This is a genomic window from Levilactobacillus namurensis, from assembly GCF_032197885.1.
Taxonomy (GTDB): domain Bacteria; phylum Bacillota; class Bacilli; order Lactobacillales; family Lactobacillaceae; genus Levilactobacillus; species Levilactobacillus namurensis_A.
The window spans coordinates 1-922,746 of sequence record NZ_CP134159.1 but is presented as its reverse complement, the minus strand read 5'-3'; the positions used below and the strand labels follow the sequence as shown (position 1 = coordinate 922,746).

General features: G+C 51.9%; 821 protein-coding genes, 6 tRNA genes, 3 rRNA genes, 12 pseudogenes and 6 riboswitches (1 of these 848 only partly in view). Of the genes and pseudogenes, 292 read left to right on the top strand and 550 right to left on the bottom strand.

Going from position 1 to position 922,746, the window contains the following annotated elements; translation table 11 throughout:
• The 7 genes and pseudogenes from RIN67_RS04205 to RIN67_RS04175 form a co-directional block, all read right to left on the bottom strand.
• Nucleotides 1-82, bottom strand: the start of a protein-coding gene (locus tag RIN67_RS04205) for an L-ribulose-5-phosphate 4-epimerase (protein WP_024746832.1). Its footprint begins 647 nt before the window's first position; the window shows 82 of its 729 coding nt (coding positions 1-82); the start codon lies at nucleotides 80-82; its stop codon lies off the left edge, out of view.
• Between the two features lie 23 nt (nucleotides 83-105).
• Entirely contained in the window at nucleotides 106-1,710 is a 1,605-nt protein-coding gene (locus RIN67_RS04200) for a xylulokinase (protein WP_264999123.1), read from the bottom strand.
• A 333-nt stretch (nucleotides 1,711-2,043) separates the two neighbouring features.
• Nucleotides 2,044-4,410 (bottom strand): hypothetical protein, encoded by a 2,367-nt coding sequence (locus RIN67_RS04195; protein WP_264999122.1) that lies wholly within the window; start codon nucleotides 4,408-4,410, stop codon nucleotides 2,044-2,046.
• A gap of 16 nt (nucleotides 4,411-4,426) precedes the next feature.
• Nucleotides 4,427-5,326, bottom strand: coding sequence for a helix-turn-helix domain-containing protein (locus RIN67_RS04190; RefSeq protein ID WP_313826005.1), 900 nt, complete (start codon nucleotides 5,324-5,326; stop codon nucleotides 4,427-4,429).
• Nucleotides 5,327-5,357: 31 nt separating this feature from the next.
• Nucleotides 5,358-6,732: pseudogene (locus RIN67_RS04185) on the bottom strand (glycoside-pentoside-hexuronide (GPH):cation symporter).
• Between the two features lie 327 nt (nucleotides 6,733-7,059).
• Nucleotides 7,060-8,142 (bottom strand): GntR family transcriptional regulator, encoded by a 1,083-nt coding sequence (locus RIN67_RS04180; RefSeq protein WP_107738417.1) that lies wholly within the window; start codon nucleotides 8,140-8,142, stop codon nucleotides 7,060-7,062.
• A 95-nt stretch (nucleotides 8,143-8,237) separates the two neighbouring features.
• Nucleotides 8,238-9,128: an ArsR/SmtB family transcription factor gene (locus tag RIN67_RS04175; RefSeq protein ID WP_264999120.1), complete on the bottom strand. Its 891-nt coding sequence runs from the start codon at nucleotides 9,126-9,128 to the stop codon at nucleotides 8,238-8,240.
• Nucleotides 9,129-9,401: 273 nt separating this feature from the next.
• On the opposite strand from RIN67_RS04175, the gene RIN67_RS04170 reads away from it, so the two are divergent.
• From RIN67_RS04170 to arfA, 3 genes are all read left to right on the top strand, one after another.
• On the top strand, nucleotides 9,402-10,382 hold the full coding sequence (locus RIN67_RS04170; RefSeq protein WP_107738413.1) for a glycoside hydrolase family 43 protein: 981 nt from the start codon (nucleotides 9,402-9,404) through the stop codon (nucleotides 10,380-10,382).
• A 17-nt stretch (nucleotides 10,383-10,399) separates the two neighbouring features.
• Nucleotides 10,400-11,677, top strand: coding sequence for an oligosaccharide MFS transporter (locus RIN67_RS04165; protein WP_264999119.1), 1,278 nt, complete (start codon nucleotides 10,400-10,402; stop codon nucleotides 11,675-11,677).
• 105 nt (nucleotides 11,678-11,782) lie between these two features.
• Entirely contained in the window at nucleotides 11,783-13,273 is a 1,491-nt protein-coding gene (gene arfA / locus RIN67_RS04160) for an arabinosylfuranosidase ArfA (RefSeq protein ID WP_264999118.1), read from the top strand.
• 365 nt (nucleotides 13,274-13,638) lie between these two features.
• Here arfA and recQ read toward each other — a convergent pair whose 3' ends face one another.
• Nucleotides 13,639-15,408 carry a DNA helicase RecQ gene (gene recQ / locus RIN67_RS04155; protein ID WP_264999117.1) on the bottom strand — a complete coding sequence of 590 codons (1,770 nt, stop codon included), beginning with the start codon at nucleotides 15,406-15,408 and terminating at the stop codon, nucleotides 13,639-13,641.
• Between the two features lie 218 nt (nucleotides 15,409-15,626).
• Here recQ and RIN67_RS04150 point away from each other — a divergent pair, with 218 nt between their 5' ends.
• On the top strand, nucleotides 15,627-16,415 hold the full coding sequence (locus tag RIN67_RS04150; RefSeq protein WP_264999116.1) for an acetoin reductase: 789 nt from the start codon (nucleotides 15,627-15,629) through the stop codon (nucleotides 16,413-16,415).
• 198 nt (nucleotides 16,416-16,613) lie between these two features.
• The gene (locus tag RIN67_RS04145) at nucleotides 16,614-17,402 is read left to right on the top strand and encodes an acetoin reductase (protein WP_024746820.1); all 789 of its coding nucleotides are present in this window, start codon (nucleotides 16,614-16,616) and stop codon (nucleotides 17,400-17,402) included.
• Nucleotides 17,403-17,467: 65 nt separating this feature from the next.
• Here the strand turns inward: RIN67_RS04145 and RIN67_RS04140 are convergent, their stop codons facing one another.
• The 4 genes from RIN67_RS04140 to RIN67_RS04125 form a co-directional block, all read right to left on the bottom strand.
• Nucleotides 17,468-19,168 (bottom strand): FAD-dependent oxidoreductase, encoded by a 1,701-nt coding sequence (locus RIN67_RS04140; RefSeq protein ID WP_264999115.1) that lies wholly within the window; start codon nucleotides 19,166-19,168, stop codon nucleotides 17,468-17,470.
• 124 nt (nucleotides 19,169-19,292) lie between these two features.
• Nucleotides 19,293-21,269 (bottom strand): glycoside hydrolase family 127 protein, encoded by a 1,977-nt coding sequence (locus RIN67_RS04135; RefSeq protein WP_264999114.1) that lies wholly within the window; start codon nucleotides 21,267-21,269, stop codon nucleotides 19,293-19,295.
• Between the two features lie 81 nt (nucleotides 21,270-21,350).
• On the bottom strand, nucleotides 21,351-22,760 hold the full coding sequence (locus RIN67_RS04130) for an MFS transporter (protein WP_264999113.1): 1,410 nt from the start codon (nucleotides 22,758-22,760) through the stop codon (nucleotides 21,351-21,353).
• A 56-nt stretch (nucleotides 22,761-22,816) separates the two neighbouring features.
• On the bottom strand, nucleotides 22,817-23,017 hold the full coding sequence (locus RIN67_RS04125) for a hypothetical protein (protein ID WP_024746816.1): 201 nt from the start codon (nucleotides 23,015-23,017) through the stop codon (nucleotides 22,817-22,819).
• A 340-nt stretch (nucleotides 23,018-23,357) separates the two neighbouring features.
• Between RIN67_RS04125 and RIN67_RS04120 the strand changes: the two genes are divergently transcribed.
• Together RIN67_RS04120 and RIN67_RS04115 are read left to right on the top strand one after the other, a co-directional pair.
• Nucleotides 23,358-24,338, top strand: a complete 981-nt coding sequence (locus RIN67_RS04120) for an AraC family transcriptional regulator (RefSeq protein ID WP_264999112.1) — start codon at nucleotides 23,358-23,360, stop codon at nucleotides 24,336-24,338.
• 188 nt (nucleotides 24,339-24,526) lie between these two features.
• Nucleotides 24,527-25,933: a C69 family dipeptidase gene (locus RIN67_RS04115; protein ID WP_264999111.1), complete on the top strand. Its 1,407-nt coding sequence runs from the start codon at nucleotides 24,527-24,529 to the stop codon at nucleotides 25,931-25,933.
• 62 nt (nucleotides 25,934-25,995) lie between these two features.
• On the opposite strand, the gene arcD is transcribed toward RIN67_RS04115, so the two are convergent.
• The 3 genes from arcD to RIN67_RS04100 all read right to left on the bottom strand — a co-directional run bounded on the left by arcD (nucleotide 25,996) and on the right by RIN67_RS04100 (nucleotide 29,345).
• A complete protein-coding gene (arcD, locus tag RIN67_RS04110) occupies nucleotides 25,996-27,465 on the bottom strand; it encodes an arginine-ornithine antiporter (RefSeq protein ID WP_390894560.1) in 1,470 nt (489 codons plus the stop codon).
• Nucleotides 27,466-27,960: 495 nt separating this feature from the next.
• The gene (locus tag RIN67_RS04105) at nucleotides 27,961-28,797 is read right to left on the bottom strand and encodes a tyrosine-protein phosphatase (RefSeq protein WP_264999109.1); all 837 of its coding nucleotides are present in this window, start codon (nucleotides 28,795-28,797) and stop codon (nucleotides 27,961-27,963) included.
• An 83-nt stretch (nucleotides 28,798-28,880) separates the two neighbouring features.
• Complete coding sequence (locus RIN67_RS04100; RefSeq protein WP_264999108.1) at nucleotides 28,881-29,345, bottom strand: hypothetical protein; 465 nt, start codon at nucleotides 29,343-29,345, stop codon at nucleotides 28,881-28,883.
• A 175-nt stretch (nucleotides 29,346-29,520) separates the two neighbouring features.
• Between RIN67_RS04100 and RIN67_RS04095 the strand changes: the two genes are divergently transcribed.
• Entirely contained in the window at nucleotides 29,521-29,916 is a 396-nt protein-coding gene (locus RIN67_RS04095) for a MerR family transcriptional regulator (protein ID WP_264999107.1), read from the top strand.
• A 25-nt stretch (nucleotides 29,917-29,941) separates the two neighbouring features.
• Here the strand turns inward: RIN67_RS04095 and RIN67_RS04090 are convergent, their stop codons facing one another.
• From RIN67_RS04090 to dcm, 3 genes are all read right to left on the bottom strand, one after another.
• Nucleotides 29,942-30,448 carry a type 1 glutamine amidotransferase domain-containing protein gene (locus RIN67_RS04090; protein WP_264999106.1) on the bottom strand — a complete coding sequence of 169 codons (507 nt, stop codon included), beginning with the start codon at nucleotides 30,446-30,448 and terminating at the stop codon, nucleotides 29,942-29,944.
• A gap of 136 nt (nucleotides 30,449-30,584) precedes the next feature.
• Nucleotides 30,585-33,119, bottom strand: coding sequence for a M1 family metallopeptidase (locus tag RIN67_RS04085; RefSeq protein ID WP_264999105.1), 2,535 nt, complete (start codon nucleotides 33,117-33,119; stop codon nucleotides 30,585-30,587).
• A 151-nt stretch (nucleotides 33,120-33,270) separates the two neighbouring features.
• Entirely contained in the window at nucleotides 33,271-34,536 is a 1,266-nt protein-coding gene (gene dcm / locus RIN67_RS04080; RefSeq protein WP_264999104.1) for a DNA (cytosine-5-)-methyltransferase, read from the bottom strand.
• Nucleotides 34,537-34,716: 180 nt separating this feature from the next.
• On the opposite strand from dcm, the gene RIN67_RS04075 reads away from it, so the two are divergent.
• Nucleotides 34,717-35,142 carry a very short patch repair endonuclease gene (locus tag RIN67_RS04075; protein ID WP_264999103.1) on the top strand — a complete coding sequence of 142 codons (426 nt, stop codon included), beginning with the start codon at nucleotides 34,717-34,719 and terminating at the stop codon, nucleotides 35,140-35,142.
• A gap of 100 nt (nucleotides 35,143-35,242) precedes the next feature.
• Here the strand turns inward: RIN67_RS04075 and RIN67_RS04070 are convergent, their stop codons facing one another.
• The 4 genes from RIN67_RS04070 to RIN67_RS04055 form a co-directional block, all read right to left on the bottom strand.
• On the bottom strand, nucleotides 35,243-37,831 hold the full coding sequence (locus tag RIN67_RS04070) for an SNF2-related protein (protein ID WP_264999102.1): 2,589 nt from the start codon (nucleotides 37,829-37,831) through the stop codon (nucleotides 35,243-35,245).
• 2 nt (nucleotides 37,832-37,833) lie between these two features.
• Nucleotides 37,834-39,132 carry an RNA polymerase subunit sigma-70 gene (locus tag RIN67_RS04065; RefSeq protein ID WP_264999101.1) on the bottom strand — a complete coding sequence of 433 codons (1,299 nt, stop codon included), beginning with the start codon at nucleotides 39,130-39,132 and terminating at the stop codon, nucleotides 37,834-37,836.
• 14 nt (nucleotides 39,133-39,146) lie between these two features.
• The gene (locus tag RIN67_RS04060; RefSeq protein WP_264999100.1) at nucleotides 39,147-39,857 is read right to left on the bottom strand and encodes a PDDEXK family nuclease; all 711 of its coding nucleotides are present in this window, start codon (nucleotides 39,855-39,857) and stop codon (nucleotides 39,147-39,149) included.
• Nucleotides 39,858-40,361: 504 nt separating this feature from the next.
• The gene (locus tag RIN67_RS04055; protein WP_313826007.1) at nucleotides 40,362-44,000 is read right to left on the bottom strand and encodes a MucBP domain-containing protein; all 3,639 of its coding nucleotides are present in this window, start codon (nucleotides 43,998-44,000) and stop codon (nucleotides 40,362-40,364) included.
• Between the two features lie 451 nt (nucleotides 44,001-44,451).
• On the opposite strand from RIN67_RS04055, the gene RIN67_RS04050 reads away from it, so the two are divergent.
• Nucleotides 44,452-45,054, top strand: a complete 603-nt coding sequence (locus RIN67_RS04050) for a DUF805 domain-containing protein (protein ID WP_264999098.1) — start codon at nucleotides 44,452-44,454, stop codon at nucleotides 45,052-45,054.
• Nucleotides 45,055-45,186: 132 nt separating this feature from the next.
• Here the strand turns inward: RIN67_RS04050 and RIN67_RS04045 are convergent, their stop codons facing one another.
• The 8 genes from RIN67_RS04045 to helD all read right to left on the bottom strand — a co-directional run bounded on the left by RIN67_RS04045 (nucleotide 45,187) and on the right by helD (nucleotide 53,596).
• Entirely contained in the window at nucleotides 45,187-45,735 is a 549-nt protein-coding gene (locus RIN67_RS04045) for a matrixin family metalloprotease (protein ID WP_051413251.1), read from the bottom strand.
• 200 nt (nucleotides 45,736-45,935) lie between these two features.
• On the bottom strand, nucleotides 45,936-46,595 hold the full coding sequence (locus RIN67_RS04040; RefSeq protein ID WP_264999097.1) for a DsbA family oxidoreductase: 660 nt from the start codon (nucleotides 46,593-46,595) through the stop codon (nucleotides 45,936-45,938).
• 35 nt (nucleotides 46,596-46,630) lie between these two features.
• The gene (locus tag RIN67_RS04035; RefSeq protein ID WP_107740314.1) at nucleotides 46,631-47,293 is read right to left on the bottom strand and encodes an ArsR/SmtB family transcription factor; all 663 of its coding nucleotides are present in this window, start codon (nucleotides 47,291-47,293) and stop codon (nucleotides 46,631-46,633) included.
• On the bottom strand, nucleotides 47,280-47,753 hold the full coding sequence (locus RIN67_RS04030; RefSeq protein ID WP_264999096.1) for a thioredoxin family protein: 474 nt from the start codon (nucleotides 47,751-47,753) through the stop codon (nucleotides 47,280-47,282). The genes RIN67_RS04035 and RIN67_RS04030 overlap by 14 nt, the downstream gene beginning before the upstream one ends.
• A gap of 170 nt (nucleotides 47,754-47,923) precedes the next feature.
• On the bottom strand, nucleotides 47,924-49,480 hold the full coding sequence (guaA, locus tag RIN67_RS04025) for a glutamine-hydrolyzing GMP synthase (RefSeq protein ID WP_313826008.1): 1,557 nt from the start codon (nucleotides 49,478-49,480) through the stop codon (nucleotides 47,924-47,926).
• An 80-nt stretch (nucleotides 49,481-49,560) separates the two neighbouring features.
• Nucleotides 49,561-50,139, bottom strand: a complete 579-nt coding sequence (locus tag RIN67_RS04020) for a hypothetical protein (RefSeq protein ID WP_264999095.1) — start codon at nucleotides 50,137-50,139, stop codon at nucleotides 49,561-49,563.
• 69 nt (nucleotides 50,140-50,208) lie between these two features.
• Nucleotides 50,209-51,132: a type I pantothenate kinase gene (coaA, locus tag RIN67_RS04015; protein WP_264999094.1), complete on the bottom strand. Its 924-nt coding sequence runs from the start codon at nucleotides 51,130-51,132 to the stop codon at nucleotides 50,209-50,211.
• A 160-nt stretch (nucleotides 51,133-51,292) separates the two neighbouring features.
• Entirely contained in the window at nucleotides 51,293-53,596 is a 2,304-nt protein-coding gene (helD, locus tag RIN67_RS04010) for an RNA polymerase recycling motor HelD (protein WP_264999093.1), read from the bottom strand.
• A 171-nt stretch (nucleotides 53,597-53,767) separates the two neighbouring features.
• On the opposite strand from helD, the gene RIN67_RS04005 reads away from it, so the two are divergent.
• Together RIN67_RS04005 and RIN67_RS04000 are read left to right on the top strand one after the other, a co-directional pair.
• The gene (locus tag RIN67_RS04005) at nucleotides 53,768-55,624 is read left to right on the top strand and encodes a cation:proton antiporter family protein (RefSeq protein WP_264999092.1); all 1,857 of its coding nucleotides are present in this window, start codon (nucleotides 53,768-53,770) and stop codon (nucleotides 55,622-55,624) included.
• A 252-nt stretch (nucleotides 55,625-55,876) separates the two neighbouring features.
• A complete protein-coding gene (locus tag RIN67_RS04000; protein WP_264999091.1) occupies nucleotides 55,877-56,539 on the top strand; it encodes a histidine phosphatase family protein in 663 nt (220 codons plus the stop codon).
• 89 nt (nucleotides 56,540-56,628) lie between these two features.
• Here RIN67_RS04000 and RIN67_RS03995 read toward each other — a convergent pair whose 3' ends face one another.
• Both RIN67_RS03995 and RIN67_RS03990 read right to left on the bottom strand, forming a co-directional pair.
• Nucleotides 56,629-57,600, bottom strand: coding sequence for an AEC family transporter (locus RIN67_RS03995; RefSeq protein ID WP_264999090.1), 972 nt, complete (start codon nucleotides 57,598-57,600; stop codon nucleotides 56,629-56,631).
• A 53-nt stretch (nucleotides 57,601-57,653) separates the two neighbouring features.
• Complete coding sequence (locus tag RIN67_RS03990; RefSeq protein WP_264999089.1) at nucleotides 57,654-59,288, bottom strand: malolactic enzyme; 1,635 nt, start codon at nucleotides 59,286-59,288, stop codon at nucleotides 57,654-57,656.
• Between the two features lie 138 nt (nucleotides 59,289-59,426).
• On the opposite strand from RIN67_RS03990, the gene RIN67_RS03985 reads away from it, so the two are divergent.
• The 3 genes from RIN67_RS03985 (at nucleotide 59,427) to RIN67_RS03975 (ending at nucleotide 61,540) form a co-directional block, all read left to right on the top strand.
• On the top strand, nucleotides 59,427-60,314 hold the full coding sequence (locus tag RIN67_RS03985) for a LysR family transcriptional regulator (protein WP_056943623.1): 888 nt from the start codon (nucleotides 59,427-59,429) through the stop codon (nucleotides 60,312-60,314).
• Between the two features lie 124 nt (nucleotides 60,315-60,438).
• Nucleotides 60,439-60,897 (top strand): nuclear transport factor 2 family protein, encoded by a 459-nt coding sequence (locus RIN67_RS03980; RefSeq protein WP_264999088.1) that lies wholly within the window; start codon nucleotides 60,439-60,441, stop codon nucleotides 60,895-60,897.
• A 130-nt stretch (nucleotides 60,898-61,027) separates the two neighbouring features.
• A complete protein-coding gene (locus RIN67_RS03975; RefSeq protein ID WP_264999087.1) occupies nucleotides 61,028-61,540 on the top strand; it encodes a DUF2798 domain-containing protein in 513 nt (170 codons plus the stop codon).
• 213 nt (nucleotides 61,541-61,753) lie between these two features.
• Here RIN67_RS03975 and RIN67_RS03970 read toward each other — a convergent pair whose 3' ends face one another.
• The 10 genes from RIN67_RS03970 to RIN67_RS03925 form a co-directional block, all read right to left on the bottom strand.
• On the bottom strand, nucleotides 61,754-63,286 hold the full coding sequence (locus RIN67_RS03970; protein ID WP_264999086.1) for an endonuclease MutS2: 1,533 nt from the start codon (nucleotides 63,284-63,286) through the stop codon (nucleotides 61,754-61,756).
• Nucleotides 63,287-63,457: 171 nt separating this feature from the next.
• On the bottom strand, nucleotides 63,458-63,943 hold the full coding sequence (locus RIN67_RS03965) for a GNAT family N-acetyltransferase (protein ID WP_313826010.1): 486 nt from the start codon (nucleotides 63,941-63,943) through the stop codon (nucleotides 63,458-63,460).
• Between the two features lie 135 nt (nucleotides 63,944-64,078).
• Nucleotides 64,079-66,163 carry a leucine-rich repeat domain-containing protein gene (locus RIN67_RS03960; protein ID WP_264999084.1) on the bottom strand — a complete coding sequence of 695 codons (2,085 nt, stop codon included), beginning with the start codon at nucleotides 66,161-66,163 and terminating at the stop codon, nucleotides 64,079-64,081.
• Between the two features lie 212 nt (nucleotides 66,164-66,375).
• Complete coding sequence (locus RIN67_RS03955; RefSeq protein WP_264999083.1) at nucleotides 66,376-67,332, bottom strand: ABC transporter ATP-binding protein; 957 nt, start codon at nucleotides 67,330-67,332, stop codon at nucleotides 66,376-66,378.
• On the bottom strand, nucleotides 67,332-68,435 hold the full coding sequence (locus RIN67_RS03950) for an ABC transporter ATP-binding protein (protein ID WP_304054939.1): 1,104 nt from the start codon (nucleotides 68,433-68,435) through the stop codon (nucleotides 67,332-67,334). Before RIN67_RS03950 ends, RIN67_RS03955 begins: the two co-directional genes overlap by 1 nt.
• A gap of 13 nt (nucleotides 68,436-68,448) precedes the next feature.
• A complete protein-coding gene (locus tag RIN67_RS03945) occupies nucleotides 68,449-69,477 on the bottom strand; it encodes an ABC transporter permease (RefSeq protein WP_024746782.1) in 1,029 nt (342 codons plus the stop codon).
• Nucleotides 69,478-69,488: 11 nt separating this feature from the next.
• Nucleotides 69,489-70,418, bottom strand: coding sequence for an oligopeptide ABC transporter permease (gene opp3b, locus RIN67_RS03940; RefSeq protein WP_024746781.1), 930 nt, complete (start codon nucleotides 70,416-70,418; stop codon nucleotides 69,489-69,491).
• 157 nt (nucleotides 70,419-70,575) lie between these two features.
• Nucleotides 70,576-72,204 carry a peptide ABC transporter substrate-binding protein gene (locus tag RIN67_RS03935; RefSeq protein WP_024746780.1) on the bottom strand — a complete coding sequence of 543 codons (1,629 nt, stop codon included), beginning with the start codon at nucleotides 72,202-72,204 and terminating at the stop codon, nucleotides 70,576-70,578.
• A gap of 317 nt (nucleotides 72,205-72,521) precedes the next feature.
• On the bottom strand, nucleotides 72,522-74,159 hold the full coding sequence (locus RIN67_RS03930; RefSeq protein ID WP_264999081.1) for a peptide ABC transporter substrate-binding protein: 1,638 nt from the start codon (nucleotides 74,157-74,159) through the stop codon (nucleotides 72,522-72,524).
• A 324-nt stretch (nucleotides 74,160-74,483) separates the two neighbouring features.
• Nucleotides 74,484-76,115, bottom strand: coding sequence for a peptide ABC transporter substrate-binding protein (locus RIN67_RS03925; RefSeq protein ID WP_313826011.1), 1,632 nt, complete (start codon nucleotides 76,113-76,115; stop codon nucleotides 74,484-74,486).
• Between the two features lie 388 nt (nucleotides 76,116-76,503).
• Between RIN67_RS03925 and hflX the strand changes: the two genes are divergently transcribed.
• Nucleotides 76,504-77,790 carry a GTPase HflX gene (gene hflX, locus RIN67_RS03920; protein ID WP_024746777.1) on the top strand — a complete coding sequence of 429 codons (1,287 nt, stop codon included), beginning with the start codon at nucleotides 76,504-76,506 and terminating at the stop codon, nucleotides 77,788-77,790.
• A gap of 131 nt (nucleotides 77,791-77,921) precedes the next feature.
• Here hflX and RIN67_RS03915 read toward each other — a convergent pair whose 3' ends face one another.
• The 9 genes from RIN67_RS03915 to RIN67_RS03875 form a co-directional block, all read right to left on the bottom strand.
• Entirely contained in the window at nucleotides 77,922-78,578 is a 657-nt protein-coding gene (locus tag RIN67_RS03915; RefSeq protein ID WP_024746776.1) for an amino acid ABC transporter permease, read from the bottom strand.
• A 13-nt stretch (nucleotides 78,579-78,591) separates the two neighbouring features.
• Entirely contained in the window at nucleotides 78,592-79,230 is a 639-nt protein-coding gene (locus RIN67_RS03910) for an amino acid ABC transporter permease (protein WP_024746775.1), read from the bottom strand.
• Nucleotides 79,227-80,063 carry a transporter substrate-binding domain-containing protein gene (locus RIN67_RS03905; protein ID WP_264999079.1) on the bottom strand — a complete coding sequence of 279 codons (837 nt, stop codon included), beginning with the start codon at nucleotides 80,061-80,063 and terminating at the stop codon, nucleotides 79,227-79,229. The genes RIN67_RS03910 and RIN67_RS03905 overlap by 4 nt, the downstream gene beginning before the upstream one ends.
• 17 nt (nucleotides 80,064-80,080) lie before the next feature.
• Nucleotides 80,081-80,818, bottom strand: coding sequence for an amino acid ABC transporter ATP-binding protein (locus RIN67_RS03900; protein ID WP_304054961.1), 738 nt, complete (start codon nucleotides 80,816-80,818; stop codon nucleotides 80,081-80,083).
• A gap of 1,058 nt (nucleotides 80,819-81,876) precedes the next feature.
• The gene (locus RIN67_RS03895) at nucleotides 81,877-82,815 is read right to left on the bottom strand and encodes a DUF6681 family protein (protein ID WP_264999078.1); all 939 of its coding nucleotides are present in this window, start codon (nucleotides 82,813-82,815) and stop codon (nucleotides 81,877-81,879) included.
• Nucleotides 82,816-82,835: 20 nt separating this feature from the next.
• Nucleotides 82,836-83,351 (bottom strand): hypothetical protein, encoded by a 516-nt coding sequence (locus RIN67_RS03890; protein ID WP_264999077.1) that lies wholly within the window; start codon nucleotides 83,349-83,351, stop codon nucleotides 82,836-82,838.
• 38 nt (nucleotides 83,352-83,389) lie between these two features.
• Entirely contained in the window at nucleotides 83,390-83,881 is a 492-nt protein-coding gene (locus tag RIN67_RS03885; RefSeq protein WP_264999076.1) for a Fur family transcriptional regulator, read from the bottom strand.
• Between the two features lie 83 nt (nucleotides 83,882-83,964).
• The gene (locus RIN67_RS03880) at nucleotides 83,965-84,525 is read right to left on the bottom strand and encodes a nucleoside/nucleotide kinase family protein (RefSeq protein ID WP_264999075.1); all 561 of its coding nucleotides are present in this window, start codon (nucleotides 84,523-84,525) and stop codon (nucleotides 83,965-83,967) included.
• Nucleotides 84,522-84,941, bottom strand: coding sequence for a bis(5'-nucleosyl)-tetraphosphatase (locus RIN67_RS03875; RefSeq protein WP_056944734.1), 420 nt, complete (start codon nucleotides 84,939-84,941; stop codon nucleotides 84,522-84,524). The genes RIN67_RS03880 and RIN67_RS03875 overlap by 4 nt, the downstream gene beginning before the upstream one ends.
• 251 nt (nucleotides 84,942-85,192) lie before the next feature.
• Here RIN67_RS03875 and RIN67_RS03870 point away from each other — a divergent pair, with 251 nt between their 5' ends.
• From RIN67_RS03870 to RIN67_RS03860, 3 genes are all read left to right on the top strand, one after another.
• The gene (locus RIN67_RS03870) at nucleotides 85,193-86,587 is read left to right on the top strand and encodes an APC family permease (RefSeq protein ID WP_264999074.1); all 1,395 of its coding nucleotides are present in this window, start codon (nucleotides 85,193-85,195) and stop codon (nucleotides 86,585-86,587) included.
• A 51-nt stretch (nucleotides 86,588-86,638) separates the two neighbouring features.
• On the top strand, nucleotides 86,639-89,077 hold the full coding sequence (locus RIN67_RS03865) for a Xaa-Pro dipeptidyl-peptidase (protein ID WP_264999073.1): 2,439 nt from the start codon (nucleotides 86,639-86,641) through the stop codon (nucleotides 89,075-89,077).
• An 82-nt stretch (nucleotides 89,078-89,159) separates the two neighbouring features.
• The gene (locus RIN67_RS03860) at nucleotides 89,160-90,068 is read left to right on the top strand and encodes a proline-specific peptidase family protein (protein ID WP_264999072.1); all 909 of its coding nucleotides are present in this window, start codon (nucleotides 89,160-89,162) and stop codon (nucleotides 90,066-90,068) included.
• A 499-nt stretch (nucleotides 90,069-90,567) separates the two neighbouring features.
• On the opposite strand, the gene RIN67_RS03855 is transcribed toward RIN67_RS03860, so the two are convergent.
• The 3 genes from RIN67_RS03855 to RIN67_RS03845 all read right to left on the bottom strand — a co-directional run bounded on the left by RIN67_RS03855 (nucleotide 90,568) and on the right by RIN67_RS03845 (nucleotide 93,556).
• On the bottom strand, nucleotides 90,568-91,185 hold the full coding sequence (locus RIN67_RS03855; protein ID WP_264999071.1) for a sugar O-acetyltransferase: 618 nt from the start codon (nucleotides 91,183-91,185) through the stop codon (nucleotides 90,568-90,570).
• Between the two features lie 127 nt (nucleotides 91,186-91,312).
• The gene (locus RIN67_RS03850; RefSeq protein ID WP_265000338.1) at nucleotides 91,313-91,906 is read right to left on the bottom strand and encodes a L,D-transpeptidase; all 594 of its coding nucleotides are present in this window, start codon (nucleotides 91,904-91,906) and stop codon (nucleotides 91,313-91,315) included.
• Nucleotides 91,907-92,002: 96 nt separating this feature from the next.
• Nucleotides 92,003-93,556, bottom strand: coding sequence for an ABC-F family ATP-binding cassette domain-containing protein (locus RIN67_RS03845; RefSeq protein WP_265000339.1), 1,554 nt, complete (start codon nucleotides 93,554-93,556; stop codon nucleotides 92,003-92,005).
• Nucleotides 93,557-93,750: 194 nt separating this feature from the next.
• On the opposite strand from RIN67_RS03845, the gene RIN67_RS03840 reads away from it, so the two are divergent.
• Together RIN67_RS03840 and RIN67_RS03835 are read left to right on the top strand one after the other, a co-directional pair.
• Nucleotides 93,751-94,134: a VOC family protein gene (locus RIN67_RS03840; protein ID WP_265000340.1), complete on the top strand. Its 384-nt coding sequence runs from the start codon at nucleotides 93,751-93,753 to the stop codon at nucleotides 94,132-94,134.
• Between the two features lie 19 nt (nucleotides 94,135-94,153).
• The gene (locus RIN67_RS03835) at nucleotides 94,154-94,849 is read left to right on the top strand and encodes a CPBP family intramembrane glutamic endopeptidase (protein WP_265000341.1); all 696 of its coding nucleotides are present in this window, start codon (nucleotides 94,154-94,156) and stop codon (nucleotides 94,847-94,849) included.
• A 704-nt stretch (nucleotides 94,850-95,553) separates the two neighbouring features.
• Here the strand turns inward: RIN67_RS03835 and RIN67_RS03830 are convergent.
• From RIN67_RS03830 to RIN67_RS03810, 5 genes are all read right to left on the bottom strand, one after another.
• Nucleotides 95,554-95,817, bottom strand: a complete 264-nt coding sequence (locus tag RIN67_RS03830; protein WP_107740692.1) for a hypothetical protein — start codon at nucleotides 95,815-95,817, stop codon at nucleotides 95,554-95,556.
• A gap of 121 nt (nucleotides 95,818-95,938) precedes the next feature.
• Nucleotides 95,939-96,706: an ABC transporter ATP-binding protein gene (locus tag RIN67_RS03825; protein ID WP_024746756.1), complete on the bottom strand. Its 768-nt coding sequence runs from the start codon at nucleotides 96,704-96,706 to the stop codon at nucleotides 95,939-95,941.
• The gene (locus tag RIN67_RS03820; RefSeq protein WP_265000342.1) at nucleotides 96,639-97,604 is read right to left on the bottom strand and encodes an ABC transporter permease; all 966 of its coding nucleotides are present in this window, start codon (nucleotides 97,602-97,604) and stop codon (nucleotides 96,639-96,641) included. Before RIN67_RS03820 ends, RIN67_RS03825 begins: the two co-directional genes overlap by 68 nt.
• A gap of 33 nt (nucleotides 97,605-97,637) precedes the next feature.
• Nucleotides 97,638-98,600 carry an ABC transporter substrate-binding protein gene (locus tag RIN67_RS03815; protein ID WP_265000343.1) on the bottom strand — a complete coding sequence of 321 codons (963 nt, stop codon included), beginning with the start codon at nucleotides 98,598-98,600 and terminating at the stop codon, nucleotides 97,638-97,640.
• Nucleotides 98,601-99,005: 405 nt separating this feature from the next.
• Nucleotides 99,006-99,902, bottom strand: a complete 897-nt coding sequence (locus tag RIN67_RS03810; protein ID WP_265000344.1) for a DegV family protein — start codon at nucleotides 99,900-99,902, stop codon at nucleotides 99,006-99,008.
• 408 nt (nucleotides 99,903-100,310) lie between these two features.
• Between RIN67_RS03810 and trpX the strand changes: the two genes are divergently transcribed.
• The 3 genes from trpX to RIN67_RS03795 are packed head-to-tail and all read left to right on the top strand — an operon-like array spanning nucleotide 100,311 to nucleotide 102,965.
• Nucleotides 100,311-101,306, top strand: a complete 996-nt coding sequence (gene trpX / locus RIN67_RS03805) for a tryptophan ABC transporter substrate-binding protein (protein ID WP_265000345.1) — start codon at nucleotides 100,311-100,313, stop codon at nucleotides 101,304-101,306.
• On the top strand, nucleotides 101,303-102,202 hold the full coding sequence (locus tag RIN67_RS03800) for an ABC transporter permease (RefSeq protein WP_024746751.1): 900 nt from the start codon (nucleotides 101,303-101,305) through the stop codon (nucleotides 102,200-102,202). The genes trpX and RIN67_RS03800 overlap by 4 nt, the downstream gene beginning before the upstream one ends.
• Nucleotides 102,195-102,965, top strand: coding sequence for an ABC transporter ATP-binding protein (locus RIN67_RS03795; RefSeq protein WP_024746750.1), 771 nt, complete (start codon nucleotides 102,195-102,197; stop codon nucleotides 102,963-102,965). Before RIN67_RS03800 ends, RIN67_RS03795 begins: the two co-directional genes overlap by 8 nt.
• A 79-nt stretch (nucleotides 102,966-103,044) precedes the next feature.
• Here RIN67_RS03795 and RIN67_RS03790 read toward each other — a convergent pair whose 3' ends face one another.
• Nucleotides 103,045-103,920 (bottom strand): NAD(P)-dependent oxidoreductase, encoded by an 876-nt coding sequence (locus RIN67_RS03790; RefSeq protein ID WP_265000346.1) that lies wholly within the window; start codon nucleotides 103,918-103,920, stop codon nucleotides 103,045-103,047.
• Between the two features lie 105 nt (nucleotides 103,921-104,025).
• Nucleotides 104,026-104,796: a TerC family protein gene (locus tag RIN67_RS03785; RefSeq protein ID WP_265000347.1), complete on the bottom strand. Its 771-nt coding sequence runs from the start codon at nucleotides 104,794-104,796 to the stop codon at nucleotides 104,026-104,028.
• Nucleotides 104,797-104,997: 201 nt separating this feature from the next.
• Between RIN67_RS03785 and RIN67_RS03780 the strand changes: the two genes are divergently transcribed.
• Nucleotides 104,998-106,311 (top strand): class A beta-lactamase-related serine hydrolase, encoded by a 1,314-nt coding sequence (locus RIN67_RS03780; RefSeq protein WP_265000348.1) that lies wholly within the window; start codon nucleotides 104,998-105,000, stop codon nucleotides 106,309-106,311.
• Between the two features lie 519 nt (nucleotides 106,312-106,830).
• On the opposite strand, the gene RIN67_RS03775 is transcribed toward RIN67_RS03780, so the two are convergent.
• Nucleotides 106,831-107,454, bottom strand: a complete 624-nt coding sequence (locus tag RIN67_RS03775; protein WP_265000349.1) for a glycoside hydrolase family 73 protein — start codon at nucleotides 107,452-107,454, stop codon at nucleotides 106,831-106,833.
• 120 nt (nucleotides 107,455-107,574) lie between these two features.
• Here RIN67_RS03775 and RIN67_RS03770 point away from each other — a divergent pair, with 120 nt between their 5' ends.
• Nucleotides 107,575-108,558 carry a YdcF family protein gene (locus tag RIN67_RS03770; protein WP_313826013.1) on the top strand — a complete coding sequence of 328 codons (984 nt, stop codon included), beginning with the start codon at nucleotides 107,575-107,577 and terminating at the stop codon, nucleotides 108,556-108,558.
• On the opposite strand, the gene RIN67_RS03765 is transcribed toward RIN67_RS03770, so the two are convergent.
• Together RIN67_RS03765 and RIN67_RS03760 are read right to left on the bottom strand one after the other, a co-directional pair.
• Nucleotides 108,550-109,527 (bottom strand): choloylglycine hydrolase family protein, encoded by a 978-nt coding sequence (locus tag RIN67_RS03765; protein WP_056944716.1) that lies wholly within the window; start codon nucleotides 109,525-109,527, stop codon nucleotides 108,550-108,552. The two genes, RIN67_RS03770 and RIN67_RS03765, sit on opposite strands and share 9 nt — an antisense overlap.
• 20 nt (nucleotides 109,528-109,547) lie before the next feature.
• Entirely contained in the window at nucleotides 109,548-109,781 is a 234-nt protein-coding gene (locus tag RIN67_RS03760) for a hypothetical protein (RefSeq protein WP_265000419.1), read from the bottom strand.
• A 199-nt stretch (nucleotides 109,782-109,980) separates the two neighbouring features.
• Here RIN67_RS03760 and RIN67_RS03755 point away from each other — a divergent pair, with 199 nt between their 5' ends.
• The gene (locus RIN67_RS03755) at nucleotides 109,981-112,773 is read left to right on the top strand and encodes an MMPL family transporter (protein WP_265000420.1); all 2,793 of its coding nucleotides are present in this window, start codon (nucleotides 109,981-109,983) and stop codon (nucleotides 112,771-112,773) included.
• Between the two features lie 812 nt (nucleotides 112,774-113,585).
• Here the strand turns inward: RIN67_RS03755 and RIN67_RS03750 are convergent.
• On the bottom strand, nucleotides 113,586-114,056 hold the full coding sequence (locus RIN67_RS03750) for a MerR family transcriptional regulator (protein WP_264999404.1): 471 nt from the start codon (nucleotides 114,054-114,056) through the stop codon (nucleotides 113,586-113,588).
• A gap of 203 nt (nucleotides 114,057-114,259) precedes the next feature.
• Between RIN67_RS03750 and RIN67_RS03745 the strand changes: the two genes are divergently transcribed.
• Complete coding sequence (locus tag RIN67_RS03745) at nucleotides 114,260-114,742, top strand: C40 family peptidase (protein ID WP_024746740.1); 483 nt, start codon at nucleotides 114,260-114,262, stop codon at nucleotides 114,740-114,742.
• A 160-nt stretch (nucleotides 114,743-114,902) separates the two neighbouring features.
• On the opposite strand, the gene RIN67_RS03740 is transcribed toward RIN67_RS03745, so the two are convergent.
• Both RIN67_RS03740 and RIN67_RS03735 read right to left on the bottom strand, forming a co-directional pair.
• The gene (locus tag RIN67_RS03740) at nucleotides 114,903-115,340 is read right to left on the bottom strand and encodes a GNAT family N-acetyltransferase (protein ID WP_264999405.1); all 438 of its coding nucleotides are present in this window, start codon (nucleotides 115,338-115,340) and stop codon (nucleotides 114,903-114,905) included.
• Nucleotides 115,341-115,357: 17 nt separating this feature from the next.
• Entirely contained in the window at nucleotides 115,358-116,023 is a 666-nt protein-coding gene (locus RIN67_RS03735) for a histidine phosphatase family protein (RefSeq protein ID WP_264999406.1), read from the bottom strand.
• 273 nt (nucleotides 116,024-116,296) lie between these two features.
• Here RIN67_RS03735 and RIN67_RS03730 point away from each other — a divergent pair, with 273 nt between their 5' ends.
• Nucleotides 116,297-118,387 carry an LTA synthase family protein gene (locus RIN67_RS03730; protein WP_264999483.1) on the top strand — a complete coding sequence of 697 codons (2,091 nt, stop codon included), beginning with the start codon at nucleotides 116,297-116,299 and terminating at the stop codon, nucleotides 118,385-118,387.
• A 675-nt stretch (nucleotides 118,388-119,062) separates the two neighbouring features.
• Here RIN67_RS03730 and RIN67_RS03725 read toward each other — a convergent pair.
• On the bottom strand, nucleotides 119,063-120,067 hold the full coding sequence (locus RIN67_RS03725; RefSeq protein ID WP_264999407.1) for an NAD(P)/FAD-dependent oxidoreductase: 1,005 nt from the start codon (nucleotides 120,065-120,067) through the stop codon (nucleotides 119,063-119,065).
• 41 nt (nucleotides 120,068-120,108) lie between these two features.
• Here RIN67_RS03725 and RIN67_RS03720 point away from each other — a divergent pair, with 41 nt between their 5' ends.
• On the top strand, nucleotides 120,109-120,861 hold the full coding sequence (locus RIN67_RS03720; protein WP_264999408.1) for an alpha/beta fold hydrolase: 753 nt from the start codon (nucleotides 120,109-120,111) through the stop codon (nucleotides 120,859-120,861).
• On the opposite strand, the gene RIN67_RS03715 is transcribed toward RIN67_RS03720, so the two are convergent.
• Nucleotides 120,853-121,893, bottom strand: coding sequence for a PrsW family intramembrane metalloprotease (locus RIN67_RS03715; RefSeq protein WP_024746734.1), 1,041 nt, complete (start codon nucleotides 121,891-121,893; stop codon nucleotides 120,853-120,855). The two genes, RIN67_RS03720 and RIN67_RS03715, sit on opposite strands and share 9 nt — an antisense overlap.
• Before the next feature lie 156 nt (nucleotides 121,894-122,049).
• On the opposite strand from RIN67_RS03715, the gene RIN67_RS03710 reads away from it, so the two are divergent.
• A complete protein-coding gene (locus tag RIN67_RS03710) occupies nucleotides 122,050-123,009 on the top strand; it encodes a nucleoside hydrolase (protein ID WP_264999409.1) in 960 nt (319 codons plus the stop codon).
• 112 nt (nucleotides 123,010-123,121) lie between these two features.
• Here the strand turns inward: RIN67_RS03710 and RIN67_RS03705 are convergent, their stop codons facing one another.
• The 6 genes from RIN67_RS03705 to RIN67_RS03680 all read right to left on the bottom strand — a co-directional run bounded on the left by RIN67_RS03705 (nucleotide 123,122) and on the right by RIN67_RS03680 (nucleotide 129,104).
• Entirely contained in the window at nucleotides 123,122-123,778 is a 657-nt protein-coding gene (locus tag RIN67_RS03705) for a hypothetical protein (protein ID WP_264999410.1), read from the bottom strand.
• A gap of 78 nt (nucleotides 123,779-123,856) precedes the next feature.
• Nucleotides 123,857-124,660, bottom strand: coding sequence for a Cof-type HAD-IIB family hydrolase (locus RIN67_RS03700; RefSeq protein WP_264999411.1), 804 nt, complete (start codon nucleotides 124,658-124,660; stop codon nucleotides 123,857-123,859).
• A 55-nt stretch (nucleotides 124,661-124,715) separates the two neighbouring features.
• The gene (locus RIN67_RS03695) at nucleotides 124,716-125,537 is read right to left on the bottom strand and encodes an alpha/beta hydrolase (RefSeq protein WP_034544976.1); all 822 of its coding nucleotides are present in this window, start codon (nucleotides 125,535-125,537) and stop codon (nucleotides 124,716-124,718) included.
• Nucleotides 125,537-126,826 carry a PTS transporter subunit EIIC gene (locus RIN67_RS03690; protein ID WP_264999412.1) on the bottom strand — a complete coding sequence of 430 codons (1,290 nt, stop codon included), beginning with the start codon at nucleotides 126,824-126,826 and terminating at the stop codon, nucleotides 125,537-125,539. The genes RIN67_RS03695 and RIN67_RS03690 overlap by 1 nt, the downstream gene beginning before the upstream one ends.
• Nucleotides 126,827-126,981: 155 nt before the next feature.
• Nucleotides 126,982-127,803, bottom strand: coding sequence for an HAD-IIB family hydrolase (locus RIN67_RS03685; protein WP_264999413.1), 822 nt, complete (start codon nucleotides 127,801-127,803; stop codon nucleotides 126,982-126,984).
• A 131-nt stretch (nucleotides 127,804-127,934) separates the two neighbouring features.
• On the bottom strand, nucleotides 127,935-129,104 hold the full coding sequence (locus RIN67_RS03680) for a D-alanyl-D-alanine carboxypeptidase family protein (RefSeq protein ID WP_264999414.1): 1,170 nt from the start codon (nucleotides 129,102-129,104) through the stop codon (nucleotides 127,935-127,937).
• A gap of 329 nt (nucleotides 129,105-129,433) precedes the next feature.
• Nucleotides 129,434-129,525, top strand: a riboswitch (TPP riboswitch).
• 86 nt (nucleotides 129,526-129,611) lie between these two features.
• Between RIN67_RS03680 and RIN67_RS03675 the strand changes: the two genes are divergently transcribed.
• From RIN67_RS03675 to RIN67_RS03650, 6 genes are all read left to right on the top strand, one after another.
• Nucleotides 129,612-130,178, top strand: a complete 567-nt coding sequence (locus RIN67_RS03675; RefSeq protein ID WP_024746726.1) for an ECF transporter S component — start codon at nucleotides 129,612-129,614, stop codon at nucleotides 130,176-130,178.
• A gap of 16 nt (nucleotides 130,179-130,194) precedes the next feature.
• Nucleotides 130,195-131,619, top strand: coding sequence for an ABC transporter ATP-binding protein (locus RIN67_RS03670; protein WP_264999415.1), 1,425 nt, complete (start codon nucleotides 130,195-130,197; stop codon nucleotides 131,617-131,619).
• Nucleotides 131,609-132,262, top strand: coding sequence for an energy-coupling factor transporter transmembrane component T family protein (locus tag RIN67_RS03665; protein WP_107738656.1), 654 nt, complete (start codon nucleotides 131,609-131,611; stop codon nucleotides 132,260-132,262). The genes RIN67_RS03670 and RIN67_RS03665 overlap by 11 nt, the downstream gene beginning before the upstream one ends.
• A gap of 17 nt (nucleotides 132,263-132,279) precedes the next feature.
• Nucleotides 132,280-132,924: a thiaminase II gene (gene tenA / locus RIN67_RS03660; protein ID WP_264999417.1), complete on the top strand. Its 645-nt coding sequence runs from the start codon at nucleotides 132,280-132,282 to the stop codon at nucleotides 132,922-132,924.
• A 76-nt stretch (nucleotides 132,925-133,000) separates the two neighbouring features.
• The gene (locus RIN67_RS03655; RefSeq protein WP_264999418.1) at nucleotides 133,001-133,363 is read left to right on the top strand and encodes a hypothetical protein; all 363 of its coding nucleotides are present in this window, start codon (nucleotides 133,001-133,003) and stop codon (nucleotides 133,361-133,363) included.
• 156 nt (nucleotides 133,364-133,519) lie between these two features.
• Complete coding sequence (locus tag RIN67_RS03650; RefSeq protein ID WP_264999419.1) at nucleotides 133,520-134,287, top strand: SDR family NAD(P)-dependent oxidoreductase; 768 nt, start codon at nucleotides 133,520-133,522, stop codon at nucleotides 134,285-134,287.
• 212 nt (nucleotides 134,288-134,499) lie between these two features.
• On the opposite strand, the gene RIN67_RS03645 is transcribed toward RIN67_RS03650, so the two are convergent.
• Nucleotides 134,500-134,691: a hypothetical protein gene (locus tag RIN67_RS03645; protein WP_056944696.1), complete on the bottom strand. Its 192-nt coding sequence runs from the start codon at nucleotides 134,689-134,691 to the stop codon at nucleotides 134,500-134,502.
• 240 nt (nucleotides 134,692-134,931) lie between these two features.
• Between RIN67_RS03645 and RIN67_RS03640 the strand changes: the two genes are divergently transcribed.
• Entirely contained in the window at nucleotides 134,932-135,132 is a 201-nt protein-coding gene (locus tag RIN67_RS03640; protein WP_056944695.1) for an LBP_cg2779 family protein, read from the top strand.
• Between the two features lie 59 nt (nucleotides 135,133-135,191).
• Here the strand turns inward: RIN67_RS03640 and RIN67_RS03635 are convergent, their stop codons facing one another.
• From RIN67_RS03635 to RIN67_RS03615, 5 genes are all read right to left on the bottom strand, one after another.
• On the bottom strand, nucleotides 135,192-135,704 hold the full coding sequence (locus RIN67_RS03635) for an O-acetyl-ADP-ribose deacetylase (protein WP_264999420.1): 513 nt from the start codon (nucleotides 135,702-135,704) through the stop codon (nucleotides 135,192-135,194).
• 5 nt (nucleotides 135,705-135,709) lie between these two features.
• Nucleotides 135,710-135,970 (bottom strand): zinc-ribbon domain-containing protein, encoded by a 261-nt coding sequence (locus RIN67_RS03630; protein ID WP_264999421.1) that lies wholly within the window; start codon nucleotides 135,968-135,970, stop codon nucleotides 135,710-135,712.
• Between the two features lie 14 nt (nucleotides 135,971-135,984).
• Entirely contained in the window at nucleotides 135,985-136,332 is a 348-nt protein-coding gene (locus RIN67_RS03625; RefSeq protein WP_225426505.1) for a hypothetical protein, read from the bottom strand.
• A 50-nt stretch (nucleotides 136,333-136,382) separates the two neighbouring features.
• On the bottom strand, nucleotides 136,383-137,546 hold the full coding sequence (locus tag RIN67_RS03620; protein WP_264999422.1) for a hypothetical protein: 1,164 nt from the start codon (nucleotides 137,544-137,546) through the stop codon (nucleotides 136,383-136,385).
• 80 nt (nucleotides 137,547-137,626) lie between these two features.
• Nucleotides 137,627-138,637: an asparaginase gene (locus tag RIN67_RS03615; protein ID WP_264999423.1), complete on the bottom strand. Its 1,011-nt coding sequence runs from the start codon at nucleotides 138,635-138,637 to the stop codon at nucleotides 137,627-137,629.
• Nucleotides 138,638-138,693: 56 nt separating this feature from the next.
• On the opposite strand from RIN67_RS03615, the gene RIN67_RS03610 reads away from it, so the two are divergent.
• The 10 genes from RIN67_RS03610 (at nucleotide 138,694) to yaaA (RIN67_RS03565) (ending at nucleotide 147,165) form a co-directional block, all read left to right on the top strand.
• Nucleotides 138,694-138,864, top strand: coding sequence for a hypothetical protein (locus tag RIN67_RS03610; protein ID WP_158267204.1), 171 nt, complete (start codon nucleotides 138,694-138,696; stop codon nucleotides 138,862-138,864).
• Nucleotides 138,865-138,949: 85 nt separating this feature from the next.
• A riboswitch (purine riboswitch) is annotated at nucleotides 138,950-139,048 on the top strand.
• A 113-nt stretch (nucleotides 139,049-139,161) separates the two neighbouring features.
• Nucleotides 139,162-140,529, top strand: coding sequence for a nucleobase:cation symporter-2 family protein (locus RIN67_RS03605; protein WP_056944689.1), 1,368 nt, complete (start codon nucleotides 139,162-139,164; stop codon nucleotides 140,527-140,529).
• A gap of 162 nt (nucleotides 140,530-140,691) precedes the next feature.
• Complete coding sequence (locus RIN67_RS03600; protein WP_264999424.1) at nucleotides 140,692-141,588, top strand: ABC transporter ATP-binding protein; 897 nt, start codon at nucleotides 140,692-140,694, stop codon at nucleotides 141,586-141,588.
• Nucleotides 141,581-142,801 (top strand): ABC transporter permease, encoded by a 1,221-nt coding sequence (locus RIN67_RS03595; protein ID WP_024746711.1) that lies wholly within the window; start codon nucleotides 141,581-141,583, stop codon nucleotides 142,799-142,801. Before RIN67_RS03600 ends, RIN67_RS03595 begins: the two co-directional genes overlap by 8 nt.
• Before the next feature lie 17 nt (nucleotides 142,802-142,818).
• Nucleotides 142,819-143,190: a hypothetical protein gene (locus RIN67_RS03590; protein WP_264999425.1), complete on the top strand. Its 372-nt coding sequence runs from the start codon at nucleotides 142,819-142,821 to the stop codon at nucleotides 143,188-143,190.
• A gap of 164 nt (nucleotides 143,191-143,354) precedes the next feature.
• Nucleotides 143,355-143,427: transfer RNA gene (locus RIN67_RS03585), tRNA-Ala, on the top strand.
• A gap of 251 nt (nucleotides 143,428-143,678) precedes the next feature.
• Nucleotides 143,679-144,419, top strand: a complete 741-nt coding sequence (locus tag RIN67_RS03580) for a hypothetical protein (RefSeq protein WP_056944686.1) — start codon at nucleotides 143,679-143,681, stop codon at nucleotides 144,417-144,419.
• A gap of 211 nt (nucleotides 144,420-144,630) precedes the next feature.
• Nucleotides 144,631-145,659 (top strand): hypothetical protein, encoded by a 1,029-nt coding sequence (locus tag RIN67_RS03575; protein WP_264999426.1) that lies wholly within the window; start codon nucleotides 144,631-144,633, stop codon nucleotides 145,657-145,659.
• A gap of 273 nt (nucleotides 145,660-145,932) precedes the next feature.
• Nucleotides 145,933-146,307, top strand: coding sequence for a hypothetical protein (locus RIN67_RS03570; RefSeq protein WP_024746706.1), 375 nt, complete (start codon nucleotides 145,933-145,935; stop codon nucleotides 146,305-146,307).
• Nucleotides 146,308-146,418: 111 nt separating this feature from the next.
• Nucleotides 146,419-147,165 (top strand): peroxide stress protein YaaA, encoded by a 747-nt coding sequence (gene yaaA / locus RIN67_RS03565; RefSeq protein WP_313826015.1) that lies wholly within the window; start codon nucleotides 146,419-146,421, stop codon nucleotides 147,163-147,165.
• Nucleotides 147,166-147,168: 3 nt separating this feature from the next.
• Here the strand turns inward: yaaA (RIN67_RS03565) and RIN67_RS03560 are convergent, their stop codons facing one another.
• The 3 genes from RIN67_RS03560 to RIN67_RS03550 form a co-directional block, all read right to left on the bottom strand.
• Nucleotides 147,169-147,555, bottom strand: a complete 387-nt coding sequence (locus tag RIN67_RS03560) for a hypothetical protein (RefSeq protein ID WP_264999428.1) — start codon at nucleotides 147,553-147,555, stop codon at nucleotides 147,169-147,171.
• 102 nt (nucleotides 147,556-147,657) lie between these two features.
• Nucleotides 147,658-148,248, bottom strand: coding sequence for a pentapeptide repeat-containing protein (locus RIN67_RS03555; protein WP_264999429.1), 591 nt, complete (start codon nucleotides 148,246-148,248; stop codon nucleotides 147,658-147,660).
• Between the two features lie 229 nt (nucleotides 148,249-148,477).
• Nucleotides 148,478-148,999 carry a GNAT family N-acetyltransferase gene (locus tag RIN67_RS03550; protein ID WP_264999430.1) on the bottom strand — a complete coding sequence of 174 codons (522 nt, stop codon included), beginning with the start codon at nucleotides 148,997-148,999 and terminating at the stop codon, nucleotides 148,478-148,480.
• A 278-nt stretch (nucleotides 149,000-149,277) separates the two neighbouring features.
• Between RIN67_RS03550 and RIN67_RS03545 the strand changes: the two genes are divergently transcribed.
• Genes RIN67_RS03545 through RIN67_RS03530 form a run of 4 tightly spaced genes read left to right on the top strand, consistent with a single transcriptional unit; the run spans nucleotide 149,278 to nucleotide 153,056 of the window.
• Nucleotides 149,278-150,390 (top strand): ABC transporter ATP-binding protein, encoded by a 1,113-nt coding sequence (locus RIN67_RS03545; protein WP_264999431.1) that lies wholly within the window; start codon nucleotides 149,278-149,280, stop codon nucleotides 150,388-150,390.
• Nucleotides 150,377-151,192: an ABC transporter permease gene (locus RIN67_RS03540; RefSeq protein WP_264999432.1), complete on the top strand. Its 816-nt coding sequence runs from the start codon at nucleotides 150,377-150,379 to the stop codon at nucleotides 151,190-151,192. Before RIN67_RS03545 ends, RIN67_RS03540 begins: the two co-directional genes overlap by 14 nt.
• Nucleotides 151,189-151,989 carry an ABC transporter permease gene (locus RIN67_RS03535; protein ID WP_107738696.1) on the top strand — a complete coding sequence of 267 codons (801 nt, stop codon included), beginning with the start codon at nucleotides 151,189-151,191 and terminating at the stop codon, nucleotides 151,987-151,989. The genes RIN67_RS03540 and RIN67_RS03535 overlap by 4 nt, the downstream gene beginning before the upstream one ends.
• Nucleotides 151,986-153,056 carry an ABC transporter substrate-binding protein gene (locus RIN67_RS03530; RefSeq protein WP_264999433.1) on the top strand — a complete coding sequence of 357 codons (1,071 nt, stop codon included), beginning with the start codon at nucleotides 151,986-151,988 and terminating at the stop codon, nucleotides 153,054-153,056. Before RIN67_RS03535 ends, RIN67_RS03530 begins: the two co-directional genes overlap by 4 nt.
• A gap of 200 nt (nucleotides 153,057-153,256) precedes the next feature.
• Here the strand turns inward: RIN67_RS03530 and pstB are convergent, their stop codons facing one another.
• The 4 genes from pstB to RIN67_RS03510 all read right to left on the bottom strand — a co-directional run bounded on the left by pstB (nucleotide 153,257) and on the right by RIN67_RS03510 (nucleotide 156,871).
• Entirely contained in the window at nucleotides 153,257-154,060 is an 804-nt protein-coding gene (pstB, locus tag RIN67_RS03525) for a phosphate ABC transporter ATP-binding protein PstB (RefSeq protein ID WP_024746696.1), read from the bottom strand.
• 12 nt (nucleotides 154,061-154,072) lie between these two features.
• A complete protein-coding gene (gene pstA, locus RIN67_RS03520; protein ID WP_264999434.1) occupies nucleotides 154,073-154,960 on the bottom strand; it encodes a phosphate ABC transporter permease PstA in 888 nt (295 codons plus the stop codon).
• On the bottom strand, nucleotides 154,950-155,903 hold the full coding sequence (gene pstC, locus RIN67_RS03515) for a phosphate ABC transporter permease subunit PstC (RefSeq protein WP_264999435.1): 954 nt from the start codon (nucleotides 155,901-155,903) through the stop codon (nucleotides 154,950-154,952). The genes pstA and pstC overlap by 11 nt, the downstream gene beginning before the upstream one ends.
• Before the next feature lie 71 nt (nucleotides 155,904-155,974).
• The gene (locus tag RIN67_RS03510) at nucleotides 155,975-156,871 is read right to left on the bottom strand and encodes a phosphate ABC transporter substrate-binding protein PstS family protein (RefSeq protein ID WP_056944672.1); all 897 of its coding nucleotides are present in this window, start codon (nucleotides 156,869-156,871) and stop codon (nucleotides 155,975-155,977) included.
• 316 nt (nucleotides 156,872-157,187) lie between these two features.
• Between RIN67_RS03510 and RIN67_RS03505 the strand changes: the two genes are divergently transcribed.
• Entirely contained in the window at nucleotides 157,188-157,535 is a 348-nt protein-coding gene (locus RIN67_RS03505; protein WP_024746692.1) for a hypothetical protein, read from the top strand.
• Nucleotides 157,536-157,597: 62 nt separating this feature from the next.
• On the opposite strand, the gene RIN67_RS03500 is transcribed toward RIN67_RS03505, so the two are convergent.
• Both RIN67_RS03500 and RIN67_RS03495 read right to left on the bottom strand, forming a co-directional pair.
• A complete protein-coding gene (locus RIN67_RS03500) occupies nucleotides 157,598-157,801 on the bottom strand; it encodes a hypothetical protein (RefSeq protein WP_024746691.1) in 204 nt (67 codons plus the stop codon).
• 63 nt (nucleotides 157,802-157,864) lie between these two features.
• The gene (locus RIN67_RS03495; RefSeq protein WP_024746690.1) at nucleotides 157,865-158,128 is read right to left on the bottom strand and encodes a PTS sugar transporter; all 264 of its coding nucleotides are present in this window, start codon (nucleotides 158,126-158,128) and stop codon (nucleotides 157,865-157,867) included.
• A gap of 161 nt (nucleotides 158,129-158,289) precedes the next feature.
• Here RIN67_RS03495 and RIN67_RS03490 point away from each other — a divergent pair, with 161 nt between their 5' ends.
• From RIN67_RS03490 to RIN67_RS03480, 3 genes are read left to right on the top strand one after another with little or no spacing between them, the layout of a single operon-like run.
• Nucleotides 158,290-160,653, top strand: coding sequence for an ATP-dependent DNA helicase (locus tag RIN67_RS03490; RefSeq protein WP_264999436.1), 2,364 nt, complete (start codon nucleotides 158,290-158,292; stop codon nucleotides 160,651-160,653).
• The gene (locus tag RIN67_RS03485; RefSeq protein WP_024746688.1) at nucleotides 160,650-161,342 is read left to right on the top strand and encodes a hypothetical protein; all 693 of its coding nucleotides are present in this window, start codon (nucleotides 160,650-160,652) and stop codon (nucleotides 161,340-161,342) included. The genes RIN67_RS03490 and RIN67_RS03485 overlap by 4 nt, the downstream gene beginning before the upstream one ends.
• Nucleotides 161,339-162,268 carry a sce7725 family protein gene (locus RIN67_RS03480; RefSeq protein WP_313826016.1) on the top strand — a complete coding sequence of 310 codons (930 nt, stop codon included), beginning with the start codon at nucleotides 161,339-161,341 and terminating at the stop codon, nucleotides 162,266-162,268. The genes RIN67_RS03485 and RIN67_RS03480 overlap by 4 nt, the downstream gene beginning before the upstream one ends.
• 118 nt (nucleotides 162,269-162,386) lie before the next feature.
• Here RIN67_RS03480 and RIN67_RS03475 read toward each other — a convergent pair whose 3' ends face one another.
• On the bottom strand, nucleotides 162,387-163,430 hold the full coding sequence (locus tag RIN67_RS03475; RefSeq protein ID WP_313826018.1) for a lactonase family protein: 1,044 nt from the start codon (nucleotides 163,428-163,430) through the stop codon (nucleotides 162,387-162,389).
• A 137-nt stretch (nucleotides 163,431-163,567) separates the two neighbouring features.
• On the opposite strand from RIN67_RS03475, the gene RIN67_RS03470 reads away from it, so the two are divergent.
• Nucleotides 163,568-164,014 (top strand): GNAT family N-acetyltransferase, encoded by a 447-nt coding sequence (locus tag RIN67_RS03470; RefSeq protein WP_107738710.1) that lies wholly within the window; start codon nucleotides 163,568-163,570, stop codon nucleotides 164,012-164,014.
• Between the two features lie 113 nt (nucleotides 164,015-164,127).
• Here RIN67_RS03470 and RIN67_RS03465 read toward each other — a convergent pair whose 3' ends face one another.
• The 3 genes from RIN67_RS03465 to RIN67_RS03455 all read right to left on the bottom strand — a co-directional run bounded on the left by RIN67_RS03465 (nucleotide 164,128) and on the right by RIN67_RS03455 (nucleotide 167,440).
• A complete protein-coding gene (locus RIN67_RS03465; protein WP_396442542.1) occupies nucleotides 164,128-165,762 on the bottom strand; it encodes an APC family permease in 1,635 nt (544 codons plus the stop codon).
• Nucleotides 165,763-166,025: 263 nt separating this feature from the next.
• Nucleotides 166,026-166,736, bottom strand: a complete 711-nt coding sequence (locus RIN67_RS03460) for a VIT1/CCC1 transporter family protein (RefSeq protein WP_024746683.1) — start codon at nucleotides 166,734-166,736, stop codon at nucleotides 166,026-166,028.
• A gap of 17 nt (nucleotides 166,737-166,753) precedes the next feature.
• Nucleotides 166,754-167,440, bottom strand: coding sequence for a VIT1/CCC1 transporter family protein (locus RIN67_RS03455; RefSeq protein ID WP_264999439.1), 687 nt, complete (start codon nucleotides 167,438-167,440; stop codon nucleotides 166,754-166,756).
• Between the two features lie 278 nt (nucleotides 167,441-167,718).
• Between RIN67_RS03455 and RIN67_RS03450 the strand changes: the two genes are divergently transcribed.
• The gene (locus RIN67_RS03450; protein ID WP_034544961.1) at nucleotides 167,719-168,240 is read left to right on the top strand and encodes a Fur family transcriptional regulator; all 522 of its coding nucleotides are present in this window, start codon (nucleotides 167,719-167,721) and stop codon (nucleotides 168,238-168,240) included.
• 270 nt (nucleotides 168,241-168,510) lie between these two features.
• Nucleotides 168,511-169,581: a peptidoglycan recognition protein family protein gene (locus RIN67_RS03445; protein ID WP_024746681.1), complete on the top strand. Its 1,071-nt coding sequence runs from the start codon at nucleotides 168,511-168,513 to the stop codon at nucleotides 169,579-169,581.
• A 156-nt stretch (nucleotides 169,582-169,737) separates the two neighbouring features.
• Here RIN67_RS03445 and RIN67_RS03440 read toward each other — a convergent pair whose 3' ends face one another.
• On the bottom strand, nucleotides 169,738-170,532 hold the full coding sequence (locus RIN67_RS03440) for a YibE/F family protein (protein WP_313826020.1): 795 nt from the start codon (nucleotides 170,530-170,532) through the stop codon (nucleotides 169,738-169,740).
• Nucleotides 170,529-171,644 carry a YibE/F family protein gene (locus RIN67_RS03435; protein ID WP_313826021.1) on the bottom strand — a complete coding sequence of 372 codons (1,116 nt, stop codon included), beginning with the start codon at nucleotides 171,642-171,644 and terminating at the stop codon, nucleotides 170,529-170,531. Before RIN67_RS03435 ends, RIN67_RS03440 begins: the two co-directional genes overlap by 4 nt.
• A 217-nt stretch (nucleotides 171,645-171,861) precedes the next feature.
• On the opposite strand from RIN67_RS03435, the gene RIN67_RS03430 reads away from it, so the two are divergent.
• Nucleotides 171,862-171,987, top strand: coding sequence for a hypothetical protein (locus tag RIN67_RS03430; RefSeq protein WP_263862309.1), 126 nt, complete (start codon nucleotides 171,862-171,864; stop codon nucleotides 171,985-171,987).
• A 515-nt stretch (nucleotides 171,988-172,502) separates the two neighbouring features.
• Here RIN67_RS03430 and RIN67_RS03425 read toward each other — a convergent pair.
• Nucleotides 172,503-172,928, bottom strand: coding sequence for a universal stress protein (locus RIN67_RS03425; protein ID WP_024746678.1), 426 nt, complete (start codon nucleotides 172,926-172,928; stop codon nucleotides 172,503-172,505).
• Between the two features lie 218 nt (nucleotides 172,929-173,146).
• On the opposite strand from RIN67_RS03425, the gene RIN67_RS03420 reads away from it, so the two are divergent.
• The 3 genes from RIN67_RS03420 to RIN67_RS03410 all read left to right on the top strand — a co-directional run bounded on the left by RIN67_RS03420 (nucleotide 173,147) and on the right by RIN67_RS03410 (nucleotide 176,919).
• A complete protein-coding gene (locus RIN67_RS03420) occupies nucleotides 173,147-174,028 on the top strand; it encodes a hypothetical protein (RefSeq protein WP_264999442.1) in 882 nt (293 codons plus the stop codon).
• Nucleotides 174,029-174,227: 199 nt separating this feature from the next.
• A complete protein-coding gene (locus RIN67_RS03415; protein ID WP_264999443.1) occupies nucleotides 174,228-174,590 on the top strand; it encodes a MarR family transcriptional regulator in 363 nt (120 codons plus the stop codon).
• 376 nt (nucleotides 174,591-174,966) lie between these two features.
• Nucleotides 174,967-176,919 carry a M13 family metallopeptidase gene (locus tag RIN67_RS03410; protein WP_264999444.1) on the top strand — a complete coding sequence of 651 codons (1,953 nt, stop codon included), beginning with the start codon at nucleotides 174,967-174,969 and terminating at the stop codon, nucleotides 176,917-176,919.
• A gap of 248 nt (nucleotides 176,920-177,167) precedes the next feature.
• On the opposite strand, the gene RIN67_RS03405 is transcribed toward RIN67_RS03410, so the two are convergent.
• The 8 genes from RIN67_RS03405 to RIN67_RS03370 form a co-directional block, all read right to left on the bottom strand.
• Nucleotides 177,168-178,199, bottom strand: a complete 1,032-nt coding sequence (locus RIN67_RS03405; RefSeq protein ID WP_056944961.1) for a LacI family DNA-binding transcriptional regulator — start codon at nucleotides 178,197-178,199, stop codon at nucleotides 177,168-177,170.
• 32 nt (nucleotides 178,200-178,231) lie between these two features.
• Nucleotides 178,232-179,698 carry a UDP-glucose--hexose-1-phosphate uridylyltransferase gene (locus tag RIN67_RS03400; protein ID WP_264999445.1) on the bottom strand — a complete coding sequence of 489 codons (1,467 nt, stop codon included), beginning with the start codon at nucleotides 179,696-179,698 and terminating at the stop codon, nucleotides 178,232-178,234.
• Entirely contained in the window at nucleotides 179,698-180,702 is a 1,005-nt protein-coding gene (galE, locus tag RIN67_RS03395) for a UDP-glucose 4-epimerase GalE (protein WP_024746672.1), read from the bottom strand. Before galE ends, RIN67_RS03400 begins: the two co-directional genes overlap by 1 nt.
• Nucleotides 180,703-180,785: 83 nt before the next feature.
• Nucleotides 180,786-181,955, bottom strand: a complete 1,170-nt coding sequence (locus RIN67_RS03390; RefSeq protein ID WP_024746671.1) for a galactokinase — start codon at nucleotides 181,953-181,955, stop codon at nucleotides 180,786-180,788.
• A 228-nt stretch (nucleotides 181,956-182,183) separates the two neighbouring features.
• Nucleotides 182,184-183,689: a glycoside-pentoside-hexuronide (GPH):cation symporter gene (locus RIN67_RS03385; protein ID WP_264999446.1), complete on the bottom strand. Its 1,506-nt coding sequence runs from the start codon at nucleotides 183,687-183,689 to the stop codon at nucleotides 182,184-182,186.
• Nucleotides 183,690-183,738: 49 nt separating this feature from the next.
• Nucleotides 183,739-183,978, bottom strand: coding sequence for a hypothetical protein (locus tag RIN67_RS03380; RefSeq protein ID WP_024746669.1), 240 nt, complete (start codon nucleotides 183,976-183,978; stop codon nucleotides 183,739-183,741).
• A gap of 320 nt (nucleotides 183,979-184,298) precedes the next feature.
• Nucleotides 184,299-186,032, bottom strand: a complete 1,734-nt coding sequence (locus tag RIN67_RS03375) for a phospho-sugar mutase (protein WP_264999447.1) — start codon at nucleotides 186,030-186,032, stop codon at nucleotides 184,299-184,301.
• A gap of 21 nt (nucleotides 186,033-186,053) precedes the next feature.
• On the bottom strand, nucleotides 186,054-187,082 hold the full coding sequence (locus RIN67_RS03370; protein ID WP_313826022.1) for an aldose epimerase family protein: 1,029 nt from the start codon (nucleotides 187,080-187,082) through the stop codon (nucleotides 186,054-186,056).
• 401 nt (nucleotides 187,083-187,483) lie between these two features.
• Here RIN67_RS03370 and RIN67_RS03365 point away from each other — a divergent pair, with 401 nt between their 5' ends.
• Genes RIN67_RS03365 through RIN67_RS03355 form a run of 3 tightly spaced genes read left to right on the top strand, consistent with a single transcriptional unit; the run spans nucleotide 187,484 to nucleotide 190,385 of the window.
• On the top strand, nucleotides 187,484-188,605 hold the full coding sequence (locus tag RIN67_RS03365) for an acyl-CoA dehydrogenase family protein (protein WP_264999449.1): 1,122 nt from the start codon (nucleotides 187,484-187,486) through the stop codon (nucleotides 188,603-188,605).
• Between the two features lie 12 nt (nucleotides 188,606-188,617).
• Nucleotides 188,618-189,406 carry an electron transfer flavoprotein subunit beta/FixA family protein gene (locus tag RIN67_RS03360; protein WP_024746665.1) on the top strand — a complete coding sequence of 263 codons (789 nt, stop codon included), beginning with the start codon at nucleotides 188,618-188,620 and terminating at the stop codon, nucleotides 189,404-189,406.
• Nucleotides 189,407-189,419: 13 nt separating this feature from the next.
• Nucleotides 189,420-190,385 (top strand): electron transfer flavoprotein subunit alpha/FixB family protein, encoded by a 966-nt coding sequence (locus tag RIN67_RS03355; RefSeq protein WP_264999450.1) that lies wholly within the window; start codon nucleotides 189,420-189,422, stop codon nucleotides 190,383-190,385.
• A gap of 450 nt (nucleotides 190,386-190,835) precedes the next feature.
• Here the strand turns inward: RIN67_RS03355 and RIN67_RS03350 are convergent, their stop codons facing one another.
• From RIN67_RS03350 to RIN67_RS03335, 4 genes are all read right to left on the bottom strand, one after another.
• On the bottom strand, nucleotides 190,836-191,312 hold the full coding sequence (locus RIN67_RS03350; RefSeq protein WP_264999451.1) for a hypothetical protein: 477 nt from the start codon (nucleotides 191,310-191,312) through the stop codon (nucleotides 190,836-190,838).
• Nucleotides 191,313-191,727: 415 nt separating this feature from the next.
• A complete protein-coding gene (locus RIN67_RS03345; protein ID WP_264999452.1) occupies nucleotides 191,728-191,970 on the bottom strand; it encodes a hypothetical protein in 243 nt (80 codons plus the stop codon).
• Nucleotides 191,971-191,988: 18 nt separating this feature from the next.
• Nucleotides 191,989-193,713, bottom strand: a complete 1,725-nt coding sequence (locus RIN67_RS03340) for a phosphoenolpyruvate carboxykinase (RefSeq protein ID WP_264999453.1) — start codon at nucleotides 193,711-193,713, stop codon at nucleotides 191,989-191,991.
• A gap of 71 nt (nucleotides 193,714-193,784) precedes the next feature.
• Complete coding sequence (locus RIN67_RS03335; protein ID WP_313826024.1) at nucleotides 193,785-194,669, bottom strand: LysR family transcriptional regulator; 885 nt, start codon at nucleotides 194,667-194,669, stop codon at nucleotides 193,785-193,787.
• Between the two features lie 165 nt (nucleotides 194,670-194,834).
• On the opposite strand from RIN67_RS03335, the gene RIN67_RS03330 reads away from it, so the two are divergent.
• Genes RIN67_RS03330 through RIN67_RS03320 form a run of 3 tightly spaced genes read left to right on the top strand, consistent with a single transcriptional unit; the run spans nucleotide 194,835 to nucleotide 197,759 of the window.
• Entirely contained in the window at nucleotides 194,835-196,064 is a 1,230-nt protein-coding gene (locus RIN67_RS03330; RefSeq protein ID WP_264999455.1) for an MFS transporter, read from the top strand.
• A 3-nt stretch (nucleotides 196,065-196,067) separates the two neighbouring features.
• Nucleotides 196,068-196,901 (top strand): quinate/shikimate dehydrogenase, encoded by an 834-nt coding sequence (locus RIN67_RS03325; protein WP_264999456.1) that lies wholly within the window; start codon nucleotides 196,068-196,070, stop codon nucleotides 196,899-196,901.
• A gap of 36 nt (nucleotides 196,902-196,937) precedes the next feature.
• Entirely contained in the window at nucleotides 196,938-197,759 is an 822-nt protein-coding gene (locus RIN67_RS03320; protein WP_264999457.1) for an SDR family NAD(P)-dependent oxidoreductase, read from the top strand.
• Between the two features lie 85 nt (nucleotides 197,760-197,844).
• Here RIN67_RS03320 and RIN67_RS03315 read toward each other — a convergent pair whose 3' ends face one another.
• On the bottom strand, nucleotides 197,845-199,260 hold the full coding sequence (locus RIN67_RS03315) for an MFS transporter (protein WP_264999458.1): 1,416 nt from the start codon (nucleotides 199,258-199,260) through the stop codon (nucleotides 197,845-197,847).
• A 198-nt stretch (nucleotides 199,261-199,458) separates the two neighbouring features.
• Here RIN67_RS03315 and RIN67_RS03310 point away from each other — a divergent pair, with 198 nt between their 5' ends.
• From RIN67_RS03310 to RIN67_RS03300, 3 genes are all read left to right on the top strand, one after another.
• Nucleotides 199,459-199,632 carry an ATP-dependent DNA helicase RecQ gene (locus tag RIN67_RS03310; protein ID WP_146155101.1) on the top strand — a complete coding sequence of 58 codons (174 nt, stop codon included), beginning with the start codon at nucleotides 199,459-199,461 and terminating at the stop codon, nucleotides 199,630-199,632.
• A gap of 184 nt (nucleotides 199,633-199,816) precedes the next feature.
• Nucleotides 199,817-200,611, top strand: a complete 795-nt coding sequence (gene map, locus RIN67_RS03305) for a type I methionyl aminopeptidase (RefSeq protein ID WP_024746656.1) — start codon at nucleotides 199,817-199,819, stop codon at nucleotides 200,609-200,611.
• Nucleotides 200,612-200,626: 15 nt separating this feature from the next.
• The gene (locus RIN67_RS03300) at nucleotides 200,627-201,346 is read left to right on the top strand and encodes a demethylmenaquinone methyltransferase (RefSeq protein WP_264999459.1); all 720 of its coding nucleotides are present in this window, start codon (nucleotides 200,627-200,629) and stop codon (nucleotides 201,344-201,346) included.
• Between the two features lie 116 nt (nucleotides 201,347-201,462).
• Here RIN67_RS03300 and RIN67_RS03295 read toward each other — a convergent pair whose 3' ends face one another.
• Nucleotides 201,463-202,092, bottom strand: a complete 630-nt coding sequence (locus RIN67_RS03295) for a DNA-3-methyladenine glycosylase (protein WP_264999460.1) — start codon at nucleotides 202,090-202,092, stop codon at nucleotides 201,463-201,465.
• Between the two features lie 73 nt (nucleotides 202,093-202,165).
• On the opposite strand from RIN67_RS03295, the gene RIN67_RS03290 reads away from it, so the two are divergent.
• Entirely contained in the window at nucleotides 202,166-202,558 is a 393-nt protein-coding gene (locus RIN67_RS03290) for a DUF488 domain-containing protein (RefSeq protein WP_264999461.1), read from the top strand.
• Here the strand turns inward: RIN67_RS03290 and RIN67_RS03285 are convergent.
• The 3 genes from RIN67_RS03285 to RIN67_RS03275 form a co-directional block, all read right to left on the bottom strand.
• Entirely contained in the window at nucleotides 202,497-203,189 is a 693-nt protein-coding gene (locus RIN67_RS03285) for an HAD-IA family hydrolase (protein ID WP_313826025.1), read from the bottom strand. The two genes, RIN67_RS03290 and RIN67_RS03285, sit on opposite strands and share 62 nt — an antisense overlap.
• A gap of 93 nt (nucleotides 203,190-203,282) precedes the next feature.
• Nucleotides 203,283-203,741 carry a universal stress protein gene (locus RIN67_RS03280; RefSeq protein ID WP_024746651.1) on the bottom strand — a complete coding sequence of 153 codons (459 nt, stop codon included), beginning with the start codon at nucleotides 203,739-203,741 and terminating at the stop codon, nucleotides 203,283-203,285.
• Between the two features lie 175 nt (nucleotides 203,742-203,916).
• Nucleotides 203,917-204,429, bottom strand: coding sequence for a TetR/AcrR family transcriptional regulator (locus tag RIN67_RS03275; RefSeq protein ID WP_264999463.1), 513 nt, complete (start codon nucleotides 204,427-204,429; stop codon nucleotides 203,917-203,919).
• Nucleotides 204,430-204,583: 154 nt separating this feature from the next.
• On the opposite strand from RIN67_RS03275, the gene RIN67_RS03270 reads away from it, so the two are divergent.
• Both RIN67_RS03270 and RIN67_RS03265 read left to right on the top strand, forming a co-directional pair.
• Nucleotides 204,584-205,756, top strand: a complete 1,173-nt coding sequence (locus RIN67_RS03270; RefSeq protein ID WP_264999464.1) for an alpha/beta hydrolase family protein — start codon at nucleotides 204,584-204,586, stop codon at nucleotides 205,754-205,756.
• Between the two features lie 15 nt (nucleotides 205,757-205,771).
• A complete protein-coding gene (locus RIN67_RS03265) occupies nucleotides 205,772-206,431 on the top strand; it encodes an NAD(P)-dependent oxidoreductase (RefSeq protein WP_264999465.1) in 660 nt (219 codons plus the stop codon).
• A 156-nt stretch (nucleotides 206,432-206,587) separates the two neighbouring features.
• Here the strand turns inward: RIN67_RS03265 and RIN67_RS03260 are convergent, their stop codons facing one another.
• The 4 genes from RIN67_RS03260 to RIN67_RS03245 all read right to left on the bottom strand — a co-directional run bounded on the left by RIN67_RS03260 (nucleotide 206,588) and on the right by RIN67_RS03245 (nucleotide 210,585).
• Nucleotides 206,588-208,168 carry a BCCT family transporter gene (locus RIN67_RS03260; protein WP_264999466.1) on the bottom strand — a complete coding sequence of 527 codons (1,581 nt, stop codon included), beginning with the start codon at nucleotides 208,166-208,168 and terminating at the stop codon, nucleotides 206,588-206,590.
• A 324-nt stretch (nucleotides 208,169-208,492) separates the two neighbouring features.
• Entirely contained in the window at nucleotides 208,493-209,110 is a 618-nt protein-coding gene (locus RIN67_RS03255) for a sugar O-acetyltransferase (protein ID WP_264999467.1), read from the bottom strand.
• Between the two features lie 109 nt (nucleotides 209,111-209,219).
• Nucleotides 209,220-209,684, bottom strand: a complete 465-nt coding sequence (locus RIN67_RS03250; protein ID WP_024746645.1) for a VOC family protein — start codon at nucleotides 209,682-209,684, stop codon at nucleotides 209,220-209,222.
• Nucleotides 209,685-209,718: 34 nt separating this feature from the next.
• The gene (locus RIN67_RS03245; RefSeq protein WP_264999468.1) at nucleotides 209,719-210,585 is read right to left on the bottom strand and encodes a ribonuclease H family protein; all 867 of its coding nucleotides are present in this window, start codon (nucleotides 210,583-210,585) and stop codon (nucleotides 209,719-209,721) included.
• Between the two features lie 281 nt (nucleotides 210,586-210,866).
• Here RIN67_RS03245 and RIN67_RS03240 point away from each other — a divergent pair, with 281 nt between their 5' ends.
• Together RIN67_RS03240 and RIN67_RS03235 are read left to right on the top strand one after the other, a co-directional pair.
• Nucleotides 210,867-211,355, top strand: coding sequence for a hypothetical protein (locus tag RIN67_RS03240; protein ID WP_056944928.1), 489 nt, complete (start codon nucleotides 210,867-210,869; stop codon nucleotides 211,353-211,355).
• Nucleotides 211,356-211,920: 565 nt separating this feature from the next.
• Nucleotides 211,921-212,559, top strand: a complete 639-nt coding sequence (locus RIN67_RS03235; protein WP_264999469.1) for a LysM peptidoglycan-binding domain-containing protein — start codon at nucleotides 211,921-211,923, stop codon at nucleotides 212,557-212,559.
• A 226-nt stretch (nucleotides 212,560-212,785) separates the two neighbouring features.
• On the opposite strand, the gene codA is transcribed toward RIN67_RS03235, so the two are convergent.
• The gene (gene codA, locus RIN67_RS03230; protein WP_024746641.1) at nucleotides 212,786-214,024 is read right to left on the bottom strand and encodes a cytosine deaminase; all 1,239 of its coding nucleotides are present in this window, start codon (nucleotides 214,022-214,024) and stop codon (nucleotides 212,786-212,788) included.
• A 43-nt stretch (nucleotides 214,025-214,067) separates the two neighbouring features.
• The gene (locus RIN67_RS03225) at nucleotides 214,068-214,364 is read right to left on the bottom strand and encodes a hypothetical protein (protein ID WP_024746640.1); all 297 of its coding nucleotides are present in this window, start codon (nucleotides 214,362-214,364) and stop codon (nucleotides 214,068-214,070) included.
• Between the two features lie 286 nt (nucleotides 214,365-214,650).
• Here RIN67_RS03225 and thiD (RIN67_RS03220) point away from each other — a divergent pair, with 286 nt between their 5' ends.
• The gene (gene thiD, locus RIN67_RS03220; RefSeq protein ID WP_264999470.1) at nucleotides 214,651-215,481 is read left to right on the top strand and encodes a bifunctional hydroxymethylpyrimidine kinase/phosphomethylpyrimidine kinase; all 831 of its coding nucleotides are present in this window, start codon (nucleotides 214,651-214,653) and stop codon (nucleotides 215,479-215,481) included.
• A gap of 612 nt (nucleotides 215,482-216,093) precedes the next feature.
• On the opposite strand, the gene RIN67_RS03215 is transcribed toward thiD (RIN67_RS03220), so the two are convergent.
• From RIN67_RS03215 to RIN67_RS03205, 3 genes are all read right to left on the bottom strand, one after another.
• A complete protein-coding gene (locus tag RIN67_RS03215) occupies nucleotides 216,094-216,270 on the bottom strand; it encodes a hypothetical protein (protein WP_199219546.1) in 177 nt (58 codons plus the stop codon).
• The gene (locus RIN67_RS03210; protein ID WP_264999471.1) at nucleotides 216,263-216,958 is read right to left on the bottom strand and encodes an NAD(P)H-dependent oxidoreductase; all 696 of its coding nucleotides are present in this window, start codon (nucleotides 216,956-216,958) and stop codon (nucleotides 216,263-216,265) included. Before RIN67_RS03210 ends, RIN67_RS03215 begins: the two co-directional genes overlap by 8 nt.
• A gap of 348 nt (nucleotides 216,959-217,306) precedes the next feature.
• A complete protein-coding gene (locus tag RIN67_RS03205) occupies nucleotides 217,307-217,618 on the bottom strand; it encodes a hypothetical protein (protein WP_264999472.1) in 312 nt (103 codons plus the stop codon).
• 124 nt (nucleotides 217,619-217,742) lie between these two features.
• On the opposite strand from RIN67_RS03205, the gene RIN67_RS03200 reads away from it, so the two are divergent.
• Nucleotides 217,743-217,816 (top strand) — tRNA-Arg (locus RIN67_RS03200).
• Between the two features lie 297 nt (nucleotides 217,817-218,113).
• Here the strand turns inward: RIN67_RS03200 and RIN67_RS03195 are convergent.
• The 49 genes from RIN67_RS03195 to RIN67_RS02955 all read right to left on the bottom strand — a co-directional run bounded on the left by RIN67_RS03195 (nucleotide 218,114) and on the right by RIN67_RS02955 (nucleotide 253,345).
• Nucleotides 218,114-219,112, bottom strand: a complete 999-nt coding sequence (locus RIN67_RS03195; protein ID WP_313826026.1) for an IS30 family transposase — start codon at nucleotides 219,110-219,112, stop codon at nucleotides 218,114-218,116.
• A 196-nt stretch (nucleotides 219,113-219,308) separates the two neighbouring features.
• A complete protein-coding gene (locus RIN67_RS03190; RefSeq protein ID WP_024746636.1) occupies nucleotides 219,309-220,064 on the bottom strand; it encodes an N-acetylmuramoyl-L-alanine amidase in 756 nt (251 codons plus the stop codon).
• Nucleotides 220,061-220,357 carry a holin gene (locus tag RIN67_RS03185; protein WP_034544926.1) on the bottom strand — a complete coding sequence of 99 codons (297 nt, stop codon included), beginning with the start codon at nucleotides 220,355-220,357 and terminating at the stop codon, nucleotides 220,061-220,063. Before RIN67_RS03185 ends, RIN67_RS03190 begins: the two co-directional genes overlap by 4 nt.
• A 276-nt stretch (nucleotides 220,358-220,633) precedes the next feature.
• A complete protein-coding gene (locus RIN67_RS03180) occupies nucleotides 220,634-220,936 on the bottom strand; it encodes a hypothetical protein (RefSeq protein WP_313826028.1) in 303 nt (100 codons plus the stop codon).
• Between the two features lie 15 nt (nucleotides 220,937-220,951).
• Nucleotides 220,952-221,107: a hypothetical protein gene (locus tag RIN67_RS03175; protein WP_313826029.1), complete on the bottom strand. Its 156-nt coding sequence runs from the start codon at nucleotides 221,105-221,107 to the stop codon at nucleotides 220,952-220,954.
• A gap of 11 nt (nucleotides 221,108-221,118) precedes the next feature.
• Nucleotides 221,119-221,547 carry a hypothetical protein gene (locus RIN67_RS03170; RefSeq protein WP_313826030.1) on the bottom strand — a complete coding sequence of 143 codons (429 nt, stop codon included), beginning with the start codon at nucleotides 221,545-221,547 and terminating at the stop codon, nucleotides 221,119-221,121.
• A 12-nt stretch (nucleotides 221,548-221,559) separates the two neighbouring features.
• Entirely contained in the window at nucleotides 221,560-221,856 is a 297-nt protein-coding gene (locus tag RIN67_RS03165; RefSeq protein ID WP_313872942.1) for a hypothetical protein, read from the bottom strand.
• A gap of 111 nt (nucleotides 221,857-221,967) precedes the next feature.
• Entirely contained in the window at nucleotides 221,968-222,387 is a 420-nt protein-coding gene (locus RIN67_RS03160; RefSeq protein ID WP_313826032.1) for a hypothetical protein, read from the bottom strand.
• A 9-nt stretch (nucleotides 222,388-222,396) separates the two neighbouring features.
• A complete protein-coding gene (locus RIN67_RS03155) occupies nucleotides 222,397-224,679 on the bottom strand; it encodes a hypothetical protein (protein WP_313826033.1) in 2,283 nt (760 codons plus the stop codon).
• A complete protein-coding gene (locus RIN67_RS03150; protein WP_313826034.1) occupies nucleotides 224,680-225,234 on the bottom strand; it encodes a putative phage tail protein in 555 nt (184 codons plus the stop codon).
• On the bottom strand, nucleotides 225,227-226,372 hold the full coding sequence (locus RIN67_RS03145) for a baseplate J/gp47 family protein (protein WP_313826035.1): 1,146 nt from the start codon (nucleotides 226,370-226,372) through the stop codon (nucleotides 225,227-225,229). The genes RIN67_RS03150 and RIN67_RS03145 overlap by 8 nt, the downstream gene beginning before the upstream one ends.
• On the bottom strand, nucleotides 226,350-226,811 hold the full coding sequence (locus RIN67_RS03140) for a DUF2634 domain-containing protein (protein ID WP_235714821.1): 462 nt from the start codon (nucleotides 226,809-226,811) through the stop codon (nucleotides 226,350-226,352). The genes RIN67_RS03145 and RIN67_RS03140 overlap by 23 nt, the downstream gene beginning before the upstream one ends.
• Entirely contained in the window at nucleotides 226,774-227,094 is a 321-nt protein-coding gene (locus RIN67_RS03135; protein ID WP_024746628.1) for a DUF2577 domain-containing protein, read from the bottom strand. Before RIN67_RS03135 ends, RIN67_RS03140 begins: the two co-directional genes overlap by 38 nt.
• Nucleotides 227,095-227,096: 2 nt before the next feature.
• Entirely contained in the window at nucleotides 227,097-228,119 is a 1,023-nt protein-coding gene (locus RIN67_RS03130) for an XkdQ/YqbQ family protein (protein WP_024746627.1), read from the bottom strand.
• A 2-nt stretch (nucleotides 228,120-228,121) separates the two neighbouring features.
• A complete protein-coding gene (locus RIN67_RS03125) occupies nucleotides 228,122-228,811 on the bottom strand; it encodes a hypothetical protein (protein WP_024746626.1) in 690 nt (229 codons plus the stop codon).
• Between the two features lie 3 nt (nucleotides 228,812-228,814).
• Nucleotides 228,815-231,892 carry a tape measure protein gene (locus RIN67_RS03120; protein ID WP_313826037.1) on the bottom strand — a complete coding sequence of 1,026 codons (3,078 nt, stop codon included), beginning with the start codon at nucleotides 231,890-231,892 and terminating at the stop codon, nucleotides 228,815-228,817.
• Between the two features lie 221 nt (nucleotides 231,893-232,113).
• Nucleotides 232,114-232,521, bottom strand: coding sequence for a phage tail assembly chaperone (locus RIN67_RS03115; RefSeq protein WP_024746624.1), 408 nt, complete (start codon nucleotides 232,519-232,521; stop codon nucleotides 232,114-232,116).
• A 13-nt stretch (nucleotides 232,522-232,534) separates the two neighbouring features.
• The gene (locus RIN67_RS03110) at nucleotides 232,535-233,020 is read right to left on the bottom strand and encodes a phage tail tube protein (protein ID WP_024746623.1); all 486 of its coding nucleotides are present in this window, start codon (nucleotides 233,018-233,020) and stop codon (nucleotides 232,535-232,537) included.
• A 16-nt stretch (nucleotides 233,021-233,036) separates the two neighbouring features.
• Complete coding sequence (locus RIN67_RS03105; RefSeq protein ID WP_024746622.1) at nucleotides 233,037-234,458, bottom strand: phage tail sheath C-terminal domain-containing protein; 1,422 nt, start codon at nucleotides 234,456-234,458, stop codon at nucleotides 233,037-233,039.
• 1 nt (nucleotide 234,459) lies between these two features.
• Nucleotides 234,460-234,612 carry a hypothetical protein gene (locus RIN67_RS03100; RefSeq protein WP_158422966.1) on the bottom strand — a complete coding sequence of 51 codons (153 nt, stop codon included), beginning with the start codon at nucleotides 234,610-234,612 and terminating at the stop codon, nucleotides 234,460-234,462.
• A complete protein-coding gene (locus RIN67_RS03095; RefSeq protein ID WP_034544941.1) occupies nucleotides 234,596-235,012 on the bottom strand; it encodes a phage tail terminator family protein in 417 nt (138 codons plus the stop codon). The genes RIN67_RS03100 and RIN67_RS03095 overlap by 17 nt, the downstream gene beginning before the upstream one ends.
• 2 nt (nucleotides 235,013-235,014) lie before the next feature.
• Complete coding sequence (locus tag RIN67_RS03090; RefSeq protein ID WP_024746620.1) at nucleotides 235,015-235,419, bottom strand: HK97 gp10 family phage protein; 405 nt, start codon at nucleotides 235,417-235,419, stop codon at nucleotides 235,015-235,017.
• On the bottom strand, nucleotides 235,419-235,775 hold the full coding sequence (locus RIN67_RS03085; protein WP_034544939.1) for a hypothetical protein: 357 nt from the start codon (nucleotides 235,773-235,775) through the stop codon (nucleotides 235,419-235,421). Before RIN67_RS03085 ends, RIN67_RS03090 begins: the two co-directional genes overlap by 1 nt.
• A gap of 17 nt (nucleotides 235,776-235,792) precedes the next feature.
• Nucleotides 235,793-236,182, bottom strand: coding sequence for a head-tail connector protein (locus RIN67_RS03080; protein ID WP_024746618.1), 390 nt, complete (start codon nucleotides 236,180-236,182; stop codon nucleotides 235,793-235,795).
• A 13-nt stretch (nucleotides 236,183-236,195) separates the two neighbouring features.
• On the bottom strand, nucleotides 236,196-236,639 hold the full coding sequence (locus RIN67_RS03075; RefSeq protein WP_024746617.1) for an Ig-like domain-containing protein: 444 nt from the start codon (nucleotides 236,637-236,639) through the stop codon (nucleotides 236,196-236,198).
• 76 nt (nucleotides 236,640-236,715) lie between these two features.
• On the bottom strand, nucleotides 236,716-237,627 hold the full coding sequence (locus tag RIN67_RS03070) for a hypothetical protein (RefSeq protein ID WP_024746616.1): 912 nt from the start codon (nucleotides 237,625-237,627) through the stop codon (nucleotides 236,716-236,718).
• Between the two features lie 19 nt (nucleotides 237,628-237,646).
• On the bottom strand, nucleotides 237,647-238,195 hold the full coding sequence (locus RIN67_RS03065; protein WP_024746615.1) for a phage scaffolding protein: 549 nt from the start codon (nucleotides 238,193-238,195) through the stop codon (nucleotides 237,647-237,649).
• A 127-nt stretch (nucleotides 238,196-238,322) separates the two neighbouring features.
• Complete coding sequence (locus RIN67_RS03060; RefSeq protein ID WP_313845681.1) at nucleotides 238,323-238,532, bottom strand: hypothetical protein; 210 nt, start codon at nucleotides 238,530-238,532, stop codon at nucleotides 238,323-238,325.
• Nucleotides 238,522-240,156, bottom strand: a complete 1,635-nt coding sequence (locus RIN67_RS03055; protein ID WP_313826039.1) for a minor capsid protein — start codon at nucleotides 240,154-240,156, stop codon at nucleotides 238,522-238,524. Before RIN67_RS03055 ends, RIN67_RS03060 begins: the two co-directional genes overlap by 11 nt.
• Entirely contained in the window at nucleotides 240,143-241,555 is a 1,413-nt protein-coding gene (locus RIN67_RS03050) for a phage portal protein (protein WP_024746612.1), read from the bottom strand. The genes RIN67_RS03055 and RIN67_RS03050 overlap by 14 nt, the downstream gene beginning before the upstream one ends.
• Entirely contained in the window at nucleotides 241,546-242,799 is a 1,254-nt protein-coding gene (locus tag RIN67_RS03045; protein WP_034544923.1) for a PBSX family phage terminase large subunit, read from the bottom strand. Before RIN67_RS03045 ends, RIN67_RS03050 begins: the two co-directional genes overlap by 10 nt.
• Nucleotides 242,792-243,223, bottom strand: a complete 432-nt coding sequence (locus tag RIN67_RS03040; protein WP_024746610.1) for a terminase small subunit — start codon at nucleotides 243,221-243,223, stop codon at nucleotides 242,792-242,794. Before RIN67_RS03040 ends, RIN67_RS03045 begins: the two co-directional genes overlap by 8 nt.
• A 121-nt stretch (nucleotides 243,224-243,344) precedes the next feature.
• Nucleotides 243,345-243,872: a hypothetical protein gene (locus RIN67_RS03035; RefSeq protein ID WP_024746609.1), complete on the bottom strand. Its 528-nt coding sequence runs from the start codon at nucleotides 243,870-243,872 to the stop codon at nucleotides 243,345-243,347.
• Nucleotides 243,862-244,074: a hypothetical protein gene (locus tag RIN67_RS03030; RefSeq protein ID WP_024746608.1), complete on the bottom strand. Its 213-nt coding sequence runs from the start codon at nucleotides 244,072-244,074 to the stop codon at nucleotides 243,862-243,864. Before RIN67_RS03030 ends, RIN67_RS03035 begins: the two co-directional genes overlap by 11 nt.
• A 7-nt stretch (nucleotides 244,075-244,081) precedes the next feature.
• Nucleotides 244,082-244,567 (bottom strand): DUF3310 domain-containing protein, encoded by a 486-nt coding sequence (locus RIN67_RS03025; protein ID WP_024746607.1) that lies wholly within the window; start codon nucleotides 244,565-244,567, stop codon nucleotides 244,082-244,084.
• Nucleotides 244,568-244,569: 2 nt separating this feature from the next.
• Nucleotides 244,570-244,899, bottom strand: coding sequence for a hypothetical protein (locus RIN67_RS03020; protein ID WP_313826042.1), 330 nt, complete (start codon nucleotides 244,897-244,899; stop codon nucleotides 244,570-244,572).
• Nucleotides 244,900-245,002: 103 nt separating this feature from the next.
• Complete coding sequence (locus tag RIN67_RS03015) at nucleotides 245,003-245,377, bottom strand: hypothetical protein (protein ID WP_024746605.1); 375 nt, start codon at nucleotides 245,375-245,377, stop codon at nucleotides 245,003-245,005.
• 3 nt (nucleotides 245,378-245,380) lie between these two features.
• Nucleotides 245,381-245,581 (bottom strand): VRR-NUC domain-containing protein, encoded by a 201-nt coding sequence (locus tag RIN67_RS03010; protein ID WP_313872941.1) that lies wholly within the window; start codon nucleotides 245,579-245,581, stop codon nucleotides 245,381-245,383.
• A gap of 360 nt (nucleotides 245,582-245,941) precedes the next feature.
• Nucleotides 245,942-248,272, bottom strand: coding sequence for a phage/plasmid primase, P4 family (locus tag RIN67_RS03005; protein WP_313826044.1), 2,331 nt, complete (start codon nucleotides 248,270-248,272; stop codon nucleotides 245,942-245,944).
• Nucleotides 248,273-248,284: 12 nt separating this feature from the next.
• Complete coding sequence (locus tag RIN67_RS03000) at nucleotides 248,285-248,881, bottom strand: DUF669 domain-containing protein (RefSeq protein WP_313826045.1); 597 nt, start codon at nucleotides 248,879-248,881, stop codon at nucleotides 248,285-248,287.
• An 18-nt stretch (nucleotides 248,882-248,899) separates the two neighbouring features.
• Nucleotides 248,900-250,258 (bottom strand): DEAD/DEAH box helicase, encoded by a 1,359-nt coding sequence (locus tag RIN67_RS02995; RefSeq protein WP_024746601.1) that lies wholly within the window; start codon nucleotides 250,256-250,258, stop codon nucleotides 248,900-248,902.
• A complete protein-coding gene (locus RIN67_RS02990) occupies nucleotides 250,191-250,961 on the bottom strand; it encodes an AAA family ATPase (RefSeq protein WP_024746600.1) in 771 nt (256 codons plus the stop codon). Before RIN67_RS02990 ends, RIN67_RS02995 begins: the two co-directional genes overlap by 68 nt.
• A 1-nt stretch (nucleotide 250,962) precedes the next feature.
• Complete coding sequence (locus RIN67_RS02985; RefSeq protein ID WP_024746599.1) at nucleotides 250,963-251,823, bottom strand: DUF1351 domain-containing protein; 861 nt, start codon at nucleotides 251,821-251,823, stop codon at nucleotides 250,963-250,965.
• Nucleotides 251,813-252,046: a hypothetical protein gene (locus tag RIN67_RS02980; RefSeq protein ID WP_313826046.1), complete on the bottom strand. Its 234-nt coding sequence runs from the start codon at nucleotides 252,044-252,046 to the stop codon at nucleotides 251,813-251,815. The genes RIN67_RS02985 and RIN67_RS02980 overlap by 11 nt, the downstream gene beginning before the upstream one ends.
• Nucleotides 252,047-252,220: 174 nt before the next feature.
• Nucleotides 252,221-252,472 carry a hypothetical protein gene (locus tag RIN67_RS02975; RefSeq protein ID WP_024746598.1) on the bottom strand — a complete coding sequence of 84 codons (252 nt, stop codon included), beginning with the start codon at nucleotides 252,470-252,472 and terminating at the stop codon, nucleotides 252,221-252,223.
• Entirely contained in the window at nucleotides 252,462-252,608 is a 147-nt protein-coding gene (locus RIN67_RS02970; RefSeq protein ID WP_162832737.1) for a hypothetical protein, read from the bottom strand. Before RIN67_RS02970 ends, RIN67_RS02975 begins: the two co-directional genes overlap by 11 nt.
• Before the next feature lie 82 nt (nucleotides 252,609-252,690).
• The gene (locus tag RIN67_RS02965; protein ID WP_158422964.1) at nucleotides 252,691-252,846 is read right to left on the bottom strand and encodes a hypothetical protein; all 156 of its coding nucleotides are present in this window, start codon (nucleotides 252,844-252,846) and stop codon (nucleotides 252,691-252,693) included.
• A gap of 29 nt (nucleotides 252,847-252,875) precedes the next feature.
• Nucleotides 252,876-253,133, bottom strand: a complete 258-nt coding sequence (locus RIN67_RS02960) for a hypothetical protein (protein WP_024746597.1) — start codon at nucleotides 253,131-253,133, stop codon at nucleotides 252,876-252,878.
• A gap of 2 nt (nucleotides 253,134-253,135) precedes the next feature.
• Nucleotides 253,136-253,345: a hypothetical protein gene (locus RIN67_RS02955; RefSeq protein ID WP_024746596.1), complete on the bottom strand. Its 210-nt coding sequence runs from the start codon at nucleotides 253,343-253,345 to the stop codon at nucleotides 253,136-253,138.
• 290 nt (nucleotides 253,346-253,635) lie between these two features.
• Here RIN67_RS02955 and RIN67_RS02950 point away from each other — a divergent pair, with 290 nt between their 5' ends.
• The 5 genes from RIN67_RS02950 to RIN67_RS02930 all read left to right on the top strand — a co-directional run bounded on the left by RIN67_RS02950 (nucleotide 253,636) and on the right by RIN67_RS02930 (nucleotide 258,259).
• A complete protein-coding gene (locus RIN67_RS02950) occupies nucleotides 253,636-254,103 on the top strand; it encodes a helix-turn-helix domain-containing protein (RefSeq protein ID WP_024746595.1) in 468 nt (155 codons plus the stop codon).
• 12 nt (nucleotides 254,104-254,115) lie between these two features.
• On the top strand, nucleotides 254,116-254,610 hold the full coding sequence (locus RIN67_RS02945; RefSeq protein ID WP_024746594.1) for an ImmA/IrrE family metallo-endopeptidase: 495 nt from the start codon (nucleotides 254,116-254,118) through the stop codon (nucleotides 254,608-254,610).
• 48 nt (nucleotides 254,611-254,658) lie between these two features.
• Entirely contained in the window at nucleotides 254,659-255,291 is a 633-nt protein-coding gene (locus tag RIN67_RS02940; RefSeq protein ID WP_024746593.1) for a hypothetical protein, read from the top strand.
• Between the two features lie 262 nt (nucleotides 255,292-255,553).
• Nucleotides 255,554-256,780: an IS110 family RNA-guided transposase gene (locus RIN67_RS02935; RefSeq protein ID WP_313872918.1), complete on the top strand. Its 1,227-nt coding sequence runs from the start codon at nucleotides 255,554-255,556 to the stop codon at nucleotides 256,778-256,780.
• 354 nt (nucleotides 256,781-257,134) lie between these two features.
• Nucleotides 257,135-258,259, top strand: coding sequence for a site-specific integrase (locus tag RIN67_RS02930; protein ID WP_024746592.1), 1,125 nt, complete (start codon nucleotides 257,135-257,137; stop codon nucleotides 258,257-258,259).
• A gap of 177 nt (nucleotides 258,260-258,436) precedes the next feature.
• Here RIN67_RS02930 and RIN67_RS02925 read toward each other — a convergent pair whose 3' ends face one another.
• Nucleotides 258,437-259,018, bottom strand: a complete 582-nt coding sequence (locus RIN67_RS02925; protein ID WP_024746591.1) for a TetR/AcrR family transcriptional regulator — start codon at nucleotides 259,016-259,018, stop codon at nucleotides 258,437-258,439.
• 160 nt (nucleotides 259,019-259,178) lie between these two features.
• Here RIN67_RS02925 and RIN67_RS02920 point away from each other — a divergent pair, with 160 nt between their 5' ends.
• Nucleotides 259,179-260,969: a heavy metal translocating P-type ATPase gene (locus RIN67_RS02920; protein ID WP_264999473.1), complete on the top strand. Its 1,791-nt coding sequence runs from the start codon at nucleotides 259,179-259,181 to the stop codon at nucleotides 260,967-260,969.
• 76 nt (nucleotides 260,970-261,045) lie between these two features.
• On the opposite strand, the gene RIN67_RS02915 is transcribed toward RIN67_RS02920, so the two are convergent.
• From RIN67_RS02915 to mutY, 5 genes are all read right to left on the bottom strand, one after another.
• Nucleotides 261,046-262,383 (bottom strand): MATE family efflux transporter, encoded by a 1,338-nt coding sequence (locus tag RIN67_RS02915; protein WP_264999474.1) that lies wholly within the window; start codon nucleotides 262,381-262,383, stop codon nucleotides 261,046-261,048.
• A gap of 156 nt (nucleotides 262,384-262,539) precedes the next feature.
• Complete coding sequence (locus RIN67_RS02910) at nucleotides 262,540-262,743, bottom strand: cold-shock protein (RefSeq protein WP_024746588.1); 204 nt, start codon at nucleotides 262,741-262,743, stop codon at nucleotides 262,540-262,542.
• A 256-nt stretch (nucleotides 262,744-262,999) separates the two neighbouring features.
• A complete protein-coding gene (locus RIN67_RS02905; RefSeq protein WP_264999475.1) occupies nucleotides 263,000-263,620 on the bottom strand; it encodes an alpha/beta hydrolase in 621 nt (206 codons plus the stop codon).
• A gap of 14 nt (nucleotides 263,621-263,634) precedes the next feature.
• Entirely contained in the window at nucleotides 263,635-263,955 is a 321-nt protein-coding gene (locus RIN67_RS02900) for a hypothetical protein (protein ID WP_264999476.1), read from the bottom strand.
• A 13-nt stretch (nucleotides 263,956-263,968) separates the two neighbouring features.
• On the bottom strand, nucleotides 263,969-265,090 hold the full coding sequence (mutY, locus tag RIN67_RS02895; RefSeq protein ID WP_264999477.1) for an A/G-specific adenine glycosylase: 1,122 nt from the start codon (nucleotides 265,088-265,090) through the stop codon (nucleotides 263,969-263,971).
• A 141-nt stretch (nucleotides 265,091-265,231) separates the two neighbouring features.
• Between mutY and RIN67_RS02890 the strand changes: the two genes are divergently transcribed.
• Entirely contained in the window at nucleotides 265,232-266,872 is a 1,641-nt protein-coding gene (locus tag RIN67_RS02890; protein ID WP_264999478.1) for a peptide ABC transporter substrate-binding protein, read from the top strand.
• A gap of 131 nt (nucleotides 266,873-267,003) precedes the next feature.
• On the opposite strand, the gene RIN67_RS02885 is transcribed toward RIN67_RS02890, so the two are convergent.
• A complete protein-coding gene (locus RIN67_RS02885; protein ID WP_264999479.1) occupies nucleotides 267,004-267,318 on the bottom strand; it encodes a DUF7671 family protein in 315 nt (104 codons plus the stop codon).
• Complete coding sequence (locus RIN67_RS02880; RefSeq protein WP_264999480.1) at nucleotides 267,308-268,354, bottom strand: lipoate--protein ligase; 1,047 nt, start codon at nucleotides 268,352-268,354, stop codon at nucleotides 267,308-267,310. The genes RIN67_RS02885 and RIN67_RS02880 overlap by 11 nt, the downstream gene beginning before the upstream one ends.
• A gap of 185 nt (nucleotides 268,355-268,539) precedes the next feature.
• On the opposite strand from RIN67_RS02880, the gene RIN67_RS02875 reads away from it, so the two are divergent.
• Both RIN67_RS02875 and RIN67_RS02870 read left to right on the top strand, forming a co-directional pair.
• Nucleotides 268,540-268,923, top strand: a complete 384-nt coding sequence (locus RIN67_RS02875; RefSeq protein ID WP_264999481.1) for a glycine cleavage system H family protein — start codon at nucleotides 268,540-268,542, stop codon at nucleotides 268,921-268,923.
• 140 nt (nucleotides 268,924-269,063) lie between these two features.
• A complete protein-coding gene (locus RIN67_RS02870) occupies nucleotides 269,064-269,279 on the top strand; it encodes a P8 family protein (protein ID WP_024746581.1) in 216 nt (71 codons plus the stop codon).
• A gap of 140 nt (nucleotides 269,280-269,419) precedes the next feature.
• Here the strand turns inward: RIN67_RS02870 and RIN67_RS02865 are convergent, their stop codons facing one another.
• The 8 genes from RIN67_RS02865 to RIN67_RS02830 all read right to left on the bottom strand — a co-directional run bounded on the left by RIN67_RS02865 (nucleotide 269,420) and on the right by RIN67_RS02830 (nucleotide 278,299).
• Entirely contained in the window at nucleotides 269,420-270,034 is a 615-nt protein-coding gene (locus RIN67_RS02865; RefSeq protein WP_264999482.1) for a histidine phosphatase family protein, read from the bottom strand.
• 14 nt (nucleotides 270,035-270,048) lie between these two features.
• A complete protein-coding gene (locus RIN67_RS02860; protein ID WP_264999485.1) occupies nucleotides 270,049-270,981 on the bottom strand; it encodes a DMT family transporter in 933 nt (310 codons plus the stop codon).
• A 403-nt stretch (nucleotides 270,982-271,384) separates the two neighbouring features.
• A complete protein-coding gene (locus tag RIN67_RS02855; RefSeq protein ID WP_313872918.1) occupies nucleotides 271,385-272,611 on the bottom strand; it encodes an IS110 family RNA-guided transposase in 1,227 nt (408 codons plus the stop codon).
• Nucleotides 272,612-272,950: 339 nt separating this feature from the next.
• Nucleotides 272,951-273,634: a methionine ABC transporter permease gene (locus tag RIN67_RS02850; protein WP_024746578.1), complete on the bottom strand. Its 684-nt coding sequence runs from the start codon at nucleotides 273,632-273,634 to the stop codon at nucleotides 272,951-272,953.
• Nucleotides 273,635-274,684, bottom strand: a complete 1,050-nt coding sequence (locus tag RIN67_RS02845; protein WP_024746577.1) for a methionine ABC transporter ATP-binding protein — start codon at nucleotides 274,682-274,684, stop codon at nucleotides 273,635-273,637. It lies immediately after the preceding gene.
• Between the two features lie 56 nt (nucleotides 274,685-274,740).
• Nucleotides 274,741-275,562, bottom strand: a complete 822-nt coding sequence (locus RIN67_RS02840; RefSeq protein ID WP_264999794.1) for a MetQ/NlpA family ABC transporter substrate-binding protein — start codon at nucleotides 275,560-275,562, stop codon at nucleotides 274,741-274,743.
• Between the two features lie 499 nt (nucleotides 275,563-276,061).
• On the bottom strand, nucleotides 276,062-276,616 hold the full coding sequence (locus RIN67_RS02835; protein ID WP_264999795.1) for a DNA-3-methyladenine glycosylase I: 555 nt from the start codon (nucleotides 276,614-276,616) through the stop codon (nucleotides 276,062-276,064).
• A gap of 42 nt (nucleotides 276,617-276,658) precedes the next feature.
• Complete coding sequence (locus tag RIN67_RS02830) at nucleotides 276,659-278,299, bottom strand: peptide ABC transporter substrate-binding protein (protein WP_264999796.1); 1,641 nt, start codon at nucleotides 278,297-278,299, stop codon at nucleotides 276,659-276,661.
• Nucleotides 278,300-278,835: 536 nt separating this feature from the next.
• Here RIN67_RS02830 and RIN67_RS02825 point away from each other — a divergent pair.
• Complete coding sequence (locus tag RIN67_RS02825; RefSeq protein ID WP_313826048.1) at nucleotides 278,836-281,094, top strand: glycoside hydrolase family 3 C-terminal domain-containing protein; 2,259 nt, start codon at nucleotides 278,836-278,838, stop codon at nucleotides 281,092-281,094.
• Nucleotides 281,095-281,164: 70 nt separating this feature from the next.
• On the opposite strand, the gene RIN67_RS02820 is transcribed toward RIN67_RS02825, so the two are convergent.
• From RIN67_RS02820 to RIN67_RS02805, 4 genes are all read right to left on the bottom strand, one after another.
• Nucleotides 281,165-282,154, bottom strand: a complete 990-nt coding sequence (locus RIN67_RS02820) for a choloylglycine hydrolase family protein (protein WP_264999798.1) — start codon at nucleotides 282,152-282,154, stop codon at nucleotides 281,165-281,167.
• A 171-nt stretch (nucleotides 282,155-282,325) separates the two neighbouring features.
• Nucleotides 282,326-285,493 (bottom strand): AAA family ATPase, encoded by a 3,168-nt coding sequence (locus tag RIN67_RS02815; protein WP_264999799.1) that lies wholly within the window; start codon nucleotides 285,491-285,493, stop codon nucleotides 282,326-282,328.
• Complete coding sequence (locus RIN67_RS02810; protein WP_264999800.1) at nucleotides 285,490-286,623, bottom strand: exonuclease SbcCD subunit D; 1,134 nt, start codon at nucleotides 286,621-286,623, stop codon at nucleotides 285,490-285,492. Before RIN67_RS02810 ends, RIN67_RS02815 begins: the two co-directional genes overlap by 4 nt.
• A complete protein-coding gene (locus RIN67_RS02805; RefSeq protein WP_264999801.1) occupies nucleotides 286,620-287,201 on the bottom strand; it encodes a DNA-3-methyladenine glycosylase I in 582 nt (193 codons plus the stop codon). The genes RIN67_RS02810 and RIN67_RS02805 overlap by 4 nt, the downstream gene beginning before the upstream one ends.
• Nucleotides 287,202-287,424: 223 nt before the next feature.
• Between RIN67_RS02805 and RIN67_RS02800 the strand changes: the two genes are divergently transcribed.
• Nucleotides 287,425-288,366, top strand: a complete 942-nt coding sequence (locus RIN67_RS02800) for a matrixin family metalloprotease (protein WP_264999802.1) — start codon at nucleotides 287,425-287,427, stop codon at nucleotides 288,364-288,366.
• A gap of 144 nt (nucleotides 288,367-288,510) precedes the next feature.
• Entirely contained in the window at nucleotides 288,511-289,449 is a 939-nt protein-coding gene (locus RIN67_RS02795; protein ID WP_024746567.1) for a GH25 family lysozyme, read from the top strand.
• Nucleotides 289,450-289,500: 51 nt separating this feature from the next.
• Here RIN67_RS02795 and RIN67_RS02790 read toward each other — a convergent pair whose 3' ends face one another.
• Complete coding sequence (locus RIN67_RS02790; protein ID WP_264999803.1) at nucleotides 289,501-290,631, bottom strand: glycosyl hydrolase family 8; 1,131 nt, start codon at nucleotides 290,629-290,631, stop codon at nucleotides 289,501-289,503.
• 11 nt (nucleotides 290,632-290,642) lie between these two features.
• Complete coding sequence (locus RIN67_RS02785; RefSeq protein WP_264999804.1) at nucleotides 290,643-291,296, bottom strand: hypothetical protein; 654 nt, start codon at nucleotides 291,294-291,296, stop codon at nucleotides 290,643-290,645.
• Nucleotides 291,297-291,590: 294 nt separating this feature from the next.
• On the opposite strand from RIN67_RS02785, the gene RIN67_RS02780 reads away from it, so the two are divergent.
• From RIN67_RS02780 to RIN67_RS02770, 3 genes are all read left to right on the top strand, one after another.
• Nucleotides 291,591-291,824: a PHP domain-containing protein gene (locus tag RIN67_RS02780; RefSeq protein ID WP_264999805.1), complete on the top strand. Its 234-nt coding sequence runs from the start codon at nucleotides 291,591-291,593 to the stop codon at nucleotides 291,822-291,824.
• A complete protein-coding gene (locus tag RIN67_RS02775) occupies nucleotides 291,814-292,449 on the top strand; it encodes a PHP domain-containing protein (protein WP_264999806.1) in 636 nt (211 codons plus the stop codon). The genes RIN67_RS02780 and RIN67_RS02775 overlap by 11 nt, the downstream gene beginning before the upstream one ends.
• Before the next feature lie 210 nt (nucleotides 292,450-292,659).
• Nucleotides 292,660-294,006 (top strand): NCS2 family permease, encoded by a 1,347-nt coding sequence (locus tag RIN67_RS02770; RefSeq protein ID WP_024746563.1) that lies wholly within the window; start codon nucleotides 292,660-292,662, stop codon nucleotides 294,004-294,006.
• Between the two features lie 66 nt (nucleotides 294,007-294,072).
• On the opposite strand, the gene RIN67_RS02765 is transcribed toward RIN67_RS02770, so the two are convergent.
• Nucleotides 294,073-295,491, bottom strand: coding sequence for a hypothetical protein (locus tag RIN67_RS02765; protein WP_313826049.1), 1,419 nt, complete (start codon nucleotides 295,489-295,491; stop codon nucleotides 294,073-294,075).
• A gap of 478 nt (nucleotides 295,492-295,969) precedes the next feature.
• Between RIN67_RS02765 and RIN67_RS02760 the strand changes: the two genes are divergently transcribed.
• Nucleotides 295,970-296,608, top strand: a complete 639-nt coding sequence (locus RIN67_RS02760; protein WP_264999807.1) for a DNA-3-methyladenine glycosylase family protein — start codon at nucleotides 295,970-295,972, stop codon at nucleotides 296,606-296,608.
• 136 nt (nucleotides 296,609-296,744) lie between these two features.
• Here the strand turns inward: RIN67_RS02760 and RIN67_RS02755 are convergent, their stop codons facing one another.
• From RIN67_RS02755 to RIN67_RS02745, 3 genes are all read right to left on the bottom strand, one after another.
• Complete coding sequence (locus tag RIN67_RS02755; RefSeq protein WP_313826050.1) at nucleotides 296,745-298,493, bottom strand: DUF262 domain-containing protein; 1,749 nt, start codon at nucleotides 298,491-298,493, stop codon at nucleotides 296,745-296,747.
• Between the two features lie 207 nt (nucleotides 298,494-298,700).
• Nucleotides 298,701-299,363 carry a DUF4357 domain-containing protein gene (locus RIN67_RS02750; protein ID WP_264999809.1) on the bottom strand — a complete coding sequence of 221 codons (663 nt, stop codon included), beginning with the start codon at nucleotides 299,361-299,363 and terminating at the stop codon, nucleotides 298,701-298,703.
• 374 nt (nucleotides 299,364-299,737) lie between these two features.
• A complete protein-coding gene (locus tag RIN67_RS02745) occupies nucleotides 299,738-300,310 on the bottom strand; it encodes a TetR/AcrR family transcriptional regulator (RefSeq protein WP_264999810.1) in 573 nt (190 codons plus the stop codon).
• 137 nt (nucleotides 300,311-300,447) lie between these two features.
• Here RIN67_RS02745 and RIN67_RS02740 point away from each other — a divergent pair, with 137 nt between their 5' ends.
• Both RIN67_RS02740 and RIN67_RS02735 read left to right on the top strand, forming a co-directional pair.
• Nucleotides 300,448-301,893, top strand: coding sequence for an MDR family MFS transporter (locus tag RIN67_RS02740; protein WP_264999811.1), 1,446 nt, complete (start codon nucleotides 300,448-300,450; stop codon nucleotides 301,891-301,893).
• Nucleotides 301,890-302,639, top strand: a complete 750-nt coding sequence (locus RIN67_RS02735; protein ID WP_264999812.1) for a DUF4811 domain-containing protein — start codon at nucleotides 301,890-301,892, stop codon at nucleotides 302,637-302,639. Before RIN67_RS02740 ends, RIN67_RS02735 begins: the two co-directional genes overlap by 4 nt.
• A gap of 49 nt (nucleotides 302,640-302,688) precedes the next feature.
• Here RIN67_RS02735 and RIN67_RS02730 read toward each other — a convergent pair whose 3' ends face one another.
• A complete protein-coding gene (locus RIN67_RS02730; RefSeq protein ID WP_264999813.1) occupies nucleotides 302,689-304,044 on the bottom strand; it encodes an APC family permease in 1,356 nt (451 codons plus the stop codon).
• Nucleotides 304,045-304,291: 247 nt separating this feature from the next.
• Between RIN67_RS02730 and RIN67_RS02725 the strand changes: the two genes are divergently transcribed.
• Nucleotides 304,292-305,665 carry a DHA2 family efflux MFS transporter permease subunit gene (locus tag RIN67_RS02725; RefSeq protein ID WP_313826051.1) on the top strand — a complete coding sequence of 458 codons (1,374 nt, stop codon included), beginning with the start codon at nucleotides 304,292-304,294 and terminating at the stop codon, nucleotides 305,663-305,665.
• Nucleotides 305,666-305,720: 55 nt separating this feature from the next.
• On the opposite strand, the gene RIN67_RS02720 is transcribed toward RIN67_RS02725, so the two are convergent.
• The 6 genes from RIN67_RS02720 to RIN67_RS02695 all read right to left on the bottom strand — a co-directional run bounded on the left by RIN67_RS02720 (nucleotide 305,721) and on the right by RIN67_RS02695 (nucleotide 310,448).
• Nucleotides 305,721-307,193, bottom strand: a complete 1,473-nt coding sequence (locus RIN67_RS02720; RefSeq protein WP_264999815.1) for a hypothetical protein — start codon at nucleotides 307,191-307,193, stop codon at nucleotides 305,721-305,723.
• Between the two features lie 116 nt (nucleotides 307,194-307,309).
• Nucleotides 307,310-307,561 (bottom strand): hypothetical protein, encoded by a 252-nt coding sequence (locus tag RIN67_RS02715; RefSeq protein ID WP_024747292.1) that lies wholly within the window; start codon nucleotides 307,559-307,561, stop codon nucleotides 307,310-307,312.
• A gap of 18 nt (nucleotides 307,562-307,579) precedes the next feature.
• Nucleotides 307,580-308,035, bottom strand: coding sequence for a GNAT family N-acetyltransferase (locus RIN67_RS02710; RefSeq protein ID WP_264999816.1), 456 nt, complete (start codon nucleotides 308,033-308,035; stop codon nucleotides 307,580-307,582).
• Between the two features lie 266 nt (nucleotides 308,036-308,301).
• Entirely contained in the window at nucleotides 308,302-309,159 is an 858-nt protein-coding gene (locus tag RIN67_RS02705) for a hypothetical protein (RefSeq protein WP_264999817.1), read from the bottom strand.
• Nucleotides 309,160-309,254: 95 nt separating this feature from the next.
• The gene (locus tag RIN67_RS02700) at nucleotides 309,255-309,725 is read right to left on the bottom strand and encodes a flavodoxin family protein (protein ID WP_264999818.1); all 471 of its coding nucleotides are present in this window, start codon (nucleotides 309,723-309,725) and stop codon (nucleotides 309,255-309,257) included.
• 45 nt (nucleotides 309,726-309,770) lie between these two features.
• Nucleotides 309,771-310,448: a dihydrofolate reductase family protein gene (locus tag RIN67_RS02695; RefSeq protein WP_264999819.1), complete on the bottom strand. Its 678-nt coding sequence runs from the start codon at nucleotides 310,446-310,448 to the stop codon at nucleotides 309,771-309,773.
• Between the two features lie 85 nt (nucleotides 310,449-310,533).
• On the opposite strand from RIN67_RS02695, the gene RIN67_RS02690 reads away from it, so the two are divergent.
• Entirely contained in the window at nucleotides 310,534-310,986 is a 453-nt protein-coding gene (locus RIN67_RS02690; RefSeq protein ID WP_264999820.1) for a MerR family transcriptional regulator, read from the top strand.
• A 48-nt stretch (nucleotides 310,987-311,034) separates the two neighbouring features.
• Here the strand turns inward: RIN67_RS02690 and RIN67_RS02685 are convergent, their stop codons facing one another.
• From RIN67_RS02685 to RIN67_RS02675, 3 genes are all read right to left on the bottom strand, one after another.
• A complete protein-coding gene (locus RIN67_RS02685; RefSeq protein WP_264999821.1) occupies nucleotides 311,035-311,526 on the bottom strand; it encodes a hypothetical protein in 492 nt (163 codons plus the stop codon).
• Between the two features lie 98 nt (nucleotides 311,527-311,624).
• Nucleotides 311,625-312,125 carry a flavodoxin gene (locus tag RIN67_RS02680; RefSeq protein WP_264999822.1) on the bottom strand — a complete coding sequence of 167 codons (501 nt, stop codon included), beginning with the start codon at nucleotides 312,123-312,125 and terminating at the stop codon, nucleotides 311,625-311,627.
• Between the two features lie 20 nt (nucleotides 312,126-312,145).
• Nucleotides 312,146-312,682 carry a flavodoxin family protein gene (locus RIN67_RS02675; protein ID WP_264999823.1) on the bottom strand — a complete coding sequence of 179 codons (537 nt, stop codon included), beginning with the start codon at nucleotides 312,680-312,682 and terminating at the stop codon, nucleotides 312,146-312,148.
• A 115-nt stretch (nucleotides 312,683-312,797) separates the two neighbouring features.
• On the opposite strand from RIN67_RS02675, the gene RIN67_RS02670 reads away from it, so the two are divergent.
• Nucleotides 312,798-313,700, top strand: coding sequence for a LysR family transcriptional regulator (locus tag RIN67_RS02670; RefSeq protein ID WP_264999824.1), 903 nt, complete (start codon nucleotides 312,798-312,800; stop codon nucleotides 313,698-313,700).
• 58 nt (nucleotides 313,701-313,758) lie between these two features.
• On the opposite strand, the gene RIN67_RS02665 is transcribed toward RIN67_RS02670, so the two are convergent.
• From RIN67_RS02665 to RIN67_RS02655, 3 genes are read right to left on the bottom strand one after another with little or no spacing between them, the layout of a single operon-like run.
• Entirely contained in the window at nucleotides 313,759-315,285 is a 1,527-nt protein-coding gene (locus RIN67_RS02665; protein WP_313826052.1) for an ABC transporter permease/substrate-binding protein, read from the bottom strand.
• On the bottom strand, nucleotides 315,260-316,216 hold the full coding sequence (locus RIN67_RS02660) for an ATP-binding cassette domain-containing protein (RefSeq protein ID WP_264999826.1): 957 nt from the start codon (nucleotides 316,214-316,216) through the stop codon (nucleotides 315,260-315,262). Before RIN67_RS02660 ends, RIN67_RS02665 begins: the two co-directional genes overlap by 26 nt.
• A 38-nt stretch (nucleotides 316,217-316,254) precedes the next feature.
• The gene (locus tag RIN67_RS02655) at nucleotides 316,255-317,208 is read right to left on the bottom strand and encodes a zinc-binding dehydrogenase (protein ID WP_264999827.1); all 954 of its coding nucleotides are present in this window, start codon (nucleotides 317,206-317,208) and stop codon (nucleotides 316,255-316,257) included.
• A 65-nt stretch (nucleotides 317,209-317,273) separates the two neighbouring features.
• Between RIN67_RS02655 and RIN67_RS02650 the strand changes: the two genes are divergently transcribed.
• Nucleotides 317,274-317,696, top strand: a complete 423-nt coding sequence (locus RIN67_RS02650; protein ID WP_199219567.1) for an Lrp/AsnC family transcriptional regulator — start codon at nucleotides 317,274-317,276, stop codon at nucleotides 317,694-317,696.
• A gap of 157 nt (nucleotides 317,697-317,853) precedes the next feature.
• Here the strand turns inward: RIN67_RS02650 and RIN67_RS02645 are convergent, their stop codons facing one another.
• The 4 genes and pseudogenes from RIN67_RS02645 to RIN67_RS02630 form a co-directional block, all read right to left on the bottom strand.
• Complete coding sequence (locus tag RIN67_RS02645) at nucleotides 317,854-320,367, bottom strand: excinuclease ABC subunit UvrA (RefSeq protein WP_264999828.1); 2,514 nt, start codon at nucleotides 320,365-320,367, stop codon at nucleotides 317,854-317,856.
• 442 nt (nucleotides 320,368-320,809) lie between these two features.
• A pseudogene (locus tag RIN67_RS02640) lies at nucleotides 320,810-321,037 on the bottom strand (EamA family transporter); the annotation flags it as partial.
• Between the two features lie 251 nt (nucleotides 321,038-321,288).
• Nucleotides 321,289-321,552, bottom strand: coding sequence for a Txe/YoeB family addiction module toxin (locus RIN67_RS02635; RefSeq protein ID WP_264999829.1), 264 nt, complete (start codon nucleotides 321,550-321,552; stop codon nucleotides 321,289-321,291).
• Nucleotides 321,539-321,823 (bottom strand): type II toxin-antitoxin system Phd/YefM family antitoxin, encoded by a 285-nt coding sequence (locus RIN67_RS02630; RefSeq protein ID WP_264999830.1) that lies wholly within the window; start codon nucleotides 321,821-321,823, stop codon nucleotides 321,539-321,541. The genes RIN67_RS02635 and RIN67_RS02630 overlap by 14 nt, the downstream gene beginning before the upstream one ends.
• Nucleotides 321,824-322,513: 690 nt before the next feature.
• Here RIN67_RS02630 and RIN67_RS02625 point away from each other — a divergent pair.
• Complete coding sequence (locus RIN67_RS02625; RefSeq protein WP_264999831.1) at nucleotides 322,514-323,284, top strand: hypothetical protein; 771 nt, start codon at nucleotides 322,514-322,516, stop codon at nucleotides 323,282-323,284.
• Between the two features lie 102 nt (nucleotides 323,285-323,386).
• On the opposite strand, the gene RIN67_RS02620 is transcribed toward RIN67_RS02625, so the two are convergent.
• Both RIN67_RS02620 and RIN67_RS02615 read right to left on the bottom strand, forming a co-directional pair.
• Nucleotides 323,387-324,262, bottom strand: a complete 876-nt coding sequence (locus tag RIN67_RS02620; RefSeq protein WP_264999832.1) for a DMT family transporter — start codon at nucleotides 324,260-324,262, stop codon at nucleotides 323,387-323,389.
• Between the two features lie 261 nt (nucleotides 324,263-324,523).
• Complete coding sequence (locus tag RIN67_RS02615) at nucleotides 324,524-325,249, bottom strand: Fic family protein (protein WP_264999833.1); 726 nt, start codon at nucleotides 325,247-325,249, stop codon at nucleotides 324,524-324,526.
• A gap of 313 nt (nucleotides 325,250-325,562) precedes the next feature.
• Between RIN67_RS02615 and RIN67_RS02610 the strand changes: the two genes are divergently transcribed.
• Nucleotides 325,563-326,426, top strand: coding sequence for an SIR2 family NAD-dependent protein deacylase (locus RIN67_RS02610; RefSeq protein ID WP_264999834.1), 864 nt, complete (start codon nucleotides 325,563-325,565; stop codon nucleotides 326,424-326,426).
• Nucleotides 326,419-327,753, top strand: coding sequence for a cupin domain-containing protein (locus RIN67_RS02605; RefSeq protein WP_264999835.1), 1,335 nt, complete (start codon nucleotides 326,419-326,421; stop codon nucleotides 327,751-327,753). The genes RIN67_RS02610 and RIN67_RS02605 overlap by 8 nt, the downstream gene beginning before the upstream one ends.
• A 91-nt stretch (nucleotides 327,754-327,844) precedes the next feature.
• Here the strand turns inward: RIN67_RS02605 and RIN67_RS02600 are convergent, their stop codons facing one another.
• Nucleotides 327,845-328,441, bottom strand: coding sequence for a TetR/AcrR family transcriptional regulator (locus RIN67_RS02600; protein WP_264999836.1), 597 nt, complete (start codon nucleotides 328,439-328,441; stop codon nucleotides 327,845-327,847).
• Between the two features lie 195 nt (nucleotides 328,442-328,636).
• Between RIN67_RS02600 and RIN67_RS02595 the strand changes: the two genes are divergently transcribed.
• Entirely contained in the window at nucleotides 328,637-329,467 is an 831-nt protein-coding gene (locus RIN67_RS02595; RefSeq protein WP_264999837.1) for a metallophosphoesterase family protein, read from the top strand.
• 161 nt (nucleotides 329,468-329,628) lie between these two features.
• Here the strand turns inward: RIN67_RS02595 and RIN67_RS02590 are convergent, their stop codons facing one another.
• The 8 genes from RIN67_RS02590 to RIN67_RS02555 form a co-directional block, all read right to left on the bottom strand.
• On the bottom strand, nucleotides 329,629-330,045 hold the full coding sequence (locus tag RIN67_RS02590) for an Asp23/Gls24 family envelope stress response protein (RefSeq protein ID WP_264999838.1): 417 nt from the start codon (nucleotides 330,043-330,045) through the stop codon (nucleotides 329,629-329,631).
• 27 nt (nucleotides 330,046-330,072) lie between these two features.
• Nucleotides 330,073-330,492, bottom strand: a complete 420-nt coding sequence (locus tag RIN67_RS02585; protein WP_056944008.1) for an Asp23/Gls24 family envelope stress response protein — start codon at nucleotides 330,490-330,492, stop codon at nucleotides 330,073-330,075.
• A gap of 13 nt (nucleotides 330,493-330,505) precedes the next feature.
• Nucleotides 330,506-330,694: a hypothetical protein gene (locus tag RIN67_RS02580; protein WP_087613046.1), complete on the bottom strand. Its 189-nt coding sequence runs from the start codon at nucleotides 330,692-330,694 to the stop codon at nucleotides 330,506-330,508.
• Between the two features lie 11 nt (nucleotides 330,695-330,705).
• Nucleotides 330,706-331,248, bottom strand: a complete 543-nt coding sequence (gene amaP, locus RIN67_RS02575) for an alkaline shock response membrane anchor protein AmaP (protein WP_264999839.1) — start codon at nucleotides 331,246-331,248, stop codon at nucleotides 330,706-330,708.
• Between the two features lie 12 nt (nucleotides 331,249-331,260).
• Entirely contained in the window at nucleotides 331,261-331,512 is a 252-nt protein-coding gene (locus RIN67_RS02570; protein ID WP_056944005.1) for a GlsB/YeaQ/YmgE family stress response membrane protein, read from the bottom strand.
• A 221-nt stretch (nucleotides 331,513-331,733) separates the two neighbouring features.
• Nucleotides 331,734-332,336, bottom strand: a complete 603-nt coding sequence (locus RIN67_RS02565) for a hypothetical protein (protein WP_264999840.1) — start codon at nucleotides 332,334-332,336, stop codon at nucleotides 331,734-331,736.
• A gap of 4 nt (nucleotides 332,337-332,340) precedes the next feature.
• A complete protein-coding gene (locus RIN67_RS02560; protein ID WP_264999841.1) occupies nucleotides 332,341-332,841 on the bottom strand; it encodes a zinc-ribbon domain-containing protein in 501 nt (166 codons plus the stop codon).
• A gap of 19 nt (nucleotides 332,842-332,860) precedes the next feature.
• Entirely contained in the window at nucleotides 332,861-333,121 is a 261-nt protein-coding gene (locus RIN67_RS02555) for a Mor transcription activator family protein (RefSeq protein WP_056944003.1), read from the bottom strand.
• 436 nt (nucleotides 333,122-333,557) lie between these two features.
• Here RIN67_RS02555 and RIN67_RS02550 point away from each other — a divergent pair, with 436 nt between their 5' ends.
• On the top strand, nucleotides 333,558-334,307 hold the full coding sequence (locus RIN67_RS02550; protein ID WP_313872940.1) for a helix-turn-helix transcriptional regulator: 750 nt from the start codon (nucleotides 333,558-333,560) through the stop codon (nucleotides 334,305-334,307).
• Nucleotides 334,308-334,380: 73 nt separating this feature from the next.
• Nucleotides 334,381-335,145, top strand: coding sequence for a hypothetical protein (locus RIN67_RS02545; RefSeq protein WP_264999843.1), 765 nt, complete (start codon nucleotides 334,381-334,383; stop codon nucleotides 335,143-335,145).
• 179 nt (nucleotides 335,146-335,324) lie between these two features.
• Here RIN67_RS02545 and RIN67_RS02540 read toward each other — a convergent pair whose 3' ends face one another.
• Complete coding sequence (locus tag RIN67_RS02540) at nucleotides 335,325-336,050, bottom strand: lantibiotic ABC transporter permease (protein ID WP_264999844.1); 726 nt, start codon at nucleotides 336,048-336,050, stop codon at nucleotides 335,325-335,327.
• Nucleotides 336,047-336,949, bottom strand: coding sequence for an XRE family transcriptional regulator (locus RIN67_RS02535; protein ID WP_264999845.1), 903 nt, complete (start codon nucleotides 336,947-336,949; stop codon nucleotides 336,047-336,049). The genes RIN67_RS02540 and RIN67_RS02535 overlap by 4 nt, the downstream gene beginning before the upstream one ends.
• Nucleotides 336,950-337,267: 318 nt before the next feature.
• Here RIN67_RS02535 and RIN67_RS02530 point away from each other — a divergent pair, with 318 nt between their 5' ends.
• Entirely contained in the window at nucleotides 337,268-339,553 is a 2,286-nt protein-coding gene (locus RIN67_RS02530) for a DUF5776 domain-containing protein (protein WP_264999846.1), read from the top strand.
• A 105-nt stretch (nucleotides 339,554-339,658) separates the two neighbouring features.
• On the opposite strand, the pseudogene RIN67_RS02525 reads toward RIN67_RS02530, so the two are convergent.
• The 10 genes and pseudogenes from RIN67_RS02525 to RIN67_RS02480 all read right to left on the bottom strand — a co-directional run.
• Nucleotides 339,659-339,874 (bottom strand): annotated as a pseudogene (locus RIN67_RS02525) (2,3-bisphosphoglycerate-dependent phosphoglycerate mutase); the annotation flags it as partial.
• 494 nt (nucleotides 339,875-340,368) lie between these two features.
• Nucleotides 340,369-341,544: an IS256 family transposase gene (locus RIN67_RS02520; RefSeq protein WP_313825884.1), complete on the bottom strand. Its 1,176-nt coding sequence runs from the start codon at nucleotides 341,542-341,544 to the stop codon at nucleotides 340,369-340,371.
• Nucleotides 341,545-341,651: 107 nt separating this feature from the next.
• A complete protein-coding gene (locus RIN67_RS02515; RefSeq protein ID WP_313826054.1) occupies nucleotides 341,652-342,776 on the bottom strand; it encodes a hypothetical protein in 1,125 nt (374 codons plus the stop codon).
• A 331-nt stretch (nucleotides 342,777-343,107) separates the two neighbouring features.
• Nucleotides 343,108-343,800, bottom strand: coding sequence for a 2,3-diphosphoglycerate-dependent phosphoglycerate mutase (locus RIN67_RS02510; protein WP_024747258.1), 693 nt, complete (start codon nucleotides 343,798-343,800; stop codon nucleotides 343,108-343,110).
• 142 nt (nucleotides 343,801-343,942) lie between these two features.
• Nucleotides 343,943-345,916: a SpaA isopeptide-forming pilin-related protein gene (locus RIN67_RS02505; RefSeq protein WP_313872947.1), complete on the bottom strand. Its 1,974-nt coding sequence runs from the start codon at nucleotides 345,914-345,916 to the stop codon at nucleotides 343,943-343,945.
• Nucleotides 345,917-346,480: 564 nt separating this feature from the next.
• The gene (locus RIN67_RS02500) at nucleotides 346,481-348,454 is read right to left on the bottom strand and encodes a collagen binding domain-containing protein (RefSeq protein ID WP_313826055.1); all 1,974 of its coding nucleotides are present in this window, start codon (nucleotides 348,452-348,454) and stop codon (nucleotides 346,481-346,483) included.
• 245 nt (nucleotides 348,455-348,699) lie between these two features.
• Nucleotides 348,700-349,935 carry a solute carrier family 23 protein gene (locus RIN67_RS02495; protein WP_051413276.1) on the bottom strand — a complete coding sequence of 412 codons (1,236 nt, stop codon included), beginning with the start codon at nucleotides 349,933-349,935 and terminating at the stop codon, nucleotides 348,700-348,702.
• Between the two features lie 312 nt (nucleotides 349,936-350,247).
• Nucleotides 350,248-351,372, bottom strand: a complete 1,125-nt coding sequence (locus RIN67_RS02490) for an AI-2E family transporter (RefSeq protein WP_264999979.1) — start codon at nucleotides 351,370-351,372, stop codon at nucleotides 350,248-350,250.
• 181 nt (nucleotides 351,373-351,553) lie between these two features.
• On the bottom strand, nucleotides 351,554-352,756 hold the full coding sequence (locus tag RIN67_RS02485) for an ROK family protein (protein ID WP_264999980.1): 1,203 nt from the start codon (nucleotides 352,754-352,756) through the stop codon (nucleotides 351,554-351,556).
• Between the two features lie 356 nt (nucleotides 352,757-353,112).
• The gene (locus tag RIN67_RS02480) at nucleotides 353,113-354,021 is read right to left on the bottom strand and encodes a hypothetical protein (RefSeq protein ID WP_264999981.1); all 909 of its coding nucleotides are present in this window, start codon (nucleotides 354,019-354,021) and stop codon (nucleotides 353,113-353,115) included.
• Nucleotides 354,022-354,221: 200 nt separating this feature from the next.
• Between RIN67_RS02480 and RIN67_RS02475 the strand changes: the two genes are divergently transcribed.
• Together RIN67_RS02475 and RIN67_RS02470 are read left to right on the top strand one after the other, a co-directional pair.
• Nucleotides 354,222-355,415 (top strand): class I SAM-dependent methyltransferase, encoded by a 1,194-nt coding sequence (locus RIN67_RS02475; RefSeq protein ID WP_107740203.1) that lies wholly within the window; start codon nucleotides 354,222-354,224, stop codon nucleotides 355,413-355,415.
• Between the two features lie 345 nt (nucleotides 355,416-355,760).
• Nucleotides 355,761-356,303 carry a hypothetical protein gene (locus RIN67_RS02470; RefSeq protein WP_024747250.1) on the top strand — a complete coding sequence of 181 codons (543 nt, stop codon included), beginning with the start codon at nucleotides 355,761-355,763 and terminating at the stop codon, nucleotides 356,301-356,303.
• Between the two features lie 190 nt (nucleotides 356,304-356,493).
• Here the strand turns inward: RIN67_RS02470 and RIN67_RS02465 are convergent, their stop codons facing one another.
• The 6 genes from RIN67_RS02465 to croR all read right to left on the bottom strand — a co-directional run bounded on the left by RIN67_RS02465 (nucleotide 356,494) and on the right by croR (nucleotide 364,855).
• Nucleotides 356,494-356,844: an AzlD domain-containing protein gene (locus RIN67_RS02465; protein WP_024747249.1), complete on the bottom strand. Its 351-nt coding sequence runs from the start codon at nucleotides 356,842-356,844 to the stop codon at nucleotides 356,494-356,496.
• An 18-nt stretch (nucleotides 356,845-356,862) separates the two neighbouring features.
• Entirely contained in the window at nucleotides 356,863-357,588 is a 726-nt protein-coding gene (locus tag RIN67_RS02460; protein WP_191980462.1) for an AzlC family ABC transporter permease, read from the bottom strand.
• A gap of 477 nt (nucleotides 357,589-358,065) precedes the next feature.
• Entirely contained in the window at nucleotides 358,066-361,167 is a 3,102-nt protein-coding gene (locus RIN67_RS02455) for a YhgE/Pip domain-containing protein (RefSeq protein ID WP_264999982.1), read from the bottom strand.
• A gap of 404 nt (nucleotides 361,168-361,571) precedes the next feature.
• Complete coding sequence (locus tag RIN67_RS02450) at nucleotides 361,572-362,897, bottom strand: D-alanyl-D-alanine carboxypeptidase family protein (protein ID WP_264999983.1); 1,326 nt, start codon at nucleotides 362,895-362,897, stop codon at nucleotides 361,572-361,574.
• 79 nt (nucleotides 362,898-362,976) lie between these two features.
• Complete coding sequence (locus RIN67_RS02445; RefSeq protein ID WP_024747245.1) at nucleotides 362,977-364,155, bottom strand: sensor histidine kinase; 1,179 nt, start codon at nucleotides 364,153-364,155, stop codon at nucleotides 362,977-362,979.
• Nucleotides 364,156-364,165: 10 nt separating this feature from the next.
• The gene (gene croR / locus RIN67_RS02440) at nucleotides 364,166-364,855 is read right to left on the bottom strand and encodes a response regulator transcription factor CroR (RefSeq protein WP_024747244.1); all 690 of its coding nucleotides are present in this window, start codon (nucleotides 364,853-364,855) and stop codon (nucleotides 364,166-364,168) included.
• Nucleotides 364,856-366,025: 1,170 nt separating this feature from the next.
• Here croR and RIN67_RS02435 point away from each other — a divergent pair.
• Nucleotides 366,026-366,592 (top strand): matrixin family metalloprotease, encoded by a 567-nt coding sequence (locus RIN67_RS02435; protein WP_264999984.1) that lies wholly within the window; start codon nucleotides 366,026-366,028, stop codon nucleotides 366,590-366,592.
• 157 nt (nucleotides 366,593-366,749) lie between these two features.
• Here RIN67_RS02435 and guaB read toward each other — a convergent pair whose 3' ends face one another.
• The 24 genes from guaB to RIN67_RS02315 form a co-directional block, all read right to left on the bottom strand.
• Nucleotides 366,750-367,889, bottom strand: a complete 1,140-nt coding sequence (gene guaB, locus RIN67_RS02430) for an IMP dehydrogenase (protein WP_264999985.1) — start codon at nucleotides 367,887-367,889, stop codon at nucleotides 366,750-366,752.
• A gap of 843 nt (nucleotides 367,890-368,732) precedes the next feature.
• The gene (locus tag RIN67_RS02425) at nucleotides 368,733-370,463 is read right to left on the bottom strand and encodes a 6-pyruvoyl-tetrahydropterin synthase-related protein (protein WP_264999986.1); all 1,731 of its coding nucleotides are present in this window, start codon (nucleotides 370,461-370,463) and stop codon (nucleotides 368,733-368,735) included.
• A gap of 18 nt (nucleotides 370,464-370,481) precedes the next feature.
• A complete protein-coding gene (locus RIN67_RS02420) occupies nucleotides 370,482-372,152 on the bottom strand; it encodes a teichoic acid glycosyl transferase (RefSeq protein WP_264999987.1) in 1,671 nt (556 codons plus the stop codon).
• A gap of 270 nt (nucleotides 372,153-372,422) precedes the next feature.
• The gene (locus RIN67_RS02415; protein ID WP_264999988.1) at nucleotides 372,423-372,857 is read right to left on the bottom strand and encodes a hypothetical protein; all 435 of its coding nucleotides are present in this window, start codon (nucleotides 372,855-372,857) and stop codon (nucleotides 372,423-372,425) included.
• A gap of 197 nt (nucleotides 372,858-373,054) precedes the next feature.
• On the bottom strand, nucleotides 373,055-373,600 hold the full coding sequence (locus RIN67_RS02410; protein ID WP_107740186.1) for a hypothetical protein: 546 nt from the start codon (nucleotides 373,598-373,600) through the stop codon (nucleotides 373,055-373,057).
• Nucleotides 373,601-373,935: 335 nt separating this feature from the next.
• On the bottom strand, nucleotides 373,936-374,661 hold the full coding sequence (locus RIN67_RS02405; RefSeq protein ID WP_264999989.1) for a DUF1129 domain-containing protein: 726 nt from the start codon (nucleotides 374,659-374,661) through the stop codon (nucleotides 373,936-373,938).
• A gap of 14 nt (nucleotides 374,662-374,675) precedes the next feature.
• Nucleotides 374,676-375,776: a redox-regulated ATPase YchF gene (gene ychF / locus RIN67_RS02400; RefSeq protein WP_024747236.1), complete on the bottom strand. Its 1,101-nt coding sequence runs from the start codon at nucleotides 375,774-375,776 to the stop codon at nucleotides 374,676-374,678.
• A gap of 5 nt (nucleotides 375,777-375,781) precedes the next feature.
• On the bottom strand, nucleotides 375,782-375,991 hold the full coding sequence (locus tag RIN67_RS02395; RefSeq protein ID WP_024747235.1) for a DUF951 domain-containing protein: 210 nt from the start codon (nucleotides 375,989-375,991) through the stop codon (nucleotides 375,782-375,784).
• Nucleotides 375,992-376,027: 36 nt separating this feature from the next.
• A complete protein-coding gene (locus tag RIN67_RS02390) occupies nucleotides 376,028-376,912 on the bottom strand; it encodes a ParB/RepB/Spo0J family partition protein (RefSeq protein ID WP_264999990.1) in 885 nt (294 codons plus the stop codon).
• Nucleotides 376,902-377,669, bottom strand: a complete 768-nt coding sequence (locus RIN67_RS02385; RefSeq protein ID WP_313826058.1) for a ParA family protein — start codon at nucleotides 377,667-377,669, stop codon at nucleotides 376,902-376,904. Before RIN67_RS02385 ends, RIN67_RS02390 begins: the two co-directional genes overlap by 11 nt.
• A 14-nt stretch (nucleotides 377,670-377,683) precedes the next feature.
• The gene (gene noc / locus RIN67_RS02380) at nucleotides 377,684-378,517 is read right to left on the bottom strand and encodes a nucleoid occlusion protein (protein ID WP_056944434.1); all 834 of its coding nucleotides are present in this window, start codon (nucleotides 378,515-378,517) and stop codon (nucleotides 377,684-377,686) included.
• Between the two features lie 20 nt (nucleotides 378,518-378,537).
• Entirely contained in the window at nucleotides 378,538-379,266 is a 729-nt protein-coding gene (rsmG, locus tag RIN67_RS02375; RefSeq protein ID WP_107740181.1) for a 16S rRNA (guanine(527)-N(7))-methyltransferase RsmG, read from the bottom strand.
• 533 nt (nucleotides 379,267-379,799) lie between these two features.
• Complete coding sequence (locus RIN67_RS02370) at nucleotides 379,800-381,098, bottom strand: pyrimidine-nucleoside phosphorylase (RefSeq protein WP_264999991.1); 1,299 nt, start codon at nucleotides 381,096-381,098, stop codon at nucleotides 379,800-379,802.
• A gap of 33 nt (nucleotides 381,099-381,131) precedes the next feature.
• Nucleotides 381,132-382,088, bottom strand: coding sequence for a sugar-binding transcriptional regulator (locus tag RIN67_RS02365; protein ID WP_264999992.1), 957 nt, complete (start codon nucleotides 382,086-382,088; stop codon nucleotides 381,132-381,134).
• Nucleotides 382,089-382,131: 43 nt separating this feature from the next.
• Nucleotides 382,132-382,836 (bottom strand): purine-nucleoside phosphorylase, encoded by a 705-nt coding sequence (deoD, locus tag RIN67_RS02360; RefSeq protein WP_024747227.1) that lies wholly within the window; start codon nucleotides 382,834-382,836, stop codon nucleotides 382,132-382,134.
• Between the two features lie 24 nt (nucleotides 382,837-382,860).
• A complete protein-coding gene (locus tag RIN67_RS02355) occupies nucleotides 382,861-384,048 on the bottom strand; it encodes a phosphopentomutase (protein ID WP_264999993.1) in 1,188 nt (395 codons plus the stop codon).
• A gap of 21 nt (nucleotides 384,049-384,069) precedes the next feature.
• A complete protein-coding gene (gene deoC / locus RIN67_RS02350; RefSeq protein WP_264999994.1) occupies nucleotides 384,070-384,759 on the bottom strand; it encodes a deoxyribose-phosphate aldolase in 690 nt (229 codons plus the stop codon).
• Nucleotides 384,760-384,950: 191 nt separating this feature from the next.
• Nucleotides 384,951-385,796 (bottom strand): metallophosphoesterase family protein, encoded by an 846-nt coding sequence (locus RIN67_RS02345; protein ID WP_264999995.1) that lies wholly within the window; start codon nucleotides 385,794-385,796, stop codon nucleotides 384,951-384,953.
• 526 nt (nucleotides 385,797-386,322) lie between these two features.
• Nucleotides 386,323-387,237 carry a ribonucleoside hydrolase RihC gene (gene rihC / locus RIN67_RS02340; RefSeq protein WP_024747223.1) on the bottom strand — a complete coding sequence of 305 codons (915 nt, stop codon included), beginning with the start codon at nucleotides 387,235-387,237 and terminating at the stop codon, nucleotides 386,323-386,325.
• An 81-nt stretch (nucleotides 387,238-387,318) separates the two neighbouring features.
• Nucleotides 387,319-388,653 carry an NCS2 family permease gene (locus RIN67_RS02335; protein WP_024747222.1) on the bottom strand — a complete coding sequence of 445 codons (1,335 nt, stop codon included), beginning with the start codon at nucleotides 388,651-388,653 and terminating at the stop codon, nucleotides 387,319-387,321.
• A 252-nt stretch (nucleotides 388,654-388,905) separates the two neighbouring features.
• A complete protein-coding gene (locus tag RIN67_RS02330; RefSeq protein ID WP_107740759.1) occupies nucleotides 388,906-390,174 on the bottom strand; it encodes a NupC/NupG family nucleoside CNT transporter in 1,269 nt (422 codons plus the stop codon).
• Nucleotides 390,175-390,432: 258 nt separating this feature from the next.
• Nucleotides 390,433-391,257, bottom strand: a complete 825-nt coding sequence (locus RIN67_RS02325) for an alkaline phosphatase family protein (RefSeq protein ID WP_264999996.1) — start codon at nucleotides 391,255-391,257, stop codon at nucleotides 390,433-390,435.
• 1,241 nt (nucleotides 391,258-392,498) lie between these two features.
• Nucleotides 392,499-393,140, bottom strand: coding sequence for an SDR family oxidoreductase (locus tag RIN67_RS02320; protein ID WP_264999997.1), 642 nt, complete (start codon nucleotides 393,138-393,140; stop codon nucleotides 392,499-392,501).
• Between the two features lie 137 nt (nucleotides 393,141-393,277).
• Complete coding sequence (locus tag RIN67_RS02315) at nucleotides 393,278-393,547, bottom strand: hypothetical protein (protein WP_024747218.1); 270 nt, start codon at nucleotides 393,545-393,547, stop codon at nucleotides 393,278-393,280.
• Between the two features lie 342 nt (nucleotides 393,548-393,889).
• On the opposite strand from RIN67_RS02315, the gene RIN67_RS02310 reads away from it, so the two are divergent.
• Nucleotides 393,890-394,510: a hypothetical protein gene (locus RIN67_RS02310; RefSeq protein WP_313826059.1), complete on the top strand. Its 621-nt coding sequence runs from the start codon at nucleotides 393,890-393,892 to the stop codon at nucleotides 394,508-394,510.
• 128 nt (nucleotides 394,511-394,638) lie between these two features.
• The gene (locus RIN67_RS02305) at nucleotides 394,639-394,896 is read left to right on the top strand and encodes a hypothetical protein (protein WP_024747216.1); all 258 of its coding nucleotides are present in this window, start codon (nucleotides 394,639-394,641) and stop codon (nucleotides 394,894-394,896) included.
• Between the two features lie 58 nt (nucleotides 394,897-394,954).
• Here the strand turns inward: RIN67_RS02305 and RIN67_RS02300 are convergent, their stop codons facing one another.
• On the bottom strand, nucleotides 394,955-395,338 hold the full coding sequence (locus RIN67_RS02300; protein WP_024747215.1) for a MarR family winged helix-turn-helix transcriptional regulator: 384 nt from the start codon (nucleotides 395,336-395,338) through the stop codon (nucleotides 394,955-394,957).
• Nucleotides 395,339-395,583: 245 nt separating this feature from the next.
• Nucleotides 395,584-396,324: a hypothetical protein gene (locus RIN67_RS02295; protein WP_264999999.1), complete on the bottom strand. Its 741-nt coding sequence runs from the start codon at nucleotides 396,322-396,324 to the stop codon at nucleotides 395,584-395,586.
• A 403-nt stretch (nucleotides 396,325-396,727) separates the two neighbouring features.
• On the opposite strand from RIN67_RS02295, the gene RIN67_RS02290 reads away from it, so the two are divergent.
• Nucleotides 396,728-397,366 (top strand): hypothetical protein, encoded by a 639-nt coding sequence (locus tag RIN67_RS02290; RefSeq protein ID WP_265000000.1) that lies wholly within the window; start codon nucleotides 396,728-396,730, stop codon nucleotides 397,364-397,366.
• Between the two features lie 222 nt (nucleotides 397,367-397,588).
• Here RIN67_RS02290 and RIN67_RS02285 read toward each other — a convergent pair whose 3' ends face one another.
• The 8 genes from RIN67_RS02285 to RIN67_RS02250 form a co-directional block, all read right to left on the bottom strand.
• Entirely contained in the window at nucleotides 397,589-397,939 is a 351-nt protein-coding gene (locus RIN67_RS02285; RefSeq protein WP_265000001.1) for a Panacea domain-containing protein, read from the bottom strand.
• A gap of 77 nt (nucleotides 397,940-398,016) precedes the next feature.
• Nucleotides 398,017-398,958: a hypothetical protein gene (locus RIN67_RS02280; RefSeq protein ID WP_265000002.1), complete on the bottom strand. Its 942-nt coding sequence runs from the start codon at nucleotides 398,956-398,958 to the stop codon at nucleotides 398,017-398,019.
• Between the two features lie 179 nt (nucleotides 398,959-399,137).
• Nucleotides 399,138-399,299 carry a hypothetical protein gene (locus tag RIN67_RS02275; protein ID WP_265000003.1) on the bottom strand — a complete coding sequence of 54 codons (162 nt, stop codon included), beginning with the start codon at nucleotides 399,297-399,299 and terminating at the stop codon, nucleotides 399,138-399,140.
• 76 nt (nucleotides 399,300-399,375) lie between these two features.
• Nucleotides 399,376-400,305, bottom strand: a complete 930-nt coding sequence (locus tag RIN67_RS02270; RefSeq protein ID WP_313825885.1) for an IS30-like element ISLpl1 family transposase — start codon at nucleotides 400,303-400,305, stop codon at nucleotides 399,376-399,378.
• Nucleotides 400,306-400,346: 41 nt separating this feature from the next.
• Nucleotides 400,347-400,766 carry a hypothetical protein gene (locus RIN67_RS02265; RefSeq protein ID WP_265000447.1) on the bottom strand — a complete coding sequence of 140 codons (420 nt, stop codon included), beginning with the start codon at nucleotides 400,764-400,766 and terminating at the stop codon, nucleotides 400,347-400,349.
• A gap of 426 nt (nucleotides 400,767-401,192) precedes the next feature.
• Nucleotides 401,193-402,569: an S-layer protein gene (locus RIN67_RS02260; protein ID WP_304058222.1), complete on the bottom strand. Its 1,377-nt coding sequence runs from the start codon at nucleotides 402,567-402,569 to the stop codon at nucleotides 401,193-401,195.
• 290 nt (nucleotides 402,570-402,859) lie between these two features.
• Nucleotides 402,860-403,099: a hypothetical protein gene (locus RIN67_RS02255; protein WP_265000446.1), complete on the bottom strand. Its 240-nt coding sequence runs from the start codon at nucleotides 403,097-403,099 to the stop codon at nucleotides 402,860-402,862.
• Nucleotides 403,100-403,201: 102 nt separating this feature from the next.
• Nucleotides 403,202-404,302 carry a hypothetical protein gene (locus RIN67_RS02250; RefSeq protein WP_313872939.1) on the bottom strand — a complete coding sequence of 367 codons (1,101 nt, stop codon included), beginning with the start codon at nucleotides 404,300-404,302 and terminating at the stop codon, nucleotides 403,202-403,204.
• Between the two features lie 596 nt (nucleotides 404,303-404,898).
• On the opposite strand from RIN67_RS02250, the gene RIN67_RS02245 reads away from it, so the two are divergent.
• On the top strand, nucleotides 404,899-405,132 hold the full coding sequence (locus tag RIN67_RS02245; protein WP_024747208.1) for a hypothetical protein: 234 nt from the start codon (nucleotides 404,899-404,901) through the stop codon (nucleotides 405,130-405,132).
• Nucleotides 405,133-405,703: 571 nt separating this feature from the next.
• Nucleotides 405,704-407,437 carry a DUF5776 domain-containing protein gene (locus RIN67_RS02240; RefSeq protein WP_313826064.1) on the top strand — a complete coding sequence of 578 codons (1,734 nt, stop codon included), beginning with the start codon at nucleotides 405,704-405,706 and terminating at the stop codon, nucleotides 407,435-407,437.
• A gap of 63 nt (nucleotides 407,438-407,500) precedes the next feature.
• Here the strand turns inward: RIN67_RS02240 and RIN67_RS02235 are convergent, their stop codons facing one another.
• The 3 genes from RIN67_RS02235 to RIN67_RS02225 all read right to left on the bottom strand — a co-directional run bounded on the left by RIN67_RS02235 (nucleotide 407,501) and on the right by RIN67_RS02225 (nucleotide 410,816).
• On the bottom strand, nucleotides 407,501-408,712 hold the full coding sequence (locus RIN67_RS02235; RefSeq protein WP_265000156.1) for an aminotransferase-like domain-containing protein: 1,212 nt from the start codon (nucleotides 408,710-408,712) through the stop codon (nucleotides 407,501-407,503).
• A gap of 276 nt (nucleotides 408,713-408,988) precedes the next feature.
• Complete coding sequence (locus RIN67_RS02230) at nucleotides 408,989-409,597, bottom strand: RloB family protein (protein WP_265000157.1); 609 nt, start codon at nucleotides 409,595-409,597, stop codon at nucleotides 408,989-408,991.
• Nucleotides 409,590-410,816, bottom strand: coding sequence for an AAA family ATPase (locus RIN67_RS02225; RefSeq protein WP_265000158.1), 1,227 nt, complete (start codon nucleotides 410,814-410,816; stop codon nucleotides 409,590-409,592). Before RIN67_RS02225 ends, RIN67_RS02230 begins: the two co-directional genes overlap by 8 nt.
• Nucleotides 410,817-411,213: 397 nt before the next feature.
• On the opposite strand from RIN67_RS02225, the gene RIN67_RS02220 reads away from it, so the two are divergent.
• Nucleotides 411,214-412,122, top strand: coding sequence for a LysR family transcriptional regulator (locus RIN67_RS02220; protein ID WP_024747205.1), 909 nt, complete (start codon nucleotides 411,214-411,216; stop codon nucleotides 412,120-412,122).
• 96 nt (nucleotides 412,123-412,218) lie between these two features.
• Here the strand turns inward: RIN67_RS02220 and RIN67_RS02215 are convergent, their stop codons facing one another.
• The 3 genes from RIN67_RS02215 to RIN67_RS02205 form a co-directional block, all read right to left on the bottom strand.
• Nucleotides 412,219-412,455, bottom strand: coding sequence for a DUF2922 domain-containing protein (locus RIN67_RS02215; RefSeq protein ID WP_024747204.1), 237 nt, complete (start codon nucleotides 412,453-412,455; stop codon nucleotides 412,219-412,221).
• Nucleotides 412,456-412,477: 22 nt separating this feature from the next.
• Entirely contained in the window at nucleotides 412,478-412,675 is a 198-nt protein-coding gene (locus tag RIN67_RS02210) for a hypothetical protein (protein ID WP_024747203.1), read from the bottom strand.
• 105 nt (nucleotides 412,676-412,780) lie between these two features.
• Nucleotides 412,781-413,332 carry an RNA polymerase sigma factor gene (locus RIN67_RS02205; protein ID WP_265000159.1) on the bottom strand — a complete coding sequence of 184 codons (552 nt, stop codon included), beginning with the start codon at nucleotides 413,330-413,332 and terminating at the stop codon, nucleotides 412,781-412,783.
• A gap of 292 nt (nucleotides 413,333-413,624) precedes the next feature.
• On the opposite strand from RIN67_RS02205, the gene RIN67_RS02200 reads away from it, so the two are divergent.
• The gene (locus tag RIN67_RS02200) at nucleotides 413,625-414,707 is read left to right on the top strand and encodes a YncE family protein (RefSeq protein ID WP_265000160.1); all 1,083 of its coding nucleotides are present in this window, start codon (nucleotides 413,625-413,627) and stop codon (nucleotides 414,705-414,707) included.
• Between the two features lie 794 nt (nucleotides 414,708-415,501).
• Here the strand turns inward: RIN67_RS02200 and RIN67_RS02195 are convergent.
• The 5 genes from RIN67_RS02195 to RIN67_RS02175 all read right to left on the bottom strand — a co-directional run bounded on the left by RIN67_RS02195 (nucleotide 415,502) and on the right by RIN67_RS02175 (nucleotide 420,904).
• On the bottom strand, nucleotides 415,502-417,427 hold the full coding sequence (locus RIN67_RS02195) for an ABC transporter ATP-binding protein/permease (protein WP_265000162.1): 1,926 nt from the start codon (nucleotides 417,425-417,427) through the stop codon (nucleotides 415,502-415,504).
• An 85-nt stretch (nucleotides 417,428-417,512) separates the two neighbouring features.
• Nucleotides 417,513-418,160, bottom strand: coding sequence for a thiamine phosphate synthase (gene thiE / locus RIN67_RS02190; RefSeq protein ID WP_107740853.1), 648 nt, complete (start codon nucleotides 418,158-418,160; stop codon nucleotides 417,513-417,515).
• On the bottom strand, nucleotides 418,160-418,975 hold the full coding sequence (thiD, locus tag RIN67_RS02185; RefSeq protein WP_024747199.1) for a bifunctional hydroxymethylpyrimidine kinase/phosphomethylpyrimidine kinase: 816 nt from the start codon (nucleotides 418,973-418,975) through the stop codon (nucleotides 418,160-418,162). The genes thiE and thiD (RIN67_RS02185) overlap by 1 nt, the downstream gene beginning before the upstream one ends.
• Before the next feature lie 26 nt (nucleotides 418,976-419,001).
• Nucleotides 419,002-419,790, bottom strand: coding sequence for a hydroxyethylthiazole kinase (gene thiM, locus RIN67_RS02180; RefSeq protein WP_265000164.1), 789 nt, complete (start codon nucleotides 419,788-419,790; stop codon nucleotides 419,002-419,004).
• Nucleotides 419,791-419,917: 127 nt separating this feature from the next.
• Nucleotides 419,918-420,020, bottom strand: a riboswitch (TPP riboswitch).
• 47 nt (nucleotides 420,021-420,067) lie between these two features.
• Nucleotides 420,068-420,904 carry an oxidoreductase gene (locus RIN67_RS02175; RefSeq protein WP_265000165.1) on the bottom strand — a complete coding sequence of 279 codons (837 nt, stop codon included), beginning with the start codon at nucleotides 420,902-420,904 and terminating at the stop codon, nucleotides 420,068-420,070.
• A gap of 189 nt (nucleotides 420,905-421,093) precedes the next feature.
• Between RIN67_RS02175 and rlmD the strand changes: the two genes are divergently transcribed.
• From rlmD to RIN67_RS02160, 3 genes are all read left to right on the top strand, one after another.
• Complete coding sequence (rlmD, locus tag RIN67_RS02170) at nucleotides 421,094-422,533, top strand: 23S rRNA (uracil(1939)-C(5))-methyltransferase RlmD (protein WP_265000166.1); 1,440 nt, start codon at nucleotides 421,094-421,096, stop codon at nucleotides 422,531-422,533.
• A gap of 71 nt (nucleotides 422,534-422,604) precedes the next feature.
• On the top strand, nucleotides 422,605-423,036 hold the full coding sequence (locus RIN67_RS02165) for a DUF2628 domain-containing protein (RefSeq protein WP_265000167.1): 432 nt from the start codon (nucleotides 422,605-422,607) through the stop codon (nucleotides 423,034-423,036).
• Nucleotides 423,037-423,707: 671 nt separating this feature from the next.
• Nucleotides 423,708-424,562 (top strand): DUF368 domain-containing protein, encoded by an 855-nt coding sequence (locus RIN67_RS02160; protein WP_265000168.1) that lies wholly within the window; start codon nucleotides 423,708-423,710, stop codon nucleotides 424,560-424,562.
• A gap of 268 nt (nucleotides 424,563-424,830) precedes the next feature.
• On the opposite strand, the gene glpK is transcribed toward RIN67_RS02160, so the two are convergent.
• From glpK to RIN67_RS02145, 3 genes are all read right to left on the bottom strand, one after another.
• The gene (gene glpK, locus RIN67_RS02155; protein WP_265000169.1) at nucleotides 424,831-426,348 is read right to left on the bottom strand and encodes a glycerol kinase GlpK; all 1,518 of its coding nucleotides are present in this window, start codon (nucleotides 426,346-426,348) and stop codon (nucleotides 424,831-424,833) included.
• A gap of 134 nt (nucleotides 426,349-426,482) precedes the next feature.
• Complete coding sequence (locus RIN67_RS02150; protein ID WP_265000170.1) at nucleotides 426,483-427,130, bottom strand: endonuclease III domain-containing protein; 648 nt, start codon at nucleotides 427,128-427,130, stop codon at nucleotides 426,483-426,485.
• A 105-nt stretch (nucleotides 427,131-427,235) separates the two neighbouring features.
• Nucleotides 427,236-427,481, bottom strand: a complete 246-nt coding sequence (locus RIN67_RS02145) for a hypothetical protein (protein WP_056944804.1) — start codon at nucleotides 427,479-427,481, stop codon at nucleotides 427,236-427,238.
• 247 nt (nucleotides 427,482-427,728) lie between these two features.
• On the opposite strand from RIN67_RS02145, the gene RIN67_RS02140 reads away from it, so the two are divergent.
• Nucleotides 427,729-428,385, top strand: coding sequence for a hypothetical protein (locus RIN67_RS02140; RefSeq protein ID WP_056944805.1), 657 nt, complete (start codon nucleotides 427,729-427,731; stop codon nucleotides 428,383-428,385).
• A gap of 84 nt (nucleotides 428,386-428,469) precedes the next feature.
• Here the strand turns inward: RIN67_RS02140 and RIN67_RS02135 are convergent, their stop codons facing one another.
• Nucleotides 428,470-431,691: a mucin-binding protein gene (locus tag RIN67_RS02135; RefSeq protein WP_265000171.1), complete on the bottom strand. Its 3,222-nt coding sequence runs from the start codon at nucleotides 431,689-431,691 to the stop codon at nucleotides 428,470-428,472.
• Between the two features lie 438 nt (nucleotides 431,692-432,129).
• Nucleotides 432,130-433,017: an alpha/beta hydrolase gene (locus tag RIN67_RS02130; protein WP_313872938.1), complete on the bottom strand. Its 888-nt coding sequence runs from the start codon at nucleotides 433,015-433,017 to the stop codon at nucleotides 432,130-432,132.
• A gap of 168 nt (nucleotides 433,018-433,185) precedes the next feature.
• Here RIN67_RS02130 and RIN67_RS02125 point away from each other — a divergent pair, with 168 nt between their 5' ends.
• The 9 genes and pseudogenes from RIN67_RS02125 to RIN67_RS02090 all read left to right on the top strand — a co-directional run bounded on the left by RIN67_RS02125 (nucleotide 433,186) and on the right by RIN67_RS02090 (nucleotide 439,533).
• A complete protein-coding gene (locus RIN67_RS02125; protein ID WP_265000173.1) occupies nucleotides 433,186-433,980 on the top strand; it encodes a tyrosine-protein phosphatase in 795 nt (264 codons plus the stop codon).
• 129 nt (nucleotides 433,981-434,109) lie between these two features.
• Nucleotides 434,110-435,057, top strand: a complete 948-nt coding sequence (locus tag RIN67_RS02120) for an alpha/beta hydrolase (RefSeq protein ID WP_265000174.1) — start codon at nucleotides 434,110-434,112, stop codon at nucleotides 435,055-435,057.
• A gap of 520 nt (nucleotides 435,058-435,577) precedes the next feature.
• A pseudogene (locus RIN67_RS13360) lies at nucleotides 435,578-435,851 on the top strand (IS982 family transposase); the annotation flags it as partial.
• A 50-nt stretch (nucleotides 435,852-435,901) separates the two neighbouring features.
• Nucleotides 435,902-436,177, top strand: a complete 276-nt coding sequence (locus tag RIN67_RS02115; protein WP_265000175.1) for a hypothetical protein — start codon at nucleotides 435,902-435,904, stop codon at nucleotides 436,175-436,177.
• A gap of 119 nt (nucleotides 436,178-436,296) precedes the next feature.
• Nucleotides 436,297-436,587 (top strand): AbrB/MazE/SpoVT family DNA-binding domain-containing protein, encoded by a 291-nt coding sequence (locus tag RIN67_RS02110; RefSeq protein ID WP_265000176.1) that lies wholly within the window; start codon nucleotides 436,297-436,299, stop codon nucleotides 436,585-436,587.
• Between the two features lie 397 nt (nucleotides 436,588-436,984).
• Nucleotides 436,985-437,158 (top strand): hypothetical protein, encoded by a 174-nt coding sequence (locus RIN67_RS02105; RefSeq protein ID WP_313872937.1) that lies wholly within the window; start codon nucleotides 436,985-436,987, stop codon nucleotides 437,156-437,158.
• Between the two features lie 47 nt (nucleotides 437,159-437,205).
• Nucleotides 437,206-437,493, top strand: a complete 288-nt coding sequence (locus RIN67_RS02100; protein WP_003688751.1) for a transposase — start codon at nucleotides 437,206-437,208, stop codon at nucleotides 437,491-437,493.
• 23 nt (nucleotides 437,494-437,516) lie between these two features.
• A complete protein-coding gene (locus tag RIN67_RS02095; RefSeq protein WP_265000484.1) occupies nucleotides 437,517-438,395 on the top strand; it encodes an IS3 family transposase in 879 nt (292 codons plus the stop codon).
• A 22-nt stretch (nucleotides 438,396-438,417) separates the two neighbouring features.
• Complete coding sequence (locus RIN67_RS02090) at nucleotides 438,418-439,533, top strand: IS110 family RNA-guided transposase (protein WP_313826066.1); 1,116 nt, start codon at nucleotides 438,418-438,420, stop codon at nucleotides 439,531-439,533.
• Between the two features lie 615 nt (nucleotides 439,534-440,148).
• On the opposite strand, the gene RIN67_RS02085 is transcribed toward RIN67_RS02090, so the two are convergent.
• Complete coding sequence (locus RIN67_RS02085) at nucleotides 440,149-441,630, bottom strand: SAM-dependent methyltransferase (RefSeq protein WP_264999662.1); 1,482 nt, start codon at nucleotides 441,628-441,630, stop codon at nucleotides 440,149-440,151.
• Nucleotides 441,631-441,763: 133 nt separating this feature from the next.
• A complete protein-coding gene (purB, locus tag RIN67_RS02080; RefSeq protein ID WP_264999661.1) occupies nucleotides 441,764-443,071 on the bottom strand; it encodes an adenylosuccinate lyase in 1,308 nt (435 codons plus the stop codon).
• A 272-nt stretch (nucleotides 443,072-443,343) separates the two neighbouring features.
• On the opposite strand from purB, the gene RIN67_RS02075 reads away from it, so the two are divergent.
• Both RIN67_RS02075 and RIN67_RS02070 read left to right on the top strand, forming a co-directional pair.
• A complete protein-coding gene (locus tag RIN67_RS02075; RefSeq protein ID WP_024747181.1) occupies nucleotides 443,344-444,639 on the top strand; it encodes an adenylosuccinate synthase in 1,296 nt (431 codons plus the stop codon).
• Between the two features lie 18 nt (nucleotides 444,640-444,657).
• The gene (locus RIN67_RS02070) at nucleotides 444,658-445,572 is read left to right on the top strand and encodes a GMP reductase (protein WP_264999660.1); all 915 of its coding nucleotides are present in this window, start codon (nucleotides 444,658-444,660) and stop codon (nucleotides 445,570-445,572) included.
• Nucleotides 445,573-445,689: 117 nt separating this feature from the next.
• On the opposite strand, the gene RIN67_RS02065 is transcribed toward RIN67_RS02070, so the two are convergent.
• From RIN67_RS02065 to RIN67_RS02045, 5 genes are all read right to left on the bottom strand, one after another.
• A complete protein-coding gene (locus tag RIN67_RS02065) occupies nucleotides 445,690-446,304 on the bottom strand; it encodes a cation diffusion facilitator family transporter (protein ID WP_264999659.1) in 615 nt (204 codons plus the stop codon).
• 179 nt (nucleotides 446,305-446,483) lie between these two features.
• Complete coding sequence (locus RIN67_RS02060; protein ID WP_024747178.1) at nucleotides 446,484-446,915, bottom strand: universal stress protein; 432 nt, start codon at nucleotides 446,913-446,915, stop codon at nucleotides 446,484-446,486.
• 29 nt (nucleotides 446,916-446,944) lie between these two features.
• On the bottom strand, nucleotides 446,945-448,564 hold the full coding sequence (locus RIN67_RS02055) for an Nramp family divalent metal transporter (RefSeq protein WP_264999658.1): 1,620 nt from the start codon (nucleotides 448,562-448,564) through the stop codon (nucleotides 446,945-446,947).
• Nucleotides 448,565-448,967: 403 nt separating this feature from the next.
• Complete coding sequence (locus RIN67_RS02050) at nucleotides 448,968-449,399, bottom strand: universal stress protein (RefSeq protein WP_264999657.1); 432 nt, start codon at nucleotides 449,397-449,399, stop codon at nucleotides 448,968-448,970.
• Nucleotides 449,396-451,030, bottom strand: coding sequence for an Nramp family divalent metal transporter (locus RIN67_RS02045; protein ID WP_264999656.1), 1,635 nt, complete (start codon nucleotides 451,028-451,030; stop codon nucleotides 449,396-449,398). Before RIN67_RS02045 ends, RIN67_RS02050 begins: the two co-directional genes overlap by 4 nt.
• 456 nt (nucleotides 451,031-451,486) lie before the next feature.
• Here RIN67_RS02045 and RIN67_RS02040 point away from each other — a divergent pair, with 456 nt between their 5' ends.
• A complete protein-coding gene (locus RIN67_RS02040) occupies nucleotides 451,487-451,831 on the top strand; it encodes a hypothetical protein (protein ID WP_264999655.1) in 345 nt (114 codons plus the stop codon).
• A gap of 166 nt (nucleotides 451,832-451,997) precedes the next feature.
• Nucleotides 451,998-452,480: a GNAT family N-acetyltransferase gene (locus RIN67_RS02035; RefSeq protein WP_264999654.1), complete on the top strand. Its 483-nt coding sequence runs from the start codon at nucleotides 451,998-452,000 to the stop codon at nucleotides 452,478-452,480.
• Between the two features lie 177 nt (nucleotides 452,481-452,657).
• On the opposite strand, the gene nhaC is transcribed toward RIN67_RS02035, so the two are convergent.
• Nucleotides 452,658-454,115: a Na+/H+ antiporter NhaC gene (nhaC, locus tag RIN67_RS02030; protein ID WP_264999653.1), complete on the bottom strand. Its 1,458-nt coding sequence runs from the start codon at nucleotides 454,113-454,115 to the stop codon at nucleotides 452,658-452,660.
• A 347-nt stretch (nucleotides 454,116-454,462) separates the two neighbouring features.
• Nucleotides 454,463-454,999 carry a GNAT family N-acetyltransferase gene (locus tag RIN67_RS02025; protein ID WP_024747171.1) on the bottom strand — a complete coding sequence of 179 codons (537 nt, stop codon included), beginning with the start codon at nucleotides 454,997-454,999 and terminating at the stop codon, nucleotides 454,463-454,465.
• Between the two features lie 251 nt (nucleotides 455,000-455,250).
• Here RIN67_RS02025 and RIN67_RS02020 point away from each other — a divergent pair, with 251 nt between their 5' ends.
• Complete coding sequence (locus RIN67_RS02020; protein WP_264999652.1) at nucleotides 455,251-455,640, top strand: hypothetical protein; 390 nt, start codon at nucleotides 455,251-455,253, stop codon at nucleotides 455,638-455,640.
• A gap of 57 nt (nucleotides 455,641-455,697) precedes the next feature.
• Here the strand turns inward: RIN67_RS02020 and RIN67_RS02015 are convergent, their stop codons facing one another.
• Nucleotides 455,698-456,561, bottom strand: coding sequence for an aldo/keto reductase (locus RIN67_RS02015; protein WP_313826068.1), 864 nt, complete (start codon nucleotides 456,559-456,561; stop codon nucleotides 455,698-455,700).
• A gap of 206 nt (nucleotides 456,562-456,767) precedes the next feature.
• Here RIN67_RS02015 and RIN67_RS02010 point away from each other — a divergent pair, with 206 nt between their 5' ends.
• Nucleotides 456,768-457,394, top strand: a complete 627-nt coding sequence (locus RIN67_RS02010; RefSeq protein ID WP_264999650.1) for a hypothetical protein — start codon at nucleotides 456,768-456,770, stop codon at nucleotides 457,392-457,394.
• 838 nt (nucleotides 457,395-458,232) lie between these two features.
• Here the strand turns inward: RIN67_RS02010 and RIN67_RS02005 are convergent.
• Nucleotides 458,233-460,077 carry a MucBP domain-containing protein gene (locus RIN67_RS02005; protein WP_264999649.1) on the bottom strand — a complete coding sequence of 615 codons (1,845 nt, stop codon included), beginning with the start codon at nucleotides 460,075-460,077 and terminating at the stop codon, nucleotides 458,233-458,235.
• Nucleotides 460,078-460,323: 246 nt separating this feature from the next.
• The gene (locus RIN67_RS02000; protein ID WP_264999648.1) at nucleotides 460,324-461,481 is read right to left on the bottom strand and encodes an ArgE/DapE family deacylase; all 1,158 of its coding nucleotides are present in this window, start codon (nucleotides 461,479-461,481) and stop codon (nucleotides 460,324-460,326) included.
• A 633-nt stretch (nucleotides 461,482-462,114) separates the two neighbouring features.
• Between RIN67_RS02000 and RIN67_RS01995 the strand changes: the two genes are divergently transcribed.
• The 6 genes and pseudogenes from RIN67_RS01995 to RIN67_RS01965 all read left to right on the top strand — a co-directional run bounded on the left by RIN67_RS01995 (nucleotide 462,115) and on the right by RIN67_RS01965 (nucleotide 465,465).
• The gene (locus RIN67_RS01995) at nucleotides 462,115-462,624 is read left to right on the top strand and encodes a YbhB/YbcL family Raf kinase inhibitor-like protein (protein WP_024747164.1); all 510 of its coding nucleotides are present in this window, start codon (nucleotides 462,115-462,117) and stop codon (nucleotides 462,622-462,624) included.
• 9 nt (nucleotides 462,625-462,633) lie between these two features.
• Nucleotides 462,634-463,152, top strand: coding sequence for a universal stress protein (locus tag RIN67_RS01990; protein WP_107739457.1), 519 nt, complete (start codon nucleotides 462,634-462,636; stop codon nucleotides 463,150-463,152).
• A 333-nt stretch (nucleotides 463,153-463,485) separates the two neighbouring features.
• On the top strand, nucleotides 463,486-463,590 hold the full coding sequence (locus tag RIN67_RS01980; RefSeq protein ID WP_390894436.1) for a putative holin-like toxin: 105 nt from the start codon (nucleotides 463,486-463,488) through the stop codon (nucleotides 463,588-463,590).
• A gap of 221 nt (nucleotides 463,591-463,811) precedes the next feature.
• Nucleotides 463,812-463,892 (top strand): annotated as a pseudogene (locus RIN67_RS01975) (putative holin-like toxin); the annotation flags it as partial.
• 256 nt (nucleotides 463,893-464,148) lie between these two features.
• On the top strand, nucleotides 464,149-464,967 hold the full coding sequence (locus tag RIN67_RS01970; RefSeq protein ID WP_264999647.1) for a helix-turn-helix domain-containing protein: 819 nt from the start codon (nucleotides 464,149-464,151) through the stop codon (nucleotides 464,965-464,967).
• Between the two features lie 69 nt (nucleotides 464,968-465,036).
• On the top strand, nucleotides 465,037-465,465 hold the full coding sequence (locus RIN67_RS01965; protein ID WP_264999646.1) for an SRPBCC family protein: 429 nt from the start codon (nucleotides 465,037-465,039) through the stop codon (nucleotides 465,463-465,465).
• Nucleotides 465,466-465,646: 181 nt separating this feature from the next.
• Here the strand turns inward: RIN67_RS01965 and RIN67_RS01960 are convergent, their stop codons facing one another.
• The 11 genes and pseudogenes from RIN67_RS01960 to RIN67_RS01910 form a co-directional block, all read right to left on the bottom strand.
• On the bottom strand, nucleotides 465,647-466,426 hold the full coding sequence (locus tag RIN67_RS01960) for a (S)-acetoin forming diacetyl reductase (protein ID WP_024747161.1): 780 nt from the start codon (nucleotides 466,424-466,426) through the stop codon (nucleotides 465,647-465,649).
• A 186-nt stretch (nucleotides 466,427-466,612) separates the two neighbouring features.
• On the bottom strand, nucleotides 466,613-466,942 hold the full coding sequence (locus tag RIN67_RS01955) for a Fic family protein (RefSeq protein WP_264999666.1): 330 nt from the start codon (nucleotides 466,940-466,942) through the stop codon (nucleotides 466,613-466,615).
• 55 nt (nucleotides 466,943-466,997) lie between these two features.
• Nucleotides 466,998-467,249: an AbrB/MazE/SpoVT family DNA-binding domain-containing protein gene (locus RIN67_RS01950; protein WP_264999645.1), complete on the bottom strand. Its 252-nt coding sequence runs from the start codon at nucleotides 467,247-467,249 to the stop codon at nucleotides 466,998-467,000.
• Between the two features lie 238 nt (nucleotides 467,250-467,487).
• A pseudogene (locus RIN67_RS01945) lies at nucleotides 467,488-467,940 on the bottom strand (beta-xylosidase family glycoside hydrolase); the annotation flags it as partial.
• 157 nt (nucleotides 467,941-468,097) lie between these two features.
• Nucleotides 468,098-469,651, bottom strand: a complete 1,554-nt coding sequence (locus tag RIN67_RS01940; RefSeq protein ID WP_264999644.1) for a sialate O-acetylesterase — start codon at nucleotides 469,649-469,651, stop codon at nucleotides 468,098-468,100.
• 17 nt (nucleotides 469,652-469,668) lie between these two features.
• Nucleotides 469,669-471,219: a glycoside hydrolase family 43 protein gene (locus RIN67_RS01935; protein ID WP_264999643.1), complete on the bottom strand. Its 1,551-nt coding sequence runs from the start codon at nucleotides 471,217-471,219 to the stop codon at nucleotides 469,669-469,671.
• Between the two features lie 32 nt (nucleotides 471,220-471,251).
• Nucleotides 471,252-472,667 (bottom strand): MFS transporter, encoded by a 1,416-nt coding sequence (locus RIN67_RS01930; RefSeq protein WP_313826069.1) that lies wholly within the window; start codon nucleotides 472,665-472,667, stop codon nucleotides 471,252-471,254.
• Between the two features lie 19 nt (nucleotides 472,668-472,686).
• Nucleotides 472,687-474,321, bottom strand: a complete 1,635-nt coding sequence (locus RIN67_RS01925; protein ID WP_264999641.1) for a glycoside hydrolase family 43 protein — start codon at nucleotides 474,319-474,321, stop codon at nucleotides 472,687-472,689.
• Nucleotides 474,322-474,678: 357 nt separating this feature from the next.
• On the bottom strand, nucleotides 474,679-475,410 hold the full coding sequence (locus RIN67_RS01920; RefSeq protein WP_313826070.1) for a helix-turn-helix domain-containing protein: 732 nt from the start codon (nucleotides 475,408-475,410) through the stop codon (nucleotides 474,679-474,681).
• A gap of 73 nt (nucleotides 475,411-475,483) precedes the next feature.
• On the bottom strand, nucleotides 475,484-476,659 hold the full coding sequence (locus RIN67_RS01915; RefSeq protein WP_313825919.1) for an IS256 family transposase: 1,176 nt from the start codon (nucleotides 476,657-476,659) through the stop codon (nucleotides 475,484-475,486).
• 93 nt (nucleotides 476,660-476,752) lie between these two features.
• Nucleotides 476,753-476,944, bottom strand: a complete 192-nt coding sequence (locus tag RIN67_RS01910; protein ID WP_313826071.1) for a hypothetical protein — start codon at nucleotides 476,942-476,944, stop codon at nucleotides 476,753-476,755.
• 182 nt (nucleotides 476,945-477,126) lie between these two features.
• On the opposite strand from RIN67_RS01910, the gene RIN67_RS01905 reads away from it, so the two are divergent.
• On the top strand, nucleotides 477,127-477,735 hold the full coding sequence (locus tag RIN67_RS01905) for a polysaccharide deacetylase family protein (RefSeq protein ID WP_264999639.1): 609 nt from the start codon (nucleotides 477,127-477,129) through the stop codon (nucleotides 477,733-477,735).
• A 154-nt stretch (nucleotides 477,736-477,889) separates the two neighbouring features.
• On the opposite strand, the gene RIN67_RS01900 is transcribed toward RIN67_RS01905, so the two are convergent.
• From RIN67_RS01900 to RIN67_RS01880, 5 genes are all read right to left on the bottom strand, one after another.
• A complete protein-coding gene (locus tag RIN67_RS01900) occupies nucleotides 477,890-479,278 on the bottom strand; it encodes a sugar porter family MFS transporter (protein ID WP_264999638.1) in 1,389 nt (462 codons plus the stop codon).
• A 258-nt stretch (nucleotides 479,279-479,536) separates the two neighbouring features.
• Nucleotides 479,537-480,910: a sugar porter family MFS transporter gene (locus RIN67_RS01895; RefSeq protein ID WP_264999637.1), complete on the bottom strand. Its 1,374-nt coding sequence runs from the start codon at nucleotides 480,908-480,910 to the stop codon at nucleotides 479,537-479,539.
• 431 nt (nucleotides 480,911-481,341) lie between these two features.
• The gene (gene xylB, locus RIN67_RS01890; RefSeq protein ID WP_056944829.1) at nucleotides 481,342-482,850 is read right to left on the bottom strand and encodes a xylulokinase; all 1,509 of its coding nucleotides are present in this window, start codon (nucleotides 482,848-482,850) and stop codon (nucleotides 481,342-481,344) included.
• A gap of 362 nt (nucleotides 482,851-483,212) precedes the next feature.
• Nucleotides 483,213-484,562: a xylose isomerase gene (xylA, locus tag RIN67_RS01885; protein ID WP_264999636.1), complete on the bottom strand. Its 1,350-nt coding sequence runs from the start codon at nucleotides 484,560-484,562 to the stop codon at nucleotides 483,213-483,215.
• 432 nt (nucleotides 484,563-484,994) lie between these two features.
• Nucleotides 484,995-486,194 carry an ROK family protein gene (locus tag RIN67_RS01880; RefSeq protein ID WP_264999635.1) on the bottom strand — a complete coding sequence of 400 codons (1,200 nt, stop codon included), beginning with the start codon at nucleotides 486,192-486,194 and terminating at the stop codon, nucleotides 484,995-484,997.
• Nucleotides 486,195-486,688: 494 nt separating this feature from the next.
• On the opposite strand from RIN67_RS01880, the gene RIN67_RS01875 reads away from it, so the two are divergent.
• On the top strand, nucleotides 486,689-487,522 hold the full coding sequence (locus tag RIN67_RS01875; RefSeq protein ID WP_264999634.1) for an aminoglycoside 6-adenylyltransferase: 834 nt from the start codon (nucleotides 486,689-486,691) through the stop codon (nucleotides 487,520-487,522).
• On the opposite strand, the gene brnQ is transcribed toward RIN67_RS01875, so the two are convergent.
• On the bottom strand, nucleotides 487,519-488,880 hold the full coding sequence (gene brnQ, locus RIN67_RS01870; protein WP_264999633.1) for a branched-chain amino acid transport system II carrier protein: 1,362 nt from the start codon (nucleotides 488,878-488,880) through the stop codon (nucleotides 487,519-487,521). The two genes, RIN67_RS01875 and brnQ, sit on opposite strands and share 4 nt — an antisense overlap.
• Before the next feature lie 497 nt (nucleotides 488,881-489,377).
• On the opposite strand from brnQ, the gene mazE (RIN67_RS13355) reads away from it, so the two are divergent.
• Together mazE (RIN67_RS13355) and RIN67_RS01865 are read left to right on the top strand one after the other, a co-directional pair.
• On the top strand, nucleotides 489,378-489,596 hold the full coding sequence (gene mazE / locus RIN67_RS13355; RefSeq protein WP_390894442.1) for a type II toxin-antitoxin system PemI/MazE family antitoxin: 219 nt from the start codon (nucleotides 489,378-489,380) through the stop codon (nucleotides 489,594-489,596).
• A 65-nt stretch (nucleotides 489,597-489,661) separates the two neighbouring features.
• Entirely contained in the window at nucleotides 489,662-489,943 is a 282-nt protein-coding gene (locus RIN67_RS01865) for a type II toxin-antitoxin system PemK/MazF family toxin (RefSeq protein WP_264999664.1), read from the top strand.
• Between the two features lie 173 nt (nucleotides 489,944-490,116).
• Here RIN67_RS01865 and RIN67_RS01860 read toward each other — a convergent pair whose 3' ends face one another.
• The 5 genes from RIN67_RS01860 to RIN67_RS01840 all read right to left on the bottom strand — a co-directional run bounded on the left by RIN67_RS01860 (nucleotide 490,117) and on the right by RIN67_RS01840 (nucleotide 493,067).
• A complete protein-coding gene (locus RIN67_RS01860) occupies nucleotides 490,117-491,025 on the bottom strand; it encodes an SPFH domain-containing protein (protein WP_024747150.1) in 909 nt (302 codons plus the stop codon).
• A gap of 12 nt (nucleotides 491,026-491,037) precedes the next feature.
• Entirely contained in the window at nucleotides 491,038-491,262 is a 225-nt protein-coding gene (locus RIN67_RS01855) for a hypothetical protein (protein ID WP_264999631.1), read from the bottom strand.
• 75 nt (nucleotides 491,263-491,337) lie between these two features.
• On the bottom strand, nucleotides 491,338-491,880 hold the full coding sequence (locus RIN67_RS01850) for a hypothetical protein (protein WP_024747149.1): 543 nt from the start codon (nucleotides 491,878-491,880) through the stop codon (nucleotides 491,338-491,340).
• Nucleotides 491,881-492,030: 150 nt separating this feature from the next.
• Nucleotides 492,031-492,558, bottom strand: a complete 528-nt coding sequence (locus RIN67_RS01845) for a DUF6933 domain-containing protein (protein ID WP_264999630.1) — start codon at nucleotides 492,556-492,558, stop codon at nucleotides 492,031-492,033.
• A gap of 161 nt (nucleotides 492,559-492,719) precedes the next feature.
• A complete protein-coding gene (locus tag RIN67_RS01840) occupies nucleotides 492,720-493,067 on the bottom strand; it encodes a hypothetical protein (protein WP_264999629.1) in 348 nt (115 codons plus the stop codon).
• Between the two features lie 739 nt (nucleotides 493,068-493,806).
• Between RIN67_RS01840 and RIN67_RS01835 the strand changes: the two are divergent.
• Nucleotides 493,807-495,056, top strand: a pseudogene (locus tag RIN67_RS01835) (DNA/RNA non-specific endonuclease).
• A 1,363-nt stretch (nucleotides 495,057-496,419) separates the two neighbouring features.
• On the top strand, nucleotides 496,420-496,626 hold the full coding sequence (locus RIN67_RS01825) for a helix-turn-helix domain-containing protein (RefSeq protein WP_264999626.1): 207 nt from the start codon (nucleotides 496,420-496,422) through the stop codon (nucleotides 496,624-496,626).
• Nucleotides 496,627-496,675: 49 nt separating this feature from the next.
• Here the strand turns inward: RIN67_RS01825 and RIN67_RS01820 are convergent, their stop codons facing one another.
• The 39 genes from RIN67_RS01820 to RIN67_RS01635 all read right to left on the bottom strand — a co-directional run bounded on the left by RIN67_RS01820 (nucleotide 496,676) and on the right by RIN67_RS01635 (nucleotide 525,411).
• Nucleotides 496,676-497,446 carry an N-acetylmuramoyl-L-alanine amidase gene (locus RIN67_RS01820; RefSeq protein ID WP_264999625.1) on the bottom strand — a complete coding sequence of 257 codons (771 nt, stop codon included), beginning with the start codon at nucleotides 497,444-497,446 and terminating at the stop codon, nucleotides 496,676-496,678.
• Complete coding sequence (locus RIN67_RS01815) at nucleotides 497,443-497,727, bottom strand: holin (protein ID WP_264999624.1); 285 nt, start codon at nucleotides 497,725-497,727, stop codon at nucleotides 497,443-497,445. The genes RIN67_RS01820 and RIN67_RS01815 overlap by 4 nt, the downstream gene beginning before the upstream one ends.
• A 191-nt stretch (nucleotides 497,728-497,918) precedes the next feature.
• A complete protein-coding gene (locus tag RIN67_RS01810; RefSeq protein ID WP_264999623.1) occupies nucleotides 497,919-498,317 on the bottom strand; it encodes a hypothetical protein in 399 nt (132 codons plus the stop codon).
• A 15-nt stretch (nucleotides 498,318-498,332) separates the two neighbouring features.
• Nucleotides 498,333-498,485 (bottom strand): hypothetical protein, encoded by a 153-nt coding sequence (locus tag RIN67_RS01805; RefSeq protein ID WP_264999622.1) that lies wholly within the window; start codon nucleotides 498,483-498,485, stop codon nucleotides 498,333-498,335.
• Nucleotides 498,486-498,487: 2 nt separating this feature from the next.
• Nucleotides 498,488-498,784, bottom strand: coding sequence for a hypothetical protein (locus RIN67_RS01800; protein WP_264999621.1), 297 nt, complete (start codon nucleotides 498,782-498,784; stop codon nucleotides 498,488-498,490).
• 34 nt (nucleotides 498,785-498,818) lie between these two features.
• Entirely contained in the window at nucleotides 498,819-500,144 is a 1,326-nt protein-coding gene (locus RIN67_RS01795) for a hypothetical protein (RefSeq protein ID WP_264999620.1), read from the bottom strand.
• Nucleotides 500,145-500,189: 45 nt separating this feature from the next.
• Nucleotides 500,190-500,870, bottom strand: coding sequence for a phage baseplate upper protein (locus RIN67_RS01790; protein WP_264999619.1), 681 nt, complete (start codon nucleotides 500,868-500,870; stop codon nucleotides 500,190-500,192).
• Nucleotides 500,867-503,266, bottom strand: a complete 2,400-nt coding sequence (locus tag RIN67_RS01785) for a phage tail spike protein (RefSeq protein WP_264999618.1) — start codon at nucleotides 503,264-503,266, stop codon at nucleotides 500,867-500,869. Before RIN67_RS01785 ends, RIN67_RS01790 begins: the two co-directional genes overlap by 4 nt.
• Nucleotides 503,263-503,982, bottom strand: coding sequence for a phage tail domain-containing protein (locus RIN67_RS01780; protein WP_264999617.1), 720 nt, complete (start codon nucleotides 503,980-503,982; stop codon nucleotides 503,263-503,265). The genes RIN67_RS01785 and RIN67_RS01780 overlap by 4 nt, the downstream gene beginning before the upstream one ends.
• On the bottom strand, nucleotides 503,982-507,104 hold the full coding sequence (locus tag RIN67_RS01775; protein ID WP_313826075.1) for a phage tail tape measure protein: 3,123 nt from the start codon (nucleotides 507,102-507,104) through the stop codon (nucleotides 503,982-503,984). Before RIN67_RS01775 ends, RIN67_RS01780 begins: the two co-directional genes overlap by 1 nt.
• Before the next feature lie 236 nt (nucleotides 507,105-507,340).
• Complete coding sequence (locus RIN67_RS01770; protein WP_107740622.1) at nucleotides 507,341-507,706, bottom strand: hypothetical protein; 366 nt, start codon at nucleotides 507,704-507,706, stop codon at nucleotides 507,341-507,343.
• 12 nt (nucleotides 507,707-507,718) lie between these two features.
• Entirely contained in the window at nucleotides 507,719-508,438 is a 720-nt protein-coding gene (locus tag RIN67_RS01765) for a major tail protein (protein ID WP_264999616.1), read from the bottom strand.
• Between the two features lie 2 nt (nucleotides 508,439-508,440).
• On the bottom strand, nucleotides 508,441-508,806 hold the full coding sequence (locus RIN67_RS01760; RefSeq protein ID WP_264999615.1) for an HK97-gp10 family putative phage morphogenesis protein: 366 nt from the start codon (nucleotides 508,804-508,806) through the stop codon (nucleotides 508,441-508,443).
• A gap of 309 nt (nucleotides 508,807-509,115) precedes the next feature.
• The gene (locus tag RIN67_RS01755) at nucleotides 509,116-509,439 is read right to left on the bottom strand and encodes a phage head closure protein (RefSeq protein ID WP_107740615.1); all 324 of its coding nucleotides are present in this window, start codon (nucleotides 509,437-509,439) and stop codon (nucleotides 509,116-509,118) included.
• Nucleotides 509,414-509,686 carry a head-tail connector protein gene (locus RIN67_RS01750; protein ID WP_024748178.1) on the bottom strand — a complete coding sequence of 91 codons (273 nt, stop codon included), beginning with the start codon at nucleotides 509,684-509,686 and terminating at the stop codon, nucleotides 509,414-509,416. The genes RIN67_RS01755 and RIN67_RS01750 overlap by 26 nt, the downstream gene beginning before the upstream one ends.
• Before the next feature lie 13 nt (nucleotides 509,687-509,699).
• Nucleotides 509,700-511,070, bottom strand: a complete 1,371-nt coding sequence (locus RIN67_RS01745; protein WP_264999614.1) for a phage major capsid protein — start codon at nucleotides 511,068-511,070, stop codon at nucleotides 509,700-509,702.
• A complete protein-coding gene (locus RIN67_RS01740) occupies nucleotides 511,063-511,665 on the bottom strand; it encodes an HK97 family phage prohead protease (RefSeq protein WP_024748176.1) in 603 nt (200 codons plus the stop codon). Before RIN67_RS01740 ends, RIN67_RS01745 begins: the two co-directional genes overlap by 8 nt.
• On the bottom strand, nucleotides 511,637-512,836 hold the full coding sequence (locus RIN67_RS01735; protein WP_264999613.1) for a phage portal protein: 1,200 nt from the start codon (nucleotides 512,834-512,836) through the stop codon (nucleotides 511,637-511,639). Before RIN67_RS01735 ends, RIN67_RS01740 begins: the two co-directional genes overlap by 29 nt.
• Before the next feature lie 12 nt (nucleotides 512,837-512,848).
• A complete protein-coding gene (locus RIN67_RS01730; protein ID WP_024748174.1) occupies nucleotides 512,849-514,576 on the bottom strand; it encodes a terminase large subunit in 1,728 nt (575 codons plus the stop codon).
• Nucleotides 514,573-515,025 carry a P27 family phage terminase small subunit gene (locus RIN67_RS01725; RefSeq protein WP_024748173.1) on the bottom strand — a complete coding sequence of 151 codons (453 nt, stop codon included), beginning with the start codon at nucleotides 515,023-515,025 and terminating at the stop codon, nucleotides 514,573-514,575. The genes RIN67_RS01730 and RIN67_RS01725 overlap by 4 nt, the downstream gene beginning before the upstream one ends.
• Nucleotides 515,026-515,134: 109 nt before the next feature.
• Entirely contained in the window at nucleotides 515,135-515,350 is a 216-nt protein-coding gene (locus RIN67_RS01720; protein WP_235714950.1) for an HNH endonuclease, read from the bottom strand.
• A 166-nt stretch (nucleotides 515,351-515,516) separates the two neighbouring features.
• A complete protein-coding gene (locus RIN67_RS01715) occupies nucleotides 515,517-515,765 on the bottom strand; it encodes a hypothetical protein (protein WP_264999612.1) in 249 nt (82 codons plus the stop codon).
• A gap of 136 nt (nucleotides 515,766-515,901) precedes the next feature.
• Nucleotides 515,902-515,975 (bottom strand) — tRNA-Ile (locus RIN67_RS01710).
• A gap of 1,163 nt (nucleotides 515,976-517,138) precedes the next feature.
• Entirely contained in the window at nucleotides 517,139-517,348 is a 210-nt protein-coding gene (locus RIN67_RS13350) for a crAss001_48 related protein (RefSeq protein WP_313826077.1), read from the bottom strand.
• A 5-nt stretch (nucleotides 517,349-517,353) separates the two neighbouring features.
• A complete protein-coding gene (locus tag RIN67_RS01705) occupies nucleotides 517,354-517,680 on the bottom strand; it encodes a hypothetical protein (protein ID WP_264999611.1) in 327 nt (108 codons plus the stop codon).
• A gap of 2 nt (nucleotides 517,681-517,682) precedes the next feature.
• Entirely contained in the window at nucleotides 517,683-517,937 is a 255-nt protein-coding gene (locus RIN67_RS01700; RefSeq protein ID WP_264999610.1) for a hypothetical protein, read from the bottom strand.
• Nucleotides 517,938-518,192 carry a hypothetical protein gene (locus tag RIN67_RS01695; RefSeq protein WP_264999609.1) on the bottom strand — a complete coding sequence of 85 codons (255 nt, stop codon included), beginning with the start codon at nucleotides 518,190-518,192 and terminating at the stop codon, nucleotides 517,938-517,940. It lies immediately after the preceding gene.
• Nucleotides 518,193-518,194: 2 nt separating this feature from the next.
• The gene (locus tag RIN67_RS01690; protein ID WP_264999608.1) at nucleotides 518,195-518,407 is read right to left on the bottom strand and encodes a hypothetical protein; all 213 of its coding nucleotides are present in this window, start codon (nucleotides 518,405-518,407) and stop codon (nucleotides 518,195-518,197) included.
• A 14-nt stretch (nucleotides 518,408-518,421) separates the two neighbouring features.
• Entirely contained in the window at nucleotides 518,422-518,892 is a 471-nt protein-coding gene (locus RIN67_RS01685) for a DUF1064 domain-containing protein (protein WP_264999607.1), read from the bottom strand.
• Nucleotides 518,893-519,085: 193 nt separating this feature from the next.
• The gene (locus RIN67_RS01680; protein ID WP_264999606.1) at nucleotides 519,086-519,526 is read right to left on the bottom strand and encodes a hypothetical protein; all 441 of its coding nucleotides are present in this window, start codon (nucleotides 519,524-519,526) and stop codon (nucleotides 519,086-519,088) included.
• Entirely contained in the window at nucleotides 519,519-520,763 is a 1,245-nt protein-coding gene (locus RIN67_RS01675; RefSeq protein ID WP_264999605.1) for a replicative DNA helicase, read from the bottom strand. Before RIN67_RS01675 ends, RIN67_RS01680 begins: the two co-directional genes overlap by 8 nt.
• Complete coding sequence (locus RIN67_RS01670; RefSeq protein ID WP_264999604.1) at nucleotides 520,753-521,592, bottom strand: conserved phage C-terminal domain-containing protein; 840 nt, start codon at nucleotides 521,590-521,592, stop codon at nucleotides 520,753-520,755. The genes RIN67_RS01675 and RIN67_RS01670 overlap by 11 nt, the downstream gene beginning before the upstream one ends.
• A gap of 16 nt (nucleotides 521,593-521,608) precedes the next feature.
• Nucleotides 521,609-522,178 carry a DUF669 domain-containing protein gene (locus RIN67_RS01665; RefSeq protein WP_024748160.1) on the bottom strand — a complete coding sequence of 190 codons (570 nt, stop codon included), beginning with the start codon at nucleotides 522,176-522,178 and terminating at the stop codon, nucleotides 521,609-521,611.
• Between the two features lie 2 nt (nucleotides 522,179-522,180).
• Nucleotides 522,181-523,149, bottom strand: coding sequence for an AAA family ATPase (locus tag RIN67_RS01660; protein ID WP_024748159.1), 969 nt, complete (start codon nucleotides 523,147-523,149; stop codon nucleotides 522,181-522,183).
• Nucleotides 523,150-524,052: a DUF1351 domain-containing protein gene (locus tag RIN67_RS01655; protein ID WP_264999603.1), complete on the bottom strand. Its 903-nt coding sequence runs from the start codon at nucleotides 524,050-524,052 to the stop codon at nucleotides 523,150-523,152.
• Nucleotides 524,045-524,281 carry a hypothetical protein gene (locus tag RIN67_RS01650; RefSeq protein ID WP_264999602.1) on the bottom strand — a complete coding sequence of 79 codons (237 nt, stop codon included), beginning with the start codon at nucleotides 524,279-524,281 and terminating at the stop codon, nucleotides 524,045-524,047. Before RIN67_RS01650 ends, RIN67_RS01655 begins: the two co-directional genes overlap by 8 nt.
• Nucleotides 524,282-524,455: 174 nt before the next feature.
• Nucleotides 524,456-524,614 (bottom strand): hypothetical protein, encoded by a 159-nt coding sequence (locus tag RIN67_RS01645; protein WP_158422988.1) that lies wholly within the window; start codon nucleotides 524,612-524,614, stop codon nucleotides 524,456-524,458.
• A 254-nt stretch (nucleotides 524,615-524,868) separates the two neighbouring features.
• Nucleotides 524,869-525,138 (bottom strand): hypothetical protein, encoded by a 270-nt coding sequence (locus RIN67_RS01640; RefSeq protein ID WP_024748156.1) that lies wholly within the window; start codon nucleotides 525,136-525,138, stop codon nucleotides 524,869-524,871.
• 30 nt (nucleotides 525,139-525,168) lie between these two features.
• Nucleotides 525,169-525,411 (bottom strand): helix-turn-helix transcriptional regulator, encoded by a 243-nt coding sequence (locus tag RIN67_RS01635; protein WP_390894453.1) that lies wholly within the window; start codon nucleotides 525,409-525,411, stop codon nucleotides 525,169-525,171.
• A 156-nt stretch (nucleotides 525,412-525,567) separates the two neighbouring features.
• On the opposite strand from RIN67_RS01635, the gene RIN67_RS01630 reads away from it, so the two are divergent.
• Both RIN67_RS01630 and RIN67_RS01625 read left to right on the top strand, forming a co-directional pair.
• The gene (locus tag RIN67_RS01630) at nucleotides 525,568-526,068 is read left to right on the top strand and encodes a helix-turn-helix domain-containing protein (protein WP_024748154.1); all 501 of its coding nucleotides are present in this window, start codon (nucleotides 525,568-525,570) and stop codon (nucleotides 526,066-526,068) included.
• Between the two features lie 17 nt (nucleotides 526,069-526,085).
• Nucleotides 526,086-526,313, top strand: coding sequence for a hypothetical protein (locus RIN67_RS01625; RefSeq protein ID WP_264999601.1), 228 nt, complete (start codon nucleotides 526,086-526,088; stop codon nucleotides 526,311-526,313).
• Between the two features lie 35 nt (nucleotides 526,314-526,348).
• Here RIN67_RS01625 and RIN67_RS01620 read toward each other — a convergent pair whose 3' ends face one another.
• Complete coding sequence (locus RIN67_RS01620) at nucleotides 526,349-527,524, bottom strand: IS256 family transposase (protein WP_313825884.1); 1,176 nt, start codon at nucleotides 527,522-527,524, stop codon at nucleotides 526,349-526,351.
• A 14-nt stretch (nucleotides 527,525-527,538) separates the two neighbouring features.
• Here RIN67_RS01620 and RIN67_RS01615 point away from each other — a divergent pair, with 14 nt between their 5' ends.
• From RIN67_RS01615 to RIN67_RS01600, 4 genes are all read left to right on the top strand, one after another.
• On the top strand, nucleotides 527,539-527,943 hold the full coding sequence (locus RIN67_RS01615; RefSeq protein WP_264999698.1) for a hypothetical protein: 405 nt from the start codon (nucleotides 527,539-527,541) through the stop codon (nucleotides 527,941-527,943).
• A 55-nt stretch (nucleotides 527,944-527,998) separates the two neighbouring features.
• On the top strand, nucleotides 527,999-528,532 hold the full coding sequence (locus RIN67_RS01610) for a hypothetical protein (RefSeq protein WP_264999699.1): 534 nt from the start codon (nucleotides 527,999-528,001) through the stop codon (nucleotides 528,530-528,532).
• A gap of 40 nt (nucleotides 528,533-528,572) precedes the next feature.
• Nucleotides 528,573-528,818, top strand: a complete 246-nt coding sequence (locus RIN67_RS01605; protein ID WP_264999700.1) for a hypothetical protein — start codon at nucleotides 528,573-528,575, stop codon at nucleotides 528,816-528,818.
• A gap of 158 nt (nucleotides 528,819-528,976) precedes the next feature.
• A complete protein-coding gene (locus RIN67_RS01600) occupies nucleotides 528,977-530,137 on the top strand; it encodes a tyrosine-type recombinase/integrase (RefSeq protein ID WP_264999701.1) in 1,161 nt (386 codons plus the stop codon).
• A 122-nt stretch (nucleotides 530,138-530,259) separates the two neighbouring features.
• Here the strand turns inward: RIN67_RS01600 and RIN67_RS01595 are convergent.
• The 3 genes from RIN67_RS01595 to RIN67_RS01585 form a co-directional block, all read right to left on the bottom strand.
• Nucleotides 530,260-530,331: transfer RNA gene (locus tag RIN67_RS01595), tRNA-Arg, on the bottom strand.
• Nucleotides 530,332-530,386: 55 nt separating this feature from the next.
• A complete protein-coding gene (locus RIN67_RS01590) occupies nucleotides 530,387-531,733 on the bottom strand; it encodes a replication-associated recombination protein A (protein WP_264999702.1) in 1,347 nt (448 codons plus the stop codon).
• Nucleotides 531,734-531,785: 52 nt separating this feature from the next.
• The gene (locus RIN67_RS01585) at nucleotides 531,786-532,112 is read right to left on the bottom strand and encodes a hypothetical protein (protein WP_024747144.1); all 327 of its coding nucleotides are present in this window, start codon (nucleotides 532,110-532,112) and stop codon (nucleotides 531,786-531,788) included.
• A 136-nt stretch (nucleotides 532,113-532,248) separates the two neighbouring features.
• On the opposite strand from RIN67_RS01585, the gene RIN67_RS01580 reads away from it, so the two are divergent.
• The 4 genes and pseudogenes from RIN67_RS01580 to RIN67_RS01565 all read left to right on the top strand — a co-directional run bounded on the left by RIN67_RS01580 (nucleotide 532,249) and on the right by RIN67_RS01565 (nucleotide 535,089).
• Nucleotides 532,249-532,704 carry a MarR family winged helix-turn-helix transcriptional regulator gene (locus tag RIN67_RS01580; protein ID WP_024747143.1) on the top strand — a complete coding sequence of 152 codons (456 nt, stop codon included), beginning with the start codon at nucleotides 532,249-532,251 and terminating at the stop codon, nucleotides 532,702-532,704.
• 43 nt (nucleotides 532,705-532,747) lie between these two features.
• Entirely contained in the window at nucleotides 532,748-533,395 is a 648-nt protein-coding gene (locus RIN67_RS01575) for an NAD(P)H-hydrate epimerase (protein ID WP_024747142.1), read from the top strand.
• A gap of 109 nt (nucleotides 533,396-533,504) precedes the next feature.
• Nucleotides 533,505-534,056, top strand: a complete 552-nt coding sequence (locus RIN67_RS01570; protein WP_264999703.1) for a M15 family metallopeptidase — start codon at nucleotides 533,505-533,507, stop codon at nucleotides 534,054-534,056.
• 94 nt (nucleotides 534,057-534,150) lie between these two features.
• Nucleotides 534,151-535,089: pseudogene (locus RIN67_RS01565) on the top strand (DMT family transporter).
• Nucleotides 535,090-535,428: 339 nt separating this feature from the next.
• Here the strand turns inward: RIN67_RS01565 and RIN67_RS01560 are convergent.
• Both RIN67_RS01560 and RIN67_RS01555 read right to left on the bottom strand, forming a co-directional pair.
• Nucleotides 535,429-535,929, bottom strand: coding sequence for a cupin domain-containing protein (locus RIN67_RS01560; RefSeq protein ID WP_264999704.1), 501 nt, complete (start codon nucleotides 535,927-535,929; stop codon nucleotides 535,429-535,431).
• Between the two features lie 25 nt (nucleotides 535,930-535,954).
• Nucleotides 535,955-536,581: an LVIS_2131 family protein gene (locus RIN67_RS01555; protein WP_024747138.1), complete on the bottom strand. Its 627-nt coding sequence runs from the start codon at nucleotides 536,579-536,581 to the stop codon at nucleotides 535,955-535,957.
• 227 nt (nucleotides 536,582-536,808) lie between these two features.
• Here RIN67_RS01555 and RIN67_RS01550 point away from each other — a divergent pair, with 227 nt between their 5' ends.
• The 3 genes from RIN67_RS01550 (at nucleotide 536,809) to RIN67_RS01540 (ending at nucleotide 538,801) form a co-directional block, all read left to right on the top strand.
• Nucleotides 536,809-537,765 (top strand): linear amide C-N hydrolase, encoded by a 957-nt coding sequence (locus RIN67_RS01550; protein WP_313826080.1) that lies wholly within the window; start codon nucleotides 536,809-536,811, stop codon nucleotides 537,763-537,765.
• A gap of 159 nt (nucleotides 537,766-537,924) precedes the next feature.
• On the top strand, nucleotides 537,925-538,404 hold the full coding sequence (locus tag RIN67_RS01545; protein ID WP_056944850.1) for a C40 family peptidase: 480 nt from the start codon (nucleotides 537,925-537,927) through the stop codon (nucleotides 538,402-538,404).
• Between the two features lie 247 nt (nucleotides 538,405-538,651).
• Complete coding sequence (locus tag RIN67_RS01540) at nucleotides 538,652-538,801, top strand: hypothetical protein (protein WP_264999706.1); 150 nt, start codon at nucleotides 538,652-538,654, stop codon at nucleotides 538,799-538,801.
• Nucleotides 538,802-539,556: 755 nt separating this feature from the next.
• Here the strand turns inward: RIN67_RS01540 and RIN67_RS01535 are convergent.
• Entirely contained in the window at nucleotides 539,557-541,539 is a 1,983-nt protein-coding gene (locus RIN67_RS01535) for an alpha/beta hydrolase family protein (RefSeq protein WP_264999707.1), read from the bottom strand.
• Between the two features lie 762 nt (nucleotides 541,540-542,301).
• On the opposite strand from RIN67_RS01535, the gene RIN67_RS01530 reads away from it, so the two are divergent.
• Nucleotides 542,302-542,577, top strand: a complete 276-nt coding sequence (locus tag RIN67_RS01530; RefSeq protein WP_024747134.1) for a hypothetical protein — start codon at nucleotides 542,302-542,304, stop codon at nucleotides 542,575-542,577.
• A 227-nt stretch (nucleotides 542,578-542,804) separates the two neighbouring features.
• Here the strand turns inward: RIN67_RS01530 and spx are convergent, their stop codons facing one another.
• Nucleotides 542,805-543,203 (bottom strand): transcriptional regulator Spx, encoded by a 399-nt coding sequence (gene spx / locus RIN67_RS01525; protein WP_024747133.1) that lies wholly within the window; start codon nucleotides 543,201-543,203, stop codon nucleotides 542,805-542,807.
• Nucleotides 543,204-543,765: 562 nt separating this feature from the next.
• Here spx and RIN67_RS01520 point away from each other — a divergent pair.
• Both RIN67_RS01520 and RIN67_RS01515 read left to right on the top strand, forming a co-directional pair.
• Nucleotides 543,766-545,766 (top strand): cation:proton antiporter, encoded by a 2,001-nt coding sequence (locus tag RIN67_RS01520; RefSeq protein ID WP_313826082.1) that lies wholly within the window; start codon nucleotides 543,766-543,768, stop codon nucleotides 545,764-545,766.
• Between the two features lie 563 nt (nucleotides 545,767-546,329).
• Entirely contained in the window at nucleotides 546,330-547,901 is a 1,572-nt protein-coding gene (locus RIN67_RS01515) for a bifunctional metallophosphatase/5'-nucleotidase (protein WP_056944852.1), read from the top strand.
• A gap of 92 nt (nucleotides 547,902-547,993) precedes the next feature.
• Here the strand turns inward: RIN67_RS01515 and RIN67_RS01510 are convergent, their stop codons facing one another.
• The 3 genes from RIN67_RS01510 to RIN67_RS01500 form a co-directional block, all read right to left on the bottom strand.
• Nucleotides 547,994-549,157 carry an MFS transporter gene (locus tag RIN67_RS01510; RefSeq protein WP_264999709.1) on the bottom strand — a complete coding sequence of 388 codons (1,164 nt, stop codon included), beginning with the start codon at nucleotides 549,155-549,157 and terminating at the stop codon, nucleotides 547,994-547,996.
• Nucleotides 549,158-549,231: 74 nt separating this feature from the next.
• Nucleotides 549,232-550,839, bottom strand: coding sequence for a ribonuclease Y (rny, locus tag RIN67_RS01505; RefSeq protein WP_264999710.1), 1,608 nt, complete (start codon nucleotides 550,837-550,839; stop codon nucleotides 549,232-549,234).
• An 814-nt stretch (nucleotides 550,840-551,653) separates the two neighbouring features.
• Nucleotides 551,654-552,601, bottom strand: coding sequence for an alpha/beta hydrolase (locus tag RIN67_RS01500; RefSeq protein ID WP_313826084.1), 948 nt, complete (start codon nucleotides 552,599-552,601; stop codon nucleotides 551,654-551,656).
• 176 nt (nucleotides 552,602-552,777) lie between these two features.
• On the opposite strand from RIN67_RS01500, the gene RIN67_RS01495 reads away from it, so the two are divergent.
• From RIN67_RS01495 to RIN67_RS01485, 3 genes are all read left to right on the top strand, one after another.
• Complete coding sequence (locus tag RIN67_RS01495; protein ID WP_264999712.1) at nucleotides 552,778-554,601, top strand: M3 family oligoendopeptidase; 1,824 nt, start codon at nucleotides 552,778-552,780, stop codon at nucleotides 554,599-554,601.
• Between the two features lie 67 nt (nucleotides 554,602-554,668).
• A complete protein-coding gene (locus RIN67_RS01490) occupies nucleotides 554,669-555,088 on the top strand; it encodes a helix-turn-helix domain-containing protein (RefSeq protein WP_264999713.1) in 420 nt (139 codons plus the stop codon).
• 244 nt (nucleotides 555,089-555,332) lie between these two features.
• A complete protein-coding gene (locus RIN67_RS01485) occupies nucleotides 555,333-556,184 on the top strand; it encodes an SAM-dependent methyltransferase (protein WP_264999714.1) in 852 nt (283 codons plus the stop codon).
• Between the two features lie 531 nt (nucleotides 556,185-556,715).
• Here the strand turns inward: RIN67_RS01485 and RIN67_RS01480 are convergent.
• From RIN67_RS01480 to RIN67_RS01450, 6 genes are all read right to left on the bottom strand, one after another.
• Entirely contained in the window at nucleotides 556,716-556,919 is a 204-nt protein-coding gene (locus tag RIN67_RS01480) for a hypothetical protein (RefSeq protein ID WP_264999715.1), read from the bottom strand.
• 150 nt (nucleotides 556,920-557,069) lie between these two features.
• The gene (locus RIN67_RS01475; protein WP_264999716.1) at nucleotides 557,070-557,231 is read right to left on the bottom strand and encodes a hypothetical protein; all 162 of its coding nucleotides are present in this window, start codon (nucleotides 557,229-557,231) and stop codon (nucleotides 557,070-557,072) included.
• A gap of 470 nt (nucleotides 557,232-557,701) precedes the next feature.
• Entirely contained in the window at nucleotides 557,702-558,343 is a 642-nt protein-coding gene (locus RIN67_RS01470) for a hypothetical protein (RefSeq protein WP_264999717.1), read from the bottom strand.
• A 15-nt stretch (nucleotides 558,344-558,358) separates the two neighbouring features.
• Complete coding sequence (locus RIN67_RS01465; RefSeq protein WP_264999718.1) at nucleotides 558,359-558,769, bottom strand: hypothetical protein; 411 nt, start codon at nucleotides 558,767-558,769, stop codon at nucleotides 558,359-558,361.
• A gap of 114 nt (nucleotides 558,770-558,883) precedes the next feature.
• A complete protein-coding gene (locus RIN67_RS01460; protein ID WP_264999719.1) occupies nucleotides 558,884-559,897 on the bottom strand; it encodes a lipoate--protein ligase in 1,014 nt (337 codons plus the stop codon).
• 869 nt (nucleotides 559,898-560,766) lie between these two features.
• Nucleotides 560,767-561,255 (bottom strand): Rrf2 family transcriptional regulator, encoded by a 489-nt coding sequence (locus RIN67_RS01450; RefSeq protein WP_264999720.1) that lies wholly within the window; start codon nucleotides 561,253-561,255, stop codon nucleotides 560,767-560,769.
• Nucleotides 561,256-561,832: 577 nt separating this feature from the next.
• Between RIN67_RS01450 and RIN67_RS01445 the strand changes: the two genes are divergently transcribed.
• From RIN67_RS01445 to RIN67_RS01375, 15 genes are all read left to right on the top strand, one after another.
• Nucleotides 561,833-562,852: an ABC transporter ATP-binding protein gene (locus RIN67_RS01445; RefSeq protein ID WP_264999721.1), complete on the top strand. Its 1,020-nt coding sequence runs from the start codon at nucleotides 561,833-561,835 to the stop codon at nucleotides 562,850-562,852.
• A complete protein-coding gene (locus RIN67_RS01440) occupies nucleotides 562,849-563,829 on the top strand; it encodes an ATP-binding cassette domain-containing protein (protein WP_264999722.1) in 981 nt (326 codons plus the stop codon). The genes RIN67_RS01445 and RIN67_RS01440 overlap by 4 nt, the downstream gene beginning before the upstream one ends.
• A complete protein-coding gene (locus RIN67_RS01435) occupies nucleotides 563,829-564,788 on the top strand; it encodes an ABC transporter permease (protein ID WP_264999723.1) in 960 nt (319 codons plus the stop codon). The genes RIN67_RS01440 and RIN67_RS01435 overlap by 1 nt, the downstream gene beginning before the upstream one ends.
• 12 nt (nucleotides 564,789-564,800) lie before the next feature.
• Complete coding sequence (locus RIN67_RS01430; RefSeq protein ID WP_264999724.1) at nucleotides 564,801-565,751, top strand: ABC transporter permease; 951 nt, start codon at nucleotides 564,801-564,803, stop codon at nucleotides 565,749-565,751.
• 122 nt (nucleotides 565,752-565,873) lie between these two features.
• Nucleotides 565,874-567,673 carry an oligopeptide ABC transporter substrate-binding protein gene (locus tag RIN67_RS01425; protein ID WP_264999725.1) on the top strand — a complete coding sequence of 600 codons (1,800 nt, stop codon included), beginning with the start codon at nucleotides 565,874-565,876 and terminating at the stop codon, nucleotides 567,671-567,673.
• Nucleotides 567,674-568,494: 821 nt separating this feature from the next.
• Nucleotides 568,495-569,547 (top strand): ABC transporter ATP-binding protein, encoded by a 1,053-nt coding sequence (locus RIN67_RS01420; protein WP_264999726.1) that lies wholly within the window; start codon nucleotides 568,495-568,497, stop codon nucleotides 569,545-569,547.
• Entirely contained in the window at nucleotides 569,544-570,518 is a 975-nt protein-coding gene (locus RIN67_RS01415; RefSeq protein ID WP_264999727.1) for an ATP-binding cassette domain-containing protein, read from the top strand. Before RIN67_RS01420 ends, RIN67_RS01415 begins: the two co-directional genes overlap by 4 nt.
• Nucleotides 570,518-571,477 (top strand): ABC transporter permease, encoded by a 960-nt coding sequence (locus tag RIN67_RS01410; RefSeq protein ID WP_264999728.1) that lies wholly within the window; start codon nucleotides 570,518-570,520, stop codon nucleotides 571,475-571,477. Before RIN67_RS01415 ends, RIN67_RS01410 begins: the two co-directional genes overlap by 1 nt.
• 14 nt (nucleotides 571,478-571,491) lie before the next feature.
• Nucleotides 571,492-572,442, top strand: a complete 951-nt coding sequence (locus tag RIN67_RS01405) for an ABC transporter permease (RefSeq protein WP_264999729.1) — start codon at nucleotides 571,492-571,494, stop codon at nucleotides 572,440-572,442.
• 137 nt (nucleotides 572,443-572,579) lie between these two features.
• The gene (locus RIN67_RS01400) at nucleotides 572,580-574,397 is read left to right on the top strand and encodes an oligopeptide ABC transporter substrate-binding protein (protein WP_313872936.1); all 1,818 of its coding nucleotides are present in this window, start codon (nucleotides 572,580-572,582) and stop codon (nucleotides 574,395-574,397) included.
• A gap of 822 nt (nucleotides 574,398-575,219) precedes the next feature.
• Complete coding sequence (locus RIN67_RS01395; protein ID WP_264999726.1) at nucleotides 575,220-576,272, top strand: ABC transporter ATP-binding protein; 1,053 nt, start codon at nucleotides 575,220-575,222, stop codon at nucleotides 576,270-576,272.
• Nucleotides 576,269-577,243 carry an ATP-binding cassette domain-containing protein gene (locus RIN67_RS01390; protein ID WP_264999727.1) on the top strand — a complete coding sequence of 325 codons (975 nt, stop codon included), beginning with the start codon at nucleotides 576,269-576,271 and terminating at the stop codon, nucleotides 577,241-577,243. The genes RIN67_RS01395 and RIN67_RS01390 overlap by 4 nt, the downstream gene beginning before the upstream one ends.
• Nucleotides 577,243-578,202: an ABC transporter permease gene (locus RIN67_RS01385; protein ID WP_264999728.1), complete on the top strand. Its 960-nt coding sequence runs from the start codon at nucleotides 577,243-577,245 to the stop codon at nucleotides 578,200-578,202. Before RIN67_RS01390 ends, RIN67_RS01385 begins: the two co-directional genes overlap by 1 nt.
• Nucleotides 578,203-578,216: 14 nt before the next feature.
• Nucleotides 578,217-579,167: an ABC transporter permease gene (locus tag RIN67_RS01380; protein ID WP_264999729.1), complete on the top strand. Its 951-nt coding sequence runs from the start codon at nucleotides 578,217-578,219 to the stop codon at nucleotides 579,165-579,167.
• 137 nt (nucleotides 579,168-579,304) lie between these two features.
• Nucleotides 579,305-581,122, top strand: a complete 1,818-nt coding sequence (locus RIN67_RS01375; protein WP_264999730.1) for an oligopeptide ABC transporter substrate-binding protein — start codon at nucleotides 579,305-579,307, stop codon at nucleotides 581,120-581,122.
• Nucleotides 581,123-581,907: 785 nt separating this feature from the next.
• Here RIN67_RS01375 and RIN67_RS01370 read toward each other — a convergent pair.
• The 4 genes from RIN67_RS01370 to RIN67_RS01355 are packed head-to-tail and all read right to left on the bottom strand — an operon-like array spanning nucleotide 581,908 to nucleotide 584,529.
• Nucleotides 581,908-582,657: a hypothetical protein gene (locus RIN67_RS01370; RefSeq protein ID WP_264999731.1), complete on the bottom strand. Its 750-nt coding sequence runs from the start codon at nucleotides 582,655-582,657 to the stop codon at nucleotides 581,908-581,910.
• 18 nt (nucleotides 582,658-582,675) lie between these two features.
• Entirely contained in the window at nucleotides 582,676-583,452 is a 777-nt protein-coding gene (locus RIN67_RS01365; protein ID WP_264999732.1) for a hypothetical protein, read from the bottom strand.
• Complete coding sequence (locus RIN67_RS01360; protein ID WP_024747107.1) at nucleotides 583,439-584,158, bottom strand: ATP-binding cassette domain-containing protein; 720 nt, start codon at nucleotides 584,156-584,158, stop codon at nucleotides 583,439-583,441. The genes RIN67_RS01365 and RIN67_RS01360 overlap by 14 nt, the downstream gene beginning before the upstream one ends.
• Nucleotides 584,155-584,529 carry a GntR family transcriptional regulator gene (locus RIN67_RS01355; protein ID WP_107740106.1) on the bottom strand — a complete coding sequence of 125 codons (375 nt, stop codon included), beginning with the start codon at nucleotides 584,527-584,529 and terminating at the stop codon, nucleotides 584,155-584,157. The genes RIN67_RS01360 and RIN67_RS01355 overlap by 4 nt, the downstream gene beginning before the upstream one ends.
• 314 nt (nucleotides 584,530-584,843) lie before the next feature.
• Between RIN67_RS01355 and RIN67_RS01350 the strand changes: the two genes are divergently transcribed.
• Together RIN67_RS01350 and RIN67_RS01345 are read left to right on the top strand one after the other, a co-directional pair.
• Nucleotides 584,844-585,302, top strand: coding sequence for a universal stress protein (locus tag RIN67_RS01350; RefSeq protein WP_056944873.1), 459 nt, complete (start codon nucleotides 584,844-584,846; stop codon nucleotides 585,300-585,302).
• Nucleotides 585,303-585,389: 87 nt separating this feature from the next.
• The gene (locus RIN67_RS01345; RefSeq protein WP_264999733.1) at nucleotides 585,390-586,271 is read left to right on the top strand and encodes an RluA family pseudouridine synthase; all 882 of its coding nucleotides are present in this window, start codon (nucleotides 585,390-585,392) and stop codon (nucleotides 586,269-586,271) included.
• A 300-nt stretch (nucleotides 586,272-586,571) separates the two neighbouring features.
• Here RIN67_RS01345 and RIN67_RS01340 read toward each other — a convergent pair whose 3' ends face one another.
• From RIN67_RS01340 to RIN67_RS01310, 7 genes are all read right to left on the bottom strand, one after another.
• Complete coding sequence (locus RIN67_RS01340) at nucleotides 586,572-587,813, bottom strand: MFS transporter (protein WP_264999734.1); 1,242 nt, start codon at nucleotides 587,811-587,813, stop codon at nucleotides 586,572-586,574.
• 508 nt (nucleotides 587,814-588,321) lie between these two features.
• Nucleotides 588,322-589,059 (bottom strand): glucose 1-dehydrogenase, encoded by a 738-nt coding sequence (locus RIN67_RS01335; protein ID WP_264999735.1) that lies wholly within the window; start codon nucleotides 589,057-589,059, stop codon nucleotides 588,322-588,324.
• 697 nt (nucleotides 589,060-589,756) lie between these two features.
• Nucleotides 589,757-591,064: a signal transduction protein gene (locus RIN67_RS01330; protein WP_264999736.1), complete on the bottom strand. Its 1,308-nt coding sequence runs from the start codon at nucleotides 591,062-591,064 to the stop codon at nucleotides 589,757-589,759.
• Between the two features lie 35 nt (nucleotides 591,065-591,099).
• Entirely contained in the window at nucleotides 591,100-592,419 is a 1,320-nt protein-coding gene (locus RIN67_RS01325) for a signal transduction protein (protein WP_304058101.1), read from the bottom strand.
• Complete coding sequence (locus tag RIN67_RS01320) at nucleotides 592,416-593,741, bottom strand: sensor histidine kinase (protein WP_264999746.1); 1,326 nt, start codon at nucleotides 593,739-593,741, stop codon at nucleotides 592,416-592,418. The genes RIN67_RS01325 and RIN67_RS01320 overlap by 4 nt, the downstream gene beginning before the upstream one ends.
• The gene (locus tag RIN67_RS01315) at nucleotides 593,741-594,514 is read right to left on the bottom strand and encodes a response regulator transcription factor (protein ID WP_024747099.1); all 774 of its coding nucleotides are present in this window, start codon (nucleotides 594,512-594,514) and stop codon (nucleotides 593,741-593,743) included. The genes RIN67_RS01320 and RIN67_RS01315 overlap by 1 nt, the downstream gene beginning before the upstream one ends.
• A 402-nt stretch (nucleotides 594,515-594,916) precedes the next feature.
• Nucleotides 594,917-595,330: a hypothetical protein gene (locus RIN67_RS01310; protein WP_264999738.1), complete on the bottom strand. Its 414-nt coding sequence runs from the start codon at nucleotides 595,328-595,330 to the stop codon at nucleotides 594,917-594,919.
• Nucleotides 595,331-595,839: 509 nt separating this feature from the next.
• Here RIN67_RS01310 and greA point away from each other — a divergent pair.
• From greA to RIN67_RS01290, 4 genes are all read left to right on the top strand, one after another.
• Nucleotides 595,840-596,322, top strand: coding sequence for a transcription elongation factor GreA (gene greA / locus RIN67_RS01305; RefSeq protein ID WP_264999739.1), 483 nt, complete (start codon nucleotides 595,840-595,842; stop codon nucleotides 596,320-596,322).
• Nucleotides 596,323-596,392: 70 nt separating this feature from the next.
• Nucleotides 596,393-597,352 carry a ferrochelatase gene (hemH, locus tag RIN67_RS01300; protein WP_264999740.1) on the top strand — a complete coding sequence of 320 codons (960 nt, stop codon included), beginning with the start codon at nucleotides 596,393-596,395 and terminating at the stop codon, nucleotides 597,350-597,352.
• Nucleotides 597,342-598,664, top strand: coding sequence for an Nramp family divalent metal transporter (locus RIN67_RS01295; RefSeq protein WP_264999741.1), 1,323 nt, complete (start codon nucleotides 597,342-597,344; stop codon nucleotides 598,662-598,664). The genes hemH and RIN67_RS01295 overlap by 11 nt, the downstream gene beginning before the upstream one ends.
• 185 nt (nucleotides 598,665-598,849) lie before the next feature.
• Nucleotides 598,850-599,041 (top strand): hypothetical protein, encoded by a 192-nt coding sequence (locus tag RIN67_RS01290; protein WP_056944884.1) that lies wholly within the window; start codon nucleotides 598,850-598,852, stop codon nucleotides 599,039-599,041.
• Nucleotides 599,042-599,352: 311 nt separating this feature from the next.
• Here the strand turns inward: RIN67_RS01290 and RIN67_RS01285 are convergent, their stop codons facing one another.
• Together RIN67_RS01285 and RIN67_RS01280 are read right to left on the bottom strand one after the other, a co-directional pair.
• Nucleotides 599,353-601,743, bottom strand: coding sequence for a phosphoketolase family protein (locus RIN67_RS01285; protein WP_107740073.1), 2,391 nt, complete (start codon nucleotides 601,741-601,743; stop codon nucleotides 599,353-599,355).
• Between the two features lie 710 nt (nucleotides 601,744-602,453).
• The gene (locus RIN67_RS01280) at nucleotides 602,454-603,179 is read right to left on the bottom strand and encodes a GntR family transcriptional regulator (RefSeq protein WP_024747092.1); all 726 of its coding nucleotides are present in this window, start codon (nucleotides 603,177-603,179) and stop codon (nucleotides 602,454-602,456) included.
• 150 nt (nucleotides 603,180-603,329) lie between these two features.
• Here RIN67_RS01280 and ybaK point away from each other — a divergent pair, with 150 nt between their 5' ends.
• The 5 genes from ybaK (at nucleotide 603,330) to nadC (ending at nucleotide 607,648) form a co-directional block, all read left to right on the top strand.
• Nucleotides 603,330-603,833, top strand: coding sequence for a Cys-tRNA(Pro) deacylase (ybaK, locus tag RIN67_RS01275; protein WP_264999742.1), 504 nt, complete (start codon nucleotides 603,330-603,332; stop codon nucleotides 603,831-603,833).
• A gap of 3 nt (nucleotides 603,834-603,836) precedes the next feature.
• Nucleotides 603,837-604,640, top strand: coding sequence for a hypothetical protein (locus RIN67_RS01270; RefSeq protein ID WP_264999743.1), 804 nt, complete (start codon nucleotides 603,837-603,839; stop codon nucleotides 604,638-604,640).
• Nucleotides 604,641-604,756: 116 nt separating this feature from the next.
• The gene (locus tag RIN67_RS01265; protein ID WP_264999744.1) at nucleotides 604,757-605,506 is read left to right on the top strand and encodes an NUDIX domain-containing protein; all 750 of its coding nucleotides are present in this window, start codon (nucleotides 604,757-604,759) and stop codon (nucleotides 605,504-605,506) included.
• 116 nt (nucleotides 605,507-605,622) lie between these two features.
• Nucleotides 605,623-606,819, top strand: a complete 1,197-nt coding sequence (locus RIN67_RS01260; RefSeq protein ID WP_024747088.1) for an MFS transporter — start codon at nucleotides 605,623-605,625, stop codon at nucleotides 606,817-606,819.
• Nucleotides 606,803-607,648: a carboxylating nicotinate-nucleotide diphosphorylase gene (gene nadC, locus RIN67_RS01255; protein WP_264999745.1), complete on the top strand. Its 846-nt coding sequence runs from the start codon at nucleotides 606,803-606,805 to the stop codon at nucleotides 607,646-607,648. Before RIN67_RS01260 ends, nadC begins: the two co-directional genes overlap by 17 nt.
• A gap of 99 nt (nucleotides 607,649-607,747) precedes the next feature.
• Here nadC and RIN67_RS01250 read toward each other — a convergent pair whose 3' ends face one another.
• From RIN67_RS01250 to adhE, 12 genes are all read right to left on the bottom strand, one after another.
• On the bottom strand, nucleotides 607,748-609,052 hold the full coding sequence (locus tag RIN67_RS01250) for an MFS transporter (protein ID WP_313826087.1): 1,305 nt from the start codon (nucleotides 609,050-609,052) through the stop codon (nucleotides 607,748-607,750).
• A 295-nt stretch (nucleotides 609,053-609,347) separates the two neighbouring features.
• The gene (locus RIN67_RS01245) at nucleotides 609,348-609,782 is read right to left on the bottom strand and encodes a protein-export chaperone SecB (protein WP_264999486.1); all 435 of its coding nucleotides are present in this window, start codon (nucleotides 609,780-609,782) and stop codon (nucleotides 609,348-609,350) included.
• Complete coding sequence (locus RIN67_RS01240) at nucleotides 609,782-610,345, bottom strand: helix-turn-helix domain-containing protein (RefSeq protein ID WP_264999487.1); 564 nt, start codon at nucleotides 610,343-610,345, stop codon at nucleotides 609,782-609,784. Before RIN67_RS01240 ends, RIN67_RS01245 begins: the two co-directional genes overlap by 1 nt.
• A gap of 221 nt (nucleotides 610,346-610,566) precedes the next feature.
• Nucleotides 610,567-611,226 carry an HD domain-containing protein gene (locus RIN67_RS01235; RefSeq protein WP_264999488.1) on the bottom strand — a complete coding sequence of 220 codons (660 nt, stop codon included), beginning with the start codon at nucleotides 611,224-611,226 and terminating at the stop codon, nucleotides 610,567-610,569.
• Nucleotides 611,223-611,870 (bottom strand): TetR/AcrR family transcriptional regulator, encoded by a 648-nt coding sequence (locus RIN67_RS01230; protein ID WP_264999489.1) that lies wholly within the window; start codon nucleotides 611,868-611,870, stop codon nucleotides 611,223-611,225. Before RIN67_RS01230 ends, RIN67_RS01235 begins: the two co-directional genes overlap by 4 nt.
• Before the next feature lie 240 nt (nucleotides 611,871-612,110).
• The gene (locus RIN67_RS01225) at nucleotides 612,111-613,298 is read right to left on the bottom strand and encodes an acetate/propionate family kinase (protein ID WP_313826088.1); all 1,188 of its coding nucleotides are present in this window, start codon (nucleotides 613,296-613,298) and stop codon (nucleotides 612,111-612,113) included.
• Between the two features lie 228 nt (nucleotides 613,299-613,526).
• On the bottom strand, nucleotides 613,527-613,850 hold the full coding sequence (locus RIN67_RS01220) for a thioredoxin family protein (RefSeq protein WP_024747078.1): 324 nt from the start codon (nucleotides 613,848-613,850) through the stop codon (nucleotides 613,527-613,529).
• 323 nt (nucleotides 613,851-614,173) lie between these two features.
• Nucleotides 614,174-614,533: an aggregation-promoting factor C-terminal-like domain-containing protein gene (locus RIN67_RS01215; protein WP_264999537.1), complete on the bottom strand. Its 360-nt coding sequence runs from the start codon at nucleotides 614,531-614,533 to the stop codon at nucleotides 614,174-614,176.
• A 225-nt stretch (nucleotides 614,534-614,758) separates the two neighbouring features.
• Nucleotides 614,759-615,451 (bottom strand): aggregation-promoting factor, encoded by a 693-nt coding sequence (gene apf / locus RIN67_RS01210; protein WP_264999491.1) that lies wholly within the window; start codon nucleotides 615,449-615,451, stop codon nucleotides 614,759-614,761.
• Nucleotides 615,452-615,698: 247 nt separating this feature from the next.
• Nucleotides 615,699-615,947, bottom strand: coding sequence for a hypothetical protein (locus RIN67_RS01205; RefSeq protein WP_107740049.1), 249 nt, complete (start codon nucleotides 615,945-615,947; stop codon nucleotides 615,699-615,701).
• Between the two features lie 132 nt (nucleotides 615,948-616,079).
• The gene (apf, locus tag RIN67_RS01200; RefSeq protein ID WP_264999492.1) at nucleotides 616,080-616,682 is read right to left on the bottom strand and encodes an aggregation-promoting factor; all 603 of its coding nucleotides are present in this window, start codon (nucleotides 616,680-616,682) and stop codon (nucleotides 616,080-616,082) included.
• A gap of 740 nt (nucleotides 616,683-617,422) precedes the next feature.
• A complete protein-coding gene (gene adhE, locus RIN67_RS01195) occupies nucleotides 617,423-620,035 on the bottom strand; it encodes a bifunctional acetaldehyde-CoA/alcohol dehydrogenase (protein ID WP_056944901.1) in 2,613 nt (870 codons plus the stop codon).
• 341 nt (nucleotides 620,036-620,376) lie between these two features.
• On the opposite strand from adhE, the gene RIN67_RS01190 reads away from it, so the two are divergent.
• Together RIN67_RS01190 and RIN67_RS01185 are read left to right on the top strand one after the other, a co-directional pair.
• On the top strand, nucleotides 620,377-622,170 hold the full coding sequence (locus RIN67_RS01190; RefSeq protein ID WP_313826089.1) for a glycerophosphodiester phosphodiesterase: 1,794 nt from the start codon (nucleotides 620,377-620,379) through the stop codon (nucleotides 622,168-622,170).
• Between the two features lie 252 nt (nucleotides 622,171-622,422).
• Nucleotides 622,423-622,971: a hypothetical protein gene (locus RIN67_RS01185; protein ID WP_264999494.1), complete on the top strand. Its 549-nt coding sequence runs from the start codon at nucleotides 622,423-622,425 to the stop codon at nucleotides 622,969-622,971.
• 54 nt (nucleotides 622,972-623,025) lie between these two features.
• Here RIN67_RS01185 and RIN67_RS01180 read toward each other — a convergent pair whose 3' ends face one another.
• Nucleotides 623,026-623,553 carry a DUF1836 domain-containing protein gene (locus tag RIN67_RS01180; protein WP_024747071.1) on the bottom strand — a complete coding sequence of 176 codons (528 nt, stop codon included), beginning with the start codon at nucleotides 623,551-623,553 and terminating at the stop codon, nucleotides 623,026-623,028.
• 88 nt (nucleotides 623,554-623,641) lie between these two features.
• On the bottom strand, nucleotides 623,642-625,987 hold the full coding sequence (locus RIN67_RS01175) for a cation-translocating P-type ATPase (protein ID WP_264999495.1): 2,346 nt from the start codon (nucleotides 625,985-625,987) through the stop codon (nucleotides 623,642-623,644).
• Nucleotides 625,988-626,194: 207 nt separating this feature from the next.
• Here RIN67_RS01175 and RIN67_RS01170 point away from each other — a divergent pair, with 207 nt between their 5' ends.
• The 3 genes from RIN67_RS01170 to RIN67_RS01160 all read left to right on the top strand — a co-directional run bounded on the left by RIN67_RS01170 (nucleotide 626,195) and on the right by RIN67_RS01160 (nucleotide 629,257).
• Entirely contained in the window at nucleotides 626,195-626,353 is a 159-nt protein-coding gene (locus RIN67_RS01170) for a hypothetical protein (RefSeq protein WP_170206900.1), read from the top strand.
• A 90-nt stretch (nucleotides 626,354-626,443) separates the two neighbouring features.
• Complete coding sequence (locus tag RIN67_RS01165; RefSeq protein ID WP_264999496.1) at nucleotides 626,444-627,292, top strand: aldo/keto reductase; 849 nt, start codon at nucleotides 626,444-626,446, stop codon at nucleotides 627,290-627,292.
• 501 nt (nucleotides 627,293-627,793) lie between these two features.
• Nucleotides 627,794-629,257 (top strand): ATP-binding cassette domain-containing protein, encoded by a 1,464-nt coding sequence (locus RIN67_RS01160; protein WP_264999497.1) that lies wholly within the window; start codon nucleotides 627,794-627,796, stop codon nucleotides 629,255-629,257.
• 80 nt (nucleotides 629,258-629,337) lie between these two features.
• On the opposite strand, the gene RIN67_RS01155 is transcribed toward RIN67_RS01160, so the two are convergent.
• The 4 genes from RIN67_RS01155 to RIN67_RS01140 all read right to left on the bottom strand — a co-directional run bounded on the left by RIN67_RS01155 (nucleotide 629,338) and on the right by RIN67_RS01140 (nucleotide 638,890).
• Nucleotides 629,338-629,766 (bottom strand): Hsp20/alpha crystallin family protein, encoded by a 429-nt coding sequence (locus tag RIN67_RS01155; RefSeq protein ID WP_056943649.1) that lies wholly within the window; start codon nucleotides 629,764-629,766, stop codon nucleotides 629,338-629,340.
• Nucleotides 629,767-630,097: 331 nt separating this feature from the next.
• Entirely contained in the window at nucleotides 630,098-636,949 is a 6,852-nt protein-coding gene (locus RIN67_RS01150) for a DUF5776 domain-containing protein (protein ID WP_264999498.1), read from the bottom strand.
• 239 nt (nucleotides 636,950-637,188) lie between these two features.
• Complete coding sequence (locus tag RIN67_RS01145) at nucleotides 637,189-638,247, bottom strand: hypothetical protein (protein ID WP_313826091.1); 1,059 nt, start codon at nucleotides 638,245-638,247, stop codon at nucleotides 637,189-637,191.
• A gap of 394 nt (nucleotides 638,248-638,641) precedes the next feature.
• Nucleotides 638,642-638,890 (bottom strand): hypothetical protein, encoded by a 249-nt coding sequence (locus RIN67_RS01140; RefSeq protein ID WP_146155107.1) that lies wholly within the window; start codon nucleotides 638,888-638,890, stop codon nucleotides 638,642-638,644.
• On the opposite strand from RIN67_RS01140, the gene secA2 reads away from it, so the two are divergent.
• From secA2 to RIN67_RS01105, 7 genes are read left to right on the top strand one after another with little or no spacing between them, the layout of a single operon-like run.
• Complete coding sequence (secA2, locus tag RIN67_RS01135) at nucleotides 638,869-641,298, top strand: accessory Sec system translocase SecA2 (protein WP_313872935.1); 2,430 nt, start codon at nucleotides 638,869-638,871, stop codon at nucleotides 641,296-641,298. The genes RIN67_RS01140 and secA2 overlap by 22 nt on opposite strands.
• 14 nt (nucleotides 641,299-641,312) lie before the next feature.
• Nucleotides 641,313-642,548, top strand: a complete 1,236-nt coding sequence (locus RIN67_RS01130) for a preprotein translocase subunit SecY (protein WP_264999501.1) — start codon at nucleotides 641,313-641,315, stop codon at nucleotides 642,546-642,548.
• A 12-nt stretch (nucleotides 642,549-642,560) separates the two neighbouring features.
• Nucleotides 642,561-644,099 carry an accessory Sec system protein Asp1 gene (asp1, locus tag RIN67_RS01125; protein ID WP_264999502.1) on the top strand — a complete coding sequence of 513 codons (1,539 nt, stop codon included), beginning with the start codon at nucleotides 642,561-642,563 and terminating at the stop codon, nucleotides 644,097-644,099.
• A complete protein-coding gene (gene asp2, locus RIN67_RS01120) occupies nucleotides 644,089-645,672 on the top strand; it encodes an accessory Sec system protein Asp2 (protein ID WP_313826092.1) in 1,584 nt (527 codons plus the stop codon). Before asp1 ends, asp2 begins: the two co-directional genes overlap by 11 nt.
• Nucleotides 645,669-646,421 (top strand): accessory Sec system protein Asp3, encoded by a 753-nt coding sequence (gene asp3, locus RIN67_RS01115; RefSeq protein WP_264999504.1) that lies wholly within the window; start codon nucleotides 645,669-645,671, stop codon nucleotides 646,419-646,421. Before asp2 ends, asp3 begins: the two co-directional genes overlap by 4 nt.
• Complete coding sequence (locus tag RIN67_RS01110; RefSeq protein ID WP_264999505.1) at nucleotides 646,418-647,866, top strand: glycosyltransferase; 1,449 nt, start codon at nucleotides 646,418-646,420, stop codon at nucleotides 647,864-647,866. Before asp3 ends, RIN67_RS01110 begins: the two co-directional genes overlap by 4 nt.
• Nucleotides 647,856-648,719: a hypothetical protein gene (locus RIN67_RS01105; protein ID WP_313826093.1), complete on the top strand. Its 864-nt coding sequence runs from the start codon at nucleotides 647,856-647,858 to the stop codon at nucleotides 648,717-648,719. The genes RIN67_RS01110 and RIN67_RS01105 overlap by 11 nt, the downstream gene beginning before the upstream one ends.
• A 967-nt stretch (nucleotides 648,720-649,686) precedes the next feature.
• On the opposite strand, the gene RIN67_RS01100 is transcribed toward RIN67_RS01105, so the two are convergent.
• The 5 genes from RIN67_RS01100 to RIN67_RS01080 form a co-directional block, all read right to left on the bottom strand.
• Nucleotides 649,687-667,482: a DUF5776 domain-containing protein gene (locus RIN67_RS01100; protein ID WP_313826095.1), complete on the bottom strand. Its 17,796-nt coding sequence runs from the start codon at nucleotides 667,480-667,482 to the stop codon at nucleotides 649,687-649,689.
• Nucleotides 667,469-668,113: a hypothetical protein gene (locus RIN67_RS01095; protein WP_313872934.1), complete on the bottom strand. Its 645-nt coding sequence runs from the start codon at nucleotides 668,111-668,113 to the stop codon at nucleotides 667,469-667,471. The genes RIN67_RS01100 and RIN67_RS01095 overlap by 14 nt, the downstream gene beginning before the upstream one ends.
• Before the next feature lie 118 nt (nucleotides 668,114-668,231).
• The gene (locus RIN67_RS01090) at nucleotides 668,232-669,551 is read right to left on the bottom strand and encodes a hypothetical protein (protein ID WP_313872933.1); all 1,320 of its coding nucleotides are present in this window, start codon (nucleotides 669,549-669,551) and stop codon (nucleotides 668,232-668,234) included.
• 84 nt (nucleotides 669,552-669,635) lie between these two features.
• Nucleotides 669,636-671,978 carry a KxYKxGKxW signal peptide domain-containing protein gene (locus RIN67_RS01085; protein ID WP_264999511.1) on the bottom strand — a complete coding sequence of 781 codons (2,343 nt, stop codon included), beginning with the start codon at nucleotides 671,976-671,978 and terminating at the stop codon, nucleotides 669,636-669,638.
• Between the two features lie 550 nt (nucleotides 671,979-672,528).
• Entirely contained in the window at nucleotides 672,529-672,891 is a 363-nt protein-coding gene (locus RIN67_RS01080; protein ID WP_034545165.1) for a hypothetical protein, read from the bottom strand.
• Between the two features lie 386 nt (nucleotides 672,892-673,277).
• Here RIN67_RS01080 and RIN67_RS01075 point away from each other — a divergent pair, with 386 nt between their 5' ends.
• Nucleotides 673,278-674,663, top strand: a complete 1,386-nt coding sequence (locus RIN67_RS01075) for a hemolysin family protein (RefSeq protein WP_056943506.1) — start codon at nucleotides 673,278-673,280, stop codon at nucleotides 674,661-674,663.
• Between the two features lie 171 nt (nucleotides 674,664-674,834).
• Here the strand turns inward: RIN67_RS01075 and RIN67_RS01070 are convergent, their stop codons facing one another.
• The 3 genes from RIN67_RS01070 to RIN67_RS01060 form a co-directional block, all read right to left on the bottom strand.
• Complete coding sequence (locus RIN67_RS01070) at nucleotides 674,835-675,104, bottom strand: helix-turn-helix transcriptional regulator (RefSeq protein WP_264999512.1); 270 nt, start codon at nucleotides 675,102-675,104, stop codon at nucleotides 674,835-674,837.
• A gap of 190 nt (nucleotides 675,105-675,294) precedes the next feature.
• Nucleotides 675,295-676,737, bottom strand: coding sequence for a DHA2 family efflux MFS transporter permease subunit (locus RIN67_RS01065; RefSeq protein WP_264999513.1), 1,443 nt, complete (start codon nucleotides 676,735-676,737; stop codon nucleotides 675,295-675,297).
• A gap of 89 nt (nucleotides 676,738-676,826) precedes the next feature.
• On the bottom strand, nucleotides 676,827-678,347 hold the full coding sequence (locus tag RIN67_RS01060; protein ID WP_264999514.1) for an ATP-binding cassette domain-containing protein: 1,521 nt from the start codon (nucleotides 678,345-678,347) through the stop codon (nucleotides 676,827-676,829).
• 335 nt (nucleotides 678,348-678,682) lie between these two features.
• On the opposite strand from RIN67_RS01060, the gene nrdI reads away from it, so the two are divergent.
• Together nrdI and RIN67_RS01050 are read left to right on the top strand one after the other, a co-directional pair.
• A complete protein-coding gene (gene nrdI / locus RIN67_RS01055) occupies nucleotides 678,683-679,144 on the top strand; it encodes a class Ib ribonucleoside-diphosphate reductase assembly flavoprotein NrdI (protein WP_264999515.1) in 462 nt (153 codons plus the stop codon).
• On the top strand, nucleotides 679,137-679,886 hold the full coding sequence (locus RIN67_RS01050) for an NADPH-dependent oxidoreductase (protein ID WP_264999516.1): 750 nt from the start codon (nucleotides 679,137-679,139) through the stop codon (nucleotides 679,884-679,886). The genes nrdI and RIN67_RS01050 overlap by 8 nt, the downstream gene beginning before the upstream one ends.
• Before the next feature lie 630 nt (nucleotides 679,887-680,516).
• On the opposite strand, the gene RIN67_RS01045 is transcribed toward RIN67_RS01050, so the two are convergent.
• Nucleotides 680,517-681,689 (bottom strand): MDR family MFS transporter, encoded by a 1,173-nt coding sequence (locus RIN67_RS01045; RefSeq protein WP_313826097.1) that lies wholly within the window; start codon nucleotides 681,687-681,689, stop codon nucleotides 680,517-680,519.
• A 231-nt stretch (nucleotides 681,690-681,920) separates the two neighbouring features.
• Here RIN67_RS01045 and RIN67_RS01040 point away from each other — a divergent pair, with 231 nt between their 5' ends.
• Together RIN67_RS01040 and RIN67_RS01035 are read left to right on the top strand one after the other, a co-directional pair.
• Complete coding sequence (locus RIN67_RS01040; RefSeq protein WP_024747044.1) at nucleotides 681,921-682,148, top strand: heavy-metal-associated domain-containing protein; 228 nt, start codon at nucleotides 681,921-681,923, stop codon at nucleotides 682,146-682,148.
• 31 nt (nucleotides 682,149-682,179) lie between these two features.
• A complete protein-coding gene (locus RIN67_RS01035) occupies nucleotides 682,180-682,737 on the top strand; it encodes a Dps family protein (RefSeq protein ID WP_264999518.1) in 558 nt (185 codons plus the stop codon).
• A gap of 291 nt (nucleotides 682,738-683,028) precedes the next feature.
• Here the strand turns inward: RIN67_RS01035 and RIN67_RS01030 are convergent, their stop codons facing one another.
• On the bottom strand, nucleotides 683,029-685,131 hold the full coding sequence (locus tag RIN67_RS01030; protein ID WP_264999519.1) for a glycoside hydrolase family 36 protein: 2,103 nt from the start codon (nucleotides 685,129-685,131) through the stop codon (nucleotides 683,029-683,031).
• Nucleotides 685,132-685,455: 324 nt separating this feature from the next.
• On the opposite strand from RIN67_RS01030, the gene RIN67_RS01025 reads away from it, so the two are divergent.
• Nucleotides 685,456-686,331: a helix-turn-helix transcriptional regulator gene (locus RIN67_RS01025; RefSeq protein WP_390894475.1), complete on the top strand. Its 876-nt coding sequence runs from the start codon at nucleotides 685,456-685,458 to the stop codon at nucleotides 686,329-686,331.
• A complete protein-coding gene (locus RIN67_RS01020; protein ID WP_264999520.1) occupies nucleotides 686,328-686,525 on the top strand; it encodes a hypothetical protein in 198 nt (65 codons plus the stop codon). Before RIN67_RS01025 ends, RIN67_RS01020 begins: the two co-directional genes overlap by 4 nt.
• A gap of 83 nt (nucleotides 686,526-686,608) precedes the next feature.
• Here RIN67_RS01020 and RIN67_RS01015 read toward each other — a convergent pair whose 3' ends face one another.
• The 3 genes from RIN67_RS01015 to RIN67_RS01005 form a co-directional block, all read right to left on the bottom strand.
• Nucleotides 686,609-687,994: a glycoside-pentoside-hexuronide (GPH):cation symporter gene (locus tag RIN67_RS01015; RefSeq protein WP_264999521.1), complete on the bottom strand. Its 1,386-nt coding sequence runs from the start codon at nucleotides 687,992-687,994 to the stop codon at nucleotides 686,609-686,611.
• Between the two features lie 36 nt (nucleotides 687,995-688,030).
• Nucleotides 688,031-689,302, bottom strand: a complete 1,272-nt coding sequence (locus RIN67_RS01010) for a glycoside hydrolase family 27 protein (protein WP_264999522.1) — start codon at nucleotides 689,300-689,302, stop codon at nucleotides 688,031-688,033.
• A 393-nt stretch (nucleotides 689,303-689,695) separates the two neighbouring features.
• Nucleotides 689,696-689,992 (bottom strand): hypothetical protein, encoded by a 297-nt coding sequence (locus RIN67_RS01005; protein WP_264999523.1) that lies wholly within the window; start codon nucleotides 689,990-689,992, stop codon nucleotides 689,696-689,698.
• 351 nt (nucleotides 689,993-690,343) lie between these two features.
• Between RIN67_RS01005 and RIN67_RS01000 the strand changes: the two genes are divergently transcribed.
• From RIN67_RS01000 to RIN67_RS00990, 3 genes are all read left to right on the top strand, one after another.
• Entirely contained in the window at nucleotides 690,344-692,245 is a 1,902-nt protein-coding gene (locus tag RIN67_RS01000) for a heavy metal translocating P-type ATPase (RefSeq protein ID WP_264999524.1), read from the top strand.
• A 221-nt stretch (nucleotides 692,246-692,466) separates the two neighbouring features.
• Nucleotides 692,467-693,456, top strand: a complete 990-nt coding sequence (locus RIN67_RS00995; RefSeq protein ID WP_313826098.1) for a glycosyltransferase — start codon at nucleotides 692,467-692,469, stop codon at nucleotides 693,454-693,456.
• Between the two features lie 175 nt (nucleotides 693,457-693,631).
• The gene (locus RIN67_RS00990) at nucleotides 693,632-694,903 is read left to right on the top strand and encodes an ISL3 family transposase (RefSeq protein WP_035181568.1); all 1,272 of its coding nucleotides are present in this window, start codon (nucleotides 693,632-693,634) and stop codon (nucleotides 694,901-694,903) included.
• Nucleotides 694,904-695,010: 107 nt separating this feature from the next.
• On the opposite strand, the gene RIN67_RS00985 is transcribed toward RIN67_RS00990, so the two are convergent.
• Nucleotides 695,011-695,841, bottom strand: coding sequence for an Ig-like domain-containing protein (locus RIN67_RS00985; protein ID WP_056944427.1), 831 nt, complete (start codon nucleotides 695,839-695,841; stop codon nucleotides 695,011-695,013).
• Nucleotides 695,842-696,516: 675 nt separating this feature from the next.
• On the opposite strand from RIN67_RS00985, the gene zwf reads away from it, so the two are divergent.
• Nucleotides 696,517-698,004: a glucose-6-phosphate dehydrogenase gene (gene zwf / locus RIN67_RS00980; protein ID WP_024747030.1), complete on the top strand. Its 1,488-nt coding sequence runs from the start codon at nucleotides 696,517-696,519 to the stop codon at nucleotides 698,002-698,004.
• 79 nt (nucleotides 698,005-698,083) lie between these two features.
• On the opposite strand, the gene RIN67_RS00975 is transcribed toward zwf, so the two are convergent.
• Nucleotides 698,084-698,611: an Ltp family lipoprotein gene (locus tag RIN67_RS00975; RefSeq protein WP_264999526.1), complete on the bottom strand. Its 528-nt coding sequence runs from the start codon at nucleotides 698,609-698,611 to the stop codon at nucleotides 698,084-698,086.
• A gap of 405 nt (nucleotides 698,612-699,016) precedes the next feature.
• On the opposite strand from RIN67_RS00975, the gene gndA reads away from it, so the two are divergent.
• Complete coding sequence (gene gndA, locus RIN67_RS00970) at nucleotides 699,017-700,459, top strand: NADP-dependent phosphogluconate dehydrogenase (protein WP_024747028.1); 1,443 nt, start codon at nucleotides 699,017-699,019, stop codon at nucleotides 700,457-700,459.
• A gap of 183 nt (nucleotides 700,460-700,642) precedes the next feature.
• A complete protein-coding gene (locus RIN67_RS00965; protein ID WP_264999527.1) occupies nucleotides 700,643-701,263 on the top strand; it encodes a helix-turn-helix domain-containing protein in 621 nt (206 codons plus the stop codon).
• Nucleotides 701,264-701,274: 11 nt separating this feature from the next.
• On the opposite strand, the gene RIN67_RS00960 is transcribed toward RIN67_RS00965, so the two are convergent.
• The 8 genes from RIN67_RS00960 to RIN67_RS00925 all read right to left on the bottom strand — a co-directional run bounded on the left by RIN67_RS00960 (nucleotide 701,275) and on the right by RIN67_RS00925 (nucleotide 708,123).
• Nucleotides 701,275-701,751, bottom strand: coding sequence for a hypothetical protein (locus RIN67_RS00960; RefSeq protein WP_264999528.1), 477 nt, complete (start codon nucleotides 701,749-701,751; stop codon nucleotides 701,275-701,277).
• 12 nt (nucleotides 701,752-701,763) lie between these two features.
• Nucleotides 701,764-702,750: a LacI family DNA-binding transcriptional regulator gene (locus RIN67_RS00955; protein WP_264999529.1), complete on the bottom strand. Its 987-nt coding sequence runs from the start codon at nucleotides 702,748-702,750 to the stop codon at nucleotides 701,764-701,766.
• Nucleotides 702,751-702,934: 184 nt separating this feature from the next.
• Nucleotides 702,935-703,477 carry a 6-phospho-3-hexuloisomerase gene (gene hxlB, locus RIN67_RS00950; protein WP_264999530.1) on the bottom strand — a complete coding sequence of 181 codons (543 nt, stop codon included), beginning with the start codon at nucleotides 703,475-703,477 and terminating at the stop codon, nucleotides 702,935-702,937.
• A 1-nt stretch (nucleotide 703,478) separates the two neighbouring features.
• The gene (locus RIN67_RS00945; protein ID WP_264999531.1) at nucleotides 703,479-704,099 is read right to left on the bottom strand and encodes an orotidine 5'-phosphate decarboxylase / HUMPS family protein; all 621 of its coding nucleotides are present in this window, start codon (nucleotides 704,097-704,099) and stop codon (nucleotides 703,479-703,481) included.
• Entirely contained in the window at nucleotides 704,099-705,061 is a 963-nt protein-coding gene (locus RIN67_RS00940; protein WP_264999532.1) for a sugar kinase, read from the bottom strand. Before RIN67_RS00940 ends, RIN67_RS00945 begins: the two co-directional genes overlap by 1 nt.
• Before the next feature lie 27 nt (nucleotides 705,062-705,088).
• Nucleotides 705,089-706,378: a gluconate:proton symporter gene (locus tag RIN67_RS00935; protein WP_264999533.1), complete on the bottom strand. Its 1,290-nt coding sequence runs from the start codon at nucleotides 706,376-706,378 to the stop codon at nucleotides 705,089-705,091.
• 1 nt (nucleotide 706,379) lies between these two features.
• Complete coding sequence (locus RIN67_RS00930; RefSeq protein ID WP_264999534.1) at nucleotides 706,380-707,129, bottom strand: sugar phosphate isomerase/epimerase family protein; 750 nt, start codon at nucleotides 707,127-707,129, stop codon at nucleotides 706,380-706,382.
• Between the two features lie 337 nt (nucleotides 707,130-707,466).
• Complete coding sequence (locus RIN67_RS00925) at nucleotides 707,467-708,123, bottom strand: SDR family oxidoreductase (RefSeq protein WP_264999535.1); 657 nt, start codon at nucleotides 708,121-708,123, stop codon at nucleotides 707,467-707,469.
• 291 nt (nucleotides 708,124-708,414) lie between these two features.
• Here RIN67_RS00925 and RIN67_RS00920 point away from each other — a divergent pair, with 291 nt between their 5' ends.
• Nucleotides 708,415-708,759: a hypothetical protein gene (locus RIN67_RS00920; protein ID WP_024747024.1), complete on the top strand. Its 345-nt coding sequence runs from the start codon at nucleotides 708,415-708,417 to the stop codon at nucleotides 708,757-708,759.
• Between the two features lie 58 nt (nucleotides 708,760-708,817).
• On the opposite strand, the gene RIN67_RS00915 is transcribed toward RIN67_RS00920, so the two are convergent.
• From RIN67_RS00915 to RIN67_RS00890, 6 genes are all read right to left on the bottom strand, one after another.
• A complete protein-coding gene (locus RIN67_RS00915) occupies nucleotides 708,818-709,381 on the bottom strand; it encodes a peroxiredoxin (RefSeq protein ID WP_107739591.1) in 564 nt (187 codons plus the stop codon).
• A gap of 213 nt (nucleotides 709,382-709,594) precedes the next feature.
• Nucleotides 709,595-709,757: riboswitch (M-box (ykoK) riboswitch) on the top strand.
• Nucleotides 709,758-710,501: 744 nt separating this feature from the next.
• Nucleotides 710,502-711,785 carry a cation:dicarboxylate symporter family transporter gene (locus RIN67_RS00910; RefSeq protein WP_264999536.1) on the bottom strand — a complete coding sequence of 428 codons (1,284 nt, stop codon included), beginning with the start codon at nucleotides 711,783-711,785 and terminating at the stop codon, nucleotides 710,502-710,504.
• A 291-nt stretch (nucleotides 711,786-712,076) separates the two neighbouring features.
• A 5S ribosomal RNA gene (gene rrf / locus RIN67_RS00905) occupies nucleotides 712,077-712,193 on the bottom strand.
• Nucleotides 712,194-712,257: 64 nt separating this feature from the next.
• A 23S ribosomal RNA gene (locus RIN67_RS00900) occupies nucleotides 712,258-715,173 on the bottom strand.
• Between the two features lie 215 nt (nucleotides 715,174-715,388).
• A 16S ribosomal RNA gene (locus RIN67_RS00895) occupies nucleotides 715,389-716,954 on the bottom strand.
• Together the 16S, 23S and 5S rRNA genes form the textbook arrangement of a ribosomal RNA operon.
• 487 nt (nucleotides 716,955-717,441) lie before the next feature.
• Nucleotides 717,442-718,656, bottom strand: a complete 1,215-nt coding sequence (locus RIN67_RS00890; protein WP_264999597.1) for an MFS transporter — start codon at nucleotides 718,654-718,656, stop codon at nucleotides 717,442-717,444.
• Between the two features lie 202 nt (nucleotides 718,657-718,858).
• Between RIN67_RS00890 and lysS the strand changes: the two genes are divergently transcribed.
• The 5 genes and pseudogenes from lysS (at nucleotide 718,859) to RIN67_RS00865 (ending at nucleotide 726,305) form a co-directional block, all read left to right on the top strand.
• Nucleotides 718,859-720,370, top strand: coding sequence for a lysine--tRNA ligase (lysS, locus tag RIN67_RS00885; protein WP_024747997.1), 1,512 nt, complete (start codon nucleotides 718,859-718,861; stop codon nucleotides 720,368-720,370).
• Between the two features lie 21 nt (nucleotides 720,371-720,391).
• Nucleotides 720,392-721,903 carry a UDP-N-acetylmuramoyl-L-alanyl-D-glutamate--2,6-diaminopimelate ligase gene (locus tag RIN67_RS00880; RefSeq protein WP_264999596.1) on the top strand — a complete coding sequence of 504 codons (1,512 nt, stop codon included), beginning with the start codon at nucleotides 720,392-720,394 and terminating at the stop codon, nucleotides 721,901-721,903.
• Nucleotides 721,904-722,140: 237 nt separating this feature from the next.
• Nucleotides 722,141-723,580 carry an amino acid ABC transporter substrate-binding protein/permease gene (locus tag RIN67_RS00875; RefSeq protein WP_024747999.1) on the top strand — a complete coding sequence of 480 codons (1,440 nt, stop codon included), beginning with the start codon at nucleotides 722,141-722,143 and terminating at the stop codon, nucleotides 723,578-723,580.
• Nucleotides 723,580-724,317: an amino acid ABC transporter ATP-binding protein gene (locus RIN67_RS00870; protein ID WP_024748000.1), complete on the top strand. Its 738-nt coding sequence runs from the start codon at nucleotides 723,580-723,582 to the stop codon at nucleotides 724,315-724,317. Before RIN67_RS00875 ends, RIN67_RS00870 begins: the two co-directional genes overlap by 1 nt.
• Nucleotides 724,318-724,925: 608 nt before the next feature.
• Nucleotides 724,926-726,305: pseudogene (locus RIN67_RS00865) on the top strand (APC family permease).
• A 54-nt stretch (nucleotides 726,306-726,359) separates the two neighbouring features.
• Here the strand turns inward: RIN67_RS00865 and RIN67_RS00860 are convergent.
• From RIN67_RS00860 to RIN67_RS00830, 7 genes are all read right to left on the bottom strand, one after another.
• Nucleotides 726,360-727,169 (bottom strand): MurR/RpiR family transcriptional regulator, encoded by an 810-nt coding sequence (locus tag RIN67_RS00860; protein WP_264999595.1) that lies wholly within the window; start codon nucleotides 727,167-727,169, stop codon nucleotides 726,360-726,362.
• Nucleotides 727,166-728,293: an agmatine deiminase gene (gene aguA, locus RIN67_RS00855; RefSeq protein WP_264999594.1), complete on the bottom strand. Its 1,128-nt coding sequence runs from the start codon at nucleotides 728,291-728,293 to the stop codon at nucleotides 727,166-727,168. The genes RIN67_RS00860 and aguA (RIN67_RS00855) overlap by 4 nt, the downstream gene beginning before the upstream one ends.
• 42 nt (nucleotides 728,294-728,335) lie before the next feature.
• Complete coding sequence (arcC, locus tag RIN67_RS00850) at nucleotides 728,336-729,280, bottom strand: carbamate kinase (RefSeq protein ID WP_264999593.1); 945 nt, start codon at nucleotides 729,278-729,280, stop codon at nucleotides 728,336-728,338.
• Nucleotides 729,281-729,375: 95 nt separating this feature from the next.
• The gene (gene aguA / locus RIN67_RS00845) at nucleotides 729,376-730,470 is read right to left on the bottom strand and encodes an agmatine deiminase (RefSeq protein WP_056943849.1); all 1,095 of its coding nucleotides are present in this window, start codon (nucleotides 730,468-730,470) and stop codon (nucleotides 729,376-729,378) included.
• A gap of 41 nt (nucleotides 730,471-730,511) precedes the next feature.
• The gene (locus RIN67_RS00840; protein ID WP_264999592.1) at nucleotides 730,512-731,903 is read right to left on the bottom strand and encodes an APC family permease; all 1,392 of its coding nucleotides are present in this window, start codon (nucleotides 731,901-731,903) and stop codon (nucleotides 730,512-730,514) included.
• 65 nt (nucleotides 731,904-731,968) lie between these two features.
• Complete coding sequence (gene ptcA, locus RIN67_RS00835; protein ID WP_107740414.1) at nucleotides 731,969-733,003, bottom strand: putrescine carbamoyltransferase; 1,035 nt, start codon at nucleotides 733,001-733,003, stop codon at nucleotides 731,969-731,971.
• Nucleotides 733,004-733,283: 280 nt separating this feature from the next.
• Nucleotides 733,284-734,240, bottom strand: a complete 957-nt coding sequence (locus tag RIN67_RS00830; RefSeq protein ID WP_264999591.1) for a hypothetical protein — start codon at nucleotides 734,238-734,240, stop codon at nucleotides 733,284-733,286.
• Between the two features lie 226 nt (nucleotides 734,241-734,466).
• Between RIN67_RS00830 and RIN67_RS00825 the strand changes: the two genes are divergently transcribed.
• Both RIN67_RS00825 and RIN67_RS00820 read left to right on the top strand, forming a co-directional pair.
• On the top strand, nucleotides 734,467-735,636 hold the full coding sequence (locus RIN67_RS00825; RefSeq protein WP_264999590.1) for an acetyl-CoA C-acetyltransferase: 1,170 nt from the start codon (nucleotides 734,467-734,469) through the stop codon (nucleotides 735,634-735,636).
• Nucleotides 735,637-735,729: 93 nt separating this feature from the next.
• A complete protein-coding gene (locus RIN67_RS00820; RefSeq protein WP_056943456.1) occupies nucleotides 735,730-735,921 on the top strand; it encodes a hypothetical protein in 192 nt (63 codons plus the stop codon).
• A gap of 57 nt (nucleotides 735,922-735,978) precedes the next feature.
• On the opposite strand, the gene addA is transcribed toward RIN67_RS00820, so the two are convergent.
• On the bottom strand, nucleotides 735,979-739,752 hold the full coding sequence (gene addA, locus RIN67_RS00815) for a helicase-exonuclease AddAB subunit AddA (RefSeq protein WP_313826099.1): 3,774 nt from the start codon (nucleotides 739,750-739,752) through the stop codon (nucleotides 735,979-735,981).
• Complete coding sequence (locus RIN67_RS00810; RefSeq protein ID WP_264999589.1) at nucleotides 739,745-743,392, bottom strand: PD-(D/E)XK nuclease family protein; 3,648 nt, start codon at nucleotides 743,390-743,392, stop codon at nucleotides 739,745-739,747. The genes addA and RIN67_RS00810 overlap by 8 nt, the downstream gene beginning before the upstream one ends.
• A gap of 192 nt (nucleotides 743,393-743,584) precedes the next feature.
• Here RIN67_RS00810 and RIN67_RS00805 point away from each other — a divergent pair, with 192 nt between their 5' ends.
• Nucleotides 743,585-744,727: an ArgE/DapE family deacylase gene (locus RIN67_RS00805; RefSeq protein ID WP_264999588.1), complete on the top strand. Its 1,143-nt coding sequence runs from the start codon at nucleotides 743,585-743,587 to the stop codon at nucleotides 744,725-744,727.
• 215 nt (nucleotides 744,728-744,942) lie between these two features.
• Here RIN67_RS00805 and RIN67_RS00800 read toward each other — a convergent pair whose 3' ends face one another.
• The 3 genes from RIN67_RS00800 to RIN67_RS00790 all read right to left on the bottom strand — a co-directional run bounded on the left by RIN67_RS00800 (nucleotide 744,943) and on the right by RIN67_RS00790 (nucleotide 747,164).
• Nucleotides 744,943-745,956 (bottom strand): polysaccharide deacetylase family protein, encoded by a 1,014-nt coding sequence (locus RIN67_RS00800; protein WP_264999587.1) that lies wholly within the window; start codon nucleotides 745,954-745,956, stop codon nucleotides 744,943-744,945.
• Nucleotides 745,957-746,112: 156 nt separating this feature from the next.
• Nucleotides 746,113-746,475: a hypothetical protein gene (locus RIN67_RS00795; protein ID WP_024748009.1), complete on the bottom strand. Its 363-nt coding sequence runs from the start codon at nucleotides 746,473-746,475 to the stop codon at nucleotides 746,113-746,115.
• A gap of 86 nt (nucleotides 746,476-746,561) precedes the next feature.
• Entirely contained in the window at nucleotides 746,562-747,164 is a 603-nt protein-coding gene (locus RIN67_RS00790) for an NAD(P)-binding oxidoreductase (RefSeq protein ID WP_264999586.1), read from the bottom strand.
• A gap of 160 nt (nucleotides 747,165-747,324) precedes the next feature.
• Between RIN67_RS00790 and RIN67_RS00785 the strand changes: the two genes are divergently transcribed.
• Nucleotides 747,325-748,308, top strand: coding sequence for an aldo/keto reductase (locus RIN67_RS00785; RefSeq protein ID WP_264999585.1), 984 nt, complete (start codon nucleotides 747,325-747,327; stop codon nucleotides 748,306-748,308).
• A gap of 220 nt (nucleotides 748,309-748,528) precedes the next feature.
• Nucleotides 748,529-749,839 carry an NCS2 family permease gene (locus RIN67_RS00780; protein WP_024748012.1) on the top strand — a complete coding sequence of 437 codons (1,311 nt, stop codon included), beginning with the start codon at nucleotides 748,529-748,531 and terminating at the stop codon, nucleotides 749,837-749,839.
• A gap of 137 nt (nucleotides 749,840-749,976) precedes the next feature.
• Here RIN67_RS00780 and larD read toward each other — a convergent pair whose 3' ends face one another.
• On the bottom strand, nucleotides 749,977-750,696 hold the full coding sequence (gene larD / locus RIN67_RS00775) for a D/L-lactic acid transporter LarD (RefSeq protein WP_264999584.1): 720 nt from the start codon (nucleotides 750,694-750,696) through the stop codon (nucleotides 749,977-749,979).
• 309 nt (nucleotides 750,697-751,005) lie between these two features.
• Between larD and RIN67_RS00770 the strand changes: the two genes are divergently transcribed.
• On the top strand, nucleotides 751,006-751,239 hold the full coding sequence (locus RIN67_RS00770; protein ID WP_024748014.1) for a hypothetical protein: 234 nt from the start codon (nucleotides 751,006-751,008) through the stop codon (nucleotides 751,237-751,239).
• Between the two features lie 87 nt (nucleotides 751,240-751,326).
• Here RIN67_RS00770 and RIN67_RS00765 read toward each other — a convergent pair whose 3' ends face one another.
• From RIN67_RS00765 to cls, 5 genes are all read right to left on the bottom strand, one after another.
• Nucleotides 751,327-751,653, bottom strand: a complete 327-nt coding sequence (locus RIN67_RS00765; protein WP_264999583.1) for a hypothetical protein — start codon at nucleotides 751,651-751,653, stop codon at nucleotides 751,327-751,329.
• Nucleotides 751,654-751,677: 24 nt separating this feature from the next.
• A complete protein-coding gene (locus RIN67_RS00760) occupies nucleotides 751,678-752,070 on the bottom strand; it encodes a hypothetical protein (protein ID WP_264999582.1) in 393 nt (130 codons plus the stop codon).
• A 188-nt stretch (nucleotides 752,071-752,258) separates the two neighbouring features.
• Entirely contained in the window at nucleotides 752,259-752,888 is a 630-nt protein-coding gene (gene pcp / locus RIN67_RS00755; protein ID WP_264999581.1) for a pyroglutamyl-peptidase I, read from the bottom strand.
• A 223-nt stretch (nucleotides 752,889-753,111) separates the two neighbouring features.
• Complete coding sequence (locus tag RIN67_RS00750) at nucleotides 753,112-756,210, bottom strand: YfhO family protein (protein WP_264999580.1); 3,099 nt, start codon at nucleotides 756,208-756,210, stop codon at nucleotides 753,112-753,114.
• 335 nt (nucleotides 756,211-756,545) lie between these two features.
• Nucleotides 756,546-757,997 carry a cardiolipin synthase gene (gene cls, locus RIN67_RS00745; protein WP_264999579.1) on the bottom strand — a complete coding sequence of 484 codons (1,452 nt, stop codon included), beginning with the start codon at nucleotides 757,995-757,997 and terminating at the stop codon, nucleotides 756,546-756,548.
• Nucleotides 757,998-758,111: 114 nt separating this feature from the next.
• Between cls and RIN67_RS00740 the strand changes: the two genes are divergently transcribed.
• On the top strand, nucleotides 758,112-758,267 hold the full coding sequence (locus RIN67_RS00740) for a hypothetical protein (RefSeq protein ID WP_156652545.1): 156 nt from the start codon (nucleotides 758,112-758,114) through the stop codon (nucleotides 758,265-758,267).
• A gap of 70 nt (nucleotides 758,268-758,337) precedes the next feature.
• On the opposite strand, the gene RIN67_RS00735 is transcribed toward RIN67_RS00740, so the two are convergent.
• The gene (locus RIN67_RS00735) at nucleotides 758,338-759,153 is read right to left on the bottom strand and encodes a DNA/RNA non-specific endonuclease (protein WP_264999578.1); all 816 of its coding nucleotides are present in this window, start codon (nucleotides 759,151-759,153) and stop codon (nucleotides 758,338-758,340) included.
• A 229-nt stretch (nucleotides 759,154-759,382) separates the two neighbouring features.
• On the opposite strand from RIN67_RS00735, the gene RIN67_RS00730 reads away from it, so the two are divergent.
• Entirely contained in the window at nucleotides 759,383-759,922 is a 540-nt protein-coding gene (locus RIN67_RS00730) for a hypothetical protein (RefSeq protein ID WP_264999577.1), read from the top strand.
• A gap of 1,076 nt (nucleotides 759,923-760,998) precedes the next feature.
• Here the strand turns inward: RIN67_RS00730 and RIN67_RS00725 are convergent.
• The 8 genes from RIN67_RS00725 to lepB form a co-directional block, all read right to left on the bottom strand.
• Complete coding sequence (locus RIN67_RS00725; protein ID WP_024748022.1) at nucleotides 760,999-761,259, bottom strand: hypothetical protein; 261 nt, start codon at nucleotides 761,257-761,259, stop codon at nucleotides 760,999-761,001.
• Nucleotides 761,260-761,467: 208 nt separating this feature from the next.
• A complete protein-coding gene (locus RIN67_RS00720; protein ID WP_313826100.1) occupies nucleotides 761,468-762,289 on the bottom strand; it encodes an AAC(3) family N-acetyltransferase in 822 nt (273 codons plus the stop codon).
• Nucleotides 762,290-762,812: 523 nt separating this feature from the next.
• On the bottom strand, nucleotides 762,813-764,144 hold the full coding sequence (locus RIN67_RS00715) for a C1 family peptidase (protein ID WP_264999575.1): 1,332 nt from the start codon (nucleotides 764,142-764,144) through the stop codon (nucleotides 762,813-762,815).
• A gap of 137 nt (nucleotides 764,145-764,281) precedes the next feature.
• Complete coding sequence (locus tag RIN67_RS00710; protein ID WP_264999574.1) at nucleotides 764,282-764,950, bottom strand: TetR/AcrR family transcriptional regulator; 669 nt, start codon at nucleotides 764,948-764,950, stop codon at nucleotides 764,282-764,284.
• Nucleotide 764,951: 1 nt separating this feature from the next.
• Nucleotides 764,952-766,115, bottom strand: coding sequence for an ABC transporter permease (locus RIN67_RS00705; RefSeq protein WP_264999573.1), 1,164 nt, complete (start codon nucleotides 766,113-766,115; stop codon nucleotides 764,952-764,954).
• Entirely contained in the window at nucleotides 766,093-766,836 is a 744-nt protein-coding gene (locus tag RIN67_RS00700; RefSeq protein WP_264999572.1) for an ABC transporter ATP-binding protein, read from the bottom strand. Before RIN67_RS00700 ends, RIN67_RS00705 begins: the two co-directional genes overlap by 23 nt.
• Before the next feature lie 94 nt (nucleotides 766,837-766,930).
• A complete protein-coding gene (locus RIN67_RS00695; protein ID WP_024748028.1) occupies nucleotides 766,931-767,386 on the bottom strand; it encodes a MarR family winged helix-turn-helix transcriptional regulator in 456 nt (151 codons plus the stop codon).
• A gap of 120 nt (nucleotides 767,387-767,506) precedes the next feature.
• A complete protein-coding gene (lepB, locus tag RIN67_RS00690) occupies nucleotides 767,507-768,091 on the bottom strand; it encodes a signal peptidase I (RefSeq protein WP_264999571.1) in 585 nt (194 codons plus the stop codon).
• Between the two features lie 342 nt (nucleotides 768,092-768,433).
• Here lepB and RIN67_RS00685 point away from each other — a divergent pair, with 342 nt between their 5' ends.
• Nucleotides 768,434-769,627 (top strand): multidrug effflux MFS transporter, encoded by a 1,194-nt coding sequence (locus RIN67_RS00685; RefSeq protein ID WP_264999570.1) that lies wholly within the window; start codon nucleotides 768,434-768,436, stop codon nucleotides 769,625-769,627.
• Nucleotides 769,628-769,755: 128 nt separating this feature from the next.
• Here RIN67_RS00685 and RIN67_RS00680 read toward each other — a convergent pair whose 3' ends face one another.
• Genes RIN67_RS00680 through RIN67_RS00665 form a run of 4 tightly spaced genes read right to left on the bottom strand, consistent with a single transcriptional unit; the run spans nucleotide 769,756 to nucleotide 772,008 of the window.
• The gene (locus RIN67_RS00680; RefSeq protein WP_264999569.1) at nucleotides 769,756-770,430 is read right to left on the bottom strand and encodes an ABC transporter ATP-binding protein; all 675 of its coding nucleotides are present in this window, start codon (nucleotides 770,428-770,430) and stop codon (nucleotides 769,756-769,758) included.
• A 4-nt stretch (nucleotides 770,431-770,434) separates the two neighbouring features.
• On the bottom strand, nucleotides 770,435-771,493 hold the full coding sequence (locus RIN67_RS00675) for an ABC transporter permease (protein ID WP_313826102.1): 1,059 nt from the start codon (nucleotides 771,491-771,493) through the stop codon (nucleotides 770,435-770,437).
• 18 nt (nucleotides 771,494-771,511) lie between these two features.
• Nucleotides 771,512-771,772, bottom strand: coding sequence for a hypothetical protein (locus tag RIN67_RS00670; RefSeq protein ID WP_313826103.1), 261 nt, complete (start codon nucleotides 771,770-771,772; stop codon nucleotides 771,512-771,514).
• A complete protein-coding gene (locus tag RIN67_RS00665; RefSeq protein ID WP_313826104.1) occupies nucleotides 771,769-772,008 on the bottom strand; it encodes a TetR/AcrR family transcriptional regulator in 240 nt (79 codons plus the stop codon). The genes RIN67_RS00670 and RIN67_RS00665 overlap by 4 nt, the downstream gene beginning before the upstream one ends.
• 223 nt (nucleotides 772,009-772,231) lie before the next feature.
• Between RIN67_RS00665 and RIN67_RS00660 the strand changes: the two genes are divergently transcribed.
• Nucleotides 772,232-772,804: a cadmium resistance transporter gene (locus RIN67_RS00660; protein ID WP_264999566.1), complete on the top strand. Its 573-nt coding sequence runs from the start codon at nucleotides 772,232-772,234 to the stop codon at nucleotides 772,802-772,804.
• Between the two features lie 72 nt (nucleotides 772,805-772,876).
• On the opposite strand, the gene cytX is transcribed toward RIN67_RS00660, so the two are convergent.
• The 5 genes from cytX to RIN67_RS00635 all read right to left on the bottom strand — a co-directional run bounded on the left by cytX (nucleotide 772,877) and on the right by RIN67_RS00635 (nucleotide 778,037).
• The gene (cytX, locus tag RIN67_RS00655; RefSeq protein WP_313826105.1) at nucleotides 772,877-774,061 is read right to left on the bottom strand and encodes a putative hydroxymethylpyrimidine transporter CytX; all 1,185 of its coding nucleotides are present in this window, start codon (nucleotides 774,059-774,061) and stop codon (nucleotides 772,877-772,879) included.
• Nucleotides 774,062-774,120: 59 nt separating this feature from the next.
• Nucleotides 774,121-774,223: riboswitch (TPP riboswitch) on the bottom strand.
• 47 nt (nucleotides 774,224-774,270) lie between these two features.
• Nucleotides 774,271-774,576, bottom strand: coding sequence for a helix-turn-helix domain-containing protein (locus RIN67_RS00650; RefSeq protein WP_264999564.1), 306 nt, complete (start codon nucleotides 774,574-774,576; stop codon nucleotides 774,271-774,273).
• Between the two features lie 269 nt (nucleotides 774,577-774,845).
• A complete protein-coding gene (locus RIN67_RS00645) occupies nucleotides 774,846-775,820 on the bottom strand; it encodes a beta-galactosidase small subunit (protein WP_264999563.1) in 975 nt (324 codons plus the stop codon).
• Nucleotides 775,801-777,693, bottom strand: a complete 1,893-nt coding sequence (locus tag RIN67_RS00640; RefSeq protein ID WP_264999562.1) for a glycoside hydrolase family 2 TIM barrel-domain containing protein — start codon at nucleotides 777,691-777,693, stop codon at nucleotides 775,801-775,803. The genes RIN67_RS00645 and RIN67_RS00640 overlap by 20 nt, the downstream gene beginning before the upstream one ends.
• 113 nt (nucleotides 777,694-777,806) lie before the next feature.
• Nucleotides 777,807-778,037 (bottom strand): hypothetical protein, encoded by a 231-nt coding sequence (locus tag RIN67_RS00635; protein WP_024748039.1) that lies wholly within the window; start codon nucleotides 778,035-778,037, stop codon nucleotides 777,807-777,809.
• A gap of 48 nt (nucleotides 778,038-778,085) precedes the next feature.
• On the opposite strand from RIN67_RS00635, the gene RIN67_RS00630 reads away from it, so the two are divergent.
• Entirely contained in the window at nucleotides 778,086-778,226 is a 141-nt protein-coding gene (locus RIN67_RS00630) for a hypothetical protein (protein ID WP_158422985.1), read from the top strand.
• A gap of 95 nt (nucleotides 778,227-778,321) precedes the next feature.
• On the opposite strand, the gene RIN67_RS00625 is transcribed toward RIN67_RS00630, so the two are convergent.
• Nucleotides 778,322-778,762: a MerR family transcriptional regulator gene (locus RIN67_RS00625; protein ID WP_264999561.1), complete on the bottom strand. Its 441-nt coding sequence runs from the start codon at nucleotides 778,760-778,762 to the stop codon at nucleotides 778,322-778,324.
• A 179-nt stretch (nucleotides 778,763-778,941) separates the two neighbouring features.
• On the opposite strand from RIN67_RS00625, the gene RIN67_RS00620 reads away from it, so the two are divergent.
• From RIN67_RS00620 to RIN67_RS00595, 6 genes are all read left to right on the top strand, one after another.
• Nucleotides 778,942-779,673 (top strand): glucose 1-dehydrogenase, encoded by a 732-nt coding sequence (locus tag RIN67_RS00620; RefSeq protein WP_024748041.1) that lies wholly within the window; start codon nucleotides 778,942-778,944, stop codon nucleotides 779,671-779,673.
• A 403-nt stretch (nucleotides 779,674-780,076) separates the two neighbouring features.
• On the top strand, nucleotides 780,077-781,030 hold the full coding sequence (locus tag RIN67_RS00615) for a phosphate/phosphite/phosphonate ABC transporter substrate-binding protein (protein ID WP_056944086.1): 954 nt from the start codon (nucleotides 780,077-780,079) through the stop codon (nucleotides 781,028-781,030).
• Nucleotides 781,031-781,108: 78 nt separating this feature from the next.
• The gene (gene phnC / locus RIN67_RS00610; protein WP_264999560.1) at nucleotides 781,109-781,885 is read left to right on the top strand and encodes a phosphonate ABC transporter ATP-binding protein; all 777 of its coding nucleotides are present in this window, start codon (nucleotides 781,109-781,111) and stop codon (nucleotides 781,883-781,885) included.
• A gap of 2 nt (nucleotides 781,886-781,887) precedes the next feature.
• The gene (phnE, locus tag RIN67_RS00605; RefSeq protein WP_264999559.1) at nucleotides 781,888-782,682 is read left to right on the top strand and encodes a phosphonate ABC transporter, permease protein PhnE; all 795 of its coding nucleotides are present in this window, start codon (nucleotides 781,888-781,890) and stop codon (nucleotides 782,680-782,682) included.
• On the top strand, nucleotides 782,682-783,494 hold the full coding sequence (gene phnE, locus RIN67_RS00600) for a phosphonate ABC transporter, permease protein PhnE (protein ID WP_056944085.1): 813 nt from the start codon (nucleotides 782,682-782,684) through the stop codon (nucleotides 783,492-783,494). The genes phnE (RIN67_RS00605) and phnE (RIN67_RS00600) overlap by 1 nt, the downstream gene beginning before the upstream one ends.
• Entirely contained in the window at nucleotides 783,494-785,050 is a 1,557-nt protein-coding gene (locus RIN67_RS00595) for a bifunctional metallophosphatase/5'-nucleotidase (protein WP_264999558.1), read from the top strand. Before phnE (RIN67_RS00600) ends, RIN67_RS00595 begins: the two co-directional genes overlap by 1 nt.
• A gap of 65 nt (nucleotides 785,051-785,115) precedes the next feature.
• On the opposite strand, the gene RIN67_RS00590 is transcribed toward RIN67_RS00595, so the two are convergent.
• Complete coding sequence (locus RIN67_RS00590; RefSeq protein ID WP_264999557.1) at nucleotides 785,116-786,318, bottom strand: PrsW family glutamic-type intramembrane protease; 1,203 nt, start codon at nucleotides 786,316-786,318, stop codon at nucleotides 785,116-785,118.
• Between the two features lie 671 nt (nucleotides 786,319-786,989).
• Here RIN67_RS00590 and RIN67_RS00585 point away from each other — a divergent pair.
• From RIN67_RS00585 to RIN67_RS00575, 3 genes are all read left to right on the top strand, one after another.
• On the top strand, nucleotides 786,990-788,630 hold the full coding sequence (locus RIN67_RS00585; RefSeq protein ID WP_313826106.1) for a peptide ABC transporter substrate-binding protein: 1,641 nt from the start codon (nucleotides 786,990-786,992) through the stop codon (nucleotides 788,628-788,630).
• A 347-nt stretch (nucleotides 788,631-788,977) separates the two neighbouring features.
• Nucleotides 788,978-790,099: an NAD(P)-dependent alcohol dehydrogenase gene (locus tag RIN67_RS00580; protein ID WP_264999555.1), complete on the top strand. Its 1,122-nt coding sequence runs from the start codon at nucleotides 788,978-788,980 to the stop codon at nucleotides 790,097-790,099.
• A 168-nt stretch (nucleotides 790,100-790,267) separates the two neighbouring features.
• Nucleotides 790,268-791,065 carry a TPM domain-containing protein gene (locus tag RIN67_RS00575; RefSeq protein WP_264999554.1) on the top strand — a complete coding sequence of 266 codons (798 nt, stop codon included), beginning with the start codon at nucleotides 790,268-790,270 and terminating at the stop codon, nucleotides 791,063-791,065.
• A 105-nt stretch (nucleotides 791,066-791,170) separates the two neighbouring features.
• Here RIN67_RS00575 and RIN67_RS00570 read toward each other — a convergent pair whose 3' ends face one another.
• Nucleotides 791,171-791,419, bottom strand: coding sequence for a hypothetical protein (locus RIN67_RS00570; RefSeq protein ID WP_264999553.1), 249 nt, complete (start codon nucleotides 791,417-791,419; stop codon nucleotides 791,171-791,173).
• A 161-nt stretch (nucleotides 791,420-791,580) separates the two neighbouring features.
• Between RIN67_RS00570 and RIN67_RS00565 the strand changes: the two genes are divergently transcribed.
• Nucleotides 791,581-792,477 carry a hypothetical protein gene (locus tag RIN67_RS00565; protein WP_264999552.1) on the top strand — a complete coding sequence of 299 codons (897 nt, stop codon included), beginning with the start codon at nucleotides 791,581-791,583 and terminating at the stop codon, nucleotides 792,475-792,477.
• A gap of 64 nt (nucleotides 792,478-792,541) precedes the next feature.
• Here the strand turns inward: RIN67_RS00565 and RIN67_RS00560 are convergent, their stop codons facing one another.
• Nucleotides 792,542-792,793, bottom strand: coding sequence for a hypothetical protein (locus tag RIN67_RS00560; RefSeq protein WP_264999551.1), 252 nt, complete (start codon nucleotides 792,791-792,793; stop codon nucleotides 792,542-792,544).
• Between the two features lie 374 nt (nucleotides 792,794-793,167).
• Here RIN67_RS00560 and RIN67_RS00555 point away from each other — a divergent pair, with 374 nt between their 5' ends.
• From RIN67_RS00555 to RIN67_RS00545, 3 genes are all read left to right on the top strand, one after another.
• Nucleotides 793,168-794,124, top strand: a complete 957-nt coding sequence (locus tag RIN67_RS00555; protein WP_264999550.1) for a 3-hydroxyacyl-CoA dehydrogenase family protein — start codon at nucleotides 793,168-793,170, stop codon at nucleotides 794,122-794,124.
• Between the two features lie 331 nt (nucleotides 794,125-794,455).
• The gene (locus RIN67_RS00550; RefSeq protein ID WP_264999549.1) at nucleotides 794,456-795,673 is read left to right on the top strand and encodes an MFS transporter; all 1,218 of its coding nucleotides are present in this window, start codon (nucleotides 794,456-794,458) and stop codon (nucleotides 795,671-795,673) included.
• A gap of 426 nt (nucleotides 795,674-796,099) precedes the next feature.
• On the top strand, nucleotides 796,100-798,172 hold the full coding sequence (locus RIN67_RS00545) for a MucBP domain-containing protein (RefSeq protein WP_313826107.1): 2,073 nt from the start codon (nucleotides 796,100-796,102) through the stop codon (nucleotides 798,170-798,172).
• A gap of 70 nt (nucleotides 798,173-798,242) precedes the next feature.
• Here the strand turns inward: RIN67_RS00545 and RIN67_RS00540 are convergent, their stop codons facing one another.
• Nucleotides 798,243-799,088, bottom strand: coding sequence for an SDR family NAD(P)-dependent oxidoreductase (locus RIN67_RS00540; protein ID WP_264999598.1), 846 nt, complete (start codon nucleotides 799,086-799,088; stop codon nucleotides 798,243-798,245).
• 219 nt (nucleotides 799,089-799,307) lie between these two features.
• Between RIN67_RS00540 and map (RIN67_RS00535) the strand changes: the two genes are divergently transcribed.
• Nucleotides 799,308-800,102: a type I methionyl aminopeptidase gene (map, locus tag RIN67_RS00535; RefSeq protein WP_024748060.1), complete on the top strand. Its 795-nt coding sequence runs from the start codon at nucleotides 799,308-799,310 to the stop codon at nucleotides 800,100-800,102.
• Between the two features lie 1,844 nt (nucleotides 800,103-801,946).
• Here map (RIN67_RS00535) and RIN67_RS00530 read toward each other — a convergent pair.
• From RIN67_RS00530 to RIN67_RS00520, 3 genes are all read right to left on the bottom strand, one after another.
• On the bottom strand, nucleotides 801,947-802,924 hold the full coding sequence (locus RIN67_RS00530) for an aldo/keto reductase (RefSeq protein WP_264999547.1): 978 nt from the start codon (nucleotides 802,922-802,924) through the stop codon (nucleotides 801,947-801,949).
• 75 nt (nucleotides 802,925-802,999) lie between these two features.
• Complete coding sequence (locus RIN67_RS00525) at nucleotides 803,000-805,576, bottom strand: ABC transporter permease (RefSeq protein ID WP_313826109.1); 2,577 nt, start codon at nucleotides 805,574-805,576, stop codon at nucleotides 803,000-803,002.
• A gap of 9 nt (nucleotides 805,577-805,585) precedes the next feature.
• On the bottom strand, nucleotides 805,586-806,287 hold the full coding sequence (locus RIN67_RS00520) for an ABC transporter ATP-binding protein (protein WP_264999545.1): 702 nt from the start codon (nucleotides 806,285-806,287) through the stop codon (nucleotides 805,586-805,588).
• A 295-nt stretch (nucleotides 806,288-806,582) separates the two neighbouring features.
• Between RIN67_RS00520 and RIN67_RS00515 the strand changes: the two genes are divergently transcribed.
• A complete protein-coding gene (locus tag RIN67_RS00515) occupies nucleotides 806,583-807,686 on the top strand; it encodes a family 20 glycosylhydrolase (RefSeq protein WP_264999544.1) in 1,104 nt (367 codons plus the stop codon).
• Nucleotides 807,687-807,789: 103 nt separating this feature from the next.
• Here RIN67_RS00515 and RIN67_RS00510 read toward each other — a convergent pair whose 3' ends face one another.
• Nucleotides 807,790-808,293 (bottom strand): hypothetical protein, encoded by a 504-nt coding sequence (locus RIN67_RS00510; RefSeq protein WP_264999543.1) that lies wholly within the window; start codon nucleotides 808,291-808,293, stop codon nucleotides 807,790-807,792.
• Nucleotides 808,294-808,549: 256 nt separating this feature from the next.
• Between RIN67_RS00510 and RIN67_RS00505 the strand changes: the two genes are divergently transcribed.
• Complete coding sequence (locus RIN67_RS00505; RefSeq protein ID WP_264999542.1) at nucleotides 808,550-809,005, top strand: GNAT family N-acetyltransferase; 456 nt, start codon at nucleotides 808,550-808,552, stop codon at nucleotides 809,003-809,005.
• 107 nt (nucleotides 809,006-809,112) lie between these two features.
• Here the strand turns inward: RIN67_RS00505 and RIN67_RS00500 are convergent, their stop codons facing one another.
• Complete coding sequence (locus RIN67_RS00500; protein WP_264999541.1) at nucleotides 809,113-809,721, bottom strand: sugar O-acetyltransferase; 609 nt, start codon at nucleotides 809,719-809,721, stop codon at nucleotides 809,113-809,115.
• A 154-nt stretch (nucleotides 809,722-809,875) separates the two neighbouring features.
• Here RIN67_RS00500 and RIN67_RS00495 point away from each other — a divergent pair, with 154 nt between their 5' ends.
• Nucleotides 809,876-810,415 carry a TetR/AcrR family transcriptional regulator gene (locus RIN67_RS00495; RefSeq protein ID WP_264999540.1) on the top strand — a complete coding sequence of 180 codons (540 nt, stop codon included), beginning with the start codon at nucleotides 809,876-809,878 and terminating at the stop codon, nucleotides 810,413-810,415.
• Here the strand turns inward: RIN67_RS00495 and RIN67_RS00490 are convergent.
• Together RIN67_RS00490 and RIN67_RS00485 are read right to left on the bottom strand one after the other, a co-directional pair.
• The gene (locus tag RIN67_RS00490) at nucleotides 810,404-811,231 is read right to left on the bottom strand and encodes an N-acyl homoserine lactonase family protein (protein ID WP_264999539.1); all 828 of its coding nucleotides are present in this window, start codon (nucleotides 811,229-811,231) and stop codon (nucleotides 810,404-810,406) included. The two genes, RIN67_RS00495 and RIN67_RS00490, sit on opposite strands and share 12 nt — an antisense overlap.
• A gap of 217 nt (nucleotides 811,232-811,448) precedes the next feature.
• Entirely contained in the window at nucleotides 811,449-811,610 is a 162-nt protein-coding gene (locus tag RIN67_RS00485) for a hypothetical protein (RefSeq protein WP_162832743.1), read from the bottom strand.
• 461 nt (nucleotides 811,611-812,071) lie between these two features.
• On the opposite strand from RIN67_RS00485, the gene RIN67_RS00480 reads away from it, so the two are divergent.
• From RIN67_RS00480 to RIN67_RS00465, 4 genes are all read left to right on the top strand, one after another.
• Nucleotides 812,072-812,632, top strand: a complete 561-nt coding sequence (locus tag RIN67_RS00480) for a hypothetical protein (RefSeq protein ID WP_264999538.1) — start codon at nucleotides 812,072-812,074, stop codon at nucleotides 812,630-812,632.
• Between the two features lie 140 nt (nucleotides 812,633-812,772).
• Complete coding sequence (gene mazE, locus RIN67_RS00475) at nucleotides 812,773-813,024, top strand: type II toxin-antitoxin system PemI/MazE family antitoxin (protein WP_056943994.1); 252 nt, start codon at nucleotides 812,773-812,775, stop codon at nucleotides 813,022-813,024.
• Between the two features lie 103 nt (nucleotides 813,025-813,127).
• Nucleotides 813,128-814,057 (top strand): IS30-like element ISLpl1 family transposase, encoded by a 930-nt coding sequence (locus RIN67_RS00470; RefSeq protein ID WP_313825885.1) that lies wholly within the window; start codon nucleotides 813,128-813,130, stop codon nucleotides 814,055-814,057.
• A 7-nt stretch (nucleotides 814,058-814,064) separates the two neighbouring features.
• Nucleotides 814,065-814,418 (top strand): type II toxin-antitoxin system PemK/MazF family toxin, encoded by a 354-nt coding sequence (locus tag RIN67_RS00465; RefSeq protein WP_265000153.1) that lies wholly within the window; start codon nucleotides 814,065-814,067, stop codon nucleotides 814,416-814,418.
• Between the two features lie 269 nt (nucleotides 814,419-814,687).
• Here RIN67_RS00465 and RIN67_RS00460 read toward each other — a convergent pair.
• The 3 genes and pseudogenes from RIN67_RS00460 to RIN67_RS00450 form a co-directional block, all read right to left on the bottom strand.
• A pseudogene (locus RIN67_RS00460) lies at nucleotides 814,688-816,175 on the bottom strand (MFS transporter).
• 177 nt (nucleotides 816,176-816,352) lie between these two features.
• A complete protein-coding gene (locus tag RIN67_RS00455; protein ID WP_265000128.1) occupies nucleotides 816,353-816,694 on the bottom strand; it encodes an ArsR/SmtB family transcription factor in 342 nt (113 codons plus the stop codon).
• A complete protein-coding gene (locus tag RIN67_RS00450; protein ID WP_390894565.1) occupies nucleotides 816,645-818,591 on the bottom strand; it encodes a heavy metal translocating P-type ATPase in 1,947 nt (648 codons plus the stop codon). The genes RIN67_RS00455 and RIN67_RS00450 overlap by 50 nt, the downstream gene beginning before the upstream one ends.
• Nucleotides 818,592-819,043: 452 nt before the next feature.
• Here RIN67_RS00450 and RIN67_RS00445 point away from each other — a divergent pair, with 452 nt between their 5' ends.
• Nucleotides 819,044-821,266 carry a KxYKxGKxW signal peptide domain-containing protein gene (locus tag RIN67_RS00445; protein WP_265000129.1) on the top strand — a complete coding sequence of 741 codons (2,223 nt, stop codon included), beginning with the start codon at nucleotides 819,044-819,046 and terminating at the stop codon, nucleotides 821,264-821,266.
• 265 nt (nucleotides 821,267-821,531) lie between these two features.
• Entirely contained in the window at nucleotides 821,532-822,029 is a 498-nt protein-coding gene (locus tag RIN67_RS00440; RefSeq protein WP_265000130.1) for a zeta toxin family protein, read from the top strand.
• Between the two features lie 101 nt (nucleotides 822,030-822,130).
• Here RIN67_RS00440 and RIN67_RS00435 read toward each other — a convergent pair whose 3' ends face one another.
• Both RIN67_RS00435 and RIN67_RS00430 read right to left on the bottom strand, forming a co-directional pair.
• Nucleotides 822,131-822,268: a hypothetical protein gene (locus RIN67_RS00435; protein ID WP_156652548.1), complete on the bottom strand. Its 138-nt coding sequence runs from the start codon at nucleotides 822,266-822,268 to the stop codon at nucleotides 822,131-822,133.
• Nucleotides 822,269-822,923: 655 nt separating this feature from the next.
• Entirely contained in the window at nucleotides 822,924-823,766 is an 843-nt protein-coding gene (locus tag RIN67_RS00430) for a metallophosphoesterase family protein (RefSeq protein ID WP_265000131.1), read from the bottom strand.
• Between the two features lie 232 nt (nucleotides 823,767-823,998).
• Between RIN67_RS00430 and RIN67_RS00425 the strand changes: the two genes are divergently transcribed.
• From RIN67_RS00425 to purH, 3 genes are read left to right on the top strand one after another with little or no spacing between them, the layout of a single operon-like run.
• Complete coding sequence (locus tag RIN67_RS00425) at nucleotides 823,999-825,075, top strand: guanine permease (protein ID WP_107739055.1); 1,077 nt, start codon at nucleotides 823,999-824,001, stop codon at nucleotides 825,073-825,075.
• A gap of 3 nt (nucleotides 825,076-825,078) precedes the next feature.
• A complete protein-coding gene (locus RIN67_RS00420) occupies nucleotides 825,079-825,624 on the top strand; it encodes a phosphoribosyltransferase family protein (RefSeq protein WP_265000132.1) in 546 nt (181 codons plus the stop codon).
• Nucleotides 825,625-825,654: 30 nt separating this feature from the next.
• Nucleotides 825,655-827,184: a bifunctional phosphoribosylaminoimidazolecarboxamide formyltransferase/IMP cyclohydrolase gene (purH, locus tag RIN67_RS00415; protein ID WP_265000133.1), complete on the top strand. Its 1,530-nt coding sequence runs from the start codon at nucleotides 825,655-825,657 to the stop codon at nucleotides 827,182-827,184.
• 85 nt (nucleotides 827,185-827,269) lie between these two features.
• On the opposite strand, the gene RIN67_RS00410 is transcribed toward purH, so the two are convergent.
• Together RIN67_RS00410 and RIN67_RS00405 are read right to left on the bottom strand one after the other, a co-directional pair.
• Nucleotides 827,270-828,151, bottom strand: a complete 882-nt coding sequence (locus RIN67_RS00410; RefSeq protein WP_147000003.1) for an aldo/keto reductase — start codon at nucleotides 828,149-828,151, stop codon at nucleotides 827,270-827,272.
• Between the two features lie 115 nt (nucleotides 828,152-828,266).
• Nucleotides 828,267-828,788: a GNAT family N-acetyltransferase gene (locus RIN67_RS00405; protein WP_265000134.1), complete on the bottom strand. Its 522-nt coding sequence runs from the start codon at nucleotides 828,786-828,788 to the stop codon at nucleotides 828,267-828,269.
• A 150-nt stretch (nucleotides 828,789-828,938) separates the two neighbouring features.
• Here RIN67_RS00405 and RIN67_RS00400 point away from each other — a divergent pair, with 150 nt between their 5' ends.
• The gene (locus tag RIN67_RS00400; protein WP_265000135.1) at nucleotides 828,939-829,355 is read left to right on the top strand and encodes a zinc-ribbon domain-containing protein; all 417 of its coding nucleotides are present in this window, start codon (nucleotides 828,939-828,941) and stop codon (nucleotides 829,353-829,355) included.
• 108 nt (nucleotides 829,356-829,463) lie between these two features.
• A complete protein-coding gene (locus RIN67_RS00395) occupies nucleotides 829,464-830,795 on the top strand; it encodes a dihydrolipoyl dehydrogenase family protein (RefSeq protein WP_265000136.1) in 1,332 nt (443 codons plus the stop codon).
• A gap of 132 nt (nucleotides 830,796-830,927) precedes the next feature.
• On the opposite strand, the pseudogene RIN67_RS00390 reads toward RIN67_RS00395, so the two are convergent.
• Nucleotides 830,928-831,675: pseudogene (locus RIN67_RS00390) on the bottom strand (SDR family oxidoreductase).
• 16 nt (nucleotides 831,676-831,691) lie between these two features.
• Nucleotides 831,692-832,219, bottom strand: a pseudogene (locus RIN67_RS00385) (DapH/DapD/GlmU-related protein).
• A 120-nt stretch (nucleotides 832,220-832,339) separates the two neighbouring features.
• On the opposite strand from RIN67_RS00385, the gene RIN67_RS00380 reads away from it, so the two are divergent.
• Nucleotides 832,340-833,221, top strand: a complete 882-nt coding sequence (locus RIN67_RS00380) for a LysR family transcriptional regulator (RefSeq protein WP_265000139.1) — start codon at nucleotides 832,340-832,342, stop codon at nucleotides 833,219-833,221.
• A 146-nt stretch (nucleotides 833,222-833,367) separates the two neighbouring features.
• Nucleotides 833,368-834,285 carry a DNA/RNA non-specific endonuclease gene (locus RIN67_RS00375; RefSeq protein WP_265000140.1) on the top strand — a complete coding sequence of 306 codons (918 nt, stop codon included), beginning with the start codon at nucleotides 833,368-833,370 and terminating at the stop codon, nucleotides 834,283-834,285.
• 65 nt (nucleotides 834,286-834,350) lie between these two features.
• On the opposite strand, the gene RIN67_RS00370 is transcribed toward RIN67_RS00375, so the two are convergent.
• Both RIN67_RS00370 and RIN67_RS00365 read right to left on the bottom strand, forming a co-directional pair.
• Nucleotides 834,351-835,019, bottom strand: a complete 669-nt coding sequence (locus RIN67_RS00370; RefSeq protein WP_265000141.1) for a type 1 glutamine amidotransferase — start codon at nucleotides 835,017-835,019, stop codon at nucleotides 834,351-834,353.
• Between the two features lie 192 nt (nucleotides 835,020-835,211).
• Entirely contained in the window at nucleotides 835,212-835,526 is a 315-nt protein-coding gene (locus tag RIN67_RS00365) for a type II toxin-antitoxin system HicB family antitoxin (RefSeq protein ID WP_024748116.1), read from the bottom strand.
• A gap of 144 nt (nucleotides 835,527-835,670) precedes the next feature.
• On the opposite strand from RIN67_RS00365, the gene RIN67_RS00360 reads away from it, so the two are divergent.
• A complete protein-coding gene (locus tag RIN67_RS00360; RefSeq protein WP_265000142.1) occupies nucleotides 835,671-836,879 on the top strand; it encodes a hypothetical protein in 1,209 nt (402 codons plus the stop codon).
• A gap of 102 nt (nucleotides 836,880-836,981) precedes the next feature.
• Here RIN67_RS00360 and RIN67_RS00355 read toward each other — a convergent pair whose 3' ends face one another.
• Nucleotides 836,982-837,956 carry a Gfo/Idh/MocA family protein gene (locus RIN67_RS00355; protein ID WP_265000143.1) on the bottom strand — a complete coding sequence of 325 codons (975 nt, stop codon included), beginning with the start codon at nucleotides 837,954-837,956 and terminating at the stop codon, nucleotides 836,982-836,984.
• 193 nt (nucleotides 837,957-838,149) lie between these two features.
• Nucleotides 838,150-838,247: riboswitch (THF riboswitch) on the top strand.
• Nucleotides 838,248-838,281: 34 nt separating this feature from the next.
• Here RIN67_RS00355 and RIN67_RS00350 point away from each other — a divergent pair.
• The 4 genes from RIN67_RS00350 (at nucleotide 838,282) to RIN67_RS00335 (ending at nucleotide 841,878) form a co-directional block, all read left to right on the top strand.
• Nucleotides 838,282-838,812: a folate family ECF transporter S component gene (locus RIN67_RS00350; RefSeq protein WP_265000144.1), complete on the top strand. Its 531-nt coding sequence runs from the start codon at nucleotides 838,282-838,284 to the stop codon at nucleotides 838,810-838,812.
• A 94-nt stretch (nucleotides 838,813-838,906) separates the two neighbouring features.
• A complete protein-coding gene (locus tag RIN67_RS00345; protein WP_313872931.1) occupies nucleotides 838,907-840,247 on the top strand; it encodes a bifunctional folylpolyglutamate synthase/dihydrofolate synthase in 1,341 nt (446 codons plus the stop codon).
• 362 nt (nucleotides 840,248-840,609) lie between these two features.
• Nucleotides 840,610-841,029: a MarR family transcriptional regulator gene (locus RIN67_RS00340; RefSeq protein ID WP_265000146.1), complete on the top strand. Its 420-nt coding sequence runs from the start codon at nucleotides 840,610-840,612 to the stop codon at nucleotides 841,027-841,029.
• A 6-nt stretch (nucleotides 841,030-841,035) separates the two neighbouring features.
• The gene (locus RIN67_RS00335; RefSeq protein WP_265000147.1) at nucleotides 841,036-841,878 is read left to right on the top strand and encodes an alpha/beta fold hydrolase; all 843 of its coding nucleotides are present in this window, start codon (nucleotides 841,036-841,038) and stop codon (nucleotides 841,876-841,878) included.
• A gap of 41 nt (nucleotides 841,879-841,919) precedes the next feature.
• Here RIN67_RS00335 and RIN67_RS00330 read toward each other — a convergent pair whose 3' ends face one another.
• Nucleotides 841,920-842,864, bottom strand: a complete 945-nt coding sequence (locus RIN67_RS00330; RefSeq protein WP_265000148.1) for an ADP-ribosylglycohydrolase family protein — start codon at nucleotides 842,862-842,864, stop codon at nucleotides 841,920-841,922.
• A gap of 198 nt (nucleotides 842,865-843,062) precedes the next feature.
• On the opposite strand from RIN67_RS00330, the gene RIN67_RS00325 reads away from it, so the two are divergent.
• Nucleotides 843,063-844,232 carry a DUF2075 domain-containing protein gene (locus tag RIN67_RS00325; RefSeq protein WP_056943969.1) on the top strand — a complete coding sequence of 390 codons (1,170 nt, stop codon included), beginning with the start codon at nucleotides 843,063-843,065 and terminating at the stop codon, nucleotides 844,230-844,232.
• A 79-nt stretch (nucleotides 844,233-844,311) separates the two neighbouring features.
• On the opposite strand, the gene RIN67_RS00320 is transcribed toward RIN67_RS00325, so the two are convergent.
• Together RIN67_RS00320 and pglZ are read right to left on the bottom strand one after the other, a co-directional pair.
• Nucleotides 844,312-846,273: a DUF5776 domain-containing protein gene (locus tag RIN67_RS00320; RefSeq protein ID WP_265000149.1), complete on the bottom strand. Its 1,962-nt coding sequence runs from the start codon at nucleotides 846,271-846,273 to the stop codon at nucleotides 844,312-844,314.
• Between the two features lie 321 nt (nucleotides 846,274-846,594).
• Nucleotides 846,595-849,126, bottom strand: a complete 2,532-nt coding sequence (gene pglZ, locus RIN67_RS00315) for a BREX-1 system phosphatase PglZ type A (protein ID WP_265000150.1) — start codon at nucleotides 849,124-849,126, stop codon at nucleotides 846,595-846,597.
• A gap of 65 nt (nucleotides 849,127-849,191) precedes the next feature.
• Between pglZ and pglX (RIN67_RS00310) the strand changes: the two genes are divergently transcribed.
• Entirely contained in the window at nucleotides 849,192-851,243 is a 2,052-nt protein-coding gene (gene pglX, locus RIN67_RS00310) for a BREX-1 system adenine-specific DNA-methyltransferase PglX (protein WP_313872950.1), read from the top strand.
• 53 nt (nucleotides 851,244-851,296) lie between these two features.
• Entirely contained in the window at nucleotides 851,297-852,385 is a 1,089-nt protein-coding gene (locus tag RIN67_RS00305; RefSeq protein WP_265000151.1) for a site-specific integrase, read from the top strand.
• A 57-nt stretch (nucleotides 852,386-852,442) separates the two neighbouring features.
• On the opposite strand, the gene pglX (RIN67_RS00300) is transcribed toward RIN67_RS00305, so the two are convergent.
• From pglX (RIN67_RS00300) to RIN67_RS00255, 10 genes are all read right to left on the bottom strand, one after another.
• On the bottom strand, nucleotides 852,443-856,075 hold the full coding sequence (pglX, locus tag RIN67_RS00300; RefSeq protein WP_313826110.1) for a BREX-1 system adenine-specific DNA-methyltransferase PglX: 3,633 nt from the start codon (nucleotides 856,073-856,075) through the stop codon (nucleotides 852,443-852,445).
• A 26-nt stretch (nucleotides 856,076-856,101) separates the two neighbouring features.
• The gene (brxC, locus tag RIN67_RS00295; protein ID WP_265000178.1) at nucleotides 856,102-859,758 is read right to left on the bottom strand and encodes a BREX system P-loop protein BrxC; all 3,657 of its coding nucleotides are present in this window, start codon (nucleotides 859,756-859,758) and stop codon (nucleotides 856,102-856,104) included.
• A 19-nt stretch (nucleotides 859,759-859,777) separates the two neighbouring features.
• A complete protein-coding gene (locus RIN67_RS00290) occupies nucleotides 859,778-860,356 on the bottom strand; it encodes a DUF1788 domain-containing protein (protein WP_265000179.1) in 579 nt (192 codons plus the stop codon).
• A 2-nt stretch (nucleotides 860,357-860,358) separates the two neighbouring features.
• The gene (locus RIN67_RS00285) at nucleotides 860,359-860,952 is read right to left on the bottom strand and encodes a DUF1819 family protein (RefSeq protein ID WP_265000180.1); all 594 of its coding nucleotides are present in this window, start codon (nucleotides 860,950-860,952) and stop codon (nucleotides 860,359-860,361) included.
• Between the two features lie 549 nt (nucleotides 860,953-861,501).
• Nucleotides 861,502-861,753, bottom strand: a complete 252-nt coding sequence (locus RIN67_RS00280; RefSeq protein ID WP_265000181.1) for a Txe/YoeB family addiction module toxin — start codon at nucleotides 861,751-861,753, stop codon at nucleotides 861,502-861,504.
• Between the two features lie 11 nt (nucleotides 861,754-861,764).
• Nucleotides 861,765-862,028, bottom strand: a complete 264-nt coding sequence (locus RIN67_RS00275; RefSeq protein WP_107739107.1) for a type II toxin-antitoxin system RelB/DinJ family antitoxin — start codon at nucleotides 862,026-862,028, stop codon at nucleotides 861,765-861,767.
• Nucleotides 862,029-862,134: 106 nt separating this feature from the next.
• Nucleotides 862,135-862,629, bottom strand: a complete 495-nt coding sequence (locus RIN67_RS00270) for a prolyl-tRNA synthetase associated domain-containing protein (RefSeq protein ID WP_265000182.1) — start codon at nucleotides 862,627-862,629, stop codon at nucleotides 862,135-862,137.
• A gap of 149 nt (nucleotides 862,630-862,778) precedes the next feature.
• The gene (locus RIN67_RS00265; RefSeq protein ID WP_265000183.1) at nucleotides 862,779-863,216 is read right to left on the bottom strand and encodes a hypothetical protein; all 438 of its coding nucleotides are present in this window, start codon (nucleotides 863,214-863,216) and stop codon (nucleotides 862,779-862,781) included.
• Nucleotides 863,217-863,420: 204 nt separating this feature from the next.
• Complete coding sequence (locus tag RIN67_RS00260) at nucleotides 863,421-864,059, bottom strand: nitroreductase (RefSeq protein ID WP_313826111.1); 639 nt, start codon at nucleotides 864,057-864,059, stop codon at nucleotides 863,421-863,423.
• 19 nt (nucleotides 864,060-864,078) lie between these two features.
• On the bottom strand, nucleotides 864,079-865,086 hold the full coding sequence (locus RIN67_RS00255) for an aldo/keto reductase (RefSeq protein ID WP_265000200.1): 1,008 nt from the start codon (nucleotides 865,084-865,086) through the stop codon (nucleotides 864,079-864,081).
• A 92-nt stretch (nucleotides 865,087-865,178) separates the two neighbouring features.
• Here RIN67_RS00255 and RIN67_RS00250 point away from each other — a divergent pair, with 92 nt between their 5' ends.
• The gene (locus tag RIN67_RS00250) at nucleotides 865,179-865,553 is read left to right on the top strand and encodes a MerR family transcriptional regulator (RefSeq protein WP_265000185.1); all 375 of its coding nucleotides are present in this window, start codon (nucleotides 865,179-865,181) and stop codon (nucleotides 865,551-865,553) included.
• A gap of 208 nt (nucleotides 865,554-865,761) precedes the next feature.
• Here the strand turns inward: RIN67_RS00250 and RIN67_RS00245 are convergent, their stop codons facing one another.
• On the bottom strand, nucleotides 865,762-867,138 hold the full coding sequence (locus RIN67_RS00245) for an NAD(P)/FAD-dependent oxidoreductase (protein ID WP_265000186.1): 1,377 nt from the start codon (nucleotides 867,136-867,138) through the stop codon (nucleotides 865,762-865,764).
• A gap of 144 nt (nucleotides 867,139-867,282) precedes the next feature.
• Nucleotides 867,283-867,579, bottom strand: coding sequence for a hypothetical protein (locus RIN67_RS00240; protein ID WP_265000187.1), 297 nt, complete (start codon nucleotides 867,577-867,579; stop codon nucleotides 867,283-867,285).
• 272 nt (nucleotides 867,580-867,851) lie between these two features.
• Here RIN67_RS00240 and RIN67_RS00235 point away from each other — a divergent pair, with 272 nt between their 5' ends.
• Entirely contained in the window at nucleotides 867,852-868,289 is a 438-nt protein-coding gene (locus RIN67_RS00235; RefSeq protein ID WP_265000188.1) for a hypothetical protein, read from the top strand.
• A gap of 77 nt (nucleotides 868,290-868,366) precedes the next feature.
• Here RIN67_RS00235 and RIN67_RS00230 read toward each other — a convergent pair whose 3' ends face one another.
• Nucleotides 868,367-868,552, bottom strand: a complete 186-nt coding sequence (locus RIN67_RS00230; protein ID WP_313826113.1) for a hypothetical protein — start codon at nucleotides 868,550-868,552, stop codon at nucleotides 868,367-868,369.
• A gap of 329 nt (nucleotides 868,553-868,881) precedes the next feature.
• Between RIN67_RS00230 and RIN67_RS00225 the strand changes: the two genes are divergently transcribed.
• The 4 genes from RIN67_RS00225 to RIN67_RS00210 all read left to right on the top strand — a co-directional run bounded on the left by RIN67_RS00225 (nucleotide 868,882) and on the right by RIN67_RS00210 (nucleotide 871,669).
• A complete protein-coding gene (locus RIN67_RS00225; protein ID WP_265000189.1) occupies nucleotides 868,882-869,538 on the top strand; it encodes a FusB/FusC family EF-G-binding protein in 657 nt (218 codons plus the stop codon).
• A 204-nt stretch (nucleotides 869,539-869,742) separates the two neighbouring features.
• Nucleotides 869,743-870,078, top strand: a complete 336-nt coding sequence (locus RIN67_RS00220) for an ArsR/SmtB family transcription factor (protein WP_265000190.1) — start codon at nucleotides 869,743-869,745, stop codon at nucleotides 870,076-870,078.
• Entirely contained in the window at nucleotides 870,075-870,755 is a 681-nt protein-coding gene (locus tag RIN67_RS00215; RefSeq protein ID WP_265000191.1) for a type 1 glutamine amidotransferase domain-containing protein, read from the top strand. The genes RIN67_RS00220 and RIN67_RS00215 overlap by 4 nt, the downstream gene beginning before the upstream one ends.
• The gene (locus tag RIN67_RS00210) at nucleotides 870,755-871,669 is read left to right on the top strand and encodes an NAD-dependent epimerase/dehydratase family protein (protein WP_313826114.1); all 915 of its coding nucleotides are present in this window, start codon (nucleotides 870,755-870,757) and stop codon (nucleotides 871,667-871,669) included. Before RIN67_RS00215 ends, RIN67_RS00210 begins: the two co-directional genes overlap by 1 nt.
• Before the next feature lie 67 nt (nucleotides 871,670-871,736).
• Here the strand turns inward: RIN67_RS00210 and RIN67_RS00205 are convergent, their stop codons facing one another.
• Nucleotides 871,737-872,732, bottom strand: a complete 996-nt coding sequence (locus tag RIN67_RS00205) for an NlpC/P60 family protein (RefSeq protein ID WP_265000193.1) — start codon at nucleotides 872,730-872,732, stop codon at nucleotides 871,737-871,739.
• A gap of 351 nt (nucleotides 872,733-873,083) precedes the next feature.
• Here RIN67_RS00205 and RIN67_RS00200 point away from each other — a divergent pair, with 351 nt between their 5' ends.
• Complete coding sequence (locus RIN67_RS00200; RefSeq protein ID WP_265000194.1) at nucleotides 873,084-873,566, top strand: hypothetical protein; 483 nt, start codon at nucleotides 873,084-873,086, stop codon at nucleotides 873,564-873,566.
• Between the two features lie 110 nt (nucleotides 873,567-873,676).
• On the opposite strand, the gene RIN67_RS00195 is transcribed toward RIN67_RS00200, so the two are convergent.
• The gene (locus tag RIN67_RS00195) at nucleotides 873,677-875,332 is read right to left on the bottom strand and encodes an SWIM zinc finger family protein (RefSeq protein ID WP_313826115.1); all 1,656 of its coding nucleotides are present in this window, start codon (nucleotides 875,330-875,332) and stop codon (nucleotides 873,677-873,679) included.
• Nucleotides 875,333-875,583: 251 nt separating this feature from the next.
• Nucleotides 875,584-880,737, bottom strand: a complete 5,154-nt coding sequence (locus RIN67_RS00190) for a phosphodiester glycosidase family protein (RefSeq protein ID WP_265000196.1) — start codon at nucleotides 880,735-880,737, stop codon at nucleotides 875,584-875,586.
• Nucleotides 880,738-881,338: 601 nt separating this feature from the next.
• Between RIN67_RS00190 and RIN67_RS00185 the strand changes: the two genes are divergently transcribed.
• From RIN67_RS00185 to RIN67_RS00175, 3 genes are all read left to right on the top strand, one after another.
• The gene (locus RIN67_RS00185) at nucleotides 881,339-881,773 is read left to right on the top strand and encodes a helix-turn-helix domain-containing protein (protein WP_265000197.1); all 435 of its coding nucleotides are present in this window, start codon (nucleotides 881,339-881,341) and stop codon (nucleotides 881,771-881,773) included.
• Between the two features lie 110 nt (nucleotides 881,774-881,883).
• Nucleotides 881,884-882,459, top strand: a complete 576-nt coding sequence (locus tag RIN67_RS00180) for an IS3 family transposase (RefSeq protein WP_265000198.1) — start codon at nucleotides 881,884-881,886, stop codon at nucleotides 882,457-882,459.
• A 56-nt stretch (nucleotides 882,460-882,515) separates the two neighbouring features.
• Nucleotides 882,516-882,788 (top strand): integrase core domain-containing protein, encoded by a 273-nt coding sequence (locus RIN67_RS00175; RefSeq protein WP_313872930.1) that lies wholly within the window; start codon nucleotides 882,516-882,518, stop codon nucleotides 882,786-882,788.
• Between the two features lie 217 nt (nucleotides 882,789-883,005).
• Here RIN67_RS00175 and RIN67_RS00170 read toward each other — a convergent pair whose 3' ends face one another.
• The 4 genes from RIN67_RS00170 to RIN67_RS00160 form a co-directional block, all read right to left on the bottom strand.
• The gene (locus tag RIN67_RS00170; protein ID WP_313826117.1) at nucleotides 883,006-884,721 is read right to left on the bottom strand and encodes a DUF2326 domain-containing protein; all 1,716 of its coding nucleotides are present in this window, start codon (nucleotides 884,719-884,721) and stop codon (nucleotides 883,006-883,008) included.
• Between the two features lie 69 nt (nucleotides 884,722-884,790).
• Nucleotides 884,791-885,720: an IS30-like element ISLpl1 family transposase gene (locus tag RIN67_RS00165; RefSeq protein WP_313825885.1), complete on the bottom strand. Its 930-nt coding sequence runs from the start codon at nucleotides 885,718-885,720 to the stop codon at nucleotides 884,791-884,793.
• Between the two features lie 94 nt (nucleotides 885,721-885,814).
• Nucleotides 885,815-885,991, bottom strand: coding sequence for an ABC-three component system middle component 6 (locus RIN67_RS13345; protein ID WP_369075932.1), 177 nt, complete (start codon nucleotides 885,989-885,991; stop codon nucleotides 885,815-885,817).
• Complete coding sequence (locus tag RIN67_RS00160) at nucleotides 885,975-886,961, bottom strand: ABC-three component system protein (RefSeq protein WP_265000487.1); 987 nt, start codon at nucleotides 886,959-886,961, stop codon at nucleotides 885,975-885,977. Before RIN67_RS00160 ends, RIN67_RS13345 begins: the two co-directional genes overlap by 17 nt.
• A gap of 175 nt (nucleotides 886,962-887,136) precedes the next feature.
• On the opposite strand from RIN67_RS00160, the gene RIN67_RS00155 reads away from it, so the two are divergent.
• Nucleotides 887,137-888,312: an IS256 family transposase gene (locus tag RIN67_RS00155; protein WP_313825919.1), complete on the top strand. Its 1,176-nt coding sequence runs from the start codon at nucleotides 887,137-887,139 to the stop codon at nucleotides 888,310-888,312.
• 101 nt (nucleotides 888,313-888,413) lie between these two features.
• On the opposite strand, the gene rlmH is transcribed toward RIN67_RS00155, so the two are convergent.
• From rlmH to yycF, 7 genes are all read right to left on the bottom strand, one after another.
• Nucleotides 888,414-888,893, bottom strand: a complete 480-nt coding sequence (rlmH, locus tag RIN67_RS00150) for a 23S rRNA (pseudouridine(1915)-N(3))-methyltransferase RlmH (protein WP_107739419.1) — start codon at nucleotides 888,891-888,893, stop codon at nucleotides 888,414-888,416.
• A gap of 530 nt (nucleotides 888,894-889,423) precedes the next feature.
• Nucleotides 889,424-890,800, bottom strand: coding sequence for a S1C family serine protease (locus RIN67_RS00145; RefSeq protein ID WP_265000298.1), 1,377 nt, complete (start codon nucleotides 890,798-890,800; stop codon nucleotides 889,424-889,426).
• A gap of 133 nt (nucleotides 890,801-890,933) precedes the next feature.
• The gene (locus RIN67_RS00140) at nucleotides 890,934-891,749 is read right to left on the bottom strand and encodes an MBL fold metallo-hydrolase (RefSeq protein ID WP_056944978.1); all 816 of its coding nucleotides are present in this window, start codon (nucleotides 891,747-891,749) and stop codon (nucleotides 890,934-890,936) included.
• A 133-nt stretch (nucleotides 891,750-891,882) separates the two neighbouring features.
• Nucleotides 891,883-892,737: a two-component system regulatory protein YycI gene (locus RIN67_RS00135; protein WP_107739417.1), complete on the bottom strand. Its 855-nt coding sequence runs from the start codon at nucleotides 892,735-892,737 to the stop codon at nucleotides 891,883-891,885.
• Nucleotides 892,738-892,759: 22 nt separating this feature from the next.
• Entirely contained in the window at nucleotides 892,760-894,052 is a 1,293-nt protein-coding gene (locus RIN67_RS00130; protein WP_265000297.1) for a YycH family regulatory protein, read from the bottom strand.
• Entirely contained in the window at nucleotides 894,039-895,895 is a 1,857-nt protein-coding gene (gene walK, locus RIN67_RS00125) for a cell wall metabolism sensor histidine kinase WalK (RefSeq protein WP_107739413.1), read from the bottom strand. The genes RIN67_RS00130 and walK overlap by 14 nt, the downstream gene beginning before the upstream one ends.
• Nucleotides 895,896-895,939: 44 nt before the next feature.
• Nucleotides 895,940-896,656, bottom strand: a complete 717-nt coding sequence (gene yycF / locus RIN67_RS00120; RefSeq protein ID WP_024747823.1) for a response regulator YycF — start codon at nucleotides 896,654-896,656, stop codon at nucleotides 895,940-895,942.
• A 638-nt stretch (nucleotides 896,657-897,294) separates the two neighbouring features.
• On the opposite strand from yycF, the gene RIN67_RS00115 reads away from it, so the two are divergent.
• From RIN67_RS00115 to RIN67_RS00100, 4 genes are all read left to right on the top strand, one after another.
• Nucleotides 897,295-897,367, top strand: a tRNA-Lys gene (locus tag RIN67_RS00115).
• A 238-nt stretch (nucleotides 897,368-897,605) separates the two neighbouring features.
• Nucleotides 897,606-898,877, top strand: coding sequence for an ISL3 family transposase (locus RIN67_RS00110; RefSeq protein WP_035181568.1), 1,272 nt, complete (start codon nucleotides 897,606-897,608; stop codon nucleotides 898,875-898,877).
• A gap of 135 nt (nucleotides 898,878-899,012) precedes the next feature.
• Nucleotides 899,013-899,085: transfer RNA gene (locus tag RIN67_RS00105), tRNA-Lys, on the top strand.
• A gap of 165 nt (nucleotides 899,086-899,250) precedes the next feature.
• Nucleotides 899,251-899,874: a hypothetical protein gene (locus tag RIN67_RS00100; protein ID WP_235714931.1), complete on the top strand. Its 624-nt coding sequence runs from the start codon at nucleotides 899,251-899,253 to the stop codon at nucleotides 899,872-899,874.
• Between the two features lie 67 nt (nucleotides 899,875-899,941).
• Here the strand turns inward: RIN67_RS00100 and RIN67_RS00095 are convergent, their stop codons facing one another.
• The 3 genes from RIN67_RS00095 to RIN67_RS00085 form a co-directional block, all read right to left on the bottom strand.
• Complete coding sequence (locus RIN67_RS00095; protein WP_265000296.1) at nucleotides 899,942-901,549, bottom strand: peptide ABC transporter substrate-binding protein; 1,608 nt, start codon at nucleotides 901,547-901,549, stop codon at nucleotides 899,942-899,944.
• Between the two features lie 487 nt (nucleotides 901,550-902,036).
• Nucleotides 902,037-902,309, bottom strand: coding sequence for a hypothetical protein (locus RIN67_RS00090; protein ID WP_265000295.1), 273 nt, complete (start codon nucleotides 902,307-902,309; stop codon nucleotides 902,037-902,039).
• Between the two features lie 71 nt (nucleotides 902,310-902,380).
• Entirely contained in the window at nucleotides 902,381-903,556 is a 1,176-nt protein-coding gene (locus RIN67_RS00085; protein ID WP_265000294.1) for an MFS transporter, read from the bottom strand.
• A 137-nt stretch (nucleotides 903,557-903,693) separates the two neighbouring features.
• Here RIN67_RS00085 and RIN67_RS00080 point away from each other — a divergent pair, with 137 nt between their 5' ends.
• The gene (locus RIN67_RS00080; protein WP_265000293.1) at nucleotides 903,694-904,254 is read left to right on the top strand and encodes a flavodoxin family protein; all 561 of its coding nucleotides are present in this window, start codon (nucleotides 903,694-903,696) and stop codon (nucleotides 904,252-904,254) included.
• A 369-nt stretch (nucleotides 904,255-904,623) separates the two neighbouring features.
• On the opposite strand, the gene dnaB is transcribed toward RIN67_RS00080, so the two are convergent.
• From dnaB to RIN67_RS00065, 3 genes are all read right to left on the bottom strand, one after another.
• Complete coding sequence (gene dnaB, locus RIN67_RS00075) at nucleotides 904,624-906,024, bottom strand: replicative DNA helicase (RefSeq protein ID WP_056944985.1); 1,401 nt, start codon at nucleotides 906,022-906,024, stop codon at nucleotides 904,624-904,626.
• A 653-nt stretch (nucleotides 906,025-906,677) separates the two neighbouring features.
• Nucleotides 906,678-907,130, bottom strand: a complete 453-nt coding sequence (rplI, locus tag RIN67_RS00070; protein WP_024747830.1) for a 50S ribosomal protein L9 — start codon at nucleotides 907,128-907,130, stop codon at nucleotides 906,678-906,680.
• Nucleotides 907,131-907,199: 69 nt separating this feature from the next.
• Nucleotides 907,200-909,212: a DHH family phosphoesterase gene (locus tag RIN67_RS00065; RefSeq protein WP_265000292.1), complete on the bottom strand. Its 2,013-nt coding sequence runs from the start codon at nucleotides 909,210-909,212 to the stop codon at nucleotides 907,200-907,202.
• A gap of 254 nt (nucleotides 909,213-909,466) precedes the next feature.
• On the opposite strand from RIN67_RS00065, the gene RIN67_RS00060 reads away from it, so the two are divergent.
• Nucleotides 909,467-910,231 carry a MerR family transcriptional regulator gene (locus RIN67_RS00060; RefSeq protein WP_265000291.1) on the top strand — a complete coding sequence of 255 codons (765 nt, stop codon included), beginning with the start codon at nucleotides 909,467-909,469 and terminating at the stop codon, nucleotides 910,229-910,231.
• 137 nt (nucleotides 910,232-910,368) lie between these two features.
• Here RIN67_RS00060 and RIN67_RS00055 read toward each other — a convergent pair whose 3' ends face one another.
• The gene (locus tag RIN67_RS00055) at nucleotides 910,369-910,830 is read right to left on the bottom strand and encodes a flavodoxin (protein WP_158267215.1); all 462 of its coding nucleotides are present in this window, start codon (nucleotides 910,828-910,830) and stop codon (nucleotides 910,369-910,371) included.
• Nucleotides 910,831-911,010: 180 nt separating this feature from the next.
• On the opposite strand from RIN67_RS00055, the gene RIN67_RS00050 reads away from it, so the two are divergent.
• A complete protein-coding gene (locus RIN67_RS00050; RefSeq protein ID WP_265000036.1) occupies nucleotides 911,011-911,658 on the top strand; it encodes a nitroreductase in 648 nt (215 codons plus the stop codon).
• 48 nt (nucleotides 911,659-911,706) lie between these two features.
• Here the strand turns inward: RIN67_RS00050 and rpsR are convergent, their stop codons facing one another.
• The 9 genes from rpsR to dnaA all read right to left on the bottom strand — a co-directional run bounded on the left by rpsR (nucleotide 911,707) and on the right by dnaA (nucleotide 922,746).
• The gene (gene rpsR / locus RIN67_RS00045) at nucleotides 911,707-911,943 is read right to left on the bottom strand and encodes a 30S ribosomal protein S18 (protein ID WP_024747834.1); all 237 of its coding nucleotides are present in this window, start codon (nucleotides 911,941-911,943) and stop codon (nucleotides 911,707-911,709) included.
• A gap of 29 nt (nucleotides 911,944-911,972) precedes the next feature.
• Nucleotides 911,973-912,554 carry a single-stranded DNA-binding protein gene (ssb, locus tag RIN67_RS00040; protein WP_107739400.1) on the bottom strand — a complete coding sequence of 194 codons (582 nt, stop codon included), beginning with the start codon at nucleotides 912,552-912,554 and terminating at the stop codon, nucleotides 911,973-911,975.
• A 40-nt stretch (nucleotides 912,555-912,594) separates the two neighbouring features.
• Entirely contained in the window at nucleotides 912,595-912,891 is a 297-nt protein-coding gene (rpsF, locus tag RIN67_RS00035) for a 30S ribosomal protein S6 (RefSeq protein WP_024747836.1), read from the bottom strand.
• Between the two features lie 621 nt (nucleotides 912,892-913,512).
• Nucleotides 913,513-916,065, bottom strand: coding sequence for a DNA gyrase subunit A (gene gyrA / locus RIN67_RS00030; protein ID WP_265000035.1), 2,553 nt, complete (start codon nucleotides 916,063-916,065; stop codon nucleotides 913,513-913,515).
• A gap of 74 nt (nucleotides 916,066-916,139) precedes the next feature.
• Nucleotides 916,140-918,086, bottom strand: a complete 1,947-nt coding sequence (gene gyrB / locus RIN67_RS00025) for a DNA topoisomerase (ATP-hydrolyzing) subunit B (RefSeq protein ID WP_024747838.1) — start codon at nucleotides 918,084-918,086, stop codon at nucleotides 916,140-916,142.
• 20 nt (nucleotides 918,087-918,106) lie between these two features.
• Nucleotides 918,107-919,249: a DNA replication/repair protein RecF gene (gene recF, locus RIN67_RS00020; RefSeq protein WP_265000034.1), complete on the bottom strand. Its 1,143-nt coding sequence runs from the start codon at nucleotides 919,247-919,249 to the stop codon at nucleotides 918,107-918,109.
• Nucleotides 919,249-919,476: a S4 domain-containing protein YaaA gene (gene yaaA / locus RIN67_RS00015; RefSeq protein WP_024747840.1), complete on the bottom strand. Its 228-nt coding sequence runs from the start codon at nucleotides 919,474-919,476 to the stop codon at nucleotides 919,249-919,251. Before yaaA (RIN67_RS00015) ends, recF begins: the two co-directional genes overlap by 1 nt.
• A gap of 496 nt (nucleotides 919,477-919,972) precedes the next feature.
• The gene (gene dnaN, locus RIN67_RS00010; protein ID WP_265000033.1) at nucleotides 919,973-921,112 is read right to left on the bottom strand and encodes a DNA polymerase III subunit beta; all 1,140 of its coding nucleotides are present in this window, start codon (nucleotides 921,110-921,112) and stop codon (nucleotides 919,973-919,975) included.
• Nucleotides 921,113-921,396: 284 nt separating this feature from the next.
• Nucleotides 921,397-922,746, bottom strand: coding sequence for a chromosomal replication initiator protein DnaA (gene dnaA, locus RIN67_RS00005; protein WP_265000032.1), 1,350 nt, complete (start codon nucleotides 922,744-922,746; stop codon nucleotides 921,397-921,399).

Below are 922,746 nucleotides of genomic sequence, written 5' to 3'. Positions count from 1 at the left end.
TCCCCCAGGTGAACGTGACCAGATCTAATTTCGGTAATTGCATGTTGGCATCGTAAACCTCTGCCTTTAATTTCTCTAACATTCTTTCGAAATCTCCTTTGCTGATTAATCGGCTAAGCGGTCAACCGCTTGTACTTCGATGGCTAATCCTTGCTTGTAGTTGGCGATAAAGGCGTTAGACCCTTTAACCCCCGCTGGGTCCGGCGCTAACGTCGTACTCTCAGGATCCGCAAAGACTTGCTTATCCAAGTAGTCTTCCAGCGTCTCACCGGCGGCTTTGTTCTGAACGTAGAAGCCCAGAACTGCCATCCCCCATGGACCACCCTCACTAGCGGTACTCATGACCGTAATTGGGGTGTTCAGGGAATCGGCTAAGACCTGTTGGCCCACTTTAGGCGTCCGGAACAACCCACCTTGAGCAATCAGGGAATCTAGGTGGATGTGTTCTTCGTTAGCCAAGATGTCCATCCCAATCTTCAGGGGAGCAAAGGCCGCGTACAACTGGGTCTTCACAAAGTTGGCTAAGTTAAAGTGACTGTTCGGCGTGCGGACGAAGAGTGGCCGGCCCGCCGTCATCTTGGTGATGTTCTCACCAGATAAGTAACTGTAGTTCAGTAGCCCACCGGCGTCGGCGTCCCCTTCCGTTGACTTGTTGAACAGGGCACCGTAGAGTTCATCCGGCTTCAGGTCAACGCCGATACTCTGGGCGAATTCCTTAAAGAGGTTAACCCACGCATTAATGTCTGATGAACAGTTGTTGGTGTGGACCATGGCAACGGGCAACCCCGTTGGCGTGGTCACTAAGTCGATATCGCGGTGAACCGCCTTCATCGGTTGGTCCAAGACCACCATGGAGAAGGCAGAGGTCCCAGCCGAGATGTTCCCGGTCCGTTCCCGCACCGCGTTGGTCCCGACCATTCCAGTTCCGGCGTCCCCTTCAGGTGGGGCCATCACACTGCCGGCCGTCAGGTTGCCCTTAGGGTCCAATAACTTGGCCCCGTCAGCGGTCAACTGACCAGCGGCTTCTCCTGCCACCTTAACGGCAGGCAAGATGTCTTGGATGTCCCAGAGGTATTGGCGAACCGCCTTTAAGCCCCGGAACTGTTCCAAGAAGTCGTGCCGGTAGGTCTTGGTCTCACTGTCAATTGGGAAGATCCCGGAGGCATCCCCGATACCGACGACCTTTTCACCGGATAATTGCCAGTGAACGTAACCCGCCAACGTGGTCATGAAGGAAACGTCCTTCACGTGATCTTCTTGATTCAAGATGGCTTGGTACAAGTGCGCAATGCTCCAACGTTGAGGGATGTTGAACCCGAACAACTTGGTCAGGTCATCCGCGGCCTGTTCCGTGATGTTGTTCCGCCAAGTCCGGAATGGAACCAGTAATTGGTCGTCTTGGTTGAAGGCCATGTAGCCGTGCATCATCGCACTGACCCCAATTGAACCAATCTTGGTCAAGGTCACGCCGTATTGGTCGTGCACTTCCGTAGCCATGGCTTGGTAACTGGCTTGGATGCCCGCCCAGACCTTCTCTAAGGAGTAAGTCCACACGCCATCCTTTAATTCGTTCTCCCACACGTAGCTGCCGGCTGCGATGGTCTTAAAATCAGGTGTTACTAAGACTGCTTTGATCCGCGTAGAACCTAATTCGATTCCCAGGGATATGTTACCGCTTTCAACGGCTTGAGCAATTTCTTCCGCACTCATCTGCTTAACCCTCCCGAATACATATCGTGAATTCGTTATTTATCTCTCAGTGACTTTAGTATCACATTTTTATTCGCATAAATCAAGATGTTTTTATATTTGTACGGATTATTTATGGGAATTTCTGCTAATTTATCCTCCATGTATCCGGTATCTCAAGCCATTTGGTTCCGCTATTATCCGCGTCATTTCGGGAAACGTAGCATAAATTTTTCTGAGTTTTCATCCCGTTTATACCGCTTACACCTAAATTCATTGAATTGTCGCCGAGATCCACTTATCCGTATAAATAAAAATCGTCTCCCAGAAATTCCGGAGACGATTTCAGTTATCCTAATCCTTCGTGATAAATCCTTGCGTCGTATCATAGATCACCGTCGGCGCCGTGGACTGGCAAGATTGGTGCCGGCGCACGAACTTCACCTGACGGGGGTACGGTGCCAGGTTGGTGACTTCGTACTGGGTCGGTGACAGTTGATTCAGCCGGCCATTGACCACGGCTAAGTCGCCATTCTCCCGCTGGTACAGGTAAGCCGTCTGCCCAAAGCCTTTCAGGTAAGCCGCCAGTTCTTCCCCCATGTCCCAATCGGCCTGACCCGTATCCCCATCCGGGAAGAGTCGGCTATAGATGCCGCCATCTTGGGCGAAAGTCGATTGACCGAACCGGTTACGGGAGAGGTCCGGACGGTTGATGTTAGGACCCGCGATACTGTAGGTCGATGCCGCTTCCCCCGCAGCCAACGGATTGGCAATCGTGGTCGCGTGACTGTCGTACATGTACAGAACGCCCACAAACGCCCGGTACGCACCTAACAGAAGTGCGTCATCATCGAGGACCTCGTAAGCGTCCAGGGCCGAGGCCGCAGTGATTCCGCCCCACAGTGAATGGATCATGTAGGACTGGGCTTCCCACCAGCGATCCGGGGCTTGGCTCCGAAAGTCATTGCTGTAACCAATGTTAGCCTTTAAGAGCTCCGCATACCGTCGGGCTTCCTTCAGGTAACCCGCGTTTGCTAAGGCCCCGGTCGCCGGACCAAAGCCCGCATTGTCGTAGAAGTGTTCCGTAATCGCCGCTTGGTAGTCTTGACTATGAGCCGCGACCCGTTGCGTGGCCTCTTCCCAGCACTGCTTGATCTGCTGGTACTCGGTGGTCAACCCATGCGTCTTCAAGTCCGCCAATAGATCGTTAATGTAGAGGAAGTAGACGCCCAGCATGTGGGCCTCTTCCTTAGCACGAACGGAGGTGTGCAGGTCGGCATTGACCCGCAGGTTAAAGACCTGGGCCGCCCACTTCAAGTAAGTCGCTGCCGAGTGCAACGCTAGGGTCGATTGGTCAAACTGGGCTAAGAGGTAGTACACGTGACCAATATATTCAAAGTCCATGTCCCGGTAAAAGTCACCGTACAAGTCGACGGGCTTCAAAAAGTCACCATCGGTAAACCACTTGTTCTTCACATAGTTCACCGCACTGGCCTCGACCTTGCGAACCTGTTCGACGGTCTGGTCCGTCCGGTGCAAGAGGTTCGCCTGCAGAATCAAGCTGAGCTTCCCTAACGATTCCCCCTGATTCGAGATCGGGGTGAAGGCATCTTGTGGTTCCACGGACTTTCCGTTATAGGCGTGGTCCGTTAACCAGGCCACCCGGGTCTCGACCAGGTCCCTGACTGAATCCATCACATTAAAGACCACTAAGTCTTCCCGACCATCCGTTAAGACCACGTGGAGGCAGTGCTCGCCCACCCCACTGATCAGGGTCCGTAACCAGCCATCCCGGTAATCATCCGTCACGTCCCGTTCCACCATCTGACCGGTGGCTTGGTGCACCAGCGTCAAGCGTTCGAGGTGGTGCCCCGCTGGGACGGTGATGTGGATATTGGTCATTTGCCCGGTAAACAGGAGTGGGTCGTAGGTAATCTGGGGGTGTCCGTTCAGCCCCGCCACCCGTTGGAAATCATCCGGTGTGGTAAACGGCTGGAGAACAAACTCCCATTGTTGCGTCATTTGTGGTGCTAAGGTCACCCAATCTGAGCTATAGATCCAGTCGTTCTTGGGCGCTTGGCCGGCTGCGTAACCGCCAGCCAAGACCAATTGATGGAACAACAACCCATCTAGCGACGGCGAAACGTTCTCGAAGAACCGGTTGGTCCATTCGTTATAGGTGCCGACTGACCGCATCTCACCGGCCGTCTGGTACAGACCCAGGTTCGGTCCCTGATTATCCCGGCGGACGCCCGCCAACTTCGTAAAGTTCGCGGAGATGCTGGGAAAGACGGCCGCCGAATCGGACATGTTCCGGTGAACGTTCTTGTCCCTGAACATCACGTAAGCTAATGACGCCCAAACACCTAGGTTCGTCAACGTCACTGGCTCTTCGGTCGGGTTCTGCAGGTCAATCGACCAGACCACCCGTTGGCCTTCCAGACGATAACGCTCCGTCAAGACCAAGTCGGCAATTCGGTAAGCCACAGTCACCTGTTGGTCATCCGTGGTCACCTGGGGTTGGTAATCGTAGCTACGATAGACCCGTCCCCCGATGGTCAGGGTGAACTCACCAAAAAGCTTATCCTGATCTGGATAGCCAATCTGCTCGAGATAAGCTGGGTCGATCACCCAGTTCATCTGGTGGTCGTCCGCACGGTTCTGTAAGTTGACCACGTCACCACGTGCGTTGACCTCTAACTTAAATGCTGCTGATTTCAAACTCTTCAACTCCTCTTTAAGGGTTACACTCGGGGACTTGCCGGTCATTCGGGACCACGGTCAGGTTAGTCTGCGACTGCCGATACTGCGTCGGAGCCATCCCCGTGTACTGCTTGAACACCGTTGAGAAATAATAGATGTTTTGGAAACCCACGTCTTGGGCGATTTCCGTCTCCGACATGGTGGTGTTCAGCAACCGCTTCTCCGCCTCTTCCATCCGGTACTGCCGGAGATACTCCGTCGGGGTCAAGCCCGTAGTCGCCTTCAACGTCCGAATCAGGTGGTTCGGGTGGAAATGAAACTCCCGACTCAACGTGGCACTGGTAATCTTTTCATTGAAGTGATCCCGCAGATAGCGCTGTAATTGATCGGAGAGCTGGACCATGGCCGACTCCTGTTGCGACTGAACTTGAATCTCCTGCAAAACATCGATAAAGAGCTGCTGAGCTTGCCAGAACCCGTACGATTCGGTAGCCTCGCTGTTCTTAAAGATCTGCTGGGTCATCTCGGCCAGTCGGCGGGGATGGCGCATCTTGACGTGTTTCGCCAGGTACAGCGTCTCAACCGGAGTGTAGTGGTGCAACGTCGGAACGTTGATCACCGATCCCATGGGCACCAGACTGGTCTGTTGCTCCCAACGACCGGTCACGTAAAAGTGCAACCAATAATACGCGGTGTCTTCCGTCATCACGTGCCAAGAATAGTGGTGATGCAAGGGACGCAGGATAAACATCTCACCGGCCTTGACCGTATAGTTCACCCCATCTTCAGCAATGTACAGTTCCCCCTTTTCCATCAACATCAGGATAAAGAACTGTAAATGATGCCGGTCACCCGCGTGAAAGGTCACATACCCCCCTTCAATAAAGGTTGGTAGTGGCAAACACGAAATGGAAATGTAGGCTGGTTGTGCCATGCAATCACCCCTCTATTCTTAATGTAACGCGCTAGTCTTCGACCGTCCCCCGCTTAGCAGCTAAGGTCTCCCGAATACTAGTTTCTTGCTTTTCAAACCGGCCGTAGAAGATCATGATCAACGCCCCAATGACGAAGAAGATGGCTGGTAAGTAACTGATACAGAACCGAATGGCGCTTAAGGCCGCATCGGTCTGGGTAGCGCCGGCCTGGTACCCGGCCTTACTCAAGATCACGGACGGTGCCCAGCCACCAAAGCCGGACCCCATCTTGATGGCGAAGGAACTCCCGATGGCCGTTAAGAACCCACTGGCCCGGATACCGTTCTTCCATTCCCCGTAATCAACGGTGTCAGATAACATCGCGAACGGCATGGAGACGGAAATCCCAGTTCCGACGGAGGCAATCGCCCAGGCAACACCTAACGCAATCAGGGACTTCCCCGTGAAGGCAATCATGACTTGACCAAAGGCGGCTAAAATTAAACCAAACATCAGGACCCGCGTCTTACTGAACTTCTTAACCAAGAATGGAATCAGCAGCATCCCAATGATTTGGAACATCACTAACCCGTTCAAGACGGAAGCGAACCCTTTGACCCCTAAGTTGTACTGCGTGTAGTAAACGACCACGGCAGACCGGGAAGCGTTCCCTAACCAGTAGAAGATGAAGGCAATGACCAAGATGAACCACGGCCAGTTGCTCTTAGCGGCCCGAATACTGTCCATAATTGGTAAAGACTTTTGATGTTCCGTGTTGATTTCCTTGGTGTCAAAGAACGCGAACATCAAGAGGGCGAATCCAACGATTGCTAAGGCAATCGCCGTGTTCCGCCAACCGGCGGTTTCGTTGCCGCCACCTAAGACGGCTACAAACGTTAGGGTAAAGCTCGCGGTGATGAAGAATCCAATGTTCCCCCCGATCATCCGGGTACTGTTCAACTTAATCCGTTCGTCCGAATCGTTACTCAAGTTCGGCAGGATGGAACTGATTGGTGTCCCGACCCCCGGTATACGAAATCCCGAAGAGTAAGTACGTGATCATGGCCCACCAGAACTTCCCGGTGGCACTTAGGTCCGGACTCATAAACATCAGGACGAAGAAGATGGCGAATGGAAAGGCCATCCATAAGAAGTACGGTCGACTCTGGCCCCACCGAGTATGGGTGTGGTCGATGATGAAGCCCCAGACCGGTGCGTCGAAGGCGTCTAAGACCCGGGCGGCCAATAAGATGGTCCCGGCGGCAGCGACGCTCAATCCGAAGACGTCGGTGTAGTAATACAGAATAAACGTGGTGACCGTCGTGTAGAGTAAATTCCCCGCCATATCCGTACTGGCAAACGCAAGCATCCGGTGAAACGGGACCTTAGCGTCCGTCTTCATGGCTTCTGCAACTTGACTTTTCACAATAGTTTCCTCCTTAGAAAAGTGTATTTATAAAAACGCACTGCAAAAAGAGTCCCCCACCACATTTTTTGATAACGGTTACATTAACGATAGCGAAAACCCTGGGATAGGTCAACTCTTACTGACTCACGTTTCTATCTGCCTATAATTTAACCTATATTGACAGCGCTAACAATCCGATTGTTCACCAGTTGTTTATAATATCTCACACTGGCTGATGCGTGGCATTTTTCTAGTTTGTGTCTGGTTACACAAAGTGGGTTGATTGTCCCACGTAAAAAGGACTGCCCTTCCACTAGCCGGAAAAGCAGTCCCATTTGTGTTTACTTATTTTGACTCGTGATGAATCGCCGAATGCCGTTTAACCAATTCGGGCTCGTAGGTAATTGAGTCTACCGACTCCCGATTCAGTAACTTGACCAACATGTGCGCCGCATCGGCCCCCATCTGTTCCTTCTCGTGGTTGACCGTGGTCAGACTAGGCGTAAAGTATTCCCCCATCTGGTAGTTATCGAAGCCCACCACTGAAAGCTGGTCGGGAACCTGTAAGTCTTGGGACTTCAGGAAATCAATCACTTCGATTGCCAGTTGGTCGTTGTAGCACGCAATCGCCGTTGGGGCGTCCGCTTGCCGCAAGTAGTTCATGATACGCTCGAACAACTTTTGGGAATCTTCCCCGGATTGGTACATGATGATGTTACTCATATAGGAAAGTTCCGGCCGCTGTTGGTAGGCCCGGACGAACCCGTTCATCCGGTTGACCCCCTGAATATCGTCCACTTGGAAGATGCCCAGGATGCTTTGGTGCCCCAGGTCAAAGAGGTAATTGACCAACTGTTGCTCCGCCTCTAAATCGTCCGTATCCACGTACGGAAAGTCGTACTTGGGATAGTGGGCGTTAATAAACAGCGTGGGTAACTCATCGTCCTTGATTTCCTGGTACAGATCTTGATTAGGATTCGGCAAAGCACTCTGCGTGGGTTCGATAATCAGCCCCGCGACCTTACTGTCCAACATGTTAATCAGACTCTTCCGTTCCTTCTCGTGGGTGTTGTGGGTGTTGCTCAGTAAGATTGAGTAGCCCGCCTGCGACAAGACCTGGTCGATGCCCGAAATAATGTTGGGAAAGATATAGTCGGCGATGTGGGTGGTAATGACCCCAATTAGCTTGGTGTCCGTCGGGGTTGACCAATCCTTATGCCAATCCTGGACGAACATGCCCCCACCCTGAATTCGGTAGATAAAGTGGTCACTTTCCAAGTCGCCCACGGCCCGTCGCACGGTGTAACGACTGACCGCGTATTGCTTCATCAGTTCTGATTCCGTGGGAAGCTTGTCGTTGACCTTAAACTTCCCCGAAATGATGTCTTCTTTTAAGCCATCTTTGACTTTTTGATATTTATTCTCCATAGCGCACCTCATTAGTGCTTCTAAGTTTACCGGTTTTGGGCGTACATTTCAAATAAATTCACCGTTGTTCTAAATTTATCGCATAATTCATTGGTCTAACTATAGTAAGCTGACAGTTCAATATTCTGGTCATAGTTCCCAAAGCCCTTGCCGAAGAGCGTACATCCCCCGGACTTCTTGGCATCCGGCTTGATCTCGAAACGAATGGTCCACAAGTCCTCATCCGCTGGTAAGTCCTTTAAACAAACGTCCGTGAAGGGTTGGCCGTCCAGGTAGGTCCCGTGGTCCGTGACCCGCAGAATCTTTAGGATACCGTATTGGTTAACGTTATCGGGAACCCAGTCCGGCGTATACTTCCCCCGGATATCCGAAAAGTCCCCTGGGCTACGCCAAGTCCCGATTTCCTTACCGTTAATGAAGAAAGTAATATCGGACGGCCAGGTATTGTTGGAAAAGGGGAACTCTGAGCCCAGTTCCATGGACAGGTCCAGCATCTCGAGCTGTTCATCCTGCCCCACGAAGTTCGGCGTCTGGTACTCCACGAACCCGTTGTTAAACCAGATCATCCCGGCCGTCATCCGGTCAGCAAACATAAAGTACTTGGGGTTATCGACCTTTCCGATATACCCGTCCGGCCCCGCCAACCCACAGGAGGGTTCCACGCTGTACTCCGTGTAGTGCCCCACCGGGATTGCGTTCTTATGAACCTTGAATTTCGGATAGATCTGATGAGGAAATTTCACGTCGATGGTATCGACTTTTAATGAAGAAACTTTCTGATGACCGACCCGTTTGCTGGTGATTAACTCTGCTTCGGTCAACTTGTTCAAGTGTTTGGTGACGATGGGGCTACTCAGGTCCAAAGCCGTGGCCAAGTCCTTGACGCTCATAGGGTGTTCCGATAACAGACGAATAATTCGTAATCGGACCGAACTGGCTAACGCTTCATAAACTTTGAGCGAGCCTTCTGAAACATCTAACTGCATGATGAAATTCCTTTCTAGCTTTCTTAACGGCTTACATTTCCTAAAATGTTAATTCTGTTTTAGAACCATGAGATAATAACCGCTTACACTTAACATTATGATTGCTTATCAACCTATTTGTCAATTCTTTTTGTAGAAAGATTAACAAAAATGTTGACAACGTTTTCATACGGTCGTATATTGCAGTTGTACTTATTTATTAGGATTTATTGGAATTAGCAATTTTTAAGTCCTTACAAATTATTTTCATTTTTAAAAGGAGAGACGCATTTTATGGTACAAGCATCAGATTACATCAACCCCTTGATTGTCCAACGGGCTGACCCCTACATCTACAAGCACACTGACGGTTACTACTACTTCACCGCTTCGGTACCTGCTTACAACCTGATTGAGATTCGGCGGGCCAAGACTTTAAACGGTTTAGCGAACGCCGCACCCCGGACTGTTTGGCGTAAGCACCCAGATGGTAGCGGTGCCATGAGCCAGTTGATCTGGGCGCCAGAACTGCACTACATCGATGGCAAGTGGTTCATCTACTTCGCCGCTTCCCACACTAAGGAATTCGACCACAACGGGATGTTCCAACACCGGATGTACTGCATCGAATGTGACAATCCAGATCCCATGCGCGACGAAGCTGACTGGACCGAACATGGTCAAATCGTGACGCCATTAGACACCTTCGCCTTAGATGCCACGGTCTTTGAAGCCCAAAACAAGTTATACTACGTCTGGGCACAAAAGGATCCAGCCATCAAAGGGAACTCCAACATCTACATCGCCGAAATGGAAAACCCTTGGACGTTGAAGACCAAGCCGGTCATGTTGACCAAGCCAGAATACGACTGGGAAACCAAGATCTTCTGGGTCAACGAAGGTCCAGCTATCTTACACCGGAACGGTCGCTTCTTCCTGACCTACTCCGCCAGTGCGACTGACGAAAACTACGCCATGGGAATGTTGACCGTCGATGAAAACGCCGACCTCTTGGATCCTGCCAACTGGCAGAAGTCTAAGACCCCCGTCTTCCAAAGCAACATGCCGATTCACCAATACGGTCCCGGCCACAACTCCTTTACGGTGGCTGAAGACGACAAGACCGATATCTTGGTTTACCACTGCCGGAACTACACCGACATCAAGGGTGACCCACTGTACGATCCTAACCGGCATACGATGGTTCAACCATTTACTTGGAATGACGATGGGACGCCGAACTTCGGCAAGCCAGTTCCTTACAACTATGACTAAATAGGAGCAGATAAATTATGGATAATACTGCAAAAACTGAATCAAAACATTTCTGGGGATTCCCCATTACCCACTTTAGTTACTTCTTTATCTGGGCGGTCGTTAACGGTTATCTGACCCTCTGGATGGAGCAAGTGGCGCATTTGAACGGAACCGAATCTGGTGCCGTGTTCTCCATGATGGCCGGGATTTCATTGATCTTCCAACCAATCTTTGGGGTTGTTTCTGATAAGTTACTCTTTAAGAAGAACCTGATCCTGACGATTTCTATCGTTGGTATCTTCATTGGACCGTACTTCCAATGGGTCTTCATGCCAATCCTGCACATCAACGCCTTCTTAGTGGCCATCGTCACTGGGACGTTCCTGAGTTTCGTCTTAAACGGTGGGGTTTCCGTTATTGAACAATACGTTCAACGGGCCAGCCTGGCGAACGGCTTCGAATACGCCCACTCTCGGGTCGGTGGTTCCGTTGCCGGGGTTGTCGCTTCCTTAGTTGCCGGCCGGATCTTCCTCTGGCAACCAAACTCCATCTTCTGGGCCTGCACCATCGCTGCGATTATCTTAACTGGTTTACTGATCTTCAGTGACAAGATTGACTTAGATAACGCCGCAGCTGCCGGTGACACGTCCAACTCCTTGGATATGAAGACGGTTCTGTCCGTGTTCAAGATCAAGAACCTCTGGGTTTTGGCGATCTTCTACATGGGTGCTTCCGCACTGTTCGATGTCTTTGACCAACAATTCATCATCTTCTTCAAGACGTTCTTCGACACCGCTGCTCAAGGGACGCTGGTTTACAGTTACATGAGTTCCGCTCAAACTGCGATTGAATTCTGCTTGATGTTCCCGATGCCTTGGATCATCAACAAGATTGGTTCTCGGAATGGTCTGTTAATTTACGGGTTCATTACTTGTGTCCGGATCTTAGGGTCTGCATTATCCCCTAACTGGATCTGGGTCGTGGGCTTCCGTCTGTTGGCTGGTCTGGAAATGCCATTGCTGTTGACTTCCATCATGAAGTACATTGCCGGTGCCTTCGATATCCGTCTGTACGCCACGGTTTACGCCTTAGCGTCTAACTTCGCTAAGCAAATCTCCGTCTTCATCTTCTCGTCTGTTGCTGGGAAGATGTACGATGTGATCGGTTACCAACACACTTACGTGATTATGGGAATCGTGGTCTTCTTCATTACCCTGTTCGCTGTCTTCTTCCTGAAGAAGGAAGACCCTGTTCAAGCTGGTGAAGTTGAAGATCCAAATGCCAAGTCAGAGACCTCGACATCTGCTGACTGACCGCATACGCCTTAGCTTTTAAACAGATTACTCATCAAAGGGGGAGCGCCAATTCTGGCCTCCCCCTTTAATGAAGACACCCTTTAGTTTGGAGGAATTATTTTTATGCACGCAAAACTCACCATTGACCCCACGAACCAGATTTCTAAGATTGATGACCGGCTCTACAGCGCCCTGATCGAACATCTGGGTCGCGGCGTCTACGACGGGCTCTATAACCCGGGAAATGCTCATTCAGATGACAATGGCTTTCGTCAAGACGTGGTCAAAGCCGTCAAAGACCTCAACATCGATCTGATCCGCTATCCCGGGGGTAACTTCGTCTCCGGTTATAACTGGGAAGACGGCATCGGCCCCAAAGATCAACGGCCAACGCGCTTAGACCTGGCTTGGCGGAGTATCGAAACCAACCAATTTGGGTTACACGAATTCATGAAGTGGACCCAGCAGACCGGCACGCGGCCGGACATGGCGGTCAACCTAGGAAGCCGGGGCATCGACGCCGCCCGGAACCTGATTGAATACTGCAACTTCCCCGGCGGGACTTACTGGAGTGATCTCCGGAAGAAGAACGGGGCCGAAAAGCCGTTTAACATTAAGACCTGGTGCTTAGGAAACGAAATGGACGGCGACTGGCAGATTGGCCACAAGACCGCCGAGGAATACGGCCGGTTGGCTCACGAAACCGCGAAAGTCATGCGGTTAGTCGATCCCGACATTGACCTGGTTGTTAGCGGGAGTTCGACCCGGGAAATGGCCACCTTTGGCAGCTGGGAAGAGACCGTTCTCGACCACACCTACGACGATGTCGACTACCTCTCCCTCCACCGCTACTACGACAACCAAGAAAACGACCTCGAAAACTTCTTGGCGAAGTCCATCGACTTCGACGAATTCATTAGCGGCATCGTGGCCGTCTGTGACGCCGTCAAGGCTCGCAAACACAGTACCAAGACCTTAAACTTGGCCCTGGACGAATGGAACGTCTGGTACCACTCCCACAAGCAAGACGACGAGACGGCTCCGTGGCAACACGCGCCCCACTTGTTGGAAGACCACTACAACTTCGAAGACGCCTTGATGGTCGGTACCATGCTGATTACCCTCTTGAAACACGCTGACCGGGTCAAAATCGCTTGCTTGGCTCAGCTGGTCAACGTCATCGCCCCAATCATGACGGATGATCAGGGCATCTGGCTCCAGTCGATCTTCTTCCCGTTCATGCAGGTCTCCAAGTACGGTCGGGGGATTGCGTTAGCACCTAAGCAGACCACACCGACCTACAACAGTAAGGACTTCCAAGACGTTCCCGTCTTAGATAGCCTAGCTGTCTACAATCCTGACCAACACGAAGTCGTGGTCTTTGCCGAAAACAAGGGCCAGACTCCACTGGACTTCAGTACTGAATTGCGTGAATTCACGGCTAAGAACTTAGTCGAAGCCACCCAATTCTGCGGTTACGGGATCAAGGAGACCAACGAAGACCAACACATGCACCTGCAGCCCAACACCCAGGTCACGGTCGACGCTCACCAGCTCAGCACCACGCTAGCCCCACTGTCCTGGAACATGTTCCGCATCCAGGTGGCCGATTGATTAACCATCCGCCTTACCGGGCGCCCAGACAGGGCTGGAACGCCGTGGGCACCACTTCGAGCCACAGAGCGGTCTCGAAGCTGGGCCTTTTCCTAGGCGAGCTAAAACCCGCTCACCAAGGAAAATTTCACGGCTGAGCCCTGTCTGGCCGCCCTCTCGGCTCACGCTAACGTGTGAAATTTCAACAGTCAACCAGCTCCAACAAAATACCGTTGGTGTGAAGTGACCCTTGAAATTCACAATCCCATAATTTCCGTTTTCGATAACCTCTAGCGGGAACCTAAAACGGCGGAGTTCCCACAAACGAAAGGCCTCATCACTCGTTGAATTCGAGTAGTGAGGCTTTTTTCATCCTATTATAGGGACTAAGCTTGATTCTCACGAATGACCTGCATGAACGCATCGCCGTATTTATCCAGCTTGCTCTGCCCGACGCCCCGGACTTCCAGAAAGCCCGCTGGAGTCGTGGGCTGCACGGCACACATGTCGTGTAGCGTGCGGTCGGAGAAGATCACAAACGGCGGAACATGTTGCTCCTCAGCCAACTGATGCCGCAATTCCCGTAACTGACCGAATAAGGCATCGTCTTCCGGAGCCAGCCGCTGCGCTTGCCGGGCCATCTTGCGGAAGACCTGTTGTTCTCCCCGTAAGACCGTGACCCCTAAAGCGGTGACCTGCAACGTCGGGTACTGGCCCCCAACACTTTGGAGGTAGCCTGAGGCAATCAAGAAGTCAATTAGTTCCCCCACACTCTTTTGCCGCTGGTTACGCATGATGCCGTAAGTCGGCAACTGATCCAACTGTTGGTCCAGGACCCGCTTATTCCGCGCTCCCGTCAGGACCTGCGCCACGATGCCCTTCCCGTACCGAGCCCGCATCCGCACCACACACGACAGAACTTTCTGTACATCCGTAGTGATGTCTTGCGACTCGCGGTCATCCTTACAGTTACTGCACCGGCCACAGGGCGCCGAGGCTTCCCCGAAGTAGCTCAAAATGAACTGCTGGAGACACCCCTGGGTATTGGCGTACTGACTCATTTTCTGTAACTTCCGGTAAGCGCTCTGTTTATGTGCATCGTCCATCTCAGACTGATCGATAAAGAAGTGTTGAATCTGTAAGTCTTGCGACCGGTACAGGAGAATTGCCTCACTGGGCAGTCCGTCCCGACCAGCCCGGCCAGCTTCTTGGTAATAGGCTTCCAAGGTCCCCGGAACCTGAGCGTGAATCACGAACCGCACGTTACTCTTGTCGATACCCATTCCAAAGGCGTTGGTGGCGACCATCACCTGTACCCGATCGTAGAGAAAGTCCTCTTGGTTCTGGCGCCGCTCCTGGTCGGGCAAGCCGGCATGATACGGCGCTACATTAACGTGGTTCCGGGTCAACAGGTCCGTCAGCCGTTTAACTTCCTTCCGGGTACTGGCATAGATGATGCCCGACTGGTCCGCGTTCACTTTCAGATAATCCAGAATATACCGGTCGGTGTCCTGGTCCTTGACCACCGCTAGGTTCAGGTTATCCCGGGCGAATCCCGTGTTGACCTCATCGTCGGCCGGAATCTGTAGCCGCTCCCGAATATCCGTGGCCACCTGCTGCGTGGCAGTCGCAGTTAACGCCAGTACCCGGGGATGGGTCGGCAACTGTTCGATAGCCGTACTCAGTTCCAGGTAGCTGGGCCGAAAGTCGTGGCCCCATTGTGAGATACAGTGGGCTTCGTCGACCGCCAACAAGTCGATGGGCAACTGGCCCAGCGCATGTAAGAACGCCGCTGAATCTAATCGTTCGGGCGCCACGTACAGGAGCTTGAACGCCCCCTGATGCAGGGCAGCTAACCGGTCCTGAATCTCCGGCCATTCCAGGGTACTGTTGATGTAGGTCGCCGGAATTCCGCTGTCGTTTAAGGCGTCCACTTGATCCTTCATCAGCGAGATCAGGGGCGAGACCACCACCGTGATTCCCTCAAAAAGCAGTGCCGGAATCTGATAGCATAGCGATTTCCCGCCACCGGTCGGCATAATTGCCAGGGTGTTCTCCCCCGCTAGAACGTGTTCGATGACTGCCCGCTGTCCCGGACGAAAATCATCATACCCAAAGGTCGTCTTGAGGACCTTTTGTGCCGCCGCTAAATCCATGGTTTGCTCTCCTTCTCTGTTTACTCAATGCCTCTATTTTACCGGCAATGGCGTTCGAGCACAACCGAACACCGCTTACCAACTCTCTGGACACGGTTTCTGAAAACGGTCACTCAAACACAAATTTATTGTGAAAATTCTTGCAAACTCGATAACTTTTCTCTATACTTAAGCCTCGTAAGGAAAAATCATCAAACCATAAGAGGGAGATTTTCGACATGAGTGAAGAGAAACGCGTGGCAGTAGTTACCGGTTCCGGTCGAGGCATTGGTAAAGGAACTGCTGAACAATTAGCTAAAGACGGGTACAGTCTGGTGATTGCCGACTACGACGCTAACACCGCCGCGGCCACCGCTAAGGAACTGAACCAAAACGGCTTTGACGCCGTCAGTGTGGCCGGTGACGTTTCCGATCCCGCAGCCCACCAAGCCTTCGTGAAAGCTGCCGTTGACAACTTCGGCCGCCTAGACACCTACGTCAACAACGCCGGAATTGCGCAGATCAAGCTGTTGCAAGACGAAACGCCCGAAGACATGCAGAAGATCTTCAGCGTGAACGTCTTTGGTGACCTTTACGGGATCCAAGCCGCCGCTGCCCAATTCGAAAAGCAAGACGACGGTGACAAGATTCGCAAGATCATCAACGCCTCCAGTATCGCTGGCCACGTGGCCTTCGACCTGTTAGGGGCCTACTCCGCGACCAAGTTCGCTGTTCGGGGTCTGACCCAAGCGGCTGCTAAGGAACTGGGCAAGAAGCACATCACGGTCAACGCCTACTGCCCAGGAATTGTTGGAACCAGCATGTGGAGCTTGATCGATGAAGAAATGGTCAAGCAGCTAGGCGGCACCAAGGGTGAGTACCTGAAGAAGTACGCCGAATCCATCACCTTGGGTCGCGTAGAAACACCAGAAGACGTGGCCAACTACGTCTCCTTCTTAGGATCCACCAAGTCCGATTACATGACGGGCCAATCCGTTCAAATCGACGGTGGGATTCAATTCATCTAACCCTCGATTCAATCTGCCGAATGCCGATCAGCAATGCTGGTCGGCATTTTTTAGGCCCCATCCCCTGGCCGTCACTGTTGACGCTGACTAACGAATTAGCTGGAAGAATCACTGATGTAAACGCTTGCAGAAAGACTTTCTTTTCTACTATACTAAGGGTGTTGTTGGTCCTTAGGTTTGTGAAGGGAGCGCTTAAGTATGAGTGAAGAAAAACGCGTGGCAGTAGTTACCGGTTCCGGCCGCGGGATCGGTAAAGGCATCGCCGAACGGCTGGCTAAAGACGGGTACGCTGTAGTCATTGCCGACTATGACGCCGACACCGCCGCAGCGACCGCTGAAGAACTGAAGCAAAAGGGCTTCGACGCCGTCAGTGTTAAGGGCGACGTTTCCGACCCCGCCGCACATAAAGCCTTCGTAAAAGCCGCCGTTGACAACTTCGGCCGCCTAGATACTTACGTCAACAATGCCGGAATCGCTCAGATCAAGTTGTTACAAGACGAGACCCCCGAAGACATGCAAAAGATCTTCAGTATCAACGTCTTCGGTGACCTCTACGGGATCCAAGCGGCGACCGCTCAATTTGAAAAACAAGACGACGGTGATCAGATTCGCAAGATTATCAACGCCTCCAGTATCGCCGGCCACATTGCCTTCGACTTACTGGGCGCTTACTCCGCCACCAAGTTCGCCGTTCGGGGCTTGACCCAAGCGGCTGCCAAGGAACTGGGCAAGAAGCACATCACGGTCAACGCTTACTGCCCTGGAATCGTCGGGACCAGCATGTGGAGTCTGATCGACGAAGAAATGGTCAAGCAGCTGGGTGGAACTAAGGGCGAGTACCTGAAGAAGTACTCCGAGTCCATCACCTTAGGCCGCGTGGAGACGCCAGAAGACGTCGCCAACTATGTCTCCTACCTGGGCTCTCACGACTCCGATTACATGACCGGACAATCCGTTCAGATTGACGGTGGGATTCAATTCATCTAATCTTAACCTTACGACAACTAAAAATGATGGCCATCCAATTGCGGGTGGTCATCATTTTTTTACCGCTATAAGTTGAAGCTGTACGCCGTAACGATGGGCTTACGCTGCTCCGTCACGTCGCGGAAGTACTCGTACTCGCATAGAGCGTTAAACGACCCGGAGACGTTGACCACGTTGGTATACCCCAAGTTCTCCCAGGCTCGCGTCACGTTATAACTACGCTTCCCCGAAGCACAGTGGAGATAAACCGGGTGATCATGGGCGATTTCCCCTAAGCGTTGCCGGAACTGACTCAAGGGGATGTTACGGGCCGTAACCACGTGGCCCCGCGCGTATTCATCAGGTTCCCGGACGTCAATAATGTCGGCTCCCTGAGCGACCAAGTCACGGACGGCAGTGACGGGGACCTGCCGATACTCCCCATTTAAGAGGTTAGTGGCGACCAAGCCCGCAAAGTTCACCGCGTTCTTGGTGGTACTGAACTCGGGTTGGTAACACAGCTCCAAGTCGCCCAAGTCCTCAACGGTCCCGTGTTGTTGCATCACCGTGGCCACGATGTCGACCTGCTTATCGACATCCCCCTGACCCACGGCTTGGGCACCGAAGATCTCACCGGTCAGGGCATCAAAGACGACCTTTAAATAAATGGGGTGGGCATCGGGCATCAACCCCACCTTATCTTCTGGGATCACCAGCGCACTCTTAACGGACCAGCCCTGGGCTCGACTAGCCGCCTCCGTATAGCCGACCGTCGCCACGTTCAGCTCGAAGACCGGTAGACACTGGGCACCATAGAACCCCCGGTTACGCGTTGTTCGCCCATACACGTGGTCGACGGCACGGCGGGCTTCCATCTGAGCCGGCCAGGCCAATCCTAGTTGTCTGGCTTGGCGGGTCAACGCATCCGGCACCTCGATGGCATCCCCCACCGCGTAGACGTGCGGCAGATTGGTGCGGTACTGCTGATCGACCTGGATGGCCCCCGTAGCGCCTAAGGTCACGCCGGCCTCAACGGCTAATTGTACGGCCGGCGTCCCACCAGCGGCCACGACCACTGCGGTCGCGGGCACGGTCTTCCCGGTCGCCAAGGTCACCGCTGACTTTGAGATTTCTGTGACCTGTTGCCCAAGTAAGAGCTGCACGTGGTGGTCGCGCAGGTGCTTATGGATAATCTGAACCAGTTCATCGTCTAGGGTTGGCAGAACCTGCGCCCGTTGCTCGATCAGGGTCACCCGGTACCCCGCCCGCGTCAAGTTCTCCGCGGTCTCGATACCGATGAACCCACCGCCGATTACCGCCACGTGAGTCGCTTGGTGGTCGTGCAGGTAGTCATCTAACGCCACTACGTCGGTGACGTTGCGCATCGTGAAGACCTGGTCGCCGTTGATGCCCGCAATTTGGCGCGGACGATTGGCCACCGTCCCGGGGGCCAAGAACAGCTCATCATAGTGGTCGGTGGTCAAGTCGCCGGTCTGGCAGTTTTTGACCTTAACGGTACGCGCGACCGCGTCAATCGCAACGACTTCATGGTTGACCACGGCATCCACGTTATATTGCGCTTTGAACCGCTTAGGGGTCATCATGACCAACTCCGGCGCCGAAGCGACCGTCCGGGAGAGGTAATAGGGCAACGAACAGTTCGAGAAGCCCACGTCCGGTCCTTTTTCGTAAATGGTGATCTGGGCCTGCTCATCCAGGCGTCGTGCGCGAGCCGCCACGGAAGCACCTCCGGCCACACCACCAACAATCACAATTTTCTTTCCCATTTTTATCTCCTTTACTAGTACCTACGTTCGATCTAAGACTAGTTTACCTGATAAGGGTTAGGGGGGCCAAGTAACCTGTTCGACCAAAAAGGGCCACCCCCATTCGGGTAGCCCTCATAACGATTTACTGAAATTGCCGATTCAGCCAAACCCGCATTTGCCCCTCATCGCGATTGGCCCATGCATAGTATGGAATCAACGTTAACGACGCTGTCTCTTGGTTACTGTCCTGGTCGGTATACAGAGCTTGAGTCGTATCATCCGTCACTGCTCGGTGCGCATCAACCGTCACGACACCTACCCCGTTCAACAATTGTTGGTCGAACTGGTAATGGGTGGTATCACCAGGAGATACTTGATACTGGCCTAACGATTGCTGATTATCTACGGCTTCAGCGGCATAGACAATTGGCCCCCGTTGAACAGCTACTTTACCGAAATCAGCGTTCACCCGATTATTGGCCCGCATAAACTTAACCGCCATATCCAGGCTCAGCGTGATCGTCGTAGTTGCCTCAGCGATGTCCAAATAGACAAAACCATTCTGAACCTTAGCTGTATCAGCGTGACCGTTGACCGTCAGTTGGAACTTAGGTGACCAAGCTGGGATTCGCAAGCCTAATCTAAACGCTTCTTGCTGTGGATTGTGAACCGTGTACTGAATATCGCCTTCCCAAGGGAAGTTATTCATCTGTTCAATCTGAATACCGTTGGCCAACGTCGCCCGGTTCGCGATAAATTGGTGGGATAAAATTGTACGGTCTTTAACCGTGTACAAATAATGGTCCACCGACGTGATCAGCCGAGCCAGATTAGCTGGACAACAAGCACAGCCAAACCAATCCGCACGGTGCGTTAAGACGTGCGATTTACCCGGATTCAGCTTGCTGGCAACCGGATCAGCTTCCAACGGATTTACATAGAAGAAGTGCTTACCGTCCAAGGACATCCCACTAAGGGCGCCATTAAAGAGCTCCTTTTCCAGAACATCTGCATATTCGCCCTTAGCATCTAGATTCAGCATCTGCCGCGCAAAGAACGCCATCCCCACGGATGCACAAGTTTCACCATACATGGTGTCATTGGGTAAATCATAGTCGTAGGTTAACGCCTCACCGGTGGTCGTCGACCCAATGTTTCCCGTAATGTACATCTGGCGCTTCACCAGATCATTCCAAAATCGGTGACAAGCGTCCAAAAGGTCTTGATCGTGCGTATAACGGGCCACGTAGGCCATCCCCGTACACAGGTAGACCACCCGTACCGCATGCCCTTGGGGAACTTGTTGGTCTTTGATTGGTTCTGCCGCCAAGAAGTACGTTAAGTCGGGCTCTTGCATGCCTTGAATAATATCCCGGTCGGTCGAACGGCCATCTACCGCAAGCTGCTTATCAAAAAAGTCTGGGTCCTGACCACGTTGGGTCAAGAAATAGTGGGCCAGTTTTAAATACGTGTCGTTTTGCGTGACCTCATACAGGCGCGCTAAAGCGAGTTCAATTTCTGGGTGACCGTCGAATCCCGGAATCTGACCATCGCCTAAGCCAAAGTTACGGTTAATGCAGTCGGCCATCCGCTTGGCAATGTCCAAAGCCTTCTCATTATGGGTTGCTTGATAGTAAGCCACGCCCGCCTCAATGTAGTGCCCCATCGTGTATAACTCATGCGATTGTTGGAGCCGCTTAAACTTCCGCTCTGGCGCATCAATCTGAAAGTAAGTCGATAAGTAACCGTCATCTTCCTGAGCATCCGCAATCAGGTCAATTAAGTTATCCGTAATCTTGCGTAAATCGGCATCCGGATGATAATTAAATGAATAAGCCGCTGCTTCAAGCCATTTATAAACATCCGTATCTTGAAACGGGAATCCGTAGTGGTGCCCCGTTTGCTGGCCAGCCGCAATCTTTAAATTCGCTACGGCATGACTGTTCTTATCTTGCCCATTATTTTGCGGATCCTCTGAAATTGAAATGTCCGCTTCATCATTCATGACCTGCCACTGATACGGGAGCACTTCCTTCACCACTAGTTCCCGATAGCGTTGCCAGAAGTCCGATGTAATCTCAACATGTTTGAGTTGGAGCTTATCTTCCGTCATTTGCATCCTCTATGTCTTCCTTTCTTGCTGTCAATCAGCGTTGCCAAACATCTCATTCAATCACCAGCTCACGGCCATCCTAGCCGACTAGTGTTCCGTTGTAGCTTCTTCCTGGGCCCGCCGTTCAGCTAATTCTTCGGTCACGATTGGTTCATGCTTTTCCCACTTACGGTAGAACACCATGCAGACGGCACTCAACGCGTAAATGATCACGGGTACCCAGATGAACGTGAAGCTAATGGCGGATAAACTTTCGGCCGTCTGAACGGCTTTCGCTGCCGTAAAGCCAAATGCCGCTAAGATTCTGGCTGCGATGAAGGAGCCAATCCCGGACCCCATCTGGATACAGAATGACGCGCCCATCGCCGTTAAGAAACCGTTGGCCCGAATGCCGTTTTTCCATTCACCAAAGTCAACGGTATCCCCAACCATGGAGAAGAACATGGTCATGGCCGAACCAGAACCGATGCAGGCTAAGCACCAGCCAACTAAGGCCGAGGTCACGTTAGTTCCCGCAAAGCCGATCCAGACTTGTCCCACCATAGTCATGGCTAACATTAAAATCGTGGTCCCCCACTTATGTAAGTACTTAACTACAAACGGAACGGCGGCCATCCCAATAATCTGAATGATAGAAAACCCGTTAAAAATTGAAATCAAGCTCTTATTATCTAAATTATATTGGAAGTAGTAGGGTAAGGCCGCATTCCGTGCTGAGTAGGCCGTCCACAAAAGCAGATTAGCCAGCACGATGAGGACCCATGGCCAGTTGTTCTTGGTGGCTTTGACACTTTCTCGAATCGTAATGATCTTTTCTTCTCCGATGTTCTTTTCCCGCATATCGAAGAAGGCAATCATGAGGACAATAAAGGCAATCACCGCATATAATCCAACGGCTAACGACCAACCGCGCCGCTCATTCCCGTTACCCAGGAACGAAGCCAGTGGCATCACGAACGTGACCGCAAAGAAATTCCCCACGTTTCCCAAGACCATCCGAATCGAATTAGCCGAAGTCCGTTCATCCGAATTCGCTGAAAGATTGGGTAAAACGGAGGTAATTGGGGTCGATAAAGCCGTGTAAGTTAATTCCGCAACGATGTACATGGCACCAGCATAAATAATTTTTGCCGTGCTCCCCAGAGCTGGTGTGGTAAACAGCAACCAGACTGAGATGGTAAACGGTAGCGCCATCCACAGGAACCACGGTCGATTCTTCCCGTATTTACTATGGGTGTGGTCAACTAGGACCCCCATGATGGGCGCCCCCAGCGCATCGATAAACCGCCCTAAGAGTAACAGCACCCCGGCGGTCCCCACGGCTAAGCCAAAGACGTTAGTGAAGAAGTACAACATATAGGAACCAATCAGCGTATAGAGCAGGTTCCCGGCCATATCCGTAAAGCCGTACGTTAATTTTCTATGAAATGGCAGCTTATCGCTGGCCAGCATAGCTTGCGCAGCCGCCACATTTTGATCCGTATTATTCGAATTCATGTTTAAATCCTCCAATTTAGGTCACATGGTCCAAAAAAACATGACTAAGATACTCATCATTTATCCGAGATTTTCTTTTGACTATCGCGAGCCAAGCTGACATAGATTAGGAGCATCAGGACTGTCCCACCGATAATCGTAATTAAATTATTCGGAATGGTATGATCAGCGACTTTCCACGCTAACCCAATAAAAATAATTTGGAGAATCCACGATATAATCGATTGACTCGCAAATAACTTTCCAAATACGTTCATCTTAGGCTCACCTTTCTTCGAATCCTTAAAATAAATGACAAATTTGTAAATCATGATACGAACACGCGTGTCGGCCATTACAATTTCCCCACGAACTCAATGACGACTCTCATATTTACAATTTAATAGTAAGCGTTTCCAAACACATATAAAAGGTCTATAATAACAAAAGAAGTGTTTATATCCGACTAATTGTCATTTGCTGATTTAGTTGTGTATTAGTTATCAAGCGTTAATTTATCAATTATCGTATATTTAGTGACTATTTCCGATTTTTAATTAAATGCGTATTCCCGTATGATTAGTGACCATTTCCGACTTTAGATTGGAGGCACAAGTGATGCTCTTTACAACTTTCTCAGTTGAAAAACCGCTACTTTATTACAAGGGCGGCGAATTCTCAGCTCAAGGGGCCTGGTGCCATCGCCCCATGTACCATAAGGGGGACTACGAATTAATCCTCTGTCTAAAGGGGCCCATTTATCTTCAAATCGATGACCAAAAGATAACGGTATCCCCTAACGAAATCGTACTAATCCCCCCATTTACCCCAATGACCGGTTATCAAGATTCTGATACCCCCGTCGATTTTTACTGGCTTCATTTCTTTTCACAACATAAAGAAACGACCTTCGAAGCTGATGAGAATGCCATGTTTTCGGAAATTAAAACGAATAAGAATTCAAAACATCGGCTTTCCCTTCCCCTGCATTTCAAGCTACCCGATTACGAAAGTGCAACAATCCTGATTCATCAAATTCTATCGATTCATAACGAGCTTTCTTCCATCGAGGAACGCGACTATTTGGTATCCGCGCTATTGATTCAGCTCTATAAATCTTATTTCAACCATTTTGACGTTCAAAGTGACCGTGTGAAAATCAACGATATGAAGGAATGGATCCGGGCTAATATGTCGAGTACGCTAACCGTAGCTGAAATTGCCGATAATATGCACCTGAACGTCGACTATCTGACCAGGCTATTCAAGAAGTGTACCGGGATGACGACGCTTCAATACCTAAACCACATCAAAATTGAAGTGGCTACCCTACTCCTCATCAGAACGGAAATGTCCGTCAAACAAATTGCGGCTGCTTCCTACTTTAACGACTCTAAGGTTTTCATGCGGCGCTTTAAAAAATCCACGGGGCTGTCCCCCAGTGAATACCGGAAATCGTATAATCTTATTCACTTAAACAATCCGCACGTTGACCCACAAATTCCCATTCCAAAACGAATTGTGGATTCGATCGACTACATTCCCGAGAATGGAAACGTCCCCGAAGACTCCCCCAGTCCCAATTCACGAAACCTTTAGTTAGGACCGAGTTCCATTTCAGTGGGTCGAACCGTTTCCAAGCACAAATGGCCAGTCCCGTGTTCCATGAGCCGAGAGGGCCCCTTACCAACGGCTAGGCTGTGGCCTTCATCCTATCAGATGGCTTCATCCCCCACCCCCGATAATGGTATAATACGAGTTAACTTAATAAAGGAGTGTCGTATTCTATGACGAAAAGAATTAAAGGTTCATGTACCACGATTTTAGTGGGTAAAAAGGCCTCCATCGACGGCTCCACGATCATTTCGCGGAACGACGACGGGCACGAAGCCCTCGACCCAGAACGCTTCGTGGTAGTTAACCCCGAAGACCAACCACGGAATTACCAATCGGTTATCAGTAAAGTTCAAATCAAATTACCGAACAATCCTCTACGTTACACGTCCATTCCTAACTCGATCCTGACTAACGGCATCTGGCCCGCAGCCGGCATCAACAGTGAAAACATTGCGATGTCCGCTACCGAAACCATCACCACTAATTCCCGGGTCTTAGGCATTGACCCTTATGTTGACGGTGGTATTGGTGAAGAAGACTTGGTTACCCTGGTTCTGCCATACATTCACAGTGCTAAGGAAGGGGTCGAACGCTTAGGCGCCCTGCTGGAAGAATTCGGAACTTACGAACCTAACGGCATCGCCTTTTCCGATAACAACGAAATCTGGTGGTTAGAAACCATCGGGGGCCACCACTGGGCCGCTAAGCGGATTCCGGATGACGCCTACGTGGTTGCACCTAACCGGATGAACATCGACGACTTCGACTTTAACGCCGATGACACGTTGAGTTCTGCCGACTTAGAAGACCTCATCGCCACCTACCACTTGAACCCCGACTTCGACCGCGTTAACCTGCGCCACATCTTCGGGAGTGCCTCCATTAAGGACACGGTCTACAACAACCCCCGGGCATGGTTCGGTCAGAAATACTTCAACCCAGAGATCGAACACAATCCGATGGAACAAGACCTGCCGTTCATCTGCCACGCGAACCGCAAGATTTCCATCGAAGACGTCAAGTTTGTCCTGAGTTCTCACTTCGAAAACACCAAGTACGACGTTTACGGTAACGGCTCCGAAGCCGACAAGACCCTCTTCCGGCCAATCGGTATCAACCGGAACCACGACGTGCACATCTTGCAGATTCGTAATGACGTGCCACAAGAAATCGCCGGGATTCACTGGATGGCCTTTGGGGCCAACACCTTCAACACGGTGGTTCCGTTCTACGCGAACGTCAACGATACGCCGGCCGTCTACAAGGACGCCGATGGTGAGTTCAACATAAACCACATGTACTGGTTGAGCTGCACCACCGCCCTCTTAGGGGATACCGACTACGACCTGTACGTTGATCTGCGGAACACCTTCGCCTTAGAAGCCATGGGCGCTTACCGGAAGATCCAAAACGATACGGACGCTGCCATCGCCGATCAATCTGATGTGACGGCTTACCTCCAAGCAGCCAACGAAAAACTGGCGAATGAATCCTTCAAGCGTCAGACCAAGTTACTGGGTGACATGGTCATCATGGGCTCCGAGCACATGAAGCTCCGTTATAACTTAAACGACTAATCTGACACCAATAAAGGCCGCCACAGAATTTGTGACGGCCTTTTTGAGTTAAAACTTTTTAGCTAGATGACTAGCCGGCCCATCAAGACAAAGACGATGGCTAGTAGCGCACAGGTCATGATGGCGGACATGGAGAACCATTCCTTGTGCGACAAGTAGACCTGAGCTCCGGCTTCGCGCCGCGCCATCAGGTACAGGATGGTCCCGGGGATATACGCAATCGAGCAGAGGATCAGGTACTTGACCCCGGAAAAGTAAATGGCCGTGCTTTCAAACGTTAACGCGAGAATCCCCACGGCTAGTTGCCAATAGCTGCCCTTTTCCTTTAAATGCTGGACCGCATACTTGACCTGGTAGGCTGCCACTAGGATGTAGCAGATGGTGACCGCCACCGTGCACATGGAGTAGGCAATCTGGTAGGCGCGGTCGGTCACCAGCAGGGACAACAGGAAGAACTGGATCAACACGCTACTCAGGACTAACGAGAACGTCGCCGTCCCGTAGCGGTTAGCCTTACCAAACGCTCGGGGTAACAGGTGCTGGTTGGCCATCAGCCGGGTGGTCTCGGCCGGCAACATGGTCCACGATAACCACGACCCCAGCGTGGAAATAATCAGCCCACCGCTAATCAACGCGCCACCCCAAGGTCCCACCATTTCCCGGAAGACGTAGACCATTCCCGGTTGTTGGATTGAAGCCAGGGCGTTACGGCTCAAATAACCGTATGGCAAGATCGAAGCCAGCATGTAAATGGCCAGGATGCAGAAGAGCCCAATCAAAGTGGCTTTCCCGGCATCGGACTTCTGCTTGGCCCGGGACGATAACATGGTCGCCCCTTCGATGCCCACGAAGACCCACATCATGATGATAAAGCACCGCTTGATCTGCGCGGCGATCGATCCGGACCCCGTCATATTGGTTCCCACGTTATACCAGAAATGGGCTGTAAAGACTTGCCCCTTGAACAGGAGAATCGCAATCACGATGAAGGCGAAGAGCGGGACCAGCTTGCAAATCGTAATCAGCGAGTTAAGGGCCGCAGCACTCTCGATTCCGTGGTTGACCAGCAACGTGAGCAGCCAGAGCACCACGCTAGCGAAGAGCACCGAGGGAAGCTTGTTGGTCCCGTTGAAGATGGGGAAGAAGTACCCCATGGCGTTCATCATCACGGTCGCAAAGGCCACGGTCCCCATCCAAGCGGAGATCCAATAGCCCCAACCACTGATGAAGCCGGCATACTTGCCGAACCCTTCTTCGGCGTACGAAAAGATGCCTTCCAGATCAGGACGCTTCAGGACCAGATTATTCAGGGAAAGAGCCAACATTAATGTCCCAAACCCTACCAGGCCCCAGGCAATCAGGGCTGGTCCGGGCGACGCCGCGATGGCAAGGTCGGAAGCTAGGGCGAAAATCCCCCCACCCACACAAGAGGTAATGACGGTTGAGACTAAGGCGGTCAGCCCCAGTCCCTTCGAATGGGGCGTACTAGCTGGGTCAGGGTGTGCAGAATCTGCTGCGGCGAGCGTTTTCATCATGGATTTCCTTTCGTGTTCTCAGGCTCAAATCAAAGGCGTCAATGGTCAATTTCCCGTGAGTTTCATCGATAGAATTCCGATGAAAGACTAACGGGACCTTCTCAAAATAAATTCACAAGCGCTTAAATGATTGACTGTTTTTATAAAGCGCTTACATACTGACGTTCAAAATAAACCCAACGTGTTGGGTCCTTGTCTGCTATTATGCCAGAAAATATACAAATTGCAAACCTGTATATGCAATTTCTATTGTGAAAGTTTTTCGCGTAAGCGCCTTAGACGTGGCTGTCATTCACCTATTTACACGAACCTGTATAAATATAATCGTTTTGTTTCCAAGAACTCCCTTTTATACAGAAAATGTAAATTTTCAACACCCCTGATTCTCCCCTAGTGACCCGCAACTTTTTTTGTGCTAAACAGCACAATCTCTCCCCTTGCACCGCAGATTATTAAACCGGCCACCCCTGAGGGGCAACCGGTAACTTGGGGCTATTGGGTTAAATACAACCGTTGCAATTGCTTCTGCTTGGCCGGGGTAAGCCCCAGGCGCCGCAAAAAGTTGGTCATGGAGCCATACCGCGCATTGATTCGCTGGTACACGGCTTCCAGGTTAGCTCGCTTGACGCGCCGGATATGGTGGACCCGTCGTCGAGATTTTCCAGCAAAGTTAGCTTGTCCCTTGAATTGAATGTGGGCATCTTGCGCTAAGTTCTGGTTCGAATACAGGTAGTTCTGCAGGATGGTCTTCCGGCTGACCCCCAAGGCCGAGAGGACCAGCACCGCACCAACGCCGGTACGGTCCTTGCCGTAAGTGCAGTGGAAGACGGTCGCCCCAGTCTTACGCTGTAACAGTTGGTCGAAGAACGCCGAGTAGCCCCGTAAGGCCACCCGATCGGTCACCAATCCCTGGTAGAATTGCTGCGTCGTTCGCACGTTATAATTATCCGTCACCACGCTATCTTGATGGTAGGCAACGTGCGGGATGGGCACATCCGGATTGTCTTTAATCTCAGCCGTCGACCGCAAGTCCGCAATCGCCCGGACCTGATACTTCTGGGTCAGCCGGCGTCTGTCTGCCTGGGTCAGCTCTGACAATTGATCCGACCGAAGCAATCGGTGAGCCTTCAGGGTTTGCCCGCTCTTCGTCCGAATCCCGCCCAGGTCCTGCGTGTTACTAGTCCCGGTCAAGGTGACATGTTGGCCGTACAGAGCTCGGTTTACCGTGGGCTTGGGGGCGGGAGGAGCAGTCTGCTCAGCGGCACACCCACCAAGCCCCAGTAACAGGCTCAAGACTAGCAACAAACTCACTTTTAACCACCGATTCATCAACCACTCCCCCTTTCATTGCCTTCAACCTACCATACTCCTGGCGGTGACGTCTAGTCCCCTCAGACTTGCCCCACCGATTTCTAACGTTGCCACTGATGGAAGGCCTGCACGTAAAAGGACACGAACGGCCGGCCGTTGGTCTTGTAGAAGGTCTCGTTGGCACACATGATGTACCCGATAAGCGCTGGATGATCATCTACCGGCAGACTCGCCCGCTCCACGTTCGGGACCACCCGCTGGACCCGGGTCGGCCGACACAGATGCACGTCTTGTTGCCGTTGCATCCAAAGTCCCTTTTCGTAAGTGGCCACGCGAGCCATAAAGTTGACCTCATCGCCTTTAAGCAGTTCCCCTAGCCGTAAAAAGCCCAGCGTGTAATTGAACCAGAGGTGATCCGTGACAAGTTGGTGGGCGGCGTCCCGAATATCCTTTAACAACAAGGTTGGGTGATAGTGCTCCCCGTAACACTTATACCCACAACGGACGAAGGTTCCCCGATACGTGTGCCGTTCTTGGCTGCCAATCTGTCGCAATCGTTCCCGCAAGATGTCATCCCCTAATCTATGATTGTTTTTAGTTTAGCAAACCCATCCGGTACCACCAAACCAGGCAACTTATAAATTTAGACATACCCGCAACCACCCGCGGCCGTTGACTTTTCGCCGTCAATTAACGTAAACTTATAAGCTGTATCGACCAGTCAAGTTAGGAGGTCATTTCATGCAAATCAAAGCCGCCGCAAGCGCATCGGGCGTTAGTGCCTACACGATTCGTTTTTACGAAAAGAAGGGACTCCTCACCATTCCCCGCAATACCAATGGCGTTCGGGAATTCGATCAGGACGCTCTCAACCGGCTACGCTGGATTCAATGCTACCGGCAAGCGGGACTCTCGCTTAAAGAAATCAATCAGATCATCACTGGTGACCTGACCCAGGCCGGCTACCTCGACCTGTTAGACGCGGCGAAGCACCGTTTGGAAGCACAAATCAACGATCTACGTCACACGGAAGCCTGCCTAGAAACGAAACGTCACGCCACCCTCGATGGTGAGCGTTTAACCGATATGACGACCTGCGCCCCAACACCCTATGTCGCCAAAAACGCCGAAGCATAATGCTCCGGCGTTTTTTATACTTGATTTAAGCTAATTGGGCCAAGATCTCACGATTGAAGTCGTCCAAGTCATCGGGCGTCCGGCTAGTCACCAGGTGCCGATCAACCACGACGGCCTGATCCTTGACGATGCCCCCTGCGTAGTACAAGTCTGGCCGCACCGTGGTGTAGGCGGTCAACGTCCGTCCCTTGACCAGACCCGTTTGAATGAACAATTGTGGGCCGTGGCAAATGGCAAAGACCGGCTTGTCAGCCAGCAGGAAGGTCTTGACCAGGTTCACGTACCGGTCATCGGCCCGCAGCTGATCCGGTGAGAAGCCACCGGGAATCAACAAGGCGTCATAATCGTCCGCCGAAACGTCATTAATCCCCTTGTCGGTGGTGTACTTAGTCCCGTGCTTGCCCAGCAGGGACTTGTTCGCCGTATCTTCCACCAAGTCGACCGTGTGGCCGGCACCCACGATAGCGTCGTGAGGGGACGTGTATTCGATATCTTCAACATCGTTGGTCATAATCGCAACTACTTTGCTCATTTCAAGATCTCCTTTAAGTTAAGGTACAAGTCGTAGTGTACGAGCTTAGAGCGAGTCTAAGGCAACCCCTGACCGGTAAAAAATGACAAAAAAACGTGCACCCCTAAAGGCACACGTTTCGTCAAATTCATTTCATCTACTTCGTGACTTTTGCCACCGCTGCGTTCACGGCGTCCTTTTCAGCTTCAATCAGGGCTACCCGGCTGTCGATCACCTTGGTGTCCATCTTGATTTCACGCGTCAAACCTGGCGTGTTGATCTTTGGCTCGAAGAAGGCCTTGAATTCAGCAAAGCGTTCTGGCGTGTGGAAGACGCCGGTCGTGACCGTAATGTAAGTGGTGAATTCCATGTCGCCACCAACCGTCTTTTCCAGCCAGTCCCAGTCGTTCCGTAACCAATCCCAGGCCGCTTGTTCCCCAGCATCGTTGCTTAAGACGCCGCGGTACCAAGCCCGTAAGTCTTGGGGCTTAACCGTGTCCGCGTCTTCGAAGGCTTCAATCAGCTTAGCAATCAAGGCACTGTCCGTGGTGCTGGTAATGGCTGCCGCGATGTCCGCCTTGTAGCTGGCATCGGCGGATTGCCGGTAAGCGTCTAACAGCTGGTTGAACAGGTCCGCACTCCCGTAGTTCTTGACTTCGTTCCGTAAAACGAAGACCCGGACGTCGGCGGATAGACCGGCTAAGTTCGCCTGGTTTGCTTCAAACAACTGGTGGGCGTCGGCCATAGCCTGCGCATTTTGTGCGTAGAGTGCCGCGCTCAGGATGTACGGCCGCGTCAAGGTGTCGTCCATGGACTCGCCAGCTTGGGCGGTCCAGCCTAACCGGGTCACTTGAGCCGCGCTCAATTGGTCGTAGAAAGCGCGCAACGTCTTTTCCTCAGCGGAATCTGGCGTCACGAACTTCCGTAAGTTCCCCGCAATCCGGTAAAGGGCAACGGCAACCAGCGTGGAGTGGCTGTTGGCAAAGCGTGGTAACAATGGCACCACGTCAGCGTAACTGATCTGCCGACCATCGGCTAATAAGCGGAGGTCTTGTAACAGCTGTAACTGACTGATTGGATCCAAGTCATCCACGTGGTCGAGAATGTCGTTCAACAGCGTTTGGTCGTACTTCACGATAAAGTGCGAGTTGTTCCCCACATTCACGCGAAACGGTTCGCCCGCTGCCTGTCGCAAGGTATCGTAGTCCCCTAAGGTGACCGTCGTGTCCTTGAAAATGGCGGGCGCTGCATCGTAGTTGCTGTTCAACGGAATCTGCCAGAGACGACCTTGGTCCTGACCTTCACCCACGAAGAATTGCTTTTGCGTCAACGTCAGCTGGCCATCAACCACGCTGGCGGAAACTACGGGATATCCCGGTTGTTCCAACCAGGAGTTCATGATGGTCCCCACGTCCTTACCAGAAGCGTCACCCAAGGCAGCCCATAAGTCGGCCCCCTTGGCGTTGTTGTACTGGTGGGCTTCGAAGTAGGCCTTCAACCCTTGACGTAAGGCGTCGTCACCAACTAAGGCCCGGGCCATGACTAACATCCGCGCACCCTTGGCGTAAACGATGGCGCTGTCGAAGATGGCATCGATTTCGGCTGGATCTTCAACTTGAACGTGAACGGATTGAACCCCGTCCGTAGCGTCCCGTTGTAACGCCATTGAGACGTCAGAGGACTGGAAGGTCTCCCAGATGTGCCAATCGGGTTCGATGGCGTCGATGGCTACGTATTCCATCATGTTGGCGAAACTTTCGTTCAACCAGAGGTCGTCCCACCACTTCATGGTGACTAAGTCCCCGAACCATTGGTGCGCCAGTTCGTGGGCAATGACCGTAGCGACCCGTTGCTTCATGTCTAAGGCCGTGTTGTCCTCATCCAGGAGTAAGTAAGCTTCCCGGTAAGTGACCAAGCCCCAGTTCTCCATCGCACCGGCAGAGAAGTCTGGCAGTGCCAGTTGCCAGGAGTGTGGGAGTGGGTAAGGCGTCTGGTAGAAGTCTTCGTAGAATTCGATGGAGCGCTTGGCAATGTCCAACGCGAAGTCGAGTTCCTTAGGTTGGTGGGCCTTAGTGGCGAATACGCCGACCTGAACGCCACTCTTAGTGGTGGTCAGCTTCTTTTGTAAGTCCCCGAAGGCAAAGGCAATCAGGTAAGATGACATCTTCTTGGTGGTATCGAAATAGTGCACGCCGTTTTCAGTCTTGATTTCGGGCATGTTGCTCAAAATCGTTTCACCAGGTTGTTCGTCGTACTTGATGGCCAGGTCAAAAGTGGCCTTGGCTTCCGGTTCGTCGACACAGGGGAAGGCTTGCCGGGCTGCCGTCGTTTCAAATTGGGTCCCGATGATTTGCTTCTTGACCCCATCGACTTCGTAGTAGGACGGGTAAATGCCCATCATGCTGTCAGTCAAGGGTGCCGTGTAGGCAATCTCAACGGTGGTCTTGCCGGTATGACCCAAGTCGATGTGAATCCCTTCGGCTTTATCATCCAGCGTAAACGGTACGTCGGCACCGTCAGCTTTAACGGATGAGATCGTCATGTATTTTTCATGCACAGAAATCGTCGCTTCTTTGGCATCCCCAGTAATGGTAGATGTCCCGCTAATTTGTTTCGTTGCGCGGTTAATATCGATGAAGACGTTATAGTGCGTTGGTTGGAATGTCTGATAAAAGTGCTTTGGTTCAGTCATGAATTCCCCTCCATATGGTTAAAATACTATTAGAATAAATCCATTATACGCTATTCGATACCGGAACGCTTGTATTGTGGGGTGAATTTTCTCATTTTGGTCTCATGGAAAGTAAAAAGCAGCCTAGTTTTCCCAGACTGCCATACCTTAACTAATGCTTTATTTTATTAACGACCTGCGGCTTGAGGGGTTCGATATCATCCTCATTGGCAATGATTTTATCAATTCCTTGACCAATTTTCCCAATCAAACCACATACTAGTGCATTCCCCATAACGAAATACCGCATGCTCTTTGGCATTCCCTCTGTCCAATTATCGGGAAAAGTTTGTAGACGTTCACATTCAATAGGTGCTAGGATCCGCAATTTACCCGTTTCTTTATCTGCAATAACATGTGTACTTCGATTAACCGAATGCTCTGACGTCAGCATGGTTCGTCCCGGTCGATCTAACGGATCAGGGAAAGCCATGCCTCCCTCTGCATAGAAATACTCGAAGCCATCAGAAGTCGTTCGCTTTTCTTTTTTGGCTCCCTTCAAATATTCGAACTTCTCACGTCGTCCGGGAGTATTATCAATGTAAAGTGAATCATCATCAACATGGTCTAAAACAATATCATTTAGGGTCACATGTTTACCATCATACTTAGGTGTATATTTACCAGTAAAGATATCCCAGTCGTGCATAATTCCAGTATTTTCGAAGTGAAAAGAAAAAGTGTTAGAGAAGTCCACAATATCAACATACCCATCTAAGCGCGTTTCCTTTTCCAAATGCAGGTTACGTTCAATCGGCAGTGCCTCGTTGTAAACACTGTGATTAATCAAAGCGTCCTTTAAATTAACGGAATTATCCAGCGTCTTGAAATAACTTGTATCTTTACGATAAGCAAAAATGAAAACCCGACGACGACGCTGTGGGAATCCGTACTCAGCAGCATTAATGACTCGCCATTGTGCTCCATACCCTAATTGATGTAACGTAAATAAAATCATCCCAAAGTCGCGCCCACGATTGGCTTTCCCTGGCGACGATAACAATCGATCAACATTTTCTAATAAAACAAACGCCGGCATTTTAGCTTCAATCGTATCTCGAATATCCCACCATAAAACACCCTTTTTACCTTGAATTCCTTGAGCACCAGAGTGGGCTACTGAATAATCTTGGCAAGGAAATCCCCCCACCAAAAGTTCCATATCTGGAATCGTTGTCTTATCCACCTGGTTAATATCTTCATTCGATAGTTCTTCATCATTGCCAAAATGCTTTGCATAACAGTCAAAAGCGTATTGACGTTTCTTTCCAGGTTCCCACTGGTTAGCATAAACAAAATCCCAACCAGAATCTAGAGCGTCTAAACCAACTCTAAATCCTCCAACGCCGGCAAATAATTCGGCTACACGTTTCTTCATGGATTCTGTCATTCCCTTCGCATACAAACGTCATAAAATTATTATAAGTATCACTTAATAAGGTCTACTCTTTCTTCTCTTCCATAAAGTCTATTCAGTATTATGAAATTACAAAAATGATACTATTAGTAGTGTAACTAATATTCATCAAAAGATCAACTAAAAATTGGACTGATAACCATGAAACATCCCAAATTTGCCAATACACCTGCGACCACTTCAAAACGAATGGCTCATGTCCATCTGAAAGGTGGTAGGGCAGAAACGCTCTTAGCAAAAACGCTTTGGCACCATGGCATCCGATATCATCGAAATGATAAAAGCCTACCGGGATCACCAGACATTGCCATTACTAAAAGTAAAATCGCAATCTTCGTTGATGGCGAATTTTGGCATGGGCAGGACTGGCCTAACCGAAAGCAACGGCTTAAACGTAATCGTGAGTATTGGATCAAAAAAATTGAAGAGAATATGGCCCGCGATAAACGAGATGATTTACAACTTCGTGAAGCCGGTTGGTTACCTCTACATTTTTGGGAAAAGCAGGTTCTAAAAAATACAGAATACTGTGTATCCTTAATTCAATACTATAATCATTTTCGCTAATACAGTCCTAAAAATGCTACTTAATCACTTCCATGTATTCTTCATCAAACAAAAGTTCTATCTAGAAAACATCAATCTTCTAGACAGAACTTTCAATTAATTAAGGTTTCTCATCATCAATAATTTTCTTCATTTCATCAAACGCATCATCAGAGAATTCTGGGACCAGAACCTGCTTATCGATAGCATTCTTCATTCGCTTTTCTTTATCTCCTAATGCCTCATAAACTTTCTTGTCAATAAAGTTATGATATGGATTATTTGAGACTGTCATCAAGTAGTAATAATTCGTCTGATCTTCAGGTTTTAATCCCAATCGATGGATTCTGTCCCGTGATTGCAACATAAACGTCAAATTATAATTATACTCAAAGTAAACCGCATCATGAACAACCTTATGCAACGATACTGACTCTCCAAGAGTATTAGGATTGGACACTAACACTTGGATAGAACTGTCCTCCTTCTTAAAATCAGCAAGAAGACGTTCACGTTCATCTTTAGGTGTCGCCCCATAAACTAACGCCGTCTTAATTCCGGCTTGTTCTAATGTTTCAGAAATCTTGTTCAATGTATCAACGAATAGTCCCCACACAACAACCCGTTTATTATTTTGCACTAAATCTTTAACCAACTTAATGCCTGCGTCAAATTTTGGCGACTTGATTTTATCAATATTCAAATCTGCTAGCTCTGTTAGTTGTGACCGTTGGATTTCCTGCTTAATCTTATAGGATAACTCTGAGCTTGCCTGCTCATAATTATCCTCACCAGGCACATCTTCATCAGAGAACCCTAAATCCGCATACGAAATAGCCTTCGTTAACAATTGGGGGTTCGTCGATAATTGCAATAGCCGAATCAAAACCGCTAATTGACTTTTTTCATGTGTGTAAATAAAATCAGCTGCCTTTAATTGTTCCGGTGAAGGCGCAACTTCGATAATTGAATCCTGATTAGCCGGCGGCACGCCCAAATCATCCTTACTCGTTCGCCAAAAGAAAGGAAACAGTTTTTTATTGATTTCTTGAATATCAAATTTGCTAGGATTGCTTAGCATTGGTTTAGAAAAATTAAAATAGGTACTGTATTCATTGCCGAACAACAAGTGTAAAAAGTTCCACGAGTCTTGATAGCCATTGGGAATCGGGGTCCCCGTCAAAACATATTTGTAATCAACAAAATCCGTCAGTTCCAAAGCTTGTTGAGCGCGCACAGAGCCAATTCCTTTGATACGATGGACCTCATCAAAGACTAACATTGTCTTCTTTCCATCTTGCTTCAGTAACTCAGCTAGCGCATCCCCATACTTTGGTAACGACTCATAATTAATTAAAACCAAGTTTGCATCATACCACTTTGCTTTCAATCTCAGAGGTGACGCATCACTGTCTTGTGCTCCAAACGAAACTAACTTCTTCTTTCCATTGAAAACCGTCTCAAACTCATCACGCCATGACGTAAAGGCATTAATAGGACTAACGACTAATATTCGGTCAACTTTCGGATTACTTCCTTGATTCAAAAAAGCAAAAACACCTAATAACATCGTCGTTTTACCCGAGCCTGGTACTGAAAAATTAGCGGCTCTTTTCTGATTATACATATAAAATGCCGACTTCATTTGTAAATCCTTCAACGGCCGCGACACCTCTTGTGAAACAACTTTCTGGAACTGAAGATAATCGTCACGCCAGCGCTCGTCATTATTCTTAGCCGTCAATCCTGCCTTTCTATACTCCTCAATTGAATAACGTTCGCGCGAAAGATAATCTTTTACTTCATCAGATATTACTAACGGAACATCGCTAACTCGGCTAATTCCCCGTTGAATTTTACGAATTCCTTTGTCAAGCTCCCGATAATTAAACGTTTTAGCTAAAAACGGGTAACCTTTATCCGGATCCTGGTAAACTTCAGCTTTACGCCGAACCATGGAATTCTTTAAAACATCCTGATGAGAATAGTCTTTTAGTACGAAGCTCTCCTTGTCTTCGCTCATTTCCAAAATAATAGACCCGTCAGTGGTCACTACTGGACGCTGAATTTTATGCTGATCATAGTTTTTTATTTCTTTGTAAACGATGTTTGTCGCCTCCCGAACTTCGACACCATTGGTTCTATTCATCCATAATTCTTCAAATGCCTTCTGTTTTGCTGCAATACGACTCCTGACATTCTGACTTTCATCCCAAGAAACATCGACATCAAAACTTTCATAATTATTTTCCATGGCATTCTGCGTTTCATTATTTGATCCATTAAAATAGATTTGTTCTCCGGCTTCATCCTGAAATAATCCCCATTTAGAATGAAAAAGTCCATTCTGCATTAAACCAAATTTAATTTCAACGTGTCCTTGTGCAATCATATAAGCCAGATTTCCTAAGCGTACTTCGTCATTCTCACTAAGTCGTTCTCGCTCTGATTTTAGACGATAACCTTTCTGTATCGAATTAAAATCGTCCTCTGAAATATCCGCAGAAATAATGAAACGCGCACGCCCCCCATTATCAGCCAGCTGATCTAACCCCACCGCATATTGGGCCAACCCTTTCGACGAGAAGTAACCGCTAACCCGGTCATAAGCAATACTTTCCGCTAAAATAGGATTATAAAATGTTTCACTAATATTAGTCTCGGTTGATGTATAGGTGCTCTTCACAGACTTCCTTATGTCATAGAACATAGTTATTCCTCCGCATGCGCTTGAATATTACTAATGCTCTCCTCTAAAGTTCGTAAAATATTTGTTAGTTTTTCGCATTCCTCACGTGGCAAAATGTCAACAATATCAGGATTAATGGCATCAACTTTATCCAACGCGGCCCTAGCAAGTTTAACAGGTTCGGCCTTTTGCTTTTCATTCGCCGTCTTATCCAATGCTCGTGTACTGGCCTCATCTGTCTGAACTAAAGCAGCCACCGCTTCCTCATCACTCTTAATACGTGCAAAGACCTCACTAGCATTCTTTACCTCAGTCTCCTTACCATCAGCATCTTGCTGCAAGGCATACTCAACTGCATCAGAGCTATCAGCAACTTCCTCTAAATAATCATCTTGTTGGTGCTTACCAATGACATTTTTAACTAACGGTCGAAAGGCTGCCTTAAAGTCATCCTCCCCTTCATCTGTTCGCAGCTGAATGATTTTAGTGAATAATGCGCCTAAAATTTCATTTTTATCAGGCGAATCTTTGATGCTCCGCTTATATTCGACTAACATATCTTGCAGCGGTCCGTCAAGTTTCATTTCTTTAGCGATTGCATAATTCTGCTCATTTGCATGGATAAACCTAAGAAACTCTACAACTAACTCAGCTTCATTAACTAGCTTTTCAACATCAATGGGCTTCATATCAGCATACTTAGCGTATTCTTTATTCGTCATAACATGTTTTTTCTTAATCGTCTTATAAGCATCAATAGCCTTATCGATGGGGTCATAATCTTCTTTCTCAAGCTGACCAAATTGAATCTTCAACTCAAGCTGTTTGATTTGATACAAGTCATCCTCGTTATTCAATGTCAAATTATCCAAGATGACCGCTTCAAAATACTGTTTGCCAACCACTGACTCATCACCAGCAAGAATTCGCTCAGCAGTGAACCGTCGATTTCCGTCAACAACCCGTCCATCATTCAAAACGTACCCTGGAAGTGCCTGACCTTTTCGACCAATATCATCAACTAACCGTTTCATCTTTTGACTATTACTGTTTGCAATCATTTCCTGAATGGCTTGGTTATATTCCTCATTATGCCCAGGCTTTAACTCACCATGTTCACTCTCATACTCTGAAATAGCTGAGCCAATTCGTCCATTCTGATCATTATAGTACAGGTATTCTAATGGAATTAAGTAAGTATGACCATCAAATTCACTACCATTAGGCCGTTCAATAGGTACCTTAATATGTTGATTCCCTGGTTTAACAATATTCTCGTTAATCAGTTCTCTTAAATTTACTGTTGTTTGTTCCATATCCATATATCCTTCACTCCTCAAAGAATGACATCATTTACATACTGCTTGTTTAACCATAATCTTTGTCTAGCAATTTCCTGACCACTGGGTAACATTATCACGTCCTTACCATTCTTCCCTCCAGGACGTAAATGACATACGGTATTATCCTTGGATTTGGGCAAATTATTCCGATAAATAATCTTACCTGTTTTTTGCTTCTTGGGCACAATACGAATTTGATTTGTTTTAATCAAATGACAGGTATCTAACCATAATTTCTTTAAACCATGCTCTAGGTCATAATCGGGCATCTGCCATACCAGTGCTCGCTTGAAGGTCATCTGATTATCTGGGACACGTAAACCGGATGGAAACTGCTGAAAAACTTGAAACACGAACTGCGTATCATAAAAATACTGATACAGCATCGTCTCATGCCAAGAATCCGCTTCTAACCACTCATCAAACCGCACTTCAAAAAAAGACATATTTTCAGCGGGCTGGTCATTGCCAGTAACCCTAATCGTTTTTAGAATTAAAGGCTTCTCGCTGCTATCCAAACTCAAATGATTATCAGATATCCCAAACATTCTTCTTGCTAAAACCGCAAACGATGCCTTGGTGTCTTGCGAGTAATTTTGAAGAAATCCTCGTTTTAGTTCAGAAACCAACTTTCCCTGATAAGGTTTCATCAATTCATCAACCTTTAGTTGGTCTCTTTCCAATGATTTCTGATTTAAACGCAAAACAATCCCTCCCCTAATTTAATTTGTTAAATATTATTCAATCAAATTCATTATATCAAAAAATCACTTAACTTACTTAAAGTCAATATTTAGTTTATAGCCCTCAAATAAATAATACACGTCAATAAGTTCCAATCATAGGGTACAAAGTATTGCAATTATACCTTTTTCCTCATCAAAACCAGATATTTTTCCAATTAATCAATACTTCTTTTAGCATTCCTGATTCTCACCTATTTTAAATGCCAGATTGGATTAGTTGTACTCCCTCACAAGCAGCATACCACACACTATAAATTAGTATGTAACAGCAGCGCCAGTCATTATCAAAATAAGAATCATCTTAATAGTCAACCACTAACTCCGCAAAACGAACATCTATTTTTAACACACCTTAATACAAAAAATAAAACTCATGTTACCAAAAAAGTCTAAGGCCTCAACTGTCAACTAGTGACAGTTAAAGCCTTAGACCAACCTTAAATAAATACCTATCTCTTAAATCTAATTTTTCCGCTTCTTCAACCCCAACAAACCAGCCAATGATCCCAACAGTGCCAGTCCGATGACTGCTGCACCCTTGTTTTGCTGATCACTCGTCTGTGGTAACTTGTCGGCAGCTGGCGCGGTCGTCTCATGGGTAACCGTACCCAGCGATTGCTGCTTAGCTGGCGCACTCTGACTGACTAGATCAGCCGTGGCCGCGGAACCGCCGTTTGCCGCGGTTGCCGCGTTACCACCATTACTTAACCCTGGCTTGGATGGCTTCTTCGTTGGCTTAACCGCTGCTTGGTCGCCATTGTCACCTGGTGCCACCACGTTACCGCCGTTGTTCCCCGTATCTGGAACCTCGGGAACTTCTGGGTTCACGGTATTGCCATTACCACCAGTGTCAATGTCACCGCCACCGTTATCGCCACCATTGTTGCCGTTGTCACCACCGCCACCAGTGGTTGCATCTGCAGCGTAGGTGACCACGAACGTTAAATTCTCACTGGTTGGCGTGATGCTCTGGACCGTGGTCTGCGTTAAGTCGTTAGCCGGGTCCGTGGTCTTTACCACGTGCTGACCTGCAACCTTAGGGTTCGGAACCGCCGCGAAGGTTAACTGCGTTCCATCCTGGTAAACCACCCAGCTCGCATCCGTTGGCACCCCATTTTCGTCTAACTTAGGGGCTTGGGCCTCGCCATCATTACTGTAAATGACCGACTTCTGATTGCTCTGATCCGTCACCGTCGCAAACGTGATGGTCTTGTCAACTGGTGTGGCGACCTGTTGGCCGTTTTGATCCACGTAAGTGATGTTTTCCGTGACATGCTTCAGCGTGGTCTCAAAGTCGTGGGCGTAAGTCACCACGATTGCGAGATTCTGACTCGCATTGGTGACCGCTTGAGCCGTGGTTTGCGTCAAATCATTGGCAGGGTCCGTGGTCTTCACCACGTGCATCCCCTTGACCGCTGGGTTCGTCACTGCCGCAAACGTGACGGGTTGCCCCGCTTGGTAAACCGCCCAGTTAGCGTCCGTCGGTACGCCATTTTCATCTAACCCAGGCGTCTGGGCATCCCCAACGTAACTGTAAATAACTGACTGTTGATTACTCTGGTCTGTCACTGTCGCAAACGTGATGGTCTTATCAACTGGTGTAGCGACCTGCTGGCCAGATTGATCCACGTAGGTGATGTTTTCCTTAACCTGGTTGAGCACCGTATCGAAATCGTGTCCGTAGGTGACCACGAAAGCTAAGTTTTGACTGGTAGGCGTCACGTTCTGGGCCGTGGTCTGCGTTAAATCATTAGCGGAATCCGTGGTCTTGATGACGTGCATGCCTTTAACGGTCGGGTTAACGACTGCCTCAAAAGCAATTGGCTGTCCAGTCTGATAAAGCACCCAACTCGTATCCGTTGGAGTTCCATTTTCATCTAGTGCAGGCGCTTGGGCATCACCGACGTGACTGTAAACGACCGACTGTTGATTGGTCTGATCCGTCACCGTCGCAAATGTGATGGCCTTGTCAACTGGTGTGGCGACCTGCTGGCCAGATTGGTCCACGTAAGTGATGTTTTCCTTGACCTGGTTGAGCACCGTATCGAAATCGTGTCCATAAGTTACCACGAAGGCCAAATTCTTAGACTGGTTCGTTACAATCTGGGCCACTGTCTGCGTCAAATCATTAGCCGGGTCCGTGGTTTTAATGACGTGCATCCCCTTGATCTCCGGGTTAGCCACTGCCGCCAGCGAAATCGTACTACCGTCTAGGTACAACGTCCACGAAGCATCCGGTTGACCATCCTTATCCAGCGTCATATTGGTATCCGAGCCGACTTTACTATATACATGATCAACTCGGGTATTCGGGTCCGTAATCGTTGCAAAGGTTACTTGTTGTGCCGCTGAATCAGCAACCTGATTTCCCTGGGCATCCTGATACTTAATCTGCTCGGTTACTTGGGTGACGTTGACCAACGCACTCTTGTAAGTAAACGTAATCGACTGGGGCATGTCCGTAAAGTTTCCCGTCACCGTTGTGTCAGCGTTAGTGACCACGTATCCTGGAATGACTGGCGCACTGACTTCGTAAGGTTCGCCCTGTAATCCACTTAATTGCGTAGAATTGGCCAGTGAAACGTTTTGTTCATTGACGTAGTTGATTGTGACGGGTGACGCCGGAATGGAAACCCGGTAAGGCGTTACCATTGCAACGGCTGAACTAATCGTCTTGCCATTACCAGTAAAATCAAAAATCGAATTAAACCAGAAAGTGAAATCCTCTTGTGGCATATTTTGATATTTACTAGCGAAAGGATTGTACGTCTGTCCTGGTTCAACTTGATTTTGTGTTGCCTGATACTCTAGCTTACTCTGATCAGCAGACAAGCTTCCCGTACCACCCTGCCAAAACACTCGAACAGTTGAATTCGGAAAAGTTTCGGGAATGATTGGGATTCCAATCCCAGCCTGATCACGAACCGTCATCGTCATGCCCTTGGGAGGCTTTACCGGATTAATCATCTCATACTTCCCCGTCGTTGGAATATAGACGACTTTATTTTCGACAAACTGTTGCTCAATTGCAAATCTCTCCGTATATTGGGCAGAATTCAACGATGAAAAGTCCGAGATGTTCGCAATCCCCAAGAATAAAGATTTAATATTTTTCAGTCCACTAATTGGCGTGATGTCCGATATCCGACTTAGCCCCGTTTGTAGCCAAGTTAATTTAGTTAAATCACTCAAAGGAGACAAATCCGTGATATCCCCACGTAAAGCATTAGGATCTGTATCAATATCATTGGTGAGATCCAAATGAGTTAAATTCGTGGCGTACTGAAGTCCCTTAAGCGAGAAAGAGGTCTTACCATCAATATAAGTTGTCCCGTAAATTTCAGTACTAAAGTTCGTTAGGTACTGCATATCTTCAGGTGTAATTTGATCCACGCTGGTAATCTTAACGTCGTCCGGCTTAGTGCTGCTTCTTGGACTATTTAAAGCTTGTAACACCCATTGCTGTAAAGTCTTGTTAGGCATCCACTGATCGATTGTTTGCGCGTCAGCCTTAGCATCCGCTTGTTTATCCACCATATCAGCGCTCTTCACGCTAGTCTGATTGATTTTCTTTACCTGTTGAACGTCATTCGTTGTTGTGCTTTCTTCAACAGCTGAATCAACCGGCTCGCTTTCAGTTTCTTTAGTTAACAATGTACTCTCTTCATTAGTCGATTCATCGGCTGGCGCAGAACTTTCACTTTGGCCACTCTGGTCGCTAGAAGATTCACTCACCACATGATCATCCGAAGTTGTCGTCTTCGAATCCTGATTAGTCGCGTCAGCCGGGTTCTTCTGGTCGGTCGTTTCGGCCTGACTATCTCCCGTTACTGATTCAGTCCCTGATGGCGTTTCCTGGGACACCGAATTAGCATCACTTTCGGTAGTCGACCGCAGCGTAGCACTAGAGCCCTGTTCAACGTCATTACCTTCACTGATCGACTCGGTTGCGGGTGCCGCATCACTCGCCTGAGCCGTTTGTTCTGCCTGTGGTCCCACAACTAAACCCACTGCTAAACTCGTTGCGGTGATTCCCGCAACCAGCCAGCCCTTGTGTGATTTATACATCTTGAAATGCGTCTTCTTCTCCATAACACCCATGATTGGTCCCCCTATTCAACAATGACCAAAATCAGATAAGTTTTATGCACACATAAGCTTATTTGTTACCATTTATTATAACCTTAATAGCCCGACAAAGTCAATCGGATGAACCGTTTTGGAATAGACCGGTTTCCCTATGCTATCAATATAATGCTATAATGGTGCGTCTCATCATCATTACCAGTCGTACCCATCTTTCTTTTACAATATGGATAATATTTTAGTTGTTTTACTTAACTAACCGTTGAATAGGGTAAATCTTTAAAGGCCAGTCAAACTGATTAATAAGTCCGTTCCCATTCCCCCAGACGTTTTGCAATTGACTTTCCCATCTGTTCTCAATATGATGAAACTTAGTCTTGGTGCCGGACACCGTTCCCCACCGGACCCGTCCACTCCCGATGACGCGAAAAGCTGACAACATACATAATATAAGGAAGTCTTTTCCATGCACGAAACCAAGTTCTGTACTAACTGTGGCAAGTCCATTCCCCGTGACGCCGAATTCTGCCCGTACTGCGGCCACGGTCAAGCCGTCGCCACCCAGACCACCCAGCAAACTAATCCGCAGCCAAACACTGCCGGCTCAACCTATCACCAATCACAGCCGCAACCCGGCGATGCTGTCTATAATGAAAGTCCCGTTCCTGGACTGGTCGTCTCCACCAAGCTCTACTTCCGCGATGCCCTGACTATCAATAAGCGTATGGGACGCGCCGATTACTGGTGGGCCGCTTTAGGCATCGGCCTACTAGCCGGTGCTGCGTCTTTAGTCGCCTTCTTCCTCTTGGCACTCTTCGGCGGACTGGATGACGCTTACGAACCCACGGGACTCTCGGCGCTATTCTTCTACGCCCTGTTACTGGTCATGTTCGTGGCTTACGTCGGCCTATGGATTGCCAGCTTCACGGCAGAGATTCGCCGCTTCCACGACCTGGGCTACAGTGGCGCCTTCTGGCTACTTAACCTAGTCCCCATGGTCGGTGGCTTAATTGTCCTGATTCTGCTGTGCCAACCGTCACGCCAGTTGAATAACCGTTACATTAATTGAGAATGCTCAAAAAGCCGCTGGCGATTCAATTCGCTAGCGGCTTTATTCAGTACCAATTAAACCTCAACGCCTCACGACACCGATATTCCACACAGAAAAAGCCATCCCCCACCGGTTGATGACTTCTAGCGGTTATTTACGATTCCGGTACGCCCGCTTCAGTGCTAGGCGATCCTGCCGACTGATGGTCGCGTGCCGGTTCGACTTGTGCATCACACTACGCCGACTCTTGGAGTGGCCTAAGCCCAACGCGTGCCCCAGTTCATGGGCCGCCACGTTGGTGCGCTGCTTCTTAGTGTACCGGTGAGCGGACAACACCTGGTGGTTTAGCATGGCTTTCGCGGAGGTAATCTCGTGGACCACCTTATTCGGTCGATAAGCGTAGTGGGTCACGCCCGCCATGCCCTGACGTGCCACCTGGACGCTGGCGCCCTTTACCACCACATCGGCCTGTTGCGGCGTCTTCACAGCCTTCAAGCGCACCGTTCCCGAACGGGTCCATTGCTGTGCGGCTGATTTCCAGATGCTCTGGTAATACGCGGAAGACCCCTGATAACAGTAAGTCACGGTCGTGGTCTTCCAACTACCCCAATGCGGGGTCTTGGCGGTTGCCGTGGCTTGGATGGGCACGCCCCAGAGGCATAGCCCCATCGTCGCCACTAGGCTGAGACTTTTCATCATCTTCCTTGATCGTTTAGTCACCATAAGTTTACTCGCTTTCGTGGTTGGCTGCGTATCAATTAACTTATGATGATTATAAACTAATCATTATTAATAAGCTACACCATTTTATGATTATTGGATAAAACGGTCACCATATAAACGACCTCTCAAAAAAATCCCCCGTTGATCAGCGATAACCTGACCAACGGGGGTTGCGTTTAAGCCTCGGCTTCTTCTTCGGCTAAAACCTGTCTTAAAGCCTTCACAAAGACGTCGTAAGGTTGTGCACCACTGATCCCGTATTTGTGATTCAACACAAAGAATGGGGCGCCTTGAATGCCCATTTCTTGGGCTTGTTGTTCGTCCGCCACAACTTCCTTCTGGTAGTCCTGGGACGCTAAAACTTGTTGTACCTCATCATCGGCTAAGCCGGCGTCGTGAGCGGCTCGGGTCAACACGTCAGCGTCGGCGATGGACTCCCCATCCGTAAAGTAGACCTGGTAGAACCGGTTGATAACCCGTTCCGTCAGCTCCCGGTCACCATGGCTCGCCGCCAACTTGATCAGACGGTGCGCATCCATCGTGTTCGTCGGAATCACCTTATCCAGGTGAAAGTCTAAGCCTTCCTCGGCGGCCATCTGGGAGATGTAGGCCATCTTCTCCTTAGCCTGGTCGGCCATCTCTGCGCGACCACCCGTAAAGTGATTGAGGTAGTCGCCCGGCTTAGCCATCTTGGCTTCCATGGGATTCAGTTGGAAGGCCTTTAAGACCAGTTTGGTATCCTGATAGATGCCGATTTCTTTCATCGCCCGCTTCATCCGAGTCGACCCGATGTAGCAGAAGGGGCAAGCAATGTCGGACCAGTATTCGATTTCCATAATTTTCTCATCGTCTCCTTAATGAATGTTTCCGTCTATTGGGCTTGGGCCTGTTGCCACTCCCAAACCGTCATTTGAAAAATCTGAACTTGATACCCCCGGTCTTTGAGCTGCTGACCAATCATTTCAGAATAGCCACACAGCCGACCGCGGCAGTAGACCACCAATTCCCGATCACGGGGAATCTCGGCCAACCGCTGCATGATCTGATCATAGGGGAAGTTATGCGCCCCCGGGAGATGGGCAACTTGATACTCGTCAGCAGGCCGTAAATCAATCAGGTACGGTTGACCGGTCGCCAATTCCCGGGTGATGTCCGTAATCGATAATTGCGGTAAGGGTGGCCGTTGGGCGGACAGCTGTTGCTCTAAGGCGCGGAGTTCCGGCAGAGCTTGCTCACTCACATCGACCAACAGTGAGAGCACCTGCGGGACTTGCGCTGAGGCTAAGTCGTACACCACATAGTTACCGCGTCGTTCCACACGAACCAGCCCCACCTGTTTCAAGAGCTGGAGGTTTTTTGACGCCGTGCCCACACTCAACCCCACCGTCTTGGCTAATTCCTCGACGGTTTTCGGTCCCTGAACCAGGTTGTTCAAAAGCTTTAAGCGGGAGCTATTGCCTAGCGCCTTCCCCACCCTGACCAATTGGGTGTAAGCTGCGTCCCGATAGGTCTCCGCTAAGTTAGTCGTGGTCATGGGCGGCCTGCTTCTTTTGCGTCGTGGGTTTCGTCGCAGCCTGGTTCCAGTCGATCTCACATCCATCCGGGCCACAGACGCCCGTGCTCAGTGAACTTCCGCCCGTCACCATGTGTAACGTCTCCGTTGACTCTGATTTCTCTTCAGCCATCTTAATCCCTCCAAAATAATAATGAATCACCGTCCGCAATTGGGCGGCGTCTAAATCATGTGTATAAGTTGCGACCGCTTGACCGGCTTGGACCAGAATCAGGGTCGGGGTACTGGTGACGCCCCACGTCCGGGCCACTTGCGGCTGTTGGTACACGTTGATCTGATAAACGGGTAAAGTGCCCGCTAGTTGGGCCGTCACCGATTCCACGGCCCGTTGTTGCGTGACACAATGCGCACACCCCTCATCGTAAAAGAAGAGGATACCATCGGTCACGTTTAGGTCTTCCGTTAATCTCCATGATTCCAACATCATCGGTCTCCTAATTCCGTTGTTTACTATTCTACGTTTTCGTAGAATAAGTTCAGTTTATATGCTTACTTTAAACAAGTCAAGCAAAAACTTCTCCAAACAAAAATGGCATCCAGGTTTTCCCTGAACACCATTTCTTTAACAATTTAATTTACCGAGCAGGAAGCTTACTCCCACTCAATTGTCGAAGGCGGCTTACTCGTGACGTCATACAGAATGCGGTTCACGTGCTTAACTTCGTTGACGATCCGCACGGAGATGGCTTGTAAGACATCCCATGGAATGTGCGCGAAGTCGGCCGTCATGCCGTCGATGGACGTTACCGCCCGGATACCGACCGCATAATCGTAGGTCCGGCCATCGCCCATGACCCCGACACTCTTGATGTTTGGCAAGACCGTGAAGTATTGCCAGATATCCCGGTCTAAACCGGCCTTTTTGATTTCTTCTCGTAAGATCAGGTCACTGTCCCGAACAATCTGGAGTTTCTCAGGCGTAATCTCGCCCAAGACCCGAATTCCCAGACCAGGGCCAGGGAACGGTTGCCGCCAGACTAAGTCACTCGGCATCCCCAGCTTCTCACCCAAGCTCCGGGCTTCGTCCTTGAACAGGGACCGGAGCGGTTCGATCAATTGGAAATGCATGTCCTTCGGCAGGCCACCCACGTTATGGTGGGACTTAATGGTCTGTGCCGTATCGGTCCCACTTTCGATCACGTCGGTGTACAGGGTCCCTTGGGCCAAGAAGTCGATACCGTCCAGCTTTTGCGCCTCGTCGTTAAAGACTTGGATGAACTCGTTACCGATGATCTTCCGTTTCTTTTCCGGTTCCGTCACGCCGGCCAGCTTACTCATGAAGCGGTCCTGCGCGTCAACCTTGACGATGTTCAAGCCGAACTTGCCTTCCAGGCTGTCCATGACCTGCTTGGCTTCACCCTTCCGGAGTAGCCCGTGGTCCACGAAGATACTAGTCAGTTGGTTCCCAATAGCCTTGTGCAACAGCACCCCGACCACGGAGGAATCGACCCCACCAGACAGCCCTAACAAGACGCGCTTATCGCCGACCGTCTCGCGGATCTGTTCAATCTGCAGATCAATGAAATCGTCCATTGACCAGTTGGCTTCCGCCTGACAAACATCAAACGTAAAGTGCTTGAGAATGTCGGTACCGTATTCCGTGTTGCGAACTTCCGTATGGAATTGTAACCCGTAGAAGTTCCGGGAAACGTCTTGAATGGCCGAAATCGGGCAATTCTCACTAGTTGCGACCCGTTCAAAACCATCTGGGACCTGCGTCACCAAGTCCCCATGACTCATCCACACCGTCTGCTTCTTAGGGGTTCCCTTGAAGAGCGTTGCGTCGTCACTTAAGACCTCAATCTCAGCGCGACCGTATTCGCGGTTATTCGCTGATTCGACCTTCCCACCAGGGAGATCGTAGGCCATCAGTTGCATCCCGTAGCAGATTCCCAGAATCGGAATCCCTAGGTTAAAGATTTCTGAATCGACCTTCAACGCGTCATCATCATAGACACTGTTCGGTCCCCCAGAAAAGATGATTCCCTTAGGGCCCCAAGCTTTAATCTCAGCGGCACTCATGGTGTGCGCCTTGAGCTCGGAGTAAACGCCTAAGTCACGAATCCGGCGCGTAATCAGCTGATTATACTGACTACCGAAGTCTAAGACGATGATTTTGTCAAATTTGGACAGATCAACGTTTGCCAAGCCATTCACCCTTTCTTTTTTGGATAACACTGCCTATATAATACTAATTTCACCGGTGCGGGTCAATCAAAAATTGCCGATTAAGACCGCCGATAACGCAAGTGTAAGTAGGTTTGCCGGTCAAAGCGTCGCCGCTGGGTGCTGACAAATCCATACTGGGCCGCTAAGGAAGCGATTGCAGTCCCCGGACGCACATCTAACCCCACCACGGGCTTGTCACTGACCCGGGCGCGCTGGAGCACATCAGTCATCAACCACTCGTCAAACCACTTCAGCTGATAAGTCTTATGCGCATACCGGGGATTGACCGTCAATAAGTCCAGGTACCACTCGTCGGGCAACGCACGGGGACAGACCACCGGCTGCTGTGGCGGCGTGATCTGCAACCGCTCGAACAGCGTAGTCCATTGGTTATCCAACTGACCTTCCTGTTCCGCTGGAAAGCCGAACGCCACCCCAACCGCGACCCCCTGGTTCTGATAGACCCGCGCTAAGTGGTAGTTATACCGAAATCCCGGTTCCCGGTAACCCACAAACAGCAATTGCGACAGCTGTTCCTTGGTGACCCGGCGGAGTTGCCGGTACTGCCGGCGTTCCAACTCGTGTAAGACCAGCATGGCGACCGCCGGCCCATCAACGATTTCTGCATTCCGTAGCATACCGTCCCCTCCTTTTCGCCAACAGTCAGCCCCCGGACACCATTGGGTCCCGGGGGCTGTGTGGTCAGGCTAATACTTCCGCAACAACAACCGGTCGATGCGGTGATGATAGGTCTTGTGAATGATCATATCCGCCCGATTACGGGTCGGTAAGATGTACTCTTCCAAGTTCTTCAGGTCGATATCGTGCCAGACCTGCTTGCTCTTACGCATGGCCTGGTCGTGGTCCCCGATGGCATAAGGGTAGTAGTAGTTAGTCGGATCTTGAAAGGCCGTCTGGAGGAGTAACTCGAACCGCTCCAAGAACCAGGTCTCAATCAGCGACGCCTCGGCATCCACGTAGATGGAAAAGTCGGTAAAGTCACTGACGTAGATCTGCTCGTTGGTGGGGAGTTGCAGGGTGTTGATTCCTTCAACGATCAAGATGTCCGGGTGAACGATGTACTCGAACTGGTCGGGAATCACATCATAGATTTTATGCGAATACAGGGGCGCCTTGATCAACGGCTTGCCCGATTTCACTTCGTTCAAAAAATGAATCAGCGACGACATATCGTAGCTTTCCGGGAACCCCTTACGCGCCATCAGGTTCCGCTTCTTCAGCTCTTCGTTACTGTACAAGAAGCCGTCGGTAGTGATCAGCTGAATTCGCTGCCCCACAAAGTAGTGGTTCAACAGGACTTCAAGCAAGCGGGCCGCGGTACTCTTCCCCACCGCCACACTACCGGCAATCCCGATGATGAACGGCACCCGGTGCGGGGCTTGGTGCAGGAAGGCCGCCTTGTCCTTCTGGAGTTGCCGGTAACGGTCGAACTCGAGTCGTAATAGGTGGATCAACGGAATGTACACATCCTGGACGTCTTGAAGGGAGATACGGTCATTGAAGGCTTTGATCTGCCGTAGACTTTCGGGAGTCAGGGGCAGTGCCGTGGCGTTGGCGAACTGCTTCCACTGGTCGCGGGTAAATGCATTGTAATTAATGGGATCACTCATGAAGACACCTCGAAATGATTTTGCAAAATTTATCTCCCATTATAACGCATTTATCCAACAAATAAACCGCTTTCGGCTCCCCAAATCCCTGAGTGTTCCTACCAGCCCCTAAAAAAGACCGTTCGTAACCGGAAAAGCTCCGGCCCCGAACGGTCCTCGATTAATCTACATTCACGACTTCAAATTCATCTGCCGGCACGTCACTCAGCAGTGGCGATAACTGGTCAATCGCTACCAGGCTCAACCGGTGCATGGCCCGCGAGCAGATGGTGTACAACAACTGCCGTTCGTCGTCCGCCCCGTAGCGACTCTTCGAGGCGTGCCAGACAATGACCGCGTCGAACTCGAGCCCCTTGGCCAGGAACGACGGCACCACGATGATTCCGGGCGCCAGCCGCTGGTTCTCCGAGCGAATTAGCGTCACCTGAACGCCCGCTGCCGTCAGCTTCTCCGTAATCTCGCGACAGTCCGCTAAGTCTTTTCCAATAATGGCCGTGGTCTCGTGATCCTGGTCATTGCGCTTCAGCTCCGCCATCACCCGTTGGAGGGCAGCGTCCTCGTCCGGCGCCACCGTCATCGTCGGCAACTCCCCTTCACGGGCAAACGACGTCACCGCTTCCCCGTTCTTCAAGATGTGCTTGGTGAAGTCGGTCACCTGTTGCGTTGACCGGTACGACTGGGTCAACTGGACCACCCGCGTCTTCTCAGGATCGAACATGGTGCTCAACTCCTGCAATAACGTGTGGCTGTTTTCTTTGGTGAAGATGGCCTGGTTCAGATCCCCCAGCATGGTAAACCGCGCCCGGGGGAACGTGGTCTTCAAAAAGGCCAACTGGAACGCATTGTAGTCTTGAATCTCGTCCATGAAGACGTAGCGCATCTCCCGGTCACCGCTCTTCCCGGCAATCTTATCGTAAAGGTACAGGTACGGCGTGGTGTTGATCAACTGCATCCGGTGGTCGCGCAATTCACTGATCGTGGTGTCCACACTGGCATCCCAATCCGCCTGGGTGATGCCGTACTGGGTCAGGTCAATGTGCCGGGGCATCTCCCGCAACATATGCACGTATTGGTTATTGATACTCAAGAACCGTGCCCGAACGATGGCCCGCCGAACGGATTCCAGTGACTGCATGACCACTTTACGGGCCAAGAACTGGAATTCCTTGTCCGCCGATTCGAATTCCCGTGGATGGTCCCCGTACAGGCTATCCAGCTCTTCTTTACTCAGGTCCTGGATGGTCTCTTCAACCCACTTAGACTTCATTTCTCCCGCAATCCGCCGGTTCAGGATCCGAATCAAGGCTTCCTTAGTCGCCTGGAGCCGGTTGCCCAAGTGATAGTTGCGATTGAAACTGTAGTAGATCTCTTGGATCTTCTCCTTAGGAATGAACGGTTTGCCTTGGAAGACAATATTGCGGAAGACCATCCCCCGCTGTTCCAAATGGTCCGCGTAATGGGTCACCGCATTGAAGAAGGCCAGACTCCCCTTTAATTGGGTGATCTTTTTCTCAGCCGGCGTATTACTCTCCGCAAAGCGTTGCGCTAGGGTCTCAATGTCGATCTTCGGCATCCGCCGCCCCGCGTACTGGTAGTAGGTCATCTGGACCATGTTGTGCTCACCCAGTTCAGGCAGCACTTGGTCGATATAGTCGTTAAAGAGTTGGTTGGGGGAGAACAACATAACTTGTCCCGCCGTTAAGTGTCCCCGGTAACGGTACAGGAGGAAGGCCACTCGTTGTAAGATGGCCGCCGTCTTCCCGGACCCCGCCGCCCCCTGCACGAACAGCAGGTCGGAATGGGTGTCCCGGATGATCTGGTTTTGTTCCTTTTGAATGGTGGTCACGATACTCTTCATATGGGTATCGGAATGTTCACTCAGCGCCGACAGCAGCATCTGGTCCGTCACAGTCTGGTCCGTATCGTACAGCGTGACGATGGTGCCATCTTCGATCTGGAACTGCCGCTTTAGCTTCACGTCGACGCTCTGTTCACCGTCCGGCGTCTGGTAGCTGACGTTCCCCAGCTCCCCATCGTAGTAGATACTGGAGATGGGCGCCCGCCAGTCGTAGATCAGGAAGTGATCCGGCGTATCCGAGAAGGACCCCAGGCCGATATAGATGGTCTCTGGCTTGGCGTTAGGCCCTTCCTGAAAGTCGATTCGAGCGAAGTAGGCCCGCTTCTCCAGGCGCTTCAACGTACTCAATTCCGTGGTGGCGTGTTGCCAACTGTTCTGTCGTTCAGCCAACATCTGTTGCTGCTGCCGTACGGATAACGCGGTTTCCATGATGCCTTCGTAACTATCCGTCTTGAGCCGCAGATTGTTGACAAAGTTCTTCCGAATCCCCGCCTCATCGCTTTCGGCAACGTCGATTCGTTTCTTAGCCTCCGCTTGGGCCACCTTGATCTTGGCAACGACCTCATCTAAATGCTTTTGTTCTCGGGCTTTGATTGAATCTGCCAACGCAATTCCTCCTTGGTGTGACTGACAACCTGCCGGTCAGTTCTGCAATAATTCGCCTAACAATTTTACACTTCTTTCCCTGACAAATAAAGCAATGCGCCCCCAAGCACCAACCACCGCGCTTAAGGGTCAGTTTGCTATAATAGAGCCAAAGTTCGGGGGGGATTTCAGATGAATCAATTATCACTATTAATCATTTTAGCAGCCGCACTGGTGACCCCATTAGCCATGGCTCGGTTTCGGTTAAGCCTCTTACCAACCGCCGTGGTCGAGATCCTAGTCGGCATCTTATTGGGCCCCAGTGCCCTCAACATGGTCCACACTAACGACACGTTGACCCTACTATCGAATACCGGGGTCATCTTCTTAATGTTTCTCAGTGGGATGGAGATCGACTTCAGCCTCTTCGGGCGCCGCAAGACACCCCAGACACCTCTAGCCGCGAAGGTCGCCAATAACGCGCCCAAGTACTCGCCGGTCTTCCTGGCCGGTCTTAGTTACCTGCTGATTGCGGTCTGTTCACTACTGCTTGGCTGGGGACTGGTGGCCCTCAAGCTCTTCTCCGACCCCTGGTTAGCCGCCATCATCTTCATGACCATCTCCCTAGGAATCGTGATTGCGACCCTAAAGGAAAAGGAACTTTTGAGTAAGCCATTCGGGCAAACGGTCCTCCTGATCGCCGCCCTGGGGGAAATCGTCCCCCTACTGTCCCTGACCATCTACGCGGCCATCTTCGGTAGCCACAATCAGTCCCTATGGTTGATCCTCTTAATCTTTGTGGCCGCTGGTGTGCTGTTCATTCGGTTCAAGCCGTTCTTCAACTTCTACGAACGAATCAACAAATCGACCACTCAACTCGACATTCGGCTGGCTTTCTTCCTGATCTTCAGCCTGGTGGTCCTGGCCGAATCCGTGGGGGCCGAGGGAATCTTGGGCGCCTTTGTCGCGGGGATCGTGATGAAGCTGCTACAGCCCCGCGAAGACACTAAGGTCCGCCTCGACGCCATCGGGTACGGGTTCTTCATCCCCATCTTCTTCATGATGAGCGGTGCCAACCTGAACCTGCGGCAACTGCTGGCCCAACCTGCCACGTTGATCCTGATCCCCGCTTTCTTCGTGGCCTACCTATTGGCCAAAGTCACCGTCTACGGGGTTTTACGGCTCCGCTTCAAACGCGGTAACGCCCTGGCCGGTACCGCCATGTCCGCGGTCACCATCACCATGGTCCTAGCCGTCTTGCAAGTTGCCAAGGCCATGCACGCCGTGACCAGCCAACAATCTGGCGCCTTCCTATTAGCGGCCATCCTGACCTGTGTCTGCGGACCGCTCCTCTTCAATATGAGTTATTCCGCCGAAGCCGAGGATCTGAAGAAGACCACGGTTCACTTCATCGGGACCAACCTAATGACGGTACCGGTCGCCCAGCAACTTTCCCAGGGCTGGTACGACATCACCATGTACACGGACAAGGATACCAACTACCGGACCTATAACTCCGAAGTCAACACCCAGTTGCTTCCAGAACTGACCCCCGAATCAGCTAAGGCCGCCGGGGTCTTTGATGCCAACACCGTGGTTCTGGGACACTTCAACGCCACCAAGAACTACGAACTGGCTAAGGCCGCCAAAGCCTACGGGGTCACCCGGGTGATTGTCCGGTTCGAGGACCGCAACGTCTTAGACCAACGGGCCGATGAACTCATCGCCCTGGGCATCGAAGTCTATAACACACCTAGTGTCAATATTGCGATGTTGCGTAGCTTGATTGAAACGCCTACCACGCTTCGCTTACTGACGTCTAGCAACACCACGGTCTACGAAGTGACACTACGGAACCGGCGCTACACCGACTTGGCGATCCGTCAGCTCCCGTTCGTAGGCGACATCACCATCAGCCGAATCTACCGGGACGGCCACTTCCTACGGCCAACCGGTGAGACCCTCCTCAAGGTCAACGACCGCGTCATCTTCACCAGTAGCGCTACCACCGCTCGTGAGATTCGGCAGAAGCTGGGGGTCCTCAACTAGGGACAATTGTTGGGGGCCTATTCCCCGCCCTCACGGCTTACAATTACGCTATCGTGTCTACTTCTCAGTAGCCATTTTTCACCAACCTTACGTCATCTCTAAATACCGTCTCAGCAATTTACCTAGCAAATCAAATCAAGCATAACTCGTTTCCCTACCAGACAATGTGATACACTAAGGTCTGTTGATATCACCCGAGTCTCGCGCGGGCATCACCGCCCGAGGCTAATTAATCTATAAGGAGCGTTTTTCATGGCAACCATCGAACTCTATCTGGTCCGTCACGGCCAGACCTATCTCAACAAGTATCACCGGATGCAGGGCTGGTCCGACTCCCCCCTGACTGCTCAGGGAATCGCCGATGCTGATCGGGTCGGTCAACGACTCGCTAAGATTCCGTTCGCGGCCGCGTACGCTAGCGACATGCTACGGGCCCAGACCACGGCGCAACACATCTTAGCGGCTAACGACACCCTCGACGTCGCCGACCTTCAGACGGCCCCGGCCCTGCGAGAAGAGAATTTCGGTTTCTTTGAAGGACTCGACTCGACCTTCACCGCCCACTTCGTCGGTTCACCGGTAGGGTCGCACTCCTACGACGCCATGATTCGCGATCTGAGCATCGAGAAGACCCGCGACCTGATCAAGGAACACGACCCCTTCCACGATGCCGAAAACGACCAGGAGTTCTGGGATCGCCTGCAACCCGGCCTAGACGCCATCGTGGCGGCCGCTCAGGATGGCGACAAGGTGGTCATCGCAACGCACGGGACCACCATCCGCAGCATCGTGTCCAAGTATTCCGACATTGACGTTGCGAGTTCCGCCAAGAACGGTTCGGTCACGAAATTAACCGTGAAGGACGGCCACTACAAGGTCAACTACTTCAACAACACCACCGGCAAACTTAAATAATTCCACAATCAAAACGGGCCCATCCCCAGCGGAGGATGGACCCGTTTTTCGTCTGTTGTCATCAACTTTTTCTATTCTGCGATTACGGTTTAAACAAACTGGATCAAACTCATCAAAATTGGTACGACCACAATAAACAGGACCGTACTGGTGGTGACCACGTTGGTAGCGTACTCGACGTCACCGTGAGCCTCGTTGGCCAGGATTGGCAGTACCGCCAGCATTGGCGTCGCGGACTGAACAATCAGCGTTTGCGATGCCAGCGTTGGCATATCGTTCCCGAAGTGGGCGCCTAACAGAATCAGACCAACCATGACCACCGGTGCTAAGATGAACCGGCCTAAGAGGGCCACGATGGTATCCCGGTCAAAGTGGATACTCTTCAGTCCGGCGTCGGCCAACACAATCCCAATATAGACCAGGGACAATGGCGTTACCAAGTTCCCCACGTAAGTCAGCGTGGAGTTCACGAAGCTAATCTTCAGAATCGGGATGTTCAGGAGCAAGAAGACCAAGGCCACCAAGAACCCGACTAGGGGCATCGGCAGGACCTTTTTCCAGTCAATGTGATGGTTCCCGGCCTGCTTAGGCTTGGTCGGGTCGTCGTTAGAGATCAGGAAGACCCCGAAGGCCCAAGTCGAGACCGTGTTCACGATATAGTAGACCAGGAAGTAGGTCATACTCTGGTCACCGAACAACGCAATGTTTAACGGTAACCCAATAAAGATGGTGTTGGCGTTGACCATCGCGTTGATGAAGATCCCCCGGCGGCCCGGACGAACCTTCATCACCCGAACCAAGAAGAAGGCAATCAGGTAACCGATAATCACGGAAATGAAGCCGTAGACTAGGTACCCCGAGAAGGAGACCAGCTGTCCCCGCGTTAAGCGACTCAGCACTGAGACGAAGATCGACGCGGGCAACGCGATATTCTTGATGAACTTCGAGATGGTTCCCCCGAACTGGTCGTCAAACCAGCCCTTCCGTCGTAAGACGTAGCCCAAGATCATAATCAGGACCACGACTAGGACGCTTTGTACCGAATTCCATAAAACAGTCACTAGTTATATTCCCCTTTACTTTAGAATCAGTACAGCGGACTGCACGGCCGGTGTTAGTCGACGGCCTTGTATTCTGGGACCCACTTCATGTCCGCAACGGCTTGCTTAACGTCCGTGATGGGTTCCTTGTTCAGCTTCTGATCAACGACACTTTGAGCGACCACTTCCGCAATCTTCTGTGAGAATTCCGTCAGTTGGTCAACTGGTGGCAAGACTGCCGCGCCAGGTTGGGTGGTGTCGACCAAGCCACCTAAAGCATGGCAAGCTGCCGACAACGTTTCCCCGTTCAAGACCTTGGCCGTCGAGGCGATCAACCCAAAGCCCAAGCCCGGGTACATCAGCGCATTGTTCCCTTGCCCAATGTGGTAAGTGGTGCCGTTGTAGTCCACGTCGCCCACTGGAATCCCGGTGGCGATCAAGGCCTTACCATCGGTCCACTTCAAGAGGTCCAACGCCTTGGCTTCAGCCAACTTGGTTGGGTTGGAGAGTGGGAAGATGATTGGCCGTTCCGTGTGGGCCGCCATGTCCTTGACGATAGCTTCCGTAAAGGTCCCAGGTTGCGTCGACGTCCCGATCAGGACCGTTGGGTGGACCGTCTTGACAACAGCGGCTAAATCAGTGAGCTCGGCCGCATTGGCGAAGTCATCCCGGTTCCGTGCGAATTCCGTCTGCGCAGCGGTCAAGTCTGGCGTGTCACTGAATAACAGGCCTTGCTTGTCGACCGCGTAGAGGTGTTGCCGGGCTTCATCGGCTGACAGCCCCGCCCGTTGAAGCTCATCAAAGATCTGGTGGGCAATCCCCATGCCGGCACTCCCAGAACCGAAGATCACGATCTTCTGGTCCTTAATGTCTTCGTGGGAAATGTTCAAAGCCCCCAAAATCCCGGCTAAGACCACCATCCCAGTGCCTTGGATGTCATCGTTAAACGTCGCAATCTTATCTTGGTACTTGTCTAAGATGACCTTCGCGTTGGAGCGGCCGAAGTCTTCCCAGTGCAACAGTGATTCTGGGAACAGCTTCTGTTCCGCTGCGACAAACTTGTCGATCACGGCGTGGTAGGCGTCACCGTAGACCCGCTTATGGTGGTTCCCCAAGTACATCGGGTCATCCAACAATTTCTGGTTGTTGGTCCCCGCATCGATGCTAACGGGCAGGACTTGCGCAGGGTCAATGCCGGCGGCGGCCGTGTAGACCATCAGCTTTCCTACGGCGATGTCGACCCCGTTGACGCCCCAGTCACCCATCCCTAAGATGCCTTCAGCGTCCGTGACCACGACTAAGCGGATATCCCGACCGTTGGCGGCGTTGCGCAACGTGTCTTCGATACTGTCCGGATCATCCACGGAGATAAAGGCAGCGCCTTGCGGGTCCGTGAAGAGGTGGCTGTATTCTTCGATGGAATCCGCAACCGTTGGGTCGTACACGATGGGCATAAATTCAACCACGTGTTGGTTCATCAGATGGAAGAATAACGTCCGGTTCTCGTTGAACAGGTTCATCAAAAAGATCCGCTTCTCCAAGTCACTCGACTTGCTCTGGAATTGTGCGTAGGCTTGTTGGCTCTGTTGGTCAATGGTTTGGACCGTGGCGGGTAATGTTCCCGTCAGCCCAAGCTGCTTCCGTTCCGCCTGAGTAAAGGCCGTTCCTTTGTTTAAAAATGGATTGTTTAAAATATTTTCTGCATTCATGATGACTAACCTCCAATTGGTTAACTTCAATTTACAAGGCCCACTATAGTGCTCGGTATAAACTATAGTCAAATCTGGTAGCCTATATAAAAATAATTTATAATAGGGCTAGTATCCTTGATAGGGAGGACTTTATAAATGAACATCAAAGACCTAGACTATTTTCACCAATTAACTTTGCAAAAAAACTTTTCCCAAGTGGCCGAATATTTCGGGGTCACGCAACCCACCATCACCCTGGCCATCCAACGATTGGAAGCTGAATTCGCCACTAAACTGGTCCAACGTGACCGGGTCCATAACCAGCTCCTGATCACCGACACCGGCCGGCAATTAGCGGTGCACGCTACCAGTATCCTGCGGGAGTTGCAGATCACCCACCAAGAAATCGACCGACTCACACAACAACGCACCATCCTGGGATTACCGCCCATCATTGAAAACTTCTACTTTCCTAAGGTCGCTGCCCGTCTGCAGGCCCTGGGTGAACTGGAAAACCTGCAAACCATCGCGGGCGGTTCCGTCCATCTGCGCCACGCCCTGCGCGACGGACAGTGCGACATCGCACTACTGGGCTCCATCGAACCCCTCTCCTACCAACAACTGGCGGTCAACGAATTCGACCACCGGCCCTTCAGCATTTTTGTCTCCCGCCAGCATCCCCTGGCCAACCGCAAGCGGCTGTACTTCAGTGAACTCCGCCACGAACGTTTTATCCTCTTTAATAGTAGCTTTGTCCACAACACGGCCTTCAACAAGCTGACCCGTCGGAACCACTTTCGCCCCGACGTGGTCTACCGGGCCAACGATACCCACATCATCATGAACCTGGTTGCCGAAAACGTGGGGATCACCTTCCTGACCACCATCGTGGACCAGCACCGGGACGACGTGGTTCGCCTGGAACTGATGGATGACGAACAACCCCAATTCATCACCAGCATCGCTTACCGGACCAACCACGTCCTGACTGCCGCACAACGGCAGGTCCTCACCGTCCTCCGGCAGACACTGGGGTCGGCTTAGGCTCATTTGCGCAACCACCCTAACGATTCTGGGGTCCCCTACTGACAGGAACGGTCATCGGTGGTTTAATGGACCTAGGACGCGAAACGCCCCGTTCTATCCTAAAAAGTGAGGAAGACTTGTCATGACTTATGGAGAAGCAGAAAGTAATTTAATTTTGACCCGCCTGATCAACCAGTGGTCCATCGCTAGTGACGCCCACGACACCGCCGCACAATTACGGTTGATGGCGCCCGATGGGACCTATCGGATCTACCAAGATGACGCCCTGATCTCAGAAACTAGCGGCCGGGAGAACCTCAACCGGCAGTTCACCCAAGTGGCCGCCGCCAGCGACCGGAGCTTTACGCAAAATGGGACCCGGCTGATCACCGTTAATCAAAATGACGGGACGGCTACGGGCATCCTCTACGCCCAGGTCAAGGTCGTCACGACCCCCGTCGAAGGTGGCCCGGCTACCCTGACGGACTACAGTGTGCGCTACGATGACCACTACGCCTTCTTGGGCGAAAACTGGGGCATCCTCGAACGGGACGAACACCGCATTATCGTGGACCAACACCCCCTGACCACGGGCCATTAATGGGCAATCATCCCCGATTTTCGGTCCGAAAACGTTATCATTTCTTTTTTGAGAAATAATCCTTACACCCCTTCAGTTTTTATGGTAATGTAAGACTTCGTGGGAATTAAACCAAGGAGTTACACATTAAATGCCTAAAAATTTTAAAGAAGAATTACTATTCACCGCTGTCATGGCTGGCCTGATGGTCTTAGTCATGGCCGGTTACAACATCGCCTTAACGGATGGCTTCTCGCACCACTTTATCCGGGAGGTCCTGGTGGGTTATCCACTGGCCTTGATCGTCGCGGCAATCTGCGACTTAGGAATCATCGGTCCTGGCGTGAAGTTCATTTTCTTCCGCTACATCATTAACGATTATATGAAACAAAAGCAGATTCGGATTGCCCTGGCCATCTCTTGCATGATGGTGGCCGGCATGGTGACCCTGATGTCCCTCTTCGGGATGATTGTCACCCAAAACTTCGGGGGCAACGTGTTCCTGACGTACCTCCACACTTGGATCTTCAACCTCTTCATGGCACTGCCATTACAGTTGTTGATCGTGGGGCCCATTGCCCGGGCCATCCTGGGGGCCGTTCAAAAGCGGACTGCGCTGAAGACCGCAACCCAAGAACAACCCATCGAAACTTTCGAAGACTAGCTTCACTAACTAAACGTCGCCGCTACCAACTCGTGTAGGGCGGCGTTTTTCTTTTTTCGGGCCCTTGCCCGTCCCTTCCTGCAAGCGAACAGTCGGTGGTTCACCCACAACCCCGCCATCTCAGCTTGCGGTCATCTTGGATCAGCTCGAGCTGACCCCTTAAAAATTGCCCTTAACTGTCACACGACAGCTAAGGGCAATTTTTAGGTCATACTATTTTTTTGCTTGCAGCTTCAAGTGTTGCTTGGCCAGCGCCAGGATCTCCGGTTTCAACCCGATGCGCTCCGCCAGCCACATGGCCTCACTGGCCCCGACCTGGTTCAATAACAGCCGGTACTCGGGCTCTAAGGTCTGCCGGTCAAACGCCATGGCTCCCGTCACAAACTTGGGCTGGGCCACCGCGTAGTCCTTGATTCCGGTGTAGTGGGTGGTGACCACCAACTTAGCCCCTTGGTCGACCAAGTACTGGATAATGGCAATCCCTAAGGCCGTCCCCTCTTCCGGGTCGGTCCCACTACCAATTTCATCCAGGAGAATCAGGGCATTCGGCCGCAGATGGTCGGTGATGCCCACCAGCGTGGTCATCTCACCCGAGAAGGTACTCAACTGGGCCGCCATGTTCTGCTGGTCCCCAATATCGATGGCGACCTGGTCAAAGACGGCCAGGTTGGTCCCTTCGTCAGCGGGAATCTCCAGGCCCAGCTTGACCATCATGGAAAACAACGCGATGGTCTTCAGGACCACGGTCTTCCCCCCGGAGTTGGCCCCGGTGATCATCAGACTCTGCTGGGCGTCCAACGTCACGTTCAACGGAACCGCCGTTTCTCCCAATAGTGGGTGCCGGCCGTTCACGATGTGCAGGGCCTGTTGTCCGTTGAGCTTAGGCAAGATAGCTTGGTGTTCCAAGCCATACTGCCCCCGGGCGAAGATTTGGTCTAACTCACTTAAGAGTTCGATTTGCTTCTGCAAGTCCGTCCAGTGTTCCTCAACGTCCCCGGTCATGGTCGCCAGAATCTGGTACACCTCGCCTTCTTCCGAAGCCAGCGTGGCCGCTAACTCCAGCCCGGTCTTAGAGACCGTGCTGGGTTCGAAGAAGACCGTGGACCCGGTCGCGGATTGGCCCATCACGGTTCCCTTGAACTTATGCTTGTAAGTGGCCTTGAGTTGGACACAGTAATGCTGGTCCCGGCGAATCAGCTGTTTGCCCTGTAACTCATGGGAATGCTTACCGATGAATTGGTTCAACTGCTGCTGAATCTGCCGCGTTTGTTTAGCCTTATCCTTACGCAACTGCGCCAACTCGGGCGTTGCGTCGTCCCGAATGCCGTTCAAGTCTAGCACGTCATCCAAGCGGTCCCGCAATCCATTCAGCGGGGGCTGCTGCGCTAACAGGTCCATCAAAAAGGGAATCTCGGTGGTGTGCTGGTGTAGAACAATACTCAACCGCCGCCAGTTCACCAGCGTGTTTTGAACGGCCTTCAGCTGTTCCACGGTCAGTAACCGGCCCTGATCCAGCTTGGTCCGAATCACGGCGATCTGGTCCAAGTTGAAGAACGTGAGCAACACGTCTTCACTCAGTAACCGGTGCGCCTCATGGGTGAGGCCCAATTCACGGCGGACATCCTTCAAGTCCGTTTGGACCGGTGTCTGACGCAACTGGTCCGCCGCATAATCACTGTGGGTGTAAGCGGCGACCTGGTCTAAAATCACGTCTAATTGTAAAGTTTCTCGAATCGTTTTATCCAAAATGTGCTCCTCTATGGGGCTGAACAACGGAGAACGGGTTCGTCCATTGCCTGCCCCTAATCCTGTTGGGTCATCGTTAGACCACTAACCGCACTCATTCACGTCACTCCTTCAATGCCGAATAGTCTCAGAATACCATGTTCCCCTTAACCGTTCAAACCCCCGAGCTGCCTATTCCGTCTCCAACCGAAGATACAGCAACGGGTAAGGTGCCCCCTGCTCGTCGGTCATGGTCCGGCGATACGTCTGAAACCCCATGTGGTGATAGAACCCGACCGCCTGCGGATTTTGTTGGTTCACCGTGACTTCGGTGACGTAGTAGCGGCGAATCGCCATCGTGAGCAACGTTTTCCCCACACCAGTTCCCCGTGAATCGGGGGCCACAAATAACATTTCCACCCGTTGCTCACTAAGTCCCATAAATCCTAGTAATCGTTGATCGGCGTTCCGAGCCACCAGGAGCTGGGGAACCTGCCGCAACGCTGGCGGGACCAGCTGCTTAATCGTCTGAACCTCACTGGGTGACAGAAACTTGTGGGTCGCGCGAACACTGGCTTCCCACACAGCGGTCAGCTCTGCGATGCGTGCGTCGGTTCGTTGCTGTCCGGGAAGGGACACCACGCTTGGTCGTTGAGATGCTGGTTCTTGATTTGCCATGCGACTGCCTCACTCTCTACTCATTTACGACTTAGTATACCTGTCTAAAAGGGCACTGACCAGCTAGTCAGTGCCCTTAGCAACTCATCTTATTCTATTCTTAGTGCGGCAGTGACGCCGTGGGCGACCACCCAATCACTTAGTTGCCAACGGCGTCACAAACTGCTTATTACCGGTGACGTATTGGCCATTGGTCAGTTGATAACGGGTCATGTAGCCCCGCCGAACAATCATCCGCTTAATTCGCACCACTTGGCCCCGTTTGAGGACCTTGATACGACTCTTGCGCGTCAACTTGGCCTGCGAATGTTGGTAAACCGTCCGGTCAACCCGCAATCTGGTGTAGGCCTTCCCCTGCCAGTACAAATTAGCGGTAAAGGCCTTGCGGGCCGTCACAAAGCTCCCGTCGCTTAGTCGGTAACGCAAGCGCCCCTGGCTTGAGTGCTGGGTGCCTACAACCTTGAACGTGGGCGCAGTCTGCCGCGAATACTGCCGATAATGCTGTTGAATCTGGTTTCGCTTAAAGGTTGCCCGCAGATACCGATTCAGGGCCCGCTTGAGATAAATCATGAACGGTTGTTTAAAGGGACGTCCCACTGGCCGCTCATCGCCGGGAATCAATGCCCCGTCAACGGGAGTCCCCTCATCTGCAGGTGTCACGGCGGGGAGAACCACGCTCGGAGTACTGTTGACCGGACTCACCGGCTGCGGTGCGACCAGGTCATAGGGAATCATGAGCTTTCCAGAAAAGCTCCCGCGATAGCCGGCCCAATCCCAGTCCATCCGCTGATCAAGCCAGGTCACACCAATGTAGCGCTGACCGGACCGCACGATGCCCGTCCAGGTCAACCGGGTCCCCGAAAGTGGCGTTGAGTTTAACGAAGTCTTATCCGCCCCTGTTCCCAACACCGTCTTCACGCTGAGCGGCTGCCCATCGCTCGCAATTACCGGTGACGTGAACTGGTAAGCGTCCTGATCCGTTTTGACCTTAATCGGATCCAAGTAGACCAGCTGCTCACTGGCATCTATCGCGGCACCTTCCCCCGTGGTTTGCAGGTGCGCCAAGGGAGACAGGTCTAAAATCTGATTGTCATCCAGCATCAACTGGTTCATGGGTTTGGTCAACTTAGCCAGCGCGGAAATGTCCTTGATCTGGTTGACCTGCAACGCCAAGGACGTTAAATTAGTGAGGTGTCCCAAGGGTGTAATGTCTCCCACCTGATTATAATCCAGGTCCAAATAAGACAATTGTTTCAACCCCGCCAACGGTGTCAGGTCCTTGATCTGGTTATGGTCGGCGGTCAGGCTCCGGAGATTGGTCAACTTGGCGAGGGGCGTTAAGTCCGAGATGCTGTCCTCTTCGATGTTTAAGTAAGCTAACTTGGTCAGATTCTGAATCGGTGTCAAATCGCTTAATTTAGCATGTTGCCACAGGCCCTGGTCCCCATCTGGATCATCGTTGGTTCGTGCATCCTTGGTCGATAACGCCAAGTCCGTTAGATTGGTGGCCTTCTCCAAGCCGGTTAAGTTGGTCAAATTTAACATGGCATAATAGAGTGGTCCCCGAATCACGTCCCCGGTGATAGGCTTGTACTGGGTCACATCCAGGGTAGTTAGAGTGGTCATATCCTGGGGCGTTATCTGGGTCGCGTCGGTATAGGTGGTTTGCCCATCGTGGGCCTGTTGCGACTGGAGGGCCTTCAGTACAATCTGTTGCAGGTTCTTATCCGGCATCCACTGGTCAATGGTGTTTACTGGCGTAGTGGCCGTGGTGGGCGCCGTATTAGCGGCCGTCCCAGTGACTGGTGGTTGGACTTGATTGGCCCGATTCTCGCTGTTAGCAGGCTTATCCGTAACCGTGGTTGCCGCTAATGGTTCCACGCTACCAGTCGGTTGGGGCTCATGTGGTTGGGTCGGTTGGCCCTGGACAGTTGGCTCCCCGTCCGTTGTCACCGGGGTCCCCACTAACGGAGTCTGCACGGTCGTCGGATCCGTGGTCACCGGGACCTCCGACTGTTGCGGGGTCCGTGCCGGTTGGGTGGATGTCACTGCGGTTACCGTCCGGGTAGGCGTTACCGGACTGATGCCCGTAGCCTGCTGGTCAGCCCGGGCGGCAATTCCGGTCCAGCTTCCCCAGATCACCCCGCCCGTCACTAGTCCCGTCACCACTAACGCCTTGTGCCATTGCGTATTCGTTAGATGCTTCGTCATGGTTGTCATCAATAGGCCTCCTCTACCAATTTCTCCCCATGCCAATTGCAACGGGGAGTCAACATTTCCAGTACGAACCATATACACCGTTTATGACGCCTCCACTATAGTGCGTCCCCACAGAATAAGCAAGGGAAACTATTTCATTCTTAATAATCGAATGGCGACCACGCAAAAAACACCGGCCAACCCGGCCGGTGTTTTACGGTAACTATTTTAATTTAGTGTAACAATGAGGCTTCATGTGCCCGCTTCTGGTACATCGGAATTTCATCTTCCGCTGCCCGAACGAAGTGGTGCGGCGCAATTTCAACCAAGTGCCGTTCCTTACCATCATTTTCATGACTGGCATCGTACGCAATCTCTTGCCGTGCCCGTTCGAACTCTGGGTCCGGAACTGGAACCGCCGACAACAGACTCTTGGTGTAGTCGTGTAACGGGTGCGCATAGATTTCGTCCGCATCCGCGATCTCAAGCATCCGCCCGTAGTGCATGACCCCAATCCGGTCTGAAATGTACTTGACCATGGATAAGTCGTGGGCGATGAACAGGTAGGTTAAGCCCTGTTCCCGTTGCAACTTCTTCATCAGGTTGACCACTTGGGCTTGAATCGACACGTCCAACGCGGAAATCGGTTCATCGGCGATCACGAACTTAGGGTTCACGGCCAACGCCCGGGCAATCCCGATCCGTTGCCGTTGCCCACCAGAGAATTCGTGGGGGTACCGACTGGAGTGGTCCTTGTTCAGACCCACGGTTTCAAGCAGGTCCTCTACCCGGTTGGTCCGGTCAGCATCGTCCTTCGCCAGATGGTTGATATCGATTCCTTCAGCCACGATATCCTTGACCTTCATCCGCGGATTCAATGACGCGTATGGGTCTTGAAAGATCATCTGCATATCCTGACGGAATTGCCGCCGGTCGTCAGCTGACTTGAAGTTATCCACGTTCTTTCCTTCGAACAGGATTTCGCCTGACGTAGGTTCGTACAAGTGGATGATGGCCCGTCCGGTCGTGGTCTTCCCAGAACCGGATTCACCAACCAGTCCGAAGGTCTCTCCTTTGTAGATGTCGAAGGAGATGTCATCGACCGCCCGAACTTCATCGGGTTTACCAACGTTGAAATATTGCTTTAAATGTTTCACTTCGAGGATTTTTTCGGCATTTTCATAGTCCATTATTGCTGTTCCTCCTCTTCTTCAACGGGAGTGGCGTGGTCGGCTTGGTGCTTCCGCAACGCAGCCTGCATCTCCGCATACTTCTTCTGACGCGCGACAATCTGTTCTGGTGGCGTCACCTTAGGCGCATCCGGATGCAATAACCAGGTTGCGGCGTAATGCGTGTCGGAAACCTTAAAGAACGGTGGTTCCTTTTCCGTATCAATCTTCAACGCGTATTGGTTCCGGGCCGCAAAGGCATCCCCCACTGGTGGATCCAGTAAGTCCGGCGGCGTCCCAGGAATCGATGGTAACTCATCACCCTTGGTATCCAACGTCGGCATGGAGCTCAACAAGCCCCAGGTGTACGGATGCTTGGGGTTGTAGAAGATTTCGTCAACCGTTCCGTATTCCACGATCTTCCCGGCATACATCACGGCTACCCGATCGGCCATCCCGGCCACGACCCCGAGGTCATGGGTGATGAAGATGATCGACGTCGAAATCTTGTCTTGCAATTCCTTCATTAAATTCAGGATTTGTGCCTGAATCGTCACGTCCAACGCCGTGGTTGGTTCGTCGGCAATCAGGATCTCAGGGTAGTTGACCAACGCAATCGCAATCACGATCCGTTGCCGCATCCCCCCGGAGAATTGGTGCGGGTAATCGTTGATCCGGTTCTCCGCATCCGTGATGCCCACTAACTTCATCATTTCCAGAGCTTGAGCTAAGGCCTTTTCCTTCTTCATGCCCTTGTGGACCATTAAAGGTTCCGCAATCTGGCGCCCAATCTTCATGGTCGGGTCCAGCGAAGTCATCGGGTCTTGGAAGATTTCGGCAATGTCTTGTCCCCGAATCCCTTCCATTTCCTTTTCCGACTTCTTCAAGAGGTCTTCGCCCTTGTACATGATACTCCCGTTGGTAATCCGGGCATTGGTGGCGTTCAGTCCCATAATGGTCCGTGTCGTCACGGACTTACCGGAACCGGACTCCCCAACAATGGCGAGCGTCTCGCCCTTCCGTAGGTCAAAACTAACGTTCCGGATGGCCTTAACGTCCCCCGCGTAGGTCTTAAAATCAACCTGCAAGTTCCGTACTTCCAAAATATCTTTTTCGTTATCCATAACGCGTCTTCACCTACTCTTTCGTCCGTGGATCAAAGGCATCCCGCAAGCCATCCCCTAAGAGGTTAAAGGCTAACATGACGATGGACAGCACTAACGCTGGCCACCACATCTGGTACGGTAAGAACTGGAAGTTCTTTTGCCCGTCGTTCAACAACGTCCCTAGTGATGCCTGTGGTGATGAGATCCCAATCCCGATATAGGACAGCATCGCTTCGAAGAAGATGGCATTAGGAATAGTGAACATGGTATTGATGATAATCACACTTGAAAGGTTCGGTAACAAGTGTTTAAACGCAATCTTGAGCGGTCGCTCGCCCAGCGTTCTGGCAGCTAAGATGTATTCTTGACTCTTCAGCTCCATGGTCTGGGCTCGAACCAGCCGGGCCATGTTGGTCCAACTGGTCAGCGCAATCGCGATAATAATCGAGGTCATCCCGGGTTTCAGAATCAAAATCAAGAGGACAATCACAACCAGGTTAGGAATGGACAGAATGATTTCGATCACCCGTTGCATGAAGGTATCAATCCGTCCCCCTTTCCAACCGGAGAACATCCCGTAGGTCACCCCAATGGTTAAATCAAAGAAGGTGGCCACTAACGCGATGATCAGGGAAATCCGTGTCCCGTAAAGGACCCGGGAGAACAGGTCCCGGCCTAAATAGTCGGTTCCCATAATATAGTAGGTTCCAGAACTGGCACCGGCTTGTTGGTAAGCGTCGATGCGTTGACCCGCTTGGACCAACGTCCCGTTGAACCCGTTGATGCCAATGCCCGGAATCTTAGAGGGTAAGTTGGCATAGGACGGGTTCACGGCGTTGGGGTTGTGGGGTGACACGAAGATGGACCCAAAAGCCATGATGAACACAATTGCTAAAATGATGAGGGATACCCAGGCACCCCGGTTTTTCTTTAACCGCCGCCATGCGTCTTGCGTAAACGTAAGGGATGGCGCCGCAATCTTTTCACTATCTAGCGCCGCACGATCCGCGGGCGTCATCGGCTTAAAGCTATCTTCTGGGAGTTTTACTGTATCTGCCATTGAATTACCTCCTAGTTAGCCTTTCCTGTAATCCGAATCCGTGGGTCAACGATTCCGTAAAGAATATCGGTAATCAGAAGAACCACACACAACATGAAGGAGTAGACGATGGTCAGCCCCATGATGGTTGGGTAATCGTTGGTCAAGACGGACTTAACGAATTGTTCCCCAATCCCGGGAATCGAGAAGATGTTTTCCACAACCATCGACCCGGTCATGATGTTCACGGCCAACGGCCCCACGATGGTAATCAACGGAATCAGACTGTTCCGCAATGCGTGGTGGTAGATGACGCTGGTCCGGCTCAACCCTTTAGCTTTCGCCAATTCGATGTAATCCGAACTCAAGACATCGACCATTTCGGTTCGGACGAACCGCGCCGATTCGGCTAACGGGGTAAACGCCAGCGCCAGGGTCGGCAAGACCGTGTAGATGAAGCCGCCCCATTCGGCAATTGGGAACCAGCCGGCCTTCAACCCTAAGTAGTACTGCAACAGAACGGCCAACACGAAGGAAGGAATCGAAATCCCTAAGATGGAAACAATCGTGGCCGTGGTGTCTGCCCAGGTGTTTTGCTTCATGGCCCCGAAGGCTCCGACAACAATCCCTAAGATGACACCCACAATAATCGCCTGCAACCCAATCTGCAGTGATGGTTCGATCCGACTAGAAATTAAGTAGGATACGGGTTGATCACTGAATTGGAAAGAGGTCCCGAAGTCCCCCTTGACGGCACCCGCTAGGTACAGCACGTATTGCTGCCAAACCGGTTTGTCCAAGCCGTATTGCTGGTAGATCAACGCAATCTGGCTCTTTGACAACTTGGCTTGGTTGGTCAACGGCGTCCCTGGCAAAAGCTTCATCAGGAAGAACGTCACGGTAATCACGATGAATAAGGTCAGGATCAAGTAAAAGATCCGTTTTGCTAGGTACTTTGCCATTTGCTTACCTCTCAATCTCTTTACCGTTAAGTTTCAAAACTTAACCAACATTAGACAAAAACAATAAGATGATAAATGATTTCTATACCACCGGAGAGCAAGTCCCAACGGTTACGCTGGTCCTTACTCCCCGGTTAAAACTATAAGTCAGATACGGTTACTTGGCAATATAAGTCTTGCTGAAATCCCAGTTCGCGCCAGTTGGGAAGTAAATCAATCCCTTGACGTTGGACTTGACCAGTTGTGCCTTACCTTGTTGGTAGAATGGAATGACCCCTTGATCCTTCAGCAGGGTCTTTTGAGCGTCAACCAAATCGTTCCACCGCGCAGCATCGTTGTTGGCATCCTTGCCATTGGCATTCGCGATGTCTTGGTTGTAAGCTGCGGACTTCCACTTCCCGTTGTTGTACGAGTTGTCAGAAGTGAACAATTGCAAGAACGAGATTGGGTCAGGGAAGTCTGCGCCCCAGGCCGTCGCCACAACATCAAACTGACCATTCTGTGACCGGCTTAACCGGGTCTTAAATGGCAAGTTCTGGTTGGTGACCTTCAACCCTGGTAACTTCGCCCACTGACTCTGAATGAATTCAGCGGCACTCTTACCAGCTGGCGTATCATCGGCCATGAACGTCAGGGAGTAGTTCTTACGACCCGTTTCCTTCAAGGCTTGCTTCCACAACTTCTTAGCTTGTGCTAAATCTTGCGTCGAAGCAGATGGGACGTTGGCTACAGAAGCGAAGTCCTTCCCCTTGTAAGAAGCCAAGTCGGAAGCCACGACCCCTTTAGCTGGCGTCGACCCATCTTGCAGGATCTTGTTGATGAATTGGTTCCGGTTGATGGCCATCGATAACGCTTGACGCGCCTTCTTGTTCCGCAACAGATTGTCCTTCTTCTGGTTGATTTCCAGATAGAACGTCCCGGCACTCTTCCGTTCAACGTAATCCTTATTGTTCTTGTAGTTCTTTGGTTGTTGCCCACTCAAATAAGTGGCATCCAATTTACCGCTCTGGTACTGACTTAGAGCCGTTTGTGGTTCCTTAATCGTCTTGAAGTTGATCTTTTTCAGTTTAACATTCTTTGCGTTCCAGTAGGTAGGATTCTTACTCAGGGTCCAGTTATCCGAGGTCCCCGTCCAGTAAGTCAACTTGAATGGTCCGTTATAAACGTTAGCCTGAGCGGTCGTCGCGTACTTTTTACCGTACTTGTCGGCAACCGACTTATTCTGAGGGAAGAAGGTTGGGCTAGCCACTAAGGATGGGAAGTAACTCGTGGCCTTATCCAGCGTCACGACTAACTTATGGCTACCTTGGGCCTTGATTCCCAGGTTCGACACGGCTTCCTTGCCCTTCATAATCGCGTTAGCATTCTTTACGGGTGCTAACAGGTAAGCGTATTGTGAAGCGGTCTTAGGATTGACCGTCCGTTGCCAAGAATACACGAAATCTTTTGCCGTTACAGGATCTCCGTTACTCCACTTGGACTTCCGCAGGTTAAAGGTATAGGTCTTACCATCCTTGGACTTGCTGTAACTCTTGGCAACCCCCATGGAGACCTTGTTATCCTTGCCTGCACGCAAGAGTCCTTCACCCGTGTTGTTCATGGTTTCCCCGGAAACGACATCGGTCGCTTTAGAAATGTCCATGGATGGTAACGATGAGTTCTCCATCCAATTGAGCTCTTGGTCCTTCGCCGAACTGGTGTTACTGGACGACGAACCACAGGCTGCAAGGAGCACAGCGGCAAAGGACGCCACTGTTCCTAATTTGACTGCCGATTTGATTTTCATTGTAAAATCCAACCCCTCTTATCTTGGTTGCGTGTCATAAATTGACAACCTCAAATTTGATGATTCCAATTGTATATTAGAAAATCATTAAAAACAAGGGTTGTGTTTAATTTATTTGAGCTAACCAGTTAGAAAGGCCGGTATAACAACGTTTGAAAATAAAAATTAAAATCTGATGTCACATTTTTCCTGTATTTAATTACATTTTTCTGTATACCGTATACAGAATAGTGACCGATTACATCCCCCATTCCTTGGGCTTTATTCAATAAAATCTCGCCGTTCGGCAAGCGAGCGGCGAGATTTTAGCTTTCACCTTATTTTGCAATGTAAGTCTTACTGAAGTCCCAGTTAGCGCCGGTTGGGAAGTAGATGATTCCCTTGACGTTGGACTTGACCAGTTGTGGCTTAGCTTGTTGATAAAGTGGCACGATCCCTTGATCGTTCATCAACGTCTTTTCAGCGTTAACCAAGTCATTCCAACGTGCTGCTTGGTTGTTGGCATCTTGGTTGTTGGCCTTATCGATATCGTTGTCGTAAGCCGTTGACTTCCACTTCCCGTTGTTGTACGAGTTGTCAGAAGTGAACAGGGACAAGAAGGAGATTGGGTCGGCGAAGTCGGCACCCCACCCAGAAACCACGGCGTCAAACTGACCATTTTGTGAACGGCTCAACCGCGTCTTGAACGGTAAGTTCTGGTTCGTGACCTTCAGGCCAGGTAACTTCGACCATTGACTCTGAACGAATTCAGTCGCATTCTTACCAGCAGCCGTATCATCAGCCATCAGCGTCAGGTCGTAACTGCTTTCGCCAGATTCCTTCAGGGCTTCCTTCCAGAGCTTCTTGGCTTTGGTCAGGTTGTAAGCCGTCCCGTCAGCCGTCTTAGCTGCAGATGCGAAATCTTCACCCTTGTACGAAGCTAAACCAGTTGAAACGTAACCGCTGGCGACCTTCGAACCATCTTGAAGCACCTTGTTAACGAATTGGTTCCGGTTGATGGCCAAGGATAAGGCCTTCCGGGCTTTAGCGTTCTTCATTAACTTGCTCTTTTGTTCGTTCAGTTCGATGTAGAAGGTCGAAGCCCCTTGCCGAACCACGTAGTTCTTACTGTTCTTGTAGTTCTTCGGTTGTTGACCACTCAGGTAAGTGGCATCCAACTTACCAGCTTGGTACTGACTCAGCGCCGTTTGTGGATCCTTAACCGTCTTGAAATTGATCTTCTTTAACTTGACGTTCTTCGCGTTCCAGTATTGACTGTTCTTGCTCAACGTCCAGTTATCGGAAGTCCCCGTCCAGGCCGTTAACTTGAATGGTCCGTTGTAGACGTTAGACTGTGCGTTCGTGGCGTACTTCTTACCGTACTTCTCAACGGCTGACTTGTTCTGCGGGTAGAACGTTGGGTTAGCCACCAACGCTGGGAAGTAGTTCGTGGCTTTCGTTAACGTGACCACGACCTTGTAATTGCCTTCCGCCTTGATTCCTAAGCTGGAGACCGGCTTCTTACTCTTCATGATGGCGTTCGCGTTCTTGACTTGAGCGAACAGGTAAGCGTATTGCGAAGCCGTCTTAGGGTTCACCGTGCGTTGCCAGGAATAAACGAAATCTTTAGCGGTTACGGGATCCCCGTTGCTCCACTTCGACTTCCGTAAGTTAAAGGTGTAGGTCTTCCCATCCTTTGACTTACTATAGCTCTTGGCGACCCCAGGATGGGTCTTGCTGTTCTTACCCATTCGGAGAAGCCCTTCGTTGGTGTTGTTCAACGTTTCACCGGAAACCACGTCGGTTGCCTTGGAAATATCCATTGAGGGTAAAGCTGAAGCTTCCATCCAATTTAACGTCTGACTCTTTGCAGTTTGGCTACTGCTGCTACTGCTCGTGGACGACCCACAAGCGGCTAATAGAACGGCGGCAAATGTCGCGACCGTTCCTAATTTCACTGCTGAATTAATCTTCATTCTCATCCAACCCCTCTAAACTTAAATTTGGGTACAAACAACCAAGTGACAACATCAAATTTGATGGTTTCAATCATATATTAGAATAAGATTAAAATCAATAGTATTTTTTAATTTCATACCATTTTTCACCCAATTTATCCCCTTATAAGCCCTTTATTATTAAAAAGTAATAAGTAAAAGGAACCATTAACCATTGATGTGCGTTAATGGTTCCTTCTATGTTACCGGGTAACATGACGCCTACCTGGGCGTCACCCGATCTAGCTGACGTTACCCCGTCATCCCCCTAGTGTGCCCACACTAAGATGCGGGGCGTTCAGCTTACTTGTTGGCGATGTAGACCTTACTAAAGTCCCAATTCGAGCTGACTGGGAAGTAGACGAGGTTCTTGACCGTCGACTTCACCAGTTGCGGCTTACCTGGCTGGTAGATTGGAATGACCCCTTGATCACGCATCAGGATCTTCTGCGCGTTGACTAAGTTCTGCCAACGTTGGGCCGGTCGGTTCGCATTAGTGGTCGTCGCATCCTGGATGTTTCGATCGTAAGCCGCCGACTTCCAGCCGCCATCGTTGTACGAGGCATCTGACGTAAACAGGGACAAGTCCGTGATTGGGTCAGGGAAGTCCGCCCCCCAGAGAGTTACCACGGACTGGAAGTCGTGACTGGCCGACCGAGCCAATCGCGTCTTGTACGGTAGGTTCTGGTTGGTGACCTTCAACCCCGGTAACTTCGACCACTGACTCTGCACGTATTCGGTGGTACTCTTCCCAACCGGCGTGTCGTCCGCCAAAAGGGTCAGAGAATAACTCTTCCGACCGGTCTCCTTCAACGCTTGGTTCCACAGTTGCTTAGCCTTCTTCAGGTTGTAAGCTACCGCGGACGGGACCGCAGCTTCCTTGGCGAAGTCTTGGCCGTCACGAACCGCTAAGCCGGTGGTTACAAAGCCCGTTGGGACCTTAGAGCCGTCGTCTAGAACCTTGTTGACGAACTGATCCCGGTTAATGGCCAGTGACAAGGCTTGCCGTGCCTTCTTGTTCTTCATCATGGAATCACGCCGTTCGTTCAGTTCGATGTAGGCAATCGACGAACCGTCCCGTGAATGGTAGTTCTTACTATTCTTGTAGTTCTTCGGTTGTTGCCCACTCAGATAAGTCGCGTCCAGCTTACCCGTCTGGTACTGGCTCAACGCCGTTTGCGGGTCCTTGACCGTATTGAACTTCACGTGCTTTAGGGTCACGTGCTTGGCATCCCAGTACTTGTCGTTCTTGGTCAGCGTCCAGTTATCCGACGTCCCGGTCCAGTAGGTCAGCTTAAATGGCCCGTTGTAGACGTTATTCTTGGCGTTGGTTCCGTACTTCTTCCCTAGCTTCTTGACCACGGATTCATTCTGCGGGAAGAAACTGGTCTGTGCGACTAAGGTTGGGAAGTAGCTGACGGGGTGTTCCAGGTTCACAACGACCTTGTAGTTCCCCACAGCCTTGATACCTAAGGCTGAGACTGGCTTCTTTCCCTTCATGACGGCATTGGCATTCTTAACGTCACCGTAGAGGTAAGCGTACTGCGACCCCGTCTTAGGGTTCACAGTCCGTTGCCAGCCGAAGACGAAATCCTTCGCGGTCACGGGATCGCCGTTACTCCATTGCGACTTCCGCAAGTTAAAGGTATAGGTCTTCCCATCCTTCGACTTGGTGTAGGACTTGGCCACCCCAGGATAGGTCTTGCTGTTCTTCCCGAACTTAAGCAAACCCTGGCTAGTGTTGTTCATGGTTTCCCCCGAAACCACGTCAGTTGCCTTCGATGGATCCATAGTTGGCAACGCTGAAGCTTCCATCCAGTTCAAGGTTTGGTCCTTGGCCCGGCTGGTACTGCTGGAGGAGGTCCCACAAGCAGCCAATAAAATGGCTGAGAACGTGGCGACCGTCCCCAGCTTAAGTGCTGAAGATACTCTCATCAAATCCGACCCCTCATATGTAAATCCGCTCAACGAATGAGCGCTGAAAACAGCATATATTAAAATTAAGTTAGAATCAATACTTTTATTTAATTTTATTATCATTTATCAGCCGATATCGTTCCCGTTTTCTCACTATTTTCCATCGAAGCTTCCTGGTTTCATCAGCATGTAATCCCGCTAAATTCGTTAATCCGTCATGAATTTTATGATAGCGTTGGCCAACTTCCTGATAATTTTTTGTCATTTCATTTTAATTTTCAGGATTCTAAGATTGCCCCGCATTTTTCACCCGTTCTCCCCATCCGGGCCGCCTAAGCTCCCTTAACCGTCCCGTCCCTAAAAATGGTATACTGACTTCAAGGAACCTAATAAGGAGGATGACTTTATGGATGAAACGCCAGCAACACCAGTCGTCACCATTGGTTTAAACGCCGGTCAAGCGACGTTTGATTATTCCATGGCTGAGTTAACGGCCTTAGTCGAGGCCAACCACATGACAGTGGTCGAACAAGTGCAACAAGCACTGACCAAACCCAACCCCGGCACCTACTTCGGAACCGGGAAAGTGGAAGAACTCGCGGCCATCGTCGCCGACGACCAAGTCGACACCGTGGTGGTCAACGATGAGCTGACCCCGAGTCAGATTCGGAACCTGGAGAACGGCACCAAGGCACGGATCATCGACCGGACCGGCCTGATCCTGGAGATCTTCGCCAACCGGGCCCAATCCCGTGAAGCCAAGTTACAAGTCCAGTTGGCCATGTTACAGTACCAGTTGCCCCGCCTGCACACCAGCGCGTCGCAACGGCTGGACCAACAAGGCGGTGGCGGTGGCCTCGCCAACCGGGGGGCCGGTGAATCCCAGACCGAAATGAGTCGGCGGACCATCGAACGGTCGATCACGCACGTGAACCACGAGCTGAAGGAAATCAACCAGGCCGCCGAAACCCAACGCCAACAACGAGAACGTAACGAACTGCCTTCCGTCGCTTTGGTCGGCTACACCAACGCGGGGAAATCGACTCTGATGAACGCGCTGGTCAAGCGCTTCGGCAAGAACGAGGAGAAGCAAGTCTTCGTGAAGAACATGTTGTTCGCGACCCTGGATACCAGTGTGCGGCAACTGATCTTCCCTGACCAAAAGAAGCTCCTGTTAAGCGATACGGTCGGCTTCGTCAGCCAACTGCCGACTAACCTAGTCAAGGCGTTCCGGTCGACCCTGTCGGAGGCCGCTAACGCCGACCTTCTGGTCCAAGTCGTCGACTACGCCGATGTTAACCGGGATGCCATGATGGCCACCACGGAACAGACGCTCCAAGATATTGGGGTGACCGACGTGCCAATGATCACGGTCTTTAATAAGGCGGACCTGACTTCGACCGACTACCCTAGTCGCGCAGGTGATCAATTGATCATCTCCGCTAAGGACGACGCCTCCATCGACCTACTCGTCCGGGCCATGAAGGAAAAGGTCTTCCACAACTACGTCACGGCCAACTTCTTGATTCCGTTCGACGCCGGCGACATCGTGGCCTACATGAACGACCACTGCAACGTCCTGTCAACGGATTACCAAGCTGATGGCACTGCGATGCGCGTCGAGTTGACCAGCGCTGATTTCAACAAATACAAGTCATACGTGGTCACGGATGCCGATTCCGTCGAGGATTAGGCACTGATCACCAAAAGCCCCCAGTTCAGCGACTGGGGGCTTTTTATGGTCATTTAGTTGGCCAAATTAAAAGGCGTTTTCGTCCCCCTTCTCCGGAAGAATCGAAAACGCCTTAAATTTATCTCAGCATGTCAGGCCTGACGCTTTTCCAAGTACCGCGCCAACACGGACAGTGCGTAACAAACCACGAAGTACAGCACCGCGATTGCCAAGAACATGGGAATAATGTAATTCGTGTTCTGACCATAGATAATCTGTGACCGGTACAGCATTTCCGGTAACAGAATGATGGTCGCCAGGGACGTATCCTTGACCAGTGAGATGAACTGGCTCACAATGGCCGGAATCATCTTCACGATGGCCTGGGGCAACACGATATAGCGGAGTGCCTGCCAGTAGGTCAGCCCGTTGGCCCGGGCACCTTCCATCTGGCCAGGGTCGACCGCTTGAATCCCGGACCGTACGATTTCGGCCAACATGGCGGATTCGAAGATGGTCATCGCGAGAATCGCCGCCGGAATCACTTCCGGCTTGACGCCCAGGTTCGGTAAGCCAAAGTAGATGAAGAACAAAATCAGAATCAACGGTAGGTTCCGGATAATGTCGATCACCAGACCGACCAAGGCGGACAGGTACTTAATCTTAACGTACCGGATGACCCCCAGAATCGCACCGATAATGAAACTCCCAATAATGGAGGCCACGGAAACCAGAATGGTGATTCCCAGGCCGCCAAACAGGTAGCGTAAGTTATCCGGGGAGTAGGCAGCAATAAAGTTATTTAGCATCGTAATCCCTCCCCTAAGCTAACCGTTTTTCTAGGTAGCGCATGTAGTAACTAATCGGCATGGTAATGATCAGGTAGAGCACCCCGACGGCGGAGTAAGCCGCCATGGTCTCTAGCGAACTGGACGCGATGGCGTTCCCCTGATACATCAGGTCAAAGCCCCCCACGAAGGCTAACGTTGAGGAGTTCTTGACTAAGTTGACGAATTGGTTACCCAGTGGTGGAATCACGTACCGGAAAGCTTGCGGCAAGACAATGTAACGCATGCTCTGCCAGTAGGTCAGCCCGTTCGACCGGGCCCCTTCCATCTGACCGGGGTCCACGGACTGAATCCCCGCCCGCACCGTTTCCGCAATGAAGGCTGACGTGTACAGCGTCAACCCAATCGTCCCGGCGGTGAACCCGTTGACCTTGATCACATACAACGGAATGACCACGTAGAAGAACATGGTGATCACCAGCAGGGGGATGTTCCGGAAGACTTCGATGTAGACCCGGGCCACGCCGCGCGCGACCTTATTCGGGGACTCTTCCAGTAACGCGAAGAAGGTCCCGATAATCAGACTGAACACCAGCGCGATCAGACTACATAACAGCGTCTGACCTAACCCGTAGAGGAGCGTACCTCCGTAGTGTGCAAAGATATGAATCATTCTCTAGCCGCCTCCTCGTAATCAAAGCCCTTAACGTTATGGAACCACTTGTGCAGGATTTTCTGATACTGCCCGTTGTCCCGTAACTCCTTCAGCGACTGGTTGACGGCTTGCCGGAACGGCGTTTGCGCCTTATCGACCGCAATCCCGTAAGGTTCGGACACGAACGTCCCGCCAGTGACCACGTAATCGGGGTTCTGGACGGACATCCCGTAAAGAATCCCGTTATCGGTGGTCAACGCTTGACCTTGCCCCGACTTCAATGCCGTCATGGCTTGGGCGTAGTCGGTCAGTTGCAGGACTTTCGCGTTAGGCGCCACCTTCGCGACGTTCTCCACGGAATCCGAACCTACGACCCCTAGAACCGTGCCTTTCTGGCGGTTCAAGTCTTTGACGTTTTTAATGCTGCTCCCCTTCTTGACCAGTAGGGATTGACCAGCGTAGAAATAAGTATTGCTAAAAGCCACTTGCTTTCGCCGTTCTGGCGTATTGGTCATGGTGGCAATAATGGCATCAATGTTCCCGTTCTTTAACATCGGCATCCGCGTCGAACTGGTCACTTGGATGAACTTCGCCTTGGCATCTTTGCCCAGCATCTGCTTGGTGATGGCCTTAGCTAAATCAATTTCGAACCCCTTGATCTGGCCATCTTTGGTATCCAGCAACCCAAACAGCCGTGTATCCGCCTTGACCCCCCAGGTAATCGTCTTGGCCTGTTGGTCCGTCTTCAAGACGTTACGCTGAGACAGCGGCCTCGAGCCACAGGCACTGACGACCACCGTCAGGGTCAGTAGCGCGAGCATCAGGCCCAGGCTGCGCATAATTTTTTTCATATCGCAAACCTCCCTGATTAGTGCAAAATCTTACTAAGGAATTGACGTGCCCGTTCGTTGCTAGGCTCGCCGTTGAAGAACTTGTCCTTTGAATCGTCTTCCAAGATTCGTCCATCGGCCATAAAGATGACCCGGTTGGCCACTTCCCGAGCGAAGCCCATTTCGTGGGTCACAATCAAGGACGTCATGCTGGAATCTTCCGCAATCGTTTTCATGATATTCAAAACATCATCAACCATTTCGGGGTCCAAGGCACTGGTCGGTTCATCGAATAGCAGGCATTTCGGCTTCATCGCCAGCGACCGCGCAATCGCGATTCGTTGCTTCTGCCCCCCAGATAGCTGAGCCGGCATCTTCGCTGCTTGGTCGGCCAGCCCAACTCGGTCCAGCATCTCCATCGCAACCTTTTTGTTTTCCTGTTCATCCCGGTGTAACACGATTCGGGGCGCCAACATGATGTTTTCAAGAATCGTCTTGTTGGCATACAGGTTAAAGTGTTGGAAAACCATCCCCACGTTCTTCCGAATCCGGTTGATATCCGTCTTGGGGTTGGCCAAGTCCTGGCCGTTCACGATCAGTTGCCCTTCTCGAATCTGTTCCAGCCCGTTCACGGAACGAATCAGAGTGGACTTCCCAGAACCAGATGGCCCAATCAAGACGACCGTTTCACCGGCTTCGATGGTTAAGTTGATATTATGCAACGCGTGGAAGTCACCGTAGTACTTCTCGACGTTGTGGAATTCAATCATTGACATATTTTTCCCTCCATTAAAATAGTTAATGAGTGACCGTTCACCGGTCCGCGGGGCCCATCACTAAAGTTAATCAGGCGCCTACCGCTCCGATACCTGGAAACTTGCAGGGTCTACTTCAAAGTTTAAACCAAAAGAAATTACGGGTCAAAGTATCCTGCTCAGCATCCCGGCCTCCCTTGAACTATTTATGGGGCAAAACGGTGATTTTCCTGGATTTCTGGCCTCAAAAAAAATTTGACTGTCATGTGAGGTTTTCTGCCAAAACGTTACTTTTTTTAGAACCAATGGCCATTCTCATTCTATCTTGGAAAGCTTTCCCCATCACTTGATGTTTACGGTTGCACTGATCATCGCCTTACCGGGTGGTCAGACAGGGCTGGAACGCCGTGGGCACAACTTGACGCCCCAAGTCCATAGTCTCCAAGCTGGCCTTTTCCTAGGCGAGCAAAAAACGCTCACCAAGGAAAATGTCACGGCTGAGCCCTGTCTGACCACCCTCACGGCTTACAATCGTGTAACCATAACGGAACATGATTTGCCATCAAGCCGCGGTATTCAAGCTTATTATTCTGACTATTATCAATTAAAAACGGGCCCCATCCTGAACAGGATAAGGTCCTAGTGGGCACTTGTGTGAATCAGACCGTCAATCGCTTGTAGCATCAAGTATATGATGACGCAGACCATTGGCTCGAGGCCCAATAAGGTTGTCTGATTATTTAGCTTTAGCAGTCCCGCAGGTTGTTCAAACGTCAGGAAACGCTGTCTTGGATACGCTCAGTTTAACCGTGAGGTTGGGCCTGAAGAGGCTCAGTAGTGTCGTTTGGGTTATTCGGGGTTCTTTCCCGGATTACCCAAAGGCCAGCTTGGGGACTATGGATTTGGGCGCCAAGTCGTGCCCACTGCGTTCCAGCCTCTTCAGGCCCAACCGGTAAGGCGGATGAATGCCACTACCCCTAAACGCAGGAAAAGGAGCCTGGGACAAACGCCCAGACTCCCTGTATTCTTAACGATATGGTGCTGAAACGTGCGCCCAAAGGCAGCCCGTTTCGCTTAACTTAATGGTGGTACCGCGAACGACGCGTCATTGGCTCGTCGTCTGTTTCCCGTGACGCTGTCGTCCGGGAAGCACTCCGGGGCGCGTCGTAGCGCTGCTCCCGGGTGGCTGCGGTCGGTGCAGTCGACGTTGCATGGTGCTTGTACGCCAGTTGAACCGCCACCTTAAACGGATTGTCCTGTTCGATCAACGTGGTTCGGCCCACCACCTTAAAGGGGCCGCCGACCAGTAACGCGTTCGCCAAGTACAACTCGAACTTCTCACGCACATCGGCCACGTCCTGGAGACCTACCGTGCTGACCGTCCCGACCCGTTGCTTGTCGGCCTGGTTCAAGCCAGCATAGACCACTAACTGGTCGTCTTCCGGTTGCATCTCAAAGTACGGAATCAAGACCCCGGGCCCCGATGCGTAGACCGGCTTGCCGTCCTTTTGGGCTTGTTCCATGATTTCACGGTCACCTAGTCCCGAATAATCGAGCGTCAGTAACCGATTCTGTTGGAGCTGCGTGGCCAGATTCTGAACGTTTTGTTCATCTTGATCCGTCATGGCCAGCTTACCCGGTAAAATCTTCTTTTCATCGAAGTAGCCGTTGGCGGGAATATTACGTCCATAGCCCTGGCCACCCTTACCGGCAGTCTCCTCTTCAGTCTTGGACTTCATATGCAGCCACTTTTCAATCTTCGGCGAGATGTCGAAGGGTGCCTGCTTTTGGGTGAAATAGTACACTGCGTTCAAGAAAACGAAGTATAGCAGAATCACCGCGACCAGCAAGATCAGTAATCCCCAGAAAGGATGACCGTTTTGCAGGTACCGGATGGCAATGTAGAAGAGATAGAAATCACCTAAGGCCCCCAGGACCGTGTAAATGCGGTTCTTGATCTTAACACTCACATTCACGTAGCCCAGATAATGGTTGACCATATCAAGGAAGCTTAACATCTTCCATCCCCCTTTCTCAATTAATTATTGGTATCGTTAGTCGTGGTGGTACCACTATAAGTCTGCGCAGTGGTGTGGTTCGTGGTATCATCCGTGGTCGTGTCATCCGTGGTATCGGTAGTGGCACTACTACTGGTTGCCGGCTTCTTAGATGTCGACGTGGTCCCCGTTGTGGTTCCCGTATCATCGTTCGTCGTATTGTTGTTAGTGGTCGTCGTCTTCGATTCCGACGTACTGTTAGCCGACGAGCTCTGCGTATCCGTCGAACTTTCATCCGAAGAACTGTCCTTATCGCTGCTACTATCGCTACTGTCCTTCTTCGATGAGTCCGAATCCTTTTTGCTACTATCATCGCTGTCTTTTTTCTTAGAATCGTCCGAGAAGCTACTCGAACTAGTATTGCTGACCGAAGAGACCCGCGGGGCCCCTTCATTGGTCTTAGTCACTGAGTTAGTGACCACGTTAGTCGCCCCCAGCGCCAATGCCATCGAAAGAATCGCGAATGGCGTGATGATGGGTGGTGTCCGGTACGCCATGGTCCATTCCTCCCTATTTCTCCATTTACCGTATTATCTCACGAGCCACCTAAAAAAGTGGTCAAAATTTGCTTAATTTTGACTAAGGATGCTTCGGTCACGCCAGCGGCCTTGCAATCCGCACATAGCCCGTAAAGCTCAAAGCTGTGTCCCGTGACTTCGTACCCCGGCAACTGAGCCGTGAAGAAGTCCATCGGGCACATCTGCAGCTCGGTCACCTTACCACAGTTCTGACAGATAAAGTGGTGATGGTGCTGGTGGTGGAAGTCACACTGGTACTTGACCCGCGTGCGCTCCTGCTCCGTGTTTTGTTCCACGATTCCCACTTCTTCGAACTCCTTGAGGTTGCGGTACACCGTGTTATGGCTCATCCCCGGAAATTCTGTGCGCATATAGGCGTCTACGGCAACGATGTCCGTATAGTGTCCCTGATTCGTCAGGAGAAACGACAATAATGCGTGCCGCTGCTTAGTCAATTTTAACTTATTCTTCCGTAAAATCTCCACAGCGGTGGTCAAAGATTCTGCCATGTCAACGGCCTCCTTTTCAAAAACTGATGGTCAAAATCCCTGTAAGTTTAGCATACTTCCATCCGAATGCAATTGCTGACCGTCTACTCCGCCTGCAGGTGCTGCATCAACTCATCTAGTTTCCGTTGCGTCTGCGTCCAATTATCGTTATTGAGCTGCAGGGCCCGGCCCTTCAACGCCAACGGCATGGTCAGATCTCGTCGGTACTCGGGACTGGCAAAGCGTTGCTTCAGCATCACCGTATTGTCGCCCCGGGCGGTCACCCGGTGCATCAGTTGGTCGGGATCGCTGACCGTCAAGAACAAGATGACCACTTGATCTCCCAACTCCCGAGCGTAGGTAATGGCCCCCTTGGTGTCCAAGACGATGGCGGGAAACGGTGCGCGCTTAAACCCCGCCGCGATCCCTTCGCGCGACGACCCGTAGTGGTAACCCGAATAGACCACGGATTCCAAGTAATGGCGTTGCTGGAACGATTGCTCGGTCTCAAAGTAATAGTCGCGGCCATCAACTTCTCCCGCGCGTGGCGGCCGCGTGGTGTGGGTCACGATGCGGGTGACCGGGTAATGCTGCGCCAAGTATTCCTGAACGGTGGTCTTGCCGGTCCCGGTCGCGCCAGTAATCACAATGACTTTTGGCGTCATACCGCACCCTCCGTCAGATAAGCGTTAGTCTTGACCAAGACCTCCTGTAAGTTGGCGTAGCTCAACGTGGCGTGCGCGGTCTGAAAGTCGAACCAGCCAAAGTCTTCGATCTCCTCAACTTGCCGGTTCACCTGCGCGTCGTTAGGCACCAACGACGTATAGAGAACCACATGCTTATGGTGGCCGTTCTTCATATCATAATCGAGGACCGTGGAGAATTCGGGATCGACGGTCACCTGTAAGCTGGTTTCCTCGCGAATCTCCCGGACTGCGGTCTCCAAGTCACTCTCGTTCCCTTCCACGTGACCTTTCGGGAATCCCCAGAAGTGACTGGTCGCACTCTTTAATAGTAGATAGTAGGGTTGGCCGTCGCGTAATTGGTACACCACGGCGCCGCTCGCATTTTCGGTAATCATACCGGATTGCCTCCTCATTTTTCTGATCAGTTGTTCGCAATCACTCGCCCGATTCACTACTGACGCTTGACCGAACACTCTGGTCTATTTTATCGCCAAATCTAGGCACTGACCACCATTTTGCGAAGTCCCCGGCCAACATTTTCCCAAAAGCCACAGAAAAGCGCGTCAATCCACCGTCTCTCATTGACTTTTAATTTAATTCTAGGGTACACTAGCCAAGACTATTACCACCATTAAGGGGGCCTCTTATGGCTATTTCACGAATTTTTCGTCGTGAACGATTAGACAACTACTTAAAGAGTGATCAGCACTTTGCCAAAACCATGTCCGCTAAAGACCTGATGTCGCTAGGCATCGGGGCGGTGATTGGGACCGGAATCTTCATCCTGCCGGGAACCATCGCCGCGCAATACAGTGGGCCGGGAATCGTACTGTCCTTTCTAATTGCTGCCATCGTTTGTTCGACTGCGGCGATGTGTTACGCCGAGTTTGCATCCGTTCTACCCGTTGCCGGTTCCGCTTATTCCTACGGTAACCTGGTCTTCGGTGAAATCATTGGCTGGGTCCTGGGCTGGGCTTTGATTCTAGAGTACGTCCTGGCCGTAGCCGCTGTGTCGACCGCGTTCGGGGCTTACTTCAAGTCCTTTCTCGCCGGGTTCCACCTCAACATCCCCGATGCCATCAGTGGTTCGTTCGATCCCGCACACGGGACCTATGGCAATCTGGTCGCCGTGCTGGTGGTGCTTTTGATCGGTGGCCTACTGAACCGGGGGATGCGCGAGTCCATGCGGGTTAACAATGCCATTGTGATTGTTAAAATTGCGATTATTATCTTATTCGTGGTGGTCGGCATCTTCTACGTGCGTCCGACCAATTGGCAACCCTTCGCGCCCTTCGGCTCCAAGGGCATCCTCCGGGGCGCCTCGACCGTCTTCTTTGCCTACCTAGGCTTTGACGTGGTCTCGGCCTCCGCTGCTGAAGTCAAGAACCCCCGGCGCAACATGCCCATCGGGATCATCGGGACCTTGATCGTCGCCACGGTGCTTTACATGTTGGTCGCCATCGTCTTGACCGGGATGGTCCCGTACACCAAGCTGAACGTGGCCGACCCCGTAGCTTTCGCCCTGACGCTGGTTCACCAGAACTGGACCTCCGGGATCATCTCCTTAGGTGCGTTGGCCGGAATGTTCACCATGATGGTCACCATGATCTACAGTTCCTCCCGGCTGATCTATTCCGTAGGCCGTGACGGACTCCTCCCCAAGTTCTTGGGTAAAATCGACCAACAGTCGGGAACGCCTAAAGCTAGTTTGGCGGTGGTCACGGTGGTGATTGCCCTCCTAGGCGGGTTCGTCCCCCTGGCCCAACTGACCAACCTGGTCAACATCGGGACCCTGGTGGCATTCTTGTTCGTGTCGTTTGGGATCATTCGCCTGCGACACTTACCAGAGATGCCCCACAACACCGGCTTTCAAGTTCCATTTTACCCAGTCCTGCCCATTATTTCCGGACTCCTGTGCTTCTACATGATGCTACAGTTGCCCGCTGAGACCTGGATTGCCTCGTCTATCTGGTTCGCACTGGGACTGGTCATCTACCTGACTTACGGCGTCCGCCATAGTCGGCTCAATAATCAGCAGTAACGTTTTTTATTGTCATGTCGTTTTTAATCATTTATTAAGGTAGGCGATTTTATGCGTAATCAACAATTTGCGATTCGACCAACCACGCCAGAACAAGCCCTGGTTGAACTGCATGCTGTCCACTTCCTCGATACCACTACCGACCAACTGACCACGCCCAGTGACCTCCTGGCCGCGTTCTACGCTAAAAGCTGGCCGGAATTTCCCGACGCAGCCAGCGTTGACCAACAACTCTACAACCTGATGGCCACCGACCAGACCGATGCGCGGACCTTCTTAGCCGCCCACGACAACGTCCCCGTGACCGTCTTCTACAACCTGGCCCTACAACGCTTAGGCTTCGCCGTCGACCGGGACTTCAGCCTAAACGATCCCCTGGCCGCCATGACCAAGATTCAGTTGCCCGTTAGCGACCACGCCGGAACGGACTTCACCCTGGCCGAACTCAAGCAGGCCTGGTACCTCTTACTGGCGACCCACACCAAGAATGGCCAGACCTTCTTGGACCACCTGGCCACCCACGGGTACTTCGTGCCGTTTTATGACGACCCGACCGTAACCAAGCCGCTCCTCTTCAACGGCAAGACCCAACCCGTCTTCGATACCCGCAAACTACTCCGGGAAGTCGTTTACGTCGAGAGTCCTCAAGATACCGACCACGATGGCCAACGGGACCTCTTAAAAGCCGAGATCTTACGTCCTGTCGAGAGCAATACCGGCTTAAAAGTCCCCGTCCTCTACACCGCCAGTCCCTATAACCAAGGAACTAACGATGAACAGGGCGAAGCGCTGACCCACAACGTCAACGTGCCGCTCCAGGCTAAACAGCCTGCCCACCCCACGCTAGCCGACATTGCCGCGCAGCCAGACACCACACCACTTCCCGCCGGTCGTGCGGTTGATCAGACCACCCACGCCGCCGTCGAGACCTTTGCGCGGGATGAATCCTATACGCTGAACGATTACTTCCTGGCCCGTGGGTTCGCCGTGGTCTACGCGGCCGGTATCGGGAGTAAGGATTCCGATGGGCTCTGCACCACCGGTGACGCTGAGGAGACCACGTCGACCATTGCCATCATCGAATGGTTAGCGGGTAACCGCACCGCCTTCACCACCCGGGCCGCCACCACGGCCATCCCCGCTTGGTGGTCGAACCACCAGGTCGCCATGACCGGACGTTCCTACTTAGGAACCCTGGCCACAGCGGCCGCCACTACGGGGGTCACCGGCCTCAAGACCATCATCAGTGAAGCCGCCATTTCCAGTTGGTACGACTACTACCGCGACGGTGGCTTAGTCATCGCTCCTGGTGGGTTCCCTGGCGAAGACGCCGACGTGCTGGCCGAAGAAGTCTTCAGCCGGGAACAACTGCCCGCCGACTACCACCGGATCAAGGACAAGTGGGCGGCCCAACTGGCCAGCATCACCCGCGACCAAGACCGGATGTCGGGGAATTACAACACGTTCTGGGACGCCCGAAACTACCTGAAGAACGCTCAGAACATCAAAGCGGACCTCTTGCTGGTCCACGGGTTAAACGACTGGAACGTCAAACCCCGCAACGTCAACAACCTCTGGAACGCCGTACGGGATCTGCCGGTGACCAAGAAGTTGATCCTCCACCAAGGCCAACACATCTACATCAACGCCTTCCGATCGATCGACTACACCGACATCGTGAACCTCTGGCTGACCCACGAGCTACTCGACGTGGACAACCAAGCCGACACGCTCCTACCTAACGTCATCATCCAGGACAATACACAACCAGAAACTTGGCGAGCCTACCCTGACTGGGACGCCCCCACCAACACCCCCGTCACCTACGCACTACAAGAAGATCAACTGGTTCCCGCTGACCTACCGACGCGGGCCGGTGCTGTCAGCTTCAACGACCAATTGCCCACTGAGCAATTTAACCACTACGTTCACCACCTGACGGATTGGCAAAACGACCTGTTAGGCGATAAGCACGACCGCATGAGCGGCCACCGACTAATCTTCAAGTCAGCCGGCTTAGCGCAGGACTTAGTCTTAGATGGCAAACCAGCTGTGCACCTGCAAGTGGCGGTCAACCAACCTGTGGGGATGCTAAGCTTCCAAGTCGTGGACTTCGGTGCGGCTAAGCGGCTCAAGCCCTCCCCGACGATTCTGGCGCGTAAAGCGCTGGACGAAGGGTTCCAGTGGCGCGAAGACGACCTCCGCGAATTTCAACTAGGTCCCGTCACGCCTTGGCATCTGATCAGTAAGGGTCACCGGAACCTGCAGAACCGGACCACCACCTACCAAGTCGACGACCTCAAGCCCAACGTCTTCTACGACCTAGACGTGGTCTTACAACCGACCCACTACCGCTTGTTGGCGGGACACCAACTGGGGTTAGTGGTCTACGCCACCGACTTCGGTATGACCGTCCGTGGGAACCAAGACCTGCAATACTCGATTCAACTGGCCGACGCCCACCTGACCGTTCCCACGATTAAGGACTAACGTCAACACCAACCCAGTTGGGCTTTTAAAAAATCAGTGATAAACTAATAGATATCTTAAGAAAAGACGGAGGATGATTTCAATGAAGCAAGGGACCACGATCATCACACTAGACAACGGCTACCACCTCTGGACCAACACCCAAGGCACCGGCGATATTCACCTGCTGGCCTTACACGGTGGCCCCGGCGGCAACCACGAATACTGGGAAGACACGGCCAAGCAATTGGCTAAGCAAGGTCTGAACGTTCAGGTTCACATGTACGACCAATTAGGCTCCTGGTATTCCGACCAACCCGACTATAGCAAGCCAGAGAACCAAAAGTACCTGACTTACAACTACTTCTTGGATGAAGTTGAAGAAGTTCGGCAAAAGCTGGGCATTGACCAGTTCTACCTGATCGGCCAATCTTGGGGTGGCGCGTTAGTTCAGATGTACTCCCTCAAGTACGGTCAACACCTGAAGGGGGCCATCATCTCCTCCATGGTCGACAACATCGACGAATACGTGGCCAACATCAACAAGATCCGGGAACACATCATGACGCCGGACCAATTGGCTTACATGAAGCAGGTTGAAGCCAACGGCAACTACGACGACGCAAAGTACCAAGGCTTAGTCGACATCCTCAACAAGGGCTACGTTGACCGGAAGCAACCCGCTGCCATCTCACACCTGATTGACACCACGGCGACCGACGTTTACGGTGCCTTCCAAGGCGACAACGAATTCGTGATCACCGGGAAGTTAAAGGAATGGGACGTTCGCGACCAACTCAAGAACGACCAAGTCCCAACCCTGGTCACTTTCGGGGAACACGAAACGATGCCGTTAGCTACGGGTAAGCGGATGGCTGAAACCATTCCGCACGCACGCTGGGCTACCACGCCTGAAGGGGGCCACCACCACATGATCGATAACGCACCCGTTTACTACGATCACTTGGCAACCTTTATCCGCGACGTCGAAAGCGGCAACTTCAACGATTAACGCAATGCTTAAAAGCGGTTCTGGAAAATTTCCAGAACCGCTTTTTTATCGCTCGTATCTACACTGGAGCACTATCAATCATGGCAGACACTCAACCAAACTGATGATGGCGTAGTGCTTCAGACTGTTACCACCTAACCAAACTTGAAGCCTGCGCCAATCTTAGTACAGTTCCCAACCTTGCTCACAGACATTCTAGGCTCTGAGCACTGGCAGACGAATAACTTATTTCGAGGAGCCTTGCCGAAAATTAATCACTAGTGATTCGATTAGAACGCGCCACAAGATAAGTTCAAGATTGTCTCAGCCGTGAGGGCGGCCAGACAGGGCTCAGCCGTGAAATTATTCTTAGTTGGCGTTCCTCAGCCGACTTAGAATAAGGCCCAGCTTCGAGACCGCTCTGTGGCTCGAAGTGGTGCCCACGGCGTTCCAGCCCTGTCTGGCCGCCCGGTAAGGCGATGAGCAACACAACTGTTGCATTTTAAGTGCAGCTCTCAGGTTAATCTTCCGCATCCACGTGTCGAATGATGCGTGCTGGGTTGCCCGCCGCAATCACGTTATCGGGCAGGTCCTTGGTGACCACGCTGCCCGCACCGATGACCACGTTATTGCCGACCGTCACGCCCGGCAGAAAAATCACGTCGCCCCCGAACCAGCAATCGTCACCAATGGTAATCGGTAAGTCGTACTGCCAGCCATCTCGCCGTAGCTGCTTGTTCGTTGGGTGATGGTTGGGCGTAAAGAACCGGCAGTTCGGGCCGATAAAGCAGTACTGCCCAATGGTGACCTTCGCCGCACTCAAGAACTGCAAGCCTGAGTTGATGAAGCTGTGGTCCCCCACGTACAGGGAGCCCGGGTACTCGATTCCCGTAATTGGGAAATAAATTTCAACGTCTTTACCCAAATGCGGCAAGAACGCGTGCAGTTGTTTCAACGCCTCTGCTTGATCCGTCTTCGCCACGTCGTTGATGTGCTGGATCACTTGCGCACTGTGCTTCACAATAGCTTGTAACTTAGGTTCGTGCCCGTATTGGTACCAGTCGCCATCCGCAATCTTTTGGAAAATCTCTTTTTTGGCGAGTGCCGCAATATCCGGCTCGCCCATCTTTTTCACCATGTGCTTTGCTCCTCTACATTTATCGTACAAATTTTGATTGATAAATATATATTAACATAAATAAGGTGCGATAACCGCATAAAAAAACATTCAGCAGCTTTTACCACTGAATGCATTTGCGTTAACGTTAATGAACAACCACTTTCATGCCGTAAGGGACCGTCTCATAGACCCACTTGGCGTCGGCTACAGATAGCCGCACACACCCGTGAGAAGCGGCGGATTTCCCTAATTCTTCGGCTTCACTCTTGATGTAGTGACCATTCTGATCTGTCGGAACACTGTGGAAGAGGTAGATCCCATGGTCCTTCCAGGAGACCCAGTACCGGGCCCCTTCGCCGGAGTTCTGGTTGTAGAAGAACTTGCCCCGTTCGCCTTGAATGTGGAAGGTTCCCTTAGGTGTCCCGTTCTCTTTTCCAGTTCCAGTCGAGCAGTACATGGTGTAGAGGGTCCGTTGACCGTCCTTAATGTAGACCCGTTGCTTACTGGTATTCACATCCAGCCAAGCGTTGGGGTGCGCCTTCAGGTCCGGATACGCCTTATCTTCCGAAGGTGCCCGCCAATCAATGGTCTTCGCCTCTGCTTGCGTCGTGGTCGTGGTTTTGCTAGCCCGATTGGCCTGCGGAACGTTCGTCGCAGCGGGATGGGTCACACGGTGCAACCCGAACCCGGCGACCAAAACCACGATGACTAGTAGCAATAATTTCCCAAAATGCTTCATACTAATGGCTCCGTCCTTTACATCCGTATTTTCACATCAGAGTCTACTCTAACCGGTTTTTCTGAAAAAAGGAACTGTTTTGACCAAAACGTAACCTTAATTTGAGGAAGTCTTAAGACTCAACTTCTCAACGTTTAAAATCTTATCGACTAATCCGGTATAGAAACTGGCCTCATGGCTCACGATAATGGCGTTCCCGGGGAAGTTGCCAATCGCGTCCTTCAACGCCTGCTTGGTCTCGTCATCCAGATGGTTGGTGGGTTCGTCCATGATCAAGAAGTTAGCTGGTTCAAACTCCATCATGGCTAACTTGACCTTGGTCTGTTCACCCCCGGAGAGTTCACCAATGGGCTTCATGGCGTTGGCAGAATCCAACCCACACTTCGACAGCTTCGTCCGAATCGCCTTTTGCGGCAACTTCTCATACTTGGCCTGAATAATCTGGAGCGGCGTCTGCGCGTCGTTGTCCCAGACCAGGTCTTGGCTAAAGTAACTGATCTTGGCCGATGGCGAGAAGTGGGCTTCCCCACCCTTGGCCTTGATGAGCCCTAAGATGGACTTAATCAGGGTCGACTTACCGACCCCGTTGAACCCGGTCAGGCCGACTTTTTGGTCGGTCGTCACGGAGAACGTGACCGGCTTCAGTAATGGCCGTTCGTACCCGACTGAGAGTTGATCGACCACCAAGGCATTCTGCGAACCCGTCGCCTGGTACGGGAAGTCGAAGTGCGCCTGGATGTTCGTCGAAGGCGGATCGACCCGGTCCATCCGGTTCAGCATCTTTTCCCGCGACTTGGCCATGGTCGATTTCGACCCCGCCTTGTTCTTGCGGATAAAGCGTTCGGCCTTCTCAATCACGACCTGTTGCTTATCGAATTCCCGTTGTTGGGCCTTCTCCCGCTCTTCCCGTTGCCGCATGGCTTGCTTAAAGTTGCCCCGGTACTTGGTGATGCGGCCGAACGCCACGTTAATGATACAGTTGGTCACGTTCTGTAAGAAGTCATAATCATGGGAGACCACCAAAACGGCCCCGTCAAAGTTATTCAAGTAATCTTCCAACCAAGCGATGTGCGCCACGTCCAGGTAGTTGGTCGGTTCATCTAACAGGATCACGTCTGGGTTCTCCAGTAACAACTTGGCCAAAATAATCTTCGACCGTTGGCCCCCCGACATCTTCGCGACTTCGTGATCCCGCCCGATGTCGTCCAGACCTAAACCGGAGATGACCCGTTCAATTTCCGTTTCAATATCGTAGAAGTTCCGGGCATCCAGGGTCTCCTGAATCCGCCCGGCCCGTTCTAACAGCTTATCGTCCAAGTTTTCCGCGTAGTCCGTGTACAGCTGCGTCATCTGGTCGTTTAATTGGTAGAGATCCGCGTAAGCCGTGTGCAGAAAATCAATCAGCGTCATTCCATCAGGAATATCCGCGTATTGGTCCAAGTAACCCACTCTGGCACGCTTCTGCCACTTAATGGACCCCGTGACCGGGAGTTCCTGTCCCGTAATAATTTTAATCAGAGTCGACTTGCCGACCCCGTTTTGACCCACGACGCCCATGTGTTCACCTTTATTAAGTTGAAAACTGGCGTCTTCGTAGAGCTTTTTATCAGCAAAGCTCATGCTCAGGTCTTCAACCTCTAGTAATGGCACGTTATAACCCTTCCCTTCTACTCTTATGCCCTCGCACAAAAAAGCCCCGACAGCGTCAAGGCTAATTTTCATTGATAGTAAACCATAACTTACCACGAAAAGTCGCTACCCGTCAACAGTCCCGCCTAGGGGGTCGCCCAGGTTCTATGCTATAATGGGAGAAATTTACTTTTGCTAAGGACTGAAATTTAACTATGAATATTCGCGACATTGACCACATCACACTTACCGTAAAGGACATCGAGCGTTCCGTTCGGTGGTACCACGAAGTCTTCGACCTGCCCATCATCGAGTCCGATGACGGTCGGCGGGGCGTTAAGGTGGGCAAACAAAAAATTAATTTCCAAGTGGCCGACACCCCCTACTTGCCAGTAGCGAAGCACCCGACTATTGGTGGAGCCGACTTTGCCTTCATCGCCACCGATCCGCTAGCCAACATCCTCTCGCACCTCACCAATTACGCCGTTGAGATCGTCGATGGTCCCCTTCCCAAGACGGGGGCCCAGGGCCCAATGACATCGGTGTACGTGCGCGATCCTGATGAGAACCTCATTGAAATTGGTAAATACGACAATTAACTGCTAAGGAGCCTTGCCCTTGAAAAAATCAAACTCCGGTCTGCCAGCATTTCTGACTTGGGTCATCCACAGTGCCATGTGGATTGGATTTATCTTCATTTATTTAGTGGATACCACGATTCTCAGCCTGGCCACTAGTCAGGCCAAGACTCAGCCTTTACGGGTCAACCACACGATTGGCATCCTGCTGATCTATTCGGCGTTGCTTCTGGCTTTTATCTCCTGGCGCTACCAAAAACAGCTCCAGCGGGATAATTCTAAGCACATTGGCCGCACCCCCTTTACGGGCGGACGCTTCCTGCAACTCCTCGCCCTGTTTGTCCTAATGTACGGGATTCAGATGGTTTGGGGAATCCTGATCAGTCAACACGTCTTGAGTACGCCGGCCAACCAGACGGCCATCAACCAACAGGTGATGTTGCTTCCCTTCTGGAATCAGGCCTATTCTATCGTTTTTGCACCAGTCATTGAGGAATTGATTTTCCGAGGCATCTTCCTGAATTATTTCTTCCGCAGTAACCAGCGGTGGGTCAACTTCTTGGGGGTCTTTGTCTCGGGCTTGATCTTCGGGATGTTGCACGTGATGAGCTTCTCCCCGACCCTAATCATGTATTCTGCTTTGGGGTGGGTCTTAGGAGGCGCCTACCTGCACTTCCGCGATATCCGGTACAACATTGCGCTTCACTTTATGAATAACGCCCTATCCTTATTATAGAAACTATAGGAACAACAACCCCAGGCCAGCGCACTCGCGCCGGCCTGGGGTTGTTTTATGAGCTCAGACTGTGGCAATCATCCGCCTTACCGGACGGCCAGACAAGGCTGGAACGCCGTGGGCACCACTTCGAGCCAAAGAACGGTCTCGAAGCTGGGCCTTTTCCTAGGCGAGCTAAGAAACGCTCACCAAGGAAAATTTCACGGCTGAGCCTTGTCTGGCCGTCCTCTCGGCTTACAGTTGTATGTCACCATATCGGAAATGCGCTATCAGGCCGTGGTCCCCAATCCTATTGGTGACGACTATCATCAGTAAAAAAACCTCATCCTAAACAGGATAAGGTTCCACAGTGGTGGTTTGGGTGAATCAGACCATCAACTTGTTGATATTTCCAATTTTAAGTGTCAGAAAACACTGCCTTGAGTACGCGCAATTTAGCCGTGAGGTTGGGCCGGAAGAGGCTCAGTGGTGTCGTTTGGGTTAGTCAGCGTTTTTCAGCTGGCTTACCCAAAGGCCAATCTTGAAGACCGCTCCTTGGCTTCAAGTTGTGCCCACCACGTTCCAGCCTCTTCAGGTCCAACCGGTAAGGCGGATGACCATCACAATTGGTTTGTTTTAAGATCAGCCCTAACCAGATGGTAAAAAATAGAGCCTGGGCGTTTTATCCCAGGCTCTTATTTAATCATCCAAAATTGTTCATGCGTTTACTGGTCAAAGTTCCCCAGTAGCCAGAACGCCCCACCGCCGACTAGGACGGCTAAGATCACGGCACCGCCTAAGAGAAAACTAAAGGCGAACCCGACACCGCCAACCAGCAGGAGGAGCAAAAACCAAATGGGGTGCCGGAAGAAGAACCGGATGAAGCCCCCAATTAATTTAAAAAAGAGTACCACGAAGACGATCAAGCCAACCCCAATCGCAATCTTTTCGTTGCCGCTGACTGTCGCTAAACTTAATAAGGTCGTCATGGTTCACCCCCTTTCTTCGTCGTGTCCTTCTAATTGCTAACTAGTGTACACCCGTTAGCCGCGAATCACGTGAAAAAAGAGGTTCGCCAGCGCTAACTTATCACTTACTTAACCAATCGCATCACGCCGTGAACAAGTCCATTAAATCAGCTTGGCGTAACTGGGCCTTAGCCTGGCCCCGAACGTCTAACTTGATCTGGCCATCTTGGACCATTACCAAGCGATTCCCGTAACGCAACGCGTCGCTGAGCTTATGGGTAATCATTAGCGTGGTCAGGTGTTGCGTGGTCACAATCCGTTCCGTCAAGTCCATGACCTGAGCGCTAGTTTGCGGATCCAACGCCGCCGTGTGCTCGTCCAGTAACAGAAGGTCTGGCTGACTCAAAGTCGCCATCAGGAGGGACAACGCTTGTCGTTGCCCACCCGATAGGTACTTGACCTGCGTGGTCAACCGGTCCTCTAAGCCCATCTGTAACGGCGCTAACAACGTGCGGTACCGCTGCGTCTGACCGGCTTGCCGGTACCATTTGAGACTAAGGCTCCCCGTATGGCGCTCCGCTAAGGTCAAGTTTTGGGCAACACTCAACTCACCGGCTGTACCCATCTTCGGATCCTGGAAGACCCGGGAGAGCCACCGGGCCCGGTAAGCTACCGGCCGCTTGGTCATCCGGTGACCAGCTAGTTCCAGCTCACCAGCGTCCGTGGTCAACGTACCGGCAATCGTGTTCAACAGCGTCGACTTACCGGCACCGTTATTGCCGATGACGGCCACGAAATCACCGGGTAGGATGGTCAGATTGACATCCTTTAAGACGTGACGTTCATTTATCGTTCCGGGAAAGAAGACCTTCTGTAGGTGCTTGACGGTCAAGACTGCTGGTTGTGGCATGATTATCGACTCCAATCTGTTTGAGGTACTGGTGCAACTGTTGCCGTGTCCGGTAATGATTCTGCAATAAGGGTAAGCAAATCACGATGACTAAGATGATGGCCGAGAGAATCTTGAGGTCGTCCACGGGGAAGCCTAGACCCATGGCTAAGGTCAGTAGGTACCGGTAGATCACGGCTCCCAGGACCATCCCCGCCAAACGAATCCACATCCGCCGACCATGCAAGAAAATCTCACCTACCAGAACGGAGGCCAGACCAATCACGATGGTCCCGATTCCCATCCCAATATCGGCATACCCGTTACTCTGGGCAATCAGTGCCCCCGATAACGCGATACACCCGTTGGAGACCATGTAACCGATGATCACCATCCGGTCCGTGTAGATCCCGTTGGCCGCGCTCATCGCTCGGTTATTACCCGTTGCCATCAAGGACAGGCCTAAGCGGGTCCGGAACAAGAGTACCAGGGCCACCAGGACCACGGCCGTCACGACGCCGCCCACCACGATGGTCTGTAACTCGGCCGACCAGCTGGCAGGCAAATAGCCCGTTAACACCTTCTGGTCCAGCAACGGAATGTTGGCCTTGCCCATGATATGCATGTTCACGGAGTACAACCCCGTCATGGTCAGAATACCGGCTAACAAAGAGGGCATCTTCAACTTGGTATCCAAGACGCCGGTCACCCAACCGGCTAGGCACCCTGCCAAACATCCCCATAGGCTGGCGACCACGGCGGACTGCCCCTGTAACATGGCACTAATGGTCACGGCCGCCCCCAACGGGAAGCTCCCTTCGGTGGTCAGGTCAGGAATATCGAGAATCCGAAACGTGAGGAACACCCCGATGACTAACGGTGCCCACAAGAGGCCTTGCCCAATACTAGTTACTAACATAGAATGCTTCCTTTCTTCATGCCCATTGCCGATTTAGGGCTGTTTGATCTGGTCCGCCTTCAAGCCAATCGACTTCGCGTTGGCCCGATTGACGTAGAGGTGTAAGTGCTTAGCCGTCTCAACTGGCAGAGTCTGGGGCTTTTGGTGCTTGACCAAGACCCGGTAAGCCATCTTCCCCGTCTGCTTCCCCAGGTCGTAGTAGTTCAAGCCATAAGTGGCCGTTCCGCCATCTTCGGCCATCTCAATCGACCCCGTTACCACTGGTAAATCAGCAGCTTTTGCCTTTTGACCAATCATCTTCATGGCACTCGCCATCAAGTTATCGGTCGGCAGGTACAACCCGGAGATTTGTCCCTTCAGCCCCGCTAAGACACTGGCAATGTCGTTGGTGCTAGTGGCCGACACAATCTTTAAGTTCAGGTGGTGGCGTTGAGCGTATTGCTTAGCCAGCTTCACCTGCAAGACCGAATTTTCCTCCGAGGAGTTATACATCACACCCAGTGGGCGGTTGCCGGTCGTCAGGCTCTTCAACAGCTTCAATTGCTTCCCGACTGGCGTGAGGTCACTGGTTCCGCTCACGTTAGTCTGGGTCTTAGCCGCGCTCTTCACCAGGCTCGCTGCTTTCAGATCCGTCACCGCCGTCACTAACGTCGGCGTCGTGGTGGTCTTCTTAGCCAGTGCTTGGGCAGCGGGCGTGGCAATCCCTAACAATAAGTCATTCTTTTGTTGGACCAACTGTTGACTCATGGTGTTTAAGTTACTTTGGTCCCCCTGTGCATTTAAATAATGGTACGTGACCTTAGTGGACTTCCCGTGAGCTTTCAAAGCTTGGCGCAAGCCCGCCTTGAAGCCGTTTCGGGCTTGATCCAGTGAGCCGTGCTGCACCACCTGCAAGATGCCGACTTGGTAGCCTTGATTCCCCGTGGCCCGTTGTTGACACCCGGCGAGTAATAACCCTAAGCCTAAAACGACGCTGCTAATCAATAATTTTTTCATAATCAAGTGATCTCCTTTGAGGGGTTGAATGTCTGCTTCAGTCACCCGGGATCAACGTCTTGACGACCGGCCTGCTGAAAATAAAAAACACCAGAATAGATTCACGGTCGAATCTACCTGGTGTTTATCGGGCCCGATATTTTCTCCAGATAGATTAACCCGTATCTATCTGGCGTTTAGTCATGCTGAAAAACTTTAGCCATTCGATAGATACAAACGCGCGGTTTGTTGGCGTTCGTATCCAGCGAAGTGGGTACAAACGCTACCTAAAGAAAAAGCTAAAGGCAAACTGATGATTTAAATGAGTAGGGGCTGTCATGAACATAACGCCGCTTCCTTTCATTTTCAATTTACAAGTCTTAGTAAACCATTAAGAAATCCGGCTGTCAACCCCTAATTTCTCATTCATTTCTCATCTTCTGATTTGAGGAGGTCGTGGTAGTCCCGGCCCCAGGCCAGGCCCATCGCACCATCCCCTACGTGAACCCCGAAGCTGGGACTGATCAGCGCCACGTCAAACGCCACCTGTGGGAAGCGGTCATGGGCCGCCATCAACCACTGTTGCGCCGTTTCCGGTTGGTCAGCGTTCAGAACGGTCGCCTTGGTGGCGTACTCAGCGGTCAGGTCAGCGGCCAATAAATCCAGCAGGTCGCCCAACGCCCCCTTCAACCGTAGTGCGCCGCCCGCTACCTTGATCTTCCCCGAAGGTTCAAAGACCAGTAACGGCTTGCCCGCTAATAGGGGCGCACTGCTGGGTCCGTGACTGGGATTGACTTCCCCCGTCCGCAACAGGGGCTTGATCGAATCGACCGCGAATCCTTCGTGGACGGACTTACGGAAGACCGCCAACCGGTCGAGAATCGTGGACACGTCTTCCCCCTGTTCGACCAAGGCCGCTGCCAACCGTGCTTGGTCGCCCATGGCCGTTAAGATGCCCCGGGAATCCCAAGGCCAGACATGGACGCTGGTAATGTTCGCCGCATAGGCACTTAGGGTGTTAACGAATCCCGAGATGCCCCCCGCTGGACTGATCACGATGACGTCCGTGACCTGTTCTTCGGCCGCCAGCCGGTCGCAAGTCACCTGAATCGTCTGCATGGCGATCTGCGGTGCCGTGGGAATCATCTTATGCGACTTGGTCAACCGCAACAGCCGGTAATAATCGGCCGGTGTTAGATCTTGGTATTCATGGTATTGGCGGTTCCCGAACATAATCGGTGCCGCTAAGAGTGTGATTTGCCGGGCCAGCGCTTCGTCGGGTGTGAGCCCGGACGACGTGTCTGTCAAAATGGCGATTTTCACAGCTGATACCCCCTCGTTAAATCTTTTGCTCTCTAGTATACCATGGCTTTTTAACGGTTTTTGCTTAAAACGTGAAAATAGGCTTGACGACTTTTCAGGGATGTCTTACACTAAATTTATTCATTACAACGGAAGGAAAGTTATATGCGACTGTCTACGATTGAACTTAATGGACGTTGGCAAAGCCGGTAATCAAGTCGTCATCTGGGTAGATGCGACTTGAGCTCTCAGAGTGCTCTTCGCATCTGCGCCGGCTAACTTTCTGATGGAAAGGCCCGCACGGATGGTTATCCGCCAGCGGGCCTTTTGTTTTGGGGTACTCGCGCGGAACGAGTACCCTTTTTGTCAGACTCCAAACCCATGTTCCGCTACTTTGTCCTGATATTAGAAACCGAGGTTGATGTTAACATGAAACGTTTATACGGACTCATCGCCGTTCTGGTAGTCTTTCTAGGATTCGCCTTCGTTCAAGAAAGACACCAAGATCACGGCCAGACCACGGGAACTCCCACTGTGGGGATTCTCCAACTCCTCTCCCACCCCGCGCTCGACGCCATTCACAAGGGAATCGTGCACGGCCTAGCTGAGGAAGGCTACCACGTGGGCAAGAACGTCAAGATTGACTTTCAAAACGCCCAAAATGATCAAAGCAATCTAAAGACCATGAGCGCCCGCTTCGTCAACGAACGGGCCAACGTCATGATTGGCATCGCAACGCCAGCCGCCCAGGCGTTGGCCAACGCCTCCAGCACCACCCCCGTGGTCTTAGGGGCCATCACCGACCCCAAGGGCGCCGACCTGGTCAAGAGCAACACCCGTCCTGGTACCAACGTGACCGGGGTATCCGACCAAGCGCCCCTGAAGGCCCAGTTGAAGTTGATTCAAAAGATCATGCCGAAGATGAAGACGCTGGGAATCATCTACACGTCATCGGACGACTCGGCGACCGCCCAGTACCATAAGTTCGCGGCGCTGTGCAAACAAGAACACGTTCGGCTGAAGGCCTACTCCATCGCCAACACCAACGACCTGAACCAGGTCGCCCAGCAGATGGTCTCCCAAGTCGACGCCGTTTACGTCCCAACCGACAATACAGTGGCTTCGGCCATGCAGACGCTGGTCGCTACCACCAACGCCAAGAAGATTCCGGTCTTTCCGGCCGTTGATACCATGGTCAAAGCCGGCGGCCTCGCTACGCTAAGCATCAACCAATACAAGCTCGGCGTTGAGACGGGGAAGATGACCGCCGCCGTTCTCCGGGGCAAAGACCCGGCAACCACCCCAATTCAATTCGAACGTAAGGGTGAGATGACGGTCAACTTAGCCACCGCCAAAAAGCTTGGCATTTCATTACCTAAAGACGTGGTCAAGGACGCACAAGCACACGGGGAGGTCTTCAAATGAGTTTAATCGTCTCAACTATCGGACAGGGCCTACTCTGGGCCGTCTTAGGGGTCGGGTTGTTCCTGACCTTCAGAATCTTGGATTTTGCTGATATGACCGTCGAAGGAACGTTCCCCTTAGGCGCGGCCACTTGTGTCGCCGCCATCAGCAACGGAATGTCCCCCATTCTGGCGACTCTCCTGGCCTTCGTGGTCGGGAGCCTCGCGGGACTGATTACCGGGTTGCTCTACACCAAGGGCCACATCCCCATCCTGCTAGCCGGGATCCTGGTCATGACGGCCTGCTACTCCGTCAACCTACGGATCATGGGCCGGGCTAACGTTTCCCTCTTGGGGAAGGCGACCCTGTTCAAGAATGCCTTTCTCGAAAGCCTGCCACGCTACTTCGATAGCGTCTTCCTGGGCATCGTGGTGATGGTGGTCGTGACCAGTATCGTGATCTACTTCCTCCAGACCCAACTGGGCCAAGGCTTTATCGCCACGGGGGACAACCAGACCATGGCCCGGTCTCTGGGAATCAACACCGACAACATGAAGATCATGGGTCTGATGGTCTCTAACGGTTTGATCGCCTTAGGGGGCGCGTTAGTCGCTCAAAATAACGGGTACGCCGACGTCAACATGGGGATTGGCATCATCGTTATCGCCCTGGCCTCCATCATCATCGGAGAAGTCGCGTTTGGCGACCTGACCTTAAACCAACGGTTAGTCGCCGTCACACTGGGGAGTATCCTCTACCGGTTCGTCCTGTTGATCGTCCTGAAGCTGGGGTTCAACGCCAACGACCTCAACCTGTTGTCCGCGATTGTCCTGGCCATCTGCATGATGTTGCCGGTCTTCAAGAACGCGCTCAACTTCAAGCATATCCTGAAACGGGGGTTAGATACTAATGACTGAACCTTTACTGGAACTCAAAGACGTGGTTCTCAAGGTCAACCGGAACACGCCAGAAGAAGTCACGATTTTGAACCACCTCAACCTGACTATCAACCCAGGAGACTTCATCACGGTCCTGGGGTCCAACGGGGCCGGAAAGTCCACCCTGTTCAACGCCATTGGTGGCGACCTGACCATCGACAGCGGGCAGATCCTGCTGCACGGTCACGACATCACCCACGACTCCGTCGAACGCCGCACCCGCTTCTTAAGCCGGGTCTTCCAAGACCCTAAACTAGGGACCGCCCCCCGGATGACAGTTGCGGAGAACCTGCTTTTAGCCGAACGTCGCGGTCAACGGCGCGGACTCGCACCCCGCCACCTCAACCAACACATGGCCCACTTCAAGGAACTGACGGCGACCATGCATAACGGCCTCGACCAACGGCTGACCACCGCTACGGGGAGCTTATCCGGAGGCCAGCGTCAAGCCCTGAGCTTCCTGATGGCCACGCTGAAGCGGCCAGAGATCCTGCTCCTAGACGAACACACGGCGGCCTTAGACCCCCAGACCAGCCAAGACCTGATGCACTTAACGAACCAGCGGGTCCAAGAAGAGCAGCTGACCTGCCTGATGATCACCCACCACTTAGAGGACGCCCTGACTTACGGCAACCGCCTCATCGTTCTCCACCGGGGGCAAGTGACCTTCGACGTTGCCGGCGCTGAAAAGGATGCCCTGACCACCGAGAAGTTGTACAGTTTCTTCGCTGAAATCGAATAATGTCTTAGTCACCAAACGGCCCTAACCAGCAGTGCATCACTGCCAGTTAGGGCCGTTTTAACGATCAATCATTCAGATTTTAGTGTTGCGCATTATCCTGGTACAGCTTGATCAAGCCTTGCGTTCCGTCGTTACCCAGGTTGCAATCATCGACCATGGTCTCGTACAGTTGCTTGGCTTGCTGGGTCGCGGGTAAGTCCAAGTGCATCTTTTCAGCCTCTTGCAGGGCAATCCGCAAATCCTTTAAGAAGTGCTTAGCAAAGAAGCCCGGCGTGTAGTCGCCCTTGAGGATTCGGGGGACGTAGGTGTCCATACTCCAATTATCGGCACCCCCACTGCTCAACGTGGCTAAGACCTGGGGCAAATCCAGGTCGGCCGCCTTCGCGTAGACCAGCATTTCCGTCAGTCCCGTCATGGTCCCCGCAATCATAATCTGGTTGGCCATCTTGGTGTGCTGACCCTTACCGGCCGCCCCAAAGTAGTTGACTCGTTGCCCAATCTCCTGGAAGACCGGCAACAATTGGTCGTAGGCTTGCTTATCGCCCCCGACCATAATCGTCAGCGTGGCGTTCTGAGCGCCCACGTCGCCGCCAGATACCGGTGCGTCCAGTGCGAGTAGCTGATGGTCATGCGCCAGCTGGGTCAACTTGAACGCCAGCGTTGGCGTACTGGTGGTCATGTCGACCACGGTACTGCCTGGTTGGGCCCCCGCAAAGATTCCCTGATCGCTGGTATACACTTCTTCGACGTCTTGCGGATACCCCACCATGGTCATGACCAGCTGGGCCTGTTGGGCAACTGCTTTGGGGGAGTCCGCCCACTGCGCACCAGCCGCCAAAACGGTTTGCGCGTGCGCTTTGGTTCGGTTATAGACCACCACCTGATGGCCGGCCTTCAACAAATTCTGAATGATGCCAGTTCCCATAACACCCGTTCCAATAAAACCAATTTGCATCCTACTAACCTCCCTAATAAATTAGCCCCATCGTACCACGAAACGTGGTCAATGGGGCTAAATAACTAATCTGATATCAATTAACTAACTAGGTTAACTTACACCCTAATCTTTAGGGTTTTCCGAGTCGGCCGACTGCGACTGACCCCGGTACCGTAACGCGTGAATAATCAACGTAATCACGATTGCGCCAATCACGATGATTCCGAACAGGGCCGCCGGAATCTCGATGTCGATGGCGGGAATCGATAAAAAGAGCTTAATGGCGATCAAGCCAATCAAAATGTAGGCCATGGGTTCCAATTCGGGAATTCGGCGCATCAACCGCATGATCACTTCGGCCACGCCCCGCATCGCTAGGATTCCGATTATTCCCCCGATTAGGACGATGACCGGATTACTGGAGATAGCTAATGAAGCCAGGACCGAGTCAATGGAAAAGACGATATCCATGGCCTCAATCTGAATGACCACGGACCAGAAAAGTGGTAAGACACGGTGCTTACGGTCACTTGCCAATTTACGGGTGTGCTTAACCCGGGTTTTAGTGAAGAATTGGAAAACCAAGAACGCTAGGTACAGCGACCCAATCACTTTGATTTCCCAGAAATTAATCAGGTAGGTCCCTAGTCCAATGATAATGAACCGGAAAATATAGGCCCCCCAGATCCCGTAAAACAACGACTTTTCCCGTAATTCTTGGGTCGGCAAAGATTGCGTCTGCGCGGCCAACACCACCGCATTATCAACAGACAGTAGACATTCAATCAGCACCAACGAAAAGATGATCAACCAATCGTTTCCGGTCGTCACAACCGTCGACCAATTGTGTAAATCAAAAAATGGCCCATAGAGTTGGCCTAGAAAATGTAACAATGCATCTCTCAGCTCCTTCACGTTTATCGAGGCCAATTTTACCACAGTTTAGGACTAACCGGTTAGTAGATTTATCCCTTAACCGTTCCGTTTCATATTATTAATTTTGTTACAAAAACGTTCCAGTTTTGTCAACACTTCGCAACCAAGCCGTGTTATCGTATTCATGTACACTATAGAGTAAGGGGAAAGATGGTTATCTTGAAAAAACTGATATTAGCGGTTGCTGCCGCTGTCACCATGGGTGGTCTTGCACCAGCCATTCCAGCCAGCGCCAAAAGTTACTTACGGATTACGAGTACGACAAAGACCGACTATAATGCCCGCTTTGTCAGTCAGCCCAAGCGAAATGACGGGATCTACTACTACGCACCCTACTACACCCAACGGTCGGCCAAGACCCGCGATGCCAGTGGGAAGAATTGGCAACACCGTTTTGTGCGGGTCAGTGAAACCGCTACGTTGTCCAACGGTGTGACGTTCGCCAAGTTCTCTTGGTACGGTAAGACCATTGGTTGGGTCGACCAGGCCGCACTACAGAAGTTCAGCCGTTCCAGCAACGCCCAGGCGCTGTTGAACAAGGCTCACTTTAAGGGTCGGGCCATGCTGTTCAACACCTACGCCACGGGGGCTAGTCGCGTCAGCATCGGATACGCGGATGCTACCAGTCAAACGGCCAATGATGCCAACACGCTCTTCCCCATTGCGTCTCTGCAAAAGATCATGACGGGGGCCATCATCGAGCAGCTAGCCAGCACCAACAAGCTGTCACTATCCGATAAGCTGAGTCAGTACTATCCCAACATTAGTAACAGTCAAAATATCACGTTACGGCAATTACTGAATCACCGTTCTGGTATCTCGATGAGTGAATCAACCCCCAACACGTTGTTGACCACCCAAGATGCCCAGTTGAACTACACCTTACAAAATCTCAAGACGTCGCGCAACCAGGGGTACGACTACACGAACGCTAACTTCACGCTGTTAGCCGCCATTGCGTCGAAGGTCACGGGGCAGTCCTACGAAAACTTGGTCCAGAACCGTATCATTCAGCCTTTGAAGTTAAGTCACACCTACGCTTGGGACCAACTGCCAGCTAACCAGATGGCAGCTTCCGGGTATAACTTCAGTAATGGGAAAGACTACGCTAGCGCGAACGTCTCACCGAAGTTGATGTCTTCATTGCTGGGTGCGGGGAATTATTACTCCACGCCAGAAGACTACTACCGAATCATGAAGGGCTTGCGCAACGGTAAGATTCTTACCAAGTCGCAATACACCGACTTAGCCGACTACGGTCGCTATTCTTATGCTGGTGGCCTCTACCACTACAGTGGGGGCATCAAGCGGGACCGGGGCGCTCTGACCGGTGCCGGATATGATGATATCTACTATGGGACCGAAGGGAATAAGTACGGGGTCATCCTCTTCGCCAACCAAGGACCAACGCGTTCCATCGACTCATTGGCCCACACCCTCTACGATTTAGCTTCCAACTATAACGAAAATTAAACGTGAAAAAGCGTGATGGCCCGTCGCTCAATTGCGACGCACCATCACGCTTTTCTTTATACTCAGTTCCATTTAAAGTTGTTTTAACCCTAGGTTGTGGATAAGTCCGGTCAAAACCATCCGAACCAGTGGTATCCATCCGCCTTACCGGGCACCCAGACAGGGCTGGAACGCCGTGGGTACCACTTCGAGCCAAAGAGCGGTCTCGATCCTAGGCGAGCTGAAACCCGCTCACCAAGGAAAATTTCACGGCTGAGCCCTGTCTGGCCGCCCTCACGGCTCACGGTTGTGGCTGATTTAACTATCGACATTGTTCCGCCACCGTGTAAGGCCCCGGTGGCCGCTAGGGCTCAGCCGGTGAAATTGGCGTTAGCCGAGTGGGTTTCCTCGGCTTAGGCCAAGGCCGAGTTTCAAGACTCACGGGTTGGGTGAGGCTTGAAATCGTGCCCACGGGCGTCACGGCCCTAGCGGCTGCCGGGGCCGGGCTTATCCGCAATTCCGTTACTTCTGAACCCTAGTTTAAGTGTCGTACTGGTTGAGGTTGTACGTGGCGATGACGTTGGTTAGCTTGCGGGCATAGTGGGGATCCGTGGCGTAGCCGTTGGTTTGCAGGAGCTTGGCCGCCGTCTGGTAATCCGTGACAGTCCCCTTAAAATAGCTTTGCTTCAACAAGGCATCATGGTCTAAAATAGCAGCTGTCAGGTTAGGATAATCCCGAAAATTAGCCTGGACCGTAATCTTTTTATTGTTCACATATTCAGTGGTTGGGAACGACTTGCTCTTTCCCTGATAGGCGCCCTTGACCCCAAACGGATTGTTCGCTTGCAAGAACAACGACGAGGTGCCCCAACTGGATTCCAGAATGGCCTGGGCAATCACGATGCTAGGCAAGACCTGGCCGTTCTGCCGGTATACCCGGACGGCGGGCTTGGCCATCTTCTTGATAAAAGCCTGCTGTTGTGCCGATATCCCGGACGAGGAACTTTCACTGGTCTGGCTAACCTGGCCCATGTCCATGACCGTTTTAAGATTTCCACGAAGCAACATCCCCCCACCTAAGACCAACAGGATCATCACAAAGATCCAAGTTGCGGCCACCGGATGGTTCTGATGTTGCTGACTTCTTCGACGACGTTTTGGCACCAATGTCCCCCCAATACTCATACAGTTATTTGAATCAATTATACCTAGGCGGGGACACAACACCAACCAAATTCATCAGGCCTCAACAAAACTTAACTTTTCTGAAGGGAGGATTTCTCCATGCTTCTCAGTGCCATCGTGTTTCTGCTCAGTTTAACTGCTCTGATTACTTTCTGGCAACCTCACGGCATCTTTAGTGCCTTAGTAACCTGTTTCTCCGGTGGCGCCATCATTTTGATTGCCAGCTTCTCCCACCACGCTTGGGCTCACGGGCTGGCCCTGATTGGATGGGCCGTGGTCCTCATCATGGCCGCCAGCGGCTGTCTGACGTTAGCCCTGATTCTGTTCCGGCCGCATCAGGTGGTCCGCAAAGCCGAACGACTCTCCCGCGGACTCCTCATCGGCATCTGGCTCTGGCTACTGGGCGGCGCCGGGTGGCTATGGGCCGTCAGTACGGGCCACTTTAATGACACGCTATGGTCTTGGCTGACCTTCATCCCCATCTTCAGTGTTTACCTCGCCAGCCTTTACGCGGCCAGTCTAATCGGTTTTCTCCGTTCCTGGAGCTGGCACGTTCGCCGTGCCGATACCATTCTGGTCTTAGGCGCCGGTCTCGCCGACGGCCACCAGATTGGTCAGGTTCTCCAGTCGCGCCTCGACACGGCTCTGGCTTTAGCCAACGCCCAAAAAGGGCCCGTGACCGTGATTGTTTCCGGCGGTCAAGGACCCGATGAGACGATTTCTGAAGCTGCGGCAATGGCGGCCTATCTGACCCGCCACCACCTGCGGGCCACCCTCCTACAGGAGACGGCGGCCACAAACACGCTGACCAACCTCAGCAACAGCCAACGATTGTGGATGCAACAACCCCATCAAGGGGGCCGCGTCGTGGTGGTCACCAGTGACTACCACCTCTTCCGCACCCGCATCTTGGCCCACCGCTTAGGCCTTCGGATTCCCGGCCAGGCAGCTCCCACGGATTGGCACGACCTCCCCACGGCCTGGGCTCGCGAATTCCTGGCTATCGTCATGCTCCACCCGCTCATGCACCGAAGCGTGTTGTTGGCTTTGATCGTGATTAATTTTATCTGGTGGTTAATTTAAAGTCGTTACAGTGAATTCATTTTTAATCGGGTAAAATTTTGGCTGTGTCCAAGTTAACATCTCCGGCTTCAACTGGAGCTGGACCACGTCTAACCGATTATAGGGCTGAAAGTAATAGGTTAACGACTCGCTACAAGTCGCTGCCCGGTAGACTGAATACGTCGGTCGATACTGATGACTCTTGGGGACCGTCACACTGTCTAGCAGATGCCAGGCACTGATGACGGCCTCTTTTTCGTCCGCCGGTAGATCGGCCCGTTCCTTATAATAGGCCGCCCGGACAAACCGCCCGCCCGGGGTGTACGACCCGCTAGGCACCGGCTTGCCCGAGAAGCGTCCCGTCGTCACCCGGGGCGCGTTCAAGGGAACCGTCCCCGCTGTGAACTCGTCCGTGTAGTTCACGTACTGTCCCAGCCGCTCCAATTGCAGCTCAAAGTTCTTACTGTTGGTCACCACACCCAAGGGGTTCTCGCGGACCCGCATGGGAAAGTGCGTGGGTTCAATCACCACGGTGCGCCCCGTCCGGTCGACCACGGCAAAGTGTAACTCACTGTCGCCAATCTGGTTCGCCGCTAGTCGGCCACTCATCAACTGAATCTCGTCTAGGTGGTCTTCAATCTCCGCAATCGAGCCAAAGTTGCCCAATAGATAGAACGAGAATTCAAACGGCGCCAACTGAACCAGGCCAGGGGTGGGGGTCTCCACCAGGTGCGAGCCGTTGGCAAACGTTAACTTCTGCACGCTCAGCCCCCGCTCGTTAACGCCATCCGAGACGTCTAACTCGTGATCGTGCGGTCCGCCACCACCAATCAACGCATACCGGTTCGTATGCACCCGATTGTCAAAGAGACTCTCCCACTGGTAGCCCCGGGGAGCAAAGAGCGGCATACTACGCATCACGTGCCAATCCATGGTGCGGGCTAAGATGTGGCTCCCATCCTTAGCAATCTGTAAAATACTGGTACACACGACACAGCACTCCTTTCAAGTTATTCTGCGGCATCATCCAAGAACTGCTGGAAGCGTCGGTCAATTTCTCGTTGTTGGCTGACCGTAGCGGTCTGACCGTTAGTCGCGACCGTCGCCATTAGTTGAAGGTACGCAAAGAGGACCTGACTGGGATCAATCCCCGCCTGCTGGGCCAATTGCGTTGCAAAGGCAAACCGTTGATCTGTGAGTAACGGGGCAAACGGGCTCTGGTAAGGCCGGCGATGTTTCGCCATAGTGCCACCTGCTTTCTATCAAAAGGTAAGTAACCCTACTTTACCGACTTTTGCGACGATGTCAACCATATGACTTTCTTAACTTTAATTAAATCGCCCCGAATTCAGGCCGTCAGCAGATGAATATGGTAGAATTAAGCATGAATTGTACCTACTTGCACGGTAGGAAACTGATGATTAGAGAGGACTCAGATTACATATGCAAGAACGGATTAGAAAGCTCCATCACAACCGCATCTTCGCACTCGTATTCTGGTTAGTTGTGGTCTTTGCGGCCATTGTTACCTTACCAAACGTTAATACCATTATCCAATATGATGGTCAACCGCAACTGGCAAATACGAGTCAACCTATCAAAGCCACCCAGATCAAGAACCACTGGGGACGTAACCTAGATGGGACCTATACCGTAAACGCGGTATTCAACAATCCTACCGGTAAACTGACCAACAAACAGCAGGCCGCCATCAACAAGACCACGTCGGCCCTGCAAAAGAAGGCCAGCTACTATGGGATTCAAAAAATCACAACTATCACCAACACGCCAACCAGTAAGCCGCAACTGCTGTCCAAAGACCAGTCGACCGAAATCGTGCAATTGGCGGTCAGTCATAACCAAGGGCCCGTTCGGTCAATTGCTAGTCAGCTGAACGGTCAGATAGCCACCGCTGGATTAGACACCTACGTGACGAGTCCAGAGATTATCAGTGACGCGACTAATCAACACATCTCGTCGTTTACGTTAATCGTAATCTTAATGACCCTCTTGATCGCGTTAGTCGCCATGGGCATCCTGTTTGCCTCCGTGATTGCCCCGATCATCACCTTCTTGGCCATCCTGATCAGCTATATCTCGACCCTCAGTCTCGCGACCAACCTAGCCTATCACTGGAACTTCGCCTATTCCGAATACACGCCGATTTTCCTATTGTTAGGCATCAGTTTGTTCACGCTACTGACCAGTTTCTGGTTCTTCCGGGAACTCCGGAACCGCATCGACGACGGCATGGAGAGTCAAGCCGCCACCTCACAGGTCATCCGCAGCTTAGGTTACCGCGTACTCATCAGTACGCTTAGCCTGACTTTGGCCTTCGGCAGCCTAGTCTTCTTTAACTTCTCCACGATTCGCGCTTACAGTCTCCTGGGCATCGGCTTTGCCATTACCGGGGTTGCGAGTGTCACATTGATTCCCGTCTTCTCCGGCATGCTGGGGCACAGCCTCTTCTGGCCGAAGAAGACCCGGCCCGAACTCAAAGACCGCAAGCTGTGGTTCCACTTAGCCAAGTTCGGCCTATGGCAACCTTGGATTGCCGTCCTAGTGGTCCTGTACTTTGCTGGGGCGTTCACTTTCGGCAGTCGCCAACCACTAAGCTACAATAACGCGCAAGATATTCCTAACAACCAAGCCGTGCAAGGCGCGCGTATTTTGAGTGCTCACTTTGGTCAAGGCAAGTCCACTCCTGTGACCCTTTACATTCAAAATAAACAACGTTTTGACAATCAAAACCAGTTGTACCAGCTGGATAACCTGACCAAGAAGTTACGGGCCCAACCTGGGGTAGCGGCCGTCACTTCGGTCACCCAACCCGGGGGTCAACCTATCACGCAGTACTACGTTGCCAACCAATTAAGTAGCCTCGACACCAACCTGTCTGGGGTTATCGGTCAACTGAAGTCGGTTCAAAAGTCTCTGAAGAGCGACCGGTCCGATCTTAAGCAAAAGGACCTGACCACGGAGGTCAAGCGGGTCAACAAGCTCGCCACCACCGCAACGCGCTTGTCCGGGGAAAGCAGTTCGCTGCAATCGGCTATCCAGGCGGCCCAAAGCACGTCGACAGCCTCCGGTAAGGCGTCTAAGAAGGCGGCCCGGTACGTCAAGCAACTAAACCAGGTCAACTCACAATTGAACACGGCGTTGAGTCAGCTGAACACGTTGACCAACACCATCAGCACGACCTCGTCGGAAGCCGGCACCGTCTCCACCAACTTAAGCACCTACGAGACCGGCATCAAAGCGGTCAACGCCAGCTTAAAGCAAACACGGAAACAGGTTCAAAAGCTCAACACGTCGCTGACCCAGATGTACACCTACTTAGGCGGGCTCCAAACTTCGGAAGCTGCTAAGTCGCTGTACCTGACGCCAACGCAAATTGCCAGTGGCGACTTCCAACAAGCTCTGGTCAACTTCACCGATACCAAGGTCAAGACCACGGCGTTGACGATTACCTTGAAGCGCGAACCCAACACCAAGACCACGGCTAAGACCCTGGCCAACTTGAAACGTGTAGCCACTAGTCAATTACGGGGAACGTCGCTCAAAGACGCTAACCTGACCTTCTCTGGTCAACCCGTGGTCACGGCGACGATTCAGCGACAGTACCAACACGATCTAGTGCGGGTTCTGCTCCTGGTCTTCGGTCTGACCTTCCTCTTGCTGATCCTCTTCAGCCGGTCGGTCCTGCAATCCACTTACTGGTTCTTGACCTTCCTGGCCTCAGCAGGAATCGGGTATCAATTGACGCACGTCCTGATGCAGTGGCTAACTGGGAACAATACCTTCAACTGGCAAGTTCCGTTACTGGCCTTTGTCCCCGTGACCGTTCTAGCAGTGGTCGAACTGACCCAGCTGGCCCTAAGCTACCGCTTGAGTCAGACTGGTCTGCTGGATTGGCTCTTACCAGGCATCGCCGAAGCTGGCCAAACCATGCGACACTCGCTCTTCATCATTATCGCGGGCGTCTTAGGGTTGCTCGCCGCTTCCTCGCAAGTGCTGACGGCCGTCGCCCTGATTACCATCATCACGGCTGTGGTCTTCAATCTGGCCCTGCCCGTGATGGCCGCTTCCTTTGGGAAGTTGTCCGTGATCATTCCGGCACAAAAGCCTTACCACTTCCACTTCGGTCGTGGTCCTAAGGCTAAGCGTTCCGCTCGGCCAACCCGCCAAGAAGTTCGGCAACAACGCGAAACGAAACACGATTCAGATGAAAACTAACGGCACCCCGGTTTAAATTATCCCGGAGCCACACAAATAGCCCGCTGAAGGAAGTCACTTCAGCGGGCTATTTTTAGGGATTAAACTAAGTCTGGGATTCTTTTGTGCCTGACACTGACGATCCCCGTGAGGCCAACTAACCACCTTGGGCCCCTCTTTTGCCTACGTTTAGTTAAGGGACAGGTGATGGCCGATCATCCCGCCTTACCGGTTGGCCCTGAAGAGGCTGGAACGCAGTGGGCACGACTTAGAGCCCTGAAGCCCCCAGGTCTCCAAGCTCGGCCTTTGGGTAATCCGGGAAAGAACCCCGAATAACCCAAACGACACTACTGAGCCTCTTCAGGCCTAACCTCACGGCTAAATTGTGCGTACCCAAGACAATGTTTTCTAATGCTCGAAATTAAACTGTTAAAACTAAATGATGCGGCAAGCCTTATTGGGCCTCGTATCAATGATATGCATCATCATATACTTAACTCTGAAAATGGTTGGCGGGCCGATTCGTGCAAGCCGTCACCACAACCTTATCCTGTTCGGGATGGGGGCCTTTTTTAATCGATAATAGTCGCCAATATGGCTGGGTACCACGGTCTGATAGCACATCATGTTCCGCTATGGTTACACAAATGTAAGCCGAGAGGACGGCCAGACAAGGCTCAGCCGTGAAATTTTCCTTGGTGAGCGCTTCTTAGCTCGCCTAGGAAAAGGCCAAGCTTGAAAACCTGAACTTTGGGTTTCAAGTTGTGCCCACGGCGTTCCAGCCTTGTCTGGCCGTCCGGTAAGGCGAATGACCACCACAGCCAGTTCTACCACTAAGCCGGAAACTGGCGGGTCACACGTTGTGCTTCTGCATTAGGTAATAGCTGGTAGGTGACCGGCCCCTCCTCCGGAATCAACGCCATTAGGGTCTGCTGGTCGTCAAAGCGGCCCATGTTGAGTGCCATTTGACCATCGATGTCAGCAAAGCCTTGGATGCCCTGCTTGATGAAGCGGTGAAGAATCCGCGCATTATCCTGGCGCTTCTGCGCGTGCTCAGCAGCGGCAGCTAACGTATACCCCTGGTCCAAGAAGTACTTCATCATGGAGACTAGGACGAAGGTCTTAAACGCGTAAACCCGTGCTTGTTGCCCGTCTTCCCGTTCTCGCGAGTGAATCAGGCCCTTCTTTTCCCAGTATCTCAACTGGCGCGCAGAAACCCCCGTCATCGCGGATAATTCCCCGATTCGAAAGACTAGTCGGTGAACGTCAAAAATATTTCGTAGCTCCTCAGTAAATTCTGCCACGTCGTTTCGCACTCCTTAGCAATTGTTAAATAAGTTACCAATTCTGTTAAATTCTAACAAGCTTCCCGCTAAAAACCAAGTTAAATCCCAAAAGTAACGTTTTGTTTAAGAGTTTTAACGGCATTGCAACTGGCTTGTTACATATTTGTCATATTGCACTGGTAATCTAGTACTTGTAAATTCATGAGGAGCTGTGATTAGGAATGAAAAAATTTGTCAAACGAATTGCCACGTTAGCTTTAACTGTTGCCGGTGTGATGACTTTTGCCACGACTACGGCGTCTGCCGATTCATCCAGCAACGCATCCGATGCTGATTTTTCTTCAATCTACAAGGTCGCTAAGTCCAAGTTAGGTGCTAGTTACGTTTACGGTGCCGTGGGTCCTAACGTCTTCGATTGCTCAGGGTTCACGAGTTACGTTTACAAGAAGGGTGCCAAGATCACCTTACCACGGACGGCCCAAGCTCAATACAACAGTTTGAAGCACGTTTCCTACAAGCACATCAAGAAGGGTGACTTGGTCTTCTTCGGTGGAAGCAAATACAGCATTTCCCACGTTGGGATGTACATTGGCAAGGGTAAGATGATCGATGCGCAAAACCGTGGTGTGGTTCGCGAAGCCGTTCACGCCCCATGGTGGCACGCAGTAGGTTACGCCCGCGTCTCCGCTTCAATCGCTGACTAATTCATAGATGACGATCCTCATGAATACTTAGATCGTGATTAAATGTTGAACCGTTACGCACCAGCAGGTGGCTGGTCGTAACGGTTTTTGTTTGCCACCAAAATAGGCTAACAGAAAGGTCCGATACCCTTCTGTTAGCCTATTTTTTAGTCTCGGATGCCTACTGGGCAGCCTTATAGCGCATGGTCCGGTGCTGAATCCCCGCTTCTTCAAACGGTTCTCCGACCGGCTCAAAACCCAATTCCTGGTAGAAGGCGATTGCGGGCAACTGTGCATCTAATTCGATGTGGGCCACATCTGAACGCTGCGCATCCCCAATGATCTGCTTGATCAATTGGCCGGCATACCCGTGATGCCGGGCTGACGCCACCGTTGCGACCCGCTGAATCTTCACGCGGTTCCCCGCCAGCATATCAATGCGCGCCGTGGTCACAGGTTGATCATCGACGTACCCGACGTAGTGCATCTTATCTTCGTCAGTGCCATCCAGCTCGTCTTTAGGGTCAATCCCCTCTTCGTTGATAAAGACCGCCTTACGAATCGTTACGGCGTCTTGGTAACACGGATTTAACTTGCCCCATGCCATTCTACATTCCATCAAACCAACCTCATTCCTTAATCTTTTTGATTGTAACTCAAGACCTGGATGTCATCAGGCGTCAACAACAGCTTGGTCAGACTCCCATTCGCTGGCCGGACACTCAGATCATACTTACCTTGACCATACCGTTCCATCAGACTCAGCAAGGTATTCCCGTGGCTGATCATCAGGACCTGGTCGCCATCCTTCAAGTATGGATTCTGGCGGATTAGATCAAAGCCTTGGTCGACTCGTGCCCAGTACTCCTGGTTATTTTCCGCTTGGCGGAACGGGTCGGCTTCCTTCAGAAAGTCCTTGGCTTTCCCAATCGAATACGTCGACTCAATGTCCTTAAACGTTGGGACCCCATGGGGCGCACCTGCCAGGTACCAAGCCTGCGCCATATCCGTTCCTTCATAGTACCCGTAGAATTCTTCCCGGAAGAAGGGACTGGTGGTCAGCTTAGGCGCCGGGGTCGACTGGTTCGCCGCCAGAATCGTCCGCGCCGTCTGTTCAGCCCGAGTCGTATCGCTGCAGTAAGCCGCCGCAAACGGTACCGTCTTCAATCGGTCGCCGGCCTGTTGCGCATCGGCAATCCCCGCTTCAGTTAACGGTGAATTACTCCATCCCTGCAGCTTATTATAAATGTTGAAGTAAGTTTGGCCGTGCCGCACCACATACAGCGTGATCTGTTTATCCATAACGTCTCCACACCTTTCGTTTGAGCTACCTCTAGTGTACCAAATAACCTCTGCAAAGCGGTTACATTTTGGTCGTTGCTTTAAAGTTTTTCTAAACTTGACAAGAAGATTGCCACACCCCCCAATTATTTGCTAGAATAGGGAAAACGCGGTCAGCTCTGAACTGGTCGACGCACCGAAATTTTATGGTAGAATAAGGCTACTTATTCTGTCTTTTAAGGAGCAATTATCGTGGAACGTTTCAAACGTATCTGGGCCAGGACTGGCACCCGTATGGGCTTTGTGACCTTACTGGTGGTTTTGTTCTGGCTCAAGACCTTGATCGCCTACTTTGTGGACTTTAACCTCAACCTGAGCGATCCCTTTCAATTTCTGATTCTCCTGCTGAACCCACTGGCAACGACGATTCTGCTCTTTGGGTTGGCCCTTTATTTCAAGCGGGCACGCTTCTTCTACCCCTTCCTCTTTCTGATCGATATTCTCAACTCGTTGTTGCTCTACATCAACGTCATCTACTTTCGAGAATTCACCGACTTCATGACGGTCAGTACCATGCTGGGCTATTCGAAGGTCGACCAAGGCCTCTCCGGTAGTTCGCTGGCCCTGACCTCGCCCCACGACATCCTCTACTGGCTGGACTTGGTAGTGGTCCTAGTTTTGATGGCCACCCGGCGGATCTACATCGACCCCCGCCCCGTCAACAAGCGGGTGGGCTTCGCGGTAACCTCCGCCGCTCTGCTGCTCTTTACGGCTAACCTGACCCTGGGCGAAATGGACCGGCCGCAACTGTTGACCCGGACTTTCGACCGGACCTACGTGGTCAAGTACCTCGGGTTAGACGCCTTCACCGTTTACGACGGCATCAAGACGCAAAATACCAGTGAGGTCCGCTCCCACGCTAAAAAGTCGGAGCTCAGCGGGATTCTGAAGTTCGTGCACAAAAATTACGCGGCACCGGATAAGCAGCTCTACGGCGTCGCCAAAAAGAAAAACGTCATTGTGATTCACTTGGAAAGTTTCCAACAATTCCTGATCAATAAAAAGATCAACGGCCAGGAAGTGACCCCGTTCCTGAACAAACTGTACAAGAGCAAGGCCACTTACAGCTTCGATAACTTCTTCCACGAAGTCGGCCAAGGAAAGACTTCCGATGCCGAAACCATGCTGGAGACCGGAACCTTCGGCTTATCGCAAGGTTCCCTGTTCACCCAACTGGGGAACGATAACACGTTCCAAGCCGCACCAGCCATCTTCGACCAAGCCGGCTACACCACGGCGGTCTTCCACGGGAACGTCGCTAGTTTCTGGAACCGGAGCAACACCTACAAAAACCTGGGATACCAGTACTTCTTCGATGCCAGTTACTACGATACGTCGGGTGACAAGTCCTTGGGCTACGGCTTAAAGGACAAGTTACTGTTCAATGACTCCGTCAAGTACCTCCAACACCTGCAACAACCGTTTTACGTGAAGTACCTGACCGTGACCAACCACTTCCCGTACACCCTGGATAGTGAAGATTCCACCTTCAAGACGCCGAACACCGGTGATAAGACCGTCGATAACTACTTCAAGACGGCGCATTACCTGGATCAATCCGTCAAGGAATTCTACCACTATCTGAATAAGTCCGGACTTGCCAAGAACTCCCTCATCATGCTTTACGGGGACCACTACGGCATCTCCAACTCCTCGAACCCAGCATTAGCCAAGGTCTTAGGGGTAGACCCGGATGACTGGAACGATTATGACAACGCGCAACTCCAACGGGTCCCCCTGATGTTCAACATGCCGGGGTACACCCATGGCAAGATCGAACACCAGTATGGCGGAGAAATCGACGTCTTACCGACCCTGATGCACCTGATGGGCATGAACTCCAAGAAGTACCTGCAGTTCGGGACCGACCTGTTCTCTAAGGAACACAATCAGGTCGTGGCCTTCCGGAACCGTGATTGGGAAAGTCCCGACTACACGTCGGTAGACGGCACCATTTACAGCAACAAGACCCAACAGGAGATTCACCCGACTAAGGCCCAACAAGCCCGGATCGACAAGATGCAGAAGCACGTCAACCAGGCCCTGAGCTTCTCCGATTCTCTAAACCAAAAGAACTTACTGCGCTTCTACCATCCTAAGGGCTTTAAAGCGGTCAATCCTAATCACTACAATTACGCGGATGGCCTCGAAAAAGCCGAAAAGATCGAGAAGAAACTGGGGCTCAAATCAACCAGCCTCTTCTCCCGGAACCGTGATAAGTCCACGCAATCCTGGTACCAGACCGACGCACCAGAATTGCACCACAAGGAAACGGATTCCAACCGTATCAAGATTACTAACCAAGACGACACTAGCGGTAAGTAATCGATAGCACCACCAACAAAAGCCGGAACCACTAGTTTGGACTAGTGATTCCGGCTTTTTTGTCGTTTGGGACAGACGTCCGCCTTACCGGTTGGTCCTGAAGAGGCTGGAGCGTGGTGGGCACGACTTGGCGCCCTGAAAGCCCCAGGTCTTCAAGCTCGGCCTTTGGGTAAGCCAGCTCAAAACGCTGACTAACCCAAACGACACCACTAAGCCTCTTCAGGCCCAACCTCACGGCTAAATTGAGCGTCTCAAAAACAGTGTTTCCTGACGTCCAAAATTGGAAATATCACCGTGTGGGACTCTTAAACTAAAACACTAAGGCGTAAATCTTATCAGACCTCGAGTCCGTGGTAGGCATCATCATACTTGCGCCATGGTTACAAACGGGTGGCAACCTTATTCATACCAACCACCACGGCCCGTTGGCAAATCATGTTTCACTATGGTTACAGGCCTGTAAGCCGAGAGGACGGCCAGACAAGGCTCAGCCGTGAAATTTTCCTTGGTGAGCGTTCCTCAGCTCGCCTAGGAAAAGGCCCAGCTTCGAGACCGTTCTGTGGCTCGAAGTGGCGCCCACGGCGTTCCAGCCTTGTCTGGCCGTCCGGTAAGGCGGATGACGACCGCAACTGTTTGGGTTTTACAGAGCTAACCTTAGTATGTTTCGTAGTCGAGTCATTGATGAGGCGTCGGTCGGTGAAGCGAGGTACTATGAATAGGGCCCCGTCGTTCGGGGAAGAAGCGGTCCATAATCCCGTGTACCGCTAACGGGGCCTCCCCGTAGCCCGTCGCAATCAACGGTTGCTTCCCCGGATAGGTGACCCCGTCGCCAATCGCGTACACGCCGGGAACGTTGGTGGCCATCGTAGAATCCACCGCAATCAACCGGCGTTCTCGGGCCACCTGGAGGTCCCAGCCCTCAATCACGTGGTAATCGGAGGTGAAGCCGTAGCTGACCAGTAGGGTATCCACGTTCAGGGTCTGCTCTTCCGTCGCCCCAACCTGCTTTAGGCTCACGTTCAGGCTCTGGTCTGCTGCGACCGTTACGTTGCGAATCAAGTACGGTGTCTGGACTCTAACTGTTGATTGGTGTAAGAGGTCCACCATGTGTTCCAATCCCCGGAACTGGTTCCGGCGGTGCACTAGGGTCACGCTAGCCGCCACAGGCTCCAGCATCAGAGCTTGGTCGATCGCTGAATCACCGCCACCAGCTACCAGGACGCGTTTACCCCGGAAAGCTTCTCGGTCGGGCACACTGTAGTGCAACCGGCCACTCGCCACGAGTTCTGCGGCGTTGGGTACCGCCAGCGGCCGGGGCTGGAACGCCCCGTTACCCACCGCAATAATCACGGTTCGCGTCTGCGTGGTGCCAGCCGGTGTGGTGACTTGAAAGCCCTCTGCCTGCGCCTCAACGTTAGTCACCGGCTGGTGGGTCTTAATGGTCAACGGAAATTGTGCGAGTTGTTGGCGTTGGGCGGCAATCAAATCGCGGCCTTGAATCGCTGGGAACCCGGCAACGTCCAGGATGGTCTTCTCCGGGTACAGGGCATTGACCTGACCACCCAAGTCGTCCAAGCTCTCCACCAACTGCGTCCGGGCGTTGCGCATCCCCGCGTAGAAGGCAGCGAACATACCAACGGGGCCCCCGCCAATAATCGTGATATCGTAAGTCTCTGTCATTTTGGTTCCTCCATAATCTGTGATTGAAAGGTGACTCCTGCATGCATTATCAACGTTTCTGGATCAGTCTCATGGTAACCGTGGCCCTCCTGGGGGGATTAACGGCTGCTTGGGCCAACCATCACCGGGCGCTTCGTCACTTGCGCGTTCCCCAGACCCGTACCGCCACCCTACTCCTTCCCGGGGACGGTGGCAACTGGCTCTCACTGCGCAGTATGACCCTGACGCTGGCCCAACCGCACCTGGCTACGCACAGTCTGACCGCACACGTGGCCACAAATGGCCTGGTGACTTGGGATCACCTGGCCCCCGTTCGGGCCAACAATCCCCTGATTCCCGTTTTATTTGCCGACAATACACATCCACAACGGGAAGCCCGCCAACTGGTCACGGTGATTCAACAGTTACATCAGCGCGACCATATTTCCCGGGTTAACCTAGTCGGCCACTCCTCCGGTGGGACCATCGCCGTGGCCTACCTCAACCAAGCCCCCCGGGACACCGCCCGGGTAAATAAGCTGGTTTGCATCGGCGCCGACTTTCCCGGCGTCGCCCCCTTGCGACATTCCGAGCCGCAGCTCCAAGTCCTCAACCTCGCTGGGGTCATCGGTCAGGTCCCCAACGACGGTGAGGTCCCTGTCAGCGACGCCACCAAGCTCCGGGCGTTAGTTGGCAATCACGCCAGTTACCACTTCCGACTGATCCACGGTCAGGTCTGGCAGACTGAGCACTCGCTTCTCCACGAGAACGCAACCGTTGACCGCATCATCGCGACTTTCCTATTCTCAACCTAACTGCGTCTTCTTCAAGATACGCTGCCCTTGTAGGGTCCGCGCCTCCCGTAACCCCGCGTTGATCAACACGAAGATGGCCAGCCACCCAACGGCGATCAACAGCCACTGTTGCAGGTAGAGGATATTCAGAACCGCAAACGGTGCATTCCAGTCCCAGGCCGCGTGAAGCCCAATCGCCAGAATATAGAACCGTAAGAACTTAGGTGCCACCATATTACTCCCGGTGACCGGTTGATGCCGGTCCTTGGCCAGGATGATAGCGGCCCCCATGATTGCCGACCAGATTGTGTGGGTTCCGATGGCCTGCCAACTGCGCATCAGCAAGGTGACCAGGCCATACTGGCCGGTGTAACCCGCCGTTTCAAAGACGGCAAAACCCGCGCCAATCGCCGCCCCTACCAACAATCCGTTAAAGATATAGTTGAGGTGGAACCGGTTGATGAAGGAGGCAATCACCAACATCTTGGCGGTCTCTTCGATGAACCCAATGATGACAGCCGACCCCAACGACACGCCGTTACCCGACGGAATCAACGAATACAGGATCATCGTGGCGACCAACGATAGGATGCCGCCCACCAAGAAGACCGTTAAGAGTTGGTAAACCGAAATATTTTGAAAAACATTCATCTCAAAAAACATCATCATCAGTGAGAATGGTACCGTGAGTGACCCAATAAAAATCATCCCCGGCACGGCGTTATTACTGCGGAAAACCAAAAATAACATGGCTAACAGGAAAAAACTGACTCCGAGTAATGCAAATACGCGCGAAAATAGCCAAGGCTTGACCGGGGTCACCGAGACGGCCTCTAGCGACGGCGTGGTCTCGCGAGTTCCCACGATAAACAAGGCTTCCGCGGCATCGTGGTCGTGAGTTTTGAAGACTTCCGAGAACATCTGAAACAGGTGAATCTCAACCACCTTGTTCTCCCCCGTCCACTCATTCATCTCCTTAGTCGCATCGTCTAGTAGGTGATTATGGTACTCAAAATGCCGTTTAAACGGCTTTACGGACTCCTTATTGGCCATGCTCGTTCCCCCTTATCATCGCCTAAGTGTGTATGCTTTCCATCTTACCTTGATACGCCATCAGCTTCAACCACGGGGTTGATTAATGAAACCAGTTACATTATAGTTAAACTAGGCTTTGTAGCCAATTACGTATCAAAGAGGGGATTAGTTACTATGGCAAAACGTAAAATGATTTTGGACCTGGACACGGGGATCGATGATTCCTTGGCAATCGCCTACGCGCTAGGTGCACCGGATGTTAATCTGATCGGTATCATGAGTTCTTACGGGAACGTCTATGTCGAAGACGGTGCGGTCAACGCACTGAAGATCTTGGAATTATTGGGTCACACCGATATTCCAGTCTACGTGGGTGAAAGTCACTCCTCGACCAGCGACCATTTTGACCGGATGCAAGTTAGTGCCAACATTCACGGTGAAAACGGGATTGGCCAAGTAGAACTGCCAGACCCTTCACGTCCTGTTGAGAAGGGGTCCGCAATCGACTTCTTAATTGATTCCGTACATAAATACGGTAAGGACCTGACCTTAGTGCCAACTGGTCCGATGACCAACTTAGCAGCTGCTTTGAAGAAAGCACCTGAAATTGCGACCGAAATCGGCAACATGACGTTCATGGGTGGGGCCTTGACCTTACCTGGGAACGTAACCTTCGTCGCGGAAGCCAACATCAACCAAGATGCTGAAGCCGCTGACGCCGTGCTGACGAGCCCAATGCACTCGACCATGGTCGGGTTGGATGTCACGTTACGAACGTTACTGACGCGCAAGGAAACCCAACAATGGCGTGACTTAGGCACTGTTGCGGGTGAAAAGTTCGCCGACATCGTGGACTACTACATCGATGCTTACCGTCAATTCAACGACAACTTAGGTGGTTGTGCCTTACACGACCCACTCGCCGTTGGGGTTGCGCTGGACCCAAGCTTCGTCCAAACGCTGGACCTGAACATGCGCGTGAAGTACGGCAAGGAAGACTATGGTCGGACGATTGGGGACGAAAACCGTCTCAACGAACCAACCAACGTCAAGGTTGCCGTTCAAGTCGACAAGGACCGTTACCTGAAGGTCTTCATGGACTACCTGACAACCCTGTTCAAGAACAACAAATAAGTATAGCTTGATCAAACACGCCGACTGGTCCGCTGACCGGTCGACGTGTTTTTTGTTCCTCACAACTAAAAAATGGCGGGAAGCTCCCACCATTTCGGTTACACTAAATGCTTTATTTTAAGTTAAAGTTAGCCACCAACGTCTTAAGATATTGGTTGACCTGCTTGGTCGTGACCTTTTGCCGTTCCGCCGCTGAGACGTCCGGGTACTGAATGCTCAGGGCTTGACGGACTTGCTTAGTCAGCGTGGGCTTCGCGTACTTATTGGCATACGACTTTGCCGGATTCTTCTTAGTCAACGTGTAGGTGTAGGTCTTGCCAGACGTTGAAAGGTACCGTTGCTTAGTGGTCGACAACTTGGTGGTGAACTTAGTGGCCGACTTCTTAGTCAGCTTGAAGTTGTAGGTCTTCTTGGACAACGAAGCCTGCGGCGTCTGCTTGTTTGTAGTCTTAAAGTTGATCAACCGGTACTTGCAAGACAGTGTCCGCCCACGGTTACTAAGCTTGAAGGTCGTGGTCGGAACCCCGTACCGAATCCCCACTTGCTTACCGAAGTCTCCTAGAACTAAGTAATTTTGAACGTGTTTGCCGGACTTAACGGACTTAAAATGAAAGGCCGTCTTGGACTTAGCGCTCTTATAATACCGCTGTAGATCAGAATTCTTAAAGCTGGGCGCCTGCTTGGCACTGGCCACACTCGGCACGGCCATCCCACTCAGGGTCCCCAACGTGACCAATGCCACTCCTAGCTTGATTCCTAAACGTCGCATAAGCTCTCCTCCTTAAAGTGATGCCCATTCAACATTCATACTGCCACCATTGCGCCTAAACCGCAACTGAAACGCCTTTTACCCGAAGACTTGGTCCAGGTAACTAGCGACTCCCGCCGCATTATTGTCGCGTGTCGTCTGGTGATTAGCAACCGCCTTGACACCAGGTTGCCCGTTCAACATCGCGACACCGTCACCAGCGGCTTTGATCATGCCCAGGTCGTTCTCCGCGTCACCAAAGGCCATCAGGTTGGTAAAGTCCCAACCATAGTGGGTCAACAACTGACCCAAGCCCACGGCCTTATCCATATCCGCCGCTAAGAATTCCAGAATCTTAGGTTGCGAGCGAACAACATGGTACTGGTCCTTGAGTTCTGGCGTCAATTGGGCTACGACCTGATCCAAGGTTGCAGCATCCGTTGCCATGACCGCCTTACTGTAAAGGGTCTCGGGCAGGTCCTCAAAGCGCATCGGCTTGAACGTCATCGGGGCCTTCAGCATCTGTTGGTATACGGACGGCGTTAAATCATTCATGGGATAGACCTGGTCAAAGTCCAGGATATCCAGTGGGTACCCATTAGTCTTGGCAAAGGCATGGAGCGCCTTAAAATCACTCCGGCTCAGGCCACTCTGGGCCAGGGTTTCCTTGGTCGCGTTGTTGACCACTAATGCCCCGTTGAAGGTGATCGTAAAGTCATCATCCCCGGTCAACCCCAGCTGTTCAATGTATCCCCAGATGGCGTTGATGGGCCGTCCCGTACAAAGGACGATCTTCAACCCGTTCTCATGTAACCGCCGCAACGTTGCGACGTTGGTGTCATTAATCGTTTTATCCGTGTTCAGTAGCGTCTCGTCAAGATCGAGCGCAATCATCTTAATCATTCTCAATACCCTCCAATGTACCTTCAGTGTACCCGTTAACGCGCTGAAAGTGAACCTACTTTAAGAGGTCTTGGCGCATCAGCTTAATAATTTGTTGATTTTCCGGTAAACCACCATGTTTGGCCTGCGTCCCCGTCACGGTGACTTGGGTAAAACTCTTGACCTGCTTTTGGAAAATATACTTCCCCCGGTTGACGCTATCAACGGGCACAATCCCGTCCCCGCTATACGTCTCCGTGCCGGCAATCGAATAGACCACCAGCTCCTTGGGCAGGCTCTGACGATCCGCAACCAATTCCTTGAAGAGCGGCGTCTCAACACTGGTATCCCATTCTTCCAGGTTAAAAGGCGTCCCAATCGTCATCAGTCGCTCGGCATGGGCCCCCGTGGCCTGCAAGTCGTGTTCCATGAACAGGGTCAAGACTAGGCCCCCGTTAGAATGGCCCATCGCCGAGAAACGGTTGAAGTGAAAAGCCTTTTGAAGCGATTTAAAGGCAATCGTAAACCACTTGGCCTGACGTTGAATATTCGCTGGACCATCCCGCGAGTCCTGAAATCCCACCACAATGAAGGGGTGATAATCACCTTTCCGAATGGTCCCCGTGGTTTTCAGTTGGCCATTGGTTAAAACCTCGACCCGTAACAGGCTATGCTGCGTGCCCATCTCCGTGTTCAACTGCTGGACTAACTGATTAAACCGGTTCTGATTGGCACTCGACCCTGGCACCATGATAATGGGCGCCATGGGACTCCGGTAATTCGCCCGGACCTGGGCCAACTGTTGGGACCGCCAGAACAGCCCGGGAATCGCCAAGAGTAACAGTAACCCCAGAATCAGTCCCAGGCCACCTAACCGTTGTTTCGTCCAAAACTTCATCACGACGCCTCCCCCTGCTTCACTAATCGATCAGCTAAGTTCGCCCACTTCACGAACGGGTAGTAGATGGCCGTGCTTAAGACCAAGTTGAGGCCCGCTAACAAGACGGGCGTCCAAGCACCGCTGGTTCCCAAAAATGCCAGTAGCGGTCCCGGCGTCCCCGTCAACAGCGGGTAGGCCGTGGCAGGGACCCAGTGTAGGCCTAAGAACAGGCAACTGGTCCCAATACAAGCCACTGGGGCCAATAATAACGGAATCCCCAAAATGGGACTTAACACAACTGGTAACCCCAGTAATAGCGGTGCATTGAAGTTCCCCAACACGGGCACCAGGCTCAACCAGCCGATTCGGCGTTGTGCCGCGTTCCGGCGGCCTAAAAAGATGGCCACCAGAAGCCCGAGGGTCATCCCCGGGCCGCCCATGTTGACGTAGGTCTGAATCACGGTTTGCTCGGTCAACGGGTGTGGCAAGTGCCAGCCCGACGTCGTCAGGACCGCCGCCAGGTTCTCGCCAGCGACCAGAGACTGACTACCGCTGCTCGGAATTGATCCCAGTGACCCGCCCCAAGCAAAGAGCCCGTTTAGGATACTGAAGTCGATCAGCCGCCAGACGTCATTGGTCAGCTGTAACGGGGCGCGCATGATGGCCATGAACGTGGCGTGCAGGCTAAACGGCTGGCGCACCAACCAGTAAGCCGCAACCCCGGCCGTAGCCAGCATCCCCACTAGACTGAAGGTCATGGGCCGCACTAAGTCATTTTCAGGTTGGCGCCACCGTAAGACGCCCCACCGATAGGCGTTGCCCACGATCAGCCCCATCAGCAAGCCCAGGACCAAGCTCCGCAACCCTAGGTCCATAGCAACCCACTGGATGGGCCGGGTCACCGCTAACGTCAGGGGGTTCACGTTAATCAACTCTAACCCCAAGACCCCCACAAAACCGGCCGTTAACCGGTCGTTAGTCCGTGGCGTGGCGGTCGCGACTAACTGGTAAGCGACCACGAAGGCCGCCCCCAAGGTGGCCATACCAAAGGCTCCCGCTTGAAGGAGTAAGGTAATCTGTTGGAGCCGGACCCGTTGCAGCAGCCAGTCCGTCACGTGCAATGTTCGATAGTAATAACCGGTGGGCTCCAACCACGCTTGGTTGACAAAGTCCGCCAAAGTCCCCAACACTACTAGTGGTAAAATCACCCGAAAGCTCCGGTAAATCGCCGCAATCTGCCGATTCTGACGCCACCGTACTTCACCGGCAATCAGCCACCGGCCTAACCGACTAACCCGTTCTGTCATCCGACCATCCCCTAATCACCTGCGATTGTAGCGCATTGCAGTCCCCCCGACTCAGTCGCACGCTTAGTTGACGTACTCACCCCTCAAACTGAGCATTACCTGGAAACGCAATGGCAAAGGTTCGGTCCCGACAAAATATACCAGCTAACAGCGCATTAAGCCGTTAGCCACGCCTCCAGTTGGTCGAGAACGGCGGACGTCGCGTTGGTCTGGGCCGTGTGCCGGGGAATCGCGGCGAGAACCTCTGGGGCCGCGTTAGCCATGGCAATCCCCTGTCCCACGGTCTGGAGCATCGCCAAGTCATTTCCCGAATCCCCGAAGGCTGCGGTCTGCGCCACCGGAATCTGCCATTCCTGCTGGAGCAAGCGGATGGCCGCCCCCTTATTGACCGTAGGCAACGTGACGTTCAGCCCGCCCAGCCCACTACTGGTCCCCAGGAGTTGCCCCGCGAACTGCCGGTTGAAGGCTGCGACCTGAGCCTGCACATCCGTCCGTAACCAAGTCAGGTCTAACTTTAGGATCGGTTCTGGAACCGCCCGTAAGTCCGAAACGCTGGTCAAACTGGGGTAAAAGGCCCGTGAGGCTGCAAAGCGTTGACTATCCGCGGCCAATGTGGTGTAAGCCCGCTGTGCCCCGCACGCAATCAGAAAGTTCTCCGCCATCTCGGGAGCCGTCTGGATCCACTGAATGGCAAAGCGGCTTAGGTCTGCAGGAATCTCAGCCATCCGCAAGACGCGGCCCGTGCCCGTGACAATCAGTGCTCCGTCTTCGACCACGTAGGTCAACTGATCGGCATGTGCTAAGTCACCGAACAGGTCGTGCACGTGGTCGAGCGGATCACCCGTCGCAATGACGAATCGGCTCCCCTGCGCGTCCAGAGCGCCTAGTAGCCGGTCAAACCGGTTGCGGTCGTACTTTCCGTGCGGGTCTAAAAACGTGCCATCTAGATCGGTGGCAATCAATTGAGGTAGTTCCATCTCATCTCAGTCCTCTCATGTTCAAAAACTGCTCTCATCATACGCGAGCCGTCGCGTCCATTGCAACCAACTGTCTTCTATGGCGCAAAAAAGACGCTTGGAGTGACCACTCCAAGCGTCTGATAGTATGATTAAGCGTTCATGCTGCTACTCTTGTATGCGTAGTTCATCAGCGAACGGGTCTCGGTGAACTCATTTTCATCGTGCAGGACCACCGTGATCAACCGGTGCTTACCCGCTTTTTGACCAGTTCCGACGAAGCAGTAGCCCGCTAACGGCGTGTACCCGGTCTTCAAACCGTCAACCTTTAACGAGGCCTGATAATACTTCCGCCCCTTCAACAGGTTGTTGTAGTTGTAGAGCAACTGGCCATCCACGTACTTCGAACCAATCTGACCGTCCGTGACCACCCGGGGGTAGTCCGTGATCAGGTGCCGGGCAATCTTGGCCACGTCGATTGGGGAGACCTTGTTAGCGTTGGCTGACCCGTAACGGTAGCCAAACGCTGCCAAGTCACTGTTTTCCAACCCCGAAGCGGAGACAAAGCTGGCATGCTTTAAGCCCCAGGTCTTAGCTTGGGCGTTCATCTTCCGGATAAAGGCCCCGTTACTGCCAGCGACCCACTTCCCCAACGCAATCGCCGCGTTATTGGACGAATCCAGGTAAGCTGCGTAGTAGAGGTCCTTGACCGTGTACTTGTGCCCGGACTTGAACTTAAAGCCCCCACAAGCAGCGCTGTTCCCCATGGCAATCAGCCCTTTACTGCTGGTGTTGACCACGTCGTTCCAACTGCCCTTGCCACTTTCGACCTTTTGCAGCGTCAGGTAGAGCGTCATAATCTTGGACACGGACGCGATAGGCCGCGCCGTATTCCCGGCCTTAGACCAGATCACCTTACCAGTCTGGGCATCCATGGCCACCGCCCCTTTGGCGTACTTCAAGGACAACGGCGCAGTCCCCTTCTTCAGGTAGCCGTGCCAGACCCATCCCTTGATGGACCCTGACTTATTGGCCACATACAGGTAAATGCCCTTGGAATTGGCGTGCTTTAACGTCGCTTGCTTCGTGGCATACCAGGTCGTATTGGGATGCGCTGACAGATTCACGATTTTACACGTGTGTGTCTGATTGTACAGGGCCCCCTTTTTCGACTTCTTATGGTAGGCCGTCTTGGTAATGGTCTTGGACGTTACCGTCTGATAAGCCGCCGCTTGGGCCGTAGTCGCTTGGCCAACGCCCAAACCAACCATCAGAGTAACCAACAGGGCAAAAAGGCCCCACTTAAATTTTGTGACTTGCATAATTGCTTCTTGCGCTCCCATCTTATTACATTTCTAATAATAACCTAACACGTCAATCACGCCACGGGTAGCTTCTACCGCTTTTTGTAACCAGCTTGTTGTGACCGTAACGTACTTGTAATCCATTTTTAAGTCCTTAAACTAAAAAGCTACGCAACTACTTTGTGACAACTACCGCATCGCTCGCTAAATTTACGTCAACCGGAAGATTTGAGGCCCCACCGATTAGGCCTGAGCACTATTCAAGTTATAAAAGCTTAGACCACCCCGTACGATTTTAGAGGATAGCGGTTGCATTTTTCGTCCAGATTAGTTACGCTAAAAGTAATTTAAATCCGACGGGGTGCCTATTTTGGCTGAGATCAAACCCATTGAACCTGCTCTGGTTAAGACCAGCGAAGGGACGGTGTATTTTCAAATGCAAGCAAGAACCCCACTTAGCCACGCGCTACGTGGGGATTTTTTTGGTTGTGACCACGTCACTATAACCTATAGGGGGAAAACAACATGCAACGTTGGCATATTCGTGACATTATTCTGGTCACCATTTTAGCAATTTTTATGGGGGTTATTTTCTGGGCCGTGGGGCCACTCTACGCCGTCTTGACGGCCGCTTTAGCACCTGCAGGACTTCAGCCACTGGCTAACGAACTGCTCTTAGGGATCTGGGTCATGGCAGGGCCCTTAGCTGGCTTTGTTATCCGAATTCCTGGATCCGCAACCCTAGGCGAATTCCTAGGATCCGCAGTGGAAATGTTCCTGGGGGGAACCTGGGGGGCATCTACCTTAATTTCTGGGGCCGTTCAAGGTATCGGTTCCGAATTGGGCTTCGCCGCCGTGGGATATAAGTTCTACAACTGGCTGACTTTGACGCTCAGCGCACTGACCACCACTTTAGTCACCTTCTTATGGGACTACTTCCGGTCCGGTTACAACGCCTATCACCTGGGCTTCCTACTGGTATTACTGGTGGTCCGCTTCGCCTCAATCTTTGTCTTCGGGGGAATCTTGACGCGTCTGATCACCAACCTCTTGACCCGGGCCCACGTCCTCCCCGCAACCTCTAAGAACTAAACTGGAGGGATTCACTTTGGCAACCATTACGATTCAACACTTAACTTACGCACCACCAGCCCGGGAAACTCCCGTGCTCAAGGACTTAACGGCCACCTTTAGGGGCGGTCGTTTTTCCCTATTGACCGGTCCATCCGGCAGTGGCAAGACCACCTTACTCCGGTTGATAGCTGGCCTGACCCCGCTACCCACCACGGGGACCATCACCTTCGACGACCAGGCTCTAGCCTCATTTCCGGCAACCACCCGCTCCCGTAGAGTCGCGTTGCTGTTCCAGGAACCTAGCACCCAATTCACCATGGATACCGTGACTAACGAGTTGCGCTTTGTCTTGGAGAACCAGGCGGTCGACCCAGCCCAAATGCCCGCAAGGATTGACGCCGCCTTAGCATTCGTTGGCATCACCAAGCTTCGTGACCGCGCCTTAATGCAGCTATCCGGCGGAGAACAACAGAAAGTTGCCCTGGCCAGTATCGTGGCCATGGACAGTGACGTTATCTTGCTAGACGAGCCCTTTGCCAGTATCGATCCACCGACACGGCAAGTCCTGATGACCAAGCTGGTTCAACTCTGTCGCGAACGCCATAAGACTGTGATCCTCGCCGACCATGACCTCAGTGGCTATGATCAATGGGTCGACCACCTGACCGTCTTAGACCACGGGATGGCGACCCAGCTCTCGACCGCGGCGACCCAGGCCCGCCTAGCCGCCTTTACTCCGGAACGGCTGCGGCTTACTCAGGTCCAGCTCCCCGCACCCGATGCGCCGCAGATTCTGACTGGTCACCAGCTAGGGCTACGCCGAGGGACCCGGCAACTGTTGCGGCCCCAAGACCTCGCCATCCTGGCGCATAAAACCACGTTGATTACCGGCCCCAACGGTAGTGGAAAATCTACCTTCTTCCGCTCGCTGGTCCGGCTGAGTTCCTATGACGGCACAATCACTTACCGCCAACAGAACATCCAAAAGCTACGGCGGTGCACCTACGCTCGTCACGTGGGGTTGATGTTTCAGGCGGCTCAAGCGCAATTTCTCAACGTCACCTTAGGTGAAGAATTGGCGTTGTCCCAGAAGAACGGCCAACACGCGTACTTTACGCCCGACCGGGTGGCCGCTGCACTCAAAGTCCTCCAGCTCGATGGCCGTGAAGACCAGGTCATCTACTCACTCAGTAGTGGCCAGCAGAAGAAGTTCCAGCTGCTCTGCATGCTGATGATGGCCCCCGACGTCCTCCTGCTAGACGAACCCCTAAAGGGACTAGACCTGGCCTCGATTCACGCGGTACGTCAACTCCTAACGACCACCCAAGCAGACCTCAAGCTGACCTTAGTGTTAATCAGCCACCAGTTGAGCGGCCTCGACAGCTTTATCGATTACCACTTGGCCTTGGCCGACCAACACTTCAGCTACCAAGCTCAGGAGGTGCGCCATGAATCCTAGTCTCAAGCTTGCCACCATCGTGTTGATTGCGTTTGAAATTTCGTTTACCCAAGTTTTGACTGTCAACTTAGCTTTGATTGCCTTTAGTTTAATCGTCTTAGTGGTTCAACGTATTCACTTCAAGACCCTCCTGTGGCTAACGGCCGTTCCCCTCTTCTTAGCCAGCGCCCTAGTCTGGTCACTGGCCTTGCAGGGGGACGCCTCGCACCACTTCTTAGCGGTCATCTTCACCCGGATGTTCGTCTACGTCTACTTGGGGGCCACCTTCACCCAGACTACCCAGCCGCTAGCCTTGGCCCGATCACTGGAGCAGAATGCTAAGCTGCCCGCGAAGTTCGCTTACGGGTTCCTGGCAGCCTTCAACCTGTTGCCTAAGATTCGCGCCGAGGTCGCAACGATTCACGCCGCCGCCCTGATGCGGGGACAGGTGCTCCACTTCTGGTCCCCCCAACTGTACTTCAAGGTCATCCTAGCGGCCATGAACTGGTCAGACCAGTTAGCGGACGCCATGACCTCTCACGGGTTCGTTGAAGGGGCTCCCCGGACTTATGCGGTCACGATTCCCCTCCGTCGGCGTGATTGGCTACTCTGTGGTCTGGGCTTTGTCGTGGTCCAAATCGGCCTCTTCGTCGGCCTGCCTTAACAGAAAGGAGTTTTTTAATGTTCACTGATCAAGCCCATGCCGCTACTCTCACCAGTTGGGCGGCTTCCAAGCACCACCCCTTCATTCAAGCCTTGCAAGCGGGGACCTTACCCGCAGCCACTTTCCGGTATTATCTGATTCAAGACCACCACTACCTGCAAGAATTCGCGACGATTCACGACCTGGCCGCGGACCAGGCCACGGATCCGCAGGCGGCCCACCAGTTACGAGCCGGAGCTGAACACTTACGCCAAGGCGAGATGGCGGTCCGCAAAACCTTCTTTAGGCAACTCGCCATCACGGATGCCGAAATCGCGGCGACGCCTATGGCTCCCACGGGGTACGCCTATACCAGCCACCTCTACCGGTCTCTAGCGACCCTAGGCACTGCCGGCGCCGTGATTGCCCTGTTACCCTGTTATTGGCTCTATGCCGAGATTGGTCACGACCTGGCCCACCAGGGATCACCCATCCCCATCTACCAAGCTTGGATCGATACTTACAACGCCGACGACTACGCCGGAGAGATGCCCGCTCAATTGGCCCTCGCCAACCAGGTCGCTACTCCCCAGAACACGCCGGCCCTCCTAGACATCTTCCAAAAGAGCAGTTGGTACGAGTTACACTTTTGGCAAATGGCCTTGGACCACGAAACTTGGTAACCTAAGCGTCAGGATTCCCAATCGCGCGCGCTTGCTTTATAATAAAGACACCATCTGAGGGAAAGCGGGTGTCGTGATGCAAAAAATTCGTCAAATGACCTTTCTTCAATTTTTCGGTTACTTAGCTTTAATTTTGGGCATTCTGATTGAAGGGTACGCCCTGGTGAACCACCCCGGCAGTCTGAGTAGTGGTGATGACATGTTCGGTGGCGCCGTGGTCCTGGCGCTAGCAGTGTCCTTTCTCCACGACCGACCACTAGGCCGGAAGCTGGTCATCATTGCGCTCAGCACCCTGGGCTTCGGCTATTTTACCTTCATCCACACGCACGCGTGGCTCTGGACCATTCTCTTAGCCATCGCCATTGCGGCTTTCTTGATTTACGTCGTGGGAATTCGCGAAGATATTCACCGTAACCACAGTGACTGGTTGCACTTTTAAAGGCTTATTTTGATTCCTATCGGGCCACCTCGTTGAACGGGGGTGGGCCCGATTTTTGTAATCTAAACACGTAATGGTTTTTATTGAAACCGTTTGCAATATTGTGATATACTCCTCGCTGATCACAACACTATCAGCACACAGGAGGACGATAACATGCAGATTACTTATGACTTTTCTGATAAACGCGTCATCATCACCGGTGGCGCCGGCGGCATCGGCCTGGGAATGGCCACAGCCTTCGTCAAAGCGGGCGCCCGTGTCCTGGTGGTCGACGTCAACGCTGAGCTCATCACACAGGCTAAGCGGGAGCTTCAGGCACTCAACGCCGGTCAAGTGGTCACGCTTCAAACCGACATCAGTACCAAGGCCAACGACCAACTCATCATTGACACAGCCGTCAAAGCCTTTGGCGGGATTGACGTGCTGGTCAACAACGCCCACGCTTCCCACCAGAAGCCCTTCACCGCGCTAACCGACGATGACTTGGCCCTGTCCTTCAACACCGGCTTCTATCCGACTTGGCATCTGATGCAGCTGGCTTATCCCCAGCTCAAGGTTAACCAGGGGAGTGTCATCAACTTTGCCTCGGGGGCTGGGATCAACGGACAACCGACCCAAGCCGCCTACGCTGCGGCCAAGGAAGCCATTCGCGGCCTTTCCCGGGTGGCGGCCAACGAATGGGCTGCTGATAACATTCGGGTCAACCTGATTTCCCCAATCGCCGAAACGGCTGGTGTGAAGCGCTGGAAACAGGCCGCCCCGGACCAATACGCGGCAATGGTCAACCAGATTCCACTCCACCGACTGGGCGATCCCGAACAGGACATTGGGGCGGTCGCCCTCTTCCTGGCCAGCGACGCCAGCAGTTACATCACCGGTCAGACCTTCATGGTCGACGGTGGTGACATCAAGCTTCGTTAATTAAGGTCCCTTGCTCGCCAACGGAATCGTCATGGCACGCAAGGGATTTTTAGCATTGAGCGGTTAACGGACCAAAAGAAAACAGGCCAACCGAAGTCGACCTGCTTTCCCGCTTGATAGACTACAAGAGACTGTAGTCATGTAATCATCACGATTACCATTAATTAATAAAACCACCGGTTCACCCGGCACCCGTTTTAATGCCCGCAAAATTACCGTGGCATCTCCCGCGTCGTCGGCGGGATCTGTGGTTCGGACTGCGCAACGTGGGGCCCTACGGCGTGCGCCGTCAGTAGCCACGAGAGGCCACTGACCACAGCCAGTAGGACGATTGCCGTTCCCAGTCCCAGAATAATCCGTTTTAAGTTCACCTTGTCACCCCGTTCATCCCGACTTTCCGTCAACACGTGACCCCTAGTGTACGGGCTGAACGTCACAAATCGATGACAGCGACCCAAAATCGCGGTAACAATTCCTTAACACACAGAAAATTCATATTGCATTTTAGTTTACGCAATTTTGGGCCATTCATCAAGTAAAATTCAAAATATTCTCGGATACGAGGACTTATTCCCCAGATTTCGCCAAACTTTAGTATAATAAACAGTGAGCAGCAAGATGGATTATCATTTGGAGGGATATTAATGAGTCAAGAACAAGAGCTAAGTAGTCTGGCTGAAGCAATCATCGCCTACCAAAAGAAATACGATAAGACCGACGGCGAGATGGCCTTTGGTTCTCGCCTAACCGTTGAGAAGTTCCACGCCATCAAGACCGGTGAGCTGCAGCCCACTACCGACGAACAGGCAGCGCTCCACAGCCTAATTGCCAAGAAACCACTTTAAGCCAAGCAACAGACCTGAGTCTCCCTTTCGCAGACTCAGGTCTGTTTTTGTCTTCATCGTCATCCCAACGCGGCCCAAGCTTGGCGGTACGCCTGCGCCGTGGTCGCATCAAACGCGACCAACCGAACCCGCAGCTCCTGCTTTGAAGCGGCTAACCAGGTCGCAATCGTCTGCGTCGCCACCTGCGCCGCCGCAGCCAGCGGATAACCGTAAACTCCGGTACTCAGGGACGGAAAATCAACCGTCCGGCACCCCTGCGCCGTAGCCAAAGTCAGGCTATTGCGGTAACAATTGGCCAGCAATTCGGCTTCGTGGTGGTGACCACCCCGCCAGACCGGCCCCGGCGTATGAATCACCCATTTAGCGGGCAACTCGAACCCGGGGGTCAGCTTAGCCTCGCCAGTGCGACACCCATTCAGGGGCACGCAGGCCGCGAAGAGTTGCGGCCCCGCCGCCCGATGGATGGCGCCATCAACACCGCCACCACCCAGCAACGTGGTGTTCGCCGCGTTCACGATGGCATCGACTTGACTGCGCGTGATATCGCCTTGAATAACCTCAAAACTTCCCATCTTGCTCACTCCTTCGACCACGGCCAATGCCAACGGTGTTTCGGAGTCGTGGGCTGAGAGCCTTCCCGCGCCTTGAGCCGTTTCATGCCCTCCCGGTAAGGGTTAGCCGATAAGGTGTTCAGGTTCAACTTCGGCTTGGCCGGCGCCGCTTGGGGCTGCTTCACCTCGCGAAACGGCCGGAGATCCGTATGACAGCGCGGACAAGTCTGGTCGGTCGCCGTAATCTTAGCCCCACACTGGGGACAGAATTTTAGATTCGTTGCCATGTTTATTAAGCCTCCTAGTGTTGCCGGCGTTGTTGATGTTGCTGGTTCCGGTTCGCATTGCGTTCATGCGTCACAGCCGCTTGCTTGGCCCCTTCCGCAGCCCGTTGCTTACGTCGTTGTGCCCGAGCTGCCGCATCGGCTTTCTTCTTGGCGTCAGCGGCCTTACGCTTGGCTTGGCTACGATAGCTAAAGTAACTCCAAGCGCCAACCGCCAACAACGCTAGAATAATCTGTAAAGGCACTAACGCCCAGTTCACGTTCTTTGCCAATAACCAATCGTACATAATCAATAAAATCGACATGGCACCCACGACCGACACCGTGTCGCGCATCCACCGCGGTAACTTTTTCCACTGCATCATTCAAAACTCCTTATGTAGACCGCCGAGCGCTCGGCGGCTTTTTTCCGTTTCTATAAATCGCCCTCGACTTTGAGTTGCCGTTCCGTCAAGTAGGCGTCGAGGTACCCGAAAGCCACTTCATCCACGTCAGTAATCGCATACGCCTTGCCGACCTGGTCGACCTGATTATCCACCACTTCATGAAAGATGAAGTGCTGATTGCCGACCTGGGCGGGGTAGCCCAGCACGCTAGTCCCGTCGTGGAGCTTCAGCCGAATAATCGACCGGAACGTGGCCGCTTGCGTCAGTCGAGCCGTAAACTGGTCGTCCGTGGCATCGAACAAGCGCTCGTCGTTGAGGACCGGTTGGATGGGATGTTGTCGCGCTTGGTTCAGCAGCGTAAACAACCGCATGGTCTGCAGATAATCCGACTTTAACATCACTGCGTGCAATTCACTTAGCCGCATCAGGGTATACCCGCCGAACTGACCGGTCATGTCGACCAAGTTCAGGATCACGGCATCCGCCGTCACCGTATTCACCCGGCCCACGAAGAATAGGTCCTGGTCGTGCTTAGGAATCAAGGCCACGAAGAGCTCCCGGCCCACTAACTCCCGCAAGGTTCCCGCAATCAACTCCGGTGACGTGACCGTCACGGTCTCCTGATGCGGCAACTGTTGGAGGCGGGTCGCGGCGGCACTCTGTAGGGATAGTTCCTGACCTTGAAATTCGATGACCTCGATTTGGTTCGAGTCAATCTCGCGAACGGGGCGGTCCTGATAATCGAATTTATTCAGGAGCTGGATTGTCACCTTGTCCGCGGCGATGCCCGTCACCAGCCCCTCGTAGAAGTGCTGATCCTGATTCAGGACCAACATAATCACCAAGTGGTCGACCCACGCGTGACTCAGAACTTGTCGGCGTAAGTCTCGCTGCGGGTCAAAGTGCATGGTCAAGCCTCCGGCGGCCACGAAGTGTTCGTCATGGGCCGTCTGAATGCGAAACGCCATGTTATCCAGATCATCACTCGAAAATTCGACTTCATCTACCACGTTAAGGTCCAAGAAGACGGCACCATCCGGTAAGCCATAATCGTCATAGGTCGCCAGAATGAGGCCTTGGGCCCCCACAGCCGTCACGTATCCGGTATACACCACGTCTTGGTTCACCTGATAAACGTTGATCAGTATCTGCTGTGCTAGGGCCCGGTTAAGATCGTTAACAATAGAATTCATCATGTGGCCCCCTTTTCTGCTTTTTTGAAAATTCTACCATATTATGCGAAAAATAGCTCGCCACGGCCGTCCATTTCCGATTAAGAGACCGCCGTCCGTAAGAAGTCCGCCAAGTCGGAGCCCGTTAACCCAGCGCTGAGTCCGACCAGTAACTTGATTCGGGCCTTCTGACCGTTCAGTCCTTGGCACAACAATAACCCCATCTTGCGCAAGCCAATCCCGCCACCCGGGTAATCGTAGATGTCCTCGGCCACACCGTTATAACACCGTGAGACCAACACGATTGGAATCTGGCGGTCCAGTAACCGTTGAATCCCCGGCAGCGTTGCCGGCGGCAGGTTTCCCGCACCGACACCCTCGATAACTAGACCCCGAGTCCGGTCCGTCGCTAAGGCGTCGAACAGACTGGCGTCCATCCCCGCGTAGGCCTTCAAGAGGTAGACCCCGTCGATCACGTGGTCGATGTCGCAGGTGGTCTGCTGAATCAACTTCTGGAAGTACATGGGATGGCCCTTGGTGACCAACCCAATCGGCCCAAAGGTCGGGGTCCGGAAAGTCGCCACGTTGGTGGTGTGGGTCTTGGTCACGTAGCGCGCCGTGTGAATCTCGTCGTTCATGACCACCATCACGCCGTTATCCCGCGATGCGTCGGCCGCGGCCACCTCGATGGCCGATTGAAAATTGTACAGGCCGTCTGAGCCGACCTCATTCGACGACCGCATGGCCCCCGTCACCACCACGGGAATCGTGTTCGGCAGCGTCAGGTCTAAGAAGTACGCCGTTTCTTCCAGCGTATCGGTTCCGTGCGTAATCACGACCCCGTCGATGCCCTGCGCTTCGGCCTTTAGAATCCGTTGCTTGATCTGTAACATCTGAACCGGCGTCATGTGCGGCGACGGCAGGTTGAACATTTCATCCGTGATCAACTGAACCCGCCCCGCCAGGATCGTGGCGTCCTGGGCAATCGGGTTCTGATCATTGGGCACGACCTCCCCCTGTGCGTTTTGCGACATGGAAATGGTGCCCCCCGTGTGAATCGCTAAAATCTTCTTCACAACATTTACTCCCCTTCCAACAAATTGGTTACCCATATTGTACCCTAGTTGCGGTAAAATTTAGGTAAGAGTTTAGAAAGGAGGTCGCCAGGATGCCCCAACCTAAGAAAGCGGACCACTTCTACAAGCCCGGACCCGAAGTTCACCCGAAAAAAGACAGTGTCTCCGGTGGACTGGCCGACTGGGGACCGTTGATGGCCCTGTTCAGTACCGGCTTCAAGAAGCTCTGGCACCTGATCAAAAGATCCCCCAATGCCCACTAACGATTTTGGCTAAACCCGCCATCAGTGGTCAACTCGGCCTTGTGTTTTTAACGCCACCGTGCTAAAGTAAGTAACATTCTACACCAGTTAAATTAATGAAATTGCCTATATAATGCCAAGATAAGGTTGGTAAGTCTCTACCCGGAGCCGTAAATTCCGGACTATAAGCAAATTGAGGACCGAAACTCTTTTTGCCGATGAAAAGAGTCATCGGTCGAGTTTTACCGCTCCCTTTTTGCGTTATGCGAAAAGGGAGCTTTTTTGGTTTCATTCACAGACATGATAGGAGGAAATATCTTGCAAACCACGCAATCATCTCAAGCTACACAAACGACTGACGGCCAACCCGTCTCCACCTGGAAGGCCGCAATTCTGGGGTTCCAACACCTCCTCGCCATGTACTCCGGCGACGTCTTAGTGCCCCTCTTGATTGGTGGTGCGTTACACTTTAACGCCATGCAAATGGCTTATCTGATCAGTGCCGACATCTTCATGTGCGGTATTGCGACCCTGCTCCAGTTAAAGCGGACCCGCTTCACCGGAATCGCCTTGCCCGTGGTCTTGGGGTGTGCGGTCCAAGCCGTGACGCCTCTCTCTGCCATCGGTCGGAACTACGGGGTCGGTACCATGTATGGGGCCATCATCGGGGCGGGGCTCTTCGTCTTCCTGAGTGCCGGTTGGTTCTCCAAGATCAAGAACCTATTTCCCCCCGTTGTCACGGGGTCATTGATCACCATCATCGGGTTCACCCTGATTCCTGTGGGCTTCCAGAACCTAGGTGGTGGCGACGTCAGCGCTAAGAACTTCGGGGACCTCAAGTTCCTGTTAGTCGGCTTCTTGACCATGGCCATCATCTTAGGCCTGAACGTCTTCGCTAAGGGCTTCATGAAGTCACTGGCCATCCTTTTAGGGATCCTGTTAGGCACCGTGATTGCGAGTTGGCTGGGCATGGTCAACCTGAGCGCCGTGGGTCAAGCCAGTTGGTTCCACCTACCGCAATTCTTCTACTTCAGCACGCCCAAGTTCGAGTGGTCGTCCATTCTGACCATGATTCTGGTCTCTCTGACTACCATGGTCGAATCGACCGGGGTCTTCTTCGCCTTAGGGGACATCACGGGCAAGCAGATTAAAGAGGCCGACTTAAAGCGCGGCTACCGGGCTGAAGGTATCGCTGTGATCCTGGGCGGACTCTTCAACACCTTCCCGTACTCGACCTTCTCTGAAAACGTGGGGGTGGTCCAGCTTTCCGGCGTTAAGACCCGCAAGCCCATCTACTTCTCCGCTCTTTTCCTGATGCTTCTGGGGCTCTTACCTAAGATTGGCGCGTTGGCAACGGTCATCCCCGACCCCGTTTTGGGTGGTGCCATGATCGTGATGTTCGGTATGGTCGGCGTCCAAGGTATCCGCATGCTCCAACAAGTCGACTTCAAAGACAACAATAACCTGTTAGTCTCGGCTATCTCGATTGGCCTTGGGTTGGGCGTAACGGTCTACCCGCAGATTTTCCAAGACCTGCCGCAATCCCTGCAAATCATCGTGAATAACGGGGTCGTCATCGGGAGCTTCTCCGCCGTCATCTTGAACGTGGTCTTCAACTTGCGGCCGCAACGTGCGGCTCAAGCCGCCCAAGCACAAGTCAACAGTACGGCCCAATCTCGAAAATAACCTAAAACGCTACTCCCGTTCCGCAAACCACTGGAACGGGAGTTTTTGAGTAAAAATCAATCCTTTGATGACAAATCAGTCTCCCGTCCCGGCAAGTTCTTGGTTTGCCTAGCGAACTCACGTATAATGGACTTATTCTAATCTGACGAAGGAGCGCGCGCTATGCTAAGCATTCAACACATTCGAAAATCGTTCGGGGACGTCCAGGCCCTCAACGACATCAGCTTCGATGTCCCGAACGGTCAGATTCTCGGACTGATTGGTCAAAACGGGGCTGGCAAATCCACCACCTTCCACAGTATCCTGAACTTCATCACCTTCGATGGTCAGATTACTTGGCAAGGACACGCCTTTTCAGCGGAAGACTTCAACCACATCGGTTACCTTCCCGAAGAGCGTAGTCTGATGCCAAAGCTAACCATCGAACAACAAATCGTTTACCTGGCTCGGCTGAAGGGGCAGTCGGCTAAGGTGATCCGCCCCCAAATCGACGACTGGTTGGAACGGTTCGCCGTCAAGGGCACCCGCAAGAGTAAGATCAGCGACCTGTCTAAGGGGAATCAACAGAAGGTCCAATTAATCTGTACCCTGATTCACCAGCCCGACCTCCTGATCCTCGACGAACCCTTCAGTGGCCTGGATCCAGTCAATGCTGACTTGCTCAAGCGCGCTATCCTGGACGCCAAACAACGGGGAGCGGCCATTATCTTCTCCAGCCACAACATGGAAAACGTCACCGAGGTCTGCAACCAACTGGTGATGCTGCGCACGGGGAACATGGTCCTGCACGGAACGCTCCAGGATGTCCGCAACCAGTTCGGCAAGACCGAGCTGTTCGTCACGACCGACTGGGACGCTCGTCGGTTAGCGACCCTCCCCGGCGTCGCCAGCGTCACGCCCCGGCAACCGGGCCAATTCCGGCTTCATCTGAGTGACCCAGCCGCCGGGCCGGCCATCTTCGCCAGCCTGACTCAGGGCCACTACATCGAAGAATTCAGCCAGCAGCCCCCGACCCTTGATGAGATCTTCCGAATGAAAGTGGGTGAAGCAGATGCTTAAGACCTGGATTGTGACCGCCGAGACCTACCTGCGTCAAATCAAGTCATGGAGCTTCTTCTTCATGATTATCGGTCCCTTCCTGATGCTGGGACTGACCCTGGGAATCAGCTACATTAGCGCCAACAGTGCTTCTAGCAGTCAAGAGATTGCCGTTGTGGGGACACAACCCGCCTTACGCCGCCAGTTCATTGCCCAGCACCCAACCGAGTTGAACACCAAAATCACCACGGTCGCCGCTGCGAAGAAGGCCCTAAAGGCCAACCACTTGGCGGGCTACCTGACCATCACCACTACGGAAGATCAGGTCAACGCGGTCTACCGGGGGAACCAGTCCCTCAGTAAGGGCGTTGAGGCTCAGGTCCAAAACTTCCTAGCCAAGACCCAGCAGCTGACGAACTACCAAGCCGCTAAGTTAACGCCCAAACAACAGGTTCAGCTCCAACGAACGCCTAAGCTGACCCAACACATCGCCTCTAAGGCCGGCACGGCTAACCTGGCTAAGACCATCTCGTTCTGGTTGATTGTGACTATGATCTACATTATCTTGATTACCTACGCTTCCATTACCGCCCAAGAAATTGCGTCGGAAAAGGGCACAAAAATTATGGAGATCATCTTCTCCAGTACCACTGCAACCAGCTACTTCGTGGGTAAAATCACCGGTATTCTGCTGGTGATCATTACTCAAATCGTCATTTACCTGTTGGGGGGCTGGGCCATTTACGCCTGGGCCTTAAGTCGCAAGGGTCTCCACGCGATGATTGCGCAGTACCAATCCTTGATCGACGGCGTCCTGCATAACCTCTTGAACCTGAACCTTCTTTATCTCTTTATCGGTGTGGTATTGTTCACCCTGCTGGCCGCATATAGTGGCGCGTTGGTCGCCAAGGCCGAGGATGCGTCCAAGGCCGCCCAACCCGTGGTCATGTTGGGCATGGTGGGCTTCTTCGCCACCTTCCCCTTCCAGAACAACTTAGACGCCCTGCCCGTTAAGATCATGTCGTACATCCCATTCCTCTCGTCATACTTCATGCCGATGCGGATCATTAACGGTACGGTTGGTCTGGGCACCCAGTGGCTCTCACTGGTCATCGCCTTGATCACAACAGGCTTGATGAGTTGGGGCATTGGCCACCAATACCAGCACCTGATGTTACAATCGGATAGCCAGACGCTCTGGCAGCACTTGCTCAACCGGCGTCGGCGGAATTAAACGAAAGGAAGTCACCAATGGCTGAAAAAGACCGTTACTACCAACCTTCAGACGTGGAAGACGCCTTATTAGAAGTTCAAAAACTATTTAACAGTTACCGTAGTGCGCCCCTGACCCAGGAGCTTTTGACCTACCACCAGAACCTCATGAGTCGCTTGACCAGCGACTTACGGGATGCTGCCCGGACCGAACAGCGCCCCGACCTGGTCACTGCCACCCAACAAATGGCCCAAGCCATGCAGAACTGGACCAACGTCCGACTCTCGGGGCAGCCCTATCCCGGTCGTCTCCGGCACTTTAAGTTCGTACCGGACGCAACCGGACCAAAGTTCAAACGGCACGTGGTCAAAGACCACGGCTCAGGCACTCACCGCAGTAGCCGCCACTAACGACAAAAAGCCTGGGATAAAATTCCCAGGCTTTTTTGCGACGCTTTAACCATCCGGTGTTGAAACCTACAACCAAAGGCACTCTTTTTGCAAGATTTTAGATTTTTATTCAGTTGACCATTAACTTTTTCGACCAAAGTGCTATACTAAATTTATAGTCATTTGGGTCCTTAGCTCAGCTGGGAGAGCGCCTGCTTCGCATGCAGGAGGTCGTCGGTTCAAATCCGGTAGGATCCATTTTTGTGTATCTAGAGATAAATAACATGCTTCAAAGCGCTGTGTTTACGGTGTTTCTGATTTAACACATAATCATCTAATGTCACCAATTGGCATTAAAATTACACACAAATAACCCAACGGTGGTAGGGATAACAAACTGTTAGCTTAACGGCTAGCAGTTTTTATTTGGCCCTTAAATGCTCAAAAAAGTCCCATTAACGTTCCTTAAAGGTTATCCGTGTAGCTTTATCATCGAGGAGGGATTTCTGATGAGACAACTTACCAAACACTTACTCGTATCATTGACCGTTATCATTAGCGCTTTGGGCATGGTTCAAAGCGTCCACGCCGCCACTATCAAAACCGGCTATACGACACTAAAAACAGCGGCTTCTAAGCGCAACGTGACCACCACTGGGAAGCACGCATTATACACGAAACCTGGGACGGTTAAGGGCGCTAAACTGGTGGCTTCAAAAGCCCTCATGAAGACATTTGGGACCTACACTACTAAAGACGCCCAAACTTACGCCGACACCACTAAAAATCCGTCCCATAAGGGATCTACCTACTACTTTCGCGCTTATGGCTACAAGGTGACCAATACCGGATCCGTCTACTACCGCGTCGTGTCCATGAACAAAAAGTATCGGGGTTACGTCTATGGCGGCAAGAAAATCGGTAAGTTTTCCGGTGGACTCAAATCTGCCAAAACAACTTCAGCCGTCACCACCTATAACCACGCCAACGAAGCCGTCGGTATTGCCGTTCCTGGAATTCTCTGGAACGTTGTCCCTTACACGCAATATCCCACGAAGAAACTAGGCCAAATGAAGGAAACCACTACCACTTCCCTGCCACACGCCGCCAAATTTAAAATCGTTAAGGCCGCTAAACGTACCCGGGAAGGCGACGTCTTCGACTACATTGTCTCAACGGATCAGTACCACTACGCCGGTTGGGTCAAAGCCTCGTATATTCGGTCGTATACCGATATCGATACGGACTAACCCATTACTGCATCCCCATATTCAACCTCAAAATAAGCCATTCTCATTTTAGGGAATGGCTTATTTTTGTCTTTCTCCCCGCCTCCACGTAAACCGGCATCCCCCAAAAAGTATGAATAATAAATCTCTTTACTGGTTAATAAGCTAGATTTTAATTTTAAATCACCTGCGCTACAATTAAATGGTTCAAAATATATTAGGGGGTATTACATTGTTTAAGTTAACCGGGAGAGGGATTACGAGTTTAATGTTACTAGGAACACTGATGGGTGTGGGACTAACAGCGACTCCTGCCAAGGCCATCAGTCAAAGTAAAAAGAAAATTCTAGCGAGTTACGCAAAGTACGACAGAAAGGTCACTAAAACGAGTAAGAAAGTCGATTCGGAGTTTGATCGAGTTGGCATGCGAAATTTACCAAAATTAACACGAATTAACATGAGCTCTACTAAAGTCATGCCATTCGAGCCCGACGTCTTCACCATTGGCAACCGATTAACTGTTGGAAACGAAAATCGAACCCACGGTGTGACGCTCAATAAACATTCAGTGGTTATTGGTAATGTCAACGATTGGGGAATTGCTAACATTAAAACGCCCACCCTATCAAAGAAAAATCAGAAAAAGGTCTTTAATGTCATTGGTAAAAAGTGGTCGTTTGCCGTGTCCATGAAGAAACTAACGAAACCGGCCCAAACCGCCTTTCTCACAAAATATACACCCAACACGGCATTTGCTCACGGCGCATATTCCAATCTCCCCACACTCTATCAGAAGAATCGTCAGTCTTATTTTGATGTTGATAGAAGAAATAACGGTTTCATCACGGTAACCGCTGACAATTACTTAAATTACTACAACAAGTACACCACCAAGTCAGGGAACCCCAATTACACTAAAGTTGCCCAGTCAGTTAAAATCAAGAAGTTTAACCGCGGCAAGTCCGTTTACACTTATTACCTTGCTAAACCAATGAAGGGGTTCGGCACTAAAAAGGTGACTATTTCAGGTAAAAAACTCTACCGTTTAAAGATGTCACTGGGGCATGTCTTCCAAGCCTACGATAGCTACAATGGGGATGCCGGTACTTTCCGGATAACGGTGAACGTTGGCCATAAAAAGTTCTATGCTAACCTAGAAAACATTGCGGAGGCATACGCCTACTACTTACAAGGCAGTTCCGACGGCAATGCTGCATTTGATGAAAAAACAGCTAAAACCTATATTCAAGGATTGCAGTAAGCTTTCCTCAAAAGACTACCTTCGGGTGGTCTTTTCGTCTTAATTATGGTGTTTCCCCAAAAGGATTGAACAGTGAGTATACCTAACTCGCCTTTCCTAACCAGCAAGTCCCCTCCTGACCGCCATGTCGGCGATTAGCCGTTGCAATCACTAGCCGATTATCGCCTTAATTGCTGAGCGGGACGGCAATATTGACGCCGAACGGTCACCCCGATACACTAGGTCTCAGATAGCCAATAGCGACTACCTATTCATTTCTAGGGGGAGTTATTTATGAAAAAAGTTTTAGGTTATGTTGCTAGTGTCGCCGCTTTATTCGCTTTAGGGGGCTGTGCTTCAACCAGTGCCCAAGGGAGTAAGACCAGCGTTAAGACGGTTTCAACTGCTAAGCAAATCAAGTTACGGACGAACTATCACAAGAACGCCCAAAAGCTTGAATTCAAAAACGGTCGGAAAAATGCTAAATTAACCGTCTTAAACGGCAAGAAGCAATGCGTCAAGAAGTTCAGCGTGGCCAACAAGGGGAACTTCGATATCAAGTTGTCGAAAGCTCAAGCCAAGAAGCTGAGCCAATGCAAGACCTTTAAGTACGCCGTTGCTCAAAAGGGTTACAAGACCTACACCGTGTCCAACCCCGTCTGCAAATAACCTAAGCAAAATTGGCCTATCTAAAAAGTCGGCAAATTAGCCGACTTTTTTTGATATCCTGCTTTATTCTTTTGATTAATCGTATACTAAAAGGCGAAAGGTGGCTTCCCCATGAAAATCATCATTGCGCCCGCTAAAAAAATGGTCGTCGATACCGACACGTTCGCAATCGACGGTCTGCCCCAGTACCTGCCCCAAACGGCCCAACTTCTCGACCGCCTACGGGAATTGTCTTATCCCGAGGCCAAGGTCTTATGGCACTGTAGCGACAAGCTCGCTGAACCCAACTATCACTGGCTACAGCAACTCGATCTGCACCATCAGCTCACCCCAGCCATCCTCAGTTATACGGGCATTCAGTACCAGTACATGGCCCCTGACCTCTTCACCGCGCCCGCTCTCGACTACGTCCGTCAAAATCTGCGGATTCTCTCCGGCTTCTACGGCATTCTTCGTCCGTTCGACGGTATCGTTCCTTACCGCCTCGAGATGCAGGCCAAGCTTGCGGTGGGGGCCACGGCGAACCTGTACGCGTTCTGGGGGGACCGCCTCTATCACGCCCTGGCTACCCCGACGGAGCCCATCATCAACCTGGCCTCCCAAGAATACGCCAAGGCCATTCGCCCTTACCTGGCACCCCAACAGCCCTTCGTGACCATCGTCTTCGCGAGCCTGGTCGACGGTCGGTTAAAGACTAAGGCCACACTAGCTAAGATGGCCCGCGGCGCGATGGTCCGCTACCTCGCTGAACATCAGGTAACCTCCGTTGCCGGCATCCGCGCCTTTGACCACCCCGACTACCACTTTGATGCACAATGGTCCACGGACACCCAACTAGTCTTTCTCAACCAACAGTGACCCTCAATCAGCCACCACAGGTTCCGTCACCGACAACCCTAACTGTGTCATCAAGCGCACGACCTCCTGTTGCGTGGCCTGCCGATCTAACGCCGTGTCTTCAAATAGACTCACCATGTGGCTGCCCACCATTAACAACTCGTCGTTGGCACTATCACGATTGCCCAAGAAAGACACTTTAATAAAGATATCCAAGGTCTTCACACTATCTGGCCGCTGCTCCAGCGCCGCCTGCACTAACTCCTGCAACACAATCTTTAAGTTGCGGCGTTGGTGCTTTTTCTTTTGATAATCAGTGTAATACGGTAGAAAAAGTGCCACACAAACCGCCAATAATTCCGCCGTTGCCTCAGCCCAGTCAGCTAAGGGCCCCATCTCCAGAATTGCCATATTAATCTCCTCCCATTCGGAAATCCGTTTTCAACTACCGGATATTCCGAACCAGTGTAGACTAACTCGGCCTAAATTCACGCTAAAACGGTCACAATCCCGCTACTTAATTTTGACACCGAACAGACCTAAGATGGGGGCCGCCTGCACCGGATTAATCACGAGCCCCGCTAAGCTCCGGGGAGTGACGTCAACTTCGAGTTGGTCAAAAGTACTAGTCGTGAGGTCAACGCCCTGCAAACGTGTCTCCCCAAAACTCGCCAGGTTCAAGTCACACCGATCTAAGACCAGTGGCGGCGTCACCCGACAAGCCCGTAAATACGCCTCTTTCAGCGTGGTTGCAGCTAACCGACACCGCGTAAGCTGCGACCCGCTGAGGTTCAGGTAGTCCCCCCGACTCTCCGTCACCGTCACGTCCTGCCACCGATTCTCCAGAAAAGCGGTTCCCAGTAAGTTACACCGGGTAAACGTACACCGGTACAGGACACTGTGAGTCCAAGTCCGATTCGCGAAGTCACAATCTTGGAAGTGGCAATCCAGCCACTCACTGTGGTCCAAGTCACCAACGAACTGGCACCGGTTCAGGTGAACATCGCTCACGTGACTAGGCAAGCTAGGCAACACTAGTGTGCACTGCTGATAGGTCTGGTACGGTTCCAAGTCCGTCACGTTAATTGTTTGGTCTTTAATCATGGGTCATTCCTCCTGACTGGCCCTAGTCTAGCAGACGTCACTCGCTACTATCTGTGGATTTTCTCATGGCTTAGACCCGCTTATTTTTCCTGCACCCGGTGCCCCGACCGCCAAATGACGTTACAAGCCGCCTAGGCCCCCCGTAAAAGCGAAAATTCTCATCAAATTTTTACGCAATCGCGGTCTGATAGGCTTTTCCGGCCTGCTGAGCGGCCCCCTTCAGGGTAGCTTAATTTTGGCCGTGACCGGCTGCTTCCGGAAAATAACGGCCCAGAATGTCCAAACTATACAGTGTGCCGTCCATCTCAGCCACCTCTGGTAGGTGGCCCCAAACCGTAAACCCGTTGTGCTTAAACAACGCCTGACTGGGCGTATTATGACTGAACACAAACGCCACGATTCGATCAATGTCTAGCCGGGGCAACTGCGTCATCACAAACGCTAACGTCCGTTGTCCCAAGCCCTGGTGCCGAAAAGCCGCATCAATGTACAGACTGATTTCGACGGTGTGGCGGTAAGCCGGCCGCCCGTAGAAGGATTCCAGACTGACCCACCCCGCGATTGTTCCCGCCACCCGGATCGTCCAAATGGGCCGACTCGCTGGGTCGAAGCTCGCAAACCAGGCCTCGCGCGACGCCACCGTCACGGGGGTCAGGTCGGTCGTCGCTAACCGGCTGGGGATAATTTCATTATAAATTGCCACAATCCGTGGTAAGTCTGCGGGTTGCGCATTTTCAAACGTGACTGTCATCGATTAACCACTCCCTATGGTAGTTGATTATAGGCTTCTCCGCGTGATTCCGCTACGGTCAATTGGCCCCGACTAAGCGCGATTGCTACCACGGGGGAATCCGGTTGGAACGTCGCTTAGCCACGTACCGGTTAAGTGGGTTGACTACCACCCCGTCTCGACCCAATTTCTGCTTAGTTGCTGGTTTATTTTTAGGACTAAACCCGCTATAATCAATAGAGCTGTAAGGGGTTTACCACCCTCAACGCCATCGAAATTCTTACAGAGGGGGTTGTCCAATGGGTCAGCCAATTATCGAACTCCGTCACGTCACCCAACGCTACGGAGACCATACCATCTTAAAAAATATCAATCTTACCCTGGAACCCGGAAAGTTCTACACGCTGCTAGGTCCCTCCGGTTGTGGGAAAACCACGATTTTACGGACCATTTCCGGCTTCAACCAGGTCACTTCCGGCGACGTCCTATTCGACGGTCACCGCATCAACGACGTTCCCGCCAACCACCGGAACGTGAACACGGTTTTCCAAGACTACGCGCTATTCCCCCACCTCACCGTCGCGGAAAACGTTGCCTTCGGTCTGACCCTGCAAAAGCGCCCGAAATCAGAGATCACCCAAAAAGTCGACCAGGCCCTTAAGCTGGTGCGCTTAGCCGGCTATCAGGAGCGCGCCATCAGTGCCCTCTCCGGGGGCCAGCAACAACGGGTCGCCATCGCCCGGGCCATCATCATGCAGCCCCGTGTGCTCCTCCTAGACGAACCCCTCTCGGCCCTGGATGCGAAGCTCCGCCGGGAAATGCAATACGAATTGCGCGACCTCCAACAACGACTGGGCATCACCTTCCTGTTCGTGACCCACGACCAAGAAGAAGCTCTCGCGATGAGTGACGAAATCTTCGTGATGAACAACGGAGAAGTCCTTCAGAGCGGGACCCCCGTCGACATCTACGACGAACCCATCAACCACTTTGTCGCGGACTTCATCGGCGAAAGCAATATTCTGCCCGGTAAGATGGTCGCCGACTTCCAAGTCGCATTCAACGGCCAACAGTTCGAGTGTTCCGACGCGGGAATTCCCACCGACGAACCGGTCGAGGTCGTGCTCCGGCCCGAAGACCTCACCCTAACTGACCTGGCGCACGCTAAGTTGACCATGACCATCGACACGCAGCTCTTTCGGGGGGACTACTACGAAATCGCGGCGACGGACACCCGGGGCCACAGCTGGTTGATCCACTCGGTCAATCCTGCCGAAGACGGGGAGACCATCGGCATCAGCTTCCGGCCACAGGACCTCCACGTGATGCGGCTCCACGAAAAAGAAGCGGAATTCGACGCCCGCCTGGAGACTTACGAAGGAACGGAGGACGCCGACCATGACCAACCGTAAAAACTGGGGCTACTTTCTCCCCTACGGTCTGTGGCTGGCCCTCTTCGTGATTGCGCCGGTCGCCTTGATCGTGTACCAATCCTTCTTCAACTTAGACCATCAGTTTACCCTGAACAACTACGCGACCTACTTCCAATCTGGCGTGTACTTAAAGATGACGGCCAACTCCATCTGGTACGCCCTGCTGATCACCCTATTCACCGGAATCATCAGCTATCCTACGGCGTACGTGCTTCATCAATTGAAGCACCGTCAATTCTGGCTGTTGCTGGTCATCCTCCCCACCTGGATCAACATCTTACTTAAGGCCTACGCCTTCATCGGCATCTTCAGTCAAGCTGGTATGGCCAATAACTTCTTGCGCTTTATCGGCATCGGCCCGCACCAGCTCTTATTCACCAACGCCAGCTTCATCTTCGTGGCCACCTATATCCAGATTCCGTTCATGATTTTACCCATCTATAACGCCTTAGACGACCTCAACCCCGCCTACGTCAACGCCAGTCTCGACCTCGGCGCCACCCGGTGGCAGACCTTCCGTCGCGTCATCTTTCCGTTGACGCTCCCCGGGGTCAAGGCGGGCGTCCAAGCCGTCTTCATCCCCTCGTTATCCCTCTTCATGCTGACGCGTCTGATTGGCGGAAATAAGGTCATCACCTTAGGGACCGCGATTGAGGAGCACTTCTTGACCACCATGAACTGGGGGATGGGGTCGACGATCGGCGTGATTTTAATTCTGGCCATGATCATTGTGATGCAACTGACCAACGACCACGACCAACCAGGGGGGTTCCCACGATGAAAAAGTTATCTCGCGCATACCTTATTTTGATTTTCATCATTCTTTACGTCCCCATCATCTACCTTATCGTCTACTCGTTTAGCGCCGGTGACACCATGACCAACTACCACGGGTTCACCTGGAAACACTACGCGGACCTCTTTGCCGACCCCCGGATGTTAGCCATCGTGGCCAATACCCTGCTAGTCGCGCTATTGTCCGCCCTCATTGCGACGTTAATTGGCACCCTGGGGGCCTTGAGCATCCACCGGACGTCTAAGCGCGTCACCCGGGATGTGCTGTTGAACCTCAACAACATTCTGATGGTCTCTCCCGACGTCATCATCGGGGCCAGCTTCTTGATTTTCTTCACCACCCTCAAGCTGCCTTTAGGCTTTGGCTCCGTTCTCTTGAGCCACATCGCCTTTGAGATTCCCATCGTGGTCTTGATGGTCTTGCCCCGATTACGGGAAATGCGGCCCGCGATGCTGGCGGCAGCCCAAGACCTGGGAGCGACCACTAAGGAACTCCTATCCCGAGTGATCATTCCGTTCATCTCGCCGGGAATCTTTACCGGGTTCTTCATGGCGTTGACCTATTCTCTGGACGACTTTGCCGTGACCTTCTTCGTCACGGGAAACGGGTTCTCCACCCTGTCCGTTGAGATCTACTCCCGGGCGCGCCAGGGGATCGACCTTGAAATCAACGCCCTCTCCGGGGTGATGTTCCTCTTCTCCCTATTACTAGTTGGCGGCTACTATTGGCTCCAACAACGGCATCATCGCCGGAAAACGAAGCGTCAGGGGGCGACATTATGAAACGTCTATTGACCATCGTGGCCCTGCTTCTAGGTGTCTGTGGCCTACTGGCTTACACCAGTCACACGCTGACTACCTCCAGTGGCAGCACCGGTGCCAAGGTCCTCAATCTGTATAATTGGGGAGACTACATCGATCCCCAACTGCTTACCAAGTTTCAAAAGGAAACGGGCTACCACGTCAACGTGGAGACCTTCGACAGCAACGAAGCCATGTTTACCAAGTTGAAACAGGGCGGCACCCACTACGACCTGACCGTTCCCAGTGACTACATGGTCAGCAAGCTCAAGCAGGCTCACCTGCTACAGCCCATCGACCGTAGTCGCTTAACTGGCCTGACCAACTACGACCCCCTGTTTCTCAACAAGTCGTACGACCCGGGCAACACCTACTCGCTTCCCTACTTCTGGGGAACCCTAGGGATCATCTACAATGACCGCTTCGTGAAGCCGGGTAGTCTGACCCACTGGTCTCAGCTCTGGTCCCCCAAGTACCGCGACCAGATCATGCTGATTGATTCCGCCCGTGATATCCTGGGGATGGCATTAGCCGAACAAGGCCATTCCATGAACACCACCAATCCCGCAACTTTACGGGCGGCTACCCACAAGTTGAATGCGTTGAGTCCCAACGTGAAGGCGGTCGTTGCGGATGAAATCAAGATGTACATGATTCAAGATGAGGCCGCCGTGGCGGTCGACTGGTCCGGCGAAGCGGCGGAAATGCTGAGTCACAACCGCCACCTCCACTACGTCGTCCCGAGCGAAGGGAGTAACTTATGGATCGACAACTTAGTCATCCCCAAGTCCGCCCAACACTACGCCGCCATTTACGCCTTCTTGAACTTCATGAGTCGGCCAGAGAACGCGGCCCAAAATGCCGAGTACATTGGTTATGCGACGCCGAACCGACGGGCTAAGGCCCTGCTTCCCAAGGTGATTCGAAACGACCGGCAGTTCTACCCGACCCGCCAAACAACTCGTCACCTCCAGATTTATCGTGATTTATCACCCAACGTGGTGCAAACTTACAATGACCGGTACCTGGAATTCAAAATGCACCATTGACCCTAAACCACATGGTCGCTAGAATGCGGAGACGCATTCTGGTGACCATTTTTGGTGCGTGCTTCCATTTTGAAAAACCATAACCAAGGCCAAAACACAAAAAACGCCAATCACCCCCTGCACGAAGCAGGGTGGGCGATTGACGTCACCGATGAGCCACAGACTAACTTTTTAAGAACGGAAGATCCGGCCTCCCGGATTTATCCGAAGCTACCAGAAATATAATCTTGGGTCACGGGAATCTGCGGATTGCTGAACATGGTGGCCGTTGGCGTGTACTCCATCACGTGACCCAAGTGGAAGAAGGCACACTGGCTACTGATTCGTGCCGCTTGCTGCATGTTATGCGTCACGATGATAATCGTGTACTTTTGCCGCAACTCGGCTAGGGTCTCTTCAACCTTGACCGTTGAGATGGGATCCAAGGCACTGCAGGGTTCATCCAGTAACAGAACATCGGGCTCCATGGCAATCGAGCGTGCAATGCATAGCCGTTGCTGCTGCCCACCAGATAAGGCCAGGGCACTCTTATCAAGGTTATCCTTGACTTCGTCCCACAACGCCGCCCCGCGGAGACTGCGCTCGACCCGTTCTGCTAGGACCTGCTTGTCCTTGATGCCTTCCGCCCGCAAGGCGTAGATGATATTCTCCCGAATCGACTTGGAGAACGGATTCGGCCGCTGGAACACCATACCGATGTGCCGCCGAATCTCATAGATGTTCACGTCGGGTTCGTTGATATCCACGTCGTGATACCAGATTTTCCCGGTCACCGTCGCGATACCATCGTTCATCCGGTTCAACGAACGCAGGTACGTCGACTTACCGGAACCCGAGGCCCCAATCAACGCCGTAATCTGATTCTTCGGAAAGCTCAGACTGGCATCGTGCATGGCGTGGTTACTGCCATAAAAGACCTGCATGTCCTCCGTCCGTAACGCCAAGGGGACGTTATCGGCAAAGGTCTGAATGGCCGTCTTCTCAAATGAATACTCTTTTAACATGTGGACTCCCCCTTACTTACTGGCCGTGCCCCGCCGGTACAGGTAGTTCCCCAATACCCGCGCGCCCAAGTTAAACAGTAAGACCGCAATGATCAGCACCGCGGACGCCGCCGCGGAAAGCTGGGCCGCATTGTTGGCCAAGCCTTCCGTATTGACCTTCCAAATATGCACCGCAAGTGTTTCGGCGGGACGCAAAGGATTTAACGGACTGGCCGCATCCATGGGATTCCAGTCGGCGAAGTTGGTCACCGGCGCACTCTGCCCCGCCGTGTAGATCAACGCCGCTGCTTCCCCGAAGACCCGACCGGCACTCAACACAATTCCCGTAACGATTCCAGGTAAGGCCACCGGCAGAATAATGCCAATCTCCGTTTTCCACTTCGACATCCCCAACGACAAGCCCGCTTCCCGCTGATTACGTGGAACCGCGCTCAAGGACTCTTCGATGTTCCGGGTTAACAATGGCAGGTTAAAGAACGTCAGGGCGATGGCCCCAGAAATGACGGAAAATCCAATCTTAAACTTGACCACGAACAGCAAGAAACCGAATAGCCCCACCACCACGGAAGGTAGTGAGCTGAGGACTTCGATGGCAGAACGAATCAAGTGCGTCCGCCAATTGTCCTTCGCGTACTCTGCCAAGTAGATTCCGGCACCCAAGGAGATGGGAATGGAAATCAACATGGTTAAAACCAGTAAGTAAAATGAGTTGAAGAGTTGAACCCCAATTCCACCAGCACCACTGAAGGAATCCGTAGTCCCCGTCAAGAAGGACCAGCTCACGTGGGGTAACCCCGAAATTAAAATGTATGCCAGCAAGAAAAACAGAATGCCGACCACTGCGGCCACAATCACGTTAATGGTAATCGTGGCGAGAAAATCCTTTTGTTTAGCGTTCATGACTCAGTTGCCCCCTCTTAGCAATCAACCGGACCAGTGCGTTAAAGAATAGTGACATCAACAGCAAGATCAACGCCAAAGACCACAGGGCGTTACTAGGTAACGTTCCATCGATAGTATCCCCGATACCCGTCGTCAGCTGACTGGTCAACGTTGCGGCTGGTGAGATCAGGTTCTTAGGCATAATCGCCGCGTTCCCGATCACCATCTGGACGGCTAAAGCTTCCCCAAAAGCACGGGCCATCCCAAAGATAATTGCTGTCAAAATTCCCGGTGTGGCCGCGCGCAGAATCACCCGCGACACCGTCTGCCACCGGGTCGCCCCCAACGCTAGGGAGGCTTCCTTGTAGAACCGTGGCACAGCGCGCAGGCTATCGACCGTCATCGTGGTAATCGTCGGTAACACCATCACGAACAGGACGAAGGTCGCCGAGATAATCCCGAAACCGGACCCACTGACCAGGTGCCGCATGAATGGGACCACCACCGCCAAGCCAATAAACCCGTAAACGACGGACGGAATCCCGACCAAAAGTTCAATGACGGGTTGTAAGAACTTCCGTCCCTTATTCGGCGCGATTTCGGTCATAAAGATGGCCGTTCCCACCGCAAACGGGGTGGCCACGATTGCGGCGGCAAAGGTGACCGCAAAGGACCCCACAATCATGGGCAAGGCCCCAATCTGGTCCTGGTTCGGCGACCAGTTAGTCCCCGAAACGAACTTCCACAAGTTCACGTGGTTCTGCGTAAACGTCGCAATTCCCTTGGACGTGATGAACCACAGCATTGACGCCACGACTAAGATAATGACCCCAATGCATAAGTAACTGATGCCCCGACCTAGCCAATCTTCACGCGTCGCCCGGGTTGCCCGGTGTAACCGCGCCGTCCAATCATCGGTGCGGGCATCGTTTGGTTTTAAGTCTGAATTTGTTTGTTCCATGAGATGACTCCCCCTTAAAAAAAGTGAAGGTGCCCATTTTGCACCTTCACTGGTATCTCAACTAAGCTAGCTTAGTTTTGCGTAATCGTTCCCTTAGCATCCTTGGAAACTTTCATGTCGTGAATGCTGATGTAACCCATGTCTTTAACTAAGCTGTTTTGCACGTCCTTAGACGTCATGTAGCTTAAGAAAGCAGCGGTTGCCTTGTCAGGCTTACCCTTGGTGTACATGTGTTCGTAAGACCAGATCTTCCACTTGTTGGTTTCAACGTTGTTATCCGTTGGCGTCACATTATCAACGGAAAGAGCTTGTAACTTGTTGGTGAAGTAAGAGAAGGCTAAGTAACTGACCGCACCTGGCGTGGTGGCCACGATCTTTTGTACGGCACCGTTAGAATCTTGTTCTTGGGACTTCACTGCTGAAGCACCCTTCAAGACGGCATTTTCAAACGTTGCTCGGGTTCCGGAACCTTGGGCCCGGTTGATGATCACAATCTTTTGGTCTTTCCCACCAACCATCTTCCAGTTCGTAATCTTACCCGTGAAGATGCCCTTCAATTGTGACATCTTCAAGTTCTTAACCCCGGCATCCTTGTTGACCACGGGGCCCATGCCGACAACGGCTACCTTGTGGTCGGTCAATTCACTGGCCTTGATCCCAGCTTTTTCTTCTGCGAAAATATCGGAATCTCCCAGGGAAACGGCGCCGGATTGAACTTGGCTCAACCCCGTTCCGGAACCCCCACCTTGAACCGTCAAGTTAACCTTGCTGTTCTTCGCCGTAAATTGGGAACCGGCCTTGGCAGCTAATGGTTGTAACGCCGTTGACCCCACGGCCGTAACCTTCCCGGATAATGCTTCATTGCTGCTGGACTTGCTACTACTAGTTGAACTGGTAGCCTTGCCACAACCAACTAATAATAAACTCATCGCAGCAATCCCCATTGCTAACTTTGTTCCTTTATTCATCCCTGTCACTCCATGTCTATTAGATATAGTGGATTTACCACATCGTAAGCTAGGTAGCGAACGCTGTGGTACCTCCCCTTAACTTACAAGACACATTCTAGCCGACCAATATATATTAATTGTCGCAATCGTGTAAATTTTAGGTAAATGTTGCCAAGGTCGCTATAATTGTTTTTATATCAACGTTTGTGCATTGTTCGGCTCGCCCAACTTCCTCCCGTTTGAGGTCAGATGCGTCGCTATCTTCCCTTATCGTGGGTCCACAATTGCGCCCGCTGATCAAAATGGCTAGAATTGACTTGTGAGGTGATTTGAAGTGGCAAAAAAGAACGAAAAGAAAGCACGGCACGATATCATCGTGGATATGAATGATTTTCTGATGGACTATGCCGCAACGAAGCTAGGTCGCCAACCCGACCTCGCTAAGCAAGTCGCAACCGCTGGACAACCCGACTTAACTGGTCTCGACCAGCTCTTCAACGATCACGGGGTCGGTCGACGGACCAAGTACCTGGAACTCGCCACCGGCTTTCTGCGCGATGAGGCCGACATTGACGCCAATCTCGCCAAAGATCTGACCGGTGAAAGTCAGCAACTCGCTCAAGAGGCCATTGCCTACCTGGGGAACCATACCCAAGACTTTGACCGTTGGGAAGAAGCTTAAGCAGCCAATCAAAAAATACGCTCGCAACAGGATTAGCTGTCGCGAGCGTATTTTCGTTTAGGTTATTGCCATTGCCACAAATCAGCCTTCATCTTAGTCGCAATCATCTGCGCCAAAAGGTCAACGAACTGGTCGGGCATATAGGTGCTGGCGTCAAAAGACGTGGGCGCCCCGTTAATTTCTGTAATGATCGTTCCCTGATGCTTCAACTGCAAGCCGTACTTCGGCGCAATCTCGCAGAGCCGGTCAACCTGTGCTTGTGTCATCTGACACCCTCCAGTCTTGCTGCTCTTTGAGCTTAGCGACTTTTTCTAAGGGCGTCAAGTCGGCTAGTAACTGTACTTGTCCTTAGCCAACTGTTGGTGAACGGCGGCGGCCAGTAAAGCTTCATCTGGTCCCTCAGCCGTTACCGTGACGAAGTGACCGCCATAGTCCTTGAGTTGCGCAATTTCGGTCGCTTCACTAGGATCGATTTCGGCATCTTGTACTTTGATCAACACTTTGCCAGTATAGTTCTGGCAAATTTTTTGCATCGCGGGCGCCTCGTCAATTTGGGGCGTTTCTTCATACAATGGGAATCCAATGGTCTTCATTTCTGATCACCTCTACTTACATTGTAAGCGATTTCACAATGGTTGCCAAGCCCCTTTTTCTTCTCCCGAACGTCCGTTCAATCTCCACCCAAAATATGGTATGATACGCGTGTTATGCTTTTTGTTTAAACTCAAAATTTCGTCATTAAGGAGGCGTCCGGATGCCCATCAAACTTGGTGTTCGTGAATTAGTTGAATTCACCCTGCGCGCCGGTGACCTCGGTGCCACCAGCAATAGTCAAAATACCGCGCTACTGGGCGCTAAGATTCACCGACGACTTCAGAAGCAACGGGCCGATGACTACCAAAAGGAATACTACCTCGACCTGCCGTTAACGCTCCGGGACCACGAGTACCTGCTCCACGGCCGGGCCGATGGCGTCACGTTAGGCGAGACCACCGCAACGATCGAAGAGATCAAAACCTCCGACGGGGACTTCGACCAACTTCCGGCCAACAAGGTCATCCTATACTGGGCCCAAGTCAAGCTGTACGCCCACCTCTTATTTCATAAATTCCCCGACCTGCAGACCATCACGTTGACCCTGACCTACTACCAGACCAGCAACGACACCACGACTCAAAAGAATCAGACCATCGACCGGCAAACGGCCGCCGACTTCTTCCAAACGGTCATCGACGCCTACATCACCTGGCTGAAGCTCCGCGACGACCTCCGCGAACGGCGCGACCCCACCATTCAAGCGCTGACCTTTCCCTTCGACCATTACCGCCCTGGTCAACGAGAACTCGCCGTCGCGGTCTACAAGACGATTCTCAGTCAGCAACACCTCTTTGCCGAGGCGCCAACGGGGACCGGCAAGACCATTTCCACGCTCTTCCCCGCCATCAAAGCCATCGGTGAAGGCGTGATTCAGCGGATCTTCTACCTGACCGCCAAACAAAGCACTCGGCGTGTGGCCGAAGATGCCATCCAACTAATGGCCACACAAGGGCTGCAGCTGAAGAGTATCACCCTCACCGCCAAAGAGAAGATTCAGTTCCCCGAAGAAACCGACCTCACACCCGAAGAGAATCCCTACATGCTGGGCTACTACGACCGTCTGCGTCCCGCACTGGTCGACCTGATCCAGCACAACGACCAACTGACCCGGCCAGTTATCGAGACCTATGCGCGTAAGCACACCCTCGATCCCTTTGAGTTCCAGCTGGACGCCAGCCTCCTGTGTGACGTGGTCATCGGGGACTACAACTACCTGTTCGATCCCCAAGTCCACCTCCAACGGTTCTTCGCCACCAGCGATCCCGACAACTTCTTTCTCATCGACGAAGCCCACAACCTAGTCGCCCGCTCCCGGGAGATGTACTCCGCCGCCATCGCCAGCCAGCCCCTAGACCACCTGCTCGAGCTCAGTACCGGAACCCCACAGGTCAGCCGGAAGCTCCGCCAGCGGATTCGTGACCTGCGTCAGACCTTCGATGACATCTGTGCGCCGTTACGGTCGGCGGGGAAGACCGACAGTACGTTTCTCTCTCCCCCTGCGGAAATCGATCACGAGTTGGGGCGCTTCATCGAAGCCACCCACGATTGGCTGATCGACCAACCCCAGACGCCCTTCGTCAAGGCCCTCCTGGACGTTTACTTTGCGGCCATCAGCTACCAACGAATCGGCGAATTCTACGATGAGACCTACCGCATGCGGTTGACCTTAGCGGACGGCAACATCGTCCTCAAGCAGCTCTGCTTAGACCCCAGTGCCTTTCTCGCAGACAGCCTCGACCTGGGTCACGGTGCCGTTCTCTTCTCCGCGACCCTTTCCCCCCTAAGCTATTATCAGACCGTTTTGGGCGGAGGCGAGACCAGCTTGGCTTACCGACTGGCCTCCCCCTTTCCGCCCCAGCACCAGGGCCTATTCATCACCAACTACATCCAGACCACCTACAAGCAACGCCAAGCCAACCTGGCGAAGATCCTGGTCGCCATCAAGACCCTGGTCGACGCTAAAACGGGCAACTACCTGATTTTCTTGCCCTCCTACAACTACCTGTTGACCGTGGTCGCCGCCTTTAACCTGGCCTACCCCCACATCCACACCGTGGCGCAACAAGCGACCATGAGCGAAGCCGACCGAACCGCCTTCCTCGCCCAATTTCAACCGGCCCCCACCACAACGCTAGTGGGCTTTGCGTTACTGGGTGGTATCTTCTCGGAAGGCATCGACCTCAAAGGCGACCGACTCATCGGCGTAGGCATCGTCAGCGTCGGACTCCCCGGGATCAATCCAGAGACCGACCTGATTCGCGACTACTTCGACAGTCACGACCAGCCCGGCTTCGCGTTTGCTTACCAGTTGCCCGGCCTCAACAACGTCTTTCAGGCGGCCGGCCGGCTGATTCGGGGAGCCCATGACGTAGGCGTGGTTTTATTGATGGATCAACGCTTCACCGCTCCCCGCTACACCCAGCTCTACCCCCCACACTGGCAGCACTATCAACGACTCTACCGGTCCGAACAATTGGGACCAGCCCTGCAGCATTTTTGGAATTCGGAGGCGTCACATTGAAAACAAAACTAACGCTCGCCATGGAGCACACCCTCTACGCCTATTGTCGGGAAGCCGGCGCGACCGCGGTCGAAGAGGTCACCATGCCCGACGACCAGGGAATCGTCGACACGTTGAGTTACCAAGCGCTAGCCGATGGGACCATCGAGTGGCGTTGTTACGAACTGAAGGTCACCAAGAGCGACTTTCACTCGCACGCCAAGCTTTCCTTTATCGGTCACTATAACTACTTCGTCTTACCACTCAAGCTCTACCAGGAAGTTGCCGACGAGATTCCCGCCAAGATTGGGGTCCTGCTCTACCGGCCGTTCGACCCGCAACTCCTAGCGACCGCCACGGAGCCCCCCGCAACACCGGGTTACCTGACCGTGGCACGACCACCGCGCCACCAAGACCTGCAGGTGCCCGCCAACGAACTGCTGACCCGGTTCATCGCCTCACAGGCCCGCGAAGTCTTCAAGGCCAAACAAATGGCCACGGGGCTGAAGCAGTACAGTACCGAACGGCTCTACGAAGAATTGAAAAAACGCCACCTACACTACGACGTGTACGACCCAGACCACAACTTCTACGACCGCTTCATGGCCGACACCCAAGCCACCGCCGTCACGGCCCTGCAATCGGAAGTCGACGCCTTGGCCTTAGAGAACCACGACCTCTTGCAGCGACTCCGGGAGGCTTCCTCATGATCTACTTTCCCTACTTTCGCGGTCGTCAATTCGACCTGCAAGCCCTCAAAGCGATTGCCCAGGACCAGACGCTCCCCACCAACATCATCCCCATCATCGAACCCGTACGGGACATCAAGGCCTTACCCCAGACCATTGCGGCCTTTCTGGCACACGACCATCCCCTAGTGGTCATCACCAACCCCACCGTCAGCGACTACGGCTTGACCCAGCAGAAACTACACGACTGGACCCCCTGGCAACACCACCCCCAGTTGATCTTAGGCCACGTCCTGACGCCGACCACCACCGCGGCCGACCTGCTGGCCCCGGCTGGTCAACGAACCCTCTTGATTGCGCGCCAATACGACGAACTTGTCGCGGCACAGCACGCCCACTGGCTGACGACCACACAGCCCGACTACCTCTTGGTCCCTCCGGAAGCTCGCATTCGGCAATTACTGGACCGACCCCAGATCAGCCTGTACGACCACGCGTGGTTCCCTGACAAAGACCAGACCTATGCCAACCTGACCGACGGTTTCTTCAGCGACGATTGGCAACTGGCCACGCTTCAGGGCTACCAGGGGTTCAGCGATTACACGATTGGCGGTAGCCACTACAGTGAACACGGCTATCCTGCGCGTGCCGTGACCCTGCACGTGACCTACTTCGTTCACGACCAGTTACGGATTCACCGCTTCGTATCGGACGACCGGGTCGACTTCAAGCACCCTAAGGAAAAGTTCTTCCAAGCCGTTGCCAAGTTGGCAGCCTGGTTGCCCGCTCAACCAGAGCAGACGCAGACCCCGGCCCTTCAACAGCTGGCGGCCTACCACGACCAGCACCACTTTCCCGGCCTGGGAGTGGTCAAGCGCCTCAGCCTAATGCACCACCTCGAACTGATGGCCCGCTATTTTCGCGACCACTACCCCGAAAATCCCTAACGGTTAATCACGCCAAGCCGTTGAGACGGTAAATTTAAAGCGACCGTTCATCACCTGAATCTACCAGGTACGAACGGTCGCTTTATGTTGTCTTAACTTAAAATCGTTGTACCACACTCTAAGCTGGCAGAACGCTGACCCCTTCTGGGACCATGAAGTCCTTTTGCGCCAGCGTCAACTTCCCAGTTGCCGCGTCACGCTTGAAGAGACTGGCGTTGTTGGAGTTTTGATGAACCACCAAAACCAAGCTTTCGTCAGCCGTCCAGTTAAAGTCCCGCGGGAAATCACCTTCCGTTGCGATCCGCTGAATCACCGTCAACGTGCCGTCATCGGCAGCGGACAAGACCGTAATGGAATTATTGCCCCGGTTGGACACGTAGACGAAGCGGCCATCGGCACTCAAGCGAATGGCTGCGGAACCGTTGTGGGCGGTCCAGTCGTCTGGAATCACGTGGGTGATCTGCTTAACGGCAAACTTACCGGCATCAGCGTCGTAGGTCAACGTGGCCACGTTACTGCTCAGCTCACCCACTAGGTAAGCCACGCCCTTGGTCGCGTCGAACGTGATATGCCGCGGACCATAACCCGCTGGCAAGTCCACATAGCTGACCGGCGTCAACTGACCGGCGTCGGAAACGTCATACAGGTAAACCTTATCCGTCCCCAGATCACAGACCACTAACCGGCCATCCGGCGTCAGATCCGCGTAGTGTGGGTGCGGCCCATCGGCCTGCTCCGGTGCTGGTCCTACGGGATCCTGATCAATGACTTGATCAACTTGGGTCAGGGAACCGTCATCAGCAATCTTGTAGACGGTGACCGCCGCCGTGTGATAGTTGGCCGTGTAGACCAGCTGGCGACCTTCGTCAACGGAGACATAGGCAGGGGATGACCCTAAGTCCAATACTTGTTGAATCGCACGTGGCTTACTGGTATCCGTCATATCATAGATAATCAGACCACCGTGCGTCTGACCATCCGTTTCTTTCTTGTTCACAACATACAGTCGTTGTGCCTTGGATTTGGCGATATAAGTTGGGCTCCCAGCGGAGGCTAACCATTCACACTTGGTCAGCTTGGCGGCATCCGTATCAACGCTTACCCGGTAAATGCCCCGGCTAATTCGCTTGGTGTAGGTCCCAATGTAAAACTCTTCGGTCATACTGTTACCCCTTTCAATATTCTGTATCCCTTTTCAGTATAGCACAGCTGACCAGCCGATACGTTGAAGTCACTAGCTCTTCTGCCCAATAACCTGTACAATGGGGGTAATTTACGTTTAGAAAGGATTCTTAATCTATGTCAAGCTTTGAAGGCTACCACCCGCTCCTCACCCCCAACTTTCGATTCGATTGGCTCACGCAATTCCGGCTGAAGCAAGTCTCACAACTTACGCACCAAGACCTGGCCGAGACTGCTGAATGGGTCAACGCGACCATGCGGCACACCATGGCCCGGACCGCACTCACCTGGGGCATCGAACGCCGGGCTACCCATAAATTGGTCGGCTGGGGCGGCTTCGAGCGACTCAACCTTCAACAAAAGACCGGGCGCACCTACCTCACGGGTCCCAAGCTCCCCGCTAACGAACAACAAGAAATCGTTAATCGCCTGGTCCACTTCGCTCAAGAAGAGCTCGGGTTGGACGACTTAGAATTAGAAGCCAGTGCCAACCTCGACACGGCCGTGCTGACCGCCGCAGGGCTCCTACAACGGGGCGACGTCTGGCATTGGCAACGCCACTAAAGTAATTTCCATGGTTCACCAGTATATCGTCAAAACGCCGTCTGGGATTCTGATCCCAGATTTTTTTGCGCCTAAAAAAGCTCCCAGCCGGCCGGCTAGGAGCTTTACTTAACTTAATCTTTTTCAGAGACCCGGCGGTTCAACTCGACCGCAACGTCGAGTGAATCGCTCCGGTAGGCATCGTGGACGCCCAGTGCGTAGCAGAACCAGCTCCCCACCAGGACGACCACAAAGTCGAGCGGGTACGGAATCCAGTTCATCCCGCCGAACTCGTGACTCCCTAATAGCGACATCGCTGTCAGCCATACCATTTCGGCTAAGAGCCACCGGCCCCCGCGTAGACTTGCGCGGAGGGCTGCCCGAGTATTCGGTCGGCGAATCTCGTAGTAGACGTAGAAGATCAGGCCCAGGGCAATGACCCCGAAGACTTCAATCGTGGTCGGCCACTTCGCCCAGTAGATGGCCAAGCTGGCCAAACCATACGCAAATGGCGACCAAAAGGTTAAGTGCCGCAACCGAAACGGCCGCACAAACTCGGGCGCTTGGCGCCGCAAACTGGTGACCGTAATCGGTCCCGTCAGGTAGGCAATCAGCGTGGACGTCGAGATGACGTCGGATAGCGCACTCCAGTTCCGAAAACCGGCAACTAAAGCCACCCCGAGCAGCATATCGACCACCATGGCTCGCCGTGGCGTCTGGTACTTGCGGTTGACTTCGCCTAATCTAGTCGGCATGTGCTTGGTCCCGGTCATCGCGGCCAAAGCCCGACTAGTGGTGGCCACAAAGGAGACCCCGGTCCCAAACGGCGAGACGAACGCGTCCAGATACAGCAGCGTCGACAACCAGTTCAAGCCCAGTAAGATGGCAATGTCCGCAAAGGGCGACTGGAAGTTCACCCCGGACCAGCCCTGCATCAAGTTGGCGGCTGGCACGGACCCCACAAAGGCCACCTGCAGTAACGTGTAGATCACGGTACTGATCCCAAAGGCGATAACGATCCCCCACAGGATGTTCTTTTCCGGATGCTCGATTTCGTTCCCCATATTAATGGTGGTCTGAAAGGCGTTGTAGGAAAAGATAATTCCGGCGGCCGTGGTCGCCGCAAAGATGGATGAACTGCCGCCCGGCATGAAGCCCGCCCGGCTGACAAAGTTCTGCGAATCAAATCCCGTTAAAAACAAAACGACGATGGTCAACGTCGGAATTCCGAGTTTAAAAATTGAAATAAAGCTGGTAAACCGGGTCAGCAACTTGACCGACCAAAAGTTCAGCAGCGTAAATGCCAAAATAAACAGAAACACCACCACTAATCCTAGATTGGTGATGTTCCCCGAGGCAATAAAGCCCCGGGTCCAATTCGCCCACGCCCACGGCCAAGAACTCATGTACTGGACCGCCGCGACGGCTTCAATGGGAATAATCGTTAACAACGATAGCCAGTTCGCCCAACCAGCGACAAAGCCCAACAAGGGGCCGTGCGAGAAGGCCGCATACTGGCTCATCCCTCCGCTGGTGGGAAACATGGTTCCCAATTCAATGTAATTCAACGCAATTGATCCGATGACGATTGCCCCGATAATCCAGGACAGGATCGCCGCGGGACCAGCAATTTGTGCCGCCATTCCGGCACCAAACAACCACCCCGACCCAATGATGGCACTCAGCGTTAGCATGACTAATGAAAACAAACTCATCTTGTTACGTTTCAAGCCAAAAGATTCCTCACTTTCGTCAGAGTATTGGGCCATTCTACACTTGGAATCTGGCAATCGCGTAAGAAACCCACTAAAGTTCACTTAGAATCATCATGCGGAAACTACGTCCAGATGCGCCTTAAGCAGGACGTCCTCGGCGTCAGCGCGCACCTCACGTTCCAATGATAAAGTCTCTAATCTCGAATCACTAGCGCCTAAAAATTACTGGTTCTGGTCCACTGGACGCACACGGCGTTCATGACAAGCTTCGATGCGCTTGTCGTCTGGCTAAGCAGCCCAGCGCCACCTAGAAACTCCTAGAACAATTGACCCACGTAATAGTGGATGAACATGGTGATAATCCCCACGATAACGTTCCGGATAATCGCCGTCTTGACCAGTCCGTGGCCTAACTTTGCACTCAAGAACCCCGTTAACGTCACGGATAAGAGCACCGCAATGATGGTCCCCGGCCACTGCCAAGCGTTCGGCAAAAACGTCATCGCGACCAGTGGAAAGACCCCACCGGCGGATGCAGAGAAGAGAGACGAGAACGCGGCGTTCCAGGGATTCATGTAGTGGCCTAGCTTGATGTCGTACTTGACCGACACCACGGTCCCCAATGCGTCCTTGCTCAACAGGTCCTTCGCAATCGCCATCGACGTCTCCGCGGAGACTCCCCGTTGTTGGTAGAAGGCTTGAACGGCTTTAAGTTCCCCTTCAAAGTCTGATTTCAATAACGCCATTTCCTTATGAACCACCGACTTTTCCGTGTCCTTTTGCGTACTGACGGAGGCGTACTCCCCGGACGCCATCGAAAAGGCACAGGCTAACAAGTCCGATAGCCCCGCGATAAAGATCGTAAATTGATTGGTGGTCGCAGCCGCCACACTGAAGAGCACCCCAACCACCGTTAGGATTCCGTCGTTGGAGCCCAACACTCCGGCCCGCAACGTGTTAAGCTTCTCATCCATGGTTTGGTGTTCCTTTTGATGCTTCTTCGCCACAATTGCTTCATTCTCAGCCATTTGTTAAAACTCCCCTCTTATGCGAATAAGCGACCGATAAAGTAGGTCACTAACAACGTCAAGATGCCCGCAATCACGTTCCGAATCGTCCCGTTCTTCCGGTTCGCGTTCCCTAAAATTGCGGCGATGTACCCGGTGATTGCTAGGGCCACGACCACCGCGATGAACGTTCCGACAATGCGAATGTTCTTCGGCAGTAAGGTAATGGAGACCAGCGGGAGAATCGACCCCGTTGGGAACGAAATCATCGAGGCAATCGCGGCTGAAAACGGATTGGTATACTCGCCCACGTTAAAGCCAAACCGTTCGCGAACGGACGTCTTCAGGGGATCTTTCTTCATCATTTCCTGCGTCGCTTGGTCGGCCAGCTCCGGCTTGATGCCACTGGCGATGTACTTATTCTTCACGAAATTATACTCGCTATCGTAGTCGTTATCTAACGCCACCGTCTGCGTCTCAATAGCCTTACGCTGCGAATCCTTTTGCGTGTTGACGGAGACGTATTCCCCCATGGCCATCGAGACCGTTCCGGCGATCATCCCGGCAATCCCTGAGATGAAGATGGCAAAGCTGCTGGTGGCCGCACCAGCCACCCCCACAACGATTCCGGCGACGGAGAGGATGCCATCGTTGGCGCCCATCACACTGGCCCGCAAAACGTTGATCTTTTGTGCTAACGTTGCTGTCTTCTTTTTTGTTGCCATATCTAACAACCCCCTACATGTTTTCACCACAAGCACATTTATCGTACCACGAACCCAAGATAAAAAGTTCGGTTCGGCGAAATTTTTATTCAAGTTAGAATCATTCTTATCTACGAACAAATCTATTCTACCACCGGAACCCCAAAAGTAAACCCTTAGCGTAACCTGAATCCGCTTAATTAAAAATTATTCTAAAATTAAGCAGATTACTGGACGTTTAGCAGAAATGTGGTTTAATAGAAGCAAATTAGAGACATTCTAAAGAAGGAGGGATACCCTTGGCACAATCCGAAAGTTCTAACCAGCTCTTAGCGCACGCATTAGCGACGCTCAAAGACCACCATATCCGTGTGACACCGCAACGCCAGATTATCCTGACCTACTTAGTCACCCATCATAATCATCCATCCGTTGAGACGATTTACACGGCGTTAACCGCTGAATTCCCTAATCTGAGCATGGCCACCATCTATAATACGTTGAATCTATTGGTCGATTTAGGCATCGTGATTGAACTGCCCAACGACACCGGCGGCATCCGCTACGACTTTTACGGTCGGCCCCACTACCACGTGATCTGTGAGAACTGTGGTAAGATCACCGACGTCTTCGCTCCAGACTTTGGTCAGATCGAGCAACGACTCAACCAGGAGGCCAGCGCCCAGACAGGTTACCTGATTACCAGTAATCACGTTGAAGTTTACGGCCTCTGTCCAGAATGTCAGCAAAAATTGCACATCGATCCGGTTCGTAAGCAATGGTCCCAAACCAAGCCACAACCCACCGTCGATCCGCAATAAATCGCCTTTTAGGGATTGTTACACCTAAGTTACACGTGTCGTGAAGTTTTAATCTGTTTGCAAACACCCGAAGCAAAGCCCAGAGTTTCTGCTATTAAGCGCGTAATATTTGCGCTAAACGCCGTGACACCGCTTGTCTTCGGGTGTTTTTGCTGTTATCGTAAGACTGTTGATTTTTAACCGATTAAGTAACACCTTAATGATCTGTTAAGTAAGTAGCCAAATAAAACCAGTAACTAATTAAATAAAAAAGATTTGAGGGATTATTCAGTGAAATTGCAAAAAGTTCTGTTTACTGCATTAGCTGCCGTAGGGCTGGCTGGTGCGTTAAGCGTCGCTACGACCACGACGGCCGATGCCGCAAGTTCCAAAGTTAACAGTTACATCGCCAGCAAGAATTATAAGCCGGCCAAAGTCACCAAGTCCATCTGGAGTGGCTTCCCTAAGTACAAGTACCGTCATGGTAAGGGCAAGCCTGAAGGGGTCGTGATTCACGAAACCGCCAACCCATCGTCGACGATTTATAACGAAATTGCCTACATGAAGCGTAACTACAACAACGCCTTCGTTCACAGTTTCGTTGATGCTTCCCACATCATCAACATCGCCAACACCGACTACCTTTCTTGGGGAGTCGGTTACCCGGGGAACTCCCGCTTCCTACAATTCGAACAAGTGGAAGTTCACAGCAAGTCGGCCTTCGCCCACGAAATCGCTAATGCGGCCTGGTACACGGCTTACCTCTTAAAGGAATACAACCTGAAGCCTAACGATGCCGCTTACGACGGTAAAGGGACGGTCTGGTCTCACGGTTCCGTTGCCAGTCACTTAGGTGGTTCCACGCATACCGACCCAGTCGGCTACTACGCGAGCGCCGGGAAGAAGTACTTCGGGCAAAAGTACACCATGGCCGCCTTCTACCAGTTGGTCAAGAAGTACTACAACGCCATGGGTCAAAGCAACCACAAAAAGTTGATGACCGCTAAGTACACGTCCGTTAACATGCAGGCGCAATTAAGCAGTCGTTACAAGAAGTACTACCTGTACAACCACGTCAAGGATGTCAACAAGAACGCTAAGCGGCAATCTTGGTCCAAGATCAGCCCTAAGGTGGGTAAGACTTACAGCATCGATATGACGGCTAAGAAGAGCAACGGTTCGATGTGGTACCGGATCAAGTTACCGAACACGACCAAGCGTTACTGGGTCTACTTCGATAATCTGACCAACCTGACTGACCTGGACGCTGCCGCCAGCTCCAGTGAGAGTGCGGCTAGCTCCAGCGACAGTGCCAGCGCGGATTCTTCCAGTGCTACCAGCACCTCTAGCGTTAGTAACTAGTCCCCTTCTCAATTGAATTTGACCTCAAGCAGACGCGCAATTCCTGATGGATTGCGCGTCTTTTTTTACCCACTGGGGTAACCTTGGTCTGCCCAGTCCTAAAAGGGACCATCCGTCAACTGAGCTGATCAGTCCGGATGGTCCCTTAAACTTGATTTACTTAACTTGGTCCTGCGACGAGGCCTGTTGAGCCGCGTGCCGGCGTTTCTCCGCCACGGCACGGGTCATGACCCAAGTAGTCACGGGAACCGTCAACAATACACTCAACATGGAGAACAGGATCATCAGAATCTCGGCAACAAAGATCTTGTCGTTCAAGATTTTCCCAAACGAGTAATGGACACCGGTGAACCAGATGAACAACGCCAAGAAGCCCCCAAAAAAGCCAAAGAACAGGGTATTAAAGGTGGTTCCAATAATCTGCTTGCCCACCGTAATCCCATCGCCAAATAAGGCTTTTAGGGTGACCTGCGGGTGTTGGTCGAGGATCTCACTCAACCCGGCCGCAATCGCCATCGCAGCCTCCGCAATCGCCCCTAAGGTACTTAGAATCGCCGTCGCAATGGTCACCTGCACGAAGCTAATCCCGACTAACACCGACAGGCCTTCGAGGTCCTCGCTGTCTTCCGGGCCGAACCCTTGGACCATGGCCCAGTGTTCGACGGGAACAATCAACAGGATCAAAAGGACCAAGACTAACGCCGACGCGATAAACGCCACGGTACTGGAGAGGTCATCACCACTACTCATGAAAATGGTCAGGGCCAACACCATCATCCCCACAACTAAGGTGACGATCAACGGTGAAAAGTGAAAGGCCACTAGGACGATGGTCAGAAACAGGAGGCCGAAGTTCAGGAGTAACGCCAGGAACGACTGCGCACCGGCCTTCCCGCCGACGACCACCATCAGAATCAGGAGAATTAAGCCTAGAAGCGTAATGGTACTCATGCGCGCACCTCCTTAGGCAACCACCGACTGGCCAAGTAACTGGCCAACGGCACAGCCAGGACAATGCCAATTCCGCTGATCAGGCTTTGAACCACACCCATCGACATGTTCATCGAGAACGTGTAACCCCAGCTATTTCCATTCTTAAGGTACAGGAGTGCCATGGGGAACGTATCCGCTACGAAGATGAAGAAGAGCACGTTAATCAACGGCCCCATGATGGTACTCCCAATCTGACGGCCGGACTTAAAGATTTGTGTCGGCGTCAATTCGGGCCGTTCCCGTTTTAACGCGTACAGTGACGAGATGATATCCGTCGACTCATCCATGACCGCGCCCAAGGAGCCCAGCAGCGTCTCCGCTAAGAACAACGGCCGGGGCAATTGGGTCACGTACTGCATCGACTCGTAGAACATCCCTTTTTCATGCGTCACGTGGAAGACCAGTAGCGCCACCAGGATGGCACACAGCGTCCCTCCCAGGGTCGTCGCTAACGTGATCAGCATCTGCCGGGTCCGCCCCAGTACCAACCAGAGGGTCAGGGCCGCAAAGACCACGGCCAAGCTGCCGAAGATCCACAGAACTTGGGCCCCCTGCGTTGAGCCGTTGAGGAGAATCGCCAACAGGAACAAGACGCCGTTCGCGGCGACGCTAAGAAACGCCATCAAGCCGCTAAAACGCATGATTAGCAGTAGGAGCCCCACCACTAACCAGAGCATGAAGACCAGCGCCGTGTCCCGTTTATACCCTTTGACCGTGGCACTCAACTGCCCCGCATGATGGTGCAATACCACGAAGAGTTGACTGCCTACCCGGTACCGTTGATCCATGGCCCCGGACGCCGAATACGTATTGGAGATGGTCAGTGACCGTCCCTTGTATTGCCCGTTTAAGAGGTGGCCGGTCAGCGTCTGCTGGGTCTGCCAATCCTCATTTTGAAAATTATCCGTGATTTTGGTGGGTTGCTGGTGTTGCACCGCCGTGACCTTTAGAATGGAATCATGATAGAACACCGCGTCATGTTGCGTTCCAATCACGAGTACGGCCCCCAGAATCAACGCGATGAGCCAGGCCCACCAACGCACGGTCGATTGAAGCTTTAATTTTTGCACGATTACCGCCCTTCCCATCGGTCTGCTTCCAATATACCACTTCAAAAACTGAATTCGCCACCACCGTCTCAAACTTAAGTAAATCGCAAAAGCCAGCGTACTAACGGCATCTTTCCCCCTGATTCGCCGGCAAATTAGCCCAGAAACCTTGCAATTTCGGCCAATCCTTAGTAGAATGGTACTCGATTGTTATTTTAATTAAGCGAGGGTTTCTACAATGAGAAAAGCACATCCAAATGGCGTACAAGGCCGTCGTAAGGTTAACCGTAAAAAGGACCTGAAGCGGCGCGATGAAATTTCAGCTCTGCAACGTTGGTTGAAGGGTGAAATCAAGACCAAGTAATCGCCAATACCAGAAAAGCCACTGACTTCGGTCAGTGGCTTTTTTTTAAGTCTGGGACAGAACGATTTCTTTATTCTTGACGATACGGTGCTGAGACGGGCGATCAAAGGCAGACTGTGGTCATCATCCGCCTTATCGGTTGGGCCTGAAGAGGCTGGAACGTGGTGGGCACGACTTGGAGCCCTGAACCCCCCAGGTCTTCAAGCTCGGCCTTTGGGTAAGCCAGCTCAAAACGCTGACTAACCCAAACGACACCACTGAGCCTCTTCAGGCCCAACCTCACGGCTAAATCGAGCGTACCCAAGACAGTATTTTCTGACGTTTGAAATTGAACATATCAACATGGAAAAGTATTGATTTAACAACATTCTTATTGACAAGACGTAGAAAAAGCTCTGTAAAGCCGCCTGGGGTTTACAGAGCTAGTCTTAAGCTATTTTTTAACACCTTACACAATACTAAAACCAGGAGCATTAACTGCTAGTTCCCGGTCTGATTGTTAAGATGAGTGGTGGTTAATCGACGACCAGTACACTGGTCTTAGAGTTCTGCACCACGTAATTGGTGGTCGATCCCATGATGGCTTTGCCCAAGCCGTGAACCCCAGAACGCCCAATGACCGTGAGCGTGGTCTTCAGTTCCTGTGGCAGACTATTGGCAATCGTCGGCTTAGGTAGCCCGACCTTGAAGCTGGTCTCAACGGGAACGCCCGCTTCCTTGACCTCGTCCACGGCGCTTTCTAGAAATTCAGAGGCTGAATCCTTGAAGTGGGTCATGATTTCACTCCCAAATTCGGCACCGTAGTGAGCGTAGGTCTGGTCACTGGCGACGGAAACGATGAACAGCTTCGAGCCGAGTTTCTGGGCTAATTTAATGGCCTCCACTAAAGCGGCGTGGGCGTTCTTGCTCCCATCCATCGGTACTAAAATCCGTTCGTACATAATATCCCGTCCTTTCGTCTATAAACGATTATAGTGGTATCGCTTCCACCACCTTCATCATACCAACCTTACCGCCGATAAAATAGTCTTTTACCCGTTTTTTCATGAAATTTTTAGCCTGTCTGGGGTTTCGTTAGCAGATTCTCATTCTCCGGGGATTCAGAGTTTGTGGTAAGATAAATCAAAGACTCTATTCAAAAGGATGGCGCAAAAAAATCATGAAGAAACGCTTACTAGGTGCCCTAGGATTCTTAGCCGTAATCCTAGCCGGCTGCTCCACGTCGCTCACGACCAACAAGACGACCTACCACCCCACGGCTCTCACGGCAGTGATCAAGGGCGATGCTAAGACCAAACAGGTCACTTACCAGGTGGCTGACCACGCCAAGCATCAAGTCGCCGTGAACGCCGGGACCTACTTCTTCCAAGTTCCGGCCGCCCCGACGGATCAAAAGGTCACCGTCACGGCTGGTCACCAACACAAGACCGTAACGGTCAAGGCAACCAAGTCACTGGCTAACTACCAGACCTTCGCTAAGCAATACAACCAGATGGTCATCGGTAGCTACCTCCCTAGCAAGGTGCAAAAGCAACTCCAGACGGCCCAGAAGACCCAAGCACAGACCAAGCAAAAGCTGGCTGCCTTAGCTAAGCGCGACCCTGCCGCGGCCGCGACCGCCGCTAAGCAACAACAAGCGGCCGCCCAAAAGCTACAGGGCCAACTAGCCACCGCCAAGCGGCAGGCCAAGGACCAGCTGTTCCCGACGACCGCCAAGAACGGCATCCATAACTTAATCAGCACTAAGGATACCGTGGTACGGGCCAACGTCCAGGACAAGCATCTGATGGGACTGGCCTTGATCGTCCCAACCAAGCAGATGAAGACCAAGACCGGCCAGCGGCACTTCGGCACCACCTTCGCCCTCCTCGGGAGCACCTTAAAGGCCAACCCCCAGTACGTGATCAAGAAGTTCGAGAAGGTCCTGAAGGATGCGAAGTCGAACAGTAGCTCCACCAAGACTAAGACCATCCGTTCCAATAATATTCGATTCAACACCGGCTTCTCTACCGACCACCTTTACATCTATATGACCAAATAACCTCGGGTCCCCAACGGTTCGTCACCGTTGGGGATTTTTAAGCTGAATTGTCCTAACCCGTGCTTCTAAAGTGCAATCATTTTCATCCCCATCGATAGTGCCGCATAATAACGGTATGCTGTGATAGTGAAAGCCACCCAATGTTCGGGTACTTTCACCTTACCAACAGAATTTGTTTCTATTTCAAGGGGGAGTTTTTATGCAAAGTGAGGAGAGAGTATTTGAGATGTTCCTGCGTCAGTATCGCGAGATCTTTTTCGTCTTAACTAACGCGGCGGAACAGATTACGGGGCAATACTCATTAAGTTTTGAACAATACCTGTTGCTCAAGCAGATTCACGAGCAACGAAACATTACGTTAAGCGAATTAGCGGATGACACCCGCACCACCCGTTCCGCAGCAGCGCGGAAATTACGGGCACTCTTACTCGACGGCTACGTTGAACAAGAAGCTAAGATGGACGACCGGCGAGTCAAGTACCTGCGGCTAACCCCTAAGGGGGAACACGTTGAAGACGATATCCATCAAGTCTTCTTACAAAGTGCTAAGACTTGGAACTAGATTCCTAGCGACTTATCAGACGAGACCATCAACGATTTCTTCACCCGCTATCAAAACAATCTAGCGGTCTGGGATCGTAACCGGCCGAAGTTCCACCGGCCAGTCTTACGGGAACGGCACCAAGCTTCTCAAGACTAACGCGACGTTTACCAATCAACGGAATCCTCAATTCAACTGGGGATCCCGTTTTTTATACCGTTCCCATCGCCTTACCGGGCGACCAACCGAGGCCAGAACGCCGTGGGTATCCAACCATAACCGTTTGCTCAAGCGAAAAACCCCTGTTTTATGAGATTTTAATGATAAAAAAATTCCCTTTTCACCTAAAAAGGGTTAACCTGTGACTAACATCGTTTTTATAAGGAGGAATTTTCCTATGCGTTTCAATCACTTTGCCAACAACGTGACCGCTAGTCACGCTGATTTCCCCGTTGACGACAGCCAGTTGAACCAAGACCTTTACGCTGCCGTTAACGGTAAATGGGAAGAACAAGCCACCATCCCTGGTGACCATTCATCGACCGGTGGCTTCATGGACCTAGTCGACGGCATCGAAAAGACTCTGATGCATGATTTTGCCGACCTCTTAGCCGGGAATCTCAAGCCCGACAACGCCGAAATGGGCGAGTTCAAGAAATTCTACGCCATGAGTCGTGATTTCACCAAACGGGACGCTGACGGTGCGACTCCCCTGAAACCATTCTTAACCAAGATTGAAAACTTAAAGAGCTTCGCGGACCTCAACGCCCAGTTAGCCGACTGGTACCGGGCCGGCTTACCGGCGCCCATCCAAATCGGCATTAATCCCGACATGAAGGACACCAGCAAGTACGCTCTGTACGTCGACGCTCCCAGCCTGATTCTTCCGGACAAGACCTACTACGCTAAGGACAACCCAGCGGCTAAGCAATTACTGCCCGTCTACACTCAGATGGCCACGAAACTCCTGACCATGGTCGGCTATGACCAGGACGCGGCGGCTAAGATGGTCGAACAGACCAAGCAGTTCGATGCGTTGATTGCCCCCCACGTCAAGTCCTCCGAAGAAGCTGCGGACTACGTGAAGATGTACAACCCGCGGCCACTGGCTACCGTGGATGCGGCGACTGACAAGCTCGACCTGACCGCCGCCTTAAAGGACTTGATCCACGACGCGCCCGAAACGGTCATCTTGCCACAACCAACCTACTTCGACGCCGTGGGTGACCTCTTAGCTGAAGCCAACTTCCCACTAGTCAAGAGCTGGATGCTGGTCAAGACCGTCATCGCCGCTAGCGGTGTCTTATCCGAAGACTTCCGGCAAGTCGGTGGGACTTACGGTCGGGCGTTGTCCGGGCAAAAGGAAGCCCGTTCACAGGCCAAGTCCGCTTACCGGTTAGCCACGACCTACTTCGACCAAGTCGTCGGCGATTACTACGGCCGGCGCTACTTCGGGGAAGCGGCTAAGGCCGACGTCCGCGAAATGGTTCTTAAAATGGCCGGCGTCTACCAAAACCGGTTGAAGAACAACGACTGGCTCAGCGCTGAAACCCGGCGGAAGGCCATCGTCAAGTTGCAGAAACTGACCATCAAGGTCGGCTACCCCGACAAGATCGACCCGCTCTACGCGAAGTACACGGTCGACACCGATGCCTCTCTGTTCGCCAACACGCAACGCTTCGACGAGCTGGCCATCGCGGATAACTTCAGTCACTGGGGGAAACCCGTCGACCGTAAGCGTTGGGACATGAGTGCCAACACGGTCAACGCGTACTACTCCCCATCTAACAACGAAATCGTCTTCCCGGCTGCCATCTTACAAGCACCGTTCTACAGCTTGAAGCAAACCAGCAGCCAGAACTACGGGGGCATCGGCGCCGTAATGGCCCACGAGATCTCCCACGCCTTTGACAATAACGGGGCGCAATTCGACGAGTTCGGGAACCTGAACAATTGGTGGACCGACGCTGATTTAGCCCACTTCAAGGACCTCTCCAAGGCCATGATCGCCGAATTCGACGGCATTCCGTTTGCGGGTCAGAAAGTCAACGGTAAGCTGACCGTCTCCGAAAACATCGCCGATGCCGGGGGCTTGAGCTGTGCCCTCGAAGCCGCCAAATCCGCGGACGTAATCAACCTGCGGGAATTCTTCGTCAACTGGGCCCAAATCTGGCGGATGAAGTCCACGACCGAATACATGCAACTCCTGTTGTCGATCGACGTCCACGCACCTAACCGTTTGCGGGCCAACGTGCAGGTCAAGAACCTGGACGACTTCTACAGCACCTTCAACGTTCAACCCGGCGATGGGATGTACCTCGCACCGGAAAAACGGGTGAAGATCTGGTAATTTGCTAAAGAGGGGTTAAGCGGAGCTGGCTGCCTTTGGTCGCCCGTTTCAGCACCGTAGCGTTATCGTTAAGAATATCAGGAGCCTGGGCGCTTTGTCCCAAGCTCCTTTTTTCTACCCCCGAGGCTCTCTCCCCCTCCAGAAGCGGCTCACAACGTGTCTCCGGGCAATGCTTTTCTCCCGGGGTAGTTCACCACAAAAAGGCGTCAATGACCGGTCACGGCCATTGACGCCTTTTTAACGTTACGTTACTTAGTTGTTTTTGCCGAAGCTGGAGTCGCCTGCGTACTTTCCCGGAGGATCAACTCCGTGCCGACCGTCACCCGCTGGGGCGTAGTCCGACCGGTCTGCAACCGATTCTCAATCAGATCGACCGCCGTTGAGCCTAGAAGTTCCGTGTTGACGTGCACGGTACTCAACTCGGGGAAGACGTACTTGGCAATCGTGGTATCGTTGAATCCAATCAGGCTGACCTGTTCGGGAACCTGAATCTGGGCCTCCCGAAGCGCCTTTAACGCGCCCGCCGCCATGGGGTCGTTGGTCACGAAGAAGGCCTGCGGTAACTGGTCCCCCAGCTGGTCGATAGCCCGCTTCATCTGCTGGTACCCCGACTGGTTGGTGTAGTCCCCTGCAAAGACCAGGTCCGGGTCATAAGCATCCCGGGCCTGCATGGCCTGCCGAAAGGCCTTCAACCGCGGATCGACCACCTCCAATTGCTTATCGGTAGTCCATTCCGTCCCGTGTAACAGGCCAATCCGGTGCTGGCCCTGTTGCCAGAAGAAGTCCACCACCTGTCTGACGGCGAACTCGAAGTCCGTCACGACACTATCGTAGCCGTGACAGAGTTGGTCGTGGTCCACAAAGACCAAGTTCGGCGTTAACCGGGCTAAATCCGCGACCTGCTGCGGGCTAAACTTCCCAATCGCAATGATCGCATCGACATCCGGGTCGATGGCCGACAAGTCGTTTTGGAACGTCCGCATGGTCAAGAAGTGGCGCTGTTCGCCCCGCTTCTCAAGGCCCAAGCGAATGGACATGTAATACAGGTCGTCTAATTCCTTGGTCTGGGAATACCACTGAACAATGGCAATCTTCAACTGCTTGTCAGGCATTGTCGGGCGCCGCTTCAACTTGGTGTAGTTCAAGTTCTCGGCGACTTCAAAAATCTGCTTTCGTGTGTGCTCACTGACCGATAGCGTCCGGTCGTAATTCAAGACCCGCGAGACGGTGGCCAACGAGACACCTACGCTCTGGGCAATGTCTTTCAAAGTTGCTGCCATCATTCTCATCTCCTCTTATCCTTGGGTTCTGGTTAAACGAGCCGGCTTAAGAACCGGTCCAACGCCGCTTGACCCTGCGCATCCCGCTTGAAGACCCCCGCGTCGGCTAAGACCCGAGCGAAGACGTCCCCAATCGCTTGATGCAAAATGGTCGTCACGTTGTCCGGCGTGATCTGGTGGGTTTGTTTCAGCTGGTCCGCCCAGTCCCGGTGCATCTCTGCCATTTGATTAGGTTGATCCACCAAGTACTTGGTCACTTCCGCCATTTCCGCCTTTAACCGTGCCGGCAAGATGGCCCGTCCCATGACTTCGATCAACCCGATATTTTCCTTCTTAATATGTTGAACGTCTTGGTGCGGGTGGAAAATGCCGTCTGGATACTGGTCCGAGGTCTGGTTATCCCGTAAGACCAGGTCCAACACGAAGTCCTTCCCGTCACGGTAGGCAATCGGCGTGATGGTGTGGTGGCGCGTCCCGTCCGTATAGGCCCGTACGTCCACGCTTTCATCAGAATAGTCGACCCAGTGGGCCATGATCTTCACAGCCGCGTTGACCAAGTTCTCTGGCTTGGCCCCCCGCAACCGCAGATCCGTCATCGGCCACTGAACCACGCCCGCCGTAACGCCAGGAACGTCTAGGTCGAATTCCCGGTCCAACGGCGCCTGCATCATCGGGAAGGTGTGCTTACCGCCCTGATAGTGGTCGTGACTGAGCATCGAGCCCCCCACGATGGGCAGGTCCGCGTTGCTGCCGACAAAGTAGGTCGGGAACTGACGCACGATTTCCAGCAAGTTGGTAAAGGCGTGTTGGTCGATCTTCATTGGCCGGTGTTCCTGGGACAAGAAGATGGCGTGCTCCGTAAAGTAGGCGTACGGCGAGTATTGGAAGCCCCAAGTCTCACCACCCAGGGTCAACCGTACGATGCGGTGATTGCTCCGGGCAGGGTACCCTAACCGCCCCAAGTACCCTTCGTTAGTCATGCAGAGTTGGTCCAACGGGTAACCCGTCTTAGGTTGGTTCCGGGCTGCCGCAATCGCCTTAGGATCCTTTTCGGGCTTGGATAAGTTGATGGTGATTTCCAGCTTACCAGCTGCCGTCTGGGCGTCAAACACCACGTTGCGCGCAATGTTGCGCGTCTTAATGTAATTGTTCGCCCGACTCAACTGGTAGAACCAGTCGGTCGCGGCACTGGGACTGATCTGATACCGGTCCCAGAAGCCACGGTTCAACGCTGACGGTAGCGGCGTCATCAGGTCCATTAACTGGGCCTCCAAGATTTCACGCTCACTGGGCGTGTCGTTAATCTTGTGATGGTCGATCGCCGTGGCCACTAAAGCGTTGACCAGATCAATCGGGTCCTCCCCCGTTGCTTGCTGGGTCGCGCCGTCACCAATCAACGCGTAAATCCGGTTCTCAACGTACTGCCGGTCCAAAGCGGTGTACGGCGATGGTGACGTCACGATTGCTGCTAAGAACTTGTGCAAGGTATCCGGTGTCATTACTTGGTCGCCTGCCGATCATTGTAGCCTTCTGGGTGCGTCTGCTTCCAGTTCCAAGCCGTGGCGATGATGTCTTCCACGTTGTCGAACTGTGGCTTCCAGTTCAAGACCTTGCGGGCCTTATCACTGGCTGCAATCAACGTACTTGGGTCACCCGCCCGGCGGGGAGCCATCTTGGCTGGAATTGGCTTACCCGTGACTTTCCGGGCTGCTTCCAGCATTTCCTTGTTGGAGAAGCCTGTCGAGGACCCTAAGTTGAAGGCGTCACTGTCATGACCCGCCTTCAGGTATTCGAGCGCTAAGATGTGCGCATCCGCTAAGTCGACCACGTGAACGTAGTCCCGGACGTTGGTCCCGTCCTTGGTTGGGTAATCGTCACCAAAGATGGACAACTCATCCCGTTCACCAGCAGCGACTTGTAAAATGATGGGAACCAGGTGGGTCTCAGGATGGTGGTCTTCACCAATGCTGCCATCTGGCTTGGCCCCAGCCACGTTGAAGTACCGCAGTGCGATGAACTTGATGCCGTAAGCCAGGTCCGCCCAGTGCATGATCTTTTCCATCATTAACTTGCTTTCGCCATAAGGGTTGGTTGGAATCTGGGGGTCCGTTTCCTTAATCGGAATCTGCTTGGGTTCACCATAGGTTGCCGCCGTCGAGGAGAAGACGATCTTCTTGACGTTATGCTGATTCATGACTTCCAGCAAGGACACCATGCCCGCCGTGTTGTTATCGAAGTACTTCAACGGCTTTTCCATGGATTCAGGAACCACAGAGAAGGCGGCAAAGTGAATCACCCCTTCGATATCCTCTTGGTCAAAGACCCGGTTCAGGAAGTCTTGATCCCGAACGTCGCCTTGATAGAACCGTGCCTTAGGGTTCACGGCTGCACGGTGACCCGTGACTAAGTTATCCACGACAGCCACGTCGTAGCCCTTTGCAATCAACCGATCAACGGCGTGAGAACCAATGTAACCAGCGCCACCTAAAACTAAAACTGCCATAATCCAATTCCTCCTCTTATTCTGCGAAACATTTTCATTGACCGTCCAGGATCAGCGACCTAACGCGCACCCGGACGATAATTTTACTTGGTTAATTCCCGTGGACCATCGTCTAAGTGGGCAATGTAGAATTCTGCGGGATGGCCGATAGTGTCTTGGTAGACCTGACCAACGGCTTGTTCGAAGGCATCCACGTTGGCTTCCTTCACAATGGCGATGGCACAGCCACCGAAGCCGGCTCCCGTCATCCGAGCACCCAACACACCAGGCTGTTGCCAAGCGGTCTCAACCAACGTATCCAGTTCCTTCCCGGTTACGGCAAAGTCGTAATGGAGCGAAACGTGGGAGGCGTTGATCAACTTCCCGAAGGTGACCAGGTCGTTATCTTGTAAGGCCTGGTAAGCCTTCAGCGTCCGTTGGTTCTCAATCACCGCGTGTCGAGCGCGCTTGATCAACACGTCATCGTTGATCAGGTAGCTGTTCTGGTCGAATTGGTCTTGGTCCAAATCACCCAAGGTCTGAATGTCTAACTTGGTCTGCAACCGCCGCAAGGCTTCTTCACATTGTGACCGCCGCTCGTTATACTTCGAGTCCGTGAGTTCTCGCCGCTTCTTGGTGTTCATGATGACCACCACGTAACCGTCCATCTTCACCGGCGCATATTCATACTTTAAGGTGTTAGTGTCCAGGAGAATGGCTTGGTCTTTCTTGCCCATCCCCACGGCGAATTGGTCCATGATCCCGGTATTCAGCCCTAGGTAGTCGTTTTCGACTTGCTGGCCAACTTTAACCAAATCGACCCGAGAAATCGCCATACCGTAAGCCTTCAATAGGATCTCACCCATCAACATCTCGACGGACGCGGAGGACGATAAGCCGGAACCGTCAGGCAAGTTGCCGTGAACGAAGAGGTCAAAGCCTTGGTCGATCTGCTTGCCCTGCTTACCCAATTCGAACAACATCCCTTTAAAGTAGTTGGTCCAGTTGGCGGCTTTGTCAAAGCTAAGATCATCTAACGAAAATTCAATCACGCCGGCTTGGGGCAGGTTGGCGGAATACATCCGCACCGTCCGGTCAGAACGCTTAGTAAAGCCAGCGAACGTCCCCAGGCTGATGGCCGCCGGGAAGACGTGCCCACCGTTGAAGTCGGTATATTCACCGATTAAGTTGATCCGACCGGGCGAAAAGAAAACCCGTTCTGGTTTAGCGTTAAATTGTTGTTGGTATTCAGTAGCAAGGCTCGCAAAGTCCATGACGATTAACTCCTTCTAGTTTTTTAGTAAACTTTTACTGTAGTTTTAGTATACGGCCGGAATAGGCCCCTGTCAATTAAAAATAAACCGTTTTCATTTAAACGCTCTTTTTCAGTTATTCCTTATCGGGTTGTCTCTAACCTTCCCCGGAACGTTCCCAAAACAGCGTGGCCTCCGTTCCATTAAAAAAGTTCCAGGCACTCTGTCCCGGAACTTTTCTTCACTCATTTAGTGGTCGGTCTTAAGTCCGTTAGCCGTAGTGAGCTTGGCCTGAGCAGGCGTCGCCGTTTGTGGCTCGTCCTGGTCGCCAATCACCTGACCAGCCGCCTTAGCCGCCCGCAACTTCTTTTCCAAGTCGTCCACGATCTGGGCGTGGCGCTTTTCGGATAACGAAATCTTCTTGGCGTAAACCACAGCAGCTAAGATAATCAGGATAATCGGAATATAGAACATGAACATCTTGAACTGCAACAAGCCGCCGCTGGTGATGTCACTCGGCTTCGCGTTCCCCGTCATCCCGGATTGTAGGGCCGCCAACATCACGATACCGTTGGCAAATGCTCCGGCTAACTTATCGATCAACGGGCGAACGGCTAGGGTCACGGATTCATTCCGCGTCCCGTTCTTCCATTGTCCGTATTCCACACTGTCGGTGATGGTCATCAACGCTGCCAAGAACACGGATGGGTATGGGAAGAAGAAGATGGCAATCGCCAACAGAACCAGTGGCACGTTAGTCCCGGCGAACAAGAAGAGGAGGTACCCCACTAACATCATGCAGATACCGCCAATGTAGACGCCGCGCCGCTTGATCAGGTTCACTAAGAACGGGAACGAGATCACGGAAACAATCCCCAAAATCGCGGTGATGACCCCCACGATACTGTAGGCCTTAGGTTGACCAATCACGTAACGGAAGTAGTACAGCAACAACGAATTGGTGATGACGTAACCTAACGCAAACATAAAGTAGGATAACCCTAACCACATCAGCTGGTCGTTCTCACCGATGGCTTTAAAGACGTCGCGTAACCGGGTCTTTTCGGTGTTCTCCCGAATCAGGTTCTTCTGCTCGTGCGTCCCGAAGGCTGCGGTGCAGGCCCCTAAGAAGGAAATCAACGCAATGACCGCCGCGAAGCCTAACCAACCGGCCCGGGTCTGTCCGTTCCCCGTGGTCCCAGAAAGCTTCTGGGAGAAGAAGTAAACCAGGGGCATCACCACAATGATGACCCCTTGGGCCCCTAGCGTAGAGCCAAACCGGGCAATTGTCCCGAACTTGGTCCGCGTATTCGAGTCCACACTCAACGCTGGCAACATGGACCACAGCGCGATGTCTTTAAAGGAATAGAAGACATCCAACACGATGAAGATCACCGCAAAGACAATCAGGTAAACCAAATCGTTCTGGTCCGCTAAACCACCTAAGCTGGTAAAGATCAACATCAAGGCCACGGCACTGACCAAGCCACCGCCTAAGAGCCACGGCTTGAACTTGCCCCAGCGGGTCCGGGTGTTGTCCACGACCCCACCGATCATGGGGTCAAAGGCAATTTCGAGAATCCGAATCACCACCAGCATCGCACTGACGGCCCCAATCATGGTCGCCGAATTCGATTTCGAGGTAAAAAGCACACTGGTTACAAAGATAGGAAAATAAGTACTTAATGTTGCGTAGAATGCATCATGACCGAACGCCCCAAACGCATAAGACGCATACTGTTTAATCTGATTCATGGTCCTTGTCACACCTTTCATCTAGTCGTAACGCCCACCGCCAAACGGCTTAATGGTAGCGCCGTTCAATAATCTTGGAGAGTACCTCATTGCGTTTCTGGGTCTTCGCCATATCAAAGCGCGACTCTTCTAGATTGTTAAAATCTTGAGCCAACAGCGTGGCTTCTAAGTATAACGTGAGTTGCCGCTTGATGTACAACTTGTTTTCTTCATCTGGCCGTTGGGCGTTACCACCCAGGACAGCCGCGGCAAAGGCTGCCGGGTCCAACATAATCTTATCGTTTGCCATCTGAAATCCCTCTTCTCAATCAGTTTAATGGGTATCGTTCTGGCTTACTAAATTTTAAGTAAATGTAAGCGCTTTACAAATGCTATTCTAAGAGACTTGTCCCTGAGTTGCAACCTTTTTCATTGTGCAATTGTTTACATAAATTCTTTTGTAAACGGGGTATTGAACCATTGCAACCGGTTGCAATTTAATAGTAAAAACTTTAGTAAATCCATTATTTAGCCATACAAAAAGGGTCATTTCAACTTGAAAATCCGTTGAAATGACCCTTGATTTCGCTTAACTTTCAACTACTCTGACTAGCCAGCGATAACCTTAACCTAGTTGACCGAAGCCACGTAAGCCTTCAGGGCTTGTTCGTACTTCGCCAACCGGGCTTGAGCTGCGTCTGCCGTCTGGTCACTGGTCCCGATGTAGAACTTGACCTTAGGCTCGGTCCCGGAAGGCCGGATGCAGATCCAGGTCTCATCACTGAGCCAGTACTTTAAGACGTTCGACTTAGGCAGGTCGATCGAACTGGTCTGGCCGGCTGCCGTGGTCTTCACACCGGTTGAAAAGTCTTCCACGGCATCAATCTGGGTGCCCGCGAAGTCTTGCGGTGCGTTCTCCCGGAACTCACTCATCAGGTGGGCCATCTGGTCAGCCCCATCGACCCCGTCGAACTGTTCAAAGGTGGTCTTTTCGGCGTAGTAGCCGTAGGTCGCGTACAGTTCCTCGATGCCATCGTACAAGGTCATCCCCCGTTGCTTATAGTCGGCCGCAACTTCCGCCAACAGAACCGTGGATTGGATGGCGTCCTTATCCCGGACGAACGGCTTGATCAGGTAGCCATAGCTTTCTTCGAACCCGAACAGGAAGGTGTGGTCGTGGGTGGTCTCGTATTGGTGAATCTGTTCGGCAATAAACTTGAACCCGGTCAACACGTTCTTCATCTCGACCCCGTAAGCCGCCGCAATCTTGGTGGCCAGTTCGGTCGACACGATGGACTTTACGACCCGTCCATTCGCCGGCAATTGACCCGCTTGCTTCCGGGCCTTCAAGATGTAGGCCAGCAGAATCGAGGCAATCTGGTTCCCGGTCAAGAGTTGGTAATCACCGTTAGGTTGCCGAACCGCAGCCCCTAGTCGATCGGCATCGGGATCGGTCGCGACCAGCAAGTCGGCCCCTTCCTTCTTCCCTAAGGCAATGGCCATATCAAAGGCTTCGGGGAATTCGGGGTTCGGGAAGTCGACCGTAGGGAATTCAGGGTCCGCAATGGCCTGTTCGGGCACCATGGTAAAGTTCTCAAATCCTGCTTTACGCAACGCCCGCTCGCCGATTACTTTCCCGGTTCCGTGTAGCGGCGTGTAGATTAACTTCATGGTCTTCCCCACTTGGTCGATCAACTGGTGGTTGATGGTCACACTGGTGACGTTTTCCAAGTAGGCCTGGTCCACGTTCTCACCGATGATGTGCATGACCTTGGCCGCCCGTAAGTCTTGTTCGTCCGCCACTTTGATGGCAAAGACGTCCTTGGCCGAACGGACGAAGTTGGTAATCATGTCGGAAGCCTTAGGCGGCATCTGCCCCCCATCGGGACCGTAGATCTTGTACCCGTTGTACTGCTTAGGGTTGTGACTGGCCGTGATCATGATCCCCATGGCCGTGTGCAAGTGCCGGACCGCAAACGACAGTTCCGGCGTTGGCCGTAAGTCATCGAAGACGTAGCTAGGAATCTGGTGCGCCCCTAAGACCCGAGCGGCTTCATGGGCGAATTCCGTAGAATGGTATCGGGAGTCGAAGCTGATGGCGACCCCGCGTTGCTTGGTGGCGTCGTCCAACGTATCTAAGTAACGGGCCACGCCTTCAGTCGCTTGCCGAACCGTGTAGACGTTCATTTGGCCGATTCCAGGGCCCATGACGCCCCGCATCCCAGCCGTTCCAAAGCTCATGGGACCGCTAAAGGCCGCCTCTAAGGCCTGGTCATCCCCCGCCATGGCATCTAGTGCCTGCCGAACTTCCGGCAACATCTGGGGTTGTTGTTGCCAAACGGCATAATTTTCTTGCCAACTCATGAATGAATCTCTCCCTTACGTTTAATTTGATTGACGAACATATTGATAACGAATCGTATGCGTCACACTCTGATGGGCGGGTAAGACCACATCGCCAAAGTCGGCGTGGTGAATCGCATCCGGTAACGTCTGGGCCTCCAGCGCTAAGGCGTTGTAGTCCCGCTGGTCAGCGCGTTTAGGATCAGTCGGGTTAGCCGTAAAGACCACCACCGCGTTCCGATCAGAGTAGACCCGCACTTCCCGGTGACCCGTGGTGTCGCCCACCGTTGCAATCGGGGTGGTGGCACTCGGCGTGACCTCAAAGGCGTCATCATATTCTACAATACCATGCTTCTGCAATTTCGCTAAACCTTCTTGAATCGTTTGGGGGGTCTGAAAATCAAACCCGGTTCCGGCCAAAGCCACTTTCTCCCCCGTTGGAATCTTGGCTTGATCCAAGGCCAGCCGGTGGGTACTGTTCAGCTGGAGCCACTGGTCCTTCAGGTCGTGCTGGTCATCCGTGACGTTAAAGTAAGTATGAATCGTGGGATTGAACAACGTCGGCGCATCACTCTTCGCCGTAAAGGTGATGGTCAACTGATTATCGTTGGTCAGCGTATAGGTGATCGTCGTGGCCATGGTCCCGGGATACTTATCCGCCGCTTCGGTGGTGGTGTGGGTCAACTGCACGCTGACTGCCGTTGCGGTCTGTTGCGTGGTGGCCGCCCAGTTCACAAAAGTAAAACCGTGGGGACCCCCGTGGCTAGCGTTCGGCGCCTCATTGGGATCCAAGTGAACCGTCCGCCCATTGAGGTCAAATTGGGCACCGGCGATCCGCCCGGCGACCCGACCCAAGGCTTGGCACAAATAATACGGATTGTGGTCGTAAGCCGCTAAGTCCTGCTCCTGAACGATCAGTTGGTGCCGCTGGCCATCTTCTAAGGCACTAAACTCCTGCAGCGTGGCCCCCCAGGTCAGAATCGCCGCACGCGTCCCCTGGTCATTAGTCAAGACGTACTTGGTCACCGTCTGGTGGTGTAGTTCCCCCGCCACCTCTTGTGTAATTTGCATAACAATGACACCTCCAAATTTAAGAATCCGGTTTCATTGTATAATAATCGCCCCCGAAGTACCATTTTTTCCTTAAATTAACTAAAACTTTTATCACGCGAATTTCCTACCAGCATTTGTCGATTTCGCCACAATCTTTTCGTTTCTTGATTTAAATCAAGGAATCTAGCTTTCATCACTAGTACCCTTTAATATGGATTAACTAATCAGAACAATCCATAACGTCCTATGAAAGCGCTAGCTTAACCGCTTAATTTGTAATTTAAGGGCCTCTCCCGCCATTTATTTACAAAAAGTTAGCGACTTTTACTGGACTTATCACGCGATTATTCTGTATACTAGGCAACACGTTTTTGTTCAATTTTACACAACCAAATATCACCCGATAAGGAGGATGCTCAATGTCTACCCGGAATACCGCGGCTGAAAAGCTGCTTTTACAAATGGTCGACGATTACACGGCACGGGAGGTCGCCCCGCTCGACATGGCCATTGACCCCGCGCAAGACTACCCAGAAGGTTTCATGAAGAAGTTAACGGAGACTGGTTTCTTAGGCCTCATGCTGCCCCAAGAATTTGGTGGCGCTGAATTCGGTCCCGAAGTGACGGCCACCGTTCTGAACCACCTAGCTCGCGGCAACGCCAGCACGGCCGTTACCCTCGAAGGTCACTTCAAGACCATCGATCAGATCCTGAAGTTCGGCACGCCCGCCCTTAAGCAAGCCCTCTTGCCTTCCGCTAACCAGCGAATCTTCGCCTTTTCTATGACCGAAGCTAGCGGTGGCTCGAACCCGATGGGCATCAGCTCAACGGCGACCCGGGAAGGCGACCACTGGGTCATCAACGGGGATAAGATCATGATTACTAACGGCGGGCTCGCCCAGGTCTACTGCGTGCTGGTCAAGACCGCTCCGGACCAACTCTCCGTCTTCGTGGTCGACCAAGACATGCCGGGCTTCTCCTTCGGTAAACGGGAAGACTTCATCGGCTTACGGGGAACGCCCGTGGGTGAAATCGTGATGGACCACATCATCGTCGACGACGACCACTTATTGGGGCACCTGGGTGACGGCGGCCTGATTGGGGACTCCGCCCACGACGACGCCCGGATCCTAATGGGCGCGGTCCTGACCGGCATTATGGAACACGAATTGAAGATCGCTACCGACTACGCCAAGGAGCGGAAGGCCGGCGACAAGCCGTTGACCGAACTCCAGGTCACCCACCGCAAGGTCGCCGATATCGCGATGCGCAAGGAGACCACCAAGCTCTTATACCAACGGGCCGCCCAATTAAAGGCCGCTGGTCAACCTTACAGTGAGGAGGCCGCTATGGCTAAGGCCCACGGCTCCCGTGCGGCCGTGGCTGCCGGCGACGACGCCCTACAGATCTTAGCTGGTTACGGCTACAGTCGCGAATATCCCGTTGAACACTTGATCCGGGATGCCCGGGCGATGGAAATCGCCGAAGGGACCGTCGAAAAGATGCGTTCCGCCATCGCCACTGCCGAATTTCAGAAATAGGAGGTCTTCCCTTTGAAAATTGTTGTCTGCATCAAACAAGTTCCCGAAACCAACGACGTCACCATCGACCCTAAGACCCACAACTTGGATCGACGGGGCTTGGCTGGCGTGATGAACCCCTTCGATAAGAACGCCGTTGAACAAGCCTTACAGTTCAAGGCAACCACCGACGCCCAAGTGGTCCTCCTAAGTATGGGACCCGACGACTACGCCCAATCCCTGCGTGAAGGGATGGCCATGGGCGCCGATTCCGGTGTGCTGCTCTCCGACCGGGCCTTCGCCGGAGCCGACACCCTCGCGACCGGATACGTGATCGCCAAAGCCATCGAAAAAATCGGTGACGTGGACCTGGTCATCTTCGGTCGTCAGGCCGTCGATGCCGATACCGGGCAAGTGGGCCCCATCGTCGCTGAATTCTTGCAACAACCTCAGATTACTTACGCAGCCACGTTACGGTTGAGCGGCCCCAACGAAGTGACCGCCGAACGGCTGCTGGAAGATACCAAGCAAACCCTAGTCGCCCAATTGCCTGCCGTGGTCAGCGTTCGTAGTGAGCTCAACACGCCCCGCTACCCAACGCCCCGCAATATTCAACTGAGCTTCGAAAAGCCCCTGACAATCTGGCACCACGATGACTTAGACCTCGACGACAGTCGGTTAGGTCAAGCAGGGTCGCCAACCATCGTTACCAAGGTCTACGCCCCTAAGCCGGTCAAGCGGGAACTGACGCCACTGACTGGGACGCCTCAAGAAGCCGCTAGTCAACTGATCAAGGCCCTCAAGGACCGTCAATTACTTTAAGGAGGAACCGTTAATGTCTAAACCAGAACTCTGGGTCGTGGCTGAACGTCGCTTAGACCACATCGAACCCACTACGCAACAACTCATTACAAAAGCTAACCAATTAGCCGGTGACCGGTTCCACGTGGTTGCCGTCCTCTTGGAAGCCACGACTGACCACCTCGAAGATGAACTGACCACTTACGGTCCCGACGAGATTCGGGTGGTCCGCGACGACCGCTTCCCAACGGCCACTGACGCCGAATTAGCGGACGCCTTAAAGCAGTTGGTCGATGCGGCCCAGCCCAACACGGTCTTATTTGGCGCCACCATCACTGGTCGGTCCATCGCGCCGCGGCTACAGGCTAAGTTACAGACGGGACTGACCGCCGATTGCCTGGACCTGCGTTTCGATGACGACACCCTGGTGGCCACCAAGCCATCCTACGGGGACAACATCATGTGTGAGATTATTTGTCCTGACCGGCGGCCCCAGATGGCAACGGTGCGGCCTAACACTTTCGTGGCCCAACCCACACCCAACGGGGCTGAGCTGACCACGGCTAAGGTCGCCTTCCACCCCGTTACCCGCCTGCACGTGACCACTGCGACGCCCGTCGTTAACACGGCTACGACTGTGGGGGACGCGAGTCGCGTGGTCGCTTTAGGCCGTGGTGCAGCCAGTGCCGCCACCATCGACGCCGCCACCCAATTGGCCGAACGACTAGGCGGACGCATCGGTGTCTCCCGGCCGTTGACCGACCAGGACCGGTTCACCCACGACGACCAGATCGGTCAAAGTGGGAACACCATTCACCCCGACTTGATCCTAAACTTCGGGATTAGTGGCGCCGTGCAATACCTGGTGGGGATGCAGGACGCCCAGACCATCGTGTCCGTTAACAGTGACCCGAACGCCCCAATCTTCGCCGCTTCCGATTACGGCTACGTGGGAGACGCCCAAGCCTTTATGACGGCTTTACTGGGCCAGTTCGCTTAATCTTCATTCACAACAAATTTAAACGCTGGGGTAAAATCTAACCCACTCGTAAAGGGCACATCTTCAATTGAAGATGTGCCCTTTACGCTACCTGGCTAAGAACGTTTCAGTTGTCCTTCTGCTTTTTAGACCCCCCTAAACTTGAGTAATCCAAACAACGCCACCATATCGAAGGTCAATAAAGACCCCCAAGAAATATTTAGTGATAAGACGTTGGCAACCACTGAGAAAATTGCAGGCCCCGGCGGAATCGTTGCTTGAATAATCGTGTAAAAGGCCCCCTAATCAACCCAATCATATTATCGGGTAATTTGGTGACCATCACCAATTGGACCGGCGGATTAAGGACCCCTAACAAAAGCGAAGAAACAGCGATTAGGACTAGTAAAAAATATCTATCCTTTAAAGGTATCCAAAGACCGTAAATCCCGTATCGGAAACCGTAATTCACTATTTCGTATGAAGAACGCCCCTCCTCACTTGCTTCACCAAAATAGACACGACCAATATCACTGGCCCCAGCAACATAAAAACTACTGAAATCAAAAGATGCTCACAAAACAAATAGATTGGATTCAAAATATCATCCGTACTCTGCGTATTTCCTGACTGATACGCCCAAGGATTAACCGTTACACCGTTCGAGGTCCATCTTCTATCCTTGTGACTTTGCCGCATATCATCCTGATGGGCAGCTAATGCAGCGGTCTTATATGAAGTCATCCCCGCATCATTTTTAACATATAATTTCGAAAAACGTTCTCGTAATACGGGGAACAACAGCCAGCTAATAATCAGCCATCCCGTAAAGAAGGTTACTGGAATCACCCAATGAGAGCCATCCCTTCGAATATTCCATAAGAAAATTAGCAATAAAGCTAACGTCCCTCGTATTAAATTAACAAAGTATCGTCTCAATCTTCTCACATGAGCACCTCCTCTAAGGCCTTAAATCGTTGGCAATTTGCTCTCGATAGCTTAAACTATAGTTTTATTAGATTTTAATGTCAACACACTACATCAAATTAAAATTATCTGTCATTTAGATGAGTAAGTGTTCGACTTTAAAGTGCTGCATTCTTAAATTCCGCCTAAAATCATACCGTTATTCACCATTTAGCATGAATTTACAGCTTTACGAGTTTAAAACTCTAGACGCTACAAAATGAGAAAAAGATTATAATTAAATTAAAATAGCCATTGCGAAAAAATTTGCTTAAAAGATTCAACGTCCGGGGTATTAACGCGTTAACTCAGCCTAAACGTAAAGGCATAGAAGCACCTTCACAGGTAACTTCTATGCCTTTACGTTTAGGATATTTATGCCTAGTGACTAAAATCGTTAATGACCACGCTCCGCCACGTGCAGGAGCTGGCCCCGAATATAGCGCCAGGTCTCCGGATCGGCGGTGTCGATGGTCGGGGGAAAGAAGCGTTGTAAGTCGTGCTGGATAAACGCTTCATTGGCTTGTAGCCAAGCCTCTTCCGTACTAGGATCTTGAAAATGGGCCACGTAGGCCGGGTCGTCGATCTGCAAAAGAATATGCAAAATCAAATCTTGATCTTGGGTCGATAGGTAAGCCATGGTGCGCCCCCCTTTTTACTAGTGGTGCATCAAGACATCTAAGAGTTCCTTGGCCGACTCGTTCAACTTGTCTTGGGACTTGTCGTTGCCTAAGTGCGTGTAGATTTCGCCCACATAGACCTGGTCCTTAAAGAGTTGGTCAAAGACCGCGTCAATGATTGGTCGGGTCGCCGCCTCTTCTTGAACGGGACCAAACGGGTTGGCGAAGAAGGTGGTACTCATCCCCACTTCATCCGTAGTCCCCAGTGCCTTACGCTTGCCGGCAATGAACGTCGCTTTGGCTGCGGCCTGGTCCGTGAACTGGTGAATTCCCACCGCATCATCGTAGTTGTTCGCGTAGACCCACATATCGATCTCGTGATGGGCCACGACCCGTTTCCAGGTATTGGCCGGGATGATGACCCGCGCATTCTTCTGTTCCGGGTTCATGTAGATCCCCCGGTCCATGTTATTAAAGGCCACTTCACTACTCAAATCATCCAACCGAACGAAGGCCCCCGTTTCAGTGCCTTGCGCATAGATGCCTTGGCCGCCCGGCTGTAACGTGAAGCTGCCCATGTCATCAAAAATCGTTTCAATATTGGCAATCTTTTCGTCAGCCACCGTCTGTAGGGCCTCGATGGATTCCGACTTCCCCGCTCCGGAGTCGCCGAAGAAGACCACCGTCTTCTCCACCCCGTTAGCGAAGGTGATCTTGACCATGGACCCGTGAATCGGCAAGCGTCCTTGGTCGATCTGATGCAAGTTGTGCAACGTCAGGCAGATCTTCTTCATGTACCCGAAGTACGTGGTCTGATCATTGTACGGAACCTGACCCACATATAACTGGTTGGCGGCATCATAGTAATAATGCCCGTTCTCGGGATCGGTATCGCCTTGCGCACTGGGAGACCCGAACAGCAGAATCAGGTCCGGCTTTTTCCCGGTTACTTCAGACTCATCAGCTAGCTGGAACAAGTTGGCCAAAGCTAACCCCGATGCCAGGTAATCCCGGTGGAAGTACAGGTAAGCCAAGCTGGTCCCAATCTTGGCGGGGTAGCAGTACCAGTCACGCGCATCCCCGGTAAAGTTGGTCAGCGGGTTGACCTGACTGGCCGTGAAACGACCCTTACGCTTATTACTCTTGGTGTGCAACATCATTGGTGGCCGTAACATCAAGCGGGTCAAGAAGCGGATGTTGCCTAACGCTTCGTACCCCGCCGGCATCGGCCAAGCCAACTTTTGCAAGAGGACACAGGCGCTCGAAGCGGCACTGGTCTGCCGGTAAACGTGGTTGGCGTGGCCTTGCAGCTTCTCTTCAATTGTCCGGTATAACCGAATCACTAACTCGTTGAAGTGCTGGTCGATGGTCATGAACTCGGCTGAGACCACGTCGTTATGTTGCGTTGACATCGTGGCTACCCGGAGATAGGACCGGTAGTACGAGTACAGGTCTTCGATACTAGCCAGAATCTCAGCAGCCGGATAACGGTCATAGACGTTGGGCTGATTGGTCAAGATTCCCTTCAGCGTTGCGACATAGGTCGTTGCGTCGACCCGGTTAAAGGTGGTAGCGGGATCGGCGTCCTCGGGAACTCGCGTCTGTTGTTCATCCAAGAAAAGTTTGATAAATGCGGCCAGCTCATCGCTATTGACCAGATCAAAGATACTGGTAATAAACCGTGCGTTGTAATTCAGCACGGCAACACTTCGGTCTGGGTTTGCGTAAAACGCTGGTAAATCAATTGCTGCTGGTTCTGTCATAGAAAAGCCCCTCTCTTATCGTTTCCTTGTCATGATTTTAGCCCATTTCGCCGTCAGATGAAAGCGACTTCTCACTGCGTTGACTGCTGGAAAAGTGTAAACAGGTCCCGGAGCACTTCTCGGTGGGGATTATCGGTCCGATAACTGGCCGAGATGACCCGTAAATCAGCCGGAATCGTGACCGCTAACTTCTTCACATCAAAGGCTGCCAAATATAATGTATCGGCCACCAATCCCACATCTTGGGAGGCTTGCACCATCCCCGCAATCGATAATTCGTCGGGATACACTGCCGTGACGTCTAAGGGGTGGGGTAAGTCAGCTTCCGCTAAGATTCGCTGGACCTTCTGACCAATCAAGAGTTGGGGGTCATACGTCAACACGTGCTGAGACGCTAGATCTGCTAAGGTCACCGTCGTCCTTTGGGCCAACGGATGATTGGGCGCTACGATCACGATGAAGGCTTGCTTTAAGAGGGGCAGGTCGTGGTATCCCGAATGGTGCTTGTCGGTCGCCGCAATCCCCAAATCATAGGTTCCCGCCTGCAACCCCTGCTGAACGGCTTCACTAGGGACGCTGTGGAGCTCGAAGCGTACCTGACCGGTCCGTTGTACTTCAAACTGATGTAAAACCCGGGGTAAGTAGGTCCCAATCACGGTGGGAATACACCCCACCCGGAGCGTAATCGGTTGGTGGGCCTGTTGGGCTTGCAAGTCAGCAATCCCCGTGTCTAACCCATGCAGGCTCTGGGTTACCACCTTTAACAGCTGTTGTCCCGTCGCCGTCAGGGTCACGTGCCGCCCCTGCTTACGAAACAAGACCAGTTGCAATTCCTCTTCCAGCCGTGCCATGGCCTTACTAAGACTCGGCTGACTCACGCGTAACCTTGCGGCGGCCTGGGTGTAATTCTCCAGCTGACCGATACAGACAAAATAACGTAATTGGTTTAAATTCACGGGTGGATCCCCCCTATTGGCTTTTCGATAACTGATAGCTTCAGGCTATAGATATTTCCAAATCAGTATTGGTTTTTAGCTTAAGTCTAGCCTACCATAATCTGTGAAGAGAGCGCTTTCTCATTGGAATAAATCTTGTCAATTCAATTAGGTGGTGCATTTTATATGGAAACAACTCATCTCCCGACTCAAGTCTCCGGTCAACGGCGCTTAGTCTTTACCGCAGCGTTTATCATCATCTTCTGTTGCTCGGCTTCGGCCGCCTTTTCGGTCTTCGCCAATACTCTGGTTCAAGCCACTGGCGCAACGGCTTCCCAAGTTGCCCTGACCTTGACCATTTATCAATTCTTTATGGCCGCTTTTGGTATTATTTCCGGTCGGATTATCGACCACTCTTCCCCTAAAAAACTCATGTACGTTGGCGGTGCCATCTTTGGCCTGGGATGGTTCCTGGGGGCCTTCGCCCACAGCCTCTGGTTTCTGTATTTTTCCATCGGTATCCTAGCGGGAACTGGGAACGGGCTACTCTATAACCCCGCTTTGCTGACCACCCTGAAGTGGTTTCCCGAAAAACGGGGAACGATTTCTGGATTGCTCCTCGGAGCCGCTTCCTTAGGACCACTGGTCTTAGCCAAAGCCGGCGCCTGGCTCTGCGCAACTATGGGCGCCGCCGGCCTCATGACAATCGGCGCCACTTACTTAGTCTTGGTCTGGTTAGTCGGCTGGCTGATGGCTTCACCCGAGACGCCAACCACAACTACAACCGAACCCGCACAGACTGGGAAATCTCCTAAAGAAATGATGCGGTCCCTGACCTTCTGGTTACTTCTTGCGTTGTTCGCTATCGCGTGCACGGCCGGCATCATGTTGATTGGGTCCCTCTCAGCGATTGCCCAAGTTCAGTTGGCGCTAACCCCCATCGTGGCGGCTAACTTCGTGGTGGTCAACACCTTAGCCAACTTCTTTGGCCGCATGATTACCGGTCGGGCCGTCGACCATTTAGGCGAGACCAAGACCCTCTTCCTCATCCTCTGCCTAACCATCATCGGCTTGGCGGGGCTACGTTTGGCTACCGGGATCGCCCTGTTCACGGTCTTTCTGATCATCTTAGGCGCATCCTTTGGCGGGGTCTTGGTGGTCTTCCCGACCTTGACCGGCAAAACCTTTGGCGCTAAGTTCTCTGGGACCAATTATGGCATCATGTTCTTTGGCTACGCCATTGGGGCGCTGATTGGTCCCCAGATTGCCACACTTACCATGCACGCCAACGCCGGCGCGCACGCCTATTATGGCTCCTATCTGGTCGCAATCGGTGTCGCAGTGGTCGGTATCCTAATCGACCTTTACCTAATGCATCAAGGGATTGGTCGGCACACTGAAAATGGAGGTCATTAACTTATGGAAATTGATGGACATACTAAATTAGTGGGCCTCATCGCCCACCCGGCTGGCCATTCTAAATCGCCAGCCCTGCACAACACCGCTTTTGATGCGGCAAAACTCAACGCACGCTTCTTGGCCTTTGACGTGGAACCCGACCAATTGGCCGCTGCCGTCCAAGCCATCCGCGCTTTCAAGATGTTAGGCGCCAGTGTCTCCATGCCCTTCAAACAGGCTGTGATTCCGCTCCTCGACCATCTTGATCAGACGGCGAAATTAGTGGGCGCTGTCAACACTATCGTCAACCACGATGGCCGCTTAACCGGCTACACCACCGACGGTATCGGCTTCGTAGATTCATTGGCCGACAATCAGGTTGACTTGACCGGCACGACCATGACCCTAGCTGGGATTGGCGGTGCGGGGACCCCCATTGCCATCCAAGCAGCTCTAGCCGGGGTCCAGACCCTCAACGTCTTCAATATCAACGACCCCTCCGTCGCCAACGCGAAACACATCGTCCAGGTCATTAATGACCAGACGGCTTGTCACGCCACCTTCTACCCACTAGAAGACCGGGACCAATTCCAAGCCGCCATCGCTGAATCGGACATTTACGCGGACGCGACCGGCCTAGGCATGGGGAAGTTGATCGACCAGACGTTAGTCGATGACCCCACTTGGTTCCACCCAAACATGACCGTCTTCGATACCGTCTACGCCCCCGCCACGACCAAGTTGATGACCGTGGCCCAACACGCTCAGGTCGCCCACATCATCAACGGACAAGGCATGCTCCATAATCAAGGAGCCGCCGCCTTCAAGCTCTGGACCGGCGTACCGATGCCTTAAGTTACGAATCATAAACCAGAAAGGAAGTTCTCTAAAATGGCAGCTGATTGGTTGGAATTAAAAGATAAGGTCTGCGTGGTTACCGGCGCTATTGGGGGAATGGGAGCCAAAATCTGTGAAGCCCTCGCCGCCCACCAAGCTACCGTGGTCGCGTTGGATCAAGACCCTGACAAAACGGCAGAACTGGTCACCAAATTGATGAACGACGACCACATCGCCGCACTGGCGATCAATTGCGACGTCACCAAGGAAAGTAGCGTCCAACAAGCCGTTCAACAAGTCCAAGCCACCTTTGGCCGGGTCGACGTGGTCATCAATACGGCCGGCATCCTTAAGTTCGACCCCCTCGAAGACCTCGACTACGCGACCTGGAAACAAGTCTTAGACGTGAACCTCAACGGCTACTACCTCATCACCCATGAGTTCGGTAAACTGATGATCCAACAACAACACGGTACCTTCGTCCATATCTCAACGGTGGCCAGTGACATCCCCGAAACTTACAGTGGCGCTTACAGTACCAGTAAGGCCGGGGTGAACATGCTCTCCAAGCAGGTCGCCGCTGAATGGGGGATGTTCGGCATCCGGAGTAATGTCCTCGAACCTTGCCTGGTCAAGACACCGATGTCCGCTGCCTTCTACGCCGACCCGGCCGTGGAAAACGGGCGGAAGGCCCTGACCGCCAGCAAGCGCATTGGCACCACGGATGATATCGCCAACGCCATCTTATTCCTAGCTAGTGACCGGTCCAGTTACGTAAACGCCACGAGTCTCGCCATCGACGGTGGTTTCAGCGTGATGATGCAGAACCAGATCCCTAAGCCCGGTGGCCGGCGCGGTTTCGCAGAGACTCACTGATTTCACTGTTTCATCAGGACCTAAAAAATCACCACTAAACGCAGACAACGATAGCGCTTAGTGGTGATTTTGCGTGATTAAAGATTTAAGCTTGAGACTTGGTCTTCCGACCATCCCGCAACATCGCCGCAAAGATAAAGCCGACAATGGACACGGCTAAAAACGTGATGAAGACGGCCCGATACCCGGCTAACCGCGCAGCCATACTGCCCAAGGACAGGTGGCTCTGGGTCACCATGGCCAGAATCAACGTGGCCACCGCAACCCCGGTAGACCCGGCAATTTGCCGGACCGTGGTGATCACGGCTGTTCCGTGGGGAATCAGATGATCCGGTAAGGAGTTGGCCCCCAACGTGACCGCCGGCATCATCACGAAGGCGTTCCCGCCTTCAATCAGCGCAGCAATCAGAATCATGATGACTAGTGGCTGCTTCCCGCCAATCCCGGCCAGCAACGCCCAGCCTAGGACGATCATGCCCATCCCGGTGAGCATGGTGGCCTTGAAGCCAATCTTATCCGCCAACCGCCCCGTTAACGGGTTCAACAGGCTTAAGAGGATGGCCCCGGGAACCAACGACATCCCGGACGCAAAGGGTGATAGGCCCAGCACCGTCTGGTAGTACAACGGGAAGATAATCGTGACCACAATCAACGCGATGTACGACGTCCCCGTTAAGAGGGCGGCTAAGTCAAAGTTAAACGTCTTGAGGACCCGCAACTCCAAGAGCGGTTCCGCCACGTGAAATTGCCGCCAAACAAAGTAAGCCACTAGGAGTAAGCTGACCACTAAGATTGTGCCTTCTAGGCCCCAGTTGACTCCCGTCTTACCAATCTGGTTGATGACATAGAGAATCCCGATAAAACCTAGGCTTCCAATCACGGACAGGTAATCCAGGCGCGACGTCTTTTGCGGCATCACGTTCTTAATGGTCTTCCAGGCCACCAAGAACACGACCGTAATAATGGCCATGAAGACTACGAACAGTCCCTGCCAGGTGGTGTAGCGCAACACGATTCCCGAGATGATCGGTCCCACGGCTAATGCGGAACCCATGACCAGCCCGGCGAGGCCCATCACGCCACCCCGTTTTTCCTCCGGTGTGATCTGTAGCATCACGGATTGATACGACGGGAACATGACCCCGACAGCCATGGCTTCCATGACCCGGCCGACCATCATCGTGGGGAAACTCGTGGCTAAGTAAATAATAAACGTCCCGACGTCGAATAAGGCCAACATACTGATAAATAGCACCGGAAACCGTAAATTATTCAACAACCACGGACTAACCGGCATCATGACCACCATCACCAACATGAACCCGGTGGTCAACCATTGAATCGTTGAGGCGGGAACGCCAAAGTACTTCATCAACGTGGGATAAGCCGTTGACAATGACGATTGACTGATCGACATGGTGAAGGTCCCCGCCAGTAAGGTCCAAATAAACGCCATCCGATGGTACGGTCGACCCTGTAAGTCGACTGATTGTTCGTTCATCTAATCCACTCCCTCAAATATCTCTCCCATTTAGAAACATTCTTAACTGGTATCCATGCTACCGCTTTTTAAGTAACCTGTAAACACATTGACCCCGCACCAATCAAGTTACTTATCACGCAATCTCTGGTACAATGAATCTAACGCCAACGGTCGTTTGCGGGCCGTTCGTAACACTAACGAAGATGGGGGCAAATCATGGATTTAGTCGCGTATTTAAAGGATGAAATTGAGTTTCTGACCGACCAGATGAAGCAGGCGGAAGCGGACCACAACAGTTCCATGCGCTTCCTGTGTGATTCCCGAATTGAAGAGGCCAAGCACATCTTAAAACAGATCGACGCCGGCAAGATTACCAAGCTCAAGCCTTAAGGGTCAGACTGAACATCCCCGGTGTTCGGTCTTTTCTTTTACTGACAGCGATGACTGTCCGACTTCTAGGCGGCTAACTTGGGGAACTTTCGGCCCCTAATCAGATAAATTCAACCAGACCATTCGCCGTCTAAGTCATTTAGGTGTAAATTAGTTATGTAAGAACTTTGAAGGAGGAACCACGTTGATAACCATTAAATCACCTCGTGAAATTGAAAAAATGGCCGAATCCGGCGCCGTTTTAGCTGGCGTCCATAAAGGTCTCCGGAAGATCATCAAGCCCGGTATCTCAAGCTGGGAAATCGAAGAATTCGCCAACAAGTACATCGAAGAACACGGTGCCCGCCCCTCTGAAAAGGGTTTTGAAGGTTACAAGTATGCGACCTGCGTCAGCGTCAACGACGAAGTGGCCCACGCCATTCCCCGGCACAACCTGCTCCTAAAGAACGGCGACGTGGTCAAGGTCGACATGACCGTCAACCTCGATGGCTTTGAAAGCGACTCCTGCTGGGCCTACGCTGTAGGGAACATCAGTCCCGAGGCCCAACACTTGATGGACGTGACCCACAAGGCCCTGTACTTGGGAATCGACCAAGCCGTGGTGGGCAACCGCATCGGTGACATCGGCCACGCCATTCAAGACTACGTCGAAGTCCAGAACCACATGGGCGACGTGCGCGAATTGATTGGTCACGGCATCGGCCCGACCATGCACGAACAACCTAACGTGCCCCACTACGGTGAAGCTGGTCATGGCCTGCGGTTACGCGAAGGCATGACCATCACCATCGAACCCATGGTCAACCTGGGCACCTGGGAGATCAAGTCGAAGCCAACGGCGGACAAGTCGTGGGAATACTACGTCTCCGCTGACGGCTCCCTATCTTGCCAATACGAACACACCCTGGTGATCACCAAGGACGGTCCCAAGATTTTGACCTCGCAGGACCCTGAATTCGACGCCAAGTATCTACTCTAGTGAGGAGGGCTTGCCATGTCTCTGACCAATCGCACTCCGGAAAAAACGGTCGCTCAGCTCTTTGACCACATTGCCCCGCAGTATGACCAGATGAACCGCCTGATCAGTCTGGGGACCCACCAGTTCTGGCGTCACCACGTCATGGACGCCATGCAGGTATCCCCCGGTAGCTTTGCCTTGGACCTGTGCTGCGGCACTGGCGACTGGACGATTGCTTTGGCCCAAGCGGCCGGACCGGCCGGCCACGTGGTCGGCTTAGACCTCAGTCGAGAGATGTTAGCCGTGGCGGACCAGAAAGTCCGAGCAACTCATTTGCAGGGGCAAATCGCGTTACATCAAGGTGACGCGATGCACCTCAACTACCCCGACAACACCTTCGACGTGGTCACCATCGGCTTCGGCCTACGCAATGTCCCGGACGCCCAACAGGTCCTGTCCGAGATGGTGCGGGTGGTCAAGCCCGGCGGTCAAGTGGTCTGCCTGGAGACTTCGCAACCCACGAATCCCGTGGTTCACGCGGGCTGGCAACTGTACTTCGGTCACCTGGTTCCCTTGATGGGCCGCGTGGTGGCCCACCATTATCAGGCGTACAATTACCTGCAACGGACCACGCACCAGTTCGTGTCGGCTGAACAACTCGCCGCCATGTTCACCGCCGCTGGATTAACCGCCGTGCACTTCGAGCGGTTCAACCTCGGCGCCGCGGCGGCCCACTTTGGCCGGAAAACCTACTAAGATTTTGACTAAACGAAAGAGCCGTTTTCCAAGTGAAACCCATTTGGAAAACGGCTCTTTGATTCTCTGATTTTCATGTCGGCCTAGCTGTTCATCCGCGAGGCAATGGCTAGTCCCTAAGCTTGCCACCCATGGTGTTCTCTGTCCCAGTCACGTTTCCGACTGGCCGACACATAGGGATTCCCCGCCACCAGGTAACGTAGTGGCCGGTCGTGCCAACTGCCATCACTGACCCCGACCCGAGCGGTCGCTGCGACCTGCTTCGGTCGGCGGGTCATCGTGGGCGTAATCGTCAAGTTCTTGGCGCCCAGCATGGTCCGGTTGAGGGCCTTACTCTGAATCCCTAAAGCCGCCATCAGTTTCCCCGGACCGTTAGTAATCTCCGGATCTGGCTTATCGCGATGTTGCCGCATCAGGTCTAAGCCCTGGTGCGGTTCGATGCCGCGAATCAAGATTCCTTGCGGGGTCCCCGCTGCTTGCGTCGCCACATCGAACATGTAGAACCCGCGCAGGACGTAGATGTAAATCGTCCCCGGCGCATCATAGAGCGCTGCGTTGGCTGCCGTGTGTCGGCCGTTGAACGCGTGGGCCGCGGTATCCTGTTGGCCAAGGTAGGCCTCGGTCTCCACGATCCACCCACTCATGGTTCCCGCCGGTGTGGTATAAACCAATTCGTGGCCCAGCAACTCCTGGGCAATCTGTTCCGTTGGTCGTCCCGTGTAGAACGCCCCAATCTCTTCCGTCATTTAAAAATCCCTCACTTTAATTTGGCACCATCCCCCCACCCTGCTAGAATGGGAAACAGGAGATGATAGCGTTATGGCATTAAAACTCGAACGAATCTACACCAAGCCCGCTGACCTTAAAGGCTACCGGGTCTTAGTTGACCGCTTATGGCCCCGGGGCATTTCCAAAGTCAACGCCCACCTGGATAGCTGGGAAAAAGAAATGGGACCAACCACGGAACTACGTAAATGGTTCAATCACGCCCCCGAAAAGTTCCCGGAATTCAAGACCCGGTACTTAGCCGAAATCAAGGCCAACCCGGCTCTCCCCGACTTTTTGACCCTGCTTAAAACCCAATTGGCCACCCAAGACGTCATCTTACTGTACGGCGCCAAGGATGAAACCCATAATCAAGCGGTGATCCTTAAAGCGTTTCTGTTGACCGCGTTAGCTGACCAAGTACCCGCCGCACAGTTGCAAGACTAAGTTCGGCGGTACTGCTTAGTTGCGCGTCTGCGGCTGGTAACGGGTCACGGTTGAGACCAATCGTGATACAGCCGGCCGCCTTCGCGGCCGCCACCCCCGTCAGGGTGTCTTCTAGCGCCACACAGGCACGCGGATCCGCATCCAGGAGCTGGGCGGCGGCTAGGTAAACGTCGGGGGCGGGCTTCGCCGCGGCTAAGCTCTCCGCCGGCACGATTCGGGAGAAGTAGGCCTGCAACCCCAACCGTTCAATTTCGGCCCGTACGTTGGTCGACGCTGAGGCTAGGGCCAGCGGATAGCCCGCCGCCACCAGTTGGTCCAAGAACGCGGTAATTCCGGGTAAGCGATTGGCAGGCGTCATGGCCGCCACGTATTGGCGGTACAGGGCGTTCTCGTGGTCGGTCACCGCCTGGAACTCGTCCGGCAAGAGCCGCCCGCTTTCCTGAGCCGAAGCCAGAATCGCTTCTAAGGAGGCTTGCCGGCTCATCCCGGGCAAAGCTTGTGCCAACGCCGGCGTCCACGGAATGGCCAGTTCTTCGGCAATCGTCCGCCACGAAGCCAAGTGGTACTGCCACGAGTCCGCGATGACCCCGTGTAGATCGAACAAAAAGCCTTGAACCTTTTCTAGTTGCATACGACCGCCCCCACAATCTTTCTTAGGATGTTCCTATTATACCACCGCCAAAAAGGCTTTCCCGGTCACTGACCAGAAAAGCCTTTTTCACGATTATCGAATCACAATCACGGAAACGTCGGACTTACGGGCTAACCGTAGCCCAATCGCCCCCGGTTTACCGTGACTCGCAAAGTCCACGTCGGCCCCACAGACAATCAGGTCCGGCTGAAAGTCCGGTACAATCTGCTGTAAGATCACGTCGTCGACGTCGCCACCTTCGCTGACAATGGCCCGGACATTCTCAACACCGAATTCCTTAGCCTTGTCAGCGTATTCCTTCACGATATTCTGAAGCTCCGTTCGCTTCTGGTTCAGCTTAGCGGGCATTAAGGATTCGTAGATACTGATGTCATTGTTCTCCAACACGGACGTGATGCCGAGTTCAGCCCCGTAATCACGAGCCATGGTCAGCGCGAAACGAAAGGCCCGCGCGGTCGACGGCCGGTCATCTTCATCAATCGTGATCAAGATTCGGTGGAAAAACAGTGGTCGGTAATTTTCATCTGCCATAAAATTCAATCCCCTCCTGGAGAGCTGCTTGCTGGTCTTCATTATAACAAGTCATGGGGTGAACGCAACCCTCCACCTAACGGTTAAGGGCGGCCATTCATGGATGCGGACACGGCCTGCTAATTTCAAACACACTAAAAGGCGAATACCACAACGGTGCGTTCAATCATTCCAGCTAATCAGGGAATTTCTCAGTATCAAAAATCTGCTGGAACTGGTCGGCATCTTGAATGAGGTCATAGCGATGATTGTGTTGATTATTCCAAGCCATAATTGCCGAAATCTTACCGAAAACAAACCAAACTTGACTGTTGGAGCTATTAACGTCAGCCGTTACCAATTGGAGAATGGCTGTCAAAACCACTTTCTGGAATTCATTATCCGCACGCTGGTGCGCGACTATTTGCCGTCCGAGGTCGGATGTCTCGTTCAAAATCGACCGTAAGAAGTAAAAAGGCTTCGTATTAAATTCGTGAATGGAAAAGCCCGACTGATCAATCATTGTGATCATCATTTGCTCAACTAGGTCGAACTTGTCGCGGTAATGCAGATAAAAAGTGTTGCGGTTAATTAATGCTCGGTTGACAATATCTGTTACTGAAATTTTGCTGAACGGTTTTTCTAGTAATAGGTCGGTCAGCGCCTGTTGAATCTCACGTTGCGTGCGTAGTTTTCTCAAATCCGCCACTTTAACACCACTTTCTAAACACTGTCGCTTTAATAGTCAGTGAAATTCTATTAACCATGGTTTATTCAAATTATGCTGATTATAATTTAGAAAGTCAATCAGGAAAAAGTCGTAATCGCAAAAAAACTATTAAAAATAGAAAGGATAAATCAATATGACTGAAGAATTCATGCAATTTAATAACCACTGGTCATCACAGAAATTTAGTAAAAATATGTTGCAAGACGCCCTGGTTAAACATGTCTTAGGACTAGTCAATTATCGAATGGCTGATATCGGTGAAGTTTTGGAGGTAAACGTTAACCTAAAAGACGGTGATGAACAGACTTGGATCAGAGCCTGGGGGACCATGGCCAATCGTTTGCAGAAACTCGCAGAACAGTACGAACAGACCAACAAAACAGTCAGTGCAAGTAGCGCCTACCTCCGCGCCTCAACATACTGGCGAGTGGCTCTGATGTACTTTAGTGATGTTGCGGATTCACGGATGAAGCAGTATTGTCGCTTTAGTCAAGCTTGCTATGACAAGTCACTGGCACTCTCTGGCTATCCAGGTAAAGCAATTGCGATTCCTTACGAGAATACAACGTTGCCAGGACACTACTTCCAGGCACCGAACGTCAACGGAAAAGCACCACTACTAATCGTCGTCCCTGGCCGTGATACCTGGGCCGACGATACCCGCTGGGTAACTGACGCCGCTATCAAGCGCGGCTTCAACGCTTTAACCTTCGACGGTCCCGGTCAGGGAATGACCCTCCGTCTACAGGGATTGCCATTCCGGCCCGACTTTGAAAATGTTATGAAACCGGTATTGGACTTTGTCGACGGACTATCCGATGTAGATTCATCGCGCATCGGCGTGATGGGAATGAGCTTTGGCGGTTTCCAAGTTCCCCGAGCAGCCGCCGCTGATCATCGCATCAAGGTCTGTATCGCCGATCCTGGTAATATCGCTTGGGGCAAAATGATTGGGCAACGCTTAAGCAAGGTTTTGGCGCTACCTAAGCAGTTACGGCCCGCTATGTTGGACGACATGCTCGACGACTACACCTGGAAGCACGGCTGTTCTGAAAAAGAGTTATTGCAAGAATTAGCTAAATATGACAACAGCGATGTTGTCGCCCAGATTCAGTCCAAGGTCCTCGTATTGAACGGGGCAGCTGAGGTTAATCCGGAAGCTGCCCAGCAATTCTACGACCAACTGACCTGCCCAAAAGATTACCTATTTTTTGATGAAGATTCTACCGCCCAACAACACACACAGATGGGTGGCTATGCCCCGGCAAGTGAGCTTATTTTTAACTGGATTGAGGACAACCTATAAAGGGGGCGCATTATAATGAAACTTTGTATTCTCGGTGCTACGGGTAGGACCGGGGAAGAGTTGGTCCTTCAGGCGTTAGAAAAAGACTATTCGGTTGTTGCCTATGTTCGTCATCCGAATAAGTTGACAAAGCGCCGCCAACTAACCATGGTGACTGGTGAGCTAAATGATATCACTAAAATGGCATCGGCCATGAAGGGATGCGATGCCGTTTTAATGGCACTTGGTAACCCAGTCTCTAACAGTAGTGGCAACCTGTTTTCGCTCGCTATGCCTAATATCATTGAAGCGATGGATAAGGCAGGAATTAAGCGTTTAATTAGCCTATCAGCTCTGGGCGTTGGCGCGACCTATCACAATACCCGTTACCCATACCGGATGGGCGCAAGAGGGTTCTTGAAAGGTAATTTTGCCGACCACGAGGCCGGAGAAAAGCAATTATCGGCGTCAGTCCTCGACTGGACCACTGTACACCCCGGTCCACTGTTCAACGGAAAAAGAAGCGCAAAGCCACTGGTTCGAGATGCGGCATTGGGCGATAAAATGCCCGGAGTGCCGCGAACTAATCGAGCAGACGTAGCCCAAGTAATGCTGCAGATTATCAATGATTCCAAGACCTACAGAAAGCAACTTATCATGTGCTCAAAGCAAGACCAACCAACCCTTCCTGGTTAAAACCAGGAACTTGTGAGCGCAGACCCCATCGCACAGCGACAGCAATTTGCTTAAATCCAGCAATTACCCGTAACTCATCCAGCAATGGGCGATAATTATCTCAATATAAATAAAAAGGCCGGGGCAATTGCCCCGGCCTTACGTTATTTTCATGACTTAACGTGCGTGATCTGGTGATAAAATCATTGGTCCCCGCACTGCCCGTGGTAATTCAACCGTAATCCGGCGCATTACAACCGGCTTCGGGACAACCACTGGGGCGACCACCTTGTCTTTGGCGGTCAACAAGTGCCAGATGGAATGCAAGAGTAACAAGCAGACCAGCATCAGTGGGAAGCCGGCAATCGTCGAGACCGTCTGTACGGTCTTAAAGCCGCCGACCATCACAATCCCAAAGGAGAAGAAGATGAAGACTACGACCCAGATCATCCGGTTCCAGCGACTTGGCTGTTCACCGTCGTCCAAGTGCAGACTGGTAAAGGACGACACAATGAACGCGGACGACGAAATCGTCGTGGCCAAGAAGATGAAGCACGAGATACAATACAGTGCCAACACAATCATCTTAAAGGGCAACGTGCCAATCACCGTAGCAACCACGGCGGCTTGACCCTGCGTATTCAAGATGTGAACCAGGTTAACTGCCCCGGTCCGTTGTAACCACAAGGAGTAACCCCCGAAGATGGCGTAAAAGCTCATGCACCCTAGGCTCCCATAGGTCAACATGCCGACCAAGACCTGCTTAATGGTCCGCCCCTTAGAAATCCGGGCGATGAACAGTCCCATGACGGGCATGTAGGACAACCACCAACCCCAGTAGAAAATGGTTTCCTGCTGAGCGGTCGAGTCCCCACCGTTCGGTAACGTGTTGGTGGACATCGAAATGAACTTTTGGGCCATCAAACCCAAACTATTCGTTTCTGAATTCAAAATGTAAACGGTTGGTCCGACCACCAGGATCAAGGCCAACAACCCTAAGGCCGTCCAGATATGGGCGGCACTCAAGCGGTCGATTCCTCCGTTCAATCCATGGAAGACCGTGACCGCAAAAAGAATAAATAAAACCAAAAATAGCTCAATCTTGAGGGCCATATTATCTTGGACACCGGTCAAACTGCTTAAGACCTTGGAGATAATTGGGATTTCCATCCCCACGGATGACCCGATTCCGCCCATGATTCCGAAGACCACCAGGAAGTCGATCACTCGCCGGGCAATCTGCTTACCGCGACTGTCACCTTGTAGACTGGTGATGGCGGCACTGACCCGTTGAACCTTACCGTGCTTGACGTACAACACGTAGGCAATCGCAATCGTGGCCGGCGCGAACATCATCCACGCCATGGGCCCCCAGTTGAATTGTCCGTACATATGTGCAGCCCCGTAGGCCGCACTGGAAAAGGGTTTTAACCCAAAAGCGGGGTGCTGGAGATACCGGAGCGGATCAACGATCGACAGCATCAGGATGCTGGCATCGATCGCCGTCGCGAAGACCATGCTCCCCCATTGGAAACTGCTGTAATGGGGCTTGTCTTCCGGATCACCTAACTTCACTTTTCCAAACTTACCAAAAGCGAGATACATAAAGAACAGAAAGTTGATAACGTAGACCAACAGGTAAGCCCAAGCCATCTTGGTATCAATCCAAGAGAGAATGGTGCTCAGAGTGTTCTGCAACTGACCACCGCCCAAAATAAAGACGACGGAGGCAATCACGAATAACACGAAAGTTGGCACGAAGACTAACTTATCAATATTTTTACGCGCTAAAATTGTAAATCCTCCTCATTTGATTCCTGACAGTCACCTGTCAGCGGACGTCACGCCTCAAGATACACAAAAAGCGCCGAACACGGGTTGTCCCACGAAGTCCAGCGCTAACCGGTTAACAGCCACAATGGCTGCGTTCCTGCGAAGCAATATCCACAGTTCATTATACGCAGTTCCACTGATTAGTAAAATCTTGCAGATGGATAAGAAAAATCTGCTGAAAATAAACCGTTTTCAATCCCTATGCTGTTAGGAATCTAAGAATTTGATGAGAATTTTGGTTGTGGGCAATTAATTCAGTGACGACTGATCCAATTGCGGCCACCGTTGCTTAGCCGCAGCATCCCCACTAGCCCCGTTATCAATGGTCTTGATCACCCGGGCAGGGTTCCCCGCAATCACGACGTTATCGCCGAACGACTTAGTCACGACGGACCCCGCGCCAACGACTACGTTATTGCCCAACGTCACGCCGGGCAGAATCGTGACCCGGCCACCCAGCCAGGCATTGTCGCCGATGGTGATGGGCGCTCCCATCTCGACGTCCGCTAACCGGGCCATCGCGTTCAACGGATGGACTGGCGTGTACAAGCCAATATTAGGGCCAAAGTAGCAGTGGGCCCCGATGGTGATGGGACAAGTATCCAAGAAAGTCATGTCGTAGTTTCCGTAAAAGTGGTCTCCGATATGGATATTCCACCCATAATCGAATTTAAAGCCGGCTTCAACAAAGAAGTCGTCACCGGTATCGGTGATCAGCTCCCGGTAGCCCCCATTCCGCTGGGCGTTATCGTCTAATTGGTTCACGGCTCGTAGGTGCTTCCGTACCGCTACGCGCCGGCTGATCAACTCTGCATCAAACTGATTATAGGGCTGGCCAGCTGACATCTTCTCACGTTCTGTTGCCATAACATCAATCACTCCTCTGAGGGCTATCATACCACTTTCTTTGCCGTACCAAAAAAGCGCCCCCGGAATTCCCGCTAGTGACGGGCTCCAGAAACGCTGAGTATTTAGGTTAATCCTGGGTAGCAGTCTCCGTGACCGGGTTGGCCCCTTCTCGTAAGATCCAGGTAATCCCGTAGGCGTCGACAATCTGTCCCATCTTGCCCCCCTGTCGTTGGGTGGTGAACGGGCTAATCACCTTAACGTCAGACTTCACCAATCGCTGGTACAACCCCGTCAAGGCCTTGACCGCCTCAGAGTCATCCTCATCAACTTGAATCATTAACGAGATCAAAGTTGACGAGGTGGGCCGGCCCATTAAGGCATCGGCGCACTGAACGTCGAGGCCTAGAATCTGAAAGCCGCCGATCATGGTCAACTGGTCGAGATCTACATCTGGCTCCAGGCCATACTGTTCCGCTTCATCCGCGGTGGGACTGACACGGTAAACGTTGGTTGCACCGAAGACGCCTTGATAATAGGCCAAGGCCTCCTTGGCGTTTTCGAATTCCAGATAGGGAATCATTTTTGCTTGCATCACTGCTACCTCACTACTTAATCATTATTTTAACTTACTGGTCATCCGGCAAGCCGGCGTCGCGGAGAATCTGCCGAATCGCGGCAACGGAACGGTCAATCGTGGCTTGACTGGCCGGCTCCGCAGCCGCATGCTGGGTGGTCTCGGGGGACGCCGTACGAGTTGGCGGTGCAGCCGCTGTCTGCGACTGATGCGCCGGTGCGGGGTGTCCCGCTTGCATCTGGTCCATGGTGGTGTTCAACAGGTGGTCCACGAACACGTTCCCTTGATTGGTCGCGTGTCCCTTGGTCCAATTAAACGTCAGCTGGGGGAACTGGGCTAACAGTCCGTCGACGTCGCGCCATAGCTCCGCATTCGCTAAGGGGCCCGCACTGCGCTTCCAACCGCGGCGTTTCCACCCGGCTAACCAATTCTGGGTAATCGCGTTCAAAACGTACCGGGAATCTAACACAAACTGAATGGTGGCCTGCGTCTTACCTAGCCGTTTCAAGGCCTCCAGGGCCCGTAAAAACGCCATGATTTCCATCCGGTTATTACTAGCGCCCCATTCGCCACCTGAATCGGTCACGATTTGTTCGGGCAACTCGATTCGGTAGGCCCAGGCAGCCTTATCGCTATCGCGCACGTGGCCGCCCGCTACGTTCCCGGTATTCCGCGAACCCCCGTCCGTGTAGACGGTAATCTCAGCCGGTCGTTGCGGGGTGGCCGGTGCCGTCGTACGCGGCGCCTTAGCCTGTCGCGCTGGTGCCTGTCCGGTCATAAAGGCCTGGGCCGCATCGGCGGTCGGGAAGCTCTTATACTGCGCGCCGGGGAATCCACTGACTTGCTTTTGCGTCTCCGGCCAAGTCCGGTAAATCCCGGGATGCCGGCCTACGCGCACGGCATAGAATTTTTGTGCCAAATGAACACCCACTTTCACCTAATCTTTGCTAGTTTACCATACTTTACCCGCTTATCGACGAAATTGCGTATTACCAAATTCGTGAAGACGTTACCATCGCGGGCGTTCTTGGTTAGCTTTCCTTGCTAAACCGCTCGCCCCGTGATGTTTAAAAAAGCCTAATTTGCGGACTGAAATCATTTTCATAATATACGGATTATGCTAATCTAGTAGGTAGAGATGTCTGTCCGTAGCGCTCAAAAACCGTTAACCTTGTCATATTTTTAGGAGACCCAATTTTAATGAAGAATCCGATTCGTGCATCACTTATCACCGTCGATCAAGCGCGGGCCATGTTGAAAGATCAGCGTGACCAACGCAGTGAACCATTCCCGTCTCTAGCCCGCTCCGGTCAGTACATTCTCCCCGATTATCGGCTGACCCGTAAGCGTGAAGCCTTCAAGATTCGGCGCCACACTTTCTTGAAGAAGCACTTCCGTTCCTACGTGGCCTTTGATTCCGATAATGGTCAGACCCTGTGGATTCACAATTTTTCCAGTCTATCGGAGGCCTGCTTCTGGTTGAATACCGGGTTGAAGCCTAACGATACGGACTCCACCAGTTCCTACCAAGAGTGGAAGACCAAGCACCTAGACGAGATTGAAGAGTTGAAGGCGCAACTACGGGCCCAACACAAGGACTTACACAAAGCCGTTGCGGAACCCGCCAAGAAGAAGGCCAAACCAGCGACCGTTGCCGCTGTTCAAAAAGTTAAACATCCTAAGAAGTAGCGTTGAGGCAACTCCTCAGCGCTTTTTGTTTCCCCGCGACCGCCTAACTGGTCGCTTTTTTGATTCCCCCAAAGCCTTGTGCCACCTGAGTTGGTCGCCCGTTTTGTCGTAAAATCGTTCATCATTATTACTATAATATTGGCAAGGCGCACCACGATTGCACCCCTAACCTTTCCTTTTTCGGTGCCAGCCACCCGCTAAAGCAGGAAAAATGATGGTTTTAAGGAAAAAATCAGCCCCAAAATCAGCAAATTCGCGGTTAATTTTTTTGAAATCAGATTGCAGGACTAGTTAATTCAGTAATAAATTTAACATCCCGAACTAGTCAATTATCGTACCGCTTGACCAGCCAGACAGGGGCCGCACCCCCTTTCAAAATTGGTCAAGAATGTTACAAATATTACAGAGTTGTTAACTAACGGGCCATTCTGCATTATTTTCTTAAAGTTGCCGATACTCCTTAGTAATACTTATCCGCTAAACTCTGTCTTGTTGTTTGAGAGCGCAACACGAACAACGCAACTTATTGAGAGACCGACCGATTTTACTATAGGAGTGTATATATTTGAAAAAATTAGTAACTACGATTCTTGCAACTTCAGCTGCTGCCTTAGGTTTATTCTTCGCTGGCACTGTGAGCGCAGACGCCGCTACCACCTACACGGTTAAGTCCGGTGACTCTGTTTGGGCTATTTCCCAAAAGTACAACTCAACCATTAACGCGATCGAACATGCCAACAACATCCAAGGCCACTTGATCTTACCTGGTCAACAATTGACGATTCCTGATGGCACGTCAACTGCCACGACTTCGCAAGCCGCAACGCAACAACAAACGGCCAACACGCAAGCCACGACGACTTACAACCAACAAGCATCGTCAAACACGCAACAAGCAGCAACGACCAACAACACTCAAGCTGCTTCAACGTCGACTTCTTCATCCAACTCTAGCTACACTGGGAGCAACATGAAGAGCTACGTATTGAGCCAAATGGCTTCCCGGACTGGTGTTTCCGCTTCAACTTGGAACGCCATTATCCAACGTGAATCCAACTGGCAAGCTAACGTGGTAAACTCCACGAGTGGTGCCTACGGATTATTCCAAAACATGCACATCTCCGGCGGTTCCGTTGAGGACCAAGTGAACGCTGCCGTTAGCCTGTACAAGGCACAAGGGATGCAAGCTTGGGCTTTAGGTTAAAGCTAACGCCCAACACCAACCTGAACAGTTGAGATAAAAGCGCAGGGGCTTCGGCCTCTGCGCTTTTATGGTGTCTGAGACCAGCCGCCTAGACTTGTTGCGTTCTTGACGATAGCGGTCCGGTGCTGAACCCGGCGCCCCAAGGCCACCAGATTCTCTTTCTTGATTGCCCATAAAAACGCGCCCGACCAACGATGGTCGAGCGCGTTTTGGGTGTTAATTGCCTTTAATCTAAGTTCAAGTGAACCTGCTTGGGGTCCGTCTTCTCAACGATTCGACCCTGGTGAATTGAATATAACACTTCGGAGCGTTCGTTCAACGCGTTGTAGAAGTTGTTGTTGTTCATGATGACCAAGTTGGCAGGCTTGCCCGTGGCAATCCCGTAGTGGTCGGTCACGTGCATGGCCTTAGCCCCGTGAGTGGTGACGAACTGGTACGAATTCAAGATATCATCGTACCCCATCATCTGGGTTACGTGAATACCGGTATGTAGCGCATCCAGCATATTCCCGTCGCCCATTGGGTACCAAGGATCCTTGATGTCGTCCTCACCGAACGCCACGTTGATGCCCGCTTCGTTCAATTCCTTGACCCGGGTCAAGCCACGCCGCTTAGGATACGTGTCGAACCGGCCCCCTAAGTGGGTGTTGATCAACGGGTTAGAAATCATGTTGATGTGGGACAACTTCAATAAGCGCATCAGCTTGTAGGCGTACGCGTTATTGTAAGACCCCATCGCCGTGGTATGACTAGCCGTGACCTTGTCGCCCAAGCCCGTTTCGTAAGCCAGCGTAGCCAACGTTTCCAAGCCACGGGAAGCCGGATCGTCGATCTCATCACAGTGAGCATCCACTAATTTCCCGTACTTCTCGGCGAGGTCCACGGCAAAGTGCAGGGACTCCACACTGTATTCTCGGGTGAATTCAAAGTGCGGAATGGCCCCAATCACGTCAACCCCCATCTTAGCGGCTTCTTCCATCAGTTCTTTCCCGTGGGGGAAGGAGAGGATGCCGTCTTGTGGGAAGGCCACTAATTGTAACTCGATGAAGCCTTTGACCTCATCTCGTACTTCCAGTAACGCCTTCAAAGCCGTGAGGTTGGGGTCCGTGACGTCCACGTGGGACCGGACGAACTGAATTCCGTGACTAGCCTGCAAAGCCAGGGCCTTGTGCGCCCGTTCCTTAACATCTTGGTGACTCAGTGTCTTCTTCCGTTCACCCCAGATGCGGATCCCGTCAAACAAGGTACCGGACTGGTTCCATTCGGGATCTCCCGCCGTCATGGTACTGTCCAGATGAACGTGGGGATCAACGAATGGAGGTAAGATCAACTTCCCCGTTGCATCGATGACCTCTTCGTGATCCTTAGGGGTCAAGTGGTCAGCAATCGCTGTAAACTGACCGTCCTCGATTCGAATATCTTGCGGCTTCGTCGCGTTCTCGATAAATCCTTGTTGAATTAACATGCGCCAATAATACCTCCCGTAATATTTTTAATTCGCGCCGGATTCAATAGAATCCCGTCACCGTTTGGCCAAACCACAACAAGAGACCGTCGACCGCCGCCCCAACTAGTGCCAACCAAAAGGCCAACACCAGCCAGGCCGTCGACCACCCCGTCGCTTGGCGGGCTGTCCGCACGATTCCAATTAAGCTTATCACACATCCCACCAAGCCGAGCGATAAATTTACCGGTTGGTACGGAATTAACCGATAGGCCCAACTGAAGGACCCCACTAACGCATACGCGCTAAAAATCACACCAATACCGCCCCAGATAAGGCCATGCTGCTGTTGTTTCGTCATCTTTCTTGCCTTCTTTACGGGAACCTTCAACTCAATTAACGTCTGATTCTAATTGTTTTTTGCGTCGTCCGCCACACCTAGCTACTGATCGTCGCTCCCCTGAACTTTTCGGCCAATCTTTAAGCTGTCTGGTCGTATTTTGATCGTGTCCATGCTATCCTTAACGTTAATGGTTTCAACCTGAGCTTCAGGGGAGAGAAAGCCAACGACCTACGTCGCTGGTCCAGCTAAAGTTACTGTAATCATCCCACCACCCAGACGTGGCGGGAATCTGGAGGTTGATGAAATGACAAATACGTTTCCACAAGCACTGACCATCGCCGGGTCTGACAGCGATGGGAGTGCCGGCATGCAAGCTGACTTGCATACCTTTTTCACCCGCGGGGTCTACGGCGCGTCCGTGATCACCGCGTGCGTGGCCGGCAATTCTTACGGGATTCACGCGAGTGTCCCCATGCCGACTGACTTTATTGATCAAGAGTTCAAAGACCTAGCGGACGACTACCAGATTCGAGCGTCCAAGACCGGGATGCTGGCCGACTCCGAGTTGATCGAAGACGTGGTCCAGAACTATCAGGCACACGACTTCGGCCCCTTGGTGGTCGACCCCGTGATCATGACCAAGCACGGCAACCAGCTTTTGGAAGAGAGCGCCTTCGAGACCCTGCGCACCAAGCTTCTCCCGCTGGCGACCGTTCTAACGCCAAACTTCTTTGAAGTCCAAAAGATCGCCGAAATGACCATCACTAGTGACGCAGACATGGTCACCGCTGCGCAAAAGATGCAACGCATGGGGGCCAAAAACATCATTGCTAAGGGCAGTCACGCCCTACCCAACCAGACCACCGTCCGGGACCTGGTCCTCCTGGCCAACGGCGACCACTTCTGGCTCAGTCAGCCCTACCATGCCACGGACCGGGTCAACGGAACCGGGGATTCGCTCTCCGCTTGCATCACCGCGGAGCTGGCCAAGGGCACGCCAATGCGCCAGGCCATTACGCTGGCCAAGTCCTTCGTGAACACGGCTATCGGCCACCCCATCGAAGTGGGGCACAAGTTCGGCCCCATCAATCACTGGGCCGCGCAAAACCGTGATTACGATGACCTGCCAGAATAACTGATTGTTCAGCCAAACATCCTGAGATAAGCGCTGTAAAATCAAAACAGTTTTACAGCGCTTTTTGAATGACAGTGACCTTTCCGGCGCTGAAGATTGAGCATAGGCCCTTACTGTATAACTTTATTAGGACCGGGCTTAAGTCATCTGTCTGGCCGTCCTCTCAGCTTACTGCCCTGTAACCACAGCGGAACATGATGTGCCTTCAGACCACAGCAGTAGCTGGCATGAATAAGACTGCAACCATGGGGCAAGCCCCTATCTCGAGGTTCGATTAGGTTCACACCTTATCGTTTGTGTTTAAGCGTCTCACGTGGCTACTTCTAATTAGAATCACCGGGAGATACTGTTTTGTGTACGCTCAATTTAGCCGTGAGGGCGGCCCTGAAGGGGCTCAGTGGTGTCGTTTGGGTTATTCGGGGTGGGTTTCCCGGATTACCCAAAGGCCGAGCTTGAAGACCTGGCACTTTCAGGGCTTCAAGTCGTGCCCACCACGTTCCAGCCCCTTCAGGACCAACCGGTAAGGCGAATACTTCCACAATCTGCCCTTGACTAAACGTAAGAAAGAGCCCAAGACATCTAGTCCCGGGCTCTTTGTGGTTGCTGGGGCAATTACCACCGATCCGGCCGCCAAGTTCGGCCATCGATTTCACCCTGTAACTGGTCGCGTCGTTGGGCCTGCTCGGTAATCAACCGGTCTAACGCGACCCAAAAGGCCCGGTCGGTGAACTGGGGTTGGCGTTGCGCCAAATCCTGAATCTGTTGGTGAAGCCACGCGTCATTAGTCATCTTCGGTCTCCTTAATCATTGCTAGCGTATCGGTCAACTGGTCCAGGTCAGCGCGGGACTGGTCAAAAGTCGTCGCAATCAGCCGGCCAGTTGCCTGCTGATCCGCCGGCAGCTTCGCCACCATCTGCTCGAGACGTTGGGCGAACCAGGCCTGGCGGTTCGTCAGACTATCCGGTTGTGGCTGGGTCAGATACCGTTGGTAATCAACCACTAACTGTAACTTCTGCGTCTCCGTTAAGTAGCCGAATTGATGCACGGCAAACGTGGGCAGCCACCGCATATGGGCGCGCTGAGCCACCGCCGCCAACGGCGCTAGACTCGCATCAAGCGTTAACCCTTCTGCGCCGCCTCGTTGAAAGGCTTTAGCGGGCATCCCCGTGGTCACGACCACCCCTAATTCCTTATCGGCCAAGGGGTAGCGATGATCCCCGTAGACAAAGCTGCGGGTCAACACGGCATCCTCCCACGCCTTTAGACTGGCCGGAGCCGCATACCAATAGAGCGGAAATTGAAGAATGATACGATCAGCTTGGCGGAGCTGTGCTTGTTCTTGTGCCACGTCAAAGGTCGTCTGTGCGTCTAGATGCTCCCAGACGATGGACGCCTCTGACGGTAAGCTGGCTTTAAAAAATTGTTGGCTTGTCGAATCGGCTAGTTGCGGATGGGCCACCAGAATCAAAGTGGTCATCGGCCATCACTCCTTTTTTAGCTTGTTGCCCCTTACTGTATCACTTTGAGTCCAAAAAACCCGCTGACAACTGCCAGCGGGCGCAAAATTAACTGAAACGTTGGTTCGAATTATTGCTGAATCGATTGTGCGTCGCCAGGTGCTTACTCTTTTTGCGGAAATTTTCCCGGTTATCAAGATATAATTGCCCAAGTCCGGCGAATACGATAATCAATAAAATCACAAAAATAGCAGTCATCTGAAATCCCCCCGTTACATCAAGTTACAATTACATTATCTTAATGTTACAGGAATATTGCAAGCGAAAACCACTACCTTTTGCCAAAGCTTTGAAAAATCCTTACTTTTTTAGTGATCCTCACCCGACTGTTGCTTCTGCGACTCCTGCTTAGAGGCCTTTTTAGCAGACTCTTTCTTAGACTGATGGTGCTTTTGGGCCTTCTTTACCTGGTTAGAAACTTGCGTGGTGGGGCTCACATTCTTCTTTCCCGAAAGATTGGAAACGGGGTACGCCACAAATAAGACCACAGCAGCAATAATTAAGTATTTAATGTTCTGTTTCCGCTCCCCCAGTGCTTGGGTGATCTGGAAAAAGTAATAAATCAGCGTAATCGCCGCAAAAAAGACCACGACTTCGGCGCCGATATGAATAAAGGTCACAAGTAACGCCCTCCTTAAGTTAACATTATCACTACTGTACCGAATCCAGCCACCCCCGTCAACTCGGGCGAAACGCGATTGACACGGCCCCAGTGCTTCTTTATAATGAAAGAGTTGTTATGCTGTCGCAATAGCTCAGCTGGATAGAGCAACGGTCTTCTAAACCGTAGGTCGAGGGTTCGAACCTCTCTTGCGACATTCTAAACTCAATTCAATCTCTTTCTACCCATCAGGAACATTGATTTAACGGCATTCATTGACTAAGAAAAACGATGGCAATCGTTAGCAATTGATGTTAACTTGGACAAAACTTGGACAAAACAAAAATTCCTAGTCGGGAAATAGAGAAAAACGAACCACCAGACCGTAAAAGTCTGGTGGTTTTTCATTCACTAATAATGGATATTAAATCATTACATCTACCATCCCCACACGGAACGTCTCACCCACCAGCCGCTTCACCCATGCGAGGGGGCTTTTTTGTGCGACGAATTGTCAAATCAAGTGTAACTTTTTACCGAAGAAAACTTCAGATGGACTCTTCCAGCCTAAGACCTTACGGGGACGATTATTTAGATCTCTGACAAACTTATTGATATCTTGATCGGTCAATTTATCAAGGTCAGTTCCTTTGGGAAAATATTCTCGGATGAGACCATTCGTGTTCTCGTTGGTCCCGCGTTGCTGTGGTGCGTGGGGGTCTGGAAAATAGACTGAGATATCAAGTTCTTTACCAACTTTACGATACCCCGCAAACTCAGTTCCTCGGTCTGGTGTGAGCGTACGAACACGTTTAGGTGTGACGGTATTCAGGAGGTCAATCATCGCTTGGGTCACGTTCTTGGCGTTCACTTTTGGCACGCGCTGGGACAGAAGGTATCGTGACTTACGGTCGACCAGTGTTACTAAGGCTGAACGTCCGACCTTGCCCCGAACGGTATCGCCTTCCCAATGACCAAAGCGAGTCCGATTCTCACACGATACTGGCCGGTCATGAACTGATGGGACATCATTAAAACGGCCACGTCGTTCATTGATAGTTCCTTTAACCTTACGAGTCTTCCCATGGTGGCGTAACTTTCGAGCGAACCCACGGGCCCCATGACTTTTACGCTTAATACCTAAATTATCTTGTTCGATTCCGCGATAAATCGTGTTGTGACTGATATGCCAATGACTGTCCTCGAAAGATAAGCGACCAGCGATTTGCTCGGGTGACCATTGTCGTTGAAGAATGCAGTGAAGGGCAAAATCACGTAGTTTTAAGTTTTCCAGTAACCTAGGTCGACGACTCTTTAACCGCCGCTGATGATAGTTTTGTTGGGCTTTTACGGCAGAATAGGCACCTCGACCGCCATTTCGTTTAATTTCTCGTGACACAGTAGCTTTGGAACAGCCGATTTGATTGGCAATAGCTTGATAGGTATGATTTAAAGTAACTCCTAACAGTATGCATTCACGGTCTTTTAAGGTAAGATGGGTGTATGGACTCATAGCCTAAGAACTCCTTTAGATGATTGTTGTGGTGACTTCATTTTACAGGACTCAGGCTATGAGTCTTCTTTTTATTTTCTTACTTGTTGCACTTCAATTGTAAATTCGTCGCAAAAAAAAGGCCACTCACCCGAAGGTAAGTGACCAGAAGGATGACATCGAGGTGACCAAGCCACAATGTCTAACCCATTGTACTCTACTTTAGCTTTTTCACATAGTCGGTGTTCGATGTGATATACAGTCCGTTCCCCAGCCGAAGCCGCGTGATCTTACCGTACTTGACCACTTTCGCAATATCGAAGATGGTACCCGACTTGAAGCGCAACTCCTTTTTCTTAAAGGCCTTATCATGATACCGCGTCACCGACGTGATGGCCTTAACTTGCTTGACCGTGGTGAGGTAGGTCGGCTTAGCTGTGGACGCCTTACCACCGATACCGTTCTTCAGGTCCTTTGCAAATTGAGCCTTAGTGATACCCCACTTCTGGAGATAGTCGTATGGATCAGTGTGGGAGCCCCACAGATGCTCCGTGACCCAGCGATGGGACTTGATGCCCTTACCGGCGCCGTCCAGCATCAGGGGGATACCGTACTTCTTGGCGAAGTAGCGGATAACCCACACATACCGCTTGTAGGAGGCATCGAAACGCTTTTGGCTGTCGACGTGAGCCAGCTCGACCTGGAAGGGCGACCGCTCGTTGGCAGGGCTCCCCGCACCGTAGGCCACGTAGCCTGGAGTGCCCACAATATAGATACCCCGGTCGTCCACGATGGCGTGAGTGTACGCCGCGCGCCAATTTCCTTTCATATAAGAAGCTTCGCGTTTGGCGCTCCCAACCCCGCGATTAGAATCGTTCCCGGTTTCATGCACCACGATATACTGGTGCGAGGCCTTAGCGCTGGAGCCCTGGGAGGCCCCCAGTTCGTAGGTGTGATTTAATTTGTAGCTCACTTTTTATCTTCCTCCTTTAGCTGAAAGCCTTTGAAACCGTCAAAAAGTCCGGACGTGAAGCCCCCGACCAGGAGTCCCATGACCCCGCCCGACAAAAAATTATGGTCGCTGGTCACAAAGACTGACAGGAGTCCGACTAGAACCCCCACGGCCATGGATAGCCACGGCATGTACTGGTTGGGTACCTTGGTCTGCTTTACGGCTTGCGTCAGTACAAAAACGACCAAGATGGTCAATGCCAGCTCAGCCGTTGTTCCTAGGTTTAGTTGCTGGATATAGTCCAAGCTACTCACCTCTCTCTTTCAATTTTTTATTTTCTTCCTTGAGTCGCGCATTCTCTTCTTTCAGTTGCCGTATCTCGTCGTTCTTCGTTGGGGGACGATCGGCATTGATGCGTGCCACCCAGACCGGAACGTACCCCACAGCGATTGCGGAGATAGCGGAGAGAATGGCGGTCAGTACCTTATCACTAATCCTAATCATCCCCCGTAAAAGCATAACTAATAATTCGGCAAATCACCCCACCAGTCAGTACCGCGCCGGGACTAATCAACGCGCCCATCTCCATATCATGGATCAAGAAACCCAAAAAAAAAGGACATCCACACAAAGACTAGGCAGCCAATCATAATCGGTCGGGCATAGAACCAGTGAAAGTCCCAGATTGAGTAAACCATTGTAAATGTCCCGATGATCGCAATCATAAAAATTGAAACAGGGTCATCTAAAAAACCCAACACGGTATGTGCTGGGGGCTTTAAATCGAAAAAATTGACCTGGATGATGAAGACAATCGCGATGGCGTAGGTTTCAATCGATGACCAAAACCAAAATTGGTTCTTTTTGTAATGCTCATAGAGTTTTCTTTCCATAATAAAAGCACCTCACTATTCTTTAGCAGGTGCCGCGTAATCCTTACCGGTAATTTCTTTGTAGTCGAATTCTGTGATAAAACCATTCTCTGTATACCATTCCATTGTGGTAGGCGCAACAACAGCACCCCACCCGTATAGCATTGCGATTGTATTTTTATCTGGCCACATAACATTTCCTCCTAGTCTTTAGTGTTAGTAACAGTTTGAGATAATTTTAGTTGGGCAATTTGTCCCGTTAACGAACCGGCCATCGCTTGTAACTGGTCAATGGTCTGGTTGGCTTTGGCAACTTGGCCCGTTAACGTTCCAGCTAATCCCTGAAGCGTCGTAATAGTGCTGTTGGCCTTCGTAATGGATTCATTAGCCTGAATTAGTTGCTCCGCTTGCTGATCAATTACCTGTTTGAGATAATCCACGCTTAAATCCGGCAATCCAGAATCGGTAGGTTTAGCCACCGAATTTTCAACCTTGTAATGGCTGTAGTATCTGGTGAACCATTCCTTGCTTGAAGGAAGAACGTAAATTTCCGTGTACCCCTCTGTAGCTACTGTTTTTACTTCCGAAATGTATCCTGTTTCCTCATCTGTTTTTACATAATACGTTAGCATTTGATCACTCCTTTAATCATACGTCAGCTGAATAGATTCCATGGAAATAGCTCTGGTATAAAGACCGCTGCTTTGTTCCGGTTTAACTCTTAATATTTGACCAGAAATTGCAACTTGAAGATTTTGCAACGCGCTAGAATAATCATTAGGCGTGTTGTCTTGACCATTCAATACTTTTAAACCAGTATACTTACTTGGAAATGTAATTAAATCATGCCACGTAACGATTTCTCCCGGCTTCATAACCGCCATAGCTTCCTTAGGTACCGATCCCTTTAAAATAATCCGCCTACTATCAATAATATCCATAAATTCAAGCTCTCCCATAGAGGTAAAATTCGGTGGCTTAGCGGGCTTTTACCCCCCCCCCGAACATTCGTGCAATTTATAAAGATATCATTTATGTTTACCATAGTCCTCCTACTTTCTTATAATCGGCAAAACCACCGGCGGCATATCTGTATTATAAAAGTCACCACTAAACAAGTTAATGGATCGCCCCTCATGTTCGTTTACTTTAGTAACTAGGTTGCCATTAGACGAACAAACCCCTAATATTTGCCAAGAACCACTGGGGGTATTTTGATGAGCATTCAGTCCTACGTCATTCACTAAATTAAACTCAAAAATCTGGGATCCATACACTAGAATAGTGCCAGCTGGCTGTCCTTCTGGTAAGTGGATATTCCCAAGTAGACTGACTGTGCTATCTTTGTTGACTCTAGCAACAACCGTCCCAGTAATATTTGGCCCTAGTTTGACCTGCTTCCATTCATCCGTTACATCAAATTGAATTTGTCCATTAATGACAGATCCATTTACAGTACCTCCGTTTATCATCTAACCACCTCACCATCGACAATCCACATAAGGATGGGCTTTGCTGTACGTCATGGCCTCATCATATGAGTTAAACCACTTGATGGGATAGAATCGGTCACCAGCCGAGCTTTGCAAGTTACCGTCGAGCATCTTAACCGTTCCGATAACGTTACCGGAGTCGTTCTTATTTACCGTATACATTTCGTTTGCTGGCACATAACTCTTTCCGTTAATAGTGACACTACCGTTGCCGTTGTCCTTGACCGTATTGCCAGCCATGGCGACCTGCTCCCATGGGGTGAAGACGATGCCACCGTTGAAGTTCCAACCGCGAATCCACATCCGAGATGAGTTCGTGTCCATCAAGACCTGTGTACCGTTTCCACCGGCAATCATTTTAATCATCAAGGTTGCATAAATCTTGCCAGTCATGCCGAGCGGCATGTTTTTAATCGTTACGCCGTAAAGGTTAAAGAACCCCGTGGTTAGTAGGGTATTGGCATCGGTACCTGTCGCAACTGGAATACTTCCGTTCATTGGGAAGGTCACTGTCGCCACATTATCATGATAAACGATTGAAATAGGCGTTCCGTTCCAAGATGTTAGTTGCGCTTGCCAAACCGCACCGTCATTATCGGCCACGACTAGGCCACGACAGGATTCACCATTAGTCATCGGATTATTCTTGGCTTGATCATTCACATAGATACTCCGCGTCCCGTTACCAGCGGCCGAAATCTTTGCATATAGATCCTCGCCGGATCCTACACCAATCGCCTCTCCGCCTTCATCGTTGGATATTTTTATTTTCTGCCAATTGGCGGTATCGGCCATATCGACCTTATCCTCCGGCGCTGGAGACCACCCGCTATGAGTTTCTCCCTCTTCTAGTTTGACTAGTGATACGTAAGCCTCGCCAGTCTCGCCCCCATCGAATCCGACATAAATGTTGGTGTACTGCGTATTTCCGGTTGTAAAGGTATATGCCGTTGGTTCCTCGCCTTGCTCAAATGACTTACCCATCCATGCATCCGATGATCCGTTGCCGTGCTGCAAATACAGTTTGCCTAATCCTGTATGCTTCACGCTAATTGTATAAGTCGTATTTGGTGCAACGGGAACCCCATCTTGTGCTAAGCCAAACTGACCACCGGCATCAGGCTTTTTTATATGCAGCAGATGGGTAGCGCGTTTATCCCAGTCGGCTCCATTATCGACAACCTCAACGGTAGCCCCAGTTGAAGTTCCCCAGCCGCGCCAGTTTGACATTCCATGGTCAAATTTGCTGTTTAGTATACGGTTGGCGCCGCCAAATTGCGTACCGGTATTTGTTTCTTTCACCCACTCGGTATGGGCAATTTTCCCACTTCCATCAGTAGAAGTATATGCCGTCCAAATGTCGTTACTAGCAAAAGGCATTAAAACTAATCGCGTGTAGGCATAGCTGGGTACTCCACTATCTACCGATGGCCTTACCCCATTGACTGGATAAACATTGAGCAGGAATGCCGTACCGACCGGAGTGTTTTTCATTTGACTGGCCCAATCGTTTGAACTGACTCGGTAGTATAAAGGCTTATTCAAGTTGTTGACGATTTGAAAGAGGTCCTGACCAGACGGCAAAGCCTTATAGGTCACCGTATCGTCCGTATACTTCTTGAGGTCAACCACCTTGCCGTCCGTGTAGTCCTGGGCGTCTTTTTTCGAAACGTAATCATCACCAGTGGCATTAACGATGCCACTTTTAAACTGCCACTTACCATCAATCGCTTCATTTTTATCCGAATACGTCAACGTCTCTGGAAAGACGACTTGATGGTCGGCAATAGCTTTATCGACATACGCCACGGTTGCCATCGAGTCTGGATTAACCACAATCGACATATTCTCAACCTGACCAACTACCACATAAATGGTCATACCGAACTCCATTAAAACCTGATCACCATAATCTGGCATAAACTCCGGCTCAATAGCTGTAATTACCGAATAGAGAATCTCAGTCTTGCCATCCTCTGTGGCATACAAACCAACCGCATTGATTTTGTAACTAGTCTGCAAATTGTGATTAGTAAACAGTACTTTGGTCCCAGTAACCGTTTCATCGCCATCAGCCAAGGGTTGTTGGCCAGTAATTGATCCAACTTGAACTTCACTTGGCAGTTTAGCCAATTCTGGAATATCAGAGCTTCCCACTACATCTGCTGTCGATGTAACTCGGGTTATCTTAAACTTAGCCAAACCTTTTGCCGCTCGATTGGCTAAAGCCAACCCAGCGGTAGTTAAAACTGATTGATTATAATTTGCCATTTATGAACTTCCTCCCAACTCCACTGGTTGCGGCATCACAACCGTTTCAATGTGGACGTCTACTGCCATACCTAAGTTATGAGGCTGTGGAATCTCAACATCCCCCGTCGTGATTAGTCGATAGGTCATGTTTCCCGGCAAGTAGACGTTCAACAAATAACGTAAACGCCTTAGCTGCTCGGTGGTCACGCTGTCCTGCCGACTGTAACTGGTAATCGCTTGTCGTAAAACGTCTCGTTGAAGTGACGCCGAGATGTCAAACGACTTCACTAAATCCTTCAGATACTTGAACGTGATGGGGTGTGGCGGCAACATTCGAACCAGAATATCGTACCGTCTAGACTCAAGCGGTTGCGTGAGGTCTGTTTCAATTCCCAGTTCAGACTCAAGCAAGCTCAACCCATCACTGTCTGCCTTCATCACGAATCGGTTTAGCAGAAGGCGATTAATGGCTGCCGTCGCTTGGTCGAACGCGGGTTGTTCAGCGTCCAGTAAAGCATCCATCTCGAGTATGCCATCATAGTAATTCGGTTTAAAATCTTGCAACTTACTCACTAATAACCACCTCACCCACTTCCGGTAACTGGGAGACTTCGTTTGTAAAAGTCAGTACCACATCGGCTTCCTTACCATTTAGGGTGGGGAGCGACGCGTCTACCACACCTTCTACTTTCATAATCTGCGCTAAAAGCTGAGATCGATAAACCGTCATGAAATACCCTCGACCAGTTCGGCTGTCCAGAATATCCCACTGTGAGCGAAGCACCCTAAAGAATTCGCCAACAGCTGTCTTGATTTTCTCTGTGACAGTACCTAACGTCTCATTTGCGGCCACACTCACCTTCGAAGCAACATCGATTTTTAAGACTTCCGGAGCTACTACCGTCACCTCATGGTCGATTGGTGCTAAACCGTACCCGCTAGCCTCTTGGTCAGGGTCAATCTCACTTTGAACTTGAGTAAGAAGTTCCTTACTAGCCGGTAATAGGTCATTATCCAAAATGACTAGCTTAACGGTCCCACCACCGGCCCAAGCGGGATAAATCTGACCGGCTCCCACGGAAGTAATTTGAGCTAGCATATCAGCATAATCAGCCACGTTCCCACCATAGGCAATGTAGCTGTTGGGTGACAGTAGTCGCGCTCGAAGATGATCGTCATCTTCCGCATCTCGTGCTGGAACCGATACTTCCGTAATTTCTGCCCAAGATAGTGAATCGTTAGGCGTTACCGGGACTACTTGACCTAAATAACTATTCGGTGCGCTTCCAGCGACTTCCGCGGTTAAAACCGCAGTGCCATCCCCATTTACCTTTGTGACCATATAAAAAATGGGGTCATCTCCCACGCTAGCAAAGCGGTCTGCCAGTTCTACGGAATTGATTGGATTACCATCACTATCAGTCAGCTTTACAGTGACTTGAGCCGCCGTCGCCGGTTGGCGGGTGGTTCCTTTATCCGCGGCATGCCAGTCTAATGGGTCTCCCTCGGCCGTGGACGTATATCCCTGCTTCACAGAATCAGCCAGTTGCAAAGACTGCTCCGCGAGCATCGTTGCTGCCGGCGCCATGGCATCATAGATGACCGACCCCTGCCGAGTATCTACTGTCTCTGGGACCTCATCGAGCATTTTGTCCAGCCAGTAGTCAAAGTCTTGGGCCTGTAGTGTTTCAATTAGTGTCTGTGGATTCACCCAGTGCCACCTCGCTTTCTACTGGGAATGTTCCGAAGATGGTTTCAACGGTCCCAGTCACCACCAAAGTCGTAGCGTCAACTTGCTCAATATCATCCACAGCGACGTCGGTCACCCGATCATCGGCATAAAGCGCTTCTTCAAGCATCCGTTCTGCTTCAACCTTGGCGTAATCCATATCCTTACCGAGTAACTCCGTGAAGTCGTTCCCGTAGTCCTCGTCATAAATGGGATAGACAAAGCGTTCGGTACGCAAAATCTTGTCGATTGCTTGCACCATTGCCTGGCGTCCATCGGTCATTGACCGAATGCGACCATTTGTGACCAGGTAAGTTCGGCTGGGAAGCGTCTCTTCTTCAAGGTCGTCTTCGACCTCGTCGACTACCTCTAAGTCCAGCTCATCATCCATCTTCGTCACCTCCAATCTTTTCAAGAACATAAAATTGTTGGCCACCATCCTGGCGGATCATGGTGACCCCATCACCTTTCTTGAGGGCTCCCAGGATAGTGACCGTCTTGGTGTTACCACCATCCTTCACCTTTATCTTGTGGTCGGTGACCGACACGCTGAGGTTCAGTAAGGCATCGGTCAGAGTTATTTGGTTCGAAATCTGTATCTTGAGCGGTTTCTCACTGACTACCGTCCCAAAAACGATGTCGGAGTAGTCACTGTCACTTCCACCACGGGCTTCCATCATGTCCAGCAGTTGCTCACCTGCCATACCTACCACCTCACTTTCATCTCAAGCTCTGCCGTGTCAGTCGTCCCGCTGAAGGTATGGGTGGACTTAGTGATCAGCATGTACTTGGTGCCCACGCCGATGTCCTTCAGGCTCTTCACCTTCACGGGATACTCGTTGCCGGGTATCATGTCCAGGGTCCCCAGCACATCCAGCTTGAGAGTGTGGGCTTGCTTACCCTTCGATTTCAGGATACTGGCCGCCTTGGCCTTCATTTGGGCTGCGTTGGCTTTGTCCTTGGCCTTCTCAACCGTCTGGAGCCGGCCCCACCGTTCGACGGTGCTACCCTGCTTGGTGACGGTCGTCAGCTTCGTGGACTTGGCCTCTGCCGCCTTAGAGGTGGCCGAAGTCTGCTGCTTCTTGGACTTATCAGTCCGCACCACCCTGACCACATTGGCGACGTCCTCGATGCTCCGGCTATATGAGAAGCCAGTCATGTAGGACTTGTCTCCGATGTAGCGCTTGACCTTCTTGTGCGGTGACCGTCTCAATTCGACGGTGCCATAGTTGCAGAAGAGGAAGTAGCGGTGCCCGGTCGCCCGGCGTGTGGACTTGAAGGACTCCTTGAGCATGTCGAAGTACGACTTGCTGTCGCACACCTCCGCTGTTAGCTTGTGGGTCGATTTGTCCACCACCTTGTGCGGTACGCCGGCCAGCTTGGCGGCCTTGGTGAAGCGCTGCGTGATGGTCGACACTGGCCAGATGAGTGAGTCTTGATTCTTGAAGTACCGGAGATTGTCATAGGCCGTGATGGTGAAGACTTCTGACTCGTCGTAGTCGAACTTAAAGATTTTCCCCTTAAAGACCGGCTCGTGGTCCCATCGGAACTTGACCACATCGCCGTTCTTGGGGGTGAAGCCTTCATCCACTTCCACGAGCTTAAAAGTCAGCTGACCAGCGGAGAAGTCGATGTCAGTCGTCCACTTGATCTCGGACTCCAGGATATCCCGGACGTCCCAGACCGTCTTAGTACCGGGTGTCTGAATCGTAAATAGGGTCACTGCCATGTTCACACCGCCTTCACTGCCGATTTAGAGACCCAGCCCCGGGCCCCACCGCCAAGTGTGGCCACGTGGTACGGGTACTTGGCCTTAGGGGACACCAGCGAGATTTTCCGTGTAGCGTTGCGCTCGATCAGCCCTGGGCCCCTCCCCGCAGAGTCGCGATGCAGACGGCCGTTCACGATGACCTTCGAGCCACGACTGATTTTCTTGGGTGGCTTTGAGCGGGATTTGCCCTTCTTAGCCACCTTTTTCGACTTCTTTTTCTTCTGCTTGACCTTCTTCGCCTTGTGAGCACGGTACTCGCCAATCTTAAGCGTGTACGTGTACTCATCGGCGAACCCATCGGCCATACCGTACTTGAACTCCGAGATAATTCCCTTGAAGCTCACCTTAGTACCCGAGATGACCAGTCGGATAGGCTTCTTGGCCTTGTAAAGCTTGCTCAGCTTATCCAGGTAGGTCTGGCCATTCTTGTACACGTCGGTGGTGCTCAAGTAATGCACGTCAGCCGTTTTGACCGGCAAGGTGCTTGTGATCTCGATTGACTTTAGCTTCTCGTCACCGATGAGGTTCAGTTGCCCCAGCTTGACCACACTGACGGTCTTGTCATCCGTGGCCGCATCGATGGTGTACTCCTTGGGGTTGATAGGGAGGTTGAAGGTCTTATTTTTCGAGTCTGTAATCGAAAATTTCATCGCTTATCCCCTCCGTTCCTTCAGATTTACTAGGTAATCCTCAATCTTGGCCACTAAGGCTTCGCCATCGTAGTCCGCATTGCCAGTGCTAGTCAGCTGAAAGGCCCCAGCCGCGATGTTAATGGTGTTGCCCGTGCTACTGGTGCTTGTCGTACTGTCGCTGTAGCTAGCGCCGGCTGTGTATGGTGTAGCCTCACTAGTGAAGGGCGTGCTCGACGGCACGTCACTTGCTGTGGATTCAACCGGGCCACCCAGCGCGGTACCATCTGGACCCGTTACCCGACCCATGACACCGATGGTCTGACCACTGATACCACGCACGGCACCAGCAATCCCCATCACGGCATCGTAAGCCCGGTTGAAGCCGTCAGCCAGTACATCGCCGGGGTTGAGGGTCGGCATGTGGTTGAGCGACTGAGCGGCGTCGACCACCCGGCGAGCCATGCCCGCCGATGCAGTTTCAGCCGCATTGTTGGCGTTCAATCCGTTGGCCAGCCCTTGGACTACCCAGACTCCATACTGCTTGAAGATTTTGGACGGCGAACCGATGCCTAAAAGGCCCTTAGCTGCACCGACCACCTTGCTAGCGACGCTGCTTACTGCCGAGACAGCCGCCCCGACCATGGATTTAATCCCGTTGATTAATCCACGGATAAGGTCGGCCCCGGCGCTGAAGAGTGCAGACCCGAAGCTCTTGGCTGCGCTGACCGCCTGCTGCATACCACTGCGGACAGCGGAGACCACTTGGCTCATGCCACTAGTGACTGCCGCGATGAGCCGTGCCACGCCGTTGACGAAGGCCGAGACCATCGCCGAGACAGCAGAGATGACGGCCCGCAAGCCAGCGGCCACGACCATCAAGCCCGCGCCAGCTACGACTAGCCCGGCACCCAGCACGATGGCCGCCGCACCAAGCAGTGCCGCACCCACAGCCGCAATCATCATCAGTGGCGCCGCGATGACCAGAGCTAGCGCGAAAATCATCATGCCGGCTCCAGCGACCATTGCGACCGCCGCCAGCATGACCAGGGCGACCGCCATCAGCATCATGCCGACAGCCGCTACCATAGATGTGACTGCAATCAACGGCAAGGCCACCGCGAGCAGGAACATCCCGACCGCCGCAACTGTCACTGTCACTGCGACCAGGGCCATCGCTACCCCGAAGAGTAGCGCGCCCACAGCCGCTACAGCGAAGCCAATCCCGACAATCGCCAGGCCGGCGCCTAAGAGCACCAGCCCGACTGCGGCCACAACAGACAGTACACCGAAGACGGCCATTGCCGCCCCCAGTAGAACCAGTGCCCCTGCCGCCGACGCACCATAGGTCGCAATCGTTGGCAGCTGAGTAGCCAGTAGGGCAATCCCGGCACTCGCCAGGAGCACCGAGACCCCAATCAGGAGTAATGCTGCTGCAAAGACCGCAAAGCCCGCAGCACCGGCTAGCATGGCGAAACCAAGGTTGGCGACCACCACAGCCAGGATGATGATGCCTGCGACCATGGCCGCGAAGACGGCGATGGCTGGCCATCCGGCAGCTACCAGCATGGTGGTTGCCTTAGCCAGAAGCATCATCCCAGCACCAGCCAGGACCACGGCCCCACCAACTAGAACCAGTGAAGCGCCCAGTTTGATGAAACCTGCCGCAGCCTGAGGCGCCTGCTTAGCGGTGTTGCCTAAACCGCCCCGGCCGCCGAGGCCACTCAGTGACCCCTTCACATCCGAGATGATTTTCACAACGTTCTGCAAGCCTTTAAACATGGCGAAAGCGATAGCTAGCACAGTGACCGCCTTGGCTAAGGCGTTGAGCACGCCTGGATTGAGCTTACTCAGAGCGGTAAGTCCGGCGACTACTGCTGTGAAGACCAGGCCCCGTGTGCTCATCTTGAGCGCTACGAAGGCCCCAGCCAGGAGCTTGATGGAGCTGGGGGGGAGCTGACCGACTGCCCGGGCAATCGCCCCGACACCATCGGCTAGCCCCTTGATAGCTCCGCCGGAGATGCTCCCTAGCGTTTTAAACATCGCGAATGGATCCTTACCCCCACCACTCGACAGCTTGCTGAGCATGTCGCCGATGGCTTGAGCGATGTCGCCGATGGTCGACTTGACCGCCGAGACGGCCCCGGTCGAACTCAAAGAGTCCCAGAAGGCCCCCACTGCTTGACCGGCTGTCTTGACCGCATCCACAATCGACTGGACCACCGGGACAATGCCGTCCGCAATTCCAGAGACGTCCATCGAACCCATACTGTCAACTAGGCCACTAATAGCCTTGATGCCTACCTGGCTGACCTTATCGAAGGCTGGTTGCAATTTGTTGGCCGCGGTCTCCCGCAGCCCGTCCATTGCCTGCCCAATGGTCTTGTACTGCGTGGCCATCTTCGAAAAGTTCTTGTTTGTCCCGGTTTTTGCGATGGCGTCGAAGAAGTCCTGGGTCTTGACCTTACCTGCCTGCACGTCCTTGACCAACTGGCCAGTACTCTTGTGCATCGTCTTGGCGACCGCCGCCATCCCAGCGGGAGTCTGCTCAAGCATTAGTTTGAAGTCCATCCACTGGATCTTAGGCTTAGCGGCCGCTTGGGTCGCTTGCTGGCTCAGGGCCTTCATCGCTTGCTGTGGATTAGAAGACGCTGCGGCCAGGCCACCAAAACCCTTGACCAGTTGGTCGGTGTTCTTGGTCCCTACAGCAGCCAGTTGGCTGTATGTGGATGCCATGTCAGACGCGGAGTAGATGGTCTGCTGAGCGAATTTCTGCAAATCGCCCCGGGTAGAAGCAATCTGCGACTGGCTCTGCCCCAGCATGCTCATGTTCCCGTTGAAAGTCTGCCAAGCTCGGCTGGACTCGTCCAGCTCACCGTACATACTCCGCAGCCCATTACCGATGGCTCCGATGCCACGAGTGATGCCGGCCCCGATGACCGTCCCGCCAAGTACTGACTTGAACATGCTGCCGGTGCCGCTGGCACCCTTCGACAGGTTACCCATCGCCGAAGACCCGCGAGCGAGCCCCGCTGACAGCTTGTCCAAAGGCCCACTAAAAGCGTCATTGATTTTGATTGTTGCACTGACCGTGCTCCCCACTCGGCGACACCTCCTTCCTAAATAAAAAGGCTAGTGGCGCTTGGCCCTAGCCTTCCTTTCTGCTTCTCTCTTCTGCTTCTTTTCTTCTTTAAGTCGTAAATCGATACCGGCGATGACTACCGCCTTTTCGTGCGGAGTTAGCCCCGCCCACTGGGCTGGCAGCCAGTGGTACTCGTTCATCACGTAAAAGTAATAGCTAAAATCGTTACCCTGGCCAGCCGCTACGAGTTTTTTACATCTTCCACCTCATCGTCCTGGGATTGGTCAAGCCCGTACAGCGCCATAACTGCCTGCGACAGCTCGGTGAGCTCGCCGACCGTCAGCATCCGCTTGAGCGTACCGTAAGGGTCGCCTGGCGCACTGTAGGCCTTCTGCAGCTCAGTCGAATTCAAGTCCGGTTGGACCACCGATGCGACCAGCAGGGTCTCCGTGTACTTCAGCTGATTGAAGTCCCGGGTCTTCTGGCCCCGAGATACCTTGACCGTGGTGGCTTGATTCTGGAGCTTCTCGCTTTCGTCGTTGGTCACTTCCTCGATGACAAACGGGGCCTTAAACCCTTTGAATTGTAGTTCCTGCCGAGCGGTCTCCCGCTCACGGATGAAGTCCTTGACTGAAAATTGTTCTGCCATACTTTAAATCCCCCTATTCCTCAAAGCCGGTGAAAGGTTCTACCAGCTCGATTCCTTCGAAAGTGAAATCCGATTCCCACTCCATGACCCCATCGTCAGCCTCAAAGTCGGCCACGGGGATGTCGTCAAGGTTAACGTCCTTCAACAGCACCGTCTGCTTACCGGCTTTCGAGGTAGGGTCCTCAATGGTCATGGTAGCCGAAAAGTACAGGTCCTTACCGCCTTTGATGTAGGGTAGTGCGTACTTGAGCCAGTTGGAACTGATGAGGTACCCTCCCAACGTCCCGGTTCCTTCCACAGACGTGGCCTTCTTGTGCTTCCAGCGACTCCCGAGAGTCTGCACATCTTCCTTATTCTTTTCGAGTTTTGCCGCAAACTGGTTGCATTCAATCATCGGCCAAGTGTGACCAGCTAAATCAATGAAAATCTTAGCATCCTTGGTACTGATGGTGTCGCGGCCGTTTAGAAATTGGCCGATTGTCGATACTGATTCATCCATTGCTCATTGCTCCTTTCTAGTTGACGGTAATCGTCATGTACAGTTTCTCCATCGCATCGATCGGTGTAATTGCCAAGGTGACTAAGATAGAGTCACGGTCTTCCCCAGGTTCCACAGTTAAATCAGCCACATCAACCGGATTGATGACGCCGGCGTCCGATAAGTCCTTGAGGTAACTAACGCGGTTGGCCTTAAACAACGAACGTCCGGTGCTGTCGTTGTTGACCTTACCAATGAACTGCGTGTGGAAAACATCCATGGTGTTGGTGGCAATTGTATCCAAGGTCCGAATAACGCGGTTCTTTTGAAACGCCTTAAGCTTATCCTTGGAGATAGTCACCAAAGAGTTGATGTCTTGTTCTACCACTACCGAGCCGTCGGTAAGTGTCGTAAAGACAACTTCTCCTGCATTTAGTGCCGCAATCGTCTGTTCATTCGTCCGCTTAGGGACCGCACTGACGGCATCCGGATAGGCGACATAAGTCAACGATTTACCAGCATCAGCGGAAGCCGAAGCCCCAGCAAACCAGCCGGCCGCTTGAGTAGCAGTTAAAATAGTTCCATCTACCAGTTCAACACCGTTAGATACGACTGAAACGGCTTCATGATCGTACTTCGGTGCACCTTCCATCAGTGGCACCACTGCTCGAACTTTATAACCCTCGTCGTCCCGCAGACGCTCAACAGCTGTCGCCACCAGGGCGTGTAAGTTGCTGTCCAGTGCGTAGCCTGCCGTAGTTACCACATTGTAGTTCTCGGTGGCCAGTACGTCGTTGAGCGTCTCGGTCACATCGACTGGGGTGGTCGTCCCACCGGCTAAGGTGTAGCTCGTAGATGCCGCGAGGGCTTCCAGCTTGGCCTTACCAGCCTCAGACGTGAAGTCGGCCCCGTCATCGGTTGCCTCAACATCGCCAACTGGGTCCGTGCTGTCTCCGGTGAAAGTGACGTCAACGTAATCATTAGATTCTAGGCCGCTTGCCGTAGTCGTCCGTACACTCTGTTCACCAACCAACGCTGCTCCTAAAAGCGTCTTGACCGTAATCAACGTTTCATCGTTAGGATCCTTTTCAACGGTTACTGTGAGGTTATTTCCAAGGGTACCGGCATACTTAGCAGTAAAGTTCCACGGAAGTTTCTCATCCGCTACCTTTGCCTTTTCGCCATCATTGCCGTTCAAGTAGATTACTGTAGCCGCACCTTTCAAAGCCTCTCGAACCGGGATTAAACGGTTATCTTCAAGGCCAGTTCCTAAAATTGCTTGAAAGTCACTCGCCGCAGTTAATTCGACAGCCCCATTAGGCCCCCAGTTCAGTTCCGAAGAACCAATGACCAAGACCCGGCCAATATTAGCTTCCGGTTGTGTCTGCTGTACGCCTTTAGTATTGATGTAAGCCCCAGGACGGCGCTTGTTTTGAACAATCCAAGTTCCACCTGCCATGTTAAATTCCCCCTTTGAATTCTTTGATAATCTTTTGTACTTCCACCTTGGTATAAGTCTGACTGTCTACCAGCTTAAGCGAGAGAATATCTCGCTCAATCGGTTTGAAGCCATGACTCTTGATCAGGGCAGACTTTTTAAACTTGCTTGTCATCGGCAATTCCTCCATGATATTCGAGCGTTCTTTGCTTTGGCGTATGGTCTTCCGGATAAGCCCAAACGTTCACCGAAAAAGTCGCCGTCAGTGCGCCGTCCACAATCTGGAAATCCAAGTCACAGATGGGGGCGAAGTCGTCCAACTGGGTGAACCCGTCCAGCAGCTGGTCCTCCATCCGTTCCATGTCGGATTCCGCATCGTCGGGATTGGGAAAATAGACCAGCTGATACTGGTAGCCACGCTTCTGTCGTCCGAAGAGCTCCGGGACCCGTGTGGTCGTAATCTTGGACACGAAAAAAGACGGTTCCTTAAACCCGCCTTTCTGATTCTTTCGGTAAATTGTCATGTCCGGAAAGAGTACTTTCAGTTGTTGACCGATTCGGCCGATGATATCCATCGTCAATCTAACAGCCCCCTTATCGCTTGTTCGAAGCTAGGTGCAATTAGCTGCGGCATCTCACCGTCAATCTCGGTCACCGTGTTCTTCAGCATGAAGCGGCCCTCGACCCAACCACCCCCGCCACGTGTCCGATGGCCGTTTTCGACGAACGGCGCGTACTCCGTGTTGTTGTACAGCTTAAGGGCGATGACGGTTCCAGTGATGAAAGGACCATCCACATGCCATGTTTGTCTTAAGTGACCAGTATCGACCGGCGTCCGACTCTTAACAGCCTTCATTGACTGGGCCTTAACCCGTTGCATTGTTACTTCCAAACCATGTTTAACCGATTCAGTGGCAATCTTTTCATTGACTCGTTTGGCCCACGCCTGAAACTCTTTGTCGTCAATCGTAAAGCCCGCCATCAGGATTCCTCCTTCGCTTTTTCATCACGGACCATCGCCACCTCTTGATGACTCACATACCCTGCGTAGCCGCGACTGGCACGTTTGTACTTGGTGACCTGACCGTTGACGTCGGTGACCATGATATCGGCTCCAGCAGGAATTTTAATGCCGTTTCGGATGATGAGCTTGGCATCATAGGCGTCCGTCCCGAAAAAGGTTTGCTCACTGGCTTTAAGTCCCTTAAGGACCACCTTGGCCGGCTCGTCTTCCACGATGGTGACGGGTTTGTCATCGGTAAAGACGCCATCAGAGTCCGACCGTACACCGGTAATGGTCACCCGGTCGAACCACAGCCGTCGGAGTGTGCCGCTCATGCGATTGAATGCTGATTTCACCACTTCACCACCCTAAAGACGTTGAGCTGAGCGAGATACGCGTCGGTCACGGTGTTGGCCGACTGGAGCTCCAAATACGCCTCACTGGGTGACTTGAAGGTCACTGACGTATCTCCCTCACTGATGGATTTCACATTACCGCCACGATCAGCAGCTGGTGTCAGCAGCTCGTGGGTTGCCAGGAATTGCTGGGTCAGGGCAACAATGGTCAGGTCCAGTCCCTCTGGCAAGTCTAGGATGTTCAGATGCGTGTAGTTGGCCACGTCACTGACCACCTTATCCAGCGCCAACTCCACCACAGCAGTGTGGTCGGGATTGGAGCCATCATCTGGGTTGAGCAGTGCCAGCTGTTTCAGTAGCTCGTCTCTGCGTGGATGCTTGTCCATCATGCTCACTCTCCTATTCTGCTGGTTCTTCAGCCGGTACCTTAACCGTCACCTTGGTGGTGGCACTCTGTCCACCGACCGTCGCGGTAATTGTCGCAGTTCCGGCGGCCACGAAGGTCACCGTCCCAGCATCAACCGTCGCAATGGCCTTGTCACTGGTTGACCAGGTCACGGTCTTGTCAGTCGCATTTTCCGGCGCCACTGTCGCGGTCAATTCGACCGTCCGACCGATGTCACCGGTGGCCGTCGCTTGGCTGAGGGTGACCCCAGTTACTGGTACGACCACTGGCTTGACGGTAACTGCCGGGAAGCTGAACCGCTTCGACTTGGTGCCGTTGTCCTCCTCACGTTCACCCGTAAAGGTGCCCGCGGGGTACTCCTTAGCTGCCAGGTCGACGTGGACCGGCTCAGGCCCACTACCGACCAGGGTCTCACCTTGATACACATTAAGCTTCATCCTTACACCTCCTGCTGCACACTACTAAAGTCGGCTCCGCCCTCAGCGGCGACTACTTTACCCGTGATGGGAGCCGCTACGCTTTTGGGGCCTTATCTGCCACTACGAATTGAATTCCCTTGGTCTTAGTCTTCAACAAGAAAACGTCATCGTAAGATTGTTCGTAGTACAGGAAGTTCCCAGAGTTGGAGGCCGTCGGCGCATCGAACCCGGCGAAGCTGTACTTCTGCGGCGCAATCTGTACCCCGTTGAAGATGAGGAACATCTGGATTTGCTTAGCGTCATCCAGTAGCTTAGAGCCAACCGTGAAGTCATAGGCCGTTTGCATTAAGTCGGATGGGACTACCTTAATAGTCACGTCATCGAGGCTGTACACAGAACGCTTAATGTTACCTGGATCGCTCAAGTTAATTTGTCGGTTCAAGGCTTCGGCACGTTTCAGCATTGAATTAATCTTTGGCGTCACATACAGGATGCGACCACTGCCGGTGATACGGGATTCATCGAAGTCAGCCATCATGTTGTCGAAGACTTCCAAGATGTTTTCTTCAGTCAGCGTATCGGTCAAGATACCGCCGTCAGCTGCTTCTTTCTTACGGCTGTACAGCTTGCTAAACATCTCGCGGTCCATTTCTGGCATCTTTTCGTCCAGGTTAAACTGCTTAGTGACGTTTGCAATGCTGATTACCGCGTTGGATTCATCAACGTCCAGTGGGTCAACCAAGGTGCTCCAGTAGCGTTCATTAGTCAGTTCGTAGCTATCCCAGTCGTTGGAGTAGTTTGCCACTGGCTGAGTAATGGTCCGCCGTGCACGATCACGCCGTCCTTCGTCAATGCTCAAACGTGGCACTTTAATGTGCTTAGCACCATCGAATTTTACAATCCCATTAGATGGGGAATTCCACAAATCGGACGAAAACAAATGGCCATCGTAAAAAGCCTGTTGAATGGCGGATTGATAATTTTCCGCATAGTTGATTGTTGCCATTATTTATTCCTTCTTTCTGTTATTTAAAAGCGTCTACCATGGCTTGAACCTGGTCCTGGTCACTGGAGCCGTTACCGCCGCCGGGCTCGTAGTCAGACTGCGTGCCTTTATCGAAAAGAAAGGCATTGTCCTTCTTGATGGCGTCCAGCTGGTCATCCAGACCAGTCAGCTTACCATCGTCATCCAACTTGAGCTTATCCATGTCCAGCAAGGCTTCCACCGTCTTAGGATTGCGGGCCTTGGCCGATGTGAGAGCGTTCGTCAGCGCTCCATTGAGCTTGGTCTGGGCCAGTTGGTCGGTCAGTTTTTCAGTCTCTTTGGTGTACTTGTCCTGCAAGGATTGAAGCTGGCTCTGCAAGTCGTCGTTGCCCTTGGCTTGCTTCTTCAGAACGGTAATGTCCTTGCTACGGTCAGCAAGCTGAGCCTTCAGCGAATCGTTCTCTTGCTTGATGGCCTCCACATCACCAGCAGTCGCTTTAGCGGCCTCAATGTCAGTCCCGTTGACCTTCATGATCTTATCAATCTGGTCTTCAGTTAGGTTCATACCTTTTAGCAAATCTCGTTTCATTTTCAACATCCTCTCTCGCTAGATTTACGTGGGGCGGCCACAATCAAGGCAAAACAAATGGCAGTTTTACGACATGCTGAGGTCGAAAAATGGGTATAAAAATAGCACTCAACGATTTGTTGGGTGCTCACTCTTTAGCCATCATATTCAAAAGTTGTTCTTCCGATAAAGACATAACGTAATCTATATACCAATTGCTTTCGGTATCTGTCAGCTCATCCAGCCACTTGGGATGTTTATTACTATCATCCTCAAATTCAAGGCTAGGAAATTCCGATGGTTTTGTTTTACGAAGATTACTAATAATCCAGTTTTTCCGTTCTTCACTAATCATCATCGTCTCCCACCTTTCCAAATTCAAAAGCATACTTATCGGCAAAATCCATCAATGCAAGTTCTTGACTCTTGATCTCATTATATCCCATCTTCACATACTTTTGAATCTGTTTTCCATACACTAGATTAGCATTAAATGGCAATCTCTCTGAAGGACTTGTGTACCAATATACGCTGCCATCGTGCCCAACCGTTAACCCCATACCGATTGTCTTTTCCTTAGATTTTAAAGTCAATGTCGCAACATCACTTAAAGATGGTGGGAATCCGGATGGATGATTGTGAATAGACACATACTGCCCCTTAGATCCTGATTTAAATGCTTGCTTAACCTGCGCATTGTAAACGACCCCCTTATTCACAGTCGCTTTGTTGGAAACTGCAATTGTCGCGCCCGTGTCCGAATCAAGCAAGTAATAATCCTCAAAGGGTGTCCCATTGCGGTGCTGGATCATATGTCGTGCCACAACGGCCACAGCGTCACTAATCTTTGCCGTTCTAGGATTTCGTTTCAATTTATCCTCGAATTCTTGGCTTCTTACATACTCCAGATTAGCACCGAAATCACCTGCACTGGCTGCGCGTTCTCGTTCAGCAAGAATCGACTTCTTCCACTTATTGAATTTAACATCCTTGACCATCTTCCCTTTACCAGTAACGGGATCACGGGACCAACGTTCCTTAATATCAGGCAGATCTTTGAGGTACGGTATGGTAGTGCACCGACATCGACCGTGAATAATCGGGTAGTTGATGCCTGGCCTACGCTCAGACACCTTAAATATCTGGCCGTCTAGCTTGGCACAGATAGCACAAGTGTGACTCTCTAGCGTCGCCATATACTCGTATTGCTCAATCTCATTCTCTTCGTAGGCCCTAACATTGGCTTCTTCGGCAACGTGGGCCATCTCTGACACAACTAGCCGGTGCACGTTGTTGCGCTTCACGTCTTGAAAGCGGGCGTGCATCATCTGGGTAACCTTATGCGGTCCGTACCCCATAATGGTGCCCCGGAGAACGGCGTCCATCAGGTAACTGGGTAACTCACGCTGATAGTTCTTCCAAATTCGTTGTGAGAAGTCCTTGCCGTCTTTCCCCCACGGCTGACTGACGGCCATCCGAAGTTGAACATCGTTGAAGTGTGCGAAGTCGGCTGAGAAGCTAGCTCGTTGTGCCTGCAGATTATAGTTGGTCCGCATATACGTGTCATCGTACTGGTCCGCTAACTTATCCCGCATGGAGTCGGTCAAGCTCTGGGCACGTGGCTGAGAGATGGAACGAAGTTGCTGTTCTAATGCCTGCAAAAGGGCCACTCGGGAACGGAAGTACTCGGCGTCTAACTCATCCTCATACCCACCAGCCTTCGCTTTCTCCCGGAACTGCTTCAAGGTCATTTGCCAGTGCTTGGTATGAATGCCATCAAGGGCCTTGCGAGCGGCGTCAGAGTCAATGCCTTGGTTCTTGGCATACTTATCCACCCACTTGCTAACCTCACCGTTAAGCTCACGAAATAGACCATTGAGTTCGGGCTGTAGTGACTTCTCGTATGCCTCGGTCGCCCGAATTTCTTTGGCTTTGGTTTGCAGATAACGGCGTTGCCAATACTCCTGGTTAGTCGTCATCATCCTCACCATCCACATTGTTTAGTGCTTCTGGATTATCGTAACCGTCATGCTTCACAATATCGTCCTGGCGGTCCTTCAACTCCTGCTGCCAATCGTCAACCAGCGGATTAGCCTTAGCAATCGCTTCGTCACTCGAATATTGAGCAACCTGTGATAAAGTTTGAGCTTCTTCGAGGTTATTATGGATTGAAGCCCGGGACCAGGTCTGCTCAATCTTGCGGCCATCGGGATCACTTGCTTTAACCCACCGCATAATGGCCCGTATTAATTCATTGAGAGCGTCAGTGAAGTAGGCCTGAGTGTTAGCGGCCTTGAGTTCCAAGTGACTGTACAGCATCTTAATGGCCGTCCCACTGGCATTGGTCGCCTCGAACTTGGTCGGGTCGATGCCCTGGCCGTGGACAAAGATGTCCGCCTTAGTCGACTCCAGCAAGGTCGTCCGAGCTTCAACGGGGATGTCGATAGTTAACTTGTCAACACCAGACCTATCGTTGGCGCCCGTACTGTCCATCTTGATAACGCCCTTCTTCAGAGTCTCCATGAACTCGCTTAAGTCCATTCCACCGTAGTTGGTGAGAACTAAGATGACTTGCTGCACGTCGTCAATGTCGTTGACAAACCCGTTGTAGACGTCATCATACACATCAATGAGTCCCTTATACTTGTACAGTTCCGGCCGCCGATACTTGTTTTTGGGGAAGGCGATAAATGGAATCCGCCCGAAACCGTGTTGCATAACGGTCCCCGTCCCGACGTCCTCCTGAGTGGCCACATCCCAGATAGTAAAGCGTCCAGGTAGTGGCTCCAGGTCAGAGTAATCACTCTTCTGTGACCGGAAGAACGTACAATCCGTGTCCGTCCAGTACTCATGGATTCGGTAGTTCTTACCCGTTCTTGGGTCCAACTGCGAGTACGTGCGGCGAACGGCCAGGAGCTTGCGGTCCAAGTCGTTGGAGTAAATAGGCGTCACCTGGTCCGGTGGCACAATGCCGTAGCGAAACTGGCCATCCTTGTCGGTCCAGTAGTGGACCCATGCGACTCCCGCGTTGGCCGCATCCACGACCAGCTGGTTGAGACGGAGACCAAAGTTGTCGCCCAACGTCTGCTTAAGCGTATCGTTCAGGCCATCATCTTCGACGTCCACAGAGGGAGGGATGGTCGCTAGATACCCGGCTTCTTGGTCAACTAATAGTTGGTGAAAGTTGTTGGACACACGATTATCTGCCCGACGAAGGGGCTTGTCACTCCCGTCCTTCTTCACCCGAGACTCACCGTTATTACGGTTGGTGATGTCGTTTTTATTGAAGTAGTAGCGGACCGACGCATCAAACTGGGCATTAAACTTCTCCCGCCGACTGTCGGTTTTCTTCAGTAGTTCTTTCATGACCTTTATTTCCATGGGACAAACCCTCCCTTCTTCATCAATGATTCCAACTCGTACCGCGTTTTATCAATGGTATGATCATCGCCATCCGGATAACCAGACTTGAAGTTACCGTTAGCGTCGCGAGCCAGCTCGTATCCCGAGAATTCACGCGCTGTGTTGGGGCACCGAACTGGGTCAATCACGATTTCACGCAAGTCTTGGAGCCACTTGAACCCGTGCTCACGTGACCCCGGCCCCTTGCGTGCACCCACAACGTTGAGCCCCAGGTCGCGGAACTCACGGATGGTGCGGGGTTCGGCGCTATCGGCCGTGATGATTTCGTTCATCGGATTAAGCCGCTTAATCTGGGTCACCGCCTCACGATTAGTCATGCCTACGCTGTAAATTTCGTTAAACAAAAAGACCCGGCGTCTAGCCGCGTCCCAATATGCATCCCCATAAGCCAGTGGATCATGAGCGAACCCAAAGTCCATGCCGTGATAAATTTTATCGAAATGTGAAATCTCCTCATCGGTAATCTCTCGGATAGTGAGGTTATTGAAGACTTCGGCACCCGTACCCGTGACCTCACCTAAGTATTCGTGAGCGTAAGCCTTAGGGTTGTCCTTCTGCAGCTGTTCGGCATCGGCCAGGAACTCTTTTCCCAGCCACTCCTTAGGCACCGACCGGTAATCGCTGGAATGGACTAGTGTGTCTGCCCGCAGCCCCTGCTGCGTTTGTGCTTGGTTAACCCAGGAGCTCACCGAGGCCGGCGGGTTGTAGCTGTAGAAAGTCACAATGCCATCGCCACCCCGGTTAAGGGATTGGTTGATATTTCGGATTTCAGTCCAACCCTTGAAGTCAGCGACCTCTTCATAATGCTTGTATTTGGTGTAGCCATGCCGGAACTTTTGCGACTTGACCTTGCGCGGGTCGTCGGCTCCCTTAAAGCGGATTTGCTGGCCAGTGGGGACGTACGTCAGCTGCATGGGGCTAACCGAGTCCACCCAAAATTCTGATACGCCTAGCTTGTCGATAGCCCATAGATACTGGTCGTACACTGATTCACGTAGGTTAGTCGCATAGCGCCGCATGACCACCGCGTTAGCCTCATGCGACTGGTCGGCCATAATGCCCAGCACAATCATCAGAGACACAAAACTGGACTTAGTCGACCCCCGTCCACCCTTAAGCCAGTAGTTGGAGTGGTGATGCTCCACGATGTCCCAAGCGAGCGAGTAGAAAGAGGGGGCGACCATGGCATCGAGATTAACCATTATTGTCGTCCCCCTTAGGAATGTTGAAATTAATTTGTGGCGTGATGCCTGAAAGCTCATGGCGCTCCGTCCACATCGCGTACCGCTTACCCATCAACTCGGCCGCTCGGATACGGTCGGCCACCTTAGATGGCACCCGCACCTTGTGCCCACTTGGCGTGACAATTGTCTCCATGACCTTGCCACGCCGGACATCCGTCAGAAACTCCATGATCTCCTGCTGGGAGTCAATCCGCTCCGTCTTGATTTTTTCGGTTTCTTTTTCAAGTGCTTTCAAAACCTGGGGTTTCTTTAAGTTTTCAGCACCGATTGTAGAAGCTGTCTTCTTACTGTACCCGGCATCTGTGGCGGCCTGCGTTGCATTGCCGCTTTCAATGTACGCTTGTACGAAACGTTCCTGCTTGAGCGTTAGCTTCTTCTGCATGACGCAGACCTCCTTTTCCTTACTTTTACCCAAAACAAAACCCCAGCATCACTGCTAGGGGCGTCTGGAGGGCGGCTGACCGGACCGCTCTAAATATTTTTCATACTATCATAGTAATCCTTTACTTCGGGCTTTTGTGGACGGCTGTTCGGCGCGTTTTGGACATGTCGTCCAGCGCATCTATGCCGAAAATCATGATTGACAGGTCGTTAATGGCCTTCATCTCATCACGCCGAATGGTCTTTTCATCGACCTTGTAGTAATCGGCCAACTGCAATCGTGTCAAAGTACCGTCAATAAGGTACAACTTTTTAATTACATCGTATCGGCGACCATCCTCGAAAGTTCCAGCCGTGCAGATATCACGATACCGCTCTAAGATACGATCTACAAACTGCATCATCTCTTTAGACCGCTCTCTGTATCCCAGCAGAGAGTACAGACTAATTTCGTACTTCGACAGTGGCACGTCCTCGTCTATGGTCGGCATATCAATTCGAATATGGTTCTCCAGCAGTTTGTAGTGTTTGAGTAGCGATTTCGTGTTGCGGAGCTGTTGCTCACTCTCACTTTTAGCAAAGTCGCGTCCACTGCTGATAAGTCCGGCTACCAACTTATCGATGGTACTGTCCGACAGCTCAATCGCCATTGGCTACATCTCCCATCATGCAGACCTCTTGGATAACGGCATTACGCTCCGGAGATGATAATCGGAGATAAGCGGCGTGCACCTCACGTGGCAAATGCGGAAAGTGATTAGCTAACCAAACAATAGTGCGAATCATGTCGTTTCGTTGATCCTGGTAAACAGTAATCAGAAATTTTCTGAATTTAATTTGGTCTTCCGTCATTCCTTACTCACTCCTCACTTTGAATTAACCGATCCAGATAAGTTCTAGCCTTCCGTAAATCCTCCACTCCATTCTTCGAGTGGTACCGGATAACGTACTTAATGACATTGCCCACCATGAACCCGCGAAATTCCTGAGTCGTAAACATCTCGCTGAAATGGTCGAATAGGTCACGGCCTTCGTGTTTGTAGTAATCGGGACGAATAGCGGACGGGTGGTCATCTTTGATTGCGCAATAAACACCGTCAAAAGCAATCCCATTGCCATGGGCGCACGTTTCGATTAAAGTTTCATCTTGGTGATACTCTACGAAATTGTCATGACGCATCCACGTTAAGGTGTGGTCGCTATCATCCGCACAAACGATGTCATAATTGTAATGGTACCGACTACTGGGGGATTCACCACTCCCCCACACATAGCCGCGTTCATCAAAATAACGCATCAACGCGTCCATATCCTCATGTGTCGCTACATGATAGTGCTTGTCCATTTTTACACCTCACTCATTTTTCTGTACTTGATTCCGTATTTCTTCATCACATGGTAAACCGTGCCAATTGAAATATGATGATTCTTCGATAGGTTCTCATCCTTTCTGGCAGCCATAAGAATCTCATACGACGTTAGTTCCGTTGTGTCTAGCCCTTCAAAAAACGCTTGCCAGTGCCTACCACGTTCGTACAGTGGTTTCTTGTTGGGCTCATAAACAACGCCTGCTGCTTTCTGAACCCGGTTTACATCGGATTCAGGTGCCTTTGAGATGCTCCCGTACTTAGCTTCAATCTCATGTAGAATTAGTAAATAATTCGGCGCTCGGTTCATGGTCACACCTCCTCACCCCTGATAACCCGTCACAATCATCGCTACCGAAATAATCGTGAAGCAGATAATGGCTAAGGCAATCAGTCTATTTTTGTCCGACATGTCATTTCTCCTCATAGAATCCGTCCTCACTGTATCCTAGTGGCGCCGTGTGTTTTACGTAAGCTTTGTAGAATTCGGAAACTGTCCCACCAAACTTCTCGATTAACGGCACCGTTTTGCTATCCACTAGCCGACCATCGGGTAAATACCAGCTCCAGCCGTGTCGCAACTTCTCAATCTCAAATTTCTCCCACGGCATTTCGGACATATCGTCAGCCCAGGCGGCGCGCCTGCACTTAATCTCTAAGAACTCAGCTTCACCTAGACGTTCATCTCCAACAACAGATGATTTGGCTTTGCCGGCCGTTTCGCCCCAGGCAACCATTGCTAATTCGCCTTCAAGGGGATCGTAAGCTGAGCATATCCAAGCTTTCACTATTCAATCACCTCCAACGATTCCCAGCGCATCATCCACAGAACGAGCCACTCCGTACAACACTGGAAAAGATTTAATAAATTGTGCAAACAACTTCTGATCAGGCCGCAACCGCCCCTTCTCATTTTTAATTTCTAAGCAGAAGAATCGTCCGTCTGAATGCCGGAACCCACAAAGATCGGGGAAACCTCGTGGAAACAGCATGATCATTTGTCCGTTCTCGGTCCGAATCTTACCGGCATTACTCCGAAAAACGGTGAAACCATTCTTCGATAGGGCCAGCATGATGTCCGTCTGAATCTTATGCTCACTTTCGATAATGTAGCCTCCATTCTGTGTAGGCCTGTGTATGGTTAAATTTAGGCCTACACGTCCAACAAATCGCGTTGTATCAGTGATTAGTAACGGTGTGTAGGCAGTGTAGTCACAAACCACCCTTTTCTATATATTATTTTTTTATTTTCTTAATACGTTAATATCAAGAAAACTATACATAACTATGCACAAACCTTTAGTGCCAAGGGATTAATGTGCCTACACTACCCTACACAAGTATGCACAACCCTACACTTCTTTCTTTGGGTGCCGTGTAATGATTTCAAAAGGCTGATGTATTTCATTCATGCTTACACCAAGATAGTAATTCCCCTGATTGTCACGTTTACGCTCAAACTTCTTCATCATTTCTTTACCGAACTTCGTTGAGTTCATCAGGTATTGAGAGTTATCACTCGCCCAATTCTTATACCGGCGATACAGCTCGGCCGCCCGGACGGTCTCATGCTCACCTAACGTACAGCACTCTTCCAAAAACTCGGAAGTCACGTCCATCTCGTTACGGTAGTCGCGGCTAGCCTGCTGCACACTCTCTGGTGCTTTCAGGCCCTCTCGTTGCCATTTCAGTGCGCCCTCAACTGCCCAATTTAAGATGCCGACCTCTTCACGTTGGAGTTTGTACTTTAGATCCTTATCCACCCGGTTATCCGGAATCTTCACAGCAAACGGCACTAGCATGAGCCGCCGCCAGATACCATCATCGGTCCCCCGAATGATTGGCTTGTGGTTGGTCGCCAGCCACAGCTTAAATTCTGGTTTAAACTCAAATTCTTTTCCATACAGGTACCGCGCCGTTACGGTGTCCCCACCGGTCAGTTGCTTCACCAGGCCTTCATCTAGTCGGAGGCCGTCGTTCGGCTCGCTTGAAGTGACCAACCGTGCCCCCTCTAGTCGGGCAATATCAGAATTAGCGGCGGACTTGTTTTGCTTGACCATGATGGAATCGGCCTGCATCGACCGGGCGTAGTTACCCAAAGCATCGGCAATTGTGTCAATGAAGATGGATTTACCGTTCCGGCCGTTCCCGTACAGAATGAACATCACTTGCTCTTTCGTGGAGCCAGTCAGGGAATACCCCACTGCCTTTTGCACGTACTCAATCAGCTCTTGATCGCCGTTAAAAATCTGGTCCAGGAACTGCTGCCACTCCGGTGCATCGATGGTATCTGTGTATTCCACCCGTGTTTGTCGTGAGAACATCTTCTTGATGTCGTGTTCGTGGAGGAGCCCACTGGTCAGGTCAACGTAACCATTCGCTACGTTGAGTAACGTTTTGTCACTGTCGAATTCGCCATGGAGCACCGGTACTCGATGCTTTATTTCATCAATCAGGGCCTTCTTCCCAGAGTTTGAGCGCGAATGCTTAATGTGCTTTTGGAAAGCCTTCATCGCCTTTTCTTCGGTCAAGTCACTATCCGGTGGGACCACTAACTTTTCGTGTTTCATGTCGTTAATTACGCGGTCGGCCAAACTGTGGACTTGACCAGTTTCGTCGGTCTCCCAGTAGCTGCCGTTGTAAACCATCCAGCTCTTATCGATAAACGAATATTTCAGCAACTCCCCGTAATGATCCATAAAGCGGTCAGCGTTTCCAGTGTCGTCCCAGCTACGGGGCGGGACCTCTTTTTTCTTAGGCTGATTCTTCTCGGCAAACTCAAACCGATATTTCAACGGAGCCTTTCGTTGGGTAAACACATCGTGGGTCTCGTTGATGGCCTTATTAAGCGTCGCCACCCCGTAGTTCGTTTTTCCGTGACGTTCATCCCACTTGGGCCGCATCAAACTCGACTGTCGAAAGATACTGTCCATCTTGGTGAAGTCCCGACCGGTCCAGAACGCTAAATCGTTGGCAAACGCTAGGTCAGCTTCCGACTGACTGGTATAAAACTGCTCCCATCCCCCATTCATGAACAACTTGAACCGTTGCCCCGTCCGAGAACTTTCGGCCCGGGTGATGATTTCACTCTCACTGAGGTCATTCAACTGTGGCAATTGGTCCTTTGGGAGCTTCACCACGTTGTCGGTCTTCAGGTAGCGGTCATACAGGAGTTGCATCAATTTCGGGTCCGGCTCGTTAACTTCCGAATAGGGGCCAATCAGCTCACCGGTCATTGCGAAGAACCTACCGGTCGTGTACATTTCAACTGATCCTTTCCGGCGCCGGTCGCCCGGAATCCTCCCTTTCACAATGATGTGGAGGCCGGTCCCGGAAACACTCGTTTCGGCATAGGACTTCGTGATGGTCAAGAATCGCTGAACCTCGTTGTCATCGGTGTCGCCCCGCTTCCAACGATCCAAGTCGGCCCCAACGTGGTCCACGTCGATTCCCACATAAGGAGGGATAAAGTAGAACCCCAGACCGTCCATCCCCAGGTCTTCCATCGCCTGTAACGCGGTATCGAAATCTGCCCACGTCTTGGGGTCGTTCGACCGCCCATCGTGATCGGTGTAAGGATCAATAGGAATCTTGGTGTACTTGTTACGTTCGGGCTTCCAGATTAGTTTGAAAAGCCCCCATTGCTTTAGGGACTTGAGTTCTTGGGGAATTCGTTCATACATCAGCGGGCCTCCTTAGAATGGCAAATCGTCGTCAGAAATGTTTACGGGTGTACCCGTATTTGCAAACGGGTCATCGGTATTCGTTGCTGGCTGTGCCTGTGGCGCTGGCTTAGTAGCTGGTCGCTTATTCTTGTAAACGTGCTGAATCTGCGGGTAATCGCTGACTTCAAAGTTCCAAGGTGCCACCCGGTTGACCAGTCTAGTCTCGCCCTTGTAGGTATCCTGCTCAGCCTTCACGTACACCTTGACCGGCGTCCCGGTGATAGCTTTCATGAAGTCTTCCACCGTTGGAATAGCCGTATTTTCAGGTACTCCTGCGGCCTGGAGGATGTACTTGAAGCCGTCTAAGTCGTATTGGTTCGTCGCCTTACGCTTCCAATTGTCCATAAAGACGTGGCGGTTGTGGTACTTGCCGTTAGTGTTGGCAAGGCCTGGGACCTTGTCTAAGTCATTGCGGACCAGCAGGTCAATCTGCAGAGTCTCGGCCCCATTCTTGGTCGCTGACTCCTGGGCCTTGTTGATGATCATCTCATAGGTCCCGGTCGGTAGCGGATCGTAGCTGCTGCTAGTATTGTTGGCGTAGTTTGTGTTCATAAAGTCATTCGCCATGATGTGTTCCTCCTAAATTTATTTATTGAGCAAGCCAAGTGAGCGGGCTTGGAAGTAAGCCCATCCCGGTTTGTAGTGGCGTGCTTTCGCGATGCCGTACAGGTCCTCCATCGTCTCGGCCTCACTAGGCTTCATCCGCGCATAGCGGACTGAATTGTAATCGGCCTTCATGTCCAGGTGACCATGGATTCGTTCCAACTCGACTGAGCTGTCAGTTTCCATCTCTGAAGCAGATTTTTCGATTTTTCGCCCACACACGGGGCAAATCGTCGATGCTGCTGGAATGACCGCGAAGCAGAACTCGCATGTCCGAATGGGTGGCGCGTCATTGGCCTTCTTGCCCTTGCGCTTCTTACGGTCTGCCAGTGACCACTGGTGATCGTCGTCTGGTAGACCGAAGCGCAAGTAGTTCCCGACGTGATCGATGATGGTCGCCACTTTGTCTGGCCGGTACCGCATCGAACGCATCGATTGCTGGATGAAGAGTACCAGCGACTCCGTCGGCCGCAGCATGATGACCACCGAGCAATCCGGGACGTTGAAGCCTTCGCTGATTAAATCGACGTTGCACAGCACCTTGAGTGACCCGTCCTTGAAGCTGGTCATGATCCGTTCACGCTCCTTGGAGGGTGTCTTGGCATCGGCGTGAGCCGCTTGAATGCCGCTAGCTCGAAAAGCTTGGGCGACTTCCTTGGAGAACTCGACTGAGTGAGCATAGACAATCGCCTGCTGGCCTGACGTCTTCTCCTGATAGGTCCTCACAACATCCCCAAAGATGGTCCGGCCCACAGCCTCATCGATTGACTTGCTAGTGTAGTCCCCGGTGCTAGACCGTTTAAGTTTATCTTCGTCGACCAGCTTCACCGAGTAGTACTCATAAGGTGCCAGATAGTGATGCTCAATCAGCCAGTCAATTTTTGGACCAATAATCAAGGCATCGTACACGTCATGCAGTCCTTTTCCGTTGAGCCGCCATGGGGTAGCCGTGAAGCCTAGTCGGGGGATGCCGGCATAGTAGTCGTAGATTTTCTGGTAAGTCCGTGCCAGGCTGTGATGGGTCTCGTCGGTGATGATCAGGGTCGGCCGCGGTAGAACACTCAGTCGGTGAGCAATTTTTCCCACGGTCAAGATGGTGCACTGGGACAAGTCCACATCGTTTTCGCGAAAGGACTGCCGAATCTGGTTCACCAATTCCTTGCGATGAACCGTAAACATCACCTGACCGCCCTTAGCGACCGCTAAACGCGCGATTTCCGCAATCATGACCGATTTACCGGATCCAGCCGGACTTTGCAGGAGAACCGCTTTTTTACCCCTTGCTAGGGCCGCCCGGGCCTGGCTCACCAGCTTTGCCTGGTACGGGTGCAGTTGGTACATCCCCATCACCACCAATCTTTGTAAAAAGGTCCTGCGGAAGGGCAAATTTACGTTCGTCCAGTTGGTTCTTTGCATACACCGCGTTGGACGGATGCAGAATAAACCCTCGCTGACCGGTCTTGCTGGAAACCACCATCCGTCCGACCAGGTTCATTAGCCCCATCACGTTGGTGAGAACCTTTTCCCGAATATCGGGCATGAATTGGTTGAAGGTCTGACCACTCGGTGATTCGATTTGACGGGTGGTCTCCCAGGCCGTGTAGACTTTGTTGATGTCCGGCCATGAGTTAATATACCGAATCATGTCTGGGAGGTAAAAACCGTACTGATTGTAGTCGTTCATCTGAGGAACTCCCATGTCCGCCCCCTGCTTGGTCTTCGACGCGTTGGCCTTCTCACCTAACCACGCGTGCTCAAACTCGCTGAGGTTGTCAACGGCAATATTGTCGTAGGCTCCTCGGTAGCTCTTGGCAATTTCCGCCAGTAGCTGACGGGCTCCCTCCAGTGGACGCTTGGTGTCTAGCTTCACAATGTCGATGTTTGGGGCTCCCGCTAAAACGTTGGTTGTACGGTCAATGTCGATGACCAGCGTCTTCCCGGGCAGGAAGCGCAGGGTCGACGTCTTCCCGGTTCCCGGCTGGGCGTAAATCAGGGCGCTGAAGTCCTGGGCCCGCTTGAGGTCTGATGCGTGTTGAATCTCCATATCACTTCACCCTTTCGTATCCAATGCGGTTGGCGTCCATGAAGCTCTTGAGCATCTCCATCTGGGGAATTGTCGCCGTGATCATCAGAGTGACTTGGTGTGAGACTACTTCCCCGGTGTTGGTATCCACGATGGCATCCCCGCGAGTCTCTTGATGGGTCTGTTCTTCAGCCGCTTCGGCTTCTAATTGTCGTTGTTTCTCGGCCTTGCGCTTGACCTGTGCGTCAATGGCGGCCATCAGGTAATCGACATCCTGTCCTTGCTTGAGTTGGTCCACCCAACCAGATGGGTCTACTTTTTGAACCTCAGCATATTTGGTGATAGTTAAAATATCAGTCGCTAACTTATCCTTGGCTTTCTTAATGGAAACCATGGTCCCAGCAATCCCATCAACTATCTTTTTCTTACTGATGGTCTTGTTCAGCCAAGTAGGATCAACTTTAATCTCCGTTGATTCAACGCCGTAGTTCGGAGCCATTTCATCAATTAAATTTTGGACTCCAACCAACCGTTCTTGTCGTTGCTGTTCTTCCAATTCCTTTAACCCTCTGTCGATAGGGATAATGGCCTGATCTAGGTTCGACCGTAGAATATTGACTTTTTCGGCAAAATCATCATAAGGTCGGTTAAAATCTTTTTTGATTTCCTTCCGGCGATCGTCCAACGCGGCAGACACCTTGCGAAGTTCTGCCCGAATATTCTTGGCATCCTTTTCCGTGGCGTCGGTCACGACCATGTTGTTGAATTTATTAGCATAGTCATTGACGGTTTGTTGCAGTTGTTCGTAGTTTTGAATTGAGATGATTGTTGGTAGATATTCCACCCGATAATCAGGCAGAGTTAACTCAGGTTTAGTTGTCACTCGGGGTCACCTCTTCGCCGTATTCAGCACCGTTTGAACCGTTATAGCATTGGATCGCGGCATGTAGAAAATCATCAAGGTCTAGATCACATTTCTGATTAACAATAGCCGCATTCGTTAGTAAGCCAGTAATAATATCGTCTGGCGTAATGTGCTCAGCACTGAACATCATATCTGGTTCATCATCTCGTACATTGGTGATAGTAATTTTAGATGGTTTCATTTCAACCCTCTTTCCGTGGTATAATCCACTTGAAATATATTTTGTTCAGGTCAGCTATTTGCGGTAGCTGGCCTTTTTGATGCGGTCGACTAGCTTGGCGAGCCAGTGATGCTTAGGATACGTATAGACCAGGTCGGCCAGGGTTCGTGTGTGAATGATACTCCCACCTCCTTTCTAGTGACTGGCTGCCCGCAGGAAGCCGAGTAGCGGCCCACACTCCTGAAGCATCTTGCGGATGGTCATGTCAGCGATGTCCCCCGCCATGGCGTTGGCCCACTTCTCTGGGTCTCTTTCAGCCTGATCCTTGGCCACCCTCACCACGTCGTGGATGAGTTGGTCCTTGAATTCCTCCGGTACAAGCTCGCTGGCCTGCATCCGGTCCGCTACCTTGGTAAGGACGGTGTCTAAGTCAATTTCAATTTTCATGGTGTTTTTCCTCCTCATGAGCTAAGTTTGCAAATTTCTCCCACTGCTGAAAACGGTAGGTTGCTAACGCTTGGTAACTCGCCGGCGTCCGCATTAACTTAGCACGCCAGTGTGCTGCCAGTTCTTTATTTGTCATGATTATTTTTCCACCTTTCGTAACCCAATCGAATGGGTAAACCAATTCCAAAAACAAAGACAAAAATCATTACTGTTTCCAACTACATCACCACCAGATCAACAATGATGATTCCTACCAGAAACATTGCTGACCAGTCGGCCCATTTCTCATCTCCATCCGGTAGCTCGAACCACCGGTATACTGGGGTCATCAGGTCCTTCCACAGTGCTTTCATCTCAGCAATTTCTCGCGTCATCTCTTCACCTCCACTACCCGGCTAGGATTTTAATTGCGTTCTTGGTGCTCAAGAATCCACTGACTGACTGCTGGGATGTAGTACCGCTCTGCAGTGCCAAATCTGTAGGTCGGAAATCCCGGCTTACCGCGGAAGTCCGAGTCGAAAGTGTCGACCGGGATGCCGAATTCACCCTGCATCTCTGCCCGCTTGATGAAGCGATGATCTCGCTCCTTGCGGCCATCCTCTACGCCTTGCTCGTAGGCCTGACGGAAGAGGCGGGTCAAGCTGTTTAGTAAGTCATCCACGATTACCCCTCCTTACTTTTAGGCCGAATTTTGAAAGTTTCGATGATTTTCAGCACCAGTGCGTTGGCTGATGGTGAGCTCTGTGAACCGCTCAGGACCTGGGCCATGTACATCTTGCCGACGCCAAAGGTGGTCGCCAGGCTGGTGATTGAGATGTCGTTTTCGTCCAAGTATTCCCGGATGAGTTGACGTCCTGCTAATGTGGTTGGCATCTGCCCCCCCTCCTTTCAGTTATTTTTTCGTAAGGCATTTCAACAACTATTTAATATATCAGTTAGAAAACATTGACTATTTTAGTCAAATATTTTAAAATTAAAGCATAGTTAAAAAGCCTAAACAAAGGGCTTTAACAGCCGTCTGACGGAGGATTTCCTCTCATAACCGTAACAATTCGGTCATCAGAATGCTTATCGAATTACCTTACAAGAACGATATTAAAACATTTGTGTAAAAACGTCAATAGTTTTAGTCAAAAGTTTTAAAAGAAGATTGGAGAAAGCCCATGCTAGTAGTCTTTGACAGAATCAAAAAACTTTCTGAAAAACGTGGCGAGTCGATTAACGACGTCGAAAAGCACCTTGGATACTCGCTCAATACCCTGTATCGCTTGAAGCGATCTAACCCAAGCGCCAAGAAGGTCATTGAGCTGGCTGATTACTTTGACGTGACCACTGACTACCTCCTGGGCCGTTCCGACCAGCCTCACGCTGTGGAAGCCACCTTTTCATCCCTAGTGAGTGACATTTTTGGCGCCCAGCTTGCCAAGGAAGTCGCTAAGTTAGATGATGCCCACAAGCAACGGGTCTACGCTTACACTCAAGCTCAGGTAGAAGATCAGGATAGCTTTGACCAGCCAGACACTCTTGCAGCCCATCAAGCTGACCCTAGCCATCATATAGATAAGGCTGAAGCCAAGAAAATTGCTGAGACGCTTGACGGCATCATCGATGAGTACGAAAAGAAAAAGTAGGGTGGTCTGTATATGGTCCTAAGTAAGTTAGAACAGCTGATTGCGGCGTTTAGCCAGTACGCCGCGATCATCGAAGTACCTCATCTCAGGGAAAAGACTGGCACGTATGGGACCTTCCGGGTCCGCGACAAAAAGCCCTACATCTTCTTAGAGGCTGACCAGCCGGAAATCGACAAGCGCGTCATCCTCACTGAGGAATTCATGCACGCCCTCACCACTGTGGGCGTCATCTTGGACCAGCAAGACCTCAGCAATCGCAAGCAGGAGCTGCAGGCGCGCCGATTGGCCTATAAGACCATCATCAGCATGGATGACTTACTCCACTGCTACCAGATGGGGTTGCAGTACGACTATGAAATTGCTGATGAGCTGGATGTCCCGGTCGATTTTTTAAAAAATGCGATTGAGTACTTTAAAACCCAGTTAGGCGAAGAGTCTACCTATAAGGGGTACAAGGTAGTAATCAGTGACACCATTAATTTTTACCCTGAAAGCGTTGTCAAATGATTTAAGTCCGGTATGATGAGGGTATACCAATCTAATGGAGGTCATCCTATGCAAATTACAGACACCATCACATCGCTTGCCGCCCTCGCCTTCGTCGGGATCATCGCCGTCTGGCTGTATGCCCACGCTAAGAAAATCCAGCTTCCCTTTAGCGGAAAAACAGTCTTGATCACCGCAGCCGCAAGCTTCCTGGTCATGCTCGTCTTCGGCGGCATATCCGGCGGAAGTACGTCAAGTAGCACCGCATCTGATAGCAGCAGCTCATCCGCTAAGTCGTCTAGCTCGGCTAAGTCTGAGTCATCCACAGAAGCGGACGTCTTGCAGTCGCTGAGTAAGTCAGAACTCAAGGAGTACAACTCTGGGCTCATCGACAGCCTAGGCGAAGACCAGGACTACTCCAAGAACGGAAAGAGTAGCTACGACTGGGCCACTTACGTCGACACCATGGTCTACGACAGTCGTGGCCTAGTGGTCAAGGTGACCTCTGATTTCCCTGCTCTGAGTGATAAGGATAAGAGCTTCGTCGTCAAGCATGCCCAAGGGCTAGCCAATGCACAGGTCGCCATCTTGGGCAAAGAGGTCGACAAAGACGCATCCCCACATACCAGCATCTACTTAGGGGCCGAGCGTCTTGGCCACTCCAAGGCTTGGAACACCTCAGAATTCAAGTGGAGCAAGTAGCAGCGTTTTAAATTTTACTTAGAAAATAAAAAAATACTAAGCTTAGAGGCATAGAAGTTACCCGACGGGGTGCTCCTATGCCTCTATTACTTTATAGTGGTAGTGAAGACAGGCCGTGGGCGCTTTGGGTCCTTGAGACCGTAATAAAAAATGGCCGCTTCACTGGTTTTAGTCAATTTGATCAAAGTATTTGGGCTCTCGAAGCCGTGTTTTGAAAACGAGATTACTAAAACTGACGTGAAGACTTCAGAAAGACAAGTATATGATTATGCGAACAATTATTGGAATCGATGTCAGTAAAAACAAAGCTAACGTTGCGGTGGCGACGGATTTAATCGTCGCCAAAGAACTGACCGTCCCTCTAGATGCACTGGGATTTAATGAACTGAAACACGTCGTGCTTCAGTTCGGCGGAAAAGCGGAAATCGTCTTTGAAGCGACTGGTGTTTACTCCCGGCGCTTAGAGTATTTCCTTCAACAAGAAAATTTGAATTACCATATTTTAAATCCCCTGGCGGCTAAGAATCGCATCGCCACTGGTACGCGAATGAGAAAAAACGATCAACGTGATGCGCGCCGATTGGCGATTACCGAGTTTACCGAACAGTTAGAGCCCTATCTTCTAGCTTACAAACAGGATCCCATCTATCGTGAATTAACGGATATGAACCGTTATTACGACCAACTCAATGAGGATAAGAAACGGGCCCGCAATCGAGCTCATCGTGTCTTACAGCTTGTATTTGCGTCATTTGGGGCCTCCAAGGGTGGCTTTAACTTCGATACAAAGCTGGCTTGGAAGATCCTAACACTCTTCCCGCATGCACAAATCGTTCGTGAAATTGGCGACCTTAACGCGTTAGAAGCACGAATATCAGCAGCACATTTCAAAGGGATGAACGCTAGGCGTATTCACGATGCCGCACGAAAGTTATGGAAACTGGCCGCTCAGAATGGTGACGCCGTACCCGTTACTTCGGATAACACGCGGCAAATGAAAGCTTTGGCGGAACAAGTTCTCACCCTAGAAGCAGCGCAGGACCAGCAGGTCGTGCGCATGATGGCCTTAGGTAAATCCTTGTCAGAGTTTACGCTTCTTCAAACAATCCCTGGTATTGGTGGCAGTACCGCCATTCGGCTAATTAGTGAATTAGGTGATATCCGACGGTTCAATACCCGTCAGCAATTGAACAGCTATGTCGGCCTGGACACAACGGAAGTTGACTCCGGTGACCATCAATCCGCTCGCCATATCACCAAACACGGTAATCCCCATGCACGCCGAATCTTGTATTGGACGGTCGTTCTTATGCTTAATCCTAAGATGGGCGACAATCATATTCGCGATGCATACGAAAAAAGACGAGAAGCTTCTTCTTCAAAGAAGAAACTCATCGTCCGTCAAATGGATCGTCTTATTAAAACAATCCTATACCTGATAAAAACGAATCAACCTTACTCCTATGAGCTGAGCCCTCAATCGAAGTAACATTCATTATAGTTTATAATACCAGCCTTGAAAAAAATTTGATACCTCCAAGGCTTATTTAGCTGGCTATAAATCACTAAAATAATAGCAATAGGGCCTAGGCTCCGGAACGAAGAACATCGTTCCGGAACCTAGACCCTAAATTTCTCATCATAAAACATTGATTTAACAACATCTTTATTGACAAAACGTAGAAAAAAGTGCATCCCCCTACCCGCCAAGATAATGGGATGCACACACATACGATCAAGGGACTACTATGCCCTTTTGCATACTCAAGTATAACCGAAAGGTGGTGATGCCACAATCCTTAAAGTCTACCCGGCTAGGTGAACTTAAGGAGGAATGACTACAATGGCAAGCTATAGAAAAAGGGGCTCGAAGTGGGAGGCACGCGTCTACAATCGCGCTTCAGGTATCGACAAACCTATCACTAAAGGCGGATTTAAGACGAAGAGGTTAGCCATCCAGTGGGCTAGTGAGCTTGAAAATCGCAAGCTGTCTGGTCGGGGCGTTGCCCGAAGTCAGATTACGCTCCCGGAGTACTTTAAATCATGGTACCACGCCTTTAAGGAACCGCTAGTGAGTGACACAACACGCCGACGGTATGAGTACGCGATACATGTCGTCGATGAGTACTTCTCAGGGCAGAAGATAGACCGAATCACTCGGACGGCCTACCAGCGCTTTCTAAACGCCTACGGTAAGGGTCATGCACTTTCGACCTCGCGAAAAATCCATACTCAGATACGGGCATCCGTCCGCTCTGCTGTGGAGGATGGCGTGATTCCACAAGATTTCACCGCCCATACCTCCCCGAGCGGTCACGCCAGCAAGGACCGTCGGCTCAAGTATCTTGATACGTCCGATATGGCTAAGCTCATGGCCTATATGAGCGAGCGAGTCGATGCCACAGCTCCTACCAGGATGATGATTCTAGTGGCCCTGCTGACAGGCGCTCGCTTCTCAGAGGTGGCAGGGTTGACTTGGGATGACATCTCATACAAGGAGCAGACCATCAGCATCAATAAAGCCTGGGACACCGTTGGCGACACAGGCTTTCGACCAACGAAGAACCCGCAGTCGAACCGTACGGTGTCGGTCACTCCTGAGCTGCTACGTCTGTTGAAGATGTATCACCACTCACAGAAGATCATGCAGCTCAAGCATGGCCTAGCCAACGACCTTGGGCTACTCTTCATCACCCCGGTCGGTAAGGTCCCCACGTCGAACGCATCGAACAAGACACTTCGTCACGCCTTGAAGAAACTGGATGCTAAAGTGATCACCTTCCACGGGCTTAGGCACACTCACGCATCGTACCTTCTATATAAGGGCGTCTCGATATACTACATTTCGGAGCGCTTGGGTCACTCAAGCTACAATGTCACACTGAATATTTACTCACATCTGGTTAAAGAGATGAAACAGAAGGAAGATCAAAAAATGATTGCCGCTCTATCGGAAGTCTCAGGATAACCAATTTACTTGGACAAAACTTGGACAAGCAGGATTTAAAACGCTGTGTCCTTACTGCCGCAAAGGGTCTGAATCTAGGTTAGATGTTCTCTTGCGACATCACTAAAACCTTAAGCAGGCTTGCCAATCACTTGGTAAGCCTGCTTTTTTGATGGGCCATTCCGCTAAACCCCATCGTTATTTCAAATGCTGGGCGAAGGTCTTCACGTTTTCAGCCACGAACTGCGCCGTGGGGACGCCCATATCATCATGCGGGTAAATCGCGTTGAACACCACGTTGCCGTAATTGATCAGGATAAAGTTACTGACTTCATGCTTGACGTCCACTTGAGCGTTAATTTCACCAGTGCGCACCATCTCCTGAAAGGCCACCGTTAACCGGTCCTTTAATCGCATGGGCAACTGCTTGACCGCGTGACTGATTTCTGGAAAGCGATAAGCATCCCGTAACCCTAACAAGAAGACCGCCTGGTGGTTCCGGACGAAAGTCGCGTAGAGGTCCGCAATGTGTTGCAGATCCACCTCAATATCGCCAGTGGGACAGAACGTCGCGTCGATCTGGTCGATATCCTGTAGATACGTCGCCACAAGTTCCGTTAAAATACTGTGCTTGTCTTGGTAGTGCCGAAAGACCGTGCTTTCGTTAATACCCGCCGTTGCCGCAATTTTGCGGGTCGTGGCGCCTTGGTAACCGTACTTTAAGATCAGTGCCGAAAACGCTGCGAGGATCCGTTCATCCGTTGTTTGATTGGTTTCCATTATCCATCGTGCCCTTTCATACTGCTTCGTTGGCTCAATTCTACCATAGCTTTCCTTCGAGTCCTTAGAATCTGCTCCCTTAAGTTAAGCGCTTTCTTTTTAGGCTAAATTTGGTATACTCTAGTTAAGAATCATTCTAAAAATCAAGGAGGGAGCCACGATGAAACTAACCAACTATAAACGTCTTTGGGGGGTCCTCACAATCGGGGCCATTGCGCTGATCTGTCAATTCATCCTACACGAACAACAATGGGCGGCCTGGCTGGTCACGATTCTGGGGGCCCTGATCGCCCTCCTGATGTTCGTTGACATGATCAAAACCCTCCGCTCCGGTAAATTCGGGGTCGATCTCTTGGCCATTACGGCGGTCATCGCCACTTTAGCCGTGGGCGAATACTGGGCTGCACTGATTGTCTTACTGATGCTGACCGGGGGCGATGCCTTAGAAGACTTTGCCGCTAACCGGGCGAACTCGGAGCTCCAAAGTCTCCTGGCCAATTCCCCTCAAAACGCCCACCTGGTGACCGGCGACACCGTTACCGCCATTCCCATTGACCAGGTTCAAGTCGGCCAACGGCTACTGGTCAAGCCTGGCGAGGTCATTCCCGTTGACGGGACCGTCTTAACCGGGACCACCACCGTCGATGAATCCTCACTGACCGGTGAATCCCGCCCGGTCGACAAGCACCCGAACGACCCTGTGATGTCTGGCGCCATTAACGGAAGTACCGCCATCCAGATTCAAGCGGACCAGACAGCCGCCAATAGTCAGTACCAAAACATCGTTCGGTTGGTCCGGCAGGCCGAGAACCAGCCCGCCCACTTCGTGCGGATGGCCGACCGCTACGCCGTACCGTTCACCCTAGGCGCCTACTTAATTGCGGGCGTCGCCTGGTGGCTCTCCGGTGACCCCGTCCGGGTTGCCGAAGTCTTGGTGGTCGCGTCCCCCTGTCCCCTGATCCTGGCCGCACCGATTGCCCTGGTCTCGGGAATGAGTCGGTCCAGCCGTAACGGAATCATCGTAAAGACCGGGACGACCCTAGAAAAGCTGGCCAAGGTGCGCAGCTTCGCCTTCGACAAAACGGGGACGATTACGCAGGGTCACTTAGTGGTCGACCAACTGCTCCCCGAACCCGGCACCACGGCCAGTCGCCTCTTAGAACTCGCCGCTAGTGCCGAGCAACAGTCCAACCACGTGCTAGCTCGGTCCCTGGTGGCCGCGAACCCCACGACCCTCCTCACCGCTGATCACGTCGTCGAAGCCACCGCAGCTGGTGTTCAGGCCACGATTGACGGTCAGACCGTACGGGCGGGGAAGGCCAGCTACGTGACCGACCAGCCCATCACCAAGGTCGATCAGACTGCCGTTTACGTTGCCGTTAACGGCGACTACGTGGGATGTGTGACCTTCACCGACCGGGTTCGTCCCGAAGCCGCCGAGACCATGACGGCCCTGCACGACCTAAAGATCGACCACCTGATTATGATTTCCGGCGACCGTCAACCCATTGCGGAACAGATTGCCCAGGAGGTCGGCATCGACCGGATTCACGCCGACTGTCTGCCTACCGATAAGATCAACGTCTTGAAGCAACTCCCCGCTAATCAGACACCGGTGGCCATGGTCGGGGATGGGGTCAACGACGCCCCCTCCTTGGCTGTCGCCGACGTGGGAATCGCCATGGGTGCTCACGGGGCCACCGCGGCCAGTGAATCAGCGGACGCCGTGGTCTTAAAGGACGACCTGACCCGGGTCAGCACCGCCGTCAAGATCTCCCGGGACACCATGCGCGTCGCCCGGCAAGCGGTTTTGATCGGTATCGCTATCTGTACCGGCCTGATGCTCATCGCCAGTTTCGGCATCATCCCCGCTATCATCGGGGCCCTGTTCCAGGAGGCCGTAGATACCATCACCATCCTGTACGCCCTCCGTGCCCGGACCGACCGCTAAACCCATTAACCACAATAAAGCCGCCAGAATTTACCGTTCTGGCGGCTTTATGCTGTCTATCTGCATCCTAAAATTCCTAAACCGTCAACTGTTGGTTGGCCTTAGCGACCTGGCGCCGGTATAAGCCCCAGCCCAGTAGCGCCGTTAAGACATCCGCAACGGCCTGAGACCAGATGATCCCGGTGTAGCCGAATAACAGACTTCCGACCACAATCGCGATGGTGAAGATGACCCCTTGCCGGGACACCGACATCAGTAACGCGTTTAACGCCTTCGCCGTGGACTGGAAGACCGTGGTGTAGACCAAGATGGCCCCCGCAAACGGCGTGGTGATCAGCAGAACCCGCAGTAGCTGCGCCCCGTAATGGATAACGGCCGGGTTCTTTAAGAACAACGCCACGATCCAAGGTGCGACTAGGATCATTAACGTGGCCATGACCAACGACCAGACCACCTCGACTAGGAGGTCAAACCGGATGATCTTACGTAACCGGTCATGGTTCTCCGCACCGTAGTTATACCCAATCAACGGCTGGGCTCCAAACGCAAACCCAACCATGATGGCGTTGACGACTTGGGAAACCTTGGTGGCAATCCCTAAGGCCGCCACCCGGTCCGCACCATACCGGGCCAAGTAGTTATTGAACAGCGCCGTCTGGTAACTGATCATCAGGTTCGTGATTGAAGCGGGAATCCCGATGACCAGGACCTGCCAGACGTCGGAATGCTTCAAGGAGACCTCGTGCCAGTTAACGTTGATCACGTGACACCGCCGCCGGACGTATTGAATCAAGATGATATCGGTCAGCGTGTACCCAATCAAGTTCGCTAAGGCCGCCCCCGCGGCCCCCATATGTAAGACTAAAATAAAGATCGGGTCACAAATCACGTTCAGGATGATGCCCCCCACGGTCCCAATCATGTTTTCCTTCGCTCGTCCCTCGGTTCGCATCAAGTTCCCCGGAACGATGGAAATCGTGACCAGGGCCGCCCCAATGTTGAAGATCCGGTAGAACTGAGCCGCGTAACCATAAGTCGCGCTGGTCGCGCCTAGCGCCATCAGAATGGGCCGTTCGAAAATCAGCATCAACACGGCTAACCCGATACTGCTGAAGATGCCGCCGTAGAAGCACCAGCTACTGACGTGGCGGGCTAACTGATTCTTCTGCTGTCCCAGTAACCGGGAGACGTAGGCGCTACCCCCCAACCCGAAGACGTCCCCCAAGGCAATCATCAGGTTGAACAGTGGCGTACACAGCGAGACCCCCGCAACCAAGGCGGTGTTTTGGGTCATCGAGACGAAGAAGGTGTCGGCCAAGTTGTAAATCATACTAGCGAGCATGCTCAGGACCACGGGCATGGCGAGTTTAAAGTAGGCCTGCCGAATCGGGGCCTGTTCGAATAAGTTTTCCAAGATAATCCCTCTAAATTTTTAGAATAAGGTTAGTATACACTTTTTACCAACCTAGATACGAGAGAAATTTGCTGTCCACCCGCCTTCAACGCCCTGAAGACGCAAAAAAGCCACCATCCGCAGATGGTGGCTTTTCAGGCTATAGGCTAAAGTAAATTAGTCAACAACCGTAACGTTAGCAGCTTGTGGGCCACGATCGCCTTGTTCTACGTCAAGGGATACATGTTGGCCTTCTTCAAGCGTCTTGAAACCTTCACTGTTGATAGCAGAGAAATGAACGAACACGTCTGAGCCGTTTTCAAGAGTAATGAAGCCGTAACCTTTATCAGCGTTGAACCATTTAACAGTACCTTGTTCCATAAGAATGAAACCTCCGTGTGCGCATAGCGCAATATAATATTTGCATTTGAAAGCTGGGGTAAAAAGGAGCCATTCTTAAAGAACGTCGAGCCTTTAAAACTTCCGAACCATAAATACATTAACAACAGGATAACAGGTATTTTCAAAAATAGCAAATGAGATGTTCCTAAATTCGATGAATTCTTCGAGAATTGCGGGCGCGTATCCCGGTCAATCCGGCACCTCACGCCCCTTCAACAATCTTTTCAAATCAATTTTAATCCGTGGTCAGCCGCGGCGCCAACCACTGATAAGCTTGGAGGACTTCTCCAGGGGTCATGTGGTGGGTTCCCCCGGTCACCGTGACCGTGGTCTGCATCCCCGTCGCCGCACACGCGTCAGCGACACGCTGGACCGTCGCCACCGAGACCAACGGGTCATGCCGTCCCGCCGAGAGCCAGACCTGCCGGTGTTGCTGGTCTTGGGGCCGCGCCACCGGAACCCATAAGGGGTGAAACAGTAGTGCGGTGGTGCCTGGCAAGTATCCCGTCTGGAGTCCGTACGCTGCCATCGCGGCCCCGTTGGAGTACCCCACCGTGATCAAGTGGTCGCAATCCCAGCGATGGTCGCGACAAATCGCCGTGACCTGTTCGGCCAGCCACTGCGCCTCCGTTTCCAGTTGCTGCGGGTCGGCTGGCGTGCTCGCCGTTTGCCGAAAATATTGGCGTTGTGGGCCCACACCCTGCCGGCCGGCAATCGTAATCAACGGACTCTGCGGGGCCAACCGGCGACCGAAATTAAGCATCTCTTGGTTGGTGCCGCCGGTTCCCTGCAACAGCAATACTGGCGGCGCCGTATTCGCACCCGGCATGGTCTCAATCAACTCTGATTCTCCCACAGTGTAGCCCCCTTTTAGCGATGCACAATGATCTCAATCTGGCCCTTCTGTGGCGCAAAATTTAGGCCGTAACAGCGCTCGGCTAAAATCTTCGCATACTCCTCCAAGACATCATCCGGGAGCGGCGTATGGGCGTGTAAACGGTCAATCAGGTCATCAGCCGTCGCAATCTCTGCCAGGTTAACGAAAAGTAAGGCGTCGTTGATCAGGTCGTGGACCAGGTCTGTCAACAGGCCGTTGGGCTTCCCCTGCACGTCCGTCACCACGATTTCGGTCCCCGCAACGGGTTGGTGATTCACCGAAACGTTCTTTAAAATCGTAAAAATATCTGTCATGGTTTACTTCCCCCTATTTCTCACGGTCTAACGTGGCCCACCGCTGCATCATTTTCTCTTGAATCTTGGGTAACGGTAATTGATCAATCTGCGCTGCCGGGACCCACTTTCCCGGGTAAAGTGCCAGTGACGGCGTCTGCTCAAAGTGGGCACTCAACAAAGTTACTCGCCACCGTTGATGGGTGTAGGTGTGCTGGATGGGCTTCCCGGCCACTGGCGTCAAGGTCAGTGCTAAGTGGTGGTCCGTCGCCCACTGTTGCGTCAGCGTCGCCATATCTGCGGCCAACGTTGTAGACGCCGTCGCCGATTCGCGTAACTGGTCTTGCGGAATCAGTGGATAACTCCAGTACCCAGCCAACATCTGTTGCGCCGTCCGTTGAACCAGTAAGTAGCCCGCCGGTGACGTGATCACCAGGCCATAGTAGGGCACGATCTTAGGCCGGGGCTTCTTGGTCTTCACGGGATAGTCCAGTACCCGACCTTCCCGGTAAGAGGCGTCGAACGCTCGGACCGGCGAGTGTTCCGGATCCGGGTTCTTGGCCGTCATATAACTCGACCCCAGGTCCATAATCGCCTGATTGAAGGCTCCCGGTCGCTGCGGGTCCACGATTGGTTGAATGATCTTCATAAAGAGTTGGCGGGTCTTGGGTTGCGCGATGTCGGCATCGATCAGTAAGAGTCGGGCAAAGACCCGAAAGGCGTTGCCATCGACTGCCGGGACCACTTCGCCAAACGCGATGCTGGCAATCGCGCAGGCCGTGTAGGGCCCCACACCAACTAAGTCTTGTAGTTCGGCGGCGGTCCGGGGCCAAACGCCATGATAGTCGTGGACCAACTGCTGGGCGGCCCGTTGTAGGTTCCGCGCCCGTGAATAATATCCTAATCCCTGCCAGGCCTTCAAGAGGTCGGCTTGGTCCGCTGCAGCTAACGCCGTAACGGTCGGAAACGCCGCCATGAACCGCTGGTAATAGGGAATCACGGTATTGACCTGCGTCTGCTGAAGCATAATTTCACTAACCCAGACATGGTAGGGGTCCTGATCGCGGCGCCAAGGTAGGTCGCGACCGGATTGGTCATACCACGCTAAGAGGGTCTGGCGAAACGCTTGAATCGTTGTTGCTGACCACTGTTCCATGGGTGTCCCTCCGTTTATCATTTTCTCAATTTTAGCGAATTCCCTCCAGAACCACAAGTCATGACTGTGACTCAGACTTGACGCCGCCCGGCCACTCCCCTATTATCAGAAAAGACAAACAGGATTAACGGAGGGGTAAACGTGAAGCGCTGGATAATTTTACTAATGGTGGTCTGCAGTTGCGGCTTGACCGGTTGTACCCGGCCCCAGGCGGTCAAGACCACCAGTGACAGCAAAGGGGTCATGACTAAAGACCAAGTCTTGAACCTGGCGACCCGGCATCCCCTGACTACCTTGGACGTGGACCGCATGACTTCCTTTGGTCGGCTTAACAACACCATCGAGGGGCTCTATCAGACCAATCGCGACGGACAGGCTGCGCTGGCCTTAGCCAAGAAAGTCTCGATCAACGCCGCTAAAACCACCTATACCTTTACGCTCTGGAAAGATTCCTACTGGAGCGACGGGTCGGTGATCACGGCACACGACTTCGTCTACTCCTGGCGTCGGGCCCTCGACCCCCGGACCACGGCCAGTCAAGCCGACCTCTTCCGGGGAATCAAAAACGCGCACAAGATCTTAGCCGGCAGCTTACCCCCTTCCCAGTTGGGCGTTCACGCCGTCGGTAAGTTCAAACTGGTGGTCCAGCTCGACCACCCCATGGCCGAATTGCCCCAACGCTTAGCCTACCCGCTCTTCGGCCCCCAAAGCCGACGGGTCGCCCGCAAATACGGCGCCAAATACGCCACCAAGCCGGAATACCAAGTCTACGCGGGTCCCTTCATGGTCAGCCGAAACGGAACCGCCAACCATTGGCACATGGTCCCCAATCCCCACTACTGGGACCGGCAACACGTCTACTTAAAGCGCATCAACGTCACGGTCTACCATGACCGCCATAAGGCCTGGCGCGCTTACCAGGCGGGCAAGCTCGATGAGGTCCGCATTCTCAAGAACATCCAACGCTACGAACACCAAGCCGACTACACGGCTCGCCCTTATTCCCAGATGGCAATCCTGACTTACCGGCGCATGGGCCCCAACTACGCCGCCGCGAGTCTTTTGAACCAGAAGAACGCCCGCTTAGCCATCTCCCACGCCGTCGACCGCAAGACGCTGGCCCGGATGACTTATGGCAGTACGTCCCTCCCCGCTCAGGGCGTGGTCCCTGCCGGACTCAGCCGTGGACTACGGGGAACCGCGGACTTCGCTAACGCCCAGCCGGAGCAACGGGCCCTGGTTTACCGCCCCAAGCAGGCAGCGGCCGAGTGGCAGCGAGCCTTAGACCATAGCCACCTTAAGCGAATCACCCTGACTTTAGGCTACTCGCCCGAAACCTACCAGCAGCTGATGGCCCGGAATCTGCGGAAGCAATTGACACACCACTTACCCGGCTTAACCCTTAAGCTCCAGCCCCGTTCCTGGTCACCGCAACGGATTCAGCCCCTGAAGAGTGACCTGGTCCTCAACAACCAACGGGCGCAATACGCGGATCCCTTGGCCATGCTATCGCTCTTCACTAGCAATAACACCACCAACACGGGGTACTGGCTCAACGCCGACTATGACCGCCTGGTAGAAACTGCCAGTTACGCCCCCACCTTTAACGCGGCCCGGTGGCGCACCCTCTTGAAGGCGGAGGGCATTCTGATGCGCGAACAGGGCGTCACCCCCCTGATTCAACCCGCTAGCACTTACCTGGTGAACCCCCACCTCAACGGCGTTCAGTTCAACACCATTGGGACCCAATCCAACTTTAAACAGGCCTACTTTGTAAAATAGCCGACCAATCATTTACAACACTCCAAAATTAAAGCGACTACCGTTACCCATTTTGCCAGGTAACGGCAGTCGCTTTGTCAGTTGATTCAGTTTGTCTGGGGGTTTCCCGCTATCTGGCCCAGCTTAAAGGGTCACGCGTCCAAGTGAGTCTGGGCCAAGGCGACCACGTCATCGGCGACGAATTCACTGGTCAACCGCTGCATAGGCGTATACGCGTGCCGTTCCTTATAGTTGACCGGGTAAGCGGCGACGACGGCCACCTTAAGGTTGTTTTCCGTCAAGAAGATCTGGCCCACGCCCCGGTACTTGCCCTTACTGTGACGTCCGGTCCGCCAAGAATGCAGCTTAAAGTCACCATCCGGTTCGCGCTTGATCTGGTAGTGTCCCGACGCATCTGGTGCCACGGGGACCCCCACGTACTGGTTTACGTCATATTTAGCCTTCATCGGGAGCCTCCGTGGTCAACGCCGTCACAATGGGTGTAATTGCGGCGTTGCCTAGAATCTCAAGGACCGCCTCATCCCGCAATACCGCCGTCAAAGCTTCAGCCGTGACCGGTAACCCGACCAGTCGATCCGCTACCGCGCTCAGTTGCTCGGCCGGGGCGACCGTTCCAAACAACGCCATGTTCCGGAAGGTTCCTTGGTGGATGGTGAAGTTCAGGTGGAGCCGGCCCTGTGGCAAGACTACGGCCCGGTATTCCCGGTAGCCCGGGTTAGCTCCGTAGTTCCAAGCATCCGTCCGGTATTTGTCATCCAAACGCTGATCGATGATTTCCCAATCCCGGTCATTCAAGTGGTAGGTCTCAATCTGGTCCAGCCGGTCTACGTTAAAGATGTGGCACAGCAGGGCTTCCTTAAACGCCTGAATATCCAGGTCGCGATACGCCGGTGCCAGGTATTGCCGGAGATTGGTAATCGGCACGCGGTTCGAGGCCACGCCTTTATGTTGTCGCTGACTGCTGGGCAATAGCGCTTGGTGGGCCGCATCCACGTTCAGATCATACATGATGGTGCCCCCGGCTGCGTACCCGTCGCCGTTCTTAAACATGGTCATGCCGGAGAACTTCCGACCACTCACGACCAAGTTGCTCTTGCCACTAATGGCTAAATCGGCCACGCCCATATCCTTCAGTGCCCGGAGAATCGGTTCCGCAAAGACGCTGTAATCGCCGAACTTCGACCCGTCCTGCGGGTCACCGTTGATGATGTGTTCAAAGATCAGGTTTCGCTTATCGTGATACACGGCCCCCCCGCCGGAGGTTCGCCGCACCAGCTGGACCTGATTTTCAGCTAGGTATGGAAAATTGACTTCCGCCATCACGTTTTGGTTGATTCCCAAAATAACGGCGGGTTGATTAACGTACATCATCAGGCCGTGGCCCGGTAACTTTAAATCATTGACTAGGTAATTATCGATCGACTGGTTGACAATGGCATCCGTTACGACCCGTCCCTGACGATTGGTATCAATTAAGAACATGTCCGAATTTCTCCCTTCGTTCCCCGGTAGGTCACTCTGGCGTCCTACCAAATTATTTTCAGTGTAGCATAAGCCTCCGTTGGCAACAATCCCAGTGATGAATCCCACAAGCAATTGATTGTCAGCGTTTCCAAGAAAAGGGTATACTGGTTAGTAAGATAGACTGACATTTGGGAGGAATCATGATGACTGAACAACCACACACTTTTTGGCAACGCTTGGTTGCTTGGTGGCACGGCCGCCACGCCACCGCTGCCCCCGAAATTACCATTAAAGACGGCGTTTGGCTGGAACAACGGGACCAGGGCCACTACCGCTTGGGCCTCTCCAGTGACGCTTTAGAACAAATTGGGGATATTAGTTTCGCCGACCTGCCCATCATGACCGATGACCAACTCGCCGCCGGAGACGACATTCTCGAAGTCGAAAGCGATAAGGCGGTCGAAAACTTCAAGACCCCCTTTGCGGGAACCGTGACCAAAGTCAACCAAGACCTAGTCGTCGATCCCGCCACCATCAACCACAACGCACAAGACGTTAACTGGATTCTGGAACTCCAAGTTGCGTAAGTCGCCTTATTGACCAAAAATAATGTCGATAAAATAATTTCCATTTTCGGCAAAATGAACTATCATGAGAATTGAAGCCGGTGGTACCCATGCCAATCAACTGAGCTACACTGACCAATTTTTAATTGGAGGTAATGGTTATGGCTGTTGTAGAAAAGACCGCTTTGTTAGATGAAAAGATGGAAGAAGTATTCGATTGGTCTAAGGATGCGATTCCTGTTCGTGACGCCCTTTGGGATCACTTCATGGAATCAAATGGTCACAACACCGATGAAACTGAAGCTTCTATGCAGAAGATCGATGCGAAGTCTGACGATGAAGTTAAGGCTTACGTTGAAGAAAATCTGAAGAAGTAACCGGCTCAACCAAAAATAATGCCGCCCTACTCGACGGCATTATTTTTTTGGCCATTTTTAGCGCTACCGGACGTCCTAAAAAGGACCGCTTGCCCCACAATTCACGGGCTAAGCGGTCCTTTTTCAACTTCATCAATGAATTAAACGGGTTCACTGTAACTGTTCAGGTAGCGGTGTCCCGTGACGGGGTCGACCGTGGTCCGCGTCAGACTCAGATTGGTCGGTTCCGGCAACGCTAGGGTCGCCGGCGCAGCCAACATTAACAACGCCGCATTCTTGATGGTCAACCCGTGGCTGACCACTAACACGTGCTCGTGCGGGTGGTCCACCACCAGCTCTGCGATGACCTGTCCCAGACGCCGCTGTACTTGCAAATAGCTTTCGCCACCAATCCAGGACAGAACCGCGGGGCGGACTTCTTGGGTCAACGGATCAAAGGCCGTGGGAAACTGGGTCAATAAATCGGCTGTCTCTTGCCCCGTCCAGGTCCCGTAGGCCGCTTCCATCAACCGCGAATCAGTGGTCACAGGACCCGCGTAGTCGGCCGTCAACCACCGCGCAGTCTGCTGGGCCCGGTGTAACGGGCTAACTAAGACCCGGTCATAGGGGGTGAGGTCCAGCTGCTGGTGGCGCTGCTGAGCCTGCCGTTCCCCCGTTGGCGTCAACCAGGTCACGGCCGTATCGAGCTGACCTTGAATCACGCCCTGCGTGTTCGCATAGGTCTGCCCGTGGCGGACCCAATCAATGGTGGTCACAGCCACCGCCTCCCTTACTCAACCTTTTGGTTCGGGCTAACTTCCCGTTCGAACGGCGGTTCTAACTGGCGCCGTCCCCGTTGTAGCAGGTAAATAGCCACAATCACCAGGACCGACCCAATCACTTCCGCTAGGGTTATTTTAAGGCTCAAGAAGAGAATCGACAAGACGAACGTAATCACGGGTTGCGTCGCATCCACGATACTGATCACGTCGGAAGGCGCAAAGTGACTGCTGTAGAGCAACAGACCGAACGGAAGAATCGTTCCCACCAAGATGACCGTGCTCATCGAGCCGATCAAAGTCCCCGTAATCGGGGGCATGTTGACCCAGACCGGGTGCACCAGGTTGAAGCCGATGCTGGCCAAGAAGGTCCCCCAACCTAACACTGTGACCGGCGCGTGCCCGTGGTCCCGAATCAGGTTCCGGGGCAACACCACGTAACCCGCGGCCGTAATTCCGGAACCGATTCCCCAAAGCAGGGAACTCAGCGGAATCGCCAACTGCGCGAGGTTCCCCCGCGTGATTGCCAGAAAGACCCCGAGTAACGCCACGATGAAGGCAATCATGTCGCTCCGGAGGGGATGCTCGTGCTTAAACAGTAAGCTCCCCAGCACAATGAATAAGGGGCTCAAATATTGAAGAATCGTGGCCGCGGCGGCATTCCCCGTCTGGACGGCAAGGTAGAAGGTCAACAGGTTGGCTCCCAAGCCGATAAAGGCGTAGGCGAGCAGCCACCCAAGCTCTGCCCAGCTTCGGAAGACGGCAAACGTCTTCTTACCATACAGGATCAAGCTAATCACCAATAACACCACGCCCGCGCCTAACGTTCGCGTGGACAAAAACCAACTGGCCGGAATATTTTGGCCTTGAGAAATGAACTGTAAAACGGTCCCGGAAATCCCAAACATCGCCGACGCCACGGTCGCCCAGAAGATTCCCTTCATCACATTTTCAGTTGCTGCACCAGAAGTTTTCAACGCACCAAATCCTCACTTTCAACTTTCCCTTCAGCCCGTTTGCCACCGTACTTAGGTGGCGTCGGTTTTCGCCGACTATGGTTGTGCCGAAGTCTCATAATTTTTCAATTTTAGCGAATCATCATTAAAATTTGGCGGCAAATTTCTCTTTTTTGCGTCAAACCACGCACTTTTTTCTACGTTTTGTCAATAAAGATGTTGTTAAATCAATGTTTTATGATGAGAAATTTAGGGTCTAGGTTCCGGAACGATGTTCTTCGTTCCGGAGCCTAGGCCCTATTGCTATTATTTTAGTGATTTATAGCCAGCTAAATAAGCCTTGGAGGTATCAAATTTTTTTCAAGGCTGGTATTATAAACTATAATGAATGTTACTTCGATTGAGGGCTCAGCTCATAGGAGTAAGGTTGATTCGTTTTTATCAGGTATAGGATTGTTTTAATAAGACGATCCATTTGACGGACGATGAGTTTCTTCTTTGAAGAAGAAGCTTCTCGTCTTTTTTCGTATGCATCGCGAATATGATTGTCGCCCATCTTAGGATTAAGCATAAGAACGACCGTCCAATACAAGATTCGGCGTGCATGGGGATTACCGTGTTTGGTGATATGGCGAGCGGATTGATGGTCACCGGAGTCAACTTCCGTTGTGTCCAGGCCGACATAGCTGTTCAATTGCTGACGGGTATTGAACCGTCGGATATCACCTAATTCACTAATTAGCCGAATGGCGGTACTGCCACCAATACCAGGGATTGTTTGAAGAAGCGTAAACTCTGACAAGGATTTACCTAAGGCCATCATGCGCACGACCTGCTGGTCCTGCGCTGCTTCTAGGGTGAGAACTTGTTCCGCCAAAGCTTTCATTTGCCGCGTGTTATCCGAAGTAACGGGTACGGCGTCACCATTCTGAGCGGCCAGTTTCCATAACTTTCGTGCGGCATCGTGAATACGCCTAGCGTTCATCCCTTTGAAATGTGCTGCTGATATTCGTGCTTCTAACGCGTTAAGGTCGCCAATTTCACGAACGATTTGTGCATGCGGGAAGAGTGTTAGGATCTTCCAAGCCAGCTTTGTATCGAAGTTAAAGCCACCCTTGGAGGCCCCAAATGACGCAAATACAAGCTGTAAGACACGATGAGCTCGATTGCGGGCCCGTTTCTTATCCTCATTGAGTTGGTCGTAATAACGGTTCATATCCGTTAATTCACGATAGATGGGATCCTGTTTGTAAGCTAGAAGATAGGGCTCTAACTGTTCGGTAAACTCGGTAATCGCCAATCGGCGCGCATCACGTTGATCGTTTTTTCTCATTCGCGTACCAGTGGCGATGCGATTCTTAGCCGCCAGGGGATTTAAAATATGGTAATTCAAATTTTCTTGTTGAAGGAAATACTCTAAGCGCCGGGAGTAAACACCAGTCGCTTCAAAGACGATTTCCGCTTTTCCGCCGAACTGAAGCACGACGTGTTTCAGTTCATTAAATCCCAGTGCATCTAGAGGGACGGTCAGTTCTTTGGCGACGATTAAATCCGTCGCCACCGCAACGTTAGCTTTGTTTTTACTGACATCGATTCCAATAATTGTTCGCATAATCATATACTTGTCTTTCTGAAGTCTTCACGTCAGTTTTAGTAATCTCGTTTTCAAAACACGGCTTCGAGAGCCCAAATACTTTGATCAAATTGACTAAAACCAGTGAAGCGGCCATTTTTTATTACGGTCTCAAGGACCCAAAGCGCCCACGGCCTGTCTTCACTACCACTATAAAGTAATAGAGGCATAGGAGCACCCCGTCGGGTAACTTCTATGCCTCTAAGCTTAGTATTTTTTTATTTTGCCGATTAAGGCGTTAAGCCCATTAAGTGCTCGCCCAACGGAAAAGCGTCGTTATCCCGACCATTTTGGTCAAGGTAACGACGCTTCGTTGTTTCGCTTTTAAGCTGTATGGTCGACTCGCCGGGCCCATAGGTCACCCAGTAATTGGATGGCAAAGACTAGGACCAGGATAATCAGCATAGCCAGGAAAGTGACGTCACTTTCAAAGCGACTGTATCCCACGTTGATGGCCAAGTTCCCCAGGCCACCACCCCCGATGGCTCCAGCCATCGCGGTCAGGTCAATCAGACTGATCAACGTAAGAACGGAAGAGCGAATGATATCGGCCAGACCTTCGCGCAGGTACACCCGAAAAATAATCGCAATCGGACCAGACCCCACCGCTTCAGCGGCTTCAATGATGCCGTGGTCGACTTCCGTCAAAGCGTTTTGAATCTGCCGGGCGTAGAACGGTGCGGACCCAATCACCAGCGGTACGATGGCCGCCGTGGTCCCAATCGCCGTCCCCACAATGATCCGGGTCACTGGGGCGATCACCGCCAGTAAGATGACGAACGGAATTGACCGGAACAGGTTGACCACCTTATCCAAGATGTTGTACACGACCCGGTTCTCCAGGATACCGCCGGGTTGGGTCACAATCAACCCAATCCCGATGGCCATCCCAATCACACCGGCAACGATCGCCGTAATCAGCGTCATATAAATGGTTTCCCAAGTCGCCTGTAAGAAGTCACTCTTCATCGTGACCGCGTTTGGAAAATACTTTGCAAAAATACTCAACTAGGCCACCTCCGGATCTTTAGGCTTCAAGAACGTCAACTGGATTCCCGCATCGCGGCAGTACTGCCAAGCCTGCTCCAATTGGTCGGGCTCGCCGGCCATGACGACCACTAAGTTCCCCAATGGCGTATCTTGCAAAATCTCCACGTTCCCGTAAAGAATGTTGGAGACCACCTGATACCGTTTGAACAGCTCCGTGATCAACGGTGCGTCGGTGCTGGCCCCCACGTACTTGAGTTGCACCAACCGGTGATGGTCGTCTAAGCCCAAGCCCTTGGCCTGCTTGTAAATCTTTTCCAGCGCTTGATCGATCTGGGTTGCCGTATTGATGAAGTCGCGTGTCAGTGGCTTTTGCGGATTACTGAAGATGGAGACCAAGTCGCCCCGTTCGATAATCGCGCCGTCTTCCATCACGGCCACCTTATTACAGATTTCCTTGACGGCGTCCATTTCGTGCGTGATCAAAACCACGGTCAGGCCCAATTCCTTGTTCAGCCGCTTCAAAAGTTCCAGGATCGCCGAAGTGGTCTTGGGATCCAGGGCACTCGTGGCTTCATCACTGATCAGAATCTCAGGATCGTTGGCCAGGGCCCGCGCAATGGCAACCCGTTGCTTCTGACCACCCGACAATTGCGCCGGATAATCCTGGGCCTTCTCGCTCAGTCCGACCAAGTCCAAGAGCCGAGCGACCTTGTCATGCCGCTCTTTGCGCGATAATCCGGATCCCTTTAGGGGGTAATCCACGTTGTCCGCAATGGTCCGCGCATTCATCAGGTTGAAGTGTTGGAAGATCATCCCAATCTTCTTCCGGGCTGCGCGTAACTCGCTGGACCGCAGCGCTAAGATATTCTGCCCGTTGACCGTAACCGTGCCAGCGGTGGGCCGCTGTAGCCGGTTGATGACCCGGACTAGGGTACTCTTCCCCGCGCCCGAGTAACCCACGACACCGTAAATGTCGCCGCGCGCTACCTCTAATGAGACGTCCTGAACGGCCTTGACCGTCTGACCCTTATTATGGAAGGTCACGTCGATATGATTTAACTGAATAATAGGTTCTTTCGTCACAGTCTTCGTTCTCCTATCTCCCCGCTGCCGTCAACGAGGGCTTACTTTAATTTCAAGTTCCAAGCTGGAATGGACAAGCCATCGTAAGCTTTCTCAATGTTCTTCTTCGTGGCTTCCGTCTGGTAAGCCTTGATGATCTTCTTGTACGTGGCGTTGTTCTTATCCGACTTATTCGCCGCAATGATGTTGATGTACGGTTTGGAGGCCTTGTTGACCTTTTCGCGGGCCAGCGCCGTCTTAGCATTTAGTTTAGCACTCGCCGCAAACTCGTTGTTGATCACGGCCGCCGTTGCGTCAGACAACGAACGAGGCGTCTGGGCCGCATCCATTGGCGTGATCTTCAAGTTCAACTTATTTTGGGTGATGTTCTTAGGCGTTGGTAAATCGACTTTGTCGTCAACCTTGATCAAACCAGCGGATTCCAAAAGGTGCAAAGCCCGGCCTTCGTTGGTTGCATCGTTAGGAATGGTGATCTGGTCACCCTTCTTAATATCGGACACGTTCTTGATCTTCTTGGAGTACAACCGCAGTGGCGCCAAGTACGTGTTGGCTAAGGCCACGATGTGGGTCTTATGGGCCTTGTTCCAAGTGTTCATGAAGTACCGGTGTTGGAACGAGTTTAAGTCAACTTCGTGGTTAGACAATGCCGCGTTAGGTTGATTGTAATCCGTAAAGGTGACCAACTTAATGTTGATGCCCTGCTTCGCCAGCTTGGTCTTGATTGGGTTCCAGATTTTTTCATCGGTTCCCATGATGCCGACCTTCACCGTCTTGGAGCTGCTAGCTGACTTGCCACAACCGGAGACAATTAAAAGTGGCAGTAATAATAGAAATAACCAAGCAAATCGTTTAAATTTTTTCATGATTCTAAATCCCCCTCATTATTATGCTTATGATTTTCAGCAATTGATCTGTGACCAAAAGAAAAAGTCCGCTCCTAACTTAATAGAAACGAACTTTGTCGTGGTACCATTCTAATTCAAATCGGCGCAAACCGACCCCTCATTAACACTCGTGGCCTGAAGCCAGAAGTGCGTGCACGATAATGAGTGCCGGTCATCATTGCCTAATCCGCAGACTCGGTAATGCCAATTCATCTCAGGCCATCTTCACCTTAATCACCGCTACCCACTTTCAGCATCTCGTGGGCTCTCTAGAAGCGTGACGTCCGGTTACTCTCCTGATCACATTGTTTTCAATCGCTTAATTTACAAGTAAGTCTAATGCAATGTTAATGCACTGTCAAGCATAAGTCACAATAAATTTATTTATATAAAACCCGTCAAATCGGCGTTCGTGCCGACCTTCACTAAAGACCGTTCCCCCGCCAATCGCAAGTTTCCGGCATCACTCATCAATTTCTTAGTCCGTTTGATCAAGAATTTCGTCGCGTAAGATTCCCGCGGCCTTTAGAAACATATGTGTGACCACCGGGCCCACAAACTTGCACCCGCGTCGTTTCAGGTCTCGGGCGACCGCGGAGCCAATCGTTGACTGGTTCACGATCTCATCACGGGTCACCACCGGCAATAGCAGCGGTGTGCCGTGAACGAAGGACCAGAGATAGGTCGCAAAGCTCCCAAACTCCGCTTGAATCTGCTGAATCGCCCGGGCATTTTGAATCGTCGCCCGAATCTTACGAACGTTCCCGATCATCTGGGCATCCCCCGCGATACGGTCGACGTCCGCCTCAAGGTCCAGCTGAGCGACCCGCGGAATCGCCATTCCGGCGAAGACCCGCCGGAAGACCGGTAGCTTACTGGCGGCTGCCTGCCAACTCAGTCCGACTTGGAAGACTCCCACCGTCATGAGTTCAAATAAAATATGGTCATCGTGCGTGGACGTCCCGAAGTAGGCGTGGTATTCTTGCACGCCATCGGTCTGCCAGTCACGCCCATCATCCGCCGCAATCGTCATCTGATGGCCCCCTTTCACGGTCTAAGTGTACCATGTCAGGCGTCACTTTAAATAGGCGTACTTGTAACTCCACTGCGTCCCCGCAGTGTTGTGAATGATGCCCTTAACGTTCGGCCGCTGCAGGTAGGCGTAGTCGGCCTGGTACAACGGCGTGAAGCTTTGCGTCTTGTTGATCAGCTTAGCCGCTTGAACCATGTCCTGCCACCGTTGCTCCGGATCAGCCGCATCTTGGTTCTGCGCACGGCCAATCAAGTGGTCGTAGGTCTTATTGGACCACTTACCGTAGTTCAACGAATTCGAGCTAAGCGGAATCTGCATGAAGGAGATTGGATCGTTGAAGTCGGCTCCCCAATGGGAGAGGTAGATATCAAAATCACCGTTTTGTGACCGCTGTTGTGCCACCTGTGCCGGTACGTTTTGAATCTTCAGCTTAAAGCCCGGTAACGTCTTTTCCAATTGTCCCTTCAGATACTGGGTCACGGTACTTGCGGCCGGGTCATCATTGCCGGCCATGATGTCTAGCGTCACGGTCTTGGTCCCGAGCTGCTTTTGCGCTGCAGCCCACTTTTGCTTGGCCAGCTTAGGATTATAGGTCGTGGTATTCTTCACAGCTTGCTGACTCGCAAAGTCTTCCCCAGTCTTGGGATTCTTGGCCAAGCCGCTGGTCACGAACCCGGTTGGCGTCACGGAACCGTCCCCCAAGACTTTCTTAGTCAACTGGGCGCGATTCAGCGACAGGGAGATGGCTTGCCGCAGGTTCTGGTTACTGAGCTCCCGCCGCTTTTGCGCATCGGTATTTTGGAAGTTGTACTTCAAGTGAATCATGATGGAATACGGGTACTCTTTGAACGCCGCGTTATTCTTATAATTCTTCACCTGTTCGTTCGAAAGTTGGGCAAAGTCGAGTTTCTTACTCTGGTAGAGCCCCAGGCCCGTCTGCGGGTTGGAGACTACTTGGTAGTTGATCCGGTTCAACTTGACGACTTTATGGTCCCAATACTGGTTGTTCTTGACGAACGACCAGGTGTTGCCCGTCCCGGACCAACCCGAGATCTTAAACGGGCCGCTGTAGACCATGTACTGGGACTTGGTCGCGTACTTCTTGCCGTAGCGGTCCACGACCTTCTGGTTCTGTGGTGCGAACAGGGGGTAAGCCATCAGAATCTTAAAGTAGGCCATCGGCTTGGTCAATTGGATAACCACCGTCTGCCGGTCCTTCGCGTGAATCCCTAAAGTCGATGGTCGCGCCTTACCCGCAATGATCTGGTCGGCGCCCTTGATCCCGGAAAATAGGTACGTGTAGGTCGACTTGGTCGCCGGCGTCAACGTCCGCCGCCAGGAATAGACAAAGTCTTGCGCGGTAATCTTGTCACCGTTACTCCACTTCGCGTTGTCCCGAATATGGAACGTCCAGGTCTTCTGGTCTTGAGAGACCTTGGCGGAATCCGCTAACCCGGGTGCCACCTTGCCCCCCTTCCCCAGCCGGTAAAAGCTTTCGAAGACGTTCCCCGTCTGGCCGTATCCCGTGGCCTTAGCTAAATCAATCGTGTCTAGAGCGGCAGTGGCCGGCAGGTTTAAGTCCTGCTTGGGCTTTGCCGTTGAGCTGGACTGACCGCAAGCAGCGAGGCCTAACCCTAACACCATCACTGCTGCCGCCAATCCAATACCGGTCCATTTTCTCATAACGATTTCTCCTCTTTTAATCAAAGTTGTGTGCTGATCATCCTGCCCGAATTCCCCTAACCGACGCCGACTGGACGGGTCGTCGCCATGACTGAACAGTACCTGAACGGGTGTCCGTCCCGCTCAAGTGCCCTTCTCTGCTTAGGGGAAATCGCCCCACTAGACGACAAAAAGCGGGTATTCCCTCACGTTCAATACGTGAAAGAATACCCGCCAACTGATTTAATCGTCTAGTTATGTAGACCTAGTTTGGCTGGGAAATCACGGATGAACGCAACGCAAAAAGGCACACGTTACATTCGCAACATGCGGCAGCCATAACTTGAACTGATTGACTTGCGTTGGTCATCATCGTCATTTCCCTCCTTCGGTCATTACTTTCATTACAGATAGCACTTTCCTAAAGTAACCCAATTACAGCCGTTTGTCAAAAACAATGTTCTGCACGCCAAAATAATTCTGATAAAGCGGTGACATCTCAGAATTGAAAACGGTATACTAGTAGTAAGTTGACTTAGTAGAAAGGATTTGAACGTATGGACATCGAAAAGACACTGGCCGCCCTGACATTGTCGGAGAAGGCCGCTTTAGTTTCAGGTAAACATAATTGGTACACTGCTACAATTGATCGTCTGGGTCTCCCCACGTTGATGATGACGGACGGACCTTCTGGGCTCCGGAAGCAAGACCAAAGTGCGGGTGCGAACGACTTAAACAACTCCGTTAAAGCCATTACCTACCCCGCGGCCGCGCTGAGTGCCAGCACCTGGAATCAACCGTTGATGCACCAATTAGGTGAACACTTGGGTGCTGAAGCCCGCGCCGAACAGGTCAGCCTCTTATTAGGTCCCGGGGTGAACCTGAAGCGCTCACCACTGGGTGGTCGGAACTTCGAGTACTTCTCTGAAGACCCATTAGTGGCCGGTAAGTTAGGGAGTGCCTACGTTCAAGGGGTCCAATCCCAACACGTGGGGGTCTCCGTCAAGCACTTTGCGGCCAATAACCGGGAAAATCAACGGTTTACGGCGTCTAGCGATATGTCCCAACGGACCCTCCGTGAACTCTACTTACGAACGTTCGAGACCATTGTCAAGACGGCGCACCCAGCCACCTTGATGACGTCTTATAACCGCATCAACGGCGTTTTGAACTCGCAGAACCGCCGACTCTTACGGAGTATCCTGCGCGACGAATGGGGCTTCCACGGAACGGTCATGTCCGACTGGGGCGCCGTTGCGGACCACGCCGCAGCGCTCCGTGCCGGTCTGGATCTCGAAATGCCCGGTAAAGGCCAGGCTTCGGTGGACGAGATCATTCAGGCAGTTGAAAACGGTGAGTTGGACGAAGGCACGCTAGACAAGGCCGTCCGCCACATGTTGCACCTCTTACGCGACTGGCCGGCCGCTCAGGAACCCGGGACTTACGACCACCACGCCCACCACGAATTCGCGCGGAAGTTGGCCGATGACGGGATTATTCTCTTGAAGAACGACCACCACGAATTACCCCTGACCCCTAAGACGGCGGGGAAGGTCGTCATCATTGGTGAATTAGCGGAAAAACCGCGCTACCAAGGTGCGGGGAGCTCACACGTCAACCCTAGCGAACTGGTGACGCCACTGGAGGCCTTAACCGCTAGTGGGCTGACTGCGGATTACTATCCGGGGTACCACTTGAACGAAGATGAAACCTCAGATGACTTGGTTCAACAAGCCTTGGCAGCGGCTAAGGACGCTGACCACGTAATCGTATTCGCCGGTTACCCGGCTAGTGCCGAATCCGAAGGGTTTGACAAGAACTCGCTGATGTTACCTGAAAACCAGACGGACTTAATTGGCAGCCTGGCCAAGGTTAACCCGCACACCACCATCGTCTTGCAAAATGGTTCTGCGGTCGAAATGCCTTGGATCAACACCGTCCCGGCCGTCGTTGAAACTTACCTGGCCGGCGAAGCGGTGGGTGAAGCCACTTGGGACGTTTTAACGGGGAAAGTTAACCCTTCCGGTCACCTGACCGAAACCTTCCCAATCCGTCTGACTGACACGCCGATGGCTCCGACCTTTGGCCAGGACCCCCACCACGAAGACTACGCTGAAGGCATCTTCATGGGTTACCGGTACTACGACACCCACGAGATGCATGTCCTCTTCCCATTCGGCCACGGCTTAAGCTACACCACGTTCGAATACACCGACTTAAACGTCACCAGCGACGCTCAGGGCGCCCAAGTCACGTTCAACGTCACCAATACCGGTGACGTTGCGGGGCAAGCCGTTCCACAGCTCTACGTGGCCAACCACGCGTCCCACGTCCCAATGCCGACCAAGGAACTGCGGGCCTTCACTAAGGTCGCTGTGGCCCCCGGTGAAACCAAATCAGTCACCTTGACCCTGAACCGGCGCGACTTCAGCTGGTGGTGCGAAAAGGATCACCGGTGGCGGGCTGACAGCGGCGACTACGAGGTCATGCTCGGCGAGTCTTCACGTGACATGCGCTTGCAAACTAAGTTGACCATGGACTTCCAGAACCGTCCAAGTCAGGTCTCACCAGAGACTTACCTGACCACCATCGTTAAGGACCCTGAATTACTCGCGGTCTTCAAGCAAACGGTAATCAAGCCGTTGGCCAATGGCGACCAAAGCGGGAACCCCTTCGTGGCAACCGACGAAAACGGGGAAGCCGCTGCGCTCCAAAACCGGATGTTCTTGAACATGCCGTTACGGGCCGTAGTCGCGTTAGGAACGCCTCAAAGTCTCATTCACGACTTTATCCAAACTGCTAATCAAAACCGTTAACCAAGTAAATTAAGAGCGGACCCTGATCTCAACTGATCAGAGTCCGCTCTTTCTTCTTATTCTGCGATGGTTAGTTCAAGTTTTGAATATGCACACTGGGCTGTAACGCGTAGTTGACTGGCGTATGTTGTTCTTCCAACATTTCTGTCGTCAACACCACCCGCTGCAGTTCAAAGTTATCGTAAGGTTCCATGTAGTAAGCTCGCTCTTCCAAGCTCATGTAGCCCCGGTACTGGGTGTAGTCGTCGCCCCCGTCCGCTTTGAGTTTGACGCCCTTGGGAATCGTGACTGAATCAAGCAGATGTTGTAAGAGGTTCAAGGTGCTCGGAACATCGGCCGTGGGTTGACTAAAGTGCTTGGCAAAGACCGTCCGAACGAACCGGGATGGGGACGTGTAATCGCCCGGTAAGCCTAGCGCACCGGTTCCCGGTCCCTGCGTCTTCAGCTGATATCCCAGGTAATCGTGCAGGGGCTGCTCCGTGGCCGTCAGGGTTCCGTAGGTACTTAGGTTCTGGAGGTGCCAGCCCAAGTCTGGGGAATTAGTCATGACCCCCACGGAATCCTCAATCAATTTCAAGTCCTGACTGGTGGCTTCTAAGACCGCCGTCTCCCCGGTTGGATCACTGATGATGTAGTGCAACGGCGTGATCAGCTTCAAGAGCGACACGGGCAGGTTCACCAATTGGATGTGGGTCACCAATTCCCGTAAGTCAGCAACACTCGCCGCATTCCCTAACGCCCAAGCTACAAAATCGTGGGGTGCAATGGCCTGTTTGCCCGCCGGAACCTGGTCAGGGTCAACGTATTGCGCATTCTCCGGGAAGTACAGGGCAGCAACGCCTAAGCCCTTCTCGTTCACGCCATCGACGAACATCTCATGACCGATCTTCCGACCGGCACCGACAAAGCCGTAGGTCGTGGTGAACTCACCAGCATCCCCCGCGACCCGCCAATTCCGGGGCATAAACATGGGCTGACCATGCAATTCAAAGGCAAAATCCATGGTCCGGGCAAGAAAGTGGTCTCCCCGGCTATTTTGATACGTTAAACTCGTGCACATTAGACACCATCTCATTTCTCTTTTTCTGATTACTGCCCATTCTAAACTACTTGATGGTGTTATGCACGTAAAATAATTGATTATATAACCGGTTTATTACTAAACTCATCAACAGATTAAAATACCCATAAATTGTTTACGGCGCGAACCACGACCCGCGTTGACTATCGGTTACAAGTCGCTTTCCGTCTGGTAACGCACGTGACTCTCCCCATTCCCATTCGAGATGACCTGTAACTGATTAGGGACCTGGGCTCTAAGTTCACTCACGTGACTGATGATGCCGATCATCCGGTGCTGACCTTCAACCGACTCCAGGGACTCCAGCGCCGTCATCAAGGCATCCTCATCCAACGACCCGAACCCTTCGTCAATGAACAGGGCCTCCACGTCGACACTTCCAGTGGTTTGCTGAATCACTTCACCCAACGCTAAGGCCAACGCCAGTGCGGCAATAAAGCTCTCGCCTCCAGATAAGGTGTGCACGCTCCGTTGTTCCCCGACGTGGTCGTCGTACACATCGATCTCCAAGCCGGAACGCTTCTTGGAAGCCGCCGGCGAATCGTCGATGACGAATTGATACCGGCCGTTAGTCAACTGCTGGAGCCGTTGGTTGCCGACCACCAAGATCTGTCGGAGATAGGTCTGTAACACGTACCGTTCTAGGCCTAACTTGGTGTTCGGACCATCCCCGTTGATGACCCCTGCCAGCTCTTCTAGCGCCTGGGTCTGTTGGATAGCCGTCTGTTGCGCGGCCAACTGCCGAGTTAACTGGGTGACGATACGATCATTGTGGGTCCAGGACTCCTGTAACGCGTAACGTCGATCCTGAGCTTGACCGACCTGCTGGTGGGCGGCCTTCAAAGCGGCTTGCGTCTGATCCCGGTCTGGGGCCGTCTGATTCCCAATCCGGGATACCAGCGTCTCTTGAGTGGCCTTCAAGCGCTCCTGGTGACTTTGATAAGTCTGCCAGGCTTGCCGCTTGGCGGTCAGCTGGGCGACCGCCGCTACCTGGGCTTCCAATTGCCCTCGATCAGCCGCCAAAGTCAACTGGTGTTGGGCTAGCGCCGCATCCAATCCTGCACGGGCCGTCTGGAGCGTTTGTTGACTCTGCGTGGCTTCCGTCTGAGCCGTCTTGAGTTCAGTTTGGGCGACGGTTAGCCGCTCCTGAGTCTGCGTCACCATCTGTTCCGCGGCCTGACAACGACTTTGAGCATCCGTAACCTGCTGAGCCAGTGCGCGTTCACGGGCGATAAAGGCCGTAAAGGTTTCCGTACGGTCTGGCAGTTGCGCCTGCTGGGTCGTGAGTTGTGCGGCTAATCGCTCAACCGCCGTTTGGGCGGCTTGGGCGGCAGCCTGAGCCGTCTCAACTCGTTGCTTCAATTGCGTCGCCGCTGCGGTCAGCTTCTCTAGGGTCGCTTTAGCCGTCTTTATTGCCGCTAGCTGCTGGGTATTCTCCCGCAAAGCCGTTTGGTTCTCCCGGGTAGCCGTTGCCAACTGCTCTTGGATGCCCGCAAGGTCGTCGGCAGGGACCAGCAAGTCGCTAGTCTGAATCGTGGCCCGCAACTCAGTGACCTGTTGGTGTAAGTCTTGGGTGTCCGCGGCTTGGCGCGTTTGCCCCTGCGTGAACTGGGTGGTGAGTGTCGTGGCCTGCTGCTGCTTCTGGGTGGCGGTGTCCTGGGCGGCTTTGACCCGCTTAGTCGACACGTCGGCGTCCGCAACGGTCGTGGCCGCCGGCTGCGGGTGATCCGTAGCCCCACAAACGGGACACGGACTCCCCGGTGTCAGTTGGGCGCTCAACTCGGCAATCTGGTGCCGCAACCGTACTTGGTACAAGTCATCGGCGGTCTGTTGGGCCTGCTGGGCGGCTTGCTGGGCGGTCGCGACCTGCGTCTTTAAAGCTGCTAGCTGGTGCTCTTGCCGGGCTACACTTTCTGCCTGTCGTTGCAGTCGTTGGGCTTGGTCGGTCCAAGTCGCCAGCTTATTGGCGGTTTGCTGTAACGTCTGGCGCTGCGTCATCAGGTGCTCTTGGGGCGCGATAATCTGTTGCTGTTGTGCTTGTTGGTCAGCATTTTGTTGAACGTTATGGGTCGCCGTTGTCCAAGCCTGCTGAGCAGTTGTGGCCTTTTTCCGAGCGATTGCCAGGTCCGTCTGCGTCTGGTCAATCTGCTGATACAACGGACGAATCCGTGCATTTTGGGCTTGCTCTTCTTGCCACTTTGCCAGGTTAGCCTTCAGGGGGGCCAAACCGTCAAGACTGGTCTGGGCCTGATCTGCGGCGTTGTGAATCGCCGTCAGATCCCGTTTCTGCTGACTAACGGCCGTTTGGCGTTGCGTCACACGCTGCTGGGCTTGCTGCCAATCACGCCACTTCGGCATCAACTGCTGGGTCCACTCCAATTCCTGAATCTCAGTCGCTAGCTGGGCCATCGCGGGTGCCTGGGCTTGGAGTTGGGCCTGCTCTTCTCGGGTCCGCTTAAGCTGAGCTTGGTCTTGGACCAGCTGTTCCTCACGCGTATCCTGCCGGGTCAGCGCTTGCTCGTATTGCTGTGCTTGCTGGAAGGCCGCCGTTGCTTGGTCTTCCGCCGTTTTGGTCGCCGCTTGCTGTTGGGCCATCAACGCCAACAAGTCTTGGGTTTTCCGGTTCGCCAACAAGTCTTGGGCCGTCGCCTGATTAGCCGAATCCCAAGTCAAGTCGCGTTGGAGCTGCGTCAGCGCTGCCAAGGCCGTCTTGTTCTGCTGTCGGTTACGCTTAACTTGCTCCGTGAGTTGGTCGGCCCACCGCGCAAAGATCTCCGTGTTGAAGAGCTGCTCCAACACAGTTGCCTTTTCGTCACTGGGTGCCACCAAGAAGCGACGGAACTGACCTTGGGGCAACAAGACAATTTGGGCGAACTGTTGTCCATTCATCTGTAAAAGCGTTTGTAAAAATTCTTGAACCTGCTTGGCCTTGGTCAGCTGACGAATCTCCTGATCGTCTTGGTACACCGTTAGGGTCACACTAGCCGCCACATCGGTGACTCCGGTTCCCCGTTTCTTCTGTAGGGTCTGCGCAGGTTCTCGAACAATCTCGTAGCGCCGGTCCCGTTGCGTAAAGACAAACGTGACCCGGGTGGTGTCCGCGAAGGTCGCAAAGTCGGACCGCATGGCCTGCGGTCGCCGATCGGCCCCGGACGTCTGGTCGAACAACGCATAGCACATCCCATCAAAGATGGTGGTCTTGCCGCTCCCCGTCTTCCCGCTAATCAAGAACAAGGGCGTTCCGGAGAACTGGGTAAAGTCGATCACCGTATCCCGATACGGACCAAAGAATTCTAGATGTAAACTTTTCGGTGTCATTTGGCATCCTCCTTAGTCGCTCGTTGCAAGGCCTGCTTAGCCCAGTGAAGTTGCTGATCATCCAATGGGTGCTGGGTCGTCTGTTCAAAAAAGTCTTGGAGTAACGCCAGCGGGTCATTTTGCACCTGCCGGGTATCCAGTTGCGTCAGGGTCACCGTCAGAGGATTGACCCGTGTCAGCTCGATGACCTTGGGGAAGCGCGTCTTTAAGCGCTGCATCACGTTAGGAATCGGCGTGGTATCGGTCAGTTCCACCGCGATGAAGTCATCCGGGCCCACACCAAAATTGTGGTCCGAATCCATCAAATGCTCGAAACTATCCCGCAACACCACCAAATCATGCAACGGCGTCAAGGGTTTGAACGTCACAGTAACTGGCGTGGTATCGGTATCAACGATCCACACGCCCTTGGTATCCGCCGCTTCACTGGTCGAGAACTTCAACGGTGACCCACTGTACTTAATCGTGGGCTCATGCTGCAGGGCTTCCTTGCGGTGTAAATGGCCTAACGCGACATAATCAAACGCCCGCAGCAAGTCGACTGGAACCGCGTTTAACCCCCCAACTTGGACCTGCGTCTCGGAGTCCGTATGCGTGCTCCCGGCCGCGAAGAAGTGGGCGACCAACACGTGCTTCTTATCCGGAGCAAACTTGGTCTCCATCACCTGAACCAGGCGCGCCATCCCTTGGGCCACGGTCCGAATCTCCGGGTCGTCAAACAGTTGCCGGACCGCAAAGGGTTCGAAGTACGGCAGTAAGAAGAATTGGGTATCTCCCAATGTCACGGGGTCGAGGCCCTCGCCCACCTGAGTACGCAAGTAAAAACGAGTGCTGTCGAACCATTGGCGCCCATACCCCAGTCGAACGCCGGAATCATGGTTACCACTGATAGCTAGTAGTGGTAACTTCGTCTGACGGTTCAGGTCGACTAACATCTCATCCAGGGTGGCGACGGCGTCTTCGCTGGGCAGTGCCCGGTCATACAGGTCCCCCGCAATCACCACCGCATCCACCTGCTCCGCCAAGGCGATGGCCTTGATCTGCCGATAAGCGTCACGTTGTTCGGTCAACAGGTCGTACCCGTGCAGTTTTTTACCGATGTGCCAATCGGCGGTATGTAGAAATTTCATTTTTCAGCCTCCTTGTGCTGATTCTCCGGCGCCCAGTCACAGGTCACCAGGTGGTCATTGACCAAACCCGCCGCCTGTAAGAGTGAGTAGACGATGGTCGGCCCCACGAATTTGAACCCGCGCCGCTTCATCTCCCGAGAAATATGTTGTGCTAAATCGGTGGTTGCCGGAACTTGGTCGCCAGAAGTCCAGTGGTGACGAATTGGCTGGTTTCCCACGAACGCCCACAACCAAGTGCTGAAGTCGCTGCCGGCGGGCCAATCCATCAGGACTTGGGCGTTATGAATGGCGGCACTTAGCTTCAACCGGTTGCGAATAATTGCGGGATCCTGTAACAGGCGTTCCAGGTCCGCCGCAGTCATGGCCGCGACCTTCGCGATGGCGAATCCCTGAAACGCACGGCGAAACGCAGGCCGTTTGTTCAAGACTGTTTGCCAACTCAACCCCGCCTGAAACGTTTCCAAGCAGAGTAACTCGAAGAGCACCTGATTGTCATGTTGGGGACGTCCCCACTCTTGATCGTGGTAATCTTGCATATTTTTTGGCGCCGATTGCGCCCAAGTACACCGTGTTGTCATAGTCCACACCTTTCTTATTTTGACTACCCTAACTATACCAGATTCGTCCGTCAAGGCGAACAGATATTCCCCTAACTCACTTTTATGAAACCGGAAACATCGTTGACTAACCGGGGTAAAGCATGAGATATTTTCTTCGAGGGTTTTGCTTGACCCCGTTTTTAGAAAAGCATATGCTGTTGTAAACTAAACTTGTTCTGGGGAACTAAGGAGGTTCTTGAAGATGAATACGACACATCGCATCAAACGTCGGTCGATTCTAACAGCGCTTGCGGCAACCCTGTTAATCGCCCCCGTGGTCACGACGGGGACTGTGACCACCGCTCAAGCGGCTAGTATCAAACCTTCGACCAGCGTTTTAAAAAAATCCAACAGTTACTATAAGAAGCATGCTAAATCACTAAGCAAAAAGTACCGCTTAGCCTTAAGCGCCCAAACGGCTCTCAAGAAGAACGGTAAAGCCATGGTCTGGGTCAAAACTAAAGACCCCAAGCTGAAACAAAGCGTCAAGTTGGCCATGGACTATTGGAACCATAAGCTGGGGAAGAAAGAGTTCACCGCAGGGTCTAAGAAACACCACACCCTGACCTTCTCCGTTTCTAATACGAAACCTTCGAAACACGATAACAGTGACGCATGGTGGACACCCGCGACCAAGAAGGTCCAGGTTCGCCAGTACTTCTACGATGCGGCTCTGCAAGATATCGCTCTGCAGATGAGCAACTCACTAGAATCGGCCTTTGATAAGCAATACGGGGCCGCCATCATGGCCCAGGCGCAAAAGAATCTGGCCGCTCAAGGCATCACCACGACGGATCCCGAATACAACAATAAGCTAGAACAGGAAGAAGCTTCCGTCGCTCACTCCCTGAAGGCGTTCCAGCCCGTCTCCCAAAAGCTCACCGCGGTCTCTAAGTCCGTGGCTGCTCAAGGACGGATGTACGAGTACGCAGGAACCATCGCCCATGAATTTGGTCACGTGATGGGGTTGAACCACTCCCCTAAGCATTCTGACTTGATGTACTACGAGAGTGGTACCAGTCGGGTCAACAGCTACACGCAGGTCACGTCAGCCAACGGCTTGAAGAAATACAACCCGGTCACCAGCACCGACAAAGCCCGGGCCCAACTGGCCTTGAAGATTTACGTGGCCCAACATAAATAATTTCCGTAAGACCGCTGCCGTTTGTCGACGAAGCGGTCTTTTTTGGGCCCTGCAATCGAAATGTAATCAATTGTTATTTTGTGGTAACCTCTAGGCGAACGTGCCCGTGTATAATCGGGGCAAAGACTGAGGAGGACGTTTTCTATGCACAAATTATTACATCGTTTTGGTTTGGGGCTCGCGGCAACCGCTGCTGCCTTAGCAGTCGGCGTCAGCTTAAACACGACTACGGCCCAAGCCGCTGGTAAAAAAGTGGCCGACATTTCCCAATACCAAGGGAAGATCAACTGGAGCAAGGCATCCAAGGACTTAAAGTATGCCATCATTCGGGTCCAACATGGTAGTAAGGGTGACAAGGGTTACATGGTTGATAGTGCCCGGAACACTAACGCTAACGGGGCTTACAAGCACGGGGTTCCGTTCGGTCAATACATGTTCGCTCAATTCACCAGTGTTAAGGACGCAAAGCAAGAAGCCAAAGACTTCTACAAGCGGAGTAACGCGCACACCAAGTTCTTCGTGTTAGACGAAGAACAACGGATGGGATCCGCTAAGAGTTCCGAACAGACTTACGTCAACGCTTGGCTGAAGACTATGCGGTCATTGACGGACAAGCCGTTGATCCTTTACTCTGGCGAATACTACGCCAACTCCCACAAGTTGGACTTCTCCAAGTTCGACGGGTCTTGGATCGCCAAGTACAGTTCCGTGAAGCCGAAGGTGGCCGGAACTTCCGTAGACTTATGGCAATACACCAGTAAGGGCCGGGTTTCCGGAATTTCCGGTAACGTTGACTTGAACAAGGTCTTAGACAAGTCAACGGTCAACGGTTGGTTCAAGTCAGCCGCATCTAAGGCGAGCTACTACCAAAGCGTATCTGGCGTTACCGGTGTGAAGACCACTAAGCCAATCTACCAATACTCTTCGGTCAACTTCACCAAGAGTGCTCGGGGTAGCAAAGTGACTAAGGGGTCTCAATTGGCGGTGAAGGCCATCACCAAGAACAGCAAGAACGCTTACCGGTTCCAGTTAACCAACGGTAAGTACATCACAGCTAACCAATCCTTCGTAACGACCTACTAATCCGTCGTCTACGTAAAAAGCGATGTCCCAGCGGGCATCGCTTTTTTTGCGCTATGCAAACGCGGTAATCATCTGCAAAGTGGCTGAGTAGTAGTCGTGCTTCTGAATTTTGGCTGGCAACTGCTTGGCAAACTTACGTTGCAAAGTCGACCGCTTTAGCACCCGCGCGGCCGTTACAACTGGTGCCGTAAAGGCCGCATTTTGATAGGTGTAAACGGCCCGACCACCTAGCGTGTAAACCGCGGTCACCTTAGAACGGCGCTGGAAGAAGTTGAGCTGCTTGGTCAAGGCGCGCTTAGTGGTCGCGTCGTGCGTTAGCCGGTAAGTCTGGGCTAAGCGCCACGGGACCCGACAAGCGTTATACCCCACTTGGTTATCGGTCGCCGACTCAATGGTGTTAGGTCGCACGCTCCGTCGGGTCAGATGTTTGCCCGTCACGTAAGTGAAATCTGGGAAAAGGCCCGTTTTGTGTTGTGCGCTGAGCTTCTTGACCATCTTTTGACTCTGGTTAGCGGTCCGGGTCCACTGGGCTTTCTGGCTGACCTTGGCAAATGCCCGGAAATAACCGGTCATTAAATCCGCCGTCCGGAGTTTTCGCTGGTCGTTAGCGGTGGTGGCCCAATTTCCCATCATGGGCAGATGGGTGGTCGGGTTGATTTCGGAACGCTGGATGGCTACCAGTAACTGACGAGCGGCCTGCCGGTAATTGATCTTCCGACTCCCCCACTGCTTATCCGCCAGAATCAAGGCGTAGGCAATGTCCAGGTCCCCATCCGTTGCACTATTCCGTTCGGAACCCACACTGGTCAGCTTACCCTTTCGTTTAATCTGTTGCCACTGCATTAAAGGATTGGTCTTGGAGACCCGGTGGGCACGGTAATATCGGTAGAGTTGGTTAAATGTGGTGTGGGTCTTGACGCCCCGCTTAGCCGCGAGCACGCTCGCCAACATCCCGTAACCCTGTCCTTCAGAGTAGACCCGGCTGGCACCGTGGCCGTCGTTGGTTTGGACGTACTTTTGCTGGCCGCCCCGAACGTAGGCCTTTTTCCACTGACGATACCAGGTGACTGCCTGTGTACTCTTGGCTTGCGCCGGAATCGCCGCTTGTCCCCACAATCCGAGACAGACACCACCAGCTACTAATAAGCCGCCCAACCATACCCGTAATCGTAACTTCTGCATACCCTCAACTCCTAACTTAACCAAGAATCTAGTTCAAACTTACGCATCGTAATCCGGTGTTGCGCCAACGCCGTCAACTCCTGAATCGTGGTGTCCTTCGCCTGAGCCGTCGACCACTGCGTGACCAAGTCAGCCGGCAATAGCCATTGGAGTGCCTGCAAGCGGTCGAAGATAGCCAACAAGTCCTGATGGGCGGGCGTTAACCGCCGTTGCCGAATTTCAGCTTCCAATTTTTTGATTACCCGTTGCTTGGCTGCCTCTTGTGGCACGTAGATGGTATGCGGCAAGAGGTTGTTCTGAAACACCACCGGTTCAACCTGTTGTGTTGCGGCCAACTGTGGCCCCACCGTATCGTAAATGGCATTTGCCAAGTTCCAGCTAACCAGCAATTTAAAGACATCTGGGGTCGCCCAACTCGCTGTGACCGCAGTCCGCAACCGCGTTACCAGCTCCTGTAGACTGGCCGGCAACGCCGCCTGCAAACGGTCGGGATCCGGAATGGTCACCTGCTGAGGGGTCAGCGTCAGCAAGTGTTGGTCCCGCAGATCTAAGAACGTTGCCAAGACCAGATAAGCCTGCGTGGTAAACCGCGTGCGTAACATCGGTCGGGTGGTAATCTTTTCCGTCAAGATTAAGTAGTCTTGTGTAATTGGTAATTCCAGCATCATCATCCCCCTAAAGATTAATCTACTTACTTTTATTATAGCCACTTTATCGTTTTTTTGTTGGGAAGTTCACTTTAAAGGACCCGCACCAAGTGGCCTAACTGAGTCCTGAAGACAATCATGCCATCCCGTATAACAATTGTTATATCAACCTTTACGCGTTTGGCACAATTGTTTTGCATAATATTTACACGTGGGTCGTATCATTAGCGGTACGTGACACTCCGGGTCATCAGGCATTTTTGTCACCTCAGAGTGTTACTGAAAATACATTCGTAGGAGATTCTCAATTTCATGCTAAGTATCGCAGCCTTACGCAGTATCCATCGCCAAACCTGGAGCGGCCATAACCATACCGAATTTTGTCCCCATGGTTCAGGGGAAGACGTTGAACGCTATATTCGTCAAGCGATTGCCTGTGGGTTTAAAACCTATTCCGTAACGGAACACTTCCCCTTGCCTCAAGCTAACGCACAGCCACTACAGGGACACCCCCCATTCAATTGCTACCGCCGCGATGCTCACTGACGAGCTTCCCCAATATTTTGCCAAGTTAAACTACCTAAAAGCCAAGTACCACCATCAGATTCGCATCCTCGTGGGGTTCGAGATTGACTACATTGCCGAGTATTCAGATTGGCTGGCTGAACAACTCGCCATCTATCACCGCCAAATCGATGACGCCATTCTGTCCGTCCACTTTCTCCCCACCCCAGCAGGACTATGTGCCCTTGACGACTCAGCACCAATCTTTCAGCAGGGTGTCCTACAAGCATACGGCTCTCCGCTAAACGTGACGAAGGCCTACTTAGCCACCGTTCAGCAGGCCGTAAACTGGCAAGTTCCCTACAAGCCACATCGGTACGGCCATCTCCTGCCACATTGCCAATGGTCCTCCAGCCTTTCTGACCGAACAATTTGGGAAGATCCGACCACCCACCAAAAACTCACGGCCATCCTTAACACAATTCAAACCAACGGTGAGCTGATAAATTGTCACCTGCCTCAACCCACACCAGTAAGTGTTCCGTTTAACTGGATTCAAATCGCACGTCAAGCTCACATCCCCTTAGTTTTTGACGCCAATGCTCACTGCGTAAATGACGTGGCTAACGGCTATGCCAATTATCTACAAGCCCATGATTATCTTTAAATCATCTCCTCAAAAGACTCTTTTCGTCATATAAAATGTTTGTCTACAATTTATTGTTTTAAACAACAAAAGTTCGCTTTTAATTAGTTTATTTGTCTATTAAATTTATTATATCCGAAGATTATAATTAGAATCCGAACTTATCCATTGAACAAGCCCTAAACATATGGCATAATTTAAGCTATCTTACAGAGGGGAAGGAACTTAAATTTGAAAACTAGTAACGCGACTGCCAGTACCCGATTCCTGGAACGAACTTTTCATTTGTCCGAACAACGGACGACCGTTCGTCAAGAACTCTTAGCTGGTCTCACGACTTTTATCTCAATGGCTTACATCTTGTTCGTTAACCCTAGCGTCCTGGGGGCCGCTGGGATGGACAAAGGGGCCGTCTTTACGGTCACCGCTTTGACCGCCATTCTTGGCTGCCTCCTAATGGCCTTCTTAGCCAACTACCCTATCGCCGTAGCACCCGGCCTGGGCGATAACGCCTTCTTTACATATTCAGTGGTTTTGGGAATGGGGATTCCCTGGGAAAAAGCGATGGCGGGGGTCTTTGTTGCCTCCATCCTATTCACCATCTTGTCATTCTTAAAGGTTCGCGAAATCGTGATTGACGCGATTCCGAGTGACCTGAAGATGGCCATTGCGTCCGGAATCGGGATTTTCATTGCCTTTGTCGGGCTTCAAGGCGGTGGCCTAGTGGTTGCCAACAAATCGACCTTAGTTGCGATGGGCTCCCTGACCGTGCCCACAACCTGGCTGACGATCTTTGGGGTCTTCGTCATTGCCGTGCTCATGGCAATGCGGATTCCGGGCTCCATTTTCATCGGCTTAGTGGCTTCCACGATCGTGGGACTCTTGACCGGGTTGATCAAAGCGCCGACCCACTTCATGTCCCTCGCCCCAAGCATGGATCCCACCATGGGGGTCAGCATCAAGAACCTCCCCGCCATGGCCGATCCTCAGATGTGGGCCGTCGTGGTCATCTTCCTGTTAGTTGCCTTCTTCGATACGGCCGGAACGCTCATTGGCTTAGCACAACAGGCCGGCATCATGAAGAACAATAAGATGCCCCGTATCGGTCGGGCCCTCATGGCCGACTCCCTATCCATGCTCGCTGGTTCAGTGATGGGGACCACGCCTACCGCTGCCTACGTTGAATCCTCTGCCGGTATCGCCGTGGGCGGCCGGACTGGTCTGACGGCCTTGACGACGGGAGTACTCTTTATTTTCAGTTTGCTGTTCTCGCCACTCCTGACAGTGGTCACCACCCAAGTTACGGCACCCGCGCTGATTATCGTGGGGGTTCTCATGGCTTCGTCCATGCGCCATATTCACTGGGATAAATTCGAAATCGCGGTGCCCGCCTTTCTAACGATCGTGGGCATGCCCCTGACCTACAACATCTCCTACGGTATTGCCTTTGGGTTCCTAACCTACCCAATTCTGATGACCGCTGCTGGTCGGCGCAAAGACGTTAACCTGATCATGTGGATCATGCTCGCCGTCTTTATTGGCTTGATGTACATCCTGAACGTGATTCCTAAGTCCTAAAACGTTAAAAACACTACTGAGAACCCGAAAACTCCCGTCAAGTTTAGATTGACGGGAGTTTTATGCTTAATTGTGACGTCTCAAGATGCAACAACCTAGACCGAACAACATCAAGCAACCGCTCAAAGCAATCAACGGCGCAGGACGCTCACCGGTTTGCGGTAAAGTTGCGGTCGGATGGTCACTGGTTGACTGAATCCCTAGGACCTGGGCCATCCCACCCGAAGTACCTTGCGATGCGGTGCCACTATGAGCCAAGCCGCCGGTTACCGGTTGATGGTCGACACTCCCCGAACCGGGAGTGGGCGTTGACTGACCCATAGTTGATGATGTCGTTGATCCGCTTGGTACTTGAGAAACCGGCTTCTGCGACTCAGGCTTCTGTGGCTCGGGTTTTTGCGGTCCAAACGTCGGTACCGGAGTCAACGAAGGATTTTCTGCTTGAAAATCATTGGAAGGTGTCGGCTGAGTTGAACCACCACCGCCCCCCGCATCACCGGGCAATTCCGGAGTCGTTGTCCCCGGTTGCGGCGAACTCGATACTTCTGGCTTTTCAGGTGCCGGCGTATTTACCGGCTCCTCATCGTTCATCGTCGGTGTACCGTCCGTGCTGGGGTGTTCGGGCGTCGGCGCCACCGGTTCAGTTGAACTAGGTTGTTCCGACTCCGGAGACTCGGGCTCAGTCGTACTTGGCTGTTCTGGTTCGCTATCTTCCGGCGTTTCCGGCTCAGTCGTCCCCGGCTGTTCTGATTCGCTGTCTTCCGGTGCTTCTGGCTCAGTCGTACTTGGCTGTTCCGGTTCGCTATCTTCCGGTGTCTCCGGTTCAGTCGTACTTGGCTGTTCTGGCTCACTGTCTTCCGGCGTCTCCGGCTCAGTCGTACTTGGCTGTTCTGGTTCACTGTCTTCCGGTGTTTCCGGTTCACTATCTTCTGGTGCTTCCGGGGCCACCGTCTCCGAATCATCCGGATTCTCCGGCGTCGGATCGATTGGTGCTTCCAAAGTATTTTCTTTGTCCGGCTCACGACCGGTAACGTCCAAACGAATATAGCCCTTACGATTATAACTGGTGGACGCAAAGGTCGCGTTCAGGGTCACCGTCCCCGTTCGTGCCCCCTTCGCCATGAAGAACGTCCCAATCGTGCGATGATCAAACAATGAGGTGTTGACCATCGAGAAACTGGTATCTTCCGGCATCGCGACGTTTTCCGGTAAGTAAACGGTCATGGTATCCCCGGGACTGATCTTAAGAAACGACGCGACCCGCCAGTTATAACTGACCGTATAGGACAACGATTCTGGTAAAGGCGTCGTATGACTGATCACATTCCCCTGCGCGTCCTTAATCACGGCACTGTTCGCGTCCAGCCCCGTTGCGGGAATCTCTTTAGCCCAGCCCACTACCGGCGGACTCAGCAGGAGCGCGCCCATTCCAATGACTAGCATCAAGACCAACTTCTTGATACCTTGAACCTTGACTCTTTCCATTCATGATTCCTCCCAACACCCAAAACTTACCACGTCTATACACCCTTGATTTCTTCTAAGAACCACTTAATTAAATCAACAACCTTTGTCGGTTGACTACTTAGTCGCCAAGCTATTTGCCCGGCCAAAAAGCTCACTGGGCAGGCGAAGTTGTGCAGTCGTTAGCTCAATCCGTTAAGCCGCTTGCATCTGTTTCTGCTGACCATTTACCGGATAGCAGGTCACGCTCACCACCAACCCTGGCCTTTCAGGTAATCTACCCTCGCTTTTTAAACTACCGGCCTAGTATACAGAATCTGCTTTTCCAATATTCCTTCTGCTCATTTTTTATCATAATAAAATTTATAAAAGAACCTGACCTCAGGTTTAGCCTCCCATGACCTCGTCACCTAGGCTAGTAAACTAATGGCCCCGCTTAACGACCCATTATCGCCCAGGCCATCACCCGCGTATAATCAGGCCTAAAGGAGGCGGTAACGTGCACTTTGACCAAACTTCACCCGAAATTCAGTACCTCAGTCAGCGAGACAAGCATCTGGGAAAAGTCATCCAAATGCTGGGGCCGCTGGACTATCAACTGGTCACCAACGGCTACGGTTTTCTAGTCAGTCAAATTATCGGGCAAATGTTGTCGAATAAAGTGGCCGCCGTTTTAACCAGTCGCTTGCTTCGCCAGTGTCCAGCCGGTCACCTCACGCCAACTGCCATCGACCAACTTTCCGACCAAGCGATTCGTAGCATCGGCGTTTCGCACACCAAAGTCGCCACGATTCGTACCCTGACGACTGCCATGATTGCGGGCACCATCAACCTTGAGCGCTACCGTGACTTGTCCGACCAAGCCATCATAACGAATCTGACCCAACTCAAAGGCATCGGGCCTTGGTCCGCGAAGATGTATCTGATTTTCTCCCTCGACCGGCCCAACATTTTGCCCTTCGAGGACGGCGCCTTTCTCCAGGGCTACGGCTGGGTCTACAAGACCACGGACTACCGCCGAGCGGCCGTCGAGAAGAAGTGTCGTAAGTGGCGCCCTTACTCGTCACTAGCCGCCCGCTACCTCTACCACGCCCGGGATGCCGGACTGACTAAGCACCCATTTCACTTATTTAAATAGCCCAAAACGGAGCCCAGGATAAAAAATCCCAGACTCCGTTTTGGGCTATCCTTGACGCTACAGGGTGCCTAAGAGGGGCCAAACTGATGACGTTCATGCTCGCTGGCTAACCGCCGTTTGTCCCGATGCCTAGTGACTACCAGATCAGGGTAACGTCTGCCGTAAAACGGTCTTGGCGATTCCGAACATCCGCAGCTGACCAGCCGTTATTTTGAATCTGTTGGGCAAGACGCTGGTTCCCGGTTAACCCTGATTGTTGCAACGCCGGTACCAGATCTGCTGCCGCTTGGACTTCCGTCTTGACTAATCGCTTTTCCAACAACGTCCAGTTTCCCAGATACTCCGCATCATCCCCCACAGCGTTCGTGGTGTCGACCTGAACCAGTTGGTAATCGTCATCCTTAAAGACCTGCCGAAAGAGTTGCTCCCCAAAGTCATCGTATTCAACACTATAGAGCTCCGCCAACAAGTACACCAAGGTCCATTTCTTAGCGCCCCGCTGACCCCCAGCCTTCTGCAATACTTGGAAACTTGCTTCAGTCTGATCTTTCTTCGGTAATAGTTTCTCATTAAGGTCTTCAATAATTTCATCCACTGATTTTAAATCTAAATTCCAGATACGATGCGCCACATCCGAGAAGCCCGTTTCCAACTTGTTCGTCCCATCGTTAATAATCGTCCGGTGCCGGATAAAAATGGCCAGTAATTTCGTCACGACTTTCAACAAACTCGCTTCAGAATACTTTTTATAAACCATCGCAATCACGACCGGATAATACAGCTTCACGTGGAGCCGCGCTAAGATCTCCAAAGTTTCCGTGATTTTATGATCCTTAAAGTATTGGTCATGGGCTTTAGGACTGGTCGGTGATTCCAGAACGGTATACAGTGCGACCACCTTGTCTAAATCATCTAAAAACTGTTGCGAGGTGTTGACGTCCTTGATTTCTGTACTGATGGCCCGATACAACTTAGATTCTGGAACGATTCGCTTTTTGGCCGCCCAGTAGGTTCGGATGAACCGAGTAATCTTATCACTGTCGTTATCCAGTTGATTGGTCAGCCGGTTCCACTGGTCATTAGCCGGCTTGATCTCCGTCCCCATTAATGACATCACGTGGTTCTTGATAATATCGGAAGCCCGTAGATCTTTTCCCCGACTGTTCAACGTTTCAAAAATCGTAAAAGCGTCTTGCCGGCTGGGTGCCGAGATCATCACAATGTAAAACTTGTTAAAGAAGGATTCAAAGATCAACTGCAGCCGGTCAATCCGCCCAGCTAACGTCTTTTCCTGATTGATTTCCGCCACAATCCAATGTGTCATTTCCTTGTAAGCCCGTTGCATGTTGCGTTTAGGTTCCGACGTCAACTTCTCCGATGCGGCTTTAGCCACCTGATTCGTCAAATCAAAAAAATAATCCTGCAAACTCTGACCCGGCTGGTCGTGATCCGCATTTTGTTGAACAATCAACGAGGGATGGTCCTTTCCACGAATCGATTTATCAACCTCACGTCGCACATCGCGCAACAGGTCACCACTCTCTAGCTCCGCCTCACTAGCCTGACTGTTCGAGAAGTTCTCACGGTACATCCGGTTAGCGGTATCCCGAATCGCCGCCATAAATAATGTACTGGTGGTCAGTCGTTGTTGCCCATCAATAATCTCTTGGTCGCCCTGTTCGTTCTTATAGGTCACGATTTGTCCAAAGAAGTGGCTGTTCCGGTACCCCTTCACTAGCTCCAACAGGTCGCCCCAAAAGTCCTCGACCTCATTCGTTCCCCAGGCATAGTTGCGTTGATATAGCGGGACGATAAAGTTATTGTCCCGAAATAGTTCGCTGATTCGAAATCTGGATGGTTGTGGAATCTCAACAAATTCTGTCATATACACGCCTACTCTTCCCTTGTCTTCAAGCTACGCCGATAATCCTGTATCCCCATGTTACCTAGCCGTTTCAGGAAGATCAATAGCCAACTTAACGAACCCCCTGAATTCTTCATTTAAGTGGTAAAGTCAGTCCAAATTTCGCCATCATTTTTACGATCTGTGCGTGCTTACAAAAAAATCCAGCCCCCGTTTAAGAGCTGGATTCTAAGTCCGAAATCGTTGATCTAACGTTTTTCCTGCTTGATCATGCCACATGGTCCAGCCGTTACAGCGGGCCTTGTAAATTACGCTTCCCGCCGTGGACGGACTGGTGAACAGGTAGTCGTCAACGAACACGTTATTTTTAATCACACCAGCCCGTTCCAACCGACGTACCAGTGCCGGGTTAAACGACTTAGCAGGGGCTTTCGGCGTTAACCTAGAGCCCCGATGGACCAGCAAGTTACCTTCCGGGGTGTACGTGGCCCGCGCTTGACTCCCGCGGCCATCAAACCAAAACATTCGGTCCGACTCGCCTTGTCGCGTCATTTTAGGGTGCTGGGGTGCCGAGGTAGCAATCGGCATTAATTTTAACGCCTTCAATGTTGACGGAGCTGGGGCAAAAACGGGGAGGTCAAAGGCCCGTAATAACAGGTCGATATTTTCAAAAACCTCTGCTAAATCGTACTTTCTGCCTTCAGCCACAAAAGACTTGTGCGGAGTATTCCCGTTAAAAAGCTGCATCCGCTGGCTTTGCTGCGCACGTTGATACATCAGGTTTTCTAAGTACTTGATATCCGCCTTAGAGAGTTGATGGTCCGCGTTATTGATCACAAAGGCCACCACAAAATCCCACCATTTTTCCTTAGCCACCTGATGTTGCCGCAAGCGGTGACCCACATCTTCAGCTTCGCCGATGTAGACCGTCCGTTGTTGTCCGGGGAAGACCTGATCAAACAGGGTTGTAGACTCCGTTCCAAGCCAGCTCTTTACGGCTGTCTAAGGCGGCTTTTAAACAATTCCGGGGAATGTAAAACGCCCGAATCGACCGCGTGGTAATGTCCGCGATTCGGATGCCATCGGGATCACCCGTTGGAAAGAACGTATTGACCGTATAAGGTTTGATACCAAGGACCTCCCTTCGCTAAATCTACTATCTTAAAATTTACCCCACCCCCGCAATGAAGCCAACTCCCTTTCCAACCTCTGACCAAAAAATACGATTAATCGGGCCATATCAGGCGTTCATGAGGCCCCCATCCCTACCCCCTCACCGGCAACTGCCGAATCGCCAAGGTCATGGTCTGGGTAAACCGCTCATCCACCTGATCCGGCGGCAAGCGCAAGAAGCCCCCTAACTCCTGCATGATAAACCCAAAGAGGGCCGACCGGTATAGCGTGATGGCCGCCATCTGGGCCGTTCCCGCATGCTCTAAGAGGTGGAGACTGGTAAACATTTCACGATACAACGCGACCAACGCCGCGTGAGTCTGCGGTAGTTCCGCCAACTGATTGGGAGTCAACAAGATTGGCGCCAAGTGTACCTGGCGCTGGCAAGCCCGCCGAAAAACCTGCGCGAACACCATCAACGCCGTATCTCCGCTCACGCCTGCTAACTCGTGCAACAGTTGCTGGGCCAATTCGTGAACGAAACGGACCCCCACCTGATCCAGTAAATCGTTGAGACTTCGTGCGTAATTATAAATCGACTGGGGGCGCACCCCTAAGTCCGTGGCCAGTTCCCGCATCGTCAAGTGGTCCAACCCACGCGCCGCAATCAACTGATTGGCGTGTTCAATGACCTTTTCCTGAGTTAACGTCCGTCGCTTCACCATAAGCCACCCTCTCCTTTGGGTCCCATTATACCTAGTAAGGATTCCGAATTAAACTGATAGCATCAGTTTAGTTTCTGAAGAAGACAGTCTATACTCACCCTAGATTAATCCAAAACTTAGGCAAAAGAGGTCTTTCGATGCACGATATCAATGGCAAACCCATCAACCGTTACTGGCTGATGATTACGCTAATGTGCGGCACGTTCTGTACCGCCTTAACCACCAACATGCTGGTCACCGCTTACCCCACTCTGATGACGCGCTTTTCCATCTCCAGTTCGACGGTTCAATGGCTGACCACCGGCTTCCTACTGGTCATGGGCATCATGATTCCCATCAGTGCCTGGCTGATCAATAACTTCAGCCTTCGCATCATCTACCTCGCGGCGTTGGGGTTCTTCTTGGCGGGGCTCATCACCAGCTACACCGCCACTAATTTCGCTCTGATTCTGACCGGGCGCCTGATTCAAGCCATCGGGGTCGGCATCACGTTTCCCACGATTCAAACCGTCTTATTGGTCATCTTTCCAGCCGACAAACGCGGATCCATGATGGGCCTGGGAGGTATCGTCATCGGTCTGGCCCCCGCCTTAGGGCCGACCCTGTCCGGTTGGATCCTGGACAACGCCACTTGGCGGGACCTCTTCGGTATCATGATTCCACCTGTGATTCTAGTTCTAGTACTCACCCTGATCTTCATTCATCCCGTGATTCCGTTGAAGAAGTCCCCAATCGACAAGGTGGCCATCGGCTTATCGACTATCGGATTTGGTAGTCTCCTCTACGGGTTCTCGGAAGTCGGCGAAAATGGCTGGCTGTCGGCGACCGTAATTGGCGGTATCCTAGTCGGCGTTCTCTTCATCGGCCTCTTCGCCCGGCACGAATGGCCGCAACAGACGCCGTTCCTCAATGTCCGCTTATTGAAGATTCCATCCTTCACCATCGCCTCGCTGGTCACGGCCTTGTCCAACACCGCCATGATTGGGATTCAAGTGGTTCTCCCTATGTACCTCCAACAGGTGCGGGGACTATCCCCTTTGCATTCCGGCCTTGTGATTCTTCCCGGCGCCTTAGTCTTCGGCATCGTGAGTCTGATTAGTGGGAGTCTGTACGACCGGATGGGGGGTCGCAAACTCGCCATGATTGGGACCTTTCTGTTGACGCTAGGCACCCTGCCCTTCGCGATGCTGACCCGGACTACGCCCTACCTCTACATCATCTGCGATTACACCATCCTGATGATTGGGGTCGCCGTGGTGACCATGCCAATCACCGCTGCCAGTTCCATGGACCTGACCGGTATTCAACTCAGTCACGGCACCGCCGTCAACAGTACGCTACGTCAAGTGACCACGTCGATGGGCACGGCCATCTTAGGGAGCGTCCTCACCAACGTCATGACCAACGCCGCGCCAAGTCACGCCTTACTGACCACAGCACCCCTGGTCTTCCAGGACCAGAGCTACCAGGCCGCGATGTCCGGGTTCCACGCCGCCTTCTTAGTGGCCACAGCCTTTGGTATTCTGGACATGCTGTTTGCCTTACTGATTAAAGATTCCGCCCGGGAGGTGGCTGTCGCATGATTCTGATCATTTTATTTGCCGGTATCCTACTGTTCGTCTTCGGTGCCCTGCTCTTACCCACCAAGGCCCTGCGCATCGGCGGGGGAACCCTAGGTTGTCTGACCCTATTAGGCGCAGCCCTGCTGATGATTGGCAACGATAACTGGCACTGGGGGATGGTTCAGGTCACCACCACCAAGACCACTAAAATCGCCTCGGTCTCTCCTAGTCGGCAACTCGACTTACTGGTCTATCAGCCCTTGAAACACTCGTCCACGGAACGGGTCTACGCCTACCGGTTACCCACATCTAGCCAGCAACACCATACCGCAGCGGACCTCAAAACTACCAACCGGGTCAGCCCCCAGAACACGGCGACCCCGACACTGGTGACTAAAACCACCAGTTGGCGGTACCGGCCGGGGATCTGGCGATGGCTCTTCTCCGACACTGGTAAACACCACGAAGTCATCAAGACGGAAAACACGTTCATTCTGCCCCGGAGCTGGGAGACTCTCAGCGTCCGGCAGTCTAAATGGTTAGCCCGGGCAGCGGACGACCAAATCCGGACCGCCAAGCACACCCTAGCCGGGACCGTGGCTCAAATCGTCGCCGAGCAACGGTTAGCCAATCCCAGCCTGACTGACGACCAACTCCAAGCCATCAAGCAACGCGCCACTCGGGCGGCTACCACCCAGGCCCAGCAACAACTGCCGCAGTTGAAAGCCAAGCTGATCGCCCAAGCCAAAGCGCAACCCGTAGAATAGAAGATACGAAAGGCGTGACCCACGGGCCACGCCCTTTTCGGTTACTCAGTTACAAAACCTCACGATCATCTTTCCCGCGATAATACCGTTTCAAGTACGCGTACAAAGGAATCCCTAAGGCAATTACCAGCATCGACGTCAGTGCGCCCGCAAAGTCTGAGAACAGTTCACTGACCACCACGAAGCCGGTCCCTAAAATGGCAAAGAGGGGCACGACCGGATACCCCGGCGTCCGAAACAACTTCGGGCCACCCGCATGTCGCCGACGCAGAATGAAGACGCCCACGAACGCCGCAATGTAGAAGCTGTACATCACGAAGATACACAGTTCCGATAAGCGGTCCGTGTCCACCGTCAGAATCATCGCCGCCGACAATCCCAGCAGGGCCAACGTGGCGTTGACCGGCGTTTGTGTCTGCCGGTGAAGGCGTCCCAACCACTGGGAAAATGGCAGTTGGCGTTCGTGCGCCATCGCGTAATAGATCCGCGGGAAGCTCATAATCTTACCATTCAACGCCCCCAGAATCGAAATCATGATCCCAATATTAATCAGTCGGCCGCCCCACACGCCAAATGCGTTGGTGGCAAAGTATGCCGTGGCGTTCTCACCTAACTGGTCAATCCGTTGTGCACTCATGGACCGAAAGATGCCGTAGGTTACTCCTAAGTACAACAGGATGATAATCGAAATCCCCAAGATAATCGCCAAGGGCAGGAGTCTTTCCGGATTCTTGATCTCGCCACCTAGATTGGTAATCAAGATCCACCCATCATAGGCAAAAATCGTGGCCAAAACGGCCACCCCGAAGTTGCCCATGCTCTGGTGCACGCTCCCCAACGTTTCGCCAATACCACTCTGATGCCCAAAAAAGAGTCCGAAGACCACAATGGCTACGATTGGAATCAGTTTACAAATCGTGGTCACGATGGCAAACGTTGCCCCGTAGCGGTTCTGCAGCATATTCAACGTGGCAATCAACGTAATCGCCAGAATCGCAATGGGCGCCTTCCAGGCCGAACTGATGCCGAAAAAGTTAACCATCAACAGACCCAAATAGCCCGCAATCGAGCCCACAATGGCCGGCGCGTAGACGATGACCTGCATCCAACCGGACATGAAGCCCCAGAACTTACCGTAAATGTGATTCATGTACTGGTAGAGCCCACCCGTATGCGGAATCTGGGCCCCAATCTCTGATAAGGTCAAGCCGTCCGCTAGGGTAATCAGCCCCCCTAATAACCAGGCCAACAGGGCTAAACTCGTACTCCCCGTCAATTGCAATACGGAAGCCTGCTTAAAGAAGATTCCGGAACCAATCACCGTCCCAATGACCAACGCTAACGCTGACCACAGCCCCAGTGAGCGGCTCAATTCAACTGATGTGTCCTGTTTCACTCTATCCATCTCTTCTCTTATGCTCAAAATCGCGTGTCCAAGTCAGTATACTGAAATCCCCAGGCGGTTGCAATTTGAACACCACCTGCTGCGCAAGGCACTCCCATTCCTCCTTCCATTTCTGACTTCCAGGCGCTTAGTTCGGTCAATTCGCACCGGTATGGTCACAATTTCGCCACCTAGAGTTGACAAACGACCGGCGTATGATACGGTGAAATAGTTACGCATTTCAACTATTTAGAAAGGAACTTGGCCCATGACCAATAAACGTATCTCCCGTTCCCTGATTGTGATGGTCTTCGGAACGTTCTTCGGGATTCTCTGCTCGACACTCATGAACGTTGGGCTCCCCCAGTTAATGACGGCGTTTCACGTCAGCGAAGCGCAAGTTCAGTGGGTGACCAACGGCTACATGCTGGTCAACGCACTGATGATTCCCGTGAGCGCCTACCTGATCAAACGCTTCTTATTTCGCCACCTCTACATATTAGCCACCGCCATCTTCCTAGTCGGGACCCTCTTGGGCGCGCTGTGCAACCAGTTCATCCTGGTGATCATTGCCCGCATGATTCAAGCCATCGGGGCCGGCATGATGATGCCACTGGTCAACGTGCTCGCCATTCGCTACGCAAAGCCCGCCAAAAAAGGTGCCATCATGGGAATCATCGGCCTGGCCTTCAACTTCTCGCCCATTATTGGGCCGACCGTCTCCGGTATCATCCTGGACTACCTTTCCTGGCGCTACCTGTTCATCATTATTGTGCCGTTCATCGTGATCACGTTAGTGGCCTCGATCATCATTCTGCCCCGCATTCCCCATAACGAGTCGCCACACTTCGACTCTCGCGGGTTTGTGCTTGTCATCATTGGCTTATGGTGCATCTTGATGGGGCTGTCCAACATCTCTACGGCCCACTTCCTAAGCTGGCAGGTCGGCGGCTTGCTCTTAGTTGGCCTCATCTTCAGCCTAATCTTCGTCAAGTCCCAATTAGGCCACACCGATCCACTGATCAACCTGCAGGTCTTTAGTCACGCGCAGTTCGTCACCGCCACGCTGGTCAACATGCTCATCGTGGCCACCATGTACGGTAACACCATTCTCCTGCCCTTGCTGGTCCAAACGATTCAGCACCAAAGCGCCCTGGTCTCTGGACTAGTGATCTTACCCGGTGCGTTACTGACCGGGACCCTGTCCCGGTTAAGCGGTCGCCTCTACGACCGCATCTCGGTCCGGCGCCTAGTCGCTATTGGCTTGACCATCGACTGTGCCGGGACCCTCTTACAAGCGCTGATTGGGACCAATAGTTCGCCAGTCGTCTTGGCCCTATTCCAAGCCGTTCGGCAACTAGGCCTGGTGACCATGTTGATTCCGCTCCAGACCCACGCGCTGGGCTTACTGCCCTACGAGATGGTGCCTGACGGCGTGGCCACCTTCAACACGATTCGGCAGGTCGCCGCATCGTTCGGGACCGCCATCATCATTGCGGTGGTCGCCCTAGTCAACCGCAGCTTCCCGGGCAACGGCCACCTGGGTATCGAAGCCGGATTCTTAGTCTGCTTGTTCCTATTGGTTCTGGCGATTCTGACAGCACGCAAACTTCAATCACAGTTCCACACGAAAACGGCTTAACTTAAAAATGGTGTCCTGCTCACTCATCTGCGCAGGACACCATTTTTATTCGTCATTAGTCAGTCGCCAACTGATTTTCACTGATGGTCAAATAATCCGTCACGCTGTCAAACAACGTGTCTAACATGGCGTCCGGGTTCTTGATGGCGCCCTGATCTATCAGGTAATAGAAGTAAACCTGCAGATACCGCAACAGGGTCGGCCGGGTCGCCGTCCAAGGGTGCGCCTGAAATTGAGCACACAAAGCCGCTTGCAAACTTTCCTTGGTCCACCGGTTCAACCGACGATGGTAAGTCTGTACCATGGTGCGGTGTAAGTCCAAGACGAACTCCCGGTACTGCGAAAGGTCGCCGTTATCGTCCGCTGAGACTTCACCGTTGATCTGGTCGAGGTTATGGGTTGCCCGCTTGAGTTCCAAGTCCAATTGGTGCTGATCCAATGCCTTAGCTAAGGCTAATGGATGCGTGTTGGGCCGACGATAGACAGCTTTGGGATGATAATCCAACTTCCGCAATACCGCCTCCATCGCCGCAGAATTCATGGTGTAGTTGGGGTTGGTGAAGACCTTATCGGCCAAGGCAATCCCGGCTTGTTCACTAACTGATGACCAGGACTCCTCCGGTTGCAACTGCACCATGGCTGCCTGATTCCCCAGTTTCATCAGGGTCGCATATTTCCGCGCCGTCAAGACGCCCCGGTCTTGACAGAAGCGCAGGAACTGCCGGTAGACCCGCAATTCAGCCAAAATCGCCTGTGGTTGTAACGTGTCTAACCAGGTCCAAGTCAAAATAAGATTGAAGCGCATTGAATGCTCAGTCTTGGGCTCACCGATCCGGGGGTGGTCAGCCGTTAGGATTCGCTGATAGGCATAGTCGTCGCCTTGAAACAGGCGGTACGCCGCCAAGAGTTGCAGCGGGCTGTGCTTAGCGGCGACTTGTTCAATAAACTGGTTAAAGTCGACTTCCGCATCTGGTTGAACGAAAAATGGCGTGCGCTCTTCATCCCAAAGAATTACGGGTGAATTGGCGAAAAAGCCTTCACGGACCATCTCAGGGAAGTAGTTATCGCCAACATCGGGAATCTCATCTGCGAAGGAAAGCGTCTGGGTTAAATCTGGCCGAACCCTTTTAATGGCTTCTAAGAACCGCATATCACCATCGGTCTCCGAAATGACCCGTTGTTCGACCAAAACGTGCAACAGGTAGCCCCCCATCCCCGTCATCATTTGTAATTCTTCTTGCGCCATACCACTAGCGACTAACCCAACCGTAATCAGGTCGACCATCGACGCAGACGTAATCTGCGTCAACCCCCGGTTAAAGAAGACGCGTTGCAGATTCAGCAGAAAATCGGTCACGCCTTGAACTTCTGGTGAATCATCACCGTCCATTTGCTTAAGGAGTTGATTAAACCGACGCTCATCACGTTTCATTGCTAATTCATCAATTCTAGCGGGCAAAGGTCGCCGCACCGAAGCGCATGCGGACACCGCTTGAAAGATTTTTTCCATTTGTACTGGATTATCCATTGCTTTTACCCCTTTGCGTTGTTTTCCTCAGCTTACCATAATCTGCCCGAAACCCCTCAGCATTTCACATTCTGTCTTCAAAAAAGGGCCGACCCCAATCGGTCGACCCTAAATGACTATGCCTCTTCGGCGCCATTCTCCACAAAGACGTGCTTATCATCCAGCACGTACTGAAATTCAACGGCGTTCAGCATTAAGCTGGCCCGGAACAGGGCTTTGATTCCCTGTTCATTACTCATGACCACGAAGAAGTCCCGGTCAGTGCCACTGACGTGTTGGAAGTCTTCGTATTCACCCTTATACCCTGACTTACGGAACAGGGCAATAATCTGCATCATTTCTTTTTGCGTTACCGGTTTACTAGCCAATTTCAATCTCTTTTCTCTCTAATTTTTCTGCATTTCAAAGTTTAGCAGGTTCACCCCTGCACGTTCAACCACATTTTCTCGAATCAGACGGTAGCCTTCCCGTTCGAAGAAGGGCCGTGCCGTAATCGAGGCGTAGGTTTGATACCGATTCGCGGCGACCTGTTCTTCTAACGTCCGTACCAAAGAGCGGGCGATACCGCGGCCTTGATGGGCGTAGTGGACGTACAAGCGGTCCAGGTAACCCGTAGCCGTCATATCCGCAAACCCCAAGAGCGTCGCATCTTCTACCGCCACCAAGGTCTGGTGCGTCAGAAGGGACTTTTGCCAGCGGTCCCGGGTCACCCGGTCATCGTTGCCGATCCAAGCGGCGACCTGCTCTGGCGAATAATCGCGCCAGTTGACGCGTTCAACGGTCTCCCGGAAGAGTTGCCGTACCGCATGTAAATCGGTTGGTTCGTAGGATCTTAGGTGCATAATAGGTTAACCTCCCGATTGATTGATTTCCTAGCGTTGCTCATGCCAACCACTTCTGCGGATGCTTCAAGCGTCACACGAAGAGCTATTATACGTCAAACTGGTCTATTTTTGAAGCCGTTTCGGTGAAAAATCATCTCCCGATGGTTGACCATCCGCTAAACTCACGGGACCAAAAGGGACGCCATCAGCCTGAGTGCTCTCAGGCCAATCGCGTCCACCAAATTCAGCTCAAGTTGATTCCGGGAGTTTTCCCTAGAATGGCTTTAATCCAAGCCCTGGTTAAACCGCCCGACAAAGTAACGCTTGCCGTTGACCTTGTAGTTGGTCCAAGTTCCTTGAGCGTCGTAGGTGTCATCGACCGGGAAGAACCGCTGGGTATGCTTACCCTTCAACTTCTGGATGGTCAAGCGGTAATGGTTCTTGGCAACCTTCTTGTTCGGCAAGCCCTTGATTGGCTTCTTGTAGTCAATCGTGGTCTTAGCGCCCTTAACCGTCACCTTAGATACCTTGGTCGAATACGTCGGTTTCCACAGCTCGTTGGCCGTCATCTGGTAGACCCCACCACCTGGTGCGACCTTCTTCATTGCCGATGCGCTGTAGGCCTGCAAATAGTTATCCAGCGTTAAGTAGAACGCTGACGGGGTCTTCAACGTATACTTTCCGTTAGTCTTAAAGCCCGTTCCCTTTTGGAACAGCAACGTCCGGTCCGGCGCCTTGAGCTTGACCGACTTGAAGTTGGCCTTGGTAAACGGAATTGAGATCTTTCCGCGATAATTCAGGTTCTTCTGCCGGTTATAGTGAACCGCACCCGAAGAGAAGGCGGCCCGGATCACGATATTTCCCGCCTGGTCCTTGTCATTGGCGGCGCCACCCATCCCCTGAACGGCTAACAGGGAGCCCTTCTTCTTGATCAGTGGACGATAGGTCTTCCCCGACTTCTTCAAAATACCGACGTCCATGGTCTTCTTTAGCCGCACATAGCTGGTCTGGTTCCCCCAGTAGGCGCTCTTAGCCGATCCGGGCAACACCGTCTTAGCCTGGGCAGACACGGTCGTCCCGGCGAAGAACAGCCCTGCGACACTGGCCGTCGCCACTAAGGCACTACGTAAAATTTTAGTCATTTCACTCATCCTCCTCTAATATCTATTTTACACGAATAACAATTAGGGGTGGGTAACAGTTTGATGACAAATTTAAGCGTCAGCTACTGGTTCGATTAGTTCTTAATTTTCGCCAGCCAGGCCGTCACTTGTTCCGGGGATAACGTCGGTTGGGCTTCCAATCCCGTGCGGACCAGTGGACCCGATACCAATCCGGCGAAATCCTGCTGATAATCGCCAGGCGTTCCCGCATCCGTGTAGAAGGGGGCCACTACGCCCGCATAACCGGTCAGCTGTTGTAAGAAGCGACGGACTGGCGTTGCGACCTTCGCCCCCCAAACAGGGCCGCCCACCAAAAGCGTGGCGTATTGGCCCAAATCTGGCAGTGAATTGGTCAACGCGGGCAAGTTTCCCGTTGCCATTTGTCGTTGCGCCGTTTCAAACGTGGCGTTCATCTCCCGCGGAAAGGTGTTCTCCGCTACCGTTAGCTCCACCAAATCAGCCCCGGCCTGCGCGGCAATCACTTGGGCCACTCGCCTGGTCGTTCCCGACCAAGAATAGTAGACAACTAAAGTTTTACTGGTCATATCGTTTACCGTCCTTTCATTGAGTCTAGTTCGTTACTAGCGATTTTACTGCGCTAAATACCGTAACCAAACCGCACCATCATCAAAGCTCTGGACCGCCTTTAGCTTAAGTGGGAGCGGCTTACGGTCAGCTGGGCGACCATCGAAGACCGTCGGCTGATGGACCCGACCATCAACGCCGACCCCAATCAGGAGGCTAATCTCATCAATCAGACCGGCATCCAAAAAGCCGCCGTCAATCTTACCGCCGCCCACAATGGCTAAGCGTTCAACGTGAAACTCATCCCCTAAGACGTTCATGGCTTGCGCCAAGTCAATCTGGGCTTTCCCCGCCACGATCCAGGAAATCTGCTGCTTCGTCAGATAATCTAAGTAAGCCTGACTGGCCTGTTCACTGGTGATGATCAGGTGCGGCTGGCTTTGCCCCGCATCGTTGGGCCACAAGAGTGTCCCCCGTGTATCCAGAACCACGTTATAGCTGGCGGCCGTTTGGTTCTTGGCAAAGCCTGGCTTACCAGGTTGCGCACCCGCAGGTACCCTGAACGTCTCACCCGTCGTCAATTCTGTCTGAGCCGTGACCCGGCCGCTAATTCTAGTCGGTGCATCAATGGCTTTGAGGGTCGCATAATAGTGGTCGACACCCGTTAATTGGGCAGTCATGTCACAATCGATCCGACCATCGACGGCCATCATCATGTGACAGATGATATAAGGTTTGGTCAAAATAAAGTCCTTCTTTCTTGATTTCTATCAGGCTTCCGTTATCATAATCCTTAAAGTTAACTTTAAGTCAAGGGAAGGAGTCACCATGTCCACTACTTATACCATTGGCCAAGTCTCAACGGCCTTAAACATCCCCAGTTCCACGTTACGCTACTACGACAAGTTACACTTCTTGCCTCACCTGAAAAAATCAGCAAGCGGTATTCGCCAGTTCGACCAAGCCGATATTGATATCATTCGTATCATTGAATGCCTAAAGCTCGCCGGTCTCTCCATCAAAGAAATTCAGCAGTTCACCCAGATGTTGGCTGAGGGCGATGCCTCATTAGCCAAGCGCCAACAGTTCTTCCACCAGATTCGGCAGAACTTTATTCAAAAACTCACTCAAATGCAACAGACGCTCGCGGTCCTCGACTTCAAATGTGCTTACTATGATCAAGCCACCGCTGATGGCACCGAGGCCCTGGTCCAAAAGAACATGTCCCTGTCGTCCGTCATCCCCGACCAGCCCGCCCTGCCAACTAACTCGCCTGCCTAAACTTAAGCAGCACGCCTCACGATTGCCGTGAAGCGTGCTGCTTTTGGTCTAATTGTTCAGTAAAAAGCGATACGTGGTGGTCGGTAACGTAATCTTTTGGGTCCCCGGATTAAACCGGGTCAGGACCACCGGTTTCAAGCTCTTCAGCGGTTGCGGCTGGACCAAGACCCACTGCAGCTTGCCCCGCACCTTCATCCGGTGGAGCGCAAAGTGACTTTCCTGGTAATTATTCTGCGGATCCCGGCGGTCAATCACCGTATAGGTCCGCCACTTACCGGTCGCACGGGTCTGGACCACCGCCACGTGAGTCAAGTTCCGCATCTGATGGCCATCCCGGTAGGAGCGGTAATGGTGCTTGGTCATCACCGTTTTCCGCAAGCCGTCCGTATTACTGCCATAGTAATGGTACCAAGTCCCCCGTAAAACCTTAGGAATCGTCGTGACCTGGCGCGTCTGCGCTGCCGCCTGCGCCGAAGTTCCCCCTAATGACATCATCAACAACATACTTGCAACCGCAATCTTGCCCGCTTTACCTGTCATTTCGATGACCTCCCCCTGCTTTGGCTTACCTTAAGTATACCCTCGCCATTACAGTTATTGGGAGAATTTAACCCGCAATTTAGCAGTCGTTAACCACCTTAACCCAACGACTCGGTGACCTTTATCTTACGCAGCCACTGGTCGATCTGACGACCGTTCATCACCACTGCTCCAGGCAATAGCTCCGCTGTTGATTGATTTTCCCGTAACGTTCTGGCTAAGTTTTGCTGCGAGCGACCATAGTCTGACCCGCCGGAAGTGGCGAAGCCCGCTAACCGTTTCCCATTAAGGTCCAAATGGTCAATCGTATCATCAATCAACCGTGGCGGAATTCCCCACCAAACGGGATGGCCCAACAGAATCGTCTGGTAACCGCTAACGTCCGGTAAGCTATCGGGATCTACCGCCACCCGGCTAGCGTGTTGGTGTTGTTCAATCGACGTCCGAGACTTAGGATCATGCCAATTCAAGTCTGCCGCCGTATACGGCTGTTGGGCGCGGAGCTCATGAATATCCGCCCCTAGTTTTTGGGCCAGCTGTTCCGCCACTCGTTGCGTGGTTTTAGTCGCTGAAAAATATAAGACCAACGTCTTTGTCAATTTAAAACTTCCTTTCAATTCTAAGCATGAATGCTCTGGCCCAAATGATACGCCGCTTGAACGTGTTGGGCTAATTTCTGTTGATTCCACGAATCGTCGGCGTAAATGTCACCAAGACTGGGCCAGCGCATGTATTTTTGCAACTTTTGGAGGTGTAACTTAATGGCTCCGAGGTCCTCTTGAGTCCCATAACCCGCTACCAGAACCACCGATTTTTTGCCCTTTAACTCGTGATTGTAGTCGTAGAACCGATCAATCACGGCCTTAAGCTGGGCGTTGATGCCGAAGTAATACAACGATGAGACCAGGACCACCACATCGGCCGCCAAGAGTTGCGGAATCACTTCGTTTTCTACCACATCATTATCCGGAATCCCAACTTCCATGCCGGGGGCCTTCTCGAGTTGCAAGAAGTGCGGTTGCGCTATGCCCTGCAACCCCGCATCATAACGGTAAATCACGTTATTGGCTTCCCGCGCACCAGTTTCAAACGCGTCAGCCAAGCGCTTTGACGCCCCGGGATTATGAGGACTTCCCGTTAACATCACAATTTTCATTTTGTCATCGTTCCTTTCTGAATGATTCTAGTATAGGTGGCCATCAGCTACTTGAAAATTGACCATTCTTCATGCTAGGATAACTTTGATTTATACTCGTTAGGAGGTTGCCACCATGATTGATTATCACTTATTAGAGGCACTAGTCACTTATGCGCAAGTGGGCACCTTGGCCAAAACCGCTCAGCAGTTGGGGGTGACCCAACCCGCTATCTCGCACACCATGCGCCACTTAGAGGAGCAGTTGGGTGTGCAACTCTTTATCCGCACGCCCAATAAGTTATACCTTTCGGAAACCGGTAAGTACGCTGCCCGGGAAGCCAAGAAACTCCTAAACAGCAATCTCAACTTCACCCAGCGCGTTCAACAATTCAATCAAAATCAGGCTACCTTGACCATTGCGGCCAACGCTCCGGGGCCCCTAATTGTCCTGCGCGCACTGAAAGCCCCCAACGTCAAAATTTGGCCTGATTTTCTAACCACTGACGCGGCCGCTATGCTGGCTGACGGTCAGGTCACCTGCGTCTTACTCAACCATCCCCTAGACACATTCGATACCACTTCCGTCTTCCTAGGAACCGAGAATATGTCGGTCAATCTCCCGGCCGACAGTCCGTTGGCCCATTACTCCACGCTACGCTTTAAGGACCTTAACGACCAAACGCTGATGAGTCCTCAGGGAATTGGCTTCTGGCATCGCATCTACCAAGAGCAGATGCCGGACGCTAAGTTCATCTACCAAGACCAATCTCAGGTCTACAGCGAGATTCTGAACTACTCCAGCCTCCCGTTCTTCACCACCAACCTAACCAATCCGGCCGATGACTGGGGGATGGGCCTACCCCAAGACCGGATCGTCAAACCCTTAACGGACAAGCTGGCCCATCAACCGTTCTACGCCGCCTTTTTGACCCGCCATCAGGGACGGCTTCACCCTCTCATCGAACGACTCCAAGACCAATGGGACCGACTGGACGCCACCGCTCCCCACTCACCAGACACGCCATCTTCGCCCTAAAATCAAGAGACGTCAAAAAACACGAACCGTGATGAGTTCGTGCTTTTTGCAATTTACCTTATTTCAATAACCCATGTGCCACCAGGTAACGGTGCGCGACTGTGCTGGCCTGCTGGTGCTTGACCGCGACCTGGTAGTTCATCTTCCGCATATCGGCGGCCGTAATCTTGCCGCCTAAACGGTTCAACGACTTGACCACGTCGGGATGGTCACGGGCGAACGACTGGTTCATCAGCGGCGCCCCCTGATATGGCGGGAAGAAGTGCCGGTCATCCTTCAGAATCACCAGGTGATACTGTTGAACCTGCGGATCAGTGGTGTACCCATCCACCAGGTTGACCCGGCGATTCGCGATGGCCTGGTACCGCAGACTAGGTTCCATCTTCGAGATCTTCGCGAAGTCTAACCCGTAGGCCTTCTGCAAGCCCAAGTACCCATCCGGCTGGTTGGAGAAGTCCGGATCAAAGGCCGCGTGGACCTTATCGTTGACCCGTTTCAAGTCGCTCAACTTAGTCACGTGATACTTCCGAGAGAACTCCGGCGTGACCGCCAGATCATAACCGTTTTCATACTTCATCGGTGTCAAGAATCTCATCTTGGCTTGGGAAGCCAGCTCACGCTTGGCTAACTGGTAAATGGCCCCCGCCTGCTTAGGCGTCTGTTGCTTGGTCTTGATCAACGAGGTCAACACGGTCCCGGTGAATTCAGGGTAGATATCGACCTGTTGGCGTTGGAGGGCCTTATAGACAAAGGCCGTCCCGCCGAAGTTCGGCTTCAAAGTTACCTGTGATTGCGAGTTATCCGCCTGAATCAGATCCTTGTACATGTTCATCAGAATCTCCGGTTCACTCCCTAACTTTCCGGCAATCGTGATCTGGACGGGTTGGGGCCGCAGGGCTTGGATCCCCGCGTAGCCTCCCCAGCCGACTAGTCCTAACAACACGACTACTCCGGTGACCGTTAAGCGCCGTTTGGATGACCCGATAAACTTGAGCAAGCCACTGAACAGGAGGGCCAGCAAGGCGGAAAGGACACCCCCGATGACCAGGTACTGGTTATTGTTCTGTTGAATCCCCAGCATGATGTAGTCCCCTAAACCACCAGCACCGATAAAGGCCGCTAGCGTGGCGGTCCCGATGATCATGACTAAGGCAATTCGAATCCCCGAGATAATCATGGGTAACGCCAACGGAAATTCCAACCGCTGCAGGCGTTTCCACTTCGAAAGGCCGAACGCAACGGCGGCTTCTTCTAACTGCGGGTCAATCTGAGTTAACCCCGCGTAGGTGTTCTGATATAGCGGCATGATGGCGTACAGGGTCAACGCCACCACGGCCGGAACCGTTCCGATCCCCACGATGGGAATCATCAACCCTAACAGGGCTAGGCTGGGGATGGTCTGAATCACCCCGGCCACTTGTAGGCCGACTTCGCCCCAGCGCCGATGGTTGCGCAGCCAGATGGCTAAAGGCAACGCAATCGCCATGGCAATTAGCAGCGCAATAAAGGAAATCTCAATGTGTTGAAGGAAGGCCTTCAGAATGGCCCCGCGCTGGTCGCTAATCGTTTGCCAAAGTGCGTGCATCGGTGCCACTCCCTTCCTGTCCTAAGTACGTCAATAACTGTTCACGCGTCACCGAGTAGCCCTGCCCTTGATACTGAAATGCCAACTGGGGCACCGTCTGGAGGCGGGTAATCAGGTCACTGAATTGGGTGAGGACCGGTAACTGGTCCGTCACCGTGACCTGGTCGAGGAGCCCCGACTGCACCAGGTAGGCCAACTGCCACCAATGCGGCTGACGACTGCCGAAAAATTGGCGGATAAAGTCGTTGGCGGGGTGCCGCAGGATCTCACTGGGCGTCCCCACTTGTTGGAGCTCACCCTGATGGAGCACGGCGATTCGGTGCCCCATCCGCAGGGCTTCCTGCATGTCGTGAGTCACGAAGACGATGGTGGGCCGGTAAGTCTGGTGGAGCTTCAGGACTAATTCCTGAGCCTTTTGCCGTAAGACCGGATCCAGCGCACTAAAGGATTCGTCCATTAGCACCAGCTTAGGCGCCGTTGCCAGTGCCCGAATCAACGCCACTCGCTGTTGCTGGCCCCCCGAGAGTTCGTGGGGGTACCGGTCCGCGTACTGGTCGGGATCCAAGTCGACCTCCGTCAATAATTCGGCGGCCCGCTCCCGGCGCTGTTGCTTGCCGACTCCTTGCTGTTCGAGTTGAATCGTCACGTTGTCCGCAACGGTCAGGTTGGGAAACAGGCAACTGTCCTGGAGCACGTACCCCATGTGTAGCCGCAATTGCCGTACGTCATAGGTCTTAATCTTCCGGTCATCTAAGTAGACGTCCCCGGCAGTCGGGACCGTTAACTGGTTGAGCATCCGTAATAGCGTGGTCTTCCCACTCCCACTGGGCCCGACCAGGACAAACAACTCACCATCCTCAATGGTCAGATTGATATTTTTCAAAATCGTCTTATCGCCGTAGGTCATCCCCACGTCTCGGTAGGTAATCATCCGCAAACTCCTCTCTAAGCATCGGCTCTTAGTCCGCCCTAAGGCAAGACCACGACCTTTCCTGGCTGACGTTGCTGCTCTAAAAAGCGGTGCGCTGCCGGGAGTTGGTCTAAGCCAAAGACCTTGACCGGGTGAACGTCCAAGTGCTGGTCTTCAATCAGACGAAGCAGGTCATTCAACTGGGCTTCATCAATGGTGTAACTGGCAAACGAGGTCATGTAGCGGTCATTAGGAATCGCCGTGACCGGGTCAAAGTCGGGAATCGTCCACACGTTTCCCATGTCGCCCGTAACGCTGGCAATGCCCCACGGCGCCAAATGCTGCATAGAATCCAACGCCGTGGCTGCCCCCACCAGATCCAGAATCCGGTCCACCGGCTGGTCCGTTTGGAGGTGTTGCGCGCAATCTTGCACGAAGCCATCATAGCCTAAAGGTTGCCACTTGTCAGGCGTTAGCGCTCGCCGCGACGTTCCCAAGACCGTTAGTTGCGGGGCCATGGCTCGGGCCAGCTTCAAGGCAGCCAACCCGACGCCCGTCGTGCCGCCCCGAATCAACAGAGTCTGCGCCGTCGATAACCGCAACTGTAAGAGTGCGCGGTAGGCCGTGTGGTAGGTCTCCGGGACCGCCGCCAGGTCCGCCCAAGGTAGATTAGTCGTGACGGGGTGAATCTGCGCATTGGGTAATAACGCGTACTCAGCGTAACTCCCATCGAAGTCGCGGCCCATCTCGCCATTCATCGAGACGACCTTCTGCCCCACCGGTAACCGTTGGGCGTCCGTGGTCTGGTCAATGACCCCCACGCATTCGATTCCCAGAATCCGGGGGAAGGTGACCGACGGCGACTTACCTTCCCGGGTAAAAATCTCCGAGTGGACAATCCCGAAACCTTTGATCTTAACTCGCGACCAACCGGGTTTAACTTGCGGCGTCGGAACGTCCGTGTAAGTCAACACGTCGGCATCACCAGGTTGATAAACCACAACTGCTTTCATTTTTTAATCTCCTTTACTCTGTTGTATACTAATCCTAACTTATCTGTTTAAGGGTGGCATCTTTTATGACTCAAATCGATCAAACTGATATTCAAATTCTGAATCACCTCAACCGAAATTGTCGCATCACCAAGAACCACCTCGCTCAGCTGGTTCATTTAACGCCACCGGCTGTGGCCGCTCGCATTGCGCAGTTGGAAGACAGTGGCGTGATTCGCAAGTACACCATCGAAGTCGACCCGGAAAAACTGGGGTACACCCACCAGGTCTTCATCCAAATTCAACTGGCCCACTTCAACCACCAGGACTACCACGCGTTCATCCACCGGAAACGCAACTTCATTCGCCACCACTACAAGATTTCCGGTCAGATGAACGAGATGCTTCAAGCGGCGTTCCACTCTAGCGCTGAACTCAACGCGTTTCTGGTGGAATTGGAAGCTTACGCGAACTACCAAGTTTTAGAAATTATTGATGAATTGATTTAACCGCCACAACCCTCTTAGTTTACTTGCTAGTTTCCGCCCTTAACAGGGGAAAACTAAAGGAATCCCTAGCAAAGACCTTATTTTCTAAAGTCTCATCCCTCCAACCAAAAACCAGCTTCTCACAGGCAACGCGTGAGAAGCTGGTTTTAAGTTCGTTCTATTGATTAAACCGACGCCAGTAGTCAGCGAGATACCGACTAGTCAGCCCCTGCGGCTGGCGAATCAAGTCCTGTGGTCGACCCTGAGCGACGATCTGGCCACCCTTCACGCCACCCCGGGGGCCTAGATCCAACACGTGGTCGGCGTTCACAATCAAGTTCAGGTCGTGGGTGATGGTGATAATGGTCGCACCACGATCTAGCAACTGTTGCATCACGTTGACCAGCGTCTTGACGTCCAGCGGATGCAGCCCAATCGTGGGTTCATCGAAGACGAACAGCGTGGTGGATTGGTTATGGTTCAAGTGTTTGACCAGCTTCAACCGTTGGGCCTCACCACCGGATAGACTTGGCGTGCTCTCGCCTAGATGCAGGTAGCTCAACCCGACTTCCTTTAACAGCTGCAATTCCCGGTGAATCTTGGGAACGTCCTTGAAGACGGTCAACGCCTGCGGGATATCCAGCTGTAGGAGGTCGACGATGGAATAGCCGTGCCACTTGACCGCCTGCACGGCCTGGTTATACCGTTCGCCGTGACAGACTGGGCAGACCTGTTGCATGTCGGGCAAGAACTGGATGTCTAACGTGACCACGCCAGCACCACCACAATTCGGGCAGGCTCCCTGTTTGTTATTGTACGAGAAGTAACTCGGCGTATAGTGTTTTTCCTTAGCCAATGGTTGCGCAGCGAACAACCGCCGTAAGTTGTCCATGATACTGGTGTAGGTCGCCACGGTTGAACGCTGGGTCTTCCCCACCGGCGAAGCATCGACACTGACCACTTCTTTGACCGGTGACGTTAAGGCCTTGACCTGCACGGGCAACGACTGTCCCTTGATCTGACGTTGAATGGCCGGTACCAGGCTATCCAGGATCAAGCTGGTCTTCCCGGCACCGGAGAACCCGGTCACGGCACTCAACTGGTTGACCGGTAACCTGGTCTGTAGGTCTTTTAGGTTGAAGTAGTCGGCCACGTCAAAGCTGATCTGGTCGCTGGCAGGCGTCGGGGCAATCGTGCGTGCCAATAGGTGCGCCGTGCCGTTGAGGTAGGGGCCAATCTTAGAGTGCGGGTTGTCCGCGACATCCTGCGGCGTCCCTTGGGCAATCAGCTGACCACCCTCCGCGCCGGAACCAGGGCCAACCTCCAGAATCCAATCGGCCGCCTGGATGATGTCAACGTTGTGATCGACCACCACCAACGAGTTCCCTTGGTCGACTAACTCCCGGAAAATCTTGAGGAGGCCACTCACGTTGTCCGGGTGCAACCCGATTGAAGGTTCATCCAGCACGTATAAAACACCGGTGGTCTGGGTCCGTAACGTCCGGGCCAGCTGAATCCGTTGGAGTTCCCCGGTAGATAGGGTGTTCCCGTTCCGGGCAATGGTCAGGTAGTCCAACCCTAGCTCCAACAACGGTCGCAAGTCATCTTCGAATTCCTTGAAGAGGCTAGTCGCTACTTGATGCATGTCAGCGGGCAGCGTTGCGAGTACCTTTTGTTGCCAATCGGTCAAATCGCCTAACGTTAGGTCGCTGACCTGGGCAATGTTCAGGCCGCCCGCTAGCTGGGTCAAGAGTTCCGGCTTGAGCCGGGTCCCGTGACACACGGGACAGGTGGAGTAATGGAAGAATTCACTGATTCGTTTTTGCGCCCGTTCACTCTGGCTACTCTTGGCCGATTCCAAGACCGCCGCGTGGGCGTTTTCGTACAGCGCGTTGAAGTCGTGGAAGACCCGCCCTGTCCCGGAAACGAAGTCCATCTTGTACTTCTTTTGCGGACCGTTTAACACGAAGTCCTTTTCCTGGTCGGTCAAGTCGCGGTACGGCACATCCGTCCGAACTCCGGCATGAGCGGCCACCGAAGGCATGAAGTTCCGACCGGGCAGGTGCCACGAGGCCACGGCGCCCTCCTCTAGAGTCAGGCTGTCGTCACCAATCAGTTTACTCTCATCCAATTGGCGCACCTTCCCCGTCCCTTGACACTCGGGGCAGGCTCCGTCCGAATTAAAGGCGAAGTCTTCGGCACTAAAGGCGTTAAACTTGACGCCACATTCTGGACAGGTCAATTGCCCCATTTGAAAGCCGTCGCGTGCCATCGCCTGGGCAATCTCTAGACTAGGCTCAAGGCGGTGACCGTTAGGGCAGACCGGTGAGCCTAACCGGGAGAAAATCAAGCGAATGATGTTAAACAGTTCGCTCATGGTCCCCACGGTCGCCCGCTCAGAAGGGACGGCCGGTCGTTGTTTCAAGGCTAACGCCGACGGAATATGTTTGACACTGGTCACGTCCGCCTGGGCGCCCAGCTTGATTCGCCGTCGAGTATAGGTCGACAGCGCTTCCAGGTAGCGCTGCGACCCTTCTTCGTAGAGGATCCCCATGGCCAACGAGCTCTTCCCCGAACCCGAAAGTCCGGAAATTGCGACGAACTGATGTAGTGGAATATCCACGTCAATGTTCTTCAAATTATGGACCCGCGCCCCGCGAATCTCAATCTTTGTCGGCAATGTGGTTGCCATTGAATCGACCCCTTTCGTTTGATCGTTTACCTGTCAGAAAACCTTTTATTCTAAACTATTTTCATGGTATCACGATTAACATTTCAAACCCAGCTATCCATTTCTCACTAGATTGCCCGATAAAGAATCACCCCCGCATACGCGGGGAATACCCAGAGGAGAAGAGGCCGAATTGGTGCCCCCCGGAGTCACCCCCGCATCCGTGGGGAATACACTAAAGAAATTCCGGTAAATCAGCACAGTTTCTCTCACTTGTACACGATATGTACGTCCATTTATTACATTTTATCATTCCCCATACTTGACTCCCATTAACATACCAACGTATCGTTAAATTCGCTACATAATAATTTGTAATCTGATTTTAGCTAATCAAGCAGCTGATTTTTCAACCCATCTCAAAAAAGCCCGTCAAACTGCTGACGGGCTTCATTTTGTTCAATTAACCGAACCGATAAGTCACCAAGACGCTCAACAGAATCAAGCCCAGTCCCACGAAGAAACCGCCGGAGAGGGGTTCTTGCAAGCACCACCACCCTAACAGGCTTCCCACGACCGGCTGGATCAAGAAGAAAATGCCAGAAGCGGGACTGTTAAAATGTCGGAGTCCTTGATCCCATAGGAAGAACGCTAGCGCCGTTGAGACGGCTCCTAAATAGAAAATACTTAAGAAAACTACGGTACTAGTCTCGTACTCATCATCTACTTAATTTCAGAGGAGAAGAGACCGAATTGAGCGATATCATCAACAAATGTTATCCAATTCAAATGACGGTTAACCAGATTACCTATGATACCGGTAAAAGGGATCCAGTTTCAGTAAAGTAACCTCCCGCCAGACAAATGAATCTCGTAATTATGAGACACTTCATGGCCTGATTCTCTTTTTTACAGATTATTCTCTCGACCAATAATGATTCCTTAGTAATGATAACGACACTGAATGATCCAAATAGTATCGGCGGATACCATATACACAATCCGATCAGCTTTATTAATCCGTCGCGACCAACAATTGTCTAATTGAAATTTTAATGGTTCCGGTTTCCCAATACCGGTAAACGGGTGCCGAATCATATCATCAATAATCTTATTAATAGCTTTCAGTGTCTTTCTATCCTGCTTCTGCCAATATTGATAGTCTGCGAGCGCCGCTAACGAAAAGCTGACCTTAGTAATCTTCATGAGAAAGTCGGTCCCACTTTTCCTTAGTTAGGCTCTTTATCTGCTGGTTCTTAATCTGATTCATGGATTCTTCCAAATTCTGACGATTAGCTTCTGAGCTCAGTAAGTATAGCGTTTCTTGCCATGATTGGTATTCTTTCTCCGACATTACCACCACATTACGATTCTGAGGCTTAGTAATGATGACATGATCATCAAAATCAACCACATCATCGGTTAGTTTTTTAAGATTCTTGCGGGCATCAGAAATATTGATTGCAGTAGTTGCCATAGCTAGTCGGTCCTTTCACAATTCTTGTTTTTAATTAGATGGTACAGTATTTTGTACCATCTCACAAGAAAAGGGATTAAAAACTGTACGAATTATTGTCAAACCCGCTTATTACCCCCCCTCGAGAAGGGGAGTGATGGCTTATAGCTTAGCATCCGCAGAGAACACTCAATTCCAGTGTTGTCCTAAACTACATCAACAGTATTTCAATCATGCATTTCACCAGAAATACGCCTATAAGTATCTCAATGAATCCAACAATTAACATTTTTAATCCCCCTAGCTTTTTATCCACAAAGGCGTCACGCTCTCCAGCCGTTGTGGGTCAGTGTCTCACGTCAGCTTAACCGAGAATGACTCGTCCCGCACGACCTTATCAAGGTCCGCTGTAAGTACTAGCAATCGATGGGAGCGGTTTTTTCGCACCGAGTGTATTAACTAACCGGCTATGTCGATTGACTCCCATTGAGTAGACTCTTCTTTTGCTGGTTTATCATATCTCGATAAGCTATCCCGCTTGACCTTGATGCCATCATATCATGCTAGTCCTTAATTCTAATTTTTAAGTGCGCAATCTTCACTTTTAATTAGCTATGAATTCAATTTTTGACTTTGACTAACCACCCCATTGACCACCATCACCCCAAACCATAGAGTAACTCTATAATCCTAAAAGAAAGTGTGACTAAAATGGACCACCAAACCGTGCTCAACTTGCTATACCTCGCCTTAACGTGGGGGTGCTACGGCTACCTAGTGAAAATCTTAATCCGCAACATCGATGACTTAACCGCCTCAATGTATCAAAATATCCAAACCGTCTATGACCTGATTCCACTGAAATACATCAAACCGCTCATCGCTTTCAGTATCTGGTTAAGCGCCGCCTTGGGATCTATTCCCATAGTTCTCGAACTAGAATTGGGCCATAACTCCGTCTGGGCCAACCGCGCTTGGTGGCTAATGCTGGCCCTGACGCTTTTTTCAGCCATCCTTCTCCACTACCGCATCAGTACATTAATTTTCCATCACTACTTACCCTCCGTCTTTCCGGGAGTCAATCCTTGGCCACTCTTACTTGACCGCTCTATCGTTCACCTAAAAACCGATTTAAGGGCTCATCCGGATTTGCAAGCCCAACTGGAGAATCGGCAAACGGAGGCCGCACTAAATTCCCAGTTTTTAGCCCAAAAACTAGGCTATCCTGACCTAGACAACTTAGTAAACTTGGCGATAGTCCACCCCGAACTCCACAGCCGGTGGTTATTCTTTGCCCGCTTATTCGGGGTCCTAAAAACGGTTGATTTCGAAGTTGCTTTAGACTTTGACCAACACCTAAAACGGAATCTAACCTCACAGGAGCTACGCCGTTACCAACTCCATAGTCTGAACAGCAAATGGCTCGCCATTGTCTGGCTGACCATCGTGGCAATTCTCCAAAGCGCGATTATCTTCCTTTGAAGGGTCATAACTGAAGTACCAGGCATAACACCTTTTAAAACATGGCACATCACCCCATCTCAAAAAGCCCGTCAAACAGTTGACGGGCTTCATTTTGTTCAATTAACCGAACCGATAAGTCACCAAGACGCTCAACAGAATCAAGCCCAGTCCCACGAAGAAACCGCCGGAGAGGGGTTCTTGCAAGCACCACCACCCTAACAGGCTTCCCACGACCGGCTGGATCAAGAAGAAAATGCCAGAAGCGGGACTGTTAAAATGCCGGAGCCCTTGATTCCATAGGAAGAACACCAGCGCCGTCGAAACGGCTCCTAAATAGAAGATACTTAAGATAACGTGGGGACTTTCCCAAGCCACCGTCTGTAGCACGCGATGCTGGATCCCCACCACGGGGGTTAAGCAGGCCAGGGCCACGACCGTCGCCAAAAACGTGACCTGCAGGCCATCGTATTCCGGTGAGATCAGCTGAAGGAGCACAGACATCAGTGCCCAAGTCAACGCCGCCACCAGCAAACAAAGCACACCCAAGATAAAGTGACGACTCGGAAACTGGTGACCCACGATGACCCAAACACCCAAACTGGCCAAACCCAAGCTGACCCAATGGTGCCACTTAGGCCGTTGCTGAAGTAACGGCCAGCTGAAGAGCATCATGAAAGCCGGCGTCGCGGTCGTCACGACCGACCCTAACTGGGCCGAGGACAACCAGGTGCCCGTCTCTTGAGCCACAATCGATAACGTATCACCAACCACACCTGCTAACCCAATCAACATGAGATTGGACCAATCCCAATGCCACTGGATTCGGCGTACCCACGCCATTCCCAAGAGCACGACGGCCCCCACCAAGTAACGCAACCACACCAGTTGGATGGGCGGAATTTCCATCACGATGGCTTTGACCACCACAAACATACCGCCCCAGATTGCCGCAGCTGACACCAATTCTACGCTTCCCAGTACTCTAGTTTTTTTCAAAATCATATTCCTCCGCTTATTTTATTGATTACCTATAAAATCAGCGGAACCACGCCGCTGATTAGCCGCGCGTAGGAACATCACATTCAAATAATGGTGCTAAAAACATCTTGATCACTTCCTCATCAAAAGGTAGAGCTAGTATACCATTCGTTAGGTATCGTCGCTAATCGGGACTCAAAATCAGCCACCAGGCAACGGTGCCCTAGTGGCTGATTACCAATCAAATTTCCCATTTACCCCCGCTCGACATTCACTTACCTACTGGTCTAGCGGATTATTCAGGGGCGAGTAGTGATTCTGCACAAAGTGGTGCGACTGTACGGCAACGCGATAATCCGGTAATCCCCAGACAGCGTTGCCGTACAGCCACTGCTTGATACTCAACGCCCGCCCTGCTTGACAGTAGGCTTGTAACTGAACCGTGTACCACTGCCGTTTATCAGCGGGAAGCAACAGCACGCCCGCGCCGGCGTCACGCATCAGCCAATTGGCCGCCACCCAAGCCGTCCGTTGATTGCCTGTGGCAAATAACTGCCAGCGCGACAAATATAACGCCAAGTCCATCGCTTTTTCAGTCGCAGACTTCCCAGACGCGGTCAAAATCGCGGTCAACCGTCGCAAACTCTGCTCACGGTTCGGAACGGGCGGTCGCCAATTCGTGGCTTCACTGACCGTATCCCGTAGCTGACCAGCACCAGACGTTCCCGTCGCAATCACCCGGTTCAAGACAAAAATGCTGGTCGCCGTTAGCGGGGCATCCCCCGTCATGACCTCCTGGTAAGCCCGGTACAACGCTAATCCGGCCTGCCGTGTAGCAGAAGATCCCGTTGGCGCCGGTTCCCCGCTTAAAATAGCTGCGGTCTGTTCCAGCGTACTAGGAATCTGGTCTAGCTGAATCGTTGTCGTCAGTAGTGTCACCAAGTTAGCCTTCAACCCCGCATTCGCTGCTGGACGATCAAACTTATATTTATCCGGAAAATTCAAAATGGGTCCCTCCCATAGATGGCCACCAGCTCACCGCTAAACCGGCAATGGTGCCTCTGCTCAGAATATCTAAATTCTACACCGTACTACTATTTGGAGCGACACTAAATACTTCGCTGGTTGCATGTCAAAGTACTCTGATACGCCACACTCACCCCATCTCAGCTTTCCAGCCATCCCAAGTTCGCGACACATTTAAAAACCTGTCCATAACTAGACACTTTAACGCAGCTGTACTTAAGTTATTCCTGATCAGGTCTTAGACTAACACCTATTATCGATCATTTTTAAAACAGTCAAAGGAGCCTAATCAATGGAACCGCAAGTTAAAGAATTCGTGCAACACATTAATGAAGCCGACGCCATTCTAGTGGGCGGCGGCAGTGGTTTGTCGAACGCCGCTGGGATGGACTTCTGGTATGAAGCTAGCCCACTTTTCATGAAGCACATGAAATACTTCTACGATAAATACCACTTTAAAGGCCTCTTCAACGGTTTCTACACCCACTTTGATTCCCCGGAGGAACGCTGGGCCTTCTTCTTGATTGCTTGGAAGATGGTTTTTGAGATTCCGGCCCAGAAGAAGACCTATGAATACCTTAGGACCGTGATTGGTGATAAACCCTACCACCTCATCACCACCAACCAAGACGGCCTATTCAAACAGTACTTTCCCGCCGACAACGTCAGTGAGATTCAGGGGTCGCACTACTTTCTTCAAAGCAAAAACACCGAAACGGATAAACACCTCTACGATAACCAAGCTATTGTCGAACGCTTATTACCCAAAATCAAAAATCACCGGTTACCCCGCGAAGACTTTCCTGTAAGTCCCATCGATGGCGCCCCCCTAACCTTCTGGGTACGCAGTCCAGAATTTCTAGAAGACCAACGCTACCACGACGAATACCAAAAGATCAGTCGTTTTCTGGGGCAACACGCTGGTCAAAAAATCCTGTTTCTCGAGATGGGCGTCGGGCGGATGACTCCCATGTTCATCCAAGAACCCTTCTGGGAAATGACGCACTATCTGCCCCAAACCTTTTACGTGAACATCAATCCCAAGGATGCGCTGACCAGTCCCGAGATTAAACACCGTTCTCAATTAATCAGCGCTGATATTAACCAAGTGCTTAAGGAAGCCGCTAGTTTCATGCAAGGAGGAGCCCATGCCTAATTCAATTCAAATCGCCCAACACTGGTTAACCGATGCCGACGCCATCTTAGTCACCGCCAGCAATGGGTTATCCATCTCCGAAGGCCTCAATCTATTCGCCCAAGACGCCAAATTACACCAGGTCTTAGGCGACCTAGCCGATAAGTACCCGCTGTCAAACTTACTCACGGCCCTAAGCTATCACTACCCCGACCCCCTGGATCAGTGGCGCGCCTATGCCCGGATTACCGAATATTATTCCCATAATTATCACCCGTCATCCTTAATGACTACGTTAAAACATCTTCTAGGGAATAAGCCCACCTACTTTTGGACGTCCAACATTGACCACCACTTCGACTTAGCCGGCTTCCAGAACACCTTCGAAATCGAGGGTAACTGGTTAAGTGGCGTGTGTCGCGAACATCCCCAAGAGCACGGAACGGTGGACCTCAGCGCCCAACTCCACCAGATTTACCTGAAGGACCAAGCCGGGACCCTGACCCGTGCCGACCGGCCCACCTGCGATAAGTGTGGCGCCCCGTTGATTCTCAACCTAGCGGGCGAAGCCTTTCAGGCCGATAAAACGCGGGCCCATGGTTTCACCGACTTCCTGCAAACCTACCAGAACCAAAAGCTCCTGGTTCTGGAACTGGGAATTGGTCCCCAAAACCAGCTGATCAAAGCGCCAAGCATGCAGCTGGTAGCGGATGCTCCCCATAGTCACTACCTCACCATCAATAAGGGGCAGCTCTACATCCCCGATAACATTGCCGACCGCGCGATTGGCTTCTCGTCAACGATTGAGCAAGCCTTCCATGCTCTGACCACCGGGCAAGCTCAGGGGCTCCAGATTGAGGGGCCTACCCAGCCCCATCCCCAGTTGACACCTCAACAACAGGCCAAACAGGAACAAGCTGCCCAACCTTTCCTGCCCTTCTACATGGTTAACCAAGGAATTCGTCCCGGCGAATTGACCATGTACCTGACCATCGATGCGCAACATCCCGCCCACTTCCACTTTGTCGAACGGGGTCAAGCCTGGATGTATTCGATGGGCGACGCCGTGGTGGCACACTGCTTTACGCAAGAAGGGAAGTACTACCAGGTTCAGTTAGGACTGGATAAAACGAAAGATCAAGTCCACGGCTTTTACGTGGAGGCCGGAACCTTCATTGCCTTTGAGCACCTGACCGGCGATGGCGCTGGTTTTTCTCAAATCAGCGGCAATATTCCGCCACAAGACAAGGGCCAGCTGATGGTTCCCAAGCCGGATGAGCTAATCAAGTTGTTCCCTGAGCAACGCGCCTTAATTGAACGGTTAGCCGTCACGACGCCGACCCACTAAGGCTGACTTCTCCGCCAAACTAAAAGCGAAAAGGAATTCTCAGTGGTAGAATTCCTTTTCGCTTTTTCAGTCGTCAGACGCCATCCCCTGTTCAGTCCGACAAATCGCCTTGGAAGGCGGTATAGCCGCTATTGATGAACCGGTTCAACAGGCGGAGGTCATGATACCACGCGTCATTCTTGATGAACCCATTCTTCTTGTTCATGGCAAACGACCCGTGGACCGTGTAAATAAAGAGTTTTTCCGCATCTACCGCACTGAGGCCAGTTCGCCGTTGGATGGCCGGCACCATCCGCTGCCGTTCCCGGGCAATGATTCGGCCCACAATGTATTCGCTGAGCATGGGATCCATCAGCAGTTCATGGTACTTGTTGGAGTCGGCGACGCGTTGACAAGCGGCCAATTGCGACTCATTTTCCTTAAGATAATCCATATCCGTCGATTGGGCACCAGCACCCAGCGCCGTCAGTTGTCGATTATCCGTAAACATTAGCGCATCATCCAGCACTGCATTCAAAACATCATCTAAGCCATCAAAGTGGAGATAAAACGTCGACCGGGCGATATCGGCTTCCCGGCACAGCTTAGTCACGGTCATGCCGAAGTAACCATGACTTTTGATCAGCTGAATAAATGCATCTTTGATGACCGTGATGGTATACTGCGTGCGACGATCCGTCTTTCGCATTAAAAAACTCCCTTTCGCGATACTGTCTTCTCGTCCCCCAAGTTTTTTTCCGGACGAGTGTTTCAATCCAACAACCTGTCCATTATTATAGATACTGTCTGAAAAATGTAAAGTCGTCTCACTCATGGACGACGTACCGCTGACCCGCCGAAATATGTTCGACGAGGCCATTCAATCTTTCAAGGAAGTGACACCATGTTACAAAAAATTGCCGTCTTGGCCGATATTCACGGAAACCTGTCCGCACTGACCGCCGTCTTGGCGGACGCTCGCCAGCAAGCCGTCACGGATTACTGGTTTCTAGGTGATTTCTTTTTACCGGGGCCGGGCGCGGAGGACCTTTACCAGGCCTTAGCCGCCGTCCAGCCCAGCGTTTGGTTGCAGGGCAACTGGGACCAGGGGATTCAGGCCCTAGTTGACGGTCAAGGTCAGCTGGAGGACCCCTCCGAAATCTACTTTGCCCGTCTAACCCAATATCTGATCGAACGCCTATCTCCCGCCCACTTCCAGGCACTAGTCAAACAGCCCATCGCCACCAGTCGCACGGTCAACGGCCTGGACTTCGGGCTTTCCCATAACCAACCGGAGCGTTCGACCGGTCACGACCTGTACCCTAACCAGGCCGAAGCCCACTTCGACCACCTAGTGGGGCAGCATGACGTGGCGGTTTACGGCCATATTCATCAGCAGCTCCTCCGGACGTCAGACCAAGGACAGCTGTTCATTAACCCGGGGGCGACCGGCCAACCTTACAGTCCCTACGCCAAGTTCATGGCCGACCAGCGAGCCCACTACGCCATCCTGACCGTCACCGATGCCGGTCAGCTGTCCGTTGACTTCCGCAAAGTCTCTTACGACATCTCCCAAGAGATTGCGCGGGCAAAACAACAGAAGCTGCCCTACTTCGACCTATACCGCCACTTACGACAAACGGGGGTTACCAGTACCCACGACAAGGCCCTGCTCAGTCGGGTGAACGCCGCTCAGGGATATCCGCAAGAGGTACAGGCTTACTTTCACCGTTAACCCGCATCCGTGCTTACCCGGTTCACTGCTAAACCGGTCCAACTGCTGGCTACGTCTTAACGCCAGCGCCTGCCACCAATGACTTGCACTTATATCATCTTTTCATGCTAAAACGGCCCCTACCATGATTGTCTCCGCAATCATGGTAGGGGCCGTTACCTTTAGCTTTCCTTTTTAGGTTTCTTACCCGAGCGTTTTGCTTCCGCCTGTGCCCACTCTTCCTTGGTCAACAAGTCCTTGACCCGTAACTTGATCTGAGTGATCTGGAAACCTGTCATCGTTTTAACGTCCCGCGTAATCTGGTCGACTAACTGGTCAAAGATGGCCTCAGCTCGTTTACCATAAGCCAACAGGGCCGTCAACTCTAAGGCAACCGTCTGGCGCTCCTGATTGGCATCAACCGCAACCCCAATCTGGGGCTGTTCCCCATTCGTTAAGCGGTCCGATAAATTCTCAATCAGATTTCCCTGTAGGGCTAGTACGCCCGGGACATTCATGGCCGCTTTCCCGGCAATCTTTTCTAAAACGGCATCGTCAAATAACATCGTCTTTCGAGGTGCTTCTGGTGGTGTCGTCATTTTTTACCTTCCTTTCGGGTTAGGACCCTATGCGACTTCCGGACTATCCGTGGCGTGCTGCGAGTTCGGTTTACCAGCTGCTTGCGCTTGCCAATCCGCCTTGGTCATCACGTCGTTCACGTGAACATTCAACTCGACCACGTCTAAGCCCGTATAACGCTCAACGTCTTGCTTGATGCGTTGACAGAGTTGCGTAAAAATCTGACGCATATCTTTACCGTACTCAATGGTCACGGTCAACGCCAGCGCCACTTGTTTCTCACCCACTTGAGCATCGACGCCTTGAGTCGGGTCAGCGTCGCTTCTAAAACGGTTCGTCAGATTGCTGAGCATGCCACCATCGAGCGCCAAGACGCCATCAACGTTGCGTGAGGCCCAGCCGGCCAATTTTTTGATGACATCGTCTTCAAAAGTCAACTTCGTTTTCAGCGTTGGTGTGTCAGTCATGTGGTTTCCTCCTTTAACGTTCACGTGATAAACGGTCGTCAATCTTACGTCCTAGGGCCGCAAAGTCCAATCGACCGAACCGGCCGATTCCCCAGCCAATGGCGCCTAAACTAGCAACACCCAAACTGGCGGCGAACCCTAGGGTTACCCAGATAACGCCGAGAACCATCCCGACGACCAGGCCAATCAATCCGCGATTCATGTTCATCCCTCCTAAAGCACCTTAACGGGTCTCTGCCGGTCAACGGGTGCCAACCGAACCACTGGAATCACAGCATGCATTCCCAATTGGTTTTGCAGGTAAGTCTTCACGGTATGGGTAGTCCGCAACGCCGTATCCCGTAGCTGATGGTCCGGCTGAGTGGTTGCGTCTACCCGCACGATGACCCGCTGGCGCCGCCGTAAACGAACGGTCACCTGAGGATCGATCAACCCCAACTGGTCAACCAAGTAGTAACGCAAGTTCTTCTCCAAGACTCGCTGGGGAATCGCCATGGTACCCAGCTTGGTCTTGAGTACCGTCTGGGGAATCCGAATTGGCGCTAACACGCCTAAGCCCAATAATCCTAAACCAACGAGACCACTCACGGCCATACCAGCGGCGAGCCAGTACGCCATCCCCGGAACCTGTTGGGCGACTTGGTGGCTCCAGGCAGTTAATCCCGGAATCTTGAGCCACCACCCAATCTGGTAGACGGCAAGCCCAATCATAAGAACCCCCACAATGCCCAATGTCCATTTATAAATTGGTCGCATTGTCTCACCACCCTACGTGCGCCGCATAGAGAGGACGGCGGAGACCAGAACAATCAGGAGAATGGCGCCGACAATGGAAGGGACTAAAGCCATGCCAGCTAATGCTGGGCCCCAGCTCCCAAATAACGTCTGACCTAACCAGGACCCAATCAACCCGGCCAAAATATTCGCAATCCAGCCCATCGACTCACCCCGATTGGTGATGGCACCCGCCACAACTCCAATCAAAGCACCAACAATTAATGACCATAACCAGCTAAACATAACTTCATCCCTTTCTTTTTCATAAGTTATTATTAATTTATGCCATTAGTCTATCAAGCTATACATTAGTTGTCAACAATAATAATCATTATTTTTTATTGATTGATGAGCTTAACCATACGATTGCCCACCCATGCGCGTTCAGGCTTTAAACTGCACCCTTCCAAAGAAAAAGCATTAACCGTTATCGGCCAATGCTTTTTGATTACCCCTTAATTTATTTAATATTCCGTGACGGTCAGTTCAATCGTTCCGCCATCCCCAGCTGAGCGAACCCAATAGCTCCCGTCGTCCTCACCACCAGAGGTAATGTCGAAATCATACCGTCCGGGAAATAAACCACTGTTTAACTGGCTCTTCGTGATGGTTTGATTCTTACCGCCACTGGTCATTTTAATGGTCATGTCATCACCATAACCCGTATAATTCAGAACGCGTACGGGGGACTTCCGCGTCGTTAGATAGTAACTCGTAAAGAGCCCCAAGACCTTCTTACTCTCTACTGTAAACTGATAATCCACTTTAGTTCCGGAAACCGTTTGACCACTGGTAATGATCTTCCCAATTTCGCTAGTCGGATCTGTCGCGTTATCGTGCAAGTCCTTAACCACACTTTGCGCACCGATATCACTAAATTTAATCTCCTGATTATCTTTAGAAAATTGTTTCAGGAAAAGTTTTCCATCTTTATTTTGAACCACCTTAGTAATGTTGCTAGCCAACCGATTTTCCGACACAGCAACCCGTGTTTTGATGAAAAGACTACCACCAACTAAAACTACAACCACGGCAATGACTAATGCGATAATATCCTTTTTCTTCATCAAACTAATCCTTTCTATCTAAGAACATCAGGACAAGTGGGTATAGGCTTACTACCGGTACCATAAGCAACCAGCTCAATCCAGTATTTTTCTTAAGGTAGGCTAATCGCCGCATATTCGCAGATATCAACAGAATATCCGTAGCCCAACAAAGAATCGTACCTAAGTACGGAATGGCAACAAAGGCTAAGTTTAACAACAGGACACCTAAATATCCCCACCAAAAGACCGATTTACGACTTTCTGGCACATCTCCGTTAAATTCAAACACGTGTTGCATAATGTATTGAATACTCCCCACGAATCCCAGCTGTGGCTGTTCCTCCGTATGGCTTGGCTCCTGTGAAGCCGTCTGAGTATACTGGGCATGTGCTGTCACTTTCTCTTGCGCACGATTTTGATTTGCCTGCCCCGGTTGTCGTTCCCCCGTTATCTGCGCACCACAGGCTGGGCAGAATTGAGCGTCTGGTTCTAACTGATGACCACAATTTGGACAAAACTTCATAATAAATCACTCCTCAACTTTACTTCTTGGTTTGATGTACGACCCGCTGAATCCACTTTTGAGAATATCCATACTCTCGCGCTAGAGCCTGCTGATTGTGTCCGTTATATTTCATTAACACCTTCTCAGCTGCCAGTTGGCGATCATATAAATGTGACGGAATCGTCATCTGCATCCCCTTATACTGTTGATAAATCGCCAACATCGCTTCGACCCCTACTAATTCACTCAAGCTACGATAGAAGTCATGGAGTGCCGTGACGTCAACCTTCTCATCCATCCCATTCACCACCTCTAGTTAACATATTAGTAAACAGTGTTTGCTTTCGGAACAGCACTTGAACCAGTCGTTTTCAAGGAACACCACTGGTCATTTACCCTCATTTTGACCACCACCCTTACTAGCTGAAGAACCAGTCGAACTTGCTTTCTTGATAGGATAAGCATAGGCTTCAAGGTAGAAGAAATACTTCTACTTATTTTTATTTAAAAATTTTAAGGAGCTGGTCACCATGAACGCCGCCTACCGTCAGCTTTACATTTTTCAGCAGCTACTCTCGAATCACGTAGTCGTTAAAGCCCAACTAGCCACAAAATTTGCGGTGACTCCCCGGGTCATCCAAAGTGACCTTAGCCAAATCAAAACTTTCATCCATGAACAACAACTTTTTTATGAATTAACCTATCACCGCCAACTTGGGGGCTACCGGTTAGATGTGAGTCAAGACGCCATTTCACAACAAGCCATTCTGGTTTTAATCAAGGTCTTACTTGCCAGCCGGTCGCTAAACCAAAAAGAGATCGAGCAGACTATCGATAGTCTCCTCAATCTCATCCCACCACTGGAACAACGCGAAATTATTCCTATTATTAAAAATGAACGGTTCCATTACCAACCCGTGACCCATGGTAAGCCCTTATTAACACTCATCTGGCAATTTAGTCAGTTGATCGAGCACCAAACGACCGTTGAGATTCTTTACCGTAACCAATTAGGCCATGTGGATCAACGCACCATTCTACCGCAAGCCATCATTTTTTCGGAATACTACTTCTACGTTGTTGCCTACAGCCAGACATACCACGCTAACCGCTTTTTCCGCTTAGACCGTATTCAAAACTACACGCCCTCGACCACACAATTAACCCGATCCCGCGGTGAACGTTTTGAAGACGGCGAGCTCCGTCAATACATTCACTACATGCAACCGGGCGAGAAAATGACCATTCAATTCGAATTTCGAGGCATCGTTGAGGCCGCCCTCGACCGCTTCCCCACGGCCAAAATAAAAGCACGCTATCCCGAACGGCATAGCGTGCTCATTGAAGCTGATGTATTTGATAAAGGGGCTAAGATGTGGCTGTTGAGTCAGGGGAGCTTGGTGACGGTGAAGGAGCCGGAAGCCTTTCGTAAAGATATAGAATCCGAAATAAATAAAATGTTTTTTGGCTATCACCGTTGTTGATGTTTATTATTTTCTTAATTAAATATATAATGAAAGCGAATACAATAAATAAGTGCCATACCGGAGGCTTACTATGACTAATGAAAAAGAATTACTCCCATCTGCAGTTGCCAGTGCGCTTAAACTTCCCGGCGTTAAAATTGATCGTCGTAAATTTTTAGCAGAAACTTTTTCAAAAACACAAGGTGAAGAGTTATCAAAAATTATTGATTACGGACCACAAACTGTTTTTGATACAGCATATTTAACTGCTACAGCTAAACATATTGTCCGCCGTGATACTGAAAAGAGCACCGTTGCTTCATTTTTAACTGGACTGCCATCAAACCCTGCAGTAATGGCGGGAAGCAGTGCTGTTGATATTGCACAATATTTTGCCTTTGCTTTAAGGATGGCCCAAGAAATTTCATATATCTTTGGAAAGCAAGACCTATTTGATAATAATGGTGATCTATCCGAAAACGGGGAAAGAGATATCATTTTATATCTAGGTGTTATGTTAGGAGTTTCAGCAGCTAGCTCAGCAATTATTTATGCTACTAGAGAATTAGGAAAAACGGCTGGAAAAAAGGTTGCTAGTAAAGCACTTACAAAGACCCTATGGTATCCAATACTTAAAAAAATTGCGGCAGCAATCAATATAACAGTAACTAAGCAAACTGTATCAAAAACAATCACCAAAGTGGTTCCCGTCGTCGGAGGTGTTTTATCAGGCGGACTAACATTTATAACATTTAAACCTATGGGTAATCGCTTAATTCGTTCCTTTGCTAAAGCACTTAATTCCGATGAAGCAAGTGTAAGTGAAGCTCGTGATGTCATTCTTGAAGCAGTGTAAATAATCTAAAATAAGGGTTCAAATTAATCTAACTCTTTCGAAAACATAAACAGTGTTTTTCCTAATCATATACATCATTGTTTTCATAAATCCACTAAATAGCGCTCTAGCAAATAGTCCCCATTAAAACTGGGCTTATGTCCAATTTTAATGGGGACTATTTGCAATATCTATCCCAACTAACCCCGCCGAGACACCCCACCACCAAACAACCGCAATCGCAAGCCCACCAAAAACGGCATCAGCGTGATCAGCACTGACAGGCCAAACTTCCACAGGTGACCACTCGCCGCCTGGTGAGTTAACTGCGTATAAAAGAACTGGTAAAAATAATACGGCGGTAAGAATTCCTGAATCTTAGTGATGACCCCCGTGAACGTCCCGGTTGAGAACCACGAAAACGGCACGATCATCAATGCAAACAGAAACATCAGCGGCGTGGCCCCCACATCAACCGTAGTGGGACTGAAACTAATTCCGAACCAAAACCCAATGACACTGAAATAAATGCCTAAGGCCGATAACCACAGAACGGCGTCCCAATAGTTTCGGTCAATGGTCAGCGTCTGCAAGCCAATCCCCAGTAACGTGATCACTAGAATAATCAGTAAGTGTAAACCAATCTGAATGATCAACTGACTCAAGAGATACCGCCAGATAGAGTAATGCGACAGTCGGGCCTGCGCAAGATAGAATTGACGCCCCGCCGAGAGTCGCTTGCTAAACGTCACGATGGCATTGCCCAGAATCCCCATCAAGCTGGCAATCAAAAACGCGATAAACGGATCCATCATCCGGGGATTCACCACGCTAGGCAAGAGGTACCAGGTCGCCGGAAACACGATGGTAAAAAAGATAAACCGTTTATTACGAAGCACCTGCTTCAACTGAATCCACGTAATCATTGTGCTGCCACCCCTTCTGAGTCGTCCTGTCGGTACCACTGTTCAATCGTCTGGTTCTTGGCGTGAATCGTCTTGACCAGGGCGTCGCGTGCAATCTGCCCGTTTTTCAAGAGCACGACCCGGGTAAAAAACTTATCGATTTGATTAAAATCATGTGTGGCCACCAAGGTCGCCCCCTGCATCCGTTCTAATAAACGCCAAAACAAGTCGATGGAATCCAAATCCATCCCCACCGTCGGTTCATCCAAGATCAGGAGTTTAGACGGCCGCAAAACGCTGAGTAACAACGCCAACCGTCGCTTTTGCCCACCCAACAGGTTCGCGACGTACGCCTGCCGACAGTCCAACAACCTAAACTGTTGGAGTAGTGCTTCCCACCGGTTCGCAATCGCCACCTGCTTGATGGCGGCCACCAACCGTACCTGTTCAACCACTTTCAACGTGGGAATCAAGACGTTTTCCTGCGCCATGACCTCTAAATCATCCTGCCGAGAAAAGTGAGTGTGAACTATTCCCATATCAGCGGTTATTTCCCCGGAAATAATCTTAATCAACGTCGACTTCCCCGCACCGTTACTTCCTAGTAACGCAATCCGGTCATGACTATGAATCGCCAAGTCAACGCCCGTCAGAACTGGGTGTTCGAAGCGTTTGTGGATCTGTTGCAGTTCAAGAATGCCTTCCCGTTGGTCAGCCGCCCCCAAAAGTAGCTGATCCAACGTGACTCCCAGAATCTGGGTCAGTAAGAGGACCTTATCCAAGCTAGGCTCCGACTGTCCGCCTTCCCACTTCGAGAGGGCTTGCCGTGAGATGTAGAGTTTACGGGCTAGCTCGGCTTGAGACAAATGGTGTTCCGTTCTAAACTTCTGTAGTTGCTGTGGCAAGGTGTTATTCCCCATCAATAACCATCCCTTTCATTGGTTGCTTTAAAGATACCGACAACCGCGTCAAAACACAAGCTTTCCCGATATATCCATAGTTGCGGACCTTGCTACTTTTGGTTGCCCCCCTATTTTTCCTGTTAAACGCTATCCGGCGAGCAACCCACACCGTAATTTTCGGTTTACGTCAAAACCACTTTCTGATCAACCATCCCCAACATCGTCACCGACGTTACACCCCAGAATGGAAAGCCACCTCCAGAACTAATTGTGAATTTAATCACATTTTGATATAATACTAGTTAACAACGGATAACTTTTAAGGGGGACTATATTATGGTTAACCGACACCTCAGACTCCTTTTGGTCACCGCAGCCCTCAGTATTGGCCTCATCACTGGTCTTCAACCTAACTTCGTGGAAAGTCAGTCCGCCAACCCGATTGTCGCTAAAGCCGCAGAACCCGCAGACGGTGTTATCCAAGACCCGCAGCTAGCACGGTTAATTCGCGAAACCCCACTGGCAACGGGACAAACCACCTTTTACGGCATGGATGGCCCACTTAACTTCAAAAATACGATTGACCCCACCAAGCCACTAACTCCCGAAAATCTAGAAAACCTAGAAAATATTTACGTTCCTAAGGATAGTGCATCACCCCAAATCGACAGCTTAGAAGGCCTGCAGTACGCTAAAAATTTAAAGTACATTTCGTTCTTGAACCAAACCGACCACATGAGCTCAACGAACGATGGGCAAATCACAAGTTTAGCACCCCTAAAGGACTTACCCCATCTGCAAATCATCCAGCTACCCCAAGAAGCCATTACGGATATCACCCCCATCAAGCAACTTTCCAGCTTGAAATACGTTGAGCTGTCTAATCAGAAAGGTGAAATGGATGGCTCCCTCGATCACGCGAATTGGCCGAACTTAGTAGCGCTCACGGCGGTCAATAACAACTTATCCGGCTCCCTTAACAGCCTATCATCCGCACCCATGCAAGACTTAACCCTCACCAATAACCGCGTTACGGGAACGATTCCGGATGCCGAGTGGCGGAACATGCTCAGTTTCGTGGCGCCCAATAACCAATTGACGGGCCCCCTGCCTAAGACCTGGTCCCGGATGTATAACTTTGTGGCGCAAAACAACCAACTCACCGGAACGCTCCCGAGTGAGTGGGGCCACAACGCGATTTATCTTTTAAGCATCGCCAACAATCGCCTCAGCGGTCCCGTGCCGCTGGCGTGGTCGAACATCCGCTCATTTAATAACCTCCCCATCCAAATCGACACGTCGCAAAACCAACTCACGTCCAGCCTCAACCTCGCTGGACACCGGTATACGTCACGGAATCAAACCTTTGACGCGTCGAAACAGTGGACCCGGTCCGGTACGACCGCTAGTCTCAAGCTATCCGACCAGTGGTTAGGGACGCTCGATGCCGGTAAATACGTCCACCAGCTGGATGCCGTCACCCACCTCGCGACGACCTACCGCGCACCCCTGCCGCACTTCACGGACGCCACTTCCCAGCCGGGATTCTATTGGAACGTCACCCCACCAAATGTGCTGCGTGACGACTCTTCCGATAATGGTCGCAACGTCACCTTTACCGGTAAAGACGGGCGGACGCATAACCTAGCGGACCTGATCAAATTGGTTCGCGATGGGGCGAATAACTACCGGTTCACGATCGATACCCGTCAAATTCCGGCGGGAACGACCATCTCCTTCAACATCCATTTCGCTGACCTCTACCGGGCCGATCCCGTCGCTCCGGTCTTCGCCTCAAGTGTCATCAAAACCAGTCTAACGGCGAAGCGGGATACCGGGACCCCCGGGCCCACCAATCCTACCGACAACACCGAAGTACAGGAGCCCAATCGTCCGACCGTCCTTGAACCTTCTGAGTCGGGGAACGGACTGCTGGCTGGTGAACGAGCGGCCGTTTACGCCCGCAAGCCCATCTACCTGTACCGCCAGGCGACCTTTAAAAAGTCCGCCAGAATTGCTGCGTACGTGAAGAAACCACGAGTCTACCGCCCAATGTTCGTGGTCTTAGACTACGCGCGAAGCCGCAACGGCGCCTTGCGGTACCGGGTCAAGGACGTCAACCATCACAGTAAAACGGCTGGAAAGGTTGGCTACATCACGGCCAAGACCAGCTACGTCCGCGCGGTGTACTACCAGAAGCGACACGCAACCCTAACCGTGATCAACCCCAAAGGCATCAACGAATACCGGCAGGCCAACTTGACGGGGCGTGTTAAGCACCTCAAGCAAGGAACTGTACTAAAGGTCAAAAAAATTGTGACGCATAACCTCACCACGCGCTACGTCTTACCTAATGGCCACTACATCACTGGTAACCGTAAGTTGGTCTTCGCGGGACGCCAAAAGCAACCCCAACGGATCCAACTTAAACGCGCAACTGGGGTGTACCGCGACCTGAACTTCCGGCAGAAAAGGAAGGTCCTTCCTAAGGGGACCGTCTTAACCACCACCGGTTATGACTTCTCCCGGAAAACCAGCATGACCCAAACCGGTACCAAGCGTTACGTGGTTGCGGGCGGTTATCTGACCGCCAATCGCCATACCATTAAAATTATGAAATAACTAAACCGTCCCACCGGCATTGGCCTTAATCGTCAATGCTGGCGGGACGTCGTTTTGACAAAAAACCGACCTAGCAAGCCAGGTCGGCCACAACCAGTCAGGCAATTACTTACCCAACTTAGTCTTGTTCGTCATGTTTAACTTGTCATCGAAGTCGTAAACCACTGGTTCACCGGTGGCCATTCCCAGATTCATGATGTCATCATCAGAGATCCGTTCGATGTACTTGCTCAATGCACGTAAGGAGTTACCGTGGGCAGCAATCACAACGCTCTTGCCATCCAGTAACTTAGGTGCGATTTGGTCTTCCCAGAAAGGCACGTTAACGGCAGTATGAAGCCATATAAAGCCATCAACACCAAAGGTTACGCTAATGTGTTCGGGTCATTCTGGTGACAAGACAATTCACTAAATATTTCTTGATACCATTAAAAGTCAGTTGAAAGTTTCAAAGACATCATAGGATGTTTGAATATTCTTACACAAATCCTGTACGCTAACTGATTGTCCAAATACGTTTTCCATATTGGTCATAACTTCAGAACCATTATAGATTTCAAAAATATAATTTTGGGCTAATGAGACTAGTCCCGTCTTGCTTGGCTGATACACCCTACCTAAATCATCAGAAAAGTACAGCTTATGACTATAGTTTTCATTAAACCAAGCGCTACGTTTAACATTATCCTTATGACCCCAAACCACTTTCTCAGTTAATTGAAACCTTCTTTTTTTACTATATTTTTCGACTAATTTGGTAGCGTCAAGAATCTTGTGTAAATGAAATGCCTTCGTACATATAATATGTATCTAACTTAAATAAATGATGCTTCCAAGGTGTCCTGTAGTCCTTTGAACCCTCGGTGGATCCGCTTCAGAGACTTCTCGTTATAAACATTAAACTGAGAAACCAGGAAGCGATCCAGTGAATCTTCCGTTGGAAATTGTTCTTTGTGGTGGGTGGTGCGCTTGAGATGCTTATTAAAGTTCTCAATCAGGTTAGTGGAGTATAGTGATTGCCGGATAGCTGGTGGAAAGTCCATGAAAGTGAGTAAATTCGGCATTTTAAGCAGATCTTTGATTAATTTGGGATAGGTCTGATGCCAGTTGTTGGCGAACTCATTCAGTTTCAGTTCGGCTGCTTCACGGTTGGCGGCCCGATGAACTTGTTTAAAGTCACTGATCACGGCCTTGCGGTCTTTCACACGAACTTTGTTCATCAAATTACGCCCAACATGAACCAGGCAACGTTGTCGTTTAGCTTTGGGAAAATGCCGATTTAAGCCTTCATCCAAACCAACTAAACCATCGGCCACAAACAACAGCACATCTTTGACACCTTGCTTAATCAGGGTTCCCAGCAGTTCAGTCCAGATTCCAGTCGATTCCGTTGGCGCCACTTGGTAGTTCAGCACTTCTTTCGTACCATCTGGACGAATGCCAATCGCAATATGAACGGCTTCTTTTTGAACGGTATCCCGCTTTAACGGCAAGTAAGTGGCATCTAAGAAGATGGCCGCATATTGTGAAGCCAGTCGCCGTTGCTGGAAAGCTTGAACCTGTTCATTGACGGCTTTAGTCATGTTGGAAACCGTGGCTTTGGAGTAGTGAGCACCGTACATTTTCTCAATGAGTTCGGCAATTTCAGCAGTGGTAATTCCCTTGGTATCCAACTGAATGACCGTTGTTTCTAAATTATCACTGTGCCGACCGTAGGCTGGCAAGGTATGATTTTCAAACCGGCCATTGCGATCTCGAGGAATGGTTAAGCTAAGTTGGCCGTACTTCGTATCAAACGAGCGCTCATAACTGCCGTTGCGGTTATTACCAGTGTTAATCCCAGCGTATGAGTAGCGTTCGTAACCCAAAAACTCTGCCAATTCGGTTTGAAGCAGCTGGTTAATCGCAATTTCGAGGTGGTGACGAAAAACTTCGTCCAAATCTTGCTTTTGGGCTAGTGCAGCGATAATTTCTGTGGTAAGTTCATTCATGGGGAATGCCTCCTGTGATGTTTTCTGTGGTTACTAAATATCATAAGGGAAGGCATTCCCTATTTCTATACAATTCAGAAATCTTTTATGCATTTACACAAGATATTTTACGCTCTCACTAATTTCTCAGCAATACTAGATAAAAGAACAATAGTATCAGAATCTGGAGATAATAAATTTCCTATGTTATGTGTTAGTTCCTTGACAGTCGGTATATTTTTATTCAGTTCTGGAAACCCAAGATTTTCGATTATAGTAGCCGATGGGGAATAAAACCCATACCTATTCTCACCAAGCTCAAAAGTCAAATAGAAGCTTCCGTTATCATTGGCCATAATATGAAACATACCTAACTCAGGATTCTCAGAATAAACTTTCGCTACTAATCTCAAATAAGAAAAATTCTGTATTTGGCTGGCAACATTTGTCTGCAGAATACCCCCGTCATTCATAACCGCACTAATGATCTCTTTAGTGTTTTGTAAATCTAATCTTTCTTCATTCCGAATAGTGTCACGACTCAAATAAAATTCTGGATGCACATTAGCCATACTCTCAAACTCATTAATTCTTTTTTGAGATTTCCGGTACTTCGCTAACCATTGTGACAATTCTGCTGCTTTTCCAGTATAACTACCTGTATGTGTATAACGGCTAATGGCTCGTTTACTATTTTTGTATGCCATAGTAAACCTATTACTTAATCGTCGAGGAATAACAAATTGTCTTTCCTCCGCCCACTTACTTCCGTTTCTAATAACCATATCTGCTTCAGGATGAGACTTAACCAGCCGTTCATACCTATTTAGTTCCCCTGCCGTCTTGTTAAAGTGTGCACTTCCCATAAACTCTGGATTTTCTAATTTTTTAACACACTCCGATCCTACAGTAATAATTTTTTCGTTTTCTTGATTAACAACATAGTACAAAATTGCTGATAATTTTTTACCACAGAATTCGCATCGAAATGACTCTTTTTTTCTATCATCCTGAGTTAATTCATGAGGAGATCGTGTATAATCAATACGCCACTCACCTAATGATATTCTTATCCATTCGTTGAGTCTTACTTGAATCTTATGTCTCTGCTCGGATGTAATTGTTATATCGTCGGCTACACGTTTGTTGTTAATAATAAGCGTGTAAATATCCTGCAACTCTTCAGAATTTCTCAGAAAATTACTCGCTCGTAAAATATTTCCGTCACTCTCAGTAATCAAAAGTCTGGTCATTAAACCGCCCCCCCTATACTAGATAATAGATACTTCATGTCTTATTTTAGCATAAAAAGGCATTAAGCAAACATAGGTTCCCCCAACTATTTCATAGTTATGTCATATCCATATATTTCAAATAATAATACAAAAAAATATCAGAGAGGATTATACCTCTCCAATATTTTCTAAATTTTCACTTTAAGTATGACGAAAAAAGCCCTCCTTCGAATAGTTCCAAACAACTCAAATCCAACGACAAGAAGTGATCAATTATTGTCCACTGGTGTCATTTCCCCACAAAAAAAGCCGACCCAGCAAGCCAGGTCGGCCACAACCAGTCAGGCAATTACTTACCCAACTTAGTCTTGTTCGTCATGTTTAACTTGTCATCGAAGTCGTAAACCACTGGTTCACCAGTAGCCATTTCCAGATTCATGATGTCGTCATCAGAGATCCGTTCGATGTACTTGCTTAAAGCACGTAAGGAGTTACCGTGGGCCGCAATCACAACGTTCTTGCCATCCAGTAACTTAGGTGCGATTTGGTCTTCCCAGAAAGGCATAACCCGTTCCAGAGTGACCTTCAAGTTTTCCCCACCAGGGACGATGTTTGGATCCAAGTCAGCGTAACGACGGTCGTTCACAGCGGAACCTTCGTCATCAGCACTCAGAAGTGGTGGCAAAACATCGTAAGAACGCCGCCAGATGTGAACTTGGTCGTCCCCATACTTTTCAGCGGTTTCCTTCTTGTTTAAGCCTTGTAATGCGCCATAGTGCCGTTCGTTCAAACGCCACGTCTTAACTTCTGGAATCCAAAGTTGATCGGATTCTTCCAAAACGTAGTGTAACGTCTTGATAGCCCGCTTCAGGACTGAAGTGTAAGCGTAGTCGAATTCCAAGCCGGCTTCCTTGATCTTCTTACCAGCAGCCTTTGCTTCTTCAACACCCTTTTCACTCAAGTCAACGTCAACCCAGCCAGTGAATTGGTTTGAAAGGTTCCATTCACTTTGGCCGTGGCGAATCAGTACTAATTTTGCCATTCCTTAGACCTCTTTCTTTCGTAGAATACCTTGTTATTCTACACCATCTCCCTAAAAATTTCAGCTATATTCACATTTTTCACAATGTTCGGTCACTCAGACAGCAAAAAACGCTCGACCGTTGCCAGTCAAGCGTTTTCATTTACTTCTCAGTCTTGCGGAACCAGGCAAATCCGCCTAATCCAACCAGCATCAACAGGCCAATCACAACTGCAATTGGGGCCGGCTGATCACTCGTCTGGGGCAACCGATCCGTTGTTGCGGGGGTCGTCGTCCCTTGACCAGACGTTGCGGGAGCTGTAGCACTTCCCGTACCATTGTCCGCACTACCTTGACCGGATGGCGCCATCCCTGGCGTATTCGGCGTGGTCCCAGGCACGGTTGGCGTGGTAGTTCCCGGTGCACTAGGCGTCGTTGGCGTCTCCGGCGTGGTCCCAGGTACCGTTGGCGTGGTTGGCGCAACCGGTGCGGTCGGCGTCGTTCCTGGTTGACTTGGCGTAACCGGTGTCGTTGGAGCCGTGGTCCCCGGTTCTCCAGGCGTTACAGGCGTCGTTGGTACCGTGGTTCCTGGTTCTTCAGGCGCTGCTGGATTCGTTGGCGTCGTGGTTCCTGGCTGCTCCGGCGTTACTGGATTCGTCGGCGTGGTGGTCCCTGGTGCAGTGGTCCCAGGTTCCTCCGGCGTTACCGGATTCGTTGGCGTCGTGGTCCCTGGTTCTTCTGGTGTAGCCGGGTTCGTTGGTTCAGTTGGCGTGGTGGTTCCCGGTTGCTCCGGCGTGGTAGTCCCAGGTTCTTCTGGCGTCGTTGGCGTCGTAGTCCCAGGTTCTTCTGGCGTCGTTGGCGTCGTGGTTCCTGGTGCCGTTGACGTTGGCTGATCCGTCACGGTGACGTTTTGGTTCCCGCCCGTTGTCGGAATCGTAAACTCAGTTGGCGTTGGGTTCAATTCATAGCCTTCTGGCGCTTGCGTTTCCACTAACGTGTAGGTGCCAGCGGCCAGACCCGGAATATACAGGTGACCCTCGTTATCCGTGGTCAAGCCGTCCTTGATGACCGTGCCCGTAGCGTCCTTCAACTCGAAGACCGCTCCCGGCAAAGCCACACCGTTAGCGCCCGTCTTGGTAACGGTCACGGAACCTTGGTCTAAGCTCCCGCCGCCACCTAAGTCGGTATCCTTGTCATCCACAGCACTCACCGTCACTGGCGTGGTATCGCCAGCCACAATGGTGAAGTCGTGGGGCATCGTGTTGACCATGTAGCCCGCTGGTGCCGCGACTTCAACCAAAGAGTAAGTTCCCGGATTGAGATCATTTATGGTAATCTGACCATTTTCATTGGTGGTCAGTTCCGGAATGATCACGTCGCCCGTACTGTCGACTAACTTGTAGACCGCACCGGCCAACTTGGTACCGTCCGGCGCCGTCTTGTTCAACACAGCGGTGCCTAACGCGCTACCACTGCCAGTACCACTACCGCCCCAAGAGAAAGTCGCACTGACCGTACCACCGTTCGACGAGGTCGCGGTGTTGGTCCACTTACCATCATTATTGACCAGTTGTGGCGTGGTCTTGTAGTACATGTCGACCGCTTTATTCACATTCGTAAAGCTAAAGGTGATGGTCGACCCATTAACTCTGACCGTTGGTGCGATCGTGCCACCATCCGGAATGAAGTTCCCGTTGGCGTCATAATCACCGGTTGCGGCGTACACGCTATCCGGAATAAACGTTTGGTTGGGCCCTAAGGTATCGGTGATTGTGGCGTTCCCAATCGCCGCACTCTTAGAGTTAAACGCCACGTTCCAAGTTAACTGCGTGGGCGTCCCCTTACTGTCTTGACCGGAAATCCATCCGATCTTATTGATGGTCCAACCGCTTCCGGTATTGTTGTTATCACTAGTCCCCTTCGCGTGGAAGGATAACGACCCCGTCCGGTTAGACGCACTATCCGCGGCTTGATTATACGTGATGGTCCCCGTCGACGACCCCGCCTTAATGGCGAAGGTCCCGACCGTGACGCCGTTGGCATCCTTGATGTCAAACGCGATATCCGAACTTGGTTCCAAGCCGGATGGGACCGTCACAGTGGAGGTGTTCCCCGCGACTTTGACGCCGTTAGGAATCGACCAATTATAATTAACCGTGTAATCTTGGTACTTATCAAACGATGTACTATTCGTGACGACCTGCCCATTTTCATCCTTGATAATGGCATCGGCAGCTTCAACCCAGCAACCTGAATCTCCGCCGCGTGTGTCGTCACCGGAGCAGTCAGGGTGACCCCAAATAGAATCGTTGCTAATCCTATAAATAGTGCATAAACAAACTTATGCATCATTACTCCTCCTTTGACTCATGATTAAATTCGTTATGTCCCGTTCATCGATCACCTTCCAAATAAATACGCCGTGTCACAATGTCTGAAAGCAAGGATTCTAACGCTTGTCCTCCTGATTTCACGTTCATGATAGGCCGGGAAACGGTGGAATGGTGAATTCGCCATTCCACCACCCCCTGGTAGTGCCAGTCGTGCCCCGCAACTAATTAGATTAGTCTCTAAAGGGTTGCAAACGCCGGAATTTTTTCACCACAGCCAAAAGGCCCCGGTTGGGGGACCGGGGCCTGTCCATATACGTCAACTCACCGTCAGGTCATGCTGAACCAGGGGTCATTTCATAAATCACAACTTAGAACCGACGCTTCCAGATCCAGAAGCCCAGCCCCGCCATAAAGGCTAGACCAACCAAGGTTCCCAGACTTGACTGGTGTTCATTCGTCTGGGGTAATCGGTCACTGGTTGGTTGCGGCGTGGCAACTCGCGGCGTAACGGCCGCGGCTTGCTTAGCCGGGACACTACGCCGTTGGGCCGCCGACGTAACCGTGGCAACCGTCGCGTTTGGCCGCGAATCTGCATCGTTAGTGGACTTGGTCGCAGCCGTTGGCGTACCTGCCCGGTGCGCTAGGATTGGCGTGCCAGACACCGCAGGACGCTGGGTTACCGAACTGGACGTTGCCAGCCGAAGCTCCGGCGTGATGGTCACGGGCATCCCACTGGTGTGGGCGTTGGCCTTAGGCTTAATCACGGGATCCGTCGCCGGGTCAGTCGGATCAGTCGTTGCTTGACCGGTCGCTGGCGTTTCTACCGGATCAACGGGGTCCGTTGGGTCACTTGCAGGGTCCATGGTTGGGGCGGTCACCGCACTACTCGACGAACTGGTTGCGGGATCCGCAGAGCTAGCGGTTGCAGGTGTCGTCGGATCAGTCGTGGGGTCTGTGGCCTGGCTAGCACTTGAAGAACTAGCCGCGGGGTCCTGAGGACTAGTCGCGCTACTCGACGAACTGGCTGCGGGGTCCGCAGGCTGGGCCGTCGCAGAACTACTCGAGGCGCTAGTCACGGGATCGGCAGACTGACTGGTCGTAGAACTGCTGGACGAACTGGTTGCCGGGTCCGTGGCCTGGCTAGACGCCGCACTACTCGAGGAACTGCTAGTCGGGTCGGTCGGCTTCGTGGTCGTGGTGCTCGGGTCCGTGGTTGGCTTGGTCGTGGTACTATCCGCACTGCTAGTACCCGTCGTCGGCTTAGTCACTGGATCCGTCGCCGCACTACTCGAGGCGCTGGTTGTGGCACTCGACGACGTGGCTGGATCAGCTGGCTTGGTCGTGGTACTCGAACTGCTAGCTGGATACGTCGTCGGGTCCTGGGTACTGGAGCTGGAACTGGTTACCGGATCCGTTGGTTGCGGGTCACTGGTGCTACTAGACGCGGCCGCGGTTTCATTCGCAGATCCCGTTCCGCCCCAGGCGACCTGTGCCGAGACGTTTCCCGTGGCACCACCGGAAATGGCCGAGGTGTTTGCCCAGACCTGACCGGTACCCGTGACGGTTGGCGTTGCGTTATAGGTCATGTTGACCGCCGTATCGACGTTTTGAAAGAGGAACGTCAACTGGTTCCCATTTTTAGTCACCACGGGGGTAATCTGTTGTCCATTGCCCACAAAGGCTCCGGTACTGTCGTAGGCCCCCTCCGTGGCAATCACACTACCAGGGACATACGTCTGGTTCGAGCCCAAGTCGTCGGTGATCGTGACATCCCCTAACGGCTTGCTGGCGGCGTTAAAGGCCACGTTCCAGGTCAGCAACGTTGGCTGCCCGTCCGTTGCAGAATTGGCAATCCACCCAATCTTATTAATGGTCCAATTATTCTGCGTATCCATAACCTTACTGGTACCCCGGCTGTACACGGCCAGCGTCCCCGCTAGCGTGCTATCCGTGGTTGATTGCCCGTTAAAGGTGATGGTTCCCGTGGTGGCGCCTCCCTGAATGGTAAACGTCCCAATCGTCTGCCCCGTCTGGTCCTTCAATGGAAGATTTAGGGTACTATCCGCCGTCAAGCCGTTGGGCAACGTGACCGTGGCCGTATCCCCGTTGGCCACCAGTGTCCCCGTTGCGAGGGACCAGTGGTAATTGACCTGATAGTTCTCCCAGCCGCTAAAGTCACCGGATACGGACTTCCCCGTCGTATCCGTGACGGTCGCATCACTATTCTGTAGACCGGTGACCGAGACCGCTGCCGCTTGCCCCACCACGGGTAAGCCTAAAACACAGACGGCCGCAGCGGTCGTGGCCGTCACCGCCAAACGCTTCCTTAAAGCCTTTTCCATGAAACATTCTCCCCCTCAATCGCTTGTCTCTCAATTAAGCAATCGCTAGAATCGCGTTCACACCTCCCCTTTAATCACTATATCTACTATATGGGTGACGGTCTGAGTGGGTTTAAATTTTAACGTCCAAATGACAAGTTAGGGTAATGTTGCCGCATAACCACCGGTGGCTTGGTTCAGTCATTAAGACAACTCAAAAACGCCTGGCCAAATCACTTGACCAGACGCACTTGCCCCGAATTCAATTAAGCAATCTTTTTCGTTTCTTCCGAACGGGCCTGTTGCGGCAGAATCAGGTTCAACAAGATTCCAACCACCGTGGCGACTCCGATTCCCGTGAACTGGAACGTGCCGATCTGCAGGTAGGCGTTCCCGATTCCGATGACCAGGATCACGGACCCAATCATCAGGTTGCGCTTCAGGTTAAAGTCCACCTTGTTCTCAACCAGGATTCGTAACCCACTGGCCGCGATGACCCCGAAGAGCACGAAGCTGATGCCCCCAATCACGGGCCCGGGCACCGTTTGGATCAACGCACTCAGCTTCCCGACGAAGCCGAACAGCGCCGCAAAGACCGCCGCACCGATAATCACGTAGACACTGAAAATCTTGTTGACGGCCATGACCCCGATGTTTTCCCCGTACGAGGTAATCGGCACCCCACCGACCAGGCCGGCGAAGATCGACGCTGTCCCGTCACCGGCTAACGTCCGGTGCAGGCCTGGATTCTTGAAGAAGTCGCGGTGAGTCAATTCATCCAGCACCATGATGTGTCCCAGGTGCTCCGCCATGGTCACGAACGCGATTGGCGCAAAACTCAGGATGGCGTCCCAGTAGATCTGCTTAGGTTGGTAGCTGACGAAGGGAAACTCAAACGCGGGCAGTTCCAACCACGGCGTGCTGGCGACCTTCGAGAAGTCCACGATGCCTAGCGCCATAGACAAGACGTACCCGGCCACGATGCCCAACAAGATGGCGATGTTGCTCCAGAATCCCTTGAGGTACATATTGAACAGCACCGTTAAGAACAGCGTAAACATGGCGATCCCGAAGTATTTCAAATCATAATGGCCGTGGTTCATCATCGCGTTGGTCGCCGCACTACCGGCCACTGACATCCCGATGACCACCACCACGGGACCCACTACGATTGGCGGTAAGGCCTTATCGATCCAGTCAGACCCAAAGAGCCCGACCAAGGTCGCCACTAGCAGGTACACCAGACCAACCGCAATGGTCCCTTGAGCCACCCCGGCGTACCCGGCCGCCTTCATCAGGGCAATGCTGGGGACGATGAACGAAAAACTGGAACTCATGTAGGCCGGAATCCGACCCTTGGTAATCAAGATATGTAACAGGGTCCCCACCCCGGAACTAAACAGGGCGATGCTGGGGTTCAACCCCACCAATAATGGGACCAGCACCGTGGACCCAAACATTGAGAATAAGTGCTGTAACGATAGAAAGATCCATCCCGGCATCGCTGGTCGTTCGTACACGTCCAGGACCGCCTCGGGATTCCGATAATCATGTTTCTCTGCCACGTCAATTTCCTCCTCTGTCTTCACCCCATCCCCCCAATTCCGCCGACAAAAAATGCCCACTCTTCCCGTGACAGACGAAAATAGTGGGCTTGCGCCGATACCTTACTCGCCTCACGGGACGATAGAATTAAAGGAATGCTTATTGAGTTATCAACACTATAGTGGGTCTGGAATCCCCTGTCAACTGGTAAACAAAAACGCCTGGTCAGCTAAGCCTTGCGGTCATCACTGTCCAAGCGTTTTACCTAATTATTTTTCAGAATGGTCCTTCGAATGGCTGTGTGGCTCCGAGCCATCCGGGTTCCGGTGAGAAATATGTTCTCGGCCGTATTGGCGTAACTTATCGACATCCACCCCGGGGTGCAGGCCGTGGACCGGCCGGACACCCAAGATGTCCAGGAAGAACGTGAAAATGGGGACCCCCACGATCAGGCCCCAGACGCCGAAGAGTTGTTCTCCGGCCAGCAGGACCACGAAGGTGTAGAAGATCGGCAATTCTGTCCGACTCGCCATGAACTTGGGGTTCAATACGTAGGCTTCCAAAGTGTGGACCACTACAATCATAACCAGAATATAGATGATGTAGCGGTAACCACCCACTGAATACCCCAGCATGGCCAGTGGAATGATCGACACGATGACCCCGGCTACGGGAACCAAGCTCAAGACGAAGATCATGATGGCCAGCGTCGGCAACTGTGGCATCTGCATGATGGCCAGGACCACGGTAGTAATCGCGGTGTTGCAGAGCGCGATGAAGAGTTGGGCCTCCAGGACCACCCCAAAGGTGTTCACGAACTTGTCCGCGAAGAACTTAATGTCCTGGAAGAACCAGCTGTAGGTACTGGTCAAGAAGCGCTTGGAGAACGCCGCCATCTGCTTATCTTCAATAGTGAAGAAGAAGCTCAGGATCATCGACATGAACAGCGTGACCCCAAAGGATCCAATCGTTGACAGGTAGTTCAAGACCACCTTAGCGCTATTCTGCACCTGCCCGATTAGGTCGGACGTACTGATGTAGTTGGTGATCCACTGGGCAATCTGACTAGTGTCGTTGTCGGGATTCTGGTAGAAACGGTACAGGTTCTCGATGCCGTGAACCGACGACGTCACGATTTGCGGGAGGTAGGTGGTGACCGCCCAATACAGGCCTCCTAAGACCAGCACGTAGGTCAGAATCACAATCAGTTGTGCGGGAATCTTGACGTGCCGCCGCACGAAGTGAACGATCTTCAAGACCATAAAAGTAAAAATAAACGTCAGCAGGATCATGTTCATCTCGCTGCGGACCAGCCACAGAACGAAGATCAACAAGGCCAGCACCACAAAGCGCCGCAGCCGTACGTTATCGATGAAACGTTGCCATAAAGTCACGCTAGAACCTCCCCGGTTACATAGTAAGTTTATTATACCGCATCCCCCTTAATTTCCTAAGAATTTCCCACCCCCGACCAGTCTGTACGACCAATTCCACCGCTAAACTGACCCGGGGAGCCACGCACGACCACGCAAAAAGGCAGCCACCCCACGGTAACTGCCTCACTAATCGTTTTGATTAAGATTCCAGTTGTTCCAAAACCACATCTCGTTGATTACTAAAGGTCAACTGTAAGTCGTCTAGGCCTAAGACCTTGTGGATCACGGCGGAAGCCCCACCCATCAAGGACGCTTCCTTCGCGTTCTTGGTCAGGAGTAACGGCGCCTTCCGCGGAATCGCCAACTTATCAACGTAGCTCCGCACGTCATCCATCAACTCTGGCAGGAGTTCCAGGATCGGCGCGTTCAGGAGAATCGCGTCCGGCGCAAAGCTGCTGGAGATGTTCCCCAAGACTTTGGCCAGGTAGTAGGAGAATTCGTCCAGAATCTGTAAGAGCTTCTGGTCGTGCCCCAGGTAATCCCGCCGAATCCGGTTCACGTCGACCCGGTTCAGTTGCTGGCAAGCCATGATCTGCTTCAAAACCGCCGTTTCAGAAACGTAGTGGTTTACGGTCTCGTTGGCTTCTTCTTGGTACCGGTCGGCTAACGGACACTTGCCGATCACGCCCGCTTCACCCCGGTGCCCCCGGTAAAGGTGCCCGTTGGTGATAATGCCGGCACTGACTTGGTCCCGAATCGTCACGGCGACCAAGTCCTGGTAGACCCCTTCGCCGGAGAAGTCCCGTTCGAAGATGGCCGACTGGTTCACAATGTTTTCCAATACGACCGGAATGTTGAACTTATCGCCAAAGTACTTGGCCAGGTCGAAGTTCTTCAACCCCTTTAAGCCCGCATCCAGAATCTGATTATCGTAGATCATGCCGTCCAGCCCGAATGCCAAGCCCAGCAACTTGTTCTCGTGCTGTTCGATCACTTGGTTAATCCGGTCTTCGATCATGTCTAACACCGTGGTCATATCCACGTTCTTCGTGGAAACACTGGCGTAATCGTGGGACTTCCCATCTAACTGACAAGTCAAGATGGTAAACCGTTGCCGGAGGATATTGATACTCAAGACGTACCCGTAATCCACGTTCAGTAACGCCATGACGGGCTTCCGACCACCGTTACGCGTGCTGACCCCGTGGCCGACTTCTCGAATTAACCCTTCGTGCAAGAGCTCACTATAAATATCCGAGACCGTCACCTTGTTCAAGCTCAGGTTCCGTGAAATCTGACTCCGCGAGATGGGACCTTCGTTCACAATTTGCTGTAAGACCTGTTTTTCGTTCGTCGTCCGCATAATGTGCTTGTTGATAATCATAATACCTGGTGATGTCAAACACCCAACTTAACCTGACCCTCAACCAACAGTGGTTCAGTGGGTCCGCTTGATCCCCCAAGATCGTCACGAACCGGCTAAGCGGCGCCACATCACCTTACCCCCCTTTAAGTGTAATTGGCTCTGTGGACCTAGTACTATAGTAAACCACCCTTACCAATCTAGGGTGAATAATGACTCGCCCGTTATTCGGGGGACTAAGCGCCTGCATTGCCCGCCAAATCAATGTTCCGGTTAACTTTTTGTTCGCAAAACAACAAAACTAATTGTTAAAAAAGGCACGATACGTTTGGCAGTTAACCTTACGAACCTCAAGAAAAAAGCCACTAGTCCGTGACGGACCAATGGCTTCGTGCTTACTTCAAATAAGTCTGGGTGTACTTCGTCAATGAGATTCCCTTCTTATGGGCTTGTTGCATGGCGACCCGAACATCTTGGTCACTCATGGCATCCGCTTGCCCCCCAGCAGCGTTAATGGTCTGCCGGGCCGAACTGATCTGCGCCGCCGTAATGACTTTGCCGTTCAGTTCCTTTTGTTTCTTAGTGACCGTGTACTCGTTGGACCCCTGGTAGTTCTTAGCCGCCTTAGATTCGGACGAGGTCAGAGCCGCACTACTACTGTTCTGCTGTTGTGAATCACTCGTGGTGTCACGGCTACTGCTGGTTGCCGCCGAATCACTGGTTGTGGTCGTACTGGAAGCCGCCGATTGACTGGCGTTGTTGGCTTTCCGTAATGCCAGAGCTTGCGTGTACAGGTTCTTGTAGTAGCTTTCTTGGAACTGCTTATTGGTGAAGAGCTGATCCAACGTACTGTTCGACTTGCCGTAATCCAGCGCCTGGTTTTGAGCCTGAGCCTGCTTCAAGATGGCCTTGAATTGCGCCACGTTGGCCCGGATGCCCTTGACCTGCGTCAAGCGCTTCTTCGCCCGTTGCCGCAACACGCTCGACCCGTCCTTAGTGTCTTGGACCTTCTGATAACGGTTTTGGGCGTTCGCGAACTTCCGTGCCGTTAACGCGTTTTCCCCCGCCACGAACCGTTGCGTCTGCAACAGGTAAGTCTGAGCTTTAGGATCATTGAGTTTTCGTTTCAGCGCATTCTGGAAGTACGTCTCCGCTTGCGTGTAATTTTTTGCTTGTAAGGCTGTTCGCCCGTTAGTCATGGCCGCATCATATTCCTTGGCTGTCGCATGATGATTGGAATAAGCGTAGCCGCCAATCAACAGTGCCACCACGATGGTTGCCACGACCCATACCCATTTTTTCACAGTAAAAGACCTCCGCTGGTTATTGTGGTTTCATTATACCATGCTCACGGGAAAAACTGATATTTTTACAAACTAACCGCCATAGATAGCGGTTACATCAAGAGTCTTCCCTTACACCCCTAGGCCGATAAGCGTATAATGGCAGAGTAATTCTGTTTCCTTTACCGGAAACTGCGAAAACCAGAGAGAGGACCGCTGACATGCTTGAAAAAACTTTTTACAAAACGTTTCTAAGCCACACCTTTAACATCCCCGTTCGCGTCAACTACTGGGACGGCACTAGCGATGTTTATGGGACCGGCACTCCTGCCAACACCATCACCATCCACCAGGCGATTCCCGTCAAGGAAATCTCCCGCAACGCATCCATCGCGCTGGGGGAAGCCATCATGGACGGCACCATCGAAATCGATGGCAGTATCGAAGACTTACTGACTTCGGCTTACGAAAACGCCGACAGTTTCTTCCATAACAAGAAGTACATTCACTTCTTACCTAAACAGAAGCATACCGAAAAAGAAAGCAAGACGGACGTCCAAAACCACTATGATATTGGAAACAACTTCTATCAACTCTGGTTAGACGACACCATGACTTACTCCTGTGCCTACTTCGAGTCGCCTGAAGACGACCTTGAAACGGCTCAGGTCAACAAGGTTCACCACATCATCAAGAAGTTGAACCCGCAACCGGGTAAGACCCTCTTGGACATCGGTTGTGGTTGGGGCACGTTGATGCTGACGGCCGCTAAGGAATACGGCTTGCACGTGACGGGAATTACCCTGAGCCAAGAACAATACGACTACGTAAACCAACGTATCCAAGATGAAGGCTTACAGGACGTTGCCGAAGTCCGGTTGGAAGACTACCGGGAATTAGGCAATGAACAATGGGACTACATTACGTCCGTTGGGATGTTCGAACACGTGGGTGCCGAGAACCTAGGCGAATACTTCAACTGCGTTCAAAAGTACCTGATGAACGACGGGGTCGCCTTGATTCACGGGATCACGCGGCAACAGGGCGGTGCCAACAACGGTTGGTTGAACAAGTGGATTTTCCCTGGTGGCTACGTTCCTGGACTGGTGGAAAACACCACCCACATCATCGAGAACGGCTTACAGATCGATGACATGGAACCCCTGCGTCGCCACTACCAAAAGACCGTTGAGATCTGGGACCAGAACTTCAACGCTCACCGCGATGAAGTCGCTCAGATGTTCGATGAGAAGTTCGTGCGGATGTGGGACCTGTATCTCCAGGCTTGCGCTGCCTCCTTCAAATCTGGTAATATTGACGTGATTCAGTATTTGATCTCGAAGGGGCCTTCCGCCCGAATGCTTCCTATGACGCGGGACTACATGTACGCTGACACGGATAAAGTCACAGATTAAATCAATTGGCGCGCCGACCGCGGATCGGCCCGTCACGATAAAGGTCCTCACCGTCCGGATTGATCACCCGGACAGTTGAGAGCCTTTTTGCTGTGGTCGCTGAACGTTTTGTCCACCCAACCTGGTCCGAGCATCGCTTGACCTGCTAGCGGGACTAGGTCTAACTCAGAAACCACCGGCCTGCCGGTGAATCGTGCACTGGGACCCACCGCTCTGGTGCCGAGCCACCCAGTTCCGGAGAAAGCGTTTCAAGACCCCTCCTAATATGATAAGATGGTTCCTGACACGCAATCCCTATCATTTAGCCCGATCACGGGCCACTCTAGTCAAAGGAGCTTCACCCATATGCCAAAACTGTATATTTCCCGCTTCACCACCCGGATTCTCACCGGTTGGTGCGTCGTTTTAGCCATTATTCTGCTGACCCTGACCTTGTCCCACGTGGTCACCCCCAACACCATCACGCTCCACCCCTTCACCCTCAACGGCTTCTTAGCCGCCTTATTAATGGGCTTACGAATCATCGTCTTGTTCTTGGTCTTCTCGACCCTGCCCATGCGCTGGCCAGTCACCTTACTGACCTTCCTGAGTCTGACCATGGGCATCGTGGCCATTTCACAGTTCGTCAGCGTCCTGCTCCAGGGCCAAATTCTGGTCATCCTGCTCTACTTGGTCTTCATCCTGGCCTTCTGTAGTCTGCTGTACATCGCTATCGTGCTGACCAGCGAGACCATCCAGCACAACGATTGGGGCCAGAACCAAAAGGGCTACCTGATCAACTGGGGCACGTCACTGCTGAGCAGTCTTCGCCGGTTCAGCCTGCCCTTGCTGGTGGCCTTACTGGTCTACAGCGTGGTCTTGCCTCTGACCAACCACGTGACCTTCTAACTGATGATCATTACGAACAACGCGTCTAAAGCGTTCCCCTTCTCTGGTGGGACGCTTTAGACGCGTTGTTTTCGGTTAAGCTTCCCGGAGCCCGCGTTACCAGATGGCTCCTCAATCGTTCCCTGGCTTACAAAAAAAGCCCCAGCTCTGCGCTGCGACTTCACTCATGATTGTTTTAACGTTTTACATTTTAGACGTGAATGGCTAATGACAGGAGAAAGACTCCTAGTAAGCCGATAATCACCGAGAGTGCCATGGACCGCGTCCGGTAGGCCACGATGATGACGATGATCGAGGCAAGCATTTCCGGAATCTGCGTAAACATCACTTGGTAGGTCGCACTGTCGATGAAGATGTCCTTCACCACCAGCGCCGTAAACAGCGATACCGGCACATATTTCATCCATTCGTTGAACCACTCGGGAATCTCCCGCTTGGTAAACAGCATCAGTGGCAGGAACCGCGGCACGAACGCCACGCAAAAGCCCAGAATAACCAGCCAAAAATGTTGTGTCGTGGTCCAAGTATTAACTGTACTCATAAACTTCTCCCTGCATCCTTATTTTCCATCCGACGTTTCAACAGCTGACTTCTTCGCTCCCGGGCTCCGTAGTTTCCAGAACCAGTGGCTATCCGGCACGTATTTCCGCAAAGTCGCTTCCAGTGCGAAGCCAATCAATGACGCAATGATCGTTGAGATCACTAAGCCCAGCGTGCTCTTGATGATCATCATGCAGACGGCTGCTAGTAGCCCCGCCACGATACAAATCAGAAGCGTCAGGCGGTTCTTGATCTGCATCACGATCATGTACAGGAACAGCGCAGTTAATGCAAAGTTGACAATGCCCAGATCAATCTTCAGGGCACTTCCAATCAAACTCCCCACCACGTTACTGATTGCCCAGAACAGCAATGAGTAGTGCTCGACCATCAACGCTTCTTTCCCCGTCCACTTCTTATCGGTCGCGAACTTAAGGTAGTTGATGGCGTAATTTTCATCGTTTAGCGAAATTGCAAAGAAAAACAGGAATCGGTTAGACTGCCCTTTGAGGTAGGGGGATAGGCTCGAACTCAATAAGGCATATCGTAACTCTAAGAAAAACAGCATCAAGACAATTGAAAGTAAGGGAGAATTAATTGTCAACATCGTGGCAATCAGGAATTGCGCCCCTCCAGAAAAAATTAGGAGTGACACTAATCCCGTCAATAAAGTATTAAAGCCTGCCGCGTGTAGCAAAATCCCACAAGCCAGCCCAATCGGAACGTAACTTAAGTTTAGGGGCATGGCTACCCGGAGTGTCGACCGCCATAGTGGTTCGTTAGGATCTGGCACTTGTTTGGGGTTTGGCCTTCGTTTATTCAAGAATGTTTGCCTCCGTCGAATACTTTGAATTATGAAATACGTTATAAAACCGCACGCTGATATTCTACCATGTTTCACAAGATTTTCATACAGTTACCCGAACATTTATCAAGCCCCATCCCCACTAAACCCGGTCACCACGCCATCTCTTGTGAAAAGTTTTGAGGGCTTTTCACCATTTCTTTACCTGACGAATCCGGTTTAAAATTCCGGTTCACCTTTCCCCGGTTCAGCCGTCCCCTTTCAATCGCAACCAGTCCCCGTCATATCGGCTGACAGCGTTTCTCGCCCAACGCTCGGCTAATTCCCCGGTTACTTGCTATCCGGCCGGAAATCGCGTAATAACCACAAAATCGGCCCCCAGGAGGTTACCCTCTTGAGGACCGATTCTTTTACCGCTTAGGAATGACGCTTACTGGTCGGATCTTCCACGGCTTGTAATTTTTGATTGTCATCTAATTGGGACACGCCCATCAGGTGCTTCTTCTGTAACCACCGCATGGTTGGGTAAAGTAATGCCATGCTGATGAAGGCGAAGAGGGCTAAGACCCCGACGGCTTGCCACTCAACGCCACTACCCATCCCATCGGTAATGGCTTGCCGGAACCCGAGAATCGAGTACGTCATCGGCAAGAATGGGTGCACGACGTTGTAGAAGTGGTTGGTGACTTCCATTGGGAAGGTCCCACCGGAACCCCCTAACTGTAGCATCAACAGGACCATCGCGATGAACCGACCTGGGTTGTCCAAGAGCATCGACAGGAACATCACAATGAACATCGACGCTTCCGAGAACGCGATCGACAAGATGATCAGTTGCAGAGGATGCGTCACGGTCAACCCGCCCAGCATCATCAATGACGGTTCAATCACGGCCATCGCAAAGGCTTCAACGGCCCCGATGGACAACTTGCTCCAGTACCATCCGGCAACGGAGCCCCCGGCCATGGAGACCTTCCGGATTGGGAAGGCAAAGTTGAAGACCAACGCCCCCACGTACAGAGCCACGGATAACACGTAAGGTGCTAAGGCGTGCCCGTAGTTCGGCACGTAACTGTAGTTTTCGTGCTTCAGCTTAGTTGGGGCGGCGAACATGGCGGCCGTCCGGTCAGTCAACGGTTGACTGTTGATCTGGTCGGCACCAGCCTTCAAGGAGCTGGCTAATTGGCCACTCCCGTCCTTCAACTTGTTGGTCCCCTGCATCAGCTTGTTGCTATTCGCATCCAGCTTAGCGGAACCATCGGCTAATTGGTTGACCCCACTGGTCAAGGTTGGCACCTTGCTGTTCAAGGTCTGTAACCCACTGCTCAACTGGCCGGCCCCACTGGTCAATTGACCGGAAGCACTGTTGAGTTGACCAGAGGCACTGTTCAGTTTGTTGCCGGCAGTGGAGAGTTGCCCCGTGCTGGCGTTCAACTTGTTACCAGCAGCGGTCAGTTTACCCGTGTTGGCAGTCAACTGGTTAACCCCGTTTGCGGCCGTCTGCAGACCGCCGTTTAGGGTCCCGGTTCCGTTAGCTAATTGACTGGAGCCAGCCGTTAAGGCCTTCCCGTTCTTCGCTAACTGTGCCGTTCCGTTGACGATTTGTGAGATGCCATTTTGCAACGCTGGCATCTGACTGTTCAAGCTTCCTAACCCGTTATTCAACGCGGTTGATCCAGCGAAGGCTTGATCCACCCCAGACGTATATTGGGTAACGCCGGACGTTAACTGGTTAACTCCGTCCTTCAAGCTTGTACCACCGTTCGTGGCGTTGACCGCCGCGTTCAATGCTGAAACTTTTTGGGCAAACAAGGTAATTTGCGCTAATTGACCAGCGGTACCGGACATCGCAGTCGCCACCTGTTGGTTCAATTGGCCTAAGCCAGTCGCCAACTTTTGACTACCGGAAGCTAAGCCCGCAGCGTATTGATTAATGGCTGCATCTTTGGCTGCTGACGAACTGGTTGCCGTCGAATTCCCCGTGGTTGGCGTAGGAATAGCATCCGCCTTTTGAGCCGCTGTGTTGGCTTCTTGGGCCAATTGTCCTGCTAAGGCGCTGACTTCCTTTTGGTTGTCTTCCTTAGCGGCTGCAGCCTTCACCGCACTGGCAGTCGAGGCCACTTGACTTGCGGCGCTCTTGGCTTCCTGCTTCGCAGCCGTAACTGCGGCGGTGTTGGAACTGGTTGAAGACTGTGACTGACTAGCCGTACTGTTTCCAGTCAGTTCTTGTAACTTTTTGGCGTTACTTGCCAAGTCGTTAGCGCCACTCTGCGCTTCCGTAATGGCCCCTTGCAAGCTCTTCACGGTATTGGCCAAACTAGTCTGGCTCTGACCAATACTAGCTGAAATCTGATCAGCCGCCGCACCCAATTGGCTCAGGCTACTGGACAGTTGGTCGGCCTGACTCGACAGCGACGTGGCCCCGTTGGATAACGTCTTGGATTGGCCGCTTAATTGAGACAGCCCTGAGTTCAACGTGTTGCTTCCCGTGTACAACTTGGAAACGCCACTAGTCAGAGAATCCGTATTCGTTCCACCTAGCTTTTGAACCCCATTATTCAAGGTGTAGACCCCATCAACGTACTTGTAGACGCCTTGGTTCAGGTTCTGCGCCCCGGAGTTCAATTGCGAAGCTCCCGCTAATAACTTAGGCATCCCCGCACCCAGTTGACTAACGCCACTGGTGAAGGTGTTAACGCCATTAGTGTACTGACCGACCCCAGCGGTGTATTGGTTCACCCCACTGGTATACTGGCCAACACCGGACGTGTATTGGCCCACGGCGGCGGTGTATTGGCCTAAGCCGGACTTCAACGTGTCCGCCCCGGTCGATAGCTTCTGGATTCCCGTGGCGAGTGGCGTCACGGAAGTCTTCATCTGTTGTAACCCATTGTTTAGAGTCTTAACACCCGTGGTGTAGGTGTTCAAGCCGTCGGTCAAGGTCACGGTCCCGTCCTTCAACTGGGTCGACCCCTTGGCGGCCTTGTTCATCCCCTTACCGACCTTGTAGATCTGGTCGAAAGTGGCTTGAGCGTAGGCCTTGGTGACCTTCGCGCTGATTTCACTCTTCAGCTTGTCCGCCCCAACATCACTCATGACTTTGGCGATGTAGTTCGCGGAAGCGTTGGTCTTGTAGGTGAACGTCATCTTCTTAGGATGACTGTCCAGGGCCGTCGCGGCGTTCTTCGAAAAGTTCTTAGGAATCGTGATGACCGTGTAGTACTTGTGGTCCTTCAATCCCTGTGCCGCTTGGTTCGCGGAGACAAAATGCCAGCCTAACTGGTCATTTTTCTTCAAATTCTTAATCGTCTGGTTCCCCACGTTTAAGGTCTGACCTTGATAAGTCACTGCCTTATCTTGGTTGACCACGGCGACCGGCAATTCGCTGGTCTCGCCGTAAGGATCCCAAACCGACCGTAGAAAGAAGATGCTGTAGAGGAACGGAATAAACATAATCGCCAACACGGAGATTAAAATCAACCGATTATGACGAATGTATTTCCATTCGCCTTTTACCATGTTCAAAACTTCCAACTCCCTTTATCCTCAAAATATCCTTAAAAAAGCACATACTCGGCTAATATTAGAAAATATTCTCGCACAATAATACTTGACTTGTCAAAAATACAACAGGCCATCGACAATCTTTCAGTTTGGAAAGTTGCCGTCATATCAATGATTAACCGCCTAATTCAGTCCGTTATAAATTCCTAAATTCTTTTTCCAGTAGACGGGCTTATCCGGGGATAAGGTTCTTCTATTCCCTCTAAAAGCGACTGCTGATTTAAGAACTGCTGATAGCGTACCATCTGGCAACCAACTTAAACTTGATATTAATCAAGTGACCGCCAACTTTACCCACAAAAAATGGTGACCACCAGCTATTCGCCGATGGTCACCATTTTGATGATAACTTTTAACTATTAGAATAAGGCGACGATTGACCGCCAAAGCCGCACGAAGACGTTGGCCTTTTCCACGGCTTGCGTGGTCTTTAAGGGCACCTTGACCGTCTTGGTGTTCCCCAGGAAGCCTAACTGATCCCCCTTCAGGGAAACGTTGGCCGTCCCAATCTGTTGGTTCTGCTTCACCGGTGCCTCCAGCGCACCCTTCTGGCTCAAGTTCTTTTTCAGTTGAACCTTAGCCGTTGCGTTGCTGGCAACCTGGTCGTTACGAATCCACAACTTCAGGTCCTTCGCCAAAGCCGTCTTGGCCGTTTTTTCCTTGGCGTCGTGCGTAGTGACCGTCTTAGCACCAGCTAATTGGCTGCCTGCCTGGTAAGTCACCGTCTTGAAATTGTTGTAGACGTACGACATCATCTTTTGGGTCTGTTGGAACCGTGATGGGTCGGTCTCGGACTTGTGCGCGGCGTGTAGGACCACCGTAATGATCCGGTTGCCGCCATGGTCAGAAGTCCCGGTAAAGTTCGCCCCGGCGGCATCCGACGTCCCCGTCTTCAAGCCATCCACGTGAAGCTTCGAATAGGAAGCGGACAGGCCTTTGAGCATCCAGTTCCAATTCTCCATCTTAGTGGCGTCTTGGGTGCCCTTCTGGAACCACATCTTGGTAATCTTAGTGGTCTGCAGGACTTCGGGGTACTTGGTCAGCAGGGCCACGGACAATTTGGCTTGGTCTTCTGCGGACCACGCATTCTCCGCTTTTCCGGATACGTTCGCGTAGCCCAGGTCGCCCACCTGCTTATTGGTCAGGCCACACGCGTTATAGATCTTCGCGTCGGTCATCCCCAGCTTCTTAGCCTGCGCCCGCATCTGGGTCACAAACGCATGCGGTGACCCCGCAACGGCGCTACCCAAGGCCTCAATCGCCCCGTTAGCGGAGTAGATCAACGAGGCCTGGTAGAGAGCCTTGACCGTGTAGCTGTGGCCTTCACGCAGCGGCACGTTCGAGAGGTTGGTATTCTTGGCGATCTTAGCGATAGGCTTGCTGATCGTAATCTTTTGGTCCCACTTCAGCTTCCCGTTGTGGATGGCGTCTAAGACCAGGTAGATGGAGAGCAACTTGGTCATGGACGCTACCGGCAAGGCCTGACTCCCGTTCTTTTCGTACAAGATCTGACCCGTCTTGGCGTCGACGGCAATCCCGGCCTCGGCCTTCAGATTCACCGTCTGGGTGGTGCTAGTGGTGGCCGCATAGGCTACCGTCGGCAACGTCAAACTCCCGCCTAGGGTTCCGGTAGTGACCATCAGGGCTGCGACCAGCCCGACAACAAATTTACGCAAACGTTTCATAGAAATTCAGTTCTCCTGTCTTATGTAATCGCCGGCCGAAGCCCGCGGTATGGTTAATGCTTCAATTATTCAACAGTCCTTAACTCGGCACGCTACCCGTCTTCAAGCGTTGCGGCACGGTCAACGGATGGTCGTGCTGAACGGGTAGATGGATCACGAAGCTGGTCAGCGTATCGTCCGATTCCACGTAGATGTATCCGCCGTGTAACGCGACGATACTCTGGGCAATGGCCAAGCCTAGCCCCGTCCCACCAGTCTCTTTGGAGCGCGACTCTTCGACCCGGTAAAACCGTTCGAAGATCAACGCCAACGAGGCCTTAGGAATCTTGGGACCGTCGTTTGAGACCCGGACTTCCAACTCGCCGGGACTCACGCGCTGAGCCGCCAGGGTAATCTGCTTCCCGCCATCCCCGTACTTCAGGGCGTTGGCAACCAGATTGTTGAAGACCCGGACCAGCTTCTCGGGGTCGGCTTCCATCATCAGTGGGTCGGCCGAATCGTCGGTGGCACTGATGGCCATCCCCTTCTTCTGGGCTTCCAGTTCGAAGCTGGCCGCCAATTGTTCCAGCATGGCCCCCAGGTCGATTCTGGTCAGGCTCAACGGTGTATCGGTCTGCCGCACCTTGGTGTATTCGAAGAGGTCGTCGACCAACGACTTCATTTGTTTCGACTTCAAAAAGGCCGTGTGGGTGTACTTGAGCAAATCATCTTGTGAATGGTACTGCTGGTCTTCGATCAAGCCCAGGTACCCGATGATCGAGGTCAATGGTGTCCGGATATCGTGGCTGACGTTGGTGATCAGCTCATCCTTCGACTTCTCAATGGCCCGTTCTTCATCCATCGAGTGGATGACCGAGTCGACCAAAGCGTTGACCGAGTCCACGACCCGTTGCACGTCCCCACTAATGCGGAACGGAATCCGGTGGTCGAAGTGACCATTGGCAATGTAATGCAGTTCCTCAATGATGTGGTGCAGTTGCATCTGCCGGTAGCGGCGAATCAGGCGCCACCAGACCACCATCGCGTCGGCGACCATCATCAGACTAATGAAGAGATTCTCCCAACTCCACAATTGATAGTGGTGGGGACCTAACACCACGGAGCGTTTAATGATGAAGATCCCATCGCGGAGTCCGGGGTTGCTCTCGATTGCCTGAACGATCAACACCAACAAGGCCAAGTTCAGCATGAGGAGCAAGATCACCGTAACCACGCCTTCCATAAATAAGGCGCTTTTCTCCCGGGTGGTCAGCTTCATGCTGGTCGGACTAGTGGGATTCAATCTTGTACCCCACGCCCCAGACCGTCTGAATGACCTTCTCGCCGTTCGTGGCTTCTTCAATCTTATCGCGCAAATGACTCACGTGGACCATGACGGTCTTGGCCGACACGATACTCTCTTGGCGCCAGACCCGTTCGAAGATCTCGTCCGCCGAGAAGACCCGGTTGGGGTGACTCGCCAGCAAATACAAGATGCCAAACTCCAGCGCCGTCAAGGAGACGGTCTTGCCGGTAATGGTCTTGACCTCGTGTGAGTCCTTGTTAATGGTCAGCGTGCCAATGTCCAAGATGTCCGGACTATCATCGGTCACTTGGTCTTGGCTCCGCCGCAACAGGGACTTGACCCGCGCCATGACTTCTAGCGGGTTGAACGGCTTCGTCACGTAGTCGTCCGCCCCGGTAATCAACCCTTGAATCTTATCCATGTCGCCCGTCTTGGCCGACAGGATCAGGATTGGAATCTGGGAGTCTTTACGAACTTCCTTGATGACTTCGATGCCGCTCATTTCGGGCATCATCACGTCCAGAATCATTAACGCAATATCTGGCGTGGTGTGGAGCTTGGTCAGGGCTTCCTTCCCGTTGTACGCAGTCAGGGGTTCGTATCCTTCGTTTTTAATGTAGATTTCAAGTAATTGTGCGATTTCTTTATCGTCGTCGACAACTAAAATTTTCATAGTGCGTTTCTCCTTCGCAGCGATCATTGCCGAGCAATTATTCTCGGTGTTTAAGCCTATTCTACCAAAGAATCCCTTGGACAGACCGGCTTGTGCCACAACCTTTAACTGGGCGTAAGGCCCTTTAACAGTTCTTAATTTTACACTAATCCGCAGGTCGTCGCTACCGTGGACTTCCAGTCACGCCCCCCACTTAATCCAGCTGAACCATCACCCCACTGTGCGGTTCAGCTGGCGAACCGTCACGGGGGCAAAAATACCACCTTCCAGGTGAAAAGTTTTCATTTTAAAGTCGGCGGTAAAAGGTGGCACTTTGTCAAAATTGGTTAGACCACCCGGATTTTAACTGTTTTTTGAACAAAGATCAGCTTTGATTAATCGCCTGATTACCAACTTTAGCCACTCAGTTTGTGAAAAAATCGCCTACCAGCTGAGCTTTTCATTCCACGATTTAACCATCCCCTCGACCATATCGGCCCGGGCGCTTTTTTTCGCCACCGACCGAGTTCCTTTTTCCGAACACTTTTCCCGCTGGCCCCCCGTCGCCAGTTGCGCCAACTCGGTAGCCCGCCCCGACAAGTTTTCAATCGGTTTTCTGATTCAGCCCCCTCATTGAGGACGGCCAAATTCCGCCACCTGATTCCTTCGTTTTAGAGATTTCCAACGCCCCACGCGTACACATTTTCCGACTGGATTTTTACCCCCACTTCAAAATCACATCCTATATTGGCGCCTTTTTCACTTAACCGCGATACCCCTAAACGACTACGCCCCTGAACGAATACGTACTTTAAATTCAAACAAGGGGTTAACGTTCGTGACACTTTCATTCCATTTTCAGGTTTGATTTATCGACCGTTCAATTTATAATTCGCCACTGCGGCCCAGCTATTATCACTATGAATCATTTCCGTCAGACGAATGTATCATACACAATCGACTTTTCACCTCTAGCCAGAAACGCCATTCTGTCCCATTTTTCGGCCACTTTTGGGGTCAAAAAAGTCGTTTATACCCATAAGTGAAAAACTGTCCCCTTAAAATTGTCCATACCTTCAAATATGTTGCACCACAGCTGATTAGATTCAAGGCATACTAATGGTGTTCAAAGGGATAAGCAATAACGAAAAAAGAAACATTCGGGATTTTACAGAAAGTGGGATATAAATTATGTTTAACAAGTTGATCAAAAACATCGCGATTGTCGCTGCCACGGTTGCCTTAACGTTAACGGGTTTCACCGGATCCATCAAAGCCGCTTCCTTAGCCAAGACGCCTTCTTGGGGGAGCTGGAAGTCCACGACCATCACTTACAAGTGCGACGTGAACTCCAAGTACTACCAAAGCATCTGGAAGCAAGCCGTTAAGAACTGGAACAAGCAAGACGTTGTCGAATTAGTCCCAGCCAAGGGCAGCCAAAAAGCTGACATCACCTTGACTTCTTCCAAGTCCTTGAAGTCTCAAGGTTCCGACTTAGCCGGTTACACCAACTACTCCTACTACCAAAAGAGTGGCGATAACGAAATCGTTTCCGCCAAGTCCACTTTAAACAAGAAGTTGTTGACCAAGTACAACTACACCAAGAAGCAACGCGCTAACGTTGCGACCCACGAAATTGGCCACGCCTTAGGCCTGAGCCACTCCAAGTCCGAAAGCAGCGTCATGTACGCCTCCGAACGGTACGCTACGATTGATTCCCAAGACAAGGCTGCTTTACAAAACGCCTACAACGACTAAGCGACCACTTGTTAAACAAATTCCGAATAACCTCTAAAAACCAAGCACCGAGCCCCTATCCCAGGGTTCGGTGTTTTTTTGTGCAGCTAAATTGGGATTATAAAAAGACGCCTTCCATCCGCGGAAGGCGTCTCTTGACTACTATTTAATAGGATTATTACTTGTAGTTAGGGGCTGCTTTGGTGATCTGAACGTCATGTGGGTGGGATTCCCGCAACCCAGCGTTACTGATCCGCACGAATTGGGCGTTATCGATCAGCGCTTGGATGTTGGCACTCCCCGTGTAGCCCATCCCGGAACGTAGGCCACCAACCATCTGGAAGATGATATCGTTGACGCTACCCTTGTAAGCTACCCGGGCTTCGATTCCTTCAGGAACCAACTTGTTGGCTTCGTTGACACTGCCTTGGAAGTAGCGGTCCTTCGACCCCTTTTCCATCGCAGCCAAACTCCCCATGCCCCGGTAAGACTTGTACTTCTTACCGCCATCTTCAATGATGTCACCAGGGGCTTCATCGGTCCCGGCGAACATGGAACCGAACATCACGGCGTTCCCCCCAGCGGCGATCGCCTTGACGATGTCCCCGGAGTACTTCATCCCACCATCGGCGATGATGGGCTTACCAAATTCACGAGCGACCGCAGCGGCATCGTAAACGGCCGTCAATTGCGGTACCCCGACACCGGCTACGACCCGCGTGGTGCAGATAGAACCTGGGCCAATCCCAACTTTGACCACGTCGACTCCGGCTTCAAACAAAGCCCGGGTCCCTTCACCAGTGGCCACGTTCCCCGCAATCAACGTAGCGTCTGGTAACTCTTCGCGAATCTGAGCGACTTTCCGCAAGACCCCAGCGGAGTGGCCGTGGGCCGTATCGATAATGATGGCGTCGGCACCGGCGTCTAATAAGGCGTGGGCCCGTTCGGAGGTGTCCGACGTTACCCCAACCGCAGCGGCAACTAACAAGTGATTGTTCGCGTCCACGGCGGCGTTAGGGAACTTAGTCGCGTCATTTTCGATTGCCTTCACGGCAGCGACCATGCTGGCTTGCTTATCCGTGGTCATGTTCTTGTGGATGACCCCCAGGCCCCCGTTTTGGGCCATGGTCTTGGCCATCTCAGTTTCCGTGACCGTATCCATCGACGCACTTAAGAAAGGAACGTTTAACTTCAAGTTCGGTGCTAATTGTACACTTAGGTCAACTTCATCCGGTAATACGTGACTTTCTGCGGGAATTAATAGTACATCATCAAATGTGATTCCTTCTTTAGCAAACTTCGTGTCCCAATTAGACATAACGTTAATCGCTCCTCTGTGTATTAGTCTCAGGCTCGGCTAGGAAATCCTGGGAGATATTGTTTTCTAATGTACCAGCCAAACGTTGACAGGTCAAGGTTTCTCATTGAACTTTTAGGTTAACTCCCGGAAACCACCCCAATTTCAACGAATTGACCCCTAAGTTTTCACGTTGATGGGAGCTTCCGCCTTGCCGGTTGGCCATGTACTTGGGATAAAACTGGCCGCCCTCCGGTGCTCAGGGGCTGGAACGCTTGCGGGCACGATTTTGAACTTCGCCAAGACCGCGAATTTCAAAACTCGGCCTGATGGTAAGCCAGCACAAAACGCTGACTAACCATCATTTCGCTAGCTGAGCCCCTGCTCACCTCCGGGCTATCAACTGGCGGATAATTTAACCCTAAAATTACTGGCAACCATCGGCTAATGAGACGGATTGCGACCATTGCTAACCAGAAAGTTCGCTCGTGTTATGGTAACGACTTTATCTGGCACACCACTATCTCCAAGGCAACAACCGATTAGCAGAGTTCTGGGGACAACAAACCCGACTTTAAGCTGAACAACGGTTAGTTTTAACCTAAAGTCAGCAGATTATCGAGAGTTATTCCGTTGGCTGGGGCTGCGCCCATGATGGTCAGCTTAAACATGACGTTTGATTGCCATCAACGGCCAGTGTGAGCCGAGAGGGCGGTCAGACAGGGCTCAGCCGTAAAATTTTCCTTGGTGAGCGTTTTTAGCTCGCCTAGGAAAAGGCCCAGCTTCGAGACCGCTCTTTGGCTCGAAGTGGTGCCCACGGCGTTCCAGCCCTGTCTGACCGCCCGGTAAGGCGGAAAATGACGACTACTTTCGGTGCGCCTGCCAGTACGCCCGGAAGCGCATCTGTAGGCCGCTGCCGTAGCGGCGCCAGAGTGGGGTCGCCAGTAGGAACAGCCAACTCCAGAACGACAACTGGGCAGCTAATCGTTGAACCACCGTCCGCTGGTAGCGGTAACTAATGGTACTGCGCCCAGTGGGAACCTTCACGTGCACCACACCGTTAGCGTCCAGGGACGGCCGCTGGGGCCGGCCGTTGACCGTGACGTGGTAGCCCGGATAGAAGATCTGCGGGAGCTTAATGGTCTGCGGGACTTCACTAGTGATCTGGTAGATAAAGCCGTTAGCCACGGTCTGCCGGCCCTGTTGTTGCAGGTCCGCTAATTGCTGGCCGTTGGTCTGAGTGTTCATCACCGGGATTGAATGCGTCCGGACCGCCGCCATGGAGACCTGTCCCTTCTGGGAGACGTAGTCCGTGGTGATGTCCCCACTCGCGACCGCCGGATAGGTCGCCGCCGTGACGATCTTGGTGTTCGCACCAGTGGTCTGCTGATAGAGCTGATTGTTTAGGCTCAAAGACAACCCCACCACGGCTACCGTAGCGATTCCCACGACCAGGAACTGCCGGGGCACCGTGACCATGCGACAGGCCACACTGATGGCTCGGGCACCCACCAGCGCCAACGGGAAGCACGCTAGCGCCAGGAAGCGCCAAGGAAATTGGATGGCGCCCAGTAAGTTCTGGAAGAGTTGCCAAGGAAAGAGCTTGGTCGCCAGGAAAATGAAGACCCACGCGATGATCAGGCAATACCGGTCTAACGGTAACAGCTTGCGCCAAACCACTAACGCGAGGACCGTCAACAGGATGAAGATAATCCCGAAGTTAATCTGGGCCGACGATAAGGCGTTATCCAGCGAATTTCGGAGCAGTTCGCCGGGGTCCGTTGCGCTGGTGATCAACGTGTACTGTTGCACGCCCAGTTTGCCCATGGTTTTCAACTGTTCCGCTAACGGCGCCAGAAAGGTCGCCGCCAAGAAAATGGCGAATCCCGCGGCGTAACCCAAGTGGATTACTCGCCGCGCTAAGCCTTCTCGCCGGAGGAACCAGAGACTGGCCATCAGGACCACCCCGACCGCACAGAGGAGCAGGGAAACCACGTGCGTCAGCGCGACCAACGCCATCCCCACGGCTAGCCAGTACCACTGGCAATCGTCCCCGTAGGCCAGGCAGTAGACGCCGTAGAAGACGATGGGCAGAAAGGCGAAGACCACGCCTTCCGCCAGAGCGCCCCGGACAAAGAAGTCCAGAAAACGGTACTGGGCAAAGGTGTAGAGAACCGCGGCCAAGATGCCCAAGGCCCGGTTTCCCAATAGCTTATGGGCGACCGCCGCGGCAATGACCAACGTTGCCAAGGTCAGGAGAATCAGGTAGAGGTAGTACCCGCCCAATCCCGGAACTAGGGCTTGTAGCCACGCCGCTGGTAACAGGGTCACGGCCGGATAGAACAGGTTGATGGGATACCCCCATTGACTAAACGCGGTGGTGGAGACGGCCGGAATCTGCCACCAGTGGCCCCCCAACTTTAATTGCTGGGCCAAACCCTGAATTCGGTTCAGGTGAAAGCCCAGGTCGTCACCGGTATAAAGCTTGCCCGACGTGGCCCAAGGGAGGACCCATAAGAGGCTGAGCACCAGGAACAAGAGGAGTTCGAGCTGCCAACCATACTGTTTCAAAATTTTCTTAACTGTTGTCCGCATAGCACAACGCCCCTTTCCTTACTCAGCGGACTTCCGCTGGAACAGCCAGTAGGTCACGTTGACACTCTCAAAACTCTGGGTGTGCTTGGTGACGTACCGGTAATTGCGGTACAACACTGGTGCCATTCGGGCCGTGCCCGGGTTCAGGTTACCGCCCGTAATCTGTCCCGGATGGTACGAGACGCCACGCCAATTGGTCGGTGACTTGCCTTCCGGCGTGTTGAAGACCACCCACTCGACTTTCTTCTGGCGAATCGCCTGCAGTTGCGAATTTAGAATCGTGGGGTCACTCTTGGTCGGAATGTTGTAGTTCTGGAAGTAATACAGGTTAGGCACCGCGCCCGACGCCGTATAGAACCCCATGTCGATCGACCCATAGTTCAACAGGGTCAGGTCCTTGCCCGAGCTGTTGGCCCGCATGATCCGCCCGAACTCTGTCTGTGCAGGCTCCTGGGGGACCTTAGTGGTCAGCGTAGTCACCGACGCGTTGTTGGGAAACAGGCGCGAACTGGTGAAGTTGTTGTTGACCCCTAAGACCAAGAAGAGGCTGGCCATCATGGTGGTCAGGATCACCAGGGTGTCGTTGTCGCTCTTGATGGTTTGCCGGTCGAAGATGAACTTGCAGAAGTAGATGAACGGCAGGACGAAGAACGGAAAGTAAGCCAGTTGATAGTACTGGAAGACGTTGCCACTGCTGTAGCCGTAGAGGGCCAAGATATCACTGCCCAGAAACGTCAAGAGGTACAGCAGCTTGGTGAAGGCGTCCGGTAAGATGTCGCTTCGAAACGTCAACGCCAAGGTCCCGACCAAGCCCAACACAAAGAACGGTACGCTGGACAAGAAGAACTGGGACAACAAGCTGGTCGACTGAATCAGGTTCGACACGAACGAGACGGACGACGTCAGGTAGACGTGTGTGTTGAAGAAGAAGTAGACGTAGAAGAAGGCGCCCAGGGCGTGGTTGAGGGCAAAGTAAGCCAGCCAAGGTACCGTGGTCACCAGAAAGCCGGCGCCACTCCAGCCCACTAATTGGCCCAGGTGCCGCCAGTCTCGGTGCCGTAATAAGTAGACGCCCACGAACAGGTAGAAGACGATCCAGGACCCCAACAGCGTGTACTTCGAGAGAAACTCGATCCCCACGAAGGCCCCTTGAGCGAATAACCACCAGTGACTGACGTTGAAATGCCGTGCCTTGAGCATCAAGATCAGGTAGATCAACGACAGAATCAGCGGAATCACGTAGAATTCGGCGGTGTCGCCGTAATCGTAATACGGGTGATACAGGAACAAGGCAGGCGACAGCAAGCCCACCAGCAGCGCCTGTAAGTGGTTCCTCAAGACCAGCTTGGCGATTCGGTAGGTCAGAAACATCGCTGCAATCAACGTCAACGCTTCGAAGACGTAGATCAACACAAAACTCCGGTGGTCCACTAGATAGGCCAGACCGTGGATCAGATAGATGTACGGCCCCTTTTGTTCGAAAATCTGTTTGTAGAGGACTTTACCATGCATTATAGCCTTCCCCACGCTAAAGAACGCGTTATTATCGGGCGAATAATCAAAATAGAAGACCGGTGACGTGTAGGTACAGATGGCCATGATAAAGGTTCCGACCAGCGCGTAGAACGCCAAATACTGGGTGTCTCGCTGGTGAAGCCAGTGCTTCAATTTTACTAAGATAGGACTCACCTGATTTCCAAAATCCCGACTGGTCAGGGCCCGCATACCACGACCCTACCAGCCCAGTCACCTGCATTATAGGGAGCAAACTTCCTGGCTTTCAAACTTTTATCGGTGGCTGAAACTTGATTGGAAAATGGCCTAACCAAGGCCAATCCAGTATGATTGAACCGGCGCTTAACGGTTACGCTACGGAATGACGACCACTAGAAAAGGCTCCGGGGAAGTCGCATCCGCAACGATGCAACTTTCTCGGAGCCTGAAAAGTTTTGAACGAGGTTACCGGTAGAGGTCAGTATGAGTCCCCTTGTATAGAATCAGCATGTGGTGTGCATTATCATACGCCAGATAAGACAAGATACCATACGGCACTTGGCCCCGCAATCTGTAATACTGCGGCCCCATCTTCTTGCCTAACCGCATCACGTGGGTCTTCTTGTCGAAGCCCTTCGGCCGATAGCCGACCCACTTCCAAGTGACGGTCTTGGCATGAATCGTCGCCTTCATCTTGGGCTCGTTCATGTTTTTCTTCACGTGCTTGGTCTGGTAATAGTAACCCGCCTTAGAGTGCCAAGTTCCCCGCCACTTCTTGGGAATCATCCGGGTCTTAGCTTTGGCCTGCACCGGAACCGGCTCTAAGGCTGAGATGCCGGGAACGGTCGCCCCTAGCCCCAGAATTGCGACCACACTGGCCACCATGATTTTTGCGTTCATCGTCTACTCCGTTCGCCCGGCAAACTGTATGTATCGTTAACCCGTAAAGACTGGTGATTAAGCTTTGCCGGAATGATTTCACCGCTCAAAGTATAGCACCATCCTCGCTAAACGTGGGGCCAGACGTCCTGGTCGCAAGCCGAAAAAAAAGCGCACCCGCAGGTACGTTTTTTTCACCAATTTGACGCATCATCGGGTCATGCGTAGATCTTGTAATGGATCGTGTAAGCCCGGTAACCCTTCTTTTGGACCGTGAACTTGAAGTAGCCGCCGTCATGGCTCAACAGGTAAGCCTGATGCCGGCTCAAACGGACATCGAACTTGCCGTTGTGACGAACCTTAAAGCTGGCCACAAAGCGACCGTGACGATCTCGTAACGTCACGACATCCCCACGACGACCCTTCTGGAACCGAATCAACCGACTGTACTTCCGGTAATGTGCCCGGCCCCGTAGCTTCTTAGCACTGGGAACGACCTTCTCCGGCTTAGCAGTTGGTTTGCTGGAAGACGTAGAACTGACAGCGCTCGAAGAACTGCTGGCGACACTGCTGCTACTGCTGCTGACCGCGCCGTTATCCGTGTAATCCGTTGGCAAGTTTCTGGATGCGTACGGACTACTGGAGACCAAGCTGCTGTCCGCGTTCTCCGTGTCACTGGCGTTACCAGATACCGTCGTTGCGGCAGCTCCCCCGAGAGCTAAGGCCGCCAAAATCGCCGATGCATATTTTAAGAGACGCAACATGCAAACTCCCCCCTACCGACTAAAATTTTAGGTAGTCTGAACTGGCTATCTGCCCCCATCATAGAGCGCCTGCTGGCCGTGTCAAGAATGGGTTTCATAACTTGATTTTACGAAAATTTAGACGACCACCGTTTTCACGAAACACCGCTTGCACGTAAGCGTCCGCGCCGGTACGGCTCACCGGTCAATTCGACGGTCAGCTAACTTTGCCGGGTGACCATTTGGCCGCCAAATCCCTAGGCTGGTCACCCTCTAAGCCCCCGATTCACCTGCATGAGCAATCAAAAACGGCCATCCCACTGAGGGACGACCGCTGACTTGTAACAACATTAAGTTTAACCGAAGAAGCCCCCACGAATCGGGTAGCGCCGCCGCATCCAGAACATGCCGGCCATGGACAATAAGCCCACGATAATACTTGGCCATGGCATCAGGACGGGGTTGATCGCCCGTGGTAAGAGTTGGGCCACGTAGAACATCGCCATCCAGACTAAGAAGCCTAGCACCACTAAGGTCACCCGAATCCAACCGTTGTACTTGTGCTTGATCTTGGGGTCGAATAACCGTGGCATGATCGGCAGAATGAACCCGGCGACCACCGCACTGATCAAGATTGCCGTGATTCCGACGGGACTGCTGGTCTGCATCAGCTTCGGTGAGAAGAGGTACATGATCCCGAACATCAGGTTGAAGATCATGAAGAACGTCAACGCGTTGTAGATCATGTTCGGCCAGTAGTTGGGGCCGCCAAAGGTGACGACTTCCTTCTGGGGACCGTCGACCACGAACTTCACGCGGTCCTCGACGCTACCGTAGAGGTTCTTGGCCGTCTTCCCGGACTTCTGACCCTCGACCAGTTCGTCGACCATGGCTTGCACAGCCGCTGCCTTCTTCTCGGGCGCCAACTTGGTGCTCTCTAAGGCCTTGTTGAAGCGGTACATGTACTCGGCGTTCCGCTTGGTCAGACCTAGGTTCTCAAACGCCGACCGTTCGTTAACGGCGACGGAATTACGATTTTGCCGCACCCCAGCGTTCCGGGGTTGCTTATTTTCTGTACTCATAAACTTGATCCCTTCTAAACGTTGAAGCGGAATTCGACAATGTCACCGTCTTGCATCACGTAATCCTTACCTTCGACCCGTAACTTGCCGGCTTCCTTAACGGCCGCTTCTGTCTTGTACTTGTCCAAATCGTCAAACGCCATTACTTCGGCCCGGATGAATCCACGTTCGAAGTCGGAGTGAATGATCCCGGCAGCTTGTGGCGCCTTAGTCCCGGTCTTGTAAGTCCAGGCCCGCGTTTCCTTACCACCAGCCGTGAAGAACGTTTCCAGTCCTAACAGGTGGTAGGAGGCCCGAATCAACCGGTTCAAACCAGGTTCTTCGACCCCTTCGGCCTCCAAGAAGTCCGCCTTTTCGTCATCGTCAAGTTCGGCGATCTCTTCTTCGGCTTCCGCAGCGACCCCAATGGCTTCGGCGCCTTCCTTGGCGGCGTAGTCCTGGATGCTCTTGAAATACTTGGAGTGTTCAGGGTCGGCCATGTCATCTTCCGCAATGTTCGCAACGTACAAGACCGGCTTGCTGGTCAGCAGGAACAGGCCCTTCACGATCTTTTGTTCCTCTTCGTCGAAGTCCAGTGAACGCACCGCACCACCGGCTTCCAAGACGGGCTTGATCTTTTGTAAGACGGCCAGTTCCGCCTTGGCTTCCTTGTCGCTCCCCTTGGCAGCGCGTTCCACCTTGGCTAACCGCTTGTTCACGGCGTCCAAGTCGGCCAAGCCGAGTTCCAAGTTGATGGTTTCGATATCTTCGATGGGGTCGATCTTCCCGGACACGTGGGTGATGTTGTCGTCATCGAAAGCCCGGACCACGTGCACGATGGCGTCAACTTGCCGGATGTTTTCCAAGAACTGGTTCCCCAGTCCTTCACCCTTGCTGGCACCCTTCACAATCCCGGCGATATCGGTAAATTCAAAGGTCGTTGGCACGACCTTCTTGGCGGGGATCAGTTCTTGAATCCGGTCCAGCCGCTTGTCAGGAACTTCCACCATCCCCACGTTCGGATCGATCGTCGCGAACGGGTAGTTGGCCATTTCAGCCCCGGCATTGGTAATCGCGTTAAATAACGTTGACTTCCCCACGTTGGGCAACCCAACGATTCCTGCAGTTAATGACATAAAGCTTATTCACTCTTTTCTGAATTTTCGGCATCGGCCTTGCGGACCAGTACCTTCTTTAGTTTCTTCTCAAATTCTCGCCGGGATAGCATGACCACGTGCCCACAATTGGTACACTTGATCTTGATATCCGCACCCATCCGGGTGATTTCCCAGCGGTTCGCCCCACATGGATGGGGCTTCTTCATTTCCACCACATCGCCTAAGTCGTACATGGTTATCCCTCCAGTACTTTGGGTCCCACCACCCGGTTAATCCGAGTGGATGTCTAACAAACTTAAAATGCGGTTCAAATCATCGGTCGACAGGTACTCAATCTCGATACGGCCTTGGTGGTCGTCATGGGTACTCTGATTAATGGAGACCTGCGTCCCAAACCGTTCCTGCAACTGGTTTTCCGTTGAGCGGAGGAACGGGGACTTCTTCTTGGCGGGCTTCTTGGCCAACTTCTTGGCCGCGCCGTTTAGCTTGCCCACTTCGGCTTCCAGTGCCCGGACGGTCATCCCCTCGGTGACGGCCTTCTTGGCCAACGCGACCAACTTGCTCTTGTCCTTCAAGGACAGCAGCGTCCGCGCTTGACCCATCGACAACTGGTTGTGCTGCAGCATGTCCTTGACCACTTTCGGCAGGCCCAACAGGCGCAGGTAGTTGGCGATGTAGGGCCGACTCTTGCCCAGCCGTTCGGAGACCTGCGCTTGGGTCAGGGTCAGCTTGGTCATCAGCGTATCATAAGCTTCGGCTTCTTCCAGCGGGGTCAGGTCTTCACGTTGCAAGTTCTCCAACACGGCGATTTCCATCATCTGTTCTTCGGTCACGTCACGGACAATGGCCGGAATCGTGGTCTTCTCCGCGAGCTTGGATGCCCGGTAACGCCGTTCGCCTGCTAGAATCTCATAGCGTTCGACCTGCTTATTGGGCTGCCGGACGATGATGGGTTGGAACACGCCGGTCTTCTTGATGGAGGCCGCTAAATCAGCAAGGCCCTTCTGATCAAACTTTTGGCGGGGCTGGTAGGGGTTCGGGCGGATGTTGGCCAGGGTCAGGTCGACCACGGTCTCTTCACCCGTATCGACTCCGTTTTCAGCGAACAGCGCGTCGATTCCACGCCCCAAACTTTTCTCTTTCTTACTTGCCATGGGCAGCTAGCACTTCCTTTGCGAGTTCAGTGTACACGACAGCGCCCTTGGACTTCGGCGCGTAATCAATAATCGGCATCCCATGACTTGGGGCTTCCGCCAACTGCACATTCCGCGGAATGATCGTGGCGTAGACCTTGTTTCTGAAATACTTCTTCACTTCTTCGTTGACCTGCTTGCCCAGGTTGGTCCGGGCATCGTAGAGGGTCAAGAGGACCCCTTCGATCTTCAGGTCGCGGTTGAAGTGCTTCTGGACCAGCTTGACCGTGTTCAACAGTTGGGTCAGCCCTTCCAGCGCGTAGTACTCACTCTGCACCGGAATCAGGATGGAATCCGCTGCGGTGAACGCGTTGATGGTCAGCAGGCCTAACGATGGCGGACAGTCGATCAAGATGTAATCGTACTGGTCGCGGACCTCGTCTAGGGCGGCCTTCAACCGGGTCTCCCGAGCCATCATGGGGGTCAGTTCGATTTCGGCCCCCAAAAGCTGAATGGTTGCCGGAACGATGTCTAATCCGGGATGTTCGGTATGCAAGATGGCATCCTGAATTGGAATTTCGTTGACCAGTACGTCATAAATTTCCCGCTCAATGGAGGCCTTCTGGATGCCGACCCCACTGGTCGCGTTCCCTTGCGCATCCGTATCGACAAGCAGGATCTGCTTCCCCATGCTCGCTAACGCCGCGCCCAGGTTCACGCCGGTGGTCGTCTTACCGACGCCCCCCTTTTGATTGGCTAATGCGATGATATAGCCCATACTTCGTTCCACCTCTAGCTTTCTTTTGGAATGTCAATGATGATGCGGTAATGGTCCGCCGTCTCTTCTTCTTTCGTGGTCAGTGGCAAGCCCGCGTCGGTCACCATCTTGACCGACTGGCGAATCGTATTGACCGCCACGCGGGTGTCGCCGTTGACGCCCTGCCGACTGATCTTCCGGCGGTGCTTGGGTTCGACCTTCTGCGCCTTGATCAGCGCTTCGGTCTCCTTGACCGTCAGCTGCCGGTCGATCACCTGGTGCAGAATCGTGACCTGCTGGGCGTCGGATAAGGCCAGTAAGGCTCGACCGTGACGCTCGCTGATCTGGCGGTTCAAGATGGCGTCTTGGACCGGCTTGGTCAGCTTCAACAGGCGCAACTTATTGGCCACGAACCCCTGACTCTTCCCGATGCCCGTTGCCAATTGGGCCTGGGTCAGGTGGTTCAGGTCCATTAATTGCCGGTAGGCCGTGGCTTCTTCGACCGCGGTCAGTTCCTCACGTTGGAGGTTCTCGATCAGCGCCATCGACGCCGTCTCGTCATCGTCGAAGTCTTCGACAATGGCGGGAACCTCCGCCCATTTTAGCTGGGACACGGCCCGAAAACGCCGCTCCCCGGCGATGATCTCGTAATGGTCCGGTTGGTACTGTCGTAACACGATGGGTTGTAATAACCCGTGCTCGTCAATCGTCTGGGCCAATTGGGTAATTGCCGTGGCGTCGAACCGCTGGCGTGGCTGGAACCGGTTCGCGATAATCTGCGCGACCGGAATCATCACCACGTTTTGCTTCACGGGATGGGCTGAGCGTTGCGCCTTATCCCGATTATTCCCAAATAATGAAAATGGCAACTTAACTTACCCCCATCCCATTAGTTTTCTAACGGCTCCCGGTTGGGTGTGCCGGCTTTACGCGGATAACGCTTAGGCGTCTGCTTAAGCTTATCGATGACCACGATGTGCCGCGGGTCGTTCGAGACCGGCAACGCAAAGTCGTGGTCGGCACTGAGCTTGCCGCCCAGCGTCGCAATGGCTTGCTGACTAACTGCTAACTCATCGGCGGTCTTCGCGGCCTTCAACGCCACGAACTGGCCCCCGACCTTGGTCAGTGGCAGGCAGAGCTCGCTCAACACGGACATCCGTGCCACGGCCCGGGCCGTGACCAGGTCAAAGGCTTCCCGGTGTGGGGCCCGCTTGCCGCCGAATTCCTCGGCCCGAGCATGGTAAAACGCCACGCCGGTCAGGTCCAGCTTCGCCGCCAGTTCATTCAAAAACGTGATGCGCTTGTTCAGCGAATCCACGATTGTGACTTGCAACTGCGGAAAGGCGATTTTTAAGGGCAACGACGGGAACCCGGCACCAGCCCCCACATCGCACAGCGTCAGCGGTTGGTCCCGCAACGCCGGCAGATAGAAGGCGGGCGTCAATGAGTCGTAGAAGTGTTTCAGATAGACCTCGGACTCTTCGGTAATCGTGGTGAGGTTGACGTGTTCGTTCGTCGCCACCAAAAATTCATAATACGTCGCAAACTGCTGCATCTGGGTCGGCGTTAAGTCGATTCCCTGTTCAGCCAGCGCGGCCTTGAAGGCTTCTGGATTCATTGTTCATTCTCCCATTTGATTTCCTGTGAAACACAATTGTTTCACGTCTGAGTCTACTTTACCGTACTTATAGTCGAAACGCAACCGGACAGATAGGCTGACCCGGTGCATCGACGTCGTTTCCTATTATACCGAAAACTGGCGCGACATGAAACGGCCGAGTGCGGGAAATTGGCCACCTGTGGATTCGCCAACGGCTCACCTCCAAGTCTAGGCCGCCCAGCCGTCACCGTGGTCTACTTTCCGCCCAAAAGACCCGGCAGAAATCTTTCCTACTTTTAGTCAAGGGGTAGTGGCAATCACCCGCCTTACCGGTTGGGCCTCGAATCGATGATATGCATCACCATGGTTTTGCTTTAAGACCGGCCCTAATAGGGTCTCCGTTCAACCTACAGCGCTAAATAAATATGCCACTCAAAAAACTCTGTAAAACTGTTTTGGTTTTACAGAGCTCATCTTAGGATGTTTAATTGGCCTAGCGAACCATTCAGCGGGACTCTAAATCCGTTGTGGTAAACGCTTACATTAAAACTTTAACGAATGGTTTCGTGAATTAACGTGACGGGGTCCGCGTGATTGCTGATTGTGATGTTTTGGTACAGCAGATCTTTGATGTCGTCGATGTCTTCCCGGTTGCTGTAAATGGTCAGCAAGGGCTCGCCGGCTTCCACGGCATCCCCGATCTTTTTATTCATCATGATGCCGACCGCGTAGTCCAGCTGGTCATCCGCCTTCTGGCGACCGCCACCCAGGAGCATCGACGCGATGCCCATCTCATCGGCGGCCACGTGACTGACGACGCCACTGGTCTTCGCCGGTAGCGCAATCTGATAGGTCGCTTGCGGCATGATTTCAGGGTGGTCGATGACCTGTCGATCGCCGCCTTGAGCCGCAATCATGTCTCCAAACTTGGCCAGGGCGGACCCATCGGTGATGGTCCGTTCACACATGGCCCGGGCCGTGTCTAAGTCGTCAGCCTGCTTAGCCATCACCACCATGTGGGCCCCTAGCGTCAGCACCAAATCAGTGATGTCTTGAGGTCCTTCACCCTTTAAGATGTCAATGGATTCTTGAATCTCTAAGGCGTTTCCAATGGCGTTTCCTAACGGCTGATTCATATCCGAGATGATGGCCATGCAATCCATCCCGACGCCCTTACCGATTTCCACTAAGGCGTGCGCTAAAGCCCGGGAATCATCGAGCGTCTTCATGAAGGCCCCGGAACCCGTCTTGACGTCGATAACCAAGGCGTCAGTCCCGGACGCAATCTTCTTACTCATGATTGAACTGGCAATCAACGGAATCGAGTCGACCGTATCCGTCACATCCCGTAAGGCGTAGATTTTCTTGTCGGCGGGGGCGATGTTTCCCGTTGCCCCGACGATGGCACATTTTACGTCCTGAACTTGCTTTAAAAAGTCCTGCTCAGCAACTTCTACGGTGTATCCTGGAATCGCTTCCAATTTATCCAAGGTTCCACCCGTATGGCCGAGTCCCCGCCCGGAGATCATGGGGACCGGAATCCCTAAGGCAGCGACGATGGGCGCCAACGGAATACTGGTCTTGTCGCCCACGCCACCGGTCGAATGTTTGTCGGCCTTGATGCCGTCAATTCCGGATAAGTCCAGGTGGTCCCCCGACTTCATCATGGCCATGGTCAGCGCCGAACGTTCCGCGTCCGTCATGTCCTGGAAGTAAGTGGCCATTAGAAAAGCACTGATCTGGTAGTCCGGAATCTTCCCCGACACCACGCCGTCTACGAAAGTCTGAATTTCGGCAGACGTCAGTTCGTTACCATTACGTTTCTTATCAATAATATCAACCATTCGCATGGGTTGATCACTCCATTCCTTGTTGAAGATCGCTTAGTCAGCCGCCGTTGCTTTCAGCAATTCGGCCGCAGCGTGTTGATCAATAATCAGGCAATTGGGATAACCGCCCTCTAAAGCTGCCTGAACAGCCGGCACCTTCGCATCCCCGGCCGCCACCAGGATCGAATGTTGCTTCTTGCGGAGGTCATCCAACGAGATGCCAATGGTCCGCTGGTTCAACTCGGGGTCGACAATCTGGCCCCGTCGGTCGATGTACCGGGAAAAGATATCCCCGATGGCGTGGGCTTGCAGGTACTGCTTCTCTTGGTCCTGCAGGTATTCGAGTTGGAAGAGCCGCGCCGTTTTCCGGACGGTCCCCACCGAATAGATGGCAATGTTGGCTCGCCGCCCTAAGGCCAGCAGGTGTTGAATATGCTGTTCTTTTTCCACTAATTCCTTAGTCTGTTGGTGGTCAAAGATGACGGGTAAGGGTAGGTACTGGGGCACCGTGTGGAAGGCGTTCGCGAAGGCTTCCAGGCTTTCAAAAGCGTAGGTGTGTTCCTTGGCGTAGCTCACACCCCCTTTAAGCTGAACGACTTCGACTCCGGTCAACGCGTCCGGTTCCAGGTTCATCCCAATGGCGTAGATGGTCTTCCCCCACCCGATGCCGATGATATCGTGTTCGGTCACGATCTGCTCAAGGTAGCGTGCCGCGTACTGCCCGACCTTGTTGACCAGGTCGTTTAGCGGCGTCATCTGCGTGGGCACCACGTGAACCTCGATGGCATACTGTTGCTTAAGGGCCGTCTCCAGTGCCTGAACCGTCTGCATGGGATCCACGATTTTAATCTGAACCAATCCCTGTTGGCGGGCGAACTGGAGCAACCGTGATACCGTAGGCCGGGAGATGCCGAGTTGTTGCGCAATCTGGCTTTGACTCTGATCACCTTGATAGTAGAGCTTGGCCACCACCAAGCTTTGTTTTAGTCGTTCGTCTCTAGTCTCTGCCATTCTCTGGTACTTCCCATCTATCCGAATTTGTCTGCTGGTTTGTTTAACGAATCGCGGCTTCTAACGCCACCTTGATCATATCGTTAAATGATTTTTCCCGTTCCTCTGGTTTTGTCGATTCACCCGTGATCAGATGGTTACTGATTGTCAGAACGGAAAGGGCCTTGACCTGGTACTTGGCCGCCAGCATAAACAGTGCTGCCGATTCCATCTCCGTAGCGACCACCCCATAGTCAATCAACTTCTGGCGGTCCATCTCATCGTTATAGAACCGATCTTCGGCTAAAATGTTACCAACCTTAACGGGAATCTTCAAGTCTTGTGCGGCGTGGTAAGCCGTGTCCAACAACCCAAAGTCACTGATGGGGGCGTAATACATCCCCGGACCAAACGTGTTCTGGATGATTGCTGAATCGGTTGAGGACCCTTGGGCGAGCACCACGTCTCGGAGCTGTACGTCCGGGCTCATCCCACCAGCCGTGCCTACGCGAAACAGCTTCTTAACGCCGTAATCGTTGATCAGTTCGTTGGCGTAGATTGAAATGGACGGAATCCCCATCCCCGTTCCCTGAACGGAGATCCGGTGGCCTTGGTAGGTCCCCGTGTACCCGAAGGCGTTGCGCACCCGGTTATAACAAACGGGGTTGTCCAGAAAAGTCTCGGCAATGTACTTCGCGCGTAACGGATCACCGGGCATCAACACAGTGTCGGCAATGTCACCCATTCGGGCTTCTAAATGATTACTCATAATCGACGTCCTCCTGTCGGTTGTCTAGTTAAGGTCTGCCAAGAAGCTGTGGCCTTGGCCGTTCCCTACGACGTTAAAGTTATCCAGGACCGTGGCCCCCAAGTCAGCGAATGGTGAGCGGATGCCTAAGCTCCCTCCCTGCTTGAAACTAGGTGAGTAGGCCAGCAACGGCACCAATTCGCGGGTGTGATCCGACCCCGTATAGGTCGGGTCGTTCCCGTGGTCGGCCGTGATCAACAGCAGGTCATCATCGCGCAGGTTCGCCAACACCGTCCCGAGTCGCCGGTCAAAGTCCATGAGGGCTTGGCCAAAGCCTTGCGGATTCCGCCGGTGGCCGTACATCGCATCGAAGTCGACCAGGTTGATGAAGCAAAAGCCCTCGAAGTCTTCCGCCATTACGTGGTCCACGTGATCCATTCCATCCATGTTGCTTTCGTTATGGTAACCTTCGTCGATGCCGTGGCCGGAGAAGATATCGTTGATCTTCCCAACCCCTACCACGTGAACGCCGGCACTTTGCAAGCGGTCCAAGTCCGTCTCACCGGTCGGTTCTAAGGTGAAGTCACGCCGGTTCGCCGTCCGGGTAAAATGCTGAGCGTCCGGTCCAACGTACGGCCGAGCAATGATCCGACCAACTAAGTATTCGGGGCCGTTCACTAACGAACGGGCATAGTCACAAATCTTGTAAAGTTCCGCTAAAGGAATCACGTCTTCGTGGGCGGCAATCTGGATAACGGAGTCACCCGAGGTATAGACGATCAGGTCGCCGGTCTGCATCTGTTGTTCGCCAAGTTCCGCGATGATCTTGGTTCCCGATTCAGGACGGTTCCCGATGATCTTACGGCCAGAGAAGGCTTCTAGCTTGTCCAGCAGGTCCTGGGGAAAGCCATTAGGGAAGGTGCTTAACGCCTTGGTCACAGGCAGCCCCATCATTTCCCAATGACCATCCATGGAATCCTTACCGGCGGAGATTTCCTGCATCTTACCGTAGTAGGCGTGCGGGTCAGGGTTAACGGGGACGCCCATGATTGGCGTGCCATGCAGGTTGGATAACCCTAAGCGAGCCAGGTTGGGCAACTGTAAGTTACCTTCGTAGAACTGACCCACGTGACCCAAGGTATCGGCCCCCTGGTCACCGTACTTCTCGGAATCAGGCGCCGCTCCCGCACCGACTGAATCCATGACTAATCCAAAAATTCGCTTAAATGCCATCGTTCTTACCCCCTGTTCCCACTAATAACCGGCGTTCTGGTCGGCCGTCTGGTCCGTCAGAATGGCCACGGTCGCGCTGACCCCTAAACGACTGGCACCGGCATCAATCATGGCTAAGGCTTCGGCTTTACTGTGAATCCCGCCGGAAGCTTTGACCCCTAACCGGTCACCGACGGTCTGCCGCATTAACTTCACGTCGGCGATCTTCGCCCCGGCCGTGGAGAATCCGGTCGACGTCTTCACAAAGTCGGCTCCGGCCTGTTCACTGAGTTGGCAACCCAGCACAATTTCGTCGTCAGTCAACAAGCAGGTCTCTAAGATGACTTTCAAGAGCTTGCCTTTGGCGTGAACGGCGTCGGCGAGGGCTTGAATGTCGTCCTTGATAACGCTTTCATTTCCGGCTTTTAATTCACCGATGTTGATGACCATGTCAATTTCTTCGGCACCTTGGTCGATCGCGGTCTGTGCTTCGAAGACCTCGCTTGCCGTTGCCATGGCTCCGAGGGGGAACCCTACAACGGCGATGGGATTAACGTCACTATCTTTTAATTGTTCGGTCACAAATGGAATCCAATACGAGTTGACGCAAACCGAAGCCGTATTGAATTGCTTGGCTTCGTCGCAAGTCTGTTTGATGGACGCTTCCGTCGCGTCAGCCTTTAAGTTCGTGTGATCCATGTATTTGGCGAGTGCTTGAGTCGTTAATGTCATTTTTATGAAACCCCTTTCATTTGTTCAATAATAGGATATCGTATTATTGAACAAATGTAAACATGATTTTTGAAATTTTGTTCTCGCATTCAAGAATCCGGTTCACTGACCATTAATAGCGCTGGTCCACGCAGTAGCTAAAAAAGGATCACCGCAATCCCTCACGGTAATCCTCTGAACAAATCTAATGGCTAATGGTACGGCTGGCTCAACCTTGGCCGGTGCTTGGCAAACCCCGTGTTCCCCACGTCGATTGTCCGCACGACCTGTGGCTCAAACGCTAACGGACGCGTGGTCACACTGGCGACACCGCGTTGAATCGTGATGACATTGTAGCTGGTTGCCGGATGGACCCGGTGTTGGTGCGGATCCTGGCAATCCACGTAGTTGGCCGCCCCGCCGACCACCGTTACCGGCAACCCGTTATCGACTAAGTAATTGGCCGCAAACTCGACGTGCCCCGCGTAAATCCCGCCAATGTTGTGCCCGTGGAGAATCGCCAGCAACTCGCGATTATTCTGGAGCAACGTATAGCGCATGTCGCGCAAGGACGGAGCGTCTAGCGGGTGGTGTAGGAAGAGAAAAGCCCGCCGCCGCGGTGCCAGGTGCAGGTTCTTGTTCAACCAATCCAGCTGGTCGCGCCCCAGCCAGCCGGCGGTGCGCCGGGAACGCCACTTGCTGTCTAAAAAGTAAAAGTCCATATTCTGATAGACCTGTTTATAAGCGTAATACGGCACCGTGCGCTGGAGATACCCCGCGTTAAAGGCCGTCCGGTCGTCTTGATCCCCCAAAACCACCTGAATCGGGACACCCAGTCGGTGGCTCTGCCGGTGCAAGTAGGTGCGGAGCCACTGGTAATCCGTCGGGGCCCCGTTCTGAAACAAGTCACCACTGATCACGATCAAGTCCGGGTCCAGGTCGTGGGTCGTCAGATCCGCCAAAATGGTCGCTAAGGGTCCCGGGGTCGGCGACTCGCCCGCTCGGGTTGCCGGTGTCAGTTGGATATCGGATAAATGAACCACTGCAAATTTATTCATACTCGCGCGTCCCCCCATCGCAAAAAAGTGGCAGTCGCCGTGTTTCCCCCGGACGACTGCATAGCTCGACCAATGGTGAAGCTACCTCTCAGGATAGCGGAATCATGTAAAGAATTCGTATGTTCCGTGTCAACATCGTGTAAAGTTTTCACAGTTGCCCGTCCCCACCGCGCACTAAAAAGGCGCAACGCCCCGCTCGCAGTCGGGAACCATTGCGCCAAACTCAATCGACCATCTTCAACTTACTTGCCGGGTTTCTGGCGAAACCACAGCATGGGTAACCAGGACAAAATAATCAGAAGCAACATCCCACCTTGCATGACCGTCATCCAATCATCTTCCTTCCGATCACCTTAATCGTAGCACGGGCGTGTCGCGAAACCGTATCGATAACGTTTCGTTCGTGTAAAGATTGCAAACAAAAAGCGGCCCCGTCACCGCCGCGACTTCCCGGCTAGGAAGCCCGCAGTGACGGGGCCGTTCAACTTAGTCAACTTAACCCGTGTCAACTAAGCCGTGACGTTGCTTACATCTTGATGTTCCGAACTTCTTGCATGAACCAGTCGTTGAAGGCTTGGTCGTCGATGTCGACGGAAACCTTGGCGTTGGTCTTGCCGTTGTGGTAAGCCCCCCGGATGTCCCCAACCGTTTCACCGATAGCTGGGCCTTGGGTAACCACGTCGACCCACATGTCTTCGGTCTTGATGGCTTCTGGGTGCAGCAGGTAGAAGATGGTGTTCACATCGTGCATCGCGCTACCCTTGTCGCTGTGGTCACCATCGTTGATGATGATGTCGTGCAACATCTGGCCCGCTTCGTTGATGTGTTGCAACTTCTCGATGTTTTCGTTAGTCAACAGCGCCTTCATGGTGATATCCAGGCCAACCATGACAATCGGAATCCCGGACTTGTAGACGATAGCTGCTGCATCTGGGTCGGTGAAGACGTTGAATTCAGCGGCACTGGTCATGTTCCCCTTACCCAGGGCACCACCCATGGCCACGATCCGGTCAATATGGCTCTTCACTTCTGGGTATTCAGAGAAGAGTAAGGCGATGTTGGTGTAAGAACCCGTTGGCACTAAAGTAATGGGATCTTGGCTAGCCATGATCTCATCATGCAGGGCTTCAACGGCCGTCTTGTTCAGTGGCTTCGGCAGGTCTTCTGGGAAGTCGTAACCCGGCATCCCGGATTCCCCGTGAATCCGTGCAGCATCTTCGAAGTCCTTGAACAAAGGTTGTTCGGCACCGGCAGCCACTGGAATGGATTGGTTGAAGAACCGCACGATCTTCAACGCATTCTTAGTGGTCTTGTCGACCGTAACGTTCCCAGCGACCGTGGTGATTAACTTCAAGTCGATCTTCGGGTCGTTGATGGCCATCGTCAAAGCCGCTGCATCGTCGATACCGGGGTCGGTATCCATCAAAATTTTAATTGTCATTGTGATTTCCTCCTCAGGATAAAACTTGGTTTAAGTAATTCTCGTAACCGCTTACGATTACCCGCAAAAGGAAAGCCCCCACTACAGCAGGGTGCTAAACACCAAGTCTAGTAAGAACAATCCTCCCAACAGGTAGAGTGGCCCGGTGACTTCGTAAGTCCGCCCTAGGGCCAGCTTCATAATCGGGTAAGCCACGAAACCAAACGCTAACCCGGTCGAAATACTGTTGGTGAATGGAATCAACACGATAATCAGAAACGCGGGAAACCATTCAGAAAAGTCGCTCAAATCAATCCCAGCAATGGCAGCCATCATCAGCGCCCCCGTGATGATGATCACGGGCGCAATCGCTGCGGACGGCACGTAAGCCAGTAAGGGGACGAAGAGCAGTGAGAGCAAGAACAGTAGGCCGGCGACTAACGCCATGACTCCCGTTCGACCCCCACTCTCGATTCCCGAGGCACTCTCGGCCGCGGCAACCGTGGGACTGGTTCCCATGAACCCGGACAGAAAGGTCGTGACCGATCCGCCCTCAAAGGTCTTCTTGAACTTCTTCTGGTTCGGTAACAAGCCTTGGACCAGCCCCATGGACTCGAAGACCAGAATCATGGTCATCGAGAAGGCGGCCAGGATGAACGGAATCGTGAAGAAGCTTGAAAAATCATTCTGAAAGACAATCTTGTGATACTGGCCTAAACGGGCCAAGTCGACCGTCGGGGTCCCGCTATCCTTCACGCCCAAGAAGAACGCGAGGAGGCTGGTCGCCACGATGGCGATGAAGAAGTTTCCTTTGACCTTACGCAGATACAAAATCAAGCTCAAGGCCAAACCGAACAGTGCTAATAGCGGCGTTGGCTGGGTCAAATCCCCCAATTCAATCAACGACGACTTACCGGCCACAATCAAGCCGGCTTTTTCCAGACCAATCTCGACCAGATACAGGCCGATACCGGCGGTGATGCCGTGCTTTAACGACTCCGGAATCGACGCCGATAGGATCGTGGAGACCCGGGTAAACGCAATCAGCATGTAGACAAAGCTGGATACCGCCGCAATTCCCAACGCTTCCTGCCAACTGAGGCCCATATTGACCACGATGGTGTAGGTGAAGAAGGCGTTGACCCCCATTCCCGGCGTCAGGATGATGGGTGCGTTGGCCCAGAAGGCCATGACCATACATCCGAAGAACGACGAGAAAATAGTGGCGAAGATGCTGAGATCCATGGGGATCCCCGCGTCCTTTAGAATTGCCGGATTAACGACAATGATGTACGAAATGGCGAAGAAGCCGGTGACACCGGCGATAATCTCATTCCGTAAAATATCTTTGTGATGCCACACTTCACGCATAGGCATCTCATTGGCAAGATCATTCAGTGACGCAACTTGGTCTACCTGAACTGGTTCCTTTTCCATACAAATTCCCTAGCTTTCAATACGGCTAATCCCACCGTACAAACTTCACGGGCATTGCAACCGAATGGTCTCACGCACCCGGCTGGGTTTCACTCCCCACTAGGAAGGTCGGCACCCGTGCAACCATCATAGACTGAACCCACAACGGTCGTCAAGCCCCTAAATCGACGGGCCCATTAGACACAGATAGCCCAGAAACTAAGCGCCTCTGGGCTATCACTGATTGTCTATCAATCAGATGTTAAACGGTGATTACCAAACGAACAGACCAACGATCCCGGCAGACATTAAGGATACCAGAATCCCGGAAAGTAACATGTAACCAACGTTCTTGGAAATCAAATCGTTCTTTTCACGGTCAACCATACCCTTAAAGGCACCGATGATCATCCCAGTCGTCCCGAAGTTGGCGAATGACGTGATGAAGACGGTCAAGACAGCACGGTAGTGAGCGGAGAAGAGGTCTGGGTTGTTGATCTTGCCGACCAACTTACCCATGACAACGAATTCGTTCGTGACTAACTTAGTTCCCATGAATTGGGCGAATTGGAAGGCGTCGTGGACGTTCAGACCCATTAACCAAGCAAATGGGAACATGATTACACCCAAGATGTGTTCCAAAGTCAGCCATGGGTTGAACAGCATCAAGATCTTATCGATCATGGCCGCTAAGGCAACGAAGGCGATAACGTTGGCCGTGATAATCAGAACCAGACGACCGGCACCCAAGATGGAGTCACCCAAGAAGGAGAAGAATGGTTCGCGCTTCCCGTTTTCTTCGGCACCATCGGCTTCGGCAGCTTCAGAAGCAGCACCAGCACCGCCGACCTTGGCAATCGTATCTTCTTCAGGTGCGACCTTAACAGGGTTCAGCATGTTGGTAATAATAATCGCGTTCAAAATGTTCAGTGGAACGGCGGTCAAAACAAATTGACCAGGCACCATTTGGGTATAAGCCCCCAAAATTGACGCCGTGACACAAGACATAGACATCATGGCTAAGGTCAAGTCACGTTCCTTACGCATGGTCTGTAATTGTAACTTGGAAACGGCTAAGGCTTCCGTGTTCCCTAAGAACATCATTTCAACAGAGAAGAATGATTCGAACTTAGGTTGACCAGTAATGAAGGACAGGCCACGACCAACCCACTTGATGATCCAAGGCAATACCCCGATGTAAGTCAGGATATCGAACAGTGGAACAATCAACAAGATTGGCAGCAGAGCACTGGTAATGAAGTTCATAGACTTCGCAGTCCCACCATACATTGGCGTTACCCAGTTAGGTAAGGCAAAGATGATTCCTTGGTAGGAAACTTCAACCAACCAGTTGAATCCGTCCGCGGCACCTTGCACGATGTCCCGTCCAATCTGGAACCCAGTTAAGAACCAGGCCAGTAACAGGTTGATGACTAAAACGATCCCAACAGACCGCCAGTTGATATGCTTCTTGTCCTTAGAGAACAGGAAAGCGATAGCGAGGTAAACAATTACCCCTAAAATATTAATTGCGACTAACATTGGTCAAAATACCTCTTTCCGATATTGTTTAACGCAACGTGGCGCCCCACGTTCAACGTTTATGACACGATGCTGCTGCAGAAACTATGTACGCATAATTTCTGTTACGACCAACAAACCGGTGACCAACGACCACGAAACTTAGCGGGATTTTGGTGAAAAAATAAGTGATATGACAGTAACCGCTAACCCTTGCATCCGTGATCATTCGATATCCGGTTGGAACTCGTTGCCCCACCCCCTTTCAGTTTTCTTCATTTATTGCGTTAATTCATTTAATAAGCTATGTCCGGTCGTCGTCGGAGCGACCCCGTAATTCTCGAGGATCGTGGCCCCCACATCCGCTAACGTCCGGCGAATGCCCAACGCATGACTTGCTTGCCGGGACGGTGAATAGACCAACAAGGGCAGGTACTCGCGGGTCGGTGTCGGCCCAAAGATCGGGTCGGCGGCGTGGGTCGCAGTCAGGATCAACAGGTCGTTGGCGCCCAAGTCATGAATCACCTGGGCCAAATGTTGATCCGTCATCTGCAACGCTTGCGCGCTGGCCTCCAAGTCCTGATGTTCCCCCGCAAAGCGAAACTCCGGCAAGACCACGTAAGTCAGACCAGAGACCGGCGCGTTCAACCGATCGTATAAGATCTGGAAGGCCGCTTGATTGGTCCCAACTTGGAACCGCTCGGCGGGCGTCTGGGTCGCCAGGTAGCTCAAGAACGGCCCGGCTAAGGTTACCGAGTACCCCGCCGCCGTTAACGTCGTGAAGACGCTTTCGGTACGAATCGGACCCGTGTAATCCCACATCTCTCGTAGACCCGTTGCCCGCCGATTATCTTGTGCAGCCATGTGCAAGCGACCAAAATAACCAGTCGGTTGTTCCACGGGCGGAATTCCCGGGATTGGGTTCGTAATCCGAATATTGCCAAAGCCTAATTGCTGTAATGTTGGGAGACTCAGGTCTCCGGGCCATTGCTGGGCAACGTGGCCAATGGTATCCGCACCCACGGATTGAAAGCGGTTGGCATCGGGGGCTTCTCCCATGCCGACACCGGCAAGGTCTAAGACAAAAATGCGATGAAAAGCCAACGGACACCCTTCCTTTCTCATCGGCGACAAGAAAGAATCGCTTTCCCGCGCCGGCCTTAGTAATAATATACCTTTTCCGGTGGGGGCTGTAAATGCTTCTCGCGGGAAAACTTAAGAAAAAGCATTTTTACCGAACATTATCTGAGAGCCTCACCGATTGGCTTCGGAAGTTGTTACCGCTCTCAATCCCTGCTCAGTGTTTGCTAAAAGGATTTACCTATGACACTAATCCCTTTCTCATTTTTGACAACACGCGAAGCAATTCTCAAAATCCTATGTATCCAAATTGCGCCGAGGAGCTAAACCATAAAAATAGACTTCAAGCAAGGTTAGGAATCAGCTTGAAGTCCATTAGTTCGTAGAAAGGAGGTTGCGATCCGTTAATTTCCGTTTCGTAATCGTATTAATCCTTAATCGCCTCATAAACTTTAATTTCTCCCGAGCTGCCGCAGTCGTTCTTCATTTTGTTTAGTTTCTGACTACCGTCTCGGTGATACTGAAGAACTTAATTCCTTCATTGGTTCTGACCAACTGTCACTGGTAACGATTCTTACTGAAATCTTTGTGCTGCCTGCCAGACCAACATTCGAGCTCTAGTACTGCATTCGTGACTCTGTTTGCTAAATCTTAAAACATCTCAGTTACCACAAAGCTATTCAATTTTCTGTGAAGTGTCTTGCCAATTGATTCTTCTAGAGTTCGTTAGAAGGTTTACCTGTCTTACACGTTTCGAAAAGGTACCTCTACTGTTGCCTAAACCTGAAACCTAAAACATTTAAGCTTGGTGCGCTGGTACATGTGTTGCATTCTGGAACTGGTACTTTGTTGACTCAGACTTACGTGAAAACGGAAATCTGTTTCTAACTAAAGCAGTGTATCAACTAGATCAAGTGTTGCTGTGAATCGCAACTCCTAATCCTTTCTACACTGGTAATATACCATATACTGTAAGCGTTTGCAACAGAATAGACACAAAAAATTTCCTGGACAGTTTAACCCCCAAACCACCCACTGGACAAAAAAATACTGACGATCCGTCATTGGCGAATCATCAGTATCAGACACCCGGGGAGCGCCCCCGCTATGGGGTCTTGTTTGGAGGAAAAGTGACGCTAGCCGCTTAGGCGCCGGTCGGGTGTTGATTAGAAACGCGTCTCTAGGTGGTGGGACTCACCACTCACCTTCGTTATAACGCGAAACTTACGGTATTGCACACGTTTAGCTTAGGAACGGCCGCCGGCTTAATACCACGCCGGCTTGTCGCCATCGGTGTTGGGCTTGTTGACCCCCAGGGATTCATGAATCGCCTGACTAGGGTCCAGCACCAGCTTGGTGACCAGATCCGCGATACTCTTACGAGAAACTTCCGTCCCTTTAAAGGGTTCGCCCTTCTGGGTGGTCTCGTAGTTGATCTCATCGTGGTTGCTCAACCAGGCCGGCCGAATCACGGTGGTCTCCAAGTCCGACGCCTCGATAACCTTGGCCGCTGCCGCGTAGGTCTCCAGGTAGCCGCCGTCTAGTTGCTGGTGATTCCATTCGCCGTACTTCCCCGGTACTTCGTCGTAGATGCCTAACGTGGAGATCCAGATCAACCGCTTCACGCCCGCCGTGTCCATCGCAGCGACCACGTTTTTGGCCTGGTCTTCGATGTTACTACCGGCGAGGTTCGCGTAAACCACGTCGATTCCCGTCATGGCCGCCTTCAGGTCGGCCGGCTGGCCCGCGTCGCCTTCAACGACCGTGACTTGGTCGCTGACTTGGCCTGCCAACCGTTGCGCGTTCCGCAAGAATAACGTTAGGTGCAAGTCATGGTGCTTAACCATCATGGCCGTGGCTAATTGGGCGATCTTCCCGTGGGCGCCCAGAACTAGGATATTTGTCATAAGATAACCCCTTTTCTATTGGTTTCTGACCATACTGTAACGCTAATAATTACAGTATGCAAGCCAAATGGCTAACTTTTTATCAGTAAATTGAGGCCAAAAGAAAACCAGCCGTCAAAACGGCTGGTCGCGAATTCCTAGATTAACATTAACGTAACGCCTGGAACTGGCGTGAGGCTGTCTCCCAAGTCACCGAAGATTAATTCTTGCTTGAAGACGTTTTGGTCTAATTCGGGAACGTTGGTCTTTTCAATGGTCAGATGATAACGGCCACGTTTAGCATCCTTACGTAGTGCGTAGTTGATAAACTCCTGTTCAGGGGCGTACTCTGCGAAACGGGCGGCAAAGTGACCCAGTTGGTGTGACACCACGAGGCGAATACCGTTTTCATCTCTAAAAATATGCAAAATCGTTCACTCCTATATTCTTTCAAGCTGGCTGACGACGTCCAAACAAAAAAGGCAGGCGCACGTCACTGTGCGGCCTCCCCGCGTTGGCGCTTACGTGGAAGCTTCTCGTCGGTGGATCCGCGCCGTGACGCCACGAACCCTCAGCCTGTGCCGTAGACCCGACACGACTCTTAAAATTCTCTGTGTAAGTCGATTGTACCATACTTCACCGCGAATTTTGGCAGTCGGCTAAAAAAGCGCGAAAAAACCACGGAAACCCAGCGCCGACGCTTGCACCCACCCAATTAAACATGGTCTAATAGAACCAATGACTAAATTCCACATTGGAGGGTGAATTTCGTGGCAAACACCAAGAATAGCCAGGCGGCCAAGATTTGCGCACAAATCATCGCCTGGTTGCAAGATCCAGAAGAGGTCGAAACGGTCTCCGAGCAAAAGTTCCCGGGGATTCAGGGCATCCGAGCCGTTAAGTTGCGGCAGATGCTGGGGGAACAGGGCTACGTGGCTTCCGTGGTGATGGGCGCTGTCTCCGCCGCCCCGTCGATCGACCACCGTATCAAGAAGGCGGCCTTAAAACCGCGCGAAGTCTACTATTACTTTGACGCGACGGCGGCCAAACCCAAACGGGCGGCCGCAGCACCTGCCCGGCCCAATACCGCCCAGGCAACGGTGAACAGCCGGCCCGTTGCCGCGACGCCACGCGTCACCCAACCCCTGCGGACCACCGCGTTGCCCGCCACGGGATTAGTGGGTACGCCCGCCTTTGCGACCCTCCAGGCAGCCACCCAGGACCTGACCGTCCGCATGGACCAACTCCTAGACGCCGCGCAGCAGACTGCGCCCCTAGACGACCTGGAGATCACCTTCCTTACGGACATGGCCGCTCAGGTCGCCAAACAAACCGAAATCCTGCAGAATTTCCAGACGCAATCCCGGATCGAACGGTTGCGGCGTAAGTAAAACGTCGCGCTGTCCCCCAATTTGGCCCGGTCAGTTAGATTTCTCGAACAATTTTAAGATTATTCCTTGACATTTTCGCGGTTTACCTTTACCCTGTTAGAAATACTTTCAATGGGGGACGATCATTCATGGCTTTACACGAAAATGACCGGGTTTACTGCAAGGAAACCGAACTGTTTTCCGATGCCTTTTACGGCACCATCACCAAGATCTACGAACACGCTGCGTTGGTCAAAGTTGAACCAGACCAACTGAAGAAAAAGGAAACCGACAAAATTGACTCTTTCGGGGACTTAGTGGTCATTCGGCAAACCGAATTACAACTAGTCGATGAGAATGGCGCGCCCTTACCAGAACCAGAAGAAAAGTTAGAGGCCGCTGAATAAGTTTCGTTGAACACACAACAAAGCGCTGATGGACAATTCGTCTACCAGCGCTTTTTGATTATGACTTAACATATGATGATAACTTTGACATCAATTGCGGCAATTCGTGGGCTAAGACCAGACTAACGTGCTCGTGAATCGCTTCTCCGCGTTCGGTAATCTGGAAGACGTGGTACCGCCGATCAGTCGGTAACGTTTCGTCTTGGATGTACCCGTTCTTCAGCAACCGACTGATTTGAATGGAAATCATCGATTGGCCGACGTTCAACCGCCGGGATAATTCACTGGTACTGGTCTTTTCCTTCATCAATTCGTGTAAGATCCGGTATTGTTCAAAAGTGACCGCATCCCCACTGCTTGGCCGCTTAATAAAGGGACGTAGCACCGAATTCAATTGGTGAATCCGTTCGATGTCTACGGCCATTTCGTCAACATCTGTCATGACGCTCTTCCTCCTCATGGCAGTCATGGCCTAGGTGGTTGGCCCAGCCATGGCCGCTAAAACATAGTCATCGCAAACCAACCTAGAACCCAAAATACTGATGGACTAAGTTGATACTCTTCGTATTGTAACATAGAACAAACAGCTACACTGTAAACAAATCACGGGAGTGTGAATTTTTTGCTCAAATTTGATTTCTAATCCAGCCACTGCGGTCATCTCCTCCAGTGGATTCTTAGTTCTCATTAATTTAAGCGTTCGTCCTGTCGAATCGTAATCACTAATTTACGCAATTGATCATTCGGCATCGGATATTGAATATTATCAAAAGCCTGACGAACTAACCTAACATCCCGGCTGATATGTAATGCGTGTAACGCGGCCCGAATATCGGCCAGATAAGTATCATTGGGATGAGCGCCACGACGGACACCGTATCCGGCCCGATGTTGGGCTTGAATCAGTCCCAGGTGCTGTTGCTCATTACGATGAATATAAGCTGCGCAACGAGCCTTCTTCTTCAGCGTACCCGGACGTTCCCCTACTTCGATCATTAAGCTCTCATCGAACCCATCATCCAGTAAAACCTCTGAATGTGTCTCATAAGCTGTTCGATTAATCGTGTTGATAATCGTACAGTTCAGCCAACTATACTGACTGTTGACTTTTGCACCAATCGTTACCAGCTGCAAATTCCCTAAAACATAGGGCAACGTTGAGACTTGTTGGTGCAGGTACTCCCGATTCATCAGGTCGCGATACACCTTCATGTCTAACCAGCAAACAACCCCGGTATTGGCCCGCAGATTGATTACCTTTATCGCACTTAATGGCGTCCGGAAAAAACCACCAGTAGTCGTCCAAACGATACTGCCCGAATACTTGTCATATCCCCGACAATTCTTGATATACAGCACATGTTCCCAGTCAATCTCAGGATCATCACCAGGAATTTCAATCGTCACATCTTCTGGATGTAAATCCACAAGGTTTAAGACCCCCGTTCGTTGAAGTCCTGTCCGGGATTCAGTCGTGAGTCCTCTAAGAGAAATCATCGAAACCGCCTCCAAAAACTCCTTGCTTCAACCCGACCAGTAAGGGTATTTAACTGCCTAAGCAGTTATCCTTACCACTGCTATAATGTCATAAATCACGAACAATGGCAAGATATTGGCTCATTTGTTATTTAAAATGTAATTTGCACAGTGGTTGATATTGTTGGGCTATCCAAGTGTTTGGCCACAACGTTTTAATCACTAGTAAAGCGAACTATAAATATATTTATAAGATAAAAATTCGACTTCTTCGTAAATTCTTAACGAAATCACATGAACTCGCTGGCCGGACTTGATATGATGGGAAGTGCTAAATAGGAAAGGAAGCTGTTCCATGACAAAACATACGATTGGTGCCGTACTGAAGGCCCTGCGCCTCGAAAAATACGGCGACTCAGCCGGCACCGCTGACTTTGAGTACGATATCCGCACCATCTATGACATTCAGCCCTGGGCCTACTGGTACCTGGAACGCCAACGCGCGGGTCAATTGGACCAGGAACGCTTAGCGCTCGTCTGTCAGATCTATGACCTGACCCCGGAAAGCTTCGCGCAACTCCAGGTCGCTCCCGACCTTCCCGCCGCGGTTCACGCCCACACTGAGGCTATCCGGGCGCACCAGCAGTGGCAACACCGCCGCGAACGGTTGGCTTGGCCGGATAGCGCTATGACCGCCGCTCAGTTGACGGACCCCACAACCAGGCCCGCGGCCACGCACCGGCCGGAAGACATCTTGCGTTATGTCCGGCTGGCTTCCCGCTGGACGGTCGCCCACATGGCCGCTTACTTCGAGCTCCCCGATCTGCTTTATTGGCAGATGGAGGTGGGATTGATTCCGCTTAGCGACGAGATTGACCAGTGGCTCTGCACCCTCCTCAACACCGATGACCTGACCACGTTCACCCAAACGCCCGACTTAGATCAGCTGATGCGCTTCGCCCTCCAGCAGTCAACCCACCAACAAATCGATTGACCATACCCAGGTTCGTAAGGTCAGTAACTATACCATTCAAGTCGTCCAACAACCATTGACCCCCTAAGTGTGGCCAAGTTAGCTGGCGCCTTAAAAAGGCACGATTCCGTCTGGGAATCGTGCCTTTTGATTATCAATCTGAATTTCAGCTTTTCATTGACTTGACCATCAAAATTAATCTTCCACCGCAACGTCGTCCAAAGTATAGGCAATCTGACTTCGTCAACCGATTAGATACGTTTCATGCTGACTCCAAAGCTTCTCCTGATGTGAAATATGGATAAGCTCGAAAGGGTCCCGTTGCAAAAATTGAAAAATCACAGAATTCAATACCTGATACTCAGAATTCTCAGTGTCTCGCTCCGTAATTGGGTCAGCACCATAGACCTTGTACTTCTCGTAAATCTCACGCTCAACCGGCCCGTACCGCCAAGCTTCAAACGGCTGATTATAAGTTTTTTCAATCGCAGATTCATTAAGTAGTTGCTGGTTAAGCGCCTGTTTTAGTGTAAAAAACAGGACCTTTTGTAATTGCAGATTGGTCACTAAGACATCGGTGTTGCCGTGCAACACCGATGATGTGCTTCGCTAAAGCTTCCATGGTCATTGCCATTTCTCCCCAAAAGCAAATAGAATATTTTTATAAAATACTAATCTACGATTGAAATATAATCAGATAAGTGGTGAGTCCGTCGACAAAAGATCAGCTTCCCTTCTTTTTGGTAAAAATATCCACACAGCAATAGCTTAATTTTTCGATGATCGTTAGAATTAGCGGCATCTCTCAGCATCCTAATATTTGTCAACCCCTGTAAAGTTCTGTCTGTCCAATGTACCATCAGTGGTGAATTAACAAATCGCATAAAATATTGAACACCATAATCAGTTTTTTCCACGCTAACGGTTGCCTCACCTGCAAAAACGAAAAGCTGATTTAGCAGTGGAATGTGGCCGCTGTTAGCGTCAAAAACAACATCACCCAGTGTGCTGGCTTCAGAAAAATCCTTTGCCCAGGAAACGACATTATCATGCTTATCCAATAGAGGCCATTCTACCTTCACCGGGATTTTCCGCCAGTCCACCTTATCCTCAATAGATTGTTGAATCTCTAAATACATACGGTGTAGTGAAAAGCTTGTCACACTTCGTGCGTGGTATTCCTGCGCAGAAGGAGATTTTGAGGTGCTGTCAACATGAACTTTTAAAGGCTCACCCTCATCTCCATTATGTGCTGATTGAATAATGTTTTTACGATTCTGCTGTTTAAATATGATTTTACCAGATTCATTATGACTGAGTACTCCAGTTTCCGAAGAGCCTTCTCCAATATATTCATGCCATTCTTCCTGAGTCATAGTCTCAGCCGGGCACCCCTCTACATGATTACTATGTGGAAAGGTTCTGAAGTAGACCCGCTTAGGAGAGAGCGAGTCTAATCCAACTAAAATTAATTGGCAACGACATTTAGGATTAGGACATTCGAACGCATGACTATCCGAATACACAGCAGGGTCAGTATGATGTTGATCCCAGACTTCATTCGCACGAACCTCGTATTTGGGTTTAACTGCATTAAATTGTGCATAGTCCATAACGTAACATATCCCTTCTAAATTAAAGTGCTTTCAGAAATAATTATACGTGACTTCGACAACATAGGTTACCTAAATTGAAAATTAAATGCCCACATAAAAAAGGCCATGAAAGTCTATTCTTAAACACCACAACTTGAGAAAAGAGTACTTTCATAGTCCACTATATCAAAATCATACTATGATTCTTTTTCCAACAACACCGGTTTATCCAAGACGTGTTTTCCAAAACGAACTAAATAAAAATTCCCTTCGTCGCCAGTTTCTTGATAAATATATATTCTTATTTTGCCCTTACCATCAATAACATCGTTCTCATTCCCTACCCCTTTCAAAAACATATCATTAAGCTTCTGAGTTGCTATCCCAATATTTATAGCATTGTGCCCTTTGATCTTAAAATGGTAGATTGCAAATTTAATCCGAATTTTTGGACAAATTGGTCAGCATAACCTGATACGGTGTTTTCCAGTCAAGTATTTTAAGCGGTCGCTGGTTAATTTGGAGTAACGTCGTCGTTAAATCTTGAGCACTAATGTGCTCAAAACGAGTCCCCTTAGGATAAAAATAACGTAAATTCCGATTAAAGCGTTCATTACTACCACGTTCAGCTGGCGTATAAGCATGACAGTAATAGGTCTTAATACCATATTGTGATTCAAATGATACTAGCCCACTAAACTCAGTACCACGGTCCACAGTAAAACTGTGCACCGGTCCATTAAAAGTGGTTAGGAACTTAGTCAGTGCTTCATTAACACTCGCTGTCGTTCGGTCCTTTAACCGATATGCCCAAAGGAACCGTGATTTTCGATCGATTAAAGTTAATAAAACTGCCTTACTATGCCCACGAGGACCAACGACTGTATCTAGTTCAAAATCGCCGATGCGATTACGTTGATTAATCATCATGGGACGCTGTTCAATTGATCGCCCCAAAGATTGATTATATTTGGATCGTTGGTCAACGTTACGCCGTTGGCGTACGCCATGTTCAGGTAGATCATTCAAGGAGAAATCAATTCTCCCCTGATTTAGCCAATTATAAATAGATTTAGTAGCTAGTTTAAATTCGTGAGCAATCATTCCTGGTGACCAGCTTAGACGTAAATGGTTGAGAATTTTTTGCTTTAACTCATCGCTCAGCTTAGTTTTCCGACCACATCGTGATCGCTTGTATTCGGCATCTGTTTGTGCTAATTCAGCCTGATAAGGTTGACATCGAGATAATTCATAAGAAATTGTTGACGGTGATCGGTTCAGCCGAACGCCCATTTGGATATTGGACAGCCCTAGTTCACAAAAGGTTTCGATTTTAATTCGTTCGGAATAGGTTATACTAGACAAAAGATTAGCTCCTAAAAGATGGGTTTGTGGTAAACACCATTTTAAAGGAAGCTGATCTTTTTTGTCCGAACAGCGTTCGGATTAATTTTACAATCTACCAAATTAATAAACTTATTGTCGCTTAACATATTCCGACTTATAAGGTAGAAAGTTCTGATTTTCCAATCATTAATGGCTCCATAATCTTTACTGATTTTTTGTAAAACACCGTTTTCATGGCTAATATCTGATCTATAAGTTATCTTAGAATCAGTCGCATCAATAGCATCTTTAGTTGGTGCATCATCACTATTATCGTCCAAATTCATCTTTAAACCAGTCACAACTGTCTGGTATATTCGCGCGACAACTCTCGAAATCCAGTTTACTTTCATGAGCCAACTAGCTATTAGGAATAGTAATAATGGCGATACGATGTTAGTACATATCGGATATACAACATTTTGCAAAAATTCATCCATAACATTCACCTTTACTTTCGCTTTTTATTAAATCAATTATACCATTCATGATTAAAATATTTTCTAATTTTATGTATATTCGTACGATGCCTGCTTAGATTGCTATTCATGAATACCCAAAGATAACACTAGATTCAAACATACTACTTAAGCGGTCGGAATAAAACGGTCATGAAGAACCACTTTTAATATCTGCAACTTAAAAGTTGATCACACCATGTATACTAATTTATTCCGAATATCCCATAATCAACTAATATGGAACGCTACTCAAACTTTGTTTAAGTGATGTACTTCAATTTTGAAAACAGAAAGCAAATTATACCGAAACTTATTATCTTCAAGACAACTCCTAAATTTTCCAAAACAAAATGACATGCCAGTCAAAGCCAGCATGCCATTCATTTACACTATAAAAATAATTAACTAGGCAATCCAGTTACTATTTGAGGTAGTCGTCCCCAGCTTACCTTCAACTAACGTTGCCTTAAAGCTAGCTTTCAACGTGTCGCCGTAATTCTTAGTTCGGTTGTCACTATTGAAGTTTTCAGGTTCAAAAGTGAACTCATAGTAGTAAGACTTGCCATTAGCATCATGGTACACCTTAGCACCCTTAACCGCATTATTAGCACCCAAGGCCGTCTTTACAGCATTAAGATCAGTGGTTGAGAAGGCTTGGCCTTGCGTCCCCGTCAAAGCGTTAATTCCAGCCGTGCTTAACGTTGCTGATAAATCACTGGCAGATAATACATCATTAACGCCAAGTGGATTTGTAACCGTCCCTGCCTTGGCATCAACGTTATCAATAACCATCTGAATCTTAGACGTTGCAGCGGCTACCACGTCAACATAAACGGTGTTGCCGTAAGTAGCATTGGCTGTATCAACCGTAGCATTCAACTTGTAATTTGCTGGCTTGGAGTTGGCAATGAAGTCAGACAGACTAACACCTGCAACGTTCTTAGCATCATTAACCTTATCTCCGGCCTTAGTCTTAGCAGCAGCGGTGATCCAAGTAGCATTACCTACCGTTTGACCCGCAGCATCACGATAAACAATCTTAACGCTGTTATCGTTCGTAGCAGCCGCTTCAGCAGTTCCTAAAGTCAGTCCACCCAAAGTTACCGTAGTTGCATCCTGATACCCGTTACCGACGTAAATCCAGCCAGAAACAGACGGACGTTGCGCGTCAGTCACGTAGTAGTATAAAGAGCCTTCACGGGTCTTGGTAGCAGCTTTAGAAACCGTAAAAGTATCCGTATCCTTCACACCATACATGCTAACCTTCTTAGCCTTGTATTGCGTGTACTTAGGTGCATTCCATAAAGTGTTCTTCTTAACATCCGTTAGCTTAAAGCCAGCAGTACGTGATGGTAATGCCGCTGATTTAGTCGTTTCTGCAGAAACGATACCCTTTGCAAATGCGTCAGCACTCTTACCACCGTAAACGTAGCCCCGGTATTTACCATTCATAGTAACGACCTTGTAGTAAACAGATCCCTTGTTCGTCGTTGCAATGGAATAAGCCCGGAAATAGTCTGCAGACTTCTTGGAATTAGCTAACTTGGCCATCTTGGCTTTTGAAGCAACAACTTTGGCACCCTTGACCGTCCCTGGCTTCGTGTAAAGTGCATTCTTACCCGTCGCAACAACATTACGAGTTTCTGGTGCTGAACTTAATTTCTTGGTAGAAGTAACCTTAGCCTTAGAAGCAGCGTTAGCAGTTGTAGAAACCGCCGTAACGGCACCCAAACTTAATGCAGCTAAACCAAGGTACAATGTCTTAGTTAAACGTGATTGCATGATGTACTCTCCTCTGGTAATGATTTACGTAACAAATCTTAGTTTAGCAGATAATCTGCAAAAGCGTTAGCATATTTAAACACATTTAAAAATTGTAATTAATTCAAATCGTTTTTAATCGATCAGAATTTAAGATCCAGACTTTTAAGCAAGAAATCCAATCTATAATTGGACTAGATCCATACTCTAATCCTTATCAGTACCAGTTAGCAAAGAACTGTTATGTACCTTTGCAACAAAAAAATCCCGAATAAATTCGGACTTTTTCATGATCAATTAATATTTAAATATTAACCGAAGACACTGACATTACCAGTGTTAGTGGTAGTAGATGCGCTACCCTTAACTTCCTTAGCAGTGTTGTAGAAGGCAGATGCAGTACCATTAGTAGTGTAAGTGCCAGCAACACCAGAAGTTAACGTGTAAACAGTGTGGTATACAACAACCTTACCGTTTTCCTTAACAGCGTTATCGGCGTCAGCCTTAACAATGTTACCATCAGCATCCTTAGCGTAATCTACAGAGTTCAAAGTGTTGGCCTTGTTAGTAGTCAAGAAGTTTTGAACGTCAGCAGCGGTGTAGTTAACACCATTAGCGCCAGAGAAGGCAGCAGTTAACGTTGGGAACGTTACTTAGTAAACCAAGTTAGCGTCAGAAGTTGCAGCAACAGAGCTCAACTTAACTGGGTTGTTAACACCATCTTGGTAGTATGCAGCAATGCTTTGAACAGCTTGTGCACCCTTAGTAACCGTCAAGTTGATAGTGTCGCCAGTCTTAGCACTTAACAATGCAGCAGTGTTAGATGCAGTAGCTGCGTTGTAGTCATAACCAGTACCCTTCAATAAAGGAGTAGCCCAGTCATTAGTTGCCTTAGCTTGAGCGTCAAAACCAACAGCAGTACCCTTAGCATTTGCCTTAGCAGTACCAACAGCAGTGTTGTCAGCGTTGTTTGCAGTCAACTTAGCTAAAGTAGTGGACTTTACAGTCGTACCATCAGTAGCAACAAAGTTTACCTTAACATCAGTTGCTTGGTTGTAAACAGCGGAAGCATCAGTCGTAACGGCCTTGCTGTAGATCCAACCATTAACCGTAGGGTTTTGTTGGTCTTCAACGTAGTAGTATAATGAGCCTTCACGAGTCTTAGTTTCAGCCTTAGTAACCTTTAAAGTGTCACCGGCGAAAGGAGTGGTGTTCTTAACAACTTTAGCAGCACCAGACTTGTATTGAGTGTACTTAGGCGCAGTCCAGGTAACATTTGCAGTACCAGGGTTAGTGAAAGTAACAGTCTTACCAATCATGCTGTCAGTCGTGTTGGCAGTAGTCGTTTCAGCAGCCTTGATACCACCACCAAAGGTGTCGGCAACCTTACCACCGTAAACATAACCACGGTACTTTTGGTCCATCGTTACAACACGGTAGTAGATAGAACCACGGTTAGTGGTCTTAACACCGTAAGCACGGAAGTAGTCAGCAGACTTCTTAGAAGAAGCTAACTTAGCCATCGTTGCCTTAGAAGCAACTACCTTAGCACCCTTAACAGTACCAGGCTTAGTGTAAAGTGCGTTAGTACCAGTAGCTTCTACGTTACGCTTAGTAGCGTCAATAGTCAGCTTGCTGTAAGCACCAGCAGTAGCGTAGGACTTAGCTGAAGCAGTCGTGGAAACCGTAGCAACGGCACCAAAACTCAATGCAGCAAGACCCAAGTAAAGAGATTTCTTTAAACTTGATTGCATAATCTATTTTCCTCCAAACATATTGTATGTAATCTATCAAGCAGTAATAGTATACATTAAATCAGAAAATTTGTTAAGATTTATATTCCCAACCAAACTGATAAACGTTTACCACTACTCAACTACAGATAAATTATAGCTAGTTCTACGCAATTAGACAAGGAATACGCTTGTATTGTAGCTCGATTGAAATAAAAACAGTCGTCTTGTAACAAACCTGTTATATTCAGCCTGTTTACGATGCTTATTTAAGAAACCAATAATCTTAAGGCTAAGTTATGTCTAACCTTCATATTCACTAACCTCCGCTTTAAAAAGAGTCTCTTTACTTGTTCTTCATTCTATTCACTGCTAGACTAACCATATCTTATGAAAGGGGGTGATGCTTTTTGGCTACAGGAAATAGCCTTAAGGTCATCGCTTCCGCGGAGAACGGAAACGATTAACCTTCAGGATTGGCCGGCGAAATGATCTCGCCGGCCTTTTAGTTTGCCCATTTTTAATTGGTTAATTAGTTGAGGTATCCCTAATCTTAAACACCAATTCATTGTAACTTTGCTTGCATCCACCTATACTAATCACTGGAGGTGCGGGATATGTTAACCATTTACGTTGATCCTAAGAAGCAAAATCAAGTTGTTCAGTTGTCTGATCAAGATCGCGGCTACCTGTCCGTTCAACCCGAAACCGATGGCGCCGACCGGTATACCTTCACGTTCACGGGCCACGCTCACCCTAGCTTCTGGCACGAAGGCGCGCTGACCGACGGCTTAGAAGAGACCGTCCGCAGTATCGATGGTACCCAGAAGTACCAGATTCTCTTCCGTTGATGGCCTGATCTGTCAGTGACGTTGGACTGAGAGCTCAACCCACCAACTGCCCACCCGGTATGCGTTGGTCGTCCCATCGACTACGCATACCGGGTGGGCTTTTTCCTATTATAAGGGGATATTAAAGTATTTCATTTGTCATTTAAGCCACCGACTTCATTCGCGATTTCGAGGTTATCTTAAAATTCTTTAAGCTTACCCGTTTCGCTGTCAAGTCCTCACCATCCCTTGTCAGAACCCACTTTCTGACCCCTTTACCCTTTTCTACTATTACCTTGAGCTTAGCCTTAATCCCCCAGTTTAAGCGTAGCGTCCGCTAAACCGGGCATCTGATTTTCCGGCCGGACACCAGCCGTTAGTCACCCCATCCCCACTAAACTAGCGGACCAGGGGGGTCGGTAGGTCGCTACCAGCCGGCTTAACGGCCCTTTTCTAGGTTCGTTTCAGGTAACAGAACCTAAACGCCGATATCATCGGTTTTGTAATCGGTTTATCAAATAGTTTATATTCAACACGATTGGGGTTAGACTTGACTTGTCTAGAAACTATTTTATAGGAAGAACTGACAAACATGAGAAGATTTTACCGGACGTTTTGGACATTCTCGCTAGGGTTCCTCCTGGCTATCGGACTGAGTTTTCTGGCCCCCACACCAGTTCACGCCTCAACGACGGTGAATCTTTACGCTCCCGTAAGTGTCGCCGCCGCGAAAGCCGGCAAACCCGCCACCGCCCTACTGACGGATCCCAATTCAAAGGGAATCATTACCCTAGACACCCCCTTTTCCAGTGTCCTGGATAATCCCGCTTTCCAGCATTCGGATTTGGCCACCTATTCCATCGACTTTACCTACGCCAACGACTTAGGCAACAACGACTTCACCTTCGACGACATCTACGTGCTCTCTCTTCGAGCGGATCCTACCGCAAAACCGATTCCCGAATACGTGCAATCCCTCCGCGAACGTTTTCAGACCCTCACTGACCAGTTCCAGGGTTACGTGGTCACGGCTGCTAACCAGAAGGTGTTCCTCGCGAGTCATCCCCAGTGGTCCGTCGACCACCAGACGCTCAACTACTACATGCAAGCTGAAAAGTGTACTGGCGCAACGACGGCCATCTTCCACGATGAGACCACACCAACGCCGACTACGAAACAATTTCGCTTGATGGGACTTGCCAACACCCACGCGAACTTCGTGGTGGGCGCCAGTCGGGTGCCGTTCGACCCGACGACCGCTAAAATCGTCGACGCTACTGGCGATCCCGTTAGCTTGATTTCTGAAAACTTTACGGAAGATTTTGGTGTGCCTTTCAACGAAGTTCTTCCGGTTCCGCTAGACGGGCAAGCTACTCATACTTACACAATCATCCCCAAAGATGACAGCGTAGTCTTAGTGCACTACCAATACGCGGATGGTAAGACAGCTCAGGCTGACCAACTCTACCACGGACCCGTGGATTCGTCGACCACCATCACGGCCCCCGTAATTGACGGTTACACGCCGGATCAGGCCGCTTTGACACCAACGTTTACCGCCGCTAAACAAGAACTGACCTTCACTTACCAGAAGGACCCAGTCACACCACCGGCATCCTCTTCATCGAGTAGTGACAGTAGCGCCAGTGTAAGTACTTCTAGCGAAAGTTCCGCCACCAGCAGTGCCACTACTAGTACCAGCTCCAGCACGACTAGCAGTGTAACCAGCACCAGTAGCACCAGTAGCGCCACTACTTCGAGTAGTACTCCCGCACCCGTCAACCGTCCAACTACGCCGACGTCTTCCGCGACAACTACCAATTCATCGAGTTCCCAGAGTTCGACGGCAACGCCAAGTTCTAACGCTAATCAAGCGACCTTTAAGCCGTTCAAGCTCTACGTCAAGCACAGCCTCTACGCTTACCGGCACCCGACCTTTAAAACTAGTCAACGGGTCAAGCACTACGTTAAGCGGCCCCGGGTCAAGGCTCAAACTTTGACCGTAGTCGGCACGGCGCGGTCTAATCAGGGGCTTCTGCGGTACCAGTTGGCCAACGGCACCTACATCACGGCCCAACCACGGTTCGTTGCCAATCTCTACTGGCAAGGCATCCCTTCCACTAAGCTGACGGTGACCAACCCTAAAGACGCTTACCTATATCGGAAAACCAGCTTCACGCAAAAGAACCGGCGAAAGTTCTTGAAGCCTGGCACCACGGTCAAAGTCAAAAAGTTGGTCCACCACGGGATGACTACCCGTTACCAACTCACCAACGGTCAGTATTTGACCGGGAACAAGCGCTTCGTTTCCCCCGTCTTGAAGTAAAAAGTATACGTTAAAAAGCCAGCGACTGTTGTGGTCACTGGCTTTTCGTTTAGCATTTTTAAGTTAAATCACGGGACTCGCCGCGTGAATGGCAGCCTTCAGCTGGTCCCCCAGCCGATGCATCCCGCTATCGATGGTCTGCGGCGCCAAGCCACTAAAGCTCAAGCGCAACGCGTTGTGCACGTCGCGGTTCGGGTAGAAGTTCGTCGCCGGCACGTAGGTCACGTGGGCTTGCGGGCTGATGACGTCATACATCAACTGATCCGCATCGATGCCCTGTGGTAAGGTGACCCAATCGAAGAAGCCCCCGGCCGGCTTGGTGTAGGTCGCCTCATCCGGGAAGTACGCCGCCAGCCCGCGCAACATGGCGTCCCGCTGTTGCTTGTAGTGGGTCGTCATGTGGGCAATGTGCTGGTCGATGTCGTTGGCGTCCATGTAGGCGTTGATCGCCGCGTGGGTCACCCCGGTAGCTTCCAGGTCACTGGCCAACCGGACCTTCAAGATGGCCTGCAAGATATCACCGTCGGCCACCAGCCACCCGGTCCGCAAGGCGGGCATCAGGATTTTCGAGAAACTGGACAGGAAGATGACCCGCCCTTCCGTATCGAAGCTCTTGATTGCCGGTAACGGCGCGTTTTCGTAGCCCAAGTCCCGGTACGGCGTATCCTCTAAGATTACGACGTTATACCGGTTCGCCAGGGCGACCAGCTGTTGACGCTTGGCCACACTCATGGTGATACCAGTCGGGTTATGGTAATCCGGGACCGTGTAGAGGAGCTTGGTCTTCGGGTAGCGTTTCAAAGTCGCCTCCAGGGCGTCCAAGTCCAGGCCGTCCGCTTGCAGCGGAACCGCGTGGTAGTGCGGCTGATAGAGGTCAAAGGCCGCCAACGCCCCGATGTAGGTCGGCACTTCCACGGCGATATCATCCCCCGGGTCCAGCAACGCCTTGGCCACCAGCTCGATTCCCTGTTGACCACCGACCGTCAAGACGATGTTCTCCGCCTTAGTGGTCACCTGGCCCCACTTCGCGATGCGCGCCACTAACTTCTGACGTAACGCCAGGTTCCCCTGTGACGACTGGTACTGAAAGAGGTGAGCGCCCTGGGTCTCAATGGCCGTGTTGAAGGCTGCCTGAACGGCCTTGACCGGGAACAACTGCTCGTTCGGACTCCCGGCCGCAAAAGTCACCGCCGAAGGATCCGGGTCCTTAGGAAACAACCCCGCTAACGCTGAAGAGACATCCGGGTTCACCCGTTGCGCTAATAATTCTTTCATTGAGAAGACACACCTTTCTGGGTCGGGTCACACGCTGACCTAACCATCCTTGTGGACGATCATCCTGTCACCAATCATGATAGAATACTTCCATCCAAAAGTACAATTCACGTATCTTATTTTTGCATGAACTTTATTCAACTATCAATCTAGGACTAGACTGTTGCACTGGTCAGTGCCTTGGCGACTAACGATCACAGCCTTCCATTCTGATAGTCCTTCACCGGTTTTGGGGAAAATAAAAACGTCATGCTCTTTAGCACGACGTACTTGTTGTTACTCCTCTTCTATGACGCGCTTCACAATAACCCCAATATTCGTTGATTGGCTTGCACAATTAATTGAGCTGATTTCCTCAGTGTTTTTAATTGCTGTAAAGACTTTATCATCGTCTAATATTTTTTCTATCTGCGCGCTATCCCCTTTAGTGTATTCTTCGCCTAAATACTGCCCGAGCTTTTGGTTTAACCATCGTTTTTCTTTGAGGCCGGGCGTCATCTTCTGAAAGTGAGCCAGCAGCCACACCTCAAAACAAACGTTAGAGACAACTAAGTCACAACTCTCTACTTTCCCCAATTTCTGTGCTTTCCTATGCAAATCATTGACATTAATTTTCCCCTTTGCCTCTACGTCAGAAAGCTGATTGTCATTATCAAAGATCACGAAAACCTGTGTTTTATTATCGGCTTTTAACTTGGGATCGTTTAATTTACTCTTGGCTTTATCCATAAAGTCATGGCCCGTACCATCTAAGATTTTCACCACTTTAGAAGCGGTCAACTTATACCTTTGCGCCAACATTTCAAAAAACACTTTTTCCGATTTTCCTTCAACCAAGAAAATGATCTTAGGCTTAAGCTTCTTTTTCTTTCGCTCCCTACTCATTTGAGTCCAGCACCTCCAACAACAAATCCGTATTAACCATTTGTGTTGCGCCGTACCGACCCTCTAAATACCGCTTTTTATAATTGAAGTCACTACGCTTCAACCCCACATCGTCAAAGTCAAATACGCTAAATAACTCAGTTTCACCAAACCGATTTTTTTCAGCGAACCATATTTGATCTTGTCGTAAATTTGTATCCATCAAGGACAATTCATGGGTGGTTAAAACGAACTGATTGGTTTGCTTTTCATGATTGATCAGCTTCAAAAGAGCTTTCGCTAATTCCAAATGATAGGACCTGTCAAACTCGTCAATAAGCAACGTTTTATTGGTATTGTTCAAAATGTAGAGTGCTAAAAACATGAAGACTTTTGTACCGGTGCTTTCATTCCCAAAGTACACTGAAAAATGACCATGTTCCGCCTTGTGCGTTGAATAAACCTCGTACGATACATTTTGCACGGTTCTCGCATCATCTATATCGCCGTCACCATTGTCATTTAACTGCTTAAATAGATATCCTAGATCAGGAATTTCTTCCTTCTTTTCTCTGACCTCAACATCCACAATGTTAAAATCGGCGGCTTTCAAGAAGTTAAGAAAACGCTTTTTAAAGTCCTCGTTTTCAAGTAATTTAAATCTATCGTTTCTAATTCTGTCTGTATCAACATATACTAAATCTTCAGAAAACCACTCGAAGGCTTCTTTGGAATTTTTTTCATTGTTTTGTTGCGCGAAGTACAGTAATAACTGATTTTTTCTGATGTTATCCTTCAAAGGCACCAATTGTGAGGGCATCAGATCGAAGTGTTGCTCATTTCTTTCAAAAATTGCAACACCATTAACCAACAACTTCTCCTGGAGAACATGTTCCTTATCATATGTCAAAAAATAGGTGTACTTATTGGAATGTTTGATAAACGTAATCTCAAAACGGGTCGCTTCCTGGTTGTAGCCAAAGGTATCCGTATTCAACGGCTGCAGGGCATTTTTAGTCGGTACCATCACTAAACTCTTAAGCATTAACAAGGCTTTGATGAGATTCGTTTTTCCATTTGCATTGGCGCCAAACAATAACGCCGATTTCAGCATTCGCTCACCCATGACCGAAATCGTATTGCTCTTCTGATACTTTCTTAACCGTTTACCTGTCTCCATCGAAAATTCTTGCTCATTTTTAAAAGATCTATAGTTTTTAACCTTAAAATCTACCAGCATTTATTTCTCCTTTAAAAACGTTTTTTCGTTCTTAATAAGAATAACTGACCCGCCTACCATTCGTCAATCAATAGCTAGCCGTTTCATCCAAGTTGTTGATCACATTAATTTAGCGGGCCATCTTGGTTTCACCCATAGACCTATGCTTTCGATAGCGTCTCATTTACCAAGTACATCCTGCCCCACAAATTCGTTATGTTTCCGAAAAAAAGGCCAGCCAAGTTTGTCTCATTAGGTACCATCCGACAGCTACACTTTAGATTGTTACTTCACACGCCATTTTCACCCATGCCGCCCGCTCTTCCATACCATCTCCGGCCCGCATATGCTATACTTCTAGTCGAATTCATCTTTTCTACTTTTACATGAACTTTATTCAACTTTGGAGGTGTTACCCGTGCTTCCCTTTGCCTACCGTGTCTTTCAGGCCATTATTCAAGAGCATACGTTTTACCGGGCAGCGCAGGTCCTAAACGTGACCCCGTCGGCCATCAGCCATTCCGTCAACCAACTGGAAAAGGAATTGGGCTTCACCCTCTTCATCCGCAGTCGCTCGGGCGTCGAACTGACCCCGGACGGCCAGGCCATCCAGCCCCTGATCCAGGACATCGTCAACGCTGAGGACCGGCTGGAACAAGCCGCCGCAAACATCAAGGGGCTCAACGCTGGGTCCGTGCGGCTGGGCGCTTTCTCGTCAGTCTGCATCAACTGGCTGCCCCCCATCATTCAAAACTTCAAACAAGACTATCCCAAAATCGCCATCAACGTCGAACAGGCCGACTTCAGTAGCATCGCCTCGGCGGTCAAGACCGGCCGCCTCGACCTGGGCTTCTCCGCGTTACCGGTGACCGAAAAGCTGACGGTCCTACCACTGATCAAGGACGAAATCTACTGCATCACACCGACCGACTTCATCCCCGCCAACCGGACCACGGTCACCGCGGCCGACCTGGTCGACCAGAACTTCATCCTCCAACGCGGCGACTACGACAAGGACACCAAGGCCGCCTTGGACCACTACCAGATTCAACCCAACGCCCTGCGCTTCTCCATCGACGACCAATCGATCCTGGCCATGGTCGAAGCCGGCATGGGCATGGGCATCTTACCGGAACTGGCCCTCGAGCGCATCAGCGGGGACGTCAACGTCTACCCGTTCGACACCCGCTTCTACCGGACCATCTGCCTGGTGGTCAACAGTGAACAGGCCAAGGCGCCATCGACCGCTAAAATGATCAAGGCCATCACCAGCTACGTGACCCAGCATTATCCAGACAAAATCTTGCACCACCCCCATATGAGTTAACGAAAAAAGTCGGCCATCCCCAGGATGACCGACTTTCTCGGTTGTGTCGCGATATTTCTGATCTGACTTACGGACTTAATTTCTAGACCGCCAACGTTAAGCGGCTGGTACCGCCTCCGCCGCTGGGAACGGGGTCTTAGTGGTCTCAACGATGTTGGCCGCGACGGGTTGGTCGTAGAGGGCCACGTCGCCCTTGGCGAACAGCTTGGCCGCTGCCATCTTCAACATGGTCTCCTGGACGTCTTCGGCACTCAAGGTTTCGTTGACGTATTTCAACCGCAGGTACTTGATTCGGGTGTCGGCACTCTTGAAGCTCATTTCTAAAGTTTTCATGGAATCTTCCTTTCGTTAGGCCCTAGGCAACGTCATTTTGCGTGGTGACCGCCGCGTGTTGGAACGGCAGGCCGGTCAAAGTGGCGAGATAGCCGCCAAACGTCTCAACAGCTTCGGGCGTGGGGTTCGCAATCCCGTTAGCCAGCGTGATGCGAATGGGGTGTTGCGGATCGGTGCCCAGGTTGAACGTGATGGTGGTCTTCTTCCAAGTACTTTGCATGGGTGAATCTCCTCTCGAATCCGTAGTGTGTAAGTCGGTTGGCCAACCCTTACATGCCTACTAACGAAATCCACGGGACGTTTGTCACCCCTTGTCCCCACATTTTTAAAATTGATCGAAAAACTCTTGGGTCACTCGGCGTAAGAGGGCCCGCCGCCAACGGTAAACGGTCTGGCGACTGACCCCATGGTGGGTTGCGAGCTCGGCAGCGCTCCGGTGGTCGATCAACGTGCCCACTAGATACCGCCATTCACCCAATGTCCCGGTGGTTCCCACCACCTGTAGGAGCCGCAGACGGTACTGCCGGGCGTGGACCAGGTCCTCTAAGCGTTCGGCAACGGGGACCGCCGCCAACGCAAGCTCGGGGTCGCCCGTCTCCTGGTGGTCCTGGTGGCGCCAAGCCTTCCGCAACTGGTCCAGGATTCGACGGTACAGGGCTAGCTGGGCGTAGGCTAAGAACTGGTGGGGCTTGGTCTGCGGGTCCTCCGGAAAGGCCCGGTAGATGGCGGGAAACGCCAAGCGGCACTCCTGCACGTAGTCGTCAAAGTCAGCGTGGACTGGCGAGAGGTGTAAGCGACTCAGGGCACCATAAATAATCTGTTCGTGGTCCCCACTGAAGAGAAAAGCATACGCAACGGCATCGGTATTGTTCGTCATTTTTTGAACCATCCTTTGATCTGATGATCCATAGCGCTATGGTCGAGACCAGTTTAGCGGATCTCCCCGCTCACCGCGAACCGCTGGGATTGGCAGGTAAAACCGTATATCCAGGGGTCTAAATATTAAATTATTCGTATAACCTCCAACGGTTGGTGAACCATTAGGAATCGCTACCCGCACCTCTGGAAGCGCTTTTTCTGCAAATCGGCGCCCCGATTGCCACAATTAAATTTTTAGGTTGTGGTATAACTAAAGAAGCACATAAATTATTTCTAGGAGACGATGATCAATGCAACATCTCATCAAGCTGGCCTGGTTAACCGCGACCCTGGCTGGCGCCCTGTACTTAAGCGGCACCACCGCAACAGCCGCGGTCAAGACCTACACGCAATCCGGTAACGCCTTGCGGGCCTATAACGTTTCGCGCTATTCAACCGTCAATAACCGTAACCTTTTCGTTAAGCGTTACGCCTTTACAGGAACGGGCTCAACGGTTACCAGTACCCGGGGCAAACGTGCCACCTTCAAGACTAACTTTCTCCTCCCCTCAGGCTACGACCGCTCGGCTAAGAACTGGCGTAACCCGCAAAGCATGGTGTTAACCCCCAATGGCAAGACCCTCTACATCTTAAGTACCAATCACGCCAACCGGGGATTCATCGCCAAGTACGACCTCGCCGCTCTTAAGCGACTGGGAATCACGGGCCAACATGTCGCTGCACTGGCCACCGCTGGCGCAGATCACGCGACCCAGTCCTTATCGCCTAAAGACCGCCAAATCTTAAAGCACATCCATATCGGCCCCACGTTTGCTTGCGGTCACGGTCAGTCGCTAGCCTTGAACCCCAAGAACCACCAGCTTTGGTTTGTAGGCGCCAAGGCCGTTCATAGTAACGTTCAGCAGGTCAGTACCAGGACCCTCAAGCCCATCAAACGCATCAACTTCACCTTAAAGCATACCGTTCCAATGGGGGAAAATTTAACGTTTGACAAACACGGTAACGCCTACTTCTACACCTACTCTAACGGCGGCTGGGCACCTAAGGGCACCGTTAAACTCTACCAAGGAAAAATTGGTCAAAAATCCGTCAAGTTTCACTTAATCATGCAGGGTCTCCGGCACCGCCCCGGAACCAAAAACCAATCGTTGGCTTACAATCCCAAGCGTAACCGGCTCTACTTCGTCAGCGATGGCAGTATCGCCTCCATCCCCGTCAATAAACTGGGGCACCTCAAAGCTCGCCAAGTCGAAGCCGCCAACTTCAACGGCCGTCGTGAGTTCGAAGGACTCCAGTTCACCAGCAACGGCACCGGCTACCTCTTAACCAACCGATCCGCCCAAGTGATGAAGACGACGCAAAAGACTTACTAACCACAAAAAACCGCCGCAGCACTCAATCCCTGAGCCCTGCGGCGGTTCGTCGTAGAAATCCCGTTATCCCGACGTGATTTCCCGTCTAGTGGTGGATGGTTTCCCACCACCAGGCGTCCCACAATCTGGTCTTCACACCTGGCCGCCCCTTCCCGGTGAACGGTCGGCCACACAGACGACAACTTGATCAACGTTACCAAGACCAGCTTGTGGTCAGCCCCGGTTCGAACGGCCCGCCCACTTAGGCGGAATCTGTGACCGGGGGGGTGTCGCCAGCTTCCAGATAACCGCCGGTGAGCTGACCACAACTCTTCCATTCTAGCACGCTCCTCGCACAGGGAACACGGGAACACCCCCAGAATTTTCGGTCGCCCGCTCTGAATCCGAATCTGGCACTGGTTTCACCGGTCACTTAACCAACCCCCGTCACGACCTTTTAGCGGTTCATCAGGCCCTTAATCAGCCAGCCATCAGCCGTTTCATTCCCTAAACCAGTTTGTGCAAGATTTAATTGTCTAGCCGTTCTCGTGGGCCGATTTTTAGCGAGCCAAGTTAATTGGCAATGAATCGGTTTCATGCTACTATGTACTTGTAAAGCCGGGTTTAGTCATCCTGACTTCTCATTTATAACACCGTAGCCAATCACGCCACCGTACCTATCTTGTGGCGTGATTGGTTGTTTTTTCGCTTACTTTTTGAGGTGACACTTTTACTGAACCGTTACGATATGCCCTTAAACCACGTTAAAAAAGCCTTGAGGAGTCCTGCCCCTCAAGGCTTTTGGTAACGCATGCTTATTCGTAAGCTAAGGCTTCGATTGGATCCAGCTTAGCCGCCCGACTAGACGGTGCCAGGGCCGCAATCAGACTGATCACTACGGAGACCACGATGCCGAAGACCAGGTAATTGCCCGTCACGGAAACGATGGCGTAGCCGATGTACTTATTCGCGATGCTATTCGCGAAGAGTGCGACCAGTTCGGTAAAGACTAATGCCAGGATACTAGAGAAGAGTCCCAGGAAGAAGGCTTCCGACAGGAACAGATTCTTGACGTCGCGCTTCCGGACCCCTAACGCCCGCAGAATCCCGATTTCCTTGGTCCGCTCGGAGACGCTGATGTACAGCACCACGATGATCATGATGGCGGAGACTAACAGCGAGATGCCGGCAATCGCAGCCAAGACGTAGAACGCCAACTGGATGTAGGTGTTCAGCGTCGAGACGATGGCGCCCGCCCCCGTCAGTTGATACTGGGCCTTGCCGTCACTGTTCTTCAACGTCCGGATCTTATCCTGAACCTTCGTGACGTTGCTCAAGGAATCGATCATGACCGTCGCGAAGTTGGCCCGGAAGGTCAAGTCCTTGCTCTGGTACATGTTCTTGATGGTCTGGAGGTTGGTCTGAACCTGACCGCCGCTCCCGTCACTGACCCCGCTGACCTTAAGCGTCTTGGTCATCACGACTGGCAAATGGTGTTGATCCATCGCCGTCAACGAGACCTTGACCTTCTTACCAATCAGGCGGTACGGGTGCTTCTTATTGAACTTCTGGGCGAAGGCCTTACCCAGCATGACTTCACCGGTCGCTGGTCGGGTACCCTTCTTGACACTCTTAGCCAGCAACTGGTCACTGACCGTCTGGACCAACTGCGCCGTTGAGGTGGTCCCGTTACTCTGGACCTGGGCCCCCTGAGTGAAGAAGCCCGGTTGGACCTTCTTCACGTGGGACAGCTTTTTCAGTCGCTGCACGTCGGCGTCCTTGATCTCGAGTTTCTTCACGTTCTCACTATCGGTCTTCTGAGCCACCTGAACGGCGGTGGGCTTAATCTGCGAATAGATTTCATGATTAATGTAGCCCTTGACCCCTTTTCCCAGCCCCAGCATCAGGATGACACTGAAGATCCCGATGGAGGCCCCGAAAATAATCAGCAGGTTGCGTCCCAGGTTATAGCGCATATGTTGCAAGGCCATTCGGACCGTGGCACCGAAGCCCAAGTGTTTGGCCGGCATCTCAGCGCCGTCCTTGACCGGGAACGGGTCCTTTAGCGCGGTATCGTGGTCGATGACCCCGTCGGCCATGTGCACGATACGCGTCCCGTGGTCGGCGACTTCCTGGGAGTGGGTCACACAAATGACCAACTTCCCACTGGCCGCAATGTCGTCCATCAACGCCAAGATTTCCTTCGTGTTCTGGGAATCCAGCGCCCCGGTCGGTTCGTCGGCGATGATGATGTCCGGGTCCGACGCTAACGCCCGCGCGATGGCGACCCGTTGCTTCTGGCCCCCGGACAGTTGGTTGGGGTGCTTGTGCCGGTGTTCTTTTAAGCCGACCTGGTCCAACAGGTCCGTGGCCCGGTCGCGCTGCTCCTTGCGGCTGAGCTTGGTCATCTGGAGGGAGACCATCACGTTATCCAGGATGCTTAAGTGGCTAATCAGGTTAAAGTTCTGGAAGATAAACCCAATCGTCTGGCGCCGGTAAGTATCCAGTTGCTTGGTGGACGCCTGGCGCAACGATTGGCCGTTGAGCAGCACGTCTCCTTCATACTGGGCGTCCAACCCACCGATGATGTTCATCAAAGTGGTCTTCCCGCCACCGGACTCGCCCAAGATCGACACGAACTCGCCGCGGTCGAACTTAAGGCTGATGCCCTTCAACACGGGGAACTCCGACTTGTTCATCCGGTAGGACTTGTGGATATCCTTTAGCTCTAGAAAGCTCATAGATTAAACTCCTTTAAAAACATAATGACCTATACGATAACCTTTTTACCCGCTAAAAGCAATTAATTCACCGGCACCTCGCCGCCTAAAACGCCGCCAGCATCCCCTGAACCGCGCGTTCCGGTTGCGGGTTGCGGGTCAGCAGCGTGATCACCGCGACCCCCGCCGCACCGGTCTGGGCAATCGCCGGCAACGACTCTTGGGTGACCCCGCCGATGGCCACGATTGGCACGTTGGCCTGGGCCACCAAGGCCTGCAGGCCCGCCGTTCCAATCACGGGGTCGGCATCGTCCTTGGAGACCGTGGGGTAGATGGGCCCACTACCGATGTAGGCTAAGCCCGTTAACTGGTTCGCCGCCGCGACTTCCGCCGACGTCGAACAGGACAGTCCCACGAACATCTGCCGGTCTTTCGTGGCCGCCAAGACCTGTTGGATCCGTTCGTCGCTCTGGCCCACGTGGACGCCATCCGCGTCCAACGCCAGGGCCATGTCGACGTCGTCATCGACGATAAACGGCACGCTGGCCGCCCGGCACTGGTCGCGCAAGTCGCGACCTAACGCGAGTCGTTCCGCGGGCGTCAGGGTGCTGGCGCCCTTATCGCGGAACTGGTAGGCCGTGATGCCGGCTTGTAACATCTCCGCTAAAACCACGCGGAGGTCTTTTCCGGGAACGTCTTGGCTCCCCGCTACAAAGTAGGCCCGTAATAGGCCTGGTTCAAACGTCACTGACATTAGATGGTGCCTCCTTGTCCGTAAGCCCAATGATTCAACGGTCCGTGACCGTGGCCCACCTCGATTGGATGGGCGATGGCCGCGGTCACGTAGTCCTTCCCTAACCGAATGGCGCTCTCGAAGTCCGTCCCCTTGGCAAGCTCGGCCGTGATGCACGACGACAGGGTGTCGCCAGTTCCGTGGGTCCGCACCGTATCGATTCGCGGTGCACTTAACCAGAACGACCGCCCGTCGGCCAACAGCACGAAGTCACTGGCCTTATCCGGTGTGGCCTCGTGACCGCCCTTGATCAGGACGTTCTTGGCCCCCATTTCCTGGAGCTTGACAGCGGCCTGTTCCATCTCTTCCGAAGTCGTGATGGTCAGCCCCGTGAGGCGTTGGGCTTCCGGCAGGTTGGGCGTCAAGACGTCGGCCAGCGGTACCAGCTCCTTTTGGACCGTAGCAACCGCATCATCGGCTAACAACGCCGCGCCCCCCTTGGCGATCATGACGGGATCGACCGTCAACGGACCGAAGTGGTACTTCTTCAAGTTCTCAACCACGATATGGACGTGTTCGGCATCCGCCAGCATCCCCGTCTTGCAGGCCCGAATCTTAAAATCAGCGGCCAAAGACGCGAATTGTTCGTCGATCAGCTGCTTAGGTAGCGCCATGAAATCTTGGACCCCCAGCGTATTCTGGGCCGTCACCGCCACGACCACCGCCGTCCCGAAGACGTGGCGTTCCTGCATGGTCTTCAAGTCGGCCATGATCCCGGCACCGCCGCCACTATCAGTTCCCGCGATGGTTAGTGTTTGTGGAAATTCATTGGTCATACTTACTCATCCTTCCTGCACCCTACTTAATGGTAATTCGCGATGGCTTGAATCTCCGCCACCGTGGTGAATTGTAAGGCATCTAATAATTTCACGATAAAGGTTCCCGACCCCATCCGGTCCTGGCTGCCAGCCACCAACTGACCAATCGCCGCAAAGACCAGGCACGCGGTCTGGGCCGCTTCAAAGGCATCGTCTTCGACCGCACAGAAGGCGCCCACGATGCTAGACAGCATGTCGCCGGACCCCACGTGGGTCTGGAACAGCGGCGTACCGTTCTCCACTTGGATCGTGCGCGTGCCATCGGTGATGACGTCGGTCGGCCCGGATAGGATCACCACGCACCGTTGCTTCTGCGCACAAGTCTGCGCAATCGTGACCAGGTCCCCGGCGCCTTCGCCGGCGTCGATGCCCTTGGCTTGCCAGTCCAGACCAGCTAAAGCCGCAATTTCGCCCGCGTTCCCCCGAATCACGTCGGGGTGGACGGTCCGCAAGAGCTCCGTGGCGACCTGCTTCCGGTAAGCCACCGCGCCCACGGCGACCGGGTCGATGACCAGCGGTTTGTGGGCCTGGTTAGCCAGTTGGCCAACCGTGGTGATCTGCTTGACCTGCGGCACGGTAAACGCCCCCAGGTTCAGGCAGACCGCCCCCGCCAAGCCGACCATTTCGCCAGCTTCGGCGACCTCTTCGGACATGATGGGCGACGCGCCCAAGGCGTTGAGTCCGTTGGCCACGTCTTGAACCGTGACGAAGTTGGAAATGTTAAAAACGATTGGATTTTGTTCGCGTAACTGATCCAGTAAAGTTAACTTCATAAGTATTACTCCCCGTATTAAGTAGTTGGCGGCCAGTTCCAAACGCGTTTCGGCCCCGGCCCGCCGTTGGTCTAACCCTAAACGTAAAACGCCACCAGCTCACGAACAGGTCGTGGTCTGGTGGCGTTGTTTCCACAAAACACGTTCCCTTCGCAAGTCTTAACTTGAACAGATTCCAAGGGATCGCAGCTCTGCATCTCAGCCCATGACGGGCACCCCTAGTGTTAGATTATCTTTAGCATATCCGTCTTGGTCAACGGCGTCAACGGTTCTCGCGTTAACGGGTAATCCGTTGGGCGGCTTGACCAACCACCCGCCAGATGCGGTCGAGTGCCCGGTCACTCAAGCACTGACGCAACCAAAGGATCGAGCTTCCGGCCCCCGCGTGGTAGCGGGTCTTAGGCCGCCGGGACAAGGCCGCCCGGTCCGCCAAGCGTGCAATCACCTGGGGGCCACTCGCGAAGCGCTTAGCGGCCTTGAGAATCGCCACGGCCTGAATGGTCGTCGCGGCGTAAGGTCCCGTTCCCGACGCGGCCTGTAAGTGGTCGCTAGCAATATCGGCCCACTCGGATTGGATACTCCCGGGCTCGATCACCACCACGTCGATACCGTGGGGCCGCAGTTCGAACCGCAAGGCATCCGACAGGCCTTCCAAAGCAAACTTGGAAGCCACGTACCAGCTCGCCAACGGCTGGGCCACCTTACCATCGATTGAGGTCACGTTAATGATCCGGCCGGTGTGTTGCTGGCGCATCATGGGCAGGACCGATTGAATCAACCGAGCGGCGCCAAACAGGTTCACGTCGAACTGGGCTTGGGCCTGGTCGATGGTTAGGTCTTCCAGGGCCCCTAAGAGGCCGAAGCCGGCGTTATTGACCAGAATGTCAATCCGCCCCGTCTCGCTAACGATGCGGTCGACCGTGTGCTCGACACTCTGGGCGTCGGTCACGTCCAACGGCAACGTGGTGATGCCCAGGTCGTCGAGGTCGTTCATCCGTTCGACCCGCCGGGCACCGGCATAGACGGCGACCCCGTTACGATGCAGACTCTTCGCAATGGCGTTCCCGATTCCCGAAGACGCGCCCGTGACCAACGCCACTTTACGATGATGCATAAGAAAGCCCCCTTGAGTAATGAGTTGATACTCTAATTGTACCCAAGCGACCGCCATTTTTCTATGGAAGCGGCTCCATTTTTTCATCTTTTTCGCCCCTTAATCGCTAAGCCCCCGCCTGGCGGGAATCTCTGGTATAATGGGGCAGGATTATTAGGTTTTACGTCAACAGTATATAGGAGAAATTAAATGGCAAAATACGAATCACACCGTTCCAACTACCGCTCCGGCCACCAGCGTCACGACCGGCACGAAACCCCGCAGATCGACGTGGAAGTCGGCCAACGCTTCCCCCTGACCATCAAACGCATGGGCATCAACGGGGAAGGCATCGGGTACTACAAGCGCATGGCGGTCTTCGTTCCCGGCGCGCTGACCAACGAAGAAGCCGTGGTCGAAGTCACCACCGTCGCCCACCGGTTCTTACGCGGGAAGATCCACCGGTTGCGTAAGGTCAGCCCCTACCGGGTGGAACCACGCGACAGCTACGCCGATCAAGTCGGCGGGTTCGAACTGGAACACTTAGCTTACCCCCAACAGTTACAATTCAAACGCGACATCGTCCGTCAGTCGCTGGAACGCTACCAGCCCCGCGGCTTCAAGTACTACGATGTGCGGCCGACTCTGGGCATGGACGACCCCTACGCTTACCGGAACAAGGCCCAGTTCCAGGTCCGCAAGACCGCTGACGGGACCGTTCAAGCCGGACTCTACGCCGAACGCAGTCACGACTTAGTCGACCTGCCGACCTGTTCCGTCCAGATGCCTGTGACCATGACGGTCATGCGTGCCCTGGTCACCATGCTCCAAGACCTCGAGGTGCCGATCTACGACGAGGAACACAACTCCGGTATCGTCAAGACCCTAGTGGTCCGTGCGGCCGCCAACACCAACGACGTCCAAGTGGTCTTCATCACCAACTCTCAAAAGCTCCCGCACAAGCACCAACTGCTCTTGCGGATTGCCGACGAGTTACCACAAGTCACGTCCGTGATGCAGAACGTGAACCCGGGGAAGACGTCCTTGATCTGGGGTGACCAGACCCTGCACCTGGCTGGCGCAGACGCCATCACCGAAAAGCTGGGCGGTCTGGCCTTCAAGCTGTCCGCCCGGGCATTCCTACAGTTGAACCCGGCCCAAACCGAAGTCCTCTACGACCAGGCTCGTCAGGCCCTAGACCTGCAACCAGGGCAAACCGTCGTCGACGCCTACTCGGGAATCGGGACCATCGGGTTATCCCTGGCCAACACCGCCAAGGAAGTCCGGGGGATGGACGTCATCCCCGAAGCCGTCGCGGACGCTAACGCTAACGCAGAAGCCAACGGTATCACCAACGCCCACTACGAAGTCGGGACCGCCGAAGACGTGATGTCCCAGTGGGCCGTGGCCGGGTTCCGGCCGGACGCCATCGTGGTCGACCCACCCCGCACGGGCCTGGACGAGACGCTGATGGACACCATCCTAGCCGTCCACCCCGAAAAGCTGGTCTACATCTCCTGTAACCCGTCCACGTTAGCCAAAGACCTGGTCACGCTAACGGAGGATTACCGCGTCGACTACATTCAATCCGTCGACATGATGCCCCAGACGGCACGCTGTGAAGCCGTCGTCAAGCTGTCGCAACGATAGATTAATAGGCAGTTCTCGCATTTCGTGTTAGACTTTTATTAACGATTTTAGTTAGAAAGTTGGCTAATGACATGCAAGATCCTTTTAAGGGCTTTAACGATAACAACGACAATAACAACGGTAATGGCCCTCAAGGACTACCGTTGCCCCCGAACTACGCGACCGTGGTGAACCCGGAAACCGGGAACATGCGGATCGCCAAAGTTGGCTTTGCGTGGATTGCCCTTCTATTCCCCGTCGTTCCGCCCATTTTTCGGGCCGACTGGTACAACCTCCTGTGTATCTTAGGGGTCACTGCCGGCGTGCAGATGATTCTGAGGATGACTGTCGGCAATAACGCCGAAATCGTCGTTCTGGTTCAGCTGGGCCTGGAACTTCTGTGGGGGTTCATCTACAACATGATGTACTTCAAGCACTTGTTCAATAAGGGATTCGTTCCCGCGGATGAACGTTCCCGTGACTTATTGACCAACGCGCACTATTGGAAGGCACCCAAAAACTAATTGATTTTTCTGGCCGACAAGCCTCCCTTGCCGGCCTTTTTGCTGGTCTTGTTGACTTTGTTGGCATCGATGTGCGGTGTCATTCGCCTTACCGGGCAGTCAACGTGGCGCTCCCCATCTGGTCTCACCAGCCGATTGGCAGGACCGTGACGCCAGTGGGCACGACTTTGAGCTTCGCCCAACCCGCGAATCTCAAAGCTCGGCCTTAGCCTAAGGCCAGAAGACCGCTGGCCTAACGCTAATGTCACCGGCTGGGCCCTATCGGCTGGCGAGACCGCACACAGTAAATATTTCTAACGGGGATGCCCCCCATTACCCGCACAACCGTAAGCCGTGAGGGTCCCCAGACAGGGCTCAGCCGTGAAATTATTCTTAGTCGGCGTTCCTTAGCCGGCTTAGAATAAGGCCCAGCTTCGAGACCGCTCTTTGGCTCGAAGTGGTGCCCACGGCGTTCCAGCCCTGTCTGGGGGCCCGGTAAGGCGAATGAACACCTCTTATGTGGGACAAAGACTAGTTCCGGCAATGCGGGTTGATTTTTCGCTGGAGCGCACGCCTTTTTCAAGAAAAGGCTAAGTTTCTGCCCCGGGTGACGAATTCTGTTGCTTCCCCCCGCTAACCTTGATACACTGACGTCATTGACGACCACCGTTTTCGGTGCCAAGGAGGACTTTATGACGCAACACAAATCCGGCTTCGTGAGCCGCTGCCTGAAAGGCATGATCATCGCCCTCGGTTTCATTCTCCCCGGCGTTTCCGGCGGTGTCCTAGCCGCCATCCTGGGCCTGTACGAACGCCTACTCAGCTTCATGGCCCACCCGACCAAGCGCTGGCGCGAGGACTTTCCGTTCTTTCTCCCCGTAGGTATCGGTGGCCTATTAGGCATCGCCCTACTCTCGGCACCCCTAGCCTACCTATTGACCCACGTCCAAGTCGTGGTCCTCTGGGGCTTCGCGGGCGCCATCATTGGAACTCTGCCCGCGCTGACTGCCACGGCGACCGCTCAGTCGCCCCGTGACGGGATCGACTGGCTCTGGTTCCTGGGGACCCTGCTCATCGGCGGCTTCGGCCTGTACTTCATGAGTGACCTCTTGGGGACCCTCCCCGCCAACTTCATCGGCTTCTTAGTTGCCGGCGGGTTGATTGCTTTAGGAGTGCTGGTCCCTGGCCTGAGTCCATCTAACCTCTTACTGATTTTGGGACTGTTCGGGCCAATGCTGACCGGGTTCAAACGTTTCGACTTGTTGGGCGTATACCTGCCCATCGCCATTGGCGCCCTGATCACGCTGGCCGTTTTCGCCAAAGGCGTGGAGTTCTTACTCCAGCACTACCACTCCCGGGTCCATCACTTTATCCTGGGCCTGGTCGTGGCCAGCACCGTCCTGATCCTGGTGCCCAACCCTTCCGCCGCCGAAAGCATCTCCTACGCCCACGTAACGTTGACCACCTGGCTAGCCAGTCTGGTCGCCTGCATCGTCGGAGCCGCGTTAGGCTGGTGGATGAGCCGGTTAGAAGCAAAATACAAGTAAGCGGAACTGGCGACTTTAGGGTGCCCGTCTCAGCACTTCAGTCCACCCATCATAAATTAATTTGTAAGACGCTTAGCTTGTGCTCCGCGCGAATCGGCCTAAAATGAGAACCATAGTTGCCGGTAGTCATGATTCGCCGGCCACAACTATGCAGTTAGACAGAATCTTTCCTTTACCTTCCTTGTCCCACTCAACTCAAAATCGGTCCGCAATGCCTTGGATGGGCACTGCGAACCGATTTCTTTTTGTCGTTTTATTGTTACTTTTACTAGTCCTTAGGCTGTGGCTTGAACGCCCGCGTGGCGGAGACGGCCTGTTGCCAGCCCGCGTAGAGTCGTTCCCGGCGTTCGCTGGTCATATCGGGCGTGAATAACCGACCGGCCTGGCGAATCTGCTTGACCTCTTCCAGGTCCTGCCAGTAGCCAACCGCGAGGCCCGCTGCAATCGCGGCCCCCAAGGCCGTGGTCTCTTCATCCGACGACCGTTGCACCGGCGTGTTCAAGATGTCGGCTTGGAACTGCATCAAGTAACGGTTCCGTGAGGCGCCCCCGTCGGCCATCAATTCGGAGATGGTGATGCCCGTGTCCTGCGTCATGGTGGTCAAGACATCGCGGGTCTGGTAGGCGATTGACTGCAACGTAGCCTTCACGAAGTCGTTGCGGTTACTCCCCCGGGTCAACCCGAAGACCGCACCGCGGGCATCGGGGTCCCAGTACGGCGCCCCCAACCCGTTGAAGGCCGGTACCACGTACACTTCGTCATCGTCGGTCGAGGCCATGGCAGCCTGCCGCGACTCGGGAACGTTGTCAATGATTTTCAGACTATCGTGGAGCCAGGCCAGCGCGGTCCCGGCCACCATGATGGACCCTTCTAGGGCGTAGGTCACGTCACCATCCAACTTGTACGCAATCGTGGTCAACAGGTTATGCTTGGACGTCTGCGGTTGTGTCCCCGTGTTCATCATGGCGAAGGCCCCGTCACCATAGGTGTTCTTGACCATCCCCGGCTTCAAGGCCAACTGGCCCAGTAAAGCGGCCGATTGGTCCCCGATTAGCCCGGCGATTGGGACTTCCACGCCGTAGAACTGGAAGTTCTGGGTCACGCCGTAGATTTCGGAACTGGACTTGACCTCCGGCAACATCGCCGCCGGAATGTCCAGCCAACTTAAGATGTCGGCGTCCCACTGTAGGTCGTGAATGTTAAACAACATGGTTCGACTGGCGTTACTGTAGTCGGTCACGTGGATCCGGCCACCAGACAGCTTCCAAGCCAACCAGCTGTCGACCGTTCCGAAGGCCAACTCACCGTTTTCCGCCCGTTCACGCGCGCCGGCCACGTGGTCGAGAATCCACCGAACCTTGGTGGCACTGAAGTAGGCGTTGACCACCAGGCCCGTCTTGTCTTGAATCTCCTGACCGTGGTCGGCCGCGAGTTGCTTGGCGTACTTGGCCGTTTGCTGACTTTGCCACCCAATGGCGTGGTAGATGGGTTCGCCAGTCGCCTTGTCCCACACGATCGTGGTTTCCCGTTGACTACTGATCCCGATGGCCTGGATGTTTTCCGGGTGAATCGACGCATCGATTAGCGCACTGGCAATCACCGACAACACACTATTCCAGATTTCATTGGCGTCAGATTCGACCCAACCAGCGTGGGGATAGTACTGGGGAACTTCCTTGTAGCCCTCGATAACTTTCCGGCCGGTGTGGTCGAAGATCAGTGCCCGCGTGCTACTGGTCCCTTGGTCGATCGCTAAAATATAATTCTCAGGTTGCTTCAGTGACATGTTCAAACTCCCTCCAGAATACCGCTTCATAAGGAAACGGTTACATTTCAATTGCACCTATCATATCACGAAGCCTGGGTGGGTGCTTCCAATAAGTGCTGAGTCGTGCAGTTCCTTTACCGTTGCTTAAGGATTCAGACCGTCAACTGGTGTCCCGCTAAGAAGGACGCCGCAAAGTCGGCTGCGGTCTTATGGGCCTTGCCGAACTCGTCGATCAAGGCGTGAAACTCCTGCCAATCGCTTAACGGCAGGTCCAACTGGGAACGGACCCGCTTTTGAAACGCCGGGTAGGTCTTGGGCATGGTCGCGCCCAGCCAGGTAAAGAGCCGCCGGGCGTAGGTGTCGACCATGAAGGTCCCGTGGTCGAGGGTGTACATCAAGATGTAGTCAGCCGTCTCGTTGCCGATGCCGGTGATTGCCAAAAGTTCGGTCCGTAACTGGTCGCCCGGCATCTGACGCAGCGCAGCCAAGTCGTCGTGGTGCTGGCCCAACCACGTCGCCAGTGCCAGAATCGCTGCGGCCTTACGTTGGTAGAACCCGCTGGTCCGAATTAACGGGACTAGGTCGTCTAGCGTTAAGGACCGTAACTTGGCGGGGGCAAAACCAGTCACCCGTTTGAGCTGACGTAACGATGGTTCCACGTTACGCCAGTTGGTGTTCTGGACCAGAATGGCGCCCAGCATGATTTCGACCGGCGTCTCCGCCCACGGGGTCCCCGGTCGCAACCAGGGTTGCGGCCCCATCGTTTGGGCCATGGTGCGGTACAGTTCTTCTAGGGTCATACGTGAGCCTCCTTGTTCAAGTGACTGCTTTTAGGATACCACACGCCGCGCACCCACTAAAAATGGTCGGCCACCAACGCGACCGACCACTCCTCGATTCTATGATTACCGCTTGATCACCAGACGAATGTCGGCATCGACACCCTTGGGATTGAGCTCTTCTTGGTAGCTGAAATCCGCACTCTTAAAGTAGTGCTTGATTTCCTCATTGAGCTCTTCAACGGGCCGCACGTCTTTATCTAAGCGCTTTAATAATAGCGTGTATTCCTTCGAATCCTCGTCTACGTTTTCGAAGTGGTATTCAATCGCTTCGGAGTTCAAGATTTCTTGAATCAACTGCCGTTCTGTCATGATTTATACCTCGCTTTAATTTTAGTTACACCTCTAATATAAGGTTCTTTGCGCCTTTTGTTAACTATTCCATCTGAATTCTTTCGTTGACTTGGAGGACCGCCGCCTCCCCAGAATCTTCCAGCTAATCCGTCTCATTTTGCGTGCACCGGGCGAAAAAGCCGGCAATTTGGGATTTGCCCTTTTCTTTTCACAAGCATTCAGCTAGACTTTAAATTGGACAAACTTGAGAGGAGAGGTGACAATCGTGGCGAAGATGCAGGACTTTGGACAACGGATGCGTTTTTTGGCATTCTCCATCGTCCTGAACTCCGCGGCCAACGCCCTGACCATCTCCACTAACCTGGGGAGTGCCGTGTGGACCGGGTCGTCCGTCAACCTCGCCAACTGGATCCACGTGCCCCTAGGGACCACGCTCTTCGGCTACGGCATCGTAATCACCCTGATGAACCAACTCTTATTGGGGAAGTTCGACCGGCGGCGGCTGATCTCCAACCTGCTGTACATCGTCCCCTTTAGCTACCTGGTCGAATGGATCGGCTACTTCTGGGACTGGCTGGGTGTGGGCCACTTGAGTCTGACCGGTCGGGTCATCGTCGACATCATCGGCCTGTTCGGAGTGGCGTTCGCCGTCTCGATCTACCAGCGCTGCAACATCATCATGCACCCCAACGACGACCTGTCCTACATCATCCGTTTCCGATTCTTACACGGGTCGGCGGTGATTGCACAATGGGCCAGCTACCTGCCGCCGGTGATCATCATCGTGCTGTCCTACCTGATGACCGGTCAGCTGCACGCTATCGGCTTCGGGACCGTCTGGGCCCTAGTCACCCAAGGCATCGTGATGGCCTGGGCCGACCAGCACGTCTTCCCGAGTCTGAAACACCACGTGGACGTTTAACGAAATAAAACCAAACGAGGGACCGATTCTCAAAGCGAATCGATTCCTCGTTTTTTTACGTTCAATACTCATGATTTTACGGAACTAGTCCTTAACGCGGCGGAACCAACCCTTCACGCTGGCCAGCAAGCCGGTCAATCCTAAGAGCAACCAACCCCACCGACTCGTAGCTGAACGGTGCTCTGCGGTTTGTGGCAAGCGCGGCGACTGTGGCGTGAGCCGTTCCGCGGTCGGCGTTGCGGTCAAGGTCTTGGCTGGTGCCGCCGTAGTTCCCGTTGCCGGGGCCGTTGCGGTCGACGTCTTCGTTAACGTTGGTACGGACTGGCTGACCGGCGTGGTCGCGTCGGTCGCGCTGGCCGCATAAACCAAGCGGACCGTCTTCGGCGTGGCCGTGTAGGTCCCCGTGATGGTCGTCGGACTGGTCAACCGGTAACCGGTCAGCTTAGGCGCCGTGATCTGGTAAGGGGTCGCCAGTGGGCCTTGCAAGGTCTGGACTGGCCGCAATGGTGTGCCTTCCGGTCCCACGGTAATCACGATGACCTGGCCCAAGGTTGGTCGCGTCGGTGTCGTGGTTGGCGTGGTGATTGGCGTACTTGGCGCCGGCGACGTTACGGACGGGCTTGGCGTGGTCGTGGTATCGGTCGTAGGCTGCGTGGATGGTGTAGTCGGCGTACCTTGGGGTTCTTGCGGCGCGCTTTCCGGGATACCTTGGTACCACGCGGTCGTGGTAACATCGGGACTGGTTGCCGTGATGGCGGCGATTGCCGGAACCGTGGTCATTTCTGGCAAGTAGCCGTCAATCGCCGGAACCGGTTGGGCCGCAAAGTCGCTCGCGCCCACCGCTTGCCACGGCGTGTAGGTCAGCGCACCCGTGACGTCATCGCGGGTTGCCGTGCGGGTAAAGGTCACGGCCTGTTGCGTGCTAGGCGCCAGCGTTTCTCCAAAGAGGTCCTGGTATTGGATTGTCCGGGTCACGGTGTGCGTCAGATCCACGTCACTCGGCAAGTCCGGCGTGGTTGGTGTCAACGTGGTCAACTGATGGGCCAGCTCAATCTGGTAGGTCGCTGTCGGCTCAGGCGTGGTAAACGCCGCCGTGGCACTGTAAGGATTAGCCACCAACCGGTACCCTTCAGCCAGATACTGGTCGAGTTGGGTCGTCGGCTGGTAGTCAGCTGTACTCAGGTAAGGACCGGTCACCGTCTGCGTCTTCAAGACCTGCCCCGTCGTGGTATCCAGGTACTGGATCGTGCGCGTCAGGGTATTCGGCGTGTACGAATAGCTGATTTCCCCAGCCGCTAACGACAACGTCCCACTCACGGGCAGGCTACCGGTCAACGGCGCACCAGCAGTATACCCGGCAACGGTCGCGGGCGTCGCCGTGTAGGCCGTACCCACATTACCGGTCAACTGGGTCGCCGGTGCGATGTCGTGGCCGGCCGCATCCAGGTAGTTGACCGTGATGCCGCCCGCCACTTCCGGCGTGTAGGTCATGGTCAAGTATTGTGGATCCTGGGTGTAGTTCCCTGTCAAAGGTGCACTCCGCGTGGTATCCAGTTGATAGTTCGGCAATTGCGCCTGTTGACTGAGGTCATAGCTGTCCCCGATATTGGTCCCGTAGGTCACCGTCGCAGTCCGTAAGGCTTGGCCGGTATTACCGTCCAGGTAGCGAACGTAGACTTCGGGTGCCGGTAACCAGTTAGCGGGTTGATAGACCATCACGTCGTAGTTGAAGGTCACGCCATTCGGGTAGGTCAACATGATGAAGTTCGGGTAATCCGCCGTGGTTTCGAAATGGTAGTAGCCCCGTAACCCGTAGGCAAACCAGTTGGCGTCCGGAATCGTGGGGTACGCCGTCGCAATCTTGAATTCATGCCCACTGACCGGCGTCAAGAAGAGCTCTTGGGATTGCGCCATCGTGGTCTGGGTCGGATAGTTGTTCCAAGTGCTTTGATAGTGACTGGTCAGGTCTTCGCCCTGCAGGCCCGTCAACGGCGTCGCGGTGAAGACGCCAGGTTGGCCCACAACGAAGTTGACCGGCGTCGCGTTCAAGTTGACCCGTTGTCCCAAGCCCGTGACTAACGCTGGCTTAGTGAACCCCTTCAACGGTGAAAAGTCCGTGAGCGAGTTATCGTTAAAGTTAAACGTCGTGTTGTGCCCGGCTTCATCGATTGCCGTCAACCAAGGTCCCAACTGTGCCAGTTGGGCGTTGGTCAATCCATTGGCGTTTTGTTGATAGTCCTGTAAGTCAGAACGCGTTGATCCGTAGATCTGTAGCAGGCTGATATCGGACGGGTCGACTTGCTTCAGAGGCGCCAGGTTGACCTGACCCATGTCGTGAATCATCAGGCTCAACTGGCTAAAGTGGACGGGCATTAACGGCGACAGGTCGAGGTTCGCCGACGGATAGGTCATGTACAGACTGACTTTAGACGTCTGGGGAAGTGCCTGTAAGTACTGCATCCCCGCTAAGGTCCCCGTCACCGGCAACGCTGTGTTCACGGTCCCGATGTTCAGGGTCGTTCCCGTGAAGTGCCGCAGATCCCCTAAGGTCACGGAACCCGTGACCCCTAAGTCCGTTTGTACGTTCTGTGCGATGCCGCTATCGCCAAAGGTAACCACCGTATTGTCCGGTAAAGCCGCGGCGCTATTGGGCTGAACGTCCGTAGTCGTGGACAACGACGTGGCTGGGTTCGTGGTCGACGTAGTTCCGGTAGTGGTCCCCGTCGTGTCAGTGGTCGTTCTCGTAGTTGTGCCAGTCGTACTCGTTGCAGTTCCCGTAGTTGTGCCAGTCGTCACACTAGTCCCCGCCGTGGTTGAACTGGTGGTAGTGGTCGGGGTGCTGGCCGTCGTACCGCTAGTCGCCGTGCTAGTGGTCGTAGTCGGCGCACTAGTCGGGGTGCTAGCAGTTGAACCGGTCGTGGTATCCGTCGTGGTCGTAGGGCTAGTCGGGCCACTAACCGGAGGAACCGTCAAAGTGGCGGTCGCCGTACTGCTCTGCGTCCCCGAACCACTGGTTGTGGTCGTGGTCGTTGCACTGGTCACCGTTGACGAACTGGTGGCCGTGGGTTGGCTAGTCGTGGTGGACCGCAACGTGGCACTCGTTGGCGTCGTGGACGCCGTTGAGGTCACCTGCGCCGTCGAATCTGCATCGCTAACCGTACTCGCGTGGGCGGGTTGACTTAGCCCGGCCATGCCTAATCCGGTACTGACTAATAAGATCGCCGCCGTCGCCCAACTCTTCTTGAATTGGTGAAGCCGAAAATTGGTGGTGATCGTTTCTACTTGTTGTAACTTTTGTAAACGCATCAAACCACGCTTCCTCTCTTAATTGGGCACCAGTCCCAAGATTGCGAACCAGCTCCCCTTACAATTCCGGTATAGCAGGGTTCACGTTAAGATTATCGCATTCGGCTCATTCATTCGGTCTTTGGTCGCAACCTTTTGGTTAATTAAGTTCGGTTAGTTAATTAAACCGCCCCACCATTGAGCCCCCTAGTGGGCCCCCGATGAGCCCGTTCCCACAACCGTCCGGCCGGTCGCGCCCACGACCCAGCTATTCAGGCCCACGACCGTGTCATCTGTCAACCACTCGACCACCCTAAGTTGGGTTAGCCACCTGACTAAATCGACGAACCGTTTAGCTGACAAATTAGTTAGACCATTATTTTCCACGCCCAATTACGCACGCAAAAACGAGCCGCCCGCACTGGTTAGCAGGACGACTCGTTATCGAATGGATCAGCCCTACTCGAGCTGACCGGTCAAAATAAACTGTTTAATTGCCTTAAGGGTCCGTTTCGACTCCGGCAACTTGGTCCACAACAAATAATCGTGCAACATGGCCCGCATCTCATGGGCCGCCACCGGAGTCCCAGGGGCTTCCCGCAGCTTCTGCAATAAGCGCTGGTCATCGGCGTGCAACAGTTCGTTGGTCCCGAAGTACATCAAGATGGGGCCCAACTCATCGAACGACCCGTAGATGGGACTGACGCGCGGGTCGGTCACCGCGTGGTCACCGGCATAGGCATACCCAATCTGCTTGAGCGTCTCTAGCGTCAAGTACGGGTCGTGACGTGCGGCCGTTTGGAGGTCCGGATTCATCATGCTCAAGTCGGTCCAGGGCGAGATCAAGATACTCCCCGCCGGCATCGGCTTTTGCTGGGCCCGCAACTGTTGGAGAACCGTGAGTGCCAGTCCCCCGCCCGCGGAATCTCCCAGTAAGAAGAACTGGTCGTCCGGGTACTGGGCCCGCAGATAATCGTACACGTTCAGCGTAAAGATCAGCGTCTGGTCCACCGTGGCTTCCGGCACTAGCGGGAAGTCCACGTAGGTGATCCGCAGATTCGCCTGATGAATCAACGCTTCCATAATCTCCCGGTGGCTGGCAATACCTTGCATGGCGTAAGCCCCACCGTGTAATAAGATGACGTGTTGCGGTAATGGCGATCCGGAATCGGCCGTAAAGATGCGGCCATCGAAGATCCGCCGCTCCTTGGTAACGATGTCTGTCGCAAACTTGTCTGGAACGACGGCGTTATTCCGGCGACTCGGTTTTAAAAAGGCCTGTTGAAGCTGTCGTTTCAGCTGACTGTGCTGGGTTTTGAAAAGTAACCATTTCCCCCGCAAACTCACAACTACCACCCTATTCTCTATACCTTAATCAGTTCTTTTCGCTCTTAATGACAGTATACAGCGTTTAAGCCAAAAACGCTTCCCCTCTCGAAATGAATCATTAGGTAATTTATCCAAAAACCGTTAAAATAGAGCCAGCGAAACACGACGAAAGGGTGGTATTCAAGCATGACACAGAATCGGATTCTAAAGGTGACGGGCGGCCTGAACTTCCGTGAACTCGGGGGGTATCCTACCGTTGACGGTCATACCGTTAAATGGCATAAACTAGTCCGCACCGCCAGTCTGGCTGGGTTGACCCCGGCGGACCAGCAACTTCTAAGTGACTATGGCGTGGTGGCTGACGTGGACTTCCGGTCCAAGCAGGAACGTCAACAAGCGCCTGACAAGGTGCCCGCTGGCGCGCAGTACCAGTTCTTACCCGTCTTCCCCGACGGCGACCAGACCGACGCTTCCGCGGCGCGTGAAGACCTGGAGCGCCAATTCTCCCAGGACCCGCAAGCGGGGTACCAGCACATGTTAGAGGTCTACCGGCACCTAGTGACCCTGTCCAGTGCCCAAGCGGCTTACCGGGAATTCTTTAAGGTACTGCTGGCTAACGACGGCGACCAATCGGCCGTCTTGTTCCACTGCACCGCCGGCAAGGACCGGACGGGAATTGGGGCGTTCTTGATTCTCAGTGCTTTGGGGGTGGATCCTCAGGTGATTCGTCAAGACTACCTGGCCACTAACCAGAACTTAAAGCCCAAGCTAGACCAGATGACCCGCGATGCCCAAGACCGGGGTCAAAGTGCCGCGTTCATCCAGAATATGACCGCGCTGGGAAGCGTCAACCCCGACTACTTCGATACCGCCTTAAAGATCATTAATACCCAGTATGGCGGTGTTCAAGATTACCTGCACGATGTGCTGGGGCTGACCAACAAGGAACTCGACCGGTTAAAACAACTTTATTTAGTATAATCCGCAGACGTGAAGGCTCTTCCTTCGCGTCTCTTTTTAGCTTAACCATCAATCGCCTAACTTGTGTTGCCGCAACGCTTCTTCTATAATGACCAAGTATTTTGCATATTGAGAAAGGATGAGTCCCCCTTGAAGAAATCAACCACTTTAGCTTTACCCCTATTAGGTGCTGCCGCGACTGCCTTATTGGCCAGCGAGCACCTGTTCAACTTCGCCTTCAAACGGGTCAACTACGTCCCCGAAACGTCCGCCGAGAAGCAAAAATACGCGGACGCCTACTACGCTTACGTGGACTGGTACCAATCCGTTCCTAAGGAAACTTGGTACCTGCACGAACACGACCCCAAAAACCGGATGGTCGCCGAATACATCCCGGCGGCAACGCCCCACAACCGTACGGTGATCATCGCTCATGGTTACAAGGGCAACGGTGAGACCATGGCGAACTTCGCCCAGATGTACCACAACCTGGGCTTCAACGTCCTGTTGCCCGACGACCGGGGTCACGGTGAAAGTGCCGGTAAGTACATCAGCTTCGGCTGGTTGGACCGGCTGGACTACCTGCAATGGATCCAACAGGTCATTGACCGCAGTAATTCCCAGGTCCAGATTCTCCTGTTCGGGGTCTCGATGGGCGGTGCGACCATGGAGATGCTTTCGGGTGAGACGTTACCGCCCCAGGTCAAGGCCATCATCGCCGACTGTGGCTACTCCAGCGTTGAGGCCGAGCTGGTCTACCTTTTGAAGCGTTGGTACCACTTGCCGAAATACCCGATTGAACCCCTGGTCAGTACGATTTCGAAGCGGCGGTTAGGCTACTACCTCAACGACGTGACCTCGATCGACCAGTTGAAGAAGAACCGGCGGCCAATCCTGTTCATCCACGGTGAGAAGGACGTCTACGTGCCGGTCGGGATGGCGTACGAGAATTACGCGGCGACCCACGCGGCTAAACAATTATGGATTGTGAAAAATGCGACTCACGCTGAGAGTTTTTGGATCAATCCACAACGCTACCGGGCCCGAGTCCTCGACTTTTTGACCACCTACTTCGACCCGGAATTGCTGTCAGACTAGCTTTAAGGACCTCTTAAGCTTTAAAACTTCCTTTAGACTTTTATCGAAAAGTCGTCACGGTTTACCCCCTTTTTCGTTCACAAATGGCGGGTATAGTAAACATCATAGTAATTCGCCAACAACGATTACTAGTCAAAATCTATATCCAATCCCTTAAATTCTCCCCCTTAGAGAATTTATCTTGGTCAGGACCCCTCAAACCTGACCACTCCTCAAATTGCACTTCTCCCCCTAATGAAGTGCACTCCTCAGAGAAGACCGCTTCGGCCCTGCACGGCTGAAGCGGTCTTTTTTTAATTCCAAGTTGCTTAAAAGTTCCATCTAAAAATGCCGATTTAATCGCATTACCGCATTTAAGTCTTAAATTCCACGTTGAGGAGGCCGAAGTGGTTAAGACCACAACGCTTTTTATTAAAGTTAACAAACCATTAATTGAGGTGAACCCTTACAATTGGAAAAGGTCACGGGCACGCTGTTGTCGATAGACTAGCTCAACAATGATGGATTTTAAACATCCGAAGCTAATGATGGTTACCTCAGTAAGGCCCTGAAAACCCAGCTCCTTCGGTTTTACCATATCGACCTATGGACACCACTACGTAAGAATATGGCCCACCATAAAACCGTGAACAGCAGTCTTCTCAAGGACCTAAGGCAACACATCGAAACGTTCTTCAATAACTTAAATTCCGTTGGTCACTTTGAACACCCGCTTAGAGTCCATGTTCCTTTGGATGACCCTCAATGTGCATGAGCAAATCTTAGCCGGTAAAAGTGGGTTGAGTATCACGTGATGAATTGAATATTACAAAGCTAACACTACGCGTTAAAAAAGGAGAAAACTATGAAAGAAGTAAACTTAGTCGGGCAACGCGTTCAAGTAGTAGACCCAACTGATGATTTTGCGGGGATGGTTGGAACGATCATTAGCTATCGTTCTGTTGGTTCTCCTGAACACGTTTCAGAGAATGTTGGAGATGATGTAGTCGTTAATTTGGACGAGGAGCAACGGGAGTTATTGATTGCAATAAATCCTGATCTAGCTTATGCACTACGCCAGGGCCTATCATTAGAGGCACTAAACTTTGCCCCTAGTGAGTTACGGCAAATAGAAAACTAAGAAGAAAGAACCTAAAATTAGGAGATGAGTTAAAAATGATGTATAATACTTTGATAAATAGTAAGAACGTAAGATGACTTACTTGTAAGGCTGTCAATTTAAAAGGGAGGATACTCACAATGATTGAAAAACGGGGAGCTCAAAAGGTATTCAACGTTAAGCTTTCAACGAAGGGTCAGATAGTGATTCCTGCTGAAATCCGAAAAATGATTGACGTATCTAGTGGCACTACACTACAAATCACTGTAGGCGATGATGCAACTCTTATAATCCGGAAAAAGCCGACAGCCCTCGACTGGTCGAACTTAATTGCTGGTATTCCTAACGAGGTGGTTTCTTATAATGAAGATGGTACGGTTAATGCTAGTAAGTCACCCCACTTTGCTGAATGGATGAGTGAAGATGAGTAGTAGCGAAAGTTCGTTCCATCTTATGGATATTGCCATAGCAGCCGTCCCTTATGACGATGGAAAGACGATTAAAACACGTCCAGCGTTATTGGTCAAAGTCAACGATCAACAAGCTACTGTATTCAAAATTACCACTAAGTATGAGTCGAAATCAGCGGTAATAAAAAAATACTAAGCTTAGAGGCATAGAAGTTACCCGACGGGGTGCTCCTATGCCTCTATTACTTTATAGTGGTAGTGAAGACAGGCCGTGGGCGCTTTGGGTCCTTGAGACCGTAATAAAAAATGGCCGCTTCACTGGTTTTAGTCAATTTGATCAAAGTATTTGGGCTCTCGAAGCCGTGTTTTGAAAACGAGATTACTAAAACTGACGTGAAGACTTCAGAAAGACAGGTATATGATTATGCGAACAATTATTGGAATCGATGTCAGTAAAAACAAAGCTAACGTTGCGGTGGCGACGGATTTAATCGTCGCCAAAGAACTGACCGTCCCTCTAGATGCACTGGGATTTAATGAACTGAAACACGTCGTGCTAGGGCCTAGAATAAAAAGTGTACAAGTTAAATAGAGACTCTGATTTAGTATAATTAAGGAAGTAAATTGGAGGATCAAATAATGACGAAGCACAGTTATGACAAGGAATTTAAGGAACAGGCCGTTCAGTATTACTTAGATAACAAGGATCACATGACCATGAATGAAATAAGTAAGAATCTAGGTATTGGGGCTAGTACATTACATAAATGGATTAAGCTGTTTACTGAGACTGGGGAGTTTGGCCGTGGCTCTGGTAATTTTGCCAGCGATAAGGACAAGGAGATTGCACGACTAAAGCGTCAACTTCGTGACGCTGAAGGAGCGATCGAAGTGTTAAAAAAATCAATCGGGATTCTGAGCAAGTAACTACCGAAAAGGTATACCAAGAAATGGACGTTCAGCACGCTTTGGAATCCCACCCTTCCATCAATGGTATGTGTGATTATGTTGGAATCTCAAGAAGTGGTTACTATCAACGAGAAAAGCGTCATAATCACCAATCACCGCGAAAGCTTCGGAAGAAGTTTATTCAAGGTGAAATTAAAGCAATTTGGCTCAAAAGCCTTTGTATTTACGGTGCCGGCAAAATCACCCAAGAACTTCGCTCAAAAGGATATAAGATTGCTGAACGAACTGTTGGTAAGTATATGCGTGAACTTGGCATTCACGCCGTTTACCTAACCCCTTGGACGACTACCACTCGCAATTCTAAGTTTGATAAACAGCTAATAAATATTTTAGACGAGCAGTTCAATCCATTGCGACCAAACGCCGTTTGGTGCATTGACACTACTTATATTCCAGTTCATGACGGATTCGTTTATTTAACCAGTATTATGGACTTGTACTCCCGACGGATCATTGGTTGGGACTTATCTGAAACCTTGGAGGTATCGAATGTCATCCCACTTATTGAAAAGACTAAGCACAGTCGCCATATTAGCAAGCCATTAATCATGCACAGTGATCGTGGTAGTCAGTTTACGTCTGAAGCTTACAATCAAGTTACAGCTAACATGACATTAAGCTATTCAAAGAAAGCTTATCCTTGGGATAATGCCTGCATTGAGTCGTTTCATGCCTTGATTAAGCGTGAATGGATAAATCGGTTTAAAATCCATTCATACTCCGAAGCTAAACGACTAGTTTTTCAGTACATTGAAACGTTTTACAACACAGTTAGAATTCACAGTCACTGTGGATTCAAATCACCAAAGCAACTTGAAGATGAGCATCAAACTCAAATTCAAAATTTAGTCGTGGCATAGGACAAAAAAGTCTCTATTTAAATTGTCTATTTTATTGACAGGGGACCAGCTTCAGTTCGGCGGAAAAGCGGAAATCGTCTTTGAAGCGACTGGTGTTTACTCCCGGCGCTTAGAGTATTTCCTTCAACAAGAAAATTTGAATTACCATATTTTAAATCCCCTGGCGGCTAAGAATCGCATCGCCACTGGTACGCGAATGAGAAAAAACGATCAACGTGATGCGCGCCGATTGGCGATTACCGAGTTTACCGAACAGTTAGAGCCCTATCTTCTAGCTTACAAACAGGATCCCATCTATCGTGAATTAACGGATATGAACCGTTATTACGACCAACTCAATGAGGATAAGAAACGGGCCCGCAATCGAGCTCATCGTGTCTTACAGCTTGTATTTGCGTCATTTGGGGCCTCCAAGGGTGGCTTTAACTTCGATACAAAGCTGGCTTGGAAGATCCTAACACTCTTCCCGCATGCACAAATCGTTCGTGAAATTGGCGACCTTAACGCGTTAGAAGCACGAATATCAGCAGCACATTTCAAAGGGATGAACGCTAGGCGTATTCACGATGCCGCACGAAAGTTATGGAAACTGGCCGCTCAGAATGGTGACGCCGTACCCGTTACTTCGGATAACACGCGGCAAATGAAAGCTTTGGCGGAACAAGTTCTCACCCTAGAAGCAGCGCAGGACCAGCAGGTCGTGCGCATGATGGCCTTAGGTAAATCCTTGTCAGAGTTTACGCTTCTTCAAACAATCCCTGGTATTGGTGGCAGTACCGCCATTCGGCTAATTAGTGAATTAGGTGATATCCGACGGTTCAATACCCGTCAGCAATTGAACAGCTATGTCGGCCTGGACACAACGGAAGTTGACTCCGGTGACCATCAATCCGCTCGCCATATCACCAAACACGGTAATCCCCATGCACGCCGAATCTTGTATTGGACGGTCGTTCTTATGCTTAATCCTAAGATGGGCGACAATCATATTCGCGATGCATACGAAAAAAGACGAGAAGCTTCTTCTTCAAAGAAGAAACTCATCGTCCGTCAAATGGATCGTCTTATTAAAACAATCCTATACCTGATAAAAACGAATCAACCTTACTCCTATGAGCTGAGCCCTCAATCGAAGTAACATTCATTATAGTTTATAATACCAGCCTTGAAAAAAATTTGATACCTCCAAGGCTTATTTAGCTGGCTATAAATCACTAAAATAATAGCAATAGGGCCTAGGCTCCGGAACGAAGAACATCGTTCCGGAACCTAGACCCTAAATTTCTCATCATAAAACATTGATTTAACAACATCTTTATTGACAAAACGTAGAAAAAGCTCTACTATCCCATTGAGTTTTGGCGAGAAGCGGGGCTAGACAAGGCTTCATTCGTTGATACTCATGAGACGTACACTTTGTCCACTGAGTATATGTTGAGAACCCCGCCGATTGGGGTTATGGCTGATACCGACGTCATTAATCTGTTCGATTTTATTAAGAATACCCATTAAAGTTCTGTATGAATGACAGAACTTTTTTTATATCAGAAATCAAATAAAAGAAATGGCATTTGAGTAGTATAGGGGTGTGTCAAGAATATTGCATAATATGATTACGGATTTGTCCAGAGATACAAAGATATAGTTTTCTGTTTTATTATGACGGCGAGTTTTAAAATCAAGTTAGCCACTTGGACAAAATAAATACACCAAGACAGAAAATTCCTGAACCGATTCGGCTCAGGAATTTTTCTTAATCTCTCTTCTTTAGTAATTGCTGTAAATCCGCCAACTTCTGCGGGTCACCCAGTTTATCCGCTAACTCGCCCAACATCTGATTGAAAGCCTGTTGCGTACGCGACAAGTCCGCTTGCGTCGCCTGGAGTTCTTGCGTGACCCGCTGCAAATCAACGGGAGGTTCCCCCACATAGGTGTCCACGTAACGTGGAATATTCAGGTTATACTGGTTGGCCGCCACTTCCGCCGCCGATGCCACGTGCGCAAGATTAGGCACATCGATGCGCTGACGATAGGTCGTCACGATTCGGTCCACCTGTTCAGCCGTTAGTACGGTCTGGTTTTTCCCCTTACGACCTAATTTCGAGGCATCCATGAAGAAAATGTCCTGCATCGTTCGGTGCTTCTTAAGGACCAGGACCATCATGGGCAAAGTCGTCCCCGGAAACAGGTTGGCTGGCAAGCCGATTACCGCGTCTATCAGGTTATCCCGTTCAATCATGGTCCGCCGGATAGCCCCTTCGGCCGCCTGTCGGAACAACACCCCGTGAGGTAGCGCCACCGCCATGACCCCTCCGGCATCGTCTAAGTGATACACCATCTGTTCAATAAACGCCAAGTCGGCCTTGGACTTCGGTGGCAACTTATCGTAGGCCGCAAACCGGGGATCATCGGCTGCCGGATTGGCCGCCCAATGCACGGAATAAGGTGGGTTGGCAATAATGGCCGAGAACTGTTGGGTCCCCGCTTGATCCGCAGTTAAGACATCCCCCAGATAAGTCGTACATTGCTGATACGAGATCCCATGCAACAACAAATTCAGCCGGCCAATCATTGCCACGGCCTCATCGACTTCCTGCCCCACATAGTGATCGACGGTCACCCGTTGGCCTAATGCCAACAGAAGCGAGGCCGTTCCCATGGTCGGATCGTAGACGCTATCAAGAGCTGTCGTGTGTGCCCCAATCACGCCCGTCAAGACCGCCGAAATGGTTTGGGGCGTGTAAAACGGTGCTTCGCGTTGTTTCTGCATCACCCAGGCAAACCGCGTAATCAGCTGGTCGGCCACCGTTCCCCAGGCCGTCGCCGATACGGTCAAGTCATCGACTTGCGCAATCACGGCCCGTAACGCCGCCTGCCGTGCCGTTGCCGTACTGCCTAAGCACTTACTTTGCAGATTGACTGGCTTAAATAGGCCCTTAAAAAACGGCTCAGGTTCAGTCGCAAAATGGGCCAGCATCTGGGATAACCGGGTGGGTTCCGGTTGCGCAACCAACGCCGCCCAAGTCTGGTCAACCGGTAATGAGAACCCTAATTGGCGCGCCAACGTTGCTGGTACCACGTGCTGAGCAAGCCCCCGTTCCCAGCGCTGCGCGAGAAAACGCAGGCCGACCAAGCCCACCACCAGGTTGCGATAATCCGCAATTTTTCCCTGAGGGTTCGGCATCTTGACCAACTCCCGTAGTTGCTGGTCCAATCCCTGATCAAGCTGTTCCATGCGTGCTTCGACTCCCTTCGCTCTTGTATTCGTTACTTCTGATTATACGCTATCTCAAAATGACTTGGAAACGTAAAAAGTCCGCCACTAGGTGCTCGTCCAGTGGCGGATTTTTCAACTCATCTATCTTAAATTATTTTGCGGCTGGTAACAAGCCCAAACGCCGAAAAATATCATCGACTCGGCGTAAATGGTAGTGGTAGTCAAACGCATCAGCGATTTCTGCCGGACTCAACCGCTGAGTAATCCCCACGCTGGCCTCCACCAGCGGCCGGAATTGTACCTGTTGGTCCCAGGCCTGCGCCGTCAAGGGTTGGACCAGGTCATAAGCGGCTTCGCGGCTCATCCCCGCTTCAATCAGCTTCAACAAGAGCCGTTGACTATAAATCAAGCCGTAGGTCCGTCCCATGTTGGCCTTCATGGTCTCCGGGAAGACGTCCAAGTTGGTCAGAATCCGGTTGAACCGGTGCAGCATGTAGTCCAGCAACGTGGTACTCTCCGGTAAAATGATCCGTTCGGCGGAAGAGTGGGAGATGTCCCGCTCATGCCAGAGACTCACGTTCTCGTAAGCCGTAATCACGTTGCCCCGCAGGACCCGCGCCAACCCCGTCACGTTTTCCGAACCAATCGGATTCCGTTTATGTGGCATGGCCGAGGAACCCTTCTGGCCCGGATTGAAGTGTTCTTCAACTTCGTGGATTTCCGAACGCTGCAAGCTACGGATCTCCGTGGCAAACTCTTCGATACTGGTCCCAATCAACGCCAAAGTCGCGATGTAATCAGCGTGCAGGTCCCGTGGCAGGACCTGACTACTGATTGGCTGGGCCGTGATACCTAAGCGCTCGCAGACGAATTCTTCGATCTCCGGTGGCACGTTGGCAAACGTCCCCACGGCTCCACTGATTTTACCAGCTTCCACGCCCTTGGCCGCCCGGTCGAAACGGGCCAAGTTGCGTTGCATCTCCGAATACCAGCGGGCAATCTTCAGCCCAAAGGTGGTCGGTTCCGCTTGGACGCCATGCGTCCGGCCAATCATCACCGTATCCTTATAAGTTAACGCCATCTTCTTCAACGTTGCCGTCAGCGTGACGATGCCTTGGCGCAACTGGGCGTTGGCCTGCTTCAAGCGGTAGCCCTGCGCAGTGTCGACCACGTCCGTACTGGTGACCCCAAAGTGAATCCACTTGCGTTCCGGGCCCAACGACTCCGACACATCCCGCGTGAAGGCCACCACGTCATGGTGGGTCACGGCTTCGATCTCGGCGATCCGGTCCACGTCAAAGCGGGCGTTCTCCTTAATCTTGCGCACATCTTCTTCTGGTATCTCCCCCAGCTTAGCCCAAGCTTCGTCAATGGCGATCTCGACGGCTAGCCAAGCGGCGTATTGGTTCTGCAACGACCAAATGTGGCCCATTTCCGGGCGTGTATAACGTGATAGCACTGGCAGTCCCTCCATAAGTTTGTTCAAAACACGAACATTATTTCGAATTTACGGTTTTTCAACACCAGGCATTATACCATAGATTATCGGGAGAACGCCACTCTATAGAGAATGATTAGGGGTATTAATTCGTTTTCACCGCAATTAATTAGAACTTTAGCCGCAATAAATTTTATAATTGTTCGTTTTTACCTTGCTTTTTATTTACGAACTTGATAAACTAATTCTTGCTGAGCGTTCGGCTTGGCAAAATAAAACGATGGGGTGTTGTTATGTCATCAATAGTAGTAGTTGGTAGTCAATGGGGCGATGAAGGAAAAGGAAAAATCACGGACTTTCTCAGTGAAAAAGCAGACGTTATCGCCCGCTACCAAGGCGGTGACAACGCCGGCCACACCATCGTCTTCAATGGTCAAACGTTCAAGCTGCGGTTGATTCCATCCGGGATCTTCTACGCCGACAAGACCAGTGTGATCGGTAACGGTGTGGTCCTCAACCCGAAGTCGTTAGTGCAAGAACTGCACTACCTCAACGAAAACGGTGTGAACACGGATAACCTGCGCATCTCTGACCGGGCCCACGTGATTCTGCCCTACCATATTCTCTTGGATAAATGCCAAGAAAAAACCAAGACCAATAAAATCGGGACCACTAATAAAGGCATCGGCCCCGCTTACATGGATAAAGCCGAACGGGTCGGCATCCGGGTCGCTGACTTACTCGACCACGACACGTTTGCTGCAAAATTAAAACAAAACCTGGAAGAAAAAAACGACCTCTTCGTCAAACTCTACGATGAACAACCGTTAGACTTCAACGAAATCTTCGACACCTACTTCCAATACGGCCAACTCTTGAAGTCCTACGTGACCGACACGTCAGTGGTCATCAACGACGCCATCGACCAGGGCAAGAACGTCCTGTTCGAAGGGGCCCAAGGCGTCATGTTGGACATCGACCACGGGACCTACCCGTTCGTGACGTCCTCGAACCCCGTTGCCGGTGGGGTAACCATCGGTGCCGGCGTGGGCCCAACCAAGATCAACCACGTGGTCGGCGTCTGCAAGGCCTACACGTCCCGGGTCGGCGACGGTCCCTTCCCGACGGAATTGCATGACGAGATTGGGGACACCATCCGGGAGACTGGCCACGAATACGGTACCGTTACCAAGCGCCCCCGGCGGATCGGTTGGTTCGACAGTGTGGTCTTACGGCACGCCAAGCGCGTTTCCGGCCTGACCAACCTGTCCTTAAACTGCCTGGACGTCCTGACTGGTCTGAAGACCGTCAAGCTCTGCAAGGCCTACGAACTCAATGGTGAGACCATCTACCATTACCCCGCTAGCCTGAAAGACCTGGAGAACTGCCACCCGATTTACGAAGAACTCCCTGGCTGGGATGAAGACATCACCCATTGCCAGTCGCTAGAAGACCTGCCAGCCAACGCCCGGAACTACGTGAAGCGCTTGGAAGAACTGGTCGGCGTCCCCGTTGCGACCTTATCCGTCGGCCCAGACCGGGAACAAACTAACATCTTACATCACATCTGGGACAGCCCAGCTGACTAACCTAAGGAGGACTTGCCCATGCATCCAGCCGAAGTCTTTGATTATGAAGACATTCAATTGATTCCTAACAAATGTGTCTTAGAAAGCCGTTCCGAAGCCGATACCACGATTAACTTCGGCGGTCGGACCTTCCGGATCCCCGTGGTTCCCGCGAACATGGAAACCGTGATCAACGAACCCTTGGCCGTCTGGCTCGCACAGAACGACTACTTCTACGTGATGCACCGTTTCCAGCCAGCCGAACGACGCGGCTTCATCGACGAACTGGCCGCCGCAGACCTGACGCCTGAATACATCACCATCGACATCGCCCACGGCCATGCCAATTCGGTAATTCGGATGATTCAGAAGATTAAAGAGACCTTACCGGGCAGCTTCGTGATTGCCGGGAACGTCGGTACCCCCGAAGCCGTGCGGGAACTTGAAAACGCCGGCGCGGACGCCACTAAGGTCGGCATCGGACCGGGTAAGGCCTGCATCACCAAGCTCAAGACCGGTTTCGGTACCGGTGGTTGGCAACTCGCGGCCCTGCGGCTCTGCGCCAAGGCGGCCCGGAAACCCATCGTGGCTGACGGCGGGATTCGCTACAACGGCGATATCGCCAAGTCGATTCGCTTCGGTGCCAGCATGGTCATGATTGGCTCTAAGCTGGCCGGCCACGAACAATCCCCCGGTAGTAAGCTGACCATCGACGGTCGGGTCTACAAGCAATACTGGGGCTCTGCGTCTGAGAAACAAAAGGGTGCCTACCGTAACGTGGAAGGCAAGCAGATGCTGGTTCCATACCGCGGCGACATTGCGGACACGCTCCAGGAGATCCATCAAGATCTTCAGTCCTCCATCTCGTACGCCGGTGGGCGCAACCTGCTGGACATCCGGACAGTCGACTACGTGATTGTGAAGAACTCCATCACCAACGGGGACCATTACTAAGCGTCCCACCTGCAGATTCATTCTTTGCTCCTTCTGCCGAATAACTTAAACGAAAAAGCCTGCGGAAATGTCAGCGCATTTCCGCAGGCTTTTTGGGTACTGTTCAGGTCAATTCTCCTAAGCACGACCCTTTTGGATGGCTTCCCACCCCTCACTGGCGATAAAGTAGACCAAGACTAGTGCCGCGACCGAATCGGCCCACCACCAACCCAGCCAAGCCGTTAGACCGGCACCTAACAGAACCGTCCCCGCCATATAAGCACAGGTCAGGTTACACATGCCATCCTCCATTAACGCGGCGGAATGTAGTGCCCGGCCAATTCGGCGTTTGCCCACCGTCAAGAACGGCATCAACACCACAGAGGCACCGGCAATCGCCAGGCCCGACCAACTGGCATCCGCGGCTTGATGGGTGACTAAATGACCTAACGAGGTCCCCGTCACGTAAACGGCCAGGAGTAATAAGACGCTCCCCACAATCAGCGACGACCGTTGCTCCGCCCGTTGAATTCCGGCGGCAGTTCCGCCGGTCACCGACTTCCGGAGTCTCCAAATCAACACACTCCCCGCGATGATCTCCAAGAAACTATCTAACCCAAAGGCCACCAAGAGAATTGAGCCCGTTTGCCACCCGGAATACAGGCCCACTAGACATTCGAAGGCCATCCAGGCCACCGAAACGTACTCGATTCGCAATCCTTGTTGTGCTAACGGATGAATTGATGCTGGCATCTTTTCCCGCTCCTTTCGGGTTCCAAAACACGTTTGGTAAATCTGATACTCGTTCCAGAATTGATTATTCATTCAAGGTCTCCTCCAGACGTTCCCCATTACTTGATCCAAAAATGGCGGCCTAAACCATGCCCATCTGGACATGGCTTAGACCGCCACAAGTGTTTGTTATGCAGTTTTTAACGAATCACCAAAACCGAAATCGGCGCATATTTGGCCATGTAAGCGGCTTGGCTCCCGAAGTGACGACTAACGCCCTTCTTGGATTCTGATCCGATGATTAACAAATCTGGTTGAACGTGCGGAATCACATCGCGAACGATGGTGTCCGCCGGTTTCCCCTCCGCGACCAACGTGTGAACCTTACTAATCCCCGCGTTCTGCGCTTTCTCCGCGTACCCTTGCAGGTGCTGGGCCAGCGTATCGCGTTTGCCGTGAACGAAGTCATCGTCCAAGGCCTGGTAAATGTTGACGTCATTTTCTTCCAAGACCGACACGATGTAGAGTTCTGAATCGTCTCGCTTGGCTTGATGCAGTGCGTAGTCAAAGGCTAGTAAAGCATCGGCGGAATCGTCGACTCCCACTAGGATTCGATCAAACTTGGTTGCCATCTAATCTCCCCTTTAAAGTGTGTTCGTCTCTATTCAGCTTCTTGGTTGTCAATGCCGTCAATCTGGACAGCATCGACAGCTGAAGCAACACCCTCGGATTCCAGGTGCTTGGCTAATCGCTGGTTACCTAAGTGCAATTCCCAGATGGTCCAGACTAACAGGGCCATGATGGCAGCAATCAAGAGGTACGCAATAATGTTCGCCGTTTCTGTCTGTGCGGCCGTTGGGTTCGTCCCAAAGAACGCCGCAATCTGATCCGGTAAGCCCTTCATGTTCAAGAAGGTCAACCCAATGACGGAAATCCAACCTAAAATCTTGACCCATAGCGAGTTCTTGAACTCACCCATTTCCATCTTACTATCCGTCATCATCAATAACGGCAGCATGGAGAACGGCAGGGCAAACGCCAGGAAGACTTGCGAATTGTTCATCAAATCGTTCAAGGCCGTGTGCTCTTCAATCGCACTCTTGCCACTGAACATGGTGACACAAATCAAAACTGGAATCACAGAAATCAACCGGGTTACCAGACGCCGTAACCATAGCGGCATCCGCATGTGAACGAACCCTTCCATGATAACTTGCCCGGTCAACGTCCCCGTAATGGTGGAGTTTTGACCAGAAGCTAACAAGGCAACGGCGAACAACGTGGATAAGATCCCCGTCTTGGCCACGCCGGCTAAGACCCCGTTACTCATGGTTGAAGTATCAGATAATGCTTGGAACAAACCGAAGAAGGATGGGTCCTTAACGGAACCAGACTTGAAGACCGCAACTCCCATGATCAACAGCAAGGCGTTCACGAAGAAGGCCAACGTCAACTGGATGTTGGAATCCCAGCTCGCGAACCGCACCGTCCGGGCAATGTCGCTCTTATCGCTGTGGTCGATTTCCCGCGTTTGTGAAATCGCGGAGTGCAGGTACAGGTTATGCGGCATAACCGTCGCCCCGATAATCCCTAAGGCACCTTGCAACGGGCTGTTACCCCCGATGACTGGACCGTCTGAGAAAGTAGCGGCGCTAGGCACTAAGCCCTTGATGACGCCACCCCAGTCAGGGTTGGACAACGCAACTTGGTAAGCAAAGACCACCAGGATCACCATGATCAAGCAGACCACGATGGCTTCGATCTTCCGGAACCCGATCTTGGTCAATAATAGCAAAAGCAAAACATCGAAGACCGTAATGAAGACCGAGATAACCAACGGAATATCGAATAATAAGTACAAGGCAATCGCAGCCCCAATAACTTCGGCAATATCCGTGGCCATGATGGCTAATTCCGTCATGATCCATAGGACAATTCCCAGGGGTTTACTAGTCCGTGCCCGAATCGCTTGGGCTAAATCCATCTGACTCACGATACCAAGTTTGGCCGCCATGTATTGCAATAACATCGCAACTAAACTTGAAATCAAGATAACAGACATCAATAAGTATTGGAAATTCTGACCACCGGTAATCGACGTTGACCAGTTCCCGGGATCCATGTACCCCACCGCGACCAGGGCACCAGGACCAGAATACATGAATAATGCCTTCCAGAAACTGATGTTGCGCGGAACCTTTACCGTACCGTTGATCTCTTGGAGTGACCGCCCGTTGGCGTATTGGATCAACTTATGCTTTTTTACTGTGTTATCTGCCACGTAAAAAAACTCCTCTCTCCTTAGAAGTTTGTAAAGTGTTTTAGAACTAAACAACGACCTCATTGTACATTAATTCTAATCACATGCAAAGACTTTTTTAGAGCCCCCTAAACTTTATTCGGGGGAACAAGAAGTTGAAGTTAACGATTGGTTCACTTTTTAGAAACCGGTTTCTTTGTGGCTATTACCGCATTCCAAGTCCTCAATTTCTACGGTGTTATGAGCCCTAATTTTACCGATTAAAAATATTTGAATAAAAATTTTAATCCCCCAATTATTCTCCAAGTAAGTTAGCGCTAGGTTACCCTTAGATTAGGTAACCCTAATCTATCGTGTTTTGGGTGCAACAAAAAAGGAACCTGCCACCCGGTTAAGGCGCAGATTCCTTTCATCATGTCCTTTTTTACCGAACCACTAACACCGAAATCGGAGCGTACTTAGCCATGTAGGCCGCTTGGCTCCCGAAGTGGCGACTGACGCCCTTCTTGGCTCGCGACCCCACGATCAACAGGTCCGGGTGAATCTGGGGAATCACATCCCCCACAATGGCTTCACCGGGTTCCCCTTCGACCACGATAGTGTGGACGGGGTGCACCCCCGCAGCTATTGCCTGGTGCGCATACCCTTGGATGTGACGTTCCAGTTCCTCACGTTTGCCGTGAATAAAGTCCTTCGTCAGCGCCTGATAGACGTTGATGGCCTGGTTCTCCAAGACCAAGACGATATCTAGTTCGGCGTGGTCTTGGCTGGCCTGATGAATCGCGTACTTGAAGGCCAGTAACGCATCCGGCGAATCATCAACGCCGACTAGGATGTGCTTAAATTGCGTGGTCATTTCGCCGCGCCTCCCTCTTCATGGTTTTCGACGCCTTCTACCATGGCCGCTTCAACCGCGGATGGTTGACCTTCCGCCTTTAAGTGCTTCGCCAACCGTTGATTCCCGTGGTGGAGTTCCACGATGGTCCAGACTAACAACGCAATGATAACCAAAATCAACGCATCCGCAATGCTGTGCGCTAACGCGACTTCACTGGCCGACGGGTTCGCGCCGAAGAAGCCCGTGACTTGGTCGGGCAACCCTTGCATGTTCAAGAACGTCAGCCCAATCACGGAGATCCAGCCAAGAATCTTGACCCACAAGGAATTCTTGAACTTTCCCATTTCCATCTTACTGTCCGTCATCATCAATAACGGCAACATGGAGAACGGTAGCGCAAACGCCAGAAAGACTTGCGAGTTGTTCATCAAATCGTTCAAGGCCACGTGTTCGTCGATGGCACTTTCACCACTGGTCATCCCCACGCAAATCAATACCGGAATCACGGAGATCACCCGGGTAACTAACCGCCGTAGCCACAATGGCATCCGCATGTGCACAAAGCCTTCCATGATCACTTGCCCGGTCAACGTCCCCGTAATGGTCGAGTTCTGCCCGGAAGCTAACAGGGCGACCGCAAACAGCGTGGACAGGATCCCGGTCTTGGCCACACTGGCTAAGACCCCGTTACTCATGGTTGAGGTATCCGACAACGCCTGGAACAGGCCGAAGAAGGAAGGATCTTTAACGGCACCCGACTTGAAGACCGCGACCCCCATGATCAGGAGCAACGCGTTAACGAAGAACGCCAGGGTCAGTTGAATGTTGGAATCCCAGCTGGCAAACTTAACGGTCCGAGCGATATCCTTTTCGTCGTGGTGGTTAATCTTCCGCGTTTGAGAAATCGCGGAGTGCAGGTACAGGTTATGTGGCATCACCGTAGCCCCGATGATCCCTAACGCCCCCTGTAACGGGTTATTGCCCCCGATAGTTGGCGACTGGGCGAAGGTCTTACTCGTCGGAATCAAGCCGGCAAAGACGCCGCCACAGTTCGGGTTCGACAAGGCGACCTGGTAGGCAAAGACCACCAAGATCACCATAATCAAGCAGACCACGATAGCTTCGATCTTTCGGAACCCAATCTTGGTCAGCAACAGTAACAGCAACACGTCAAAGACGGTGATAAAGACCGCAATGACTAATGGAATATGGAAGAGCAGGTACAGCGCAATCGCCGCCCCGATAACTTCCGCAATATCCGTGGCCATGATGGCGAATTCCGTCATCAGCCACAACACAATGCCCAGGGCTTTACTGGTCCGCGCCCGAATGGCTTGGGCCAAGTCCATTTGACTCACGATGCCAAGTTTAGCAGCCATGTACTGCAGCAGCATCGCAACTAAACTTGAAATCAAGATGACAGACATTAACAGGTACTGGAAGTTTTGCACCCCAGTGATCGACGTTGACCAATTCCCGGGATCCATGTACCCCACGGCAACCAACGCACCTGGTCCAGAGTACATAAAAAGGGCCTTCATGAAACTAATGTCATGCGGCACTTCTACGGTCCCGTTAATTTCCTCCAGCGACCGCCCGTTGGCGTACTGGATTAATTTATGTTTCTTTTCGGTGGTTTCGTCTTGCATCACGACAAGCTCCTTTCCATTGAGGGATGGGCGAAAGATCGCATCACTCAGAAACGAGCGTTACGGTGACTCGTCACCTCACTATCAGTCCAACTGTTTGACTTACTTCTACTCCTTCCTTAATCGCCCATAGTTTACAAAGAAAGCCAGTCCGAATGGTTAAATAAGCGTTTAAAGCACGTTGTTTCCATACTTTACGAACTTAGCTCAGTAGGAATGTTGGTCGGCGGCTGACTAGGTCGTTAACCCGCACCTTAAATCCATCTCATCGCCCCATTCCAGCTTGGTCGTGCGCCGAATTTTCGTTAGATTGAAATCCTATTTTCGTTTGGCCACCACCTTGCTTAATTACCATGGTTTAATGGTCACAGTGGGCATAAGGCCATCGGGAGATTCACTGATGGCAATCCCCCATTACCGCGATGACCATCACGCATACCAGTTAGGAGATCGACTATGGAACCAAACCAAGAGCTATTCTTTCTTTACATTAAGCTCGTTCTCTTTAATTTTGATCAACGTTATAATGCCACCGATTTCTTGAGCGAGTTTAGCGTGACTCACGCAACCGTGACCTTCAACGTGACCAAGGTCACCGCCTCGTTTCGCGTTGCGGCTGCTTTGGGGGAAATTGAAGCAGATTTTTCCCTGGACTTAAACTATGACCAGCTAGTCTCGCCAGAGGCTGTTACCCAATCTCAAGTCTTGCCGGACTCAATAACCTTTTCCGTCCAAGGTTGGAATCAACCAAAGCTCGACCATCAGCGCGATAAGCTCTTGGATTTTAAACCCTTCCTATGACCGCCCAGCCGATTCCCCGTTGTTGGTGTTGAGATGGCATGGTATTCTAAGCTACGGATTTCTGCTTAATTCATGGCTGACAAAAGAATGGGACACTTTAGCCCTTCAAGCGGGGCACTCACGCGGCCTAAACTCGAATCCAAATTTCCTGAAAGTAGCTGATTTAATGCATTTACGTCAAGTCGTTCCCGCTGATTTACCCGCGATTCTAGAGATTGAACACGCCGGATTCACCGCTGCCGAAGCGGGCACCCCCGAGGCTTACGCGGCCCGGATTCAAGCCTTTCCGGACACCTTTCTCGTGGCCGAAGAGCGTGACACCCTATTAGGCTTCGTTTGCGGCCCCATCGTCGCTGACGACCTGGTCGCCGATTGGATGTACGACCAAGCGCCCACCAACCTTCCGACTGGCGGTCACCAGATGATTCTAACCATCGCCGTAGCGCCCACCGCTCGAGGTCGTGGCATCGGCAGTCGGCTCCTAAGCGCCTTCGCCGAATCGGCCACCGCACGCCACTGCCAGTCCATTGCGCTGACCTGCTTGGCTGACCGCATCCCCTTCTACCAAAAGAACGGCTACCAAGTCGTCGGCGTCTCGACCTCCCAGCATGCCGGTGAAACTTGGTATGACCTGGTTAACGAGCTTTAATGCGAAAAAAGGCCGCGTTAACGAGCTCTTCCGTAATTGGAAGTAACCGTTAACGCGACTTTTTTTAATTAATTTCAGCTTATGACGTCAAAACGCTTGGCGGTTGACGGAACTATCCTTAACCGTCCCCAACTTACCAATAACTCACTGCCCACAGTGGTCGGGGATGGGATTGGTTTACCGGCCAGAAGCTTCTGGATCCGGCATCACAACTTCGCTGGCCGCGGTCGTCTTGACCGTTGGATTCTGCCGCTTCAGACCAATTCCCGTGAACCCACTTAAGATGGAGAAGACTGGGGATAAGAGACTGAAGAAGCAGAATGGTAGGTAAGCCAACGTGGAGACGCCCAGGGTGTTGGCCGCGAACGCACCGGCGACCCCCCAAGGAATCAAGTAGTTGATGACGGTCCCACCATCTTCGAGGACCCGGCTCAACGCCAGGTTAGCTAAGCCCCGTTGATTGAAGGCCTGCTTGAACGCCTTCCCTGGTAAGATGACGGATAAGTACTGTTCCCCAACGAAGACGTTGACCCCGATCCCCGCAACGATGGCGGAGGTGATCAGAGAACCCGGACGAACCAGCCGCTTCACTAACGGTGCCATGGCCGTCTGGATCAAGTCGAACTTCATCAACAGGCCCCCTAAGGAAAGCGTCAGGATGATTAAGGAAACGGTACCCATCATGGACGCCACCCCGCCCCGGGAGAGCAAGGCATCGACGCCGGCGTTACCGGTCTTGGAGACGAAGCCACTTTCAATCGTGGCCGCCAAACCAGATAAAGAGGTCTTAGGCTGTTCAATGAAAATCATCACGATGGCCACCCCGATGTTTAAGAACAACGTGGCAATGGCGGGCACCTTCATCAACGCACACACCAGCATGATGACCAGTGGCAAAGCGGCCCACCAGGTAATCGTGAAGTGCTGGTTCAAGACGGCTAAGGTCGTGCCAATCTTGCCCATGCCGGCGTCCGTAGCGGCCCCGGACCCGATAATCGTGTAAAGGACTAGCGAAACTAAGAAGGCGGGAATCGTGGACCACATCAGGTTCTTGATGTGACTGAAGAGGTCGGATTCGGCCATGGCCGATGCCAGGTTAGTGGAATCGGACAGCGGTGAAGTCTTATCACCGAAGATGGATCCGGAAATGATGGCCCCAGCAACCAGTGCGGGGTTCATCCCCATGGTGGTCCCCATCCCGAACAAGGCGATCCCAATCGTTGAGATGATGGTAAAGGCACTCCCGATGGATGACCCGATGATCGCGCAGACCAGGAAGACGGATGGCACGAACCATTTTGCAGAGATCATGTGGAAGCCGAAGACCATCATGGAAGGAATGATACCAGCTTGAATCCACACCCCGATCAAGACCCCGATTAAAATAAAGATGAATAATGGCACAATCCCGGTCTTGACCCCATCCGTAATGCCGGCATGAATGGTATCCCAACTTGCGCCGCGGACCCGCGCCCACAGCATGACCAACGCGATGACCAACATTACGGGCGTCTGCGGAGACAACCCAAACTTGATCACGCCAGTCCCCATGATGAGTAACATCACCAGTAAGACCGTCAACGCTTCACCCAACTTTACCGGTTGCCATTGTTTCTTCTCAGTTGCTTGCTTCATACCAATCACACTCCTTAATTTCTCTCTAATAAAAAATCGTCCCTGCCGCAAGATTTGACTTGCAACAAGGACGATTCTCGAATTAAGGACCGTGGTACCACCTAGCTTGAATAGACCGGACGCCGAAGGTCCAGTTATTCCACTCTCTAGAAGTTAACGGCTCTAGTTTTTCCGCCTGGCGGACCAGGACGTTCCACTGTATTTCGTCGTAATTACCCTGATCGGTTCGCAGCACCCACCGACTTCCTGACACCCAGATAATCCGCTACTTGGTAATGGAATTTAGCGTTCATTTATTTGATTGACTTAGATACTACCACGCTCACAAATCACCGTCAACCAGTAATTTAAAATTTGTTAAAGGCTGCGGGGTATTCCAGCATCCCGCCGACGTGGGCCAACGCCCCGGCGCGTAAGGTCTTGATCAGGTGGTTCCCCATCGGCACGTGCAGCGAATTATGGATGGCAAAATCTTCCGCCATCACGTATCCGTGCCGTCCGTAGTACCGTGAATCCCCCACCACGCTGATGGCCGGATACCCCGCCAACTGGGCCCGGGATTCCAGCTCCTGCATCAGCTGAGTCCCGACGCCGTTCCCCTGCCAATCGGGTGCAACAGCTAACGGCGCCAAGGCCAAGATACTGGTGGTGTGGACGTTGCCGCGGACCGTGACCGGCGTCAGCAAGCCGTGACCCACGATGCTGCCATCGCCCGGCCGGACCACCATTTCAAAACTAGGCTGGTAGTCATAACTGGTCCGTAGTTGATGAATCAAATCAACCTCGGAACCGTCACTTTCAGGGAGCGGCGCAAACGCATCCGTCACCAGCTGGTCGACTTGGTCAAAATCCGTGGGTTGAATCGTTTCAAAACTTAAATTCACTATTTTTACCTCTCATTTCCTAGCGGCTAGGGTCTTGTCTAACGGGTTGGGTAATTGGCGTGGTTACTTTGTCTCAAAAGCCAGTGAGTGACCTGGCAAACCACAATCCCATTACCCAATAATACTGTGCCATTATACACGTTTAAGTCTTGAATTGACGCTTTCTGGTTTGATTTTTACGAAATCGCTTGAAATCCATCCGCAAAACCCCGTACACTAGGAGCAACCCTTAATGAAGTGAGATGATTAAATTGACGCACAAACAACGGTGGGCCGCGGTCTCCGTGGTCCTCTACCTGGTGTTTGTTATTGCCGCCATCACCACCGGCTTCCTGGACCCCAGCAAGATTGGCCTGCAATGGACCATCTTCTGGTACTTCACCGGCGCCGGCCTGGCTTACTACTTCTACTTCAAGAACTACAGCTACCGCGAAGTGATTTACTACGCCCAAAAATTGGGCTTGCACAAAACTGACCTGTTGGAAATGGCGCCGGATCTAAAGCACAACCAAGACGTCCCGGACCCGGACCATCCGAGCTTTTTGAGTCCCTTCGCCCAGGTCCCCATCACCGTGGTGAACGCTCTGACCGACCAGCTCTTACCCCAGGCGGATGAACAACACATTCCCCGCTACAAATAACTGCAAAAGACCACCCACTGGCTGAATACCAATGAGTGGTCTTTGGTCATTAATCGTTTATTTACCCGTTGAATAACTCTGCGACTGCTTCAACCAAGCCGCATCGTCGGGGTCGGGACCGACCCGCTTACCGGCGTCGAGGTCGCTGATCTGGTGCATCTCGTCTTCGTCTAAGCCAAAGGCAAAGATGTCGCGGTTCTGGGCAATCCGTGCTTCATGGGTCGACTTAGGAATCACAATTTCTTCCCGTTGGACGTGCCACCGCAAGATAATCTGCGCCGCACTCACGTCGTGGGCCGCCGCCAATTCGTTGATCACGGGGTCGGTCAGCGCATTATTTCGGCCGCCACCTAGCGGACTCCAGGATTCATGCAAGATTCCCTGAGTTTCTAGGTAAGCGTGCAGGTCATTTTGCTGGAAGTACGGGTGCGTTTCGATCTGGTCGACCACTGGCTTGACTTTGGCCGTCTTCATCAACGTCTCTAACTGTGATTTCTGGAAGTTGGAGACCCCGATGTTCTTGATCTTGCCGGCCTGATACAGGTCTTCCATGGCCCGCCAACTCTCCGCGTAACCCGGAGCTGGCCAGTGGATCAGATACATATCCAGGTAATCGAATCCGAGCTTATCCAGCGTGGTCTGAAAGGCTGCTTTAGTCTCATCGTAGCCCCGAACGTTGTTCCACAACTTAGACGTCACGAAGACGTCTTCGCGCTTGACGCCACTCTCCCGAATAGCCTCGCCGACCCACTGCTCGTTACCGTAATAGGACGCCGTATCAATGTGCCGGTAGCCGGCTTTCAAGGCCCACTTCACAGCATTCTTCGTATCTTCAGCGTTATCGACTTGGAAGACGCCCAAGCCTAATTGGGGAATCTGGTTACCGTTATTCAACGGTAAGCTGGGAATATCATTATGCATGACAAAAAAACCACCTTTCAAACTTGATTACAGGTCTATCATACAATATCCGGGACCGTTCCGAAAATCATTCCCCGTTTTTTCCGCAATTAGGGCGTTTAGATTTTTCACCACGACGCTTTTGCGTTACTATGAAGGGTGTGGTAGTTTGCCGTCGGTTCGGCAGGCTCGTTTTTTACACCGTTTTGAACATGGAGGTTTTTCAGTTGAACAACCAAGAACCAAAATCACGCGTACAACGGTATAACTTTAATGCCGATGACCAACGGCCACTGCGTCGTCGGCACCGTCAACGGCGGTGGTGGCCCTGGATCATGACCCTGCTCACGCTGGCCATCGCCATCCTGCTAGTCCTGGCCATCAACGGGCACAAGGCCGTCAGCACACATTCGACCACGGCTTCCAGCTCGGACTCCGCGATGCTGGCCCACGCGTCATCGGCATCGCAAGCATCCGCGTACAGCCAGTTCCAAAAACGGCTCGATGCGTACAACGACAATGGGATTACCGTCACGCAAAAGCAAAAATTACAAAAAATGATCGATCAAGAATCCAATCAAGCTGTCCAGAAACGCGAACAGAAGTTATTGGATCAGACTAAGGTCTCCAGCACCGCCACGACCAGCAGCAGTTCGTCTGCACCCGCAACCTCGTCGGCTAAGAAGACCAGTCAGAACCCTACGACCTTCGACACCACCCACACCTTCTCGTCCGTAGGTGACGCCCAGAACTGGGCCCAGGCCTCGAAGAACCAGTGGTTGCAAGCCGGGTACAACAACTACACCATCACGTCCGATGGTCAAGGTAACTACAACTTACAGTTCGTCCGGTAACCCAAACGAAGGCAACCAATGGCGGTTAATGCTCGTTGGTTGCCTTCGGTCGCACGTTTCAGCATCGTATCGTTATCGTCAAGAATAAAAGGAGCCTGGGCGCTTTGTCCCAGGCTCCTTTCTTACATTTAGTCAAGGGATAGATGGTAGCAATCATCCGCCTTACCGGTTGACCCTGAAGAGGCTGGAACGTGGTGGGCACGACTTGGAGCCCTGAAAGCCCCAGGTCTTCAAGCTCGGCCTTTGGGTAAGCCAGCCCAAAACGCTGACTAACCCAAACGACACCACTGAGCCTCTTCAGGACCAACCTCACGGCTAAATTGAGCGTACCCAAAACAGTACTTTCTGAAGTTTGAACAACATGCGTGACTGCTGATCAGACCAGCCTTATTGGGCTTCGAATCAATGGTACACGTCATCATCCACTTGATGTTGCAAACGTTTGACGGTCTGATTCACGCAAACGACCACTGTGACCTTATCCTGTTTAGGATGAGGTTTTTTAAGTGATCATAGTCGTCAATAATATGCTTGAGTACCGTGACCTAATGGTGAACACTATGGTTAGACGGTCAGACAAGGCTCAGCCGTGAAATTTTCCTTGGTGAGCGTTTTTCAGCTCGCCTAGGAAAAGGCCCGGCTTCGAGACCGCTCTGTGGCTCGAAGTGGTGCCCACGGCGTTCCAGCCTTGTCTGGCCGTCCGGTAAGGCGGGTGACAATCACCACGTTTTTGTTTTAAGGCCGGTTCTAATAAAGCTATCGCAATGTCACTCAAGGAAGCGCTGTAAAACCAAGACAGTTTTACAGCGCTAATCTTAGGATGTTTGCGTGTCACCTTTTATTTCACTGCCTGACTAAAGTTCAGGTTCGCGGACACGTATTGCCCGTTCTTCAACAGGTACCGTGTGGTCAGGTTATGCCGAACCAGCTTCTTGACCGCTAGGCGTTGGCCCTGCCGGTAGTGGGTCTGCTTGCGGCTTAACTTCACATCCCGGTAGCCGTTCAGCCCCTTGACCACCTTGATGGCCTTAGGCTTGGTCGTGGCGTAAGTTCCCTTGACGTAAGATTGCTGAGTCGTGATATAACCGCGCTTACCGTAAGTCTTGGAGCCCTTATTCACGTCCTTGACCTGGTAGCGTAAGAGCCCCTTCTTCGAGTAAGCCGTCTTGACCACTACGAACTGCGGCCGCTTGGTCCGCGTCTGCTTAGGGAACCACTTCAACCGGTTCTTCACCGAGAAATTCGCCGTCCGGTAGAAGCCGATCTTCTTGACCGCCGTCACACTCATCTTAGGTTGAACCAAGTTGGCCGATCCCGACGATTCGAGACTACTGGAACTTTCGGCAGACGATGAGCCGGTGGTACTGGACGAATCCGCACTGGAGCCACCACCCGAATTAGTATCACCGGATGGGGTCGTGGCGCTGGATGAACTCGAAGAATCCGACGACTCGTCCGCGTCCTTGTGGTACACGAAGGTCACGCTCTGGGGTTCCGTGGTGTAGGTTCCAGAAGTGACACCTTGGGTATCCTGTAACGTGTAGCCGTCAATGGTTGGCGCTTCGACGGTAAAAGTCTCATCCAGCTTACCCGTCAATTGGTCGTCTTCCTTAATGGTCTTCCCGTTTTGGTCGTGATAGTGGACCGTGACCGCCGCACCATTTTCCTTTTCCGGCGTCAGTAGCGGTTCCCATTGGTAGGTCTCATTGCCACTCAGCTCATCCGTATGGGTGCCGTCATAGAGCGCTTCCAGTTCGCTAGTGGTGTACGCCCGTTTACCCGGCGTCCCCGCAGGCACGTACTTATCCTGAACGTTCTCCCACTTGCCCGTATAGATTTCGGTATCCAATAACGGATAGTGCGTGGTGTCCAGGTTAAAGAACGTTCCCTTAGTCAACTTGATCTGCGGGCTCAGAGTCAATTGATGCAAGTTGCTGATCTGCGTGTAGCCCATCAAGTAGGACGTCGACCCGGTCCCTTGCCAGTTTCCCAGGTTCAGGTTCTCCAAGTTATAGTCGTTCGATAACATCATGTAGTTGTTGGTCACGCCCGCTGTGTCCAATCCAGATAAGTCCAGGTCCGTCAGGTGACTATCCAGGGCAAACATGATCTGCATCCGGGTCAGCTTCGGGGTCTCCAAGCGTCCCAGCTTCACCGTCTCCAACGCGGAGTTCGAGTTAAACATCGCATCCATGCTGGTCACGTTGCGGGTGTCCCACCCCGTGATAGCCATGGTGGTCACTCCGGGATTATTCGCGAACATCCCCGACATATCGGTGACATCACTGACGTCTAAGTTCGTTAAATGGTTGAACTGCGTCACCGTCGGCAGGTCTGCAAAGAGATAGTGTGCACTCGTAGGCGCCTTAACCTGCTCCCCAATCGTCAATTGCGTCACCGTGATATTAGTCGGGTCCGCCGCCAACTGGTCGACAATGGCCCGCAGCGGACTCGTTTGCGCCGTAGTTGCCGGTAAGGTCCCGTTGCTTAGGGTCAGATTGCCGTCACTGGAAACCTGCCAGGTCGCCGTTCCGATGGTGCCACTCAGGGCATCCTTAGTGGTGGCTGCCTGAGCCACGATGGGCGTGGTCAGCGTTAGGGCTTGCTTGGTCAAGTTACCGGCCTGACTGCCCCCCAAAAGTAAGCCCGCCAAGAGTAATGCCGTGGTCGTTTTCATCCGCATGTTGTTTCCCCCCATTTAATTTTGCGCACCCTTTCAGCTCCCGATTAAGCGGTTTCAAAAAAGGTGTCGAACACCGTTGGTCAATTGCCCGATTATTGCTGATAGCATCATACATGATTTGCGATTAAATGTATACTATATAAACCTATCATTTAATGATAGGTTATTTCAAAAAAAGAAGCTCCCGCTAAAAACGGGAACTTCTCAAGTTTTCAGATGATTATTTTCAGGAATCAGTTAAGTCGGTTATTTCGTAAATTGGGCGAAAAATGTGGGGATCAACTGCTGGTAAATCTGAATGGCTTGCAGATAGTCGTCCAAGTCCACGTACTCGTCTACCTGGTGCGACGTTGCGCTGCCGGGACCAATTTCGATACTGGTGAAGTCCCCCTTGGCCCGCAAGAATTCGGCGCCATCGTTGGCCCCGCCGGACCCCACAATCTGGGTATCGTGGCCGCAGACCTGGTCGCTGACCTGCTTGGCCAGTTGGACCAACGGCGCGTTCGGGTCACCCGGAATCGCCTCTTCAGGATAACTGTAACTCAACGCCAACTGAACGCCGGGCTGTTGGTTCAGCTGGGCGATCAAGCCCTCCAATTCGGCGTACAGGACGCGGTTGGGGTATGCCGGAATCGTCCGCATGTTAGCCATCAATTCGGCATGGGCGGGAATCGAATTGATCTGCTCACCACCGGAAATCAGGTCGACGTTATGTAACAGGCCACCCAAAACAGGATCAACTTTGGTGTGTTGCGCCATCAGGGGCCGGACCGCGTTATAGAAGGTCATCAGGTTGTCGATGGCGTTGATGCCCTTTTCCGGACTGGCACTGTGGCTGGCTCTCCCGGTCGACACCACCTTGTAGTCGATGACGCCCCGGGCCGTGTAGACCACGTTGTCCAGGCCGCTGGGCTCGGCGATGACCAAGCCAGCCAGATGATCTGCATAGCCAGCGTCGGTCAGTTGGGCGGCACCGTATTCACCGGTCTCCTCGCCCACCGTCGCCAGTAACCGGACGCTTCCCGGCAAGTCGACACCCTGGTCTAAGAGGTCCAGCATGGTGACCACTAAAGCAGCCAGGCCACTCTTCATGTCTGAAGTCCCGCGACCGTACATCCGGCCGTCGACTATCTCGCCGCCAAAGGGATCGTGGTGCCAAGCCGTGGTATCGCCGGGGGCGACCACGTCCATGTGCCCGGACAGTCCCAGACGCGGACCCGCGGCGTTGCCAATGGTCACAATCAGGTTATCTCGCCCGGGCGCATAGGTCAGGCGTTCGACCTTAGCCTGGGGATATGGCGCAAATAGGTCCGCAATGTAATCCGCCACGTCGGCTTCATGGTCATTGACCGAGGGAATCTGAATCAAGTCCTGCAAAATCGTCAGCTTTTTCTCTGGTGTCACTACACATCCATCCCTTCACCAAACACGTAAGATGTTACCAGCATACGCTCATCATCCTAAAAATCAATCATTTTCGCAAGATTATGCTAGTTTATTTAAATATATGAGTTTTTATACATTATAAATGAATATTAGTGGGGATATTCCGGCCCCGGTAGCCGATGGCAGGGCCGTGACGCCAGTGGGCACGACTTTAAGCCGCGCAAAACCCGCCCGTCTTAAAGCTCGGCCTTGGCCTAAGCCGAGAGGACCACTCGGCTAACGCCAACTTCACTGGCTGGGCCCTATCGGCTACCGGGGCCTCACGTTGGTGCTGGCCCATAACTAAGACTGTCGATGATTTAAGCACTACGGTGAGCCGAGAGGGCGCCCAGACAGGGCTCAGCCGTGAAATTTTCCTTGGCGAGCGTTCTTCAGCTCGCCTAGGAAAAGGTCCAGCTTCGAGACCGCTCTGTGGCTCGAAGTGGTGCCCACGGTGTTCCAGCCCTGTCTGGGCGCCCGGTAAGGCGGATGCCCAACGCTACCGGGGCCGGAATTATTCAACTATCGTCTAGGAGTTCCCCCGCAAGACTCGCGAGGAGCCTGGTATCTGCGGTATAATGGGGGTATGCACCACGACTTAGGAGGGATTTCATGCGTATCTTTGTACCGACAGAAAACGGGTACCTTGCCGATGACTACAGTAAGTACGCCACCGGTGACAACGTCTACGGTGGTCAACCCGTGACGTCGTTTCCCATCAGTCTCAGTAAATTACCCAAGAAAACAAAAACCTTAGCGTTGAACCTCATCGACTTCGACGCCGTCCCCGTCTCCGGGTTCCCCTGGATCCACTGGGTCGCCGCGAACTTTCCCGGCATGACCCGCGAGATTCCCGCGGACGTTTCCCGGACCAATGCGGTTCCCCACATCCACGGCCGGAACAGTAACGCTGGCTCACTGGTCGGCAACACCGACCCCGCCGTCTTCCAAAACTACACGGGGCCCTTCCCACCTGATAAGGACCACGACTACAGTCTGACCGTCTACGCGCTAGACACGGTCCTGGACCTCAAGGATGGGTTCTGGTTGAACGACCTGTTACACCAAATCAACGGCCACGTCTTAGACACCGCCACGATCACGCTTCGCGGCCGGGCTTAGGAGGACGCTATGGCAGAACAAACCAGTTATCAACGTATCTTAGTGCCCATCGATGGCTCCGTTCAAGCTGAGTTGGCCCTCAAAAAGGCCGTGGCGGTCGCTCAGGCCAATCACGCCCACATCGACCTCTTGAACGTGTTGCGCATCAACCATTACGGCTTTTACGCCAGTGGCTCCATGCCCGGTGACGTGATCCATGAGTTGACTCAGGACGCCACGTCCTACCTGAAATCGCTAGTGCAGACCACGTCGGCCGCGACCGGCTTCAAGGATCTCGACTACCACGTTCGGTTCGGGAACCCCAAGACCGTCATCGCCCACGAATTCGTCCGTGACCACCAAAATGACCTGATCATGCTGGGGGCCACCGGACTGAGTGCCGTGGCCCGCATGGTCGAAGGGTCCGTTACGGCTTACGTCAGCCGGATGGCCCAAGTCGACGTCTTCGTCGTCCGGACCACCCTGACCGGCGAACCGGTCGATATGCAACAGGTTGCGACGGAGAACCAGGAACAACCAAAACTATAATTCGTTAATTAATGGCGCCCCGCTAGTTTGTTGGGGCGCCTTTTTGAGCCATCGTGAAATCAAAAAGAGACTTCCCTTAGCTGAACACTAAAAGAAGTCTCTTTGGGGAACTTAACCAGCCGGCATCATGCGTACTTTTCCCATCAAAACCGTCTGGCACCGATTCGCCCACAATAACTATTATTGTAAGCTTCAAGGCTTGGCTGGTTGTCCCCAGTCCCTGTATACTAGATTTCGTAGAGCAGTTAAGGCGGTGGCTATTTCCGATTGGGGGTGGTGCTCATGGGATAATTCCTTTAGCACCCCAAAATCCTAACGAAAGGAGTAGCCGTAGTGTCCATTTCGGACGCGTTACAATTAATGCTAGCTTTCGGGACCTTTACCATCGTCCTGATTGCATTGATTGTTGAGCTGATCAAAAATCAGCAAAAAAAATAACCGCCTTAGCTCTGACCAGCTAGCGGTTATTTAACCAATATTAAGCTGCCACCATCTTAAACGGCTCTACATTGGAAGCCCTGTTCACGCAGGGCTTCTTTTGCTTATCCACAGTATAGCATGTCGCCACCCAACTTTCGACTATTTTTAACTAGCCTCTAGTGATGCTCAGAGCTGATTGGCAGGCCCACCCTGTTAACCAAATAGCCGCCAGAATTCAGCAGATTATGCTAGCTTTTGGGACCTTTACCATCGCCCTAATTGCATTGATTGTTGAGCTGATCAAAAATCAGCAAAAATAACCGCCTTAGCTCTGGACAGCTAGCGGTTATTTAACCCTTAATCCACCGTCTTAAACGGCTCTACATCGGAAGTCCTGTTCACACAGGGCTTCTTTTGCTTACCCGCAGTATAGCATGTCACCACCTAACTTTCGACCATTTTTAACCAGACGAATAGCTGATTTTGACCGACTGAATTCCTATTATTTGTATTCGGCTAAAAGAAAAGATACCTTTAGACTATATTGTTTAAAACTTTTGAAGGATGGGGCTAATTATGAGAGACATTGGGTCGACGATCAAAGCATCTCGGGTAGCTTTAGGCCTTTCTCAGGCTGAGCTAGCTGCGGGAATTTGTGCTCAGTCTATGATTTCTGGCCTTGAGAATGGGAAGTACGTTCCTAATGCCGCTTTGCTGCTGGCATTGGCTCAACGATTGAACATTGACGTGAATTCAATTTCTTTGGCTCGTGGGTATTTAGTGAGTCATGAACCCGAGATCAACGCAACTTGTCATCAGCTTTGCAACGACCATTGTTACGCTGAGTTGGGTAATTTTTTGCGTCAACAGACCGTTTTGGATAATTTAGAATCGGCTGTTCAGACCCAAGCCTATTACTATTATTTAGCTGTTTCGCAATACCATGCTCGTGATTTTGATTCAGCGCTGGCATCACTTAAGTTGGCTATGGCTGAAGCTAACTTGTCTCATTTAAGCACTTTGTCGCGGTTATGCTTGATTTCTGTGGCGTTGGTTTGTTCTGAAAAAGGCCATTGGTCACAAGCTTTAACCGCGCTGAATTCCGCCATTTCCGACTTAAAAACCGTTGCTTACGAAGAAAATTTGCACGTCTTATATTACCTGTCTGCCTTGATTTACTTTAAGCACGGGGAAGTTGAACGAGCCTTTTTAACGATTACGGATGGGATTACGCTAATTGTTGCCCACGATTCACACCACATGTTAGCTAATTGCTATTTTTTGTTGGCAGAGTTGGCGATTCGAATGCAAAAGGGTGACTTGGCGCATACCGCTCGAACACGTAGCCGCGTCTTAGAAGATATCTACCGTGACGGTATCTACAAAGATTTTTGATATCAGAATACTGATTTTAAACCAGATGCTAATTCTTCTATGATGATCCTACAAGTAAAGGAGGACATTATGGAAAAACTATTTTCTCATTCAATTTTGATTGCGGCCTCACCGGAAATCATCTTACGGAAGATTTCTGATTTGACGCAACTAGCAATGTGGAACCCAGCTATCTCAACCGTTACCCCAGTTGATGAAGTGAAGTTTCACGTTAACCGCAAAACCGACGCTATCAATTCAGACGAATTCATGACCATCACTTCAGGGGCAGATTACGTCTCCCTCGTAGCCACCGGTAATCGCATCGACTATACCCTAACAATTTCGGTGAAAGCACAAGGTCAGACGACCGAAGTCACTGAACAGTTAGACCTGATTGAACAACACGGAATTAAATTACCAATTCGTTTTATGGCCCCAATTACCAAACATGCTTTTAAACGAAATCTGATACTATTAAAATCGTATGTAGAAACTTCCACATCCCATGCTGGATGACATGAACAACGCCATACTGGAAGTCCTGTTCACAGGGCTTCTTTTAATTTCTCCCATATGAGTGCGCCGCAATTTGCCCCTTACTCCCGTTCTCCGCCATAACTTGCCCTGCTACGCAAATAGCCGCCGTAATCCAGCAGATTACAGCGGCTATCAAAATCATTAGTTAAGCATTAAGCGGTTAGTGGAACTGCATCCCACCATCGACTTCAAGAGTTTGACCCGTAATGTAGTTGGAGTCTGGCCCAGCTAAGAAGCCAACCCCGTTAGCCACATCTTCGGGTTCGGAGAGCCGACCTAAGGTAATGTCCTTAGCGAAGGTCTGCATCCCCCATTCATCGCTCTTGCCGGCGTTTTGACCGACTCTGTGCGCGATGTCGTACATCATTGGCGTCTTCACGATCCCAGGCGCGTAGGCGTTGACCGTGATGTCTTCAGCGGCCAAGTCACGGGCTGCCACTTGGGTGATTCCCCGAATGGCGAACTTAGTCCCACTGTACAGGGCCAAGTTCGGGTTCCCGACAACCCCGGCTTGGGAAGTCGCGTTGATGACTTTCCCACCGTGGCCGAGTTCCTTGAACTTCGCGTGAGCCGCCTGGATGCCCCACAGCGTCCCCGCAACGTTAACGTGGTAGACTGTATCAAATTGTTCCGGAGTAATCGTGTCGATTGGGGTGGTTGGGCCTAAGCCGGCGTTGTTGACGATCACGTCAAAGCCGCCTAACTTTTCAGCCGCTGTGTTGACCGCGTTGAACACGCTGTCCCGGTCGGAAACGTCCGTCTTGACCGCAATCGCCTTGCCGCCATCGGCTTCGATTTCTGAAACCACCTTGTTGGCATTGTCTAAGTTCAAATCAGCAATTGCAACTGCAAAGCCATCGTTAGCTAACCGCTTCGAAATTGCTTCACCAATTCCTTGACCGCCACCAGTGACCATTGCTACTTTACCATTTGATGCCATGTGCCATTCACTCCTTTTTTATGAATGAAACTTTGTACATCTCCTATTCTACCAGAATTACAGCTTAATGAAAGCGGTAACTTAGCTTTTATTCCGGGATTCGTACCGGGTTGCTCAATGATTAATTTAGGTGATGGTTGACCTGGCGAAGCACCCTACTTTTGCACGAATCTGGCAAGGTTATGGTTATATCTGTTTTAAGTGACTCGCAATTACTTGAAAGACGCAATCATAATCTAATTGTCCATCCTCCAACAGTGCAACCATTAGAGCAAGATCATTTAATTCAACAACCGAAAAAGTTAAATCATGGTTATTTAGTTGCGCCATAACTGACAAAGCAAGGACCGCGGTCCGTTTATTTCCATCCACAAATGGGTGTAGATTGATGATTTTAATAAAGACGATTCTTAACTTTTGGGTAAGCTTGGGATAGGCTTCCGTACCCAAAAACGATTGACGCGGTAACACCACAATTGACCCTAATCCCTTTGAATTTGAGAAGCTTGATTCGATACTGAAAGTGCTTTTTGATTGAGTTGAATAAGCTCATTCGCTGCTAAGTAACGCATTATTCATCGCCCTTACGAAGCATTCCCAAAGTATCGTGATACTTATCAAATGAATCATTCATGGCTTTTACAAAATCAGGATCTGCATCTTCTAACTTGGTCACCAAGAAGCCCTGGTCAGTGGGTACAATTTGGATTTTTGAATTTGTAGAAAGGTCCATTTCATCAGCAATTTTCTTGGGAATGGTCATCCCAATGGAATTACCAACACGAATGACGTTTTTTTTGAGGTTGTCTTTGCCATTATCCATAGCCATTAGCCCCCCTTATCAGGAATCCTTTTTCAACAGAATCATAAGTTAGACTTCATTTTAATGTTATAACGTAAAATATCAACCATTCCATAGTCCTTCTACCAAATCGCATGTATGTCGTTATAACTTTTGTAGACTTCTTACCGTCCACAGCCTTGCTTCCACAAAATCAGCCCCCAGAAGGCAAACCTTCTGAGGGCTGATCATAACATCTATATGCTGGTCTCAAGCAACGTTAGTCGTCGCCCAATTCCTTGTAATCGAAGTAGTCGAATTCTGCGGTTTGGCCGTAGCCAGCGTAGTCGACCGCTGCCAGACCCACGAAGGCTCCGGTGAAGAACCCACCGTACGTCTGTAAGACGTAGTCGTCGGAAAGAATTGCGGCATCCAGTTCAACTGGAATTTCGTGCCATTCTGAACCGTCGAAGGAGTATTCGTAAGTGTAGGATTGCTTCCGCACCTTAGTCTTGAACCAGACATATTCCGTTCCGGCTGGAATCTGAATAGCTTGGTCTTTCAAGAAGGACGTGTAATTGTTGTTGTCGTTTTGCGCAACTTCAATCACTGGCCCCCGGTTCTCGTCACGGGTAATGTAGACCCACGAGTAGTGCTTGTCGTTGTAGAAGTTGACCAAGCCGGCCATGTTTTCGTAACGGGCTGGGTCAAACTTGACCTTGGTCTCCGCATCGCTCAATGATTAATCCAGGTATTAATTGAAAAAGTAAAACTAAAAGCGATGGGTACAACTACAAAAGCTGCACCTATCGCCTCTAGTAATACAGATGAGCATCCATTATGCAAACTGCACAAGCTAATGGACAATCAACCCACATATTCTCGCTAATCTACGCACTGACAGTCACATCAAATGGTCGAACTGGAATTTGATGTTCATTAAACAATGCCGCATGACTAAATGGTTGATTTTGATAACTAATTTCAAGCACCTTATCTGGTGTAATACTTTGACTCAGACCAATAATCAACTTATCATCATTAACTTTAACATCCGTCACGGGCATAGCAACTCCATTTACAGTTAACTTCATAACGTTTTCTAACTGTAGTTTCTGACACTGAAGCTGCTGGCACTCATTAAATTTCAGCTGAATGGTATGATCCACAAACTCTGTGGAAATTACCTTAGGTGCCTGTCCGTGTTCTTGCTGATGATATACTTTATCCAAGGCAAGCAGATAGAACCGCTCCGCAGCAAGCTGCTTATTCTTTGGATGAATATCATACTGCATACCATCATCTAAAACATTTGTTAAATACACACCCGGCAATGCATCGGCAACTCTTCCCTGCTGTCTACGTAGTTCGGGGTAAAATGTTCCGTCAAATACACCAAACCATTCTTCAAATGGCGCCAGCTGCATTACCAACACAGGAAAATGATAGTCCCAACGGTGCCACCAGTCCTTAATCATCGCTGTTAAAAGATGGTTATAGACTTCAGCATGCTGATCATCGGATTCTCCTTGATACCATAAACAAGCCTTAAAGCGGTAGCCAATAATGGTTTTTACCATTGTATCGAATAAGCCGTGCGGTCTGTTTTCAGACTGTGGACCTAAAACATAATCAACGAATAGCTCATGGTGTTCCTTATAAGCATTTGACAAAGTCTCATGATCCACACGTCCCGCAACAACATTATCCCAAAATGGTCCGACTTCCGGACGACTACTTTGAGCAGCAACCATCTTCAAAAAGGCTTCATACTCTCCAGCGGGTCGTGTAGACAACAGTTGATTATAACTATCCAAATATGTCTTCTTCAATACAGGATCATCTTCCAAGGCTTCCTTCGAAGTCCACGTAGATGCCGTTGTTCCACCGTAAGTCATCCAGACTAACCCAACAGGAACATGACTAAGCAATTTAGAAAGTTTAAGTCCAAAGTAATAACCAATCGCACTAAACATGGCGGCATTATCATGATTCAACGAATGCCATTTACCAGGTTCGCCCGTCTGATCTGCTTCAGAATCGGGAGTAATTTTTTGAGGAACTTTAAAAAAGCTAATTTTTTCGCTTTGATCAAGTAACTCTAAAACCTTTTTTGCTGACTCTTGATACTGCCCATCATTAACTAAATTAAAATCCATATTCGACTGCCCAGCTAATAGCCAAACCTCACCGATACTAATTTTAATTTTTTGAACGCAAGTTCCGTTAACAATAAACTTTAAGGTTCCGTCCTTTTGTGCAGCATGTTCAGAAAGGTAAACCGTAAAGCTCCCGTCGTTTGAAACACCAGCCATTTTTGGGGTTTCCTCATCAATTCCAACTTCAAGAATTGAATTAGGTGTAACATCCCCCCAAATTCTTATTGGCGCATCACGTTGTAAAACCATTCCGTCTTGAAAAATTGCCGGTAATTTTAGTGACATTTATTTCACCTCACCTTTTAATAACAATTATCAGTTTCGATTTTTGTTACCTGAACCTTACCCAAGTTATTTTCGTTCGGGAAGTAGGTACCTACAACGCACCCGACAAAACCGCCTGCAACCTCAGTACTTAAGAATTGTGTGTTAACACGTTGTTGCAACCATTCATATTGGCCATCTTTCTCACTAAAGATTCCAACCATGAGTTGATCACCTTTTTGCCGAACTATCAATCCTCGGGGCATAACTTGTAACTGCTTAGAAGCAATCACACTCACAACGCCATCCACATTCTTTTGCACGACTAATTCAAAATACTGATGAACAGCTTTCAACATAAACGTTATAAAATGTGTGCGATTCTGGTAGACAGCAATTCCAAACTGCCCACCTTCTAAGTCAGCTTTTCCCATCTGAATACTGAAGTAGGAATTAACTGAACTTTCACGAATTCCTAGGAAGGTTGGCGATTCAGTTCCCGACAGTTCATTCTTAGATCCCAATAAAGTGATACTTCCATCTTTTTGTGGAATATAATTCTGCTTCTTAGGATTACGTAAGAACAAGCATCGCAAATCAAACTTGTCCTGATCAAAGTCAATTACAGAAGAAGGTTTAACCATTTCTTTTTTAGGTAAATCAATGACACCACTTTCTTCTAGTTTCCCAACACCAGGATTTAGTACGGGCCAATCATCCTCCCAAACAACACGACCGATAAACGTTTCTCGACCCGTGTTTACATAGCCTTTGAACTTCCGACTACCTAAACATACAAAATACCAGTTTCCGTCAAAAGATTTAACAAAATCACCATGTCCAACATTTTGAACCGGATAATTTTCTCCCAAAAACCGGTGAGTCATAATCGGATTATTAGGATTTCCTTCATACGGTCCAGCAATTGATTGGCTTCTAGCAATTGTCATTGCATGATGTGACTCCGTGCCACTCTCCGCAATGAGAAGGTAATAATAATTACCATGCTTATACAGATGCGGTCCTTCTGGCCAAGTAACGTTTCGCAATGCACCACGCCATAATGGCTTCTTTTTACTAATAAATTGTTTCGTTTCCAAGTCAATTTCGGCTAAATAAATTTCATTATCACCAAAATACTTAGATCCCTCTGAGTTGTCATGAGTGGCAACGAAATAGCATTTTCCATTATCGAAGAACAGGCTTGGATCAATCCCATCTGCTCCTTTAATAAAGGTTGGTTTAGACCACGGTCCACGAGGATCCTTTGCAGTAATAATAAACATCCCTGCATGATTTTTCTGTGTTTCGTGATCTGCAATAATGTAGTAAGTCCCTTGATAATAACGAATTGAAGGTGCATAAATCCCTTCATGATCATCATTACCAAGTAAATTTACTTGCAAGTTATCCGTCAAGGCATTGCCAATCTGTTCCCAGTGTGCTAAATCCTGACTATGGAAAATTGGAATTCCAGGAAAATAGGAGAACGTCGAATTCACTAGATAAAAGTCTCGACCAACCGAACAAATCGATGGATCTGGATAGAAGCCATGAAGAACTGGATTATGAAATTGAGTACTCGTCATAATTTCTTCATCCTTTCTCAACCAAGTTCGCACTAGTTAGCTTTGGCAGCAGCTTCTTTAGCTTTCCGTTCATCAATTTCCTTGTTCATCCGGTTCATTAATTCATCGGTAATTGGGTACATTTGCATAACTACCATACTGATAACAATCAGAACTGCAGGAACAACACACATCAACATTCCAATACCACTTAAAGCACTAGCTGATTGAGTTGCTAATTTCGCGTTAAAGCCAGTGCCTTGCAAAATATAGCCTGGAATAACACCACCAATAGCCATACCTAAAGCAACGGCAAATTGATAAATTGAACTGATAATCCCGTTTTCACGCTTACCAGTCTTCCATTCACCATAGTTCGTAATTTCTGGAACAAATGACCACATGTAACCAGTCGTCACAATCATTCCCATGGAAGCTAACAGCTTACCAATCATGGCCAATACGATATTGTGGGCGTTGATAAAGTACATAATCAGTAATCCAATAATTAAGATGATACTGAACAAATGCATCATACCTTTACGTCCCATTTTCTTCTTCATCCATGGCATAAACGGAACAATGATGAATGAAGGGGCAGTACCCAAAACATTAAACCACTTCAACATATCGGGGTTAGCCATGTTATAAGTAACATAATATGATCCACCAGAGTTAACCATCGTCATAAAGATAAAGGCCAATACCATGTAAATAAAGATTAAAACAAATGGCTTATTAACCTTAGCTTGAACTAAGATATCCTTTAATTGAACCTGATCTGCTTCTTCGGCTGCCATGTGATAATGTTCCTTAACAGTCTTAAACCCAAATAGAAGGCCAAACAATCCAAGGAGTGCGAAGATACCCATTGTTAATGTCCAACCCATTTGTGAGTTAGGACCAGTATAAGAACCTGAAATACTCGTAACCAACAATGGTACACAGAAGGAAACTAATACACCACCGGTATTTGAGCAGAACAAACTGTATGAATTCAAAACCGCAATTTCATCGTTATCACGGGTCATTGCGGCTGGTAAAGCACCATTAATACATAACCCAACATTTAGTAACGATAAAAGAACATACGTCGTGTAAGCATAAATCAGCTTCAATGTGTAACCCGTAGCTGGCGTAATAAACGCAATAACGGATAGGAAGGCATACGGAATAGATAAGTAAAGTAAGTAACCACGGTACTTACCAAATTTAGTGGTTCGCTTATCAACCCAAGTTCCCCATAACGGATTCCCAACAGCATCAACCAATTTAACAATTAAGAACATTAACGCAGAGTCAGCCGGCCGCAATCCATAAACGTTGGTATAGAAGAAAAGCAAATACGTACTTACAACGTTAAAAATCAGGTTAACCGCCATATTAACAAAACCATAACCTAGCTTTTCACTAAAAACTAACTTATGTTTTTGTGGAGCGACAGCACTCTTTTCAACACTATTATCCATAATTAATCCCTCCGATGATCTATTCGCCGTCGCCAAGCTCTTTATAATCAAAGAACTTGAATTCAGCCTTCTGGTTAAATCCAGAATAATCAACTGCAGCTAAACCAACCATGGCACCTGTAAAGAATCCACCATACGTTTGAAGAACATAATCATCAGACAGAACAGCTGCATCCAACTTAACTGGAATTTCATGCCATTCTTTACCGTCAAATGAATACTCATAAGTATATGATTCTTTACGAACTTTTGTCTTGAACCAGACGTATTCCGTATCTTCTGGAATTTCAATAGCATTATCTTTCAAATATGAAACGTAATTATTGTTATCATTTTGTGCAACTTCAATAACCCGCTTCTTACGATCTTCATCATAAGTAACAAAGACCCAAGAATAATGTTTGTCGTTGTAGAAGTTAACCAACCCAGCCATCTGTTGATAACTGTAAGGATCAAATTTAACTTTCGTTTCAGCATCAAAATTAAAGGCTTGCCAACGACTTGCTAAGAATGAAACATCAAACGTTGAGCTCAAAGAATCATGCCCGGTCAAGACTAACTTACCATCACCAGTCTGTCCCATATGGTCATCAAATGGTTTACGTAATGTCTGCCAGTCATTATCTAGTTTCGCTTCAGTAAAGTCATCATGCCGTGAATGTTCCAGCGGTGCATCAGTTTCGATGGCGTCTTTAGGCGCATCCACTTCAACTTGACCACCATGACCACCTACGACTCTTGGCCAACCTTGCTCATCCCATTCAACCTTTTGAATGGAAGTTTCACGTCCCAGTGAGCACCAACCGCGTGGATCCCAAGCTGACTCCGTATCATGGTTCCAAGGACGGCCCATTAACGAAGCATAGTACCACTCGCCACCTGGAGTATTAACTAACGCCCCATGGCCTTGCTTTTGAATGTAAAAGTCCGGTGTATCAAAGTTAGTAATAAATGGATCACCCGGCTCCGTTTCAAACGAGTCCGCATCTAATGTCTTAGACCGAGAAACAACTTCTTGGTGGGTCCAAACTGTCCCACCTTGTGCAGCAAATAAGTAATAGTACCCATCCTTCTTATAAAGGTGTGGACCTTCGACCAACTTTACATCCGTTCCGCGATAGATAGTCCGGGCAGTATGTGGCTTCAAATGCATCGTTTCAGTATCAAACTCGGTTAAGGTAATACCATGGAATGGATGTTTATATTCTCGGTGATCCCACGTCTGTTGTACCAAGTATTTACGACCATTATCATCGTGGAACAATGATGCATCAAACCCAACACCATCTACACGAATTGGATTAGTCCATGGCCCTTCGATATTGGTAGCCGTCGTTAAGTAATTTGCACAGTCTTTAAATGGCCCTTCAGTAACCTTTACATCCGTATAAATTAGCCAGAATTTTCCGTCAGAATATGTCAAATCTGGTGCCCAAATACCACCTGAAGCCGGGTTACCTACCATGTTCAATAACTTCTTGCTAGATAACGGTGATGGTAACAACTTCCAATGAACCATGTCCTTAGACGAGTGAAGTCTAACTCCAGGGAACCATTCAAACGTAGAGTTGGCAATGTAGTATGTATCATCTACCCGTAACATACTTGGATCTGGATTAAAACCAGGTAAAACAGGGTTTTTAATCTTCAACATAAACTTCCGCATCCTTTCAAAATTAAGAATCAAAACTAAAGCTTTAATCTCAGCAACTCAAAATAACTACGTTTCCATGCCTCCTATGTACTCATATTTTGTAAGTTGGTTTAAAATAATGGCTCCTTTAACTTTAATAATATTCACACAATCCATCAGAACAATATGGTTTGTTGAATGAACCAACTATTAAAATTAAAAAAATAAAAACACTGGAGCTGAAGGCTTATCCCTTAACCTTCAATACCAGTGTAATCGCTTACAGAGCTGAATGGAATATTCAGATGTAACGAGATTTTGTCAAATTATAACCTTTTAGGCTTGTCGTAACTTGATTTTGTCCATTAATGAACTGATTTACTCGAAATAGCCGCTCCCCTTAATAGTTGTTACACTTCTCTTATGTAAAATATTTTGTTGATACTTGCTTGGTGTACTTCCTGACCACTTCTTAAACTGTTTACTAAAACTAGATAAACTTTGCGCCCCAATCATTTGTGAAACTTGTTCAATGCTGTACTCTGGTGACCCTAATAGTATCTTCGCTTTACTATATTTTTTCTCTTCCAAATAGTGTAAGGGTGTTATCCCGTAAACTTTCTTAAAAACTCTATGTCCATATCCCGTACTTATATTTAATATCTGACAATTATCCTCGAAACTACTTAAACTTGGATGATCCGACTTTAAATCATCCGCAATTAATGTCGCCAAAGACCTAGCTAGTTGCGCTTCCCTATCAGTATACTTTGCAGTTGACTCACTGAATTTATCTTTATTTTTTACAATTAGCAATAAAAATTCTAAGAACGTCATCTGAATTTCCAATCGCTGTTCCTCGAGGGTCATTCCTTTATCAGCACTAATTTGAATAAATTTCTTGGCTATCTTACACGTTTCCTTAGCAAAAAAACTATCTGATGAAAACACCACGTTAGCAATCTTGCTAATAATCTCTGCCTTTAATTCCAAATCACCAATATCAAAATGACAAGTTATATACGTCATACTATCTTGCTGACTTGCATTCTCGTTTACATGCCAAGTCCCCGGAGAAATAATTAAGACTTCTCCGGTACCATAAATCATTGGCGGTAAATTTTGGTAGCGTCAAGAATCTTGTGTAAATGAAATGCCTTCGTACATATAATATGTATCTAACTTAAATAAATGATGCTTCCAAGGTGTCCTGTAGTCCTTTGAACCCTCGGTGGATCCGCTTCAGAGACTTCTCGTTATAAACATTAAACTGAGAAACCAGGAAGCGATCCAGTGAATCTTCCGTTGGAAATTGTTCTTTGTGGTGGGTGGTGCGCTTGAGATGCTTATTAAAGTTCTCAATCAGGTTAGTGGAGTATAGTGATTGCCGGATAGCTGGTGGAAAGTCCATGAAAGTGAGTAAATTCGGCATTTTAAGCAGATCTTTGATTAATTTGGGATAGGTCTGATGCCAGTTGTTGGCGAACTCATTCAGTTTCAGTTCGGCTGCTTCACGGTTGGCGGCCCGATGAACTTGTTTAAAGTCACTGATCACGGCCTTGCGGTCTTTCACACGAACTTTGTTCATCAAATTACGCCCAACATGAACCAGGCAACGTTGTCGTTTAGCTTTGGGAAAATGCCGATTTAAGCCTTCATCCAAACCAACTAAACCATCGGCCACAAACAACAGCACATCTTTGACACCTTGCTTAATCAGGGTTCCCAGCAGTTCAGTCCAGATTCCAGTCGATTCCGTTGGCGCCACTTGGTAGTTCAGCACTTCTTTCGTACCATCTGGACGAATGCCAATCGCAATATGAACGGCTTCTTTTTGAACGGTATCCCGCTTTAACGGCAAGTAAGTGGCATCTAAGAAGATGGCCGCATATTGTGAAGCCAGTCGCCGTTGCTGGAAAGCTTGAACCTGTTCATTGACGGCTTTAGTCATGTTGGAAACCGTGGCTTTGGAGTAGTGAGCACCGTACATTTTCTCAATGAGTTCGGCAATTTCAGCAGTGGTAATTCCCTTGGTATACAACTGAATGACCGTTGTTTCTAAATTATCACTGTGCCGACCGTAGGCTGGCAAGGTATGATTTTCAAACCGGCCATTGCGATCTCGAGGAATGGTTAAGCTAAGTTGGCCGTACTTCGTATCAAACGAGCGCTCATAACTGCCGTTGCGGTTATTACCAGTGTTAATCCCAGCGTATGAGTAGCGTTCGTAACCCAAAAACTCTGCCAATTCGGTTTGAAGCAGCTGGTTAATCGCAATTTCGAGGTGGTGACGAAAAACTTCGTCCAAATCTTGCTTTTGGGCTAGTGCAGCGATAATTTCTGTGGTAAGTTCATTCATGGGGAATGCCTCCTGTGATGTTTTCTGTGGTTACTAAATATCATAAGGGAAGGCATTCCCTATTTCTATACAATTCAGAAATCTTTTATGCATTTACACAAGATATTTTACGCTCTCTAAATTTTTCATTCTAGTAATTTGTTTGCCATGAGTAACACACATTAATTCAAATGATTGATGTATTTGACCAAAAAACTTCCACCCACCAGCAACCGTCCTAGTATGACCGCCAAATAATCGAATATTTGATTCCAGGCTTGGAATTGCTACAAAATAATTAGTCATTTTAACCTCATACCTTTCTAGTCGTCGTCTCGAGGCTATTTAAGCAAACATTGTGCTATGTAATAATTCATTAATACCATGTGTACTGTATTCTATTTTACAATTAATGAAAGCGCTTGCCAAAAGAAATCAAACGTAATATATTAACTACTGTAAAATCCAATCAAAGGAATGCATACAAAATGAAAAATATTGCTCTAACATTTGATGATGGCCCCTGGGAACCAACAACACCTCATGTTATCGATGTTCTAACCAAACACCATATCCCCGCAACTTTTATGATATGGGGACAGCACGCCCAAAAATATCCTGATTTATTAAAACGTGAGGCACAAAATCCATTGTTTGCCTTTGGCAATCATACATATGATCACCTACACTTGCCAAATGTGTCTCTTTCAGAAGCACAGGACCAACTGGATAAAAACGATCATTTAATTAAAAGCATTATCGGACGAGAACCAGAATACATTCGCCCCCCTTATGGTGAATTTAACGATGAATTACTAGCGATATTCGACCGTCCAGCTGTAATCTGGTCACTAGACACTAAGAGTTGGGACCATCACGATCCTAAAAAAGTTATTCAGAACATTCATAAGGCTAAAGATGGTGATGTCATTTTAATGCACGACTTTCAACCGGCAGATTCATCTGCAATCGAAGACATCTTAAAAACTCTTCACTCTTTAGATTTCAAATGTTGTTCGCTAAAAGAATTAATCGGTCAGCAACAAATTAAACATACCAAAGTTATCTACAGTCGTGATAAAACAATTACTAAATAGCATTTAAAATTGGTTTGCATATTAGCAAACCTTTTTTATATATTCGTTTAATTCAAAATTCTTACAAGCTTTCCCAAGGGTAAATCCATTTGTTAAAGAACAGCAGAAAGGACCGTCCTCACCGGAACGGCCCAAAAACTGGTATTCAATTCAGTTAATTCGCGCTATGCGTCGCGGGCGCAACGGTTGCTGACACCGTTTCACCACTCCGTTCACGCAACGTGGCTTCAATCTCTTCCAACGACCGGTTCCGCGTCTCGAAGACCATCTTGTGGACGAACCAGATGGACAAGAAGCACAGGACACCGTAGCCGATGAACAAGCTCCCCGTACCGAAGAAGTCCAGTAAGGATGGGAAGGTCAACGAAACCACCATGTTCGCCGTCCAGTTGATCACACTGGCAAAGGAGTTCCCTAACCCCCGAATGTTCAACGGGAAGACTTCCCCAATCATGACCCACATCACGGGACCCCAGGTGGCGGAGAAGAACGCAATGTAGACTGTCAGGGCAATCACACAGACCACAGCGGCGGCAAACGAGCCCCCGGAGAACTTCATGGCGATACTCATGATGAACAGGGAAATCCCCATGCCCACGGCACCAATGATTAGCATCTTCTTCCGGTCGATCTTATCCATGATAGAAACGGCCACCGCCGTCACGATCACGTTAAAGATACCGATACCGATGTGCGCCAGTAACGCGGCCGAGACCCCGAAACCAACATCCGTAAAGATGGTTGGCGCGTAGTACAACACGGTGTTGCATCCCATGACTTGTTGGAAAATGGCTAATCCGATCCCAATAATCAGGGCTGGCCGCACCGTCTTACCAAAGAGTTCGGTCCAACCGCCACTGACGATTTGCGCTTGCTTTTTAATCTGGGTGATTTCGGCGTTCACCGCTGCTTGGTCGTGTTTGTTCATGGTATCCAAAACGGCCCGCGCTTCATCAACCTTCCCCGTCTTGACTAAGAACCGGGGACTTTCTGGTAAGATCAACCCACCTAAGAAGAGTAAGGCGGCTGGAATCGCGGCGAACCCCAACATCCACCGCCAACCGGTGTACATCCCGGCAAACGTGTAATTGGTCACGTAGGCGATGAAAATCCCCGTCATGACCATTAACTGGAAGAGGCTAGAAACCGTCCCCCGCTTATCAGCGGGTGCCAATTCGGCCAGGTAAGTGGGAATCAACGCCGAAGCGGCCCCCACGGCCATCCCCAAGATGATCCGGGAAATAATCAGGGTCCAGAACTCTGGCGAAAACGCCGAACCTAACGCCCCGATAAAGAAAATAATGGCAGAAAGCAATAGGAGTTTACGCCGACCATACCGGTCTGACGACGGGCCAATGATGGCGGCCCCTAAGATGGCCCCTAATAAGACGGCACTTACGACCCAGCCCTGTTGCCAGGATCCCAGGTGCATCTGGCGTTGGATGAAGAGGATGGCGCCGGAGATGACCCCGGTATCGTAACCAAACAACAACCCGCCGAGTGCACCGAAGAAGTACACAAACCCTGTTGATATTTTATGCATGCTTTTAACTCCTTACTAATTCGAATGACTTGATCAACAATTGTAAGTTGGTTGCGAACAAGTTCATTCTGTTAGTTGGTCTCTCAAACCAACTATGTTAACTCTACCACTTTTAACTAGATTTGGTAAGCGCTTTCTAAGATGATTTCATAAGTTTGTTTTCGCTTACATCCCTCAAGGCCAATCGTTCGGTACCCTCGCCATTTAAACAAGTACCAAAAAAGCCCGAGCTTTCACTCGGACTTTCAAAACCTAAGATTATTTAGTTGATTCCGTTGTCACGTGTCCTACCGTAGCACGTTCCCGTAACGTTGCTTCGATTTCTTCCAACGAACGGTTCCGTGTTTCGAAGACTTTCTTTTGAACAAACCAGATTGCCAAGAAGCACAAGACACCGTAACCAATAAACAGACTCCCAGTACCAAAGAAGTCTAACAGGGATGGGAAGGTCAACGAAACCACCATGTTGGCTGACCAGTTAATCACACTAGCAAAGGAGTTCCCTAAGCCCCGAATGTTCAGCGGGAAGACTTCCCCAATCATGACCCACATCACGGGGCCCCAGGTAGCCGAGAAGAATGCAATGTAAATCGTCAGAGCAATGACACAGACGATAGCAGCGGCGAAAGAATCACCGGAGAATTTCATCGCAATACTCATAACGAACAGAGAAATTCCCATACCAACCGATCCGATGTTCAACATCTTGCGCCGGTCAATCTTGTCCATAATGGCCACTGCCACGGCGGTAACAATCACATTAAAGATTCCAATCCCAATATGAGCAATCAAGGCTGCAGAAACACCAAAACCGACATCCGTAAAGATAGTTGGCGCGTAGTAAAGCACCGTATTACATCCCATGACTTGTTGGAAAATGGCTAACCCAATCCCAATAATCAATGCCGGACGAACAGCCGGACCAAAGAGTTCAGACCAACCGCCGCTCTTAATCTTAGCTTGTTCTTCAATATCATGAAGTTCTTGATCAACGGCAGCGCTATCATTTTTATTCATGTTCGTCAGAACTGCCTTAGCTTCACTAAGCCGTCCCGTTTTCGCTAAGAATCGAGGACTTTCCGGTAGAACCAATCCTCCTAAGAAAAGAAGAGCTGCCGGAACCGCAGCTAATCCTAACATCCAGCGCCACCCTGTGTACATCCCAGAGAACGTGTAGTTGGTGACATATGCCAAGAAGATTCCAGTCATGACCATCAGCTGGAACAAACTAGATACGGTCCCACGTTTATCCGCGGGTGCCAATTCGGCCAAGTAAGTCGGGATTAACGCAGAAGCGGCCCCAACAGCCATTCCCAAAATAATTCGTGAGATAATCAACGTCCAGAATTCAGGTGAGAATGCAGAACCTAATGCCCCCACGAAGAAAATAATAGCAGAAACTAACAATAACTTACGCCGGCCGTAACGGTCAGAAGATGGTCCAATGATGGCAGCACCTAAAATGGCTCCTAACAAAACAGCACTAACGACCCAGCCTTGTTGCCAAGAACCCAGATGCATTTGTTTCTGAATAAAAAGGATAGCCCCAGAAATAACCCCGGTGTCGTATCCAAACAGCAGCCCTCCAAGGGCCCCGAAGAAGTACACAAACCCTGTCGATACTTTTCGCATAGTAACGCTCCTAACTGTGTGGTGAGTTGTCTTACAGACGAATGTGCGGTGAATCACCTCTGATTCTCCACGATGATGCTCTGTCCATGATTCTTATTGTAAGTTGGTTGAGTTAGTTGTCACTCACAACTAACCAAAAAATAGTTTATCATAGAATCGTTAAAAATGAAAGCGCTTTTTTAAATATACCAATTGAATTTTTACACTTATATTCTCACTTAATAAAATGTAATAATTTCTTGATATAATCAAGTGTAATGACATTACTATTTCTGATATAATTCACTCTATACCAATTTTAAATTTTAGCACAAGAAGCGGGTTCAACAGGATTGTCGAACTCGCTTAGTCTTTACTTTTTGAGATGTTCTGTTTCTTAATTTACGAATACCAAAACCGTGCTTTTTCTAGGCCACGATTGCAGCCAATCACTACAGATTATTCCGCCGGTAGTCCAACAGTTGGGCACTGATCGACTTGGTCTGTGCGTAGACCTGCTTGTAGATCTGGTGTAATTCAGCGTACTTCTTGACGTTCTCTGGGTTTGGTTCGTAGACCTTCCCAAAGTCGACGAAGGTCTTGGCACAGTCCTGCAGCGAATCGAACCAGCCCAGTCCAGTGGCGGCCATCATCGCGGCCCCCATGCCTGGTCCCTGCTCGTTCTTCAGGCTGACGACCTTACGGTTAAAGATGTCGGCCTGAATCTGCAGCCAGAGTGGGCTCTTCGCGCCACCACCAATGGAAACCACCGTATCGAAGTCGCCACCATTTTCTTCATAGATGTCGAAGATGTCCCGGAACGAGAAGGTGATGCCTTCCAGCACGGCCCGCACAAAGTCATGGCGTTGGTCCGTCCCATCGACCCCGGTAAAGCTCCCCCGGATGTCAGCGTCCGCGTACGGTGCCCGTTCACCCACGATGTACGGCGTGTAGAGCAAGCCGTTAGCCCCGACCGTCGATTTCGCGGCACTGGAGACAAAGTCCGTGAAGTCTTCCACTGGCGCGAAGGTCTTCTTGAACCAGCTCAACGAATAGCCCGCCGCCAGAGTAACCCCCATCGAGTAGAACTTGTCTGGGATGGCGTGGTCTTCAAACTGCAAGACCCCGTGATAATTGACGTCCGCGTTGTCTTCGTACTTCAAGACCACCCCAGACGTCCCAATGCTAGAGAGCACCATGTTAGGCTGTAAGATTCCGGCCCCCACGGCACCGGCCGCGTTATCGGCGGCCCCACCAAAGACCTTAGTGTCCGTGGTCAACCCGGAGAATTCAGCGTATGCGGGCGTGACCGTCCCCGCCAAATCAATCGACTTGATCAACGGTGGGCACATGCTCATCGGAATGTCGAAGACGTCACAGATTCGTTGGCTCCATTCGCCCTTAGCCACGTCCAACAGCACCGTCCCGGTGGCGTCGGAGTAGTCCATGGCTAGGTTCCCGGTCATCCGGTAACGCACGTAGTCTTTGGGCAATACAAAGTACTTAGCCTTAGCCCAGATGTCCGGTTCATTCTCCTTGACCCATAACAGCTTGGTCAACGTAAAGCCTTCCAGGGGCCGGTTCCGCGTGATGTCGACAAATTCGTCGCCCATCTTCGCTTCGATCTCTTCCCGTTGGGGCGTACTCCGGGTATCGTTCCAGAGGATGGATGGCCGTAAGACCTTCTTGTTTTCGTCCAAAAGGACCAACCCGTGCATTTGCCCGGAGAAGCTCAATCCTTCAATGTCTTCGGCTGCCAAGTGGTCGTTTAAGATCAACCGCACAATGGCGACCGTGGTCCCGGAGACCCAGTCTTCTGGATTCTGTTCATTATAGCCTGGTTGCTTCTGAATCAAGTCGTAGCCGAAGCTTTCTTGGGCAACGATCTGCCCGCTGTGGTCGAGGGCGGAGACCTTGACGGCACTCGTGCCTAGGTCGACCCCCAGTACATACTTCCCCATTAATAACCCTCCTGCTGATAATCACTGACGATGCGTCGTACGTCCCCGTTTCGGAAGCTGAACCCCCACAAGCCCGTTTAAGCCGTACGCCTTCTGATCAGTCCTAACTCGGCACCACTCATCTTCGTGGCAGAGCCTGTAAGTTGATCGTATACCCAAGCATGACGACGAGAAAACCGCATTCTGTTCCTGACTGACCAGTCCAAAGGCGTCCGGAGCAATCTGGTTCGACCCGTGCAGCACACACGGGGTGCTTGTGGTGGTTCAACCCCCGAAATTCAGGGGTTCTTTGACGAAAAATGGAGAACGGACCACCGTCCATCCTCCATCTTTCGTGTGTTCAGTTAACCGCGATCACCGCATTACTTGCTCAGCGTGTCGATGATGTAGTGGTTGATGGTGTCTTTGATTGCTTCCAAGTGGTCGGAGTGCGTTGCGGCCAATAATTCGGATTGTGGCTTGTCGATTGCGTACTTTTCAAGGGACTTGAAGTCAGCCTTGCCGCTTTCGATATCAGCACCGATACCGGATTCGTATGAGCTGTAACGGTCCTTCTTGATTTGGTCTAAGAAGCCGTCTTCCTTCATGGCAACGGCAACCCGCAAACCAGCGGCGAAGCTGTCCATACCGACGATGTGGCCGTAGAACAGGTCGTTTGGTTCGAAGGATGAACGACGAGGCTTAGCATCGAAGTTCAACCCACCGCGAGGGCCGATTGAGCCGTTTTCAACGACTTCGTACATTGCAGCCGTCGTTTCGTACAAGTTGGATGGGTATTCATCAATATCCCAGCCGATCAACTTGTCACCTTGGTTGGCATCCAGAGAACCTAAGACGCCAGCTTCACGGGCAACGCGGATTTCGTGTTGGTAAGTGTGACCAGCCAAGTTGGCGTGGTTACCTTCCAAGTTCAACTTGAAGTCTTTGTCCAGACCGTATTCCTTCATGAAGGCGATCGTGGTTGCGGCGTCGAAGTCGTATTGGAACGTGGTTGGTTCCTTTGGCTTTGGTTCGAGCAACATTTGTGCGTCGAAGCCAATTTCGTTGGCGTAGTCCTTAGCCATGTGGAAGAACTTCGCTGCGTGTTCTTGTTCTTCCTTCATGTTAGTGTTCCAAAGTGATTCGTAACCTTCACGGCCACCCCAGAAGACATAGTTTTCAGAACCAACCCGCTTACCAATTTCCAGGCTGTGCTTCAATTGAGCAGCACAGTAAGCGTAAATGTCAGCGTATGGTGACGTTGCGGCCCCTTCAACGAAGCGTGGGTTGGTGAACATGTTTGACGTGTTCCAAAGAACCTTCATGCCAGAAGTCTTTTGGTAGTCAACGATCTTGTCAACGACCTTGTCCAGGTTCTTGTTGGTTTCACGTAAGGTGTCGCCTTCAGGTGCCAAGTCACGGTCGTGGAAGCACAGGTAGTCAACGCCCAACTTGTCGTAGAATTCGAACGCTGCGTCAACCTTAGCTAAAGCTAAGTCCATTGGGTCGGTGTACTTGTCGTAAGGACGTTGCGCAGTCCCGTCACCGAATGGGTCAACTAAGCGTTGGTCAAAGGTGTGCCAGTAGGCAACGGCGAACCGTAACCAGTCGCGCATCTTCTTGCCGCCGATAACTTCGTCTGGATTGTAGTATTGAAAACCTAAACCTGATTTTTTGTCGCTGTGGCCGACGTATTGAATCTTGTCGACGCCTTTCCAATATTCTTCAGTCATAATTAATTTAGCTCCTTTGGGTTAGTTCGTTGTTACAACCAACTTACAAATCTTATTATACACGGGTTCTTTTTTGGTGCAAGCGTTTTCGGACAAAAAGTTCAACTTTTTGTATCCGGTTTCACACATGCCCCCGCTAATCCCAACTGGCCGTAAGCCGGACCGGTTCTCCCTAGTTTTTCAAATTTTAAATCCGTCCAAAAAGGCGGTCCCCGTTAATGTGGGACCGCCGAATGCGTTTCTTCTATATAAAGTAAGCTAATTTTCGCCACACCAATTCGCCAATTGTGCAGACTGCTTAATTGACTAACCGCGATAACTCAGAAGTCGCCCTAGTCACTCGCTTTAGCCCATGATGGGACGATTCCAATTCAACACAGTTATTAGCCTTACCGGGCGCTGACTAGCACTACCAGTCAGTCCGAATATCGCTTACTGTTCCGTCGGCGTTGACGCTTCTGGCCGTTCAAAGGTCAGTTCGTACCCGTCCAAGGCTAAGGCCTTATGGGTAATCAAAGAACAGCCCCCCAAGACCGTCGCCAACCGCGCGTTGGTGGTCAGGTCGATGGTCACGTCGTTTTGGGCCAACTTCTGGTAGCCCGCTCGAATCTGGGTCAGCAGGTCCGGCAACTCTTCGATCAACGGCGAGTTCAGGAAGAACGCGTCGGGATCGAGAGTCCGCATGGTGTTGTAGATCAGACTGCTGATGGCAATCGTGGCCCGCTGGAGAATCACCGCCAGATCCGTGTCGTGGTCGCGGTACAGGCGCACGATATCGGATCGATCCAAGTTATCCAGGCCCTTCTGCTCTTCGACCTGGCGAATGATGGCGTCTTCGGAACTAATTTCTTCGGCCCGAATCGGCGTCAACCGGCCTTGGTCATTGGTGGTCACGTTCAGAATCGTCTGCCCAATTTCGCCAGCATCCCCGTGCTCCCCGCGGAACAGGTCGCGGTGCAGAATGACCCCGGCCCCGATTCCTCGGTGAATACTGATGGTGACGGTACTGTTGAGCTGCCGGGCGCCGTTAAAGTCACGCTCATAGATGGCCGATAGGTTGGCTTCGTTCTCCAACACCACGGGAACCTGGTACCGGTCACTAAAGACCTGTTCCAGGTCCACCCCATCCATGTCGATAAACGGCGAAGTCTGCACCCGATTCTGATTCACGATCCCGTGAATCGAGAAACAGATGCCCAGTAAGCCGTGGCTGGTGGTATCGGTCTCCTGGAGTTGGGCGATGTACTGGTTGATCCGGTCGATCATGTCATGGATGGTCTGACCCTTAGTGTCAATGCGGTCATACTGCCAGATGTGCCCGTTCAAGTTAGTGGCTAGCGCGTGCAGGTGACGGTAGCCCAGGTCAAACGTCAACGTGTAACCGTAGTCTTGGTTGATTGCGACTAACGTTGGTTTGCGGCCCCCCGCCGTCGAAGCATCCCCTAATCCCAGCTCGGACAGGTACCCATCGGCCATCAGGGTGTTGTAGAGTGAGGAGACCGTGGATTTGTTCAAGTTTAACTGGTGAGAAATTTCGATACGGGAGGTTGGATGGTTGTTAAAAATTTGTTGTAGGACCAGTTTTAGATTCTGGTCGTGCAACTGATTACGATTCATACTGCGACGAACCATACGCATTCCCTCCTTTAATCCGTTGATGCGCCCTGGTCAAAATCCCAACTAACTTCGTTCTTCAGCAACCGGGACCGATCCCCGGTTGAAAGCGATTGCAGTTCGGCGACGATGGTTGGGCGAACCAACTAACCCTAGTATCGTCCTCTCGCTCTAAAAATTCAACCGTTTTTCCGATTTCCGTTCAAACTTCCCCATTAAAGTGGGGTTTGGCTGCTAACGGGGGACCGGCAACCCAAAAACCAGCCTACATTTTTTAGTAGGCTGGCTCCAGTTGTGGTAAGTGATTCATTGCCGCTCGTCCAACCGATGAGTGCAATTAAGCCCCTTATTTCCATTGCGTCAATAGCCCAACCTCTTAACATTTTCCCGAGACAAGTTCTCGCTATCAATTCGGACAAGTCATATAATGTTGATGGGTATCAATCTATTAGGGTAAATCATTTACCCCCATTGTTTGACTGCTTAGTTTAGAGAAATTGGAGTGATCTTTGATGTCTGAAATCTTAACTCATCTCATTAATTATGCCCAAAATCACACCTTTATCCAAGCCGTGGGCACCGAGGGGTCAGTCAACGATACCGCCACCGGTTCAGATAGCTGGCAGGATATCGACGTGACTTACTTTGTCGCCAATCCAACCGCGTTCGACTTCACCACGTGGGTCACCGAGTTCGGGCAACCCAGCATCTGCCAGCATGCCGAGCACAGCAATCTGTTCGGCACCCACTCGAACCAGTGGCGCATCTTTTTGGTCCAGTTCATGAACTCCACGCGCATCGACCTCAAGATTGCGCCCATGGCCGACCTGTCCTCCTACCTGAAGAACGACTCGCTCAACACCATCGTGTGGGCCCAGGATCCGGCCCTCAGCTCCCGGCCGACCGACGACCACAGTCACCGGCAATTCGCGCCCACCCAGGCTGCGTTCAACGCCGTTCTAAACGAATTCTACTGGTGCGTGGGCAACGTGGCCAAGGGCTTGGCCCGTAAACAATTTCTCTATGCTAGTGAAATGAACGCGCAACACGTCCGGCCCCAACTGCTCCAGATGTTGGTCTGGACCGTCGCTTGTGACCACCCCGAGGGCTTTAATCCCGGAGTTTACGACAAATACTTAGAACCCGAACTCACCAAGGACGTGCGGGTCCGCCTACAGCAGACCTACCGGCAAGAGAACCTCAAAAAGCTCCGCCACAGCACGTTGATCGAAGCCGCCCTGATGATCTGGGCGCAACAACAGGTGATTCAAAAGACGAATCTGGCGCTGCCCAGCTACTTAGCGACCCGGATGCGGCAACTAGACGACTGGATCAACCGGCTCTAAGCCTCCTGCGCGTTGCGTTCGACGACTAACCGCCAGTACCCCCAACCTAGGCCCAAGACAAAGCCCACTAAGGTCGGCACCAACCAACCTAAGCCCAGGCTCGCCAAGGGCACGTAGGTGTGGTAGAGGTGTAAGACCCGGGCGACCGGACCCCAAGTGGTCACGACGGCTGGTGAGTTCGCCAACAGATCCAGGATGGCGGGCACTGCCGTGAAGGCAATCGTGGCCTTGTAGACCACTCCCGCGTAGGCCCACTTGGCCACCGTCAGGGAAACCAGGATCAATGCTAAGGACAACGGGTATAACAGCATCAAGACTGGTAACGACCAGGCGATGATGTTATCCAAACCGGCGTTGGCCACCACGAACGAGGCCACCGTGGTGATCCGTAACCAGGTCAAGTAACTGACTTTCGGGAACAGCTTGTGGAAGTCCTGGGCAAACGAGGTCACCAGACCCAAGGCCGTGGTGAAGACCCCTAACGTGACCAAGACGCCTAAGAACGCCGTCCCAAAGCGACTGAAGTAGTGGCCCACAATCTGGGACAACGCAACTCCACCATTAGCTGACAGCGTCAACTGCCCCAGGCTAAAGGCCCCTAACAGGACCAACCCGAAGTACACTAAGACTTCGACCACGATGGCTAAGATCCCCGCTTTGGCGGTCACCTTAGTCAGTTCCCGGTCATGGTACCCTAATCCCCGCACCGCGTGAACGAAGGTGACACTTAACGCCAATAGCGCCACGGCATCGATGGTGTTATAGCCTTCCAACAACCCGCTGATGGTCGCGCCACTCTGGTAAGCTGCGGTCGGCGTGTGCGCCAAACCGCCCATGGGGTGCCAGAAAGCCACCACGAAGATGACGGCCAGTAATGCCAAGAAGCAGACGTTGAGGTACTTGCCGACCCACTTGATCAGACTATTTTGATGGGTCGCAATCAGGTAAGCCAACCCGAAGAAGACTGCGGTAAATACCCACTGACCCAGCGTGGTCCACCGTTGGGGCAAAAACGGCTCGGCGGCCATCTGGTAAGCCGTCGCGGCGGTCCGCGGTGTCCCGAAGAACGGGCCGATGGTTAGGTGAACTAAGACCAAGAAGAAGGCCGCGTAATGGCGCCCCACCGGCTTAGCCAGGTCATAGAGGCCGTCACTTTGGGTGACCACCACCGCTAAAATTGCCAGTAAGGGAAATAACGACCCCGATACGGCGAAGCCTAACGCTGCTGTGAACCAATGCTGGCCGGCTAATTGCCCCAGGTGGACCGGAAAAATCAAGTTACCGGAACCAAAGAACATGCCGAAAATCAACGAACTCACCACTAATAATTGCCATCGCGTCTGTTTTGTCTGTTCCATCTTGATTCCTCCTTAAAATTAACCTCTAAACGTTAAAAAGAGCCCTTCTCCCATCAACGGGAAAAGGGCTCTCACTAGTTTTCAGTAGAACGGTACCACCTTTTTGTGGCGTCCAACGACGTCACACTCATCACGGACCAACATCCGCTAGCCTGGTAATGGTGGCTGCCACGGTAACCTACAAATTCAGCACCGAACTCAGAAATGATTTTCGCACCGCCTAGATGGTCACTTCGCATTTTACGTGACTCACTGGGCATCGCCGGCAGCGCTACTTTTTTCTTCAACGTTTTTCAAGTATTGGTTGCTATTATAAGCAGAGATTATGAGAAATGCAAGGCTGTTTTTCATTAAAATCTCATTTTTGATGATTTAACGAAACAGAATCGCTTAACTTTAAGGCAGGGGCTAGTCATCGTTTTAGCTGTGTTATTTCGCATTATATATTATACTTGTACGATATAAAGATAAGATTATTTAGTGCGGGAGGGTTTACGATGATCGAGGTCAAAACAGTTAGTCGCGGTAATTCGTTAGCATTAAGTCTACCTAAAAACGGTCATTTCAAGAAAGGGCAACGGTGGCTACTCATCCCATCAAGCGACGGCGAGTCATACACACTCATCCCCCGTCTTGAGAATCCTTACGCTGGCCCTAAACCGAAACAATCAATGTCTGAAGAATGGCCTGACGTTGACCGGAATGAGGTCGAATAATGGCTTACTTGCCTAAGCAAAAAGATATCATCTGGATTAATTTTGATTCCTAACGCGGCCGCGAAATAAAAAAACGCCGGCCAGCCTTAATTCTTAGTAGCAATCTCTACACTCAGAACACTGGGTTTGTCATTGTTTCCCCCATTACATCTACGATACGTGATTTACCTGGCTACTTTAGTCTCCGTGGCTACGATACTCACGGACAAGTCATCGCTGCGCAAATTTATTCGTTTGATGCAACTCCAAAAGCAGGGCGGCAAATCACATACATTGAAACCATGCGCAATGCAGATTTTTATCGCGTCGTGCAGACAGTCTATTATAACTTCGACTTTCCATTCTAGTCGGCACACCAACCGCGAGCCATCAATGAGTCATGATGTCATCCAGCTCAGTACGGAACAATTATCCATCACCAATAGTGGACATGCTAAAACGGCCATCAGTAAGCAACCTACTGATGGCCGTTTGGTTTGCAATCATTTATATTGCCAGCACACGAACCACTACTCAAATTTTACTTAGCCGATTTCGTCGCCTTAAACGCCTCCGCAAAGGCTGGTACGGCGCCTAAACTGTCGATGGCGGTATTGGGCATGACCACCGTATTGGCATCGCTGTTAGCCAGTTCCTTGAAGGCCGCGATGTTTTGCGAAATAAAGTAGTTCTGCGAGGACACACTCAACGCCGCGTTCAGCTTTCCAATCCGGTAAGCGTCCGCATCCGCTTCGGTATGGATTGCCGTCGCTTTGGCCGTCGCCGAATTTACTAACGCCGTGTTTTGGGCCTGGTTGGTGGCTAACAGGGCCTGGTTATTGGCCTCGTTCTCCAGCGTGATCGACTTGCTCTTCCCTTGGGCGGTCGCAATCGCCGCGTCCCGTTCCCGGGTGGCTTTCAAGAGCTTGTTCATCGAATCCTGAATGTCCCGCGACGGGTTGACGGAGTCGATGTTGACCCGATCCACGTTGAGCCCATATCCCGCCGTAACGTCCGACAGCCCTGCGAACAAGGCCCGGTTGATCTCTTCGGTCCCGTTCAGGACCTCGTTTAATTCCTTATTCCCGATGATTCCCCGTAAGGACGCCCGGGTATCCTGGGTCATACTGCGCACCGAATCCTCGTTCTTAAACACGAAGTCTTCGATGTTGGTCACGTGGTATTTCAACGAAATCTTCACGGAAATCTCCGCGTTATCCTTGGTAATCACCACTTGTTCGTCCAAGTCGACCGGCGTCTGGGCCGTGCTGACCCGGATCACGTGCGAGATAAACGGTGCAATCAGGTGAATCCCCGGCGTTAACGTCTTGTTGTATTTCCCTAAGGTGATCACCACGCCCCGGTCAGGCTGCGTAATAATCTTCACCGATAACAGTAATCCTAAAATAATGATCAGTAGGATTAGTAATCCTAACATAGCTCCCCACATCTGAATCCCCTCCTAATTAGCGGTCACAACGCGGACGGTCAAGCCGTGCTGGTCCGCGTGAATCACTTCCACGACATCCCCCACCCGTAAGTCTTGAGTGGCGTTCAGGTGGTACAGAATGCCGTAAAAGGTCGCCCCGACGCTTAAATCGGTAGCGGATATGGTAAATTGACGGCCGATCAGCCGCTGGTCTAAGTAATCGCCCTGCATGGTTGGGCCCCCTATCTGTCTTGTCATCGCGTTGTTCCGCTACTAATGATGATAGAACAGTTAGAAACCCAATACCAGCCCTTTTCACTGGAAACTGGTCGTTCAACGTTCATCCAAGACGCTTAATCGAACCAGCATTTTGCGGACCCGCTGGCCGGCGTGGTCGTGATTGATCCGCTTTAAGAGTTGCGCCTGCGAGACCTTTAAGACCGTATAGTCACCGTTCGAGTGGACGATAAAGCTATGGTAAGTCACCTGCCGACCGCTTAACGTAAACCAATTGGGTTCCAAATTCTTGTGGCTGGCCTGGATGTGCTGGTCCGGCCACACCGAATACCGCGTGGTTCCCTGAACCCGGTCTAATTGAACCTGCCAGCCCCGCTTGACGTTAGCAGCTTCTTGCCACCGTTGAATCTTGGAGTAGTGGATGCCGTAATAGATGATGCTGGCGTACTTGAGTTTAGGATTCTTGGTTAACGCCGCAGCGGTCAACGGCGCCACGGTCTGCTTGGGTCGGGACGGCTTAACCTTCGCCGTTCGGGTCGTGGTGTTCGCCAGGTGCTGTTGCGAGACCAGGAAGACACCGGCCAGCAGGACCACCACCGCCGTTAGGACCACTAAAAGATAACTGAATGATTTTTTCACAGCTAAACCTTCTATCACATGGGATTGATTGTCTTTCAGATTACCACTTTTAAGTCCCAGGCGACGCTGATTTAAGCCATATTCGCCAAAAAGTTGCCAAATTAAAACCGGAGTGGCCTTGCTGCGCTACTCCGGTAAACTTTTCAAACGCTATTCACGCCAACGAAACCGACTCGGCGCTAAATCTGTCGCGATGGTGGCGACCTGGTGGCGCGGTAATTGCCGCCCCAACGGTGGTGTCTGGGCCACTAGCAACGCCATTTCTAACGGCGAGGTAATCCCCTGCTGCCACAGAAAATCCACGTACATCCCCTGTTCACTTAACCGCCGCACTTGTCGGTGGTCACTAGGGGCCATGATCTGCCACGCCCCCGCGGCTTGCCGGTAAGTCGCCAAGTCCGCTGCCGGTAGACCGTACTGGGGCCACTGCTGGGCCAGCTGATCCCAGAATTGGTCGGCCAACCGGGGCTGGTCGGCAGCGGTAGCGTTCAATACCACGCACAACGCACTGGCATCGTGGTTCAGGAGGACGAAGCGCTGGCGTTGCACCTGTAGTGCCGTGGCGTGCCAAGAAAAAATCGGGTTCGCCAATGCCGCTTGCTTGGCCCGCGCGGGTTCACGTACATTAGGATAGTCGCGAAAGAGGTCGCGGCCTTTTTGGAGGACATTTAAATACACGATTGGGACTCCTTTGGCGATTAACATTGTGAAGCGTCGTTTTATTAGACACTTAAGTTTAGATTATCACATTTTTATCGTACTTTAGTAATGTGCTACTTAAATAACATTTATCCATATCATAAATCATTTACGCTTCAACTACTATCGTAAATGAAGTTTTAATGGGGTCTAAGCGTCGTTTTCTTTAACCAATCTACATTTTTATGCGAACTACGTATCCAAACCATCTGATAGTCATCTATCGTATTTAAAATAGAATCCACTTTTTCCCACATCTCAGGATATTTATTTTTTACTTTGAAGTTTTTTCTAGCCATCTTAGTGAACCATCCTTTATTAACAGTATCAGCCACATTTTGAATGTTAGTTACAAAATATAATGGTGAATGTAATAATCGCATCTGATCCAAACACCGTAATGCCTTAATAAAGACAACCACCCCTACCAATGGAGCTGTTTTATCACGGGGTGCATCTCCAGTACATACGACGGATTTTTCACCCAACTAAATACGATACCCCCAAATTGAGTGCTTGGGAGTTACATGAATGTCCATCTGTATTAAAATTTGTGATTGTGACATAATTCAGCTCCTCATATAAATTGAATTAGCAACTTTCTTAGAGTAAATTTCCGTAATTTACATGAATTTTATCTCATATTTATAGAATGCATACCAATCGCCAATAATGGTAATTAATCATACCTCCAATACTATTTCCAAATCTTACCCTCCCGGTAATTTACCACATTAAATCCACGCCTCTTGGTTAAGTACTCATGAGCCGTAATTATCAAGGACAGCTAACTTCATAAGATATACTTGATTTATACATATAACGATTAATCAACCCCAAATTTCTCATTTATACTATAATTATTGTTCAAAAAAGTTATAAATTACGATGACACTTTCCACTATCCCTAGTGTAAACAAGCCCTTCTGTCATCATGCCGGAAGGCCCAGCCTAGGGCAACCGATTATCCACTAATCCATCCAGTCAAGAAACGGTCTTGACAAGTTACGCAATCAGCCAACTCGCGACCACAAACCACCGTCCCTAAATTACCGAATTAATACCGCATCAATTCCGTTGCCTGACGATTAAATTTCACCCTTAATTTCTTTCATTCCAGAATTTCTGGTATGCTTAATGACGTGATCAACCAACTTTAGTGGTCGTGTTTCATCTCCGAGTTAGCTGACCTATCCAAATACTAGTATTCCTGAGGAGGAAATTTTCATGTCATCATTCATCGGGGGACTCAGTCTGCTCATCGCCATGATTCTCGGCATTCTCTGGGTGACCAACAAAGTCCGCCACCGCAACCCGCACCACCAAGGACGCAACGCCCTGATTGCCTTAGTACTTGCGTTCATCTTCATCGGCATCGGGGGGAGTGGCGACGATTCCACCACTAAGACGCACTCGGACCAGGCTAATATGGCCAACTCGTCCAGCAAGTCTGCCACCAGCGCCACTAAACACGCGGCTACTTCCCACAAAACCGCTAAGCACTCCGCCACTAAATCCACCACAACCGCGACATCCCAGACCACCACGTCCCGGAACAGTCAGGTGCTCAAAAAACTGGTCAGCTATACTAATCAGGAATCAGCGGGGCCAACCCAAAACTATTACTGGAAACTGGGCAAGGCCCACACCACCGGCTTCAAGAACCTGAAGGCTGGCAATTACCATTTTGCCAGTGATTCCCAAGGCCGGGCCGGCACCGCTCGCGCCGTTTTAACCTACGGCGAGTACGCCAATTCCCGGGGCTCTCGGCAAGGTAGTCCGCTAGAACCCAGCGGCTGGCCCACCGAGAATCCTAAAGTCGCCATCAGCTACGTCTTCACCGGTCGGACCTACCACGGCTACCTCTATAACCGGAGTCACTCCATCGGTGATAGCCTACTAGGCGCCAAGTCCTACACCTCGGCCAATAACTTCACCACCGGCACCCGGCCCCAAAACGTTGGGGCGGACCAGGATGGCGGCATGCGCTACGCCGAAGAGACTACTGGAAAGCCAACCCCAACACTAGCGATACCATCAAGTACCAAACCACGCCCCTCTACTACCGCAGTGAAACCATCCCCCGCGGCTCCATCGTGGACATCAAGTCGTCGGATGGCCAACTCAACACGGCAGTCGCTGTGATCAACTCGGCGGAAGGCATCAAGCTCAATTACACCACCGGTAGTAACAACGCCAAGCCCATCACTTCAGCTAGCCGGCAATCCAGCCACGCTACCAGCTCCAGCAACGCCAGTGCGAACAGCACCAGCCATCAAACACGGACCACGACCCACTCCGCCACGCAGTCCGGCCAGTGGCACGTGGCCGCATCCGGCATGGTCTACGTCTCCGACAGCGACAAGTACTATTCGCAGGTGACCAACCCGGGCAACTACACGTATGAATCGGAGTCCAAGGCTCAATCCAGCGGCGCCACCCGGGCATCTCGCGGGAATCAGTACGCTCGGCCTTAACGCCTGAGATGGAACTGTTAGCTTAACGGCTAGCAGTTTTTTGTCGGGGCTCCATAACGTATGTTTGGATTTATGCTTAGAACCTGATATAATGAACTTGCGAAAAAGTATTGAAACATTAGACACACCAAAGCCCCCGACTATCGTAAGTAGTCGAGGGCTTTTTTAGACGTTTATGCACCATAAACGGGTGAGCTAGATGTTGCCTAATATGCTTTACTTGCAATCATGCCTATCTAGCCAATGAGCAAACCAGGCACTGAGCAGTGCAACCGCAAGCGGGGCGAAAAAGTATTGAATCATTATGGCACACCTCCTCACTATTGCTAGTGTAGGTAGGCAACCGTTTAATTATGAGTGAACATCTCCCAACTTACAACTAGTCATCCACTAACTAATCCGTGGAACGAAACAGACCACTCAAAAGAGCCAGATAACCACTATTGAACAGACTTTTCTCACGAAAAAAGGCGCCAACTCTAACTAGCGTCATCTCAACGTTTATCGCTCATTATTCCAATTTAAATGCGCCCCCCGAGAGTTACGCAAAAGGCCCACAAAACGCCGGGGTAAAGCATTCCTGTCAAAATTGGTTACAAAATTGGTTACATTCGTGCGAGGGACTTTTTTAATACATAAAAATAAGAACACTCATTGTGAGCGTTCCTCTTACTTAAGCTATACCCGTAGACACTTTAATGCATTCGATAGGTAATCTTATTCCCACCATCGTGAAGATGTACACTACCAGGTCCTAACGTACACCCTGTTAATACACTGCCTAACAGTATCATAACAATTATAATTCTCTTCATATTTAAATCAGTCCCTTCATCATCGACTACTCGCCGATAATGCTAGACTAATACATTCGCCTAACACATTCATTCTGTTTTCCGAATTTTGCACGTGAATAACATACAAAAAAGCCACCCGTCTCACTAAGAGACGAATGGCCTCAATTGGCTGTGAGGTGACCAAACCGCACTAGTCAACATTATTATAACATTCGTTTTCACACTTGACAGTGTACACTTAATAGTGTATTATAATAGATGTAGTAAGGAAGGAGGGAATTAGTTGAAGCGCCGATACACCGGCCCGAAACATCAACAAAAAAGGTCCAATCCAAATTGGTTTGACTGGTTAGGATTCCTGACATCACTAATCAGCCTATCATACGCAATCTGGAAAGGACACGGGCACTAAGAAATGGGCGGTGAGAACCGCCTACTTAGTGTACCTTCATTCTAACATATTGGAGGATATTATTATGAGCAAACGTGCTTTAAACATCATCACTATCGGAATATTTACCCTAGCCGCTATAATCTTAGTGGTTAAGGCTATTGGGAGGTAACTTATGGCAAAACATATCAATCTGAACGATCCAGAAATCATGACAGCAAAAGATGCCGCGCTACGCTGGGGGAAGGCCCCCGATTACGTTCGTCAGGTATTACGAAGCAATCCTGACCGCTTTCCAGAAGGATCTGTACGTCTTTTCGGGAGACAATTGATTGTTACCCGTGAAGGCATGGAAGTCGTTACGGGACATGGAGAGAAATGATTGCATATAAAAAAGCCACTCATCTTTGGAAGGTGAGTGGCTTTTATCATTATTTTAACTTCTTGACATAATCAGTATTACTAGTGATATATAATCCATTTCCTAGCTTCAGCCGAGTAATCTTCCCATACTTAACAATTTTCGCGATGTCAAAAATGGTTCCCGGTTTAAAACGGAGTTCTTTCTTTTTGAAAGCTTTGTCGTGGTAACGTGTTACTGACGTGATGGCTTTGACTTGCTTAGCAGCAGTTAAATACGTTACCTTCTTCGACTTGCCAGGCTTGGCAGTCTTACCAACACCGTTCTTGATATCCTTAGCAAACTGCGCCTTTGAAATGCCATGCTTACTCAAATATCCATAAGGATCCGTGTGGTCCGACTCATGCCATCGATTGGATACCCATCGATGCGACTTAACACCAGTGTTTCCAGCAGTGTCCAAAGTTAAGGGGATATTGTACTTCTTGGCCATTTTTCGTAGGAGTTCAATGGTGGTTGCGTAAATTCTCTTGAACTTCTTTGCATCATTAGTTTCTTCCATCTCAATCTGAACTGGAGCCAAACCGTTGGCAGTAGGACCTGCACCCCAGGCAACATATCCAGTTTCTCCCACCTTATATACAACCCCATCTCCCGCAATAAAGTGGACATAGGACCGTACGTTAGGATTATTCCAGTTATGTTTTTCAAAGCTCGCATTATTCTTAGCGCTGGCGCCAACGTTAGCTGTCGAATGAATTACTAGCATCCGACCGGTTGTTCGTTGACTAGAACCTTCATTTGTTCCAAGCGCAAAGGTACTCTTCACATCATAGCTCATTTGTCATTCTCCTTAATCTGGAATCCTTTAAATCCATCGAACAGGCCGGATGTGAAGCCCCCGACTAGGAGCCCCATGACCCCGCCCGACAGAAAATTATGATCACCGGTCACCAATACCGACAGAATACCGACCAGTACCCCCACACCCATAGAGAGCCATGGCATGTACTGGTTGGGTACCTTGGTCTGCTTGACCGCTTGAGTTAAAACAAAAACGACCAGAATTGTTAACATCAATTCGGCCGTCGTCCCTAAATTGAGCTGTTGGATATAATCCATACTACTCACCTCGTTCTTTCAATTTTTTATTCTCTTCCTTAAGTCGCGCATTCTCTTCCTTCAGTTGTCGAATCTCATCACTCTTCGTCGGGGGATGACCCGCGTTTATTCGCGCCACCCACACCGGAACATATCCTACCGCGATGGCCGAAATTGCGGAGAGAATGGCGGTCACTACTTTATCGCTGATTTTAATCATCTCCCGTAAAGGCATAGCTCACAATCCGACAAATCACCCCTCCCGTCAGTACGGCGCCCGGACTAATTAATGATCCTAGTTCCATGTCATGAACCAAGAACCCTAAGAAAAAGGACATCCACACAAAGACTAGGCATCCAATCATAATTGGTCGGGCATAAAACCAGTGGAAGTCCCAAATCGAGTAGACCAGTGCAAAGGTTCCAATGACCGCAATCATAAAAATAGATACCGGATCGTCTAAGAATCCCAGTATGGTGTGCGCCGGCGGTTCCAAATCAAAAAATCCCACTTGAATAATGAAAACTATTGCAATAGCATACGTTTCCATTGCCGACCAAAACCAAAACTGATTCTTTTTATAATGCTTATACAGCTTTCCATCATCCATAGTGTAGGCACCCCACTATTCTGCCTTGTCAGGCTCTGCATAATTCTTGCCAGTGATTTCTTTATAATCCGATTCCGTGATGCCACTCGGTAGGCCAACCAACTTAGTTAGCTCTTCATCACTAATTTTATGCCATACCTGATAAGACAATTTCAACACTGTCAGCATATCTATTCGCCCTCCTTGGTTGCCATTGAAACGGCTAGTGCCGTTAATCCCTCTGTCAACTGATCAATACTCTTGTCGTTAGCGGCTTGCTTTTCCGACAGTTCAGATAGCGACACATTCGGTAAATTTCCAGGTTGTAACATAACTTTTTTATCTGCGTCATATCTAAACTTACTCGGATATTGAAAGAAATCATTAACCCATGATTTTAGAATAAACACCTTAGTAAAACCCTCAGCCTCTTCGTTTTGGTAAGCATCAACAAAGCCATCTTTATCGTATTTAATATAAACAAACATTTATCTCTTCTCCTTTAGCAGTTTAATTTGTAGGTTATGAAGTTACCATTGTTATATATTTCCATCCGAACCATTTACCAGGGTTTCCTGAGAATACGTTAGTTGCAATTCTCCCAAAACTATCTCGATACTCAACAAACTTTAAATTTCCTACTGGCAAAGTAGTGATAATTAAAATTCCCCAAGATGCACCTGCTCCATCAAGAGACTTAGTGGGTGTGTTAATTGGTGCTTTCTCGTTCACTGTATAGGTTCCGGCCGATAAAGAAAGACAATCATCTTTTTCTGTTAATACCGTGCCCAAAGTGATACTGGGATTAATGCCACTTGCAGGATAAGGCGATTTCCATGGAGAAGGCGTACTCTCGCGCGCTACTTGAACCTCATTAAAAAACAAATACGAGGCCGAGTCATTCGTTGTTCCGTTGTTGTCAATCCGAAATCTACCAGAAACGACATTAGAAGGAACAACAAACGTTCCCGATATTTTCTGAGGAATAGTTGCAGGTAACACAAGATCCTTTTGTAAATCCACAGCCGCAACGAGGGAATCCTCGGAATCCTTACCCAAGAACGAGATGTCAATTTCTGAGAGATTGGCGCTACTTGTTGTACTTACGCTATACGACATCACTTCACCAGCATTTGCAACAAACGAATTACTAAATGCATAGACCTCATTGTCATAAGGATGATTATTATCATATTTATTATTATTAAACAGCAAGAATGCGTTAGTATTGAATGCCGCCGGTTTACTTACACTAAAGTCCATGCCTTCTGACTTTGTATGATAATATCCCCAACCGTATGTGCTATTAGGATGCCCACTGTTGATGACTAAGTTCTCGGCACCATAATTAGAGCTTTTTGCAATTATGTCTGTGTTCACAGTGTCTTCAGGGGCAGGCGTCCAATCCGTAACAACGGGGCCAAGTTCCAACTTCTCATTATGGACAAATAACTTGCTCTGATTCTGTACCTTGCCTAGGACGGACACCTGTAACTTGTTAAGATTTTCAGGCAATGTTTTGGTTACCACAGCAGTACCAATCATTCCTTTATCAACCTTCACACTAGTCTCAGCTGGCAGCTCAATCTTATTACCAGAACTATCCCAAGAATAAAATCCTAAAACAGCCCCATCGGAATTAGTAGAGTCAATATCTACATGAAATAAGACCTTCTTTCCAGACAAAGTAGCAAGCGTATCCTTATCATCAATTACAAAATATTCATAAGTCCAACCGGTATTCGCCAACTCCGTGGGCCTATTATGAGTTCCAATAAGATAATTTCGTCCGCCAATAAAATCACTGTTTTTTACGGTGTCTTTAATAGTTGCCTCTACATTTTTCATACCATTTGTAATTGCTGTATCGACATTACTACTCAACGTATCAAATTAGCTCTGGAAATCTTCAAACGCAATAGTCTGGCCAGAAATGTAGTCAGCAATTTTATTGCCTAAAACATCTACCTGATCATTTAAACTATCTACTTGCTTCTTGGCATTTTCAGATACTTCCTGGCTCTTACCCTCAGCTGTATTCGTCACGGATTCAATCTGATTATTAGCGTTGTCAGTAACTCTCTTAGTAACGTCATTTGTCGTTGTCTCTAAATCCGCAACTTTCTTCTGTGCATTTTGAGTAGCTGTGGTAAAAGCTGAATTGAGCTTCTCAATCAATTCATTATATGGCTCGATGTAATCATCCGGATTAATACCGTCTGGAACCGAGTTGTATACGAAAAGGTTTAAGTTTCCAGTTGTTGTTCGAGCACTACCCTTGGTTAGCGAGAAATACGCTAGCTGGTAGTGTCCTTGTGATTGTGCTAAAGCGGCGGCAGTCGTATAGCTGAACTTGCCACTAGTCGCATCAGTGATCTTGCCCGAAGAGTCAATGATGCGATTGCCTTTTGGCCCGATACCCTCGAAGGCAACTGTGTAACCGGTCAAGTCAAATGGTGCGCCACCGCTGGTAACCGTGACCGATAACGTATCAACGTTATTGTCAGTAATCCGTAAGAACACCATCGGCACGCCTACGGTTTGCTTATCTGTGTCTAGGTGCAGTTTAATCATTTGGTTGGTCCCTCCTTACCCGTGTCTTGGTAGCCGTCTATCTTTTCGGCGTATTCGGTCGGGTCAATTTCTTGCTTAACCAAACGCTCATTCTCGTGGCCTCGGCGTTTAGCTTTCAGTTCCCACGCAAACGGCGCATTGGGTTGGTCACTTTCAACTGTAAAGGAATCTTCATTGCGCGAAGAAACCCACACGTGCGCGGCACTGTAGGACTGTAAGAAAACTTGGTAAGGCAAGTCAGCACGAATTGTGTCGCTAAACAGTTCTTCAATTGGTACCTTGACCTGCTTACTAGCGTCCGTTTTGTTCTCACCAATATCGCCCAAGTAACTCTCCGCCGTTTCATATGCCGGTGTTGCGCGGATGCCGTCACGGGTGATGTGGACAGCGTTCTTAGTCCCAGTAACAGAAAAATCACCCCATACACTTGTGGTACCCGATAATTGAATCGTACCCCCAGTTAAGGAAACTCCCCCACTAGACTCTAAATTAAGAGCAGAAGCAAGTCCCCCGTTGGAGTTATAAGAAGTAAGAACAACGTTTCCTGAACCATACATACCGTTCGGGTCTTGATAAGAGCTTACGTAAAAGCTATCTGGGCTAAGCTGCAAAATACTATATCTCGAATTGTCGGTACTTCCTCCCGCAAGGATAAGACCATCGCTTTTACTAATTCGGACGAATGGATTTCCGTTAGCTGTAAATTTGTCTTCAGCGATAGGATCCTGAATACCCAACAGAATCATATTATTTCCACGAATAACTAGCGCTTCGCCATAAAACAAGTTTCCCCAGTTAAAAGCAACTTCACCTTTTAGAGCATTATCAAATTTACTTCGATAACGTAACGAAGCGCTGTCTAAAGTCATTGTCCCACCGAATTTTGAAGCAGAAGTTACAGTTCCGTCATCAATATCAATGTCAAAATTGCCATCTGCACTGCGAATATTCCCTGACTGGAAAACCACCTGTCCCGTAATCAAGTTAATAGCTAGGTTCGGCCCGGAGATTGTCCCCGTGACAATGTTATTGGCATTCAAATTGATGATATTGACGTTAGCCGCATTGATGGTGCCTTCAGTAATGTTAGTCGCGTCATGGCCGGCAATGTCACTCACGCCTTCTTGCCACTCGCCATTGTGGTAAATCCACATGATGACGTGGATACCAACTTGTTGGTACCAAACGTCCCCCTCTTTATTGCCCTCGATAGCGGCTGGCCCATCAGCAGACCAACCCACAGTGTTAGAGTGGTTAGCTGCTTTAGCTAGTGCTGTACGGTCAATAAGGCTGATACGATCCACCACGCTATCCAGTTTGTGCTCGATGTCTGGCGTGTTGCGCTGATTTGATTTAAAGGTCAGTGTCAAATACTGCTGAGTCGCAGGTGACCAGGTGTAGCCCGTCATACGGGCTTTCACGTTTAAACCGTCCTCATCATGGATAAAAGTAGCCGTATCGCCCGGATACACGCAGCTAAAGATACCACGGTCTTTGTACTCCTCGGTATCTTCTAGCATGACCACATTAAGTTCATACGTGTGTGTCGGCTCATCAACGTGGTTCTTAATGTACTCTTCCCTAGCCTTAGTACGTAACGCGTCTAGGGCCTCATCTAACGGGAGTGCATCTTCGTCAGCCGTAACACTTTCCTCATCAATGGCCTTGATGTCTGAATACTCAATCTTGGCGACCCGTGGGCTGGTGTAGTTGCCAATCAAGGGACTATCCACATACAGCTCAGGGAGTAGTAAGCCATCGTAGCCTTCCGGCATGATGCGCGTCACAGTATCCGTCAGGTCCTCGGTTGCTTCGTACCCTAGCAGATTCTTGCGATTACGGAAGATGACGCCTCGGTCGGCACCCAATTGTGCAACGTGATTAAAGTGAAAATTGTCCCATTCAAACTCACCGCCCCAGCGGCTCAACACCGTGTTTTCATCAGTTCCGATTAGTGCCGCAATCACACTCATTCGGACGATTCGAGCGGTAGCCGTATTAGCTACCGTTGACGTGTACGTGAATTGATTGGGAAATTGCGTCTTAGTCATTAGCTGACTCAACGCGCCTGACCCATTCTTGTCAACGATGTTAGTGTCTTCCACAAAGTTTTGCATCAGGTCCCAAAACACGTGGTACGCGTGAACGGTCAGCATACCCATCGACTTGGTGACGCTGTTAATACGGAATGCCTGGTCGTCATAGCCTGGTACTGGAGCAGTGACAATCATTTCATTTTCAATAGCCAAACCGTGTTTAGCAAAAAGTGGGTAGTCAAATTGAAACTCGTACTTAGTATTGACCTCCCACGTGATGGTGTCATTACTGACCTCAGCCAGCACTCGCCCGTTATGCCCTTTAAAATCCCGTTCGTCATAGTTATAAAGTTGGATCATAGCCAAGCCCACCTCCCGTCAATCTCAACCTTTTTAACATTACTTGAAAAGCTAATCGCGTTATCTCCCGGTAAGAGTTGCGGATACACGCCGCGGAACTTCTCATCAAGCATCTCAGTGCCATTACCGTGAAGAATTGTCTGTTCCCAACTATCGATGGTTAGGTAGTCGGTTACGCTTAGTAAAGTCACGGTAGTACCGTTAATAGTTAAGTCAAGGTCGCCGGAACCATAAACCGTGATGAGCGGATCAGAACTAGCTGACCCCGGATTATAGATTGTGGTCCCGGCTGTTAAGACGACCGTGTCACTTTCTTGGTACCAAAACGGGTCAAGCGTAAAGGCAACCTTGACCGTGCCGACCAGTTCAACTTCCTCAGGCGTGGCCTCATCAATCTCTACTTGCTTGACTAACCGATAAAAATTATGGTCGTCTGAGAACTTCAACCGTTCAGCATTCATCGCCCACGCGTTCAGCCGTCTTAGCACGTCATTAAAGCCTTGCGTGCCCGTCAATCCTGGAATCAACTCCGGCACTACGGTAAAGGTACACGTAAGGATTACGTCCTCCCAGCCTTGCTTTTGCGTCAAGCTACCGTGACAACTACCGGGTACGGTCGTCGTTGCGACAACTCGTTTAGCAGTAGGGATGGAAGGCTTCTTTGCTAAAGCGATTCCTAAAGACGCATTACCGACCTCGTCTAAAAATACTTGCATTAAAAGTTCCTCCTCCCACGACTAAACCCGCTCGTGGCATCCTGTTGGCTCATATAGCCTGATACATACGGCCCGACGATATTAGCAAACGTTCTGCCATCAATCTGCAAGTAAATCGGCTGAGTAGACCGGCCGCCCATCGCCTTAGCGATTCCTTCGCCGATGCCGCCTAAGGTTTCTTCGTTAAGCGGTAAGGCGGCTTCGGGGCCAGCGTCACCATAGCCATTAAAACCGCCTTGGGCGTTAGCAAAGACCGTTGGCTGCGTAAAGATACCACCTTTGGCGTACCAGTCAACGCTTAAGTGCGGTACCGATGGCGGCTTTAAACTGAATGATCCGTTTAAACTAAAATGCGGCAGTGGTGGCATCTCAATACGTGGGAACCGTAAATGAAGACCACTAAACCAGCCTTTGATACGATTAATGACACCGGAAATGGTATTAGCAGCTGATTTAATCGGATTAATCATTGCATTCTTGATGGAATTCCAAACGGAAGTCGCCACCGACTTAATTCCGTTGAACACACTAGAAGTCGTGGACTTAATCGCATTCCATGCGGATTTAACACCCGACTTAATGGCATTGTAAACCCTGCTAATTGCTGACTTGATGCCATTCCAAGTGCTACTTGCAGTCGACTTGACTGAGTTGAACACTGAACTTGTTGTACTTTTAATCGAGTTCCAAGCGCTCTTTACACCACTCTTAATAGCGTTATAGACCTTAGCAATGGCTGACTTAATCGAGTTCCACACGCTGTTTGTCGTTGATTTAACCGCGTTCCAAGCTGATTTGGTTGTGTTTTTGATACTATCCCAAGCACTCTTAATACCAGACTTGATTGCGTTATACACCGAAGCAATTGCGCTCTTAATAGAGTTCCACACGTTCGATGTGGTCGTCTTAACAGCGTTCCAAGCGGAGCTCGTCGCGTTCTTGACCGCATTCCAAGCACCAGTTACGCCCGACTTAATCCCATTCAATACTTCGGTAATCTTCGCTTTAATGGCGTCCCAAGCGTTGGATGTGGCTTCTTTTAAGCTATTCCAAACACCCTCCAACCATTTTGAGATGGATCCCCAGTTTTTAATGATAAGCACTAGCGCAGTAATTGCCGCGCCAACCGCTAAAATGACCGGCATAAACGGCGCAATCGCTGAAATTAGTCCACCAAAGCCGGATACAACCGCCGCTAAAGCCGTTTTAAGGATACCGAATCCGCCGCTTCCTAACGCAGTGATTATTGGGCTTAAAGCACTAAAAACCCCTTTAGCCGAGATGACCGCCGGAGCAATTGCCGTTAATCCTGCTACAATCCCAGCCAGGGCCAAGATCAATGTTCGTACAGGAGCGGGGGCACTAGAAATACTTTTAACCAGGTTAGCAATCCCAGTAACAACCGGCGTTAATCCTTCAACGATTGTCGCAAAGGATCCAGACAGATCATTCAAAGCACCCTTCAAGTTTTCGGAATTAGTATGCTTAGTGGCTTTAGCCGCCGCACCGTCAATTTTTTCTACACCGGTCGCCGCTTTCAGCAAGGCCGCTGAAGGCGTTTGACCTAAGTCTTCAAATTGCGTTCCCAGATCTTGTACGGCCTTCTTGGCCTTGCCAGCGGGCATACCGTCTAAGCTCTTACCAACGGCCTCCATGACGTCCTTAGTAGTCGCTTTGCCTTTCTTGAATTCTTGGAAAACGGCTACCGTAGACTTACCGAATTGCTTCATGACGTCAGAATAGTCGCCAGAGTGCAATCGCAAGTTAAATTCCTTGACGGCGTCGGCAACCTTATCAGTGTTAAAGGCACCAGCCTGCATCCCCTTAGTGATGATATTCACCATGCCCTTGGCGCTAATACCAGCGTCTTTAAAGGTCGGCGCGTATTCGTCCAACGTATCCAGATAATCATCTGCACGGTTATTGCCGTCCTGCATTCCCTTAGCCACAACATTAAGGGCCTCTTTTCCACTTAGCCCCATGTTTTTCTGAAGCTGTGAAATCGACTTTAGCACATCGCCATAATCGGACCCTGTACGTTTGGCCAAAGTTGTGACCTGATCCGTTAACTTAGCTAATTGAGTATCATCTAAGTCACCGAATGCCGTTTTGACATCAGAAACCGCATCAACGGCTTCATCCACCGACTCCACGACACCTTTACTCATAACTTCCTTAACAACGCCCATCGCGTCTTTGGCGGCCTTTGAAGTGCCACCCATGGAGGCCTGCATTTTGGCTTGACCATCGGAGTAATCCATAGCGGCCTCAATAACAGAACCACCCATCTCCTTGGCTTTGTCGCCGACGCCGGATAAAGCATCCCCGGCCTCCATCAAATTGTTGGCGTCAACCTTTTTATTCAGTTCTTCCATACCGTCCCCGGCGTCTTTACCTGAATCACCTAAGTTATCTAACTTGTTCTCCAGGTCAACGACGGAAGTTTTCGCATTATCCAGTTTGGCTGCCATTTGGGTTGCTTCTGTAGAGTTCTCACCATAAGCTGTTTTAGTTTGCCGTAGTTGTTCCTCCAAATTGTCAACGACTTTCTTCGCTAGCTCAATTTGTTGTGAAAGCTGACGTTGTGACGTAGCCGTCTTCTCAGATTCGCTGGCGTTATCGCCTAACTCCGCATTTTCCAGCTTGATAGCGGAGGTTAAAGCCTTCTGTTTAGCCTCCAGTTGAGTTCCCTCAGTCTGTAAGCCGTTCAGCTTCTCTTTAGCGTCCAGTGCGGACTTGCCGTTATCAGACAGCTCATCATTGACCTTGTTCAGCTGGTTACCTAAACTAGACTCGGCCCGCTGGGCATCGAGCACTTTACCTTGCATCTTAGCAAGCTCATTAGATGTCGCGGTGCCAGAGTTCTTCATGGTTTCATACTGGTCGGTCAGCAGTTGTGTTCGCTTTTTGGCTGCGTCAAACTGCGCGGATAACTTCTTCTGCTTGGCTTCCAGCTTGTCGGCAGCGGTCGCATCGTCACCCATTGCGGCAATGTGGGCCCGGTACTCTTTGGCTGACGTGTTCATCACCGTGTTGAGTTCCTTGACCGTCTTGGCTAGTTCAACGGCACCATCAGCCTTAAAGTTAAGAACAACGTTGGCTTCGTCTTTGCTACCTGCCATTGTTTTACCTCCTTTCTAGTTCCAGAATGGTACCTGATCCATATAGACATCATGACTTTCCTCGATAGCATCTGGATGATTAATTTGTAACCAGGCTACCCACGACTTTAAATAAAGGTTGGGCGTTGCCTGCATGAAAAACTCAAACGTCCACCCGAATGAAGATTGCGCCGTAACCAAATAAAAGTCCCATGGAAATTCACTATCTCCCTGGGACTTCTTTTGTTTAGGCGCCTTTATTTTTTTGCATCAGCGTCTTGGAACCCTTGCTTCTTCATGATTGCCAACGCTTCTCCGACCACATTTGGCACGTCTGCAAACGGAATGGCCCGATTCATTTCATCAAAGGTGCATTCGGTGCCCCCACCAATCAGTAGGCCATAGACCAATGACCAAACCAGATTCATCGTCTTCCGGTCGTTCTTAACGACCTTCCGTTTGAGCATGGTATTTAGGTCCTTTTCAAACTGTGCATAACCTTTGCCATAAGCCTCTTCAATTGCGTTAATCGAAGTGAAATTTAGCATGGCCGGGACCTTCTGGCCTTGAATGTGGATGAAAGTCTGGTCGCTAAGGTGAACTAAGTCACTTAATCTTGCCATCTAAAAACCTCCCTATTCTGCGGATTCGCTAGATTCAGAGTCACTAGTCGAAGCTTCAGACTCGGTAACCGTTGACTCCGAACCCGAATTCTCCGTAGTCACAGTTTCGTCCGGCTTACCTAATGTTGCAATCTGTCCCTTGTCATAAACAACTTGCTTCATAAAGTCTTCAACCGTCAAAGTGGTATCCCGTTGTGAACTGTACTTAGAGAAAATAATGTGGTCGCCACTAAGTAGCCCGCTAGCATTAATGGTCATGGATACATCTTGTTCCTTGAACTCATCTTCTGACGTTTCATAACTTAACTCAGTCGCAGAACTAACCGAACAACGTGGGAACCACATGGCATCGTCAACACCATCTGATTGCTTGGCGATAAAACCAAATGCAAATTCGGCTGGCGTTGTCGCATCCGCCGTTGCAAACGATACCCCATTATTAGCGGTGACCGCGGTCAGTTTATCCAGTAGGACCGTTGGCAGTCCAATGTGATCCATACTAATTTCTTCCGACGTTTCTTGATTAACTTGCGCCAGCAAAACGCCCGATGCGTAAAGTGGCGTGGACTTCCCATTCCCCTTAACCTCTACCTTTTTACCAATAGTCTTTCGGTACACCGTTTTGTCATACACTGGTGCGGTCGCCGAAGTTCCTGGTGTTGTCATCGGGACAAAGAAAATGTCCCCCAACGTTAATGTATATGCGTCTTTATCTTGATTACTCTGTACCAAGCTTATAACCCCATTTCTTTCATAATTTTCTTAGTCATCAACTGACCAATCCTTTTCTTATTACTATCCCAAGTCGTGCGAGTAAAGTTCTGCGCGGCGATTGTCGGCGTTCCCTTATCCACGAAGCGCCACCAGAACGAATCACCAAACGTCACGGCTACACTGTCATTCCGTTTGAATGTTTTCAGATTGCGACTCATCGGCCCATAACGTTTCGCCATTGAAGCGCTTGGATCACTAGGTAGGCGGGGGCGAAGTGCTTTAACGTATTCATCAGCTCCAGCTTGCAACGCGCCATCCGTTGTCGCCTTATCGACCTTGATTTTACTTAGGATTTTTGAAAAGTCCTCAAACCCATTACTACTCATTCTCTAACCCTCAAATACGTGTAAAAGTTATTGACCGTTGCTTCATTCACTAGCGCTGGGCTGTTCCGGAATCCCTCAAAAGGAACGTCCGCAAACTTCACTCTAAACGGTCTCAATTCGTTCTCTACACCCGTCGTAAATAACGACACCTGGTACTCCGGGAACGTGTGAAGTAGCATTTGACTAGCCCGCACGTTCAAGTCGTCAACGTAGGTGTACACGTAATATGGGAACGCCGTGTTGGGCGGCGCCTGGTCCCGGTAAACCGGTAAGCCTAGTGACTTTAACCGGCTAATAAATTCCTTGAAATCAATCAACATAGTTTAAACTCAACTCCATATAGTGCCCGTCATCATCTACATAAATTCTAGTGATCACAAATGGGACACCCGCCACTTCCACACGGTTGTCCTTTTGGGTGATGGTCTTGTCGTAGCGAATCCGCATCCGCTTGACCACGTCCGTTTTCGCTTGCAGACTCTGATACTTCTCGGTAGCTGTGATTCCCAGTGTTTGAAAATTAAGTGTTCGTTTGGACTTCCACACGTTAGCAGGTCGGTCAAATTCATCAAGCCCTGGGCTCAACACTAGCAACTTAGCTCGATGCTTAAGCTTGTTCGTCAGTCGTGCCATTGGTGTAAACCTCCTGGATGAAGAACGGTGTCAGAGAATCCAACGCACCCGCCATCTCCTTTTCCGGCACACGGTAATCATTCAAAATTGCCGCAACCATAAAGATAAGTTGCTTGGGCTGGCGTCCCGTAGCCGCCTTCACATAACCCATTGCGGCACTTAGGTAATGGACAAGCATGGTGTCGTCCATATCATCCTCCCACTCAATGTGGGATTTAAATTCATCTACCAGTTCTTCTGGTTTCATATGGCCTCACCGCCTAAGCTTTAGCGGTGGTAGCCACTTCCCACTTGTAAACCGCTGGCTCAAATGGACTGTAAACCAGTTGTCCATCAAGCAAGTTGTAAATCTTGAATCCGATTCGGTTCGTGTCGGCGTAGCGCTCAACCAACTTTTGAACTTCCATCGCACCAATAACATCTTGGATATAGAACTTGCTGAAGTCCCCGAAATAAAGTACTGGCACATCTGGTGCATCCTTCTTATCTGCAAAGTCCGTGACGTCAGTCGGGAAACCAACCAAAGTACCACCAGCGCCGTTTTCGGCTTGTGTGAGTGGCCGCAAGAGTGGGAATCCATCGGCCGTCTTCATCTTTTCGACCATCGTCAAGGCAGCGCGATTCATGATGAATCGCCCGTTCTTCATAGTCTCCGTTTCAGGCGTGTTCTTCATCTCGATTAAAGCATCGTAGACCTTTTGACCGGCATCGGCTGCCGTCAAGTCAGGCACAACAGTTGGCGCAAAGGCTACTGCTTTCTTCGCTAAGGCCCCTAAGTTGGTATTGTCGGCCGCGTCACCGTTGAACATATAATCGGCTTCTTGGCGCACGTAAGCCTTAGTAAGTTCTTCAATGACGATGTTTTCAACCGGTAATCCCGTCATAGCTAACAGCTTCTTAGTAACAGTTGCCAAGGCATCAAATTCAGCTGGTTCCAGCAGAACTTCATCGAACTCGATAGCTTCATCTGGGATTGGATCACCGTCAGCCCGTTCTTTCTTGTGCCCATTGCCGACAGCCTTTTTAACCAAAACTGGGTACTTAACTTCACCCGACGTCTTTACAACTGACCCATATTTCCGCAGTAAGTTTTCTTCTTGTGCGTAAGTGATAACTTCGTCAGCAACCACTTGTGGCACCGTAACAGCCCCGTTACCAGCAACGATACCTAAGGACCGGGCTTCTTCAGCTGACATTTTACCGATAACCGTTTGGGCAAAGGCTGACCGAACTTGTTCATCACGCTTAACCTTGCTTAGCTTACCAGTGGACTGTAAGCCAGACCGAATTGCCTTTGTAATCCCCGCACGGGTTTCTTCATTGATAATTCCGCTACGGTCTTCGGATTCCTCACCACCATTTTCAGTACCGCCGCTTTCGCCCTGATCAGTTGGTTCATCTTCCGTATCAGATCCATCTTCTTGTTGGCCACCACCGTCACCGGTTAAGTCGGCCAACGCATCAAGTACATCTTGATGAGCTTGGGTTTCCTTGTCCACAGCTTCTTGTAAGGCTTTAGCGTCTTCTTCCGTCAGCTTAGGGTCTTCGGCCCGGGTTTGCAGAGACTTTAATCGTGTTTCAGATTGTTCCTTCATTCGGGTAAGAGTTTCAATCATTTTCTTGTTATTCATTAGTGAGCGCTCCTTTAATTTGGTTGATCATTTTCTTTCGTTTTTCAACTAGACTAATCATTTTCTCTTGTCCCAGCTTGCTACGGTTTAATTGAGCATCCGTATCATCATAAGCTGGAATAGTGACAATGGACACTTCATAAAGATCTACCGCCGTAATAGTCCGCGTCGGATAATCAGCGTTCGTGAAGTCCCACTCTTCGGCTGTCGGAACAAAACCAAATGAACACTTATCCACATCCCCACGTGTCATGCTTACCGCAAGGTCACGGGCCACGCTAGTGTTTGGCAACGTGACAGTGAACGCCAGTCCTTGTTCGTCTTCTTCCAACTCCAATGTTCCCGACTTGGTTCGTCCTAAAATATTGTCCCAGTTGTGATTATATAAGCATCGAATATCGCTATTTTCTGCCAACGTCTTGCTAAACGCCCCTGGTGCAATTTGCTCTAAGAACGCACCGCCAATATCCGTTGGTGAACTAAAAACAGACGCATGGCCGCTGACCGTTAAGTCTTGTCCATCGTCTGTTCCATCACGTTTATTAAACTTGCGAATATCGAATGTTCTAATTTCTTGTGTTTTCGTTGTCTTCACCCCCTTTCTTGGTTGGCAACGAATCATCCGTCGCATCCTTTTTCCCAATTTCAGTGAGATCATTAGAAATATAGATTGCTTGCGATTCTGGTGTGCCCTGCGGTTCAAACCCTAGCATCTTAGCAACATCGTCAGGCGTAGTAATCCCCGTCCGCACAATATTGTACCCAATGTTGGTCTTAACTGAATATGGCACAAAATCTAGAATATTAATCTTCCATTTGACTTGCCAACCATTGTCTCCAAAGAAGAGTTGCGTGTAGTGTTCACTTAAGTTTTGCAGTATCGGCCGCACGGCCTTGTTATGCAGATACATCATGGCTTTTTCAACATCGGTCTCCATCATTTTTTGATAGGTATCCACGTTGATCCCTAGATACTTGCCAAGGTCCTTCTTATACACATTCAAGTAAGCAAGAATCTTGTCATCTTCAACCGGGGACTTTAGTGTATCAATTTCGTACCCCTTACCGAGGGTCAACATCTTCACAGTGTCCTGATTATCTAGACCCTCTAATTGTCCCTTGATTGCTGTCACCAGCTGACTTTGAGTGCTGTTAGCTGGGTTCAAATGGCTATCCAGTTTTAGCGGAAACGCCAACAGGCCGCCCTTGGCATACTTGTCGGTTAGAACCTGCTCTGCATTCATGACACCCGTTAACGTCCGTTTACCCAAGTATGCAAGTCCACGGCCGTGCAGTGGGTCTGTGTTGACCTGCTTAACGTGTCGAATCATCGAACCAGGAATCTGCGTCCCTCCAACCTTGAAGGTTTCAACTAATCTTTCGTTTAAGTCATAACTAACATCATTGACTAAATGCAACTCACTGTTCAAACGGGCTGGGAAGACTTCACCGCGAAGCAACAAGGTATTGACCTGTAATTTAGCAAACTCAAAACCGGTTTGATAATTATTAGGATGTTTGAGCTGCTTAATCACAGCGTGTGACGTATGCTCGTTGCCGTTAGGGTCAATCACGACCGGTTCAGCCATCGCAACCTGGTTGCTAATGTCATTGACCAGTTCGTTTACGTCCGATGACTGCATAATGGATTCATCGTTCACAAAGCGCGTGCCCCAGCGAATATAATTGCCTTTCAAATCGTCAACCCAGCCTCGTTTCTCAACCTGTCCGAATAGAAAATCTGAAAATCGTTGTCTTAATCCCATATTTTCACCTCCCTACTTGTAAATATTTTTGAGGTAGTTCGCCAATCCGTCCTGATCTACATACTCCATCTCAAATTGAGTGAACTTGTGTGCATCAAAGAATGCCGCAGCACCATCAATCTTCTTAATGGATTTCGTCTTACTAGGCGCCTTTAATCCATTGATGTTAGTCACGACAACGATGTTCAACAGGCAGTAAACCAGTAGCGGGTTGTCCGTAATCAACCGATGCTCGTAAATCAGTCTTTCCGTGTCATCCATAACTTCGTTAAGCACCGTCGGGTACTGGGCAACGGATACGCAATCCAATCCTAAGTTTTCCAGTTTCTCAATCATCTTTTGCGCCATGGCCGGATCATACGCGATTCGCTGGATATCATAGTCCGTCATGAGCTGTTTGATATATTCGATAATCTGGTCCTGGTCAATCATCTTACCGTCACAGAACTCAACGAAACCCTCTTCAGCTAGCTTGCGGTAAGGCACGTTATCTTCTTGCTCGCGATAATCAATGTTGTCATACGGGATAAAGTACCGTTGTTTTACCTTCAAAATTGGCTTTCCATCATCGCTAAAAGCGGGGATGTTAATTGACACGCAGGTCAAGTCGGTGGTCTTCGATAAGTCCAGCCCTAGCCAAGCCGCCTCACCTCTTAAATCGCCCATTTTATCGGGTTGTAGGATAGGTTCAACCTGGTCACGTGTGAAAAAGTTCTCTGCACCGTTAACAAAGACGTCTAGGTGCTTCGACAGGAACTCACCTTTACCGTGTTGGCTCCGTTGTGCCGATTTAAATTCAATTTCTAGGGCCTCCATCGTCACAGACACGTCAATATTGGGATTAACCTGCCGCCACACGTTACGGTCCGTCCAGTCATACCCCTTATTAGGTTCATAAATGAGAACTAGACGTGAATCGTCATTATCCTTATCCAGAATATCCTTGGATTCCTTATACACGCGCATCCCCACAGAACTCGACCCCTTACCGGCAGTTGAGATGTTAAACATAATTGGCTGCGCCCGTTCCAACATGGCAGATTTAAAATTGTCGTACTGCTCCATATTTTTCTGGGCGTGAAGTTCATCATTTAGCACGAATGAAGGATTAGAGCCCTCAATCTTACCGGTATTCTTAGTCATCACCTTAAAGCTGTTCTCAAAAGTCTCACCGTCAATTTGATAGCGATAAATCGCGCCAGTAATTGAACCGCCCTTCCCTTTGAAAATCTGTGAGTGATCATACAGAACTGGCGAATTCTCAATCAACGCACCAAATGGCTTGGCCGCATACTGTGCTTGGTCAAAGTCGGAAGCGCAACAGTAAACGTCTGCACCAACCTCCCCTTCACCGTACATCGCATAGGCCAATGCTCCAGTTCCAATCAGTGTCTTCCCATTCTTCTTGGGAACTTGCCAATACACCTCTCGAATAGCGCGAACCGTCCGGCCTTTGTCGTCTACCTTCTGCCAACCATATAGTTGAGCGAAGCCGAACAGCTCCCATGGCTCTAAAACGATTGGCTTACCGGCTAAATCTCCCTTGACGTGATGCACATAGCTTTGAATGAAGTCTAGCGCTTCGTTAGCCCGCATGTTATCCCACCAAATATCCTTGCGTCGCTTCCAATGCTTATAGCGCTTAACGGCCTTACGAATCGTCATTGGATATTTTCGGGGCGTCTTGCTGACCATTTCAGCATAGATGTCGGCATAGTTTGTTTCCGGTTCGATAATCACGCCTTTTTCCGCCACCTCTCACGTCTTTTTTGCAGTTCATCAATCGGCTTGCTTGCAGAACTTTCCGCATTTCCAGTGTTCGTATCAATTGTTGACCCGCCGGTAACGACTCGTTGCATAAGTGCTTTATTCGTCATTCCTAGCTTATCTAAGGCCCGTAATTTCTTTTCCGACCAGATATCCACCTGAACGCTTAAAGGGTGCTTAACGGCGTTTTTTGCACCGTTTTTGTTCTCATAAACCTGTGTCTCCGGAAACCCCTTATCCTTCCAGCGTTTGTACATGATTTCGTACACTTCAAACGTGTCCAAATACGAATCAATCAAGGGATCAAGAATCTGGCTGTATACGTCCGCATCGCGCAACAAAAAAAGCAGGCGTTTCCGCTCTGCTTCAACCTTTTCAGCCAGTTGTTCAGTCTCAACTTGTCGCTTAGTTTTGCGCCCCACGAAAACACCCCCTTTCCTATTTAAAAAATCTTGCGGACTGCGCGCGTGACCCTATGCTAACCTATCCTTCCCACGCCTCCAAAAATATTTTTCGAGAGGGGGGCTTCATCTAAAAGTAGGATGGGTAAACCTTGGGTGGCTTGTCTTCTTGTTCGTGTTCCACAATCGGGTGGCACCGGTCACACAACAACATGATGTTACTCGGTTCAAATTTAAGTGTTGGGTCGTCTTTAATCGGGATAATGTGGTGATGTTGCTTGTGCCTCCCATAAACGATGCGATGGCAACGTTGACACTGGTTGTGCTCTCTTAAATCGACTTCCATACAGACGTTCGCCCACTCATCGGAATGATAAACCGGCTTGTTGTCGTGATGATAGACTGACCGCCGTTTTCTCTTTGCCCGTTTAAACTTATCGCTGTACCCGTGCTCCTCGCAATACCGACCATGCTCAATCACGTTCTGACACCCAGGAAACTCACACAGTTTCTTAGCCATTTGTTTTGAGGAACTCAATAACGTCCTGCTTCTTAGTCACGTCATCAGGGATAGTAATACCCTTATCCTTAGCGTAGCTATGCAACTCCGCTACTCGCATATCCTCCAACGACTTAGGCTGCTGTTTAGCTGGCTGACTCTCCCAGCTTGGCGTATCTCCATTTCGGATAAAGTAGGATTGCTTTTCCTCCGTGTCCCAATAGATCGTACCGGTTGGCTTCTTGCCAATTTTCTTAATCATCTTCATTGCTCCTTTCGTTCACACAAAAACCCTAGCATCACTGCTAGGATTATATGAAGGAATATAACTTATCAACGCCGGCGTATTTTTATGAGAGGGAGCTTTTCACTCTCCTTAATATTGGATTGGCGTTGAATGGACCATGTAGGACTTGAACCTACAACCGGACGGTTATGAGCCGTCTGCTCTAACCAATTGAGCTAATGGTCCACGGTCCCGGCCTATTTGGAGGTAGTGACCGGGTAACGTGCTTGGCAGGGAGTCGAACCCTACACTTAATCTGATTCTAAGCACCAACTTCTATGCCGGTGTCGAACCGGCTCACCATCAGACATCAAATACCGCCGTAAGGCTTTAGCGTTTCTACCTTTTCGCCACAAGCACATGACAAGTTTTCAGCTTAACCCTAACTCGCATTTCCTACTGTGCGCACTGGTAGACAGATGCTCTCTGGTTCTGGCATGGGGATGCTCGCGGCTAACCGTTACTCCATTCTGGAACCCAGCCAATGACAGTCCAAGGATTCGAACCTTGGCCCCTTTCACGTTTACGGGGTAATCCGACTATAGCTGTCTATGATACTAGTCACTGGCCAACGTGACTACACTGCGGGTAAGGATCTGCACCTTACATGATTATGATTGTCGTAATCCCGAGCCTTTTTGTTGTGGGCCAATCATAATCCGGTTCTCGCGTCTACCTATTCCGCCACCGCAATTTGTTTTCTTTTGATGTTACCAATATAATCCCATGAAACCTAGAAACCACTGTATTCTACCTGTACAGATAAAATACAGGTGCATCAGAATAATGGTATACAATCACCAATTTCCGTATCCAGCCGCCGTGCAAAGGCTTCCCTGTGTGTTTCCCATTGATCCAGAAAGTCTAGTGTCCGATGCAATTCTGCCGACTTATGGTAAATCCAGTCAATCCCGTATGGGAACTCTGGGTCATCTGCAATATCTTCGAGCGTCATACCTTCGATGTAGTGCATCCTAAGGAAGTCATGCTCGTACCCATGAAAGGAGTCCACTAATGTTAGTAGTTCCTGCCGGTCGGCCTCACAATCATTTAATTCGTCCTGTAATGGTGGTAGCTGGTCTAAGACATGTGATCCCCTCGACTTGCCATTCAGCCGAATTTTAGACAAGTCTCCCGACGTCCACCGTTCTTCCTCACGCTTCACCTTCCTAATTTGCCACCGTAAGTAACGGCAGCGTTCTTCTAAGTCCAGATATTCTTGGAGCCATTCGTATCTGCTTTTATCCTTACGTCCCAAAATACCGTCACCCCGTGATATAATTAGTTGTCAGATAAATTAGGTCACGCGGCGTTCCAGCACTTTGCTGGGACGCTTTTTTGTAAAAAAATCAAAGTTGATTCTCCAAGTCTTCTATTCTTCCGGTTAGTGCATTGACATATGCATTCATGGCAGACGCTTGCTGGTGCATGTACGACTGTTGGTCCGGAGATATTTCATCTCCATGGTTCATCAGAAAAGTGACCAAGTTATTCCGCTTAGTATAAACATTTTCGCGCTCTTTTCGTAAATCCCAGTAAACTGTTTCAATGTCATCCATCATCTTCACACCTTACTCATTTTCTTATACTTAATGCCGTATTTCTTCATAGCGTGGTAAACTGCACCTATTGTAATATGCCAATTCTTAGACAAACGTTCATCCTTCCGGGCAAGCATCAAGATTTCGTAGGACGTCATGTTCTCGGTGTCCAACTCCTGTAGGAATTGTTTCCACTGTTTCCCACGTTCACGCATTGGCCGCTTAGCCACTTTATCAGTAGCGCCAGCCGCTTTCTGTACCCGCATCACCTCCTCAGGTGGTGCATTACTAATACTGCCGTATTCGGATTCAACTTCGTGCAAAACTGATAGATAACGTGGTTCCGTCATACTCACACCCCCAGTGTTTCCATGCACTCACTACCGAAGTAAATCAAGAACATGGCTTCGTCCTTTTCCGTCCAGTTTTTAAATATCTGACTAATTTCATCGGGAACACCTCGATCAAGCGCCCGGTCGACTTTACCGCCATAGTCTAATTTGTGCATAAACTCACCTACAATTGCCATGGGATACACGCCGAGGCCTACCGACAACACCAGTAAATAGGCGGCCACCTTCTCAAAATCTGACTTATCATTTGTCATCTAGTCCACATCCAATTCGGTTTGATCTGGATTGTCTTCGCCATCCTCGTCAGTATCCAATTCCGTCTGATTAGGTGTCACTGTGATTTCAACACTATCATCAACTGAATTGGCTAAGGCTTCCATTTGACCGCGCAAGTCCTGTGACGGCGTTTCAATCCGTAAGACAGTAACCTTACCGTCCTTGCGACTCTTATTGGTCATATTGGCAATGGTTCCGTAAAACTTTACGCTGTTGTCTTTCATTTCATTCATGATTAATTTTCTCCTTTGGCTAAAGCCATTGTGATAAGTTCTTGAAGCACTTCGTTTTTCTGCCGGATAGTCAGCCGATGAATGGCCTTACGTTCCGGGTCACTAATCTTTAACGGATTCCGCTGGCACCAGCCTAGCGTCGCCGCTAGATCATAGTGGCGCTCCTCGAATTTGAGGAGCACGAACCGCCGGTAAATTTTCTGGTCTAGGTTCAATGGGCGTCTACCTCCTAAATATTCGTTGCTTCGATCCAGTCGTATCGTAGGTTGTCACGTACTAGTGGCTGAGTTGGCTTGCGTTGCTTAGTAATCCCCTGGGCAATCGTCTTAAAGTCATGCTTTCTGACCACCACTGCCTCGACTGGAATCCCATTAGCCATCGCAAACAACTTGAAGCGTAACTTTACGCTGGCGTCAATCCCGTATACCCCAAATGAGTTTTTAACATCATAGACATGCAATGGCCCGTTCTCGTCATAAATCAAGAAGTCCGGCGAGTAAATTGTACGTGGGACTTTCAGCCTGCCATCCCGAGGTAATTGGGTTAGCGGCCACAACGTGTAATGGGGATGGACTTCAAACTTCAGCCCGCTATCCCGAACGAACCGTGTGTAGAAGTCCGCTTCCTTTTGGCTGTCGAAGGTGTAACCGTCTAGCTTAACTTTCGTTCCACGCCGATTGAGCGCTGTTGGCTGTTCCAAACTACGTCACACCCCCTCAGATACTTTAAACTCGGCTACAAAAACCTGACATTTTCGTTCATGATCATAGAATGTTTGCACTCTCATCGGAATGTTTACATATTTCCTAACAATCAAGTACATGAATAATAAGAATCCGTCACCCTCATCGGGAGAGTCCTTCGAAAATTTCTTGTATAGCTGACTAATCCTCTCAGTAATGTTTTTTCTTTTTTCCAAGATTGTCATCTCCATTCTTAATCTGCCTTTGCTCTTCTTTGGTTAAAATTTCAATATAATCAATCTTGGCTTTGTCCAGCTGGGGGTACTGGGACACGTCGCCCTGGTATGCCTGTACGAGGGCATCCACAAACTTGCTCCCATCTTCCAGGTACCGCCACTTTTGTAATGCCTCAGCCTGGGCCGTTTCGATAGCGAACCATACATTTTCGACTCGCTTGTCGTCCAGTTCCTGGTACACAGCCTGCAGCGCTCGGTTGTCCGGGTTGGCTTCCGCGGCTTCCCGTACCATCAACCGGCGCCGATGGCATTGCTTGGCCTTATTCAGGTATAGCTTGACTGCCCGCGACTCATGCCAATCATTCTCGGCCATAATGGCCTGATATTCCGGGTAAGTCATATATCCATCAGCCATCGGCACTCACATCCAACTCCTGAAACTTCATGGTCCGCCCGTTAAACTGATACGGGATCGTTGCCTGCCAGCCCTCCCGGTTCTTCTTCACCAGGAGATTAGTTACGTCCTTGACTGCCTTATCTTGCGACAAGAAAGCCACGACATTACTATCCTGTTCAACTGACCCAGATTCCCGGATGTCACTTAGTTGCGGTTCCCGGTCTTGGCGGTTCTCAATCCCCCGGTTCAATTGCGTCAGGGCTACGATTGGAACATCAAATTCGTTTGCCATCACTTTCAGCTCACGGGTGATCTCACCAACCTGCAAATAGCGTTCCTTCATCGCTGGTACAGTGATTAAGCCGATGTAGTCCACGAATGCCACGTAACAGTTTTTCTTAGCCGCACTGGCATTTCGCCGAATCACACTAGTAATCTGTCCCAACGTTTTCGTCTGATCGTAGATAGCCAAATCGAGCTTCCCTAGTTGTCTGACGGCTTGAACTACCACTTGCTTCAATGTCGGCGTAAGCGTACTAGCGGAACTTCTCAACGTTGTTGATGGCACCCCAGTGCGATTAGCGATGAAACGGTTGACCATCTCCCGCTTAGTCATTTCTAGAGTGAAGTAGTCCACGTGAAGGTCAGGGTTCTCGGCCAACATCTTCGCCGCCAAGTTGACGCTGTAGGCCGTCTTTCCGACACCCGGCCGCGCACCCAGAGTGAAAAGCATCCCCCCATAGAAACCACCTGCCAGGCACTTATCCAGTTGCGGATATGATTTAATGCCCGTCTCTGTTGGGTGGTCCAGGTTATAGGTCAACTCTTTAAGCTGGTCATCAATTTTCCCGTTGTCGTTTGCCACATCAAGATTGGCCAGATTATTCGCCAGCGTTGTCAGATTCACCAGGTTATCCGCAAACGGCGCATCATGGTACTGTCGAATCGCCTGCTGCAAATCAGACTGAATCTTCAAACGGTGTAGATCACGGACCAGCTCCGGAAGGTTCGCATCAGTGACGGAGCTGTCTCGCAGCTTAACCAGGTCCTGGAAGCTCATGGTCATCTGGGTGGATAAATACCGAGCCTTCCCATAAATGATCATGAGCGACTCACTGTCAGCCTGCTGAATGGCTTCAAAAATCGTCTGATAATTCCCAATCATGAACCAATCACTGTTGGCATCCAAAGAATCAATGTTCTTAGGGTGCTTCAGTAAGGCCGCAATGATAGACCGTTCAACTTCACTGTTCACTGGCTACATCCCCTTCCTGTTTATACTTTTCTTCCAATTCTGCTAGTAACTGGGCATCGCCGGCGGAACCAGCCTCTGTCGTTAGGTGCGGTGGTTCAGCGGGGCGTTGCTGGGGCTGCTTCTGTTGTGCCGCTCTGGCCTCATTGACGTAGTCATCGAAGTGAGTGGCTCCAAACAACGTGTTAGGCCGAAGATACTTAGCCATATCTGGATTATCCTTCCATTCCAGTGACTTGTAATGAATAACTAAACCAAAGTCGTGTTCCGTAAACTTCTCGGCTATTCGTGCTCGGATCAGTCCACGCGTCTTATCGGTGACATGATACTTGTGGCCACTTTCCGCATTCAGATAATCAACAATTTTCTGGTAATCAATAGTTGGTTTGCTCGACGTATCTTTCTTCTCTTTATTCTTATCATTCTTGTTTGTGTCCACTTGATGTTCATTTGATGTTCGGTTGATGTTCACTTGATGTTCACTTTGCTGGTACTCACCCCAATTGAGCACCGTAACGACGCTGTATTTCGAGGTTGATTTGATGTCCAACATTTGCTCACTCTCGAATTTCTTAAGCCATCTCCAAACAGAAGTGCTGTTCACTTGCTGTCCACTTTGAACACCTTGATTCATCTCAAGTGTTAATGCGGCGCGCCCGGTAACCAATTGTCCGCTGTTCAATACTATTTCCTGGCCATTAAATAAAAACTTATTCTGGCTGTGGTTAGCCTTCATTAAGATGAGCAACCACAGCTTAAGCTGATCGGAATTAGTCCAGACGAAGGACGACTGAATCTTTCGATACAACTTAATCCATCCTTGGTCTGACATTGTTTAACCTCCTAGCTTAGAATGGAATATCGTCGTCACTGATGTTTACGCCGCCACCATTACCAGTAAAAGGATCAGTGGGTTCTGGTGCGGGAGCGCCGTGTGTAGACCCCATGTTATCCGGAATGCCAGCCGCCGCATTGTCTAAGTCCTTATGTGACTTGATGACCGGGTTCTCTGCCATTGGCTTGTGCTTAGACGCCTTGAAAGATTTAACCGACGGACGTAGCGTGCCTTTCAAGTCCTTCTCCATCGTGACAACCACAATAATCGGTTTACCTAGCATTTCTTCAGCCCAATTAGATGGGGTCCCGAAGTCATGCCCATTCTCGTACATCTCTGTAGCCTTGGTCAGGGCATTAAAACGCCATTGCGCCTTGGGCGTTGCCACGAAATTATCGAACTGAATTACAGCCCCTTTAGCTGGCTGATCCACGTCGGTACGTACCCGGTAATTCAAAACCTCCATTTTATTTCGCGTCTTGTTCGTGAGCTTATCTGCAAAGCTGGTGGCGTACACTTCGTATTCCCCCGGATTGGTGACTTGCTCAATTCCTACGTTCTTTTCATCGTATCCAAAGCTCATAATTAATTACCTGCCTTTTCAGATTTTTGTTGCTCTTCTTTATCCTGCTTAGTTGCTTGTTCCTTAGATACAGTGGTCTTCAATGCCACGTATAGATTGCGTAAGCTAGATAGTGGCCACTTTTCTAGCGGAACCTTCGTCGTAGACCGCTCAATTTCTAGCTGACCAGCTTCGCTATCTTTAACCAGACCCATAATGGCGGCCAGCGCTTTTTCGACTTGTTTATGTTCCTCTGCCTTGACGTCAGTACCTTTTTCGGCCCAGTCGTAAATCTTATGCCCGGTCTCACGGCTAAGTGGGTCGGCATTAGTAAAGATGGAGGAGTTATCCTTAGTGGCTTGGGCTCGGTGGTTCTCGTACACCTGGAAAGCGATAGCAAACTCATATTCCAAGGAATCCTTTTGCTCCATCTTCAAGCCCACCTTCTCGACTTGGATTTTTCCGTTGTCATCAGTGGTTACCTCAACCCCCTGTTTACTACGGACCGTGGCAATGACGTGAACATCCTGGTTAGTGAGTAGTTTTAAAAAGTTGCGCTGTTCAGGAGCTACATTCTTCCACCCTTGCATTCCGCCACCATTGTCATCCACTTGTTGCATGACACCACCTTCATCACTCCAGGCGTTGGAAATACCGTCAATAATGATGACCTGACATCCATATTCTTGGAGGCTCCGGAAAGCATCAAGGTAGTGTGCCGCATCAAACGGTGCACTTAAATCAACCTTGGGAAACTCACCGATTCGAACACCATCGTGTTCTGTGTCCACGTACAAGTTGGTACGCTTGTGTTCCGTATCAATGACACCGACCTTATCCCACTGGTCTTCATTACTGGCATCCGGGTACATACGTTCCATCATCCCCTTAGCCACCAACAACGATCCGATGGTTTTACCTGAACCACTGGCGCCCATAACTAAGATGGGGACCTTAATCTTTTGGCGCTTGGCTTTTACAATTTTTGCCATTTAATTGGCCACCCTTTCATACTTAATTCCGTTCTCATCAATCCAATGCCGTAGGGCTAACAACTGTGCGTGTGTCCCGGTAAGCTTCAACGTTGTGGATAGCAACACCGCTTCTCCCGTCTCGGTATCGACCAGTTCACCGTTATGCATTGTCTGGTGCGTAGCGGCCACTGCCTTAGCGGTCTCGTCGGCTTTGCGTTTCCGTTCCGCTTCCTCATGAGCTTTCTGGGCTGCCTGCTCTGCGGCATGGTCAATACCAACTAGTATCTCAGTCACTGTCGCCCCACGGCCTAGCTGGACAATCCAGCCAGAGGGCTCAATGCCTTTGTTGTCGGCATACAGCTTAATGGTCTGAACGTCAGCAGCACGCTGGTCGTGGTCCTTCTTCAGCTGAGTCATGTCGGCAGCAATCTCGTCGATAACCTTCTTTGTGACCTTACCGCTCTTAGTAATAGCTGACTTATTTAGCCATGACGGACGTATTTCAATGTCGGTCGCCGAAATATTGTAGTTTCCCGCCATCTCAAGAATCACCGAGTCAACTGCCATGCGCCGTACTTGTCGCTCTTCGCTCTCAACTGCTTCAATCTTGTCATCCAAGGGAACTAGAATAGCTTGAATCTTTTTCTTGTAACCATTCATGGTCTCATCGAAGGCGGCCGCTGGTTTCTCATAAGCTCGCTTTACTTCTAGCCGGCGATCGTTGATTGACTTAGCAACCTTGTTCAGCTCAGCCCGCATCTTCTTGGTATCTGCCACATTATCCGCTGTGACCACAAAATCACGACCGTACTTGGCAACCAGTTCATCGACTGCCTGGGCTACTGCCTTTTCGTTCTTAATAATGATTGGCGATGGGGTGACATCGATGAGCGGCTCCGCAAGTACTAACGAATCAGTCATCGGCAAGCACCTCTTTGTAACCTACGGATAAGTTAGATTCGTATTCCTCAGCTAAGCGCTGTACCGCATTCAGACACTCTTCACGTGAAAGCCCCGTTTTCTTCGCAATAATCATTCCTGAACACACCAGTCCAAACATCAAATCATTTCTCGACATATTAATTGCTTCAACTTTGATATTTTCTTCATCATCACGTAAGTTTGTGATTTCAATCTTTGATGGCTCCATATCTTTCCTCTTTCCGTGGTATAATCCACTTGAAATATGTTTTGTTTCGGTCAGCTATTTGCGGTAGCTGGCCTTTTTGTTGTGCCGCCACAGTTTAAACAACCACGGGTGCTTTGGTGACCGATAAACCAGGTCGGCTAGGGTGCGCACGTGAATAATATGATCACACCCTTTCTAATTAGATTCACGGCGAAGCTTCATGTACTCCTCATCACGTGCGAGCACCTCAAACTTCTCCCACTGCTTGAAACGGTATGTTGCCAGGGCTTGATAACTCGCCGGCGTCCGCATTAACTTCTCGTGCCAGTGTGCTGCTAGTTCTTTATTTGTCATGATTTTGTTTCCACCTTTCATATCCCAACCGAATGGGTAAGCCTAGTCCAAAAACCAAAGTGAATAAGATTACTGTTTCCAACTACATCACCACCAACTCAACCATGATGATCCCTAACAAGAACATCACTGACCAATCGGCCCACTTTTCATCTGGTGCTAATAATCCGCACCAGTCATAGATGGGAGCCATCAGACTTTTCCACATTGTCTTAATTTCAATCACCACACCGTCACCGCCCTCGCACAGACTTTTAAATTTCATGGACTGCGTAATAATCATCAATCGATTTTTTAGAAATCCGTTGAACTCCATCTTTAACCGAGACCCGCAATCCGTCCTTGATGAACTTAGTCAGCGTTTTGTCATCGACATTGGCATATATCTTTGCCTCTCCCTTTTTCATCCAGAATGGCAATGCTTCTTGCTTTGCAGCTAACTTGAAGGCCTTGGTAGCACTAGCTATCATGGTGTCTTGTAACTCTTTCATCGCATCGTCTGTTAATTGAATTGCTAAAGCCATACGTAGTCACCACCCTTCTTGCAAAAATGATTAGTTCACCTTAGATCTTAGTAAACGAATAAACTCGTTTCTGTTACCGAAAAAAATATTATTTTTCGGTATATGGTAAAGCCTAGACAGGTCATTCATTTCTGAAAAGCCAATCTTAGAGCTATCCTTTTCAAGCGCAGCCAACGTCTGATAGTGCACGCCTATTCGCTTAGCCGCCTCAGCCTGCGAATAACCTGCGTTTCTACGAGCCGCCTCTAAAGTGATTTGGATTGTTGTTCCCATTCCTTTGCCCCCTCTCTAATACATAAGTCATGTTAAACGAGTTTATTCGTTTTGTCAACGACTAAACTCGTTTTTTTAATTAATAAATTCGTTATTTTGTTGTATTCCACGAATTTATTCGTTATAATAACATCATACATTTAAGGAAGTGATTTTATGCCTCGCCATGAGCTTTCGCCTTTGGAAAAGCATATTCGCGGAATAATTTCTACGAATTTAAAAAATTATATGACCGAAAAGCATATGACTCAGGCTCAATTATCAAAAGCCACTGGGATCCCGGCATCTACCATATCAGGATACGTTGCCCGCCGTTCTACACCTAATGCTGGGGCCGTCCAAAAGATGGCTGATGCTTTAGGACAGAACAAGGCTGATATTGACCCACGCTTTCACGACAGCGAAATACTATCCACTTCACCTAGTTCAGAAATCATTAACGAAACCGCTAAGGTAATGTCCCAATTGAACGCCATGTACCAAAAGCGTGTCTATTCTTATGCTAAAGAACAATACGAAAATCAATCTTTAGCCTTTCCTGAAACATTGGCTGCCCATCAGGCAGATAGCAGCCACATCATCAATGACGATGAAGCTAAGAATATTTCGAAATTCTTAGATGCCGCCATAGATAGACACGAAAACCGGAACAAGTAAGGTGATCTTATTTGGAAATGTCGAAATTTGAAGAGCTTGAAGCCGTCTACGAAAAGTATGTCGAAATCATTGAATTGCGGGGGCTTAAAGAACACACGGGGATGTATGGTGCTTTTAAAGTTAAGAATGGGAAACCATTCATCTTTCTTGAACCCAATCAGCCAGAAGTTGACAAGCAAGTAATCCTAACTGAAGAATTCATGCATATGTTGACTTCTGTTGGTAGCGTCAAGAATCTTGTGTAAATGAAATGCCTTCGTACATATAATATGTATCTAACTTAAATAAATGATGCTTCCAAGGTGTCCTGTAGTCCTTTGAACCCTCGGTGGATCCGCTTCAGAGACTTCTCGTTATAAACATTAAACTGAGAAACCAGGAAGCGATCCAGTGAATCTTCCGTTGGAAATTGTTCTTTGTGGTGGGTGGTGCGCTTGAGATGCTTATTAAAGTTCTCAATCAGGTTAGTGGAGTATAGTGATTGCCGGATAGCTGGTGGAAAGTCCATGAAAGTGAGTAAATTCGGCATTTTAAGCAGATCTTTGATTAATTTGGGATAGGTCTGATGCCAGTTGTTGGCGAACTCATTCAGTTTCAGTTCGGCTGCTTCACGGTTGGCGGCCCGATGAACTTGTTTAAAGTCACTGATCACGGCCTTGCGGTCTTTCACACGAACTTTGTTCATCAAATTACGCCCAACATGAACCAGGCAACGTTGTCGTTTAGCTTTGGGAAAATGCCGATTTAAGCCTTCATCCAAACCAACTAAACCATCGGCCACAAACAACAGCACATCTTTGACACCTTGCTTAATCAGGGTTCCCAGCAGTTCAGTCCAGATTCCAGTCGATTCCGTTGGCGCCACTTGGTAGTTCAGCACTTCTTTCGTACCATCTGGACGAATGCCAATCGCAATATGAACGGCTTCTTTTTGAACGGTATCCCGCTTTAACGGCAAGTAAGTGGCATCTAAGAAGATGGCCGCATATTGTGAAGCCAGTCGCCGTTGCTGGAAAGCTTGAACCTGTTCATTGACGGCTTTAGTCATGTTGGAAACCGTGGCTTTGGAGTAGTGAGCACCGTACATTTTCTCAATGAGTTCGGCAATTTCAGCAGTGGTAATTCCCTTGGTATCCAACTGAATGACCGTTGTTTCTAAATTATCACTGTGCCGACCGTAGGCTGGCAAGGTATGATTTTCAAACCGGCCATTGCGATCTCGAGGAATGGTTAAGCTAAGTTGGCCGTACTTCGTATCAAACGAGCGCTCATAACTGCCGTTGCGGTTATTACCAGTGTTAATCCCAGCGTATGAGTAGCGTTCGTAACCCAAAAACTCTGCCAATTCGGTTTGAAGCAGCTGGTTAATCGCAATTTCGAGGTGGTGACGAAAAACTTCGTCCAAATCTTGCTTTTGGGCTAGTGCAGCGATAATTTCTGTGGTAAGTTCATTCATGGGGAATGCCTCCTGTGATGTTTTCTGTGGTTACTAAATATCATAAGGGAAGGCATTCCCTATTTCTATACAATTCAGAAATCTTTTATGCATTTACACAAGATATTTTACGCTCTCCTTCTGTTGGTGTAATCCTTAATCAAAGCCAATTAAAAAACAGGCGACAGGAGCTACTTGCCCGTCGCCTTGCGTATAAAGCCATCATCAGCATTGACGATCTAATCCATTGCTACAATTTGGGACTCCAAAGCAATTATGAGGTTGCTGAAGAATTGGAGCTTCCAGAAGGATTTGTACTTAATGCCATCAATTATTTTAAAACACAGCTTACTGATGGGGATATTTATAAAGGATACCGAATCCACACCACTGGCCCACTTTCATTTACCAAGGTTCCCGGTAAGGCTTTAAGCTTGTGACTTAACGTCCAGATACTGATGACGTAAAAAGCTGTCTATATTTGGAGGTATACGCATGGAAGCCTTTCTGGGAGCCATTGGAATTGTAGGGGGAATCTTTGGTGGAATCGCCTGGTTGATTTATAGTTTTATCAAAAGAGAGAAAAAGCGTTATCCATTAATTCTTATTTTGGTTGGACTACTAGTAACTGGCTACGCCGCATCTATAACGCCAACTAAAGAAACAACAACGAAAAGTAGTTCTAGTTCTAGCATAACTTCTTCTCATCACAATCAAATTAGCCCGATACTTTCAAAATTAGCATCAGACTATTTGGGCGATGGCCATATTACCTATAACAAATACACTAAAGCGTTTCAAATTAAGCTGTCAGATAAGACGCTAATCAAGGAATTAAACCAGAACATCAAGAACTCAAACACGTCAACGCCTAATTTAGATAAATTACTTAATAGGATGAAAAAATCGTCATTGTATATTTCAAAAAAAGTCTCAAACACATCCTTTGAGCTAGTAAACGAGGAAAACCACGCTTATTACTCAGCACACTCCGGTAATCTAGTCGACATCGTCCACAAAGACAAGTAACTTAGCATGTTTCTATTTAAATAATACGAGAGTGATTTTTATGGAAAAAACCGGAAACGACGCACTACGAGAAATGATACTGACCCACGGAGCTGTTTTTACAACTTCTCATGGTAAGAGGTCAGTTGACCTTCGCGAAACTTTAAAACGTTGGATAGCAATCTGGTTCAATGGTGGAACCTATACCATAGAGGGCCGTCAGCTATCTGATAAAGAATCTGAAGATGTGACATATGATCTACTTAATCTTCTGGCCTACTTCGACCGTAAGATTTTGCGTAAATAAAAAAGGTGCATCCCCCTACCCGCCAAGATAATGGGATGCACGCATATCGTTCAAAGGCACTAGTGCGCCCTTTTACATAAATAATTATAAATGAAAGGTGGTGATGCCACAAGTTACACTCCAAAAGTCCCTCGCACAGACAATTGGAGGATATAAAAATGAAGATTAAATCATATAAGAGTAAAGGTAAGACATATTACGAAGTTTCTGGGTACTTGGGAGTTATCAAAACGGCGGCTGGCGAAACCAAGCGAAAAAATTTTCATCGTCGTGGATTTGAGTCTTCTAAAGCCGCCACCCTAGCCTACTCCCGAGAGCAAGAAAGATTCGACAATATGGAGGCCCAATCACAAGAACAAGAATCCACCTTAAAATTCAAGGACGTTTACGCAATCTGGTTAGAATCTTATCAAGAAAGTGTTAAAGAAAGCACCCTAAATCGAGTGGAAGGCATCTTTAAAAATCACATTTTACCTGTGTTTCAAAATCGAGATGTCACTAGTGTAACGTGGCAGGAATGTCAAAGCACTGTTCTAAAATGGCGAAAGAACTTAGTTGACTTTAACAAGGTAGCTCAATACACCCGGCTTGTTTCCCGGACAGCACAAAAAATGGGGCTTATCTCCACCAATCCAATGGATCTCGTTGATGTAACAAAAAATAAGAGCGTCTCTGAAAAGACCAAACACAACTATTGGACTTCCCAAGAGTTATCCTTATTCCTTAACTATCTCACTAGGGTTGATGAAAATACACCACGGTATGATCGGCTAGCACTATTCTATCTACTGGCTACTACTGGCATGCGGAAGGGCGAACTCCTCGCGTTGACTTGGAATGATGTTAATTTCGCCAAGGGGACGGTATCGATTGATAAAACAATGACCAGGAAGCTAGATAATGGGCAAACTGTAGGTAGCCCCAAAACACAAAACGCATACCGTACACTTGCGCTTGACCCTGTTGCCGGTAAATACTTGAAAAGATACCGTAAAAGTTTACTGGTCATTCCCACCAAAGACCAACGAATTTTTCGAAACCAACAAGGTGGTCCATTATCCCTAATGACCCCGAATCATTGGTTAGATACTCTCATAGACCAGGTAAATACACAAAATTCTAATGTACACTTGCCACGTATTACGGTACACGGATTACGCCACACCTTTGCTTCAATTCAAGTAATAAACGGTGTCAATGTCAAGGCCTTACAGCTACAACTTGGTCACTCAGATATTGAAATAACGCTCAACATCTATACCCACCTGAATTCAAAACAGGTTGCCGCGCAAGTCTACCAAATTAGCGATGTCATCTAAAAATGGTTACAAAATGGTTACATTAGCATCCGACTTTATGCTATTTATTCCGTATAACGAAAAACAAAAAGGCCGGTAAATCAACGTTTTGCCGTTGATTCCCGACCATTCCTGATACAAAATGCGCCCCCCGAGAGTCGAACTCGGATCATGAGGACCGAAATCTCATGTGCTATCCATTACACTAAGGGCGCCTTTCACCCTCTAGTTTAACGCAAAACCAGGGTGAATGGTGAATAATTTATCCGTTTATTTATCGGCGGGTTTCGACGGCCCCGGTTCCGGATGGTCCCGGTGCCACTGCCGCACGTAGTCCAGCCGCTTCTTGAAGAGGTTCTCGCGGCCTTCATCCGTGGGGTGATAGTAAGTGTGGCCCACCAACGCGTCCGGCATGGTCTGCATGGTGGTCAGCTTATCTTGCGTATCGTGGGCGTACTGGTAATGCTTTCCGTAGTCGAGGTCCTTCATCAGCTTAGTCGGCGCGTTGCGTAACTGCAGCGGCACCGGCTCATCGCGACTATCCTTAACATCCTTAGCCGCCCCCTGCCAAGCCTTATAGATGGCGTTAGACTTGGGAGCCAAAGCCAAGTAGGTCACGGCCTCCGTCAAGTGAACGTTACATTCCGGCATCCCCAAGAACTGACAAGCCTGAAAGACATTCACGGCCACGTTCAACGCATTGGTGTCCGCCAGCCCAACGTCTTCACTGGCAAAGCGCACCAGGCGCCGAGCAATGTACAGCGGATCCTCGCCACCCTCCAGCATCCGTGCCAACCAATAGATCGCCGCATCAGCATCACTATTGCGCATCGACTTGTGCAACGCCGAGATGATGTTGTAGTGTTCCTCCCCCGTCTTGTCGTAGAGGACGAACTTCTGGCTGATCAACTGCTTGAGGTCCTTCATCGTCACCTTGACCTGGTTGCCCTGCTTATCGCCGTTGAGCACCGCCATCTCCAGCGTGTTCAACGCCGTCCGGGCATCCCCATTGGCGAACTCCGCGATGGCCCGCAAGGTATCGGGTTCTAAGGTCACCTGGGTCTGGGGGAAGCCGTTGGGACTGGCGATGGCGTTGGTCAATAACTGTTCAATGTCGTCGGTGGTCAAGGCCTTTAAGACGAAGACCTTACACCGCGACAACAACGCCGAGTTGATTTCAAACGACGGGTTCTCGGTAGTTGCCCCAATCAGGGTGATACTGCCGCGTTCCACGTAGGGCAGAAAGGCGTCTTGCTGGGCCTTGTTGAACCGGTGGATTTCGTCCACGAAGACCAGCGTCCGTTCCCCCATTTCCCGGTCAGCTTCGGCTTGCCGCATGATCTTCTTGATCTGACTGATCGAACTATCCACGGCACTGAAACGCAGGAAGCTGGCCTGACTCTGGTGGGCAATGATTTCCGCCAGCGTGGTCTTCCCGACGCCCGGCGGCCCCCAGAAGATCATCGAGGAGATCTGGTCATTTTCAATCAGCTCCCGCAAGATCTTCCCGGCGCCTAGCAGGTGGGTCTGGCCCACGAACTCGTCCAAGGTCCGCGGCCGAACCCGACTGGCCAGAGGCTCCTGCTGGGGGTTCCTAAACAACGATTCCTGTTCCATCCGGAAACACCCCTTCCTGAAGTCATGTCAAAACTAGTGCAGCTCGCCAGTCCTAGCGCGACCCCGCAGCCTCGATGGCTTGATCTTGCAGGTACTGCTGGGTCTGGTCGGCACTTTGCCGAAAGTCTTCGATCAGCGACTGTCCCTGTGGCTTGACCGTGGCGGTCTGGTGCCCCAGAATGTCGGTCACGATTAGGTCGTTGCCCTGCCAGCTCGCAGTATCGTAGTGGCCGTCTTCAATCTGGTCTAAGAACGCCTGAAATGTATCCAAGACGGCCTGTTGGATGATGGCGTCTTCTGAGCGGTCATCGCCCATTTTCTTCAATTGTAGTTGGCGCATAGCGACTTCGTCCATGTCGGTTGGAATTTGAATAAACACGTTGGTGCCCCCTAAAGTTTGTTTTACAATTATTCTATCACTTCCGACTTCCGAAACCTATGAGACGAATCATTATCCTTCCCGCCTATCTGGTGTAAACTAGGAGATGAGCATAACGCTTCAAGGAGGGGCTACGATGGAAGACTATATTCTCGACTTTACCACCAACTTAGCAATCCTCCACCGCCAATTTCAGCGCGACATGAACCAGATTCTGGAGGCCGACCAGGTACCCATCAACATCACCGAGTTCTATCTTCTGGTGTTGGTATCCGAAGCCAGCCCCATCAATCAGCGAATGGCCGCGCGCACACTTGCGGTGGATGAGGGGCTGATGACCCGGATGGTCCGCCACCTGGTCCACCTCTCCCTACTGGTCAAGACGGATGACCCCGCCGACCGGCGCAATAAGCAACTGGCCCTGACCACTAAAGGCAAACAGCTGGTCACCCGGGCCATTGAGGTCCTGCACCACTGGTGGCAACACGTGACGCCGAATGATGCACCCGTTGACTTTCAAACCTTGACCGAACAGCTCCAACAACTGTCGGTGCAAGTCTTAAACTTCGATCACCCGTTCGATGATCTGTAAGGCAACTACCGATTCAAGATTTAGATTCAAGGAGGGAATTCTCATGAGTAAAGCCATTACGATTGCCCAAGCCCAACGCTACGACGCCCACACCATCAACGACATCGGCATCCCGTCCATGGTCTTAATGGAACGCGCCGCCCTCGCGACTTTCAACAACCTCTTAAATGACGACTACGACCTGACCCGCGTCGTGGTCGTCGCAGCTACTGGGAACAACGGCGGTGACGGCATCGCGGTCGCGCGCCTCTTAAAGATTCGCGGCATTAACGTGTCCATCTACCTGTTGGGGAACCCCGACAAGGCTTCCGAGCAGACTCAGCAACAATTAAAGATCGCCCGCTACTACCAGATTCCGTTCACCACGGAACTCAATGACGTGATCAACGCGACCACCATCATCGACGCCATCTTCGGCGTGGGCTTGAGTCGCGAGGTCACCGGTGACTTTGCGGCGGCCATCAACGCGATCAACGCCACGGACGCTAGCACCGTTGCCATCGACGTCCCCTCGGGGATCAACGCCGACACCGGCGCGACTCTAGGCGTGGCGGTGGTCGCCGATTCGACCACCACCATGGCCTACAACAAGATTGGTCTCTTAACGGTCAACGGCAAGCACCACGCCGGAACCGTCCACATCGCCGACATTGGGGTCTACGCCCAGGACCATGTTGAATCGATTAAATAATGCCCCGTTCGTCTCCCATTCGGAGGCGATTTTTTGGTTAAAGGGCTTGGGTTGGCTTTTCACCAGGCGCCCGGTATACTGGAAGCACTTACACACAGGAGGGATTCCCATGCATGACCAGACTGGCTTCACCAACATTCAGACGCTGGACCCCAGCATCATCGTGGACCTGCGTTACGCGACCACTCGCAACTTCACCCACCAAGTGATCTACGATTTCACCACGGCGATTGCCCGCACCGGGACCGCCGAAAAACTGGCTCGGGCCAGCGCCACCCTACGAACCCAGGGCTACCGTCTCAAGGTCTGGGACGCTTACCGACCGGTGACCGCCCAGCAACGACTCTTTGACGTCTATCCCAATCCCAGCTTCGTGGCCCCACCCAACCCAAACTTCTCCCATCAAAAGGGCGTGACCTTCGACCTGACCCTGTGTGACCAGGCCGGCCACGAACTCGAGATGCAAAGCGCCTTCGACGACTTCTCCGAACGGGCCCACCGCACCTTTCCCCGGACGCCCACTCAGGAAGCCCACTACCAGTTGCTCGACCAAGCCATGACCCAGGCCGGGTTCGTGGGCTACGACAACGAATGGTGGGACTACCGTGACGCCGACATGGACGCCTATCAGCCTTTAGCCGCCGACCCCAACGATTTCTAAGTCCGACCACTTAAATAAGTGAGCTAATTTGCCCCGCCTCCAGGCCATTAGGTGTTTACTAAGAGTAATCATCCAATGCGAAGGAGGCGTTTTTGTGTTTGCCATACTCATCGGGGTCGCCATCGGTATCGGCCTCCCCATCCAAACCAGTGTTAATTCCCGGTTGCGCCGGGCCGTGGGGACCCCATTTTTGGCGTCCCTGATTTCCTTTACCATCGGCACGCTTTTCCTGGCGGGGACCACGCTGATGGTCGACCACCACCTCCTCTTTAGCCCCCAGCTCTTTCGGACCCAGCCCGCTTGGCTCTGAATCGGTGGTATCTTCGGCGTCCTGTACCTGACCGCCAACATCCTGCTCTTCCCTAAACTAGGAAGCGTCCAGACCGTGATTCTGCCGGTCTTCGGCCAGATTCTGATGGGCCTTCTGATCGACAACTACGGCTGGTTCCACGCCAAGGTCAGCCCATTGACACCGATTCGGCTGGTGGGCGCGTTACTAGTCCTAGTCGGCGTCATCACCACGGTCGCCGTGGGGGCCTGGCTGCTGACCCGGAAGACTTACGATCAGACCACGGTTCCCGGCAACGGGCTATGGCCTTGGCGCCTACTGGGGGTGCTGGTCGGTATGCTGAGTGCCGCTCAATCCGCCATCAACGGCCACCTAGGAAAAGTCTTGGCCTCGTCATTGAACGCCGCTTTCGTGTCCTTTTTGGTGGGGACCCTGGCCCTATTGCTCTTAAACTTAGGTTTGCGGTCGCCCCTACAACTGCACCATCCCCAGGGTCAGACTAACCCCTGGTGGATGTGGCTGGGCGGCATCATCGGTGCCCTGTACGTGCTGGGAAACGTCTACTTAGTTCCCGTCGTCGGTACGGGGTTGACCGTGGTCATCGTCCTAGTTGGCTTAATGACCGGGAGCCTCTTGATCGACCACTTCGGCTGGTTAGGCAGTCCCCGGAACCCGATCACCCCGGTCCAGATTCTGGGCCTCATCATCATGATTACGGGCGTGGCCTTGATTCACCTGGCTTAAGGCACTTGGTGCTAGTCATCACCAATCTAATCAACGATTGTCGTATAACTCAAGATATAAAAAGTGACGACCGGTGCAACGGTCGCCACAAGTTCGCAAGCCTAGTGCGGTATTATTGGGGGACTACTTCTTTGCGGAAGTAGTCTTTTTTATGATCCCATCCGCTTTGGTAAAGTTGACCATCGCCAAAGCTAACACGTAGACCGCCATCCCCCGCCTTAAACACCAAAAAACTTCCGCCCAACCCAGGACAATTTCCCTGGTCGGGCGGAAGTTTTCAGTTTTTTTGAATTGATTGGCCATGACTAATAATGGTGGCTTGAATCTCCATCGTCAGCCCTAATCGATGTTGTCTAGCGCCAAGCGGTCAATGACCTTTGGCAGCTTAGGATACTTACGGTGTAGCTGGTCCTTAGTGAATAACTCAAAATCATCGTAGTGGAAGCCCGGGGCCACCACACAACTGACTAAGCCGAAGCTGTCCGGGACCGTGACTTCCGAAGCAAAAATGGTTTCGCGGGGGACCCGGAACTGGGGAACCTCCCCGGCTGCTAGGTTCAACCCCAACTTGACCGTCGAGTACTGGCCATTGGGGGCGATACAGTGAATTGTCAGAGGCGCCCCATCGTGGAAGAACCAGAGTTCATCGTGGTTCAACCGGTGAAAGTGCGACGGGTTGCCCGCCGTTAACAAGAACAGAATGGCCGTGTACCGATACCGTTGCCCGTGACTCTCCAAGGCGAAGTACCGGTCCTCACTATGCGCCGTTTCCTTGAACCAGCCCCCTTCCGGATGAGGTTCGAGGCCGAGCTGGTCAATGTAGTCTGCTTGACTAGTCATCCGTTGCATCCTCCTTTACCATTGGTTACTTCTGGACCATGAACGAGTGATCCGGGATCCGAATCAACGTGAACCGGTTCGCTAACCGCCCCGCGTGGAGGCCAATCCCGTTCACCCAGTTCTTCTTGTAAGTGGTCTCAATCACACCGACCCAGGCCTTCTGGTGGCGCTGGTCGTACTTAGCGACCGCCTTACGGTTCCAGTGGTAGGCCGATGCCGGCAGGTTGATGGGGTGCTTCCCCGCGGAAACGGTGGCGGACATACTGTCGACCTGGTACCGTTCCCCTTCCGTCAGGTACGTGTAGCGCTGAATCGGCTTCTGTCCCTGACCGTTCCGAACTTCGACGTAGTAGGACGACCCGTTGCCGACCCCCGTACTCAAGACCAAGGGTTCGTACCGCGTGGTCTGATTGACCCGACTGCCCAGCTGGTTGACGTTCTGGAAGAAGGTGGTGTAACTCATCCCCCCGAAGAACAGTAGCCAGACCACCAGTTCCACCGTGGAAATGGTAAAGTTCCGCCAGGAAAAGCTCCGTCCCTCTTTTACGATTAAATGAATCCGCCGCACGCGCATATCGTGCGTCATCCAGATTAAGGTGACCAAGACCAATAACCATAAGGCCATCCCAACTAAGTTCCAAGTTGATTTCATGTCGTCCGTTCCCTTCCAAATCTTACCCCCGTAGGGACTTCTTATTTATCTTTTAGCTTACGAGATTCAGCGTCCGAATACAAGCACCAGTCGCGACAAATTCCGTTATACTAGAGGTATCGGTAACCTGAAGCGCGACTTTCGCTGAGCCACGTTTAGTTTACAACGCAACGTGCACCGTTGCGTCATCAATGCTTCGAAAAACTACCTATAAGGAGGTCTTCCGTGTGTGTACTAGTTTAACCTACACCACCGCATCACACCACCATTTATTTGCCCGAACCATGGACTTTCCCACCACCACGCCCTGGCGGCCCGTCTTCTTGCCCCGGCAGTACCACTGGCAAACGGCGCTGGGCGCCGACCGTAAGACCCGTTACGCCCTCTTAGGTGGGGGCCGTATCGCCGCCGACCGGCCCGCCTACCTGATGGCCGACGGCGTCAACGAGACCGGCATCAGCTGCGCCGAACTCTACTTACCCGGAGCCGTGACCTACGCGGACCAGCCCGTCGCCGGTCAGATCAACCTGACCCCGCAGGACTTCATCAACTGGGTCTTGGGTGAACACGCCACCCTGGAAGCCGTGCTGGCCGACCTCCCGCGGGTGACCCTGGTGAACCGCCGGTGGGGCAACGACCCTTACGTCTACCCTTTCCACTGGATCCTTAGTGACCGTCAGGGGCAAACGCTGGTGATCGAACCCACCGACTTGACCTTACACGCCCAACTGAATCCTAGTGGTGTCCTGACCAACACCCCCACCCTCGACCGGCACCTCCAGAACCTTAACCAGTTCCTCCAGGTCCCCGGCGACCAGTTCACGGCGGCCACGGTTCAGGCGGCTAGTACATACCTTAAAAGCGGTCAGCCCCTGCCAGCTGGACCGGTGCCCACTAAACGGTTCGTGCACATGGCAATTACCCGCTGGGGAACTCCCCAACTGGCGACGACCCATGACGCCATCCCCCAAATTTTTAGCTGGTTGGCCGACGTTGCGTTGCCGTTCGACCCCCAACGACGGTTCGAAACCAACCATAATTACACCCATTATCGTGGAATTATCGATTTCGACACCCTGACTTATTATTTTAAGCCCCGAACCACACACCGCCTGCAACAAATCACCTTAACGCCAGAAATGGCGGCCCACCGGCATTTCCCTCGGGCCTATCCCGCTAATTAACGCATTATTTTACAGACTTATCCATGACTTTAATTGGATTGATAATGGTTTGAGACACTTCTGTAACAACTCCCTGATAGTATTAAACACATCGATTACGAGTGATTAAAAATAAGTTGTTTAAATACGAGCTAAAAAATAAGGAGTTTGTTTACTTTTATGAAGAAGTCGTTAGTTAAAATCGTTATGTCCCTAGTTGCTATCGTTGCATTTGCCTTCATCGGCACGCAACTGAACCAAACCGAAGCCCAAGCCGCTTCCAAGATGTCCTACAGCAAGATCCACAAGGTCGCTAAGGCACAATTAGGTAAGCCTTACGGTTGGGGCTCCACTGGTCCTTCCCGCTTCGACTGCTCCGGCTTTACCAGCTACGTCTTCAAGAAGGGTGCTGGCAAGAAGATTCCCCGGACCGCACAAGCCCAATACAACAAGTACAAGCACGTTAGCTACAAGCACATCAAGAAGGGTGACTTGGTCTTCTTCGGTGGTAGCAAGCGTTCCATCTCCCACGTTGGGTTATACGTCGGTAACGGTAAGATGATCGATTCCCAAAACCGTGGTGTGGTTACGGAAGCCGTTCACGCCCCTTGGTGGCATGCGGTAGGTTACGCCCGCGTTGGTAACGTGGTCGCTGACTAAGTTCCCACCTTAACTCTAAAATCAAACAACTTGGACCCCTCCCACCATCGGCGTGCGGAGGGGTTTTGTGTGTCTAATGCTCAAACGCCCAATAAATCAGGAGATTTCTGCAATCGATTGTATTCTTTCACCAGCTTACTTTCGGGGTGAAAACTGTTGGTTTTCTTTCAAAAAATTATTTGGCTTTCTCGCTGGTTCTGCTATGATAGGGAACCGAAAAGAATTCAAAACAGTCGAGGTAACCATCATGCTTGCAAAACTCACCCGCTCCATTGCGGCCATTTCCGTTCAACCCTTCGTTAGCTTTTTAGCCACCGGCCTCACCCTAGCCGTCGGTATCGTCGGCGCCGGCATCGTCATTTCCGTCATCTACCAAGCCGTATTGACGCAGTTCTAAGTCCCGACAGTGGTATACCACCCCACCGCCTTACCGGGCGACCAGACAGGGCTGGAACGCCATGGGCACCACTTCGAGCCAAAGAGCGGTCTCGAAGCTGGGCCTTTGACTAGGGCGACTGAGGGACGTCACCCAAGTCAAATTTCATGGCTGAGCCCTGTCTGGTCGCCCTCACGGCTCACGAAGGCGCTAAATTGACAGCTAGTGTGTCTCTCCATTTAATTAAGCTTCAAAAACTGCACCCAAAAGTTTAGATTCCAAATCATCCCAATTCTAATTGCATCACCGTTAAATTTGTCTTTCTGCCGAATCAAAAGACCGTCATCGCTTTTCAGTCGATGACGGTCTTTTTTATACCCCAAAAAAGACGAGAAGCCTCTTCTTCAAAGAAGAAACTCATCGTCCGTTAAATGGATTGCCTTATCAAAACAATCCTATACCTGATAAAAACGAATCAACCTTACTCCTATGAGCTAAGCCCTCAATCGAAGTAATATTCGTTATAGTTTATCATACCAGCCTTGAAAAAATTTTGATACCTCCAAGGCTTATTTAACTGGCTCTAAATCACAAAAATAATAGCAATAGGGCCTAGGTTCCGAAACTTAGGCCCTAAACTTCTCATCATAAAACATTAATTTAACAGCATTCTTATTGACAAGACGTAGAAAAACGGTCACGACCAGGAAGATTCCCCAGTCGTGACCGCCCGTTAGTTTTCTGAGGAGGTACTGTTACCTCCGTAAAAATGACGGTTAATTTTGCGGCGCGTCTTTTTGAACCGTGGGATGGGCCGTAAACCAGGCGTCCATGTCCGCAATCCGTTGTAGCCGTAAGCTAGGCAATCCATCCCGGGAGACGCCGTGGAAGCTTTGCGGGTAACGAATGAAGTCCGCGTCAACTCCCGCACGGCGAACCGCCGTGAAGTATTCTTCGGACTGACTGATGGGGCACCGCATGTCCCATTCACCGTGTAACAACCGCACCGGCGTCGTGACCTGTGGCGCATAAGCCAGTGGCGATTGCCGCCAGTAAGTCGCGACCCCACCCTCATCGAAGAGGTCGCAGCCCAGTTCGACGGGGTTGAACCGGAACCCAATGTCGCTGGTCCCGAAGAGACTGATCCAGTTGGTGACCGACCGTTGGGAGACCGCCGCTGCGAAGCGGTGGGTGTGGCCAATCGTCCACAACGTCATGAAGCCACCATACGACCCGCCGGCGATGTATTGCCGGTCGGGGTCTAATTCGGTAAAGTGCTCCAGCGCATAGTCCAGCCCGCTCATCACGTCCGTGTAGTCTCCCTCGCCATAATGGCCGTTGACCGCATTTTCAAAGTCCTGACCGTAGCTGGTCGACCCCCGGGGATTCACGAAGACTACTCCGTAACCCAGGCTGGCGTGGACCTGGAATTCGTAGAAGAACGTTTCACCATAGTTCGCGTGCGGCCCCCCGTGCACGTACAACAGGACTGGCGTCCGGGGTGCTTGGGTCTGGGCGGGCAGATACCACCCTTCTAAAGCTTGCCCGTCACCAGCCTGATAGTCGAAATGTCGGGGCTGCGCAAAATGGTGGTTGCGTTCATATGCCGCATTGGGATCGTACACGACCCGTTCCTGCTGGTCATCCAGCGTGACGGTGACCAGCGCACTGGGTAAGGTCTGCCGGGACACGGCCAAGACCACCTTGTTTACGGCGACCACGTCAAAGTCCACGATCTGTTGGGCCGTGTCGTTGACCAGGCGTAGTCCCGCCGCGTTCCCCACGTACAGTTGACTGTGGGCGTGGAAGGCGGCCACGACCGCGACCCGATCGTTATCCAGCCACCGAACCAGCTTACCGCCGACCTGCTGGGTGAAGTCCCCCGCAAAGTCGGGAACCAGATCCGCCGCTAGCTCGGCCGTGCAGTTGGTCAAGTGACCGGTCGCTAAGTCCGCTAAGTACAAGTTGGAAATGGTTTGACCACCATACTTGCCGTCGTGCCCCACCAGCGCCACGGTCTGACCGTTCGGTGCCAGCGTCGCATCGGCGAACTGACCGGCTGGTAGACTGGCCGTTAAATGGCTGGTCTGGCCCGTGGTGACGTCCAGGCAATATGCCCCGTGCGCGAAGTCCCGGTCGTTATCCGGCTGGTCGTCCTGGAGGTAGGTCACCAGGTGTCCATCGGCACTCACAGAAGTCAGGTCAAAGTCGTACGGCGTCTGGAAGAGTTCTTCCAAGGCCCCACTAGTGGGTAGGTACCGCCGTAAGCGATACGTGACTTTTTCGGGTAACCACCCGTAGCCATCGGCCTTATTGATCAACCGGCCCACGTGCCGGGTCACCGGGAACTTCTCCGTGTTCGGTAACTTCGGCTTTTCCGTCGTGGCCGTGGTCTTGAAATAAATACTGTGGCCATCCGCCGCGGCTAACACCGTCTTGACCGCTTCACCGGGGGTGGCTACGCAGCTGGGCGTGCCTCCCGTAAGCGGTACTTGGTACAACTGGGCCACTTGGTCCGGTAATTTGGCCGCAAAAAAGACCGTCGTTGCCGTGACTGCTGGTTGAACGTTTTGTTCACCCACCATGGCCACGACCCGCTGATGGCCCTGATCATCGACACTGTTTAGTTGCGCCCGATAGCCATTGCTGGCCTCATCGACGCGATTCTCTACAAAGTAATAGGAACCACCCGCCGCATTCGGCTGAGAGAGGGACTTTAATCGAAATAAATCTCGTGCACTGACGCCCGTTGTTACCATTCGCATCGCTTCCCTTTACATTTTCTCATTGTTTTCTCACAAAAGTGATTATCCCTATCCTAGCCGTTCCCCGTAAGCCTGTCAATTCTTAGCCGTTCTTTAGACGATCACCAGTATAAATCATTCGCCTTACCGGCCGGCCAGACAGGGCTGGAACGCCGTGGGCGCCACTTCGAGCCACAGGGCGGTCTCGAAGCTGGGCCTTTTCCTAGGCGAGCTAAAAACGCTCACCAAGGAAAATTTCACGGCTGAGCCCTGTCTGACCGACCTCTCGGATCACACTGGTGGTGAAGTTGACAAATCGTTTGGGAATAACTCTCCCACCACCGTTAGGCCCCAACAGCCGATAGGGCCCAGCCGGTGAAATTAGCGTTAGGCCAGTGGGTTTCTGGCCTTAGGCTAAGGCCGAGCTTTGAGATTCGCGGGTTTGGTGAAGCTCAAAGTCGTGCCCACTGGCGTCACGGCCCTGCCAATCGGCTGTTGGGGCCGTCTGGATCCGCGACTGACTGGGTGCCCGGTAAGGCGTTCATCCCCCAGTATTTCCCAATTATTCCCCGTTACCCATAACTTTCGGAATGAATCTAGCACCACGCTCTGTGGTTTTCCTACTATATGTAGATTTAATCGAAACTTTTAGAGAATTTTGTCTATATATAGTTGTTTTTTCCCGGCTTTCATCGTAACATAGACCTATACTCATTAGGAACCAGTCAGCAGGTATGCTCAGAGCTGGCCGCCTAAACCTCAAGGAGGGTTGGAAGAATGGACGTTATTCGCAGATCACAGGGAACCATGTATCCTAGAAGCCTCACCGTGGAGACGCCCACGGGAGCGCACGTTGCGTTCGATTCTGCGCGTATTCATCAAGACCTGACCAGCCTGACGAATGATCCCACGGTCGTTCACCGCGTCGAAAGTCTGATTGTCGCCCAGCTGGCTGGGTTTGACGTCGTCGCTACCGAGACGATTGAAGCCACGATTACCGCAACTCTAGAACAGCTGGGATACACCCAGATGGCGCGTCAGTACCAACGGTAACCTAACGGATAGTTAGTTTAACTTTAATGCTCACAGCGGCCGGAACCATTTCCGGCCGCTTTTTAGACCCAATTAAAAACGGGAACGCCCGCAGTTGACTGGACGTTCCCGTTTTGGTTATGGCCTGATTGGCAACAGCCGAGCTGTTACCAATGCCGATTATCGTTAAATTTTAATCAATGGACAAAAAATCGATCAGCACTCCCCCGAGAACTGACCGATTGGTGTTATGAACTTAATTGGGACTCCAAGTGGTGGAGTTCCGCCGTCCGCACTTCACGTGGCAAGAACCGGCGAATTTCTTCTTCATTGTACCCAACTTCCAGCCGCTTATCATCAAAGATAATGGGCCGCTTAATCAGGTCGGGGTACTTCACAACTAGGTCAACCAATTGACTAACGGATAGACTGTCTAAGTCAACGTGGAGTTGCTTGAAGATGTTCGACCGCGTCGAAATGATATCTTCACTCCCGTTTTCCGTAAGCCGTAAGATCTGCTTAACCTCAGCTGCGTTCAGTGGCTTCGACTTAATATTCCGTTCTTGGAACGCAATCTCGTGGTCCTTCAACCATGCCCGCGCTTTCCGACTGGATGCACTACTTGGTGCAATATACAAATTAATCATATCTCAGCACTTCCTCATCGTTGGATTGAGTTAACGATAGAAAACAACAACTGACTCATTTTGGTTCACTACCAACAATTCATTGAACTATCCAGTAGAACCAATTTATATGTTACCACAATTGAATGAATAATCAACCTTTTTTGGAAAGTTTCTAAATTATTTTTGATTTCCGATTCGGGGTTGGTTGGTTCAGAAAACAATTCATTTGTTTGCAATTAAATTTGTGATATTCGCGGGAAATCAAGTCCTATTTCGGCTTTAAATCTTTCACAAGGTTGTGCCCGTCCATGAATAGTCCCCCAATTTTTTACCCAATCTCATTAAAATGGGGCCATCATCTTCGAGAACGCTTACTTGTAAATTTATTCATTTATATTGGTTATTTATTCATGCAAGCAAGCACTTTCACCCATTTACGGCTTCCACAGTCCCGTCAAAGTGGCTAAAAATTCGATAGACGCCAAAACTAGAAGTGGGGTTAACGGTTTTACTTTTCCCAATGCAGGGGTAGAATAAGAACGCTCTTTATCCGTACTCCTTATAGAAAGTAGGTGTTCCCTTGGAAATCTTCTACGCGATTGTGCTGCTCGTTGTAGCCACCATCGCTGCTAACCTAGTTTATCCGCTTTTTCCAGCAATTCCCCAAGCGTTCTACCAGATTTTTGCCGGGGCAATCCTCTCAATCGTCCCGTATTTTCACCACTTTGGTTTAGAACCCGAGGTCTTCATGCTTATCATCATCGCGCCATTGATGTTCTATGACGGGCAAAATACGGATACCCATTCGCTTCGCCGTCACATCCCCTCGGTAGTTTCCATGGCCATTACGTTGGCGATTCTCACGGTGATTTTACTCGGGTACCTCAGCCACAGCGTATTGCCGGCCCTACCGTTGGCCCTGGCTTTTGCGCTAGCGGCCATCGTCACCCCCACCGATGCCGTCGCCGTCTCGTCCATCACCCGCAACTTGACTGTTCCTAAAAAGGTCATGGGCATGCTGGAACGGGAATCCCTCTTCAACGATGCTTCCGGCTTAGTTGCCTTCAACCTCGCCTTAGCCGCTTTCAGTACCGGTAAATTCTCCGTACGCTTTGGCATCACCCACTTCTTAGTGGTCTTCTTAGGTGGGCTACTAATTGGCCTGATTCTCGGTGGCATCCTGACTTGGGGCCGAGTGACGATGGTTCAAAACGGTATGGATTCCGTCAGCATCATTGTGCCTTACGATATTTTGACCCCGTTTTTCATCTATCTCGTTGCCGAACACTTCAAACTTTCGGGTATCTTAGCCGTCGTAGCAGCCGGCCTGCTCCGAAGCACCGCCGCTACCCAGATTCGCCTGTCCAGCACCCAGATGCAATTGGTCACCCGATCCACTTGGCAGATCATGACCAGTCTTCTTAACGGTTTCGTCTTCGTCCTGCTGGGTGTTTCCCTGCCCACTGTCTGGCAGAACATCATGGCTGACCACACCAAGTCCTTGCCGCTTTACATTCTCCTCGCCGTAATCCTCTACGTGGTCATGTTCCTTCTCCGGTACCTGTGGATTCATTTCGACTGGGCCCGCATCCACTCTCAAGCAAAGAATCGCCGGCACTACGGCATCGTCGGGGCACTTTCTGGCATTCACGGAACCATCACGTTAGCCATGGCCTTCTCGCTCCCCCTGACACTTAACGGGCAACCGTTTCCCTTCCGGAACACCCTCATCTTTATCGCGGCTGTCGTCATTATCATTAGCCTGCTGGTTCCCGCCATCGTGCTCCCCCTCATCTTGCCGAGCGCCGAAAAAGCGGTCGATCCAGCTATGGTCAATCACGAGCGCCAAGCTCTAGTGGCTTACGCTGCCAAGCGACTCATTCAAGAACAAACGGCAAATCCGCCCGCCACCCAGGCCGTAGTGGAGATTTTAACCAGTCAAAGCAACACCCGACTCCCCAACCGGCGCAAGGTGACAGAAATCATGACCAACGCGAACAACCTCGAAATCCAAATAATTCAAAAGCTAGCAGATAGCGGCGACCTCCCCGCGGCCTATGTGAACCGCTACATCCGCGGACTAGTCTGGAAGATGCGCCGTGACAACCACTTTTCCTTAACTGGACTGAGCACTTGGCTGAAACTCGTCTTTCACCGACTGGTCCGCCACGGTCGCCGGGACCTTAGAAAAGCGCGCCGCAACCTGTCCCATGAACAGCGACAGGCCATGCAGGACCAGCGCCAACGCGACCGTTCTGGTATCTGGGGCGCTTATCGCACCATGGAACAGGCCGGCTACACTGCCGTGATGGCCTACCTAGCTGATCTTTCTGACGTGGATAATCAATCCGACGTTAACGTTGTCCGCAACTTTTACAACGTGCGACACCGCCGCATGGACCGCCAGAAGACTAATCAACTGGAAAACGAGCTCTTCATTCAAGCCTTCCAATATGAGTACAACTACGTCCACACACGCCGCGCTTCCCAGGCCATTCCAGCGGCCTGTGCCGACGAACTTTACCAACAGATTGCCACCGACCAGATGCTTTACATGCAGACCGTCACAACCACTGACTAGGAAGTTCGTCCCCAGAACGAACATCAGACAACTTTTTCAAAAAATTTAGCACAACGGCTCCCTTTCCAAGCTTACCCGATCGATGAAAGCTTGCTGAAAAGCGTTCCGTCTGTGCTTCACTTCCCCACCGTCTGACCGGAACGGCCGTCAGTTTTCACAAACTGACATTGTTGGCCCTTAATTTTTATAGTCCGTCACATTTTCTTCACAATTTAGGGGTATAGTGAAAATATAACTTACGAATCTAATGAATAAGTTACGAAATTTTACTCCTCCAAAGTAATTGTTACCCGGACTGGCTTGCTGTGTGCAGGCGTCCGTGTACCGCGTAATTTACGCTTTAACCGAAAGCGCCGGATGTCATCCTGGTTGGTGACCCGGCGCTTTTTGGTTAGAAAATCACTCATAATCAGATAAAAAACGCCATCAAAAATTTACACATCTGGTAAACTAGCTTATAATTTCTTTAACACGTTACAATTCCGCGTTTTCGGCGAACACTCTTGCTAGCAACTGGACGGTTCGGAATAGCGCCAGTTAGACGTAATTGGAGGGTGACAACATTGAAGCTGACAATTTTATCGACAAGTGACACACACGGGTACGTCTACCCCACAAACTATGTGAAGAAGGGGACCCAACAAGGCTTTGGCCTGGCCCGAGCGGCGACCGTCATCGCCCAGGAACAGGCTGCCGCGGAGGGTCCCGTGGTGACCATTGAGAACGGGGACTTTCTGGAAGGGTCACCGCTGGCTTACTACGTCGCCCGGGTCCAAGACCACCGCGACCCCCAAGCCCTGATGAACATTTATAACCAGATCCACTACGACTGCGGGATTCTGGGCAATCACGAGTTCAACTACGGCCAAGACTACCTACAAGCGGCGATTCGGGAATCCGACCGCCAGATTTTATGTGCCAACATTTTAGACCATACCGGTCAACCCGAGTACGGCAAGCCCTACACCATTCTGGAAAAGGACGGCTTAAAGATCGGGGTCCTGGGTCTGACCACCCAAGCCGTCTATAAATGGGAGAAAGCCACCAACATCGACGGTCTCCAATTCGAATCGGCCTACATCGCCGCGAAGAAATACGTGCCCATCTTACGGGAACAGGCGGACGTGGTGATTGTCTGCTACCACGGCGGCTTTGAACGCGACTTGGCCACTGGCGAACCTAACGACATCCATGTCGGGGAAAACGAAGCCTACCACATGTTACAGGCGATTCCCGGCATCGATGCCTTAGTCACCGGCCACCAACACCGCCAAATCGCCACCAGCCTCTTCGACACCCCGACGACCCAACCCGGGTTCCGGGGCCAGGCCATCGGCAAAATTACCTTAGACCTCGACCGGGACGCTGACGGGAAGGTCACCGTGACCAACTACGATACCGCCTTGGTTTCTGCGGCCGAAGCGCCCCTTGATCCGCAGGTCTTAACAGCCGCTAAGGGGCTCAATGATCAAGTCGCCCATTGGTTAGACCAACCATTAGGTCACATCACGGGCGACATGACCTTCGACGACCCCGTTCAGGCACGCCTCAAGGAGACCCCGTATATCGAATTCATCCAACGGGTCCAGATGGCCACCATGGGCGCTGACATCTCGGCTACCGCCCTCTTCAGTAATGAGGCCCGCGGGTTCGAGAACCCCATCACCATGCGCAACATCATGACCAACTACGTCTACCCTAACGGCTTGTCCCTACTGAACATCACGGGTGCCGACTTACGGGCCGCCCTCGAGGTCAGTGCGCGCTACTTCACCATTATCGATGGTGAGATTGCGGTCAACCCGGCCTTTATCCATCCCAAACACCGGCAGTACAACTACGACATGTACGAAGGCATCGACTACCGGTTGAACATCGCCCAACCTATGGGGCACCGGGTCGAAGCCCTGACCTACCACGGCCAACCCGTGACGGACGACCAACCTTTGCGCATCGTCTTGAACCAGTACCGGGCCGTGGGGGGCGGTCACTACAGCATGTTCGGCGCCAATAAGATCGTCGCGGAGAGTCAAAGTGCGATGAGCGAATTGATTGCCGACTACCTGCAAGCCCACCCCGTCGTCGATGCCACGACCAACCAAAACTTCCAAATCGTCAACGAACCGCGCAACTAGCGGCGAGACCGAACCAGCTAAAAAGGCCGTGTGCCCTGGAGATTAACCTTGTCGGTAATCCCTAGAGCACACGGCCTTTTGTTTGGTTTCATCTAGCTACGACGTAATTGCTTACGGAAGATCAGATAGACCAGCGCCGCTAAGGGCAACGTGACCATCAGGGCCGGGTAGAACCACGCAATGGGGACTGCGTCGAACAACGCCCCGCCAACGATGGGGCCCAGCACCATCCCCGTGTCCATCCCAATGTAGAAGGTACTGTTCGCCAAGCCCTGCTCATTGACCGGCGCGACTAACAGGGCCGTGGCCTGACAGACCGAGTACATCAAGCCATACCCATCGGCCAGACCGGCCGCAGCCACCACCATCAGCCAATTATTGGTCATCACGGTCAGGCCCCACATCCCGACTAGGTTACAGATGATCCCCGCCAGCAAGAACCACCGGAAGCCGACCCGGTCGAAATAATCCTTTAACGCTAATCGTAAGACTAGCAAAATAATGGCATAGATCACAAAGAAACTCCCCGCCGAGACTGGCAGGTGCCGGTCCGCCACGTAGGCCACAATGTACGACTGGGTCGCAAAGTAGGGAATCGACAACAGCATCAAAATCAGCGCCAAAGGGACGACCTTGGGCTGAACGATCCGCAAGTGGTGCGGGCGTTTCGTCGGCCGTTGGGGGGCCATCCCCCGGTCACCCACGAACTGAATGGTGATCAAGATGATGGCACTGGCAACTGACGCCAACCCAAAGGCCGTGCGGTACCCGAACTGGTGGTAGATCCAAATCCCCAGGGCTGGCGCAATCGCCATCCCCAAGGCATTCATCATCCCGTAGTAGCCCATCCCGGCCCCCATCCGGTCACGGGGCAACAAGCTAGAGAACCAGGTGGCCAAACAAATCGAGCTTAAAGCGAACCCCACCCCGTTGACCAGGCGGAACAGGAACACCATCCAGGGGGCCACGGACAACGCGTAACCCGCCGTCGCCACCAGGATCAGGCTCCCGCCAATCAGCGCCAACCGGTACTTGGTCACCCGGTCGGTCAATTGTCCGGCAATCGGGCGTAGGGCCAAGGAACACAGGTTCATCATCGACGCGATGGTCCCGGCTAACAGGGTACTGGCCCCTAACCCGTGCGTGAACCCCACAATCAGGGGCGTGACCAGCATGGACGAACACATGTAACAAAACGTCGCGACCAACAATAAGCTAGTATCGCGGGTGAACATTTTTGGTGAAGTCGTTGGCATTTTTTAATCCTCTTTCTATCATCTCAACCCGCTACCCACGAAAAAACGACCTCCCGCCCGGAAGGTCGCGCAAGTTAGGAAGCATTGGCTGCTTTCTTCTTTTTCTTCTTCTTTTTCTTTTTTTCATCGCCCACGTACTCGACGGCCGTGAGCTTGCGAATCGTGGTGATCCGAATCTTCCCAGGATACGTCAGCTGCTTTTCGACCTGTTGGGCCACTTCCTGAGTCAAGGTCGCCGCCGCCTGGTCGTCCAAGGTCTGCGGGTTGACCATGATCCGGAGTTCCCGGCCGGCTTGGATGGCGTAGCTTTCCGTGACCCCTGGCCGGTCGTTGGCAATCTTTTCCAGCGACCGCAGGCGGTTGATGTAGTCTTCGACGGACTCACTCCGGGCACCTTGCCGTGCTCCAGAAATCCCGTCGGCCGCCGCGACTAAGACCGCGATCGGCGAACTCTTCTCGACGTCGCCGTGATGGGCCGCAATCGCGTTGATCACGATGGGGTCTTCCCCGTATTTCTCAGTGAACTCGACCCCAATCTCCACGTGGGTCCCTTCCACTTCATGGTCGATGGACTTCCCTAAATCGTGCAACAGGCCGGCCCGACGCGCTAACCGTGAATTGTACCCCAAGCGGGCCGCCATGGCGCCAGCTAACTGGGACACTTCGATCGAGTGTTGTAAGACGTTCTGCCCGTAACTGGTCCGGTACTTCAACCGGCCAACCAGCTTCATCAAGTCCGGGTGCATCCAGCCCACATGCAGGCGACTGACTGCCTGTTCACCGACTTCCCAGAGACTGTGGTTGACGTCGCGTAAGGCGTTCTCGACCTGCGTTTCAATCTGGTTGGCCGAGATACGGCGACTGGCGATCAAGTTGGTCAACGCCGTGCGGGCGACTTCCCGGCGAATCGGATCGTGCGTACTGATGAACAACGTGGTGTTGTCATCGGGCACAAAGATCAGGTCCGTTCCGGTCAGGGTCTCCAACAGGCGAATATGCTGGCCATCACGCCCGATGATTTTACTGCGAATCTCACCGTTTGGGACGGTCACCGTGTGTTCCAGGTGCTCCTTAGGCAAGTCTTGCGGCCCACTCTCCGTGGCGGCCAGGACCACATCCTTGGCCCACCGTTCGGCGTTGGCTTCCGTGTCGTCGTTGAGCGCCTTGATCTCAATATCCCGGTCGCGCTTCAACGCCAACTCGCCGCGATGCAAGATCTCTTGTTGGGCCTCTTCGGGGGACATCCCCGCCTGGGTCGCCAACGTGGTCAGCCGCTTTTCGCGTAAGGCATCCGCCTGGTCGTGCAAGGCGTGGATGTCTTGGCGCTTCTGGTGGTTGGCTTGGCTGCGTTGGTCTAGCATCTGGGTCTGATCATCCAACCGAACGGCCATCTGGTTCAATAGCTGTTCGCGTTGGTGCCGGCGTTGTTCACGCACGGCAATGTCACTTTTTTGTTCGGTCAGTTCATCTTTGACGGACTGCTGATACGCTAAGGTCTCGCGCCGACTCTGGGCTTTGAGGTCGGCCACCCGCTGCTTGGTTTTCGCGGTGGCTTCTTCGATGAGAGTTCGGGCCTGGGCCTGAACGGCTTTTAACGCCTCTAAGTGTCGGTGACGCCGGACGAGGTACCCTAGAATCAGTCCGATCACAAGCAGACCGATAATCAATCCGGTTTCTAACAAAATAATTACTCCTTAATTGGCCGCGGGAGGCTTCCCGCTGGTTGGTCAGGTTCTCGTTAATTATACGCCATTTTGGCGCACAACCCAACTGTTCAAACGGCGAGAGAGCCCAACTGAACCACCGCACGCTTCCCCGACCGAACGCAAAACGGCTGGCGGTCACTGATTGAACGGGTCGCTACGTCAGCGCCCGGCCCAACCAATTCCCGTCAGCCGTGAAATTTGTTAAATTTTCAATTGGAAACTTAAGACGCCTAGGGCCATTCCCCTCACCAGACTGGGCCTGTCTTAAAAGCAATCACAATCATCAGCCGTCTTACCGGGCAGGCAAACAAGGTTCACAGGTATGTAAACCTAACCACATTCCCCAATTCACAACCGTAAGCCGAAAAAATGGACTAAACGTTGCTTAAATAATTTTCGCTACCGTCTAGGCCCCAACAGCCGATAGGGCCCAGCCGGTGACATTAGCGTTAGGCCAGTGGGTTTCTGGCCGAGCTTTGAGATTCGCGGGTTTAGCGAAGCTCAAAGTCGTGCCTACTGGCGTCACGGCCCTGCCAATCGGCTGTTGGGGCCGTCTGGACCCGTGGATAGTTCCTAGTAGCCAGGAAGAGAAGTCTGCCGGAGGCGTCCACTTCACGCCAATTGTAAGCCGAGAGGGCGTCCAGATAGGGCTCAGCCGTGAAATTTTCCTTGGTGAGCGTCTTTCAGCTCGCCTAGGAAAAGGCCCAGCTTCGAGACCGCTCTGTGGCTCGAAGCGGTGCCCACGGCGTTCCAGCCCTATCTGGGCGCCCGGTAAGGCGAATACCCCTCACTACTCACCCAAGTACTGGCGCAAAAAGTGCTGGACCTTACGCTGGTAGCGTTGGGGACTGTGACTGTAGGAAGCGGCGTGCTTGGCACCGGGAACCACCATCAGTTCCTTAGGCCCCGCATCGGCCCGGTAGACCTGGTAGACCATCTTAGTCGGGACGAACGTATCCGCCCCGCCGTGGATGAACAACATTGGCCGGTGGTTGCGTTTAACCGCCCGTACCGCATCGGCGTCCTTAAAGGTAAAGCCCGCTTTCAACTTGGTCACCGCGCTGGTCAGCGGCACCATCGGCCAGTACGGCAGGTGGTACATCTGCTTGGCCTGGTACCTGATCTCCGCGTCCGCCGTGGTGTAGCCGCAATCTTCAATGTAAGCTTTCACTTGGCTCGGCATCTTGAGACCACTGGCAATCATGGTCGTCGCGCCCCCCATGGACACCCCGAACAGAGCAATCTGCGACTGGGACCCCTGCTTGGCAATCACTTGGTTGATCCACTTCCGGTAGTCTCGAGCTTCAAAGTACCCGTAACTCATGGCCTGACCGCCACTCTGCCCTTGGGCCCGGTCATCGGGCACCAGAACGTTATAGCCTAATTGGTGGAACAGTCCCGCGTAACCGCCCATTTGTTCCTTACTGGACGCGAACCCGTGAACCAACACCACGGTTTTCTTGGTGGCCTTGGCGGCGGGCACGTAATCGGCGACCAACTTAAAGTTAGCCCCCGCAGCGGTCTCCGTCCACCGATATTTATGGGCGGTCTCAAACCAATGTTTTTGGGTGTATAAGGGGTCGCTGGTCTTTAACGCCGTGGGCCCCCCGATAAAGTCCTTCTTACCCCGGGCAACGGTCAGATTATAAAAGTACAGACTGGCCCCGATCAAGGCGACAATGATGATCACAACTAGGGTTCCCAAGCCCCACAACCACCACTTATGTTGTTTTTTCAATTTCTCTTTCCCTCCAATAAGCCGTCATTTAACGGGTGTTTCGCGCTTGCTTAAAAATTGCAACACCCCCCTGACTAATTGCAATGCTCCTAGTATACGAGTTTCTTTTTTCCAGCGCAATTCCGAGATAATTTGCTATAATGAAGCCAATCTAGACTTAGAAAGGCGGTTTTGCCATGACTTACTCGTTAAACTGGGATTTAGAGACCCTCTTCAGTGGCGGGATCCACTCCGCACAGCTCAAAGCGAAATTTTCTCAAATCAAAACGGACACAGCTTCTTTAGGTGATTTGCTCGACCGCTGGGACGTCACTACGGACGCGCCCGATTACCACCAATTCACCAAAGCCGTGAACCAGCTACAGGCCATTGCGGCCGGAATCGGCCAAGCCGGTATCTTCATCACCGCGATTGGCTCGGCCGACATCGCCAATCCCGACGTCGCGCCCATGGACGCCCGGTTACAACACCTCAGTACCCAGTTTCAGACCGTCAGCGACAAGCTTGAAAAGGTCCTGGTCCAAGTTCCGGACGACCACTTCAACGCCATGCTCGCCCGTCCCGAACTGGCCCCGATTGCCTTTAACCTTCGCGAAATGCGTGACCACGGGAAGGAACTCTTGGACGACAAGACGGAATCCTTGATCAACCAACTCGACCTCGATGGTAAGTCCGCCTGGAGTGCCCACTACGACTCGCTGGTCGCCACGGTCAACGTGCCCTTCCACGACGCCAACGGCCAACCCGTGACCCTCTCGGCGGGCCAAGCGGACAACAACCTGCTGGGCAACGCCGACCCACAATACCGGGCCGACCTTTTACCCGCTTGGGAACAGGCCTGGACCGATAAGGAGCAGCTCTTCGCCGACACCTTGAACCACCTAGCTGGCTTCCGGCTGACCCAGTACAAGGCGCACGGCATCACCGACTTCTTACAGGAACCGCTCAAGCAAAACCGGCTGAGTGCTCAGACCCTTAAGACAATCTGGAAAGTGGTCGACGACAACAAGCAGTTCTTGCTCGACTACCTGGATCGCAAAGCCGCACTACTGGGTAAGAAGCACGCCGGGTGGCAGGATGTCGAAGCGCCATTGACCTTACCGGGCAGTACCGAACGCCACTTCACCTTCGACCAAGCCGCCGCCTTCATTATTCAACACTACGGCGAGTTCTCCCCGAAGATGGCTGCCCTGGCTAAGCACGCCTTCGAGCACCGCTGGATCGAAGCCGAAGACCGCGCGGGCAAGGCGCCTGGTGGTTGGATGGAGAGTGCGCCCGAGACCCACGAAGCCCGCATCTTCATGACCTTTACCGGATCCCCCAACGATGTCTCGACGTTGGCTCACGAACTGGGACACGCCTTTCACTCCAGCGTGATGACCGACCTGCCCTTCCTGCGGCAAGACTACGCCATGAACGTGGCCGAGACCGCCTCGACCTTCGGAGAACTGATTGTCGCCGACGCCAACGTCAAAGCGGCTAAGACGGACGCCGAAAAGATTTCATTGCTCAACGCTAAAATGGATAACCCCGTTGCCATGTTCTTAAACATCCGGGCCCGCTTCCTGTTCGAAACGCGCTTCTACCAGTTGCGGCAACAAAAGCTGGTCACGCCAGCCGAGTTGAACGAACTGATGCTCAACGCCCAAAAAGAAGCCTTCGGTCACGACCTGTCGACTTACTCGCCGCACCTCTGGGCCAGCAAGTTACACTTCTACATCGATAACCCGGCCTTCTACAACTTCCCGTACGTCTTCGGCTACCTCTTCAGCTTGGGAATCTACGCCAAGGCGCAACAAAGCGCGAACTTCGAAGACGATTACATCGCTCTGTTACGCGACACCGCCAACATGTCTACGGAAGAACTGGCCCAAAAGCACCTGGGCGTCGATCTGACCCAGCCGGACTTCTGGCTTAACGGTGTGGCCTTGATCAAGCGGGACGTGGCCGAATTCATGCACCTGACCGAACCGCTCGTGAAACCCACGAACCGCCGGTAGGACCCAACGCTTCGTGGTATAATAGGTTTAGACATTCAGTTTAAATCAAGATAAAGCGGGTGAGCAGATGTTTCCGGAACGACTTCGGGCATTACGGCGCGGTCAGCACATTACTTTAGAGCAACTGGCAGACGCCTTGAATCAACAGAACACGGTAGGCGACGACCACACCAACACCGCGTCACAGATTGGCAACTGGGAACGGGGCATTCGAACGCCTTCCTTTATCGAGGTACGGAAATTAGCGGAATACTTCGACGTGACCATGGACTACCTGGCGGGGAAGACGGAACGTGACGCCTACGACCTGGGTCGCCTGTTCCTCTCCGGCAAGCAACTGAGCTTCAATCGCGACGTTCTCAGTGGTCAGGACCGCTATGAGATCTACCAGTTGATCGATGGCTACCTGCACGGTAAGGAACACCGCGGTACCGACACTCAGCCCAACCAACAAGAAGAATTGGATCTGCATTTAGACGACCATTAACTTGTAACCAACTGCCTGCGGGCGGTTGGTTTTCTTTTTGGTGCAGGTCAGCGCCTTACCGGCCGACCAGACAGGGCTGGAACGCCGTGGGCACCACGTTCCCATATTGCCTAATCATACCGAGTTCATTAATTCTAAGGCCGGCTCTAGCCCGGTCGTTACGGCATTAAGGCCGCCGTCAGCCAGGCTCCACGGAATATGGTAAGCTTAGGGTATTCAAATTTTCGCTAAAAGGATGAGACGATTGAATCCACGTAAACTTAAAAAACTCAAAAAGCAGTTCCGCCACCAGCCGTTGGCCGAACAAAAAACGGCTTATATCGACCGCATGACCGCTTACTACCACGAATTTAACGACTATCCCGCCATTAAACTGTTGATCAGTAACGTTCTGTTGGCCGATAAGATGTTAGCCGCCGGGGACCTCCCCCAGCAGCTGCCCCTACTGCAGTTGCCCGACGATAGTGAGGACCTGATCTACCAGAACCTCAACCAGAAGTTCCCTCAGGGTGATCCGGTCGGCGACAAGCTCTGGGACAAGCTTACCGGGGCCCTGCCGCACCTGGACCACGACCTGCGGTACTTCCGCGACTACCTCGAAGAACACTACGGCATGTGGGCTTATACGCCCCGCCCGTTCATCAGTGATCTGGCCGACTTTGTCGGTGACCGGGCCGTCCTAGAGGTCATGGCCGGTAACGGCTACATCTCTAAGGGTCTGCGTGACGCCCACAAGACCGTCTACGCCACGGATAGTCAGGCCTGGACCGCGGAGAACGAGACCGGTCGGCATCCCCTGACCACCATCGAACCCCTGAGCGCCCGCGACGCTTTCGCCAAATACGGCGAGCAGGTCGGCGTGGTCGTGATGTCCTGGTCCCCAGACGGTTTACCGCTGGACTGGGAACTCCTCCAAGCCATCCGCCAGTCTTCCGCCCAGGTCGACTTCGTAGTCTTGGGCGAACCCCACGGCGCAACTGGCTCCACAGAATTCTGGGACAACGCCGAGTTCATAGAAAACGCCGCTACCCGGAAGTTGAACCGCCACTACACCAATATTGATCTGATCAAGGACCACGTCTACTTGGTCCGCTAACCCCAACCAAAACTGGGTCCAGCATAGGTAACTTGCTGGACCCAGTTTTTTAATGTCGATGATTCCATACGCCTTACCGGGGCGTTCAATAGCCGCGGATTCAGACGGCCCCAACAGCCGATTGGCAGGGCCGTGACGCCAGTGGGCACGACTTTGAGCTTCGCTAAACCCGCGAATCTCAAAGCTCGGCCTTAGCCTAAGGCCAGAAGCCCGCTGGCCTAACGCTAATTTCACCGGCTGGGCCCTATCGGCTGCCGGGGCCTAACGGTGGTGGTCGTGTTTTTGGCACGCGAGATCCAATTCAACGGCTAGTGTCAGCCGAGAGGCCGGCCAGACAGGGCTCAGCCGTGAAATTTTCCTTGGTGAGCGTCTTTCAGCTCGCCTAGGAAAAGGCCCAGCTTCGAGACCGCTCTGTGGCTCGAAGTGGTGCCCACGGCGTTCCAGCCCTGTCTGGCCGGCCGGTAAGGCGAATGCTCCACAAAAGTAAAGGGCAACCGCTCCCCCTCCGTGGCTATTTTCCAGTAACCGAGATTAACCCATCATCTGGATGTTGGCCCCAAACAGAAAGCATCCGGTCACGCCAACCACAAACAGGCTCAAAACCACCACGAAGATGGTCCGCATGGTCGCCACGCCCGGAGCCGCCGTATTGGTGCCAGCCGTACTGCCACCGGTCAGAATCGCCACCGCAACTAATAAGACGAACACAATGAACGGTAATCCCCGCATTAACATGTCATCAGCTCCCTTACTCGCTTAACTGCCTCCAGTATAGAAGCCGTCAGCTGCAAGAGTTTCGCTGAAGAACGCTTAGAGTCCCCAAATCATTAATCTTATCTTTTGCTTTACCCTTTGGTAACTTAAGCCCTATGTACGTCCCCAAGATCAGTGGGGGCCCGGCTTAACCGCCAACCACAAGAAGAAGCCCACCAACGCTAACAACCCAACGTTCCATAACGACATCCCCAGCAGCAATTCCCAGCCAATCACCATCACGAGTGAGATGCCGACGGGGTTTCGTTGATACCAGTGCACCCACTTAATCATATGACCGCCTTCTCTTGAAGTTCCTCCCTGATGGGACCATTCGCCACTTTCTAGATAAACCGTTTTCATACTGGTCTACCTATATTTTTCAGTATTCATTCAAGCTTGAAACACTCCTACCAAGGGAATTCATTATAAGCCAACGGTTATTTCCGATACAATTGGTCTACCGATTGCCAATGGGTTGGGTCACCGACCTAACGAACCTTAAGCGCCTAAAAAAAGGACCTGAGAAGTTACCTTCTCAGGTCCTTTCGGTGGCCGTTAAGTCGAAACTTAACAGGATCTATTTTGGAATCCACATTCCCGCAAAATCAAGTACGTCACAAATCCGGTGACATCTGTACCCCACCATCAAAAATTCACCTAGCCGCTTGCGCAGAAGTTATTGGCGAACCAATAATCCGTGATTTCTCGACTCATCGCATAGAAACATCATAGCATCTCTAGCGTTGACTTGCAAGCAGTTCTTACTTCTTAGGCGTCGTCTTCTTCGTCGTGGTAGCCTTTTTCGCTGGCGCTTTGCGCGTGGTCCGCTTCTTAGCCGGAGCCTTTTTCGCCGTGGTCTTCTTGGCAGCGGTCTTCTTAGTCGTCGCCTTGGTGGCGGCTTTCTTTGCTGGTTGCTTAGCCGTTGCCGCCAGTTGGTCCGTCTGGGCCGCGTTTTCGGCCGCCGTCTTCAACTTATCGATCTGGAGCAACACCCAGTCGTGGAGACTTTGGTCCGCCGTGGCGGCCTGTTCCAGGTAGGTGGTCGCCGGGGCCAGAGCGTCGATTCGCAAACCGGAGACGTTGATGGCATCCGTCTCGATCACCGCATAGATGTTAATCGGCGCCGTTTGGCCCACGTCCATGATTTTACCGATAGTCTTACTATCCTGCATCGGCAAGTTGATCACGCTCATCTCTAGGCGCACGGAAACTTCCGCATCGCTTAAGGTCAACGTGGCTTGGGCCAGTTGGTCCGCCGTGATCTGTTCGCGCATAAAGGCCGCCAGTGGTGCCAAGACCGCATCCGGGTCGGCATAAAAGTCGGCTTGTTTGGCGGTCGCGTTGAAGTGGTGCACCTCATCGTTTTCGACGGCGTCCATAAACCCTTGAATCTGTCGTTCCATCAAATCATCCCTTCTTTATTTTCCGAACCGACGACGGTCCCGTTCTTTCTGTTCCGCTAACCGTAACCGTAGCGCCAGGACCAACCAGTACCCGTTAGCCACCAGCATCCCCACGCCAAAGGCCGACATCAGCGTCCGAATCAAGAGGCTGGCGTCACTGTGGAACAGCATGTTCAAGATCACGCCGACCAACCCCAGCGAGTAGATCACGATGACCAGGCCCATCACGTAAAAGGAAGGCTTCCAGTCCAGGGCCGCTAGAACAATCGGAATGGCGTAGAGGATTACCGCAATCAGGGTCGAACGTCCCAGATCATGCGCCACGGGTTCGGTACCTTGAATGAAGGACTGGTGCATCAAAACGTTGATCACCAAAAAACCGATCAAGGAAACAACAGCCCACGAAATGACATTACGATCTCTCATTTTAACTAAAACTCCTCATTATCTAAAAAGGCGTGGTCAACCGACCACGTCCTCAAGTCAATTTCCATTCTTATTCTAACGTATTCCCCGGTGAAAATCAGTAGGAAACCAAAACTAGTCGACCAGCAAATCTAAGACGTCATTGGTTGGAATCCCGTTGAAGTATTGTTGCGTGTCCACACTGTTCAGGACCGCCCCAACGTGTTCCCGGTCGTACCGCACGCCCGTCAGCTTATCCGCTAACGCCGTAACGTCGCTCGGACCGAAGAAGTCACCGTAGAACTTGATGTTCTTGATCTTCCCACCGTCGATCTGGAGCCGAGCGTCAATGGTCCCGTAGTCGAAGTGTTGCCGCTTCTTGACCGTGAACTCTGGGGAGTTGCCGTAGACCCAGTCCCAGTTGCTGTAGTATTCATTGTAGATCTTATCAATGGCGGCCTTTTCGTCGTCACTGATGGTGACCTGCTTGTCCATGATGTCATCCAAGTTATCCACGTGGAAGAGTTCCTTTAACAGGGTGTCACGGAATTCGGGCACCGTTAAGTTTTGGTATTCTGGTGCCAAGTACGGCTTCAAGTTCGTGACCCGGGAGCGTACGGACTTGATACCCTTGGACTTGATCTTGTCGGCTGGCACGTTCAGGGCGTCCGCGATGACGTTTTGGTCCACGTCCAGCATCAAGGTCCCGTGGGAGAAGGTCTTCCCGCTGTGGGAGTACATGGCGTTCCCGGAGAACTTCTTGCCGTCGACTAAGATGTCGTTCCGGCCAGAGACTTCGGCGTCCTTAGCCCCCATGGCGTGCAGAGCATCCACGATAGGTTGGACGAAGGACTTGAAGTCCCCGAACTCTTCGCTGTCACTGTCGACCACGAAGCTAAAGCACAGGTTGCCCAGGTCTTGGTAGACCGCGCCCCCACCGGACAGACGCCGGGTGACCGTGATGTTATGTTCTTCCACGTACTTCTGGTTGATTTCTTCCAATGTATTTTGGTTCCGGCCGACGATGATGCATGGGCCTTCGTAATAGAAGAGCACCAGCGGTTCGTCGAACTGCTTATTATTCATTAAGTATTGTTCGGTCGCAAGATTGTGCCGAATATCGTGTGATTTCATAGCATACCAATACATCCCAAAAACCCCTTTCAAAATTAACCAAACCTACCAGTACCGGGGGTAACCTGCCCCCTAACCGGCTACTTAAAATGATAGCACGCATTGGAAGCGATTACAATCAAGCTTCCAAATTCTCCGCCTGAATTTGCAAAGTCAGCATTATCTTTCTTGTGGTGGCGGTTTACCGAGCCTGTCAGCGGCTCAGGTTCGCTCAGAGTCGTGTGGTTTTAAAGGCGACCGTAACCCAAAAGAGAGTGCGACAAAAGGCGGTTAGTCAGTGAGCATTAACGTCGTAAGCCCGGTAATCCTGGGGTTGGATTATCGGGCTTACGGGGTTAAGCGGAGCTGGCTGCCTTTGGTCGCACGTTTCAGCACCGGATCGTTATCACCAAGAACAAAAAAGGACCTCACCCCAAACGGGATAAGGTCGCAGTGGTGGCTTGCATGAATAAGACCGTCAAATGTCTTTTAGCCATGGTGAAAGCCGACCAATTGTATGATTACTCATACCACGGACTCAAGGTCCAATAAGGCTTGCACCTTATAAATTGAATTCTAACAGTCTCACGTTGGTATTTCCAATTAGAATCACCGGGAGATACTGTTTTGTGTACGCTCAATTTAGCCGTGAGGGCGGTCCTGAAGGGGCTCAGTGGTGTCGTTTGGGTTATTCGGGGTGGTTTTCCCGGATTACCCAAAGGCCGAGCTTGAAGACCTGGTACTTTCAGGACTTACGTCGTGCCCACCACGTTCCAGCCCCTTCAGGACCAACCGTTAAGGCGAATACTTCCACAATCTGCCCTTGACTAAACGTAGGAAAGAGCCTGGGCGTTTGCCCCAGACTCTTTAGATTGCAGTGCTCACAGCCCCCACTAAATAACGATTTAGTTTTCCGACGTCCCGTTTTCCTGCTGCCGGTGAATCAGTTGCCGAAAGTAGCCGTGACTATGCAGATCGCGCTTTAAGGCCGTCATCGTGAATTGATGGTAGAACCGCCGATAATCGTCATCAGCCAGGGTGAATAGATCGGTCAACGTCTGGGAGATGTTCGCCGAGATATCCGTACTGTCACTGACCTTGGCGCCCTTCGAGTCCCCAGTGATGAACCGGGCGTAACTAATGGTTGGTGGAATCGTCAGGTCGTAGAGTTCCCCCACGTTGATATCCGCCAGGTCCCGAATCAACTGATATCCCCCGTTCTTGCCTACCGAGCCTTCAATGTACCCCTGCTTATGCAAAACGGATAAGATGTTGCGGATCATGACCGCATTCAATTGTAAAGAAGTCGCTAACTCACGGCTGGCAATCTTCCGGGGACGATTCTCGTCCAGATAGAGCAAGCTGTGAACGGCGACAGAAAAGTCTAGTCTCATCTTTTTAGCCCATCGCTTTCAAAAATTCTGTCATTTATAGCTATCATACCACACCTGACAGGGCCTGTTGGAAATCCCCCCTCCGGAATCAATCCCCCCACGCACCGTTATTCCGGGCGTAGGGGCGTCCCGTTTCGAACGGCGCACCCTGCAAGTTTCCAATCCAGTTCACCAAAACCACTCGCTGCCTGATCCAAGCCAAGGGCCACTCTGCTACGTCCGCCTAGCGCTTCACTCATCATTTTCTCATTTTATCTCCCTGCATATTCTTACACCACCCTGCATACCAAAAACGGGGATTATGCACCGTTTGACAAGAAAATTTGCGAACTATTGGAAAAGTGGTCCAAATTTTATCTCATTTTTCAAGAACCTGTCATGATTGGTTTAATCAAAAAGAGCCAAGGATTTCTAAAAATTCTTAGTGACTTTTCAGCAGATCAATCTGAGATATGGTGTCTGTATGAATCATGATACCAGTGAATGATTATCGAGGCTGGATTTGTATACGGCCACAATTTATTCAGTTAGCCGTTACTTAAAATGAGAAATAAATGAGAAAAGAGGAGGGGTTTTTGTGGAACCCACTGCAGATTTTCTAAATATCAAGGACGTCAGCACCGCTTTTAAGATCAACGGTCACTACTACGACGCCATCACCCACGTGAACCTCCAAGTCCACCACGACGAGATTCTCGCCATCGTCGGCGAGTCCGGCTGTGGCAAGACCACGCTAGCCACCACGATCATGGGGTTGCAAGACCCCAGTGAAACCAAGATTACTGGGGAAATCGACTTCGAAGGCACCAACCTCCTGGCACTGAACGACGACCAGTACAACCAGTACCGGGGCGCCAAGATTGGCATGATCTTCCAAGACCCGCTATCCGCGTTGAATCCGCTCAAGCGAATCGAAGACCAGATCAGCGAAGTCATGACCTACCACACGACACTGACCAGTGACCAGAAGCACCAACGGGTCTTAGACCTCCTGGACCAAGTCGGAATCGTAGACCCCAAGCGTACCGCGCGGCAATTCCCCCACGAGCTTTCCGGGGGGATGCGTCAACGGGTGATCATCGCCATCGCGATTGCCTGCAAGCCCGACCTGATCATCGCCGACGAGCCGACCACGGCGCTGGACGTGACGATTCAAGCCCAGATTCTGGACGTCTTACGGGCCATCCAACAGGAAAACCACGCCGGCATCATCCTGATCACTCACGACTTGGGGGTCGTCGCCGAGACCGCCGACCGGGTGGCCGTGATGTACGCGGGTCAGATTGTCGAAGAGGGCAGTGCCCAGCAGATCTTCGACACGCCCGAACACCCCTACACCCGGTCATTGTTGCGGTCAATGCCGCAACGGGGCAATGAAAACGACGACCTCTACGTCATCCGGGGCAACGTTCCCTCTCTACAGAAGATGCCCCAGACCGGCGACCGGTTCGCCCCGCGGATTCCCTGGGTGCCCGCTAGCGCCCACGAAGCCAATCCAACCATGCACCAAGTTGCTCCGGGTCACCTAGTCCGGTGTACCTGCTACCGTAACTTCGCTTTTCCAGACCAAGCCTTGAAGGAAGGTCGTGCGTCATGAGTCTGATCACTATCCAAAACCTAAAAGTCCACTACCCCATCCGTTCGGGCTTCTGGAACCGGGTGACCGACGAAGTCCCCGCCGTTGACGGCATCAGCTTCGCTATTGAAGCCGGAGAGACTTACGGACTGGTCGGCGAATCCGGTTCCGGCAAGACCACCACGGGCAAGTCCGTAGTGGGGCTGGAGAAGGTCACCAGCGGGTCGATCCTCTATCAGGGACAAGACATTACCCAAAAAGCCAACCGCCGGCGGTTGAACTATAACCGCGACGTGCAGATGATCTTCCAAGATTCGCTGTCCAGCCTGAATCCGCGGAAACGGATCGAAGACATCATCGCCGAACCCCTCCGTAACTTCGAGCACCTGAGTAAAGAAGACGAAAAGTTACGGGTCTTACAGCTCCTAGACATCGTAGGGCTGGACGCCGATGCGTTGTACAAGTACCCCCATCAATTCTCCGGGGGCCAACGACAACGAATCGGGGTCGCCCGAGCCGTCGCCACCAACCCTAAGTTGATTGTCGCCGACGAACCCGTGTCCGCCCTGGACCTGTCCGTGCAAGCCCAGGTTTTGAACTTCATGAAGAAGATCCAACGTGAATTCGGGATCTCCTACCTGTTCATCTCACACGACCTCGGCGTGGTCCGGCACATGTGCCAGAACATCGCCATCATGAACCGGGGCCGGTTGGTCGAGATTGGCACCCGCGATGACATCTATAACCACCCGTTACACATCTACACCAAGCGACTGTTGGCCGCGATTCCCAAGATTAACGTAGCCCAACGCGCGGCGCACCGCGCATCCCGGCTAGCCGTCGAACGCATCTACCAAGAACAGCGAGCCAAGTACTACGACGATGACGGCAAGGCCTATCCACTGGTCGCCGTCTCACCCACCCATTCGGTGGCGTTACCCGCAGCCTTAGCCCACCAGTTGGCCCAAGAAGAAACGCAAAGGGAGGCGCAGGCCTAATGTGGAAAACCATTTTACGGCGGATTCTCATCATGGTTCCCGAAGTCATTATTTTAAGTATTCTGGTGTTCTTACTGGCCAAGGCCATGCCGGGAGATCCCTTTACCGGGTCGATCAACCCCAAGGCGGACCCCGCCCAGCTTCACCACCTGATGAAGCTCAACGGCCTCTACGACCCCTGGTACCAACAGTACTGGCACTGGGTGGTCCACCTGTTCCACGGAAACTTGGGCCAAAGCTACCAGTACCAGGAACCCGTTACCCGGCTGATTGCGGGCCGGGCCACCAACACCTTGTGGTTGACGGGTTTTTCCATGATTCTGACCTACGCGTTGGCGTTGCCCATGGGGGTCTTCGCTGGCCGGCATGAAGGCAAGTTGCCCGATACGGTGATCCGGGTCTACACCTACGTCGCCTACTGCATCCCCTTCTTCGTCATCCTGGTCTTAGGCATCTGGATCTTCGGTTACGTCTTCGGCTGGTTCCCCACTACGGGGTCCATCTCGACCAACGCGACGACCTGGCTACAGACCATTGGTTCGCGGTTCTACCACATCCTGTTGCCCGCAATTCTGGGGGCGTTGTTTGGGACCGTCAATATCGTCCAATATCTACGGTCCGAAGTCATCGACGCCAAGCGCTCCGATTACGTGCGGACGGCGCGGGCTAAAGGGGTGCCCCGCAAGGACATTTACCGACACCACATCTTCCGGAACTCCCTGTTGCCCATCGCGGCGTTCGCCGGGTATTCCATCACCGGGTTACTGAACGGCTCCATCTTTACCGAAACCGTCTTCTCCTACCCCGGCATGGGACTCCTGTTCGTGAACTCGATCAGCTACCGGGATTACACGGTCATCACCGCGCTGGTCTTGATCTACGGCATCTTGAACCTGTTGGGGACGTTACTCTCCGACATCATCTTGACGCTGGTCGACCCACGGATTCGAATCGAATAGGAGGTCGTGACCATGGCAGAAAATTTCAACCAACACTCGGACGTCTCCGCTGCCGACTTAGCCCGGCTGTCACAAGAAGCTAAATCGGAAGCGACGCCGTCCACGGCCCGGATTATCTGGGACGAATTCAAAGCGGATAAGCCCGCGATGGTCGCATTGGTAATCATCGTTGGTTTCATCTTCTTCGTGATGATCGCCTCATTGTTCATCAACACGCCCCAGATGATGCAGACCGATATTATGAATTACTTTGATAAACCCGGCACTGACGGCTTGTTACTGGGAGCCGATTCCGGGGGCCGTTCCGTCGCCCAACAACTGATTGTCGGGTCGCGGAACTCCATCGGAATCGCCTTAGGGCTGACCGCGATTTCCTCAACCTTTGGAATCTGCTGGGGGCTGATTTCCGGGTACTACAGCGGCTATATCGACTGGGGCATGCAACGGGTCTACGACTTCATGATGATGCTCCCGATGACCATGATGATCATCGTGTTGGTCACCATCATCCCCCACTACAACGCCATCACGTTAACGCTAATCTTTTCCATCTTTTACTGGGAAGGCACGTCGCGGCTGATTCGGTCGCGGACCCTCGCCGAATCCCAGAAGGACTACGTGGCCGCGTCGAAGACCTCCGGGACCAGCAACCTCAAGATCATCTTTCGCGAGATTATGCCCAACATTTCGTCCTTGATTATCGTCGACACCACGTTGTCCTTCGCCGAAAACATTGGGGTCGAAACCGGGCTGTCCTACCTGGGCTTCGGGTTGCCACCACAAACACCGTCGTTAGGGACCATGATTGCTAACGCCAACGATCCCAACAACATCACCCAGTACTGGTGGACTTGGTTGCCCGCCGCCCTCGAGATTATCATTTTATGTCTATCCATTAGTTACATTGGTCAAGTCATCCGTCGGGCCGCCGATGCCTCACAACGGCAAGGCGCCGCAGATTAATCACGACCACCCATTAAGGAGATGGTGTCCGCACAGCCTATCGTGTACCACGACCAGTCCCGATTTTTGAGGAGAGATCCCGACCGGCCTTTGTATGAGGAATCTACAAGGGGGAACATCCTATGGTAAAAAACAAACTGGTTTTGTCCGCAATGGCAGTCCTCGCGACCTTAAGCCTGGCTGCTTGCGGCAACAAGAAGAGCAGTGCCTCGTCCAGCTCAGCTGAAGCGGGGGCGTCCGTTAAGCTGTTAGATAATTACAATAACCCGGCCAAAGCCAACGCGGCCGCCAATAACGGAACGTTGAAAATCGCCGAAGCCAACTCATCACCCTTCCAAGGCATCACGGACCCAGCACTGGCTTCTAACGCTGAAGACTCAGATGTCTTTGCACCCGGTGGTGAAGGCGCCCTGTTCAATCAGGACAAGAACTACAAGATCATCAACGGTGGGTTGGCAAACTTGTCTTTGAACCGGAAGAACAACACCGCGACCGTCACGGTTCGGCCCAATGCTAAGTGGTCGAACGGGATGAAGGTCACCGCCCGAGACGTCGAGTACCCTTACGAAGTCATTGGCAACAAGGCCACCACGTCGCAACAATTCTCAGCCGACTTTAACGACATCAAGGGGATGGCCGCTTACCACGCGGGCAAGGCCAAGACCATTTCCGGCTTCACCTACCCTAAGGGCCAATCCGGCAACGTGGTCGTGATCCACTTTAACCACTTGACGCCAAGTATGAAGTTCAACGGGAACTCCTTCATGTGGGGGTACGTCGAACCTTACGAGTACATCAAGAACGTGCCAATTGCTAAGTTGGCGGCTTCCAAGCAGATTCGCAAGGATCCCATCTTCACCGGGCCTTACAAGTTGAACAAGGTCGTCGAAGGGGAATCCACGACTTGGGTTCCGAACCCCGACTTCTACGGCAAGCAACCACAGATCAAGCACATCAGCATCAACGTGGTCTCCCCGAACAACATCGATAAGGCCATCCAATCCAAGAAGTACGATTACGTCTCCGGTGGTCTGCAAGGGACCGACTACAAGCAACTGAAGAGCTTGAAGAACTACCACATCGTCGGCAGTCCAGCCTTAAGCTACGACTACTTCGGCTTCAACTTGGGGCACTTTGACACCAAGACTGGCGAAAACGTCATGGATCCTAAGGCTAAGATGGCCAACAAGAACTTGCGGAAGGCCATGCTCTACGCACTGAACCTGGACCAAGTCACCAAGAAGTTCGGGTACGGCATGAGCTGGCGGGCCAACACCTTACTGCCACCTGTCTTCACCAACTACTACAACGCCCAAGAAAAGGGTTACCCACTGAACATCAAGAAAGCCAACCAACTGCTTGACCAAGCGGGCTTCAAGAAGAAGGGGCAATACCGGACTTTGCCAAATGGTAAGCCGTTGAAGATCAACTTCGGTGCCATGACGGGGACCTCCGTTCAGATGGCTGAGTACCAAGACTTCCTGCAACAATGGCACAAGATTGGCCTGGACGTTCAATTCGCCGGTGGTAAGCCGATGGAAATGAACAGCTTCTACGCGGCATTGCAGGCGCCTTCTCAAAACAAGATCGACGTTTGGTCTGGTGCTTGGAGCGTTTCATCCGAACCAACCCCAACGCAAATCTACGGCCAAGACGCAACCTTCAACATGGGCCACTTCGTCTCTGCTGAAAACACCAAGCTGTTGAACGAAATGAACGGTAACAAGGCTTGGAACAACAGTTACCGGACTAAGGTCTTCAAGCAGTGGCAGACTTACATGAACCAACAAGCTGCCGTTGGGCCAGAGTCCTTCGGATACGCTTGGTCTCCAGTTAACCAACGGGTCAAGGGCTACAGTGTCAGCCCAGCTGACAACAACTTCTGGAGCAACTTGGCTTTGACCAGCAAGAATATCCAGTAACAGTCACGTCACTTTAGGCGTGAGGTCTCAGACCCCACGCCTTTTTGGTGTTGGTGCCAATCATACGCCTTACCGGTCGGCCAGACAGGGCTGGAACGCCGTGGGCACCACTTCGAGCCACAGAGCGGTCTCGAAGCTGGGCCTTTTCCTAGGCGAGCTGAAAGACGCTCACCAAGGAAAATTTCACGGCTGAGCCCTGTCTGACCGACCTCTCGGCTCACACTGGTGGTGAAGTTGACTAATCGTTTGGGAACAACTCTCCTACCACCGTTAGGCCCCAACAGCCGATAGGGCCCAGCCGGTGACATTAGCGTTAGGCCAGCGGTTTTCTGGCCTTAGGCTAAGGCCGAGCTTTGAGATTCGCGGGTTTGGCGAAGCTCAAAGTCGTGCCCACTGGCGTCACGGCCCTGCCAATCGGATGTTGGGACCGTTTGGATCCGCGGCCGGCCGGTAAGGCGGACGTCTCCCCTCCCCCGTTCATACAAGGGGTGCATAAGAAATATGCAGGGTCGTTTATAAAATTAATTGTGTTAAGAAATCGCTTTCACAAACATAGGACGTTAGCCAATGGCTGAAACCAGTGGCGCAGAGGAGATTTCGGCCGGGGAACGAACCAACCCTTAACTTTTTTCCTATGTTTTTATGAGAGCCAGCTAACCCCGGGCTGACGGTAATTATGAAGGATTTATGAATAATTTTCGGGTTATTTTCTAATACTGGGGGTTGAAAATGAGGATTTGATTAATTATAATCAATCACAGTTAATATATAAGGCGTTTTTGCATACGGACAAACGCCGAGTTAATAAGTTCTGCTTACGAATGAGAGATAAATTAGAAAATGGGGGAATTACCGTGGAGAACGCAACAGATTTTCTAAACATCAAAGACGTCAGCACGGCCTTCAAAATCAACGGGCAGTTCTACGACGCCATTTCGCACATCGACCTCCAAGTTCACCACGACGAAATTTTAGCCATCGTGGGGGAATCCGGTTGTGGGAAGAGTACGTTAGCCACGACGATTATGGGGTTACATAATCCAGCCGAAACAAAGATTTCCGGGTCCATCGACTTCGAGGGCACCGACCTGCTTCAGCTAAGCGACGATGACTACAACCAGTACCGGGGCGCCAAGATCGGCATGATCTTCCAAGACCCCCTGTCCGCGTTGAACCCCTTGAAACGAATCGAAGACCAGATCAGTGAGGTCATGGATTACCACTCCGACCTCACCAGCGCTGAAAAGCACGACCGAGTCCTTGAATTACTGGACCAAGTCGGAATCGTCAATCCCAAGCGAACAGCTCATCAATTTCCTCACGAACTTTCCGGGGGGATGCGTCAACGGGTAATCATTGCCATCGCGATTGCCTGCAAGCCCGACTTGATTATCGCCGACGAACCCACCACCGCGTTGGACGTGACGATTCAAGCCCAGATCCTAGATGTCTTGCGTGAGATTCAAAAGGAAAACCACGCCGGCATCATCTTGATCACTCATGACCTGGGCGTTGTCGCTGAGACCGCCGACCGGGTGGCCGTGATGTACGCGGGGCAAATCGTCGAACAAGGGACCGCCGAGCAAATCTTCAACACACCGGAACACCCCTACACCCGTTCCCTGTTGCGGTCGATGCCCCAACGGGATAACGAAAACGACGACCTCTACGTCATCCAGGGGAACGTCCCATCCTTACAGAAGATGCCCCAGACCGGGGATCGCTTCGCACCCCGGATTCCTTGGGTCCCGGCGAGTGCCCACGAGGACAACCCGACCATGCATGAAGTCACAGCGGGCCACTTAGTTCGGTGCACCTGCTACCGTGATTTTCAATTTCCAGACCAACCAGAGAAAGGAAGCGTGACTGAATGAGCTTAGTTGAAATCAAAGATCTGAAGGTCCACTACCCCATCCGTTCGGGCTTCTGGAACCGGGTCACCGACGAAGTGCCCGCCGTTGACGGCATCACCTTCAACATTGAAGCCGGCGAAACTTACGGCCTGGTGGGTGAATCCGGGTCCGGGAAGTCGACCACCGGGAAATCTGTGGTGGGCTTGGAAAAGGTCACCGGCGGCTCCATCCTGTACAACGGTCAAGACATTACCAAGAAAGCCAATCGGCGGAAGTTGGACTACAACCACGACGTGCAAATGATTTTCCAAGACTCCCTTTCCAGTTTGAATCCACGGAAACGAATCGAGGACATCATCGCCGAACCCCTCCGGAACTTCGAACACCTGAGTAAGGAGGACGAAAAGTTGCGGGTCTTACAACTCCTGGACATTGTTGGTTTGGACGTTGATGCGTTATACAAGTACCCGCACCAATTTTCCGGAGGCCAACGGCAACGGATCGGGGTCGCCCGGGCCGTGGCCACCAACCCCAAGCTGATCATCGCCGACGAACCCGTCTCCGCCTTGGACCTGTCCGTTCAAGCCCAAGTCCTGAACTTCATGAAGAAGATTCAACGGGAATTCGGCATTTCCTACTTATTTATTTCCCACGACTTAGGGGTCGTCCGGCACATGTGCAACAACATTGCCATCATGAACCGGGGCCGGTTAGTCGAGATTGGGACCCGAGATGACATCTACAACCACCCGCTCCACATCTACACCAAGCGGTTGTTAGCGGCCATCCCCGAGACCAACGTCAACCAGCGAGCCGCCCACCGGGCCTCTCGTCTGGCGGTCGAAGAAGTCTACCGGGAACAACAAAGTAAGTACTACGACCCCGACGGTAAAGCCTATCCCTTAGTCGCGGTCAGCCCGACCCACCAGGTCGCTCTGCCCGAAGCCGTCGCTCATCAACTCGCCCAACAGGAAAGTGAGGTGCAGGCCTAATGTGGAAAACGATTCTTCGCCGGATTTTGATCATGATTCCCGAAGTCATCATCTTAAGTATCTTGGTCTTCTTACTGGCTAAGGCGATGCCTGGGGACCCGTTCACCGGGTCAATCAACCCCAAGTCCGACCCTGCGCAGATCAAACACCTAATGAAAATCAACGGCCTTTATGACCCCTGGTACCAACAGTACTGGAACTGGGTTGTTCACCTGTTCCACGGGAACCTGGGTAACAGCTACCAATACCAAGAACCCGTCACCCGTCTAATTGGGGGCCGGGCGCAAAATACCCTGTGGCTAGCACTCTTCACCATGATTCTGACCTACGCACTGGCCCTGCCTATGGGGGTCTTCGCCGGCCGCCACGAAGGTAAAATCCCCGACACCGTAATTCGGGTCTACACCTACGTGACCTACTGTATCCCGTTCTTCGTGATTTTGGTCATCGGTATCTGGATTTTCGGCTACGTACTGGGCTGGTTCCCTACGACTGGGTCAATTTCCTCAGAAGCCTCGGGCTGGTTGCACACCCTTGGGTCGCGATTCTACCACGTGCTGCTACCAGCTATTCTGGGGGCCCTATTCGGAACCGTCAACATCGTCCAATACCTGCGGTCCGAAGTCATCGACGCCAAGCGCTCCGATTACGTACGGACGGCGCGGGCTAAAGGGGTTCCCAGCAAGGACATCTACCGGCACCACATCTTCCGGAACTCCCTGTTGCCGATTGCGGCTTTTGCCGGCTACTCCATCACCGGGTTGTTGAACGGGTCCATCTTCACCGAAACCGTCTTCTCTTACCCCGGCATGGGACTTCTGTTCGTGAACTCGATCAGTTACCGGGACTACACGGTCATTACCGCGCTGGTCTTAATCTACGGAATTTTAAACTTACTGGGTACCCTACTCTCCGATATCATCTTGAGTGTCGTTGACCCACGAATTCGAATCGAATAGGAGGTCGACAAACAATGGCAGCAAACTTTAATGAACATTCAGACATTTCGGCAGCCGACCTCACGCGGTTGTCACAAGAAGCTAAAGCGGAGGCCACCCCGTCTTCGGCCCGCATCATCTGGGACGAATTCAAGGCCGACAAACCCGCCATGGTGGCCCTCGTCATCGTGGTCGGCTTCATCCTCTTCGTCATGATTGGCTCGTTGTTCATCAACACGCCCAAGATGATGGAGACCAACATCATGAACTACTTTAGCCAACCTGGTCAAAACGGCCTATTCCTGGGGGCCGACTCCGCTGGTCGGTCGGTGGCCCAACAACTAATCGTTGGTTCACGTAACTCTATCGGTATCGCCCTTGGGCTGACTCTGATCTCGTCAACGTTTGGGATCTGCTGGGGTTTAATCTCCGGCTACTTCAACGGCTACATCGACTGGGGGATGCAACGGGTCTACGACTTCATGATGATGCTTCCCATGACCATGATGATCATCGTGTTGGTCACCATCATCAAGAACTACAACGCCGTGACCCTGACGCTGATCTTCTCCATCTTCTACTGGGAAGGCACGTCGCGACTGATTCGGTCGCGGACCCTAGCGGAATCCGAGAAAGACTACGTGGCCGCCTCCAAGACTTCGGGAACCGGTAACTTTAAGATTATCTTCCGCGAGATTATGCCGAACATTTCATCGCTGATCATCGTTGACACCACCCTATCCATCGCCGAAAACATCGGGGTTGAAACCGGGCTGTCCTACCTGGGCTTCGGGCTACCGCTACAAACCCCGTCGCTAGGGACCATGATTGCTAACGCCAACGACCCCAATAACATCACGCAATACTGGTGGACTTGGTTGCCGGCCGCGCTGGAAATCATCATTCTGTGTCTGTCAATTAGCTACATCGGCCAAGTTATCCGTCGAGCTGCCGACGCCTCTCAACGTCAAGGAGCCACGGACTAATGGCTACACCCAGTTAAGGAGATGGTGCCCGCCAATACGCCCGTTATACTTAAGCATTACCCGTCCCATCACTGTTGAGTTTCTGAGGAGAACCCAACGTACATCACAGTTGTCGTCATATAAGGGGGAAATATCCTATGGTAAAAAAGAAATTGGTTCTTTCTGCGATGGCCATCCTAGCCACCGTCAGTCTGGCCGCTTGTTCCAGCAAGAAGTCCTCTTCTTCTGAACAATCCGGTACGACCGCTTCCGTCAAGCTCTCAACGAGCTATAAAAACACCAACAAGACCAACAAGTCCGCGACTAAAAACGGCACGTTGAAGCTGGCCGAAGTTAACGATTCACCGTTCCAAGGCATCTCCGACCCCATCCTAGCTTCCAACGCCGAAGATAGTGACGTCTTCTCGCCCGGGGGCAGCGGCGCTCTGTTCAACACCGACAAGAACTACAAAATCGTCGATGGTGGGCTAGCCAATCTCCGTTTGAGCCGCAAGAACAAGACCGCCACGATCACCCTACGCAAAGATGCTAAGTGGTCCAACGGTATGAAGGTTACCGCTAAGGATGTCGAGTACTCCTACGAAGTCTTAGCCAACAAGAACACTACATCGCAACAGTACTCCTCTGATTACAATGCTATCAAAGGGATGGCCGCTTACCACGCTGGTAAGGCCAAAACCATCTCTGGTATCACCTTCCCGGACGGCGAAAAGGGCCGGACCACGGTTATTCACTTCACCAAGATGTCACCATCTATGAAGTTCTCCGGGAACTCCTTTATCTGGGAAACCGCTGAACCTTACGAATACATCAAGAACGTGCCGATTGCCAAGTTAGCATCCTCCGAACAAGTGCGGAAGAACCCAATCTTTACTGGTCCTTACAAGCTAGATAAGTTGGTTACCGGTGAATCTACCAGTTGGGTACCGAACAAGTACTACTACGGCAAGAAGGCCCAAATCGGCCGGATCACCATCAACGTGGTCTCCAGCAACAACATCGACAAAGCCTTCCAGTCCAAGAAGTATGACGCTACGGTACCAAGCGGTGCCGGAACACTGGGTGGGACCGACTACAAGAACTTAAAGGACCTCAAGAACTACAAGATTGTCGGTCAATCTGCCCTGAGTTACAACTACTTCGCCTTCAACATGGGGTACTACGACTCTAAGACGGGGAAGAACGTCTCCGATCCAAACGCCAAGATGGCCAACAAGAGTCTGCGGCAAGCCATGATGTACGCCCTGAACCAAGACCAAGTCTTGAAGAAGTTCGGATACGGGGTATCATGGCGGGCTAATTCCTTGATTCCACCGGTCTTCCAGAAGTACTACGATAAGTCGGCCAAGGGTTACCCGTTGAACATGAAGAAAGCCAAGAAGTTACTGAACGACGCGGGCTACAAGAAGCGTAACGGTAGCAAGTGGCGTTCTGATCCAGATGGCAAGGCCTTGAAGATCAACTTCGGGGTCATGAGCAGTAGTGCTGCCAACGAAGCTACTTACCAGGATTACCTGCAACAATGGCACAAGTTGGGACTGAACGTGCAATACACGAACGGTAAGCCAATGGAAATGAACAGCTTCTACGACACCCTGCAGAAGCCTAAGCAAAACAAGATGGACGTCTGGTTGGGAGCTTGGAGCTTATCCTCCGAACCATCACAATCACAACTGTACGGTGAAACGGCTGCCTTCAACATGGGACACTTCGTTACGAAGAAGAACACCAAGTTGATCAACGCCATGAATGACAGTACGGCTTGGAACGACGCCAAGCGGACCAAGACCTTCAAGGATTGGCAAGCTTACATGAACGAAGAAGCCGCCGTCGTGGCTCAGAAGTTCAGTTACGCTTGGACCCCAGTCAACAAGCGGGTCAAGGGCTACAGTGTCAGCCCAGCTGACAACAACTTCTGGAGCAACTTGGCTTTGACCAGCAAGAATATCCAGTAACAGTCACGTCACTTTCAGGCGTGAGGTCTCAGACCCCACGCCTTTTTGGTGTTGGTGCCAATCATACGCCTTACCGGTCGGCCAGACAGGGCTGGAACGCCGTGGGCACCACTTCGAGCCACAGAGCGGTCTCGAAGCTGGGCCTTTTCCTAGGCGAGCTGAAAGACGCTCACCAAGGAAAATTTCACGGCTGAGCCCTGTCTGACCGACCTCTCGGCTCACACTGGTGGTGAAGTTGACTAATCGTTTGGGAACAACTCTCCTACCACCGTTAGGCCCCAACAGCCGATAGGGCCCAGCCGGTGACATTAGCGTTAGGCCAGCGGTTTTCTGGCCTTAGGCTAAGGCCGAGCTTTGAGATTCGCGGGTTTGGCGAAGCTCAAAGTCGTGCCCACTGGCGTCACGGCCCTGCCAATCGGATGTTGGGACCGTTTGGATCCGCGGCCGGCCGGTAAGGCGGACGTCTCCCCTCCCCCGTTCATACAAGGGGTGCATAAGAAATATGCAGGGTCGTTTATAAAATTAATTGTGTTAAGAAATCGCTTTCACAAACATAGGACGTTAGCCAATGGCTGAAACCAGTGGCGCAGAGGAGATTTCGGCCGGGGAACGAACCAACCCTTAACTTTTTTCCTATGTTTTTATGAGAGCCAGCTAACCCCGGGCTGACGGTAATTATGAAGGATTTATGAATAATTTTCGGGTTATTTTCTAATACTGGGGGTTGAAAATGAGGATTTGATTAATTATAATCAATCACAGTTAATATATAAGGCGTTTTTGCATACGGACAAACGCCGAGTTAATAAGTTCTGCTTACGAATGAGAGATAAATTAGAAAATGGGGGAATTACCGTGGAGAACGCAACAGATTTTCTAAACATCAAAGACGTCAGCACGGCCTTCAAAATCAACGGGCAGTTCTACGACGCCATTTCGCACATCGACCTCCAAGTTCACCACGACGAAATTTTAGCCATCGTGGGGGAATCCGGTTGTGGGAAGAGTACGTTAGCCACGACGATTATGGGGTTACATAATCCAGCCGAAACAAAGATTTCCGGGTCCATCGACTTCGAGGGCACCGACCTGCTTCAGCTAAGCGACGATGACTACAACCAGTACCGGGGCGCCAAGATCGGCATGATCTTCCAAGACCCCCTGTCCGCGTTGAACCCCTTGAAACGAATCGAAGACCAGATCAGTGAGGTCATGGATTACCACTCCGACCTCACCAGCGCTGAAAAGCACGACCGAGTCCTTGAATTACTGGACCAAGTCGGAATCGTCAATCCCAAGCGAACAGCTCATCAATTTCCTCACGAACTTTCCGGGGGGATGCGTCAACGGGTAATCATTGCCATCGCGATTGCCTGCAAGCCCGACTTGATTATCGCCGACGAACCCACCACCGCGTTGGACGTGACGATTCAAGCCCAGATCCTAGATGTCTTGCGTGAGATTCAAAAGGAAAACCACGCCGGCATCATCTTGATCACTCATGACCTGGGCGTTGTCGCTGAGACCGCCGACCGGGTGGCCGTGATGTACGCGGGGCAAATCGTCGAACAAGGGACCGCCGAGCAAATCTTCAACACACCGGAACACCCCTACACCCGTTCCCTGTTGCGGTCGATGCCCCAACGGGATAACGAAAACGACGACCTCTACGTCATCCAGGGGAACGTCCCATCCTTACAGAAGATGCCCCAGACCGGGGATCGCTTCGCACCCCGGATTCCTTGGGTCCCGGCGAGTGCCCACGAGGACAACCCGACCATGCATGAAGTCACAGCGGGCCACTTAGTTCGGTGCACCTGCTACCGTGATTTTCAATTTCCAGACCAACCAGAGAAAGGAAGCGTGACTGAATGAGCTTAGTTGAAATCAAAGATCTGAAGGTCCACTACCCCATCCGTTCGGGCTTCTGGAACCGGGTCACCGACGAAGTGCCCGCCGTTGACGGCATCACCTTCAACATTGAAGCCGGCGAAACTTACGGCCTGGTGGGTGAATCCGGGTCCGGGAAGTCGACCACCGGGAAATCTGTGGTGGGCTTGGAAAAGGTCACCGGCGGCTCCATCCTGTACAACGGTCAAGACATTACCAAGAAAGCCAATCGGCGGAAGTTGGACTACAACCACGACGTGCAAATGATTTTCCAAGACTCCCTTTCCAGTTTGAATCCACGGAAACGAATCGAGGACATCATCGCCGAACCCCTCCGGAACTTCGAACACCTGAGTAAGGAGGACGAAAAGTTGCGGGTCTTACAACTCCTGGACATTGTTGGTTTGGACGTTGATGCGTTATACAAGTACCCGCACCAATTTTCCGGAGGCCAACGGCAACGGATCGGGGTCGCCCGGGCCGTGGCCACCAACCCCAAGCTGATCATCGCCGACGAACCCGTCTCCGCCTTGGACCTGTCCGTTCAAGCCCAAGTCCTGAACTTCATGAAGAAGATTCAACGGGAATTCGGCATTTCCTACTTATTTATTTCCCACGACTTAGGGGTCGTCCGGCACATGTGCAACAACATTGCCATCATGAACCGGGGCCGGTTAGTCGAGATTGGGACCCGAGATGACATCTACAACCACCCGCTCCACATCTACACCAAGCGGTTGTTAGCGGCCATCCCCGAGACCAACGTCAACCAGCGAGCCGCCCACCGGGCCTCTCGTCTGGCGGTCGAAGAAGTCTACCGGGAACAACAAAGTAAGTACTACGACCCCGACGGTAAAGCCTATCCCTTAGTCGCGGTCAGCCCGACCCACCAGGTCGCTCTGCCCGAAGCCGTCGCTCATCAACTCGCCCAACAGGAAAGTGAGGTGCAGGCCTAATGTGGAAAACGATTCTTCGCCGGATTTTGATCATGATTCCCGAAGTCATCATCTTAAGTATCTTGGTCTTCTTACTGGCTAAGGCGATGCCTGGGGACCCGTTCACCGGGTCAATCAACCCCAAGTCCGACCCTGCGCAGATCAAACACCTAATGAAAATCAACGGCCTTTATGACCCCTGGTACCAACAGTACTGGAACTGGGTTGTTCACCTGTTCCACGGGAACCTGGGTAACAGCTACCAATACCAAGAACCCGTCACCCGTCTAATTGGGGGCCGGGCGCAAAATACCCTGTGGCTAGCACTCTTCACCATGATTCTGACCTACGCACTGGCCCTGCCTATGGGGGTCTTCGCCGGCCGCCACGAAGGTAAAATCCCCGACACCGTAATTCGGGTCTACACCTACGTGACCTACTGTATCCCGTTCTTCGTGATTTTGGTCATCGGTATCTGGATTTTCGGCTACGTACTGGGCTGGTTCCCTACGACTGGGTCAATTTCCTCAGAAGCCTCGGGCTGGTTGCACACCCTTGGGTCGCGATTCTACCACGTGCTGCTACCAGCTATTCTGGGGGCCCTATTCGGAACCGTCAACATCGTCCAATACCTGCGGTCCGAAGTCATCGACGCCAAGCGCTCCGATTACGTACGGACGGCGCGGGCTAAAGGGGTTCCCAGCAAGGACATCTACCGGCACCACATCTTCCGGAACTCCCTGTTGCCGATTGCGGCTTTTGCCGGCTACTCCATCACCGGGTTGTTGAACGGGTCCATCTTCACCGAAACCGTCTTCTCTTACCCCGGCATGGGACTTCTGTTCGTGAACTCGATCAGTTACCGGGACTACACGGTCATTACCGCGCTGGTCTTAATCTACGGAATTTTAAACTTACTGGGTACCCTACTCTCCGATATCATCTTGAGTGTCGTTGACCCACGAATTCGAATCGAATAGGAGGTCGACAAACAATGGCAGCAAACTTTAATGAACATTCAGACATTTCGGCAGCCGACCTCACGCGGTTGTCACAAGAAGCTAAAGCGGAGGCCACCCCGTCTTCGGCCCGCATCATCTGGGACGAATTCAAGGCCGACAAACCCGCCATGGTGGCCCTCGTCATCGTGGTCGGCTTCATCCTCTTCGTCATGATTGGCTCGTTGTTCATCAACACGCCCAAGATGATGGAGACCAACATCATGAACTACTTTAGCCAACCTGGTCAAAACGGCCTATTCCTGGGGGCCGACTCCGCTGGTCGGTCGGTGGCCCAACAACTAATCGTTGGTTCACGTAACTCTATCGGTATCGCCCTTGGGCTGACTCTGATCTCGTCAACGTTTGGGATCTGCTGGGGTTTAATCTCCGGCTACTTCAACGGCTACATCGACTGGGGGATGCAACGGGTCTACGACTTCATGATGATGCTTCCCATGACCATGATGATCATCGTGTTGGTCACCATCATCAAGAACTACAACGCCGTGACCCTGACGCTGATCTTCTCCATCTTCTACTGGGAAGGCACGTCGCGACTGATTCGGTCGCGGACCCTAGCGGAATCCGAGAAAGACTACGTGGCCGCCTCCAAGACTTCGGGAACCGGTAACTTTAAGATTATCTTCCGCGAGATTATGCCGAACATTTCATCGCTGATCATCGTTGACACCACCCTATCCATCGCCGAAAACATCGGGGTTGAAACCGGGCTGTCCTACCTGGGCTTCGGGCTACCGCTACAAACCCCGTCGCTAGGGACCATGATTGCTAACGCCAACGACCCCAATAACATCACGCAATACTGGTGGACTTGGTTGCCGGCCGCGCTGGAAATCATCATTCTGTGTCTGTCAATTAGCTACATCGGCCAAGTTATCCGTCGAGCTGCCGACGCCTCTCAACGTCAAGGAGCCACGGACTAATGGCTACACCCAGTTAAGGAGATGGTGCCCGCCAATACGCCCGTTATACTTAAGCATTACCCGTCCCATCACTGTTGAGTTTCTGAGGAGAACCCAACGTACATCACAGTTGTCGTCATATAAGGGGGAAATATCCTATGGTAAAAAAGAAATTGGTTCTTTCTGCGATGGCCATCCTAGCCACCGTCAGTCTGGCCGCTTGTTCCAGCAAGAAGTCCTCTTCTTCTGAACAATCCGGTACGACCGCTTCCGTCAAGCTCTCAACGAGCTATAAAAACACCAACAAGACCAACAAGTCCGCGACTAAAAACGGCACGTTGAAGCTGGCCGAAGTTAACGATTCACCGTTCCAAGGCATCTCCGACCCCATCCTAGCTTCCAACGCCGAAGATAGTGACGTCTTCTCGCCCGGGGGCAGCGGCGCTCTGTTCAACACCGACAAGAACTACAAAATCGTCGATGGTGGGCTAGCCAATCTCCGTTTGAGCCGCAAGAACAAGACCGCCACGATCACCCTACGCAAAGATGCTAAGTGGTCCAACGGTATGAAGGTTACCGCTAAGGATGTCGAGTACTCCTACGAAGTCTTAGCCAACAAGAACACTACATCGCAACAGTACTCCTCTGATTACAATGCTATCAAAGGGATGGCCGCTTACCACGCTGGTAAGGCCAAAACCATCTCTGGTATCACCTTCCCGGACGGCGAAAAGGGCCGGACCACGGTTATTCACTTCACCAAGATGTCACCATCTATGAAGTTCTCCGGGAACTCCTTTATCTGGGAAACCGCTGAACCTTACGAATACATCAAGAACGTGCCGATTGCCAAGTTAGCATCCTCCGAACAAGTGCGGAAGAACCCAATCTTTACTGGTCCTTACAAGCTAGATAAGTTGGTTACCGGTGAATCTACCAGTTGGGTACCGAACAAGTACTACTACGGCAAGAAGGCCCAAATCGGCCGGATCACCATCAACGTGGTCTCCAGCAACAACATCGACAAAGCCTTCCAGTCCAAGAAGTATGACGCTACGGTACCAAGCGGTGCCGGAACACTGGGTGGGACCGACTACAAGAACTTAAAGGACCTCAAGAACTACAAGATTGTCGGTCAATCTGCCCTGAGTTACAACTACTTCGCCTTCAACATGGGGTACTACGACTCTAAGACGGGGAAGAACGTCTCCGATCCAAACGCCAAGATGGCCAACAAGAGTCTGCGGCAAGCCATGATGTACGCCCTGAACCAAGACCAAGTCTTGAAGAAGTTCGGATACGGGGTATCATGGCGGGCTAATTCCTTGATTCCACCGGTCTTCCAGAAGTACTACGATAAGTCGGCCAAGGGTTACCCGTTGAACATGAAGAAAGCCAAGAAGTTACTGAACGACGCGGGCTACAAGAAGCGTAACGGTAGCAAGTGGCGTTCTGATCCAGATGGCAAGGCCTTGAAGATCAACTTCGGGGTCATGAGCAGTAGTGCTGCCAACGAAGCTACTTACCAGGATTACCTGCAACAATGGCACAAGTTGGGACTGAACGTGCAATACACGAACGGTAAGCCAATGGAAATGAACAGCTTCTACGACACCCTGCAGAAGCCTAAGCAAAACAAGATGGACGTCTGGTTGGGAGCTTGGAGCTTATCCTCCGAACCATCACAATCACAACTGTACGGTGAAACGGCTGCCTTCAACATGGGACACTTCGTTACGAAGAAGAACACCAAGTTGATCAACGCCATGAATGACAGTACGGCTTGGAACGACGCCAAGCGGACCAAGACCTTCAAGGATTGGCAAGCTTACATGAACGAAGAAGCCGCCGTCGTGGCTCAGAAGTTCAGTTACGCTTGGACCCCAGTCAACAAGCGGGTCAAGGGCTTCAACGTTAGTCCAGCCAACAACGAAGTCTACAGCAACCTGACCCTTACGTCATCGAAGCTGCAGTAATCGCGACATCAGTTTCACCAAAACGCACGAATCCCGCGAGGTTCGTGCGTTTTTGGGTGCTCTTCTCAAGTCGAGACACCGTCTAGCCACGTCGAACTAGTTAGAATCAAACTGGCCGCCCTCCGGCGCTCAGGGGTTGGAACGCCTGCGGGCACGATTTTAAACTTCGCCAAGACCACGAATTTCAAAACTCGGCCTGATGGTAAGCCAGCCAAAAACGCTGACTAACCATCATTTCGCTGGCTGAACCTCTGCTCGCCTCCGGGCTATGACCTATCGAACAAACTAACGCTGAAATTACTGGCAACCTCCGCTAACCAGATGGCACTTGACCATGACGACACAAGAAAATCCACTCATGTTGCGGTGAACACATCGCATCTACTTTAGACACACGTCTTCCGCGAGTCCAGGTGGCCCGAATAACCGATTAGTCGACTTGTCATGCCAGTGAACCCGACTTTAAGCTTCATCAAGATCAGCTTTAGCTTAAGACCAGCAGATTATTGCCCCCCATTCCGCCAGTGGGCAATGGTGATTCTTAGCGCACGTTTGACGGCCATCAACGACCAGTATGAGCCGAGAGGGCGGCCAGACAGGGCTCAGCCGTGAAATTTTCCTTGGTGAGTGGTCCTCAGCTCGCCTAGGAAAAGGCCCAACTTCGAGACCGCTCTTTGGCTCGAAGTTGGGCCCACGGCGTTCCAGCCCTGTCTGGCCGCCCGGTAAGGCGCTGACTTCACAAAAAGCCGCCACCCCAATTGGGTGACGGCTTAGTCATACGTGACTTAATATCGGGCTTCCGTCCAATGTTTTAATAAGTAGATATTGACGGCGACGGCTAAGGCCTCAGCCAGCGCCATTAAAGCTAGGCTGATCCATAAGGTGCCATCTCCCGAAAAGCTGCGAGTCAGGTAGGTCTGCAGATTCAACAGCCACCCAGAAAGGTAGACCAGACCCCAGACCACTACGATGGCTAACAGGACCTTAATGACCCGTTGACGGACTCCCGGGACGAACGCGCTCAACGCGTTGACCACCAGGTGAATCAGGGTAATCATGATCCAACTGCCTAGCAACAGCAGGACCAGCACCAAGACCACCGCCAGGCCCATTGCTAGCCACGGCTCATCCGGTGATAGTTTTATCTGGAAGGCTTGCCGCCAGATACCAGGATGGGTGATGACCAGACTCAAGCCAAAGGCCACCGTTTCCACCGCGCACAGGTATAGGTAGGCTACAAACGTCGCGAGGAGGTTGGTCAGGTAAAGCTTGGTCGCACTGACCGGGATCAAACGAAATGAATCATTGCGCACCACCCGCTCATTATGGGCCGCCAAGCCCACTAGGCCCACTAGTGACCCAATACCGGTCCAGCCGCCCAACAAGCCACTATAATCGAGGCCCCGGTAGCCCTGCGACCACCCGGTGACTACCCAGGTGACCACGATAGCTAAGGCCCACAACAGGAGGATTCGATTCATTGTCCGCAACTTGGGCTTCCAAAGGGCACAAAATAAATTTTTAAATGATGTCATGGTTCTAACTCCCCTTTTCTAGCGAACCCGGGCTTCCACCCAAAACTTCAACAAGTAGACGTTGACCGCCATCATCGCCACAACGCCGATGACGAACATCCCCAGGATACTCACCATCGCCGCGTCATTCCAAGCTGCCGTCACCCAATCACGCAACTGAACCAGCCACTTACCCAGCCAAACCAGGACGCCGATAACCACGATGGCCAGGAGACCTTTAAAAATCCTTTGGCGACCAGCCGGTAAAAAAGTACTCAGCGCGTTAGTCAGCAAGTGGACCAAGGTAATCAGGGTCCAAGCTCCCACGATCAGTAGGCTAACTAGGAGCGCCACAAAGGCCAACACCCCCAACCAGCCGACGGTCCCGAACTCCCGTACGCCACCAGCCCAAGCAACCCGCAACCAGTGACTCAGGTTAGCCGCGGACTGCTGGCCACTAACCAGAGCGCTTAGCCCCATGACTAGGAGCCGGACCGCCACGAAGTATAAGTATGCCCCGACCGTGGTGACCACCCCCGCCAAGTAGAAACGGGTATTGGTCACTGGCAGTAAGCGGTAAGTATCCTGTACCCAGTCGTGCTCGGTGCGTACCGCCAGCCAGACAAAGGCAATCACCCCTAAGCCGACGCCGACGCCCGTGGTGATATTCATGAGGTTGACGCGGGACCAGCCCTCACTGAATCCCGTCTGGACCAGATTACCCACCACCAGCAACCCGTACGCCAGCAACATCCAATTGGCGATGCGCCACTTGGGCCGCCAGAGCACCCGCACCGTTCGCCTAAAGGTCGTCATGTTGAATCGCCCCCTCGTAGAGACTCTCGTAGAACGCCTCGACCCCGATGCCAAACTCTTGGCGAATCGCGTCGCTACTCTTGTGAGCGCAGATGGTCTGGTCCTTGATCACCACGACCTCGTCCAATAACGGCGCAATCTCCGTGACGTAATGGTCACTGATGATCATGGTGGCTTCCGGCCGTTTCCACTTGATAATACTGCTGATAATCCGTTTCCGGCTCATACTGTCGATTCCACTGAACGGTTCGTCCAACAAGTACAGCGTAGCTTCCCTAGACAGCGTCAGGGCAATAATGAACTTTTCGCGTGTCCCCTTCGACAGCTTCGCCAGCTCCAGGTCGTCATCCAGCTGAAGGAAGGTAATCAGGTCCAGGTACTTCTTCGCGGAGAAATCCCCGTAGACCCGGGCGTAGAAGTCCCGCACCGCGCTCAGCTTAGTGGTCGGTCGGAACCCCTGCAAGGCTTCACTGAAGCTGACCGCTATCCGGCGTTGGACCCCGGCTGTCGCGTCCCCGACCGCGATCGTTCCCCGGTATCCCTTGGCAAGGTCGGCAATCAACCGCATCAGGGTGGTCTTCCCGGCCCCGTTCTCCCCTAACAGACCCACGACCTTCCCCGGTGTGATGGTCAGATTGACGTCCGTCAGAATCGTCTGATAATTCTTCCGGTAGGTTAAGTTGGTAATCGCTAATGCGTTGCTCATTTGTCTACCCCTTTCTGTGTGGCGATGTAAGTCCGCAGTTCCTGGACAATCTCATCGTCGCTTAACTCTAATCCGTGCACCTGGTGATAGAACTGCTGAACATAGGTGACGATTAAGTGGTGCTTTAACGCGGCGATCTGGGTCACGTCTTCCGTGACGAAGTTTCCCCGGCCGCGCTTGGAGATTAGAACCTGCTCCGTGACCATTTCGCTCAATGCGCGTTGGACCGTGTTGACGTTGACCGTGAGATCGACCGCCAATTGCCGGACCGCTGGGACTTTATCCCCGGGTGCCAACTGTCCAGCAATGATCCGATGATACAAGTAATTCTTGATCTGGTAATAAATTGGGACCTTATCATCAAATTGCATAGTTTTTTCCTCCCCAAAGGTGACAGCAGTGCACTAATAGTGTCCTATTTATCTATTACACTATAACATCACGTCCCCACTTTTCGCAACCCCTGCCGGCAAAATCATAGCGGTCACCGGGAAACTTGCGGTATAATAACAGTAATTATTCACCGGGTCAGGATTGAAAAAAACGCCCCGTGCGGGTGGTCCGGCACGTGAGCTTACATGGTCTTTTCATAAAGTTTTGTATAAATTAAGGGCTTACACACCCGGTAATAAATGATATAGTAGAGATAGGATTTCTATATGCATCGTGAAGGGGTGGCATCCATATGTTACAACAATACAAAAACATTCTGGTTCCCGTTGATGGTTCCAAAGCAACCCAACCAGTCCTTGAAAAAGCAATTGAAGTCGCTAAGCGCAACCAAACGCATCTAGACATTTTAAACGTGCTGGAAGTCAACCAATTCAGCGATACTTACGGTGGCGCGGTCAGCGGTGACGTCATCTACAAGTTATCTCAAGACGTCCAAGACCGGCTCGAAGACTTGAAGAAGCAAGCCATCGATGCTGGGGTCAAAGACGTCAGCATCCACGTTCGGTTCGGGAACCCTAAGCCAGTTATCGCCCGGGAATTCCCAACCGACCACGACACGGAACTCATCGTCATCGGGTCGACCGGGCTGACCGCCGTAGAACGGTTAATGGTGGGCTCCGTTACCAACTACGTTAGCCGGTCCGCTATCTGCGACGTCCTGATCGTTAAGCCGGAAGATTTAGACGACTAACTCTGATTCTCGATAATCCCATAGCCTCCCGCTGATTTAGCGGAAGGCTATTTTTAACGAAAAATGCTCAAAGGAGACGCTGCTACCATGCACTGGACTTACACACGGCACCTGCCACCAGACTTTACGCCCCGCTCGGTCCGCCAACTCTTAACGGATTGGTGGTTGCCCAGCCACCTGGTTCATAGCCTGCGCATCGCTCAGCGGGTCTTGGTCAACGACCACTACCGGTCCATGAATCAGCTGGTCCAGCCTAACGACCGGGTCACCCTGACCTTTCTACCCGCAGACTTCGCTCACCCCTTCCCAGACGTCGCCCCCGATAGTGCGGCGACCGTCAGCGTGCTCTACGAAACGGCCGACTTACTGGTTATCAACAAGACCCGGGGTAGTAAGACCCACCCCAATCAACCCGGTGAACGGGGCACGACATTAAACCACGTGGCGGCCTACCTAGGTGCTGATCAGCCCGGACCCTACATTCTCAGCCGATTGGACCAGGAGACCACTGGAGCACTGCTGATGACCAAGACCCCCGGAGTGGTGCCCATCATGGTCCGCTTGATTGCCGAGAAACGCGTCCAGCGTACCTATCTGGCCTGGGTCCACGGCCGCCTAAGCGGCCACGGGACCTTTACTGACCCGATTGGTCGTGACCCACATGATAAGCGTAAGCGCTTGGTGAACGGCGTGCATCCCCAGCGGGCCATCACCCACTACCAAGCCGTCGATCACCGGCCCGATGCCACGCTGGTCCAGTTGCGCTTAGAGACTGGTCGGACCCACCAACTGCGGGTCCATCTCGCGGCTAGTGGTCATCCTCTGATTGGCGATCCACTTTACGGCTCCCCCAGTCAGGCCCGCTTACGACTTCACTGCTGGCAACTCAGCTTCCCGCAACCCTTCACCCTAGACACACCCCCAACTACCGTCACAGCTCCCGTCCCCACTGATTTCGACCAGTTTTGAATGGCTTCTCGCCTTACCGGGGGACCACGAGGCTTACTAGCTCCTCACGGCTTATCCCCCAAATGAACCATAAGTGGAAAACACTAAGGGGTCACCTCGCAAACATAACACCAGTTGGTAAACGGACAAAAACTACAAAGGTCTAACGCTAAGTTAACGTCCAACCTAATCTTAAAATGTCTCGTAGCAAAATTGGACGGCAAGTTCCCAGTAAAATACCAGGAACTTGCCGTCCAAAAAGTCGCCAAGTAAAGTTGTCCAATTTTAAGGGTTCGCTTCAAACAAGATATTTTACACTCCCTATATTTCCTTCATAGAGCCAACATTGCTTTTAGAACTTAAAATGAAAAAGTATATGATAAAGCAGAAAAGTGTAATACCATTTACTAAAAAAATAAGCTTGAAGTTAAATTTATCTAGTAACGTGCTGTAAAACAAAACTCCCAAAGGCTGTAATATCTGTACCGTTGTAAAAAGTAAAGTCATTAAATGTCCCATTATCTTTTTGGGAACTGTCTTCTGAATATACGTAAATATAGGTGCATCTGCCATTGATGTTATGGATCCAGCGATAAGGTTAAATAACGCCAGAATAATAATTGCTGGAATTAGATTGATATTTAAAAAGATTCCAACTGCTAAAGACAATAGAGAATAGACCTCATAGAGTATCACAGTGAACTTAAAAGGACGACTTACAGTAATAATAGAAATTATAAGTCCGCCGGCTATAACCCCCATTGACGAACAGCTTTGAACTAGACCACTAATACTACTACTTAGGTGAAGCCTTTTTAAAACAACAAAGGGTGTCCCTATCTCAAAAAGAACACTCGCAAAATTAAGCAAACATACGGAAATTGTTATCTTTAAAAGTTGACTTTTGCTGCGCAAATAATTGAGTGCAGCCTTAAAAGACCCTTTTTCCTTCACATTTCCCTGGTTCTCTGGAAAACTATTATATTTCTCAAAATTTGTCACCATCGTTAAAAATAGAACCACTACGCTCGTTAATAATCTCAGAAAAATTAAGTATCGAAAATTAACTACTGGGAACAACACTCCTGCAATAGGCGCACTCACAATTCCTGACATCGAAGAGCTAAGACTAATAATGCCATTTAATCTTTGCATTTTAGTTTTTGGTACAATCCCACCAACAGATGACAAATACGACATACTGAACATTCTGCTGAAAGAATTAGAAGCCATATTAAAGAGAATCACCGCAAGAAATATATTTTTTGAAGAAAAATAAACTTCATAGTACCCAGCAAAACATACTATGCTAATAAGCATGCCTAATCCACCTATTAAAGCAACTGTTTTGTGTGGCAGGGAGTCTATTAAGTTTCCAATTATAGGCGCCATTATGAGGCTCACAAGGGGGCCAATGATTATTGAGAATCCAAAACTGATAGCTAATCCAGTATATTTTAATAACAAAAGGCCCAGTGAAAATGTTAATACACCCGATCCAATCGCATCTATAAATGTTGTTGCTGAGACCTTTACAAGAGGTAGGCTTTTGTTAATACTCATATGATCATCTCTTAGATTATTTCTTTTCGGTAGCCTTTGCTAATTCAACAACGTCCATAATGTCGCCTTACTTCTCTAAGTAAACACAGTTTGTTTAATTGCCTACGTTGTACTACGTCTGATACTTAAAAACAGCGGAACAGCGAGAATATTTTAAAAAAGTCACAATATTTATGAGAATGGCTCTATACCGCCGTATTTTACAATTCGTTCATTTAACAATCCGTTTAGAATTTTACGTTGGTATTCCAAGTACCTCATTCACAGAACACAATCATTTTACCCAGGCTAGTCCCTAGCCTGGCAGCTTTACTAGGCACTTTCAACCTTTAGTTTAATTTAAAATGGCTCCCCAGATTGGCTTTAAGCCAGTCCAGAGAGCCATTCGATTATTAAGTTAATCCACAGCACACTCATCGTGAGCACCACTACCAAACTATCGTCGATTCGGTCCTTTGTGGCCGCCCGGTAAGGCGACTGATGCCCACTCGTGTCCAGCTTTAACGCCTTATTGTGCCGTGTACCCGCCATCAACCACGAACTCGGCACCCGTGGAGAAGCTGGATTCATCAGAGGCTAAGTAGAGGGCCATGTTGGCAATCTCGCTGGCCTCGCCTAACCGGCCAACTGGATGTAAGGCCTCCAACTCTTTGCGCTTTTCAGGATAAGCGTCCACCATCGGCGTATGCACGTAGCCGGGGTGAATCGAGTTGACCCGAATCGGGTAGTTCTTTTCCGCACAGTAGAGCGCAGCGGACTTGTTGAGCATCCGCACGCCGCCCTTAGCCGCGTTGTAAGCGAACAAGTTGGAGATCCCGATCAATCCGGCGATGGAAGACAGGTTAATGATCGACCCACCCTGAGCCTTCATATGCGCAATGGCGTGCTTGACCCCGTACATGACCCCATCGAGGTCGACGGCTAAGACCTTGTGCCAAACGTCGTCGGTGATTTCCTCCGCATTATTGAAGCTCAGGATACCGGCATTGTTCATCAAAACGTTCACCGGACCAAATGCCTTTTCAGCAGCTTGGAAAACGGGTTCCCACTGGTCTTCTTGGGAAACGTCTTGCTTCACAAAGATGGCGTTGTCGCCGATTCCCTGTAACGCTTCAGCGCTACCTTGATCGTCAATATCGGTGATGACCACCTTGGCGCCCTCCTTAACGAAGGCTTTTGCGGTCGCCAAACCAATTCCCTTGACGCCACCAGTTACGATTGCCACTTTTCCATCTAAACGTGCCATACTAACTTCCTCTTTTCCAAATCAAGTTGACTCTAAGTGATACTGGTTGTGGGTATGGTTCCAGAATAGCGCACCGTTTCTTATTATGCAAGCGCTTACAGAAAAATTTCAACCTAGACGCACCGCTACTAGCTAGCCAGCCCCGCCAGCTCAAGGATTGGGCCAATTGAAAGGTGCTGAAAAAACGCGCCCCGCCAACATGTTCCAGTCGTCACGTCATTTGAGAGCTAGCTAAGAATCAGCGATGAGCTGTGGTCTAGACTTACGTGTACGCTCTTAAGACACTCATTCTGCCCCCAAAAAGGGCACAAAAAAACCGGAGTAACCACACTCCGGCTCCCACTAGCATCATTAGAGTATTCAACGTATTCACAGTTTGTAGTCAGGAAACGCCGTTACTCAAATTAGCTATCATCTCAATATGTAGTATTGAGCGATTCAACCTTCCCCGAGTGGCGGGCCATCCGAGGAAGCGTAAGTAAATACTAATCATCACAATTAGTGTCTACTCACAAATGCAAGAATCTGTAAACCTTTTTTGGTTTGCCAGCTTCTCTGAAAGATTGATTGGTATTACAAGTCTTAGTATAGCAAACATCGCCATAATTGCAAGCGCTTTCTTTATATTACTAATAAATTTTATCAGCTATAAGTTTCTTCGTAACAATGACGAGTTTGTGAATATCCAAGGGGCCGACTAATTTCGGGGGAACGAGAGCACCAGCTCCGCCCAATGTCGCTTGAGTTGCAGCCGAACCACTACGGGGACCCGTAAACTATGCACGATGTTCTTAAAATCCAGGGTCCATTGCTGGTTCACCAAGCGGTACCCCGTGACTTGCGTATCCTCGGGGACTGGGAAAATCAGACGGTACACAATCGCCTTGGACGTCGACTGTAATTCCAGCGTCATGGTCGCTGGTCGGTGTAACGCCACCACGGGCAACGCCAACGGGATGGTCTGCCCCACCACGTCGTCCAACTGCTGCAACAGCGCCACGGTGGTGGTGATGGGCCGCGGAATCACCACGAACACCTGCACGCCCCGTTGCCGCGCTAAGAGGTAGTGGTGGTAGATCTGGTAGCGCAGCGATTCCCGGGACACGTTATTGAGGTCCTCAATCGTCAGGTCCGCCGCGTTACTGGTGACCCACTTAGAGCGGATATCCACGTACAACTGGCGAAAGCTGGCGTAATCCTGGTCGGCTAGATAACCGCCCAACCCCAATAGCATGTTCTGGTAGTCGTGGTGAAACCGCCGGACTTGGGCCATCTGGTTCTCCAGTTCCGTCGAGTAGAGTTCTTGGAACTGCTGCTGACTGCGCTGTGCGCGGGCCCGCTCCCGTTGCAAGTGGGTCAGCATCAAGATGTAGGTCCCCAGCGCAATGCCGATAATCAAAACCGCCCCCATCAGGGCCAAGAAGATCACGTAGTCCCGGGAACCCGGCAGTAACTGCAACGACATTTCCAGACCACAGAAGACCAACAGTAAGGTGACCATCAGGGCCAACAGCAAATAGGTCGACCGTTGACGCAACGTCCCCTGAATCAGATTCTCCATGGGCGCCCGCGTCTGCCACAGACCCACTGCCAAAGCCGTGCACAGCGCGCTGACGAAGACCATCGCCGTGACCATTCCCCGTAGCGAACGCGTAAAGGCGTAGGACGTGGAAAGCATGGTCACCGCCACGCTGGCCGTATAGGTCACCTCGACCGCCAGATAGGCCAAGATGCTCACGCTCAAGAAACTGGGCAGACAAGCACGGTGCCGCCGGGGAATTCGGCTAACTTCCACGACCAATAACCCGATGATTGGCAACATGATTCCCCGTGGCAGATACGCTAGGACTAGTCCATCCCCAACCGTATAGGCCCCCGCCATCACGATAGCGTAAGGAACCATGTGCTTAGGCTGTAACTGGGGAAACCAATAATATTGAAAGTAGACGAACCAGTATGTCATCACTAAGTTCACCATGCCAAAAATGAGCCATGTTTGCAGCATCGTCACGTTAACCCTCTTTCTTAGCCGCTGCGCCCCTAACGCATCGGCAACACGATCAAGAGTTGCCCCCAATGCAACTTGATTCGAACTTGACTGGTCACATCATCCGCTAGCTCCCGCAATAACGGGGCAAAATCCAGGGCGAACGCGGGGCCCTGCACACTGTGGTGCCCCACCACCTTGGTTGCATCCGGCACCGGAAAGGTCACCTGTAACAGGGTCGCGTCCCGGGTCGCCGTTAGCTCCAAGGTGACCATCGCCGGTTCGACCTTGGCCACGGCCTGGATGATCACCGGTAGCGCTTGGTCGAGAAACTGGCTGAGTTGCCGAGTCACCAAGACCGTCGCCGTCAGGGGCTGGGGAATCCGGACGAATAAGTTGACCCCCGCCCGTTGTGCGAAGAGGTAAGCGTGGTACAGCGCGTACCGGACGATACCCCGCGGCATATTTTCCAGGTCATCGATAGTCAGGTCGGCGGCATCACTGGTCTCCCAACCGGACCGAATATCGATGTAGAGCTGACGAAAGCCCGCGTAATCGTGGTCCGCTAAGTAGCCGCCCAAGCCCAGCAACATGTTCTGATAGTCGTGGCGAAACTTTCGAACCGCCTCCATCTGGCGGGAGAGCTCCGTGGAATACTGTTGCCGGAAGGCCTGTTGCTGCCGCTGGGACTCCGCATGGCTCTGCTGAAGGTGGGTCTGCATCAGGACATAGGTCGATAGTGACAACCCCACCATCAGGGTCCCCGAGACGGCCGTCATGAATAGGACGTACATGGACGACCAGTTCAACAGCTGTAACGTGTACTCGAAGAGCATGAAGACGATGGCCAGGCACAGCATGAAGACCAATAGGAGATACTCCATCGGCCGGTTCAGCATGGCCCGAATTAGGTTCTCCATGGGGGCCTGCGTGACGCCTAACGCCATGACCAACAAGGCAAAAATCACGTTATCGAACAACAATTCCGTCACGGTTCCCGGTAACGACGCCGCGAATTGCATGTTGGTGGTGAGAATCGTCAACGAGATGCTCAAGGTATCGACGAACTCCTTGAACAGGTAGGCAAACACCGTCACGTTAAGTAACGCGGGCAGGTAAACCCACCGTTTAGGTCCTAGGCATCCCAGCTCGATCGTCAGTAAGACGATTGCGGGCAACGCACTCAACCAGGCCGTCTGGGGCAAGTTCACCAGTGCCCGGTCCAGACACGCGTAGACTAACCCCATCAAAAAACAAAATCCCGTGAATGGTTGCGGACGCAACTGGGGGAACCAATAATACTGAAAGTAGACGAACCAGTAGACCAGTGAGACTTCCGCCAGCCACAAGCTCCAACCATTAACGGCAATCATGCCCCCCGTTCCCCCTTCGTTAAGATGACCGTAAAGTAGAGCCGACCTCGTTTTAAGGCTACCTGCAGCGAAGCGTTCGCTGTCTGGTCAATAATTTCCTTCACCGTACTGAGGCCGAGGCCGTGACTGCCCCCTTTGGTGGTGTACCCCGCCTCCATGATGCGGTTTAGTTTAGGCGGATCAGTCACCGAAACGGGGTTCGCCACGGCCAGCTCCACGGCATCGGGATAATCCAGAATCGCACAGTAGATCTCGGGTAAGTCCCCCATCGGCGGTGCTTCGACCGCGTTGTCCAGCAAGACCCCCATGACCCGCAAAAGCTGGACGTTGTTCATGGGAATCGCCTGGACCGTGTCGGGAATCTCCAAGCGAAAATGCCAGCCCCGGTTCTGGGCGGCCAGAATCTTCTGAAATAACAGACTCTTCAGGGGTGGATCATTCAACCGCTGCAGGCCATCCACTTCTAGGCCTACCAGTTGCTTGGTGGTCTGCCAGTGCTTGTCCAGCGTTTTGAAGTAGTCGGCGAGGCCCTGGTAGTCCTCCGCATCGAGGTAGTCGCCCAACCGCAACATCTGCTTCTGATAGGTCCGCTTGAAGTCCCGAATCGCCCGGACTTGGTTCGATATCCGCCGATCATAACGCGTCTGGAGAATACTCTCCTGGTAGTTGATTCGGGCACGCTGCCGGGAGAAGAAGCTCCGTAGGAAGAAGAACAGACTCAAGACGATCAACCCCACCATAAAGGATTCGATGGCCAGGGCAAACGTCAGGAGGCCGTGGGGCAGGTCCAGCGCGTGAATGACCTGACCCGACAGACTAGCCATTAAGCCCAGAAGCACCAGGAGCGTCATGACCGTGAGCTGTTCCTTACGGCTAAAGGCCAGTTGGGACAGGTTTCCGGGCTGGATGTGCATGGCAGCCACACCCAGGGAGATTAACGAATAGATCAGGACCTGGACCGCTAACCGGCTGACAATGCCCCAGAAGCTGGCGGCAAACGTGGCGCCCCAGATCTCAATCGTGGTCTGGAGACACAGGTCGTTGACCAGGACCACGATCAAAGCAATCACCAAAGTCACGTTGGTGAAGATGACCACCAAGTACCTGCGGCGGTGCACCAGATAGCCTAACGCGGCCAATGGTGGGATGACTAACGCCCACTCTTGCCCGATGACCGCGGCCACCAAGGCCCACCATAACCATTTAAGGGGTAATAACCAGTTCTGAGGCCGGACTTCGCCCACCCAGAGGGTCCAGAACCACTGCATGGTCAGCGCCAACACGAAGTTGACCCAGAAGTTCTGATCAAACCAATGAAGCATCACGACTGATCACCTTCTCGTGATTTAAGATACTTTTGCACCAGCGTTTTGACCGCATGAAATTTCCGGGTCGCCACGTCGGTCTGGTCGCCATTAGGAAAGATCAACCGCCGTTTGTCGACGTCTAGGCCACTGACGTTACTTAAGTTAACTAAGTAACTCTTGTCGACCCGGTAGAGCTCCGGGTACTGATCCGCGATGTCCTTCAGGTAGCCCGGGAACTCGACTAATTGATTGGCCGCGTGCACCGACACTTTATGCGGGGTCTCGGCCGTCGCAATGAAGTACACGTCCCCCATAGGCAGACTAAAGGTTCGGCCACCGATCGTATAACTGAAGAGGTTTTCCGTGTTCTCCAAATAAGTGGTGTAGCGCTGATATCCGTAGTCAATGTTCTCCCGGATCTTCTGGTCGACCTGGTCGCGTCCCAGGTCCTTAACGATGAAGTCCATAGGCTCTACTTTTCGTTCAAAAGTCAGTAACGCCATCTCCGAATGGGTGGTCACGAAGACGATCTCCGCGAATCCCAATTGCTGGCGCACGGCAATGGCCGCTTCTAAGCCGGTCATGTCTTCGGCCGGAAACTCAATATCCAAAAAGAATAGGGCATACTGTGGGGTGTCCGCCTGAATCCGATCGATCAGGGCTTTGGGACTGGCCGTCGCCAGCTGGACCCGCATGTCAAAATCGTTGATCAGAATATAGCGTTGCACAACTTCCGTATAGTGTTTCAATTGCGCTGGATTATCTTCACAAAGATAAACGGCTAACACATAACTCACCCCCTTCACATATTCACCACTAATGTAACGTGAAATGGCATCGGTTGCAATCTTTTTGACAACAAAAACGGCATCGTCTCACGGACGCTACCGTTTTTTACAGGACTGTGTCATCTAGCGGATTGATTCGCACTCCCCCAAGTTCAGCCTCAATCCGGCTTACCGACTAGTCATACCAATATTCTCTTACTCCTCGGCACACTGTGATTAATGTCCCTATCTCTTAGATGATGGTCAAAACTACTCGCATGGGTAGTTTCCCCGTCGAATCAGCTTATCCAACTCTCACTGACCCTTTCCAACACTGTTACTATAACATGCCCGCAATCAATCAACCGATAAGCTACAAAAACGTCAAAAAAACAACGTTAATGTGTTAAACGGACAAACAACTCAATTGTGCCGTAGCAAATACGTCAAAAATCCGCCTAAAACCACCGGCGCAATGAAGGCCAACAAGAGATCCACGGCCAAGCGCCAGTACCAGGCCAACGCGGTTTTCGGGGCGGCCTGCAGCTTGGTTGATCGCTGGTGGGCTTTTTCGTAAACCGACGCCGTATCGTCCGCGGCCCGGTGCTTCCGGCGCCGGTGAATCGTGGGGGCGTCGACTTGGCGATGGTCTTCCAAGATGGCCCACTTGGCGAACGGGAAGCACAGCCAGCTGGCCACGAAGTACCAGTCCGCCCCCGTCATTCCGGGCATCAGCCGTAGTTGGGTATAGTTGAAGTGGCCTAACAAGGCAATCACGGCCGTAAACAGTAGGCCAATTCCCGCCTCTCGGGCCCAGTACTTAAAGGTTAATCGCATGTGCATGTCTTCCTTTCCGGTTCTGCGTTAAAATAAAGTTATTATCTAGTTGCATAGTGCTGAGATGAGATGAAACTGGTCGCCTTACCGGGCGTTCGACGGTCCGCGGGTTCAGACGGCCCCAACAGCCGATTGGCAGGGCCGTGACGCCAGTGGGCACGACTTTGAGCTTCGCCAAACCCGCGAATCTCAAAGCTCGGCCTTAGCCTAAGGCCAGCAGCCCACTGGCCTAACGCTAATGTCACCGGCTGGGCCCTATCGGCTGTTGGGGCCTAACGGTGGTGGTTATTTTTCAACCACGTGAGGTCCAATTCAACGGCTAGTGTTAGCCGAGAGGGCGTCCAGACAGGGCTCAGCCGTGAAATTATTCTTAGCTGGCGTTCCTCAGCCGGCTTAGAATAAGGCCCAGCTTCGAGACCGCTCTGTGGCTCGAAGTGGTGCCCACGGCGTTCCAGCCCTGTCTGGACGCCCGGTAAGGCGAATGATCCAAACTAAACGGAGGTGCTTTGATGCCTAATCAATTTAATCCGATTACTGCGGCTGGTTACCACCAGATTCAAGCGAAGATTCATGCTTTGGAAGTGGACCGGCCCAAGAAGATTGCCAGTCTGGCCGAGGCCCGGGCGCACGGTGATTTATCCGAAAATGCCGAATACAGTGCCGCCAAACGGGACCTGCGTCACCTGGAAAGCCGCCTACGGTTCTTGAACAAACAGCTCCAATACGCCAAAGTCGTGACCCCACAGGCCAACGACACCGTCGAACTGGGCAAGTGGGTCACCCTGGACTTCTTAGACGACCACGAGACCGCGACTTATCAGCTGGTGGGTGCCGCTGAAGCGGACCTCGACGCCGGCAAAACCACCCGGGTCTCCCCATTGGGAAAGGCCATCTTCGGCCACCATCCCGGCGAGACCGTGACGGTTCAGGCGCCCGCCGCCCGCTACGCCGTCAAGATTACGGCCGTCAGCCTGACCCCGCCCCAAAAATAAGCTATGTCTCATGATAGCACAGTCCACCGCTCGTCAGAATCGAACGGTGGGTGCCAAGGAGGTTTTTTTAATGAAAACTGGCTTACTCTTAGTCAACCTGGGCTCACCCGCCACGCCGCGAACCCCAGATGTCAAACGGTACCTACGTGAGTTCCTAAGCGACCCCAACGTGATCGAACTGCCTCAATGGTTCTGGCAGCCCCTCCTGCGGGGTATCATTCTCCCCCTGCGCTCTTGGCGCTCCGCCACCTTCTACCAACATATCTGGACGAAAAGCGGGTCGCCACTGGTGGCCTACACCCAAATCATGACCGACCAAGTCCAACAAGCGTTGCCCGACTGGGACGTCCGCTACGCCATGACTTACGGAGAGCCCCACATCGGCCCCACACTCCAGGCCATGGCTCAGGCGGGGTGTGAGCAAACCGTGGTCCTGCCGCTCTTCCCCCAGTACACCCAAAGCACTACGGCCCCCATCATCCACCAGGCTCAAGCCGCCGACGTGCCCATCACCATCGTCCACCACTTCTACGACCAGCCGACGTACCAAAAGCTCCTGGCCCACCATTTACATAGCGCCTTACAACAGCGGGACTACGACGCGGTCCTGTTCAGTTATCACAGTATTCCCACCGCCATGGTCCGCCACGGTGACCCCTACCAGGCCGAGTGCGAAGCCACGACCGCGGGCGTGCTCAAGTATCTTCCCGAGCTCCCCGCAGCCAAAGTCACGACCACCTACCAGTCCAAGTTCGGACCAATGCCCTGGCTCAAGCCCTACTTAAAGAATACGCTGCTGCAACTGGTCGAACTGGGCAAGCGCAACGTCCTGATCACCACGCCCTCCTTTGTGGCTGACTGTCTGGAAACCCTGGAAGAGGATAACGTCCAAAACTACCAGGCCTTCAAAGCCAGCGGGGGCGACGCCTACCAGTTGGTCCCGCCCATGAACGGTGACCCAGCGTTCAGTCAATTTCTGGCCGACCTAGCCGTTCACCAATTGAAAGGAAGCGTTGCGCATGCCCACTAAACCCGACCGGCCCAGTCTAGAAGAAATCAACGCCAGTGTCCGGGTCCCCAGCGTCTACGAGCCCAGCTTCTTTCAGAAATTCCTAGCCTACAGCGGGCCCGGCGCCCTGGTGGCCGTGGGGTACATGGACCCCGGCAACTGGTTGACGTCTCTGGCCGGCGGCAGTCAGTACCGCTACACCCTATTAGCCGTCCTCTGGATTGCTATCCTGATTGCCATGTTCATGCAGGCCCTGGCCATCAAGCTGGGGGTAGTCTCCCGGTTGGACCTGGCCCAAGCTATCGCCGGACGCTTGCCCACTAGCGGGCGTATCCTGCTCTGGCTCCTCAACGAGGTGGCCATGATGGCGACCGACCTGACCGGGGTCTTAGGCACCGCCATTGCGCTAAAACTCCTCTTCGGCCTGCCCCTACTCTGGGGGATTCTCCTCACGATCCTGGATGTCCTGGTAGTCTTACTCTTCCTGCGTTTCGGTATCCGGCGCGTGGAATTCATCGTGTTAGCTGCCATCGTGACCGTCGGCGTGATTTTTGGTTTAGAGGTCTTCCGGGCCCATCCCGCTTGGCACGCCATCGCCACCGGCCTGGTACCCACGCCCCGGTTACTGACCCACCACGCTGAACTGGTACTGAGCTTAGGCATTGTGGGAGCCACCATCATGCCGCATAATCTGTACCTCCACTCATCCCTCGCCCAGAGTCGCCGCTACGACCAGCACGACCCCCGGCAGGTCACCGAAGCACTGCGGTTCGCCCGCTGGGACTCGACCGTGCACCTGATTGCGGCGCTCCTCATCAACGCGCTCCTCTTAATCTTGGGCGGCACCCTCTTCTGGCAGACCACCGGCCACCTCAGCAGTCTACAAGGCGTTTTCTACAGCCTCAAAGATCCTACCGTGGTAGGCAACTTAGCCAGCCCGGTCATGAGTTGGCTCTTCGCCTTTGCCCTCCTGATTACTGGCCTGATCTCCTCCATCACCAGCACGCTTTCGGGGCAGATCGTCATGGAAGGCTACCTCCATATTCGGTTGCCCCTCTGGCAACGGCGTCTACTGACCCGCGCGGTCACCCTGGTCCCCATTCTGGTGGTCGGGGCCGTTGTGGGCTTTAACGACCAGGCCTTTGAGAACATGATCATCGACGCCCAGATTGTCTTGAGCGTGGCGCTGCCCTTCACCCTATTTCCGTTGATTCACCTGACCAGCGACCAGACCCTGATGGGCGCGCACACGAATCACCGGGCGACTCAATTCGTCGGGTATGCGCTGGCGGGCATCATCACGATGCTGAACCTGGAATTAATTTTTGCCTGACACTCACCGTACTTTGACGGTAGGTTAGTTTAACCTATCAAAATACCCCAACCAGGTACGTTTTTTTACTAAAATCAGTTATCCACGGTATATTTATCATGTAGCGGGGGAACCGTCAGCCAGCACCACGTTTCATCGAAAGAAGTGTTCTGGCGGCAACATTATGATTATGGGGGGTAATCGTTATGTTTGATATTTTGACTAGTTCTGTCACCTCTGGGCTATCCACGTTCTTTACGTTTTTGGTTCTCTTCTTCTTCGTTTACGGTCTGATTACGTTCTGTTACCATCAATGGGCCGCACACAAGAAGCGGATGGCCAACCGGAGACTACGTGCCTGGGCTAAACCAACTGGAATCCAGTTCTGGAAGGAATAAGTAAGTTGTCAAACTCCTGTATACGTCAACGACCGTTTCAGCTTAGCCATGACTGAAACGGTTTTTTTATCTGGCTTCAGCTAAAGTTATCCACCTGTTGATAACTTTAACTGGTAATTTTTAGGATTCTGGACCATTTATCCACAGAATTATCCCCAGTATCCCCAGATGATTCCCCGTCTTTGGGGATAACCCCCGTCGAACTAGACTTATCCCCAGGAACCCAAAAAGGACACGGTCAGCCAACGTCGTAACGCTGGACAACCGTGTCCTTCATTTTAATTAAGATGCATTCGGAACTTATTCCGTAATTACTTCAATGGCTTCCATTGCCAGTTGTTTACTTCTGGCAAGTCGGTCCCAACCTCACGGATGTAAGCCGTGTGCTTAGCGACCATGTCATCCATGCGTTGAACGAAGTAAGCGCCCTTAACGGCATATTCTGGAATGTCGTTGACCGCTTCCTTAGCCAAGTCGAAGCGATCCAACTGGTTAAGAACCCGCATGTCGAATGGCGTGGTAATGTCCCCGTTTTCACGGTAGCCATGAACGTGCAAGTTGTGGTTGTGCCGGTCGAAGAACAGGTCCTTAATCATCCCTTCGAAACCGTGCCATGCAAAGATGACAGGCTTGTCCGTGGTGAACAGACGGTCGAATTCTTCATCGGAGAGGCCACGAGGGTCCAACTTAGGTGAACGCAACTTCAGGATGTCGACCACGTTGATGTAACGGATCTTCATCTCTGGGAATTCATCATGCAGCAGAGAAATTGCGGCTAAGGATTCCCAAGTTGGTTCAGTTCCGGCAGAAGCAAAGACGATGTCTGGTTCTTGACCTTGATCAGTCGATGCCCAGTCAACGTAGCCCAGACCATTGTGAACCAGGTTCGTGGCTTCATCAATGGAGAACCATTGTGGCCGTGGGTGCTTGGACGTAACCAGCACGTTGATCTTGCTGCGGCTCCGGAAAGCCACATCAGAGACGGCTAACAAGGTGTTGGCATCAGCTGGCAGGTATTCACGAACCAAGCTGGCCTTTTTTTCAGCCATATGCGTTAACAGACCTGGATCTTGGTGGGTGTATCCGTTGTGGTCTTGTTGGAACACAGTGGAAGTATCCACGAAGTTCAAGGATGGGTAGTCGTGACGCCAGTCTTGTTCGCCGGCCTTCCGCAACCACTTCATGTGTTGCGTCAACATCGAGTCAACGACCCGACCGAAGGCTTCATAGGTGGCGAAGTAACCGTGACGACCAGTCAGGACGTAACCTTCCAACCAACCTTCAGCTTGGTGTTCGGAAAGTTGTGAGTCAATGATCCGACCATGTGGGGCCATATTTTCATCATATGGTTCGTGAATGTCTTCTTCCCATTGACGCTTCCCGTAGTCTAAGGCGTGGTACAGCCGGTTAGACTTGGTTTCATCAGGACCGAAGCCCCGGAAGTTATTCGGGTTCAACTTCATGATGTCGGCCAAGTACTTGGACCAGACTAACATGTCTTGAGCAATGGTCTTCCCATGTTCTTGAATGTCGAGGGCGTACTTCTTGTAATCTGGCAACTTCAATGGTTCTGGCTTGATCCCACCATTGGTGATTGGGTTCATTGCCATCCGTTGGTCACCCTTAGGCGCCATGTCCCGAACTTCTTGCTTGATCGTTCCGTCTTCGTTGAAGAGTTCCTCTGGCTTGTAAGACTTCAACCAGTCGGTCAACAGGTCAACGTGTTCCATGTCACCAGCGGAAACTGGAATTGGAACTTGGTGAGCCCGGAAGGACCCTTCGATTGGGTTGCCGTCCAAGTCATGCTTAGGACCAGTCCAGCCCTTAGGGGAACGGAAGATGATCATTGGCCAGTGTGGCAACGTATCATCGTTGTTTTCACGGGCGTTCTTTTGAATTGCCTTGATCTTTTCGATACTGTCGTCCATGGCCTTGGCCATGTCTTCAGTGACCCGCATGTAGTCGGTGTCGTTGTCGACACTGATTTCAACAAAGTGTGGGTCCCAACCCATACCCTTGAAGTATTCGGTCAATTCTTCGTCGGACATCCGAGAAAGAATCGTTGGGTTGGAAATCTTGAACCCGTTCATGTTGATGATTGGCAGAACCGCACCATCTTTGATTGGGTTGATGAACTTGTCGGAGAACCAAGAAGCGGCCAAAGGACCAGTTTCGGCTTCCCCATCACCAATTTCAACAGCGGCGATCACGTCTGGGTTATCTAAAATCGCACCAGTTCCGTGGGACAGGCTGTAGCCAAGTTCCCCACCTTCGTGGATGGAACCTGGGGTCTCAGGTGCGGCATGAGAAGCAACCCCACCTGGGAAGGAGAATTGCTTGAACAAGCGTTGCAGACCTTGTTCGTCTTGCGAGATGTTAGGATAAATTTCACTGTAGCTACCATCAAGATATGAGTTCGATACCATCACTTGGCCACCGTGACCTGAACCTTCGATATAGAACATGTTCAAGTCATACTTTTGAATGACCCGGTTTAAGTTTGCGTAAATAAAGTTTTGAGACGCAATGGTGCCCCAATGTCCGATAGGCTTGATCTTAACATCGTCAGAAGTCAGGTCACGCTTTAACAGCGGGTTGTCCCGTAAGAACAACTGACCTACAGAGAGATAATTGGCTGCGCGCCAGTAGCGGTCAACGCCTTCCAAGTATTCCTTGGAGTCGTAGTTTGCATTTGCTGCCATGTAATTAACACTCCTTCTTTGAAATCGATACTGCATAATCTAGCTGATAGAAGCTGCGTAAACCCCATCTCAGCAGACCGAGATGTCGTTTACAGTCCCTATCATACAACGTTTTTAATGAAAGTCAACCTTTTTGTAAATTGATACGGTCCAATTAATTAAACAACAGGTCCACGACTCAAGGGAAGTAAAGTTTCCCAATCCGCTTGTGGATTTTTTCGCCTTACCGGGCGGCCAGCCAGGGCTGGAACGCAGTGGGCACAACTTCGAGCCTAAGAGCGGTCTCGAAGATTGGCCTTTGAATAGGCGAGCCAAAAACGCTCCCCAAGTCAAATTTCACTGCTGAGCCCTGGCTGACCGCCCTCACGGCTTACATCTACCGTTGCTGATCTCAAGGTCAGGCTTTCAGCATAACGTCAGGTCCCGGTAGCCGATAGGGCCCAGCCGGTGAAATTGGCGTTAGGTCAGCGGTCTTCTGACCTTAGGCCAAGGCCCAGTTTTAAGACGGGCGGTCTTGGCGCGGCTTAAAATGGTGCCCACTGGCGTCACGGCCCTGCCAATCGGCTACTGGGACCGAACCTTCCCGCGAATGTCCCTGGCTGGCCGCCCGGTAAGGCAAATGCCAATTATAGCCTATCAAGGATTTTAGGGATTAGCGATTAATTGGGTTTAAAAAACGGCCACCAGTAAGGTGACCGTCAAGACTGTGACTATTCTTCATCTAATGACACAAAGGTGTTATAGTTCAAATATTGGTAGTGCAGGCGCATGTTCGACACTTCAAACGGCGTCCCGTCATCCAGGAAGAAGATGCCTTCCATCAACCCTACCGGTTCCACGGGCTTCAGGTGCAACAGCTCCTGATCATCCGCCGTCGATGGGGCCGCTTGAATCGACATGAACGACTTGGTGACCACTTTGCCCTGACTCTCTAAATAGTTAAAGATAGAACTCGAAACGGTCTCCTGCGAGAGGTTCGGCGCAATCTTGATGGGGATGTACCCCGTTTCAATCATGAACGGTTGCTGGTTAAAGAGCCGCAACCGCCGAATCTCGTAGACGAAATCACCAGGATTCAAAAAGAGATCCTGCTGAATCTCAGGACTCGCCGGAATCACGTTAAAACTCAAGAGTTTGATGCCCGGCGTGTTGCCTGCCGACTTCATACTGTCAGTAATTCCTAAATTTGACCCCTCATATTGAAAAATTGTCTGGTTTTTCATATATAATGGGTTAATAAAGGTCCCTGACCCACGTTTTTTAAAAATAATTCCTTGGTTGGCTAGGATGCTTAGCGCGCGCTTGACCGAACTGCGACTCACGCCGTACGCTTCGCTCAGGCTCCGCTCGTCAGGCAGCCGCTTATTAGGGAATTCATTGTGGTGAATGCGTTGCTTTAAGTCCCGCATGACCTGTCGATAAACTAAATCTGCCATGATATCTCCTCATTACTCATCAACTAGATACTTCTCTGTGTTAGAGTATAACAGGTTTTGCCGGCGGTGTCTGCTTTTCCCTAAAAGTGACCGTTCCATTTTAGTTTAAAGGCCGGACCAATTAATTTAATTTCAGAAAGGTGACGCGCAATGGCAAAGAAAAGGAAAGCCAAACGGTTACACAAAACGTTAGTGGAACAAATTCTCGACAAGAACAAGGTCGCTTATAAACAATACGAATTCGCGACCCACATGGCCGGTGACGTGGCTCAGATGGAAGTCGACCACGCCGACGTTGACGAACACCACATCTACAAGACCTTAGTCCTCAGTGGCAACGTCACGGGGCCGTTGGTGGGCGTACTGCCGATCGACGAACACTTAGACGAGAAGAAACTCGCCAAGGTCTCCGGCAACAAGAAGGTCGACATGATCCCCCTCAAGAACCTGGTCAAGACCACCGGTTACGAACACGGTGCCAACACGCCGGTGGGTATCTGGGAAAAGAAACAGTTCCCCATCTTCATCGACCAGACGGCCCACGACCAGGGACAGATTCTGGTCTCCTCGGGTCAGATTGGCCGGTCGGTCGAAGTCAACGCCGACGACCTGGCCGACCTGGTTCATGGGACCTTCACCGACCTGCTGGAATAGCCGATGACTGTCGACTACGCGCTTATCTTTAAGAACCTGGGGCTGGTCGGTCTCTGGTTATTGGTCATCCCGTTCCTGTTCATCACGCTACTGACCTACATCAACCGCGATACCAAGCGCTACCTGGCGAACGGCTGCGGAATCAACAGTGAGCTGTACCTGGGCTGGCTGGGCATCTTCTTTCACGAGACCAGCCACCTACTCGTGGCGCTCTTATTCGGCCACCACATCACCAGCTTCCGCCTGTTGAAACGCCCGCATCCCGACCAGACCACGCCCAACGGCGACCGGGACCTGACGCTAGGCTACGTCAACCATACCTGGAACCAGAATAGCTGGTACCAAAACACGGGGAACCTGTTTATCGGTATCGCCCCCATCTTCGGGTGCAGCCTGGTGCTCCTGGGACTGACGGCTTGGCTGTTACCCAGCTTGTTTCAAAGCATCCTCGCCCTGACCACCACGCCGCTGAGTCTGGACTGGGAGAACTTCCGCGAAGCGCTGACTGGCGCCACCGATCCTTGGTGGCATTGGCTGATTGCCCTGATCTTAGCCATCAACATCAGCGTGGGTGGCTTCGACCTGAGCCAGGCCGACTTCGCCAATTCTAAGACGGGCTTGATTGGCTTCACGGCCGTTATCACCGCCATTACGGTGGTCCTCACACTGCTTCAGGCCGCTTCAGGGTGGCTCAAGAGCATCGCCGCCATCATCCTGGTCCTCAGTGTGGTCTTGACGTTTTCGCTGGTGGTTTCCGTGCTCGCGAACCTCCTCGTGCGGTTGTTTCTGCAGATCAAATGGCATTAAGGCAACCACTAAGTCGACCGTCACGGGGACTTAGTGGTTTTTGCCAACTGCCCATTGCGTTTCACTCATAGACGCGGTATTTTGACACTATCCTCATTCGTAAAGGAGGTCCCACCATGTCCCGCCCCGACATCACCATCACCAACATCATCTGGAGCTTCGATCAAGCCACCCAACAGGTCAACGTCCTGTTGCTCAAACGCGCTGAAGCGCCCTACCCCGACTACTGGGCCTTACCCGAGACCACCATGCGCTTCAACGAGAGTGCCGATGACGCGGCCCTGCGGTTGGTCCGGGAAAAGATTGGCTTGGCTCTGGATAGCTTCCACACCGAACAACTGGCCACCTTCACCCATCCCCGTCGCGTCCCCGGGCAACGCCAGCTCTCACTGGCCTACATGACCTTTCTCCCCGAGATGCCCGCCCTGGTTCCGGGATACGGTGCCACGGCCGCTCAGTGGTTTACCTTCCAATCAGCGGCTGACCATTACCAGGTCCACCACGACCACACCAGCTTCTCGACGGTCACCACCACGGCTGACCGCTACTACAACCAGTTGGTCAAGCAGGTCAGTACGCCCGCCAGTCAGCTGGCTTTCGACCACGACTGGATCTTGACGGTCGCGTGCGACCGAATCCGCAACAAGCTCGACTATCAGCCCAACATCCTGTTGATCTTGGGCCCCACGTTCACGCTCAAGGCGGCCCGGACCATCTTCGCCGTCTTCTTGCACCGGGACCTGGCGACCATCGACAATTCCAACTTCAAGAAAAATCACCAGCACCTGCTGACGGCCGTGGGAACCTCTAGCGCCGCACACGCCGGGCGACCAGCGACCGTCTACCGGTTGAACTATCTCCCTTGACAAGTGCCGGCAACTCGCCTATATTGGATACCAAGTCGAATAAAAGTCGTTTCGACTTTTATTTTACGATAATAAAAGTATTTATTACCTTTATTCTGATTTGGGAGGAATTTTTCATGGAACTCAAGAATTACCGATTGTTAATCATTGTCGGCACGGCCTGGCTCTTCGATGCCATGGACGTGGCGATGCTGTCCTTTATCATGCCCCTCTTGAAGACGGAGTGGCAACTGTCTCCCCTTCAACTGGGGGTCGTCAGTTCGGCGACGTCCGTGGGGATGATCTTCGGGGCGCTGATCTGCGGTTACTTAGCGGACCGGTTCGGCCGAAAGCACGTCCTGATCTATACCCTGCTGCTCTTCTCGTTCGGGAACCTGCTCCTGACGGTAGCGCCAAATGTGACCGCCTTTATCCTGATTCGCTTCATCACCGGGATTGGGCTGGGGGGTGAACTCCCCGTCGCCGCCACCGTCATCGCCGACCACTACCGCGGGACCCAACAGTCCCGGATGCTGGTCCTGGCCGATAGTTTCTGGGCGATTGGTTGGCTCCTAGCCTCCGTCTTGGCCTTCTGGGTCATGCCACTAATCGGCTGGCGGCCCACGGTTCTGATTACCGCTATCACGGTCCTGTACGCCTTAATGATGCGCCGCCACTTACCTGCCGACCAACCCCGGCAACCCCAAGCCCGGCCATCCTACAAGGCCGTCTGGCAACCCGCTTACCGGAAGCAGACCCTGGTCTTGAGTCTTCTCTGGTTCATCGTGATGCTGACCTACTACGGGATGTTCCTTTGGTTGCCTAGTATCCTGGTACTCCGTGGCTTCACCATCATCCATAGCTTCAGCTACACCCTCTTGATCACTCTGGCCCAACTTCCCGGGTACTACTTAGCCGCTTACTTGATGGGCAAGCTACAACGAAAGACGGTCCTCTTGATCTACCTCTTCGGGACCGTGGTCAGCGTCTTGGCCTTCAGTCTGGCCAACAGCAACTTCACGATTCTCGCCAGTGGCGCTTGGCTGTCCTTCTTCGACTTGGGGGCTTGGGGCACGTTGATTGCCCTGACGCCGGGGCAATTCCCACAAGCCATCCGGGCAACCGGGATGGGGACGGCGCAATCCATCGGTCGGATTGGCGCGACCATCGGCCCTTACATGGTCGGGTTCTTACTCCAGCTCAAGTTCTCCCTAACCGCGATTTTAGGCGTCTTCATAGGCTTTCTCCTGGTGGGCATCGTCCTTCTGGCCTTGGGCGTAAAGGATACCGCCCTAGCACCTAAGGGGGCGGTCACCCATGACCCTAGCCACTAATACGCTCCGGCCAGCTTTACGGGCCTTCCTCCAAGAAGACCTGGGGGCCACCGGAGATGCTAGCCGGGCGGCCTACGTGGACCGGCCCATCACGGCCCGTATCATCGCTAAGCAAGCCGGTGTCTTGGCGGGACAAACTTTGCCACCAGTCCTGATGGCGCTACTGGATCCCGCGGTCACCTACCGTCCCGTCGTAAGCGATGGGGACCTGGTCACCCCGGGAACCGTCGTGGGTCACCTCAGTGGTCCCGCAAGCGTCCTGTTAGCCGGTGAACGAACCCTGTTGAACCTGATGCAACGGATGAGTGGCATCGCGACGGCCACCCATGCGGCGGTCGACGCCCTCAACGATCCCCAGATTGGGATTCTGGATACGCGTAAAACCGCCCCTGGTCTGCGGCTCTTCGACAAGTATGCCGTCCAGTGCGGAGGTGGTGTGAACCACCGCATGGGGCTCTACGACGCCGTCATGCTCAAGGATAACCACTGGCGGCTGATGACCGACCTGCCGACCGCTCTGTGTCGTTTGACCCACGCCGTCGGCCCCACCAAGCGGATCGAGGTGGAGGTCGAGACGCCCGCTGAATTGGCGGCGACGATTGCTTGTCGGGTCGAGATGATCCTGATCGACAACCAATCGCCCGACACGGTCCGCCGGTGGTGTGCTCAGATTCCTAGCGACCTGCGCCGGCAAATGACCATCGAGGCCTCCGGCGGTATCGTTCCCGCTACCCTGCCGACCTACGCCCGGACCGGAGTCGATTACCTCTCGCTGGGCTACCTGACCAACAGCGTTCAGGCGCTAGACCTGTCCTTGGAATTCGACTAGCCGCCCTGGCATGAGACCATAACCTACTAAAAGCGCCTTTCCCCAAATGAACTGATCATTTGAAGAAAGGCGCTTTTTCAGCTCGAACCAGGTACGCGCCTAGTCCTGCTTTTGATGTTTGAAAACGACAAAGTAAAAGCCGAAGTTGAGAATTCCCAAAATCGCAATCAACCCAAAGGCCAACTGACTCCCTAACGCCGTCGAATGAGCGTACGAGAGGTTGCCCCCCTTGACTGACGACATCAACGCCGCCAGAATCGTGGTCCCTAAGGAGCCCGCGAACTGTTGACCGGTATTGTAGATGGCGTTGGCATCGGCCCGTTGGGTGATGTCCACTTCCTTTAACCCGTTAGTCATGGTGTTACTGAAAGCCATTGACCGCCCAATACTGAAGACAATGTACAGGCCGGCAATCGTCACGACCGTCAGCCGTTGCCCCATCAGGGTGAACCCTAACGCCGTAATCAGGCTTCCCGGCAACAGCATCAGCCCACCGGCTAACGAGGTCGCCCCCACTACGATTTGGGCGTAGTTCGGCAACTCAAAGTTGATCCCGATGTTACAGAACTGCAGGATCACGTAGGCGAAGAAACTGTACGTAAAGATTGGATTCCGGAAAATCTCAAGCTTCAATAATTGCTTATCACTATGCTTGGCCACCTGGACGTAACGCAATAACGCCGCGATTCCCAGGACCAAGCCGCCCAAGAACTGCCAGCTTAACCAGCCGGCCGTGCTCAAACTGTTGACCCCCAACATAATCGCGACGAACGCCACGGCTAGGAGTGCGAACTGGTGCCAGTTGAACTTGACGTCCTTAGTTGGCGAATACTGTTGAATGGCGCCGACCCCAAAGGCCAGGATCAAGAGTTCAATCGGTAACGTCGCCCAGAAGATCAGCCGCCAATTAGCCAAGGACACCATCAAGCCCCCGAACGTGGGCCCACTGGCGGGCGCAATCATCAGAATCAGACTGGACATCCCCATGTAAAAGCCCAACCGCGCCCGGGGGACGCTTTCTACGATCACGTTGATCATCAACGGAATCGCGATTCCGGCACAGCCGGATTGGACCAACCGTCCCAATAGAAGGATGGCGAAATTAGGGGCGAGCGCACAAATCAGATCACCTAAAATGAACAACAACGCGGCGGTCACGAATAACTGCCGGTTGGTAAAGCGTTGTTTCAGAAACGCCGAAGTAATCATCAGTAACGCCACCGTCAATAAGTACCCGGTGGTGATCCACTGCACGGTACTCAACGAAACGTGCATGGTCCGCATCAACGTCGGGAACGTCACGTTCATCGAAGTTTCCACCAAAATTCCAAAAAAGGCCATTAGCGCCACGGCCACGATGGCCACCAGCCGCTTACCAGCCACTCTTTGCGGTTCTTCTGTCATCTGCTAACCCCTCACTTTCTTGGTTATCTTTAATTTGCCAGTTCCCTAAACTGCTGGGGACTGGCCTCACGAAATTAACGCGTGACACCTATCATACGCGCATTATCGGGGAATGTCATGGGTAAATTTGCGTGCGCAAGAAATGTAACCGCACACGGGGGCTTTCTTACGCCCATCTTGAGTCAACCAAACCGTGTCCAATGAACCGGTGGTCAGCCACCGTCTCCTTGAACCAGACAAAGAAGGCACCCAGACCCGTTCTTGGTCTAGATGCCCATACCTTCATCGCCTGATTTTAGTCCGCTAACTCTGACGCCCCCGGCTGTTCTTTAAGGACCTGAGCCACATCAATGGTCGGTAAGATACAAGCCGGATACTCATTTGACGTATTGGTCAAGTTGGAAACCAAAGAACGCACATACGGATACAAAATAGCCACTGCATTACGCCTAATCAAGGTATCCACCCCAACGCGAGCGGTATCTTTTTCATGGTGATAAACGAATTCCCCACAAACTTGAACGTTAACTTCGAAGGGAGCATCCGTCAAAGAACCTACCTTGACCCCCAGGTTGACTAGCAAACTGTCTTCTTTAACCTTGTTTTCAATCGTTAAGGCTATTTGGGGAGTAAGCGTTACCTTTTGAACTGTCTGGTTGAAAGTTTCATTTCTCTTATAGCTCTGTTCCTTAACTGAATACCCTTTAGATTCCAAAGCCGTAGCTGTCATTAGGCAACGCCTCCTGTCCGCCTGGTAATCTTAAAATAACGCTCATCCGGTTTAGTTTTTAACCCATAAAACTCACTCGGTTGCTTTAAGCCGTCAGGTTCACCATTCTCGATGGCTGCGGTCAGCAGCTTTTCGACGTTCGCGGTTGCTGAATAATCCGTCAAGAATCCTTGTCGCTGATAGTCTTGTTGTGCTTTTCTAAACGAAACTTCTTGTGAAAGTGTCTGAACCCGCTTATTATTTTCGATTTGCGATAGCTTAGAATAACTGATTCCCAACCTTTCAGCAAACCGACGTAAATCAAGTCCTAGACGCTTTCGTAAGTCTTTGATCTGCTGCGGTTCCATGTACCCTTTTCTACGACGATACGCATTAAACGCTACTCTAAAGTTCTCGTTAGGATCCTCAAAGTCGAGCCACAATTCGCCCTCTCGATCCTCCCAATAATGATTCGTCACCAGTAAATCCTTAATATCCTTCACCGAAACAGACTCAGTTTTCCAAACTTCCGTATATTCTTCTTTCGTTTCGGTCTCCGGATTGTAAAAAGTTCTTTTTTTCATTAAATCATCCTCAGCTTCCCGTCCCACTCCGCATCAATCCAATCTGGATTTTCTTCATCTCATTTTAACATGATAAGTTTCCCTGGGGAAACAAAGGACTTTAAACCAACTAAAAACGGCATCCGGGATAAAAAATCCCAGACCCCGTTTGCAACATCTTTAACGATACGGTACTGAAACGTACACCCCAGGCAACCTGCACAATGCCTTCAAAGTCACCTTTATTTCTCGGCCCGCCACTCAGCCTTGAACTCCGCTAAGAAGTCTTTCATGACTGCTTGCCGGTGAGCGGCCAAAGTCTTCGCCGCGTCCGTGTTCATTAAGTCCTTGAGCGTCAAGAGTTTTTCGTAGAAGTGGTTGATGACCGTCTCATTCCCCAGGTTACGGTACTCCGCGTGACTCATCTGGGTACGGGGGGCCACTGCGGGATCATAGATCTTCTCGCCAAAGTGGCCGCCGAAGTAGATGGCCCGGGCGATTCCAATCGCCCCGATCGCGTCTAACCGGTCAGCGTCTTGGACCAGCTGGCCCTCCAGCGGCAAGGGCTTGGCGGTCCCATCGAGGGTCTTATGGAACGACATATTATCCATGATCAAGAAGATGGTCGCCTGCTGGTCGGCGCTAAACCCTTGCGCCGTCAGGAAGTCCCGCACTTCCGCACTAGCGGCCGCGGTATCCGTCACCAACTTCTCGTCGATCACGTCGTGCAGGTAAGCCGCACTCAGGGTCAGGAGCCGGTCCGCTTGGGGATAAGCCTTCAGGAGTTCGTCGGCAAGCCGGACCACCCGTTGAATGTGGTCGAAGCCGTGGCCGGTCTCGTCATCGCGCATCTTGCTCCGGGCAAAGTCATGCACGGCAGTTAACGTGGTATCAGTGGTCATTTCTCAAGTCCTTCTTTCTGATCAGTCGGGGGTTCGCCAATGAAACCGTAAAAAAAGAGGTGATCCAGTTGCGCCGTCAGAGCCTGAAAATGGGCGTCATCCCCAGTAGTCGTCATCTGGGCCTGGCCCGTTGGCGAGCTGATATAGTGCACGAACATGTCCAGGTACAGCATCAAGGCCTCATCACTTAGCCCTGGTGCAATCATCCCCGCCTGCCGGCCACGCTGAATCACGGCGTTCCAGAACCGGTGTTTACCCGCCTGATAAGTATGCATGGTCTCATCCGTCCCATTGCGCCCCTGCATATCCGCCACGATGAAGTGGTAAAAATCCGGGTGCATCTGGTCGGTGACCTGTTGGCTTCCCTGAATCAGCCGCTTCACGATTTCTCGATAGCTCAGGTGCGGGTCATCGACCACGGCCTGAAAGTCCGCGTATCCCTGAGTCACCAGGTCCAAAACTACCTGGTGTCCCAGATTGAGCTTACTCTCAAAATACTTATACAGGGTGACCTGCGACACGTCGGCCTGCGCCGCGATTTCCGAGACGTGGGTCGCCTTGAAGCCGGTTTGGAGAAAGAGCGTCCGCGCCACCTCCAGAATATGTGCGCGCTGGTGCTGCTTTCGTTGCCGATTTGTGGTCATCTGTTCCCACCCCCAATTAAAGTCGTCATGCTTACTGCTTTTCATTTTACCATACCCACACCACCTACTCGGACATCCAGGTTCCGTAAAAAGCTCGGTTGGACACTAGGGTTATATCCTATCGAATACCGTCAATAACTTTCTTGGGCTCGTAATCGCATAAACAAAAACGACCACCCTTCATCTCAGTAACAGGTGAAAAGCGGTCGCTTGATTATTCTGTACAGTAAACTTGCCGACCTAACGACTTAAGCGAACCACGTCGCGGACGATCATCAACTCTTCGTTGGTCGGGACCACCATGACCTTAACCGGCGCACCGTCCGGACTGACCACGCGTTCTTCGCCCCGGAAGTCGTTCTTTTCTGGGTCGATCGTCACGCCCAAGTAGCCTAACTTATCCGCAATCGCTTGACGCATCGCGATCCCGTTCTCCCCGGAACCCGCGGTGAAGACCAGTGCGTCCAGCCCACCTAGTTCGGCTGTGTAACTGCCGACATAGCGGACCACCCGGTTCACGAACATATCGAGGGCCAACTTAGACTTCGGCCACTCATCTTGGGTCTTTTCCAAGTCTCGTTGATCCGGTGAGAGTTCGGACACGCCCAAGAGGCCAGACTTGTGATTCAAAATATCGATCATCTTAGGCATAGTCACATCCAACTTTTCCGCCAGGTACGCCACTAGCGACGGGTCGATGTCCCCGGAACGGGTCCCCATCATGACCCCAGCCAACGGCGTGAAGCCCATCGAGGTATCCAGCGCGTGGCCGTCCTTAAAGGCCGTCACGGACGAGCCGGACCCCAAGTGCAAGGTGATCAGCTTCAGGTCCTCTAACGGCTTGCCTAGCAGTTCCGCCGTCCGGTGGGCGACGTACCGGTGGCTGGTCCCGTGGGCCCCGTACTTCCGGGCCCCGAACTTTTCGTAATACTCGTAAGGGATTCCGTACAGATAGTTAACCTCAGGCATCTGGGCGTATAACGAGGTATCAAAGACCGCAACTTCATGGGCTTCCGGTAAGAGTTGTTCGAAGACTTCAATATAGTAAGCCTGCACCGGATTATGCAACGGCGCGTAGTCCTTCAGTTCCTTGATCTGCTTCAACACGATTGGCGTGATGACGGCGGAGTCCTTGAAGACTTCCCCCCCAGCGACGATTCGGTGACCCACACCCGTGATTTCACTCAGGTGTTTTAAGATCCCGTAGGACTTCAAACGGGTCAGGACCATTGCGGCGGCCAGCTTATTGGTGATGTTGTCTTGGGTCTCCTCATACTTCTGCCCGTTGGCCAACTTCACCTTAAAGACGGACCCCGGTAAATTCAGGCGATCGACCATCCCCGATGCGATGACGGTCTCCTCCGGCATTGAAAACAACTTCCACTTTAACGTTGAGCTTCCGGCGTTAACTGCTAATATCTTGCTCATGTTGCTCCCTCCCAATCTGATCAGTTTCGGTTATCTACCAGTGTAAAGAAAAATGTATCCGCTTTCAAGAAAAGATTGGCTTTTCTTAGCGAATTTTCAGGAATTCCCCGGAATCCTTGACTTAACGGCCCCGAACGTCGGATTGGCCACAAAAAAAGTGCGGGCAATCCCGCACTTTTGCGCCGCTCCCGGCGGCAAGGCTGACCCCTCCCGGAGGTCACCGCTGGTCTAATCAGCTAAGGCTTTATCTAATACCGCCGCAAAATCCGGCTTAGGTCGGGCGCCGACTAAACGGTCAACCACCTGACCATCCTTCTTGATCAAGAAGGTCGGAATCCCCTGCACGTCGAACTTCTGGGCCGTGGCTTGGTCGTGGTCCACGTTGATGGCCGTGAACTTGACCCGTTGGCCGTACGCTTCATCAGCCGAGAGGCTCTTTAAGATTGGGTCCATCATCTTGCATGGAGGACACCAGTCGGCCCGAAAATCAACCACCGTGACGCCCGTATTGGTTTCCGCCTCAAAGTTAGCGTCGTGAATTTCTTTAATCATCCAAATCCTCCTCAAAGCGGGACATTGCTGGGCCTTTAAAATACCCCTAGATGTATATCGGCTAAGATATTTCTATAACATCCTTTTCTAGTGGGCATTTTAACCACCCAGCGGGTTCACGATGATTGGTGTGTGTTAACCGGTAGGTCGATTAACAACGCCTTTTAATATACCCCCGTAGGTATATATTGTCAATTCAACTGTCTCGTTCCTGCCCCACTGGCGACAAAAAAGCCGCTCGCCGAAACCGGAATCGGTCCCAACTAGCGGCTTACTTATTCATAAAAAGGACGCTTAAAAACGTCCAGGGGGAGTGCCTAGAATTAATACCACCCGTGAGACAACCAATGGCGCTTAGCCTTGGTCCAAGTCCCGTAACGGTGGTAGGTATAACGATCGGCCGTCTTTTCTTGATTGGCCTTACTGTAGTCACCGTGCAACATCGAAATCGTCAACTGGTACTTACCGTAGTAGATCCCGTTGCGTGCGCGGTAATTGCCGCCGGATTCGCGCTTAGCGATCCAGGCTTTAGCGGCCGCTTGCTTCTTCGATAACTTGGAGACGTAAACGACCTTGGTCTTGGTGGCAGCCTGCGCCGTCACACTATCGGTGGCCGTTGCCAGACCAGGTAGGGTCAAGGCCACAACTGTTAAAATGGCGAGAACAAAAAGTTTAACTTTAATGGGTCAACCCTCCTAGTGGCTTAATTATGACTAGCATAACCTCTGCAAGTTACAGGAGGGTTTACAAAATGTTACGAAATGGTAACAACCAACCTCATCTTTTCCCGCTAAAGTCGCTCAATCCCCGTCCTCATCGGGTTTCTGCCCACTCAAAAACCACCGCTGCGTACAACGGTGGTTTGAGGATTTATCGCAATTGGTTTTCTAATTAACGTTTCTAACGGTTTAGTACCAACCGTTAGCTTGCCAGAATGCCTTGGCCTTAGACCAAGAACCGTACCGCGAGCTGACGTATTGGTTGGCCACCTTTTCCTGGTTAGCGGCCGAGTAGTCCCCGTTCAGGTAGGAAGCGCTCAACTGGTACTTCCCGATATACTGGCCATTCCGTGCACTGTAAGAGCCACCGGATTCCTTGTTGGCAATCCAAGCCTTAGCACTGGAACTCGAACTGGACGTACTACTGGTCCCCGTGCTGGTTGACCCAGTGGTTTGAGTCTGGGTAGTCGTCGTGGTAGGCGCTTGGTAACGCGTCGTGGTCGTATTCGCTTGCTGGTTCGACGCATAGTGGCTCGCCGTCCCTTGGTAAGCACTAGTCCCTTGCGTAGTACCAGTCGTTTGCGTCTGCTGCGTGGTAGTTGGCGTAGTCTGCGTTGCCTGAGTCGTCGTGGTCTGGCTAGTCGACGCCGAACTTGGAATCACCAGAGATTCCCCCACGTAGATCAGGTTAGCATTCTTTAAGCCGTTCGCCGATTTAATGGCGGAAACGGTGGATTTGTATTGCGTAGCGATCTTGGATACGGTATCTCCCGACTTCACCGTGACCCGGACGTCAGCGTTGGCGGAAGTGGTCGCGAAGAAGCTGGCCCCGATAACGGCGGCGGTTCCTAACGTTGAAACTAAAACTTTTTTGAATGTCATTCTTAAATTGTCCTCCTTGGCGTTGTCGTGATTACTTAACGAGACCTAGCATAACCGCTCAACGTTACACGCCAATTGTGAGGAGGTAACACCCTGATTAAGAAAAACGGGGAAATGTGACAAGTTGTCATCCTAATAACCTTTTTGACATTTAACCCCCTAAATCCCCCTCCTAGACGACAAAAATGACGGGCCCGTGTCAGTTTCCGTTCCCGCCAATTCTTATTCTACTATCGATGAGCATCCCTCACCGTCGCGTAATCAGCAGCCAGGTCCCGCCGAACAGGACTAAGTAACAGAGTTGCCAGAAACACACGATCGTCGTCCAGCTAAGTGTGATGGGAAAGACAAACGACGTCAGCCCAATCAGCGCGAGGTCGACCCAGCGGGCCACCTGCGCATAAGGACCCACGTGGCGGCGAACCAAGACCGCGATGACCCCGCGGCTAACACCGAATAGGACCATGAGGGTCATGGCGAAGACAAAGGTCACCATGGCGGTTCCCCCCTTTCTACCGTTAGGATACCAGTTTTCTAGTCCCCCTGTCAGCAGAACCCAAAAAAGCCGCTCGGACCTGCATCCGAACGACTCTTCATGACTTTAAACGTCAAAATTTATAAGTAAGGCTTAGTACCACCCGTTGGCTTGCCAGAAGGCTTGCGCAGCGGTCCAGGAACCATACCGGCCGGCCACGTATTGGTTGGCGACCTTTTCCTGGTTAGCGGCCGAGTAATCGCCCTTCAAGTAGGCGGAACTCAACTGGTACTTTCCAATGTATTGTCCATTGGTGGCGGTGTAAGACCCCCGTGATTCGCGGTACGCGATCCAGTTCTTCGCGCTGGCTTCGGAGCCGGAAACCCCCGAAGCAGCCGGTTGGGTCGTGGTCTGCGTCTGAGTGGTCTGCGTCGTCGTGGTAGCACTTGGCGCCTGGTTAGACGTGTGACGGTAGGTATGTTGCGTCACACCAGCAGCGTGCGTGGTTGCGGTGGCGTGCTTGGCTGGAATGGCCAGGTTCTCCCCCACAAAGATCAGTGAGCTGTTGGTCAAGTGGTTGGCCTTTTCAATGGCCTTCACGGATGAATCGTACTGGTTGGCTAAGGCCCAAACAGAATCCCCCTGCTTGACCGTAACCCGGGTAGCGGCACTGGCTTGTTCATTGGAAGTAAACAGGCCGGCTCCGGCGACAGCAACTGCGCCTAAAGTCATCACTAAAGCTTTTTTGAATCCCATAAAAAAATAACATCCTCCTTTGATTGCTTAACGGCTCCTAGAATAGCTGACAAATATTACACGGAAATTGTGGTTACATGTCACGGAGGTTAAGAAAGTCTTCTGATTATGTCAGTTTGTCATTTTTGTAATGCCTCTGTTATATAAAACGCTTTAATTGACCCAAATTCGTCCTTTTTCCGCTAAATCTTCGGTCGATTGCTTGATAAAGCAGACAAATTTTCTGTAAAATTTGTCATCTAAAATGAAAAATCCATGAAAATCCCCCGAATTTTGTCCTTAAATTGCCACCAGCGTTATCCGTAAATGGTTTTACTTCCGAATAAATTTCCACCACATTCGTCCGTTGGCAACTCATGGTGATGTCATCCGCCTTACCGGGCGACCAGACAACCATCCTAAAATTCGGCGCCCAATATGTCCGGTCCCCGTAGCAATCAAGTCAGGCCTTAACCATCGAAATCTCACTGGGATAGCCCCCCAAGTGACGTAACCCAGAGGACCTAAGCCCAACGTTAGCCGTGAGGCCGGCCAGACAGGGCTCAGCCGTGAAATTTGACTTAGGGAGCGTTCTGGGCTGCCTTAGTCAAAGGCCCCATTTCGAGACCGCTCTATGGCTCGAAATGGCGCCCACGACGTTCCAGCCCTGTCTGGCCAGCCGGTAAGGCGCTGACTCACACCACAAGTGGACGCAAAACGGGCCGCTGCCCGGAGGCAACGACCCGTTTGTGACGTCAGGGTTACTTTTCAACACCCTTACCGTCGTATTCATCAATCATGATTTGCTTTAATTCAGAAACTAGGGGTTCCTTAGGGTTCGCGGTCGTGCATTGGTCCTCGAACGCTAATTCAGCCAAGTGATCCACCGTCTTGTCGAAGTGGGCCTTGTCCACCCCGTTAGCCTTCAAGCTCAACGTGACCCCAACGGAGTGTGCCAAGTCGATGACCTTCTTGACCAAGGCTTCCTTAAGCTCTTCCTTGGTGTTCCCTGGCAAGCCCAGGTAACGCGCAATCTGAGCGTAGTCTTCATCGGCCCGGAAGTACTCGTACTTCGGCCACATGGACATCTTGGTCGGTTCCTTGAAGTTGTACCGAATCACGTGCGGTAACGTAATCGCGATGGCCAAACCATGTGGTAAGCCGAATTCCCCACCTAACTTGTGGGCGATCGAGTGGTCGACCCCTAAGAAGGCGTTGGCGAAGGCCATCCCGGCTAAGGTCGAGGCGTTGTGCATCTCTTGCCGGGCCGTGATGTCGCCGTTGTAGGAGTTCGTCAGATTGTCCATGACCAGCTTGATGGCCTGTAAGGACCATGGCCGGGTGTAATCGGAAGCCATTACGGAAACGTAGGATTCAATGGCGTGGGTCAACACGTCCAACCCAGAGTAAGCCACGGTCTTCTTAGGCACCGTTTCGATGAACTGGGAATCCACAATGGCCACGTCTGGCGTCAATGCGTAGTCGGCCAACGGGTACTTCACGTGGGTCTTCGAGTCCGTAATCACGGAGAACGGCGTTACTTCCGAACCCGTCCCGGACGTGGTTGGGATGGCAACGAACTGGGCCTTGTGCGGCTTATTGAACTTGTAAGCCCGCTTCCGAATGTCCAAGAACTTCTGCTTAGCGCCGAAGAAGCTAGCCTTAGGGTCTTCGTAGAACAGCCACATGTTCTTGGCTGCATCCATCGCAGAACCCCCACCTAACGCAATGATGGTGTCCGGCTTGAATTGACGCATCAGCGCAACCCCGCGGTTGACCGTATCCGTGGTCGGATCTGGTTCAACATCGGAGAACAGGGAGTACTCCATCCCGTTAGGTTGCCGCTTCAATTCGTTTAAGACCGTGTCCACGTAACCCAATTGAACCATGGCTGGGTCGGTGACCAGGAAGACCCGCTTGATGCCTGGCATGTCATCGAGGTAACGAACGGACGTCTTTTCGAAGTAAACTCGAGGTAATTTAATCCACTGCATGTTATTTCGCCGCTTTGCAATCGTTTTGATGTTCAGTAAGTCGAAGGACGAGACGTTGTGGGACACGGAGTTCTTGCCCCATGAGCCGGTCCCTAAGGTCAATGAAGGAATCATTTCGTTGTACAGGTTCCCAATGCCCCCTAGTGCGGATGGCGTGTTGACCAAGACCCGGCTGGCCTTCATCTTAATGCCGTATTCCGTTGCTAAGTCGTCGTCCATGGTGTGGATGGCGGCCGTGTGGCCCAACCCACCAAAGTGTAAGAGTTCGTCCGCCAACTTGAAGGCCTCGGCGTGGTCCTTAGACTTGTAGACGGAGATAACCGGTGACAGCTTTTCTTGAGACATCGGGTACTTTGGCCCCACGCCCGTCAGTTCAGCGGCCAAGACCTTGGTGGTTGCGGGGACCTTGATTCCGGCTAAGTCCGCGATCTTTTGCGCAGACATCCCAGCAATTGGCCCTTTGACCCCGCCTTCAGGACGGAACATCGCGTCGGCTAAGGCCTTGTGGTCCGCCTTCTTCACGAAGTAGACGCCCCGGTCCTGCATTTCCTTCTTCACGTCGTCGTAGATGTCCTTGTCGATGATGGCGCTGTTTTCAGACGCGCAGACCATCCCGTTATCGAACGTCTTGGATAAGACGATGTCGTAGACGGCCCGCTTGATGTTAGCCGTCTTTTCAATGTAAGCTGGTCCGTTACCAGGACCGACCCCTAACGCAGGCTTCCCGGTAGAGTAAGCGGCCTTGACCATGCCAGGACCCCCAGTAGCCAGCACACTGGCAACCCGTGGGTGGTTCATCAACGCCGTGGTGGCGTCGATACTTGGCTTGTCGATCCATTGAATGACCCCTTCTGGTGCCCCCGCAGCGATGGCAGCGTCCCGAACGACCTTAGCGGCCATTACGGATGACTTCTGTGCTTGTGGGTGGAAAGCGAAGATGATTGGGTTCCGCGTCTTAACCGCGATCAGTGACTTGAATAACGTGGTGGACGTAGGGTTAGTGACGGGCGTAACCCCGGCTAAGATACCCAGAGGTTCCGCAACCGTGATCAGTTCCCGTTCCCGGTCATCCTTGATGATGCCGACGGTCTTATCGTGCTTAATGGTGTGCCAGATTTCTTCCGTCGCGAACATGTTCTTCACGGCCTTGTCTTCCATGACCCCCCGGCCCGTTTCGTCGTAAGCGGCCTTAGCCAGTTCCATGTGGTGGTCCAAGCCGGCGATGGCCATCTGGTGGACGATGTGGTCGACCGTGGCTTGGTCGAAGTCATCCATGGCGCACAGCGCGTCGTGGGCTTTATTGACTAGGCGGTCGATCATTTGGTCAACCGTTTCTTCTTTAGTAGTCGTTTTTGGATTCGTTTTTACGTCTTTTAACATCTCTCTGCCTCCATATGCGTTTGCGTAGAAAAGATATTGTTAACTTATTCACGAGTTCTATCTTATCATGGATTTTTCAAAAGTCCAGAACTTTATGTTAAAAAATCACAATTAATTTTCTGTACAAGTAAACGCTGTTGTATCAAGGTTCTTCTCCGATTAGTTTGTAAGTGCATACACAAACGTCAGTGATTCACAAGCTTTTTATTTTCGTGTGAACTAAATCACTATCATGCCTATTTTCAATTCGTTCGGTCAACCAATTAAGGGTTTCAACTAAAACTTTGTGGTTCGGAATCCAGAGTGTGCTAAATTAGAAACCATACAGAGGAGTTGGTCTTATGCAAGCTTGGGCATTCTGGCGACAGACCAGTCGCCATTTTCGACAACACTGGGGAAGTTACGTGACCCTGGTCTTTCTCACCAACATTGTCATTAGTTACTGTGCGATTCCCGTCTTCGGTTGGTTGACCGCCAATTTGCTGGCCTGGCAACGGATTCCCTACGTCTCCTATACCAACCTGGGCAACATCATCTTGAAGCATCCCCTGGCCGTGATCGGCCTATTGTTGATCCTGATGGCCATCATGGTCCTGGTGTACTGGCAATTCGCCTTCCTACTCTTAGGGATTCGCAACATTCGCCTGGGGCGGCCCCAAGGAACCCTGGCGGTCTTGCGCCGAACGGTTACAAGTCTTACGGGCGCGTCACCCAGTACCTTCCTGTTCTTTATGGGCTACTTCTTGATTATCCTGCCCTTCGGCAGCATTCTCTTTTCCACGCCGCTGCTCAATAAAGCCAAGATTCCCGCCTTTATCGTGAGTTATCTGATGGCTAACCCGCTTTGGGCGACCGTCTTAGTCCTGTTCTACGCACTGGCCATCTACCTGGGGATTCGCCTGATTGCCGTCCTCCCCTTAATGATGCTGGACGGGTACCACAGCCACGCCGCTATCCACGAGAGTTGGCGGGCTACCCAGGGACAATTCTGGAAGTACCTCAGCCGGATGCTCCTGGCCCTGGTGATGGTCTCGCCGATGACCGGGGTGCTCTACGCAGCACTCTACCTGGGACAAGTCTTCTTCGACACCACCCCCGCCGCGCTGGTCATGGCGACGGTCAACCTCTTCTTAATGGAAGTCCTCACCGAGTTCCTGGTCTGCTACGCCACCATCGTCTTCATGACCATCGTCCTCAGCAGTCATGCCGACCACGAACCCACGCCGATGATGCAGCTACAATTCCGGGAACCAGCCCACACTAAATGGCGGACCCGGGCTCTCATCACCTTGGGGCTAACGGTACTGAGTGCGGGGTTAGTGGCCTTCAACCTGGCCTACCTCAACGGCTTAGCCGTCAGCAAGCCCCTCACCATCGCACACCGGGGCGTCGATAACGGTAACGGGGTTCAAAATACGATCCCGGCCCTGATCAAAACCAGCCGGGAGAAGCCCGACTACGTGGAGATGGACGTCCAGGAGACTAAGGACCACCAATTCGTGGTGCTCCACGATACGAATCTAAAAGCGTTGGCGGGCTTGAAACGACAAGTTGGCGACATGACCCTCAGGGAGTTAACGCGGGTCACCGTCACCGAAAACGGCCACCAGGCTAAAGTTCCGAGTTTTGCGGCCTACCTTAAAGCTGCTCACGCCCACCACCAAAAGTTGCTGGTCGAGATCAAAACCAATAAAGCGACCACCCGGGACCTGCCGGAACGGTTCATCAAGCAGTTCGGCCCCACCTTACTGGCCCACCACGATCAGGTCCACACCCTGAGCTACCGGATCATGACCGCCCTGCGTCAACAGGACCCCCACCAGTTCGTGAGCTATATTCTCCCCTATAACCTGACCTTCCCGTACACGGACGCCAACGCTTATACCATGGAGGCGACGACCTTAAATGATGCCTTCATCGACCAGGCGGCTAAGCACCATCAACGGGTCTACGCTTGGGATATCGATGACGTGACCCTGTTGGACCAGATGATGTTCCTCGGCGTCAACGGAATCATTACCGATAACCTGCACGACATGCAGGTTGAAATCAAGAGCAACACGGACCACCCCAGCTACGCTAACCTCCTCCTAACGTTCATGAGTGAGTTAAGCTTAGAGACTCAGATGCAATAGTTTCTGAAACGTCTCCATAATCGGGCCCACTCGTCCGATTCAATAAGTGTCGAAAAAGCCACTCAGTGAGTCTTCTGCGAATGCTCACTGGATGGCTTTTTTATCAGGCCCTAACCCCACTAGTTTGGCCCCATCAGCAGCTACTCACCAGACAACGAGATAGCCGCAGCATTAAAATTGCATTAACATTATAATTGTGTTTTAATGCTAATGGACCTTCTTTCCCCGAAAATCTTCGTAAAGGACTGGTGATTGCCTATTTTAACCAAACTTGCTGGATCGCTCCAACTTTCGCCCAAAACGATTCGACGCTTGCTCTACGTTTATATCGGTTTCTTTGGTCTCCTCTACGTCCTGCAACAAGGTCACCTCATCCAAGAACCCCACTTGAGCTTGGAAGCACCAGCCTTAGCCCAGTTAAGGTCCCCACTTTCGATTGACCTCAACCTGCTATTGATCTTCGGCGGCCTTTCCCTGATTCCCTTCAAGTGGCCCAGTCGTATGATGGCCGGCTGGGTCGTCCTGGGAACCAGTGAAGGACTGGTCCGAATCACCGCCAATTTAACGCTGGCCCAACTTCCAGCCATCCTGGTCTTTCTCCTACAAATGGGGTCTTCTATCTGGTTAGTCTATCTGCTGGCCACCATCTCCGGACGGCTGACTGACCACCTTAAATTTGGCCATTCTAACTTCTACGTCATCAACTGGTGGACGTCCCTGCTGCCCCTGTTAAAAAGGAGCGGCTGGCTCCTCATTCTCGTCTGCCTGACGAACCTCATCACCCGCGCCTGCCTCACCTAAAGGAAAAGCCAGTCCGTCCCCGTTCGAATTGAACGCCGACTGACTGGCTTTTTCTTATTTCGTTTTTTCAACCTTTTGTAACGGTCGTTTGATCAACGTTAATAGTTTTTCGGACTGTAACCGGGCCACCACGGCATCCACCGCGACCTGCATCAGCTTTTCGTTTAAGTTCTCCGCGGCCGGCTGGGTCTGCGATTCACCTAAATGATGCAACCGGTCCTCCAAGCGGCCAATAAAGTTGTCATAGGCCTGCTTCGGGTAGTCCCCCGCCGTAATCTGGTCGATTCCCGACCGCACCGTTTCCGTCTGGAACATAGGCTTTAGGAGACTGATCATCAAGATATCGGCCAGTTGCATGGTCTGGTACTTCTTCTTGACCGGCGCCAGAATCACTTTATGCTTCACGTAGTTGTTGATCATCGCCGGTGTCATCGTGTCTACCCCCAAGGGGCCTAACACCGCATTGATCAATGCCGTGACTTGGTCCATGTACAAATCAAACTTCGGAAGATCATCCCATCTCGGGAGTTTAATATCGTGCATCTGGTGTTCCCAGCGCGTGTATTGATTAAAATCAGCCATATTGTTCCCTGCCCTTCTGTTTGTTACCTGCATTATAACACATCACCTAGTCAAGCTGACTAGCTAAGTCATTTTTAGAAACTAAATCTTACCGCCAATGAATCCGACTCAGAATGCGCTTGCCTAGAATGGCTTGAACCGCGTAAAAAACGGGTGGCACACTCACCATCAACGGCAGGTAAATCAGGGCTAACCGCCAGTTGAAGAGGTTGACCAGCGAGAAGATTCCCCCGAAAAAGAGAAAAATCAACGCGAACAGTCCCGCCATGACTGCGACCAAGAGAACCTTGAAGCGGTTGAGCGGCCGGGCCACCAACAGCAGAGCGTTCAAGCTGACCAATCCCGTCATCAGGACGCTCAAGGTCGAGGTCGTGGCGAAGCTCAGGTGGAACTGGGACCCCAGCCCCATAATCACCAGGATGTAGCCCACCACACAGGTGGCCGCCGGCGCCGCCACTTCCATGACCTGCTTCATGAACCGCCCGGTAATCCGGGCATAGTTCGGTTGTAGGGCCAAGAAGAACGTCGGGATACCGACCATCAGTGACGAGATTGGCGTGAGCTGGATGGGTTCGAACGGGTAACTGCGGGTCATGAAGATAAAAATCAGCGTTAAGACCACCGAATACATGGTTTTGATCAAAAACAGCGAAGCCACCCGCTCGATGTTGTTAATGACCCGGCGGCCTTCGTTCAACACCTTGACCATGGCGTCGAAGTTCGAATGGATCAACACGAAGTCCGCCAGACTCTTGGTGGCCTCACTCCCGGAAGCCATGGCGATACTGCAATCTGCCTGACGCAGGGCCAACAGGTCGTTGACCCCGTCACCGGTCATGGCGACCGTGTGGCCGGCTTGCTGGTAGGCGCGGATCAACCCTTCCTTCTGTTGCGGGGTGACCCGGCCAAAGACGTTATAGGTCTGCACCAAGTGCGCGTAGTCCGGCGTCGCCCCGACCTGACTCATGTCGACCAACTGCTGGGCCCCCGGAATCTCCGCGCGTTGGGCGATGCTGGCCACGGTCACCGGGTTGTCCCCCGAAATGACCTTTAAGGCCACGTCCTGCGTGGTGAAGAAGTTAAAGGTCGCCTTGGCGTGCGGCCGCAATTCGTCGGTGATCAGCAATAATCCTAAAGCACGGGGCTTGGTCGGCCGCGGTGTGGTCAGCTGGTCCACCTGGGCGACCACCAGGACCCGGTATCCCTGTTGGGCTAGGTCTTGAATGTGGGCTTGTAAGGTGGCATCGACCGGATCAAAGATGAACTCCGGTGCGCCCATCACGTAGGCTTGCCCGTCTGGCAACCGCGCGCCACTCCATTTCCGCCCCGACGAGAACGGCAAGACCTCGTCCGCCGCGAGGTCGGGGGTCCCCAGCGCCGCTTGGACGGCCTGGGCAGTCTCGTTATCGTCACCGGTGGCGGCGACTAATTGGGCCAATAACGTCTGTAACTGGGCCTTAGTGAGGCTGGTCAAACCCTCGACCTGCTCCAGCTTAAGCTTACCGCTGGTGATGGTCCCGGTCTTATCCAGGCATAACACGTCGGCCCGCGCCAAAGCCTCGATGGCGGGCAATTCTCGGACCAAGATGTTGTGTCGTCCCAGCGTAAAGGCTCCCGCTGCCAGTGCGACCGACGTCAACAGGACCAGTCCCTGGGGAATCATCCCCCCGACCGCCGCAACGGTTCCCAGGATGGCCCGGTTTGTACTTTGGCCTTTAATTAATGAGGCCACGAACAGGATGATCCCCAACGGAATTAACGTCAGGGTCAACGCTTTAATGATCCGATTAATGATATTTAGTAATTGGCTGGCGGTCCGGTGCTGTTGCTTGACCGAATGGGCCAATTGCTTGACGAAGCTTTGTTCGCCAACCGTGGTGGCCTGGACCGTGGCTTTTCCTCCCAGAATCACGCTTCCCGAAATCAAGCGGTCGCCGGTTCGCTTCATAATTGGCGTTGACTCCCCGGTAATCTGGGACTCGTCGACTTCGATGCCGCCGGTCTCCCGCACCAGACCGTCCACGGGGAGTTGGTCGCCTCGCCCAACCATGATCAGGTCATCTTGGACCAAGTCATCCTGGGTCAGCGAGACGGCCTGGCCGTCCCGGAGAACCGCTAACCGTCCTTCCGAAAGCAGGGCGAGTTTATCCACTTGGCGTTTCGAGCGGATTTCCTGGAAGATTCCGATTCCCGTGTTGACCACGACCACCCCGATGAACAGGAGGTTCTTGTAGCTGCCGGTCATCAAGACCAGCCCCGCTAGGACCAAGTTGATCAGGTTGAACAGCGTCATTAAGTTATCCCGGAAAATCTGTTTGACACTCCGCGTCAGGGGTGGCAACGGGTCATTCTGTAAGCCTTGGTCGATCCGTGCTTGCACTTCAAATTTAGTTAATCCACGATTTAACGCGGTCAGGGGTGGCTGTTCGGGCATGACCCCGCCTCCTTTCGTACCTGCGATTACCGATGATGTAACCGCCTTCTAGCTGACTATTTGCCTATATTGTACAAGAAACTAACGGGGGACGCCTGTAATCCATCTGAATTTTTGCACATCTTAACCGAATCGCTAGCGATTAACAGTTGATGCCCAGAGTGGTTAAATGGAAGAGGAACCAAACCAACTTGGGGAGGAATTAACATGGGACATAAATCAACTGCTGTCATTTTATTCATCTTATATCTAGTCTTACTCTGGTGCATGGTCACGAACCGCAACATGCTCGCCATGTGGCTAATGACCGCCGGGATGCTCTTTGAGGCCACCGTGAACCTCTATGACCAGTTCAAACGGCACTAAGCCTTTTTCAGAAAGCGTTGTCATTTTAGTGGCTTTAGCCTAAACTAAGAAGTATGACTAACGGTGATAGACCGCTAAGGAGGACTCACGATGACGTTAAGTAACATCACAAATACCATTCAACTCGCTGACGGCAACCAGATGCCCGGACTGGGCTTCGGAACCTACCTGATCAACGACCAAGACACCATGGACCACAGTATTCAGACCGCCTGGGACGCCGGTTACCGACTGATTGACACCGCCATGTTGTACCGCAACGAAGACCTCTTGGGGACCTCGTTGCAGAAGCTCGGCTTGCCCCGCGAAGCGCTCTTTTTGACCAGTAAAGTGGCCGAAATCGTTCAGGGCTACGACCAGACCATGAAGGCCGTCGAAGGGTCACTCAAACGCCTGCAGACCAACTACCTGGATCTTCTCTTGATCCACTGGCCGGTCCGGGAACACTTCTTCGAGACCTGGAAGGCCCTCGAACAACTCAAGGCGAACGGCCAGGTCAAGTCCATCGGAGTCTCCAACTACACCATCGCGCACCTGGAACTGCTGGCGCTGAAGGCCAAGGAGATGCCCGTGGTCAACCAAGTGGAGTACCACCCCTACTTGAACCAGCAGGCCTTGGTCGATTACGACCGCGAACAAAACATCGTCACGGAAGCCTGGAGTCCCCTGGGACGGCGGGTGGTCTTAGACGACCCGATGATCGCCAAGATGGCGAAGCATCATCAAAAGACGGTCGCCCAAGTCATCTTGCGGTGGGAACTCCAACACGGCGTTCTGCCGATTCCTAAGTCCACGCACGCGGAACGGATCCAAGAAAACGCGGGAATTTTCGACTTCACCTTGGCCGAAGACGAAATGGGCATGATCGACCTGCTCAACAAGAACCAACGAACGGGGAACGAACCGGAAATCGTCTACGAAACGGGAAAGCAGTACTAAGCGAAATGGCTAGCCAGAGCAAGTGCCTGTACTTATTCTGTAATGACGTTTTGGCCCGATTTTATGGCAAAGCCAAGAATAGCTTTTCACGCGTTTTAAACTCATCAACTTGAATCGTTACCTTGCGGACGGAAACTCTTTCAACTTAGAGTTCCCGTCCGCTTTTTATCCCTCCTCATCTTCCATAAAGCTGACTTATCCATTGTCTTTTCCTCCCCAATTACCTATACTTAAATCAACTAAATTCGAAAGCCGGGTGACAACCTTGAAGAACGCACAACGCAACATGATCACACTTTGATTGGGTGCAGTCGCTCGGCTAATAAGGGGTGCTTTTTAGCACGCCCACGACGCGAATGCTCCCAGACGGTTCTGGTGACTTTCGCGTCTTTTTTTCGTCCTTTTTTAGCGTTCTCACCAGAACCGTTCCACACTGCCCTCCGGTGGGCCATTCCCCCGGAGAAGCCGATTCCGCAGAAGAATTGGCTTGGGAGATTACTTATGGGAACGATTCAAATTCAACACCTCTCTTTTCAATATCCAGGGGCCACACAGCCCCTATTCACCGACCTATCGACCAACTTCGACAGTCACTGGAAGCTGGGCTTAATTGGCCGGAACGGCCGGGGGAAGACCACCTTCCTCAACCTCTTGCGGGGACAACTGACCGGGACGGGCACCATCACCGCTCCGGTAACGTTCAACTACTTTCCCGCCGAAGACATCGACCCCACCCTAACGGTCATGCAACTGATGACCGCCACGGGCGCCGCTGACTGGCAAGCCACGATCGAGTTGACCAAGATTGGACTGCCGCCAGCCTGGGCCACTCGCCAATTCGGGAGCCTAAGCGGCGGCGAACAGACTAAGGTTTTACTGGCCCGCGGTTTCGTAGACGATACTGCTTTCCCGCTCATCGATGAACCCACCAACCACCTCGACCTAGCCGGCCGGACCGTGGTTGGCCAATACCTGCGTCACAAGCACGGATTCATCTGTGTCAGTCACGACGAACACTTCCTCAACCTCTTCGTCAACCACGTGATGGCCATCACCCCGGACCGGGTACACATCGTGGCCGGAACCGTCGCCGCCTGGCGCGCTGATAAGGCCCGCCAAGACCAAGCCGCCACCGCCAAAAACGCCCAACTCATCACCGACATTCACCACCTAACCCGCCGCGCCAATACGCAACGCGGGTGGTCTGAGCGCCGAGAGCGCGAGACCCACGATGCCAGTAGTCGACAATCCGCCGCCAAACTGATGCGCCGAGCTAAAGTGTTCGAACAGCGGACGGCCGACCGCACCGCCGAACGGCAAGGCCTCTTAGCCGACTTGGAGACCACCACCCCACTCACCACCAATGCCACCCCGGGACAGGGTCACCGTCTACTACTAAGCGCCCGCCAGTTTAGCTTACTCCGGGCCGCAGTCCCCCTCTTTGACCCCCTCGAGATTGACTTTCATCAAGGCGAGCAATTGGCCATTCTGGGGCCCAATGGTAGTGGCAAGACCAGTCTCATCGCCACCCTTTTGGGGCATACGTCTTTAGAACACACTGGTTACTTACAAAACGACCTCCCCGCGAACGTTGGCTATCTGGCCCAAGACTTTCACCACGTCATCCGCGACGTCGACTGGTCAGAGCTAAAGGCGAATCACCAACTGACCACCGTGTGGAACCTCATGCACCAACTGGGCGTTTCCCGGTCCCGACTACGGGCTCCGGCTAGCGAGTGGAGTATGGGGGAGGCCAAAAAGGCAGCCTTGGCCCTGACCCTGTGTCGGCCCCATGATCTCTTGGTCTGGGACGAACCCACCAACTACTTAGACCTCCCGGCTCGTGACCAACTCGCGGCCCTGGTGCAGACCGTTCGTCCCACCCTACTGATGATCGACCATGACGCCCAGTTCGTGACCACCACCTGTCCCCACCAACTCACCTTGACACCCTACCAGCACTAACATTAACCAAAAACGGGAAACACAGCTCACAGACTGTGTTTCCCGTTTTTTAGGGTGCTCTTCACTTTTATGCGTTAGGATTAGTCGATACTAATCTTGTGATGATCCTCGGATTCAGCTTCCTTAGGCAACGTCAACGTTAAGATACCGTTGGTGTACGTCGCGTTGACCTTCTTCAAATCGACGTTTGGCAGGTAGAAGGCCCGGGAAACGTTCTGGCTAGAACGTTCTTGCCGTAAGATCCGACCTTGGTCGTCCTTAGTCGCTTGGTCCACGTTCGTGCTACCGGAGATCCGTAACGTCTCATCGCGGTAGTCCACGTGAATGTCGTCCTTCTTGAAGCCCGGCATTTCCGCCGTAACCACGTAGTCCTTATCGTGTTCCACGACGTCTGTCTTCATTGGGTTATCGTTCCCGTTAAACAAGTCGCGGCCCAAGTTACCCACTTCGTTAAAGAAGTTCATTGGATTGAATAAGTCATCGTTCCGGTTCATCATTTCGTTGGTCATAATCAATAACCCCTTTCATGTCTTTTGTTTCTCTTTACATTGTCTATAATAGTTAGCATTGGTCAGAAATGCAAATAATTAGCACTCGCTTAATTGAGTGCTAATTATTTTCATCTATAGCCGATATAAAGGCGTTTAATGTGAAAGCTAACAGAAATCTATCTCAAGTATTTTTCTTTTTTACACCCGTGAAGGTCAAACTAAATCAAAAAAGTCCGGGATGAAATTCCCAGACTTTTTCTGTTCCTAATGATTCCGTGCTGAAGCGGGTGACCCAAGACAATCAGTGCGTGCTAACCGCCTTGGGGCCCACACTCCGTTAACCTAATCCTTAGGGTTTAAGCCGGCCAATCAACGTTGACAGGTTTGGCACCGTATAAGACCAGTGCGCGAATCGCTGGGTCTTCGGTAAGCCCAACGACCAGAGTCGGTGATGGGCGTGACGGCCTAGCTGGACCAATTCCCGGTTCGCCGTGACGTACTGCCCGTTGCTCAACTGGAAGCGGGTCGTGAGGTGATGGTGGACCAACCGGTAAACCGTCAACCACTGCCCTTTCGCGTAGTGTTGGCGTTTCCCCGTCAGATCCGGTCGTCGGTAACCGTTGATACCTTCCGGATTGATCACCAGCACCTTGACCTTGGTGTGAACTTGATGGAGGTAATAGGTCGGCCGCACGAAGTCCCACCGTGCCGTAATGTACCCCACCAGGCCATAGGTCTTGGACCCGTGGTTGACATCCCGTACCTTATACCGTAAGCGCCCATGCTTGGATAAGAACATCCCGATGACCATGAATTGGGCTTGGGCCGCATCAGCGTACTGGTGGTACCATGCCAACCGCTGTTGCGCACTAAAGGTCGGCGTACGATACAAGCCAATCTTGCGTACCGGATAGACGCTAAACCGCTGGAACGGCCGTGGCCGGTGTTGTTGGTGCGATCCGGTGTGCCCCGTTAGTTGGAGATTCCCCGGGTCAATCAAGTCCGTCGCCGTGGCCGTTAAGATAGGCCGCGAGACCGGATAGGACTGGGCGGGCGTAACCGTTGGCTGGGTCGGCGCGGGTTCCACTGAGGAAACCCAATCTGGAGTAGTTGGCGCAACTGACGTCCCCGGTTCTGGCCGGGTTGGCGTGGTGACCTGAGGGACGCTCGGTTGAGAAATATCAGGGTCAACCGGCGTTGTCGGGGACACGTGGGGATAACTTGGTAGCTGTCCCGTTGGTGGCGTGACCTGCGGCTGACTAGGCGTTCCCGTCCCCGTTGGTGTCGACCCACCGGCAGGCGGAAGTGGTGCCCCTGGTTGGGTGGGCGTTGGGGTGACCTGATCGAGTAGACTCACGCTAGCCTCACTGGTGAAGAGGTCAGCCGTCGACTGGCTTTGACTAGCCACGACCGACGCGCTAGCACTCAGTTCTTGCGAGGCAACTAAACTATCGGACGCAAGCACCTGCCCCCACTGGGCTAACGATTGGTCATCCTGCTGACGCAGCTTTAGCGAAGCGGAAGTAAACGCATCGAGGGCCGAATTGAACTCCGAGACACTGGTGAGATCATCGCGCAGATGCATTAAGGACCGGTCAGCCTGTTGGGCATTACTCAGGGAAGCCACCGTATACGCTTGGTTAGCCGAGGTGACCGCTTGCTGAATCGACGTTGAAGCCGAAGCCCAGGCCAATTCGGCACCCAGGGCGCTCAATGAGTGATCAACCGCCTGAGCGTTACTGGTTGAGGCAACGTTGAAGACCTGGTCGGCGGATTGAACCGCTTGTTGCACCGACGCATCCGCTAGAGACATCGCTATCGAAATCGACGTTGAAGTTGACGCGGAAATCAAAGCCGAACCTAGGGCGCTCAACGATTGATCAGTCGCTTGTTCATTACTGGTTGAGGCAATATTGAAAATCTGATTGGCAGATTGGATTGCTCGTTGGACCGATGCATCTGCCAGAGACATCGCTGTCGAAATGGATTGCGAGGTCGACGCCGAAGTCAACGCTGAACCTAATGCGCTTAGCGATTGGTCGTCGGCCTGTTCATTACTGGTTGAGGCAAGGTTGAAGACCTGATTAGCGGACTGAACTGCTTTCTGAACCGACGCATCCGCTAGAGACATCGCTGTCAAAATAGAAGCTGAAGTTGACGTGGAAGTCAACGCTGAACCCAATGCACTCAACGCCTGGTCATCTTCCTGAGAATTGCTGATTGAAGCGATATTGAAGACCTGATTGGCAGATTGGACTGCTTTCTGAACCGATGCATCCGCTAACGACATTGCCGTGGAAATTGACGCGGAGGTAGACGTCGACGCGGAGGCCGAACTCAAAGTTGACCCTAACGCACTTAGCGATTGGTCATCCGCCTGTTCATTACTGGTTGAGGCAATATTGAATATCTGGTCAGCGGACTGAACCGCTTGTTGTACTGACGCATCCGCTAGGGACATCGCTATCGAAATTGACGTTGAAGTTGACGCGGAAGTCAATACTGAACCAAATGCACTCAACGATTGATCGTCGGCCTGCTCATTACTGGTTGAGGCAACGTTGAAAACCTGGTCGGCGGACTGAACTGCTTGTTGTACCGATGCATCCGCTAACGATATCGCCGTCGAAATTGACGTTGAAGTCGAAGCCGAGCTTAGGGCCGAACCTAGCGCACTCAATGACTGGTCATCTGCTTGGGCGTTGCTAGTCGAGGCGATGTTGAAGACCTGATTAGCAGACTGGACTGCCTTCTGAACTGACGCGTCCGCTAACGACACCGCCGTGGAAATCGACGTTGAAGTCGAGGCCGAACTTAGGGCCGAACCTAGCGCACTTAGCGATTGGTCATCCGCCTGGGCATTGCTAGTTGAAGCAAGGTTGAAAATCTGATTGGCCGATTGGACTGCTTTCTGAACTGACGCGTCCGCTAACGATATCGCTGTTGAAATAGAAGTTGAAATTGACGCGGAGGTAGACGTCGATGCGGAGGCCGAGCTTAAAGTCGACCCTAACGCGCTTAGCGATTGGTCATCCGCCTGGGCATTACTGGTTGAGGCAAGGTTGAAAATCTGGTCGGCGGATTGAACCGCTCGTTGGACCGATGCATCCGCTAACGACATCGCCGTCGAAATTGACGTTGAAGTCGAAGCCGAACTTAGGGCCGAACCCAACGCGCTTAACGATTGGTCATCTGCTTGAGCGTTGCTGGCCGAAGCCTGGTTGAAAACCTGGTCGGCGGATTGAACCGCTTGCTGAACGGACGCATCCACCAAAGAATTCGCTATCGAGGTCAAAGTTGACCCCAACGTACTCAACGATTGATCATCCATCTGCGCGTTGCTGGCCGAAGCCTGGTTGAAGACTTGGTCGGCGGACTGGACCGCTTGCTGGACCGACGCGTCGGCTAACGATATCGCCGTGGAAATCGACGTCGAGGTCGAGGCCGAACTTAAGGCTGAACCCAACGCACTCAACGACTGGTCATCCGCCTGGGCGTTGCTAACTGAAGCTACCGTGAAAGTCTGATTGTTGGCATCAACCGTTGACTGAAGGGCGGCGCTCACGGATTGGTCCTGGAAACGGCTCGTAGAATCTGCCGCCATTTCCGAAGCCCACCCACTCAATGATTGCTCACTCTGGTGGGCTAACTGAACGGACTGGGAGTCGAAGACCGACAAGTTAGTCGCTAACGAAGCCGAGGCCGTCGACGCCACCACGTTTGCCATACTGGTCGACGCTTCTTGACTAATCACCGTTACCGTAGCCGACTGGTGGGCCGTTTCGCCACTAGCAGGATCCGTAAAGGTCAGTTCAACTTGGTGCGTCCCCGGCGTTAACTGGGCTACTTGGTCGACGGGCCCCGTAACCAATGCCGGGTCCTGGGGGTTCCCCAGGGCGTCCGTGACACTGGTGACTATGTCCGCCGGTTGAACCGACTGACCAGCCACGACTTGAACCGCATGGGTGGTCAAGTGCGGAATCAAGGTCACCGACGGCTTCAGGATTACCGTCCCTTTAGCAGTCGTCAATTGAGCTAGCGTCGGTACAGCTGCTGTCTTCGGCAGTCCCTGTTGAAGCTGTTGTAATAGGACTTGGATACCTTTGGCTGACAGCTGATACTGGTAATCCCCCACCCGAGCCTGGTCCTGGTCGACCGTGACCCAGTCGGACTGGAGTGTGATGGTTTTAGTCGATTGATCCGCCCACTGGAGCTGAAGTTGTGCGCCAGCCAGGTGCTGACTAGCCGGTTGTCCGTCATAGTTTCCCTCAACGGCTTGTAAGTTGACTGACGACACCGCCGTTTCTTGGGGCACCGGCGCATACTCAAACGTGACCGTTGTGGGGGCCACCTGAGTGGACACTAAGCGCCACTTAGCATCCGTAGATGGGCGGGTCAAGCGGTCAGCGTGGCCTTTAAGGACGTTGACCTTAGTATTATTTAGCTTGCTCATAGCCGTATTGCTAAATTTCGGTCCAAAAAAGCTGGTCCCGGTGGCTTTCGTGTAAATGGTCACTGTCTCTAGCTGGGACTGGTACCCGTCTTGAAAGATCTGACCAGGGGCGGGGGCACTCACGACACCACGCCATTCGTCTAAAACAGTCGATTGCTGCGGTAAGAAGACTTGGCCCGTCCCATCATTGCTGGCATCATGTTCATGGTAAGCGCCAGCTTGGGTAACCGGTGGTAAACTGCCATCTAAACTCTGTGCATCCTGTTGGTGGGCTAGCGCCTTCCCGTCATTAAACGCTTGATTGGCAAGGACTAATTCCCGTTGGTAGGCTTGGCCCGCTAAGCGCTGGCCCAGATCCAAAAGGGCTTGCTGAACTTGCGGGATATTTGGCGACGTCACCATGGCCCCGCTAAACATCAACATATCCGCCCAAGCATGCGTGATTGACGAGCCCACTTTCCAAGGTTGACTAGGGACACTGACCGGTCCCTGCTGCTGATGAACCGCATGATCCGCGGCTGCCATCCCTAGATACCCCGGTGCAAACGACCACATGGTCCCCCATAGTTGCTCATAGATTCCTAAGGTTGTGGTCATCCCCGGCATCCATTGCTTCGTAATGGGGCTCTGATACGTTAAGTTCTGTTGTTGCTGACTGACCCACTGTTCCGGGGCAGTCTGATTCGTGGTCAAATCCTGAACTGCCGCGGTCGCCGCGTTATATTCAGCCAGATACACTTCGTTAATGACCCGTTGAACCCCTACCGAATTTCGCGTATAGGTCGTGGTCCGACCCCCGGACGTAATCGTGTGTGACGCTTGCGTTCCCTGCAGAATCTGGTTTGCCTCCGCGGCGCTAATCGTTCCACTAGCCTGTAGTTGCGTCACAATGGCGGCTAAGTCTGGCTTACCCGTCCCACCTAGCGCATCCGTATTCGCAATGTTGATAACTTGGCCCAAAACTTTATAGGCCCAAGTGAACCCCGCTTGTTGAGACATGGTCGATAATTTGCCCGCAGTGTTGAACAGACTATTCGTAATGTTACCAGCGGTTTGTGCGTCTTTACCCTTGACGAAATTGGCGTACAACGGGTCATTGTCATTCTGTGCCCCAGTCGAATCGCCTTCCGCTAACATCTGCTGCAACGCATCGTTTTTACCGATCGTCCAGTTGTTTTCCAAGGCCGTAACCGCGTTGGCCCGGATTCCTTGGTAGATGTCCTCAAACAACGACGTGCTGACTAAGCCCGTCAGGCCCATGTTTCCGACCATGGTGGTAATGTTTTGGTTCAACTGAATCGCCTGGCTCAGAGTTTGCGGCGCGTAATCGTCGCCGTTGATGGCCCCACCCAACGATCGAATATCGGTCATCGCCTGGTGGGCAATCCCATCAATGATGTTGGGCGCAATGATCTTAACGTAGTCGGTAACGGTCTCGACCGCTTGAGCAATTTTGCTAGCAGCCACATTACCATCCGACTGGTATCCCAAAACGTCTTTAGCATAACCCTTATTTTCCCCTGTCGCCCAGGTCACGGCGACCCCCAGCTGACCACTAGAGGTGACCCCGGTCATACTGTTGGGATTATAGGTGACGTCATCGATCAGCTGATTGGCCGTCGTCGGATTCGTGGCTTTATCTTGAATCGAATCGATCCACTGACTCAACCCCTTGGCGAAGTTGAATAGGTAGTGGGTGTAGCCTTGGTTGTAGGCCGCTAAGTCTTCCCCCGTTAATTTCAAACTATTGTAGTTGTCATCATGCCAGAGCGGCGTAGCCTGACTATTGTCGACTAACTTACCGTCCCGATAGCTTTGATAAATCGTCGAGACTTTTTGAATGTTGCGGATAATCTTGGGCTCCGGCGTCTTAGAAGCCAGAAGACCCCCGGTAATCACGTTGACCATTTGGTTGGTGGTGTTGTTCACCGCGTTGGTCACCATGTGAAATGTATTATCGTAAGCGCCACCCAAAACGTCGTTCAGGTCCTTCGTTGCGTCATCCGCCCCTACTTGGTTCGGGGTCTTATTGGCCGTATTCAAAAAACCAGGCAACCAGCTACTCAGCATGGCCGTCGGCAACTTAAGATCCCAGACGTCCGGCTGTAGCACTGCCTGGTGCGTCGCTGGGGTTGCGGTCGTTGGGGTCACCACTTGAGTCGGCTGGGACGGTGCTTCACTTCCGGCGGTCGTCAGGGTCGACCCAGCCACGGCGGTAGGCGTTGCCCCATCCGCCACAGCGGTCGTCGAACTAGACGGTGTGTCTGCCGGAGCTGGCTTCGTTGAGGTCGCCGCTGTCGCAGTCGTCGGTGACGTGACTGACGTCGACTGAGTCGTTGACCCGGTCGGCGTTGGCTTTCCGGAAGCCGATTCCTGTTCGGTTACCGTCACCGATTCCGGCGATGTGGTCACCGACGTGGTCGCTGTCGACTGTTGATTCGCGGTACTCCCCGTGAGACTGGTACTTTCCAGATTACGTTGACTCGCTAGCGAGGTCGCCGGAATCGTTCCCTGCTTCTGGGTCGCTGTGACCGCATCATCTTCGACTTGTTGGGCCACTCCCGCTTGGGTCGCCGCCTTAGCCGCTACGGCCGGCGCCACCATTCCTAGACCAAAAAGACCGCCAATCGTTGAGAGCCCTGCCGTGACCCAATGAATGCCTGCCTTATACATCTTATAATGAACCTGTTGATTTGCCCGCACCAACTGTGTCGCCTGCTTCGACTTCAATCCTTTCAATAAGATCACCCCCGCAAATTCCTGCTCCTAATTGCTAACGTCATCGTAGCATGTCTGGCAGGATTCGCACCGTTCTGGGGGAAATCGGTTATTACAATAATTATTAAAAGCGCCAATCGTCCTACGCCGCGACCACATCCCAGCGGCCATACTTATTTTATCAAGTAAAAGTTCGCTAAAATATTAATCTAATAATAAAAAGTGGCCACAAAAGGGGCCGCCCAACGTTTGAGCGGCCCCTGAAAGCCCTATTTCAAATCTGCCGGAATCTCAAAATCCGGCGCCAGTAATTTCATTTCTGCAGCCTGCAGACCTTGGCGGGTGAACCAGCCATCCCGAATCAACCGGCCGAAACGGTTGACGTTGTTCAGCATCTGTTTTAACTCATCATCGCTAATGTTTTGAATCACGTCATCAATCTGGTCCAGACTGTCGATGGCGATGCCTAAGCCATTTTTCACGATAATGTCGGCCACGGCCGCTTGCCGCCAAACGATAATTGGCAAACCGTGCGACAGGTACATCGCGACCTTATGCGGATGGTTATACCGCGTGTAATCGTTGTACTTGTAGGACTCCGTATCGCTGTCCCAAGCCAGGCCAAACATCCGCGGCATCTCCTGAATCAGGTCCCAACGCCAGCGTTGACCCCGGAAGTCGATCTTGGGGTTGGCGTCTAGCTTCTTATCCAACTCGTCGTCGGTCACCCCAAAGACCGTGATGGGGGTCTCGTGGTCCCAATCCGCTAAGTAGCGCGACTTCAGGATGTTGCCCGCCAGCACCACGCCGCGGTGGAAGTCTTCGAACTTGGTCTCGTAGCGGTCGTCGTCGTGGTTGGTGTCCAGGTAGTCCAGTAAGTACTGGCAGACCATGGGCGTGGTCACACCCAGTTCCTTTAACTTATCGGCCATCCGCCGGTTGTGAACAATCAAGACATCGCATTCGTTGAAGTAGCCGATCTCGTCGATCCAAGTCGGTGCCTGCTGGTCACGCATGGTGGCCACGTCGTGCACTAGGCAGATCAACTGAACGCCACAGCGGTGCATCTGTTCCACGAAGAACGTGTCGAACCGTCCACTATTTAAAGAAGGAAACTGGTACACCACGAAGTCGCCCCGTTCGAACGCCGCGGTGATCCCGTCGATGCGGGCCAGCATCGCGTCATCGGATTCCCCGACGTCATTATACCGAAAAATATTCGCAACTTTATACCCCATCGCCTCACCAATGTTAGCGATATCTTGTTTTGCCTGGCGCGTGGCATCAAAGGTCCGCCCCTGCACAATATCCGTTATCCACTTTTGCATAAAGAGTTCTCCCATCCATTCCGAGACCTGATTAGTGTCTCCCGGTTCGAGGCACCATCATTGCCCACATCGGGCCACCGTTTATTAGCTTAATTATAGCGACCCGCCACCCTTAAAATCAATCACTAACTCGACGAAAAAAGGCCAGCTAATGCCCGATCATTTTCCGGCCAGCTGACCACTTACTCACCATTAGCTCTCTGGGGGAACTGACGGCGCATGTTTTTTCACTTTCCGGCCCACAACGCGTATAGTAGAAGTGATAGCCCTTTCAGGCTATCCACCGGTTTCCGGTTGCACGTGTGCGGGGACTTCACGATTAACAACTCACAAAATCTTTCAGAAATCATTTACAGGCGGTCCCATAACGTGACGTATTGACCTCTGACTCCCCCTAAAACATATTTGCCATCGGGTATAGGATCCCCGCTAATACGATAATGGCAATGGTCACTGAAATTACCACGTTCAAGGCTTTCCCCGAGGATTTTTTATCTTCCTTGGGCACCTCAACGTAGTGTTCCTCCTGCTTCATTCTGGAAGAAATGTCGTTTTTCAACATTCCCTTATTTCTATCACTCATCATGCTATAATTATAACCATCGATGAGTTTTAAAATCAATGAATTGGGTTCAATATCCAAGGAAAGAACTGATACGTATGCCGTTCGTTCACCATCACACACCAAAACGATACGTGCGTCAGATGCGTGCCGTCAATGCGTTAACTGATAAATACCGTAAAATGTCCGATGAGGACCTCAAGGCCCAAACCACCCTTTTTCGGGAACAGTTAGCCGCCGGCAAGTCCCTAGACGCCATCAAGATCCCCGCCTTCGCCGTGATTCGGGAAGCCGACCGCCGGGTGCTGGGCATGTTCCCCTTCGACGTCCAAGTCCTGGGCGCACTGGTCATGCAGGACGGCAACGTTGCCGAGATGAAGACCGGGGAAGGGAAGACTTTAACCGCCACCCTGCCGATGTACCTCAACGGCTTAAGCGGCAGCGGGAACTTCCTGGTTACCGCCAACGAATACTTAGCTTACCGGGACGCCCAGGAGATGGGCAAGGTCTACCGGTGGCTGGGGCTGACCGCCGTCGCCGGGGTCGCGCCAGCCGGGGGGGACCCCCACGACCGGGACCTCAAGAAGATCTATCAGGCCGATATCGTCTACACCACCAACTCCACCCTGGGCTTCGACTACTTAATGGATAACTTATCCGGGACCGCCGACGAGCAGTTCCTACAGGGCTTTCATTTCGCCCTGCTCGACGAGATCGACGCGGTCCTCCTAGACTCCGCCCAGATGCCCCTAGTCATCTCCGGGGCACCGCGGGTCCGTTCCAACCTCTTCGGCATCGCCGACCAGGTCATCTGTCTCTTACGCGAAGACGTCGACTTCAAGCGCAGCAACGACCACAAGAAAGTCTGGTTCACCCCTAGTGGCATCGACCACATGGAAGAGTACCTGGGCCTAGACGGCCTGTTGACCGAGAAACACCGGACCCTTTACCGCCACCTAGTCTTGGCCCTCAAGGCCCACCAGACCCTGACCCGCGACCGAGATTACGTGGTCGATGAAGACGGGGTCTCCTTGCTGGATCTCTCGAACGGTCGAAAGTTGGCCGGGATGAAGCTGGAAGCCGGCCTCCACCAGGCCTTGGAAGCTAAGGAACTGGTCCCCGTCAGCAACCAGACCCGGACCATGGCCTCCATCACGTTCCAGAACCTCTTTCGGATGTTCAGCCACCTTAGCGGGATGACGGGGACGGCCATGACCGACGCGGCGGAGCTTCAAGAGACCTACCGGCTGTCCGTCATCGCCGTACCTACGAACAAGCCCAACCAACGGGTCGACTTACCCGACCGGCTCTTCTTCAGCACCCAAGCTAAGCTGGAACACGCCGTGGCTCTGGTCAAGGACGCCTATACCAAGGGGCGGCCAGTCTTAGTCGAGACCGGGTCCGTGTCCTTATCGAACCTCTTCTCCCGGATCCTGCTCCGCGAAGAAGTCCCCCACAACCTCTTGAACGCGCGGAGTGCCGCCAAGGAAGCCTTGATTGTCAAGGAAGCCGGGCAACCCGGCGCGATTACCGTCGCCACTTCCATGGCCGGTCGGGGGACCGACATCAAGCTAGGCAAGGGTGTCAAGGAACTCGGCGGCCTGCTGGTAGTGGGGACCGAACGGATGAACAGTGCCCGGGTCGACAACCAACTGCGGGGTCGGGCCGGCCGGCAAGGGGCACCCGGTGAGACCATCTTCATGGTCTCCATCGAAGACGCCATCTTACAAGAACACGGTCCCAAGTGGCTCCGGCGTTACCGGCGCCGGGTGGCTAAGGCCAAGGCCAATCATCAGCCCATCCCCAAGGTCCGCTACCCAATCACGGGGCACTACCGGTTCAAGCACTTAATCACCAAGGCCCAACATAATGCCGAACGGGACGACCGGCAATCCCGGACCCAGACGTTGCAATACGCCGAGATTATGCGGGTCCAGCGGGACACCATCTACCAGACCCGTAAACAGATCATGACGGCCCCGGACCTGACGGACATGCTGAACAGTGTCTTTAAAATGGCCACTAGGGCCTTCGTGACCGCCCATCCCCAACCGACCCGCAGTGAACTGGCCGACTACGTGCTCAACACCATCGACAATCACTTAGTCGTGGCCGACAGCATCGACCAGAACTGGCACCCGGATAAGCCTAAGGAAACGGCCCCGTTTTTACAACAGCTAATGGTTGACCAATTAACTAAAAAACTCGAAAATATTAAAGAAGACCAACAACTGTATTTTGAACGGATGTGCCTCCTAAAGTCCCTCGACAACGCCTGGATCGACCAAGTCGACATGCTGCAACAGTTACGCCAAATCGCGACTAACCGCAGCACCGCCCAACACGATCCGTTGCTGGAATACCTCAAGGACGGCCGCAAGTCCTTCGCCGAAATGAAGGAGACCTTTGCGCGCCGGGCCGTTCAGAACCTCTTATTATCAGAACTTCAATTTAAAGCGGACGGGAGCATTGACGTGACCTATCCCTAGAAAGGTGATTCCTTGTGCATCGTTATCGTGAATTCTTAACCAGCCTCGGGTGGACCGCTCTGATCCTCGCGGTCTTTGTCATCGGACAGACCATTCCGCTCCCGAATATCGACCTGTCGTCGGCCAAGAAAGCCGTCGACCACGTCACTTTTCTGCGCCTCTTCGCCAACGTGACCGGGAGTGACTTCTCGAACCAAACGCTCTTCTCCGTGGGGATGGGGCCCTTCATGAGTGCCATGATCATCTGGCAGGCCATCCAAGCCGTCGGGGATGAATTCATCGGCCACCTCAGCCCCCACCAAGTCAGCATCGGTAAGTACGGCATCACCCTACTCTTGGCGATCGCCCAGTCCTTCCAGCTGGTCTACTTGGTCCGTGATTCGCTCAAGCACTTCTATTTACCCGGAACCACCTACGACCTAACCTTCGTCGGTAGTATGGTCATCCTAATCGCCGGCGCCATGTTCGTGGCCTGGCTGGCCAACCTCAACGCCGCCATCGGGATCGGGAGTAGTGTCGCATTGATCATCCCCGGCATCGTCCGGGGGATTCCCAACAACCTGATGCACGGCTTCGGGGACGCCGAGACCGTCGCCATCAAGCTGACCCCGACCTCGATCACCATCGCCGTGATTTTGGCGGCCATCTTCCTGGTCTTCAGTGTCGTGACCAACGCTGCCGAACTCCGATTGCCGGTCGAACGGCCCATGCTGGACCGCGAACACTCGAACTCCTACCTGCCGATCAAGTTCCTGACCTCGGCGGGGATGCCGTTCATGTTCTCCAGCTCCCTGTTCATGTTGCCGCGTTACTTCATTAATCAGGCCACCGGTCCCAAGACACCCCTGCAGCACTTCATCGCGACTTGGTTCTCCTACCGGACCGTTCAAGGCATTATCATGTACGCCGTGGTCCTTTTGGTCTTGAACTACGCCTTTGGGTACATCAACTTACAGCCGACCCAGCAGGCCAAGACCTTAAAGGAAAGTGACGACTACCTCTTAGGGGTCTACCCCGGAGACGCTACCGAAGCTAAGATCATGCAACACTTTAACCGGCTCACCTTTTTATCGAACTTTGTGATGCTCTTCATCGGTGTCGGCCCGCTCCTGGTCGGTCTCTTCTACCCCGCCGCCACCAACTACTCGCTCTTCTTGGGCTCGATGATGATCCTCGCGGGGATGTCCATCGGGGTCACCGACCAGATTCACGGATTGCTCACCAAGAACCGTTACCGGATTTTTGACTAAGGAGGTATCCCGATGACCGTCATTATTCCAGCGTGGTCCCGCGATGCCCTCAAACTCGCCGATAATCCTATCGTGAAATTAGCCCAGTTATTCAGCCATCACCAACTCGACACGGAACTATTGCTCTTGCAGCCCCTTCCTTGGTTGCGGTACCAGTTGCAACAGAACCACCTGAGTGCCCTCGACTGGTGGAACGTCTACGATGACATCCAACACGTTCACCGAACCAGCGGCTTACCGCTAGGGCTCGAGGACCTTAACCTGCCGCAAGGAACTGAATTCGCTTACGTGGGCGCCACCGTCCTGCTCTACCGGGAAGGTCGGGTCCGCGGTACCGTTCACTTCCACCCGGCCGGGTTCGTCAGCCGTGTCGACCTGCTCAACGACCTGGGCCAGCGGGTGCTTAAGGTCTACGACGACCGCGGCTTTTGCTCCACCCAGACCACTTATAGTCTGCGTAACCACCGGATTGAAACCCTCTGGTTCGACCCCAACGGCGCCGTGGTGATGCGCCGTAAAGACACCCCCGAAGTGCAGCTCTTAGACGCTTCCGGCCAAGTCACCAACACCTACGACTCGCTCGAGGCCCTACTGACCGAACGGGTGATGGCGCACCTTAAGGACCGACACGACCTGATCATCAGTGCGGCGAACCCCGTGACGGCCGAGATTCTGACCGTCATCGCCCGTCAGCACCGTCTGGCCTACCTCTTGGACACCCGGGTCGCACCAACCTTACCCGACGACCTCTTCGACGCCGTCGAGCGGGTGGTGGCCCCCACCGAACAGATGGCGGCCAAGTTCCAGCAGGTCAACGCCAACCTAGACACGCCGGTCGACGTGGTCTCACCTTATGCGACTAAGCTGGCACTGGGCAACAGTACCGAACTGCCGGAGACCACCATCGCTTGGGCGGTCAACCACTTATCGGCCAGCGCGCAGGTTCTGGTAGGGCGCCAGCTGGTCAACTGGTTGGTCCAAGACGACCAACACGTCATCAGCGTGATTGCGACGTCCAAGGTCTCGGCGGACCGCTTGGCCCAGCAATTCAAGCAACAGATTCTAAGTGCCGCCACCATCGATGCGGACTCCGCCGATGGCCGCCTGATTGACCTGATACTCTACCAACTGGCCCACCACCAACCCTTGACGGGACTGGGTACCCAGATTCCTAAAGAACTCCAGACCGTCATCGGCCAGCTCCAGCGGGTCCAGGTTCGTTACCGGGTCTCCGACCATGACCGGGAAGCCATCCTCAGTAGCGCCCGGCTCTTGATCGACCTGGGCGACATCCCCGACCTGCAACTACAGATTGCCGCCATCAGCGCGGGCATCCCGCAGATCAACCGGGTCGCGACCGGGTACGTGGCCGACCGGCAGAACGGCCGAATCGTCGCTCACCTGGACGAATTACCCCAGGCGCTGGACTATTACCTGGCCACCCTGATTCACTGGAACCAGAGTCTGGTCAAAAGCATTGGGTTCCTGGAACAACTGGCCGAACCCAAGCTACTCGCTTATTGGAAAGGGGTCATGACGTATGGCAAATAAACGACAGATGCCAGTGGTTCAACTGGGCGGCCAACCCGTCCTGTCCGCTGACAGTCTCGATGACGCATTTCAATGGGTCTACCGCCCCGACCACGCGGACGATCCCACCAGTCCGAAACTAACTTTGACCGCCAACGGCCAGATCACCCCAGCCTGGCGCAATGCCCTTTTTCTGTTACCCAGCGATGACCCCACCTGGGGCGACTTCGCCACCCTCTCGGCGTTACCCGCGAACCACATTCTCTACGACCAACAGGTCACGCTCGACGCCGACCTCCAAGACCTGTTCGCGTTAAAGGGCGCTTTCCCCGCCGACTTGACCGATACCGCCAATCTGGCAGCCCTGATCAACCGGGACTGGTTCCCCGGACAAGACGCCTTCAAGTTGGACCACGGGAGTCTCCGGGTCCTGGGAAGCTTCGACGGGGACGTGACCCGTTTCGGTCGTTACCACCTACGTCTCAGCGGCAACTTCGGCCCCGACCTTCAGCCGGTCGCCATCTGGGAGACTCAGGGATACGCCCCTCGGAACTGCGACCTGACCTTTCAGGCCGAATGCCAAGCGAGTCCGGACCTCACCGTGCGCTACCAGCTGACCCTGATCAATCAGCAGTCCGCCCGCCCGATTCGCACGGTGACCTTCGACCCCGCCGAGTACCCGCTAGGCAAGACCCTGCACATGGACGAAACTGACTTTTATTACACTCTTAGCGTCCTGGTCAAGGGACAGGGCCAACTCGACATCGGACTGGTGCACGTCGCCAAGGCCCGCGAGCGGTTCGGCCAGCTCTTTCCGGGCGGTCACCTGGCCCACGTCCCCGACAGCTTCAACGACAACTTCTACTACTACTTCGATGCTGGCGACATGCGCCCACCCCTGAACGTCTACTTCAGCGGGTTCAACATGGCCGACCACTTCGAAGGGAACTTTATGATGGAAAGCTTTGGCGCGCCCTTCCTCTTGATCAGCGACCCGCGGCTCAACGGTGGGGGCTTCTACATCGGTTCGGAAGCCTTTGAGACCAACCTCCTACACGTGATTCAAGCGACCTTACACCGGCTGGGCTTTGCGGACGACGAGCTGATTCTTTCGGGGATCTCCGAAGGGACCACCGCCGCCATGTACTACGGCGCCCAACTCGCGCCCCGGGCCATCGTGGCCGGCAAGCCCCTGATCAACCTGGGGACCACCGCCACCAACGGTCGAATCAAGCGGACTCAGGACTTCCAGCCGTCCTTCGACCTGTTGCTCTCGCATACCGGCGATGTCACGCCCGAAACGGCGCAGGCCTTGAACGACCGGATCTGGAAGGTCATTCATCAGGGGGACTTCAGTCAGACCACCTTCGCCATCGCCCACATGTACCAAGACGACTTCGACAACACCAGCTTCTCGCAACTCTTCGACTGGGTCACTACCAGCTTCCCGCACGTCCGATTCCTGCATAAGGGCATCCAGGGCCGGCATAACGATAATACGCCGGCCATCAACGCCTGGTTCATTAAGCAGTACCGGATGATCCTCGCGTCCGAATTCCAACGGCACTTTACCGAAGAGGGGGTGGCCCAATGAGTCTCGCCTACCTCTTACTCTGGCCGACCAACCTGCGCAACACCTACGAATACGGGTGCCAAGTCACGGCCACGCCCGACCGGGTCATCACCTACCGCGCACCGTTGATGCCGCCCGGTGAAGTGATCCACCAGTGGGAATCCCGCCGCAACTTCGCCGCAACCCACAACACGGCGGACCTCCCGATTCTCCAACCGGGACAGTCCTACTACTTGACCGGGAACGTCGCCGTGGACGACGGTGGGGTCTACCTGCGGATTCGCTTCTTCGATGACACGGGCACTCACCTGACCGACGCCATCTTAGACGGCATCCAGGGACACTTCGAGATGCCCCTAACGGCGACCGACTACACCATCGAACTGGTCAACACCCACCACCAACAAGTCGTCTTTCGGTACCTGTTGTTGATGGATGACCTGACGGCGGAGGCCTACACCTTCACCGTCAACCAATTCGCAGGCACCGTGCTGGCCACCACGGGCGACGCGACCGCGCCCCACGTAGCCTTGGTGATCCGCCAAGGCGGGACCAAGCCGCTGCCGCTAATGGCCGACCACACGAACTTTATCTGTTACGCATCACCCCATCAGCTCAGCGATGTCCACTGGGTCGATAAGCTCAACCAAGAGCTCGATGACTTCTTAGCTGCCCACCCCACCACATCCCGGAGTGATTCGGGACTGGCCGACTGGCAGGCCAAGTTAGCGCATTGGCAATCATTAACGTTTCAGGAGGATGAAAAATGATATTTTTTGTAAACGGAACGATTGGCATGGGAAACTCCGGTGTGGAACACGCCGAATTCTACCGGGGCAAGGTCCTCAAGCAAGCCGGCATCGACTACCGCTTCTTATTCTATCGCCTTAACCGGGACCTCCAAGCCCCCATGCGGCGTTGGGGCTTAGGCAATGACCAGGTCATCAACATGTGGGAGTACTTTACCCTAGGGGAAGACTACTTAAAGCACGGTGTCCAGACGTTCCACAAACATAGCACCAAGCTGGTCATCGACTCGACCAACACCCACCGGAAACGCGACACCTACACGGAAAGCGGCCTGCACGTGGTCGACCACATGATCAAGCACCCCGACATCCACAAGAAGTCTAAACTCTTATTGGTGGGCTCCAACCACGTCGAAATCTTTAACATGAACACCCACCAACGCATGGCGAACTTTCAATTCTACGATGACCCGCACCGCAAGGTCATCATCCGTAACATCCACCTCTACCACCAAGCTGGCGGTGAACACCTCTTCTTCTCAAACGGGATGCAGCTGATTCGCTACTTCTTCGAGCGGCTGAACCTGGCCTACAACCAGAAGAACATCTACATGATCGACCGGGGGATCGACCCCGAAGTCGCCCTGTTCAACATGGCGTCCGACAAGCTCAAGGTAATCAACGTGATCCACGCCGACCAGTTGAACAACCGCAAGGACCCCCGCTACCCGCTGTTCAACAACTACAACGAGTACCTGTTGACCCACCTGGACCAGGTCGCCAAAGTCGTGGTCGCTACCGAACGGCAACGCCAAGACATGCTGGTCGACTTCCCGGACCGTGGCAACCAGATCGTCACGATCCCCGTGGGAGGTGTGCGGGACAACCCGCAGATCGACCTCGACCGAAAGCCGGGCGACCCCATCAAGTTCATCACGGCATCGCGGTTGGCGATTGAAAAGCACGTGGACTTCATCGTGAAGGCCCTGGTCAAGCTCCACGACGAAGATGGGGTCAACCTGACGCTAGACATCTACGGGGCCGGGGAGGAACAGGGCCGCATCAAGAAGGCCATCGAAGACGGCAACGCCGGTGATTACATCACCTTAAAGGGCCAATCCGCCGAACTCGACCAACAGTACCCGCAATACGACGCCTACCTCTCCGGGTCCTACTCCGAAGGGTTCGGGCTGACCTACATCGAAGCTTTGAACGCCGGTCTGCCCATCGTGACCTTTAACGCCCGGTTCGGGGCACAGGAACTAGTCACGGAAGGCCAAAACGGCTTTCTGGCGGACTTCAGCCGGACCGACCCCGACTATAGTGTGGAACAGCTGCACCAAGCGCTTCAGCGTTTCATGGCGGCCGACTACCACACGTTACGGGTCAACACCCAGGAGATGGTCAAACGCTACCAAGACCACGTGATTGCAGCAGATTGGAGGAAATTAGTCGATGCGCTATGAACTTGTAAACGGTGTGCACACCAATACGGATATTTGGCAACAAGAAAAGAAGGTCCTGGAGGCCGATAACCTCCACCTGCTCTCCATCGCGTCCGCCCCGAACTTTGCCGGGACCATGCGGCAACAGGGCATCAAACACGCCGTAAACCTCTACGACGTGATCACCAAGCGGACCACCTACGACCCGGACGATTACCTCTTCTTCAACCGGGCACCCGTTCCCACCGGCACTAACATTCTGATGAACGCCGATGGCTTCTTGGCCCTGGAATACGACGGCGCCCCCATCGGTCGGATGCACCTGTACCCGGGCACCAACCGGGCGGTCAAGGAAATCGACTACTTCAACCCGGACGGGACCAACGACCTGATTGAAGAATACGCGACTGACGGCCGGCAATACACCCAATTACTCTACGATGAAGGCAAGCCACAAGAGTTCCAGTTCCTCAACTTGAAGAAGCAACCCGTGATTCGGTACTACTATTACGAAAACGTCCTGAACTACGTGACCATCGAAGATCCGGAGACGCAAGACGTTCTGGAACACTACGACAACCTAGGCGAATTCGTCTCGCGCCAAGTCGCCCAATTCCTAACGGTCCAAGACCAGGTCACGGTCTGCTACTTAGGGGTCGAAATGATGGCCTTGCGGTACGCGCCATCGCACAACATCCTACGGCTCTCCGAAGACCCCATCGACCAACAAGGTGAAGTCCGGGGGAACCTCTTAGGCATCCTCAATAACGACATCGCCTACATTCAAGAGGTTCAAATGGACCAGGCGGCCTACAACGCCCTGGCCCTCCGCAACATCAACCTATCCAAAGCAACCGTGATTGCGGACGACTAACCCTGACTGTGCTAGCCACCCTCTCGGCTGACACTCACACTAACGTTCGCACCCGATTTAAAATCACGATACCAATAAAAAACAGGCTTCCCAAGAACCTAATCGATTCTTGGGAAGTCTGCTTTTTGACTAATGGCGTCGTTGTCGATAGCGCCGTTGCAATCAGTAAGCCTGCGAGACCAATGAGCCCCCGTTTGAGTCCGACAACCATGGTGACGTTCCCCCCTACCGTGTGAGTCTCCCCCTTACAGAACACGATAATCGGCATTTAGCAGAACGTCAACGGTACCGTCATTCATGATATCTTCTGAAAATCAGTAGCACCACCAAAATCAGCGGCGCAAATACGAACTTCACCCCCGCAACGGCTAACTGAACCCCGGCATAGTCCGCCGGATCCGCGTGCAACGGCCGCCGCAGTTGGCTGTAATCTCGCGAATGCCGCCTGGGTGGCTGATAGTCTGGAGATTGCCATCGCGCCAAGTCCGCCCAAAAGATGCGCACCCAAGGAAACAGAAGGTAGCAGCCCGAAAAGTACCACGAACCCCCGTCCCAATTAAAGATGAACGTCCCCCAAACGAACCGGGAATTTAGGAGAACAAGCCCTAGATAAAGCGGGGCGCCCACTAAGTACCCCTTGATTCCCGCACGCCACTGCGTCCTAAGTGGCTTCCCGCATCTTCCCCGCATCGCCATCCCCTCCCCGGCTAAAACTTGCGACCATTATACGGAGAACGCCCACTCCGTTAGACGCTCACCACTGCGTTCCGTGGTGTTTGGTCGTTCACTAAACCAACAGTCGCTGACCTCAAAATAGGGATCATGGTGTCCTGGATTGCTCAGTTAGCAGCTCATCTGGCCACCAATCGCCCGCAAACAGCCCCAACGCAAAAACGTGTTCAGCGCCGCCCCACCGGGAAGCACTGAACACGTTTTTAGATTCTATAATTCTAACGCACAACTCTGTTTAGACTGGCCGGTAAACCGTGACGTAGGTCCCAGCGATCTGGTAGATCACGTCACCATTTTCCGCGTAAGTCCAAGTCGTCGCGTCTAAGGTCAACGGTACATTGACCAACGGTGCCTGACTATCTGCAGAGGCCGCGTAGACTTTGACGTAGTCCTGATCAGCCGTGATGTAACCCTCGAGACCAAAGGTTGGCGATTGCGGGTTAATGTCGCGGACTTTCAGACGTAACGTCCCATCTGGCGATAGGGCCGTCCCGATGACCATCAACTCTGGCCGTTCAGCTAGTGGCCCTTGGAAGTTCAACCAAGCTAACCGGTGAGCTGACGTGAAGGTCGTGGCACTGTACAGGCCTACGCGTTGCCGACCATCGATCAATAACCGCGCAACTTGAGCGGGGCCTTGACCGGACGGTTGGCCAACGGTCGTGGTTGGGGCGATCCGTTGTAAGGCCTGCGCACTGTACTGGGTCCAAGCCAAGTTACCAGACAACCGACTTGGCGTTGCCGCGTAAGTCGAGGTATTTTGCACTGCCCGTTGCGTCCCAGCGTGACGGTAGTTGACGCCCCGTTGTACCCGAACGTGCTTCTGGTGAATGGCTACCTTGCCGGTCTTGATCCATTGACGGTTAGCCGTGATGTACCGACCGTTAGCCAACTGGATCCGGGTCGTCAAGTGGTAGTGCACGATGCGCTTGACCTTCAACTGTTGACCTTGACGGTAATGACCGACCTTCCCCTTCCGAGCGGCCGTCTTGTAGGCATTGACGCCCTTTGGATTCAGGATCGTAATCGTCTTGGTCTTCTGGTGCTTAGCCGTGGTCAACGTCTGGTAGTAAGTGTTCCGGACGTACTTCTTGTTGGCGGTAATGTAACCGACCAACCCATAGGTCTTCGACCCGTGGTTGACGTCCCGAACCTTGTACCGTAACTTCCCACTCTTCGAACGAGCCGTTCCCAGCACGACGAATTGTGGTTGCTTGGTCCGTGGCTGCTTAGCGTACCAGGTGATCCGGGTCTTCTTCGAGAAGTTTGGCGTCTTGTACAAACCAATCTTCTTGATCGCCGAAACACTCTTGATTGGCGACTTGCTGATCTTATCAGCAGAGGAGCCATTCTGGAGCACTGGCGTTGCCGTTGGCGTCGTCACAACTTGATCTGCCGCGCCACCGTTGGTGATTGACCCAGTCCCTTGGCCGCTATTGCCTTGATCCCCGTTACCACCTGGGATCGGCCGGTTAGCGTCCGTGATCGATTGGTCAATGCTGGTACTGATGGAAGCGGAGGTCTCAGCCGAAGCAACGGCGGAAGCTGCTGCCGAATCTTCAGCGGAGGCGACGGCCGAAGCCGAAGCCGTGGCGGAATCAACCGCCGACGTACTTGCGGAGGCCTCACTCTGCGACATCGCGCTCAACGAAGCCGTGGAAGCCGAAGCGCTGATGGAATCTGCGCTCTGACTTTGTTCCAGTTCAGACGTCGCTGAAGCGGACGCTGCATCGGAGACTAACCGGTCACTGGCGCTGGCTTCGGAAGCGGAGACCGCGGAAGCCAAGCTCTCAGTGGAGACGGACAAGTCACTCAAGCTGGCGATTGACGTTGAGAATTCGGATTGCGAAGCGGCGCTTAAGCTCCCTGCCGAAGCGGAAACTAACGACGTTTCACTAGCCAAACTCTGCGAAGCCGTACTCAAGCTGGTGATGACACTGGTCGTGACGGAGTCAATCAAGGAGTTCGACGTTGCCGCCTCACTCAGACTCTGGCTGACCGATTGCCATACGGAGGTTTCACTAGCCGCACTTTCGGAGACCGAACTCAGGCTATCCTGCGCACTGGTCAACGCGGATTGGGCCGCGGAGTCCGAAGCGGACGTGGCACTGGCCACGGCCGAACGACTGGCTGATACGGACGCCGCTTGACTTGCGGAAGCCGTCGATGCGCTAGTCGTCGCACTCTGCGAAGCACTTTGCGAAGCCACCATGGACGTCGAAGCGTCACTGGCTTGCGAGTTGGCGATCGAGATGCTGGTGCTGGTCTCGGACCAAGTCGACTGGTCAGCCGACTCACTCGCGGACCGCTCACTCAAGCTGGTCAACGAATTCGAGACGCTCTGGTCGCTCTTCGAGGCACTAGCCATGCTATCCAAGGATTCGGAAACGATGGCCGATAAGCTGGCCTCGGAGATCGATTGAGCACTCAGACTCATGTTCGAGACGGAGGCTAACGATTCGGACGTGACGGACTGTTGACTGATGGCAGCACTGGTCCGAGCACTCAGGCTGGCTTCAGCTTCCGACGTCGATGTCAACGCACTGGCATCCGAAGCGGACCGGTCACTCATGCTGGTCTCACTCGCGGAAATCGTGCTGGTGACCACGCTCAGCGATGCGTTGGCCGATTGCGACGATGACGTGCTTGCGGAGGTGTGGGCCGAAGCCTCACTCGCGGATAACGCACTCAAGGAGTTCATCGAAGCCGAAGCACTGGCCGAAGCCTCACTCTGACTAGCCGCTGATTCGGACGCCATGGAAGCCGACGTGGAATCGGAAGCTACCCGTTCGCTCAAGCTGGTCGTGGATTCAGACGCAGCGGACAACTCACTTTGTTCAGACTGCGAAGCCACGCTCAGACTGTTGATCGACGTGGACAGGTCGGACAACGAGTCAGCACTCAGGCTGGCCGTCGAAGCCGAAACCACAGCGGATTCACTGGCTAAGGCCTGTGACGTGTCGCTCAAGCTGGTCATCGCGCTGGTCAGAGCCGAATCACTGGTGGTGACACTGGCACTGACGGAAGCCACGATGGACGCTTCACTGGCCGCACTGGTCGAGGCCGAAGCCAAGCTGGTTTCTGCGCTAGTGACCGCGGATTGTTCTGCGGAGACGGACGCTGAAGCCTCACTGTTGACTGCCGAAACGCTGGCAGCGACGGAAGCACTCACACTTTCAGACTGGAGCGCCTCACTGGCCGCGGCACTCTGACTTGCACTGGTCGAAGCCACCGTGGAAACCGAAGCTTGACTGGCTTGCGACTCAGCCGTAGAAACGCTGGCGCTGGTCTCAGACCATTGCGATTGCAAGGACTGCTCGCTGACCGATTGTTCACTCAGACTGGTCAGGGAGTTCGAGACGCTCTGATCACTCTGCGATGCGCTGGTCAGGCTAGCCAACGACTTACTGATTTCAGCCGATTGACTGGCTTGCGAAGCGGACAACTCACTTAAGCTCATGTTCGAGATGGAAGCTAACGAGACAGAAGCCGCAGATTCTTGGCTGGTGACGACGCTGACTTGAACACTCAAGCTGGCTTCGGAAGCGGAAACTTCAGCCGAAGCACTGGCGTCACTGACTAAGGCGTCACTCTGACTGGCTTCACTCGCGGAGATGGCACTGCCGACCTGACTCAGCGACGTGGAATCCACGAAGCTGGTCGAGGTGCTGGCCGATTGACTCGCGGACAATTCAGCCGAGGCGCTGGCCGATTCGTGGGCCGCCGACTCACTAGCTGACTGGGCACTCAACGAATTCAGGGAAGCGGAGACGCTAGCCGAAACAGCGCTCATTTGTGATTCAAGTTGTGACGTTGCGGAGACCGAGACGGAATCGAAGGCCGATTGACTGGCCATGCTGGTCTCAGATTCGGAAACCTCGGAGATCAGGCTGGTCGTGGAAGTCGACAGGTCGCTCAAGCTGCTGATGGATTGCGACAACTCGGACATCGAGTTGGCACTCAGGCTAGCCGCCGAAGCGGAGACTGCCGCCGACTGACTCGCTAAGTTCTGCGAAACGGTACTCATGCTGGTCATCGCACTGGTCGTGGCCGACGTGATGGCACTCTCGGAGTTAGCCGCTTGACTGAGACTTTGACTCAGAGAAGCCACTGCCGAGGCCATCGCTGACGCACTGGCCACTGCCCCGCTCAGACTGTTCTCAACGCTGGTCAACGTGGATTGCTCAGCGGCGTCTGATGCGGAAGCTTCACTGGCAACGGCCGACTGGCTAGCGGCAACTGAGGCCGCCACGCTGGCCGATTCCGTGGCTTGTGAGGTGATTAGGCTGGTTTGTTGACTGGTTTGAACACTGGCGTCGGTCGAAGCCTCACTGGCCTGGTTGGCGGAAGTGAGGGCACTGGCGCTGGCTTCGGACCATTGCGATTGCAAGGACTGCTCGCTGATCGATTGCTCGCTCAGACTGGTCAAGGAATTCGAGACGCTTTGATCATCCTTGGATGCACTGGCCAAGCTGGTCAAGGACTTACTGATTTCAGCCGATTGACTGGCTTGCGAAGCCGATAAGTTGCTCAAACTCAGGTTGGACATTGAATTAATGGATGCGGAAACTGAACCCAGAACACTCAGGTCGGTACTGGTCCGCGCGCTCAATCTGGTCTCGGAAACGGACATTGCTGCCGAGATGCTGGCGTCATCCACGGACCGTTGACTCAGACTGTTGTCACTGGCCGACATGGCACTCGTGACCTGACTCAAGGATGCGGAATCAACCAAGCTGGTCGAGGTACTTGCTGACTGACTCGCGGAGGTCTCTGCCGAAGCGGACGCCGAAGCGTGGGCGGCGGATTCCATCGCGGAAGCGGCACTCAACGAGGTCATGGCTTGCGACCCACTCGTCGAAGCGGCACTCATGCTGGCTTCAATCTGCGACGTGACGGAGACCGAGGCGGAATCGGAAGCCGATTGGGCACTCATGCTGGTCTCGGATTGGTCGTAAGCTGAACCCGCACTGTCCGCGGACCGTGAGGCGTCACTCAGACTCTCGATGGCTTGTGACAAGTCGGATTGCGAGGCTTCACTCAGACTCGCGGTCGACATGGACACTGCCGCGGACTCACTGGCCAAGGCCTGTGAATCGGTGCTTAAGCTGGTCAAGACGCTGGTAACCACCGTGGTCGACGTCGACGCAACGGCACTTAAGCTTTGAACTAATGACGTGATGATTGAATTACTCAAGGAAGCTGACGTGACACTCTCTTGCACGCTAGCCAACGCGGAAGCAGCCGCGGAAGTTGACGCAACAGCTTCACTAGTGGCACTGGCTTGACTTGCGGAGGTGCTCATCGAGGCATTCATTGAGGCTTCAGAAGCCGAGGTGTCCGCGCTTTGTGAAGCCGCACTGGCTTCGTGTAAGCTGGTCGAAGCTGCGCTGGCTTGTGACTGGGCCACAGAAATACTCTGGCTCGCCTCAGACCATTGCGATTGCAAGGACTGCTCACTGACGGACTGTTCACTCAGACTACTCAAGGAGTTCGAGATACTCTGGTCATCCTTCGAGGCACTCGCCAAGCTGGTCAACGACTTACTGATCTCAGCCGATTGACTGGCTTCAGAAGCCGATAAGTTGCTTAGGCTGGTGGTCGAAACGGAGGCCAAGGATTGTGATTGATTGGATTGTAAGCTCTCATCCGCACTGTTCCGGGCACTCAGGCTCGCTTCGGATTCGGCCATCCCGGCAGAGACGCTGGCATCAGCGGTGGACCGTTGACTCAAGCTATCATTGCCGGAAGCCAAGGCGCTGGTGACCTGACTCAACGACTGCGAGTCAACTAAGCTGGTCGATTGACTAGCCGACTGACTGGCGGAAGTTGCGGCCGAACCACTCGCGGATTCGTGAGCGGAAGCTTCGCTCTGGGAACGTTCGCTCAGGGAGGCGACGGCATCCGAGGCGCTAGCCGCTAAGCCACTCAGACTTGCTTCGAGTTCGGAGGTGGCAGAGACGGACCGGGAATCGGAAGCCGACCGATCACTCATGCTGCCCTCAGATTCGGAGATCTGGGAGATCAGGCTGGTGGTCGACTTGGATAAGGTACTCAAGCTCTCGATGGATTGCGACAAGTCGGATTGCGAACTCTCACTCAGGCTGGTAGCCGACATGGAGACGCTAGCCGAAACGCTGGCAATCATGGAACCGACCTCACTCGCACTTTGAATGGCTTGTGAATCGGATTCGCTCCGAGCTTGCGACATCATGGCCGAGTTGCTTGCCAAGGCCTGGCTGACGCTGGTCTCAGCGGAGGTGACCACGGATTGCGCTTCACTAGCCGACTGGCTGGCGGTGCTCAATTCAGTGGCCCGACTGGTCGAGGCCGTGGCGGAATCATTTGCCGAAGCCGTCGATGCAGAGGTCTGGGCACTCTGGGACTCAGCGCTGGCTTGATCCTCGCTCAGCGAGGCGTCACTAGCTTGTGACTGGGCTACCGAAGTGCTTTGACTAGCTTCAGACCATTGCGACTGCAAGGATTGCTCACTGACGGATTGATCGCTCAGGCTAGCCAAGGAGTTCGAGATGCTCTGATCATCCTTGGAAGCACTGGCTAAGCTGGTCAACGACTTACTGATTTCAGCCGATTGACTGGTTTGCGAAGCCGACAAGTTGCTCAAGCTCATCTGGGAGACGGATGCCAAGCTGATGGAAGCGGTCGATAACTGACTCTCATCGGCACTGGTCCGGGTGCTCAGACTCGCTTCGGAGGCCGACATCACAGCGGAAACGCTGGCATCAGCGGTGGAACGAGCACTCAAGCTATTGTCACTGGCCGAGATACTATCGGTGATTTGACTCAAGGATTGCGACTGAACCACGCTGGTCGATTGACTCGCGGATTGACTAGCGGAAATGCTGGTTGAGGTATCCGCACTCGCGGATTGATGCTGTGATTCAACCGCTGAAGCGGAAGCACTGGCATCTGCCGAAGCACTCGCGGATTCGTGGGCCGCCGACTCACTGGCCGACTGTTCACTCAACGAGGCCATCGACCCGGACGCACTGACGGAGGCGGCACTCAAGCTGTCTTCGAGTTCGGAGGTCGCGGAGACGGAGCGGGAATCAGAAGCGGACCGGTCACTCATGCTGGCTTCAGAATCAGAAATCTGGGAAACCAGACTGATGGTCGACTGTGATAAGTCACTCAAGCTCTCGATGGACTGTGATAAGTCGGATTGTGAACTCTGGCTTAAGCTGATTGCTGAAGCGGAGATCACTGCCGATTGACTGGCAATCGTAGAGCCGACTTCACTGGCGCTCTGGATGGCTTGATTATCACTTTGACTCTGGGCCACGGACATGGCGATCGAGTTGCTGGTCAAGGCATCACTGACGCTGGCCGCGGTACTGGTCAGAACGGACTGGGCGGTTGAGGCCGATTCACTGGCCGCACTCAACTCAGCCGCGCGACTGGTCGAAGCCGTGGCGGAATCATTCGCCGAAGCCGTCGACGCGGAAGTGGCCGCACTTTGTGAGGCAACACTAGCATCATGCAGGCTGGTCGAGGCTGCGCTAGCTTGCGACTGGGCGACGGACTGACTCTGGCTAGCTTCAGACCACTGCGACTGCAAGGACTGCTCGCTGACGGATTGGGCACTCAAGCTGGTCAAGGAGTTCGACGCACTCTGATCTTGGTTCGAGGATTCAGCCAGGCTAGTGACCGACTTACTGATTTCAGCCGATTGACTAGCCTCAGAGGCCGACAAGTTACTCAAGCTTTGTTGTGAGGTGGAAGCCAAGCTCAACGAGTTGGTCGAGAATTGACTCTCATCGGCACTGGTCCGGGCACTCAAGCTCTGTTCAGATTCTGACATGATGGTCGAGATCGACGCATCCGCCGTAGAACGAGCACTCAGACTATTGTCACTGGCCGAGATGCTGGCCGTGACCTGACTCAACGAGGCCGAATCAACCAAGCTGGTCGACTGGCTCGCCGATTGACTGGCCGACGTGGCTGCGGAATCACTCGCGGATTCGTGAGCCAGCGACTCGCTGACGGACTGATCACTCAAGGAGTTCAGTGAAGCCGACGCACTCGCGGACAAGACGCTCAGGCTGTTCTCCAACTCAGACGTTGCGGAAACCGACTGGGAATCGAACGCGGAACGATCAGCTAAGCTCCCCTCACTCGCGGAGGCCTGGTCGATCAGACTGGTCATGGACTTGGAAGCCCCACTCAGACTATTGATGGACTTGGACAACTCGGAAATCGAGTTGGCACTCAGGCTAGCCGCGGAAGCGGAAACGATGCCGGACGCACTAGCAAGTGCGGAGGCCGTCGCGCTGACACTGGCGATGGCTTGACTGTCATCTTGACTCTGCGCCATGGACATCGCAGCAGAGGTACTCGTCAAGGCTTGACTGAGGCTGGTTTCAGCACTGGTCAAGGTCGACTGGTCGGCCGCCATCGAAGCGGACGCCGTACTCTGGAGCTGAGCCGTTGAAGCGGACGCTTCAGCCGAAGCCGCGGCTTGCGAGTTGGCTTGACTGGTGGCCACGCTGACGGAGACGCTGTTGGCAGTGGCGTCAGAGGCCGAAGCGACACTGGCTTGTGACCGCGCTACGGAGATACTCTTGCTGGTTTCGGACCATTGTGACTGGGCCGCGGATTGACTCTGCGACTGCTCACTCAGACTGGCTAAGGAGTTGGAAACGCTCTGGTCCTCTTGTGACCCACTGGCCATGCTGGTCAGGGACTTGGAGATCTCAGAGAACTCACTTGCGGTCGAAGCTTCTTGGTTACTTAAACTGTTATTAGAAATGGAATCTAAGGAAATTGAATTCTGAGAAAGGACGCTCTCATCGGCACTGGTCCGAGCACTCAGACTAACTTCCGACTTGGATAACTCGGAAGCTTGACTGGCGTCAGCTAAGGACTGCTGGCTCAGACTGGCTGCGCTGACCGACATCTCGCTGTTCACGATGCTCAAGGAGGTCGAATCAACTAAGCTGGTCGACTGACTGGCCGATTGACTCGCCGAGGTTTCTGCCGAAGCAGAAGCCGATTCATGAGCGACTGATTCACTAGCAGATTGGGCGCTCAGCGACTGCAGCGAAGCCGAAGCACTGGCTGAAACCACGCTCTGGCTGGCTTCAACCTGTGACGTGATCGAGACGGAGACCGATTCGGACGCCGACATCGATGCCACACTGGCTTCGGAAGCGGAGACTTGCGCGGACGTGCTGATTGTGGAACGACTCAAGTCACTCAGACTCTCGATGGCTTGTGACAAGTCGGATTGCGAAGCCTGACTCAGACTCGCAACGGAAGCGGAGACCATGGCCGACTGACTGGCCATCGTGGACGCTGCCTCACTGGCACTCGCGACCGCTTCGCTATCGCTTTGCTGGATAGCTTGCGACAAGTTGGCGGATTCGCTGGCCAAGGCATCACTGACGCTAGCCGCGGTACTGGTCAACGTTGACTCTTCCGAGGCAACTGAAGCACTGGCGGTGCTTAACTCAGACGCTCGACTAGTCGAAGCGTCGGCGGAGTTAGCGGCGGACGCCGTTGACGTGGACGTCACGGCACTTTGTGATGCGGCGCTGGCTTCATTCAAGCTGGTCGAGGCATCACTGGCTTGTGACTGGGCCACGGAGAGACTCTGGCTGGCTTCAGACCATTGCGATTGCAAGGACTGCTCGCTGACCGACTGTTCGCTCAGACTGTTCAGGGAGTTCGAGATACTCTGGTCGTCTTTAGAAGCACTGGCCAGACTTGCCAAGGACTTACTGATCTCAGCCGATTGACTGGCTTCAGAAGCCGACAAGTTGCTCAAGCTCATCTGAGAGACGGAGGCTAAGGATTGTGAGAATACGGAGTTCAGACTTTCATTCGCGCTGTTCCGCGCACTCAGACTAGCCGTCGAAGCGGATAAGATCGCCGATTGACTGGCATCGGAAGCGGAGACTTGGCTCAGGCTGTTGGCACTGGCCGAGGCTTCACTCATCACGATGCTCAACGACGTCGAATCAACTAAGCTGGTCGATTGACTCGCGGACTGGCTCGCCGAGGTCTCTGCCGAAGCAGAAGCCGACGCGTGAGCCACAGACTCACTGGCGGATTGTTCACTTAAGGAGACCATCGAGCTCGAAGCACTGACGGAAGCCCCACTCAAGCTGGCAACTAACTCAGAAGTCATCGAAGCCGAGGCATCATCGGATTCGGACCGCGTCGATAAGCTAGCGACGGACTCGGACGCAACGATGCTTTGACTATCCGTGGAAGCCGAAGCGTCACTCAAACTCATGATTGACTTGGACAAGTCGGAGATCGAGTTGGCACTCATGCTGGCTTCGGAAGCGGACAGTACGGCCGAGGCACTGGTCAGTGCGGAGCCGACTTGGCTGGCGCTGACGATGGCCCGACTGTCATTGGCACTGGCGGCCGCCGAAGTGGCTGCAGAGTTGCTATTCAAGGCTTCACTCAGACTATCTTGCGTACTGGTCAAGCCAGATTGCGCAGCGGACTCAGAGGCCCAGGCATCACTATTGGCAATCGATTGACTAGTGGCAGCACTCGTAGAAGCTTCCGCCGAAACGTGGGCTTCAGAGGTTGCGGCACTCTGCGAGGCTTCACTGGCGTCGTGCAGACTGGTTGACGTTGCGCTTGCTTGCGACTGGGCAACGGATTGACGCTGGCTGGCTTCGGACCATTGCGACTGCAAGGACTGCTCGCTAGTCGACTGGTCACTCAAGCTGGTCAGGGAATCTGAGATGGCTTGGTCGTCTTTGGAAGCACTGGCCAAACTGGTCAAGGACTTGCTGATTTCAGCCGATTGACTGGCTTCAGAAGCCGATAAGTTGCTTAAGCTCATCTGGGAAACGGAGGCCAAACTAATGGAGTTCGTCGAGGTCTGACTTTCCGCTAAGCTGGTGGTGGCACTCAGACTGGCTTCGGACTGGGACAGCTCAGAAGCTTCACTGGCGATGGCCTGTGAGGCTTGACTGAGACTGGCTTCACTCACCGAAATCTGACTGTTGACCACGCTCAACGACGTGGAATCAACCAGGCTGGTCGAGGTGCTAGCGGACTGGCTCGCGGACGTTTCCGCAGAAGCGGAGGCTGAGGCGTGGGCCACGGACTCGCTGGCAGATTGTTCACTCAAGGACCGGTCGGCCGTCGAGGCACTCACGGAAGCTTCGCTCAATTGCGATTCAACCGTCGACGTGGCGGAGATTGATTCGGAGTTCGCCAAGGATTGGTGACTCATGCTGGTCTCAGCGCTGGTGATGGCCGACGTCAAACTGTTCATCGACTTGGACGCGTCACTTTGACTCTCGATAGCCGTGGACAGATCCGACATGGAAGCGGCACTCAGGCTGGCATCCGAAACGGATGCTGCGGTGGAGGCGCTCGCCAAGGCGGAGGCCACTTCACTGGCACTTTGAATGGCTTGACTGTCATCTTGGCTCTGCGCTTGTGACATAACCGCCGAGTTACTGGTGATGGCGGTGCTCAAGCTACTCTGAACACTTTGTGAAACGGATTGATCAGCCGAGACGGAAGCCGAGGCATCGCTAGCGGAGGCGGCTTGCTCAGTGGAGATGGAAGCCGAAGTCTTCGCAGATGCCGTGGAAGCGGACGTGACCGCACTCAATGACGCTTCACTGGCGTCATGCAGGCTGGTCGACGCATCACTGGCTTGCGACTGGGCCACGGATTGACTCTGGCTAGCTTGTGACCATTGCGATTGCAAGGACTGTTCACTGACAGATTGTTGACTCAAGCTATCCAGGGAGTTCGAGATGCTCTGGTCGTCTTTGGAAGCACTGGCCAGGCTAGCTAAGGACTTGCTGATTTCAGCCGATTGACTGGCTTCAGAAGCCGATAAGTTACTCAAACTAGTGGTAGAAATAGAATTTAAGGATTCGGAGTGGGCCGAAGCGATACTCTGATCAGCGCTATTCCGAACGCTCAGGCTGGCTTCAGCACTGGCGGTCGAAGCGGACGCTGCGGCATCACTTTCGGAGCGTTGACTCAAGCTGGCCGCACTTACGGACAACTCACTGTTGACGGTGCTTAAGGAAGCGGAGTCCACTAAGCTGGTCGAGGTACTTGCCGACTGGCTCGCGGAAGTCTCTGCTGACGCGGAAGCCGACGCGTGGGCCACGGATTCGGCCGCACTGGCTTCACTTAACGACGTCACGGCTTGTGAGTCGCTGGCCGATCCGCTAGCCAAGCTGGCTTCAACTTGGGACGTTACGGAGACGGAGACCGATCCGGACGCGGATAAGGAGGCCGCACTGGCTTCGGACGCGGAGACTTGTGCGGAGGTGCTCAGCGCGGAATCGCTCTGGTCGCTCAGACTCTCGATGGACTTGGACAAGTCGGACATCGAGGCTTCGCTCAAGCTGGTGACGGACGTGGAGATGGCTGCCGATTGACTGGCAATCGTGGAAGCCGCCTCGCTGGCGCTCGCTGCTGCTTCACTATCGCTTTGCTCGATGGCTTGCGACTGGTTAACCGACTCGCTGGTCAACGCGTCACTGACACTGGCGGCAGCGCTGGTCAAGGTCGACTCTTCAGAAGCAACCGATTCACTCGCGTTGCTCATCTCGGTCGCCCGACTCGTCGATGCCTCAGCGGAGGCGTTCGCAGAAGCCGTCGAGGTGGACGTTGCCGCGCTCAACGAAGCTTCGCTGGCGTCGTGTAAGCTGGTCGATGCATCACTGGCTTGCGACTGGGCAACCGACAGACTCTGGCTAGCTTCAGACCATTGCGATTGCAAGGACTGTTCGCTGACTGACTGCTCGCTCAGACTGCTCAAGGAGTTCGAGATACTCTGGTCGTCTTTGGAAGCGCTGGCCAGGCTGGCTAACGACTTACTGATTTCAGCCGACTGGCTGGCCTCGGAAGCCGATAAGTTGCTGACACTCAACTGGGAGACGGAGGCTTCGGACATGGATGCCACGGAAGCTTGACTCTCGTTAGCACTGTTCCGGGCACTCAGGCTCGCGGTCGAGGCGGACAAGATCGCCGATTGACTGGCATCGGAAGCGGAGACTTGGCTCAGGCTGTTAGCACTGGCCGAAGCTTCACTCATCACGATGCTTAAGGAAGTCGAGTCCACTAAGCTGGTCGATTGACTGGCTGATTGACTCGCGGAGGTCTCTGCTGACGCGGAGGCCGAGGCGTGGGAAGCCGATTCCATTGCGGAGGCTTCACTCAACGACGTCACGGCTTGGGACCCACTGGCCGAAGCACTGGCTTGGCTGGCCTCAGCTTGAGACGTGATCGAGACGGAGACCGACTCGGACGCGGACAAGGATTCGGCGCTGGCTTGTGAAGCGGAGACTTGTGCGGAGGTGCTGATGGCCGATTCGCTCATCTCACTGACACTGGCGATGGACGTCGACATGTCGGAGACGGAGGCTTCGCTCAGGCTAGCAGCGGATTCGGAAATCACAACTGACTGACTGGTCAGAACGGACCCGGCTTGACTGACGCTGGCCACAGCCTCGCTGTCACTGGCACTAACGGCCTCGGACATGGCGATCGACTGACTGGTCAAGGCCTCACTGACGCTGGTGGCGTTACTGGTCAACGCCGATTGATCGGCGGACGCAGACCCACTGGCATTACTCATTTCGGTGGCCCGACTGGTCGAGGCATCAGCGGAATTATTCGCGGAAGCCGTCGAAGCGGACGTGGCTGCACTGGTCGAAGCTTCACTGGCGTCGTGGAGACTGGTCGAGGCATCACTAGCTTGTGATTGGGCCACGGAGAGACTCTGGCTGGCTTCAGACCATTGCGATTGCAAGGACTGTTCGCTGACGGATTGGTCGCTCAGGCTGGTCAAGGAGTCGGAGATACTCTGATCGTCCTTGGAAGCACTGGCCAGGCTGGCCAACGACTTACTGATTTCGGCCGATTGACTGGCTTCAGAAGCGGACAGGTTGCTTAAGCTCATCTGCGAAACGGAGGCTTCGGAGATGGATGCTACGGACCGCAAACTCTCATCGGCACTGTTCCGGGCGCTCAGGCTCGCAAAGGATTCGGATAAGGCGGCCGAGGTGCTGGCATCCGATTCAGAAACTTGGCTCAGGCTGTTGGCACTGGCGGAAGCTTCACTGAGAACCGAATTCAAGGACGTCGACTGACTCGCCGACTGGCTAGCAGAGACTTCAGCGGAATCACTCGCGGAAACCACTGCGGAGGCGCTGGCCGATTGACTATCCGCTAACGCTTTCGAGGTGGAAGCGGACTGAGCCGCGGAGACCTCGGCGGAGGCACTAGCTGATTCGTGAGCTGAACCCAAGCTTTGAGAACGGTCGGCCAAGGACTTCATGGAGGCCGAAGCACTGGCCACTAAGTCACTCATCGACGCTTCAGAAGCGGAGGTATCCGAGACGGAAACGGATTGCGAGGCGTTCTCTGACGCTAAGCTGGCTTCCGAATCCGAAATCTGGGACATCAGGCTCTTAGTCGACTGGGCTTGGGTGCTCAGACTCGCGACACTCTGGGAGAGGTCGGAGACTGAGGCTTCACTCATGCTGGTGACCGCTTGAGAAACTACGGCGGAAGCACTGGCAATCGTCGACCCTTCAATGTGGGCACTCTGAATCGCGGAATCGTTACCCGAACTCAGGGCCTGTGACATGGCTTGCGAGTTGCTGGTCATGGCGTCACTGACGCTAGTTGTCGCGCTGGTCAAGACGGATTGATCCGTTGAGACGGACGCGATGTTTTGACTCTGTTCTCCGGATTGAACTTGCGATGCGTGAACCGACTGGTCAGCCGACTGTTCGCTGGCTGACGCGGTTGCACTAATTGACGCGGTTTGACTCTCTTGGGTCGTCGCGGAAGCGGCACTGGCCGATTCGTTGGCCTTAGAGAGACTGACACTTTGTTCAGACCACTCGGACTGCGTTTGCGAGTCCATCGTGGATTGATTACTGAGACTGGTCAAGGCATCTGAGATCGTATCGTCGCTCCCGTTAGTCTGACTCAGGCTAACCAGGGACTTCGACATCTCAGAGAGTTGACTGGCTTCGGATGAGGTGTATTCACTGACACTCGCATCCGATAAGGACATTAAGGATTGTGAGTAAACGGATAACTCACTGGCGTTGGCGCTGTCCCGGGCGCTCAGACTGGCCGTAACATCCGACAAGGACGCCGCTAAGCTGGCATCGTCGACGGACCGTTGACTCAGGCTGTTGTCACTGGCCGACATGGAGGCCACGATTTCGCTCAAGGACGCTTCCGCACTCACGCTCGCTTTGGCGCTGGCCGATTGCGAAGCAGAGATCGCGGCGGACGTCTTAGCGGAAGTTTCCGCAGAAGCACTCGCCTGCTGACTCTGGTGGACGCTCTGAGAAGTAGCCGCAGAGGCCATCGCGGACAGACTGGCGTCAGCTGAAGCGACGCTTAACAGTTGGTCACTCATGCTGGCTTCGGACGCGGAAACCATGGAAACTGACGCACCGGCGGAGGCCGAAACTTCACTGAAGCTGGCTTCGGATTCCGAGATGGTGGACAATTCACTGGCCACCGAAGCGGAGCCTTCACTGACACTGGCTAACGACTGGGACGTCGCGGAAGCGATACTGCCGGCAGACAAGGATTCGTGTGCGGCGGACGTCGACTGTGACTGACTCAACGAAACCGTGCTGAGACTGGCGGCGGATTCGGAGAACTCGGCCATCTGAGACGCATCCCCAGAGACGGACTGGCTGACGCTGGTCAGGACACTGGCGGTCGCGGATTCAGACGCGGAGCCTTGACTCAGGCTGTTGTCCGAAGCTTGGACCTCAGACGTGACCTGGGATTCGGAAGCGGCCACCCGACTGTCTTGTGCCGAGGTATTCGCGGAAGTAGAAGCGCTCGCGGAGGCCTGACTAGCTAATTGACTGGCCACTAGGTCGGCGGAGTCTTGTAACGAGGTGCTGGCCGAAACGCTGGCGTCGTGTTGTGACGTCGCTACGCTATCGGCAACTTTTTGACTGGTGGAGGCACTCGCGGCTTGCTTATCGGAAAGCGAAGCGGCCGCGGAAGCTTGCGCACTCTGTTCACCAGATTGAACGGCTTGGGATTCAGAGGACTGGCTCAGGCTATCCATGGCCTGGCTGGTCTCACTGTCGATGGTCCCCGTGTCACTCATGCTGGCCAGCGACTTCGACATCTCGGAGACTTGGCTGGTCTGGACGCTTAAGCTTTGTTGACTCAGCGACGTTGCGGACTTGGAGCCTTGCGATAACTCACTCCGGTCGGAAGCAACCCGGCTGTCCAGGCTAGCTTGCGATTCGGATAAGGCTTGCGACAGGCTCTGATCATCCAAGGACCGTTGACTCAGGCTGTGGTCCGAGGCACTCATGGAAGCGGAGATGGTACTCAACGAGTTCAGCGCTTCGCTAGCTTGGCTCAAGGATTGCGCAGCTGAGGCGCTAGCCGTGGCACTCGCCGACGCGTTGGCCGAAGCGACCTGACTCAGACTAGCAGCCGATTGTGAAACTTGGGCGGAAGTCTGAGCGGAAGTGGACGCTTGGGCACTGGCGAACCGACTGTCGCTGGCGGAGGCGTCAGCGGAAGCCGAGGCAGAGGTCGATGCGGAGGCTGACGCACTCGCCTTTTGGCTGGCGGAAATCTCTTCACTGATTGACTGGTTGACCGACTCGCGAACCGACTGACTGACCGATTGACTTGCGATGGCTTGGCTCATAGATACCGAGGCATCCGACATACTCTGCTCAACGGAAATGATGGCCGACTCAGAAGCTTGGTCTGAGACTAACCGGTCACTCACGCTGGCTTCGGAGGCTTGCGCGACGGATTGGGCCACGGAAGCCGAAACGGAAGCCGCGCTGACACTTTCATCCGATAAGGAGATGGCTTGCGATTGACTAGCCATCGAAGCGGACATCTGTGACAACGAGTTGGCTAACGACTGACTGGCCAACGAGTTCGATGCACTGATCAGGCTATCGACCGACGCGGACATGACTGAATTTTCGTTCGCAATCGACGTAGACAGATCACTGACGGACTTGATGGCTTCGGACGCTGCGGATTGATCGAAGTCTTCTGATTCTAGACTCTGACTAGTAATGGAAGCGGAAATATCCGAAACTTCACTCTCCTGTGATGCAGAGGCCAAGCTCAGACTGGTGTTCCGGGAGGTCACTTGCGAAACTACGGCCGAAGTCGACGCAATGGCCTGACTTTGACTGGCGTTAGTTTGCGATTCCTGAACGGAATTCCGTTCACTCTGGGAGGCAATCGATTTAGATTGTTGAATCGACGTGCTAGCAGACGCCTCTTGAGAATCCTGAACGGATTGCGACGTCTTGGTTGAAGTGGACGCTACCGCACTCTGAGAAGCCGCGCTTTCAGCCGCTTCAGAGGTGGACGCAGAGGCTGCCGCACTGGCCGAAGCGTCACTTTGACTCCGTTCGGAATTGTCGCTGGCCAGTTCCTTGGAGGCTTCACTCAGACTCTTCAGAGAAGCCGAGATGCTGGCATCCGACGTGGAGGCTTCGTTGACACTCTTCAGGGACTGGGAAACTTCAGAATTAACACTGTCTAATGATTTTTGACTCTGTTCGGACATGGAGGCCATAGACTGCGACTGTACGGATAACTGACTCTGGTCCGCACTGGTCCGCTGGCTCATGCTGGCTTCGGACGCGGAAACGGAAGCTAAGGTGCTGGCTTCGGCTTCAGACTGGGCGCTCACACTCGCGTCACTAGCCGAAACGCTGGCTTCGACGTCGCTTAAGGAGGCTTCACTGCCCGAAACTTCGGCGGAGAGGCTCAACGAAGCATCGCTAATAGATGCATCGCTGGCATCGGCCGTACTAGTAGAAGCCGACTGTGATTGACTGACAATGGCGCTGACCGAAGTGGCGACCGATTGGCTGTTCACCATGCTGGTTGAGGCTTGGGCTTCGGAAGTTACCGCGGAAGTCGAGGCTTCTTGCGAAACTACGATAGCGTAAACCACTTTCGAAACAGTCTGATTACTGGTTGGGTCCGTTACGGTAATGGTAACCGGATAATACCCAACCTTAATTCCAGTCAACGTTTAGCGTGTTGGTAACGGCCTTCCCCGTCAGATCCGTCTTACCATCAGCCGACGTAGCCTTATCCACGAACGAAATGATAGGCGTGGGATCCGCCAGGACGTTGGTGACGTTATGGGCAATGATGGTTGGTAAGTATTGTTCATCGATGGCCTTTTGAATGGTTAAAGTCCCCGAGTAAGCTGCTAGGGACGCAGCGGTTGGTACGGCCACACTGGCCTTAGCCGTTGCCGACTGACTAGCCAAAACCGTCCCATTGATGTAATCCAACAGCTTCTGGGCACCGGCATCGGTTAAGTGGTAGGCGTAGTCGCCGACCTTAGCGCCATCATTCGTGACCACTAAGTCATCTTTACTGATTTGATACCCTTGAGCACCTGCGGATCCTTCTTCATTCACCCCGTTGTTCCATGACGGATAAACGGTCTGCGTGTCCGGAAGCATCGTGCTGGCATTCTGGGTATTGTAGTAGGCTTCAATGGTCTTTAAGAAGTCGTAATTGTAGCCAGCAGACTTGATGTAGGCAAAGTTGACGGCCGTCGTCGCGGTACTTCCAGCCAACGCATCATCTGGGCCACTCCCAGGAGTGGTATCCGTTTTATCTACAACCGTTAAAACCTTATCATACATTGTATCTGTGTCTCCGGTAACGTTGTCAATCGTTACTGGATAGGCGTGGGATCCGCCAGGACGTTGGTGACGTTATGGGCAATGGTTGGTAAGTATTGTTCAATGGCCTTTTGAATGGTTAAAGTCCCCGTGCTAGGGACGCAGCGGTTGGTACGGCCACACTGGCCTTAGCCGTTGCCGACTGACTAGCCAAAACCGTCCCATTGATGTAATCCAACAGCTTCTGGGCACCGGCATCGGTTAAGTGGTAGGCGTAGTCGCCGACCTTAGCGCCATCATTCGTGACCACTAAGTCATCTTTACTGATTTGATACCCTTGAGCACCTGCGGATCCTTCTTCATTCACCCCGTTGTTCCATGACGGATAAACGGTCTGCGTGTCCGGAAGCATCGTGCTGGCATTCTGGGTATTGTAGTAGGCTTCAATGGTCTTTAAGAAGTCGTAATTGTAGCCAGCAGACTTGATGTAGGCAAAGTTGACGGCCGTCGTCGCGGTACTTCCAGCCAACGCATCATCTGGGCCACTCCCAGGAGTGGTATCCGTTTTATCTACAACCGTTAAAACCTTATCATACATTGTATCTGTGTCTCCGGTAACGTTGTCAATCGTTACTGGATTGGTTGAACCAACACTCCATCCAGCATCTGGAGTCTGTGCGGTAACGGTCACCGATTTACCCGCCAGCGTGTTGACCGTTGTCGTTTGGTTCTTACCCATACTGGTCTTTAAGAAATTAGCAGATTGTTGAGCTGATCCTGAAGAATTTGTAACGGTAATTGTAACCAAATTCTGGTTATAACCATCGGTAAACAGCCGACCGGCAATTCCCTTTTCGTTGTATAGATTTGACGCCGTGACATAATCACTGGTACTGCCATCATCTTGGTAATTAAAGCCACTGTAAGAACCCGCTTCTTCAACTGAAGGGATTTGACCATTAGCCGATTCTTCATATTTTTGTTCCGCCAAAGCTCGACCAGCGTTAAAGGCTCGAGTTGCTGCAGCCAGCTCTTGGGCGTACACCCTATCAAAGACTTCATAAACAAATTGATCCATGTAATCCGCCATGGCATCGGCTTGGGCCTGAGTCGGCATATTAGAAAGCGTTGTATCATATAGCGAATCTGATGCTCGCACAAACACAGGTAATTGATCATAGGCCGTAGAGGCGCCGATTCCTACCCGATCACGAATATACTTGCCGTTAAGGTCCTTTAGTTCTGAATTTTCTACCGTGAGGGTCCCGGCATCAGCCTTATCAATAACTTTCCCCGTACTGGAAGAAACGGCCGCCACAATATTCGTCTTCCCAACACCTGCGTGATCCCAGCCATCACTTGCAATAGCCTTTTCATCACCAATAGCTGTCGCGTGCACGATATCGTTAGCGTATACCATGGCCCGGAACGGCGTATCATTCAACCGAAGAGCATGCATGATTTGGGAGTAAACCCCAACCTCAATGGGAGCGTGAGAAGTTGCTAAGCCCTCGTACGCTGGGTTCGTGTACATGTACTTGGCTTAATTTTCTGCTAACTGGTCCGTGGTCATGTTCGGGTATTTTACATAGTCATTCAGCGCCGCTTTAGCCGCGGAATATTCAACGTCATAAAGTTGTTTAATAACCGCTTGTGCGCCCTCTCCACTCCGAACATAGTCCAGCGCAGAATGACTGGCATCAAAGACGTGAGCCACACCTTCTTCTGCTTCATTAGTGGTCCCCGTAGCAGAATTCCGGTTTAGAATTTCGTTAGCTTCGTCTTCAGATAATTTCCCGTTAGTGACCAATTGGTTCACGATTTCCGTAATATTGGTCTTCTCTTGGCCACCTAACGCATCAACGTTGGCAACCGTCATGACGTTCCCAATAATTTTTTGCGTCCAAGCATAACCAGCGGCTTCCGCAAGCGATGATAATTTATCAGAGTCACCATTCTCATTGGTGGTATGCGTCGCATTTAGAATACTAGCTGGGTCAGTTTCCGAGTAGCCATTTATTGAACTGTACGGTGAAGTTGCCGCACCTGAATCACCATAAACGTAACCATTCTGAAGGAAGCCCTTCAAAGCCTGATCTTCTCCAATGGCCCAACTATTTTCAATGGCTGATTGCGCATTAGCCGCGATAGCCTGATATGCTAAATCGAATAGTTTTGAATTCAACATGTCATCGTCAATACCAAACATATTAAGCAATGTCTTGGTTGTCGCATTTAACCCCACGGCTGTGCTTAGATCATTCGGAACATAGTCCTTATCTTCGCCAAAATCTGCCATAGTCCCCCCAATGGAACGCACGTCAGATAACGCCTGGTGGGCAATCCCGTTAATCAGGTTAGGGGCAACCATGCCAATGTAGAAGTTCAGCGAATCAGTCGCCGAACTAATACTAGAGTTTGCAATATTGTTCGCAATATTATTAAACGCCAGTACATCTGGGGCATACTTAGTCCCAGCGATTCCCTTCAAAAAGTCTGCTAGTGCCGATCCCGTAGTCGTACCATCAGTTGCATTAGCAGATAGTGCTGATGGATTATAAGTCTGATTATTTAACAGCGAATTAGCCGTAGACTCATTGGCCGCTTGCTTTTTGACACCATCCAACCATTGATAGATTCCCGTAACAAAATCTCGTGAGTAGTCAGAATACCCTTGGTTATAGTCTTTGGTACTTCCGGCCACTGTTATTGTTTGAGTAACACCCCAAAAATTTTTCCCATTATCTTTTTCATAGTTAAATGACTCTGAAGTCGCATCCGTAATCCGATAACTACTCCCCGTCCAAATAGGTGCAGCGGTAGTCGTACTTTCTTGCAGCGATTGATTATTTTCATAGTCCGTAAATAACTGCGATAGATTACCAAGACCAGTCTTAATACTGTTTATATAATTAGTTAGGCCTTGACCAAAGATGGGTACCATTGCACTAGTAATCTTTGTCGACTCCACGGTCATACTTGAAATCAAGCTATTGATATCATTAGTCGCATCCGTAATCCCCATATTGTAGGCTGTATCATCCTTGTACTGCTTAGGCGTTGAAAAGGCATTCACCAAATCCAATGCTGCGGCCCGGGTCAGCGAGAAGGAAGCGGCCATCAAGGCCACCTTGTTTTGGTTTTCCTGCGTCAAGTTGGTGGTGGCCAACATGGTCTTGAGTTCATCCGTGGTGATGGTCGTGGTGTCATTGCTCCCAGAAGCGGACGCATCTGAGGCTAAAGCATCGCTTCCCGCCGTACTTTCGCTGGCTGATCCAGCGGAGTCAGTGGATTCACTGGCTTCATTGGTCGAACCCGTGGTTGAATTTTCATTAGTTGTATCCGTTTTTTGAGCTGTCGAATTAGTGGCGGTTTGATCAGCCGTCGTTTGAGTGGTGGTTGGTTGGGTACCATCCGTAGTGGTCTCAGTGGTCGTCACCTGATCATCCGTGGTGGTCTCATTTTGGGCAGACTGCGCCCCTGTGGTTGCGCTACCGGTTGCATTGGTTGTTGTTTCAGCTGCCTGGTTCCCCGCTTCACTAGTCGCCGAGGCACTTGGCGTGGTACTGGTTTCCTGAGTGCTGGTCTGATCACTAGTCGATTGGCTCACGTCCGTCGTCGACGCTTGCACGGTTGCTTGTGATGTGGCCGGAATCGTCCCCGTGGTCTTGGTCGCGGCAACATCCTCCGTATCCAGGGTCTTAGCGGCCCCAGTCTTGGTGTCGGCTTTCGCAGACGTCGAGCCAATGGTTCCCAGGCCTAATAGACCGCTTAACGCGGAAATCCCAGCGACCAGCCACTTTCTGCCTGCCTTATACATCTTAAAATGTGTTTTGCTGTTCGAGCGGAATAGTTCTGACATCCGCTTCGGATCTAATCCCTTCATTAAATCGCCCCATTACTCAATCAATTCGACAAAATACTCAATATAATCTTCTTTATAATACCACATATATTCCAATGTGGATAATTGTGAATGGCCAATTTTATAGCCAAAACGCCATTAATGGCCACAAGTTTCCTTCGCAACTAATTACTGGATTTATAAAGAGGCCAAAATAATCATTTATACCCAAAAACGTTACGGCCCGGTTTTACAAAAAGTTCACTTTTCTCCGTTGGTGTAAGCGGTTGAAATCGCCCATTACTACAGCGCTTCCCCAAATAGTTAAATCAACCAACCAACCCGTCAACGGGATGTTCCATCAATTTATTTCACTATTTCATTTCCCATTAGTTATTACCATCCCGGGTCCTTACTAAATGTTTCATACACGTCATGAACTAACCGTTTTTTCAAAAAATTTTTTTGGAAAACTCACTTAGGTTAGTGACTTGTCAAACCGCTTACTCCCTCGACCTTTAAAAATATCCGATAAAAAAGTCCCGATTCATTTTTCAATGAATCGGGACGCCGCATTATAGGTTGTCTAAGGTTAGATTAAGTCCATCTTTTCTGGTGGGGTCACTAGCTTTTGGCCAATCTGTTCACCCAACGTCTTCAACGCGTCTTCACGCGTCTTCACGATGTCCATGTTAAAGAGAATTGAGTCGATATCGCCACCAGCAAAGTCAAACTGTTCGAAATAAACGTAAGGGTCGTGGTCGTCATCGTCATTCAAGAAGTGCGCGGTGACTGCCTTGTTCAGGGCCGTTGCCCATGAAAGATCTGCCATCTTAGGTAGATCGTGTTTCGTCACATACCCCGGTTTTAAGATCAGCTTTGCCGCCTTTTCAACATCCGCTGCTGGGATGTCAATTTTCGGTTCGTCTGCTTTTTCCTTTGGTGTGTCTGCCATAATCAAAATCTCCTTTGATGTTTCTAATTTTAGTCTAGTCCTTTTTTTTGAAAACGTTAAGCGTGAATCCCGGATAAATCCATAAAATTGTAAGCGGTACCGTCAGGGGCGTTAACGATCCGCACCAATCCCCCTCAGGATACCCGCTACCCCCAAGTTTCCCAATTAAGACGGCTTCCTCAGGCAGGTCAACTTACCCACCGGAAAGATTTCTCACCAAAATTGACTTTTGCTAGCCGGACCCTTTCCGTTTCCCCCAGAAACTTTAGCGTTCGGTTGCGTTCAGGGGGGTATCGGCGTAAAATTTGCCTCAACTCAAGGACTACAAAATAGCGGTCAGACGCGCTATAATGAGTGGATAGAATAAGTGAAATGAGGAATGATGTGTGGATAGCGGTCAGATAGTTGTAAACCTAGTGATTATTTTAGTTACTTTTTTCTTTGCAGCTTTCTTTGTTGCCTGCGAGTTTGCCTTAGTTCAGACCCGGCCTAGTGCGTTACAAGAAAGAATCGACGACCTAGACAAGCCTTCAACCAAGCTCACTCGGGCCATGAAAATGGTCACCAATTTAAACGAATATTTGTCAACAACTCAAGTGGGGGTTTCCTTAGCCGGAATTATCTTAGGGTGGATCGGTGAAACGTTCTTCGTCGACATCCTGCTTGCCGGCATCGCCCCCATGCATATCAATAACGCTACCGCCCATACGGTCAGCGCCATTATTGGGGTTCTGGTCCTGACTTACTTAGAAGTGGTCTTCACCGAAATCGTGCCCAAGAACATCTCCATCGATATGCCGATGAAGGTCTTGATGCTAGTGGTTACGCCCCTGCATTACTGCCACGTTCTGTTCTACCCCTTCGTCTGGTTACTCAACGTCAGTGCGACTGGGGTGGTCAAGATGATGGGCCTGAAAGTGGCCAACGAAAGTGACGAAGTCTTCTCCCAAGCCGAGATCTTAAACCTCTCCCGCAGTGCCGTGGAAGGCGGGGAGCTGGAAAAGAACGACTTGGTCTACATGCAACGGGCTTTCGAACTGAACGATAAGGTCGCCAAGGACATCATGATCGACCGGACGCAGCTTGAAGTCATCGACATCACCACGACCGTCAAGGAAGCCTTAACGGTCTACCTGCAGGAACGCTTCAGCCGGTTGCCCGTGGTGGCCGACAACGATAAGGATAAGATTCTGGGGTACGTCTACAACTACGACTTGATTCGCCAACAACAAGTGGATTCTTCCATTAAAGTGGACAAGTTATTGCGTGACATCACCACCACGCCAGAAACTACGCCAATCACGCAGGTCTTGCAACAGATGATCAAGCACCAGACGCCTATCGTGGTCGTAGTCGACGAATACGGTGGGACTTCCGGAATCATCACCGACAAGGACATCTACGAGGAACTCTTCGGGACCGTCCGCGATGAGATTGACGACGCCAACGACCAGTACATCTTCAAGCAACCTAACGGGACGTTCCAGGTCAACGGGAAGATGACCACCTACGACTTCGAACGCTACTTCAACGTCGACATCAAGGACTTCGAGTCGACCGACATCGTGACGCTGGCGGGATACATCATTGATAACTATCCCGACATCCAAGTCAACGACGTGATCCACTTGGAGAACTTCGACTTAAAGGTCATCGATTACGAGAATTCTTTCATTAACTGGTTCGAGGTCACGGTCAACCCCGTGCAACCCAAACCATCCCTGATGGACGAAGACGATAACGATAAGAAACACCATCACGATAACGATTAAAGCTAAGGCGCTTAAGCTCTCCCCGACGTGGGGGTGGCTTAAGCGTCTTTTTGACGGTCTGCGGGCACTTGCCACTCACCTTAAACGTCCAGACGACAAGAGGCGTCCAATCAGTGTCAACACTGGTCGGGCGCCTTTCATGTTTGTCAAAACAATCGCCACATCTTCTGGTCAATAATGGCGCACAGCCCGGTGACGCCAGGGCCAGATGGCTAGCCGGTGGGCCTGGCGCGGCGTCCCCTGGTCTGCCGCTTGGTGCCCTTCCGACTCGAAGTCTAAGATCCGCGCTAGCGCTCGCAATTGCGCCGGTGTCGGATCGCACTGGACGCACCCTTCCCACCGGTCGATGGTGAGTTGGTCGACCCCAATCAGTTGCGCTAGGTGGGCTTGCGTCATATTCTGTCGTTTACGCATCACACGAATTTGCATCCCTAAATCCATGCTATCCCCCTCATCTAAGAACCAGCTTAACACGCCCCTACGTTGAACCGTTTAGTCGCTACTTAGTTTTATCAAGGGATTAACGAATCCCCTAACGTGACAGTTTCCCCCCTAACCAGCTCGCTCGCCTTGTGGTACGCAAAAAGCGCCGCCAACCCGTTGAGATTGGCGACGCTTCAATGTTTACTGATTATTCATGCTTACCGTACTTTTCAGCCTTCGGCAACCGCAAGGCCACTAAGAACCCAATCACGGCTAAAGCAAACGTGAAGTAGAACCCGTAGTGGGACCCGTTCACGAACGCCCCAGCAGCTTGATGGGCGCCACCGGCGTAGTACGCCGCTTGACCGATGCCCAACAAGCTGGTCGCAATCGCCGTAGCAATCGCCCCAACCACTTGTTGGAGGGTGTTCATGATAGCACTCCCGTCAGCCGCGATTGGACCCGTCAACGCGTTCAACCCGTGGGTCTGGGATGGTGACATGGCTAACGGTGCCCCGATCATCAAGACCACGTGGGCCAAGATGATGTACCAGATAGCACTCTGCGTGGTGGTCAAAGCCAACAAGATAGCCCCGACCATGGAGATGATGAAGCCCAGCATTGCTGGCTTACGAGCCCCGATGTGGTCGTACAACCGACCAGAAATCGCGGAGACAATCGCGTTCATCAATCCACCAGGGAACATGATGATCCCGGTCAACGCAACGGGAACCAGTGCCCCTTTTTGGATGTACATAGGTAACAGGTACATCGCGGACAGGATGATCCCGAAGTTAATCATGACCAGACTCGCACCGACCCGGAAGCCCGGAATGGCGAAAGCCCGTAAGTTCAAGATGGGGTGTTCCATGGTCAATTGACGATGGGTGTACCATGCCAAGACCACGATTCCTAAGACTAAGGCCCCCAAGACCATTGGGGATCCCCAGCCATGGTCACTGGCCATGCTGACCCCAACGACTAAGCTCCCGAAACCGACCATGGATAACAGGATTGATAAGAAATCAATCTTAGGCCGCGTCACGGGCGCAATGTTCTTCAGGGAGGTCACGGCAAATAAGAACGCGATGACCAAGAACGGGACGAACAGCCAGAAGATCCACCGCCAGGAAGCAATCCCCAGCACGATTCCGGCCAAAGTTGGGCCAATGGCGGGCGCGAACATAATCACTAACCCAACCATCCCCATAGCCGCCCCTAACTTATAGGGTGGAAAAATCTGCATCGCGACCGTAAACATCAACGGTAGAATCAGCCCGGTGGCGATTCCTTGAATCATCCGACCCAAGAGCAGAACGCCAAAACCAGGCGCTACCGCCGAGATAATCGCCCCAACGGCGAAATCAATCAAGGCAAACAGAATCACTTGCCGCGTGGTGAACCACTTGGTAATTAAACTAGATAAAGGTAACACGATCCCAATCATCAGCATGTAGCCGGTGACCAACCACTGAACTGTGGCTGTCGAAACGTTTAATTGTGCCATCAACTGAGGTAGCGCAATGTTGAGGGAAGTTTCACTGAACATCCCCACAAATCCACCAATCAGCATACCCATCATGGCTAGCATGGGGTGCGCAACTGGCACCCGGGCTTTTTCTGCTGCTGGATTGTTTTGTACAGTTTCCATTGTATTTTCACTCGCTTTCATCAAACACAATGGATTACTTTAACAGAAAAATAATTTTCTCGTAAGTCTTTTTTGCAAAAAACCACGGATTAACCGTTTTCACGCTGGGCAGCGGCAATCTTAGCCCGTAACTGCCGCAACTTTTCCTGATCAAGTTCCGGCGCCTGCATCAGCTGGTCGTACTCGAACCGCAACCGGGGCAGGTCCGTCGCCGGGACTCCCTGCGCCGTCTGGGCCGGATCCCGTAACTGTTGCTGCCGAATCTCCAGGGTCCGGGTCGCCACCTGTTGACGGAAGGTCTGGTCGTGAGCCACGAACAGGACCGTCCCCGGGTAGGCCACCAGGTAAGCGGCCAGGGCCTTGAGCGCCGGTAAGTCCAAGTAGTTGGTGGGTTCATCCAGAATCAAGAGGTTGCTGGCACTGACCAGAATCGTCAGAAGTTGCAACTTAACCTGTTCGCCCCCGCTTAAGTCCCCTACCAAGCGGTCGTAGAAGCGTGCGGTCAACCCGAAGGCCCCCATGATCTGCCGGGTCCGGTCGGGATCCAGCGTCGTGGCGGCGGCCATGGCCTGCCAGACGGTCTGATCGGTAGCCAGTTCCGTCATATCCTGATGGAAGTAGCCCACCCGCGCACTGGGCGCTAAGTGAGTCTGGGGGTGCCGGGTCAAGATGGCGGTCAGAAGCGTCGACTTCCCACTGCCGTTGTCCCCGTCTAAGGCGACCCGCTCACCCGGACGAATCCGGAAGGTGGCCCGTTGCAACAAGCGTTTCCCACCCCGGTCTAACACCAGGTTGGTGGCACTGACCAGATACTTGCCCTGCACCGGTGGTAAATCGGTCGCCACCAGTTTAACGCTAGCGGCCTGGTGGGGCTTCACCGTGGTGGTCTGGCGATTGGCGCGCTCGACCATGGCCCGGGCGCCCCGGTCGATCTTCCCCGCGGTAGCCTCCCGCAAAGACTTCGAGTTGCCCCGTTCGGCAGCCGTCAGGTTACGGCCGCCCTTGCGGACCCGGTTGGCCTTCTCTCGCCGGTGTTGGGCGGCGACTTCCAGGGCGTGCTGTTCCCGGTGTTCACGCTGGTAGGCCGCCAACTGATTGGCTTCCTGTCGCTGGGTTGCCAATTCATAGGCCGCAAAGGTCCCGTTATACTGGGTATAGCGCTGGTCTGCCACTACCCAGAGCTTGGTCGCCACGGCATTCAGTAGGGCCCGGTCGTGGGAAATCAGCAGCAAGAGGCCAGAAAAGTGCTGGAGGGTCTGGGTCAACCAGCGTTGGTGCCGGTCGTCGAGGTTGGCGGAAGGTTCGTCTAAGATCAGGACCGCTGGCCGTTGCGCCAGAGCCGTCCGTACCCGCGCCAGCATACTCTGACCACCGGATTTATCGGCCGTCGGGGCAATCTGTGGCACGCGAATCACGGTGCCGTCGACCCGGCAGGTTCCTGTGAAATCGGGTTCCTGGTGGGCAATGATGCGGGCTAAGGTGGTCTTCCCCGCCCCGTTAGCCCCCACGATGCCGACCCGATCGCCGGTCTGGGCGGTCAGTCGGTCCGTGGTGAAGAGTGGTTGACCCGCAATGGTCTTGTGCAGATGCTCAATTAAAATTTGTGTCAAGGTAACGTCCCCCTTAAAAAAGCGCAGGAATCGTTGGTTGGACACTAAAAAAGTGGTCGCATTTTCCTCACGAAAATCGCGCCCACCGGTTGCCTTGGCAACTCAGTCAGCGTAACCAGCAATTCCCAGAGTCGACACACTCCACCCCTGAAATCAGGATAAGTGTGTTTAACAATGGATTCGCTTAGTTACGCATTGGCTGAAATACCTCGTTCTTTCTTAGATTACGCCTAGATTAGCACAGGTCCAAGAATTGCGCAAGACGTTTTCGCACAACATTTTTCCGCCAATCCGTGTACACTAGAAGCAACCTATCTAAAACCGGAGGAATCAGTATGCGGATCTTATACATCTCAATCGAAGGGAATACCCGGAACTTCATCGAACACCTCACCGACTACGCGGCGGCCCAACACGCGACCGACCCGAGCCTGCCGACCATCACGGCCACCGAAATCAGTGACGCCACCGATCTGGCGGCCGAGACCAGCCCGTACTTCTGCTTCGTGCCGACCTACCTGAATGGCGGCAACGGCATCGACAACGGCGTTAAGGAACTGATGACCAACGTCTTGGGCGAATACATCGCGTACGGCAACAACGCTCGCTACCTGCTGGGCGTGGTCGGCAGCGGCAACCGAAACTTTAACGAACAGTACTGCCTGACCGCCAAACGCTACGCCCAGAAGTTCAACGCGCCCTTTATCGCCAACTACGAACTCCGGGGAGTCCCCGCCGATGAACAACGGGTCTACCAGGCCATGGTCAAGCGACTCAAGGAGGCCCAACATGACTAATCCCACTTTAGACACCCTAATGGCTCACCGCAGCATCCGTCAATTTACACCCGAAAAACTCACGGATACGGAAATCCACACCCTAGTCGACGCCGCCCAACACGCGGCCACCAGCACCTTTTCCCAACAGGCCAGCATCATTAGCGTTACCGACCCCGCCAAGCTGGCCACCCTCGGCGACATCACCGGCCACCACTGGCTCGAGCGGGCCGGCCACTACTTCGTCTTCGTGGCGGACCAGTACCGGAACCAACAACTGGCACCCCAGAACGCCACCACAACCGCTAACCTGCATAGTCTGGACAAACTCCTCGCGGGGATCTTCGACGCGACCATCATGACCCAGACCGTGGTCACCGCGGGTGAAAGTCTGGGGCTCGGCAGCACCATCATGGGGAGTATCTTAAACGACGTTCCCCGCCTAATTGACTTACTCGACCTGCCCGAGTTGACCTTCCCGGTACTGGGGCTGGCAATCGGACACCCCGCTGAACAGCCGGAACACAAGCCGCGGCTCCCCCAAGACCTGGTGCACTTCACCAACGGCTACCAGGCCATCACACCCACGGATCCGTCGTTGGTCGCCTATAACCAACTGATCAAGGTCTACTACCAGCAACGGACCACCAACCAACGGGAAGAAACGTTCAGTCACCACATCGCGACCGAACTCAGCCGCGACCCCCAGCAACGAGCTGGCATCCTGACCGGGTTGCAACAGCAGGGCTGGCTTCAGGGGTAAATGGTCATCCGCCTTACCGGGCGGCCAGACAAGGCTGGAACGCCGTGGGCACAACTTGAAGCCCCAAGCGCAGGTCTTCAAGTTTGGCCTTTTCCTAGGCGAGCTGAAGAACGCTCACCAAGGAAAATCTCACGGCTGAGCCTTGTCTGGCCGTCCTCCCGGCTTACAGTCGTGTAAACCCATAGCAGAACATGATTCGCCAACAGACCGCGGTCCCCAAGTGTATTGCTGACGATTATAATCAGTAAACAGCCTCATCCTAAACGGGATAAGGTCCAGTGGCCGTTTGCGTGAATAAAATCGTCAAGCATCAGGAAACACTGTTTTGAGGACACTCAATTTAGCCGTGAGGTTGGGCCTGAAGAGGCTCAGTAGTGTCGTCTGGGTTATTCGGGGTTCCTTCCCGGATTACCCAAAGGCCGAGCTTGGAGACCTGGGACTTTCAGGGCGCCAAGTCGTGCCCACTACGTTCCAGCCTCTTCAGGCCCAACCGGTAAGGCGGGGGATGACCACAATTTGTCTTTGATCGTACGTTTAGAACGCCAAAAAATAGAGCCGGAGAACTTCATCTCCGGCTCTATTTTTTTAGACCAGCATCCAATTAAGCAGCCAGTTTTATTATCATTATCCTTAGTCTTGCTTGATCCGGCGGTGGCGAATCTGCCGGTTGTGCACCATCACGGCGGCTAAGGACAGCAACATGATAGCCGTGACCGACCAGAACAGCGATTGATAACTGCCATACTCGATCAACAGGCCACCGTAGAGGGGTCCCACGGCCCGACCGAAGGAAATCGCCATGTTGTAGAGGCCTTGGTACTTCCCCTTATCATTGTTCCCCGCCAGACTGTCGATCCAGGCCGGCATCCCCGGGAACCCAGTCATTTCTCCCACCGTCAGGATAATCATGGTCACCACGAACGTCGCGTAACTCTTCGCAAACACCAGGATTAAGAAGGACAGGACAAAGATCAACGTTCCCGTGAAAATCTGGGTACTGAGTTTTAAATTCGCACCCAGGCGGTTGACCAGGGGTTGGCCGAAGACGATCATCAAACCGTTTAACGTCCATAACAGACTGTACTTCTCAAAAGAAATCCCTAGGTCGGTCATGTGGACCGAGATGACACTCTCCCACAACGAGTAACTCAGGTACAGGCAGAAGACCATCAACGCAATCAGCCAAATCAACCGGAGATGGGCGGGTTTGGCCGGCCCCGCTACCCGTTCAGCCTTTTCGGTGACTAGGTTGACCCGGAAGTCCGCCAGCAAGATCACCAGTTGAATCAGGTAGAAGACAGCCGCGACCGAGAAGACCAAGACGACCCCGTGGTCCATCAGGTACCCCACCATCAGGGTCCCAATCACGACCCCCAAGTTCATCCCAATATAGAGGTAGTTAAACACTTTCCGGCTGGCAATCGTTTTGACGTTGGCCGCATACGAGTTGACCACGGTCATCACGATTCCGTCGCCCAAGCCAATGAACAGCAACAGGATGCCGAAGATCGGCCACCCGTGGAAGAAGATCAGCGTGACCATCGGCACCAACGAACAGACCGTCCCCAACAAGCCGGACTTAAACGGTGACCAGTTATCGAACAACCAGCCCCCCAGCCAGTTGCCTAGAATCATACACAGGGACATTCCCAGGAGCGCGACTCCCGCTAAGGCCAGCGTTTGGTGGAGTTGATTATGCATATACACCGTGGTCAAGGGCCACATACACGCCGCCGCAGCGTTCAGGAGTAAGGTCGCGGCAAGAATCCCAAAGAGACTCACTTCTTGCTTGGTTTTAAACATGTTGTTCCCTCACTTATTCTTTCATCTAATTGGCTTTATTGTCGCATAATTACCGGGAAAGCGAAACACCTACTCGGCGCCATTCCCAAACTAATCAGCCGGTGAATTTTCCGCTTTTTAAAATTAATCGCGCAAAAAAGCAACTTTTTTCGACAACTTGATTTAAGTCAAGTATTTTCTGGTCAGCCGACCGTATACTAACTTATGTAATCAAGACAGGAGGAATTCATTATGAATAAAGTAACCATGAAATTAGGAGACCTGACTTGCCCATCTTGCATGACTAAGATCGAAGGTGCCTTAGGTAAGCACGATGGCGTGAAGAACGTCAAAGTCCTGTTTAACGCCAGCAAAATCAAAGCTGAATTCGACGACAGTGAAACTAACGCCGACGACCTGGCTAACTTGGTCACCGACTTAGGCTACACCGTCAAGAGTTCTAAAGTAAAAGCCCTCTAATCTCGCCAAAACGAAAGGAAGTTATCTCCCAATGACCACTACTATTGAAGACCGCTACGCTGCTGAACAAGCCAAAACTGAACACGACCACCACGTCCCAACTGCTGGGGCCATGACCAACCACATCCTGGCTAACTTACACATCTCCATCGTGAAGTTCCACCAAGTTCGCTGGTCCGTTAAGGGGCCGTTAGCCCTAAGCGTTCGGCAACTGCTGACCGAGTACATCGCCACTTACCGGCGTCAATTCGACGCCTTAGGCGAACTGTTACTCGATGAGGGTGAAATCGTCTCGACCACCACCCAGGAGTACCACGAGTACAACATGCTCCAAGAAGGCGGCGACAAGAAGTACTACAGTGCTGAAGACCAAGTTAACGAACTGGTCCACGACGCCGACACCCACAACCTCTTCATCGACCGGGCCATCAAGTTAGCCGAAAAAGAGGAACGGCCAGCGCTTGCAGCCTTCTTAGCCGACTTGCGGGGGACCAATAACCACATCATCCGGGAGCTCCAAGCCCTCTTAGGCAACGATGCCCGCGACGGCCTGGATGAAGACGATGATGACGACGATGACGAAGACTAATTCTCACTAGACTGCGAGCTAGCAAAGCCCCACTTCCAGACCGGAAGTGGGGCTTTAATTTTGGGCAGAGTGGCAACAACGACGCAAAAAACGGCGCCTGGGATGTTTTCCCGGCGCCGTTTTAAGTCTAAGAAGTGTTCCATTGGCCACCGAGTTGAGGCGATGACCAATGGGGGTGTGACGGATTAATCGCCTTACCGGGTGTCTAGCCCTGTCTGACCACCCGGTAAGGCTGACGAAAATGATTATCCCGTTACCAACGCTTTTTTTACTAATTAATCCAAATTCAATTTACGCCAACTTAATATGGTAAAGTCGGGCCATCTTTTCTCGATCAAAGTGAACGTTTAAGGTGCTATCCACCGCCGTGTAACGACTATTGGTGTCCTGCTGCGGGTAGACCTGGGTAACGTCCGCAACTTGCCCGTACTTCTGCAAGGATACTTGGTGATCTCGTTGCGGACCCCCACCATGCCAAACGGCTAAGTAAATGTCCTGACCATTCCGGAACCCGTAACTGTACCATTCATCATCTAGTTGCGCTAACCCCTCTGGCCAGATTGGCAGGCCTTCCGGGATCGCGTGACGATAGGTCTTGTAGGCTTGAATACCTTCCGCCACCAGTTCTAGCCGGTGCCCTTTGACCTTATTCAGGTAACCACTCTGGTGAATCCGCAGAAGCATCGCGTTGACCATGTTGAAGATGACCTCTTCGTCATCCCCGTCCTGCAGTGGATACGACCAGATGGCACATTGTTCGGGCGCAACTACTGAGGCGCCTACCGCGGCAATGTTCCCGTTGCGGACGTAGTCGGTCTGGTCCGTCATGGACTGAATGCTGTGCCGTTGCAGCATGGCATAATCGTGACGCATCCCACCGCTTCCGCAGTTTTCAATCACCAGGTCCGGATACTTCGCGAAGATGGCGTCCAGCCACTTCAAGTAGGCACGGTTATGTTGGAGCAAGCCATCACCCGCGCTATCGGCATGCCGGTCCGTCCCGATTCCCGTGGTGATGTTGTAGTCCATCTTAATGTACCCAACACCGTACTGTTCCACTAACCGGGCGATGACGCCGTCGGCAAACTCGCGAACGGCCGGATTCGTAAAGTCCAGGTGATACCGGTCCGCATCGATGACCCGCTGGCCATGGCGCATGAAGAACCAATCGTCTGGCAGTTTCTTAGCCAACGGTGACTTGATGCCAACCACTTCTAATTCTAGCCACAGTCCTGGGGTCATCCCCTTATCCCGGATGTACTGAATCAGCTTTTCAATTCCTCCAGGGAAGCGCTCAGCTGATGGTTGCCATTCACCGACACTATCCCACCAATAGCCGGGGGCGTACCAGCCACAGTCGATCACGAAGTATTCACACCCCACTTGATGGGCCGCGTCAACCAACGGAATTTCCTTCTCGGTGGTGGGGTCACCCGCCAACCCGTTCATGTAATCGTTGAAGATCACCGCCAGGCTCTGGTTATCCGCATTTTCTCGCCGAATCAGCCGGCGATACTTGGTCAGTTCGTCTAAAGCATCTTCGTAATCTCCCATGAGCTGGCCAAAGGCTACCGGAACCGTGGTAAACGTGGCTTTAGGCGCTAGGTTCTTCCACCAATGGTTGTCGAACTCTTCGGGACCAGACAAGCGCAACGCCAACAAGTTGCCCCGGCCAATATCGGTCAGTTCATAATGCCAAGCGCCGTTATTTTCAATTTGCCAAAAGGCGGTTTGCTGCGTCTTGGTGTTGGTCAACAGCCCATTCGGGGAATACTCTGAGCACGACCATGACGAGTTGTTGGTGACGTTGATGCGCTTGGTGGACGCCTGATTCTTTTCCCCGTCAACCCAATAATCTAGGCCCGCGTCCTTTAAAGTCTGGCATTTCCACTGGGCTTCCGCCGTCCAGTCGTTGTGCGGTATGTACAACTGATTATCTTCCGCATAATTCCCCGTCAAGTCTTGGAATTGATTGAGACCACTCACGGCAAAGGAAGAAACGTATTCCAGGCCGAGATCCGTTTGGCCAATATTTTCAACCGTAGTCCAACTCCGAATCACGGCCGACGTGTTAAATAGCCGGTAGTAGCTGGTTACCTGCAAGGTCTGCGCCGCATCCATCTGGGTCACGGCGACTTGTTTCCCGTTGGGCGTCTCCGTAATGGTGTGCCGTAGATACTTTAAATCACGCCCCGGATTGGTATCCACGAAGCTGACCCCTTTGTGGTGAAAGTTTCGTCCCGTCACCTGCACCTCAGCTAACTGAAAATGTTGTTTTAATTCTGGATCGGCGGTACTTAAATCGTTGGAATTCACCACCGTCAATCTAATCTGGTTCTGATCAATCTCAAACCCCAATCTTGCTGCTGGTGTCGCCACAATTAATTTATCCATGAGCGCAGTCCTTTCTCATTACTAAAATTCGTACTGATTTCGGTGACGGGTCCCCTTAGCGGTCATCCCCGGTCCACCGTACAATAATATTGTAACCGGTTTCTTTTTCGAAAAAAATAGTGTATTGTATAGAAAAGGTGGCTTTTTGTAACGGAAAACTGTAAGATTTGGTGTCTTTTTCTCACCTTTCAAGAACCAATCACATTGCCTACCGATTGGAGGTCGATTTCGTTGAATACGGTCACTTGTTTTGACATTAGTGAACCCGTACTACATATCTCTTCTGGTAAGTTCACAGCCAGAAAGCACTGGCGCCACAAGCACATGTATCACGATGGAAACTTTGAAATTATCATCATGATCAAGGGGACCCTGTACCTGCAAGTCGATGACCAGTATTATCAGGTCCGCGAAAGGGAAGTCTTCGCCTTACCCCCCTACCACCACTTGCAGGGGTACCAAGACTCACCGGAAGATACTCAGTACTTCTGGTTTCACTTCTTCACCAAGCCCAACGGTCTGCGAACCCGCACCCTAGACGAGAGCGATTCGCACGCCATCCAGGCCCTCTTCAAGCGCGACCAGGCAATCTTGCCGCTACAGTTCAAGATTCCAACCCTAGAGAAGGTCTTCATCATCGCCAATCAGATTCTCGACGTCGCTAAGAACCGCTACTTTACCACCATGTCCGTCGACTACCTTCTGACGACGTTACTGATTGAACTTTCCCAGAACTACTACCTCTCGATTGCCGGCGAACCGGATTCTGAAGAAGAGGCCCGCATCGACGGGATCAAAAGCTGGATTCAAGCCAACCTAAGCGACCACCTGAAGGCGACCGACGTTGCGGAATCCTTTGCGTTAAACCCGCACTACCTGGTCCGCATCTTCAAGCAGCAAACCGGCCAAACCGTGATTCAATATATTAACCAGCGTAAGCTCGACCAGGCCAAGGAGCTCCTGTTGCGCACCAACTTGCCCATCAAGCAGATTGCCAGCATGGCTTTCTTCACGGACGAAAAGCGCTTCATGAAGACCTTCAAGCAGCACACCAACTTGACGCCTTCCGAATTCCGCGGTGCGTACACCCGGAAATTCCTGGACAGCAGCAACTTTGACCCCGAGGTCCCCATCACTAAGAATACGGCTCACTACAAAAATCGCTTTAAGTCTCCAACCAGAAAGGATGTCTCCCAATGAACAACCCTAACCAACGGCCCAAGGGCCACATGAACGTACTGATTATGATCATCGTGATTCTAGTCGTCGACGGCCTCTTTCTAGGCTATCGCGCGCTCACGCACCCCAAGAAATCCGGTGCACCTACCACGCCCCAAACCGTCAGAGTGGCTCCTGCGGCGCTCACCCAAGCCACCATTCAGCTGATTGATTAATTATCACGCCAAAAGAACCCCCTAACCACAATCCGTAAGGGTTGTTAGTTAGGGGGTTCTTTACTGGTCAATCAACGCTTAGCTTATTCACGCGTCTTAGCCAGTTCAGCCGTGATATCGGCTTCTTGGTTTTCAAACTTCTGGTAAATGATTGCTGGGATAATCGCTAAAGCATACATCAGGATGGTTACCCAGTTGAAGGAGATACCGATCCCGGTGATGGCGTGGGCCGTTTGCGCATGGTTGGCAATGTAACCGAAGGAAGACATAATTCCCCCGTTCATCGCACCGGCTAAGCCCATCCCCATGGACATACAGAAGGCTGACCCAATCGTGGTCAACAAACCAGCGGCGTTGATGCCGTTCTTCCATTCCCCGTAGTCCACGCCGGACCCTAACATGGCAAATGGCATGGATACGGCGATCCCGGAACCAACGTTGGCAATCAGCCAGCCGGCCGTTGCCCCGGCAACACTCAAGCCGGAGAACATAATCACGAATTGACCCAGGACGGCAATGGCCAGACCCATGGCCCAGATATGACTCTTCGACATCACTTTGTTCAAGAACGGAATTGAAATAACCCCCAGAACTTGCACAATCGCGATTGAGTTAAACAGAGTGACCAAGCCCTTGTTATCGAAGTAGTAAGTGAAGTAGTAGACCATTGATTGTTGCCGACCTTGTTGGGCGACCCAGAACAAGAAGTTCCCAATCACAATCAAGAACCATGGCCAGTTTCCTTTCATGGCATGGATACTACCCTTCAGCGTAACCCGTTGGCTACTAGGCACGACCACCCGTTCACGAACGTGGCCGAAGGAGTACAGCGTCCCGACCAAGTTCAGAATAGCGAAGATCACGATAAAGATCCGGAACCCGCGAACGTCATTACCACCGCCAAAGAAGGCGACTAATGGTAACGTCAGGGAGTTCACCACAAAGACCCCTAAGTTAGAGCCGACCATCCGCCACGAATTCAAGACGACCCGTTGTTCCGGATGCGACGTGATTAACGGCAAAATCGTGGTGATTGGGGCGTTGATTCCTAAGTACAAAACCCCGTAGATCATGTAAACGACCGCACAATAGATGACTTTGGCGGAAGCGCCCATATCAGGGGCCCAGAAAAGCAAGATCCCGCTAGCGGCGTAAGGAATCGCCAGCCACAAGAAGAACGGCCGGGCCTTCCCGAACTTAGAGTGGGTCATATCGATCAAGGTTCCCCAGACTGGGGCCCCGATGGCGTCCACGACCCGGGCAACCATCAAGATAACCCCCGTAGAAGCCGCTGAGATCAACGCCACATCGGTAAAGAAATACATCAAATAACTGTTAACCACCGTGGCCACTAATTGGCCCGCAAAATCAAGGTTGGCATAACTCAACCGTTCTAGAACGCCGACCTTTTCCTTGGTAGAACCAGCTGGATAGCTCGTCGCTGCTGGTAATTTATCTGTGCTCTGCATAAGATTCAACTCTTTCCTTTTTTGTTAGGTTTTTCACTAGTTTTTCAACAAGTACACATCATGAGCCGCCAGAGTCTGGGTCGGAACACCTTTTAAGCTGGTCTGTTCCGGCCAAATTGTCTCACCGTCCACCGGAATCGCGAAGCGTTTCAGCAGTGCCGGGGTTAAGTCCAAGTCCTGTTCCGATAAATTAAAAATAGCAAAATAATGGTGCTGCGGACTCTGGGCTTCCCAAACCACAAGCTGTTGGTCACGATACCGTTGGTGTTTCGAGGTAATCTGGTCGTCCATCTCCAGTAAATCAGCATTCGTCAACAGACTGCTGGTCCACTCATCTAAATCAGGCAACTCACCGCCCATGATCAACGGGGACTGCATCAGACACCAGAGGGTCATCATGGTGCGTTGTTCGGCTTTAGTGAACCGCGTCTGGCGGTCACCGCCAGGGCCATCTACGGAGCGTAACCCGATGTGCCCCAGAGGGAGCATGTCACAATCTGGCCAAGTCCCCGGTTGAGACATCGCGGACCATTCTTCAGCGCGGTCAAACATATTCAGCAACAACCGCCAGTCGTCCCAGAAGTCGTCCGTGATTCGCCACATATTCGCGGTTTGCTGGAAGAACGCTCCGTTCTTCACAGGGGCTGGTCCCGGTGACAAGGACAGCACCATCTCCCGCCCCGTCTGGTCAATGGCTTGCCGCAAGGCCTGGACTTCCTTCTTATGGGTTCCCTGGTAGATCACTGAGTTGGCGATATCATCACACTTGATAAAGTCCACACCCCAGCTAGCATAGAGATCCATCAACGAATTGTAGTAAGCCTGGCCTTCTGGCAGGTCCACGTTCACACCATACATGTCGGCGTTCCAGGGACAGATATTATTCAGCGTAATATCGCGGGCCGTTTTGGTGGTGCCCTTCAACGCAGTGGCTTGATGAACCGCTTGTCGCGGAATTCCGCGCATGATATGTATCCCAAACTTCAACCCCAGCCGATGCACGTAGTCCGCCAACGGCTTGAATCCCTGTCCGTTCGCCGCAGAAGGGAACCGGCCAGGATCCGGCAGTAACCGAGAATACTCATCCATCACCAGCGGCGCAAAGTTGTGATACTTAGATGAATCGGCCGTTGGTTCATACCATTGAATATCGACTGTGACATACTGCCAACCAGCTGACTTTAAGTGCTGGCTCATATAGTCAGCGTTGCGTTTCACTTCGTCCTCACGCACAGAGGCCCCGTAGCTGTCCCAACTATTCCAGCCCCGTGGGGGGGTCAAAGCAAACTGTCGAAAATCTTTCGTCATAGCATACCTCTTTCTTCGATCAGGCCGTTATTGGGCTGACGCGGACCTCATCGATGACTTGTAGAACAAAATTAGTTCCTATTTACTTCCAGCCTACAACTATAATCTTAGCATCAGAGAAAGCGATTACAACGTTGTCAAAAGTATAATTGGTGGTTAAAAGTAACCCCCAAATGAACATTTAGTGGTGAAAAATCACCCGCCTATTTTTCATGAAAAAGTGGGGCTATTTTCCGCTTGATTTGACCAAAAAATCCGGTTATTGATCATTAAGCTTGACCAATAACCGGATAACGTCCGATTTGAGATTTTTATGTTCCGACCAGGGCTATCGCGTTCCCTTATTTTCTGGAGTCTGATGCCGAATCAGGATAAAGACGAACACCGTGGCGACTAGGCAATACCCAACAGTAGGACCTCCACCATCCCCGCGACCACTAGTAGCCCCACTAATAGGTAATATTTATGCACGCGGTTGGTAAAAATGGCCAGGATGGGGGTCACAATGGCGTAGGTCCACGCAAAGATGGCCACTAAACTGGAAACTTGGCTCAACGATTCATGATAGGTCTGCGCAATCAAAGTTAGATTCCCCACTACCATGTATTCATTGCACCCCAACATAAACGAAATCAAGATAAACATCGCCATGAAAAGGTGTAAGCGATGGTGACTGAGTTCTTTGGGCATCGTGTCCTCCTTTGAAGCTATCGTTACTATAATTATAAAAGCGTTTTCTAAAAGGGACAAGGTACAACCAAAGCCGCCTACCGCCACCCCTTGCCAACCAATTTCTAAAAATCATTCCCTTTTTTACCAGACTTGATTTGCATCAAGTTAATCCCGCCGAGTCCGGCCCATAATGGGTCCTGTTAAGTGATCAGCGAGGCGTTCACCAAGCTAGCCAATCTTTTTTCACCAACTTGATTCACATCAAGTTAATCATCGCCGATCCGCCTTATAATGAACACATCAATTAGCAATCATCAGCGTCATTATCCAAATCGCTAATCATCACAATCTAGAAAGGAACGATTTCTCATGGCATTTCAACGCTACATCTATCAACACACCACTCCCATTACTTTCTGGTCCGCGGGCCTGATCGTCCTGGGCTTCCTCAACGCCTGGTTCACCCACGTCCCGTACGTCACCGACACGGCCTGGATCATCGCCTCCGTAATTGCCGCTGCCCCCATCGTCCTACGGGCCATCAGCGCATTACGCGCCAAAGTCTTTAGTATTGAACTCTTAGTCGGCATCGCCGTTATCGGGGCCTTCGCGATTGGTGAATTCGAAGAATCCGCCATCGTGACCTTCCTCTTCCTCTTCGGTTCTTACCTGGAACAGAAGACCTTAGCCAAGACCCGGGGCGCCATCCAATCCTTAACGGAAATGGCCCCCACCACCGCCACCCTCTTAGCAGACGACGGCTCGACCAGTGAAGTCGACGTCGACGACCTGGAAGAAGGCAACGTGGTCTTAGTCAAGGCTGGGGGCCAAGTCCCCGTCGACGGTCAAGTGACCGACGGCTCTGGCTACGTCAACGAAGCCTCCATTACCGGTGAATCCCGGCCCATCAACAAGCAATCTGGTGACGGCGTCTACTCCGGAGCCATCGTGGAAAGCGGGACCCTCCAGATTGAAGCCACCCAAGTCGGTGACGAGACCACGTTCTCCAAGATCATCGAATTGGTCGAAGAAGCTCAAGACACCAAGTCCCCTGCCGAAAAGTTCATTGATAAGTTTGCCCAATACTACACGCCCGCAGTCTTAGTCATTGCGATCCTAGTCTTTATCTTCTCCCAAAACTTACGGTTAGCCATCACGGTGCTGGTTCTGGGTTGCCCTGGGGCCTTGGTCATCGGTGCGCCCGTCTCCAACGTCGCCGGTATCGGGAACGGTGCCAAGCACGGTATCTTGATCAAGGGGGGCGACGTGGTCGATAGTCTGGCCAAAGTCGACACCTTAGTCTTCGATAAGACGGGGACCCTGACCACGGGTAAGATGACGGTTGCGGACCTGCAACGTTACAGCCAGGATGACAGTCTCTTAGCTGGTGTGGCCCAAGTCGAACAGGCTTCTGACCACCCCTTAGCCCAAGCCATTACGCAACACTTAGCCGCTCACCTGCAAGCCGCTACTGGTGCCATGGACACCCAGACCGTCAAGGGTCAAGGGATGGTCGGCACCTGGAACGATGCGCCACTCTACGTTGGGAACGCCAAGTTATTGACCGCCAACGGTATTACGTTAACGGCCCAACAGGAACAAGACCTCCACAAGATGCAAGACGAGGGTCAATCCACGGTCTTAGTGGGTTACCAAGGCAAGTTAGCCTACATCTTAGGTGTCGCTGACCAGATTCGGCCAGAAGTTCCAGCCGCACTCTTAGCTTTGAAGCGTCAAGGTATCAAGCACTTAGTGATGTTGACCGGTGATAACCAAGCCACCGCCGACGCCGTTGCTTCTTCACTGGCGATCGACGAAGTTCACGCCGACTTACTTCCCGCTGACAAGGTCAAGTTCGTCAAGAAGTTCCAAGACCAAGGTCGCAACGTTGCCTTCGTTGGCGACGGGATCAACGACAGTCCTTCCTTAGCCACGGCCAACATCGGAATCGCCATGGGCGGTGGGACCGACGTCGCCATCGAAACGGCCGACGTGGTCTTGATGCAATCCAGCTTCACCGCTTTGAACCACGCGGTCGGCTTAGCCAAGAAGACCTCTGCGAACACCAAGCAAAACATCACGATTGCCATCTTGACCGTGGTCTTCCTGCTAATCGGTTTATTCTACGGTTACATCTACATGGCCAGTGGGATGTTCGTTCACGAAGCGTCCATCCTGGTCGTCATCTTCAACGCGATGCGCTTGATTGGGTACAAGCCACGGGTCACCAAGGCCGCCAAGCCAGCCCAGCAACAACTCGCAACCAACTAATTCTCCCAGTTTTTCCTCCAGAGGCGTGAGCTTTCCAGCTCGCGTCTTTTTTGCGCCCATCCCCTGATTCCAGTAAGTTGTTTCCGGTAAGCCCTAAGCAGTTGACACCCTTTTTTAAAACACCTACAATTAAGAAGATTAACCAACTGATAAGTCGTGAGACGCCGACCCGCTGGGATTGAGGACGCATTCACGATGCACGTCTCTAGGGGGGACTGACTATGGCAAAACACGCTTTAATCTATACAGTAAGCCGGCTAGATATCCTGTTAACGGCCACATCACTAGCCTCAGTCATCGACCACTACCAAAGCGCCGAGCCTCTGGACGTCTTGGTCATGGGTGACGACATCTTCAACTCGGACATTGAACTGGTGCGGAGTCTGCCCGAGCGGTTCCATAAGCCCCAGGTGAAGGTCTACTTCTTCAATCCGCCGATCACCCGGGCCGACTTCGACGACTACCACAACGAGCGGTTCCCACTGGTGGTGACCTGGCGGCTCTTCGCTCCCAGCTTCTTCCCGAACTACGACCGTCAGCTCTACTTAGATAACGACACCTTAGTCTACGGCGACATCACCCCGATGTTCGACCTGTGCCCAGATGACAAGCTCTTCGCGGCCGTGCCCGACTTTTTCTACTATAGTCAAAAGGCCGTCTTCCAAAAGCCCGAGTTCCCCGAACTCAAAGACTCCCAGAAGTACATTAGCTCTGGGGTGATCCTATTCAACGTTCCCCTATACAACCAGGAGGTCCAGCCTCAAAAGTTAATCGACGCCCTGCACCATAATACGGCACGGTACCCGGACCAGACCTTACTCAACCGCTTGGGGGAAGGTCAGATGGCATTTCTGGACTTCACCTACAACTTCCAGAAGGATGCCAGTTGGTTAAAATGGGTCAAGACCAGCTTTCCGGAAACCTATCCCGACTTTGAACGGGCCAGCCACCACGTCTTGATCCGGCACTTCGTGGGCTACCTGTTACGGTCCCGCCCCTGGCAGCATCTGGCGAGTTACGACCAGTACGAACGGGACTTCTGGCACTATGAAATGCTGGTCCGCCAATACTTCGTCGATAAGAGCCAGCAACTGGGCTACGACACCGCTAGCCGGTTAGATAACGCGGGGTTAAAGGGCAAGAGTCTGCGTGACAAAGCCTTCAACCCACTCCTCGACGCAGATGATGACGACGACCAGCCGTCTGATTAAGCGCCTGCATTTACCACACTAACCAAAAGGGGTTCTACAATATCTGTTGTTGGTAATAGATTTTTATCTATTACTGATGACAGATTTTTTGTTTATCATTAGAATAAAAAAGCGGACATCTCCCGTCCGTTAACTTGCTCCCACCACAGAATTAAGTCAAGAAAGGAAATGCCCTATGTCAAATGATACTACGAAAATGTTGTTAGGAATAGATGATGAACACTTAATAATTGAGGAAGGACAAGTGGGTGATGATGGAGTGATTCGATTGGTGGGGTCCCTAAACTACACCCCCAAGGCATGCCGCAATTGTGGGATTATCAATGATCACCAAATTATTGGCTATGGTTGGCGGAAGACCACCATTAGATTCGCAAAAACATTGGGCAGCACCGTTATCCTGTGTCTCAATCGGCGAAACTTTCACTGTAAGGCTTGTCATACCAATTTCCTGGCGCAGACGAATGCGGTGCCGAAACACTGCACGATTTCAAATACGACCCGCAAACAATGCTTAGAAAAACTGACCGAACCGGTTTCGCTCAAACACATTGCCGATGAGTTATCCACTTCGGATTCATTCGTTGGTCGGCAGCTCTTGCGCGCTGAACGGGACTTTCAAACCAACTGGCACTATTTACCAAAAGTTCTCCTCATGGACGAAGTTAAAAGCACTAAGAGCGCCACCGACGCGATGAGCTTTGAATTTATGGATGCGGAAACCCACGAATTGATCGACCTGTTACCCTTTAGGACCATTTATCAGCTTCAAAAGTATTTCCAGCATTACGACCAGGCTGCGCGAGAAAATGTGAAAATTATCGTCACCGATATGAACTATACCTATCCCAAATTGGTGGGGCAGATCTTTCCGAACGCCATCGTTGTCATCGATCCGTTCCACTTGGTTAACGCTTTAAATCGAGCTTTTAATAAGACGCGGGTGCGCCTCATGAAAACCCTGGCGACTTCCTCACGCGAGTATCACGCCCTAAAACGCTATTGGAAACTATTATTAACGCCGGAAAATCACCTCAACTACGAAGCTTTCCGTAAGTGGACAAACTTCCCTTATCCAGCGACTGCCACTGATGTGGTTGATGCTTTATTGGACATTGATCCCGAGCTCAAGCAAACTTACAACGTGATGAATCGGTTACGTGAAACCATCAAAAACCGTGATTGGCCCAACTATAATCAAGTATTCCATCACTTAGAGGGCTGCTCGGAAGAGATGTTGGCAACCCTCCAGACCCTAGCGACTCATCATGATGAAATTGGCAATACCTTTACTCACCATTACACCAACGGGCCCTTAGAAGGTTCAAACAACAAGATTAAAGTCATTAAACGCACTGGATTTGGTTACCGAAACTTCTTCAGATTCCGGCTAAGAGTGCTGTTCGCTTTTCGAGTTCATACAAAAAGAGCTCTAATCACCAAGTGATTAGAACTCCAATATTTTGTTCACCAACAACAGTTGACGAAGAACCCCAAAAGGCGCTCTTCCCGTTTGATGGGGAAGAGCGCCTTTAACATACCGATTAACTTAATTTAGTTCTTAGTAAACGTCCAGTTAGCTGCTGGGGCAACGCCGGCCTTGGTCTTTACGACCTGGTTCTTGGCGTTAACGATCTTGAACTTCTTAGCGGACGTGAACCGCAGGTAGAATGAGGAAGCCTTCTTGGCGCCCTTAGGCGTGTAGGTAATCTTCCAGAACGTTGGGGTCTTTGCATCAACGTCGTACTTCGCGTAGGATACTAAAGTCTTAACCTTCTTACCATTCTTGTACAGGGTTTGGTTATAACCCGTCTTTTGGCTAAAGACAATCTTTTGGGAGTACTTCTTGGCCGTGTTAGACTTCCAAGTTCCCGTAGGCGTCTTAACACCGTAGCTGACCGTCTTCTTGGCCGTAGTCTTCTTAGCTGCGGTCTTCTTCGTCGTGGTCTTTTTAGTCGTCTTCTTCGTTGACTTCTTGGTCGTGGTCTTCTTGGTAGCTGCCTTAGTTGCCGCTGCCTGAACCCGGATGATCCGGTAGAAGTAAGCTTTAGTCTTGGTGTTCGTCGCGTAGACGTACACGTTGCTGTTCGTCTTTAAGGACTTGGATAACTTAACCGTGAATTTCCCCGTCTTGCTAGAAGCCGTCGCACTACCTAAGACCTTCTTAGCGTTCTTAGACTTCTTAACTTGGATCTTAACACCCTTAGTCGCCGTCCCCGTAACCTTCTTAGCGTTACTGTAAATGGCGTTGACCTTCAGGCTTGGGCTCACGTAAGTCGACTTAGTCGATTTCGCGGCATTGGCCGTGATTGGCGTTGCGGGTACCGTCGCCCCCAACGTTGCTAACGTGACTAATCCAGTTAATGCAACCATCATTTTTTTCATTGTTCAGACCCCTTAGTCTCGTCGATGGTCAGCCACCGACACTTTTTTTAACCGTCTCGTAGTATAACAGATTTCGTACAATTTAGTTACATAAACTTTGCAGAGTTTAGCTTTTCTTTAGCAAACTAAAAATGTCCTTAAATTAACTCCTCAATTAGGAGGGACAATCCTTGCATCGGCCCGCGATTCTGGGTAAATTAACGGTGACGAGTCGGGGGCGTTTCCGCTGATCACCAGATGGGAACTTTAGGTGGGACCGCTAGTGGTGATCTTGGGGACCCGACCCGGGGGCCTAAATGCTGTATCGCCCCATTTAGACTTGCATTTTAATGGTACCGATTACAAAAAAGCGGTTCCACGAAAGCCGTTTCCATGGCATTTTGCACTGATTTATTTTGTTTTCATGAAAGCGAGAATTTAATGAAAACGTTGATTCTACGGTATTGCAACCGGTTGTCAAAAATTTAAATTCTTGCTTTAAAATGGTCGCTTTTCACAGACGGGTAGCGTATAATGAATTTCGAAGTGGTCTAGACGAAAGCGCTTAGACCCTCGCGGTAACGAGTTGAACTTGCCCTTCTCGTTTTAACCGATGTACAACCCGTGTTCTCAACACGTAACTTGCTAGAATCATATAACATCACATTAGAATTTCACTTAAGGAGTGACTATCTCGTGGCAACTGAACGTACAGCTTTATTCATGTTCTTCGGTGGTACCGGTGACTTGGCTTACCGGAAACTTTACCCGAGTCTTTTCAACTTATATAAGAAAGGCAATCTGCGCACGCACTTTGCTGTTCTCGGGACGTCTCGTCAAACCATGACCGATGACAAGTTCCGGGCCGCTATCAAGAAGTCACTGGCGGACAGCGGTAACCGCGCTGATTCCAAGGAAGCTTCGGACTTTATCTCCCACTTCTACTACCAGGCTCACGACGTAACGGATACGGCGCACTACTCCGTCTTGAAGGATGCCGCCGAAAAGTTGGACAAGAAGTACAAGTTACAAGGTAACCGGATTTTCTACCTGTCCATGGCCCCACAATTCTTTGGCACAATCGCCCAAGACTTGAAGACCCAAGGCTTAATGTCGACTAACAAGGACGCTTTCAACCGTCTGGTCATCGAAAAGCCATTCGGTCGCGACTACGACTCTGCTAAGCAATTAAACGACGCCTTAAGCAAGTCCTTCGAAGAAGAACAAATCTTCCGGATCGACCACTACTTGGGTAAGGAAATGATTCAAAACATCGAAGCCCTGCGGTTCGGCAACACGCTGGTTGAATCCCTGTGGAACAACCGGTACATCGACAACATCCAAGTCACGTTGTCCGAAAAGTTAGGGGTCGAAGAACGGGCTTCCTACTACGATAACAGTGGGGCGCTGCGTGATATGGTCCAAAACCACATCATGCAAATCGTCAGCCTGTTAGCCATGGAACAACCGGTCGCCTTCACGGATACTGATATCCGGGCTGAAAAGGTCAAGGCACTACGGAGTCTGCGGGTCTACAACGTTGCGGATGCCGCCACTAACTTCGTTCGGGGCCAATATGGTGCCATCGACAACCAACCCGACTACCGTCATGAAGACAATGTTCCGCACGACTCAACTACTGAAACTTTCGTTGCCGGGAAGTTGTTATTCGACAACTACCGCTGGTCCGGGACCCCATTCTACGTCCGGACGGGTAAGATGTTAGCCGACAAGTTCACTCGGGTGGACGTGGTCTTCAAGAAGCCGTTAGTCGACATCTTCGCGTTCCCTCAGAGTCAATCGACGCCACTGGCGGCCAACGTTTTGACGATCTTCGTGGAACCACACGCTGGGTTCTCCCTGCAGTTGAACGCCAAGACCGCCGACGCTGGTTTCCAGACGGAACCTATCAAGTTGGACTACATGGTCGATGCTGCCAAGTCCGCGGAAACGCCAGAACCTTACGAACGTCTGTTGCATGACGTCTTGAAGGGTGACGGGACCAACTTCTCCAGCTGGCCAGAAGTCTCCTACGCTTGGAAGTTCGTCGACCAGATTCGGCGGGTCTGGGACTTACAAGAACCACAGTTCCCGAACTACACGCCACATTCTATGGGACCGGCTGCGGCTGAAGAACTCATCCAACGCGATCACCGTGAATGGATCTACCGCTTAAACAAGTAATCAATCGAACACAAAAAATCCGCTTCCTTCTGCTCAGAGGGGAAACGGATTTTTTTGCGTTGAATGCCGCTGATTTCGGCTACTTACTAAGATGGCTCACGGCATAGTCTGCTTCCGCGGCCGTAAATTGCTCGCCATGACTTGACGTTAACTGGTCCCGAATCGATTCCGGGGACATGTCCATCCCCTGGTAATCTTGGGCTTTACTTAACGCGTTTTCGTTCCAGTCAATTCCCGACAGGTTGTCCATCGCGTAATTCGCGGCCTGTGCCGAGAATTTTTCACCATAACTCGACGTCAGTTGGTCATAGACCCCCTGCTTAGACATTTTCATGGATTCCGCATAGTCTTGGGCTTTACTTAAAGCCGAGGTATATTCAGCCGGCGTTTGATTCTCTGAAGATTCTTTTTCCGAAGTCTCGCTTTCTGAGGACTCATCTTCTGAAGACTCGTCTTCCGTGTCATCATCAGAAGACGAGTCTTCAGAATCCGCAACTTTACTGGTCGATGGATCAGCAGACGAATCCTCCGAGCTAGTGGCCCCCGAGCAGGCGGTCAAAGAAAGGGTTGCTAATAGAATAGTGGTTAAAATCGTCAAACGTTTCATGTTACTCCCCCAAAGTATGTAGTGTTCATATTTGTGATTATTCACTAATTTTATAATCGCAAGTTAGTATTATAAAGGCACCCCCTTCCAGAGTCCACCTTCTTAGGAATCCTGACCCAAATGACGATTAATTATCCTCGTAAATCGAAAAAAACTGCCGAATCATCTCGGTAACAGACCATTGAGTGTCCTAAATGCACTAGGAGGTTATGATTCTCCCCTCATTAGTTTGTCGGAAATATTTAATAACCACCATACTAATCTCGTCCTGGCAAATTACTTTTTTGAAAACACTGTCCCGGTTTTCAAAAAGTAAGTCATATTATTTCACTTTCACTTTGTGAGATGATACACTTAACGCTGTAAGGCCTGATTTTAATTCTGATACACAAAGGAAGGTTACTAATGGCAGACAAACAAGCAAACATTGGTGTTGTTGGTATGGCGGTCATGGGCAAGAACTTAGCCCTGAACATTGAAAGTCGCGGATACACGGTTGGAATCTACAACCGTTCCGATTACCGGACCAAGGACGTTATGAAGGATCACAGCGACAAGAACTTGATTCCAAGTTACAACGTTGAAGACTTCGTGAAGTCTCTGGAAACGCCTCGGCGGATTCTCTTGATGGTCAAGGCTGGTAAGCCAACTGACGCCGTCATTCAAGAACTCTTACCATTGCTGGACAAAGGTGATGTCCTGATTGATGGTGGGAACACGAACTTCCATGACACCATGGCCCGGAACGCGGAACTCGACAAGTCCGGGATCAACTTCATCGGCATGGGGGTTTCCGGTGGTGAACTGGGTGCCTTACAAGGTCCTTCCCTGATGCCTGGTGGCCAAAAGGAAGCTTACGACCTGGTTGCCCCAATCTTGGAACAAATCTCTGCTAAAGCACCACAAGACGGCAAGCCATGTGTCTCCTACATCGGCCCGAACGGTGCAGGTCACTACGTTAAGATGGTCCACAACGGGATTGAATACGGTGATGAAGAGCTGATCGACGAAAGCTACAACATCATGCGCAACGTTGCCGGAATCTCCGTTGACGAAATGGCGGACATCTTCAAGGAATGGAACAAGGGTGAACTTGACAGTTACTTGATTGAAATCACCGCTGACATTTTGACGCGTAAGGATGACTTAGGCGACGACAAGAACTTGCCAATCGTCGATGCCATCTTGGACCGTGGGAACAACAAAGGAACTGGTAAGTGGAGTTCCGAAGATGCGCTGAACATCCAAGTACCACAATCTGTCATCACCGAATCCGTTTACGCCCGGTACATCTCCATGATGAAGGACGAACGGGTCAAGGCTTCCAAGGAATTGCCAGCTGCTGCCAAGCAAGGCAAGGCCGAAATTGGTGACAAGACCGAATTCGTTGAAAAGGTTCGTCAAGCCCTCTTCTTCAGTAAGTTGATGAGTTACGCCCAAGGGTTCGAACAACTCCGGGTCGCTTCCGAAACCTACGACTGGAACTTGAAGTTTGGTGAATTAGCACAGATCTGGCGTGGCGGATGCATCATCCGGGCCCAATTCCTGCAAAACATCACGGATGCCTTTGAAAAGGATCCTAAGTTGAGCAACTTGTTGTTCGACAGCTACTTCAAGGACATCGCAGCCAAGTATCAACAATCCGTTCGTGACGTGGTTGCTACGGCCGTTCAAGCTGGGATCCCAGTCCCAAGCTTCTCCGCTGCCATCACCTACTACGACAGTTTCCGGGCAGAAGTGCTGCCAGCAAACTTGCTGCAAGCACAACGGGACTACTTCGGTGCCCACACCTACGAACGTCGTGACCGTGAAGGAAACTTCCACTACTCATGGTACGAAGAACAATAAATTTAAAGTCTTAAAGATTCTAAACGACGTCGCTTGCGGCGTCGTTTTTTTGTTGCCAACGAAATGCTTCCACTCATTTCCCCATAGCCGTCTAACCCCGGTCCAGCAACCATGCTTAGAATCTTTGCTCGTCTTTTAGAGTGACCTTTGCTATGCTGAACTTAACTAAGGGGAGATGATCCAATGGAATTTGGAGAACGGTTGAAACAAGCTCGCCAGGCCCAGCACTTAACTCAGGCCACCGTGGCCCAAGCACTAAACGTCACGCGGCAAACCATTTCGAGTTGGGAAACGGGTCATAGCTATCCCGACATCGACAGCCTGATTCGCCTGATTGATTATTACCACCTGTCGCTAGATACGCTGATCAAGGAAGACGCCGGCGTTACCGAAACGCTGCGTAAGCCCGAGGTCCTCCGCCGAATCCGACCAATTACCCAGTTACTTCTGGTGATCAATGTCTGCTTCATCGTGGCGATCCTTTTTACCCAACACCTGCTGATTGCTAAAATCACGTTAGACGTGATGGGCCTGCTGAACCTTTTAGCCATTACGCGCCTGCGGGAGTTCACGGACGCCATCAGCGACGATTCATCAATCAGCCGGTGGCAGCGTTGTCGTCGTTGGGCCTACCTGATAACGCTCCTGCTAACACTGATGACAATCATCAGCTGGCTCACCCTAGCCGGTCCGCTGGCCGATAACCTGACCATTCTCTGCGGTGCACTGTGGCTGGCCATTCTCCTGGCCGAATTCAGTACCCGGCACGAACGTCGCACCACCAAAAAACGCAATGCTGATTAGCACTGCGTTTTTTAGGCGCGCGTCCAAGCGGATTGAACGTCGCTGGTTAATAAGTCATTTAATAGTGGCCGCTTGGCCGGCTTATCCAAGAACTGGTAGGCGCGGGGCGCCACGAATCCCGGAAACTTGGCCCGTAATTGGTCACGTGGGACCAAAGATAAGGTCGCCGCAGTCCGAATCGGCAATGCCAGTCCCCGCTCGACGGTGCCAAAGTACTGACGCAACGCCGCCGGGTCGTCCTGCTGCACCTGCATCCCCCGTTGAATCAGGGTCGCAACGTCGCTCTCTTCCGGCTGGTCAACGTCTAAGAAGAGGCCGACACCGCCCTGCGGCCCCGTGATGCACACGAAGGCCTGAAACGGGTGCGCGAAGAACCGCTTGCGAAACTCCAGGACCTTTTCCTGACGCTGAATCCGGGTCGCCATTGCCGGATGCAACGACATTAACAGTGTTGGCTTTGCTGGCTGATAGAATGTTCGTACTAACATGGGTGCCTCCCTTTACTGGAGTTTTACCGGAATCACCGTTTTTTCTGGCGGAACGGTCTCACCGGCCAACTCCCGTAACATGATTTCCGCTGAGCTCGCCCCCATGAGAAACGGGTTTTGTGTCAGCAAAGTCAGCTTAGGTTCCATTCGCCGGATAAATTCAGTATCTGCAAATCCCGTGGCCGTTACATCCTGATTATCAATTAATCCTTGAATAATTAAATTCGGGAAGAACTCCAGTAACCAGCGTTCCTTTAAAGCGAAAACCACCGTTTTTTCACGACTTTTTTGGATCAGCCGTGTTAGTTGTTGGTAAACATCGCTGTGATTATATGACGCCTCCGAAACTTCGAGGACATCAACATCACTGCTAGCCGCTTGAATTCCACGAATCCGTTCTCGCCGGGTCCGACTCAAATCCACCTCCGAAGTTAACGCTACAACGTGGGTAAAACCTTGCCGCTCAAAGTAAGCCGTAGCTTCTCGCGCCGCATCGTAATTATCACTGATCACTTGTGGCCAGGGACAAGCGTCCATCTCCCGGTCAACACTGACAATCGGCATTTGTTGATGTAAATTTTCACGAACCGTTTGCGGGTTACTGAATGATTGTAGAATCAACCCATCAAACATATGGGAACCGATTGTCTGTAACAACGTTTTTTCGCGTTCAATATCCGAATTAGCATCGAAAAGAACCCCGATATACCCCTGGCTTTCCAAAATAGAACTAATTCCTTTAAACAGCTCCGTTGAAAAATAATCGTCAATATTAGCCACGATAACTGCCACCATTTTGCTAGACCGGGTGATCATCTGCCGAGCCACTGAATTAGGCACGTAATTTAACTTGGTAATGGCGTCCTGTACCTTAGTGGCCGTGGCAGCAGACATACGCCCCAAATTTCCGTTCAAGAAGCGGGATACGGTCGCAATCGAGACGCCTGCTAAAGCGGCGACGTCTTTAATATTCGCATTTTTATGAGCTTTCTGCGCCATCGTCATTTCTCCATTTTCTAGTTCATAATGATTTCCAAAGAATCGAACCTCTTCGTGTGGTGTCTTTCACATAAATACTTCGCTTTTAAACTATCAGTTAATTTTACCACGTCTCTTGAATTCTACGAAAAAACAGTGTGATTTCCTGACGAAATCACACTGTTTTTGTCGGCTTCAAACGACGTTATTCCATGTTACTGTGTTCCGCTGCTGCCGAGGCATTTGAGATGTTATCCCGTCGACTCAACTTTAAGCATAGAATGTCGAGCGTAATGTGAACACTTTGGTCAAACAGCGTACTTAGTAGTTGGATAGAATGTACACCATCACCCGCTTTAGTTGCACCAGGTACTACAATGACGGTATCACCAACTTTCCCCAATGGCGAATCTGCATGACTCGTTACCGCGACCACCTTCACACCATTAGCATGTGCTTTTTCGGTTAATTCCAAGATGCTGGCAGTCTTACCAGAACCCGAAACAGAGAGGAGGACATCCCCAGCTTGAATCGAAGGCGTGATGGTCTCACCAATCACGTAGACGGTATATCCAATATGCATTAATCGCATCGCAAATCCCTTGGCCATTAAGCCAGAGCGTCCCGCTCCTAGGACAAAAATACGCGTCTTTTTAGTGATTAGTTTTTCGGCAGCATCTAGCTGACGTTCATCGATCATTCCCATCACTTCGTTAACTTCATGTGTAACCTGTTCAATTAATGTCATTTTAGTGAATTGCCTCCATAAATGTCTGAGCTGCAGCAACGGGATCCGCTGTTTTAATAATCGCGCTTCCCACAATAACGGACTCTGCGATTCCTTGCCGGGCTAATTTCCGTGCCATATCTAGGTCAATTCCACCGGCCACTGAAACGTGCTGAACTTGCGGAAACTTCTGGTGAAAGTCCGCCACCGTTGCTGCAGCATCAAATCCAGCCTGAGAATCCTTGGCATGGTGAATCCCATAAATCGCGTGGGTAAAGTCCGCAATCTTCGCAATTCGGTCATCGCCCGTCTCCATCAAATCAATAAAAAGTTGTTTGTGCACTGATTCAGCAACTTGATAGACACCATCTAACATATCCGGTGCACCGGCGCCCATTGCCGTTAAAATATCGCCTACAGCAAAACCCTTCTCAAATTCGTAAACGCCTTCGTCAATCGTCTTCAAGTCCAACAACAACTTGGCATGGGTCAGTGTAGGTAATGCGGCATGAATTTGCTCTAGTCCGTAATCTTTCACCAGAGAAGTTCCTAATTCAATCGTATCAACTTTAGTATCTAACTGCTTGACCAACGCCACCGCTTTATCGAGAGTAACTCGATCAATCGCAACTTGTAAGTCCATTAGTCTTCTGTAACTCCTTCCGCTTGATAAAATGCCCGTAATTTTTCGGGGGTTGGGTAACCATCATTGTCGCCAAATGTCTGAACTTGCATGGCCCCAACAGCATTTCCCCGCATAACGGCCGACCGTAGTGTCTTCTTTTCCAACAATGCCGTAATGACGCCTAAGGCAAAGCCATCCCCGGCACCCACGGTATCCACAACCTTAGCGACCTTAAACCCTTTGACCAAATAACTTTCGCCGTTAGCTTGTTTAACGTACGCCCCGGCTGGCCCTACTTTTACAATCACAACTTGAGTCCAAGCACCTTGTAAGTAAAAATCGGCAATCTTTTCCGGATCATCCGAGCCCATCAATAACTTGCCCTCTTCAACTCCAGGCAACACAATCGTTGCATGTCCCGCCAGCTCGTTTAGCGTCGTTGCCATCTTTTGGCGATCCGGCCATAAAGATAAGCGTAAATTCGGGTCAAAGGTCGTCAGGATATCCCGTTCCTCTAACCTCGCTAATAGCGCACGGAAAGTTGCTTCCGCCGTGGCTGAGATTGCCGGAAAGATTCCCGACATGTGGGCCGCTTTAACGCCCGTTAAATCAATCTGATCAATAACTTCAGGCGTCAAATGTGCGGCTGCAGACCCGCGCCGATAATTGTGAATTTCGGGATCGCCATGGGTAACCAAATCCTTTAGTTGAAAAGCCGTCCAATAATCTGGCACTCGGGTAATATAGTCCGTGCCAACGTGATGGTGTTTAATCGTCTTAATGACGTAATCTCCCAGAGGTTCTTGTCCCACTTGGGAAATATAATCAACGGAATGCCCGAGACGTTTTGCACCAATTGCGACGTTTAACTCCGCACCGCCCATGATTTTTTGAAAATCCAAGGCGTCTGCTAACGAGACATCCGGTTCTTTCGAGGCAAACGTTACAATCGGTTCGCCAATCGTCATAATTTCACTCATAATCATATCCTCATTTCTGGGTCAGTTTTAGCCAAAGAATAAATAAACTAGTACTTCGTTAATAATTGAGACTACCCACATGACGGGCACCCCGTGCTTTAGAAACGCCTTAGTCGAGACCTTCATATAATTTAGTCCCCAGACATTCCATGATTGGGTAATGTCGGTCGAAACGGCCATCAAAGTTGGCACGTACAGCAGTGGTAAAAGGAAGCCATCGCTGAACAACCCCAGGCCTGATAGAACCGCCGCGGTTGCTGCACCAGCCCCCCATACATGGAAGGGACCTCGAAACATCGCCAACGGTGCTAAAACACCAAAAGCTAACGCTAAAATCAGCATATTATGAGGCAAAACCGCTTCGAATAACGGCCGGAATCTGACCGCATCCATTGAAGCAGCACCACTAAACATGATCAGGGCCATTAAGAACATGATGAGTCCCGCAATATCACTAATGGCTTGCTTAATTGTGCTGTTCAAAAAATCAACGAATTTTTGATAGCCTTTAAACTTCCCGGTCAGGCCCATTGCCAGTAAGGTAGCGAGCGTAAGCGCGGGAATGGCATCCCATTTAAACAGCATGTTCATCATCACGGGAACAATGGGCACAATAAATGCCAACTTAGGTACCTTAACATCTGCAACCGCTTGAGTTTCCGCCCCAATGATTTTCAGATTCTCATTAGCCTTACTAGCGTCAATCCGTTTTCGGTGCCAAAAGACAAATCCCATCACCGCAACCAGTTGAACTAGGGTGGCACAAACTCCGAATACTAAGTACTTACCCCCGTACTCTGCGCGCGGGAAAAATGCCTTAATCTGGTTATATAGCACCACGTTTAAATACATCGGTGCACCAATCGCCATTGAAAAAGCAGATAAAGCAATGTCCCGTGGTAACCCAACCGATAACATGATGGGTAATAGGATAACCCCAATGGCAATCACGGATCCCACACCATAGGCACTCACAAAGATAAATGCCGTTACAATAATGACCAGCATCACGGCCAGTACCGGCTGCTTCTTCCCTACCTTGTTCGTTGCTTCTGAAATAGCCGGTGCAATCCCGCTGTCGACTAAAACCCGGCCAAACCAGGAGCCAAAAATAATGTAAATAATTGTCGGTCCGTAATTAAGCGCTGGATCCGCAAAAACCTTCTGAATCACCTGACTAGCAGGAACCTGACCAATCACGGCCCAAAGAATTGCCATGATGAAGAAACCAATCATCAGGTTTCCGCCCTTTACGATGTAATAGATAAAACCAACAAATGTCAGAAGTAGCAGTACTGCACTAATGGTTGAACCCATCCTAATCACCTACTCCCTGGCGGAATACTTGAATTTGTTGCGCAATCTGTTGATCACTAGCCATTGGGTACTCCAGTGCAAAGTCCACGTCGTGTGGAAGGTAGGTCAACAGGTGGCGCCAGTCATACATTCCTGTATCTAAATCATCCGTTGTGACTAACTTGCCAGCAACCGCTTGGGTGTTCTTTAAATGAATATAGTGCGTATACGGTGCTAACGCTTGGGCACTAGCCTGTGCATCGCCGTGGGTAAATGCCCAGTTCCCTAAGTCGTAAACGTAACCCACGTTGGCTGAAGTTTGTTGACGAACAGCCTCTAAAAACGTCTTAAGCGCCGGAACGGTTCCCGAAACCGCCGTTTGGTCATTCTCAACATTGAGCTCGATTTGATCAAGTGGTAACCGACTTAAGGCCGTTGCCAAATCTCCCGTGAAGCGATCAAAGTGGCCCGTATTAAACTTGATTTTACGAATCCCCATTGCTTGACCTTCCGCAAAATACATAGGCAACTTGGGATTCAATTGTCCCGTATCTGTAAACAATTCATCAGGAACACTGTAGTTGACCACCAGACCAGCATTTTGAGCAGCTCGATGAATCGCCCGTGTCTCAGTAGGAAGATCCGTAAAGTATTCACGTCGTACCTCAATACCGTCCGCACCCAACCGCGCTACCCGACTAACTAAATCGACCTGCGAGGTCCCCTGAGCAACGGCTTGTTCAAAAATCCAAGTATTTAAAATTAAAGTCATTGTGTTTTCCTCCGTTAAAGGGTGTCCATGTAAGATTGACGAACACATTATGGTCAAAATCTCCTAGCCCACTCAGTCGCTAACTGAAATGTTATCGTCAATCACGTTATTTGATGATCAGAAAGTACTTTATGATTTCATGAGTTATGGTAAACGTTTTCCAAAAGTTTGTCAAACGTTTTCCTAATCGCAAAGCTCTTTATTAATCTAAATATACATGAATTTATAGGCCAAATTCCCCCAACCATCGCCTTTTTAAGGTTAACGTTTTCCTAAAAATAAATTAAAAAAACGCCACAATGGACTCGTCCATTATGACGTTTGATCACCTATGTAATTATCCGTTATTTCCCGACAACTGGTCCAACAACTCCGGCAAACTCAGCGTTCCACTCAGCAGCGGAACAGTCTTGCCAATCGTCCGGTCGTCATGGAGTGCAGCCACCAGAAAGGCGGCCACGTCGGCCCGGGAGATACTCCCTACGGCTAACGGATCACTCTGGAAGCGTCCGGTCGGTGCGTGAAAGGACAGCGCGCCGGGCTCCACGATGGTGTAGGCCAAGTGGGTCTGATGGGTCAGCCAATGGTCGGCGTAAAATTTCGCAACGTATAGCGGCTTCAACGGGTCAGCCCACCGATTACGGTCTTCCGCAAACAGCATGCTGATCATCAAGAACCGCGGAACCCCCGCGATTTCCGCAGCCTGCATGGTCTTGACCGCCCCGTCCAGGTCGATCAACAGGGTCATATCATCCTTAGTCCGACCACCAGAACCGGCCGCAAAGATCACGGCATCCACCCCCAGCATCGCACTAGCTAGGTGCTCCGGCTTACGTAAAAGGTCGATTCGCCGGACAGTCACGCCCAAGTCTTCCCAATCCTCGCCGTCTTCCACGGGACTCAAACCCGCCAGCGGCACATCGCCGCGTTGCCGTAACTGGGTCACTAACTGGCGGCCAACCTGTCCGTTGGCCCCCACAACTAACACTTGCATCTTCCGATAACTCCCCTTTCCCGCATCCATCGCGGGTGGTCTGCTGACTAGGCCGTTAGTGAGTTTTCTCACCGACCTAGCCGTCTAGGTTCTTATTATACACTACGGCGCCGTAGCGCTCACCGCCTGGCAAATCGATGAGAATATCTACTGGTTGGTCAAATTGAAAACGGAATCACCCGAAAAATGATTGCGGGAGACTTTACCCGACCACAAAATGTGCCATAATAGATTTAGAAGACTGATCAGCGGTGGTCAGCAGCATGAGTATTTTAGAGGAGGTTCCACGCTTTGGCAGATTCAACTTTAATCACGGACTTAGACGAAGGCGCACAAGACACGGCGTTAACTGAGTTCGCCCACTTTTATTTGCGGCACTACAAGACCAACGATTTGGAAATCTTATCTGATTTTCGGGTCGACTATTCAATGAACGATATCAACACCTACCTGTTTGAAAACCGGTTCTTCTCCCCCGACCAATTGATCGCTGGTGTTCTGCGGAACAAGCGGCAATTGTTCCTCAACATCTTAAAGACCGTGGGGATTGCATACAACGCCGATGGTTCCTTAAAGGACACGACTTGGGAAGATTGGTACGCCCAACGGTACGCTCAAATCAAGCAAGGTCTGTAATTCTTAAATCTATAAAAAAGGGAGCGGAAAAATCCGCTCCCTTTTGTCATGTCTAAGTTTAAAGTTTCCCGACCAAATCGGTCCCTGGCTTCAGAGTTGCATCGCCCTTGTGCCAGTTTGCGGGGCAGACCCGGTCACCGTGCTCAGCCACGAACTGAGCGGCAGTCAACGTCCGTAAGACTTCCTCGGCATTCCGGCCAATCCCCATGTCATTGATCGTGTAGGAACGGACTTTGCCTGCCGGATCCAGAATAAAGACGCCCCGGTAAGCTTGACCCAAGTCCGCGTTTAAGACTTGGTAATGCCGCGCTAAGGTGCCCGCCGGGTCGGCCAACATCGGATACGCGACCTTACCGACCTCAGGGCTCTGTTCGTGCCAGGCCTGATGCACGAACTCCGTGTCCTCGGAAACACTGTAGATTTCGGCGTTTTGGGCCTTAAATGCTGCGTAGTGGTCCGCTAAGTCGCCTAATTCCGTTGGACAAACGAATGAAAAATCAGCTGGGTAAAAGAAGAGAATGGACCAGTGGCCTAAGAGATCCTGTGTCGTGACCGCGTGAACGTCCCCATCCTGATAAGCGTTGACTTGAAAATCGGGTAATTCGGTTCCAATAAAGTTCATAAAAAAACTAGCTCCCCTCAAATTCTAATCTCTGACTCTTCTTTAGCATACGCGTTTTTCACTCACTAGTCAAGAATCATTCTAAACTAGTTGGCTGGACTAATTTACGAAACTTCCCCTCCGAAAATTGCGTTCAACGCGCCAGTCTGAGTCCAGTCGACGTGTTTTGGTTGCGTTTTGGCCAACCATCCTTTATACTAACCAGTGTAATCAATTAGAAGCTGTTAGGTGAGGCTCCTATACGGAAAATGCTACTACTCAGAAACATCGAGAGATGCCAATGAGTCAGCTGTTCAGGTCAACGAAGGCCTGATCTAATGTAGCTGTTGAACAAACTACGCCGTATAGTGCTAAAACTCAACGACTAGCCTGTTTTTAACTCGCATGAATTTCGATGCGCTCAGCTAGTCGTTGCTGAGCGCTTTTAATTTATCTAGACTTTGACCTTAAAGGAGGTGGGAACGATGACAACAGTTAAAGATGACCCCGGATCGTGTTGTGATCACTTGCCGGTGGGAAAGTTCGTCAGCGTTCACACCTCTTGGTTGACGCTTTGACGTGACCGCGACCCGCTTTCCCGTCTCGGACGCCGTTGCTTGATACGGCGATCGATGCCGACTGCATTAAAGCTACTTGTTCGGTTCGCCGTTTACCTCAAACGGGATCAACGTTGTGGTTGATCAGCTAGCCGTTTGACTTTCTCGAATTCGTTTGGGAACCGACCAGTAGCCCCGTCTACGGACCATCCAAGCTTGAGCCACCCCGTTTTTTCGGCCCAATCCAGCCATGATGCATTGACGTGCTAGCCAGGATTCTGTCGCGTTCCGCGACCTTGGGCTTCACCGTTGAAGGAATTCAGCGGGGAGAAAGTGGCCAGTGACTGACGCCGTGTCCGTTTGAACGCCAAGATGCCGTTTACATCGAAAAGTCTCGTTATGCCAAGCCGTCATCGAACGGTTAACCATGGTCACTTGGCAACCCCATGGGCTGATGGGAATCACCCCGCAAGCGCGCCCAGTGTGACCTGATTGCGCTGGCATAACGCCAACAACTCTTGATCATAAAAAACGCACCTATCAGATTATTAACAATCTGACAGGTGCGTTTTGTGTTTCAGCGGTTAAGCTTCCTTATGCCGAATCTGGGCTAAGTAGGCCTGACTCTTTTCTTCACTGAATTCATGTTCCGACTTACCGATGACCACCGTGGCTAAGGAGTTCCCCACCACGTTGACTGCGGTCCGGCCCATATCTACCAGCCGGTCGATGCCGGCGATAAAGGTCAACCCACTCATTGGCACACCAATCGTCGAGACGGTCGCCAACAGAACCACAAAGGACGCTCCGGGCACCCCGGCCATCCCTTTACTGGTAATCATCAAGACCACCAGCAAGGTAATCTGTTGCCCCAGACTCAGGTGAATGTTGTAGGCCTGAGCTAAGAATAAGGCGGCCAGTGATTGATAGATAGCGGATCCATCCAGGTTGAACGTGTAGCCAGTCGGAATCACGAAGGACACGATACCTTGACTGACCCCGAACTTATCCATCTTATCGATTAGCCGCGGTAACGTGGCTTCCGAACTGGCCGTGGAGAAGGCCAAGACGGCTTCATCCTTGATCACCACTAAGAGTTCCCAGAGCCGGAACCCGAAGAGCCGGGCAACCAGTCCCATGAAGACCAGGATGAACAGGAGCATGGTCCCGTACGCCAGTACGATGAAGTATCCCAACGGTGCTAGGGCCGACAGACCCATTTGCGCAATCGTGACCCCAATCAAGGCACAGACCCCGATGGGTGCCGTGTGCATGACCCAGTTTGTGACTTTGAACATGACTTGTGAAACGGCGTCCAGGAAGTCAATGATGATCTTACCCTTTTCACCGATAGCCGCCGTTCCTAATCCGAAGAAGACGGAGAAGAAGATGACTGGCATCATGTCCCCTTCACCCAACGACTTGAAGAAGTTGGTCGGGATGATGCCCATGAGGGTCGACCAGATACCCGTATTCTTGGCTGATTTGGCCGTAGAGACGTATTGACTGATATCCGTACTATGTAGTTGATGAATGTCAATAAACGTCCCAGGATGGAAAATATTCCCAATCAGCAGACCTAACGCAATCGCGATGGTGGTCATGATTTCGAAGTAGATAATGGTCTTCCCACCGACCCGACCGAGTTTCTTGATATCGCCCATGTTGGCGATACCGACAGTCAGACACGAGACCACGATTGGCAGCACGATCATTTGGATCAGGCCGATAAACATGTTCCCAATATTCTGCATGGCGGTGATGGCGAGTTTATTCTCGTAGAAGACCGCTCCAAGTACGATTCCCAAGATTAAGCCAATCAGGATTTGCCATCCCAGGCTTAATCGGTAGTTCCGATACCTTTTCATCTTTTTTTCCACCCATTCCTAGTCTTAAGTTGATTTTCAAACTCTTTCACCAAAACATCACTTCACTATCATAGCACACGGACCGTCATCCGACGCAGCCCAGTGACCATGTTGCCCGATAATCTGGTGGTTGCTTAACCAAGCCGTCTACCATACTAAGCCTTAAGCACCACCGAGCTTTGAAAGCCCGGTCGCGTAACCGGTTTCTATGGTTTTCTTGACTAACAGTTCAGCCATTTAAATTGGCGTGAAAATACAAAAAAAGAACCCAATCACTGGGTTCTTCACGTCGCGTGGCAACGTCCTATCCTTGCAGGGGGCGATCCCCCAACTACTTTTGGCGTGCTGAAGCTTAACTTCTGTGTTCGGCATGGGAACAGGTGTATCCTTCAGGCTATCGCCACCACACTATAAGAGAACTTATTCCCTCAAAACTAGCTACTACCAATTATTCTCTTGAGAACACCATTACTTGGTTAAGTCCTCGACCGATTAGTACTGGTCCGCTCCACACCTCACGGTGCTGCTACTTCCAGCCTATCTACCTGATCATCTCTCAGGGGTCTTACTTCCATATAGGAATGGGAAATCTCATCTCGAGGCGAGTTTCACACTTAGATGCTTTCAGCGTTTATCTCATCCATACATAGCTACCCAGCGATGCGCCTGGCGGCACAACTGGTACACCAGCGGTATGTCCATCCCGGTCCTCTCGTACTAAGGACAGCTCCTCTCAAATTTCCTACGCCCGCGACGGATAGGGACCGAACTGTCTCACGACGTTCTGAACCCAGCTCGCGTACCGCTTTAATGGGCGAACAGCCCAACCCTTGGGACCGACTACAGCCCCAGGATGCGATGAGCCGACATCGAGGTGCCAAACCTCCCCGTCGATGTGGACTCTTGGGGGAGATAAGCCTGTTATCCCCAGGGTAGCTTTTATCCGTTGAGCGATGGCCCTTCCATACGGTACCACCGGATCACTAAGCCCGACTTTCGTCCCTGCTCGACCTGTCTGTCTCGCAGTCAAGCTCTCTTCTGCCTTTACACTCGACGAATGATTTCCAACCATTCTGAGAGAACCTTTGGGCGCCTCCGTTACTTTTTAGGAGGCGACCGCCCCAGTCAAACTGCCCACCTGACACTGTCTCCCACCACGATAAGTGGTGCGGGTTAGAGTGTTCACACAGCGAGGGTCGTATCCCACCAGCGCCTCCATCGAAACTAGCGTTCCGATATCTACGGCTCCGACCTATCCTGTACAAGCTGTGTCAACACCCAATATCAAGCTACAGTAAAGCTCCATGGGGTCTTTCCGTCCTGTCGCGGGTAACCTGCATCTTCACAGGTACTATAATTTCACCGAGTCTCTTGTTGAGACAGTGCCCAGATCGTTACGCCTTTCGTGCGGGTCGGAACTTACCCGACAAGGAATTTCGCTACCTTAGGACCGTTATAGTTACGGCCGCCGTTTACTGGGGCTTCATTTCTGGGCTTCGCCGAAGCTAACTCATCCACTTAACCTTCCAGCACCGGGCAGGCGTCAGCCCCTATACGTCATCTTACGATTTTGCAGAAACCTGTGTTTTTGATAAACAGTCGCCTGGGCCTTTTCACTGCGGCTACACTTGCGTGTAGCACCCCTTCTCCCGAAGTTACGGGGTCATTTTGCCGAGTTCCTTAACAAGAGTTCACTCGCTCACCTTAGGATACTCTCCTCGACTACCTGTGTCGGTTTGCGGTACGGGTAATTAATGTCTAACTAGAAGCTTTTCTCGGCAGTGTGACGTGGAGCACTTCCCTACTAAAATTCGGTCCCCGTCACGTCTTGTCCTTAGTGATAAGCATTTGACTCATCACCAGACTTAACGCTTGGACGCACATTTCCAATCGTGCGCATGCTTTAGCCTCCTGCGTCCCTCCATCGTTCAAACAACATTAACTAGTACAGGAATATCAACCTGTTATCCATCGCCTACGCCTCTCGGCCTCGGCTTAGGTCCCGACTAACCCTGGGAGGACGAGCCTTCCCCAGGAAACCTTAGTCATTCGGTGGATCGGATTCTCACTGATCTTTCGCTACTCATACCGGCATTCTCACTTCTAAGCGCTCCACTAGTCCTTGCGGTCTAACTTCGTCGCCCTTAGAACGCTCTCCTATCACGCAACATAGTTGCGTCCACAATTTCGGTAATGTGCTTAGCCCCGGTATATTTTCGGCGCAGAGTCACTCGGCTAGTGAGCTATTACGCACTCTTTAAATGGTGGCTGCTTCTGAGCCAACATCCTAGCTGTCTATGCAATTCCACATCCTTTTCCACTTAGCACATATTTAGGGACCTTAATTGGTGGTCTGGGCTGTTCCCCTTTCGACGGTGGATCTTATCACTCATCGTCTGACTCCCGGATATAAATCTGTGGCATTCGGAGTTTATCTGAATTCAGTAACCCATGACGGGCCCCTAGTCCAAACAGTGGCTCTACCTCCACGATTCTTGACTCCGAGGCTAACCCTAAAGCTATTTCGGAGAGAACCAGCTATCTCCAAGTTCGTTTGGAATTTCACCGCTATCCACACCTCATCCCAGCATTTTTCAACATACACGGGTTCGGCCCTCCAGTGCGTTTTACCGCACCTTCAGCCTGGACATGGATAGATCACCTGGTTTCGGGTCTACGTCAATTTACTGAAACGCCCGTTTCAGACTCGCTTTCGCTGCGGCTCCGGTCTTTACACCTTAACCTTGCAAATTAACGTAACTCGCCGGTTCATTCTACAAAAGGCACGCTATCACCCATTAACGGGCTCTAACTAATTGTAGGCACATGGTTTCAGGAACTATTTCACTCCCCTTCCGGGGTGCTTTTCACCTTTCCCTCACGGTACTGGTTCACTATCGGTCACTAGGGAGTATTTAGCCTTGGGAGATGGTCCTCCCGGATTCCGACCAGGTTTCACGTGTCTGGCCGTACTCAGGATCCTGAACTGAGGGTCAACGATTTCATCTACGGGGGTATCACCCTCTCTGCCGTGCCTTCCCAGACACTTCGATTATCATTGACTTTGGTAACTCAAATGTTCAGTCCTACAACCCCAATGTGCAAGCACATTGGTTTGGGCTGTTCCCCGTTCGCTCGCCGCTACTTAGGGAATCGAATTTTCTTTCTCTTCCTGTGGGTACTTAGATGTTTCAGTTCCCCACGTCTGCCACAACTTGAGTATGTATTCGTCAAGTTGTAATCATCGGTAAAGATGATTGGGTTTCCCCATTCGGAAATCTCCGGATCAAAGCTTACGTACAGCTCCCCGAAGCATATCGGTGTTAGTCCCGTCCTTCATCGGCTCCTAGTACCAAGGCATTCACCATGCGCCCTTCATAACTTAACCTATTTATCACGACGTGATAAACGATTAATCGAGTATTAGCGATTTAAACTAATTAAAAAACTCAAAATAAACGCGGTGTTCTCGGTTTAATTATCTTAATAATTAAAGGAAAATAATTGATAGTATCTAGTTTTCAAAGAACAAGCTTGAGGGTAGACCCCTCAAAACTGACCATTGTTTCAACAAAATATGTGTAGCCTCCGTATATTCCTTAGAAAGGAGGTGATCCAGCCGCAGGTTCTCCTACGGCTACCTTGTTACGACTTCACCCTAATCATCTGTCCCACCTTAGACGGCTGGCTCCAAAAGGTTACCTCACCGGCTTTGGGTGTTACAAACTCTCATGGTGTGACGGGCGGTGTGTACAAGGCCCGGGAACGTATTCACCGCGGCATGCTGATCCGCGATTACTAGCGATTCCAACTTCATGTAGGCGAGTTGCAGCCTGCAATCCGAACTGAGAACGGCTTTAAGAGATTAGCTTAGCCTCGCGACTTTGCGACTCGTTGTACCGTCCATTGTAGCACGTGTGTAGCCCAGGTCATAAGGGGCATGATGATTTGACGTCATCCCCACCTTCCTCCGGTTTGTCACCGGCAGTCTCACCAGAGTGCCCAACTGAATGCTGGCAACTGATAATAAGGGTTGCGCTCGTTGCGGGACTTAACCCAACATCTCACGACACGAGCTGACGACAACCATGCACCACCTGTCATTCTGTCCCCGAAGGGAACGTCTTATCTCTAAGATTGGCAGAAGATGTCAAGACCTGGTAAGGTTCTTCGCGTAGCTTCGAATTAAACCACATGCTCCACCGCTTGTGCGGGCCCCCGTCAATTCCTTTGAGTTTCAACCTTGCGGTCGTACTCCCCAGGCGGAGTGCTTAATGCGTTAGCTGCGGCACTGAAGGGCGGAAACCCTCCAACACCTAGCACTCATCGTTTACGGCATGGACTACCAGGGTATCTAATCCTGTTCGCTACCCATGCTTTCGAGCCTCAGCGTCAGTTGCAGACTAGACAGCCGCCTTCGCCACTGGTGTTCTTCCATATATCTACGCATTCCACCGCTACACATGGAGTTCCACTGTCCTCTTCTGCACTCAAGTTCCCCAGTTTCCGATGCACTTCTTCGGTTAAGCCGAAGGCTTTCACATCAGACTTAAGAAACCGCCTGCGCTCGCTTTACGCCCAATAAATCCGGACAACGCTTGCCACCTACGTATTACCGCGGCTGCTGGCACGTAGTTAGCCGTGGCTTTCTGGTTGAATACCGTCACGATGTCAACAGTTACTCTGACACCCGTTCTTCTTCAACAACAGAGTTTTACGAGCCGAAACCCTTCTTCACTCACGCGGCATTGCTCCATCAGACTTGCGTCCATTGTGGAAGATTCCCTACTGCTGCCTCCCGTAGGAGTCTGGGCCGTGTCTCAGTCCCAATGTGGCCGATTACCCTCTCAGGTCGGCTACGCATCATCGCCTTGGTGAGCCGTTACCCCACCAACAAGCTAATGCGCCGCGGAACCATCCAGAAGTGATAGCCGAAGCCACCTTTCAAACAAAAACCATGCGGTTTTTGTTGTTATACGGTATTAGCACCTGTTTCCAAGTGTTATCCCCTGCTTCTGGGCAGGTTTTCCACGTGTTACTCACCAGTTCGCCACTCGTTCCAATGTTGAAATCAGTGCAAGCACGTCAATCAACGGGAACTCGTTCGACTTGCATGTATTAGGCATGCCGCCAGCGTTCGTCCTGAGCCAGGATCAAACTCTCATCTTAAAGATGATAAGCTCGAATAGCTCATCGATTGTTGTTACATTTTTAAAGCGAATTGACTTCGCAAATATTGCTTTGGGTTTGAATCTAAAATTCAAACCGCCCTACACATATTTGGTTTGTCGAAACAATGTTCAGTTTTCAAAGGTCTACCAAACTACCTGTTCAACAAGTAGCTTTATCAGTTTATCATCTAGCGATTATGTTGTCAACAAGAAATTTATTTAAATATTCCTCATTGATAAGTTACCGCTAAGCGACAACATAACTAATATATCATTTTATCCATGCTGTCGTCAAGCACTAATTTCAATCTCTTTCGTTGATTTCATCAGCGTTTCGCGACGACAACGTATATAACTATACCAACCGAGCCTCTAACCGTCAACTCTAATTTTCAAAAAAACACGATTATTTTTCAAAGGCAAACCATCCAATGGAAGCCCATGAAAAACAATCGTGTTCACCGGAGCAAACTCAGTGTTCGTAGCTATGACTTTCGTAAATTATTTCGATGATTGCGGACCACCGGGCTAACGCCCAGGGCAACCATCACAACCACTAGCCCATCAATGATCGCGCAGACCCAGAATAGACCAACGAAACCAGCCGCCTGGCCTACCAGCCAACCACCAAAGACCGGTCCCAGCGCCTTACCCAATGACGAAAAGGCGTTGACCAGTCCCTGGTATTTACCCTCGTTGCCCACCGTATAGGCATTGATCAGGGCCGGGACTCCCGGTACATAAACGGCCTCCCCCACCGTCAAGAGCGTCATGGCTACAAATAATGTTCCAACTTGATGGGCGCTACTTAATAGTAGAAATGATCCGCCAATGGCTAACAAACCACCCAGAATCTGCCACGGTAACACTCCCAAACGGCTTAATTTAGCCATCAAGGCTTGAACCACAATCAGCAACAACCCGTTATAGACCCACAGATAGCTGTAAATCTTAATGCTCAGCCCCACATCTTGAATGTAGACCGAGACGTTACTCATCCATTGCGCGTAGGTCCCCCACATCAAGACCAGGCTCAAGAGCAAGATCACCAGGGTAACTGGCGCTAACCGATACCTAGCACGGTGCGGACGTGTGGCAGTCTCAGCACCTTGATTCGTTGTGGCACTAGTCGCCACCGCCTGCCGGGAAACCACAAAGCGTCCTGCGTACCGGTGCCACAGCAGAATGGCCAGCAGATAGCACACCACTAACATGGCAAAGATGGGTTGCAGACTTTTCCGGAACAAGATCCCGATACTGGCCGTCCCCACGACTAGGCCCAGATTAATGAAGATATAGAGCAAGTTGAACAGCCGACTGTCCGCGTGGCTCAGTTGGGCCGTTACCGTGGTGACCAGGGTCAGCATGATTCCGGTCAACAGGCCGAAAATGACCAGTACCAGCGGGTAACCCACCAGGTCGTTCCACCAGAACCCGACGCCTGCATCCAGGATCAACGCGGCTAAGGTCACCTGGCCAACGCGTTTCACCGGCCACCGGTCACCCAGCACACCACCCAGATAGCCGCCCAACACGTTGCAGCCCGAGTAAGCCGCTAAGATCCACCCGCTGACCACCAGGTTGAGGTGCAGGTCATTATGTAAATAAATCGTGGTCAACGGCCACATCACGCTATATGCCGTGTTGACCAAGAACCCTAGGACCAGTAATGGCCACATTTTCCGAATCGTTTTTACCATATCAATTAATCTCTACCTTCCCTTTGCCATCATCGTATCATAATAGAAGAAACACTTTCCAGTCGCTAGGTAAGTCACCGACAATCCAGCGAGTTTTAAGGGCGCAGGGGTTGCTAAATCGGGCAAAATCGACTAAATTTAAAACAGGTCTGGATTCAATCACACGTTGAATCACAACTCATAGTAGGAGGACACAAATAAAATGGGTAACAACCAAAAGAAGACTACCGCACCAACCGATTTGAACGATCAAATGCAGGTTCGTCGCGATAAAATGAACCATCTTCGTGAGGAAGGCATTGCACCATTCGGTCACCGATTCGACCGCACCGACGATGCTAAGTCCGTCAACGAAAAGTTTGACCAATCCACGAAGGAAGAGTTAATGGAAGAGAAGCACTTTGTCACGCTCGCTGGCCGGGTAACCGGTAAACGGGGCAGTGGTAAGGCCGGCTTCATCGACTTGCTCGACCGGACGGGCGTTATCCAAGGTTACGCACGTCAAGACGAACTGGGTGAAGAAAGCTACGACCTGTTCAAGTCTCTGGACTTAGGGGACTTTATCGGTGTCAAGGCCTACGTGATCAAGACTAACACGGGCGCTTTGACCTTACGGATCACTGAATTAACGTTCCTGTCCAAGGCTTTACGGCCATTACCTGACAAGTGGCATGGTCTGACCGACAAGGAAACTATCTACCGGAAGCGGTACTTGGACTTGATCGCCAACCGCGACAGCTTTAACCGGTTCATCAAGGTCGCCGCTGTCAAGAAGGCTATCCGAGCGTACCTGGACAACCACGGTTACTTAGAAGTCGACACACCAGTCCTGCAAACGGCAGCTGGTGGGGCCGAAGCCCGGCCATTCATCACCAAGTCCAACGCCTTCGATATTCCGATGTACCTGCGGATCGCCACGGAACTGTACCTGAAGCGGCTGATCGTCGGCGGTTACGAAAAGGTCTACGAATTAGGCAAGGACTTCCGGAACGAAGGAACCGACTTACAACACAACCCTGAATTCAACATGGTCGAAGTTTATACGGCCTACACCGACTACACGGACGTGATGAACTTAGTGGAAGACATGATTCGCTACACCGCGAACCAAGTTAACGGGACCGGTAAGCTGACCTACAAGAAGCACGACATCGACTTGGACCAGCCTTTCAAGCGGCTGCACATGGTCGACGCCATCAAGGAATACACCGGTATCGACTTCTGGCAGGAAATGTCCGTGGACGACGCACGGAAGTTGGCAGATGACAACGGCATCCACTACGAAAGTTACTGGACGGTCGGCCACATCATCAACGCCTTCTTCGAAGAAAAGGTTCAAGGTCGCTTAACGCAACCAACCTTTATCTACGGTCACCCAGTCGAAATCTCACCTCTGGCTAAGAAGAACGCCAAGGATCCCCGGTTCACCGACCGGTTCGAACTGTACATCGTGGGTAAGGAATATGGGAACGCCTTTACGGAATTAAACGACCCGATCGACCAACGGCAACGGTTCGAAGCCCAAGACGCTGAACGTAGCGCCGGGAACGAAGAAGCTCACGGGATCGACGAAGATTACCTGGAAGCTATGGAATACGGGATGCCGCCTACTGGTGGTCTGGGAATCGGGATCGACCGGTTGACCATGTTGCTGACCGACTCCGTTTCCATCCGGGACGTCATGCTCTTCCCAACTATGCGGCCCATCGACTAAACTCGAAAAGAGGACATTGTCATGCGAGTAAACCAACTGATTGCGTTGCTCCGTGAACACGACTTGTACCGCGGGACAACCGCTGAATTAGACCCCGACACCGATTTTGCCACGCTCCACTACGATTCTCGTCAGATGACGGCAAACGGGCTCTTCGTCTGCAAGGGGTTCACGTTCTCACCAAAATATTTACAACAAGCCATTGCTAACGGCGCAACGGCCTACTTGGCAGAACAGGATTACCAAGTCGCCGTACCTGGTATCCTGGTGACCGACGTCCGCAAAGCGTTGTCACTGGCTGCCCAACTGTACTTTGATTTCCCGCAAAACCAACTCTTCTTGATTGGGTACACGGGAACTAAGGGCAAGACGACCTCGACTTACTTCACGCACCACATCTTGAGCGAAGCCTTTCCCGGTCAAGTGGCCATGTTTTCGACGATTAACCACATCATCGGTAACCAGCCACAGGATACGTTCAAAGCGCACCTGACCACCGCGGAATCGTTCGACCTCTTCCATGAGATGCGCCAGGCCGTGGACAACGGGCAGAAGATTCTGGTCATGGAAGTCGCCTCACAGGCCTACCTGCTTCACCGGGTCTATGGGCTGACTTTCGACGTGGGAATCTTCCTGAACATCTCCCCCGACCATATCGGGGTCAACGAGCACCCGAACTTCGCGAACTACTTGCTGTGCAAGCAACAGTTGATGCTCAATTCGCGTCAGTGCATCATTAACGCGGACATGGATCATTTTGCCGAAGTCTACGCTGCCGCTAAAGTCTCCACCGATCCCGCCAAGATTTTCACCTACGGGGTCGATGATTCCTCAGCCAGCGTCTCGTTGCACCCCCAAGCGGCCACGTTGACCGCCAGCGCCTTTACGCTGACCGCCAACGACCAACGACTGGCCAGTCTAGCTGCCGACTACCACGTTTCCGTGCCTGGTGACTTCAACCAGGGAAACGCCACGGCCGCGATTCTGGCTAGCCACCTGGCCGGCGCGCAGACCGCCGACATGCAGGCGGGACTGGCCCGGACCTTGGTCCCTGGTCGGATGGAGTCACTAGCGACCCAGCACCACGGTACCGTCTACATCGACTACGCCCATGACTGGGGCAGCATGGATGCCTTGCTACACTTCCTGCACACCCAGTTCCCCGACCACCACATCACGGTGGTCACCGGGAGTACCGGTGATAAGGGGGAAGACCGGCGCGCAGGGTTCGCTAAGGCCTTCAACGCCTACGCCGATACCGCCATTCTGACCACCGACGACCCCGGTCACGAAGATCCCCGGGTCATCGCGCAACAGATTGACGCTGGCATCGACCATGATAAGGTCACCACGACCTACATCGCCAAGCGCGAAGACGCCATTCACCACGCCATCGCCCACGCCACCAACCACGACTTGATTGTCTTGGCCGGCAAGGGTGAGGACGCTTATCAAAAAATCAACGGGGTCAACACCCCTTACGCCACTGATCCGGTTATCGCCAAACAGGTGATTGCGGATCTCGAAGGTTAACGTTACGCGAAAGCACCGTTCCAGTCACGACTGGGGCGGTGCTTTTTGGCATGTCAGGTTATCTACCATTAAGTGAATCAATAAGCCCCTCAATCACTGATGGATATCCAATTTTGCTAACTAACGCAACTTAAATCGGGATTTTAATCAAAATTGACGGCCCAACCCTTGGCAAAGACTCGAACTCGTGTTATATTTTATGACATTAAAGAAAGAGTTTGCCTAGGAGGGTTTAACATGAGGAAATGGCAAGTCATGGTGGTCACGTTACTGGTGACCCTTGGCGGATGGTTCGGTTTCAGTGCCACCGCCCATGCGGATGCGGATTATACGATTGCGACGGACACCACGTTCGCCCCGTTTGAATTTCAGGTCAAGGGGGGTCAGTACCGGGGGATCGATATTGACTTATTGAAGGCCATCGCGAAAAAGGAACACTTTACATATCAGCTCAAAGCCCTGAGCTTCAACGCGGCCGTCCAGCAGTTAAGTGCCAACCAAGTCGATGGGGTCATCGCCGGCATGAACATCACCCCCGCCCGGGAAGCCACGTTTGACTTTTCCAAGCCCTACTATACCTCTGGGGTGGTCATGGCCGTGGCCCAGAAGAGTCCCATCAAGACCATGGCTAACCTGAAAGGCAAGACCGTGGCCCTCAAGACCGGGACGGCCGGCGCCACTTATGCGAAATCGGTTCAGGCCAAATACGGTTTTAAGATCAAGTACTTTAACGACTCCAACAACATGTACAACGACGTCAAGGTCGGCAATTCCGTAGCCTGCTTCGAAGACTACCCGGTCATGTCTTACGGGATCAAGAACGGGATTCCCTTAAAGATTGTGTCCAAGCAACACGACGCCGGGGACTACGGCTTTGCCGTCAAGAAGGGCAAGAACGCCAAGCTCCTGCGGCAGTTCAACGCTGGACTCGCGGCCATTAAAGCTGACGGGACCTACGACAAGATCATTAACCACTACCTACATGCCAAGGAATCCACGCTAACCGGCGAGACCGCCAACAGTCGGACTTTCGTTGGTCTGTTCACCCAGAACTTAGGGACCATCGGCAACGGGCTCTGGATGACCCTGAAGCTGACCGTGGTCGCCATCATCTTAGCCACGATCTTAGGCTTAATTCTAGGAGTCTTGGGCGTCATGCCCGGCAAGGTGGGCCCCGCCATCTCCAGTACCATCATCTACATCTTCCGGGGCATGCCGCTCATGGTGCTGGCCTTCTTCATCTACATTGGGTTCCCCGACCTGATCGGCCACGGGTTTAAGATTCCGGCCTTCGTCGCCGGGTTGATTACCCTGATGCTCAACGAAGGGGCGTACACCGGGGCCTTCGTCAAAGGCGGGTTCCAGGCCGTCGATAAGGGACAGATGGAAGCTGCCCGTTCGCTGGGGTTGCCTTACTGGGCGGCCATGCGCAAAGTAGTCATGCCCCAAGGGATTCGAATCATGATTCCTTCGTTCATTAACCAGTTCATCATCACGTTAAAGGATACTTCGATTCTTTCGGTCATCGGGATCGTCGAACTGACCCAGACCGGGACGTTGATTATTGCCCGGAACTTCGAAGGGTTCAAGATCTGGCTAATGATTGCCATGATTTACCTGATTATCATTACGTTACTGACCTGGCTGTCGAACTGGGTTCAAAGGAGGATTAACTAATGGCGGTAAAAGTACAAGTACGCGACTTGCATAAAAGTTATGGCAAGACCGAAGTCCTTAAGGGCCTCGACCTCGATGTTCAGGACAACGAGGTCCTGTGTATGATTGGGCCGTCCGGGTCCGGGAAGAGTACCTTCTTACGGTGCCTGACCCACCTGGAAACGCCGACCAAGGGGCAAATCATCATCAACGGCCACGACCTCTCCGACCCGCAGACCAACATCAACACGGTCCGCGAGAACATCGGGATGGTCTTCCAACACTTCAACCTCTTCCCCCATCTGACGGTGTTGCAAAACATCACCTTGGCGCCAGTCCAGTTGAAGAAAGAAACGCCGGAACAGGCCGAACAGACCGCCCGGAAGCTTTTAGCCCAGGTCGGCCTGGCCGACAAAGCCGACGTGATGCCGACTTCCCTATCCGGTGGGCAACAACAACGAGTCGCCATTGCCCGGACACTGGCCATGCATCCCCAGATCATGCTCTTCGATGAACCCACCTCGGCCCTAGACCCTGAAATGGTCGGTGACGTGTTGGCCATCATGAAGCAGCTGGCTCAAGACGGGATGACCATGATTGTGGTCACCCATGAAATGGGCTTCGCCAAGGAGGTCGCCGACCAAGTCGTCTTCATGGCTGACGGCTTGATTCAAGAACAAGGCAAACCTGCCGACCTCTTCAACCACCCTAAGAGTCCCCGACTACAGGATTTTTTGAATAAAGTCATTAATATTTAGCGCTTAAAAGGCATCTTCTCCAATCCGCTGATTTCTATCTCGTTTGACAGAAATTAGTGGGGTTAGGAGAAGGTGCCTTTTTGCGTTTAAACTGATGAAGGAAATCATTTCAAATCAAACGATGGTGATTGTCCGCGCCTTACCGGGCGGCCAGACAGGGCTGGAACGCCGTGGGCACAACTTGGAGCCCCAAGTTCGGTCTCCAAGCTTGACCTTTTCCTAGGCGAGCTAAAAACGCTCACCAAGGAAAATTTCACGGCTGAGCCCTGTCTGGCCGCCCTCACGGCTTACACTAATGCTGACAGTTTTCTGTAGCTATCAGTCACCATCCTCTTATGGTCACGATGGTTCATTCTAGTTAGGTTTAAACCAAAATCTCGTGACATTACCTCAACACCGACACTAAAAATCTTTTATCTAATCCCGATGACAGTCAAAGACGCAGAATGAAACAAGTGTCATTCTTTGTTACGGAAAGCGCTTTCTTAGAGCGGCTTCCTCGGCGTATACTCAATTTAGTTATTAGTTGAACATGTCGCATAGTCTGTGAGGAGCGTTGTTCTGTGAAAAGCAATCAAAAAAGTTTCAGATTATTTGATGCTGTGTTAATGTCCGTGGTCGTGGTTATGGTGGTTGAGTCTGTGGCTCCGGCTGCTGCCATTGGCCCTTCACAATTCTTCTGGTGGGGCGTTCTCTTACTGCTATTCTTCATCCCTTACGGCCTTATTTCATCAGAGTTGGGAACCACCTACACAGGCAACGGTGGTCTCTACGACTGGGTCCGGCGCGCTTTTGGACCACGGTGGGGCGGCCGGTTAGCTTGGATCTACTGGATTAACTATCCCTTCTGGATGGCCGGATTAGCAGTTCTTTTTATACAAGTCGCCCAACGAATCTTTCAGTGGCATCTTCCACTATGGGGCACGTTATTAGTACAGCTTCTATTTATCTGGACAGTCGTCCTAGTGGGTAACCAGCCCGTCTCTGAAAGTAAATGGATTATGGACTTGGCTGCGATTGCGAAAATTCTCATTATCTTTTCACTAGGGGGATTAGGGATTTACGTGGCCCTGACCAAAGGAGTCGCTAACCGGTTTACCCTGCAGACCATGCTCCCTCAGGCCAGCCTCAGTAGTCTTTCTAACATTTCGGTCATCATCTTTAACTTCTTAGGGTTTGAGGTCGTGACCACCATGGCTAGTCACATGGATAATCCCCAGAAACAGGTTCGCCAAGCCATTATTTTTGGCGGACTCCTCAGTGCCCTATTCTATCTACTAGCCGCCTTTGGCATGGGCGTTGCTATTCCGACAGCTAAACTCTCCGCTTCCAGTGGTCTCCTAGATGGTTTCGTTCTACTCGTAGGTAAGCTTAATGGCTTCGTAGTCTTCATTGGGGGATGTTTCCTCTACACGTTAGTTTCAGAGATGGTCTCTTGAGCCCTCGGCATCAACTACGTGGCCGACTACGCCGGTAAGAATCACGACCTTCCCACTATCTTTGCTAAGGAGGACACTAAGGGCATGCCTATTGGTGCAGGTTATCTCAATGGCCTTTTAGCTTCAAGCGCCGTTCTGCTAGCTCCCCTCTTTCCTAATCCTGATATTTTCTGGTCCTTCTTCTCACTCAACATCGTAGCACTGCTCCTCTCCTACACCATGCTCTTCCCCGCGTTTCACAAGTTGCGCCGAATCGATAGTCAACGTCAACGCCCCTTCCGAGTTCCTGGCGGTCGTCTGATGATTAACCTCATGACTTGGATTCCCGAGGTCCTCCTCATTCTAGCCATCATCTTCAGTGTCCTCCCAACCAGTTTCTCAACAGCAGCCATCACCGCTAAATTACCACTATGGATTGGAATTGTATTAGCTGTAATCACTGGTGAATTAGTGGTTCGGTGGACGGAAAGTGCTCACCAATCCCCCGCACTGGTTACACATCCCAAATCAAACCTGTTATTCGCCAGAAGCACTCACCATCCCCTTTAACGCTTACGAAAAGAGACGACCCACGAAAACTTCGTGGGTCGTCTCTTTAATAGGTTAAGCATCATCACGGTGGTAGAAATGGAAATCACGTCCGCCATAGTCCTCAACATATTGGTACAGAATCAGTTCCATAATCGCCATGGTCGAGATTCGTGAACTAATATCGCTCCCGTTGACCTGAACATCATCTGTAAAGATATAGAAGTTCAGGTCACTAAGATTCTGAATCGTATTGTTGTCGGGTTCGGTGATTGAAACCAGTAATGGTCGTTTCTTTCGTTTGACCAACTGACTCAAGATATCAAGCATTTCACCATCATCACCAGCATAGGTTAGGATAAAGACCAACGCCTGATCATCAACCTGCGATAACGCCAGCCGCCGATAATCATGGTCTTGCGGATAATGGGTCTTAAATCCAGCCATCGCATACAGATAATCGACATAGGCCACAGCATGCTTACTAACTCCCTTAGCGAAGAAGTAGACATCTGGGTGCTGTGCTAACTTTTCAACTACCTGATGTAGTTTTTCTGGTTGAATCACCCGCACTGATTCGGTGATGTTCTTTAAGTATTCTTCCCGGTAATCCGTCTGCCGAACCGTAAACGGCGTTGGTTGGTCGTCTTCCTTGCGGTTAATCAGCGTAAACTTAACCACCGTGACAAATTCACTAAATCCAGAAAAGCCAATCTTCTTCACAAATCGTAAGAACGTAGCCGTTGACACGAAGGTCTCCGAAGCCACTTCACGGATGCTTTGATTCTTAATCTTATCCATGTTGGCAACAACATAGTCGAAAAGTTTCTGTTCGTTTGCCGTTAGGTCGCTCAAATGTGCGTTAACGATTTCAAAGAAGTTCATGAGGCATCTCCTGATTTTTGTCTGCTGGGAACACCATCCACAATCGTATGGATTCCGCCACCACCAGTTAAGACTTCGTGCACAGCCTCACTGGGTACCCCGATAATCCGAAATCCCGGGTATAGCTTTGCTAACAACCTCTGGGCTGGTAAGTCGTTAGGGTCATTGAATTCTGGGACCAGCAACGCATGGTTAGCCGTAATATAGTTGACATAGCTGGCGGTCAATCGCTGACCGGAGAACCGTGGCTGGTCACCATTTATCCGATCGACCCCGTTAGCTTCCTCCCGTTTCAATCGGAGAATCTGGGGGATAGGTAATTTATGAATCTTCAGGTGGCGTCCCTGGGCATCAGTCGCTGCTCGCAAGACCTGATAAGCCTCTTCACTAATCGCCTGTTGGGGATCGTTGGGATCATCCGTCCAGGTTAAGACCACTTCTCCCGGTGCCACAACGTTAATCAGATTATCAATATCTCCACCGGTTTCATCCATGAAGTAGCCTTGCGGGAGCCAGATTGTTTTGGTCACCCCAAAATAATCATGGAAATATTGTTCAGCTTCCGCCTTAGTCAAACCACCATTAGCGTTTCGGCCTTCCGATAACACCACATCCTCGGTCGCAAATAACGTGCCCTGACCATCCACTAGGATTGCACATCCTTCGAGTACCGTCTGGGCAACTGTGTAGTAGTCCATTCGGTTCAAGTCCGCGACTTTAACGGCAATCTGATTATCTAAATCCCACGGGAAGTAAAGCCCATCAGTCAGGCCACCCCAAGCATTAAACTGGAAATCAACTGCTCGTAAGTCTCCTTGCTGATTAATTACGTAAAAGGGGCCATAGTCTTTCATCCAGGCGTCATTACTACTCATCTCGACTAACCGAACTTTATCAGACAACATTGACTTCGCATTGGCGTACTGATCTTGATTGACCAGCATCGTTACCGGTTCTACTTGTGCCAACAATTCAGCAATCTGAGCAAACGCACGTTGCGCCGGCTTTCCACCGTCCCGCCAATTGTCCGGGCGTTGCGGCCAAATCATATAGCTCGCCGACTGGCCTTCGAATTCAGCCGGTAAACGAAACCCATCTTGTGTGGGCGTTCCTGATAGTTTCACTTTCTCTCACTCCATTACCTAGCGCCACTGTTCTGACGCTTTTTAATTTCGACTAATGATCGTTCCATCGCCGGTCTTCAGGAATTGATCAACGTTATCTAACGAAGTAATGACCGCTTTTCCTGCCGGATGATTCTGCACAAAGTCGATAGCTGCTTGAATCTTAGGTAACATACTGCCCTTCGCAAATTGACCGTCAGCCATGTAGTCGTTTAATTCAGCGACTGTGACGTGTGCCAATTGCTTTTGGTTTGGTTGATTAAAGTTAACAAAAACGTGGTCGACCGCCGTTAAAATAATTAAGAGATCGGCACCGATTAATTCTGCCAACTTCTCAGACGCAAAGTCCTTGTCAATTACGGCTTCACGACCAACTAATTGATGACCCTCCTGAACAACAGGAACGCCACCACCCCCAACGGAAACTGGAATGACGTTAGCCGCGACCAACTGGTTGACGACGTTGGCCTCTTTAATTCCCGTGGGCTTAGGTGATGCAACGACCCGCCGGTATCCTCGACCAGCATCTTCTACATAAGTATACCCGGGATGATTCTGACGTTCTACTGCCACTTCATCAGCCGTATAGAAGGGCCCGATTGGCTTGCTAGGATTCTTAAAGGCCGGATCATCTGCATCGACCAAGACCTGTGTCACGACCGTTGCAACGTCTTGCTGGATACCTGCATCGGCTAAGGCTGTTCCCAACGCATTCTCCAGCCAGTACCCCATACTGCCTTGAGTCATTGCCACGGCAGTATCCAACGGCATTGCCGGATTCTTTGGCGTACTTCCAGCCGCCTGTTGCAGTAATAAGTTACCTACTTGAGGACCATTACCGTGAGAAACCACCAACTGGTCTCCCTGTTGAACAAACTTGACGAGTTGCTTAGCAGTCGCTTTCAACGCTTCCTGTTGCGCAGCTGCCGAAGCATCATCCGATAAAATGGCGTTTCCACCTAAAGCAACAACAATTTTACGAGACATCTTCTTCACTCCAAATTCTATAATTGATTATGGACCATGGGTCTAAAGGAAAAGACCAGGCTTGCACCTGATCTTCTCGGGAATTTCGATTCCGCTTAAGCTTGTGGTACCTGTTGGGTAATGCAGTGGATGTTCCCGCCACCTAACAAGACTTCACGCGCCGGTACACCGACAACTTTACGGTCAGGGTACAGTGCTTGTAACGTTTCCTTAGCTTTTTCGTCAGCCGGATCGTTAAACAGTGGGAAGACGATTCCACCATTGGCCGTGTAGTAGTTGACGTAGCTGGCAGCTAAACGTTCACCCTCAGTCCGTGGTAGCGTCCCGTCAACAGCGTCAACGCCTTCACTTTCTTCCTTGGTAATGGTAATCGGCTTTGGCAGGTAAAGTTTGTCGACCTTAATCTTACGTCCTTTAGCGTCAGTTGCATTTTCCAAAATCTCCAGGTTTTCCTTAGAGATGGCGTACTGTGGATCATTCTGGTCATCCGTCCAAGCCAAGGCAATTTCACCTGGCTTAACGAAGTTGGCAATGTTGTCCACGTGACCATTGGTTTCGTCGAGGTAAATTCCCTTCTTCAACCAAATAATCTTTTCTAGGTTCAAATGTTCCTTCAAGACTTCTTCAATCTGAGCCTTAGATAATTGTGGATTCCGGCCTTTAGAGAGCAGGCATTCCTCAGTGGCAATCAGCGTTCCTTCACCATCAACGTGAATGGAGCCACCTTCTAAGACGAAGTCATCCAACCGGTAACGGTCAACGTGTTCCATTTCCGTCATCTTCTGGGCGACGCGGTCGTCCTTGTCCCATGGGAAGTAGAGCCCATCTACCAGGCCACCCCATGAGTTAAAGGTCCAGTCAACACCGCGCATGCCACCCTTATCATTGACCACAAAGGTAGCACCGCAGTCACGAATCCAAGAATCATCGTTTGACATTTCAACGACTTCAACGTTATCAGGCAACATGGTCCGAGCGTTAGCGTATTGATCATCATTGACGCCGACCGTAACGTGCTCAAATTCAGAAATTGCTTTAGCAACTTCAACAAACGTCTTTTGAGCTGGCTTACCACCGTTCCGCCAATTGTCGGGACGTTGTGGCCATAGGATGTAAACACCCTTGTGAGGTTCAAATTCACCGGGCATCCGGTAACCGTCTTGTTTAGGGGTACTGTCTAAAGTTTTCATGACTATTGCTCCTTCTTTATTTTTTTAGATTTAATAAGTGCCTAATTTTGATGGACTGACGTGGTCTTTACAGGTTCTGAATGGTGCTTTTCAGCGTACCGAACCACGATTTCACCAACCACTAACGTAATGATTGTCCCGATGAGAACGGGAACCTTCGCCGAAACTTCAGCTGCAGATGAATTCATGGGGAAGATACTGAAAATAACCGTCAAAATCAATAGAACTTCGGGAACCCAGGTCATCAGATTGATCATAGTCTTACCACCAGGAACCTTAAAAGGTCGTGGCGTATCGGGGTCGTCCTTGCGCAGCTTCCAGAATGCCGGGAATAGCATGGTGTAAGACAAGAGCAACGCAACCACGTTCAAGGAGAAGAAGGCCCAGAAAATATCTTGGTTAGGAATAAACGGTGCCGCAATCACTAAGATTGATGCAATAATACCGTTCAAGTAACCCGTTCCTACGGGCATCCCCTTGGCATCTTCCTTAGCGAAAACGCTCGGCAATGTGTGATCCTTACCAGCGTAATCCGCCACGTAGTTCACACCCAAGGCCCAAGAAATCATTTCCGAAATTAAGATGTACAGGAAGAAAATTCCAATCAGGACAACAAACCAATTGAGCTTACCGATCAGTAGAATAAAACTATCAATCAAGCCGCTAGAAGCCGATAATTTATCCGTTGGAATAGCAACGCCCATTCCAAAGGCGGCAACCAAGTAGAAGACCGCAATCAGAATACCACCATAGATAATGGCTTGTGGGATTTGTTCCTTAGGATTATCCATATCATCAGCCATCGTCGCCACAACTTCAAACCCTAAGAAGTTAAAGATAATGACCGATAAATTCGTTAACCCAGACAGATTCATCTGGGGCATCATGGTGTGCAGGGTAAAGTTATTCGCAATCCCTTTTGTCATGGCAACATAGATTCCCAAACCACCTAGAGCGAGAATGGTAACGATTTTCGCGAACGCTGCCAAGTTCATGATCCATTTACTTTCCGAAACTGGCTTATTACCAACTAACACAACGACCCATACAAAGAGTAGCTGAATGACAATCGACCAAAAGGTGTTGATCTTTAACTGGAAGATTTGCGCACCCACTTGAACGAACAGGACCGCTAAACTTGCCATCCATAACGGATAGTTGATCCAGTAGAGCCAGGCCAACCGGCCCCCCCAACGGGGCCCGAATGCCTTGCGAACCCAATCATACAGACCACCATCACCAGTATACGCAGTTCCTAGCTCAGACGATATTAATCCGTACGGGATGAAAAATAGAATCAGTAAGAAAATCCACCAGAAGAATTGCGACGGCCCAATCGCCGCAGCCGGCGCCACGGATTCGACCACCATGATGACCACAACGGACATCAATACGGCATCGAAAAGTCTGAACTTCTTTTTATTCGTCTCCAAGAGACTAACCCCCTAACATGAACGGCTCTTCAGTCATTACTGAACAGCCGTTCTAATCGTCAAGTCTACTGGTCATTCCGTTCATCAACGGCATTCCGTAGCATTAATTCAAATTCTGCGTCGTACTTCTTAGCAACGTCTTCAGAAGCGTACTTCAAATCTGGGTTCAAGAGGTATACGAAGATTGCCCGCATCGCCGTCTTACGGTTTTCGGCTTCGTCCCAGACAATAGAGTAATCGGAGTCTAAGACTTCATCCGTTACTTCTTCGCCCCGAGTAGCTGGCAAGCAGTGCATGAACTTCACATGGTCAGAAGCCTTCGCAACTAATTCAGCGTTAACTTGGTACTTAGGGTAGAAGATCTTCATCCGTTCGTCCTTTGGCAATTCAGATTCGTACAAACCGTACCAAACATCGGTGTAGATAAAGTCCGCATCCTTCATCGCTTCATCGGCATCTTCCGTAATCGTGACAGACCCACCTGAAACTTCGGCGTTCTTTTGACCAATGGCCAGCGTTTCTGGCTTGATCTGGAAGCCTTTAGGTCCGTATTGAACGAAGTCCATGCCCATCTTAGTTGCCATAAACATCGTTGATACACAAACTTGAGTCGCATCGCCGACGAAGACGATCTTGCAATCACTCAACTTCTTACCCTTAGGTAGGTGTTCCGTCATGGTGATGATGTCTCCAAGTTCTTGCGTTGGGTGGTTGTAATCACTCATAAAGTTAACCACGGGAACCTTGGCAAACTTTCCAACTTCAGCAACGGTCTTGTGCCGCTCAACCCGGGCACCGATGATATCCAAGATACGGCCTAAAACGTGGGAAGTGTCTTCAATCGTTTCGTGACCACCTAATTGGATTTGACCTGGTGCTAAGTATTGCGCGTGACCACCTAATTCTGTCATGGCCGCTTCGGCAGAAGTCCGCGTCCGCGTTGAGGATTGTTCAAAAATCATCCCTAAGGTCTTGTTCTTCAACAATGGTGGGTAATACCCATTTTTGATGGATTCCTTAATCTTAATTCCCAATTCAATCATGTATTGAATTTCGTCTTTCGTGTAAGTATTCGTGTCGATAAAATCGCGTTTAGTCATGTCAAAAACTCCCTTATCTTTTTATTTATTCATTTGGTTTCCCTTGATTACATGACTTATCATAGCGGACGATTGCTGGATTGGGAAGCGTTTTCAAGACTACTGTCATCAGCTGATCCAGCCTGATAATCGTTTCAAATCATGAAACATGTTTCATCAATCGCAAATGCTTATTTCTTCACATATTCAGTTTTTTTCCTAGAAAATCACTAAATATGCAGAACAAAAAAGCCCGGAACAAGTAACAGTTCCGAGCTTCTCATCTCAAGTCATCATCTCATTACCGGCGACGTTTACGCCGGAAAGCGGGACGGCTGCCCCGCCGTTTGCCCACAGCCTTGAGCTGTTGGTCCGTGGCGAACAACTTCTGTCCCCGTTCCGGATGCTCCCGTAAGTAGGCCTTGGTGAACTGGTCGACCGCCGTGTGGTCTTGGGTATCAATTTCTGCCCGTTGCATGGCCGTAGTCAGTTCCTCGAAGAAGGTCTCCATTTCTGGATCGTACATGGTGGTCAACGCCGTGTGGTGCGTCCGAACCCAATCCTGTAATTCCCCAGCATACTTGAGCTGGTCCTTCAGGTAGGTGAACAGCGTGGTCAACGCGAACGGAATCAGCTGGTACAGGTGTGGTTCCCGTTGGTCTTTATCCAATAAATGGGTAAAGGGGCCAAACATCACGGACGCCAACGCCTTCGCATCCCACTCGGCCGGTTGTAAGTGCCGGCCCGTGAGCAGTAATTCCGCCGTCACGTGGACGATCACGCCAAAGGCCCGCTGGTTAGCCGCACTCAGGTTCTGCACCTGCGGTTGGGCCGCCATGGCTTGGACCCAGCCTTCGACCTGGGCCACCACGTCCTCGTAGGCCCGTTGTTCCTGATTGACCTTTTGCGTGGTGTGCTTCTCGACCAACTGTGGCCGCGCCGCCACTAGTTCGGCCTGGAGCGCCGGCCAGTCTTCTGCCGGCACCTGAGCCTGTACGTAGGCGCTAAGGACCGGGACCACCGCGACGAAATAGTTATGCGGACGATCGACCAACATCGGCAACGCCGTCAACGCTGCTTTCAAGCCCGTGAACGTCCAAGTCTGGTCGGTCGCGGCGACTTGCTGGTAGGCATCGTTAAAATCGGTGATGATGGTTTCTGCGTGTGCCTGTTGATTTTTCGATAACCGTCCCAAGCGCGTCGGCGTCAAGAAAGTTGCCGGCGTCCAGGGGGTCCATGTTGCGTCAGTTTGTGTCATCCTAAATTTCCCCTTATCCATAAAGTCGTGCGGCGCCTAGTCCCATTCAAGCGGCCGGCATCGCAATATACTTCCATTATAAGCGACTTCCCAACATTTTAAAAATTCAGCCGTTTCTTAAGGTCTGCCCAAGTTTTCCGTTAGTGGTCAGCGTTTTCCAAGACAAAGCCGATAAATTCGGTTATATTAGAGGTTCGGATACTTTTCGGAAAAGGAGAAATCGCAATTGGTCGATGAAGTTGTTATTTTAAGCGCTGTCCGCACTCCCATCGGGAAGCTGGGGCGCGCCTTACAAAGCGTCTCTGCCGTTCAACTGGGCACGCTTGCCGCCAAGGCGGCCATCCAACGCAGCGGGTTAGCCGCTGACCAGATTCAACAAACCATTTTCGGCACGGTGGTTCAAGCCGGTCTGGGGCAAAACGTCGCCCGCCAAGTCGAATTAAACGCCGGTCTGCCCGTCTCCAGCACCGCCATGACGGTCAACCAGGTCTGTGGGTCCAGTCTCAAGGCCATCCGGTTGGGCCAAAGCGCCATCTTGATGGGCGACGCCGACGCGGTCCTGGTCGGGGGGGCTGAAAGCATGAGCCAAGCGCCCTACCTGAGTCCCCACACCCGTTTCGGGCACAAATTCGGCGATATTCAACTGGTCGACGGGCTCAGTCGCGATGGGCTCACGGACGCCTTCCACGGCTATCCCATGGGCATCACGGCGGAAAACGTCGCCACCACCTACCACGTCACCCGCGAAGAACAGGATGCGTTCGCCCTGGCCTCCCAACAAAAGGCCGCAGTGGCCCAAGTCGAGCACCGTTTCGCTGACGAAATCATCCCCGTCCCCGTGGGCGACACCCTGGTCAGCCGCGATGAAGGCGTGCGGCCGACCACTTCGTTAGCCAAGCTCGCCGCCTTACCGTCGGCCTTCAAACCCGACGGTACCGTGACCGCCGGAAATTCCGCCGGACTCAACGACGGGGCGGCAGCCATGGTCTTGATGCGCAAGTCAGCGGCCGAAGCGGCTCACCTGCCATACCTGGCCACCCTGACCGGCTTTCAAGAAGTCGGCATCGATCCCGCCCTCATGGGCTACGCGCCCAAGGAAGCCATCGCCCAAGTTCTCCAGAAACAACAGCTCGCCGTCTCGGATATCGACCGTTTCGAGCTGAACGAAGCCTTCGCAGCCCAATCCGTCGCCGTAACGCGGGACCTCCAGCTTCCCGCGGATAAGGTCAACGTTAACGGGGGCGCCATCGCCCTGGGACACCCCCTAGGTGCTTCCGGAACCCGCATCGTGGTCACCCTACTGCACGAACTGCGCCGAACCGGCCAACACCGGGGATTGGCCGCGATGTGTATCGGTGGCGGTATGGGGATGGCCCTCACGCTTGAGATGCGGTAGTGCTACCTGCCGAACGGACACCACCATTCCAGTTCCGTCCGTCACCAAAGGCTGATATAATGGGGACTAAATCCCCGGAAGGAAGTTACCGCCATGATTTCTGCAGACTTTGACGTCAAGATCAAGCTCATCATCCTAACCACCATCGCGTTGGTGGCTCTGCTGGGCATCCTGGGCTACCTGCTCCACCGCGACCACCACTTCTCCAAATACTTAGGCGGTGTGGTGGCGGTGATGGTGGTCCTGATTGCCATCCTAACGTCCTTAATCATGATTCATTCGTAATTAAAATCGGCGACTAGTTGCTTACAACTAGCCGCCGATTTTTTGATTTAGGTTAACTTATTCAGCCGTTGAGGGGTCGTCCAGATCTCGCCGGGGAACCGGTACTAACTGGCCTACCGACAAGAGATACAGGTACTGACCCAAGACCGGATGGCCGGTCATCTGGTGTAAGGCGGTCGCGTAAAGGTTGATCTGCCCACCATACTTGTTGACTAACCGCGCCACACTGGTATCTAACCGGTCGGGGTTCACGTGGTCGGTCTTGTAGTCGAAGAGGATGATGCCCTGATCCGTCTGCAGGTACCCGTCGATGATCCCGTGGACCAGGACCTGCGAATCCTGTTCCTGAAAGTCTTGGAACAGACTCTTGGCCGGCATCAATAACGAGAACGGCACTTCTCGCTGGACCCGGTCGGGCGCCGCTAAGAGCTGTTGCCCTAGGTCGCTGGCGAAGAACCGTAATACCGTGTCCACCTGAATCTTAGCCGCAACGGCCGCCGTCAGGACCTGGTCCGTGACCAGTCGATCGATCACTGCCTGCACCCGCTCCGCCGTGGGCGTTTGGGTCAGGCCTAACCGCTGAAGGACCAAGTGGGTCGCCGTCCCGATTTCGGTCGGCAACGGTTCCCGCACGGTCTGCAAGAAATCCGGCCGGGCAAAGTCGTGGGTGACGAACCGCCGTCCCCGTTGCCGGCCCAATTCAGTGGGTTGACTCTCCCCGATACGCGCATTGTCCGGGTCCTCAAAGAGCCGTTTCGCTTCGGATACGGACTGGTAGGCCGTGGTGACCGTCGCCGCCTGGTGCGGATACTGGAAGTCCATAATGGCTTTCAGCTTGGCACCATCGACTGCGGTCGCGGGCACTTTTTGGGCCGCAGCACTAGCCTGTTTGAGCCAATCCTGAGCGGACTGCGCCACGTTAGTCGCGGGGGCCACGTCGTCTTCCGTGGCAAAGCTGACCTTGAATAACGCGGGATCCTCCGCCAGCGCACTTAACGCCGGTTGACCATCGCGCAAGTCGCCGGCTTGAGGGGTCCGCATCAGGCACATCCCAATCCAGTCCAGATAATTGGCCTGAGTGGACTTCTCCCGCAGCGTCGCGGGCAGTACCAGGTCGGTACTCTGGAAGGCCTGCTGCCAACTCTTCAAGGCTTCGTCTTGGGTCTTATGCGACCCCACGATGTACAGCCGCGATTCCGCCCGGGTCAACGCCACGTAGAGTTTCCGCATTTCTTCCGCCAGGCTGGCCCGGTTGATGGCTTGGGCCATCACCACTTTTTGTAGCGACGGGGCCTGAATCCGGCTGGTGGTGTCCAGGTAGTCGATGCCGATGCCATCCTTACCACTCAAAACGTAAGGGCCCGTCTGATCTTGCCGGTTGAACTGCCGGGAGGCGTCCATCAGGAAGACTACCGGGAACTCCAATCCCTTACTTCCATGGATGGTCATCACCGACACGGCATCGTCCGCCGTCTGTACGGGGGCACTCGCCAGGTCATCGTCCCGTTCCTGGAGCCGTTCAACGAACCGCACGAACTGGAAGAGGCCCTTGAAGCTACTGTGTTCATAGCTTTGGGCGCGTTCGTACAGGGCATGGAGGTTCGCCTGCCGCTGCTTACCGGCGGGCATCCCCCCAACGTAATCCAAGAAACCAGTCTCCTGGTAGATGCGCCAGATCAACGTGACCAGCTCATTTTGTTGGGCCACGTCCCGGAAGGTCTTCAACTGTTCCAGAAAATGGCTGATCTTTTCGTGGACCGTGTGCTGGAAATCACTGGCGTGGTCCTCACTGTAGGTCTGCTCAAAGTGCAACACGGCCTGATAGTAGTCGCCCGTACGTTGGTTGATTCGCAGTAACGCCAATTCATTTTCGTTGAGCCCCACGATGGGCGACCGTAGAACGGCTACCAGCGGGATATCCTGATATGGGTTATCGATGACGCGCAACAGAGCCATCATAATCTGAATTTCCGTGGTCTTAAAGTAGTTCTGGGCATCGTTGACCACCACCGGAATCCCCAGGTGCTGTAATTCATCGGTGATAATCAGGTTGTTCGCCCGCGTCGGCGTGAGTAAGGTGATGTCGCGATATTGCACCGGCCGCGTCTGGCCGGTCTCCCGATCGTAAATCGGTGCCTGGTCCGCGATCAATTCCTGAATCTTCTTGCCGACCATCAAGACCTCGCCCTGGTGCTTGTTATCCACTTGGAAGGTCTCATCCATGGCTTCTCCAGAGTCGGGAGTCGTCGGCCGGTCACTCAGGTAAACCATGACTTCCGCCGGGAACTGCAGGTCACTAGGATAATACCGCGCGCCATATTTCAACAGTGCGTCGCCCGCGTAGGCCACTTCACCCAACTGCCGGTCCATCAACTGTTGGAAGATCAGGTTGGTAAAGTCGTCCACGTTCTTCATCGACCGGAAGTTCTCGGCCAACGTCACCAGCTCGCCCGCGTCACTGGCCCCGTACCGGTCAGACTTATGCATAAACAGGGTCGGGTCGGCTTGCCGGAAACGGTAAATGGATTGTTTGACATCCCCCACCATGAACCGGTTCCCGTGGGGTTCAGGCTGGGCAATCGCCGTTAAAATGGCTTCTTGCAAGCTGTTAGTGTCTTGATACTCATCAACCATGATTTCCTGGTACTGCTTACGCAACTGTTCGCGCACGTGTTGGGAATCCTGCCCGGGTTGGGTCAGAATCTGTAACGCCGCGTGTTCGACGTCCGCAAAGTCTAAGACGTGACGCCGTTGTTTCTCCGCCAAGTACGCGTGGCGGAAGCTTTGCACCACGCTCCCTAACTCCGTTACCAGCTCATGAGCTTGACGCATGGTGGTCAGCGCATCGTCTTCGGCTTGTAAGAAGTAGGTCTTCCCCAGGGTATCCAGTTGCTTCTTCGCCGAATCACGAAAGGCCTTAAGGTCAACGTAAACCGCATGGTCCTCGTTCTTTTTAGAAATCGGCGACAACCGCCCCCAATTAAACGCCAGGACTTCCGCACGCAAGTCGTTCCAACTCCCCGTTTGGAGGATGTCCTGCAGGTTATGCAGCTGGTCTAAACACTGGGTCAAATACGTCATCTGCTTGGTCAACGAGGCATTTTCAGCCAGCGCCAACGCGCTAGTCAGGTCGGCTTGGACCTGGTCTAGTTGGGCCGCCAATAACGGCTGTAAGCGGTCGTGGAAGAAGCTGGTCTCCGTCAGATGAGCCGCATCCAACTGGTAGGCATCCGCTAACCCAGATAACCACGCATCCGGGTCTGGGGCCGCATCCGCAAAGGTGTAGACCCGTTGAACCAGATCCGCTAAGCCCTGGTCACTCCGGTCGCCCGAGAAGTTCTCCGTCAACCGGGCAAACTGTCCTTGCGGATCGTCGGCGTACAGCTCTTCTCGCAGGTCCGTCCAGACCTCGTCCCGTAATAGCGCACTTTCCGTGGTGTCCGCCAAGAGACGAAAGACCGGGTCGTAATCAATCACGTAATAGTAATGTTGCAACAAGTTTAAACAAAAGGCATCCAGCGTACTGATATCGGCCACCGGTAAGAGGTTCAATTGGCGCAAGTAGAACTGTTGCTGCTGGCTATCGCCCTGACTTGCCGCCAACGCCTTCCGCAAGGCCGTCTGAATCCGGTCGCGCATCTCGGCGGCCGCCGCCTTGGTAAAGGTCACGATGAGGATCTGGTCAATCCCGGTCCCTGTCTTGAGGTGCTCGATGACCCGTTGAACCAGGACCCGGGTCTTCCCGGACCCCGCCGAAGCGGAGACCAGTAAGTCGGTTCCCCGGTCGAAGATGGCCTTTTTTTGACTTTCCGTATAGGTAAATTTACTCACGATGATCCCCCTGTTCCGCGCGCTTCTTGATAGCCGCCATCTCATCTGCGGCGTTCTGTTGTCGTTCTTGTTCGATCAGCGTCATGATGTCGGCTTTCTTCAGACTGGTTAAATTGTGGTAATTATTTTCCGGTAGGAGTGGGTCGAACTGCATGATCGACTTATAGGGTGAGAACTGAAGGGCCGTCCGGTTCTGTTCCCGCACCGGTGCCAGGTCCAAATGACCCTCCAAGATTTCCAGTGCGGCCGTCTTGATCAACCGTTCCGTGTGGGCCAACAAGTTGTCTAATTCGTCGGGCGTCACCAGTTTCTCTGATGAATAGCCCCCCTTGACCTTCTTCCGCAGGCCCCTAAAGAGCTTAGAGTACCGGTCAGTCGCCAGCCACTCTTCGATGTGATCCAGAAAATCCGTGTCGTCGAGTAGTAACCCTTGATACTGTTCCGCCTTCAGCAACGCGTCCAGGGGATCCTGATTCAGAATGTCCCCCGCCTTAAGAACCGGGTTCTGCAGGTGTAGGTACACCGCACCCGCCAGTTCCGTGGACGGCGCCTCCTGTTGATCGACCAGCTGGGACAGGTTGCGTTTGACCGCATCCAGGTAGGTCAGCATCTGCATGGCCTGCCCGTAGTAGGCGCTCTGATAGTCGAACTGGTGCTCGGAGCTCTTATAATCAACGATACCCAAGAAGGTCTTCTCCGCCAACTTCAATTCATCTAGCCGGTCGATTCGCCCCCGCACCAGCACTTGCCGGTGTGGCGTAGCGCTATCCGGCTGGTCCGCGTCTAAGTCAAAGACCAGCGGCTGAAGGCCCTGCTGGTCTCCCAAACCAAACTGGACTTCGGTCCGACGCGGCCGCAATGCCGTTCGCCGGCTTTGTTCGTGGAGCGTCCGGCCCATCTGGTGCATGGTTTTGATCAATTGGTGGCGAATGTACCCCATCCGGGCGGAACTTTCCAGAATCGCAAACTGGGGATTCAGGGTGGTGTCCAAGACTTTAGCGGTCACCTCGTCAATCATGTCGTTCATCTGCTGGTCGTCCAAGTCGGCCAGGTTCAGGTGTTGCTGATTGACCAGCTTGATCAAGCCGTCCAGCGTCGCGTGGAAGAACTCCCCGGTGCTGGCGGGAGACAGTTCGAAGACGTCGCGTTCCTGTAACCGCAGGCCGTATTTTAAGAAGTAGGCGTACGGATTGGCGTAGTACTCTTCCAGCTTCGAAATCGACGTGCTGATCTTCCGGCCGTATAACTGGGTCACGATATCTGGACGTAGCTTTTGCGGGACGTTGCGGTAACTCAAACTTCCCAACAATTTATTGGTTAACTCCCCATAATTCGGGTCTTGCTGCAAGAGTGTCAAAATATACGACCAGGCTGGCGACAGCGACTGGTTGCGTTCCTTACTATCGTGGCTGGCTTGAACTAAGTGGCGCAAGGTGGTCCGGCGGGTCCCGATATAGTTCCAGATGTCGTGGTCGTCGGCCGCTGGCGTCGCAGTCACCACCTGCGTCGGCAAGTGGAAATGCTCCTGAATCCGGGCAACGTACGGCGATAACTCGACGCCGTCACTCTGATCGCTGGCTGCGGGATAACTGAAAATGAGTTGCTCGCTGCCGCTCAAGAACGCCAGATAGTTCAAGTAGGGTTCCCCCGCTAACTGGGTGGCCGCATCATCACGCAGATAAGCCTGGCTATCCGTTGCCTGCAACTCTTCCCCCAAGTCTTGCCGGTCGTTATCCGCCAACAAGGTCGCGGGGACCTGATTATCCGGCATGGTGTCGGCGGTCGCCCCAATCAAGAAGGTCACCTTCCGGTTGTTGGCCTGTACTAACCCGCTTTCCGAGACCGACACCTGGTCCAGCGTCGAGGGAATCTGGTTAAACTTGGCCCCGGCAAACCCGGCCTGCAAAAGGGCTTCAAAGTCCGTTAGGTTAAAGGGCAGTGGTCCCAAAATGGCGTGGCACTCGTCGAGCATCTGACAGAACGTGGTCCAGGTCTGCTCCGGTTGGCCCGCCTGCATCAGTTCTCCCGCATCAATAGCCTGGTCCCGCCAAGCCATCAGGCGCTGGGTCACGCCATGGTTGGCCAAGAACTGGTAGAGAATCGCCGCCGCATCCGTATAGGTCTGCGCGTGCTTCAACTGAGTAAAGAACGGCGGTAACGTCTGCTTAATGAAGTGGCGAATCTGGTTGATCTGCGCGGTGATCTGGTCGTCTTGGGTGGTCTGGACGCTATCATCCCCCGCCGCGAAACGCGTGTAGACCCAATCGTCCTTCTGGGTCCAGCGGTGTTGGCCTTGGTAACCGTTCTTGAGCACCCAATTTTCAGTCAAAGCGACCGCTTGGCGGTAAGCGTCGAGGGCCATGGGGTCCCCGTTTTCATCCACCGGCAACAACAGCTCCGACTTCAGGACCCGGAATACGTCGGCATAGCGGTAATCCCGGCGCTGAACGTCGAACAGGGCCGTCAGTAATTCCACAAAGGGGTGGTCCGCCATCTGCACGTCCGCGTCGTCAAAGTAAGGGATCGCCTGGGCGTTAAAGATCGGCGCAATCACGGTCTGATACGCATCCAAGTGTCGGGTGGTCACCAGAAAATCACGGTACCGGTACTGGCCACTAGCCACCAGTTGGCGAATCCGGGTCGCAACGTGGGCCACCTCAGCATACCGACTGGCGGCCTGAACCACCTGAATCTGCTGGGGCGTGGTGGTCACCGCCGGAAGCTGGGCGCTCAGGTTAGTGCTGGCCTGCCAATACTGGTCCAACGCCAAGAGGTCAGCCGACACTCGTGGTTTCTGGGCCCGTTGATCCGTCAAGATGGGCACTTGATTGGCGCGGGCTCCGGCATAGAGTTGTTGATAAAGTTTAGCCGATTGGAAGAACAAGTTGGTCGGGTCTGGCAGCTCTTGCGGAGCCGCCTTATCTAGATTCAAAGCCACCGTGACGCTGGCCGCTCGTTGAATCAAGACGGTCACCAGCTGACGTTCCTGCGCACTCAACTGGGAGAAGCCTTCCAGGTAGAAGTGGGCGTGGCTGAGATCGACCTGGGTCAAGAAGTCGGCCAACTGGTTCAAGAGGTCGGTGTTGGCCACGTACTTCCCCGCCATCTGGGTCTCAAAGGCTTCATAAATAATCAGAAGATCGTGGAGCTTGGCCTGCAGGTCCGCACTACCGGGGGCCAAGCGGTCGATGGCCGTGGCTAAATCAGCTGCGGTCACCTGCCCCACCCGAAATTCCGCGAGTTGGGCGGTCAACTGGCTGATAAAGCCCGGCCGGGTGACTTCCCCGCGGAAAATCGTGAGTTGGTCGGCATGGCTTTGAATAATCTGATAGATCAACATGTTCAGCCCCGCCGGCGAGATCCGGGGCAGCTGGTAAATCGGTTCGTTCTTCATGAAGAACCAGGCCAACCGGGTAAAGGAAAACACCTGAACCTGGGACTGCGCAAAGAGTGGGTCGTCCTGGGCCAATTCGCGTTTCAAATCAGTCAGGACATCCACTTCCGTCTCAAACTTAATATGGTTCGGAACCAGGTAATACCCCTGTTCCTCCGGCTGTTCGGCCAACTGCTGGGCCAGGGCCGTGACCATCGGCTTGCGGTGATCCATTCCGGCACTGCCTAAGATAAATTGTAAACTCATCTGCCACCCCTCCGTCATTTTCTCGATAGTCTTATTTTAGCATAGATGCTAATCATCTCGAACGTATGTTCACCGTAAATTAAACTTACTGGGCAAAAAATCTACCAATTTCTTTTCCGTTTGACCCGCCGCGTGCTACACTGAAAACAAGTTAAAATTAAAAAATGATGAGAGAAAGCGGGCCTTTTTACCATGGAATCCCAGGAACAACTTCAGATTTTAAAACACTTGGTCAGTCTCAACTCCGTTAACGGCAACGAAGCCGCAGTCGCTGACTACATTCAACATTTATTCGCCGACCACGGCATCGACAGCCAGGTCATCCCCTACGCCCCCGGACGCAGTAACCTGGTCGCCGAAATCGGGGACACTACTAGCAATCACGTCTTAGCCCTTTCCGGCCACCTGGACACGGTCGCGACCGGGGATCCGGCGAACTGGCAGTTCCCGCCCTTCGACGCCCACGTCGAAAACAACGTCCTCTACGGTCGGGGGAGCGCCGATATGAAGAGCGGCCTGGCCGGGATGGTGATCACCTTCATCAACTTGGCAGACGCGGGCACCCCTTTAAAGGGGCGCTTACGGTTTATCGGCACGGTGGGTGAAGAAAACGGGGCCATGGGGTCGCGGATGCTGACCCAACAAGGTCTCGCGGACGACCTCGACGGGTTAGTCATCGGTGAACCGACCGGTGGGAACCTGGTCTACGCCCACAACGGGTCACTGAACTACCACGTCTTCTGCCAAGGCAAAGGCGCCCACAGTTCCATGCCCGAAAAGGGAATCAACGCCATTACCAACTTAATCAAGTTCGTCACCGCGGAAAAGACCGCCTTCGATAACGCCCCTGTCAGTCCTGAACTGGGACCGCTGGTGCACAACGTCACCGTCTTCAAAGGTGGGGAACAAGTTAACAGTATTCCTGCCAACGCGGAACTTCAAGGGAACATCCGCCCTATTCCTGAATTCGACAACCAGGCCGTGATCGACCGCCTGCACCAGGTCGTGGACCAGTTGAACCAGGAGCCCGATGTCCACTTGACGCTGCACATCGACTACAGTTTCAAGCTGATCATCAGTGACCCGCAAGAAAAGCTCTTACAGCTGACCAAATCGATTGCCGATCAAGAATTCGGTCATCCGATTCAATTACAGGTCATCCACGGGGCCACCGACGCCTCCGAATTCACCAAGTCCGCCAACCACTTCCCGGTCGCCGTTTACGGTGCCGGCGAGTGGAGCGCCGCCCATTCAACCAACGAATCCGTAGACCTGGACCAGTTTGCCCACGTCCAACGGGTCTACCAGAAGCTAGCGGAAGAATTCTTGGCTTAACTTAAAATCATAAAAAACAGACGGCTTTTTGACGTGCCCTGGAATTTTGGGGCACGTCATTCTGACCGTCTGTTTTTGTTTCCAAGATTAGTTACCTGGTATTGCTCAAGCGACTAGCTACCATCGTTCGTAACGATTCCAGCGTCTCATGCCACTATCTTCCTATCAAAAACGCGTTACGCCAATTGCCGTAACGCGTCGTTTCTATTTCAAAGTTAATGTCCGACCACCCGGTAATCGCCACGGCCAAAGTACTGTAAGTCCGGTAACGCCCGCTGATTCAATAGCTGACTGACCGTGACCAAGTGGTACCCCTTGGCCTTCAACCGGTGAATGATGGTGGGCACCGCCGCAACGGACGGCGCGTGGATATCGTGCATCAGGATGATCGACCCGTTACGCGTCGCACCCAGCACGGATTTAATATCCTTTTGGGTGTTCAGGTAAGCCCAGTCCCGGGAATCCACGGACCAGCGAATGATTGGCTGCTCGATGGCCCGGCCTTCAGCCGCCGTAATATTGCCGTACGGCGGTCGGACGTACTCCGGTAACTGCCCCGTGGCGCGATACAGGGCCTGGTTGGTTCGGATGACCTGCTTGACGGTCTTCGCCGTCCCGATGCGGTTGAAGTCCGGATGGTTCCAAGAATGGTTCCCCAGTTCGTTGCCCCCCTTGAGGACGGCCCGGCTGATTTGCGGGTACCGACTCACGCTGTTGCCGACTTCAAAGAAGGTCGCGTGCACGTGATTGCGTTTCAAAATCTTCAATAACTTAGGCGTCAATTTCGCATCCGGCCCATCATCAAACGTCAACGCTACCAGCTTACCCTTGGTGGTTGGTGTCCGGTTGGCCTTGGGCAAGTAACGATTGAGGACCTTCCCCGTCAACTGCTGATAGGGAATCGTGATGTGCTTGACCTTGAAGCTGTTCGCTAACAGGTTCATCCGCAACCCCTGCGGCGTCAACGTTGCCTTCTTGGTCATGTGGTGCGGTAATTTGACTTGGTAGACCGCCGGCACCCGCCGACTCTTGGCGTGCGTCTGCGTTAGAATCTGTTGCCGGGCCGCCTGGCGAATCCCGGCGAGCCGTTTCGAATTGCGGTTCGTGAGTTGCCCAAACGTGACCACCCGGTTCGCGGTGGTCTTGGCCTGAGCGGACTGACCACCACCTAACAGACCCAACGCGGCCATCACGGTTAAAACGCTGGTCCAGACTATTCTTCGCTTCATGAAACCCCCTCCTCACGGGTATCCCCCTAACTTAAGTTAAGTGTAGCAGGTTTTCTGGTGAAGGGGGTCAACGGTGCCCACCCAAACTAAGGCCTCTGTCGCAACCGTACTTTTCAGAACCAAAATAAAAAGCAGCCCGACATCGCTGTCGACTGCTTAGTCTTGATCATCGTCCGTGTTGGCTGCTTGGTGATTCTCCGTGAGCACCGCATTGGTATACGTCTCCAAGTCCTCGAGCACCGCGGCGTCATTGGGTTGTTGCGCCGCCATATTCTCGGCGACCGCCCAGCGGGCCAAGTCGTCGGTAATCGGCACGATATCTTGAATGATCACCATCGCGGCGTCCGCTTGGTGCTGTTCTTGAATCGTCCGAAAACTCTCGATATCCGTGATCAACCGCAATACCTTACCGGTTGCTTTCTCGACGGATTGAAAGATCACAAAATGGGACTTCTGGTTAGCCTGGTCGATGCGTTCCCGCACCGCCGCCAACTGCTGGTCATTAATGTTTAAAGCCACTGTATTCACCCCCGCTTATTAAGTGTAACAAAGTTAACGGCCAAACGACCGCCATTTCTCCTAAAAGGAGAAAGTTTTCGCCATGGTTAACAAATTGCGAGTGACTGATAGTCGTGGCCGCCATTGATCAGTAAATCGGTCGCGACTTGGACCACTGTTTCACGTGAAACAGTCCCCGCGGGAACCGGTTGACCTTCCGCAATGATCTTGGCGGGCGCGGCGGGCGTCTCCGTCAGGGTCACGGGCCGCAGAATCGTGTACGGGAACTCGGCTTCATCCACCTGTTTAGCGGCATACCGCTGCTGGTTCAGGTACTCCTTGACGTCCGAGATTCCCGGATAGGTCAACTGACCGGTCACTTCATCGTCGACCCCCGCCGTACTCAACATCACGAAGCGGGTCAACGGTAACCGTTGGTGGTACTGAGCATCGAAGAGTTCCTCAAACGCCCAGTCCACATCGGGTCCCGTCAACGCGGAAAAGACGATGGGCGTATCCTGGAGCGCCGGAATGTAAGTGTCTGCCTGATGCAGGTCACCCGTCATTTCCGTGACTTGAGCAGCCAGTTCAGCGGGCAGCGTTTCGTCCGCGCCGTGCAAGAGCCGGACCGTCACAGCCGGTTGGCGCACCAAGTTACCAGCCACGGCTTGACCGATGGCGTTAGCCCCAATAATCAAATAAGTCGTCATCACGTTTTCCTCCAGTCTTTAGGTTCCAGTGTACCAGAAAGCGCCGGCTTCGCGTCATGGATTCCCGAAAAGATTTCACAAGCGTATCCCCGCTTCTCAGAATCTGGTATGATAATGGTAGCTTTTGTATTCGGTTTCATACTATTTAGGAGGGATTTCAATGTCACACGAATTCGTTACGATTGGTAAGTCCGACGTTCAAGCCACCGCCCTGGGGTTAGGAACCAACGCGGTCGGCGGGTATAACCTCTTTCCCAACCTGAAGGACGATGACGGCCTGAAGTTAGTTCAGACCGGGCTGAATCACGGTATCACCTTACTCGATACCGCCTACGTCTACGGGTTAGGTCACTCCGAAGAACTGGTCGGCCAGGCCATGCACGAGTTTGACCGTCACAGCTTCGCCCTAGCCACCAAAGGCGCCCAGGACTTCTCGTCAGGCGAACAGGTCATCAACAACACGCCCGAGTTCCTGACCGCCCAAGTCGAAGCCAGTCTGAAACGCCTGAATACCGATTACCTGGACATCTACTACATCCACTTCCCCGACAAGGACACGCCAAAGGCCGAAGCGGTCGGTGCCCTGCAACGCCTGCGGGAACAGGGGAAGATTCGGGCCATCGGCATCTCCAACTTCAGTCTGGACCAAATCAAGGAAGCCAACGCTGACGGGTACGTTGACGTGGTCGAAGACGAGTTCAGTCTCCTCCACCAAGACCACGCCGTTGATATGATGCCGTACCTCAAGGACCACCACATCAGCTTCGTCCCATACTTCCCACTGGCTTCAGGTCTGTTGACCGGGAAGTACGACCAGTCCGTGAGTTTCCCAGCCGACGACATTCGCAGCCAGATCAGCGATTTCCAGGAACCCCGGTACAGTCAAGCCCTGACCGCCATCGACCAAGTCCGGCCAATTGCCCAAGCCCACCACGCCACGGTCGCTCAAACGGTACTGGCTTGGTACATGCAAAACCCACTCATCAGTGTGGTCATTCCGGGCGCCAAGCGGGCCAGCCAAGTTGAGGCCAACGCGCAAGCGCTCGACGTGACCCTGACGTCGGCCGAATACCAGACCATCGACCAAGCCTTCACTAAGTTCAAGGCCGTCACCAGCGGTAAGTCCTTGGCCGATCCTGATTAACCTTAAATTTCTTTAGTCGCGGCATTGCGCCGCGACTTTTTTGATGCTCAGATAAATCGTGTTAAATCATGAACTTTATTATTTAACATTTTTGATAAATTCGTGATTGCTATTTTTAATGGCTATGTTATACTCTATAAGTAATGTTTTAGGATATAAACACGAACATTATCACTTAATGTTCGGATTCTACTAACTACTGTTTTAAGGAGTGCATGATATGCAACGCATCGCAAACTTTTTCCACTTTGACGAAAACGGAACGACCTTCAAGACCGAAATCCTGGCGGGAATCACCACCTTCGTGTCCATGGCCTACATCCTGTTCGTCAACCCCCAAGTCTTAGGGGCGTCCGGAATCAGCCAAGGGGCCGTCTTCACGGCGACCGCCTTTGCTTCCGCCTTCGGGTGTTTCTTAATGGGTATCCTGGCCAACTACCCCATCGCCATCTCGGCAAGTCTGGGGATCAACGCCTTCTTCGCCTACTCCGTGGTCATCGGGATGAAGGTCCCCTGGCAGACGGCGCTGGCCGGCGTCTTCGTGGCCTCGATTCTCTTCATGATCCTGACGGCCTTCAAGCTGCGGGAAATGGTGGTTGATGCGATTCCCCGGGACCTTAAAATGGCGATCAGTGCCGGAATCGGCCTGTTCATCGCCTTTATCGGCCTGAGCGAAGGGGGCTTGGTGGCCGCCGACAAGTCGACCATCATCACCCTAGGGTCGTTGCATACCGGGAGTACCTGGTTGACCATCTTCGGGTTACTGGTCACGCTGATTCTGATGAGCGCCCGGATTCCTGGAGCCATCTTCATTGGGATGATTGCCAACTCCGCATTAGGTCTGATGACCGGCTTGATTCCAATGCCTAAGCAAATCATCGCGCCCGTACCCAGCATCGACTCAACCTTCTTAGTCGGGCTGACCCACGCCGGGAGCATCAATTCCTTACAACTGGCCGTGGTGGTCCTAACCTTCTTACTGGTCACCTTCTTCGACACCACCGGGACCTTGGTCGGACTGGCCGAACAAGCCGGACTGGTCAAGAACAACAAGCTGCCCCGTATCGGGAAAGCGCTGATGGCTGACTCCAGTACCATGGTCGTGGGATCGTTGCTGGGGACCTCGCCGATGGGCGCCTTCGTGGAATCCTCCGCCGGAATCGCCGTTGGGGGTCGGACGGGCTTCACGGCAATCGTGACCGGGATTCTCTTCATCCTAGGGGCATTCTTCTCCCCACTGCTTTCCGTGGTGACCAGCCAAGTGACGGCCCCCGCGTTGATCATCGTTGGGGTCTTGATGGCGCAATCCCTGAAGAACATCCACTGGGAAAAATTCGAAGTCGCTGCTCCCGCCTTTCTGATCGTCCTGGGGATGCCACTGACTTACAGTATCTCCGACGGTATCGCCTTAGGGTTCATCACCTACCCGCTGACCATGATTGCCGCCAAGCGCGGTAAGGAAGTCGGTCCGATGATGTACGGACTGGCCGTAGTCTTCATCGGGTTCCTCTGGATCTTAAACGCCAACTAATTCAATCGAGTTATCAGAATCGTCTGGCCTCTGGGTCAGGCGATTTTTGGTCTAAAAAAGGCGCTGAGCCGTAGCCCAACGCCTAAGGTCACTATTTTAAACTTAATCACTAGCTAGTTCCAACGTCACTTGACGGCTTACCCAATGCCGAAGAAGCCGTGCATGAACCACGCCGCACAGGCCGCCCCGACGAACGGCGCAATCCCGGGCACGATAATGCCGTAAGTCCAGTCACTGTCCGCCTTGTTAGGCAGGGGCAGTAAGGCGTGCGCAATCCGGGGACCCATGTCCCGTGCCAGGTTCATCGCGAACCCGGTCGGGCCACCCAGGCCCATCCCGATGGCCCAGACTAACAGCCCTACGCCAATCGGCACGATGCCGGGCGTCTTCACTTCAGAAATCGCCAGGATCCCTGAAATGAAGATAAACGTGTCAAAGAATTCGACGAAGAAGTTCCGGGGTAAGTTCCGCACGGCTGGCGCAGTACAGAACAGGTTCCGAATCGTAATCGGCGAAATCTCATCAGCCGAGACCTTGAAGTGGTCGGCGTACATGATGTAGACGATCACGGACCCGATAATGCCCCCTAAGACTTCCGCCACGGAGTAAGGAATGAAGCTGCTCCAAGGCAGGTTACCCAATAAGCATTGAGCCAACACCATAGCCGGGTTGATGCAGACGTTGCCGAAGATGAACAACGCGATACTGATCCCGAAACCCCAAGTCGTGATGGCAAAGATATGGCCGGAACCCCGGTACTTGGTGCCCTTTAAGACGGAACTACAGTGAACGCCGACCCCAAAAATGATCATCAGCGCGGTACCCATAAATTCCGCAACTAAATTATGTACTAACAAAACGATATCCTCCTATTTCAACTTATGCCTAGGTATGCCAGCGCCGGTCACGGGGACCAAGCCGACTGACACACGCAATTTTTTATTATACTAGAGGGTATCGCTTATGTCTGTTACATTTTGATGAATCGGTCGCCGAGATAATTGGTATCCGGACGGCAACTTTGCTATGATGAGGTTAAGGGCTTGAATGGAACCGCTTAATCATCATTCAGGTCAGACACAATTATTTTTTAACTTTTGGTCGTCGGACTGGGCTGATTTCGACCAGCCAGCAGCCCTTGGCGCCAATTACGGGAGATGTGGCAAATGATGAATCCAACTGAGGTTATCCATCGGGGCTGGAATCGACGGGTCGTCACGGGGAAGACCCTCGCGGAGTGTGACGACCGCCTCGCCAAATATTTAAACGAACAAGACTATGGGTCCGGCGAGTTCGTGGTACTCCACGAAAACGACGGCTCTAACCAAAATACGGGTTACGACTTACCGGAAGGTGAACCTTGCTATATCAGTTTCTTGATCTACAATAGCCGCCTTTAACCCGTACCTAAAAAAGACTGGGAAGCTTTCCCAGTCTTTTTTAACGCGTTCAGCTGTGGCCCTTACTAGAACCGCAGTGGACGCCTCTTAATCGTGGAATACCAACGCACAGCCCAGCATCACGGCCATGGTTATCACGGCGCCCAATAAGGTGCCCACAATCAGGCTCACCATGCTAGGCCAGTGCCACCGTAAGAATCGAAGCGTCAAATAGTCCGCCAGCGGGAAGAACCACACCCCCAAGAGGCCGTAGCCCCAGGTCGTCGCCCGGACCGTGATCAACCCAATTCCTAGAATCAGGACCACGATCAGTCCCAGCCCAAACCAGCGTAACCGTCGCGGCGAATACTCGTCGGCCCAGCGCCGAAAACTTGCTGCGCCTTCTCGCCAAGGACGCCATAACTCATGCCACATTTCACTCGCTCCTCCAATTCACACTCAATTATTTTGGGACCGGCGTATTCGGTGTCGGTAGACCAACTCGTCCAGTAACACTATCCAGTGGCTGGCAACTAGAAATGCCGTCGCCCGCCAGAGCACCGCACCGAGTCCCATTAACCGCCCCGGTAAGCTGCCAAAAAGGCCTAACATGATCACATCACCCATCAAACACAAGACCAGTTCCCAAGCGGGACTCTCGCGGCCGTGCCACACTGCCGACCAGCTTGGGCGTAAGGCCCAGCACAATATCGACGTCAAACCCAACCCCAGGAACCAGATCAGTCGGATCGGCCAAGTGAAGGCCAACCCCCACACAAAGAACAGGAACAAGACGCCGTAGCCGCCCAGTAGACTATACCGAACCAGCGGCCGTTGCCAAATTGCTTTCACGCTGATTTCCTCCTCGTTTTCTCCCTTTAGGGTACCAAATCCGCCCCACCTTCTTCAACCTCGTACCGTTAACCCGGGAAATAACCACTGGGTCGCACACCAGATTTCCCGGGTTATGTTTCACCGAGGACGGTTAACCAGCAAGCCCCACTAGTGCCGAATCACGGACTAGTGGGGCCTTAATTTATTTAGTGTTCTGCTTGTCGTGCGGTAACGATGGCCGTCACGGCCACCGTAATACCGCGCACAGCATCCGCTAACGCCATGCTAGGAACGCCGGGGCGGTCAACCACTTGGCTGGGTAAGAACGGAATATGCATGAATCCCGCCCATAACCCGGGAAATTCGTGGGCCCGTTGGTACTGAGCCTGGTACATCAAGTGGTTGCAGACAAAGGTTCCCGCCGTGGTCGAGAGCTGACTGGGCAGACCCGCCGCACGAATCGCCGCCACCATGGCCTTGACCGGTAACTGGGTGAAGTAAGCCGCCGGGCCATCCGCTTGAACGGGCTGGTCACAGGGCTGTTGTCCCTGATTGTCCGGAATCCGGGCATCGTTACGATTAATCGCCACCAACTCCGGAGTCAGCCCCGCGCGGCCCCCGGCTTGGCCAATGGCTAAGACCACGTCCGGGCGGTGGTCCAGAATCGCTTGGTGCAGCACTTGGGCCGACTGGTCAAAGACCGTGGGGACTTGCGCCGTGACAATCTGGGCCCCCGCAATCGTCGCCGGTAACCGACGGACAGCTTCCCAGGCCGGATTGACCGGCGCGTGGTCAAAAGGATCAAAACCCGTTACTAAAATTTTCGTGATCACCATCTCCGTTCGTTATCCTCGATTATACCCGTCCCCTCACCGTAAACAAGCGGCGGGTAACGCAAATCAGACTTGAGTCCATCATGATGAGCCAATTACCGCCGTGATGGGCATCCTCCCCTTTGACTAAACATAGAAAAAAGGCTGGAACGCGTCATCCGTTCCAGCCCTTTCCTAAGGTTCTTAACAATCCGGCGTCAGTCCCAGGTTCCGACTAACTCAAAGATCAGTGTTTGCGGTTCATCGGCCGCCGCCACCAGATCCAGAGACTGTTGAGTCCCAAGCAAACGATGCCGACAGCACTTAATAGTGCCCCAACACGCAGACCTGGTGTGCGGTAAGTCAACTTGATGTGGTGGGTACCGGCGCCTAGTTCCGCGCCCACGAAGCCGTCGTTGACCACTTGGGTCGGTGTGGTCTTCCCGTCAACGGTCAACCGCCACCCCGTCGAATACGGAATCGAGGTTGCCAGAACGCTGGCCTGGTTCGTGGTCAGGTCGCCAGTCACCCGGTCGTCACTGACCTTGGCGTTCTGGAGTCCCTGGCGCTGAACCTGGTGAACCTGCCGGTCGTAGTTTCGGTTGAACGGCATCGCAATCAACTTGACCGACTTGAACGAGACTTGGTGGGTGGTGTTGAACGTGATGTCGATAGTCTCCCGATTCTTCTGACTATAACCCAGGTTTAACAGCACCTTACTCTTGTGCTCGTAATCCGAAAGGTTATCCAAGCCCAATTGGGTGAAACTCTTCATCTGATCCCGGGTCTTCGCCATGACCCAGTAACCGCCCAAGTCCGGTGACTTCACGGCTTTCCGCCAAGCATTCAGCTTAGTCAGGTCTGACCGTGGCGTGGCTCCCAGTAGACTGGTGTTCTCTTGGGCCTGCAGCTGTTCGTTGGTGGTCAGACGCTTGGACTGTAACCCGTCAAAGGCCAGGTACAGTTCCGTCCCCTGGGCCAGCTTGGGCCGGTCGATAGTCAGCGTATAGCTGATCTGGTGGCCCTGCGCATCACTGGTCATTTGCCGTAACCCGTGCGCGTTGGCTTCAGTAGTCGCGTCCAGGATGTTTTGGTTCTCCTGCAAGATGTTCTTGACCGCCTTAGGATGCTTGTCCAGTCCTGCCATTGGCGCGTACTGCTTCACTTCTTCCGGCGTCATCATCCCGTCTTCGTCCAACGTCAGCTTAGGCATCTTTAAGGTCTGGCCGAAGCTAGCCGACTGCTTGTTGTTCAGGTTATCCTTCTGTCCAGCAAACGCTTGTTTTAACCGATACTGGATCAATTTATTGGTGTTATTAATTACTGGTACCGCGTTAGGCGTGACCGTATAATCCAGCTTGCGGGCTGGCGACTGGTAATCCGCCTGGGCCACGTTTTTAGCCTTATCCGTGGTCACGGCCGCCTGCGTCAGGCTCCGGGCCCGGTCAGTCGCCGGTAACTTCAGCCACTGCTTCCGGGTCATGGCCTGCGATTGGGTGTAGACCAGTGGGAAGGCCAGGTCAGTGGTCAGTAACTGCGTCCCCGTCCCGTTCGACAGCGCGTAGACCGGCTTTTCGTTATAGACCTTCTTACCGGCCTTGTACCCGTAAGGAATCGCCATCTTATCGGTCACCTGATCCTGGCGGGCGAAAATTGTCTTGACGCCCAACAGGTGGTTCATGGTACTCCGGTTGTCCAGTTGGGTCATCGGGGAGTTCATCTGGTACTGCGAGTTCTGCAGGTCCTGACTGAACTGACCTACGTACCCGTTCTCCACGGAGAAGTAGGACATCACCCCGTGTAACTCATGGAACATAGCGTAGTTGTTCCCGGCAGTTCGAAAGACGTTGTAGCTAGGCAACTGATTAATCCGGCTAAACGTCTTCTCAGCCTTGGGCACCACCTGGGCGCCATCGTAATACTTGGTCAGGTACTGGGTCGCGTCCTTGCGACGTAGCTCCTGGGTGGCCTGTTGGCTCAGGTTGGGATCGTAATACCCCCACGCGTTGCTGACCAGGTTCATCCCCACCAGCACGCCCACCACGGGAATCACGACCTTAGCGGGTTGCTGGCCACTTCCCACCAACGCGGCGGTCATGGCCAGAAACAAGCCATAGGCCAAGAGGTCTCTAGCGGGGTTATCGAAGGTCGCCCCGTTGCTCAGGTAGACCAAAATCAAGAGTCCTGCGGCGGTCCCCCCGATCCATCGGCGATCGCGGGTGGTCAGGGTAGTCACCTGATCCGCCAACACCATGGTCGCAAGGTTTAACGGAATCGCGGCCAGGAGCAACCACCGGTTCGAAGGCGTCGATAAGACGTTGAAGAAGGCTGCCACGGCTGGGAAAACCAGCCCGATCAGAATCGCCGTTAAGGTCAACGCCAAACTCCAGTTTTGTTTCCAATGGAGCAATGTATAGACGCACCCGAAGAAGGTGAAACCCGTCATCCCGAAGACGACCCAATAGGTCAGCCCATTTCCGGTAGTCAGGACGGTATTCGCCAGGTTCAAGTAGTAGTTGATTGGGTAGAGCCACAGCCCGTTCGCAAACTTGGTCACGGCCCGGGTCGAGTGCAGCATCATTAACAGCGATGGCACCAGGAAGATTCCCGATAAGAGGATGCCACTCCCGGCCGCCCAGATAAAGCGCCGCAGAACCTGCCAACCACTGGCTAGCAGCGTCCGATCCACCTTCCGCCGAGCAAAACGGATGGCGGCATAGAACAGACTCCCCAGTCCCAATATGTACGCGAAGTAGAAGTTACTGAGAATCGCAACACCGGTCACCACGCCCAGGGGCACCCAACTCTTGCCCTGCAAGATCCGTTCGATTCCCACAAACAACAAGGGCATCCAGATCATCGGCAGTAAGAAGAACGGGTGATGCACCCCAATCATCAGCGAGTAGCCGGTGAAGGTATAAGTCAGGGTCCCTAGTAGCTGGCTCCCGGGCTTAAAGCGGTATAGCTTGGCCAAGGGCAGGAACACGAGGCCTGCCGCGTAGAGGCGCAGAATCACCATCCACGCGAAGCCCGTTTCCAACCAGCGCGTAGGTAACAGGGCGTTCAGGTACGCGAACGGGTCCCCCAACACGTAATAGGACAAGGTAGTTAACTTATCCGCACCCAAACCCAGGGTCCAAGACCAGCCCGCGAGACCGTCCAATCCCTGAGCGACCAATAACCGGTGTAGTTCCAAGATCATGGGGTAATGTTGACTGATGCCGTCTAGATACCAGATAAAGGTCCGGCTACTGAGACGGAATATCCCAAAACTCAGTGCGGCAATCACCACAAAGGCCGCTGTATACAGGACAAACAACGGCCACCGGTGACGTCCAATTTTCATAGTGGCAAATCCTCCTTAAAAGTGCACAGTTGAAGTCATTACTCCCAATGTACAAATCCCGTTGCGCCGTGTCAATCATTGTTGCCAACCTTTAGCCAAACGGTAATATTTTGACGCAATTTTGGTATCCCCAACATTCTTCGATTCCCCTAGACGTAAAAAGGGCCCGCATCATACGATACGAGCTCCTCTCACACATACATTCATATTCTGCTGTTCAACGCGCGACCACCAGGAAACCCTGGCCTCAATCCGGCCGCTACGTTATCCGCCAGCATCCTAAGCGTACACCCGCGCCCTACGGAAACCAACTAATTTGACCCGTAATTCCCCGGTTAGAGAATCGGCGAGAGTAGGCGTGACGCTGTCTGCTTAAACTTAAGGTATAGCGATTGTTGGTTGAACTTTTCAGTCGTGATCAGCTCGCTGTGGCGCATATCGGCTTCGAAGATGTCCTCCAACTGCGTGGCGATGGCGCTGTCGTAGATGAACGCGTTGATCTCGAAATTCAACTTGAAACTACGGTAGTCCATGTTCGCCGAACCCACCGAGGCAATCTTACCATCGACCACCATGGTCTTGGCGTGAATGAAACCGTTATGGTAGTAGTAGATCTTCACGCCGTCTTCGGCCAACTGCCGCGCATAGTATTGCGTGGCCCGGTAGACGAAGGCGTGATCCGGCTTATCCGGAATCATGATGCGAACGTCGATGCCCGCCATTGCGGCGATCCGCAACGAGTCCAAGACGCTATCGTCGGGAATCAGGTACGGCGTCTGGATCCACAACCGCTTCTCGGCGGTCTGAATCAGGCGCATGTACCCCATTTTAATCTGTTGCAGGTCGGAATCCGGACCACTCGAGACAATCTGTAAGCTGGTCTCCCCCTTCACCTTGGTGAGTGGGAAGTACCGGTGATCGATCACACTATCATCAAAGGGATGGTCCTTATCAGTCGCGTTCCAGTCCAACATGAAGCGGGCCTGTAACGCGAAGACCCCCGACCCCACAATCCGCAGGTGGGTGTCGCGCCAGTAGCCGAACTTCTCCTTACGCCCCAGGTACTGGTCGCCGATGTTGAAGCCCCCGACGTACCCTATGCGCCCATCGACCGTCACGATCTTCCGGTGATCCCGGAAGTTCAGCCGAAAGTCAATCACGGCCGAACGGGTCCCTAAGAAGGGCTCCACGTGACCACCGGCGGCCATTAAGGGTTTGAAGAACCGTTTCCAGGTCCCCATCGAACCCCAAGGGTCGTAGATGACCCGGACTTCGACGCCCTCTTGCGCCTTCTTCACCAGCAGATCTAAGACTTCGTTACCAATACGATCATTATAAAAGGTATAGAACTCAATATGAACACTGGAAGTCGCACCCTCGATATCTTCCAACATCGTGTGAAATAATTCATGGCCGTCAGTAATCACCCGCACGCGATTCTGCCGTGCTAGGAAAGCCGAGTCCGTCGACATGAACATGTTGACCATGTTGATCACGGAGTGGCTGATTTTATCCGCCGGCATAATTTGGGTACCAATCTGTTCACGTTGTTGCGACAGCCGTTCATCCAGTTGAACCGCTACCTGGTGCTTCAAGCGAAACATCCGGCCCTTGGGCAGCTTCCGGCCGATAAAGGCGTAAGCAATAAACCCAACAATGGGTACCAGCACCAGCACCAACATCCAAGCCCAAGTTGCGGCGATGTCCCGCTTCTCCCGAAAGACCGTCAAAAAGGCTAGGACCGCGTTAATAATGACAATGATTTCGATAACCATACTCCAGGTCATGGCTTCCCCTCCTTCACTCCTTGCCTTTTTATCATACGCCAAAACAAACAAATGTCTTTACTTTTTAGAAAATTTCGGCTTACAATGGCGATAAATTTAAAGGGGGAAATGATCTTGCTCAGCTTACCCATGACCCTGATTGCCGGACTCCACGGGACCAGTCCTTTTCGGGTCTTTCACTGGCTATTCCGCGAGAACCCCGGCATCGCAATTATCTTCATCGCCGGCGTTCTCCTGTACCTGCTCTACCGGTATAACAACCGCCGTTGACCACAAACGGGACCGCCGCGTTTAGACTCGCGACCGTCCCGTTTGAGTGCCCTTGAGGGGGCTTTTTTAGTTAAAAGGCGGCGGCTGCGTCCCCGCGCTGGCTGTATCCCGTCTGATAATCGATCTTCACACCACTCTGAATGTTGAAGATGTAGACGTTGTAGGCAATATCCTTGGTCTCAATCGACTGGGCCTGCATGTGCACGCCCCGCGCGACCAACTCGTTGCCCCGAAAGACCGGCTGGACTTGGTAGCGTACGTGATCTTGTGGATGACTACGCAGGTAATTCGCCACCGGATTCTCGTAAGCCGTCATCCCCGGATCGTTCAACGACCGGGTTCCGGTCATCAGGTTCTTCCAGTTATTGTTCTGACCGGTCATCTGATACCCGATCAAGTGACTCCGGTTATACAAGTAACCGCGCTTGCCGTTGATGGTGTACGGCTTATTGTGCCACCCCGTAGGCGTCACATTCAACGGTTGCCGCTTAGCAGTAGGCATCAACTGCTTGCTAAGCATCGCGTTCGCGGTGGTGACCCGGTTGAGGCTGTCTAGGTTACCGTACTTCTGCCAGGATCCCCGACTCAGCGACAACTCTTGCTTGGTGAAGGTCGGTTGGTTATGGTTGACCGCGACGATCTGGGTCCCGGTATACTTCTGTTGCGCTAGTTGCTTGGTCGCCACCGATTCTTTGGGGGTGGCGGTAGTCGCATTCGAGTGCCCCGTTACCTGACTGACCACACTGGACGCTTGCTCCGTGATCCGCTGAGCCGTTGGATTCCCCTGGCCACCCAAGAAGCCGATGACCCCTAAAACGATTAGAATGACCGCCCCATACACGGTGATGGGACTACGCCGCGACCGGCGTCGATAGCGTTTACTCACGCCTAAAACTCCCCTCTCATCTCTGCCAAATTGATTCGGCTTTCATTTTACCAGAATTTAGCGAACAAGTGTGCGCTTTTTCATCCGAAACGCATTTAGGGAACTTAACCCTTTCTTAACGACCCCCGCACCGATCCAGTCTTTACGGTATACCGCCTTTACCCGGCTAAGTCCCCGGCGTTGTCCCTTTACGAAAAAACTGGTATGATTTGCGAAGAGGTGACTAACATTGAAAAAAACACGTGTTTTAACCGCGCTCTTAAGCCTAGTTGCCGTAATGGCAATTGGCTTAGCCGGTTGCAGTAACAGTGGTCAAAATGGCAGCAACCAACAAGCTAGCTTCAAGAACCAGACCACTAAGAAGGCCGACGTCAAGTCCACGCTGACCAAGTCCAAGCAACTCTGGTACGTGGCGGGAAACGTTAACGCCAAAAGTAACTCTGGTTTAGAGGCTTACCGGTTCAACGGTAACAAAGTCACGGTCTACAACGTTGATAAGCTCTACAAGTCTTACAACGCCGCTAAGAAGGCCGACGCCTTAAGCAAGGCCGGCACGTTAACGGCAACCTTTAAGACTAAGGGGAAACAGACCTTGATCAAGTTCAAAGGAAAATTATCCGATATTCCGATGACCCAAAAGTTCACGGTCAAGAAGACGCTGACTGGAACCAACAAGAGCACTAAGCTCAAGGTCGCGGGTTACCACATCTCCCGGAACGTTGACGAAGACGTCACCAAGGCCGTGTTGATGAAAGTAACGAACAACTAAGCATCGCTGAAGGCGCGTGGGCGCAAAGGCAGTTAGCCAGCTTCGCCCGCACGTTTCAGCACCATATCGTTAAAAACAGCGAAAGTCTGGGCATTTTGTCCCAGACTTTTTCTTACGTTTAATCAAGGGACGGATTGTGGTAATCCCCCGCCTTACCGGTTAGGCCTGAAGAGGCTGGAACGTGGTGGGCACGACTTGAAGCCCTGAAAGTGCCAGGTCTTCAAGCTCGGCCTTTGGGTAAGCCAGCTGAAAAACACTGACTAACCCAAACGACACCACTGAGCCTCTTCAGGCCCAACCTCACGGCTAAATTGAGTGTACCCAAGACAGGGTTTCTTAATGCCTGAATGCTGCGACCTGATGGCGAATCATGTTCCGCTATGGTTATACGACTGTGAGCCGAGAGGGCGGATGACCATCACAATGATTTTGTTTTAAGCCCAGTCCTAATAAAGCTTTACCAAGCCTAAGGATCTATGTCCAATCGACAGCGCCAAATATGCCACTATCATTCGAAAAAGCTCCGTAAAATTGTTTTGGTCTCACAGAGCTAATCTTAAGTTGCTTTTATTTCCCGCTTGCGGCTTCTTAGCAAAAATTTAGCAAAATGTAACATAAGTTTCCCATTATTGAATTGATTATTTTATATCAATAAAACAAATTTATCTCCTGATAACAGGGCCGATTTATCCTACAATTCGCAGTTATCAATTAGAAAAAAGTAATCCAATCCCCAGAATATCCCGTTTTTTCGGGCTTTTCGTTGTTACTTATGATTTTAATCATTTTAGTGTTAATTTTCTTCATAATTTCTTCACATTTACCGGTTATGCTACAAGCATACCAAAAACCTATTAACCAACCTTTTTCATTTTATTCACCAACTTAAAATGAAATGCTCGCCCTAACCAAGCGAGTAGCGCCGTCCCCTAACCAAGGACGGTTTTTTTGTATCCAATGCGTTGGGAATCAAACCCAAAGCGACCCCCTTTTTCCCTGATCAATCAGCTAAAAGGCGGTCGCTTTAACTTTGCCGTACATTGTAACGGGGTTACCCCCTTACTCAACCACGACACTCACTTCCGATATTTCTTGACCAAGTAGCGGATCAAGACGTACCCGTTCCAAACAATCAGAAATAATCCGTTAAAGACAATCTCTGACCGAAAAAAGTCCGTGGCGGCCGAGGCTAACGATACTTTAAACAGCATGGTCCCAAAACTATAGTAGGCATTAAACAGTGTAATGGCACCGATACCCAACAAATTAACGAACACCAAGGAACCTACCTGGGTATCGAACCAATGTTTTTTCCGTTTCCGTCTACGCTTACTCATCCAATCCTCCGTTCTGCCGCCTCCACAATCCAGTAAAAAATTACAGTCTATGTAAAACCCCCATCAAAATATGTAAACGCTGGAAAGCACCTACCAAGCGCTTTCCAGGGGGCCACAATTCCATGCTAATCTAATTGCCCCGCCTCCGTCAACGGACCCTTAAGACGACAAAATGGACGCTACTGATTTTTTCAGCAGCGTCCATTTCCTATTTCTGAGCCATCAACCGGTCCTTCTTCCGGTAATAGTCCCGGGCAAAGTTAATCAACGGTCGCATCGGCAAAACGGCAATCGTTCCCGTCGCAATCGCCGTCCAGCGAACCGCATCCGGGTGGGCTTCTTCAAAGGACGCTCCCACCAGATTGAAATCATCATAGGGTTCTAGTTCCACATCCTGATAGTCGACCCAAACGGTCTGACCATCCCGAAACACCGGCGCAATCTCCGTATGCGTTGGCCGGTCAATCGTCGATTCGGCCAGGTGCAGGGCGGTACAGCTTTCGTAGTCCGTGCCCAGCGCCACAATCTTGGCGTCTAAATCGTACAGCTTCTGGAGGGGCCCCTGAGCGCCGAACGGCAAGTCATAAGTGGGCGTCTCCACAATGCGGGCACTATCGCGGCCCCACGCGCACATCGAGAGCAACGGGTGGCGACTCCGCCGAGTCCCTGGTAACGTCCGGAAATATTCCGGCGTCTTTCCGATGTTATGAATCGGCGTGAGGTCGGGGTCGAACGGTGGCATCCCCGCGCGAATCGCTCGCGCTGCCTCCGGGACCGCTGGGGGATATTCCCAGTCGGCGGGATTCGACCAATCAGCCGTTTGGGTGGGCATCACGATGTTGCCTTGGGCCACCAGGTCCTTGAGGAGCCCCACTAGGGTCTGTTCCCCACCGGGTAAATACCCCAGGTGACTTAACGCCGTGTGCACCAACAGGCTATCCGTGGGTTGAACCCCCAGTTCGACCAAAATTTGTTTGAGGCGCTCCGGAGCCATCACCTGGGTCACCGGGTGTTGCGTCCAATTCGACATTTAATTTCCTCCTTAAAATGAAAGCCAAGGGACAGACTGTAGTAATCACCCGCCTTACCGGTTGGCCCTGAAGAGGCTGGAGCGTGGTGGGCACGACTTGGAGCCCTGAAACCCCCAGGTCTTCAAGCTCGGCCTTGGGGTAAGCCAGCTCAAAACGCTGACTAACCCCAACGACACCACTGAGCCTCTTCAGGCCCAACCTCACGGCTAAATTGCACGTCCCCAAAATAGTGTTTTCTGGCATTTGACGGTCTGATTCACACAAACGAACACTGTAACCTTATCCTATTTGAATGGTTAACCCGCCTGTAAGCCGAGAGAACGGCCAGACAAGGCTCAGCCGTGAAATTTTCTTAGGTGAGCGTTTTTTAACTCACCTAAGAAAAGGCCAAGCTTGGAGACCTGTACTTGGGAATCCAAGTTGTGCCCACAGCGTTCCGGCCTTGTCTGACCGTCCAGTAAGGCGAATGACGATTGCAACTGTTTTGGTTTTACAGCCTAATCACAGGATGGTTCGTCTAAATTATGCTAATGAATCCCAAGGTGCCAGGTCAACCGGCTGGCGCTTGAGTAAGGCTTGCTGGTCGGCCGTCAAGAAGTCCTTACGAACCACGACTTCGTAGACGAAATCCTCCATCCATTCGTCGGTCATCACAAAGTACCCCTTGGCACCGTTCTTCTCACCCCAGCTATTTTCCACCTTCCACCGGGTCGGTTGATCGTCCACTAGGTCGACCCCGGTCAGGGTCATGGCGTGGGAGACTTCGGCTTCGTGATAAGCCATCCGTTGTCCCTTGGTCAAGCTCAGATCGATACCGAACAGATCCGCCGTTTTGTAGAGCTGGCTATCCAGGAAGCCCCGTTCGCGACTCATCTGTTGCAAGACGTCGTTCCCGAACCAGACGGCTTCTCCCGCTTGGAGTTGGGCGACGGCCGTACGCTTCAGTTCCGCCATCGGCAGGTTCAACATAGTGATGTGCTTCCCACCTACGATGTTGTCCTGGCTGGGCAAGGCGTACAGCTCATTGTAGGCCTTATCCGGTGAGTTGGCGAGCACCACGTAGTTGTCCAGGTCCGCGTCAAAGTACTTCTGGTAGAAGGCTTGAGGCGTCAGTCCCGCATCGCGGTGATACTGCTTCTTGTCGTCCTTGTATTCCAGGTCAAAGGTGGTCGGTGGCTCACCGAACGAATAGGCCGCCATCCGATAGACTTCCTTTAAGGCTTGCTTGCGGGTCGCCGCGATTTGGGCGTCATCGGCACCGTCCGCCACTAATTGACGTAAGGTCACCGCGTCCTTGCGCAGTTTCAGGCCCAGCGTAGCCGCAAAACCCGTGGTGTCGTTGGTGTTAAAGGATTCCGGCATGGCACTCTTAGGTAAGACCCCGTACTTTTGAACCAGGGCAGCCCCCATGGCCCACTGACCGCCATCGCCGGCCGCGCTTTCCAGGTAGTGACTGACTAAACGGTCGTCGACGGGCTTATCGGCCGTGGCCAGAATGCGGTCGTAGAAGATGTTGGCCCGTTCGACCTTGTCCCAGAAGAACAGGTAGCTCTGGGACAATTCGAAGTCCTTGACCTGATACTTCGCGGCGAACTGGTGCCGTAACGTGTTCAAGGTCGCGAAGAGCCAGCACCGACCGGAGTGTTTCTGGTTCGATACGGCCCCCGTGTCGAGTTCCACGGAGAAGGTCCGGTTCAACCGGACTGCGGCGGCAGGATCCTCCGAAGCCGCTAAGACCCCGTTCTTAATAACGGCGCGACTGATCACGTCATGGGCGGGCTGTTGGGTCAGGTCTGCGTGTAAGTCCGCTAAGTCCGCGGCGCTTAACGCTGAATTGGTTTGTGTTTCATCCATCAATGGTCCCTCTTTCTCATTTTATGAGAACTCTCATCAATCTCTCATAATTATAATATCCCCATTCTAAGCCTTCCGCCGCCAAAGCGCAATTATTGCTGCAAAAAACGGACCGTTGGGTCGGTCCGTTAAGTGACTTAGTTCTGATTATCCGCCTGATCAGGCGCCAGGCCCCGGTCTAAGAAGTCGACCAGGTAGGGAATTCGCTGGCTAAAGGTTCGTAAATCTCCCTGGAGGTTCGCCCGGAGCAGGTTGGTCATCACGGTCCCAATCAAGAACTGACTGACCAAGTCGTTCGGCCAAGCGACCAACTCCCCGGCTTGCCGCAGATGATCAAGCAACGGGTACAGGTTGTCCCGAAGCACCGGCGTCGCCTCTTGAATAATCGTGGCCCGTAGATCATCGCGGACCAGCATCTCATTCAAGAGAATCTTGATTTCCCGCCAATTGCCCTGCAAAAATTCGGCTCGGTTGGTCAATAACGCCTGCAAGAATTGGCGACGAGACGGGTAGGTCTGTTGCATCACCTGGTGCGCGAACTCCTGCATCAACGTGGGAACCACTTGCCGCACTACGGGTTGTAACAATGCCGCTAAGAGGGCCTCCTTGGTGTGGTAGCGCCGGTAGACGGTGCCTTCCGCAACGCCTGCCCGCTCGGCGATCTCCTTGGTCGTGGTGTTGGCAAAGCCCTGCTCCGCAAAGAGCGCGAGACTGGCCGCCAACACCTGTTTTTGTTTGGCCGGAATCTCTTCCGTAGCCGCCATGGCTTGCGCAAAGGCGGTCTGAATCGCTGTCTGTTTGTTCATTTTAAACCCTCCGATACCGTTTCAACCCCACGACGTTCAAGATCGTAAAGACCACCGCAAACAGGACCAGAATCCAGAGGTCCCCGGCCACGGCCCCCAGGCCAACGCCACGGGTGGCCACGTCCATCAGAGCTTGTCCGCCGTAATATAGCGGGAAGATGTGGGCTAACCCTTGGATCCAAGTGGGCATCTGATCGACGGCAATCAGGCCGGAGAAGAAAATCTGTGGCACGATCAGTAGCGGGATAAACTGCATCATCTGAAACTCCGAGTTGGCAAACGTGGAGATGAAGATGCCTAACGACAGCGCCACCATGGCCAACAAGAAATTGATCAACAGGATCACCGCCACGCTGCCCAATATGTGGACCTTAAAGACCGTTAACGCGAACGCCACGGTGAGCACCGTCTGGACAATGGCGAACAGCCCGTACCCCACCAGGTAGCCCGCGATGATCTCGCCCCGCCGAATCGGCGTGGCCAACAGCCGGGTCAACGTGCCGGTGGTCCGCTCGTTCAGCAGCGAGATGCCAGAGATCAGAAAGACGAAGAAGAACACGAAGAAGCCTAACAAGATGGGCAAAAAGGTGTCAAAAAACGTCGAATCCGCACTGCCGTAGAGGTAATGACTGGTAACGGTGTAAGTCGGAGCCGTCGCGGCCGCTGACTTAGCTGGCGTACGGATGGTCTGCCCAGCCTGGGGACGCTGTTGCAACAGGGTCTTTAAAGCCTTGGTTTGCTGCTGTAGGGCCTGCCGCTGGGTCTTAGTGGCCGCCACGAGCGCTTGAACCTTGAGCTTAGTCCGTGCGCCCTGCAAGGCCTGGCGGACCAACACCGTATCACTGGGCTGACTGTTCTGATAGGTGACCGTCAACCGGCCGTCTTGCTGGCGAATGAAGGCCGCCAAGTTGTCCCGTCGAATCTGGGTCCGCGCCGTGGCCTGCGCGTCGTACGACCTGATTTGGGTGTGCGAGTTCTTCAACGCCGTCACCAGCTGGGAATCGACCCGGCTGACCCCGATGGTCGCCACGTTGCTCGCGTTATTTTGGAACAAAAAGTACATCAACGTCAGGATCAACAGGGGTGCCAAGAACATTAGTGCTAACGTCCGCTTATCCCGCACCATTTCCCGTAAGACCCGTTTAACGATCGCGATGATCCGCATCTTGCATCCGCCCCGCTTTCAAAAAGACTTGTTCGATCGTCGATACGCCATAGTCGTGCTTGAGCGTTGCCGGCGTCCCTTGAGCCAGCGCAACGCCGCCCCGAATCAGCATTAAGTCGTCACACCGCTCGGCCTCCCCCATCACGTGGGTGGTGACCAAGATGGCCTTGCCCTGGTCTCGCAACTGGTCCAACTCCGCCCAGATCTGCTGCCGCAGTTCCGGGTCGATACCCACCGTGGGTTCGTCAAGAATCAGCAGGTCCGGGTCGTGCAACAACGCAATGGCTAACGACAACCGGCGCTTCATCCCCCCGGAATACGCGGTGATTCGGCGATCCAGGTCCGCCGTGAGATTGACCACCTGCGCGGCGTGCGCAATGGCGGCCGTTAAGTGCTGGCCACGCAAGCCCAGCAACTCGCCGAAGAAGTGTAGGTTCTCGCGCGCCGTTAACCGCGTATACAGGGCGTCACTTTGCGCCATGTACCCGATCCGTTGCATGATGGCCCGGTTAGGCATGGTCGTGCCCAGTACCTGGGTGGTCCCGGCATCGACGCTTTCCATCCCCAACACGGCCTTGACTAGGGTGGTCTTCCCCGCCCCCGAAGGGCCAATCAACCCTAAGATCTTGCCGGCTGGCAATTGCAGGCTTACCCGCTTCAAGACCACGTTGGTCCCAAAGCGCTTGGCCACATCCCGGACATCGATCATCAGTGTTGCCATCGAATCACATCCTTTATGTAGTATGTGAGCGCTCACTCACTTATAAGGCCATCTTAAAGCGGGTTGACCAATTCGTCAACCCGCTTTTTCACTTCTATTCTGCTGAACTGGGGGTCTCATTCGCGACGGCGCGCAAGGCAAGCTGTTGAATCTGGGCGACTAACGCGTCATGGTCGGCGACTGGAACGTCGACCAATAAGGCATCCGCCACGGCTTGCCGGAGCTTCACGATTTCCGGGTAGATGCGCTCCCCCTTCTTGGTCAGGGACAGCTCATAGACCCGCCGATCGTTCTTCGACTGGCGCTTACGAACGTAGCCGAGGTTCACTAATTGGTTCACGGCTCGGGTCACGTTGCTGGGATTCAGATAGGTCAAGCTGATTAACTTATCCTGGGTCATCCGCGGCTGTTCGTGCAACCGCAAGATATAGTAATACATGCTGGCATTCAACCGGTAGGGTTGGAGCCGACGGTCTAACGCGATCCGCGTGTACCGGTTCGCAATCGACAGCCATTTGAGAATATCCGAATCGTTCGCAGCTGTGCCCATGAACCAAGCCCCCTCTCATCAAATTACGTGCGCAAGCATATACTAAATAGATTGAAAAGTCAACTGATTCGTTTCCAAGTAAAAAGCGCTCCAGCCTGAGACTGAAACGCTTGGAAGCCCTTAATAGGCCACGGAATTAATATTGGCTCGCTTGGTCTTGGTCGAGGTCCAGAATGGCACCTTGACCACCCCTACGACCTTATCTTTATCGACAAAGCCCCAGTAACGGCTGTCGTTGGAGACACTCCGGTGATCCCCGAGCACGAAGTACTTGCCCTTAGGAACGACCGTGACGTGCTTGCCCCAACCATTCTGCTTCCCTAAGCTGGCTAAGGTCCAGTTCCCGGTACCGGAAGTCCGCTCGGTCTCGCTGATAAAGCTTTGCTTGATCTTCTTATTATTCACGTAGAGGTACCCGTTCTTGCTGGCGACCTTGTCGCCGGGCAAACCGATGACCCGCTTGACGTAGTTCGTATGGGTCTTAGCGGACGGGTCCTCACCGTACGCGTCAAAGACGATGACGCTCAGGTGCTTGATCTTAGCGGGCTTCAACGCCACGACCTTTTCCGCGTTGTCTAGGTTCGGCTCCATGGATGGCCCATCGACCCGTACCCGAGTGAAGACAAACGCCTTAATGGCAAAGGCGATGGCTAACCCAATCAGTACGGGGACGATCCAACTCATGATTTCTTTTGTTTTTTGCATCGATGGCACTCCTTATAAAACAACGATTTAATGATTTACTTGGCGGGAAACTTTCCCGCAGTCGGCCCCCTGGGGGACGACACTCAGGTCTAGAACTGTTATTAATCTTACCATTTACCGTCCTAAAACCCTACGAATTGACCTAAAATTAATTTATTTGTGACAAATATTGGCATAACCCACCGGAGGCCCCTTGCAAATCTGGCGGATTCCAGCAATAATGAAGGACAGAGATTACTGCGACCGTGACACCCACTGGACCGCCATTCTGCTAGGCAGAGTAGCGGTCCAGTGCTTTACGGCCATTTCAATATTAAGATTATTATGAAAGGGCTGACCACTTTGAATCCATTACTTTCTCGCCGTCGGCAGATCTGGCTCACGCTGCTCTTGGGAACCGTGAGTGCCACCGGACCCCTAGCCATTGACCTGTATCTCCCGGCGCTTCCCCAGATGCGGACGCAGTTCATGACCAACGCGTCGTTAATGCAACTGAGTATCACCAGCTGCCTGGTCGGGCTGGCTCTGGGCCAACTGATTGCCGGCCCCTTCTCCGACCAGTACGGGCGCAAAAAGCCGTTGATCATTGGCTTTTTAATTTTCGGCCTGGTCTCCTTAGCCATCGCCTTTATTCACTCGATCTGGCTGCTGATCGGACTGCGCTTTGTTCAAGGCATCGCTGGTGCGACCGGCCAAGTCCTGGCGCGGGCAGTGGCTCGTGACCTGTTCTCCGGGAAAAAGCTGACCCGCTTTTACGCCATGCTGAACACGGTCAACGGGGTCTTCCCGATCATCGCCCCCATCATCGGGGGCTTCATGATCCACTACGTCGATTGGGAGGCCATCTTCGTCTTACTGGCCTTCATCGGCCTGGCCATCGCCCTAGCTGTGACCTGGGGATTGCACGAGACCCTGCCGGTCAACCAGCGTCAGGCTGGCGGCTACAAGAGCGCCTTCCTGGCCATGGGCGGACTGGTGGTCCAACCCGCTTTCTGGCCGCTGATTCTGGCGACGGGGCTGGTCTACGGGGCCCTCTTCAGCTACATCTCGGCATCGACCTTCGTCTTCCAGACCGGGTTCGGCATGCCCCCACAAACCTTCAGCCTCCTGTACGCCTTCAACGGACTGGGCATCGTGGTCGGGAGCAACCTGCCCGGCCAACTGGCCAAGCGCTTCTCGAACCGGCAACAGCTGACCGGGCTCCTGCTGGCGGCCATGGCCGTGAGTGCTGTGCTCTTGGTATCGCTCCTCTTCCCCGCCAACCTCTGGCTGGTAATTGGCCTGGTCCTCTTACTAGTCATCCTGATTGGCGCGCTCTTGACGCTGACCGTTACCGTGATCATGGACCGCGCCACCACCAATGCCGGCGGGGCCTCAGCCGTCATCGGCTTGTCCCAAAACGCCTGCGGTGGAATCGCATCGCCCCTGGCCGGGATGTCCGGTAGTTCCTACGCCGCCATGGCGACCATGCTCTTCGCCTGCAGCGCTGGGGCCTACGGGCTGATTCGGTTCCAGGGTCACCACCTCGACCATTAATTTGCTTCCGCTACGGACAACCCTAATTTAACTGGTAAATGCCTAAAAGGCGCGTGCTTCGACTGACCTGAAGCACGCGCCTTTTGCGTTGTCTTTACTTAGTACATCGTTACCAGGAAGCGAGCGTCTCAAGCTTCTAGGGTCAGCTGACCATCCATCAGTTGGTAGACGTGGTCGGCGAACTCGCGGAGGCGGAGGTCGTGGGTCACGACCACGACGGCCTTATGGTGGTCCTGGGCCAGCTGTTGAAGGATGCGCCCCACGACCTTGACCCGGTCGCTATCCAGCGCCGCCGTGGGTTCGTCCGCCAGGATAATCGCGGGATCCTGATACAGGGCCCGGGCAATCGCGACCCGCTGACTTTGTCCCCCGGACAGGTTGCCCGGGTACTGATCGACGATTGGCGCGATGCCCAGTTCGTCCAAGAGTTGACGCAGGGCCGCTGGACTCAGGTTCCCCTGCGGCTTGACCCGGTCGACTAAGGCGAACTGGTCCCGGACGGTCAGGTACGGCACCAGGTTATGGGCTTGCAGAATGAAGCCAATCTGGTGTAACCGCAGTTTATCGCGGTCCTTGGCCGCCATGCTTGCCAGGGCCTGACCGTCGACGGTCACCCGGCCATCTGTCGGCGTTTGAATGCCACCGGCGATGGTCAAAAAGGTACTCTTCCCGGAACCGGACGGGCCCAAGACTAGGCTGAGTTCACCGGGTTGGGTCGCGAAGTTGACATCGCTTAGGACCTGGACGCGACTCGTTCCCTGGCCAAAAAATTTATTGACGTGTTGTAACGCTAATGCGGGCATCTGCTTATCCTCCAATCACGGTCACGGGATCGACTTTCAAAATCAGTTTCACTGGAATCAACGCACCCAAGATCCCGGTCAAGAGGATGCCGCCAGTGACTCCCGCCAAGAGTGGCAGGTTAAAGCTAATCGGCACCCCTAGCGGCAAGATCCGCATAGTGGCCACCGTCAACAGGGCCCCCAGAACTAAGCCGCCAACGACCAGGATGAAGGCCTGACTCAGTGTCGTGCTGACCAAAAACTTCGACGGAATCCCCTGGGCGCGCAAGACGGCGTAGTTGGGCAGCTTCTGCATGGTCAGGATATACAAGAAGACGGCGATCACCACTACCGCGATAATCATTAGGAAGCCAATCATGAAGGTAAACGTGGTGTTCTGGGCGGAATAGCCCGGTAACTTGTTGATGAAGGCCTGGGTACTGTAGGTCTTCAACGGACTCGGTACCATTTGGTGGACCCGCTGAGAAACTACGGCACTGGCCTTAAAGGCGGGAGTGACCCCGCGCAAGGTCCGCCATGCGCCCAACGTCCCGTAGACCACCGGGGCCACGCTCAACTTGGCGTTTTTGGTGAAGCCCACGATGGTGTACTTGCCATCCACGGAATTTAGGGTCACGCGGTCACCCAGCTTGTAGCCCTGTTGCTGAAAGGCGGTGTCCGCGACGATTTGGCGATTGTTACGGGCTTTATGCCCCGCCGTCAACGTCAGGTTGCGGGAGATAAACTGTTGGGGTTGTAGGCCTAAGAATTGGGCGGACAGGTTGGGGCGTTGGCTGGCTTTAGCCACGATTCCCGCCTGTCCCAGATACGCTTGCGAACGCTTCAGGGTCATTTTATCCGCGGTATCGGCGGTAATCAGCGACTGGGACAGGCTGACGTTGGCGTCCTTATCCAAGGCCACGCTCTGCGCCTGCCAAGAATCGATGGCCTGCGTGTTTTGTTGCGCTAGCCCATAAGCCAGGCCACTTAAGACATAGACTAAGTAACTGATCAGGAGAATCATCCCGATAATCAAGCCATACCGGAGCTTCTCGTGACGAATTTCTTTTAAAGCTAAAAACATCTGTTTCCCTCCTTAGGTCTAGTCCGCTAACGCCCGTAATGCGGTCTGGAACCGCGCTAGACTGGCCGTTCGACTATCCGGGCGTAACATAATTTCTTTAATCGTGGCGTGGCTCAGGACCATGGCCGCCCAGACGGGAGCCGTCATGGTCGCCGGAATGGCGGGCGCCACGGGCAACAGGCCCTCGTTGGTTTGAAAATGGCGTTGGATCAACGCGTAATAGGGGCTGGCAGTCGCCTGGTCCACGAAGTCGCGGACCGCCGCGTAGGTGGCAGTCACATCGAGGTCGGCACGGCCTGGTGAATCTGGTCGAGGGCCAAGCCGTACAGGTACTGATACGCGTCGGTCAAGTCGGCGAAGTACTTATAGAAGGCCCCGCGCGCAATATCGGCCTGCTTGACGATGCGGGCGACTTGCGCTGTGGCTAACGAGTGCGCTGAAAATTCTGTGAGGAGCGCCGCCGTGATGCGGTCGCGTTTGGGTGCGGTTAAATGGTCAAAGGTTGCGGTTGGCATTGAAACGCCTCCTGAAAATGGTTAGTGACACCGTGTCACTTTTAGGTGATGAATTGAGAATAGCACGTTGGTGACACCGTGTCAACTTTAGCCGTTCCAGTACCGAAGATTGTTAAATTATTGTCTAAAATCATAAATTTCTTGTGTGATTGCGGCGGGGGTGCGTCACTAGTCCGGCCGTATGGTACGCTTAATTCACTAACGTTTTCGGGGAGGAACCACCATGTTGACCACTATCGCAACGGGTATCGTGGCTTACGCATCGACCAGTATTGATTGCTTGATTTTACTGACCATCTTATTCGGAATCCATGGCAACTCAGCCAACCGCGCCATCTACCTGGGTGATTGTCTGGGAACCACGGTACTGCTTCTGATCAGCGGCCTTTGTGCGTATCCGTTACGCAGTCTGCCCCAAACCACGATTATGGGTGTCCTGGGCATCTTTCCGATTCTCATCGGGCTAAAAACGGCGTTCACCGCACCCTCAGCTCAGGATTCCTCTCAACTGACTAAGTCTCGTCACCGCCTCTCCTGGACCATCGCGACGTTAATCATTTCGACCGGCGCCGACAACATCAGCGTTTACGTCCCCTTACTGACCCAGGCTCTATCCTGGCAGATTGTGGTCTTGATCATCACCCTGTTTGCCATGCTGACGGTCTTCTATTGGGCGGCCAAGTGTCTGGCCCAGTTGTCCTACCGCCACTGGTTACAGCGCAACGGCCACTATGTCACGGCAGTCTTGTACCTGTTCATCGGGTGCTCACTGCTGTTTCGCGCCTACGCCCCTTAATGTTTCATGTGAAACAAAAAACGCCCGGATTCGGTCAGCACACACTGACCGAATCCGGGCGTTCATTTTGCGTTAATCTTGCTTAGTCATCAAGGGATACCGCCGGGTGACCCGGCTCGTCAGGTAGACGCCTACCGATAACCCCAGCAGGAGCAATAACGTGGTCCCGCCAAAGAAATCCAGCTTCTGTAACCAGGAATACCCGATGACCCCGACGAGCCACCACGCGAAGTTCCAACCCACGGCTAACCGTTGCTTGAGCCCGAAAACGCTGACCGCCAAAATGGCGAATAACGGGGAGAAGACCGCGCCAATCGCGTACAAGAAGTTCTGGTAGAAGGTCATCGAGACCCCTAACGCGATGGCTAGCCCCACCACCGTGACGCCGACACCCCACAGGTTCACGTGCCCCCGGTGCACCAAGTTGTTCAAGTTGGTGGCCGCCGAAAAAGCGTCCATGAAGGTAGTGGTCACGGTTGAGAACACGATCACCAGCAGGGCCAGAATCCCGATCTTCGACTGGGCTAAGACGGCCGTGAAGTCCGCCTGACCCGTTAAGATCACGGTGAATAAGCCAATCGCGAACATCGCGACGCTCCCCAGGAAATACCCGCTCACGCTGACCAGGCTAGCCCGCCAGGGTTGCGTGGTCTTACGGGTGTAGTCCCCAATTAAGGGTAACCAGGATAGGGCCATGGTGACGTTCAATTCAACGGCACTCCCAAAGCTTAACGCCGCACCATGACTGGGATGGACGTGCCCGGTCGCCAAGATGGCGCCCATCATGACCAGCATCCCCACGGCCAGGAGAATCACGACCAGGTTATTCACCCGAAACAACCAGTCGTGGTCTAGGAGTAGCCAGACAATAATCAAGGCCGCCACGATGCTGGCCATTAAGACGGCCGAGTGGAACCCCAGCAAGTGCTGGGAAATACCGTTCATCGCGAGCTGGGCATTGACGATCATCACAGCGGTCCAACCTAATAATTGCAACGCGTTCAAGAGGGAAAAGAGCCGGACGCCCCAGGGACCAAAGACCGTCTGGGTCACCCCAATCGCCGACTGGTGTTGCTGAGCGGATAAGTAAGCCGCCGGCAACAGAAAGAGGCCACAACCGATCAAGTGCCCCACCAGAATCGCCGCCAATCCCCGTTGCCATCCTAGTGGGGCCATCAGGGTACCGGTCACGATCTCGGCAATCGAGATTGCCGCGCCAAGCCAAAGTAAAAAGAGGCCATGTAACTGTGTCTTCATCCAAAAAACTCCTTTGATTTACAAAAACGACTCCCGCTGGGTCGAGTCCGCGCGAAAGTCGTTTTAATCGAACACTTTCCTTCGCAAGTCCTAACTTAACAGGTTCAAAGGGATCGAACGATCGTTCATCTCAGCCCAATTGGGGCACCCCTAGTGTTTTCGTATTTAGATTTACTTCCATGGTACCGTTATCACTGCTAGAACTCAAGTTAATCCGAGTAATCCCAAGTGAGGGGCGGCGTGGATTCGGCTAAGAAACGGGTATACTGCTCTTGCGGCTGGTCGGTAGCCAGTGGCTGACCATCCACCCGATTCTGGGCGACGTACGCCGCAATCTGGGAGAGCGCCATCCCACTGAGCCGTAACCGCTTGATCCGACTGAGCCACTGCAACGCACTGGCGTCTAAGGTGCCTTGGGCCGTGGCCGTAATCAATCCCTGTTGCTGGTAGACCTGCACCGCCGCCGGTGTGAGTCCCACCAATTCTGCTGCCTGCTGAACTGTGTAGTCTGTCATGCTGAAAGCCCCCCGAACCACATCCTGTTAGGTACGCGTTTGTTCTTAATTATTAATAATAGTTTTTAATAATCAAATTTAATTATTAACTAAGATTTGTGATTTTCACAAGAACATATTTCTAAGATACCTGCTCTTGTGCCCCAGCACAACCCTCTTTACACAAGTCATGCAGAACCTTTACATTCCGGGGGTTAGCGCCCTCTTTTTATTACTATTTTGATAATCAAGCTCAAAAAAGAGCCGGCATCAAACCGACTCTCTTGTGATTAATGATTAAGTTCATCAGGACCCGCAATCTTAAAGCTAAAGCTGTGACCCGTCTCGGCCGAAATATGGTATTCCGGCTCAACATCAGCGCCCCAACTATCAATCCCACCGACGCCCCGCACGGCGCCATAGATGGTCAGGACCGTCCGACGGGCAGGCGGTAATTCTTCTTGGTGAGTTGCATTTTCCAGTTCCGCCGCCGTGTACGGCAGGCAGCTGAACGCAAACGGTTCATCAGCTTGTTGAACCGTCAACGAAAAGGCCTGCTGGTCCGGGTCGGCGTTGTTCAACGTGGTCTGCCGGGTGACCGTCACTTGCTGCGTCTGCATGTGCATCCCGTTTTCTTGCGGCACCAGGTACGGCGTCACGGGCAAGCCGTCAACCGTGTAAGTGCCCGGAATGCCCCCAGCCATCCGATCGGGGTAGGTCTCTCCGGACAAGCCCTGGTAACTGAAGCCGCTGGCCATGGTGGGCGCAATCAACTGGAACCCTAACGCCGGTAGCTCGGGCAAGCCCGGTTGACCCGTATAGTTTTCCTGAATCGTGAGTTGACCCGTTGCATCCACCGTGTAGACCACTTCAACCATGGTCGCCGGAACCGTCGTGGTGGTGTAAGTGAAGGTCAGGCTGACCGTATCCGCCGTCTCGTGGTCGCTATAGCGGTTGTTTTCGGGCGCAACGGGGAGTGTGATGACCCGCCCGTTGACCGCCACTTCGATATCGGTGCAGGGACTGAAGAGGTCCGCCCCCAGCCACATCGCGGCATGCGCCGAGAAGTGGTTCCCCCGGTCGTTATCCGTGGTGGCGCGCCAAAACGCCGGCTTGGGGGTCCGGTACAACCACTCTTTACCGTACTGTTGTAAGGATTCTAGGCCACCCCGGTCATAGTTGAAGATGTAGTGGAAGTGCTCGCCCACTAATCCCAGGGTCGTGTCGCCGTAAATGACGTGTAGCTTAGTCGTCGTAGTTGCCATAATAGTGGCTCACCTCCTGAAGTGCTGGTTTCGGGGTCCGGTCCGCAAACAACAGACCGTCACCGGAGAATTCGTAGTCGGCTGGCCGGTCGTCAAAGTCTCCACCATACCGCAAAACATCGCGGCCCGTGACTTCATCTTTGACCAACAGGGCCTGGTCGATATAGTCCCAGATGAAGCCACCCTGGTACATCGGGAACTCGTCCAGCAAGTCCATGTAACTTTGCATGCCGCCCAAAGAGTTCCCCATATCGTGCATGTATTCGCAGTTGATGAACGGCTTTTGCGGATCATGTTGCAGGTAGTCGCGAATGGCTTTAGGAGGATCGTACATCATGCTTTCCATGTCGGAAATGCGGTCGGCGTAGTCCCGGTTACGGCAGACGCCTTCATAGTGGGTCAACCGCGTGTCATCGTGGTCTTTGTAGAACTGGTTCATCGCGGCGATATTGTCCCCCGCGTAGGACTCGTTCCCCAGAGACCAGAACAGGATGGCCGGGTGATTCTTGAACGTCTGGTAGTTACTGCGGGCCCGGTCCAGAACCACGGCACGCCATTCTGGTAAGGAACCCGGTACGTTATACGAGGGTTCAACGGCACCGCGCTTCTGCCAAGTTCCGTGTGATTCCAAGTTATTTTCGGCCATCATATAGATTCCCGCTTGGTCGCAGAGGTCGTACCACACGTCTTGATCCGAGTAATGACAGGTCCGAACCGCGTTGATGTGGGCCTGCTTAAAAATACTGAGGTCGCGGTGCATGTCCGCTAGTGAAACGTTGCGGCCCGTCCGCGCATCCCATTCGTGCCGGTTAACGCCGTTTAAGATTAGACGCTGACCGTTCAGCAGCATGACCTTGTCCTTCAATTCGAGGCGCCGGAAGCCGACCACGTAAGGGACGACTTCGATCACGTTGCCCTGCGCATCCAGCAATTCCAGTGTTAGCTGGTAGAGGTACGGGTCGTGGTGTTGCCAGAGGTGGACGGTTGGCACGGTCAAATGGGTAAAGCTGACCGTGTCATCCGCCGAACTTGTCCGCTCCAATAGCCGTGCCCCCCGAGCATCGCGTAAGGTCAGGTGAACTTGGGCACCGTCAAACGTATCGGCCGCTAACTGCGCCGTGACGTTTAGGTCCCCCGTCTTCAGGTCATCTTGAACGTTGGCGCGGATGGTCAGGTCATTGACGTGTAACTTCGGCTGGGCCAACAGGCGCACGCTGCGGAAGATTCCCGAGAACCGGAACATGTCTTGGTCCTCTAAGAACGACGCCGTGCACCGTTTGAAGACCTCCACCGCAATCAAGTTATCGCCTGGCTGCAGGTAGGGAGTCAGGTCAAATTCGGAACGGGTAAAGCTATCCTCGGCATACCCCACAAAGTGCCCGTTCAACCATAGGTAGAGGGCTTCTTCGACCCCGTCGAACTGCACGATGACCCGCTGGCCTTGCAGCCCTGGGTTCAGGGTAAAGTGCTTGGCGTAGGCGCCGACCGTGTTATCGGGGGCCTCACTGAACATCCCCGGTTTCCCGGTCCGGTCACCTAACGTGTAGGCCGGCCGCCGATAATGACTGCCTTCCCACGGATAAGCCGTGTTAATGTATTGAATCTGACCGTACCCGGCCAATTCGATATGGCCCGGCACCTGAATCGTGTCGAAGCTGCGTCGGTCAAAGTCCGGCCGATAAAAGCCTTGTGGGCGTTCTTGCGGATTGGGCGCAAAGGCGAACTGCCAAGTTCCGTCCAGCGACTGCTCCAGCTGATTGGTCCCTTGGTCCGCATCGGTCACCGTTGCGTAGTAATGGTGGTCACTATGCGCTGGTAATTGGTTGACCCGAAACGTCTCCGGATCGTCCAGCCACTTCAATTCTGCTTGCAACACCAAAACCTCCCTTTCGGATTCTAAGTTTAAAACGCTTACATTATTGCTTAGGGTCATTGTACTACACCTGTGACCTTAGTTACGAGTTTTACTGAAATTTAGGCAAAAATTTATTCATAGTAAAACTTAAATTTAATATCTTGCGGGTGATTCCCAAAGTCCTTCCCAAAAATCGTCAGCCCCCCAGGATGATCCGCAGTCTTTTCCACCTTAAACGTCAAATTCCAATATTCCGATTGACGAATAAAGTTCTTAACGGTGACTTCCGAAATTTTATCACCGTTCATAAAGGTCCCCTGTTGCGTAATCTCTAACGTTTTTAATAACCCATACTGATTCATATTATTGGTCCACCACGATGGATTCAATTTTCCGCGACGGTATTCAAATTGGTCGCCTTCTGGGCTGGATTACTCTTCCACGTTCTCGCCTTATTTATTTACCTGTACAAGGTTAAGATTTCTGAAAAGAAGCACGCCGAAATCGTGGACCAATTACAGCAACAAATCACTTCAGAAAAACAAGATTAACTACTAGCTTTAACTTTTAAAAATCGTCTCTAGGGCCCGCAAATGCGGGACTCAAGAGACGATTTTCTGTTGTTTCACGTGAAACACTCACCCATTCACTTCACTCGCAGTGCATCATTAATGCGGATGGGCATGTCGGGCAAGTGACAATTACCTTCGACCGCTGCTTCCGTACCGGCTTCACAAGCCGCTTCAAAGTAACGCACTTTGTAATCAATCTTGCGCCGGTAAGTCTGTAGCTGGGCAATCTGTGCATCTACCCGGTCGCGGTGAGCCTTGAACAACGCCAAACGTTGCTCCAACGACTGATCACCCTGTTGTGCCACCTCAACGACGTGCCGAATATCTTTCAGCGCCATCCCCGTATCCTTCAAGCAAGTAATCAATTCAATCATCTCTAAATCATGTTCCGTGAACCGGCGCCGTCCCGCCGCAGTCCGCTGCACAAACGGCATTAAGCCTTCGTGATCATAGTAGCGCAACGTATAGGCACTAAGGCCCGTCTTATCAGCCACCTGACCGATTGAGTAAGTCATTCGTTAACTCCCTTTCATTTTCCAATTTCCTTAGCATAGCGTAGCGCCATGTAAAAGGCAAAACTTAGCCACCATGTGCGAGAAAATCACCCTAGCATTTAGCTTGTAATTCCCAATTAAAGGCGTAAACTTGCTCAATAGAAAACGGTTCCACATATCTAATATAGGAGGAATTTCCCATGGATTTTAACGGAAAAGTTGTTATCGTTACCGGTGCCGCCCAAGGGATGGGCGCCAGCCACGCCAAAGCCTTTATTGATCACGGGGCCACGGTGGTTCTCACCGACGTCAACGCCACGGAAGGCCAAGCCACGGCGGATAAGCTCGGTGACCACGCGCACTTCATGTCCCACGACGTGACTAGTGAAGCCGACTGGCACCAGGTCATTGACCAGACTGTCAGCCAGTTCGGTCACCTAGATGTTCTGGTCAACAACGCCGGCATCACCTATTCCAAGTCCCTCTTCGACGTTAGCACAGACGACTACCTCAAGATTTTCAAGATCAACCAGCTCAGCGTCTTCTTGGGAACTAAATTCGCCGCCGCAGCCATGAAAGCCCAACACCATGGCAGCATTGTTAACGTCTCCTCCATCAACGGTCTAGTCGGGGGCGCCGTGGGATACACGGACACCAAGTTCGCCGTCCGCGGGTTCAGTAAAGCCGCCGCACTAGAACTGGCGCACTACGGCATCCGGGTCAACTCCGTTCATCCGGGAGTCATTGATACGCCAATGATCCACCAAGGAGACACCGACGAAGCCGTTAAACAGTTCGCCAAGATGATTCCGCTCCAGCGGGTAGCGCAACCCGAAGAAATCTCTAAGGCCGTTCTGTTCCTGGCCTCTGACGACTCCAGTTACGCGACTGGCGCCGAATTCGTCTTCGACGGCGGCTTGACCGCCCAATAGTCTCACCAAGTGGGACATCGAATCCGTTAACGCACCCCTTCGATGGCGTCTGGTCACGCTAGACGTAACCAGTTGCGTTACACCACTCCCCCAAACGCGTCTTGTAGCTTCACAAAATCGTACAGCCAAGTTCCCCTATTAACCACTGATAGGGGAACTTTTTTATCCTGAAAATTCATGAAAATCAATTTTGTTAGGTCAAATCATTTTCAAACGGGTCGGGGCAAAAAAACTTTTTAACGTTCAGGTTTTACGTTTTACGTTCCCGTTTACCGGAATTTATCTAAATATAAAATATTTAATAACGAAATTTATAGTCGTTTTGGATTGCAAAAGTTCGGGACTCTGCTAGAATGAAAAAGAATCAAACGCAGCTAAATTACATATCTGAGGAGTGAGATACATGCATTTGCGAGGTAAGGCTAAACGATTTGCCGTACTCGGATTAGCCCTCTTAGTATTGCCCATCACTTTGTTCGGTTGTGGTAAGGCCACCAGTTCAACCAGTTCATCTTCTGCGGGATACACCCCTAAGAAGCTGACCGTTGAATTCGTCCCTTCATCCAACGCCGGAACGATTGAGGCCAAAGCTAAGCCACTGGAAGGTCTGTTGAAGAAGCAATTAGGCATTCCTGTCACCGTTAGTGTTTCCACGGACTACAACACGATTGTCGAAGCCATGGGGTCCAAGAAAGTCGATGTCGGCTTCCTGCCACCTGACGCTTACGTCCTCGCGCACAAGCAATACCACGACAAGGCGATTCTGCAAGCCGAACGTTACGGGGTCAAGGAACCGAACGACCAAGCCACTAAGCAATTGGTCAACTACTACCGTTCCCAGATTCTGGTTCGTAAGGACAGCGGCATCAAGTCGATCAAGGATCTGAAGGGCAAGAAGATTGCCGTTCAAGACACCACGTCGACTGCCGGCTGGATCTTCCCAGCTGTTGAATTGCTGGAACACGGCATCAACGTCAACAAAGACGGGATCAAGACGGTCCAAGTCAAGGGTCATGACCAAGGGGTGCTCTCCGTATACAACAAGAACACGGACGCCGCTTTCGTCTTCCAAGGTGCTCGGAACCTGGTCAAGAAAGATGTGCCAAACATCATGAGTCAAGTGGTCCCAATCTACACCACGGGTAAGATTCCAAACGATACCATCACGGTTCGGGGCGACATGACCGCTAAATGGCAAAAGAAGGTTGCTGAAGCCTTCAAGGCCATCGCGAAGACCAAGAAGGGTCACGCCATCATTTCCAGCGTGTACTCTCACGAAGGTTACGCCGACTCCAAAGACAGCAACTTTAACATCATTCGTGATTACGATAAGAAAGCGGAAGCACTCAATAAGTAGTACGTGCTAACGTCAAGAAAGAGTAGCAAGGGACGTTGATGACGTACCTTGCTGCTTTTTTACGAGGGGGAAATTTAGATGCAAGCAACAGCGACTCAATCCGATCCAATCATTTCATTTCGTCACGTCAACAAGATTTACAGTAACGGGACCGTCGGCTTAAAGGATATCAACTTCGATATCCCCCGCGGCCAGTTCTTAGTGGTCGTTGGTCTGTCTGGAGCCGGGAAAAGCACCCTCCTACGTACCATCAACCGCATGCACGAGATCTCGTCCGGTGAGGTGCTGGTCGATAACGAATCCGTCAGCGACTATAAAGGCAAGGCCTTACGCCAACTGCGGCGGAAGATCGGCATGATTTTCCAAAATTTCAACTTAGTGAAGCGCTCCACGGTTGAAAAGAACGTTTTGTCCGGCCTGGTGGGATACTACCCGACCTGGAAGTGCATCCTGGGGCTCTTTAGCGCCGATGACCGCAAGCGGGCCTTCCAAGCACTGAAGCGGGTCAGCCTGACCAACAAGCTCTTCACCCGGGCCGACGAACTCTCCGGTGGGCAACAGCAACGGGTCGCCATCGCGCGGGCCCTAATGCAAGAGCCTAAGATTATCCTGGCCGATGAACCCATCGCGTCACTGGATCCCCGGACCACTAAAGCCGTGATGGATACGCTCCAACGGCTGAACCGCGAAGACGGCATCACCGTCATCGTCAACCTGCACTCCGTTGAATTAGCCCAACAGTACGCCGACCGCATCGTGGGGCTGCGAGCCGGTGAATTGGTCTACGACGAAGACATTGCTGATGTCACGACTGCGGCCCTCGACCGCGTCTACCAGACAGATTCGGAGGCGTAACCATGTCCTATCCAGAGATGCCACAACGTCCTTGGCGCCAACGGTACCATGTCCAGGCCATTGCCTGGGTCGTTGGCCTGATCATTCTCCTGGTCCTTTCATCTTGGGCGACCGGCGCCAACTTTGGGATGTTCCTGGCTAACATCGACCAGTTCACCGTTTTATTAGTGCAAATGTCCCATCCAGCCTGGGATTACCTTTCCGTGATCATTCAACCCCTTTATGAGACCATTCAGATGGCCATTCTGGGAACCACGATTGGGGCGGCCTTCGCCGTGCCCTTTTCCGTCTTAGCCGCCCACAACCTGGTCAGCAACAAGTACCTGCGTGGCCTGATTCGGTTGGTATTGGACCTGGTCCGGACGCTCCCCGACCTCTTATTAGCCGCCATCTTCGTGGCCGTCTTCGGGATTGGTTCTACGGCCGGGGGCGTCACCCTGGCCATCTTCTCCTTTGGGATGGTCTCCAAGCTCTTCTATGAAGTCATCGAGACCATCGACATGGGCCCACTGGAAGCCATGAAGTCCGTGGGAGCCAGCAAGGTGACCATCATCTGGTACGCCGTTTTGCCGCAGATCTTGAACCAATTCGTCAGCTACTTCCTATACACCCTGGAAATCAACGTCCGGGCCTCAACGGTCTTGGGGTACCTGGGAGCCGGCGGGATCGGGGTCTACCTCCAACGGTCCCTCGACCAATTCAACTACAGCGCCACTGCGGTGATCATCTTAGCGACCTTGGTCGTGGTCATGGTCATTGACGGCATCAGCAATCACCTAAGGAGGGTCCTACTCTAATGCAAACCACGTTATCTCACGAATTTGCGCCCCGGTCACTCTGGCAACGCTGGCGGTGGCTGATCTGGGTCGCCATCATCATCGCCATCTATACTTGGGCCATTACCGGCCTGCACTTCACCGGACTCCAGGAATCGGCCAAGACCGTTTCCGAGTCCATCGGTAAAGGGTTAGTCCATCCCGATTGGGCCTACGTCTATAACGGTAGCGGCGAAGACCTTTCCAGTCTGACGCTACAGACCCTAGCCATTGCCTTTCTGGGGACCATCGTGTCCGCCTTCATCAGCGTGCCCTTCGCCTTTTGGGCGGCCCGCACCCTGCACGAACGCTGGCACCTCCGCTCCGGCAGCGGCAAAGTCATGCTGACGCTGATTCGGACGTTTCCCGAAATCGTCTTAGCCATCATGTTCATCAAAGCCGTCGGACCCGGTTCCTACGCCGGGGTCTTGGCCATCAGTATCCACTCGATTGGGATGCTGGGGAAGCTCTTCAGTGAATCACTCGAGAATATGGACCGGGGCGCCGAAGAAGCCATCACCAGTGCCGGGGGTAACCGGACGCAGATCTTCGCGCTGGCTACCATCCCCACCATCATGCCAGAATTCATCTCCTACACCCTGTACCGGTTTGAAATCGCCGTACGGTCCGCCTCCATCTTGGGGATGGTCGGCGCCGGGGGGATTGGGACACCCATGATTTTTGCCATTCAAACGCGTAACTGGCCCCGAGTCGGCATCATCCTGCTAGGCATCATCGTGATGGTCCTTTTGATTGACACCCTCTCGGAACAACTACGAAAGAAGTTGATTTAATGCGTCACCTCAAGATCCTTTCCACTAGTGACGTTCACGGGTTCCTCTACCCCACCAACTACAGTCAGCGTGACGACCACCGGCCGTATGGTTGGTTACGGGCCGCGACGTTGATTCGCCAGATTCAAGCTCAGGCGGGACCCGATGACATCGTCTTGACCATCGAGAACGGTGACTGGATCGAGGGCTCATCCTTCGACAGTTACCTGGCCACGGCCGTGCCTGAACAGGCGGAAATTCTCTCGAAGATTCCCCAAGCGCTTAACTACGACTTGGGTGTGCTGGGAAACCACGAATTCAACTATGGTCTGGACTATTTACGCAATTGCCTAGCTGAACGCAACTATCCCGTACTGGGCGCTAACATCGACGGGGGCCACGCCCAAGGCATCATCGACGCCCCCTACCAGATCTTTAAGAAAAAGGGCGTAAAAATCGCCGTTCTGGGGCTGACCACCGCCTACGTTCCGGTCTGGGAACCCGCCAGCCACTTGACCGGCCTGACCTTCCAGTCCGCCCTGGCGACCGCGCAACACTGGGTACCCAAGCTCAAGCAACGTGCCGACCTGGTTGTGGTGGCTTACCACGGGGGCTTTGAAGCCGACCTTACCACCGGTCAGCCCACCGAACAGATTACGGGGGAAAACGAAGGGTACCAATTACTCACCCAAGTCCCCGGCATTGACGCGCTGATCACCGGCCACCAACACCGCTTGATTGCCGGGGTCTACCACGAGATTCCCGTGACCCAACCGGGCGACAAGGCCGTTGCTGTGGGCGAAATCGAGCTCGACTTAGACGGCGACAACCAGGTCGTCGGTCACCGCGCCACCCTGTTGAGCACCGCGAAAGTCGTCCCCGACGCAACGCTAAGTGCCCAGCTGCAACCGTTGCAGGACCAAACGCAAGATTGGCTGGACACTCCCGTGGGCCACATTGGGGGCGCCAGTCTCCAAGTGACCGACCACCTTGCTGCACGCCTGCACGGCCACCCCTACCTGAACTTCATCAACCAAGTTGAAGCCGCGGCCGGCCAGGTCGACATCGCCGCGACCGCCCTCTTCAACGATGACGTACAGGGATTCGGCACCACCGTGACCCGGCGCCAAGTCCTCAACAGTTACCCTTATCCCAACACCTTGGTGGTGGAGCGGGTCACCGGCGCCGACCTCAAAGCGGCGCTAGAACGGTGCGCCAGTTTCTTCACGCTTCAAGACGGTCAGATCACCGTTAGTGATACCTTCACGACGCCCAAGCTCGCGCTGTACAATTACGACATTTACGCTGGCATCGACTACACGTTCGACCTGACCCAGCCAGTCGGTCAGCGGTTACGGGCACTTAGCTATCACGGTCAACCGGTCGCCGACGACCAGAAACTCGACATCGTCATGAACCAGTACCGGGGAAACGGTGGGGGCGAGTACCCCATGTTCCGGGCCAGCAAGATCATCCGTGAGATCAACGTCTCCGTTGCCCAGCTGATTCAAGACTACTTGACGGCCCACCCCAACGTCACTGGGGAACAACCGCATAACTTAACGATTCTGCATTAACGGATGCCCAAAAACGCGACGACCAATTAGCTGGTCGTCGCGTTTTTTCGAGACGTTCATTTAGATTAAGATTCCCGTTTCGCCGCTTGTTGTAGATGGCCGATTTCTTTTAACCCGGCATTCATCAGCACGAAGACCACGATCCAGGCCAGAACAATCAGTACCAGCAGCTTGAAGTACGGTCCAATCAGACCAATGTCCCAGTCCCAGGCCGCGTGGAACAAGATGGCCAACAGGAAGAAGACCAAGAAGCGGGTGTCGAGTAATTGGCTGACCTGAAACGGCTTGGTCCGCTTGACCACCATGATGGCCCCGCCGGCGATGGCCGCCCAGACCAGGTGCCCCCCAATCGCGGACCAGCCCCGGATAATCGCCACGTCGACCAACTGACCACCAGCCCGGTAGATGTACCCGGCCGTTTCAAACGCCGCGAAGCCAGCGCCTACAGCGGCACCAATCAGCAACCCGTCGAGGATATGCAGGACGTTCAAGCGACTGATGAAGTAACTGGTAATCAGGAGTTTCCCCAGTTCTTCGACGATGCCAATCGACAGCGAATCACCCAGCGTTAGCATGCCCGTCAGTTGACTGGTCTGGCTGAAACTAACGAATTCGTACAGAAACAGCGTGACAATCAGGGATAAGATGCCGCCGATGAAGAAGATTTTCACGACTTCAAACAGGCTCACGTCCTTAAACGCATTGGCTTCAAAGAAGAAGACCAGCCCCGAGAAAGGCACGGCGAACGCCCCAACTAAAATCAGGCCGGGAATCGCGTTTGGGTTCCGCAACCCCACCAACATGTACAGCAGGGCGACAAAGGCAATCAGGAAGCCTAACAGAATCCGGGAGAACAGCCACGGCTTGGCCCAGTCCCCGGAAATCTGGTCGAGGGTCGGTGTGGTGGTCTCCGTTCCCGCGATAAAGATTGACTCCGCTTCCGACTTGGAATGGTGCCGCAAGACTTGAGAGAACATGGCCGCGAGGTTAACCTTAACGGCACCATCCTCTCCGGTATAGTGATTCAAGCGCGACGTGGCATTATCGTACAGGGATTCGCGGTGCTGTCGAGGCGGAACCTGGGCGCCCGGTTGTGATTGGGCACTCGCGCTCTGATTGCTGGCCGTTCCCGTCGGTTCTCCGGTTGCATTCGCTGCCGTCCCGGTCGACGACGTGGCCTGTTGGGCCGCCGGTAACGCGTGCCCACAGGCGGGACAGAACTTGGCCGTGGGGGCCACCGGATGACCACAATTTGGACAATACTTCATAAAAAATCAGACTCCTTTACCGTTTTAAAAACGGTTATCTGGAATAATGGCATATCTTGATTATAGCAGGAAACCATTTCTAGGAACGATTAAAGCTTTATCAATTCAACCCCCTAAATCACGAGATGTTTCCAAAATTCCGCCAAGCATCCCCCCATCATCTAAAAAATTTTACGCCGCATCCTCCCATTTTCTTCTATATAGGCCCCCGCTTTCCCGCATTTGCAGGTTAAATTTTCTGGTTGACACCCCCTGATAGCGGGGGTACACTAGCCTCAATTCAAGAATCGTCCGAAACAAACCATTGAAGTGGAGATTAAGCTTATCGTGCCCGTCCAGAGAGCCGCCGTTGCTGAGAGTGCGGCCGAACGCAGGTAAGTAAATGGACCACCGAGGGCTTCCCCGAACCAATTGCAGTACGGGAAGACGTGCGACATACGTCAGTTGTCAGGGAGATGTTAGTCTCCTGTGAGGTGGGGCGCGGGGTCTTTTTGAGGGACCCGGACCCAATTAAGGTGGTACCGCGGTTAATTTGACCGTCCTTAACGCATTGGCTGTTAAGGGCGGTTTTTGTTTACACTCAACCGAGGGGGAATTTTTTATGTTCACACGATGGCAAAGCTCAGATTTGTACGCAAACCCAGACAAAACTATCTTTGGAGGCTACATTTATGAGCATATTCAATCGCAAAACCACCACTATCGCAATCTGCGGCATCGTCTTAATCGGCGGCGCCTTCGCCATTAAGGCCCACTCAGCGGAAACGCCTAAAGCTGCGGCCCAACGCATCAACCTGTACCAGTCCTCACCCATCACCAGTCTCGACACCGCGCGCATCACCGACAGCGTCTCCAGCGGGCAACTCGAACAAGCCGGTGAAGGCCTCTACCGGTTGAACGCCGACAGTCAGGCCGTCAACGCCCTGGCCAAGAAGACCACCGTTTCACCAGACGGCAAGCACTACACCATCGACCTGAAGACCACTGGCAAGTGGAGCAACGGCGATCCCGTGACCGCCCAGAACTTCGTCTACTCCTGGAGACGGACCCTGGACCCCAAGTCCAAGTCTGAATTCACCTACCAGTTCGCGAACATCCAAAACGCCAACGCCATCGCGGCGGGGAAACTAGCACCGTCGAAATTGGGCGTCCAAGCGACTGGCAAGTACCAACTCAAGATCACGTTAGCCAAGCCCGCCAGTTACTTCAAGCAGATGCTGGCCAGCACCACCTACTACCCGTTGGATCCTAAGGCGGTCCACAAATACGGCCGTAAGTACGGGACTTCCGCCGACACCACCGTCTATAACGGGCCGTACACGGTCAGCGGCTGGAACGGGACCAACGACACTTGGACGTTGAAGAAGAACCCGACTTACCGGGATAAACACGCCATTAAGCTGACCGCCATCAACTACCAAGTCATCAAGTTCCCCTCGACCTCGTACAACCTTTACCAATCCCACAAGCTCGCGCAAGTGACGCTGAGCGGTGAACAGGCCCATCAAAACCAGACCAACAAGGCCTTAAAGACCTTGGCGTCCGGCCGAATCGGCTTCATTCAATACAACCAGAAGAACCCGCTGACCGCGAACCGGGAGTTGCGCACGGCCCTCTCACTAGCCGTCAACCGGCAACAGTTGGTGACTAAGGTCCTGCAAAATGGCTCCCGGCCTGCCGCAACGTTTGCCGTTCGGAACATGGCCAAGAATCCCAAAACCGGCGCTGATTTCACTCAAGACGCCACGGTCGCCAATACCGCCAGCTATCAACCCGCCAAGGCTAAGGCCCACTTCCAGACCGCACTGAAACAACTGCACCGGTCACAGATCAAGTTGACGCTGACCTGCGGAGACGACGACGCCACCCAGCAGATTGCGGAATACCTGCAAACCACTTTAATGAAGCAACTGCCGAACTTGACCATCAGCATCAAGGCCGTTCCGTTCCCATCCATGTTGAGTGCCGTTTCCAAGGGCAACTTTGAAGCCAACCTGACCAGCTGGAGCATGGACTTCGCCGACCCAATCAACTCCCTAGAGATTCTGGAATCGACCAACAATTCCAACATGGGCCACTACCGCAGTACGACCTACGACAACGCTCTAAAGGCGGCCGAAGGTGCGGACGCCCTGAAGCCGGCGCAACGCTACCAGGACCTGGTCAAGGCTGCCAAAACGGCCATGACCGATCAGGCTGTCACGCCACTCTACGACGCCCGCACCAGCATCTTAGCTGACCCCAACGTCAAGGGCGTGGTCTACAACAAGTTCAACGGGCAAGCGGATTACCGCACGGCTTACGTTGACTAATTTCTACTATAGTGTAAGTAGTACGCGATTTATGGCGTACTACTTTTTATTTGACCAAGATTCACGACAGCTTAAGTTCCAAACTGGCGACCGCAATATCTGTTAAAAACGCGTTTGCTTCCATCCAATCACCCTAAGCCAGCTAGCTCCTTGAAAATCATTTTTTCACAAGTAGTTACTCGAAAAACTAAAAGAATTTCAAAATGCACATCCCGGTTCAAGACCAATATCACGCGTCTTTTCACCAAAGTAGCTTTAATGGGTCTTTCTGGAAGCGCTTGCATTTATCCCAAAATGTGTGATAATAATCACGTATTCTCTTAATACTTACTAACGGGGTGTTACATATGAAGATTAAAGCTGCAGTTGTTGAGAAACAAGATGCTGATTTTGAGATTCGGGACGATGTCGAACTCGCCGACATGGGACCTGACGACTTACAAGTCCACATGGTCGCCAGTGGGATCTGCCACTCCGACGAAGCCCTGCGGACCGGGGACGCCGTCATCGACTACCCCATCGTCTTAGGCCATGAAGGTGCCGGAATCGTCGAGAAGGTGGGCCCCGAAGTTACCCAATTCAAGCCCGGCGATCACGTTGTTTTGAGCTTCTACGCCTGTGGCAACTGCAAGAGTTGCCTCAAGGGGATTCCGACCCAGTGTGAAAACTACGCCGCGAACAACCTGTCCGGGACCCGTCCCGACGGTAGCGCCCACTTCACCGAAAATGGTCACCAGGTCGCCGACATGTTCGACCAGAGCTCCTTCACCACGACCACGGTGGTCCGGGAACGGAACGCGGTCAAGGTTGACCCAACGCTCGACCTGCGGAAGCTCGGACCTTTAGGCTGTGGCTACGTCACGGGTTCTGGGACCGTTCTGAACACCTTACAACCCCGTCCCGGCGAAACTATCGCCGTCTTCGGGACCGGTGCCGTGGGCTTAGCTGCCATGATGGCCGGCAAGATTGCGGGCTGCACCAAGGTGATCGGTATCGATATCGTGGATTCCCGGTTAGCCTTAGCCAAGGAACTTGGCGCTACAGACGTGATCAACAGTAAGTCCACCGATGTGGTCAAGGCCGTCCAAGACCTGACCGACGGCAAAGGTGTGGACTACGCCGTCGACACCACCGGGGTCACTCAGGTCATGGAAGACTCCATCAAAGTCCTCGACCAAGGTGGGACCACCGCCACGATTGCGGTCACGCCAAACCACATCGACGTGGATACCTGGAACAATCTGTGTGTCAACGACAAGAAGATTGTCGGGGTCAACATGGGTGACTCCATTCCACAAGTCGACATTCCACGGTTGATCGACTTCTACAAGGCGGGCCAATTCGACTTTGATAAGACTGAAAAGTTCTACAAGTTCAGTGATATCAACCAGGCCAACGCCGATTCCCGTTCCGGGAAGACCATTAAGCCCGTCCTGATTATCGACGACGCTTATCAACCCGGGAAATAATTTTACTCAAGGTGTCCCTTTTCAACATACCTATTCAACCCGAAACGACCCACTCGCCTAAGAGTGGGTCGTTTTGACCAATCAATGCCCGCAAAGATTTGCTATAATGGAAATAACTAAGGACCTGAACCGTTCAAAACGATAGCGATACGGAAGGAAGTCAGGATGATGGGTGTCAAACGGTGGTTATTCGGCGTCATAATTGGCTTATGTAGCTTAGGCTTGGGGAGCATGACCGGACAGGCGGCGACCGTGGTCCACGACCAAGCACACCTTTTAACGGCCCAACAACGCGAACAGATTCGCACCACCAACGCCGATTGGGCCACTTCGCGGCACCACCCGCAACTCTGGGTTTACACCTACCGGCACCTCCCCGGCGACGGCTTCCTATCCGGCTATGATTACAGCGACCCCTTTAAGACTCCCGGTAACGACCTCGCTGACCGCTTGCGCCACCGCGAAGCCCAACGGACGGCCCCGGTCTACCAGAGCACCGGCGATAGTGAGTACGCGGTGACCTCACGCCAGACCCGTCTGGAAAAACACGTCTCCGTGATTGTGGTCTACCCCGACAACGGTTGGCACACCATTATTTCCCCGTCCGATGACCTAACCAGCAGCATCTCTGATCTCCAGCGGTGGTGGATCACCAGCCGCCTCCCCAATAAGCAGGGGACCGGTAAATCGGCAATGAAGTTCTTCAACCGGTACGCGCATTACATCGACCACCACGTCGCCAACGTCAAGAAAATCAAGCCTGGCATGAGCGGCGATCTCCTGACTTTCCTGATTCTGACGCCTCTATTGTTGTGTGGGGCCATCTGGTTCTTCCACGACTTTCACAGCACTCTGCGGACCATCGCGGACCACCCTTCCAACGACTACTATGGTGCCTGGACTTCGTACATGTTTGGCCGCTGGATCGGCGGCGACCACGATGACCACGACGACTACCGGTGGTAAATCCTAAAAACGTCAGCCCCAAAATTTCTGGGCTGGCGTTTTTTTGAAAGTTACGATAATTTCCCGGGAAATTTTTCGGTGATAACCTTACAAAAATCAATCTCCCTATTCAAACCGCAACCGGGCCATCAACGGGCGGTGGGGCTGACTGGTCACCTGAACCTGGACGTGCGCTAACCGGTATACGGCCTGTAACGCTGCCCGTAATTGGCGTAGATCCCGTAGAAACGTCCGCTGTTGCCGCAACGTTAAGGCCGGCGCCACGGCCTGGTCATGGGCGTACACCGTGCATTGCCGCGCCGTCAAGATGGCGTACCCACTAGCTAACTGAATTCTGCGATTTTCTTGGACCATATCGGGGCTCTCCTTCCTTAGCATCTACGTTTACTAACGAAATTGATTCCCGAATTGTCACCCCCAATTTCGTTTCACATGAAACATTTTAGGGTCGGTCCCTTATTTTTTCGTCACGCTACGGTATACTAGAAGTACCAGTTTTTAAGGAGGCCGTGGCATTGCATAAATGGTTAAAAATTAGCGGGGCATTCTTGATTGCCGGATTAGCGCTCATGGCGGGAACGCCGGCAGCCGCTCAGACCGAACGCCCCAATTCCCTAGTCAAGGTGGGCCACTACACGGCCAGCTCAAACTTTCTCAACCTCAGCCAATACTATCAGACCACCCGAACCACCACGGTCAAGGCCGCTTACGTGCCCACCCACAAGTTCGGCGGTCGCGTCATGCGTTCGTTGACCCTGCCCAAGGGAACGGTGGTGGCGGGTTACCTCACCACTCATAAAGTTGGTAGTCGCCTGCAACCGCAACTCCTGATTTACACGTCGCGCCTGAGCCATCATCGGTTAGCCACAGCCCAACCAGCGGGCTACACGATCGACCCCACCAGCGATACGGACAATACGCCCACGGTGATTACCACTGCGCGGAAACTACAGGCTTTCAAACGGGTCCACTGTCCCCGCTACATGCCCGCCTATAGTCACGGTGACCTCTACGCGGGCGGGGCCGCAGCGGCCATCAGCCCCGTTGAGCCCACGACGACCAGTGTGCGGGTAACGCCGGACGGCTACGTGGAACTTTTAACTTACGACCACACGGTGCGGGGCGGACTAGGCTTCTACCAGACGCCCACTAGCCAGGGTAAGATTACCAAGACCGTCTTCCACGACCCCTATCGCCAACTCTACACCCAACACGCCTTACCCGGACTCCGGACCACTGCGGTGCACGCAACCGGAACGGCGCGGTACCGGCTGACCATCAAGAACCGCCACCAACCGCAACACATTATCGGCGATCCTTTGCGCGGAATCGCGGGAACCTTCGACAGTCTCTACCAGATTGGCGGCGTTCCCTACTACACCTTTATCGGATACGACGGTGCCAGCAATTAAATGACGTCATGTTAAAACGGCTTTCCGCTTCTGCAGAAAGCCGTTTTTGCGTTCAGATTATCACTTAATGCTTATCTTTGGTCACCACGTGAACTTCGTAAATACTCCCGTTTTTAATCACCAGGTCGCCTGACCGGTACCGTTTGTCCGGTGAATAGTTACTCAACTCGTCCGTGTGCTTAACGTTGGTCCGTTTCACCAGCTGAACCTCTTGGATCGGCTGTTGCGCCGTTGTCGTTTGCCGGCCTAAGTAGACGAAGGCGACCAGACCTCCCAATAACAAGACATAGATACCATACTTTTTCCATCGGGTCATCCCGCCACACTCCTTCGAAACCGTTTATTCAGTGACTTAATTCTACCCGTTTGTTGACCGCAATACAATTATATAATGTAAATAATTCCTTAAGTTAAACCATAACTGGACAATAAATCAGTAAACGTTACTAAAACCACCCCATTCAACCATTATCAGCTGGTCATCGTTAACGCTTACAATTTTTAAACTTACGAAATTTAACCACTTGTGGTCCTTTGCGCTAAGTCTAAATTTCCTCAGTTGACCTCAATCTGCCCTAACCGTGGTCATCTAGGCGTTCCAGCAAGCCATCCCCCACTGGTCGCAAGTCCCCGCATGCTATACTAAACACAAATCCCACTAACCATTTTAAGAGAAAGGATGTTTTACCAATGGACCTGAAAAATGTGAACCTTATCGGTAACGTGGGCGCCGGAACCATGGGGCACGCCACGGCTTTACAATTTGCGATGCACGGGTATCCGGTCAACCTCTTCGACCAAGATTCCGCCAGCTTGGACCGGGGAATCGTGACTATTCAACACGACCTGGCGACCTTCGACCGCGCTGGATTACTGGCCGAAGAACCCGCCACCATTCTCGAACGGATTCACCCCACGACCGATCTCCAGACCGCCTTCGCCCACGCCGACTTCATCATCGAATCGATCACGGAGGACCTGGACGTCAAGCGGACCGTCTGGCAGGCCATTGAGCAGGTCATCCAACCCAAGACCATCATGGCGACCAACACTTCGGGGCTGGACCCCACCGCCTTACAGTCCGGGTTAGCCCATCCAGAACGCTTCGTGGTCGCCCACTTCTGGAACCCCGCCCAACTGATGCCACTGGTCGAAGTGGTGCCGGGACAGGCTACGGACACCGCTACGGTCGACCTGACCGTCCACCTGATGAACCACATCGGTAAACACGCCGTGCCGCTTAAGAAGGCCTCCCTGGGCTTCGTGGGGAACCGGATTCAGTTGGCCGTTTTACGGGAAGCCTTGCACATTGTTGATCAAGGCATTGCCACGCCGGAAGCGGTCGACGACATCATCAAATACAGTCTCGGTCGGCGGTGGAGTCTTGTTGGACCCATTGCCAGTGCGGACCTGGGCGGCTTAGACGTCTTCACCAACATCTCGAGCTACCTCTACCAGGACCTCGCTAACGATACCGGCACGGACCCCGTGCTCCAGGCGAAAGTTCAGGCCGGCGAGCTGGGGCTGAAATCCGGCCATGGTTTCTATAACTGGACGGGCGCAGCGGGTCAGCAATTGGTCGCCCAACGGGATGCCGACCTGTTAGCCTTGTTAAAAGCTGATCACGATACCGAGAACCCATCTTAATCACTACACTTCAATCAAGTGACCCCCAAGCCTTCTCGCTCGGGGGCCACTTTTACGCCCTAACGGTATCAACTTACCGGTTCCGTTCGCCGCACCGGTAACGGTGACCGGCCACCAAACGCCCTTCTCAGCCCACCCCAATAATCGGTTAAATTATCCGTCTAGCGATGGATTAAGTCGTTTATCAGTTTACCTAATTTTGGTTATTGACCACCCTTTCCCTCCTCGGATACTACCCCCTCTCCGCCTTTAGGGTGCACACTGGTCAGCAGTACGCTAGCGTACACAAAATAACAAGTGTCAGTGAGCATTTCTTTTGGAGGTCTTTTTGATGGAAACCATATCGTCACACTCTAGCTTAAATTCGACCCAAAAATGGACATTAGCCTCAACGTCGGCCGGGTTTGCGCTGGAACACATGGACGTCATGTTTGTCTCGTTTGCGTTATCCTCGATTATTGCCACGCTTCGCATTACGGGAGCGCAGGCCGGCTTGATTTCAGCTATCAGTAACCTAGGAACCTTAGCCGGTGGTCTAGGATTCGGCTTGATTGCGGATCATTACGGCCGAATCAAAGTATTTACCTACACCATCTTCATCTTTGCCTTCGCCACCGCAGCGATGGCCCTGGCCAATAATCTCGCGCTAGTCTATCTCTTTCGTTTCCTAGCCGGTGTCGGGTCCGGCGGTGAATACGGCGTGGGAATTACCTTAATTGCTGAGAGCTTCCCCGCCCACACACTGGGTAAGTTCTCCTCACTAGCTGCTATCGGCGGCCAATGTGGTGCGATTCTTGCCGCCATCGCCGCGGCCGTCATCATCCCAACTCTCGGATGGCACGCCCTCTTCGTCTTTGGCCTAGTGCCAGTTGCCCTCATCTACTTTATTCGCCGGCACCTCCACGAAAGTCGCGCCTTTTTAACCGCTCAAGCACACCGGGCGCCCGGTAAACTACGGCAGCTCTTCGCCACCCCGCGCTTAGCCTACCAGACCGGGGCGCTAATGGTGATGACCACGGTTCAAATTGCCGGCTACTACGGCTTAATGAATTGGTTACCTTCCATCATGCAAAAGCGCCTCGGCTTAACCGTGTCTGGCTCTTCCCTTTGGATGATTGCCACCATTATCGGCATGAGTCTGGGAATGCTAGTCTTCGGTCACGTCCTAGACCAGCTCGGACCGCGCCTGGCTTTCGCGATTTTCTTAATCGCCGCAGCGATTGCCTTATTCGGAATCCTGCTCACCACCAATCGTCTGACTCTCCTGGTCGCCGGGGCCACTCTAGGGTTCTTTTCCGACGGGATGTACGGTGGTTATGGCGCCATGGTCAGCCGCTTATACCCTACCGAGATTCGGACGACAGCCAACAATTGTATCGTTAACGTGGGGCGCTTAATCGGCGGCTTTTCCTCCGTCATCATCGGCTTTCTAATGGACCACGGCACGCTACTAATGGTCATGGGGTTCCTCTCCTGCCTCTACCTCATTAGCCTCGTCGCCATGCTCTCAATCCCCAACCTTCGCCACCTGACTCCTAAAACAGCCTAGGGACGCCCCTGACCTATTCACGCGTATCAGACTTACCGAAATAGGTGAAATGAAAAATCTGGTCCAAGACCATCATCTTGGACCAGATTTTTTGATTAATTCTGCGAATACACGTTGCTTAGAGTCACACAGCTTGGCCGCTCCTTTACTTCTCCGGAGAAATAACACCTCAACGGCCATCACCCCCTTAGACGGATGATGGCCGTTTTTAACTGTGGTTTTAGCTATTTAACCGGTAAGCAAGTTTGGGTATCGCTACGATTGTTCCAATTCTCGCTGATGCACATCACGCCAAAGCAAGCCATCCTTTTTATAATGCCACTTATAGCCAAATTCGTTTACCCTATAGCATCGTTTAAAGCCCCGTGCTATCCTGATGCCACTCACCGGTTTTACCAACTAATCCGTAGAAAAGGAAGTGGCCTGATGCCTCGAGAATCTGTATCGCCTAATTTCACGACCCCCTGCTGGATCTTAACCAGTACTACCATGGCACTAGCTTTACTGGGATTCAATAGTCCCATCGCTCACGCCGATGATAGGATTCCCACAACTGACCATACGCCAACCGTTACCGTCACAACGCCCATCGAAGCATCAACTTCATCAGCCCCCACCGCCGTCTTGCCCCACCAAGAAGACCCACAACCCACGGAAACAGAACCGCTCCCCGCTGAACCAACGGCGTCTACGGATTCTCCAGCACACCCCACCGAGTCAGTCGTTACACCGCCAAACCCGGCCCCCACGGTAACTGCCGAATCGTCATCCTCCTCACCCACACAACATCCCAATCTCGCGGAACCATCACCTGTCCACAACCAAGTCACGACCACTAGGCTAACCGATTCTGACAACGATTCTCCCGTAAGCCAGGCCATTAAGGATCCGCAGCTCCAAGCAGAAATCGTTAATGCCTTAAACCAGCTAACCCACCCAGAGACCAATCCCGCCGCTAAAAAATGGTCCAGTATCAAAGACGTCACCAGACAAGACCTTTCAAAGTTAGATAGTCTGGACATCAAAGACACGGTGGTCTCCCCCCAACTCAACCCCGGTAAGACTTCCTACGACCTATCGGGTATCGAACTCCTGACTAACCTCACCAAACTCACTCTGGGAGGTAACCTCAACGCTAACCCCTCCCGCTTCCACGGCGACATTACCGATATCTCTCCGCTGTCGGCCCTGAAAAAACTGGTGACGCTGGACGTTTCGTTGAACCGCATCTCGGACGTCAAACCACTTAGCAATCTGACTAACTTAAAAGAGCTATACATTCAGTTCAACACGGTCACCGATTTTTCTAGTCTTAAAGCTTTAGTCGCCAAAGGGCTTACGTGCGCCTACCAAGGCCAAACAATTGTTAAGCCCCTAAAGTTCTTTAAGCTCGCTTCTCACCAGGCCACCCTGGTTCAACCCCTCTACCTGCCCGATGGGACCAAAGTAAGTCTGCAGGCGCTTCCTTACGTCATTCCCGCTACAACTATCACGGCGCAAGACGGCAATGAAAATCATATTGATGCCATCGGCTATTTAACCGACCGAAGCGCTAAAGTTTCACCAGATACCGATGGAAACCTGGTTTATACCAACCTTTATCAGAATCCATATAAAGTTAACCGAATAATCGACCTACATGGAAACACTGTCCTTTTTAAAGATAGTGCCTACTTAGTCGGTGCCTACCGTTTATCCCCAAATAGCACTCCAGAAATAGTCGTTATCCAACCCTACCGCCTAGTTGACACCGCCGGGCCGGTCACGACCCGCTACGTCGACGATCAGGGTCACCGAATTCAAGACGATGTCATTGATCATACCGGCCTCATTGGTGACACCTACACCACCGTCAAGAAGACGATTCCCAATTACACCTGGCAGAAGACCATCGGCCATCCAACGGGTAAATATACCGCTGAATCGGTTATCGTCACCTACGTGTACACGAAAAATGCACCCCAAATTACCACCGGCACGGTGACGGTTCACTACGTCACGGACAGTGGCAAGGTCCTTAAGCCCAGCGAGACGTTAACGGGCAATCCGGGTAGTCCCTACGCCACCGTCGCCCCTACTTTTAATGGCTACACCCTAAGTCACCGTCCGACTAACGCCACGGGGACCTTTACGACGGGAAGCCAAACGGTCACGTACGTTTATCAAGCCGTCACAACCGTCGGCGAAAGTCACAGCACACCACCCACCACGCCTCCAGTTGCCGTGACGCCCGCACCGGTTCCTGAACTTGTTGACCAACCTAATCGCCACCCCAACACTGCAGGCACCGCCGTGAAACCAGTGCCGTCACCTGATCCAGAAGCAATGACCAACCTTTCCAAACCATCCCAAGCAATCTTCACGCCTCAAAAGTCATCTTCCATAGCCGCTGCCACCCTCCCGCAGACTAACGAGACCACCCCAACACTCTGGCTAAAGATTTTGGGGGTCGGATTAAGCTGCGCTCTGGGCTGGTTCATGGTTACCCGTCGTCATTGACCTTTACCGCACTAAAAGGGACCGCCTTGTGCTCTGTGCAGGCGGTCCCTTGATCATACAAATTGTTCGCTTACTTCTCCGGACGGTCAGCCGATGCCGACAAGTCATGCAAGGCCTTAAAATCAGCCAGTGTCCGGGTGTACTTCTCAATCGCGGTATCGGTCGCCCATTGGCCTAACGGTAACCGCAAGGGCAGGTCCGCCGCGTGGTTGGTAACTTGATCGTAGATGATTTCCGCAGCCTTATCCGGGTCACCCGCTTCGTGATGGGCTTCCTTAGCGTTGCCCTCGATGCGACTCGCAAATTGCCGGTAAGCATCGATTTGTGGTAGCGTCTTCTGCGATGACCGTCCGGCCCAATCCGTCCGGAAACCACTAGGCTCAATCAGCATGACCTTGATGCCCTGGTCCGCCACCTCTTGTGCCAAGGACTCACTGACCCCCTCGACCGCGTACTTACTCCCGTTATAGAAGGACAGCGTGGTAAAGGAAGCCAACCCAGCGATAGAGGAGAAGTTGACGATGCTTCCGGACTTCTGTGCCCGCATGGTCGGCAAGACCGCCCGAGTCATGTCGACGAGTCCCCAGACGTTGACGTCGAACATGTACCGTACCGCGTCCCGGTCGCTTTCCTCGAAGGTCCCAAAGTATCCTAGACCAGCGTTATTGATCAACACATCGATACCGTTAAACTTTGCATTAGTGGCCTTAACCGCGGCTTCAATTTCGGCCTGTTTCGTGACGTCCAGCGTCAACTTCAAGATTTGTCCGTGATCATACGGATCCAGGTAACTCAACTGGTCCGTGTGCCGCGCCGTCGCCACTAGATTAACGTCATCCTTTTGCGCTAAAAAGGTCGCCAGCGACTTCCCGAATCCCGTCGAAGTTCCCGTAATAAACCAAGTTTTGGTCATGATATTGCCTCCTACTAATAAAGTACTTTTAGCATACTGCTTAGAGTGGACTCTAAGTCAACGATTCCTCCTTAATCAGGGAAAGGTTGCCGCAACAGCAACCCGACCTAGTCCTTAACCCGCTCCTAGACATTGTTTCACGTGAAACACACCCCCTAAGCTGGTCAATTCCACCAAACTAGCGTACAGTGAACTTAACTAGACATTTAGGGAGGAACAACTTTGATTACCATTAAATCACCCCGCGAAATTGAAAAGATGAATGAAGCCGGCACCTTGTTGGCCAACATTCACATCGGGTTACGCGACCTGATCAAGCCCGGTATCGACAGCTGGGAAATCGAAAAATTTACCACGCAGTATTGCGCCGACCATGGGGCCATCCCGTCCGAAAAGGACGTCGACGGCTACCACTACGCGACCTGCATCAGCATCAACGATGAAGTCGCCCACATGGCACCCCAAAAGGGACGCCTGTTGAAGAACGGTGACCTGGTCAAGGTCGACATGACCGTCTCACTTGACGGTTACCAAGCCGATTCCTGCTGGGCCTATGCCGTGGGAGACGTGAGTGATGACGTTAAGCGTCTCATGGACGTGACCAAGAAGTCCCTCTACCTGGGCATCGACCAAGCCGTCATTGGCAACCGGATTGGCGATATTGGTGCGGCCATTCAGGACTTCGTCGAAACCCAACACCACATGGGAGACGTCCGCGACCTGATTGGCCACGGCATCGGAACTGAAATGCACGAAGAACCAGACGTTCCCGCTTACGGTGAGGCCGGTCACGGGATTCGGCTTCGCGAAGGCATGGTCATCACCATCGAACCCATGGTCAACTTGGGAACTTTCGAACTGGCTGACAAGATCGATAAGGACAACTGGGAATACTACGTTTCAGCTGACGGTTCTCTGTCTTGCCAATACGAGCACACCTTGGCGATTACTAAGGATGGCCCCAAGATTTTAACGTCCCAGGACCCTGAATTTGACGCCAAGTACCTCTTAAAATAAGACGCATCTGGTCAAAGCAGTCATTTTAACCATGCCTGTTTTAGATTTGCCTGCCAATCACAACTAGCAAGCGACTGACATAAAGGCCTCATCTGCAATGAATGAAGGGTGCTAATCCCCCTTTTGCTGAATCAAAAAACCATATCTGTCTTACTCAAATGACCGCTTCCGTAAAATCACGGAAGCGGTCATTTGACGTTAAACCCATTAACGCTAGAATCAGTAACCCACAAAATTTTCTTTTAATCTTTTATGATTTTCAGAATCTTAACTATCCACGTGACCAAATTCCACACATCGTACAACCGAATTTGCGTAAGGTGCCAATTCATAGAACGAGCGAGCTACAATAAGAAAAAATATCCCAGGAAGGAATAATCTTCATGAAGTTAAATAAGATTCTACTCATTCCCACTATTGCTATACTCGCTTTTTTCTATCTTCCACCCAATCACAGGCCAAATCCTACCAAATTGGAAATGAACAAGTACCCGCCAGTAAGCTCTATAAGTTCAAATATTACCAGGCCATTCGCTCAACTAAAGTCCGTGTTCAATTTGAAGATGGTGGCCATCAATTCATTAAGATTCCCAAGGGAACTATTCTCCAAGGATTCAAAGACAATCATACCATCACGCTCAGTTTGCCGCTTTTAAATTACTCTTTGTACAACAAAAACCGACCGCATAATCGCCCCTACGATTTTATTAGTTCTCAAATTTCAAACCATCCCCAAAATTTTAAACGTGTTTCTCGTCCGGCTTACATGCCTGCTTATAGTTCTGGGCTACTATTTCAAGGAAAAATGTTGGCCAACGCTCGGCGACGTGATACCACTCTCTTTCACATAAGTACCAATGGCTATGTCGAATATCGAAAATACTCGTCTGGATCCCAATACAAACCCAAAGACAAACCAACCCATCAGGTAAAGATTCAAAGAACCAAAGTATCTGGCAACACCCGCGAATTATTTCTGAACAAGAAATTTAAAGGATTATCTTTTAAAAAAGTGACACAACATGGAAAAGTCCAGTACCGTCTTGACGTTATTAACTTGCACCAACCCTTCATGACGGAGGGACAGTCAGACGATGATGTTCCTAGTATGTACTACAGTAACTACTTAGTTGGTGGAAGAAAAATGTATACTGAAATTGCCAACTCGGAATTGATGTAATGAGATTGCTTGGGCTTAGACAATCTGGTTAATGACTAACCTTGCTAATTAAGTAAAAAATAAAATCGAATAATAGGTTAAAAATAATTGCCCAAAAAATAACTGATATTGAGATAGGTTTAAATCGAGAATTTATAATTAAAATAGAGACCATCAATACCAATATATACGTGATTAAATTACTAGTTAATAGCTGTTGCATCTTAGGACTAAGTTCTCTTTTAATGATCACCCTTAAAAGAAATGGAACGAAAATAATAAAAATGGATAACCAATACGGTACCTGCATAAGCTCCTCCTAAAAAATGGTATAAAAAGGAAAATAATGGCTCTACAACTTAAATCTAATCCCATCTTATTAAAGTATCCTTGACCCCAAGCTGATACAACGCCAATGGGTGTTCCTACCGCGTCCACTAATAGAATATTATATCAGGACAATGTAGTCAATGGTATAAACTTTATAAATAATATAATATATTCACTGGATAGGTTATATGTTATGCACAATGGCGTTTAATCCGTTAAGCCTTTTTGAATACACCAAAATCTAAGTTTTCGCCACACGCTCAATTTCCATCAAATCCTAACCCATTAAAAAACAGCGGCACGACCGTTTCTCTAGGAGAGACGATTGTGTCGCTGTTTGTCATCGTCTGATGGCTTACCAGAGGTAGTCCACCGGATTCTTCAAGTATCGATCATAGACGTCTTGAACCACCGCCATCTGCGCATCCGTTAAGGCGGGTAACTCAGCCGCACTGGTATTGCGTTCAATCTGGTTCGGCGTGCTGGCTCCCGGAATCACCGCTGAAACGGCATCGTACATCAAGATGTACCGTAACGCCGTCCCCGCCAGGTTATCCGTTCCCAAGCGGTCCTTCAATTCTGCGGCGGCCTTGACACCCGTTAAGTAATCCACGCCGGAGAAGGTCTCCCCTTTGTCGAAGTGCTGACCGTCCCGGTTATTGTTCCGGTGGTCTTCCGGTGCAAACTGCGTGTCGGCCGTAAACTTCCCGGTCAGGAGACCACTAGCCAACGGAACCCGAGCCAAGATTCCCACATTCTGGCGCTTAGCTAAGTCGAAGAACAGTTTCGACGGCCGCAAGCGGAACATGTTGAAGATGATCTCGACGGCCGAGACATCGTAATCCATGGCCTTAATGGCTTGTTCGACCTTTTCCACACTGACCCCGTAATGGCGAATCTTCCCCGCCTGCTTGAGCTTATCCAGCTCGAAAAAAGTCTCGGGTTGGTAGTAGATATCGGTCGGTGGGCAATGCAACAACACCATATCCAAAGCATCGACCCCCATGTTCTGTAGAGATTCGTCGACGTAACGGTCCCCGTGTTGCGCATCAAAATGTTCCGCCGACAGGGGCTCTTCCTTCCGCCCAATCTTGGTGGTGAAGTGCACGTCGGGGTGCTGCTTCAAGAACTGCCCCACGGCTTGTTCACTGCGCCCGCCTTGATACCCATCCGCGGTATCGAAGAAGTTAACGCCCTGGTCGTAAGCTTCCGCCAACGTGTCCCGGGCATCCTGTTCACTAAACGGTGCGCCCCACTTGCCGCCTAACTGCCAAGTGCCCAACGACACTTCACTGATCTGATACCCGGTCTTGCCAAATGAACGATATTTCATCATGATAACTTCCTTTCAGATACTTCCTTCAATTTTAGTGTAGAACTTCGACCTACCTCTAAGTCAAGGGCCTGGTTAATCGACCGACTGGAGGGCGTCGAGCATGTTCACGCGTTTTAACTTGCGGTGCATCAAGCCCATGACCAGCAGGCTGAACACCACCGTCAAGACTGCCGAATACAGGTAACTAAGCCAGTGGATCCCCGGCGAGAACATCAGCGCGTTGGTCTCCGCCGTTTGCAGGATATAGGTGTGTAGCCAGTTACCTAAGAAGCAGCCCACGACGATGCCCATCCCCGTCAATATCAGGTTCTCCCGGAAGATGTACAGGGTGACTTCCCCGTCATAGAAGCCCAAGACCTTGATCGTCGACAACTCCCGAATCCGCTCGGACACGTTGATGTTGGTCAGATTGTAGAGCACCACCAGCGCCAGGGCCCCCGCGGAGATCACGAAGATCAGGACCACCAGGTTCATGCTGTCGAAGGTCTTGAAGGTGGTCTGGCGTTCCGTCCGCATCAGCGTGACGTTCAAGAAGCCCGCGTGCCGTAACAAGCCATCCGCATAATCGTTGCCCGCCCGTTCGCTATCATGGGTGAACTGGACCAGGTTACTATTGTAGGTCGGTTGCTTGCCGAAGACCTGCCGGTAATAGGTCGGGCTCAGGTAGATAAAGTGGTTCACGTAATTTTCCGCAACGGCCGCAACTTTCACGCGCCGGGCGGTCTGTCCCGCCGGTTTCACGGTCAGTCGGTCGCCCACCTTCACGCCGTAGAGCTTGGCCAGCTTCTCATCGATCACGGCCCCCTTGGTCGTGACCCGGTAGGTCTGATGGGTCTGCCGGTCACGGAGCGTGACGAACCGGTTCAGCCGGTCCGGGGTGCGCGGAACCCCCAAGGTCACGGTCTGTTCGGCCACCCCACTCTGGGTGACCGTGGCCTGTTGCGAACTCAACGTCAGGCTCCGGCGATACGTTGCTGATTGCCGCAAGGCTTTCCGCTGAGCGGCCGTTTCCCGGCCACTGCGGGTCACCATGGCGTCGTAGTGCCAGAGGTCATTGAATTGCTTAGTACTGATGTCGCCAATCGAGTCTTTGAGCCCGAAACCTGTGATCATCATGGCCATGCACCCCGCGATACCCAGAACGGTCATCAGCATACGCTGCTTGTACCGAAAGAGGTTTCGCAGGGTAATCTTATGGTTGAAGTTCAGGTGCCGCCAGAAGCCCGTCCAGCGTTCCAACAGCAGCGTCTTTCCCGCCTTAGGCGCCTTGGGTTGCAATAGCTGGGCGGGCAGGCTCCGCAAGTCGACTCGTAAGACGATAGCCGCGATACCCAGGGTGCAGGCCAACGCGATGACTAGGGCCACGCCGATGTCGCCCCACAGGTACTGCACGGTAATCGCCGGCAAGTTATACATACTGCCATAGGCTTGGGCGATGAATTGGGGGAAGAAGTTCACGCCGAAGACCACGCCCAGCGCGGTCCCCAGCAACGCCGCCAAGCCCCCGTAAATCATGAACTCACTGCCTACAGCAGCGTTACTGTAGCCCAGGCCCTTGAGTGTCCCCATCTGCAAGCGCAACTCCTCGACCATCCGAGTCATGGTGGTCAGACAGATCAACGCCGCGATGGCGATGAAGAAGAGGGGAAAGACCGTCGATAAGGCGACGATTCGCTGGGTATTCTCGTGATACTCGGTGTACCCTGGATTATCGGTCCGGTCCGTGTAGACGTAGGTGGCCCGCGGAATCGCTTGGACCTTGGCCTGCGCCCGGCGCAACTGCGCGGTCAGCTGAACCAGTTGCGGGGTGTTCGCCGGAACTTGGCCCTGCATGGCAGCCACTTGGCGCTTGAGGGGCGCTAGTTTCGCCGTCGCCCGTTGCTGCAATTGGTGTTGACGTTGTTGCGCGCGTGGCCGGAGCCAGCGTTTCAAGTCCGCCGTATTCTGCCGGTTTAACCGCTTATAACGCGCGCTATAGGGCTGGACGTTCTGGAGGTTCTTAAATTGGACGTCCAGGCGCGTCGGCACGTTACCCGTTAAGGTCTGGGGCCGGACGTACGCCAGGTAGTCCAGAGTCCCCTTACCGACCGTGGTGACGCCCCGACTCACGTTCTCCAAGTAGCGCGGTGAATTCACGAAGCCCACGATTTTAAAGGTCCGCCGGGTGAACTGGCGGTTCACGGCCGCCGTACTGGTGATCCGGTAAGTCCGGCCCACCTTCAAGCTGGGCTGGAGAACTCGTGCCTGGGTGTCGAGAACAACTTCGTTCGCGTGGCGCGGCAGGCGCCCCTGCGTCACGCGTAACCGGTTGACCCGCTGCACGGTGGGTAACTCGGCGACCCGGACCACCCGGTTATTGTTCCGCTGACTGACGTCGAGGTACCGTTCCGTCTGGTACCGGAGCCGGTCGCGGTGCTGATTCAAAATGGCCGTATCCGCCTGAGTCAACCCCAACGAGGATTGAACGCTATTGGTCGCTAGCCGCTGGCGGTGAAAGTAGCTCGTGGCGGCCTGGGACATGTCGGGACCCGTCGCCCGGATACCGGTGTAGAACGCCACCCCCAAGAAGATGATCAGAAGAATGGAGAAGAACCGGGCCTTGGAGCGCCAGATTTCTCGGAAAATCGTTTTAAGATACGCTGTGGTCATCCCCATCACCTACCATTCAATCTCGGCCACCGGCGTGGGATGGTCGTTGGTCACCACGGACTGAATCTGGGCGTCGTTGATTCGAATCACCTGGTCGCCCATCTGCGCGATGGCACTGTTATGGGTCACGATGATCACCGTGGTCCCCGTCTGCCGGGCCGCATCTTGAATCACCTGGAGGACCTGCTTACCCGTCTGGTAATCCAAGGCCCCCGTGGGTTCGTCACACAACAGGAGCTTGGGATTCTTGGCCACGGCTCGGGCGATGGCGACCCGTTGCTGTTCCCCACCGGATAATTGGGCGGGGAAGTTCGCCGCGCGATCCTGGAGCCCCACCAGCGTCAAGGTCTGGGTCACGTCCCGGGCGTCGTGGGTGATCTGCGAGGCCAGTTCAACGTTCTCCCGGGCCGTCAGGTTGGGAATCAGGTTATAGAATTGAAAGACGAAGCCGACCGCTTGCCGGCGATAGGTCGTGAGTTGTTTGGGTGAAAAATGGGCGATGTCAGTCCCATCGATCTTGACGCTCCCGCTGGTGGGCGAATCCATCCCCCCTAAAATGTTTAACAATGTCGATTTTCCGGCACCACTGGGACCCAGAATCGTTACGACCGCGCCTTGTTCCACAGTAAAACTAATGTCGCGGTTCGCGACCGTGGTCTGGTCGCCGTTTTGAAACTGGCGGGTCTCGTGGGCCACTTCAATATACGCCACGCTAAAACCTCCTCTATGTATTCGGTTACATTTTCAGGACTACCCCACGGTCAATTCGGGTAGTAATAGGTATATTTTAGCATGTTCCCCACCCCTTAACGCAATTCTTGTGCGTTTTGCGCCCAGTGTTTGCGTACCCGTTGCCAGGCCCGTACCCCCGAAAACCGTGGCGGTTAACCCCCCACCTAAGCCGAGTCCCGCTTATTATAAAATTTATCGAGCAAAGCAGTTCCCAAACCCACCCCAAAACTCTATATTTAAAGTAATTAATCTGAATCGTTAGGGGGAAGGTCCCGTGGCTAAATTCTTAAAAGGGCTGCTCGTGATTTCGTTACTCCTAGGCATCTGGGCACCCCAGTCCGCCCAAGCTGCGATCAAGCGGCCGGCCAAGGGCTTAATCCTAGACGCCGCACGGCAATACTATTCCGTCTCATCCATCAAACAGTTAATCACCACCACCCACCGCGGCGGTGGGACGTTTCTCCAACTACACCTAACCGACGACACCCGGTTCGGCGTGGAGAACGCGCACCTGGGCCAGACCGTCAAGGCGGCCCGCAAACGGGGCGACGTATACTATAACCGCAAGACCAAGCTGGCTTTTTTGAGTAAACGCCAGTTGCGCAGTCTAATCGTCTACGGCCACCAGCGGCAAGTCGAGGTCATTCCCGAGATCGATACGCCCGGCCACACCAAGGCGTTGATCAAGCTGATGAAGACTGGGAGTGCGACTAACCGCAAGTTGGCTAAGACCATCACTTCCGGTAACGAGCTGACCCTGCATTCGAAAAAGACCTTACCCTTCGTGAAGGCCCTGTTAAGTGAATACACCGGCCTGCAATACCGCGGGCAACACATCGGCATCGGCGGCGACGAATACAGCGCCACCACGGCTCCGCACCAACCCGCCACGGTCAGCTACACCAACGGGTTGAACCGGTACCTGCGCAGCAAGCACCTACGGACCACCATGTGGAACGACGGTCTAATGCGCGCCGACTTACCCCGGATCGACCACAACATCCTGGTGACCTACTGGAGCTACGACGGCGAGACCGACAACGCCCAGACGATTCGGGCACACCGACAGATTCGGCCGACCTTACCTCAGCTCAACCAGGCCGGCTTCCAGACAATCAACGCCAACTTCTGGTACCTCTACGTAATCACCCGGCCCAAGACGTTTACCGCCGAAAGCGTGCGGTATTGGCAACGCGACCTGACGCAAAACTGGACGCGCCAAGTCTGGGACAAGACCAACCACCAGAGCTTAGCCACCAGTTCCCGTAACCTGGGATCGGCCATTTCCATCTGGGGTGACGGACGGAAGACCTACTCTCAAAAGCAGGTGCTCCAAAAGACCAAGCCCTTCTTGACCACGTACTTCCAGCACGCTTAGGCCACCTCAAAAACATGCGATCAACCGTCAAAAATACCGTCCTTCACCGGCGTCTGCGCCTGGAAGGGCGGTATTCGTTAATGATGGTTGATTTTTCGTTTCGCTAATGCCGGTCGCCCGCATAGTAGTGGTGGGCGTAGGTCTTCGCCAGCGCCTTGCTACGGTAGCCATAAGTGCTGGTCTTAAATACTGCCCCACTGGCGTACTGGAGCGCAGCGTGACGTTTGCCCTTAAGCGTATGCGTGACCTTGCGGTAATCATCGCCGCTCCCGGCCGCTTGGAACCAACCCCGGACGTTGATCCAGTGCTCGCCCCGGTAGGTAACGGGGGTCGCCTGAACCCAATCTGATTGGACGTTGGTGCCGGCGGCCTTCACGGGATGCAGGTGTCCCGTGGTCCCGTTGACCGTGATGGTCTTCGCCGTAATCCGGGTCCGATAATACTGGTGGCTGTCATAGGTGTACCAAGTCCCCCGCAAGCTCTTGGGAAACGTCGCCACCGTGCGCTGGGCGGCCTGCGCGGTTCCGGTGCCCCCGCCCAGACCCATGAAACTCGCGGTGACCAGTCCTAGCAGACTCATTCGTTGCCACTTTTGCATCTTGTTCACCTAACCTTCCTTAGTGCATAATAAGAATTATACCACGGTTAAATGATTTATTGGCTTAGAATGTCTTCTACGTCACGCCACCGGTTTAATTGGCGTTGAATTTGTGCGCATCACGTTTTAGCATAGGTTTAGGATACCGTTACTGCTACCGACAATAAGATTGGCCAGCCTTAAACCACGCAACGTGGTATGACTAAATCCACTCTATTATTAATAGCATAAGTATTAATAACTATTTAAAAAGGAGTCTTTTCCAATGGTCGCTTATCAAGCCAAAACATTCCCCGAACTGACCACTCACGAACTCTGGGCCCTTTACCGCTTACGGACGGCCGTGTTCGTGGTCGAACAAACCTGTTACTACCAAGAAGTCGATGACGCGGATCTAACCGCCACCCACCTTTTAGGGACTGACGACCAGGGCCAGTTAGTGGCCTACGCCCGATTGATTCCCGAACAGGACCACGTCCGCATTGGCCGTGTCGTGGTCGCCAAAGCTGCCCGAGGAAACGGCGCCGGGCGCGAATTGGTCACGACCGCCATCGCCGCCGTCAAGGCTCACTTTCCTCAGGCCACCCAGATCGACATTCAGGCCCAAGCCTACCTGCAATCCTTTTATGCGACTTTAGGCTTTCAACCGGTCAGTGACGTGTACCTCGAAACCGGAATTCCACACCTGGATATGGTGTTGCCCTTAACCCAGCAAGACTAAACCAATAACAAAAACAACGTCAGGTGACCACTTCTTCTCTCATCCAGAGTGGTCACCTGACGCTTTTTGTCATATTATTCTGTAGCGTTAGTCGCTCGTTCACCGCATTACGGCCACTGCGAACTGGTGGGGTCAAAACCGGTCCGGTCAGCATCCGTGATGGGGCGCAAGACCTGGCAGGGATTGCCCGCCGCGATTACATTTTCGGGAATATCGTGGGTCACCACGCTCCCGGCACCGATGATTGTGTTCGCCCCAATGGTCACGCCCGGGGTCACACTCACGTTGGCAGCCAACCAGCAATTATCCCCGACCGTAATCGGCTTGGCGATGCAGCCCCCCGTGGGCCGTTCACTGGCCGCAAACAGGTGATTACTGGTGTACAGGCCAACCTTAGGGCCAAACAACACCCGGTTGCCAATCGTCACGGGCGCCCCGTCCAGGATCACACAGTCGTAGTTGGCGTAGAAGTGGTCGCCCACTGAGATGTTGCGGCCAAACTCACAGCGAAAGTTCGGGTTGATGATGGGGTCGACTCCCGCGTGCTGGACTAACGCTTGAAACAACTGGGCCTTCTTGGCCATCCGGGGTTCCCGGTTCAACGCGTCCGTCTTCTGGGTCGCCTGGTCGCGGAGGTCTTCCAAGCGAGGATCTAAATCGTTGTAGGGTTGTCCCGTGGCCATGTAAGCAAACTTTTCGTCTAGGGTTAACGTCATCGCAATCCACTCCTTTAAAGGTGTTACGTTTAGCGTATCACACTTTAAGCGCTTCCATGCAAAAGAAATTAGCCCCTAATCTGCTTTTCCCTTTTTAAATCTGGTCATTCCGGCTAAACTAAGTTTAAACACTGAATTGGAGGTGACTAGCCCCATGAATCAGGAAGACTTACGCGTACGCCGTACCCAAAATGATATTCAACTTGGGTTTATCAAAATGTTGCAACATAAACCATTTTCCAATATCACAATCAATGATATTTGCACGGCAGGAATGGTCGGCCGGAGCACCTTCTATCACCACTATCCCGACAAATATGCGTTACTAGACGCATTAGTGACTCAGGAGGCCGCTAAATTTGACCAGCTATTAGCCACGCGCATGGTTGGTATTCAACAAGATCAACTTCTGATTAACCTTTACCAGGGTTTAGCTCAAGACGCCGACCGCATTACGACCCTTTTGGATGTGCATACCAGGTCGGTAGATTTAAACCAGCGCTACCTCTCCAGTTTAAAGGACCATCTCGATCACCTTTGGCCACAAATCAGTCTCGATGTTCCTCGTGAATTCATCTTAGACTTCTATGCTCACAGCGCCCTAACGGCCATCAGTTGGGCTTTAAAGCACGGGCATGAAGACCAAATTGCGACTTTCATGAATCGGATGACCAAAAACGTCCTAAACGGGTAACGTTAGAATTTGCTGATCCGTCTGTGGATCATGGTTAGCTAATGCTTGGATACAATTCGGGTGATGCGCCATTTCTCGTACCCAGCCTAGTGACGTAATCGCGTCCTTACGACTGGTGCAGATTCCTGGCGTCAGCATCTTCTCCCACGAATCATTAGAATATCCGGTGTCGGCGGCCAATAACACATAGCGGCCATCCCGTCCTCGAACCAATGTGGCCGACATCCCCGTCGCGTGGCCGGGCGTATGCACTTGTAAAAGACTGCCGTCACCAAAAACATCGTAGCTTTCCCCAAAGGGACCCACCCCGTTTTTAGTATAGTCGTAAGTCTGAACGTCGACGCCTCGCCATTCATGGGGCAGATAAACCATTGGCAAGCGGTTGGCCACTCGCCATTCTGGTTGCGAAACTAAGATTTGCTTCGCATTCTTGACGTGTTTCAGACCACTGACATGATCACAATGTAAGTGACTCAATAGAACCAAGTCTAAATTCTCGGGACGATACCCTAACGCCGCTAACCGCTCATCAACGGCCCACCCCGCGGGGAGGTATCCGGTATTGATTTGAACTTGTGGCCCCAATTCCCGCCAATTACTTTTACGAACCATCCTGTTCCAGCCCGTATCAATCAGGACCAACCCTTGAGGATGCTCAATCAAGTAACTGGAAACGGGTAACGTCACTTGATTACGTTCGGAACGAAATAACCCCGTAAAAGCTAATGGATTTCGATATAGGCCGTGAAAAGGTAACGCCCGGTCGACTTTGACCAATCCAGTATGCAACACGTGAATCTTAATTTGGGCTGTCATAGAAAAACCTCGCTAATGTTATAGAATGTCTCTAGAATAGGGACTATTCGAACCAGCTTCCAGCCCCAAATTTTGCCAATTTGTCCCTTATGAGACAGATTTCCGCTCGACCGTCTCGTAAGGGACAGACCACCCCAAATTGGTTCTCGTCTAAACTCGCGACAAATTTATTGACTAAAAATGCCCATCACCCATTAAGTGGTGATGGGCATTCAGTTTAAGCTAACGTCAACTGTTCGGCACTAAAATACAACTGCTGTTCCACCCCAATGCGGACTAAGAAGCGTTCCGTGGGGCCATCGTAGTAGATCACGGTCCCCACGACCCCTTGGTAGGGCCGCGGGAGCTTGACTTGGTCACCAATCTCAAACGTCTGCATATCCATCCTCCTCAACTAAAGCCACAGGTACATTGTCTTCAGGGTCGGTGAGAACTCGGCATTCCCGCTGGCGTGGTACATGGCAGGAACCCTTGGCCTATCTGTCCCCAGAATACCCTGATTCCAAAAGTTTCGCAGGGTTAATGCTTTGCTAAATCAATTATGAACGCAATTAGCACTTTTGTTGCGTTCGCCCCCACCCGTGGCTGGTCATCGCCCGTTAATCCGGCGTCATCGCGATTATACAATAGACCCCCTGGAAAATCAGCCCCCTTTATGAAAATATTTATACTCCCAATCCCCACTAGCGCTTCCAGTCCTGACGCCGCTAACTCAGTGGTGGGCTCATTTCCAATTTGTTTCACGTGAAACAGGTTATATCATAAGCCATTATCTTTTACACAACTGATTGAAGCCGCTATACTGGAACCGTTTAAGACGGAACTAAGGAGGAATTTTAAATGACTCAAACATACGTTGCGAAGATCGTGCCGTTAAACGCTGACGGGATTGGTACTTGCGCTCACGGTGAAGCCACGTTCACCCAGGATGCGGACCAACTCACCATTCACATTGAGATGTTCGATACCCCGGCCAACACCCAACACTGGGAACACTTCCACGGTTTCCCAGAGGGACAAGCTGCGCAAATCGCCACCATGGCACAGGATGCCAACCACGATGGTTTCGTGGACTTACCAGAAACCGAAGCGGTCTCCGGAACCACCATGGTGCCTTTCGATAGCGCACCGCAAGCCATGAACATCCCCAACGACACCTACCCGGTCTCCGATGCTCAGGGCCACTTCGCTTACGACATCACCGTTCCGCTAGCAGCCCTTCAAACCAAATTCAAGGAAGCCTTCGGTACGGATGACCTGGAACTCGACAAGCGGGTCATCTACATTCACGGGGTTCCCCAAAGTCTTACGTTACCAGACACGGTCGCGGGAGAAGTCGGGACCTACGACGCCCACGTCACCCTACCGATCGCCACGGGGAAGATCGAAAAAGCCAATTAACCTGAATCGGCTGTAACCAAAAAGCGCTGAGCAAATTGGCTCAACGCTTTTTTTATCGGTGCAGAACAACGATGTATGTATTCACAAGTGTATTCACAGATGGTATAATCTAAGTAGTTATTGGAATGGAGGCTAAGACCATGGAAAAATATGTAAAAGCTCGCAAACAGGGGAATTCCATCGTCGTCACAATCCCTAGTAACTTGGCAGTTACGCCAGGAACTAAGTACCGAGTTGAGAAAAGGGAGAATGGTGATTTGATTCTCAAGCCTTCAAAACAGATTGCTACTTCTTTAGACGACTTGTTTAGAGATTGGCACGGTACTTATCAACGTGCAGATGATTTAAATGACTGGGAAAATACAAAACCAGTAGGAGAAGAACTATGGTAGATATGGTAGATTGTAAAATTAATCCGAACGCTGTTCGGACAAAAAAGATCAGCTTCCTTTAAAATGGTGTTTACCACAAACCCATCTTTTAGGAGCTGATCTTTTGTCTAGTATAACCTATTCCGAACGAATTAAAATCGAAACCTTTTGTGAACTAGGGCTGTCCAATATCCAAATGGGCGTTCGGCTGAACCGATCACCGTCAACAATTTCTTATGAATTATCTCGATGTCAACCTTATCAGGCTGAATTAGCACAAACAGATGCCGAATACAAGCGATCACGATGTGGTCGGAAAACTAAGCTGAGCGATGAGTTAAAGCAAAAAATTCTCAACCATTTACGTCTAAGCTGGTCACCAGGAATGATTGCTCACGAATTTAAACTAGCTACTAAATCTATTTATAATTGGCTAAATCAGGGGAGAATTGATTTCTCCTTGAATGATCTACCTGAACATGGCGTACGCCAACGGCGTAACGTTGACCAACGATCCAAATATAATCAATCTTTGGGGCGATCAATTGAACAGCGTCCCATGATGATTAATCAACGTAATCGCATCGGCGATTTTGAACTAGATACAGTCGTTGGTCCTCGTGGGCATAGTAAGGCAGTTTTATTAACTTTAATCGATCGAAAATCACGGTTCCTTTGGGCATATCGGTTAAAGGACCGAACGACAGCGAGTGTTAATGAAGCACTGACTAAGTTCCTAACCACTTTTAATGGACCGGTGCACAGTTTTACTGTGGACCGTGGTACTGAGTTTAGTGGGCTAGTATCATTTGAATCACAATATGGTATTAAGACCTATTACTGTCATGCTTATACGCCAGCTGAACGTGGTAGTAATGAACGCTTTAATCGGAATTTACGTTATTTTTATCCTAAGGGGACTCGTTTTGAGCACATTAGTGCTCAAGATTTAACGACGACGTTACTCCAAATTAACCAGCGACCGCTTAAAATACTTGACTGGAAAACACCGTATCAGGTTATGCTGACCAATTTGTCCAAAAATTCGGATTAAATTTGCAATCTACCATATACCAAAGAATGGCGATATTATCTACATTGATTTTGATCCATCCGCCGGAGTAGAAATCCAAAAAAGAAGACCAGCCGTGGTTGTTAGTAACAATCAGTTAATGATGACTTCACCGTTTGTGTGGGTTGTCCCTATATCACACGGCAAATTCAACGGTCAAGACTACCCTTTGCATGTGAGTTTAGATAAAAGAACCAAAATAGACGGAACGGTATATACGGAACAGTTAAAATCTTTTGATTACGTACAGAGAGATTGGCAGTTTGTAGAACGCCTACCAAAGGATTTAAAAGAAGAAATCCAAAATAAAATACGATTAGTGATCCAGCTCGATAACCATTAGCAAGAGACTGTGACGTGAACTAGCCTGTAAATAAGCAAAACGGACGAGAAACCCCAATTCGGTTTCTCGTCCGTTTTGCTTTCGTCACTGTTGCGAATTAGCTGTCTTCGAGCGCTATAGCCACTTCTGGCTCTTCAACCAATACAAACGGTCGCCCTAATATGACATTGATCGATAATGCGCCCGTCATCAAGAAGCCCAAGCCTTACGACCCCTGGACAATAACCAAGTTGCTTTACTTCTGTGCCGCTAAGCTTAGTGTTTTTTAATTAGGATTGCTTAACCGCCATCCCCTTGACTGCGTGCTGCCGCTTGAGGAGCACTGCCAGTAAGATGACCACCACCAGAACCAAGCCCAGCGCCGTTAACATGATGTGGTGCATTCCCGTAAACAGAATCAAGCGCATCTTGGGTAGCCAGGCCGTGGGCAGATTGCCCGCCGTCTGGGAATTGCTCAACTGGTTGAGCATCCCCATGGTGATGTGCCCGTGGTTGGCCCGGACTCCGGCCGCCAGGGCCTGACTCAAGATGACCCCGTAGATCGATGACATGAACGTCTGGCTCAGGATGCGGACCAGGTAGGCGAACGAGGTCGCAATCGGGACATCGGTCATGGCCACGTCACTCTGAACGGCGACTTGCAGGGTCGTGAAGCAGACCCCAATCCCGAACCCGTTGAAGGCGCCCATCACCAAGAGAAACGCGTAACTGGCGGTGTGACCGACTAAACTCATCCCCACGAACGTGATCAGAAAAGTCGCCGTCCCCATCACCAGGACGCCGTACCGGCCAATCTTAGGCTGGACGGCCGGCGCCAGTTCGGACCCGAAGAAGTTGGCGACGGACCCCGGAATCTAGGTCATCCCCCCAATCAACGCGCTGAGGCCCATGATACCTTGCGCCCACATGGGGACGTAGATGTTAAAGGCCACGAACGCACCCCAGAGGAACGCGAAGATCAAGAGGTCCGCCACTAATTTACCATTCCGGAACAACCGGTTCGGCACGATGGGGTCGCTGACTTGCGCCTCCACGTGGTGCATCCGCCACAGCAGGAGGCCGCCAACGACCACCAATGCGCCGGTGGCCCAGAGCGGTGCGGACCCTAATAATTGGATGCCGACCAGGATGGCCACTAAGCCCAAGACCATCAATGCGGCCCCCTGGTAGTCAACGGCCGCTTGATTTCGCGGCAGGTGACTCTTGAAGAACAGGGCCACGATCAGAATCGACACTAGCGCCAGCGGCAGGTTGATGTAAAACACCCAGTGCCAACTGAAGGTGTCCACGATCCAGCCCCCGAACAGCGGCCCAATGATGGACGCGGTACTAAAGCTGGCGGAGGTGACCCCGATGACCTGCGCCCGGCGTTTCAGGTTCTGGAAGAGCTGTGCGTAGATGATAAACGGAATGGTGCTCATCCCACCAGCCCCCAGGCCCATGACGCCCCGGGCGATGATGAACCAGGTGATGTTACTGGCGAGTCCTTGGAACAAGGCGCCCACCGCAAACGTGGTGGTCGCGGTGATGTAGGCCACCTTATTTCCCTTTTTCTCGCCGAACTTACTCCATAACGGCGTGGCGACCGCCATCCCTAATAGGAAGATGGCCACGATCCAGCCCATATACTGAATCCCGTGCAGGTCGCTCACGATGGCGGGCAGCGCCGTGTTGACAATGGTTCCGTCTAACCCGGCCATGGCGTTGGAGAGTAACAGCGCACAGGTAATCAGTAACTTACGTTGATGACTCACAATCTAAAGCTTCCCCTCTTATGTAGATTCCCGTGATGACCCTGACTAGTTGACCCAGTCAGTTGTGAAACCTAATCGTCACATTCTTAAAATGTTAGAGCTACGGGAACCGTTTGTCAATCACGCCACCAGCCTCAAAAGGCACCGCCCCTCTGTGGAGTCGGTGCCTTTTAGGGGTGGCTACTGCACGCCCCATTGCTGGTCGCGAACGTGCTTGGCCGTTAACTGGTACATGTCGATAATGTGCCGGTCCGTTAACCGGTAGTGAATCTCCTTGCCCTGACGGACCCCTTCCACCAAGTTGAGTTGGCGGAGGGTCTGGAGCTGATGGGAAATGGCCGATTGGCTGATGGCCAGACGCTCAGCGATTTCATTGACGCTAAACGCCTGATCCGCAATCAGCAGGAGAATCTTCAACCGGGTAGGATCACTGACCGCCTTGAAGATGGCAATAATCGGGGTCAGTTCTTGATTATCGGGTAGCTGGACCGCCGCGGCGGCCAACAGATGTTCTTTGGACAATGTTTTCACTCCTAGTTCGAACGGGCGCCTGGGGTTGCGTGGGGTTCATCAGCAACAGCCGTAACCCGTTCAAGATGACCAGTAAGGTACTGCCTTCGTGCAGCACCACGCCCCAGGTAATATTGGCGAGGCCCATAAAGTTTAATCCTACTAAGAGTACCACGACTGCCATCGCAAAGATAATGTTTTCCCAGACCACCCGGTTCAACTTGACCGAAATCTGGTGGGCCGCCGCTAACTTGGCCAGGTCGTTTTGCATCAAGACCACGTCCGCCACGTCGATGGCCACGTCCGTCCCGTCCCCCATGGCCACGCCGATATCGGCCGTGACTAGGGCTGGTGCATCGTTCACCCCATCGCCGACCATTGCCGTAACGGGGTAAGTCCGTTGCAGGCGCTGAACGATGGCCGCTTTATCTTCCGGTAAGACGTTGGCCGCAACTTCGTCGATGCCCAATTGGCGAGCCACCGCTTCCCCCGTCAACTGGGCATCGCCCGTGATCATGGTGGTGTGGATCTGGTGGTCCTGGAAGTAGTCGATGGCGTGGGCCGCAGCCTGGTTCGGCAGGTCCATCAACGCCAACAAGCCTTGGGGCTGGTCATCGACGGCCACGACGACCACGGTCTTCCCCGCTTGCGCCAACCGGTCGATCCGGGTTTGAAAATCTGGTGTCAGGTGGGCAAAACTAGTGGGTTTGGCAATGGCGATTTTCTGGCCAGCCACCTGACTGTAGATGCCTTTCCCCAGTTCATTAGTCACCGTGACCGGGACGCTGGGAACGTCAGCGAAGGCCGTCACGATGGCCGTAGCCAACGGGTGATTACTCTGGGCTTCCATGGACTTCAGGATGGGTACCAGGTGCGACTGGTCAACCGCGTCCGTGAAGTAGATGTCCGTGACCTCGGGACGACCGACCGTTAGGGTCCCGGTCTTGTCGAAGGCCACGGCTTGGAGTTCGGCCAACTGGGTCAGGTAGGCGCCCCCCTTGAACAGGACGCCGCGCTTGGCTAAGTTCGACAGGCCGGAGAGGGTCGCCGGAACCGCCGCAGCCGCCAAAGCACAGGGCGACGCCGCAATCAAGAAGACCACCGTCCGGTACAGGGTCAACGACCACGACCACTGGAAGGCCAGCGGCCCGGCCAAGAGTACCACGGGCAACAGCGCCAGGACCGTCCGCACGTAGATTGGTTCGAACTTCTCGATCCGGGTCGCCGTCTTGCCCAGGGTGGTCTGGGATTGTTCTACCAGCGCCAAGATCTTGGCAAAGACCGTGTCTCGACTATCCTTGGTGACCACCATTTCAAAGGCAGTCGCGCCGTTGATCGTGCTCCCGAAGACGACGTCGCCCGGGCCCTTCTCACGCGGAATGCTTTCCCCGTTGATCGACGATTCGTTGAGGGTCGCTTGTCCCGCGACCACCTGGCCGTCCGTTGGCACCTGGTCGCCGTTTAGGACTTGAACCCGGTCACCCACTTTAAGTTGGTCGACCGGAACCACGTCGACGGTTCCCGCAACCGTCAGTCGCCGGGCTTCCACGGGATTCATGGCCAACAACGCCGTGATTTCACGCTTGCTCTTCCCCTCGGCGTACCCTTCCAGGAAGTGAGCCCCCGCAAAGATCAGGATCAGTAACGTGGCTTCCTCGAAGTGGCCGATCAGGACCGCCCCCACGGCCGCCAACGACATCAACAGGTGTACGTTAGGGACGAAACGCCGTTGTTCCTTGGAGGCCGTATAGGTGTGGGCAAAGCCCTCCCCGACAATGTGGTAGCCGGCCAAGACCGCCGCCACCAAGAACCCGCCGGCCTGGGCCGCCTGAGGCAGGACAAAACTGACTAAAAACAGAACCAGGCCCAACCAGTACCAAGTCTGGGGAGCGGTTAATCGCTTCTTCATCATCAACGCCTCACTTTCATATTTATGTATGCTCATATGTTAAATTAAACATATCACGGGACGCTCCCCTTGTCAAGGTGGTGCCATCCCCCCCAATCAGACGGCTTCAATCATCTCAGCTTTAGCCAATCAATCCTATCAGACGGGACTTAATGAGGTTACTCACCTAACCTAAAATATACAAGTTGCGGTCTTTTGACTGCCCTGATTCTGCATAAATTCTTCGTTATAAAATAATTATTGAAATCGTATACATTAAGCTTGTGTTTTTTTACACATATGGTACAGTATGGGTGTAATCTATTTGTCCACTTTTCCCATTGTGGATAGCAATCATTTAACCAACCGTCAATTAATGGGCCACAACCACTAATTAACCGGCCCGACAGACCGCACAGCCAGCAAGCCCACAAATCGTTTATAGGGATTGGGACCACGAGGAGGAACTTACCATGAAACCCGCATACATTGGTCAAAAAAAGGAACACTATAAGAGTTATAAAGCAGGTAAGCATTGGCTCTATGCCTGTGTCACAGTTCTGACCTTAGGATTGGGCGCCGTGAGTGTTGAGACCACCGCGCAGGCGGATACGACGCCAGAGGCCGACGCTTCCGAGTTGGTCCAAACAAATCAGCAGACGCCAACCACGATCACCGAAAACTCCACGGAGCTCCCAGCAGATGCGACCGACGATGCTGACGTCAAGGCTGACGCGGACTCCCCGGCGCCCGTTGAGACCGACCAGAACACCGAAAACCCAGCCCCGACGCCAACCAAGCCCCAAGCAGATACGCCGGCTGCACCCGTGACGAATCCAGCACCGACCACCCCTGATGAAAAGGCCGACGCTCTTCCCGTCACCGATACCGTGACGCCAGAAGATGACACCACGCCGCCGGCACCCACGCCAGATGACACCACCACCGCACCGGAAACCAGCACCGACGCCCTTAAGGACGCGCCGGTTGCCGACACCGATGCCACGGTCTGGATGCCCGATGCCGCCTTACGGGAATACGTGAAGGATAGTATCCGGCACACGATTCAAACACCGGCGGGCTTAAACGTTAGTGACGCCACCCTGTACCAGTTCTTAGACCAAAACTTACAATTCACCACGGACTACGTGGACTCCCCGGATGCCGGGATCATTCAAAGCATGGACGGACTGGAAAAATTCACCCAGATGTCCTCGTTTAGCCTGTCTACCAACTTCATTAATCCCGACGCCATGATTGACTTGTCCTTTGCGCCCCACCTGACGCAGTTATCGCTCTCCGTCTGGTCCGGTAGAACCGCAGCGGATTGGAACATGACGATCAACCAGTTCATGGACAAGTACCTGAGTCAAAACCACGAGATCACGCTTTTCCGGATCAATTACCAGAATCTACCGGGAACCGTACCGGACCTGCACAACTATCCGAAACTCCAGTACGTTTACCTCAACAATAACCAAATGACCGGGACCATTCCGGATGTCAGCTACCTCCCCGACCTAGTTTCGCTAGACCTAGGCGGTAATCAACTGACCGGGGGTATTGAGAACCTCAACCTGGATAACCTGAAGTACATTACGGTTAGCAACAACCACCTTAGCGGCACCATTGACGCTCTGGGGAAGAACCTGATTTCCGCTTACCTGGACAATAATCAATTCTCCGGGACGTTACCCGACCTGAACACCATCAAATGGCTCTGGGTCTACAATAATAGCTTCACTGGCGACCTGCCGACCCTGCAGAACCCTAAGCAGGTCTACTACTGGGGCAACCACTTCACCAGTGGAATTCAGGGTGATGGTCAGATGTATAACGGGAACAACCAAGGTCTGACCGGTCCGACGTTTACCCTGACGGCCGACGACGATACGCTAGACCCGACGACGGGCGTCATCAGCGGCCTGCAAGACTTGGTAACCGGTGAGACCACCCAGCCGACCCTTAACCTACTGAACTTCAAGTACGGCAACGTCTCCTCACAACTGATGCGGGTCAAGGATGCGGACGGAAACACCATTGCGGCTGAAGATGCCGCAGCGGACTTCACCATCACCCAAGACGCGGACGGAACCTTCCACTTTAAGGCTGCCAATCCAGATCTCAAGAGTGGCACTTACCTGATTGCGGTTGCCCCGCAAGACGGTACCAAGTACTCGGCTTTCGTCTACTTCAAGGTCATCAACCAGATGAACCCGGTCGATCCGGATAAGCCGGTTGACCCCGACAAACCAGTCGACCCGGATAAACCAGTTGACCCTGAAACACCAGTCGACCCCGAAACACCGGTTGACCCTGAAACACCGGTCGACCCCGAAACGCCAGTAGCTCCGGAAACACCAGTAACTGGCGGTGACGGTGCTACGGTCGCGCCAGAACCATCGGCCCAAGCCGACCAAGTGACGCCTTCGGAAAGCCCGGCCGTCCTCAACTCTAACGGCCAAGCCGCAAAGGTCACAGGTACGGCAACTCACCAGGCACCCGCTGCAACGCCACTGGCGACTAAGACCACCACGACGACTAGCCAAACCGCCACGCTGACGCCAAGTGCGGCACAGACCGATCAAGCCTTGCCGCAAACCAACGAGAAGTCATCCATGAGTCCCATCTTAGTCGGTATCCTTGGCCTGTTAGCCGCTATCGGCTTAGCGGGGGGCACACGGAAACACGATTAATTAGCTAACAGACCAACCCTTTGTCACCATTGCATCACCGCACCAAAAGCGGTCCGTTATGACCTAGGGCCGCCGAAAAATCATCCGAGAAGAGTTTGGGACCAGACGCCCAAACTCTTTTCCTTTGTTTAGTCAAGGGCAGACTGCGGTCATCACCCGCCTTACCAGTTGGACCCTTTGTACCCTATAATAAGAAACATCAGTCCCCGCTGTGACTCACAGGGGAAATTGAGCGGAACCATAACATCACGTAGGAGTTGGTAAATTGAAACCTATCTTTATCCTGATCAGGGGAAACTCTGGTAGTGGTAAAACCGTTTTAGCGAATAAGTTGCAACAACATTGGGGTTACGAAACCTGTCTTTTACTTCATCAGGACGTTCTCCGCCGAGATATCCTCCACGCCAATGACCTGCAGGGAACACCTGCGATTAGCTTAATTGAGTCCCTGGTCAAGTGGGGGCTCCAGCAGGATAAAATCGTGATTTTAGAAGGTATCTTGCGGAAAGACGTTTACGGTGAAATGTTAGAGAACCTGGTTAATCACTATCGGGACCGTACCCTGGTCTATTATTTAGATGTTCCCTTTGCCTTAACGGTTGACCATAATCAAAACAAAGCGCATCCCTTTTCGACAAGCGAGTTAAAAAGGTGGTGGCGGGAACATGATTATTTAAGTCCCCATGACCGCCGACTGGCAGATGGTGACACCGCTAGTTTTTACACCCAGATTATGCAGGATAGCTATCACCTCACCAACTAAAGTCCCCTTGTAACTCCGCGTTCCCAACAGCTGCGCGGGTTTCAAGCCGCGCCTTCTAAAAAGGGGGCCGCAACCCACGTTGCGACTCCCGCTGGTGGCCCTTAAAGCAACTGGTCAAGATCGACCGCAGGGGTCTCCAGGCCTAGCAAGAACAGCAATAAGCTGACTGCTAACCCCAAGAGCCCGACTAAGCTCACGGTGACGATGCCGGTCACGGCACGGTTGCGCCAGGTCATCATAAAAACATGCCTCCCTTCAGCGCCAAGATACGCACCTCCTGGGAAAAACACAACTGACGACCCGACTGATTTGTGGTGCCCCTTGACCTTATGGGCCTACTCGCGACCCCAGGCCAACCTGATTGACAGCGACTTAGAATAGATAAAGGATTCCCGTAATCATTAGGTACAAGACGGTCATTAACCCAATCACACACAAGGCGACGAGTAATACGACTGAAATTTTAAACCAAGGTTCCATGATTCCAGCCCCCTTTGTTGTCCCTCAAGCATAGGTACCGCCACTGAGAAACGCAACTGACAACTGGACTGATTGATAACGCCCGCGGATGGTTTAACGGGTCCTATAACCGTCCGGTTTTCGATTAGGGTTGACTTCCCACCGGTCCCATGCGATACTACTCGATGGTGCCAAACCACGGTGGGGGTACGCGATCGGCGCGCAAGCGTTCCGAAGGTCGCCGCACCTCACCACTAACGACGTTGCGTTCTGCGCAGCGTCGTTTTTTGTTCCACGTGAAACAGAATCAGTTCAAGCTGCTTAATTTATTATTAATAAAAGGCCCTAATTAGTTATTAATAACTAATTAGGGCCTTTTTACTAGTATTTCCGCTAATCTCAATCAGAGACCAGTTACCATCCAGCATCCCATCCTTACTGCCGAGGATACTTCCGAATAATTGCCCGCAGCCGTGGCCCGTATCCCAACTCCCGAGTGGCCTGCTCAAGTACCGGTAAGTCATGTGTATGCACCGCTCCGGTCCGCATCTGTTGGGCGTAAAGGTCCGCATAGGGCAAGTGCCGGGACCGGGCTAAAGCAATCTCGGCCTCCGCATCGTAGGTGACCTTCCGAAAGTCCACGTCGGGCATGGCTGGGCCGTGCGTGGTCAGAATCGCGTACTGGGCCCGCAAATCAGTCGCAAAGCGGGACCAATGCGGGAAGGGCATCCCCACGGTCCCCGGGTTAATGATGAACTGCCCCGCCTGACTCTGGCGGAACAACTGATGGTGCACGTGACCGTAAACCACCACGTCCGCTTGGTCGCCAGCCAATTGGTCAAAGGCGGCTTGGTCCCCCGTGGGCTGTAAGGTGTGGCCGGAATCCTTAGTGGGAAGGTTATGACTAACCTGGAAGTGCAGCCCATCAACCACGGGCGTTTCCACCAACGGCAGCTGGCGAATCCGCATAATCTCCGCGGCTGTCAGCTGACTGGCGACGTAATCGTCGATGATGACCTCGTAGATATCGCTGGGATCTCCGGTGTCGATTTCCCCGTCTAAAGTTTCGATCAGACCGTGTTCCCAGTTCCCCCGCACGTAAGTCGTAATCGGGAGTGCATCCAACAGCGCCAACAGGTCGTGGGCTCCCGGCCCGGGGACAAAGAGGTCGCCTAAAAACCAGAAGTCGGTACACCCCGCGCGATGGGCATCGTCAATCACCGCCTGAAGTGCGGTAACGTTACCGTGAACGTCAGAAATAACCGCAATTTTGTGCATTACTGCGCCACCCTTTCCATCTCAATTCTGTGGCTATTATACCATCTTCCTCCGCACTGATTCGCGGCTGGCCAACTGGTTAACCGTTTGATGTCTCCCAACTCCCGACCGACTATTTATTAAAACGTTAATGAAAAGTGTTCGTGATTTTAAAAATATAGGTGGCTTTATTCGGTGATAGCTGGTACTATCAAGTTGAAATACGAACAATATTGTCACAAGGGGGAGCAATATGCACTGGTTAACCGACTTATTAGCGGCCATCGGCGTCGTTTTAAACGGCATTCCACAAGGAATCATGGCCATGTCCTTAGGTTTCGCCATTTTTCCAACCATGTTTTCGTTCATCTTCGCCTCAGCCGTCAACGGCGTCTTCGGGTCCGTCGCCCCATTGTCCTTTCAGGCCGAATCGCTGGCTCTAACGGGGAAGCTAGGGCGTAACTTACGGGAGCGGACGTCCATCATCTTGGGTGGCTCGATCATCATGCTGATCATCGGGGTCACGGGGACCCTGACCAAGATCGTCGACGTCCTGGGCAACAACATCATGGCCGGAATGATGGCCGGCGTGGGGATCATGCTGGCCAAGATTGCCCTGACCATGGCTAAGGAACAGGCCTTGACCGGCTGGGTCTCGATTGCCCTGGCCGCCGCGGTCTACCTGATCACCAAAGACCTGGTGTGGACCATCGTGATCTCCGTCATTGGCGCCAGTCTGGCCGCCGTATTCATCCAACACTACCAGATGGTCCTGCCCGAACACGTCACCGCCCGGCGCTTCATCTTCACCAAGCCGACCTTTAGCCTGCCGGTCTTACGGGGTGCCTTGAGTCTGGCGTGCTTGAACATCGGCGCGAACATCTCCTACGGCCTGATCACCGGCCAGATGACGGGGCAGAAGCCTAACCCCGTTGACCTGAACCTGTTGACTGGGACCCAAGCCCTGGCCGACATGGGGACCAGCTTACTGGGGGGTGCTCCGGTGGAAACCATCATTTCCGCCACAGCCAGCGCACCCGAACCCGTCGTGGCCGGCATCATGATGATGCTGATCATGGCCGCGATTCTGGCTCTAGGCTGGCTAGCCAAGCTGGGTAAATTCGTGCCCAGCGCATCGATTGCCGGGTTCCTGTTCATCTTAGGTGTGGCCGTAATCTTCCCGGCCAACGCCGCCACGGCCCTCCAAGGCTCGGGGAGCACGGTCGCCGCGATCACCCTAGTGGTCACCGCCATCGTTGACCCGTTTGCCGGCTTACTCTCCGGCGCCGTATTGAAGTTCGTCTTGCCACTCTTAGGATTGGGGGTCTAAACCATGGACGCAACCTACGCCTTACAGGTCGGGCCAATTACCCGCCAACTGCCAATCATTCCAATCAGTCCCGACTTAGCCATTGCCTCGTTCGTGCTCTTAGGCGACGCGGAGCTTACTGATTATGCCGCCCAAGCCCTGGCTCAACGGGTCCCGGCCGACTTTGATTACCTGGTCACCATGGAAAGCAAGGGGATTCCGCTGGCCCAAGAGCTCAGCCGGCTGACCAACCACCCACACTTCGTGGTCCTGCGTAAATCCAAGAAGGACTACATGCAGCATCCCTTAGAGATTCCCGTGACCGCCATCACCACCAGCGCCCCCCAGAAGTTGATTTTAGACGGGGCCGACGCGCAACGGCTGGCTGATAAGCGCGTGGTCATCGTGGACGATGTCATCAGCAGTGGGGGGTCCCTTAAGGCGGCCAAGGCACTGGTCGAACGGACCGGGGCCCAGGTGGTCGGCCAACTGGCCATCTTAGCCGAAGGGGCCGCCGTCGACCGGGACGACATCCAATTTCTCGCCGAACTGCCCCTGTTTCCTCGTTGATCCGTACTCATCCAAGGAGGTTTTCCCTTTATGCGTCGTGCACTGTTAAGCGTTTCTGATAAAACGGGCATCGTAGCGTTCGCCCAACACCTAATTGACCAAGACTTTGAAATCGTCTCAACTGGCGGGACCCAGGCAGCCCTGGCCGCCGCCAACGTTCCGGTGACGCCCATCGAAGACGTCACCCACTTTCCCGAGATCCTCGACGGGCGAGTCAAGACCCTCAACCCACTGGTTTTCGGGGGCATCTTAGCCAAGCGCGCCAATCCCGACCACCAGCAGACCCTAGTCGACCACGCGATTACGCCCATCGACCTGGTCTGCGTTAACCTCTACCCGTTCGCGCAAACTATCGCCCAACCCGATGTGACGCTAGCCGCGGCCGTCGAACAAATCGACATCGGCGGCCCCTCGTTGATTCGCGCCGCCGCTAAGAATTACCCGGACGTCCTAGTGGTCAGTGACCCCGCCGACTACCCGGCGGTCACCACGGCCTTACAGGACCACACGGACGACCTGGCTTTCCGCAAAGCCCTAGCGGCCAAGGTCTTCCACCACACGGCCCAATACGATGCGCTGATTGCTAACTACCTGACGGATACGGCTGACACGGACACCCTGACGTTGACTTACCAACGCGAACAGGCCTTGCGCTACGGGGAAAATCCGCAACAGTCAGCGACGCTGTACCGCGACGTCCACCCCGCCCCGTTCTCGATTCCGGCGGCCACCCAACTTCACGGCAAGCCCCTGTCCTTCAACAACATTAAGGACGCCGACGCCGCGCTGGGGTTGATTCGCGAATTTAGCGCCCCCACGGTCATCGCCTTAAAGCACATGAATCCTTGCGGCGTTGGGTCGGCGACGACCCTCGAAGCCGCCTGGGACGAGTGCTACGCGGCCGATTCCATGTCCATCTTCGGGGGCATCATCGTCTTGAACCGGCCGGTCGACCTGGCCACGGCCACCAAGATGCACCAGCTCTTCTTGGAGATCATCATCGCGCCGGCCTTTGACGACGACGCTTACGCCATCCTGGCTAAGAAGAAGAACCTGCGCCTCTTGACCGTTGACTTCACCCACGCGACCGACCCAGAAGACGCCGAGTTGGTCAGCATTCGCGGCGGACTCTTACGCCAAGAACGCGACACGGTCGTGGACGATCCCCAGACCTTCACGGTGGTCAGCCAGGCCCAACCCACGGCTGCTCAACTCCAGGCGATTGAATTTGGCTTAAAGACCATCAAGTTCGTGAAATCCAACGCCATCGTGGTCAACACCGCCACGCAAACGCTGGGCGTGGGCCCCGGTCAGATGAACCGGATCGACGCCCTCAAGATTGCCGTGAACAAGGCGGAAGTCAAGGACCACTACGACCAAAGCGTGCTGGTCTCCGACGCCTTCTTCCCCATGGACGACTGCGTGGCATACGCCGCAGAACACGGGATCAAAGTCATTGCCGAACCCGGTGGCAGTATCCGCGATAAGGACTCCATCGCCATGGCCGACCGCCACGGCATCGCCCTAGTCTTCACCCACCACCGCCACTTCCGGCACTAACGCACGCGAGCCTAAAAAGTCACCCACGGACCAAGTCGCAAGACTGGTGCGTGGGTGACTTTTTAGTAATCGATAAAGCTCGTGGTTACTCGCGATTCCCCGTTGACCCGGGAACCTGGGGCATCCCGCCCCCTAAGTCCAAGACGGTGCTGGCGTCGCGGTGGTCAAAGAAGGCCGATTCGTGCCGGTCCAGCGCCGCAATCTGCGTCATCTCATCCGGCGTCAGGGTGAAGTCGAAGATGGCGATGTTCTCCGCCATGCGCTCCGGGTGCACGGTCTTCGCCAGGCTAACGATGCCCCGTTGATACAACCACCGGAGGACCACTTGGCCGACGCTCTTGTGGTGGGATGCGCCAATAGCTTGCAGGGTCGGGTTCGTGAACAGGTCGTGGCGTCCCTCCGCAAATGGTGCCCAGGCTTCAGCTTGGACCCCTAACTTCTGGTGCCAGTCGAGTTCCGCGTCCTTTTGGAACCACGGGTTGATCTCAATCTGGTTGACCTGGGGAATCACCAGGTTATGTTGCGCCAGATCCAATAACCGGTCAGCGTAGAAGTTGGAGACCCCAATGGCCCGTACTTTGCCCTCTTGGTAGAGGTCCTCCAACGCCCGCCAGGACCCGTACACGTCGCCATAGGGCTGGTGAATCAGGTACAGATCCAGATAGTCGAGTTGGAGCTTGCGCAACGAGTCCTCGAAGGCCTGCTTAGTCTCCTGGTAGCCGGTCGAGCTGACCCAGACCTTAGTGGTCACGAAGAGGTCCGCCCGGGGCACCCCGGAGGCCTTCAGCGCGGCGCCGACTTCGGCTTCGTTGCCGTAAGCCTGTGCGGTGTCGATCAGTCGGTACCCGGCCGCTAACGCATCCAGGACCGCTTGTTTAGTGGTCCCGCCGTTTTCGACCTGAAAGACGCCGAAACCCGCGGCGGGAATCTTGATTCCGTGACTTAATTCAAAAGTTGGCATTGTCATCGCTAATTACTTCCTCAATTTAGGATTAAACAAGCTTTAGTTTACGCCTTTTGTATCCGCTTACCTAGTGATTCGTCGACCCTCCCGCCGTGTTTCACGTGAAACAGTCCCGTCGTCAGTCCAACTGCTTACTGAACCAGTTGACCGCCACCGCATCGGCCCCGGGATTCTGAACCACCCCAGGCTGGCCGGGAACAAAGCCTAACTTCTCCAAGACCCGTTGTGAACGGTGATTGGTGGTCAGACAATCGGCCCAGAGCGTCACCGGCCCGGCCGTCCCCCGAACGACCAAGTCAAAGCTGGCCTGCACGGCCTCGGGCATCAAGCCCTTCCCCCACATGTTGGGGTCCAGGAAGTACCCCAAGTCGTAGGTTCCGACGGGGCGCGTCTGCGCGGGGCCTTCATGCTGATAATAAAAAATCGCTCCCACGAAACGGCGGTGCGCCCGGTCGATCACTGCGAAGGCAAACGGACTATGGCGGTCCTGTTCAAACCAGTTGGCCATAAGGTCCGGTGCCGTGGCGACCGGTGATCCGTTCGCCACCGCCATTGCCGGGATACGCAGGATTCGCTGGTAGTCGGCTAAATCCGCTTCAATCAAGGGTCTTACCTGAATGCGGTCCGTTTCTGCTATCATTGCTTCGTCCCCCTTTTACCGCGCCGTCATTGACGCGACTGATGATTACCCTCCATTATACGCGTCCCTACGACCCCGGACGATTAATTGTCCGGGCCGGCGAAATATGGTAGGATTAGCCATTGATTCTTTGCAGAAAGGAACTTCGCTATGCGTCCGCATTCTAAATGGCTCTACCGACTTCAGCGGTTCATGGTCGGTCGGTACGGGCAAAATGACCACTTAAATCGTTTCATGAATTACTTGGCTCTCGCGTTACTGATCGTTAGTCTGTTCGTCCGGACGGGTTGGTTGATCCTCGCCGCCATCGTCCTGTTGGTTTTGACCTACTGGCGCCTCTTCTCCCGGAAAATCTACCGGCAAGTCGCCATCAACCGCGGGTTCGAACGCGTGTGGTTACCGGTGATTCGCCCGTTCCAACGTCTCCGGTACCAAGTGACCCAACACTGGCACTACAAGTTCTTCCGCTGCGCCCAGTGCCAGGCGCGGATTCGGATTCCCCGCCATCACGGCCACGTCCGCGTCACCTGTCCCAAGTGCGGTCACCAATTCGACGCCCGGACATAACCCTAGTTACCACGAGCTGTCCCCCCTCACCGGCGGGACAGCTTCTTTGCGTTTCCGGATAAAATTCGTTAAATTTAAAGGGTAAGCTAGTGACAGGAGGAATTGCTTATGTCTGAAAATTTCGAATACGATGTCCTGTACATTGGCGCCGGTCACGCTGCCCACGATGGGGCCGCCCCCCTAGCGGCCACAGGAGTCAAAGTTGCCGTGGTCGAAGAAGACCTGATTGGCGGGACCTGTACCAACCGGGGCTGTAACGCCAAAATCGCCCTGGACCAAGCCGTGATGGCCACCCGTAACGCCGAACATCTGGGAAACATGCTCCAGGGGAACTTGACCATTGATTGGCCCCACACCATGACCCATAAGCAGGCCGTGATTGACCCGCAACCGGCCGACCTCCGACGTAAGCTCACTCAGGCCGGCGCGACGGTCCTCACCGGCCACGCCCAGTTCCAAGACGCCCACACAGTCTTAGTTGACGGGGTCCCACACACCGCCCAAAATATCGTGATTGCCACCGGGATGGTGCCCCACCGGTTGGACATTCCGGGAACCGAACTGGCGCACGACAGTAGTGACTTCTTGAATCTGCCCCAGTTACCCAAGCACCTGACCATCATTGGATCGGGCTACATTAGCCTAGAATTCGCCACGATTGCCAACGCCGCCGGGGCGGACGTGACCATCATGTTGCACGGCCAGACCGTTCTGCGGCACTTCTACCAGCCCTACGTGCAACTGGTGGTAGCCGATCTTAAACGGCGCGGTGTAACCTTCATCCCTACCGCCAACGTCCAGGCCTTCGCCCGGCAAGGCGACCAGTATCAAGTCACCTACGGCCACGACCAACACCTGACCACCGACTGGATCCTAGACGCCACGGGCCGGGTCCCAAACGTGGCCGACTTAGGTTTAGACCAAGTCGGCTTGACCGCCGGACCTGCGGGTATCCCGGTCAACCAGTACCTCCAGACCGCGATCTCGAATATTTACGCGGCCGGGGATATCGCCGCCACCGGACAGCCCAAGCTGACCCCCGTGGCGACCTACGAATCCAAGTACCTGATGCGGCGCTTCTCCGGTCAGACTACGGCAGCCTTGCAGGTCCCCGCGATGCCGTCGGTGGTCTTCACCTCACCACGAATCGCCCAGGTCGGCGAAACTGTGGCCCAAGCCCAGGAGCAAGGTGACACCGTCAGTGAAAACGATCTGGCCCACTACTGGTACTACCAGCTGGACCGCGAGCCCATCGCCCAGAGTCTCCAAATTCACGATGACCAGAGCCACTTGGTTGGCGCGACTGAGGTCAGCGACCACGCCCCTGATGCCATCAACGCCCTATTGCCCGCCATCACCTACCAGCTAGACCCCGACCAGGTCAGTCAATTAGTGGGGATCTTCCCGACCCTAGGCTACGCTGCATGGCACCGGGCCTAAAACAAAATCGTGACTGTCAAAAAATCCCGCTGCTATTTAGCAGCGGGATTTTTTCTGTGGCTAAGCCATAACTTGCCCAAGAGACCAAGCTCTTGGGGTGCTCCTGAGGCTGCGTCTACGCGGCCATTATGCTTAGACTTCCTGGTCCGCTGGCCGGACCAAGACCTCACTAACGGCGACGTGCTTGGGTTGGTCAATGGCAAATAGGACGGGCGCGGGCCACGTCTTCGGGATCCAACGCCAATCCGCTATCCTGGTCGCTGTTCATCAGCTGGCCCACCGCTTGCTTGACCTGGGGGTCGCCAATCGTATTGACCAGCTCCGTCCGGACGGCACCGGGGGACACAATGGTTGACCGGATGCCGTGGCCCTTTTCTTCTTGTCGCAGACCTTCCATAATGGCCCGGACGGCGTACTTGGTCCCGTTGTACACAGCCGAAGCGGGATAGACCACGTGACCAGCAACCGAATCCGTGGTGATAATCAGGCCATCGCGTTGAGCCTGCATTACGGGCAAGACCTCACCGATGCCGTTCAAGACACCCATGATGTTTACGTTGAGCATCATTTCCCACTTCGCGTAGTCCCGGTCGCTCAGGTTCCCCTGGGGCATGGTTCCCGCGTTGTTATACAACACGTCGACCCGGCCGTAGAGGTCCACGGCCAGTTGAATCAGGTCGTGGACCTCCTGGCGATGGGTCACGTCCGTTACCTGGTAGCGCGCGTTATCGCCGATTTCCTGTACCAAAGCCTCCAGTCGGTCTTGGCGCCGCGCACCTAAGACGACTTTCGCTCCCTGAGACGCCAGTAACTTCGCCGTTGCGGCCCCGATCCCACTGGACGCCCCCGTAATTACAACCACTTTATCTTGAACACTCATATAATATCCTCTCCTTTTAAATCGTCTTCATCACTTTAGCTGGCACTCCGGCCACTACCGTATCGGCCGGGACGTCCCTGGTGACCACCGCTCCGGCCCCCACGACGGCGTTCCGTCCGATGGTGACACCCGGTAAAATGATGGCCTTGGCCCCGACCCAGGCATTTTGCTGGATGGTAATCGGGGCGACCATCAAATCATGGCGGTGGGCAGGGTCCAATTGATGGTTCACCGTGATTAATGACGCCCCCGGGCCAATCAACACGTCGTCGGCCAGGTGAATCCCTCCTAAGTCGGTGATCTGGACCTGGTCATTAATGATGACCCGTTTACCTAACGTTAATCGCCGACCGAAGTCCGTGAAGAACGGCAACCGAATATCCACCGAGACATCCACGGGTTAGCCAATGATTTCACTGACCAGTTGACGAATCTCCGCTGCATCGTGTTGCCCCGTGTTGAGCCGTTGGACCAGCCGTTGATTCTGATCGATCACGGCTTGTTGGGCCGCAATTTCCGCTTGTGATAGCTTTTGACTAACCATACCCTCGCTCCTTTTGTACTGAATGTCGTTCAGTATACGGGCGTTTTAGTGCTATGTAAAAGACCTATGCTGTATACTTCTGTATAGGTAAAAAGCATACTTTAGAAAGCGGGTCTTTGTATGGAACTCCGAGTATTACGTTACTTTCTGGCCGTGACTCAAGAGCGCACGATTTCGCGGGCGGCGGACACCCTGCACCTCTCCCAACCCACCCTCTCACGCCAACTCAGCGACCTGGAAGCCGAGTTGCAGGTCACCTTATTCGAACGGGGAGCCCGAGAGATCACGCTGACGCCGGCCGGGCGGTACCTGCGCGAGCGGGCGCTAACCCTGACCCAGCTGGCGGACAAGACCGTCCAGAATCTCCAGACCCAGTCCCCCATTATCAGTGGGTCCCTCGACATCGGGGCCGGGGAAAGCCAGGGGATGCGCCGAATCATGCACCTGATCAGCAACCTGCAGGCCGACTACCCTGGGATTCAGCTGCACCTGCACAGTGGCGATGACGCCAGTGTCAAGGATCAGCTGGCAAACGGACAACTGGACTTCGGGGTCATCATCGGGGAACAACCCCTGACCCACTACCACGCACTCAAGCTCCCCGAACGAGACCGCTGGGGCGTGATTCTGCCCAAGACCCATCCCCTAGCCCAACAGACCTCCATTACCCCGCCAGACTTACGACACCAGCCGCTGTTGATCTCGCAACAGGCGGAACAAAGCCACCAATTTGCCGACTGGTGGCGCAACGTGGCGTCCCAGATTCAACTGCGCGGGACCTACAACTTGATCTACAACGCCCAGCTAACGGTCGGTGACGGCCCCACCCTGGTCTTGGGCCTGGACCAACTGGTGAACGTGGGCCCAGACTCTCCCGTAACGTTTCGGCCGCTTTCCCCAGAAATGACGGTACCCATCACAATCATCTGGTCGCGTCAGCAGTCCCTGTCACCGGTGGCGCGGCTGTTCTTGCAACGGCTGCGGGCGAGTCTGCCGGCATAACATGGTCGTCGTCCCAAGAGACCATTTCATGACCAATTCATTGATTTTCTAAATGACCTCTAGTCCTCCAGAAGTTTCTAAGCTAAAATAATTAATAGACCGATTGACTTAACTATCAACCGGCATCTTCTGGAGGAGGTTCATTCATGACAACAAAATCTGCTAGCTGGGTGAAATGGCTCGCACTGATCATTCTGACGATCGGTGCCACGGTCACCACCACAGCGGTTAATCACCCCACGGTCGCCCACGCGACCACGGTCTACGTGACCCGGACTGGGAAACACTACTTTTACAAGCGGCACGACCGCGGGTTGAATCGCGCCAAAAAGGTCTACGCGGTCTCCCTGGCCACGGCTAAACGACGCGGCTTGACTCTCTCGGCCACAGAATCGGCGCCCAAAAAGGCCCGAAAGAAGGTTAGGGTGCGGCGGACGACTCGCAAGACCGTCAAGCGCCGGACCACGACCCGGAAAGCTAAGGTCAAAGGCCGTTACCAGGCCAGCACCCCAACCTACCACGTTAAGGTCTTGCACCAGAACAAGCCCGGCTTCAGTAAGGCCACCCTATCCACCAAGCACGGGGCTTGGCAACGCTACGGCCACCTGGACGGCTTGAACCGGGCCACGGCGGCCAACGCCCTCTTGAACAAGAAGCTGATGCCCAAGGGCCAACGGGACGCCCTGTACGTCAACCCCACGGCCTGGCACAACAAGCGGATCAAGACTGGTTGGTTATACAACCGGTGCCACCTGATTGGTTACCAGTTAACTGGTCAGAACAACAACCCACGGAACCTAATCACCGGGACCCGGCAACTGAACGACCCTGGCATGACCACCTACGAGAACCGGGTGGCCAAGTACTTACGGGCCAGTTCCCACCACTACGTGCGCTACCGGGTCACCCCCGTCTTCAAGGGGCAGAACCTGCTAGCCAGCGGGGTAAAGATGCAGATTCAGTCGGTCGGTTCCAAAAAGTTACGCTACAACGTCTACCTGCCGAACACCCAAGCGGGAATGAAACTGAATTACGCCAACGGCTATAGTCGCGTCGCTGGGTAACCTAAAAGATGGTCGCTCTCCACATCCCCCAACGGGGCTGTCGAGAACGACCATCTTTAGTTGTTTTATTTTGTGGTTAACGCGTCCAGAATCGCGTACAACGCCGTCCGGTTGGCCGCCGGAACGGGCGTGGTGATCACTTGCTCGGCCGACTGCTGGAGCACGGAATCCGTCAGATAATCACCATCGTTCGCGACCATCTCCCGCACGTTTACGGCTTGCGGTTCTAGGTGGAACTGCAGGCCTACCGCTTGTCCCGGGAGCACGAAACCCTGATTGGTCAGGTGGTCACTGGAGAAGAGTAACTGGGCGCCGGTCGGGATGGTAAACATCTCTTCGTGCCAGTGGAGCACGGTCAGCTGCGCTGGAATGTGAGGAATCGCGGTGCTCTGCCGGTAGACCGGCGCCCAGCCGACTTCCTTAGCAGGCGCCTGCTGAACGGTGCCGCCTAAGACCTTCACAATCTGTTGCGCACCGAAGCACACCCCCAATACCGGTGTGTGCTGGGCGAAGAGGTCGCGAATCAGCGTCCGTTCCTGGGCAATCCAGGGGAGGTCGTCGTTAGGACTCATGGGACCGCCCAAGATCACCAGGAGATCCGTGGCCGCCACTGTAGGCAACTTGCCAAATTGGTAGGGGTGGTAGATGGTCACCGCCGCATCCTGAGTCGCAGCCCAATCCAGAATCATCCCCGGCCCCTCGCTGGGGGTGTGTTGTAAAATATTAATCCGCATAAGATTCCTTCCTCTCACCGGCAATGTTGGGTTAGGATTCGCCTGCAAAGCCCTAAGATAGCCCCATTATACTGCCAATCCGGTCTAAGAAACATAAAAAGCCCGGGCTCTGCGCTTAGCAACGACTTGCATGGTGTCGTCACCAAGCCTGAACTCAGGCTTCTTCAAAACTACTGTTCCACGTGAAACAGACTACCCAGCGACCCGAATTTCGTCCGTGTCTTCTGGTAAGCTCTGTTCCGGCGCGTGGTCTAAATCCACTGCCACGAACTGAATGAACTCAGTTGGATGTTGGTGCGTCAATTCAGTTAACGTGGTCGCTACTGGTAAGTCGTCGCGGTGATCTTTAAGCGCCCGGCCTAGAACGGTCGTCGCATTGACTAAGCTCTCACCTAAGCTCTGTCCGCTAGTCGTTGCGCGGTCAATATCGGGGAATGTTACGAAATACCCGTCGTCTTCAGTAGCGGTAAAAACTGCGGGATAGGTAACGATATTTGGGTTTGTCATTTTCGTGTCATGCACCTCTCTAATCTTTAATGTCTGCAGTATAGCCGGTTTTAACGCCTCCGGTCAACCGCTGGTTAAGTCGCTTAATTAAGGTACCGGGTATTCAACGATAAGCGGAAACTATTCGTGCGGTCCACCAAGATAGTGATTGAATATCGGGATGGTGACTCTTATACTGAAAGGGTTATCAACTATCGATATCCTGGGGAGGAATTTATCATACAAAAAACCATAACCCTGGTCCTAGCCGGCTTAGGCTTAGGGCTAGGCGGGCTCGCCACGACCACGGTTCCCGGTCACGCGTTTCAGACCAAGACCAGCTTCAAGAACATCGTCTATAACGATAGTCACGCTTACTACAAGTACCGCAACGTGGCTTACCACGCCAAGCACCCCAAGCAAAATGCCTACATCTGGAACGACACCCACACCAAGAAGCTCTACAACCTCAAGCACTACCGGAACTACACTTGGTTTTTGACGGCCACGGGGACCTACAAGGGCAGCCATAAGTGGATTCAGGTCACCAATACACCAGGCACCAAGACCGGGTGGATCTACCGACCACAGTTAGTGAAGGGGTTCAACCCTAAGGGCTATCAAATTGTCCGGCGGCGCTTCAAGCAACCCGAGTACGCTGGCGATTACTTCCACGTCAAGAGCGCGACCAAGAACGCCTACCTCTGGAATTGGACCCACACCAAGAAGCTGCTCAACCTAAAGAGCGTGACCAACCAGAGCCTCTACCGGAGTAACTCCGTTCAGGTTCGCCATAACGGCAAGACCCAGTGGTACTACTACGTGAGAGCACAAAAGAACGGCAAGTCGGTCTTCGGCTACGCGGCTAGTTCCGCGCTAGTCGCCGGTAAGACCCCGAACCACCTGGGCCGGAATCTCCTGTTCCCTGACGACTTCGTCACCACTAAGGACTACCTGCAATACTTAAACCACAGTAAGTACCAGAAGCTGGCCCGCTCGATCATCAAGTTGTTCCCGAACACCCCGGTTGACCTGGGGTTGTCGCGAATCGCGGCGTTTAACTACGCCACCAACGACACCTGGGACGAAGATGCGCCCGAGAAGGTCTCGACCAAGGGCTACACCCACATCGTGTCCTTCGATTCGGTCGCGACGTACCTGATGAAGCACCCCAACCAGACCAACGCGCAAAAGCTGAAGGCCATCAAACGCCTCTTGGCCCAGCAAGGTTACCCGCAATCTAAGCGTAATCGACTTGGCAACTATCAGCTTGGCATCTACGTCATCAATAACCTAATGGGCGGCCGCACGGATGAAGACGGCAGCGTCCACAAAGGAAACTGGTACGGCTTAGTCATCGCCAAGACCGACTAAGACCACCAGCGTGTTTCACATGGAACATTCACTCAACCTAAATGAACGGCGGCCCACTGGCTGATTAGTCAGTGGGCCGCCGTTCGTTTTATGCAACGTGGCTTACCGTTCCTGCGGGTACGTCAACCCCCAGGCCTGGCGCATAGCCGTCATCAATGCCATGGTGTCGCGGGTCCAGGCTTGCGTCGGGTTCTGACCGGTCGCAATGGCCTGGGCCATATCCTGAGCCTCATAGCCCATGGCCTGGTCACGGTGGCCGGCCGTAATGGTCTGCCGCTCGCCGGTCCGGCCATCGACATAGACGGCTTGGTCCGGGCGCAGGTAACGGTCGATTAAGAAGTAGCCGTGTTCGTAGACCGCGTAAGCCAGTTCTGGCGCCGCGGGCAGTAAGTTAAACGAGAACGTCGCCAGCTCGTGGTGGGCGTTGGTCACTACCGTGGCGCTTAGGTTGTCGACGCCCGTTTTAGTCGGGACCATCACCGTCTGGGCTAATTGGGGTGGTGCCGTCATCAGGCGACGGGCAAAGCTCAGCGCGTAGATGCCCATATCTAATAGGCCCCCACCGCCAAGTTGCGGGTTCAACAAGCGCCCCGTCTGGTCCGTCGGGTCGCTACCCAGGCCGAACGCGGCGTGCAGGGATTGGAGCTTCCCCAACTGCTGGTCGTGAACGACCTGCAGTAGCTTAGGATACAACGGCATGTGGTAGATGGTCTGGGCCTCCATCAGGATCAGTTGCCGGTCCGCGGCCAGCTGATCCAACGCCTTAAGTTGTGTCAGATTAAGCGTCACGGGCTTTTCGGCCAGGACGTGTTTACCGGCCAATAACGCTGCCCGGATATTATCGGCATGCACGTTATTGGTGGTTGCGATGTAGACCACGTCAATGGCCGGGTCAGCGAGTAACTCGGCGTGATTGGCGTAAACGTGGGGAATCTGGAACTTGCGGGCAAAGGCCCGCGCTTTCTCCGGTGAATGGTCGCTAGCGACCCCGTACAGGGTCTGGCCCGCCGGGAACTCCCGGCCGAAGTTTTCGGCAATTCGACCAGGACCGATCACACCCCAATGAACTGTTGTCATGTGCATCATCCTCCTATCAGGTAGCTGTTAATCCCTATGATAAGCCTAAACGCGTTTCGTCACTAGAGCGCTTTCATAATTTGTCCTATCGATTGACCCCCCACTACGCACAATCGCCCCCCTGACCTTTTCGAGAATGACCGAACCCTGCAGAAACGTCTGACTTGTGTTAGTATATTCTCTGTAACAAATTTACGGAGTAGGCAATAAGGCGTCAAGTGCTGGTGGAACGCAATGTGAACACCGGACGAAGGGCAAGTGGCCCGCGATCTTATTGCCGCATTGGCCGCAGCGATGTGGCAACTCCCCTAGGAGATGTCGAAATATGAAGACGATGGCAAGACTTCAGCTACCCAAGCTGAACACACTCAGTATGGTCACTTTAGGCTTTTTGATGGCGGTCCAGTTGATTCTAGGACGCTTTACGGTGGGCAACCAGTTTATTCGGTTTGGATTTGCCTTCTTAGTCATGGCACTAGTCGCGAAATGGTTTGGCCCATTATGGGGGATTATGACCGCCGCGATGATTGATTTGGTGGGGACCCTACTGTCCGGTGGCCCGTTCTTTATCGGGTTTACCCTATCCGCCATTTTGAGTTCATTCATCTACGCCGCCCTGTTGTACCAACGGCCGGTCACTTGGCGGCGCGTCATCATCGCCCAAGTGCTGATTATGTTGGTGGTAGACCTGGTGTTGAACACGCTTTGGATCGCCATTATGTACCATACGGCAATCTGGGCCCTACTGCCCATCCGGATCTTAAAGCAACTCATCGTCACGCCAATTCAAATTCTGTTATTGTACCCCTTGTTGAAGAGTCAGGTTATCCAAGGGATTCAAGGACGCTTATCTTAAACGATCATGGGTTGGGGGATTTCCCCCAACCCTTTTTGCGATTCCTTAAGTCACTTGATACTGAACCCAATCAGAACTAAATGAGGCGATAATGATGACAACAACTTTTACAACTAAAACCGGCGTGGTCGACTGGCTGCTCTCCCGGGGCTACTTCCAAGACTGTCCCGGACTGGACCGGACGGCCGCCCTGCTCCAACAACTCGGCCATCCCGAACGCACTTATCCCACGATTCACGTGGCGGGAACTAACGGTAAGGGGTCCACGACCCAAGTCCTGGCGAACCTCTTACAGGCCAACGGTTTACGGGTCGGAACCTTTAATTCACCCTTCATCACGGAATTCACGGACCAAGTCGAAATCAACGGCCAGAAGATTCCCGCGGCCGCCATGGTCCAACTAGGGAACCAATTACGCCCGCTGGTTGCCCAATTGGATACGCAGCCGGCACTACGGGGCGCCACGGAATTCGAAATCCTCACGGCGTTGGCCCTCGCCTACTTTTGCGACCGGGTCGACGTAGCCATTATCGAGGTCGGCATGGGCGGCCTACGGGACAGCACCAACGTGATTCAGCCCGAATTAACCGCCATTACCACGATTGGCCTGGACCACACGGCCTATCTGGGGAACACCTTAGGCCAAATCGCCGCCCAGAAGGCCGGAATCATCAAGCCGAACACCCCAATCGTGGTGGGCAACGTTCCGGAAGCGGCCCTAACCGTAATCCAGCACCAAGCCCAGCAACTGGCCGCGCCCCTCACCGTCTGGTCCCGAGATTACCGGACCCGTTCGCTGGGGTGGCACCATCAAGCCGAACACTTCACTTTTGAACATTCTGACCTGACCTTCGACCACCTCGCGACCCCGTTGATTGGACCGGAACAGGTCGAAAACGCGGCCGTGGCTTTAGAACTCTATGTCCTTTACGCCCAACGGCATCACTTGACCTTAGACCCTCAGCGGTTAGCTGCCGCCCTGCTTCAGACTCGGTGGCCGGCCCGCATGGAAGTCCTCGAACACCACCCGTTGGTGATGCTCGACGGGGCCCACAATTTACACGCCATCAAGCGGTTAAAGCAGACCCTGCTCACCGATTATCCAGACTACCGGCTACACATTCTCTTCTCGGCCATTCGGACCAAGAACATTGCCGCCATGGTGACGGAACTCTTGACCCTACCTCAAGTGACGCTCACCCTGACGACCTTCGACGATCCCCGTGCGTTAAAGGTCGCTGATTTCAAGCAGTGGCCAAACCGCCTCACGCTGGGCACCGGATTGGTATCCCGCCTACCAGGCGCTGCGGGCCCAATTAGCGCCCCACGACCTCCTTTTGATTACCGGGTCCCTCTACTTCGCGTCAGAAGTACGCGCCCGTTTAAAGCCCTAGATACTTCTTACACGACACCCCCTCAGCGATTGCACGGCTGAGGGGGTGTTGTGGTTCATCAACGCGTTTAGTAGGGAACCCCACGTTAAAAATGGTACGGTAAAATCGGGAGAGGGAAATTTCTATATATAGAAATAGAGAAATTAGATATTTAGATATAGGGAAATAGGGAAGTTAGCTATTTAGAAATGACCGTAATCAACCACTGTGACAAACTGTACATATGCCATCTTAGGCTTAATCCGCCGAGTATACATGTAAACAAGGTATACATGTAGATTTTGTCTACACAACAATCTTGCGGGATGACTGCTGATCACCAGCCCCCATTAGCCAAGCCTAATACTGGACACGAGCTAATTTAAACCGTATAGTGTACATACACGATAAGGAGTGTTATGCCATGACTCATCATTTTTACGAAACCTGTGCTTACTTTACTGCCGCCCGGTACATGCGAACTGCCGAGAGCCTGGCCACCCAAGTCTTCCGACCTACCGGGATGAAGCCGGCTTACGCCTACATCATGCTGGCCCTAGAAGACCGCCATCCCCAGACCGTTACGGACCTAGCCACCACGTTAGGCTACGATCGGTCGTCCATCTACCGAATGATCCAGCGCCTCGCCCAACGGGACTTAGTCCAGATGACCACTATCGGCAAGGCCGCCACCATCGATCTATTACCCGCCAGCGCAGACTTCCTCCGGACCGCAAACCAATGTCTGACGACTTGGGGGCGCCTCACCGATACCAGGTTAGGACCCGATAAAGCCGCCATGACCCACCTACTGACCGTCAATAATGCCAAACTAAGGAGTTAACCTTCTATGACCACTTACCATACCGTCCAAATCGACCGCCTCAAGATCTTTTACCGGGAAGCCGGCGACCCCACTAAGCCCACCATGCTGCTGTTCCACGGTTTTCCGTCCGCCAGTCACATGTTCCGCGATTTGATGCCGTTACTGGCGGACCACTTCCACCTCATCGCCCCCGACTTCCCGGGATTCGGCCAATCCAGCATGCCCAACCACGCGGACTTCACTTATACGTTTACCCACCTGGCCAGCGTGATGACGGACTTCATCACCCACTTACAGCTGACCAAGTTCTACCTATACGTCTTCGATTACGGCGCACCGATTGGCTTCCACATCGCTACGGCGCACCCCGACTGGATTCAGGGTATCGTGAGTCAAAACGGGAACGTGTATCAGGAAGGGCTAGGCGCAAAATGGGCGACCCGTCAAGACTTCTGGGACCACCCGACCGCCGCCAAACGCGCGTCGTACCGCACCGCCTTTGCACCAGAGACCATCAAGGGGCAGTACCTGACGGGCACGCCCGCCAATAGTGTCAGTCCCGACGGCTACACCCTCGACATCGCCTACACCCAACGGCCGAACTATGCCGACAACCAGTTGGACCTCATTTTTGATTACCAAAACAATATCAAGGCCTACCCTGCCTTCCAGCGCTACCTTCGCGAGTTCCAGCCTAAATTGTTGGCCATCTGGGGCAAGAACGATCCATCGTTCATCTTCCCAGGAGCACAGGCCTTTACTCGTGACGACCCCAACGCAACCGTCCAAGCCGTTGACAGCGGACACTTCGCTCTGGAAAGTCACGCGTTGCCGATTGCTCAAGCCATTTTACGGACGTTTGCTTAGGAGCACCCCTTTAATTCTCTAACTGCCCAAATCTTCGTCAGCTACTCACCATATTTTTTAGCAAACGCCTCAAAATGATTATCTAATATCTGATGGTTTAATGTCTGATGCCACCATTGTGTATCTACAGGTGTCTGTAAATTACCAGCGGCCAGTAAGGAAGCCGCAACAGTCGCCACAGTATCGGTATCTCCCCCGAGATTAACAGCCGTTATGATGCCCTGCCTAGGTGTGGACTGTGTCAATGCCACCCAGACCGCCGCTGCTAACGTATCAACCACATATCCAGACGTTTTAATCATTTTTTCTGACGTCTGGGGAAATGCCGTCTCAAAAATCATCTGATAGTGTGAAATTTCATTTTGATACACTGGTGCCAGCCATCCGGCTTCACAAGACGCTCGTACTATGTTCAAAGCCTGTTTAAGCGACTTATAGTTTAAAAGATGGTGTAGCAACTCTAAAAATAGATAACTCCCCACAACTGCCCGCGCATGTCGATGCGTCACCACAGTATAATCTCGAGCAACATTGAATCGTTTCACTCTATCAGTCTCTGATTGCAACAAAATTGCTAATGGAGCAATCCGCATCAACGCACCATTCCCGTTAGCGTATGGGGACCCATCCCCGCAAAGTAAAGGTGCTTGGCGATTAACTGCAAAGTTGCGAATAGCATGTGCACACGTTCGCCCAATATCAAAAATTTCTCCTTGCGGGGTGTTCGTACCATACCGCATATAACTTTCAAACCGTTGCATTAAGTCTGAATAATCTCCCGGTTGTGCCTCAACTAGGTTCTCTATGAGACAGAGCGTCATCGATGTATCATCTGACCAACTTCCTGCCGGTTGTCGCCAGAATGAACTGGCTTGCATGTCCATAATCTTTGGATAGGTTCCTCGAGGTCGCATTTCTGCTGGCACCCCTAAAGCATCCGCAACAACCGCCCACCGCAAAACGTTTATAATTGCCTGTTGTTTCATCCCAGTCACTCCTTCGATATACCGATAGTTAGCTTTTAAAACTAGTTTACACCTCATTAGCCCTCGCACGCACCAACGCAGAAAGCGCCTACTTTTTAGGATCCGACAAAATTTATATTCCCAAATTCCAAAACTGCTATAATGGAAACTAGTTTTTTCAGAAATCTTCACATCCCACTAGCTAGGAGCAATTAACCAATGAATGAAATTCTAAAGGCCCAATTCTTCGTCGACGATTTATCCGACGATCAAAAGGCCGTCATTACCAACCTCAACGCCTACATTAAGCAAGGCTTGACCAAAAAGCCGTCATCCGTTGCCATCATCGAAGGTGCGGCGGGAACTGGAAAGTCCGTGGTCTTGATGGAACTGGTTCGCCAGTACATGGTCGACCCGCATTTCCAGACCGCCTTAGTGGTCAACCACCCCGAACTGTACAAGGCCTACCGCGACATCGCGGCCTCGATTCCCCACATGCACGCTAAGTCGATCTTGCGCCCCACGGCACTGATCAACCACGCCCAACGGGACCACAAGAAGTACGACATCATCTTCGTGGATGAGGCCCACTTGCTGTACTCGAAGTCCGAACCCTACGCCCACTACCACGGGCAGAACCAACTGACCGACCTGATGAACCTGGCCAAGGTGGTCGTGGTGGTCTACGACTTTGAACAAGTCTTCCAATCCAAGATGTACTGGGACCGCGACCTTCTGATGAAGACCATCGGCAACCACCCCTACAAACGCTTCGACATGAACTTCCAGTACCGGATGGTCGCCAGCGACGAGCAAGTCGCTTGGATGGACGATTTGACCGCCGAAAAGCCCCTCAAACCCTTCCCAACCAACAGCGACTTCGCGTTTGAAGTCTTCGACAAGGCCGGCGAGATGTTCGAGCTGATCAAGAAGCAAAATAAGAAATACGGCATGAGCCGGATGGTTGCCACTTCCGGCTTCCCCCGGATCGACGGCCGGCACAACGTGGAAATGGACACCTTCAACCTGCCATGGGACGAGTGGGACCCGCAACGGACCCCTTGGGCTAAGCGGGAAGGGTCCATCACCCAGGTGGGGACCATCTACACCCTCCAAGGCTTTGACTTGAACTACGTGGGAATGGTCATTGGCCCGTCCTTCGGGTACGACCCACAAACCGACACCATGACCGTGATTCCCGAAAAGTACTCCCACAAGGAAGTCTTCAAGAAGCGCAAGGACATCAAGTTCACCCGCGACGAATACAAGCAATTCATCGCCAACGTCTTGAACGTCTTAATGAAGCGCGGTAAGTACGGCCTGTACCTGACGGCCTACGATGACGCACTACGGAAGCGGTTGTTGGACCTCTACCACACGGGTAAATAACTCAAGAACTGATAAGGGCCGCCCCTGCAGATGCAAGGACGACCCTTTTCGTCTATCTAACCAAATAAGCTACGATTCTCTAGCGTACCATCCGCGTTCGCAGCGCCAGGGAATGCTGCGTGCTCTGGTGGAACGCCGCTAAATCAGCGCGCACTAACTTCTTATTCGCCGTAATGTACCGACCGTTGGGTAAGACGTAACGTGTCGTTAAATGGTAATGTACGATGCGCCGGACTCGCACCGTTTGCCCCCGCCGGTAATGGTGCACCTTCCCGGTTAGGTTGTGCCGCCGATAAGCGTTAACGCCCCGGGGATTAATCACCGTGATACGGGGATGGCGTTGCTGGTAATAGACCCCCGTCACGTAAGCTCGTTTAGCGGTCAGGTAGCCCACGCGACCATCCGTCTTCGCCGTATGGTTAACATCCCGGACTTTGAACCGCAAGGCCCCGTTTCGCGATTTAGCTGCCCCGGTCACCACGAACATGGGGCGCTTGATCCGGGACTGCTGAGCATAGCGCGCCTTAACCTGGTTGGCCTTAAACGTGGGGTGGCGATAGAGCCGTAACGCCTTAGTCGCATAGATGGCCTCCCCCTTGAAGACGCCTAGGTCTTGGTCACCGCCGTAGTGGATATCCTTGGAACTCGTCGTACTAGAACTGGCCGAACTACTGGTTGAATCCGTGGAACTGGAAGCGCTCGACGAATTGGATGAACTGGAAACGCTGGAGGACCCACCCTCCGCCGCTTTAACCGTTAGTTGGACCGTCTTTGCTTGGCCATCGGTCGTTTTTAAAATAACCGGATACGTCCCCGGCTGGGTGAGATTGGCATGGTCCAAGTCAACCGTCACGGGGATTGGTTGGCCCGCCTTGTCGGTCGCTCGCGCGTGGAAGGTTGCGCTGTCCGGCCGGGCATCCCCCACCGTCACGGTAGCGTCCTGCCCCGTAAGACTCTGCTGGTTCTTCGCCGGAACATAGTAGCAGGTCACGGTCCCCGGGTTAGCGCCGAATGTCCCAGTCACCGCTCCGTCGGTATGGTCCAAGGTGTACCCGGCAATGGTCTTGGGCGTTATGGTAAATGGCGCGTCGTAAAAGCCGGTGTGAACCTCATCCGGCGCCAACGGGTGGTCGGCCGTATCAACGTAATGCACCGTCACGGGCGCACCGGTATTTCTCGCCCGCACGTAGGTATAAGGTGCGGCCCCCTTAAAGTTAGCCATCAGTTGGGCTGCGGTATACACGTGCGATCCTTGCGGTGCTTCGAGGGTTCCGGTGCCCACATCCTGCCAGTGATCTTGATAGGCCGCATTGGAAAAGGTCCGTAAGTTCGTGCCACTCAGTAACGAATCCGGTCCCAAGTGGAGGACGGTCAGGTTCGTATTCATCAACATCTGCGTCGTACTGGCGTGCCGGAGGTTGAAGCCGGAGAGATCTAGTTCGTGCACCCGGGCAGCTAGCATGAACATCCAGTAAGTGTTGGTCAGCTTAGGTAATTGCCACCCCGTTAGGTCGATAACCTGAGACGTGGCTTGGCCAAACATGAAGCTGGTGTTGGTCACGTTGTGGACGTCCCAACTAGACAAGTCAAGCTTTGCCACCTGAATGCCATAGAAAGCAAATTCAAAGTTGGTGACGTGGCTGGCATCGACTTGATCCAGGCCTTTAATGGTGCCCCCCGTCGACCCCACACCTAAATACCCAAACAGCATGCGACTGTTGGCGTTCAAGACTACCGGCCCTTCAATCACGATATTTTCAATCTCGGCACCGTAGGGTTTCCAAGGTGGCCCATCCGGCGTCTTCGCGGGAGCGCCCAACGTCCCCGCACCAATGTGTAAGGTATGATCAGCCGTAATTGACCAGTGGCTGGTCCCAAACTCTCCTGCGTGTAAAACTTCTTGACTAGCCGTCGTGGTGGTATCGGCCGCCCGGGCATCCACGCTGGCGTGTGTCGTGACTAATCCCCCGCCGATTAGCAACCCGCCAATGCTCAAAAGGGCCAGCCAACGGGGACCCTTACCAACAATCCTTCCGTGCATCTTGATTTCCCTCTTCTCTCCTGAATCGTCACAATTCAAACCGTTTATATAATAAACGATAAGTTCAATATCAATGAGTATAGTAAGCAACTAGAGGAATTTCAATTAATTAGCTTGGTGATTGAGTTTGCCCCAACACCATAGTGGTATGCAACGATGCGCAACCTGACCATTGTATTACAGCATTGCCCTGCTAGCGGCCATGGCGGCGTGTATCCTGGCCTGGTCCTACCGGCATTGGTAGCCTTTGGGAAAAAAACGACTAAATGAAAGACGCCTCACCGGATTAACCGGTTGGGGCGTCTTTTTGGCAATTAGGGATTAAAAATCAAAGTCATCTAAGTTTGCGATATCCATATCGAAGGCAATTCGTTGGTAATCGGTCGGCTCTTGTTTGTTCTCAATAATCAGGTAATAATCCTTGGTCTTATCGTAGTACCGGTCCGCCAACACAATGGTGGTCTGCTGAATACGCTGTTCCACTTCGATTGACTGGCTATTCGCGTTAACAGTCACCAACCCGGAAATGTGTCGACCCTGGTCATCCACAAAGTACAGATTATACGCCGTAGGAATCACAGTCGCACCAACTGGTTCCGATTGCCGCAACACGACGGGCACTTCCAGCGACGTAATACGCTTAGTCGCGTTGACAACCTCCAGTTGCGCGTTATGAGCCTCCGAACGACTAGTCGTGGTCCGTACATCCAGTAGTGGAACGACCATTTCCTGCAACGAGGAGCCACCGTGTACATAGTTAGCTCCCCCGGGGGCCCGGAAGGTTTTCGCCGTTTGGGGATAGTAGACGTATCGGTCGTCCGCCCGCCCTAGAATCTGTCCCAGTGACTGACGATCAACGCCAGGAAGTGTGAAGTTACGGTCCGTAATCAGATAACGCTGCGATTTAATATCCTTCCCTGTCCGTTGCAGGTCAATCTTATCGCTATCCTCTAACTGGTCATCACGGTAAATATAGCCATGATCGGCCGTCACTAAGATATGTGCGATGCTCACCGTTCGTAACCGGCCAATCAGCAAGCGGATTTCGGAAATAGCTTCAGCTGTCGCCTGAAACGTACTATCTTCGCTCTTCAGATTATCGGCCGTTGTATCAATTTGGTTGTGATAAATGTAAACCACTTGCTTGCCGGCAAACTTTTCTCGGATTTCAGCCGATGGGGCATCCTTCAAATCGTCTAACGCGTAAGCAGCGCTCGCTGGATTCTGTGCCTGAAGAATTCGTTGCCGCTGCTCACGATTAACGGCCGGTTGACCATCTACCAACAAGGTCTTCTCTTCCAGCGTTAGGTCATGATGGGGCAACATCGCTGGCATCCCCATATAAGTCACCGATGGTAGGCCCGTAACTAGGTAATCCATCTTGAGCCCCGTAACTTGATCGGACTTACGCAGTTGCTTTTCCAATTCCTTAGCCGCCTCAAATCGAAACGCATCGGAAATGATGACCACAATCCGGTTGGTTTCCGGCGCAATATGATTCTTATAGAAGTTGCGTTGTTGATGCGTCGCTGGAATCGTCGTTAGATTCAGGTTCTGGTTCCAAGTCGTCATCGATGGCGCTAAATAGTCATTCACGTAAAGCGCATCAACCAACTGCTTAGTTGGGCGATAAGCGTCTGGTAGTTGGCTCCGTTGGTAGTCCCACACAAACTGCCGGTATCGTGTGTCTAAACGATACCCTGACTGAACATAGTTTTCGATAGCTTCGAGTGTGGCTTGATTTGTCGGTGCCTGCACCCGTACATCGCGAACTAGGTGCCAGGCCTTACGCATCATCTGATACAACGATTTGAACTGCTGACCGTAGTGCGTGGTGTCGACTCGCCACTTGGTCACCTGATCAATCGAACGCCCATTTAACTGGGCATTGACATCCCCCAGCTGGAGTCGCTCTTGAATCCACAGTAACAACTGTTCATCAAATTGCGGGAAGCTGTCCGCTCGGGCAACGGCATCGATGTCCGCATCCGCAAACAGTGTTGCTCCCTGAACAACTTGCCACACGTCATGCGCTAACTGGCCAAACATATCCGTCGTATTATCTTGATGCCGGCTACCAAACTGTTGCATCAATGTCTGTACGTTCGCTAAGTCCTGGCTAAAATCTAAGTTGGCAAAGCGTTGCGGCATTGGACGCTTCATTTGATGATATGTAATTGTTAGATACAATCCCACGATAAAGTCTGAGAGGTTAGGCGTCGCCGCCGTATAGCCGAAACGTGACCGAACCTCGTCCCAAAATCGGCCACTCACTTGATATTTCTCAAAACCTGCCAAAATCGAATTATCCTGCATCCCTGCCCCTAAAACGAGCTGAAGAATATCGAAGAAGTCCACTAACGGTTGTTTTAACTTTGCGACAACCGCCATAATGGCTAACTCAGGGGTTACCAAATAACTCTTGAGGTCATAATGCTGCAAGCGTTGGCGTCGTTCCTTACTGTCAAAGAACTTACGGTGGTCTTTCAGGAAGGGCCGCAAGCTCTGAGGATAGCCTAACGCTTTACGTAAAATTTCTAGGGAATCCGCCGTAAAGGTTCCAGAATACAGCACGATATTCCGAAGATGGTCTTCATTCAAAGATGGTTCCGGCTCTGGCGAATAAATCAGCACCCGTTCACTAGGGGCTAAGGCTAACAATTCTCGCTTCACTTGAACCTGGTGGCCCCGCGTCAGGACCCGCACCTGGGCCACGCCCTGAAGTCCCGCCTGAATATCATCTACTTGGTCCCGAAATTCACCATGCTCGTCGTACCAAAAGATAAATTGGTGGGTCTCATCAAAGCGTTGTTTAAGTGTTTCAATAATCTTTTCTGTGTCTACATCTGCCATGCGTTCTGCTCCCTTTGGTACTCGCTGGTTAAATATTGTTAGTTACATGTTAGCCGTTCTTACGCATCCGAACAACCCACGATTTTGAATTATTCTGTTCGTTCACGCCCAGCTATAACGACGGTGTCATCCGTCATCTGATCGAAGACGTCGATGAGGCCGACATCGACGTAACTCAAGGTGGCCAGGTCGAAATTATTGGGTGGTTGTATCAGTATTACAATACGGAACCCCACAATCAGGTCGTCAACATTAGTGGTGGCCCCGTTCAGAAACAGGACATTCCAGCGGCGACGCAACTGTTTACAACGGATTGGGTCGTGAAGTACATGGTCGATAACTCTTTGGGAAAGTATTGGTTAGAACGCCACCCCGATAGCTCCTTGCGAGATAAATTGGCTTACCAACTACCTAGTCAAATTGCCCAAATCTCTGATGATAAACGACCTGAAGATTTGAAAATTATTGATAACGCCATGGGATCTGGCCATATTCTGGTATATGCATTTGACGTTTTGATGCAAATTTATCTAGAAGAGGGTTACTCATCACGGGAAGCCGCTAAGTTGATTTTACAGAAGAACCTGTACGGCCTGGAGATTGACCGCCGAGCTTATCAGTTAGCCTACTTTGCCCTGATGATGAAGGCACGTCAATACAACCGGCGGATTCTCACGGACTCAGAAGTTACCCCGCATGTGTACGTTTTTGAAGATACAGACGCTGTGAGCGAGGCCTTTTTATCGCAGTTTCCTGGTGAAACAGGTGTTGCACTACAGGACGTTGTTTCGCAGTTTAGTAATGCCCGTGAATTGGGTTCCATCATCAATCTAGATGAACAGAACTACGATTGGGATGCACTAATTCAAGCGGTCAAGGACGTCACAATCGACGATTTGGATGTCTTTAACCTTCGTAATGACCAGGCTTTACTCTTACGGACGCTTACAATTGCTCAGGTGATGACTCGTCATTATGATGTGGCAGTGACAAATCCACCTTACATGAACAAGATGGATAAAGCGTTGAAAAAGTATGTTAAACGCTATTACACTGATTACGCAAGTGACCTATTCTCAGTATTTATCTATCGCAACAGCCAGCTTGTCACAGTAGGGGGCTATTCGGCCTTCATGACGCCCTTTGTCTGGATGTTCATCAAAACCTATGAAAAACTCAGACGATACTTGATTGATCACCAGCAAATCGATAGTCTGATTCAAATGGAATACTCCGCATTCGAAGAAGCTACGGTGCCAATCAACACCTTTGTTTTGAAGAACGTCGTAGCTACGCAACCAGGCACTTACTTGCGACTCTCCGCCTTTAAAGGCGGGATGGCAGTGCAGCGTGACAAGGTATTGGAGGCCATTGCTAACCCCGACATCGACTACCTTTATCGAACTAACCAAGCGAACTTTACCAAGATTCCGGGGATGCCGATTGCTTACTGGGCAACCAGAGATGTTTTTAATCTTTTTAAAATAGAAACGCTAGACTCAAAATTTCGTGGGAAGGAAGGCTTAGGAACAGGCAATAATTCTCGTTTTTTAAGATTCTGGTATGAAATAAAACACAATAGTCCAGGATGGTATCCTTACCAGAAAGGCGGATCTTATAGAAAATGGTATGGAAATAATGAATATTACGTAGACTGGCGGGATAACGGTAAGGAAATGAAAGCAATGCCAAAATCCAACATCAGAAACCTACCATTCCAAAATAGTGTTGGTATCACCTGGTCAGCTATATCATCTGGGAAGCCGTCATTTAGGTATACAGTTCATCAATCTTTTTTTGATTCCAAGGGACCGATGATGTTTAGCATTTCTCATGAGTCTTATATGTATGTCCTAGCATTTTTGAATTCGAAAGTCTCAGAGTACTTATTGTCCTTTATTTCTCCGACTTTAGATTACCGGTTAGGTCAAATACAAAAACTGCCCTTTGCCGTTTCTCAAAACAATGATCTTGACCGTATGGTGAGTGTAAACATCAAAGAGACAAAGTGCGATTGGGACTCTTTTGAAACGTCATGGGATTTTGAAGTGCATCCATTACTCGCTCACATCGCTGATGAACAGCTCGCACACTGTCGCTCCCCCATTGGTGTATAAGTTAGCTTGTGACAAAATTGTGCCAACTTATTCAGTAAACGGAGGGAAAACACATGGTTAGTTATCGAAAACGCGGTAATGCCTGGCAATATGAAATTTCCTATAAGGATATTGACGGTCACTACAAAAAGTTACGTAAATCTGGCTTTTTACTCAAGTCTGATGCTATCTTAGCAGCCAGTAAGATGCAGGCGGAGCATCCCAACCTCACGACTGTTCAATCGGGTAATGAGTCCCTAGTCTCGTACTATCGCCGGTGGATTAAAGTCTATAAGCAGGGAGCCGTAACCCCCATTACCTACAGCAAGTACCAAAATACTGCTAAGCACGCCGCCGAGCTCTTCGGCAACTTAAAACTAAAAGACCTAACCAAGCTCATCTATCAAGAGAAACTCAATCAATTCGCACAAACCCACGCCCGACGAACAGTCGCCTGTTTTCATAAACAGCTACGGGCCTGCGTTCTTGAAGCGCTGGATGAGAAAATCATTATTTCCGACCCCACTCGTAAGGCTGTAGTAACTGGCGTTGAACGGCCTAAGAGGCCCAAAGTCCTGAGTTATCGGGACTGGCAGCGGCTCATCACCCACCTATCGCCCACTAAAATCGAGGAAATGATCATCTACCTCGCAGCCGTTACCGGGATGCGTTACGGCGAAGTTGTCGGCTTAACCCCACAGGATATTGACTTTCAGCACCGAAAAATCAGCGTCAATAAGGCCTGGGACTACAAATACAAGACCGGGTTCATGAAAACCAAAACACCATCATCAATACGAGAGATTACCATCGATATGACCACGGCTCACAAGCTTCAAACTTACCTGAGTATCTTTCCAGCAACACCACACCGTCCCATCTTCATGACTCCGCAGGGCCACGTGTTCGTTAGTGCTGAGATCAACCACGTCTTAACCGATGTCCTACACGCTCTCAAGATTCCTAGAATTACTTTCCACGGCCTACGCCACACTCACGCTTCAATTCTCCTCTATAAAGGCGTTAGCGTCCTTTCCGTGTCGCGTCGACTAGGTCATAGCAGCATCACAACCACTCAATCAACCTACCTGCACATCATCAAAGAACTCGAAACTCAGGACCAAGATCGCATCATTTCCATCTTGGAAAAAGCCACGAAATAATTGGCACATCTTTTGGCACAAAGACGGGTCTCCCTTCTCGGAAGACCCGTCTTTAGCTTACTTGATTTTAGTTAAAATCTTTTCGTCACCCTGGAGTTTCTGATGGTTTACCAGAACCCCATCATCCAAATCCAACTCAATCCGTTGGCTGGCCAAATGTTGTAGTGGCGCGTCGTACTTTTGAACTTCCTGTAACTGTTTGTCCAAGTGCTTACGCGCTTTTTCATACCGTTTCTTTTGACTAATAACCGGTTCGTTAGCCGCCAATTCTGTCAATTGCTCTAGCCGCGTCTCATACTTTCCCTGCAAGGCATGGAGATAATCCGTCCGCACCATTGCTAATTCGCTGGCTTCGTACCGATGCAAGTACATTAAGGCTTTGAACCCATTATTTCGACCGGTCGAAAATTCCCAGTAAATTGGTCGCTTCTGGTAAAGCTTATTATGATCTTTGAAGAAGTCATCTACGAAGTACTTCCGAATAACATCCTCCGGCGAAGTCCCCTTCTTACCCAAAGCAGTCGCAATATAGGCCAAATTCTCGTCAACCGTGGCCGCACCGAACGTCGCTGTCAGGAACTCCCGCAAGCGATAAATCACGTCGCGAGAGTCACCGAAGTAATCGGCATCTGTCAGCACTAATAAATTATCTTGGTTAGGAATGAACGATTGGTATTTTCCATCATCCCACTGACCACCCGCGAAGGCTAGGCCTGGAACATCCAGCGAGTAACGACCAAAGACCACGCCTACAAAGTAAGACAAGAATGATTTGATATCCCGTGTTTCATCCGCTAAACGAACTGAAACGTCCTTATCAGCTACCTCAGGTGAGAGCTCATCATTCAAACCATAAAGATCAATAAAAATACGGTTCAAGGCTTCTTCATTAGCCTTCAGTTGGTCAAACCGATTCTGGGCTTCTGCTTGCCACAACTGAAAGGCGTTCTGAAGTTTACCTGCAACTTTATTTTGCTGTTCATCAGCGATGTGAGTGAGTAGGGGATGTCGCCCGAAGTCCCAAGAAGTCTCAAACTCACCCCAGTCGACACTAGAAAGCATAATTAATTGCGTAATTACGTCCAAATCAATCTTGTCAGTGGCTATTACTGGGAATGCCTTTAAATTACCGATTTGAAAATGAATCGTCGGATTTAGTATTTTAAAAATATAATTTCCAACAGTGGAATTTAATAAGCCTAGGCAATACATTAACTGGTCTTTAGAGGTTGAGAATGCTGACATTCCAGAAACATCATGAATGCTACCGTATCTTCTATAACGCATGCTAATAGATCCACTGGTGATATCAGACCAAGTTATCGCTTCATGAAAGTAATAATCTGTATTCTGTGGTCGCGAACGAACCTTCCCTTTTGAATCAGTAAAGTGACGAATTTCGTAGCCGTTGTCTTCCCAGTTCACGACATAGTCATAATTGCCATACCACTTGCGATAGGAACCACCTTTATTATATGGGAACCATTTTTTACCTGACTGTTCGGCATCCTTTAGGGAAGAAGCCTGGAAGTTAATACGAGAATGCTGCACTTCAAACCATTGCCGTAAAAAGCGATTATTATTTGCTGTTGCTAACCCTTGTTTAGGAGTTACCAACTCATCCATCCGAGTCCCCACTTCAAAGTCACGTAATAAATTTTTACTAGCCCAGTAAGCAATCGGCATCCCCGGAATCTTGGTAAAGTTCGCTTGGTTAGTTCGATTAAATCTATTTCCTGAGATGGGAACATGTGTCGGAGTGCCCTTGGCAACATCTGCTGTTTTAATCTGGTGATATGTTCCTGAAAAACTAGCAAGTTGAATATTACGAAAAATGGTTACTGCCGTTCCGAATGCAATTCCCATAACGTTATTTTCCATATGCATTAAATTAGAAATTGTATAGTTCTTGAGGGTATCTCGACGCATTTTCTCAAAACTAGATAGAAACATCCAAGATTGCATGGTGACCATTGCATTGTAGCCACCCGGAAGCAATGCTTTGTTCCATCGCTCGATAAACATTGAAAATAAATCCGATTTAGAATTTGGAAAGTTTTTCTTAGCAAATTTCGACAATACCGCATTCATGCGTGAAGATCCCATGTATGGTGGGTTCGTAATAACAATTTGGTACTGGGTATGAAGGACCTGAACAACATCTAAAATATTTTTGAAGATTTCGACTAATGGGATTAATTCAAAGGATAGTTGACCAGAGTCCAGTGATTCAACTTCTGTAACCAGTTGCTCGCTATTTTCATTTATTGGAATACGAATTAATGATCCTAACTCATTTCCATGATCAAATACTCGTAGAAATTGTTGAGCTAATTTACGAGATTCGGGTGATAGTTGATTCAAAAAAACATCAAAATCAGCAGGCGTATATTCGCCTAATCCAGGAACATCAAAAATGTGTTTTGGTTGTAATCGCGTTAGCGCATGCCGATTATATTGACGAGCCTTCATCATTACTGCAAAGTACGATAGCTGAAAAGCCCGTGTATCTATATCTAGCCCGCATAAATTATTTTCTAAAATCATCTGAGCAGCTTCACGTTTGGAATAACCCTCAGACTCGTAGATAGTTTCCAACACATCAAAAGCGTATACCAAAATATGCCCAGACCCCATAGATGGGTCAATCAACCGGATGTCTTTCACATCTAATGAAGCCAAGGGCTCATCGAACCGAGCTAGTTTTGATAACACTGCACTATCTTGCTGAGCATCTACCATGTAGTATTGCCAACCAAACGAACTAGCGATTTCTCCTTCGGAAAGGTCAGTTCCTTTTTGTTTTAAGCTTTTTATCCATAGCTTACCGAGGGAGTTCTCAACCATATACTTAACAATCCAGTCAGGGGTAAAAATCTGTGTTGCCGATGCAATTTCGGTATCTCTAAATTTATGTGACTTGGGACTACCGATAGCTTTTTCTTTAGGTTCCGTATTGTAATACTGATACAACCACCCAATAATCTCGACCTGACCGCCTTGAGTTACGTCGAAGTCGGCTTCATCGACGTCTTCGATCAGATGACGGATGACACCGTCGTTATAGCTGGGCGTGAACAATAATTCGGCGTAATCGTCCGTTGGTTCGAACAAATACGGTAAATTCTGGTTCAAGGCGTTGGCCTGCTTGATAAAGAGCATGCGGTACAACGCATCCATGTCCGTGGGCTGTTCCGTTTCCCGAGCGCGGTCAATTAGCCGCTTCTCAGCGTCACTGAAGCCCCCCAACGAATCGTTTAAATCGTCCGGACGGGCCATAGCTACGACCATGATATCTGGTTCGTTACGGTCCAGCGTGCTTGACAAGACCCGGGTGCGACTCGGCAGGTACCCATTAACTTCCATGAAGCGAATCGCAATGATTCGATTAAACCAGGTATACGCCACTTCCTCGACCAAGTCGTTAAATGCCGCTGCCATCGTAGTTTTCTGGGCACGTTGCTGAAGCTCCGTAGCCAGTTCCTGGCGCTTAACGATGTCCTTACCTGTAATGGCATGCTGCTCATCCATATTCCCTAACTGGTAATATTCAATTTCGTGAGTCGATGTGGCTGCCTTTTCTTGGGGGCCTTCTGTCGTAATTCCCACGGCGCGAGCCTTTAACTTAATTTGTTCGATCAAGTCACGACGAGCTGCCACCGCAAACTTCTTGATTGCCGTTTTATCCATTCGTATCCTCTCGTTTCTCCGTCACTTTACAAGGTAAAGTTAATCTTGCCACCGTTTTCCTTCAACTTCGTCAGGAGTTCCTGTCGCAAGCGTTCTACGTAGGCATCAACGTCTCCTGAATCTTTCAGTTGCCAAGTCTGTTCGATCCCTAATGCCTGAACGGGTACTTCTTTGGGTGCCACAGGCGCTGATTTCGCTGGGGTGGCGGGTGGCGTTACCGTATTAGTTGTTGAATCATTTGTCGGTTGATCCACCGGTACTGTCTTAGTCCGTTGTTGCGCCTGTTGCTCACGTCGTAACCGATCTACCGTTTGGTCAATGTCGCGAATCACCTGCTGCCGACGCGAAATCGCCAATTGTTTATTGATGACTAAGTCATTCAGTGAACTTGCCTGCTCCGCCTTATTCAGAATTGTCGCAAATTCACGCGAAATGTTTTCATCATATTGATCCGCCACACCCTGTTCCTGACTATACCGCTTAGCGGTCTTCTCTTCGGTCTGCACGAACACCTGAACCTCCGTGAGCCTCGTATCAAATTCCTGGGTATAAGCCGCATTGAAGGTTTCGTTCAGGGACTTCAGCTCCTGCACTTTCCCCTCAGGACGGTTAGACGTCATAATCTTCTGAATCTGACCGCTCACCCGCTTAAGTTCGGTCCCTACCAAGAAATCAACCGAATTTTCATAGATGGTCATCTTGTTTTGGGCAGCCCGCCAGATTTCCTGTTGCGTGTCATTTTGATAGAACTCGGTAATCCCAAATTCAAGCATATCTTCATGCCAGTCAAGAAGGTCGTCTTCCTTTTGAGCAATCAAATCATAGAAACGCTCAGGGTCGTTCTGAGCCAGCAGTGCTTGAATCAGCCGTTGGCCCGTTTCAAGAAAATTCCGTCCTGGATAATACGTCGGCTGTTTCAAGTACAAGTCCAGCGTCCGATGTTCGTCTTGCAGCCGATCTTGGAGTTCATTGACTAGGGTATCATCCTCATCGTCACTAAAGACCCGCTTATTGAAGACCTCTTGGGCGACGTTCTTTAGAGCCCGCTTCTTTAGTGGACTAATCGCCTGCCGCGGTTCCAGTTGGACCGCGGATATCAATTTACGTTTCAAGAAGAAGTTGGCAAATTCGTTGGCCGAATAATGATCTCGTAGATTAAGTTGCTCACCGTTTACGTAAACTTTTAGCTTCGAATCAGCGAAAAGTTTCGCCACTAGCCAAGCCATGTCTAATTCACGATAACCATAGGGAATGCCTTTAAACCGGTCCAAAACGGTCTTGTAAGCGACCTTGGTGTGGCCTTCGCTACAAGCGTAATTGACCCGTCCCAAGACCGCTTGGAGCGCCTGTTGGTTTTCATCCGTTGTGACTAATTCGGCGTCCGGCTTAAAGAGGGCCACCACATCGTTTTCCTGCTTAACCACATCAATGTAGCTGAGATTACGGTAGACTTCACTCACCAATTGTTCCTGAGCTTGTGCCAATTGTGTGAAGAAATCCTTTTTAGATGCCGGGAATTTCTCCCCCTGGACATAGACATCCGCCGCTTGAAGCGCTTCTGCTAACTCCTTGGCCAACCGTTCCTTTAAAGTGTTCAGTTCCATCTTCTTGACATCAATGATCTGCTGCGACCGCGCATCTTTCGCTTGTTCCTTAGGATTCAAGATGAACCGTTCAATCTTCAAGATTTGCTGTTGATCATTGACGTACTGCGCGTCGTTCGGTAAATCAATAACAATCTGTGGCTGCTCGGGAACACTGGATAGTTGTCGAAGAACCACGTCAGTGCGGTTCGCTTCACTCTCCGGCGTCACCAGCTTTAAGCCCATCCCCGGATTGATTTGGCCAATCGGCCGGTCATCGACCCACTGATTAAACGTAAAGTTGTATTGCTGCTTTAACTTCGGGTAGGTGTACCGACGCGAAATCATGGTTGGGCTAAACAGGAAGTTCCCAATGGCCTGCGAAACCTCACTACCGTCCACAGTTTGTTTACGAATCTGCTTACTGATGTCCTGTTCTGCATCCGTCAAGAACTCATAGCCACTGGTAGTTTTTTCCACGATATTTTGTTCTTGCAGCAGTCGTAAGGCATCCTTCACCCGTTTCTCTAGGTCAATGCGGTCCGTATCGATGGAATCAATCATCAACGTCACCAGGTTGTTCAACGTAGCGTCAAAGTCCTGGACGTATTTGACCATAAACAGCGTCTCTAAGACCTGGACCGCAAACGGGTGCTCTTCATTATTCGGATTAATCAACTCGTTACTTTGTGCCCGCTGAATCACAATCATATGCGTGTGATCTAAGAAGTGACTTAGGCCTTGGAAAAATAGGCTGAAGGGGATAAGCGCACGGGTATCGTGGTCCTCCATCCGTTGTGCGGACTCCTGGAAGACCGCAAGCATCGACCGTTCTCCGTTCGCTAAATGTTTCCCATCCGAGCCGTTTTCCCGGATGGCCGTCAACGTATCCTGTAATAAGAAAATCTGGTACGGCACGAACGGGTAAAGGTCTGCAAAAGACTGCGCATCATCGTAACGTTTCCGTTCCTCTTTCCCATCAAAGCTAATTAGGTTATTAATCGCGTGTTGGTGTTCATTAAAGGTTTCTTCCAGTAAATGATGACTCGCCGTCGTTTTCGCCAATAACCGCTTCTGAATCACCTCGTCAACGTTAGCTGACGACATCGCAATTCGGGTATTGAAGCGGCCCTGAATCTTCGAGAAATCCTGACCATTTAAGTGGTCCGTCACCTGATCAATGGCTTGTTGGCTGGTGACAATCACCCAAGCCTTACCTCGAGTGTAGGTCCCTAAGTCTTCGACAATACTTTGTAGGTTCAGCATGCGTTGCTGGCTACCCCCAATGTACTGGCCCACTTCATCCACCAGAAAGGCCATATGGTAGTTGGGGCCCTTAGATTCGATGTAGTCATTGACCAACTTAGCAAAGCTTTCGACACTAACGGGGTATTCCGTCCGCAGCTGATCAATGAACCCGTCAGCGTCCTCCGGCGTCATGAAGTCGATGGCCACCAGCGTATTCCGAATCGTCCCCTTCAAAAAGGCATAGGCATTGCGCGCTGTTTTCCAGTCGCGGTGTTGTCGGTCCAATTCCTGAAACTTCGCTTGAAACTCGGCATACTTTCCCTGAGCAATTAGGTCCCGTTCCATATCGGCAATCCAGAAGTCCGCCCCAAACAGGCCCAACTGCTCGTTGAAAACCTGCAAAAAGACGTTCAAAATGGCGTCTTTCTGTGACTTGTTGCCGTTTTTAGCCTTGGAATCAATGTTAAATAGCATGACCTCGTTCGGCACCGTTGTCGCCAATCGCATATTGGCCAACGTCTCCGCGTCGCTAATCTTCTGGTCATCAACAAAGTAATCTAGCGCCCGTTTCCCCGCAACTTCACGGTTCTCTAATATGTAGGCTAAAATCTTTAAGAAATGCGATTTCCCAGACCCAAAGAAGCCGGAAATCCACACCCCCATCTTAGTGGTCTCGTGATTAATACCATTCGCGTAAGCTGCAAAGAAATCTTTGAAGTGAGTCCGCAACTCCTTGGTCACGACGTATTCTTCTAGCTCTTGTTTAACGTTGGCATCCTGTTCATCGCCAATCGTAATAACACCCTTGATATCTCGGTCGATAGACTTGGCGAAAATGTCTTTGATTTTCATGGTCAGCCCCTCCCCTTTCTTAATTTAGCTGAAACGCCCGGTAGTAATTATCCTCTTTCGATTCACCAAACATGGTGAGACTTAGACTGTCATACACACCCGGATAAAAGAAAATCACGGGTACGTTCGTGATGACTTGATGCATGGTGTTTAGCACCTTATGCGCTCGGATTAACGGAAAAATCTCACCAATTCCCGTAACAAAAACAATGGTTTGATCATTCGGAATCCGTTCTTGCATGTAGGTCACGAACGGATTATTGAGACTGGTCATTTCCAGTGCATTGTTCAACTGCTCTGTTAAATAATCTAGCCCATCCGTCTCTTCCATAGTCACAACGTCATCCGCAATCCCCATGTCTGCTAGTAAGTGCCACATGATCTGGTAAAGGTTAAATTCCACAATGTCCACCCCGGCCGTCTCGCGGGTCACTTGCCGCCGTATCTGACTAATTTCTTCCGTCACCAGTGGCTGGTCTGCCGGATTAAACGCTAAGATGTAGTAAGGAACTTCGTTGGATAGTCCCCGACTCTGCTGAAAGTCAGGATCCTGAAGTCTTTGGCGTAGATGTTTCAATTTAGTAACTGTATCAGTCATAATTATCTCCCTAATAGTGAGGCCAGTTCGCGATTAGCATGTTTAGCACGTAGTAACATCATTAGTCGCGTATCCAGTAACGCCCGCTGGACTGCATCGTAATCCCCGTGATTTTCCAGCAATCCCGCTTCCCGCAAGAAACTCTGAAAGGCCGACGCTAAACGGTGCACGGTTTGTAAAGTCCAGTGAGCAATTTGAGGATTCTCCAATTGCTTTTGGTTAAAGAAGGCTTCGACCTCGTACGCATGTAGCTTAGCGTCCCCTAATAACAGTTCACTTCGGTACACGTCATACATAAAGTCGTTAAACAACGGGTCTGAAAACATGACCGTTAGCAAATTCAACAGCTTTTGGTTCGCCAGATCCAATTGCGGAAAAAGATCCCGATAATCAGCATCTAGCGTTTCTACCCGCCGCTGAATTGACTGTAACATCTTCACAGCTCGCGATGTGGTCGGCTCCTGGAAGTAATTATCCTCAACCCCCATCTCACGAATCTCAGTCGGGCTTACCCCTTGATCGAGCAACGCCAAATACTGACTAAATTCACGAAACCAAAACGAGTAACCAATAAGCGTAGCACTATACTGTGGCATGAGCTCTCCTACTTTCTAATGATCGCCTAGCTAGCCTTTTCTCAGTATATAGAAGAATGGCGGCAGGCGCGATAACTTGTTAAGGCTAAATGCGTTTTTTCTATTTGATATTTTGTATTTTGGCGAAAAAACATATTATCACTATTTTAGTAAGCTATATCGGTATCGTCTAGGGTTGTGGAATACTTTTACGAAAAAGGCTCACATAAAGATTCCCCACCAAACATCCCAACTAGATAGGCTGGTAAGTAATCCTACCAGACAGTAGACCTATAACCAAACCACCAGTGTAAAGGGGCCATCAATATGGAAGTTACAACGTATATGACGGCAAAAGAGACGCCCTTAATTGAGCGTCTCTTTTAGCTTTCCAATTAAATAACCCTATGAACTTGCCGACAGTACCTTTCCAAGTCTCCAAGTATTTTAACCAGTTACTTATCAAGCAAACAATTCGCCACTATCGCCAAACCTAGTACAAATTGGCTTCACTTGCTAAATAGTCGCTCAACATAATCACGATTACCAAGACATCTGTCCTCAAAATACTCAGTAATGATTCTTACAGGCTACAATAACCAATTGTCCAGCGTTAACTGTATAAACCAACCAATCTTGTTGATTAATTATCCTTGACCAGCCAGCTTGATACTTTAATCGCTCCGGTTTACCTAACCCTGGCTCTAATCCATCTCGCTGAATTGATTTAATCAATTGATTAATCCGTTTTAAAGTTTTATGGTCTTCGTCTTGCCAAGCAACGTATTCTTCCCAAGCTTCATCTAAAAACTTAACCGACATGCCTAACCACCCTAATCAATCAGCTTGTGAGCACGCACATTTTGATTTTTTGAGATTGCTTTAAAGCGCCGATTTAATTCCGCCTGATTGGCTTCACTATAGAATGAATCTTTCACCTCAAATGGGAGACCTCCTTCAAGAAGGCTCTTCTTAATAAAGATGTTAATTGCCGTGGAAAGATTAAGTCCCAAATCATCAAATAATTTAGCAGCCCTTTCCTTATCAGCCAAACTGGTTTTAACCGAAATGGAAACTTTCTTCTTAGTATCTAACATCATCTTCACCTCACCGCCATTGTAACACGATGTAATGACAATGTATGGCTATTAGACTTATATTTTACAAAAGTACATTAACTCTAACCGCTCTTAAACCTCATCGTTATTCCGTTAAATCAATCACCTGGTAGTCATACTTCAACGCCTTCAGGAACTGCAACAGATCCTCTGTGGCCACAAAGATGGTGCTGGTGTTGCTATTGGGATGAAAGCTCATCCGATCCTGGTCCATGATGGCCTGGTCAAAGTAGACCTGGACGTCATGGTCGGCATTATTCAACAAACCAAAGATGGACACGATGCCCGGCTGGAGTCCTAACTTGGCGGCCAACCGGGCATCTGACGCCATCTTCGGCCGTTTAGCCCCCGTCAGCTCCTGGAACCGGTGAAAGTCTAACCGTTGCTGGTCGCCCATGATCACCAGATAATCAGCTGTCTTTTTCTGGTTGGTCAAAAACATGGTCTTGGTCCGCACCCCCGCAATGCCTTCGATGTAGTGGTCGGCTTCCGCCGTGGTGGTCGCCACCGGGTGCCGAACCAGCTGGTAGGTAATCCCCATCTGGTCCAAAGTCTGGGTCACTTGTGCTGCTGGGTCCATGGTAAAACTTCCTTTCATGCCGTTTGTAACCGCATTCAATTACTAGCCTTATTATACGCTGACCCTATCAAAATGGGGTCACTCCGCTCACCAGCGAACCGACCCCAACTGATCATCACGACGCATGTTTCACATGGAACATCCCCGGATTACGACTTCGCAAAGTGACTGACGTGCTTGGCGACCGTGGCGTGACGGAAGCCCATCTGGTGGTAAGACTGGTAATCCGTCAGCTTCAACGTCTTCCCCTTCCGGTAGATCACGTAGTCGCGCGATCCCGCCAAAACGATACCTTGCTTGGCCACGTGCCCCTTCAAGCGGTAGACGTGGGCGCGCAACTTCTTGTATTTCAGCTTACTGTGTTCCTGTACCGGCATGTTCGACACACTCCAGGTAAACTTCTTGGCGCTAAAAATTAACCGAGCCGGGAACCCTTGTGCAGCCGTCTGGTGCTTATCTTGGTACTTGCCCCGCAAAGTCTTCGGCACGCCCCGGTGCCAGGAAGCGGCACTGGCGGACGTTGATACAGTCCCACCCACGACTAGCGTGGTCAGGGCCACCACGATGAACCGACTTAATTTTTGCATATCCTGCTCCTCCAGAATCAAGTTTATGGGCAACGCGTGAGGCGCCCTCCTCTACTATACCCGAAGACCGGGGGATGCTTAACCCCATTGCTCATTAAAGTTGTCATAATCAAAGGAAGAGTGCGACCAAAGGCGGTTAGTCAGAACCGTATCGTTATCATCAAGAACAAAAGAGCCCAGGCGTTTGTCCCAGACTCCATAAATTTAATCATGAACCGTTAAAATTTCATCCAGAGACATCCGGGTCGCACGAATGGTGTTGACCAACGCTTGATCATCGCGATAGCCTAATCCAATACCCACGATGATGTCTTCATCGGCCGGAATCGCCAATTCCCGGCGGAGCATCTGGGGATATTTAATAAATTGATAGGCGGTCATCGATGCTAACCCCCGATCCGTGGCAGCCAATACGATACTGTTGCCTAGGGATCCTAAGTCGTATAGCGACCAGTTCGAGTACCCCTTGGGAAGTGTCAGGTAGAGCACGACCGGCGCGTGGTACAGCTGCGCCGCCGTGGCCCCCATAGCCTGGCCCGCATCCCCGAGACCGGCTGACCAGTCCGCCATGTTCCGTTGCGCTTGTGCGGACCAATCCTGACGCGACATCACGGGCAAGTCCGGGGTGCCCGCCTTACCCGCGGCTTCTTGGGCCGCCTGCTGTTGGCGCACGCGTTCGAGCGACGCGCCCATGGCCAGATGGATCTGGTAGGGTTGCGAGTTCACCCAAGAAGGCGCCAACTGTGCCGCCGCAAGAATCTCCCGCACCGTCGCTAAGGAGACGGGTTGGTCCGTAAATTTCCGCACCGAGTGTCGCTGGTGTAGGGCTTGTTCAATCGTCAATTTAATCACTCCTTCGTGCTTACTTTTTCTCATCAATTAAAACGGTACCGGCCGCCGGGTTATGGTCAATCGCACCTACGATGGGGTGCGGTAGATACGGGGCCTCCAGGTCAGCGATTTCGTCAGCCGTCAGCTTGACCTGTAGCGCGGCTACCGCGTCATCCAAGTGGGCCGCTTTGGTCGACCCCACGATGGGGCTCATCACACCCTGGGCCCACTGCCAAGCCAACGCAATCTGAGCCATGGACACGCCCTTTTTCTCGGCTAAGTCATGGACCCGGTCAACGATTCGTTGGTCTTCGGCTTCCGTCCGGTCGTACTTGCCCATGGCGACCCGGTCGGTCTGACTGCGTTTAGTAGCGACTTGCCAAGCCTGGTGGCTCAGGTGACCCGCCGCCAGCGGACTATACGGCATCAAGGAGACGCCCTGTTGACGACAAATCGGCATCAGTTCCCGTTCGTCTTCGCGGTACAACAGGTTATAGTGGTTCTCCATGGCCTGGAACTGGGCCCAGCCGTGATCCTTCGCCACCTGTTGCATGTTCATGAACTGGTAGCCGTACATGGCCGATGCCCCAATGGCCCGCACCTTTCCGGCTTGAACCAAATCGTTTAAAGCTTCCATGGTTTCTTCGATGGGCGTGTCGTAGTCAAACCGGTGGATGATGTACAAATCCAAGTAATCCGTCCCCAACCGCCGCAAGGTCCCATCGATTTCGCGGTGGATGGCGTCACTGGCTAACCGCCCGGGGTTGAAGTAGACCTTGGACGATAACACGACCTGGTCGCGCGGAATGTGATTTTCCTTGAACGTCCGCCCTAAGTATTCTTCACTGGTCCCTTTGGAATAGCCGTTCGCGGTATCGAAGAAGTTAATCCCTAAATCTAACGCGTGCTGAATCACCTGACGACTGGTGGGGTAGTCCAACGTCCAGTCGTGCATGGTCCCCGGCTGGCCAAAGCTCATGGCCCCTACGCAAACTTTAGAAACCTGAATATCCGTGTGTCCAATCTTCGCAAACTCCATGGTCATCCTCAAATCCTTTCGTAAACCCTAACCAACATCTTTGAGGTTACCCTACACCTTCAAGTATACTGGAAGTCAAGGAAGTGATTCGCATGCAAATCAAAGCTGTCGCCCAACAATTTCACCTGACCCCCTCGACCTTACGCTACTACGAAGACCAGGGGCTCTTAGACCCTATCACGCGGGTCAACGGCCACCGCGACTACCAGCCAGCCGATCTCGAGCGGCTGGACTTCATCCTCTGCGTTAAGCAGTGCGGGATGACACTAGCCCAGATGAAGACCTTTTTAGACCTCTACCGTCAAGGAAACACCACGATTTCGGAGCGGTTAACGGTCCTGCAACACCAGCTGGCGGTCTCACGAGCTCGGCAAGCCGCTTTGGCCCGGTCGATCGACCACCTTCAAGTTAAAATTGCGGACGTGCAGGCCCTCCAACGGGACGCCGCAAGCCCCGCTTCCCTGTAGGTCGCAACAACTCCCGTGCGAAAGCGGCGGCCGACGACCAGGCTAACCAACAGATGTTCCGTTAGCTGCCAGGGCACCACAAACGTCAGTTTAAAAATCATCCATAACAGGTCACTAGCCGTTCTATTGCACCTCACCTATTCAAAATAACGGGGGACTTTTGTTCATTCAACAAAAGTCTCCCGTTATTTTTTCAGTTTATGGGTAATTATTCCGTAAAGGGTTCCTCACCCAACGCGTGTTGCGCAGCCAGGTTCAATAGGCTCCACTGCCGGTCAAACCCTGGTTGGAAGAAGAAGTCCGCTTCGGCTAAGTCCTCCAACCGTAGACCTTGTTGGACGGCCAGTGCAATCACGTTGCCTTGCGCGGTGATATCATAGGTCGATAAGACAGCCCCGCCCAGTAAAACGTGGGTCGTGGGGTTAAAGAACAGTTGGACGGAAACTTCCGGGTTGCCCTTATCGCTAGGCACGTACTTCGGCCGTAACGTAGTCTGGAAGAAGTCCTTGGCGACCGTCACCCCAGCCCGTTGCGCCGTAAAGGAATTCAAGCCGCTTTCCGCGAAGTGTTCGTCAAAGACGCTTAACGCGGACGAGCCGACCAACCCCCGGAAGGGCACTGCTGGTTGCTTTTCAAAGAGGTGTTGCACCACGTACCGGGCCTCGCGCCGGGCCACCGTGGCCAACGCAATCGGGACCTTTTTCTGGGCCGGAATGGAGTACGCTAACGTGGCATCTCCGATAGCGTAAACGTCAGGCAGGTTGGTCCGCAAGTAGTTGTCGACCTTGATCCAACCGCGGTCGTCCAAATCGACCGTCCCTTGCAGCCACGCTGTGTTCGGCTGGACGCCCGCTGCTTGAATCACCACGTCGCTAGGGATTTCACCCGTGGTGGTCTTAACCGCTGAGACGGCCTGGTCGCCAACGTACGCCGTAATCTTGGCGTTCATCTGGAGGTGAATCCCTTCAGCGGTTAATTTCCGGGCTAAGATGTCGGTCATTTCCGCATCCAGGTAAGTCCCCAGTGGGCGGTCGATTACGTCTAACAGTGTGACGTCCTTACCGGCTTTGCGACTGGCTTCCGCCGCCTCGATGCCGATGTAGCCCGCTCCAATAATGGTCATGTGCTTCACGGCCGGGTCCGCCAGCTTTTCCTTGATCTTCAGGGCCCAGTCCTTCCCCCGCATTAAGAAGACGTTGGCCAAGTCCGCACCCGGTACTGGTAAGGACTTAGGCGTCACGCCAGAGCTCAAAATTAACTTGTCATAGGGCTGGTCCGCCGTCTTGCCCGTGGCATGGTCGGTCACCCTGACGGTCTTAGCGTCCGCGTTAATACTGGTAACCTCATGCTGGTCCAAAATATGCACATTGGGCTGAGGGAAATCCGCCGCACTGAAGTTCCGGACGTCGTTGACATCCGTCACGCTATTCTCTAAGTACAATTCCATCCCGCACGACATGAACGAGATAAAGTCCCCCGCTTCAAACAGGGTGATGTCGACATCGGTATACCGACTGAGTAACTCTAGAATAGCTTGGTGCCCACCATGTGACGCCCCAACAATCACGATTCGTTCTTTTGACATTAAACAAAAGCCTCCTCTAATTTAGAACCATTCTTAACTAGCAACTAGAGGATACCGTTTTTGGGTTTAAAATGCAACTCATTTGATGGGACTAGTACTACATTTTAAGGACCCTGTTAGAACCTAATTTCACGCAAAGCAACGTTACTGAAAACGGTGCACAAATTTATCGATCCATACTTCTAGCTCCTCTAGGTCATCCGGTGAGGCCGCCAAAGCTGCCTTCATCGCCACGTATTTCGCATCACTTTCTGCTTGTGTTATATACGTGGTCAGAAAAAAGCTACCATACAAACCACAAGTGATTGCGTAGCCGGTACGTTTTTGCTCCAACGTGATACGGCCAATCCCCGGCCACTCTTCATCCTTAATAATCACACCATCTTCTGTTCCCAGTTGACCAATCGTCTGGCCCTTTTCAGCAGGTATCCATTCCGCCATGACATTCAGCTCCTTTACAACCGATATTAATCACACTAAGTCTAATACGATAGCGTTTTCAAAAAACAGCTGCGCTAATCCAACGTCCCCTACCATTCGGGATAGCCGACCTAAGAGCCTTTAATCAGGAGACCACCCAGTGGCAAGCCCCGCACCAAGAATTGTTTTTCACCAAGTTTAGCTTTATGCTTAATTATGAATGGGCAACACGACTCAATCAGTTGCCTACTAGGACATCCGCCCTAAATCTATTCATCGAAGAAGCGATTAAGATGCACCGATTCACCCCAGCTTTACTGATTACACTGACAACGTTCGGTCTGGCTTTAGCAACACCTGCGCCAACTGCCACCGCTCAAGCGGCGACCTGGCACAAAGGAACCCCGAAGATTATTCGGGGGAAATGGCGCGGAACCACCCATAAGGTCAAGCAGATTCACTACCAAGGCCACGCTGACCTCCTCATCAAGGCCAAGTCCATCACCAATAATCCGGCCCTGCCCCCACGCGACCCAGACTACTCGACCAAGCTACATTATAAGAAGACCGGGAAAAAGACTTACACGATTAAGGGCCGCCAGTACAATAACGCGTCCGCTAAAGGGGTCAAAATTACCTTTAAAATCAAAGTCTACTCTCACCACAAACTCCACTTTAAAATCATGCACGATGGCCGCACCGACAATAACGGCATCTTCCACCGCGCTTAACAGCGACATCATAAAATCCCCCGTAACAACTAGGGCCACTTGGGCTCTGCGCTACGAGGGATTTCGTGATGTTCAGGTTACATCTGAGTTAAACCAATCAGCCCCACGCCGATAATCAGCGCGACAACGCCGACGATTCCGCCGGGCACCGTCAAGCCACCCCAAGCTGGTTTATTGGCCAAGGCACGTAGTTTGAACGTAACGATCGCGAGTCCCGTCAACACAAACCCCACCGCAAAGATTACAATTCCTAGCTGTAACATCGTCATCCCCCACAACTTATTTAGAATGGTCCTATCTTAGCATGTTCACGGTTGTTGACAACTGCAATGCTTCGTATTCTCTAATCCCCCGTGGACTGTTTCACGTGAAACAGCCGCCGAAAACACGACTCTTCCTTCCCCAAACGAAGCCCCGCCGTTGCCAAGTCCCACCATTTTTGCTACACTAATAGCCATTCGTCCGCCTCGGCGGATTCAGGAGATGATCGACGATGGCGCCATTATTCGCTCAGAAAAGGGTTGTTCGGTAAGCGACACTTTTCTGTAATACCTTTCAGAGAAGTGTCTGGTCAAATCTGAAAGGAAAAACAATGTTAGAACCAACCATTAAACCCTATGAGTACAGCTACATCACCCAACAAGTCACGACCCTGGTGAGTGCCTACCTCACCCTCAACGACCAACGGATGCGCCAGATTACGCTGGCCACCACCCTGGAACGGATTATCCCACTACTCCCCGACCAAGACCCCTTGGCCCGCGAGTTTCTACAGGAACTCCAGGCGTTGCCGCCCAAACGCCAAGCAGCGCTAGATCTGCTACAAACCCTCCAGCCGCTGGTGATTCCGTTCGCTCAACTGACGCCGAAACAACTCAGTAAGTTGTTTCGCAAGGTCAAGAAACTACCGCAACCCAACTGGGCGGCGCTGAATCTGCATGAGCTCACCTACTTGGGCTGGAACGACGGGGGCAACCAGAAGAAGTACCTGGTCGCACCCTGGGAGGACCGCCTCATCGGCATCCAAGGTGACTTCGCTCCCCAAACGGTCAAGGGAGTCTGTGCCATCTGCCACACCATCGGTAACGTCTCGTTATTCACGGCCATTACCAAACGTAACGGGGTGACGGGCTATACGCGTCAAGGCAATTACATCTGTCGCGATAGCGCCCAGTGTAACCGCCAATTGACCGACCCCCAGCGGCTCCAGGATTTCTTAACGGTGGTGCGGCCATCTAAGGGCCGGTAAGGACGCCCGGATTCTCGAACCATAAAACTTAACGCAACTAAGGTCCCTTCACGATGACGTCAGTTCATCGTGACGGGACCTTTTTAGCATGGTGGCACTCAAGGTCCCACCACTGTTCCGCCATTCCAAGCCGATCCGTTGACATCTACTCCATTTTGATGTTTAATGGTTTAAACAAACGAACCAAATAACGGAGGAATTCCCATGTCAGATTATGCGACCCTACAAAAAAACTTAAGCGACGTCAGCGGCTTTCTAATCGCCCTGGGTGACGAAAAACGCCAGGCAATCATCATCCGCCTCCTAGAAGACGTCGGTTGCGCGGGACTGCAAGTGCCCCAATTAATGGCTGCCACGCAACTCTCCCGCCCCGCCGTCTCCCACCATTTAAAAGTCCTCCGGGACGCCAAAATCGTGGATTACCGGCGCGAAGGCACCAAGAACTTTTACTACCTCACCCACGTCACCAGCGAAATTGCGAAACTACAGGCCTTTCTAACGGAGGCTCAGGAAATTATGGAACGGGGGACCCTCAAATGACCAAAGTCTTAATCGTCGAAACCAACGTCCAAGTCTATCACGGAACCACCGACCCCACCGGTCTGTGGTTGGGAGAAAGTGCCGAATTCGTGGACGAAATGCAACGCGCGGACATTGCTTGCGACTACGTGAGTCCCCGCGGTGGCTTCGTGCCGCTGGATCCGCGCAGTATGCGCTACACTGATGATGCCATCATGGCCGTTTATCAGGATCCCGACTTCATCGAACGCGGTTTGCGCAACACCCTCAAGCCCGCCGACGTTAATCCTGCCGACTACGCGGCCATCTACTACACCGGTGGTCACGGGGTCATGTGGGACTTCCCCGACAACCCGGAACTCCAAGCCATTGCACGGGCCATTGACGCCCACCAAGGATACCTGGCCTCCGTCTGCCATGGAATTGCGGGCCTGTTGAATGTCCAGGATGCCCAGGGCCGCTACCTGATTGCCGGCAAGACCATTACCGGCTTTACCGCTACCGAAGAACACCTCGCGGGGAAGCGTAAGGTGGTACCGTTCCTCAACCGGGACGTGGCCCGCCAGCACGGGGCCCATTTTAAACAAAAACGCTTTTACACAGACTACGCCGTCCAAGACGGTCGCCTGATTACCGGCCAAAATCCTTTCTCGGTCCGGTCAGTCGCTCGGAAATTAATTAAGGAGCTGAAAAATTAATGCAAACGATTCTAGGCAGTAACGGCCCCATTGGTCACGAACTAGCCGTTGAATTAGCGCGAAACTACACCCAGGATATTCGCCTAGTCAGCCGCCATCCCACCCGCATCAATCCCAACGATGAGCTAGTGGCGGCCGACATGCTTAACGCCGAGGAGACCAACGCGGCAATCGCGGGCAGTGACATCGTCTACTTCACCCTGGGATTACCCATGAATTCAACCATGTGGGAGGAGCAGTTTCCTACCATGTTGGCTAACGTGATGCAGGCCTGCCAGGTGCACCACAGCAAGCTGGTCTTTTTCGACAACACCTACATGTATCCTAAAACGGCGGCAGTACAGACCGAAGACACCCCCTTCGCTCCTGAAGGCCGCAAAGCGACGGTCCGGGCCAAAATGGCCACGATGTTGTTAACCGCCATGGCGCAGAAAACCATTACCGCAGTGATCTGCCGGGCACCGGAATTCTACGGCCCCACCGGCACTAAAAGTATCACCAATACGTTGCTGTTTAAAAACCTGCAGGCCGGAAAGCGGGTCAAAGTGCCCGTCAGTCAACACACCTCCCGGTCACTGATCTGGACGCCCGATGCCAGCCGCGCTATGGCTTTGATTGGTAACACGCCGGACTGTTACGGTCAGACTTGGCACCTGCCCGTCGACCGCAGCCGGACCTACCAAGAACTGTTGCGCCTGGCGGAACAAACTCTCGGCCACCCCATTCAGCACACGGTCATCCCCCTGTGGCAATTTAAATTAGGCGCCCTGGTCAGCACCCAAATGCGGGAACTCGCGGAACTATTGCCACGTTACCAGGTGGACAACCGCTTCAACACCGCTAAGTTCAACCAGCGCTTCCCGGACTTCACCGTGACCACGTTTGAACAGGGAATTCAGACGATTTTGGGGTAGACGCTCATGTCTTCTAAACGAACTAGGGTCCCTTCACGCTCAACCGTGAAGGGACCCTTTGTCAATTTTAGCCGACTAACCGCCGGACGTTCCCGTTGAAGCGCATCTGCCAATGCGGATCTTTCAAGCTGGAGATTCCCACCCCACCGGTATCGGAACTCGGTGAATCGTGTAAGAAGAGATGGTTCCCCAGGTACAACGCCACGTGGCAATTGCGGCCCTCTTCTTTGTCATCAAAGAAGAAGATGTCGCCCCGTTTCATATGACTCGCCTTAATCTTGCGTCCCATATGAATCAACGAATACGTGGTGCAGCTCGACGTCGGGCCTAACCGAACGCCGGACTTCGCGTAGATGTAGTGTACAAACGACGAACAATCGAACCGCCGCGCCCGGATGCTGGCCGCCGTTCGACCGCCACCCCAGGAGTACTTCGACTTCCCCACGAGTTTGGAGCCGGTCTTGACCGCCTTTTCAACCTTCTTAATGTTCCCCACTAACGCCTTGGTATTGAAGGAGAGATACTTTCCCCGAATCCAGTAGGTCTTGCCGTTAGCCGTCAACCGGTAGTACCCGCGACCCGTATTCAACTCGGCCCGCCGATCCACGTGATACCAGTGACCGACCAGTTGCTTGGTACTGGTGCTGCCCGTGACTTTGGCGCCCTTGAGACCCCAAGGCTTGTTATACAGTAGAATGTGCGTGTGATTGACCTTCATGGAATAGTTCAGGGGACCTTGGTACCGAATCCAGTGGTAAAAGGCGTCCCGATTGATCCAGCCCCGTTGCGTCTTAAAGAACGTCCCGTGACCGTTCTTCGCGATACGGGTAACGGTAAACTTCCGCTCATAATCGTGTTTGGCCGAGCTGACCCGCTTCATTGCCGTTTTATAAGGTTGCTTGTAAAAATTGTATTTCGGATGATACAACGTGCGCGTGGCATGATAAGGGCGATTATACGTAAGTTGATCCTTATTCGTGCTGCTCGCCTGTGCCGTGATGCCACCGACTAGTAAGGCCGCACCTAATAAGAAGCCCACGACCGCTTTTCTAAAACCCTGCATAGAAAATCCCTCCAAAACGATAGTTTAGCCGTGTTGTCCGGACACGACCCCTTGGCGTCAATTCGTCCCTTTTCCCTTGCCGTTAAATCACCGACCACAGTTCGTCCCGGGGCTCTGCGCTAACTGGGCTGGACGTGACGACCACTCGTCATTAAAATTTTTGCCGATGGATGATTATCCACGGAAACAATTTAGATGATTTAATCTTATATTATGATACCATTATTAATGGCTATTTGGTTGCGCTTTCTTTTAAGTGAACCGTTTTCTTTAAAGCAAACGGTTTAAAATCTTCACTTGCCAAATACCCATCCCATTATCTACTACTGAATTATTAAGGAGGTCATTTACGTGAACAAGCACCAAGCCCTTACCCTGATTATCCTAGCTACTATGGGTGGTTCTACCTTAGCCGAAGCTCCAGTACAGGCACTAGCCAAATCCACTAAACATGCCTCGAAAGTCACTCACCCTAAACGCTATAAAATTGGGAAGAGAACCTATACTCTTAAGCAGATGCGAACCAAATATCACCTTCACTATCGGAAAACAGTCGAAAAAAAACCTAATGATATCGTCAGTATTTACAATAACTTTGATGGCAAACTGAATTATGCAAACTCTGGAACGTTTAATATGCTCACTGGGAAAAATCACTCGAAATTCTGGAAATCTAAAAAAACAAAGTATTACACGTTCACCAGCATCTACTTTGTTAAAAAGAGTTACCACGGTTTGAAAGGCTACTGGAACTACGAATCACACGCTATCGATGCTAAGACTGGCCACATGTATCACTACAAAAGTATTGGCTCAGCCGGCGGTAAGGCCTGAATGATAAAAAGCATCTGAATAACGCCCGCTGGGACGCTGTTCAGATGCTTTTACAGTTTTGAAGGGGGAGTTAAAGCGACGCTATACTCCAAAATTCTAGCGCTGAATGCCTACGACTTAAACCGCGCTAGTTCATCCAACATGGCACTTCGCCGCGGATACCGCTGTTGCCAATCCTGGATGAGTTGCTGGGCTTGCAGGTCCCCCAAGGGATACCGGGCCATTTCTCGAAGTAAGTCGACAATCTCGCGGTAGTGTTTTCGGGGGCCGGTACTGATTATGGCCTGATCAGCATACTGGGCGTACTTGCGGATAATTTTGGCGGCGTACTGGTTTTTAAGCATGGGCCCGTATTTCTGAAGCCCCGCGATTCCCTTTTCCGCCAGAATCGCCTGGAGCAATTCGGGCTTCAGGTCCTCGTATGCGTATAGTGGCGCCAATTTGGCCGGGTCAGCTTGCGACTGCAGTGCTTGGAAGAGCTTCGTTCGCTGGGCGGGCCACGTTGCTGGAGAAAAGGTTGCTTTGTAGGCCTTAAAGTCGGCTAAATCAGCCACGTGATACTGGGTCACCAGACACCAGAGTTCTTGGCGGTAGTTGGCTGTATCCTGCTGTTTCTGGTAGATTTTAGCCAGGCGCCGGCTGTCTTCGACGACCACGCCGGGCAGGTCGCGGTTAACCCGTTTCCCCTCCTGTAACAAGCTAATGGCTTGTGCCACGCGCTGCTTGCGTAAGCAGAAATCCACGTAATCGTTCCGCACCGTCGAATACTGCTGGTAACGGCGATAGAGGGCTTCGAGCACGGCATCATCCGCCTGCATCGCCGTTAAGGTGTGTGCCCGGTAGAGCACCCACTGGGTCAAGTCCCAATCCGTGGCGTCCGAACTGGCTTCGAAGCGTTGAATCATCGTCGCCGTCAACGCTAACCGGGCTTCGAGGAATTCCTGCTCTGAGAATCCTTGGTCAAAAAGTAACGTGCGAACGTCTTCCTCAATGGCGTTTAAGGGACGCTGAACCTGGGTCGCTAACCAAGTAAAGATCTGTCGTTTGACCGGGAGTAACGACTGCTTAATGACCCGCCGCCACAGATCACTCCCGTTGATTAGAATTTCCATGATTTCACCAGCGGAGTCGTCGATGTCTAAGGTGTCCAGCTTTAAATACAGATGGCTGAGCACGGCAAAAGCAACGTCGTCTTGATGCTCGACCACCAACGTTTCCAAGTCGTCGGCCAGGTAGTTCTGAATCTCGGCTTCGAAGGATTCGGCATCCTGGTAATCAATGAACCCGTTGCGGTCGGCATACGACGCGCAAATGTCGTCGATTTCGGCTTTTTCCTCGGCAACGCTGGTCGTTGAGGACGTCATAAACTTTTTAAATTGGGTCATCAGGGTCCGGTCACTCGCCAAGGTCCGGCTTAAGAACGCCCGGAGCTGGTCCGGTGTGGCCTGGGCCACCAATTGTTGGGCTTGAGCGCTCTGGTCGGGAGAACTGGTTGGCGTTGCGTCATTGGTAGCTTCCGCGGCCATGAGGACGGCCGCCATGTGTTTACAGGACTTGCCTTGTTCGGCATACGGGCAATCGCACGCCATCTCCATTACGCTATCATTCCGCAAAGTTATCGTGACATCATAGCGTTGGGAACCGCGAACTTCCGCGGTAATTTGGGTGGCGGTCTGTCGTAAATTCTGGACGGCCCCATCTAAGTAATACCCGTAGCCCCGATCTAAGATTTGCGGCTCAAACAGATCTGCTAAATCGTCTTCCATGGTGTTTCCCACCTCTCTCATCGGCCCCGCCACTTTGTTTGGGGCCTTTACGTTTAGTTCACTACTCCCTTAAGTTTACCAGATGTGCTGGTGATGGACGCGGTGGTGGTTGAAGATTAATTGGTCCAGTTTATTACTTCATTGCTATCTAGTTTTAATAGATTGTTAGGGTTAACTTCTAAAGAAAATAGCCTCCTGAATTGATTATTACAACCAATTCAGGAGGCTATCCTATTTATATGGTACGATACCTATTTTAAAAACTTGTGATTAGCCGTGATATAGCCACCACTGACACGATAACGTAGTGTCCCATGGCTTGAGTAATCCCAACCCACAACCTTCAACGTTGCTCCGCTAATGATACCATGCTTCTTATGCTGGAGGTTCACATCACGATACAAATTAATCGCATGTTTAGCTTTGATTCGCTTAGGAAGCTTAACCATTCCTGCTTGTACCTGATTCTTATTAGAAGAGATGTAGCTATTATTCATTAGTTGGAAAACTACTGACTTACCGCGATGAATCAACCGCTTAACGCGAAGAACTTTACCCTGATGATAATGTTTCTTAATCTTCCCCACCAGTTTCATCGACTTGTAAGCGTTCAATCCCTTTGCTGAAATTACGGTTAGCTTTTTATAAGTCTTTGTATATTCCGCAGATTGCACATATTTGCTGCTAGCCGTGATATAGCCTGTCTTGTGATAAGTCTTAGACTTCCGATTGATATCCTTTACGTGAAATCTCAGTCGGCCATTCTTAGAGTGAGCCACTCCCAAGACTTCAAACTGTGGCTGATGCATTTGTGGTTGTTTTCTAAATCCGTTCATTCGAACTGATTTTGCAAAATTAGGTTTTCGGTATAGTGCCAATCCCCTAACACCAACAACTTTGGCTGGCACCTTAGATTTTCCATCCCCTGGTTTAGCCGGTTTTGACGAATCTGGGATGACAACATCGACTGGTTTCAACCCCGATTGTGCCTTAATTAAAGTTAAATGAGCTGCTTTCAACTCATCCTTTGTTGCCGTAGCATTACCCGCTAACTCTTTGGCCCGAGTCAACGCCTTTTCAAATTCTGTGAAGCTTCCTGACGTATAATCGCCAGCCTTTAACTTCTCAGCATCCTTAATCGCCGTTTCCAAGGCCGACTTCTCATCAGTTACCTGTTGACTAGGACTAGTCACGTTCGAGTTACCAGAATGACCACCAGAAACTGTAGAATGATTCAAAGCAGAAATTTCCTTAGAATCAATTTGCTTTCCATTTTCATCACGGGTAACTAGCACCATCTTGTTACCATTTACCGACAACGTTAGAAAAGTTTTTTGATCCTTATCAGCTTCCTTTTGGATATAATCCCAAACTTCCGGTTCATTAGGACGAATATCATACGTCTTATCCCCTGTGTGACCAGCAGCAATATACGTGGTTCCGTGTGTCACCTTTTTACCACCGACCAAGGGATAAGTCCGGCCATAAGAATGATCATGTCCGCTAAAGACAATATCGATTCCTAGTTCATCGCAAACCGGTGGTAACATTTTATGGAACATTGATGACTCAGAATCAGCTGGGTTCTTATTGTAAGCCGGTTGATGGGTTGTAACAATCCGCCAGGTCTTATTAGTCGCCTTCATGTCTTTACGTAACCAGTCTAATTCTTGTTGCATCTCATCAACATTGTCTGTCCACCCAATGCTGGCAATGTGCATGTTACCATAATCAACGGAATAAGTTCCTTTAGTGTTAATTTTGGGCCCATTATTTCCGGGAACCCCCAGCATTTCCGTGGCTTTTGTTCCGTCATCTCCCATGTATTCATGGTTTCCTAAGACGTGAATCATATCTAGGGAATCATAAGCGGTATGTTTATTAAACATCTGCGCTGTCATATCAGCTTCTTTAAAAGTCATTTGATTATCGTTAAAGTCTCCGACATGAATAGCAAAATCTGGCAAAGTCTTAGCTGCTTCAAGTTTTGCAAAAACTTCATCCATTGGATGTAATTGCTTAGGAACGTTAACTTGCGTATCTCCCAAGACGTTAAATGTTAAATGATCACTATCTTTAAGAGTCGTAAAATGCCGAACGTCTGACCAATCATGCCCATCCCCAACGCGATATGCATATGCTGTTCCTGGCTTCAATCCCTTAGCATCTACCCGATTCATTTGTACAGCCTTGCTATCATCGCTATACGTATAGAGTCTTGTAAATCCCTTTTGTGTTTTAAACGCCTGTTCTGCACTCTTACGGTACTCTTCATCCGGTGCAATTTGCATCAACGCATCCTTCGGCTTAGCAGCTGGCGCTGTAAACCAAGTAATGGTTTTTCGCGTTGTGGGGTCTTGAGTTGATCCCGCCAACAGGTCAAACGGTTTTTCATCCCCCGCAACTTCGAATACTTGATCTCTAGTGACGAAACTGTACTTTCCATCCTTTTCAGCTACTAAACTAAACTTACCCACCACTTGTGGGAGCTTCTTGGCATCAATTTGGCCTTGTGCATCAGTCGTTCCTAGTTCTGTTTGGGTCCCTTTAGCATCAATCACGGATACTTTAGCATTAACAACTGGCTTCTTCTGCGTATCCATAACGGTAATCATATTAGGCTGGGTCAAAACAATAGGCTGATGTTGAATGGTGTAATCTGCTTGAACTTTAACCGTATGAGGTTCAGATCCAAAAGTATTCACCACATCAGGTCCTGGCGTCTCATTGGGTGTTACCATACCTTGAACCATTTGGTAAGTCAGATTGGTCCCTTTTTCTGTCTCCTTAGGGATATCAATAAAGACCTTAGCAAATGGTTTAGTTTTATCGGTACCGAACTTAGAGACATTAAGCGTAACCGAACTATCAGAAGCGTTATCTTCATGGGTATTACCTGCATCAGGTTCTGCAAATTCTACTTTTCTAACAGTAAATCCAGGCGTCAAACTAAATTTAAATTTACCGGACTTCAGCTTGGTAACATCATCAGCCGTCAAATCAAATTCAGCAGTGCTGCCTAGTTTTGCCGTCGTATCAACTGGCTTTAAATGAATAGCGGATTGATTGCCCGTCTTAACGGTAAAGTAGGCATCTTTATCGGTCCGATTACCAAATTTATCATAAACGGATACCTTAATATGGTGTTTCCCGTCTGCAAATTTATACCCTCGTAACGTCATGGAACCATCTGGGTCAAAAGAGTAATGACTTTTATCGATAGATAAAATTTGACCATCAATCGCAATCTTATTCTTTTCCCAATCCATGCCAGAAGCATTAGGATCATTAGTATCTTCATGCGTTTTAACTGTGATGGTTGGGTTGTTTCCTGTGAACGTCTTTCCATCCGCATCGATACTTTCAATAATTGGCGCCTTAGTGTCATCTTTATTGACACCATAAACGGCTCGAATATTGTCAACAAAGATATGTCCCTTTGTAACCGGCCCACCATTTGGCTGACCCGCTTTGGTGGACATTAACCGAATTGCTTGATTTTCCCATGTTGTTAAAGGCATCGCTGTCTTAGAATCAATCTTTGCCTCAACATACTTCCATCCAAGCCAGTTGATTCCCGGATGCTCAGGGGTAAAGTTCAAATTAAGAAGTCCCTTACCTCCTGGATGAACCTGCATTCTTAACCAGTAGCCTTGTGCTTCAGGTGTTCCATAAACCCACATCCCAATAGCTGTTGGATTCCCTGGAATTTCAACCGAAGTTTTTGGTCCAGTATATGCTCCTAAAGTAGTTGCCTTCCCGCCAGTAGTAAAATCAAAATCCATTCGTAAGGACTGATCACCAAATCGAACCTGACCATCATTAGAATTAGCTAACGATATGTTTGGTTTAGAAGCAATAGCCCTATCTATATCCCAGCTAGCTAAACTGTCTTTATCTTCAAAATTCCAAAGCACTTTAGGTAATTGTCCAAGTTGAATATCAATTCTGGCTTCATGAGTGGTTCCGTGTAACGTAGCCTTAATTGTCCCACTCTTACCACTGATTGACGCTGTGAATTTCCCCTTATCGTCAACGACCCCCATACCATCCGGAACCGTCCAGTCAATATCACTAGCTTTTAAATTAACTTCCCTACCCTGATAACGTGCATGCAGACCGAGATTTTCTGACTTTCCACCTTCTAAACTTAACTGTTTACTATCAAAGAAAATTTCATCTGGTGTCTGAACCGCTACGGTAGAACTGCCAATCACTTTACTACCCTGTCTCAACTCAGCCGTAACGTTCCCCGACTTTCCGTTAGAAATAAAGGTTCCCGTCTTAGCGTCAATCTTTCCTAAAGAATCGTCCTTTAGTGACCAGATCGCATCACTCGGCAAATCGGCTGCATAACCAGCCTTATCTACCCCGTTAGCTTTAAAATGGACAGTAGAATTTGGCGTATAAGCTTGATCCTTAGGCGTTACTTCCGCTCTATCAAACGTGTGATCTGAGGCAGTGCTAGTTTCCACCAGCCACGTATTCGATACAGAACGAGGATGCCCATCCGAAGGCTTATTTTTAATGCTTAAAGCGCTTTGTCCTGGTGTCCGCGAAACATATGTAGCAGAACCACCGCCGTCAAAATTTAACGCATCAACTGCACCCTTGTCTTTCATAGTTTGAGCTAAATCTTGCGGTGTCATTCCATTAGAATAACCTGGTTGTTGACCATCAATCGTTACAAAGAAGACCGATCCATTTTCCCTAATTCCTACGGCGGAACGCGCAGCATCGGGTTTCGTTGGAATACCATCCAGGTTACTTTGGACCTTACCATCCTTAACCAGAATGCCCAAACCACCTAAAGCCTGTTTCAAATTATCCTTTTGTTTAAGGTAATCATCTTGGGTCCCAATAACCGCTTTACCACTGTCCTTTAGAATACCAAAGAAGGCTTCGCCACTATTCTTATTCGCCGCATGTAATTCTTGTCCATCAATCAAAACATTTCCAGAAGGTTCTCCGGTCCCCATATCAAAGAAATCTGCGTTGACCGCCGCAACGACTTGCTTACCTTCCTCAACGGCATCGTTAGCTGTATCTAATACATTAGCCATTTGAAAGCCGGTAGATGTTTTCTTAGTTCTCGGAACTAGGGATGTCGATTTATCCTTAAGATCGACATTAACAGTACGGATAACCGTTCTAGAATTATCTTTATTGTTAAACGTAAGTTTTTCATCGTCGATTCCTGGCGCTAATTGATTAGTGGTCTTATCCAAGGGATGTAAAATTCCCAAATCAGCCATGGAAGATGTCGTACGGGAACTTTTAGTCACTTGAGTTGCTAAAAGTCGCTCCGATTGACCTACCTTGGCATGGGCCACCGGGGTCATTAGTGGGGACAAAACTAATACGGTTGCAATAGCTGCACTAAGTTGTCGTTTTCGTTTCGGCACGATTAAAAAATTCCTTTCTATAGTTCGTTCTTCAACAGTGTCTGGTCATCATTGACTACGGCCACAATCGCTTGCCGTAACAACTAAAATCAGTTTAAAGGATTGAAAACAAAATATGGCCTACTTTACAAAGCTTGTACAGACACTACAGAAGTTTTACATAGCGTTTCATCACCAAAATAAGCATCAACTATATAATTTGTGATCTCCACTCTAGTCACTTCTGAAGACAACTGACCGCTATTCGACTTTTGGGCATTGCCATTTGGACTAAAAGCGACTAAGCTCTTACTAATTATTAGTAACCAAAATACTATTTACCTAAATTCAAGGAGGTTTGTCTCATGGCTCAATCCAACACTGATTCATCCCATACCCAAGACGCGACCAACCCGTACTGCCACGCCGGTATGACCTGCGCCCAGGGCTGCGGCTGCGCTAGCGCCGATGGCATCTGCCACTGTCCGATGATCTCAGACGACAAGTGCGCTTGCAACGGCTATTGCGGCGTCCCAGCGAAGTAACTTGTACTCATTAAAACAGGTCTCAATAAAGTGAACCCCTAAGGTTGGACACCAAATCCAATCTTGGGGGTTTTACTATGTCCAAATTTAATTTAGAGTTTCGAATTAAAGTCGTTACTGAATATCTTGCTGGTACGGGATCTACATCCTTGGCTAAGAAATATGGTGTTAGCGATGATTCAGTCATTCTTGGTTGGATCCATCGGTTTGAACGACGAGGAATCGAAAGCCTAAAGGCGCGCCCGATAACTTCAGAATATTCAAGTCAGTTCAAGGCCGATGTATTAAACTGGAGAAAACAAAATCAGGCTTCGCTTCCAGCCACAGCGTTAGACTTTGACTTATCGTCGTCAAGCACCATTTGGCAGTGGGAAAGACGCTTTCGGGAAGCGGGAATTGTGGGGCTTGAACGAAAACGAGGGAACCCAAAAATTATGGCCAAACATAAACAACGTAACCGAAAAGCAGCGAAGCCACAGAACTCGGCAGAAGAATTGAAACAGTTGAAGTAGGAAAACCAAATGTTAAAGATTGAGAATGAATTCTTAAAAAAACTCGATGCCTTAGCACGGGAGAAATCAAAGCACACGAACTCATCGAACTAGTAGACGAGTTAAGGCAGATGTTTCAAGTTCCCATCAAAATGGTTCTTAAAGTTATTCAAATACCCTGCAGTACGTACTATTATGCCAAGGAACATCGTGGTCATGAATTGGACGACTCTCAAGTTATCCAAGCCATTGATGAAATTCGGCGACAGGATCCAAAGTACACGCGAAAGTATGGATACCGGCGCATAACTGAATCGTTGCGTAATGAATATGGTTTCAAAATCAATCATAAGTGCGTCTTGCGAATCATGCGCGAGAAAAACTGGTTGTGTCAGGCTTATAATTGGCAAAAACGTCAATATAATTCTTACAAAGGCACGGTTGGGGTTATCGCGCCTAACCGGCTTAACCGACGCTTCAAAACTGATCGACCGTACCAAAAGTTAGTTATCGATGTCAGTGAATTCCGATACGGGAATAAAAGCCAAAGCGAACGCGTTTACTTAGAGCTCGTCCTTGACCTCTACAACGGTGAGATTTTAGCATTCACCATTAGTGATCACCCCACCGTTGAATTCGCCTTAAAGCCCTTAAAAGAGGCTTTAGAACACCTACCAACGTTGGGTCATCGAACAACGCCACACTGACCAAGGATTTCAGTACCAGCATCGTCACTGGCGCAATACGCTACGTCTTTCAAAGTATGTCACGTAAGGCCACGTGTCTGGATAACGCCGCCATGGAGTCGTTCCTTCACATCATGAAGGTCGAGGTCATGGATGAACAGTTCAAGACCAAAGACGAGCTGATTCAAGCGATGACCGAATGGATCGACTTCTACAATCGCCGTCCAAAAAGCAGCCTAATAAAGTTGTCCAATTTTAAGGGTTCACTTCAGCCCCGCCAGTTTTTGTCCATAAACATAATCACATCAACAATACCCCTAAAACCCGCTGAAAAAGCGAGTAAGACATAAATACATAAAACAAAACCTATATAAATAATACTAAATACTAACGGAAAAACGGGTCAACTAGTCGCCATCCTCATCACACCAAGCACTTTGTCACCCCGCAATTCTCCCGCAATCCCGCATCACAGAACAAACACCACTGTCCGGCCATGTAAAAAGGGAACGCCCGCTTTGGACGTTCCCTTCGTGTACTCCTTCAAAATTTCAATCATCGTTCAGCTTAGAATCTAAATAATTTGTCATCTTCAGAAAGATACAGAACAATATTATCATCATTATTTAACTTCTCAGGTAACTTATCACTTAATATTGGAAAAATCACCTGTATATCATTTTGCTCTGCCTCTTCACTAATTTTCAGAAGTTGGCCACCGTACATTAATTCTTTTTTATCATACAAAACAAAGTCAAGAACTGGTATCTGCTCATGCCTTGCAAATAATATATATCCAATATCGAAAGCAGCTACCTCTCCTTGTTTTTTTCCACTGCTTGAATTGTTATATGCAAACACATAAAAATCATAGTTTCTTTGACCATTTCTTTCCTTAACCTCAAAAGCTACACCATACTGTTCACCGTATAACTGCTGAGATATGTTTGCGAAATATTTATTGAATTTTGAAAGTTGATTATTTATTTTTACCTTAGTTTCACTCGAAAAGAACGATTGATCCACCTCTTTTAGGTTTTTATTTAATTCTTGAATTCTATTATTTGATTTGTCTATTTGCTCTATTTTTTCTACCGTCTTCCCCTTATCTTCATGCAACACACCTAGCTGTTCTGACAGCTTATCAAGTCTTTTGCTTGCATCAGTACGAGACATAAATTCAGTTAGTTCATCTATGTTTCTCCTTAACTCCCTTAATTCCATATTCTCAGCAGAAATATGCTCTTGTATATTCGGTAAATCTTTTCCGACAAACTTAATCCTTTTTTCTATCATTTTGTTATTATAATTTACAAGTTGTTGAAAGTTCACTTGAAGATTGTCAACATAAGCCTCTGCTTCTTGATACAAAAGTTTTAAATCATCTATATCGATAGTAGATTTGCCACTTTCTATCTGATTCTGAGCATCTCTTATCAAATTAACTCGTAACTGATAATTACTCAATCTATCCTGATGAACTTCAAATTTATACCTCAATCTACTAAGTTCTGTTATTTTTTCTTCATACTTAGGATCAATATTCAAATTACTTCGTTCTTCATTTACCTTTTCTATATCATCTTTAATTTTTTCAAGTTCGAGCTCTAATTGAGATAACGGAGTAGATTCTATACGATTCAAGAACTTCTTTTCTGATTTTAAATTTTCAACAATAGGAGTCCGATCAGGAAGATTTATTCCAAAGAGAAAAAGAAATAGTGTTTCATATTCTGGCTTCTTTGGATAGGTTCCCAGATACTTCAATGTATTATTAATGGCAGGCGAATCAATTCTCATTGATCGTCCAATTATCTGTCTAAAAGTGGGTTTATTTTCTACAGCTATGTCGAATAAGTCATGTCCTATCTCCTTGGGAATATCGCGAGCATCACTAATATCTTTTCCGTTAACTCTTTGAATTTTCCGTTTTCCTAATAAAAAATTACGTTCAATAACATATGACGATTTTCTGAACTCAGTTTTATTTTCATTAGGACTTAATGTTAATCGTATACAGACTTTTCTAGATTCTAACTCTTTTTTCAAGGATTTAATTACTTTTTTAGACTCCGGATCCGTATATATTACAGCCGCACTTTTCCCAAGACAAAAATCAATTAATCTTAGAACAGTAGTTTTACCTACCCCGTTCCCTGTTTTTGTTTTTTCATCATCTTCTATACCTACAGTCTTATCAACAATTAAATTCAATCCTCTATGGAACTTAATCTTTCTAATTACTTCTCCAGAGGAAATAACTTCAAGACAATTAATGAACAAAATGCACTTCCCCCTTTGCGTCCACTTCAACTACCGATATTAAATATAACCAATCGGTAGATTGCAAATTTAATCCGAATTTTTGGACAAATTGGTCAGCATAACCTGATACGGTGTTTTCCAGTCAAGTATTTTAAGCGGTCGCTGGTTAATTTGGAGTAACGTCGTCGTTAAATCTTGAGCACTAATGTGCTCAAAACGAGTCCCCTTAGGATAAAAATAACGTAAATTCCGATTAAAGCGTTCATTACTACCACGTTCAGCTGGCGTATAAGCATGACAGTAATAGGTCTTAATACCATATTGTGATTCAAATGATACTAGCCCACTAAACTCAGTACCACGGTCCACAGTAAAACTGTGCACCGGTCCATTAAAAGTGGTTAGGAACTTAGTCAGTGCTTCATTAACACTCGCTGTCGTTCGGTCCTTTAACCGATATGCCCAAAGGAACCGTGATTTTCGATCGATTAAAGTTAATAAAACTGCCTTACTATGCCCACGAGGACCAACGACTGTATCTAGTTCAAAATCGCCGATGCGATTACGTTGATTAATCATCATGGGACGCTGTTCAATTGATCGCCCCAAAGATTGATTATATTTGGATCGTTGGTCAACGTTACGCCGTTGGCGTACGCCATGTTCAGGTAGATCATTCAAGGAGAAATCAATTCTCCCCTGATTTAGCCAATTATAAATAGATTTAGTAGCTAGTTTAAATTCGTGAGCAATCATTCCTGGTGACCAGCTTAGACGTAAATGGTTGAGAATTTTTTGCTTTAACTCATCGCTCAGCTTAGTTTTCCGACCACATCGTGATCGCTTGTATTCGGCATCTGTTTGTGCTAATTCAGCCTGATAAGGTTGACATCGAGATAATTCATAAGAAATTGTTGACGGTGATCGGTTCAGCCGAACGCCCATTTGGATATTGGACAGCCCTAGTTCACAAAAGGTTTCGATTTTAATTCGTTCGGAATAGGTTATACTAGACAAAAGATCAGCTCCTAAAAGATGGGTTTGTGGTAAACACCATTTTAAAGGAAGCTGATCTTTTTTGTCCGAACAGCGTTCGGATTAATTTTACAATCTACCAATCTAACGTCATTGAAAATACTTTTATTGAAATATTCTGTTGTCTCTTCACTCTCTCATAAAGATCCAAAAAAGGGATACTCGTATTTTTATTAGCTTGTAACTCCTGTATTATAATACCGCCTAAATAGTACAGACTTGTTTTAGGTTTCGTATCATTCGGTAGAATCATAACTGTACCCCTCCGGATCTTCAAATATCTTGCATCGAATAAATGCATCTACTAGGATCACCCGACAATAATATTCCTTATCTTCCATAGACAGAGATTCATCCAAATTACTACTCATGTTAATGTATGTAACTAGATCACTAACCATGGATAAAAAAATAGCAGCAGAGGTTTTATCAGGATACTTAATCTTCTGACTTTGATACAACGAAATTAATTTCTGAAAAATAACAGCCTCTTTTGTCCCTTCACGTTCAAACGAATTATATATATCATCCAGTTTAGGATTAAATCTGCTTAAATCATCAATTGTCCCTTTTTGCAAAATCTCCAAATTATTAAAACGAATTTTTTGAGGTATATCAAACGGTCGTGGTGTACGATAACTCGGAGAGGTTTCTATTTGTATTTTTGAAATACTTAACAGAACTTCCGAAATTAAAGAAGTTTTTACAGGGCGTAACTCCCCTGGATCAAATTCACGATGGCAAAGCTCATTTAGTGCTAAGAGAATTTCAATTTTAGCACCTAAACATCCTCTCAAAACCTCAGTAATGCTCATAATATCAATTGCTGGATCAAATAACAGATTATATGGGTTACTAAAGCTTTTGTTTTTTAACAAATCTACACTCTTTGCGATAAATAAGAAACATAAACGATATCCTGTATATTTCGAAATTCCGCTCCGACTTAAAGTATGTTTCACTTTCGTACTAGTCGCATTTGAAGTTACCTGAATAACAATCTTATTTGTATCATCAACTAAATCTATCGCAGGATAATTAGATGTCAACTCGTTTGCTTCACGTAAATTCCAATTATTTAGTAAATTAAGGAAGTCTCTATAAAACGATTCAGCAAATACGTTACCGTCAAGAAGATTCAATTTTCCGCTAATTTCAACATCCGTAGCTAAATAAACCAGTTTTTTCTTAATGTAGTCAAAATATATTTTTCTCTGATTCATTTAAAAAAACCCCTAAGTTATGTAATTAAATATGCTAGCTTAACTCGTTAGTTCATAAGAGAGCGTAAAATATCTTGTGTAAATGCATAAAAGATTTCTGAATTGTATAGAAATAGGGAATGCCTTCCCTTATGATATTTAGTAACCACAGAAAACATCACAGGAGGCATTCCCCATGAATGAACTTACCACAGAAATTATCGCTGCACTAGCCCAAAAGCAAGATTTGGACGAAGTTTTTCGTCACCACCTCGAAATTGCGATTAACCAGCTGCTTCAAACCGAATTGGCAGAGTTTTTGGGTTACGAACGCTACTCATACGCTGGGATTAACACTGGTAATAACCGCAACGGCAGTTATGAGCGCTCGTTTGATACGAAGTACGGCCAACTTAGCTTAACCATTCCTCGAGATCGCAATGGCCGGTTTGAAAATCATACCTTGCCAGCCTACGGTCGGCACAGTGATAATTTAGAAACAACGGTCATTCAGTTGTATACCAAGGGAATTACCACTGCTGAAATTGCCGAACTCATTGAGAAAATGTACGGTGCTCACTACTCCAAAGCCACGGTTTCCAACATGACTAAAGCCGTCAATGAACAGGTTCAAGCTTTCCAGCAACGGCGACTGGCTTCACAATATGCGGCCATCTTCTTAGATGCCACTTACTTGCCGTTAAAGCGGGATACCGTTCAAAAAGAAGCCGTTCATATTGCGATTGGCATTCGTCCAGATGGTACGAAAGAAGTGCTGAACTACCAAGTGGCGCCAACGGAATCGACTGGAATCTGGACTGAACTGCTGGGAACCCTGATTAAGCAAGGTGTCAAAGATGTGCTGTTGTTTGTGGCCGATGGTTTAGTTGGTTTGGATGAAGGCTTAAATCGGCATTTTCCCAAAGCTAAACGACAACGTTGCCTGGTTCATGTTGGGCGTAATTTGATGAACAAAGTTCGTGTGAAAGACCGCAAGGCCGTGATCAGTGACTTTAAACAAGTTCATCGGGCCGCCAACCGTGAAGCAGCCGAACTGAAACTGAATGAGTTCGCCAACAACTGGCATCAGACCTATCCCAAATTAATCAAAGATCTGCTTAAAATGCCGAATTTACTCACTTTCATGGACTTTCCACCAGCTATCCGGCAATCACTATACTCCACTAACCTGATTGAGAACTTTAATAAGCATCTCAAGCGCACCACCCACCACAAAGAACAATTTCCAACGGAAGATTCACTGGATCGCTTCCTGGTTTCTCAGTTTAATGTTTATAACGAGAAGTCTCTGAAGCGGATCCACCGAGGGTTCAAAGGACTACAGGACACCTTGGAAGCATCATTTATTTAAGTTAGATACATATTATATGTACGAAGGCATTTCATTTACACAAGATTCTTGACGCTACCGTTCATAATACCACCACATATAATTTTACCCTAATTACCGCCTCACTTATGATACGGCGACCCCTCATTAATCATAAACGCCCGGTACACCTGCTCCGTCAACACTAGCCGCATCAACTGGTGGGGCAAGGTGAAGCGGCCGAAGGAAATCTGGGTGTTCGCGCGCTTCAGAACCTCTGGTGCTAGCCCTAGGGAGCCTCCAATGACGAACGTGATGTCTGAATGGCCGTAGGTGGTCAGGTCCTTCAGCTCCTTGGCAAACTCCTCTGACGAGCGTTCCTTCCCCAAAATCGCTAACGCATAGACGTACTCCCGGTCCTTGATCTTATCCAGGATCCGGTCACCTTCCGCCTGCATCACCTGATCCATCTGCGCCTGAGATAAACTCTCCGGCGCTTTTTCGTCAGGAACTTCTACGATACTGAATTTACAGAACCGTGACAGCCGCTTAGCGTATTCCGCGATTCCCTGTTTGAAGTACTTCTCCTTTAACTTCCCTACCACCACAAATTTGATGTTCATAACTCTACTCCTATCCACAAGTTGTCCACAAAGTTATCCACAGGTGCACAATCTTTTTTCCTAGATATTGGGGGTCGGTAATTCCGCCCTACCACATCTATTTTTTCGCAAAATGTCAATGCCTTTTTAGTTATCCACAATTATACCCCGAAACACCCGTTCGTGACAAGTCACCTTAATCCCTGCTACGACGCCTTTTCATAGTACCCTCTGGGGTATCAAATTATTTTATCCACCGGCACCACCTCAACCTGTGGATAACTTTTGCACCCGCTTTAGTTGCCGGTGCCACCCCGTTTATCAAATTCCCTTGCGGACAACTCATCGGTTATCCCCAAGTTATCCACAGCCCATTTTGCCAATTACTTTTGGGCCTGAATCACCACCCGTCCCCGCTAACATTTCGTTCGGCTGGCCGACCACTGGCGCCGTTTTCATTCCCCACACCACCGCGCAATTCTTCGGCTTTTCATCACACCACGCCAAAAAAGCGCCGGGACCTCCGTCCCGACGCTTTTTCGCTACCCAGCTTAACTGGCCGAGTTTTCATTCGTCGTAGTCTTCAATTGTGAAGAGCTCTCCGTCAACTTCACGTTAGTGGTCTTCTTCTTACCGTTATGGTAGTAAGTCATGGAGACCGTATCGTTTAACTTGTACTTGTACAAAATGTCTCGCAACGTGGACTGGTCGCTGATCTTATGACCGCCCATCTCGGTGATAACATCGTACTTACTCAAGCCGGCCTTCTTCGCCGGGGAGCCCGAGTTAGCACTCATCACCACGACCCCGTTGGTCACACTAGTTGGCAACTTCAGGATTGACTTCCGCTGGTCTGACGATACATTGGCTAAGTCAACGTAGGTGATCCCCAACGCTGGCCGAACCACTTTCCCGTTCTTAACCAGCTGGTTGATGATGTTGACCACTTCGTTCGACGGAATGGCAAAGCCCATCCCCTCGACACTGGTTCCCGAAGTATCACTGGCAATCTTCGAAGACGTAATCCCGATGACCTGGCCGCCGACGTTGATCAGCGCCCCACCAGAGTTCCCGGGGTTGATCGCCGCATCCGTTTGGATAACCGTGGCGTTCCCGGTCTGGGTCCCTGCGGAGTTCGTGGTTTCAATAGTCCGCTTCTTCGCGGAAATGATCCCTTCCGTCAAGGACGTTGCGTACTGGCTGCCCAGTGGTGACCCGATCGCCAAGGCGGTCTCGCCAACCTTGATCTTATCGGAGTTTCCGAAGGACGCCACCGTCTTCAGCGACGTGCCGTTGACCTTCAACACGGCCAAGTCGGTGACGGCATCCTTCCCCACTAACTTAGCTTGGAGTTGCTTCCCACTACTGGTTACGACCCGCAATGCGGAGGACCCGGAAACCACGTGATTGTTGGTCACGATGTAGGCCGTATTGCCGTCCTTCTTGTATACGACCCCGGAACCTTCCGACGCCTCTTCCAATTCTGACTTAGAACTGGACGCCGAGGACGAGGAACTCTGGCCGAACAGTTCACCTAAGGTCCCACTACTACTGCTTTGGTTCTGCAGATTGATCACGGAGACCATAGCCCCCTTGACCGAATTGAACGCCTTAGTGGACTGACTATTCACGTTGACCGTCACGTTCGAGGTCTTAGTGTTGCCAGTCTTGTTCGTCCCGGCTGGGACCGCCGTATCGTTGATCCCACTGTTATTCAAGTAGTTGATTCCGCCGTACGCGACACCCCCACCTAAGAGCCCGGCAACCGCCGCTGTGACGGCCACCTTGGTCAGGGTCAACCCCCGTTTCTTCTTGGGTTGTGGGTCACTTGGTTGCTGCGGCGCCTGTTGGTCGTTAAACCCTTGGGTCGTCTGCTGGTTAGACTCGTTTTGTTGGTTATTGAAATCGTTGTTATTATTATCAGCCATTTTCTCGCGCGCTCGCGCTAACCCTCCTCATTCACGACCGGTGGTTTGACCAGTCGTCATTTTATACCCCTTATTTTAGCGGGTGAGTGTGAATTTTTCTTGATGAATGTTTGTGGAAGTCCTAAAGATTCCCTTACAGTGTCACCAGGGGCGTGGCTTGCTCTGGCTGAGTATCCAGCAACTCGAAGTCGTGACCGACCCCGAAGTCCTGGTTCTCCATCATCGACGCCACGGTCAGATGACACAGCGATTGCATATTGTTATGCAGACTCCGGTGGCCCAGATAGATCCGCTTGGTCCGATTCCCCAGCACATCCATTAAGACGTCGGCGCCTTCCTCGTTGGACAGGTGGCCCTTGTCGCCCAAGATTCGCTGCTTCAACGGCCAGGAATAGTCGCCCATCCGCAACATCTCGACGTCATGATTACATTCCAGCAGATAGGCGTCCGCGTTCTTGATCACACCTTCCACGTGCTCCGACACGTAGCCGGTATCCGTCAGAATCACGAAGGTCTTCCCCTCATAGTGAATCGCGTAGAACTGGGGTTCCGCCGCATCGTGGGACACAGAGAAACTCTCCACGTCGATGTCGCCAAAGGTCTGGACGGTATCCGGCGCAAAGAGGTGCTTTTGGGCCAGATCGACCTTGCCGATCCGGGGCGCCATGGCATCCCAGGTCCCTTGATTGGCGTAAACGTCTAACTGTTCGTACCGCCGGGCGAGAATGCCCACCGCCTTGCGATGGTCGGTATGCTCGTGGGTGACCAGCAGGGCGTTGACGTCGGTCAAACTCCGGTCAATGTCGCCCATCAATTTTTCAATTCGTTTACCACTCAATCCCGCGTCAATCAGCAGGCGTTCGTGCGGACTTTCAATGTACGTTACGTTGCCGGTACTGCCGCTGGATAGGACACTGATGCGTAAACCATCTTTTACTTCCGTACTCAACTAATATCGAACCCTCTCTTAACCTAATACCGCTATGATACCGCATCTGCGCTTGGTTGTAACTCAATTCATGCGCCGCGCTTGATTTAAAAAAGCGGTTCTCCCTCGAGAACCGCCGGTATCACTGCTGTTTCTATTCACTGGCCGTAGCCGTCCCACTGACCGTCTTGACGTTGCTATCCGACGTGAGGATGGTTCCGGTAAAGGCGTTGACGTGCTTCAGTTGCATAGTCCCCGCATCGTTCCCGCTGGTGGGTTTGACCGCAATGACCCAGGTTGGGATGTAGACACTGCTGTTCTTCAAGGTGAAGTAGCGGGTGTACGCCAACTTGGTCCAGACGACCTTAGTGTTGTTTTGAATCTGATTATACTGGTACAACCAGATCAGCGCTTTACGCTCCGAAATCATGGCCGTCCGTTCCCGCAACGTCGAGACGTCGTTCAGGTAGCCCTGTGTGTAGCCAGTGATACTCCCGTCGTTGGTCAGGCTGAAGCGCAGCTGACCGTAACGTGAGTAGATTTGACCATCCGCCACCCGCTGCGTGTAGACCACCGTGTTTTGACTCGACAAGCGGGCACTGTACTTGTACTCGCCCCCGTTTAGAATCAACGAAGCGTTGGCCACCACCGTATCCAACGTGTGGTTGGGGTGCTGGGTATCGACGCCCGTGATCGGAGTCTTGAAGGTCGACGTAATCAGATCATCATTGTACTTGACGGTCTGGTCGGACAGACTGGTCAACTGACCCTTGATGGCGTCATCGTTGGTGGTCGCCACGTAGTACCCCTCGGTACTCTTCTTAGACGGCGACTTAAACGAGATGTTATCAGCCCGCATCTCCTTGACAATCGTGGTATCGCTATTCGACGCCCGACTCGAGGCCGTATCCGACTGACTGTTAGTGTCCCGTTGAAAGGCCGCGAACAGAAAAATATCAATGACAATGAACGCAACTAAAAATAGCCATTCGATCCGTCGAAAATCCATGCCAGACCGTCCTCCTTACGCCTTATTTCAAGAGTTGTGTGTAGTTCTTCCAAGTGCCGTCGTAGTTGATGTACCAGGTCGGCGTCAAATCAACCACCTTATCGGAGGCTGACGACGCTGCCCACTGGTAGCCCAACTGGATACTCTCGATTTTCTTCTGACGATACCCGGCGGCCGTCAATTGGTCAATCACCGCTTGGGTGCCCGGTAACGTTATGGACTTTTTATCGTTGGGCACTGGGACCTGCAGGCTATACAGCGAGAAGTTATACCGCCGGACGCCCTGCGACAGGATCTGAATCCGCGCCGCACCGTAATCGCTTTGGTTAAAGATTGGGAACCCTTCAACGAAGCTCCGGTAGGTCACCGTATTATTGTCCCCACTATACCCGTAGTAGCGCAGGTTTTCCATCGGAATCCCCATCGACTTGACCGCGTCGTAACTGGCGGTCAGTTGCTGGTTAAAGCTCAACGTGGTCTGCATGGCGCTGTAATCTTCGTACAGGGCGATGCCCGGCTTGTTATAGACCGTCAACTGTTTCGACGTCCCATCACTATAGACCGTATTGTCCTTGTTCTTCTTGGCCGTCACGTTGGTCGCTTCCCCGTTATTTAGCAAGCGCGAGGTAAAGTAATCGGTCGACTGGTGGTTGACCAGATAACTATACGACTGGACCGTCACGGAATTCGGCATGTAGGCCATGGCACTGCCGTTCAGCCACTGCATGTTGATGGTCATCCGGAACAGGTTCTCCCGTAAGATGGCCTTGAGGCGCTTAGTCGACGCATCCTTGACGGTCACCCGGTAGACGTCCTGATTGCGGTCGTCTAACAAGTACACGTGGCGGGCATCGTTGAGTGGCACCATGATTCGGCTGAACTGACTACTGCTCCGGGTGATTTTCGCCCCGAAGACGGTATTGAAGATCTTCACGTTGACCGGACTAGCGTACGACAACAGAAGACTGTTCTTCTGACTGACGTAGTCCATGTAGTCTTGGTGCGAGACATCGCGCACGCGGGCGATGTGGCCGAACTGCCAGGCAGACATTGCCGTTCGAATCTCGGAGGTCAGGTTGATCTTCCGGTTATTCAGCAGTTGTTGCTTGCCCGTCGCATCGGTATGGATCACCTGAGTCGGCAGATACACGTCCCGCTGCGGCCGCGTGTTCAGCTCCGTCGTTGGATTATTCGAACTGCGCTGCCGGTTTCGCTCATACTGCGCCGGGTTGGTCCAGATCAGCGCCGACAACGTGACACTGATGACCACGGCAATGGTCAAACCGACGGGCAACAGGGCTTTAGTTATCTTCATCCCAGAGATCCTCCTCCTCGTACGGCTTGTATGGTAGAGAAATGTAGAACGTTGACCCGCGCCCTTCGCGACTGTCGACCCAGATTCGGCCGCCCAGCATCTGGACGACTTCCTTGGAAATCGCCAGACCCAGTCCCGTTCCGCCTTGGGCCCGTGACCGTGCTTTATCGACCCGGTAGAACCGGTCGAAGATCCGCGGAATATCGGCCCGTGGAATCCCGAGGCCTTGGTCCGCCACACTTAAGATGATGTTGTTATGGGTCTCCAGCAGGCGACACGTGATGACCCCACCATCTGGTGAGTACTTGATGGCGTTGTTCATCAGATTATCCAGAACTTGGGTGAAGCGGTCCGTATCGATTTCGACCCATAGGTCCCGCTTCGTAAATTCACGTTTGATACTGTAAGTCTTCTTGGGTTGGTCGTCCTGTTCAATGATCATATCGAACCGGTCCAACACGTAGTTGAAGAGTTCGTTGAGGTTGACCATTTCCAAGTTCAACTTTTGCGTCCCAGAATCCATCCGCGACAAGGTCAACAGGTCGTTGATCATCCGGATCATCCGGTCAGTTTCTTCCTGGGTCACTTTCAAGAACCCAGGCGCTACCTTGGGATCCTTCCAGGCCCCTTCGGATAAGGCTTCAATGTAAGACCGAACACTGGTCAACGGCGTCCGCAGCTCATGCGACACGTTGGAGACGAATTGCTTCCGGTCTTGATCGATCTTTTGTTGTTCCGTAACGTCGTGTAAGACACAGACCAGACCGGAAATGAAGCCCGACTCCCGTTGAATCAACGAGAAGTAGGCCTGCAAGATCAGGTCGTGTTCCTTGGTCGAGAAGTCCAAGACCAAGTCATCGGGGTCCTCTAAGAGTTCCCGCAAGGTGTAATCCTGGCGAATCGCCAGTAGGTCCAGAATCGACTTGCCCACGGCATCGTCCGCATCAGTATCCAGGAAGCTGGCGGCCGTTTCGTTAATGATAGTAACGTTCCCGCGCCGGTCGGTGGCAATGACCCCATCGGTCATGTGGGACATCACGGAATCCAACCGTCGCCGTTCCGATTCGGTGGACTCTTGGGCTTCTTCGACCCGCACGGACAGGTTATTGACCGCACTGGCCAGTTGGCCCAGCTCATCGTTACCGTAGACGTGTACGTGACCGGAGTAGTCCCCCCGGGCGATGCGCAGGGTCTGTTTCTTCATTTCGTCAATTGGCCGGGTAATTGCCCGGGAAATAATCACGGCCATCACCAGCCCCAGAATAATCGCCACAAAGGTCGCGGAGACGTAGATCAGCGTGATCTGGTTGATGTTCTGGTAGACCGAGTCAAGGCTGGAGCGCATGTAAATAACCCCTACCAATTCACTGTTATTGCCCTGCGTTCGGATCAGCCGGGTAATCGTGGTGTAGTAACGGCTATTATTCTGCGAGTTGTACGTGGTGCGTACCACGTCCCGGTTGTTGTAGATGGCATTCTTAATGTCATTATCGGTGGTCTTCTGACCCACGATGCCTTGGTTATCGGCTTCGTTGGTCCCCCGAATCGTCCCCTTGTTATCGATCACCCGAATCTGGGCGTTGTTGGTGTTGTTGATTTCGGACAACGTCCCCTTGATCTGCCGGTCAGACTTAGTGGTATTGGTCGCGGTGAGTTGGGTCGATAACCGGTTCATGATATAGGTTTGAACCACCTGTTGTTGTTTAAACGTCGTTAGGTTCTGGTGCTCCAACTGCCGTACGAAAACGGCCCCCACGATTTCCAGGGTCAGCAACAACAGCAAAGCAAAGACTAAGGCGATTTTAAAATGAATCGACTGAAAAAACTTAATTTTGCTATTCACGAAGTTCCATACTCCTCCGCCACAGATTTAGCGTTTCCGCTAGCTTAGGCCTGATCGGATTCAGGGTTACGCAAATAGTAACCCACTCCCCGCCGGGTCACTAACCAAGTTGGGTGGCTGGGGTTATCTTCAATCTTTTCCCGTAGCCGCCGAACCGTGACGTCAACGGTCCGCACGTCCCCAAAGTAGTCGTAGCCCCAAACCGTCTGGAGCAAGTGTTCCCGGGTCATCACTTGGCCAATGTGTTGGGCCAGGTAATGCAACAGTTCGAATTCCCGGTGCGTCAATTCAATGTTCGCGCCCCGCTTTGATACGGAATAGGCTTCGGGGTGAATCGTCAGATCCCCGATTTCAATGTCTTGGTTTTCAGGTTCTTCGGGTTGAGCGTGGGCTGCCGTGTTCTGCCGCCGCAAGTTCGCCTTAACCCGGGCCACCAGTTCTCGGTTGGAGAACGGCTTGGTGACGTAATCATCGGCCCCGAGTTCCAAGCCTAAGACCTTATCTAACTCGGAATCCTTAGCCGTGACCATGATGATGGGCATGTCATGCTTCTTCCGGATTTCCCGGGCAACTTCCAGCCCGTCGATCTTCGGCAGCATCAGGTCTAAGATCACCAGATCCGGCGTATTTTCCTCAACGTGTTGCAGGGCCGCTTCACCATCGTAAGCGACATCGACCTCGTAACCTTCCTTTTCCAGGCTAAACTTCATGATATCTGAAATCGGCTTCTCGTCATCGACAACTAGAACTTTTTTAGGCATATTAAAAATTTCCTCCTTAAGGGAAGTACAAATCGATCCGGTAATTGCAGGATTACCGGCAGACCGGCCGCTGGGTGTCAGGATACCACCGTCAGCGGGGTCACTCATTTAGAATTAGTGGTGCAGATTCTTATCGTTTAAAGTCATATCGTAGTGGCGTGAGCAATCGCTCGAACGCCGGTGACACACAGGTCGCACTGACCGTCCTGATAAACTTCCAGTGACGGCAAAATAGTGCTACCTGAATTATAACACATCCCGAACCGGGTTTCAGGTCAGTTCCCCCAACGCTTTAAGCTGGTCTTAACCTAAACATTTCCCGGGAAATACCGTCCACGGGTTATGCCATCTTGTCCGGGCCAGAAACGTTAGGTCCCAGCCCCCGTCATTCCGGGATTCCACCCTAGAATAACCCCGTGGCCGGGCACCGGTCCACCAGAAGCTTTCGCCAGATAAGTCAGTGACTCAAGTCAGGTACCGGGAAGAATGGCTTCCAAATTCCGTCAGGGTCACCCACAAAAAGTCCCGTAGCTGACCCCCTAAAAGACCCATAGGCAAAATTTTCGGTAACTTTTTTAGCAAAAGGGGTTGCGTTATCCCGGGGTTACATGATACGATAGTTCTCGTCGAAAAGATATGGGCAGTTAGCTCAGCTGGCAGAGCAACGGACTCTTAATCCGTGGGTCCAGGGTTCGATCCCCTGACTGCCCATCATATCTTCACACTAATCAGCTTTCACGATTTGATGATCGTGGTTGCTGATTTTTTTATGGCCAAAATTTTAGTAACGCCCCACCCTTAAATGGTTCTACAATATCTGTTGTTGGTAATAGATTTTTATCTATTACTGATGACAGATTTTTTGTTTATCATTAGAATAAAAAAGCGGACATCTCCCGTCCGTTAACTTGCTCCCACCACAGAATTAAGTCAAGAAAGGAAATGCCCTATGTCAAATGATACTACGAAAATGTTGTTAGGAATAGATGATGAACACTTAATAATTGAGGAAGGACAAGTGGGTGATGATGGAGTGATTCGATTGGTGGGGTCCCTAAACTACACCCCCAAGGCATGCCGCAATTGTGGGATTATCAATGATCACCAAATTATTGGCTATGGTTGGCGGAAGACCACCATTAGATTCGCAAAAACATTGGGCAGCACCGTTATCCTGTGTCTCAATCGGCGAAACTTTCACTGTAAGGCTTGTCATACCAATTTCCTGGCGCAGACGAATGCGGTGCCGAAACACTGCACGATTTCAAATACGACCCGCAAACAATGCTTAGAAAAACTGACCGAACCGGTTTCGCTCAAACACATTGCCGATGAGTTATCCACTTCGGATTCATTCGTTGGTCGGCAGCTCTTGCGCGCTGAACGGGACTTTCAAACCAACTGGCACTATTTACCAAAAGTTCTCCTCATGGACGAAGTTAAAAGCACTAAGAGCGCCACCGACGCGATGAGCTTTGAATTTATGGATGCGGAAACCCACGAATTGATCGACCTGTTACCCTTTAGGACCATTTATCAGCTTCAAAAGTATTTCCAGCATTACGACCAGGCTGCGCGAGAAAATGTGAAAATTATCGTCACCGATATGAACTATACCTATCCCAAATTGGTGGGGCAGATCTTTCCGAACGCCATCGTTGTCATCGATCCGTTCCACTTGGTTAACGCTTTAAATCGAGCTTTTAATAAGACGCGGGTGCGCCTCATGAAAACCCTGGCGACTTCCTCACGCGAGTATCACGCCCTAAAACGCTATTGGAAACTATTATTAACGCCGGAAAATCACCTCAACTACGAAGCTTTCCGTAAGTGGACAAACTTCCCTTATCCAGCGACTGCCACTGATGTGGTTGATGCTTTATTGGACATTGATCCCGAGCTCAAGCAAACTTACAACGTGATGAATCGGTTACGTGAAACCATCAAAAACCGTGATTGGCCCAACTATAATCAAGTATTCCATCACTTAGAGGGCTGCTCGGAAGAGATGTTGGCAACCCTCCAGACCCTAGCGACTCATCATGATGAAATTGGCAATACCTTTACTCACCATTACACCAACGGGCCCTTAGAAGGTTCAAACAACAAGATTAAAGTCATTAAACGCACTGGATTTGGTTACCGAAACTTCTTCAGATTCCGGCTAAGAGTGCTGTTCGCTTTTCGAGTTCATACAAAAAGAGCTCTAATCACCAAGTGATTAGAACTCCAATATTTTGTTCACCAACAACAGTTGACGAAGAACCCCTTAAATTGCATAAAAATAAAATAATTTCAAAAAAAGCTTGCGCCCTACCAAGGTTACATGATATGATAGTTCTCGTTGATAAGACATGGGCAGTTAGCTCAGCTGGCAGAGCAACGGACTCTTAATCCGTGGGTCCAGGGTTCGATCCCCTGACTGCCCATCATGTTAAAATCAGCTATTCCGCGGGAGCTTCTCCGGAATAGCTGATTTTTTGTTTACCAAATGATTATTTATCCATTACAATGAGCAAATATCCATAAAAGGACGGCGAGGCCCCTTGGCTACGCAACAACAGAATGGATACCCCTATCGCTTCTTGGCGCTGGTGATTGGGCTCGTGTTAAACGCCTTTGGCAACGCACTCTCGGTTTCTGCCAACTTCGGCAGTGGCATCTGGACCGCCGCGTGCGTCAATATCGCAAACTGGCTCCACGGCGACGTGGGCCTGATTCTCTTCATCGTGGGGGTGGGAAGTGCCACGCTGAATCAATTCCTGATTCACCACTGGGACGCCTGGCGCTGGATCGGTGAGGTCTGCTTTATCGCAAGCTTCAGCTACTTCATCGACCTCTTCGTGGCCCTCTTCCAGTCTTGGGGGCTTCCCAGCCTGGCAGCACCTTGGCGCCTGCTCCTCAGCATCCTGGGGGTCACCATCTTTGCCATTTCCATCTCCATCTACCAACGGGCCAACCTGGTGATGCACCCGAACGACGACACCTCCAATATTTTACGGTTTCTCTACCTCGATGGTCGGGCGACCCTCTCGCAATTCGTCGATTTTATCCCGCCAATCCTAATGTTAGTGGTTTGCGTCCTCGGCACCCATCAGCTTTACTCCGTTAACGTGGCGACCGTCTACTCCATGCTCTTCAACGGCGTGATTATCGCGGCAACCGACCGCTGGGTGTTGCCCAGCCTGCACCACAACTTCCGCGCTCACGTCCAATAACATCCACTGCACACAAAAGCCCCCCGTTCACCCGAACGGAGGGCTTTTTAACGTCTAACGAGTTGAATTACTTCCAATAAGCATACTTATATTGGGCGTCGCTGGTGATACTGTAGGTCAAGCCGCCAACTTCCTTGGAAACTAAGTGGGCCTTGGCTTGTTGATACAGCGGTACTAAGCCCGCTTGTTGGATCACGTACTTGTCCGCTTCCTTCATTAAATCCCACCGTTGCTGCGTGGTATGGGTGGTGGTGTCGTCGATCTGCTTCATCAGGTTCGTGAAGTGGGCGTTATCCCACTTGGTGAAGTTCACGGAACTGGTCCCATCCGCCATCTGGAGGAAGTCCGCTGGGTCACGCCAATCTGTCTGCCAGCCATCCAGGTCAATGTCGTAGTCCCCTTCGGACCCCCGGTTGATCTGTTGTGCGAGTGGCAGGGACTTGATGGTGATGGTCAAGCCCGGCATGTACTTCTGGGCCTGTTGTTGCAGGTACTGGGCAACGTGCTTCTGTTCGTCGGTATCGGCCGTGATCATCTCTAAGTCTGCCTTTTGGATGCCCAGTTCTTTCTTAGCACTCTTCCATAGGGCCGTGGCCTTCTTAGGGTTGTAACTCAAGAGGTTACCGACGTCTTGAGAGAAGTCCTTCCCCGTGGTCGGGTCATTGCCGTCCCCGTAAGGAATCAGGCTCTTCGCCGGTTGGGACCCATCCTGTAAGACGTTCTGGGTGACCTGCTTCCGGTTCACGATGTAGGAGAAGGCTTGCCGTACCTTGGTGTTGTGGGTGATCTTCCGCTTGTCGTTGAATTCCAAGAACCGCATGGAACTGTTCAACGTGGTGGTCAATTCAGGGTTCTTAGCGTTTTGCTTGATGTACTGTCCCGACAAGAAGGTCTCTTGGACCTTGCCAGACTTGAAGAGGTTCGATGCGGTCCCGGGGTCTTTGACGACCTGCACGTTGACCTGCTTGATCTTCACGTTCTTAGCGTTCCAGTAATGCGGGTTCTTCACGTAATGCCAGCTGTCCGAGTTTCCGCTCCAGCCGACCAGCTTATAGGCCCCTTCCGCCATCATCTTATCCGACGAGGTCCCGTAGTGGTTGCCGTACTTCTTGAAGAGGTCGGTCTTGATCGGGTACCCGAACGTGGCCAGAATATCCGACAGCCAAGGCTGCGGCTTAGTCAACGTCAGCTGTAAGGTCCGCTGATCCAAGGCCTTAGCCCCTAAGGTGTTCGGCGACTTCTTCCCGGCCTGAATAGCATCGTAGTTGGTCAGGTACTTCATCTTGTTGGCCACCTGGGACTTGGACTTGGGGTTGACCTGCCACCGGAACGAGGTGACGAAGTCTTGCGCCGTCACGGGGTCACCGTTCTGCCACTTAGCGTTTTTCTTGATCTTAAACGTGTAGACCGTGCCGTTGTGGGTCGGCTTGACCACTTTTTCCGCGACCCCCGCAACGACCTTGCCCTTCTTGTTCAGGGTATACAGCCCTTCTTCGACTTGGGAGACCAGGCTAGAACTGTTCACATCGCCCATGATGGCCGGGTTTGCCGTAGCCGGATTTCCCACCAACGTCACGTTTAGGTCCGCATCCTTGCTCTTAGCCTGCGACGTGCCACACCCCGCTAATGTTAAAATCGCCAGTATCCCGAAACTAAATCCCATTAATTTTTTCATATCCAAATCTCCTCAATTGCTTATTCAGTTTTACCGTTGACGTAAAAAAGCATTCGTCCCCGTCGACTGTCTCTGCAGTCAACAAGGGCGAATGCTTCGCGGTACCACCTTGGTTTATCTCTCACTGTGTCCAGAATCGAACACGCCGTGCTGTAATGGGCACGCCCCAGGAACGGCTACTGTCTTCACCGTTCCGACGTCAAGAGCCGTTCCCACCAGTTCCGGGGGTTCGGCTTACAGCTACCCGAACTTGCTGGACACCTTCCCTGGCGGTACTCTTCTTGGCTTAGTCTTTCCTTGCAATTGCTCTATAATTTATCATCATTCATTTTAGTTGTCAATCGTTTTATAAATATTCATTTTTATGCATGCTAGGTGTTTTCACGCCATCAAAAAACGGGTAACCCTAGACCTGACTAGGGTTACCCGTTAATCCGCAACCACCGCTAAACGGGGCGTTGCGTGCTAAAATATTTCGCTTTATACATTAATGATTACGTGTTGGCTGTTGCTGCTGGAACGTGCTGGTCTCGCGACTGACGGTCTTCCCCGCCTGACTGGTGGTGGTCTGGGTCTTCATCTCGACGTGCCCCTTTTTGCCCGTCTGACTATCCAACTGCACCGCTGTCTGACCAGAGGCCGGCTGCACCACGGAGTCCGTCACGGTCGACCGTGTCTGGGTCGGTTGCATCCCAAACAATAGGAATCCCGCTACGAATCCCACCAGCAAGCCCCCGACTTCCCGGATTAATTTTTTCATTTTGTGCGTCCCCTATCCCTAAATTGTTCCTCCGATGGTTTCCTTAGAAAACTCTTTATAGGGCTATTATATCATTTATAAAGGGTGACGGAATGATGATTTCGCGCCACAACTACCAGATTGACGCCTAAAATTGCCACGATGGCGATCGCCGCAATCACGAACAGGGCCGTGTACGACGCGAAGTCGATCACCAGGCCGCCAAACAGGGGGCCAAACGCCCGGCCGACCGAGGCCCAAGCGTTGGCCATCCCCTGATACTTCCCCTTGACCACGGCGGGAGTCAACTGATTGACAATCGCCGGAATCGCCGGAAAGGCCGTCGCCTCACCCATGGTCAAGATGACCATGGCCAGGACGAAGTGTAGGTAGTCCTTGGCAAAAATCAACGTAACGAACGACAACGCCACGAAGAGAATCCCCGCGTAGACCTGTATATACAAACTGTGGAAGTAGTGGGCTAACCGGTTTAAGATAATCTGGAACGTCACAATCAGACCGGCATTGATGGTCCATAATAGACTGTAGTCGCGTAAGGGAATCCCCATCCCCGTCATGTAAACGGATAGGTTCGAGTTCCACTGTTCATACATGATCCAGACCACCACTAGGCTCGTGAAGAAGGTCCCCATGATTCGGAGGTTAGGGTGGGCAATCGTCGCGGTCTGGTCGTGTTTAGCTGTAGGCCGGCGCTGCATGACCGCGGGCGCCCGGTAATGGAACGTGACCACCAACAGGAGTAAGACGAAGAGGGCCGTGGCGATGCTGAACAGGAGCGTGACGCTGATGTTGTAGATGAAGCCGACCATCGCGGTCCCAATCACGATTCCCAGGTTCTGCGCGAAGTACAGCATGTTATAGATGTAGCGCCCGTCCCGACTGTGGATCGTGGTCCCCAACGAATTGACCATGGTCAACGTCCACCCGGACCCGAAGCCCAGGAAGATCAGGGCAATCGGGAAGGCCGGCCAGCCGTGCTGGAAGACCAACGTCAAGAGGGTCACTAGCGAGAGGCTGACCCCGCCAAGTGACAGATAATAGGGATTCAGCCGGTCGAATAAGCGCCCCCCTAAGAGACTTCCCGCCACATTGGCGAGGGAATAAAACAATAAGATGACCCCAACGACGGTCAATGAAACGCCTAAACGATCATGGAGATAAATTGTCGTCAGTGGCCAGATAAAACTCATACCGATACTGCTGCAGAGTGCCCCCAGCAGTAACCAGCGTAACCGAATCTCACGCATGGTCTGACCCCTTTTCTTAGAAAATTCTAATTTTCATTCTAACACGACTCTTAGGTTTATCACCAGCTTAGGAAACGCTTTAATTGCATTTCTCGTGGGCTTTTTCTAAACTTAAGAGCAAAAGGAGGGTTCACACCATGACCACGCTCTTCATCAACGGCAGTTCCCGAACCAATGGCAATACCGTTGCCTTCGGTGAACGCCTATTGGCCGGGATTCCCCACACCACCCTGCACCTGATCGACCAGCACCTCAACTTTGACTTGGATCAGCGGGGAACCGGCCAACCACAACGCGACACGCGCGACGATTACGAAACCCTAATGGCCCAGTTCGCGGTGGCAGACGATATCGTCATTGGCACCCCGGTCTACTGGTACAACATGTCCGGGCAGCTCAAGACCTTCATGGACCGCTGGTTCGACAGCTTCACCACCGGGTTCGACTTCGCTGGCAAGCGGGTCTACCTCTTAGTGGTCGGGGTCGATGATCCCGCCAACAAAGCCACGGATATCATCAGTAAGGCCTTTGCGGAATCCTGCGATTGGTTGAAAATGACTTACATGGGCGCCGCTACGGCGATTGCTGATGGCCCCACCGACCTTCAGCAGCAGGCCACGCTACCTGCCGAAGCACTCAAGCTACGCCAGGCCCTGGTGACCATGACCCAATCTGTTTCACGTGAAACAAAATCTTAAGCATTATTGACCGCAAAAAGGTCCCGTCCAACCCACGTTTACCGTGAGCGGATGGGACCTTTCGTGATTTTAAGCAAAAGAAAAACCACCGCTCGGGGAAAGCGATGGTCATCGGAGTAGGGGTAACGTCATTAAGAATGACGTTAACTAATTTTTTCATTATTCCAGGGGAGGAGGAGTACATGAAAAAAAGATTGTTAATCTTTGGTAGAGGTCAACCGATTGGTTAACTTCTATGCTCTATATACTAAGCGCTAAATATGATGAAATTGTGAACTTTCTGGCACATCCGTATGAATTTTGACCAGTCACACTCATTTTTAGGCTTATTCTCCTCATGCTTAATTAATTATCCGGATAAATCAGTATTTATCCCTCTGGAACGTGGGCTACGGATGAGAATTTGTTAAATGATTTAACAAACAGCAGCTTCACGGTTCCCCGCGGACCCGACCGGTTCTTTTCAATAATGACTTCGACTTCGCCGACGTCTTGGTCCCCTTCGTCCCGTGGATCACTGTCGTTTCCGCCACCGTCTGCGTCGTCGCCTTCCCGTTCGTAGTAGTCATCCCGGTACAGGAAGGACACAATATCGGCATCTTGTTCGATCGAACCGGATTCCCGAATATCGGACAACACCGGCCGCTTATCCTGGCGCTGTTCCACTCCCCGTGAGAGTTGGGACAGGGCGATGACGGGCACGTGGAGTTCCTTAGCCAGCTTCTTGAGTTGCCGGGAAATATCCGACACTTCTTGTTGCCGACTTTCGTGATTGGTCCCTTCGATCAGTTGCAGGTAATCAATAACGATCAATCCTAGGTTCTGCTTTTCCTTAGCCAGCCGCCGACACTTAGCCCGAATCTCGGTAATCTTGTTTCCGGCCGTATCATCGATATAGATGCTGGCCTTGGCCAGACTGCCCATGGCCACGATCAGGTTCTGCCACTCGTCTTCGGACAGTTGTCCCGTCCGCAAGTGGTTGGCGTCGATCGACCCTTCCGCACACAGCATCCGGTTGACCAGCGACTCGGCACTCATTTCCAGACTGAAGATGGCGACGGTCTTGTCGGTCTTGGTCCCTACGTTCTGCGCGATGTTTAAGGCAAACGCGGTCTTCCCCACGGCCGGTCGGGCGGCGAGGATCATCAGTTCGTCGTCGTGCAGTCCCGTGGTCATCTTGTCGAGCTCCGCGTATCCGGTAGAAAGCCCGGTAATGGCATCGCCCTTTTCGGCCAGTTCGTTAATATCTTCAAACGTGGTATTCAAGACGTCCCGAATGGGCTTGAACCCGGACTGACTCCGCATCTCCGCCACGTTCATAATGTCGCGTTCCGCGTTGTCTAGGAGTTCATTCACATCGGTCCCGTCTTCGGCGTACCCCTGGGTCACAATGTTGGTCGCCGTCTGAATCAACCGTCGTAAGACGGCCTTATTCTGGACGATTTTTGCATAATAAGTGGCGTTGGCCGCCGTCGGAACAGCGCCCGCCAATTCGGCGATGTAGGTGACCCCGCCCACATCATCGAGTTCATTCTTAGCCGTTAATCGGTCGGTGATGGTCACCACGTCAATGGCTTCATCCCGGTCGTTGAGGTCGATCATGGCTTGAAAAATGATCTGATGCTCCCGGCGATAGAAATCCTCCGGGGTCAAATATTCCAGCGCATCCACCAACGCGTCGGTACTCAAAAAGATCGCCCCTAAGACGGCCTTTTCGGCAGCGAGGTTTTGTGGTGGTGTGTTGTCCGTTAATGGTGCCTGATTATCCATACTTACCCCTTCATAACTAGTGACTAACGCAATGGTTCTAAACCTATAAACCAGACCGCTTATTCTAAAATCCTAATCGCAATCAAAATTTCATTAGGATCTGGCTTTACCTTCAACATCGACGACGTCATGCGCCTTACCGGGCGACCAGACAGGGCTGGAACGCCGTGGGCACAACTTCGAGCCAAAGAGCGGTCTCGAAGCTTGGCCTTTGACTAGGGCAGCTGAAAAACGCTCCCCAAGTCAAATTTCACGGCTGAGCCCTGTCTGGTCGCCCTCACGGCTCACAAAAACGCTAAACGGGAGCTTTCCTTTTTGGCAACACACGAGCCCCTAGTAACCAATAAACACCCCTCAAAAAACTGACGAGCTGAATGATGCTATTCAACTAGGTATTTCAAATTCGAATGACCCCTTTAAACCAGAACTACCCGCATAGCCCATCCTAATCCACGACAGATTCCAAATCCGTCAAGTATCGGCCGTTTTCAGCGCATGACCAGCGAACTTTAATATATATTATATAATACCAGATTTCAATCTTAACACGTGATCTGCGCCGCTGTGAACTTTACGCTCTGCTTATTTTTGAGTTTAGCCCAAAACAAAAGAGCCATCCACTAGGGACGACCCTTTCGTCTAAGGCGCTACCATTATTTTTCAGCGACGTGAACTCGAATCTTGGCGGTCACATCGGGGTGCAGCTTAACCGGCACGTTGGTGAAGCCTAAGGACCGGATTGGTTCTGGTAGATCCACCTTGTGCTTGTCGAGCTTCAAATCAAATTGCTTGGCTAATGCTTGGACAATTTGCTTGCTAGGAATCGACCCGAATAACCGGCCGTCGGTTCCCGCTTTGGCACTCAATTCCACGACCGTCTTTTTATCTTCCAGACGGTCCTTCAATTGCTTTGCTTCGGCTAACTCTTCGGCGTCACGCTTAGCCTCAGCTTTACGTTCGGCGTTGAGTTGACTCATCGCAGCTTGGTTAGCCGCCTTGGCTAACCCGCGTTTGATCAAAAAGTTTTGCGCGTACCCGTCAGGGACGTTCTTCACTTCGCCGCGCTTACCTTTGCCGCGGACATCTTTCATAAAGATAACTTTCACGTCGTTCACTCCTCAATTGTTCCTTAAATTAATCCTACGTCAAAACGCCGGTTGACGCAATTAACTTTCCTAAGCCTCACCCACCGGCGCATCCTTCTTATTCAGGATGTCCAGCAGTTGTTGCTTGACCTCGGTCACGGACTTGTCGCTGATCTGGGTGGCCGCGTTGGATAAGTGACCGCCTCCGCCCATGTCTTCCATGACCAGTTGCACATTGATCTGGCCCAACGACCGCGCGGAAATGCCGACCCGACCATCGACCCGCCGTGTAATCACAAACGACGCGTCGACGCCCGACATGTTCAATAGGTCGTCGGCCGCCTGAGCCGCCGTCACGGGATCGTAGGTCTGGTCATCTTCACCGGTGACTACGGCCATATCCTCGTTGACGAACTCGACTAACTCGATCAAGTGGTTCCGCTGCAGGTAACTGTCGACGTTTTCCTTCATGTACTGTTGCATCTCGATGGCATCCGCCCCCGCGGACCGAAGATAACTGGCCGCATCGAAGGTCCGGGTCCCGGTCCGTAAGGAGAAGTGCTTGGTATCAATGAAGATTCCGGTCAACATCGCCGTGGCTTCCACCTTATTGATGGGTTCGCTCTCCTGTGACTGGTACTCGAACATTTCGGTAATCAACTCACAGGTCGAGCTGGCGTAAGGCTCGATGTAGACCAGTAAGGGGTTCTCAGGGAACTCTTCGCCCCGCCGGTGGTGGTCAATGATCATCACGCGGTTCTCCAGGCGCTGGTAAAGGTCTGGGGCAATCGTGATCGACGGCTTGGAGTGGTCGACCATCAGCAACATGCTTTGGTCGGTCGCCTTTTCGATGGCCGTTTCCGGTGAAATGATGGATTCGGCAATGTCTGGGTAGTCCTTCAAGTCATCCAACAACCGTTGCACGTCAGAGTGCACGGTCTCTTGGTCTAAGACGATCCAACAGGTCTTGTGATTCATCTTGGCGATCCGGCGAATCCCTAAGCAGGCCCCTAACGAATCCATGTCCGGTTGGGTGTGGCCCTGGACGAAGATCTGGTCGGATTCGTTCATCAACTCTTGTAAGGCTTGGGAGATCATCCGTGCCCGGACCCGGGTCCGCTTCTCCATTGGGTTAGTCTTCCCGCCATAGTACCGGGCTTCCTGGTCGGCAGCCTTGACCACGACCTGGTCGCCTCCCCGACCTAACGCCAGGTCCAGGTTACTCTGGGCTTGGTCAGCCAGTTTGTTTAAGTTCGGGTCCCCATAGGCGATCCCGATACTTAACGTCAGCGGGAAGTTCTGCTTCGACGTGGACTCCCGAATGGTGTCGAGAATCTTGAACTTATCCGCCTCAATGGCGGCCAGCGACTTGGCGTAAGCCAAGATAAAGTAGTGGTCATCATCAAGTTGCTTGAGGTACATGTCGAACTTCTGAACCCACGCTGACAACTCATTGGTCACGTAATTACGGAGGTTGGAAATGTCTTGGTCGGTCATCGACTGGGTAATCTCATCGTAGTTATCCAAGAAGATCTGGCCGATGGCGATTTTTTCGTTATCGTACTGTTCTTGAATCAGCTGGTAGTGGGTCACGTCATACAGGTAGACCGCATGGAAATCTGGTTGCACGTACAAGGTGAAGCGGTAATCACGCCACTTGACCGTGCTCAGCGTCTCCGGCGGCGTGTCCGTCACCAGTTGCGCCAACTCCGCGTCAACGTCCTTTAAGGGCCGTCCTAAGGCGTTTTGATCCTCAAAGTACCGTTGCAGATACGGGTTGAGCCACTCCACCTGGTCGTTGTCGCCCAAGATCAAGACACCGGGTGGCATCCGAATCAGGGCTTCTTGGCCGCCCTGTTGAATCTGAAACGATAGGTCAGAAATGTACTGGGTGGTGTCTGCGCCGATTTCGGCCATGGTGTTAAAGACGCCCCAAGTTGCGAGGCCGACTAAGACTAAAACGACGAGACCAAAGATCCAATTAAGCAGAAATGACAGGACTATCCCTAGAATGGCTAGACCCGCCGTCATGATAGCGATCCCGCGGAGCCGCCGGTTCTGTAAGAACTCGGGCACCGCCAGTCGCGCAAATAGTTTATCCATACTTACTCCTCATTTTGATTCGTGTAACTAGTCCCGGAGCGTGGCCCTCACCGGTTCTCGACCGGTGGGCACAAAGCGCTTCAAATAATACTCCTATTTTATCACAACCCGGGGTAATCACAAAATCTCTTTATCACCCAAACCCCGGTGTGGCGGGGTTGAAAACGGTTATTGAGGGAAAGCTAACTTTTCTTGACCTTGACGCGACGGCAACCTGTAGAGTAGGTTACAAGCAAGCCCAGGAGGTGGTCCCGATGACCTACTCAATTACACAACTCGCGGCGCTCGCCGGGCTAAGCACCCGGACCCTCCGCTACTATGACCAGATTGGACTCTTACGCGCTCAGCGTAACCCCACTAACGACTACCGGACCTACACGGCCGCTCAAGTCGACCAGCTCCAGCAGATTCGTTACTGGCAGGCCTTTGGATTCACCCTCGCGGAGATTCGGCACCTATTGGCCCAATCACCAGCGCAACAGGACGCTTTACTCCGCCAGCAACGGGAGCATCTGGCCGCCGAGCGAACTCGCCTCACCCGCTTGCTGAACAGTCTCGACCGCACCTTAGCGGCCCACCAAGGAGGAATTCCCATGACCGATTCAGAAAAGTTTGCCGCCTTCAAGCAGCAACAAGTTACCGCCAATCAGCAGGCTTACGGTGACGAGGCCCGTCAGCGTTACGGCCAAGCCGCCGTCACCGCGAGTCAGCGCCGCTTTACCAACCTCTCCGCCGAGGCTTACCAGGACATGCAGGCTACCGAACAGGCGCTAATTGACCAATTACGCCAGGTCAGCCAGACTCAGGATCTGGCGTCCCCGGAAGCGCACCGCGTATATCAACTGCACCGTCAATGGTTATGTTTCACGTGGAACAATTACACGGCCGCGCAACACCGCGGACTCGCCGAACTCTACCGCACCGACACCCGGTTCCAAGCGTACTACGCCCAAAAGGTGGGCGATCCCGCAGCCGGACGGCTCCTGGCAGCCATCATTCTCCGCTACGCCCAGGACTAATAAGGCCTACTTGATGAGTTGGTTAATCCCACATGTTGTTCAAATACCAGGGAAGACTATTTTGGGGACGCGCAATTTAGCCGTGAAGTTGGGTAGCTAAACGTCGAAAAATAGGGTCTGGGAATTGATCCCAGGCCCTATTGGTATTGTCGAATAAAATTCTGCGTGTCTTCCCGGGAATTCGCCGTTAAGCCGGGGGCGAGTGTCGCGCCTGCCTTCTTCGCCAGGCTGCGTAACGTCCCCATACTTTCGTCAATCAGACTGCTGACGCTGGTGGTAAAGGGCACGATGGTCTTCCCCCGCAGGTCCGTGGTGGCAAAGAATTGGTTGATGATCAACGGCGGTTGGCTCCACCAGGTCGGAAAGCCCAAGAAGATGGTCGTCACGTCACTAAGCGTGGTGGTGAGGGGCATCAACGTTGGGAGTAAGTGGGCCGCGCGTTCCTTATCCGCAATCTGGACTAACTCCGAATAATTCTCCGGGTAGGCCGGTTGGCGGTGCAACTCGACTAATGGGCCGCCGAGCACGCGCTGAATCTCGGTAGCGGCGTTGGCCGTGACGCCAGTCTGTGAAAAATAAACGACAGCTGCTCGTTGCATAAACATCCCTCCCAAAAGTCTCTTCACCTTTAAGGATAACGCTTAATGTCAGATTCGGAAATAGTTTGTCCTGTTTTCATTTTGGTATGACCCACGATGATGACCCGCGAGCTGTCGTTTCTATCTGAAAGGCGGTAAACTAGTGGTAACCCTAAGCAGTATAGAAAGGAAGTTTCGCCAATGCCATCTCAAGACTTATTGGCCCAGCGCCACTCCGCCCGTAGCTTTAGCAATCGCCCGGTCACCCGTGACACCTTGACGGCCATCATCACCCAAGCGCAACTCGCCCCATCCTGGGAGAACACTCAGCCCTGGAAAGTCTACATCGCGACGGGAGAGGCCGCGACGCGCCTACGTCAAAGCCACTTCCAGCGCCACAACCAAGGCCAGAAGAGTTGGACCGAAGTCATGCCACCTAAGAAGTCCGAATGGGCGGCCTTTCCCCAAGCGAACTTGGACGCCTGGCGTTCCAACATGCTGGGCTTCTTCGGCAGTGACGCCAACCAGTTCGCCGACGTTCAAAAGGACCTCTTCAACGCCCCCGCGCTGGTCTACCTGACCATGCCCCAGAAGTCATCGGCCTATTCCGCTTATGATCTGGGGGCCTTCGGGTACGGGATTCTCCTCGCCGCCCAGGAGCACGGCGTCAGTGGCGTGCCCGCTTACGAACTGGTGCGCTACCCCGAAGAGATTCATCAAGAATTCGACATTCCAGCGGGCCAAGCCATCTTTATGGGGATTGCCTTAGGCTACCCCAGTGACAGTAAGGTCAACGCGTTACGCACCAAGCGCCGACCCGTCACCGATATCCTGACACTCAAACATTAATACTGGATCAAAAAACGACCATCCCGCAGGATGGTCGTTTTTTAAGAACTATTCTTCGTTAACGAATGGCATTAAGCCCATGATCCGTGAACGCTTGATAGCGATAGTTAACTTGCGTTGGTTCTTGGCACTAGTACCAGTGACCCGGCGAGGTAAAATCTTGCCCCGTTCGGAGATGAACCGACGTAATAAGTCAGTGTCTTTGTAATCAATGTATTCGATGTGGTTGGCTGCGATGAAGTCAACCTTACGACGGCGACGGCCGCCACGACGTTGTCCTGCCATGGATAATTCCCTCCTCGTTTAGTGAGTTTTTAGAACGGTAAATCATCGTCAGAAATGTCAATTGAATCGCCAGTGTTTGCGAACGGATCGTTGGTGTTGCCACCGTTGTTTCCGTTGTTGGCACTGGAATTCCCCGCCGGCGTGTTGTTCGCACTAGGCGTTGGGTTCCCTTGAGGGGCACGATTGCCGCTGGTAAAGGGATTGGCATTTTGATTCTGATTCTGAGGTGCGTTATTCACAGGAGCGCCGTAGTTATTGCCACCTTGGTTCTGGTTCCCCGCGTTATTGCGAGACCGTGGTTCCAAGAAGGAAAAGTTTTCGACGACCACTTCGGTCACGTAGACCCGTTGGCCCTGCTGATTTTCATAGTTCCGGGTCTGGACACGGCCTTCAATGCCGACCAGAGACCCTTTGTGGAAGAAGTTAGCGAAATTCTCCGCGGACTTTCGCCAAATCACACAACTGATGAAATCAGCTTCCCGCTCACCTTGCTGGTTGGTGAACCGCCGATCAACAGCCAACGTAAAGGTGGCAACAGCAGCACCGCCTTGGGTGTATCGTAAGTCAACATCCCGTGTCAGTCGGCCAGTAAGTACTACTCGGTTGATCATTGCTGAATAACTCCTCTCAAATTAAAAGTTAAAGTTAGAATTAATCTTCGCGCTTAACGATCATATGACGTAAGATGTCATTGTTGATCTTGGATAAACGGTCGAATTCGTTCAAAGCTGCGTCATCGTTTGCGTTTAAGGTAATCACGTGGTAGATACCTTCGTTGTAACCACCAATTTCGTAAGCGAAACGACGCTTTGACCAGTCTTTAGAACTGATGATTTCTGCACCGTTATCCGTAACGATCTTGTCAAACCGTTCTACTAAAGCAGTCTTAGCAGCGTCGTCAAGATCTGGACGAATGATGTAGGTAATTTCGTATTTCGTAGTTTCCATGAATCGTACACCTCCTTATGGACTTCAGGCCCCCGTCAGATACGGGAGCAAGGAGAGTTGCTAGCGTTAGCCAGATACTCACAAGCTAGAAGTATAGCATAAAAATGGGGCTGAGGCAAATCGGGGCCGACCGACGGGAATGCCTGACGTTATAAGAGTAATTCCGCTTTCCCGTTAAAATTTATCGAAAAACTTTTTCTGGTGGTAGGGCCATTCGCCTTACCGGGCGACCACTCGGGCGATGAGGGCTGTGGATTCGCGTCCCAGCTTCTTTTAAACCGCAGCACTTAACTTAAACTAAAAACATTTACTAAGCTAATCCCCCACTAGCTTCCCTCTGTGGCTGCCAAGACCTGCCATTTAGATTTAGGTGAGCCGGTCATTGGTGACCAGCTTAGCGTTTCGTGAGCCGTGAGGGCGGCCAGACAGGGCTCAGCCGTGAAATTATTCTTAGTTGGCGTTCCTCAGCCGACTTAGAATAAGGCCCAGCTTCGAGACCGCTCTGTGGCTCAAAGTGGTGCCCACGGCGTTCCAGCCCTGTCTGGCCGCCCGGCAAGGCGAACACCCCACACAACCCAAAAAAGCGCCGTTCCCGAAATCAGGAACGGCGCTTCGTGTCTTTTAAAGATTGTCTGGTGCGTCTGGTGTATCGGTCGTCGATGCTGGTGAATCAGCTGGTGCCGTGGCTTCATCTGCTGAAGTCTCCGCGTCACTGGCTTCATCCCCCGAATCGTCTTCCTTAGCCACCTTCGCCATGGTCGCGACCACGGCGTCGTCGTTCAACCGAATCAAGTGGACCCCTAAAGTGGCCCGGCCGGTCTCGGACACGTCCGCAATGCTGAAGCGAATCATGACCCCTTTGTTGGTGATCAACATGATGTCTTCATCACCATCAACAGTAGTCAGCCCCGCTAACGGTCCGTTCTTGGCGGACACGTTCACGGTCTTGATTCCTTTACCGCCCCGACCCTTGATTGGGTATTCAGCGGCGGCCGTTTGCTTCCCATACCCCTTTTCGGAGATGACAAACACCCGACTGTCCGGCTTCAAGACGCTGGCACCGATGACGTAGTCGTTCTCCCGCAACCGGATTCCGCGGACCCCGGTCGCCGAACGACCCATGGACCGAACGTCTTGCGCCGCAAAGCTAACGGCGTACCCCAAGTGGGTCCCGATGATCATGTTGGCATCATCCTTGATGATCGCCACGTTCATCAGCTCGTCGCCGTCCTTTAAGTTCAGCGCCTTCAGCCCGTTGCTCCGGATGTTGGCGAACTCGTCTACTGGCGTCCGCTTGACCGTTCCGTGAACCGTGGTGAAGAATAGGTCCATATCGGCGTTTTGGCCCGGATTGGCTACGTTGATCACCGCTTGGACGTGTTCGTCAGTGTTGATTCCCAGCAAATTAATCACAGGAATCCCCTTGGCCGACCGTCCGTATTCCGGAATCTCGTAACCCTTCATCCGGTAGACCTTCCCGGTGTTGGTGAAGAACAGGAGCATGTCGTGCGTGGAGGTGGCGACTAAGTGTTCAATAAAGTCGTCATCGTGCACGCCCATCCCCTGAATCCCTTTACCGCCCCGGTTTTGGGCCTTAAATTCGGTGGTTGGCAGTCGCTTGATGTAGCCGTTATGCGTCAAGGAGACCACCACGTCTTCTTCGGCAATCAAGTCTTCGTCTTCAAGGCTCAAGACTTCGCCGACCATCAATTCCGTCCGCCGCTTGTCGCCGAACTTGTTTTGGATATCGAGCAATTCTTCGTAAATGATGCCCTTTTGCCGGTCCTTCGACGCCAAGATTTCCTTGTAGTCTTCGATCGACGCTAACAGGTCTTTGTATTCTTTTTCAACCTTTTCCCGTTCCAGACCGGTCAACCGAACCAACCGCATGTCCAAGATAGCCTGCGATTGTTTGTCGGATAACGCGAAGCGGGTAATCAGTTCATTCTTAGCCACGTCGGCCGTCTGGGATTCACGAATGATCGTAATGATCTCGTCAATGTGGTCCAGGGCAATCCGTAAACCTTCCAGGATGTGGGCCCGGGCTTCCGCCTTCTTCAATTCGAAGGCCGTCCGCCGCCGGATGACTTCCATCTGGAATTCCAGGTAGTACTGCAAGATGGCCTTTAAGCCCAGCACTTTCGGCGCACCATCAACGATGGCTAACATGTTGATCCCAAAGGAGGTCTGCATCAAGGTCATCTTGTACAAGTTGTTCAAGATGACTTCGGCACTGGCATCCCGCCGAACGTCAATCACGATCCGCATCCCGGTCCGGTCAGATTCATCGTTGACATCGGTGATGCCTTCGATACGTTTATCCCGGGCCAATTCAGCGATGCGTTCGATCAGCTTGGCCTTGTTGACCATGTACGGGATTTCCGTGGCCACGATGCGTTGCTTTCCGTTCTTTTCTTCTTCAATATCGACCTTCGCCCGTAAGGTGATGGTGCCCTTCCCGGTCTCATAAGCCCGGCGAATGGCGGCCTTGCCCATGACGATTCCCCCGGTTGGGAAATCTGGTCCCGGTAAGGCTTCCATCAGGTCCGCCAACGTCGCGTCAGGGTTGTTCATCAAGATGTGCAACGCACTGATGACTTCCGTCAAGTTGTGCGGCGGGATGTTGGTCGCCATCCCCACGGCGATCCCCGAAGCCCCGTTGACTAACAGGTTGGGGAACCGAGAGGGTAAGACCACGGGTTCGCGCTCACTGCCATCGTAGTTATCTTGATAATCAATCGTATCCTTGTTGATGTCCCGCAGCATTTCCAGCGCGATCTTACTCAACCGTGCTTCGGTATACCGCATGGCCGCGGCCCCGTCACCATCGACGGACCCGAAGTTCCCGTGCCCATCCACTAACATGTAGCGGTACGAGAAGTCCTGGGCCATCCGAACCATGGATTCGTAGACCGCCGTGTCACCATGGGGATGGTACTTCCCTAAGACATCCCCAACCACCCGGGCTGACTTCCGGAATGGCTTGTCGGGCGTAATGCCCAATTCATGCATATCGTATAAGATCCGCCGGTGCACGGGCTTCAACCCATCCCGCACGTCTGGCAACGCCCGTTGGACGATGACGCTCATCGCGTAGTCCAGAAAGGACGTCCGCATGGTCTTGGTCAGGTCCACGTCGGTGATCCGTTTGTTTTCAAAATCTTGATCAGCCAAAATTTATCCTCCGTTCCTACCTACTGCCAAGGTTCCCTCAGAGTTGCCTGAGAAACCCGTTACCGCACCCCAGATTAGACGTCCAGGTCCGCGAAGGTGGCATTATCCTCGATAAATTCACGCCGGGGAGCGACCTTATCGCCCATCAGCATGCTAAAGACTTGGTCCGCGTTGATGGCATCGCTGGCATCAACCCGTAAGAGCCGCCGGTTATCTGGGTTCATGGTCGTGTCCCAGAGTTGTTCCGCGTCCATTTCACCAAGCCCCTTGTACCGTTGAATCTGCGGCTTCGGCGAAGGTGATAATTGACCCAAGACTTCTTTCAGTTCGTCATCGGAATCGATGTAGCGTTGATACTTCCCTTGACGCACCCGGTACAGAGGTGGGCACGCAATGTAGACGAAGCCCGCGTCCAATAGTGGGCGCATGTACCGGTAGATCAGCGTCAGTAACAGGGTCCGAATGTGGGCCCCGTCGACATCGGCATCGGTCATGATGATCAGCTTGTGGTAGTTGGCCTTGGCGACGTCAAAGTCGTCCCCAAAGCCCGTGCCCATCGCCGTAAACAGCGACCGAATTTCTTCGTTCGCCAGGATCCGGTCCATCGAAGCCTTCTCCACGTTCAAGATCTTCCCCCGAATCGGTAGGATGGCCTGCGTCAGCCGCGAACGACCTTGCTTAGCCGACCCACCGGCGGAGTCCCCTTCGACGATGAACAGTTCGGAGATTTTCGGGTCCTTGGAGGTGTTATCCGCCAATTTCCCGGGCAGGTTACTGATTTCCAGCCCGCTCTTCTTCCGCGTGACTTCCCGGGCCCGCCGAGCAGCGACCCGCGCTTTAGAAGCCACACTCCCCTTGTCCACGATCTTGTGGGCAATGTCGGGGTGTTCCATCAAGAAGCGCATGAAGTGGTCCGCGAACGTATGGTCCACGGCCGTCCGGGCATCGGAGTTCCCCAGCTTGGTCTTGGTTTGACCTTCGAATTGAGGATCCGGGTGCTTGACGGAGACCACGGCCGTTAAGCCTTCCCGGACGTCATCCCCGGTCAGGTTGGGCTCGTTATCCTTCATCAGCTTGTTTTGCCGCGCGTAGTCGTTGATGACCCGCGTCAGCGCTCGTTTGAACCCTTCTTCGTGGGTCCCACCTTCGTAGGTGTGGATGTTGTTGGTAAAGGTCAACAGGTTGTTGTGGTAGTCGTCCGTATATTGCAGGGCCACTTCCACGGTAATCCCGTTTTCCATCCCTTCCACGTAGATTGGCGGTTCAAACAGCGTGGTTTTATTCTCGTTCAAATAGTCGACGTAGTGGCGAATCCCACCTTCATAGTGAAAATCATCTTCGGTAGGTTCGTCAGGCCGGTTGTCCCGAATCGTAATCCGTAGCCCCTTGTTCAAGAAGGCCAGTTCCCGGATCCGGGTGGTCAGCGTCTTAATGTCGTACGTCGTGGTTTCCCGGAAGATGTCCGGATCCGGCAAGAAGTGGACCTTGGTGCCGTGGTCTTCTTCGGGCAAGCCCTCCGCAATCACGTGCATCGGGGTCTTCACGTGGCCCCGGGTGAAGTCCATGGCGTAGCGCTTCCCGTCCCGGGTGACCTCAACGTCCAATTCGACAGACAGGGCGTTCACCACGGAAGCCCCCACCCCGTGGAGTCCACCGGAGACTTTATACCCGCCACCGCCGAATTTCCCGCCGGCGTGCAGGATCGTGAAGACCGTTTCCAAAGCGGGTTTCCCCGTCTTCTTCTGGGTATCGACGGGGATGCCCCGGCCGTTATCCGTCACGGTGATGCTGTTATCCTTTTCGACCGTCACGTGAATCACATCGGCGAATCCGGCTAAGGCTTCATCGATCCCGTTATCCACGATTTCCCAGACCAGGTGGTGCAGGCCTTGCGAACTGGTAGTCCCGATATACATCCCGGGACGCTTCCGGACCGCTTCCAGACCTTCTAGGACCTGAATCTGGCTGGCGTCATATTCGCGGGCTTCTTCTTCTTTGGTTTCTTTTTCGTTTTCAGCCACTGTCTAATCCTCCTTACAGACTACTCGTCTGACGCATGGTCAGGCGACTCATCGGCCACCACAGTTCCGGCACTGACGTGAAAGATCGTCGGGTCTTTGATCAGTTGGCGGGTGATCCCGCTCAGACTGGTGGTGGTAATAAACGTTTGCACTTTATCCTGAATCGCGGTCAGTAAATGGGTCTGCCGCGCATCGTCCAATTCGGACAGGACATCGTCTAGCAAGAGGACCGGGTATTCGCCGGTCTCTGCTTTCATCAGGTCGATCTCGGCCAGCTTCACGCTTAAGGCCGTGGTCCGCTGTTGCCCCTGCGACCCAAACGTCTGCACGTTCTTGTCATTGACTTGAAAGTGCAGGTCGTCGCGGTGCGGGCCAATCAGCGTGGTCCCCTGATAAAGTTCCTTGGCTTGTTGCTTCTGGTAGAGCGCCGTGAGCGCCGCACAGATGGTCTTGGGATCATCCAGATTCTTATCGGCGACCTGTGTGGCGTAGCGAAAGGCTAGGGTCTCACGGTGCTGGGAAATCTCAGCGTGAATCGCCTGGGCCCAGTGCTCCAACTTGCGGAGCATCGTCAGCCGCTGGTAGATGATCTCCGCCCCATAGGCCGCGAGCTGATCAGACAGCACACCCAAGAACAAGAGGTCGTGCTGCTGATGGTGCTGCAGATCCTTTAGGTACCGGTTACGCTGCTTCAACAGCGTGCGGTACTGACTCAGATTGTACAAATAGCGCGGGTTCATCTGACCAAACTCCATATCCATGAAGCGCCGGCGAACCGTGGGCGCTCCCTTGACGATAGCTAAGTCTTCCGGCGCAAATAAAATCACGTTGAGCTGACCCACATACTGTGACAACCGAGCCTGTTCAAGGTGATTGATCTTTGCGCGCTTCCCTTGACGTGAAAAAGTCAGCTCCAACGGTGTCGTCCCACTGGCTTTGACCACCCGCCCGGCCAACTTGGCGGTCTTCGCCTCCCAATTGATCAGGTCGTGGTCGTTCGCCGTCCGGTGGCTGCGGGTCAGCGCCAGGGCGTAGATGGCCTCCAAGAGGTTGGTCTTGCCCTGGGCGTTCTCACCCAAGAGGACGTTGATCCCCTTGCCGAGCTTCAGATCAGCCGCCGCGTAGTTTCGAAAATTTTGGAGCTGCAACTCTTGCAAATACATTATTCACCCTGCTTTGAGCGTATAAAAAATGATCCAGCATCGGGAACCAGGACTTCGTCGCCAGGGTACAGCTTGCGACCACGCCGGTCATCCGGTTCGTCGTTGACTTTGACGGTGTTTTCCCGCAAGAACCACTTGGCTTGACCGCCGGTTCCAATAATGGATTCTTCTTTGAGCATCTGGCCTAATGTGATGTAGGGCGTCTCAATGAAAACCTCTTTTTTCACAATTTCACCCCTTCGTTTTCTTTACTTATATTATACCCCTTTCAGCCTAAAAGTACAGCTGGACTCCTTGATTTTTGGCCTCTGAGGCCCCTTATGGCGTTTTTGATATTTTTGCCAAAAACTGGGTAAATCTGCTCAGAAATCAAAATAGCGTGATTAACGCCGATTTAGGGTGTTTTTAGGCGTTTTACCAGTCAATCATCCCCCCAATGGTCGGTGCGTGCGCAACTAGTGTTCGGATTTCACATGCTGCGGCTACCGTTGCTTCCCAGCTTTCATCAGTTTTCACCGGCGGAACTGAGTGAAAGTTAAGTCGCGAGTAACTCCCGGTCGCGTCCCTTCCCGCGCAAACCGAATCGCAACCCTGAATCGTTTCTCCGGGCTGTCCCCCCCCAGCTTGGCCGCAAAAAAGCGTGGCCCCTACGATGGGACCACGCTTTGTGGTTTGCTGATTTTAAGTCCTTGTGAAATTTCACAAAGTCGCAATACTGGCGTTCTAGAACGTCCGGACCGGCGTAATCAGCTGAATAAAGTTGCTGGTATCTTCCGTTGGAACCAACGTGAATGGCCGCAACACTGAGGTGAAGGCCACCCGAATCACGGATTGGCCGAACGACCGCAACGCGTCCTTCATGTAGTCGGGGTTAAACGAGATCTCTAAGTCTTCCCCGTCCAGCGTCTTAGGCGTCAAAGCTTCTTCGACGTTCCCGACATCGGGCGAGTTACTGAAGATGGTGACCTGGTGATCGCTAGGCTTCAGGGTCAACTTGACCACGTTGTTCCGCGATTCGTGGGACAACAGGGAAGCCCGTTCGACTGCGGCCAGCAGTTCTGGCGCTTCGAATTCCACCGTGGTGGAGGCATCCTTAGGAATCAACCGTGAGGTGTCGGGGTAGTTCCCTTCCAACAAGCGGGAGTAGAACGAGGTGTCACCTAATAAGAACAGAACCTGGTTCTCGGAGAATTGCATCTTCACGTCACTGTCGTCATCACCAATCATCCGGGATAGTTCGGTCAGACTCTTCCCGGGGATGATGACGTCGAACGCCGCGTTGCTTGGCGTTGGCAGTTCAATCTGCCGTTGACTTAACCGGTGACTATCCGTGGCGACCGCCAAGAATTGGTTGTCAGCCAAGACAAAGTGGACCCCGGTCAGGATCGGCCGGCTTTCTTGATTAGAAACCGCGATAACGGTTTGGCTGATCAGTTCTTTGAAGACCGCTTCAGACAGGGTCACGGCATCGCCGGCATCCACTTCTGGCAAGTGCGGATAGTTGTTGGCGTCTTGGCCGTTGATGTTGAAGGCTGCTGATCCGGACGTGATCTCAGTCTGGAAGCCGTCTTTGACGGAGACTGTCATGGTCTTTTCGGGCAGGCGTTTCACGATTTCACTAAAGAAGCGCGCAGTTAGGACGATTGAACCAGGTTCATCGACCGTTAAGCCGATGTCGGGATCGTCCGAGCGAATCAAGGTTTCAATGGAAATATCGGCGTTGGACCCGGTCAAGAGTAAGCCGGTGTCACTGGCCACAATTTTAAGGCCGGTTAGGATGGGAATCGTGGTCTTGGATGAGATCGCCCGCGAAACGTTGTTTAGTTCTTTGACGAACGCGGCACGGTTAATGGTAAATTGCATGAGCTTCAACACTCTCCTTTAGATTTCTGGTGACGGTGGTTTAACTTAATTAAAAGAAAAAACAGTAGCCGTAGTAGCGCAGTGTATAGTATGGATAACTTTGAGAAACAGCCGGTAGCCTGGTTTATCCACCTGTGGATAACTTGTGGATAACTGGGCCCGTTTGACGGTGCTTATCCACAAGCGCCGTGGTGGCCCCCGTCTATCATACACGACCTGGGCACAAAAAGACCGCCGAACGGTCGTTCAGGGGTAGCCGATGGCACTAAATTGTCACGAACGGATTAGCGACGGAGTTCTTCTTTGAGGTCCGCGATGTTTTTCTGAAGTTCGGTATCCGTTTTGAGTGATGCGGCAATCTTATTGTACGCGTGAATCACGGTGGTGTGGTCCTTGCCACCGAATTCGTTGCCGATGCGGGGTAAGGAGGCGTCCGTGAGTTCCCGAGATAGATACATGGCGATCTGCCGTGGAATCACGATGGTTTTCTTGCGTTTCTTCCCCTTGAGATCCTTGAGGGAGACGTGGAAGTAGTCGGCCACGCGGTCTTGAATCACGGGAATCGTGATGACGTCGCTGGTGTCGGCGAGATTCAGTCCCTTGAGGGCTTCCGCCGCCAGGTCAGTGGTGATTGGTTGGCGCATCAATTGGTGGTAAGCCTGAACCCGGGCCAAGGCCCCCTCTAATTCACGGACGTTGGAATCAATTTGCCCAGCAATGTAGCTGAGCGTATCGTCGGGAATCTCGATGCCATCGGCGTCCGCCTTGTTTCGTAGAATGGCGATTCGCGTTTCGAGGTCGGGCGGCGTGATATCGACCGAAAGTCCCCAAGCGAACCGCGAAACTAAGCGGTCCTGTAGCTTGGGAATCTCATTCGGCAGCCGGTCGGACGTCAGGACGATTTGCTTACCGTCGTCGTACAGTGTGTTAAAGGTATGGAAGAACTCTTCTTGCGTTCCTTCCTTATTAGCAAAGAATTGAATATCGTCAACTAGGAGTAAATCAACGTTGCGGTATTCTTGTCGGAACTGCTCCTGCGTACGGGTCCGAATGGCATTGATAAAGTCGTTGGTGAAGGCTTCACTGGTCACGTATTTGATCTTAGTCTCGGGATGATCTTCCAGCATTTTGTTGCCGATGGCGTGCATCAAGTGGGTCTTCCCCAGCCCGACGCCCCCATAGAAGAACAGCGGGTTATACATGACGCCCGGCTCCTCGGAGACCACTAATGCCGCGGCGTGGGCCATCTGATTGCCCTTACCGATGACAAAGGTGTCAAACGTGTAGCGTGGATTCAACGTGGTTTCTTTCATAAAAGTCGGTGTGGGTTCTGCGGCGTCAGCCGTGGCGGTGTGCCCACCGCGAGTCGCGGTCTGTTGCCGCTCGTCTTCTAGAATCAGATCCGGTTGAATGTCTTCATGGGTCGCTTCATATGCGTATTCGACGAGTTGCTGGTCTAGGTGTTGATTAGTCCAGTAATCCCGGTGCAGGGGTGATGGAAGTTCCAACGTCAACTTGTTGCCGTCCAAGGAAATGGGCTTGGCGGTTTCGATCCAGGTCTTATAGGTGGTCGGTGAACTGTTTTGTTTGAACAACTCTTCAATACTCGACCATAAAGTTGACATTTCTGGCAC

Excerpts from the sequence above, each read along its gene's own strand:
- RIN67_RS00820 (WP_056943456.1), top strand. The coding sequence starts at position 735,730 with ATGATTTCTGCAGACTTTGACGTCAAGATCAAGCTCATCATCCTAACC.
- adhE (WP_056944901.1), bottom strand. The coding sequence starts at position 620,035 with ATGTTAAAAGACGTAAAAACGAATCCAAAAACGACTACTAAAGAAGAA.
- RIN67_RS02920 (WP_264999473.1), top strand. The coding sequence starts at position 259,179 with ATGAAACTAACCAACTATAAACGTCTTTGGGGGGTCCTCACAATCGGG.
- RIN67_RS01775 (WP_313826075.1), bottom strand. The coding sequence starts at position 507,104 with ATGGCAGGTAGCAAAGACGAAGCCAACGTTGTTCTTAACTTTAAGGCT.
- RIN67_RS03180 (WP_313826028.1), bottom strand. The coding sequence starts at position 220,936 with ATGGAAAGAAAACTCTATGAGCATTACAAAAAGAACCAATTTTGGTTT.
- croR (WP_024747244.1), bottom strand. The coding sequence starts at position 364,855 with ATGAAAATTTTAGTTGTCGACGACGATAAAGAAATCGCACAATTACTT.
- RIN67_RS00935 (WP_264999533.1), bottom strand. The coding sequence starts at position 706,378 with ATGGGTTCAACCATTAGTGCAGTACTGCTACTTCTGACATTTGTTGGT.
- RIN67_RS02650 (WP_199219567.1), top strand. The coding sequence starts at position 317,274 with ATGACTCAAATCGATCAAACTGATATTCAAATTCTGAATCACCTCAAC.
- RIN67_RS03615 (WP_264999423.1), bottom strand. The coding sequence starts at position 138,637 with ATGGGTAACCAATTTGTTGGAAGGGGAGTAAATGTTGTGAAGAAGATT.
- RIN67_RS01665 (WP_024748160.1), bottom strand. The coding sequence starts at position 522,178 with ATGAGCTTTGGATACGATGAAAAGAACGTAGGAATTGAGCAAGTCACC.
- RIN67_RS00570 (WP_264999553.1), bottom strand. The coding sequence starts at position 791,419 with ATGGTCCAAGAAAATCGCAGAATTCAGTTAGCTAGTGGGTACGCCATC.
- RIN67_RS03320 (WP_264999457.1), top strand. The coding sequence starts at position 196,938 with ATGGCAGCTGATTGGTTGGAATTAAAAGATAAGGTCTGCGTGGTTACC.
- RIN67_RS01030 (WP_264999519.1), bottom strand. The coding sequence starts at position 685,131 with ATGGATAAATTAATTGTGGCGACACCAGCAGCAAGATTGGGGTTTGAG.
- RIN67_RS03050 (WP_024746612.1), bottom strand. The coding sequence starts at position 241,555 with ATGGAAATAAAGGTCATGAAAGAACTACTGAAGAAAACCGACAGTCGG.
- RIN67_RS01720 (WP_235714950.1), bottom strand. The coding sequence starts at position 515,350 with ATGGAAGTCGATTTAAGAGAGCACAACCAGTGTCAACGTTGCCATCGC.
- RIN67_RS02475 (WP_107740203.1), top strand. The coding sequence starts at position 354,222 with ATGCTTGAAAAAACTTTTTACAAAACGTTTCTAAGCCACACCTTTAAC.
- RIN67_RS03215 (WP_199219546.1), bottom strand. The coding sequence starts at position 216,270 with ATGACTAATGACGCGTGGCTTCACCAACAGATTCAGGATTTGGCGCAA.
- RIN67_RS03475 (WP_313826018.1), bottom strand. The coding sequence starts at position 163,430 with ATGACCGAAGAGTTTTACATTGGGACCTACACCAAGCGAATTAGCCGG.
- RIN67_RS02885 (WP_264999479.1), bottom strand. The coding sequence starts at position 267,318 with ATGAAGGCTAAATATGACGTAAACCAGTACGTGGGGGTCCCCGTGGCA.
- RIN67_RS00145 (WP_265000298.1), bottom strand. The coding sequence starts at position 890,800 with ATGGCTGATAATAATAACAACGATTTCAATAACCAACAAAACGAGTCT.
- pcp (WP_264999581.1), bottom strand. The coding sequence starts at position 752,888 with ATGGTGATCACGAAAATTTTAGTAACGGGTTTTGATCCTTTTGACCAC.
- RIN67_RS03830 (WP_107740692.1), bottom strand. The coding sequence starts at position 95,817 with ATGACGACCTTATTAAGTTTAGCGACAGTCAGCGGCAACGAAAAGATT.
- RIN67_RS02470 (WP_024747250.1), top strand. The coding sequence starts at position 355,761 with ATGCCAAAACTGTATATTTCCCGCTTCACCACCCGGATTCTCACCGGT.
- RIN67_RS00965 (WP_264999527.1), top strand. The coding sequence starts at position 700,643 with ATGGAATTTGGAGAACGGTTGAAACAAGCTCGCCAGGCCCAGCACTTA.
- RIN67_RS01640 (WP_024748156.1), bottom strand. The coding sequence starts at position 525,138 with ATGGCTTTAGCAATTCAATTAACAGACGATGCGATGAAAGAGTTACAA.
- RIN67_RS01570 (WP_264999703.1), top strand. The coding sequence starts at position 533,505 with ATGCATGACCAGACTGGCTTCACCAACATTCAGACGCTGGACCCCAGC.
- ybaK (WP_264999742.1), top strand. The coding sequence starts at position 603,330 with ATGGCAAAGAAAAGGAAAGCCAAACGGTTACACAAAACGTTAGTGGAA.
- RIN67_RS00210 (WP_313826114.1), top strand. The coding sequence starts at position 870,755 with ATGCAAACGATTCTAGGCAGTAACGGCCCCATTGGTCACGAACTAGCC.
- RIN67_RS02870 (WP_024746581.1), top strand. The coding sequence starts at position 269,064 with ATGGCTGTTGTAGAAAAGACCGCTTTGTTAGATGAAAAGATGGAAGAA.
- RIN67_RS01050 (WP_264999516.1), top strand. The coding sequence starts at position 679,137 with ATGACTAATCCCACTTTAGACACCCTAATGGCTCACCGCAGCATCCGT.
- RIN67_RS03900 (WP_304054961.1), bottom strand. The coding sequence starts at position 80,818 with ATGTCAATGATTGAATTCCACAACGTCGAGAAGTACTACGGTGACTTC.
- RIN67_RS00790 (WP_264999586.1), bottom strand. The coding sequence starts at position 747,164 with ATGACGACTTATTTGATTATTGGGGCTAACGCCATCGGTCAAGCCGTG.
- thiD (WP_024747199.1), bottom strand. The coding sequence starts at position 418,975 with ATGACCAATGAATTTCCACAAACACTAACCATCGCGGGAACTGATAGT.
- asp2 (WP_313826092.1), top strand. The coding sequence starts at position 644,089 with ATGGCAAATAAACGACAGATGCCAGTGGTTCAACTGGGCGGCCAACCC.
- RIN67_RS02800 (WP_264999802.1), top strand. The coding sequence starts at position 287,425 with ATGAATACGACACATCGCATCAAACGTCGGTCGATTCTAACAGCGCTT.
- RIN67_RS01380 (WP_264999729.1), top strand. The coding sequence starts at position 578,217 with ATGGCAGCAAACTTTAATGAACATTCAGACATTTCGGCAGCCGACCTC.
- RIN67_RS02125 (WP_265000173.1), top strand. The coding sequence starts at position 433,186 with ATGACACAGAATCGGATTCTAAAGGTGACGGGCGGCCTGAACTTCCGT.
- RIN67_RS03270 (WP_264999464.1), top strand. The coding sequence starts at position 204,584 with ATGACTGAAGAATTCATGCAATTTAATAACCACTGGTCATCACAGAAA.
- RIN67_RS03210 (WP_264999471.1), bottom strand. The coding sequence starts at position 216,958 with ATGACCACTTTGATTCTGGTGGCCCATCCGCAACTAGCCGATTCGACA.
- RIN67_RS03735 (WP_264999406.1), bottom strand. The coding sequence starts at position 116,023 with ATGGATAAACAGATCACGCTGTATGTGGTGCGGCACGGCCAAACTTAC.
- RIN67_RS01175 (WP_264999495.1), bottom strand. The coding sequence starts at position 625,987 with ATGCCCGAACAGCCACCCCTGACCGCGTTAAATCGTGGATTAACTAAA.
- RIN67_RS02435 (WP_264999984.1), top strand. The coding sequence starts at position 366,026 with ATGTTTAACAAGTTGATCAAAAACATCGCGATTGTCGCTGCCACGGTT.
- RIN67_RS03715 (WP_024746734.1), bottom strand. The coding sequence starts at position 121,893 with ATGGCCAATAAGGAGTCCGTAAAGCCGTTTAAACGGCATTTTGAGTAC.
- RIN67_RS02320 (WP_264999997.1), bottom strand. The coding sequence starts at position 393,140 with ATGACAAATATCCTAGTTCTGGGCGCCCACGGGAAGATCGCCCAATTA.
- RIN67_RS03165 (WP_313872942.1), bottom strand. The coding sequence starts at position 221,856 with ATGGATATTATTGATAGTAGGCGGATTATTTTAAAGGGATCGGTACCT.
- RIN67_RS02235 (WP_265000156.1), bottom strand. The coding sequence starts at position 408,712 with ATGAAAGAATTATTAGCGCAACGGGTGAACCCGGATGTCTCTTCAGCG.
- RIN67_RS02855 (WP_313872918.1), bottom strand. The coding sequence starts at position 272,611 with ATGATTATGCGAACAATTATTGGAATCGATGTCAGTAAAAACAAAGCT.
- RIN67_RS01415 (WP_264999727.1), top strand. The coding sequence starts at position 569,544 with ATGAGCTTAGTTGAAATCAAAGATCTGAAGGTCCACTACCCCATCCGT.
- RIN67_RS01155 (WP_056943649.1), bottom strand. The coding sequence starts at position 629,766 with ATGACCAACGAAATGATGAACCGGAACGATGACTTATTCAATCCAATG.
- RIN67_RS01995 (WP_024747164.1), top strand. The coding sequence starts at position 462,115 with ATGCGTATCTTTGTACCGACAGAAAACGGGTACCTTGCCGATGACTAC.
- RIN67_RS01510 (WP_264999709.1), bottom strand. The coding sequence starts at position 549,157 with ATGCCAACGACTTCACCAAAAATGTTCACCCGCGATACTAGCTTATTG.
- RIN67_RS00320 (WP_265000149.1), bottom strand. The coding sequence starts at position 846,273 with ATGCACGGAAGGATTGTTGGTAAGGGTCCCCGTTGGCTGGCCCTTTTG.
- RIN67_RS04050 (WP_264999098.1), top strand. The coding sequence starts at position 44,452 with ATGCACGAAACCAAGTTCTGTACTAACTGTGGCAAGTCCATTCCCCGT.
- RIN67_RS03115 (WP_024746624.1), bottom strand. The coding sequence starts at position 232,521 with ATGGCAGAACAATTTTCAGTCAAGGACTTCATCCGTGAGCGGGAGACC.
- RIN67_RS03285 (WP_313826025.1), bottom strand. The coding sequence starts at position 203,189 with ATGCAACTAGAAAAGGTTCAAGGCTTTTTGTTCGATCTACACGGGGTC.
- RIN67_RS00185 (WP_265000197.1), top strand. The coding sequence starts at position 881,339 with ATGTCCAAATTTAATTTAGAGTTTCGAATTAAAGTCGTTACTGAATAT.
- RIN67_RS01410 (WP_264999728.1), top strand. The coding sequence starts at position 570,518 with ATGTGGAAAACGATTCTTCGCCGGATTTTGATCATGATTCCCGAAGTC.
- RIN67_RS02560 (WP_264999841.1), bottom strand. The coding sequence starts at position 332,841 with ATGAAGTTTTGTCCAAATTGTGGTCATCAGTTAGAACCAGACGCTCAA.
- RIN67_RS00405 (WP_265000134.1), bottom strand. The coding sequence starts at position 828,788 with ATGATAGCAGAAACGGACCGCATTCAGGTAAGACCCTTGATTGAAGCG.
- RIN67_RS01040 (WP_024747044.1), top strand. The coding sequence starts at position 681,921 with ATGAATAAAGTAACCATGAAATTAGGAGACCTGACTTGCCCATCTTGC.
- RIN67_RS01320 (WP_264999746.1), bottom strand. The coding sequence starts at position 593,741 with ATGCTTCATTGGTTTGATCAGAACTTCTGGGTCAACTTCGTGTTGGCG.
- RIN67_RS02280 (WP_265000002.1), bottom strand. The coding sequence starts at position 398,958 with ATGGACTATGCACAATTTAATGCAGTTAAACCCAAATACGAGGTTCGT.
- lepB (WP_264999571.1), bottom strand. The coding sequence starts at position 768,091 with ATGCAAAAAACAAAAGAAATCATGAGTTGGATCGTCCCCGTACTGATT.
- RIN67_RS00660 (WP_264999566.1), top strand. The coding sequence starts at position 772,232 with ATGTTGACCACTATCGCAACGGGTATCGTGGCTTACGCATCGACCAGT.
- greA (WP_264999739.1), top strand. The coding sequence starts at position 595,840 with ATGCCTAATCAATTTAATCCGATTACTGCGGCTGGTTACCACCAGATT.
- RIN67_RS02175 (WP_265000165.1), bottom strand. The coding sequence starts at position 420,904 with ATGCATCATCGTAAAGTGGCGTTGGTCACGGGCGCGTCTTCGGGAATC.
- RIN67_RS00305 (WP_265000151.1), top strand. The coding sequence starts at position 851,297 with ATGGTTAGTTATCGAAAACGCGGTAATGCCTGGCAATATGAAATTTCC.
- RIN67_RS02230 (WP_265000157.1), bottom strand. The coding sequence starts at position 409,597 with ATGAGTAGGGAGCGAAAGAAAAAGAAGCTTAAGCCTAAGATCATTTTC.
- RIN67_RS00650 (WP_264999564.1), bottom strand. The coding sequence starts at position 774,576 with ATGACAGACTACACAGTTCAGCAGGCAGCAGAATTGGTGGGACTCACA.
- RIN67_RS02690 (WP_264999820.1), top strand. The coding sequence starts at position 310,534 with ATGTCCACTACTTATACCATTGGCCAAGTCTCAACGGCCTTAAACATC.
- RIN67_RS02950 (WP_024746595.1), top strand. The coding sequence starts at position 253,636 with ATGCTAGTAGTCTTTGACAGAATCAAAAAACTTTCTGAAAAACGTGGC.
- RIN67_RS03625 (WP_225426505.1), bottom strand. The coding sequence starts at position 136,332 with ATGATGCAGTGGAAAAAGTTACCGCGGTGGATGCGCGACACGGTGTCG.
- RIN67_RS00880 (WP_264999596.1), top strand. The coding sequence starts at position 720,392 with ATGCGAGTAAACCAACTGATTGCGTTGCTCCGTGAACACGACTTGTAC.
- RIN67_RS01490 (WP_264999713.1), top strand. The coding sequence starts at position 554,669 with ATGTTTCCGGAACGACTTCGGGCATTACGGCGCGGTCAGCACATTACT.
- RIN67_RS02095 (WP_265000484.1), top strand. The coding sequence starts at position 437,517 with ATGGACGTTCAGCACGCTTTGGAATCCCACCCTTCCATCAATGGTATG.
- RIN67_RS00180 (WP_265000198.1), top strand. The coding sequence starts at position 881,884 with ATGTTTCAAGTTCCCATCAAAATGGTTCTTAAAGTTATTCAAATACCC.
- RIN67_RS03030 (WP_024746608.1), bottom strand. The coding sequence starts at position 244,074 with ATGACGGAAGACCAAATTAAATTCAGAAAATTTCTGATTACTGTTTAC.
- RIN67_RS03630 (WP_264999421.1), bottom strand. The coding sequence starts at position 135,970 with ATGGCAACGAATCTAAAATTCTGTCCCCAGTGTGGGGCTAAGATTACG.
- RIN67_RS01440 (WP_264999722.1), top strand. The coding sequence starts at position 562,849 with ATGAGTCTGATCACTATCCAAAACCTAAAAGTCCACTACCCCATCCGT.
- RIN67_RS02160 (WP_265000168.1), top strand. The coding sequence starts at position 423,708 with ATGACGCAACACAAATCCGGCTTCGTGAGCCGCTGCCTGAAAGGCATG.
- RIN67_RS03965 (WP_313826010.1), bottom strand. The coding sequence starts at position 63,943 with ATGGCAAATCAAGAACCAGCATCTCAACGACCAAGCGTGGTGTCCCTT.
- RIN67_RS04135 (WP_264999114.1), bottom strand. The coding sequence starts at position 21,269 with ATGCAAATGACGGAAGATAAGCTCCAACTCAAACATGTTGAGATTACA.
- RIN67_RS02820 (WP_264999798.1), bottom strand. The coding sequence starts at position 282,154 with ATGTGCACGAGTTTAACGTATCAAAATAGCCGGGGAGACCACTTTCTT.
- RIN67_RS00530 (WP_264999547.1), bottom strand. The coding sequence starts at position 802,924 with ATGAAATATCGTTCATTTGGCAAGACCGGGTATCAGATCAGTGAAGTG.
- dnaN (WP_265000033.1), bottom strand. The coding sequence starts at position 921,112 with ATGCAATTTACCATTAACCGTGCCGCGTTCGTCAAAGAACTAAACAAC.
- RIN67_RS02610 (WP_264999834.1), top strand. The coding sequence starts at position 325,563 with ATGGAACCGCAAGTTAAAGAATTCGTGCAACACATTAATGAAGCCGAC.
- RIN67_RS00230 (WP_313826113.1), bottom strand. The coding sequence starts at position 868,552 with ATGTTACAGCTAGGAATTGTAATCTTTGCGGTGGGGTTTGTGTTGACG.
- RIN67_RS03955 (WP_264999083.1), bottom strand. The coding sequence starts at position 67,332 with ATGGACTATGAAAATGCCGAAAAAATCCTCGAAGTGAAACATTTAAAG.
- RIN67_RS03675 (WP_024746726.1), top strand. The coding sequence starts at position 129,612 with ATGCAACGTTGGCATATTCGTGACATTATTCTGGTCACCATTTTAGCA.
- phnC (WP_264999560.1), top strand. The coding sequence starts at position 781,109 with ATGCAAGCAACAGCGACTCAATCCGATCCAATCATTTCATTTCGTCAC.
- RIN67_RS01925 (WP_264999641.1), bottom strand. The coding sequence starts at position 474,321 with ATGTTGAAGATTAAAAACCCTGTTTTACCTGGTTTTAATCCAGATCCA.
- RIN67_RS03045 (WP_034544923.1), bottom strand. The coding sequence starts at position 242,799 with ATGGTTAATCTCGATGCCATGGTCGCCCCCTCTTTCTACTCGCTCGCT.
- RIN67_RS00750 (WP_264999580.1), bottom strand. The coding sequence starts at position 756,210 with ATGAAAATTGGACGTCACCGGTGGCCGTTGTTTGTCCTGTATACAGCG.
- RIN67_RS01340 (WP_264999734.1), bottom strand. The coding sequence starts at position 587,813 with ATGAGTATTAACAAAAGCCTACCTCTTGTAAAGGTCTCAGCAACAACA.
- RIN67_RS01450 (WP_264999720.1), bottom strand. The coding sequence starts at position 561,255 with ATGAGACTAGACTTTTCTGTCGCCGTTCACAGCTTGCTCTATCTGGAC.
- RIN67_RS03070 (WP_024746616.1), bottom strand. The coding sequence starts at position 237,627 with ATGGCAACAATCAACTATGCGGAAAATTATCAATCCGCCATTCAACAG.
- galE (WP_024746672.1), bottom strand. The coding sequence starts at position 180,702 with ATGGCAGTTTTAGTTTTAGGTGGCGCTGGTTACATTGGTTCTCACGCC.
- recQ (WP_264999117.1), bottom strand. The coding sequence starts at position 15,408 with ATGGATTTAGCGGCGGCACAAAAGGTCCTCAAGACGACCTTTGGGTAT.
- RIN67_RS00280 (WP_265000181.1), bottom strand. The coding sequence starts at position 861,753 with ATGTCGGTTAAGTTTTTAGATGAAGCTTGGGAAGAATACGTTGCTTGG.
- RIN67_RS03620 (WP_264999422.1), bottom strand. The coding sequence starts at position 137,546 with ATGAATTCTATTGTTAACGATCTTAACCGGGCCCTAGCACAGCAGATA.
- RIN67_RS03570 (WP_024746706.1), top strand. The coding sequence starts at position 145,933 with ATGAAAAAAGTTTTAGGTTATGTTGCTAGTGTCGCCGCTTTATTCGCT.
- RIN67_RS02370 (WP_264999991.1), bottom strand. The coding sequence starts at position 381,098 with ATGCGAATGGTTGATATTATTGATAAGAAACGTAATGGTAACGAACTG.
- RIN67_RS01800 (WP_264999621.1), bottom strand. The coding sequence starts at position 498,784 with ATGTTTGTTTATATTAAATACGATAAAGATGGCTTTGTTGATGCTTAC.
- RIN67_RS00675 (WP_313826102.1), bottom strand. The coding sequence starts at position 771,493 with ATGTTTTTAGCTTTAAAAGAAATTCGTCACGAGAAGCTCCGGTATGGC.
- xylB (WP_056944829.1), bottom strand. The coding sequence starts at position 482,850 with ATGGGGAAGTATGTACTGGGGGTCGACCTAGGCACGAGTGCCGTCAAG.
- RIN67_RS02735 (WP_264999812.1), top strand. The coding sequence starts at position 301,890 with ATGATTCTGATCATTTTATTTGCCGGTATCCTACTGTTCGTCTTCGGT.
- RIN67_RS03580 (WP_056944686.1), top strand. The coding sequence starts at position 143,679 with ATGAGACAACTTACCAAACACTTACTCGTATCATTGACCGTTATCATT.
- RIN67_RS01220 (WP_024747078.1), bottom strand. The coding sequence starts at position 613,850 with ATGATTAAAGAAATTCACGACGCTAACTTTGAGGCGGAAACCAATACG.
- RIN67_RS00930 (WP_264999534.1), bottom strand. The coding sequence starts at position 707,129 with ATGACTTTAATTTTAAATACTTGGATTTTTGAACAAGCCGTTGCTCAG.
- RIN67_RS02665 (WP_313826052.1), bottom strand. The coding sequence starts at position 315,285 with ATGCACGCACTTTGGCAAACGATTAGCGACCAGCGCGGGGCCATTCTG.
- RIN67_RS02930 (WP_024746592.1), top strand. The coding sequence starts at position 257,135 with ATGGCAAGCTATAGAAAAAGGGGCTCGAAGTGGGAGGCACGCGTCTAC.
- gndA (WP_024747028.1), top strand. The coding sequence starts at position 699,017 with ATGGCAGACAAACAAGCAAACATTGGTGTTGTTGGTATGGCGGTCATG.
- RIN67_RS00265 (WP_265000183.1), bottom strand. The coding sequence starts at position 863,216 with ATGCAAAAATTAAGTCGGTTCATCGTGGTGGCCCTGACCACGCTAGTC.
- RIN67_RS04085 (WP_264999105.1), bottom strand. The coding sequence starts at position 33,119 with ATGACTGAACCAAAGCACTTTTATCAGACATTCCAACCAACGCACTAT.
- RIN67_RS03950 (WP_304054939.1), bottom strand. The coding sequence starts at position 68,435 with ATGGATAACGAAAAAGATATTTTGGAAGTACGGAACTTGCAGGTTGAT.
- hflX (WP_024746777.1), top strand. The coding sequence starts at position 76,504 with ATGGATGAAACGCCAGCAACACCAGTCGTCACCATTGGTTTAAACGCC.
- RIN67_RS00110 (WP_035181568.1), top strand. The coding sequence starts at position 897,606 with ATGTCAAATGATACTACGAAAATGTTGTTAGGAATAGATGATGAACAC.
- RIN67_RS02995 (WP_024746601.1), bottom strand. The coding sequence starts at position 250,258 with ATGTACCAACTGCACCCGTACCAGGCAAAGCTGGTGAGCCAGGCCCGG.
- RIN67_RS03390 (WP_024746671.1), bottom strand. The coding sequence starts at position 181,955 with ATGGACTTTGCGAGCCTTGCTACTGAATACCAACAACAATTTAACGCT.
- RIN67_RS02685 (WP_264999821.1), bottom strand. The coding sequence starts at position 311,526 with ATGACAGGTAAAGCGGGCAAGATTGCGGTTGCAAGTATGTTGTTGATG.
- RIN67_RS03935 (WP_024746780.1), bottom strand. The coding sequence starts at position 72,204 with ATGAAAATCAAATCGGCAGTCAAATTAGGAACAGTGGCGTCCTTTGCC.
- rihC (WP_024747223.1), bottom strand. The coding sequence starts at position 387,237 with ATGACAATTAAAATTTTGATGGATACCGACCCCGGTATCGACGATGCA.
- yycF (WP_024747823.1), bottom strand. The coding sequence starts at position 896,656 with ATGCCTAAAAAAGTTCTAGTTGTCGATGACGAGAAGCCGATTTCAGAT.
- RIN67_RS03000 (WP_313826045.1), bottom strand. The coding sequence starts at position 248,881 with ATGGCGAATGACTTTATGAACACAAACTACGCCAACAATACTAGCAGC.
- RIN67_RS02935 (WP_313872918.1), top strand. The coding sequence starts at position 255,554 with ATGATTATGCGAACAATTATTGGAATCGATGTCAGTAAAAACAAAGCT.
- RIN67_RS01360 (WP_024747107.1), bottom strand. The coding sequence starts at position 584,158 with ATGAGCAACGCATTAGCGATTACCAACTTAACCTACCGGAAGAATTAT.
- RIN67_RS02245 (WP_024747208.1), top strand. The coding sequence starts at position 404,899 with ATGTTAACCATTTACGTTGATCCTAAGAAGCAAAATCAAGTTGTTCAG.
- RIN67_RS00780 (WP_024748012.1), top strand. The coding sequence starts at position 748,529 with ATGCAACGCATCGCAAACTTTTTCCACTTTGACGAAAACGGAACGACC.
- RIN67_RS03980 (WP_264999088.1), top strand. The coding sequence starts at position 60,439 with ATGACTTATGGAGAAGCAGAAAGTAATTTAATTTTGACCCGCCTGATC.
- RIN67_RS03760 (WP_265000419.1), bottom strand. The coding sequence starts at position 109,781 with ATGGCGAAACATCGCCGGCCTTACCAGAGCCCGTTTGCCCCGTTACTC.
- RIN67_RS02700 (WP_264999818.1), bottom strand. The coding sequence starts at position 309,725 with ATGACCAGTAAAACTTTAGTTGTCTACTATTCTTGGTCGGGAACGACC.
- RIN67_RS03500 (WP_024746691.1), bottom strand. The coding sequence starts at position 157,801 with ATGACACAAGCACAGGTTGACCGGCTCTGCGAGATTGCGCCGAAGTAC.
- RIN67_RS02390 (WP_264999990.1), bottom strand. The coding sequence starts at position 376,912 with ATGGCAAGTAAGAAAGAGAAAAGTTTGGGGCGTGGAATCGACGCGCTG.
- RIN67_RS00870 (WP_024748000.1), top strand. The coding sequence starts at position 723,580 with ATGGCGGTAAAAGTACAAGTACGCGACTTGCATAAAAGTTATGGCAAG.
- RIN67_RS04125 (WP_024746816.1), bottom strand. The coding sequence starts at position 23,017 with ATGAACGTATTTGGAAAGTTATTTGCGAGTCAATCGATTATATCGTGG.
- RIN67_RS01465 (WP_264999718.1), bottom strand. The coding sequence starts at position 558,769 with ATGAGAGATCGTAATGTCATTTCGTGGGCTGTTGTTTCCTTGATCGGT.
- RIN67_RS03535 (WP_107738696.1), top strand. The coding sequence starts at position 151,189 with ATGAAAAAGTTATCTCGCGCATACCTTATTTTGATTTTCATCATTCTT.
- RIN67_RS02790 (WP_264999803.1), bottom strand. The coding sequence starts at position 290,631 with ATGCAGAAGTTACGATTACGGGTATGGTTGGGCGGCTTATTAGTAGCT.
- RIN67_RS03010 (WP_313872941.1), bottom strand. The coding sequence starts at position 245,581 with ATGCTGTTTCCACGAGGTTTCCCCGATCTTTGTGGGTTCCGGCATTCA.
- RIN67_RS03975 (WP_264999087.1), top strand. The coding sequence starts at position 61,028 with ATGCCTAAAAATTTTAAAGAAGAATTACTATTCACCGCTGTCATGGCT.
- RIN67_RS03130 (WP_024746627.1), bottom strand. The coding sequence starts at position 228,119 with ATGGCAGTGACCCTATTTACGATTCAGACACCCGGTACTAAGACGGTC.
- RIN67_RS03635 (WP_264999420.1), bottom strand. The coding sequence starts at position 135,704 with ATGGGAAGTTTTGAGGTTATTCAAGGCGATATCACGCGCAGTCAAGTC.
- RIN67_RS02225 (WP_265000158.1), bottom strand. The coding sequence starts at position 410,816 with ATGCTGGTAGATTTTAAGGTTAAAAACTATAGATCTTTTAAAAATGAG.
- RIN67_RS03600 (WP_264999424.1), top strand. The coding sequence starts at position 140,692 with ATGCTAAGCATTCAACACATTCGAAAATCGTTCGGGGACGTCCAGGCC.
- RIN67_RS02515 (WP_313826054.1), bottom strand. The coding sequence starts at position 342,776 with ATGACCAGACTTTTGATTACTGAGAGTGACGGAAATATTTTACGAGCG.
- RIN67_RS02860 (WP_264999485.1), bottom strand. The coding sequence starts at position 270,981 with ATGAAGGGAATCTTCTGGGCGACCGTGGCGTCGGCGATGTTTGGGATT.
- dnaB (WP_056944985.1), bottom strand. The coding sequence starts at position 906,024 with ATGGATAATCAGGCACCATTAACGGACAACACACCACCACAAAACCTC.
- RIN67_RS00050 (WP_265000036.1), top strand. The coding sequence starts at position 911,011 with ATGCCATCTCAAGACTTATTGGCCCAGCGCCACTCCGCCCGTAGCTTT.
- RIN67_RS03005 (WP_313826044.1), bottom strand. The coding sequence starts at position 248,272 with ATGTATGAACGAATTCCCCAAGAACTCAAGTCCCTAAAGCAATGGGGG.
- RIN67_RS00215 (WP_265000191.1), top strand. The coding sequence starts at position 870,075 with ATGACCAAAGTCTTAATCGTCGAAACCAACGTCCAAGTCTATCACGGA.
- RIN67_RS02910 (WP_024746588.1), bottom strand. The coding sequence starts at position 262,743 with ATGGAACAAGGTACTGTTAAATGGTTCAACGCTGATAAAGGTTACGGC.
- ptcA (WP_107740414.1), bottom strand. The coding sequence starts at position 733,003 with ATGACTAAACGCGATTTTATCGACACGAATACTTACACGAAAGACGAA.
- RIN67_RS00375 (WP_265000140.1), top strand. The coding sequence starts at position 833,368 with ATGACAACAAAATCTGCTAGCTGGGTGAAATGGCTCGCACTGATCATT.
- RIN67_RS00095 (WP_265000296.1), bottom strand. The coding sequence starts at position 901,549 with ATGAAAAAATTAATGGGATTTAGTTTCGGGATACTGGCGATTTTAACA.
- RIN67_RS00710 (WP_264999574.1), bottom strand. The coding sequence starts at position 764,950 with ATGAACAAACAGACAGCGATTCAGACCGCCTTTGCGCAAGCCATGGCG.
- RIN67_RS02565 (WP_264999840.1), bottom strand. The coding sequence starts at position 332,336 with ATGAAGAAAAAGGATATTATCGCATTAGTCATTGCCGTGGTTGTAGTT.
- RIN67_RS00680 (WP_264999569.1), bottom strand. The coding sequence starts at position 770,430 with ATGCCCGCATTAGCGTTACAACACGTCAATAAATTTTTTGGCCAGGGA.
- RIN67_RS00800 (WP_264999587.1), bottom strand. The coding sequence starts at position 745,956 with ATGAAGCGAAGAATAGTCTGGACCAGCGTTTTAACCGTGATGGCCGCG.
- RIN67_RS02900 (WP_264999476.1), bottom strand. The coding sequence starts at position 263,955 with ATGACAGATATTTTTACGATTTTAAAGAACGTTTCGGTGAATCACCAA.
- RIN67_RS02105 (WP_313872937.1), top strand. The coding sequence starts at position 436,985 with ATGATTATGCGAACAATTATTGGAATCGATGTCAGTAAAAACAAAGCT.
- RIN67_RS01650 (WP_264999602.1), bottom strand. The coding sequence starts at position 524,281 with ATGGAGCCATCAAAGATTGAAATCACAAACTTACGTGATGATGAAGAA.
- RIN67_RS02415 (WP_264999988.1), bottom strand. The coding sequence starts at position 372,857 with ATGAACGCAAAAATCATGGTGGCCAGTGTGGTCGCAATTCTGGGGCTA.
- RIN67_RS03155 (WP_313826033.1), bottom strand. The coding sequence starts at position 224,679 with ATGGCAAATTATAATCAATCAGTTTTAACTACCGCTGGGTTGGCTTTA.
- RIN67_RS01310 (WP_264999738.1), bottom strand. The coding sequence starts at position 595,330 with ATGCGATTAACCTTTAAGTACTGGGCCCGAGAGGCGGGAATTGGCCTA.
- RIN67_RS00065 (WP_265000292.1), bottom strand. The coding sequence starts at position 909,212 with ATGGATAAACTATTTGCGCGACTGGCGGTGCCCGAGTTCTTACAGAAC.
- RIN67_RS00485 (WP_162832743.1), bottom strand. The coding sequence starts at position 811,610 with ATGCAGACGTTTGAGATTGGTGACCAAGTCAAGCTCCCGCGGCCCTAC.
- RIN67_RS01600 (WP_264999701.1), top strand. The coding sequence starts at position 528,977 with ATGAAGATTAAATCATATAAGAGTAAAGGTAAGACATATTACGAAGTT.
- RIN67_RS02595 (WP_264999837.1), top strand. The coding sequence starts at position 328,637 with ATGTTACAAAAAATTGCCGTCTTGGCCGATATTCACGGAAACCTGTCC.
- RIN67_RS00245 (WP_265000186.1), bottom strand. The coding sequence starts at position 867,138 with ATGTCAAAAGAACGAATCGTGATTGTTGGGGCGTCACATGGTGGGCAC.
- RIN67_RS02150 (WP_265000170.1), bottom strand. The coding sequence starts at position 427,130 with ATGACCCTAGAAGAACTGTACCGCACCATGGCCCAAACGATGGGGCCG.
- RIN67_RS03755 (WP_265000420.1), top strand. The coding sequence starts at position 109,981 with ATGCAAGAACGGATTAGAAAGCTCCATCACAACCGCATCTTCGCACTC.
- RIN67_RS02050 (WP_264999657.1), bottom strand. The coding sequence starts at position 449,399 with ATGACCACGCAATTTAAGCACATCCTAGTCGGCGTTGATGATTCGCCG.
- RIN67_RS00925 (WP_264999535.1), bottom strand. The coding sequence starts at position 708,123 with ATGCAAGTGTTAGTTGTGGGGGCCAACGGACAGGTTGGCCGCCAGTTA.
- RIN67_RS04055 (WP_313826007.1), bottom strand. The coding sequence starts at position 44,000 with ATGGGTGTTATGGAGAAGAAGACGCATTTCAAGATGTATAAATCACAC.
- RIN67_RS00915 (WP_107739591.1), bottom strand. The coding sequence starts at position 709,381 with ATGAACTTTATTGGAACCGAATTACCCGATTTTCAAGTCAACGCTTAT.
- RIN67_RS03885 (WP_264999076.1), bottom strand. The coding sequence starts at position 83,881 with ATGGCAGAATCTTTGACCACCGCTGTGGAGATTTTACGGAAGAATAAG.
- RIN67_RS01405 (WP_264999729.1), top strand. The coding sequence starts at position 571,492 with ATGGCAGCAAACTTTAATGAACATTCAGACATTTCGGCAGCCGACCTC.
- RIN67_RS01170 (WP_170206900.1), top strand. The coding sequence starts at position 626,195 with ATGGGACATAAATCAACTGCTGTCATTTTATTCATCTTATATCTAGTC.
- RIN67_RS03345 (WP_264999452.1), bottom strand. The coding sequence starts at position 191,970 with ATGGCTTACCTATCGACCCAAGATCAAGATTTGATTTTGCATATTCTT.
- RIN67_RS00805 (WP_264999588.1), top strand. The coding sequence starts at position 743,585 with ATGGAATCCCAGGAACAACTTCAGATTTTAAAACACTTGGTCAGTCTC.
- RIN67_RS02520 (WP_313825884.1), bottom strand. The coding sequence starts at position 341,544 with ATGAATGAACTTACCACAGAAATTATCGCTGCACTAGCCCAAAAGCAA.
- RIN67_RS03700 (WP_264999411.1), bottom strand. The coding sequence starts at position 124,660 with ATGATTAAGATGATTGCGCTCGATCTTGACGAGACGCTACTGAACACG.
- RIN67_RS03195 (WP_313826026.1), bottom strand. The coding sequence starts at position 219,112 with ATGAGTCCATACACCCATCTTACCTTAAAAGACCGTGAATGCATACTG.
- pstC (WP_264999435.1), bottom strand. The coding sequence starts at position 155,903 with ATGGAACAAACAAATTCAGACTTAAAACCAAACGATGCCCGCACCGAT.
- RIN67_RS03880 (WP_264999075.1), bottom strand. The coding sequence starts at position 84,525 with ATGACGCCAAAAGTCATTGTGATTACTGGCGCGACCGGGACCGGCAAG.
- RIN67_RS02555 (WP_056944003.1), bottom strand. The coding sequence starts at position 333,121 with ATGGATGAGAAGGTTGACGTCACGGCACTCCATGACTTCTATCGTAGC.
- RIN67_RS00435 (WP_156652548.1), bottom strand. The coding sequence starts at position 822,268 with ATGATGACCTGGCGCAACCGTGCCGTGACCGGCATCGTCACCGTGAGC.
- RIN67_RS01655 (WP_264999603.1), bottom strand. The coding sequence starts at position 524,052 with ATGACTGATTCGTTAGTACTTGCGGAGCCGCTCATCGATGTCACCCCA.
- RIN67_RS03990 (WP_264999089.1), bottom strand. The coding sequence starts at position 59,288 with ATGAATGCAGAAAATATTTTAAACAATCCATTTTTAAACAAAGGAACG.
- asp1 (WP_264999502.1), top strand. The coding sequence starts at position 642,561 with ATGACCGTCATTATTCCAGCGTGGTCCCGCGATGCCCTCAAACTCGCC.
- trpX (WP_265000345.1), top strand. The coding sequence starts at position 100,311 with ATGAAACGTTTATACGGACTCATCGCCGTTCTGGTAGTCTTTCTAGGA.
- RIN67_RS01225 (WP_313826088.1), bottom strand. The coding sequence starts at position 613,298 with ATGAGCAAGATATTAGCAGTTAACGCCGGAAGCTCAACGTTAAAGTGG.
- RIN67_RS01165 (WP_264999496.1), top strand. The coding sequence starts at position 626,444 with ATGACGTTAAGTAACATCACAAATACCATTCAACTCGCTGACGGCAAC.
- RIN67_RS02085 (WP_264999662.1), bottom strand. The coding sequence starts at position 441,630 with ATGGAACAGCTTGATCAGGGATTGGACCAGCAACTACGGGAGTTGGTC.
- RIN67_RS02635 (WP_264999829.1), bottom strand. The coding sequence starts at position 321,552 with ATGAAGATTACTAAGGTCAGCTTTTCGTTAGCGGCGCTCGCAGACTAT.
- RIN67_RS03330 (WP_264999455.1), top strand. The coding sequence starts at position 194,835 with ATGGAAACAACTCATCTCCCGACTCAAGTCTCCGGTCAACGGCGCTTA.
- RIN67_RS04190 (WP_313826005.1), bottom strand. The coding sequence starts at position 5,326 with ATGGCACAACCAGCCTACATTTCCATTTCGTGTTTGCCACTACCAACC.
- RIN67_RS02455 (WP_264999982.1), bottom strand. The coding sequence starts at position 361,167 with ATGGTAAAAGGCGAATGGAAATACATTCGTCATAATCGGTTGATTTTA.
- RIN67_RS01715 (WP_264999612.1), bottom strand. The coding sequence starts at position 515,765 with ATGATTAAGAAAATTGGCAAGAAGCCAACCGGTACGATCTATTGGGAC.
- RIN67_RS00625 (WP_264999561.1), bottom strand. The coding sequence starts at position 778,762 with ATGACTTACTCAATCGGTCAGGTGGCTGATAAGACGGGCCTTAGTGCC.
- RIN67_RS03240 (WP_056944928.1), top strand. The coding sequence starts at position 210,867 with ATGAAGAATCCGATTCGTGCATCACTTATCACCGTCGATCAAGCGCGG.
- RIN67_RS02545 (WP_264999843.1), top strand. The coding sequence starts at position 334,381 with ATGACTAATGAAAAAGAATTACTCCCATCTGCAGTTGCCAGTGCGCTT.
- opp3b (WP_024746781.1), bottom strand. The coding sequence starts at position 70,418 with ATGGCAAAGTACCTAGCAAAACGGATCTTTTACTTGATCCTGACCTTA.
- apf (WP_264999491.1), bottom strand. The coding sequence starts at position 615,451 with ATGACATTCAAAAAAGTTTTAGTTTCAACGTTAGGAACCGCCGCCGTT.
- RIN67_RS00410 (WP_147000003.1), bottom strand. The coding sequence starts at position 828,151 with ATGACAATGCCAACTTTTGAATTAAGTCACGGAATCAAGATTCCCGCC.
- RIN67_RS01090 (WP_313872933.1), bottom strand. The coding sequence starts at position 669,551 with ATGCATGCTCTTCGGTTGAATGATACGCCGTTCCGGGCCATGGTATAC.
- RIN67_RS02165 (WP_265000167.1), top strand. The coding sequence starts at position 422,605 with ATGCAAGATCCTTTTAAGGGCTTTAACGATAACAACGACAATAACAAC.
- arfA (WP_264999118.1), top strand. The coding sequence starts at position 11,783 with ATGCACGCAAAACTCACCATTGACCCCACGAACCAGATTTCTAAGATT.
- RIN67_RS01395 (WP_264999726.1), top strand. The coding sequence starts at position 575,220 with ATGAGAGATAAATTAGAAAATGGGGGAATTACCGTGGAGAACGCAACA.
- RIN67_RS02290 (WP_265000000.1), top strand. The coding sequence starts at position 396,728 with ATGACAAAACATACGATTGGTGCCGTACTGAAGGCCCTGCGCCTCGAA.
- RIN67_RS01705 (WP_264999611.1), bottom strand. The coding sequence starts at position 517,680 with ATGACGGAACCACGTTATCTATCAGTTTTGCACGAAGTTGAATCCGAA.
- RIN67_RS04130 (WP_264999113.1), bottom strand. The coding sequence starts at position 22,760 with ATGAATTCGAATAATACGGATCAAAATGTGGCGGCTGCGCAAGCTATG.
- RIN67_RS01810 (WP_264999623.1), bottom strand. The coding sequence starts at position 498,317 with ATGGATGATGGAAAGCTGTATAAGCATTATAAAAAGAATCAGTTTTGG.
- RIN67_RS00875 (WP_024747999.1), top strand. The coding sequence starts at position 722,141 with ATGAGGAAATGGCAAGTCATGGTGGTCACGTTACTGGTGACCCTTGGC.
- RIN67_RS00290 (WP_265000179.1), bottom strand. The coding sequence starts at position 860,356 with ATGACTGATACAGTTACTAAATTGAAACATCTACGCCAAAGACTTCAG.
- RIN67_RS02710 (WP_264999816.1), bottom strand. The coding sequence starts at position 308,035 with ATGCACCTAAGATCCTACGAACCAACCGATTTACATGCGGTACGGCAA.
- RIN67_RS03930 (WP_264999081.1), bottom strand. The coding sequence starts at position 74,159 with ATGAAGATTAATTCAGCAGTGAAATTAGGAACGGTCGCGACATTTGCC.
- RIN67_RS03075 (WP_024746617.1), bottom strand. The coding sequence starts at position 236,639 with ATGAAGCTTAATGTGTATCAAGGTGAGACCCTGGTCGGTAGTGGGCCT.
- rlmD (WP_265000166.1), top strand. The coding sequence starts at position 421,094 with ATGGCAAAATACGAATCACACCGTTCCAACTACCGCTCCGGCCACCAG.
- RIN67_RS00620 (WP_024748041.1), top strand. The coding sequence starts at position 778,942 with ATGGATTTTAACGGAAAAGTTGTTATCGTTACCGGTGCCGCCCAAGGG.
- RIN67_RS00130 (WP_265000297.1), bottom strand. The coding sequence starts at position 894,052 with ATGAAGATAACTAAAGCCCTGTTGCCCGTCGGTTTGACCATTGCCGTG.
- RIN67_RS04200 (WP_264999123.1), bottom strand. The coding sequence starts at position 1,710 with ATGAGTGCGGAAGAAATTGCTCAAGCCGTTGAAAGCGGTAACATATCC.
- RIN67_RS02625 (WP_264999831.1), top strand. The coding sequence starts at position 322,514 with ATGGACCACCAAACCGTGCTCAACTTGCTATACCTCGCCTTAACGTGG.
- RIN67_RS02775 (WP_264999806.1), top strand. The coding sequence starts at position 291,814 with ATGCTCACTGACGAGCTTCCCCAATATTTTGCCAAGTTAAACTACCTA.
- RIN67_RS02705 (WP_264999817.1), bottom strand. The coding sequence starts at position 309,159 with ATGACTAAAATTTTACGTAGTGCCTTAGTGGCGACGGCCAGTGTCGCA.
- RIN67_RS01920 (WP_313826070.1), bottom strand. The coding sequence starts at position 475,410 with ATGATTTATGGTACCGGAGAAGTCTTAATTATTTCTCCGGGGACTTGG.
- RIN67_RS00635 (WP_024748039.1), bottom strand. The coding sequence starts at position 778,037 with ATGAATCAGTATGGGTTATTAAAAACGTTAGAGATTACGCAACAGGGG.
- RIN67_RS01005 (WP_264999523.1), bottom strand. The coding sequence starts at position 689,992 with ATGCCCAAAGAACTCAGTCACCATCGCTTACACCTTTTCATGGCGATG.
- RIN67_RS01010 (WP_264999522.1), bottom strand. The coding sequence starts at position 689,302 with ATGACGAAAGATTTTCGACAGTTTGCTTTGACCCCCCCACGGGGCTGG.
- RIN67_RS03125 (WP_024746626.1), bottom strand. The coding sequence starts at position 228,811 with ATGAAATTTTCGATTACAGACTCGAAAAATAAGACCTTCAACCTCCCT.
- RIN67_RS00955 (WP_264999529.1), bottom strand. The coding sequence starts at position 702,750 with ATGGCGCAGAAAGCTCATAAAAATGCGAATATTAAAGACGTCGCCGCT.
- RIN67_RS02585 (WP_056944008.1), bottom strand. The coding sequence starts at position 330,492 with ATGACTGACACACCAACGCTGAAAACGAAGTTGACTTTTGAAGACGAT.
- RIN67_RS00585 (WP_313826106.1), top strand. The coding sequence starts at position 786,990 with ATGAGCATATTCAATCGCAAAACCACCACTATCGCAATCTGCGGCATC.
- RIN67_RS02065 (WP_264999659.1), bottom strand. The coding sequence starts at position 446,304 with ATGCCAGCATCAATTCATCCGTTAGCACAACAAGGATTGCGAATCGAG.
- guaB (WP_264999985.1), bottom strand. The coding sequence starts at position 367,889 with ATGTCTAATTGGGACACGAAGTTTGCTAAAGAAGGAATCACATTTGAT.
- hxlB (WP_264999530.1), bottom strand. The coding sequence starts at position 703,477 with ATGACATTAATTGAACAGGTTACACATGAAGTTAACGAAGTGATGGGA.
- RIN67_RS01935 (WP_264999643.1), bottom strand. The coding sequence starts at position 471,219 with ATGACGAGTACTCAATTTCATAATCCAGTTCTTCATGGCTTCTATCCA.
- RIN67_RS02605 (WP_264999835.1), top strand. The coding sequence starts at position 326,419 with ATGCCTAATTCAATTCAAATCGCCCAACACTGGTTAACCGATGCCGAC.
- RIN67_RS03280 (WP_024746651.1), bottom strand. The coding sequence starts at position 203,741 with ATGGCAGATGAAAATTACCGACCACTGTTTTTCCACCGAATCTTGATC.
- RIN67_RS04020 (WP_264999095.1), bottom strand. The coding sequence starts at position 50,139 with ATGCTACGGAATGCAGAAATCGTTGATGGGCCGGCGGTCGCCATGCTG.
- RIN67_RS04105 (WP_264999109.1), bottom strand. The coding sequence starts at position 28,797 with ATGAATCGGTGGTTAAAAGTGAGTTTGTTGCTAGTCTTGAGCCTGTTA.
- RIN67_RS00330 (WP_265000148.1), bottom strand. The coding sequence starts at position 842,864 with ATGAAACAACAGGCAATTATAAACGTTTTGCGGTGGGCGGTTGTTGCG.
- RIN67_RS02805 (WP_264999801.1), bottom strand. The coding sequence starts at position 287,201 with ATGACAACACGGTGTACTTGGGCGCAATCGGCGCCAAAAAATATGCAA.
- RIN67_RS02755 (WP_313826050.1), bottom strand. The coding sequence starts at position 298,493 with ATGACAGAATTTGTTGAGATTCCACAACCATCCAGATTTCGAATCAGC.
- RIN67_RS03890 (WP_264999077.1), bottom strand. The coding sequence starts at position 83,351 with ATGGCGTACCGGACACCACCCATCATCACGCCATTCGCGATTCTTTCG.
- RIN67_RS00560 (WP_264999551.1), bottom strand. The coding sequence starts at position 792,793 with ATGACCCGATGGAAAAAGTATGGTATCTATGTCTTGTTATTGGGAGGT.
- RIN67_RS03905 (WP_264999079.1), bottom strand. The coding sequence starts at position 80,063 with ATGAAAAAAATTATGCGCAGCCTGGGCCTGATGCTCGCGCTACTGACC.
- RIN67_RS02645 (WP_264999828.1), bottom strand. The coding sequence starts at position 320,367 with ATGGCAACCACATTGCCGACAAAGATTGAGATTCGCGGGGCGCGGGTC.
- RIN67_RS02450 (WP_264999983.1), bottom strand. The coding sequence starts at position 362,897 with ATGAAACGTTTGCGTAAATTTGTTGTCGGGCTGGTCGCAGCCCTGATG.
- RIN67_RS02720 (WP_264999815.1), bottom strand. The coding sequence starts at position 307,193 with ATGGATAATCCAGTACAAATGGAAAAAATCTTTCAAGCGGTGTCCGCA.
- RIN67_RS03365 (WP_264999449.1), top strand. The coding sequence starts at position 187,484 with ATGTCTACCCGGAATACCGCGGCTGAAAAGCTGCTTTTACAAATGGTC.
- RIN67_RS03300 (WP_264999459.1), top strand. The coding sequence starts at position 200,627 with ATGTCTCTGACCAATCGCACTCCGGAAAAAACGGTCGCTCAGCTCTTT.
- RIN67_RS01590 (WP_264999702.1), bottom strand. The coding sequence starts at position 531,733 with ATGGAACAGGAATCGTTGTTTAGGAACCCCCAGCAGGAGCCTCTGGCC.
- RIN67_RS04115 (WP_264999111.1), top strand. The coding sequence starts at position 24,527 with ATGACGAAAAGAATTAAAGGTTCATGTACCACGATTTTAGTGGGTAAA.
- RIN67_RS01190 (WP_313826089.1), top strand. The coding sequence starts at position 620,377 with ATGCAAGCTTGGGCATTCTGGCGACAGACCAGTCGCCATTTTCGACAA.
- RIN67_RS00235 (WP_265000188.1), top strand. The coding sequence starts at position 867,852 with ATGCACCGATTCACCCCAGCTTTACTGATTACACTGACAACGTTCGGT.
- RIN67_RS02395 (WP_024747235.1), bottom strand. The coding sequence starts at position 375,991 with ATGTACGACTTAGGCGATGTGGTGGAAATGAAGAAGCCCCATCCATGT.
- RIN67_RS00325 (WP_056943969.1), top strand. The coding sequence starts at position 843,063 with ATGAATGAAATTCTAAAGGCCCAATTCTTCGTCGACGATTTATCCGAC.
- glpK (WP_265000169.1), bottom strand. The coding sequence starts at position 426,348 with ATGTCACTGAAGCAACCTGAGAATTATATTTTAGCGATCGACCAAGGG.
- RIN67_RS02535 (WP_264999845.1), bottom strand. The coding sequence starts at position 336,949 with ATGGGGAATAACACCTTGCCACAGCAACTACAGAAGTTTAGAACGGAA.
- RIN67_RS00060 (WP_265000291.1), top strand. The coding sequence starts at position 909,467 with ATGACCTACTCAATTACACAACTCGCGGCGCTCGCCGGGCTAAGCACC.
- RIN67_RS00285 (WP_265000180.1), bottom strand. The coding sequence starts at position 860,952 with ATGCCACAGTATAGTGCTACGCTTATTGGTTACTCGTTTTGGTTTCGT.
- RIN67_RS01815 (WP_264999624.1), bottom strand. The coding sequence starts at position 497,727 with ATGGATTATATCCAACAGCTCAATTTAGGGACGACGGCCGAATTGATG.
- RIN67_RS13345 (WP_369075932.1), bottom strand. The coding sequence starts at position 885,991 with ATGATTCTACCGAATGATACGAAACCTAAAACAAGTCTGTACTATTTA.
- RIN67_RS02975 (WP_024746598.1), bottom strand. The coding sequence starts at position 252,472 with ATGAAAATTGAAATTGACTTAGACACCGTCCTTACCAAGGTAGCGGAC.
- RIN67_RS02835 (WP_264999795.1), bottom strand. The coding sequence starts at position 276,616 with ATGACGATTGCGGCGGATGATGGGCGTGACTGGCAGACCGATGGCGTG.
- RIN67_RS01820 (WP_264999625.1), bottom strand. The coding sequence starts at position 497,446 with ATGAGCTATGATGTGAAGAGTACCTTTGCGCTTGGAACAAATGAAGGT.
- RIN67_RS00430 (WP_265000131.1), bottom strand. The coding sequence starts at position 823,766 with ATGCACAAAATTGCGGTTATTTCTGACGTTCACGGTAACGTTACCGCA.
- RIN67_RS02305 (WP_024747216.1), top strand. The coding sequence starts at position 394,639 with ATGGCTTTACACGAAAATGACCGGGTTTACTGCAAGGAAACCGAACTG.
- codA (WP_024746641.1), bottom strand. The coding sequence starts at position 214,024 with ATGTTAATTCAACAAGGATTTATCGAGAACGCGACGAAGCCGCAAGAT.
- RIN67_RS00765 (WP_264999583.1), bottom strand. The coding sequence starts at position 751,653 with ATGTGGCATGAGTTATGGCGTCCTTGGCGAGAAGGCGCAGCAAGTTTT.
- ychF (WP_024747236.1), bottom strand. The coding sequence starts at position 375,776 with ATGTCATTAACTGCAGGAATCGTTGGGTTGCCCAACGTGGGGAAGTCA.
- RIN67_RS00500 (WP_264999541.1), bottom strand. The coding sequence starts at position 809,721 with ATGACGTTAACCCTAGACGAAAAGTTTGCTTACATGGCCACGGGACAA.
- RIN67_RS01610 (WP_264999699.1), top strand. The coding sequence starts at position 527,999 with ATGGAAGCCTTTCTGGGAGCCATTGGAATTGTAGGGGGAATCTTTGGT.
- RIN67_RS00355 (WP_265000143.1), bottom strand. The coding sequence starts at position 837,956 with ATGACAACAGTTCATTGGGGTGTGATCGGTCCTGGTCGAATTGCCGAA.
- RIN67_RS01390 (WP_264999727.1), top strand. The coding sequence starts at position 576,269 with ATGAGCTTAGTTGAAATCAAAGATCTGAAGGTCCACTACCCCATCCGT.
- RIN67_RS03060 (WP_313845681.1), bottom strand. The coding sequence starts at position 238,532 with ATGATGATTAGTGAAGAACGGAAAAACTGGATTATTAGTAATCTTCGT.
- pglX (WP_313826110.1), bottom strand. The coding sequence starts at position 856,075 with ATGGATAAAACGGCAATCAAGAAGTTTGCGGTGGCAGCTCGTCGTGAC.
- RIN67_RS02260 (WP_304058222.1), bottom strand. The coding sequence starts at position 402,569 with ATGCAATCACGTTTAACTAAGACATTGTACCTTGGTTTAGCTGCATTA.
- RIN67_RS00495 (WP_264999540.1), top strand. The coding sequence starts at position 809,876 with ATGAATCAGGAAGACTTACGCGTACGCCGTACCCAAAATGATATTCAA.
- RIN67_RS00345 (WP_313872931.1), top strand. The coding sequence starts at position 838,907 with ATGACAACAACTTTTACAACTAAAACCGGCGTGGTCGACTGGCTGCTC.
- RIN67_RS01970 (WP_264999647.1), top strand. The coding sequence starts at position 464,149 with ATGAGAGACATTGGGTCGACGATCAAAGCATCTCGGGTAGCTTTAGGC.
- RIN67_RS00270 (WP_265000182.1), bottom strand. The coding sequence starts at position 862,629 with ATGGACCCAGCAGCACAAGTGACCCAGACTTTGGACCAGATGGGGATT.
- RIN67_RS03540 (WP_264999432.1), top strand. The coding sequence starts at position 150,377 with ATGACCAACCGTAAAAACTGGGGCTACTTTCTCCCCTACGGTCTGTGG.
- RIN67_RS01020 (WP_264999520.1), top strand. The coding sequence starts at position 686,328 with ATGAACAACCCTAACCAACGGCCCAAGGGCCACATGAACGTACTGATT.
- RIN67_RS02445 (WP_024747245.1), bottom strand. The coding sequence starts at position 364,155 with ATGAAGCTGACCACCCGGGAGAAAAGCGCCTTATTTATGGAAGGCGTG.
- RIN67_RS03555 (WP_264999429.1), bottom strand. The coding sequence starts at position 148,248 with ATGATTAAAGACCAAACAATTAACGTGACGGACTTGGAACCGTACCAG.
- RIN67_RS01435 (WP_264999723.1), top strand. The coding sequence starts at position 563,829 with ATGTGGAAAACCATTTTACGGCGGATTCTCATCATGGTTCCCGAAGTC.
- RIN67_RS01420 (WP_264999726.1), top strand. The coding sequence starts at position 568,495 with ATGAGAGATAAATTAGAAAATGGGGGAATTACCGTGGAGAACGCAACA.
- RIN67_RS00505 (WP_264999542.1), top strand. The coding sequence starts at position 808,550 with ATGGTCGCTTATCAAGCCAAAACATTCCCCGAACTGACCACTCACGAA.
- RIN67_RS01245 (WP_264999486.1), bottom strand. The coding sequence starts at position 609,782 with ATGACAGCTACGGCTTTGGAATCTAAAGGGTATTCAGTTAAGGAACAG.
- RIN67_RS00545 (WP_313826107.1), top strand. The coding sequence starts at position 796,100 with ATGCCTCGAGAATCTGTATCGCCTAATTTCACGACCCCCTGCTGGATC.
- RIN67_RS04045 (WP_051413251.1), bottom strand. The coding sequence starts at position 45,735 with ATGATGAAAAGTCTCAGCCTAGTGGCGACGATGGGGCTATGCCTCTGG.
- RIN67_RS02250 (WP_313872939.1), bottom strand. The coding sequence starts at position 404,302 with ATGCAATCAAGTTTAAAGAAATCTCTTTACTTGGGTCTTGCTGCATTG.
- RIN67_RS00340 (WP_265000146.1), top strand. The coding sequence starts at position 840,610 with ATGACTCATCATTTTTACGAAACCTGTGCTTACTTTACTGCCGCCCGG.
- RIN67_RS01735 (WP_264999613.1), bottom strand. The coding sequence starts at position 512,836 with ATGGGATTAAGACAACGATTTTCAGATTTTCTATTCGGACAGGTTGAG.
- RIN67_RS02675 (WP_264999823.1), bottom strand. The coding sequence starts at position 312,682 with ATGAAAATTGTGATGTTAACGGGAAGTCCTCATAATCCCGGGGCGTCA.
- RIN67_RS04170 (WP_107738413.1), top strand. The coding sequence starts at position 9,402 with ATGGTACAAGCATCAGATTACATCAACCCCTTGATTGTCCAACGGGCT.
- RIN67_RS02385 (WP_313826058.1), bottom strand. The coding sequence starts at position 377,669 with ATGGGCTATATCATCGCATTAGCCAATCAAAAGGGGGGCGTCGGTAAG.
- RIN67_RS00695 (WP_024748028.1), bottom strand. The coding sequence starts at position 767,386 with ATGGGCACAGCTGCGAACGATTCGGATATTCTCAAATGGCTGTCGATT.
- RIN67_RS04095 (WP_264999107.1), top strand. The coding sequence starts at position 29,521 with ATGCAAATCAAAGCCGCCGCAAGCGCATCGGGCGTTAGTGCCTACACG.
- RIN67_RS02500 (WP_313826055.1), bottom strand. The coding sequence starts at position 348,454 with ATGGAAAAGGCTTTAAGGAAGCGTTTGGCGGTGACGGCCACGACCGCT.
- RIN67_RS03055 (WP_313826039.1), bottom strand. The coding sequence starts at position 240,156 with ATGATGACGACTAACCAGGAGTATTGGCAACGCCGTTATCTGCAAACC.
- pstB (WP_024746696.1), bottom strand. The coding sequence starts at position 154,060 with ATGTTAAAAGAGTATTCATTTGAGAAGACGGCCATTCAGACCTTTGCC.
- RIN67_RS01345 (WP_264999733.1), top strand. The coding sequence starts at position 585,390 with ATGCACTGGACTTACACACGGCACCTGCCACCAGACTTTACGCCCCGC.
- RIN67_RS00995 (WP_313826098.1), top strand. The coding sequence starts at position 692,467 with ATGGCAAAACACGCTTTAATCTATACAGTAAGCCGGCTAGATATCCTG.
- RIN67_RS01105 (WP_313826093.1), top strand. The coding sequence starts at position 647,856 with ATGCGCTATGAACTTGTAAACGGTGTGCACACCAATACGGATATTTGG.
- RIN67_RS03040 (WP_024746610.1), bottom strand. The coding sequence starts at position 243,223 with ATGCAGAAGAAGCTAACGCTCAAGCAGGAACGTTTCGTACAAGCGTAC.
- RIN67_RS03385 (WP_264999446.1), bottom strand. The coding sequence starts at position 183,689 with ATGAATCAGATTAAACAGTATGCGTCTTATGCGTTTGGGGCGTTCGGT.
- rsmG (WP_107740181.1), bottom strand. The coding sequence starts at position 379,266 with ATGAATCCAGAAGCCTTCAAGGCCGCGCTGGCTGAACAGGGAATCGAC.
- RIN67_RS03065 (WP_024746615.1), bottom strand. The coding sequence starts at position 238,195 with ATGAAACGAGATTTGCTAAAAGGTATGAACCTAACTGAAGACCAGATT.
- RIN67_RS02345 (WP_264999995.1), bottom strand. The coding sequence starts at position 385,796 with ATGAATAAATTTGCAGTGGTTCATTTATCCGATATCCAACTGACACCG.
- RIN67_RS03310 (WP_146155101.1), top strand. The coding sequence starts at position 199,459 with ATGGATTTAGTCGCGTATTTAAAGGATGAAATTGAGTTTCTGACCGAC.
- RIN67_RS00395 (WP_265000136.1), top strand. The coding sequence starts at position 829,464 with ATGTCTGAAAATTTCGAATACGATGTCCTGTACATTGGCGCCGGTCAC.
- RIN67_RS00425 (WP_107739055.1), top strand. The coding sequence starts at position 823,999 with ATGCACTGGTTAACCGACTTATTAGCGGCCATCGGCGTCGTTTTAAAC.
- RIN67_RS03425 (WP_024746678.1), bottom strand. The coding sequence starts at position 172,928 with ATGTACGAACGGATTTTAGTACCGATGGATGGGAGCAAGAACGCCCAC.
- RIN67_RS00960 (WP_264999528.1), bottom strand. The coding sequence starts at position 701,751 with ATGTTAGTACGAACATTCTATCAGCCAGCAAAGCCAACACTGTTAATG.
- RIN67_RS02660 (WP_264999826.1), bottom strand. The coding sequence starts at position 316,216 with ATGATTACCTACCGAGACGTGGGGATGACCTACGGCGATAAGACGATT.
- RIN67_RS03650 (WP_264999419.1), top strand. The coding sequence starts at position 133,520 with ATGCAGATTACTTATGACTTTTCTGATAAACGCGTCATCATCACCGGT.
- RIN67_RS01495 (WP_264999712.1), top strand. The coding sequence starts at position 552,778 with ATGACTTACTCGTTAAACTGGGATTTAGAGACCCTCTTCAGTGGCGGG.
- RIN67_RS00195 (WP_313826115.1), bottom strand. The coding sequence starts at position 875,332 with ATGGAAGACGATTTAGCAGATCTGTTTGAGCCGCAAATCTTAGATCGG.
- RIN67_RS01760 (WP_264999615.1), bottom strand. The coding sequence starts at position 508,806 with ATGAGTAGTAATGGGTTTGAGGACTTTTCAAAAATCCTAAGTAAAATC.
- xylA (WP_264999636.1), bottom strand. The coding sequence starts at position 484,562 with ATGACTGAAGAATATTGGAAAGGCGTCGACAAGATTCAATACGTCGGC.
- RIN67_RS01965 (WP_264999646.1), top strand. The coding sequence starts at position 465,037 with ATGGAAAAACTATTTTCTCATTCAATTTTGATTGCGGCCTCACCGGAA.
- RIN67_RS03415 (WP_264999443.1), top strand. The coding sequence starts at position 174,228 with ATGCAAAGTGAGGAGAGAGTATTTGAGATGTTCCTGCGTCAGTATCGC.
- RIN67_RS03110 (WP_024746623.1), bottom strand. The coding sequence starts at position 233,020 with ATGGATGAATCAGTATCGACAATCGGCCAATTTCTAAACGGCCGCGAC.
- recF (WP_265000034.1), bottom strand. The coding sequence starts at position 919,249 with ATGTATTTGCAAGAGTTGCAGCTCCAAAATTTTCGAAACTACGCGGCG.
- RIN67_RS03325 (WP_264999456.1), top strand. The coding sequence starts at position 196,068 with ATGGAAATTGATGGACATACTAAATTAGTGGGCCTCATCGCCCACCCG.
- RIN67_RS03745 (WP_024746740.1), top strand. The coding sequence starts at position 114,260 with ATGAAAAAATTTGTCAAACGAATTGCCACGTTAGCTTTAACTGTTGCC.
- mazE (WP_056943994.1), top strand. The coding sequence starts at position 812,773 with ATGGAAAAATATGTAAAAGCTCGCAAACAGGGGAATTCCATCGTCGTC.
- RIN67_RS02955 (WP_024746596.1), bottom strand. The coding sequence starts at position 253,345 with ATGCCAACCACATTAGCAGGACGTCAACTCATCCGGGAATACTTGGAC.
- RIN67_RS03725 (WP_264999407.1), bottom strand. The coding sequence starts at position 120,067 with ATGACAGAGACTTACGATATCACGATTATTGGCGGGGGCCCCGTTGGT.
- RIN67_RS04145 (WP_024746820.1), top strand. The coding sequence starts at position 16,614 with ATGAGTGAAGAAAAACGCGTGGCAGTAGTTACCGGTTCCGGCCGCGGG.
- RIN67_RS00550 (WP_264999549.1), top strand. The coding sequence starts at position 794,456 with ATGGAAACCATATCGTCACACTCTAGCTTAAATTCGACCCAAAAATGG.
- RIN67_RS03820 (WP_265000342.1), bottom strand. The coding sequence starts at position 97,604 with ATGTTAGTAACTAGTATTGGGCAAGGCCTCTTGTGGGCACCGTTAGTC.
- RIN67_RS00940 (WP_264999532.1), bottom strand. The coding sequence starts at position 705,061 with ATGAGTGAAATTATGACGATTGGCGAACCGATTGTAACGTTTGCCTCG.
- RIN67_RS01750 (WP_024748178.1), bottom strand. The coding sequence starts at position 509,686 with ATGAAACCAGAAGAACTGGTAGATGAATTTAAATCCCACATTGAGTGG.
- RIN67_RS02035 (WP_264999654.1), top strand. The coding sequence starts at position 451,998 with ATGCATTTACGTCAAGTCGTTCCCGCTGATTTACCCGCGATTCTAGAG.
- RIN67_RS00400 (WP_265000135.1), top strand. The coding sequence starts at position 828,939 with ATGCGTCCGCATTCTAAATGGCTCTACCGACTTCAGCGGTTCATGGTC.
- RIN67_RS03595 (WP_024746711.1), top strand. The coding sequence starts at position 141,581 with ATGCTTAAGACCTGGATTGTGACCGCCGAGACCTACCTGCGTCAAATC.
- RIN67_RS02410 (WP_107740186.1), bottom strand. The coding sequence starts at position 373,600 with ATGTTGCGTCTCTTAAAATATGCATCGGCGATTTTGGCGGCCTTAGCT.
- RIN67_RS01330 (WP_264999736.1), bottom strand. The coding sequence starts at position 591,064 with ATGCTGCAAACATGGCTCATTTTTGGCATGGTGAACTTAGTGATGACA.
- RIN67_RS01335 (WP_264999735.1), bottom strand. The coding sequence starts at position 589,059 with ATGGCACGTTTAGATGGAAAAGTGGCAATCGTAACTGGTGGCGTCAAG.
- RIN67_RS03800 (WP_024746751.1), top strand. The coding sequence starts at position 101,303 with ATGAGTTTAATCGTCTCAACTATCGGACAGGGCCTACTCTGGGCCGTC.
- cytX (WP_313826105.1), bottom strand. The coding sequence starts at position 774,061 with ATGAAGACACAGTTACATGGCCTCTTTTTACTTTGGCTTGGCGCGGCA.
- RIN67_RS02210 (WP_024747203.1), bottom strand. The coding sequence starts at position 412,675 with ATGCAAAGTACTTGGAAGAAGACCACCATCACGTTCAACCTGGGCACC.
- RIN67_RS01990 (WP_107739457.1), top strand. The coding sequence starts at position 462,634 with ATGGCAGAACAAACCAGTTATCAACGTATCTTAGTGCCCATCGATGGC.
- RIN67_RS04120 (WP_264999112.1), top strand. The coding sequence starts at position 23,358 with ATGCTCTTTACAACTTTCTCAGTTGAAAAACCGCTACTTTATTACAAG.
- RIN67_RS01900 (WP_264999638.1), bottom strand. The coding sequence starts at position 479,278 with ATGCATAAAATATCAACAGGGTTTGTGTACTTCTTCGGTGCACTCGGC.
- RIN67_RS02335 (WP_024747222.1), bottom strand. The coding sequence starts at position 388,653 with ATGGAAAAGGAACCAGTTCAGGTAGACCAAGTTGCGTCACTGAATGAT.
- RIN67_RS02275 (WP_265000003.1), bottom strand. The coding sequence starts at position 399,299 with ATGTTTTTGAAAGGGGTAGGGAATGAGAACGATGTTATTGATGGTAAG.
- RIN67_RS00055 (WP_158267215.1), bottom strand. The coding sequence starts at position 910,830 with ATGCAACGAGCAGCTGTCGTTTATTTTTCACAGACTGGCGTCACGGCC.
- RIN67_RS00370 (WP_265000141.1), bottom strand. The coding sequence starts at position 835,019 with ATGCGGATTAATATTTTACAACACACCCCCAGCGAGGGGCCGGGGATG.
- RIN67_RS03815 (WP_265000343.1), bottom strand. The coding sequence starts at position 98,600 with ATGAAAAAATTATTGATTAGCAGCGTCGTTTTAGGCTTAGGGTTATTA.
- RIN67_RS03720 (WP_264999408.1), top strand. The coding sequence starts at position 120,109 with ATGCATTATCAACGTTTCTGGATCAGTCTCATGGTAACCGTGGCCCTC.
- asp3 (WP_264999504.1), top strand. The coding sequence starts at position 645,669 with ATGAGTCTCGCCTACCTCTTACTCTGGCCGACCAACCTGCGCAACACC.
- RIN67_RS03865 (WP_264999073.1), top strand. The coding sequence starts at position 86,639 with ATGCGTAATCAACAATTTGCGATTCGACCAACCACGCCAGAACAAGCC.
- RIN67_RS02425 (WP_264999986.1), bottom strand. The coding sequence starts at position 370,463 with ATGCGGACAACAGTTAAGAAAATTTTGAAACAGTATGGTTGGCAGCTC.
- RIN67_RS00990 (WP_035181568.1), top strand. The coding sequence starts at position 693,632 with ATGTCAAATGATACTACGAAAATGTTGTTAGGAATAGATGATGAACAC.
- RIN67_RS04090 (WP_264999106.1), bottom strand. The coding sequence starts at position 30,448 with ATGAGCAAAGTAGTTGCGATTATGACCAACGATGTTGAAGATATCGAA.
- RIN67_RS01025 (WP_390894475.1), top strand. The coding sequence starts at position 685,456 with ATGTATCACGATGGAAACTTTGAAATTATCATCATGATCAAGGGGACC.
- RIN67_RS02495 (WP_051413276.1), bottom strand. The coding sequence starts at position 349,935 with ATGCCGGGATGGATCTTTCTATCGTTACAGCACTTATTCTCAATGTTT.
- RIN67_RS03400 (WP_264999445.1), bottom strand. The coding sequence starts at position 179,698 with ATGACACCGGATACCTTGCACAAGTTCTTAGCAGCAATCGTGACGTCA.
- amaP (WP_264999839.1), bottom strand. The coding sequence starts at position 331,248 with ATGCGACCAATTTATAAATGGACATTGGGCATTGTGGGGGTTCTTATG.
- RIN67_RS01880 (WP_264999635.1), bottom strand. The coding sequence starts at position 486,194 with ATGGTTCGTCGCAGTATGAATCGTAATCAGTTGCACGACCAGAATCTA.
- RIN67_RS03265 (WP_264999465.1), top strand. The coding sequence starts at position 205,772 with ATGAAACTTTGTATTCTCGGTGCTACGGGTAGGACCGGGGAAGAGTTG.
- RIN67_RS03080 (WP_024746618.1), bottom strand. The coding sequence starts at position 236,182 with ATGGACAAGCATCCACGCAGAGACGAGCTACTGAAACAGCTGGCACTG.
- RIN67_RS01680 (WP_264999606.1), bottom strand. The coding sequence starts at position 519,526 with ATGGCTGATGGATATATGACTTACCCGGAATATCAGGCCATTATGGCC.
- RIN67_RS02765 (WP_313826049.1), bottom strand. The coding sequence starts at position 295,491 with ATGGAAAGAGTCAAGGTTCAAGGTATCAAGAAGTTGGTCTTGATGCTA.
- RIN67_RS00830 (WP_264999591.1), bottom strand. The coding sequence starts at position 734,240 with ATGACACAAACTGACGCAACATGGACCCCCTGGACGCCGGCAACTTTC.
- RIN67_RS02530 (WP_264999846.1), top strand. The coding sequence starts at position 337,268 with ATGGTTAACCGACACCTCAGACTCCTTTTGGTCACCGCAGCCCTCAGT.
- RIN67_RS01425 (WP_264999725.1), top strand. The coding sequence starts at position 565,874 with ATGGTAAAAAACAAACTGGTTTTGTCCGCAATGGCAGTCCTCGCGACC.
- RIN67_RS00175 (WP_313872930.1), top strand. The coding sequence starts at position 882,516 with ATGTCACGTAAGGCCACGTGTCTGGATAACGCCGCCATGGAGTCGTTC.
- RIN67_RS01620 (WP_313825884.1), bottom strand. The coding sequence starts at position 527,524 with ATGAATGAACTTACCACAGAAATTATCGCTGCACTAGCCCAAAAGCAA.
- RIN67_RS01095 (WP_313872934.1), bottom strand. The coding sequence starts at position 668,113 with ATGTATGATAAGGTTTTAACGGTTGTAGATAAAACGGATACCACTCCT.
- RIN67_RS03590 (WP_264999425.1), top strand. The coding sequence starts at position 142,819 with ATGGCTGAAAAAGACCGTTACTACCAACCTTCAGACGTGGAAGACGCC.
- RIN67_RS03375 (WP_264999447.1), bottom strand. The coding sequence starts at position 186,032 with ATGAGTTGGCAAGAAAATTATGCCGTTTGGCAACAACAACCCCAGATG.
- RIN67_RS03255 (WP_264999467.1), bottom strand. The coding sequence starts at position 209,110 with ATGGCAACAGAACGTGAGAAGATGTCAGCTGGCCAGCCCTATAATCAG.
- RIN67_RS03510 (WP_056944672.1), bottom strand. The coding sequence starts at position 156,871 with ATGAATAAAGGAACAAAGTTAGCAATGGGGATTGCTGCGATGAGTTTA.
- nrdI (WP_264999515.1), top strand. The coding sequence starts at position 678,683 with ATGCGGATCTTATACATCTCAATCGAAGGGAATACCCGGAACTTCATC.
- RIN67_RS01695 (WP_264999609.1), bottom strand. The coding sequence starts at position 518,192 with ATGAATGAAATGAAAGACAACAGCGTAAAGTTTTACGGAACCATTGCC.
- RIN67_RS03870 (WP_264999074.1), top strand. The coding sequence starts at position 85,193 with ATGGCTATTTCACGAATTTTTCGTCGTGAACGATTAGACAACTACTTA.
- RIN67_RS00205 (WP_265000193.1), bottom strand. The coding sequence starts at position 872,732 with ATGCAGGGTTTTAGAAAAGCGGTCGTGGGCTTCTTATTAGGTGCGGCC.
- RIN67_RS01560 (WP_264999704.1), bottom strand. The coding sequence starts at position 535,929 with ATGACTAGTCAAGCAGACTACATTGACCAGCTCGGCCTCGAACCTCAT.
- coaA (WP_264999094.1), bottom strand. The coding sequence starts at position 51,132 with ATGAGTGATCCCATTAATTACAATGCATTTACCCGCGACCAGTGGAAG.
- RIN67_RS00580 (WP_264999555.1), top strand. The coding sequence starts at position 788,978 with ATGAAGATTAAAGCTGCAGTTGTTGAGAAACAAGATGCTGATTTTGAG.
- RIN67_RS03960 (WP_264999084.1), bottom strand. The coding sequence starts at position 66,163 with ATGACAACCATGACGAAGCATCTAACGAATACGCAATGGCACAAGGCG.
- RIN67_RS00420 (WP_265000132.1), top strand. The coding sequence starts at position 825,079 with ATGGACGCAACCTACGCCTTACAGGTCGGGCCAATTACCCGCCAACTG.
- RIN67_RS02145 (WP_056944804.1), bottom strand. The coding sequence starts at position 427,481 with ATGACAGAACGGCAGTTGATTCAAGAAATCTTGAACTCCGAAGCGATT.
- RIN67_RS04165 (WP_264999119.1), top strand. The coding sequence starts at position 10,400 with ATGGATAATACTGCAAAAACTGAATCAAAACATTTCTGGGGATTCCCC.
- RIN67_RS02580 (WP_087613046.1), bottom strand. The coding sequence starts at position 330,694 with ATGAATCGCGGATTGATTGGCCTGGTCGTCGGGATGGTTCTCGGCGTT.
- phnE (WP_264999559.1), top strand. The coding sequence starts at position 781,888 with ATGTCCTATCCAGAGATGCCACAACGTCCTTGGCGCCAACGGTACCAT.
- RIN67_RS03430 (WP_263862309.1), top strand. The coding sequence starts at position 171,862 with ATGAGAAAAGCACATCCAAATGGCGTACAAGGCCGTCGTAAGGTTAAC.
- RIN67_RS00985 (WP_056944427.1), bottom strand. The coding sequence starts at position 695,841 with ATGAAAAAAATGATGGTTGCATTAACTGGATTAGTCACGTTAGCAACG.
- RIN67_RS01475 (WP_264999716.1), bottom strand. The coding sequence starts at position 557,231 with ATGATTAAGTGGGTGCACTGGTATCAACGAAACCCCGTCGGCATCTCA.
- RIN67_RS03740 (WP_264999405.1), bottom strand. The coding sequence starts at position 115,340 with ATGGAATGTAGAATGGCATGGGGCAAGTTAAATCCGTGTTACCAAGAC.
- RIN67_RS03705 (WP_264999410.1), bottom strand. The coding sequence starts at position 123,778 with ATGCGACGTTTAGGAATCAAGCTAGGAGTGGCATTGGTCACGTTGGGG.
- thiM (WP_265000164.1), bottom strand. The coding sequence starts at position 419,790 with ATGAAGTTAACTTTACTGGATCAGTTACGCGAACAAAATCCAATCGTT.
- RIN67_RS03495 (WP_024746690.1), bottom strand. The coding sequence starts at position 158,128 with ATGAAGACCATTGGATTCCCATTGTATGAAGAAACGCCCCAAATTGAC.
- RIN67_RS03340 (WP_264999453.1), bottom strand. The coding sequence starts at position 193,713 with ATGACAGAACCAGCAGCAATTGATTTACCAGCGTTTTACGCAAACCCA.
- RIN67_RS00720 (WP_313826100.1), bottom strand. The coding sequence starts at position 762,289 with ATGTCGAATTGGACGCAACACCCGGTGACCCAGGTGATGGCTCCGGAG.
- RIN67_RS03460 (WP_024746683.1), bottom strand. The coding sequence starts at position 166,736 with ATGGCTGAGAATGAAGCAATTGTGGCGAAGAAGCATCAAAAGGAACAC.
- RIN67_RS01285 (WP_107740073.1), bottom strand. The coding sequence starts at position 601,743 with ATGGCAGCAAATGCAAACTACGACTCCAAGGAATACTTGGAAGGCGTT.
- RIN67_RS04180 (WP_107738417.1), bottom strand. The coding sequence starts at position 8,142 with ATGGAGAATAAATATCAAAAAGTCAAAGATGGCTTAAAAGAAGACATC.
- RIN67_RS04035 (WP_107740314.1), bottom strand. The coding sequence starts at position 47,293 with ATGACCACGACTAACTTAGCGGAGACCTATCGGGACGCAGCTTACACC.
- RIN67_RS03135 (WP_024746628.1), bottom strand. The coding sequence starts at position 227,094 with ATGGCAGGTGAGCAACTGCTGGACATGATGGAAGCCCGTGGTGGAAGT.
- RIN67_RS02060 (WP_024747178.1), bottom strand. The coding sequence starts at position 446,915 with ATGGCAACCAAGTTTGATCGAATCCTAGTGGGAGTCGACGATTCCGCC.
- RIN67_RS01110 (WP_264999505.1), top strand. The coding sequence starts at position 646,418 with ATGATATTTTTTGTAAACGGAACGATTGGCATGGGAAACTCCGGTGTG.
- phnE (WP_056944085.1), top strand. The coding sequence starts at position 782,682 with ATGCAAACCACGTTATCTCACGAATTTGCGCCCCGGTCACTCTGGCAA.
- RIN67_RS03380 (WP_024746669.1), bottom strand. The coding sequence starts at position 183,978 with ATGGCAAACGATAAGATTATGTTGGACCCGGCAGCCTTTGCCGCGGCT.
- RIN67_RS00860 (WP_264999595.1), bottom strand. The coding sequence starts at position 727,169 with ATGAACTTCTTTGAAATCGTTAACGCACATTTGAGCGACCTAACGGCA.
- RIN67_RS03680 (WP_264999414.1), bottom strand. The coding sequence starts at position 129,104 with ATGCAAGTCACAAAATTTAAGTGGGGCCTTTTTGCCCTGTTGGTTACT.
- secA2 (WP_313872935.1), top strand. The coding sequence starts at position 638,869 with ATGAATTGGGTTCAATATCCAAGGAAAGAACTGATACGTATGCCGTTC.
- cls (WP_264999579.1), bottom strand. The coding sequence starts at position 757,997 with ATGACCTGGAGTATGGTTATCGAAATCATTGTCATTATTAACGCGGTC.
- RIN67_RS02780 (WP_264999805.1), top strand. The coding sequence starts at position 291,591 with ATGCTAAGTATCGCAGCCTTACGCAGTATCCATCGCCAAACCTGGAGC.
- RIN67_RS01555 (WP_024747138.1), bottom strand. The coding sequence starts at position 536,581 with ATGAAATCAACTTGGAACTTAGTTGGGATGGCCTTATGGTTATTGGTC.
- RIN67_RS03440 (WP_313826020.1), bottom strand. The coding sequence starts at position 170,532 with ATGAGTACCATTACGCTTCTAGGCTTAATTCTCCTGATTCTGATGGTG.
- RIN67_RS01070 (WP_264999512.1), bottom strand. The coding sequence starts at position 675,104 with ATGGATTTAGGGATGCAAATTCGTGTGATGCGTAAACGACAGAATATG.
- RIN67_RS01545 (WP_056944850.1), top strand. The coding sequence starts at position 537,925 with ATGAAGAAGTCGTTAGTTAAAATCGTTATGTCCCTAGTTGCTATCGTT.
- RIN67_RS01895 (WP_264999637.1), bottom strand. The coding sequence starts at position 480,910 with ATGCGAAAAGTATCGACAGGGTTTGTGTACTTCTTCGGGGCCCTTGGA.
- RIN67_RS01365 (WP_264999732.1), bottom strand. The coding sequence starts at position 583,452 with ATGACGACCTTTAGGCGAACGGTGCGGGTGCTCTGGCGGCCCAAGTGG.
- arcC (WP_264999593.1), bottom strand. The coding sequence starts at position 729,280 with ATGTCTCGTAAAATTGTTGTTGCTTTAGGTGGAAACGCCATTTTATCG.
- tenA (WP_264999417.1), top strand. The coding sequence starts at position 132,280 with ATGTTCACTGATCAAGCCCATGCCGCTACTCTCACCAGTTGGGCGGCT.
- RIN67_RS00090 (WP_265000295.1), bottom strand. The coding sequence starts at position 902,309 with ATGAAAAAATTAATCCGGGAAGTCGGGGGCTTGCTGGTGGGATTCGTA.
- RIN67_RS02925 (WP_024746591.1), bottom strand. The coding sequence starts at position 259,018 with ATGGAAACCAATCAAACAACGGATGAACGGATCCTCGCAGCGTTTTCG.
- RIN67_RS01205 (WP_107740049.1), bottom strand. The coding sequence starts at position 615,947 with ATGGTGACCTTTGTCTTCGCCATGACCCTCATGGTCCTATTCGGTGTT.
- RIN67_RS01400 (WP_313872936.1), top strand. The coding sequence starts at position 572,580 with ATGGTAAAAAAGAAATTGGTTCTTTCTGCGATGGCCATCCTAGCCACC.
- RIN67_RS03655 (WP_264999418.1), top strand. The coding sequence starts at position 133,001 with ATGCAAAAAATTCGTCAAATGACCTTTCTTCAATTTTTCGGTTACTTA.
- RIN67_RS01745 (WP_264999614.1), bottom strand. The coding sequence starts at position 511,070 with ATGAATAACAAGAAAATGATTGAAACTCTTACCCGAATGAAGGAACAA.
- RIN67_RS02015 (WP_313826068.1), bottom strand. The coding sequence starts at position 456,561 with ATGCATAATGATATTCCCAGCTTACCGTTGAATAACGGTAACCAGATT.
- RIN67_RS00645 (WP_264999563.1), bottom strand. The coding sequence starts at position 775,820 with ATGGCAACTACGACGACTAAGCTACACGTCATTTACGGCGACACGACC.
- RIN67_RS03825 (WP_024746756.1), bottom strand. The coding sequence starts at position 96,706 with ATGCCACAACCAGCAGTCTTGACCGTCAAGCACCTACAGAAGGTCTTC.
- RIN67_RS00250 (WP_265000185.1), top strand. The coding sequence starts at position 865,179 with ATGCAAATCAAAGCTGTCGCCCAACAATTTCACCTGACCCCCTCGACC.
- nhaC (WP_264999653.1), bottom strand. The coding sequence starts at position 454,115 with ATGAAGCAAGCAACTGAGAAGAAACAATGGCAACCGGTAAAGTTGGGT.
- RIN67_RS00525 (WP_313826109.1), bottom strand. The coding sequence starts at position 805,576 with ATGACCACAGCGTATCTTAAAACGATTTTCCGAGAAATCTGGCGCTCC.
- RIN67_RS03730 (WP_264999483.1), top strand. The coding sequence starts at position 116,297 with ATGGGCTTTGTGACCTTACTGGTGGTTTTGTTCTGGCTCAAGACCTTG.
- mutY (WP_264999477.1), bottom strand. The coding sequence starts at position 265,090 with ATGGAACAGTGGTCAGCAACAACGATTCAAGCGTTTCGCCAGACCCTC.
- RIN67_RS01805 (WP_264999622.1), bottom strand. The coding sequence starts at position 498,485 with ATGCTGACAGTGTTGAAATTGTCTTATCAGGTATGGCATAAAATTAGT.
- RIN67_RS01855 (WP_264999631.1), bottom strand. The coding sequence starts at position 491,262 with ATGACAAGACAGATAGGGGGCCCAACCATGCAGGGCGATTACTTAGAC.
- RIN67_RS03915 (WP_024746776.1), bottom strand. The coding sequence starts at position 78,578 with ATGCTAAATAACTTTATTGCTGCCTACTCCCCGGATAACTTACGCTAC.
- RIN67_RS03175 (WP_313826029.1), bottom strand. The coding sequence starts at position 221,107 with ATGTGGCCAGATAAAAATACAATCGCAATGCTATACGGGTGGGGTGCT.
- RIN67_RS03355 (WP_264999450.1), top strand. The coding sequence starts at position 189,420 with ATGTCTAAACCAGAACTCTGGGTCGTGGCTGAACGTCGCTTAGACCAC.
- RIN67_RS02730 (WP_264999813.1), bottom strand. The coding sequence starts at position 304,044 with ATGGATAGAGTGAAACAGGACACATCAGTTGAATTGAGCCGCTCACTG.
- RIN67_RS02670 (WP_264999824.1), top strand. The coding sequence starts at position 312,798 with ATGATTGATTATCACTTATTAGAGGCACTAGTCACTTATGCGCAAGTG.
- RIN67_RS01670 (WP_264999604.1), bottom strand. The coding sequence starts at position 521,592 with ATGTCAGACCAAGGATGGATTAAGTTGTATCGAAAGATTCAGTCGTCC.
- RIN67_RS00810 (WP_264999589.1), bottom strand. The coding sequence starts at position 743,392 with ATGAGTTTACAATTTATCTTAGGCAGTGCCGGAATGGATCACCGCAAG.
- RIN67_RS00380 (WP_265000139.1), top strand. The coding sequence starts at position 832,340 with ATGGAACTCCGAGTATTACGTTACTTTCTGGCCGTGACTCAAGAGCGC.
- RIN67_RS01265 (WP_264999744.1), top strand. The coding sequence starts at position 604,757 with ATGTCCCGCCCCGACATCACCATCACCAACATCATCTGGAGCTTCGAT.
- RIN67_RS03095 (WP_034544941.1), bottom strand. The coding sequence starts at position 235,012 with ATGGATATCATCGGCCGAATCGGTCAACAACTGAAAGTACTCTTTCCG.
- aguA (WP_056943849.1), bottom strand. The coding sequence starts at position 730,470 with ATGAAAACTTTAGACAGTACCCCTAAACAAGACGGTTACCGGATGCCC.
- RIN67_RS01015 (WP_264999521.1), bottom strand. The coding sequence starts at position 687,994 with ATGCAGAGCACAGATAAATTACCAGCAGCGACGAGCTATCCAGCTGGT.
- RIN67_RS02005 (WP_264999649.1), bottom strand. The coding sequence starts at position 460,077 with ATGCGGATGAAAACGACCACGGCATTACTCTTGGCGGGCTTACTTTTG.
- RIN67_RS02355 (WP_264999993.1), bottom strand. The coding sequence starts at position 384,048 with ATGGCATTTAAGCGAATTTTTGGATTAGTCATGGATTCAGTCGGTGCG.
- RIN67_RS01575 (WP_024747142.1), top strand. The coding sequence starts at position 532,748 with ATGAGTAAAGCCATTACGATTGCCCAAGCCCAACGCTACGACGCCCAC.
- RIN67_RS02205 (WP_265000159.1), bottom strand. The coding sequence starts at position 413,332 with ATGACGAACAATACCGATGCCGTTGCGTATGCTTTTCTCTTCAGTGGG.
- RIN67_RS02655 (WP_264999827.1), bottom strand. The coding sequence starts at position 317,208 with ATGAAAGCAGTTGTGGTTTATCAACCTGGTGATGCCGACGTGTTGACT.
- RIN67_RS03140 (WP_235714821.1), bottom strand. The coding sequence starts at position 226,811 with ATGTTCTTGAAAAGATTGGAGGTGACGAAGATGGATGATGAGCTGGAC.
- RIN67_RS03455 (WP_264999439.1), bottom strand. The coding sequence starts at position 167,440 with ATGGCAACAAAAAAGAAGACAGCAACGTTAGCACAAAAGATCAACGTT.
- RIN67_RS01930 (WP_313826069.1), bottom strand. The coding sequence starts at position 472,667 with ATGGATAATAGTGTTGAAAAGAGTGCTGTCGCTCCACAAAAACATAAG.
- RIN67_RS03100 (WP_158422966.1), bottom strand. The coding sequence starts at position 234,612 with ATGACAAGCAAGTTTAAAAAGTCTGCCCTGATCAAGAGTCATGGCTTC.
- RIN67_RS01470 (WP_264999717.1), bottom strand. The coding sequence starts at position 558,343 with ATGGAACGACAGATTCAAGGGTTTATGGACGCCGTCGAAAACGATGAG.
- RIN67_RS01605 (WP_264999700.1), top strand. The coding sequence starts at position 528,573 with ATGGAAAAAACCGGAAACGACGCACTACGAGAAATGATACTGACCCAC.
- RIN67_RS02740 (WP_264999811.1), top strand. The coding sequence starts at position 300,448 with ATGCACGATATCAATGGCAAACCCATCAACCGTTACTGGCTGATGATT.
- RIN67_RS01580 (WP_024747143.1), top strand. The coding sequence starts at position 532,249 with ATGGAAGACTATATTCTCGACTTTACCACCAACTTAGCAATCCTCCAC.
- RIN67_RS03315 (WP_264999458.1), bottom strand. The coding sequence starts at position 199,260 with ATGAACGAACAATCAGTCGACTTACAGGGTCGACCGTACCATCGGATG.
- RIN67_RS01635 (WP_390894453.1), bottom strand. The coding sequence starts at position 525,411 with ATGGGAACAACAATCCAAATCACTTTAGAGGCGGCTCGTAGAAACGCA.
- pglZ (WP_265000150.1), bottom strand. The coding sequence starts at position 849,126 with ATGGCAGATGTAGACACAGAAAAGATTATTGAAACACTTAAACAACGC.
- RIN67_RS01180 (WP_024747071.1), bottom strand. The coding sequence starts at position 623,553 with ATGGCTGATTTTAATCAATACACGCGCTGGGAACACCAGATGCACGAT.
- deoD (WP_024747227.1), bottom strand. The coding sequence starts at position 382,836 with ATGAGTAATCATTTAGAAGCCCGAATGGGTGACATTGCCGACACTGTG.
- RIN67_RS00335 (WP_265000147.1), top strand. The coding sequence starts at position 841,036 with ATGACCACTTACCATACCGTCCAAATCGACCGCCTCAAGATCTTTTAC.
- RIN67_RS03850 (WP_265000338.1), bottom strand. The coding sequence starts at position 91,906 with ATGAAGCATTTTGGGAAATTATTGCTACTAGTCATCGTGGTTTTGGTC.
- RIN67_RS03795 (WP_024746750.1), top strand. The coding sequence starts at position 102,195 with ATGACTGAACCTTTACTGGAACTCAAAGACGTGGTTCTCAAGGTCAAC.
- RIN67_RS03025 (WP_024746607.1), bottom strand. The coding sequence starts at position 244,567 with ATGGACAAGCACTATCATGTAGCGACACATGAGGATATGGACGCGTTG.
- deoC (WP_264999994.1), bottom strand. The coding sequence starts at position 384,759 with ATGACATTAACGACTCAAGCACTCGCCAAATACATGGATCACACGAAC.
- RIN67_RS04000 (WP_264999091.1), top strand. The coding sequence starts at position 55,877 with ATGGCAACCATCGAACTCTATCTGGTCCGTCACGGCCAGACCTATCTC.
- RIN67_RS02215 (WP_024747204.1), bottom strand. The coding sequence starts at position 412,455 with ATGAAAACTTTAGAAATGAGCTTCAAGAGTGCCGACACCCGAATCAAG.
- RIN67_RS00255 (WP_265000200.1), bottom strand. The coding sequence starts at position 865,086 with ATGGAGTTTGCGAAGATTGGACACACGGATATTCAGGTTTCTAAAGTT.
- RIN67_RS03035 (WP_024746609.1), bottom strand. The coding sequence starts at position 243,872 with ATGGCGATTGAGCTGTCGGACAGTACCATCGATAAGTTGGTAGCCGGA.
- RIN67_RS01375 (WP_264999730.1), top strand. The coding sequence starts at position 579,305 with ATGGTAAAAAAGAAATTGGTTCTTTCTGCGATGGCCATCCTAGCCACC.
- RIN67_RS01085 (WP_264999511.1), bottom strand. The coding sequence starts at position 671,978 with ATGAAGGGATTAGATCCGAAGCGGATGTCAGAACTATTCCGCTCGAAC.
- purH (WP_265000133.1), top strand. The coding sequence starts at position 825,655 with ATGCGTCGTGCACTGTTAAGCGTTTCTGATAAAACGGGCATCGTAGCG.
- RIN67_RS04175 (WP_264999120.1), bottom strand. The coding sequence starts at position 9,128 with ATGCAGTTAGATGTTTCAGAAGGCTCGCTCAAAGTTTATGAAGCGTTA.
- nadC (WP_264999745.1), top strand. The coding sequence starts at position 606,803 with ATGACCCTAGCCACTAATACGCTCCGGCCAGCTTTACGGGCCTTCCTC.
- RIN67_RS00725 (WP_024748022.1), bottom strand. The coding sequence starts at position 761,259 with ATGAGTAAGCGTAGACGGAAACGGAAAAAACATTGGTTCGATACCCAG.
- RIN67_RS00085 (WP_265000294.1), bottom strand. The coding sequence starts at position 903,556 with ATGCGTGAGATTCGGTTACGCTGGTTACTGCTGGGGGCACTCTGCAGC.
- RIN67_RS02980 (WP_313826046.1), bottom strand. The coding sequence starts at position 252,046 with ATGAAACCATCTAAAATTACTATCACCAATGTACGAGATGATGAACCA.
- RIN67_RS02070 (WP_264999660.1), top strand. The coding sequence starts at position 444,658 with ATGCATCCAGCCGAAGTCTTTGATTATGAAGACATTCAATTGATTCCT.
- RIN67_RS01295 (WP_264999741.1), top strand. The coding sequence starts at position 597,342 with ATGCCCACTAAACCCGACCGGCCCAGTCTAGAAGAAATCAACGCCAGT.
- RIN67_RS01280 (WP_024747092.1), bottom strand. The coding sequence starts at position 603,179 with ATGGCAGATTTAGTTTATCGACAGGTCATGCGGGACTTAAAGCAACGC.
- RIN67_RS01160 (WP_264999497.1), top strand. The coding sequence starts at position 627,794 with ATGGGAACGATTCAAATTCAACACCTCTCTTTTCAATATCCAGGGGCC.
- RIN67_RS01755 (WP_107740615.1), bottom strand. The coding sequence starts at position 509,439 with ATGGCACGACTGACGAACAAGCTTAAGCATCGAGCTAAGTTGCTAGTG.
- thiD (WP_264999470.1), top strand. The coding sequence starts at position 214,651 with ATGACAAATACGTTTCCACAAGCACTGACCATCGCCGGGTCTGACAGC.
- RIN67_RS01325 (WP_304058101.1), bottom strand. The coding sequence starts at position 592,419 with ATGATTGCCGTTAATGGTTGGAGCTTGTGGCTGGCGGAAGTCTCACTG.
- RIN67_RS01795 (WP_264999620.1), bottom strand. The coding sequence starts at position 500,144 with ATGAAAAATGTAGAGGCAACTATTAAAGACACCGTAAAAAACAGTGAT.
- RIN67_RS03420 (WP_264999442.1), top strand. The coding sequence starts at position 173,147 with ATGAAGAAACGCTTACTAGGTGCCCTAGGATTCTTAGCCGTAATCCTA.
- RIN67_RS01535 (WP_264999707.1), bottom strand. The coding sequence starts at position 541,539 with ATGGTAACAACGGGCGTCAGTGCACGAGATTTATTTCGATTAAAGTCC.
- RIN67_RS02195 (WP_265000162.1), bottom strand. The coding sequence starts at position 417,427 with ATGAGCTTTCTAGAGCTAAAGGATATCCACAAGTCCTACCGGATGAAC.
- RIN67_RS00715 (WP_264999575.1), bottom strand. The coding sequence starts at position 764,144 with ATGGATGAAACACAAACCAATTCAGCGTTAAGCGCCGCGGACTTAGCG.
- RIN67_RS00785 (WP_264999585.1), top strand. The coding sequence starts at position 747,325 with ATGTCACACGAATTCGTTACGATTGGTAAGTCCGACGTTCAAGCCACC.
- RIN67_RS03085 (WP_034544939.1), bottom strand. The coding sequence starts at position 235,775 with ATGAGCGGCACACTCCGACGGCTGTGGTTCGACCGGGTGACCATTACC.
- RIN67_RS01035 (WP_264999518.1), top strand. The coding sequence starts at position 682,180 with ATGACCACTACTATTGAAGACCGCTACGCTGCTGAACAAGCCAAAACT.
- RIN67_RS00080 (WP_265000293.1), top strand. The coding sequence starts at position 903,694 with ATGACCACGCTCTTCATCAACGGCAGTTCCCGAACCAATGGCAATACC.
- hemH (WP_264999740.1), top strand. The coding sequence starts at position 596,393 with ATGAAAACTGGCTTACTCTTAGTCAACCTGGGCTCACCCGCCACGCCG.
- RIN67_RS03695 (WP_034544976.1), bottom strand. The coding sequence starts at position 125,537 with ATGAAGTTTTGGACGAAACAACGGTTAGGTGGCCTGGGACTGATTCTG.
- RIN67_RS02045 (WP_264999656.1), bottom strand. The coding sequence starts at position 451,030 with ATGCAAGACGAAACCACCGAAAAGAAACATAAATTAATCCAGTACGCC.
- RIN67_RS02940 (WP_024746593.1), top strand. The coding sequence starts at position 254,659 with ATGCAAATTACAGACACCATCACATCGCTTGCCGCCCTCGCCTTCGTC.
- RIN67_RS00910 (WP_264999536.1), bottom strand. The coding sequence starts at position 711,785 with ATGAAAAGGTATCGGAACTACCGATTAAGCCTGGGATGGCAAATCCTG.
- RIN67_RS02815 (WP_264999799.1), bottom strand. The coding sequence starts at position 285,493 with ATGACACCGAAAAGTTTACATCTAGAATTCTTTGGTCCGTATCGGGAT.
- apf (WP_264999492.1), bottom strand. The coding sequence starts at position 616,682 with ATGGGATTCAAAAAAGCTTTAGTGATGACTTTAGGCGCAGTTGCTGTC.
- RIN67_RS00275 (WP_107739107.1), bottom strand. The coding sequence starts at position 862,028 with ATGTTAGATACTAAGAAGAAAGTTTCCATTTCGGTTAAAACCAGTTTG.
- RIN67_RS02590 (WP_264999838.1), bottom strand. The coding sequence starts at position 330,045 with ATGACGACACCACCAGAAGCACCTCGAAAGACGATGTTATTTGACGAT.
- RIN67_RS03490 (WP_264999436.1), top strand. The coding sequence starts at position 158,290 with ATGCCCATCAAACTTGGTGTTCGTGAATTAGTTGAATTCACCCTGCGC.
- RIN67_RS02990 (WP_024746600.1), bottom strand. The coding sequence starts at position 250,961 with ATGGAGATTCAACACGCATCAGACCTCAAGCGGGCCCAGGACTTCAGC.
- RIN67_RS03225 (WP_024746640.1), bottom strand. The coding sequence starts at position 214,364 with ATGACGAAACAACAGCAGCATGGCCTTATCTGGGGCGGTATTGGTGTG.
- RIN67_RS03910 (WP_024746775.1), bottom strand. The coding sequence starts at position 79,230 with ATGATTCATATCTTTGCACACTACGGAGGTACGCTCCTCTACGGGTTA.
- RIN67_RS00555 (WP_264999550.1), top strand. The coding sequence starts at position 793,168 with ATGGACCTGAAAAATGTGAACCTTATCGGTAACGTGGGCGCCGGAACC.
- RIN67_RS00665 (WP_313826104.1), bottom strand. The coding sequence starts at position 772,008 with ATGCCAACCGCAACCTTTGACCATTTAACCGCACCCAAACGCGACCGC.
- RIN67_RS02265 (WP_265000447.1), bottom strand. The coding sequence starts at position 400,766 with ATGGATGAATTTTTGCAAAATGTTGTATATCCGATATGTACTAACATC.
- RIN67_RS01290 (WP_056944884.1), top strand. The coding sequence starts at position 598,850 with ATGTTTGATATTTTGACTAGTTCTGTCACCTCTGGGCTATCCACGTTC.
- RIN67_RS03530 (WP_264999433.1), top strand. The coding sequence starts at position 151,986 with ATGAAACGTCTATTGACCATCGTGGCCCTGCTTCTAGGTGTCTGTGGC.
- RIN67_RS03550 (WP_264999430.1), bottom strand. The coding sequence starts at position 148,999 with ATGACAGTCACGTTTGAAAATGCGCAACCCGCAGACTTACCACGGATT.
- RIN67_RS00160 (WP_265000487.1), bottom strand. The coding sequence starts at position 886,961 with ATGAATCAGAGAAAAATATATTTTGACTACATTAAGAAAAAACTGGTT.
- RIN67_RS03855 (WP_264999071.1), bottom strand. The coding sequence starts at position 91,185 with ATGGTGAAAAAGATGGGCGAGCCGGATATTGCGGCACTCGCCAAAAAA.
- RIN67_RS02810 (WP_264999800.1), bottom strand. The coding sequence starts at position 286,623 with ATGAAATTTCTACATACCGCCGATTGGCACATCGGTAAAAAACTGCAC.
- RIN67_RS01080 (WP_034545165.1), bottom strand. The coding sequence starts at position 672,891 with ATGGCAGACACACCAAAGGAAAAAGCAGACGAACCGAAAATTGACATC.
- spx (WP_024747133.1), bottom strand. The coding sequence starts at position 543,203 with ATGATTAATTTGTATATTGCACCAAGTAGTGCATCCAGTCGGAAAGCG.
- RIN67_RS02970 (WP_162832737.1), bottom strand. The coding sequence starts at position 252,608 with ATGACAAATAAAGAACTGGCAGCACACTGGCGTGCTAAGTTAATGCGG.
- RIN67_RS02460 (WP_191980462.1), bottom strand. The coding sequence starts at position 357,588 with ATGCCCCTAAACTTAAGTTACGTTCCGATTGGGCTGGCTTGTGGGATT.
- RIN67_RS03105 (WP_024746622.1), bottom strand. The coding sequence starts at position 234,458 with ATGGCAGGTGGAACTTGGATTGTTCAAAACAAGCGCCGTCCTGGGGCT.
- RIN67_RS02365 (WP_264999992.1), bottom strand. The coding sequence starts at position 382,088 with ATGGCAGAGACTAGAGACGAACGACTAAAACAAAGCTTGGTGGTGGCC.
- ssb (WP_107739400.1), bottom strand. The coding sequence starts at position 912,554 with ATGATCAACCGAGTAGTACTTACTGGCCGACTGACACGGGATGTTGAC.
- RIN67_RS00490 (WP_264999539.1), bottom strand. The coding sequence starts at position 811,231 with ATGACAGCCCAAATTAAGATTCACGTGTTGCATACTGGATTGGTCAAA.
- RIN67_RS00445 (WP_265000129.1), top strand. The coding sequence starts at position 819,044 with ATGAAACCCGCATACATTGGTCAAAAAAAGGAACACTATAAGAGTTAT.
- rpsF (WP_024747836.1), bottom strand. The coding sequence starts at position 912,891 with ATGGAAACTACGAAATACGAAATTACCTACATCATTCGTCCAGATCTT.
- RIN67_RS02135 (WP_265000171.1), bottom strand. The coding sequence starts at position 431,691 with ATGCGTTTACAAAAGTTACAACAAGTAGAAACGATCACCACCAATTTT.
- RIN67_RS02405 (WP_264999989.1), bottom strand. The coding sequence starts at position 374,661 with ATGAGTACAGAAAATAAGCAACCCCGGAACGCTGGGGTGCGGCAAAAT.
- RIN67_RS00220 (WP_265000190.1), top strand. The coding sequence starts at position 869,743 with ATGTCAGATTATGCGACCCTACAAAAAAACTTAAGCGACGTCAGCGGC.
- RIN67_RS02300 (WP_024747215.1), bottom strand. The coding sequence starts at position 395,338 with ATGACAGATGTTGACGAAATGGCCGTAGACATCGAACGGATTCACCAA.
- RIN67_RS01270 (WP_264999743.1), top strand. The coding sequence starts at position 603,837 with ATGACTGTCGACTACGCGCTTATCTTTAAGAACCTGGGGCTGGTCGGT.
- RIN67_RS00155 (WP_313825919.1), top strand. The coding sequence starts at position 887,137 with ATGAATGAACTTACCACAGAAATTATCGCTGCACTAGCCCAAAAGCAA.
- RIN67_RS01530 (WP_024747134.1), top strand. The coding sequence starts at position 542,302 with ATGGACGTTATTCGCAGATCACAGGGAACCATGTATCCTAGAAGCCTC.
- RIN67_RS03170 (WP_313826030.1), bottom strand. The coding sequence starts at position 221,547 with ATGCTAACGTATTATGTAAAAACAGATGAGGAAACAGGATACATTTCG.
- pstA (WP_264999434.1), bottom strand. The coding sequence starts at position 154,960 with ATGAACGCTAAACAAAAGGATTTTCTCGCCACGATTACCATTAACGTG.
- RIN67_RS00705 (WP_264999573.1), bottom strand. The coding sequence starts at position 766,115 with ATGCGGATCATCGCGATCGTTAAACGGGTCTTACGGGAAATGGTGCGG.
- RIN67_RS03770 (WP_313826013.1), top strand. The coding sequence starts at position 107,575 with ATGCTTCTCAGTGCCATCGTGTTTCTGCTCAGTTTAACTGCTCTGATT.
- RIN67_RS02330 (WP_107740759.1), bottom strand. The coding sequence starts at position 390,174 with ATGTTAGTCGCAATTAATATTTTAGGGGTAATTGTTTACCTCGCTATC.
- RIN67_RS01915 (WP_313825919.1), bottom strand. The coding sequence starts at position 476,659 with ATGAATGAACTTACCACAGAAATTATCGCTGCACTAGCCCAAAAGCAA.
- RIN67_RS01780 (WP_264999617.1), bottom strand. The coding sequence starts at position 503,982 with ATGCAAGTATTTTTAGACGAGGTCGGTAATGCGTCTTTAGGAATCGCT.
- RIN67_RS01460 (WP_264999719.1), bottom strand. The coding sequence starts at position 559,897 with ATGTATTGGTATGCTATGAAATCACACGATATTCGGCACAATCTTGCG.
- RIN67_RS00350 (WP_265000144.1), top strand. The coding sequence starts at position 838,282 with ATGAAGACGATGGCAAGACTTCAGCTACCCAAGCTGAACACACTCAGT.
- RIN67_RS01370 (WP_264999731.1), bottom strand. The coding sequence starts at position 582,657 with ATGACATCATTTAAAAATTTATTTTGTGCCCTTTGGAAGCCCAAGTTG.
- RIN67_RS02965 (WP_158422964.1), bottom strand. The coding sequence starts at position 252,846 with ATGACGCGAGAAATTGCTGAGATGAAAGCACTGTGGAAGGACCTGATG.
- RIN67_RS01240 (WP_264999487.1), bottom strand. The coding sequence starts at position 610,345 with ATGAAAAAAAGAACTTTTTACAATCCGGAGACCGAAACGAAAGAAGAA.
- RIN67_RS01950 (WP_264999645.1), bottom strand. The coding sequence starts at position 467,249 with ATGGATAATGGCAAAGACAACCTCAAAAAAAACGTCATTCGTGTTGGT.
- RIN67_RS01145 (WP_313826091.1), bottom strand. The coding sequence starts at position 638,247 with ATGCAAAAGTGGATAACGGATATTGTGCAGGGGCGGACCTTTGATGCC.
- RIN67_RS01785 (WP_264999618.1), bottom strand. The coding sequence starts at position 503,266 with ATGATCCAACTTTATAACTATGACGAACGGGATTTTAAAGGGCATAAC.
- yaaA (WP_313826015.1), top strand. The coding sequence starts at position 146,419 with ATGAAAATCATCATTGCGCCCGCTAAAAAAATGGTCGTCGATACCGAC.
- rpsR (WP_024747834.1), bottom strand. The coding sequence starts at position 911,943 with ATGGCAGGACAACGTCGTGGCGGCCGTCGCCGTCGTAAGGTTGACTTC.
- RIN67_RS01230 (WP_264999489.1), bottom strand. The coding sequence starts at position 611,870 with ATGACCACAAATCGGCAACGAAAGCAGCACCAGCGCGCACATATTCTG.
- RIN67_RS01825 (WP_264999626.1), top strand. The coding sequence starts at position 496,420 with ATGGCAAAACATATCAATCTGAACGATCCAGAAATCATGACAGCAAAA.
- RIN67_RS00590 (WP_264999557.1), bottom strand. The coding sequence starts at position 786,318 with ATGAAGTATTGTCCAAATTGTGGTCATCCGGTGGCCCCCACGGCCAAG.
- RIN67_RS01260 (WP_024747088.1), top strand. The coding sequence starts at position 605,623 with ATGGAACTCAAGAATTACCGATTGTTAATCATTGTCGGCACGGCCTGG.
- RIN67_RS01480 (WP_264999715.1), bottom strand. The coding sequence starts at position 556,919 with ATGTTAATGCGGGGATTACCGTTCATTGTGTTCGTCTTATTAGTTGCG.
- RIN67_RS02795 (WP_024746567.1), top strand. The coding sequence starts at position 288,511 with ATGCACAAATTATTACATCGTTTTGGTTTGGGGCTCGCGGCAACCGCT.
- RIN67_RS01875 (WP_264999634.1), top strand. The coding sequence starts at position 486,689 with ATGTCTGAAATCTTAACTCATCTCATTAATTATGCCCAAAATCACACC.
- RIN67_RS00615 (WP_056944086.1), top strand. The coding sequence starts at position 780,077 with ATGCATTTGCGAGGTAAGGCTAAACGATTTGCCGTACTCGGATTAGCC.
- RIN67_RS03160 (WP_313826032.1), bottom strand. The coding sequence starts at position 222,387 with ATGATAAACGGAGGTACTGTAAATGGATCTGTCATTAATGGACAAATT.
- RIN67_RS03405 (WP_056944961.1), bottom strand. The coding sequence starts at position 178,199 with ATGGCAGCAACTTTGAAAGACATTGCCCAGAGCGTAGGTGTCTCGTTG.
- RIN67_RS03465 (WP_396442542.1), bottom strand. The coding sequence starts at position 165,762 with ATGGCCCAATACTCTGACGAAAGTGAGGAATCTTTTGGCTTGAAACGT.
- RIN67_RS01790 (WP_264999619.1), bottom strand. The coding sequence starts at position 500,870 with ATGATTAAACTGCACCTAGACACAGATAAGCAAACCGTAGGCGTGCCG.
- RIN67_RS00365 (WP_024748116.1), bottom strand. The coding sequence starts at position 835,526 with ATGACAAACCCAAATATCGTTACCTATCCCGCAGTTTTTACCGCTACT.
- RIN67_RS02570 (WP_056944005.1), bottom strand. The coding sequence starts at position 331,512 with ATGTTTAGCTGGTTATGGTCATTAATTGTTGGTGCTTTGATTGGAGTT.
- RIN67_RS02240 (WP_313826064.1), top strand. The coding sequence starts at position 405,704 with ATGAGAAGATTTTACCGGACGTTTTGGACATTCTCGCTAGGGTTCCTC.
- RIN67_RS01430 (WP_264999724.1), top strand. The coding sequence starts at position 564,801 with ATGGCAGAAAATTTCAACCAACACTCGGACGTCTCCGCTGCCGACTTA.
- RIN67_RS02540 (WP_264999844.1), bottom strand. The coding sequence starts at position 336,050 with ATGATTACGTGGATTCAGTTGAAGCAGGTGCTTCGTAATAAACGGTTT.
- RIN67_RS02100 (WP_003688751.1), top strand. The coding sequence starts at position 437,206 with ATGACGAAGCACAGTTATGACAAGGAATTTAAGGAACAGGCCGTTCAG.
- RIN67_RS01385 (WP_264999728.1), top strand. The coding sequence starts at position 577,243 with ATGTGGAAAACGATTCTTCGCCGGATTTTGATCATGATTCCCGAAGTC.
- RIN67_RS02840 (WP_264999794.1), bottom strand. The coding sequence starts at position 275,562 with ATGAAAAAATTTAAACGATTTGCTTGGTTATTTCTATTATTACTGCCA.
- RIN67_RS00975 (WP_264999526.1), bottom strand. The coding sequence starts at position 698,611 with ATGAAACGTTTGACGATTTTAACCACTATTCTATTAGCAACCCTTTCT.
- RIN67_RS01630 (WP_024748154.1), top strand. The coding sequence starts at position 525,568 with ATGCCTCGCCATGAGCTTTCGCCTTTGGAAAAGCATATTCGCGGAATA.
- RIN67_RS01355 (WP_107740106.1), bottom strand. The coding sequence starts at position 584,529 with ATGCAATTTGATGATAAGGTCCCAATTTATTACCAGATCAAGAATTAC.
- RIN67_RS00240 (WP_265000187.1), bottom strand. The coding sequence starts at position 867,579 with ATGGCGGAATGGATACCTGCTGAAAAGGGCCAGACGATTGGTCAACTG.
- RIN67_RS02465 (WP_024747249.1), bottom strand. The coding sequence starts at position 356,844 with ATGAGTACAGTTAATACTTGGACCACGACACAACATTTTTGGCTGGTT.
- RIN67_RS02075 (WP_024747181.1), top strand. The coding sequence starts at position 443,344 with ATGTCATCAATAGTAGTAGTTGGTAGTCAATGGGGCGATGAAGGAAAA.
- RIN67_RS04040 (WP_264999097.1), bottom strand. The coding sequence starts at position 46,595 with ATGGAAATCGAATACTGGTCCGACATTGCTTGCCCCTTCTGCTACATC.
- RIN67_RS03945 (WP_024746782.1), bottom strand. The coding sequence starts at position 69,477 with ATGGCAGATACAGTAAAACTCCCAGAAGATAGCTTTAAGCCGATGACG.
- RIN67_RS01250 (WP_313826087.1), bottom strand. The coding sequence starts at position 609,052 with ATGACAGAAGAACCGCAAAGAGTGGCTGGTAAGCGGCTGGTGGCCATC.
- RIN67_RS00700 (WP_264999572.1), bottom strand. The coding sequence starts at position 766,836 with ATGGCAACACTGATGATCGATGTCCGGGATGTGGCCAAGCGCTTTGGG.
- RIN67_RS00450 (WP_390894565.1), bottom strand. The coding sequence starts at position 818,591 with ATGAAGAAGCGATTAACCGCTCCCCAGACTTGGTACTGGTTGGGCCTG.
- RIN67_RS04075 (WP_264999103.1), top strand. The coding sequence starts at position 34,717 with ATGAAACATCCCAAATTTGCCAATACACCTGCGACCACTTCAAAACGA.
- RIN67_RS02510 (WP_024747258.1), bottom strand. The coding sequence starts at position 343,800 with ATGGCAAAATTAGTACTGATTCGCCACGGCCAAAGTGAATGGAACCTT.
- RIN67_RS04005 (WP_264999092.1), top strand. The coding sequence starts at position 53,768 with ATGAATCAATTATCACTATTAATCATTTTAGCAGCCGCACTGGTGACC.
- RIN67_RS01910 (WP_313826071.1), bottom strand. The coding sequence starts at position 476,944 with ATGACTAATTATTTTGTAGCAATTCCAAGCCTGGAATCAAATATTCGA.
- RIN67_RS03560 (WP_264999428.1), bottom strand. The coding sequence starts at position 147,555 with ATGGCAATTCTGGAGATGGGGCCCTTAGCTGACTGGGCTGAGGCAACG.
- RIN67_RS00890 (WP_264999597.1), bottom strand. The coding sequence starts at position 718,656 with ATGGTAAAAACGATTCGGAAAATGTGGCCATTACTGGTCCTAGGGTTC.
- RIN67_RS01660 (WP_024748159.1), bottom strand. The coding sequence starts at position 523,149 with ATGGCAAAAATTGTAAAAGCCAAGCGCCAAAAGATTAAGGTCCCCATC.
- arcD (WP_390894560.1), bottom strand. The coding sequence starts at position 27,465 with ATGAAAACGCTCGCCGCAGCAGATTCTGCACACCCTGACCCAGCTAGT.
- RIN67_RS02600 (WP_264999836.1), bottom strand. The coding sequence starts at position 328,441 with ATGCGAAAGACGGATCGTCGCACGCAGTATACCATCACGGTCATCAAA.
- RIN67_RS03090 (WP_024746620.1), bottom strand. The coding sequence starts at position 235,419 with ATGGCGGGCTTTACGATTGACGACAAAGAGTTTCAGGCGTGGGCCAAA.
- RIN67_RS00595 (WP_264999558.1), top strand. The coding sequence starts at position 783,494 with ATGCGTCACCTCAAGATCCTTTCCACTAGTGACGTTCACGGGTTCCTC.
- RIN67_RS02785 (WP_264999804.1), bottom strand. The coding sequence starts at position 291,296 with ATGCTGGAATTACCAATTACACAAGACTACTTAATCTTGACGGAAAAG.
- RIN67_RS02725 (WP_313826051.1), top strand. The coding sequence starts at position 304,292 with ATGACCAATAAACGTATCTCCCGTTCCCTGATTGTGATGGTCTTCGGA.
- RIN67_RS03640 (WP_056944695.1), top strand. The coding sequence starts at position 134,932 with ATGAGTCAAGAACAAGAGCTAAGTAGTCTGGCTGAAGCAATCATCGCC.
- RIN67_RS03790 (WP_265000346.1), bottom strand. The coding sequence starts at position 103,920 with ATGCAAATTGGTTTTATTGGAACGGGTGTTATGGGAACTGGCATCATT.
- RIN67_RS01645 (WP_158422988.1), bottom strand. The coding sequence starts at position 524,614 with ATGACAAATAAAGAACTAGCAGCACACTGGCACGAGAAGTTAATGCGG.
- RIN67_RS01350 (WP_056944873.1), top strand. The coding sequence starts at position 584,844 with ATGTTACAACAATACAAAAACATTCTGGTTCCCGTTGATGGTTCCAAA.
- brnQ (WP_264999633.1), bottom strand. The coding sequence starts at position 488,880 with ATGGAACAGACAAAACAGACGCGATGGCAATTATTAGTGGTGAGTTCG.
- RIN67_RS03610 (WP_158267204.1), top strand. The coding sequence starts at position 138,694 with ATGCCCCAACCTAAGAAAGCGGACCACTTCTACAAGCCCGGACCCGAA.
- RIN67_RS03875 (WP_056944734.1), bottom strand. The coding sequence starts at position 84,941 with ATGATTACCGAAAATGCGAGCGGCGCCGTGGTGTACCAATTACGCGAC.
- RIN67_RS01860 (WP_024747150.1), bottom strand. The coding sequence starts at position 491,025 with ATGTGGGGAGCTATGTTAGGATTACTAATCCTACTGATCATTATTTTA.
- lysS (WP_024747997.1), top strand. The coding sequence starts at position 718,859 with ATGGGTAACAACCAAAAGAAGACTACCGCACCAACCGATTTGAACGAT.
- RIN67_RS03710 (WP_264999409.1), top strand. The coding sequence starts at position 122,050 with ATGGCAAAACGTAAAATGATTTTGGACCTGGACACGGGGATCGATGAT.
- RIN67_RS02875 (WP_264999481.1), top strand. The coding sequence starts at position 268,540 with ATGACTGAACAACCACACACTTTTTGGCAACGCTTGGTTGCTTGGTGG.
- RIN67_RS01770 (WP_107740622.1), bottom strand. The coding sequence starts at position 507,706 with ATGGCAAGATTAAGTGACTTAGTTCACCTTAGCGACCAGACTTTCATC.
- RIN67_RS03020 (WP_313826042.1), bottom strand. The coding sequence starts at position 244,899 with ATGAACCGAGCGCCGAATTATTTACTAATTCTACATGAGATTGAAGCT.
- RIN67_RS03685 (WP_264999413.1), bottom strand. The coding sequence starts at position 127,803 with ATGGAACTACCTCAATTGATTGCCACCGATCTAGATGGCACGTTTTTA.
- RIN67_RS00225 (WP_265000189.1), top strand. The coding sequence starts at position 868,882 with ATGTTAGAACCAACCATTAAACCCTATGAGTACAGCTACATCACCCAA.
- RIN67_RS01625 (WP_264999601.1), top strand. The coding sequence starts at position 526,086 with ATGTCGAAATTTGAAGAGCTTGAAGCCGTCTACGAAAAGTATGTCGAA.
- RIN67_RS01000 (WP_264999524.1), top strand. The coding sequence starts at position 690,344 with ATGGCATTTCAACGCTACATCTATCAACACACCACTCCCATTACTTTC.
- brxC (WP_265000178.1), bottom strand. The coding sequence starts at position 859,758 with ATGAAAATCAAAGACATTTTCGCCAAGTCTATCGACCGAGATATCAAG.
- RIN67_RS01065 (WP_264999513.1), bottom strand. The coding sequence starts at position 676,737 with ATGGAAACTGTACAAAACAATCCAGCAGCAGAAAAAGCCCGGGTGCCA.
- RIN67_RS03925 (WP_313826011.1), bottom strand. The coding sequence starts at position 76,115 with ATGAGAGTATCTTCAGCACTTAAGCTGGGGACGGTCGCCACGTTCTCA.
- RIN67_RS01540 (WP_264999706.1), top strand. The coding sequence starts at position 538,652 with ATGCTTGCAAAACTCACCCGCTCCATTGCGGCCATTTCCGTTCAACCC.
- RIN67_RS01045 (WP_313826097.1), bottom strand. The coding sequence starts at position 681,689 with ATGTTTAAAACCAAGCAAGAAGTGAGTCTCTTTGGGATTCTTGCCGCG.
- dcm (WP_264999104.1), bottom strand. The coding sequence starts at position 34,536 with ATGAAGAAACGTGTAGCCGAATTATTTGCCGGCGTTGGAGGATTTAGA.
- RIN67_RS13350 (WP_313826077.1), bottom strand. The coding sequence starts at position 517,348 with ATGGATGACATTGAAACAGTTTACTGGGATTTACGAAAAGAGCGCGAA.
- RIN67_RS02110 (WP_265000176.1), top strand. The coding sequence starts at position 436,297 with ATGATTGAAAAACGGGGAGCTCAAAAGGTATTCAACGTTAAGCTTTCA.
- RIN67_RS03545 (WP_264999431.1), top strand. The coding sequence starts at position 149,278 with ATGGGTCAGCCAATTATCGAACTCCGTCACGTCACCCAACGCTACGGA.
- rlmH (WP_107739419.1), bottom strand. The coding sequence starts at position 888,893 with ATGAACATCAAATTTGTGGTGGTAGGGAAGTTAAAGGAGAAGTACTTC.
- RIN67_RS02830 (WP_264999796.1), bottom strand. The coding sequence starts at position 278,299 with ATGAGAAAATGGACCGGTATTGGATTGGCGGCAGCAGTGATGGTGTTA.
- RIN67_RS04070 (WP_264999102.1), bottom strand. The coding sequence starts at position 37,831 with ATGTTCTATGACATAAGGAAGTCTGTGAAGAGCACCTATACATCAACC.
- RIN67_RS01960 (WP_024747161.1), bottom strand. The coding sequence starts at position 466,426 with ATGGCATCAAATGGTAAAGTAGCAATGGTCACTGGTGGCGGTCAAGGA.
- RIN67_RS03895 (WP_264999078.1), bottom strand. The coding sequence starts at position 82,815 with ATGTTAAGCTTCCTTGATATGGTCAACCATTATCTGGGCTACGTGAAT.
- RIN67_RS04065 (WP_264999101.1), bottom strand. The coding sequence starts at position 39,132 with ATGGATATGGAACAAACAACAGTAAATTTAAGAGAACTGATTAACGAG.
- RIN67_RS02945 (WP_024746594.1), top strand. The coding sequence starts at position 254,116 with ATGGTCCTAAGTAAGTTAGAACAGCTGATTGCGGCGTTTAGCCAGTAC.
- RIN67_RS01905 (WP_264999639.1), top strand. The coding sequence starts at position 477,127 with ATGAAAAATATTGCTCTAACATTTGATGATGGCCCCTGGGAACCAACA.
- RIN67_RS03860 (WP_264999072.1), top strand. The coding sequence starts at position 89,160 with ATGAAGCAAGGGACCACGATCATCACACTAGACAACGGCTACCACCTC.
- RIN67_RS01700 (WP_264999610.1), bottom strand. The coding sequence starts at position 517,937 with ATGACAAATGATAAGTCAGATTTTGAGAAGGTGGCCGCCTATTTACTG.
- RIN67_RS02745 (WP_264999810.1), bottom strand. The coding sequence starts at position 300,310 with ATGGTGAAGCGACGGACGTTAACTCAGGAAAAGGTCATTGAACACGCC.
- RIN67_RS03470 (WP_107738710.1), top strand. The coding sequence starts at position 163,568 with ATGTCAAGCTTTGAAGGCTACCACCCGCTCCTCACCCCCAACTTTCGA.
- RIN67_RS03985 (WP_056943623.1), top strand. The coding sequence starts at position 59,427 with ATGAACATCAAAGACCTAGACTATTTTCACCAATTAACTTTGCAAAAA.
- RIN67_RS03295 (WP_264999460.1), bottom strand. The coding sequence starts at position 202,092 with ATGACGGAAGAGATTGGGGCGTTCTACACGGGACGACCAACGGAACAG.
- RIN67_RS03840 (WP_265000340.1), top strand. The coding sequence starts at position 93,751 with ATGAATATTCGCGACATTGACCACATCACACTTACCGTAAAGGACATC.
- RIN67_RS03290 (WP_264999461.1), top strand. The coding sequence starts at position 202,166 with ATGGCATTAAAACTCGAACGAATCTACACCAAGCCCGCTGACCTTAAA.
- RIN67_RS03250 (WP_024746645.1), bottom strand. The coding sequence starts at position 209,684 with ATGCAAGCAAAAATGATTCCCTATCTGGAATTCGAAAACGCCAAGGAG.
- RIN67_RS00770 (WP_024748014.1), top strand. The coding sequence starts at position 751,006 with ATGATGAATCCAACTGAGGTTATCCATCGGGGCTGGAATCGACGGGTC.
- RIN67_RS03480 (WP_313826016.1), top strand. The coding sequence starts at position 161,339 with ATGATCTACTTTCCCTACTTTCGCGGTCGTCAATTCGACCTGCAAGCC.
- RIN67_RS02200 (WP_265000160.1), top strand. The coding sequence starts at position 413,625 with ATGCAACATCTCATCAAGCTGGCCTGGTTAACCGCGACCCTGGCTGGC.
- RIN67_RS03410 (WP_264999444.1), top strand. The coding sequence starts at position 174,967 with ATGCGTTTCAATCACTTTGCCAACAACGTGACCGCTAGTCACGCTGAT.
- RIN67_RS03690 (WP_264999412.1), bottom strand. The coding sequence starts at position 126,826 with ATGACAGAACGGGTTAGTCGGTTAGGCCGGTGGCTGATTGCCGGTGAA.
- RIN67_RS03665 (WP_107738656.1), top strand. The coding sequence starts at position 131,609 with ATGAATCCTAGTCTCAAGCTTGCCACCATCGTGTTGATTGCGTTTGAA.
- mazE (WP_390894442.1), top strand. The coding sequence starts at position 489,378 with ATGATCGAGGTCAAAACAGTTAGTCGCGGTAATTCGTTAGCATTAAGT.
- RIN67_RS02040 (WP_264999655.1), top strand. The coding sequence starts at position 451,487 with ATGGAACCAAACCAAGAGCTATTCTTTCTTTACATTAAGCTCGTTCTC.
- RIN67_RS04140 (WP_264999115.1), bottom strand. The coding sequence starts at position 19,168 with ATGGGAAAGAAAATTGTGATTGTTGGTGGTGTGGCCGGAGGTGCTTCC.
- RIN67_RS01940 (WP_264999644.1), bottom strand. The coding sequence starts at position 469,651 with ATGTCACTAAAATTACCGGCAATTTTTCAAGACGGAATGGTTTTACAA.
- RIN67_RS00945 (WP_264999531.1), bottom strand. The coding sequence starts at position 704,099 with ATGGACTTACAAGTTGCGATTGATCGAGTTACTCTCGATAAAGCGGTG.
- RIN67_RS04150 (WP_264999116.1), top strand. The coding sequence starts at position 15,627 with ATGAGTGAAGAGAAACGCGTGGCAGTAGTTACCGGTTCCGGTCGAGGC.
- RIN67_RS01235 (WP_264999488.1), bottom strand. The coding sequence starts at position 611,226 with ATGACCACTGATACCACGTTAACTGCCGTGCATGACTTTGCCCGGAGC.
- RIN67_RS02880 (WP_264999480.1), bottom strand. The coding sequence starts at position 268,354 with ATGTTCTTAATTGATACCAATCGTCAGGGACGGGTCGTAACGGATGCC.
- RIN67_RS02115 (WP_265000175.1), top strand. The coding sequence starts at position 435,902 with ATGAAAGAAGTAAACTTAGTCGGGCAACGCGTTCAAGTAGTAGACCCA.
- RIN67_RS00575 (WP_264999554.1), top strand. The coding sequence starts at position 790,268 with ATGGGTGTCAAACGGTGGTTATTCGGCGTCATAATTGGCTTATGTAGC.
- RIN67_RS02825 (WP_313826048.1), top strand. The coding sequence starts at position 278,836 with ATGGACATCGAAAAGACACTGGCCGCCCTGACATTGTCGGAGAAGGCC.
- RIN67_RS02630 (WP_264999830.1), bottom strand. The coding sequence starts at position 321,823 with ATGGCAACTACTGCAATCAATATTTCTGATGCCCGCAAGAATCTTAAA.
- thiE (WP_107740853.1), bottom strand. The coding sequence starts at position 418,160 with ATGTCAGTGACGTTTGAACCAGGCCTATTACGGGCCTACTTTGTAGCG.
- RIN67_RS03370 (WP_313826022.1), bottom strand. The coding sequence starts at position 187,082 with ATGCAAATTACACAAGAGGTGGCGGGGGAACTACACCACCAGACGGTG.
- RIN67_RS00480 (WP_264999538.1), top strand. The coding sequence starts at position 812,072 with ATGACTCAAACATACGTTGCGAAGATCGTGCCGTTAAACGCTGACGGG.
- RIN67_RS00135 (WP_107739417.1), bottom strand. The coding sequence starts at position 892,737 with ATGGATTTTCGACGGATCGAATGGCTATTTTTAGTTGCGTTCATTGTC.